Genomic DNA, 909,044 nt, shown 5'->3' on the forward strand with positions numbered 1-909,044 from the left:
ACCGTGCACCGCACCCGCGGTGTCGCGCGGTCGGTGATCGGGCCGATCCTGCGGGCCGCGTCGTTCGGCGACGAGAAGGTCAGCCCGAGTGTGGTGGAGTTCTCCGAACGGATGATGCACGGCACTCCGATCGCCACCCTCGTCGAGTTCCTGCACGCGCTGGAGGTGCACGACGAAACCGCGGGCCTGAAGGTGCTGGCGAAAGTGCCGACATTCATCGCCTGCGGTGACCGGGATCTGCTCACGCCAATGGAATACTCGGAGGCCATGGCAGAGCAGCTACCCAAGTCGGAGTTGGTGGTCGTCGGGGGAGCCGGCCATCTGGTCCAGCTCGAGGAGCCCGAGGTGATCGACGATGGCTTGGTCCGTCTCGTGCAGCGGGCCACCCCGTCCAAACTTGTCACGCTGACGCGGCGGGTGCGGGATCGGGTGCGGCCCAATGGCTGAGGGATCGGGCGGTACCGCCGAACTGCCGGCCGCCGAGGACACCATGGCGCTGGGCGCCAGCCTGGGCGCGGAGTTGAATGCCGGCGACGTGGTGGTGTTGTCCGGTCCGCTGGGCGCCGGAAAGACAGTGCTGGCCAAGGGAATCGCGCAGGCCATGGATGTGGAAGGCCCGGTGGTGTCGCCGACGTTCGTGCTGGCGCGCCTGCACCGGGCCCGCCAGGCCGGCCGGCCCGCCATGGTGCACGTGGACATGTACCGACTGCTCGACCACCCCGGTGCGGACCTGCTCGGCGAACTCGACGCACTCGACCTGGACACCGACCTCGATGATGCCGTCGTGGTCGTCGAATGGGGAGAAGGGCTGGCCGAACGACTCTCCGACCATCACCTGGACATCCGCATCGAACGGGATTCCGCCACCGACGTGCGCACCGCGATCTGGCAGTGGAGCCAGCCGTGACAAGCCTGATCCTCACGATCGACACGGCGACACCCGCGGTCAGCGCCGGTGTGGTCCGTCGTGCCGAGGACGGCGCGGTCACCACGGTGGCCGAGCGGGTGACCGTCGACGCTCGCGCCCACGCCGAGCAGCTCACCCCCAACGTGCTGGGTGCGCTGTCGGATGCCGGCATCACCGTCGACGATCTCGATGCGATCGTCGTCGGGTGCGGGCCCGGGCCGTTCACCGGATTACGGGTGGGTATGGCCACTGCGGCCGCATTCGGTCACGCACTGGGCATCCCGGTCCACGGGGTGTGCAGCCTCGACGCCATCGGATGTCATACGACCGGGGACGCGCTGGTGGTCACCGACGCGCGCCGCCGAGAGGTGTACTGGGCGCGCTACCGCGACGGCGCGCGTGTCGCCGGCCCAGCCGTGAACGCGCCCACCGATGTTCGGGCTGATGTCGACGCGGTGGCCGGATCACCAGAACACGCGGCCATGTTCGACCTGCCCCGGCTCGAGCCGGTGTACCCGACGCCGAGCGGCCTGGTTGCCGTGGTCGCGGACTGGGGAGCGCCGGCGCCACTGGTGCCGCTGTATCTGCGGCGTCCCGACGCCAAACCGCCTGCGGCGGTGCGGAAATGACGGTCGTGTACGACGCACTGACCCGCACCGACGCGGCGCGCTGCGCGGAGTTGGAGACCCAGCTGTTCGCCGGCGACGATCCGTGGCCGGCGCGGGCGTTTCTCGGTGAGCTCGCCGCCAACCACACCCGCTACATCGCCGCCCGCAGCGACGGCAAACTGGTCGGCTACGCCGGGATCGCCCGGCTGGGCCGCGTCCGGCCCTTCGAATACGAGATCCACACCATCGGCGTCGACCCCGACTACCAGGGACGGGGCATCGGCCGTCAACTGCTCAACGACATGCTCGAGTTCGCCTCGGGCGGAATGGTTTTCCTGGAAGTGCGAACTGACAACGAGCCGGCGATCAAACTGTACGAGAGCGCCGGATTCGTCAATGTCGGTCTGCGTAAGCGGTATTACCGGGCCAGCGGAGCCGACGCCTACACCATGCAACTCCAGCCCCAGGAGCAGCCGACGTGATCATCCTGGCCATCGAAAGCTCGTGTGACGAAACCGGGGTCGGCATTGCCGATCTCGCCGACGATGGGACGGTCACGCTGCTGGCCGACGAGGTGGCGTCCAGCGTCGATGAACACGCCAGGTTCGGGGGCGTCGTGCCGGAGATCGCCTCGCGCGCGCATCTGGAGGCGCTGGGGCCCACGATGCGCCGGGCCCTGGATGCCGCGGGGATTGCCAAGCCTGACATCGTCGCCGCCACCATCGGACCCGGGCTGGCCGGAGCGCTGCTGGTCGGGGTAGCCGCGGCCAAAGCGTACGCGGCGGGCTGGAATGTGCCCTTCTACGCGGTCAACCACCTGGGTGGGCACCTGGCCGCCGACGTGTACGACCACGGCCCGCTGCCGGAAAGCGTGGGACTGCTGGTTTCGGGCGGACACACCCACTTGTTGCACGTCCGGTCGCTGGGCGAGCCGATCGTCGAGTTGGGCAGCACCGTCGACGACGCCGCGGGGGAGGCCTACGACAAGGTGGCCCGGCTACTCGGGCTCGGCTATCCGGGGGGCAAGGTGCTCGACGACCTGGCCCGGACCGGCGATCGCGACGCGATTGTGTTTCCGCGCGGGATGACCGGCCCGCGCGATGACCCGTATGCGTTCAGCTTCTCGGGCCTCAAGACCGCTGTCGCGCGGTACGTCGAGGCCCACCCCGAAGCGTCTCAGGCCGACGTCGCGGCCGGATTCCAGGAGGCGGTAGCGGATGTGCTCACGGCCAAAGCGGTCCGGGCCGCCACCGATCTCGGCGTCTCCACCCTGCTGATCGCGGGCGGGGTGGCGGCCAACTCCCGCCTGCGCGAACTCGCCGAACAGCGGTGCAATGCAGCAGGTTTGACGCTGCGGGTCCCGAGGCCCAGATTGTGTACCGACAACGGTGCGATGATCGCGTCGTTCGCGGCACACCTGATCGCCGCCGGGGCACAACCGTCGCCGCTGGATGTGGCCAGCGACCCGGGACTGCCGGTGGTCAGGGGCCAGGTGGCATAGCGCAGGGCCCACCCTTGAGTGCTAGCACTCGCATGTATAGAGTGCTAGGTGGCACGCGGCCAACCCCCAGCGCCGGCACCCGCGACGACGGAGCGAGGGCACGGGCGCATGCCGAACACCTGGTAACCGGAATTCGGGGACTTCCCCGGATCCACACCCTAACTAAGTGGAGGGCTCCATCGTGGCGAGCGTGAACATCAAGCCACTCGAGGACAAGATCCTCGTACAGGCCAATGAGGCCGAGACCACGACCGCATCCGGTCTGGTCATTCCCGACACCGCCAAGGAGAAGCCGCAGGAAGGCACCGTCGTCGCAGTTGGCCCCGGCCGCTGGGATGAGGATGGCGAGAAGCGGATCCCCCTGGACGTTGCCGAGGGCGACACCGTCATCTACAGCAAGTACGGCGGCACCGAGATCAAGTACAACGGCGAGGAGTACCTGATCCTGTCAGCCCGCGACGTGCTGGCTGTCGTCTCAAAGTAGTTCCGTAAGGACCTCGTGTAGCCGCCCCGGAGATCCCCGTGTCCGCACGGGTGATATCCGGGGCGGCATGCATTGATGCCTTGACAGGTAGTCAGAAAGAGACTTATGAGCAAACAGATTGAGTTCAACGAAACCGCCCGCCGGGCTATGGAGGCCGGTGTCGACAAGCTCGCCGACGCGGTCAAGGTAACCCTCGGTCCGCGCGGCCGGCACGTCGTGCTGGCAAAGGCGTTCGGCGGCCCGCAGGTGACCAACGACGGCGTCACCGTCGCCCGCGAGATCGACCTGGAAGACCCGTTCGAGAACCTGGGCGCACAGCTGGTGAAGTCGGTCGCCACCAAGACCAACGACGTCGCAGGCGACGGCACCACCACCGCAACCGTGCTGGCCCAGGCCATCGTGAAGGCCGGCCTGCGGCAGGTTGCCGCCGGCGCGAATCCGATCGCGCTTGGTTTCGGGATCAGCAGGGCCGCCGACGCGGTGTCCGAAGCGCTGCTGGCCGCGGCCACCCCGGTCAGTGACAAGACCGGCATCGCGCAGGTCGCGACGGTTTCCTCGCGTGACGAGGAGATCGGTGAGCTGGTCGGCGAGGCCATGACCAAGGTGGGCCACGACGGTGTGGTGACGGTCGAGGAGTCCTCGACCCTCAACACGGAACTGGAGATCACCGAGGGCGTCGGCTTCGACAAGGGCTTCATCTCGGCCTACTTCGTCACCGACTTCGACCTGCAGGAAGCGGTGCTCGAAGACGCGCTGGTGCTGCTGCACCGCGACAAGGTCAGCTCGCTGCCGGATGTGCTGCCACTGCTGGAGAAGGTGGCCGAGTCAGGTAAGCCCCTGCTGATCATCGCCGAGGACGTCGAGGGCGAGGCACTGTCGACGCTCGTCGTCAACGCCATCCGCAAGACGCTCAAGGCCGTCGCGGTCAAGGCGCCGTTCTTCGGTGACCGCCGCAAGGCGTTCCTCGAGGATCTCGCCGTGGTGACCGGCGGCCAGGTGGTCAACCCCGACGTCGGCCTGATGCTGCGTGAGGCCGGCCTGGACGTGCTGGGCTCGGCCCGTCGGGTGACGGTGTCCAAGGACAGCACGGTCATCGTCGACGGTGGCGGTAGCTCCGACGCCGTCGCCGACCGCGTCAAGCAGCTGCGCTCGGAGATCGAGACCACCGATTCCGACTGGGACCGGGAGAAGCTCGAAGAGCGGCTGGCCAAGCTGGCCGGCGGCGTTGCGGTGATCAAGGTCGGCGCGGCTACCGAGACCGACCTGAAGAAGCGCAAGGAAGCGGTCGAGGATGCGGTCGCGGCGGCGAAGGCTGCCGTCGAGGAGGGCATCGTCACCGGCGGCGGCGCCGCACTGGTGCAGGCCCGCGCGGCACTGGATACGCTGCGCGGCGAGGTCAGCGGCGACGAGCTTGTCGGCGTCGAGGTGTTCTCCTCGTCGCTGTCGGCTCCGCTGTACTGGATCGCCTCCAACGCCGGGCTGGACGGCTCGGTCGTCGTGAACAAGGTGAGCGAGCTGCCCAACGGGCACGGCTTCAACGCAGCCACGCTTGCCTACGGCGACCTGGTCGCCGACGGCATCGTCGACCCGGCCAAGGTGACCCGCTCCGCGGTGCTCAACGCCGCGTCGGTGGCTCGGATGATTCTCACCACCGAGACGGCGATCGTGGAAAAGCCGGCTGAAGAAGAGGATCACGGGCACGGTCATCACGGCCACGCTCACTAGATCCTGCCGAACAGACGCAAAACTGCCCCATCTCTTCGGATTTGGGGCAGTTTTGTGTCTGCTCGCGGAGCACGCCCGATCACGACTGCAACGGCACGCGTTCGATCAGCTCGTCGAGTACGACGAAGTCGAGATACGCGACGACGCGAATGACCCGCTGATTCTCCATCGCCATGACCCAGTTGTATTCGTTGACGTAGGGCCGGCCGTCGAGCGCGGTCGCGGTGCCCCGCCACCGCGCCACGACGCGGTCCCTGTCGGTAACCAATTCGTGGACCACGGGTTGGATGGATCCGGTCAGTCGATCCACGATGGGTTTGGCGCCGTGGTCGAGAAACTGCTGCCGGCTGGTGTACGTCGTCGGCTCCGGCGCCCGCGCCACCGTCCATTGCACATCATCGGCGAGGATCGCGTAGAAGGTGTCGGCCTCACCGACCCCGCGTTCGAACGCTCCGCGCACGATGTCGGCGTTGCGTTGCTCGTCAGGAATCGGTGGAGCGGCGTCACTGGTGGTGGCCGCACATCCCGCCAAGATGGCGGCTGTGCCTAACAGCGTGGCAGAGATTCTGGTGGTCCAACGTTTGGAGGGCATGCCCGAAATGTATTGATGTCCAGGGCGGTCTGACAGGGTGCAGTGCTCCCGGGGTCGGTGCACCCATGGCTACGTCCGTTCGGGCATCGCCAAGGGCGCCGCGGGGCGTAGCCGGGCGATGATGCCGTCGAGGTCGAGAATGAACATGTCGGGCCGGAGGACGTGACCGCCGGGCCGCTCGTGCGCTTCGTGCGGGATGCCTGCCGCGCTGAGGCGTCCGCGGAACTCCCGCTGGCCCGCAAGCACCTGGGTCTCGTTGACGCTGTCGAACCAGTTGAGCGGGTCGGGACTGGTCCCGGCGACCAGGAATATCCGCTTGTTCTGGTAGCTGGGGATGCGCTCTACCGGGTTGTCGGCGCTGACCCTGGCCTGGTCCCAGAACGGCGCGCCGTAGACCGTGCCGCCGGCCAGATCCAGCACTGACGACGTGATGTTCGCCCAGTGCACGACGAGGCCGAAGTCGCGCCGCAGGCTTGCCGGGCCGGAATGGCTACTCACCGAAGCGAAGTGGCCGAAGTACTTGGCCGCGTATTTCAGTGCGCCGAAGCCACCCATCGAGAAACCGGACACCGCACGCCCGTCGTACTCGGCGAACGTACGGAAGTTCGCGTCGATCCAGGGAATCAGCTGGGCGATGTGGAACGTCTCCCAGTTCCGCGGACCGACGAACGAGGTGACCGGGTTGGAGTACCAGCCGGCGTGCCCGCCGTCGGGCATCACGACGATGATCGGCTTGCCGGCGGTCCAGTTACGAATACCCAGAAAATCGAATGTGCGGAAGTCTGCATCGGGACCACCACCGTGGAACAGGTACAGCACGGGATACCTACGCCCGCTCGTGCTGTAATCGTCGGGTAGCAGCACATTGACGCCGGGGTTCCAGCCGACCGCCGGCGTCTGGAACCGGTAGTACTTCAACCGAGGGTCATTCTCGTTGCGGTCGACGATTCTCAGCCCGAATCCGTCGCTGCGTCCGACGAAGATGATCAGTGCCTGCCCGACGTCCATGGTGGCGGGATCGGCGATGCCGTTGATGCCGGCGATCAGCGGAGAGAACGAGACGTCCCCGTAGAAGCGGGTAGCCAGCTCCGGCAGCGTCTCCCCGGCGACGACCGTGTGCCTGCTGATATCGGGGATGATCAGCCGTTGCCCCGTATTGATGGCGTTGGGATCGGCGATCCTGTTGGCCCTGGCGATCAACCAATCTAGTGCTGCGTCACCATAAAAGCGCGACGCCAACGCCGAGAGCGTGTCCCCGGCGACAACTGTGTATCTCGTGAAGTCGGGCATTATCAGGCGTTGTCCCACGCCGATGACGTTGGGATCGGTGATCCCGCTGGCGGTGGCGATCAGCGGATAGAGTTCTGCTTCTCCGTAGAATCGCAACGCCAACGCCGACAGCGTTTCTCCCGGTACGACCACATGCGTTCTGACCATTCGGCTCACCCCTCCAGATGCAACTGGCTCTAGTTCGATTTTGCGCGCAATTGCCGTGGGCCGTAGTGGGTTCGCGCTGACCAGCCTTGGTTGAGCACCTCATCGGTAGGTACGGAGATTTGAGCACTGAACGCCCTACGGTGGGACAACTTGCACCGCTTGACATTTCGGTGATCGGTGTCAAATACCTAGCGCCGACCATCGTGTCGAATAGGCTGAGAAGCGTACGAGACCGGTTCATCGCCAATGCGACTACGAAAGGTTCACGTCATGGCAGACAAGCCAAACATCCTTATCATCTGGGGTGACGACATCGGCCAGAGCAACCTCAGCTGCTACAGCGATGGGGTGATGGGATATCAGACCCCGAATATCGACCGCATTGCCGCCGAGGGTGTGCGCTTCACCGACTACTACGGCGAGCAGAGTTGCACCGCGGGACGCGCGGCGTTCATCACCGGCCAGAATCCGTACCGGACCGGCCTGACGAAAGTCGGTATGCCCGGCGCCGAACTCGGCATGCCTGCGGAGGATCCGACCATCGCCACCGCGCTGAAGGCGCAGGGCTACGCCACCGGCCAGTTCGGTAAGAACCACCTCGGCGACCGTGACGAGCACCTGCCCACCGCTCACGGTTTCGACGAGTTCTTCGGCAACCTGTACCACCTCAACGCCGAAGAGGAGCCCGAACAACCGGACTATCCGAAGGATCCGGAGTTCAAGAAGAAATTCGGGCCCCGGGGCGTCATGCACAGCTGGGCCAATGCCGACGGCACCCAGCGCATTGAGGATACCGGCCCGCTGACCAAGAAACGGATGGAGACCTGCGACGACGAGTTCCGCGACGCCGCAATCGATTTCATCAAGCGGCAGCATGAATCGGACACGCCGTTCTTTGTGTGGTTCAACACCACACACATGCACTTCCGTACCCATACCAAGCCGGAAAGCCTTGGTCGATCAGGACGGTGGCAGTCTCCGTACCACGACACGATGATGGACCACGACGACACTGTCGGCAACATGCTGGACCTGCTCGACGAGCTCGGCATCGCCGAAAACACGATCGTCGTGTACTCCACCGACAACGGACCGCACATGAATTCGTGGCCCGACGCCGGCATGACGCCATTCCGTTGTGAGAAGAACTCGAACTGGGAGGGCGCGTATCGCGTCCCGGCGATGGTTCGCTGGCCCGCGCGCATCCCCGCCGGAAAGGTTCTGACCGGGATCGTCAGCCACAACGACTGGTTCGTCACGTTGCTGTCGGCGGCCGGCGTGCCCGACATCGCGGACCAGCTCCGCAAGGGCGCAAAGCTGGGCGACACCGAGTACAAGGTCCACCTCGACGGGTACGACCAGTTGCCCTACCTCACCGGCGAAGCCGAGGAGAGTGCGCGCAACCACTTCTTCTACGTCAATGACGACGGCGATCTCACCGCGCTGCGGTACGACAACTGGAAGATCGTCTTCCTGGAGCAACGAGTTGAAGGCACGCTACAGATCTGGGCCGAGCCCTTCGTCGAGCTCCGGGTGCCGAAGTTGTTCAACCTGCGGACCGATCCGTACGAGCGAGCCGACAAGACGTCGAACACCTACTACGACTGGCTGCTCGATCGGGTGTACCTGTTTGTCCCCGCGCAGACCTATGTGGCACAGGCGCTCCAGTCGCTCGTGGAGTTCCCGCAGCGGCAGGAGTCGGCCAGCTTCAATCTCGAACGCGTGATGGAGAAGTTGAAGGAGACCGCGACGGCCAGCAGCTGACGTCGCAGCAGAAGGACCCCCATCCTGGTCGGGATGGGGGTCCTTCTGAGTTTGCTGGTGGATTCAGGCGGTGCGGCGGATCCCGCGTTTGAGCAGTAGCTCGCGCTCAGCCTCGCTGAGCCCGCCCCAGATTCCGTAGGGCTCTCCGACGGCCAGTGCGTGGGAACGGCACTGAGTGATCACCGGACAGCTGCGGCACATCTCTTTGGCTCGCATCTCACGCTGCGCGCGGGCCCGTCCACGCTCACCGTCGGGGTGGAAAAACATCGACGAGTCGACGCCACGGCAAAGTCCCTCCATCTGCCAGTCCCAGATATCCGCGTTGGGACCGGGTAGCTGCTGCGGCTGCGGCATTAAGAAAACCCCTCTCTGCGCGCCCATTTCGTGATAACGGGCAAGCGTGAGTTGGTGGAATCGAACTGAGCACAAGTCGCCGATGACCTCTCGTGCACACAAACTAGGGGTGCTCAATAATTCCCGTCAATAGCTTGAACGTGTGCTCAATGACATAACCGCAGGTCGAGAATTTACATCACGTTCATCGTGTGGATGCGCCGGTTGTGGCATGCGTGTTAGGGGCTGATCGGACGCTATCTTGTTTTCGCTGTTGGCGCAGGTCGGCGCGGCGCGGCGATTGTTTGACGGGTGCTCGTCAGTTGATGTCGCATTAACGCGCTGTCCATCAATTGTTAACTAATACCGATAATGCATTGTTTTATACCCGTGCCTCGCGGTACCCGGTTCCCGCGGACCCACCGGCGCCCGTATTGATAGCGTCGCCAACCGATGACCGCAACCGACGATGCAGCCGTGGTGCTGGCCGGCGCCGCGTTTGGCGACGAGCCGGGCCGCTGGCCGTTGCCCACCGCGACGACAGCCGAGCAGCAGTGGCTGCGAGCGGTGGCTGCCGGGGGGCAAGGCCGGTACGCCTGCGCACTGGCCGAACTCGCCGAGATCAGTAGGGCCCAGGCCGGACCGTTGTCGTCGTTGGCGCACAGCACCCGCGCCTCGTTCCTTCGCCAGCTGGGCTGGCACATCCGGGCCCGTGGCGCAGACGGCATGGCCTGGGCGCACCGAGGTGATGATTCCGCGGCCACTGCAGACGCGCTCGTCGGCCTTGCGGCCGATGCCCTCGGTGTCGGCCGGTTCGGCGTGTCCGCCCGCTTACTCGACCGCGCACGCGCCGTCGAACCCGGTGCCGGCCCGCGAGCGGCCGTGCGGCTGTGCTGGGTCAGTGCCGAACTGGCGATGGCCCGCGGTGACGGCGCCGCCGCCGTCGGCCACGCCGAGCGAGGTGTCGCGGAGGCAGCCGGATACGGCTCGACGCGCCATGCGGTGAAATCAGATGTCGTGCTCGCCGCCGCCCTGTGCAGCGCCGGTCGGCTCGATGCCGCTCGGCAGACTGCCGACGCCGCCCTGCAGGCCACCGAGAAGTTCGGGCTGATCCCGCTGCGCTGGGCGTTGGCGTGTCTGCTCGCCGGCATCGGCAGTACCGCACACACCGCGGCGGAGGTGTCCGGAATTCGCGACGCCAGCGCCGATACAGTGCGGCGCAGGGGTGGCGTCTGGTCTGGTCTTTGATCCAGCACCAGCCGGGCCATACCTGCCTGATCGCTATTGTTTAGCTGAACCAACCGCCGAGTGTGTCGGTGCAACGTAACGCTGGAGATATCGCCCACGATGACAAGTTCGGGAGACCGTCTCGACGCTGTCGTTGCTGAGGCAGTGGCCGGCGATCGGAACGCGCTCCAGGAAGTGCTGAAGATCATTCGGCCGATCATCGTGCGGTATTGCCGCGCGCGGGTCGGTGCAACAGAGCGAAGTGGTCTCTCAGCGGATGACGTTGCGCAGGAGGTTTGCTTGGCCGCCATAACGGCGCTGCCGCGCTACAAGGATCAGGGACGCCCGTTCCTGGCCTTTGTGTATGGCATCGCTGCGCACAAGGTTGCTGACGCGCACCGCGCGGCAGCCAGGAATCGCGCTGAGCCCACCGAAGTGGTCCCGGAGCGCTTCTCCCTTGACGTCGGTCCCGAGCAGTCCGCTCTTGACTCCGAATCCTCTGCGCGCATGGCCAAATTGCTCTCGGTGTTGCCCGACAAGCAGCGCGAAATTCTGATCCTGCGGGTCGTGGTGGGCATGAGCGCCGAGGAGACTGCCGAAGCTGTCGGCAGCACCGCCGGCGCGGTGCGGGTCGCTCAGCATCGGGCGCTGGCCCGGCTCAAGTCGGAAATCCTGGCGACGGGACGTGACCATGCCTGACTTCGGCCGCTGGACCGCCAATGGCGGAGACCCGTCGCTCAACGAGATCAACCGCACCGACCGGTTCATCGAGGCACTCTCGCTGGAGCGCCCGGTGTATTCGACCGACCCCGAAGAGGCCGAACTGGCCTACCTGCTGGCCGGCTGGCGCGACGATGCGCGCCAGGCGCCGATGTCGGGGATCCTCACGCCGCACGAAGCGGTCGCAGCTCTCGATCGCGCGACGCCGCGCAACCGCACCCACTTTCCGATGGCTGTGGTGGGTTCGGTGGCCGCGGCGATGCTGTGCCTCGGCGGCTTCGGTGCGGCGGTCTACGGCGCCGGCCCCGGTGATGCGCTCTACGGCGTGCGCAGTGTGCTGTTCGGCGACCAGATCAAGCGCGATGTCCAGGTGGAACTCGCCTCCAACGAGCTCCAGCAGGTGCAGCAGCTGATCGATCAAGGCCAGTGGCAGGAGGCGCAGGAGAAGCTGCAGACCCTCACCACCACGGTGGCAACCGTCGACGACACCGCGCAGAAGCAGGAACTCGTCGACCAGTGGCAGCAGCTGTCGGTGAAGGTGGAAAACCGCGACGCGAATGCGACGGTGCCGCCGGACGCGCCGCCCGTGGTGCTGCCCGAGGTGACCGTGACGACCAGCCCGGCGACGGAGACGACGGCCCCGCCCACATCCGACTCGGCCACGCCGCCGTCGGAAACGACGCCGACCACTGTGCCCTCGGAGACGCCGACATCGTCGCCGAGCGCCACACCGCCGACCACACCGGCGACCACACCACCCTCGGAGACCACCGCACCGGCGACCACCGCACCGGCGACCACTGTGCCGGCCACCACGTCGCCGGCACCTACGTCGTCCAATCCGGCGGTGGAACTACCGCCGCCCGCAGAGGTGCCGACCGAGACGCCTACAACACCGGCTCCGGTCGTCACGAGTGAGCCCGTGACCGAAACTACGGTCGCGCCGCCGGCAGACACCACGACCACCGTGTTGCCAGATGTCACGATCCCGACGGAGGCGGAAACCGAACCGGAAGAGGGCGGCCGGGGCGGCGGCGGTCAGGGCGGCGGCGGTCAGCAGAAGGAACCGGAGTTGCCGGTCATCGAACTGCCCCTGTTACCGGGGCTGGGCGGCGGCGGTCAGCGGTAGCCGTCGGATTCCGACGTGGCCTCGTTGAGTGAGGCGTCGGCGTAGCCGCGGCAGTAGTCCCACGTCACGTATGCATCGGGTTCCGGGTCGTAGGCAGGCTCGTGCGGGCGCACGGTGCCGTCGACCAGGAGCTGTAGCAGGTTGGCCCGCAGCATGTCCCAATCGTGGTAGTGGTCCTGCTGGCATTCGTCGCAGCACACCACCAGGCCGCGGATGCCCTTGTGTGCCAGCAACGCCTCGTACACCGCAAGGTCGGCAAGGTCAGCCTCGACCGCCGTTCGCTCCTGGGGATCCAGTGGCTGACCTGGCTCGATCGCGTCGAGGGCAGCCGAAGGGTCACACGGATCGTCGGCAAAGGGATCGGGCGGCAAACCAGGTGGGAGGTGGTCACGCACGGCTCCACACTACGCAGCCGCACAGGTATCGCGCCAGCCGTCCAATACGCAACGAAGCGGCAACGTCGCGGCCGCTGGGCGAGCCGATAAGATTGCTTCACAAGCTCTGCCTGCGCCCGTCTCTGGAGGCCCCGCACATGTCGATCGCTGAAAGCAGCGTTCCCATCGCCGTACCGGTGCCGACCGGTGGCGACGATCCCACCAAGATCGCCATGCTCGGCCTCACATTCGATGACGTGCTGCTGTTGCCTGCGGCATCGGATGTGGTGCCCGCCACAGCCGACACCTCCAGCCAGTTGACGAAGAAGATCAGGCTGCGGGTGCCGCTGGTCAGTTCGGCGATGGACACCGTCACCGAGTCGCGGATGGCGATCGCGATGGCGCGGGCCGGCGGTATGGGTGTGCTGCATCGCAATCTGCCGGTCGCCGAGCAGGCCGGGCAGGTGGAAACGGTCAAGCGGTCCGAGGCCGGCATGGTCACCGACCCGGTCACCTGCTCGCCGGACAACACCCTGGCCGAAGTCGACGCGATGTGCGCGCGGTTCCGCATCTCGGGGCTTCCCGTGGTCGACGACACCGGCGAGCTGGTCGGCATCATCACCAACCGCGACATGCGCTTCGAGGTCGATCTGAACAAGCCGGTGTCCGAGGTGATGACCAAGGTGCCGTTGATCACCGCGCAGGAGGGTGTCTCGGCCGAGGCCGCGCTCGGGCTGTTGCGCAGGCACAAGATCGAGAAACTTCCCATCGTGGACGGGCACGGCAAGCTGACCGGGCTGATCACCGTCAAGGACTTCGTCAAGACCGAGCAGTTTCCGTTGTCCACCAAGGACAGTGACGGCCGGCTGCTGGTCGGTGCCGCCGTCGGCGTCGGCGACGACGCCTGGACGCGGTCGATGACGTTGGTCGACGCCGGGGTCGACGTGCTGATCGTCGACACCGCCCACGCGCACAACCGTGGCGTGCTCGACATGGTGCACCGGCTCAAAACCGTTGTGGGGGACCGCGTCGAGGTGGTCGGCGGCAACGTCGCAACCCGTGCCGCCGCCGCGGCGTTGGTCCAGGCCGGCGCCGACGCGGTGAAGGTGGGTGTCGGGCCGGGCTCGATCTGCACCACCCGCGTTGTCGCCGGTGTCGGTGCCCCGCAGATCACCGCGATCCTGGAAGCGGTCGCGGCGTGCAGGCCCTACGGCGTGCCGGTGATCGCCGACGGCGGTCTGCAGTACTCCGGCGACATCGCCAAGGCGCTGGCCGCCGGCGCGTCGACCGCGATGCTGGGTTCGCTGCTGGCCGGCACCGCAGAATCGCCCGGCGAGCTGATCTTCGTCAACGGCAAACAGTTCAAGAGCTACCGCGGCATGGGTTCCCTGGGTGCCATGCAGGGCCGCGGGAGTGGCAAGTCCTACTCCAAAGACCGCTACTTCCAGGACGACGTGCTCTCCGAGGACAAGCTGGTGCCCGAGGGGATCGAGGGCCGGGTGCCGTTCCGCGGGCCGTTGTCGACGGTGATCCATCAGCTCACCGGCGGATTGCGGGCGGCCATGGGCTACACCGGGTCCGCCACGATCGAACACTTGCAGCAGGCGCAGTTCGTGCAGATCACCGCGGCCGGGTTGAAGGAAAGCCACCCGCACGACATCGCGATGACGGTCGAAGCGCCCAACTACTACGCCCGCTAGGGGAGCTCATGCGTGACATGGTTGAAATCGGCATGGGCCGAACCGCCCGCCGCACATATGAGCTCGACGACATCACGATCGTGCCGTCGCGCCGCACCCGGTCGTCGAAGGACGTGTCGACGACCTGGCAGCTCGACGCCTACCGGTTCGATATCCCGGTCCTCGCGCATCCGACCGATGCGTTGGTGTCGGTGGAGTTCGCGATCGAGATGGGCCGGCTCGGCGGGCTCGGTGTGCTCAACGGCGAGGGTTTGATCGGCAGGCACGCCGACGTCGAGGAAAAGATCGCCCAGGTGCTCGAGGCTGCCGCCAAGGAGCCGGAACCCTCCGCCGCGATCCGGCTGCTTCAGCAGTTGCACGCTGCACCACTGGATCCGGAGTTGTTGGGCGCGGCCGTATCCCGCATCCGTGAGGCGGGGGTGACGACGGCGGTTCGGGTCAGCCCGCAGAACGCACAGGCGTTGACGCCGACGCTGGTGGCCGCGGGCATCGACCTGCTGGTGATCCAGGGCACGATCATTTCTGCCGAACGGGTTGCGTCCGATGGCGAGCCGCTGAACCTGAAGACCTTCATCTCCGAACTCGACGTACCGGTGGTGGCAGGCGGCGTGCTGGATCACCGGACGGCGTTGCACCTGATGCGCACCGGCGCGGCCGGCGTCATCGTCGGCTACGGCTCTACGTCGGGCGTGACCACCAGCGACGAAGTGCTGGGCATCAGCGTGCCGATGGCCACCGCGATCGCCGATGCTGCCGCGGCGCGCCGCGAGTACCTCGACGAGACAGGCGGCCGCTACGTGCACGTGCTCGCCGACGGCGACATCCACAGCTCCGGCGACCTGGCCAAGGCCGTCGCCTGTGGTGCTGACGCGGTGGTGCTGGGCACGCCGCTGGCGACCTCGGCCGAGGCGCTGGGCGGAGGCTGGTTCTGGCCCGCGGCGGCTGCTCATCCGTCGCTGCCGCGCGGCGCCCTGCTGCAGGTGGCCCTCGGGGAGCGGCCCTCGCTCGAACAGGTGCTCACCGGGCCGTCCGACGACCCGTTCGGCTCGCTGAACCTGGTCGGCGGGCTGCGCCGGTCGATGGCGAAGGCCGGCTACTGCGATCTCAAGGAGTTCCAGAAGGTCGGCTTGACGGTGGGTTCCTGACTTTCGCCGAGCAGACAGAGAATCGCATTACCGTGGCATGTTTTGTGCGAGTCTGCGTCTGCTCGGCGGCGTCAACCGGCCAGCCGCGCAGCTGAGAGGTGGTAGGCGATGCGGTCCGCCATCCGGCTGGGGTACCTCCGAACATCGTGAGCCACGATCGGAATGACGGTCCACGCCCGCTCTTGAATGCCGGCGAACCGCACCTTGTCGTCGATCATCTTGGTGGGCCCCGCGTGCCAGTCGAGGCTCTCGTATTCCGCGGCGACTCGTGCCTCGGGCCAAGCGAAATCGACTCGCCAGGTTTGCCCCTGCCGGCCGTGGATTTCATATTGGAGTTCGGGGAGCGGCAGACCGTGGTCGATCATGGCCAACCGTGCCTCGCTTTCCATCGCGGATTCGGCACGGCCGTCGGCATATTCGAGGAGCTCTCGTACGGCGACGATGCCGCGCCGCCCCCGCTGCTCGTGCACCGCCTTGGCCAAGTCGGTGGGATTGCACTGCAGAGTGTGAAGTGCCCCGTCTAGCGCAGCGAGTGCGCGGGGCCGCGACAGTTGCCGGGCGATCTCGACCGCTGTCCACGCTGGGGCGGTTGCGAGACGTCCGGAAACCCGCCGCAGGGGCGCGCCGAGCCGTTGATGAACCATTAGGCCGACGGTTGGCCGCAGGCGCCTGCCGGGGTCGAGCATGTGAATCGCCGTCGTGTTTTCGAAGTCGAAGCCGTACAGCTCGGCGGCGGTACCCATGCATACGACCGCCTCACCACCCATATACAGGTCGAGCGCAGCTAGTCGCCCCAGTAGATCCGGCTTCGCCGCGGCATATATGCCGTACCAGACGCGCACGAGTCCGCCATTGCGCACTTGGACGTCCAGCTGTTGACGTGTCATCACGGTTAGCAGCTGCTGCGTGGTGGCGAATCCGCCGAGCTCGTCCAACAGCGTCAGCGCCCTAGCCATCGCAGCTGTTGCAGTCATTTTCGAATACTGCGTCGCCGGGCACTGCTCCCGCCGCACTACTTCCGGTGCCTGTGGATGAACTTCGGCTTGTGGATAACTCCCTCTGGCCGAGCAGACAGAGAATCGCATTACCGTGGCATGTTTTGTGCGAGTCTGCGTCTGCTCGGCGAAGGAACTCGCCGCGGGCTCCTTTACAAGTTAGGGCCTCCTGTCTAGAAAGTTACCTACCGGTAGCGTCATACTGATCCAATGAAGCCTGACTACGACGTCTTGGTTATCGGTTCGGGATTTGGCGGCAGCGTCAGCGCGCTGAGGCTCACCGAGAAGGGCTACCGGGTAGGCGTGCTTGAGGCCGGACAACGGTTCGGGGATGCCGATTTCGCAAAAACCTCGTGGGACCTGCGCAAGTTCCTGTGGGCGCCACAGTTCGGCATGTACGGCATCCAGCGCATCCACCTGCTGCGCAACTGCATGATCCTGGCCGGCGCCGGCGTCGGAGGCGGATCCCTCAACTACGCGAACACGCTTTACGTGCCACCGGAGCCGTTCTTCAACGATGCGCAGTGGAAGGGCATCACCGATTGGCGTGCGGAGCTGATGCCGCACTACGACCAGGCGCAGCGGATGCTGGGCGTGGTCACCAACCCGACGTTCACCGACGCCGACCGGGTGATGAAAGAGGTCGCCGACGACATGGGCTGCGGGGACACGTTCGTACCCACACCTGTCGGGGTGTTCTTCGGTCCCGACGGGAAGAAGACGCCCGGCAAGACGGTGCCCGACCCATACTTCGGCGGTGCGGGGCCGGCCCGTACCGGCTGCCTCGAATGCGGCGAATGCATGACCGGATGCCGCCACGGAGCCAAGAACACCCTCGTCAAGAACTACCTCGGGCTGGCGGAATCTGCTGGGGCGCAGGTGCATCCGATGACGACCGTGACCAGCTTCGAGCAGCGTCCGGACGGGCTGTGGGAGGTCACCACGGTGCGGACCGGGCGCAAGCTGCGCCGCAAGCCCAAGAAGTTCACCGCGACGCATCTGATCCTGGCGGCCGGCACGTACAACACCCAGAAGCTGTTGTTCAAGATGCGCGACCGGGGCAAGCTGGCCAAGCTGTCCGCCAAACTCGGCGTGCTGACCCGCACCAACTCCGAGTCGATCGTCGGCGCCGGACGGCTTTCCGTCGCACCGGATTTGGATCTCACGCACGGGGTGGCGATCACCTCGTCGATCCATCCGACCGCCGATACCCACGTCGAACCGGTGCGCTACGGCAAGGGCTCGAATGCGATGGGCCTGTTGCAAACCCTGATGACCGACGGCGCCGGGCCGCAGGGCACCGACGTGCCGCGTTGGCGGCAGTTCTTCACTCAGGCCGGTGAGAACCCGCGTGAGCTGGTGCGGTTGCTCAACCCGAGCCGTTGGAGTGAGCGCACCGTAATCGCGTTGGTGATGCAGCATCTGGACAACTCGATCACCACGTTCACCAAGCGCGGCCCGCTGGGCGTGCGGCTGATGTCCTCGAAGCAGGGCCACGGGGAGCCGAACCCGACGTGGATCCCGGCAGGCAACGAGGTCACCCGTCGCATCGCCGAAAAGATCGACGGCGTGGCGGGCGGGACCTGGGGCGAACTGTTCAACATCCCGCTGACCGCCCACTTCCTCGGTGGCGCGGCCATCGGCGACAGCCCGGAGCGCGGCGTCATCGACCCGTACCAGCGGGTGTACAGCTACCCGACGCTCTACGTCATGGACGGCACCGCGATCTCGGCCAATCTCGGTGTGAATCCCTCACTTTCGATCACCGCGCAGGCGGAGCGGGCAGCATCCCTGTGGCCCAACAAGGGGCAGGACGATCAGCGCCCGGCGCAGGGCGAACCGTACCGACGGCTGGAGCCGATCGCCCCCGAGCATCCGGTGGTACCGGCAGAAGCCCCCGCCGGCCTGCGCCGGCTTCCCATCGAACCGGTGAGCTCGGCTGGTTAAATCGCAAGTAAGTTTGGGTATGTAACTCCCGTCCAGCCGTGACGGCCGGACAGAAGGAGCTTGTAGTGCGTACCGCCTTCCATGACGAGTTGTCATCCCTGTGCGTGCAGTTGGGCGAGATGTGCGGCCTGGCCGTGAGTGCGATGGACCGAGCGACGCGGGCCTTGCTCGACGCCGATCTGGCCTTGGCCGAACAGGTCATCGCCGATCGCGAGCACATCGCCGCCCGCAACCGGCACATCGAGGAGGCGGCGTTCAAGTTGCTTGCGCTACAGCAGCCCGTGGCAGGCGATCTGCGAACGGTCGTCGGCTCCATCCATGTCGCTGCCGACATCGACCGGATGGGCGCGCTTGCGGTGCACATCGCGAGCATCTCGCGGCTGCGCCATCCGGACTGCGCGCTGCCGGACGATGTGCGTGCGAGCTTCGCCGAGATGGGGGCCAGGTGCATTCAGATCGCCAGGACGGCACAGGACGTGCTGGTCTCGCGTGATCCCCAGATCGCCGCACGCCTGCGTGAGGAGGACGATGCCGTCGACGCCGAGCACCGTCACCTGTTCACGCTGCTGATGGACCACAACTGGCAGGACGGGGTGTGCTCCGCAGTCGATGTCGCGCTGCTCGGCCGGTATTACGAACGTTTCGCCGACCATGCGGTCGAGATCGGTAAGCGAGTGGTGTTCGAGGCCACCGGCGGCCTGCCCGTGCACAAGAAGATGGCCTGACTACGCGCCTGAAGGGACCGATTCCAGTAGCGCGGTGATCAGCCGCGCGAGCAGGTCCGCGTCGATGGTTCCGGGCCGGAGCACTTCTTCCATCGCGATTCCGGCGGTGATGGTGACGACCAGTTGGGCCAGACCGGACAACTGATCACTCGGTAGCGCGGTGCCGGACGCCTTGACGACGTCGAGTGCCTGCTCGGCGGCCGCGCGGCGCCGCTCGATCAGGCGGTCGCGCAGTTGCGGATCACGCATGGCGCGCAGCCAGTACTCCATGAGCACGATGTGGTACTCGGTCTCGTCGTGGATCGAGTCCAGCATTGACCGGCTCAACGCGTCCGCGGCCGCCGCGGTATCTCCACCACCACTGTTGAACGCGGTGACGATCAACTCGCTACGGGTCTCGAACTGCCGGTCGAGGAGGGCGAGGAACAGCTCGTCCTTGGTCCCGAAGTTGGAGTAGACCGCGCCCTTTGTGAACCCGGCGGCGTGGCCGATGGCATCGATGGTGGCCCCGGCGAATCCTTCAGCTGCGAAGACTTCCAACGCTGCGTCCAGGATTCGGTCGCGGACCTCGTCGCGGGTGGGACGGATACGTGCGGGTTTGACAGGCGACATACGTGAAAGCATACTCGCTGGTATCGATTGGATACTGATGAGTATCGAAAGGCGCGCGCAGATGGATGACGCTGCTGCAGAGCAGGAGCCCGACGACCCCGGGGAACCTCAAGACGGCGAGGAGGGCCATGCCACTGAACCGCCACCGCTGATCACCGCGACCGGACTCGGCGTGGACGGCGAGCACGGGCCGCTGTTCGAGAACGTCGACCTTGAGCTCACCCCCGGCTTCCACGCCGTCCAGATGCCCGGAGGGTGGGGGCAGACCGCACTGCTGCTGACGCTGGCGGGCCGGCTCAAGCCGAACTACGGCACGGTGACCGTGAACGGAGATACGCAGCCCCGCGAAATCCGCGGGCACTGCTCGATCGCGGCCTTCGCCGACATCGACGAGCTAGAGGAGTCGGTGACCGTGGAGACCGTGCTCGCAGAGCAGCGCCGATGGCTGGCACCGTGGTACCGGCGGGTGCCGGCCGATGCCGGCGACGCCGCGTTGAGTGATGTGTTCGGTGACATTCCGCCGCCGTCTGCGAGGACGTACATCAGTGAGCTGTCCGACCTGGAACTGTTCCTGCTGCGGGTCACGCTGGCGCTGTTCTCAAACCGTCCGATCCTGGTGGTCGGCGACCTTGAGCAGGTCCGCGACAACGCCCGGCGGGCGATCGCGGTCGAGCGGCTCGGTGCCATCGCAACACAACGCACTGTCGTTGTCGGCGTGACCAATCCGCTCGGCACCGACGCTCCCGACCATGGCCTCCATGATCACCGCATTCTGACCGGAAAGGACTGATGATGCCAGCTGGGCTTGCCTTCGGCTCGGAAATCAAACGTTTCGCCCGAAGCCGGATGACCCGGGCGGCGATCGTGGTGCTGATGCTGCTGCCGCTGGTGTACGGCGCGCTGTACCTGTGGGCGTACTGGGATCCGTTCGGTCAGGTGGACAAAATGCCGGTGGCACTTGTCAATTCCGATCGTGGCGCCGACGTCTCCGGACAACACCTGGATGCCGGTGCTGAGATCGCCAAGAGCCTCACCGATGACGGCAGCATGGACTGGCACGTCGTCGACCCCGACGAGGCGCGCACCGGAGTCGAACACGGCGAGTACTACTTCATGCTCGAATTACCCGCTGACTTCAGTGAAGCGATCGCATCGCCGCTGACCGGGGAACCGAAGCAGGCCGATCTGATCGCCGTCTACAACGACGCCAACAACTACATCTCGTCGAACATCGGCCGCACCGCCATCGACCAGGTGCTCAATGCCGTGTCGACGCGGATTTCCGGGCAGGCGGTCAATCAGGTGCTGTCCGTGGTGGTCACCTCCGGTGCCGGGATCGAGCAAGCCGCCGACGGTGCCCGGCAACTGGCCGACGGGGCAGTGCAGGTCGATGACGGTGCCGGTCAGCTGACGGCCGGACTTCATACCGCCCGCTCTGGCTCGGCGCAGCTCGCCACCGGCGCCAAGCAGCTATCCGACGGCATCACCAAGGCCACCGACCCGCTGGTCGCGGTGACCAAAGCGATGTCGCAGATCGGCGGCGACACCGAGAAACTGCAGCAGGGCGCCACCGCACTGCGGCAGGCCAACGACCAGATCGGGGGTATCGCCGCTGCACAGGACACCGCCGCCAACTCACTCTCACCGGTGATCGATCAGCTGTCGGCCAGCCGGGACCCGTTGGCCAACAATGCCGCCGGGACATTGCGGGGGATACAGGACCAGCTCCGTGCGCAGCAGTTCACCCCGCAGATCCGCCAACAACTCACCGACGCGGAGAACGCCGCGATCTCGATGACGTCGACCCTGCGTACCCCGGGCAGCCCGCTGAGCTCCGGCCTCGACCACGTCGGCGCCAAGAACCAGGAGCTCACGAACAAGCTGAACCAGCTCCGCAACGGAGCCCAGCAGCTCGCCTCGGGGAACACTGAATTAGCAAGTGGCATTGCCGAACTCGACAACGGTGCCGGGCAGCTGAAGTCGGGCACCGGGCAGTTGCGGGCCGGATCGGGTGAGCTGGCGACCAAGCTCGCCGACGGTGCCGAACAGGTTCCCGACTGGAGCAGCCAGCAGAAGGATGCGATCGCCGACACGATCGGCGGTCCGGTTCACCTGGAAACCGCGCATGAGAACGCCGCACCCAACTTCGGCACGGGCATGGCACCGTTCTTCATCACGCTGGCCCTGTTCTTCGGCGCGCTCGTGCTGTGGATGGTGTTGCGGCCGTTGCAGAACCGCCCGATCGCCGCCGAGGTGCCCGCGATCCGCGTGGTGCTCGCCAGCTACTTGCCTGCGGCGGTGATCGGGATCTTCCAGGCGATCATCTTGTACTGCGTGGTGCGATTCGCTCTTGGCATGCAGGTCACGCACCCCGTGGCGATGCTGGCGTTCATGATGCTGATCTCGTGTGCGTTCATCGCGGCCACCCAGGCCGTCAATGCACTCCTCGGTCCCGCGGTGGGGCGCGTGCTGATCATGGCGTTGCTCATGCTGCAGCTGGTCAGTGCCGGCGGGATGTACCCGGTGGAAACCACCTCGCGACCCTTCCAGACTTTGCACCACTATGACCCGATGACCTACGGAGTCAACGGATTACGCCAACTCATCCTTGGCGGCATCGACTTCCGGTTGTGGCAGGCGATCATCACGCTGCTCTGCATCTGCGCTGGTGCACTGTTGATCTCGTCACTGTCCGCCCGGCGCAACCGGCTCTGGAACCTCACCAGGCTGATGCCGGCGATCAAGATGTGATCAGCAGTGCGGCGTCGCCGAGGGGCCGGCTGCGACGCCCGTGCACGTCGACCGGGACGTCACCGGTCAGCGTGACGCGGTGCATGACGCGGTGCTGGTCGTCGTAGTCGTCGACCGCACGGTGCTGGGTGGCCTGGTTGTCCCAGATCGCCACATCGCCCGGCGCCCAGTTCCAGCGGATGGTGTTCTCCGGCATGGTGATGCGACGCTGAAGCAATTCCAGCAGGGTCGCCGACTCGTGGCTGTCCAGGCCGAGAAAGCCGCGCGCGAAATCGCCTGCCACCAGCGTGCGCTCACCTGTTTCCGGATGGACCCGCACCACCGGATGTTCGGTGCGGAAATCCGGCTTCTCGAATGCGGCCCGCATGAGCTGTTGTTCTTCGGACAGCGTGATTGTGGACGCCGCGGCGTAATCGAAGCGATTGCTGTGCAACGCCCACAGATTCTCAGTGAGGTGCTTGAGCGGTTCGGGCAGTGCGTCGTAGGCCGCGGCGGTCGAGGCCCACAGTGTCGAGCCGCCGTAGCTGGGCAAGGTGACCGCCCGCAGAATCGACGCGGCAGGGTAATTGGGCGTGAACGTGACGTCGGTGTGCCAGCGGGTCGCTTTGGCGTACTCGGAGTCGATCGGCGTGATGATCGATTCCTGCCCCATGGCCTGGCCGATCGTCGGGTGGCCGACGGGGGTGCCGAGTAGGCCGGCGAAGGCGTGGTGCTCGTCATCGGTCAGGTGCTGCTGGTTGCGGAAGAAGATCACCTTGTGGCGCAGGAGGGCGCCTCGGATCTGGCTCACCACATCAGCGCTGAGATCGCCGCACAGGCGCACGCCATCGATGCGGGCGCCGATCCGGCTTCCGAGCTTTGTCACGGTCAGAGTGGCGGTGGCGGGAGCAGTCATCGGCGATATCCTTTGCGCTGGTCAGCTCTGGTGTAGTCAAGTGACTACACCGTGATGTCGGCTAGTGTAGCCACATGACTACACCCATGCCACCGGCCAAGGCCGCGGCGAGTCCGGTGGGCCGGGAGGAAGTCGTCGCCGCAGCGTTGGCCGCTGCAGCAGACCTGTTCGCCGAGCGCGGGCCGGTGGCAACGTCCATCCGTGACATCGCCACCCGGTCCAACGTGAACCACGGGCTGATCTACCGCCACTTCGGCACCAAGGAACGACTGGTCGGTGCGGTGCTCGACCACCTCGGTGCCACGCTGACGACTCACCTCCAGGAGGGCGCCCCTCCCGACGTGGTCGAGCGGACGATGGATCAGCACATGCGGGTGATGGCCAGGGCGTTACTCGATGGCTATCCGGTCGGCCAGTTGCAGACCCAGTTTCCGGGCGTCACGATGTTGCTCGAGCGGGTGCTGCCGCGGTTTGACGACCAGCGCAGCGGTCGCCTCGCTGTTGCCAACGCCGTTGCCCTGCAATTGGGTTGGCGTCTGTTCGAACCGTTCCTGCGGTCAGCCCTTGGCATCGAGGAGATGACCGTTGACGACGTGCGCGAAGCGGTCAACGCCGAAATCGCGCGACTGCTCGAACCTTGACGGATCAGCCCGCGCGGTGACGCATCGGCTCCCGTCCCGGCGGCTGCGGCGGGGGTGGCAATAACGGTTGACGCGGTTGCACCGCAACAGTTGTCGGCGTTTGGGTGCTCAGGACGAGGTCTTTACCGGCATGCCGGATGGCCAGTGAGTGGTCAGGCCCGTCGCGCACCGTGTAGGTGACCTCGGAGTGGTCGGCTTGCACGGTCACCCGAAAATCCTTCCAGCGCAAGCGGAAACGCAGGCACGCGATGCCATCTGGCAGATGTGGGTCGATGGACAATATGCCTTCGTCGTCGCGCAGCCCACCGAATCCGGCGACCAGCGCGGTCCAGGAGCCTGCCAGCGACGCCATGTGCAGCCCGTCGCGGGTGTTGTTGTGCAGATCGCGTAGATCGATCATGGCGGCCTCGTAGGCATAGTCGTGCGCGAGCTCCAAATGACCGACATCGGCACACATCACCGCCTGCGTGCAGGCCGACAGCGACGAGTCACGCGTGGTGCGTCGCTCGTAGTAGTCGACGTTGCGGGCCTTCTGTTCTGGCGTGAAGGCGTGGCTCTGCCACTGCATCGCCAGCACCAGGTCGGCCTGCTTGAGCACCTGGGCCGGATAGAGCCGCACGTAGGGTTCGTTCATCAGCAGCGGGTAGGTCGTGTTCGCCTTGAAATCCCATTCGGCGAGCGTGGTGAAGCCCTCGCACTGCGGGTGGACGCCAAGCTCCTCGTCGTAGGGGATGTGGGCGGCATCAGCCGCGTCCCGCCAGGCCGCGGTCTCCTCGGTGGTCACCCTCATCTCATAGGACGCATCGGGGTGGCGGGTGCACGCGTCGGCAGCCACCCGCAGGTTGTGCGCCGCCATCAGATTGGTGAACACGTTGTCGCGCACCACCGCGGTGTATTCGTCGGGCCCGGTCACCCCGTCCAGATGCCATACCCCGTGGCGGTCGTGGTGGCCGAGCGACATCCACAACCGCGCGGTGTCCACGAGCACCGCAAGGCCGCATTCCTTTTCCAACGAATCATCGCCGGTGACAACGCGATACCGCTCGATGGCCATCGCGATATCGGCGTTGATATGCCAGGCCGCGGTGCCGGCCGGCCAATACGCCGAGCATTCCTCACCCCGGATGGTCCGCCACGGAAAGCTCGCGCCCTTCAGATCGAGGAGCGCTGCCCGCTCCCGGGCCAGCTCAAGTGTGGACGCCCGCCACCGCAGCGCGTCGGCGGCCGCCTGCGGTTTCGTGTAGGTCAGCACCGGCAGTACGAAACCCTCGGTGTCCCAGAAGGCGTGGCCGTCATAGCCGGTTCCGGTGAGCCCCTTTCCAGCGATGGCGCGCCGCTCGGCCCGGGCGCTGGCCTGCAGGACGTGGAACAGTCCGAAGCGCACCGCCTGTTGGCAGTCGGGGTCGCCCTCGACCTCGACGTCGGCGGAGTCCCAGAAATCGTCGAGGTAGGCACGTTGGGAGTCCAGCAGGCCCTGCCACCCGCTGTAGCGTGCGCCGGTGATGGCGCCGGCAACCTGATCGCGCAGCGCCGGACGGGACCGCAGGCTCGACCACCCGTACGCGAGATATTTGATGATGCGCAGCCTCTGACCGGGGCGCAGGCCGCAGATGACGGTGGTGTGCGCCAGATCTTCAAAGGCGTCGGTGCTGACCTCGACGCGGCCGGGCACCTCGACGTCGTGATCCATCGCGGCCGCCATCATCAGCCCACTGCCGCGGGTGCGGTGCACCAGAAGCGCGCCGTGCTGGGTGTTCTCGTGATGGACGGCCTGCAGCGGATGCTTGAGGACCGCCGAGACACGTGGATCGTCCGTCGTCTCGGGTTGGTCCTCGTTGGTGACGAGCTCGGATTGCACTGTGACACGGACGAATTCGTCGATGGCCTCGACGATGTACTCAATGGCGGCGACACCGCGGTGCGCGAGCGACACCAGCCGGGTGGAGACGATGCGTACCTGCTTGCCCGCCGGTGATCGCCAGTGGGCGTGCCGGGTCAGCGTCCCGCCCCGCAGGTCCAGCGTCCGTTCATGGCCGATCAGTTCGCCGTAGCGCACGTCGAACGGCTCGTCATCGACCAGCAGCCGCAGGATCTTGCCGTTGGTGACGTCGACGACGGTCTGGCCGCCCTCGGGATAACCGAACCCCGCTTCGGCATAGGGCAGTGGGCGCACCTCGAAGAACCCGGCGAGGTAGGTACCGGGAAGACCGTGCGGTTCGCCCTCGTCGAGGTTGCCGCGCAGCCCGATATGTCCGTTGGACAGTGCGAACAGCGATTCGGACTGCGCCAGCAGATTCAGGTCGAGCCGGGTTTCGCGCACCTGCCAGGGCTCGACCGGGTAGGCATCGTGGGTGATCATCATGTCGCTACAGCAGCTCGGCCAGATCGGTGACCACGATGTCGGCGCCGTCGCGGCGCAGCTGCTCGGCCTGCCCCACCCGGTCGACCCCGACCACGAAGCCGAACTTCCCGGCGTGCCCGGCGGCGACCCCGGACAGGGCGTCCTCGAACACCGCGGCGTGCTCCGGTGAGACGTCGAGCAGTTCGGCGGCCCGCAGAAAACTGTCGGGCGCCGGCTTGCCGGCAATGTGTTCGTCACGCATCGTCACACCATCAACCCGGTGCTCGATGAACTCGGCCAGTCCCGTGATTTCGAGCACCTCGCGGGTATTGGCGCTGGAAGACACCACGGCGCGCCGGAGCCCGGCCGCTGTCGCTGCTTCCAGATACCGCCGGGATCCGTCGAACACTTCGACACCCTCCTCACGCAGGGTCTTGTGGAACATTGCGTTCTTGCGGTTGCCCAGGCCGTGCACGGATTCGGTGTCGTCGGTGTCGTCCGGCCCGCCTTCGGGCAACTCGATGTCCCGGCTGGCCAGAAACGACCGGACCCCGTCCTCCCGGCGCTTGCCGTCGACGTACTGCAGATAGTCGGACGCGATGTCGAACGGGACGAACTGTTCCCCGGTGCGTTCGGCGCGCTTCCGAAGGTAGTCGTCGAACATGGCCTTCCAGGCCTTCTTGTGCACGCTCGCCGTGTCGGTGAGCACGCCGTCGAGATCGAACAGGCACGCCGTTATCTGCTCTGGCAGGCCCAGCACAGACAAACCCCGCTTCCGGTAGCCAACAGGACTTACTTCACCATGCCCATTTTCGGGCGCTGACATACCGGCAATGAGATTTCTGGTCGGTGCCGCTCAGGCCGCACCAGCCAAACGGACACCCGACCTGTGGCGCCGCAGACGGAATCAGCGCAGCTCTTAGACTGAACCGGTGGCAACACCAACTCCCCGCCCTGTCCTCGTCGTGGACTTCGGCGCCCAGTACGCCCAACTGATCGCGCGCCGGGTCCGTGAGGCGCGGGTGTACTCCGAGGTCGTCCCGCACACCGCCAGTGTCGAAGACATCAAGGCCAAGGACCCGCAGGCCATCGTGCTGTCGGGTGGGCCGGCCAGCGTGTACTCCGACGGAGCGCCGCAGCTCGATCCCGCTCTGTTCGACCTTGACGTGCCGGTATTCGGCATCTGCTATGGCTTTCAGGCCATGGCCCAGGCGCTCGGCGGCACCGTCGAGCACACCGGCACCAGCGAATACGGCCGGACCGAACTGAACGTGTCCGGCGGTGACCTGCACTCGGAACTGCCCGCGATCCAGCCGGTGTGGATGAGCCACGGCGACGCGGTCACCGCCGCGCCGGAGGGCTTCGACGTCGTCGCCTCAAGCGCGGGCGCCCCGGTCGCCGGGTTCGAGAACCGCGCGCGCCGCCTGGCCGGCGTGCAATATCACCCGGAGGTCTTGCATTCCCCGCATGGGCAGCAGGTGCTCAGCCGGTTTCTGCACGAGTTCGCCGGTATCGGCGCGACCTGGACGGCCGCCAACATCGCCGAGCAACTGATCGAGGAGGTGCGGGCACAGATCGGCGACGGCCGGGCCATCTGCGGGCTGTCCGGTGGCGTCGACTCCGCGGTGGCCGCCGCACTCGTGCAACGTGCCATCGGTGATCGGTTGACGTGTGTGTTCGTCGACCACGGCCTGCTGCGAGCCGGGGAGCGCGCGCAGGTCCAACGCGATTTCGTCGCCGCGACCGGCGCCAAGTTGGTCACCGTCGACGTCGCCGACCGCTTCCTGGACGCGTTGACCGGGGTGACCAACCCTGAGGGCAAACGTAAGATCATCGGCCGGGAGTTCATCCGGGCGTTCGAGGGCGCGGTGCGCGACACCCTGGGCTCCAGCGGGGGCGAGATCGATTACCTCGTCCAGGGCACGCTGTATCCCGACGTCGTCGAATCCGGCGGCGGCACCGGCACGGCCAACATCAAGAGCCACCACAACGTCGGCGGCCTGCCCGACGACCTCAAGTTCAAACTCGTCGAACCGCTGCGCCTGCTGTTCAAGGACGAGGTGCGTGCGGTCGGCCGGGAGCTCGGTCTGCCCGAGGAAATCGTTGGGCGCCAACCCTTCCCGGGCCCGGGTCTCGGTATCCGCATCGTCGGCGAGGTGACGGCACCGCGGCTGGACACGCTGCGCAGCGCCGATGCCATCGTCCGGGAAGAGCTCACCGCCGCGAGCCTGGACCATCAGATCTGGCAGTGCCCGGTGGTGCTGCTGGCCGACGTCCGTTCGGTCGGCGTGCAGGGTGACGGGCGTACCTACGGCCATCCGATCGTGCTGCGGCCGGTGTCGAGCGAGGACGCCATGACCGCGGACTGGACGCGGGTGCCCTACGAAGTGCTGGAACGGATTTCGACGCGCATCACCAACGAGGTGCCCGAGGTCAACCGGGTGGTGCTCGACATCACCAGCAAGCCGCCCGGCACCATCGAGTGGGAGTAATTCTCCCCGCGCCTTCTTCCGCGAGCAGACACGCAGGCCCCCGGGAACACGCTTTCCCGGGGGCTTTCACGTCTGCTCGCCGGGCTCGGTCGCAGCCTTCTCGAGGTATTCGGTCAACATCTGACTGACAACCGACTCGATGGTCGATTCGATGGAGGATGCGAGGGTCGCACTGACCGCGGCGACGGCCTGGGTCCGGAACCGCACCAGCATCGTGATCAGTTCGGCCACTTCGGTATCGGCGGGTAGCGACTCGCCCGGCTTGATCTTCTCGGCCACCTGGTCGACGCCCGCGCGCACCAGGATCGAGCTGATCTCATCGAGGTGGGGCACCACCTGTTCGTGAATGTCGATCAGGGTGTCGATCCCGACGCCGTACTGGCGGATCTCGTTGAACGCCTCGATCAGCTTGGGCCGCACCACGATTGCGTCGGAGTCGTCTAGCCGGATCACTCCGTTTCCGACCAGTCGATCGAAGGCGGCCCCGTCACCGATCAGGCGTCTGGCCTCGGCGAGCGGCATCCGCTGCGACTTCTCGGTCGCCCAGTTGCCCGCGATCGCATCCTCCAGGCCCAGCACATCGCCGATGTCCTTGCCTTGTTCCCACGCCGAGAGCATCTCGTGGACGTGGGCGATGTTGTAGCCCCGATCCAGCATCGACGTGATGAGGCGAAGCCGGGTCAGGTGGGTGTCGTTGAACAACGCGATGCGGCCGACTCGCAGCGGTGGATGCAGCAGGCCTCGGTCGCGGTACACCCGGATGTTGCGGGTGGTGGTGCCGGCGAGCTGTGCGAGCTCCTCGATGCGGTATTCACCGAATGCCGCCGCGCCGTGCGGCTGCACGGCCGCGTCGAACAGCTGGGATACCGCTGTTTCGACGACGTCGCGGCTGCTGCGGCGGATCTGCCTGGGCGCCCGACGCAGGCTTGTCAGGATGCTCGATATCGCGCTCGCCTGCTGACGGGGCTGCTTGGCGGGAGGCATCAGGCCGAGGAACAGATCGCGACCGACGCATCGTGCGCAGCCACGTTGTAGTCACCGAACCGGAAATCCCGCATCTGTCGAAGATACTGCGTGGCGAACCCGGGGTACATCGAGGCATTGAATCCGTCGGCGGTCAGATACCAGCTGTTGCAGCCGGTCATCCACGTGGTCTTGGTCAGCCTTTTCTGCAGCCAGGTGTTGTACCGCTGCTGCACGTCGGCACGCACATCCAGGTAGCGCAGATTGTTGCGCAGGACCGTGCTGATGCCTCTGACCGCATAGTCGATCTGGCCCTCGACGTAAACCAGCAGAGAGTTGTGGCCCGGCCCGGAGTTCGGACCGGTCATGATGAACAGATTCGGATAGCCGTGTGCGTTGATGCTCTTGTAAGCCTGTGCGCCGCTGGACCATTCGTCGGCCAGCGAGCGTCCGCCCAGGCCGGTGACCGGATACGGCGGGCCGGTCAGGTGCACGTCGAAGCCCGTGGCGAACACGACGGCGTCCAAGTGGTGTTCGATGCCGTCGCTGGTGCGGATACCTACCGGGCTCATCGTGGCGATCGGCCAGTCGATGAGCTTGCAGTTGTCCCGTTGCAGCGCGGGGTAGTAATCGCTGGAGACCAGCATGCGCTTGCAGCCCGGAGTGAAGTCCGGGGTCAGCTGCCTGCGCAGCCACGGGTCGGCGACCTGACGGCGCAGGTGCGCCTTGCCGAGGCGCGCAACCAGCCCGGTCAGCGGGGTATCCCACACCATCGCCGTTGCGCTGGCCTCATGACCCCAGAACAGTATCTGTCGGGCAAGTTGTTGGGCCGCAGGCACTTTCGCGAACAATGTCCGTGCTACCGGAGGCGTGGCGATATCCAGCCGCGGAATCACCCAGCCCGGGGTCCGCTGGAACACCTTGACGAAGCCCGCCGTCTTCACCAGTTCCGGGATGATCTGCACGGCGCTCGCGCCGGTGCCGATGACGGCGACGCGCTTGCCGGTGAAGTCGTAGTCGTGGTCCCAGCGGGCACTGTGGATCTTGTGGCCCGTGTAGGTGTCGAGGCCGCGGATGTCGGGCCATTTGTGGTCGGGCAGGGGACCGGAGGCCAGCACGACGGTGCGGGCCCGATATTGCCTACTGCCTGTGGTCTTCACGATCCAGACGCCGTCGGTCTCGTCGAACGCGAGCCCGTTGACCTCGACTCCGAACTGGATGCGGGGTCGCAGACCGAAGGTGTCGACCATGTCCTCGATGTGCTGGCGTATTTCGTCGGCCGGAGAGTATGCGCGGGACCAGTCCGGGTTCTTGACGAACGAGAACGAGTACAGCAACGACGGAATATCGCATGCCGCACCGGGATAGGTGTTGTCCCGCCACGTGCCGCCGACGCGGTCCGAGCGATCGAGGATGACGAAATCGTCGACGCCGGCCTCGATGAGCTTGACGGCCGTGCCTATCCCGGTGAATCCGGCTCCGACAATGAGCGTGTCGTAGGTGGTGCGCACACGAGGAGCATCGACTACGTGGGTAGCCACGTCAGGCCGCCGGCTCGTGGGTCAGTTCTTTGAACCAGCTCGGTACCGGTTTGAGCAGCTTCTTGGGGTAGCGGTCGGAGGCCCAGACCATGGGGTTGGCGATCCAGTGATAGGGGTTTCTGGGTTTGACCACCATGCGTGAGTGCAGCTTCAACAACTGGTAAGTCGGTACCCGCCAGGTGTATTCAGCGCGGCCCCCGAGTTCCTTGAACCGCATCATGGCCTTGTAGAGCTTGTCGGGTTGCAGGCCCATGTCGACGATGTTGTTGCGCATCCGGTTCAGCAGCGGCACGTACATCAACGTGCCGATGATCACTCCGGGTGACGCTATGTTTCCCACGAACTCGACGGCCAGTCGGCGCACGTTGGCTTGCCCGATCATGTTCAGGACCTCGAAATCGACGGCGATGTGCCGTGATTCGTCGTTGTTGATCTTCTCGAACACCTGATGGCATACGGGGTCGTGGACCTCTTCGAGCAGGAACTTCAGCAGTGCGCCGTCGAGCGCCACCTCGAGCATCGGGATGACGGTACCCAGGATGGACAGCGACATGTTGTCGGCGTAGGTGTCGAGCCACTCGATCGCCAGGCGGATGTTGACGTTGGGCTCGGGCATTTCGCCGTCATCGAGCATGCCCCAACGCTTCATCAGTGCCAGTTCGGCGTTGGCGTGGCGTTGTTCCTCGGCGTGGAAGTAACGGTAGATCTCCGCGATCGTCGGCGTCGGGGCCTTCTTGGCCAGGGCCGCAAATCCACGGGCTCCGACATTCTCGATCCAACACAGATCGGCCATGAAAGCCTTGAGCTTGGGCCGCATCTCGTCGGTGATGGTCTCTGCGCCGGGGGCGTCCCAATCGATGTCGGCCAGTGCCCACTGGCGGTCCTTGATCTTCGCCAGCATCTTGTCCATGTCCATTGCCACTGCTAACCCTCCAGGGAACCGGTGATGCGGGTGGTCAGACCGACGGCGCGGGTGTACACCGTCGGGGTGAGTCGTTTGATGCCCCAGCCGATCCGGGCATCGGGTTGCGGCATGCAGTACAGCCCGCCACGGTCGTTGGTATCCAGGCACATGCGGGCCACTCGTTGCGCGGAGAATCCAGTCCAACGCATCAGCCGGTCGGCGAACTGGCTGGATTCAGTTGAGATGCGGCTGGATTCGAGAATGTTGGTCTTGACGAACGTCGGACACAGCGCGGTGACGGTGATGCCGGTGCCCGCCAGTTCGGCGGCGAGTGTCTCGGACAGCGACAACGTTCCGGCCTTGCTGACGTTGTAGGCCGCCATCCCCGGTGCGGCACCGAATGCAGCCGCAGATGCGACGTTGATGATGCCGCGTGGTTGGTCTGTTTGCGCGTCTCGCAGGATCGGGGTGAACACGTGGCAGCCGTGAATCGGTCCCCACAGGTTGACGCCGAGCACCCAGTTCCAGTCGTCGAGGCTGACCTCTCCGACCGGCAGTCCGCCCGCGCCCACCCCTGCGTTGTTGATCACCAGCGTCGGTGGTCCGTCGAACCACGTTTCGGCGTCCTTGGCGAGCCGGGTGACGTCGTCGATTTGTGACACATCGCAACGCACTGCGGTGGCCCGGCCACCGTTGTCGGTGATCGCCTCGGCTGTGGCGCGGGCCGCGTTCTCATCGATGTCGCTGCAGACGACCTGGCTGCCGCGGGAGGCCAGTTCGGATGCGAACGCCGCGCCGATACCGCTGCCTGCGCCGGTGACGACGGCGTTGGCGCCGCGGCTGCGTTTGCGGTTGTTGCCGAAGATGTTCATCCGGCTACCTGCATGCATCCCGGCATGCCGACCTCCTCGTCGAAGTGTCCAACGAGTACACCAACAATTGGTGACATTTGTCAATGTCAGCATTCGTTGATGGCAAGCCTCTTGCGTCTCTCTCGGAAATCGACGAACGCCACCGGCGTCGAGTGTGCGGTTTAATGCGCGCGCATGGGCGAGTCGCGTATGAAACCGCACATCGACACAAGTTTCATCCACCGCCACGGGGACGTAGCCACCGATAGCTGCTCGCGTGGGAGGCTGTTACCGGTTTGGATCCCCGCGCCAACGAAAGCTGTTGACGTACTTACCCATATCGAGGGCAAGCTGCAGATTGGCGCCGGACGGCTTGCCGATTCCGGACGTCGGGCCGAACTCGTGGTAGGGCCCGACAGCCGATGCGACGAGTGCGAGGTCATTCTTCACCGCCACCATGACGATCACCCGCATCCGCATGTAGTTACTGCTGGCGCCTTGAGGCCAACAGTCGGCTACCAAGCCGAAGCCGGGCTGATAGCCGACCATCGCATTGGGGATCTCGTAGGCCGTCTTGGTGTCCGGGAAGGTCTGCTCGACAAGAGAATTCGCGATCTCCTGCGGGGTACGGCCACCGGCGGGCTCGCTGAACAACTGCATCATGCCGCCGTCACCGCCGGTGAACTCCGCGGTCACCCCGGTCGGCTCGGTGGTGACGTTGTACGCCGCACCGGCGACGGGGTAGGAGACGGAGAAGCTGCCGTCCGCTGCGGTAAACACCGGGTTGATCGCCACCGGCTCCCCGGTCGGCGGTTGTCCGCAGTCCGGGGGGCACATATACCGTGCCGGTGGCGTGCTCAACGAACCTGACACCCAGACCAGGAGGCCGGCCACCACCGCGATTCCGGTGCCCCAGATCGCCAGCAGCTTCAGCGGTGCGACCCGTCGCGTCGGCTTCGCCTCGTAGGTCCCGGCGGGCACCGCATAGCCGGGGAACAGCGTGGGTGTGCTCACGGCGTCTCCGGGCGCCGGTCACGTACCGGTCGGTGTTCGCGACGCTCTGATCGAGAAGACCGCGAGGACGCGTGGGTAGCCGCACCGCAGTGCGCGCAGAACGCCATGTCAGGAACGACGTGGCCGCACCGCGGGCAGAGGATGGGTTGATCGGAGGCGATCTCGTCGTGCGCCTCATGCAGGAGCGCCAGATGCAGGCCGACCCGCAGCACGAACAGCGCCACCAGTGCAATCGCGAGATGCACTGCAAGCTGCAGCCATTGCGGTACGCGGACAACGTCGATCAGCCCGAACCCGGCGTAGACAACCAGCACGGCCAGACCACACAAGAGCAGAACGAGCCGCACATAGCCGGGATGTTGGTGGACCTTGCTCGGGGGGCGGGTGAACCACAGTGCCGCGCCGACGAGGCCGCCGACGGCCGCGGCGGTCAACGGCATCGCCACACCGCGAATGCCGGCCTCGACCAACAGGCCCGACATCGGGCGGTTGTTGGCCACCATCCCGGTGGTGAGCTGTGGGGCCAGCCGGGTGAGCGTGGCAGCGGCGGTGAACGCGGTGGCGCCCAGGGCGCCGATCATGAACCCGTCCAACGATTCCCGGCTCGGCGGCCGCACCAGCCGAACCACCACCGCGGGCACCAGCATGAGCAGTAGACCGCCCAGCGGAACGCCCAGCCCGCTACGCAATATCTGGTAAACGGATAACCCGGAGCCCAACGGGACGCCGTAGGACCGGGCCATCATCGAGCCGGTGAGGAGCACCCAGCCGATGCCCAGCGCGATCCCCAGCACCGCCGTGATCACCAGGGTGCCGGCGGGTAGATCGCTGAACGCGTCGGACTCCTGGAGATAGATCAGGAACAGCAGCGGCAAACCCAGTGCGGCGACGGCGATCAGCGCCGCGGGTAACCGCAGCAGCGCGCAGGTCACCAGTCCCGCCAGCAGGACCAGCAGCAGCAGGCGGAACGGCATTCGGGAACGGTGCGACAGGTGCGGAAACAACGAACTGGTGATCGACGGGCGCAGCAGGTGTTCCTCGGGCGCAACGCAGGATGCACTGACGCGTAACCATTCAGGACCGTCGCCGGGCTCCTTGTTCAGGTGCACGCCGCACAGCCCGCAGTACTTGCCCGCGGGAACGTCGACCTTGCAGACCCGGCACTCGGTGGTGGGCACGGCGTCTTCGTCGGGTGTTTGTGTCATCGGTTCGCCTTCTGGAGCGCGAGAAGGTTCTTGACCAGATTCTCCACGTCAGGCGTCCCCAGCCCGGTGACCATGTCATAACCGGGCCCGGCGCTGGCCACCGCGTTGCCGCCGAGCGTGACATCACGGAACGCCGGGAATGGAGCGCCTGCCGCGATGCGGTAGAGCTGTGGGTTGAGATCACCGATCAGCCTGCCGCCGTGCTCGATCAGGTACTGGTTCATCACCGCCGCCAGACCGGCCCAGATGGGCGCCGACTGCGACGTGCCGCCGCCGACCAGGTTCTTCTGGTTGAACACGATCCGCACCCCGGTGAAGGGGTCGGCCACCGCCGCGATGTCAGGAGTCAATCGTCGCCCGGCGTCCTCGCCCGTCGCATCCGGGCTGGACACTGCGCGTTGCCATTCCGGGCGGTCGAACAATGCGGAGACCCCGCCGCCGGTGCCCAGTGAGAGTGGCACGTCGAACCAGGCCTGCTCACCCAGCCACTGGCCGTCGGCAGTGGTCGACAACGTGGTGCCGCCGACATCGGTCATCTCCGGCAGCGAGGCCACCGAGTCCAGCCCGATGTCGTCGGAGCCCGGCGGTGACGACCAGTCTTGTCCGCCTTTGCATTCCAGGCCGGCGAGGTCGCCGCTGGCGTTGAACGCGGTGGTGCCGCGCTCATGCGCGGCGGCGAGCGCCGATCGCACCGGGGCGAGGTCGGCGGCGGTGAGCAGTTTGTCGCAGCCCCAGCCGATCGAGAAGCTCCACACCGCGCCGGGAAACTGCTGATCGGCGGACTCGAGCATCTGGCCGATCTTCTCGTAGGCGCCGTCGCCTTCGACCGTCGGGCGTGCGTTGATGACCACTTTCCGCGCATCGGGCGCGATGGCGTGGGCTACTTCGAGATCCATCGTGGTCTCACCGCGCGGTTCACTCGGCTGCCCGCCGATCAGGACGGGGTTCAGCGGGGGCAGGTTCCACAGCGTCGTGAAGCTGTCGAGATCGGCCTGGTTGTACCCGTCGAAGGCGAAGATCACGATCGTGGTCCCCTTGCCGGTGTAGCCCTGGGCCGCCAACGCGTCGGCGTTGTAGGTCTGGAGCAACGCGCTCGGCGTCAAGCCCTGATCCGGAACGTCGAGTGGGAAGAACCACGGCAGTGACATCTTGTGCGGGGTGTAGCCAAGAATTCGGCCGAGTTCGAGGACCTCGCCCTGCAACGCTTCCGGCAGTGTCGGCTGGTGCGGTGAGGCGTAGAACTCCTGGCCCTGCCGGCCCCGGTAGTCGTGGACGGCCACGTCAAAGGCGTCCGCGATGCGGTCCGGTGCGCCCTCGACGATCGCCCAGGCGTTGCCCGGTCGCCAGCGCACCGACAGGCCCTGCTCGCCGGCCCACTTGATCAGGACGGCTGGCCGCGCGGAGTGCTGCAGTGTGACGGTGAGCTGTACCCGGCCTTGGTGCGCCGGGCCGAGGTCTGTTGAGGCGCCGAGCAAATGGGCATATGGCCCGTCGATCACGGCCGACGTGCCAGGTGCCGGCGAGACCCGAAGGTCAGACGCCAGCACCAGCACGCCGGCCGTGATCAGAGCCAGTAGCCAGTGGCTGGATACTGCGCGCACGTCGCGTTACCCCGCGACCGTGCGTGCTTAGTTGTCGCCGGGCGGGGCGGTGGGCGCCGGGGGAGCGATCACATTGGGCGAGAACGGGTTCGGGCCATTGGGATCGATGCGCGGAGCCTTCTCGGTGGGCTCGACCGGCGGCGGCGGGGCGACCGGAGTCGTCGTTGTGGTCGTGGTGGTGGTCGGCGTCGTGGTCTCGGGCGCCTCTTCTTCGGTACCGCACGCCGCGGTGAACGACATCATCCCGATGACCGCGGCACCGCCCGCGATGACGGTGAGCCGACGCCTCAACTGTCCTGACTTCATAATGGTCCTCACTGTCCCCCGATGTTGGTCAAGCTGGCTGTACGAATCGCGTTGCGATTTCCACTATCTGCAACGCGCCGTACGCCAGATCCCATCCCGAGGCGGGTTCTGGCGAACGAACTCTAACTTAATGCGGGGACAGGCGCAGAGGCATTCCTGCCGGCCCTGTCAATCGATGATGACCCCGCCGTTCGCGGCTTGACGCTGTCGGGGGCCAGGTGTTTACTCGAGACATCGAACATATATTCGAACGTGCTGAGTTTCGGATGGTGTAGGAGGTGTTGGTGTGACAGCTGCGACTAGCTTGGATTTGCCTCTGCGCACCCATGCTGAACAGGTAGAACACCTCCGTCGCAAGATCGCGTCGGTGTCCGGGAAGGTCGGCCAGGCGCACCGTGGGGTATCGGTGTCCGAGGACCTTCTTCCGGCCGAAGATTCTTTGCTGCAGATACCCGAGTCGCTGGCCGGAACGTTGCCTGCCCAGTTGCCGACGGCGCTGCCGCGCGGAACGGTTGCGGTGGCGATCGGCGCCCGGTCGTTGACGCTGGGCCTGGTGGCGGCAGTGACGGCGGCTGGGGGCCATGCCGTGATCGTCGGCCAGCCCGATGCCGGTCTGCTGGCGGCGGTGGAAATGGGCGCCGACCTGAGCAGGCTCGCGGTCATTCCGAATCCCGGTGCCGACCCGGTCGAGGTGGCCGCGGTGCTGATGGACGGCATGGATCTTGTGGTGCTCGGGCTGGGCGGCCGCTCGGTGCCGCCGAGCCGGGCGCGAGTGATGGTGGCGCGGGCAAGGCAGAAGGGCTGCACGCTGCTGGTGACCGACGGTGACTGGCAGGGCGCGTCGGCCCGGCTGGAGGCCAGGGTATGCGGTTACGAGGTGACCGGCGCGGGCCCGGACGTGCCCACTCCCGGGCGTGGCCGGATCGGCCGGGTCCGGCTGGCTATGCAGGGCAGGGGCCGGTCCTTCGGATCAGCATGTGCGGCAGGCGGTTAGGCCGTGCCTGCGGGATCCCGGGTGCTGGCCCTGTGGTGTATGGACTGGCCTGCGGTCGCTGCGGCCACCGCAGCGGGCATCTCGCCGACGACCCCGATTGCGGTCACGCTGGCCAATCGGGTCATCGCCTGTTCCGCGTCGGCACGTGCGGTCGGGGTGCGGCGCGGGTTGCGGCGCCGCGAGGCGCAGGCTCGGTGCCCACAACTGCATGTCGTCACCGCCGACTCGGCCAGGGATGCCCGCCATTTCGAGAATGTGACGGCCGCGGTCGATGATCTGGTGCCGCGCGCGGAGGTCCTGCGGCCCGGTCTGCTGGTGCTGTCGGTCCGTGGGGCGGCAAGGTATTTCGGATCCGAACCGGCTGCAGCCGAACGGCTTGTCGATGCGGTGGCAGCGGCGGGCGCGGAATGTCAGGTCGGTGTTGCCGATCAGCTGTCCACCGCGGTCTTCGCGGCCAGGGCGGGACGCATCGTCGAACCGGGGCAGGACGCGTCGTTCTTGTCCGAGCTGTCCATCCGGCAGCTGGCCACTGAACCGGCGCTGGCCTCACCCGGCCGCGAAGATCTGGCAGATCTGTTGTGGCGGATGGGTATTCGTACGCTTGGGAAGTTCGCGGCGTTGTCCCGCACCGATGTCGCCTCCCGGTTCGGGGCCGACGGTGTCCTCGCGCACCAGTTCGCTTGCGGTGAGCCGGCCAGGGGCCCGTCGGGACGGGATCCGGCCACCGAACTCGATGCGGTGCTGAACTGTGACCCGCCGATCGAGCGGGTGGATGCCGCTGCTTTCGCCGGTCGCTCACTGGCCAGCGCCCTGCATCGCAGTCTGGAGGCGGCGGGTGTCGGATGTACCCGGTTGGCCATCCACGCGCTCACCGCCAATGGGGAAGAGCTGGAACGGGTCTGGCGATGTGCTGAACCACTGACCGAGGATGCCACCGCCGATCGGGTGCGCTGGCAGTTGGACGGTTGGCTGAACCGTCGCACCGCGCAGCGGCCCACCGCTCCGGTCACCGTACTGCGTCTGCGTCCGGTGGAGGTGGTGTCAGCCGCGGCGCTGCAACTGCCGCTGTGGGGTGGTGTCGGTGAGGAGGACCGGTTGCGGGCCCGGCGCGCGCTGGTGCGGGTCCAGGGCCTGCTCGGGCCGGAGGCCGTGCAGGTGCCGGTTCTCAGCGGTGGGCGCGGGCCCGCCGAACGCATCACCTTCGCTCCGTTGGGGGATGAGCCGGTGCCCCGGGCCGACCCGCGCCAGCCCTGGCCCGGCCAGCTGCCCGAGCCTTCGCCGACCGTACTGCTCGACGATCCGGTGGAACTCCTTGACGTACAGGGCAATCCGGTTCGGGTCACCAGCCGGGGGATGTTCTCGGCCGACCCGGCCCAATTGGCCGGTGCAGGTAAACGCGACGGCAGGCTGGGTTGGTGGGCCGGGCCGTGGCCGGTCGACGAGCGGTGGTGGGATCCAGAGGGGCGAGCGGCGGGCCGCACCGCCCGCGCTCAGGTGTTGCTGGGGGATGGCGAGAACGATCTGGCGCTGCTGCTGTGCTACCGGCAGCGGCGATGGTACTTGGAGGGGGTCTATGAGTGATTTCAGGCGATTTCCGAGCTCGCCGCGGTTTCGGCCGTCGGTTCCGACGTGCGAGGTCGCCACAGGTAGATGCCGACGGCAAGGATCAACACGAACGGAATATCGGTCAGGAACTTGCTCCAGTACCGATCCAGATCCGTGAAAGCTTGCCCGACCATCAGGACGCCGTGCGCGAGATTCGCCCACATCGTGAAGTCCAGGAATGACGAGTATGCGCGCGGATTTCCGGCCGCACGCAACAGGAACACGCCCCACACGACGTAGATGAGCAGCAGCATCGGCGGCACATGGGCGTGGTCGCCGCCGAACCGGACATCATTCCAGATGGCCCAGTTCAGTACGCCACCTTGCTCGGCCAGCAGTGGCGTCTGCACCATGAATCCCGCGAAAAGCAGGCCGAAGATGATGAGCGTCAATATGCCGTAGACGCGAAGGAACACCCTGAGCTTGGGTGAAGAGTCGTTGGACATCAGAGTTTCTCCTTGAGATTGAGAATGAATCTAGTCGTATAGTACGACTAGAAAGTTGGAAAAAACAACTATGAGAATGAACTTTCCGACCCGCTGGTAGGCTAGGCGCACGGATGCCCGATCAGGCGGTCGAAAGGGGTTGGACCATCCATGGTTGGCAAGCGCCAGTACGGCGAGGGGTGCGCGGTCGCACATGCGCTTGATCTGATCGGTGAGCGCTGGGCACTGCTGATCGTGCGCGAATTGCTACTTGGGCCAAAGCGGTTCACCGACCTGCGTGCGGGCATGTCTGGCGCCAGCGCGGACATCCTGGCCCAGCGCCTCCGCGAGATGGTTGAGGCGGATGTCGTCCGCCGGAAGAAACTGCCGCCGCCTGCCGGCGCCGAGGTCTACGAATTGACGGAATGGGGAGCCGAACTTGAGCCGGTGGTAACCCATCTCGGCCGGTGGGGGAGCCACTCCGCCACGTTCGACCCCACTGCTGCGAGCAGCGTCGACTCACTGATCCTCTCGCTGCGCGTGCTGTTCACCCCACAGGCCGCGAAGGGATTCAACGCAACCATCGGGCTTCGCGTCAGTGGCAATGACTTCACCGTCAAGGTCATGAACGGTCGGCTTCACGTGGCCCGGGCAGAGCCGGATCGCCCTACCGCGACGCTGGATACGGACCGCCCGACGCTTGCCGCACTGCTCTACGAAGGACGCCCGCTCGACACTGCGTTGCGCGCCGGCGCGGCGACGGTGGGTGGCGAAACCGCTGTTGTTGAACGGTTTCTGAGTTTGTTCCCGCTGCCGGAGGCGGCCGACGGCTGAGGCGGTCCGCTAGGTCAGCCGCTTCGCGAACGTCCCCACCCGGTCGATGAACCGATCGAAGAACACTGCCGGGTCCACGTCGACACCGACGAGTGCGTTGGGACGGCGGCCCCAGTGGCCGCGCCAGTCGGCCACAGTCATACCGCGCGTCAGGGCGCCGGTCAGTTCGACGTCGACGGTGGTTTCCCGGCACCGCACCAGGTCGGGGTCGAGTGCCACCGCGGCTGCCAGCGGATCGTGCAGGTGTGCGAGATATCCGTCACCGGTGTCGAAGTGGAACTCGAAGTAGAACCGCATCGCATCTTCGAGCACGCGGATCAACGGGTTGTCCGCGGTGGATCGGGTGCCCCGTTCATCGAGCACACTCATCGCCGCCGATGGCGCATCGGCCGCCGCCGCGAGCCGGTTCAGCAGCGCAGGCGTCATCGCGATGTACTCGGTGAGGTTGAGGCCAAGCACGATCGGTACGTGCCCCGGGTCGTCGAGCCCCCACGCGGCATCCCAGCCGCCGAAAACCTCTGCGGCGGATTCCGGATCGACGCTGATGTTCCATTCGGAGACCGGTGTGGTGTTGCCCCGGTAGTCGAACGCGCCGCCCATGATCACCAGCCGGCGTAGCAGTTTGGGCAGGCCGGGTTCGGCGCGCATGGCCAATGCCAGGTTGGTCAGCGGTCCGGTGGCCAACCCGATCAGCTCACCGGGATACGCGCGGGCTGCCCGCACCCAGGCCTCGGCGGCATCGTGCGTGGTGAGCGGCTGGTCGCCGGCCGGCAGCCGCGCATAGCCGAGGCCTTCCGGGCCGTGGGTGTCCTCGGCGGTGCGTAGCGGGGCCTTCAAGGGTTGTGCTGCGCCCTTGGACACCGGCACGCCGGTGATCCCGCACAGGTCCAGCAGACCAAGGTTGTTACGGCAAACCTCGTCCACCCCAATGTTTCCCGCTGTCGACGCGATGCCCACAAGCTCTGCCTCGGGGCTGGCGAACAGATATGCGAGGGCCATGGCGTCGTCGACGCCGGTGTCGACGTCGGCGAATACGGGCATCACGCCGCCAACGATAGAGCCGGCGGCGTCACTGCTCAACAAAGCGCAGGCCGACAAGGCCCACCACGATCAGCGCGATGAACGTCATCCGCAGCGGCGTCAGCGCATCGTGGAACAGCACCACGCCTGCAATGGCCACCCCGACGGCTCCGATGCCGGCCCATATCGCGTACGCGGTGCCCACCGGCAGCTGTTTGACCACAAGCGCCAGCAGTACGAAGCTGGCCACCGCTGCGACTACGCACACCACGCTCGGCCACAGTCGGGTGAAGCCGTCCGATTCTTTGATCGCCAGGGCCCAGACGATCTCCAGCACGCCGGCGAAGACCAGCAGCAGCCACGACATCCGTTGTCTCCTCGGGGATCAGGCGTTGTAGCCGCCGTCGATGGTCAGGGTTGTGCCGTTCACGTACTGCGCGTCCGGCCCGGCGAGATAGGCGACGGCTGCGGCGATCTCGTCGGCGTGGGCGAAGCGGCCCAGCGGAATGTTGGGCATGTCGGCGGCGGCGTCAGCGCTGTCGGCAGGGTTCATCTCAGTGTCGGTGTTGCCCGGATGCACCACGTTCGCGGTGATACCTCGCGGTCCGAGATCGCGGGCCAATCCGCGCGCCAGCCCGGCCGTCGCTGCCTTGGTGGCCGAGTACAGCGTGATCCCGGGAAACGGCGTGTGATCGGCCAGGTTGCTGCCGATCGTGATGATCCGGCCGCCTTCACCCATCACGGCCGCGGCGGCCTGGCTGAACAGGAACGGCGCCCGGATGTGCAGATTGATGGCCTGGTCGATGTCGGCGAGGCTGACCTCTTCGAGTGGACCGTTGGGAAACACCCCGGCGTTGTTCACCAGGATGTCCAGCCGGCCGAACGCCTCGAGGACGGCGTCGACGGCCTGTCGCGCCGCGTCGGGCGCACCGCTGTCCACGTGCAGCGCAATAGCTTTCGCTCCCGTCGCGGTGATCGCGTCGACCACTGCCGCCGCCCGCTCCGGAGAGGAGTGGTAGGTGATCGCGACGTCGGCGCCCTCTGCTGCCAGACGCCGGGCGATCGCCGCGCCGATTCCGCGGCTGCCTCCGGTGATCAATGCGGATTTCGACCTCAGCGACATACCTGGCTCCAATCAATTTTGTAACGAACACTACAAATATAGACTCTTCGTATGTCTCGTCAACCCCCTGCCCGTCGCGGCCGACCACGCGCGTTCGACCGGGACACCGCGTTGCAGGCGGCGATCGACGTGTTCTGGGAACGGGGGTACGAGGGCACCCGGGTGAGCGACTTGACCACGGCCATGGGTCTCAACGCCCCGAGCCTGTACGCCACGTTCGGCTCCAAGGAAGACCTGTTCCGTGAGGCGGTCGCGTACTACAACGCCCCGGACCGCTCGCCGACGACCATGGCCATACAGCGCCCCGGCCCGGTTCGCGACGCGGTCGAGGCCATGCTGCGCGACAACGTGCGCGATTTCGGCGACCCCGCCACCCCGCCCGGCTGCATGATCGTGCTCGCCGGGATCGCTTACTCGGCCGAGACCGAGGTGATGCGCGACCTGCTCAAGAGTTGCCGCAACGAGGACCGCGCGCGGCTGCTCGGCCGGATCCGCGCGGGAATGGCCGATGGCGAACTACCGGCAGACCTGGACGCGCAGCGGCTGGCGTCGTTCATGATCACGGTGCTCTACGGGTTGTCGATCCAGGCCAGGGACGGCATTTCGCATGCCGACATGGATGCCACGGTGGATCTGGCAATGTCAGTCTGGGACAACGCTGTTGGGCAAGCTGTCGGGAATGCTGCTACCAGTGCACGCCGGGGACCAACCGCACGGCGCGCTTGACCGGACGGGCCACGGCCCGCGGCAGCCGCAGCGATTGACCGGTGCGGGCAGGCCGGTGCGGGCGGCGTGCCGGCGTGGCGTGCTCCGACGGCGTCAGCCCACGCGCGGCAGCCGAATCCGGGTAGCCCAGGTACAGCTGATGCAGGACGCGCCGCGACAGCTTGGGCGTCAGGTAGTTGCCGAAATCGGCCAACGTGCCCAGCGGGGTGTCGATGCGGACGGGCTTCTCCACCAGCCCTCGCACCACCATGGCCGCGGCGTGCTCCGCAGAAATCGGCGGCACCGGGTTGAGTTTGCGTGACGGGGCGATCATCGGTGTCTTCACCAGCGGCATATGGATGTTGGTGAATGTGATGTGATCCGAGAGGGTTTCGGTCGACACCACATCGGAGAACGCGTCCAGCGCCGCCTTGCTGGGCAGGTATGAGCTGTACTTCGGGCTGTTGGCCTGCACCCCGGCGCTGGACACATTGACCACGTGGCCGAACCGACGTTCGCGCCAATGCGGCAGCAGCGCCAGGACCATGCGCACTGCCCCGAAGTAGTTGACCGCCATCACCCGTTCGTAATCGTGCAGCCGGTCGGTCGAGTTCATCACCGACCGGCGGATCGACCGCCCTGCGTTGTTCACCAGGTAGTCGACGTGGCCGAACCGGCCGAGGATGTCCTTGACGGTGTGTTCGACCGACGCGGAATCGGTGACGTCGCAGGTGAATGCGTAGGCCTGCCCGCCGTCCGCGCGGATCTCGGTGATCAGGTCATCGAGCGCCTCGGCATTGCGGGCCAACGCGAAAACGCATCCGCCGCGTTCGGCCACGGCGATCGCCGAGGCGCGGCCGATGCCGCTGGAAGCGCCGGTGATGATGACGTGCTTGCCGACCAGTGGACCGGCCGGATCGTCGCGCCGGGCCCGGTCCGGGTCGAGGTGCTGGGCCCAGTACTGCCAGAGTTTCGGTGCGTACGAGGCGAATTCGGGCACCTCGATCCCAGTGCCGCGCAGCGCCTCGGCGGTGTTGTCCGCGGTGAACGTCGGCATCAGGTCGACGACGTCGAGAACCTCGCCGGGTATCCCCAGCTGGGTGGCCACCATGTTGCGCAGCGCCCGGACCTGTCCGCGGGCCCGTACCACCGGTGCCGCCACCGCCCCCGGCAGCGATCCCCGCAACGCCGGCAGCCCGGCCGTCTCGGCGACCCCGCGGTAGATCCCGCGCAGTCCAATGGTTTTCGGTGCGGTCAGGTGGAACGTCTGGCCGTCACGCCCGTCGGCATGCATCAGGTGGACCAACGCGTCGACGACATAGTCCACCGGGACGATGTTGGTGCGACCGGTGTCCGGCAACATCATCGGGGTGGACTTGGGAAGTCCTGCGAGCCGGGACAGAATCCCGAAGAAGTAATACGGGCCGTCGACCTTGTCCATCTCGCCGGTGCGGGAGTCGCCGACCACCACTGCGGGCCGGTACACGCGGTAGCGCAGCCCCGGTGTCGACCGCACGAGCATCTCGGCCTCGAACTTGGTCTGGTGGTACGGCGTCGGCAGGTCCTGGGCGACGTCGAAATCTTCCTCGGTGAACACGCCGCGGTAGCTACCGGCCACCGCGATCGATGACAGGTGGTGCAACGTCGCATCCAGGCGGCGGGTCAGTTCGATCACCGCACGGGTGCCCTCCACGTTGGCGGCCCGCTGCTGATCTTCGGCGACGGTTATGTCGTAGATCGCCGCGCAATGCACCACGTGGGCGACGTCTCCGAGTTGGGCGATGTCAGCGTCGGTGAGGCCGAGATCGGCTGCCGTGAGGTCGCCGACCAGCGGTTTCACTCGATCGCCCCAGTCCGGTGCCAACTGCTCGAAGCGCGTCAGCGATTGGCGACGGACCAAGATCCAGACCTCGGCACCCTCGTCTCGGGCCAGAATCCGGGACACCACACGGCGGCCAATAAACCCGGTACCGCCGGTAACGACATAGCGCATGCGACACATGTTGGCCCCATATCAGGCAAACGTCAACCGAGCGGCTAGGGTCCGACGCATGCCCATCAATCCGAACGCTGTTGGTGAGAAAACCGATCCGCTTCAGTTCGAATGGACCGACCGGGACACCCTGCTGTACGCGGTGGGGGTCGGCGCCGGTACCGACGACTTGGCGTTCACCACCGAGAACAGTCACGAAATCGAGCAGCAGGTGCTACCGACGTACGCGGTGATCGCGTGTTCCCCGTTCGCCGCGGCGCTCAAGATCGGGACGTTCAACTTCGGCATGCTGCTGCACGGCTCGCAGGAGATCCGGGTGTTCAAGCCGCTGCCGCCGGCCGGGAAGATGACGGTGGTCTCCGAGGTTGCCGACATCCAGGACAAGGGCGAAGGCAAGAACGCGGTCGTGGTGTTCAAGGGCACCGGCACCGATACGGACACCGGTGACGTCATCGCCGAAGCGCTTGCCACAGCGGTGATCCGCGGCGAGGGCGGCTTCGGGGGTCAACCCGGGCAACGACCTGCTGCGCCGGAGATTCCCGACCGGGAACCCGACGCTCGGGTGGCCCTGCCCACCCGTGAGGACCAGGCGCTGATCTACCGACTGTCCGGAGACCGCAACCCGCTACACAGCGACCCCTGGTTCGCCAAGAATCTCGCCGGGTTCCCCAAGCCGATCCTGCATGGCCTGTGCACCTACGGCGTCGCAGGGCGAGCCCTGGTCGCCGAGCTCGGCGGCGGGGACGCGACGAAGGTCCATGCGATGGCGTCGCGGTTCACCTCGCCGGTGTTCCCGGGCGAGACGCTGACAACCTCGATCTGGCGTACTGAACCAGGCCGGGCAGTGTTCCGGACCGAAGCGGCGAACCCGGACGGTTCGGGTGCCCGGCTGGTTCTTGAGGACGGCGCCGCCGAATTTCACTGAAGCGCTGCTAAGCATGGGTGCGGGTTGACAGGATCAGTTCCACTGGGTCGCACGGCTGACGTGCGAGATTGGTGGTGACAGATGAAGTTGGCCGTTGGGTACCTCGCCACCCCCGGCGGCGCTGACGCGCTGGCCCTCGCAGTCCGGTTCGCCAGGACGCTGGGGGCCGAGGTGGAGATCTGTATCGTGCTGCCACCCGACACCAGGCTGCCGGGTTTGGTTCCCAAGGGGGGATACGAGGACGTACTCGCCGAACAGGCCAAGGGTTGGCTGGACGAGGCGCTGGCCACCGTACCCGATGACGTTGTCGCGCATGGTCATCTCAGCTTCGATGAATCCTTCACCGACGGCCTGATCCGCGACGCGGTCCGGCTCGGGGCGCAGGCCATCGTGGTGGGCGGTTCCGGCGGTGGGCTCGCAGGCAGCTTTTCGCTGGGGTCAGTGGTCAACGAACTGCTGCACTCCTCGCCGCTGCCGGTGGCCGTGGCGCCGCGGGGAGCCCGGATGTCCGGCATCGAACGGGTGCGGGAGGTCACCTGCGCAATCGGTGAACGCAAGGGCTCGGAACTGTTGCTGGACACCGCAGTACGGGCTAGCAAGGCGGCAGGAACACCATTGCGGCTGGTGTCCCTTGTGGCGCTCGACCCGCTGTTCGGTTCTCTGAGATCCGACGAGGACGCGGTGCGAGAACGTGCGCTGCGCCATGCCAGGGAAACCCTGGAGTCGGCTAAAAGCGCGCTGCCGGAAGGATTCCCGGTGATCTCGACCATCGTGAACGGTTCGACCGTCGAGGCAGCGGTGAACAAGCTGGAGTGGCACGACGGTGACGTCATCATGGTCGGTTCGAGCCGGCTGAGCGCCCCGAAACGGATCTTCCTCGGGTCGACCGCAGCGAAGATGCTGCGGGTGTTGGACGTGCCGATGGTGGTGGTGCCCAGAGATGAGCCGACGGACGGCGAGGAACACCCATGACTGAATCGGGCTCTGAATCGGGCTCTGAATCGGCCGCGCATCGCAAGCTGGAGATCGTCGAGGAATCCACCGGGCTGGTCGGCAAGGGACTCGCCGCGGGCAAGGTCGGCACCTTCTCGGGTGCGATCCTGGGCATCTCATGTGTGGCCCCCGGCTACACGCTGACGGCGAGCATCGGCCTGATCGTTGCCGCGGTCGGTCTGAAGATGCCCGCGATCTTCATCGCAGGGTTCATCCCGATGTTCTTGACCGCCTATGCCTATCGGGAACTGAATTCGCGAGCCCCGGACTGCGGTGCGTCATTCACGTGGTCTACCAAGGCATTCGGGCCGTACGCCGGTTGGATGTGTGGTTGGGGCATGGTGGCAGCCTCGATCATCGTGTTGTCGAACCTGGCCGCGATCGCGGTGGAGTTCTTCTACCTGTTCATCGGCCGGATCACCAACAATCCGTCGTTCGCCGATCTCGCCGGCAACAAGGCCATCAACATCATCACCACCCTGGTGTTCCTGGCGATCGCCACGGCGATCGCCAGTCGTGGCATCACCACCAGCGAGCGGGTGCAGTACGTGCTGGTCGGTTTCCAGATGGTGGTGCTCGTCGCGTTCGCGATCATGGCCTTCGTGCGTGTCGGCCAGGGCGACGCGCCGGCCGGGTTGTCGTTCGACCTGGACTGGTTCAACCCGTTCACCGGACTGGCGGTGAGCGCGTTCGTGGTCGGGGTGACCGGTTCGATCTTCGCGTTCTGGGGCTGGGACACCTGCCTCACGCTGGGGGAGGAGTCGAAAGATCCGACCAAGGTGCCCGGCCGGGCCGGGTTGCTGTGCGTGTTGTCGATCCTCGCGACCTACCTGCTGATCGCCGTCGCGGTGATGATGTACGCCGGTGTCGGCGAGGCCGACCTCGGGCTGGGCAATCCGGACAACGCCGACAACGTGTTTGCGGCGCTGGCCGACCCGGTGCTGGGGACGTGGGCCGGGCCCCTGCTGTTCCTGGCGATCTTCGCCTCGTCGGTGGCCAGCCTGCAGACCACCTTCCTGCCTGCCGCGCGGGCGATGCTCGCGATGGGCGCCTACCGGGCCTTCCCGGCACGCTTCGCCGAAGTCAGCCCGCGCTATCTGGTGCCGAGCTTCGCGACCGTCACCGCCGGTGTGGTCACCGGCGTGTTCTACACCGTGGTCAGCCTGCTCTCGGAGAGCGCACTGCTGGATACCATTGCCGCCCTTGGCATCATGATCTGCTGGTACTACGGAATCACGGCGTTCGCGTGCGTGTGGTACTTCCGTCGGGAGTTGTTCGCCAACGCGCACAACGTGGTGTTCAAGTTCCTGTTCCCGTTGATCGGCGGCCTCATCCTGGCGGCGGTGTTCGTGATCTCGATCGGCGAGAGCATGAACCCGGAGAACGGCAGCGGTGCCTCGATCGGCGGCATCGGGCTGGTGTTCTTCATGGGCTTCGGCATTCTGCTGCTCGGGGCCGTGCTCATGCTGATCTGGCGGTCACGCAGTCCCGAGTTCTTCCGGGGCGAGACGCTGCGGCGTGACACTCCGTCGTTGGTGGAGTGAGCGCTTGGCTTTGACTAGTACGCCCAGACCGACGCAATGGCCGATCGCCTGAGGTTCAGCGACCATTGCGTCGGTCTCGGCAACGTTTAGATGCCCGACTCGCCCTTGTTGTGGGCCAGCTCGAGCGGGTCGAGAAGGTCCCACACGGTCGCGACAGCCTCGTGTTTGAGCGTGGCGGCCGGATCTTCCATATTGATCACGTCGGCGACGATGTCGTAGCCGTAGTACGCGAACGACGTGATCGGCAAGGTCTTGATCAGCTCATTGATGATGGTCTGCCGGGCATCCCTGGCTTCGGGAGTGTCCGGGATAGCCTCCGCCAGGCTCGGCAGGATCTTGCCGATCGGGATCACCGCGTTGACCCACGGCACCATCTGGCTGCCCCGGTAGATCTGCTCGGTGGCTTCGCGGACGAAGGGATCGAACTGATCAGGTGATGCGTCCATCAACGCCTGACGCAGATCCATGATCGCGTCGGGAAAGTCAGTGGGCGTCGGATCGTCCGGCCGCCAGGGATTGGGGTTCCACGCCGGTGAGTCTTCGATCGTATCCGCTTGTGTCTGAACGGCTGTCGTCACCGCCGGGGCGGGCGCCGCCTTGCTCGCAGGCTTGTCCTCCAGCGCACTGTCGTCAGGCTTGGGTGCTGCCGCCTGCTTCGGCGTGAACAGGTCCTTGAGTCGCGCGACCTGTTTGGCCTCGAACTCCTCGGCGGTGGGCTTGGCCGGCTTGACCGCCACCGGCTTCGTCTTCGGCTTGGCCAGCGAGTCGGTAATCGACTTGGACACCGTGGAAGCGGTCTTGGTGACGTGCGCGGCGACTTTCTCGCCGACTTTCTCGACGCCGTCGTTCACCTTCGACCGCGGCTTGGCCCGGTCGGGCTTGGTCTTGGTTTCGCCACGCTTCGGACCGGCATTCACCCCTGCGCCGCCTGCGCTGGTGCTGGTGGAGTCCTTTGCGGCCGAACCGCCGTCTGTCGTGTCAGCGTGCGCAGTGCCCTGGCCGGCCGCGGCGATCGCCGCTCCGACACCCACAGCCACCGCCACACCACCGACATAACCGACGTACTTCGTTGACGCCATTGCCGTCCTTTCACACCGATCCCCAGCCCAGAGGCATCGTAGGGGGTCGTCGTGGTTTCGGCAGTGTGAGAGGTCTAGTTCGGCACGCTCCAGGTGCGTAGTTGCTCGGCAATCTTGTCGAGATGGGACAGCGCGCCGGTCGCGACCCGGATGACGAACTCGAAGCGGTCGTCCTCGGGGGCACTGATCCCTTGACCGTTGATGGCAAGGAAGGTTCGACTGGCAGTCCATGCCATGCGCTTGTTCCCGTCGACCAACGCGTGGTTGCGCGCCAGGGAGTGGAACAACGCGGCGGCTTTGAGGTGTAGATCGGCGTAGGCGTCCTCGCCGAATACCGATGCGCGGGGACGCGCCAGGGCCGATTCAAGCAAGCCGTAATCGCCGACCGCGACGTCCTCACCGACAGCGGCGCGAGCCACCTCGAGCAGGTCTTCGAGATCCAGATACTCGGTCATGCGTCCTTGAGGCGTTCGAGGACGCCGGCCTCCTCGCGCACCACACGCTGCAGCGCCGCGGCAAGTTTGGCCTTGTGCGTTCGGCGTTCGATGTATTCATCAATGGCTGACAGTGCGACGGCCTGCATGGACCGTCCCTCGGCGGCGGCCTGCCGGCGCAGCGCTTCGGTCTGCTCATCACTGGTGCGCAGCGTCATTCCCATGACGGCATGATACCTGATTGATACCACCAACTCTCACATCGTATCGAACAATTGTTCGATACACTGGGGCGATGGGTTGGCACAACGGGCCGCCGAGCTGGACCGAGATGGAGCGGGTGCTCTCAGGTCGGTTGTCTCGGCCCGCCGAAGGCGGCAAGCCGCGCCGCTCCGGCCTACCGCTGGAACAGGCCGGAGACGGCGGGGACAGTCCGGCCTGGTCGCGTAAGCGTGGCGCTTACGAGCCGGTCGACGTCACCCGGCCGGCCGCGTCGGTCCGGTATGCCGAACTGCATGCACACTCGGCGTACAGCTTCCTCGACGGGGCGAGCACACCGGAGGAGCTGGTCGAGGAGGCTGCCCGGCTGGACCTGCGGGCCATCGCGCTGACTGACCATGACGGGCTCTACGGCGTGGTGCGGTTCGCCGAGGCGGCCAGGGAGCTCGATGTGGCCACGGTGTTCGGGGCTGAGCTGTCGCTGGGGAATGTCCCGCGCACCGAGGATCCTGATCCGCCCGGCCCGCATCTGCTGGTGCTGGCCCGCGGGGCGGAAGGGTACCGGCGGCTTTCCCGGGAAATCGCCAAAGCGCACCTGGCCGGGGGTGAGAAGGGCAAACCCCGCTACGACTTCGACGGTCTGACCGAGGCCGCCGGCGGGCATTGGCACATCCTCACCGGATGCCGTAAAGGCCATGTCCGCCAGGCGCTTTCCCAAGGGGGTCCGGACGCCGCCGAGAAAGCGCTCGCGGATCTGGTGGACCGGTTCGGTGCCGACCGGGTCAGCGTCGAACTCACCCACCACGGCCAACCCTGTGACGACGAACGTAACGCCGTGCTGGCCGAACTCGCCCCGAAGTTCGGCATCGGCGTCGTCGCCACCACCGGTGCACACTTCGCGGCACCCGAGCGGGGGCGGCTGGCCATGGCCATGGCCGCGATCCGGGCCAGAAACTCGATGGATGCCGCGGCGGGGTGGCTGGCCCCGCTCGGTGGGGCCCATCTGCGCTCAGGGGAGGAGATGGCGCAGCTGTTCGGCCCGGAAATCGTCGAATCCGCAGCAGATCTCGGTGAACAGTGCGCGTTCGGGCTGGCGCTCATCGCCCCGCAGCTGCCACCGTTCGACGTCCCCGCCGGGCACTCCGAGGGAAGCTGGCTGCGACACCTGGTCATGACGGGTGCTCGCGAACGCTATGGACTGGCTCAGGATGCGCCGAAGGCATACGCCCAGATCGAGCACGAGTTGAAAATCATTGAGCAGCTGAACTTCCCGGGCTACTTCCTGGTGGTGCACGACATCACCCGGTTCTGCCGGGACAACGACATCCTGTGCCAGGGTAGGGGATCGGCGGCCAACTCGGCGGTCTGCTACGCGCTGAAGGTCACCAACGTCGACCCGGTCGCCAACGAGTTGCTGTTCGAGCGGTTTCTGTCACCGGCCCGCGACGGCCCACCCGACATCGACATCGACATCGAATCGGACTTGCGCGAGAACGTCATCCAGTATGTCTACGAACGCTATGGCCGGGACTACGCGGCACAGGTCGCCAACGTCATCACCTACCGCGGCCGCAGCGCCGTGCGCGACATGGCCCGCGCCCTCGGGTTCTCGCAGGGGCAGCAGGATGCCTGGAGTAAACAGATCAGCCGGTGGAACGGCCTCGCCGACTCACCGGATGTCGAGGACATTCCGGAACCGGTGATCGACCTGGCCACCCAGATCTCAAACCTGCCCCGCCACATGGGGATCCACTCCGGCGGCATGGTCATCTGCGACCGCCCGATTGCCGACGTGTGCCCGGTGGAGTGGGCCCGCATGGCGAACCGCAGCGTGTTGCAGTGGGACAAAGATGACTGTGCGGCAATCGGTTTGGTGAAGTTCGACCTGCTCGGCCTCGGCATGCTCTCGGCGCTGCACTACGCCATCGACCTGCTGGCCGAGCACAAGGGCCTCGAGGTCGATCTGGCCAAACTGGACCTGTCCGAACCGGCGGTGTACGAGATGCTGCAGAAAGCCGATTCGGTCGGGGTGTTCCAGGTGGAGTCCCGCGCGCAGATGGCCACCCTGCCGCGGCTGAAACCCCGCGTGTTCTACGACCTGGTGGTCGAGGTGGCGCTGATCCGGCCCGGGCCGATCCAGGGTGGCTCGGTGCACCCCTACATCAAGCGCCGCAACGAATTGGAACCCGTCACCTACGAGCACCCGTCGATGGAACCGGCACTGAGAAAGACCCTCGGCGTGCCGCTCTTTCAGGAACAACTCATGCAACTCGCGGTCGACTGCGCGGGTTTCACCGCGGCCGAGGCCGACCAACTGAGGCGTGCGATGGGTTCGAAGCGCTCCACCGAGAAGATGCGACGGCTGCGCAGCCGGTTCTACGAGGGCATGGCCGAACTACACGGCATCACCGGCGAGGTGGCCGACCGGATCTACGAGAAACTGGAAGCCTTCGCGAATTTCGGTTTCCCGGAAAGTCATTCACTGAGCTTCGCATCCCTGGTGTTCTACTCGTCGTGGTTCAAGCTGCACCATCCGGCGGCGTTCTGCGCGGCACTGCTGCGAGCCCAGCCGATGGGGTTCTACTCACCGCAGTCACTGGTCGCCGACGCGCGGCGGCACGGGGTGGCGGTGCACGGCCCAGATGTCAACGCCAGCCTCTCCTACGCCACTCTCGAAAACCGGGGCATGGACGTGCGGCTGGGGTTGGGCAGTGTCCGCCATATCGGTGATGACTTGGCGCAGCGCCTGGTCGACGAACGGGATGCCAACGGACCGTTCGCAACTCTGCTCGATCTGACAGGTCGCGTGCAGTTGAGCGTGCCGCAGACCGAGGCGCTGGCCACCGCGGGCGCACTCGGCTGTTTCGGGATCAGTCGTCGCGAGGCGTTGTGGGCGGCGGGTGCGGCCGCCACTCAACGACCGGACCGACTGCCGGGAGTGGGGTCGTCCTCACACATCCCTGCGTTGCCCGGGATGAGCCCGTTGGAGCTGTCCGCCTCCGACGTCTGGGCCACCGGTATCTCGCCGGACAGCTATCCCACCCAGTATCTGCGCGCGGACCTCGACGCGTTGGGCGTCGTGCCCGCGGAGAAGCTGTTGGAGATCGTCGACGGAACCCGAATCCTGGTCGCCGGGGCGGTAACTCACCGACAGCGGCCGGCGACCGCGCAGGGCGTGACGTTCCTGAACCTGGAGGATGAAACCGGCATGGTCAACGTGTTGTGCGCACCGGGAGTGTGGGCCAGGCACCGCAAGTTGGCCCAGACGGCGCCGGCGCTGATCGTCCGGGGCATCGTGCAGAACGCCACCGGCGCCGTCACCGTCATCGCCGACCGGATGGGGCCCGTCCACCTCAAGGTCGGTTCCCGGTCCCGCGATTTCCGGTGAATCAGGGCTCGTCGGCGCGAACCTCGCTGTCGTCCAGCCCGGTCCGCAGCAAAGACCAGGCGAGCCGCCGAGCTTCGGCCGACCTCTCCTGAAGCAGGCGCTGGACCGCCGGGATCGGATTCGACTCGGGTGCGCGCCCGTCGATCACGTCGGCGTGCAGTTCCTGCGCCACCTGGATCGCCATCAGGACGGCCTCGTTGATCCGATCGAGCGCATGGTGCAGTCGATCGTCCTGGCTGAGCAGGTGGGCGTTGTCGAGCTCCACCGAAACATCGTTGACGACGTGACTGATCTGCCCGAAGATCGCGTTCATCGCCTTCTCCCGCTCGTCGCGGTCGTCGATGTGCAGGCTCCTGGCGCCCTCGCTCCACAGCGTTGCCAGCATCCGCGTGTGAGCTCCCACGCTGCGTGACACCTCGATCATCGCCTGCTTCTGCAGTTGCTCGAGAAGGTGGCCGCGTTCGATGCGGGCCAACTCTTGTTGTGCTGCCAGCTCGGCGCGGTGCAGTTTCTGTTGAGATTCCATCTGGGCCCGGTGCCACTTCTGGGTCAGGGCGAGTTCGAGTGCGGAGCGCTCGTCGGCGGCTGCGAGCTCCTTGCGCAGGCGCTCGGCCGCCTCGGCGGCGTCCTGTCTGGCTTGGCGACCGATGGTGAGGGTCTGCCACATCGTCACCATCACGACGACGAACACGACCGCGCCGAAAAACCATTCCGACTTGTTTCCGAGTTCGCCAGGGCTCAGGAAAATGAACCACGCGATGGCCATGCTGCCGACGACGCCGCAGACCAACCATCCGATTGAAGTCCTGCCCTCGACCGGACTCTGCCGACGCGAGGGTTCGCGGGCGTCAGGCGCCGTCACCGGTATCGGCTGGGTCCAATCGCTCATCTGTTCCGAAGATCCGGGGGCCCTTGTCGATTCAGTGCGCGTCGATTCAGTTAGTCCGGTCATCTGACCTCCCATCGACCAAGCCTGCCACCGTGCCGCGTTCAGATTAGGGCTACGGTGGTGTGATCGTTCCACCGGTCAGGTTCGCCGGAATCTTTCAATCGCCCCTACCGATGACGGGGCGAGCTTGACCCGCTAATGTCATCCCGTGCTCTGCGAAAGCTGAGCGCCAATGGATTTGATCGCCAGGAGAATTGAGGGCCCATGGGACAGAACGCGTCGCTGGAAGCTGATTCGTCGGTCATCGTCAGTCTGTCCGAGGCGGCGATGCACATGTACTCCGCCGCGATCGACGCGCTGCCCTTCCCTGAGGACAAGAAGTTCCACAAACGCGCCGACGTCGTTCTCTCGGGGCTGCGCAAGTTGCGCACCGCGCTGACCGAAGCTGCGAGCACCACCCGTCCTTCGCCCTCGGTGATCGTGGCGCTCAGCGGAGTTCGGCAACGCTACGACTCGCTGATGGCTCATGCCGCCACCGCGCCGGGTTCGACGCTGGGACAGCAGATCTACGTCACGCGGGTCCACGCCAAGCTGTCCGCGCAGGAAGTGGCCAACGGTGCCGGGCTTCGCAACGGTCTGCTCGACGAACTGGAGGCCGGCGCAACGCCGACCGACGCCGAGGCGGCGAAGATCAGGGATGCCATCGCGGCTCTCGGGGGGTTGCCGGGTTCTGACCATGGCCCCCACGACGTCGCAGCCCTCGTCGACTTCGGACATTCCGCTGAGTCGCACCTCAACGGCTGGGACGACGCACTGCTTGCCGAGAACGCCAGCTGACCGGCACCCCACCTTCTAGCGGTTTCGCCGCGGCGCGCCACAGCATGTAGTTTGCTGGGTTGCGCTGCGGCGCATCGTTTTTCGGGACTGCCCAGCAAATCGGATGGCAGCCGTCTGTCGGTGTTGTCGACGGTCGCGCTAGTCTCGCGACATGACAGCCGAAGCGAAGCCGAACTTGTCCGTTGACGAACTCCTGACCACCACCCGCTCGGTGCGCAAACGACTCGACTTCGAGAAGCCGGTGCCACGCGAGGTGCTGATGGAATGCCTCGACCTGGCTTTACAGGCGCCGACGGGCTCGAATGCCCAAGGCTGGCAATGGGTTTTCGTCGAAGACCCGGCAAAGAAGAAGGCGCTGGCCGACATCTACCGGACCAACGCCAACCCGTATCTGGATCTGCCGAAGCCGCAGCGCGGCGACATCCGTGACGGGCAGATGGATTCCGTCATGAGCTCTGCCAAATACCTCAACGAGAACTTCGAGAAGGCACCGGTGCTGTTGGTGCCGTGCCTGGAGGGCCGCCCGGACGGTGCGCCGGCCGGTATGAGTGCGTCCTACTGGGGGTCACTGCTGCCTGCGGTGTGGAGCCTCATGTTGGCGCTGCGGTCACGTGGCCTGGGATCGGCGTGGACGACGTTGCATCTGCTCGGTGACGGCGAGAAGCAGGCCGCCGAGGTACTCGGCATCCCGTTCGATCAGTACGCGCAGGCCGGGTTGTTCCCGATCGCCTACACGAAGGGCACCGATTTCAAGAAGGCCAAGCGGCTGCCTGCCGAGCAGTTCGCGCACTGGGACACCTGGTGAGCCGACGCGAGTGTGAGGCCACTCTGAGATTCCGCCTCAATTTTCACGCTGGCCCCACGCCGGGCCCGCACTCGCGTCGTAACTAGACGGGACTAGACGGGACTAGACGGCGCCGCTGAACCCGTGCTGGCGCCATGCCTCGTAGGCGGCGACGGCGGCCGCGTTGGACAGATTCAATGACCGCCGGCCCGCCAGCATCGGGATCCGCACCCGGGCGGTGATGTGCGGATCGGCCAGCGTCGCGTCGTCCAGCCCGGTGGGTTCCGGGCCGAACATCAACACATCGCCGGGCTGGTAGGCGACATCTGCGAACGGCGTCGACGCGTGCGCGGTGAAGGCGTACACGCGCGCCGGCATCAACGCGCGCCACGCGGCCGGCAGATCGTCGTGCACGGTCACCGAGGCCAGGTCGTGGTAATCCAGCCCCGCGCGCCGCAACTTCGGTTCGGACAGATCGAATCCCAGCGGCTGCACCAGATGCAGTTCGCAGCCGGTGGCCGCGACCATCCTGATCGCATTTCCGGTATTGGGTGCGATCCGCGGTGAGTAGAACATCAGCCGAAACATCGACGTGATCGTACGGCGGCCGGGCGGCGGTGCCCCGCGGTGAATGCCGGTACCGAATCAGCGATCAGAGCGTTGTTTGCTCGATTACCACACGACTGCGCTACGGCTCGGTCACGAACTCTGTCTGTTCAGTAAGAATTGTGGAAACGCTCGCGGCTGGCTGTCATACTCGTGCAATTGCCAGGCGTTTGACGCCCGCCCAAGCGTGGGCGGAAACAGCAGGAAGTCCTATGAATCACGCCCCAGTACTGAAATGCGGCCGCGCCGCCGATAGCACGGTTGGGCGCCGATGACTGCCTTCAGCCAGCTGAAACAGGCAGATGGCACCCTTGTCGACTTCACCCCGGCACCCTCGGCGCCGATCAAGCGCCCGCCTCGCTGGTCGCCCGCCAATTGGCCCGTTCGACAAAAAGTGTTCGCGATCGTTTTGGTGCCGCTGATTCTCGCTGCGACGTTCGGCGGATTGCGGATCTACTCCAGCTCGATCGATGCCAACAGCCTTCAGCTGGCCGCTGACCGCGCCGAATTGATCCCCGACATCAACGACTACATGGCCGCGATGGAAGGTGTGTTGATCGCGGCGACCGAGGGTGGGGACGGCCAGGCCGCGATGGCCACGTTCGGTTCGCGCAAATCCGATTTGCAGCAACGGCTCGATTCCACCGACGTCGTCGAGGATGTCAGCCATTCGGTCGGCGATCTGCTCGGCAAGGGGCAGGAACTCGTCGACGCGGTGATGTCGAACGCCCTCGATCTGCGGCAGCGCATCCTCACTTACGGACCGCTGCTGCTGACCGCCGAGGCGGCGATCGGGGGTTCGGCGCACAGCGACGAGCAGGAGGTACAGGCCCAGGTTGATGCGCTGGCCCGGGCGGTCGGCGCCCGCGGGCAGATGGCGATCCAGCAGATGATGGTCAACCGGGGCGCCGAGGAACCCGAACCGGTGCTGCGCACATCCATGATCACGATGGCCGGTACCGAGCCGTCGACGGTCGCGGCACTGACCAAACTGCTGGGCGGCGCCTCGGAGGAGGCGGCCACGCTGCGCGGCGAGATGGTCAAGCGGATGGCCATGATGTCCAATCCCGGTATTCCGCTTGTCGGCAATCCGGAACTGCTGGCATCGCTGCAGAAGACCAACACGATCGCCGAACAGATCATCGCCGACACCACCACGGCCATCCCGGCCGCGGTCGAAGCCGAAGCCGCCGACGCACGCAACGACGCCATCCGCGACGCGGTGCTCGTTGCGGCGGCGGTCATCAGCGCACTGGTGATCGTCCTGCTCGTGGCCGGCTCGCTGGTGCGCCCGTTGCGCACGCTCCGCGACGGCGCGCTCAAGGTGGCCCACGAGGACCTGGCCACCGAGATCGAACGTGTCCGCTCCGGCGGGGAGCCCGGGCCGATCACCCCGCTGCCGGTGCACACCACCGAGGAGGTCGGTCAGGTCGCGCATGCTGTCGACGAACTGCACCAGCAGGCCGTTTTCCTTGCCGGTGAGCAGGCCCAGCTGCAGCTGCAGGTGTCAGACATGTTCGAGACGCTGTCGCGGCGCAGCCGATCCCTCGTCGACCAGCAGTTGACCCTCATCGACCAGTTGGAACGCAACGAGGACGACCCGGAGCGGCTGGACAGCCTGTTCCGGCTCGACCACCTGGCCGCCCGGATGCGACGCAACGGCGCCAACCTGTTGGTGTTGTCGGGTTCCAAACTGGCGCGCGAACATGGCGAACCGGTCCCGATCGCGACGATTGTGAATGCCGCGGCGTCCGAAGTCGAGGACTACACCCGTGTGGTGTCCGCGACCATCGTGGACACCGAGATCGTCGGCTCGGTCGCCGGTGACCTCATTCACCTGCTGGCCGAACTGCTCGACAACGCGCTGCGCTACTCGCCGCCGATCTCGCAGGTACGGGTGTCGGCCGTGCACGCGGGCACCGGCGGGCTGGTCATCGAGGTCAGCGACGTCGGCCTGGGCATGACCGACTCGGATCTGCGGGTCGCCAACCTGCGCCTGCAGTCCGGCGGTGAGGTCAACCCGTACACCGCCCGGCACATGGGCCTGTTCGTCGTGGGCCGGCTGGCCACCCAGCACGGTCTGGTGGTGCGGCTTCGCAGCACCGTCCCCGACGAGCCTGGTTCGGGTACGACCGCCGGGGTCTACGTGCCGGCCGAGTTGCTCGCGACGGCGGGAGCCCCGACTGGCGATCGTCCTTACGGCACGCCCGTCGACGCCCACGCCGGGATCGCGGCTGCCCTGTCACTGGACGCCGTGCCCTCCGGCGTAGGCGCGGGCGAACCTGGGGAGTACCGCCTCAACGGCCATGCCGACCTGCCGTTCGACCTGCTGCCTCAGCGCAATCCGGGTGCCAGCGGGATTTCGGAAATGCCCGGCACACTCGCCCCGGAGTCGGAACCGCCCGTCGAGGAGCAGGCCGACGAACCCGCGGAGCCGGTGACCGAGTGGCCGCAGCAGTGGCCCGTCGAACAGGCCGCCGACGAAGGTCCCGTGCCCACCAACGGAGTGCCCACCAACGGAGCGCCCACCAACGGGGTGCCCACCAATACGGCGTCGTTCTTCGCCTCGCGCGTACAGGCCACAGGCAACGGCATACATCCGCCCGTCGAGTCAGAGCCCGCTGAGCCGGCCGAGTTCGGGCAGGAGGCCGCGGCCTCGGCAAGTGCAGGCGACGGCGACTCCATCTACCAGTCGATGCTCTCGGAGTTCGCGATCGATCCGACCACGCATGTGCGCAGCGCTGACCTCGACTGGCAGACCGTGTGGGAGAAGGGCTGGACCGTGGCGGCGGCAGCGCAGGATGCGCCCGTCGAGCAGCACACCGAGGAGGGCCTGCCGATGCGTACGCCCGGCGCCCGGTTGGTGCCGGGCGGCGTAGCGGCCGCCGCGGGCGTCGAACCCGAGGTCAACGGCCGTCACCGCAACGGCGGAGCGCACCGAAACGACAATGGCGCCGAGACGGTAGCATCGGCGGACGAACCAGACAGCGGCATGTTCGCGGCTTTCAAGCCGCGCGATCCTGAGGCCGTCCGTGCGAGCATCAGCAACCATTTCGGCGGCGTGCACGCCGGACGATCGCACGCCCGAGAGACCAGAGGAACCGATAACGAATGACCCGTCCGACGCAGCGCGATTCCCTGGACTGGCTCGTGTCCAAATTCGCCGGCGAGGTGTCCGGGGTATCCCACGCGGTGCTGGTTTCGGCCGACGGTCTGCTGATGGCCGCCAGTGAACGGATGCCGATCGAGCAGGCCGATCAACTCGCCGCGGTCGCTTCGGGGCTGGCCAGCCTCGCGACCGGGGCCGCCCAGCTGTTCGACGGCGGCCACGTGATGCAGTCCGTGGTCGAGATGGAGAACGGCTACCTGCTGTTGATGCGGGTCGGTGACGGGTCCAACCTCGCGACACTGGCCGGCCGCTCCTGCGACATCGGGCAGATCGGCTACGAGATGGCCATCCTGGTGGAACGCGTCGGCGCCGTGGTGCAGTCGTCGCGGCGTACCCCGCAGCCTTCGTGAGTAACCGATGGACGAACCGGAACCCGCCGATCGACCGAGTTTGGTGCGGCCGTACACGCTGACGGCAGGTCGCACGGACTCTCGCATCCACCTTCCGCTGGAAGCGCCGGTGGAAACGCTCGACACGCCGGGCGAACCACGCTGGCCGGGACGCGATGTGCGTGGTCAGATCGTAGAGTTATGCACCGACAGCCCGTCGGTGGCAGAGATTGCCGCACATTTGTCCTTACCGCTCGGCGTGGCGCGAGTGCTGATCGGGGACTTGGTGACGCAGGGTTACCTACGGGTGCATACCACCTTGGACGATTCGGCGACCTTCGATGAACGCCGCGAACTGATAGGAAGGACCCTGCGTGGCCTACGAGCACTCTGAAAGGAGCTCGGACCGGTCTTCGCGTAAGCGCTCAACCTCGACGAAGATCGTGATATCCGGCGGCTTCGGCGCAGGCAAGACGACGTTCGTGGGTGCGGTTTCGGAGATCATGCCGTTGCGGACGGAAGCGTTGGTTACCAACGTCTCCGAAGGCGTCGACCCGCTCGACGGGACCCCGGACAAACGCACCACCACGGTTGCGATGGACTTCGGCCGGATCACTCTGGACGAGGAGCTGGTGCTCTACCTGTTCGGCACCCCCGGGCAGCGCCGGTTCTGGTTCATGTGGGACGACCTGGTGCGTGGCGCGATCGGCGCGATCATCCTGGTCGACGTGCGACGGTTGCAGGACAGCTTCGCCGCCGTCGACTTCTTCGAGGCCCGCAAACTTCCCTTCATCGTCGCGGTCAACGAGTTCGACGGCGCCCCAAAACATCCCACTCAGGCGGTGCGTAAGGCCCTGGCCCTGCCGGAGCACATCCCGGTGGTCACCGTCGACGCCAGGGACCGCAATTCGGCGAAAGCGGCGCTGATCGCGGTCACCGAGTATTCGCTCAACACGCTGACCGCGCTTCCCGGCTGAGGCGTGGCAACTGCCGAACCGGCCTGGGCGGACCGCGAGTTCGTCGGTCACGATTTTCGTGAAGAGGATCTGAGCCGGCTGCACACCGAGCGGGTGGTCTTCACCGACTGCGATTTCAGCGGCGTGGACATGTCCGAATCCGAGCATTCCGGGTCGGCGTTCCGCAATTGCATGTTCCGCCGGGCCACGTTGTGGCACAGCACGTTCACCAATTGCAGCCTGCTCGGCTCGGTGTTCACAGAATGCCGGCTGCGGCCGATCAAGTTTGTCGAGTCCGACCTGACGCTGGCCGTGCTCGGCGGTTGCGATCTGCGTCTGGTGGACCTGTCCGACTGCCGGTTACGGGAGGCCGGCCTCGTCGGGGCGGACCTGCGCAAGGCCGTGCTGCGGCAGGCCGACCTGACCGGTGCGCGGGTTCAGGACACCAAGTTCGACGAGGCCGATCTGCGTGGCGCCCGCGTCGACCCGACGTTCTGGACGACCGCGAAGCTGCGCGGCGCGAAGGTCGACATCGCCCAGGCGCTGGCGTACACCGCCGCGCACGGTCTCGACGTGCACGGCGGCTAACTTTCTCCCGCGGCTTGCCCCTTTTGTCACGCCAGAGTGGCTGCCGGCGCCGAGCGTAACGCTAGCGTGACGAACCGAAACCCTTTGTCACGCCAGAGTGGCTGCCGGCGCCGACAGCCACGCTAGCGTGACGAACCGAAACCCTCAGGATGCCTTCAGCCGGATCCGCCAGCGCACGAACCCGGTGTAGACGATGCAGAGCAATACCAGGAGGCCGATGTTGGTCAGCCACGCCGACGAGGTGTGGTGCCAGTGCGAATCGGCGGGCAGCAGCGGTGGCGGCACCAGGCGGGTCAGGTCGACGGTCGATGCCGAGGCCGCGAAACCCCAGCGGGCCGGGGTGATCCAGGACAACTGATCCAGCACCACACGGTCGGTCACGGGGATCATGCCGCCGGAGAACACCAGCTGGCTCATCACGGTCACCACCAGCAGCGGCATGATCTGTTCGGCCGAGCGGGCCAGCGCCGACAGCGCGAGGCCGACCATCGCCGAAGCCACACACGTCATGGAGATGTCGATGAACAACTCCAGGTTGCGCCCACTGATAAAGGCGCCGCGCTCCGTCGCGCCCGGGCCCCAGCCCTTGCCCAGGACCGTGATCACCGTGACGATGGCCGACTGGATCACCGCGAAAACCGCGAAAACCGCGATCTTTGCCATCAGGTACGCCGTCGTCGACAGGCCGACGGCCTGCTCACGACGGAAGATTGCCTGCTCACCGATCAGCGCCCGGATGGTCAATGCGGTGCCCATGAAGATGGCGCCCACATTGAGCATCACCAGGATCTGGCCCGCCTCGTTGGGCGCCTCGCCGCCCTGGATGGCCGGCACCGGCAGACCGAACCCCACATCACCGGGCACCGACAGCGACAGCACACCCATGATGAACGGCAGCATCATCAGGAAGGCGGTGTAGCCGCGGTCGGACACGATCAACCGGACTTGTCGGCGCGCGATCGTGGAGAGCTGCCGGAACAGGCTGGTCTTGGCTGGCGCGCCGAGGTCCGACGGTTCCTGTTGGGGCGGCGGCGGCGGCGTCGGGCCAGTGCGTTGCCGGTAGCGCTGATGGGCGGCATCCGGATCACCGGCGACAGTGCTGAAGATGTCGGCCCAGTTGGTGGTGCCGAGTTCCGGGCCGATCTGGTCGGGCGGGCCGCTGAACGCGGTCTTGCCGCCGGGTGCCAGCAGCAGCACCTGATCGCACACATCGAGGTAGGTCAGCGAGTGGGTGACCACCAGCACCACGCGGCCGGCGTCGGCGAGTTGGCGCAGCATCGTCATGACCTGCCGGTCCAGCGCCGGGTCCAGACCCGAGGTGGGCTCGTCGAGGATCAGCAATGACGGGCCGGTCAGCAGTTCCATGGCCACTGAGGCGCGCTTGCGCTGCCCACCGGACAGCTTGTCGACGCGGGTATCGAGATGCTTGGTCATCTCGAGCTCTTCGAGCACCTGCATGACGACCTGTTCGCGGTCGTCCTTGGTGGTGTCGGGCGGCAGCCTCAGTTCGGCGGCGAACATCAGCGCCTGCCGGACGGTCAGCTGACCGTGCACGACGTCGTCCTGCGGCACCATTCCGATACGGCTTCGGAGCGAGGCGTATTCGGCGTGCACGTCGTGGCCCTCGAACGTGATGGTGCCGCTCGTCGGATGCGTGTAGCCGGCGACCTGGCGGGCGAACGTCGACTTACCTGCGCCCGACGGCCCGATCACGGCGGTCAAAGTTCCCGGCCGCGCGTCGAGCGAGATGTTGTCCAGCAGCGTCTTGTTGCCCTCGATGGTCCACGTCAGACCGCGCACCTCGAGCCCGCCGGTGCGGGTGTCGGCTTCGGTCTTGGTACCCCGGGCGAGGGTTCCGCCGGCGAACACCAGGTCCACGTTGCCGATCGTGACGACGTCGCCGTCGTGCAGAACCGCCGAATCCACCCGGGCGCCGTTGACGAAGGTGCCGTTGATGCTGCGCTCGTCGCGGATCTCGGTGCCGCCGGGTAGCGGGATCAACGTCGCGTGATGACGCGAGGCCAACACGTCGGGGATGACAATGTCGTTGTCGGTGGCGCGGCCGATCTTCACCGCTCCCGCGGGCGCCGTTGTGGTGCGACCCGGGCGCAGGATCTTGAGCATGCTGGTCGCGAGATTGCCTGCCTGCTCACCGCCCCTCGGTGCGGCGGGACCCATCGCGGTCGGCGCCTGCCCTGACGACGGAGCCCGCACCGGGCTGGGTGTCCGGACAGGCTGCGACTGATAGGACTGCGGCGCGCTCGGGTAGCTGCTCTGCGGTCCGCTCGGGTAGCCGCTCTGCGGTCCGCTCGGGTAGCGCGGCTGCGGGCCCGACTGATAGCCGGGCCGCGGCGTGCTCGGCGGCGCCGTGTAGGGCTGCTGCCAGCCACCACCGGTGGGTGCCTGGGTGGGCCAGGCGGCGCTGGGACGGCTTGCGACGGGCACGGCCGCGGTCGGTGTGCGTCCGACGGAGCCCTGGTGACGACCCACTTCGAAGGTCACCTGCGGCCCGTCCGGATTGCCGATGTTGATGACCTGGCCGTCTTGGATGTCTACCGACGGCATCCGGCGACCGTTGACGTACATGCCGTTGAGGCTGCCGTTGTCGATCGCGATCCATCGGGTGTGGTCGAAGCGCAACACCAGGTGGGCACGCGAGATCAACGGGTGCGCGATGCGGACGTCGGCGCGAAGATCGCGGCCGATGACGACATCGTTGCCGGGGGCAAAGGTACGGGTCGACCCCTCGTACCGAACGGTCAGCGCAGGTGGGGCTGGTCGGCTCATCGCGGTCAACTCTATCGGTACTTGTCACCGGGGCCGCGGTGCCGCGAAGGTGTCGCGTCGTGTGACGATGGCGCGTGTGGGTCGCGAGGAGATAGCCGAAAACGTACGTTGCGCGCTGCGTCCGGTGTCGGCGGTGCTGGCCGGGGCAGCGGTGGTGTTGCTGGCGTTGGCGGTAGCCCTGGGTTTGTGGAGCCGGTTGGGCGCCTCGCGAAGCCTCGGCGAAGACAGCTGGTACCTGAGCAACGTGCACCGGTGGGGCAACGGGTTGCCGAACGGGATCGCGATTTCGGTGTGCGGCGTCGCGATCGTGTTGTTCGCTGCGATGGCCCACAGCCGGTGGCGAGGCCGCAACGACGATGCGTATCTGCCGGGCGGGTCGGCCGCGTGCGCGGCAGTGATGGTGTTGCTGTTCTTCGCCTACTGCACGCCGGGCATCCCGGAGTTCTACCGCTTGGCGATGGTCGGTTCTCCGGTCACCACGGCGGTACCCACCGCAGTGGCGGCGTGGGGGTTGAGCATCGCAGGCACGGTCGCGACGTTGCTTGCCGCGAGCGCCTTTCCCCGGTTGGGGCGCAGCAGCACCCGGCTCGTGGCGGTCGGCGCGGCGATCGGTGTGGTGGTCGCCGCGGTGGTGACCGTGGTGGCGGTGCGCGCCGGCGACGACAGCCGCTACGTCGACGCGACGACGGCCGACGCCATGGATGTCCCCGCGGCCCCGGCGAGCTTGGGGCAGCGCGCCTTCACCGTGACGGTGCCCGACGCGTTCACCGAGGACCCACCGAGACCGCAGGCTCTCGTCGCGGCCGGCGGGCCCGGCTTCGTCGTGTACCACGATCACCGGGTGACGGCGTACGGAAACGACGGCAACGAGCGCTGGCACTACACGCGCACCGGACCGGGCGATGTCTCGGTCAACGGCATGCGGGTGTTCGACAACGGTTCCACCGTGGTGGTTTTCGTCCGCGACGCACTTGTCGGCCTCGACGCCACGACGGGTGAGCAGCTGTGGACGAGCACAGACAGTCGGATGATCTACGCCATATCGCAGGAGCCCGGCTACAACCTCGTCTCGCCGTTCGTGGTTTACCGAGGTGAGGACGCGTGGACGCGGTATGACACCCGCACCGGCAGCCCGATGTGGACGGTTCGTCCGCCCGATGTGCCGTGCGAGTTCCCGGCGCGAGCGGCTGACACACCCTCGTGGTTGGTGTCGGTGTCGCGGTGTCCAGCGGGCGACGGCGTCGACATCCGGGTGCTGGCATTGGACCCTGCTACTGGCGAAACACGTTGGGACAGCAAGGTGTTAAGCGGACAGGCCGACATGATCGCGGTCGCCAACCCGGCCAATGCGGCCGGGGTGTTCGTGCAGTTCGGCGGGGCGGGATCCCCGCGCGGGATGTCTTACGTCAACGTGGCGGACAAGACGGTGACGCCTCTGCCGGAGCGGGGCAGCGGTGAACCCTCGGTGGGTCCGGCCGACGACTTCGTGTTCTCGGGATGGGAGGACGGTCGGCAGGTCGTGCTGTTCGGGCCCGATGGCACGCAACGCTGCACGGCCGCAAGCCCTTTCAGAGGCGCCGAGACCCAGATCGTGGGCCAGGGCAATGGTCTGGCTTACGTGTCGTTCGGCGATGACTTCGTGATCGCAGACCGCGCCGGGGCCCTGCGGACCTTTGACAGCACCACATGTGCCCAGACCGCGTCCGCGCCCGCCGAAGCCGTGGCGGGTTTCGTGCCGGTTCCCGAGGCGGTACTCGCGCTTCGGCACGACGGCCGGAATCTGCTGATCGACGGGTACACCGCCGGGTAGTCAGGCGGCCAGGTTCGGCACCGCCTCTTCTGGATAGCGGTCCTCGGCCTCCCAGACATCCCAGGTCTGGACACCCCAGAACACCCCGAACAACAGAATCAGCGCGACCTCGACGATGAACACTCCGAACTCGACGTGCGTGACGAGGAAGACGACGGCCAGCACCACGGTGACGAGCATGAGTGCGGCGATGGTCGCGTAGAACCTGGCGCGGTGTTGACGCACCGCGGCCCTGGCGTAACACGCGTGATAGACCGCGACGAGCGTGATCCCGAGGAACATCGCCACTGAGGCGAAGACGTGCGCACGCTCCATGAACCAGTCCCAGAACAGCAACAGCGCCCCGGCTATCGCACACACGAACAGCCCTGCCGGAAGTAGCTTTTCGATCCTCAACAGCGCGGTGGCGATGCCCTTCCAGGGGGTGGCCGCCTCGGCGCAGGCCGGCGTCGACGCGGTGGGTGCGGGTTGCGCGGGACGCCACCGGCCCAGTGCCAGGTACAGGGCCGCACCGAGAGTCGCCGCGACTAACAGTGCCGTGACGTTGTTGGCGACGGCCCCGAACGGATCCGCCACGGTGGGCAGCCACGGCTCGCACACGTTGTCGGGACCGGTCGGAATCAACGCCACGGCGAATGCGGTGAAGCCCGAGAAATTCAGCAGTGCATCCTCGCCGATGCGACTGCCCTTGTAGGCGATCAGGCACATCCCGATCGCGCACACCGCGGCCAGGAACACCGAATGCGTACGGGTGTAGAAGAACGCGCTGATCGACCCCTGAAGGCAGCTCTCGCTCCACGTGAGGGCGAGCGAGACCAGCAGGAACACCACCAGTGCGACGAGACCCACCCGGACGTAGCGATAGGTGACCATGGTGTCGCTGGCGGCCATGGTCTTGTTATCCCACGAGCGTGTCCGGTGCTCCAGTCACCACGCAGTGGGTATGGCTGTAAATCGTCGGCATGCATCGGTTGCAGTGTGTGCACGCCGACTTCACTGAACTGTCGGCCTTGATGCGATTGATCAGATCGGGCTCGGCCAAAAGCGCCCGGCCCATCGCGACGAACTCGAAGCCCGCCGCCATCGCCTTGTCCATGGTCTCCCGGTTGGTGATGCCGCCGAGCAGGATGATCGGCATGGACAGCTCGGCGCGGAACTTCTCGGCGTCGCGCATGAGATACGCCTCGCGGTACGGGTATTCTCGGAAGAACTTGTTGCCGCTCATCCGGATGCCCCAGCTGATCGGCGGTTTGAAGTTCGCGGCGAATTCCTTGACCGGGGCTCCGCCGCGAAACAGGTACATCGGGTTCACCAGCGAGCTGCCCGCAGTGAGCTCGATGGCATCCAGCCCGCCGTCTTCCTCGAGCCACTTGGCGGTCTGCAGCGACTCGTCGATCGGGATACCGCCGCGGACGCCGTCGCTCATGTTGAGTTTGGCGATGACCGCGATGCGCCGGTCCCCGTGGTTGTCGACGGCGTCGCGCACCGCGCGCACCACCCCGCGGGCCACCTTCGCCCGGTTCTCCAACGACCCGCCGAACTCGTCGGCGCGGCGGTTGATCAGCGGAGACAGGAACGAGCTGGCCAGGTAGTTGTGGCCGAGGTGGACTTCGACCGCGTCGAATCCGGAGTCGATGGCCAGCCGCGCGGCGTTGGCGTGGGCCTCCATCACGTCGCGGATGTCGTCGATGGAGGCTTTCTTGGCGAACCGCATCGACAGCGGGTTGAAGAACCGCACCGGCGCCAGCGCTTTGGCCTTGTTGGTGCGGGAATTGGCCACCGGCCCGGCATGGCCGATCTGGGCGCTGATGGCCGCGCCCTCGGCGTGGACGGCCTCGGTGAGCCTGGTCAGTCCGGGCACAGCTTCCGGGCGCATCCAGATCTGCCAGCCGTCGGTCCGGCCGCCCGGTGCCACCGCGCAATAGGCGACCGTGGTCATCCCGACGCCGCCCGCCGCGGGCAGCCGGTGGTACTTGATCAGATCGTCGGTGACCAGCGCATCCGGCGTCGACGCTTCAAATGTGGCCGCTTTGATGATGCGGTTGCGCAGCGTCAAAGGGCCGAGCTTGGCCTCACTGAAAACATCAGTGAACACACTGGGCTGAGTGTTCATAAAAGGAGCCTGCCATGGGCCTGACACAATGGCACACGTGGGTGCGATCACGTTGGACGGTAAGGCGACGCGCGACGAGATCTTCGTCGATCTCAAGCAGCGCGTGGCGAAGTTGACCGAGGCGGGGCGCACGCCCGGGCTGGGCACCGTGCTGGTCGGTGACGATCCGGGCTCGCAGGCCTACGTGCGCGGCAAACACGCCGACTGCGCGAAGGTTGGCATCAACTCGATCCGCCGGGACCTGCCCGCTGACATCTCCCAAGCCACCCTTGAGGAGACCATCGACGAGCTCAACGCCAACCCGGACTGCACCGGTTACATCGTGCAGCTGCCGCTACCCAAGCAGCTGGACGAGAACGCCGCCCTGGAGCGCATCGACCCGGCCAAGGACGCCGACGGCCTGCACCCCACCAACCTGGGCAGGCTCGTGCTGAACGAGCCCGCGCCGTTGCCGTGCACACCGCGCGGCATCGTGCACCTGCTGCGCCGGTTCGAGGTACCGATCGCCGGGGCGCACGTGGTGGTGATCGGACGCGGGGTCACCGTGGGCCGGCCGCTGGGTCTGCTGCTGACCCGCCGGTCGGAGAACGCGACTGTGACGCTGTGCCACACCGGCACTCGCGATCTGCCCGCCCTCACCCGGCAGGCCGACATCATCATCGCCGCAGTCGGCGTGCCGCACATGGTGACTGCGGACATGGTCAAGCCGGGGGCGGCCATTGTCGATGTGGGTGTCAGCCGCGTAGAGGGCAAGCTGACCGGTGACGTCGCTCCCGACGTGTGGGAGGTGGCCGGTCACGTCTCACCCAACCCCGGTGGCGTGGGCCCGCTGACCCGGGCGTTCCTGTTGACCAACGTCGTCGAGCTCGAAGAGTCGAAACTGGCGTGACGCCAAAGGAATTCGCCCGCAAAGTGTTCGCCGGCCAGTGGCCGATCCTGACGGTCGGCCTGTTCTTCGTTGCGGCGTTCGCCTTGGTTGTGGCGGGTTACTGGCGCCGTGGCGCGCTGGTCATCGGAATCGGCGTCGGGGTGGCCGCCGCACTGCGCTTGACGCTTGCCGATGACCGGGCGGGTCTGCTTGTGGTGCGTAGCAAGGCAATCGACTTTGTCACCACGGCCAGTGTGAGCGCCATCGTGCTCTACATCGCCTGGACCATCGACCCGTTGGGCACCAGTTAAACGGCCACTGCGAACAGCGCGGCCCATTGCGCGGCGGTCAGATCCCGGGGGAGTGCCGACGGGTTTATCTCGTTGTGGCGTAACCATTGCCGCGGCACTCGTTGGCCGACGATCTGTCCCATGCCCCGTCCTCGCCCGGTGAACACCTGGTGCACCAATGATTGATAGCGCTGGCGATCAGCACTGTCGATCAGCGGCTCGGTGCGGCGCGCCATGGTCAGCAGCCCCGCGTCAACGGACGGCCGAGGCCGGAAGGAATCTGCGGAAACCTTTCGTGCCAAGCCGAACTCGAACCACGGCCACCACTGGGCGGTCATCATGGTGGCACCGCCCACCCCGGCGCGCCGGCGGGCCACTTCCCACTGGACCAGTAGCACAGCGTCGGTCCAGCCCGGACCGTGCAGCAACCGCCGCAGCATCGCCGTCGTCAGGTGGAACGGCAGATTGCCCACCACGACGTGAGGTGTGCGCGGCAATCGGTAGTGCAGAAAATCGGCCGCAATGACGTCGGCCGACGATTGCCGCGCCAGCCGGTGTGCCCGTCGACGGTCGATCTCGACGGCAGTCAGGGGCCTGTCGAGCCGTTGTAACGGCAGCGTCAGGGCACCGTTGCCTGCGCCGATCTCGACGATGGGACCCGTTGTGGACGACACGATTTCGATGATGTCGGCGACCACGCGACGATCGCACAGGAAATTCTGGCCGAGCTCATGCCGGCCTTGATATGGGGAAGACACGCAATCTCCGCAGACGCAGGGACAAGGCTGCTGCGGCGGATGTGTCTAGGAGCAGATCCGCCGCTAGGCGATGCGAATGCGGATGAAGAAGGTCGCTGCTGACATGGCATCCAGGGTAGGGAGTTGCGCCCGGTGCTTCAACTGATTTTCAGCGCGACCGCCACGATGGGCTTGGCCCACGCCGGCGTCGCGGAAAGGTTTGGCGGGCCGACGATCTCGCCCCGCATGACGTGAAGCACCAGCACCGGCAGTGGCGCCTGGTCGGCGGAGGCGGGTGCGGAGTTGTCGTACACCCGCAGTTCGGTGAGGACAGGCAGGAGTTGCACCAGGTTCTGCCTGCTGTGGCGCCAGCGACGCCGGATTGCGGCCTCCGGGATGTCGTGGCCGCCGATGCTGACGCGGTGCCGGACCCGTTCGAGGTGCAACTCGGGGGAGGCGAGTCCGACGTACCAGATCCGCACTTCGAATCCTTCGGCCGCCGCCAGTGCCAGCAATCGCGGGATCGTGCTACCTCCCAACGTGGATTCGATGGTGAAGTCGAGGTGCTCGGCGATCGCACGTTCGAGCAGACGCTTGCCCTGCTGCCAGGCCAGTCCGTTGGCCCGGGTCTGGTCCAGGTCCGGGCTGGCCGCCATCAACCTGCGCGCTGCCTCGTCGGGATTGAAGTACTCACCGCCGAACGAGCGGATGGTCGCGCCACCGATGCTGCTCTTGCCTGCACCGTTGACGCCGGCGAGCACATGTATGCAGGGCAGGTCAGCCTCGCTGTGCCGAGCGGGCGGCCGCGCCCAGCTGTTCAGGCGTGGCGTCGAACGCCGCGGCCGCCGCGGCCTTCGACTCCGGCGTCTGCATGCGTTGCAGCAGGTCGTCGAATTCGTCGGTCAGTTCGTCGAGGGCAGGGGTGTTTCCGCGGGTGAGCGCCTCGAACTCGGCGTAGGAGATCAGCACGGCCTTGGGGGCATTGTGTTTGGTGATCGCGACGGCGCCGCCGAGGGCGGCCTGCTCGACGATCGCGGCGAACTCGTTCTTGAACCGGGTGGCCGCGACGGTCGGCACGTCGACCAGCTCGCCCGCACGGTTGCGGAACGTCAAGGTAGTCATGTGGCCATTCTAGCCCTATTGGACATTTCGTCCATTATGGCCATAATTTAGGTGCCCATGAGGCAATATTGCCTACTGGGCAAAATTGAACTAGCGTGACGGACGTGAGACTCCGTGAACGCAAGAAGCTCGATACCCGAAGGGCGCTGAGCGACGCCGCGCTGACGCTCGTGTTCGACCGCGGACTCGAGAACGTCACCCGCGAGGACATCGCCAACCTGGCGGGGGTCTCGCTTCGCACGTTCAACAACTACTTCACCGGCAAGTACGAAGCGCTGGCCTACCGTCAGACCGAACGCATGCGACGCAGCATCGACCTGCTGCGGGCACGCCCGGCCGGCGAGCCGTTGTGGACGTCGCTCACCGAATCGGTGCTTGAGCCGTTGGATGCCGACTTCGACGACGTGTACGGGGCGGAGACCGCGCTGCCGACTCGTCAGCAACTCGTCGAGGTTCGAAAACTGCTGATGATCCCCGAGATCCGTGATGCGACGTTCCGCGGGATGTTCGCCGAGTGGGTCGCGGCGATCGCCGAGCGCACCGGCACCGACCCCGAGCGGGACATGTACCCGCGGTTGGTGGCCGCGGTCGTACGCGCGGTCGGAGACGTCGCGATGGATGAGTATGCGACGTCCGATCCGCCGGTGGCCTTCACGTCTTTGCTGCGACAGGGATTTGCGGCCGTCGCCGCGGGTCTGCCCGAACCCGAAAGGTTGCAATGAACACAACAGATGTGGTGATCTCTGGAGCCGGACCCAACGGCTTGCTGTTGGCAGGGGAGCTGGCACTGGCTGGGGTTCGGCCTGTGGTGCTGGAGCGCCTGCCCGGGCCCGATCCCGAGCTGAAGGCCAATGGCATTATCGGACAGGCCAATCGCGCGCTCGACCTACGCGGTCTCTACCAGAGGCTCAGTGGGTCGGAGCAACCGCCGCAGCCGCTGAACGCCTTCATCTTCGCCGGCATGCAGGTGCCGTTCGTCGATGTGACCGATAATCCCATGTACGGCATGCTGATTAAGCAACCGCGCGTGGTGCGGCAACTCGTCGACTGGGTGGCTGGGCTCGGCGTGGAGATCCGCTGGGGTCACGAGCTCACCGGCATCGCGCAGCGGCCCGACGGCGTCACGGTGTCGATCACATCGCCGCAGGGAAGCTACGGTCTGGACACCACCTACCTCGTCGGGGCCGACGGCGGACGCAGTCAGGTCAGAAAGAGTGCCGGCATCGAATTCCCCGGCCTGACCACCGATCTCGTCGCGCGCGTCGCCCACGTCAACATGTCGGACGAACTGCGGACCGGGGACGGCGCTCTCAATGTTCCAGGAATCGGCCGGGTACCCTTCGGTCACAACAGGTTTGATCGAGGTGTTCTCATCTACGCCGAGTTCGAGCCGGGCCGTCCCATGGTGGGAACCATCGAATTTGACACCATACTGCCCGAGGACGCGCCACCGCTGACGGTCGCCGAACTGCGGGAGAGTGCCAGTCGCGTACTTGGTGTCGACCTACCGATGGAACCGCCGACCGGACCCGGACCGCACGCGTTGCGACGCATCAACGGCCAGAACACCCGGCTGGCCGACCGGTACCGCGTCGGCAATGTGTTCCTGGTGGGCGATGCCGCCCATGTGCATTCCGCGATGGGCGGCCCCGGCCTGAACCTCGGCATGCAGGACGCGATGAATCTGGGCTGGAAGCTGGCCGCCGCGGTGCAGGGCTGGGCGCCGTCCGGTCTGCTCGACAGCTACCACGACGAACGTCATCCGGCAGGCCAGCGGGTGATGATGCATTCGATGGCCCAGGCCGCACTGATGGCCGAAGGTCCCGAAGTCCACGCGCTCCGAACGCTTTTCGGCGAGCTGTTGGCGACCACGGATGGTGCGTCGCACATCGCGAACCTGCTTGCCGGATCCGATGTGCGTTACGAGGTCACCGACGACCACCCGCTGTCCGGACGCCTCGTGCCGGACCTGGTGCTCGACGACGGGCGCCGGGTCGCCGAGCTTCTGCACTCGGGCCGGCCCCTGCTTCTCGACTTGTGCGGGCACTATGCCGACGCGGCGCAGGGCTGGCGGGACCGGGTCAACGTCGAGGTGGCTGCCGCAACGGATCAGCCGGCGGCGCTGTTGATTCGGCCTGACGGCTACGTCGCCTGGGCTGCAGGCAGTTCCGATGACGACGGCCTGCAGGCAGCACTGCACCGCTGGTTCGGCCCGGAAGCTTCGGGGGCCGAGGAACTCAGCGCCTGAGTGCCCGACGGATTGCCGCGGGGTGGCGGGCGATCCGCGGCCCGAGCATCAGGGCAAACACCGTGATCGCCAGCCACGGCCGCAGGTGTGGGCGTAGGCGTCGAATGCGGCTGTTGTCGTCGAGTTCGAACACCAGCGCATCGGTGATGGTGATGCCCGCGATCCGGGCCTCGCTGACCGCCACCCGCATCGGGCCATCGCCGATCGCCTCATGCCAGGTCAAGTCACGCAGGCCGCCGTATACGGCGGCCAGTAGTGGCCGCAGGTCCTGATGCCCGCGGAACACCATCCGGCCGGACAGGGGTGAGACCAGCTCAGCGTCGGGCGCCAGCGTGTCCAAGATCCGCTCGACGTCGTTGGCTCGGGTGGCTTCGCAGAACGCGACCACCGGATCAGTTCTTGTCTCCATCGCCGTGCCCCAATCGTCCCTTGTGATTTGCAACCTACCTAATCAGAGCCCATGGCGAAAAGCAATGAACTATCGTGAAGGGATGGCTAAACAGTCCTTCAGCGACATCTCGTGTTCCATCGCACGGGCCGTCGACGTGGTGGGGCAGCGGTGGACGCCGCTGATCCTGCGCGACCTGTTCGCGGGGCTGGCGCGGTTCGAGGACATCCGGCGAGACCTCGGCATCGCGTCGAACGTCCTGACGGCGCGGCTGGATGACCTTGAACGCCAGGGGGTCGTCGAACGACGGCAGTACCAGAGTGCGCCGGCGCGTTCCGAATACGTGCTCACCGAGAAGGGGCGAGATCTCTATCCGGTGATCGCGACGCTCGTGGCGTGGGGGGACAAGTGGTTGGCCGGAGCGGACGGGCCACCGGCGCTGCTTGTCCACACTGAATGTGGTTGCATCACAACGGCGAAAACCGTGTGCGCGGAGTGCGGTGGTGAACTCGACGCCGCGACGGTCACCGCCGCTCCCGGCCCCGGCGCCCGGAGCGGGCCAGGCACCGCCGTCATCGGCGAATTCATCGCTGCGCCAACACTCAGGACAGCGTCGCGCGAATGCACACCGTGACATAGGGCAGTGCCAGGCCGTTGGCGTTGGCAAGTGCCGGATGCGTCGCCAACAGCTCACGAACGCGACCGAGGGTGCGGGTGCGGACCTGCTCGGGTGAGGTGATGCAGTAGCTGCGGGAGGCCACGAGGTCGATGAGTGCCTGTGGGGTCAGGTAACTCGTCCACTCCACCTGCCGGCGTTCGGTATCGGCGAACGGCTCGGACAGCGTCACCTGATGGTTGAACGGATCGTCCTCGTGGCCGATGATGGCGCCCAGATCCTTCACCCAACCCATGCGTTCATCGCGGGTGTTCCACACCAGGCCCAGCCGACCACCCGGCCGCAGGACCCGGCTGACTTCCTTGACGGCCCGCTCCGGATCGAACCAGTGCCAGGCCTGTGCCACCAGAACGGCATCAACACTGTTGTCGGGCAGGGGAATTTCCTCCGCCGTGCCCAGTAGCGCGGGAGTGTCGGGCAGTGAGTGCGACAGCAGTTCCAGCATCTCGGCGATCGGGTCGACAGCCACCACGTCGAGCCCACGTTCAACCAGCCGGGTGGTGAGTTTGCCTGTCCCGGCGCCCAAATCGAGCACGTCGCGGGCGCCTGCCGGCAGCAGCCAGTCGATGGCCTCCGGCGGATACGACGGCCGGCCGCGTTCGTAAGCGGCGGCTTCCGAGCCGAATGACAGGGATCGCTGCTGCTTGGAACCGGTCACCTTTGTGCCAGCTCCAATGTCCGGCGGATCAGCTTGCCGACAAGCTCGGTCTCGACCAGGAAGCCGTCGTGGCCATAAGCCGAGTCGACCACATCCAGGCCGCTGCAACCGGGCAGCAGGTCGGCGAGCTCCTCCTGCAGGCGGATCGGGTACAGGCGGTCGGAGGTGATTCCGCCGACCACCACGGGCACCGGGCAGCTCTGCAGTGCAGCGCGCACGCCGCCGCGGCCGCGCCCGACATCATGGGTGGACAGTGCATCGCTGAGGACGACGTAGGTGCCCGGGTCGAATCGGGCAGCGAGCTTGCCGCCCTGGTATTCCAGGTAGCTCTGCACGCCGTAGCGGCCGCCGGTGTTCGGATCCTCGTCACCTTGGGCGTCGTTGCCGAACCTGGTGTCCAGCTCCTCCTCGCCGCGGTACGTCAGATGCGCGAACCGCCGCGCGATCTCCATTCCGGCAAGCGGCGCCCGGCCGGTGCCGTAGTAGTCGCCGCCCTGCCAGTCGGGGTCCGCCGTGATCGCGGCGACCTGGGTGCTCTGCGTGCCGATCTGATCGGCAGTGGCGCGAGCACCGACGGCCAGCACCAGAGCGGAGCGCACCTCGTCGGGATATCCCACGGCCCATTCCAGGGCGCGGGCCCCGCCCATCGAACCGCCGACCACCGCGGCGACCTCGGTGATGCCGAACGCCGCAAGGGCGGCCCGGTCGGCCGCCACCTGGTCGCGGATCGTCGTCTTGGGAAAGCGTGAGCCCCAAGGCTTTCCGTCAGGGGCGGGGGAGCCGGGGCCGGTGGAACCGCGGCAGCCGCCGAGCACATTCGTCGAGATCGCGCACCAGCGGTCGGTGTCGATCGGGGCGCCGGGCCCGGCCACCCCGTCCCACCAGCCCGGTGTCGGGTGGCCGTCACCGGCGGGGCCGGTCACATGGGAGTCTCCGGTGAGTGCGTGCAGCACCATCACCACGTTGTCGCGGTCGGGCGACAGCTCGCCCCACCGCTGCACGGCGATGGTCACGTCGGGCACGACGGTGCCGTTCTCCAAGGTGAGGGCACCGATGTTCACCACGCCGATTTCGCCTTCGGCGGGCAGTGTCCGGGTGTGCACGGCAGCTTCTTCGGTGATCGTCACGTCAAGCTCACACCGTCTGGGCCGTCTGAGCGGCGCCGCTGAACGGACGGGCAGCGGCGAATCCCAGTTCGAGATCGGCCAGGATGTCGTCGATTCCCTCGATGCCGACCGCCAGGCGCACCAGGCCGGGGGTGACACCGGTGGACAGTTGCTCCTCGGGAGACAGCTGCGCATGCGTGGTCGACGCGGGATGGATGACAAGCGAGCGCACGTCGCCGATGTTGGCGACGTGGCTGTGCAGCGTCAACGCGTTGACGAACGCCTTGCCGGCCTCGATACCGCCGGCCAGCTCGAAGGCCAGCACGGCGCCGGTTCCCTTGGGGGCCAGTTTCCGGCCCAGCTCGTACCACGGTGACGTGGGCAGGCCCGCGTAGTTCACCGACGTGACGTCGGAGTGCCCGGCCAAGTACTCGGCGACCTTCTGCGCATTGGCCACATGTCGCTCAACACGCAGCGAGAGCGTTTCTAATCCCTGCGCGATCAGGAAGGCATTAAAGGGCGCCGCTGCCGAACCGAGATCGCGCAACAGCTGCACCCGGGCCTTGAGCGCATAGGCCGGCGCGCCCAGCTCGGCGAACACCACGCCGTGGTAGCTGGGATCCGGCTCGGTGAACCCGGGGAACTTGCCGTTGGTCCAGTCGAAGGTGCCGCCGTCGACAAGGACACCGGCGATCGCCGAGCCGTGCCCACCCAGGTACTTCGTCGCCGAGTGCACGACGATGTCGGCGCCGTGAGCGATCGGCTGGATCAGGTAGGGCGTGGCGATCGTGTTGTCGACGATCAGCGGGACGTCATTGTCGTGAGCGACAGCCGCCACCGACGGAATGTCGAGCACATCAATCTGCGGGTTGGAGATCGTCTCGGCGAAGAACGCCTTGGTGTTCGGCCGCACGGCCGCGCGCCAGGAGTCCAGCTCGTCGGGGTTGTCCACAAAGCTGACCTCGATACCGAGCTTGGGCAGCGTGTAGTGGAACAGGTTGTACGTGCCGCCGTACAGCCGCGGGCTGGACACGATGTGATCGCCCGCCCCGGCGATGTTGAGGATGGCGAACGTCTCGGCGGCCTGCCCGGACGACAGGAACAGGGCGGCCACTCCGCCCTCGAGGGCGGCGATGCGTTGCTCGACGACATCGGTGGTCGGGTTCATGATGCGGGTGTAGATGTTGCCCGGCTGTTCGAGGCCGAACAGCGCCGCGGCGTGCGCGGTGTCGTTGAACGTGTAGGACGTGGTCTGGTAAATCGGCAGGGCCCGCGCGTTGGTGGCGCTGTCGGGAGTCTGGCCGGCGTGGACCTGCTTCGTCTCGAAGGACCAGTTGGCGCCGTCGTCAGGGGTAGTCATGGGTGTGTTGTCTCCTACGAAAGAGTGAGGTCGGCTACCGGGCGTCGGCCCTGTCGTCAATCACGGCAGGCGGACGCAAACAGTTCACGGACAACAGCACATGTTCGGCCTCCATCAGGTTTCCCTGTCTCCTCTGGGGGCCCGAACGTACGGACCCGCGCTTGCCTTGCAGCCGACCTGTTCAAATCACACGGCTACTCAACCTGGTCATCACCCGGGGCACCCCACCGCGGTTGGAGGGTTGCCGGCCAGCGAGCCGGGGCTTGACGCTGGCACTCATGACCGGTCCGAAGCTTATCTCACGACCTCAGGTTGAGGCCACCCAGATAGCTGCGTGTCGATTTTGCCAGAACGAAACCTACTGGTCAGTAGCCAAATGTTTCCGGACCCAGTCGCGCGCAAGGGCAGTACTCCCGCGATACTGGTAACCGTCGCTTCACCACAAGCGCTCCGGTTCTGACGAGAGCATCTGACCGAAGAATCTGACCGAAAATGACGCCGGGAGAACAACACATGACCGCCGAGCAGCCGACCATCATCTACACGCTGACCGACGAGGCCCCGCTGCTTGCGACGTATGCCTTCTTGCCGATCGTCCGCGCCTTCGCCGAACCTGCCGGCATCAACGTCCAGACCAGTGACATCTCTGTGGCAGCGCGGATCCTGGCCGAGTTCTCCGATTACCTGACCGAAGAACAGCGCGTGCCGGACAACCTGGCCGAGCTGGGCAAGCTGACGCAGGAACCGGACACCAACATCATCAAGCTGCCGAATATCAGCGCCTCGGTGCCGCAGCTGCTGGCCGCCATCAAGGAACTGAAGGCCAAGGGCTACGACCTGCCTGACTATCCCGGTGAACCCAAGACCGACGAAGAGAAGGCCATCAAGGACCGCTACGCGAAGTGCCTCGGCAGCGCGGTGAATCCGGTTCTGCGCGAGGGCAACTCGGACCGCCGCGCGCCCAAGGCCGTCAAAGAGTACGCGCGCAAGCACCCGCACAGCATGAGCGAGTGGTCGCAGGCGTCGCGCACCCACGTGGCCACCATGAAAAAGGGCGATTTCTATCACGGCGAGAAGTCGATGACGCTCGACAAGGCGCGCAACGTGCGCATGGAGCTCGTCACCAAAGGTGGCGAGACGATCGTGCTCAAGCCCGAGGTGAAGCTCGACGAGGGCGACGTCATCGACAGCATGTTCATGAGCAAGAAGGCCTTGGTCGAGTTCTACGAGGCCGAGATGGAAGACGCCTACAAGACCGGCGTGATGTTCTCGCTGCACGTCAAGGCGACCATGATGAAGGTCAGCCACCCGATCGTGTTCGGCCATGCGGTCAAGGTCTTCTACAAGGACGCGTTTGCCAAGCACCAGAAGCTGTTCGACGAACTCGGTGTGAACGTGAACAACGGCCTGTCCGATCTGTACGCCAAGATCGAGTCGCTGCCTGCCTCGCAGCACGAGGAGATCATCCGGGATCTGCACGCCTGCCACGAGCATCGGCCGGAGCTGGCCATGGTGGATTCGGCCAAGGGAATCTCGAATTTCCATTCCCCCAGCGACGTGATCGTGGACGCCTCGATGCCTGCGATGATCCGCCTCGGCGGCAAGATGTATGGCGCCGACGGACGGACCAAGGACACCAAGGCCGTCAATCCGGAGTCCACGTTCTCCCGCATCTATCAGGAGATCATCAACTTCTGTAAGACCCACGGCCAGTTCGACCCGACGACCATGGGCACCGTTCCCAACGTCGGGCTCATGGCGCAGAAGGCCGAGGAGTACGGCTCCCACGACAAGACGTTCGAGATCCCCGAGGACGGCGTCGCCAACATCGTCGACATCGAGACCGGCGAGGTGCTGCTGACCCAGAACGTCGAAGAGGGTGACATCTGGCGCATGCCGGTCGTCAAGGATGCACCGATCCAGGATTGGGTGAAGCTGGCCGTCACCCGGGCGCGGCTGTCCGGCATGCCGGTGGTGTTCTGGCTGGACACCGAGCGGCCGCACGAGGCCGAGCTGCGCAAGAAGGTCAAGACCTATCTGAAGGATCACGACACCGAGGGCCTGACCATCCAGATCATGCCGCAGGTATGGGCGATGCGGTACACGATCGAGCGCGTCATCCGCGGACAGGACACCATTGCCGCGACCGGAAACATCCTGCGCGACTACCTCACCGACCTGTTCCCGATCCTGGAGTTGGGCACGAGCGCCAAGATGCTCTCGATCGTGCCGCTGATGGCCGGCGGCGGGTTGTACGAGACCGGGGCGGGCGGCTCGGCTCCCAAGCACGTCCATCAGCTGGTGGAGGAGAACCACCTGCGCTGGGATTCGCTCGGCGAGTTCCTCGCGCTGGGCGCCAGCCTGGAGGATCTGGGTAACAAGGCCGGCAACGAGCGGGCCAAGATCCTGGCCAAGACGCTGGACGCCGCGACCGGAAAGCTGTTGGACAACAACAAGAGTCCGTCACGCAAGACCGGGGAGCTGGACAACCGCGGCAGCCAGTTCTACCTGGCCCTGTACTGGGCAACCGAACTCGCCTCGCAGAGCGACGACCAAGAGCTGGCAGACCAGTTCGCCCCGCTCGCCAAGTCGCTGGCCGAGAACGAGGACACCATCGTGGCCGAGCTCAACGAAGCTCAGGGCAACTCGGTGGACATCGGCGGCTACTACTACCCGGACCCCGAGAAGACCACGTCGGTGATGCGGCCGAGCAAGACGCTCAACGCCACGCTGGGCACTGCCGACGCCTGAGCCACACCGGCCTCGCGCGCGGTGCTAACCCGTCGCGCGGGGCTGGTCGGTATGGCGCTCGACGAAGTCGATGATCAGCTTGGTGATCCGGTCGGGCGCCTCGAACATCGGCACGTGTCCGACGCCGTCGAGTCGGGTGACCTCTGCATTGGCCGGCAGGTTCTCGGTGAAATGCCGGGTGAACCGTGGCGCCGGGAGTACGCGGTCCTTCTCGCAGATCACCAGATGAGTTGGGGTGCACGAGTTCGGCAGCTCCATCAGCCCGGCCGTGGTCAAGGCCTTGACCATCAACTTGTAGTAGGCCGGGCAATGCGCGAGGTCTTCGATCAGGTCGTGGCGGTCGCTGTCGTTGAGGACGTCCTGGGTCGCACTGACGGCCACATAGGAAATTTGGCGGGAGAACGGCAGCCGCTGCACTTTCTGGCCCAACAGCGTCGTCGCGAGCACCACGGGCAGCCCCGCCAGGAACTTGCCGATGATCTCGTACTTCGCGAGCGTGAACCGGGTCCAGCCGCCTGCGGGTGCGATGCCGGTCAGGGTGCGGGCCCGGCCACGGCGTTCCAGTTCGAACGCGACCCAGCCGCCCAGCGAGTTGCCGACGATATGCGCGGTCGTCCAGCCGAGCGCGTCCATTCGCTGCTCGACCTCGTCGGCCAGGTGCGCTACATCGAGCAGTAGCGGCGACCGGGTGCCGCCGTTGTGGCCGGCCATGGTCGGGGCGAACACCTCGTAACGGCCGGTCTGGGCCAGCTGCGGGGCGACGTACTTCCACACGCTCTGCGACAGCAGGAACGGATGCAGCAGCAGGATCGGCTCGCCGGATCCCAGATGGATGGGTGCACGTTCGGACATGCCGCCCGACCTTAAGGTGATACCGCCGGTACCGCAAGCGGCCTGTCGGCGCGGCTCGGTAGGGTCAGCGCACGTGAGTCCCCTGACCGTCAGCACCATCAACGTCAACGGCATCCGCGCAGCGGTCAAGCAGCGGTCCACCGAGAACCTCGGGCTTCTGCCGTGGTTGAAGGAAACCGAAGCCGACGTGGTGTGCCTGCAGGAAACCCGCGCCGATGACGAGCAGCTCGCCGACGCGCTGACGCCTGCACTGGCCGACGGGTGGAATCTCGCGTCCGCGGCCCCACACGTCAAGGGCCGCAACGGTGTCGCGGTGCTGTCGCGGCATCCGATCGAGGCGTCGCGTGTCCTGATCTCCGACGAATTCGAGACGCACGGTCGTTATCTCGAGGTGGACACTGCCGGTTCGACCGTCGCGAGCGTGTATTTCCCGACGGGCGAGGCCGAGACCGACCGCCAGTTGGAGAAGGAGCGGTTCATGGCGACGGTCGCGACGCGGATGGCGGAGCTGCATGCGAATGATGCTGTGGTCTGCGGAGACTGGAACATCGCCCACACCGAGAACGACATCAAGAACTGGAAGGGCAACGTCAAGAAGGCCGGGTTCCTGCCCAGCGAGCGGGCCTGGCTGACTGAGCTGTTGGCCACCGGTTGGGTGGATGTGGTGCGCGTGCTGCATCCCGACGTCGCCGGGCCCTACAGCTGGTGGTCGTGGCGCGGTAAGGCTTTCGACAACGACGCCGGCTGGCGCATCGACTATCACCTGGCCAGCCCGACACTGGCGGCTCGGGCTGCGTCGGCCCGTGTCGACCGGGCTGAGGCCTACGCGCTGCGATGGTCCGATCATTCGCCGGTGACGGTTACCTACGCCTGACGACGCGCCGGTCTTGGCCGTCGTTCGTCGGGACATGTGTTCGTCGGGCAGAATTTCCCGTGGAGGTGGCGACCGTGCACGAAGTGGTCGAGTCGAAGCGGCACGAGATCGAGCGATTGTGCCGTGAACTTTCGGTGCGGCGGCTCGATGTGTTCGGTTCGGCAGTCGGTGATTCGTTCGACTCCGAATCCAGTGACGTAGACGTTCTCGTTGAGTTCGACGTAGGCGGCAACTTCGACTACTTCGATCATTACTTCTCGCTCAAGGAGGGTCTGGAGCGAATCCTTGGGCGATCGGTCGACGTCGTGACGGTGTCGAGCATCAAGAACCCATACTTCAGGCGACATGTTATGGAAACGCGGGAAGTCGTTTATGCCGCGTGATCCGAGGAAGTGCTACGCCTGACGCCAGCCCGGCCGGCGGCCGAGATGCGCGAGGATCTTCTCGAAATCCGTTGTGGCCGGCGTATTCACGGCACGCGCGAAGGGAGCGCCGGCGTCGTCGCGGAAATCACCGTCGGGGATCGCCGTCACCAATGGCAGGGCAGCGGCAATGACGTCGTCCGGCAGTTCGTACGGCACGCCCAACGATGCCGCGACATCCCAGCCGTGCACCACGTAATCCACGAAATGGAAGCCGATCGCGAGCGCGCCGGGGAACGTCGCGCCGGGTCCGAACTCGGGTAGCGCGAACGTCGCCTCGGCAACTCCGTCGGCTGCGAACGCGTCGAGCACGTCGTGGGCGGCCGCGGCGTAGGACCCTGCGGGGTCTGGGCCGACCGGGCCGACCTGCCAGACCGCGTCGTCAGCACCATTGCCGCGCGCAGCCGCGGCGAAGCCCCGGTGTTGCACGGTCATGTGAGCCAGCAAGTCGGCGAGGGTCCAGCTCGCACACGGTGTCGGGCGGTCGAGATCCGCGGCGCCGACGGTGTTGACGACGTCGATGGAGCGCAGGACGGCGATGCGGTGAAGGGGGCGGAGGTCAGTATTGGTATGCATGAGCTTATGATAAGCATGAGCATATAATTGTGCAATGCCTACCATGATCGAGTGTCGCGACGTCCCGACCTGGCAGCCATGCTTGCCCCGCTGCTGCGCGAGTTGTTCGATGCCGAGCTGCCCGTACTGAAGAAACACGACGTGTCGATGTGGGGATACGCCGTGCTGAGCGCGCTGGACCGGTCGTCGATGCGGACCCAGGCCGCGCTGGCCGAGGCGATCGGGGCGGATAAGACCCGGATCATCCGCACCCTCGACGAGCTCCAGCAGCGGGGGCTCATCGACCGGCAGCCCGACCCGGACGACCGCCGCGTGCGGTTGCTGGCGATCACCGCTGCCGGCCGTGAGCTCAAGGACGCGGTGCAGGCGGAGATCCAGCGGGGGGAGGAGCGCTGGCTGGGCGAACTGTCGGCAGCCGATCGAAAGGTGTTCCTGCGGGTACTGCAGACCCTGACCCGCGAAGAAACCGGATGACGGCAATGGGAAAATCGAACCCATCATGAGTAGCGGAAGCCAACGCGTCGTGTTCTCCGGCGCCCAGCCCACATCCGATTCCCTGCACCTCGGCAACGCCTTGGGCGCGGTGACGCACTGGGCGCAGTTGCAGGACGATTACGACGCGTTCTTCTGCGTCGTCGACCTGCACGCCATCACTGTTCCGCAGGATCCGGAAGTCTTGCGTCGCCGCACGCTGGTGACCGCCGCGCAGTATCTGGCGCTGGGAATCGATCCGGCTCGCAGCACGGTGTTCGTGCAGAGTCACGTGCCCTCACACACGCAAATGGCGTGGGTGCTGGGGTGTTTCACCGGTTTCGGTCAGGCGTCGCGGATGACGCAGTTCAAGGACAAGTCGCAGAAGCAGGGCGCGGACGCCACCACCGTCGGGCTGTTCACCTACCCGGTGCTGATGGCCGCCGACGTCCTGCTCTACGACACCGACGTCGTTCCGGTCGGCGAGGATCAGCGCCAGCACCTCGAGCTGGCCCGGGATGTCGCGCAGCGCATCAACGCTCGGTTTCCTGGCACGTTCGTGGTGCCCGAGGCCATGATTCCCAAGGCAACCGCCAAGATCTACGACCTGCAGGACCCGATGGCGAAGATGAGCAAATCGGCTGCCACCGACGCCGGCTTGATCAGCCTGCTCGACGATCCGAAGGCGACGGCGAAGAAGATCCGCTCCGCGGTCACCGACAGCGAACGCGAGATCCGGTTTGACCCGGAGGCCAAACCGGGTATTTCGAACTTGCTGACAATCCAGTCGGCCGTCACCGGCACCGACATCGACAAGCTCGTCGATGGCTATGCCGGGCGCGGGTACGGAGATTTGAAGAAGGATACGGCTGAGGTGGTCGTGGAGTTCGTCACCCCGATCAAGACCCGGGTCGACGAACTGCTGGCCGACACGGCCGAACTGGAGGCCATCCTGGCCGCCGGGGCGGAGCGTGCCAAAGAGGTCTCGGGCAATACGGTTGCGCGGGTCTACGACAAGATAGGGTTTCTTCAGCAAACGTCGTAGGCGCCCAGAGGAGGGTGGTGCGTGGACGAGCAGGAGAAACCGGGGATTCTCGCCCGAGCGCGGGCCCGCTATCCGTGGTTCGACCATGTGATGCGGGCACAGCAGCGGTACACCGACTGCAACGGCAACTTCTACGCCGCCGGAATCACCTACTTCACGATCTTTGCGCTGTTCCCGTTGCTGATGGTCGGCTTCGCCTTCGCCGGCTTTCTGCTGTCCCGCCGCCCCGGCCTGCTCGCCGAGATCGAGGACCGTATCCGGGCCGCGGTTTCCGGGGACCTCGGCCAGCAACTTGTCACGTTGATGAACTCGGCGATCGAATCCCGGGGAACTGTCGGCGTGATCGGCCTGGCCACCGCGGCGTGGGCCGGGCTGGGTTGGATGGCGAATCTGCGCGAAGCGCTTAGCCAGATGTGGGAGCAGCATCGTCACCCGGAGGGCGGGTTCGTCGGCAACAAGGTGTCGGATCTGTTGGCGTTGGTGTCCGCCTTCCTGGCGATGGTGGTCACCATCGCGCTGACCGCGCTGGGCGATCCGACATTGATGCGCAAGGTGCTGGAATGGCTCCATATCGGTGACATCGCCGGCATCACCGGCGGTTTGCGCGTGGCGTCACTGGTGGTGTCTGTGTCGGTCTCCTGGCTGCTCTTCACCTGGATCATCGCGCGGCTGCCGCGGGAGCGGGTCAGCTTCCGCAGCTCGATTCGAGCCGGGTTGCTCGCTGCGGTGGGCTTCGAGATTTTCAAGCAGGTGGCGTCTATCTACCTGCAGTCGGTGCTCAACGGGCCCGCCGGCGCAACTTTCGGACCTGTGCTCGGGCTGATGGTATTCGCCTACGTCACTGCACGTTTGATCCTGTTCGCCACGGCATGGGCCGCGACCACGCGGGAGAGTCTCGAAGCCGCGCCGGTACTGCCGCCCAACCCTGCCCAGATCACCACGAGGGTCCAGGTCCGCGAAGGTGTGGGCTTTTCAGGGATGGTGGCCGCCGCTGTCGCGGGAGCTATTGGCGCGCTTGGTTTTTTGCGATTCAGGCGTCACTAGTGCGCTATTCCTCCGCCGATTGTCACGCCAGAGTGGCTCCGGAGTTCGGCAGCCACTCCAGCGTGACAATGGGGTCTAGTGTCCGATCACCTTCAGCCCGACGATGCAGCCGACCACGCCAAGCATGAGCAGTATTTTGATCACCGAAGCGCCTTCGTCACCCGTCAGCATGGCGTAGCTGACGGTGAGTACCGCGCCGATGCCGACCCACACCGCATAGCTGGTGCCGGTCGGCAGAGTGCGCATGGCGATCGCCAGGCCCACCATCGATGCGATCAGCGCGACGCCGAAGACCAACGACGGCACGAGCCGGGTGAAGCCTTGGGATTTGCCCAGGGCAGTTGCCCACACCGCTTCGAAGACGCCCGAGACGACGAGAATCAGCCAAGCCATGAGATACCTCCAAGGCCCGTCTTGTCGCTCGCCGGGTACGGTGCCGCCTCGTCCGGTGCCATGTGCTGGCGATACCAATTGTAACAACGACGTAACATCCCTGGCTGTGAGCTTGGCAACCACCTGGTCGACGGCCATGGGCCTCGACGTCCCGATCGTCAACGCACCGATGGGTGGGGCGGCCGGCGGCCGGCTGGCCGCTGCGGTCTCTAACGCCGGCGGCCTCGGCATGGTCGGCATGGGTAGTTCGGCCACCGCGGCGCAGCTGCGTCAGGAACTCGAGCTTCTCGGTCAGCTGGACCGGCCCTTCGGGATCGGCCTGGTGCACTGGGTGATGGTGGACCAGCCGGACCTGTTCGAGGCGGCGCTGGCCGCAAGCCCTGCGCTGCTGAGCGTCAGTTTCGGTGATGACTGGGATTGGGTGCGCCGCGCGCACGATGCCGGCTTGACGGTGACGACGCAGGTGGCGACGGCCGATGCGGCACTGCGTGCGGTCGATGCCGGGGTCGACGTTCTCGTGGCACGCGGCGCTGAGGGCGGCGGCCACGGCGAACCAGTGCTCGGAACCCTGCCACTGCTGTCCGAAGTCCTTGACCGAGTGGATGTCCCGGTGGTCGCGGCCGGCGGAATCTCCTCTGCGCGTGGTGTTGCCGCGGTGCTGGCCGCCGGCGCTTCGGCGGCGTGGCTCGGTACCGTCTTCGCTACGTGCACCGAGGCGTCAACGCCCGATGCTTCCCGTGATGCCCTGTTGGCTGGCACCGACACTGAGCTGACGCGCGAGTACGACATCGCAGCCGGATACCGTTGGCCGGCAAGCATTCCCGAGCGGGTCCTGCGCGGGTCGTCGGTCAATGCAGGGCAGGGCGTGGGGTCGGTCACCAAGGTAATGACGGCCGCCGACACAATCGATCGGCTCTGCTCGGGCGCGGAAGCCTTGCTGCGGCGGTGGAGCTAGCGGCATGCCGAACGCTGGCTCGTGTACGAGACTTCGCGGAGAATTCCCGCACAAGCCAACCCTGGACGGTGAGGGGGCTAACTATAGCAACTGATGCTATAGTTAGCTCGTGCTCAACCGAAGCGAGTTGTTGCGCGAGGTGATGGCCGAAACCGCTACCACCCAGTCTGAGCTCGCACGCCTGAGCGGCGTCCATCAGCCGAGCATCAGCCAGTTTCTGTCCGGCAAGGTCGACCTCAGCGATGAACAACTTGATCGGTTACTGAACTGCATGGGTCTCCGCCTCGAAGTTGTCCGACGCGCTGTTGCTCCCGAGCTCACTCGCGCCGAGTGGCGTTCGTGGAAGCTGCACCGCAGATTGGCTACTCATCTGACGCGATCGACCCTGCGACAGTGGGAGCCCACCATCCGCATCCGTCTCGAGCGGCTGCGCAGCGCCGTTCGCGGCCAACCACATATCCGAAATCTCGACCGATGGCACTGCTTGGTTGAGAGTGGCGACGTAGCCGGGTTGCATCGGGTCATGACGGGACTCGATCGAGACTCCGTTGAGATGCGCGAAGTAACACCCATGGGCGGCCTGCTCTCTGAGCAGGAGCGGATGACCGCGCTCCCGAACGCAAATTGATGCGACGCGACCAGTTAGAGCATGCCATCCGTACCGCCTGTCAGATCACCGGACAACTCGAGGTCATCGTTGTCGGTTCACAGGCGATCCTTGGCACCTATCCCGAGTACGAGCTTCCGTTCCTCGCAACGAGATCACTCGAGATCGATGTCCTCCCAATTGCCGACGACAACGACGAGACCATACGTCTTGCTGACCTCATCGTTGGCGTGGCCGGCGAGTTCTCTCTCTTCGAGCAACAGCATGGCTTCAGCATTGACGGCGTCGACTTGACCACATCGGCGCTACCCGACGGCTGGCGAACGCGACTGGTCAAGGTGCAAAACGAGAACACCGCTGCCCCCGCCGGACAACCGCAGTACATCGGCTGGTGTCTGGATAAAGAAGACCTGTGCGTGGCAAAGCTGTGTGCGTTTCGCGAGAAAGACCGCAACTTCGTCGACGCCCTCATCGCTGATGGCCTCGTCGACTCGGCAACGATCGCCGCGCGGTTGAGGACCGTTCCGAAGCGCTACAGCACAAGGATTGAGCGCGCGGTTGCTTGGCTTGCATTCCGGGCCAAGCCCGACGGATAACAAGCCCTCAACTGAACCCATCGACTCGCGGGCTGGAGGAACTTGTCAGGGTCTTCGCCGTCTAGGCTGCGCCCAGCTTTGGTCGGGGCCGTAGCCGCCGTTGGCTGGGCGCCGCTGGCTGCCGCCATTGTCGCTGCGGTGTACCGGTTTCCGGTTCCGTTCGGCGAGTACGCCAGCGGTCTTGGCGGAATGCCGACCGCGGCGCTGGCATCGGTGTTCTACCTCGCATTGGGTGGATTCCTCGTGCTGGGTGCGTTGGGAGCCGTGGCGGGTGCATTGTTGGCGGGAACCGCATCGGCGACGCGCTTGACCGTGGCGGCTTCTATTGTCATCGCACTCCTAGGGGCACTGACGCTGGCGCTGCTCGAATACGTCATCGGGCCCTGGTGAGGCCCCGAAGCCATTCCGGCATGTGTGTATAGTGTGTGTATGGCTCGGCTGAATGTCTATGTCCCCGATGAGTTGGCCGATCGGGCGCGCTCAGCCAACCTCAATGTGTCCGCAGTGGTGCAAGCGGCGCTCGCGGAGGAACTCGATCGTGGGGCGACGAACGCGTGGCTCGATGCACTTCCTGTGCTGCGCGGCCGTAGGTTGCACGATGCGGCCATTCAAGCGTTGGACGAAGCTCGCGATGAGTTCGGCACACCGTCGTGAGCACGGCGAGCACGGGCCAATCCACGGCCGAGCACGTCGTGGTCGACGCGTCCGTCTTTGTCGAATTGCTCGGTGACTTTACGTACGGCAACGCCGTGCAAAGGCGTTTACGTGATACGCGCATGCACGCCCCCGCCCACCTTGATGCCGAAGTCTTGTCGGCCCTTGGCCGCCTCCATCGAGCGGGCACGATCGACGCCGTCGACGTTGAGGAGGGACTCAGCCGGCTAGCCCGACTACCCGTGCAACGTCACGGTCTCGACAGTCTCGTCCTCGGGGCATGGGCGCGACGGGCCGATATACGGCTGCTCGATGCGCTCTATGTCGAGCTGGCCGGTCAGCTTGGCGTTCCACTACTCACCGTTGATCGCAAGCTCGCGCGGGTTTGTGGCATAGCCGAAGATCTGACGGCCTGAGCCGTGGCCCGCGGTAGGAGCCCGGCGCTAAATCAGCACCTGTTCGACGGCGTCGAGAACCCGCTCGGTGCCGTCCTCCACCGCCAGTTGAGCGGCCAGACGTCCCGCGCGGTCGCGGAAGACGTTGATGCTCAACGCCGCTCGGATCGATGCGCCGAGGTTCTCCGCGGTGAGCCGACGTTGCGAGATCGGTGCCGGGCTCACGCCGAGTTCGGATAGCCGACGCGCCCAGAATGGTTGGTCGCCGTAGGCGGCTGGCACAGCGACTGTGGGTACCCCGGCACGCAAGCCTGCTGCCGCGGTGCCGGCGCCGCAGTGGTGCACGACGGCGGACGCCCGGGCGAAGAGCCAGTCGTGCGGTACCTCGCCGACCGAGATCACGTCGTCCCCAGATGCGTCGAGTTCGGCCCAGCCGGCCTGGATCACCGCACGAACGCCGGCAGCTCGAACAGCCTGCAGGACAAGGGCAGACAACCGCTGAGCCTCGGCCGTGCTGTTGACCGTGCTTCCGAATCCGACGACCACGGGAGCCGGGCCAGCGTCGAGGAATGCTACGAGATCGGTGGCTGGTTGCCATCCGATGGGACGGGCGGGCCACCAGTAGCCGACGACATCGATGCCTGGCCGCCAGTCATCGGGCCGCGGCACCACGCTGGGGGAGTAGCCGTACAGGATCGGCCACCGTGATTCGGTACGCCTTCGTCGTAGTCTGCGCGCGGACGCCTTCGACAGGCCGAGGTCCGCACGAAAACTGTTGACGGTCTTACCGTATAGCCGGTCGATCACCGCCTCGCCGAACCGTGCTGCGGCCCGGTTTCCGTACCGCCCGGCGGACCAAGCACCGAGCACAGTAGGCGGATAGGCTCCGGTCGCCGAAAATGGTTGCAGGCGCAGCCCGATGCTCGGGATCCGTTTCGCCTCGGCGAGAGGATGCCCGGCGATCTCAGCGAACGGCGAGAGCAGCAGCGCATCGAGCGGCTCATCGCGCAGCGCCGCGAGCACCTGGTCGCCCAACCCACGCATGCCGTTGGGGGAGAAGAACATTGCCAGGCCCTTGGCGGCGTCACGCGCTGACACGTCGGACAGGTCGGTGGCGCCGTCGTCGAGCGGGCGGAACTCCAAGCCGCAATCTGTGATCAGATCGCCGAACGCCGCGTAGGCGACCACGATGACGCGGTGTCCGGCGTGCTGCAGTCGCACGCCCAGCCCGGTCAGTGGCGCGACGTCGCCTCGACTGCCGATGGCGACGATGCCGATGGTGGTCATTTCGCGGTGGCCTGTTCGAAGATCGCGATGAGTTGTTCGCCGTGGCCGACGACGTCGTAGTCGGGATCCCGCGCGTACTCGGCGGCGGCACTGTCCAGCGCACCGCGCAAGATGTTCTTCATGAAAAGTGGTGACAGATCCCGGAATTCGCCGTCGCGCAGGCCTGCCTCGAAAATCGTCAGCGGATCCAGGGCGGCCAGGTCTCCGGTAGGAGGGTGCTCATGCACCGCCTTCGCGGCGGCCTGGTCGAGTCGCAGGCCGTCGTCGTCGCGGAACCCGGCCATCAACTCGAGCATGGCCACGGCGATGGAGCGGTTCGAAGCGATGAACGCAATGTTCGCCCGGATGTAGGCCGAGAGCTTGGCCGTGGCGGTGGTCTCAGCGACGACGGCCGGCACGATCACTGCCGCACCGCGTTCGAAGATGTCGACGAACACCGCCTCGACCATCTCTGCCTTCGAGGTGAAGTGATACAGCACAACGCTTTTCGCCACGCCGATCTGGGCCGCGATCCGGGCCAGCGACGCCTGGGCGTACCCGGACTCCGCGATCACCTCAGTGGCGGCGTCGATGATCTGCCGGCGGCGGGCCTGCTCAGTGAACGTCTTCGTGCGTTCAGACCGCATGGTCTGAGATTAGACCGATCGGTCAGAATCTGGCAAGGGGACCGGGTCAGAACATGTCGACGACCCAGACCTCCATGTCGAATTGGGGATTGTTTGGATCTGTGGGGTCCGCGATGCGGTGCTGCTGGACGACCGTGCCGAGGCTGAGGATGTCGGCCCGCGGGGTCGCGAACGTAACCTGGGTCGACGCGTAGGTGAAGCGACATCCGCCGACCAGGGCCGACTGCGCCAGCCGGCGAATCTCGTTGAGCGTCACCGCATTGATGGGCGCACTGCGCATGCAGATGTCGCTGGCGCAGCCGTTGACCAGGGTCGACGTCATTGGCCGGCCGTCGGCATGCTGCGTTTCGGTGGCGAAGTCGGTGAAGCCGAGATAGTCGGTTTCACCTTCACCGTAGATGTTGATCCGCATGGCGTTGCCGATCGGATTGATGGGCGTGCCTTGATGCTGGGCACGGTTGTCTGCTCCAGGCGCGCTGACCCGCGGCGGGGTTGGGCACAGCGAATGATTGTGCGGGTCTCCAGCTTCGGTCGGCGAGACCAAGCCGATGCTCGGCGGAGTCAGGTTCTCGAACTCGAAAACCTCGTCGTCTAAGGTTTTGACGGTGCCCTTGCCGACGATGCGGTCGGCAGTCACCTGGCCGGGACTCAGAATGCCGCGCTTGTTCTTGTAGTCCTCGACCGCGTCGCCGGTATCGCCTCCGTAGACGCCGTCGACAGTGAGGCCGGCGTCGTCGACCTCGTTGAGCGCAATCTGGATTCGCCGCACGTGTTCGCCGACGCCGTTGATCCCCTCGCCGATATGTGCTCGATCAGACACCAGGCTGCTTTCCAGCTGCGGATCGGGGAAAGGCGAAGTGAGCAGCATGCTTCGGAGTGCCATGTTGAAGAGTGTTGGCGCGCGCTGCGGTCTGGCGCACGAGTAGTCGCCTACTCGTTTGTGCGGTCCTAGCTACTGGTCAGTGTTGACGACGCGCCGCGCTATGACGTCGGGAAGGTGGCGGGACGCGAGTTCGTAGTCGGCGGCGTCGTGGAGTACCACGAGGCCCTTGGCTGCCGCGGTCCCACAGACGAGGAGATCGACGACCGACAGGGCAGGCACTGCGCCTGCGCTCGCGAGTCGGTGCTGGGCCGATTCGATCCACCGCCACACGGATTTCGGCACTGGAACATCGGGGTAGACGTCGCGAAACGTCTGGTTCATCTGATCGAACTCGGCCGCATTGCGTGCTGATCGCCGGAACTCAGCTCGCTGCGGTTCGCACGATCCGACGGCTCCCCGGCTAAGCGAGGAGCTCCAGGCCTCGGTGAGTTCAGGTTGTCGTTGGATCCGCCAGACCGCGGACGAGTCCACGAGGAAGTAGATCAATGTCCGACAGATTTCTCGTCGGCGCGCACGGTGAGCCAGCCCTCGTAGTCCCAGGCTTTTGCCTGTTCACGGGATCGGGCGAGCGCTTCGATGCGACGGAATTGCTCGACGTAATCGCGCATCGCGAGGTTCACGGCTTCCTTTTTGGTGTGCACGCCGGCGATCCGCATAACTTCGGCCAACGCCTCGTCGTCAAGGTCGATCTGTGTCACCGACATGACAGCCTCCTATGTTGGCAACGTATGCGTCCAGGATGCATCACCAACATGTCGCTTCCCCGCCGGTTTAGGCAGCGATACGCGCTCGGAAGCCCGAACGATCTGGGTCGGGCCTGGTCAACACTTCGCCCCTACGTGACTGCCGGCGTGGCCATCGTCGGCGCCAGCGTCATAGCGGTCACACCCATAGCACCCCCCCGCTGAATTAGCGGTTCGCGCTGCGCAAATTTCATCCGCCGCAGTAGAACTCACTGCCGCAGCGGACCCCATTACGGCTTGGATCGATGTCTTCGGCGACGCATTCAACAACGCGGCGACGATCGGAGGGGTCGTCCTCGACAATCCCGCGCCGATCTTCCAGCAGGTCATCGCCAACCAGCTTGGGTATGGCCAGACAGCCCTGACGACGATCCAGACGTCCCTCAATGGTGTGACCACATTCCTCACCACCGGTCTGCCCACTGCCGTCCAAAAGATGGCTGACCAAACTCTCGGCGGGCAATATCACCGGCGCGGTCTCAACGATGAACGGAGCCCTCACCAACTCATCAGCAAAGGAATTGCATTGCAACGCAACCCTGACCAGCGATGAACGTATCTGAGAAGAATCTAAGTGTCGCCAACTATTGGCAATCATCTGCAAAACCTGTGGAAGCGCCTCGATCGCGAGCCGCACGGCTCGAGCCTTATCATTGCAGCTAAACGGCCTGATCTTGTGGTCCGTCGCCAACAAGAAACAGTGCTGACTTCCTTAAAATGGAAATCGATTCATAGTGTGAATAGAACACGTTCATGCAGCGTTGTGCGTGGGGCTGAACCGGTGCCAGCTGTCACCCCAGCGTGTTGGCCTGTCAGCGCGTTATGCGGTTGAGGACCGCTGTCCAGCCCTGGAAGATCTACCGTGGGCGCCCGTAGGCGGCGTCCGCGACGATGGTGCGAGGGTCGCCCGGGACCCAAACGCGCCCTACCCGAAACGACCCATCACGGATACCTCAGCATCTGTTCGCGGCAATGAAAGTCAGCGAATGGTGCGGCGATTCAGTTGCCGCGCGCCCAGCATGAGCATGAACACGACGATGCCGCCGACGACGCCCACGCCAACCCGGACCGGCAGCGCATCTGCGGGTGGCAGCACTGCGGCGGCCTGGGCGGTGGACGGCTCGTCGGGCTTGGGCGGCTTCAGTGACGGATCCGGGTCGACGAGCGTGCCCACCTTGGTGCCTGGAGGGGTTGCGAACCCGTAGTCGAGCAGATGTGCCGCCTGCTCCCACGGTGCGAAACGGCACTGGCCACGTTCTGTGGACCGGCGCCGATGGTTCGGTGCGTCTAGTGCATAGAGCGGTGGGCCCCTTCCGGGAGAACGGGAAGGGGCCCACCAGTCGTGGAGCGGCCGGTGGCCGCGGTGGTGTGGTTACTCGGTGTTGTTCTTGTCGGCGCGGTGCTTGCCGCCGGTGCTCGTCGAGTCTTTGGCTTCTTGGCGTGCCTGTTGGCGCTCCACCCTGGCTTCTTGGCGCTCCTGGCGTTTGGCCTCGCGGGCTTCCTTCCGCGCTTGCTTCTTGGATTCCTTGTCGGCCTTGGCGTTTGATGCGTCCGCCGACTCATCGGGGGCGTTGGCGTCCGCGGAACTTCCACCGGTGGTGGACGTCTCGGTCGCGGCAGGCTTCGGATCAACCTTCAACGTCACGGTTTTCACCGCATTGATCGCCGAGGAAGCGGCGCTCGTGAGGCTGTTGACCGTGTTGGTCACGCCACTCGTCAGCTCGTCGGCCAGTCTGGCAGGCCCGGGCGTTTGGTCAGTGGTTGCGGGCAACGCGTCGGGCGTGGCGACGCTGGCATCGACGGCCGGCGTTTCCGCCGCAGGCAGGGCATCGGCCGCCAACGTGTCGGGTGCAGATTCCACGGCTGCGGGCGCGACCAGCGAAGCCGGCGGTGTGATCGCGGCGGCGATCGTTCTGGGGAGGTCCACCACCAGCGCGGCGACGAGGCCGGCATCGAAAAAATTCTGGTACGGCTTGAGCAGGCCGGTCAGGAGGGAGTCCGACATCGCGGCGGGAATGTTCAGCATCGCGTTGACCGCTGAGAGTGGGTCACCGGCGTTCACCGCGTCGGTAATGCTTTGTAGCTGGGCCCCAAACGTGTGAAATGGATTCGTGAGCGTAGTGATGGCGCCAAAACCGATGGGCTGGATGGCAGCAGGAATCGCTTGCAGCACATTCGCGACGTTCTGCGCGATCATGCCCGGGATTTTCAGGTTGTTGATCAGCGGGGTCATCGTCATAATTGCGGCGGTTACCGGGTGGACGACACCCCAGCTGAATGCCTCACCGATCTGGCCAGCTTTGAGAAAGTCGGACGCATACTGGAAATAGAACGGCAGCGTGGAGTTCAGATAGTTCTCGAATTGGGTGCGAAAGCCTTCGAATCCGGCGCCGATCAGGTTGGCGTAGCCCACCTGGTTGGCGAGAAACTGGGTCAAGATGGGCGCGCCGTTATCGACTACTTGCCCGCCGAGCGCGCCCAGGTTCTGGGCGGCGTTGGTGAGCGTAGTGACCCACGCCGAGATGGGGTCGCCGATGGGGTCGACGGCGGCGGCGAGGTCCACCGCCGCAGAAGATGCGTGAGCTTGGACGTCGGGCAGCGACGGTGTGACTGGGCTGATCGGACTGACCGCGATGATGCTGGCGCCGGCCAGTGCTATGCCGGCGGTGGCGTACGGGCGAAGTGTGAGTTGCAACCGGATTCCTTTGCTGATGGGTCAGGCGGCCCTGACCGCCGATGAATTTAGCAGAAGGTCTCTGGTAATGGCTCACTATTGGTAGTAGTTGTAAAACGTTCGCAAAATATGTGAAAACGTTCGAAAAATATGTGCAGTCCTGAGCGTTGGGAATGCCTTCATCGTCTTATATGCGCTGGTCAACCCGATAATGTTGTAAATCTGACAAACGGACCCGGCGCTGGGTCAGCCAATCTGGCAGTTATGCGATGGGCTACTGGAACACGTTCATTCGTGGTTACCCGCTCCGTGTACTTGCGCGACTACGAGTTAGGGGCGGCACCGCGTTGCTGAAATTCAGGGCTGGCCACAAGGGTCGATTCCTGGCCGATCTCGGTCTGGATTTCAGCCCCTGACTTTCGCCGAAGGGCTTGCCGAGCTCCTCGAGCAGGCGGCCGGACAGTCTGATGTGCAGCGAGAGTGTGTGGTGGCGCTGTCATCGCCGACTGGTCGCCGATGTCGCGACGCTTCATTCGGCGTGACGGTGCACCACCTCATGCACGACGGGCGCCTGGTCGAACACATTCCGGCCGAGGGCGCCCGCTTGTGCGCTGGCGGGCAGGTGGTGGGACGGTTGAACCGTTGCGGCACAGCCGTATTGAGTTCCGTGCTGGTGATGAACCGGAACATCGATAGGCGGGCGTGTTCACGGCAGGTGGGGAGTGGCATTTCTGGCACGTCAGCCCCGCCAAAGGCGTCATGCCAGCGGCAGCAGTACCCGCCGTCGCGTTGATCTGTCGGCCGCGGTCGCCTCTGTCCATTGCCATCTGAGGTGTTGCTAAATGATCCGGGCAGGTCAGTTCCATGGGTTGACCAGTTCGATCCCCGATTCTTCGAAGTGGCGAGTGTTTCGAGTGGCCACGGTTGCATGGCGTGAGGCCGCGATACCAGCGATCTGAACATCACGAATCTCGACTACGCGTCCCGTGCGCTGACGGCTGGCTGCGATGCTGCCGGCGGCGAGTGCTGCCGTTTGGTCGAAGGACTGCACCCGACCGTTTAGGTCTTCCGCCAGTAGTTGAGAGAAGATCTCATCAAGCTGCTTCCGGCGCCGGCCACGTTCCAAAAGGTCTATGCCGGTACGTATCTCGAAGACGGTTATCGAAGTCGTCCAGATTGATTCGACTGGCTGGTTGTCGAGCCACTCCACCACGGTCATGTCGGGTGTGTCCCGCATCAATGCCGAGAGCACGTTGGTGTCCAGCAGGATCATGAATCGAATTGCGCCGGTTGGACGGATTGCCCGCGCATCTCGGCAATCTCGTCTTTGAGCCCGATCCCTTTGAAGCGCGATGCGATTCGTGAACCAAGGCGCCCGGGGGGATCGTCGACATTCCTGACGGCGTTTCGCAGGATCTCGCGCACTTCTTCCTCGGTACTGCGACCATGTTGACTAGCCAGGCGTTGAAGCTTCGCCTTGGTTTCGTCGTCGAGTTGACGGACAAGTATCTGCGCCATGAGTAGATGCTATCATGATAGCGCCGTTGAGCAGCTGTGATTCCATCATAGTAGTCAGCAGTCGCTATGCCTTGCTCACGGAACTCGCGCGGACCAGCGGCGGTGGGTTGAGGGCAACGAACGGGACCGGTGCGAGGTCGAAACGGTTCGGGCCTCATTCGAAGACGGGCGCCGATGGCTCGGTGCGGGCTAGTGCATAGAGCGGTGGGCCCCTTCGGGAGAACGCGAAGGGGCCCACCAGTCGTGGAGCGGCCGGTGGCCGCGGTGATGTGGTTACTCGGTGTTGTTCTTGTCGGCGCGGTGCTTGCCGCCGGCCTTCGTGGCGTCCTTGGCTTCTTGCTTTTCGGCTTTGGCTTCCTGACGGGCCTGTTGGCGTTCTGCCCTGGCTTCTTGGCGCTCCTGCCGTTTGGCCTCGCGGGCTTGCTTCCGCGCTTCCTTCTTGGATTCCCTGTCGGCCTTGGTATTCGACTCATCCGTTGCATCGTCGGTTGTGTCATCCGCGGAAATTTCGGTGGCCGTGGATGTCTCGGTCACCTCAGGATTCGGGTCGACCTTCAGCGTCACCGACCGTGCCGCATTGAACGCCGCCGTCGCGGCGCTGGTGATGCCGTTGACAGTGTCAGTCGCACCACTGGTGAGCTCTTTAAGGGCCGCAGTAGGGGCCGGTGCGGGGGTGCTCGGGTCTGCCTCGGCGGGTGGTAGCGCCGCGAGATCATCGGCAGCACTGGTGATTTCGGGGATAGTCGCCGTAGCTGGAACCGCTGGCGGCGTGATCGCCGCCGCGATCGCGCGCGGAATGTGGATCAACAACGCGCTGCCGAGGCTCCAGTGGGTGAAATGGACCGCAGTGTAGTTGAGTAGCCCTGGGGTTCTATGAATTGTGCCGTTGGGTCGCACGATGGCTTGCCCGTTAAGCAATGAATCGGTCAGGAATGCGGGAGCGTTGATGAATGCGCTGACTGCCGCGACGGGGTCTCCGGCCTCCGCAGCGTCGATTAGTTCCTGCCCGACTGTGGCGACCGCGTAGATCATCGTGTTTAAGACGTTGAGTACACCGTAGGCAGATTTACCTACGACGCCGGTGTTTAATCCATACGCGACCATCGTTTCCAGGGTATTCGCGAAGTTCTGCGCAATCTGGTAGGGCAGGGCGAGGAGCGGAAGCATGCCGAACAGGGCCATTCCCACGTCAGTAACGGCAAACTTCATCTCCTGCGCTGCGGCTTGCAGGTCACCTTCGGCGATGGCGGTCCTCATGTTCGCCACCACCGTCGGCAGATTCCCACCGCCTTCGACAGTCGCCCAGTCGTAGAGGCCTTGGGCGCTCGACGACAGTGCAGTGCCGATCGTGTTCGCGTACCCAGCTTGGTTGACAATGATTTGGTTTAGTACCGGAAACGGATCCTCAGACGCGACAGCCAATAGCGCTGACACATTGGTTTGCGTTGTGTCTAGTACCTCGGCCCAGTATGCGATGGGGTCGACCCATGACGACGTGTCGAGTGCGCCAGCGAGGGCTGTGAGTTCCACTGCGGCGGACGAAATTTGTGGAGAGCGAACCGCTAATTCAGCGGGGGGTGCTGCTACCGGTGTGGCCGCGATGACGCTGGCGCCGACGATGGCCACGCCGGCGGTCACGTAGGGACGAAGTGTGCGTTGCAATGCAGTTTCCTTTGCTGATGAGTTGGTGACCCTGACCAGCGATGAACGTAACTGAGAAGAATCTAAGTGTCGCCAACTATTGGCAATCATCTGCAAAAGTTGTGGAAGCGCCTCGATCGTGAGCCGCAAGGCTCGAACCGCATCATTGCAGCTAAACAGCCTGATCTGGTGGTCCGACGCCAACAAGAAACAGTGCTGACTTCCTTAAAACGGAAATCGATTCATCGTGTGAATAGAACACGTTCATCCGGTGTTGCGCGTGGTGCTGAACCGGTGCCAGCTGTCGCCCCAGCGTGTTGGCCTGTCAGCGCGTTATGCGGTTGAGGTCCGCTGTCCAGCCCTGGGAGATTTACCGCGCGCCCATGGGTGGCGTCCGCGACGATGGTGCGAGGGTCGCCCGGGACCCAAATGCGCGCTACCCGAAACGACCCATTACGGATACGTGAGCAACTGCGCGCAGCGCTGAAACTCAGCGAATGGTGCGGCGATTCAGCTGTCGCGCGCCCAGCATGAGCATGAACACGACGATGCCGCCAACGACGCCCACGCCGACCCGGACCGGCAGCGCATCTGCGGCTGGCAGTACCGCGGCGGCCTGGGCGGCTGAGGGCTCGTCGGGCTTGGGCGGTTTCAGTGACGGATCGGGGTCGACGAGCGTTCCGACCTTGGTGCCTGGAGGAGTGGCGAACCCGTAGTCGAGAAGATGTGCGGCCTGTTCCCACGGTGCGATGGGCACTCGGGTGCCTTTCAGCAGCACCGCGACCAGGCGGCGGCCGTCCCGTTCGGCGGCGCCGACGAAGGTCTGGCCGGCGTCGTCGGTGAAGCCGGTCTTGCCGCCGAGCGCGCCGGGGTAGTTGTAGAGCAGCGTGACATCGTTCTCCACCGGATATGACGGGTTGCCGTCACGGCCGGGGAAGTCGTATTGCTTGGTGGCGACGATGTCGGCGAAAGCCGGGTTCTGCCAGGCGTATCGGTAGAACAGCCCGATGTCGTAGGCCGAGGTGCTCATGCCGGGTCCGTCCAGGCCCGAGGGCGTGGCGGCCCGGGTGTCGCGGCCGCCGAGCGTGCTCGCCAGAACATTCAGCTTCCGCAGCGCCGTGTCCATCCCACCAAGCTGCATTGCCAACGCATGGGCGGCATCGTTGCCGGAGTGCATGAGTAGGCCATGCAGGAGGTCGTTGACCGTGTACTGGCCGCCGGGACCGACGCCGACGCGGGTGCCCTCGGAGTTGGCGTCGTCCTGAGTGCCCGCGACCAGCTTGTTGAGATTGAGTTCGTTGAGCGCGGCGATGGCCGTCAGCACCTTGATGATGCTGGCCGGGCGGTGACGGCCATGCGGATCCCTGGCGGCGATGACGTCACCGGTATCCAGGTCTGCGACCAGCCACGCCTCGGCGGAGACGTCGTTGGGCAGTGGCGGCGTGCCGGGTGCGGTGATCACGCCGCACCCGGAGAGTGCCTCACCGCCAATGGTTTTGTCGGGGACTGGAAGTGGGCCGGGAGTCGGATCGCCGGGTTTGGGCACCTCCGACGCGTCGACGGCAGGCGGCGTCGTCACCTTGTATGGGCATTCGACCGCCAGGGGCGGATCGGCGGTGGCCACCGGGGCCACGATCATTGCTGGAGCGAACAGCATCGCCACGGCTGCGAGCGCGGAAATGCCGCGCGCCGATATGCGTCGTGGGGTGGTGCGCCGAGTCGCCATCGTTAGCGAAGATTAGGCGAGCCGCGGCCCGATTCCACGGAGGCACGCTGTTACGAATGTGACAGAAGTTAAAATTGACAATCGCGGTTTGGTTTCGATAGCGGCGCAACCGGCGACGATAGTGGCATGGCGTTGATGTCGGTCGGGCACGGGACGCTCGACAAGACTGCGCTGACCACGCTGTTGAGCGACGCCGGGGTCGAAGCCGTGGTCGACATCCGGCGCTACCCGAACAGTCGGCACAATCCGGACGTCGAGGGCCGGGCGATGAGCCGCTGGCTATCGCAGGCGACCATCGATTATCGCGCCGATGCACGGCTGGGTGGGCGGCGTCGCCTGCCCGCCGACGCCGTACGCGAGGACACGTGGTGGCGCGTCGAGCAATTCGCCGCATATGCCGCCTACACCCGCACCGAACCCTTCGCCGAGGGCCTTGCCGAGCTCCTCGAGCAGGCGGCCGGACGGTCAACGGTGATGATGTGCAGCGAGAGCGTGTGGTGGCGGTGTCACCGCCGACTGGTCGCCGATGTCGCGGCACTGCGGTTCGGCGTGACGGTGCGCCACCTCATGCACGATGGACGTCTGGTCGAACACTCTCCGGCGCAAGGCGCCCGCTTGCGCGCGGACGGACAGGTGGTGTGGGACGGGTGATTCTGGCGTGCGTCTCAGGCCGATCAATGGGGGAGCGAGGCACACACCCGTCGCTGTGCGGCTTATGCCGAGCTGCGATTGTCGAGCAAGTGACCGAACCCCTTGCGTCGCAAGGTGAATTCCATGGCTCGACCTGGCGGATGCATCTTCAGCCAATCTTTGATGGCTGCTTCTTGACGCGGCCTTGGTGCGTCATCGAGTTGCAGATGTGCGAGCAAAGCTTGCGCGGTCGTCGGAACGTAACCTTCTCGCGCAACGAGATCGAGGTTGTCCGAAAACTTGCTCACGGTTGGCTCACCTCCACCTCGATCACCGGCGCATCTGCAACTACATTCACTGCCAGGATACGCAGCAGGCGACCTGGCCGGAACAAAGTTCGCCCTGGTAGGCCATCGCCGGCGCACCGATCGGCGGTATCCATACCGCGAACGTGCCCGCCCGGACTGTGACTTCGAGCGTCGCAGGATTCACGCTGGGTTGGGCGTCAGAAGGAGCTGATCGGGCCAGAGGACTGCCCTAGTGATGGGTGCGCGACGTGGTTGCACCTTGACGCGAGGAGGGTTCTCTACAACGGATCCTCCCCGTCGGAGTGAATCGCAAGCGCATACATCTCGGTCACCGACGCGAATGCCTGCTGCATCGTCATTCCGGACACAGGCGTCCCCGCGGCCACTGTTGTGAAATCTGATGACCAACTGGCGGGCGGCGTCTGCAGGTTGTCCGGTGGCGGCCGTGAATCGCGGCTGGCGAAAACCGTGACAAGCCGCTCTGACAGGCGTCGGTCGGGCAGCAGTCCCGCGTCGAGCATCAGAGCCAGATCGACAAGATCCTTGGCTCGCGTACTGACGCGCACGCCCGAGTAGATCTTGGTGAGCGAGTGCAACTTCTCCGCGGCATGCTGTGCAATATCGATCGACTGCACATCGGCGTCAGCAAGGCCGAGCCCATCAACCGGGGCAGCGATTGCCAAAACCTCACGGCCACCGAAGGTTTCTTCAAGTCGATCCATGACGTCGATGCGGACCCGGTCGAACGTACGGTTGTCGAGTAGCGCCTCAATACTGACCTTCCAACCGCCGCGGCCGGCAGAGTCGTCCGTCAGAGGTTTGGCGCGGCCGACACGGAATGTGAAGTAGTCACCGTCGGCATCAGAGCCGAGGGCACGCTCCAATTCGCGTGTCAGCGCTGCGGAATCGGCGGCGAGGTCGCTGACGAAATCAAGGTCCCGGGTGGCGCGAAAGCCGTGGCTCAGTCGTGTTTCCAGCAGGTAGCCACCTTTGAGGACCCAGTTCTCCGCTGATCCGATCCGCCGCAGAATGCGCTGGAAGACCAGGCGTCTGCGGAGTCGCCCCGGGTCGATCCTCAGCGCAGCCGCTGTCGCAATGAGGCGGGCGTCCAGGGATGCACGCATTGCGGTGGCGCTTGCCGGCTTCAGAGGGGCGCTTCAATCGGCGAGCCGAGGGCGCGCTCGATTCGCAGCGCCGCGAAGTTGCCGAAGTCGTCCATGCGACGCTGAAGGGCACGCCGATCAAGCATGTCGGTGTCGAATGCATCAACGACAACGGAATCCAGCTGCTCCTGAGTTACTTCCGGACTGGCCGCCAGATCGAGCAGTGTTCGGGTTGTTGTTGTGACCGCGAAGTCCTGTAACACCTCGATATCGGCCGATTCGAGGCTGGCGACGTGCACGATCACCAACGTGTTCCGGGTCGAGAATCCCGGTGGCATCGTGATGTGTACGTTAGCTGGATCGACCTCACCGAGCTGGTGCGCTTCTGCCGCCGACTGATGGGAGATCACGCCGCGACGGTCGCTCCATACAAACCATCGAACGAACGAATCCCCTTCTGCTGGTGGCCAATCCGCAAGCCGAAACACGCCGCGGTCGATTCTCGTCCAGTTCCCGCGGTCGACGTGGTACTTCTGGGCTTGGTACGTGTACCCGGTGTCTTTGGCCTGCCGTGCGTTGAAGTATCCACGCTGCCGAAACGCCACCTGGTGTAGGCGACGACGCAGGGCAATGCGGTCGGACATGGGCTCATGTTAGCACCCGCATCATCCAGAACTGTAGTTTTGCCTCAGTCCGTACGACAAAACTATAGTTTTCCCGTACGGTAGGACGCGTCACATCCTCGCGTAGGCCAGGGCAGGGAATTCGATGCTGGACATCCACAGCCGGCCGCCGGCCTCGAGGACTCCGGTGACGACGCCGAAGTCCGGATGCTTGGTCTGGATTCCGCTGACGGCCGCACCGGTGTCGGCGTCGAACGCGACAGCCCACACCTGCGATTTGATCTTCGGCTGCAATGCCTCCGGCAGCCGCCACACCAGTTGGCGCAGCACCGGCGCGCGCGGCGCGAGTCGTTCGGCGGCGGCGTTGATCGGGCTCACCAGGGCGACCCAGATGCGGCCATCAGAGCCGGTGGAAATGTTGTCGGGCATGCCGGGCAGATTCACTGCCAGCGGCGTGACCGTGCCGGCCTGCGGCCCGGTCAACCAGTACTTCGACAGCCGTCGGCCCTGCGTCTCGGCGAACACCAGCGCCGACTCGTCCGCGGTGACGGTGACACCGTTGGTGAAGTACAGACCGTCCACGAGTGTAGTCACGGTCCCATCGACGGCGAGCCGGAACAGGCTGCCGCGTCCTCGAGCCTCGAGGACCGCCGCGGCGAAATGCTCGTAGTGGAACTTGCTCGTCGACTCGGTGAAATAGATTGTGCCATCAGATGTCTCGGTGACATTCGAGCAGAACATGAGCGGCCGGCCCGCCACCGACTCCACCAGCGTCGAGAGCTCACCAGTCGACGGATCGAGCACCAGCAGCCCACGGTGGCTGTCGCAGATCAGCACCCGACCGTCGCGAGCGACATGCATTCCAAGCGGGCGTCCGCCGGTATTGGCCACGACGGTCGCGTCGCCGTCGGGGGACACTCGCACGATCCGGCCGTCGACAAGCCCGGTCCACAGGTGCCCATCCGCGTCGGCGACGACGTCCTCAGGCCCGTTCCCGGGCATCGGCACGATCGTCAGGTCCGCCGCTGGAAACTCCGGGAGCGGATCGACGGGCGGCGGCTGCCAGCGGACGGGATCGATCGACGGTTTGCGGGGCACCGCGTTGACGTTAGGGCGGAGCGCGGAGGAGCACAGGCATTCCACACCTGATTGCTACAAGAATGCTACGTTTGTAGCATGTCCGAGGTTGCGTCACGCGAACTCCGCAATGACACCGCTGGCGTGTTGCGCCGTGTGCAAGCTGGGGAGGACATCACGGTGACCGTCAGCGGGCGCCCGGTTGCGCAGCTCATCCCGGTGCTGCCGCAGCGCCGGCGCTGGCTGACCAAGGCGGAGTTCCTGGCACGGCTACCGCGCGCCCAAGCTGATCCGGGTTTGCGAGACGACCTCGACGCGCTCGCCGGCGACACCACCGATGATCTCGGGCCAGTGCAGTGAGCCGGCCAGCAGATGCGGGAGTGCTTGATACCTCGGTGTTTATCGCGAACGAGACCGGGCGCGCGATCGACGCGTCGGCCATTCCGGCCCAAGTCGCCACCACCGTCGTCACGCTTGCTGAACTCAACGCCGGAGTCCTGGCCGCGACCACCACCGACGTCCGCGCACAACGGCTGGCGACGGTCGACGCCGTCGCCGACCTCGCGATACTGCCGGTCGACGAGGACGCAGCACGAATGTGGGCGCGGCTACGGGTTTATCTCGCCGAGACCGGCAGACGGGTCCGAATCAACGACCTCTGGATCGCGGCGATCGCAGCTTCGAGGGGCCTGCCTGTCATCACGCAGGACGACGACTTCGACGCGCTCGACGGGGCGGCGGGTCTGACAGTTATTCGTGTGTAAGCCTGAACCCGGCGCTGATCCGACGGCTGTTCTTCTCGATGGTGACGACCTGCGCCCGCGATAGCGTGTCGGCCAGGTCGTCCCGCACACCGTTTTCATAGGTCACTCTCGCCTCGCGTGCGAGCCGCCGACCTTCATCGGTGATGATGGCCATCACCCCGCGCCTGTCCTCTGGACACTTCTCGCGGCGCACGAGCCCCCGTTCCTCCAAACGCCGTACCCGCTTCGTGAGATGGCCGGGCAGTGATTCAACGATGTCCGCGAGATCGCCCATGCGGATGAATCCGATTTCGGATTCGAGCAGCGCGTCGAGCACTCGGAGGTCGATCACGGCCAGTTGATGCGCGTCGGTCAGTCGACGGTTCATCGCCGCGTCCAACCGCAGTGCGGCATCGGCAAAGCTCTGCCACGACTTCTGCTCGGCGAGGTCTAGACCGGGAATGTCACTCGCGGTGCGGCGAGGAAGACGGTGCTGCATCGCGTCATGCTAAGCATCTCCGCTTGAGTCAGGGGAGATTTTGCTACGCCTGCGGGTCTGCGACGGCAATTCGCCGAACAGGGCACGGTATCGGGCTGACATACGGCCGAGTTCGCTCATGCCCCACTGGTTGGATACGTCGGCGATCGTCGCATCCTCCGGGCTGATCGCGAGGAGGCCTGACCGGATGCGATGGAGGCGCATCCGTGCGATGTAGGACCGCGGTGGCTCGCCGAGGGTTTCCTCGAACGACCTGGTGAGAGTTCGCCGGGAGACACCCACGCGGCACGCGAGGTCTTCGATGTCGAGACGTTGGTCGAGGTTTTGGTCGATGTGCGCGCGGGTGAGCTCGACGATTCTTTCGCGTTGCCGCAGCGGTCGGAGGATCGAGGCTGTTGGCCGTTGCGCGAAATGGCCGATGAAGGCGGTGACGATGTCGGCAAGCGCGGCGGAGTCGAGTCGGCCGTCGCCTTGGTGCAGGCGGGCCAGGAACGCGGAGATCGTGTCGAGGTGCGCTCGCGCCAACGGCTGTGGGTGAATGCCGGTATGCCGGAAAGCGTTGTGGGGCAGGCTGAGTCCGTGACGCCCTACCTCACTCTCCAATGTCTCCTCGCTGAGGGAAACGACGGCATAGAGCGAATTGACGTCGTGAAAAGCCTCGTGCTCATCACCGGGGCGAAACACGGTGACGATCCCCGAATCGATATCTCGCAACAACAGTCGATTCCGTGGCGGAATCCGCAGGCCGACAGCGATCGAAATGGCGTCGTCGGACAGCGCCCCACGGATTTGCACTCTGCTGTCGAAGTGGCCGGAACTCAGAGAAACCCCGTCGTGGGCAGCGTGCAACAGAGTGCCGCTGGGCGGTTCGCGCGATAGCTGGAACGCATTCAGCCCGGCGTTGTTGACCGCGTCGCCCAGATCCTCGAGCTGCTCGATCCGCGTCCGGACCAACGGTACGTCCATTGAGCAGGAGTGTAAGACGCGGACGGCCTGTCCCAATCTGCATAGACCGGATTCGTTGGCTGCGTTGTGATCTCCACAGCGGTCGATGGAGGAGAAGTAGCGACGCAATGTTGGCGGTTGAATGTGAGGAGCGAGGCCCGAATCGAGAGATCATGAATTCGGGTGACGAGGCGCTGCATAGTTGGGAGCGCTTCTCGGAAGCGGCGAGCCTGCTCTACCGGGCGATCGATACGGCCCTCACCGCCAAACACAGCCTGACGATTCCTGATCTGCAAATTCTTCACCGGCTCAACATGGATCCGCGCCAGGGTGTTCGGATGGGTGTTCTCGCAGAGATTCTGTTTCTTGCCCCCGGCCGAGTCACCTGGCAAGTGAGCCGCTTGGAGAAACGCGGTTTGGTGCGCCGGGTTCGTAGCCGCGACGACAGGCGAATGGTCGTGGTCGCGATCACCACTAAAGGGCAAGCTGCTCTGCAGCCGGCGCTGCTGACCTATTCCGCGATCGTGCGGCGGCATTACCTCGCACCGCTGACCCGCGTCCAGATGACCGCGCTGGGGGATTGCACCAGGCGCGTCAGCGATGCGTTGAAATTCCGGGACCAATTTCCGGATTCTTAGCCGCGCCCGAGTGGTACCACCGGCGGTACCGCATTTCCAGAGCACACCTCACCTGTTCCTTGGTGCTGCTGTGACGGCGGGTCGATCAGATGCACGCGACGGGATAGTCGCGCAGACGCTTGTCGGCGGAGACCAAATCCAGCTGTTCGACCATGGCCTGCGCCACGAGCATCCGGTCGAATGGGTCGCGGTGATGCCATGGCAAGTCGCGCAGAGCCTCGGCATGCGCCGCGGTAAACGGGAGCTCGCGGAATCCCGCCTCCCGCACCACCTCATCGAGTCCGGTAGGCGCTCGGAGCTTCCCCAGCGACGCCTTGATCGCGACTTCGGCGACGGTTATCGCAGAGACGAAAAGTTCGTTGTCAGGCTCCGCGATCGTCGCGCGATGCGCAGGCGAAAGGTTCTTGGCGTCGGCCAGCCACCAGAGCAGAACGTGAGTGTCGAGGAGCCCTCTCATTCCCCGTACCAGTCGCGGTCGTCCGAGGCTGAGAAGTCGTCGAAGTCGGCGCCGATGGTGACCCGGCCCTTCCAGATTCCCGGTTGGCGAACCACCCGATCCGGCTGGTAGGGCACCAAACGTGCGATGGGCCGGCCGTGTCGGCTGATCACGATCTCGTCGCCGGCCTCCACTTGGGCAAGCAGACGCGAGAAGCGCGATTTCGCGTCATAGACGTTGACCGTCTCGCTCATGACGACAGACTATCTGATCTGGCCAGGTCTGACCAGATTAGCCGCGACCGCTGGTTCGGCTCTGCAGTGAGGGCGGCAAAGTGCGAGAAGCACCCGCCCTCACCGCAGAGCCAACGCCAGACCTAGAGCAGGTTGCCCGCTTCGGAAAGCACGCCGTGCAGGATCTCGTAAATCGCGTCGAACTCGGCCTGCCCGCTGATCAGCGGCGGAGCAAGCTGCACCACTGGGTCGCCACGGTCGTCGGCGCGGCAGTACAGGCCGGCCTCCCACAGTGCCGGCGTCAGGAACCCACGCAGCAGGCGTTCGGACTCTTCGTCGTTGAACGTCTCCTTGGTGGTCTTGTCCTTGACGAGTTCGATGCCGTAGAAGAAGCCCTCGCCGCGGACGTCGCCGACGATCGGCAGGTCGTAGAGCTTCTCCAGGGTGGCCCGGAATGCCGGGGCCATCTCCTTGACGTGGTTGTTGATGCCCTCGCGCTCGAAGATGTCGAGGTTGGCCAGCGCCACGGCCGCCGAAACCGGATGTCCGCCAAAGGTATAGCCATGGCCGAACACCGTCTGGCCGTCGTTGAACGGCTCGAACAGCCGGTCGGACGCGACCATCGCGCCAAGCGGTGAGTAGCCCGACGTCAAACCCTTTGCGCTGGTGATGATGTCGGGCACATAGCCGAAGTCGTCGCAGGCGAACATCGAACCGATCCGGCCGTAGGCGCAGATCACCTCGTCGGAGACCAGCAGCACGTCGTACTCGTCGCAGATCTCGCGGACCCGCTCGAAATACCCCGGCGGCGGCGGGAAGCAGCCGCCGGCGTTCTGCACCGGCTCCAGGAAAACCGCCGCGACGGTGTCGGGACCCTCGAACTCGATGGCCTCGGCGATCCGGTCCGCGCAGTAGCGGCCCCAGGCCTTGGGATCGGTGCTGAATTGCTCGGGAGCCCGGTAGAAGTTGGTGTTGGGCACCCGGAAACCGCCAGGAGTCGGCGGATCGAACGGCGCCTTGAACGCCGGGATGCCGGTGATCGCGAGCGCTCCCTGCGGCGTGCCGTGATAGGCGATGGACCGCGATATCACCTTGTATTTGCCCGGTTTGCCGGTCAGCTTGTAGTACTGCTTGGCCAGCTTCCACGCACTCTCGACGGCCTCGCCGCCGCCGGTGGTGAAGAAGACCCGGTTCAGGTCGCCCGGCGCGAACGCGGCCACGCGCTCGGCCAGCTCGATCGCCGGCGGGGTCGCATAGGACCACAGCGGGAAGAACGACAGCGTCTCGGCCTGCTTGGCGGCGGCCTCGGCCAGTTCCTTGCGGCCGTGGCCCACCTGCACGACGAAAAGCCCTGAGAGCCCGTCGATGTAGCTCTTGCCCGCGTCGTCGAAGATCCGGACGCCCTCGCCGCGGGTGATGATCGGCGGGGTGATGCCCTCACCGTGCCGGGCGAAGTGGCCCCACAGGTGGCGGTTGGCCTTGGCGGCCAGGTCGGTTGACGTAGTCTGATCGGTTTCGGAAATGATAGTCATCGCGTTCCCCAATTATATTGCTGCTTAACAAGTTTCAAATAGACAAGGGTTTCGGTGGATATCACTCCCGGCAATGCGCGGATCTTGGTGTTGAGTAGTTCGAGCAGGCTGTCGTCGTCCTCGCAGACCACCTCGACGATGGCGTCGAAGGATCCCGCCGTCAGCACCACGTAATCCACCGACTCGATGACGGCCAGTTTCTCGGCCAGTTTGGTGGTGTCCCCGGTGCAGCGGATGCCGATCATCGCCTGGCGCGCGAAACCCAGTTGCAGCGGGTCGGTGACCGCGACGATCTGCATGACGCCGGCGTCGACCATGCGCTGCACCCGTTGGCGCACCGCGGCCTCGGACAGGCCCACCGCCTTGCCGATGCCGGCGTAGGAGCGGCGCCCGTCGGCCTGCAGCTTCTCGATGATCGCCTTCGACAATTCGTCCAACTGGAAGGCGCCCGGTCGCGAATGATTGACGCGCAACGGTACGGCGGCCAGTTCGCGACCATCAGGGTTGGTCATGCCACCGATTGTGCACGGAATCCGTCGTTTGGGGCAACCTTATCGATGTATTCGATCGTCTAAAGGTGCCTCCAACGCGGGATTGCGTAGCAGAACGGTCGGGGGATCGGTTAGCGTTGGGGCCATGAGTGTGGCGGTAAATGTGGCGAGCAGTTGGATCAACGGCGCCCCGGTGGCGACCACCGGTCCAACCCATCAGATCATCGATCCGGCGACCGGTAAAACAGTTGCCGACTATGCACTGGCATCCACCGACGACGTGGACAACGCGGTTGCCGCGGCGCGTGCCGCATTGCCTGCATGGTCCACCGCTACGCCTGCGGAGCGCTCCGCGGTGCTGGCCAAGCTGGCCAAGCTCGCCGACGAACACGCCGACGACCTGGTCGCCGAGGAGGTCAGCCAGACCGGCAAGCCGGTGCGGTTGGCCTCCGAGTTCGACGTGCCGGGCAGCATCGACAACATCGACTTCTTCGCCGGAGCGGCCCGCCACCTCGAGGGCAAGGCCACCGCGGAGTACTCGGGCGATCACACGTCGAGCATCCGGCGTGACGCCATCGGCGTCGTCGCGACCATCACCCCCTGGAACTACCCGCTGCAGATGGCGGTATGGAAGGTGATCCCGGCACTGGCGGCAGGGTGTTCAGTGGTGATCAAGCCTGCCGAGATCACTCCGCTGACCACGCTCACGCTGGCCAGGCTTGCCAGCGAGGCCGGGCTGCCCGACGGCGTCTTCAACGTCGTGACCGGCGCGGGCTCCGACGTCGGGACCGCGCTGGCCGGACACCGCGGCGTCGATCTGGTGACCTTCACCGGGTCGACGGCCGTCGGCCGCAAGGTGATGGCCGCGGCCGCGGTGCACGGTCACCGCACCCAGCTTGAGCTGGGCGGCAAGGCCCCGTTCGTGGTGTTCGACGACGCCGATCTCGACGCCGCGATCCAGGGCGCTGTGGCCGGGGCACTGATCAACACCGGTCAGGACTGCACCGCGGCCACCAGAGCCATCGTCTCGCGCGACCTGTACGACGACTTCGTCGCCGGCGTCGCCGAGTTGATGGGCAAGATCGTCGTCGGCGATCCCCAGGACCCCGACACCGACCTCGGCCCGCTGATCACCTACGCGCATCGCGACAAGGTCGCCGCGATGGTGGCGCGCGCGCCGGAGCAGGGCGGCCGCGTCGTCACCGGTGGGGTGGCTCCTGACCTGCCCGGATCGTTCTACCGGCCGACGCTGATCGCCGACGTCTCCGAAAGCTCAGAGGTGTACCGCGACGAGATCTTCGGCCCGGTGCTCACGGTGCGGGCCTTCACCGACGACGACGACGCGATTCGCCAGGCCAACGACACCGACTACGGTCTTGCCGCCTCGGCGTGGACCCGCGATGTGTACCGCGCGCAGCGGGCGTCGCGGGAGATCAACGCCGGCTGCGTGTGGATCAACGACCACATCCCGATCATCAGCGAGATGCCCCACGGTGGCGTCGGCGCGTCCGGTTTCGGCAAGGACATGAGCGACTACTCCTTCGAGGAGTACCTCACCATCAAGCACGTCATGAGCGACATCACCGGCGTCGCCGAAAAGGAATGGCACCGCACAGTATTCGCCAAGCGCTAGGGCTACCCTCGGAGGAGTGACAACTGCCGTAGACGAGTTCGAGGCGCTGCGGCCGCAACTCCTGGCGGTCGCCTACCGGTTGACGGGCACCTACGCCGATGCCGAGGACATCGTGCAGGACGCCTGGATCCGCTGGGACGCCAACCGCGGCCAGGTCAACGACCTGCGGGCCTGGCTGACCACGGTGGTGAGCCGGCTGGGCCTGGACCGGTTGCGCTCGGCTGCGCACCGGCGCGAAACCTATTTCGGGGAGTGGCTGCCCGAGCCGGTGGTGACCTTCGATGCCAATGACCCGCTGAACGCGGTCGTCGCGGGGGAGGACGCCCGGTTCGCGGCAATGGTGGTGTTGGAGCGCCTGAACCCCGACCAGCGGGTGGCGTTCGTCCTGCACGACGGCTTCGGCGTGCCGTTCACCGAGATCGCCGACGTGCTCGGCGTCAGTGCTGCTGCTGCCCGGCAACTCGCCTCCCGGGCGCGCAAGGCGGTGGCCGACGCCCCGCCCCCGGTGCCCGACGACACACACAACGAGATCGCCGGAACGCTGATGGCAGCACTGGCCGCCGGCGATATGGAAGCCGTTGTGCGCCTGCTGCATCCGGACGTCACGTTCACCGGCGACTCCAACCGGCGCGCCCCGACCGCGCCCCGCGTCATTCACGGTCCCGAGAAGGTGGCCCGCTTCCTGTTCAGCCTGGCCCGTCGCTACGGACCCAACTGGTTGGCGGGCAATCAGCTGGCACTGGTCAACGGTGAGCTGGGTGTTTACACCGTGGGCGCGCCTGCAGTCGACCGCTATCCGGAGCTCATGCCACGCATCACGGCGATGACGATCCGGGACGGAAAAGTCTGTGCCGTATGGGATATCGCCAATCCCGACAAGTTCACCGGCTCACCACTACGCGGAGGTGCTACGTGATGCCCACTGATCCCGGCAACCTGTCCCAAACATTCAGCAAGCTGATGTTCCGCGGCATGGACAAGATGCGTCACCGCGAGGCCTTCGACATCGGTGAGCCGACCGGCGTCGACTTCTCCGGCTTCGACAAGTACCGCCAGATCGTGCTTGTCACCTACAAGCGATCAGGCGAAGCCGTCCCCAGCCCCATCAACCACGGCGTCGCTGAGGGCAAGCTCTATGTCCGCACCGACGCGTCCACCGCCAAGGTCAAGCGAATCCGCAACAATCCCAACGTGATCGTGGCGCCGTGCAACCTTCGCGGCAAGCCGGCCGGCCCGGCGGTCGCCGGCGTGGCGCGCATCCTGCCTGAGGAAGAACACGCGCACGCCAACGCCGCGATCGCCGCCAATTGGAGCGCGCCCATGAAGGTTTTGGAGCGTGGCCTCGATAAGAGCAGTCAAACCTTCGGTGTGGCAATGGCTTTCATCGAGATTGTGCCTGCTGGTCAGGCTTGATGCTCCTCGCGCAAGCGCTCGTCGGCCTGATCGGCCCACGGAACCCGGCACGCATCCCCAGAGTTGAAACCCTGCTCGGTGATGCCCAGCGCCGAGTACATCCGGGCCCGCATGTTCTCCACACCGATCTGGTAGGTCAGCTCGATCACGCCGTCATCGCCGAAGCGCCTCTGCAGATCAGCCACCTGCTCGTCGGTGATGGTGTGCGGATCTTTCGTCATGGCGTCGGCGTAGGCGAGGGCCGCGCGCTCGTCGTCGGTGAACATCGGTGACGTGGCGTACTCGTCGATGGACTTCAGCCGGTCCACATCGAGGTTGTCCAGCCTCATCAGCATCGAACCGAAGTCGACACACCACGAGCAGCCGACGGTACGGGCCGTCCAGAACACCGCGAGTTCGCGGACGCTGGCCGGCAGCTTCTTCGAGCCGCTCTGCAGCAGGCCTTCATGCACGGCATTGGCCATCAGCAGCCGTGGGTGATGTGCTGCCACCGTGAACGGTTCGGGCACCTCACCGAACTTTTTCTTGGCGAACCGGTACATCATCCGCGTCATCAGGCCGGCTTGTTTGGGAGGCAGGGGTTGGATTCTTGGTGTCATATCTGTCAGACGAGGCACGCGCGCGATGTGTGACAGCCGAGCGTGAAGAAGATGGCGAGATTCCTGCGACAACTCGCCATCTTCTTCACGTTGGAGAGTGGTGGAACCGGCGAGCAGCCCATAGCGTCTTAACGGCATGCCGTTTCTGGGTTCCGAGGCGATGGCTACGGGCAAGCTCAACCGCTATCAGTTGACCACCCGCTACGAGATGTTGCATTGGGACGTCTACGCCCCGCGCGGCGCCGAGCTCACACCCGTCGACAAGGCGGTCGCGGCGTGGCTGTGGTCGGGGCGACGGGGAATCGCTGCGGGGCTGTCGGCCGCCGCGCTGCACGGATCGAAGTGGATCGAGGCCAAGCATCCCGCCGAGCTGAATCACTCCAGCCGACACAAGACCGCCGGCATCGTCCTGCATGGTGACCGCCTTGTTGACGACGAAGTCTGCGTGATCCGGAGAATCGGGGCCACGACGCCCGCCAGGACTGCGTTCGATCTCGGTCGTCGAAAGGGGTTGACCGACGCCGTCGTCAGGGTGGACGCGCTCCTGCAGGCCACGGACCTGAAGATCCCCGATGTGCGGCCGCTCCTGCAGCGTCACAAGGGGGTTCGGGGACTCCAACAATTACGGCAGGTGCTCGATCTCGCCGACGGCGGGGCCGAATCGCCGCAGGAAACCCGAACTCGCCTGCTATTGACCGAGGCCGGCATGAGACCCGAGAAGACTCAGATCGTGGTCTTCGATCACCGCCGGATTGTGGGCCGGATCGACATGGGGTGGCCGGAGTGGAAGGTCGGCGTGCAATATGACGGCATTCAGCACTGGACCGATCCGAAGCGGCGCACGATCGACATCGACCAGAACGTCGAGTACCAGGATCTCGGTTGGCGGATGGTTCACGTTGGTGCCGACCTGCTTCATCATCGCCCACGCATGATCATTGATCGCACAAAGGCGGCATTGCGCGCCGCTGGCCGCCCAATGTGAACAAGATCGCGAGATTTCCGAGAAATCTCGCGATCTTGTTCACACTCGGCGCCCCAAACGAACTCAGCGCGCAAACATCAACGCGCGCTTGACCTCCTGGATCGCCTGAGTCACCTGGATGCCACGCGGGCAGGACTCGGTGCAGTTGAACGTGGTCCGGCAGCGCCACACGCCGTCGACCTCGTTGAGGATGTCCAACCGCTCGGCAGCCGCTTCGTCGCGCGAATCGAAGATGAACCGGTGTGCGTTGACGATCGCGGCAGGCCCGAAGTACGACCCCTCGCTCCAGTAGACGGGGCACGACGTGGTGCAGCACGCGCACAGGATGCATTTGGTGGTGTCGTCGTAGCGGGCCCGGTCGGTCGGGCTCTGGATCCGCTCTTTGGTGGGGGCGTTGCCGCTGGTCACGAGGAACGGCTTCACGGCGCGATACGCGTCGAAGAACGGCTCCATGTTCACCACGAGGTCCTTCTCCACGGGCAGCCCGCGGATCGGCTCGATGGTGATGGTGAGTTGCTTCGAAGCCTTCTTCGGCAGCATGTCGCGCATCAGCACCTTGCAGGCCAGCCGGTTCACCCCGTTGATCCGCATGGCGTCGCTGCCGCACACGCCGTGTGCGCAGGACCGCCGGAACGTCAGCGTGCCGTCGAGATACCACTTCACGTAGTGCAGCAGGTTGAGCAGCCGATCTGAGGGCAGGCAGGGCACGCGGAAGCTCTGCCAGCCTGCGGCGTCGGGCTCGTCGGGGTTGAACCGGGCGATCTTGAGGGTGACCATGACCGCGCCCTCGGGCACGGGCGGCAGTTCCTGATCGCCGGCTTCGGGCTTGTCGATAACGGGTGCGCTCACTGGGCACTCTCCTCTTCGCGCAAGCGGCTCATCAGTACTTCCGCTCCATCGGCTCGTAACGCGTCTGGACCACGGGCTTGTAGTCCAACCGGATATCAGCAAGAAGGTCGGTGCCCTCTTTATAGGCCATGGTGTGACGCATGTAATTGGTGTCGTCGCGGTTCGGGTAGTCCTCGCGGGCGTGGCCGCCGCGGGATTCCTTGCGGTTCAGCGCGCCGACGACCGTGACCTCGGCCAGCTCCAGCAGGAAGCCCAGCTCGATGGCCTCCAGCAGGTCGCTGTTGTAGCGCTTGCCCTTGTCGTGCACCGTGATTCGCGAGTAGCGCTCCTTGAGTGCGTGGATGTCGGTAAGCGCCTGCTTCAACGTCTCCTCGGTGCGGAACACCGCGGCGTTGTTGTCCATCGACTGCTGCAGCGCCGTGCGAATGTCGGCGACGCGCTCGTTGCCGTGCTCGGACAGGATGTCGCCGACCCAGCCGACCACCATCTCGGCCGGGTTCTCCGGAAGGTCGACGTGGTTGTGGTTCTGCGCGTATTCGGCGGCGGCGATGCCCGCGCGGCGGCCGAACACGTTGATGTCCAGCAGCGAGTTGGTGCCGAGGCGGTTGGCGCCGTGCACCGACACACACGCGCATTCGCCCGCGGCGTACAGGCCGGGGATGACGTTGTTGTTGTCGCGCAGCACGTTGCCGTGCACGGTGGTGGGGATGCCGCCCATGACGTAGTGGCACGTGGGGTACACCGGCACCAGTTCCTTGACCGGGTCGACGCCCAGGTAGGTGCGGGCGAACTCGGTGATGTCGGGCAGCTTGGCCTCGAGCACGTCCTCACCGAGGTGGCGCACGTCGATGTAGACGTAGTCCTTGTTCGGTCCGGCGCCGCGGCCCTCCAGCACCTCCAGCACCATCGAGCGGGCGACGATGTCACGTGGCGCCAGGTCGACGATCGTCGGCGCATAGCGCTCCATGAACCGCTCGCCCTCGCCGTTGAGCAACCGGCCACCCTCACCGCGCACGGCTTCGGAGATCAGGATGCCCAGGCCGGCAAGGCCTGTCGGGTGGAACTGGTGGAACTCCATGTCCTCCAAGGGAAGTCCCTTGCGGAAGATGATGCCCAGGCCGTCACCGGTCAGGGTGTGGGCGTTGGAGGTCGTCTTGTACATGCGGCCCGACCCGCCGGTGGCGAACACGACCGCCTTGGCGTGGAACACGTGAATATCGCCCGTCGCCAACTCATAGGCGATGACGCCGGTGGCGACCGGGCCGCCGGGCGTATCGGTCAGGGAGATGTCCAACGCATAGAACTCGTTGAAGAACTGCACGTCGTGCTTGACGCAGTTTTGGTACAGCGTCTGCAGGATCATGTGGCCGGTGCGGTCAGCGGCGTAGCACGCCCGGCGCACGGGCGCCTTGCCGTGATCGCGGGTGTGCCCGCCGAACCGGCGCTGATCGATGCGGCCCTCGGGGGTGCGGTTGAACGGCATCCCCATCTTCTCCAGGTCATAGACCGCGTCGATGGCCTCGCGGCACATGATCTCGACGGCGTCCTGGTCGGCGAGGTAGTCGCCGCCCTTGACGGTGTCGAAGGTGTGCCACTCCCAGTTGTCCTCTTCGACGTTGGCCAGCGCGGCGCACATGCCGCCCTGCGCCGCGCCGGTGTGGCTGCGGGTGGGGTACAGCTTGGTCAGCACCGCGGTGCGGGCGCGGGGCCCGGCCTCCACGGCGGCCCGCATGCCTGCGCCGCCTGCGCCGACGATGACGACGTCGTAGCGATGCTCATGAATCATTTGTCTAACCTCCGATGTTCGCGTCGAAGGTGACCAGGACATACGTGCCCAACACCAACGTAAATCCGGTCGCCAGCAGCAAGAGCGAGTTCAGCCAGAACTTGGTGGTGTTCTTGCGGGCGTAGTCGCCGATGATCGTGCGCATGCCGTTGGCGCCGTGCAGGTTTGCCAGCCACAGCAGGGCCATGTCCCAGATCTGCCAGAACGGCGACGCCCAACGCGCGGCGACATAGTTGAAGTCGATGCGGTACACCCCGTCCTGCCACATCAGCATGATGAAGAGGTGGCCGAGCGCGAGAAACACCAGCGCCACACCGGAGAACCGCATGAACAGCCATGCGTACTTCTCGAAGTACGGGATGCCGCGCGGGCGCCGGGGCGCGCGCGGATGATCGAGTGCCGCAGGCCGGTCATGTTCGCGTTCCATGACGGGCGCCGGACGGCCCAGGCGGGTTTCGCCTGCCCCTGGCGCGCTCACAGGAACCGCTCCGCCATGTGCATGCCGATAACTCCCAGGGATGCGATGAGGACGACGGCGAAGATGCCGACGGCGACGGCCAGCATCTGCCGCTGATAACGCGGACCCTGCTGCCAGAAGTCGATGAGGATGACGCGGATGCCGTTGAGTGCGTGGAAGAGCACCGCGGCGACCAGGCCCACTTCCATCAGGCCGACGATCGGGGTCTTGTACGTCTCGATGACCTCGTTGTAGGCCTGCGGGCTAACCCGCACCAACGCGGTATCGAGAACATGGACGAACAGGAAAAAGAAGATCGTCGCCCCGGTAATACGGTGCAACACCCAGGACCACATTCCCGGATCACCCCGATAAAGGGTTCGCCGGCGTGCTTTCCCGGGAGCCTCCGTCTGCGTACTCATCGGTCCCTCCAACGCCATCAGTGGACGTCCGGGACCGGTCTGTCGACAAGCCCCAAACCTCGGGGCGACTCTAAACCCATTTGTAGTACCGAACGAACTACGGTGGAGCGGTTCGGGCTGATCAGCTGGAGAAAGTTAGGCTTACCTATCTTGGTGGGCGGGCCGTGAATTGGGGTTTTCGGAATGCATTCAGAACCTAAGCGGTGGTGACGGCATGGTTGCGGAAATTGACTGGAAAACCTTGCAGCACAAGGCAATTGAGGCATCTGGACGGGCTTATGCGCCATATTCCGGATATCCGGTTGGTGCCGCGGCGCTCGTCGACGATTCCCGAATCGTGACCGGTTGCAATGTGGAGAATGTCTCATATGGCCTAGGTCTCTGTGCCGAGTGTGCTGTGGTCTGCGCCCTGCATTCCGGGGGCGGCGGACGGCTCGTCGCACTGACCTGTGTGGGCCCCGACGGCGGTCTCCTGATGCCCTGCGGACGCTGTCGGCAGGTGCTGTTGGAGCACGGCGGTCCGGAGTTGCTCATCGACCATCCGAATGGTCCCCGGCCACTGCGCGAACTGCTTCCGGACGCGTTCGGCCCGGACGATCTGGCGCGACGGTAACGCCAAGCGGTTCAACGACTCCGGTTACCGGCGAGTAGGTTGGCGGCCATGGCGCATTTCGACGCACCGTCGGTCATCCGGACCAAACGCGACGGCGGGGTGCTCGCCGACGCGGCCATCGACTGGGTGATTGATTCCTACACCCGCGGGCACGTCGCCGAGGAGCAGATGTCGGCGTTGTTGATGGCGATTTTCCTGCGCGGGATGACGCCGGCCGAGACCGCCCGCTGGACGGCTGCAATGGTCGCGTCGGGGGAGCGCTTCGACTTCACCGACCTGCGTCGGGACGGCAAGCCGCTGGCCCTGGTCGACAAGCATTCCACCGGAGGCGTCGGAGACAAGATCACCATCCCGCTGCTTCCGGTCGTGATGGCGTGCGGCGGCGCCGTCCCGCAAGCCTCCGGACGCGGCCTCGGTCATACCGGCGGCACCCTGGACAAGCTGGAGTCGATTCCCGGCTTCTCGGCCGAGCTATCGAAAGATCGGATCCGACAACAACTTCAGGCGATTGGCGCCGCGATCTTCGCCGCCGGTGAGCTCGCGCCTGCCGACCGCAAGATCTATGCGCTGCGCGACATCACCTCGACGGTCGACTCGCTGCCGCTGATCGCCAGCTCGATCATGAGCAAGAAATTGGCGGAGGGTGCGCAGTCCCTGGTCTTGGATGTGAAGGTGGGCCGCGGGGCGTTCCTCAAAACCGAGCCCGAGTCGCGAGAGTTGGCCCGCACCATGGTCGAGCTCGGCAATGCGAACGGCGTGCCGACCCGCGCTCTGCTGACCGACATGAACCGTCCGCTCGGGTGTGCCGTCGGCAACGCGGTGGAGGTCGCCGAGTCGCTGGATGTGCTGGCCGGCGGCGGACCGGACGACGTCGTCGCCCTCACGCTGGCGCTGGCGGGTGAGATGCTCGACGCCGCTGGGATCGACGGCGTCGACCCCGCCGAGACTCTGCGCGATGGATCGGCGATGGACCGGTTCCGGGCATTGATCGCCGCCCAGGGCGGGGATCTGAGCCGACCGTTGCCTATCGGTTCGGCGTCAGAGACCGTGACCGCGCCGCGCGACGGGTTGATGGGCGACATCGATGCGATGGGCGTCGCGATGGCGGCGTGGCGGCTCGGCGCCGGGCGCGCCGAACCCGGCCAGCCCGTGCAATCCGGAGCCGGGGTGCGCCTGCACCGCAAGCCGGGCCATCCGGTGGCGGCCGGCGAGACACTGTTCACCCTCTACACCGACACCCCGGATCGCCTACCCGCCGCGCTCGCGGAACTGGACGGGGCCTGGACCGTCGGCGATTCCGCACCCCCGGATCTGCCGCTGCTGATCGACCGGATCGATTAGGGCGCCGCGAGTGGTGCCGGTGGCGCAACCGGCGCCACCGGTGCCGGCGGTGCAACTGGCGCAACTGGTGCCGGCGGTGCAGCTGGGGCCGGGGATGCTACGGGAGCAAGCGGTGCCGCTACCACGGGTTCACGGTCCCATTCACTCGGCGGGGCAGATGGTTGGCTTGGAGCCGGTTCGAGCGCAAGCCGGGTGGCGGCGAAATCGACACCTTGGCTGATCAGGCCGTTATAGCCGGAGGAGGTGTGGGCGGCGAAGTTCATCCCGTCCGAGCACACGAAGTCCTCGGGTGCGCACACCTTCAATGTCTTGGGCTCATACTCCGGGCCGATGACAACGGGCGGTTCACCAAGGAAGTTCATCGCCCGAATATTCGGCGTCCCGTAGAGCACGACGGCCGCGACGTTCTCGGCAACCTCCGGCTGCAACGGTTTGGGTACGGTCGCGGGATCGACCCCGTCGGGCACGGCAGCCGAGGTGACGAAGCCCATCACTGCCGCGCCTTGCGAATATCCGCCGAGCACCATCTTTGTGTCAGGGCAGTCGGCAGCCATGGTCGTGATGTGGGTACCCGCGTCACGGATGCCGTCGACGCCTGTGGTCCATTGGTCGGTGGCCGGGTAGTTGACCGGATAGACGCCGAGTGACTTGTCGCCGACGCGCTGGCGCAGGGAGTCGACGAATGCCTGTCCCGTCGGTCCGAGCCCTGGTGGCTCGCCGGTGCCGCGGGCGAATACCACCTCCACGTCAGGACATGGCTGTGCCGAAGCTATTGGGGCGCCGATGACGGCGAACACCAGCGGCATCATCGTGACTGCGGCCGCACTCAGAACATCTACGCGCACGTTCGGTATCCTTTGCTGATCGAATTGCCTTGTCCCGCACTAACACACCATGGTTTCCTGCTGATCGGGGCGTCGTTGCACCGATGCCAAAGCTGCTGTGAGCGACTCACTTATCGGCAGATCGATGAGATCGCAGCTACGCAAAAGTCGTGATATCGCAGGACCGGCGACCAGTGACCACCGCACGTTGAAGCGTGCGCATCTGGCGTTGATTGCGTGCAGGGTCTGCATGCCTGCGGGGTGCATGAATTCGACTGCGGTCAAGTCCAACACGAGCCATTCACAGCGCATTGCATGGTGCACCCGCGCGACGAGTTGGTCGGCGCCGGCAGCGTCGATTCCACCGGCGACGCTGAGCAGACTCCCCGTGCGGCCCTGGTGCATGGTGTATCGGGCGGTGTTCGCGTGGGCCGATCCGACGCCCGGTGATCCTGGCAGTTTGATCATGACATCGACAACCCCTAAAGCCGATGATTCGTTCTGCTGAGGCGACCCGAGGGAGCCACAGCATGCCCGTGGATTATCCCGGCGGGCTTTGGCTCAACCTTGGCGCATAACTTACTCCCAACCTCTCTGTGTGGGCAATGGCTATCAACGAACCAGCTGAACAGCGACCGAACGGTCCGCGATCTACGGGCCAGGACGGGCTCAGTCGCGGATGATGGGGTGATGAGCACGCCGCTGACCCTGGAGAAGATCCGTCACGCCCCCAAGGCCCTGCTGCATGACCATCTCGACGGTGGGCTTCGACCGGCCACCGTGCTCGATCTGGCTGGTCAGGTCGGCTACGACGACTTGCCGGCCACCGAGGTCGACGAGCTCGCGACGTTCTTCCGCACGGCAGCGCACAGCGGGTCGTTGGTGCGTTACCTGGAGCCGTTCGCCCACACCGTCGGCGTGATGCAGACCCCGGACGCGTTGCACCGGGTCGCCCATGAATGTGTCGAGGATCTTGCCGCCGACAATGTCGTGTACGCCGAGATCCGGTTCGCCCCCGAACTGCACATCGACGGGGGACTGTCCCTGGACGAGGTCGTCGACGCGGTGCTGGCCGGGTTCGCGGACGGCGAGAAGGCCGCTGCCGCCGAGGGCCGCACGGTCGTGGTGCGCTGCCTGGTCACCGCGATGCGGCACGCGGCCCGCTCGCGGGAGATCGCCGAGCTGGCCGTCCGATTCCGCGACAAAGGGGTGGTCGGCTTCGACATCGCCGGGGCCGAGGCCGGTTATCCGCCGTCGCGCCATCTCGACGCCTTCGAATACATGCGAAGCAACAACGCGCGCTTCACCATTCACGCGGGCGAGGCGTTCGGTCTGCCCTCCATCCACGAGGCCATCGCATTCTGCGGCGCTGACCGGTTGGGGCACGGTGTGCGCATCGTCGACGACATCACCGAGCTCGAGGACGGCTCGCAGAAATTGGGTCGGCTGGCCTCCATCCTGCGGGACAAGCGGATTCCGCTGGAGATGTGCCCGAGCAGCAATGTGCAGACCGGGGCGGCGGCCAGCATCGCCGAGCATCCGTTCGACCGGCTGGCCCGGTTGCGCTTCCGGGTGACCGTCAACACCGACAACCGGTTGATGAGCGACACCACGATGAGCCAGGAGATGCTGCGCCTGGTCGAGGTGTTCGGCTACGGCTGGAGCGATTTGGAGCGGTTCACCATCAACGCGATGAAGTCGGCATTCCTGCCGTTCGACGAACGGCTGGCCATCATCGACGAGGTGATCAAGCCGCGCTACGCCGTGCTGGTCGGCTGAACCCGGCCCAGCACCGTCCGCAGGGCATCCGCGAAAGCCCCTGGCGCACCGATGAATCCGCCGTGATCGCCGGGGAACATCACCGGTTGCATGCCCAGCAGATCCGCCAGCGCGATCGTCGTCCGATGCGTCACCAGATGACCGGACTCCTCGCCGAGCCCGAGCACCACACGCCCCGCCTTCAGCGCCGCGATGTCGGGCAGATACCGCGTCGTCGCCCGTAGCTCGTGGTCGAAGAAGTGCGTCGCATTGGCCACTTCCAACGGATCCGGGGGACCGGCCGGCATCTCAGGTGCCTCAGCAGGCAGCTCGAACCCGGCGTTGGCCATGAACTGTCCGAACGCGGCCTGATGACCGTCGCGGTGGAATGTCGCGATGATGGCCTCGGTGGCTGCCCGCTGCTCGGCGGCGTCGGGCAGCAGCTCAAGCAGCGGCGGCTCGTGGGCGACGAGGGTGCGCACCCGGTCGGGGTGCCGGGCGACCAGGGCCAGCCCGGTGACCGCGCCGCCTGACGAGCCGAACACGTCGGCTGCGTCGGCGCCCAGGTCGTCGAGGATCGCGGCGACGTCGTCGGCGCGGCGCTCGGGCGTCGAGTCCTGCGTCGGATCGTCGACGACGCTGCCCCCGATGCCGCGCGGGTCGGCGGTCACCACGGTGTGATCACCGGCCAGTGCGTGGGCGAGTGGGGTGAACTCGGCCGCCGACATCGGGGCGCCCAGGATCAGCAGCAGCGGACCGTCCCCGCGGACCTCATAGTGCAGGCGGGCGCCCGGGACGGCGACACTGGAGACAGTGGTTGAAGCGGTCATGCCGATATGACCGCTTCAACCCGGAAAACTCATCGCGGGGCTATGAGCGTGAAGAACTACCCAGCTTGAAGAACTACTCAGCCCGCAGCCGAGACTCCACGAAGCGTTCCATCGTCTCCCACTGCTCGACGGCCTCGGCGTAGGGCGCCACCGGCTTGTCGGTGCTGTCCGGGTCGACCACATAGGCGATGAAGGATCCGAGCGGCTTGTCCGTGGCCAAGGTCTCGTCGACGCTCTTGTCCTCGGAGTAGTCACTGACATCGCGGAGCAGTTCGACCGCCAATTCCAGCTGGTCACGATCGATCGCGTCGGGTCCGTCGGCGATGTCGTCGGCGAGGCCGCTGAGAACGTAGACGTTCTCGTCAGACACGTCGACACGCAGCGAACCGTCGGTGGCCGCAGTACGGATGTCGTCGTAGGTGGCCAGGTCCGACAGGTCGTGGTCGTGCTCGTCGGCCAGATAGCGCGCCAGCGCCCGCTCCGAGCTGAACACGCTGATCCGGCCGTTGCGGCCAAGGAAAACCGGCTCGTCGTCGAGGTAGCAGCGCAGCGTGTAGACGGTGCCCGCACCGGTCATGATGCGCACCGGGTCGATGCCCACCTTCAGCCAGAAGTCCTCGTCGCCGCCCAGCACCGCGTCGGGGCTGCGTCCGGTTGCTTCGGCCTCTTCCGTGTCTTCCACGGCGGCATCATCGGCCTCGTCGGTGTCGGCGACGAGATCTTCTTCGTCGTCTTCCTCGGGGGCCGGTTCGTCGAGTTCGGCCTGGGCCTTCTTGACCACGTCGGCATCAATGTCTTCGGGAACCGTGACGATCTCGTCGAGGGCATCGACGACGCCGTCCCAGCCGCGACCGATCACGGCCTCGATCTCGGCCCACCGCTTGCGGCCGCTGCGGCCGGTGAACGATTCCAGCCCGCCGCCGACTGTGCCGAGCACCGGGTTGCCGTTGAAGAACTTGCTGATGGGCGTCAGCTCACACACCGAGCCGAGGGACGCCACGATCGCCAGCGCGCGGCGCAGCGATTCGACCGATTCCTCGGTCGGCTTCTCGGCGACTGCCTCGGGCACGCCGACGATGTCGTACAGGTTGTCTTCGGCCGGGTCGAGCTTGTGCGCCGACGCGGTGGTCAACGCCTCCCACCGCGGGTGATCGGCCAGATCGTTGTCGGTGTTGGTGCGCACGAACGCCGCCAGGTCAGCGACCGATTCGAAGGCGAAGAGGTCCTCATCCTTGCCGAGGAAGGCCTCCCATTCATCGCCGGCATCCCGCCAGCGCGGAGCCCACAATGTGTAGAGGTCGCCCTTGGTCAGCCCAAGCCGGACCGGCACGATGTCAGCAGCCATGCGGCACAGCCTAAGGCGTGGCCCTCGCGTGCTGTCAGGTTGCCTCCCGTTCCTGGCCGAGCTCTGCGACCAGTCCGTCGAGAAGCTGCTGCCGACGCTGCGCTGTATCGGCGTCGTCGCGCAGTCCGGCCAGGCCGGCACCGGCCCGTTCGAGGGCCGTCAGCCGACCGCGCGCCCGGGCCATCACGTCGTCGAAGATCGGCCCGCTCATGCCGTCGGCCGCCAGAACCCCTGGAAGCCCTGGCCGGCATTCGTGGTCCGGATGGGGGAGAGCTGAACCGGATCGCCTGCCTCGATCATGGTGCCGCGGCCGACGACCATCGCGACGTGGCCGTCCCACACCGCCAGGTCGCCCGGCCGCAGCGAGTCCGCGGAGACCGCTGCGCCGATGTCCTGTTCTTGCGCGAGTCGCGGAATGTTCAGTCCCGCTTCGTGATACGCCCACTGGGTCAGCCCGCTGCAGTCCAGCCCGACGCCCGGGCTGGTGCCGCCCCAGTGATACGGCACGCCCAGCTGGGTCAGTGCGTGCCGCACTGCCCCGGCCGCGACCGCGTTGGGCGCGAGCGCGGTGCTGCCGTCGGGCAACCGGATTGCCACCCCGTCACCGAACATGCCCGGATCCCGTGACCCGACCGCGGCCTCCGGCGGTGCCGAATCCGACAATGACGCCGCGAGATCGGGCGCGCCGGAAGCCCAACTGCTGGGTTGTATGCCCGACGGCGGACCGGCCGAGCCACCGGAGAATCCGGCCGGAATCGTCGGTGTCGGCGCTGTGGGTGCCTGCGTGGCGGCGACAGCGTGGTTGTCGAGTTCGGCGCGCAGTTGGTCGACGATCGCGATGGCCTCACGCAGGGAACGTTGCGCCTCGGCCAGCAGCTCCTCGGCGACTCCCGGTTCGTTGAGGCGCGGCTCCAAGGCTGCCGCGCGGTCTTCGAAGCGGTCGACAATCGCCTGCAGCCGAGAGCCCGCGGATGCGACGGCCGCACCCGCCTGGTCGGCGCCGGCGCTCAGCGCGTCGGCGCGGTCGGCCAGGGCGGTGACGGCTGCCGCGGTGTTGGCGGCGAAGTCGGCGGCAGCGTCGGCGGCCACGCCGGACCAGCCGCCGGTCCGGTTCACCGACACCGCTGCAGCGACATCACTGAGCGCGGTCCGCACCTCTGTCAGGGCCGTCACCGCGGCGTGGACCGGCCAGCCGGGACCCACGAGGGCCCGCACCTCGTGCAGCGGCGCGGCCAAGGCGCTCACCAGCGCGCTGCTCGGCACCACTACACCCGCGGCAGCAGGTGCGCGGCGCGGTGGCCGGCAGCGTCGTAGGAGGCGGCGTTCTGGCCGGCAGTGGCGCCGGCTGTCTGCGTTTCGTCACCCAGCGCCGCGGCGGCAGCCACCTGGTCGGTGACCGCGTCGGCGAACGCGGCCAGGAAGCGGTCACCGACCGGGCCGAGTGCGGTGGCGGGCGACGGTACGGACCGCAGCGCCGCCGCGATGGCAGCGAGTTCGGCGGCGTGCGCGGTGTATGCGCCGCCGAGGGCGCGGATGAGCAGAGTGTCGGCGAGCATGACGTTATGACGCAGGGACGCCCGGTTCGGTTCCGTCGGCTCCCGCACGGTTTAAGGTCGGCGCATGGATGTGCGCGTCGTCGATCACCCGCTGGCCGCGGCGCGGCTGACCACTCTGCGTGACGAGAGCACCGACAACGCGGGGTTTCGCTCGGCGCTGCGCGATCTGACCCTGATGCTGGTGTACGAGGCCACCCGCGACGCGGCATGCGAAAAGATCCCGGTACGCACACCACTGACCGAGACCACCGGTTCCCGGCTGGCCAACCCGCCGCTGCTCGTGCCGGTACTGCGGGCCGGGTTGGGCATGGTCGATCAGGCGCATGCGCTGATCCCCGAGGCGCAAGTGGGTTTCGTCGGGGTGGCCCGGAACGAAGAGACGCATCAACCCACCCCCTACCTGGCATCGCTGCCCGACGATCTGAGTACCCGCTCGGTGCTCGTGTTGGACCCGATGCTGGCCACCGGCGGGTCGATGGCGCACACCATCGGCCTGCTGCGGGAGCGCAACGCCGTGGACATCACCGCGGTGTGCGTGGTGTGCGCACCGGAAGGTATTGCCGCGCTGGAGAAGGTCGCACCCGATATCCGGTTGATCACCGCGACGGTCGACGACGGGCTCAACGAGATCGCTTACATCGTGCCCGGTCTCGGCGATGCGGGGGATCGGCAGTTCGGCCCGCGCTAAGAGTTACCAGCGTTTCGCGGCGTCGGCGAGTTCCTCGCTGAGCATCTGCGCGCGATCCCTCGCGGCAGTGAGGTCGTCGGTCGGCGCGCACCGAACCTCGATGTAGGACTTGAGTTTCGGCTCGGTGCCCGACGGCCGGACCACCACGCGGATCGTGGTGGCGCCGTCGGTGTCGTTGTTGTCGCCGGTGAAGATCAATGCGTCGGTGCGCTGTTGGCCACGCCGGTCCAACAGGTCCTCGGTGGTGACGGCGAATCCGGCCAGTTCCGTCGGCGGGTCCGACCGCAGTCGCATCATCGCCGTCTCGGCGTCATCGACGTGGCGGGACACCGCCCGCGTGACGTGCACACCGTGGCGGCGGGCCAGGGCGTCCAGCGCGTCGAGCACGGTACGGCCCTGATCCTTGAGTGCGGCAACCAGATCGCAGGCCAGGACCGCCGCGCTGATCCCGTCCTTGTCCCGCACCGCGGCCGGATCGACGCAGTGCCCGATCGCCTCCTCGTACGCGTACACCAGCGTGGTTCCCGGCGCTCCCGCCCTCGCCAACCATTTGAATCCGGTGAGCGTTTCGACGTGGTGGGCTCCATGTGCGGCGGCGATCGCGGCGAGCATGCGCGACGACACCACCGTGCTTGCCACCGCGCTGACCTCGCTGACCGGCCCCGGCTCCAAATTGGACAGGATGTAATCACCCAACAGCCAACCGGTTTCGTCACCGGAGAGCATGCGCCAGCCGTTCGGGGTCGGTATTCCGACGGCGCACCGGTCGGCATCGGGATCCAGCGCGACAGCGACGTCGGCCGAAACGTCGGCGGCCAGGGCCAGTAGCTCGTCCACGGCGCCCGGTTCCTCCGGGTTGGGGAAGGACACCGTCGGAAAGTCCGGGTCGGGGCTGAACTGCGACTCGACCACGTGGACATCCTGGATCCCGGCCAAAGCCAATGCGTCCAGGGCGAACTCGCCGCCGACACCATGCAACGGCGTGAGCGCCACCCGCACCGAACCGGTGGCCCGGCGCACCCGCGCGACCCGCTCAAGATAGGACTTGACCTGCTCCAGGCCACCCGTTTGCACCCGGGCCCTGCGAATCTCATCGGCATGCGGTGCGCGGGCCACCGCATTTTCGATTTCGCGGTCGGTCGGCGAAATGATCTGCATGCCCCCTTCGAAGAACACCTTGTAACCGTTGTCCGACGGGGGATTGTGCGATGCGGTGATCTGGATGCCCGCGACGGCGGGCATGTGCTGCACGGTGAAGGCGACCACCGGCGTCGGGACGGCGGCCAGCATGAGCAGCACCTCGAACCCTTCGGCCGCAAGGACTTCCGCGGCGGCCAGTGCGAACTCGTCGGAGCGGTGGCGGGCATCGCGGCCCACCACCACCTGCGACCCGCCCAGGCACCGGTCCTTGAGGACCTGCGCCACCGCCCAGGTGGTACGCAGCACCACCGCCAGATTCATCCCGTCCGGGCCTGCACGCATCGGGCCGCGCAGCCCGGCGGTACCGAAAGTCAGCGGGCGGCTGAATCGTTGGTCGAGTTCATCGGGACTGCAGGCGGTCAGTTCGGCCGCGCTCTGCGGATCGGGGTCATGCGAAATCCAGTCGGCAGCCGCTGTCGCAATCGACGTCATGAGGCAAGTGTGCCCGCCCCGGGCTCAGAGTAAGCAAGCTTGCGCAGTACAGGTGCGACGAGCATCAGCAGATCGAACTCAAGATCCGTCAGGTTGTCGCGCATGGTGGCGTGTAACCAGGCGTCCCGCTCGGCGCGATCGGCCTGCAACAGCGCGGTGCCCTCGGCGGTGATGTCGATCAACTGGCGACGCCGGTCATTCTCGTCGGGACGCCGGACGATCAGGCCCCGGCTGAGCAGTTCGTTGATGCTGTCGGTGAGCGACTGCACCCGCACGTGCAGGCGCGCGCCGAGTTCGGCCGGGGTGGTGGTGCCGGTCCGGCTGACCTCGCCGAGGAGCTCCATCTGGGTGAGCGTCAGGCCGTGATCCGGGCGGTGCCGGCGCATCTGACGCGCCACCGCCATCATCGACTCCCGCAGCTCAGTGGCGGACGTTGCGATCATTACCAAGTTATACCTTGGCAACTGTCTGATGTCATGGCTATCAGACCAGCTAAATGTGTCCAGATGGCAAGCTTGTGCTTACAATATCGGAGTCTGGAGGTGGGATGCGCAGCGTGTTGCGGTGGGCTCTGCTCGTAGTGGTGACGATCGCCGTCACTGTTCCGCTCACCCTCATCGGCGTCCCGTCTGCCGCACTGTTCGCGGCGTTGGGCGTGGGAATCGCGTTGGCGCTGGCCTCGCTGGCTCCTGAGCGGGTATCTCGTCGCGGTGGCGTGGTGGCCCAGGGCGTGCTCGGCGTCTATATCGGCACGATGGTCCATCAGGACGCGGTCGACGCGCTTCATTCGGATTGGCTGATCGTGCTGGCGATCACCGTCGCCACCCTCTTGTTGAGCATTGTGGCCGGGGCACTGCTGGGTCTGCATCGCGACGTCTCGGCGCTGACCGGATCGCTCGCGTTGACCGCCGGCGGCGCGTCCGGTCTGGTGGCCATCGCCCGTGAACTCGGCGGCGACGATCGCGTCGTCTCCGTCGTGCAGTACCTGCGGGTTGCACTGGTCACCGGGACCATCCCGCTCGTGGTGACGCTGGTCTTTAAAGCCGACCGATCGCACTCGGCGGTTGCACCCGAAACCGAATCGGCACCTTGGTATCTCAGCCTGGCGATGCTGGTGGTCCTGGTTGCGGTCGGCGCGGTGGGCGGCCGGTTGATCCGGTTACCCGGGGCAGGATTGCTCGGACCGCTCGCACTGACCGTCGTGCTGCAGCTGACAGGTCTGTCCTTCGGGCTGAGTGTGCCGACGCTGCTGGTGCAGGCCGCCTACATGATGATCGGCTGGCAGGCCGGTGTGGCGTTCACCCGTGAATCACTGCGCGCCATCGGGCGCATCCTGCCGTTGGCCCTGGCGCTGATCGTGGTGCTCGGCGTGGCAACCGCGGGCCTCGGCGTGGTGTTGGCCAAGGTCACCGGCGTGACTCAGCTGGAGGGCTACCTCGCCACCAGCCCGGGCGGGGTGTACGCGGTGCTGGCCACCGCGGTGGAGACCGGGTCGAACGTCACGTTCATCATCGCCGCCCAGGTGCTGCGGGTGCTGCTGATGCTGTTCGCGGCGCCCCTGATGGCCCGAGGTATGGCTCGCCTCGCCGGGCGTCACGCTGTCGAAGAGCCCGTCGCCGCCCGGCGGTAGATGACCGGTTGGGCGGCAACGTCATTCGCCTTGAAGTTGGCCAGGACGAACGATCGGAACGTGCGGTCGAAGAGCAGGCTGGGCAGAAACTGCCTCAGCGTCGGCCAGCTGGCGTGGTTGACGATGCTGTAGTCGTCGCGTTCGCCCGGCAACGGACGCAGCAGTGTCGAGTTCGGCAGCGCGGTGTGCTGCTGGAACCACCCGGCGGTGTACTCCCACACGTCGTAGACGGTTTCGACGTCCTCGCAGAAGAAGTAGTTGAACAAGAACCAATGGTTGCTGCGGTGGTCGACGTCGGCGATGCGGGCTGCGTTGCCGGCCGCCACCCGATAACTGTGCCGCGCGCTGCGGTCGATCTCAGAAACCATGGTGCGGTAGGCGCCGTCGGTGCGGACCGCGTCGATCGCATCGAGGGTGGTGGTGCGCACGAGCACCACCACGTCGTAGCGGGCCGGCCGAACGTTTGCGCGTGCCAACAGTTCTGACCCCTCACCGGGCGGACGCAGCGTGCCGCGGAACACCACGGCCTCGGTGACGTCGTCGCGCTGGGACAGCTGCTCGGACAGCTTGGTGAGCCGGGCCAGCAGACGTCGACGCTTTTGCGACGGTACAGCGAGCGGGCCGGCCCAGCGGCCGATCTCGGCACCGAGAACCAGAAATCCGCTGCCGGTCGGTTGAGTCAGCTGGGCCGTCACGGCGAGCTGATCGTTGACGAGTTTCATTGCATTCCTTCCTGATTCAAATCGGTTTCAGCGGCGGTCGAGGCCGGACAGTCGCCAGGCGAGTGCGCGGCGTACGGCGGGGAACTTGCCTGCCAGGCGCATGACGCGGTTGCGGATCGGACGGCGGCGCGCGGAGGTGGTGGCCAGGTCGGTGAGCCGGCCGGCCATCGACACGATGCGTTCGGCGGTGCGGTGCCGGTCGGTGGCGTATTCGTCGAGCAGGCTCTCAGGTTCCCCGGCGAGCACCCGCGACAGGCGTTCCCCGAGCTCGACGGCATCCTCGATGCCGAGGTTCATGCCCTGCCCGCCGGCCGGTGAGTGCACATGTGCGGCATCGCCGGCGAGCAGGATCCGGTTGTCGCGGAACGAATCGGCGATGCGGTGATGGACGCGGAACCGGGAGCCCCACACCACGTTCTCGACGACAGCGGGGTGGGCGATGGGGCCGCGTTGGTCTAACAGGGATTGCACGAACGGGACGTCAGGATGCTGTGGCGCGTCATCCACGGTGGCGACGATGCGGTACATCCCATCGGGCAGCGGTGCGACGACGACCAGGCCGGCCGGGGAGAAGTACAGGATGACCTCGTCCGCCGGTACGCCGCCGGAAAGGTGCACGTCTGCGAGGACGAATGATTCGGCGTAGGTGTCACCGCTGAACACGATGCCGGCCTGTTCGCGGACCGTGCTGTGCATGCCGTCGGCCCCGATCAGGTAGCGGGCGCGGATCTCCTGACCATCGGCGAACGTGGCGACCGTGTGCGTGTGGTCTTGGCAGATCGCGGTCACGGTGGTGGGCCGGATGACCTTGCCGCCGAGCTCTTCGAGCCGCTTGAGCAGGAAGGCTTCGGTATCAGCCTGGGAGATCATCAGGGTGTAGGGGTAGCGGGTGGGCAGTTCGCTGAACGGCACCGCGATCAGGAGGTCGTCGCGGTCGCGGATGGCGAAGGTCGGGGTGTGCACGCCGCGTCCGACGAGATCGTCGACGACGCCGTAGGGCTCGAGCAGCTCGAGGGTGTGCGGGTGGACGACAGCGGCCCGCGACGTATTGGCTCCCTCGGCTTGGCTGTCGACGACGGTCACGTCGTGACCACGTTGGGTGAGCACGATGGCCGCGGTCAGCCCGACGGGCCCTGCTCCGACGATCAGGACGTCTGTGTTCATCTCAGCTCCTATGTCACCTGTTGGTCAACGCTTGTTGACTTCAAGGTAGGCGCGTACTGAGCTGATGTCAACACTTGTTGGCCTACACTTGGTGACATGAGACGACCGGCAGCCGAGACCAAGTCCGTCATCCTGGCTGCGGCGCGCGAGCGGTTCGCCGCCGACGGCTACGAGCGGAGCACCATCCGTGCCATCGCGGCCGACGCCGGGATCGACCCCGCGATGGTGATGCGCTACTACGGCAACAAGGAACGGTTGTTCGCCGCCGCCGCCGAATTCGACCTGGAACTGCCGGATCTGGCCGAGGTGCCGCGCGAGCAGATCGGTGCCGCGTTGGCCGCCCATTTCCTCGAACGTTGGGAGCGCGACGAGGCGCTGCTGATCCTGTTGCGGGCCGGTGTCACGAATGAGGCTGTGGCAGAACGCATGCGGACGATATTCGCCGTGCAACTCGCCCCGGTCATCGCGAAGACGACGGGCCAAGCGGCCGACACCCCGCAGCGCGCCAGCCTGGCCGCGTCGCAGGTGCTCGGCATGGCGCTGTGCCGCTACGTCCTGGCGTTCCCACCGTTGGTGGAGATGACCCGCCAGGATGTCGTCGACTGGATCGGGCCCACGCTGCAGCGCTACCTCGTGTCAGATTCGGGCAATGACTGACGCCAGCAGCGTGCCCATCCGGGTCGCGGACTGACGGCCGGCCTCCAGCACCTCGGCATGGCTCAGCGGTTGGCCCGTCATCCCCGCGGCCAGGTTCGTCACCATCGACACCCCGAACACCTCGAGACCGGCCGCGCGGGCCGCGATCGTCTCGTGCACCGTCGACATGCCGACCAGATCGGCGCCCAGGGTGCGCAGCATCCGGATCTCGGCCGGGGTTTCGTATTGCGGGCCGGGCAACCCGGCGTAGACGCCTTCGGCCAGCGCTGGATCGATCTCGCGGGCCAGCGCACGCAGTCGCGGTGAGTAGGCGTCGACCAGATCGACGAACTGTGCGCCGACCAGGGGGGACCGCGCGGTGAGGTTGAGATGGTCGCTGATCAGCACCGGTTGGCCGACCTCATATTCCTCGCGCAAGCCGCCGGCGGCATTGGTCAGCACCACCGTGCGCACACCCGTCGCCGCTGCCGTGCGCACCGGATGAACGACGTTCTGCAGGTCATGGCCCTCATAGGCGTGGATACGGCCGACCAGCACCAGGACCCGATGGGCGGCGATGCGGACCGAGAGCACCTGGCCGCCGTGCCCTGCGGCGCTCGGCGGCGTGAAACCGGGCACCTCCGCCATCGGCACCACCGCAACCGGATCACCCAGCTCAGCGACCGCGGGTGCCCAGCCGGAGCCGAGGATGACCGCGACATCGTGGTGGTCGACGCCGGTGCGCTCGGCGATCGCTTCGGATCCAGCCTGGCTGTCGGTCACGATAGGCGAGCTTAACCGTCACAAACGGCCAGTGAGATACTGCGAGAATGCCCACCGCCACCGCCTCGCTTGATGTCGAGGACGCCGTCAACCGGCGCCGTGGCGACCTCATCGAGTTGTCGCACTCCATCCACGCCGAGCCGGAGCTGGCATTCGCTGAGCACCGCAGCTGCGCCAAGACCCAGGCGCTCGTGGCCGAGTACGGGTTCGAGATGACCGCGTCGCCCGGCGGGCTCGACACCGCGTTCCGGGCCTCGTATGGCAGCGGGCCGCTGGTGGTCGGGGTGTGCGCCGAGTACGACGCGCTGCCGGAGATCGGGCACGCGTGCGGGCACAACATCATCGCTGCCTCTGCCGTCGGCACGGCACTGGCGTTGGCCGACGTGGCCGACGAACTCGGTCTGACGGTCGTGCTCGTCGGCACTCCGGCCGAGGAGTTCGGCGGCGGAAAGGTGTTGTTGCTCAACGCCGGAACCTTCGACGACATCGCCGCCACCGTGATGCTGCATCCCGGCCCGGTGGATATCGCCGCCGCCCGGTCGCTGGCGCTGTCGGAGGTCACCGTCGGCTACACGGGCCGGGAATCGCACGCTGCCGTCGCCCCGTACCTCGGGGTCAACGCCGCCGACGCGGTCACCGTCGCGCAGGTGGCGATCGGACTGTTGCGTCAGCAGCTGATGCCCGGACAGATGGTGCACGGCATCGTCACCCACGGCGGCGAGGCGACCAACGTCATTCCCGGCCGCGCCGAGATGCGCTACACGATGCGGGCCACCGACCTGGCGGCGCTGCACGAGCTGGAAGGCCGGATGGCCGGATGTTTCGCGGCCGGTGCGGTGGCGACGGGGTGCGAACATCTGGTGACCGAGTCGGCGCCGGCGTATGCCGAGCTGGTGCCCGACCCGTGGCTGTCGGAGACGATCCGCGCGGAAATGGTGAGGCTCGGTCGTGATCCGCTGCCCGAAAGTGTGGAAGCCAGTGTGCCGCTGGGCAGTACCGATATGGGCAATGTAACCAAGGTGATGCCCGGTATCCATCCGGTGATCGGAATCGACGCCGGCGGGGCGGCCATCCACCAGCCGGCGTTCACCGCGGCGGCGGCAGGGCCGAGCGCCGACAAGGCCGTCGTGGAAGGCGCAATCATGTTGGCCCGCACCGTGGTTCGATTGGCCGAGACGCCGTCCGAGCGGGATCGCGTGCTGGAAGCCCAGAGTCGGCGGGCAGCGTCATGAGTGCAGTGGATCTGGGCGCGATCACCGCCCGCTGGCTGAGTGCCCACTACGACGAGATGGTGTCGTGGCGACGGCATATCCACGCGCACCCGGAGCTGGGGCGCCAGGAGTTCGCCACCACGGAGTACGTCGCCCGCCTCCTCGCCGAGGCTGGCCTCAATCCCAAGGTCCTGCCCGGCGGAACCGGGCTGACCTGCGACTTCGGCCCCGAGGACGGTCCGCGGATCGCGCTGCGTGCCGACATGGACGCCCTGCCGATGGCCGACCGTACCGGTGCGCCGTACGCGTCGACCGTGCCCAACGTCGCACACGCCTGCGGTCACGATGCCCACACCGCGGTGCTGGTCGGCACCGCGCTGACATTGGCGTCTGCTCCGGAACTGCCGGTGGGCGTGCGGCTGATCTTCCAGGCCGCCGAGGAGCTGATGCCGGGCGGCGCGATCGATGCCATCGCCGCCGGAGTGTTGGCCGGGGTGTCCCGGATCTACGCGCTGCACTGCGACCCACGGCTGCGGGTCGGGCGGGTGGCCACCACGCCGGGCCCCATCACCTCGGCTGCCGATTCGGTCGAGATCACCCTGCACTCACCGGGCGGGCACACCTCGCGCCCACACCTGACCGGCGATCTCGTCTATGGGCTCGGCACATTGATCACCGGGTTGCCCGGGGTGTTGTCCCGTCGCATCGACCCCCGCCACGACACCGTCATGGTGTGGGGCGCGGTCAATGCCGGGGTGGCTGCCAACGCGATCCCGCAGATCGGCACCCTGGCCGGGACCATCCGGACCGCGAGCCGCGATACCTGGTTGACGCTGGAATCCATTGTGGAGGAAACGGTTACGGCGTTGCTGGCGCCGCTGAACATCGACCACAGCCTGAACTACCGGCGCGGTGTCCCACCCGTCGTCAACGAAGAGGTGTCGACGCGAATCCTCACCCACGCCATTGAGGCCATCGGCCCCGACGTGCTCGCCGACACCCACCAGTCCGGCGGTGGCGAGGACTTCTCCTGGTATCTCGAAGAAGTGCCCGGCGCGATGGCGCGGTTGGGTGTGTGGAGCGGCCAGGGTCCGCAGTTGGATCTACATCAGCCGACGTTCGACATCGACGAGCGCGCTTTAGGCGTGGGCGTGCACACCATGGTCAACATCGTCGCCGCTTCCTAGTTGTCTCGTCGCACCGCGAGCCTCACCTAGCACCGCGAGTGTGCGGGTCTGTTGCCCAACACGCCGCAAAACACCGGCAGTTCGCGAACGCACGTCGGCCGTGAGTGTGCGGCGATGAGTTTCCGAGCCACCGGCGGTCGATACGGAGATGACTGACGAAACGATGAAATCCACCTGCGTCATCGACGCGCCCGCCGAAACCGTGTTCGATGTGCTGGCTGACCCGACCACCCATCAAGCGATCGACGGCACCGGCTGGGTACGGGAGTCGCTCGACGGCAAGCGGTTGACCGAAGTCGGCCAGGTCTTCCGGATGGCGATGTACCACAGCAACTACGGGGGCATGCACTACGAGATCGCCAACCGGGTCGAGGTCTTCGAGCCGCCGCGCGCGATTGCGTGGCAGCCGGGCCAAGGCGCTGACGACGCCAATCTCGACTTGGGCGGGTGGATCTGGCGCTACGACCTCGAGCCGGTCGGCGACGACCGGACGGAGGTCACGCTGACGTATGACTGGTCGGCGGTGCCGGCGCACACTCGCGATCACATCGAGTTTCCGCCGTTCGACCGGCAGCACCTCGACAACTCCCTCAAGCACCTCGCCGGGCTGGCGCAAGCTGGGGTGTAGCTCCGCGGGCGTCCTCATCTGCACGAGCGTGCGGGTCTGTTGCCCGACACGCCGCAAAACACCGGCAGTTCGCGCACGCTCGCCGCTGGCGATTGTGCACAACCTGTCGGTTATCCACAGAACCTGAAATTCCTTCTTCCGAAGCGCCTGTGCACCATTGACGATCGTCGTCATGAACTCTCAGCTGATGCGGCTGCTCGACGGTCAGGACGGCGTGGCCACCACAGCGCAGATTCTCAACTGCGTCAACCGGCACGCCTTCGATCGAGCCGTGGATCAAGGTGTGCTGGAACGGATGTGGCAGGGCATCTATTGCCTGGGTGAGCAGACGGACGATCTGCGTCTGCGTGGCCTCGACTTGTCATGCGGCAGAAAGGTTCCGGTGTGTCTCGCCACTGCTGCTGCGATGCATGGCTTCGACACCGAGGGCGCGGCCGACCTTCACGTGCTCAATCCGCCCGGCGGCCAGCTGCGGTCGGCCGACGGGTTGAAGGTGCATCGGCGCGACGGCGCTCCGCTGACTGTCGTCGACGGCAGGTACGTCACGGCGCCGGCGTGGACGGCCGTGGAAGTGGCGCGGTCTTTGAAGCGGCCCCGTTCGTTGGCCACGCTCGACGCTGCACTGCGCAGCGAGACCTGCACGCGCGCCGATATTTGGCGCGCCGCGATCGAGCAGGCGGGGCGGCGCGGCATCGTCGCGGTCCGCAACCTGATCGCGCTGGCCGACGCGCGGGCTGAGTCGCCGATGGAGAGCGAGGCGCGCCTGGTCATGCTCGACGGCGGACTGCCCGTTCCCGAGTTGCAGTACGAGGTCATTGACGGGAACGGCAAGCTCAGGCGGCTCGACTTCGCCTGGCCGCAGCACCGGGTGGCTGTCGAATATGACGGCGTCGATTGGCACAGCGATCCCGAAGCGCTGCGCAATGACCGTAGACGCACCGCGGCGTTGATGGCCGTCGGCTGGAGCGTCATCGCGATCGTGTTCGAGGACGTGCATTACCGGCAAGGCGAGATGGTCGCGCGCATCAACGTGCAGTTGCGTGACGCTCGCGCGGCGTGAGTGTGCGTGAAATGCCGGGAAAATACGGCGTGTCGGGCAACAGACCCGCACGCTCGCCGAAACGACGTTACGGGCCGATGTTGCGGGCGGGACGGGTACGCAGGTCGTGCACGTACTCCGGCGGCGCGCCGGCGATCTCGGCGGCGTCGGCCATCACCCCGATGTAGCGGGCCGAGGGCAGGCCGCCCTCCCAGGCGTCGACGACGTACAACCACGCCAGCACCGGATCGGTGTCGGTGTCTGACGAAACCCGGTCCACCCGGCAGCGGATCTTCTTGTGGAACCCGAGTTCGGAACCTTCCCAACGGTCCAGGGACAGTTCGTCGGACGGGGTCATGTCGTAGAGCACCACGAACACCTTCGACAGCGGGTCCTCGACGACGGTGGCCAAGGCGCCTTCCCAGCCGATGTCCTCCCCACCGAAGGTCAGCCGCCAGCCGTGGAGCCACCCCGTTCCTGCCATCGGTGAATGGGGCGCCCGCTCGAGCATTTGCTCCGGATGCATGTTGGATCCATACGCGGCGTAAAGCGGCACGGTTAGACAGCTTAATGCGCAAAGTTCGTTAGGTTAGTGCCGTGGTAACCCGCATCGTGATCCTCGGCGGCGGCCCCGCCGGCTATGAGGCGGCGCTGGTCGCCGCTGCCCGCGGACCAGAGGTTGCTCAGGTCACCGTCGTCGATTGCGATGGCATCGGTGGCGCGTGCGTGCTCTGGGACTGCGTGCCCTCGAAGACGTTCATCGCGTCGACGGGTGTGCGGACCGAGCTGCGGCGAGCCCCCAACCTGGGGTATTCGCTGGATTTAGAGCAGGCCAAGATCTCCCTGCCGCAGATCAACGAGCGGGTCAAGACGCTGGCCGCCGCGCAATCCACCGACATCGCCGAGCGCATGCGCAGCGAGGGCATCGCCCTGATAAACGGCCGCGGCGAGCTGATCGACGACGTTCCCGGCATGGCGCAGCACCGCATCAAGATCACCGCATCCGACGGGCAGGTCAGCCAACTGACCGCGGATGTGGTGCTGATCGCGACCGGCGCCAGCCCCCGGGTGTTGCCCAACGCCGAACCGGACGGCGAGCGCATCCTCAACTGGCGACAGCTCTACGACCTCGACATCCTGCCCGAGCATCTCATCGTGGTGGGCTCCGGCGTCACCGGCGCCGAGTTCGTCAACGCCTACACCGAGCTCGGCGTGACGGTGACCGTCGTGGCCAGCCGTGACCAGATCCTGCCGCATGAGGACTCCGACGCCGCGGCGGTGCTGGAGCAGGTGTTCGCCGAACGCGGTGTCACGCTCATCAAGAACGCCAGGGCCGAGTCGGTGACCCGGATCGGTACTGAGGTGCGCGTGACCATGACCGACGGCCGCACCGTCGAGGGCAGCCACGCCCTGATGACGGTCGGCTCGGTGCCCAACACGAAGGGTCTCGGCCTGGACCGGGTGGGCATCGAGCTGGGGCCGGGCAACTACCTCAATGTCGACCGGGTGTCACGAACCACGGTGCCCGGGATCTACGCGGCCGGCGACTGCACCGGTCTGCTGCCGCTGGCCTCGGTGGCGGCGATGCAGGGCCGGATCGCGATGTATCACGCGTTGGGGGAGGCGGTGGCCCCGATCCGGCTGCGGACCGTCGCGGCCGCGGTGTTCACCCGGCCGGAGATCGCGGCGGTCGGCGTCCCGCAGGAAAAGATCGACGACGGGTCAGTGCCGGCCCGCACCCTGACGTTGCCGCTCAACACCAACGCCAGGGCCAAGATGTCGAGCCTCAGCCACGGTTTCGTCAAGATCTTCTGCCGCCCGGCCACCGGCGTGGTCATCGGTGGTGTGGTGGTCGCGCCGATCGCCTCCGAGTTGATCCTGCCCATCGCGCTGGCCGTGCAGAACGGCATTCCCGTCGACGACCTGGCGCAGACGTTCTCGGTCTACCCGTCACTGTCGGGTTCGATCACCGAGGCGGCGCGTCAGTTGATGAAGCATGACGACCTGGACTAGCCCGGCAGCGGGCACATGCGGGATGAGCCACGTAGCCTGAGGGACGTGACTGTCCCGATCTCAGCACCTGGCGACGGGCAAACCTTCCTCGGACCGCAGCAACGGGCGCGAGCCTGGCAACAACTGGGTGAAGAGCAGTTCGACGTCGTGGTCATCGGCGGCGGCGTGGTGGGTGCGGGCGCAGCGCTGGACGCCGCCACCCGTGGGCTCAAGGTGGCCCTGGTGGAGGCCCGCGACTTCGCGTCGGGCACGTCGAGCCGCAGCTCCAAGATGTTCCACGGCGGGCTGCGCTATCTCGAGCAGTTGGAGTTCGGCCTGGTCCGCGAGGCCCTGCACGAGCGCGAACTGTCCCTGACCACGCTGGCGCCGCATCTGGTGAAGCCGTTGCCGTTCCTGTTCCCGTTGACCAACAGATGGTGGGAGCGGCCCTATGTGGCGGCGGGGATTTTCCTCTACGACCAGCTCGGCGGCGCGAAATCCGTTCCGGCGCAAAAGCATCTGACCAAAGCCGGCGCGCTGCGGCTGGCCCCGGGTCTCAAGCGGAGCTCGCTCATCGGGGGGATCCGCTACTACGACACGGTCGTCGACGACGCCCGGCACACCATGACGGTCGCGCGCACCGCGGCGCATTACGGTGCGGTGGTACGGACTTCGACGCAAGTCGTCGCGCTGCTGCGGGAGGGCGACCGTGTCACCGGGGTTCAGGTGCGTGACTCCGAGAACGGCGCCACGACCGAAGTCCAAGGCCATGTCGTGGTCAACGCCACCGGCGTGTGGACGGACGAGATCCAGGCATTGTCCAAGGAGCGCGGGCGCTTTCGGGTCCGCGCGTCTAAGGGTGTGCACATCGTGGTGCCACGCGATCGCATCGTCAGTGAAGTGGCGATCATCCTGCGCACCGAGAAGTCCGTGCTGTTCGTGATCCCGTGGGGCACACACTGGATCATCGGCACCACCGACACGGACTGGAATCTCGACCTCGCGCATCCGGCGGCCACCAAGGCCGACATCGACTACATCCTGGGCCACGTCAACACCGTGCTGGCCACCTCGCTGACCCACGACGACATCGACGGTGTCTACGCGGGGCTGCGGCCGTTGCTGGCCGGCGAGAGCGAGGAGACGTCCAAGCTGTCGCGCGAGCACGCCGTCGCGGTCCCCGCTCCCGGATTGGTGGCGATCGCGGGCGGCAAGTACACCACCTACCGGGTCATGGCGGCCGACGCGATCGACGCCGCTGCGGAATTTGTACCGACCCGGGTGGCGACGTCGATCACCGACAAGGTCCCGCTGATGGGCGCCGACGGCTACTTCGCGCTGATCAACCAGACCGAGCATGTCGGCTCCCACTACGGTCTGCATCCCTACCGGGTACGCCACCTGCTGGACCGGTACGGCTCGTCGATCGGTGAGGTGCTCGCGATGGCGCAGGACCGGCCCGACCTGCTCGCGCCGATCTCCGAGGCGCCGGTCTACCTCAAGGTCGAGGCCTGGTATGCGGTGGCGGCCGAAGGCGCGCTGCACCTGGAGGACATCCTGGCCCGGCGGATGCGGATCTCGATCGAGTATCCGCACCGTGGCGTCGACTGTGCCCGTGAGGTCGCCGAAGTCGTTGCACCGGTTCTGGGTTGGAGTGACGAGGACATCGACCGGGAGGTGGCGACCTATATCGCCAGGGTCGACGCCGAGGTGCGCTCACAACAGCAGCCCGACGACGAATCCGCCGACGCGCTGCGGCAGGCCGCGCCGGAGGCGCGCGCCGAGATCCTCGAACCCGTACCGCTCAAGTGAGGCGGCGTGCCGCACCCTTGCCGGTTCGTGATGGGTTGGGGCCGGCGCGATTACGAGTTCACGGTCCGGCGGGCAGGAGCGCGGCGACCGGGAATGAGCTGGTGAACGTGCGTGACGAGTTCGAGCGGCGGTTCGGATCGGGCGCGAAAGTCCTTGCCGGAGAGGTTGTCTGCGCCGACGGTACGGTTGTGGACGCGACGACGACGCTACCGGCCGGCAGCTATGTCTACCTCTACCGTGAGCTGCCCGACGAGGTGGAAGTTCCGTTCGACATGCCGGTCCTGCACCGTGACGACGACATCGTCGTGGTCGACAAGCCGCATTTCCTGGCCACGATGCCGCGCGGCGGTCACGTCGCACAGACCGCCCTGGTTCGGTTGCGTCGCGCGCTGGACCTGCCGGAACTGGTCCCGGCGCACCGGTTGGACCGGCTGACGGCAGGGGTGCTGCTGTTCACCACCCACCGTGAGGTGCGCGGGGCCTATCAGACGTTGTTCGCGCGCGGCGAGGTGAGCAAGACGTACCTTGCGCACGCCGACGGCGTTCCGGCGGTCCCGCTTCCGGCGACCTTGTCCAGCCGAATCATCAAGCGCCGCGGTCATTTACAAGCCGTCGAGGAGCCCGGCGAGCCGAACGCCGAAACCTATGTGGAGGCACTCGGCGATGGCGTCTACCGGCTGACCCCGCATACCGGCCGCACCCACCAATTGCGTGTGCACATGGCGTCCATCGGGTTGCCGATCAGCGGGGATCCGTTCTACCCCACGGTGATCGACGTCGCTGCCGACGATTTCAGCGGGCCGCTGCAGCTGCTGGCGCACCGGCTGGCGTTCGAGGATCCGCTCACCGGCCGCCCCAGAGTGTTCGTCAGCAGACGCGAATTGTCGCCCGCTTAACGCGATCCCACAGCGATCACCGCGCGGTTGCGTTCGGCCACTACCGGCAGGTCCAGCTTGACGAGGCGCCGGTCATAGCTCATATACCCGTTGACTTCGTTCTCGACATCGGTGGTCTGCGTGTAGATCGCACCCGACAAGCCGCTGGTGTGCACCAGTTTCTCCACATCGTGGCTGACCTCGACATACCGCTGGGTCAGTCGGGCGCGGCTGTCGGTCATCTCGTAGGCCTCCGGTATACCCGGCCACCGGTTCTCGGCGAGCACCAGGCCGAGGCCGCCATATTCGCCCTGGACGATCACCCGGTTGTCGCGCACCTCCGGGCCGACGGGACCGACGTAGGTGTGGTCGTCATAGACGTCCCCGGCCAAGCTGTCAGGCCGCGATTTGCAGCAGTTCACCCCGCTGTTCGCGTTCACCATCCGGGTGGGGTCCTGCGCCTTCACCTTGTTCGCGATCCTGGCTGTGTCGAACTCGCCCCAGCCTTCGTTGAACGGAACCCAGCCGATGATCGAGGTGAAGCTGCGTAGCTGATCCACCATTTCCGACAGCTCCTTCTCGAAGCGCGCCTTCGCTTCGGGAACCGGGTCCGGCTCGGGGCCTGTCATCGGACCGTTGACCGATGTGCCCAGAGACGGCATGTCCTGCCAGACCATCAACCCGAGCTTGTCGGCCCAGTAATACCACCGGGCGGGTTCCACCTTGGCGTGCTTGCGGACGAAGTTCATGCCGAGCGCTTTGATCTGCTCCAGGTCGAACTTGAGCGCCGCGTCGGTGGGTGCGGTGTAGATCCCGTCCGGCCAGTACCCCTGGTCCAGTGGACCGTGCAGGAAGGTGATCTTGCCGTTCAGCGCGATTCGTGCCCGGCCCTGCGCATCCTTGACGGTGCCGATGGTGCGCAACCCGGCATAGCTGGAGACCTCGTCGGTCGCCCTTCGGGTCGGACTCACCAGCCGGACTTGCAGGTCGTAGAGGTATGGATCTTCCGGAGTCCACAGGTGCGGGTCCGGCACCGGGATACGCATCCGCTGACCCGGTTTGCCGTAGGCACGCGCCACTTCCTCGCCGCCCGGCTTCGAGACGATCACCTCGGCCCGGTGGTACGTCGTCCCGGAGACCCTTGGCGTGATGTCGAAGCCGGTCAGGTCTGCGGTGATGTCGAGCTTCTCGATGTGCGCGTCGCTCACCGGTTCCATCCACACGGTCTGCCAAATGCCCGAGGCCCCGGTGTAGGCGAGCCCGCGTGGGTCGTTGCGCTGTTTGCCCACCGGGAACGCGCCTGCCTCGTTGCGGTCTTCGACCCGCACGGTCAGCTGCTGGACGCCCGACCATCGCAGCTCATCGGTGATGTCCGCGCTGAACTCGGTGTATCCGCCTTCGTGATGAGCCACCTGCTTGTTGTTCACCCAGACGGTGGCGATCTGGTCGACCGCGCCGAAGTGCAGCAGCACGCGTTGGCCGCGCCAGGCCGCCGGTACCTTGAACAGCTTGCGATACCACATTTGATCGTCGTGGCGCTGGATGCCCGAGAGCGCCGACTCGGTGGGATACGGGACGAGGATCCGCTCGTCGTACTCGCCGGCCGACGGTGCCGGTTGCTCGGCATCCTGCATCGACCGGCCCGTGTATCCCCACCCGCCGTTGAGATTCAGCCAACGCGTACGCGCCATCTGCGGACGCGGATATTCGGGCAGGGCATTTCCCGGCTCCACCAGGTGAGTCCACGGCGTGGACAAGGGCGGCTTCTTCCGGTGCCAGATCTCGACGGCGCCCGCCGTCGTGTGCACCATCGCGAAACCGGCCACCTGTACCAGGGCCACAATCGCGAATCGTCGAAGCTGCGTGCGCGTCATTCCCAACATCCACCAGTGGCGGTCACCGTGCTGTGCTTCAGCAGTCATTCACCACCCCCAAGGTTGAAATCCGGTAAGGCCGACGTGCGGCGGGGGCCTGACCCTGCGCGTTAGCCTGCAGCAAACGTATCGGGCGAGCGGCCCGCATCGTTACGCACGGTTCCACGAGTCACGATCTCAAATGATCGCCTCGGCGTGTCAAGACACCAATTGCAATATACGGCAACGCCATACGTCTCACTAAACCGTGAGCGCAGAGGTAGCCCTGGCAAACTGGCGACGCCCGATCCGGGCTTCCAGGGATGCTTTCCGGTCGCAGTGGCAAATATGTGCAGCACGGCGGCGCATCCTGTGGTCCGATAGCAGGCTACCTGGGTTCATCGGCGGCCGCAGCGCGGCGACTTTGCGATAGTGGTGGCGGCGCAGCTCTGCAGGGCGCAGCATGAACGGGTGCGAAAACTATGGGCCTCGTGCGCGGCGGCGCTGCTGTTCACCGGGGGTCTTTCAGGTCTTTCAGGGCTTTCGTTGGTCACCGCTCCGTCCGCCGACGCCATCTGCGGTTCGATCGGCGGCCGTCACGTCGATGTCACCGGTTGCTCCGACCCGCTCTACGAACTCAACGACGCATTGGCCCCGCCACCACCGCCGCCGGGTGCACCACCACCGCCGCCGGGTGCACCACCACCGCCCCCGCCGGCCTACGTGCCGCCCTCGCCGCCGAATATCACCGTGTGTGCCAACGTCGGCCGGCGCATCAGCATCAGCGGTTGCGTGTAGGGACGGCTAATGGGGCCACTTGGTCCTGCCGTCACCGCGGTCCAGCAGCACGTGAAGTTCAGCCGACCACGCCTGCGCACGGAAGCGGTTCAACAGCCTGCGTGCCGCCGCGATGACGATTCCGCATAGAACGACGGTGCCCAGCCACACCGCCGCCGCAGTTGAAGCCCCATACGCGGTTGCGGTCGACGGGCTGATGGGCGGCGGAACGCGACGACCCTGCGCGTCGACCCAGACGTCCACCTGGTCGCCTTTGCTGACCGAGTGAGACGGCCGGATCACCCCGGTGTGCTGGGTTCCGGCGGCGGTCCACTTGATGTCGACGATCGTGCCGCCGGTTTCGTCGGCCACGGGAATCGGATCTTCGGTGACGGTCGCCTTGATCGGGACGCGGGTCTGTGCCTGGTCGGCGGCTGCCCGAAGACTGTTCCCGTACACGTCCACGCCAACGCCGATGGCGAACGGAATCACCAGAACAATGGCGGCCATGGCGACCACGACAGTCAGTGCCTCGACGCGGTCGGCGGGCCGAACCAGTGGGTTCTTTCCGAGGGCACGCAACACCCACCAGCGGCGGTGTGGGCGTGTTTCGGCCATGTTTCCATGCTGGCACTGTGGCGGCCTGAGATGCCAGCCACTTTTGGTTGCCGGAGGCCAACATCACATCTGGCTAGAACGTGTTCTACTGACCGGGTGGACCGCCAGAAGTTTGATCGCCTCTTCGATATGACCGATCGCACCGTGATCGTCACCGGTGGCACGCGTGGGATCGGGTTGGCGCTCGCCGAGGGTTTCGTGCTCGCCGGCGCACGGGTAGTGGTTGCCAGCCGCAAGGCCGACGCCTGCCAGTCGGCGGCCGCGCATCTGCGCGAGCTAGGTGGCGAGGCGATCGGCGTACCGACCCACAGCGGCAATGTCGACGACCTGGGAGCGCTGGTGGAGCGGACCGTGTCGGAGTTCGGCGGCGTCGACGTCGTGGTGAACAACGCCGCCAACGCGCTTGCTCAGCCGTTCGGCCAGATGACTCCGGAGGCCTGGGCCAAGTCCTTCGAGGTGAACCTGCGCGGACCGGTGTTCCTGGTGCAGCACGCGTTGCCGCACCTGAAAGCCAGCGCCACGCCTGCCGTGCTGAACATGGTGTCGGTCGGCGCGTTCAACTTCGCACCCGCACTGTCCATCTACGCCTCCGGCAAGGCCGCGCTGATGTCGGTCACCCGGTCCATGGCGGCCGAGTTCAGCCCGTTCGGCATCCGGGTGAACGCGATGGCGCCGGGACCGGTCGACACCGACATGATGCGGAACAACCCGCAGGAGGCGATCGACCACATGGTCGGCGGAACACTGATGAAGCGGCTGGCCACGCCGGACGAGATGGTCGGCGCGGCGTTGTTGCTGTGCTCGGATGCCGGGAGTTATGTGACCGGACAGGTGATCATCGTGGACGGTGGCGGAACGCCTCGCTGAACTCCTGCAGTCCGCCGCCGGCGGACGCGAGGATCTGGCTGCGGTTCTCCACCTGCAGCGCCGTTTCCAGGCAGCCCGCGTCGAGGTTGGCCCACAACACCTGTTTCGTGGACTCCAGGCCGAATTTGCCGTAGCCGCAAAGCGTTTCCGCCATATCCAGCGCGTCCTCGACCACATTTCCGCACACCCGGGTGACCAGGCCAAGGCGCAGGGCCTCCATTGCGTCGACGGTGCGCGCCGTCAGGATCATGTCGAATGCCGGGCCGGCACCGATGATTCGAGGAAGCGTGTAGCTGACCCCGATGTCGCAGCCGCCGATGCCCAGTTTGATGAATTGCGTGCAGAACCGGGCCGATTCGGAGGCCAACCGGATGTCGCTGGCGGCGGCGAGCGCGAACCCGCCTCCGTAGGCCGGCCCGTTGACCGCGGCGATGACCGGCTGGCGCAGCCGATGGAGTTTGACCGTCAGGTTGGCGATCCGTTCCTGCCAGCGCATCCCGGAGCGCGGAAACTCCGTGCCGCCACCGGCATCCGGCGGATTCGGGGCGCTCAAGTCCAGTCCCGAGCAGAAGCCGCGGCCCGCTCCGGTGAGCACTACGACCCGGCAGTCATTGTTGGCGGCAATGTCGTCGAGGGTCGCGTGCAGGCCCTCCACCAGTTCGTAGGAGAGCGCGTTGAGTTTGTCCGGCCGGTTGAGGGTGACGACGGCGATTTCCGGGCGCGGGTAGGTCAGCTCGAGGGGCTGTGCGGGCGGCATACGCGGACCTTAGTCTGCGCTGTGCCATCCCTGGACGCCTACGGCGATCATTCGCAATTGTTTGACGGCGGTGCGGTGGATGGCATCGATTGCCTGCTCGTCGCCCGCGTCTTCTAAGGCCTCGGTGACCGAGATCATGGCGTTGACGAACAAGCTCGCCAGGATGTTGAGATCCTCGCTGCTCCAGTCCTTGAGCCCGGGGAAGCGGGCCAGGTCGATGGCGAGCTCAGAAGTGATCAGCCGGATCTCGGTGCGAATCGCGTACCGCAACACCGAAACCCCGCTGGAGCGTTCGCGCGCGATGAATCGCCAGTGTTCGCGACGTTCGTTGAAAGTGCCGACGAGGATCTCGGCCGAGGATTCGATGATGTGATTCGGGTCGATCTTCCCGGCCCGGGCGCCGCGCAGCATGTCCCGTAATGACCGGAACGATTCGTCGATGAGCACCAGGCCGAGCGCTTCCATCGAATCGAAGTGCCGGTAGAACGCCGCGGGCACGATGCCGGCCTCGCGGGTCACCTCCCGCAGGCTCAGCCCGCTGAAACTGCGGTCCTTCAGGAGGTTGAGCGCGGCGGCGATGATTGCCCGACGCGTGGCTTCTTTGCGTTCGTCCCTGGTCAGGGCTACTCGCGAACGCGACGATTCTGCGCGTCGTGTTCGGGAAGTGGGCGTACGTGTGTTCACTGATGTGAACCGTACCACACACTGCGATTTTATCATTGACAGCGGCGGCTGTAAGCGCGCAAGGTGTACACATGTTCACTCAAACTTTGACCAAGCGTGTACTCGCCGGTCGGCGGGTGAGCGCGTTGGCGAACCTGCTCACCGGCCCGCACGGGGTGGATCGCTACACCGAACTGGTCGAGCCGACCTGGACGCGTGGCGATGCCCGCGCCAAGGTGGTGGCGGTACGGCGGCAGACGCCCCGCAGCGTCACGCTGACCCTGGGACCCAATGCGGCGTTCACCGGCTTCAAGGCGGGCCAGCACATCAATCTTTCCGTCGAGATCAACGGCAGACGCCGGACGCGGTGCTACTCACCGGCCAGCGCCGAAGGGTCTCGACACATCGAGCTGACCATCGGCCGTCATGACGGCGGTCTGGTCTCGAACTACCTGTGCGACCACGCCTACCCGGGCATGGTGCTCGGGCTCGACTCGGTGGGCGGCGACTTCGTGCTCCCCGAGCAGCGGCCTTCTCGCATCCTGTTCGTCTCCGGCGGCAGTGGCATCACCCCGGTGATGTCCATGTTGCGCACGCTGCGTGCACAGGCGTTCACCGGCGAGATCGCATTCGTGCACTATGCGCGTAGCGCCGAGGAGGCCTGCTACCGCGACGAACTGGACGCGATGCGCGGGGTGCGGGTGCTGCACGGCTATACCCGCAGCGCTGACGCCGCCGACGTGGACGGTCACTTCGGGCCGGCGCACCTGGCCGCCGCTTTCTCGGGTGAGCCGGCGGGTGAGGCCGACGCCGTGTACGCGTGCGGGCCGCCCGCGCTCGTCGACGCGGTTCGGGAGCACTGCCGCAACGTCAGGTCGGAAAGCTTCGTACCGCCCACCTTCACGGTTCCCGCCGACTCCACGGGTGGCACAGTCGCATTCGCTGCGAGTGGCATCGAGGTCGTCGATGACGGCCGGCCGCTGCTGGTGCAGGCCGAGGCCGCCGGCCTGACGCCGGAGAGCGGATGCCGGATGGGTATCTGCCACAGCTGCACGCGGTTCAAGACTCGCGGTTCGGTGCGCAACCTGATCACCGGCGCGGTGTCCAGCGCCGACTGCGAAGACATCCAGATCTGCGTTACCGCACCCGTCGGTGACGTCGCTATCGACCTCTGATCCGAAAGGACCTGTCATGTCCCAAGATCGAATCACCCTGACCCCCGCACAAGCCGACGCATTCGGCGCCGAACTCGACGCCATCCGCGAACGCGTCGTCGCCGACCTCGGCGAACGCGACGCCGACTACATCCGCAAGATCATCAAGGCTCAGCGCACGCTGGAGGTCGGCGGCCGGGCCCTGATGTGGTTTCCGCTGACCTGGGTTCCCGGAACCGCCATGCTGGCGGTTTCGAAGATCCTCGACAACATGGAGATCGGCCACAACGTCATGCACGGCCAGTACGACTGGATGGGCGATCCGGCCATCTCCAGCAAGGCATTCGAGTGGGACAACGCCTGCCCGGCTGATCAATGGCGACATTCACACAACTACATGCACCACACCTACACCAACATCGTGGACATGGATCGCGACATCGGCTACGGCATCCTCCGGATGAGCGAGGACCAGAAGTGGAGCCCGTACTACCTCGGTAATCCGGTGTATGCGTTCCTGCTGATGGTGTTGTTCCAGTACGGCGTGGCGCTGCATGAGATGGAGACCGAGCGGATCCGCGCGGGCGAGATCAGCATTGCCGACAAACGCGAAGTGCTGAAAGGCATCTGGAACAAGACCAAGAAGCAGACGCTCAAGGATTACGTCGCCTTCCCGCTGCTCGCCGGGCCGTTCGCACCCTTCGTGTTCACCGGCAACCTCACCGCCAACCTGGCCCGCAATGTGTGGTCGTACATGATCATCTTCTGCGGCCACTTTCCGGAGGGCACCCAGGAGTTCTCCATCGAGGAGACCCAGAACGAGTCCCGTGGCCAGTGGTACTTCCGGCAGCTGCTCGGATCGGCAAACCTCACCGGCGGCAAGCTGTTCCACATCTTGAGCGGCAATCTGTCCTTCCAGATTGAGCATCATCTGTTCCCCGACATCCCGGCTCATCGGCACGCCGAGATCTCCGTCGAGGTCAAGGAAATCTGCGAGCGCTACGGCCTGCCCTACAACAGCGGCCCGCTCTACAAGCAGTTCGGCACCGTGGTGCGCAAGATCGTGCGGCTGGCGTTCCCGTGGGGCGGCGGCAGCAAGGATGCCAAGCCGGAAGATCCCAAGCCTGCTGATCAGGCACCGGTTTCAGAACCGGAGCCCGCGTCGGAGCCGGAACGCGAACTGGCCCTGATCAACTGACCTCGGCGCGGTGGCTGCGGTGTGCGACACCGAGGGCCACCGCGCTGGCGCAGCACAACAGTGCAGCGGTGGCGAACACTGGCCCATAGCCGTCGAACACGGTCACCGCGACCCCGGCCAACGCGGGTCCGGCGGCGCGGGCTCCGACCACGAACGCGCCGAGCACGCCGTTGATGCTCGGATAGTTCGCGGGCCCGTAGTACGTCGCGACGAGCGTGCCGCGCAGCAGCGCCTCCAAGCCGAAGCCGAGACCGAACAACACCACGAACACCACGATGCTCACCGTCGCTGTGGCTCCGGTTCCGTTGGTGAACAACGGGATGCCGATGGCGACGCCCTGGCCGACGAAGATGGTGCCGATGGTGAGGTGTTCGGGCAGCCTGCCGCGCAGCGCCGTCACCAGCAAGCGCCCACCGACCTGGAACAGCCCCACCCCGCCGGCCGCGAGTGCAGCCGTCGACAACGGGTAGCCGCGCTCCGTCAGATAGGCGACCAGCACCACGCTCACCGCGAACTTCGCCGCCGTGCTCAGCACCAGACACAGCGTGAGCCAGCGAAACGAGGCACGGCGCAAAACGCTACGCGTGCTGGACGATTCGAGTTTCGAGGCGACGGGTGGTGCGGCCGCACCGTCGGGGTGCAGTCCCAGATCGGCCGGGTGGCGTCGCACCATAAAAGCGTGTACGGGTAACCCGACCAGCGTGGCGATCACGGCGAGGACGAGCAGGGCGTCACGCCATCCGACCCATTGCACCAAGGCGGCGGTGAGTGGCACGAACACCACGCTGGCCAGCCCGCCGAACACCGTCAGCACCAACACGGCCTGTGGTCGATACCGGTCGAACCAAGCGGCGGTCACGGCGAACACTGGCTCGTACAGCGTGGTGGCCATCGCCAGACCGCCGATGGCGAACACCGCGAAAAATGCCGGCACCGAATCAACCGCGGACCACCACAGCAGCATGATCACGGTGGCCACTGTGCCGACCGTCATCACGCCGCGGGCCCCGTGTGCCTGCAGCACTCGTCCGACGGGTATCGCCAACAAACCAGACACCACCACGCCGGTCGCATACGCGGCGTTGAGGGTGGCCATCGACCAGCCCAGCTCGTCGCGCATCGGCACCAGAATGACGCCGAAGGCGTAGATCAGCACGCCCCACGAGACCAACTCGGTGACGCCCAACCCGCTGACCATGAGCCAGCCGTAGAAGGGTCGTCGTCTGCTCATCCGTCCTGCAGGCTCCGTTGCAGCAACACTGTGTCGAGCCACCGGCCGTGCTTGAAACCGACCGATAGCAGCCGCCCGGCTTCTGTGAAACCGTGCTTGCGATGCAGCGCCAACGAGGCGTCCGCGTCCGCATCGACGATGACGGCGATGACCTCGCGGACTCCCGCCGCGGCGCAGCCTTCTAGCAGCGCCTCCAGCAGCCGCGCTCCGATGCCTCGGCCGGTTGCCTGCGGCGTCAGGTAGATGGACTCCTCGACGGTGTGGCGGTAGGCCGGCCGGGTTTTCCACGGCGCGCAGTAGGCGTAGCCGACGATGGTCCCGTCGAGTGTTGCTGTGACGAACGGCAACTCACGCTCCCGGGCCGTTGCGAGCCGCCCCTCCCACTCTGCGCGGCCGGGCGGGGTCAGCTCGAACGTGGCTACCCCGGTCTCGACGTGATGGCCGTAGATGGCGGCGATCGCGTCAAGGTCGCCCGGTGTGGTCGGGCGTACGGTGGCCGCGTTGCTCATGGATTCACCTTAGGGATCGTCGTCTTCGGGTGGGTGGAAGAGGTCTTCGGGGTGCCAGTAGTGGTTGACGCGGTCTTGGCCGGTGTCCAGGAGTGGGGGTGGGAGCCATTCGACGCGTCCGTCGTTGCGGATGCGGGTGCTCCAGCCCTTGGTGTGGACGAGGCGGTTGCTTTTGGGGCAGGCCAGGGCGAGGTCGGTGATGTCGGTGCGCCCGCCCTGGCTGAAGTCTTGGCGGGCGTGGTGGACCTGGCTGCGGTCAGTGGGGCAGGTGCAGCCCGGCCGGGTGCAACCGCGGTCGCGATTATGTAGGACCAGGCGCTGGGCGGGGGTGGCGATGCGCTTGCTGCGACCCAGGTACAGCGGCACTTGGCGATGATTCTCGTAGACCGCGAGGTAGTGGTGGGCGTGGGCGGCCATCCGGATGACATCGCCGATGGGGAGTTGGGTGCCGCTGGTCGTCAGCCCGGTGCCGGTCCTGGTTTCCAGTTCTCGCAGGGTGGTGGATACCACGATGGATACCGGTAGTCCGTTGTGCTGGCCGAGTTCCCCGGAGGCCAGCACGTTTCGGCCGATCGCGACGAGGGCGTCGTGGTTGCGTTGGGCGGGCGTGCGGGAGTCGGCTGCGATGGCGTCGGCGCTGGGCGTGCCGGTGGTGCAGGGGGTTTCGTCGGCGGGATTGCACATGCCCAGGGCGCCGTAGCGGGACAGGATCGGCTCGAGGGTGGCGCGGGCTTCGGGGGTGAGCCGGCCGTGGATTTCGCTCATGCCGTCGGCGTCTTGGGGCCCGATGGTGAACTCGCCGTGGTGTTCGCGTTGTTCGTCGTCGGGTTCGTCACCATCCTGGTTGAGTAGGAACGCGATGCGCTCGGCGCACTCTTTCAGGATTTCTGGACTGTTGCCGGCGGCGATGCGGGCCAGGTCGGCATCGATCTGGGCGTGGGTGGCGGCATCCAGGGGCACGGGTGGTTTGGCGAAAAACTTGCCGATGATCGCGACATGCTCGGTGTTGATGCAGCCTTCGGCTTGGACGGCGGCGGTGGCCGGCAACACCGGTGCCATGGACTGGCCGGTCATGGTGGTGCGTGGGCCCAGGTTGGCGGCTTCGGTGATGCGGCGTTTGGCTTCTTTGTTGCTGATCCGTAGCCGGATGGCGAGCACATCGGCCCAGCTTTTCGCGCCGATCTCGTCTGGAGTGGCCCGTGTTTGGATCTCAGCCAGCAAGCGGTGATCAACAGCCGGGGCTCGCCGGAGGAGGTGTTCGCGCCGCGACTGCAGGTCGAGCAATTCAGGCAGGCTCATCGCGCCGTAGTGCAGGGCGGCCATCTTTTCGCACACCGCGTCGTACTCGTCGTAGACGGCCAGCACCGTCTCCCGATCGGAGACGGTGTTCGAAAGCATGTTCGAATCCTACCGCTGATCGTTGGTCCGCGGACGAGTTATCCACAAGCTGGATTCCATCCACAGATATTGCTGCACAGGGTAATTCAGGCTTGACAGACCGGGCACCAGTACGTCACCCGGTCGCCGCTGTGGTCTGTCTCGATCAGCGTTCCACAGCGGCGGCATGGCTCACCCGCCCGGCCGTACACCCACAACTGGCGGCCGTGCCGGGTGTCGCCGGTGGTGGTGCGATTCCAGCGGGAGCGGTTGAGCCACAGCATGTCCCGGGCTCGTTGCACGACCCGCAGCGGGTCGCTCAGGGTGCTGACGGGGGAGGTGGGGCGGCGGCCGAAGACAAAGCACAGCTCGTTGCAGTAGACGTTGCCGACGCCGGCCATCACCCGCTGATCGAGCAGTGCCTCCGCCAATGGTCGCGACGGATCGGCAGCGAGGTTGGCCGCGGCGGTGCGTGGCTCCCAATCGGGACCCAGCAGATCGGGGCCCAGATGCGCGACGGCCTCCATATCGGTGTCGCGGTCCAGGACCTCCAGGACGCCGAGGTCGATCCCGGTGGCCCGGCTGTCGGCGGTCTCCAGCACGATCCGGATCCGGTGGGCCGCACCACCGGACCACCCGATGCGCCAGCTGCCCTCCATCTTGAGATGGGAGTGGATACTCGCAGGGCCCACTCTGATGAACAGATGCTTGCCGCGGCTGAGCACCTCGTCGACCACCTGTCCGGTCAGGTCGACGGTCGCGTAGCGGGGCACCCTGATGTCGCAGCGGGTCAACGCCTTTCCCACCAGCGCATCGCGCAGTGCCGTGGCAGTGTGAAAGACGGTGTCGCCTTCGGGCATTCCCTATTGAACCAGTTCGGGCGAATTCTCTCGCTACCGCAACCGAAGACCCCGTGGCGTGCGGGCAAACCCGGCGCCGGTCAACGCGTCCTGAACGGTCGCACGTTCGGCGTCGATGTCCGGATCGAGCACCGCGACCCCGTTCACGCGTTCGACCAACAGCGCCGGGATCCGCCCGGCGCTCACCAGGTCGGCCAGCGCGGAGGCGGCAGCCCGTTGCGCCGCGACATCACATCCGAAACTGAGCAGGGACCGGCCACCGCGCTCGAGGAACCACACCAACTGCCCGTCGACCAACGCCACCAGGGCGCCGGCTTTGCGGCCCGGCCGGTGGGTTTCGTCGCTGGTGGGCCAGGGCAGCGCGGCCCCGTACGGGTTCGCCGGGTCGGTCGCGGCCAGCACGACCGCGTGGTATTCGGGACGCTCCGGGTCGACGCCGTCGAGATAGGACCGCAAGCGGTCGACGGTCGAGGCGACGGCGAACTGGGCCCCGCCCAGCGATTCCACGAAGTAGCCGCGCTGGCACCGGCCAGCATCCTCGAATGCGCTCAAAACCTTGTACAACGTGGCGAATCCGCCGGGCACACCTTCGGCGCCGACCGCGCCCTTGGTGAGCACGCCGTGGCGACCCAACAGCACCTCGGCCTGGAAATGGGCACGCACGGTCGAATCAGGTTCCGCTGCAGGCAGTGCGGACCACCGGCCCGACACCGAAGGATCGGCTGCGCGGGCCTGTGGGTGCGCGACGCTGTAGCGGCTCAACCGCGGCGGCCGCTGCCGCTGGCGGTGCGCGGGCGTCCCGGAGCGTCGGGGCCCTGACACCACGGCACGCACCGGTGCGAACGTGTCACCGGTGACCCAGCCCGCCCAGATAAGTTCCCACAGCGCCCGTTTCAGTTCATCGCCGGCCGCACCATCGGTGAGCTGACGGAAGAAATAGGCTCCGCCATGTCCGAGGGTTTCCATGATGGCGCGGTGGGTGTCGGTGAACTCGATCTCGGTGGGTGCTGCCAAGGTCAAAGGTGCGGAGTCGGCGAGGTGGAAGGCGATCCAGCCGTCGGATCCTGTTGGGCCGGCTCCGATCTGCCCGGCACCCGACCAGGTGACCTCACCGGAGGCGAGGAGTTCGTCGAGCATGGCCGGCTGGTAGTCGCCGACCCGTTGCGGAAACACCAGTGACTCGACGGCTGAGGCAGGTATCGGTACCCCGGCCAGCTGTTCGATCACCGCCGCGAGCCCATCGATTCCAGTGTTGTGTCGGGATCCGATGTGCTGCCACGCCGGCAGGAAGCGGCCGTAGGCAGCGGTGCTGACAGGTTCGACCTGTGCACGCAGCGCGGCCAGCGACCGGCGCCGCAGGATCCTGAGCACCTCGGAGTCACACCACTCTTCGCAGGCCGCCCGACCCAATGTCGCCGCCGGGGCGGCTCCGGTGAACTCGCCGCGCACCAGCCGCCCGTCGATCGCCATGCGGCCAAGGAGGTCCGAGGTCACCCGCAGCCCGAGGCCGAACCGGGCGGCGGCCTCCTCGGTGCTGAACGGCCCGCGGGTACGGGCGTAGCGGCCGAGGAGATCGCCGAGCGGATCGGCGGTGGATTCGGTGAACGCGGCCGGAACCCCCATCGGAACCGGCGCTCCGACCCCATCGCGCAGCAGGCCGATGTCTTCGACCGCCGCCCACCAGGTCTGCCCGCCGAACGTGACCGGCAGAGTCCGTTTGGCGGCGTGCAGTCCGTCGAGCCAGCCGCCCACGTTGTCGGCGGTGGATCGCTGCGCGATCTCGGCTTCGGTGAGCGGGCCGAGCATCCGCAACAGGTCGGCCACCCCTTCGGCATCCCGGGCGGCGCGTTCGGGGGTGAGGTGCTGCAGCTGCGCCGCGGTCGACGCCACGACGGCCGGGTCGAGCAGTTCGCGCAGCTCGATGCGGCCCAGCAGTTCGGACAGTAGGACCGTGTCGAGGGCCAGCGCCGCGGCACGCCGCTCGGCAAGCGGGCTGTCGCCCTCGTACATGAACGCGCCGACGTATCCGAAGAGCAGCGAGGCCGCGAACGGTGACGGCGTCGCGGTCTCCACCTCCACCAAGCGCAGCCGGCGCTGTGCGACTTTGCGCATCAGCTCGGTGAGGGCCGGCACGTCATAGACGTCCTGCAGGCATTCGCGCACCGCCTCCAGCACGATCGGGAAGTCCGGGTACTTGCGGGCGATGTCGAGCAACTGGGCGGCTCGCTGCCGTTGGTGCCACAGCGGGGATCGTTTACCGGGTTGCCGACGCGGCAACAGCAGAGCCCGGGCGGCGCACTCGCGGAACCGGGAAGCGAACAACGCCGACCCACCCACCTCGGCGGTCACCACAGGTTCGATCTCGTCGGCGTCGAACACGAACAGGTCTGCGCCTGGCGGATTCTCACCGGTGTCGGGTAGGCGCACGATGATGCCGTCGTCGGAGGCGGTGGGTTTCTCGTCGATGCCGTAGCGTTCCCGCAGCCGCCGCCCGACGGCAAGTGCCAACGGCCCGTGCACCCGAAGTCCGTACGGTGAATGCAGGATCACCCGCCAATCGCCCAGCTCGTCGCGGAACCGTTCGACCACGAAGGTGGTGTCGCTGGGGACCACGCCGGTGGCCTCCCGCTGCTCGCGCAACAGCTGGTGCAGGTTGTCGGTCGCATAACCGGCGAAACCCATTGCCTCACAGCGTTCATCGAACACCGCGCGGTCCAGGCCGGCGAGCTCGCCGGTGAATGCGCCGACCGCTGCGCCCAATTCGGCCGGACGGCCCACACTGTCGCCACGCCAGAACGGCAGCCGGGCTGGTTGCCCCGGGGCCGGCACCACCAGCACCCTGTCATGGGTGATCTCGGTGATACGCCAACTGGTCGCGCCCAGTGAGATCACATCGCCGGGCCGGGATTCGTAGACCATCTCCTCATCGAGCTCGCCCACCCGCGAGGGCTTTTCGGAATCTGTCGCGAGGTAAACGGTGAACAGCCCGCGGTCGGGAATCGCACCGCCTGAGGTGACTGCCAGGCGCTGAGCGCCCGGGCGGGCGGTGAGCGTGCCGGTGTCGCGGTCGTACACCAGCCGGGGCCGCAGCTCGGCGAACTCGGTGGACGGGTATTTCCCGGACAGCAGGTCCAGCGTCGCCTCGAACGCACTGCGGGGCAGGGTCGCGAATGGGGCACTGCGCCGGACCGCCTCGAACCAGCCGTCGGCGTTGACCGGCTCCAGCGCGGCCGCCGCCACTGTGTGCTGGGCGAGCACGTCGAGCGGGTTTGCCGGCACCCGCATGGTCTCGATATCGCCGGAGCGCATGCGTTGCACCGTCACCGCACAGCTGATCAGGTCCGTGCGGTGTTTCGGGAACAACACCCCCTGGGAGATCTCGCCGACCTGATGTCCGGCCCGGCCGATGCGCTGCAGACCGCTGGCCACCGACGGCGGCGCCTCGACCTGAATCACCAGGTCGACTGCGCCCATGTCGATACCGAGTTCCAGGCTTGAGGTGGCGACAACGGCGCGCAGGCGACCGCTCTTGAGGTCGTCCTCGACCTGTGCGCGCTGTTCTTTGCTGACCGACCCGTGATGCGCGCGGGCCAACAGCGGCAAAGCTCCGTTGGCCTGCCCGCTGCCCATGATGTGGGCCGGGGCGCCACCGCTGACCTGGGGATTACGGGTGGACGGCAGTTCGACACCGGCGCGTTCCGCGTGAATCTCGTTGAGCCGGGAGGTCAATCGCTCGGCAAGGCGGCGCGAGTTGGTGAAGACGATCGAGGACTGGTGCGCCTCGACAAGGTCGACGATGCGTTCCTCGACGTCGGGCCAGATGGTGTTGCTGTCGAGATTGGCCATGTCCGGTACCGGGACCTGCACCGACAGGTCGAAGGTCTTGGTGGCCGCCGGGGCGACGATCGTCGTCGGGGCCAGCCCGGACAGGAACCGTGCCACCTCCTCCGGCGGCCGGACGGTGGCCGACAGGCCGATCCGCTGTGCCGGCTTGTCGAGCAGCTGATCCAGGCGCTCCAACGAAAGTGCCAGGTGCGCACCACGTTTGGTGGCAGCCACGGCATGTACCTCGTCGACGATCACCGTCTGCACCGACGTCAGCGTTTCGCGGGCCGCCGACGTCAACATCAAGAACAGCGACTCCGGAGTGGTGATCAGAATGTCCGGCGGCTTGGAGATCATGGCGCGGCGCTGGTTGGGCGGAGTGTCGCCGGAGCGCACGCCGACGCTGATCGACGGTGCGGGCAGCCCATGGCGCTCGGCGACCCGGGTGATCCCCGTCAATGGCGTGCGCAGGTTGCGTTCGACGTCGACGGCCAGGGCCTTGAGCGGGGACACGTAGAGCACCCGCGTGCCCGATCGCGGTTCTGCGGGTAGCCGAGCCAGCTCATCAATGGCCCACAGGAACGCCGCCAGCGTCTTGCCCGAGCCGGTGGGCGCGATGACCAGGGTGTTGTCCCGCTCGGCGATGGCCGTCCAGGCCTGCGCCTGCGCGGCCGTCGGCGCCGGGAACGCAGCAGTGAACCACTCGCGGGTCAGCGAGCTGAACCGGGCCAGCGGATCGGGTGGAGCCATCCACCCATAGTGCCGCGAGCCACCGACAAGTCAGGTGAATTAGCTGGTCAGCGGCATTCGGCGGAGGCCGCGCAGAGCAGTTCGGGCGGCAGGCCCGGCACCCGGCCGACGGCGTCGAGCAGCGCGTGTGCGCAGGTGTCGGCGACGAAGCCGGCGTCGATCGACGGGTCCATCACGCGCTGGCGGCACAATTCGAACGTCAACGCCAGCCAACCGTAGATGGTGGCCCGCAGGTCGCGTTCCAGCTTGGGATCCAGCGGCTCGGCCGCCGCGTCGGCGATCCGGCTCATGATCCGGTTGGCCTGCCGGTCGTTGTCGACGTCATCGATGCCGCGCAACACCGGGTCGGCGCGGCCCATCCCCATGTACGCCGCCCAGGCGCCGTGCGGGTGTTCCTCGTCGTACCGCAGGTAGGCGAGCACCCCGGCGCGCAGTTGGTCGAACAGGCTTTGCCCGGGCTCGGACGGGGGGTTGGTGGCGTCGAACAGCCGCTCACCCTCTGCGCGCACCACGGCGGCGAAGAAGGCGCGCTTGTCCGGGAAGTAGTGGTACATGAGGGCTCGGGACACCCCGGCGCGCTCGGCGATCTCGTCGATGCGGACCTCGTCGTAAGGCCGTTGGCCGAACACCTCGGCCCCCAACGCCAACAGCTCGTTACGTCTGTCGGCGGGGGAGAGTCGTCGTCTCGACTCGGCGCCCACGGCGTCAGCTTAACCCGGGGCCTTACTTGACACATGTGTAATAACGATGGAGTCTGGGAACATGACCGTCCTGGACCAACGGCATCCCTATCCGAAGCTGCCCCATCCACCGCGGCGAATCCCGTTCCTGGGCGACCTGTTCGGCTTCGACGCCGATTCGCCTACCCAGTCCGCCGTGGACCTCGCCCGACTCGGGCCGGTCTTCGAATTCCGGTTCCTCGGCGCGCGATACGTCGTCGCGGCCGGCGCAGACGCCGTCGTCGACCTCAACGACGAGACGCGGTTCTGCAAGCACGTCGGCCCCGACATCGAGGCGTTGCGGATCATCGGCGGCGACGGCCTGTTCACCGCCTACAACGACGAACCGAACTGGCTCAAGGCACACCGGCTGCTGATGCCGGCGTTCAGCCAGACCGCCATGCGTCGTTACCACGCGGTGATGTTCGACGTCGCAGCCGAGCTGACCGACCGCTGGGACACCAGAAGCGCGGTCGACGTATCGGCGGACACCACCCGGGTGACCCTGGAGACCATCGGGCGCTGCGCGGCCGGATACTCGTTCGGCTGCTTCGAGACTGACGCGACGCATCCCTTCGTCGAACACATGGTGTCCGCGCTGAAAGGCGCCGACCGGGTCGGGGTGTTGCGCGAAACCTTCCTGCCTGCATTCGTCGCCCGGCGCTACGAGCGTCGGGTTCGCCGCGACGCCGCGTACCTGCATCAGCTCGCCGACGACATCGTCGCGAGGCGCCGAGCCGAACGCCCGGGCGAGCGCGACGACCTGCTGGAGATCATGCTGGCGTCGGGACTCGATGCCGCCAACATTCGTTACCAGCTGATCAACTTCCTGGTCGCCGGGCACGAAACCACCTCGGGTGCACTGTCGTTCGCGTTGTACTACCTGTCGCGCCAGCCGGATGTGCTCGCCCGCGCCCGCGCAGAGGTGGAGCAGGTCTGGGGGGACGACGAACGGCCGGGATTCGAGAAGATCGCCAAACTGCGTTATGTGCGGCGGGTTCTCGACGAGTCGCTGCGACTGCAGCCGACGGTACCGGGGTACTACCGCGCCGCCCGCGAAGACACCGTGCTCGCCGGAGTCCATCCAATGCGCAAGGGGGACTGGGCGCTGGCGCTGACAGCGACGCTGCACCGCGATCCACGCTGGGGCCCCGATCCTGAGCGATTCGACCCGGACCGCTTCGCGCCCGAGCAAGTCAAGGCTCGCCCCGGCGGCCTGTACAAACCCTTCGGCACCGGTGAAAGATCATGTATCGGAAGGCAGTTCGCATTGCACGAGGCGGTGCTGCTGCTCGCAGTATTGATCCGCCGCTACGATCTGATCGCCGACCCGGATTATGAACTGCAGATCCAAGAGCGGCTGACGATGATGCCGTTCGGTTTCCGGCTCGGCATTCGACGGCGCTAGGTGTCCTCGTCCTCGCTGCGGGCCTCGGCACCGGTTTCACCGGCGTCGATTGCGTCGTCTGAGGTGGTGCGCCCGACATAGCGCCCGCCGGCCCGGGACGCAGCCACGTGCTCGTCGTCCTCGACGTCGGATTCGGACTTGTCGTCACTGCGATCTTCCCCGGGCCCAGACATGGTGCGGGCGTACCCCGGCAGGTTTGGAATGAAACATCGAGATCACGGGTACCTTCAGATCGTTAGACCGGTGTTAGACGAGGTCCGCACATGGAGTGGTTCACGGCACCCGAATACTGGTTGGCCAGGCAGGTGTTGCAGCGGGGGACCGCGGCGATCTACCTGATCGCGTTCGTCGCCGCCGCCCGCCAGTTTCGCGCGCTCCTGGGCGAGCGCGGGTTGCTGCCGATACCCCGATTCCTGGCGCGCAACTCGTTCCGAAGCGCGCCCAGCATCTTCCACTTCCACTACTCGGACCGCTTCTTCGCCGCCGTCTGCTGGCTCGGCATCGCGGTCTCGGCCGCACTGGTTGCCGGGGTCGGGGATCTGGTGCCGTTGTGGACGGCGATGCTGGCATGGCTGCTGATCTGGGTGCTGTACCTGTCCATCGTCAACGTGGGTCAGGCGTGGTACTCGTTCGGGTGGGAGTCGCTGCTGCTGGAGGCAGGGTTTCTGGCCATCTTTCTCGGTAACGATCGAGTCGCCCCACCGGTTCTGGTGTTGTGGCTCGCGCGCTGGCTGCTGTTCCGGGTCGAGTTCGGAGCCGGGATGATCAAGCTGCGGGGCGACCGCTGCTGGCGTGATCTGACGTGCCTGTATTACCACCACGAGACGCAGCCGATGCCTGGTCCGCTGAGCTGGTTCTTCCACCACCTGCCCAAGCCGCTGCATCGAGTTGAGGTGGCCGGCAACCACTTTGCGCAGCTGATCGTTCCGTTCGCACTCTTCGCGCCACAGCCGGTGGCGAGTATCGCCGGCGGGATCGTGATCGTGACGCAGCTGTGGCTGGTCGCGTCCGGCAACTTCGCCTGGCTGAACTGGATCACGATCATCGTGGCGTTCAGCGCGATCTCGGATTCCGCACTGGCCACGATCCTGCCGGTCCCGGCCGCGCCCGCCTTCTCCGAACCACCGTTGTGGTTCCTGGCCGCGGTCATCGCGTTCACCGCGATGGTGGTGTGCATGAGCTTCTGGCCACTGCGCAACCTGGTGTCGAAGCGGCAGCGAATGAACATGTCGTACAACAGTTATCACCTGGTCGGCTCGTACGGCGCGTTCGGCTCGGTCGGGCGCACCCGCGACGAGGTGGTGATCGAGGGCACCAGCGATGACGAGTTGACCGATCACACAGAGTGGAAAGAGTACGAGTTCAAAGGTAAACCGGGCGACGTCCGCCGCCGGCCACGCCAGTTCGCCCCATACCATCTGCGCCTGGACTGGCTGATGTGGTTCGCCGCGATCTCACCGGCTTACGCGCAGCAGTGGTTGCGCACCTTCGTCGAGCGGCTCTTGGACGGGGACAGGACCACACTCAAGTTGTTGCGCCACAATCCATTCCCGGATGATCCGCCGCGCTATCTGCGGGCACGCCTGTACCGCTACCGATTCAGCACCTGGCAGGAACTCCGCCGTGAACACGTGTGGTGGAAACGGACCCTGCTGGGCGACTATCTGCCCCCGATGGCCCTGCGTGGCGTCACGTCCAGATCAGAAGATCCTCAACACCGTTGCTGAATACGACGCTGTCGGGCGCCGGTCCGACGACATCGAAGTACACGCCGCCGGTGGTCGCGTTGCCCTGGGTCAACGGCGTGGGATTCACCCCTTGAGTAGTCGGCACGGTGAAAAGCGCACGGTAATTCTGTCCGCTCTCAGCACGGGCATTGAAGTCCGTGATCACCGGAGTCACAGTGCCCTGGACGGCCGTGGCCGTCGTCGTCGCCTCCCAGAGTTGTCCGGCGACGGGATGCGGAATCTGGTCATCACTCGGCCGCAGATCGCTCACCGTCCAACCCGTCACGGACATACCGGTGGCGTCCGGAAGATCCTGCTGCATGCCGAAGCTGCGGACAGTCGTATACGCCGAAGCGGGTGATGCGGTCAACAACGCTGCTGCTGAAGTCGCCAGCACTGCAGAGGTCATCGCCGCCGTCTTGGTCGTCTTCATAGGAATCTCCTATTCGGTCGGCGGCAGCCGCCCTGCACGGGCGGTCACCTTCGGTTTGTCGCCCCTCTTGGTGCCCTACCCGTAATCCCGGAAGAACTAACCTTCCCGCAGCGACCGCTGGTAGCGGCGCATGCCGGCGATCCAGCGGTCGTAATCGGCTCCCTTGTGCCGGTACATGTCGAGCACCTGCGGGTGTGGCAGCACCAGAAATCTTTCCGCGCGAACCGCTTCCACCGTGGCCTCAGCGACCTCGTCTGCACCGATGACAGTGCCGGACCGCACAATCGATTCGGCGCCGATCTGTGCATCGAGTTCGTCGGCGCCGCGAATCGCCTGGAGCATCGGGGTGTCCACGCCCAGCGGGCATACGCAGCTCACGCCGATGCCCTCGTCGCCATAGGTGATCGCCAGCCACTCGGCGAATCCGACCGCAGCATGTTTGGTGACGGCGTAACCGGCCGCACCGATCTGTGACAGCAGGCCCGCCGCCGAAGCCACCGAGACGAAATACCCGCTTCCACGTGAACGCCACTGGGGCACAAGCACTTCTGCTGCACGGATATGGGCGCGCAAGTTCACGTCGAGGATGCGGTCCCAGTCTTCTTCCGTGCCGAGCCCACTCGTTCCGATGATCCCGGCGTTGGCGACGTAGATGTCTACAGGTCCCAGTTCGGTTCGGGTAAGCGCCGCAATGTCAGTGGGGTCGGTCGCGTCGGCCCGCACCGCCAGTGCGGTACCGCCGGCCGAGGAGATCTGCGCGGCGGTGTCGGCGGCAGCTGCCTCGTTCACGTCGCCGACGACCACCCGGGCGCCGGCTGCGGCGAACGCCTCGGCCAGCGCACGACCGATTCCCGAACCGCCACCCGTGATCACGGCGGCTTTGCCGTTGATGTCCATGCCTCTTGCTTACCGTCCTTGTCCACCGAGATCCCAGCTGGGGTGGTGAGGGACTTGTTACTTGCCCGTGTCCGGGGTTCATCAGGCGGAAACAAACCGTCTCTAGCTTATGGATCCAAGCTTGGATCCAGAACGCGATGGCTTCCGATCAGAGGAGAACACATGATCCCCCCGACGGCACCTGGAATTCACATAGGTGGGTTGACCAAGCGGTTCAAGGTGGGCCGGTCGGAAGTCACCGCCCTCGATGGCGTCGACATCCAGTCTGAACAGGGGGAGTTCGTAACGCTTCTGGGACCGTCCGGATGCGGCAAGAGCACAGTCCTGCGGATCCTGGCCGGGCTGGAAGTTCAGAACGCGGGTACCGCGCTGGTCCACGGCGAAACTCCGCACGACATGCGCAGGCATCATCATCTCGGCATCGCATTTCAGGACTCGGCGCTGTTGCCGTGGCGATCCGTTCGGTCGAACATCCGACTGCCGCTCGAGGTGTCGAAACAGAAAGTTTCCGACGAGTTCGTTCAGGAACTCATCGACCTTGTCGGCCTGACCGGGTTCGAGGCGGCACGCCCCGCCCAACTATCCGGCGGCATGCGCCAACGGGTGTCCATCGCCCGTGCTCTGGTGGTGAAGCCTCGGGTCCTGCTTCTCGACGAGCCGTTCGGCGCCCTGGACGACATGACCCGCCAGGCGCTGAACATCGAACTGCTCCGGATCTGGACCGAGCGGCCCGCGACGACCCTCATGGTGACGCACGGCATCGCTGAGGCGGTGTTCCTGTCGGACACCGTCGTGGTCATGAGCCCCCGGCCCGGCCGGGTGGTGAAGTCGGTACAGATAGACCTGCCCAGGCCGCGATTGCCGGAGATGATGCGCACCAGCGAGTTTCACGAGTACGTCGATCTGCTGTCGTCCATTCTGTTCGGCATCGACGAGGCCGAGGTGCGGGTGCCCGTGGACAGCGGGCGGCGATGACATACAACCGATTCAGTGGCCTCGCCGGTTCCCTGCTCGTGCTTGTCGTATGGCAGGTCATCGGCATGACCGGGATCCTCGGGCCCGGCATTGCGGCACCAACGGAGATCTTGGCGGGCGTGGTGTCGGACGGCCCGGATTTCTACGGAATCCACATACCGGTCACCTTGGCGTCGGCGTCGATTGGCTATTTCTGGGGCAATCTCGCTGCCATCGCCTGCGCTGCCCTTGTCACCACCGTGCCCGCACTGGAGAAGCTGGTGCTGCAGGCCGGGATCGCCTCGGCGTGCATCCCGTTGATCGCGATCGCGCCCATCCTGGCGGCCTGTTTCGACGGCATGGTGACCTCGGCGATCATGGCGGCCGTCTCGGTCTTCTTCACCACGCTGGTGGGCACGATCAACGGTCTGCGCCATGCGGATTCACTCAGTAAGGATCTGGTGCGCGCCTATGGCGGTGGCCAGTACCTGGTGCTACGCAAGGTCGAACTGCTATCGGCGCTCCCCAACGTCCTGACGGCACTGAAAGTCGCTGTGCCCGGGGCGATTCTGGGTGCGATCATCGGTGAGTTCATGGGCCAGGAGCGTGGCCTGGGTGCGGCGCTGGTGGTCGCGCAGTCCTCCAGTGATGTCGTCCGGACGTGGGGCATCACCCTGGTGTCGAGTCTGATCGCGGGCCTCGCCTTCGTGGTGGTCAACGCGATCGAGAAGATCGCCACGCCGTGGGCGGCCGGAGTAGCCGGAGGCAAAGCATGACAACGATTTTCCAAGCACCCGCCCCGGCGGCCCGCAGCGCGGTACGCACCCTGCTGACCTCCCTCGGAGCGGTGCTGGCCATTCTCGTGGTGTGGACGCTGTTCATCGGCCTGGTCGATGTCAGCTCATATGTCGCGAAATCGCCGGTTGACGTGTGGAACTACCTCTTCGCGGACGCGGATGCCGCGGCCCACCGGGCGGGTATCGCGTCTAATCTGGCCCGCACCCTCCTCGACGCTTCGTATGGATTCGTCGCCGGACTGGCCGTGGCGGCCGGCGTTTCACTGCTGTTCTATTTCTCCAGCACGGTGGAGAAGATGTTTCTGCCGTCCGTCACCGCACTGCATGCGATCCCCATGGTCACCATCGCGCCGATTCTCGTACTGATCTTCGACCGCGGAGTGGTCGGCACGGCTGTCATCGGAGCCGCGATCGTCGTGGTGCCCGCGCTGCTCACCATGCTGCACGGGATTCGCAGCACGCCACGAACCGATGTCGAGATGATTGTGGCGTATGGCGGGTCGACGCTGTCAGCCTTCTGGAAGGTTGCGCTACCGCATGCCATTCCGACCTGGTTCGCGGCGGCCCGCGTGGCGGTGACGACCTCGGTGGTCGGCGCACTGCTCGCCGAGTGGCTGGCTACCGGCCACGGGCTGGGCGGTCAGATGCTCAGGGACGCCAACGAATTCGAGTTCGCGCGGTTGTGGTCCTCGGTCGTGGTGCTGACCGTCACCTGCATTGTCGTCTACCAGATTGTCAGCGTCATCGAAGCCGCTGTCGCCGCCCGTATGAGTGCTCCACGCTGAGCACGCCACCTATCACCCGAACGGACATATCTGATGAGCAAACATCTCGACCGTCGACAGTTCCTCACCCGGGGGCTTGCAGTCGGAGGCCTCGCGCTTGCCGGGCCCGCCGTCCTGTCTGCCTGTGTCTCAGGTGAATCCAGCGGAGCCGCCAACGGCTTCGGCGTGGCCTCCCAACGGCTCGCGTGGATCAAGAACACCCAGTTCGCCGGCAGCTACATCGCGGACAAGAAGGGCTACTACATCGACGCCGGGTTCAGCGGCGCCGATCTGGTCTCCGGTGGACCGACGGCTCCACCGATCGAATCCGATGTGTTGTCCCGCACCTTCGCCGGGGTAAGTCAGGTGCCGATCACCGGTTCCGCCGTGGCGAAGGGAGCGCCGCTCAAAATCGTCGGCGCGGTCTACAGCCGTTACGCCGGTTGCATCATGACGATGGCGGACAAGCCCGTCAACACCCCGGAGGACCTGTACGGCAAGACGATCGGATGTGCGTCGTCGAGTGAGCCCGTCTGGCGGAACTTTCTCGCCGCGCTGAAACTCGATGAGTCCCGGATCAATACGGTCCCGGTTCAGGGTGATCCCATCGGCATGACGGTCGGTGAGATCGACGGTTACCTCGGATTCATCAACAGCCAGGTCGTCGACCTCCGGCACCGGGGCTTCGACATCAACACGATGCTGCTGGCAGATGTCGGCTTCCCACTCGTCGGGCAGACCTACATCACCACACAAGAGAACATCGACAAGAACCGCGACAAGCTCAAAGCTTTCCTGCACGCGGAGATCCGCGGCTGGCGGGAGGTCCTCGACAACCCGCAGATGGCAACCGATCTCACAGTCAACGAGTACGGCAAGGACCTGCATCTGGACCCGAAGGCGACATACGACTGCTGCCTCGCCGGTAACGAGCTGATCCGTAATGGCCAAGCCGCACAACAATTGGTGGCGATCTCCGACGAGACCGCGGCCGCCAACATCGAAGCCATCGCCGCTGGTGGGCTGAACCTGTCCGTCGAGGATCTGTTCGAGCCCGGACCGATTCGCGAGGTCTACGAAGAGAACCCGGATCTGGCGCTTGCTTAGCAGCACCCACTGACTTTCCCCACCAACAGAAAGGTCGAGATATGACCGCTCCGATCACGCCGGACCTCATCGTGACCGGCGGAATCGTGGTGTCTCACGATGGTCGCCGCCGCCAGGACGTCGCCGTCGCCGAAGGCCGTGTTCTCGCGGTCGGTGACAACCTCGCGGTAGGCGGGGTCCCGACTGTCGATGCATCTGGGCTGCTGGTGCTCCCGGGTTTGGTGGACGTCCACGTACACCTTCGCGAACCGGGAATGACTGAGAAGGAGGACTTCGCGAGTGGCACGTCGGCCGCAGCAGCGGGCGGGGTGACGACGGTCGTCGACATGCCCAACACGAAGCCGCCCGTGGCAACTGCGGAGCGCTACCGGCAGAAGCTGGACTTGGTGAAGAGCAAGGCGTACGTCGACTTCGGCCTCTACGGCATGCTCGATCACGACAACGCGCGCGAGATCGCCGGCATGGCCGAGTTGGGCGCGATGGGCTTCAAACTCTTCATGGGGCAGACGACGGGTGACAACCGCTGCCCCAACGACGCCGCGATCTTCCGTGGCCTGGAAGCAGCTGCCGACGTGGATCTCGTGGTCGGCGTCCACGCCGAGAATGACCACTTGCTGCGCATGTTCGGCGACCGTCTCCAGGCACAGGGGAGGCGCGATCCCCGGGCTCACCTGGAAGGCAGGCCGGCGTTCGTCGAGGTGGAGGCGATCACCCGGATCATCACCATGGCCACCGAGGCCAACACCAAGTTGCATATCCATCACCTCTCCACGGCCGCCGGGCTGCAGCGAGTGATGGATCTGCGGGCACAGGGCCACAAGGTCAGCATCGAAACCCTCGTGTCGCATCTCTTCCTCGACGACAACGCCTATGACACCTACGGAAATCTGATCAAGCTCAATCCGCCGATCCGCCCGGCCACCGACGTCGCCGCGCTGTGGGCGGGCATCGATCGCGGTGATGTCGACGTGGTGGCAACCGATCACGCCCCGCACACCGTTGCCGAACAGGCGGAGACCGACGTGTGGAAGGCCTACGGCGGATTCATCGGTGTCGAGACGATGCTTCCGTTGATGCTGACGGCCGCCGCGCAGGGCAGGCTGACCATCGAAGACATCGTGCGACTGTGTTCCTACACTCCGGCACGTCTGTGGTCGATGGCCGACAAAGGCCAGATCGCACCGGGTTTCGATGCCGACTTCGTACTCGTCGACCCCGGCGCCGAGGTGGTGCTCGATCAGACCGCACTCCATTCCAAACACAACGTCACGCCGTACAACGGGTGGGAGTTGACCGGCAATGTGGTGGCCACCTATCTCCGCGGCGGGCTGGTCTACGAGAAGGGCGAGGTGGTCGGCGAGCCCGCCGGTCGCCAGGTGAAGCCCGCAAGGAGCACCAAATGACCCCGTTGACTCTGTTGGGCGACGACGGCGCGACGACCATGCGCGCGGCCGTCGCACAGTGTGTCGACGAGGTCGGCAGTGTGTCCGTCGGATCGGCGGAACCCGGCCCGGCGGTGATCGCGGGCATCGGTACCACCGCTGCCCACGCGTTGAACGGCAGGCTTCTGCACGACGCCCTGCGCGCCCGGGGTGTCGACCTGGCCGGCACCCGATTCTTCGAGAATCCCGGTGAACTGCTGAAGGATTCGAATTGGACGCTGGCGCTGGTACTGAGCCCGTGGAAGCAGGCGGTAACCCCGCAGGTGCCCACTTTGACCCCGTCGGCCACGCAGACCGGGGTCGTTGACACCATCGTCCGTGAACCCGTGGGGACGATCGGTGTCAACACCAACAGCTGGGCGGCCCAGGCGGCCATGGAGACGCTGATGGGTGGCAGAGTCCCGGAATCGATTCTGGTGCTGGGTTCGGGTGGTTCGTCGAACTCGGTGGCGTTGGCCTGCCGTCGCGCCTGGCCTGCCGCCCGGCTGATCGGTTCGGCACGCAACGCCGAGGCACTCTCGGTGTGGGCGCAGCGATTCGGGGCCGAGTATGCAAGCCCCGCTGGGCTCGCCGACTTGCTCGGATCCGAGTCGCCTTCGCTGCTCGTCAACACCACGACATGGGGTGAGACCGATGCTTCTGAAGAATTGCCGTTCGTATTCGAATTCAGCCGGCTGTCCTCGCCCGGCAACCAGTTCTTCGACCTGAACAACCGGGTGAGCGCCTTGCAGACATCGGCGCTGCAAGCGGGTATGAACGTGATGTCAGGCACCTTCATGCAGCGCGCGACCAACGCCTGCCGGGCCGCATTGTCGAAAGCGAGCATGTGATGAGCCTGTTGGACAGTGTCATCACCACGCAGACCGGGGAGCCCGTGAGCGTGCGCGAGCGCGTGTACCGCTATCTTCGCCAGCAGATCACCACGGGTGAATACGGTGGCGGTATCCGGCTCACGGAGGAGGAGATCGCCGAGGACCTCGGGGTGAGCCGGACACCGATACGAGAAGCGTTGCAGCGGTTGACCAGTGAAGGTCTCGTCGAGCGGGTCCGGCGCGGGCAGCTCGTCGTGGTGGAGGTCGACGCCGCGGCGCGCGCCGAGCTGCACGAACTTCGCGTTGCGTTCGACCAGGTTGCTGCCAAGCTGATCACCTCCAAAACCACTGAGGTGGAGTGGGATTCGCTGTATGACATGCTGACCCCTCTGGGGGCCGCATTGCGCGAACACGGGGTCGGCAGCCCGCAGTACGCGATGGCGCATCTGGAGTTCCACATGGCCATCAACCGCGCCGCGTTCTGCCCGGTCACCTCGTCATTCCTGGAGCGGCAGGCGTTCCTGTATCCAACCGACGATTACGTGCAGCAGCCCGGACATGAACCAATTTCCCAGCACCGCACCCTGCTTGACGATCTCGCCAGCGGTGACCTCGAGCGCGCTGCCACCGCAATGCGTGTGCACGCACTGCGGGGTCATGGCAACACGACGCTGAGCTGACCTACCTTCAGATGGAGCTGTAATGTCACACGACACTGTCCTGATGTTCGTCAACGGCCAGGCGATGAGCGGCGGCCCGCTCAACGACGCCCTGGCCTCTGCCCGGTTCGTCGGACAGGTACGAACCGCCCCCACCTATCGCTTCTTCTCCTTCGACGACGTGTTTCCCGGGCTTGCGCGGGTGCCGGCCGGCGGCTGGTCGGTACCCGGTGAGGTCTACGAAGTCACATACGCCGAACTGCGCGAGAAGCTGCTACCGCGCGAACCGGCCGAACTGGAGCTGTCGGTGATCGAACTCGAAGACGGCCGTGGGGCGCTGAGCATGGTGTGCCGATCGTTGCCGAGCAACGAATCCCAAGCCCGCGAGATCACCGTTCCCGGCGGCTGGCGCCAACATCTCGGCGTGCCCGCCCGCTGATGGGAATTCTCCACGCCGGGATCGACCCAGGAACTGCGGACCACTATCTGTGGTGCACCCCCGAAACCATCAGTTGGGGAACGCTTCCCACACCCGAGACGGCACCGGTGCTCACCGTGGACAGCGGCCGGACGATCACGTTCGACACGGTCTCGCAGGAAGGGCTGATGGAGGATCAGGGCCGCGACCCCGTGGCCTACTTCGGCAGGCACGGCGTCGAGCGCGCTGATGTGCTGACCGATGCCATCGATCTCGCGGCATCCGACCTGCGTAAGCCGGTACCGCCGAAGGCGCCACACGTGGTGCTCGGACCCGTCGGAGTCCGCGGGGCGCAACCGGGTGACTGGCTTCGCGTCGAATTCCTCGATCTGCGACCGCGCGTCCCGTACGGAGTCGTCTCAAGTCGGCATCAGCGCGGTGCGTTGCCCGACCGGCTGCCACGGGAAGCAGATGGCAGCATCCCCGCCGTGTTCAGCAAGTTCTGCCGGCTCGACGGCACCGGGGCCCGTGCGGTGTTCGAATTCGGCGGCGGCAGAGCGACGATCGGCATCCGGCCGTTCATGGGGTTGTGCGGTGTCACTCCCGCCGGTGCGGAACCACTGAGCACAATCCCGCCGGGCCCGTTCGGGGGCAACATGGATGTGCGCGACATCGTCGTCGGCACCTCTCTTTACTTGCCGGTGCAGGTGCCCGGTGCCGGGTTCTTTCTCGGAGACCCACACTTCGCGCAGGGCAACGGTGAGATCGCGCTGACCGCACTGGAAGGATCGCTACGGGTCACCGCGCGCCTGACCGTGGTGAACACCCTGACCCCGGCTCGTGCGCCGATGCCGTTCGTAGATACCGACGATCACTGGATCATCCTCGGCATGAACGAGAGCCTTGATGAGGCGATGCGGCAGTGCGCCCAGTTGTCGGTCGATTTCCTGGCTGCGCACACCGGTATGACGCCCAGCGAGGCCTACCTGTACCTCAGTGCCGCAGGGGACTTTTCGGTCACCCAGGTGGTCGACATCGTCAAGGGCGTGCACTGCTCAATCCGCAAAAGCGACTTCTGCCAGGAGGGCCATGTCTGAGTCACCGAACGCGCACGGACGAGCCGTTCCGGCGTTGTACAACGCGACGTTGCCGGACGGGCGGGTGGTCGACGTGCACCTCGTCGACGGACGGGTGCACGATGTCGTTCCCGCGGCGGGACGGTTGCCGGTCGGCGACGAGCTCGATCTCAGCGGGCATCTGCTGCTCACTGCGCCGGCAGAGCCGCACGCACACCTCGACAAGGCGCTTTCCTTTGATGAGATCCGCCCTCCCATGGGTGATCTCGGCGCAGCGATCGCCGCTTGGGAGAATCACACCCCGACCTTGACGGTCGAGGGCATCGCCGAGCGTGCCCGCCGGGCGGCACTGCTGATGCTCGATAACGGGACCACCTCAGTTCGTACCCACGTCAACCTGCTGCGGGGCGATGATCCGCTGCGTGGAATCCGCGCGCTGGTGGCGGTGCGCGATGAACTCGCCGAGGTCATGGACATCCAGATCGTCGCCATGGCACCGTATTTCGCCGGCGACGACGCTGTGCACGCCGCGCTGGACCTGGGCGCGGAGTTCGTCGGCGGACATCCGCATCAGACGCCTGATCCAAGCGGAAACCTGCAGCGGCTGTTGGCGATTGCGCGAGCCCGCAACGTCGGGGTGGATCTGCACACCGACGAACAGCTCAATCCCACGGTGCTGACACTGGAAGAACTCGCGCATTCGGTGCGGGACTGGCCCAAGTCGATGCCGGTGACGGCGGGGCACTGCGTCAGCCTGGGCCTGGTACAGCCCGACATACTCGACCGCGTGATCCGTGCGGTGAAAGCCAGCGATATCGGGATCGTGAGTCTGCCGATCACCAACCTCTACCTGCAAGGCTGGGCTGATCCCGTCGCCACACCGCGCGGCCTGACTGCTGTCCGGGCGCTTCTGGATGCTGGTGTACGGGTCGCCGGTGGCGCGGACAATGTCCGGGACCCGTACAACCCGCTCGGCCGCAGTGACGCGCTGGAAACCGCGATGCTGCTGGTGACCGCGGGCCATCTGTCGGTCGGCGAGGCATACCGCGCAGTCAGTGATGGTGCGCGAAACATCATGGGCCTGCCTGCTGCCGGGGTGTGTGCCGGGCTGTCCGCCGATCTCCTGGCCATCCGGTCATCGAGCCTGGAGGAGGCGGTGGCCAGCGCCCCACACGACCGGACCGTGCTGCGCCGCGGAAGGCTGGTGTCCATCAGCCGTACCAGTCGGTCCTGCGCGGTTACCCGAAGTGCACGCCCTGGGCCAGTGGCAGTTCCGACGAGTAGTTGACGGTGTTGGTGGCGCGACGCATGTAGGCCTTCCACGCGTCCGAGCCTGATTCGCGGCCACCCCCGGTGTGCTTCTCACCGCCGAACGCCCCGCCGATCTCGGCGCCGGAGGTGCCGATGTTGACGTTGGCGATGCCGCAGTCGGAGCCGTCGGCCGCCATGAACCGCTCGGCCTCCCGCACGTCGGTGGTGAAGATTGCCGAGGAAAGGCCCTGCGGCACTGCATTGTTCAGCGCGACGGCCTCATCGAGATCGTCGTAGGTGAGGACATAGAGGATCGGCGCGAAAGTCTCGGTGTGCACCACCGCCGTCTGGGCGGGCATCACGACGACGGCGGGGGCGACGTAAAACGAGGTATCACCGGCCTCGCCGTCGAACATCCGGCGTTCACCGCCGAACACCTTCCCGCCATCAGCGCGCGCCTGATCGAGCGCACCGACCATGTCGCGATAGGCGCGTTCGTGGATGAGTGGCCCGACGAGCGTGCCCGCATCGCCCGGATCACCAATGGGCAGGCTCTGGTACGCCGACACGATCCGCTGGACCAACTCGTCGGCCACCGAGGAGTGGGCGATCAACCTGCGCAGGGTGGTGCAGCGCTGACCCGCGGTTCCCGCGGCCGAAAAGACGATGGCGCGCACTGCCAGATCGAGATCGGCCGACGGGGTGACGATGGCTGCGTTGTTGCCGCCCAGCTCGAGCAGTGCTTTGCCGAAACGGGCCGCCACCCGCGGGCCCACCTGCTGACCCATCCGAACCGATCCGGTGGCGCTGAGCAGCGCTACTCGCGGGTCGTCGACCAGGCGTTCGCCGAGCTCGCGGCCGCCCTTTAGGAGCCGGGCCACCGCCCGGGGTGCTCCGACGTCGGCCGCCGCCCGTTCGATCAACGCCTGGCAGGCGATCGCCGTCAGCGGCGTCAACTCTGAGGGCTTCCACACCACCGTGTCGCCGCACACCAGCGCGACCGCGGTGTTCCACGACCACACGGCGACCGGGAAGTTGAATGCGGTGATGACGCCGACGACGCCCAACGGGTGCCAGGTCTCCATCAGGCGGTGACCCGGCCGCTCGGAGGCGATGGTGCGGCCGTACAACTGCCGGGACAGGCCGACGGCGAACTGGCAGATGTCGATCATCTCCTGCACCTCGCCGAGCGCCTCGGAGGTGATCTTGCCGGCTTCGACCGTGACGAGGGTCGCCAGATCGGCTTTGTGCTCGACGAGCAGCTCACCCAGGCGAGCGACCAACGCGCCCCGAACGGGCGCGGGGGTGGTACGCCAGACAGAGAACGCCTGTGCGGCTTCACTTATCGCGGCGTCGGCCTGCTCAGGGGTGTCCTCGGCAAGGGTGAACAGCACGTCGCCGGTGATCGGGGTGCTGGCGTGCATGCGGCCGCTGGATATCGCCGCCGGGGCGGCTCCGTGTTGGGCAGGTGGGCCGAGGGTGACGTTCGCGCCGATCGCGTCGAAAGCTTGCCGCACCTTCGCGCGCAGATCGTCGACGGTAGGTAGCTGGGTCTGTTCGGTTGTGGTCATCTCGCGTCCTTCTGCTGGGCTACATCGGGATGTGAAAGAGCTACAGTGCGGGCCATGGGCGAACCGGACGAGCAGCCGCTGGATGGGGTCGACCGGATCCTGGTCCGGGAACTTGTGGCCGACGGACGCGCGACGCTGGCGCATCTGGCGTCGGCCGCCGGGCTGTCGGTGTCGGCTGTGCAAGCTCGGGTGCGCCGGCTGGAGTCACGCGGCGTGGTGACCGGGTATGCGGCTCGCCTCAATCCGGAAGCGCTGGGCAGCATGCTGTCGGCGTTCGTGGCCATCACTCCTCTCGATCCGTCTCAACCCGATGATGCGCCTGCGCGGCTGGAGCACATCCCCGAAATCGAATCGTGCCACTCGGTGGCCGGGGAGGAGAGCTACATCCTGCAGGTGCGCGTGGCCTCGGCGCGTGCGCTGGAGGACCTGCTGCAACGGATCCGGACGGCGGCGAATGTCCGCACCCGAAGCACCGTCATCCTGCAGTCATTTTACACCGGCAGAGACTACATTCCGTAATCGTTACGGTTAGCAAGCGCAGACACCGTAAATAATACGATAACGTTGTGGCATGACCGCACTGCTGACACAGTCACAATCCGTCACGCCCGACCGGGTGCGCGAGGTGCTGGCCCGCAGCATTCTGGCCGACGGTTTCGATTTCGTCCTCGACCTGGACCGCTCCGCGGGCTCGCATCTGGTGGATGCCCGTACCGGTGAGCGATACCTGGACATGTTCACGTTCTTCGCCTCGTCGGCGTTGGGCATGAACCACCCGGCACTGGCCCACGACGCGGAGTTCCGCGCCGAACTGGCGCAAGCCGCGGTGAACAAGCCGAGCAACTCCGACATCTACAGCGTTCCGATGGCGCGCTTCGTCGACGCCTTCCGCCGGGTGTTGGGGGATCCGGCGCTGCCGCACCTCTTCTTCGTCGACGGCGGTGCCCTTGCGGTGGAGAACGCACTCAAGGTGGCGTTCGACTGGAAGAGCCGGCACAACGAGGCGCAGGGGAGGGATCCGGCCCTGGGTACCAAGGTGTTACACCTGCGCGGCGCGTTCCACGGTCGCAGCGGCTATACCCTGTCGCTGACCAACACCGATCCGGTGAAGGTGGCCCGGTTCCCGAAGTTCGACTGGCCCCGCATCGACGCGCCGTACCTTCGGCCGGGGGCCGACATCGCCCGGTTGGAAGCGGAATCGCTGCGTCAGGCCCGGGCGGCGTTCGAAGCCAACCCGCATGACATCGCCTGCTTCATCGCCGAACCGATCCAGGGTGAAGGTGGGGACCGGCATATCCGGGGCGAGTTCTTCGCCGCGATGCGTGACCTGTGCGACGAGTTCGACGCGTTGTTGATCTTCGACGAGGTCCAGACGGGCTGCGGGATCACCGGAACCGCTTGGGCGTACCAGCAATTGGGCGTGACGCCCGATGTGGTGGCGTTCGGCAAGAAGACGCAGGTGTGTGGAATCATGGCAGGAACCCGCGTTGATCAGGTGCCCGACAACGTGTTCGCCGTCAGTTCCCGGATCAACTCGACGTGGGGCGGCAACCTGGTCGACATGGTGCGTTCGCGGCGCATCCTCGAGGTGATCGAGACCGACTCCCTGCTGCAGAATGCCGCCGAAGCGGGCAGTTACCTGCTCGACGAGTTACGGCTGCTGGCAACGGAATTCCCGCAGACTGTGCTCGACCCACGCGGTCGTGGTCTGATGTGCGCCTTCAGCATGCCGTCGACCGCCATGCGCGACGCGCTGATCGGCCGGTTGTGGGATCGGCACGTGATCATGTTGCCGAGCGGGACCCATTCGGTGCGGTTCCGGCCGGCGCTCACGGTGACCCGCGTCGAGATCGACGCCTGCCTGGCGGCTGTGCGCGCTGCGCTGCGTTAAGTGAGATCCGGTGAAGCCTCGGAGATCACCCGGCGGATGATCGATCTCAGCCGAGGCAGCTCGGCCCCGCTCACCAGCTCGCAACCGTGCAACTCGGCGAGTTTGTGTGCGGCCGGGGTGAAACCGTTGTTGGTCACCACCATGGTCTTGGCGCAGTCCTGCATGGGCGCCCCCGCAACGACTTCTTGGACGGCGCCGGCACCGACTGGCCGGGACTGCCTCTTGCATTGAATGGCCACCCGATTGGGCCGTCGGCCGACGATGAGATCGACTCCCCAGTCACCGGTGACCGGGGTCATGATGACCGGCAGCCCACAGGACCGGACGATGCGTGCCACGTGGTCCTCGAACTGCTCACCCGACATCTCCGCGGCCGGGTCCTCCCGTGGAGCAGGGGTGGCGGCGCCGTTGAGCGCACCCAGCAGAAAACGCGGCGCAACGGCAAGGGCCATTGGCACCGCGACGCCGATGGCCAGACTCCACGCCGTCTCGACCCCGGCGAGGTGGCTCGCGGCCGCCGACGATGCGCCTGCCACCAGGTACAGCTTCGTCCGGAGCGAGATCACGGGCCGAATGCTAATTGTCAGCGCTGACAGAAATCTCCGGTTGAGCACGCTGCTCACCGCACGCCAGCGGGTCGATCCCGAGGTTTAGGCACCCGGACTCCCGGGAAAACTTTCGTGGCTAGACCACAGCGGACCGGGAGATAGAGCAATGGCGATTTGCGCCACGTGTGGAAATGACTATGACAAGGCGTTCACGGTGAGCTGGGGCGGCAACACCGAGACGTTCGACAGCGTGGAGTGTGCGGCCGTCCGGATCGCACCTGAGTGCGCGCACTGCGGATGCCGGATTCTCGGCCATGGCGTGGAGGCCGGCGAAACGATGTACTGCTGCGCGCACTGCGCGCGCGAGTCCGGACATTCCGCGCTGGTCGACCGCCAGGCGGGCTAGCAGGTGACCAACTCGTCAAATCTCTGCGCGTTGGCACTGATATGCAGCCTCAAACGCAGCCCGGCAGAGTCGAGCAGTGAGCTGATCGCCCGGCAGGTTTGCGACAATCTCGCCGCGCTCGGTGTCAGCACCGAGTGCCTGCGATGTGCCGATTTCAAGATCGAGCCCGGCGTTGAGCCAGATATGGGTGGCGGTGACGAATGGCCCGGCATCCGGCAGAAAGTTCTGGACGCCGACATACTGCTGATGTCGACGCCTGTCTGGCTCGGCCACCCGTCGAGCATCGCGCAGCGGGTACTCGAGCGCCTCGACGCCGAGCTGTCCAACACAGATAAGGCGGGCCGGCCGGTGCTCGCAGGCAAGGTCGCGGTGGTGTCGGTCGTCGGCAACGAGGACGGCGCCCACAAGACCGTCGCTGATCTTTTCCAAGCGCTCAACGACGTCGGGTACACCATTCCCGCCCAGGGATGCACGTACTGGAACGGCGAGGCCATGCAGGGCCGGGACTTCAAGGACCTGAACGAAGTCCCTGATCCTGTCGCCAGTGCCACCGCGGCATCGGCGCGCAATGCGGCACACCTGGCCGGCCTTCTCAAGGGCGGGGAGTATCCGCGTTACGGCTGACTTGATTGGCCGACAACGAATTCCGCCGAAACCCGATCGAGAGGAAGCAGTGATGAAAGGTCCAGACGATCCCGTCGACCACGCCCGAACCACGAGACCGCATGCCGGCGAGACGATGAAGGACAACCGAAACATGCCGGCCCTCGCCATGATCGGCATTGGACTGGTGTTGTTCGTGAGCTGCCTGGCCGCCTTCGCGACCGGACATCCCGACGTCGGGCTGATTCTGGCCATCTTGGCGGCGGTGGGCATCCTCGGCGGCGGGCTGTGGCTCGCCATCGCGCACCAGCGGGTGCGGCGTATCGAGCAACGTTGGTACGCAGACCATCCCGACGTGTCACGGCAAGAACCCAGCAGTTAGCGAGAACCTGATTACGAGAGATGGCCCAACCGATACCCGGCTGGGCCATCTCCATTCAATGCCTTACGGCCGCTGGTGGGCCTGTTCGCGCTCTTCAGCAGCCTTGGCTCCGGCGCGGGCCGAATCGGCCTCCGCTTCCTTCTTGGCGGCATCCTGCTGGGCATCGGCCTTGTCCTGCTGGGCCTTGCCTTCGCGGACGAGGTCGTCCCGGCCGGTCACCGTGCCGACGGCTTCCTTCGCCTTACCCTTGGCGTCCTCGACGACGCCCTTGATTCCTTCTTGAGGTCCTGAGTTCTTCTCGGTCATGGCTACCTTTCCGCTACGTGGAGTGGATTGGTCATCCACACGCGTTTCCCGCGCATCCGGTGGATTCCCGGTACCCGCGAGGCCAAAACGTGACCTGCTGAACAGGATGGCGACAACCAGGACGTTTTTGCCGGGCGCAGGGTGGGTACTGGAAGGTATCCAGTCTTCGCGAAAGGATGCAGATGACCGCTGTCGCCGCCGCGGGTGTTTATCGACCGCAGGAAGATTCGCAACTGTTGATCGAGGCACTCGAGCGCAGCGATCTGGTGCAGGACCGAAGGGCCGTGGACCTGTGTACCGGCAGCGGTGTGGTGGCGATCGCCGCAGCGCGGTTGGGGGCGCACACCGTGACCGCGCTCGACATCTGTCCGACCGCGGTGCGATGTGCCTCCGTCAACGCGTTGGCGGCCGGCGTCGAGATCGGGGTGAAGCTCGGCTCGTGGAATGAAGCACTGGAGTACGAGCCGTTCGATCTCGTCGTGTGCAATCCGCCGTACGTTCCCACCAGACCGGACATCGATCCGACGACGATCGCGCCATGGACGGGCCCGGCCACCTCGTGGAACGGCGGGGAGGACGGGCGCATGGTCCTGGATCCGTTGTGCGATTCGGCCTCGGGCATGCTGGCGCGCGGCGGTGCGATGTTTCTCGTCCAGTCGGAGTACGCGGGTGTCGACGAGTCGCTGGCGCGGTTACGCTGCAATGGCTTGAACGCCGAAGTCTGTGCTGCCCAAACGATTCCATGGGGGCCGGTGGTGTCCGCGCAGGCCGGTTGGTTGAAAGAAACTGGGAGACTGCACCATGACCGGTGTGACGAGGAGCTGGTCGTGATCCGGGCGGACAAGCCATGAGCGATAGACCGAGCGAGACCCGGTTGGTGCGGCTGACCGACCGCGGGCCGATGTTGGTCGAAGGGCCGGTTCGCATCGAGTTGCCAGATGGCTCCACCGTGGAATCCGACCGATTCATGGTGGCGATCTGCACCTGCCGGCGATCGAAGACGTATCCGCTGTGCGACACCAGCCACCGCAAGATCAGGAGATCAACCAAGCGGTCGGCATAGCGAACTACGTTCGTCCGTCCAGCTTTTCATCAAATGATCTGCGAGCCGGCCTTCCATCGCGTCGAATGCCCGGATGCCGAACACCACGTCGGCGTCGAGGTCGGGTTCGCGGGCCACCAGGTCTCCGATCACGTCGAGGCGCACCACCTGCTCGTGCACCGCGTCGGCCTCGACGTGTTCGCGGTAGAACCGAACGCACGCCTCCGGAGCGGCAAGCCGTTCCAATGCCGCAACCAATCGCTGGGATCCTGGCGGCGAGGTGATCTCGGTAGCGGCGAAATGGCCTGCGGCCGCTCCCCGCAATCGGCGGTGCAACCCGAACAGTGACATCAGGTTCACCACCGCAAGCGACTCTGCCGGTACGGCATTCAGATAGCCCAAGTAGCTGCAGTCCAAATCGGCGGCTGCCAACAGGTCGGCGAACAGTTGTTGGTGAACCTGACTGCCGCGGCCGCCTCCGTATTCGTCGAACTCGACGGCCACGAAAGAGGCTTTGGCCTGACCGGCCAGCCGGGGGATCAGCCACGCGTGGGGGTCACCCTCTTTGAGATGGTAGAGGGAGCGGTGGACGAAATACTCCTGCATCTGCTCCCATGTGCCGCGATCCCGTAGGTGATAGGACGGGCCCGTACCGTCCGCCGGTTCGACCGAGAGCCGGTCCATTTCATCGGTCGCTGTCACATCCGGAGGAATCACACCCACCTCGGCGCGTATAGCGGCCAGGAACAGGCGTTCAAGCTGCGAACGCAGATGGAGTAGCCCAGCGGTCCACTCCCAGGCGGAGTCGACGCCGGCGAACCCCCGGTAGTGCAGCTCGTAGCAGACGTAAAGCGCCAACTGGACATCGATCCCGAGCGGATCGGAGTCCCGCAACGGCACCCATACCGGCTCGAGATGATTGTGGGGCGCGCGACCTCTCAGTTGCTCGATGACGGTCGCGGAGACGGGGCCGTGTGCATCAGGTAAGCGGGGCTGCACCGGGGCGGGGAAAGTCGTCATGTTGCGCGCTGAATTCCCTCTTTCAGGCATGTTGTAAACATTGTCGTTGCTGTGCGTCGGCATGGCAAAAGATTCGATGCCAAGGCCGTCGTCGTGGGTTCTCCAACGCGTCGCAGCGCGTACCGTCTTAGGTGACTGAACAGTGGGGCAAAGGCAACAAGGGGACAGGTGGGTGACTCGCCGCACGGTGCATCGGACTCCTCGGACCGTGATTCGGGAGAGTCCGGTCACCGGCGTGCCGGCGGAGCGGGGTTGTTCGTCGGCATGGGTGCGATCTGCGATACCCCAGCGCGGTTGACCGGTGCTGACGGCGCGGCCGTCGCCGCCCCACATCGACTTGAGGGACGTCGATGACTGACGCGGACCGTACCGTGAGTGTCCGGTCGGCGATGGCTGACCTTGCCGCAAACTTCATCAGCGGCACCGACATTGACGCCATCCTGGAAACGGTCACCACCCGCGCGGTGGAATTGATCAGCGACGTCGACTTCGCCGGCGTTCTCCTGATCGACGCACATCGATACCGGTCGATCGCACCCACCGCGGCGATCGCCACCCACCTCGACAACATTCAGATCGAGCTGCAAGAAGGCCCCTGTCTTGAGGCTGCCACCGACAATCCGGCAATCCTGTGCCCGGATCTGGCATCAGAGACGCGGTGGCCGGACTTCGCCGCCGCCGCCGTCGCTGCGGGTGTCGGCGCCATGATGTCGTTTCAGCTGTACTCCTACACCAAATTGATGAACGCTGACCGAGGTCGAGGTGCACTCAACCTCTTCAGCCAAAGCAGATGCGACTTCAGCGTCGAAGATCAAGCGGTCGGCGCGATGCTGGCCACCCACGCCGCGACTGCACTGATCGCAGCAGACCGACAAACCCAATTCGAGTCCGCCTTGGCTAGCCGTGACATCCTCGGCCAAGCCAAAGGCATTCTGATGGAACGCTTCAAGGTCGACGCCGTCCATGCATTCGACCTGCTGGTCAGACTCTCCCAGGACAGCAACACTCCTGTCCGCGTCGTCGCCCAGCGCATCGTCGACAGCACCTGACGTCCGCCGGGATGAAACTCAACGGGAGCCGACGTCTGGGTCGTCGTCGGCCGGCGGTTCGGGGTCGCGCCACTCCTCGACCCGGCTCGACCGGTTGCCCTGGAGAGTGCCGCTCAGCTCCTTTTTGAGTTGATCATCTTCGCGTGGGCTGTGCTTCGAGCTCTCGCGTTCCATCATCACTCCTTCAGTCGATTATTCGATCGTGCCTGGCGCACCGGTGCCCCTGCCGCTGACAGACCGAGCCGTCAGGTCACGGCCAAGTGCCACACCGAGCAAGATCATGACAACGGCGAGACCGAAGTGCAGCCAGTTGTCGGCGGTGTTGACCGGGATGAAATTGGCCGCGCTGTCGCGGTCGATCACCATCCCGTAGAGCCAGAGGACGGCGTAGATGATGCCGCCACCGATGAGGTATGTCCGGGCAAGCTTGGCCGTGCGGCCCATCAGCAGGCCGGCGGCTCCGAATGCCAGATGAACGACGTTGTGCAGGATCGATACGTTGAACACACCCAGCAACTGCGCATCGGAGTGGTGACCTGCAAACTGCAAATCGCCGTAGTCGGTGGTGATGCCGGGAATGAAGCCGAGCACGCCGACGAGCAGGAACGTGGCTCCCACCACGATCGCGGCGGCCTGCAGCGGTGTCCACCGGGAGACGGCGCCGGTGGGATGACTCCGGGGATCAGGTGTTGCCATGATGCACCCTTTCTCTCAGCGCCCGGATGTGCGCATCGCATGATTACCCCTGCCTGACAGGGCCCAATCGCCGCAGGCTCCGAGACGTTTAGGGGCGGTGGTTCCCGGGGCGGCCGGTTGTCGCTTCGGACATCTTGCTTGGTATCCGTCGCGATCGGACCGGTCCGTGATGTCGTGAGCCGGCCCTGTGTCGAGTGTGTCGCTTCCTGCGGTTTTTCTCTTCGATCCCGTCGATAACCTGCACGCTCGGCACAGCGCCCACAACCGACATTGTCCAGGACGCGCCCCACGCAGCTGGTGCCCTTCTCGGCCGGCCCCGCACAGTGTCCGGGACGGAACCTGGTGTTGTTCGCGACCAGCGCGCTCGCTGCTAATCTGTTGAGCCGGTTGCGTTTTGAGCTACGTCAACCCGCGGCCAGCGCCGACGAGCCGCTGCCGATGACGCTCAACCAGAGTTTGGCGGGCGGGTCTGCGAACTCACGGTGATGCCCGCTTGGGGACCGGGATCCGGGCCAGGTCGGCAGCGACGACGACGTCGCCGTCGAACCACTCGGCCGCTTCTTGAAGGTATCGGCCCGCATCGGAGTACCGCTGGGAGAAGTGCGTGAGCACCAGCCGGCGTACGTTGCATTCTGCGGCCACCTGCGCCGCCTCACGTGCGGTCAAGTGGCCGTAGCGGCTCGCAAGTTCGGCATCTTCATCGAGAAACGTCGCCTCGATCACCAACATGTCGACGCCGTCGGCGAGTGAGTACACGGCGTCGCACAGTCGGGTGTCCATGATGAAGGCGAACCGTTGCCCGGGCCGCGGCTCGCTGACGTCCGACAACTGCACGAGGTCGCCGCCCGCGCGGATCGACCCGGCCCGCTGAAGTTCCGCGATCGCGGGCCCCGCGACGCCGTAGCGCGCCAAGAGCTCGGGCACGATGCGCCGGCCGTCCGGCTCGACCAGCCGGTAGCCGATCGAGTCGACCGAGTGGTCGAGTCTTTGGGTGGCAAGGACGCCGAACGGTCCGTTGGCGACCGCCCCGTCCGCCGCAACCGGGTGCTCGTGAACATCGACGACGTCGTGGAAGATGCTGGCGTTGCGCAGCCGGGTGAAATAGTCCTGTCCGGACGCCGGAAAGTACGCCTGCAGCGGATGGTGCGCCCGGTCCAACGACATCCGCTGCAGAATGCCAGGCACGCCGAGGCAGTGATCACCGTGGAAATGAGTGAGGCACAGTCGGGTGATACTGCTCGCCGATACACCCGCCAGGAGTAGTTGCCGCTGGGTGCCCTCGCCGGGATCGAACAGCAGGCCCTCGCCATCCCAGCGCAGCAGATAACCGTTGTGGTTGCGATGGCGGGTGGGCACCTGACTCGACGTACCGAGCACGATCAGCTCGCGAATTGACACACCGCTGACACTACGAGTCAGCTGTCGGCCGGCGTCAAGGCCGCGGCACGTGCGTGTCGTTCCTGTTCGCGTTTTCCATATGTGGCGTTTCTGACCGCGTAGTCACTTTCGAAGCTGGACCCCAGCGCACCGGCGAAGGTTCCCAGCGAACTGGCCAACCAGGCCAATTCCGCGTAGTCCCGCCAGGACGCGGGATGCTCCAGCGTCGATGCGAGGTAGTCGGGAGGAATGATGATCAGCGCACCGAGCATGACCACCGTGAACAACACCAGGTACATGGATGCCACACCGGCGGCCAGCGTCAGCACGGTCGCGCTGTTGTACAGTGCTGCGTTCTTGCGTTGATCGAGATCCCTTGGCCTTTCCCAGAGTCCGTTATAGAGCGTCAACCACAGCATCATGGCGACGACCGCGACGACGCCGACGGCCGCCAGCCGGGCGGGACTCATCGCGTCGGCCATGTTCCAGATACTGGAGTAGAAGATGCCGAAGGCTGCGGCGGCGATTCCCGCCGCGATCGCACTGGACAGGCTCAGCAGCAGTCGCCACGGTCGATTCACCCGCACCATTCCGAGCAGGAGCCGCAGCCTGCCGCGCACGCGGGTCAACTCGACAGCGGCGTTCGTCGCGCCGGCGCCGTGAATCTCTTCAGCTGCCAGTGTGTCGATCACGTGCACTAGGGCCCGCGCGACGTGGTGGCGCAGTCGGATCGGACCGAGCGCCGGCAGCGAGATCAGCGCAGTGCCCTCGGCAGCGTTCGCCTCGGAGATCACCAGTGTCTTTCCCGAGCGTCTCGTCAACTCCGTCAGACAGACGACGACATCCCATCCGTAGCGCGATTTCAGCGTGCCGCTGTGCCGCGACACCTCGATGTTGCCTTCGTCATTCAGTGGCAGGGCGTGGCTGCAGACCTCCACCTCCCAGTGCACTTTGTCGCTTATCTCGGTGGTGAAGGCACCAGGCAAGTCGGCGGCAAGTGGCTCGACCACCTTTGTGGACAACCCGGGGTCTGCGACCAGGCCGACGGTCAGCGACTTCATTGCAGGGCCGCCGCACCACGGCGATAACGCGGCCGCAGGGTGATCCGATCGGTGCTGACACGCGCCACGTCCTCCCAGGCCGCGACAAACGTGCCGCGATGTCGCCACGCCGAGATGCGGGCGATCAGCGCCGGCGCATTGGCACCGGTGCGCTCGTAACCGAGATACGACGATTGGGTATGGGGGCTGATCACCAAACCGGTCACCCGTGGGGTGGGCGGATGGTCCGCCCGGTCACCGGCGATACCGAGCCGGACGTCCACCACGGTGCCGACCGGGTGGTGACCGGCGTCGACCACCCGGACTCCCAATAGTCTACTCAGCTGCATGTCGGCCTCCAGGGATGCGAGCGACGATGTGGTCGCGTAACCACTCTTCGACCCACTGCACGTCGACTGCCACCTCGGTGGGATCCAACTGCACTGTTACGCCTATGCAGGACACCAGATTCCACGGAATCTCCTGTAGTCGTGATCGCGGTGGCGAGCCGCCGAAGATGCGAGTCGCCAGAACCTGGCCTGACAGCAGAGACGTGACCTCCGGTGGCGGCGTTCCCGGCGCGATGTCCGCGTCGACCTCGACGCCATCGATTTCGAGGTCGTCCACGATGCCGACGGGATCACCGTCGGCGTCGACCAATTGGCGGTCCAGCAGGTGCAACCGGGCGTCGAGTGTCGTCATTGTCCTGCGCCTGTCACGATCATGAGTGGGATGGCTGCCAGTGAGGCGGCCAGGATGATCACCAGATACACCGAGCCGAACATGTTCGTGATCCTTCCGTTCGTCTTGTCACCCATGTATTCGGAATCGTTGGCCACGATGAGGATTGGCAGATACGTCAGGGGCAGCGCGATGGCCGAGAACACCACCGAGTACTCGGTGACCAATATCGGGTCGACCCCGGTGAACAGCACTGCTGCGCCGATCACGATGCTCACGAACATCACCACGTGGAACCGGGCCGCCTCGGCGGGCCGACGGAACTTGCCCCATGGCCAGCCGAGGAACTGGGCGAGGATGTAGCCGCCGGACAACGTGGTCTCCAGGGCTGCCCCGAAGGTTGCGGCGACGATGCCGATGATCGCGAAGGCCAGCGCAAGCTTTCCGCCCGCGACCACCGCCGGCATGACCACCTGAGACAAGGACGTCACTTCGATCTGATTGGGCAGCAGCACGATCGTCGCACACGCTGCGATCGCGACGGACAGTATGCCGCCCAACGGGAAGCCCACCATCACGTTGAGCCGTGACACCCCAAGATCCTTTTTCTTCCAATGCTCCTCGACGGCGCCGGAGGAGAAGAAGAACACTTCATAAGGCGTCATCGCCGCGCCGAAAAGGGCGATCGCGTAGTACCAATAGGTGGCCGAGGATTCCGATTCCGGAATCGCCGGCTGAACGGCCTGGTGGGCGAGGTCACCCCAATTAGGCTGTAACGCAAACACACTGACCGCGAAGATGATCAGGCACAGTCCCAGCAGACCGGTGACGTTCTCCATCACGCTGAACTTCACCCGCCAGATGACCACCCACACAGCGAAGGCGGCCACCGGAATCCACATCATCGTTCCCACATCGGTGGCCAGTTGAAGAGCCAGTGCCACACCGCCGATCTCGGCGGTCAGCGTCATCAGGTTGATGAAGAACGAGGCGGTGAGATTGGCGGCCGCGGTGCGCGGCCCCAACCGTTCCCGGATGATTTCGAAGGTGGCGCGCCCGCTCACCGCTGCGACCCGCCCGGCCATCTGCGCGAACAGACAGATCCCGATCACGCCGACCACCACCACCCAGACCAGGGCCAGCCCGAACCGGGAGCCGACGACGGCGTTGGTCACGAGATCGCCGATGTCGAGGAAACCGCCTATGGCAGTGAGGATGCCGAGTGCTACCGCGAAGAATTTCTTCATCAGCGGTACCTGGTCTCCAGTGTGTCCGCTGACGCAAGCAGGTCGGAGCGCAGTAGGTCGAGTGGCGGCTCACCGGTGATTTCACGGATTCGCGATGAGGCGGTATTCAGCTGGCCGATGATCGTCGTCATCGATTCGGTCAGTAACTTCTGCCTCTCGACGTCCACGGGGTCTTCGGCCCGCAGCTCGGCAATTCCCTTGTAGGCGTTGACCACTTCGTCGCGGGCGTCCGAGAGCTGCACACTGGCCAACTGCGGGGTGGATCGATCCTGCAGCCGAAGGTCCAGCGCCAGCGCACCGCTGCGGGCGGCTGCCACTGTTTCCTCCATGGCTTGGGCCAGCTGACCCGGCATACCGTCCCGATTGGCTGGGCAGCGGGTCAGCAGCAGACCGAGGGCAGCGATACACAGGGCGGCCAGCAGGGCCGCCCGAAGTTGCCGCCGTCTCTCACCGTCGTGCGCCACGGCGTACCCCGGACAACCGTCCTAGCCTTCGCGGTCGTACTCGTCGCTGGCGCGGTCGTACTCGTCGGGTTCCGGCGAATCGACAACCTCCCGTTGCTCCTGCCAATCCGGATCGGCGGCTTCCAACGGCGGATTGTCATCCGATGACGCGGCGGCCTCCTCGTCCAGAGCCGGCACTGTCGGGTCCTGTCGTTGCTCGACGGCGTCCGGCACCGGAACCTCGTCTGGCACGTCGTGACGTTCCATGCTGCACGGGATACCCGAGAAGTACTCGATCAAACTCTTCGCGCGTTTAAGAGTGGGTTGCCCGGGTACTTCGGGGCCATGACCGTAGACCACACGCGATCGATCCTCGCGTGGCACGTGCACGGCTCCTGGATGGAGTCGTTCGTCGCGGGTCGGCATCGCTACCTGATCCCTGTCAACGCAGCCAAGGACGCCGATGGTCGCGGTCTGGCCGGACGCAATTGGCCACGGGCGCAGGAGATTTCGATTGAGGATCTCCGCGGCCAGGACATCGACATGGTGGTCCTGCAGCGGCCCGAAGAGATCGATCTCACCACCGAGTTGCTGGGACGTAGGCCGGGCGTCGACATTCCCGCCGTCTACGTCGAGCACAACACCCCCCGCCCGTATGCGGTCGACAGCACCCATCCGGTCGCCGACCGCCGCGACATCACGCTGGTGCATGTCACCGACTTCAACCGACTCATGTGGGACAACGGGGTGGCGCCCACCGCCATGATCACCCATGGCGTCGATGACCCCGGTCATCTGTTCACCGGTGAGGTAACGGCAGCCGGGACGATGATCAACGAGCCGATGCGCCGCTGGCGGACCGTGGGCGCCGATTTGCTCTCCGAGCTGAGCAGCCACGTACCGATCGACGTCTGGGGCATCGATTCCCTCGAACTGAACCCGTCGAGCGGGTGCGGTGCCGTGCGTGGGAAGGGCGATGTGCCGCACACCCGGTTGATGCACCAGATCGCCAGACGCCGTGTCTATGTGCACACGGCCCGATGGACTTCGCTGGGGCTGTCGCTGGTCGAGGCGATGTACCTCGGTATGCCGGTGGTGGCTGTCGCATCGACCATGGCACCGCTGGTCGTGCCTGCCGAAGCCGGCGTCGTCAGTGCGGACGTCAAGACACTGGCATACGCGCTGCAGGGGTTTGTGACCGACCTACCTGCGGCGACGGTCGCGGGAAAAGCAGCTCGCGAATTCGCCATGGCGCATTTTGCGCTTGACCGGTTCCTGGGCGAGTGGGATCTCGTCATCGATGACTGTTGCCGATGAATCTGAAGGAGGCGTAGATGAAGATCGCAATGGTTTCCGAGCATGCCAGCCCGTTGGCCGCGCTCGGGGGCGTCGACGCCGGTGGCCAGAACGTACACGTGGCGGCGTTGTCCGCTGCGTTGGCCCGTCGCGGGCACCGCGTTGCGGTCTACACGCGCCGAGACGATCCCGGCCTGCCGGAGCGGATCGAAACACCAGACGGTTACACCGTCGTCCACGTGCCCGCCGGCCCGCCCGAGAAGATTCCCAAAGACGACCTGTTGCAGTACATGGGGCAGTTCGCCCAGTTCCTCGACAGCGAGTGGGCGGCGGATCGCCCCGATGTCGTACACGCGCACTTCTGGATGTCCGGTGTCGCCACTCAGCTGGCCGCGCGACACCTCAATCTGCCTGCGGTGCAAACCTTCCATGCCCTGGGTGTGGTCAAGCGTCGCCACCAGGGGGCGCAGGACACCAGCCCGGCCGCACGCCTGAAACTCGAAGCCACGGTAGCGCGCAGCGCCACCTGGGTCGCGGCCACCTGCACGGACGAGGTGTTCGAGCTGATGCGGCTGGGCCGGTCGCGGTCGCGCACGTCGGTGGTGCCGTGCGGGGTCGATCTGAAACTGTTCACCCCGGAGGGCAGGAAATCGCCTCGTAGCGCCCGCCACCGCATTGTGAGCGTGGGAAGGTTTGTGCCACGCAAGGGTTTTGATCTTGTTATCCGGGCGCTGCCGAGTCTTCCCGACAGCGAGTTAGTGATCGTCGGTGGCCCGGCCAGGGCCGGCCTCGCACGCGATCCGGAGGCGTGCCGGCTCCGTCAGTTGGCCGCCGAACTCGGCGTCGCCGACCGGGTGCGGCTGTGCGGTTCGGTAGCTCGCGACAAGATGCCGGAGGTGCTGCGGTCCGCGGATGTGGTGGCCTGCACCCCGTGGTACGAACCGTTCGGGATCGTGCCACTTGAAGCCATGGCCTGCGGCGTACCTGTGGTGGCCACCGCGGTCGGCGGGATGCTCGACACCGTGGTCGACGAGGTGACCGGTCGCCTGGTGCGGCCCAAGCGCCCCGATCTGCTCGCCGATGTCCTCAGCGGACTACTGCGTGACGACTTCCTGCGCCAGAGCCTCGGAGCCGCAGGTCGTGACAGGGCGCGGTCACGCTATTCCTGGGATCGCATCGCCGCGGACACCCTCCGCGTGTACGACCGGCTGGGTCCGACGGGTTATCAACGACCGGTGACCTCAACTGCGTCGTCAACTGCGTCGTCCGGATGACGGGCTCACTGATGATCACCTCGCTCAAGAAGGGCGAGCGCGTCCTCGACGTCGGCGGGCAGTTGCCTGCGGTGTGCCACCACCGCAGGCAGGCGGACGATCGCCTCGGCGGCGGCCCGGGCATGCTCGCTGTCCCGCGGGGCGGCGCGCAACAGCGATCCCGCCGCGCCGAGGCAGTGCCGCACCGGCCGGCGCAGCCAGGTGGTGAGTACCGCGTTGCGCAGGCTGCGGGCGTCCTGGGCGGCGGTGGTCGGACGATGTGCCGAGGGCTGGTGGATCGCCGTCAACTCGGGGCAGTAGCACAGCGCCCAACCGCGCGCGGCCAGGTCCAGCGCGAGCAGCTGCTCCTCGCCGCGGAAGTGCAGGATGCCGCTGAACCCCCCGGCGGCCTCGAAGGCCGATTTGCGCACCATCGCCGAGCACGCCAGGAATCCGAGGATGGACGGGCCGGGCAGGTCCGCACGGTGGCCCAGCGCGCTGTTCGCCAGCTGCGCGACCATGGGGTCCTCGCGGCGCTGCGGCCAGACCTCGGTGCGCGCCGCGAGCACTGCGGCGCGCGGGTACTCATCGAAGATCGCCGCGCCCCGTGCGGGTGCGTCGGGCTCCCACCACGAGTCGTCGTCGCAGAACGCGATGTAGGGCGTGCGGCAGGCCGACACTCCGATATTGCGGGCGACGGCGCCGAGGTTGGAACTCAGACCGATCACCACCACACGATCAGCCGAACGCGCCGCGACGCGCCGCACGGCCTCGACCGAATCGTCGTCGGAACCGTTGTCCACCACGGTGATGGGGCACGCGGTGGTGTCCAGCAGGCGGGTCACCACCGAGGTGAGCTCGGCGGATCGATTACGGCTGGCGATGACGAACGAAACCGGGTCCTCCATAACCGGGCGAACTACCCACGACGGCGATCGGCAAACCCCCATGCATGAACTGAAGCGTGTTCTGGTGACCGGGGGCGGCGGCTTCCTCGGCGGCCATCTCTGCGAGCGCATGCTCGAGACGGGCCTCGAGGTCATCTGTGTCGACAACCTGTCCACCAGCGCGCCCACCGCCGAGAATCTCCTGCGTGACCACGACGGGTATCAATTCCTTCGTCACGACATCAACGAGCCACTGACGGACGTACCCGCCGTGGACACGGTGTTCCATCTGGCTTCTCCGGCCTCACCGGTGGACTACCAGCGGATGCCGGTGCAGACCCTGCGGACGGGCGCGTTGGGCACGGCCAACGCGCTGGATTTCGCCGAGCGGTGCGATGCCCGGCTGGTGCTGACCTCGACCAGCGAGGTGTACGGCGATCCACTTGAACATCCGCAGCGCGAAAGTTATTGGGGCAATGTCAATCCCGTCGGTCCGCGCAGCATGTACGACGAATCCAAGCGGTTCGCCGAGGCACTCGCGTTCGCCTATTCGCGGGCGCGGTCAGCCGATGTCGGGGTGGCGCGGCTGTTCAACACCTATGGGCCGCGGATGCGCGGAGATGACGGCCGGATCGTCCCCACCTTCTGCCGACAGGCCCTGGCTGGGGAGCCGATCACGGTGCACGGCACAGGTCGGCAGACCCGGTCACTGTGCTACGTCGACGACACCGTCGATGCGATGCTGGCCCTGGCCCAATCCGACTGTGCAGGACCGATCAACATCGGAAATCCCCATGAACTGACGGTCCTGGAGATCGCGGAGGTGATCCGCGGGCTGGCGGCGAGCCAGTCGCCCATCGAGTTCGTGGCGCGGGGCGACGACGACCCGGAGCGGCGGTGCCCCGATATCACCGCCGCGCGCCGAGAGCTCGGCTGGCAGCCGCGGGTGGATTACCGAACAGGTCTGACCAGAACACTCGAATGGTTTGCCCGACAAGGATTTTAGGAGGATACGTGCGCGTACTCGGAATCAACGCAGTGTTCCACGACCCGGCCGCCGCGCTCGTGGTCGACGGGCAGATCGTCGCAGCCGCCGAGGAGGAGCGGTTCAGCCGTCGCAAGCACGGGAAAGCGGCCGTCGCGTTCTCCACGTGGGAACTTCCGGTCTCCGCGGCTCGCTGGTGTCTGGAGCAGGCCGGCTTGAAACCGTCGGACCTCGACGCGGTCGGCTACTCGTACGATCCCCGGCTGATGCAGGGCAGCACTGATCTCGACGGGCTCGACCGGGACTGGGAGTACCTGCGCACCCTCTATGCCGAGCGAGCGCCGAAGTTTCTCCAATCCGCCTTGCCGGGGCTGGATCCGGCGACCGTTCAGCACGTCCGGCATCACGTGGCCCACGCCGCGTCGAGCGCGTTGGCGTCCCCGCATCCGGATTGTGCGGTGCTCGTTGTCGACGGCCGCGGTGAACGCACCTCGATGCTCGCAGGCAGCTACACCGACAACAAGCTCGACGTGCTGGCCACCCAGCAGTTGCCGCATTCGCTGGGCCTGCTGTACGAGGAGCTCACCGAACATCTCGGCTTCAAGCGGTCCAGCGACGAGTACAAGGTCATGGCCATGGCGTCATACGGGACACCACGTTTCGCCGAGCAGTTCCGCGACCTGGTGTACACCACGGGGGATGGCGGCTTCCGCACCGAGCCGGTGGACTGGCAGGCGTTCGGCACCGGCTGGGACGACCGCGTCGACCTGGCCTGCAGTGTGCAGCAGGTCCTCGAAGAGGTCCTGCTCGACCTCGTCGGCTGGGTGCGCGCCCGCACCGACCACGAGAACCTCTGTCTCGCCGGGGGAGTGGCGCTCAACTGTGTGGCCAATTCGAAGATCCACAACAGGGGCGGCTTCGCAGGCGTGTGGGTGCAGCCGGCCGCGGGCGATTCGGGCACCGCGCTCGGGGCTGCGCTGGCACTGGCCGCCGAAGCCGGCGAGCCGATCTCGCCGATGCCGACGGCCGCGCTGGGCCGCGGCTGGTCCGACGACGAGATCGGTGCCGCCCTCACCGAAGCCGCCGTCCCGCATGGCCGGCCCGACGATCTCGCCGCCACCGTCGCCGACGCATTGGCCGACGATCAGATAATCGGGTGGTTTCAGGGCAGGTCGGAGTTCGGACCGCGGGCACTGGGCCGGCGGTCGCTCCTGGCCGATCCGAGGCGCAAGGAGAACCTGGACAGGCTCAACGCCGTCAAAGGACGCGAACAGTTCCGTCCGGTCGCACCCATGGTGCTCGCCGAACGGGCCGCCGAGATCTTTTCCGGCGGACCGATTCCCAGTCCCTACATGCTTTTCGTGCACGACGTCGCGCAGGCGTGGCAATCCCGGATCCCGGCGGTAACGCACGTCGACGGCACGGCCCGGATCCAGACCGTCGACGACACCGATGCCCTTATGCACGCCACGATCAGCAGATTCGCCGAGCGCACCGGCGTCCCGGTCGTCGTCAACACCAGCTTCAACACCGCGGGCCGGCCGATGGTCGACAGCCCGCGGGATGCCTTGGAGTGCTTCGGCAGTGCACCGATCGACATGCTCGCGATCGGCCCGTTCGTCGTGCGGAGGCGGCGGTGAGCTTCGCGATCGTGGTGCCCACCATCGGCCGCAAGACGTTGCAGCGGCTGCTGGCCGCGCTCGAGTCCTCAGAGGGCCCGGCGCCGGAGGCGGTGGTGATCGTCGATGATCGCCCAGATCCCGACCAGCCCCTACTGATTGCGGCGCACCTCCCGGTGACGGTGCTGCGCAGTGGCGGCCGCGGTCCGGCGGCCGCCCGCAACGTCGGCTGGCGCAGCTGCACGGCGCGCTGGATCTGCTTTCTCGACGACGATGTGCGGCCGGATCCCGGCTGGCTCACCGCGCTCGATCAGGACCTGTCGGCCGCCGAAGCCGCCGGTGCCGTCGGTTCGCAGGCGATCATCGACGTTCCGGTGCGTCCCGGGCGGCGCAGCACCGATGACGAGCGCCGCACGCAACGACTGGCCGACGCCCAATGGATCACCGCGGACATGGCCTACCGGCGTTCGGCGCTGGTGCAGGTCGGCGGTTTCGACGAGCGCTTTCCGCGGGCCTATCGCGAGGACTCCGATCTGGGACTGCGAATCACCATGGCCGGAAACACGATCATCGGAGGATCGAGACGATCGCGGCATCCGGTCGCGTCGGCGACGTGGAGCAGCAGCGTACGGGCGCAGATCGGCAATCGCGACGATGCGCTGATGCGCCGCAAGTTCGGCCGCGGCTGGCGGCAGGCGGTCGGAGAGGGCCGCGGACGCCTGCCCGCCCATGCGGCGACCACCGCGGCGGCGCTCATGGCGATCCTGGCCCCAATGCGGCTAGCGCGGTGGGCACGCCTCGGATGGTGCGCGCTCACCGCCGAATTCGCGATACGCCGATTCCTGGCGGGGCGCCGGACCGTCACCGAAGCGATCCGGATGCTCGTCACCAGTGTGCTCATTCCACCGGCGGCGGTCGCACACCGGCTGCGCGGCGAATGGGAATTCCGTGCTGCACACCGTGACCCGCCGCTGGCGGTGCTGCTCGACCGTGACGACACGATCATCGAGGACGGCCCCTACCTCAACGATCCCGCCGGGGTTCGCCCGCTGGTGGGGGCGGTGGACGCCCTGAATCGGTTGCGCGAGCGCGGGTTACTGCTCGCCGTGGTGTCCAACCAATCTGGTGTTGCCAAGGGCCTGATCAGTGACGGCGAGCTGGCCGATGTCAACGCCCGGGTGGACGCGCTGCTGGGGCCGTTCGATTCCTGGCAGATCTGCGTGCATGACGCCGACGACGCCTGTGTGTGCCGTAAGCCTGCACCGGGGATGGTGTATGCGGCGGCCGAGGCGCTGGGTGTCGAACCCACCCGGTGTGTGCTCATCGGTGACACCGGTGGGGACGTGCGCGCGGCGCTGTCCGCTGATGCCGATGCGGTGCTCGTGCCGACGAAAAGGACGCTGCCACAGGAGGTTGTCGACGCCCGCGCACAGGCCAGGGTAGCCCCGACGCTGGAGGATGCGGTGTCCCTTGTACTCCGGGACGCGCGATGAGTCGTGCGGTCGTGGCGAGGCTGGACAGCGCCGGTGACGTTCTCATCACCGGGCCGGCCGTGCGCGCTGTCGCGGCCGCCCACACTTCGGTGACCTTCCTGGCCGGGCCGCGCGGTCGCGCTGCCGCCGAGTTGCTGCCCGGGGTCGACGACATCATCGAATGGCAGGCGCCCTGGGTCGATTTCGACTCACCTGAACTGACTGCCGATCACGTCGCAGCGTTGGTCAAGGAACTCCGCGACGTCGACGCCGACCGGGTGTTCATCTTCACCTCGTTTCACCAGTCGCCGCTGCCGCTGGCGTTGATCTGCCGGATGGCTGGGGTGCGGTGGGTCGGGGCGATCAGTGAGGACTACCCGGGCACCCTGCTGAACCTTCGCCATCGGGTCGAGGCGGGGATACCCGAGCCGGAGCGCGCGCTGTCATTGGTCCGTGCGGCAGGCCTCGATCTGCGGGCCCGCGATGACGGCTCGCTGCGCGTACGGACGCCGCCGTCGGTGCCCCATGATTTGGCCGAAAAGCTCGGCCCAGCACCGTTTGTGGTGTTCCATCCGGGCGCGGCGGTGCCTGCACGCCGGCCGACCGCCGCCCGTTGCGCGGATATGGTGCGGGCGCTGGCTGCCGCAGGCTATCGCGTCGTTGTCACCGGGGACGCCCACGAGCGGGACCTGACTGCGCAGGTGGCGGGTAGTTGCGCGGTCGACCTCGGCGGGGCCACCACGCTGGCCACCTTGGCGGGCGTCTTCGCGCATGCCGAGGTGGTGGTCGTGCCGAACACCGGTCCGGCGCATCTGGCCGCGGCCGTCGGCGTCGGCGTGGTGTCCTTGTTCGCGCCGGTGGTGCCCGCATCGCAGTGGAGTCCCTACGCCAACAACGTGGTTCGGCTCGGCGATCAGCAAGCGCCATGCCGTCAAACCCGCGCCCGCACGTGCCCGGTGCCAGGCCATCCGTGTCTGGACGGCATCACCGACACCGAACTGCTGGCCGCCGTCGATCGACTGGGAGGTAGGAAATCGTGATTACCACGCATATGTCAGCGTTGGCTGAGGCAGCGCACCGCATTGATCGTGAGGCGCCGCGGCTGGCCCGGTGGGGTCGTCATCTGGCCGACCTACTCACGTCCGATGGCCGCCTGTTGGCCTGCGGCAACGGAGGCAGTGCCGCCGAGGCCCAGCACCTGACGGCCGAACTGGTCGGCAGGTTCCGCGACGAGCGGATTCCCCTGTCGGCCATCGCTTTACACGCCGACACCTCGGCGTTGACCGCCATCTGCAACGACTACGGCGCGGACGAGATATTCGCGCGCGGTGTGCGCGCCCATGGTAGGCCTGGCGATGTGCTGGTAGCGCTGTCAACCAGCGGCACCAGCCCGAACGTGCTCGCAGCAGTCAAGGCCGCCCACGAACTGGGATTGACGACCTGGGCGTTGACCGGGCCCGCCCCCAACCCGCTGGCGGCGATGTCCGACGACGCGATCTGTGTCGAGGCCCCCAGCACCGCGACCGTACAGGAGATCCACTTGCTCCTGGTCCACTCGCTGTGCATCGCACTGGACGATTCGTTGCCGGACAACGGCGGCGTGTTGGGCGGCCACCGTGGTTAGCCCGCTTGTGATCGTCGGGGACTGCATGCTCGACGTCGATATCGAAGGCAGTGCCACCCGGCTCAGCCCGGAGGCGCCGGTTCCGGTGGTCGATGCCGAGCGGATCTGGCAGCGGCCCGGCGGCGCCGGTCTCGCGGCGGTGCTCGCCGCGCGCGTCGAAGCGGACGTGGTTCTGGTGACCGCGATCGCCGACGACGCGGATGGCCGCAGGCTCATCGAGCTGCTGGGTTCGGCCGGCGTGACGGTACTGCCGCTGCCGATGTCGGGGACCACGGTGTGCAAGACCAGGATTCGTGCTGTCGGACAGTCGATGCTGCGGCTCGACTACGGCGACGGCATCGCATGCGGCGACGACGTGCCCGCACCGGTTGCCGCGGTACTCGAGCACGCCCGTGCGGTGTGTGTGGCCGATTACGGCCGCGGCGTGAGCGCACATCCCGGCGTGCGCCGGCTCTTGAGCCGAGTCGGCGATCGTGTTCCGTTGGTGTGGGATCCGCATCCCCGTGGCGCCCAGCCGGTTCCGGGGTGCTGGTTGGTGACGCCGAACCAGGCCGAAGCTGGGCAGCAGTCCGCAGATGCGCTGCGCCGGCAATGGCAGGCCCGCGCGGTGAGCGTGACCCTCGGCGCCAAGGGCGCGGTGTTGGCGACCGAAACCGCACCGTCGACGCAGATTTCGATTCCCGGTTCAGCATTCGCGGGGGCGGGACGGTCCGATACCTGCGGTGCGGGGGACCGGTTCGCGGTCGCCGCGACGCTTGCGCTGGCCGATGGCGAGGATGTCGGCCCGGTGGTGGCCGGTGCGGTGGATGCGGCGAGCCGGTTCGTTGCCACGGGCGGCGCGGTCGGAGTGTCCAGTCCGGCGACCTTCGGTGCTCAGGGCGGCGCAGGCACCGAGACCGCGCCCGTCGTGGCCGACGTTGCCGAGGTGCGGGACCGACTGCGCTACCGGTCGCGCAGGTTGGTCGCGACCGGGGGATGTTTTGATCTGCTGCATACCGGGCATGTTCGGCTTCTCCATCAGGCCCGCCAACTCGGTGATGCGCTGGTGGTGCTGCTCAATTCCGATGCGTCGGTGCGGTCGTTGAAGGGCCCGAGCAGGCCGGTGATGGCCGAGGCGGACCGGGCGCGAGTGCTTTCGGCGCTGGCATGCGTGGATGCCGTCGTCATCTTCGATGAATCCTCACCCGAGCGGCAGCTGGAGCGGTTGCGCCCAGATGTGTGGGTGAAGGGCGGCGACTACACGGAAGCCGACCTCCCCGAAGCGCCGGTGGTGCGCAGGCACGGCGGTGAAGTGGTTTTACTGCCGACCGTAGCCGGTTACTCATCTTCCAAGCTGATCGCCGCGATGCGGTCGTGATCGAGAGGGGCAGAACGTGACTCTGGGGAACATCATCATCACCGGCGGTGCATCGGGACTTGGCGCGGCAACCGTGGAAGCCGTTGCACGCCAAGGTGGTACACCGTTGGTCATCGACCGCAAGACACCTACGTCAGACGTTGCGTTCCAATCAGCGGACCTTGCCGACACCGAGGCGGTCGACGCGGCGGTCAGCGCCTTGGCCGAGCAGGCCGGCGGAGTGGTCAACGGCGTCTTCACGGCGGCAGGCATCGACTCGTGCGGCAAGCTCGCCGATGTGAGCGTCAAGGATTGGGAGCAGGTGATCCACGTCAACCTGCTGGGCACGGTGGCGGTGATCCGCTCGGCGCTGCCGTTCCTCAAGGCCAGTGGCGGACGGATCGTGACATGCGCGTCGACCCTCGGCATCAAAGCCGTGAGCGATGCCACCGCATACTGTGCGTCGAAATTCGGTGTCGTCGGCTTCAGCAGGGCGCTTTCAGCTGAACTCGCCGGCGAGGTCGGGGTCACCACGCTGATCCCCGGCGGCATGCACACCCCGTTCTTCGACGGCCGCGACGAGCAGTACAAGCCGCCGCCGGGTACCAAGCTCAACGAGCCCGGAAACGTCGCCGAGACCGTGGTTTTCGCGTTGTCCCAGCCCGCCGGCTGCGAGGTGCGGGAGTTGGTGGTGTGCGCCTCGACGGAGTCGTCGTGGCCGTGAGGCCGGGCGGGCCCCCGGCGTCGGCCGAGGTCGACCACATCCTGGTGCTTCGCGCGCTGGGGCTGGGCGATCTGCTTACCGCGTTCCCGGCTCTGCGTGGACTGCGGCGGGCCTATCCGTCCGCACGCGTCGTACTGGCCGTCCCCGATCGGTTCCGCGAACTGGCCATGTTGTCCGGTGCGATCACCGATGTCGAGCCCACCCCGGGACTCGGCTGCTTACCTCGCCGGCAGCCCCCGCCCGACATCGCGGTGAACCTGCACGGCAGCGGTCCGGAGAGTATCGCCGATCTGCTTGCGCTGCAGCCGAAAACGATAATGAGCCACCGGCACAGCAGCTACCCCGACTTGCCAGGCGCGCCGTGGCGCACCGACCTGCACGAGGTAGACCGTTGGTGTCACATGCTGGCGTGGCACGGTATCCCTTGTGACCCGACCGATCTGGGCGTCGAGCGGCCGTCGGACTATCCGGCCCGGGCCGGGGTCGTGGTGGTCCACCCGGGTGCCGCCTTCCCGGCGCGCCGTTGGCCGGCCGAGCGCTACGCCGCGGTCGCGGCGGCACTGAGCGACGGTGGCCACGAGGTGGTGGTGACGGGTGGCGCCCACGAGATCGAGCTTGCGCGGACGGTCGTCGACCTCGCCGGACTACCCGAATCCGCGTTGCTGGCAGGGACTCTCGATCTGCTCGGCATGGTCGCGCTGATCAGCGACTGCCGATTGCTGGTCTGTGGCGACACCGGAGTAGGGCATATCGCCACCGCAGCGGGCACGCCGTCGGTGCTGCTGTTCGGGCCGACCCCACCGAGCCGTTGGGGGCCACGCGGCGATGGTCCGCACGTTGCGTTGTGGGCCGGTGACAGGGGCGACCCGCACGGCGATGAGCCCCACAGCGGCCTGCTGCTGATCACGGTGGCCCGGGTGCTCGACGCCGTGACGGGCGTGCTGGGGGTGCCGGCATGAGAGTCGGAGTCATGGGTGCCGGGTACGTCGGCCTCACCACTGCCGTGTGTCTGGCCGAACGCGATCACGACACGGTGTGCGTCGATGTCGACACCGACCGGGTGCGGCGGTTGAGGTCCGGCATTGCGTCGCTCGACGAGCCCGGTCTGCCGGAACTGCTGGACTCCGGCCTGCGAGCCGGAAACCTGCGGTTCAGTGACGATCACACCGTGATGGCCGATCGCGATGTGGTGTTCGTCTGTGTCCCCACGCCCAGTGGCCCGGATGGTTCCGCCGACCTCAGTGCCGTCGATGCCGTCGTCGACGAGTTGGCTTCCGTCCTGGATTGCGGCTCGGTCCTGGCGATGAAGTCGACGGTTCCGGTCGGAACGACCCGTCGGGTCGCCGGCCGCCTGCGCAGTCGAGACGTACGGACCGTGTCCAACCCCGAATTCCTTCGGGAAAGCCATGCCATCTACGACTTCCGGCATCCGGACCGCGTCCTGATCGGCGCCGACGACGACACCGCAGCCGACACCATCGAGAAGGTTTACGGTGCCAACGTAGAGGCCCTGCGGATGAGCCCCGAAAGCGCCGAACTCGCCAAATACGCCAGCAACGCGTTTCTGGCGCTGAAGATTTCGTATGCGAACTCGTTGGCGGAACTGTGTGCGCGGGCGGGCGCCGACATCGGTGACGTCACCCGCTGCATGGGAGCCGATGTGCGCATCGGGCCGCATTTCCTTGCGCCGGGCCCCGGTTGGGGCGGTTCGTGCCTGCCGAAGGACACCTCGGCACTGCTGGACACAGGCCGCCACTACGGCGTCCAACTTCCCGAGGTGGCCTCGGCGTGCGCGACCAACGCCGCCCAGACCGGCCGGATCGTCGCCGCGCTGACCCGCACCATGCCCGTTCGGCTGGGAGCGGCGCGCGTGGCCGCGCTCGGGCTGACGTTCAAGGCAGGCACCTGTGATGTGCGCGATTCGCCCGCTCTTGCGGTCAGCGGTGAGCTGGCCCGGCTGGGGGCGCAGGTCACCGGATACGATCCCCGGCTGGCGATGATCGACCAGCAGGCGTTGCGGCGGGCGGCCGTGTCGGCGGTCGACAATCCTTACCTGGCCGCCAAGGACGCCGACGCCATTGTGGTGTTCACCGAGTGGCCGGAGTTCCGTGACCTGAACTGGCGGCAGATCGCCGAGCAGGCGCCGGGTGCAGTGGTGGTGGACACCCGCAATCTGCTCGATCCTGCTCTGGTCGCCGAAAGTGGTCTGATGTATCTCGGCAACGGAAAGCCGTTGGGGTTCTGAGTTTGAGCCATCCCGGTACGGGTAACCAGCAGGGGCACACGTGGTGCGCAAGGAGTGGGCACATGCGGCTGGGAGTATTGGACGTCGGCTCGAACGCCGCACAGCTACAGGTGGTGGACGCCTTTGCCGGTGCGCCCCCGCTGCCCATTCGCGCGGTGAAGATACCGACGCGATTGGGGGAGGAGGCCAGCATCGAGGGCGCGATCGGGCAGAGCGGAATGGATCGGATCGTCGCCGCGGTCCGCCACGCGATCGACTCGGCTCACGCGCTGAACGTGGATCAGCTGTACCCCTTCGTCACCGCAGCCATCCGGGACTGCGCCAATCGGGACGAGGTGTTGGAACTGGTCGCCTCCGAAACCGGGACCCGCCTTCGTTTCCTCACCGGTGAGCAGGAGGCCCGGCTGACCTATTTCGCGGTGCGCAGCTGGTACGGGTGGCAGGCCGGGCGTCTGCTGAACATCGATATCGGCGGCGGCTCAATGGAACTCGCGTTCGGGCGCGATGCGGCGCCGGAACTCGCGGTGTCGCTTCCGCTGGGCGCCGGTCGTGTCAGCACCGCATTCCTGCGGCCCGACCCGCCGTCGAAAGCCCAGGTGAAGGACCTTCGCAGGCATGTGCGGCAGCAGGTACGCGAGGTGGCCAACCGGGTGCAGTGGGAAGGAACTCCCCGTCGGGTGGTGGCCACCTCGAAAACATTCAAGCAACTGGCCAGGTTCGGCGGCGCGGCCTGTGGGCGCAAGGGCCCCTTCGTTCGTCGCGTCGTATCCAGATCTCAGGTGGGTGCGCTCATTCGGGAACTGATGGCCGTCAGCGCACAGGAGCGCGCCCAGTTCCGCGGGGTCAAGCCGGCGCGGGCCTGGCAGGTGCTCGGCGGTGCGGTCGTGGCGTTCGAGACCATGCGTTGCCTCGGCATCGATCAGGCAGAAGTGAGCCCCTGGGCGTTACGCGAAGGCATCATGCTCGAGTACCTGACCTCGCTGCGAATACCCGACGGTGAGCTGACCCTGCAGCCGTTGACCTTCGACGAGTCCGCCCAGGCGGCCACCGTCACCACGATGTTGCGAAAGAGCTAGCTGGAGGACACCTTTCGGATCATCCGGGCGGTGCTGCGTTCCAAGATCTCCTGACGCTTGTCCGCATTCCGGACGCGCGCCGCCCGTCGGACGCCTGCGGCGATCGTCAGTCCGGCCCGGTATCCCTCCACGACGCGCGGGTCGACATAGGCGCTGCGGGCCACAGCTGCGGTGTTGCCCAACGATTCTGCGACTTCTCGCATCACCGCCGATTCGACCCGCTTGATCACCTTCTCGTCGACCGGGGGGTCGGCCTCGACGAAGGCTTCGGCGGCCAGCACCGTGCCATGCCAGGTGCGAAGATCCTTCACGGTGTAGTCGTCGCCGACCAGCTGTTTGAACCGTGCGTTGAGGTCTTCGGCATGAATCTCGGTCCAGTCATCGGAATTTCGGTAGGCCAACAACCGGTCACCGGGCTGCCGCCCGCGTTGCAGTGTGCGCACGGCACGGATCACGTCGGGATCCTGGACCACCAGCGTGCGGCGCACCGCACTCTTGGCCGGATAGTCGAATTCGACCGCGTCGGCATGCAGCGTTATGTGCTCGCGCAGCAGCGTCGCGATTCCGAACGAATTGTTCTCCTCGGCGTACTGGTCTCCGCCGGCCCGGAAATAGCCGAGATCCAGCAGTCGCAGACCGAGAGCAAGGACACGTTCGCACGGCAGTCCGCGGCTGGTGAGATCAGCGGTGATCCGCCGCCGCCAATCCGGCAGTGCAGCAGACATTTCGAGCACGCGGTCGAACTTCTCCTCACCGCGTTCCTCCTGCCACTGCGGGTGGTACAGGTACTGTCGCCGGCCGGCGACGTCGGTACCCACCGCCTGGATATGCCCGTTCGGATATGGGCAGATCCACACCTTCTTCCAGGCCGGCGGAATGACGAGTTCATCGATGCGCCGCAGGGTCGCCGGATCGGTGACCGGTTCCCCACTGTCATCGCGGTAACTGAATACGCGACCCCGCCGCACCCGGTGCAGGCCGGGCCCGCGCACTACGCTTCGACGCAGTCGCATGTCGGCCTGCCCAGTTTTATCTGCGGTTCAGCGTGGGTATCCGGCAAACATGTCATCGTCAGGCCGTCACGTTCGCGGGAATGGCCGGCAGTCCCAATACACCGCGCCAGTGACTCGTCTTCACCGCGAGCGATTACCCCGCCCGCAGCGTCCCCACACCTACCGGTACCGGTCGGTGGAGGTTCGGGTCAAGGCCCGGCCGGAGCGATTGTCCATGCTGCGCACCGTGTTGGCCGCCTTGGCCGCATTCGAGGATCTGGACCTCGATACGGTCGCGGATCTGCAACTCGCCGTCGACGAGGCGTGTGCTGTGCTGATCAACTCGGCCGCGGCGGACTCGATCTTGCTGGTCGCGGTCCAGCCGCGGGCCGACGCGCTTGTCGTCCGCGCGTCGACCACGTGCGCCAGCCCCGGCGACGTCGGCCTCGGCAGCTTCAGTCGTCGGGTGCTGGCGGCGTTGACCGACGAGGTCAGCACCTTCTCCGAGGGGCCGGAGCCCGACGGAAGACAGGTATTCGGAATTGCGCTGACCACGCGGCGAAGATGGGCCTCGGCAAACTGCTAAAGCGTGTCGGCGACCAACTGCAACTGTCGTGGCTCGGTCTGCAGCGTTGACAACGCCCCGGCGAGCGTCGCGGAGGTGGGCAGGGCGGAATCCGGGTCGCAGATCCGCAACACCCGCAGAACGGCCTTACTGGGCACCAGTACCCAGTCGATGTGCTCGCCGGCGCACCGGATGTTCAATGTGTGAAGGGTGGCAAAGCAGGCCGCCCCGAAGAAGGCGACCGTGCTGAGATCCAGCACGAGTTTGCCGCTCGGTTTCGCATGTTCGAGCGTGTAATCGGTGAACTCGGGCGCATTCGACGCGTCCAGTTCGCCGTGCACGCTGACAATGGCCGTCGTCGGCGCCAACCGGCGGGCGGCAAACTGTGCGCGATTCGTGGAGTCGCCAGGGAGCGGTATAGCTCGTTTGGCGACGCTGATTGTAGGCATTGGGTGACTCCATCAGTAGAAACTAACGATTCGTACTGTGGTCACGTCAGGTTCAGGCTCTGCTCGCTCAAAGCCGCGACTGCAGGCGTTCACACTGCCCTGCATGTCGATGACGATTCCAGCTGGCTGTGAACTCAACCTGATTCGGACTCTACGCCAGACCGCTACTTCGAACAATCGATGTAAGACGGTTCTCATCAACCACCACCGCCGATATCGTCAAAGTCGTTGCAGGAGAAATCAGTTTGCTGCAGCGCTGCGTACTGTGCTCAGTGGTGCCCATGACTGCAAATCAGACAGTTCGGCCTGGGTGAAACGGGCGAGAAGCGGTTTGCCAGATGTTTGGCCTACGAAGTAGCCGGGTATCCGCGCCGCATGAGATTACTCGGACTGCTCGTGTTGATTTGGCTCGTGATCGGCGTGGTCGCGGCATGGCAGCGTGACTATTTCAAGGGTGGAGAAACCAGTTGTGCGGCCGCCGGCGATATCGCCCTCACGGTGCTGGCAGGCCCACTCAACTACGCCGGCGTCAACCCGAAAGTTGGCGAATGCCGTTTGCCGGAACCCAGCGCGATGAATCCCATCGCCATCTGAGAAGTGAGGTCATCATGATTGTGCTCGGAGCGATTCTGCTCATCCTCGGATTGGTGCTGAACGTCTACTGGCTGTGGGTCGTTGGGATAATCCTGCTGGTGGTCGGAGCGGTGTTCTGGCTCCTGGGCTCGATGGGGCGCCCGGTCGGAGGCCGCCGCAGTTGGTACTGACCCGGCCGGCGATGTTCGTTTGTCCACCTGCGGGTTCGGATCGTTCTACCGTGGAGGCAGCCCACGATTGCCAGGGCAGTGATATGGCGGGAAGGAGCAGCCATGAAAGGCCCGAAAGATCCGGTTGACCATGCGAGGACGACCCGGCCGCACGCCGGGGAATCGATGAAGGACAACGTCATCATGCCCGCGCTGATTCTCATCGGAGTTGCGCTGGTGATGTTCGTCGGCTCGTTGGCCGCGTTCGCCACCGGCCATCCCGATGTCGGTCTGACCATCGGCAGTCTGTCGGCGGCCGGATTCCTCGTCGGATCGGTGTGGCTGGCGCTCGAACACATGAGGGTCAGGCGTATCGAGGAGCGTTGGTACGCAGAGCATCCCGGAGTGATGAAGCAGCGGCCGAGTAGCTGAGCGCCGCGCATACCGACCCGGCCGTCGCCGGCCGGGCGGGTGTCTGCGCTGCTTCGATCAGAACGTGAGCGCCAAGACGGCAAAATCGATGGCCAACAGCACCAGTCCTGCGAGCGGTACCAGGATGCCCCATCGCAGCCGGGCGGTGAACAGCGTCACCGCGATGGTGACTATCGGTATCACCGGTGCGCCGTAAAACAGTATTCCGAACCAGAATTCGCCTGGTCCGGCGTCCGCACAGGTATCGCCGGGGCAGCCGGCAATGCTCATCACCGCACCCATTCCGTACAGGAACACCGCAATTGCCGCGGGAATCGTCAATAGGGCAAGTAACCAGGTCGTCGACAGCCTGAATCGTCGCTGTGTCCGGTCCTGCTGCATCTCGGTATGTGCTTGGGTCATGGCGTTCGGGTACCCAGTTTCGCGGGCTTGCCCACGGGTATCCGTTCTCCCATGACCAGATTCGGATACACCTTGATGACCGAACAGAGCGGACCAAAAGATCTTGTCCGCTACGCAGTTTCGGCGGAGCAGGTCGGATTCGACTTCGAGGTGTGCAGTGACCACTACTCGCCGTGGCTGGCCACCCAGGGCCACGCTCCCAATGCGTGGCCCGTGTTGGGTGCGGTCGCCCACGCGACCGAGTCGGTGCAGCTGTACTCCTACGTGACCTGTCCGACGATACGCTACCACCCCGCGGTGGTCGCTCAACAGGGCGCCACGTTGCAGATCCTGGCCGACGGCCGGTTCACCCTCGGCCTGGGCAGCGGCGAGAACCTCAACGAGCATGTGGTGGGGCGTGGATGGCCCACCGTCGAGCGCCGTCTCGACATGCTCGCCGAGGCCATCAAGATCATCCGGGAACTGCTCACCGGCGAGCTCGTCGACTACCGGGGAGAATTTTTCGAGGTCGACTCCGCCCGCATCTGGGATGTGCCTGACGTGCCGCTGACGATCGGCGTTTCGATGACCGGCGAGAAAGCTGTCGAAAAGCTCGCCGTCGCGGCAGATCACCTGATCAACGTCGCGCCGGACCGGGCAATCGTCGACGGTTGGAATGCCCGGCGCCAGGTGACCGGTGTGCTGCCGGAAGGCCGGGTGATCGGGCAGATCCCGGTGTGTTGGGATCCGGACCGCGACGCCGCCATCAGCAGAGCCCATGAGCAGTTCCGGTGGTTCGCCGGCGGTTGGGCGGTGAATGCGGACCTGCCGACGCCTGCGGGTTTCGCCGGCGCCACCCAGTTCGTCAGGCCCGAAGACGTCGCCTCCGCCATCCCGTGCGGGCCGGATCTGGATGCCATCGTCGCGGCGGTGGATGAGTACCGCGAGGCCGGGTTCACCGACATCGCGCTGATCCAGATCGGTGGCGAGAGCCAGGATCAGTTCCTCGATGAGGCTGCCAAACCGCTACTCGCCGCGCTCCGAGCCGACGTGGGATGACCTTTCGGCCGTCATCGGGTCACCGGATCGCATGGCCAGCGGCAGTACAAGCCAAAAACCCACGAACGTCACCAGCGTGATCAGCCCGGCGATCACCCCGGCACCGCGTCCGCCCACCGTGTCGAAAATCAGCATGGTCACCCCTGCCATCGTGACGGCGAGGAACAACAGCCCGGCGTAGGCACATCGATGGGCGGCGGACACCAACAGGTTGAGCCTGCGCCGGCGAAACAGCATGCGGTGCATGCCAACTGGTGCGATGAGAAGTGCGGTGGCCATCACCGAGCAGGCCACCGTGACGAGGTAGACCATCCGCATGGTGTGGTCGACCTCCTCGAATCCGTCGTGAAACGGGAGCGTCAGCAGCAGGCCGGTGAGCAGCTGCACCCCGGTCTGCACCACGCGCAGCTCCTGCAGCAGGCTCGCCCAGTTCCGATCGAGCCGTTCGGCTTCCGTCTCATGGCGGGCGGCTTCGTCCCAACGTTGGTGCTCGTCGGAACTGTCCGCGCCCATGCCGTCGATGATCGCATTGCTCGACTGGTGGCGACGCGTTTCCACCGGCGGGCGGCAGGTGCGTGTGACTGTGCGTTTCTGGGTATCCCGGTGTTATGGAAGGAACGTCCCCGCGCACGCTCAAGCGCATCTTGATAGCGGCCTGCGTGGCGCTTGTCGCGCTGATCTTGATAATCGCCGGGGTGTATGCGATCGCCTTCATCATCCTGGCGCCGATGATGACCTGATGTCGGGTCGGGTTCGGGGTTTCCAGGCGACACCGCCCGGGCATCCCGTGATCACGATCCATGACGGCACCCATCGAGAGGAGTGTGTTGACTCGTGCCGAAGACCACCAAGCGGGGCAAGGCCAAGGAAAGTGAGCTGCCCAGCACCCTGCAGAAGTCAGAGGCAAAGGCGCAACGGACCTTCGCCAAAGCACACGACTCGGCTGCCGAGTCCTACGGGGAGGGTGAGCGCGCACACCGCGTCGCGTACTCGGCGCTCAAGCACAGCTATGAGAAGGTCGGCGATCACTGGGAAGCCAAGGAACATCAAGGACCGTCCGACGACCGGGCCCGCAGCGGTGGTCCCAATGCCTCAGGTGAGTCTTCGGAAGGCGTTGACGCACACGCGAGCAAGAAGCACCTGATGGACGTCGCCGGGCGCCTCGACATCCGGGGCCGCACAAACATGACCAAGGACGATCTGGTCGACGCGATCCAGAAAGTCAACCGCCGCGAGACCCGGTCCGGGCGTTGAGCGGGCACTGGCGACCGCGCGGCGACCCGGGTGCGCTGCGGTGAGCTGGAGAAAACGCCTGAGGTACTGTCTGTCAGAAATGCCGGGAGATCAGATGGCCGAAGCAACAGGCCAAGAAAAGCTGGCCGCCAGCAGTGAGCGGGCGGTAGAACTACGCGTTGCCGCCAGGCTGGAGAATCTGGCCGTGGTGCGGACCATGGTCGCAGCCGTCGCCACCTTCGAAGACCTCGATTTCGACGTGGTGGCCGATCTACGGCTTGCGGTCGACGAGGCCTGCACCACGCTGATCCGGTCAGCCGTGCCCGACTCGACGCTGGTTCTGCTGATCGATCCCCGTCAGGACGACGTGGTGATCTCGGCATCCACCAACTGCCGGGGTGACCACATCGTCGAGCCGGGCAGTTTCAGCTGGCACGTATTGAGTTCGCTGACCGATGAGGTGCACACCTTCACCAACGGCGAGAGCTCCGACCACGACCAGGTGTTCGGCATCTCGCTGATCACGAGGCGAGCGAGCCTGCTCAGGTGACATCGGAATACGCGGATGTTCTCGACATGTTCCGCGAGCTCCGTGAAGTCCCCGTGGACTCGTCGGAGTACGACCGGCAGCGGGAGCGGATCGTCCAGCGGTGCCTGCCCTTGGCCGACCACATCGCCCGCCGGTTCGACGGCCGCGGTGAGCCCCGCGAAGACCTGGTTCAGGTGGCGCGGGTGGGCCTGGTCAACGCGGTGAACCGATTCGATGTGGACACCGGCGCGGACTTCGTGTCCTTCGCGGTGCCGACCATCATGGGCGAAGTTCGTCGGCATTTCCGCGACAACAGTTGGTCGGTGAAGGTGCCGCGGCGCCTCAAAGAGCTGCATCTGCGTCTCGGGGCCGCCACAGCAGAACTGTCGCAACGGCTGGGGCGTGCGCCCACGGCCACCGAACTTGCCGCGGAACTCGACATGGACCGTGACGAGGTGCTTGAGGGCCTCATCGCCGGCAGTTCGTACAACACCCTGTCCATCGACAGCGGCGGCGGTGGCGACGAGGATGCACCGGCGATCGTCGACACCCTTGGCGATGTCGACATGGGCCTGGATCAGATCGAGAACCGGGAATCGCTGCGGCCGTTGCTCGCTGCACTACCCGAACGGGAACGCACGGTGCTGCTGCTTCGGTTTTTCGAGTCCATGACGCAGACGCAGATCGCCGAGCGGGTCGGTATTTCGCAGATGCACGTGTCGCGGCTGCTGGCGAAATCGCTAGCCCGGCTTCGTGACCAACTGCAGTAGCGGAGATTTCCCCCGCAGCGTAGACAGCGCGGCGGCGACAGTCGGGCAGCTGCGCGGCGTGGACTCCGGGTCGCAGATGCGCAGCAGCCGCGACACCGCCTTGCTGGGAACCAGGACACAGTCGACATCACCGACCGAACAGCGGACCCCGATCGCCTTCAACGTGGAAAGCCCGACGGCACCGAAGAAGTCGACTCCGGTGAGGTCCAGGACGAATCGGTCCGCGTGGGCGGTGTGGCGCAGCGCGTACTCGGTGAAATCGCGCGCGTTGGCCGCGTCGATCTCCCCGCAGGCACTGATGACCGCCATCGAGGGCGTCAGCCAGCGGGTGGCGAAGGTTGCGGCGGGACCGTGGGCTCGATCGATCAGTGCCTTCGACGAAGGGACAGACATGGCGACTCCATCAGACGGAATACGTGTATTCGTGCTGTGGCGACGTCTTTCACCGGGGGCGGGAGCCCCCCGCCCGCGATGTCGATGACGCTCGCAGCGGCTGTGAACTCAACCTGTTTCGAACATTACGCCGATCAAGGTCACTCGACAATCCGCTTAATCGGATTTTCATAGTGCCAGCTCAGCGGGCCGATCTTATCGGGGGGTGTCAACGTCCGGATGCTTAACAGGAGTCAAACTGTTTGGATGTCGAACACCAGCACTGTTGCCGGCGTGGTGCTCGCCGGCGGCGCCGGCAGCAGGTTCGGAATGCCGAAAGTGCTTGCCGAACAGGGCGAGTGGTTGAGGGCCGCAGTGCGTGCGCTGGCTGACGCCGGTTGTGACGACGTGGTGGTGGTGCTCGGCGCCGCAGTGGTCGACGTGCCCGCACCGGCCCGCGCGGTCATCGCCACCGACTGGGCCGACGGGCTCTCGGCTTCGCTGCGCGCCGGAATCTCGGCCGTCGGCGCGGCCGACCTGGCGGTGCTGCACCTTGTCGACACGCCCGACGTGGGCGCCGACGTGGTGCGCCGGGTCCTGGCCGCCGCGCCGGATTCCGGCCTGGCGCGGGCCGTGTACGCCGGCCGGCCGGGGCATCCCGTGGCCGTCGCGCGCAGGCACTGGCCCGCACTGCTGGCGTCTCTGCACGGTGACGAAGGGGCCCGGCCGTTCCTGCGGGGGCGCACCGACGTCGTCGCGGTGGACTGCAGCGACCTGGCCACCGGAGCCGATATCGACGTCAGTCCGTGACGGGTTTCTCACCGTCGGCCGTGACGGTGAGCCCCAGCATCGCCCCTGCGAAGCGACGCACCGATATCTGGGCGATCGTGGCGGCGTCGGTGTGCCCCGGTCGGGCCCTGGTGTGCATGGTTGCGGCGACCGGATCCAGCGTGATCTCTGCGAGCAGTTCACCGGTTGTGGGTTCGCACACCGCCCAGGAGTAGTAGGTGTCGGACGCCCACTGAGCTTCCCGCCGCAGCACGTAGTCCGGATCGGTCTCGCCGAGGTCGGCCAGCGCGGGCCGGTCATCGATCAGGTCATCGTCGCGTAAGGCGCGCAAATACCATGAGCCGGCATTGATTTCGACGGGTTCCATGTTCTTACAGCAGGCCCAATCGCGCGACCGCCGCGCGTTCGTCGAGCAGCTCGGCCACCGACGCGTCGATACGCTCCCGGGAGAATCCGTTGATGTCGAGCCCCTCGACGATCTGCCACGCCCCATTGACCGCACGCACCGGAAGCGAGGCCACCGCCCCCTCGGGAATGCCGTAGATGCCGGGGGACGGCAAGGCCACCGACGTCCAGTCGTCGGGGTCGGTGCCGTCGACCCAGTCCCGGACGTGGTCGATCGCGGCGTTGGCCGCCGACGCCGCCGACGACGTGCCGCGCGCCTCGATGATCGCGGTGCCCCGTTTGGCCACCGTCGGAATGAAATCCGTTGCCAGCCAATCGGTATCCGCGGCGTAGTCGGCGCCGGGGCGGCCGTCGACGACCGCGTGGAAGATGTCGGGATACATGGTCGGGGAGTGGTTACCCCACACGGTCACGCGGGACACGTCGGTGACGTGGACGCCGGCATGAGCGGCCAGGGCCGCGACGGCCCGGTTGTGGTCCAGCCGGGTCAGGGCGGTGAACCGTTCTGCCGGAATGTCGGGTGCGTGCGCCGATGCCACCAGGGCATTGGTGTTGGCGGGGTTACCCACCACCACGATGCGAACGTCGTTGCCCGCGCCGGCGTTCAGCGCCTTGCCGGCCTCGGCGAAGATCGCGGCGTTGGCGGCCAGCAGGTCCGCCCGCTCCATGCCTTTGGAGCGTGGCTTCGCGCCGACCAGAAGCGCGACGTCGACGCCGTCGAAGGCGCGCACCGGGTCGTCGTGGATCTCGACATCGGTCAGCAGATCGAACGCGCTGTCGACGAGTTCCATCACCACGCCCTCGGCAGCTCTGACGGCCGAAGGCAGTTCCAAAAGCCGCAGCGTCACCGGCACATCGCGGCCGAGCAGCGCGCCCGCGCCGATCCGGAATAGCGCGGCGTAACCGATCTGTCCGGCAGCGCCCGTCACGGTGACGACTTTGGGAGTGGTCATCTGGCTCCTCTGGCCCTTGAGAATGCACTCAGGGCTGTGATCCGTTCGGGATCACAGCCCTGTGTGCAATGTCGGCGCTTAGTCTTTGATCTCGGCGATCACGGTGCCCTGGGTGATGGCGGACCCGGCCTCGACTGCGAGACCCGTGATGGTGCCTGCCTTGTGGGCGGTCACCGGGTTCTCCATCTTCATGGCCTCCAGCACCACCACCAGGTCGCCGGCGGCCACTTCCTGACCCTCTTCGACGGCGACCTTGACCACGGTGCCCTGCATCGGTGCGGTGACTGAGTCACCGGATGCCGCTGCACCGCCGCCGCCGCCGCGCTTGCGGGGCTTGGGCTTCTTGCGGATCACACCGGCAGCCGCGCCACCGCCGCCGCCGAGCGCCAGATCGCCGGGCAGTGACACCTCGAGGCGGCGTCCGCCGACCTCGACGACCACGGTCTGCCGCGGGACGGTGTCTTCTTCCTCGATCGGGTCGCCACCGGTGAACGGCTCGACGGTGTTGTCCCACTCGGTCTCGATCCAGCGGGTGTGCACGGTGAAGCCGTCCTCATCGCCGATGAAGGCGGGATCGGAGACCACGGCGCGGTGGAACGGGATGACGGTGGCCAGGCCCTCGACGTTGAACTCCGCCAGCGCACGGCGGGAGCGGTCCAGTGCCTCGGCGCGGGTGGCGCCGGTGACGATCAACTTGGCCAGCATCGAATCGAACTGGCCGCCGATGACCGAGCCGGTCTCCACACCGGAGTCCAGGCGCACGCCGGGACCGGTCGGCGGCTCGAACTTGCTGACCGGGCCGGGGGCGGGCAGGAAGCCGCGGCCGGCGTCCTCGCCGTTGATGCGGAACTCGATGGAGTGGCCACGCGGGGTGGGGTCCTCGGTGATGTCGAGGGCCTCGCCGTTGGCGATACGGAACTGCTGACGCACCAGGTCGATGCCCGAGGTCTCCTCGGTGACCGGATGCTCCACCTGCAGGCGGGTGTTGACCTCGAGGAACGAGATCAGGCCGTCCTGGCCGACCAGGTACTCGACCGTGCCGGCGCCGTAGTAGTGGGCTTCCTTGCAGATCCGCTTGGCGGACTCGTGGATCTCCTTGCGCTGCGCGTCGGTCAGGAACGGGGCCGGGGCCTCCTCGACGAGCTTCTGGAAGCGGCGCTGCAGCGAGCAGTCGCGGGTGCCTGCGACGACGACGTTGCCGTGCTGGTCGGCGATGACCTGGGCCTCGACGTGGCGCGGCTTGTCCAGGTAGCGCTCGACGAAGCACTCCCCACGGCCGAACGCGGCGACGGCCTCACGCGTGGCCGAGTCGAACAGCTCGGGGATCTCCTCGATGGTGCGCGCGACCTTCATTCCGCGACCGCCGCCACCGAAAGCGGCCTTGATCGCGACGGGCACGCCGTACTCCTTGGCGAACGCGACGACCTCGTCGGCATCCTTCACCGGATCTGAGGTGCCCGGCACCAGCGGCGCCTTGGCTCGGGCGGCGATGTGACGGGCGGTGACCTTGTCGCCGAGGTCGCGGATGGACTGCGGGCTGGGCCCGATCCAGATCAGCCCCGCGTCGAGCACGGCCTGGGCGAAGTCGGCGTTCTCCGAAAGGAAGCCGTAGCCGGGGTGGATGGCGTTGGCTCCGGACTTCGCCGCGGCGTCCAGGATCTTCTCGAACACCAGGTAAGACTCGGCGGAGGTCTGGCCGCCCAGTGCGAACGCCTCATCGGCGAGCCGCACGTGCGGTGCGTCAGCGTCGGGCTCGGCGTACACGGCCACGCTGGCCAGTCCCGCATCCTTGGCGGCACGGATCACCCGTACCGCGATCTCCCCGCGATTGGCGACCAGCACCTTGGAGATCTTTGAGCTGGCGTGGTTGGCCACGGTGCCTCCTCGGCAGTTCTCTAAGAAACGTCTTTAAGAATCTATCGCGGGCAGTTTATGCGCCGCACCTTGAGGCTCGCCCCACCGGTGTCGGTTACCGGCCGGTAAGTTTCACGGGTCGGCATCGGTCGGTGACGGAAGTCGCGCGTCGACGACCCACTTGGCAGGCAATATTGCCGCATCTCGACAGGGCCTGAGTGACTTACGGTTGACCGCGTGGGTGCGGGGATTCTCATCATCGTTGTCGGTGTGTTGCTCGGCGGGGTTATGGCGGCCGCCCCGCGTGGAATCTGGTGGGCTACCCAGTCCTGGAAGTTTCGGAATCCGGAAGCCAACGAACCCAGTGAGCTGTCTTACGTGATGACTCGGGCCGGCGGTGTGCTGCTGGTCGTCTTCGCACTCGGGTTCGGTGGCGTGCTCATCGCCGACGATCGCAACAAGGCTGCCGCGGCAGCGGAGGCGGCAGAGCGCAAGCGCGCCGCTGAAGAGGCCGAGGCGGCCTTCGAGCGGCCGCCCGCTGAGATCCGTGGGTTGCTGCCGGTGATCGGTTACGTCGTCAGGCACGCGCCCAAGGGCGTCTCTGTCGACTTGTATTACACGGCTCCGTCCCGGTCGGTGCCTTAACTATGTCCGGCGGTTGGCCGAACGGTTCACTTATCCCTGTGCGTCGGTGCCGACGGAAACACCCGGTGATGACGGGCGCCTCGACGTCACGGTCGAGCTGTCCTGGGCACCGACGCGCCTAGGCGACATGGATCAGAATGATGGCTGCCGGGTTGACCGTGGACACAAGATGGAACGGGAATCTCTGGGCCCGTTCCTGGCAGCCCCGGTGATCACCACGAACGGGCCGATTCTTACCGAAGACGGCACTGAGGTGGCTGCGGCCGTCGGCAACATAGTTCCTGAGCTTGCCGAAGTGCCCAACGCCGACGGCTCCGTTCCGGCCGTGTCAGACCGTGGTGTGCTGCCGATCGTGGGCTACGCGATCGACACCGTCGATGACCGCGGGCAATACCTGGAGGTTTCCTATCTCGTCCCGAACGGCGTCCGCGTCGACGATGGGGGTTCTTCTTCGAGCCGTCCGTCTGGCGGCTGTCAGGTGGCACCTGCGGTGTCCGGCTTGGGCACCGACACCGTGACCGTCAACGTGGGGCTGCGTTGGTCCGACGCCGGCGGGCCACACGATGACGAAGACGATGCGCACTGCCGGGCCGGTGGCTCGGGGATGCGGGTGATGACCAGCCGATGGGGTGAAATCACCGACAGCACAACGATTCTCACCGATGGTCCGATTGCGGACGAGGCAGGTGCCGGGATTGCCGGTGCCGCGCCGGGCAATCGGGTGCCGCGGCGCTGATCAGGCCGCGCGCACGCGCCGCTTGATCCGGGTCAACATGGCCGACATCCCGCGCAGTCGCAGCGGGCTGATCAACGCGGCCAGGCCCAGATCGGTGTAGAAATCGTCGGGCACCGCCAAGATGTCGTCGGCGGGCTGCCCGTCGAGCCCGGCGGCCAGGATCGCGGCGAAACCTCGCGTCGTCGGCGCTTCCGGCGGCGCGCTGAAGTACAGCCGCACCTTGTCGCGATTGGATGCGTCGACGTCGAGGAACAACGGCGACTGGCATTCCGGAACAGGCTCCATCGCCGCCTCTTCGAGGTGAGAAGGCAACGGCGGCAAGTCGTTTGCGAACTCCAACAACAGCTGCAGCTTGTCCTGACCGGCCACCTCACCGAAGTCCGAGATCACCTCCGCCAGAGCGGCCGGCATGGTCACGGCGCCGCACCCGGATCGGGACCGACCGCGACGGGCACGCGCACGGCATTGCCCCACTCGGTCCAGGAACCGTCGTAATTGCGCACACCGGGCAGACCCAGCAGATGGGTGAGCACGAACCAGGTGTGGCTGGAGCGCTCGCCGATGCGGCAGTAGACAACCGTCTTGTCATCGGGACCGAGGAATCCGTACAACTCCTCAAGCTCGGCGCGGCTGCGGAATTGGCCACTGTCTTTGGCGGCCTTGGCCCACGGGATCGACCGGGCGGTGGGGATGTGGCCGCCGCGCAGCGCGCCCTCCTCCGGGTAGTCCGGCATATGGGTGCGTTCGCCGGTGTACTCCTGCGGGGACCGCACATCGATCAACGGCTGACCGCCGAGGATGCCAAGCACGTCTTCCTTGAAGGCGCGGATCGGCGCATCGTGCCGCTCGACCACCGGGTAGCCGCTGGTGCGCTTGTTGGGCACGTCCAGGGTGGTGTCACGGCCGTTGGAGACCCACAGGTCGCGGCCGCCGTCGAGCAGCCGGACGTCGGGGTGGCCGAAGAGGGTGAACACCCACAGCGCGTAGGCGGCCCACCAGTTGCTCTTGTCTCCGTAGATGACCACGGTGTCGTCGCGGCCGATGCCCTTGCGGTCCATCAACTCGGCGAACTGCTCACCATTGATGTAGTCGCGGACATGCGGATCGTTGAGGTCGGTGTGCCAGTCGATCTTCACCGCGCCGGGGATGTGGCCGGTGTCGTAGAGCAGGACGTCTTCATCGGACTCGACGATGGCGAGCCCGGGGCGACCCAGGTTGCTGGCCAGCCAGTCGGCGGTGACCAAGCGTTCCGGGTGGGCGTAGTCGGTGAGAGTGGGGCTGGGGTCTGCAGGCAGCGGCACAACATTGAGCCTACCGCCGGAGGTGAAACTGCAGGTTGGCAGTGCGCTGAGTTAAGCGGTGAAAGCTACCTCGTAGGCCACTGCGTAACGGCGCGGGCCGGATTTGGTGCGGAACAGGGAACCGCCGTCCTGACACCACGTCACAACCCGCAGCAGGTGCTTCCCCGGTGCCAGTCGCTTGGCGATGATCTCGGCGAATGCGGCGCGCAGCCGCTCCAGGTCATAGGTTTCGATGTCGCGTGCCACACGCACATCCCACATGGTTTCTTCGATTGGCATCGGCCCAGTGTCGACCTGTGATCACACGACTTGGGTGTTTGCCGACGGCGCGCCGTCGCCTAAATTGGTTGCAATTTGGTCACTGCGCCCGGCCGTCACGCCGGCGATCCAGTCCCGTGTACCGCCACACTGTGGTCCTTTTCGGGACCACGGCCGACGTGGGCTTCGGTGCGCATCCGCTCGACCATGTGCGGGTAGTGCAGCTCGAACGCCGGGCGCTCGGACCGGATGCGCGGGAGTTCGGTGAAGTTGTGCCGCGGCGGCGGGCAACTGGTGGCCCACTCCAGCGAATTGCCGTAACCCCACGGATCGTCGACGGTCACCGGCTCGCCGTAGCGCCAGCTCTTGAACACATTCCAGGCGAACGGCAGCACCGACAGACCGAGGATGAAGGCGCCGATCGTCGAGACGATATTCAAGATGGTGAATCCATCGGTGGACAGGTAGTCGGCGTAACGACGTGGCATGCCCTCGTTGCCCAACCAGTGCTGCACCAGGAACGTGGTGTGGAAGCCGATGAACGTCAACCAGAAATTGAGCTTGCCGAGCCGCTCGTCCAACAACCGCCCGGTCATCTTCGGGAACCAGAAGTAGATGCCCGCGTAGGTGGCGAACACGATCGTGCCGAACAGCACGTAATGGAAGTGTGCGACGACGAAATAGCTGTCGGTGACGTGGAAGTCCAACGGCGGGCTGGCCAGCATCACACCGGTGAGGCCGCCCAACAGGAACGTGACCAGAAAGCCGACCGAGAACAACATGGGTGTCTCGAATGTCAACTGGCCCTTCCACATCGTGCCGATCCAGTTGAAGAACTTGATGCCCGTCGGCACCGCGATCAAGTAGGTGGTGAAGGCGAAGAACGGCAACAGCACGGCCCCGGTCGCGAACATGTGGTGCGCCCAAACCACCACGGACAGCGCGCCGATGGTGATGGTCGCATAGACCAGCAGCGTGTAGCCGAAGATCGGTTTGCGGCTGAACACCGGGATCACTTCGGTGATGATGCCGAAGAATGGCAGCGCCACGATGTAGACCTCGGGATGGCCGAAGAACCAGAACAGGTGCTGCCACAGGATCGTCCCGCCGGTGGCCGGGTCGTAGATATGCGCGCCGAGGTGACGGTCGGCTGCCAAGGCGAACAGCGCGGCCGTGAGGATCGGAAACGCCATCAGCACCAGGATCGAGGTCACCAGGACGTTCCAGGTGAAGATCGGCATCCGGAACATCGTCATCCCCGGAGCGCGCATGCACACCACCGTGGTGATCATGTTGACGCCGCCCAGGATGGTGCCCAGACCACCGACGGCCAGGCCAAGGATCCAAAGGTCACCGCCCGCGCCGGGGGAGTGGATCGCGTCAGTCAAGGGCGAGTACGCCGTCCAGCCGAAGTCGGCCGCCCCGCCCGGGGTGATAAACCCGGCAAGCGCGATCAGCGCACCGAACAGGAACAGCCAGAACGACAGTGCGTTGAGGCGCGGGAACGCCACGTCAGGCGCCCCGATCTGCAGCGGCAGCACGAGGTTGGCGAATCCGAACACGATCGGCGTGGCGTAGAACAGCAGCATCACCGTGCCGTGCATGGTGAACAGCTGGTTGTACTGCTCATTGGACAGGAACTGAAGGCCGGGTGTGGTGAGTTCGGTGCGCATGAGCAGTGCCATGAGCCCGCCGATGAAGAAGAACGCGAAGCAGGCGACGACGTACATGATGCCGATCAGCTTGTGATCGGTGGTGGTGATCAGCTTGTAGACCAGATTGCCCGTCGGGCCCATCCGGGGCGGGAATGGACGACCAACGCGTAGTCCGGTGAGAGGCGGTGCTTCGGCAGCCATGGGATCTCCAGGTGTCCACGACAAATGTGCTTAAGCGCTTGCCCGCAAATCGAACAATTCAAACCGCGACATTGATTGATGGCCGGGTACCGGACCCGCATAGAGAGGTTTGCATTCCGGGACTGGGGTTATTCCGGGGATATCCGAGTCGACTGTGAGGACCCCTGATGAGCTTTCCCGAACAACAGCAGACCCCGCCCGGAATTCAGGCCGACATGGAGCCGGTGCCCGACTGCGGCGAAACCAGTTACCAGGGTTCAGGCCGGCTGACCGGCAAGAAGGCGGTCATCACCGGCGGTGACAGTGGCATCGGACGCGCGGTTGCGATTGCGTTCGCGCGCGAAGGCGCCGACGTTCTGATCGCATACCTCAACGAAGACGGCGACGCGCAGGACGTCAAAAAATATGTGGAGGAGGCGGGCCGGAAATGTGTGCTGGTCCCGGGTGACCTGTCCGAACCCACACACTGCCGGGAAGTCATCGACCGAGCGGTGGCCGAGCTCGGCGGCATCGACGTGCTCGTCAGCAACGCAGCCTTCCAGATGACGCACCAAAGCATTGACGAGGTCAGCGACGAGGAGTGGGACTACACCTTCAAACTCAACGTCGGGGCCTACTTTCATCTCGTCAAGGCGGCGTTGCCGCACTTGGGGTCCGGGTCGGCGATCATCGGCAGCTCGTCGGTCAATTCGGACATGCCCAACCCCACCCTCGCGCCATACGCGGCGACGAAGGCGGCGATCGCCAACTTCTCGGCCAGCCTCGCCGAGATGCTGGGCGAGAAGGGGATTCGGGTCAACAGCGTTGCGCCCGGCCCGATCTGGACACCGCTCATCCCGTCAACCATGCCCGCGGAGAAGGTGAAGTCGTTCGGTGACGATACCCCGTTGGGCCGTGCGGGCCAGCCCGTGGAGTTGGCGCCGGTCTACGTGATGCTGGCGTCCGACGAGGGCAGCTATGTGACGGGAGCGCGGGTGGCCGTCACCGGAGGGCGGCCGATTCTTTGAGATCGGCCTCCGACCCTGCCGCGATGGCGCCGGCCACGTTAGCGGCCGACGCTGGTCAGTGGCCGGGTGACGAATACCAGTCTGAACTTGCCGAGTTGCAGCTCGTCGCCGTTGAGCAGTGTGGTCGAAGCCACGCGCTCCCGGTTGACGTATACGCCGTTGAGGCTGCCGAGGTCCACAACACGGACTTCGTCGTTCTCCCAACGGAATTCGGCATGCTTGCGGCTCACCGTGATCTCGTCGAGGAAAATATCGCTGTCAGGATGGCGGCCTGCGGATGCGACCGGTTTGTCCAGGCGGAACTGGCACCCGGCATTGGGGCCGCGTTTCACCACCAGCAATGCCGAACCCGGCGACAGATTTTCCAGCGTGGAGGCATCGGGCGGAGAAGCCGCGTCGGGCTCGTTGAGGAGCTGGGCGCGGGTCAGCATCGATGTGTTGTCCGCATTGGCTTCGCCAGATGCGTGCTGGTTGTCCATGTCGGTCATCGCTGCTCCTCCCGGCTGGCTGGGCGCAACCCTCTAGCTGGTACACCGATTATCCCGAGTCGGCATGCCGCAAACCTGATTGGTCCGTCAGGACTGTGCGCTGGAGCTCCAAAGCGTGGCGATGTCGATCCCGACCGATGCCAGCATCCGCCGTAGCAGCGGCAGGCTCAGCCCGATGACATTTGACGGGTCACCTTCAATGCGGTCGACGAACCAGCCGCCGAGACCGTCGAGAGTGAATCCGCCTGCCACCCAGAGCGGTTCGCCGGAGCCCACGTAGGCGGCCAGGTCGGCGGTGGTGGGCGTACCGAAATAAACTGTGGTGCTTGCTGATTCGGCGGCCCGGCCGATGGGTTCACCGTCCCGTAGGCGGATCACGCAATGCCCGGTGTGCAGCTCGCCGGAGCGGCCTGCCATCGACTGCCATTGGCGCTGCGCGGCTTCGGCGGAGCCCGGCTTGCCGCACAGCCGTCTGTCCAACAACAGCATCGAGTCACAGCCAATGACCACGGCGTCCGCGGCGACCGGATCCGGTAACCGCGTCACCACCTCGTCGGCTTTGGCCGAGGCCAGCACCGTGACGACATCAGCAGGCGACGCGTCGGGGTGTGCCGCGATGATCGCGTCTTCATCGACGTGCGAGACGACCACGAGTGGGTCGATGCCGGCCTGGCGCAACACGCCCAGCCGGCCCGACGATGCCGAACCCAGGACAACCCGGGTCATCCGGCTAGCGCCGCATGTGCGTGCGCTCCAACAGCGTGACACGCTGCCAGCTGGAATACGCGTAGCGGAGCTTGTCCACCGGGTGGCCCCACGGATTGCGTTCCCGTACCGCGGGCTCGACCGCGCCGCCGCCCGCTGTGCCCAGGATGGCCATCAGCGCGGCCATCTCCGCGTCGCTCGGGTTACCGCGCAGCACCTTGATGTGGGCATCGTGGTCTTGCTTGGCCACGTCCACCTCGTTCGCCCCGCTCACAGTGGAATGTTCCCGTGCTTCTTCGGCGGCGTCTGCACGATCTTGCGCTCCAGCAGCCGCAGGGCGGTCGCCACGTAGCCGCGGGTGTGCGACGGCGGGATGACCGCGTCGACGTAACCCCGCTCGGCCGCGATGTACGGGTTGACCAGGGTGTCCTCGTAGGTCTGCTGCAGCTCCAGGCGCAGCGCGTCGACGTCCTCGCCCTCCGCCGCGGCCTTCTTGAGCTCGGAGCGGTAGACGAAGCCGACCGCGCCCGAGGCGCCCATCACCGCGATCTGCGCCGTCGGCCATGCCACGTTGACGTCGCAGCCCATGTCCTTGGACCCCATCACGCAGTACGCGCCGCCGTAGGCCTTGCGGGTGATGACGGTGATCTTGGCGACGGTGGCCTCGCCGTAGGCGTAGAGCAGCTTGGCGCCGCGGCGGATGATGCCGTTGTACTCCTGGTCGGTGCCAGGCAGGAAGCCCGGGACGTCGACGAGCATGACGATCGGGATGTTGAAGCAGTCGCAGGTCCGCACGAACCGGGCGGCCTTCTCCGAGGCGTTGATGTCCAGGCAGCCGGCGAACTGGGTGGGCTGGTTGGCCACGATGCCCACCGGGCGGCCGTCGACGCGGCCGAAGCCGATGACGATGTTCTGCGCGTAGCCGGCCTGCACCTCGAGGAACTCGTCGTCGTCGAGGATGCGGGTGATCACCTCGTGCATGTCATACGGCTGGTTCGGCGAATCCGGGATCAGCGTGTCGAGCTCGAGGTCCTCCTCGGTGAGATTGTCCTCGATCGCGCCCTGGTCCGGGTTGGCCGGGTACTGCGGCGGGTCGGCGTAGTTGTTGGGAGGCAGGTAGCTCAGCAGGTCGCGCACGTAGTCGAAGGCGTCCTGCTCGCCGGAAGCCACGTAGTGCGCGGTGCCCGACTTGGCCATGTGGGTGTGGGCGCCGCCCAACTCCTCCATGGTCACGTCCTCGCCGGTGACGGTCTTGATGACGTCGGGGCCGGTGATGAACATCTGGCTGGTCTCGTCGACCATGATGACGAAGTCGGTGAGCGCGGGGGAGTAGACGTGCCCGCCGGCCGCGGCGCCCATGATCAGCGAGATCTGTGGGATCACGCCCGAGGCCAGGATGTTGTTGCGGAAGATCTTGCTGTACAGCCCCAGCGAGACCACACCCTCCTGGATGCGGGCACCGGCGCCGTCGTTGATACCGATCAGCGGGCGGCCGGTCTTGACGGCCAGCTCCTGCACCTTGACGATCTTCTCGCCGTACACCTCGCCGAGGCTGCCGCCGAACACAGAGGCGTCCTGGCTGAAGATGCACACGTCGCGGCCGTCGATGGTGCCGTAACCGGTCACCACGCCGTCGCCCAGCGGGCGGTTGGCCTCCAGCCCGAAGTTGGTGCTGCGGTGGCGGGCGAGCGCGTCGAGTTCGACGAACGAACCCTCGTCGAGCAGCGCGTAGATGCGCTCACGGGCCGTCAGCTTGCCCTTGGCGTGCACCTTCTCCACAGCGGCTTCGCCGACGGGATGGAGCGTCTCCTCGGCCCGCCTCTTGAGATCGGCCAGCTTGCCTGCAGTGGTGTGGATGTCCACCTGGTGCTCGGCGGACGGCTCGGTAACGCTCGTCATGGGTCACGATGCTATCGGTAACCCTAAGACTGGTCTAAGAGAGGTGGGCGTGGCGCGCGTCACGGTTCCTGCCTCCCCGGTCGTGTGGGGTGCCAGGCGCTGTGTCGAATGTGTACGTTCCCGTCGCAGTTTCGCGGATCTACCGCGAAAGCCTGCACAGTCGTCACAGGGCAGTGGACCACCACCGGCCCAGGGCAACTCAACAAGCTCGTTCGCGCCGCTGTGCGGCCTTCAACTTCTCCCACACCCGCGTCACGATGGTCGTGTGACTGGACAGCATCGCCTCGGTAACCCACACAACGGCCCAGCCGTGCGATTCCAGTTCCGCCGTATGCGAGTGCACCCATGTTCGAGACCCCGGAGAATCCTGCTCCTCGTCGCACTCGACCGCCACCTTCCAGCGACGCCAGCCCATGGCCACTCGCGTCCAGGCCAAGCCCCACTGGTCGTACAACGGGATCTGGGTTTCGAGTCCCGGTGTGCCCGTCCAGGACAGCAGGAGTCGAACTTGCGTCTCGAGCGGCGATTCGGCACCTGCGTCGGCCTCTGCCAGGGATGTCCGCAGGCGGTCGATACCTCGAATCCCTGGATTTGCCTCGACCAGTACCCACACCTCCTCCGGATCAAGTGCGGTCGTGTTCATCAACGCATCCAGGATCGGCACTGCTTCGGTGAACGGCAATAACCGGCCGAGATCAAACGCTGTCCGGGCGACGGTGGTGACCCGCATCCCGCGGTACTCGCGAACATCTTCTGGTGCAAGGGCATACGAGTGCACTCGGAGCCCGTCCGGTGCGTGACGATTGGTGCGTACGACCTCGGCCGGCGCATTGAAGTCCAGCCACTTGGTGCCATACATTGCCGCAGCCGATATACCGCTCAGAACTGCGTCGGGACCGGCGAACAGCGATGCTGCCCTCGCCCGCAATGCCGGGGTCAGTGCGACCTCATTGGCCAGATAGACATTGCGGAACACTGCCCGATATTCCGTACGCAGTTCGTGGGCGGTGAGCAGCCCGGTCTGTATCGCGTCGCTACCGAGGAAGGGCTGTTTGTTCACGGGGCCAGCATCGGCAGGTCTGCCGACAATTCGCCTCTCTCAGACGGTGGTTATCCACAGGCGCAAGCACAGTAGGTCCGGTCGGGGACGCTGTGTCGAATGTGCAGGTTCCTGTTCCAGCTTCGTCGATCTGCCGCAAAAGGCTGCACGCTCGTCACAGCAACTCATAATCGGTACGGCCGAGTCCTCCGGCGTCGCCTCATCGGCCAAGATTGCGGTGCACCTCGAACAGCCCACCGACAAGGAGGCCATCCGTGGCCGTCATCGACCCCACTCGCCTGATGGCCGAATCCATCGCGGCCATGCTGCTCGACCGGCTGGGCGACCAGCGGCTCGGACTGCGCACCCGCGAGCGGGACTGGACATGGGACGAGGTGGTCCACGAGTCCGCCGCCCGCGGCTCAATAGCTCAGTCCCTGCGCCGCGACGGGCCGTTTCATATCGGCGTGCTGCTGGAGAACGTGCCGGATTTCGTGTTTTGGCTCGGCGGTGCCGCCTTGGCCGGGGCGACGATCGTGGGCATCAACCCAACCCGGGGCGCTGCCGAGCTGACGGCCGAAATCCGCCATGCCGACTGCCAATTGATCGTCACCGACACGGCAGGCGCCGATCGGCTGCGTGGTCTGGACCTCGGGCTCGAACCGGATCGGTTCCTGGTGGTGGACAGCGCCGGCTACGCCCAGCTGGTGGCTGCGCACCGCAGCAAACCGGCCGTCGCGCCAGGCGTGGGGGAGGACTCGCTGTTCCTGCTGCTGTTCACCTCGGGGACGACGGGCGCGTCCAAGGCCGTCAAATGCAGTCAGGGCCGCCTGGCCCGCATCGCCCACGCCGCCGCCGAGAAGTACGGCCACGTCCGGGCGGACGTCGAATACTGTTGTATGCCACTGTTTCACGGCAACGCCATCATGGCGCTGTGGGCACCGGCGTTATCCGTCGGCGCGACAGTCTGCCTGACTCCGTCGTTTTCGGCGTCGGGGTTTCTGGGCGATGTGCGCTATTTCGGTGCGACGTTCTTCACCTACGTCGGCAAGGCACTCGGCTATCTGATGGCCACCCCGCAGCGTCCCGACGATGCCGACAATCCGTTGGTCCGCGGTTTCGGCACCGAGGCCTCACCCGACGATCAGGCCGAATTCCGTCGTCGTTTCGGCGCTGAACTCTTCGAGGGGTACGGGTCCAGTGAGGGTGGCGGCGCGGTCGCCCTTGCTCCTGACGCACCGCCCGGTGCGCTGGGACGCCCTGCGCATGACGGCGTGGCGATCGTTGATCCGCAGACGCTGAAAGACTGTGCGCCAGCGCTTTTCGACGAGCATGGCCGCGTGCTCAATCCCGACGAAGCAGTCGGTGAAATCATCGACAAGTTCGGCACCCGCACCTTCGAGGGCTACTACCGCAACGACGAGGCCAACGCCGAACGTATCCGCAACGGCTGGTACTGGACGGGTGATCTCGGCTATCTCGACGAACACGGTTTCATCTACTTCGCCGGCCGACGCGGCGACTGGATCCGGGTGGACGGGGAGAACACCTCGGCACTGACGATCGAGCATGTGCTGCGCCGCCACCCACAGGTGATCGCCGCCGGGGTGTATGCCGTACCGGATCCGCGGTCGGGTGATCAGGTGATGGCCGCACTCGAGGTCGCCGACCCGGACGGTTTCGACACCGTGGCGTTCGCCGCCTATCTGGCCGAACAGGTCGATCTCCCTGCCAAAGGGCTGCCACGGTTTTTGCGGGTGTCGCCGAACCTCCCGGTCACCGGCTCCAACAAGGTGCTCAAACGTGAACTGCAAAAACAGCGGTGGCACACCGACGAGCTCGTGTATCGGTGGGTGGGACGGGGCACACCCGACTACCGCGCCATGGGCGACGATGACAAGCGGTCGCTGGACGCCGAGTTCGCACAGTATGGAAGGCAGCGTTACGCGTGAAATGGGATGAAGAGTGTGACGTGCTGATCGCCGGATCGGGCGGCGGCGGTGTCACCGGGGCCTACACCGCGGCCCGCGAGGGGCTCGACGTCCTCCTGGTCGAGGCCACCGACAAATTCGGCGGCACCACAGCGTATTCCGGTGGCGGCGGCGTGTGGTTTCCGTGCAACCCGGTCCTGCTGCGAGCCGGCACCGACGACACCATCGAGGACGCACTGGAGTACTACCACGCCGTCGTCGGCGACCGCACGCCGCGGGAACTGCAGGACACCTATGTCCGGGGCGGCGCCGCCCTCATCGAATACCTCGAAGAGGATGACAACCTGAAGTTCGCGCCAATGCCGTGGCCGGACTATTTCGGCACGGCGCCCAAGGCCCGGGCCGACGGGCAACGCCACATCGCGGCGCGACCGCTCAAGGTAGCCAAGGCGCCGCACCTGAAGGAACTGGTACGTGGCCCGCTGGACGCCGACCGGCTCGGCGCCGAACAACCCGACGACTACTTCATCGGTGGGCGAGCGTTGATCGCCCGGTTCCTCAAAGCCATTGAGCAGTACCCGAATGCGTCGCTGCGCCTCGACACCGCCGTCGTGGAACTGGTGCGGGACGGCAACCGCGTGGTCGGTGCCGTCATCGAAAATGCGGGGCAGCGCAAGGCCGTTCGCGCGCGTCGCGGCGTGCTGCTGGCCGCCGGCGGATTCGAGGGCAGCGACGAGCTGCGCAAGCGATACGGCGTGCCCGGCGAGGTACGGGACACCATGGGGCCGTGGGGAAATCTCGGCCGCGCGCACGAGGCGGGCATCGCCGTCGGCGCCGACGTCGACCTCATGGACCAGGCCTGGTGGTCACCCGGACTGACCCACCCGGACGGGCGTTCGGCGTTCGCGTTGTGGTTCACCGGCGGCATTTTCGTCGACCAGAACGGGCAGCGGTTCGTCAACGAATCGGCGGCCTATGACCGGATCGGCCGGGCCATCCTGGCGCGGCTGGCCGACGGTTCCATGACCCTGCCGTACTGGATGATCTACGACGACCGCGAGGGTCTGGTGCCACCAGTCAAGGCGACCAACGTGTCGATGGTCGAGCCGGACCGCTATATCGACGCCGGACTGTGGCACACCGCCGACACCCTCGACGAGCTGGCCGCCAAGATCGGGGTGCCGCCGGCCGATCTGCTGGCAACGGTGGCGAGGTTCAACGAGTTCGTCGCCACCGGCGTCGACGAGGACTTCGGGCGCGGCGACGAGGCCTACGACCGTGCGTTCTCCGGTGGCGCGTCGCCGCTCGTCGCCATCGACAAAGGGCCGTTCCACGCCGCCGCGTTCGGGATCTCCGACCTGGGCACCAAGGGCGGATTGCGCACCGACACCGCGGCCCGGGTGCTCGACACCTCGGGTGCGGTGATCGACGGCCTGTATGCCGCGGGCAACACGATGGCCGCGCCGAGCGGCACCGCCTACCCAGGTGGCGGAAATCCGATCGGCACCAGCATGCTGTTCAGCCACCTCGCGATCGAAGACATGCTAGGCAGGACCTTGTGAGCGAAATTCGGGAGATCGACGCGGGCTCGGCGATGACGCGGTTCGCCCGCGGTTGGCATTGTCTGGGGCTGGCAGAGGATTTCCGCGACGGGCAACCGCACGGCATCGAGGCGTTCGGCACCAAGCTGGTGGTGTACGGCGACTCCGACGGCGCGCTGCACGTCCTCGACAGTTACTGCAGGCACATGGGCGGTGACCTGTCGCGCGGCACGATCAAGGACGACAACCTCGCCTGCCCGTTCCACGACTGGCGCTGGGGCAGTGACGGGAAATGCAAACTCGTGCCGTACGCCAAGCGCACGCCGCGGATGGCCCGAACCCGCAAATGGCCCACGCACGAGGTCAACGGCCAGCTGCTGGTGTGGCACGACCCGGAGGGTTCGGTTCCACCACCGGAACTGGCACCCCCGACGATTGAGGGCTACGCCGACGGCATCTGGTCACCGTGGCAATGGAATTCGATTCTCATCGAGGGATCGCACTGCCGCGAGATCGTCGACAACAACGTCGACATGGCGCACTTCTTCTACATCCACCACGCCTACCCGACGTACTTCAAGAACGTCATCGAGGGTCACACGGCCAGCCAGTTCATGGAGTCCAAACCGCGGCCCGATTACACTCCCAATCCCGAAAAGCTCTGGGACGGCACATATCTGCGTTCAGAAGCGACGTACTTCGGCCCCGCGTACATGATCAACTGGTTGCACAACGAGCTCGGGCCCGGTTTCACCGTCGAGGTCGCGCTGATCAACTGCCACTACCCGGTGACGCACAACTCGTTCGTGTTGCAGTGGGGTGTGGCTGTGCAGCAGATGCCGGGCCTGCCCGCCGAGAAAGCCGCCAAGCTCGCCGGCGCGATGGGCCGCTCGTTCGGCGAAGGGTTCCTCGAAGACGTCGAGATCTGGAAGCACAAAACCCGCATCGACAACCCGTTGCTCACCGAAGAGGACGGCGCGGTGTATCAGCACCGCCGATGGTACGAGCAGTTCTATGTCGACCTCGCCGACGTCACGCCGGAGATGACCAACCGGTTCGAGTTGGAGGTCGACACCACCCATGCGAACGAACTGTGGCAGCAGGAAGTGGCCGAGAACATGAGCTCAGCCTCCAGGTAGCGCCGACGACGGGGCACCGTGTCGGCCGGGGATATCGAGCACCTGGGTCGGTTTGAATCGTAGAGTTCTGCCGTGGGTTACCCGGAGAACGTCCTGGCCAACGACGAGCAGGTGGTGCTGCATCGGCATCCGCACTGGAAACGCCTGATCGGGGCGGTGCTGGTGCTCATTCTCGCCAGCGCGGCCGCGGCATTCGTCGCCGCCGTGGTGAACACCATGGAATGGCAGACCACAGCCAAGAACGTGCTGTTCATCGTGATCGGGGTGATCTGGCTGATCGTGGTCGGCTGGTTGACCGTCTGGCCGTTCCTGAATTGGTGGACAACACACTTCGTCATCACCGACCGGCGGGTGATGTTCCGGCACGGGCTGCTGACCCGCTCCGGTATCGACATCCCGTTGGCGCGCATCAACAGTGTGGAGTTCTCGCACGGACTGAGCGACCGGCTGCTGCGCACCGGAACGCTGATCATCGAATCGGCGTCGCAGGATCCCCTGGAATTCCACGACATTCCGCGCGTGGAACGGGTGCACTCACTGCTGTATCACGAAGTCTTCGACACCCTGGGTTCCGAAGAGTCCCCCAGCTGACGTGCCCGTCCGCGGCGGCCCCTGCGCAGGACCCCATCTGCTCCTCGCGTGCGTAACGGTGTCACTGTCGCGGCCTCGCGCTGATGCTCGGCGTGATCCTCGAACGCCTCGGCGATCCCACCACCGGTCAGCGTCGACTCGAGCACCAGGTCGGGATCGCGGCCCAACTCGTCGGGGAAGACCCACCGGCGGAAGGCCCAGAACCGGAACGCCATCTGCAACAGGTTGCCCAGGATGTACGCGGAGACGAAGTCGGCGATGTTCTCGACGGTGAGCGACACCTCGGGCACCCGCAACCCGAGGACATAACTGGAGAAGGCCAGCGGGGCCATGGATATGAGCACGCCAAGGCCGCTGAATCCGAAGAACAACAGCGCCTCGTGGTGGCGTTCGCGGCCGCCGCGGTCCCGGAAGCTCCATTCCCGGTTGAGGATGTAGGAGGCGATCACCGCGACAATGCCCGCAATGATCTTCGCCGTGACGGGTTTGGGCTCAAGGATCGTGAGCTTGAGGGTGTAGAAGATCACCGAGTCGATGACAAACGTCGTCGCGCCGACGATCGCGAACTTGATCAGCTCGTGATGCTGCTCGGCGTAAGGACGGATGGATCGCGGCAGTCGCGCGATCGTCGCATCGGCAAAGGACACGATTAGCCAGTGTACGGAAACGCCCGGCTCCGTGCCGCATCGCTGAAAAGCCCCGCCTTAACCGCAGGTCAATGCACCGGCCATGGCAGGCACGGGAACGGCGCATGAAACGATGGCACCGTGCCGACTACTCCCAACAAAAGTCCTGTAGTGGCGATGATCGGCGGCGGTCAGCTCGCCAGGATGACCCACCAGGCCGCGATTGCGCTGGGCCAGACCCTGCGGGTGCTCGCCACCGGGCCCGACGAGCCCGCTGCGCAGGTCACCCCGGATGTGGTCATCGGGCAGCACACCGATCTCGATGCGCTGCGCCGGGTGGCCGCCGGCGCCTCGGCGCTGACCTTCGACCACGAGCACGTGCCCACCGAGCACCTGGAGAAGTTGGTCGCCGAAGGCGTCACCGTCGCACCGCCACCGCAGGCGCTTGTGCACGCACAGGACAAGCTGCTGATGCGGCGCAGGCTGCATGCGCTGGGCGCACCGGTGCCGCGCTTCGAAGAGATCCGGTCGGTCGAGGACATCGAGGCGTTCGTGCGGCAGATCGACGGCCCGGTAGTGATCAAGACGGTGCGCGGCGGCTACGACGGCAAGGGCGTGATGATGGCCGACGACGTCGCACAGGCCCGCGAGATCGTCGACCGGTACCTGGCCGAGGGGGTGGCGCTGCTCGCCGAGGAGCGCGTCACGATGCGCCGGGAACTCGCCGCGCTGGTGGCGCGCTCGCCGTTCGGGCAGGGTGCGGCATGGCCGGTGGTCGAAACCGTGCAGCGCGACGGCATCTGCGTCGAGGTCTTCGCGCCGGCACCCGGTCTGTCCGAGGAATTAGGCTCCGCCGCAACCGAACTGGGGCTGCACCTGGCGGCCGAACTCGGGGTGGTCGGGGTGCTGGCGGTCGAGTTGTTCGAGACGACCGATGGGCGGTTACTCGTCAACGAGTTGGCGATGCGGCCGCACAACTCCGGGCACTGGACCATGGATGGTTCGGTGACCAGCCAGTTCGAGCAACATCTGCGCGCGGTGCTGGACTATCCGCTGGGCGATACGGCAGCGATCGCTCCCGCCGCCGTGATGGCCAACGTGCTGGGTGCACCGGAGACACCGGCGATGTCTATGGACGAGCGCCTGCACCACTTGTTTGCGCGGATGCCCGAGGCCAAGGTCCACTTGTACGGCAAGGGCGAGCGGCCCGGTCGCAAGATCGGGCACGTCAACATGATTGGCTCGGATATGGCCGATCTGCGGGAGCGGGCGGTGCGTGCGGCGCACTGGCTCTCGCACGCGGTGTGGACCGACGGATGGGATGAACATGCCGGGTAAACCAAGGGTCGGGCTCATCATGGGCAGCGACAGCGACTGGTCGGTGATGTCGGATGCGGCCGACGCGCTCGCCGAATTCGAGGTGCCGTTCGAGGTCGGCGTGGTCTCGGCGCATCGCACTCCGGCCCGGATGCTCGAATACGCGCAGACCGCGGCCGATCGGGGCATCGAAGTGATCATCGCCGGTGCGGGTGGCGCGGCCCACCTGCCGGGCATGGTGGCCTCGGCGACCCCGCTGCCGGTGATCGGGGTGCCGGTGCCGTTGGCCCGGCTCGACGGCCTGGACTCGTTGCTGTCGATCGTGCAGATGCCCGCCGGGGTTCCGGTGGCAACCGTCTCGATCGGGGGAGCGCGCAACGCCGGCCTGCTGGCGGTGCGGATCCTGGGTTCGGCGGACACCACGCTGCGGGCCCGGATGTCGGCGTTCCAGGCTGACCTGGAAGCCATGGTGCTCGCGAAGGACGCCGCCTTGCGGGATCGCCTGTTGGGTGAGGCTTAACGACACGAAGGCCGAGTCAATCGCCGATCAGCTCGCGAATGCGGGGTGTCAGGGACTCGATCGGTTCATCGGTCGACATCACCACAAGTGCGGTGTAGCCGCCACCGCCCCGGTAGATCGGCCATGTCGCGGCCAGCGCCTCGGCCAGGTCCGACCGCGCGTTGGTCACGTCGCCGCGCAGCCATCGGCGCAGAACGTGGTTGTGCGCAGCGACCACGGCGTTGGCGAATAGTTCGGCGCGCAGGTCCGCTGTCCAATCCTCGGTCTGCGCGGTCCGCAGGTATTTGGTGAACAGCCGGACATAACGCGACACCACGGCCGTTTCGAAGTCGCGCAGGGCAGGTACCGAGCGGGCGAGCCGGTAGCGCGTCCGGGCACGCTCGCCCTCGGCGAGATAGTGCTCGAATACCGAGGTCGCCACGGCGATGACTTCGCCGGGGAGCGCTTCGGTAGGCACCGTCGACAGCCGCTCGTCGGCGCGCCGCAGCAACGCCTCGTGATCGGGAAAGATCATCGCCTCTTTGGAACCGAACTGGCGAAACGCGGTGGTGCGTCCCACCCGCGCCCGGGCCGCGATGTCGTCGACGCTTGCGGCCTCATACCCACGTTCTTCGAACAGGTCGAATGCCGCGCTCACCAGACGATCCCGAGTGCTTGGCAGGCCGGGCATGGGCGCACCTCCAGGGTACTGAGTGCCGATGTTATGGTACTGAGTGCCAAAAGTAGCAGGGCGATGTACTCGATGTGCAGTCCGGGCAACGATGAGTCAAGAGAGCCAAGAGCTGAAAGCTAAGGAGAAGACCATGGCTGGTTGGGGCGGCAACCCATCTTTTGATCTGTTTCAGCTTCCCGAGGAGCACCAGGAGCTCCGGGCGGCGATTCGCGCGCTCGCCGAGAAGGAGATCGCGCCGTATGCGGCTGACGTGGACGAGAACGCCCGCTTTCCGCAGGAGGCCCTCGACGCGCTGAACGCCTCGGGCTTCAACGCGGTACATGTGCCCGAGGAGTACGGCGGACAAGGTGCCGACTCGGTGGCCGCGTGCATCGTCATCGAAGAGGTGGCCCGCGTCGATTGTTCGGCCTCGCTGATCCCGGCCGTCAACAAGCTCGGCACCATGGGCCTGATTCTGCGCGGTTCCGACGAGTTGAAGCAGAAGGTGCTGCCGTCGATCGCCTCCGGTGAGGCGATGGCCTCCTATGCGCTTTCCGAGCGCGAAGCCGGCAGCGACGCGGCGGCCATGCGCACGCGGGCCAAGGCCGACGGCGACGACTGGATCCTCAACGGCACCAAGTGCTGGATCACCAACGGCGGCAAGTCGAGCTGGTACACCGTCATGGCCGTGACCGACCCCGACAAGGGAGCCAACGGCATCTCGGCGTTCATGGTCCACAAGGACGACGAGGGATTCACCGTCGGCCCCAAGGAAAAGAAGCTGGGCATCAAGGGGTCACCGACCACCGAGCTGTATTTCGAGAACTGCCGCATCCCCGGTGACCGGATCATCGGCGACCCGGGCACCGGGTTCAAGACCGCGTTGGCCACGCTCGATCACACCCGCCCGACCATCGGTGCGCAGGCCGTCGGCGTCGCCCAGGGTGCTCTCGATGCCGCGATCGAATACACCAAGGATCGCAAGCAGTTCGGCACTGCGATCAGCGATTTCCAGGCCGTGCAGTTCATGCTCGCCGATATGGCGATGAAGGTCGAGGCCGCGCGGTTGATGGTCTACCACGCTGCCGCCCGCGCCGAACGTGGCGAAGGCCACCTGGGATTCATCTCTGCGGCGTCGAAATGCCTTGCCTCCGATGTGGCGATGGAGGTCACAACCGACGCCGTGCAGTTGTTCGGCGGCGCGGGTTACACCACGGACTTCCCCGTCGAGCGGATGATGCGCGACGCCAAGATCACCCAGATCTACGAGGGCACCAACCAGATTCAGCGCGTGGTGATGAGCCGCGCACTGCTCAAGTAACTGCCGTCAATCGCGATCAGGGTTCCGGGCGCAGGTGGGTGATGTCGCCCGCCGCGATGGTCGTCGGCTCGCCGCCGTCCTCGATGACCAGTCGTCCGAATGCGTCGATGTCGCGTGCGGTACCGACAATGTTGCGATCCCCGGGCAGTGCCGCACGGACGCGGGCACCGAGCGTGACGCTGAGCCGGCGGTAGTCGTCGACCAGGGTTTCATCGGCGCCTCCGGCCGACCGCCAGTGCTCGACGCGCTTGGCGAGTTCACGAAGGATCGTGGCGGCCAACGCATTTCGATCAACGTCGGGCTTACCCAGCATGGTCAGTGAGGTCGCCGCCTCGGTGGGTGCTTCCGTCGTGGTCAAGGACACGTTCAGTCCGAGGCCGACGACGATCACGGTGTTGGGCGCGGCGACCTCGGCCAGGATGCCGGCCAGCTTGCCCTGCTCGACGAGTACGTCATTGGGCCACTTCAACCCGGCACGCAATCCACATACCTGCTCGACCGCGTCGACCACCGCCACCCCGGTCAGCAGGGGCAGCCAACCCCAGGTGTCGGGCACCGTGCCGGATACGTCGATGCCGACGGACATCGCCACCTGCGACCGCGGCGGGGTGACCCAGGTGCGCCCATGGCGTCCGCGTCCGGAACTCTGATGCTCGGCCAACAGCGCACAGCCGCCGATGTTCTCCCCGGCGGCGGCGCGGGCCAGCAGATCGGCATTGGTTGATCCGGTCTCGTCGACGATGTCGATGCGACGCCAGTGCTCACCGGCCAGCGTGCGGAGCTTGGCCAAATCCAGGGCAGGTCGCCCGTCAGCGGAGGTCATACGCGGAAGCCTAGTTAGTGCGCCGTATCCCACCGCCAGCAGACGCAGACTCGCACGGAATCCCGTCGGGTAATGCGATTCTCTGTCTGCTCGCGGAGAAACGGGTTAGCCGCGGGTGACCTTCTCCGTGGTGCGGCGCCGGTCCATCACCGCGGGATCGGGGTTGGCCACCTGCACCAGCGATGCGCCGACGGCGAAGATCGCGAGCATGTTGTCCACGATCTCGTCTGCGCTGTCCCACGTCGCCGTCGAGAGCACCCGGTCGGTACCCGCAATCCCTTGTGCGGCCGCTGAATTGCGCGCGCTGTCCAAGACATCGGCGACCGACCGGCCATCCAGGGCGACGTCGGGGTGCCGCTCGGGGACGATCTGATCGCCATGCACTCGCACCGAGGTCGCATAATCCGTGACGCCGACGGGCAGGTCGGCGGCCGGCTTGCCGAACGGGTCCAGCGACAGCACCGCGACCTCACCGCCGCCGGCCGCGTCGTCGGCCTCGTCGAGACGATCCCGCGTACACAACCCAATATCGGCAGCACCGCTCAGAACTACTTCCGCACCGATCCACCAGATACCGAACAGCACCGCCGCCGTCTGCCAGTGTGCAGGCAGCAGCACGGCAACCCGGGTGCCCGGTCCGGCACCCATCTCGTCGCGCAACAGGTTGGCGGTCTTGGCCGCCCAGTTGGCCAGCGTCACCGCCGACAGTTCGATGCGTTCGCCGGTGGCGTCGTCGTAATAGGTGATCCGCGGGCCCGCCGGGTCTGACGCCAGCAGCGGATCCAACACAGAGGCGCTGAGGGTGCTCAGTTCACACACTCCGGATCATCGGAACCCGCGGTGAGGACCGGTGGCTGCTGTGACGGGGTCAGACCCGTTTCCGTCGCCCCGCCGGTGTCGGCGACAGCGGGATCGACGGTCTCCAGCGTGGGGTCGCTGCCGTCGAGCCCGGAGCCCGGACCGGTGTAGTCGTTGCCCAGGACCACCCGTACCGAACCTGACGGAACAGACTCGTCCTCGGTGACCTGCAACCCGCCCAGGTCTTTTGAAACCGCCTGGGCGCCAAGGTCGTCGGCTTTGGCTGCCAGCACCTGGCTGCCGGCCTGCGGGCCTCCTTCATGATTGCCCGTGCTGCCGGGAGTGAAGCCCTTGTTGGACAGCACATGCGATACCGCGGCGGCCAATCCGTTGATGTCGGTGGCGTTGACCACCTCGACCGTGGTGTCGCCCGGCGAGTAGGCCCGCTCTTCGGTCTTGCCTTCGTCCTGGTCCTGCAACAGACCGGACACCCAGTCGCGGACCTCGGCGGGATCCACCCGGACGACGCTCTGCATCCCGTCGTCGCTCCAGCCGTCCTCGCGCAGGATCGGGATGGTGGAGAACGCCACGTTGCCCGCGGCGAGCTTCTGCAGCTGATCGGCGAAATCCATGATGTCCCAGCCATCGGAGATGACCACCGACCGCTGCACCGCCGACTGCAACCGGCCCAGCGTGGCCGGGCTCGACAGGGTCTTGCTGGAGATCACATCGTGGGCCAGCGAGGCCATCACGGCCTGTTGGCGGGTGACACGGTCGAGGTCTCCGCGCGGCAGGTTGTGGCGTTGCCGCACGAAGCTCAGCGCCTGCGCGCCGTCCAGCTTCTGCCAGCCTGCGGGGAAGTCGGCACCTGAAAGTGGTTCGTACACCGCGTCTTTGAGGCACACGTTGACCCCGCCCAGCGCATCGGTGATCAGGGCGAAGCCCAGCAGCCCGATCTCGGCGTAGTGGTCGACGGTGACGCCGGTGAGGAGGGCGACGGTCTGGATGAGCTCTTCGCGGCCGGCCTCGGTGGCCTGAGGCTCCGCGACGGCGGGATCCTCACCCTCGACCTCAACGAGCTGCTTCATCCGGTCGAGCTTCACATCGCCGAACACGCCGTTGATCTTCATCTTGCCCCAGTTCGGGGCCTCGACGTAGGAGTCGCGGGGGATCGAGATGGCGGTCGCGGACTGCCCGTTGTTCGGGATCCGCACCAGGATGATCGTGTCGGTGTTGGTGGACACGTCGTCGCCGGCGCGCAGCGTGGCCAGTTCCTCGGCGGTCAGCGGATTGCCGTGCGCGTCGGTGCGGCTGTCATTACCGACCAGGAGGATGTCGATGGCACCATCCTCGCCACCCTCGCCGAGCGCGGGCGAGCTGATGTGATTGATGCCCGATTCGAATGAGCGAATCTGGGTCCAGGCCACCCCCGTGCCGAGCACCACGGCCGACGCTGCCGTCACAGCAATGGTGCGTAGTAGGTGGATGGGCACCTGCCCAGGCTACTTGCGGTGACGACGTGAGCCGGGTAACGCAGACCGGCGTGCCAGACTCGATCCATGCTGCAGCGGATTGTCATCACCGGGGCCGGTGGCCTGGTCGGGCGAGTATTAGCTGATCACGCCCGTCGCCAGGGCCGCGAGGTGGTGGCCCTGACGTCGGCACAATGTGACATCACCGACGCCGGCGCACCCGAGCGTTTCGTCGCCCAGGGCGACGTGGTCGTCAACTGTGCGGCCTTCACGAAGGTCGACGCCGCCGAGTCCGAACCGGACCGCGCCCATGCCGTCAACGCGACCGGTGCGGAGAACGTCGCGCACGCCTGCGCCCGGGCGGGGGCCGAGCTGATCCACATCTCCACCGACTATGTGTTCGGCGGCGACCGCCGCACGCCCTACGACGTCGGCGACGACACGGGCCCGGTCAGCGTGTACGGCCGCACCAAGCTGGCCGGGGAACTGGCGGTGCTCGCAGCGAAGCCCGACGCCCACGTCGTCCGCACGGCGTGGATCTACCAGGGCCACCCCGAAGGCACCGACTTCGTCTCGGTGATGCGCAGGCTCGCCGCAGGCGACGGAACGGTCGACGTGGTGGCCGATCAGATCGGATCGCCGACGTATGTGGCCGATCTCGTCGGCGCCTTGCTCGAAATCGCCGACGGCACGATCCGGGAACCGGTGCTGCACGCCGCCAATGCGGGGGAGGCCAGCCGATTCGAGCAGGCGCAGGCGGTGTTCGAGATCCTGGGCGCCGATCCGAACCGCGTGCGGCCAGTGGGCACCGACAAACATCCGCGGCCCGCCCCCCGCCCGGCGTACTCGGCGCTGTCCGCTGAACTGTCGGCCGACGCGGGACTCACCCCGCTGCGTCCCTGGCGCGAGGCGCTGTCCGCAGCACTCGCCGACGGACCGCTACCCTCTACGCCGTGACTGAGGATGCGGCCCGCCCGCTCGCGGTGGTGACGGTGACGTATTCCCCGGGGCTGCACCTGGACCGGTTCTTGGCCTCACTGTCGTTGGCGACGGAGCGGCCGGTGACGGTCATCATGGCGGACAACGGATCCACCGACGGCGCACCCGAAGAGGCCGAGCAGCGGTACCCGAACGTGCGTCTGCTGCGCACCGGCGCAAATCTCGGGTACGGCAGCGCGGTGAACCGCGCTGCCGCTGAGGTTGCGCGGGACGCGGAGTTTTTCGTGGTGGCCAACCCCGACGTGCAGTGGGGACCGCGCTCCATCGATCTGCTGCTCGAGGCCGCAGGCCGCTGGCCGCAGGCCGGGGCGTTGGGGCCGCTGATCCGCGATCCCGACGGTTCGGTGTATCCGTCGGCACGCCATCAGCCCAGCCTGATCCGTGGCGGCATGCACGCCGTGGTCGGCCCGTTCTGGAAATCCAATCCGTGGACGGCGGCCTATCGTCAGGATCGCCAGGAGCCCTGTGAACGCCCGGTCGGGTGGCTGTCGGGTTCCTGCCTGCTGCTGCGCCGGGCGGCCTTCGACGCGATAAACGGTTTCGACGAGCGCTACTTCATGTATATGGAAGATGTGGACCTCGGGGACCGGCTCGGCCGGGCGGGCTGGCAGAACATCTACGTGCCGGCCGCGGAGGTTCTCCATTACAAGGGCCATTCCACGGGCCGGGACCCGGCCAGCAACTTGGCCGCCCACCACCGCAGCACCTACACTTTCCTCGCCGATCGGTACCCCGCAGGCTGGCAGGCGCCTCTGCGGTGGACGATCCGAGGCGCGTTGGCCGTACGTGCGGGCCTGGTGGTCGGTAGTTCTCGGCGTAAACGGGCGAAAGGGCAGCGTTGAGATGACCAATCCCGCAGAAGTCGATGCCGTCGTATTGGTCGGAGGTCGGGGCACCCGGCTGCGGCCACTGACGATCTCGGCACCGAAGCCGATGTTGCCGACGGCCGGCCTGCCGTTTCTCACCCACTTGTTGTCGCGGATCGCGAAGGCCGGTCTGCAGCACGTGGTGCTGGGCACGTCGTACAAGGCCGAGGTGTTCGAGGCGGCATTCGGCGACGGATCCGCGCTCGGGTTGGAGATCGAGTACGTCACCGAGACCGAGGCACTGGGCACCGGCGGCGCCATCGCCAACGTGGCCGACAGCCTGCGCTACGACACCGCGATGGTGTTCAACGGTGACGTGCTGTCCGCGGCCGACCTGGGTGCGCTGCTGGAATCGCACGACACCCACTCCGCCGATGTCACGCTGCACCTGGTGCGAGTCGGAGATCCGCGGGCCTTCGGCTGTGTGCCGACCGACGCCAACGGCTTGGTCACCGCCTTCCTGGAGAAGACCCAGGATCCGCCGACCGATCAGATCAACGCCGGCTGCTACGTGTTCAACCGCGATGTGATCGACCAGATTCCGCGCGGCCGGGCACTGTCGGTGGAACGCGAGATCTTCCCCGAGGTGCTCTCCCGTGGGTTGCGCATGTGCGGGTACGTGGATGCGTCGTACTGGCGGGACATGGGCACGCCGGAGGATTTCGTGCGCGGGTCGGCCGATCTGGTGCGCGGTATCGCCCCGTCGCCTGCGCTCAACGGCCAGCGCGGCGAGTCGTTGGTGCACGACGGTGCCGGCGTCGCCCCCGGGGCGCTGCTGATCGGTGGCACCGTGGTGGGCCGCGGCGCCGAGATCGGTGCGGGTGCGCGACTGGACGGTGCGGTGATCTTCGACGGCGTGCGTGTCGAGGCGGGCGCGGTGATCGAGCGCTCGATCGTCGGCTTCGGTGCCCGCATCGGGCCCCGTGCCCTGATTCGCGACGGCGTGATCGGCGACGGCGCCGACATCGGTGCCCGCTGCGAGCTGTTGCGTGGCGCCCGGGTGTGGCCCGGTGTGGTGCTTCCCGATGGTGGCTTGCGGTTCTCGACCGACGTCTGAGCGTTCACCGCCAAAGTGAAGTCCGGGTCGTAAAAGCGCGCGTTTAACCGCCGGGAATGCTGTTCCGCGCAGTCGCGGCGCGGGCGAGCTGGGCCAGACCGAAGTCGGTGTCGTCGGGAAGCGCGTCCAGCGGCCACCACTTCAGGTCCAAAGACTCGTCGCTGCGGACGATCTCGGCGCCGTCGGGGGCCCGCACCAGGAACTGCATGTCGAGATGACGGGTCGGCACACCCAGCGAGCACGTCACCGGATGCACATGCAGCGCAGCCAGATCCGCGTCGATCGTCAGCCCGGTGATCCCGGACTCCTCGCTTGCCTCGCGTAGCGCCGCGGCATGAATGTCGGTGTCGGTGTGCTCACAGTGCCCACCGAGTTGCAGCCAGCGGCCGAACCGCGGATGCAGCGTGAGCAGGGTCCGGGTTCCGGTGTGGTCGAGGACGAGTGCCGATGCGGTGATGTGGCCGGGTACGCACTCGCGTTGACACGCATCGGGTCTGGCGGCCAGAAACGACAGCACCGCGTGGCGCAGCGTGTCCTGACCCGGGTCGGGGGCTTGCCAGCGGGTGAGTACGTCGGTGGCCGATTCGTGGAGCGTCAGCTGAGGTTGATTGCTCTTCGCGCAAGCGCTCATCGGACGATCAGCAGACCGTCGGTGGAGACCGGCTCGCGCGGCGGCTGAGACTCTTCGGGGTAACCGATCGCGATGGCACCCAATGGTTCCCAATCGTCGGGAAGTCCGAGCTCGTCCCGGACCAGATCGCCGGCGAAGATGGTCGAGCCGATCCAGCAACTACCCACCTCCCGCACGGCGAGCGCCACCAGCAGCGCCTGCACCGCGGCACCGACGGCGACGGTGAACATGGTGTGCTCGGCGGCGGTGCGCGTACTGTCGGGGTAGCTGTGCGCGCCGTCTGGCACCAGAAAGGGGATCACCAGTTCGGGTGCATCGTAAAGGATTTGGCCGCGATTGACGCGACGCTCGACGGCGTCGGGAGCGTGGGCGTCCGCTGTCAGGTCGGCCCGCCACCGGTCCTTCATCCGGTCCAGTAGTCGTGTGCGAGCGGCAGTGTCCTGCACCCACACGAATCGGACCGGGCGGGTGTGATGCGGTGCAGGCGCAGTGAGCGCCTCGCCGACAGCCGCTTCGATGAGCTCGTGCGGCACCGGCTCGGCACCGAACCTGCGGACTGACCGGCGCAGCAGCTGAGCTTGGCTGCGCCCCAATTGGATTGCCTCGGCAGTGCCCAGCCAGAACAGGTCATCCTCACCGGGGCGGAGCAGGGTGCGCGCCGTCGATCCGTCGTCGCGCAGAGCCAATCCTCGCACCACCGCGACCGGTATCGCGGTCAGCTTGCCTTTCACCAGATCGGCGGCGGCGGCGATCTCGTCGGCCACGGCAACCTCGGTGACCACCAGTTCATTGCCGTGCCGGTCACGGGCCCCGGCGTAGCCGTGCAGCACTGTCAAACCCGATGCGCCGATGGCGAAGTCGGTCTGCCCGTTGCGCCAGGCCCGGCCCATGGTGTCGGTGATCACGACACCGACCGTCACCCCGAGTCGCTCGGCCAGTCCGTCGCGCAATGCCGCGGCGCTGCCGTCCGGGTCGACGGGCAGCAGTGCCAGTTCGGCGGACCCGACGTTGGATCCGTCGACACCGGCCGCGGCCTGAATCAGTCCGATGGCGTTCTCGGTGATCAGCGTACGCCCCTTGCGGGCCAGCACGCGCACCGCCTCGCCGTCGATCAGCTTGCGTCGCAGCGCATCCCGTTCATCAGGATCGTCGGGTGCGGCGACGATACGGCCCTCACATTTGGACACCACCTTGCTGGTGACCACGAGCACATCGCCGTCGGCCAGCCAGGGTGCCGCCGCGGCGAGGGTGCCCGCAAGGTCGTCGCCGGGGCGGAATTCCGGCAGGCCGGGCACCGGGAGGATCTCCACCCGGCCGGCAGATCCGTGCTCGGCACTCGCCGCGGCCGAGTCGCGAATGTTCACAGCGCCACTCCGGCAACGTCGAGGCCGGCCCGCACCATCTCCGCTGTGGTCGGCGGATCGGTCATCAGCAGGGGAATCGCCCGTACGTTCACGCCGTCGATCTCGGCACGGTCGCCCTCGTGTACCAGCCAGCCGTCCAACAGGCCGGTGCCTGAGCGGGCGCCGAAATACTGTCCGACACCTGCCGAGGTGGACTCCACCCCGATGATCGACAGACACTCATCGGCCATGCCGCGCAACGGTTTTCCGGCAATGATCGGTGAGTAGCCGATCACCGGGGCAGCGGTGGAGCGCAGTGCGCCGCGGATGCCGGGGATCTGCAGGATCGGGCCGATGCTGACCACCGGGTTCGACGGGGCCAGCAACACCACGTCGGCCTCGGCGATGGCCTCGGCGACCCCCGGGCCCGCAGTTGCCTGCTCGGCGCCGACGAACGCGAAACTGTGTGACGGCACCTTGGCGCGGTACCGCACCCACCATTCCTGGAAGTGGATGGCGCGCCGTTCGCCGTCGGCTGGGTCGGTGATCACTACATGCGTCTCGCTGCGATCGTCGCTGGCCGGCAGTAGCCGGGCACCGGGTGACCACCGTTTGCACAGCGCCTCTGTCACCGCCGACAGCGGGTAGCCGGCCCGCAGCATCTGGCTGCGCACCAGGTGGGTGGCCAGATCGCGGTCGCCGAGGCCGAACCAGTCGGGTTGGACGCCGTAGGCGGCCAGTTCCTCTTTTGCGTGCCACGTTTCGTTGCGGTGGCCCCAGCCGCGCTCGGGATCGATGCCGCCGCCGAGGGTGTACATGCAGGTGTCGAGATCCGGACAGATGCGCACGCCGTGCATCCAGGCGTCGTCGCCGACGTTCACGATCGCGGTGAGTTCATGCTTGCTGTCGCCGGCAGATGAGCCGGAGTCGAAGCTTCCGAGCCCTAGCAGATTCTGTACGCCCAGCAAAAATCGCGCGCCGCCGACGCCGCCGACCAGAACGGTGACCTTCACAACGACCGACATTAGGCGTTCGGGCGGCGTGCACGGAAACGACGTAGTCACGACCGAGACACGCCGAGGTCTCGGCGCGCCGATTTGACATCACGGGATGGTATGAATTCCTGTTCTAGCGCTTGACCCCAGCAGCTAACACGTGTGTAATCACATCAGTGTCATTTTTTGGTCGGCGACCGATTCCGGTGTCGCGGACTGGGATTCGATCATCTGTTCGAATGAAATGGCCGCACATCACAATAGTGAGCTCCACTGAGGGATCTACGAGACCGAGTGAGGAGGCGGGGGATATGTCTTATGAGAGCGGCGATTTGGATCGTGTGGTCCGGTTTGACAGCCGGCTACTCGGCTCGGTAGACAACGCACCGCACATCAACACCGGACCGACACCGATGGGGGCTACCGGACGTCCTCAACTGAGTTTGGTACCCGATGAATTTGATGTTGCTCCGGCAACTGACGAAGAAGACCAATGGCAGGAACGCGCACTGTGTGCGCAAACTGACCCGGAGGCATTCTTCCCGGAAAAGGGCGGGTCTACCCGTGAGGCCAAGCGCATCTGCCAGGGTTGCGAAGTAAAGAACGCCTGCCTGGACTACGCGCTTGCCCACGACGAGCGTTTCGGAATTTGGGGAGGTTTGTCAGAGCGGGAACGCCGGCGCCTCAAACGCGGAATTATTTGAGCCGCAGCGTCATTCGTCGTCGATCGTCGGGTCGATGACCGACGGCTCGACGCCGAGATAGGTGGCCACCTGGGCCACCAGAATTTCATGCAATAGATCGGCCAGCTCATCGGATCCTTTGACCCGGCGCTCGATGGGCTTGCGGAACAAGAGAATTCGCGCCCGGGTCGTATTTCCCCTGACATCCACCCCGGCCGGTATCAGCCGGGCCAGAGCGATCGGACCATCTGCGACCACCTCTGGTGGCCACTGCACACTGTCCGGGTCTTTCGGGGACATCCGCGGAATCTCGTCCACGGCGACGTCGAGCGCATCGAGTCGCGCGGCCCAGCGGCGCTCGATCGGTTCGTAGGCTTCCAACACCGCCATATCGAACCGTTCGGCGCGGCTGCGCCAGCCCGGAACCGTCCGGGGGAGCAGCGGCCCGCGGATATCGCGGCCGCGGCGCGATCGCCAATGGTTCCGCTGCGCCACGCCCACGATCGTAACGGTTCGGGATCGGGCTCCCCGGCTGCGCGTGTCCGGCGGCATGCAGCGATGGTCCGAGATAACCTCTGGTGCGTGAATGTTCCCCGTCGCTGCTGCCGGCCCGGGTGCCCGCACTACGCCGTGGCGACGCTGACGTTCGTCTACTCGGACTCGACAGCCGTCGTCGGTCCGCTGGCCACGGTCTCCGAACCGCACTCCTGGGATCTCTGCGTGGGGCACGCCAGTCGGATCACGGCGCCGCGCGGCTGGGAGTTGGTGCGCCATGCCGGGCCACTGCCGACCCACCCCGATGAGGACGATCTGGTGGCGCTCGCCGATGCCGTGCGAGAGGGCCACGCTGGCACCGGCTCGCGCGGCGGTGTGGTGGCCGGATTTTCCGACCCCGGCACGGGTGTCAGCGGCGGCGCGGTGATGGCGCCGGTGGCTCATCAGCCCGAAACGAACGGGCGTCGACGCGGTCACTTGCGTGTGCTGCCCGACCCCAGCGATTAGATGGCAATCGAGCCAAGAGTAGTGAGCATGTTGTTGCCCCGCGACGGTTAGGCTGGCGCCAACGATCCCGTTTCGCAAGGAGTTCTATGTCTCGGCCAGCAGCGGCTGTTCACGGTGTCATCAAGGCGTATGACGTCCGCGGCTTGGTCGGTACGGAACTCGACGACAGCTTCGTCGCCGATGTGGGCGGCGCGTTTGCCAGGTTGGTCCGCACCGAGGGTGCCGAACAGGTCGTGATCGGGTACGACATGCGGTCCAGTTCGCCATCGCTGGCCGCGGCGTTCGCCGAGGGGGTCAGGGCCCAGGGGCTCGACGTGGTTCGGATCGGGCTGGCGTCCACCGATCAGCTGTACTTCGCCTCGGGCAGCCTGAACTGCCCGGGTGCGATGTTCACCGCGAGCCACAATCCCGCTGCCTACAACGGCATAAAGCTGTGCCGCGCCGGCGCCAAACCGGTGGGCAAGGACACCGGCCTGTCCGACATCTCCGACGAGGTGATCGCCGGGGTGCCGCCCTACGACGGCCCGGCGGGCACCATCACCGATCGCGACGTGCTGGCCGATTACGGTGCATTCCTGCGCTCACTGGTTGACCTGAGTGCGATGCGGCCGGTGCGGATCGCCGTCGACGCCGGTAACGGAATGGCCGGCCACACGACGCCGGCGGTGCTGGGGCCGATCCAGGGCGCCACCATCCTGCCGCTGTTCTTCGAACTGGACGGCACGTTCCCCAACCATGAGGCCAATCCGCTGAACCCGGCCAACCTGGTCGATCTGCAGGCTTATGTACTCGAGACGGGTGCCGACATCGGGCTGGCTTTCGACGGCGACGCCGACCGTTGTTTCGTCGTCGACGAACTCGGCCGCCCGGTGTCGCCATCGGCGGTCACCGCCCTGGTGGCCGCCCGTGAGCTGAACCGCGAGATCGGCGCCACGGTCATCCACAACCTGATCACCTCGCGGGCGGTGCCCGAACTGGTCGTCGAGCGGGGCGGCACCCCGGTCCGGTCGCGGGTGGGCCACTCCTACATCAAGGGGTTGATGGCCGAAACCGGTGCGATCTTCGGCGGGGAGCATTCGGCGCACTACTACTTCCGTGACTTCTGGGGCGCGGATTCGGGCATGCTCGCCGCCCTGCACGTGCTGGCCGCGCTCGGCGAACAGCACCGGCCGCTGTCCGACATGATGGCCGACTACCAACGTTACGAAGCCTCCGGCGAGATCAATTTCACCGTCACCGATGCGCCGGCGTGTGTGGACGCCGTCCTCAAATCCTTCGGTTCGGGGATCCAATCCATCGACCATCTCGACGGGGTCACCGTCGATCTGGGCGGCGGCAGCTGGTTCAACCTCCGTACGTCCAACACAGAACCGCTGCTGCGGCTCAACGTGGAGGCGCGCACCACCGAAGACGTCGACGCGATCGTCGACAAGGTCGGCGCGCAGATCCGGGCGAGCAGCGAGGCAGTGCCGTGAACGCGGTGGACGCCACGGTCGACCTCGACGACGGGGAGGGACTTCTCGGCGCCGACCGCGGCGGCCTGCTGCGGGCCGCCGCGATGGCCGGCGCACAGGTGCGGGCCACGGCCGCGGCGCTGGCGGAGGGCGTGCTCGATCAGCTGCGGTCGGATCATCCACCGCGCACGGTGATCTGGGTGGCCGGCCGCGGGGTGGCCGAGAGCGCGGGCGCCATGCTGGCCGCGGTGCTGGGCGGGTCGCTGGCGGCCCCCCTTGTCGTTACGGCCGAGGCCCCGCCATGGATCGGCGCGCTGGACGTGTTGATCGTGGCGGGTGACGATCCTGGGGATCCGGTACTGGTGAACGCTGCGGCCACCGGCGTGCGGCGTGGCGCGCGGGTCCTTGTGGTGGCTCCGAATGAGGGGCCGCTGCGCGATGTGGCGGCCGGCCGTGCCGTGGTACTGCCGCCGCGACTGTGGGTCCCCGACGATTTCGGGTTCACCCGCTATCTGGCGGCAGGTCTTGCCGCCCTGCACGTGGTGGATCCGGGTGTGCCGGTCGAACTGGCGCCGCTGGCCGACGAGTTGGATGCCGAGGCGCTGCGCGACAGCGCGGGCCGCGAACTGCTCACCAACCCGGCTAAAACATTGGCCGACCGGATGTCCCAAAGCGATGTGGTGCTCTCCGGTGACACCGCGGCAACGCTGATGCTGGCCCGCCACGGAGCGGCATCGATGCTGCGGCTGGCCGGGAAAGTGGTGGCTGCGGGCGCACTTGCCGACGTGCTGGCAGCCGTGGGCAGTGGCGCCACCGATTCGGGTGGCGAGCGGTCACTGTTCCATGACGAGGAGATCGACGGCCCGCTGCCGCGCCGGATGCGGACTTTCGTGTTGACCACCGATGTCGAACGGCCGATGGTGACCGCCCGGGTCGGCGGTTTCGAGGACATCTCGGTGGTGGGTGCCGATGACGTGCCGGAATTGGCCGGAACGGCACTGCCCGTCGGACGTCCGGAACAACAACTGGCAGTACTTGCCGTACGACTGGAGATGACGGCCGTCTATCTGAAACTGGTTCGAGGTTAAACGAGTGCATCTGCTACGGGGAGCGGTGCGGACCTATGCCTGGGGTTCGCGGACCGCCATTGCCGAATTCACTGGCAGGCCAAGCCCCACAATGCATCCGGAGGCTGAGCTGTGGTTCGGTGCACACCCGGGGGATCCGGCGTGGCTGCAGACCGAGCACGGCGAACAGTCTCTGCTGGAGGCGGTCTCAGACGATCCCGAGGGGCAGCTGGGTAACACGGCGGTCAGCCGGTTCGGCGATGCACTGCCGTTCTTGGTCAAGGTGCTCGCGGCCGACGAACCGTTGTCCCTACAGGCGCATCCGAGTGTGCAACAGGCGCAGGAGGGGTTCGACCGCGAGGATCGGCTCGAGATACCGATCTCCGCTCCGATCCGCAATTATCGCGACCGCAGCCACAAGCCCGAATTGCTGGTTGCGCTAGGGCAATTCGATGCACTGGCGGGTTTCCGTCCGGTCGAGCGCACGGTGGAATTGATGCGCGCGCTGGCCGTTTCGGACCTGGACCCGTTCATCAACCTGCTCTCCGATCAGTCGGACGCCGACGGTCTGCGGGCGTTGTTCACGACCTGGATCACTGCGCCACAGCCTGACCTCGACGTGCTGGTCCCCGCGGTGCTCGACGGTGCGATCCACTACATCCGTTCGGGGAAAAAGAGATTCGCCGCCGAGGCCAAGACTGTGCTCGAGCTCGGTGAGCGCTACCCCGGTGATGCCGGTGTGCTGGCAGCGTTGCTGCTCAACCGCATCAGCCTGCAGCCGGGGGAGGGGATCTACCTGCCCGCCGGAAATCTGCACGCCTATCTGCACGGCATCGGGGTCGAGGTGATGGCCAACTCCGACAACGTGTTGCGCGGAGGGCTGACGCCCAAACACGTGGACGTGCCCGAACTGTTGCGGGTGCTGGATTTCACGCCCACTCCCGAAAAACAGCTGCGCCCTGAAATCGTCAGGGAGGAAACCGAACTCACCTACCGGACGCCGGCACAGGAGTTCGCGGTGTCGGTGCTGTGTGTGGACGGCGATCACCTGGGCCACGAGATCGACGCACCGTCGCGTCACGACGGGCCTCAGTTGCTGCTGTGCACGGAAGGTTCCGCGGTGGTGCACGCCAAGAGTGGCCGGCTGACACTGGACCGCGGCGCGGCGGCCTGGGTGACCGCCGACGATGGCCCGATCCGGCTGACCGCGGCTCAGCCCACCAAGTTGTTCCGGGTGACCGTCGGCATTTAGCGGCCGCGTCGCGCTCGGTCAGGCGTTCGCGATCTGATCCTGCGCGCGACTGTCGCCACTGTCGCCACTGTTGCCGTTGCGGCGCTCGGCCAGCCACTGCCGCATGTTGTGCCGGACGGCCCGTCCGATCAGGCGGGGCGGCGGTACGAAATAGAGGCTGTCGAGCAGGCTGGTTCGCCGCAGAAACCATTCGGCCAGAACAGGATCCGTTTCTGCAGCACCGATGAACTGGTCGATCAGGTCGAACACCGGCTGGTACCACCATGGTCGGGCGCCCTGGGCCCTGTGCACCGCGTGGTCGGCGACGGCGTTCGTCGTCCACACCGGCCAGGTGGTCTTCGCGGTCGCGCGCGCGAGCCGGCCGGCGAAATCGCTGTCGCCCGGGTTGGCTCCACCGTCGAGCACGCCGCGCAAGTTGCCGGCCTGGATGGCCGACATCGTCACGCCCTGTCCGAACGTCGGATTGAGGCTCACCACGGCGTCGCCGAACGGGATGATCCCGGCGGGAAACGCTTTGAGTTTGTCGTAGCGGCGCCACTTGCTGGTCGGATAGCGGTGCACCTTCAGCTCGCCGACCGGTTCACCGGCTCGCAACGCTGAACCGATGTGCGGGGGAACGATCTTGTCGGCCAGGTCGCAGATGCCGGCGAAGTCCTGCGGTGGTTCGGTCTTGGCGACCCCGAATGTCGTCACCGTCCAGATGCCGTCCTCGTGGAACAGCATTCCCATTCCCAGGCCCAGGTCGCGGTCGGCATCGACCAGAACCATCTTCTCCGGCATCAAGCCCTCGGGAATTCTCACCCGATGCGATCTGTACGTGACGCCGACCTGCACGGAATCTTCCCTGGGCGGTTCAAATCCCCACTCTTGCAGCCAGACCGGCAGACGACTTCCACGGCCGGAAGCGTCGACCACAAGATCGGCGGGCACCACGTCGCCGCCGTCCAGCACCAGCCCGGTCACCCGGCCGGCCACCGGATCGAATTGCGCGTGCACTATGCCGTGCTTGACGATGTCGACGGTGGGCATCTCATGCACGCGCTTGCGGATCTGCCATTCGAGGTGAGCGCGGCTGGGCACGTAGGCGCTGTAGGTGTCGTTGAGTGTCTGTCCGGTGCCGAGCACATGGCCACCGGCAGTGAAGTGAATCGATTCGGGCTGGTTCTTCAACACCGGGACACCGGCCGCGACCATGTCGTCCAACAAGCCGGGGAAGTGCTGTTCGAGCTCCTGGGCTCCCCGGGCCATCAGCAGATGCACGTGCTGTCCCTGGGGTATGGCACTGCGGTTGACCGGCTGATCCGGCAGATCATCTCGCTCGTAGAGCGTCACGCGGTCGAAGTGGTTCGACAACACCCGTGCCGCGCACAGCCCGGCGATGCTGCCTCCGATCACTACCGCGTGGTTGGTGGCGAGTTCGCGAGTCCTACTCATCGGAAGCCACCGTAATGGGAATATTGCGTGGATCAGAGCCAAACGAGAGGCGACCTGGAAGATGGCTGGTAGCTGGCGTACTAAGTCTGTCGAACAATCGATCGCCGACACCGACGAACCGTCGACCCGACTCCGCAAGGACCTCAACTGGTGGGACCTGACGGTGTTCGGCGTATCCGTGGTAATCGGCGCTGGCATCTTCACGATTACCGCTTCCACTGCGGGAAACCTCACCGGACCTGCGATTTCGATCTCATTTGTCATCGCCGCGATCGCCTGCGGACTGGCCGCGCTGTGCTATGCCGAGTTCGCGTCGACCGTGCCGGTCGCCGGCAGCGCGTACACCTTTTCCTATGCAACTTTCGGCGAGTTCATCGCCTGGATCATCGGGTGGGATCTGATCCTGGAGTTTGCCGTCGCCGCTGCGGTGGTGGCCAAAGGCTGGTCGAGCTATCTGGGCACGGTGTTCGGATTCGGCGGTGGTATCGCGGACCTGGGTGGGGTGTCGGTGGACTGGGGCGCCCTGGTGATCATCGCCTTCGTGACGCTCATATTGGCCCGAGGCACCAAACTGTCCGCCGAGGTCAGCCTCGTGATCACCGTCATCAAAGTGGCAGTGGTACTGCTGGTCGTCATCGTCGGCGCCTTCTACATCAAGGCGGCCAACTACTCGCCGTTCATTCCGCCCGCTGAGGCGGCCGAGGGCGGCACCGGCACGGAACAGTCCCTGTTCTCTCTGTTGACCGGGGCCGAGGGCAGTCACTACGGCTGGTACGGCCTGCTCGCCGGTGCATCGATCGTGTTCTTCGCGTTCATCGGCTTCGACATCGTCGCCACGACCGCCGAGGAAACCAAGAACCCGCAGCGCGATGTGCCCCGCGGCATCCTCGGCTCGCTGGCGATTGTCACGGTGCTCTACGTCGCGGTGTCCGTGGTGCTGTCGGGCATGGTGCCCTACACCGTGCTGAGGGAGGCCGGCAACGATGCCAATCTCGCGACGGCCTTCAGCGCGAACAACGTCGACTGGGCAGCGACGGTGATCTCGATCGGTGCCCTGGCCGGCTTAACCACCGTGGTGATCGTGCTGATGCTCGGCCAGACCCGGGTGCTGTTCGCCATGTCGCGCGACGGGCTGATGCCGCGCCGGTTGGCCAAGACCGGCTCGCACGGCACACCGGTGCGCATCACCTTGATCGTCGGCGTGCTCGTGGCCATCGCGGCGTCGGTGTTCCCGATGGACAAACTCGGCGAGATGGTGAACATCGGCACGCTGTTCGCGTTCGTGCTGGTTTCGGCCGGGGTGCTGGCGCTCCGCCGCAGTCGCCCGGACCTGCCCCGCGGCTTCCGGGTGCCGTGGGTGCCGCTGTTGCCGATCGCCGCAATCTTGGCCTGCATATGGCTGATGCTCAATCTCACCGGCCTGACCTGGATCCGGTTCCTCATCTGGATGGCCATCGGCGTGGTCGTGTACATGCTGTACGGCCGTCGGCATTCACTCCTGGCCAATCGGGACCTCACGACCACCGTCTAGTTCCACGGTCCAGACATCGAGATTGCCCACAGGGACAAATCTCGGCCTGGTTCTGTCCCTGGGTGCAATCTCGGTAGCTTGCGCGTCCCATCGTGGTTTACAAAACATGCCTCAATGTCTAGACACAGGACATAAGCCGTCTTATAGTCAAGTCATTGCAGTGATCGCACTCACAAGGAGGCACAAGTGGTGGCGGAGATATCCGGCGGACCGTCCGTCTCGGACGTTTCAGAATGGCGGGACAGGAAGCGGCATCTGTGGCTCATGGGGCTGATCGCCCCGACGGCGATATTCGTGATGCTTCCGCTGGTGTGGGCATTCAACCAGTTCGGGTGGCATGAGGCGGCGCAGGTGCCGTTGTGGATCGGCCCGATCCTGCTCTATGTCCTGCTGCCGCTGCTTGATCTGCGGTTCGGGCCGGACGGCCAGAACCCGCCCGACGAGGCGATGGAGCAGTTGGAGAACGACAAGTACTACCGGTACTGCACCTACGTCTACATTCCGTTCCAGTACGCCAGCGTCATCCTGGGCGCCTACCTGTTCACCGCATCGGATCTGAGTTGGCTGGGTTTTGAGGGCGGGCTCGGTTGGCCGGCCAAGATCGGGATCGCGTTGTCGGTGGGCGTGCTCGGAGGGGTCGGCATCAACACCGCCCACGAGATGGGGCACAAGCGGGACTCGCTGGAACGCTGGCTGTCCAAGATCACGCTGGCGCAGACCTGGTACGGCCACTTCTACATCGAGCACAACCGGGGGCACCACGTCCGGGTGGCCACTCCGGAGGATCCGGCGTCGGCCCGGTTCGGCGAGACGTTCTGGGAGTTCTTGCCGCGCAGCGTCTTCGGGAGCCTGCGCTCGTCATGGGAGCTGGAGGCGCAGCGCCTGCGCCGGCAGGACAAGTCGCCGTGGCATCCGTCGAACGACGTGCTCAATGCGTGGGCAATGTCGGTGGCGTTCTGGGCCGTGCTGATCGCGATCTTCGGCGTCGGGGTGATCCCGTTCATGGTGATCCAGGCGATCTACGGCTTCAGCCTGCTGGAATCGGTGAACTACCTGGAGCACTACGGCCTGCTCCGGCAGAAGACCTCCAGTGGCCGCTACGAGCGGTGCGCGCCGGCACACAGTTGGAACTCCGACCACATCGTGACCAACCTGTTCCTGTACCACCTGCAGCGACACAGCGATCACCACGCCAACCCGACGCGTCGTTACCAGACCCTGCGCAGCATCGACGGCTCGCCGAACCTGCCCAGTGGTTATGCGTCGCTGATCGGACTCACGTATCTACCGCCGCTGTGGCGCAAGCTGATGGATCACCGAGTGCTCGAGCACTACGACGGCGACATCACCCGGGTGAACATCCAGCCGCGGCTGCGCGAGAAGGTCCTGGCTCGCTACGGGGCTGCCGGGGAGGCGACAGTATGAGCGCATTTGGTTGCCCCGGCTGTGGCTACGTGTACGACGAGGCGAAAGGCGCACCGCGCGAAGGATTTCCGGCCGGAACGCCCTTCAGTGAAGTGCCCGACGACTGGTGCTGCCCGGACTGTGCGGTGCGGGAGAAGATCGATTTCGAACCGACGGGAGTGAGCCAATGAGTGACTACAAGTTGTTCGTCTGCGTGCAGTGCGGATTCGAGTACGACGAGGAGAAGGGCTGGCCCGAGGACGGCATCGCCCCGAGAACCCGCTGGGACGACATCCCCGAGGACTGGAGCTGCCCGGACTGCGGCGCGGCCAAGTCCGATTTCGAAATGGTGGAGGTTGCTCGGCCGTGACAGCGGCCTGTTCTGCGGCCGGAAGAGATGAAGGGGCGAGCGAAGCGACGGGAAGAGATATTGTCGCGCGTGTGAGTCGGCCGCGGGACAAGCGCATGCCCTACGCAGAGGCGTCCAGGGTGCTCCTGCGCGATTCGATTCTGGACGGCATGCGCGACCTGCTGCTGACGCGGGACTGGTCGGCCATCACGCTGTCGCACGTGGCCCAGGCCGCAGGCATCAGCCGGCAGACGATCTACAACGAATTCGGATCGCGTCAGGGCCTTGCCGAGGGGTACGCGATGCGGCTGGCCGACCGCCTGGTCGACGCGGTCGACGACGCCATCAATCACAACGTCGGTGATGTCCACGCAGCGTTCCTGGAGGGGTTCCGGGCGTTCTTCCTCGAATCGGCCGCCGACCCGCTGGTGATCTCACTGTTGACCGGCGATTCGAAGCCGGACCTGCTGCAGATCATCACCACCGGCAGCGGGCCCATCATCAGCCGGTGTTCGCAGCGGCTCACCGGAACGTTCCAGAACAGCTGGATGAAGGCCAGCGACGAGGATGCCGGAGTGCTTGCCCGGGCCATCGTGCGGCTGGCCATGAGTTACGTCTCGATGCCGCCGGAGGCCGATCATGATGTGGCCGGTGACCTGGCCCAACTGATGACGCCGTTCGCCGAGCGCTACGGTGTGATCGAGCAGAACTGAGGCTCCGACACCGCCGAAGCTAATGTGTAACTTGGCTAAGTAATTGCGACGCGCGCACAGATTGAGGAAAAGATGACGACGACTCCAACAGTTTCGGGCGACCAGCTCACCGCCGATGTACGCAACGGCATCGACTACAAGGTGGCCGACCTTTCGCTGGCCGAGTTCGGCCGCAAGGAGATCCGCCTCGCCGAACACGAGATGCCCGGCCTGATGGCACTGCGTCGTGAGTACGCCGATGTGGCGCCGCTCAAGGGCGCCCGCATTTCCGGATCGCTGCACATGACCGTCCAGACCGCGGTGCTGATCGAGACACTCGTCGCTCTCGGTGCAGAGGTCCGTTGGGCGTCGTGCAACATCTTCTCGACCCAGGACCACGCAGCCGCGGCTATCGTCGTCGGCCCGCACGGAACCGCCGAGGAGCCCAAGGGCATCCCGGTGTTCGCCTGGAAGGGCGAGACGCTGGAGGAGTACTGGTGGGCCGCCGAGCAGATGCTCACCTGGGCGGGCGAGCCGGCGAACATGATCCTCGATGACGGTGGCGACGCCACCATGCTGGTGTTGCGCGGTGCGCAGTACGAGAAGGCCGGCGTGGTTCCGCCCGCCGAGGACGACGACCCCGCCGAGTGGAAAGTCTTCCTGGCGCTGGTGCGGAATCGCTTCGAGACCGAGAAGGACAAGTGGACCAAGATCGCCGAGTCGGTCCAGGGCGTCACCGAGGAGACCACCACCGGCGTGCTGCGGCTGTACCAGTTCGAGGCGGCCGGTGAGCTGCCGTTCCCGGCCATCAACGTCAACGACTCGGTGACCAAGAGCAAGTTCGACAACAAGTACGGCACCCGGCACTCGCTGATCGACGGCATCAACCGCGGCACCGATGTGCTGATCGGCGGCAAGAAGGTGCTGATCTGCGGCTACGGCGATGTCGGCAAGGGCTGCGCGGAATCGCTCGCCGGCCAGGGCGCGCGGGTTTCGGTCACCGAGATCGATCCGATCAACGCGTTGCAGGCGCTGATGGACGGCTACGACGTCCGGACCGTCGAGGATGCGATCGGCGATGCCGACATCGTCATCACCGCGACCGGCAACAAGGACATCATCACGCTGGCGCACATGCGGGCGATGAAGGACCACGCCATTCTGGGCAACATCGGCCACTTCGACGACGAGATCCAGATCGCGGCACTCGAGCGTTCAGGCGCCAAGCGGATCAACATCAAGCCACAGGTGGATCAGTGGGTCTTCGATGACGGCAAGTCCATCATCGTGCTGAGCGAGGGCCGGCTGCTGAACCTGGGCAACGCGACGGGGCACCCGTCCTTCGTGATGAGCAACAGCTTCTCCAACCAGGTGATCGCGCAGATCGAGCTGTGGACCAAGAACGACGAGTACGACAACGCGGTGTACCGGCTGGCCAAGCATCTCGACGAGAAGGTGGCCCGCATCCACGTCGAGGCACTTGGTGGCCAGCTGACCAAGCTCACCAAGGAGCAGGCCGAGTACATCAACGTCGACGTCGAAGGCCCCTACAAGCCCGAGCACTACCGCTACTGAGTTAGTGACTCAGCGCTCCTGGCGCGAGTAGACGCGAAAGCCCCCATTTCCCTATGGATTTGGGGGCTTTCGCGTCTGCCCGCGCTATTGGGTGTGAGCGTGGTGGTGTCGAACCCATGATGATCACGCTCTGTTGGCCCTCCGTACCGGCGGCCATTGTGGAGACATGAAGTTCGGTGTCAGCACTTTCATTACAGATTCGGGATTGTCGGTCACGGCGTTGGCGCGGGCTCTCGAGGAGCGTGGGTTCGATTCACTGTTCGTTGCCGAGCACAGCCACATTCCGGTCAACGGGCCCACCCCGCCCGACGGCGACCTACCGCCGCGCGACTACTACCGGTCGCTCGATCCCTTTGTGGCGCTGGCTGCAGCGGCAGCAGTCACCGATCGACTGATATTGGGTACCGGGATTGCGCTTGTGGTCCAGCGTGATCCGATCACGTTGGCCAAGGAGGCGGTCAGCCTGGATCACTTGTCCCGTGGTCGTTTTCAGCTCGGTGTTGGTGCCGGCTGGCTTCGCGAGGAGATGCGCAACCACGGCACCGAACCGAAGACCCGCCTGGCCTTGATGCGCGAGCGAGTGCTTGCGATGAAGGAGATCTGGACTGCTGAGCAAGCCGAGTTCCACGGCCAGTTCGTGGATTTCGATCCGGTCTATTCCTGGCCCAAGCCCATGCGTGTCCCGGTACTGGTCGGTGGCAACGGACCCACGGTGTTGGACCGGGTGCTCGAATACGGCGACGGATGGGCACCCAACCTGGTCGGCACACCCGACGAATTGGTGACCCGGGTCAAGGAATTGAGACGCCGGGCAGCCGAGCGTGGCCGCGACCGGATTCCGGTGACCCTGATCGGTGCCGACCAGCGCGGGTACCTGGGGCCCGACCGGCAGCGCACCATCACACCATTGGACGAGCGTGAGTTGGGCCTTCTCGCCGACAGCGGCGTCGACCACATCGTGTTCTTTCGGGACGGCGCAGCCGCGCCGGCCGACGCGTTGCGCTACCTCGACGAACTTGCCGAGCTGACAACGAAGTTCCGCGACTGAGGATGTACTACCTGGTCGAGGCGGTCCTCGGTTCCCGTCCCAGGACGAGGGTTGTACAAAACCAGGTGCCACCCCGGATGGTCGGTGACGGCCAGGGTCGTCTTGTCGAATACGAGCTCGCCCGCTGCGGGATGGCGCACCGCTTTGATCGCCTGCAGATGTGGCCCGACGTCGTGTCGTTCCCAGAGCTCGACGAACTCCGGGCTGACGGCGCCGAGGTCCTCGACGATCCGGCCGAACATTGCGTCGTCCGGGTACAGCGCTGCGTCGGCCCGGAACGCGGCGACGACACCCGGCGCGGCGGCTGACCAGTGGACGTACATGTCCCGGTAGCGGCTGTTGGTGAAGAACGTCACCAGGCAGTTGCGGTCGGTGTCGCGGTAACCGAACACCTCGCGCGTCGCGTCGTTGACCCCGAGCAGATTCCAGTACCGGTCTTGCAGCATCGCCGGCCGCGGCGACCACGCGTCGAGCAGATGCAGTAGTTCGGGGGTGACCTCGGTCGAGTGCTGACCTGCCGGCCGCGGCGGGTTGGTCCCGGCGAGTGAGTACAGATGCGCCCGTTCGGCTTCCGTGAGCCGCAGTGCCGAACTGATCGCGTCCAGGACACTCGGCGAGGCGGTGATATCGCGACCTTGCTCGAGCCACGTGTACCAGGACGTCCCGACGCCGGCCAACAGGGCGACTTCTTCTCGTCGCAGGCCGGGCGTGCGGCGCCGGCCACCGTCCACCATGCCGACGTCGGCGGGCTTGAGCCGGGCCCGGCGGGTGCGCAGGAAGTCGCTGAGCTGCTCACGCTTCATATGGCGATAGTAGGAGTGATCGAACACCGAGGCCGAACGTGAAGGAGATCGCGAGCTTTCGCGAATATCTCGCGATCTTCTTCACATCGGGCAATCAAGTACGCTCGCCGCGTGCTCATCGTGATCGAGGGTGTCGACGGCGCAGGCAAACGCACGCTGACCACCGGGCTGCGTGCCGCCTTCGAGGCCGCACACAAGTCGGTCGGCAGCCTGGCGTTCCCGCGTTATCATCACTCGGTGCCGGCCGATCTGGCCGCCGAGGCGTTGCACGGCGAGCACGGTGACCTCGCCGACTCGGTCTATGCGATGGCCACCCTGTTCGCTCTCGACCGGGCCGGCGCGCGGGAGGAGATCGAGCACCTGCAGGCCGCCTATGACGTCGTCATCCTGGATCGCTATGTGGCGTCCAACGCCGCCTACAGTGCCGCCCGGTTGCACCAACAAGCCGACGGCAGCGTCGTCCAGTGGGTCCGTGAGCTCGAATTCGGCCGGCTCAAATTGCCGAAACCGGACTGGCAAGTGCTGCTCGACGTACCGACCGAACTGGCCGCCCGACGTGCCGAGCACCGCGCCAACACCGAGGCTGACCGGGCCAAGGACGCCTACGAACGCGACGGCGGTCTGCAGCAGCGCACGGGGGAGGTCTATGCCGCACTGGCGGCCGCGGACTGGTGTGGACGGTGGGCCGTCGCGGGTCCCGATGTGGACGCGGCTGCGCTGGCGGGCGGGCTGCGTTAGCGCCTCGAGACCTACGCTGCGGTGGTTCGAGTCGACTTGTTTTGCACCAAAACGTCCGTTTCGGGGTGTTTGGAGGTGTCAGGACCGCGCCGAAGCCGAGACACCCGCGTGTGGTAGCCGAGTTTTATCCCGATCGGGTGACACCATGGACACCATGAGGCAAAGGATTCTTGTCGTTGACGACGACCCATCGCTGGCCGAGATGCTCACCATCGTGCTCCGCGGTGAGGGTTTCGACACCGCGGTCATCGGCGACGGCAGCCAAGCGCTCACCGCCGTTCGGGAGTTGCGGCCCGATCTGGTGTTGCTGGACCTGATGCTGCCGGGCATGAACGGCATCGACGTGTGCCGGGTGCTGCGCGCTGACTCCGGGGTGCCGATCGTCATGCTGACGGCCAAGACCGACACCGTCGACGTGGTGCTCGGCCTGGAATCCGGGGCCGACGACTATGTGATGAAGCCGTTCAAGCCGAAGGAACTGGTCGCGCGGGTGCGTGCGCGGCTGCGCCGCAACGAGGACGAGCCCGCGGAGTTGCTGTCGATCAACGATGTCGAGATCGACGTGCCTGCCCACAAGGTGACCCGCCAGGGGGAGCAGATTTCGCTGACACCGCTGGAGTTCGACCTGTTGGTGGCGCTGGCACGCAAACCTCGGCAGGTGTTTACTCGTGATGTGCTGCTCGAACAGGTGTGGGGATACCGCCACCCCGCTGATACCCGTTTGGTGAACGTGCATGTCCAGCGGTTGCGGGCCAAGGTTGAGAAAGACCCGGAGAACCCGCAGGTGGTGTTGACCGTTCGAGGAGTGGGATACAAGGCCGGACCTCCGTGATTTCACCGCCCGCGGTGGCCGCGGAATTCACCGCTTGGCGGTGGTCGTGATATTCGGTCCCCGACGGCGCCGCTGGGGGGGTTCCGGCCCACTACTACGCGGATTGGGGTCACTGGGGAGAGCCCTGAGTCTGGTGTGGCGACGCTCGCTGCAAGTGCGCGTGGTGACACTGACGCTGGGGCTTTCGCTTGCCGTCATCCTGGTCCTCGGCTTTGTGCTGACCAGTCAGATCACCGACCGGATCCTCGAAGTCAAGGTCAGGGCCGCCACCGAAGAGGTGGAACGGGCCCGCAACACCGTCAGCGGCATTGTCGGTGGCGAGGAGACGCGGTCGCTGGACAGCAGCTTGCAGCTGGCCCGCAACACGCTGATCGACCGTAAGGCCGACGTGCAGGCGGATCTGGCCGGGGCGTTCGACGCGGTTCTGGTGGTCCCGGGCGACGGACCGCGGGCGGCAACGGCCGCCGGACCCATCGCGCAGGTACCCGAGGCGCTGCGCGATTTCGTCAAGGCCGGACAGGTCAGTTACCAGTACGCCACCGTGCGTACCGACGGGTTTTCCGGCCCGGCCCTGATCGTCGGCAGCCCGACGTCCTCGTCGGTTCCCAATCTTGAGCTGTACCTGATCTTCCCGCTGAACAACGAGGCAAGCACGATCTCGCTGGTGCGCGGCACCATCCTGACCGGAGGTGTGGTGCTTCTCGGCCTGCTCGCCGCCATCGCGCTCGTGGTGGCGCGGCAGATCGTGCAGCCGGTGCGGTCGGCGTCGCGCATCGCCGAACGGTTCGCCGAGGGCCACCTCACCGAACGCATGCCGGTACGCGGCGAGGACGACATGGCACGCCTGGCGGTGTCGTTCAACGATATGGCCGAAAGCCTGTCACGCCAGATCCAACAGCTCGAGGAGTTCGGTAATCTGCAGCGCCGCTTCACCTCTGACGTCAGCCACGAACTGCGGACACCACTGACCACGGTGCGGATGGCCGCCGACCTGATCCACGACCACATCCACGACTCCGGGGAGGACCTCGACCCTGCGCTGCGCCGCTCGACCGAGCTGATGGTCAACGAGCTGGACCGCTTCGAGACGCTGCTGGCCGACCTCCTCGAAATCTCAAGGCACGACGCGGGCGTGGCCGAGCTGTCGGTGGAGTCGGTGGATCTGCGCTCGACGGTGCAGAGCGCGCTGGACAACGTCGGCCACCTGGCCGCCGATGCCGAGGTCGAACTCGACCTCAACATGCCCGGCGACGAGGTGATCGCGGAGGTGGATCCCCGCCGCGTGGAACGGATTCTGCGCAATCTCATCGCCAACGCCATCGACCATGCCGAACGCAAACCGGTGCGCATCCGGATGGCCGCCGACGAAGACACCGTCGCGGTCACGGTCCGCGACTTCGGTGTCGGGCTGCGTCCCGGCGAGGAGAAACTGGTGTTCAGCCGGTTCTGGCGCTCCGATCCGTCGCGGGTGCGGCGCTCCGGCGGCACGGGTCTCGGGCTGGCCATCAGCATCGAGGATGCCCGCCTGCACCAGGGCCGGCTGGAGGCCTGGGGTGAGCCGGGCAAAGGTGCCTGCTTCAGGCTCACCCTGCCGTTGGTCCGCGGTCACAAGGTGACTGCGAGCCCGTTGCCGCTCAAGCCGACTTCGCCGCAGCGTGCTGCGCGGCGTCGGTCCGCCAAAGACCGTGAGCCGGCGGAGGAGACGGTGTGAAGCGCTTGCTGACGGTGTTGCTCGTCGGCCTGGTGGTACTGGCGTCCGGTTGCGCCGGGATTCCCAGCTCGTCATCCCCGCAGGCAATCGGCACGGTCGACCGGCCCGCGCCGCCGAGCCTGCCCAAGCCGACCCCGGGGATGGACCCCGACGTGCTGCTGCGCGAATTCCTCAAAGCCACAGCCGATCCCGCAAACCGGCACCTTGCTGCGCGGCAGTTCCTCACAGAGTCGGCGTCGAGCGCTTGGGACGACGCAGGCAGCGCGCTGCTGATCGACCGGGTGGTGTTCGTGGAAACCCGTAGCGCAGACCGGGTTTCGGTGAGCATGCGTGCCGACATCCTGGGGTCGCTCTCGGACATGGGGGTGTTCGAGACGGGGGATGGGGCGCTGCCGGACCCGGGCCCGATCGAACTTGTCAAGACCTCCGAAGGTTGGCGTATCGACCGGCTACCCAACGGGGTTTTTCTTGACTGGCAACAGTTTCAGGCCACCTATAAGCGAAACACCCTCTACTTCGTCGACCCGACCGGCACCACCGTCGTGCCAGATCCGCGTTACGTGGCGGTGTCCGACACGGATCAGCTGGCCACCGAGCTGATCTCCAAACTGATCGCCGGACCGCGACCGGAAATGGCGAAGTCGGTGCGCAACCTGCTCGACGCGCCGCTGAAGCTGCGCGGCCCCGTCGTCCGCGCGGATGGCGGCAAGACCGGTGTCGGCCGCGGCTACGGCGGGGCCCGCATCGACCTGGAGAACGTCTCGAGTGCCGACCCGCACAGCAGGCAACTGCTTGCCGCGCAGATCATCTGGACCATGTCGAGGGCAGGGATCGCCGGGCCCTATGTGATCAACGCGGACGGCGCCCCACTCGACGACAGATTCGCCGACGGCTGGGAAACCTCCGATGTCGCCGCCACCGATCCGGGCGCGGCTCCGGGCGCCGCGGCCGGGCTGCACGCGCTCGTGAATGGATCCCTGGTGTCGCTGGACGGGCAACGGGCGCCGCGGGTTCGCGGCTCGTTCGGGCAAGCGCCCCACCAGGTTTCAGCAGCGGTGTCGCGCAACGGCCAGGATGCGGCCTCGGTGGTGGTGTTGCCGCCAGGCGCGCCCGACGCCACCGCAACACTGTGGATCGGACCGCTGGGCGGCAGCGCGAACCAGGCGATGGAGGGCCGAACCCTGTCGCGGCCCAGCTGGTCCCTCGACCAAGCGGTATGGGTCGTCGTCGACGGCATCAACGTGGTGCGCGCCATCCAGGACGCCTCCGGTGTCCCCGCCCGTATCCCGGTCGATTCGACGGCAGTGTCGACCCGCTACCCGGGTCCCATCACCGAACTGCAGTTGTCGCGGGACGGCACCCGAGCCGCGATGGTGATCGGTGGACAGGTGATCCTCGCCGGCGTCGAACAGGCCCAGGACGGGCGGTTCCTGCTGACCTATCCGCGCCGCCTCGGCTTCGGCCTCGGCAACACCGTGGTGTCCCTGTCGTGGCGCACGGGCGACGACATCGTGGTCAGTCGCACCGATCCGCAACACCCGGTGTCCTACGTCAACCTCGACGGCGTCAATTCCGACGGGCCGAGCCGCAATCTGCTCATGCCGGTGACCACGGTGGCCGCCAACCCGTCGACCGTTTACGTGGCCGACCAACGGGGCGTGTTGCAGTTGTCGGCCTCGGCCGCCGAGGACAACCCCGGCTGGGTGGAGGTGCGCCCGCTGATGGTGGGCGGCGCGCTCCCGGTGCTGCCGGGCTGACGGCCCGACGCCCGCACTTGTCACCCCTGCCGACCAGACTGCCGGCATGCTCGACCTCATCCTGCCGCTGGAGTGCGGCGGCTGCGGAGCGCCGTCGACGCGATGGTGTCCGACCTGCGCCAGGGAACTGACGGTCCGTGCCGACCAGCCACACCTGATCACCCCGCGCACCGATCCCGGGGTCGCCGTGTTCGTGTTGGGCCGCCATGCCGGTGCCCGTCGCCGCGCGATCGTCGCGGCCAAAGAAAAGGGGCGCACGGACCTCGTGGCGCCGCTGGGCGGCGCCCTGCACACCGGCCTGGACCGGTTGCTGACCTGGGGCATCATCGGCACCCCGCTGACCGTCGTCCCGGCGCCCACCCGCCGCGCCGCCGCGCGCCGCCGTGGTGGCGACCCGGTCACGAGGATTGCGGCACAGGCCTGCACGGGACTGCCGGGCTCTCGCGTGGTGCAGGCGTTGCGGTTGCGGCCGTGGGTGCGTGACTCCGTCGGGCTCTCGGGCGCAGACCGCCAGCGCAATGTCGCCGGCCGCATCCGGCTCGTCAGAAACGTCACGGGGGAGGTGGTGCTCGTCGACGACATCGTCACGACCGGAGCTACCGCGGCCGAATCGGTGCGGGTGTTGAGAGCCGCCGGGGTGTATGTGTCCGCGGTGCTGGCGATCGCCCATGCCTGACGCGCCCGCCCGTTACCCAAGATCAAACGAAGATGAAGAACTGAAAACAGGTCCGCCAAATTGGTGGCACGATCCGGTGAACACGGACTACCGTCGGCAACAACCACCCGTGAACACTCACGGCGGCGCTGGAAAACACGGCGCACTTCACCGCACCCGGTAGGAGGTGAGTACTCGACACCTTGCGCCGATGGGCGGAGCGAATTCACGGCCCATCGCCGCATTTCTTCAAAGCCCGGCACGCGCAGCGTGCGACGAGTGAGAGAAGCGAGTTGCCAAGTATGTCAACCCATTCGCTGGATTCAAGCCGCACCATGGTTGTAGAGGACGACACCGAGAGCGCAGGCGTCACCGCAACCCCCGAGCCCAATGCAGAGGTCGTGGTAAAAGGACGAAACGTCGAGGTTCCCGACCACTTCCGCGTCTACGTCGCAGAGAAGTTGTCGCGCCTCGAGCGATTCGACCGCACCATTTACCTCTTCGATGTCGAACTTGACCACGAACGCAACCGCCGGCAACGGAAGAACTGTCAGCACGTAGAGATCACCGCCCGCGGCCGTGGCCCGGTCGTACGAGGTGAGGCCTGCGCGGACAGCTTCTACGCTGCGCTCGAATCGGCGGCAGGCAAACTTGAGAGCAGGCTGCGTCGCAGCAAAGACCGCCGCAAGATCCACTACGGCGACAAAACCCCGGTTTCACTGGCCGAAGCCACCGCCCACGAGCCGCTGCCCGGCATGCCGAAGCCGACTCACGACGACGTACCGGCCGACGGCCTCGACAACCACGAACCGGGCCGGATCGTGCGGACGAAGGAACACCCGGCCAAACCGATGACCGTCGACGACGCGCTCTACGAGATGGAGCTCGTCGGACACGACTTCTTCCTGTTCCACGACAAGGAGAGCGACAAGCCGTCGGTGGTGTACCGCCGCCACGCCTACGACTACGGGTTGATACGGCTGGCTTAACGGCCAGAAGTCACAAAATCGCACTCCGGAGCTTTCCGGGGTGCGATTTTGTGTCTGTTGGTCGGTACAAGGTCGGTAGAAGCAGGCACTTCGCCCGGTCACCTAGGATGGAGCTCGACTAATAGCCATTAGATCCATCGATACCCACAGGGGAAATAGCGTGCTGTCGAAGTTGCTCCGTCTCGGTGAAGGCCGCATGGTCAAGCGCCTCAAGAAGGTGGCTGAGTATGTCAACACCTTGTCCGACGACGTGGAGAAGCTCTCTGACGCGGAGCTGCGAGCCAAGACCGACGAGTTCCGCAAGCGGGTCGCAGATGGCGAGGACCTCGACGATCTGCTGCCAGAGGCGTTCGCCGTCGCCAGGGAGGCCGCCTGGCGCGTGCTGGCCCAGCGGCACTTCGACGTCCAGGTGATGGGTGGGGCAGCCCTGCACTTCGGCAACGTCGCCGAGATGAAGACCGGTGAGGGCAAGACCCTGACCGCTGTGCTGCCGGCCTACCTCAACGCCTTGTCGGGCGAAGGCGTCCACGTCGTCACCGTCAACGACTACCTGGCCAAACGCGACAGCGAGTGGATGGGTCGCGTGCACCGGTTCCTCGGCCTGGACGTCGGTGTGATCCTGTCCGGGCTGACGCCCGACGAGCGCAGGGCCGCCTACGGCGCCGACATCACCTACGGCACCAACAACGAGTTCGGCTTCGACTACCTACGCGACAACATGGCCCACTCCGTCGAGGACATGGTGCAGCGCGGCCACAACTTCGCCATCGTCGACGAGGTCGACTCGATCCTCATCGACGAGGCCCGCACCCCGCTGATCATCTCCGGGCCCGCCGACAGCGCCTCGAACTGGTACCCCGAGTTCGCCCGGCTCGCTCCGCTGATGGAGAAGGACGTCCACTACGAGGTCGACCTGCGCAAGCGCACCGTCGGCGTGCATGAGCTGGGCGTGGAGTTCGTCGAAGACCAGCTCGGCATCGACAACCTCTACGAGGCCGCCAACTCGCCCCTGGTCAGCTATCTGAACAACGCGCTGAAAGCCAAGGAGTTGTTCCAGCGCGACAAGGACTACATCGTCCGCAACGGTGAAGTGCTCATCGTCGACGAGTTCACCGGCCGTGTCCTGCTCGGACGCCGCTACAACGAGGGCATGCACCAGGCGATCGAGGCCAAGGAGCATGTCGAGATCAAGGCCGAGAACCAGACGCTGGCCACGATCACGCTGCAGAACTACTTCCGGCTCTACAACAAGCTCTCCGGTATGACCGGTACGGCCGAGACCGAGGCCGCCGAGCTCCACGAGATCTACAAGCTCGGTGTGGTGCCGATCCCGACGAACAAGCCGATGGTCCGCGCGGATCAGTCCGACCTGATCTACAAGACCGAGGAAGCCAAGTACATCGCGGTCGTCGACGATGTCTCGGAGCGGTACGAGAAGGGTCAGCCGGTGCTGATCGGCACCACGAGCGTGGAGCGCTCGGAGTACCTGTCGCGGCAGTTCACCAAGCGCAAGATCCCGCACAACGTGCTCAACGCCAAATACCACGAGCAAGAGGCCAACATCATCGCCGAGGCCGGCCGGCTGAGCGCGATCACGGTCGCCACCAATATGGCCGGCCGCGGTACCGACATCGTGCTCGGCGGCAACGTCGACTTCCTGGCGGACAAGCGGCTGCGCGACCAGGGCCTTGACCCGGTCGAAACTCCCGATGAGTACGAAGCCGCCTGGGAGGACACCGTCAAGGCCATCAAGGACGAGGCCAGCGAGGAAGCCGAGAAGGTCGTCGAGGCCGGCGGGCTGTACGTGCTGGGCACCGAGCGGCACGAGTCCCGTCGTATCGACAACCAGTTGCGCGGTCGTTCCGGACGCCAGGGCGATCCGGGCGAGTCGCGGTTCTACCTGTCGCTCGGCGACGAATTGATGCGGCGGTTCAACGGCGAGACGCTGGAATCGCTGCTCAACCGCCTGAACCTGCCCGACGACGTGCCGATCGAGGCGAAGATGGTCAGCCGCGCCATCAAGAGCGCGCAGACCCAGGTGGAGCAGCAGAACTTCGAGGTCCGCAAGAACGTCCTCAAGTACGACGAGGTGATGAACCAGCAGCGCAAGGTCATCTACAAGGAGCGCAGGCTCATCCTCGAAGGGGAGAACCTGGCCGAGCAGGCCCACAAGATGCTGGTCGATGTCATCACGGCCTATGTGAACGGCGCCACCGCAGAGGGTTACGCCGAGGACTGGGATCTGGAAACCCTGTGGACCGCGCTCAAGACCCTCTACCCGGTCGGTGTCGACCACAACGACCTGGTTGATTCCAATGCCGTCGGTGAGGCAGGCGAGCTCACCCGCGAGGAGCTGCTCGAGACCCTGATCAAGGACGCCGAGCGGGCATACGCCGAGCGCGAGAAGCAACTCGAGGAGATCGCCGGCGAGGGTGCGATGCGCCAGCTGGAACGCAACGTGCTGCTCAACGTGATCGACCGCAAGTGGCGCGAACACCTCTACGAGATGGATTACCTCAAGGAGGGCATCGGGCTGCGGGCGATGGCCCAGCGTGACCCGCTGGTCGAGTACCAGCGCGAGGGTTACGACATGTTCGTCGGCATGCTCGACGCGCTGAAGGAGGAGTCGGTCGGCTTCCTGTTCAACGTCGCGGTCGAAGCAGCACCGGCCGCGCCCAGCGCTCGAGTGGCACCGGTGGCCACCCCGACCGGCCTGGCCGAGTTCGCCGCCGCCGCGGCGGCAAAGGCGTCGGACGCCGCAGAACCGCAGGATTCGGTGCCGGGCGCGGTGGCCACAAAGGAACGCTCGAAAGCTGGAGTGCCGGCTCAGCCGGCGCCGGCACTGCGCGCCAAGGGAATCGAAACCGACGCCCCGCAGCTGACCTACACCGGACCGTCGGAGGACGGCTCGGCGGAGGTCCAGCGGACCGGCAACGGCGGCAGGCACGCGGCACCGTCCGGCGGCGGCACGCGGCGCGAACGGCGCGAGGCCGCCCGCCGGCAGGCCAAGACCGACCGGCCGGCGAAGTCGCACCGCAAGGGCTAACCGACCTGCAGGGCCGTGAGTTGCCAACGGCCCCGGTGGAATTCGATTCGTCCGGCGATCGCGCGCACCCGCGGTCCGCGGGTGTAGGTGGCGAACACCTCGGCGGCCCGCGGATCGCTCACCGCGCGCAGGCGCACCCGTCGCAGGGTTGCCGTCGCGCCGGGGCGTGACCGGGCCAGCGCGACGACGACGTCGAGCAGCAACGGGCTCATCGACGATCGCAGTTGGGCCGGCGGCCTGCGCCGGTCGATGACCTCCAGCACGCGGCGCAACGTCAGTTCGGCGAACTGCATTGCCCCGCTGTGCGGCTCATACTCGGCCGCCGGTTCGACCAGCCGCAACCGGCGCGCGCTGTGCCGGTGCAGCGTGGTGGGCGCCGGACACACCGGCGCCGGTGGATGGGGCGCGCCCATCGGCTGTGCCGGCGGCTCGTAGTCGATCACCGGTGAGGTCAAACAAGCGCCGGGCGGCAACTCGGGAGTGGACTCGGGTTTGGGCTGTGACGAACTCACGGCATCTCCAGCGGTCGGCAGGACAGGGCGACATCTGCTGGAGAGGCGCAGATCTGTCCATGATCCCATGTGCGGAGCCGCCTCGAAGCACCCGTGATGCGCGATCGCAGAATCGCCGGTTACCGTGACGGAGTTCGACGCGACGTTCATCGCGATTGTTAGGGGAGGTTGGCGCCGCATGGTGACGAGGCTGTCGGCGTCCGACGCAACGTTCTTCCACCTGGAGAACACCGCGACGCCGATGTACGTCGGCTCGCTGTCGATCCTGCGCAAGCCCCGCGCGGGGCTCAGCTACGAGACGCTGTTGGCAACCGTAGAGCAGCGGCTACCGCAGATTCCGCGGTACCGGCAGAAGGTTCGTGAGGTGACGCTCGGACTGGCCCGGCCGGTGTGGGTCGACGACCCTGACTTCGACATCACCTACCACATCCGCCGCTCGGCGCTGCCGTCGCCGGGCAGCGACGCCCAATTGCACGACCTGGTCGCCCGGCTCGGCTCACGGCCCTTGGACAAGACCCGCCCGCTGTGGGAGATGTACCTCGTCGAGGGGCTGACCAAGAACCGCATCGCCATCTACACCAAAACCCACCAGGCGCTCGTGAACGGGATGACGGCGCTCGAGATCGGGCACGTGATCGCCGACCGGACTCAGAAGGCGCCGGAGTTCGGCGAGGACATCTGGATTCCGGCCCGGGAACCCAGCGATCGGCAGCTGATGTTGGGGGCGATCGGGGAGTGGATCACCCGGCCCACCAGCCAGCTGGCTTCCGTGCGCGATGCGGTCACCGACGTTGCCACCAACGCGGGCGAACTGGCCGCGGTGGGCCGACGCGTCGCCGAGGTGGCCCGCACGGTCGCCCGTGGGACGGCGCCCAGCAGCCCGCTGAACGCCAGGGTGTCGCGCAACCGCAGATTCACCGTGGCCGACCATCGGCTGGAGGACTACCGGCTGGTGCGTGCCCGCTACGACTGCGATATCAACGACGTCGTGCTTGCCGTGGTGGCCGGCGCGCTGCGCAACTGGCTGCTGTCCCGCGGCGAGCCGGTCAATCCCAGTACCACCGTGCGGGCCATGGCGCCGATGTCGGTCTACCCCGACGCCGAACTGGACGCGTCGGGCCCCGGCCAGGCGATCAGCGAGGTGTCCCCGTTCCTGGTCGACCTGCCCGTCGGCGAGGGCAACGCCGTCGTCCGGTTGTCGCAGATCGCCCATGCCACCGAATCGCACCCGACCGCCGCCAGCCTGGTGGACGCCCGCACCATCGTCACGTTGTCCGGATTCGCCCCACCGACCTTGCACGCCATGGGGATCCGAGTTGCGACCGGCTTCTCGGCGCGCTTGTTCAACCTGTTGATCACCAACGTGCCCGGCGCGCAGAAGCAGATGTACGTGGCGGGCACCAAGCTGCTGGAGACCTATGCCGTGCCCCCGTTGCTACACAACCAGGTGCTCGCGATCGGGGTGACGTCGTACAACGGCATGCTGTACTTCGGGATCAACGCCGACCGGGATGCGATGAGCGATGTCGACGTGGTTCCCGGCTTGCTGCGGGAATCCCTGGAGGAACTGCTGGACGCGGCCAAGTAATCGTCGGATGTATTTGACCTCAGGGCGCTATCGGGGTCTGATGAATTCACCATGGCCACTGAGATGCGAAAAAGTAAGTCAGACGCGCACGAAGCCAAGAAAACAGAAAAAGCTCTGAAGTCGCCTACCGGTGAGGTGGTACCCCACCCTGTCCTGGATGTAGCCGTCGAGCACAAGGCCTACGCGCGTAGCACGGGAGTCGACTGGGTGGTCTTCGGCGTCACCGCCCTGGTTGCGGTGGCGTTCCTGGTTTGGGGCTTTCTCAGTACCGAATCGCTGTCCAACGCTTCCACCGCTGCCCTGAACTGGGTGATGAACACGACGGGCTGGTTGTTCGTCCTGACTGCCTCCGGGTTCGTGGTGTTCGTGGTGTGGCTGGCCCTGAGCCGCTACGGCAACATCCCGTTGGGCCGCGACGACGAGGAGCCCGAGTTCCGCACGGTGTCCTGGGTCGCGATGATGTTCTCCGCCGGGATGGGCATCGGCCTGATGTTCTTCGGCGTGTCAGAACCGTTGTCGCACTTCGTGACACCGCCACCGGGCACCGGACCCGAAGGCAACCCCGAGGCCGTGCAGACCGCGATGGCCACCACGTTGTTCCACTGGACGCTGCATCCGTGGGCGATCTACGCCCTCGTCGGACTGGCCATCAGCTACGGCGTGTACCGCAAAGGCCGGCTGCAGTTGATCAGCGCAGCCTTCGAACCGCTGCTGGGCCAACGCGCCAACGGGCCGTTGGGCAAGGTGATCGACATGCTGGCGATCTTCGCCACGCTCTTCGGCTCCGCAGCGTCACTGGGCCTGGGCGCCCTGCAGATCCGCAGCGGCCTGGAGATCGTCGGCGGCATCGGCAGAACCGGCAATGCAATCCTCATCGGGATCATCGCGATCCTCACCGTCGCGTTCGTGTTGTCTGCGGTGTCGGGCGTCGCCAAGGGCATTCAGTGGCTGTCCAACATCAACATGGTGCTGGCCGTCACGCTGGCGTTGTTCCTGTTCGTCGTCGGGCCGACGGTGTTCATGCTCAACTTGATTCCCACTTCGGTCGGCAGCTATATCCAGGATCTTGCGATGATGTCGGCCCGCACCGGCGCCGAGGGTACCGAGGTACGAACCTGGCTGCAGGGTTGGACCGTCTTCTACTGGGCGTGGTGGATCTCGTGGACCCCGTTCGTCGGGATGTTCATCGCGCGGATCTCCCGGGGCCGCACCATCCGGCAGTTCGTGGCGGGCGTGCTGCTCGTGCCCAGCGTGGTGTCGTTGGTGTGGTTCTGCGTGTTCGGCGGCGCGGCGATCCGGGCGCAGCAGGAAGGCGCGGAGCTTGTCGGCGACGACATCGGCATCGAGGAGCAGCTCTTCGGCGTGCTTGAGCAGTATCCGATTGCGACTGCGGCGAGCATCGTGGTGATGATCCTGGTCGCGATCTTCTTCGTGTCCGGAGCCGATGCCGCCTCGATCGTGATGGGCTCGCTGTCCCAACGCGGCACGATCAAGCCCACCCGGCCGACGGTCATCTTCTGGGGCGTGGCCACCGGTGCGGTGGCCGCGGTGATGCTGTTGGTCGGCGGTGAGGACGCGCTGAACGGCCTGCAGAAGATCACGATCATCGCGGCATTGCCGTTCGTGGTGGTGATGGTGGGCCTGGCTGTTGCGCTGGTCCGCGATCTGCGTACCGACCCGATGGTGGTGCGTCGCCAGTACGCGGTGGAGGCGGTGAACGACGCGGTCGTAGCGGGCGTCACCCAACACGGAGACGACTTCGTCATCGCAGTGGAGAAGGATCCCTCGGCTGACAAGTCAGGGGACGGCTAACCTCCTGGTGTGCGCGTATATATCCCGACGACCCTGGCTGCTCTGCAGCAGCTCGTCGCCGACCGGTCGTTGCGCGTCGTGAACGGGACGGCCTTCGCGGTCACCCCGACTCTGCGCGAGGCCTACGCCGAGGGCGACGACGACGAGCTGTCCGAGGTGGCGTTGCGTGATGCCGCGTTGGCGTCGTTGCGGTTGCTGGCGTCCGGTGCGGAGTCGGAGCTACCGCCCCGCCGGGCGGTGGTGGTCGCCGAAGTCGACGAGGTGACCGCCCGGCCCGATCTCGACGACGCGGTGGTGCGGCTCTCCGGGCCGGTGGATCTCGATGCGGTGATCGCCGCGTACGTCGACAACGCCGACGCCGAAACGGCCGTTGTCGCCGCGATGGAGGTGGTAGACGAGGCCGATCTGGGTGACGAGGATGCCGAATTCACCGTCGGAGATGCCCAAGATCACGACCTGGCCTGGTACGCGCCCCAGGAACTGCCGTTTCTGCTCGAATTGCTCTGAACGCCAAGATAACTGAATAGGAGTGTGTTGATGAGACGCCTGCCGCTGTTTGCCGCGCTCGCATTGATTCTGGCCACCTTCGGATGTTCTGCCGACGACGCCGACAGCCCGCCGGCCGGCGCACCACAGCCGGACGCCTCACCCGCCGCTCCGACGCCGGCACCCGATGAGCGACCTGGTGCGCAGGTGACCGATTTTCGCGATGTGCGGATCTTCGACGGCCACAGCGACCGGTTGTCGGCGCCGTCGAACGTGCGGGTGAAGGGCAACCGCATCGAGCGGATCTCCACCGATCCGCTGCCTGCAGACCCGGGCGCCACCGTCATCGACGGCGGCGGGCGCACCCTGATGCCGGGGCTGATCGACAACCACTGGCACACGATGTTCGTGCGACCCTCGCCGGCGCAGATGATGTCCTCGGACCCCGGCTACATCCACCTGGTGGCCGGGGCTGAGGCCCGCGACACTTTGATGCGGGGTTTCACCACCGTGCGAGACCTCGGCGGTCCCGCCTTCGGTCTCAAACGGGCCATCGACGAGGGCGTGGTCGATGGTCCACGGATCTTCCCTTCGGGCGCCATGATCACGGTGACCAGCGGCCACGGCGACTTCCGCACCACGCACGATCTCCCGCGCAGCCCCGGCGGGGCGCCGTCCCAGCAGGAAGCGTTGGGCGCGAGCGTGGTCGCCGACAGCCCGGATGAGGTACGGATGCGCACCCGCGAACAGCTGTTCCAGGGGGCTTCGCAGATCAAGCTGACCGCGGGCGGCGGGGTGTCCTCGCCGCACAGCCCGCTTGACGTGGTCGCGTTCACCGAGCCGGAGTTGCGTGCCGCGACCGAGGCGGCCGGCAACTGGGGCACCTACGTCACGGTGCACGCCTACACTCCGGCCACCGTCACGCTGGCGATCCGCGCGGGCGTGCGGGTCATCGAGCACGCTCACCTGATGGACGACGCCACGGCGAAAGAGATCGCCGACAAGGACATCTGGTTGAGCACCCAGCCGATCCCGGCCGAGATGATCGGCGCGTTCCCGCCCGGCTCCGACGAAGCCGCCAAGGCCAAGGAGATCGTCGACGGCGTCAAGAATGTCTATCAGCTGGCCCGCAAGTACAACATCAAGACGGCGTTCGGCACCGACATCCTGTTCTCACCGCAGTTGGCGCCCAGGCAAGGGGCGTTGCTGGCGGGGCTGGGTGAGTGGTTCACGCCGGCGGAGACGTTGGAGATGGCCACCGGAACCAACGCTGAGCTGCTCGCTCTGTCCGGTAAACGCAGTCCGTATTCGGGCAAGCTGGGTGTGGTGGAGCAGGGTGCGCTGGCCGATCTGCTGCTCGTCGACGGCGATCCGCTGGCGAATCTGAACCTGGTCGCCGACCCTGCGCGCAATTTCAAGATCATCATGAAGGACGGGAAGGTCTACAAGAACACGCTGGGCTGACAGGCCCGTCAAATCTGACCGTAGGGCTGGCTACGACACCGTAAGTTACGGTACCGTAGGTTGCATGGCCAAGAACACCATCAAGATCTCGGCCAATGTCGCCGATACGGTGCGCCCCGCCCTCGCGGGTAAGAAGAATCCGGCTTGGACTGCGTTGCGCAGCATCGCCAGTCGGGTCACCACGCCGCTCCTCCCTGACGATTATCTGAAGCTGGCCAACCCGTTGTGGTCGGCCCGGGAGCTGCGTGGCCGGGTACTGGAAGTGCGGCGTGAAACCGTCGACTCCGCGACATTGGTCATCAAGCCCGGCTGGGGCTTCTCATTCGATTACGAGCCGGGTCAGTACGTCGGCATCGGGGTCCTGATCGACGGACGGTGGCGCTGGCGGTCGTATTCGCTGACGTCGAGCCCCGTCCAGACCACGCGGACAATCACCATCACGGTCAAGGCGATGCCCGAGGGGTTCCTGTCGACCCACCTGGTCGGAGGGCTGGCACCCGGGACCGTGGTGCGGTTGGCTGCCCCGCAGGGCAATTTCGTCATGCCCGATCCGGCTCCGGCTTCCGTGCTGTTCCTTACTGCCGGCTCCGGCATCACTCCGGTGATGTCGATGCTGCGTACGCTCGTGCGGCGCGACCAGGTCACCGACGTCGTCCATTTGCATTCGGCGCCAACGGAATCCGATGTGATGTTTGGCGGCGAGCTGGCCGCTTTACAGGACGCCCATGCCGGTTACCGGCTCAAGCTGCGCAGCACGCGCACCGAAGGCAGGCTGGATCTGGCCCGGCTTGCCGACGTGGTTCCCGATTGGCGCGAACGCCAGGTTTGGGCCTGTGGGCCCGAGGGCATGCTCAATGATGCCGAGAAAGTCTGGGCCGGGGCGGGGTTGGCCGACAACCTGCATCTGGAGCGGTTCGCGGTTTCCCGTGCTGCCCCACACGGCGCCGGAGGCACGGTTACCTTCGAGCGCAGCGGCAAGACCGTCGAGGCCGATGGTGCGACGCCGCTGATGGATGCCGGCGAACAGGTCGGGATCCGGATGCCGTTCGGATGCCGGATGGGCATCTGTCAATCGTGCGTGGTCGGCCTGGTGGAGGGCCATGTCCGCGATCTGCGCACGGGTGTCGAGCATGAGCCGGGTACCCGGATCCAGACCTGCGTTTCAGCAGCGTCCGGCGACTGTGTGCTCGATGTTTAGGATTTACTCACTGGTAACCTACGCTTTCGTAGGTTACGGTAGCGTAGGTAAGTGAGAGGAGGCTGACGATGGCTATCACAGACGTTCCGGCGTTCGCGCATCTGACCGACGCCGACATTGAAAACCTGGGCATCGAACTCGATGCAATCCGGCAGGACATCGAAGACTCCCGCGGTGAGCGCGATTCGCGCTACATCCGCCGCGCCATCGCGGCACAGCGCGCCCTCGAGGTAGCCGGCCGCGTGATGCTGGCGGCCAGTTCGCGCCGCTCGGCATGGTGGGCGGGCACTGCGACCCTGGGCGTGGCCAAGATCATCGAGAACATGGAGATCGGCCACAACGTCATGCACGGCCAGTGGGACTGGATGAACGATCCCGAGATTCACTCCTCGACGTGGGAGTGGGACATGAGCGGGGCATCCAAGCACTGGCGGTTCACCCACAACTTCATGCACCACAAGTACACCAACATCCTGGGCATGGACGACGATGTGGGCTACGGCGTCATCCGCGTCACCCGCGATGCGAAGTGGAAGCCGTTCAATCTCTACGGCAACCTGCTCTTCAACACGTTGCTCGCCATCGGGTTCGAGTGGGGCGTGGGACTGCAGCACTTGGAGCTCGGCAAGATCTCCAAGGGTCGCGACGACCGCAGGGCCACGATGGTCCGGGTCAAGGAGTTCGGGGTCAAGGCCGGCGCTCAGCTGTTCAAGGACTACGTCGCGTGGCCCGCGGTGACGTCGTTGTCGCCCGGGGCGACCTACAAGTCGACCCTCACAGCCAACGCGGTGGCCAACGTCATCCGCAATGTGTGGGCCAACGCGGTGATCTTCTGCGGTCATTTCCCTGATGGCGCAGAGAAATTCACCAAGACCGATATGGTCGGCGAGAGCAAGGGGCAGTGGTACCTGCGCCAGATGCTGGGCAGTGCCAACTTCGAGAACGGCCCGGTGCTGCGGTTCATGAGCGGCAATCTGTGCCATCAGATCGAGCATCACCTGTATCCGGATCTGCCGAGCAACCGGCTCTACGAGATTTCGATCAAGGTCAGGGCGCTGTGCGAGAAGTACGACCTGCCCTACACCACGGGCTCGTTCCTGGTTCAGTACGGCAAGACCTGGCGCACGATCGCCAAGCTGTCGCTGCCGGACCGGTTCCTGCGGGACACCGCTGACAATGCGCCCGAGACGCGCAGCGAGCGGATGTTCACCGAGCTCGACGGGTTCGGGGTCACCGATCCCGGCACCGGACGTCGCCGCGGCCTGAAGACCGCGATCGAGACGGTGCGGGGCTGGCGGCGGGCCAAGATCGCCGCATAGTTCCCCGCGATCAGACGTAAAACTGCCCCTTTTCCAGCGGAAAAGGGGCAGTTTTGCGTCTTCTCGGCGTCAGTTACTGCTTGACCGCGGTGCTGTAGTAGTTGTCGCTCATCGTGTGCCTGCCGTCGATTCGCGGCGGCGCCTGCAGCCCGGTGTCGGCCAGCAGTGCGGTGAGTTGGGTGCGGGCGCTGCTCCAGCCGCGTGCGCCCAGGTATTCGTCGACGTCGTTGCGCGGACCCGGGTAGCCCAGGTCGCCGAATTCGACGTCGAATCCCTGCTCCTGCCAACGGGCGGTGATCGGGTTGAAGTCCTGCGCACTCTCGCCGTCGACGTCGCTGCCGATGAGCGACACCTCGCAGGCCAGCCTGCTTCCCGGCGCGCTGAGTGCGGTGATGTTGTCGAGCAGGCGGTCCTGGGCGTCCGACGGCAAGAAGGGCAGTAGCCCCTCGGCGCTCCATGCCGACGGCAGGGTGGGATCAAACCCAGCCGCGCGCAAGGCGGTTGGCCAATCGTCGCGCAGGTCGATCGGCACCTCGCGGATATCGGCTGTCGGCGCCGCCTGCAGGCCGGCCAAAGTCCGGGCTTTGAAGGTCAGGACGTCGGGAACGTCGATCTCGAAAACCGCCGTGCCGGCGGGCCACGCGAGTCGGTAGCCGCGTGCGTCCAGTCCCGACGCCAGGATCACCACCTGGCGGATCCCGGCCGCTGTGGCGTCGGTGAAGAACGTGTCGAAGTAGCGGGTGCGGGCCGTGAGCAGATCGGTCATCGGCTGCATGCCCCATGGCGCGCCGGGGATGTCGACCGTCGCGGCGTCCAGTTCGCCGGTGGCCCATCTGGTGAAGAAGTCGATGCCGACCGCACGCACCAACGGTTCGGCGAAGGGGTCATCGATGAGGGCGGCGTTGCTGGCGCGGGCTCGTCCGGCCGCGACCATCGTCGCGGTGGCTCCGACGCTGGTGGCCAGATCCCAAGTGTCGTTATCGGTGCGTTCCATGCCCCCGATTTAACGCTTAGTTATGCTAACCAGCAAGGACGTCGAGCCCGTCAGGTTTCCTTCAGAACCGCCAACAGCCCTCGCGCAGCGGCCACCCGGCCGGCGGCCGGGCCGGACAGCGTGTCGAGCCCACATTCCGGATCGGCGGGCGGGCCCATGTGCCCGCACCCGCGTGGACAATCGGTGATGGTCTCGGCCAGATCGGAGAAGGCCAGGAGCACATCGTCGGGTTCGATATGGGCCAACCCGAAGGACCTGATGCCCGGTGTGTCGACCACCCACCCCTCGCCGTCCAGCGGCAGCGCCACCGACTGCGTCGAGGTGTGCTTGCCCTTGCCGACACCGGACACTTCGCCGATCGCCCGATCCGCTTCGGGGACAAGGCGGTTCACCAGGGTGGATTTCCCTACCCCGGAATGCCCCAGGAACACGGTGATCTTGTCGGTCAGCAGCGGCGCCACCGCTTCCAGCGGATCGTCACGCCCGGCGTTGACGATCCTCAGGTCCAATTCGGCGAACTGAGCGGCGAACGGTTCCGGCGGCGCCAGATCCGATTTCGTCAGGCACAGAATAGGTTTCAGGCCGCCGGCGTACGCGGCGATCAGCGCCCGTTCGACGAATCCGGTGCGCGGCGGTGGGTCGGCCAACGCCACCATGATGAGCAGCTGATCGGCGTTGGCGACCACTACGCGTTCGGTCGGATCGGTGTCATCGGCGGTGCGTCGCAACACCGTTCGCCGCGGACCGCGCCGCACGATGCGGGCCAGGGTATCGGGGCGCCCGGACAGATCCCCGACCACGTCGACGTCGTCACCCACCACGATCGGGGTGCGGCCGAGCTCCCGTGCGCGCATCGCGGTCACCACGTTGCCCGGGTCGCGCGCAAGCGCGCACCCCCAGCGGCCGCGGTCCACCGTCACCACCATCGCCGAGCGGGCATCGGCATGGTCGGGCCTGGTCTTGGTGCGCGGGCGGGTGCCCCGACCCGGCCTGATGCGGACGTCGGTCTCGTCGTACTCCCGCGGGCTCAAGTGCTCTATTCCCTCGGTCCGCCGGCCAGCATGTCGAGCCACATCAGCGGAAAGTCCGGCAGCGTCTTGGCCGTCGTCTCGATGTCTTCCACCTCGACGCCGGGCACCCGAAGTCCGATGATGGCGCCGGCGGTGGCCATCCGATGGTCGGCGTATGACCGCCATGTTCCGCCGTGCAACCGACGAGCGGTGATGAGCAGGCCGTCGTCGGTCTCGGCGCAGTCGCCGCCGAGGCCGTTGATCTCCGCGGTGAGCGCTGCCAGTCGGTCTGTCTCGTGGCCGCGCAGATGAGCGATCCCGCGCAACCGCGAGGTCGATCCTTCGTGGGCCAGCGCGGCCAGCGCCGCCACCGTGGGTGCCAGTTCACCGACATCGTGCAGGTCGGCCTCAAAGCCGCCGTAGGTATCGGCGCCACTGACTTCGAGATGCGAATCAGTCTGTTGGACAGTCGCATTCACCTTGGCCAGCAGGGCAAGGATGGTGTCTGCCGGTTGAATGCTGACCGTAGGCCAGCCCGCGATCCGCACGGTGCCGCCGGTAACCAGGGCCGCCGCCAGGAACGGCGTGGCGTTGGACAGATCCGGCTCGATGCTCCACACGCGCGCGGCCACTGGCCCTGGGTGTACCTGCCAACGGTTGGCCACGCTGTCGTCGACCTGCACGCCGGCGTTGCGCAGCATCGTTACCGTCATCGCCACGTGCGGGGCCGAGGGCACCGAGACGCCGGTGTGCACGATCGTCAGCCCATCGGTGAAGGCCGCGCCTGACAGCAGCAGCCCTGACACGAACTGCGAGGAACCCGACGCGTCGATTTCCACCGTGCCGCCGGGGACCGCGCCGCGACCGCGCACTGCGAACGGCAGTCCGTCGCCGTCGATCTCGACGCCCAGTCCGCGCAGGCCGGCCAGCAGCGGTGCGATCGGCCGCGCGCGGGCCTGTTCGTCGCCGTCGAAGGTGACAGACACTGTGCTCAGCGCGGCGACGGGCGGCACGAACCGCAGCACGGTGCCGGCCAGGCCACAGTCGACGCGCGCATCCGGGGCCGGCGCGATATGCCCGCTCACGGTGAGCTCCGTCGTGTCGTCGGCGCCGTCGTCTACGGTGACGCCCAATGTCCGGATCGCCTCGATCATCAGATCGGTGTCGCGGCTGCGCAACGCACCACTGACGGTCGACGGACCGTGAGGGGTGGCCAGCGCCGCCAGGACCAGCGCCCGGTTGGTCAGCGACTTCGAGCCGGGCACTGTCACCGTCGCGTCGACCGGGACAGTTGTCGACGGGGCAGGCCAGTGCCTTTTGCGCTCCTCACGTCCGCGTTCGATCACGCCTATATCCTGCCTTGTCTGTCGACTCTGGAACCATGGACCTCATGTGTGGACGTTTCGCGGTCACCACCGATCCGGCGCTGCTGGCGCAGAAGATCCAGGCCATCGATGAGAGCACGGCAAGTGCGGCCGGCCAGGCGAGCACAGCCAACTACAACGTGGCCCCGACCACGACCATCAGCAGCGTGGTCAAACGGCACAGTGAACCCGACGACGAATCGACGCGGCGGGTGCGGTCGATGCGATGGGGGCTGATCCCGCCGTGGGTGAAGACGGCCGAGGACGGCAGTCCCGACAACAAGGGCCCACTGCTGATCAATGCCCGTGCCGACAAGGTGACCAGCTCACCGGCGTTCCGTAATTCCGCGAAGAACAAGCGTTGCCTGGTGCCGATGGACGGTTGGTACGAGTGGAAGGGCCAGAAAGGCAAGAAGACGCCCTTCTACATGTACGGCGCCGACGGCGAGCCGCTGTTCATGGCGGGACTGTGGACGACATGGCGGCCTGCGGGAGCACCGAAGGACACGCCTCCGCTGCTGAGCTGCACCATCATCACCACCGATGCCGCCGGGCCGCTCGCCGACATTCACGACCGGATGCCGTTGATGATCAGTGCAGGTGACTGGGACCGCTGGCTCGATCCCGATGCGCCCATCGACGAGGGGCTGCTGCGCGGCCACGGCGACCTGGACCGCGTCGAGATCCGGGAGGTGTCGCGGTTGGTCAACAGCGTGCGCAACAACGGCCCCGAGTTGATCGAGCCGGCCGAACCCGAATCGGCGTTGTTTTGAGCGGGCTTGATGACGGTGTCATCGACTCCGGCCTTCTCGAGAATATCGGCGCCGACCTGCGCTCGGCCGGATACACCACCGACGGCGTGGCCGACCTGTTGGGGGCCGACGCGAATGCGGCACTCGGCAGGGGCGTGTGGTGGCCGGCGCTGCGTGCCACGCATGCAGCACCACCTGCGAGGCAACGGCTGGCCGTGCTCGTGCGCCTTTTTCTGCTCGGCGTCGACGCAGCCCGCTCACAGGTCGAGGCGGCGTTTCCGTCGACCCCGCTCGAGGCGCTGGCCGCCAACGGGGTGCTCGAACTGACGGCCGGTGCCGCCCGCGCGGCACTTGATATTCGCCCGCACAGCGATGGCACGCGGGATCTGTATGTGGTGTCGGATCAGGACGCCGCGATGCGCAGCGGGCCCGTGCAGCATGACCATGTCCTCGGGATCGGCGGTGCGTCGGTGTCGTTGGCGCGCGCGGTGATTCGCGAACCGGTGGGCCGCGCGCTGGACCTGGGCACCGGCTGCGGCATCCAGGCGCTGCACCTTGACGGGCATTGCGCCGAGATCGTCGCGACGGACACCAATGCGAGGGCGTTGATGCTCGCGGCGGCCACCGCGCGCCTCAACGGCATGTCATGGGATCTGCGGCGCGGCAGCCTGTTCGAGCCCGTGGCGGGGGAGCGGTTCGACCTGATCGTCTCCAACCCGCCGTTCGTGGTGGGTGCCGGTGCCCGTGACTACATCTACCGTGATTCGGGAATCGCCGGAGATGCGTTGTGCCAGAACCTCATCGAGCAGGTCGGCGACCATCTGGTACCCGGTGGCAGCGCGCACATCATGGCCAACTGGATCGTGCGACCGGATGCCGATTGGCGGGACCGGGTACGCGGCTGGCTTGCCGGCACCGGCCTGCACGCCTGGGTGGTGCAGCGCGAGCTCGCCGACCCGGTCAGCTACGTCTCGCTGTGGCTGGCCGATGCCGGTGAGACGCCGGAGCAGACCGCGCACCGCGGCGGCGAATGGCTGGACTGGTTCGCCGAGCAGAACATCGCCGGTGTCGGCATGGGGCTCATTTCCTTGCGGGCCCCGCTCCCCGGTGAACTTCCGGAACAGATTCTCGAAGAGATCACCGGCGCCGACGAGCTGATCACCGGGCCGGAGGTGGCGGCGTTCTTCGCGCGGCGCGCCTATCTTCGCGACGTCTCCGACGATCAGCTGCTGGCGGCCCGGCTCTCGACGGCGCCGGTGTTTCTGGAGGAACAGTCGCTTCCCGGGCCAGACGGCTGGCAACAGGTCGGGGCGGCGGTGCGCCGCCCGGGCGGGCCGGCTGCGGTCATCGGCGTCGACGAAGTGCTCCGGGCACTGCTGGCCGGCTGCCGCGGCGAAGTCCCACTCGGCACCTTGATCGAACTGCTCGCCACGCACCACGGCGTCGACGCCGCCGCGCTGGCCCAAGCCGCGCTCCCGGAGGTTCGACAGGCGATCGGACGCGGAATCCTGTATCAGGCTCAGTGACGCCCGAGCGCCGTGGCCACCAGATACGGGCTTGTGAACGACACCTGGCCGGTGCTGGCGACGCACTCGGCGAGGGCGGTTTCGAACGCCGTGAGAAGTTCTGCGCGCTGCTCGGATTCGAGGCGGCCCAGCAGATCGACATGCATCGGTGACTCGTGCTCGATGAAGGCAACGGCAGCCGGCAGCGAGTCGAATTGCCAAGTGTGCGTGCCGGTCTGGATGTCGACGTCGTCGAAGCCGGCCGCCAGCCGCGAGTGGACGATGTCGGCGTCGCCCCATTGGTCGGGGGAGTAGTCCGACGCGGGCGGTTGCCCGAGCGTGGCGACAATCGGCGTGAAGAACGGACTGCCCGCATCGTCGTGGATCCATGACGAAAACCCGAAGATGCCGCCCGGCTTGAGCAAGCGGCTCACCTCGGAAACCAGACTCTGCGGCTCGACGAAGATGATGCCCATGTTCGACACCGCGGCATCGAAGGTGCCGCTGGGCAGACCGGTGTGCGCGGCATCTGCGGCCGCCCAACTCACCGCCTCGCCGCCCGGACGCGATGCCGCGATCTCGAGCAGTTCGGGCGTGACGTCGACCCCGGTGACGCGGGCTCCGGCATTTGCGGCCGCCAGCGCTGCGCTTCCGGTGCCACAGGCGAGGTCGACCACCGCGGTATCGCGGATCTCTCGACGGCGGTCGACCGCGGCCACCACCTCGCCTGCGATGACTGCGATGCGTTCGGCGACGGCGTCATAGCGGCCGGCGGCCCAGTTGGTGGGTTTGGGTTCAGGCACAGATCGACTGTAGTCCGTCGAGCGGCCACTTATGGCATGCTGCAGGCGATTTGACGTGCCATAACTGGCCACTCGGCAGGCTTTTAGGGGGCATATCCCGGCGGGTTGGGGGTGTCCACCCACAGGTCGACGCCGAGATCGGAGCCGGGCACACAGTCGTACACCGACAGGTCGGTGACACCGGACTCCAGCAGCACGTCCTCACACAACAGACTCTGGCCGGTGTATTCGCGGGCAGGCTTGGTGAAGATCGCGTATGCAGCGTCGGCGTACACCGCGGGCTTGCGGGCCCGACCCATCGCCTCGTCGCCGCCGAGCAGGTTCTGCACCGCCGCGGTGGCGACCAGGGTGCGTGGCCACAGCGTGTTGGAGGCGATCCCGGCTTCCCGCATCTCTTCGGCAATGCCCAACGCGCACAACGTCATCCCGAACTTCGCCATCATGTACGCCGTCGGCTTGAGCCATTCGGATTCCAGCCGGATCGGCGGCGAGAGCGTCAGGATATGGGGATTCTCCCGACCCTTCATGTGCGGGATACAGGCCTGTGAGACGGCGTAGGTGCCGCGGATCTGGATGCCGTTCATCAGGTCGAAGCGCTTGAGCGGCACCTCTTCGATGGAGCCGAGATTGATCGCCGAGGCGTTGTTGACGCAGATGTCGATGCCGCCGAACTGGTCCACCGCAGCAGCCACCGCCGCCGCAACCGAGTCGCCGTCGCGCACATCGCCGACGATCGGCAGCGCCTGCCCGCCGGCTTCCTCGATCTCCTTGGCGGCGGTGTAGACGGTGCCTTCGAGTTTGGGATGCGGTTCGGCGGTCTTGGCGACCAGCGCGATGTTGGCGCCGTCGGCCGCGGCCTTCTTGGCGATCGCCAGGCCGATACCGCGGCTGGCGCCGGAGATGAACATGGTCTTCCCGGACAGTGTCATGCGGCCAACCCTATTCCGCGGCCATTCGCGGCACTCTGACTTGGTGCCCGTCACCGAATGGTCAGCCGGCTGCGTCGGGTAGCAGCGGCGGACAGTTGCCGAGGGGATCGGCGACCAGCTCGAAATGCCACAGTTCGTTCGCATAGACCTGGCACAGGCCGAATCGCGATCCGTTGGCGATGAGCCAGTGGTCGGCTTCCACGCCGCCGATGTCGACCGCCTCGCCGGTGACATGCCGGGATGCCGCCGGAGTCTGTACGTACCGGCGCGCGGCCGCCACACTGCCGTAGGTCCGCACCGCGTCGTCGAGCAGGCTCTGCTGGAACTCCGGTGTCCGCCAGCCCGAGGTGACGGTCATCGTGATGCCCTGGGCAGCGGCTGCATTGGCGGCGTTCTGCAGGGCCGTCAAAAGCCGCGGGTCGAGCCGGTAGATCGCCGGATTCTGTACGTCGAACGGGGTCAGGGTCTGACCGGTGGCCAGCGATCCGTCGCCCTGCTCCATGGCGGTGGTGTCGTCGACCAACTGGATCTGTGGCTGCGGCGCAGTCATGGCGAATGCGGCGGCGACCGCCACCACACCGAGCGCCATCCGTATCACCGTGACCACCTTACTCAAGCGACAGCGCTGATTTCGGCTGTCACGGCGCCGGTCGCCCGGATCAGGTCGGCCGGTGCGAGCGCCACATCCCAGCCGCGCTTGCCCGCGCTGCACAGCACCTTGGAGAACCGCAATGCTGACACGTCGACGACCGTGGGCAGCGGTTTACGTTGCCCCAAGGGCGAAATACCGCCGACGACGTATCCGGTGGACCGCTGGGCGGCGGCCGGATCGGCCATCTCGGCCTTGGGCACGCCCAGCGCGGCGGCAGCGGCCTTCAATGACAACTTGGTCGGCACCGGCAGCACCGCCACGGCCAACCCCTTCGGCAGTGCGATCACCAGGGTCTTGAACACCTGTTCCGCGGCGATTCCGGCGGCGGCCAGCTCGGCCACCGCCTCCGCGCCGAACGATTCGTTGCGTGGATCGTGGTGGTAGGCCACCACCTCGTGATCGATGCCCGCGGCCACGAGGGCCGCGATGGCTGGAGTTGCTGCGCGTGCCACGCGCACAGCGTAACCGGGAACAGTTGTGCCCTCCCGTGCTGTTATTGCTGTCAGCATCGGCGCCTGACCGGCGCTGCGCGCTACATGTCGGTAGCACGCTCTAGGATCGGAGGAGGGATTTTGGTGCCAACCGTGTGCCTGGAACGTCCCGTGGATGCCGGGTGGTATCCCGGCTCGTTAGGTGGCGCCGCAACTGAAGGGAAGGTGTTTCCCACGATGTCTGACGTCGACCGGGCAGAGCCCGAGACGCCGCAGGTGCCGCACGAGACCGATGCCGAGCTGACCGCACGCTTTGAACGGGATGCCATCCCATTGCTGGATCAGCTCTACGGCGGCGCGCTGCGCATGACGCGCAACCCGGCCGATGCCGAGGATCTGCTGCAGGAAACCATGGTCAAGGCCTATGCCGGTTTCCGGTCATTCCGCGAGGGCACCAACCTGAAGGCGTGGCTGTACCGGATCCTGACCAACACCTACATCAACAGTTACCGCAAGAAGCAGCGGCAGCCCTCGGAGTATCCGACCGAGGAGATCACCGACTGGCAGCTGGCGGCGAATGCCGAGCATTCGTCGACCGGTCTGCGCTCGGCGGAGGTGGAGGCGCTGGAGGCACTGCCGGACACCGAGATCAAGGCAGCTCTGCAGGCTCTGCCCGAAGAATTCCGGATGGCGGTGTACTACGCCGACGTCGAAGGGTTCCCCTACAAGGAGATCGCCGAGATCATGGATACGCCCATCGGGACGGTGATGTCCCGACTGCACCGCGGCCGCAAGCAGCTGCGTGAGCTGCTGGCCGACGTGGCCAGGGATCGCGGATTTCTCCGGGGCCGGCAACTTGGCGAGCGGGAGGAGGTCATCTCATGACTGACAGCCGTGAGTCGTTCGACGAAAGCGAGCGTTGGACCCCGCCGGTCGGGCCGGTTGACCCCGAGCATCCCGACTGCGCGGCGGTGATCGCCGAGGTATGGACCCTGCTGGACGGCGAATGCACGCCGGAAAGCCGCGACAAGCTCAAGCATCACCTCGAAGAGTGCCCGGCCTGCCTGCGGCATTACGGGGTCGAGGAACGGGTGAAGCGGCTCATCGCGGCCAAGTGCAGTGGTGAAAAGGCCCCGGACAGCTTGCGTGAGCGGCTGCGCATCGAAATCAGTCGCACCACGATCTACCGGAGCTGACAGAGCACAGGACCAACAGAACCGCCCGGCCTCCCAAGGGAGCCGGGCGGTGATGGTTCGCCGAAGCGGCTAGCGCACTGCCTTCGAACCGGCGTTGGGGCGCTTGCCGTGGTTCGCCTTCGAGTGCTTACGGTCACGCTTCTTGCGGCCACGCTTGGCCATGATGTTCCTCCAGACGGTTAGAGCTTGCCCCCTAGTGTCTCATGGCCCGGCGACACCGCTGTCCACCCCGGCTTGTGGTTCGATGTACACCGGTAGGCAGAGGCAGTCGGCGATACGCAGCCGGAGTGAAGTGGGGTGAAGATGGCCGAGGACGTTCGCGCAGAAATCGTGGCCAGTGTGCTCGAGGTCGTGGTTCACGAGGGCGATCAGATCGGCGAGGGGGACACCCTGGTGCTGCTCGAGTCGATGAAGATGGAAATTCCGGTCCTCGCCGAGGTGGCCGGCACGGTCACCAAGGTCAACGTCGCCGAGGGCGACGTGATCCAGGCGGGCGACCTCATCGCGGTCATCGACTAATCCTGGGCGCCATGTGCTCCTCACGTGCGTGGTAGCTGATGTCCACCCTCGGTGATCTGCTCGCCGAGCACACCATCCTGCCCGGCAGTGCCGTCGATCATCTGCACGCAGTGGTCGGGGAATGGCAGCTGTTGGCGGACCTGTCGTTTGCGGACTACCTGATGTGGGTGCGCCGCGACGACGACGTGCTGGTGTGCGTCGCTCAGGTGCGGCCCAATACCGCCCCGACGGTTTTGCTCGCCGATTCAGTGGGCTCGCTTGCCGCCGCCGAGGATCTCCCGGTGGTCACCACCGCCTTCAAATCCGGCGCCATCGGCAGGGGAAGCGATGCGGCGCAACAACATTCGCACAATGCGCCGGGCTTGAAGGTAGAAGCAGTCCCGGTGCGGCACCGCGGCGACGTGGTCGCGGTGCTGACCCACCAGACCGCGTTGGCGGCACGGCGCCTGGCCAGCCCGCTGGAGGGCGCATATCTGGACTGCGCGAGCGACCTGCTGCACATGTTGTCCGAGGGCACGTTTCCCAACGTCGGCGATCTGGCCATGTCGCGCTCCAGTCCCCGGGTGGGCGACGGGTTCATCCGGCTCGACGAGGTCGGTGACGTGGTGTTCGCGAGCCCCAACGCCATTTCGGCCTACCACCGCATGGGGCTTGCGTCCGAGCTTGACGGGCACAACCTGGTCACGGTGACCCGCCCGTTGATCTCCGACCCGTTTGAGGCCCAAGAACTGGCCAACCACGTGCGGGACTCGCTGGCCGGTGGGTCCAGCATGCGGATGGAGGTCGACGCGGGTGGTGCCGCGGTGCTGTTGCGCACGCTGCCGTTGGTCGTGCACGGCGAGGCTGTGGGCGCCGCGGTGCTGATCCGCGATGTCACCGAGGTCAAACGCCGCGACCGGGCGCTCCTGAGCAAGGACGCCACCATCCGGGAGATCCACCACCGGGTGAAGAACAATCTGCAGACCGTCGCGGCGCTACTGCGTCTGCAAGCCCGGCGCACCAACAACGTCGAGGCTCGAGAGGCGTTGATCGAATCGGTGCGCCGGGTGTCGTCCATCGCGCTGGTGCACGATGCGCTGTCGATGTCGGTCGACGAAGAGGTGAACCTGGATCAGGTGGTGGACCGGATCCTGCCGATCATGAACGACGTCGCGTCGGTGGACACCCCCATCCGGATCAACCGGGTGGGGGATCTGGGCGTGCTCGACGCGGATCGCGCCACTGCGCTGATCATGGTGATCACCGAGCTGGTGCAGAACGCCATCGAGCACGCATTCGACGCCGACCGGCTCCAGGGCTGCGTGACGATCAGGGCCGAACGGTCGGCGCGCTGGCTCGACGTCGTGGTGCACGACGACGGCCGTGGCATGCCGGACGGGTTCAGCCTGGAGAAATCCGACCGGTTGGGTTTGCAGATCGTCCGGACGCTCGTATCGGCCGAGCTCGACGGCTCCCTTGGTATGCACGATGTGCCCACCGGCGGCACCGACGTGGTGCTGCGGGTGCCGATCGGCAGGCGCAGCCGAGGTGTCCAGTGAGACTGCGGTTATGAAATAGGTGGTTCCGGCAAAGCAATGTGATGCCGATTACGCAATTTGCTGCTGAATTCGTCGAGAAAGAGATACGGCCCCGACTATTTCGTCGGGGCCGTAGTGCTTCTCTTCAGAGCTGGGCGTTGGCTCAGACTACGGTGCGTGCCTTGGTACGGGCGTTGCGACGCTTGAGCGCGCGACGCTCGTCCTCGCTCATCCCGCCCCACACGCCTGCGTCCTGGCCGGAGTCCAAGGCCCAGGTGAGGCACTCGGTGGTCACCGGGCACCGGTTGCATACGAGCTTCGCGTCAGCAATCTGGGCGAGCGCCGGCCCACTGTTTCCCACCGGGAAGAACAGTTCCGGATCCTCGTCGCGACAGACCGCCTTGTGGCGCCAATCCATTGATCTAACTCCTCACTAAGTGCGCAGCAAGACGCACGAGCTTTTTTCTTCGGCTGTTAACGCGTGCACATGAAATGTTTCTGCACTGTTGCATCGATGCTTTCACAGGCTGAACAGATGTCAATAGCAGCGAGTTAACACGTGGGCAATGTCACTGCCCAGGCCTGTTACCAGAACCCTCACTCGGTTGTACTACACTGAACCCACTTACGCCCTAATTTGATCCACTTCGGGCCATCATTGCAGCTCAGCGGGTTTTCGCTGGCGGTGCCACCACGCTCAAAGCCTCCGGCACCGCGGTGAACGTCATACTTTCGCGCAATCCGGCGTAATCGCCGTCGATCTGGCACGCAACGGGCGTGTCACTCGTCACGGTGACCGTCGGGAGGTCGTCGTTACGGATCAGATGCTTGCCGGTGATGCGCGGATTGGTCGAAACCATCTGGCGCACGAGGCGCAGGTTCGCCCAGATGTTCATGCTGGTCGTCGCGAACACCCCGAGCCCGGTCTCGAAGGTGGTGTCCGGGTTGGTCCACACCGGTCGGGTGTTCGCATACGTCCAAGGGCTGGAGTTGGACACGAACGCGAAGTGCACGCCGCTGATCGGCTCGGTGCCCGGCAGGTGCAGCGTCAGCGACGGCTCCTTGCGCACGCTGGCCAGCATCTCCCGCACCGCCACCCGGATGTACCGGCCCGCGGTGACCTTGCGCCCCTTGGCCCGCTGAGCCTCCACGGCAGCCACCACGTCACCGTCGACGCCCATCCCGGCGGTGAACACGCCCCAACGTTCGCCGCAGTCCATCAGGGCGATCCGCCGCCAATCGCGACCCATCCGGTACCCGCTGAGCAGGTCGACGAGCTGGTTGGTGGCTTCGATGGGGTCGGGACTGATCCCGAGGGCGCGGGCGAACACGTTCGCCGAGCCGCCCGGCACCACCGCGATCGCGGGCGCGGTGCCCGCTTCGGGGCGGGTGCCGCAGCCCGGGAGAACTCCGTTGACCACCTCGTTCACCGTGCCGTCGCCGCCGTGGACGATCAGCACGTCCACCCCCTCGCGGGCGGCCTCCCTGGCGATCTCGATGGCGTGACCTCGATGGTCGGTGTGAGCCACGGTCAGCGTCACCCGGCTTTCCAGCGCGTGGGCGAGCAGGTCACGCCCTGCCGGGGTGGTCGAGGTCGCGTTCGGGTTGACGATCAGCACGGCACGCACAGGGCACCAGCCTAACCGCGGCAGATGTATGGGCTCAGTCGTGGAGGTCGCCGTCGACGTACCGCCAGTGGCCCGCCACCCGGGCGAACCGGCTGCGCTCGTGCAGGATGTGGCGCTTGCCGTTGTCGGCCGCATACTGGGCCCGGAATTCGACGACGCCGTCGGTGTCGTCGCGGCCACCGGCGTCGGTGTCGACGATCTGCAACCGGCGCCAGGTGACGCCGTCGTCGAGCGTCAGGCTCGCCGGACGGGTGCGGGGATGCCAGGTGGCCAGAAGATAATCGGCGTCACCGACGGCGAACGCACTGAAGCGCGAGCGCATCAGCGCGACAGCGGTGGCGGCCACCCGCTCGCCGCGATGCAGCGGCCCGCAGCAGTCGGCGTACTCGTCACCCGATCCGCAGGGGCAGCGCTGCTCGCTCGGCACGCGGCAAGTGTCTCAGCTCACCGGGTTCATCCATCGGTCGGCGGTTATGACGGCAGCCGCACCGATAACACGCCGATACGCCTTGCCGCCCAGCGGGTCGGCGTCGGTACCGTACGGAGGTGACCGATCGCCTGCTCCTCGTTAACGGCCCGAACCTGAACCTGCTCGGCACCCGGCAGCCCGAGATCTACGGATCCACCACGCTGGCCGACATCGAGCAGTCGGTCACCGCGCTGGCCGCCGAACTCGGGTTCGAGGTGCGAGCCGTGCAGAGCAATCACGAGGGTGTCTTGATCGACGCCATCCACGCCGCCCGCACCGACTGTGCAGGCATCATCATCAACCCCGGCGCCTACAGCCACACGTCGGTCGCGATTCCCGACGCATTGACCGCGGTGGAGCTTCCGGTCGTCGAAGTGCACCTGAGCAACATTCACCGCCGGGAAGCGTTCCGTCATCACTCGTATGTGTCGGCCGTGGCCGACGTCGTGATCGCCGGCGCCGGGCCTGCCGGCTACGAGTACGCGGTGCGCCACTTCGCGGGGCGGGTGTCGTGATCCAACCGCCGTCGGTGCGGTACGCGGGATTTCTGACCGCGGCCGAGGGAGTGGCGGCGTTTGTGATGGCCGTCGTCCTGCTGGTGCGCGCGGTGGGCGGAGCCGATCAGAGCGTTGTCAGCGGGTACGGCACCGCGATCTGGTTCGTCCTCATCGGCGCCGGCGTGCTGGCCGGTGGTTGGGCGCTGATGACCGGGCGGCGGTGGGGGCGCGGCATCGCGGTGCTGACCAACCTGCTGCTACTGCCGGTGGCGTGGTACGTCGTCACGTCACATCACGTCGTCTACGGCGTCCTGGTCGCCCTGCTGGCACTGCTGACGTTGGGAATTCTGTTCAGTCCGTCTGCGGTGCAATGGGTTACGAGCCGGGATTGACAGCTCAGCCGGCCGCCAGCGTGGTGAGTTCCGGCCCGGACACCCGGTAGGTGGTCCACTCGGTCTGCGGCTTGCCGCCCACTGCGTCGTAGAGCGCGATGGCGTTGACGTTCCAATTGAGCACCGCCCAACTCAGCCGCGAGTAGCCGCTGTCGACGCATTCCTGGGCCAATACGGACAACAACTTCCGGGCCAGGCCACGCCGCCGGAATGCCGGCCGCACATAGAGATCCTCCAGGTAGATGCCGGCCACGCCGTCCCAGGTGGAGAAGTTGAGGAACCACACCGCGGTGGCGGCCACCTGCCCATCGATCTCGACCATGTGCGCGTAGGCAATCGGCTTGTTGCCGAAAAGCACTGTATGCATTTGCTTTTCGGTAACCGTGCATTCGTCGGCGGCCTGTTCGAATTCGGCCAGTTCGCGGATCATTGCGGTGATCTCGACCTCGTCGCCGGGCTGTGCCCGGCGGATCAGCTCGCTCATGCGACGGCCTCGCAAGCTCCGCCGCCGCATGGCTGGTCGATGATTCGCTCGCAAGCGTCGCTCATGCTGCCCCCAGTCCCTTCAGGATCGTCCGGAATTTTGTTGTGGTCTCGTCGACTTCGTCATCCGGGTCAGATTCGGCGACGATCCCGCCGCCGGCGTAGGCCAGCGCAGTGCGGCGATCGGCTGACAATACTGCGCATCGGATCGACACGACCCAGCGGCCGTCGCCGTTCTTGTCGCACCAGCCGACCGCGCCCGCGTAGAAGCCCCGATCGCCCTCGAGCTCGCCGATCAGCGCTGCCGCGCGGTCGGTGGGCACCCCGCCGACCGCCGGGGTCGGGTGTAGGGCGACGGCGAGATCAATTGCGGTGGTGCGCTTTTCCCGCAGGCGCCCCCGGATGGGGGTGCTCAGGTGCCACAGCGCGTCGGTACCGTGCAGTTCCGGTTCGGCGGCGATCTGCAGGTCCACGCACAACGGGTCCAGCGCCTTGCGCATGACGTCGACGACGAGCCGGTGCTCGTGACGGTTCTTGCCGGAAGTGGCGAGGGCTGCGGCGTTTGCCCGGTCGGTTTCCGGATCGGCCGATCGTGGTGCCGAGCCGGCGAACGGCTGGCAGATCACCATTTCGCCGTCGCGTGCGACCAGCAACTCCGGGCTGGCGCCCACCAGTGCGGTGCCGGTGTGCCGCCCGCCGGCCGGCGACAGGTCCGCCAGATACACCGTGGCGACCGGATCGGCGTTCGCCAGTCGGCGCAACACCGCGCGGGAATCCCATGCGGATTCGGCGGTCAGCCGCAGGGCACGCGCCAGCACCACCTTTTCCAGGGCGGTCTCCGCGGCCCGCAGCCGGCGCACCGCTTCGGCCACGCGCTCGCGATGCACTGCACTGGACGGCAGGGTCTCGCGGTCGCGCAGTGTCGGCGCCGGACCCGTCGCCCATTCGGGCAGTGCGTCACTGAACCGGACGGTGTCGGGCTCATATAGAGCGGCCGGCGCGTTCAGGTCAAAGGGCAATGCGCCCAACACGATTGACGCGGACCCCGAGCGCAACGCGGCACCCGCATCGGTGATGTCGGTGAAGCCGGTCCGGACGCCCTCGGCGATCACTGCACCCGTCGGCCCGGCCAGGACGAACGAGGGCGTCATCGGGGCAGGCACGGGTTGACGTGGCCGGTGAGGCCAAGAGCCGAGATCTGACGGATGCCGTGCTCGAAACCGCACACGGCGATCGAGGCAGCCACCATCGAGATCCGAATCCCTTCGGATACCGGAAGTTCCACCCAACGGCTCAGCATCGCGCGGGAGAAATGGCCATGTCCGACGAACACCACGTCCCGCGCCTCCAGGTGTCCCAACGCGAGTGTCACGGCGCGGTCAGCGCGCGCGGCGACCTCTGCGATGCTCTCGCCGCCGGGGCAGCCATGCGTCCACACCCGCCAATCCGGCACGGTCTCGCGGATCTGCGGGGTGGTCAGCCCTTCATAGGAGCCGTAGTCCCATTCGGTGAGGAGCGGATCGATCTCGGCGACTGCCAGCCCCGCCAGCTCGGCGGTGACCACTGCGCGGCGCCGGGGGCTGCTGATCACCAGGGGGTTGTCCAGCTGCAGGTCGGCCAGCGCCTCCGCGGCCAGCTTGGCCTGCTCGCGCCCGGTATCGGTGAGATCGAGGTCGGTTCGGCTGGTGTGTCTGCCTGACTTCGACCACTCGGTCTCACCATGGCGAAGCAGGATAAGGCGGTGCTGCTGGACCGTCACACCGGCGATTCTGCCGCACGCCGAGCCGTTGTCGCCGCGAGCGTGCCAGGATGAACACGTGACGCGAGTATTAGCGGTCGCCAATCAAAAGGGTGGGGTAGCCAAGACGACGACGGTGGCGTCGCTGGGCGCGGCAATGACGGAGAAGGGCCGACGGGTGTTGCTCGTCGATCTGGATCCGCAGGGCTGTCTGACTTTCTCGTTGGGGCAGGATCCCGACAAGCTGCCGGTGTCGGTGCACGAGGTGCTGCTCGGGGAAGTCGAACCGAATGCTGCGCTGGTGCAGACCGACGAGGGGATGACCCTGCTGCCGGCCAACATCGACCTGGCCGGCGCCGAGGCCATGCTGTTGATGCGAGCGGGGCGGGAATACGCCCTCAAGCGGGCCCTATCCAAGCTTGGCGACGACTTCGACGTGGTGATCATCGACTGTCCGCCGTCGCTGGGTGTGCTCACCCTCAACGGTCTTACGGCCGCGACCGAGGTGATCGTGCCGCTGCAGTGCGAGACCCTCGCACATCGGGGTGTCGGCCAGTTCCTGCGCACCATCTCCGACGTCCAGCAGATCACCAATGCCGACCTGAAGCTGCTCGGCGCGCTGCCGACACTCTACGATTCGCGCACCACGCACAGCCGGGACGTGCTGCTCGATGTAGCCGACCGGTACGAGATGCCGGTGTTGGCGCCGCCGATTCCCCGCACCGTCCGGTTCGCCGAGGCGAGCGCGTCAGGGTCGTCGGTACTGGCAGGCCGTAAGACCAAAGGCGCGCTGGCCTACCGCGAGTTCGCCGAGGCGTTGCTCAAGCATTGGAAGTCCGGCAAGAAGCTGCCGACCTTCACGCCGGCGGTGGGGTAGTCGTCTCATGGTGTTGACCGCAGCCACGGCCTCTGACCAGGGGCCGGTCCGGGAGAGCAACCAGGATGCCGTGCTGGCTGACGGCATTCTGTACGCCGTCGCCGACGGTTTCGGGGTGCTCGGTGAGCACGCCAGCCGGATCGCGCTCGAAGCGCTGGCCGCCGGTTTCGCCGAAGCACCGGACCGCGACGGCCTGATCGCCGCCGTGCAGCGGGCCAATCAGCAGGTGTGGGAGTTCGTCACCGGGGACGGCGCGGTCTCGGGCGCGACGCTGACCGTCGTCGCGGTTTTCGAACCCGAACAGGGCGGGCCACTGGTGGTGAACATCGGTGACTCGCCGCTGCACCGGATTCGGGACGGCCGGATGGTTCAGCTCACCGACGATCACAGTGTGGCGGGTGAGCTGGTGAAAGCCGGTGAGATCACCCGGGATCAGGCCAGATTTCACCCGCAGCGGCATCTGCTGACCCGGGCCCTCGGCATCGGCCCGCAGATTCACCCCGATCTTCTCGACATCGAATGCCGTCCCGGCGACCGATTGCTCATCAGCTCCGACGGGCTGTTCGCGGCTGCCGGTGAATCGGCGATCGTCGAGGCCGCCAACACGGCCGAACCCGAGATGGCGGCGCGGCGGCTCGTCGAGGTGGCCAACAACGCCGGCGGCAGCGACAACACCAGCGTCGTCATCATCGACATCGGCTGATCCGGGCCGACCGGCACGCGGATCCCTATCCGGCGCCCAGCGCCACCAATTCGGTGCCCCGTTGCTCGAGCAGGGCAGTACCGGCCACCGCAGGCACCACCGGTGACACGCTGGGTTTGCGGGCCAGCGTGATGTGCCGTTCACCCGCGCCGGTCCCCGGATCGAACACGTCGTAGCCGTCGTCGACCGGCACCAGCAGGCGCCCGGCCATCACGGTGGCCGGTCCGACCGGCACGTGGGGCCCTGACGGGGTGACGGTGTACTTGTAGCGCAAACCGGAAGCACTGAACACCAGCACCGAGTCACCCGTCCACCAGGTGATGAGGTTGCCGGCTCGCGTCGTGGTGGCCTGCGGCACGGCCGGCTCGGCCAGCAGCGTGCTGGCGACCGTTGCGCCGGTCTCGTCGATGATGTTCACGGTCGGCTTCGGCGTCGGCACGTACACCGCGGTGGTGGTCTCCGAGACCGCGATCACCTGCGCGCCCGACTCGTCGGTGATCCCCGGCAGCTCGACGTAACGCACCTCGGGGGTGTCTTCCTCGTCGGCGGGCCGCAGCAACGTCAACCGCAGGTCCTTCTTCTTCGGGCACGATTCCAGCACCGACACGGCCGAGGAACTCGCGGCCGCCGACAGCTTCCGGCACACCGGGGTGGCCGGAACGTCCGGTTTGATCCGGGCATCCAGCGCTCCGTAGCTGATCATCCGGACCATGTCCGAACGCCACAGCTCCAGGCGGCTGTCCCCGGCGGACAGCACCGTGACGCCGTCCGATGACAACCGGACGTCGGGGTCGGCGTAGCCGGTGCGGGCCGGCCCGCGGCGACCGGTCTCGCCGTCGATCGTGCTGACCTGACCGCAGCCGCGGACATCCGGATAGACCGCGACCGCGTACTGATAGACCGAGGTGACGCCGCACAGTTCGACGTCGCGGGCGTAACTCCACAGCTCCGCACCGCTGACCGGATCACGGCCGGTGACCGTCCGGCCGTCCGCGGTCACCACCGAGCCGGCGGCGATGACCGGGGCGGTGGTCTTCGGGCTCGAGGTTGCCCACAGCTGGCGCAGGCCGGCCGGAACGGCGGAGGCCGGGGTCAGGGCGGGCACCGGCGAAGCGGCGGGCCTGTTGATCGTCGCCCGAGCATCACTGGTCCACCAGATCAGCCCGGCCGCGACGGCGATGACCGCGACGATGGCAGCGGCCGCGACCATATCGCCGCGGGTGCGGCGTTCAGGTTTGACCATCGGGTCGTGAGTGGTTAGCCGGCGGTTGCGGCTTCGGACTTACGGGGACGGCGACGGCGGCGGCGCCGCCCGGCGTGCGATGCCTCGGTGTCCGCAGATTCGGTCACCGGTGCGCCGTCGGACTCTCCGGACGTCGAGGCGCCTTCGGGATGGCCGCTGACGGCCTCGCCCGCGCGGGTGCGCCGACGGGTGCGCGTCCTGGTCCTGGCCGGACGGTCTCCCGAATCAGCCGATTCCGTCGAGGAGGAACGCTTCTCCGTGGTGTCTGCAGACCTGCCGCTGCGCTTGGCGGTAGACCGCCGCGGTGTTCCGACCGTGCCGGTGGCATCGGTGGGAATTCCCAGCTCTTCGTACAGGTGCGGCGAGCTCGAGTAGGTTTCGGCGGGGTCGGGGCAGCCGAGGCCCAGCGTCTTGTCGATCATTTCCCAACGTGCCAGTTCGTCCCAGTCGACGAGCGTGATCGCGATGCCGGTCTTGCCCGCGCGGCCGGTGCGGCCGATGCGGTGCACGTAGGCCTGTTCGTCCTCGGGGATCTGGTAGTTGATGACGTGGGTGATGTCGTCGATGTCGATGCCGCGGGCAGCGACATCGGTGGCCACCAGGACGTCGATTTCGCTCGTGCGGAACGATTTCAGCGCCTTCTCCCGGGCGGCCTGTCCGAGATCGCCGTGCACGGCGCCGACCTTGAAACCGCGTTCGGCGAGTTCGTCGGACACCTTCTGGGCGGTGCGCTTGGTGCGGGTGAAGATCATCGTCGCGCCGCGGCCCTCGGCCTGCAGGATTCGGGTGACCGTCTCGACCTTGTCCAGCGCGTGCGCCCGGTAGGCGAACTGCTCGGTGGTGTCATGGGTCTGCGATGACTGCGGGGACTCCGCGCGGATGTGCGTCGGCTGGTTCATGAACGTGCGGGCCAGCGTGATGATCGGGTCGGGCATGGTGGCCGAGAACAGCATCGCCTGCCGATCGTCGGGGGTCAGCCGCAGGATGCGCTCGATATCGGGCAGGAAGCCCAGGTCGAGCATCTCGTCAGCCTCGTCGAGCACGAGCACGGACAGCCCGCCGAGCTGGAGGTGGCCCTGCTGGGCCAGGTCGAGCAGGCGGCCCGGGGTTCCGACGACCACCTCGACGCCCTTGCGCAGGGCCTCGATCTGGGGCTCGTAGGGCCGGCCGCCGTAGATCGATGTCACGACGAATTTGCGGTCGGGTCCCTCGAGGTACTTGGCGGCGGTGGCGAGGTCGTTGTAAACCTGCAGACACAGCTCGCGCGTGGGCACCACGATCAGGGCGCGGGGCGTTCCGGTCAGGGGGCGGCTCTCGTCGGTGGAGATCCGGTGCAGCAGCGGCACGCCGAAGGCGTAGGTCTTGCCCATACCGGTACGGGCCTGGCCGATCAGATCGTCGCCTGCCAACGCCAGCGGGAGGGTCAATTCTTGAATGGCAAAGGGGTGTTCGATGCCTTCTTCGGCCAGTGCGCGGACTATTTCGTCGCGAACGCCAAGATTGGCAAACGATGGATTGAGTTGCGTCATATGCGGTGGAGGTAACCTTTCACTGTCAAACCTCATGGGCATTCACGCGCGCACGAGTTCGACAATGAAACGGCCGGGTTCGCCCGTAAGTCGCGGCGCTGCCGATCCGCTGGGCCCAGCTCTGCTGGCGGGCCAACTGCGTGCACGCACATTTCCTGGTAGCGGTTCAGGCGGTTGAGAATCGGCTCGAAGCCGTTACCACATCCCATTGTAGCTGGTCGGGGTCCTCAGACCGATTTGCCGGCCGGTAGGCACCTCGCGCGACGTCTAAAGTTGGGCCCATGAACGTGCCTCAGCCTGCCGCAGAACAGATCGTCGAACCGGTGGCCTCGGGCGTGACGGCGGACCATCCCGGCGTCAACGAGCTCTTCGCGGTGCTGGCCTACGGGGAGGTCGCGGCGTTCTACCGGCTCACCGAGGAGGCGCGCATGGCGCCCAACCTGCGCGGCCGGATCAACATGGCGAGCATGGCCGCCGCCGAGATGGGCCACTATGAATTGTTGCGGGATGCGTTGGAGCGCAGGGGAGTTGACGTCGTCCCGGCGATGACGCGCTACGCCTCCGCGCTGGAGAACTATCACCGCATGACCACGCCCAGCACCTGGCTGGAGGCGTTGGTGAAGACCTACATCGGCGACGCGCTCGCCGCGGACTTCTATCTGGAGATCGCCGACTCGCTGCCCGACGAGATCGCTTCGGTGGTGCGTGCGGTGCTTGCCGAGACGGGTCACTCACAATTCGTCGTCGCCGAGGTTCAGGCCGCGGTGACCGCCAGCGAGCGCCAGCGGCACCGGCTGGCCCTATGGGCGCGTCGGCTGCTCGGCGAGGCGGTCACCCAGGCCCAGTACGTGCTCGCCGATCACGACGAGCTTGTCGACCTCGTGATGTCCAGCGGTGAAGGGCTCACACAGCTTGCCGAGTTCTTCGGCCGGCTGCAGAACACCCACCACAACCGCATGCAGGAACTCGGCCTCGCTTGAGCGCACTGCCTACTGCGTGCAGGTGGTGATCATGCTGTTGGTGGCCTGCTGGACGACGACGGCGCCCGACGCGTCGGTGATCGCGCAGTTCAGCTGACCTGCGACGCTGGTCGCGGTCACCGATTTGAGTTCGACACCCGGATTGAGCACCACGGTCTTGCTCCAGGGCAGCGCGACATTGATGTCGGTCTGCAGAGCGCCCTGCGCGTCGGTGTAGACGATCGTCACCAGGTCGATGAGCTGGCGGTTGCCGGTCACCTGGTAGGTGATGGCACGCGGGTTCGGCGGCGGCGGGGCGGCCTCGGCCGGTGGTGCGGCCGGGATGGGTGCGGCGGTTGCGCTGGGTGCGGTCGGCGCCGGGGTCACCGTGGTCACCGTCTCCGGCGACAGTGAAGGGTTTGCCGGACCTGTCGGTCTGACCGGCTTCGAGGTCGCGTCCTGCGGCACCGTGGTCGACGGCTGGCTGGTCTGCGGCGGGGAGGCGACAGTGGCCGATACCGAACCGCTGTCGCCACCGCCGAGGATGACGACGGTGCAGATCACCGCGACCAGCAGGATCGCTCCGGCGACCCCGGCGACCCAGATCCAGCGCCGGTCGATCGGTTCCTCATAGAACTCGATGCCGTCGTCTTCGACGAAATCGTCGTAGTTCTCGTAATCAGCGGCGTATGCGTCATGCTCGCTGCCGGGCAGCGAGGGGTAGCTTCCCGGCCCGTGCGCGCGGTCGCTGAAGCGTTCGGTCTGCGTGGTGTCATATGGTGAATAAGGCCTGGTCATGCGGCTATCCCAGTCGTCTCGTCCGATATCGGCTCTGATGCTATCGAGGCAAAAGTGACAGCTGAGGTTTGCCGGGCGGGCGTGTCGGTCACGGTCAGGCCTCGGTTCGGTCGCGCAACATCTCGGGCTTCGCTCACCGCGAACTCGATGTGTCGGCAGGCTGGGGGCACTTGGCCCCGTCCGTCCACTAGCCTGCTGTGGACACGAAGTCCATGTAGAGAAGAGAAGGGAACCAGCGTGGAGGTCAAGATCGGTGTCACGGACAGCCCGCGTGAGCTGACCTTCAACAGCGCGCAGACGCCTACCGAGGTGGAGCAGCAGGTCACCGACGCAATGGCCGCGGGGTCAGGTGTGCTCGCGCTGACCGATGAGAAGGGCCGTCGGTTCTTGGTGCAGACCACCAGAATCGCCTATGTCGAGATCGGCGCCGCCGATGTCCGCCGAGTCGGATTCGGGGTTGGTGCGGAATCCGCCTCAGCGGTTTAGGAGCGCGTGAGTGGCACGTGTGACAGTCCGCCCCAGGCGAACTGCACCGTGCCCTCAACGGCCGCATCCTTGTCGATCGGCCGCTCGTTGTTCAGCCAATACCGCGCCGAGTCGACGCTGACGGCCACCAGGCCGACCGCGATCATCCGGGCGCGATGCGCTTCCAGTCCGGAATCCCGACTGATCAGATCGAACACCGCATCGGTGCACGACTCGGTGGCCACCTTCACCTGGGCAGCGACCTGGGGTTCGGTCACGTAGTCGTTCTCGAAGATCAGCCGGTAACCCTGGCTGTCGTGTTCGATGAAATCGAAGAACGCCTCCACCGCCGCGCGCAGCCGTTGCCGGTTGTCGGTGGTGGTGCGCAAGGCTTGGCGTACCCCGGACACCAGATTGTCGACATGGCGCTGCAGCACTGCGAGGTACAACTCGAGCTTCGACGAAAAGTGTTGGTACAGAACGGGTTTGCTGACGCCTGCGCGTTCGGCGATCTCGTCCATGCCGGCTGCGTGGTAGCCGCGGTCCACGAAAACCTCGCTCGCGGCCACCAGAAGCTGCCCACGTCGCTCGTCGCGAGGCAGCCTGTTTCCGCGTCGTCCACCGCCGGTCGGGGGCTTTGCACCTCTCCTCTCGGCGGTGTTGGCGAGATCGCTCATCAAGTCCTCAATCTGTATTGCTCTGGCGCACTTGAACATGTTCGTCCAAGCCGCCCATCGCAACGACATTACTACCGTTGCACCGCGGGTTGCGAAATGGCACCGGCGCGGTCACGGACCAGGCGCACAGGCGACCGATGCACGCGTGGCTGTGCCATCCTGGATCGGTGACCTACGACCCGGGACGTAGCGGGGGTGGCCGTGTCCCGGCAGTGCGCAACGAATGGCGGGAGCCGCTGCGCGCGCAACGGGATCCGCTCGCGGTGGATTCCGGCCGCGCCCGGTCCAATCGGGATGACCGGCAGCGGTGGCGCAAGCAGACCTGGATCGGACGTTTCGTCTCCACCTACGGCTGGCGGGCCTACGCCCTTCCGGTCCTCATCGTGTTGACCGTCGTCGTCGTGTACCAGACCATCACCGGCACCAGCACCCCGCAGACCACTCAGGAGGCCGAAGGCCCCGTGCAGGGCCCGCCGACCATCGACGCCGCCAGTACCGCGATCATCGGCGCACCGCCCAAAGGGCTGACGCAATTCGACGCCAACCTGCCCACCGGGATATTGCCCGCAGGCGGTCCGTTCACCCAGGCCGGTGCCCGGACCTGGCACATCGTTCCCGGTACCACGCCCACCGTGGGCGAGGGCACCACCAAGTCGTTCACCTACACCGTCGAGGTGGAGGACGGTGTGGACACGACGTCGTTCGGCGGTGACGAGGGCTTCGCCAGCATGGTCAGCGAAACCCTGGCCAACCCCAAGAGCTGGACGCACAACGGCCTGTTCGCATTCACCCGGGTCGACGCGAGCAGCGGGATCGAGCCCGACTTCCGGGTGTCGCTCACCTCACCGTTGACGGTGCGCGAGGGCTGCGGCTACGACATCCAACTGGAAGCGTCCTGCTACAACCCGTCCTTCGACGGCAATCAGCCCCGGGTGTTCATCAACGAGGCCCGCTGGGTCCGCGGGGCGGTGCCCTTCCAAGGCGATATCGGCTCCTACCGGCAGTACCTCATCAACCACGAGGTCGGCCACGCCATCGGTTACCAGCGGCACGAGGCGTGCGCCCGCAATGGCGAGTTGGCGCCGATCATGATGCAGCAGACGTTCTCCACGGCCAACGACGATGCTGCCAAGTTCGACCCGGAGACGGTCACAGCGGACGGCTTGACCTGTCGGTTCAATCCCTGGCCTTATCCCATCGCCTAGCCGGTACGCGAAGATCGACTGCCGGGGCACGGGAAGCATCCCGGCCGGTTTACCGTTGTGGATACGAGCAACCGGGACCATGAACTGGCCATAAAACTGAGGAGACATGCGGTGTCCGCGAATTTGGATGTGTCGTTACCGCCGCTGGTGGAGCCGGCCGCCGAGCTCACCCGTGAAGAGGTGGAACGCTACAGCCGGCACCTGATCATTCCCGACGTCGGCGTGATCGGGCAGAAACGGCTCAAGAACGCCAAGGTGCTGGTGATCGGCGCGGGCGGGCTCGGCTCACCGACGCTGTTGTACCTGGCCGCGGCCGGGGTGGGCACCATCGGCATCGTCGAGTTCGACGTCGTCGACCAGTCCAACCTGCAGCGTCAGATCATTCACGGCCAGTCCGACATCGGGAAGTCCAAGGCGCTCAGCGCCAAGGAGTCGATCGCCGAGATCAACCCGCTGGTGCAGGTCAACCTGCACGAGTTCCGGCTCGAACCCGACAACGCCGTCGAACTGTTCAGCCAGTACGACCTGATCCTCGACGGCACCGACAACTTCGCGACTCGCTACCTGGTCAACGACGCCGCGGTATTGGCGCACAAGCCGTACGTGTGGGGGTCGATCTACCGGTTCGAGGGCCAGGTCTCGGTGTTCTGGGAGGACGCGCCCGACGGGCTGGGCTTGAACTATCGCGACCTCTATCCCGAGCCGCCGCCACCGGGGATGGTGCCGTCGTGCGCCGAGGGTGGCGTGCTGGGAATCCTGTGCGCGTCGATCGCGTCGGTCATGGGTACCGAGGCGATCAAGCTCATCACCGGCATCGGCGAGCCGCTCCTGGGCCGGCTGATGGTGTACGACGCGCTGGACATGACCTATCGCACCATCCGGATCCGCAAGGATCCGGCGACCCCCAAGATCACCGAGCTGATCGACTACGACGCCTTCTGCGGTGTCATTTCAGACGCAGCTACCGAGGCCGCCCAAGACTCCACCATCACGCCGCGCGAGCTGCAGGACCTGCTGGACTCCGGGAAGCCGTTGGCCTTGATCGACGTCCGGGAGCCGGTCGAGTGGGATATCAATCACATCACCGGCGCCGAGCTCATCCCGAAACCGTCGTTCGAATCGGGCGATGCGTTGGCCAAGCTCGCGGTGGATCGCACGCCGGTGCTGTACTGCAAGACCGGGGTGCGGTCAGCCGAGGTGCTCGCGATCGTCAAGAAGGCCGGATTCTCCGACGCGGTGCATCTGCAGGGCGGCATTGTGGCGTGGGCTCGCCAGCTCGAGCCCGACATGGTCATGTACTGACGGCCCGTTTGCGGGCGCACACCTTAGGCTGAGCTTGTGAGTGTGGAACGCCCGCCGGAACATGTGCTGGCGGCGTTCGGCCTGGCCGGGGTGCGCCCGGTACCGCTCGGCTCGAGCTGGGAGGGTGGCTGGCGCTGCGGGGAAGTCGTGCTGTCGATGGTCGCCGACCACGCCCGCGCGGCGTGGTCGGCCAAGGTTCGCGAGACGTTGTTCGTCGACGGGGTGCGACTGGCCCGGCCGGTACGTTCGACCGACGGACGCTACGTGGTCGCCGGCTGGCGGGCCGACACGTACGTCGCCGGAACACCGGAACCTCGCCACGACGAGGTGGTATCGGCCGCAGTTCGGTTGCACGAGGCCACGGCCAAACTGGAGCGGCCGCGGTTTCTGACTCAGCCTCCGGTCGCCCCGTGGGCCGATGTCGACGTGTTCATCGCCGCCGACCGCGCCGCGTGGGAGGAACGGCCACTGCATTCCCTGCCACCCGGGGCCAGGGTGTCGCCGGGTTCGACCGACACCCAGCGCTCGGTCGAGCTGATCAAGCAGCTGGCCGGACTGCGCCGGCCTACCAAGAGCGCCAGCCAGCTGGTGCACGGCGACCTGTACGGCACAGTGCTTTTCGCCGGTGCCGCGGCTCCGGGCATCACCGACATCACCCCGTACTGGCGTCCGGCGCCGTGGGCCGCCGGGGTCGTGGTGATCGACGCACTGTCCTGGGGCGACGCTGACGACGGGCTCGTCGAACGTTGGGAAGCATTGCCGGAGTGGCCACAGATGTTGTTGCGCGCGTTGATGTTCCGGCTCGCCGTCCATGCCCTGCACCCGCGGTCCACCGCCGCGGCCTTCCCCGGTCTGGCGCGCACCGCCTCGCTGGTGCGCTTGGTGCTCTGATTCGCCGAGCAGCGATCGGGAGGGCTGCGCCATGTGGAGGATGAAAATTGTGCCGAGCGTGCGGGTTTATACGCGACTCGCCGATGCGCCCGGATGAATCCGCACACTCGCGGGTGAGAGACGCGGAGGTCCCCGGGAACGCGCGTTCGCCCCGAACAGGCGCTGCCGGACAAGCCGGACCAGCCGTGGCCACCGATTACCACGGCGGTTGGGTACCGAGCCGCTAAGTGTGCACCTGCTTTTTGCGAGCGTCATCAATTATGGACGGCGATGCCGTAGCACAGTGCCGAGCCGAGAGCGAGCAGCGCCGCCACCGTCTCAGCGCTGCCCGGATCGGCCGTGGGCGAACTCATGGCGGTACTCAGAAAGCCGCACCCTACCGTCGACGGCGAGAACCCCTTCGGCACGCAACCGTTCCAGTTGGCGCGTTGCCAGATGGGCCGCGGGTCGACCCGACGCGGTGATCACTCGATGCCACGGCAGATCGGAGGAGTCGGTCCGCATGATCCAGCCGACGATGCGCGGGCTGGAAAGTGCTGCGGCGTCGGCAATGTCACCATACGTCGCCACCTTTCCGGCAGGGATCGCAGCAACCAGTTCCCGCACCATCTCCACCTGTTCCTCGGTCACCGCCGGCATGGCTACCCCAGCCGTTCCCGAATCAGCGCGGCCGTGTCGGCGGGCTTTGCCCCTGGCACCATGTGGTCGCAATCCCAGTCCAGCAGCGTGAAATCCGGACCAAGGTGCTCGGCGAGCCCCTCGATCAACGTGTCGTGCGCATACGGTGGGCTGGTCCGGGTCGCACGCACCAGCGTGGTCGGGGTTCCCATGCGCGGCAAGGTAACCGGCCTGGTGAGCTCACTCCAGTACGACATCATCGCCGGAATGCTGATGCGCCATCCGCAGCGACCGCCGGGCAGCTGGACCAGATGTTCGTCGAGTTCGCGGTCCAGCTCGGCAGGCTCCACCTCGCCCCACGAGCCGTTGACCTTCTCCAAGCGTGCCTCGTCGCGGTCGGGGTAGTCAGGGTCGGCCAGCATGTCGTCGGCAATATCCCGCATCCAGCCGCCGTCGAGTGCCACCGCCGGATCCAGCAGGACCAGCCCGGCCACCAGATCCGGATGCGCGGCAGCCAGATTCAGTGCGACCGCGCCGCCGAACGAATGGCCGACCACGAGCGTAGGGCCGTCGAGCAGCGCGGCCAGCGCCGCCACATTGGCATCCAGCGTCCACGGCGCCGCCCACGGCGAGCGGCCGTGCCCGATGAGATCCGGCGCCGCGATCGAGAACTCGGGCAGGTGCCGGTTGGCCAGCGTCTGCCAGCGCTGACCGTGACCGGTGAGCCCGTGGATCAGTAGCAGCTGAGCCGGTCCATCCGGGCCGTAGCGGTGCACATGCAAGTCCGTCACGAGTCGATCGTAAGGGCGGCCGGATGACGGTGACGCAGCCCCGTCGCTCCGCTACTTGTCGGGCCCTCGCTCCAATCCGCTCCGCTACTTGTCGGGCCACTCGCTCCAATCCGCTCCGCTACTTGTCGGACCCCTCTGGTGTCATGCATGTCATGTCCGCACCGCACACGACAGCATCACCGACCGTGCCGATCCCGTCCGACGCGCGCGGGATCATGCGCGTGCTGGGCGGCCCGGGCACGGGTAAGAGCTCCCTGCTGGTGAACACTGCCGTCGAGCACATCGTCGCGGGCACCGACCCGGAGTCGGTTCTGCTGTTGACCGGTTCGGCCCGGCTGCGGGCAGCCGCCAGGGCCGCGGTCACGGCACGGCTGTTGAGTGCCGGGGACCAAGGTGTCGTGCGGGAGCCGCTGGTGCGCACCGTGCACTCGTACGCGTTCGCGGTACTGCGGCTGGCCGCCCAGCGCAACGGGGATCCGCCGCCGCGACTGATCACCAGTGCCGAGCAGGACGGCATCATCCGCGAGCTGCTGGCCGGTGATCTTCAGGACGGTCCGGATTCGCCGGTGGGCTGGCCGGAGCAGCTGTGGCCTGCGCTGAGCACCGCGGGGTTCGCCACCGAGCTGCGCGACCTGATGGCGCGCTGCACCGAGCGCGGGGTGGATCCGCTTGCGCTGCAACGGCTGGGCCGTTCCTCGGGGCGTCCGGAGTGGCTGGCCGCCGGGCGGTTCGCGCAGACCTACGAGCAGATCATGTTGCTGCGGTCGGCGGTCGGGATGGCCGCCCCGCAGGCGACCGTCCCCGCGCTGGGCGCCGCCGAGTTGGTCGGTGCGGCTCTGGAGGCATTCGGCACCGACGCCGACTTGCTGGCCTCCGAACGCGCGCGGATCAAGTTGCTGTTGGTCGACGACGCGCAGCACCTCGACCCGCAGGCCGCCCTGCTGGTGCGGGTGCTGGCCGCCGGCGCCGGGCTCACCGTCATCGCGGGGGATCCCGACCAGTCCGTATTCGGCTACCGCGGTGCCGATCCCGCGCTGTTGCGCGGCTGGGGCAATTCTGGCACCCCTCCCGCCATCACCCTCACCGAATCGCACCGTTGCGCACCGGCTGTGGCATCGGCCATCTCGGGGGTTGCGCAACGCCTGCCGGGGGTCAGCGCCACTCGGCAGCTGGCTGGCAAGCCGGAGACCGACGGCAAGGTTATGGTGCAGCTGGCGGCGTCGCCGCACGCCGAGGGTGCGTTGATCGCCGATGCGTTGCGCCGCGCACATCTGATGGACGGACTGCCATGGTCGCAGATGGCCGTCATCGTGCGGTCGGTGCCGCGCGCAGGCGCGGCACTGGCCCGGGCCCTGACCGCGGCGGGAGTTCCTGTGCGGGAGCGGGGAACCGGAACCCCGGCGGCGCAGCAGCCCGCGGTTGACGCGCTACTGACGGTGCTGACGGCGACTGCCGCCGGCGGCTTGGACGCCGACAGTGCGTTGCGGTTGCTCACCGGGCCCATGGGCCGGGTCGACCCGGTGACGCTGCGTCAGCTGCGGCGGGCGCTGCGGCGCGCAGACGGCTCCCAGCCACCGCGCGATTTCGGGGATCTGCTGACCGCCGCGATCCACGCCGACCCGAAGGGCTTGTCCGCCGAGCAGTTACGGCCGTTGCGGCGGCTGCGGGCGGTGCTGGCTGCGGCGGCCCGCAGTCAGGCCGAAGGGGCCGATCCGCGCTACACGCTCTGGCAGGCCTGGCACGCCAGTGGGCTGCAGCGCCGATGGCTGGCGGCAAGCGAGCGCGGGGGGAGTGCCGGCGCGCAGGCAGAGCGCGACCTGGATGCGGTGACCGCGCTGTTCGATATCGCCGACCAGTACGTGAACCGCACGGCGGGTGCCTCGTTGCGCGGACTCGTCGACCATGTGACGCGGCTGGGCGCACCGGCGTCGCAGACCGACGAGAAGTCGCAGGACGCAGTCGCGGTGCTCAGCGCACATGCCGCGCTCGGCGGCGAATGGGACTTCGTGGTGATCGCCGGCATGCAGGAAGGATTGTGGCCCAACGTGATTCCACGCGGCGGCGTGCTGGACACCCAACACCTGGTGGACGTGCTCGACGGTGTTGCGGCCGTAGCCGACCGGTCCGTGTCGACGAGAGCGCCGTTGCTCGCCGAGGAGCGGCGGCTGTTGATGGCCGCGATGGGCCGGGCCAGGACCCGGCTGCTGGTCACCGCGGTTGACAGCGAAGCAGGTGACGAGTCGCTGCTGCCCTCGCCGTTCTTCGCCGAGTTGGCGTCGCTGGCCACCGAACCGGTCGTGCAGCCGCCGCTGATCGCGCCGCGGGTCTTGGCGCCGTCAGCTATGGTCGGCAGGTTGCGGGCAGTGGTGTGCGCACCCGAAGGTGCGGTCGACGAGGAGTCTCGTGCCTGTGCCGCAACACAACTGGCCCGGCTGGCGGAGGCCGGGATACCCGGTGCGGATCCGACGCACTGGCACGCCATGACGCCGTTGTCCACCGACGAGCCGCTGTGGTCGGATGCCGATCAGACCGTGACGTTGTCGCCGTCGACGGTGCAGATGCTCACCGACTGCCCGCTGCGCTGGCTGCTGGAACGCCACGGCGGCAGCGACGGGCGTGACGTGCGGTCCACAGTGGGGTCGCTGCTGCATGCGCTGGTGGCCGATGCAGGCAAGACCGAGAGCCAGCTGCTCAACGACCTGGAAAAGGTATGGGAGCAGCTGCCTTTCAACGCACAGTGGTATTCGGACAACGAGCTGGTGCGTCACCGCGCCATGCTTGAGACGTTCAGCCGATGGCGTGCGGACACCCGGCACGAGCTCACCGAGGTCGGCACCGAGGTCGACGTCGAGGGTGTTGTCGTGGAGCCGGCAGAGGGCACGCCGGGGGTGCGGGTGCGGGGCCGGCTGGACCGGTTGGAACGCGATCAGGCCGGGCGGCTGGTGGTGGTCGACCTCAAGACTGGCAAGAGCCCGGTGACCAAGGACGATGCGCAGAACCATGCGCAGCTGGCCATGTACCAGCTCGCCGTCGCCGCCGGCCTGATACCGGACGGGGACGAGCCGGGCGGCGGACGCTTGGTGTACCTGGGCAAAGCGGGCGCAGGTGGCGCGACCGAACGTGAGCAGGACCCGCTCACCCCCGCGGCCGGCGCCGACTGGCGTGACACGGTCGGTCGCGCGGCGGCAGCCACCGCTGGTCCGCAGTTCCTCGCCCGGGTGAACGACAACTGCTCGAACTGCCCGGTGCGGTCCAGCTGCCCGGCCCAGTCCGGTGGGGATCGATCATGACGATGGTTGCCTCCGCAACGGCGAAGTACAGCCCGGCCGAATTGTCCGCGGCGCTGGGCCTGTTCCCGCCCACCGACGAGCAGGCGGCGGTGATCGCGGCACCGCCCGGACCGCTGGTGGTGATCGCCGGCGCCGGTGCGGGCAAAACCGAGACGATGGCCGCCCGGGTGGTCTGGTTGGTGGCCAACGGTTATGCCACACCGTCGCAGGTGCTCGGTCTGACATTCACCCGTAAAGCGGCCGGGCAACTGCTGCGCCGGGTTCGCACCAGGCTGGCCAGGCTGGCCGGTGCGGGCCTGGAGCCGTCATCCGGCGGCGCCGACGATGTGGCTGAGTCGGCAACAGTGAGTACCTATCATGCCTTCGCCGGCACCCTGCTGCGTGAGTACGGACTGCTGCTGCCGGTCGAGCCGGACACCCGTCTGCTCAGCGAAACCGAACTGTGGCAGTTGGCATTCGACGTGGTGTGTGCGCATCCGGGCCAACTCGACACCGACAAGACACCGGCAGCCGTCACCGCCATGGTGCTGCGGCTGTCCGGCGCGCTGGCGGAGCATCTGGTCGACACCGATCAGCTCCGTGACACCCACGTCGAACTGGAACGGCTTGTGCACACCCTGCCCGCCGGGCCGTACCAACGCGACCGCGGGCCCAGCCAGTGGCTGCTACGGATGCTGGCTACGCAGACCGAACGCACCGAACTGGTCCCGCTGATCGATGCACTGCATCAGCGCATGCGCACCGACAAGGTGATGGACTTCGGGATGCAGATGGCGGCCGCGGCCCAGCTGGCATCGCGCTTCCCCCAGGTCGGTGAGCAGCTGCGGCAGCGGTACCGGGTGGTGTTGCTCGACGAGTACCAGGACACCGGCCATGCCCAACGAGTGGCGCTGTCCGCCTTGTTCGGTGGTGGCGCGGATGACGGTTTGGCGCTGACCGCGGTGGGCGATCCGATTCAATCGATCTACGGCTGGCGCGGTGCGTCGGCGACCAACCTGCCGCGGTTCACCACCGATTTCCCGTACTCCGACGGCACCGCAGCGCCGTCGCTGGAGTTGCGGACGAGTTGGCGAAATCCGCCGAGCACCCTGCATGTCGCCAACGCCGTGTCGGCCGAGGCGCGCCGACGCTCGGTGGCGGTGCGGGCCCTTCGCCCCCGGCCCGATGCCGATCCGGGCACCATCCGGTGCGCACTGCTGTCCGACGTGGCCGCCGAACGGGATTGGGTGGCAGATCATTTGGCGCAGAGATACCACGCTGCGATCGAGGGTGGCATCGCCGTCCCCACCGCGGCCGTGCTGGTGCGCCGCAACGCCGACGCCGGGCCGATAGCCGATGCCCTCACTGCCCGGGGGGTGCCGGTCGAGGTGGTCGGCGTGGCCGGGCTGTTGGCGGTGACCGAGGTGGCCGACCTGGTCGCGATGCTGCGGCTCGTGGCAGATCCCACCGCTGGGTCGGCAGTCATGCGCATTCTCACCGGGCCGCGCTGGCGGTTCGGCGCCCGAGACATCGCAGCCTTGTGGCGTCGCGCGGTGGAACTCGACGATCGGCCTGCGGGCGAATTGAGCACCGCCGACATCGTCGCGCAGGCAGCGCCGGATGCAGATTCCGCGTGCCTGGCCGACGCCATCTGCGATCCTGGTGCGGCCGAACGGTATTCGCCTATCGGGCATCAGCGGATCGTGGCGCTGAGCCGCGAGCTGACCATGTTGCGCGCGCACCTGAGCCATCCGCTGCCCGAGTTGGTCGCCGAAGTCCGGCGGGTACTCGGGCTGGATGCCGAGGCGCGGGCAGCACGACCGGTGGCGGCGGGCTGGGCCGGCACTGAGCATCTGGACCGGTTCTGCGATCTGGTGGCCGATTTCTCGAACCGACCGGGGGCAACGGTTCCGGCGCTGCTGGCCTACCTCGATGCCGCGATGGAGGTCGAGAATGGGCTGGCACCTGCCGAATTGACGGTTTCCCCGGGCCGGGTGCAGATCCTGACCGTGCACGCCGCCAAGGGGCTGGAGTGGCAAGTGGTGGCGGTGCCGCACCTGAGCGCACGGGTGTTCCCCTCGACGGCGTCCGCCCGGACGTGGCTCACCGATGCCGGCGATCTGCCACCGCTGCTGCGCGGAGACCGCGCCACCGTCTCCGAAATCGGCGTTCCGGTGCTCGACACGTCGGATGTCAACGATCGGAAGATCTTGTCGGACAAGATTTCCGACCATAAGCGCAGCCTCGACCAGCGTCGGGTCGACGAGGAGCGCCGGCTGCTGTACGTGGCGATCACGCGGGCCGAGGACACCCTGCTGCTGTCCGGTCACCATTGGGGTGCCACCGGGAGCAAACCGCGGGGACCGTCGGAGTTTCTGTGCGAGCTCAAGGCCATCATCAAGGAGGCGGCGGCCGACGGCATACCCTGCGGCGAGATCGAGCAGTGGGCGCCAGACCCTGCGCCGGGCGAGGTTAACCCGTTGCGGGACAACGCCGTAGAAGCACAGTGGCCGGCGGTGACCGCGAGCGGCAGCGATGTTCACCGCGGTGCGGATCTGGTGACGCGGGCGATCTCCGGTGAGCTCCCCGCGGCAGCCGACCGGGAAGGCTGGTCCGACGACGTCGACGCGCTGTTGGCCGAACGTGACCGCCCTTCGCAGCCGGTTGCGGTTGAACTGCCGGGACAACTGTCAGTCAGCACTCTGGTGGAGCTGAGCCGTGACCCGCAGGCCGCGTATGACCGCATGCGCCTGCGGGTGCCGCAACGTCCCGACCCGCACGCCCTGCTGGGCACCGCATTCCACGAGTGGGTTCAGCGGTTCTTCCACGCCGAGCGGTTGTTCGATCTCGACGACCTACCGGGCGCGGTGGACAGTGACAGTGGTCGGGCAAGTGCGGAAGACCTGACCGAACTTCAGGATGCGTTCGTCAGGTCGACGTGGGCGGCGCGCACGCCGATCGAGGTGGAGGTGCCGTTCGACATGGTCATCGGGCAAACCGTGGTGCGCGGCCGCATCGATGCAGTCTTCGCCGGCACGGACGGCACCACCACCGTGGTCGACTGGAAGACCGGCGAACCCCCGGCGACCCCGGAGGCCAAGGAGCAGGCCGCAATTCAGCTCGCGGTGTACCGGCTGGCCTGGGCGGCACTGCGGGGTTGCCCACCGGAATCGGTGCGGGCCGCATTCCACTATGTGCGCTCGGGCCAAACCGTCAGTCCGGAAACCCTTCCCGGCGCTGACGAGCTGGCAGCGCTGCTCGTCACGCCGGCTCAGGAGTTGCGGTAGACCCTCAGCGCGGTGGTGATCATCGGGATCTGCAGGGGTAGCCGGGCGATCGCACCGATGCGCATCGGCCACGGCTTGTCCCACCACAGCCGCACCATGTTGACGTTGCCCGGGAACACTGCGATGAACAGCGCCACCGCGGCGAGCGCACCGGCGCGGCGGGTGCGCGGGGCGGCGAGCAGCGCACCGGTGGCGAGCTCGCCGACACCCGAGGCATACGTGTAGAACCGCGGGCTGCCCGGCAGTTCGGCCGGAATGATCGAGTCGAACGGCTTCGGCGCAACGAAGTGCAACACCCCCATGCCCAGGAGCAGGGCCGCGAGGCGCTGGGCGGTGGGTGCAGCGGAGATCCGCTGAGACGAGGATGCGGTCATGGTTACATTGTGGCGTGCGTCTGCTCGGATCGGTCCCGGCGCCACCCGGGTCCTGGGTGAATAGTTCACGTGGCTAAAGGCAGGCTGCGGCGCCGACTCGCCGCGATTGACCCGAATCTGACCTCTCGGCCGGACGCTGCGCTTGTCGACGTGCTGCGCATTCCGGAGCCGTTCGTCAGCCCGGGGCAACGCATCTTCCGGCGTGTCATCTATGCGCTGACGGCGCTGTTCGCGGCCGTCTTCATCGTGTACTTCGACCGTGACGGCTACCGGGACGCGCAGGACAACCCGTTGTCGTTCCTCGACTGCCTGTACTACGCGACGGTGTCCCTGTCGACGACCGGCTACGGCGATATCACCCCATTCACCCCGGGTGCGCGGCTCGTCAATGTCCTGGTGATCACGCCGTTGCGGGTGGCTTTCCTGATCGTCCTCATCGGTACCACGGTGGAAACACTGACCACTCAGTCGCGGCAGGCGCTGAAGATCCAGCGATGGAGGAGCAGAGTGCGTAACCACACCGTCGTCATCGGATACGGCACCAAGGGCCGCACCGCGGTCGCGGCCATGGTCGGTGACGAGGTCGCCCCGGCCGACATCGTCGTCGTCGACGAGAACGCGACCGCGCTGGAACGTGCCAAGGGTGCCGGGTTGGTCACCGTGCATGGTGACGCCACCAAATCCGACATTCTGCGCCTGGCCAGCGCCCAGCATGCGAAGGCGATCATCGTCGCGACCGATGACGACGCCAGCGCGGTCCTGGTTACCTTGACCGCGCGGGAGTTGGCGCCCAAGGCCAAGATCATCGCCGCCGCGCGGGAAGCCGAGAACCAGCACTTGCTGAGGCAATCAGGGGCGGATTCGACTGTGGTGTCGTCGGAGACCGCGGGTCGGCTGCTCGGCATCGCCACCCAGACGCCCAGTGTGGTGGAGATGATGGAAGACCTGCTGACGCCCGACGCTGGGTTCGCCATCGCCGAGCGCGAGGTAACCCCGAAGGAGGAGGGGGGCTCGCCGCGGCACCTGCACGACATCGTGCTGGGCGTGGTGCGCAGCGGCAGGCTGTGCAGGGTGGATGCACCGGAGGTCGATGCCCTGGAGTCCGGTGACCGGCTGCTGTACATCCGCAGCGCGGATGCCGAGCGATGACCGGCTTCCGGTTACGCAACGTCCCGCTGCTGTCCCGGATCGGCGCTGACCGCGCCGATAACCTGCGCACCGACGTCGACGCCGCATTGGCCGGCTGGCCGGATGCCCTGCTCCTGCGGATGGACCAGCGCAACCAGGTGCTGATCTCCGGGGGCCGGGTGGTGCTCGGGAAGGCCGCAAGCCTGGGCGACAAGCCGCCGGAGCACGCCGTGTTCTTGGGGAGGCTGCAGGACGGCACGCATGTCTGGGGCGTTCGCGCCGCGCTGGAAGGTCCCGAGGATCCCCGTACCGAAATCGAGGTGCTGGATCTGCGCCGGGCCGGCCAGGTTCTCGACGACACGAGTGCTCAACTGGTGGCCACGGCCACCGCGCTGCTGAATTGGCACGACAACGCCCGGTTCAGCGCGGTCGACGGGGCGGCGACGAAGCCGATCAGGGGTGGCTGGTCGCGGGTCAACGCCGCCAACGGTCATGAGGAGTTTCCCCGCATCGACCCCGCAGTGATCTGCCTGGTGCACGACGGACACGACCGTGCCGTGCTGGCCCGCCAGACGGTATGGCCCGAGCGGTTGTTCTCGATCCTGGCCGGGTTCGTCGAAGCCGGCGAGTCCTTCGAATCCTGTGTTGTGCGCGAGATCGCCGAGGAGATCGGCCTGACCGTCAGCGACGTGCAGTACCTGGGCAGTCAGCCCTGGCCTTTCCCGCGGTCGCTCATGGTCGGTTTCCACGCCATCGCGGACCCGGAGCAGCCGTTCTCGTTCAACGACGGTGAGATCGCCGAGGCGGAATGGTTCACCCGGGCCGAGATCCGCGAAGCACTCCGGCATGGCGATTGGAGTAGCGAGTCGCCCTCGCGGTTATTACTGCCGGGGTCGATCTCCATTGCCCGCGAGATCATCGAATCCTGGGTCGCGCTCGACTGATTTGTCTGCTCGCCGGGAGAACTAGGCCAGTTTCGCCTTGACCTGCTTGATGCTCGGGTTGGTCAGCGTCGACCCGTCGGCGAACTTGACCGTCGGCACGACGTGGTTGCCACCGTTCACCGAACCGACGAACTCGGCGGCTGCCGGATCGGCCTCGATGTCGACCTCGGTCCACGCGATGCCTTCGGCCTTCAGCGCGGTCTTGAGCCGGGCACAGTAGCCGCACCATGTCGTGGTGTACATGGTCAGCGCGGTCGATGTAGCACTCATAGTCTCCACAACGTAGCTCAGCGTTCGGATATGCCGGTACCGCGGTCAACCCGTCTCGCGTGCCGACCAAAGGCGTTCGCCGTCCTGCAGGATCGCGGCCAGTTCGTCGCGACGTGCGGAAATCTCCTCGTGCGTGGAGATGATGCCGACGGCGGCCACCGTCTTGTCCTTTTCGCGCACGGCGATGGAAATGCCGTCCCCGCGTTCGGAGGCGTTGGGGGCGGCGCAGATTCCGCTCTGTTGGATGTGGGGCAGGTCGGCGAAGAATCGGTCGATCAACGGGCGTTCGTCGTCCTCGACACCGCGCAGGTAGGCCCACTGGTCGCGTTGGTCCATGCCGGCCAACAGCACCCAGCCTGCCGAGGTGCGGATCAGTGAGCGCTGCACGTAGTTCTCTGCCAGGTATGCGAACCGGGGATCCGCCGAGCAGTAGTCCACGTAGAAGATGTTGGGCCCCACGGCAATCGACAGAACGGTCGTCAGCCCCGACTGTTCGTGGATGGCCTGGAGATCAGCATGGGTGACGGTGGAGGCCGGCTGACGGCCCGCCAGGCGGTTGAGCAGGTACGGCGCGCTACCCAGCACGTAGCGGCGGTTGTGCTCATCGAGATAACCCGTGGCGACCAGGCCGTTCACCAGGCCCTGTACCGAACTGACCGGCGCATCAAGCTCTTTGGCGATCTCGCTGAGGGTTGTGCCGTCATGCGAGCGGGCGATGAACTCCAGGATCTGCGCGATGCGGTCGACGGTGCGGTGCCGGGCGCGCGGTTTGGCGTTTGACGGCGGTGTCACGGCGGACCTCTCGCAGCTCGGTCGTATACAGATATACGTAAAACTATCCGTTATTGCGTAAACTGGCAACAGCTGCCATAGTCGATCCGCTGCCCGCGCGACACATTCAGAGGAGGCGTCGATGCACATCACACCGGGTGCTCTTGCCGGTCTGGGTGTGATCGATCTGGCGACGGTGATCATGGGTCCCTTCGCGACCGCGACGCTGGCCGACGGCTGGATCTGCATCATGCCGTACTCCGCGCAGAACTGGCGGGACTTCTTCGCGGCGGCCGGCCGCCCCGAACTGGTCGACAATCCGCGCTACGCCACCGTCGACTACCGGCATCGGCACATGGGCGAGCTTCTGACAGCGGTTCGCGAGGCGCCGCCGCAGCGCACCACCGCGGAATGGCTGAAACTATGTGAGTCGCACAGTATTCCGGCATCCGACCTGCTGGATCTCGCCGACGGGCTCAACAACGACTACGTGGCAGGCCAGGAACTGCTAGCCAAGCGGACCCACCCCACTGAGGGGGAGTATTACGCCACCCGGACGCCGTTCACGATGTCGCGCCCCCCGGTGTCCCTGCATCGTCATGCCCCGCTGTTGGGGCAGGACACCGCTGAAGTGCTTGCCGGCCTGGGTTATCCGGACGACGACATCGCCGTGTTGGCTGAATCCGGTGTCACGAGAGCTACGTCGATGGCGACTCGGTGAACGGAGTGGATATGACGAGGCTGGTGCCGGCGGTAGCCGGAGATCCGCATGATATGGACGCATTACGTTTGGAAGTACGGCAATTCGTTGCCGAACAGCAACAGGCGGGCAGGATCGGGCGTTCCGCCGACAGCTGGCTGACCGGCTGGGACGAGGATTTCAGTCGCGCCCTTGCCGCCCGCGGCTGGCTGGGCATGACCGTGCCGGTGGAGTACGGGGGACACGGCCGCAGCCATCAGGAACGCTTCGTGGTCACCGAAGAACTGCTCGCAGCAGGCGCACCTGTGGGGGCGCACTGGATCGCCGATCGGCAGATCGTGCCGTCGCTGCTGAAGTACGGCACCGAGGTGCAGAAGCGAAAGTTCCTGCCCGCCATCGCCAACGGCGAGTGTTACTTCGGAATCGGAATGAGTGAGCCGGACTCCGGCTCGGACCTGGCCAGCGTGCGTACTCGAGCGGAACGGGTCGACGGCGGCTGGAAGGTGACCGGCACCAAGGTATGGACCTCGGGTGCCCACCTTGCGCACGCCTTCATCTGTCTGGCCCGCACTGCGCCTGTCGATCCGGCCCATCGGCACGAGGGGTTGAGCCAGTTCATCGTGGACCTGCGCGCCGAGGGCGTCGACATCAGGCCCATCATCTCGATGAACGGCAAACATCACTTCAACGAGGTCATCCTCGACGAGGTGATGGTGCCCGACGACATGGTGTTCGGCACCATCGGCGGTGGCTGGCAGCAGGTGACCTCGGAGCTGAGCTTCGAACGCAGTGGCCCCGAACGCTTTTTGTCCACCTTCCCGCTATTGGCCGACGTCGCCGAACACATGCGGGCCTGCGCGCTGCCGCGACACACCGACCTCGGCCGCTATGTCGCCCGCATCACCGGCCTGCACCTCATGTCGGCCGCGGTCGCCGGTGCACTTCAGCGGCACGAACCAGCCGACACCGCGGCCGCTGTCGTCAAAGTGCTCGGTACCTCCACCGAGGGCGACATCGCTGATTTCGCTGACCTTCTCGGCGAGGTGGACGACGACGAGGAGTACAGGGCGATGCTCGCCGATGCCGTCGTGCAACGCCCCGGGTTCACGCTGCGCGGCGGCACCAACGAGGTTCTGCGTGGTGTGGTTGCGCGGGGATTGGGGTTGCGCTGATGGCTATTCGGACCGTCGACGCTGAACTGGCCAACATGATGTCTGCGGTGTTCGCCGCGCACCGCGAACACCACGAGCCGGGTGAAGGACTGGACGAATTATGGTCCCAGCTGGGCGAACTCGGCCTGGTGCGACTCACCGGATCCGAGGAGTCCGGCGGCAGCGGCGCGGGTTGGGCCGAGGCCGCTGAACTGATTCGAGCGGCGGCCTGGCACGGTGTGAGCGTGCCGCTGGCCGAACACGATCTGTTGGCCTGCTGGCTGCTGGAGGTCGCCGGTCTGCCCGTGGACGAGGCACGGCGGACCGCCTGCCTGATCGGCAGCGACGGGGTGGCCCGCGGAGTGCCTTGGGCGACAACATCGCAACGTGTCGTGGTCATCTGGCGCGACGACACCACCTACCGGGTAGCTGATGTCGAGACCGCGACGCTGTCGGTCACCGCGGGCAGCAATGGTGCGGGCGAACCTCGCAGCAGGGTTTCTGTCGATGTCTCCATGCTGGACGGATCCCCGGTGCCCGACGCGGTGATCGGGCAGTGGCAATTGCGTGCGGCACTGGTGCGGGCAATCCAGGTGTGCGCCGTGCTCGACCGGATACTCGCCATGTCGGTGGCGCACACGACCGAGCGCACCCAGTTCGGCAGGCCGTTGGGCAAGTTCCAGGCCGTGCAGAACCTGGTCGCCGACATTGCCGCCGAGTCGGCGCTGGCGCGTGCCGCCACCGACGGCGCATTGGCCGAGGCGCTGCGCAGCGACTGGGCTTCGGAACCAGTGGATTTCCTTGTGGCCGCGGCCCGGTCGTGCGTAGGGCATGCTGCGTCGGTCGTGGTGCGTAACGCCCACCAGGTGCACGGTGCCATCGGCACCACCCGCGAACACCGCCTGCACGAGTACACCAAGCCGGCACTGTCCTGGCGTTCGGAGTACGGATCGGTCCAGCACTGGGACGACAAGCTCACCGGGTACGCCACCGCTGCGGGTGCCGACGGGTTGTGGTCCTTGGTCACCGCGACCACCGACTAGTTTCGAGGGTGACAGCGAGGAGGACGCCATGAAGTTGACGGCCGAAGAAGAGACCATCGTCCAAACCGTCCGCGACTTCGTGGATAAGCAGGTCAAGCCGGTCGTTCGGGACCTCGAGCACGCCAACACCTATCCCGAAGAGCTGATCGACACCATGAAGGAGATCGGTATCTTCGGGCTGGCCATCCCCGAGCCCTATGGGTTCGGGGCCGTGTCGATGCCGTGCTATGTGCAGGTCGCCGAGGAACTGGCCCGCGGCTGGATGAGCCTGGCCGGCGCAATGGGCGGGCACACCGTGGTGTCCAAGCTGCTCCTTCTGTTCGGGACCGACGAGCAGAAGCAGAAGTACCTGCCGCGCATGGCTACCGGTGAATTGCGGGCGACGATGGCCCTCACCGAACCCGGCGGTGGATCGGATCTGCAGGCCATGCGCACGGTCGCCCACAATGCCGGTGATGAGTACGTGATCAACGGCAGCAAGACGTGGATCTCCAATGCCCGGCGCTCGGATGTCGTTGCGCTGCTGTGCAAGACGGATGCAGCCGCCGAGCCTCCATACAAGGGGGTGTCGATCCTGCTGGTCGAGAAGGTGCCAGGTTTCGAGGTCTCCAAGGATCTGCCCAAGCTGGGCTACAAGGGTGTGGAGAGCTGCGAGCTCAATTTCGTCGACTGCCGTGTGCCCTCGGATGCGTTGTTGGGCACAGAGGAGGGTCGCGGCTTCGCGCAGATGATGAAAGGCCTTGAGGTGGGCCGGTTGCAGGTGGCCGCCCGGGCTACCGGGGTGGCACGCGCGGCGTTCGAGGACGCCCTGCGGTATGCGCAGGACCGAGAGAGCTTCGGCAAGCCCATCTGGCAGCACCAGTCGGTGGGAAACATGTTGGCGGACATGGGAACCAAGTTGTATGCGGCTCGCTCACTGCTGCTCAGCGCGGCCGAGAAGTTCGACGCGGGGGAGCGCTGCGACATGGAGGCCGGCATGGCCAAGCTGTTCGCCTCCGAGACCGCGATGCAGATCGCCCTGGACGCGGTGCGGGTGCACGGGGGCTATGGCTACTCCACCGAGTACGACGTCGAGCGCTATTTCCGTGACGCCCCGCTGATGATCGTGGGGGAGGGCACCAACGAGATCCAGCGCAACGTCATCGCCAAACAACTCGTGGCGCGCGGCGGGCTGGACATCTGACCTAACGCCTGCCCAGTAGTGACTGAGTGCGCGCCGGAGCCTTGGCGGGCAGATCAGCGAGGATGTCGGCGAGGGTGACGCTCTCCAGGCTGGCCCGCCACGCCTCGTGGGCGTCGGCCATCTTCACCGCGAGGATGCACTCGTGTCTGCACCAGCTCGCCGGTAGCGCGCCACGGCCCTGCTGCCGGATCTCGCGGCATTCGTACGGCGGGGAAGCTCCGTCGACGGCTTCGACGATCTGCAACAGCGTGATCTCGGCGGGTGCCCGGCCGAGCCGGAAACCGCCACGCGGGCCGGTAGTCGCGGCCAGCACCCCCGCCCGGGTCAGCGCCTGCAACTGCTTGGCGAGATAGGCCGCCGGAAGGTCGAAGTACTCGGCGAGATCTGCCGCCGACGCCGTGGCACCGGGTTCCAGTTGGGCCAGCGACGTCGCGCAGTGCAGCGCCCATTCGGTGGCAACGGGAAGTTTCACAGCCTCGATTGTATTACAGATATTACGGACCTATATAGTCCGAGATACACAGACAACGGAACGGAGACATCATGCGAATCGCAGTTGCGGGCGCCACCGGGAATATCGGGGCGCGGCAGGTGGCCGCTTTGGAGCAGTCCGGACACGAGGTCGTGCCCATCAGCCGCTCACGCGGCGTGAACCTGGCCACCGGGGAAGGGCTCGATGCTGCGCTGGCCGAGGTGCAGGCGGTCGTCGACGTGACCAGCGCCCCACCCGCCGACCGGAACGCGACGGTGGATTACCTCGGCACGGGCACCCGTAACCTGCTCGCCGCCGAGCAGCGCGCCGGCGTCGGCCACCACGTACTGCTCTCGATCGTCGGAATCCACGGCGTCGAGGGCAACCCGCACTACGCCGGAAAGCGCGAGCAGGAGCGCCTGATCGAGGCAGGAGGCGTGCCGTGGACGATCGTGCCCGCCACGCAGTTCCACGATTTCGCGGAGATGGTGGTCGGCTGGACAGAACAGGACGGCCCTGCAGGTCTGACTGCGCCCGTCGCCCCACTTCTCGTCCAGCCGATCGATCCCGACGACGTCGCCGGCATTCTCGCCGAGGTCGCCGTCGGTGCGCCGCAGGGCCGGTACGCCGATGTCGCGGGTCCGCAGACCCAGGACCTGGTGGACATGGCGCGCCGGACGCTTGCAGTGCGCGGACGTGACGTGACATTGGTGCCGACATGGTCGGCGGTGTTCGGCGTGGAGATGGCCGGCAATGCACTGTTGCCCGGAGACGGCGCACGCATCGCGCCGACGACGTTCGAGGAGTGGCTCGACCGACAGCGGTAGGTCGGCATGTCGGCTGCCCCTGCCATGATGGACGCCATGCCGCTAGAGGCTCCCACCCCAACCATGGGCGATCTGGACGACGAGCAGCGCGAAGCGGTGCTCGCCGCCCGCGGCCCGGTGTGCGTGCTGGCCGGCGCAGGCACCGGCAAGACCCGCACCATCACGCGCCGGATCGCGCACCTGGTGGCGGCCGGGCATGTCGCGGCCAGCCAGGTGCTGGCGGTGACGTTCACCGCGCGGGCGGCCGGCGAGATGCGGGGCCGGCTTCGGACGCTCGGCCACGAGTCGGGGGTGGGCACCGGGTCGGTGCAGGCGGTGACGTTTCACGCCGCCGCCCGTCGGCAGCTGCAGTACTTCTGGCCGCGGCTGGTCGGTGACACCGGGTGGGAATTGTTGGACAGCAAGTTCTCCGTGGTGGCCCAGGCCGCGAGCCGGTCCGGCATGCAGACGAGCACCGACGACGTGCGCGACCTCGCTGGTGAAATCGAATGGGCCAAGGCATCTTTGATCACCCCGGAGGCGTACGGCGCAGCGGTCGCGAAGGTCGGCCGCGATATTCCGTTCGACGCGGAGAAGGTGGCCGCCGTCTACGCCGGATACGAGGCGGTCAAGGCCCGCCGGGACGGTTCGGCCCTGCTGGACTTCGACGATCTGCTGCTGCACACCGCAGCCGCGATCGAGAACGATGCCGCGGTGGCCCAGGAATTCCGGGACCGCTACCGCTGTTTCGTGGTCGACGAGTACCAGGACGTCACACCGTTGCAGCAGCGGGTGCTCGATGCCTGGCTTGGCGATCGGGATGATCTGACCGTGGTCGGTGACGCCAACCAGACCATCTACTCCTTCACCGGCGCCACCCCGCGGTACCTGCTGGATTTCTCCCGGCGGTTCCCCGACGCCGCGGTGGTGCGCCTGGAACGTGACTACCGGTCCACGCCGCAAGTGGTGTCACTGGCCAACCGGGTCATCGCCGCCGCGCGCGGCCGGATGGCGGGCAGCAAGCTACACCTGGTGGGCCAGCGCGACCCGGGCCCGGTGCCGACGTTCTCCGAGTATTCCGACGAGGTCGCCGAGGCCAATGCGGTCGCCAAGTCGATCAAGAAGCTGATCGAATCGGGAACGGCCCCAGCCGAAATCGCGGTGCTGTACCGGATCAACGCCCAGTCGGAGGTCTACGAGGAGGCGCTCACCGAGGCGGGTGTCGCGTTCCAGGTGCGCGGCGGGGAGGGGTTCTTCAGTCGCCAGGAGATCCGCCAGGCCTTGGTGGCCTTGCAGCGCAGCGCCCAGCGGGAGGTCACGCAGGACGATCTGCCTGCGCTCGTGCGCGAATTGCTCGAGCCGCTGGGGTTGACGGCCCAACCTCCGACGGGCACCCGGGCGCGGGAGCGTTGGGAGGCGCTGAACGCGCTCGCCGAACTGGTCGACGAAGAGGTCGCGCTGCGGCCCGAGCTCGACCTGCGAGCGCTGGTCACCGAACTGCGCCAGCGCGCCGACGCGCGCCACCCACCGGTGGTGCAGGGCGTGACTCTGGCCTCGCTACACGCGGCCAAGGGCTTGGAGTGGGACGCGGTGTTCCTGGTCGGCCTGGCCGACGGCACCCTCCCGATCTCCCATGCGCTCGCTCATGGCCCGGACAGTGAGCCGGTGGAGGAGGAACGCAGGCTGCTCTATGTCGGGGTCACCCGCGCAAGGGTGCACCTCGCGCTGAGCTGGGCCCTGGCGCGCACCCCAGGCGGACGGCAGGGGCGCCGGCCGTCGCGATTCCTCAATGGCATTGCGCCGCAGACTCAGGGCAGCAAGTCCACCGGGCCCGACCGGCCCCGACGCCAGCGTGGCCCCGCGCCGCGCTGTCGGGTGTGCAACGCCGCCCTCACCACGCCCTCGGCGATCATGTTGCGGCGCTGTGAAACCTGCCCTGCCAACCTTGACGAGGAGTTGCTCGCCGAGCTCAAGGAGTGGCGGCTGCGCGTCTCCAAGGAGATGAAGGTGCCTGCGTACGTGGTGTTCACCGACAACACCCTGATCGCCATAGCCGAGGCGCTGCCGGCCGACGAGGCTGCACTGGTGGCGATCCCCGGCATCGGTGCCCGCAAGCTCGAGCAGTACGGGCCGGACGTCCTCGAGCTGGTGAAGGACCGTCAAGGTTCGTAAAAATCATGCCAAAACCGCAGGTAGAAAATAGGTTGTGCGATCCGGCTGTTAGGCTTTAGCCTCAAGATCACAACTCGTGCGGCGAGACGGAAGGAGGGTGCCCGCAATGGATAGCAACACAATGTTCAGTGGTGTAGCGGTTGCAGGCACGCCGAGGTCCTTCCATGCTGTCGAAGCCGTTGCGAAAGCGGCATACCTCGTGCCGCAAGAGCCTGCCGCACATCACGCCGGCGCCGGATGGCCGGCCGCCGCTGCCATTGCACCGCAGCGCAAGCGCCCCATCGCCGCCGCGAACTGCGTGTCCGTGGATCGGAGTCCTTTCTAGGTAGCTCCATCACAAGCCGAATGGCCACGGACCCGCACTCAACCGGATCCGTGGCCAATTTTTTCGGAGTTGTTCTCCACACCCCCGAAACCTGGTCGCAGATCCCGCAGACAGATCGCCGACAAACAACGACCAGGAAGCAGGGGGACAAGCACATGTCCATTGCGATGAGCGCTCCAGGAATGAGCGTCGCGCCGGTGACATGCGAACAGCGGCTGCCGGCGGTGCCGTGCCACATCGGTGATCCCGATCTGTGGTTCGCCGAAAGCCCCGTCGAGCTCGAGCGGGCGAAGGCGCTGTGCACGGATTGCCCGATCCGTCGCGAATGCCTTTCTGCCGCGCTGGAACGGCAAGAGCCGTGGGGTGTTTGGGGCGGTGAGATCATCGACCGCGGAACCATCGTGGCACGCAAGCGGCCGCGTGGGCGTCCGCGCAAGGCCGCCTGAAACGATTTGTCACGCTGGAGTGACGCCCGAGACTGAGCGCCACTCCAGCGTGACAACGACCAGCGGGTCTGAGGTCGCGCCCTACGCGGCCTTTTCGGCGAATCCTGGAACCAGTTCGGTGGCAATCGATTTGACGGGCACATGCGCGTCGAGCTGGCTGCAGATGGCGGTGGTCGACGCGATCACCCGCAACGGGATCGCCAGTTTCGCCGGCAGGTCGAGTTGGCGTGCCATCTTGATCAGGGCCACTGAATTGTCCAACTGGCCCGCCGCCATCCGCTGGATCCACCGCCGGGTGTAGTGGAAGACCTCGACCTCGACCGGTTCGACGTACTGGCGCAACATGTCGTCGACTTCTTGGATTGAAACCTGTTGGCCCTGCTGGATGAAGCCGGCACTCTCCATCGCGGGCAGCAGGTCTTCGTAGTTCTTGTCCCGGGCGAGTCGGATCGTTTCGCCGAGGGAGACCGGGAAACCGCCCGGCATCGGTGCCACCGCGCCGAAGTCGATGACGCCCATCCGGCCGTCGGGCAGCAGCATGAAGTTCCCGGGATGGGCGTCGCCGTGCATCATTTCCAGCCGCCCGGGGGCGCCGAACGTCAGCTCCGTGAGCCGGGTGCCCATCAAGTCGCGTTGCTCGGGCGTGCCGTCGCGAATGATCACCGACATCGGGATGCCGTCCATCCATTCGGAGATCACGACCTTCGGCGCGCTGGCGATCACGGCCGGCACGGCGAAATGCGGATCATCGCGGTAAGCCTTGGCGAACGCACGCTGATTGTCGGCCTCCAGCCGATAATCGAGTTCCATGTCGGTGCGTTCGATCAGTTCGTCGACGATGCCCTGGATATCGGCACCGGGAGCCAGCTGCTTGAAGACGCCCACGAGCCGCTGGATGGACTTCAGGTCCGCCCGCAGCGCCTCGTCCGCACCCGGGTATTGGATCTTGACCGCGACCTCGCGGCCGTCGGACCAGACACCCTTGTGCACCTGGCCGATGCTGGCCGAGGCGACCGGGGTGTCGTCGAAGGAGGTGAACCGATCGCGCCACTTGGTGCCGAGCTGCGCGTCGAGTACGCGGTGCACCTTGGCTACCGGCAGCGGCGGGGCATCCTTCTGCAGCTTGGTCAACGCCTCGCGATACGGTTTGCCGTACTGCTCGGGGATCGCGGCTTCCATCACCGACAGCGCTTGGCCCACCTTCATCGCGCCGCCCTTGAGCTCGCCCAGCACGGTGAACAATTGCTGCGCGGCCTTGTCCATCAACTCGGCAGTGACCTCATCCTTGGACCTGCCGGTCAGCCGTTTGCCCAAGCCCAGCGCGGCCCGTCCGGCGATGCCCACAGGCAGGCTTGCCAGTTTCGCATTCCGGGCGACGCTTCCGCGTTTCATGTCAGACACCAGACCATCATCCATGACTCTGCTGAACGTGCCTCAACCAACTGGCAACAATCGTTTTCAACACGGACAGTCGGGGTGCCGTGACCAGCGGCGCGTCACGATCGAATACCCGTCGGCGTCGAGCTCGAGGGTGGTGTCAAGCGTCGGCGGCGGTTCTGGCACCCGATCGCCGGCCTCGCTGATCGCCCGGATCACCAGGTCGACCTGACGTAGTGCCACCGCCGCGGTGGCCAGAATGGTGGCCCGGCCGGCCGTGCCGACAGCGCCGCGCAACTGGGCGGCCACCGCGGGCCAGGCCGCGTCTCTCTCGCTGCGGTGCAAGTCCGCGCACTGCAGGCAGCTGGTCACCCCGGGGATGACGAGCGGGCCCACCAGCCCGGCGCCGTCGCGAACCCGCACCGGTAGGTGCGCAACACCGGACCGATGCAGTTCGCGCAGCACGCGGGGTTCGGCCACCAGGTAGTCGGCGAGCACCACGAGGTCGGTCGGGCCGGGCAGCGCCGAGGCGTGGGGTTTGGCGCTGCGTGTGACGCGGGCGCCCGAGCAGCGCAGGGCGCCGGCCAGCAGCTCCGACAGTGGGCCGCGGCCGTGGATGCGGATAGCCGCCGTCCGTGCGGGCCGTTGTGGGACGGTCAGCACGCCGGCTTCGGTGAGTGCGGCGAGCACCTCGTCGACGGCCGCGTTGTCGAATTGGGTTGCCTCAGCGAGCAACTCATCGTGCGTGACGCCGCCCTGCAGGGTGCGCAGGAGTGCGCTCAGCTGGATCTGGGTCATTCCGGCGGGGGGACGCACCAGCACGGCGCGCCGCGGATCCCATCCCACCTGTACTGCGCCGTCGGGCCGGAGCAACACCGGTTTGCCTGCCGCGAGGACATACCGCGCCGTCATGCGACGACTCTGCCATGCGGCGCGCCTGCGGCGAATCAGTTATCCACAGGGCTCAGGAGTCGCGACGTCCTTCGGGCTCGTCGCCCTGGTCGTCCTGCCCCTTCTCGAGATCGCGCGCCTGGTCGAGAGCTTGTTCGATAGCGCTGTCGATGCCGCTGGTGTCCCCGCCGACCATCCGGTCGATGAACCCGGCCGGTTCGTCAAGATCGGTCGAGTTCGGCAACAGGTCCGGGTGCTGCCACACGCCGTCGCGGGCATCTGCGCCGACCGCCTCGGTCAGCCGCTCCCACAGCGCCGCCGCTTCCCGCATCTTGCGGGGACGCAGTTCCAGGCCGACGAGGGTGGCGAAGGTCTGTTCGGCCGGGCCACCGGTCGCCCGGCGTCGACGCAGGGTTTCGGACAGTGCCGAGGTGCCGGGGATGCGATCGCCCAACGCGGCGGTGACGACGGTCTGTACCCAGCCCTCGATCAGGGCGAGCAGAGTCTCCAGCCGCTCCAGCGCAGCCTCCTGCTCGGGTGTGGCCTTCGGCTCGAAAATGCCTTGATTGAGCAGTCGTTCCATCTCCGACGGATCGCTCAGCGACGCCGGGTTGAAGCCTTGGGCGAAGTCCTCGATGCCGGACATGTCGACTTTCATGCCTTTCGCGAATGCCTCGACCGCGCCCATCAGCTGGCTCGTCAGCCACGGCACGTGGCTGAACAGCCGGTGATGTGCGGCTTCGCGGGCCGCCAGGAAGGTCAGGATCTCACTGCGCGGGCGTTCCAGTCCCTCGGCCAGCGATTCGATCGCCTCGGGCATCAGCGCGGCCACGCCTTTGGGCCCCAGCGGCAGCCCGGTGTCGGTGGAGGTCAGCACTTCTCGGGACAGCTTGCCAAGCGCCTGGCCCAGCTGCGATCCGAAGGCCATGCCGCCCATCTGCGACATCATCGCCAGTAGTGGTCCGGCCATGCTCTTGGCCTCTTCCGGCAGCGCCGAGGCCCACACCGTGGAGATCTGCTCGGCCACCGGATCACACAACCGCTTCCAGGCCGCCAGGGTGTGGTCGAGCCAGTCGCTGGGAGTCCATGCCACAGCTCTGGTGGTTCCGGCGGGCAGCGGCGTCACGCCGTCGAGCCAGGTGTCGGCCAGATGCACCGCGTCGGCGACCGCGGCGCTGGTCTTCTCCGGAACCGGGGCCACGAATCCGATCGAGCTGTTGGCCAATTGGCGGGCCAGGTCGTAGTTGACCGGCCCGGACTGGGCGCCGCCGGCCATCGCACCGCCGGCACCGCTGAACATCTCGCCCAGTTTGGTGAAGATCTGCCCGAGATCGCCCATGTCGAAGTTGGATCCGCCCATGCCCAATCCGAACGGATCCGACCCCGGACCAGGTCCGGAGCCGCCGGAACCGGACCCCGGGTTTGGGTCTTTTCTGGGCTTGTCTCGGTCGGGGTCGTCCCCGGCGGAGAAGCCGAAGGGCAGGTCAGCCATAGCCTCAACGGTACTCATGACGGGGTATCTGCGTATCCGTGCGGGTCACGCTGTGAGTGAACTCGACACCGCAGGCTTTACTGTGGGCGGCGTGAACAGGCGGATTTTGACGCTGCTGGTTGCGCTGGTGCCTATCGTGGCGTTCGGCGTGCTGCTCTCGGTGGTGAAGGTGCCCTTCGTGTCTCTGGGGCCCGGTCCGACGTTCGACACCCTCGGCGAGGTGGAGGGCAAGCAGGTCGTGGACATAAAGAGCACCGAGGGTGCAGACGTCACGCTGCATCCCACCTCCGGACACCTGAACATGACCACGGTGTCCCAGCGTGACGGCCTGACGCTGGGCCAGGCGCTCACGCTGTGGATGTCGGGCCGCGAGCAGCTGGTTCCGCGCGACCTGGTGTACCCGCCGGACAAGTCCAAGGACGAGATCGACGAGGCGAACAGCGCCGACTTCAAGAACTCCGAGGACAGCGCCGAGTACGCCGCATTGTCCTTTCTGAAGTTCCCGAAGTCCGTGACGGTGCAGGGCGTGACCGATCCCGGTCCGTCGGTGGGGAAGCTGCAGGATGGCGACGCCATCGACGGGGTCAACGGCAAGCCGGTCGCCAACCTCGACGAGTTCCAGGCACTCCTGAAGACGACCAAGCCGGGCGACTCGCTCGTCATCGACTACCGCCGCAAGAATGCCCCGGCCGGGACCGCGACGGTCACCCTCGGGGACAACCCCGACCGGGATTACGGCTACCTGGGCATCGGTGTGCTCGACGCGCCGTGGGCGCCGTTCGACATCGACTTCAACCTCGCCAACATCGGCGGTCCGTCGGCCGGTCTGATGTTCAGCCTGGCCGTCGTCGACAAGCTGACCACCGGTGACCTCAACGACGGCAAGTTCATCGCCGGCACCGGGACCATCACCGGCGAGGGCGAGGTCGGCTCCATCGGCGGGATAACTCACAAGATGCTCGCGGCAAGGGAAGCCGGCGCCTCGGTGTTCCTGGTGCCTGCCGACAACTGCATCGAGGCCCGCTCCGCACCGCAGGACGGCCTCGAGTTGGTGAAGGTGGAAACGCTCACCCAGGCCGTCGATGCACTGCACGCACTTTCCGCTGGTGGCGAACCTCCGCGCTGCTGACCCGCCCAGTGGCGGCAGGTGACTAGAGTGGCAAGAAATCGGTCGGGCCGCATCAGGGCTCGTCGCGTTCTTTCGGAACCTGAGACTGGAGTTGACGAGTGGGTATGCGGCCCGCGGCGAGGATGCCGAAGCTGACACGACGTAACCGGGGTCTGATCGGACTGGCACTGGTCGCGGTGCTCCTGTTGTTGATCGGCCCTAGGTTCATCGACACCTACGTCGATTGGCTGTGGTTCGGCGAGCTGGGTTACCGCTCGGTGTTCACCACCGTTTTGGCCACCCGGATCATCGTGTTCCTCGTGGTGGCGCTGTTGATCGGGACCATCGTGTTCGCCGGGCTGGCGCTGGCTTACCGGACCCGTCCGGTGTTCGTGCCGACCGTCGGTCCCAACGATCCGGTGGCCAAGTACCGCACCACGGTGATGTCGCGGCTGCGGTTGTTCGGCATCGGCATTCCGCTCGCCATCGGGCTGCTCGCCGGGCTCATCGCGCAGAGCTACTGGGTGCGGGTGCAGCTGTTCCTGCACGGCGGCGACTTCGGCACCACCGATCCGCAGTTCGGCCTCGATCTCGGGTTCTATGCCTTCGATCTGCCGTTCTACCGACTGGTTCTGACCTATCTGTTCGTCGCGACGTTCCTGGCTCTGGTGGCGAATCTGCTCGGCCACTACCTGTTCGGTGGCATCCGTCTGTCGGGCCGTACCGGAGCGGTGAGCCGCGCCGCCCGCATTCAACTGATCAGTCTGGTCGGTGCCCTCATCCTGCTCAAGGCGTTCGCCTACTGGCTGGACCGGTACGAGCTGCTGAGCAACACCCGGGCCGCCAAACCGTTCACCGGTGCCGGCTACACCGACATCAACGCGGTTTTGCCGGCCAAACTGATCCTGCTGGCCATCGCGGTCATCTGTGCGGTCGCGGTGTTCTCCGCGATCGTGCTGCGGGATTTGCGGATTCCGGCCATCGGTGTGGCGCTGCTGCTGCTGAGCTCGGTGGTGGTCGGTGCGGGCTGGCCGCTGATCGTCGAGCAGTTCAGCGTCAAACCCAATGCGGCGCAGAAGGAAAGCGAATACATCAGTCGCAGCATCGCCGCGACCAGGCAGGCTTACGGGCTGACCAATGAAACGGTGACCTACCGCAACTACGAGGCCAACACCCAGACGACGGCGGCGCAGGTCGCCGCCGACCGGGCGACCACGTCGAACATCCGGTTGCTCGACCCGGCGATCGTCAGCCCGGCATTCACGCAGTTCCAGCAGGGCAAGAACTTCTTCTACTTCCCGGATCACCTGGCCATCGACCGCTACGTCGGCCCCGACGGCAATCTGCGTGACTACGTGGTGGCGGCCCGCGAGCTCAACCCGGACCGGTTGATCGACAACCAGCGCGACTGGATCAACCGGCACACCGTGTACACCCACGGCAACGGATTCATCGCCTCCCCGGCCAACACGGTGCGCGGTATCGCCAACGATCCCAACCAGAACGGCGGCTATCCGGAGTTCCTCACCAGCGTTGTCGGGGCCAACGGCAGCGTGGTCTCACCCGGCCCCGCTCCGCTGGACCAGCCCCGCATCTACTTCGGCCCGGTGATCGCCAACACCGCCGCCGACTACGCGATCGTGGGTAAGAACGGCGACGCCGACCGCGAGTACGACTACGAGACCAACACCGAAACCAAGAACTACACCTACTCCGGCAGCGGTGGCGTTCCCGTCGGCAACTGGATGGCGCGGGCCGTGTTCGCGGCGAAGTTCGCCGAACGGAACTTCCTGCTTTCCAATGTGATCGGCGAGAACAGCAAGATCCTGTTCAACCGTGATCCGGCCGAGCGGGTGGAGGCGGTTGCCCCGTGGCTGACCACCGACACCAGCGTGTACCCCGCGATCGTCAACAAGCGGATGGTCTGGATCGTCGACGGCTACACCACGCTGGACCACTACCCGTATTCGGAGTTGACGACGCTGTCGAGTGCGACCGCCGATTCCAACGAGGTGGCGGTCAACCGGTTGGCGCCGGACAAGCAGGTGTCCTACATCCGTAACTCGGTGAAGGCCACCGTCGACGCCTATGACGGCAAAGTCACGCTGTATGCACAGGACGAGCAGGACCCGGTGCTGCAGGCCTGGATGAAGGTTTTCCCCGACACCATCAAGCCCAAGAGCGACATCACTCCCGAACTGCAGGAGCACCTGCGGTACCCGGAGGATCTGTTCAAGGTGCAGCGGGCCCTGCTGGCCAAGTACCACGTCGACGACCCGGTGAAATTCTTCACCAACGCCGACTTCTGGGATGTCCCGCTGGATCCGAACCCGACTGCCAGCAGCTTCCAGCCGCCGTATTACATTGTCGCCAAAGACATTGCCAACAACGACAATTCGGCGTCGTTCCAGCTGACCAGTGCGATGAACTGGATCCGGCGCGACTTCCTGGCCGCCTACATCAGCGCCAGCTCCGACCCGTCGAACTACGGCAAGCTCACGGTGCTGACCATTCCGGGTCAGGTCAACGGTCCCAAGCTGGCCTTCAACGCCATCAGTACCGACACCGCGGTGAGCCAGGACCTCGGCGTCATCGGCCGCGACAACACGAACCGGATCCGGTGGGGCAACCTCCTGACCCTTCCGGTGGCTGACGGTGGCCTGCTCTACGTGGCACCCGTGTATGCCTCGCCAGGGGCCAGCGATGCGGCGTCGTCGTATCCGCGCCTCATCCGCGTGGCGATGATGTACAACGACCGCGTCGGCTACGGCCCGACGGTCAGCGATGCACTCACCGAGTTGTTCGGTCCGGGTGCCGGTGCCACGGCGACCAACGTCGCGCCTACTGACGGTCGGCCACAAGCCGCGCCTGCACCCATCGGCGAGCAGCCGTCCGCCGCTGCACCGCCCGTCAACCAGGCTGACGGTGCGCCGCAAGCGCCCGCCCCCGCGGCAGCAATTCCACCGGGTGGGCCGGTGCAGCTCTCGGGAGCCAAAGCGGCGGCGCTGCAGGATATTCAGACGGCCATGACGGGACTGCGTGATGCGCAGCGCAGCGGTGACTTCGCGAAGTACGGCGAGGCGTTGCAGCGCCTCAACGACGCGATGGCGAAGTACGACAGCGCCAGGTAAGACAGCGCCAAGTAGCTAGCCCCTAGCCTTGCCCCGCGAGCGTGCGGGTCTGCTGGTCGACACGCCGCTCGCGGGCAGCATTTTGAGCACGCTCGCCGCTGGTCGGTGCGACGTTTAAGATGCCCCGGTGCGCTATCGCTTGCTGGGGCCGTTGCAGGTGGTGCGCGCCGGTCATGGGGCTAGCGAAGCGACGGGGCAGGGTATGCCGGTCGACATCGGCGCACCCAAACAGCGGACGGTCCTGGCGATGCTGCTGCTTGCGCAGGGCCGCGTCGTCTCGGTCGATCGCCTGATCGATGCGGTCTGGGGCGACGATCCGCCGGCCAGTGCCACAGCCAGTCTGCAGGCCTACATATCGAACCTGCGCCGTGTGTTGCGGGACGGTTCGGCCGCATCGCCGATCGTGCGTCAGCCGCCCGGGTACTACCTCGACGTGCCCGCCGATGCGGTCGATCTGAAGGTCTTCGAGGCAGCGTGTGTTCATGCCGCCACAGCAGTGGAACAGGCCCGCTGGGCTGACGCGCTGACCGCCGCCGACGCGGCACTGGAATTGTGGCGCGGTCCGTTTCTCGATGACCTGCGCGACCAGGACTGGGCCACGCCGGACGCCGCCCGCGCCGGGGAACTGCAATCGGAATGCGTCGATCACCGAATCACGGCGCTGCTGGCGCTGGGACGGATGTCCGCAGCCCTGGCCGGGGTGTCGCAACTACGTTCTGCCGAGCCACTTTCCGACCGCGGCTGCTGGTTGCACATGCTGACGCTGTACCGGGTGGGGCGTGCCTCGGAAGCGCTGGAAACCTACGTCCGGCATGCCCGGTTGCTCGACGACGAGCTGGGGTTGGTGCCCGGCACCGAGCTGCGCGAGTTGCAGACCGCGATCCTGCGCCAAGCCCCCGAACTGGCGGCTTGGCCCAGGCCCCCGGAGTGGACGGGGGCGGGGGAGGTGCCCGCCCCGGCGGCGCCGACGGCCCCGGCCACGGCACCAAAGTCGGGGCGTCCGGAACTGATCGGGCGTGATCGTGAATTGATTGTTGCCGCAGATCTTCTCGCCGCGGTAAGGGCAGGGGAGGCGCGGTGGCTGGTGCTGTCCGGTCCGCCCGGTATCGGCAAGACCCGTCTGGCCGAGGAGGTTGACGACCGGTTCGATGCCGAGGCTGTCTGGGTGACCTGCCCGGACGAACCCAACACGCCGCCGTGGTGGCCGATGCGACAGCTGGTGCGAGCGTTGGGCGGCGATGCCGATGAAGTCCTGGAGGTGCCGGCGCACGCAGACCCCGATACTGCACGCTTCCGCGTGTACGAGCGGGTGCAGACGCTGTTGGAGTCGGCGCGACGGCCGCTCGTGGTCGTGATCGACGATGTGCAGTGGGCGGATTCGACCTCGGCGAGCTGCCTGGCCTACATCGCCGGTGCGCTGTGGGGCCATCCCGTCGCGGTGCTGCTCACTGTCCGCGACGGCGAGCACTCCGCCGAGGTTTCGCGCCTGTTGGAGACGGTGGCCCGCGGAGAGGGAAACAGGCACCTCGCGCTCAGCGCGTTGTCGTCGAAAGATGTTGCAGTACTTGCCAACCAGGTATCCGAGGATGTCGTCGACGACGACGAGGCCGTTGTTCTCGCCGAGCGGACCGGCGGCAATCCCTTCTTCGTCTCCGAATACGCGCGGTTGCCGCCGGGCGAGCGCGGCCAGATTCCGGTAGCGGTCAAGTCGGTGCTGGAGCGACGACTCGCTGGGCTGGCTCCCGACGTGCTGGGTGTGTTGCGTGTGGCGGCCGTCATCGGTGACGCGATCGATGCCGACGCTGTATCGGTGCTCGGAAACGTTGCAGGACTCGACTTCGACGGGCTGGCCGATCACCTCGATGCCGCCGCCGACGAGCGCATCGTGGTCACTGCGCACTCTGGCGACGGCTATGCGTTCGCCCACGGCCTGTTACGTGAACACCTCGTCGCCGGGCTGCCGGCGTTGCGCCGCCAACGACTGCACGCACAGATCGCAAAGGCGCTGGCGGACAGCACATCCGAAGATGCGGTAACGCGCCGGGCCCAGCACCTTGTGGCCGCGCAACCGCTGGCCGATCCGCAGGAGGTGGTCTCGGCCTGCCGGCTGGCCGCTGAACAGGCCACGCAGCGGTGGAGCTCGGACATCGCGGCCCGTTGGTGGCAGGAGGCACTGGACGCCTACGACAGCTTGCCGGCGGCCGCGCGCAGCAACGCCGAGCGCGACGCGCTGACAGTGTCGATGTTGGAAGCACATTCGCGAGCCGGCCGCGGCCGGTTGGTACTCGATACCGTCGAGCGGTACCTCGCCGACGCATTGCGTAGCGAACGTGCTGATACGGCGGGCCGGGTCGCCAGTGCGCTGCTGCGGGCAAGCGGGGGATGGCCATGGCTCGGGCCCGGCGACGATCCCGGTGCGCTGCTTGCGCTGTTGGGGCGGGCGGCTGCCATGGCTAACGCGTCCCCAGCCGCCGGCGCGCGGGTACTGGCGGCGCTGGCCGTCGGACACTGTTACCACCTGGACCCCACACTGGCTGCCGGCTACCTCGACCATGCCGAGGAACTGGCCGACAGTACAGGTGATTCCGACGTCATCGCCGATGTGCTGATGGGCCGACTCATCACCTACTCCGGTGTGGCGTCGTTCAGCCGGCGGACGTTCGACTGGATTACCCGGTTGAACTCGCTGGGGCACAGCAGGTCCCGTGAAGATTCGGTGATCGCCCATTCGGTTGCCACCATGGCTGCGATGACACTGGCCGACGTCTCGCTGGCCGAACACCACCTACGGGCAGGTATCGAGGGCAGTGAAGAACTCCGGCTTCCGGTGCTACGTGCCCAATTGCGTTGGATGGAAGCGGTGTTGGCGATGTGGCGTGGCGACTTCGCCGAGGCACAACGGCATCACTCGATCGCGGCGCACGTGCACGAGCAGACTGAACTCTATGTCGCGGGCAGCGGTCTGGTGGCCGCGGTGACGTTGTTGCGTGAACGGGGTGGACCGATCGGGCCCGGCTGGTCCGGCCTGCAGGGCGGCGACGAGACCGGCGGACAGGGCATGGAAGCCCTGGTGCACACCGCGCTGTTGACGATCGACACGGGCACCCGGGCCGAGGCCGCTGAGCGACTGAACGAGTGGACGGCAGATGAAGGCCGCGGCGAGGTGTGGACAACGCTGGGCCACCTCACCTGGCTGGCCCATCTGGCGGCCGACCAGGAAATGGTCGAGTATGCGAGGCCACTCTTGGCAGCGCTGCAACCATTCGTCGACTACATCGCGGTGATCGGCCAGGTCGGGCTGGCCGGACCGGTGGCGCTGGCGACGGCCCGGTTGCATGCGGTGCGCGGCGACCGGCTGCGGGCACTGCAAGATCTGGGCCGTGCCGCGGACATCGGACACCGCCTCGGTGGTAGGCCGACGCTGCTGCGGTGTGCGCTGCTGGCCTGTCAGCTCGACGACGACGGACCGGCGCGGCGTGCGACGGCGCGAGCCCTGGCCGCCGAAGCGGAGGCGCTGGGGATGCGCGGCATCGCGGCGCGCGCGTCCCTCCTGGCTTGACTTGCCAGTTTCTTGAGCTGGTCACCAAGGGAACGCCAAGCGGGTCGGGTGATGCTCGACGCGCTTCGCCTGGACATCCTTGGAGGACACCCCATGACCCTGACCGACCTTCCGCATGACGGACTTTCCGACGCGCTCGACGGACTACGCGCCCATGTTGTGGCCCCCGTCGCGTTGCCCGGTGAAGCCGGCTACGAGCGAGCCTCCCCCTGGAATTTGGCTGCTGCCGTCGAGCCGGCCGCGGTTGTCCTGGCGACCTCGGCCTACGACATCGCCAACACCGTGCGCTTCGCCGCCGCCCGCGGCCTGCGGGTGGCTGTGCAGGCAACCGGCCACGGCGCCCTGGCTGTCACCCGCGACACCATCCTTGTCGTTACATCCGGAATGATCAGCTGCACAGTCGATCCGCCTACCCGCACCGCGCGAGTGGCGGCCGGCGCCAAGTGGCAGCACGTGCTCGACGCTGCCGCGCCGCACGGTCTGGCCGCGCTGTGCGGGTCGTCGCCCAACGTCGGGGTGGTCGGATTTCTCACGGGATGCGGGATCGGGCCTCTGGTTCGTACGGTGGGGTTGTCGTCGGACTACGTGCGGTCGTTCGAGTTGGTCACCGGGGCAGGGGAATTGCTACGCGCGACGCCCGAGGAGAACGCGGAGTTGTACTGGGGTCTGCGGGGCGGTAAGTCGACGCTCGGCATTGTGACTGCCGTCGAGATCGATCTGTTGCCGATTCCGGAATTCTTTGGCGGAGCAGTGTATTTCGACGGCGCCGAGGCCGAGGCGGTGCTCAGCGTGTGGAGTCAGTGGTCGGCCGGTCTGCCGGACTCGGTCAACACGTCGATCGCCCTGCAGCAGTTGCCGCCGTTGCCGGGCGTGCCCAAGCCGCTGGCCGGGCGGTTGACGGTCGCGGTGCGTTACACCGCCACTGGTGATTTCGCGCGAGCCACGCGGCTCCTGGAGCCCATGCGCGCGGCAGCAGCGCCGATCCTGGACACCGTTGCCGTGCAGCCCTATGCCGCCATCGGTTCAGTGCACGCCGACCCAGTGGAACCCATGCCGATCCACGAACACCAGACTCTGCTGCGCGAGTTTCCACCCGGCGCCGTAGAGGCCCTCCTCGACGTGGCAGGGCCGGATTCGGGATCAGTGCAGACCATCGTGGAAGTGAGAATGCTCGGTGGCGCCCTTACACGTGAGCCACGTCACCGCAGTGCTTTCTGCCACCGCGAGGCCGCCTATGCGGTCACCATCCTCGGGGTCCCCGCGCCACCCGTGGCCGACGCGGTTCGCGGCCAGGCCGCGGCGCTCATCGACGCCCTGGCGCCCTGGTCCACCGGCGGGCAGCTGCCCAACTTCGCGCCGTCGGATGACGCGGGCCGCGCCGCGCGCCTCTACGACGAGGACACCCGCCACTGGCTGGCCGCGCTCGCCGACCGCTACGACCCGGCCGGGGTGTTCCGGTGCGGCCAGGTGGTGCGGTTTATGGGGTGATTTCTGGGTAAAAACCAGCTCTGAGCACCCGATTTGGAGCAGTACACCCGCCCCGGTAACCTTGTATTTACCAACGCGGGGTGGAGCAGCTCGGTAGCTCGCTGGGCTCATAACCCAGAGGTCGCAGGTTCGAATCCTGTCCCCGCTACTAACGAAAATGGCTCTCGGAGATTCTCTCCGGGGGCCATTTTCTATGGCGCAGTGAACAGGGTCGGGGAACGTCGGGCCCGGAGAAATTGATTTTCTGCCCTAAGGTTTCACACCTACCCTGGAGGGCTGCACGAACGACGTCGGGGGAGACATAGGAGAGGCAATGACCACGGGCCCGACCACGGGGGAGACCGCGACGCTTCAGCGTCCCCAGGCCAGCGCCAATGTGATCATCGCGCTGTTGGTCGGCTCGGCGTTCGTGATGATCCTCAACGAGACGATCATGAGCGTCGCGCTGCCTGCTCTGATCGTCGACCTCGACATCGCCGCGAGTACGGCGCAATGGCTCACCAGTGGCTTCCTGCTGACGATGGCCGTGGTGATCCCGATGTCCGGCTCTCTGTTGCAGCGCTTTCCGGTGCGCAGCATCTACCTGGCGTCGATGGGATTCTTCTGCGTGGGCACGCTGGTGGCCGCACTGGCGCCGGGCTTCGCTGTCCTGCTGGCCGGCCGGATCGTGCAGGCGTGCGGTACCGCCGTCATGGTGCCGTTGCTGATGACGACGGTGATGAGGTTGGTCCCGGCCGAGCGGCGCGGGCAGATGATGGGCACCATTTCGATCGTCATCGCCGTCGCCCCGGCGATCGGGCCGACGCTGTCGGGTTTCATCCTGGGCTCGCTCAATTGGCGGTGGATGTTCTGGATCGTGCTGCCCATTGCGCTCGTTGCGCTGGCGGCCGGCCTCCGGTGGCTGCACGTCGATGACGAACGGCAGGAGCCGACGCCGATCGATTCCGTCTCGGTGCCGCTGTCGGCGATCGCGTTCGCGGGCTTGGTGTTCGGGCTCACACGGCTGGGTGAGTCAAGTCACGGCGGACAGGGCGTACCCGCATGGGTGCCGATGATTGTCGGCGCGGTGGCGATGGTTCTGTTCGGTGCGCGGCAGGTGCAGTTGCAGCGACGCGACCGCGCGTTCCTGGACCTGCGGCCGTTCGCCTATCGACGGTTCTCGGTGTCGCTGACCCTCGTGGTGGTCGGCTTCATGGGACTGTTCGGCGCGATCATCATGGTGCCGCTGTATGTCCAGGACGTGCTGGGGCAGAGCGCGTTGGCCGCCGGATTGACAAGCTTGCCAGGCGGTGTACTGATGGGGCTGGCCGGCCCGATCGTCGGGCGCGCCTATGACCGACACGGTGCCCGGCGGCTCGTTGTGCCGGGATCGGTGATGCTCTGCGCGTCGCTGTGGGGCTTCACGCTGCTGTCGGCGGCGTCCCCCATCTGGGAACTTGTTGTCCTGCAGACGATTATGATGGTGGGGCTGTCAATGATGTTCACGCCGTTGATGACCGACGCGCTCGCCGTCCTGCCTGACCGGCTCTACTCGCATGGCAGCGCCATCATGACGACGCTGCAACAGGTCGCGGGAGCGGCGGGTACCGCGTTGTTCGTGATGGTCATGACCAAGGCGTCCCAGTCGGGCGGGGCCCCGGATCTGCCCGGCGTGCATGCCGCCTTCATGGTCGCGGCGGTGATCGGCGTGGCCGCCGTCGTCGTGTCGTTCTTCACCGCGCCCCGGCCGTGCCCCGCGGGTGGTACGCCGACGCACTGAGGGTCTCCAAGCCGGGCAGCAAAAGTACTTGACCTCATGCCTGTCGCAGTGCGAGTCTGGTCGACTTGCCTCGCCCACGAACAAACCACGAACTGATGACTCTCACCGACACCGACATGACCGCGACGACCGCCGGACGCACCGGCGGCGTTGACGCACACCGGAACCCGATCACGGACCTGACCGGATGGCTGGATGGCCTGGACGGTGGCGTCCGGCCGGCGCTGCGTGCCCTCGGCGAACTGCTGGTCGGTGTCGCCGAGAGCGAAAGCGGTGAAACCGCAGAGCGATTCACTGCCCGGTGCCTGGGTGTTGCAGACTGCGGGCACCTGCTCGACGAGGAACGCCCGCTGAACCCGGTGTCACGCTTGACCATTGCGGTCGCGTTGGCGCAGTGGATCGACGAGTACGCAGATGACTGCGAGATCGGTCCGGGTGAGTACACCAACCCGCCGAAGTGGACCCAGACCGATATCGGCGGTCAACGCTTCCGTCATCCGATGTGCCTGCGTGTGTACTTCCCTACCGGGACTCTGCTCGACGACGCTGGATGTGTCATCTACATCGAGGCCCGCGAGAGCGTCATGCAATACGCCGAGGTGAGCGCCTACGTAACACCGGACCATCAAGGACATGCCCGCACCGTGCTGGATCGGCTGGCCGAGCGGGCCAACACGCTCAACCCGTACCGGGGCCGGGCGGTGCGCGCCACCTACAACCAGGGATTGAGCCTTTCCGTCATCGATCTGCCGTCCACGGCGACCCGTGAGAATGTCATCGTGTCCGACGACGTGTGGAACGAGGTGGATCTCGGGATCACTGCGGTGCGCGACCGTTACGACATGCTCAACGCACACGGCCTCGGCGCGAGGCGCGGTGTGCTGCTGTGCGGTCCGCCCGGCACGGGCAAGTCGGCAGTGAGCGCGGTGGTGGCCCGGGCCGTCGTCGGTGAATTCACCGTGATCTACGTCGAAGCCAAGGCCGGGGCGGCCCTGCTCACCGCCGTCGTCGAAGAGGCCCAGCGACTGGGCGGTCCGGTGTTACTCGTGTTGGAGGACGTCGACCTGTGGTGCCAGGACCGCGCCACCGGAGATTCGGGTCTGTCGGAACTGTTGCAGGCCATGGATATCCAGCCGGAAGCCCGCATCCTCACGCTCGCCTCCACCAATGATGCCGCGACTTTGGACAAGGCAGCGATCCGCACCGGGCGCTTTGATTCCATCGTCGAAGTCGGTTACCCGAACCACGTCTCGGCGGTCCGCATCTTGGCCGCACTCATCGCAGGCCTGCCCGGTGGGGAGAATGTCGACGCGGCCGCGGTGGTTGCCGCGCTGCCGGAGAACACCAGCGGCAGTGACATTCGCGAAGTTGTGCGCCGGGCCGTCCTCGCCGGCGACGACGGAAACATCAGCACTGCGACCCTGCTGGCCGAGGTGGGCAGCGGGCGCTACCGGGCCACGGTTCCGGCAGGGATGTATCTGTAGTCCAGGTTCAGGCGTCGAACGTGAACTTGATGGCTACATGAGGCAGGAATCTCGCCAAAATGTTCACTCTCGGCGTGGAACTGCATGAGCTGCCACCTGTTCCAACAACACTCGTTTCTCCGGGCAGTAGTAGTTGATCGCCGCGCCCAGGAACTGCCAGTCCTGCGCGGTGCTGTTGTCCCGGTCCAGCTGATCGGACACGAACTTCGCCGACTCCTGCGCGCTGGTGTCCACACCCTGATACATCCGCTTGCACGCCAGCTTGCCGATCCAGGCGTTGTAATCCTTCGGGCCGTAGATCCCGTAGGTGTGTAGCTCCCTGACGAAGTCGGTGTCCGGATCGGCGTATGCCGGCGCCGCGACGGCCAGACTGCTTGCCGTGCAGAACATCAGAGCGATCAGTGCACGCTTCATCAGACCAGCGCCTCCTGGGGGTCCCGCTGGATCGGCTTCGGCCAGGGTTGGGGGACCGGTCGTGGACGCACGCGCTGTGGCCACCAGAACCAGCGTCCGAGCAACGCGGCCAACGACGGTGTCATGAGCGACCGCACCACCAGGGTGTCGAACAACAACCCGAGGCCGATCGTGGTGCCGACCTGGCCGATGACGATCAGGTCGCTGACCGACATGGCGATCATCGTGAACGCGAAAACCAGTCCGGCGGCGGTGACGACGGATCCCGTACCGGCCATCGACCGGATGATCCCGGTATTGAGCCCGGCGTGGATCTCCTCCTTCATCCGGGAAACCAGGAGCAGGTTGTAGTCGGCGCCCACGGCGAGCAACACGATGACCGACATCGGCAACACCATCCAGTGCAGCGGAATCCCGATGAGGTGCTGCCACAGCAGGACCGAAAGGCCGAAGGACGCACCGAGACTCAGCACCACGGTCCCGACGATGACTGCCGCGGCCGCGATGGCGCGGGTGAGCACCACCATGATCAGGAAGATCAGGATCAGCGCGGCGACCGCGGCGATCAGAAGGTCGTAATCCGCGCCCTGCTGCATGTCCTTGTACATCGCGGCACTGCCACCGATGTAGACCGTCGAGCCCTCCAGCGGCGTGCCTTTGATCGCGTCGACCGCCGCGATACGAAGCGGGTCGATGTGTGCGGTGCCTTGCTCACTCAGGGGATCGCCCTGATGAAACACGGTGAACCGGACGGCACGACCGTCAGGCGACATGAACAGTTTCAGGCCTCGCTGGAAGTCGGCGGTCCCGAACGCCTCGGGCGGCAGATAGAACAACTCGTCGTTGCGGGCCGCATCGAACGCCTGCCCCATCGCCATGGAGTTCTCCTGCAGCGCCATGTTCTGGTCCTGCTGGGCCTTCTGCGCCTGATACTGGTTGAGCAGCATCTGTTTCTGGTTCTTCATCGTCTGGATCTGTGCCGGCAACACGGCCGCCATCTGGGGCGTCAGCTCTGCCATGCGATGCAGATCCGGGACGATCTCCGCGAAATCGTCGGACATCGTGCCGATGCCGTCCAGCGCGTCGAAGATCGACCGCAGCGAATGGCACATCGGGATGTCGAAGCAGTGCGGTTCCCAATAGAAGTAATTGCGCAGCGGGCGGAACTGATCGTCGAAATCGGCGAGATGATCACGTACCTCGTCGAGATTCTGTGACGTCGAATCCATCTTGTCGGCCATCCGTCTCGTGACGTCGGCCAGTTCCAGCGTGATGCTGTGCATCTTCTCCATCGAGTCGATGCTGATCTGTATGTCGTCGGCCTGCTTGAGTGTGTTCTCCAGGACGGTCTGCTGGTAATCGTTGTTCATGAGTTGGCCTGCGCCGCTTTGACTGAGCGTGTAGGCCAGGGACGCGTGCTCGATGGGCTTGCCGTCGGGTCGCGTGATCGTGTTCACCGACGCGATGCCGTGCACGCGGGCCATCGCCTTGGCGATCTTGTCGATCACCAGGAAGTCGGCCGAGTTGCGCAGGTCGTGATCCGACTCCACCATCACCAGTTCGGGATTCATCTTGGCGTCGGAGAAGTGCCGGTCGGCGGCCGCGTAGCCGACATTGGCCGCCACGTCATCCGGCAGATAGATGCGGTCGTTGTAGGTCGTGTGGTAACCGGGCAGGGTCAACAGGCCGACCAGCGCCGCCACGATGGCCCCGATCAGCACCGCACCTGGCCAGCGCACGGTTGCCGCACCGACACGGCGCCAGCCGCGTGAGCGGTCCATGCGCTTGGGCTCCAGCACCCGGCCGAAGCGGGTGACCAGTGAGATGACCGCGGGCCCGAGGGTGAGGGCTGCGGCGACGACGATCGTCATCCCCACGGCCAGCGGGATTCCCATGGTCTGGAAGTACGGGAGGCGCGTGAAGTGCAGGCAGAGTGTCGCGCCGGCAATGGTGAGGCCCGAGGCCAGCACGACATGTGCCGTGCCGTGGAACATGGTGTAGTAAGCGGACTCTCGGTCTTCGCCGGAACGTCGTGCTTCCTGGTAGCGGCCTATCAGGAAGATCGCGTAGTCCGTGGCGGCAGCGATCGCCAGCGTCACCACCATGTTGGTCGAGAACGTCGTGAGCCCGAATACGTTGTTGTAGCCGAGGAATGCGACGATGCCGCGGGCCGAGAGCAGGCCGATCACCACCATGCCGAGCGTGATCAGCACTGTGACGACAGATCGGTAGACCACGAGCAGCATCACGGTGATGACCGCGAACGTGAGCCCCTCGATCAACTTCATGCTGGCGTCGCCGACCTCGTTCTGGTCCGTCGTCGTCGCGGCGGGCCCCGTCACGTACGCCTTGACGCCGGCCGGTGCCGGGGTTCCGCCCGCGATCTCGCGCACCGCCTCGACCGATTCGTTGGCCAGCGTCTCACCCTGGTCGCCGGCGATGTACACCTGCACGTAAGAGGCTTTGCCGTCGGCACTTTGGGCGCCCGCCGCGGTCAAGGTGTCGCCCCAGAAGTCCTGGACGTGCTGCACGTGTGTGGTGTCGGCGCGCAGCTTTCGGACGATCTCGTCATAGAACGCGTGGGCTTCGGCGCCCAACGGATTGTCGCCCTCAAGCACGATCATCACCGAGCTGCTGGTGTCGTACTCACCGAACACCTTGCCGACGTGCTTCGTTGCGATCAATGACGGCGCATCGTTCGGACTCATCGACACCGCGCGCATCTTGCCCACGTCTTCGAGCTGCGGCACGGTCGTGTTGAGGATTGCGACGATGGCTATCCACGCCAGCACGATCGGTATGGCGAAGGCCCGGATAAATCGTGGCAGGCGAGCACGTTTGATGTGTCGGGCCGGCGGGATGGCGTCGGTCGGAGCGTCGTCAACGATTGTCATGCGGCCTTCACCAAGCAATACGTCGCGGGATTCACGCCCTCGGCCGTCCTTTCGTCCTTCACCTCGTCATCGACGGTGACTCGGCAGCTGATGGATTGGCCGTCGCCCTGTGCGAGGAGGTTCGGCATGACGGACGGGATCGTCGTCTCCAGCCGCAGCGACCACGGCAGGCTGACCTCGCCCGTCCGCTGCGGCAGGCCGTCGAGATCGGTGTAGTTGATGACCGCGGTGGACCCTGTTCCGAAGACCTCGTAGACCACGACCTTGGGATTGAACTTCTCTGCAGTGTCGGAGTCCACGGATGTCACCACTGCCCCTTGGGAGCCGAACACCGAGCGCAGGTGGGCCACGCTGAGCACACCGACCGCTACCGCGACGACCATCAGGACGGGCAACCAGACGCGTTTGAGCATCGAGATCACGGCTGTCAAGCCTTTCCATATGAGTCCGCGGCCGGCCGGAACGGGACGTGTTAGCTAGGCAACCTAAACGGAATAAGTGGATGAAGTCAATCCACTTATGACGCTCATCACCTAAACTGGCAGTCATGACCGCCGACGAACCCCGCCGCGGATTGCGCAAGGACGCAGAGCGGAACCGGCAGCGCGTGCTCGACGCCGCGCGGGAACTGTTCGCCGAGAAAGGGCTCGAGGCGACGCTCAATGATGTGGCGCATCACGCCAACGTCGGTGTGGGCACGGTGTACCGGCGATTCGCCACGAAGGAGGAGCTGCTCGACGCGATCTTCGAAGACGGCATCGATCAGGTCGTCGCGCTCGCGGAATCCGCGCTGCAGAACGAGGATTCGTGGAATGGGTTCGTGTGGTTCGTCGAGCAGCTCTGCGAACTGACCGCGACCGACCGGGGTCTGCGGGAGATGGTCTACAGCAAGGCCTATGGCGGATGCGGGGTCGAGTCTTCGCGGTTGCGTCTCGTTCCGTCGATCTCGAAACTTGTTGAGCGGGCGCGCGATGACGGGTACCTGAGGCCTGACGTTGAACACACGGACATGCCGATCTTGGGTCTGTTGGCAGGCACCGTCAGCGAATGGGCCGGACATGTCAAGCCTGAACTGTGGCGCCGCTACGTCGCACTTCTGCTGGAAGGCATGCGTCATCACGAGGGGCAGGAGCGCCTGCAGGTCGACGCACTCGAAGAAGGACAAATGGACGCGGCGATGCATGGGTGGCACCCCGCAGGTTGTCCCACCACGTAACGGGAGGGCGTCCGCCCTCGAACAAGCGAAATCAGCCCCAGGAGAACCTCTCCTGGGGCTGATTTCTACGCGTCGTGGCTAGAACCAGACTTTTCGACCGCCGACGGGGCGGCCGACTGCGCCAAGCACCCACAGCACAATGCCGATCACCACGAGGATTCCGCCGATGGTGTAGAGGATCGACATACCGGTGAAGTAGCCGATCAACAGGAGGATGATGCCGAGCACGATCATGGTCTATCCGATCCGTAGGTTGGACTTACAGAACTGGCGCCAGGAAGAATTCCCACATCCGTAAATTCCAAACGCGCTGCCACGCTCGCAGTCCGGGTAGGACAATCGGTTCGTGCAAAAAGTCGTGGTCATCACCGGAGCCGGTAGTGGCATAGGCCGTGCGACGGCGCGAGTTCTGTTGGAGGCCGGCCACCACGTGGTGATGGCCGGACGCAGGTCTGAACCTCTGGCTGAGACGGCGGACAACCGACCGAATGCCCGCGTCGTGGCGACCGACGTCACTGATGTCGACTCGGTGCGCGCTCTGTTCACCGACGCAGTATCGACGTTCGGCCGCGTCGACGTACTTTTCAACAACGCAGGCGTGTTCGGGCCGTCTGCGTCGGTCGCCGAGATCGATGACGAGCAGTGGCACAACACCTGGCGTACGAATGTCGACGGAGCAGTGTTCTGTGCCCGTGAGGCCACCCGAATCATGGCCTCCCAGGTGCCGAGGGGCGGTCGGATCATCAACAACGGTTCGCTGTCGGCGCACCGTCCCCGTCCCAACAGCCTGGCCTACACCGTCACAAAGCATGCGATCAGCGGATTGACTGCGTCAATGTTGTTGGATCTGCGCGACATTGACATCTGCGTGACGCAGATCGACATCGGCAACGCCGCCACCAGTATGACGGCGGGCTTCAGTCATCAGACGCTGCAAGCTGACGGAAGTCTCGCCGCTGAGCCGACTTTCGACGTCGGGCATGTCGCGCGGGCCGTGGCGCATCTGGTCGATCTGCCGCTCGACGTGTCGGTCCCGTCGCTGACCGTGATGGCCCGGGAAATGCCGTACTTCGGTCGCGGCTGACGCGGAGGGCAACATGACTGAGCGCTACGTCGTCAACTGCTCGATGTTGTTCACCGAACTGCCGGTGTTGCAGCGTCCTCAAGCAGCGCGTGACGCCGGCTTCGAAGCGATCGAGTTCTGGAGACATGGCCGCAGGTGAGCGAGGGCTGCTATCGGATCCGACCCGGCGCCAAATGTTCTGCGAGAACGTCGATGTCGCGGTCGCGATCGCAGAGCGGTTGGGCACCAAGGCATTCAACGCGCTGTACGGCAACCGTCCCGAAGGTCTCGACCCACACCGCCAAGACGACGTCGCAGTCGAGAACCTCGCGCACGCCGGCCGCTCGGCCGACCACCTCGGCGCGACGATCCTCATCGAACCGCTCAGTGGCATCGCCGCTCACCCGTTGAAACGGCTGCTGATGCAATCGCGGTGATCGATCGCGTGCAAGACGAGACGGGTGTGGCCTGCCTACGGCTGCTCGCCGACCTCCACCACCTTTACGTCAACGGCGAGGACCTCGCTGCGATGATCGACCGCATTGACCAGATCGGGCATGTTCAGAATGCAGATGCTGCGGGCCGCGGCGAACCTGGCACAGGCAGTATTGATTTCGCTGGACATCTCGGACTTTTGAAAAGCCGTGGCTATCGCGGTCATGTCGGCCTGGAGTACTTTGCCGGCAGCTCAGATCCGTTCAGCTGGTTGCCGCAGTCGCGGCGCGGCGATAGTCCCTGGAGCTGAAACAGCCTCTTGAATGCATATGTGCATTCCGTACGGTCGGACACATGGATGTCTACGCATTGGCTTTCGAATGGACCGATACCAACCGGCACTGGCTCGTCGAGGTACCTGTGCGGATCGCCGCGTACATCGTGGTCGCCCTGGTGGCGCGGTACGTGCTGCACCGGATGATCGACCGGGCCACCACTGGTCGACCTCGCAAGGTGCCCAAGGACAACGACCAGAAGACGCAGGCGAAGTCCAAGCCGCCGTTGTTGCGCCACCTTCGGGACCGGGTGCCGACCGCAGCAAGCAGTCAGCAGATCGCGGTACGACGCCAGCAGCGGGCCCAGACCATCGGATCGGTCCTCAAGTCGACGGTGTCGATCGTCCTGCTGGTGTGGGTCGTCTTGACCGTCCTCAGTGTGCTGGGAGTCAACATTGCGCCGTTCATCGCCTCTGCGGGGGTGGTCGGGCTCGCCATCGGCTTCGGCGCGCAGAACTTGGTGCGTGATTTCGTCACCGGAGTGTTCATGCTGCTGGAGGACCAATACGGGGTGGGAGACAACGTCGACCTCGGTGACGCGGTCGGTGAGGTGCAGAGCGTGGGCTTGCGGATCACGACGGTCCGGGATATCGACGGCACACTCTGGTACGTCCGCAACGGCGAGATCGCCCGTGTCGGCAACATGAGTCAGGAATACGCCGTCGCGCGGATCGAGGTGCCTGTCGCGTTGACCGCTGACATCGATCGTGCCGAGGAGGTCGCGCTCGAGGCAGCTGAAGCCGCCATCGCCGAACCGCCGTTGGCGGACAAGGTGCTGGGTGAACCCGAGATGCTCGGCGTTCAGGAGTTGTCGCCGGACCTTCTCAAGTTGCGGATGACTTTGAAGACGAAGCCCAATGCGCAATGGGCGGTGCAGCGCAAGCTCCGGCGCGAGGTTCTGCGTGCCTATGACGAGCACGGCATCGACCTGCCGTACCCCAACGGACGCATCCACGCCGTCGTCGGTAGCTGACCCACAGCGCATCTCGAGAAATGGCCCCGGAGCGCACTCCGGGGCCATTCTCATTCGCGGACGTGATGCGGCCTAGCCCGTCGGCACCTTCTTCGCCTCCGCCTGCTGCGGAACCGCGTCGCTGTAGGGGGCGGTGCTGCGGTCGTGCAGGGGGTGAATCGCCATGTATACCAATCCGATTCCCACGACGACGGCGGCCGACAATGCGACGATCCAGTTGTCGAACCACGCGGCATCAGGGGTGCGTGGCCAGGCCATGTTGATCATCGCGATGACGCCGTAGACCAGCGCCGCGATGTTCACGCCCATGCCCCACTTGCCAAGGGAGTACTTGCCGCTGGGCACCCAGCCCTTGAGTCGTGCCCGCAGTGCCGCGAGGACGACCATCTGGAATCCGAGGTAGATGCCGAAGGAAGCGAAGCTGATGATCTTGGTGATGGCGTCGGTGGACACCTTGGATCCGATGACGATCACAGCTGGCACCAGTGCCGCCAGCAGCAGCGCATACGGCGGGACGTGGCGGGTGGGCGAGAACTTCTTGAGCAGCGAGCTGCCCATGATCATCCCGTCGCGGCCGTAGGAGTAGGCCAGCCGGCTCGCCGCAGCCTGCAGGCTCATGGCACAGGACAGGAACGAGATCAGGACGATGACCAGGATGACCTTGGATCCAACCGGACCGAAGGCCTCGTTGAGGACGGTGCTCACCGGATCGGTGTCCTCGCCGGCGATGACGGCGGGGATGTCGGCCACCGCAAGCACGAGGGCCAGGCACACGAAGGTCGCCGCGGCGCCGCCGATGTAGATCGTGCGGCGCATGGCCTTGGGGATGAGGCGGCCCGGATCGCGAACCTCCTCGGCAACGTCGCCGCATGCCTCGAAGCCGTAGTACTGAAAGACACCGATCAGTGCGGCGGCGGCGAAGGCCCACATGTAGGTACCGTCGCCGCCCGCGCCGAAGCTGTCGAACAACACCCCGAGGTTGTGGTGGCGGTGTGCGACCAGCAGCCAGATCCCGACCACGAGTGCGCCGATGATCTCGGCGGTGAAGCCGATAATGGCAGCCTTGGCAAGGACTTTCGTGCCCATGAAGTTGATGGCAGTGGCGAGCGCGAGCAGTGCGAGGGCGAAGGCGATCGTGTTGTTCACCGTCGCGTCGAATCCGAATGTCGCCGCGATGAACGGGCCGGCGCCGTAGACCACGGAGGCGATGGTGACCAGCAATGCGACCAGATACACCCAGCCGGTCATCCAGGCGTATCGACGACCCCAGAGTCGCCGCGCCCACGGATACACACCGCCGGCGACTGGGAACTGCGCCACGACCTCACTGAAGACCAGTGCGACGAGCAACTGCCCCACGCCGACGATGAGGAAGCTCCAGATCATCGGTGGGCCGCCCGTGGCCAGCGCGAACGCAAACAGTGTGTAGACGCCGACGACCGGCGACAGATAGGTGAAGCCGAGCGAGAAGTTCGCCCACGGGCTCATGTCGCGCTTGAACTCCGACTTGTAGCCGAGTGCGTGCAGATGCGCGTCGTCTGATTGGTCAGAGAGGTCATGACGCGCCGAATCGGGGCGTTCTGGGCTGGAGGTTGTCATCGCCCTGCTTTCCTGGGTGATCAAGGTCACTGATAGTGAAGTAGTGCGAAAAACTACAGTCCTATTGTTTAACCGGCAACCGGAACGGCAGAATTCGTTCGGATTGGGGTAGATTGCCGACGAGGAAACCATCCCACGGGCAAAGGAGGCGCGGGTGTCGCTGTCGCCTCTTGTCGCACCGGAAGGCCCGATGGGCCGTGCCGACGAGATTGTGCAGCGAATCACAGAGGCGATCCACCTGGGATTGCTCGAGGACAACGAGCGCTTGCCGGTCGAGGTCGACCTCGCAGCGCAGTTCGGTGTGGCGCCGATGACGGTGCGGGAGGCGCTGGCCACCCTGCGCGAACAAGAGTTGGTCGAGACTCGCCGGGGGCGCAGCGGCGGTTCGTTCGTCCGACGGCCCGCAGGTCCGCCCGTCGACCAGCTGGCCGCGCGGCTGTCCGCGATGAGCGCTTCTGACCTGCGCGATCTGTTCGACGAACACACCGCGATTGCCGGCCAGGCGGCGCGACTGGCCGCCGAGCGGGCCGCGCCCTACGTAGTGCGGCGGTTGTTCGCCCTGACCGATCAACTCGACTCGGCGCCGACCTTGGGTGACCGGATCCGCGCGGACAGCCGGTTCCACATCGAAGTCGCCGTCGCGTCTCAATCAGCGCGGTTGGCCCGTCGCGAGGCCAATCTGCAAGCCGAGGTCGCCGGTCTCATCTGGCTGCCCATCGGCCCGCCGGTGGAGGTCGCGGCCTACGTCGAACAGTTGCACGCCATCGCTGCGGCGGTGGCTGCCGAGAATCCGCAGGAAGCTCGTCGGCTCGCCGAAGATCATGTGATGGGCCAACTTCCGCGCCTGACCCAGGTTCACCTGGACCTTTCAACTCAGGAATCCGACGCATGACCGATGACACGCTGGCACACCGCCTCGCCGAGCAGGCCTCGCAGCCCTTGGAGCCGATCTATGAGCTCCTCGGCCGCATTGCCGAAGTGGTGCTTCGCAGCAGGCCGCCCCGCGCCGCACTCACCGAGGCCCACTTCAGTGGACTCCAGCGCATGCTCGCCGAACTGCTCCAACTCGAGCGCGGCGTGTGGGGGATGGGTTTCATCGCGGCTCCGTTCGTCGTCGAAGGCAGGGAACGCTATCTGGCCTGGTGGCAGCGTCGCGACGATCGAGTGGCCCGCCTACGCCTGAACTTCGACCCGACAAGCGTCGACGTCTACGACTACCTCCAGATGGACTGGTATCAGCTGGCGCTGCGCGGTCAGGCTCGGGTGGCCTACGGCCCCTACGTGGACTACAGCGGGTCGGACATGTACACGATCACCGCCACGATCCCGATCGTTTCCGATGACGGAACCTTCCTCGGCGTGGCGGGTGCCGATCTGGTGGTCGGCGACGTCGAACGCAAGCTGCTCGAAGTGCTGCGCCAGACCGGCGAGGACGCCGTCGTCGTCAGCACCGAGCGCAGGGTCATCGCCGCGAACACGCCGCGATGGATTGTGGGCTCGCGGCTTCCCGCCATGCCCGCCCCCGGCCCGGCCACCGATCCCGCGGTATTCCGCGAGGTCGCCGAGATGCCGCTGGGTATCGGCTGGGTGCTGGCGATCGCCTGGCCGGATCGCGCCTGAAACCGACGGTGAACTCTTCGTAACGGGCAATTAACAGCCAACTCGCGATCACCTATTGACATTAAGAATCTACTTCTAGAGTATTTAGTGACCATTCGGTCCCGAGATCTCGGAGGTTGTCACCGATGTCGTCCACCACCCTCGGCCCGGTCCCCGTGTTCGACGTCGCCGACCCGGCGTTCTCGATCACCTCCGCCGAGGTACACGAGGCCCGCGAGCGCAACTGGTACGCCACCACCCCGTATGGCATCGCCGTGCTGCGCTACGAGCAGGTCAGCCGGCTGCTCAAGCACCCGAAGCTGAGGCAGGGCAGCGTCGCCTGGCCGGCCCACAACGGTGTGACCGAGGGGCCGTTCGCCGACTGGTTCGCGAGCTGGATCCTCAACAAAGAGGGTGAACAGCACCACCGGCTGCGCCGGCTCATGAACCCCGCCTTTTCACCCAAGCTCATCGGCGGACTGGTGCCGCGGTTTCAGGCCCTGGCCAACGAGCTCATCGACAACTTCGCCGAGCGGGACCGCTGCGAATTCGTCGGCGAGTTCGCCGAACCGTATGCCGCGCGGGTCATCGCCATCATGCTCGGCATCCCCGAAGACGAGTGGCGGATCATCGCAGGCGAATCGGTGACGATCGGGCTGGCCCTCGGCGTGACGCTGCGCGAGGATCTGCCCAAGATCGAGGCCGCGCTGCAGCGGCTCTACACCTACTGCGACGACCTCATCGCCGATCGCCAGAAGAACCCGCGCGACGACTTCGTCACCGCATTGGTCAACGCCTCGCGTCCCGAAGACGGCAGGCTGAGTGATACCGAGCTGCGAGATGCGATGGTGCTGTTGATCTTCGGCGGATTCGACACCACCCGCAACCAGCTCGGCCTGGCGATGCAGACCTTCATGGCCAACCTCGACCAATGGCGGCTGCTGGCGCAGCGACCCGACCTCGGCGGCAAGGCCGTCGAGGAGGTCATGCGGGTCAACCCGACCGTGCGGTGGGTGACCCGCGAAGTGCTGGAGGACTTCGAGTACGAAGGCGTCATGCTCACGGCCGGCACCACGGTCCACCTCTACAGCGAGTCGGCAGGCACGGATCCGCGGGTGTTCGAGCCGGGATTCGACATCACCGCTGAGCGCAAGCCGCACTTCGGTTTCGGCGGCGGCGCGCACCACTGCCTCGGTCACTTCGTGGCCCGCTCGGACATGAGTGAGGCCCTGCCCCTGCTGGCCCGCCGGTTGCGCGAGCCTTACGAACTGCCTGGTTCGACATGGCTGCCCGACTCGGGCAACACCGGCCCGATCCGCCTTCCCATCGGCTTCACGCCGGCCCCCTGACCGAACTGCATGAAAGGACTTCCCATGCGTGTCACCGTCGATCTCTCGCTCTGCCAGGACCATGGTCAGTGCGCCATCGCCGCCCCCGCCGTTTTCACCATGAACGACGACGGAAAGCTCGAATTCAACGGCAGTCCTGATGAATCGGAGCGAGACTACGTCGAAGAAGCCGCGGATGTCTGCCCGGCCCAGGCCATCCTCATCGAGGACTGATGTCCACCCCGCGGCACGTCGCCGTCGTAGGCGGCTCGCTGGCGGGCCTGCGGTCGGCCGAGCAACTGCGCGCACAAGGCCACACCGGGGCGATCACGGTGTTCTCCGCCGAACGGCACTTCCCGTACAACCGCCCGCCGCTCTCGAAAGAGGCGCTCTCCAATCCTGATTCGGCCGGGCCGGCGAATCTGGCCGGACGGCTTGCCTTCCGGCGCCGGGCGAGCGTGGCCGACGTCGACTTCCGCTTCGGCACGTATGTCCGGGCCGTCGATCTCGACGCCCACACTGTCACCGTTGATTCCGGTGCGACGGTGTCCTACGACGGGCTCGTCGTCGCCACCGGTCTGCGGCCGCGCCGTCTCACGGTGTCCGGCCCTGAGCGGGGCCGCCACGTGCTGCGCACCGTCGAAGACTGCCTCGGGCTGCGCAACGCGCTGCAGCCCCACAGCTGCGTGGTCGTGGTCGGCGGCGGCTTCATCGGCTGTGAGGTGGCCGGGACGTTGAGGGCACTGGGACACCACGTCACTGTCGTCGAACCGGCCGGTCCGCCGATGCAGCGCGTTCTCGGCACCGACCTGGCCACCGCGATCCAGCGCCACCACACCGCCAAGGGCATCGACTTCGTCATCGGCACCGGGGTCGCCGCGTTCACCGGGGACGACGCCGTCACCGGCGTGGTGCTCGGCACGGGGAACGATCTGGCTGCCGATGTAGTGGTCGAAGCCGTCGGATCCGTGTGCAACGTCGAATGGCTTGACGGCCAGGGGCTCGACCTGTCCGACGGGGTACTGACCGACAATGACCTGACCGTCGTCGGCGCGCTCGATGCCGTCGCGGTCGGCGACCTCGCGCGCTTTCCCAATCCACTTTTCGACGACGTTGCGCGCCGTGTCGAACACTGGTCGATACCGAGCGACACCGCGAAACGGGCCGCGGCAACACTGTCGCGACGGCTTGCCGGCGAGCCCGGCGGCACCACGCCCTTCGCGCCGGTTCCGGCGTTCTGGAGCGACCAGCTCGACCTGCGTCTGCAGAGTTACGGCTCACCCGGCCTCGCCGACGAAATCCGGTTCGCAGAAGGCACTCTCGACCACCTGACTGACGGCGTCCTCGCGACGTACCACCGTGACGATCGGCACGTCGGGACGGTCGCCGTCAACCTCAGCCCCGCACGGTGCCGCGTGCTCCGTGAAGCTTTCACCGCCGTCGACGTGACGGCATAACACTCCAACAAAGAGGTGACCTGATGACTACGACACCACTGGACTCGCATCGTCAAGCGAACTCCACCAGTCCTGACCTCGCCACGGCCTTGGAGACAATCGCCGACCGCGGTGTGGAATTCGTGTATTTCCAAGCGATCACCATCACCGGCCGCGTCGTCGGCAAGGTGGCACCGGCCCGGCACTTCGAACGCCTGGCCGTCAAAGGGGTGCAACAGCACCAGACCGCCGTCGCCAATCTGCAGGGCACTCGCGAGGGTGTGCTGCTGGCCGGCGGGGTGAATGCCCCCGAGTACACCGCCGTCCCGGATCTGGAGACCTTCGCGGTTCTCCCGTGGGACACCAGCTTCGCCCGGGTGTTCTGCCGGCTCTACGAACCGGACCACCTCACCGAGGGTGCCGGTGCGGAATTCGCTTGCGACACCCGAGGGTTGTTGCGGCGCATGCACACCGCGTTCATCGACCGGACCGGCCTGGAATTGCGCACCGGCTGTGAGCCGGAAATGACCTGGCAGGGTGAGGGTCTGGAAGCAAGCTTCCGGCCCGGATCGAGCCCGGCCTACCACATCGAGCACCTCGAACGGAACCGGCCGATCGTCAAGAAGGTGATCGAGTACGCGCAGGCGCTCGGGCTGGACATGATCGAAGGCGACTACGAGGACGAGTTCCAGGTCGAGCTCAACTTCATGTACGACCGCGCCGATCTCACCGCCGACCGGCTCACCACCTACCGCCAGATCTGCAAGCAGGTGGCGCGCGAACTCGGCATCCACGCGAGCTTCATGCCCAAACCGGCCACCGGGATGATGGGCAACGGCTGCCACCACAACCTCAGCTTGTGGCGCGACGACGACGTGAACGTCCTCGTCGACCCGGGAATCACCGAACTGCACCTGTCCGAGGTCGGGCAGCACGCACTCGGTGGGCTGCTGGCACATACGGCCGGGGCCATGCTCGTCAATGGCTCTACCGTCAACTCCTACAAGCGGTATTGGGACGCAGGACAATTCGCGCCGTCGCGGATCAACTGGGGTTTGGACAACAAGACCTGCACGGTCCGGCTGTCGGCCAACGGGCGCCTCGAGTACAAGCTGCCCGACGCGAGCGTGAACCCCTACTTGTCGCACGCGGTGATCCTCGCGGCGTGCGAGGACGGCATGAAGAACGCGATCGACCCGGGGCAGCCGACACAGGGCTCGTCCTACGACACCCCGCAGGACACGCGATTCCCGGCATTGCCGTTGACGCTGGGCGAGGCGATTGACGCGTTCCGTGCGGACGAGGTGCTGACGCAAGCGTTCGGACCGAAGTTGTCGGAACTGCTCATCGACTTCCATGCCGATGAGTGGGCTCGATTCTGTGGATACGTCACTGATTGGGAGCGCGATATGTACTGGGATGACACGCCGTGAGGGCCACACTGAGGCTCGCCTGCCTCGACGCCGAAGCGCCGCCGCTGTTTTCGCTGTGGACACCTGAGGAAGGCCGCAAGGGCTACGAACCCGGCGTGGCCGAGGCTCTGGGTGCCGAACTCGGCCGACCGGTCGAGTGGGTCCGAGTGCCGTGGGTCGACATGATCCCCGCAGTGCAGCGCGGCGATGCCGACGCGGTGCTGTGCGGACAGGGCATCACCGCCGACCGGTTGGCCCAGGTCGACTTCACCCGGCCCTACGCCATCTTCCACGAGGGTGTGCTCGTTCGGCGCGGCGCCGGCATCCATGGCCCCGATGACCTGGTGGGCCGTAAGGTTGCCGCGATCGAGAACAGCACGAACATGGCGCTCGTCGAAACCTTCAGCGGCGCAGTGCCGGTGGCTTTCGGACCGGGTTCCGACGACGTGTATGCCGACATGCTGGCCGCGTTGCTCGCCAAAGACGTCGACGCCGTTGTCGATGATGACGTCGTATTCGTCCCGCTCGGCGCCACGCACCCCGACTACGAACTCGCCTTCACCGTGCAGACCGCCAACAAGTGGGGGATCGCGGTGGCCAAGGACCGGCCCGACACGCTGTCCGAGCTCGATGCCGCGCTCCTCCGCCTCATCGAGTCGGGCCGTCTGCGCGATGTGTGGAAGGAATGGCTGCCGACGCTCGACTACCCGTTCGGGGATTGAGGTGAGCAGACCGCTCGTGGCCGTGGTCGGCCGCCGGGCCGCTCAAGTGCCGATCCTGCGCTTCTCGGCAACCCTGGCCGCCGAAGCCATCTGCGAAGCTGTGTGGTCGGCAGGCGGCGAGCCGGTCGTCCTGCACGGCCCCGCTGCCGATCCGGTGGCCGAATTGCCGGACCGCTTGGTGGGTTTCGACGGCGTGCTACTTCCGGGCGGTGCTGACATCGAACCCTGCCGCTACGGACAGGCATCCGCACCGCAGACGCGCGACACGGTGGCGTTTCAAGACGAATTCGACCTCGGCGTCACCCGAGCGGTCATCGAACTCGACATGCCGACCCTCGCGATCTGCCGGGGTATGCAGGTGCTCAACGTCGCGCTCGGCGGCACCCTCACTCAACATGTGTACGAGACGAACATCCCGCACCACAACGCGATTCACGATGTCACGGTGGTGAGCGGCTCGCGGCTGCACGCCATTGTGGGCCGCGAGAGCATCGCGGTGTCGTCCTATCATCATCAAGCTCTCGACCGGCTCGCCGCCGGCTTGACGGTCACCGCCGTCGCCACCGACGGCATCATCGAGGCCGCCGAGCATCGGCGCTCCGACATCGTCGCCGTCCAGTGGCACCCGGAGGACCGGCACGCCACATCGGACACCGACGCCGCACTGTTCGCCGATCTGGTGGATCGAGCCCGTAAACGAAAGGAATCTCAGTGACGATCGTCGAGCCCGCCGAAGACCGGGTGCGCCGCGAGGACGTGATCCCGGATCTGTCGATGCCGGAAACGCCCCGGGCGCATGTCTGTGTCCTGGCCTCGCTCAACTTTCCGGACATCAGTGCTGCGGACGTCGCACTGATCAGGCGGTTCACCCGGGTCGCGTTGACCACGTTGAATGGACTCGGTGCATCGTACGAACTGTGGGATACCACAGATGCACTCGATAAGCCCTCTGCCGCAGGCGAGTTCGACGGGTTGCTGTTGCTCGGGGGTGGTGACATCGACGGCTCCTGCTACGGCGTGAGCACGCCCAACCCGAAGGCCTACGGTGTCGACGCGCGCGCCGACCGCGACGCGTTCATCGCCATCGCCGCCGCCGAAGCCGCCGATCGGCCGGTCTTCGGCATCTGCCGGGGCTCGCAGCTTCTCAACGTGGCCCGAGGCGGCAGCATCATTCCCGACATCGTCGACTACAAGCTGCACCACGGCGCGCCTGGGGAACCGGAGTTCGTCGACGAACCGATCGACATCATGCCGGGCACCCGGCTCGCGTCGATTCTGGACACCGAGCGGGTCGTCGGCCGATCCGGCCATCACCAGGCGGTCGACCGCGTCGGTGACGGGCTTGTGGTCGCTGCCCGGGCGTTGGATGGCATCGTCGAAGGCATCGAGGACCCGGAGCGCTTCTACCTCGGCGTGCAATGGCACCCCGAGGACGAATACGGGCCGGAGGCTGACCGAATGCGATTGTTCGGTGCGTTTGTCGCGGCCGCGGAGCAGGCCCGCCGGCAGAATGTGGCCACGGCGGCACTGCGCGAGTAAGACTGCTCCTGTGGCGATCACTGCGCGGGGCTTGGCTCAGGTGGAGAGTTTGGGCCTGTCGTTGGTGGCTGGAGTGCAGGCCGCCGACCGCGAAATCGCCTGGGCGCACGCCATCGAGCTCGCCGACCCCACCCCGTATCTGGCCGGGGGCGAGCTCGTGATGACGACAGGCATCAACATCGGTGCCGACGCCGCGGCGCAATCCACGTACATCGGCCGGCTGGCGGTGGCGGGTACGGCTGCACTGGCCGTCGACACCGGCACCACATTCGCCGACGTGCCAGCCGGCGTCCGTGCCGCCGGCGATGAAACCGGGATGCCGGTGCTGAAGGTGCCTGCCTCGACGCCGTTCATCGCGATTGCACGGGTGGTGGTCGATGCCCTCAAGGCCGACGAACTCCGATCGGTGCAGCGCGTGGTCGATCAACAGGAGGTCCTGGCCAGGGCGACGCTGCGGGGCGGTATCCCTGGTGTCGTGAGTGCACTCGCCGACTGCTTGTCGGCGTCCGTCGTCGTTGTCGATACCGACAACACCGTGTTGGCGACGGGTGGCCCCGAACGGGACCGGCTGATCGGGGTGTTGTCGGACTCGGTTGCACCAGGCCGTCGGCACGGCGGTTACGTGACCGCCGACGGCGACGCCTTTGTGACGATCCAGAACCTGCGGGCCGCCCAGCCGGTCCGTGGCCGGCTTGTGGTGCGGACGGTTGGGCCGATGTCCAACTCGGACCGCCTGCTCGTCGCGCATGCGGTGTCCCTGATCTCGATCGCCATCGAGAAGCCGGAGCGGGTCAGCGACGCCGAGCAGTTGTTGCGCACCGCGGTGACACGTGAAATATTGTGCGGCTCCGGCACAGTGGACAGCGCGGTGTTGCGCTACTTCGGCTTTGAACCCGAGAGCGAAGTCGTCGTGGTGGTGTTCAACAACGTGGGCCCGGTATTGGCGGCTGAACAAGCCATCGGTCGTCTGCTGAGCACCTTCCTGATGGCGCCGATCGGCGACGAACTCGTGATCGTCCTGCCGGAGGCTGGAAGCCGGAGTCGACTTCTCGCCGTGATCTCTGAGTACGAGCTCAAGCCGGGCGGCGGAGCCAGCCTCCCCATCCGGATCGGAGATATCGCGGTGGGCCTGGAACAGGCCCGTCTCGCGGCACGGTCCAGTGGGGGATTCACCGAGTTCAGCGAATTAGGCGCCTACGGAGTACTTCTCGGCGGCCGAAGTAGCGCCGAACTCAGGGTCCTCGCCGACCCGGTCGATCCCTTGGTGGACGACGAATCGGTCGACACTCTCGAGGCATTTCTGCGGCGCAATGGTCAGGTCGAAGCCGCTGCAGCTGATCTGGGGGTTCACCGCCACACGATGCGCAACCGCTTGCGTCGTATCAGCGAGGTGTTGGGCGACGACCTGCAGTCAGCAGACAGCCGGACGCAACTGTGGCTGGCACTCAAAGCCCGAAGACTACTGTCGGGCCGACGACCTGGATAGGGCTACCCGAGCTGAGGCGGCCCACTTCGATAGGTGACCGGGGTTGCCGACATTGTCACCGGATTCGCCACTTGCGGGGTGGGCGACCCGGGCACTGACACCTCCGCCTCGATCCCGAGCCGGCGCGCGAATGCGAATGCCTCGGCCAGATCGTTGATCGGGCCGGCAGGCACACCGACCGCCGTGAGTGCGGTGTACCAGTGGTCGGCACCGTCGGTCTTCAGCTCGGTTTCGAGCACAGCGCACAGTGCATCCCGGTTGGCCACCCGCTGTGGATTCGATGCGAACCGTGGATCGTCGGCTAGCTCCGGCTTGCCCAGAGCGTTGACGAAAGCGCGGAACTGCTTGTCGTTTCCGACCGCGATCGCGATGGGACGGTCGGCGGTGTCGAAGGTCTGGTAGGGCGCGATGCTGGGGTGACGGTTGCCCATGATCTGCGGCACCGCGCCGGCTCCCAGGTAGCCCGATGCCTGATTCACCATGGACGACAACAGGACCGACAGGAGGTTGGTATCGACGCGTTGTCCCTCGCCGGTACGGGTTCGGTGGTTCAGTGCGGCGAGGATTCCGCTCGATGCATGAAGACCGGCCAGCACATCGACCAGTGCCACACCGGCTTTGGTGGGATCGCCCGGTTCGGTGCCGGTCACGCTCATCAAGCCACCGACGGCCTGCACCAGCAGATCATATCCGGGCAGGTCAGCGCCGCCGTCGCGGCCGAAGCCGGTGATCGAGCAATAGATGATGTCGGGACGGATCGCGCGCAGGTCGTCGTACCCGAGCCCGAGCTTCTCCATGGTGCCCGGCCGGAAGTTCTCCACCACGATGTCGGCCCCGCGGACCAGCTCGCGGGCGCGCTGCGTGTCGGTGGGATCGGTCAGATCCAGCACGACGGAGCGCTTGTTGCGGTTGACCGCGTTGAAATATGTTGCCACGCCGGCGGAATCGTAGGGCGGTCCCCACTGCCGGGTGTCATCGCCAGTGCCGGGGCGCTCGACTTTGATGACCTCGGCGCCGAAGTCGCCGAGCATCATGGTCGCGTACGGCCCGGCGAGCACCCGGCTGAAATCCACCACGACGATGCCGTCCAGTGCGGCCCCGTTCATGCGCGATCCCGCTTCGTTCGGATCTGTGCGCTCATCAGTGCGCTCTCTTCTTCGCGCAAGCGCTCATCAGTGCGTTCTGTTCTTCGCGCAAGCGCTCATCAGTGCGTTCTGTTCTTCGCGCAAGCGCTCATCAGCGGAACGCGGCCTGACCGGTCAGCGCCTTGCCGATGGACAGCAGATGCATCTCGGACGTGCCCTCATAGGTCAGCACGGATTCCAGGTTGTTGGCGTGGCGCAGGGGCGAGTACTCCAACGTGATTCCACTGCCACCCAACATGGTTCTGCATTCGCGGGCGATCGCGATGGCCTCGCGGACATTGTTGAGTTTGCCCAACGAAACCTGCTCGGGGCGCACACCCTCGGCGTCCTTGATGCGGCCCAGGTGGATCGCCAGCAGCATGCCCTTGCCTAGCTCGACGGTCATGTTGGCCAGCTTCTCCTGGGAGAGCTGGAAACTCGACAGAGGCCGGTCGAACACCTCGCGCGACTGCGCGTACGCGATCGTCGTCTCCAGGCTGTCGCGAGCAGCGCCGAGCGAACCGAACACGATGCCGAACCGAGCCTCGTTGAGGCAGGACAGCGGTGCGCCCAGGCCCTCAGCCAGTGGCAACTGCGCCGAGGCGGGCAGCCGGACATTGTCGAGCACCAGTTCGGAGGTCACCGAAGCCCGCAGCGAGAGCTTGCGGTGAATCTCGTTGGCGGTGAAGCCCGGTGTGTCGGTCGGCACCAGGAAGCCGCGGATGCCGTCGTCGGTCTGCGCCCAGACGGTCGCCACGTCGGCGAAGTTGCCGTTGGTGATCCACATCTTGGTGCCGTTGAGCACCCAGTCTGCGTTTTCTCCGGCGCCGGAGCGCTTTGCGCGGGTGCGCATGCCGGCGGGGTTGGAGCCGAAGTCGGGTTCGGTCAGGCCGAAGCAGCCGATCGCGTCGCCGGTCGCCAGTCGCGGCAGCCATTCGTTCTTCTGCTCCTCGGATCCGTAGCGGTGGATCGAGAACATCGACAGCGAGCCCTGCACCGACACGAAACTGCGGAACCCGCTGTCACCGGCTTCGAGTTCCATACAGGCCAGGCCGTAGCTGACGGCGTTGGTGCCCGCGCAGCCGTAGCCGTCCAGATGCATGCCGAGGACGCCGAGCTTGCCGAACTCCCTGCCGAGTTCTTTTGGCAGCGTCGCTGATTCGAACCACTGCTCGACGTTCGGCTTGAGTTGGGTGTCGACGAATTTGCGTACTGTGGCGGCAATGTCGCGTTCGTCGTCGTCGAGCAGCCGGTCGGTGTCGAACAACTCCAGCGGCGCGTAGGTGTCCTTCTTGGCCGGTGTGGTCGGTGCTGTTGTTGCGGTCATGGTCAACTCCTTGTCAGAGATTCGCAAAGCCGCCGCGTACGACCTCGAAGGCCTCGGCGAGCAGGTCGTCGGAGATGGTCAGCGGCGGCAGGAAGCGTAGGACATTGCCGAAAGTTCCTGCCGTCAAGGTCAATACGCCGTTGTTCTGGCAGTGGCGCGTGAGTGCTGCGACGGCGTCGCGGTTGGGTTCGCGGGTGCCGGGTGCCACCAGCTCGGCGGCAATCATGGCGCCTCGGCCCCGGATTTCGCCGATGACGTCGGTGGTCGTGGCGATGTCGCGCAGCTGTTCCACCATCAGGTCACCGATCGCGCGGGCGCGCGCGATCAGCCCGCCGGTCTCGATCTCCTCGAACACTCCGAGGGCGGCGGCGCACGCCACCGGGTTACCGCTGTAGGTGCCGCCGATGCCGCCTGAGTGCGCGGCGTCCATGACGTCGGCGCGGCCGGTGACGGCGGCCAGCGGCATGCCGCCGGCCAAACCCTTTGCGGTGGTGATTAGGTCGGGCACCAGGCCTTCGTGCTCGCAGGCGAACCAGGCGCCGGTGCGCGCAATGCCGGTCTGTACCTCATCGGCGACGAGCAGGATGCCGCGGTCGCGGCAGAACTCGGCCACCTTGGCGAGGAAGCCTGGGGCGGGCTCGATGAATCCACCCTCACCCTGGATGGGTTCGACCACGACGCACGCCACGGCGTCGGCGCCGAGCTGGGCGTCGATCAATTGCGCGAACTGGCTGAACGCTTCGTCGGCGCAGTTCTCGGGACCAGACGGCCACCGGTAGGGATAGGCCATCGGTGCCCGGTACACCTCCGGCGCGAACGGGCCGAAGCCGTGCTTGTACGGCTGGTTCTTGGCCGTCATGGTCATGGTGAGCAGTGAGCGGCCGTGGAACGCATGGTCGAACACGACGACCGCGGAGCGTCCGGTGGCGGCGCGCGCGTATTTGACGGCGTTCTCGACGGCCTCGCTGCCGGTGTTGAACAGCGCGGTCCGCTTGTCGTGATCGCCGGGCGTGAGCCGGTTCAACGCCTCGGCGACCTCGATGTACGGCTCGTACGGGGTGGCCAGGAAACACGTGTGGATGTAGCGCTCGAGCTGGGCGGCCGCTTTGGAGACGACGGCGGGCGCCGCGTTGCCGACGGTGGTGACTGCGATTCCGCTGCCGAGGTCGATGAACGAGTTGTCGTCCACGTCCACCACGACACCACCGCCGGCCGCGGCCACGTACACGCCGGCCGCGCTTGCCAGCCCGGCCGGTAGAGCCGCGGCCCGGCGCGCGGCCAGCTCGAGCGAGCGGGGGCCGGGAATGTCGGTGCGGACACGGCGCACTTGCTGCAGTGCAGGCCCGCCCACCAGAGAGGCAGTCATAGGTCCAGGCTAGGCCTGCCGTCCCGATCGACCGATGGCCGATCTGTACAAGCGAACGTCGAACAATGTCCGATTCGGTGGTTACCGGGCAGCCGGTCGGCGGCACGCGTCTACCGGGAAACTTCGAACGCTCAGTGACCGCAAGCCTGCGGGCTTGTTTATATTGTGGGCCTGTGCTCATAATGTGAGTGAGCCGTAGATCACACAGGGTGTCGTCTGTGATGTAACCCCGCGGCTGACAAGAGCCGTTCGAGGAGTTTGCGCATGTCAGACACTGCAGTGCTGATCAATACCGCGGTAGCGATCCTCGCCGTCGTGGTGATGATTGTGAGGTTCAAGTTCAACCCCGTCGTATCCCTGGTGATCGGCTCCGCCTACCTCGGGTTGGTGGTCGGCCTGGGGGTTGAGAAGACCATCGAAGCCATCACCGGCGGCTTCGGAGAGATCATGGCCGAGGTGGGCCTGCTGATCGCCTTCGGTGTGCTGATGGGCGCAATCCTGCAGCAGACCGGCGCGATACAGCGACTGGTCGAATTATTGCTTCGGGTGTTCGGGCCGAAGCGGATGCCGTATGCGATGTCGCTGACGATCGCTACGGCGCTGCAGTCCATCTTCCTCGACGTGCTGCTGGTCATTTCCGCACCACTGGCCCGCGATCTCGCCAAGCGGATCGGCAAGAACGGCACCGCTCGGATGGCGGTGGCGATGGCTATCGGTCTGGAATGCGGAATCGTGCTGACGGTCCCGGGTGTCGGCGCACTGGCCCTCGCCGGACTGCTTGAAGTGCCGCTGGGCAAGATGCTGCTCTTCGGTGTGTGCCTCGTGATCCCGACCGTGGCGATCTCGGTGGCCATCATGTCCTTCCTGTTCAACCACGGCTGGTGGGACGCCGACCGCGACGAACAGCCCTTCCTCGGCGAAGAACCCGAAAACTTCGGGCCGACCGACCACGACTCCGACGGCGCCGGCGGCATCGCTCTGAAGACCGCGACCCAGTCGCGTACCCAGACACCTCTGCTCGTGCTGTTCGCCCCGATGTTGACCGCTCTGGTTCTCATCGCTACCGGCGCCATCCTCGACGCGGTCGACATCCACAATCCCATCGTGGCATTCGTGTCCTCACCGGTGATCGCGTTGCTGATCGGCCTCGTCGGCACCAGCTTCGTCGGCCGTTACGCGTTGGGCGCCGAGGCGATTCAGAAAGCGATCGCGACGGGCTTCAAGGAGAGCGGCCAGATCCTGATCCTCACCGGCGTGGGCGGATCGCTCGCCGCCACGATCAAGGCCGCCGGCCTCGGGGACATCCTCGGTGACTACTTCACCGCCAGCACTGCGGCACCGCTGTTGGTGGTGTGGGCCATTGCCGCCGTCCTGCACGTCGCGGTCGGCTCGGTGACGATCTCCGCGATCACCTCGGCGGGCATCCTGGCCCCGGTCGCCCCGATCATCGGCTTGGATCCGGTGCTCATCGCCCTCGCGGCTGGTGCGGGATCGCTGTTCGCAGTGCACGTCACGAGCAACACCTTCTGGTTGTTGCAGTCCCTGCTGGGCCAGTCCACGCGGGGCGCCCTGAAGACGGTGACGGTCGGTGTGTCTGTGGCCTCTGTCGTCGCGATCTTGCTCATCATGCCCGCCAGCCTGCTGTTCTAACCCAACGATCACGGAAATGCCATGACTGACAATGATATTCGCCCGCTGGCCGGCGTGCGTGTGCTCGAACTCGGCAACTACATCGCCGCGCCCACCGCCGGCCGCATGCTTGCCGATTTCGGTGCCGAGGTGATCAAGGTCGAGCGGCCGGTCACCGGCGACGAACTGCGCAACTGGCGGCTGTACTCGGGTACCACCTCCATGCTGTACCGGACCATCAACCGGAACAAGAAGTCCATCGTGCTCGACCTGAAAACCGAGCAGGGCCGGACCATTGTGCTGGACCTGCTCCGGCATTGCGACGTTCTGCTGGAGAACTTCCGGCCCGGAACACTCGAGAAATGGGGCCTGGGACCGGAACGACTCAACGAGGCCAATCCCAACCTCGTCATCACCCGCATCTCGGCGTTCGGGCAGACCGGCCCGCTGGCGGAGCGCCCCGGTTTCGCCGCCGTAGCCGAGGCATACGGCGGGCTACGCGAACTGGTCGGTGATCCCGACCGCCCGCCGGTGCGCACCGGGGTGTCGATCGGTGACTCAATTGCCGGCATCTACGCCGCGTTCGGCACCGTGATGGCGCTGTTCCAGCGGGAGCGGACGAATGTGCCTCTGGAGCAACGGATCATCGACGTCGCGCTCAACGAGTCCATCCTGTCGGTGATGGAGTCTCTGGTTCCCGACTACCTCGCCTACGGCGTCAAGCGCGAACGGGTAGGTGGCCGGATGGAAGGCATCGCGCCCAGTAACGCCTACCCGTGCGCGGACGGGAACAGCATCATCATTGCCGGCAACGGCGACGCCATCTACCAGCGATACATGACCACCATCGGGCGACCCGATCTCGCGGAAGACCCGGAGCTGCAGACCAATGCGGGACGCTGGCAGCGCCGCGACGAACTCGACGCTGCGATCGCGCAGTGGTCGAGCCGCCTGGACCGCGACGAAGCGCTCAAGCTGCTCGATGAGGCCGGTGTGCCCTCTGGGCCGATCTACACCGCCGTCGACATCTGTGGCGATGAACAGTACGAGGCACGAAACATGATCCAGCACTTCGACGTCGACACCGGTGATGCCCAACCGCAGTCGGTCGGCTTCCCCGGCATCGTGCCCGTCATCGGGGGAGCGTCGCTGCCCATTCGCAACGTCGGGCCGGACCTCGGCGAGCACACCGATGAGGTGCTGTCGAGCCTGCTGGGCCTCAGCGATCAGGAAATCGGAGCTCTCGCATGACCGTTCCACAACCGCGTCCGTACACCCCCCGCGCTGAGCTGCGCGACGTCACGCTGCGTGACGGCCTGCAACTCACGGCCAAGATGCTGCCCACCGAGACCAAAGTCGAGCTCATCCGGGAACTGCTGGCGCTCGGTGTACCGGCACTTGAGATCGGGTCGATGGCGCGGCCGGACCTGGTCCCGCCGCTGGCCGACACCCTCGACGTCGTCGCCGCACTGACTCCCGAGGAGCTGGAGAAGTGCTGGATCTGGGTGGCCACCCCGCGGCACATGGAAAAGGCGGCGGCGGCCGGAGCGCGCCACTTCCAATACTGCTTGTCTGCTTCGGATTCCCACAACAAGGCCAACATCGGCCGGGACACCGAAACCAGTGTGGCCGCGATGCCCGACGCGATCCGCATCGCCCACGAGGCCGGCGGGTCGATCCAACTGTGTATCGCCACCGCGTTCACCTGCCCCTTCGAAGGACTCATCGACCCGCGACGGGTGTGGGGCATCGCGGCGGACGAACGAACCCTCGGCGCCGTGGACGTCGTGGTGTGCGACACCATCGGGCAGGCCATTCCCACCCAGGTCCACGACCTGGTCGAAGGCCTCCGGACCTCAACGCCCCAGCGCCGCATCGTATTTCACGGCCACGACACCTGGGGCCTGGGTGTGGCCAACAGCCTCGCGGCGATCGATGCCGGGGCGACCATGGTCGACGGATCACTCGGCGGCTTGGGCGGCTGCCCGTTCGCTCCCGGCGCCAGCGGCAACACATCCACCGAGGACCTGCTGTTCGCGCTGCGCCCGGACTGGCTCACTCCCACCGAATTGTCCGCGGTAGTGGCGCTTTCGGAGAAGACACTCGCTGGAATCGGTGAGCCGAACCGATCGAAGGCGGCTCAGGGTGCGCGCTCGAGCGCGACCGCATTCCCGTGGGTGATCGGGCACTGAACGCAGGGTAGGTTCGCGACATGGCAACGGGAGACGTGGATTCGTCGGCAAAACAGCAAACCCTGCTGGTGCTGACGAAGATCACCGAGATCCTCAACGCGTTCACCTTGGCCCGTCCGGCGATGACGCTCGGCGAGATCCAGCAAGCCACCGGGCTCCCGACCTCGACCGTGCAACGGCTCGTCAGCAACATGGTCGCCCAAGGCATGTTGGACCGCGTCGGCGATCAGATCCGCATCGGCATTCGGATGTCGTACTGGGCGGCCACGGCGCGCAAGGACGTCGACGTCCTGGCGGTGGTCAACCCGGTGCTCAAGGAAGTCCGCGACAAGACCGGCGAGACCGCGTGCTTCTTCACCGTGGAACAGAACTTCCGCGTCTGTGTCGCCGTCGCGGAAACCCACCATGCATTGCGCCGGGACATGTACGTCGGCAAGGTGATTCCGCTGCACGTCGGTTCGGCGTCACGGGTACTGCTGGCTTGGCATCCCGATCTGGCGGAGAAAATTCTCAGTGCACCGCTGGAGCAGATGGCCGAAGGCACGGTCACCAGCGCCGAGGAACTTGCCGGTCTCATCTCGCGCGCCCGCTCCGACGGTTATGCCATCACCACGGGCGAGCGCGAAGACTCCGCCTCCGGGTTGTCCGCACCCGTATTCGACTCGGCCGGCGACATTCTCGGCGCGCTCACAATCAGCGGACCCACGGTCCGCATGCCGCGCAAGCAATGCGAAGAATGGGTCGACCTCGCCGTCGGCTACGCCGAACAGATCACCCGAACCCTGGGTGGGCGGCCGCCGCAGTAGCTACTCGACCACGAACACCGGGATCAACCGGTCGGTCTTGGTCTGGTATTCGGCGTAGGGCGGGTAGGCCTCGACGGCCAGCTTCCACCAGTGTTCGCGCTCCTCGCCTTCGAGTTCCCGCGCGGTCAGGTCCTTGGCGACCTTGTCGCCGTCCTGCACGGTCACGGCCGGGTTGGCCTTGACGTTGAAGTACCACGACGGGTGCTGAGGGTCGCCACCCTTCGACGCGACCATGGCGTAGCGTCCGTTTTCTTCCACCCGCATGAGTGGGACGTAGCGCTTCTTGCCGGACTTCGCGCCCGTGGTGGTGAACAGGACGATGGGTCGGTCCAGGACCTCGACTCCGTCGGTGGTGCCCTGCTCCAAAATGCGTTCGGTCTGTTCGCGAACCCAATCGGTGGGGCTCAACTCGGCTTGTTCAGTCACGTCGGCCCCAACACCGTGGGATCGGTGAATATTCCCTCGCCTGGCGAGCGTGCGTGTCTGTTGGTCGACATGCCGTGTGGGAGCGGCATTTTGCGCACGCTCGCGAGGTCCCGCGCATTCTGTCGGGGGTTCGAACTAGTGTTCGATGCATGGATTCCACGGTGGTCTCCGACCGGCTGGCCGCGTTGAGCGCGGCGGTCGAGGGCGTGCGTGGCGTGTCGTGGGGGTCGTTGTCGGCGGCCGATCTGCTCGACGTGTGTGCCGGGGTTCAGGATGTGCGCAATGTGGTGCCGGTGGTCGAGCATGCGGCGATCGCGGCGTTGGCCGAGCAGACCACCCCGGCGGTGATCGGGGCGAAGTCCTGGCCGGAGGTGATGCGGATCCGGTTGCGGATTTCCGGGGATGAGGCGCGGCGGCGGTGTCGTGATGCGATCAACCTGGGCCCTCGGACGTCGGTGACTGGTGAGGTGTTGGCGCCGCGGCGTGCGGCGACTGCGGCGGCGCAGGCGGGGGGTTGGGTGACCCCCGATCATGTGGAGGAGTTGGAGAAGTTTTTCACCAAATGCCCGGACTGGGTCGACCAGCAACGCCGGGAGCGGTTTGAGGAGAAGTTGGTGGCGGTCGCCGCCCGGGAGACCCCGGAGACGCTGGGTCAGACGGTCAATGAGGCGTTGTATTTGTTGGATCAGGATGGCGACAAGCCTGTTGATGTTCCGGTTGAGCGTAAGCGGGGCTTGACGTTTCATCCGCAGCAGGCCGATGGGTTGTCGAAGGTGTCGGGGTGGGTGACCCCGGAGTTTCGTGCGACGTGGGAACCGGCCCGCGCCAAGTACGCCGCGCCGGGGATGTGCAACCCTGACGATGAAACCCCCTGCATCAGTGGGGTGCCGTCCGAGGAGGCCATCCAGGCCGATACCCGCAGCATCGCGCAACGCACTCATGATGCGTTTCTGGCGGTGGGGCGTCATGCGTTGATGTCGGGGGAGTTGGGTCAGCACAACGGGTTGCCGGTGTCGATCATCGTCACCACCACCCTGCAGGAACTGGAAGCGGGGGCGGGGATCGCGGTGACCGCCGGCGGATCGAAACTGCCGATCCCCGATGTCATCAAGCTGGCCGCCCACGCCTGGCATTATCTGGCGGTGTTCGATGCGGCGTCGAATGTGCCGTTGTATTTCGGTCGGACCAAACGCATCGCCACCCCTGGGCAGCGGTTGTTGTTGTTCGCGCGGGATCGGGGGTGTACGCGGCCGGGGTGTACTGCGGGTGGTTATCAGTGCCAAGCCCATCATGCCGATACCGACTTCGCCAAGGGTGGGCTGACCGATATCACTGAACTTGCCCTGGGGTGTGGGCCGGATCAGCGTCTGGTCGGGCCCGGCAAGTGGACCACCCGCATCACCCACAACGGGCGCTGTGAATGGATCCCGCCGCCCCTGCTGGACATCGGCCAATCCCGCATCAACAACTACCACCACCCCCAGACCTACCTCACCGAACCCAACGAGAACCAGGACGACGGCGAAACAGACTGTCAACCAACCTGATACGACGCTCTCAGCTGCGGTTGTACGTGCCGAGTGCAATCGTCAGTGCCGCATGGCCGCACTTCTGGTCCGTCAACGGCAGATCGCCGCATCGCGGGCTGAGCTAATAATAGTTACCGGCCGACAAGTAATGACTCGCAACTGGGAGGCAAGCGGATGAGCGCGGCACCACTACCTGAAGCCCTGGCCGGTGCGCCGCTGACCGCTGTCGGCGTCGCCGTGATCCGGGCAAGAGAAACCGACCGCGATGACCGGTTGTACGACGATCCGTATGCGCGCTTGTTTGTCGAGGCGGCCGAGCGTGCCTATCTGAGTCCGACGGCACCTGCCGGCGCGGCCGAGACGTGGGAGTCGGTACTGCGACTGGCCGACGTCATGTATGAGACCCGCACGCTGGGGGTGCGCATGGCCGACGATGATCTCGTTCGGGCGGCGGCCGAAGGTCGCACGCAGATCGTGCTGCTCGGCGCCGGATTGGACACGCACGCATTTCGCTTGGACTGGCCGCAACCGGTTCAACTCTTTGAAATCGATTTTCCGCCACTGTTCGAATTCAAGGAGCGGGTACTCGCGGACGCGGCCGCACAGCCGGTGTGCGGCCGCCACGTCATACCCATAGATCTGGCCGGCTCCGATTGGCCGAATGCACTTCGTGACAGTGGATTTGAACCCGACGTTCCCACCCACTGGGTGGACCACGCGCTCATGACCCTGCCCATCGAGGTGGCCCGCGCGGGTGTGCGCTGTCTGACCGACCTTTCGGCGCCCGGCAGCCAGTACGGATTCCCGGTCATCGCCAGTGATGCCTTCCGAAGCACTTTGCGGGCGGCCGAAGCCGAGGGCCTCTATCGGAACATGCCGAACACCGAGCGAGGGCTGGGGGAGGACAGCCGCGAGTGGCTTGAAAGTATCGGCTGGACAACGTCCTTCCGACCCATGGCCGAGCTCATCGCCGGCTATCCACGCCAACTGGCGACAGAGCCCACCGGAGGCACCGTGATCGCCACCCGGCGTGCCTAACAGGTCGGGCTTCGCCGCGAATCGGAGGAGAATCGTCGTCATGACCGGTAGCGACACGACCGCATATCCGGCGGCACGCACCGTCGCCGACTTCACCCGCAACCTCCGCGACGTCGGCACGCGGATCGACGCGGCCCTGCAGCGGGCCGGACGTGCGCCCGGGGAAGTGCGGTTGTTGCCCGTGAGCAAGACGGTCGACGAGGATCGGCTGCGGCTCGCGGCGGCCGCGGGCTGCACGATGTTCGGCGAGAACAAGGTTCAGGAAGCGAAACGCAAGTGGCGCAATCTATCCGACCTTGACGTGAAATGGTCGGTGATCGGTCATCTCCAGACCAACAAGGCCAAGGATGTCGCCGAGTTCGCGGCGGAGTTCCAGGCGCTCGACAATGCGCGAACAGCAGAGGCGCTTGACAGGCGGCTGCAATCTCTGGGCCGCCACCTCGACGTCTATGTCCAGGTCAATACGTCGGGCGAGGATTCGAAGTACGGCTTGGCGCCCGAAGAGGTGATCGCGTTCCTGAGGACCCTGCCGCAGTACAGCGCACTACGACTCCGTGGGCTCATGACCATCGCCGTCTTGAGTTCCGACGTCGAACGCGTGCGGCCCTGCTTCACACTCCTGCGCAATGTGCGCAACCAGGCACGTGACCTCGACCTCGTCGGCCCGGGCGAACTGTCAATGGGCATGTCCGGCGACTACGAGGTTGCGATCGAGGAAGGCGCCACGTGCGTGCGGGTGGGGCAGGCGATCTTCGGTGCCAGGGCGACGCCGGACAGCCACTACTGGCCCGCAGGCCAGTAACAGTCACCGCAGCCGTAGCACAACCTTGCCCTTGGCGGTCCGATTCTCCAGTGACGCAATGGCTTCGGCGGCTTGCTCCAAGGGATAAACCTCGGGCTTGGGCGCGGGAACCGCGCCGGATGCCAGCAGGGGCGACAGTTCCGCCCATTGCTCGGCCAGATAGCCCGGGTGAGAGAATGTCCACGCGCCCCATCCGGCGCCGATCACGTCGACATTGTTGAGCAGCAGTCGGTTCACCTTCACCGTGGGGATCTCGCCGCCGGTGAACCCGACCACCAGCACGCGCCCACCGACGGCCAGCGAGCGCAGTGAGTCGGTGAACCGGTCGCCACCGACGGGGTCGACAACGATATCGACCCCGCGGCCGCCGGTGAGTTCTTTGACCGCGTCGCGGAACCCGTCGGCCAGTACAACCTCGGATGCACCTGCCGCCCTGGCGATTTCGGCCTTTTCATCGGTGGACACCACGGCGATCGTGCGCGACGCGCCCAGCGCCGGCGCCAGACGCAGCGCCGAGGTGCCGATGCCGCCCGCCGCGCCGTGCACCAACACTGTCTCGCCCTGGGCCAACCTGCCGCGGGTGCGCAGCGTGAAATGCACGGTCATGTCGTTGAACAGGATGCCCGCGCCGGCTTCGAACGACACCGCGTCGGGCAGCTTGAACACCCGATCGGCCGGCAGCGCGACGACTTCGGCCATCCCACCGGACAGCATCGTCAACCCCAACACCCTGTCGCCGGCAGAAACATGGGCGCCAGAAGGTGCGCTGCGCACCACGCCGGCGACCTCGGCACCCGGGGTGAACGGCAGGTCGGGCTTGTACTGGTAGAGGCCGCGGGTGAGTAGCGCATCAGGAAACGCCACACCGGCGGCATGGACGTCGATCACCACCGCGTCATCGCTGGACGGCTCGTCGACCTCGGCCACCCGAACCGATGAAGGACCGTCGAGTTGGGCAATCTGTGCTGCACGCATGGTGGCCTTTCCGTTGTTGTCGTGCCACATTCTGCCCGGAGCGGTTGTGACAGGTGTCAAGTTTTTCGCTTACGATCGCCGGATGCTCAACGCCCGCGCCGCGGTACTTCTCGAAGCCGGTGCCGATCCGCAACTGACCGACGTGCAGGTTCGGCGACCCGTCGGTGACGAAGTACTGGTCAGGATCGACGCCGTTGGCATCTGCCACACCGATGTGAGCATTGCCTCGTGGTTCCGCAAACTGCCGATGGTGTTCGGACACGAGGGCGCCGGGACCATTGTCGAGGCCGGTCCCGACAGTGAGCGTCGCGTGGGTGAGCAAGTCGTTCTCACGTTCGCCAGCTGCGGCAGGTGCGCGAACTGCGCCGGCGATCATCCGGCCTACTGCGACCATGCAACCGACCTCAACATGCGGGGCAGCCGCCGTGACGAAACCAGCGCATATCGCCTGAACGGCGAACCGATCACCGGCGGCTTCTTCGGCCAGTCCAGCTTCGCCACCCACGCCATCGCCACGACCCGTAACGCTGTCGTCCTACCCGGCAACATCGATCCCGCACTGGCCGCCCCGCTGGGCTGCAGCGTGCAGACCGGCGTCGGTGCGATGCTCAATGTGCTCGACCCGCAGCCGCAGGACGCAGTCGTCGTCTTCGGTGCCGGCGCGGTGGGGTTGTCGGCGGTCATGGGTGCCCGCATCGCTGGTTGCCGCATCATCGTCGCGGTCGATCCCATCGAGCAACGCCGCACGCTGGCAACGGAATTGGGTGCCACCACCACCGTGGACCCAGCCGATGCCGATACCTCCGCACACATTCTGGAGCTGACCGGGGGAGCGTCGGCCGCCATCGACACCACCGCACGGCCCGACGTCATCGCGTCGGCGGTCGGTGTGCTCAAGACCCGAGGCACACTGGCGCTCCTGGGCCTCGGTGCGATGACGGCCGACTTGCCGGTCGCGGTCATCATGGCCAAGGGTCTGACGGTGCGCGGCGTCGTGGAGGGGGACAGCGAGCCGCACACGTTCATCCCGCGGTTGGTCGAGTTGTACAAAGCCGGCGATCTGCCGCTCGACAAGTTGGTCACGACGTATCCGTTCGACGACTTCGGCCGGGTCTGGTCGGCAGCAAAGTCAGCCGAGGTGGTCAAACCCGTCCTGGTTACCGCGCGGTAAGATGCCGTCAACAGCACAATCTCAGGCGACGACGCCGACGATCGGAGTACCCATGGCCCTTCCACCGCTACCACCGGGACGCCCGGTCGAGGTCCGCGCCGTCGACGGGACGAGGCTGCATGCCGAGGAGTTCGGACCTGCGGACGGCTACCCGATCGTGCTGGCACACGGCATCACCTGCGCCATCGAGGTGTGGGCACACCAGATCGCCGACCTCGCCGCCGACTACCGCGTCATCGCCTACGACCATCGCGGCCACGGCCGCAGCGAAGCCCCGCGGCATCGCCGCGGCTACAGCCTCAATCACCTGGCCGCGGACCTGGACGCGGTGCTGGACGCCACGCTCAAACCCGGCGAGCGTGCCGTCATCGCCGGGCACTCGATGGGCGGCATAGCGATCACCTCGTGGTCGCAGCGCTACCCCAACCGGGTGCGGGCGTGCGCGGATGCGGTGGCGCTGATCAACACGAGCACCGGTGACCTGCTGCGCGACGTGCAGTTGGCCCGGGTGCCTGCACGCCTGTCGGCGACCCGGATCCGGGCTGCGGGGACAGTGCTCAAGACCTTCGGTGCCACGCCGGTGCCTCGGCTCGCCGATCGATCCAACAAGCGTTTCGTCGCGCATCTGGCGGTGGGCCGTGACGCCGATCCGTGGGTCGCGGAGTTCGTCCACCAACTGTTCGCGTCGACACCACCGGCCGGTCGCGGCGGCTGGGCGCGTGCGCTGGTCGACAACTTGGGGCCCACGCATATCTCGGTGCGAAACCTTGTGGTTCCGACGCTCGTGATCGGCAGCGAGAAGGACCGTCTGTTGCCGATCAACGCGTCCCGGCGCATCGCGGCCGACGTGCCCAACCTCACGGCGCTCGTCGAGCTGCCGGGCGGGCACTGCGCAATCTTGGAGCGCCCGGCCGAGGTCAACGCCCAGTTGCGGGCGCTCGCCCAGTCCACGGTGCGTGAGCGCCAGATCAGCTAGGGTGCCGCAGAGCCAGATCAGCTGAGCAGGCCGGCCACCTCAGCGGCCGCCCGCTGCCCGGAACGCACTGCGCCGTCAAGGAATCCGGTCCAGTCATCGGCGGTTTCGGTACCCGCCCAGTGAATGCCGTCGACCGGCGCGCGTAAGCAGGATCCGTACGTCGTCCACGCCAACGGCGGCACTGCCGCCGTGGGCCCACCTGGTGCGAATTCGTCTGTGCCCCAACAATGGTCGACATAGTCGATCGGATGCAGCGCGGCGTCGCCGAACAATTTGGCGAAGCCGGCCAGTGCCTGGTTGCGGCGCTGCTCGGGCGGCAGCGAATCGAACTCGCGGGCATCGGTGAACCCGAGAAGGATCCCGGGGCCGTCGTCGCTCGGGCTGACGTCGAAGGTGACGAACACCGGGCCTTCGTCGGACAACGCCTCGCCCGAGCAGCCGCCCGCCCGCCAGAACGGGCGGTCGTACGCGGCATAGGCCTTGCTCAGGCTGCCGAGCGGCCAGTGCTCGGCCAGCTCCTGGTACTCCTTGGGTAGCGGCGGGTCGAACTCGATGTCGGCCCGGTGCTGAGGTGCGATCGCCACAATGACCACGCGGGCGCTGACGTGGCCCTCAGGGCAGCTGATCGCGACGGTCCCGTCGGCGAGTCGTTCGATCCGCTCCACCGGGGCCCCCAGCACCACCCGGCTTCCCAGTTCGTCGGCGATCCGGACGGCGATCTGCTGGGTGCCGCCTGCGAATCGGTCCTGCTGGGCACCGCCTTTGACGTCGAGCATGCGGCCCAGACCACCGGCGGCTTTCACGTAGCGCACGGCATGCAGCATCGACACCGAATCCGGTTCGGCACCCCAGGTGACCCTGGACATGATCGCCATGAGGTTGCGCGTCGACGCGCTCGCGTGCACCGAGCGCAGCCAGCTTTCGAGGCTCCGCTGGTCGAGGCGGGGTGCAGCCGGTGCCGCCCATGGATCCGACACCGGAATCAGCCGGCTGAGCCGTTCGAAACGCCACTGGATGCGAGACACGTCGACCAGCTCGATGACTGACAATTTCGGGATTGTGCTGCGGTAGGAGCGCACCTTCCCGTGCCACCGGATCAGGTTCTTTCCGCGGCTGTACGTCGGGACGGTTTCGCAGCCGAGCTCAGCGGCCAGCTTCAGGACCGCGTCCTGGGTGGGTCCGACGAAGGTGCCGCCGAGGTCAACCGGTATGCCGGCGAGTGTCGTGGTCGACGAACGCCCGCCGACGCGGTCGCGCCCTTCGAGCACCACCACGTCGTGCCCGAGCCGGACTAGTTCGCGGGCGGCGGTGAGTCCGGCGAAACCGGCTCCCACTACGACGACGTCGGCGCTCGCTGGGATGCTCACCTGACTAGGCTCTCACGTCGTGAAGGTCATGACAGCGTTGTTCGGTCCGACAGATGCGATCGAGCGGGCGCGGGCGTTGCGGGAAGCCGGGGCGACCGGCGTGTTCACGTTCGAGGGGCCGCACGACGTTTTCGCACCGTTGACCCTGGCATCGACGGTCGGTGGCCTCGACTTGATGACGAACGTGGCAATCGCATTTCCGCGCAATCCGATTCACCTGGCACACCAGGCGATCGACCATCAGCTGCTCTCCGGTGGCCGGTTCACCCTGGGGCTCGGCACGCAGATCCGTACCCAGATCGAAAAGCGGTTCGGTGCGGACTTCGACCGGCCGGTGGCCAGGATGAGCGAGCTCATCGGGGCACTGCGGGCCATCTTCGAGGCCTGGCAGACCGGTGAGCGGCTGAACTTTAGAGGCGAGTTCTACCGGCACACGCTGATGACACCCACGTTCAGTCCGGGCGCCAACCCGTTCGGCCCGCCGCCGATCTATGTCGGTGCACTGGGGCCGAGGCTGACCCGCGCCACCGCGGAGCTGGCCGACGGTCTGCTGGTGATGCCGTTCGGGTCGAAGCGGTTTCTGCATGAGGTGACGATGCCTGCGGTGCGTGACGGCCTCGCGACGGCCGGGCGCGAGGCGAGCGAATTCGCCATCGTCCCCGAGGTGATCGTGTCCGCCGGAGACAATCACGACGCCGCGCGACGACTGTTGGCCTTCTACGGCTCCACTCCGGCATACCGGCCCGTGCTCGAGGTGCACGGCTGGGGCGAGTTGCAGCCCGAACTGAACGCGCTGTCCAAGCAGGGGCGTTGGCAGGAAATGGGTTCGCTGATCGACGACGACGTGCTGCACACCATCGCGGCCTGCGGTAGTCCGGCCGAGATCGCCGCGCACATCAAAGACCGCGTCGACGGGGTGTCCGACCGGATCTGCCTGTATCAGCCTGGTCCGATCCCGGTGGAATCGCTGGCTCAGATCGTTGACGCACTACACACCTGAGCACCTACTGTGGTGGTACGCAGCGGGACCAAGGGAGGTTCGCACATGGGTGCCACGGAGCCGGAGTTTTCGGACGTCCTGATCATCGGAGCCGGTATTTCCGGAATCGGTGCGGCCTACCGCATTCACGAGAAGAACCCGGGGCTGACCTACACCATCCTGGAGCGCCGTGAGCGGATCGGCGGAACGTGGGACCTGTTCCGCTATCCCGGTATCCGGTCCGACAGCGACATCTTCACGCTGAGCTTCCCGTACGAGCCGTGGACCCGGCCGGAGAACGTGGCCGACGGCGAGGACATCCGGGAATACCTCACCCACACGGCCCGCAAGTACGGCATCGACCGCCATATCCGGTTCAACACTCGGGTGCTGTCGGCGGATTGGGATTCGGCCACCGACACGTGGACGGTGCAGGCCGAGCAGGACTGTCAGGTCAAGGCATATCGGGCCCGGTTCGTGTTCTTCGGCACCGGCTACTACAACTACGACGCGCCCTATGCCCCGGAGTTTCCCGGCGTCGAGAACTTCCGCGGCGACGTGGTGCACCCGCAGTTCTGGCCCGAATCACTGGACTACGCCGGCAAACGCATCGTCGTGATCGGCAGCGGCGCCACCGCGATCAGTCTCATCCCGGCGTTGGCCCGGCAGGCCGGGCACGTGACGATGCTGCAGCGTTCGCCGACGTACATGATGTCGATGGCCCGGATCGACCGCATGGTGCAGGCAATTCGAAAGGTACTGCCGCGCAGGATTGCTCACCAGGTTGTGCGATTCCGCAACGCCATGATCCATGTGTCCATGTACTTCTTCTTCCGCAAGGCGCCCAAGGCCGGGCGGTGGCTGATCCGCAACCGCACGATGGCCGCGCTGCCCGACGGCTATCCCGTCGACGTGCATTTCAAGCCGCGGTACAACCCGTGGGACCAGCGCATGTGCCTGGTCCTGGATCGTGACCTGTTCGAGCACATCAGTGAGGGCCGCGTCGAGGTGGTCACCGATCACCTCGACCACGTCGACGCCGACGGGATCGTGCTGAAATCCGGGGACCGGATCGATGCCGACGTCATCGTCTCCGCCACGGGTCTGCAGTTGCAGGCATTGGGCGGCATCGCACTGAGCATCGACGGCGCCGAGGTCAAGCCGACCGAGCGGTTCGTCTACAAGGAGTTCCTGCTCGAGGACGTCCCGAACATGGCCTGGTGCATCGGCTACACCAACGCATCGTGGACATTGCGTGCCGATATGACCGCCCGCGCGGTGGCGAAACTATTGGCGTACATGGAGTCCCGCGGCTATACACACGCCTACCCGCATAAGGGGCCCGCTCCCATGCGGGAGAAGCCGGCCTTCGATCTTGAGGCAGGCTACATCCAACGCGCCCCGCACGCGTTGCCGCGCTCCGGTACGAAACGGCCGTGGCATGTCCGGCACAACTACGTGCTGGACGCCATCGACCACCGATTCGACCGGATCGAGGAGTCGATGGTGTTCGGCCGCGCACCCGCCGCCGCAGAAGAAGACGTCGTCGCCTAGTTTTGGCGAGCGTGCGGGTCTGTTGGTCGACACGCCGTAATTCGCCGACATTTTGCGCACCCTCGCGGACATCACGGAATGCGGACGGTCACGCCCGTCGCGAGGAGTTGCGTCGCAGAAAGCCCGAACGTGGACTTGAACCGGTCGGCCAGGTGTGACGGGCTGGTGAAGCCGGCTTCAGCGGCGGCGGTGGTGAGGTTCTGCCCGGCGGCGATCTCGGCGCCGGCCCGCAGTAGCCGACTCCACAGCCGGTAGCGACGCAGGCTCGAACCGATCTCCTGCCGGAACAGATGCAAGAACCGCGATTCGGACAGGCCGATCGAGGCCGCCAACTCGCTCGCAGACACCGTAGCGGCAGGGTCGTCCCGAATCTGCTTGGCCGCCAACTCGATCCGAGGATCGATAACCTGCACGGCCGACGGCGCAGCGGTGTCCAGCCAGCGCAGGGCCGCGATGTCGTCGTCCGGCGCGATCAGCAGCAGGTCTTCGGCATCGTGGCCCACGCCGATACCGTGGCGAAACTCGGCGAATTGCCCGCGGCACGAGGCGGTCCGATGCGACGCCGGATCCAGGTAGCACGACACCAACGGTCCTGTCATGGACAGATGATGGGTCAGCCGCGGCGGAATCAGCACCGTGCGGGCAACGATGCGGTGCCCGTCGACGTCCACGGTCAATGAGCCGTCAATTCCCACAGCCAGACACCACACCGAACCGGAGTGCGGTTGCAGGCCAAGGCTCGGACCGGAGTAGAGCACCTGTCCCGGCCACAGCCACACCGCCGGATAGCAGGTTTGTGGAAGCGGTGCGCGGTTCCGGGACGGCATGCTGGTCTCCTCGTCAAACGTGATCAGGAGGCTACCGTGGTCGTTGCAGTGATCGCCGTCGTTGGGGTGTTCTTTCTCGGCATGGGCGTTTATGCATTGGCAGCACCGCAGGCGATCCTGCGTCCGTTCGACTACACCCTCCGATCGGCCGCGGCACGCGCGGAAGTGCGTGGGGTGTACGGCGGTTTCGGGTTGGCCATCGCTGGGGTACTGGCCTATGCGGCCATCACTCCGGGAGAGATCCGCACAGGTGTGCTGATCACGGTCGGTGCCGCGCTCGCCGGTATGGCGGTCGGCCGCGCCGCCTCAGCACTGTTCGACGCCCCAACGGGGTTCTACCCCAACTGGTTTTACTTCCTAGTCGAGGTTGCGGGTGCGGCCGCGCTGTTCTGGGCCGCTTAGTTTGTCGCGCAGGGAAATTACGGCGCGACGGTCAACCAGTCGGCGAAGCCCGACGGATCGTGACGGCCCAGCGCGCCATGCTCGAACAGGCCCCAGCCCTCGGCAGGTGCCGCGTCGCCTTCGGTGCACACCGCTCGGCCCACATGGTCGATGACGCCGAACCCGGCTCGGCCCACGATCGCCGGATCATTCATGTCGTACGTGAGCCGTTCAGTGAACTTCTCGCCCTTCCAGACGCCGTGAATCCAGTCCGAATCGCCGCCGTAGCCGCCGCCGACGTGAATCGGCACGGGCAGTTTGGATTCCACGTCGAACCGCAGATCGGAGCCAGTGGCTGTGCTGGCCAAGATGGTGGCGCCGGTCGGGATGCGGGTGCCTGAGCGGTAGTGGATCTTGACGCGCGGCCAACCCAATTGCTCGATGCGGCCGTCCTTCCAGATTCGAGTGCAGTCGTTGAGCGAGCGGAAACCGTCCGGTTCTTCCTGGATGATGATGACGATCGAGAACTCGTCGAACGCCATCGGCACGTAGAGCCACCACATACCTTCGAACGGCGGATCGGCCGGCCGGCCCGCAGGTTCGGCTTCACCGATCGGGCGGATACCCCAGGACCGGTCCCGTGACCCGATCCAGGTGGCCGGGTCGACAGCGATCTGCTCCCCGTCGATCGTGAGATGCCCACTCCACGAACCTAATTGGGCGAAGCGCTGGGCATTCAAGGTTACCCGGTTGCCCGCGCGCAAGATGTGCGGCTGTTCCTGTACAACGTCGAACAAGCCGTTCCAGGTCAGGTCCGCGGCGATGCCGTCCGTTTCGTCGAGCGTGATCCGCAGCTTGTGCAGCGGATCCTCGACATCGACGCGATAGCCCATGACATGCTGGTTCAACCGGTCCTGGTCGATGGCATCGGACAGATGCACCGCGGTCTGGATATCGCCACGCCTCACCAGCATGAAGGCATCCTTCACCCCGAGGTTGGGGTAATAGCCGATCCCGGTGACGACCATGATGTCGCCGCTGCGGTCGTGGGCGTTGAAATACGAACGGTCGTAAAAGTTTCGGTCCGACGAACCCGGCCACGCGATGGGCTGTGGAATCTGGTGTACCGGAAACTCATCCATCGGTCCGAGCATTTAAGACTCCTCCTTGTTTTCCCCAGTCGCTTCGCTCATACCCTCCGGAGCGATCAGTCGGCGCAACAACGACGCATGGTAGAACAGCGATTCCACGTCATCGGGCTGATCCATCTCGCCGAATCGCACCCGGCGGGCACCTGTACGCATGAACACGCAACACCAGATCACCCCGGAGTAGATGTAGAACCACCGCAGGTCGCCCAGCTGCGTGCCGGTCAGGTTCTGGTAGGTGGCTCGCACGTCCTCCTCGCGCATCACGTCGGGCAGTCCGGGTAAACCGGCCAGGCCGGATAGCTCCTGGAACACCATGTGCGCGAAGATGATCCACGACACGTCGAGTTCGCGTGGGCCGACAGTGGCCATCTCCCAGTCGAGCACTGCGACGGGCTGGAAGTCCTCGTACAGCACGTTGCCGATCCGCGAATCACCCCACGCCAACACCGTTTCGGAGGCAGCCACATCCTTCGGGAAGTGGTCTTCGAGCCAGGCGAGCGCCTGCTCGACCAGCGGTGAACGTCCGATGTCGGGTACTGAGAATTCGTACCAGTCCTTGAGCCAACCGAAGTGTCTGCGCAGCGGGGTGTCACCGGGCGGGTCGATCTCGGTGAGGAACCCGAACCGGTTCTCGGCGTCGGGAATTGAGTGCAGCTTGGCCAGCACCGCGACCGTGCTGTCCTGCAGTGCCCGACGCTTTTCGCCGGGGGCGTCGAAGAACCAGTTGTCGCCGAACGTGTAGGGCATCACGTCGGGCGGAACAACGCCGTCAACGCGGTCCATGAGGAAGAACGGCGTGCCGAGCACCGAGCCCGTGGGCTCGAGCCAGCGCACCCGGGGGACTGGTACATCGGTGAGTTCGCCGACCTGCCGCATCAGTTCGAACTGGTGATCCAGCCGGTACGACGAGAACACCGGAACATCTTCTTCGGTGGGTGCGACGCGGGCGACGAGATGCTGCTCGACGCGCGTTCCGTCCTCATCCCAGGCGGCTGTCAGCAGGATGGTCTCCGAGGACATGCCGTTGGAATCCACCCCGCTTTCCACGGTGACCTGTGGATTGGCTCCGGGCGGTAGGACCGTCGACAGCCACTCCGAGAGGGCGACAGGCAGGGTGCTGACGTCGCGACTCGAATGCTGTAGGCGGCTGACATCTTCGACAGCCGGTTCATGTGCCATGCGAACTCTTCCTAACGACAGTAATTACGATACTGTTAGTAGCGATATGAAAGCAGAGCCATCATCAGTTGGCAAGACCGCCGGCGCAGGACGTCCACGCGATCCGCGTATCGACGCTGCCATATTGCGCGCCACGGCGGATCTGCTTGTGGAAATCGGGTATTCGAACGTCACCATGGCCGCGGTAGCCGACCGGGCCCAGACCACGAAGACCGCGCTGTACCGCCGTTGGTCCAGCAAGGCCGAGCTGGTGCATGAAGCTGTCTTCCCTGCCGCCCCGAGCGCCCTTGCCAGCCCCGCGGGCGATATCGCCGCGGACGTGCGGGCGATGATCGGCGCTGCCCGCGACGTGTTCACCAGCCCCGTCGTACGGGCAGCGCTGCCGGGCTTGGTGGCCGACGTGGCCGCAGACGCGGAACTCAATGAGCGGGTGATGGGCCGGTTCACCGGGATGTTCGCCGCGGTGCGTGCGCGGATCGTCGACGGGGTCGCCCGCGGCGAGGTGCACGCCGATGTGGATCCGGACCGACTGGTCGAGATCATCGGCGGGGCGACCATGCTGCGGATGCTGCTGTGGCCCGACCGCGAGCTCGATGACGACTGGGTGGCCCAGACCGCCGCGATCGTCGTGCATGGCGTGAAGGGTTGACCTCAACCACAGTTTCGGTTCGACACTGATGTCGTGGATGCGAACGACGAACGAGACATCAAGGCCGTCATGGCGACAACCACCGATTTGTGGATCGCCCACGATATGGACGGTTGGGGTCAAAACTTCACCGAGGACGCCGACTTCGTGACGCATACCGGGCTGTGGTGGACCTCGCGGCTCGACAACGTGGAGGGGCATAAGGATGTACCGGAAACCGTTGTCGGGCAGAAACACAACTACAACCAGCAGGTGAAGTCCATTGCCGAGATCGCGCCGGGAGTGGCCCTGGTGCACACTCACTGGGGTTGGCCCGATCACATTCAGCCCGGTGCGCAGGCTCAGGACCGGGCTGGCATCATCACTTATGTGATGGTCAAGCGAAATGGTCGTTGGCTGATCCGCGCCGCTCACAACACCCGGGTGAACTGATCATGGAGATTCAACCGTTTCCCACCGACTGGCGCACCGCGCTGGTCCTGGTGCCACACCCGGATGATCCTGAATACGGCATCGGTGCGGCAGTCGCGAAGTGGACGGCCGAGGGCAAAACCGTGCACTACGCGCTCGCGTCCCGTGGCGAAGCGGGCATTGCCGGGATGGCGCCCGAGCAGGCCGGTCCGCTGCGCGAGGGTGAACAACGGCGCTCAGCGGCGATCGTCGGCGTGAACGACGTCCAGTTCTGGGACTTTCCGGACAGCAACATCCGTGATACCACCGAACTGCGCGCCAAGATCGTCGAAACCATCACGGCATTGGCGCCCGATGTCGTCGTCACCATCTACAGCGGTCCGAGTTGGGCGCCCGACGCACCGAATCAGAGCGACCACATCGAGTTCGCGCACGCCGTCGCGGCGGCCTTCGATAGTTTGGCCGACCCGCCAAAATGGCTGTTCGAAAACGGGCCCGAACCCACCCACGGCGAGGTCATCGACGGCTACGTCGACATCGCGATGGATTCGCTTGCCGCTCATAAGGTTTACCTCGAAGTGCTCGACCCGGACACACCCGTCGTCGAACAAGCCCGCCAGCAGGTCGAGATGGCGACGCCGGTCCGGCCCGAACTGGGCGGGCGGATAGCGGAATTCATCCTGAAGCGGCGCCGCTGAATACACTCAACCTGTGCGCGCTGTCGTCTATCCCGAGGTCGGCGTACTGCCGACGGTTGTCGATGTGCCAGAACCCGAGTGCCCCGCCGACGGGGTGACCGTGGAGGTGGCGGCCACCGGGGTGTGCCGGTCGGACTGGCACGCCTGGCGCGGTCATGATCCCGTTGCGCTGCCTAACATTCCCGGGCACGAATTCGCCGGTGTGATCACGACGGTCGGCGCCGGCGTGTCCGGGTGGCAGGTGGGGGACCGGGTGACGGCACCGTTCGCGCTCGGTTGCGGTCAGTGCGAGTTCTGCCTTGCCGGTGATGCGCAGGTGTGCCCGAACCAGCTGCAACCTGGATTCACCCTTTTGGGCAGCTTCGCCGAGCGGGTGGCGGTACCGCGGGCACAGTTCAACCTGGTCCGGTTGCCCGATGCGGCCTCGTTCGTCGCCGCAGCGTCGCTCGGATGCCGGTTCGCCACCTCGTTCCGGGCTGTGGTCACTCATGGCGGGGTGCAGCCCGGGCAGTGGGTGGCGGTCCACGGCTGCGGCGGAGTGGGGTTATCTGCGGTGATGATTGCAAAAGCATTCGGCGCCAAGGTCATCGCCGTGGATGTCAGCTCCGATGCGCTGGCGACGGCGGGCCGCCTCGGTGCCGACGAGCTGGTCAACGGTAGCGAAACATCCGACGTCGCAACCGAAGTCGTCGCGCACACCCGTGGTGGCGCGCACATCAGTGTCGACGCGGTCGGCCATCCCGCGATCGCGGTCGCCTCGGTCTCATCGCTGCGCCGCCGCGGCCGCCATGTTCAGGTCGGCCTCCTACTCGGCGACGCGGCGCAGACCGCATTCCCGATGGATCGGGTGGTCGCCGAGGAGCTCGCGATACTCGGATCGCATGGAATGCCTGCCGTGGACTATCCCGCGTTGCTCAACCTCGTCGCAAGCGGGACACTGGAGCCCGAGCGGTTGGTGACCCGTCGGGTAGCGCTCGACGACGCAGGTGCCGCGCTGGCGGCTATGGATGAGCCCACCGGCCCGGGGATGACGGTCATCGAGCCGGGAACTTAGCGCTCGAGTTGGTTCTTGTTTCGCTCTGCGACGGCGCGGTATTGGTCACCGAGCGTCTCGAAGTCGCGCGTCTGTGCTCCGGCGATGTCCTGTTCGGCGGCCAGTGCGGGGCCGATGACGGGATCGTTGCCGCGGATGTAGATCTCCTTGAGCCCGGCCATGATCGGGCCGGGCACCTCGGCGATTTGTCCGGCCAACTCCAGAGCCCGTTCCAGTAGACGTTCGTGGGCCACCACCTCGGTCACCAAGCCGAGGCGTTCGGCGCGCTGCGCGTCGAACACCTCGCCCGTCATCGACAACCGGCGGGCCATCGCCGCGCCGACGACGTGGGGCAGCCGTGCTGTCATCCCGCCGCCCGGCAGTATCCCGACACGCGCGTGGGTGTCGGCGAATACCGCCCGCTCCGAGGCGATCAAGAAGTCACAACCCAGAGCCATCTCAAGGCCGCCGGTGAACGTTGCGCCATTGATCGCCCCGATGATCGGGGTCCTCATCTGCCCGGTCTTGGTGATGCAGTTGTGCGTCTGGAACCGCTCGAAGTACTCCATGCCGAGCGCTTGCGCCTGCTTGAGGTCGACGCCCGCACAGAACGCGGGGTCGGTGCCCGTCAACACCACCGCCCGAACCGACTCGTCGTCGTCAGCATCGTCCAGTGCGAAGTACAGGGCCTCGATGAGCTCGCGGCCCAAGGCATTACGTGCCTCTGGCCGGTTGAGGGTCAGCACGCGGACGGGGCCGTGGTCGGTGGTGAGCAGGATGGCCATGGGATCAATCTAGCCTGCACGAGCAGACGCGGAATCGCATGAAACCGCACCCGGTAATGCGATTCTCTGTCTGCTCGCGCAAGGAAAAGTCAGCGCAAGAACGTGTCGGCATTGTTGGCCAGATCCAGTAGGGGCTGCGGTAGGGCGCCGAGGGCGAAGGTGACTGCCGCGGTGATGGTGACGACGGCGGTGGTCAGCCCGCTGGGCACCACCACCTCAGGTGCATCTTCGGGTGGCTCGGTGAAGAACATCAACACGATCACCCGCACGTAGAAGTAGGCTGCGACGGCACTGGCGATCACGCCGACGATCACCAGCGGGATCGCCCCGCCTTCACCGGCGGCCTTGAACACCGCGAACTTGCCGACGAATCCACTGGTCAACGGGATGCCGGCGAACGCAAGCAGGAACAGGGAAAACACCACGCCGACAATCGGATAGCGCCGTCCCAGCCCGGCCCACTGAGCCATGGCCGTCTCCTCGTCGCCGGCCGCATTGCGGACCAGTCCGACGACCGCGAACGCGCCAAGGGTGCTGAACCCGTACGCGAACAGGTAGAACAGGGTCGAGGAGACACCGGCCGGGTTCGCGGCGATCACACCGGTGAGGATGAACCCCGTATGTGCCACCGCCGAATAGGCCAGCATCCGCTTGACGTCGCTCTGGGTGACCGCGGTGACGGTGCCGACCACCATCGTCAGGATCGCGATCGCCCACAGCACCGGTCGCCAGTCGTCCCGCAACTGCGGCAGCGCGACGTAGAAGATGCGCAACATGGCGCCGAACGCGGCGATCTTGGTGGCCGCGGCCATGAACGCGGTGATCGCGGTGGGTGCACCCTGATAGACGTCGGGAATCCATGAATGGAACGGCACCGCACCGACTTTGAACAGCACCCCGACCAGCAGTAGGCCAACACCGATCAACGCCAGCGGGGTGTTTCCCGCGCTGGATGCGACCGCGTCGGCGATGCCGGCGAGGCCCAACGTGCCCGAGTAGCCGTACAGGAGCGCGGCGCCGTAAAGGAAGAATGCCGACGAGAATGCGCCCAGCAGGAAGTATTTCAGCGCCGCTTCCTGCGAAAGCATCCGCCGCCGACGGGCGAGCCCGCACAACAGGTACAGCGGAAGTGACAGCACTTCCAAGGCGATGAACATGGTCAGCAGGTCGTCGGCCGCGCCGAACAGCAGCATCCCGCCGATCGCGAACATGGTCAGCGGGAAGACCTCGGTCTGCATCACGCCGGTCTTCGTCGCCAACTGCTCGGTGACGCTTCCGGCCACGGCGGAGGCTTGCGGCGTGAAACCGTCCAAACCGCGTGCACCGTCGACCGGTTCGTCAACCTTCTGCCGTTCGGCGATCAGCATGATGCCCAGAATCCCGATCAGCGCGATGGTGCCTTGCAGAAACAGCGCAGGCGCGTCGAGCACGACCGCGCCAAGCACCGCGGTCCGGCCGGGCGTGCCGTGCAGGTCGCGGGCGAGCAGAACGACGGCCACCACGGCGGCGATCAGACCACCGAGCGCGATGGTCACCTGGGCGGCGTAGCGGCTCTTCCGTGGCGCGAACGCCTCGATCAGCACGCCGAGGACCGCCACCCCGAACACGATCAGCATGGGGGAGAGCAGGCCGTATTCGATGCTGGGTGTGACCATCAGCGGGCCCCCTCTGCGATGGTCGGCGGCACACTGGGCTCCGGATCGGTCTGGCCGATGGTGGTAAGGGTGTGCTCGACGGCGGGATTGATCACGTCGAGCGCAGGTTTGGGATAGATGCCCAACACCAGCAGCAGCGCGATCAACGGGGCCACCACCGCGAGTTCACGAGGCCGCAGATCACGCAGGGGGCCCACACCGTCGGGGTCTTCGCGCGCCGGGCCGGTCATCATGCGCTGGTAGGTCCACAGGATGTAGACCGCCGAGAGCACCAAAGCCGTTGCGGCGAACACCGCCAGCACCGGATAGCGGGTGAATGTGCCGATGAGGACCAGGAATTCGCTGATGAACGGTGCCAGACCCGGTAGCGACAAGGTGGCCAGGCCGGCGACCAGGAAGGTGCCGGCCAGTACCGGGGCGACCTTCTGTACGCCGCCATAGGCATCGATCAGCCTGGTGCCGCGCTGCGACACCAGGAATCCGGCGATGAGGAACAGCGCCGCCGTGGAGATTCCGTGGTTGATCATGTACAGCGTCGACCCCGACTGCCCCTGGCTGGTCATCACGAAGATGCCCAGGATGATGAACCCGAAGTGCGATATCGAGGTGTAGGCGATCAGCCGCATCACATCGGTCTGCCCGATCGCCAGGACGGCGCCGTACACGATGCCGATGACGGCCAGCGTGACGATCACCGGCCGGAAATACGTTGACGCGTCAGGGAACAGCTGCAGGCAGTAACGCAGCATGCCGAAGGTGCCGACCTTGTCCATGATTGCCATCATCAGCACCGCGCTGGCCGGGGTGGCCTCCACGGCGGCGCCGGGCAACCAGCTGTGAAACGGCCACAGAGGTGCCTTGACGGCAAACGCGAACATGAAGCCGAGGAACAGGAAGTTCACCACCGCGGGGTTGATCACCAGTTCGCCCGACGACACCGCGGCGACAATCGCGCGGAAATCGAACGTGCCACCGTCGAATGCGTCGCTGCTTGCGGTCACCACGTAGAGCCCGATCACCGCGGCCAGCATGACCAGCCCGCCGAACAGGTTGTACAGCAGGAACTTCACGGCCGCTCTAGACCGATTCGCACCGCCGAATCCGCCGATGAGGAAGTACATCGGGATGAGCATCGCCTCGAAGAACACGTAGAACAGCAACACGTCCAGTGCCACGAGCGACATGAACACCATGCCCTCGACGGCCAGCGTGAGGGCCAGATACGCCTGCACCGACCGGCCGGCCAACCCGGACTGGCGGGCCGCGTCGTTCCAGCCGGCGACGATCAGCAGCGGTACGAGAACCGCGGTGAGCGCGATCAGAGCCAGGGCGATGCCGTCGACCCCGAGGATGTACCCGGTGCCGAAAGACGGGATCCAGCGGTGGGATTCGACGAACTGGTACGGCTCGCCGGCCGGGTCGAACGCGACGATGATCACCGCCGTCAGCCCCAACGCGGCCACCGACACGGCGAGCGCCAGCCATTTCGCCAGCACGCGTTGTGCGGCGGGCAGCAGCATCACCACGACGGCGCCCAAGGTCGGTGTCGCCCACAGTGCCGTCAACCACGGGAACGAACTCACCACAGTCGCACCGCCAGGATTGCCGCGACCACCAGCGCCGTCCCGGCGAGCATGGACAGCGCATACGACCGGGCGAAGCCGGTCTGCAACTGCCGCAATCCGTCTGACGTTCGGCTCACCAGCGCGGCCAGCCCGCTGGCGGTACCGTCCACGCCCTTGTCGTCGACCGTCACCAACGCCGCGGTCAAAGTCTGGCCACCCCGCATGAACACCGCCTCGTTGAACGCGTCACCGTAGAGATCCCTCCGCGCCGCATCCGTCAATGCCGACCCGTCCGGAACGTCGACCGGTACGGCCCGCTGCGCATACATCCGGTAGGCCAACGCGATGCCGACTGCGACCACCGAGAGCACCACGATGGTGACCACCCAGACCGGCACCGCATGATGCGCCTCGTGGGTGCCGACGACCGGTTCGAGCCAGTGCGACAGCGTGCCGCCGATCGCCAGCGCACCGCCCGACACCACCGAGCCGATGGCCAGCAGTATCATCGGCCAGGTCATCACGGCCGGTGCCTCGTGGGGGTGAGAGTCTGGGTCCCAGCGTTTTTCGCCGAAGAACGTCATCAACATCACCCGCGTCATATAGAACGCGGTGATTCCGGCCCCCAGAATCGCTGCGCCACCGAGGATCACGCCGCGCACCCCACCTGCGCCCAACGCCGCCTCGATGATGCCGTCCTTGGAGAAGAACCCGGCCAGTGGCGGCACGCCGATGATCGCGAGATAGCCCAGGCCGAAGGTGGCGAAGGTGATCGGCAGCGCCTTGCGCAGACCGCCGTAGCGGCGCATGTTGACCTCGTCGTCCATGGCATGCATGACCGACCCGGCGCCTAGGAACAGGCCCGCCTTGAAGAAGCCGTGGGTCAGCAGGTGCATGATCGCGAAGGCGTACCCGGCCGGCCCCAGCCCGGCGGCCAACACCATGTACCCGATCTGGCTCATGGTCGACGCGGCGAGGGCCTTCTTGATGTCGTCCTTGGCGCAACCGATGATCGCGCCGAACAGCAGCGTCACCGCCCCGACGATCACCACACCGGTCTGAGCGGTAGGGGCCAGATCGAAGATCGGTCCCGACCGCACGATGAGGTAGACGCCTGCGGTCACCATGGTGGCGGCGTGGATGAGTGCCGACACCGGTGTCGGACCCTCCATGGCGTCGCCCAGCCAGGATTGCAGCGGCACCTGAGCTGACTTGCCGCACGCCCCGAGCAGCAGGAGCAGGCCGATGGCGGTCAGCGTGCCTTCGCTGAGCCCGGGGGCGGCGGAGAAGACGCCCGCGAACGAGATCGAACCGATGGTGGCGAACATGATCATCAGCGCGATGGCCAAACCCATATCACCGACGCGGTTGACGATGAACGCCTTTTTGGCTGCGGTGGCCGCCGAGGGTTTGTGCGACCAGAAGCCAATGAGCAGATACGACGCCAGGCCGACGCCCTCCCACCCTGCGTACAGGCCGAGGTAGTTGTCGGCGAGCACCAGCAGCAGCATCGCTGCCAGAAACAAATTGAGGTACGCGAAGAACTTTCGTCGTTCCGGGTCTTCGGCCATGTACCCGACCGAGTAGATGTGGATCAGCGAGCCGACCCCGGTGATCAACAGGACGAAGCACATCGACAGTTGGTCGAGTTGCAGACCGAAGTCGACCTGCAGTCCACCCACCGGCACCCAGGAGAACAAGTTCTCGTGGATCGCCCGGTCCTCGCCGGGGCGGCCCAGCATGTCGACGAACAACAACGCGCCGACGACGAACGACGCGAGCGACGCCGCGCAGCCCAGCAGGTGCCCCCACCGGTCGGCCCGTCGCCCGGCCAGCAGCAGTATCGCCGCACCCGTGACCGGCAGGTCGATCAGCAACCATATTGGAAGTGACATGGCGCCCTTAATGTTTCAGCAGGCTGGCGTCGTCGACCGAGGCCGAACGGCGGGTGCGGAAGATGGTCATGATGATGGCCAGGCCGACAACCACCTCGCAAGCAGCCACCACCATGGTGAAGAAGGCCACCACCTGACCGTCGAGATGGCCGTGCATGCGGGAGAACGTGACAAAGGCGAGGTTGCAGGCGTTGAGCATCAACTCGACGCACATGAACATGACGATGGCGTTGCGCCGCAACAACACTCCAGCCGCACCGATGGTGAACAGCAGTGCCGAAAGGTAGAGGTAATTGTCGGGGTTCACTCCTCGTCTCCCTCCGTCCTCCCGTTGGCCCCGACCGTGCGCTGCGGCAGGATTGCGCTCACCGACAGTACGGAGTCCGAACCGTCGGGCAGCCGGGCCGGGATGTCGACGGCGTTATGTCGGGCATACACACCGGGGCTGGGCAGCGGTGTCGGATGGCCGCCCTGCTGGAACCGTTCGACCGCCAGCTCGCGTTGGGTTTTGCGGCGCTCGAATCGTTCCCGGTGTGCCAGAACCATCGCCCCGAGCGCGGCCGTGATCAGCAGCGTGCTGGTCAACTCGAACGCCCACAGGTAGCGCGTGAAGATCAGCGCCGCCAAACCTTCCACGTTGCCCCCGCTGTTGGCTTCGGCCAGCCCGGTGAATCCGGCGACCGAGACATTGCCGATTCCGGCGATCAGCAACACTCCGAAGCCGACACCGGCGGCCAGCGTGGCGATGCGTTGCCCCCGAATCGTTTCCACCAACGACTCGGACAGGTCGACACCGATGAGCATCAACACGAAGAGGAACAACATCATCACCGCACCGGTGTAGACCACCACCTGCACCACTCCCAGGAACACCGCGTCCTGGGCGATGTAGAGCACCGCGAGTGCGATCATCGTATTGGCCAGAAACACCGCCGAGTAGACGGCTTTCTGTGCGGCCACCACGCCGATGGCGCCGACCACCGCGACCGTCCCGAGAATCCAGAACAACACCGCTTCGGATGTCGACGTGCGGGCCAGACCTTCAGCGGCCAGCAGTACCGGTTCCGAAGTCACGGGACATCCTCGGTGATCGGGGAAATTTTGCCCAGGTAGTAATCATCGTCAGTGCTGCCCGGTGCCATCTCGTGCGGCGGCGCCTGCATGCCCGGTTGCATTGGGGCCAACAGTTTGTCCTTGCCCCAGATCAGATCGGCACGGTTGTCGTCGGCCATCTCGTAGTCGTTTGTCATCGTGAGCGCGCGGGTCGGGCAGGCCTCGATGCACAAGCCGCAGCCGATGCAGCGTAGGTAGTTGATCTGGTACACCCGGCCGTACCGTTCCCCGGGCGAAAAGCGTTCTCCAGGACGGTTGTCATCGCCCTCGACGTAGATCGCGTCGGCGGGGCAGGCCCAGGCGCACAGCTCACAGCCGATGCATTTCTCCAGCCCGTCGGGATAGCGGTTGAGTTGGTGTCGGCCGTGGTAGCGCGGCGCGACCGGTCCCGGCTTTTCTGGATACCCTTCGGTGATCGGCTTTTTGAACATCGAGCCCAAGGTGACGGTGAATCCGGCCAGCGCCTCGAGGAACTTAGGCATCTTAGACATCGATAGTCTCCTTTCCCGCATTCGGCAGCGGCGGTATCGGATACGCTCCGGTACTCTGCTCCGGCGCCGGTTGAACGGTTCTGCCTTTGAAGGCTTTCCACAATGCCCAGGCGAGCACGAAGACCACGATGGCGGCCGTCGTCACCAGGGCGGTCGCCCAGTGGTGGAAGCCGTGCTCGCGCAGGCTGTGTGTGGTGGCGACGACCATGATCCAGGCCAGCGACACCGGGATGAGGACCTTCCATCCCAGCGCCATGAACTGGTCGTAACGCAGCCGTGGCAGTGTCGCGCGCAGCCAGATGTAGAGGAACATGAATCCCCACACCTTGGCGGTGAACCACAACAGCGGCCACCATCCGCTGTTGGCGCCCTCGATCAGGTTGAACGGGAACGGTGCATGCCATCCGCCGAGGAACATCGTGGTGGCCAGCGCCGAGACCGTGGTCATGTTGACGTATTCGGCGAGCATGAACATCGCGAACTTCAGTGACGAGTACTCGGTGTGGAAGCCGCCGACGAGCTCACCTTCGGCCTCGGGCAGATCGAAAGGCGCACGGTTGGTTTCACCCACCATCGAGATCACGTACACCACAAATGACGGCAGCAGCAGAAAGATGAACCATGTGCTGTCCTGGGCCGCGACGATGCCCGAGGTGGACATGGTGCCCGCGTACAGGAATACCGCGGCGAACGACAACGCCATCGCGACCTCGTAGGAGATCACCTGTGCGCTGGACCGCAGCCCGCCGAGCAGGGGATAGGTGGACCCCGACGCCCAGCCGGCAAGCACGATGCCGTACACGCCGATCGAGGTGACCGCCAGGATGTACAGCACGGCCACGGAGAGATCCGTCAACTGCAGCGGGGTGCGATGTCCGAACACCGACACCGCGCCGCCCATCGGGATCACCGCGAACGCCATGAACGCCGGGATCACTGCGATGATCGGGGCCAGCAGGTAAATGGGCTTGTCCACCCCGACGGGGGTGAGGCCTTCTTTGAGAGCCAGTTTGACGCCGTCGGCCAGCGACTGCAGCAGGCCCCAGGGGCCGACGCGGTTGGGGCCGGGCCGCATCTGCATGCGTCCCAACACCTTACGTTCGATCAGGATCGCCGCCAGCACGGTCAACAGCAGGAACACGAAGATCGCGAGCGCCTTGGCCAGGATCAGCCACCACGGGTCGTGGCCGAACAGCGTCGGGTCGGGGTGCGTCACGAGGACACCCCGATCGACACCAGCGCGCCGGCGGTCACACCGAGTTGGCGATGCACCGCCGAGCCGGGAGAGTTCATCGGCAGCCACACCAGCCGGTCGGCCATGTCGGTGACGGCCAGCGGCAGGGTGATCGCCCCGCGCTCCGTGCGGACCGTCACCGGATCACCGGCGGCCGCACCGATTTCGGCGGCGGTGCCGGCCGACAGTCGCGCCACCGGTGACTGGGCGGTGCCCGCCAGATATGGTTCACCGTCCTGAAGCCGACCGGCGTCGAGAAGCATGCGCCAGCTGGCGAGCACAGCTTGACCGGGGCCGGGGTCTGCCTGCGGGGCTGGGCCCACCGCCGGTTCGGGGGCACGCGTCCCGGTCCACGTACCGAGCCGCGCGAGCTCGGCGTCGGCGGCTTCGGCGGTCGGCAGGCCGAGATCGATGCCGATCTCATCGGCCAGATAGTGCAGGACCCGCAGGTCCGGTATGGCGTTGGTCTGCAGTGCGGCCTTGAATGGCCGGAACCTGCTCTCCCAGTTGAGGAATGCGCCGGACTTCTCCACGACCGGCGCGACCGGGAAGACCACGTCGGCCAGTTCGGTGACCGCGCTCTCGCGCAACTCCAAGCTGACCACGAACGGTGCCGTGCGTAGTGCAGCCACGGCGAGATCCGGGTCGGGCAGGTCGGCGACATCGACCCCGCCGACGAGCAGCGCGGCCAGCGCACCGTCGGCGGCCGCGCCCAGGATTGCGGCGGTGCCGCGGCCGGGTGACTCGGGTAGTTCGCCGACGTTCCACAGCTGGGCGATCTGCGCGCGGGCCGCCGCGTCGCCGGCCGGCCGGCCACCGGGCAGCAGATTCGGCAGGGTGCCGGCCTCCAGAGCTCCGCGCTCGCCGGCTCGACGCGGAATCCACGACAACCGGGCGCCGGTCGCGGCGGCCAGCCGGATGGCCGCTGAGAGCCCACCGACAGACGTGGCCAGCCGTTCACCGACGAGGATCACAGCGCCGGGTCGGCGCAGCCGTTCATCGTCGCCCAACCCGTCGAGCACGGCGGCTTCCGAACCGGGGGCCGCAGGGATCAGGGTTCCGGCCATCTTCGTCAGACCGCGACTGGCGAACGGTGCCACCGAAAGAACCTGCACGCCGTTCTTGCGGGCGCTCTTGCGCAATCGCAGGAACACGATCGGGGATTCCTCTTCGGGTTCGAACCCGACCAGCAGCACAGTCGGCGCGTGTTCGAGCTCGGCGTAGCGCAGCGTCATCGATTGTCCGGCGATATGAGCGGCGAGGAAGTCCGCTTCCTCCGCCGAGTGCGGGCGGGCGCGGAAGTCGATGTCGTTGGTGTTCAGCACCATTCGGGAGAACTTCGAGTACGCGTAGGCGTCCTGCACGGTGCACCGGCCGCCGACCAACACCCCGGTGTTGCCGGCTGCGGCCAGCAGACCGGCGCCGGCCATGCCCAGTGCCTCGGACCACGAGGCCGGGCGCAGCGAGCCGTCGTCGTCGTCGCGCAGCAGCGGGGTGGTGATCCGGTCGCCGACGGTCGCGTAGGTGAAGGCCCAGCGGCCCTTGTCGCAGTTCCACTCCTCGTTGACCTCGGGGTCGTCACCGGCCAACCGTCGCATGACTTTTCCGCGACGGTGGTCGGTGCGCTGTGCGCATCCGGACGCGCAGTGCTCGCAGACGCTGGGGCTGGACACCAGGTCGAACGGGCGGGCCCGGAACCGGTAGGCCGTACCGGTCAGTGCCCCGACGGGACAGATCTGAACGGTGTTGCCGGAAAAGTAGGACTGGAACGGCTCGCCCGGCGCGATGCCGACCTGTTGCAGCGCACCGCGTTCCAGCAGCTCGATGAACGGGTCGCCGGCGATCTGCGCGGAGAACCGGGTGCATCGCGCGCACAGCACACAGCGTTCGCGATCCAGAAGCACCTGGGTGGAGATGTTGATCGGTTTGGGAAACGTCCGTTTGACGTCCTCGAACCGAGTTTCCGGGCGCCCGTTGGACATTGCCTGATTCTGCAGTGGGCATTCGCCGCCCTTGTCGCAGACCGGGCAGTCCAGTGGATGATTGATCAGCAGCAGCTCCATCACACCGCGCTGCGCCTTGTCGGCGGCTTCGGAGCTGAACTGCGTGCGCACCACCATGTCCGGCGTGACCGTGGTGGTACACGAGGCCATCGGCTTGCGCTGACCCTCGACCTCGACCAGGCACTGCCGGCACGCGCCGACCGGGTCCAGCAGCGGATGGTCGCAGAACCGGGGAATCTGAACGCCCATCAGTTCAGCGGCGCGGATCACCAATGTGCCTTTGGGCACGGCGATCTGGTCGCCGTCGATGGTGAGCGACACCATCTCCACCGGCGGGGTGTCCTTGGTCGGTTCGGCCAGCGTCATCGACGTGCCCCCTTTCCCGCAATGAACATCTACACACCAGCCCCTTCGGCTGCCATCAGCGTCGAAGCGTGCGGGTCGAATGGACACCCGCCCTCCAGGTGCGCCACGTACTCGTCGCGGAAGTACTTGATGGAAGATATGATCGGGCTGGCGGCGCCGTCGCCCAACGCGCAGAACGACTTACCGAAGATGGTGTCGGAGATATCAAGCAGCTTGTCGATGTCCGCCTCACTGGCTCCACCGATTCCCCGGTCGCTGCGCTCCTGCCCGCCGTAGCCCGTTTCCAGGCGGGCGTAGATCTGGGCCAGCCAGTACGTGCCCTCCCGGCACGGTGTGCACTTGCCGCAGGACTCGTGCGCGTAGAACTGCGTCCAGCGCCGCACCGCCCGCACCACACAGGTGGTTTCGTCGAAGATCTGCAGCGCCTTGGTTCCCAGCATGGAGCCGACCGAGGCCATGCCCTCGTAATCCAGTGGCACATCGAGGTGTTCGCCGGTCAGCAGCGGGGTCGACGACCCGCCTGGTGTCCAGAACTTCAGCGTGTGGCCGGTGCGTACCCCGCCTGCGTAGCCGAGGAGTTCGCGCAGCGTGATGCCGAGCGGCGCCTCGTACTGGCCAGGCCGGTTGACATGCCCGGACAACGAATACAACGTGAAACCAGGGGATTTCTCCGACCCCATCGACCGGAACCAGTCGACCCCGTTGAGCAGGATCGGCGGGACGCTGGCGATCGATTCGACGTTGTTGACCACGGTCGGGCACGCATACAGGCCTGCGACGGCCGGAAACGGCGGGCGCAGCCGAGGCTGACCGCGCCTGCCTTCGAGCGAATCCAGCAGCGCGGTCTCCTCGCCGCAGATGTAGGCGCCCGCACCCGCATGCACGGTCAACTCCAAATCCAGTCCCGAGTTCATGATGTTCGAACCCAGATACCCGGCCTGGTAGGCCTCGGCGACCGCGGCTTGCAGCCGCCGCAGCACCGGTACCACCTCGCCACGGACATAGATGAACGCGTGCTTGGCGCGAATTGCGTAGGCGGCGATGATCACCCCCTCGATGAGGAAGTGCGGTGTGGTCAACATCAGCGGAATGTCTTTGCAGGTACCCGGTTCGGACTCATCGGCGTTAACCACCAGATAATGCGGCTTGGCGCCGGCACCCTCGTCACCCTGCGGGATGAACGACCACTTGGTGCCCGTGGGGAAGCCTGCGCCACCACGACCCCGCAGGCCCGAATCCTTCACCAGCGCAATCACGTCGTCCGGGGGCATCGTCAGCGCCCGCTGCAGGGCCCGATATCCGTCGTGGCGGCGGTAGGTGTCCAGCGACCACGGTTCCGGTTCGTCCCAGAACCGGCTCAGTACCGGTGTCAGTGGCGTCATGAGCGCGAATCCGTTGCATCCGGGTCGGTTTCGACGGTGTTCGGTTTCGGTGGCACCGTCGCCGAAGGCCCGGGAGCCGGGGCGTTCTGCGTCGACTCCGCCGCGGCCTGTGTGTCCGTGAGCGCTTCCCCGGAAGGGTGCTCGCGTCCGCGGTCGGGACCTCCCATGCCCCGCTCGCGCGCCACCCGCAGTCCCGCGAGCGTGGCGTCGCCGGGAACGCCGCCCGGCGCGCGCGGATCACCCAACCCTGCCAGGGTGCGCGCGGTCTCCCGGAAGGTGCACAACGGCGCCCCGCGGGTGGGCGCCGGGAGATCGCCCGTGCGCAGGCCATCGACCAGATCCCGTGCCGACGACGGCGTTTGGTTGTCGTAGAACTCCCAGTTGACCATCACCACCGGGGCGTAGTCACATGCCGCGTTGCACTCGATGTGTTCGAGCGTGACGCGCGCCTCCCCATGGTCGGAGTCGGTGGTCTGGCCCGCACGAATACCCAGATGATCCTGCAATCCCTCCAGAATCGCGTCGCCACCCATCACCGCGCACAGCGTATTGGTGCACACCCCGACGAGATAATCCCCCGTCGGGGTACGCCGGTACATCGAATAGAAGGTGGCCACCGCAGTCACCTCAGCCTCGGCCAAATCCAGTTGTGTTGCACAGAAGCTGATTCCAGCTGGAGTCAGACACCCGCTCTCGGACTGCACCAGGTGCAGCAACGACAGCAGCGCCGAGCGGGCGTCCGGGTAGCGCGCGATGATCTGCGCGGCATCCGCACGCAGACGGGCCGTCACCTCCGCGGGATATGCCGCGGGCCCGTTGATCGGCGGGCCCGCTTCGTCGGGGCGTTGCCCCAGTTCCAGGAAAACTTCCGTCACCGTGGCTGTCTCCTCTTCGCGCGAGCGCTCATCAGCCGTCTCTTCTTCGCGCGAGCGCTCATCAGCGATCAACACCGCCCATGACCGGGTCAATCGACGCCACCGCCGCAATCGCGTCGGCAACCATGCCGCCTTCGCACATCGCCGCCACCGCTTGCAGATTGGTGAACGACGGATCCCGGTAGTGCACCCGGTAGGGCCGGGTGCCGCCGTCGGACACCATGTGTACCCCGAGTTCGCCGCGCGGTGATTCCACCGCCACGTACACCTGCCCGGCTGGCACCCGGATGCCCTCGGTGACGAGTTTGAAGTGGTGGATCAACCCCTCCATCGAGCGGCCCATGATCTTGGCGATGTGCTCGGGCGAGTTGCCCAGACCGTCCGGACCCAGCTTGAGGTCGGCCGGCCAGGCAAGTTTCTTGTCGCTGATCATCACCGGGCCCGGCTCGAGCCTGTCGACGCACTGTTCGACGATCTTCAGTGACTCCCGCATCTCTTTGACCCGGATCAGGTACCGGCCGTAAGAGTCGCAGCGGTCATCGGTGATCACGTCGAATTCGTAGTTCTCATAACCACAGTAGGGCTCGGACTTGCGCAGATCGTGGGGGAGGCCGGTGGATCGCAGTATTGGTCCCGTGAGACCCAGCGCGATGCAGCCGGTGAGATCCAGGTAGCCGACGCCGACCGTGCGGGCCTTCCAGATGTAGTTCTCGTTGAGCAGATTCTCCAAGTCGCGCAACCGTTTCGGAAGCAGCTCGAGCAGGGCGCGGAGTTGCGGGACCGCATCGTCGGGCAGATCGGCGGCCAACCCACCCGGGCGGATGTAGGCGTGGTTCATCCGCAGCCCGGTGATCGACTCGAAAACCCGCAGGATTTCCTCGCGTTCGCGGAACCCATAGAACATGGCCGACATCGCACCCAGTTCCATCCCACCGGTGGCCAGGGCCACCAGATGCGATGAGATCCGGTTGAGCTCCATCAGCATCACCCGGATGACGCTGGCGCGCTCAGGGATGTCGTCGGTGATCCCGAGCAGCTTCTCCACCCCGAGGCAGTACGCGGTCTCGTTGAAAAACGGTGACAGATAATCCATTCGGGTGACGAACGTGACACCCTGGGTCCAGTTGCGGTATTCCAGGTTCTTCTCGATGCCGGTGTGCAGATAGCCGATGCCACAACGAGCTTCGGTGATGATCTCGCCTTCGATCTCCAGGATCAGCCGCAGCACGCCGTGGGTCGACGGGTGTTGCGGGCCCATGTTGACCACGATTCGTTCGCCGGCCTGGGCGGCGGCAGTGGACCGCGCCGCCGCCACCACCTCGTCCCAGTCCGCACCGCCGACGACGACGACGCGTTCACCGCCGTCGGGCGGGATGGTCGATGCGCTCATCAGTTGTAGGACCTCCGCTGATCGGGCGGTGGGATCTGGGCGCCGTGGTACTCCACCGGAATACCGCCCAGCGGATAGTCTTTGCGCTGCGGATGGCCCACCCAGTCGTCGGGCATCTCGATGCGGGTCAACGCGGGGTGCCCGTCGAACACGATGCCGAAGAAGTCGTAGGTCTCCCGTTCGTGCCAGTCGGTGGTCGGATAGATCGCATACAGCGAGGGGATGTGTGGATCAGCGTCGGATGCGGCGACCTCCAGCTGGATCCGACGATTGTGGGTGATCGACATCAGCGGGTACACCGCGTGCAGTTCACGGTCGGTGTCGTCGGGGTAGTGCACGCCGCTCACCCCGAGACACAGCTCGAAACGCAGCTCGGGATCGTCGCGCAGCACGCTGGCCACCGCGGGCAGTTGTACGCGGCTCACCTCCAGGGTGAGCTGGTCGCGGTAGACGATCACGCGCTCGATGGAAACGGCGTAGCGTTCCTCGCCCAGGACCTCGGCGAGCCGGTCGACCACCTCGTCGAAATACTTGCCATAGGGGCGAGGTGAGCTGCCCGGCAATGCCACCGGGTGCACCAGGCGGCCATAGCCGGAGGTGTCGCCGGTACCTGCCGCGCCGAACATGCCGCGGCGCACCCCGATCACCTCGGGCGTCTCCCCGATGCCGTTCGCGGTCCCGTTGGATTCGCTCACCGCAGCAGCCCCTTGAGCTCGATGGTCGGGGTGACGGACAGTGCGGCTTGTTCGGCTTCGCGGACGGCCTCCTCGCGGTTCACCCCGAGCGGCATCTGCTGAATCTTGTCGTGCAGCTTGAGGATTGCGTGCAACAGCATCTCCGGGCGGGGCGGGCATCCCGGCAGGTAGATGTCAACAGGGACGACATGGTCGACCCCCTGGACCACCGCATAGTTGTTGAACATGCCGCCCGAGGATGCACAGACACCCATCGCCAGCACCCACTTCGGTTCGGCCATCTGGTCGTAGATCTGTCGCAGCACCGGCGCCATCTTCTGGCTGACCCGGCCGGCGACGATCATCAGATCGGCCTGCCGCGGAGTGGCCGAGAACCGCTCCATGCCGAATCGGGCGATGTCGAAGCGTGGGCCGGCCGTCGACATCATCTCGATTGCGCAGCAGGCCAGGCCGAACGTTGCGGGCCACAAAGAGCCCTTACGCACGTATCCGGCGACCGTCTCCACCGTCGACAGCAGGATCCCGCCCGGCAGACGTTCCTCTAGTCCCAATTCAAGCCCCCTCGCCGCCAGACATACGCGTACGCCACGAACACCGCGAGCATGAACAGCAGCATCTCCACCAGTGCGAACAAGCCCAGGCTGTCGAATGCCACCGCCCACGGGTAAAGGAAGACGATCTCGATGTCGAAGACGATGAACAACATCGCCGTCAGGTAGTACCGCATCGGCATGCGCTGGCCGGTGGCGCCGGCGGCCGATGGCGGCATGGGTTCGATACCGCATTCGTACGCTTCGAGTTTGGCGCGGTTGTAGCGCCTCGGGCCGATGACGAGGGCGATCCCCACCGATACCACGGCGAAGGCGGCCGCGATCGCCCCGAGAACAAGAATGGGCGTGTACAAATCCATACCGCGCGGCGCTCCCTCGCTGGGCTGTCGATGTGAGCTAACCCACAGCCTAGCGAGCTTTGCGGTCTGCGCCACTCGTTTTGGTTAGTATCGTTTCGTAACGGGGCAGCGCGCGGCTGCGGCTACAGCCGTGCCAGAACGATCAACGGCTGCAGGACAATTCGCGGCAGGCTACCGGACCGGCGTGCGCAGCAGCGACACCACGGCGTCGCCCAGCCGGATCGGATCGATCGGGTGCGGAACGGCGGCCTCGGCACGCGACCACTTGGCCAGCCAGGCATCGTCTGGGCGCCCGGTGAGGACCAGGATCGGCGGGCAATCGTCGATCTCGTCCTTGAGTTGCTTGGCGATACCCATGCCGCCGGCCGGCGCGGCCTCGCCGTCGAGGATCGCCAGGTCGAATCCACCGGCGTCCATCAGGGAAATGACCATCGGCGCGGTGGCCACCTCGACGTAGGTGAGGTCCGGCAAATCGGGGTGGATACGTTTGCCCAGCGCGAATCGCACCTGCTCGCGGGTGCGCGGATTGTCGCTGTACACCAGGATGCGCAACGGCGCGGGGCCGGCCATGCCGCCGATGCTACTGCGTGAACCCTGAGCGCTCGGTTAACTCGCCGAATTCTGTTGCGCGTCAGGCGCGGACGAATACCAGATCGGCCGACAGGGCAGCCGAAGGCCCCACCATGCCGAGCATGTTGCCCGATACGCCGAATTCGCCCCGGTCGACGGTGCACCGGCCGGACACCTGCAGGGCCCCGTCGTCGAGAACTTGCACGCTGACCGGCAATTCGACGGGCCGGGTGACGCCGCGGACGGTCACAGTGGTCCGCAATCGAGCCTCGGGGTCTCCGGCGGGCTCAGCGCCATTGACGTCCACGACGATTTCGGGGTGATTGTCGATGTCGAAGAAGTCCGCGGATCGCAGGTGTTCGTCGCGCTTGCGGATCCCGGTCTGCAGCGACGCCGCACGGATGACCAGCCGACCCGTCACCCCGCCGTCCACCGTGCCTTGACCGCCGAACTCGGTGAACCGGCCGGTCACCGTCGCCAACCCCCACATCGTCTTGTTCCGGAAGGTCACCGAGGACCGGTCGGGGGCCAGGGTCCAGTTGCCTGCGCTTGCGCTCAGGACGTCCTGCAGCGTCGTCATGTTGCCTCCGTATTCATCTCAGCTGAGCAGCGGTGCGATGTCCTTCGGGTCGAAGTACTCGTCGATACGGGTGATCAGGCCGTCGGCGCCCACCTTGATGACGATGCATACCCGCAGTGCGATCGATGCTCCGTCGCTGCCGGTCGCGTGCACGACATGCTGCTGCACGAAACCGCCGTCGAACACCTGTCGGTCCAGCACCTGGTAGCGGCGCTCGGTGGTGGCGCTGATGAACCAGTCGATGACCCGCAGCGCGCGGGCCCGTTCGTTGTCCTTGGGGTCCCCGGAATGCCAGACCGTGACGTCGTCGGCCCACAGCGCAGCCACCGTCGCGCCGTCGCTGCGCTCGATCGCGTCGAACAATCGGTCGGCCAGCGTGTCGATGACTTCAGCGTCGGCAACGGGCATCGGTTCGCCTTCCTCGGGTTGACCTCAAGTGTGCTTGAGGATGAAGGCTGGGTGCATGGACACCACACCAGCTCTCTCCCTGTTCGATGAAGCCTACGAGTCCCGCACCGCGCCGTGGGTGATCGGCGAGCCTCAACCGGCGATCGTCGACCTGGAACGCGGCGGTTCGATCCACGGCAAGGTGCTCGACGTCGGCTGCGGCACCGGAGAACACACCATGCTGTTGACCCGGCTCGGCTATGACGTGCTCGGCATCGATTTCTCGCCGCATGCCATCGCCCAGGCCCGCGAGAACGCAGCTCAGCGCGGGATCGACGCTCGATTCGCCGTCGCGGACGCGATGGCACTCGGCGCGGGCGCGCGCTACGACGCCATCGTCGACAGTGCGCTGTTCCACATCTTCGACGATGCCGACCGGGGCAGGTATGTCGCAAGCCTGCACGCCGCGTGTGCACCCGGCGGGATCGTGCACGTGCTGGCCCTCTCGGACGCCGGGCGCGGGTTCGGACCGGAGGTCAGCGAGGACGACATACGGCAGGCCTTCGCCGACGGCTGGGTGCTGGAGGCGCTGGACACCACCACCTACCGCGGTGTGGTCGGGCCGGCGCAGGCCGAGGCGGTCGGCTTGCCGGTCGGTTCCCGCGTCGACGAGCCGGCCTGGCTGGCGCGCGCCCGCCGGCGTTGACCTACGGCTGGTCATAGCCGGGATGGGCGGCCGCCAAGCGCCGACGTACCAGCGCCCGCAGACACGCCGTCACGGCGTCGGGGCGGTCGTCGAGCTCGCCGGCGCGGATGGCCTGCGCAAGCGCGGCTTCGTCGTCGTAGCCGAGGTCAGCCAAGGCGGCGGTGGCTGTGGCCGGGGAGTCGGCCGTCAGCTCCCGCTCGACCATGCGCAGCGCGTTGGCCGCCACCCGGGCATGGAAGTTGACGGCCCCGCCGGTGTTGTCGCGGACTTCGGTGTCGAGGAACTCGGCGACTGCCGCGACCAGCTCCGCCGCCGTCGGCCGACCGTAGAGACTGTTCACGACGGGCTCCCCTCCAGCAGGTCGAGCAGATCCCACTCCGTTTCGCAGACCCGTCGTCCGATCGTCGCCAATTCCACCGACCTGGTCTGCCCGCTCAGGTGACGCTGTGCCTGGTAACGGCAGATGACGCCCCAGCGCAGCGTCGCGAGCGCCAGCCACCAGCGGATCGCGGCGCGGTCGAGCCTCATCCCACCGGCGTCTTCATAGGCGGTCAGGAAGGTCTCGATACTGCCCAGCCCGCCCGCGCCCAGGTTCTGCGGTGCGCCGAACCGCCACGCGCGGATGCAGAACCACGCCAGGTCCTCGTACACCTCGCCGATGTGCACCAGTTCCCAGTCCAGCACCGCGGCCAGCTCGGAGCCGTCGACGATGAGGTTGCCCATCCGGAAGTCGCCGTGTACCAACCGATGCGGGGAAGGGGGTGGGCGGTTCGCGGCCAGCCACCGAAATGTCCACTCGAAAGTTGCTGTGGTGTCGCCCATCTCATCGAGCTGGCTGCGCCACTGGCTCAGCTGGTCCTGCTCACCCAGGTCAGGGTGATCGGGCGGGTCCGCGCGGTGGATGGCGGCCAGAGCCTGTGCGCATTGGGTGAGCAGGTTCGCCCGGCCGGCGTCGTCGAGTTGGCGCTGGATGCGCCGCACGATGGTCTCGCCGCTGATGAAGTCGCACACCAAGAACGGATTGCCCAGTGCGGCGGGCGAATTGTCGGCGACGAGGACGTGGGGGACAGGCGCACCGGCGGCGGCGGCGGCACGCTGCGCGCCGGCCTCCAACTCCATCCCCGCATGCACCTCGTCGGGCGGCCCGGTGCGCAGGATCAGCTTGCGCGTGCGCGAGTCCGTGTGTGCATCGAACGACCACGTCGTGCGGCTGGCGCCGCCGGTCAGTTCCCGCAGGTTCTCGACGACCACATCGGCGCCCAGGACCGGAGCCAGCACATTCGCCAACGCCGCGGCGTCGGTCACTTCGTGGCCTTGCCGAAACCGAACAGCCGCTGTGCAACCCGGCGCATCTGGATCTCTTCGGCACCTTCGGTGATGCGGTAGCGGCGATGGTGGCGGTAGATGTGTTCGAACGGCTCATGCCGGCTGTAGCCGATGCCGCCGTGCACCTGCATCGCGCGGTCGGCGGCCTCGCACACCAGACGGTTGGCGCGGTAGTTGGCCATCGATACCTTGTCGGACACCTCCATGTGGTGGTTGCGGTCGAGTTCGGAGGCGGCGAAACGCACCAGCAGCCGGACCATCTGAGCCTCGGTCTGTAGCTCCACCAGCGGCCACTGGACGGCCTGGTTGACCGCCAACGGCTTGCCGAACACCACACGCTCTCGGGCGTAGTCAACGGCGCGGTCGATACAGTACTGCGCAGCGCCCAGACTGCTGGCGGCCTGCCGAATCCGGTTCTCGTGCAGGAAGGTTTGACCCACCTCCAGCCCCCGGTCCACCTCACCGAGCACCGCGTCGGTGGGCACCCGGACATCCGTGAGCTCGACCTCGCCGTGGTCGGTGGGCATGTTGAAGGTCCACCAGTAGAACGGGACATTGAAGCCGGGGGCGTCGGTGGGCACCAGGAACGCGGTGATTCCGCGGGCCTGACCGGGCTCGCCGGACGTGCGGGCGAAGATCAGATCGTGGGTGGCGCGGTGCACCCCGGTGTTCCATCGCTTGGTGCCGTTGATGATCCAGCCATCACCGTCGGCGACGGCCGTGGTTTCCAGCCAGGTGGCGTCCGATCCGTGCCCGGGCTCGGTGAGCCCGAATGCCATCGAGCGCTCACCGGTGAGCATCGCCTCGACCCAGTCCTTCTTCTGGGCCTCGGTGCCGAACCGGTCCATCATGATGACCTGAGGGAAATTTCCGACGATCGACGACTCGTCCTGCAGATCGTTGTGCAGGCCAAGGCCCCTGTGCGCCAAGTGTTCGCGGATGACCGCCATATCCAGGTTGCTGCCGTCGCGGCCGCCGAACCGGGCGGGCAGCCCGTACCGCAGCCAACCTGCTGCGTCGGCGCGTCGGCGCATCTCGTCGAGCAGATCCTCCCACGCCCGGGCCGGGATGCCGTCGTTCTCCCAGTCGGTGCGGGCATACTCGCGGCGCTGGTCGAAATACTGCATGTGTTCGCGTTCCAGCGGCTTGATCTCGGCTTCGATGAACGCGTCCATCTCGGCCAGCAATCCTGGGAGGTGTTCTGGCAAAGCGAAATCCACGATGATCTCTCTTTCTGCGGCTAGAAGCCGTACAGGGTTTTCTTCCAGATTGTCGACAGTGTGGTGATGGCGTCGCGGTCGCTGAGCTCAATACCGAGGCCGGAGTTACCCACGAACACCGTGGTGAAGTTCTCGAACAGCAACGCAATGGCCGCCGCTACGGGCTGCGGGTCCAAGTCCTGGGCATGGCCCTGCTCCTGTGCGCGGTGCACCGAGGCGGTGACGATATCCATGCCGAACCGGCGAAATTGGTTCTGCACGTCGGCGAACCGCTGCTGGGTGGCCGCCAGTTGCGCGACCGCGATCATGATGCCGATGTTCTGCTTGAAGATGTTCCAATAGCCCGTGACCACGGAGGTGAAGAACTCGGTGTCCGCCGGCGATTCGGGCAGGTGCAGATTCAGCCCCGACGGCGCGACGACATCGTGGAGGAACGATTCGGCCAGCGCCGCGAGCAGATCCTCTTTGTCGTCGAAATAGCGGTAGAACACCGCCGGGCTCTTACCCGCTGCCGAGGTGATGTCTGCGAGCGTGGTCCCGTGAAAGCCGCGTTCGGCGAACAGCTTTCGCGCGGCGAGCTCGATGGCCGACCGGGTCTGCCGGCCTTTCGAGCTCAGTTCAGCCATCGTCGACTCAGCTCAGGATCCGGTCGCCGGCCCGCAACAACGCGCTGGGCAGGTCATGGCCGACTGCCTGTCGCGCAACCTGGGCGGCGGCGATCGCCGCGGTAAGGTCGACATCGATGTGGATATCGCTGTCGCGCAGCAGATAAACAAGATCTTCGGTGGCGATGTTGCCGCTGGCGCCGGGTGCGAACGGGCAACCGCCCAGGCCGCCGATCGAGGCGTCGAGCCGGGTGATCCCGGCCTGTACCGCGGCGTACGCACTGGCCAAACCGGCGCCGCGGGTGTTGTGGAAGTGCGCGCCCAGCGGCAGGTCACCGATCAGTGGGCGTACCTGCTCGATCAGCGCCGTCACCCGGCGCGGTGTGGTGGTGCCGATCGTGTCGGCGATGGCCAGCCGATCGACACCGGATCGTACTGCGGCCGAGACGATGTCGAGAACCCGCTGTGGGTTCGTGGGTCCGTCGAACGGGCAGTCCCAGGCGGTGGCGATGATGACTTCGACGGAGGTGTTGCTGTCATGGGCGATGGCCACGATCTCGGAGATCTGCGCGGTGGCTTCGGCGCTGGAACGCCCCACGTTGGCACGGCTGTGGCGCTCCGATGCCGAGACCACGTACTCGATGGATCCCAACCCCGCTGCGATGGCTCGTTTGGCGCCGTTCGGGCTGGCCACCAGAGCGGAGAACTCCACGTCGGGAAACGAGGCCAAGGCTGCCGCAAGTTCGGGCGCGTCGGCGAGCGCCGGAACCTTCGACGGCGACACGAACGCCGTAGCCTCCACCTCCCGCACTCCGGTGGCGACGATGGCCGCAAGGATTTCGAGCTTGGCAGACAACGGGATCGGGTCCTCGATCTGCAGTCCGTCGCGCAGGCAAACCTCGCGGATGTCGACGTGGGCAGGCAGGTTCATCTCACACCACTCCCTCGGCGCGCAGCGTCTCGAGCTCCTCGGCGGTGCGGCCGAGAAGCCCGACGTACACCTCGCCATTGTGCTGGCCCGGCCGGGCCGACCCGGCGCTGCGGATAGTGCCGGGGGATTCGGAGAGGACGGGAACGATGCCCGGACCCTTGACGTTTCGCTCGATCCGCTCGTCCCAGTGATCGGCGATCATGCCGCGGGCCTGCAACTGTGGGTCGTTGACCACCTCTGCCACGGTGTTGATCGGCCCGCTGATCACCCCGGCCCGCGACAGCGTCGCCACGATCTCGGCGGGCTGACGTTCAGCGGCCCAGTCGCCGATGATCTTGTCCAGCTCATCCTGATTGCGGCCCCTGGCAACGTGGTTGACGAATCGCTCGTCGGTGGCGAGCTCAGGGCGACCCATTGCTTCGCACAGCCGGCGGAACACGGTGTCCTGGTTGGCGGCGATCACGACCCAGCTGCCGTCGGCGCTCTGGTAGATGTTCGACGGCGCGATACCCTCCAGCCGGGTTCCCGACGGGCCTCGCACCACACCGCCGACGTCGTAATCCGGAATGGTGGATTCCTGGATGGCCAAACATGATTCGGTGAGCGCGGTGTCGACGATCTGGCCCTCGCCGGTGACGCTGCGACGGTACAACGCGGCCAGCGCGCCCTGCGCGGCGAACATCCCGGCAAGGCTGTCACCCAGGGACAGCGCCAGCCGCGGCGGCGGGCCGCCCGGGAACCCGTTCATGTGGCGCAGCCCGCTGGCGGCCTCGGCCACCGAGGCATAGCCGGCCTTGCCGGCGTCTGGGCCGGTCTGCCCGTATCCGGACACCCGCACCAGGATGATGCCCTTATTGCGTGCGCGCAGAACGTCGTAGCCCAGATTCCACTTCTCCAGCGTGCCTGGCCGGAAGTTCTCCACGATCACGTCGGAGTGATCGACCAATTCCAGGAAGAGTTCCCGGCCTTCCGGCTTGCGCAGGTCCAGCGTGACGGCCTTCTTGTTGCGGGCGTGCACGGTCCAGAAGAAGTGGTGCCCGTCGCGTTCGGCCTGCCCCCAGGTGCGCAGCGGGTCCGGGCTGCTCGGTAGCTCGATCTTGATGACCTCGGCGCCCATGTCGCCGAGCAACCGCCCGGCGAACGGGCCCGAGATCAGGGTGCCGAGCTCGAGAACCCGGACGCCGTCCAGCGCACCGGTCATGAGGGATCCAGCGAAAACCCGTGGCGGTGCAGCCAATCCGTGCAGACCCCGACGGCTTGACGCAGTTTGTCCCGTTGATCCGGGCCGGAGTAGTAGTGGTTGGCCCCGGGGATCTCGTGCATCTCCTTGTCGGGATGCCCGATCGCCTCGTACAGCCTGCGGGTGTGACTCGGCGTGCAAGCGTCGTCGGCGAGGTTGCCGATGACCAGCGCCGGCACCGCGATGTCCGGTCCGGCCTTGACCGCGTCACCGTTGGCGTCGTCGTAGCTCCACTGCGACAGCCAACTGCGCAAGGTGCAGAACCGGGCCAGGCCGACGGGGCTCATGTTCACCACCTGAGGATCGCCCAGATAACAGGTGCCGGGGGTGCGTTCGTTCGGATCGACGGTGGGATCGAGCCACCGCGGGTCGGCCATGGTGCCGTGTACGACGAAGGCGAACTCGTCTTCGGGCCGCCCGGTCGCCTTGAGCTCTGCCAGTTTCTCTTTGACCCACTTGGTGATTCGCCGGTTGCGGGCGATCTGAGCCTGGTGATAGCGCTCCAGGAACTCCGGGGTGTACGGCGGCTGGTTGGGGTTGTCGGGGTTGTAGAGATCCAGCTCGGGGTCACGCTTGGTGGGGTCGTTCTCGTCGAGGATCGACGCGTCCATCCACTCGGTCATGGTGCCGTGGCGGCTGATGTGGGCGGCCAGCAGCATGATGCCGTCAGCCGGGATCAGCCCGAGCTTGGTCAGGTCCGGCCCGTCGCCGGACGGGCTCGCCGTCACCGTCGGGTGTTGCGCCTGCTGCTGGTAGAACACCGACAGCGAACCGCCGCCGCTCCAGCCGGCCAGCACGACCTTCTCGTAGCCCAGCCGGTTTTTGGCATCCTTGATGCACTCCCCGAGATCCTCGACCACCTTCTCCATCAAAAGTGCGGAGTCGGTACCGCGGAACCGGCTGTTGCAGTAGATGACGTGATGCCCGGCGCGGGCCAGCGCGTTGATCATCGGCAGATACGCACCGCCGCCGATCGGGTGCATGAACACCAGGACGGTATCGCTCGGCTTCTCTTTCGGCTTGAGCAGATAACTCTCCAGCACCACGAGCTCGGCGACACCGCCGTAGACATCGCGGACGCTCGAGGTGTTCTGGTAAGCAACGAGATACGGGATACGGTCGTAGGCGTACTTCACAGGGACGTCAGTGGTGGTCATGCTGAAGCTCTCTCTTCTTCGCGCAAGCGCTCATCAGTGCTGCCCCAAGTCATTGGCCAGAATCTCAGCGGACGGGACGAGTCGACGCCTGGTGTCGATGGCGATCACCGACCAGTCGACCCGGTCATAGTCGTCGAACTTGCGGCGGGCCCGTTCCCGCGCCTTCTCGGGTGCGCCATGGTGAACCCCTTGTGGCGCATGGGAAACCAGCCCGGGAGGCATCGGGATGCCATAGAGCGAGCCGGCGTGGAAGAACGCGATCTCGTCGTAGTCGACATTGCGGTGATACCACGGGGTGCGTTCGGTACCCGGCACGCTCTCGGCGGGCTTGGGCAGAAAGTTCATCACGTACACGCCCGTCGCCTGCATGAACAGGTGCACCGTCGGCGGTAGGTGCACGCTTTCGGAGGTGATGACGGTGTAGTCCTCGATATTGAACGTGAACGGGAAGTTGTCCCCGCGCCAGCCTTCCACATCGAGTGGATGATGTTGGTAGAACAGCGATGTCGGGCCGCCTTCATGGATCAGGCGAACCTCGTAAGCTCCGTCTTTTTGCGGTCCGTCGCCGGTTTCGATCGGTGCCGGCTCGGGGATGGTGGTCTGGGCCGGGTCGAAGGGGAAGTGCCGCCCGAGGGTTCCGGCCGGGGGGACGCGGAAGTCGTCGGTCGCCTGGATCATGAGCCACGTCGACTGGTCATCGGGGACCTGTCGCCACGTGCACGCCTTCGGGATGTACACCCAGTCGCCCTCGCGGTAACGCAGTGGCCCGAACTCGGTCTCCAACAGCCCGGAGCCCTTGTGGACGAACGTCAGTAGATCCCCGTCCACGTACCGGACGAAGAACGGCATCTCCTCGGTGCGTCGGCTCAGCAGCACCTGGCAGTCGGCGTTGGAGAACATCAGCAGCGGACCGCCCTGCGCGTCGGTACTGTCGCTGGGCTTCAGCTCGCTGGACAGGACGTCGGTGGGCCGCAGGGGCCCGACGGTGCGGTAGGCGGTCGGATCGTTGCGGCGGTACATGTTCGCGGTGCGGCCGACGAAGCCGCCGCGGCCGAGTTCGTCGTCCTTCAGACCGTCGAGATCGGCGTGTATCCGTTTCGGGGTCTTGCCTTTACGCAGGTGGACGAAGGATTCCATGGATGCGGCTCCGATCGGCGTCACGGGGGGATCAGGCTCAAAACTGAAACTGACGTTACTTTCATTTCAATGCGCCCGCAAGGTTTGGCCCTACGAGCTTGCCGAATCCGCTGGTGACTACAGCATTCCCGCGGCGCGGAACATCCGGTCGTAGATATCCCGGATCACGGGTTGCTTGCGGGCGTTGTAGTCCATCACGTGCCCACCGCCGGGGACCGCGGACCGTTTGGCCGCCTCGTAGCGGGCCACGTCCTCGGGGTGGATGCGCAGCCAATCGCGAAACATCCGGTGCCGTATGGTTTCTGGGCAATCAGGGCCGAACACGTGCAGGTTGACCCGCGGATCGTCGTGGCGCAGGCAGCGGTGCTGGTGCCAGTTCGGTTCGCGGATGGTCAGCCGATAGCCGATGCCCTGTAAGAGGGGAACGTATGCCTGTTCATCACGAGGGTCGGCAACGGTGAGGTCGATGTCGATCACGTCCTTGGCGGCGAGGCCCGGCACCGCCGTCGACCCCACGTGGTCAAGGCCCAAGACGACCGAGCCCAGTGCTGCGCGGATATCGGCCGCCAGGGTGCGGTAGCGCGCCGGCCACTGCGGGTTGTAGGGCACGAGTTCGACGACTTCGGGCGGGGGAGGTCCGTCGACCCACGGGGTCACGTCGGGATCGGGGGCATGGTGCCGGGTGATCTCGTGCGGGCTCGGCATTCCACCCAGGTTAGAAGTCAGACCATGGCAATGGGAGAGATCTTCATCCCGATCGAGAGCGCTCCGGCGAGTTCGCGGCTGGTGTCGTAGTCGAAGATCACGTGTCCGGAGAGCACACCGACATCGCGGCTGATGCGCTGCAGCGGATTGTCCAGGAAGTGGGCGCTGGCCCCCGAGGAGCCCAGTAGCAGCGCGATCACGGCCTGCGATTCGTGGACGATGTGAGCGGCGGCGAGCCGGGCCTGGCCGCGGACGTCGCGGGACACCGGGTCACCGACTGCCAGCATGTCCTCGATCTGCCCGACGGTGTCGGCCAACAACCCGCGCAGGGCACGCAGCCGGACGCGAGCCTCACCGAGATGGGCTTGGGCGGCCGGCTTGTCCTTCTGTTTGACGCCCTCATAGGCGATCACCCGCTCAGAGAGTCGCGCGGCATAGATGTCGGCGGCGCGTTCGGCGCTGCCCAACGCCGGCATCGCCGCCAACAGCGCCAATGCCGGCACCATCGGCCACCGGTAGGTGGCCGCCGAGTGAACCTTCGCGCCGGGTGCGGTACCGGAGTAGATGTCGAGGACGCGCACGAGTCGATGCTGCGGCACGAAGGCGTCGGTGATGACGACGTCGTTGGAGCCGGTCGCCCGCATGCCGTCGGTGTGCCAGACGTCCTCGACGTGGATCTCGGACGCGGGCAGCAGGGCCAAGGCGGGGTAGATCGCGTCGTCCGGACCGCACAGCGCGCCGACCATGATCCAGTTCGCGTCCATCACGCCGGTCGCCCACGACCACCGGCCGCTCAACCGCACCCCGCCGTCTGCGGGGACCCCACGGCCGGTCGGAGCCAGCGGCGCGGGCGCCAGAAACGGCCGGGTCGCATACGCCTCGGCCTGGGCCTGCTCGTCGAACAGCGCCAGCATCCAGTTGTGCAACGTATAGAAGCCGATCGTCCACGCGCTGGATGCGCAGCCGTGGGCCATCCGGCGCACCGGATCCAGGATCGCCGGAAAATCGGCCTGCTGGCCGCCGTATCGCGCAGGCACCAACAGGTCGGTGAACCCAGACGCGGTGAGCTCGGCGATCGTCGCGTCGGGCAGTCGGCGCAGTTCTTCGGCTTCACGAGCGCGTTCGGCGAGTCGAGTGACGAAGTCGGCGGTGATCGCCGACTCCACGGTGGTGGAGGACATGGCCGGAAGTTACCATACTTTTTTGTATGGACGCATTGCGTGTGTTTCCGCGGCGGCGGGTAAAGCGTGTTTGGCGACCGGTTGGCGACGATCGGATAACCCTCTGGACACCGGTTGCGTACGGATCAGCGCCGGCCATCGGTGACCGGCACCGGCGTGAACGGCGGATTCCCGGTATTTCCCCAGGTAACGGGCCTGGAATGGGGTTTCTGATAAAGGCGAATTCACCTTTTGTTTGACACAGATGCGCAGCTCGCCGACGCGCCGCGGGTTTTCGCTTAAAGCGGCCCCATGATTTACTCATGGCGCAACAACTGAATTCTCTCGGTCCGCTCTTCGGGACATCAGCTCAGTCGAGCGGGCGCGACAACGCAGCGAAACTCTCGCTGTGGTGCCGCTGGGTGATCTCTGGATCGCGCAGTACTGGGCGTAATTGACCGAAAGACGGATGGATTCGCAGTATGACCTTCATTGACAAGATTCGTGGCCATTGGGCCCGCCGGGTAGCGGTGGCTGCCATGGCAGCGCTGCTGCTGCCTGGCTTGATCGGCGTTGTCGGCGGATCGGCGACCGCGGGAGCGTTCTCCCGACCCGGTCTGCCGGTTGAGTACCTGATGGTCCCGTCGCCGTCGATGGGCCGCGACATCAAGATTCAGTTCCAGAGCGGTGGTCCGGGTTCGCACGCGGTGTACCTGCTTGACGGCCTGCGCGCCCAGGAAGACTTCAACGGCTGGGACATCAACACCAACGCGTTCGAGATGTTCCTCGACTCCGGCCTGTCGGTGGTCATGCCCGTCGGCGGCCAGTCGAGCTTCTACGCCGACTGGTACAACCAGGCCTGCGGTAAGGCCGGTTGCGTCACCTACAAGTGGGAGACGTTCCTGACCAACGAGCTGCCGCAGTGGCTGGCGGCCAACCGCGACGTCTCACCGACCGGCAACGCCGCCATCGGCTTGTCGATGGCCGGATCCGCCTCGATGATCCTGGCGGCCTACCACCCTGACCGCTTCATCTACGCCGGCTCGATGTCGGGCTTCCTGAACCCGTCCGAGGGCTGGTGGCCGTTCCTGATCAACATCTCGATGGGCGACGCCGGTGGCTTCAAGGCGAACGACATGTGGGGCAGGACGGAAGACCCGAACAGCGCCTGGAAGCGGAACGACCCGATGCTGCAGATCCCAACGCTGGTGGCCAACAACACCCGCCTGTGGGTCTACTGCGGTAACGGCCAGCCCAACGAGCTCGGCGGCGGCGACCTGCCCGCTACCTTCCTGGAGGGCCTGACCATCCGTACCAACCGCACGTTCCAGGACAACTACCTGGCTGCGGGCGGAACGAACGGTGTGTTCAACTTCCCGGACAACGGCACGCACAACTGGGCCTACTGGGCCCGGGAACTGCAGGCCATGGTTCCGGACCTGCAGCGCGTGCTGGGCTAAGCCCTCCCGCGAACAGACGCAAACTGCCCCAAATCCACGGATTTGGGGCAGTTTGCGTTTGCCGGCCCGGGTTGGTTCTAGAAGCCGCCGGCCACCTTCACCACAGCTCGCCCGGCGTACCGGCCGGCGCGGACCTCGTCGAGCACGCTGACCACGTCCTTGACGTCCACCTCGTGGGTGATGTCGCCCAGGTGACGGGGTTTGAGCGGGCCGGCAAGCTGTTCCCACAGAGCACGGCGCGCCTCGATCGGCATCATGACTGAGTCGATGCCCAACAGAGCCACTCCACGCAGGATGAACGGCATCACCGTGGTGTTCAGTGCCACGCCACCGGTGAGCCCGCTGGCAGCCACCGCACCGCCGTATCGCACGGTGCTGAGCAGGTCGGCCAGCGTCGCGCCTCCCACACAGTCCACGGCGCCGGCCCACACGGCCTTGCCCAGTGGCCGGGGCTTCGCGTCGGGATCGGCAGGAAGGCGTCCGATCACGTCGGCCGCGCCCAGCGCGCGCAACTCGTCGGCGCGATCGGACTTGCCCGTCGAGGCGACCACCTGATAACCCGCGGCGGCCAGCAGGTCGACGCTCACCGATCCGACCCCGCCCGTCGCGCCGGTCACCACGATCGGACCGTCATCCGGTGCGACGCCGCGATCCCGCAGTGCCTGCACACTCATCGCCGCGGTGAACCCCGCGGTGCCGATCGCCGCGCCCTCGCGCGGTGTCAGAGCACCCAGCGCAACCACCTGATCGGCGGGCAGACGGGCGTACTCGGCATACCCGCCGTGGTGACCGGTGCCGATTTGATAGCCGTGCCCCAACACGAGGTCACCGGCGGCGAAGTCGGGTGACTGCGAGCTGACCACCTCGCCGGTGAGGTCGATGCCGGGCACGATCGGATAGTCCCGCACCACACCACCTTTGGGTGTGAGCGCGAGGGCGTCCTTGAAGTTGACGCTGGAGAACAGCACGCGGATGGTGACCTCGCCAGGAGGCAGGTCGGCCGCGCTGACGGTCTCGACAGCCGCTGCGATGCGGTCATCGTGTTGCCGCGCGATGAGCGCCTGAAATGTGTCCATGGCGTCACCCTATTGGCCGAGCAGACGCAGAATCGCACGAATCCCCGCCGCGGAGTGCGATTCTGTGTCTGCTCGCGAGGTTACTTCAGTTCGGCCGACGACAGCCCGAGCAACCGGCGGGCCACCACCAGTTGCTGGATCTGCTGCGTGCCCTCGAAGATGTCGAGGATCTTGGAATCGCGGGCCCACTTCTCCAGCAGAGTCTGCTCGGAATAGCCGGTCGTACCGGCCATTTCGACAGCCTTGAGGGTGATGTCGCTGGCCACCCTGGCTGCCTTGGCCTTGCCCATCGAGGCTTCCTTGGAGTTGGGGATGCTGTTGTCGGCCTGCCACGCCGAGCGCACCGTCAACAGGTAGCCGGCCTCCCAGTCGGCCTCCATCCGCAGGAACTCCGCGGCTGCGGCGCTCTGCGCGTGTGCGGGCTTGTCGTACGAGATCTCCACACCGGCATCGGTGAGGATGGCCCGCAGATCCTCCAGCGCGGCGCGGGCGATGCCGACGGCCATCGCGGCCACGATCGGCCTGGTGTTGTCGAAGGTCTCCATGACCCCGGCAAAACCCTTGTCCACGTGGACCTCTGGATCTCCCAGCAGGTTTTTCTTGGGGATGCGGACGTTGTCGAAGCGGATCACCGCGGTGTCGGAGGCCTTGATGCCGAGCTTGTGCTCGAGACGCTCGACGGTGACGCCGGGGTGTTCGCGCGGCACGATGAACGACTTGATCGCCGCGCGTCCCAAGGACTTGTCCAGGGTCGCCCACACCACGATGTGGGTGGCCCGCGAGCCGGCGGTGACGAAGATCTTCTCGCCGTTGATCACGTACTCGTCCCCGTCGAGCACCGCCGTGGTGGACACGGCCGCCGAGTCGCTCCCGAAGCCGGGCTCGGTGATCGCCATCGCGGCCCATACGTCCTTGCCGAGACTTTCCAGCTGCTCGGGAGTGGCCACCGAGGAGATGGCGGCGTTGCCCAGACCCTGGCGCGGCACCGAGAGCAGCAGGGCGACGTCACCCCAGCTGATCTCCACCGCGTTGACCAGGGCGGACATGTTGGCGCCGTTGACGGTGGTCTTGTTGCCGTCGCCGTTCGCGTCGTCGCGGAACGCCTCGGCACCTGCGAACGAGATGGTCTTGGCGCTCGAGATTCCCTCGAAGAGGGTTGCCAGCGTGTCGAGTTCGACGGGGTAGGCGTGCTCGGCGAGGTCGTACTTGCGCGATATCGGGCGAAGCATCTCGGCGGCGCCCTGATGGCCCTTCTCGATGACGGCCTGCAGCTTGCGGGGCATTTCCAGATTGATTGCCATGATTCGTCTTTCGCTTAGAGGACGATGCAGTTAAAGAACGACGACACCTTCGGCGACACCGATGGCCCGCAGATCGCGGTACCAACGTTCGACCGGGTGTTCCTTGGTGTAGCCGTGACCGCCCAGCAGCTGAACGCCGTCCAGGCCGATCTGCATGCCCTTGTCGGTGCCGAGCTTGCGCGCCAGGGCGGCCTCGCGGGCGAACGGCAGGCCCTGTTCGGCGCGCGCGGCGCCGCGCCAGGTGATCAGTCGCAGGCCGTCGAGCTCGATCGCGATGTTGGCCGTCATGAACGCCACCGACTGGCGGTGCGCGATCGGCTCCCCGAAGGCCTGGCGTTCCTTGATGTAGGGGATCACGTAGTCCAGCACGGCATGTGAGGTGCCGACGGCCAGCGCGGCCCAGCCGAGCCGGGACAGGGCGATCGCCTCGGAGTAATCCTGATCCGTTGCGCCGTCCTCACCGAGCCGCGCGTGCAGCGGCACGGCCACATTGTCGAGTTCGACGCGGCCCAACGCGGCGGCACGGATACCCATGCTCGGATCGGGCGTGACGGTCAGCCCTGCCGACGAAGCTTCGACGATGAACAGTGCCGGCTTGCCGTTGAATTGCGCGGCGACGATGAACAACTCGGCGTCCGCGGCGGCCGGCACCAGCGACTTGACCCCGGACAACCGGTATCCGCTCGGGGTGCGTACCGCGGTGGTCTTCAGCGCGGTGGGGTCGAACAGGGCGTGCGGCTCGGCGATCGCCACACACGCCTGCGGAACGTTCTCGCCGGCGAATTCCTTGAGGTAGGTCGCCTGTTGGTCCGCACTGCCCCAGTGGGTGAGTGCCGACGCGACGCCGCCCGGGGACAGGATCGGCAGCGCCAGACCCATGTCGCCGTACGCCAGCGCCTCGGCGACCAGTGCGTTGGTGACGGTGCTGCGATGCTCGGCGATGCCGTCGAAGTCCTCGGGAACATTGACCGCGGTGATGCCCAGCTCGGCGGCTTTGGCGATGAGATCGGCCGGGTAGGCCGCGGCCGCGTCGGCGTCATAGGCGGCCGGCCGCAGAATCTCCTCGGCGAACTCGTTGACCGTCTCGACGATCATCTTCTGATCGTCGTTGGGCGTCAGATCGAAGTAATCCGATCCCTTTTCGGACCGATGGCCCGCGAGCCGGGTGGGCTCCTTGCCGATGCCCTGGATCCGCTTGAACTGCCGGGTCGATGCGCCTGCGACCGAAAATACGTGCTTCACACCGTATTTCAGTCCGCGATTGAGCGGGTCACGCAGGCCGTAGCGATCCAGGAACTCCTGGCCGACGATGGGAGTGATCAGCGCCAACCCGATGTCGGTCGCTGTCCGCTTGTGCTTTTGCAAGCCCACGGCACTTTGCCGGCCGGAGCGTGCGGGACGGATTGCAGAGCCGTTCTTGGACGGCAAGGTGTTGGTCATGTCAGCTGCCTCTGGTGGTAGTGGCGACGCTCTGACCGTATCTTACTCTGGAGTAAGGTACGCCGGGGCTGTTACCAACGTCACAGCACCGGCGGAAGAGTTCAGCGGGCCGACAGCCTGCTCAGCACCGCTTCGTGAAGCAGTCCATTGGTCGCCAGCGCACTGCCGCCATGTGGCCCATCGGCACCGTCGATGCTGGTGAACGCCCCACCCGCCTCGCGGATCAGAATGTCGAGCGGCGCGATGTCCCACAGCTTCACCTCGGGCTCGCAGGCGATGTCGACTGCGCCCTCGGCGACCATGCAGTAGGACCAGAAATCCCCGTAGGCCCGGACGCGCCACACCGCATCGGTCAGCTCGACAAAGCGCTCCCGACGGTCGTCCCAACCGGTCGTCAGGTCCGAGTACGACAGGCTTGCTGACGCCAGGTCCTTGACTCCGGACACGGCCAGCGTGCGCGTCACCCCGCCGAACGAGCCGAAGGCACCCTGGCCCTGGGCAGCCCACCAGCGGCGAGCCAGCGCCGGCGCGCTCACCACGCCGACGACGGGCACTCCGTCGGTCAGCAACGCGATCAGCGTGCACCACACCGGCACCCCGCGAACGAAGTTCTTGGTACCGTCGATCGGGTCGATGACCCACTGCCTGCCGGTCAAAGTGGTTGTGCCACCGAATTCTTCGCCGAACACGGTGTCGCCGGGGCGGGCATCGGCCAACGAGGCGCGCAACGCTTCCTCGGCGCCGCGGTCGGCATCGGTGACCGGGGTCAGGTCGGGTTTCGTCTCGACGCGCAGATCCATTGCGCCGAACCGATCCATGGTCAGCTTGTCCGCCTGATCGGCCAGTGCCAGTGCCAGTGTCATGTCATCCGCGACGGTGCTCATGCCTGGGCTCCTACTCGCTCCGGTCCTCGCTCGTGCCTCGCTGCGATCCTCACTCGTTCTCGCCTTCGGGTGCTCATGCCAGCAGTCCTACCATGACGGGATGTGGGAATTCGGCATCCTCTTGTTGCTCATCGGTGCGCTGGTCTTGCTGCTGGCACCGCGGATCATGCGGCGCCGCGGCATCGGGGGTGAACTGGCGCAGGGCACACTGCTGGTCACAGGGGTGAGCCCACGGCCGGATGGCCCAGATATCACGGGGCAGCAGTTCGTCACCATCACCGGCGTCATCAACGGGCCGACGGTCAACGAACACGTGGTGTATCAGCGGATGGCTGTCGACGTGAACGAGTGGCCCACCATGGGTGCGTTGTTCCCGGTGGTCTACTCGCCGAAAAACCCCGACAAATGGGCGTTCGCCCCTGCAGAGCCGCCGGCGCCGCAAGAGCCGCCGTTCGCCTAGCGCATCGTCAGGCGTGCCCGATCCGCAACAACTCAGCCACACTCGCCAGCTTGACCCGCGGCCTGCCCGACGGTTCCCCGGCAGCGCGCTCGTGAGAGTCGATCAGCTTCCAGTGGTCGCCGGTCACCAGTTTCGGTTGGCGGTCCAATAGCCAGGCGGCCAGCTGCTCGCTGTGATCGGGCGCGAAGTCGTGAAGTTCGCCGGAGTGCAGGTCTTCCAGCATCGTGTTGACGGTGTCCTGCGAGTCCTTCTTGTTGCTGCCGATCACGCCGGATGGCCCACGCTTGATCCAGCCCACCACATATTCGTTGCGGCTGCCGTCGACGCGCCCGTCGGTGTGCGGGATCGTGCCGGAGCGTTCTTCGAACGGCAGCCCTGGTGTCGGCACGCCGCGGTATCCGACCGCGCGGACCACGAGCTGTGCGGGCAACTCTTCGCGGTCCCCGGTGTCCTTGGCGACCACCCGTCCGTCGGCGCCTCGGACAAGCTCGTTGCGGCCCAACACGATCGACGAGACCCGGTCGTCGCCCCGCAGCTCGATCGGCGAAGTGCAGAACCGGAACACGATGCGCCGCTTGGCTCCTCGCGGTTCCTGTTCGGCGTACCCGCGCAGCACCTTGATGTTCTGCTTGACCGTTTTGCCGGCCGCCTCGAGATCCTCGTCGGTGATATCGGCGAAGTCGGCCGGATCGAGGATGATGTCGACGTCGCCGAGCGCTTCCAGATCGTGCAGTTCGCGTAGCTCCAGCGTCGTGAATGTCGCCTGCAACGGTCCGCGCCGGCCGATGATGAGCACCTCCTCCACCCCGCGGTTGCCCAGCGAGGCCAGCGCGTGATCGGCGATATCGGTGTTGGCCAGCGCCTGCGGATCGCTGACCAGGATGCGCGCCACGTCCAGCGCCACATTGCCGTTGCCGACCACCACCGCCCGGCTGCCGGACAGGTTCGGTGCGATCTCGCCGAAATGCGGGTGCGCGTTGTACCAGCCGACGAAGTCAACGGCCGCCACACTGCCGGCCAACTCCTCGCCGGGGATGTTCAGTGACCGGTCGGACTGCGCTCCGACGGCGTAGACCACCGCGTCGTACTGCTCGGCCAGCTCCGCCGGCTGCACATGGTCGCCCACGGCGATGTTGCCGAAGAACCGGAACCGGGGGTCGGCCGAGACCTTCTCGAACTGGGCGCTGATCGACTTGATCTTGGGATGGTCGGGTGCCACCCCGGACCGCACCAGCCCCCACGGGGTGGGCAGCATTTCCAGCATGTCGACGCGCACATCGCGGTCGGTATCGGCGGAATCGGCAAACTTCAGCAGTGATGCGGCGGCAAAGAAACCCGAGGGTCCTGAGCCGACGATCGCCACGTGATATGGACGCATTTTGGGCATTCAGTGCCTTACTCATCGACGTTTGTCACTCGCTCCACCGTGCGCAAGGGGCTGTCGCGATGCAGTAGAGCCGGGTACCACCCGATGCTAAACGCGGATGTCCCGCGCTGCCGCCGGTCGGGAAGAATGCCATTGCGATCCCGGCAGGTACCCTGAACTTTCGTGGATCCAGACCGTCAAGCCGATATCGCCGCACTCGACACCACTCTGACAACAGTGGAGCGAGTGCTCGACGTGGACGGTCTGCGCGACCGGATCAACAAGCTCGAGGCCGAAGCGTCCGATCCGAACCTGTGGGACGACCAGACGCGGGCCCAGAAAGTCACCAGCGAGCTGTCTCACGCCCAGGGCGAGTTGCGCCGGGTCGAGGAACTCCGTCAGCGCGTCGACGACTTGCCGGTGCTGTACGAACTCGCCACCGAAGAAGGTGGTCCGGACGAGATCGCCGAGGCCGACGCCGAGCGCAAGAAGCTGCGCGAGGACATCGAGGCGATGGAAGTCCGCACCCTGCTGTCGGGGGAGTACGACGAACGCGAGGCCGTTGTCACCATCCGCTCCGGTGCGGGCGGTGTCGACGCTGCGGATTGGGCCGAGATGCTGATGCGGATGTATGTCCGCTGGGCCGAACAGCACAACTACGGGGTCGAGGTCTTCGACACGTCCTACGCCGAAGAAGCGGGCATCAAGAGCGCGACGTTCGCCGTGCACGCGCCCTATGCGTACGGCACGCTGTCGGTCGAGCAGGGCACCCACCGGCTGGTGCGGATCAGCCCGTTCGACAACCAGAGCCGGCGTCAGACCTCGTTCGCGGACGTCGAGGTGCTGCCGGTGGTGGAGACCACCGACCACATCGACATTCCTGAAAGCGATTTGCGGGTCGACGTGTACCGGTCGTCAGGTCCGGGCGGGCAGTCGGTCAACACCACCGATTCCGCGGTTCGACTCACCCACGTCCCGACCGGTATCGTTGTGACCTGCCAGAACGAGAAGTCGCAGCTGCAGAACAAGGTCTCCGCGATGCGCGTTCTCCAGGCAAAGTTGTTGGAACGCAAGCGGTTAGAAGAACGTGCAGAGCTCGACGCACTGAAGGGCGACGGCGGCAGTTCATGGGGCAACCAGATGCGCTCCTATGTGTTGCACCCCTACCAGATGGTGAAGGACTTGCGCACCGAGTTCGAGGTCGGCAACCCGGCATCGGTACTCGACGGAGACATCGACGGGTTCCTGGAGGCGGGAATCAGATGGCGCAACAGAAAAGATGACGATTAATACTCTGGCCTCCGAGGTGGCCACCACAGTGCTCGCCTTTCCGATGGCCGAACGCTGGCACGACTTCTGGCACGGTGAAATCGGCGTTTGGATCCTGACCAAGGGCTTGCGGATCGCGCTGTTGCTGATCGGCGCCCTGCTCGCCGCGCGCTTCATCAACTGGGCGGCCCAGCGTGTCGTGCGGCGGATCGACGCCGAATACCAGGAAAGCGATCAACTGGTGCGCTCCGAGAGCGCCAAACACCGGCAGGCCGTCGCGTCGGTGATCTCCTGGGTGTCGGTGGCGCTGTTGTTTGTCATCGTGCTCGTCGAAGTCACAGATGTCCTGGCCATCCCGATCGCCTCACTGGTCGCGCCCGCCGCCGTGCTCGGTGCCGCGCTGGGTTTCGGTGCGCAGCGCATCGTCCAGGATCTCCTCGCCGGCTTCTTCATCATCACCGAGAAGCAGTACGGCTTCGGTGACCTGGTCCGGCTGACGATGGGCGCGAGCAATGACGCGGAGGGCACGGTCGAGGATGTGACGCTGCGGGTGACCAAGCTGCGTTCCGCCGAGGGCGAGATGTACACCGTCCCCAACGGCCAGATCGTCAAATCACTCAACCTCTCCAAAGACTGGGCACGCTCGGTCGTCGACATCCCGGTGCCGGCGAGTGCCGATCTCAACCTGGTCAACGACGTCCTGAACGAGGTGGCCGAGAAGGCTGCCGAGGACAGTGACCTGTCCAAGCTGATGCTCGACAAACCGCAGCTCATGGGCGTCGAGAGCATTGGGGTCGACACCATGAACCTGCAAATGGTCGCGCGCACGCTGCCCGGCAAGCAGTTCGAGGTGGGCCGCCGCCTGCGCGTGCGGGTCGTGCGTGCGCTGCGCCGTGCCGGCGTCGCGACGTCGTCGGACGGTTCTGTCGCCGCCGCAGGCGACATCGTGCACCCGGTCACCCTCCCTGAGGTCACACATTCTGCTCCGCAGGGCTCGCCCGAGGAGCAGAAGAAGTGAAACTCGACTTCACGGCCGTGAAGGACGCCGCTGTGCGCCTGTGGCCGAAACGTCTCGGCCGACTTCGGACGTCCACAGTCGTGCTCATCGGGGTGTTCATCGCGCTGTCCTGGGTGCACCAGGCCTATGCGCCGGAGCCGGCCCGCACCCAGACGCCAGGGCAGCAGGTGGTGCCGCCAGGGTTCGTGCCCGACCCGGACTACACATGGGTGCCGCGCACCAACGTGCAGACGCCGCGAACCACCACACCCACCACCACGCCACCGACGACGACGGTGCCCACCACCACCAGTCCGACGGAGACGACCGCGCCCACCAGTCCCGAGGAGTCGACGAGCCCGACCGGTCCGACGACTCCGAGCCCGCCTGCGCCGCGAACCACCGTCATCGATCCGGACGGGCCCGGTCTGCTGCCGCCGATCACCCTGCCGGTGCTGCCCGGCGCTGCCCCGGAACCACCGGCCGACCAGTCGCAACCCGTCCCGGAGCCGGTGGCTCCGGCGGCGGCGCGATAGCTGGACCCGGCGTATGTGTCCGCACCGCTACACTGGCGTGCCGTGATGATCACCCTCGACCACGTGACGAAGCACTACAAGTCTTCGGCGCGCCCCGCACTCGACGACATCTCGTTGAACATCGACAAGGGTGAGTTCGTCTTCCTCATCGGTCCGTCGGGGTCGGGCAAGTCCACCTTCATGCGGCTGCTGCTGGCCGCCGAGCATCCCACCACGGGCGACATCCGGGTCTCCAAGTTCCATGTGAACAAGCTGCGCGACCGTCACATCCCGAGCCTGCGGCAGGTCATCGGCTGCGTGTTCCAGGATTTCCGGCTGTTGCAGCAGAAGACCGTCTTCGAGAACGTGGCCTTCGCGCTGGAGGTGATCGGCAAGCGGGCTGACGTGATCAACCGGGTCGTGCCCGACGTGCTGGAGATGGTCGGGCTGTCGGGGAAGGCCAACCGGTTGCCGAGCGAACTCTCCGGTGGAGAGCAGCAGCGGGTAGCGATCGCCCGCGCGTTCGTCAACCGTCCGTTGGTGCTGATCGCCGACGAACCCACCGGCAACCTGGATCCGGAGACCAGCAAGGACATCATGGATCTGCTCGAGCGGATCAACCGCACCGGGACCACGGTGCTGATGGCCACCCACGACCATCACATCGTCGACTCCATGCGGCAGCGGGTCGTCGAACTCGAACTCGGCCGGCTGATTCGTGATGAACAGCGCGGCGTCTACGGAATGGATCGCTAAGTGCGCTTCGGCTTTCTTATCAATGAAGTTCTGACCGGGCTTCGTCGCAACGTCACCATGACTGTTGCGATGATCCTGACCACCGCTATCTCCATCGGCCTGTTCGGTGGCGGTCTGCTGGTGGTGCGGCTGGCCGACCAGTCGCGGGACATCTACCTCGACCGGGTGGAAAGCCAGGTGTTCCTGACCGACGATGTGTCGGCGAACGATCCCACCTGCGATTCGGACCCGTGCAAGGCGCTGTACCGGCAGATCGACGATCGTGACGACGTCCGGTCACTGCGGTTCCTCAACCGGGACCAGGCCTACGACGATGCGATCAGGAAGTTTCCGCAGTACAAGGACGTCGCGGGCAAGGAGGCATTCCCGGCTTCGTTCGTCGTCAAGCTCGTCGACCCCGAGCAGCACGAGGAATTCGACAAAGCCCTGGCAGGTCAGCCGGGTGTGCTCAACGTGCTCAACCAGAAGGATCTGATCGACCGGCTGTTCGCGGTGCTCGACGGACTCAGCAACGCGGCGTTCGCCGTCGCCCTGGTGCAGGCGATCGGCGCGGTCCTGTTGATAGCCAACATGGTCCAAGTCGCGGCGTACACGCGGCGAACCGAGATCGGCATCATGCGACTGGTCGGCGCGACCCGGTGGTACACGCAGTTGCCATTCCTGGTCGAAGCGATGCTGGCGGCCCTGCTAGGTGTGATCATCTCGATCATCGGACTGATCGTGGTGCGGGCAGTGTTCTTGGAGAAGGCGCTCGACCAGTTCTATCAAGCCAACCTGATCGCCAGGATCGACTACGCCGACATCCTCTACATCTCGCCCATCCTGTTGTTCGTGGGTGTGGCGATGGCCGGTGTCACTGCGTACGTCACCCTGCGGCTCTACGTACGAAGGTAGTTGTGAGGCAGCCGTGACCAAGAAGTCCAGTCCCGCCGGCAACAAGCAGATTGTGGCGAGCAATCGGAAGGCGCGGCACAACTACGCGATCCTCGACACCTACGAGGCCGGGATCGCCTTGATGGGCACGGAGGTCAAAAGCCTGCGTGAGGGCCAGGCATCGCTGGCCGATGCGTTCGCCACCGTCGACGACGGGGAGATCTGGCTGCGCAACGTGCACATCGCCGAGTACCACCACGGCACCTGGACCAACCACGCGCCGCGGCGCAACCGGAAACTGCTGCTGCATCGCAGCCAGATCGACAACCTGATCGGCAAGATCCGGGACGGCAATCTGACTCTGGTGCCGCTGTCGATGTACTTCTCCGAGGGCAAGGTCAAGGTCGAGCTGGCGTTGGCCCGCGGTAAACAGGCCCACGACAAGCGTCAGGACCTCGCCAAACGCGACGCCGACCGCGAGATCACCCGCGAGCTGGGCCGCCGCGCCAAGGGGATGTAGCGCCGCACCCCTTGCACCGCGAGCGTGCATGTCTGCTGGCCGACACGCGGTAATTCGTCAGCATTTCGCGCACCCTCGCGGTCTGCGAGCGCTACGGTCTGCCGGTGAGCAGCCCCTCGCGTCCGGTCACTCGGCTGGACAAATCCGACGTCCTCGATGGCCTCTTCGGTGAATGGGATGAGCTTGCCACTCTCGTCGACGGATTGACCGACGAGCAGTGGCTGGCGCAGACCTCGCTGCCGGGATGGACTGTCCGCGACGTTCTCGCGCACATCGTCGGCACCGAATCGATGCTGCAGGGCGTCGCCAGCCCGGATGCCGACATCGACGTGTCGACGCTCAAGCACGTCCGCAACGACATCGGCGTCATGAACGAACTGTGGGTGCGAGGGCTGAGCGCACTCGCTCCGGACGAGCTGGTGCACAAGTACCGCGAGGTCACGGCCGCGCGCCGGGACCAGCTGGACGCGATAGGAGCCGCCGACTGGAACGCCATCACCGCTACACCTGCCGGCCCCGACACCTACGGGCGGTTCATGCGCGTGCGGACCTTCGACTGCTGGATGCATGAACACGACATCCGCGACGCGCTGGACCTGCCGGCGGTTGAGCCGACTGGGCCGCCCGCACGGTTGGCCCTCGACGAGCTCACGTCGAGCATGGGGTTCGTCGTCGGCAAGCTGGGTGGCGCACCCGACGGATCCCGGGTGCGCCTGGAACTGACCGGGCCGCTGCGGCGCACGATCAATATCGCCGTCGAGGGCAAGGGTCGGGTGGTCGACGAATTCGATGCGGAGCCGACGGTGACGATCACTCTGGACGGTCTGCTGTTCACCCGGCTCGCGGGCGGGCGCACCCGGCACGCCGGCGCGGTGAAATACCGTGGTGACGAGGCCGTCGGCGAGCGGATCGTCGAAAATCTCAACTTTGTGATCTGAGCGGCGCACCCGGGGCATAAACACTTGGCGTTCGGTGTTAAAACTGACGTAGTATGGAATGTCCTGCCGAAAGTCGGCAGGGGTGCGAGGGGCTGATCGGTTTCGACTTCGCGCATCGAATCAAGGGAAGCGTGCCGGTGCAGGCAAGAGACCACCGTAAGCGTCGTTGCAACCAATTAAGCGCCGATTCCAATCAGCGCGACTACGCACTCGCTGCCTAAGCGACTGCGTGTCTGTCAGACCGGGAGCGCCCTCGGCCCGGACCCTGGCATCAGCTAGAGGGACCCACCTTCAGGTCCGGTCGCGGGACCTGAAGGGACATCAAACAGCGACTGGGATCGTCATCTCGGCTTGTTCGCGTGACCGGGAGATCCGAGTAGAGGCATAGCGAACTGCGCACGGAGAAGCCTCGAGGACATGCCGTAGGACCCGGGTTCAATTCCCGGCAGCTCCACCACAGAAGGCCCAGGTCAGGATGAAAATCCGGACCTGGGCCTTTTTCGCGTCAGCGTCCCCGTCACAGCAGAGCGCCTGAGATGGAGCAACACTTCCCGGTTACGGGTTAGGTTTAGGAATGTTTTCTCGCCGCACACGTACCCCTCGGACGGGCAGCGCGCGGTCAAGTGGTCGCTGGGTCGGGCTTGGCGCTACTGCACTCTTCGCCGCGGGCGTCCTGCTCGCCGCCCCAAGCGCGCCGCCGGTGGCGTCAGCCGCCGACTGCCCGGACGCCGAAGTCGTCTTCGCGCGCGGCACCGATGAGCCACCCGGCCTTGGCCGCGTCGGTGATGCCTTCGTCGCTTCGCTCCGCAAGCAGGCCGGCGGCATGGACATCGACACCTACGCCGTGGACTACAAGGCCGGCAAGCTGCAGCTGAAGGGTGGCGACGGCGCCAAAGACGCGATTTCCCACATCAAATCCACGTTGTCGTCGTGCCCCACCACGAAGATCGTTTTGGGCGGCTACTCGCAAGGTGCGAGCGTGATCAACATCGTGGCCGGCAATCCTCTCGGCGGCATCATGTGGGGCGATTCGCTACCGCCTGAGTATGCGGACAACGTCGCGGCAATCACCACCTTCGGCGACGTGGGCACCCGCACCAAGCAATCGATATCAATCCAGAGCGCACTGTTCGGTTCCAAGGCGATTGACCTGTGTAACCCCAATGACCCGATCTGTCACGAGGGTCAGGGCAACGATTGGAGTGGGCACACCGACGGCTATGTCCCCGTGTACACCACCCAGGCAGCGGCTTTCGCTGCATCGAAGCTGCTGGCCGGGACGGGTCAGACGGTGCCTGGGTATGGGCCGGCGACGCCGGATTACAGCCCGCTGTCGCCGGGGTATGGGCAGGTACCCGGGTACGGGCCGCCGGACTATTACGGACCGGGGACGCCCGGTTACGACCCGGAGACGTCGGTGCACGGTCCGCCACCGGGGTACGGCTCGGGGACGCCAGATTATGGTCTGCAGCCACCTGGGTCTGTCCCGTCGACATCGGCGCCTGCCTCGCCGTCCCCTGAAGTCGGGTTGATTTCGGCGGTCCGCTGACGGCGGCGACCTATGCTGATGCCCTGAGGCAGCGCTGAACGCGACACTGTCGCATGCTCTTTCGACGCACGAGGTGACCCATGCCAGCATCAACGCGCACGGTCGTTGCTGTTGGAACCGTCGTGCTCACCCTCGCGGTGAGCGCGTGTGGCCCTGCCGCGCATCCCGAAGTACGCCAAAGCGTGCAGGCGCCGCCGACGCCGGTTGCGGTTCCCAGCCCGGCACGGGTTCCGACCCCGATTGCGGCTCCGACACCTGATATTCCGACCGTCTCCAAACTGATGAACGACGCGATTGCGGCCAATCGTCTGCCGGGCGGTGTGGTGGTGATCGGGCACGGCGGCAAGGTCGTCTTTCACCAGGCTTATGGCTCGCGCAAGCATCCCGGCGAAGTGGGGTTGGACGGATCGCCTACCCCGGCCGAGCCGATGACCGAAGACACCATCTTCGACATGGCGTCCCTGACGAAGCCCCTTGCCACGGCGACAGCCGTCATGCAGCTGTACGAACAGGGCGAGATCGAGTTCGACGATCCAGTGCAGAAGTATTTGCCGGACTTCAACCCGGCGAACGATCCGCAGCGCGCCAAGGTGACGGTCCGAATGTTGCTCACCCACACGTCCGGAGAAGTGGGGGAGGTCGACCTGCGAGATCCGTGGGGTCTCGACGGAGGCGATCATGCCGACGGCCTTCGCCGTGCGCTGACCGCACCGCTGCAGTCGCGTCCCGGTGAAGTGTTCCGCTACTCCGACATCAACTTCATTCTGGTCGGCGCATTGATCGAGAAAGTCACAGGCGAAGCAGAAGACGTCTACGTTCAGCGCACCGTGTTTGCACCGCTCGGCATGGACGACACCCGCTGGCTTCCACCAGCCAAAGCATGTGGCCCCCACAAGGTCCGAGGATCTGCGATCGTGTGGGCACCAGAAGCACGCGAGCGGGCCCCTTGCCCGGCGGGCACCTGGAGCACCAATCTGCTCGAGCGCGTCGCACCAACAGCACTCGACGACGAGGGCAGGGCCGAGCCGAGCACGAACCCCAACTTTCGTCACTTGCTTCGAGGCACCGTGCATGACCCGGCGACCCGGCGCATGGGTGGAGTGGCCGGGCATGCCGGTCTGTTCTCGACGGCGCGCGATGTGAGCATCTATGCGCAGTCCCTGCTCGATCGAATTGCCGGTCGCCCGAGCAAGTTTCCGGTGACGCAAGCGACTCTCGAGTTGATGACGACGCCGCAGCAGCCCGGGCGTGCCGCTCAACAAATCGATGCAGCCAACGACGCCACACGAAAAGCCGTTGCAGAGACACCCAATACGAGAGATCCGCTGCTTGCTCCGCACTATCCGGCGATCAGGGGACAGAACCTGCGCGGCTTTGGCTGGGATATCGATACGGCCTTTTCTCAAGCACGGGGCATGGTCTTTCCCATCGGCGGCATCGGCCACACCGGCTTCACCGGAACATCGCTTTGGATCGACCCAGCCTCGGATACCTACGTCATACTGCTCACGAATTGCATTCACACACGAGGCAGTACGCCGATCTCGGATGTGCGCGGCGAAATAGCTACGGCCGCAGCCCAAGCCCTGCATCTCTACAACAGTTAGCCATCAGCGGTCGAGGTCCCACTGCCCGAAATCGGCTGCGAGGACATCGTTCACATCCACGTGTGTACCGCCGAGGGCCACACCTGGGCTCGCTGCGGTATGAACCACCCGCTGGTAGAGCACGGCCCTGGGTTCGCGCTCACCACCCGACCATGCCCTGGTCTGCCACGCCCACCAATGCCCGTCCGTGGTCGAGCGTCCGATCACACCGTCTGAGATCCCCCACGCACACGTTCGCGAATGCCCATACGCGCCGGTGCGATCCGCGCCCAGTACCGAGTTGATCCCTCGAAACCATTCGACCGCAACGCTGTTCCAGGTGTCGAGATCGATATCCTCGTCAACACTGAAGAAGATCGGCGCCGCGTCCGGACCGCCGGCCGCGGCGTGCAGCCGCAGAGCTGTCTGAGCGTCGGCCACGCCGCCGTCGTACCCGCGGGTGTAGTCCGACGGGGTGGGCCAACCGGGTTTGCCGTACTGATAGCAGCTGACGACATGAAGCCCGGTCGCGCGCAGCCCGTCCGCGTACTCGCGCGTGACGGGCTTGAAGTCGAAGGTTGCGCCCGGCCGTAACTCGGACACGTAGACGAGCGCGCCGTCATAGCCCGCCGATTTGATCTGATCCGGCGCGACCTGTCGCTCCGCAAAATCGAGCAGCCTCAGGTTGGCGGCTGATGCGTGTGGCGCGGCGATTGTCGCAGCCACCGCCGGAACGCTCACTAGAACCGGTGCGGCAACCGCATATTTGAGTACTTCGCGTCGTGAAACGGTTCGCGGAACGTCCACGGCGCCATGGTAACCACATCGAAGCAACATCCTGCCGAAAGTCGGCCAACAGACGCCCCGGCATGGAACCATCGCGAAGGTGACAGTGGTTCTCGCAATACGCTGCGCCGACGGGTTGGTCATGGGATCCGATTCGCAGATCACCGACCCGGGCCGGGGCCTGAGCTATCCCGCGCAGAAGCTACACCCGTTGGGTACGCGAGCAGCATGGGGCGGCAGCGGGTCGCGGGCGGTCCTCTACGACCTGGAGCAGATTTTCAGCGCCGAACCCGAGGCCATTTTGGACGTCGACGACGTCGGCCGCGCCTTACAGCAGCGCACCGTTCCGGTGCTCAAGCACCACTATGAGAACTTCATCGAGGACGTTCCTGCCGCGAAGTCCGGTGGCGCGACCCCGGCCACCTATGTGCTGGCGGCGGGTTTCGCGGGGGTCCGGCCGTTCATCGTCGACATCGACCCGCACGGATTGATCGGGCATCACGAGGAGATCGGCTTTCAAGCTGTCGGCAGCGGTGCGCCGATGGCGCAGCAGGCGTATGCACTGCTCGCGAACTTCCGGATGACTGAACGTGGCGTCGACTACGGGCTGGTCGCCGCCCTGCGGGTGCTCGACGCGCTGGATGCGTCGTCGCCCAGTGTCGGTGGTCCGATGGACCTTTGCCGGATCACCGCAGACGGGGCCGATCATCTCGACGCGGAAGCAGTTGACGGGATCCGGGAGCAGGTTGGCCGCTGGCTCAAGCTTGAGGACCGCGCACTCGACGAGCTGCTCGGCGGATAGTCGATTTGCGCCTGCGCGGCGTGGGTATGACTGCAGCGTGCGGGCCTCGCCGCACTCTGCGGTGGAGTTCATCATGGTGGGTTGGCTCGATCGGCTACAGCGACGAAGCCGCGTCGCCGGCTTCCTCATTGCCGTCGTCTACAAGTATGTGGATGACCAGGGCAGCTTTCTCGCGGCGCACATCACCTATTACGCATTCGTGTCCTTGTTTCCCGCCTTGCTGCTGCTGACAACCGTATTGGGAGTGGTTCTGGCGGGCCGCCCGGATCTGCAGGAGCAAATCCTGCAGTCGGCCGTCGCGCAATTTCCCGTCATAGGAGCGCAACTCGGACAACCCGAAAGTCTCAGCGGTGGCACGGTCGGAGTAGTCGTGGGTATCGCCGGTGCGCTGTATGGAGGTCTCGGCGTTGGCCAGGCGGTGCAGAACGCCATGGATACTCTCTGGGCGGTGCCGCGCAACGACAGACGCGATCCCATCCGGACGCGTTTTCGCAGTTTCCTGTTGCTGCTGGTCCTCGGCACAGCGTTGATGGCGACAACCATCCTGGCGGCTGTGGGGCGTGCGTCGGAATCGTTCGGCATCGTCGGGTACGGGGCGATAGTGGTGGCGTCGGTGCTGACGAATGCGGGCGTGTGCCTGATTGTTTTCCGTTTCGCCACGGCGAGGGCCGTGAGCTGGCGTCAGGCTGCGCCCGGTGCGCTCGCGGCGGCGCTCATCTGGCAACTCATTCAGTGGTTCGGCGCGATCTTCGTAACGCAGGTGATCAAAACTTCGAGCGCCACGAACAGCGTATTCGCCCTTGTGATCGGGTTATTGGCATTCCTGTACTTGATCGCCACGACGTTACTTCTGTGTGCTGAAGCCAACGTGGTGGCTGCTGATCGTCTGTTCCCGCGCGCCCTACTGACTCCCTTCACCGACAACGTGAGACTCACGCGCGGCGACCGCCGAACCTATGCCGGGCAGGCGAAAGCGCAACGCGCCAAAGGTTTTCAGCGTATCGACGTCAGCTTCGATGATGGTCGTAAAGACCACTGAGCCTAGTTCTGCGGACGGCGAGCGCGGGCACGACGTTTGCCTTCGTGCATGGCAGCCACCCGAGCCACGGGGATGGTGTGTCCTTGGTCGACAAGATCGCTTGGCAGGCGTTGCGGGGCGGGCATCGAGTCGCTCCAGGAGCGCCGACCGGCTAATGCGTCGATGGCCGTGTGCAGCGTGAAATCAGCTGGTACCACTTGATCTATCTCGGACCACATCAACGGGAATGACACCGGCACTCCGGGGCGCAGGCGCGGACTGTAGGCGGCGGCGACAGTCGCGCCGCCCGACCGGGTCGAGTCCACGAACACTTTTCCATGGCGGTCCTCGACGATGAACGCGGTGGTCGCGATGGACGGATCGAGTGCCTCAGCCCGGGCAGCCAGCGCGCGGGTAGCTGCCGCAACGTCTTCGACCGGAGCACTGTCATCGATGGGCACGAACACGTGCAGACCGCGTGCACCAACTGGTCTTGACTGCGCCGGCCAGACCAGAGTCCGTGAGGGCTCTGTGCACCAGGTGAGCGACTGCCACCACCGCGGCAAAGTCGCTGTCGTTGGGCGGATCAAGATCGAGCACGAGATGCGTCGGTCGGTAAATGTTGTCAGCGAGCCCGAGCGCTGGGTGATATTCGACGGCACGCTGATTGGCCAGCCACAGCAATGTGCGTCGATCGTCGCAGATGACGTAGTGGATTTCGCGCTTCGATGCCTCCGCCCAAATGGGTACCGTGTGAACCCAGTCGGGGGTGTACTTGGGAATGTTCTTCTGTATGAAGGGTTTACGCCCGCGTAGTGTCCTCAGCACGGTGAGCGGGCGGCCGGCGACAGCGGGTAGTAGGTGGTCCGCGACGGCGTCGAGGTAGTCCACGAGATCACGTTTGGTGGCGCCGGTATCGGGACCCAACGGTTGGTCGAGATTGGTCAGATCGACCCCGGCTCGCTGCTCTCCGGCGCTCATTCAGCCACCCTACGGTGAACGCCGGACAGTCTCATGCGCGCAATCGAACCCGCAACCTGGTCGGCGTCAGGAATGCCAGGCCAGGATGCGCAAAGCGTCCCGCGCCGGCCTACTTGTCTTTGCGACCAGGCCGCGGGGGTGGTGGCGGCTGGGCCTTGGTGGTCGGGGCGAACTTGCCGCCCTTCTTGGGATCGTATGTGCCCTTCTGAGCCATGGTGATACCTCTCACTTGTCCCTGACACCCACGGTAACGGGAAACGGCCGACCAGGTGCAGCAACTAGATGAACGGTTGGTTAGTCCGCAGACATACCCGATTGCGACACGGTCACGGATGCATATCTATCAATGCATCACTGGACACAACAGTCACACCGATCACTATCGTCACATCTGCAAACTGTTGACGTCGGTGCGACGTCCCCTTTGGGAAGGTGTGACATGTCGCGACGTCCTCGAATCACCTCGATTTCGGTGGCGTCGGCGGCCGCAGTCATCGGCCTTACCGCGGCAATCGGTATTCCGATCGGTACTGCGCCACCGGCCGCTGCCGAGCCGTGCACAGGAGCCGCTGCGGCGATTCAACCTCCTGCATCTCCGAACACCGGAGCAACTCCAGCGCTGCCCGGCGGCCCTCCGCGGGGCCACCGGCCTGCGGGTGCGAATGAGAATGCGCCGTTACCGAGGTTGGGACAGTTGTCGAGGGCCCTCATCAACGCATTCAATCCACGCTCTGCGACCGTTCGGGAGCAAGCTCGGGTGGTGCCTCAGCCGAATCCCCAACCGCAGCAACCCGTGCCCGCAAACCAACCGGCTCCGGCTGCCGCACAGCCGGCTCCAGCCCCGGCCCCGCCGACGCCGCCGGGAACGACGTTGGTCGGATGGGTGACCGGTCCGGACAGCCCCAATGACACGGCCAAACGTTTCGCGATCACCGGCACCGATCTCGGAATCATGTGGGACAACGGCGATCCGGCCGCGCGTCAGGTGTTGATGGCGTTCGGCGACACGTATGGCTACTGCAGTGTCCGCGGCCAGCAGTGGCGCTACAACACCTTGTTCCGCACCCAGGACGGTGCGCTGTCAAAGACCATCAGCGTGCCCAACGGCGTTGTCGCCAACCGGTATTCCGGGTCGCCGTTGTGGGCCCCGGGTCTTTCCAAGCAGATCGTGAACAGCATCAAGCGAGCGCCGACGGAGAAGGGCATCATTCCGACCGCAGGTATCGCCGTCGGGAAAACGCAATACCTCAATTTCATGTCGATCAGAAACTGGGACAGCGACGGTCGATGGTCGACCAACTTCTCGGCGATCGCCATGTCTCCCGACAACGGTGAGAACTGGGGGGTCTACCCAGGGACCATCCGCCCGCCCCAGGCGGGCCACGAGAACTTCCAACAGGGCGCGTTCCTGCGGCCGGGGCCCGGCGACCCGTACCTGTACTCGTTCGGAACTCCTTCCGGGCGTGGCGGTTCGGCGTTCATCGCGCGCGTTCCGCAGGCGTTCGTGCCGGACCTGAACAGGTACGAATACTGGAATGCCGCCTCGAACACCTGGGTCCCCCGAAATCCGGCAGCGGCGACACCGGTGATCCCGGGCCCGGTGAGCGAGATGTCCGCGCAGTACAACACGTACCTGAAGCAATACGTCGTGCTCTACGGCAACGGTGCCAACGACGTCGTGATGAGGACTGCCCCCGCCCCGCAAGGCCCCTGGAGCCCTGAGCAACTGCTCGTTCCGTCGTCGCAGTATCCGGGCGGCATCTATGCGCCGTTCCTGCATCCCTGGTCGACGGGTAAGGAGCTGTACTACAACCTGTCCCTGTGGTCGGCGTACAACGTCATGTTGATGAAGACCGTGCTGCCATAGCCAGCCGCAGTGGTGCCAGTAACGCGTCGAGTGCGTACTCGAACACCGCGTCGTAATCGGTGGGGGACTGAAGCGCTTCGACGAGCGCCTGGTCGGGCCAGTCGGTCGTCCACAGCGATGGGTCCTCCTCCTGGTGTTCAGGACCACGGACCGCGGAAAACTGCATCACCGCAGAGGAAATGACGTGAACCTGCACCGCGCGCAGTGCCAGCGCCGCATCGGTTCCCGTCACTCCCAGTTCGGCCAACTGCGCCGCCAAGCGCTGTTGGATCGGCAGGAACAAGGTCGGCGTACTGTCGCGCTCGTGTGCGATCGCCAGAAGGTGCTGTCGTTCGATCAGTAGCGTGCGCTGGTTGCGGGCCAGGGATGCGATCCGGTCGACGGGGCTGCCGCCGGCCATGGGCAGATTCGCCATCTCCCCGAGCAGTCGGTCGACCAGGCTGTCGAAGAGCTTGTCGCGTCCACCGATATGCCAGTAGATCGAGGTGACTGCCACCCCGACCCGCTCGGCGAGTGCGCGCATCGAAAAAGCTGCCACCCCATCATGTTCGATGAGATAGGCCGCGGTATCGAGAATGAGCTCGGCGTCAACGGCTCCGGGCCCGGCCTTCGGCTTCGCGCTCATGGCCTCACTCTGCCATCTGGGGCATGGCGGCCATGCGCTCGCTCTCGGGGAGTCCGAGGTAGCGCTCCAGGTTGCGATGCATGTTGATGATTCTGCGCTCTTCGCTGGACAGCACCAGGTGAGTCACGCCAGGCTGGTGGACACCCCGCTGGAGTCCAGCCAGCACTGTGATGTCCTGGGTCATGACGAGGCCGGGGTGCGCCTCCTCGGCAGTCATCCGCACGTCGGCGGGTCGAGTGCGCGGTGTGCCCGCGGGCATGCGCGTCATCAGCGTCATCACCAGAAGGCCGTGATCGGGATCGGACCCCGGAAGTGCGGTCATCACGGTGAGATGGTCGGCGCTGGCCAGCAACGTCATGTTCGGGAAGACGTTGTACTGGTGCAGGCGCATCATCTGATCGGTGTCAGCCCAATTCAGGTCGACGCCTCGGCCTGCGGCGAATTCTCGTATCCGGTCGGCGATCACGTCGGCGACCGATTGGCCGGGCTGCCTCTCGCCGTGCGGAAACGGTGCACTTTCCGCGAGGCCCATCAACGGGCCTTGCGTGCTTACGTACGCGGACCACACCTCCTCGTCGCTCAGTGCGCCCTTGAGCTGCGGGCTCGGCACCCCATACATGGATTCGGATTTGCCTGTGTGTCCCCAGACCGTTTGTGGGGCAAAGACATCGTCCATGCACCGATGTAGTTCGGGATGCAGGGTCTGGACGTGATAAGTCTCGCTGTACCCGTCGGCAATCGTCTTCCAGTTGGCGTCGACTTCGATGGTCATCGTTGCGTAACACCGGAAATCGCCGAGCCCGCACCATGCGATGTCCTGCGGTACCGCTTCGAGGTAGTCGGCGAGCGGGATCGCGTCAACGTCGAGGTTGACGAACACCAACCGTTCCCACGCCTCAACTTTCACTGGCAGGAGTGGAAACTCGGACATGTGGACTGCTCCGAATCCTTTGCGGTTCGGAATCCTCTTGAGCATCCCCGCCAGGTCCCAGGTCCACCCGTGGTAGCCACATTTCACCTCACGGAGCTCCGAACCGGAGCCGGTGCACAGTGCATTGCCCCGGTGGCGGCACGCGTTCTGAAAGGCGCGCAGGATTTCGTCTTCACCGCGGATGATCAGTACAGAGTATGGGCCGCAGCGATATTCGAAGTAGTCGCCGGGCTCGGCGACGTGGTCGACCGTGCATGCGACCTGCCATACTCTCGGCCACATCCGCTCGACCTCGAGCTGCGCGAACGCGGGGGAGTAGTACCGGTCAGCCGACACCAGCGTGGGCCGTTGCGGCGGGGCACCGATCGCGTCCTGCGGCCGGACGCCTGCCTGACCATCGACGGTGCTGTTGGTGTTCGCTGCGCTGCTGGCCATTGAATGCGCCTCCTCGAAAAGGGTCGAAACTCCGCATGGCCGTTCTGTAACGGTGTTACATTGCCACCGTAGCGGCAGGCAGGCGTCAAAGGGAGTGAAACGTGTTCGATCTGAAGATCACGGGCGGCACCGTCATCGACGGGACGGGGGCGGACAGATTCACCGCCGATGTGGCGATCAAAGACGGGAAGATCGTCGAGGTGCGCCGCCGCAGTCCGGGTGACCCGACCCTGCAAGGTGATGCCGCCGAGACGATCGATGCGACCGGCAAGATCGTCGCGCCCGGCTTCGTCGACATCCACACCCACTACGACGGCCAGGTCAGTTGGGATGATCTGCTCGAACCGTCCAGCAATCATGGCGTGACCACCGTCGTCACCGGCAACTGCGGGGTGGGATTCGCACCCGTGCGGCCGGGCCAGGAGCAATGGCTCATCGAACTGATGGAAGGCGTCGAGGACATCCCCGGCACCGCGCTGACCGAGGGCATCACCTGGGGTTGGGAGAGCTACGCCGAGTACCTCGACGTGATCGGCAAGCGGGAGCTCGCCGTCGATGTCGGCAGTCAGATCGCGCACGGAACCGTACGCGCCTACGCGATGGGACAACGCGGCGCCCGCAACGAGCCGGCGACGCCGGAGGACATCGCGGCGATGAGCCGACTGGTCCGGGAGGCGGCGGAGGTTGGTGCACTGGGGTTCTCGTCGTCGCGAACCCTGGCCCATCGCGCGATGGACGGCGAGCCGGTGCCGGGAACATTCGCGGCCGAAGACGAACTCTTCGCCCTCGGGCGGGCTATGGCTGCGGGCGGCGGGGCGGTTTTCGAGCTGGCTCCGCAGGGTGCCGCGGGTGAGGACATCGTGGCGCCGAAGAAAGAACTGGAGTGGATGCGGCGTCTCGGCGGCGAGATCGACGGTGCGTTGAGTTTCGCGCTGATCCAGGTCGACGCGGACCCAAATCTGTGGCGCGAACAACTGGACATGTCGGCGGCGGCCCACGAAGCGGGTAGTCGCCTGCACCCGCAGGTCGCGGCGCGCCCGTTCGGGATGTTGCTCGGTTTCCCCGGCCATCACGCCTTCACCCACCGGCCCACCTACCGCAGGCTCAAGGCGGAGTGCAGCCGGGAGGAACTTGCCGCCCGGCTCACGGAACCCGCTGTGCGCGCGGCGATTCTGTCCGAGGACGACCTGCCTCTCGATCCGAACGTGTTGTTCGACGGGATGTTCGCCCTGGCGCAGTACTCGGCGGACCGGCTCTATGCCCTGGGCGAGCCGCCCGACTACGAGCCGACCCCCGATCGCACCGTCGCGTCGATCGCCCGCGAGCGCGGTGAAGATGTCTTGACGACGATGTACGACCTGATGCTGGAAGCCGATGCCGGTTCGATGTTGATGCTGCCGATGTTCAACTACGCAGACGGCAACCATGACGCGATCCGCGAGATGATGACCCACCCGGCCGCGGTACTCGGACTGTCTGACGGCGGCGCGCATTGCAGCATGATCTGTGACGCCTCGTATCCCACGTTCCTGCTTACGCATTGGGCACGGGACCGGCATCGGGGCGCCGGTCTTCCGCTGGAGTACGTGATCCGCAAACAGTCGTACGACACCGCACAGCTGTTCGGGCTGACCGACCGCGGTGTGATTGCGGTCGGGAAAAAAGCGGACGTCAATGTGATCGATATGGACGCACTGACGTTGCATGCCCCGCGGATGGCCTACGACCTGCCCGCGGGCGGGCACCGCCTCGTCCAGGGGGCATCCGGCTACACCGCCACGATCGTCAACGGAGTCGCCACCCGCCATAACGGTGTCGACACCGGCGCGCGTCCAGGGCGGTTGGTGCGCGGGGCTCGCTGACTCCGCAGCCCTCAGCTCGGGCGGCCGCGGGGCTGGGCCAGGATCGCACCGCCGAGCCAGCGTCTGATGAAGCGCCGCAACTCATCTCGGCTTCTGGTCGGTTCGTTGGGGGCGACGAAGAACGACAACATCGTCCGCAGGGTGAACTCGACCAGTTCACGCTGTGCCGGCTCGTCGTAACCGTACTTGTCCCAGTCGACGTCGAACCGTTTGAGCATGCGCCTTCCGAAGGCTTGCGCCTCATCGGATGCCAGGGTTCCGGAGTGGGCGTGCAGATATGGCTCGGAGAGCATGATGCCGAGGTGGGGTGTGCGCACGATTTCCTCCAGCGTGAACAGCACGCCCTCGGTCATCGCTTCGGCAGGATCGGTGATTCCCTGTACCGTCTCGGCGAGCCGGTCGAGGAACCCGTCGACTGAGGCGAGTGCGGCCGCGCGCATCAGTGCCTCCGCGGTCGGGAAGTACCGGTAAACCGTCTGTCGGATCACACCGAGTTCGGCCGCGACCTCGGCGATGCTGACGTCGGTTCCCGACTGGGCGATCAGGTTGACCGCGGTGGCGACGATCCGGCGCGCGGCTTCCTCGTCATTGCTGGGTGGGTCGCCGTCCCACCCGCGTCTACGCGCCACCGGTGAACTCTTTGGCCGACGACATTGCTGCAGGATATCGCCGCGCGCTGGACCGGCGTGGGCCGACGTCCGAGTCGTTGACCTTTCACAGCGGTTGCTGTAATCATACAGACACACAGTGTGATGTCTTATCGTATGTTTAAAGGCGGCCGGGATGCGGATTGCCGCCCGAGTAGCGAGGTGTCCTCATGACGGACCTGATAGTGCGCAAGATGCGGTTCGCGTTCGCGGATCATCACGTTCCCTTCCTGTGGAACGAGACCAATCCCGCATTCTCGAGCATGGCCAACGCAGTTTCGTTCCTGGCGATCGCGTTCGAGAAGATGATCGGCCAGATGATCCCCGAGGCCATGCCATTGATCACCGATCCCGAGATCGCCGAGGAGGCACAGGCGTTCGTGCGGCAGGAGGGCCAGCACTCCATGGCTCACCGCCAGCACGCGAAGGGCCTGATCAAGAGCTACCCGGCTCTCAAGGAGACCCTCGACGAGGTGATGGCCGCGTTCGACGAGCTGACAGCCAGCACTCCGTTGAAGTACCGATTGGCCTACACCGCCGATCTGGAGGCGACGTTCACTCCGGTGTTCAAGCTGATGCTCGACCATGACGACACGTTGTTCGCGCCGGGCGACGATAGGGTGGCCTCGCTGTTCCTGTGGCATTTCGTCGAGGAGGTCGAGCACCGCAGCTCGGCATTGATCATCTACGACGCGGTGGTCGACGACCCCTGGTACCGCATGCGCGTGGCGCCGTCGATCTTCAAGCACGTCTGGGGTGTGCTGCGAATTGCCTGCGAGGGTTTCAACAAGCACGTGCCGCTGGCCGAGCGCCAGATCGACGCCTTGTCGATGTTCGGCATGCAGGCGAAGAAAAAGGCGCTGATGCAACGCCTTCCGTTCTTTCACGTGCGCGACGACGGACCGTTTGCGAACGCGTTCAGCCATCTTCCCGTTCGAGAGCAGATCACCGCGCTGACCGGCGTTGTGCGCAGCCAGATTCCGGGCCATAATCCCGAGCACGAGAAGCTGCCGGCGCTGGCCGACGAGTGGTTCGCCCGCTATGAGGCCGGCTACGACGTCACCCAGTGGTACACAGCCGATACCTTGGTGAGAGGGGCCGCAGATGTCTGATCTGTGTACGCCGACGTTCGCGGATCTTGCGGCACGGTTGGGCTTTTCGTGCGAGACCGCTGGTGGCCTCATCGAGTTCCGTAATCCGTTCGGCCTGGAGAACTGGACGTTGCCGGTCCTGGAGATCACGGTGATCGTCGGCGCGGTGCTGGCACTGGTGTACGCGATTGTGCGCCTGCGTCGCCACAACGATCCGACCAACCTCGTGCTGTGGTTCGGCGCCATCGCCTATCTGCTGATCATCGAGCCGCCGCTGTACTTCCCGGGGCCGTTCGGGATCAGTGAGCACGTCGACACGATGTTCGCTCACAACGTGTTCACCGTGGACTTCCTGTGGGGCCGGTTGCCGCTCTACATCGTCGCGATCTATCCGATGATGGCGACGGTGGCGTTCGAAATCGTCCGCAGGCTCGGCGTTTTCCGCCGATATGGTGTCCTGGTCGGGGCGATCTGCGTCGGATTCGTCCATCATGCGTTCTATGAGATCTTCGACCATCTCGGCCCGCAGTTGCGTTGGTGGGAATGGACTTTGGACCATCCGATGAATCAGCCCTTCTTCGACTCGGTGCCACTCCCCAGTGTCGTGGTGTTCGCTGCGCTGTGGCCGATGTCGCTGGCGTTCTGCGTGCAACTGTTCGTCGGCAGGCACGTCGACGAGGGTCGGGACTTCTCCGGGGTCGAGCTTGTGTGGCGCACGATCGTGGTCGGAGTGCTGGCCTCGATCGGCACGGCGGTGCTTCCCCTGCCCGCCACTGTCGGAGGCATGATCTCCGGTAGCACCGCGGTCGCGGGTCTCATCTACGCCGCCGAACTCGTCATCCTCTGCATCGTCGCGATTCCGGTGCTTATCCGGCAATGGGTGAGCGTTCGTCGTAGCGAACCGAGCGCCGTCGGAAACCACACCAATACCGTCATCCTTGGCTATGCCGCGGTGTACCTGGCCGTCATGACAGTGCTGTGGGTGACCGCCTTGCCGGCCTACTTCGGCGCGGCCGACGGCGTCACCGCCAACGGTGACCCGATCGGCAGCCTCTGGTACACCGTGGTCTGCCTGGTGATCGCAGCGTTGTCCATCGCCGCGGCCGCAACGGTCAGGCCCGTCGCGCCGCGACAGTCCGACGTGCTCGCACCCAGCGGGGCTGAACCGCAGGGGTAGGCAGACCGCGCTTTCCCGCCTCGCGGCTCTGACCAGCTCCGCGCTGCTCGCAAGGGAAATTGACGTTTGTGCAGGCAGCCCACGGGTACTCCTCCCTGCGAGGAGGTTGGGAAATGCCTACATGGAGTTGGATCGTCATTGCAGTAGTCGCTGTGTTCATCGTGCTGGCGGTGGTTGTGGTCGCATCGATGATGCGTCACAAGCGCAGCGAACGGCTGAAGAGCCAGTTCGGACCGGAGTACGAGCGGGCCGTTGACACAGCCGGTGGTCAGCGTGCTGCGGAGAAGGAACTGATTGGGCGCGAACGGAAGCGGCACAAGCTCGACATCAGTGAGTTGACACCGGAATCGCGGGCGCAATACACCAAGGCGTGGAGCGCCACCCAGGCCGGGTTCGTCGACAATCCGACCAGGGCGGTCAGCGAGGCCGATCGACTGGTCACCGAGGTAATGCGTGAACGCGGTTATCCGGTAGATGATTTCGAGCAGCGTGCGGCAGACATCTCGGTAGATCACCCCAAGGTGGTCGAGCACTACCGGGCCGCGCACATCCTTCATCTCGCGCAAGAGCAGGGTGACATCGGCACCGAAGCGCAACGTGAGGCGTTCGTGCACTACCGCGCGCTGTTCGAGCAATTGCTCGGGACCGGTCAGACCGATCATGAGGCCGGCAAGCATTCACCACAGCAGACCGGCAAGCATTCGCCGAAGGAGGCGCCGGCGTGACCAGCACGGCAGCCACCCGCCCGCCTCAGATGTCGACTACAAGCTGTCGATGATCGCGTTCTTGATCGCCTCGGAATTCGTCCCGAAGATGGCTTGCACGCTGTTGCCGACCTCGATGACGCCCGCGGCGCCGAGGGCCTTGAGCCGGTCCTGATCGACCTTGTCCTTGTCGGCGACCTCCATGCGCAGGCGGGTGATGCAAGCGTCGACATTCACCAGGTTCTCCCGGCCGCCGAATGCGGCGATGATGTGTTCGGCTTGCGTGTCCGCGCGGGCGGGGGCAGCCAGCGTGGCGGTGCCGCCGGTAGCGACGGCCGTGGCTGAATCGCCGCCTTCGCCGAGGTTCGCGGCTTCGTCGGCCTCGAACTCGGATTCGGGTTCCCGGCCGGGTGTGCGCATGTTCCACCTCGTGATCGCAAACCGGAACAGCACGTAGTAGACGACGGAAAACGCCACACCCATGGCGATGAGCAGCGGAATGTTCTTCGCGGCGGGTGCGGTGCCGTAGAGCAGCAGGTCGATGAGCCCCGCGGAGAATGAGAAGCCGAGGTGGATGTCGAGCAGGTAGGCGATCGCCAGAGACAACCCGGTCAGGACCGCGTGAATCACGTAGAGCGGGAACGCGACGAACATGAACGCGAACTCCAGCGGCTCGGTCACGCCGGTGAGGAACGCGGTTAGCGCCGCCGCCGACAGGATGCCGACCGCGAGCTTGCGCTGCTTTTTGTTGGCGACGTGGATCATGGCCAGCGCCGCGGCGGGCAACCCGAACATCAGGATCGGGTAGAAGCCCGAGGTGAGGATGCCCGCGGTCGGATCGCCGGCAGCGAACCGGGTGAGCTCACCGGTGGCTACCGTCCCGTCGGGGGTCTGGTAGTCGCCGTAGAGGAACCACACATATGAGTTCGGGATGTGGTGCAGACCGAACGGGATGAGCATGCGGTTGGCGAACCCGTACACGAAGGCGCCGAATGCACCTGCCCCGCCGATGAACTGGCCCAGACTGGTCAGCCCGGCATCGAAGATCGGATAGAAGTAGCTCATCGCGAACGCGAGGAACAGCGACGCCAGCGACACCACGATCGGCACGAACCGGCGGCCTCCGAAGAAGCCGAGATAGGACGGCAATTGGATCGTGTGATAGCGGTCGAACAACCAAGCCGTGAGCAGGCCGACCACGATGCCGGCGAACACGCTGTAGTTGATCAGAGCCTGATCGCCGTTCTTGTCCACCTCCCCGGCGAGCACGATCGGCGACATCGTCTTGAACACCGCCTCGACCACCAGATAGCCGACCACCGCGGCCAGTGCGGTGGAACCGTCGGCTTTACGCGCGAACCCGATCGCCACACCAACCGCGAACAGCAGCGGAAGGTTGGCGAAAACCGCGTCGCCCGCCGCGCTCATCGCTTTGAAGAACGCCCCGATGACCGGGGCGTCGATCCGGCCCAGCAGGTCTGGCTGGCCCAACCGCAGCAGGATGCCCGCCGCGGGCAGCACCGCGATCGGCAGCATGAGGCTCTTGCCGAGCCGCTGCAACTGGGCGAACCCGGGAATGTTCAGCCTCGACTTAGGCTGTGCACCTTCGGGTTTCGTCTTACCGCTCATTGCCTCATCGCCCTTCTGGCCGCGCGACGCGACCCACCGCCGGAGCTGTGCGGAAGCTTAGACGAGAATCTGGCAGTAGAGGCGAACTCGAGTCCATCGGTCAACCACGCTCGTATTGTTGGTGCACGAGCAAAGGAGTCACGACAGTGAGCAAGACTCGAGTACTCGCCCCGGTCAGCGGCCGGGCCGTTGCGCTCCAGGATGTTCCGGACCCGGTCTTCTCGGCGGGCATGGTGGGTTATGGAGCTGCCGTGGACCCGCCGCGCGGGGTGATCGACGCCGTCGCCCCGGTCAGCGGCAAGATCCTGAAACTGATGCCGCACGCCTATGTGGTGATGACTCCGGACAATGTCGGGGTGCTCGTCCACCTCGGACTGGACACCGTCCAGCTGAACGGCGCGGGCTTCACCACGCATGTCAGCCAGGGTGACGAGGTCACCGCCGGTCAGGTCGTCATCACCTATGACGTTCCCGCGATCGAGGCGAAGGGCCTCAACCCCGTTGTTCCCGTGGTGGTGATGGACGAGCGGGAATCCGCCAACGTGATTGCGTCCGAGGCCGTGACGGCAGGTGCGGATATCGACTCGGGCGCCGACCTTTTCATCGTGAACAAGTAGATGGAAGTTGTCATCCTGGCCGACGCCAAGCAGATCGGTGCCCTCGCCGCCGACGCGATCGGCGCGCTGCTGCGCCACAAACCGGGCGCGGTCCTTGGCCTGGCCACCGGATCCTCGCCGGTGGTGATCTACGACGAGCTCGCCTCGCGCTGCGACGCCGGGCGGATCTCATTCCGGCAGGCCCGCGGGTTCACGCTCGACGAGTATGTCGGTCTGCCTGCCGACCATCCCGAGCGGTACCGCAACGTCATCGACGCCGTGTTCGTCTCGCGCGTCGACTTCGCCCCCGGCGCGGTCCAGGGCCCCGACGGCCTGGCCGAAGACATTCCGGCCGCCTGCGCGGCCTATGAGAACGCCATTCGCGAGGCGGGTGGTGTCGATCTGCAGATTCTCGGGATCGGCACCGACGGCCACATCGCATTCAATGAGCCCGGGTCCTCGCTGGCATCGCGTACCCGCATCAAGACGCTGACCAGGCAAACCCGGATCGACAACGCCCGATTCTTCGACGGCGATCTCGACGCGGTGCCGACCCATTGCCTGACTCAGGGCTTGGCGACCATCATGGCGGCCCGACATCTGGTCCTGGTGGCGACCGGCCGCAGCAAGGCCGAAGCCGTGCACCACCTGGTCGAGGGCGCGGTGAGCGCCATGTGGCCGGCGACCGTCCTGCAGCATCACCCCCATGTGACGGTGCTGCTCGACGACGCTGCGGCGCAACGTCTGCAGCTCGTCGACTACTACCGCGAGACCTACCGCTCCAAACCGGAATGGCAGGGCATCTGAGTGCTGCTGACGGCCGACACCGTGCTGACGGGCGCAGAACTGTTGCGGCCCGGGTGGATCGACGTCTCGTCAGGGACGGTGGCCGGAATCGGTGCGGGGCCACCGCCCCGGACCGCTGATCACGACCTCGGCGCGGTGACGGTGGTGCCGGGCTTCGTCGACACCCACACGCACGGCGGCGGAGGGGCCAACTTCTCGACCGCATCGACCGCCGACACCTCGATCGCGGCGGCGCTGCACCGTGGTCGCGGCACGACCACACTGATCGCCTCGCTGGTGACAGCCGGGCCGGCCGAGTTGCTGCGTCAGGTCACCGGTTTGGCCGACGACGTCGGTGCCGGACTGATCGACGGAATCCACCTGGAAGGTCCGTGGCTGTCCACCAAACGCTGCGGAGCGCACCAACCCTCGCTCATGCGCGACCCGGACCCGGACGAGGTCGAGCGCGTGCTCGACGCGGGTGCCGGGACCATCCGCATGGTCACCATCGCGCCTGAACGCGAAGGCGCTTTGGCTGCGATCGGACAGATTGCCGCCGCCGGTGTGGTGGCAGCCGTCGGCCACACCGAGGCGACCTACGAACAGACACTGCGAGCGATCGCGGCAGGCGCAACGGTCGGCACCCACCTGTTCAACGCGATGCGTCCGATCGACCGCCGTGAGCCCGGGCCGGTCATCGCACTCATGGAGGATCGGCGGGTGACTGTCGAACTCATCGCCGACGGCGTGCACGTCGACCCGGCGATCTACCGGCATGTCACGCAAAGCGTTGGAGCACAACGGGTGTCGCTGATCACCGACGCCATGGCCGCCACGGGCATGTCCGACGGGTCGTATCACCTGGGCCCACTGGCGGTGGACGTCGTGGCCGGTGTCGCACGAGTCGCCGGCACGGACACCATCGCAGGCGGCACCGCGACGATGGACCGAGTGTTCAGATTCGCCGTATCCCACTGCGGTCTCCCGCGAGATGAGGCGCTGATGCTGGCGGTGCGCCAGGCCTCGATCAACCCCGCGCGGGCGTTGGGGTTGCCCGGTGGAGAGCTCATGCCCGGGGCGGCGGCCGACCTGGTGGTGCTCGACGCCGATCTCGCCGTGGCGGGGGTGTTGCGGCGTGGAGATTGGATCGTGCGCCCGGCGACCTGATCATCCGAGCTGTTCGCGCACCTCCGCGGCACCGTCTGCGGACAGCGCGACCTCGGCCACCTGCGCGGCCCGCCGCCGGTCGACGGCCCGCACGGCCTCCTTGGTCGCGGGAATCGCTGGGGGAGTGACACTCAACGCGTTGACCCCCAACCCGATGAGGAGCGCGGCGGCACGCTCGTCGGCGGCGAACTCCCCGCACACCGAGACCGAGGCCTGCCCGGCCGCACCGCGGCAGGTGGCCGCGATCAGGTGCAGCAGACCGGGATCGAAGGTGTCACCGATGGTGGCTACGGCTTCGTTGTTGCGGTCGGCGGCCAGTGCGTACTGGGTCAGGTCGTTGGTGCCGATGGACAGGAAGTCGACATGACGGGCGAAGGCCGCTGACTTCAATGCCGCGGCAGGCACTTCGACCATCATGCCCACCTGCAGCCCGGTCGGCGGCCGGGGCCCGGCACGTCCGATCGCCTCATCGAGCAGTCGGCGTGCGGCGAACAACTCGTCGAGCGTGCTGATCATCGGGAACATCACGCTCACTGGCGTATGGTGTGCGAGCCGGGCCACCGCGAGCAGTTGGTCTCTCAACAGCTCGGGGTGTGCCAACGACAACCGGATGCCGCGCACCCCCAGGTAGGGGTTCAGTTCGGCCGGGGTGGGCAGGAACTCCAACGGCTTGTCGCCGCCCACATCGAGAGTTCGCACTGTGATGCGCTTTCCGTCAAGTGATTCAGCGATCTTGCGGTAAACGGCGAGCTGCTCGTCGACGTCGGGCGCCTGCAGACGGCCCATGAACAGAAACTCGGTCCGGATCAAGCCGGCGAAGTCAGCACCCTGTGATGCGGCGGTCCGCGCGTCGTCGACGGAGGCGATGTTGGCGCCGACGCCGATGGTGACGCCGTCGCGAGTGACGGCCGGTTCGGTTGCCCGCTTGCGAGCTTCGCGCCGGCGCTGCGCTGACACCGCGATCCTGGTTTCGAAATCCGTTCGGACGTCGGCGGATGGGTCGACGATGAATACGCCCCGGTTTCCGTCGACGGCGACGGTCGTGCCGTCCGGGATTGCCAGCACGGCCGGGCCGGCGCCGACAACCACGGGAATACCCTTGGCGCGCAGCAGGATCACATTGTGGGCGTGCGGGCTTCCGAAGGCCAGCAGTACCGCGGCCACCCGCTGCGGGTCGAGTTCAGCGGCCTCGGCGGGGGTGAGGTCGGCCGCCACGAGCACGCCGCTGGCGGCCTCCGAGCCGCCGGTGCTGCCCAGCATGGCGCGCAGCACCTGATCGCCGACCGCCCTGACATCCTCGGCCCTGGCCTGCAGATACGGGTCCGGCAGCGCCTCGAACTCCGCGGTCAGACCGGACACCGCAGCCGCCCACGCCGCTGCCGCGTTGGCGCCCTGGTCAATTCGTGCTTTCGCGGCGCCGAGCAGTGCATCGTCGTCGAGCAGTAGCTGGTGTGCGTCGAAGATCGACGCCTCGGTTTCGCCGACGTCGCGGGCGGTCCTGGCCCGCAGCGCGGTGATGGCACGCCGCACCTCGGCGATTGCCGTGCCGAGTTTGCGCCATTCGGCGACCGCATCTTCGGCCGGGGTGTCCGGTATCGCAATGGTGCCATGGCTTGCCGAATGTGCCGGTCCCATACCGAGACCGGGTCCGGCACCGATCGGTGCGTGCGATGTGACGGGCACCGGATCGGGCGGTACCTCGGTCATGGACTCGTCGAAGTTGCGGGCAGCCAGGGCGACGATGTGCTCGAGGGCTTCGGCCGCCTGACTGCCCGATACCCGTACCTCGACCTCGTCGCCGCAGCGCACGCCGAGGGTGGCGATCTTGGACAGGCTGGCGGCGTCGGTCCACGGTGAATCGGTGCGGCGGTTGCGGATCCGGACGCGAGCATCCCGGCGTCGGACCTCGCCCACCAGTCGTGCGGCGGGCCGGGCGTGCAGCCCGTGCGGATTGGCGACGACGAAGCTGCCCGCGAGTTCGTCGGAACCCGGCTCCATTTCGGATGCCGGAGCCTGTTCCGTCGAACCGAGATGGGCGACCTTGCCGGCAAGGGCACCGGATGCCTCGGCGGCGACCTCGTCGGTCGGCGCTCCACCTGCCGCCGCCACCGCGGCCACCACCAGGCCCTCCACCAGCGGAGCGGGACACAGCACGGTACGCGTGCGGGTTTCGTCGTCGAGCAGTTCCAGTGCGAGCTCGGCCGAGAGCACCGCGCTGCCCAGGTCCATCAACACCACCACGCCGTCACCCGAATCGGCGGCGGTGACGGCGTCGAGGATTTCTGCGGCGTCGGTGCCGAACGTGGCCTCGTCCAGCCCAGCTGCGATACCGATACGAATCTGTTTGCCGTGCAACATCTCCTGGGCGAGCGCCACCGCGGCTCGGGCCAGCGGACGGCTGTGGGAAACGACGACAAGGCCGACGGTCACGTGCGCACCACCGTTGCCGCTGCGGCAATCAAGAGTGCCGCTGACGTCGCACCCGGATCGATGTGCCCGACGCTGCGCTGCCCCAGATAACTGGCGCGTCCTTTGCGGGCGAGCATCGATTCGGTGGCATCCCTGCCTTTTTCGGCGGCAGTCGTGGCTGCGGCCAGACCGGCCGCCAGGTCCGCGTCGGAGGACAGCGCGGTGTCCAGCGCGTCGAGGGCCGGCGCCAATGCGTCGAACATGGTCTTGTCTCCGGCCTCGGCGCGGCCGCGTTGCACCACGCCGTCCACCCCGGCACGTAACGCCTTGGCGAAGTCGGTTGCGCTCGCGGCGTCACCGGATCCCAGCGCGGGCGCCATTCGCAGGAAGAACGTGCCGTACAGCGGACCGCTGGCGCCGCCGACCGACTTCACCAGCGTCATACCCACCTGCTTACACAGGCCGGCCATGTCACCAGGGGTGGACTCGTCGAGCGCCGCGACGACCGCGCTCATGCCGCGGTCCATGTTGATGCCGTGGTCGGCATCACCGATCGCGGCATCCAGATCACTGAGATGCTGGGCGTTTTCGCCGATCACCCGGGCGTACTCGCGAATCCAGGCGGTGAGTTGTGTCAGGTCCATAATTCAGCATCCCCTCCGCAGCGCGGGCGTATTGACCGGGTGGTCCCACAACCGGATCACGTCGTCGTCGGCGCGCAGCAGGGTCACCGAGCAGCCCGCCATGTCCAAGCTCGTGATGTAGGGACCCACCAGGGAGCGGGCGATCCGCACCCCGGCCTTGTCCAGAATCGCCGCGAATTCCGAGTACATGACGTACAACTCGATCAGTGGCGTGGCGCCCATGCTGTTGACGAACAGGATCACCCCGTCATCGCCGGTGAAGTCGAGGTCGGCCAGGATCGGCTCGGCGAGGAGTTCGGCCACTGCGCGGGCCGGCTGCATCGGAACCCGCTGGCGGCCGGGCTCGCCGTGAATGCCGATACCGACTTCGATCTCGGTGTCGGGGAGGTCGAAGGTGGGATGACCGACGGCGGGCACTGTGCACGACGTCAGGGCGACCCCCATGCTGCGGGCGGCGGCGTTGACGCGTCGTGCCACGTCGGCGACCTCGGTCAGTGACCGGCCCTGGTCGGCCGCCGCACCGGCGATCTTCTCGACCAGGACGGTGGCGCCCACGCCGCGCCGCCCGGCCGTGAACGTGCTGTCCTGGACCGCGACGTCGTCGTCGACAATCACCGACTCAACGGTGACGCCCTCAGCCGCAGCAAGTTCCGCGGCCATCTCGAAGTTCATCACGTCGCCGGTGTAGTTCTTCACGATGTGCAGCACCCCGGCTCCGCTGTCGACATTCTTGGTGGCCTCCAGCATCTGGTCGGGCACCGGCGAGGTGAAAACCTCACCGGCGCATGCGGCGTCGAGCATGCCGGCGCCGACGAATCCGCCGTGTAAGGGTTCGTGCCCCGATCCGCCGCCGGAGATCAGGCCGACCTTGCCGGCCACCGGCGCGTCCGCGCGGTAGATGATGCGGTTGGTCTGGTCGACACGCAGTTCCGGGTGCGCAACGGCCATGCCGCGCAACGCTTCACTGATCACATCGGCGGGGTCGTTGATGAGCTTCTTCATGTGGGGCTTCCTCAGGCTGCGGTGGTGGTCTGGGCGGGTACGGCGGTACGGGCCGGCGGGGTGTCGGCGCGAGTACGGGAGATGGCGACGTAGGCGAGCGCGGCCAGCACGCCGGCCAGCAGTTCGGCGCTCAGGTACACCGGGAGCTGACTCCAGGACACCGAGCCGCCGGCGATCTGCTGTACGAGCATGGGGCCGAAGGTGCGCGCCGGATTGATGGAGGCGCCGGTGGTGGGTGCCACCGGGATGATCGCCGCGAAGACCACGAGGCCGATCGCGACACCGGCGAATCCCACGGTGGCCTTGCGGTGTATCACGCCGAAAACGGTGAACACGAGAATGAACGTACCCACGAACTCGGCGAAAAACGCCTGTACCGCACTGACATCAGCGGTATAGGTGGCGATGCCGAGCCCGGCGTCACGGGCCGCGGTGCCCAGTACGCCGAGGATGGCGGCGGCTCCGACCACCGCCCCCAGGACCTGGGCGCCGATGTAGGCGGGCACGCGCGACCACGGGAACTGGCCGGTGACGGCGAGGCCGAGGGTGACGGCGGGGTTGATGTGATTGCCCGAGATGTGTCCGAGCGCGTAAATGGTCGCGACCACCACCGTGGCGAAGGCGAACGAAATCATGCCCAGGTCTGCCATCGTGAAGGGCGCGTCCCCGTTGACGATGATCGTCGCGGGTACCGAACCCACGCCGACGAAGACCAGAAAGGCGGTTCCGAACGCCTCCGCGGCCAACTTCTGAATAATCGACGGCTCGTCCATTGACACTCTCCTCGGAGTGGTAATCGGCTATATCGGATAGCATTCGACAATGTCGAATGTGATCTGGACCATACGCTTATGCTTCGGACACCACAAGAGGCGAATAGGTAGAAGGAGGCCGCGATGATCCAGGCCGTGGATCGTGCCCTCCGCATCCTCACCGTGCTGCAGGGCGGGCGCCGGATGAGCCTGGGAGAGATCGCGTCGGCGATCGAACTCGCGCCTTCGACGGTGCACGGACTGGTGCGCACGCTGCTTGCCCACGGCATGGTGCAGCAGGAGCTGGACTCCGGCCGCTACCGGCTCGGCCCGGCAACGCTGAGGCTCGGCAACGTCTACCTCGACACTCTCGAGCTGCGCTCCCGCGTCACGATCTGGGCCGAGAGCCTGGCCCGGCGGACCGGCTGCGCGGTGCGCACCGGGGTGCTGCTGTTCGACGAAGTCGTCGTCGTCGCCCATGAACCCCGGCCGGACGGCACCCGGCAGATGCCCGAAGTCGGAATCGTCATACCGGCTCACGCAAGTGCGCTCGGCAAGGCGCTGCTGGCGTTCGTGTCGGACTATCGGCCTGCGGTATTGCGCAGCATGACCGGTGAGACGGTCACCGATGCGGCGGCATTGGCCGATGAGCTTACGCAGGTGCGCGCGACGGGTATCGCGTCCGAGGCCGAGGAAGCTGTCTTGGGCGAATGCTCCGCCGCCGCAGCGGTTTTCGACACCACTGCGGAGGCGGTCGGGGCGATCAGCCTGGTCGTTCCGGCGGCCAGGTGGCCGTTGGAGTCAGACGCGATCGACGCGTTGCGCGATACTGCCCGCGCCATCTCGCGTGAACTCGGCGCGCCGGCGTGGCCGCCGCGGGCGAACCCGGCCTGACGTCTTCCACCCAGATCGACGCAATGGTCGTTTCGCCCCGCTGGCAGCCGCCATTGCGTCAGTCTGGGGAATCTTCGCTGCTGGAGCGGGCGCCGACGAAGTCGAGCAGCCGCGGATCGACGGAAGTGAACCGGTCGACCTCCTCGCCGCCGTCGCAGCGCAGCAGCGCGATGGTGAGGCCATCCCGGGTCCGCGCGATGACCTGCCAGTGGCCACCGGAGTCCTGCCAGCGCTGCAGATCTGCGACGCGATCTTCCGCCATGCTCATAGGATTGCACGCGATGGCCGTCTCCAAACCGCGGGTGCAGTTGGCCCGGGTCTACGACCAGCCCGAATCCGACGAAGGCAATCGCGTGCTGGTCGACCGGTTGTGGCCGCGAGGCCTTCGCAAAACTGATCCGCGGGTCGGCCGCTGGATGCCCGACGTCGCCCCGTCCACCGAGCTGCGCCGCTGGTACGGCCACAAGCCTGAGCGGTTCGACGAATTCGCCGACCGCTACACGGCCGAACTGGAGACACCGGCGGGCGTGGCTGCTCTCAAGGAGTTGCGGGCGGTGCAACGTGACGGCCCGATCACCTTGGTGACGGCGACCCGGGAGATCGAACTGAGCCACCTGACGGTGTTGGCCAAGCTGCTCACCTGAGCCCATCGGTCATCCGGAGGAAGGTAAACCTACCCTTCTCTGGCTACGGTAGGCTCGGCGGTCAAATGACCGAGATCGATGAGGCGCTCGAGCCTGTTCTCAAGCGCGAGCTGACGGAGACAACCGATGCGGTGCGTGCTGTCGCGGCACCGCCCACCCCGGTTCTGGCGGAACCGTATGACATCCGACTGGTCGACGCGGACGCCGACGCAGAGCTGGTGTCGGAGTGGATGAACCGGCCGCACCTGGTCGAAGCGTGGGAATACGACTGGCCGCCGGAACGCTGGCGGCGCTACCTGCAGGCCCAGCTGGACGGTGAATATTCCCGGCCGTTCATCATGAGTTTCCGCGGCAAACCTGCGGGCTACGTGGAGTTGTACCGGGCGGCAAAGGATTCGATCGCACCGACCTATGCCGCAGACCCGCACGACGTCGGCATGCACGCGGCGATCGCCGACCTGAGATTCGTCAACCGCGGCATCGCACCGATCCTGTTGCCGCGCATCGTGGCAAGCGTGTTCGAACTCGAACCCGACTGCCGTCGCATCATGTTCGACCCCGATCACCGCAACACCGGTGCGCGCCGGTTGTGCGAATGGGCCGGATGCACGTTCTTGGGCGAGCACGACATGTCCAATCGGCGCATGGCCCTGTACGAGCTGTCACGCACGCCGGGTTAGTTCCTCGGCCAGCAGACGCGGAGGTATCCGCGTCGGCTGCTCGCGGTGAGGAGAGTTAGTCCTGGCCGAACTCGGCGTAGCCGTCGTAGTCGGGTTTCATGGCCGCAGCCACCAGTTCCCAGAGCACCTCATCGGTGCCGCCGCCCACGCGGGCCAGTTTCATGTCCCGCCACCACTTGCCCAGCGGTGTCTCGTCGACGAGATAGCCGGAGCCACCGAAGATGTGCATGCACTCCGAGAGCACCTCTTCGCCCAGCCGCGCCGCCGTCACCTTGATCGCGGCGGCGGCGCGCAGGTCGAGCTTGCCGCCGGCGGCAATCCCGGCAAGCCCGTAGCGCAGTAGGTCCACCCGGGCCTGCAGATCGGCAATCCGCATCCGCAGCGCCTGATGTTCGTAGAGGGTGTGGCCGAACTGGCGGCGCTTCATCATGCGGGCCAAGGTGATTCCGAGGACGCGCTGGGATCCGGCGGCAACCTGACCGGCGATCGACATCCGCTCGTGGGCGAGCCCCCACGAGATCGCGGCCAACCCGGTGCCGGCCCGCGCGACCAATGCGTCGGCGGGCACCCAGGTGTCGATGTGCACCGCGGCGGTGTCCAGTGGTCCGGCGCCGACCTTGCGGTAGGGCGTCTGCACCTCGACCTGCGCGGTGGGAACAGCGATGACAACAACATTGCCGTGCCTGCTGGTCGGGTCATGGTCGACGTTGCGCGCCACCACCATGATGTGGTCGGCGATCGGCGACAGGGACACGAACTTCTTGATGCCCTTGATCGCGAAACCGTCGCGGGCCGTACGTACTTCGGTCTCCACGATCTGCAGATCGGATCCGCCAGACTCCTCGGAGGCGCCGATGCACAGCACTGCCTCCCCGCGGATGGCCTGCTCGCAGATGGTGCGCAGGTAGTCGTTCTTGCCGAAGCGGCGCAGGATGGAGATCGCCGAATCATGCAGGCTGACACCGACGCCGATGCCGGCGGAACCGGTCCGGCCCAGGGAGAACGCCAATTCGATCAGCTTGGCGACGTCGGGCTGCTGACCGTCGCCCCATTTCTCGGTGAACACGCCATTGCGCCCGAGGTGCTCGATGAGCTGGCGCGGAAACCGTTCCGTCTCTTCGGCTTCGGCTGTCCACGTCTTGACCTGATCATCGAACACCCGCTCGAGCAGGTCACGGTACTCGTCGATGGTGGTACTGGCCGGCGTCATCGCCGGTGTTGTCGTGGTCATGCCTTGACGCCCTCCAGATGTTGCTTGACCTCCAGTCGCCGGAGCTTGCCCGAGGAGGTGCGTGGTAGGGAACCAGGTGCCAGGAACACCACATCCGACGGCACCACACCGCATTCGGACGCGACTCTTTGCACCACTTCACTGCGAGCCCCGGACTCGTCGGCGCCGCGGAACTCTGCCGCGATCACCAGTCCGGGCCGCACGGCCCCCTCATTGGTGCCGACGGCCACGACCGCACCTTCGCGGACGCCCTTGACCTGGGCGGCGATTCGTTCGATCTCGGTGGGGAAGATGTTCCGACCCGCCACCGTGATGAGCTCCTTGGCCCGGCCGCAAATCACCAGTCCGCCATCGACGAAATAGCCGAGGTCGCCGGTCGGGAACCAGTCGCCGCTCTTGTGTGGAGCTTCGCCGCGATATCCCGACATCATCGAAGTTCCGTGGATCTCGATCTCGCCCACCTCGCGGTCGGAGATCCCGGCGTTGTCCTCGCTGGGGCGCAGCCGCATCTCCATCCCCGGGATGGCTTCACCAAGGACGGCGAACTGCTGAACGTTGGCGCCGGAGGAGGTCTCGACCTTGATCTCGTCGATCTGCAGACCGACACCGGGAACTGGAATGGTTACCGCGCAGGATGATTCGGCAAGCCCGTACGACGGGCACAGCGCGCCGGGATCGAAGCCGAAGCGGGTCAGCTCGGTGCCGAACCGGGCAGTGGCCTCACAGTCGACCGGTTCGCCGCCATTGAGCGCGAACCGCAGCGTCGAGAGATCGACGTCGGCGAGCCGTCGCGTGTACTTGCCGATGAGGCCGTAGGCCATGTTCGGTGCGGCGGTCAGGGTCGCCTTGCTCTGGGTCAGCCAGTGCACCCAACTGAACGGTGAAGACGCGAACGCAGTGGTCGGCGCCTGCCACACCTCGGTACCGCCGATCGCGCCGGTGAGGAGGAAGGTCAGGCCCATGTCGTGGTAGAGCGGCAGCCACGAGCATCCGACATCGTTGCGGGACAAGCTGATTCGCTCTCCGACCCCGCGGAGGTTAGCGAGCACGGCGGCCGGCCCGAGCTGTGCGGTGCGCGGGGTGCCGGTGGATCCCGCGGTGCCCTGCAGGACCGCGAATTCGCCGCCGGCGCCGAGGCGCAGTGTGGACGAGCGCTTGTCGTGCGCCACCTCGGTGTCATCGTGGATCACCAGTGGAGTGTCGGCGCCGCGCAACTGTTCGAGGTAGCTGCCGTGGCTGAACACGGTCCCGACTCCGATGCCGGCTAAGCGGTTCAGCGTCGACTGCGCCCACTGGGCGGGGTCGGAGCCGCGCACCGGTCCAGGAAGAATCGAGAGGGCCGAACCGGACACCAACGTGCCGATGATGGCCGCGATGGCTTCCACGGTCGGTTCAGCGACCACGCCTACAGCCGAGGAGCCGTCCTGTCCGATCCGCTCGGCGACATTCTCGGCGCGCGCGTACACCTGTCCCCATGGATGACGGTTCCAGGTGCGGGTTTCGGTGTCGAACACCACGAGGTCGGCGCTGGTGGTTGTCAGGGACTTCGTCAGCGCTGTCGCCAGCGGGTTCACTTTGCGCTCTGCGCCGCGGGAATCTTCGCCAGGATCGCGGCCTCCAGGTCGCCCACGGTGTCGCAGCTCAGCAGGTCTTCCTCGGTGAGCGCGACGTCGAGCTTGTCCTCGATCGCCACCATGCCGACGGCGAAAGCCACCGAGTCGAGGCCGACGTCGTCAACGAGCCGGGAGTCCCGGGTCACCCTGCGGATATCGACGTTCATGTCGTCGCGCAAGATCTCGGTGAGGGCGGCGCTGACCGCTTCAGGGGAAGTTGACTGCATGGGCTGGGACGCTACCACCGGCAAGTTAAGGTAGGCTAGGCTTACCAGCCTGGCTGTGAGTTCAGTAACTGTGCCGGGCGAGATTAGTACTGCCGTATCGGTAACCGCCGTCAACGATGGTCGCTGACGGGACCATCTCCGCGGTGACCAGACCGTGGTCGTTGGTGAGCTCGTTCACGATATCGAAAGCGGCGGCGATCCGGTCCGGGGCGTCCACCACGATGGTCGTCACCGGCACCTGCCGTCCCAGCTGAATCAGCTTGTCGCCGTGCGGTTCTCCAGCGCCGATGAATCCCCAGACGCCGCGGAGCACAGTCGCGCCGCCGACCACGCCGGTTTGCAGCAGCCGTCGCACGACGGCCCGGTGAACGGGCGCGCCGTCGTGCAAGGCCGTCTCGGAGGTGTGGATCATCAGCTTCTGCCACAGTGCGCGGCCTTGGTCATCGGTTTGCGGGAGCGCAGACGGGCGGGTCAGCAACTCGCCGCCCCGCTTGCACAGCTGTGCACGTTCTACGGTCACCAGGGGGCGGTCCAGCAGCGCGTCCAGCTCACGCCGGACGGAGTTGACCTGATCACCGGTGCCCACGGCGACGATCATGACCGGAACGTCGGCATTGCGGCTGAAGAACCGGGCACGACGCCGCCGGCCGTGGACAGTGCCGTCGACGCCGAGGAACACCGTGGCCCCGGCGAAGCCATGGCGGTGCAGCGCGGCACAGACCGCGCGGTACGCCGGGGTGCCGGCAACGCGGCTATGGCGGCCCACGTAGACGGTCAGCTTGGTGGTCTCGTGGACCGTAGGCGGGAGATAGTCCGGGCCGACCAGCTGTGCGCGTTCGAGGGTGATCAACCCACGCGGGATCATCGGGACTGCTTGTTCGGCCAGCGTCGAGATCTTGTCGGCCGCATCCACCGCCGCGATCGTCACGGGCGGGTCCTCGGACATGCTCAGTGTCTCGTCGCTGCGCATCTGACGCCGGGGGCCGAAGCTCGCGATGCCCCGCAGCATCACGCTGGTGGCAATGTCGTTGGTGCCGTACAGCTCGAGCAGCGCGTCGGCGGCGAACCGGCGCTCATGCCGCTGGCGCTCGCCGAAATAGGCGGTGAGCTTCAGGTAGTCGGTGCTCATACCCGGCCTCCCAGCCACACGCCCAGCCACGCCGCCACTAGTCCGAGTACGACGCTGACGACGATATTGGCCACCCCCGGCCAGAGCTGACGTTCCTCGCCCAGTCGCTGGGTTTCCAGCATCCACGTGGAGAACGTGGTGTACGACCCGACGAAGCCGGTGCCGACTATCAGCGCGGTGTGCGGGCTCAGCGCCAGGCCCCCGAGGAAACCCAACAGCAGCGCGCCAGTGAGGTTTACCGCCAACGTGCCGAACGGGAACCCGCGCTTGACCCGAGCCGATACAGCTCGGTCGAGCAGGAACCGGCACACCGCTCCGGCTCCGCCCAATACGGCCACGCCCGTCCACACCAAGGCCGTCACGTCAACACCCGCACCCGGCGTACCAGCGCGGTCGCCGCCGCGGCTGCAGCGAGCCCGCCGCCGATGCTGGCCGCGGTGTAACCCGCGGCCAGCCCCCAGTGCCCGTGGTCGAGCATGGTGATCGTTTCGACCTGCATGGTCGAGAACGTCGTCAGCCCGCCGCAGAAGCCGGTGCCCAGGAGCGGTCGGCGGTAACTGGACACCGGCAGTCGTTCCAGCAGCCGCGTGGTGAAGTAACCCAACAGGAACGCGCCGACGATGTTGACCGCAAAGGTCGGCCACGGCCACCGGCCGGGATCGGGGGCCACGAGCGTTTCCAGGCCGGCCCGCGCCAAGGTGCCGAGCGCTCCGCCGACGAAGACTGCGGCCAACTCTCGGAAGTCGTGGCCGCGCATGTCGAACATGAAGTAAAAGTATGGCGGCAACTCGGCAGACCGCAGGCATCGACATTCGTCGGGGAGCAGAATCGGGACCATGGCTGCCAACCCGCGTGCCGGACAACCGGCGCAACCCGAGGATCTCATCGACGTCGCACAGGTGGTGACCGCGTACTACACCCAGCGACCCGACCCCGACGACGTGGCGCAGCAGGTGGTGTTCGGTACCTCCGGGCACCGCGGTTCGAGCCTGGACGCGGCGTTCAACGAGGCTCATATCCTGGCGACGACGCAGGCGATCGTCGAGTACCGCGCGGCGCAGGGCACCACCGGTCCGCTGTTCATCGGGCGCGACACGCACGCATTGTCGGAGCCGGCGTGGGCCTCGGCGCTGGAGGTGTTGGCTGCCAATGACGTTGTGGCGATGATTGATTCGGCTGATCGTTACACGCCGACGCCTGCGGTCAGCCACGCCATCCTGACGTTCAACCGGGGCCGGGAGGGTGACCTGGCCGATGGCATCGTCGTCACGCCGTCCCACAACCCGCCGCGGGACGGCGGGTTCAAGTACAACCCGCCCAACGGCGGTCCGGCCGATACCGATGCCACCGGCGCAATCGCCAAGCGCGCCAACGAAATTCTGCGCGACGGGTTGAAAGCGGTGAAGCGCATTCCGTTGGCCCGCGCCGTGCAGACCGCGCAACGCCACGACTATCTCGACGCCTATGTATCGGATCTGCCGAATGTCGTGGACGTGCACGCGATCCGTGCGGAGGGCATCCGGATCGGAGCCGACCCGCTGGGCGGGGCGAGTGTCGACTACTGGGGTGCGATCGCCGAACGGCACAACCTCGACCTGACCGTGGTGAACCCGCTTGTCGATGCGACCTGGCGGTTCATGACCCTCGACACCGACGGCAAGATACGGATGGACTGCAGCTCGCCGAACGCGATGGCGTCCCTGATCGCCAACCGCGAGAAATACCAGATCGCCACGGGCAATGACGCCGACTCCGACCGGCACGGCATCGTCACCCCCGATGGCGGGCTGCTCAACCCGAACCACTACCTCGCGGTCGCCATCGACTATCTCTACACGCACCGGCCGAACTGGCCGGGCAGTACCGCGGTGGGCAAGACGGCGGTCAGCAGCTCGATCATCGACCGGGTGGTCGGCGGGCTGGAACGCAAGCTGGTGGAGGTGCCGGTCGGGTTCAAATGGTTCGTGGACGGGCTGATCGGCGGCAGCATCGGCTTCGGCGGCGAGGAGAGCGCCGGGGCGTCGTTCCTGCGCACCGACGGCTCAACCTGGACCACCGACAAGGACGGCATCATCCTGGCGTTGCTGGCCTCGGAGATCCTCGCGGTGACCGGGTCGACGCCGTCGCAGCGTTATGCCGAGCTCGCCGAGCGCTACGGCGCGCCCACCTACGCGCGTATCGATGCGCCTGCCGATCGGGAGCAGAAGGCGCGTCTGGCGAAGCTGTCGCCCGAGCAGGTCACCGCGACCGAGCTGGCCGGTGAGCCGATCACCGCGAAGCTGACCGCCGCACCCGGCAACGGCGCCGCGCTGGGTGGGCTGAAGGTGACGACGGAGAACGCGTGGTTCGCCGCACGGCCGTCGGGAACTGAGGATGTCTACAAGATCTACGCCGAGTCGTTCCTCGGTGCCGAGCATCTCGCGGAGGTGCAGCAGGCCGCCAAAGACTTGGTGAATACAGTCATTGGGTGAGCTCTACTGCGGAGGGTGACTGTTCGGGCTCGGAGGGCAGGAGCGAAGCGACCCGGGAATCGGCCCAGACGAAGCCGAAGTTGCCCGGTGAAGTCTGGGTCCTGATCGTCGCCAATGCGGTCATCGCGCTCGGCTATGGCGTGGTGGCGCCGGTTCTGCCGGCCTACGCCCGTCACTTCGGGGTCAGCATCAGTGCCGCGACCTTCGTCATCACTGCGTTCGCGCTGATGAGGCTGTGTTTCGCACCGGCAACCGGTGCGCTGATCCAGCGGCTGGGGGAGCGGCGGATCTACGTCAACGGCCTGGTCATCGTGGCGTTGTCCACTGGGGCGTGCGCCTTCGCGCAGACATATTGGCAGCTGCTGCTGTTCCGATCGCTGGGCGGGATCGGCTCAACCATGTTCTTCGTGTCGGCACTCGGGCTGATGATCCGGATCAGCCCGGAGGGCGCCCGTGGCCGCGTGGCGGGAATGTTCTCCTCGGCGTTTCTGGTCGGCTCGGTCGGCGGGCCCGTGCTCGGCAGTCTCACCGCGGGCCTGGGCCTCAGCGCGCCGTTCCTCATTTACGGCGCTGCTCTGCTGGTCGCGGCTGCCGTCGTGTTCATCAGCCTGCGCCACTCGTCGCTCGCCGCGCCGGCGCCGGAAGACGGAGGCAAGGTGACCGTGCGTACGGCGCTGCGCAACCGTGCCTACCGTGCGGCGCTGCTGTCGAACTTCGCGACCGGGTGGTCGGCCTTCGGTCTGCGGATTGCGCTGGTGCCGTTGTTCATCACCGAGGTGTTCCATCGTGGGGCCGGTACCGCCGGCCTGGCGTTGGCGACGTTCGCGATCGGCAACGTCTCAGCGGTGATCCCGAGTGGTTACCTGTCAGACCGCGTCGGCCGGCGCCTGCTGTTGATCTTCGGCCTCGCTGCCGCGGGCATCTCGACGGCGCTGGTGGGTTTCACCGACGGGCTGACGCTGTTTCTGGTGAGCGCCTACGTCGCGGGGTTCGCGACCGGGATCTTCACCGCACCCCAGCAGGCCGCGGTGGCCGACATCATCGGCAACAAGGCCCGCGGCGGCACCGCGGTCGCGACGTTCCAGATGATGGCCGACCTCGGGTCGATCGGGGGCTCGCTTCTGGTGGGTTTGATCGCCCAGTACTTCTCGTTCTCCTGGGCGTTCGTGGTCAGCGGCGCGATTCTGCTGCTAGCGGCGTTGGGCTGGACATTTGCGCACGAGACTCGCGGCCGCCCGCCTGCCGAGCACACCCCGGCTCGCGCACTCGGCCCAGAGGCCGGCGGCGAAGTGCCCTGACCTGCGATTTTGAAGGACGGGTAGCCGTGGTGTAACTTCGATGAGCACGACATCAGGGGCTATGGCGCAGTTGGTAGCGCACCACACTGGCAGTGTGGGGGTCAGGGGTTCGAATCCCCTTAGCTCCACTTTTGAAAGCCCGCCTTGAGCGGGCTTTCTTTTGTTGGTCGGTCTGGATCTTTGCGCCGCTCCGTCAAACCACATGCGTCACAGTGGTGTCGGGAAGGCAACCGTGAGTGCCTTCAGAAATGCGGTACCACGGGCGGTACCACTGTTGGACGGGTCAGATGTCGCCGAAAGCTGCGGCGTAGCGGATGATGCCCGCGGGGATATCGGACCCGTTGAGGGCGAGCACCATGAGCGCATCGTCGGGCACCTCGGTTTTCATTGTGACCCCGTGCGCGGAGGCCGAGCTGAATCCGAATCGCGGGTAGTAGCTCGGGTGCCCGAGCACGGTGACGAAACGCTCGCCCTGACCTCGCGCAGCGCCGAAAGCCGCCCGGATCGCTGCCGATCCCGCGCCGGTTCGCTGATACTCGGGCAGCACCGCGCACGGACCCAGGCACAGCGCCGGCGTGTCATCGATGTGGCAGCGGGTCAGTAGCGCATAAGCCACTGGCTCGCCGGTCTCGGTGACAGCCAGCGTCGCCAGCCCGTCGATCCATGAGGGGTCAGTGCGGAGAGCCTCGACGAGACCGGCTTCCTCGGCAGTGTCGAAGGCAGCCAGATTGATTTGGCGGACGGCGGCGACGTCGGCTTCGGTTTCCGTCCGCGTATGCCAGTGCGGGTGAGTAGCCATGGCGCCTTCTGATCTCCAATCCGACCTGTATCAGAACGGGTTTCGTCATTACATTCTGTCTATCCAGAGATGCATCATATGGCCAGCGAAACCTGTTGTGACCCAGCTGCAGTCGGGGTCGAGAGCTAGCGCAGGGCGCCACCGTCCACTATCCGGTCAGCCACCTGCAGACCACCGGGTTTTGATTACAAGCGGCGTTGATATCGGCCAGGGAACCCGAGCACGGCATGCCGTTTTCGTGGACGCAGCCCGGTGGCATAGCTGGACAGGGCGACCCGTCGGGCCTCACACACGCCTGGTCTCCTGGATTGGCGTACGCAGGTGTCGCGAAGGTAAACGCCATTCCCACGGCAATAATGGCCGCGCTGCGCAGTAGTCGGCTGCACCTCATCGGTAGTGCCTTTCTCGGCGAAACTGGTCATCGCTATGACTAGCCGGGAGCCGCTGACGTCACGGTCGCGCTGAGATTATCTTGCGATAACGCCGGTTCGAGCCAGTTCGCCAAACTCGACCAGAGGTCCAAGCCGATTGGGCTTCCAGGATCTCAGTCCAAGTCGGCGAGGGCCCTTCGGGCGGCTTCCAATTCGGCTTCAAGGGCGGCGACCCTGGCGGCCTGCTGGGACCGCGCCTCTTCGATCACCTCGTCGATCGGACCGGAGAGGTCCTCATGCAATTCCTTGGCCGCGCGGGAGACAGCGGCCGCCGCGACCGCGAGGTTGCGGGCCAGGTAGGCGGTGCCCTGCTTGAGCTCGGCGCGCCATTCGCCGTCGGCGGTTCCGGTGACTGTGAGGGTCAGCTCGAGTGTCTTGGTCTTCTTACCGGCTGCCTTCTTGGCCGGTGCCTTCTTGGGCTTTTCTTCGACAGAAGCAGCAGCGTCGGGCACCGGCAGCCTTTCAGACGAGGTGCTCTCGACCGGAGAAATCAACACATCGGGAGTGTCGGAGTCGGTGGACGGCGCTTGCGCTGCCAGAGTGTCTACAGTCATCGTTGCGGCGAACTCCTTCTGAACGTGGCTCGCAGTGAGCGGGCTGACTATCACATTTATTAGAACACACGTTCGACATTCGCGGTCAACTTGCCGCCATGCACTCCTACGAACTTTCAGTGCTTGGCCATGGCGCAGTAGCAAATGGTCCGCGAGCTCCTGGCAAAGTCTTGGCGTGCGCAGAACATCTTCTCAGCACACCCTCAGTCGGTAAAGGCACAGTAGGGGCAACCGCGGCTCCGCCGTGCAATCTTTGTTGATTCCAGAGGAAGAAGAACGTACGTCATGACGCATCGACCAGAGTACCCGCCATCTCCCGACAGCAATGCGCCGATACCGGGACAGCCTGTGGGCCAGCGGTATCCGAACCCGTGGTCCCGTGAGGGCTACCAGCACGATGGCAGTGCGAGTGCCTACTCGCATCAGCCGTACCCCACGGCTTCTCCGGATGGGAATGAGAATCAACGGTTTCAGCCGTCGCCGATGCAGAATCAGCAGCCGCAGAAGCGGTCCCGCGGGCGGGCAGGTGTCCTCGTGGCCGGCATGGCCGCTGTTGCGGTGACGTCCGGCGCGGTGGCAGGCGTCGCGGTGGTTAACCATGTCGATCGATCCACGGCAAATGCTCAGGCGACGGTTGCGGAGGCGCAGAATCCTGCACCGGCCCGGGGTCCCAATCTTCCCGCGGCGGCAGCGCCTGCAGGTTCGGTCGAGCAGGTATCGGCCAAGGTGCTGCCCAGTGTGGTGAAGTTGCAGGTCGATACGGGGCAGGGAAGTGCCGAGGGGTCGGGGATCGTCATCAGCCCGGACGGAATGATCCTGACGAATAATCACGTCGTCGAGGCAGCCAAAGAGGTTGCCGCTGGACAAGACTCGCTCCCGAGCTTGGGCGGGCCGATGAGCCCGCAGGATCCGTTCGGCGGCCTGTTCGGTCCCGGATCGGACACTCCGGCGGCTCGCTCGGGCTCGGACATGAAAGCCACGGTGACTTTCTCCGACGGCCGCACTGCGCCGTTCACCGTGGTCGGCACCGACCCGGCCGATGACCTCGCGGTGGTTCGCGCCGAAGGTGTTTCGGGGCTCACCCCGATCGCGATGGGGTCGTCGAAGGACGTGAAGGTGGGTCAGAACGTCGTGGCGATCGGATCTCCGCTCGGACTCCAGGGCACCGTGACGACGGGCATCGTCAGCGCCCTGGATCGTCCGGTCGCCACCGGGGATGAGACGACCGGCCAGGCGTCGGTGATGAGTGCGATCCAGACCGATGCCGCGATCAACCCGGGCAACTCCGGCGGTGCGCTGGTCAACATGAACGGTGAGCTGATCGGGGTGAACTCTGCGATCGCCTCTCTCGGCGGGCAGGGTTCCGGCGGGGCGCAAAGCGGTTCGATCGGGTTGGGATTCGCGATCCCCGTCGACCAGGCCAAGCGCATCGCCGACGAGTTGATCTCGACGGGCACGGTCCAACACGCCTCGTTGGGAGTGCAGCTCGGCACTGACGCGCGTGCGAACGGTGCCGCGATCGCCGGCGTCGCCAATGGGGGCCCGGCCGCCGACGCAGGATTGCGCAGCGGGATGGTCATCACCAAGGTCGACGACCGCGTGATCGACGGGCCAGAAGCTCTGATTGCGACCGTCCGGTCGAAGGCCCCGGGCGATCAGGTGACAGTGACGTACCAGGACCCCTCGGGCGACTCGCAGACCGCCGAGGTCACACTCGGCACAATGCAGGCCTGATCGTCCTCACCCCATCTCCTCTTTGTCACGGTCGGAACAACAGCCACCGGGCTTTCGTTGACTAACGGTCGCAGCCACCCGGGCCCGGGGGCACGGCAAGGCCGGCGGGGAGCGACGGGATAGCGAGGGCACGTGTCAGGTCGAGAGTATGCAGACGAATTGGAAGCCGAGCGGGGCTATGTAGCCGGGCTCTACAAGCGGGTCGATGCGGACCGCGTTCGAGCGAAGCGCCGGTACCGGGACGCTCTGCGGGGTGACGTCGACGCGCAGAACGGCGGGACACTCGTCGAACGTGACGCCGAGGTCCGTGCGCTTGCCAAAGAGATACAGCGGCTGGATATCGCGGACAACGGACTCTGCTTCGGCCGGCTGGAGTCCGTCGACGACGAGCATCTGTATATCGGCCGGATGGGGATATTCGATCGGGACGACGACTTCGAACCGTTGTTGCTCGATTGGCGTGCACCGATGGCCCGCCCGTTCTACACCGCGACTGCCGCCAATCCCGAGAACATGCGACGGCGCCGCCAGTTTCACACGCTGGGGCGCAAAGTGGTCGATTTCACCGACGAGGTGTTGGGCCGGCCCACCGGCGCCGAGTTGGGTGAGGACCGCGACGGCGCTGGGGACGCCGCCCTGCTCGCGGCGGTGAACGCCCCGCGCGGCGACGGTATGCGCGACATCGTCGCGACGATCCAGGCCGAACAGGACGAGATCATCCGGCATCCGCATTCCGGGGTGTTGGTGATCGAGGGCGGCCCCGGCACCGGCAAGACGGTCGTGGCCTTGCACCGCGTCGCCTATCTCCTCTACACCCAACGCCAGCAGCTGCAAAGTCACGGAGCGCTCGTCGTCGGGCCCAGCCCGTCGTTCCTCAATCACATCGGCCGGGTGTTGCCGTCGCTGGGCGAGACGGATGTGGTGTTCATGACCCCCGGCGACCTCGTGCCGGGGTTGCACGTCACTGCCGAGGACGCCCCGGAGGCGGCACGACTCAAGGGTTCGCTGAAGATTTTGGACGTCCTCGCCGCGGCGGTCGCCGATCGGCAGGAGCTGCCGCAGGATCCGATTCCGATCACGCTGTCGGACGTCACGGTACGCATCGATGCCGAGACGGCGGCGTGGGCGAGGGACGAGGCGCGCAAAACCGGCCTGCCGCACAACGAAGCGCGCGCCGAGTTCGTCGACGTCGTCACGTACGTGGTGATCGAACGGGCAGTCGCCCGCATCGGCCGGGGCTGGCTGACCCGCGAGGACAAGCACGCCTGGGAGCAGATGCGTGCCGACGTGCTCAACGAGCTTGAGGACCACGAGCAGTTCGCCGCTGCACTCGATGAACTGTGGCCGACACTGACGCCGGAAAACGTCCTGGCACAGCTGTATACGTCGCATGATCGGCTGCGTGCCGCGGGCGCGGACGAGGCGCTGTACCGTGCCGACGGCGAGGCCTGGACGGTGTCGGATGTGCCGCTGCTCGACGAACTGGTCGACCTGCTCGGCGGCATCAAACCCGATCTCGCCGCCGAACGGGAACGGCGGGAGGAGGCCGCCTACGCGGCCGGGGTGCTGGATCTCATGGTCGACCGTGAGGATCTCATGGACGACGAAGATCGTCTGCTCGCCCAGGACCTTCTCGACGCCGAGGATCTGGCGGAACGTTTCACGGAACGCGACAACCGGGAACTCGTGGAACGCGCCGCCGCGGACCGGGATTGGACCTATGGGCATGTGGTGGTCGATGAGGCTCAGGAACTCTCTGAGATGGACTGGCGGGTCCTCATGCGGCGCTGTCCGCGCCGATCCTTCACGGTGGTGGGCGATCTCGCGCAGCGCCGGTCCGCCGCCGGGGCCAGGACGTGGGACACGATGCTGGCGCCGTACACCGCCGCGAGGACCAAGGACGGCCCAGCGCGCTGGGTCTACAAGACACTGTCGGTGAATTACCGCACGCCGTCTGAGATCATGACTGTTGCCGCCGCGCTTCTCGCGGAGTTCGCGCCCGGGGTGCAGCCGCCGGAGTCGGTCCGCGCCTGTGGTGTGGCGCCATGGTCCAAGCAGGTTACCGAGGACCAATTGCCCGCTGCCATTGACGAATTCGTCCGGGACGAAGCCGGCCGCGAAGGCACCAGCGTGGTGATCGGGCCACCGGGGACACCGGGCACGGTGCCGGCGTCGGAGACCAAGGGCCTGGAGTTCGACGCGGTCCTGGTGGTGGAGCCGGAACGGATCCTCGCCGACGGGCCACGTGGCGCGGCCGAACTTTACGTCGCTCTCACCCGCGCCACCCAACGCCTCGGCGTGCTGCACCTGGGCCCTTTGCCGCAGGCCCTGGCCGGACTGGTTGATGTGGGCACCCCCGCACTGGCCTGAGCCACCTGCGGGCGGCTCTACCCTCGTCGTATGGATGGTTCGGAGAAGCGGTTGGTCATCAGGGTCAACTCGAATGCGAAGATGTCGCGGGGAAAGACCGCGGCACACGCGGTCCACGCTGCGCTCAAGCTCTACGGCATCGACTACGACCACCCCGTTATCGTCATCGGCGGCAAGCCCGACGAGATCCTGGCGCAGGCGGTGCACATCCGCGATGCCGGCCGGACCGAACTCGAACCCGGAACCCTCACCGCGGGCGCGAGTTGGGAGTGGAAGGATCCGGACCCGTCGGAACCGCAGACATAGGGCTTCCGAGGGTTGCTTCGAAATAGTCGCGGAGCCCGTGGATGTCACTGCCGAGCAGCGCAATGTAGCCATCGGGGCGGACGAGCACCAGCCCACCGCCGGAGATCTGCGTGTGTTCAGGCACGTCGATCAGGTCCGCATATTCGTTGACGACGGCACGCAGTCCCGTCGGCTCAAGACTGGGCGACAGCAGCGTGTACTTCGACGGGTGGAGCACATCGGTGGTCGGAAAGCGGTCACCGACCGCGAGCCTGGTGTCGTTGGTCCCGCCGGCGCCGTCGCGGTAGGACACGTCGAGCTGGGTCAGGGCTCTCGTCAGGATGCGCTGGACGCCTGCCCGCGCGGTGATGTGCGGCGCCAGGTGACGGCGGGCGGCCGCGGCAACAGGACTGCGCAGCAACGTCATTCGGGTGGCACGGCGGGTTCCCTTGACCAGTCGCTGTGCCACCGGGGATCGTTCGGCCGCATAACTGTCGAGTAGATCCGGCCGCGCTTGACCGTGTACGACAGCTGCGAGTTTCCAACCGAGGTTGAACGCATCCTGAATACCGGTGTTCATGCCCTGCCCGCCGACCACGGAGTGGACGTGCGCGGCGTCGCCGGCGAGGAACACCCGACCGACGGAATGCCGTGCGACCTTGCGTTGGTTGATGCGGAACCTCCCGGCATAGGTGATCTCTGAGACGCGGGAACCAGCTGGTGCACAACGGGTTACGGCGGCTTGCAGTTCATCGAATGTCACCTCGCCGGCGGGGGCCTGGCCGGGCCGGTAGGCGATGGTGAGGCGATGCAGGCCGCCGGGCATCGGGAAGTACGCGACGAAGCGTCCCCGGTGGAGGAACGAGTAGAAGACGTCGTGCGGCAACGGCCAGTCCATCCGGACGTCCGCGACGGCGAAGTTCTCCTCGAAGGCGGCGCCGACGAACGGCACGTCGAGCTGATGACGCACGGTGCTGTGCGCGCCGTCGCACCCGATCACCCACGGCAGCCGGGCCTGTTCCAGCCGCCCGTCGCCGTGCCGAAGCCCGACCTGGACCTCGCCAGGTGACTGGTCCAGTGTGGACAGCTCGACGCCGCGTTCCACCTCGACACCGAGGTCGTTGAGACGGGTCGCGAGCAGCGCTTCCACCTGCGGTTGGGGCAGCATCAGCAGATAGGGGTGCGGTGTGTTCAGTGCGTGAATGTCAAGGTGCAGGAACCGCTTTCCCTCACTGAAGACATTGAACTCCGTCACTGGCACACCGCCGGCAACGGTTGCATCGGCAAGGTCCAACCGGTCGAACAGCTCGAGCGTTCTCGGCTGGACACCGAGCGCCCTGGTCTCGGTCGTCGGTGCCGCGGCGGTGTCGATGACGCGGACGGCGACTCCGCGTCGGGCCAGTTCGATACCCATGGTGAGACCCGTCGGACCTGCGCCGACGACGAGCACCTCTGTGGTCATTGCGCTTCCACCCTGTGGCTAGGAGTTCGCGCCCGCGCGATCGGGCACCCACGGTGTCATGCGGGGAATCCATCGCGGCACGTGGCGGCGGAACGCGTCGTACTCGGTGCCGAACCGTTTGCGGAGATGCGGTTCCTCGAAGACCGGGATCGCGATCGCGACGACGGTGCAGAACAGTGCGAACCAGCCGTACAGCCAGGGCGACGTCGTCGCGACAGCTGTGCCGAGTTGGATGCTGAACACCGCGGTCATCATCGGGTTGCGGACGTGGCGGTACGGACCCTCCACCACAAGGTTGACCGGTGAGCCGATCGCCAGGGCGCCCTTGCCGATGCGGTCGAACAGGATCATCGTCCACACCAGATACCACAGTCCGAACGCGACCAGCGCGCCGCCGGTGATGGCGAGTAGGACGCCCGAGACGGTACTGAGGTCGGGGGCGTTGACGCCGGTCACCGCGATGATCACGGCCGGTATGAACACCGTCATCGTTGCCGGGGCGATCAGCACCGAGATCGTGTGCCGCCACCAGAGCCGTCGTTGTGCCATGTCGATTCCTCCTTCTTCAACGGTTGTTGAACTTTGACGGTACGCCGCGGCGCAGCCATTGGTCAACGCTTGTTGAAGTAAACTTTTGTACATGTCGGAGACGCGGCGAAGCGGCCGCTGGCGAACGGGCCAGGAGAGCAAGCAGCGCATCGTGGAGGCGGCACGCGAGCATTTCACGCGCGACGGCTACGAGCGGGCCACGGTGCGCCGGATCGCCGCCGACGCCGGCGTGGACGTGGCGATGGTCTACTACTTCTTCGGCAACAAGGAAGGGCTGTTCAACGCTGCGGTGATCGATGTCCCGGAGCACCCGTTGCACCAACTGGCCATCCTGCTCGACGAGGGGAGTGACCAGATCGGCCCGCGCCTGGTTCGGGACTTCATCCAACGCTGGGACGAGGGTGCCACCTTCGATCCGCTTTTGACGATATTCCGGTCAGCGGCGATTCAGCCGTTGGCGCGCAAGCTATTACATGATTCTTTGGCCGGCCCGGTGGCCGAGCGGGTCGAGGCTCAATTCGGAGTGACCAATGCTGTGCTGCGCGTCGAGTTGGTGACGACCCATCTCGTGGGCCTGGCCTTCGCGCGCTACCAGCTCAAGATCGAACCCATGGCCTCGGCCGGTGTCGATGAGCTGGTCGACTGGGTTGGCCCGACCGTGCAGCGCTACCTGACCGATCCGAATCCGTAGCGTCGGCTCAGTCGTGTCGCAGACAATGTCGCAGCACTGCCAGGAAGGGTCGCGGATCGGCCAGGCCATCACGCCGGAACGGCATGGAATCCCGTGAGGCGGTGATCCAGTCCTCGCGGGTGAAGCGGTCCAAACACAGCCGCTGACCCGCGCGGGCAGCCAACACATGCAGCAATAACGTGCCGGTACGCCCGTTGCCTTCACGAAAAGGGTGAATCTGGTTGTAGTCGGCATAAATTCGGGCCAGTCGGTAGGCGAGCTCACCGCCGTCCAAGGAAGCGCCCCCGACGGCCACCGAGGTTATCTCGACTCCCAGCGTCTCCAATGCGCCGGGGATCCGCTCGCAGGAGCCGAATGCGGCCTCACCGCGCCGCAGTTCGACGATGCGCGGTTCACCGGCCCACGCGTACACGTCACCGAATACATGTTGATGCAACCGACGGACGTCGAGGCCGTAGCTTTCCGGGTCCATATGCACCTGCAGGATCCGGCCTGCCGTCGCCACGAACTCCAGCCGCGTCAGCGTCGCCACATCGTGCACACCGAAGTTGTTGCGCAGCACCGTCGTCCCCGGGATCAGATACGGTTTGCGCCGTGCCAGAACCGGACGCCGAAGGCGTCGGCGGTCCGTCGGCAGATGCCGCCCCAGATACTCCCCGAATGTCACTGCGCCGGTGAGTAGCTCGGTCAAACCGGCGACCTGCTCGGTGCTGGGGCGCCATCCTTCGAGGCGCTCGGCGGCGATGGTCTGTGCGAGCGCGTGACGCTCGTCTTCGCGGAGCCCGGCTACCACACCGAGAAACTCGACGTCGAGGCCAGGTAGTCCAGTTTGCGTCGCAGGCCGGTGAGTTCGCGGCCGATGCTGCGCAGTGCGGTGCGGTCCTGGGGTGACAGCGCCGACAGTTCCACGCGTTCGTCGACCTGCTCTCCGGCGTTCCACCGCGCCGTGCGCACTCGCCAACGGATGCTCGATCCGATGGTGTGGCATTTCGCGAGTACTCGCGCATCTTCGCTGTCGAGGTAACGGGTGCCCGCGGCGTCACTGATCCGGTCACGCGTGGGCAGTGCATCGGATCCGCAACTGAGTGCCGCCCACCGCGCGATCCGCACGACAGGATCGACGGCGGCGTGTTTGATGTCGACGCCACCGTCGCCGGAGGTCAGCGCGCGCAGCCGGGACGGAACGTAGGCGCGGATGTAGGTGGCATCCTGCAGCATGGCGGCCAGCGAAGCCGGGTGGGCGCGTGCCGCAATACCGGCCTCTTCACGCAGGTCGACGCCCTTGGCGACCGGCACGGCGTCGGCCAGTAGGCCGATCATCACGACCCCGCGGTCGGCCGCCGGGTCGCGGGCCCACCGGCCGATACCGTCGGCCCATTCCCGAGCCGAACGGTTGAACCTTGCCCTCGCGGCGATCGCGCCGTTGTCATCGCCTCGGAGGCCGCACTGCGCGAGCACATCGTGCACGTCGGCGGCATGGGCCAGCGCGGCCTCAGGCTCGGCGTTCGGACGCCGCACGAACAATGTCTCGAGGTCAGATCCGGGCAGCGCATCGCCGCGGCCGACGCTGCCGGAGGCATACCAGAATCCGATGTCGGTGGACACCAGTCGTGCGGCGCTCGCGAGAGCCGCCCGGACAAGAGCCGACCAGGCGTGTGCGACTGTCGCCGCGCCTGCGCGGGTGTCGATCAGCTCCTGGACCGCAGCATGCGCCTGCCGGGCGGCGGCTACCAGGGCCGTCTCGCTGTCTGCTGATTCCACGCGAAGGTGTGCGCGTTCCAGCGGACTGTCGGGCATACCGGCGATTCTGGCAGGTGCAGGGGCTGTGAGCATTCGGCAACCAAACCCTTACCGACGGCTACATGACCGAAACATTCGGGTGACACCCGGGACACGCGAAGGCAGTTATCTGTCACTCGACAGTTATAGAGCTGGCCCCACCGCCCCGAGCCCGAGAGAAACGCCTATGACCAGCAGCGCGACCGCGCCAGGCAGAGATGCGTCAAACGACCATAGCGACCTGGCCGAGTTTGGTTATGACCAGCAGTTGCATCGCCGGCTCGGCCGGTTTGAATCCTTCGCCGCCGGCTTCTCGTTCGTGTCGATCCTGACGACCATCTTCCAGCTGTTCGGCCTCGGGTTCGGCTTCGGCGGGCCGGCCTTCTTCTGGACGTGGCCCGCGGTCTTCCTTGGCCAGTTCCTGGTAGCGCTCTGCTTCGCCGAACTGGCGGCGCATTACCCGATCTCGGGCGCCATCTATCAGTGGTCTCGGCGAATGGGTGGTGAGGTGATCGGCTGGTTCGGCGGTTGGTTCATGATCCTGGCCCAGATCGTCACCGCAGCGGCCGCCGCAATCGCGCTACAGGTGGTGCTGCCGGCGATCTGGTCCGGGTTCCAGATCATCGGGGACGATCCGGCGCTCACTTCACCGAGCGGGGCAACCAACGCGGTGCTGCTCGGCACCGTGCTGCTGGTGGTGACGACGACCATCAATTGTCTTGGCGTCAAACTGATGTCGCGGGTGAACAGCGCAGGGGTGATCTGCGAGATCGTCGGCGTCGTCGCCGTCATCGGGGTCTTCTTCACCCACGCGCAGCGCGGTCCCCAGGTGGTGTTCGACACCGGCCACGCGGGCGGACAGCCCGGCTACATCTGGGCGTGGATCATGTCGGGGTTGATGGCCGCCTACGTCATGGTGGGCTTCGGCTCGGCCGGTGAGCTCGCCGAAGAGACCCGCAACCCGCGCCGGGTCGCGCCCCGCACCATTCGGTTGGCCCTTTCTGTCTCCGCACTGGGCGGTGGCCTGATGATTCTCGGCGCGCTGATGGCCGCACCGAGCCTCACCGACGGCCGGTTGGCCACCGAGGGCCTGCCGTACGTGCTCGACACCGTGCTGTCCTCACCGTGGGGCACGGTGCTGCTGATCGACGTGTGTATCGCAATCACCATCTGCACCTTGGCGATTCAGACCGCGGCCTCCAGGCTGATGTTCTCGATGGCTCGCGACAACCGGTTGCCGGCGTCGACGATCCTGGCCCGGGTTAACGGCCGCACGGGTACTCCGATCTGGCCGTCGGTACTGATCGGCGTGCTGTGCATCGCGGTCCTGGTGGTCAACGTCGGCAACTCGGCGATCTTCGCGACGCTGGCAAGCGTCTGCATCATCCTGATCTACCTGGCGTACCTGATGGTCACCGCGCCGCTGCTGTACCGCAGGCTCAAAGGTTGGCCCACCGGACGCAATCAGGTTGACGCCGAAGGGCTACCGCTGTTCTCGCTGGGCCGGTTCGGCGTCGTCATCAACGTGCTCGCCGTGGTCTACGGGGCGGTGATGATCGTCAACCTGGGCTGGCCGCGAGCCGAAATCTTCAACCCCACCGGGGAACTGCCGATCCTGCAGTGGGCCGGCCCGCTCAGCATCGCCGTCGCAGTCCTGCTCGGTGCGGTGTGTTTCCCGCGCGGCAAGACCCATCCGAAACCAGTCACGATTGGAGCCTGAGAATGTCGACCGCCACAGATCCATCAACGACGACCGCCACAACCGCAGGCGCACGCCAACATGCGCGCGCCCAGGCGGGAACCATCACCGACTCGATGCCGGTCATCCCCGCGTCGCGGTGGCCGGCGCCGCCCGACGGTGTGGCGGCGGACAAGCTGACCTGGGCCGAAACGGTTCCGGGCGGCCGCTACACCAGCAAGGTGCTGGCCCGCGGCACTCGGCTGCGGTTGCGCGACGTCGCCGGCAGCGCGTGTGCACACCTGCTGCTGTGGCGCGCCGACGCCCCGTGGGAGCGGCTCAACGTCGCCGACACCGTGAAAGTACCGTGGCAGGCCTACCTTTCGAGTGGACATCCACTGCTCAGTGATCAAGGTCGGGTGCTCGCGACCATCGTGTCCGACACCTCGAGCCACCACGATGCGCTGTGCGGCACCACCACACTGTCCGGCAATACCGCGAAATATGGTGCGGGAAGCCCCGAATCGGCCAGCCCGGCCGGGCGTGAACTGCTCGCGCTGGCCGCGCTGAAGAACGGCTTGACCCGACGTGACGTAGCGCCGAGTGTGTCGTTCTTCCATGGGGTGCGGGTGGACGCCGATGGCGCGTTGTTGTCAACCGGGTCGGCCGGTGCCGACAAGGTGGTCGAACTCATCGTGCACCTGCCGCTCATCGTCGCCATCGCCAACACCGCTCACCCGCTCGATCCGGCCCCGGTGTTCGACGTCGGATCGCTGGAGGTACTGGCCTGGTCGGCACCGGAAGACCTCGCCGAGATCAGTGCACAGATCGATGCGCGCGATCCCGAATACCAACGCGCCTACCTGAATTCCGAAGACGTCTGGAGTGCCCGATGACCGAGACCCTCGTCGATGAGACAGTGGCCCCGCGGGGTCCCTGGTCGAAGATCGTGCGGGCGGGAGACGTCCTCACCATCATCGACCTGCACGGGAACCAGGCCGTCGACACCCTGTTCTACGGAGCCGACGACCACAGCGTGCGCTACAGTGCGCCGGCCACGATTGCTGCGCAGGGCAATATCTTCCTGACCACCGGATCGGTGCTGCGGGACAGTGACGGCGAACCGATGCTGACGATCGTCGAGGACGAGGTCGGCAATCATGACACCCTCGGCGGCGCCTGCTCGCAGGAATCGAACATGTTGCGCTACGGACATCACACGAAACATCAACACGCATGCGTGGAGAACTTCATCGGGGAGGGTGCACGGTGGGGCCTGACCAAGGCCGACATCGTGAGCAACATCAACTTCTTCATGAACGTGCCCGTGGACCCCGACGGCGCGCTCGGCATCGTGGACGGTCTGTCAGCACCGGGCAAGAAGCTGTCACTGCGGGCTGAAATCGACACCTTGGTGCTGGTGTCGAACTGCCCGCAGATCAACAACCCCTGCAACGGTTTCGACCCGACCGCTGTGCGGATGGTTGTGACGCGCTCATGACGGCACTGGAAATCCTCCGGCCCGGCATGGCCACCACCGTCCAGGACTGGCCGGGTCGCATCGGGTACTGGCAGATCGGGGTTCCACCGTCCGGCCCGATGGACGACGTGTCGTTCCGGCTCGCCAACATCGCGGTCGGCAACCCGGAGGGCGCGGCCGGACTGGAAGCGACCATGGGTGGGCCGGCCCTGCGTCTCGACACCGACACCTGGGTCTGCGTGACGGGTGCGCCCGTGCCGGTGACGGTCGACGGCGTGCGGGTTCCGCAGTGGGAACCGGTGCTCGTCGAAGCTGGACAGGTGCTCGACGTCGGCATGGTCGACGGTCCGGGCCTGCGGATGTACATCGCGGTCGCGGGCGGGCTCAGCGCTGACGAATACCTCGGCAGCGCATCGACATTCACCCTGGGTCGGTTCGGCGGACACGAGGGGCGAGTACTGAGTGCCGGCGACAAGCTGGAAACCGCCGACGCCGCAACAGGTCGGCGCAGGCGCATCCTGTTCGACGAGCAGCCCGCCATCGGCAAGCAATGGCACATCGCGGTGACGGTCGGACCGCATTCGGCACCGGAGTTCTTCACCCGCAATGACATCGACACCCTGCTCCACCACGACTACGAGGTCCACTTCAACTCCGACCGCACCGGTGTGCGATTGATCGGCCCGCAGCCGGAGTGGGCGCGGCCCGATGGTGGCGAGGCCGGATTGCACCCGTCGAACATCCATGACAACGCCTACTCCGTGGGTTCGCTCGACTTCACCGGTGACACCCCGATCTTGCTCGGCCCCGACGGCCCCAGCCTGGGCGGCTTCGTCTGCCCGGTCACCGTTACCTCCGCCGACCGCTGGAAGCTGGGCCAACTCGCTCCAGGTGCCACCGTGCGGTTCATTCCCGTCAAGGCCGACGCGGCGCCGCCGGCGGCGACGGTGGGCCGGGCTCGACGCGCATTCCTGCCGGCTGTGTTCTCGACAGGCGGCGACGAGGACGACGGAATCATCGCGCGGACAACATCATCGGACGGCACCACCGGCGTCACCTATCGACGCATCGGCGACGACAACGTCCTCGTCGAGTACGGGGAGATGCGGTTGGACCTCGCGTTGCGGGCCCGCGTGCACGCGTTGCACCATGCGCTGGAACAGGATCGACCCGCAGGTTTGATCGACCTCACCCCCGGGGTGCGGTCGCTACAGGTGAAGGTGGATTCTGCTCGTCTGCCGTTGTCGGTGCTAGTGCCGCTGCTGACTGAGCTCGAGGCCGCGCTGCCGGCCGCCCAGGAGCTGGTCGTGCCGAGTCGCACTGTGCGGCTGCCGTTGAGTTGGGACGATCCGGCGACCCGCGAGGCGATCGAACGCTATATGCACGGGGTGCGTTCCGACGCGCCATGGTGCCCGTGGAACATCGAGTTCATCCGACGGATGAACGGCCTCGGCTCCACGGACGACGTGCACCGAATCGTTTACGACGCCGAGTATCTGGTTCTCGGCCTCGGTGACGTGTACCTCGGCGCACCCGTGGCGACGCCACTGGATCCCCGGCACCGGTTGGTCACCACCAAGTACAACCCGGCCCGCACCTGGACCCCGGAGAACGCGGTCGGCATCGGCGGGGCGTACCTGTGTGTCTATGGCATGGAAGGCCCGGGCGGTTACCAGTTCGTCGGGCGCACAACGCAGATCTGGAACCACCGCCATCCACTCACCGCTCAGGGGTTCGACCCGCAGCATCCGTGGCTGCTGCGGTTCTTCGACCGGATTCAGTGGTATCCGGTCTCAGCCGACGAACTGTTGGACCTGCGCGCTGATATGGCCGCCGGTCGGGGTCGCGTCGAGATCGCCGACGGCACGTTTTCCCTTGCCGAGCACGAGGCCTTCCTGGCCGCCAATGCCGACGACATCGCCGCCACCCGCGCGACGATGGAGGCCGCGCGTGCTGAGGAACGTCAACGTTGGGCCGCTGCAGGAGAATTTGCGAAGAAGGAGTCGGCATGAGTGAGCTTGCAAGCGAATCATCAACCATGAGTCGGATGGCCGAGATCTACCGCAAGATCGAGCAGAGCGGGCGCACCGAGGTGTTCATCCACCTGCGCCCGCAGGCCGAGGTCGAGTCCGAGCACCGTGCAGCGTTGGCCGCGGAACGCCCGCTGGCCGGCCTTGTCCTGGCGGTCAAGGACAACACCGACGTCGCAGGTCTTCCCACGACCGCGGCGTGCCCGAGCTTCAGTTACCTTCCCGATGCCGACGCACCGGCGGTCGCCGCTCTCAAGGCCGCCGGTGCCGTCGTCATCGGGAAGACCAACCTCGACCAGTTCGCCACCGGTCTGGTCGGCACCCGTAGTCCCTATGGCGCGGTGCGGGATTCGCGCCGACCCGAATACATCTCCGGCGGATCCAGCTCGGGATCTGCGGTCGCGGTGGCGTTGGGCTTCGCCGATATCGCGATCGGCACCGACACCGCGGGATCGGGCCGCGTGCCGGCCGGTTTGCAGGGCATCGTCGGCATCAAACCCACGATCGGTGTGGTGTCCGCCGACGGTGTCGTCCCAGCCTGCGCGAGTTATGACTGCGTGACGATCTTCGCGGATGACCTGCCCACTGCTCAGGCCGCCATGGCGGTTATGAGTGCCGGTGCACCACAACGACAATGGCCGACGGACATCCCGCTCGCGGCATCGGCGGCCCCCCGTGTCGCGGTGCCCGACCAGCTGCCTGACCTCGCCCCCGACTGGCGGACGGCGTTCGCGGTGGCGATACGGCGGGCCAATGCGGCCGGAATCGAGACCGTGCCGATTGCGATGGACGCGTTCTTCGCCGCGGCGGACCTGCTGTACAACGGCGCGCTGGTCGCCGAAAGATGGGATGCGGTGGGCGAGTTCGTGATCAATGCCCGCGCGGACGCTGGATTGGACCCGACGGTGGCCGCAATCATCACCGCCGGCGCTGCCCACTCGGCGGCGGACTTGTTGCGCGATCGGCGGCGGGTCGCTGAACTGCGGCTCGAGGCATTCGAGCTACTGGCCGGGTGCGATGCACTTTTGGTGCCGACAGCTCCTGCGCACCCGAAGATCTCCGAGGTCGTGGCCGACCCGGTCTTGGTGAACACCCGGATGGGTCGGTATACCAACTTCTGCAACCTTTTCGACATGTGCGCCATCGCGATTCCGGCGGGAACGGTGGCCGATGGCGCACAGTTCGGCGTCACCTTCGTCGCGCCCGCTTTCCACGACGGTGTCATCGCCGAACTTTCAGCACGCTTCCTCGCGGAACCGGCGGGCGCTTCGTGGCCGGAAAATGCGGGAGCACCGGTGACCGAACTCGCGGTGTTCGGAGCACACCTGCGCGGCCAGCCGCTGGAGCATCAACTCACCGAACGGGGTGCGCGCTGGGCCGGGCCGATCGCCACCGCGCCGCAATACCGGTTGTTCGCACTCGACACGGTTCCGCCCAAGCCGGGATTGGTACGCGCCGAAGATGGTGCAGCGATCGTGGGGGAGCGGTGGGTGTTGTCCCTGGCAGCGCTCGGCGCGTTCCTTGCTGAACTGCCCGCGCCGATGCAGTTGGGTCAGGTGGAACTCGACGACGGCAGCTGGATCACCGGGTTCGGTTGCGACCACGCCGCTCCCGCGCAGGGGCGTGACATCACCGAGTACGGCGGTTGGTTGGCGGCACAGTCGATGGTGTGACGCTCGCGCGAGGTAGGGAGTACGCCCTTGGAACGCCGAGACTGCGCCCAGGGACAGAATCGGCACCGATTCTGTCCCTGGCTTCAATCTCGGTGTGGCCGGCGAGATTCAGGGTCGGGTCAGCTCCGCGTAGCGGGTGATGTGGTAATCGGTCGACCCGAATTCGTACTGCATCGCGGTGAGCCGCTTGAAATAGTGTCCGATCGCCAGTTCCTCGGTCATGCCCATGCCGCCGTGCAGCTGCACGGCGTTCTGGCCGACGAATCGGGCGGCCCGGCCCACTGTCGCCTTGGCTGCCGAGACGGCCTTGGCCCGCGCGGTCGGTTCCGAATCCAGGTTCAGCACCGCCAAATAGACTGCTGCGGCCGCCTGTTCGACCTCCATGTGCATGTCGACCATCCGGTGCTGCAGCGCCTGGAAGCTGCCGATCGGCTGACCGAACTGCTGGCGCTGCTTGCAGTACTCGACCGTATCGGCAAGGACTTTCCGCATACCGCCGACGGCCTCGGCGCACACCGCGGCAGCACCCTCGTCGCGGGCCAGGTCCAGCGACGGCCAAGCCTGCCCCTCTTCACCGAGCAACACCGCACCCCGCAGGCCGTCGAACGTCAGATCCGAAGCCTGACGGTCGTCGACCGTGCGGTAGTGGTGGGTCGTGAAACCTGTTGTCGCCGCAACCACCTCGACCAGAAACAGCGAGATCCCGTCGGCGTCGGCGCGTTCCCCCGCGGTGCGGGCCGTGACCAGCAGGTGCGTCGCCAGCGGCGCACTCACCGCCATGATCTTCGAACCATGCAAAACCCATTCGTCGCCGTCGCCGTCGCGCTTCGCGGTCGTGTCGACGTGGCGCCAGTTGTCCCCGGACGACGGTTCGGTGGCCGCCACCACGACGACGGCCGCGCCGGCGACGACATCTTCCAGTAGAGCCTCGGCGACCTCGCCGCCCGCACGCTCCAGCAGGCCGCCGGCAACCACGACGGTGTCCACGAAGGGTTCGACCACCAAGGCGTGGCCCAACGCTTCGGCGATCACCATCGTCTCGACCGGTCCGCCGCCGATACCGCCGGCTTCCTCGGGCAGGGTGGCGCCGAGAATGCCGAGTTCTTCGGCGAACCCGCGCCAGATCTCGGGCTGCCAGCCTTCACCCAGTTTGGCAGCGGTCCGGCTCGACTGCAGGTCATAGCGGCTCGACAGGAACTTGGTCAGCCCGTCGCGCAGCAGTTCCTGTTCCTTGGTCAGGTTGAAGTCCATCGATGGTTCCTTCTCAGAGTCCCAGGGCTGCTTTGGCGAGGATGTTTCGCTGAATCTCATTGCTGCCGGCGTAAATCGAGCCGGCTCGATCGTTGAAGTAGCGCAGGGACGCCACGGCCTGCCACGGCTCGCCGCTGACGTAACCGTCGGCCGGTGGCTCGTATTCGGCGACCGGACCGCCAGGGCAGGTCGCGTGCGGTTGATAGGCGCGGCCGCGGGGCCCGGCGGCCTCCATCGACAGCTCGGTCAGCGTCTGGCTCAACTCGGTGGCCAAGACCTTCAGCATGGACGAAGCCGTGCCGGGGTTACGTCCCTCGGCCACCGCCGCAAGCACCTGGTACTCCAGGATCTCCAACACGTCGGTGCGGATCCGCGCGTCGGCGAGCTTGCGGCTGAACGCCGGATCGTCGATCAACCGGCCGCCGCCGGGGCCCGGTTCATTGGACGCAACCGCAGCAATGTCCTGGGCGAGCACCTGCAGGGCCGGGGCGGACGCGCCGCCGCCACGCTCGAACTCCAGGAGGTACTTGGCAACGGTCCAGCCGTCGTCGATCGTGCCGATCACGTTGGACGTGGGCACTCGCACCTCGTCGAAGAAGACCTGGTTCTGCACCTCCTCGCCGGACGTCATCACCAGCGGTCTGATCTCGATTCCGGGCGAGGACATGTCGATCAAGACGAACGTGATGCCCTGTTGCTTCTTGCCCGTGCGGGAGGTCCGCACCAGGGCGAACATCCAGTTCGCTTCGCGCGCATGGGTAGTCCAGATCTTGCTGCCAGTACACACCAGATCGTCGCCGTCCTGCACGGCTGCCATGGACAGCGCGGCAAGGTCCGATCCGGCCTCGGGTTCGGAGTAACCCTGGCAGAAGAACACCTCGCCGGTCAGGATGCGGGGCAGGAAGAACTCCTTCTGAGCATCCGTCCCGAACGCGATGATCGCGTGCGCGACCATCCGAATGCCCATGGGGGACAGCGACGGGGCGCCGGCGAGGGTGGATTCCCGGCTGAAGATGTAGTGCTGGGTCAGGCTCCAATCGCAGCCGCCGTAGGAGACCGGCCAGGCCGGTGCCGCCCAGCCACGCTCATGCAGGGTCTTCTGCCAGGCCAGGCTGGCGTCGTGGTCGGCGTAGACGCTTGTCATCAGCCGCCCGGCCCGTCGTAGTTCGGGCGTCAGCTTCTGCGCGAGAAAGTCGCGTACCTCATCGCGGAACTCCTGGTCGGTTTTCGACCACTTCAGGTCCATGGCTGCCCCTGTCTGCCGGTATCGCCATCACAGAGTAAACCTAGTTAGTCAAGTGGCGTACGCCACCCCGGGCAAGTCCACTCCGCGATGTTGCTCGCCAGTGGTGCGAGGCAGGGCGATAATCGAACGCGTGGAGCGGCGACATGACAACAAGGCGGCGCAATCTCCGATGACGCTGTTGGAGCAGTTGCCTGCCCTAGTGGTGTTGGAGCGGTTTCCGGTTCCGGTGCTGGCGATCGCCGAAGATGGGCAAATCCTCTTCGCCAACACTGCATTCGCCGAGATGGTCGGCCACGACACCGAGACGGTGAAGGCGTTGAAATTTGCTGACATCTTCTATTCGGTACCCGCCGACGAGTCCGCGGTATCGGTGGTGCGGGCGCATGCCGACCTCGTCGTCGGCCTCGCGCATCGGGACGGCTCGACCGTCCGGGCCAGGATGAGCAAGTCGGCGCTGCTGCGGGGCGACGATCCGGTGGCGCTTGCGACGTTCCAGGACCTCACCGAACGGTTGTGGGCGGAAGAACTGTAGGCAGTATCTGCTAGTCGGCTGCGGGGGATCGGCGCAACGATTCCCGTGCCAGGAACTCGCGGAAGTAATCCAATGACTCGCCGTTGACAACGGCGGGCAGCAGCAGCTCCCACATCCTCGCCAGCAATTGACGCAGATCGGTGCCACCGGCGCGCGACAGCGCTTCGGCGCCGAGCATGGACCCGAGGATCACCTCTGCGGCTGACTTGACATCCACGTCTTCACGGAGGTCGCCCTCGGCGGCGGCCTGGCCAACCTGTTCGGTGAGTTCGTCCTGCCAGCTCCGATAGACGTTTCCAGCGACATCGTTGATCCCGGTGAATGTCCGAAGCAGCTGCATTCCAATTTCGGCGACTTTGTCGGCGTGCGTGAAATCGGACACCACGAACAGTCCGTGAATGAGGTTCTCCAGAGCGGGCGACGCCGACTCGGTGATCGTGCGGAAGGTGGCCAGCAGGCTGGCACCTGTCTCGTCGATGATCGCCTCGGCGATCGACTGCTTGGAGTCGAAGTGGTAGTAAAGCGCGCCTTTCGTCATCTCGGCACGGTCGATGATGTCGCCCAACCCGGTCGCCGGATAGCCGACCTCACTGAACAGGTCGACGGCGGCCGTGATGATCTTTCGTCTGGTGACCGCGGAGCGGGCTTGGCGTGGCATAGCGGGCGTGGGCTCGTCAGGCTGACCCGGTGCGCGGGCTCGCGTCTAACGCGGACTCGGCGGGGCGCAGCGGGGTGGCCTTCTTGATCGCCAACGCCGTGCGGCGGCGGATGAACTGGGTGAGATAGCCGAGCCGGTCGGGGTTGGCGAATCCCGGCAGTACGATTTTCCAGCTGCGTTCCAGGTCGGTGAGTAAACGCTGGGGGTCATCGAGGTCGCTGGTCTGGCGAATGCCCAGGTACATCGACACCAGCAGTCTGGCAACCGGCTCCGGGTCGCAGTCGCCGGCGAAGTCGCCCTCGGCCAGCGCGCGCCCGCCGATGTCGGCATAGCCGAGTACCCATTCATCCAGCATGCGCTGTCCCAGGCCGTCGGTCCGGCCGATGGATTCGATGAGGTTGAGGCCTGCGCGGGCCATGGTCTCGCCGATGTCTTCAGCAGCCACCAGGTATGAGATGTCGATCAGTGTCTCCAGGCCGCAAAGATTGCGGGCCAGGACTTCCTTGAGAGTGATGCGGGCCTGTTGGGCACGGTGGTCGACGATCGAGGACGCCAGCGCGTGCTTGGACCGGAAGTGGAAGTACAGCGCACCCTTGGTGACCGCTGCGTCGGCCAGGATGTCGTCGAGGCTTACCAGGCTGTACGGCTTGTGGGCGAACTGCAGCGATGCGGCTCGGAGGATCTGCAGCCGGGTGAGATCTGCGCGCCGGTCGAGTTGCTCAGGCACCACGGAACCTCGGCATCTTCTGGCTGTGTCGCCGGACGGAAACGGGTTCGAGTTTTTCACGGGCACGGCAATTCTCACATCCGGGTCTTTCTGACACAGGTTCGCCACTGTCGCTCTGGGATACTCGAAGTCTTCACTGTACGTGCAGAACATTCTAAAGGTATGTATGGTGCGTAACGTGATAACTCTCGGTTCGTTGCGCTCCGGCCGTGCAGCATTTGCGCACGTCGCCGCCGCAAGCGCAGCGACCGACCGCGCGCCATCGCCTTCCGCGGTCCCGCAGAGCTATCCTGGAAGCGTTGCCATGGCCTGCACCGGCAATCCCCCTCGAATCCCGGTGCGGGCTGTGGCAACTTCAAGTGCGCGATATTGGAGCACGTCACAGCAGACAGACAGTGCACGGCTGGCCATACCAACCCTGAGGTACCGCTAGATGATGTGGGACGACGAAGTCGACGTCATTTGCTGTGGAGCCGGCTTCGGTGCGTTGGCCGGTGCCATCGCCGCCGATGACGCTGGGCTTGACGTTTTCGTTGCTCGGGACAGCGGCCCTGCGCCAGCCGGCCCTGCCGCGGCGCGGATGGGTCCCGGTATCGAGGATCTCCAGACCCGCGACTATTTCGACGCGCTGTCGGCCGACCTGGGACCGCTGAGCCCCGACACGCATGACGCGGGCATGCCGATACGCGTGTTGGGCGAATCCACCCCGGCCAAGCGTGGCGTTCCCATCGAGACCTTCTACGGAGCCCGGCTCCGGGACTGGACGGCGGGGTGCCTCGCATCGCCCTACGGCATGCTCTACACCCGGCTGGCGGATCGCGGAGCCACCCCGATGAAGACCTGCAGTGGGGAAGAGATCGAGGTCAACGTCCTCGGTGAGTTGGAGCCCGAGAACGGGGTCAGCGCCGCCTCGGCGGTCAACGAGTGGCTGGCGGCCCAGATCCGGGAACGCGACATTCACATCTCGGCCGGCAGCACGTTGGAGCGCATCGTTTTCGAGGAGGGGCAGGTCGTCGGTGCGGTGATCACCACTGCCGAAGGTCCATTCGCGTTGCGGGCCCGCCATGGTGTGGCCGTGTCCACCGGCAACCAGGATGCCGTTCCGGACGCGGCGGGTCATCGGTTCGCGGAGCAGGGACAGCCGCTGCAGGTATGCCTCGTCGGACACAGTGCGAGCAGGTTCGTCCGGGTCGAGTTGGTGGCGATCGAAGGCAAACCAGAATCTCGATCGCAGTACTGCCAGTCCAACCGCGTGCGCGAGGGGCTGCGCGAGTCGAGCCGCTCACATTCGCGGCGCAGCTGAGAAGTGCACCGGCACCCGCCCCTTGGCCAGTAGCGTCTGCATCTCGCTGCCCAGGATGGGCTTGGACAGCAGGAAGCCCTGCGCGCGATAACACCCATGCCGCAACAGGGTGAGCGCGGCGCGTTCGGTCTCCACTCCTTCGGCCACCAGCTGTAGACCGAACGCCCCCGCCAGGGCTATCACTGCCCGCACGATCGGTAGGTCGCCGGGATCCGAGCCGAGTTCGGCGACAAAGCTCCGGTCGATCTTGAGGGTGTCGACCGGCAGTGACTTCAGCAACGACAGCGCGCTGTAGCCGGTGCCGAAATCATCGATGGCGACTTGCACGCCGACGTTGTGCAGACCGGTGAGGGTTATGCGGGTGGTCTCGATGTCTTGCACGACAACGCTTTCGGTGATCTCCAGACAGACCGACCCGCGGGGCAGTCCGAACTCGGCCATGATGCCGGCCACCGACTCGACGAACCCATCGGTCACCAGCTGGACCGGAGAGACGTTGATCCGCAGCACGATGTTGCGCCCGACGCCGTTGGATCGCCACCGGGAGAACTCGGCACACGCGGTCCGCAGCACCCAGCGCCCCAATTCGCCGGCCAGGTTGATGGACTCGGCCACCCCGATGAACGAATCGGGCGCCAGTAGACCGCGAGTCGGATGCTGCCAGCGGACCAGGGCCTCGGCGGCGAGGACCTCGCCGGTGCGCATGTCGATCTCGGGTAGATAATGCAGGACGAGCGCGCCACTCTCGATCACACTCTGCAGGTGGAGTTCGATGTCGTTGCGGAAATCGATGTCCATCGCCATCGTGTCGGAGAACACCGCGACCTTGTTGCCGCCGGAGCTCTTGGCGGTCAGGACCGCGTGGTCGGCGCGGTTGAGCAGATCCGAGGTGGAGTCTTTACCCGGAATCCCTTCCGCCAGGCCGATACTGACCGTGCGGGTGAGCATCTCGCCATCGACGGTGACCCGTTCGCGCAGCACCGACTGCAACCGGTAGGCCAGTGCGGTGGCCGCCTCGGTGGACATCGGTGACGCGGGGACGACGACGAACTCGTCACCGCCCAGTCGGGCGATCAGCTTTGGTGCCGCGTCGCCGCGCTGTAGCCGCTGTGCCAGGATGCTGATGAAGGCGTCTCCCGCGGTATGGCCCAGGTAGTCGTTGATCGCCTTCAACCGGTCAAGGTCGAAGAACAACACCGACACCGGACCCGGCTGTCCGGGAGCCAGCCGCGACTCCAGGTGGGCCATCAACGCCCGGCGGTTGTGCAGCCCGGTGAGATGGTCGTGGTCCGCCAGGTAACGGAGCTGCTCCTCGGCTTCGATGCGGGCCTGCACTTGGGCGAACAGCGAGGCAATTGCCTTGAGCGCGTTGAGTTCCGCGGGAAGCCATTCGCGGTCGCCGAACTTGACGAAGCCGAGCACGCCGGTGGTGACGTCGCCCGACAGTAACGGGACACACGCCATCGACGTGCTGGGGATGTGCCGCCCGGCCTCGATGGTGCGTTGGTAGTCGTCGGTGGCCGGTTCGGGCCGGAACACCGCAGGTTCCTTGAGATGTTCGGCCATCGCGAAAACCGGGTCGGCGTCGGCGAAGTGGACGACGGCGATCGGATCGGTCGGGGAGTCCAGCGGTCGAGGCGGCCACTCGGCGACCAGCCTCGTGGCGTGGGCACGGTGGTCGTTGTGCCGCAGAAAGCTCACGTCGACGTCGAAGAAGGAAACCAGGTCGGCCAGGACCCGCTGACTGACGGTCACCGACGTCGCGGCGTCGACGGCCATGAGTTGCGTGGCGACGGACGTTACGAGCAGTTCGAGGCTGCCTGGCACCACACGCCTCCCGTCTATTCTCACCCGTACTGCGACGCCTGGCCCGGCAGGTGGGCCCTGCGCCGACTACGTTCGGATGGACGCGGTGCGAAGGACAACCTGAGCACCAACGCCTGTGACTCATCACGCTCGGTCGCGGTCAACCTGCGGAAAGAATACTGCAGGTCGGAAAGCGCGTCGGCATGCCCGAAGGAGAGTTCTGCGCGGTCCGAGTCGTCATGCGCGTAGAGGAACACCGGCGACACAGGTTGAACGGCGAGGCCGTGCTGCTGCGCGGCCACCCAAACCGCCTCGGTCGCGGACCCTCCCTGCGCGTAGTCGGTCAGCCTTCGGCCACGCACCGAAATGACCGCGAGCGCCGAACTCGACGTCACCCGCTCGTAGGTGTCGTCGCCGAGCGCTGCCCCGGCATTCCAGTCCGATAGCTTGGCCATCACATCAGGACGGCGCAGGATGTCCAGCAGCACCAGGTCGGCCGGATCCAGGCCGAGTGTCGTCACGTCGATACCGGAGTCCTGATCCGGATCACCGGGCCAGCGGAGTTCGGAAATCATCTCCCGGTGCAGGATCGGCGTGAGATAGCGGAGGCGGTCGGTCTTGGCGAGAATCTGTGCCGCGGTTTCGATCTCCGCGTCGGTGTCGAGGATCGCCAGCCGGGCGCCCTCCCGAAGCGCCGCGGCCCGCAGCGTCTCCAGCACCTCTGCCTCTATCGGAGCCGAGGTTCCGCGGAGTCGATTGGTCTCGCGTTGCAGCATCGGCTCATACAGCGTCGCCAATTCGGGTGCCGCGCCGGGGGACAACTGCATCGTCCCGTACAGGGGTGTCCCTTCATCGCCGCGCGACCACTGGATCTGCCCGGTCAGCCCGTGCGCGGCCGCGGCGACCCGGGCGTTGAACGCCGCCGCACCCAACGCCACCGCGCTGCCGCGGTAACCCACGTCCATGGTGGTGGAGTACTTCGTTGCCAGGCGCAGGTTCACCCGGTTGTCGGTCGACTCGATGTGCCACGGTTGGACGTTGCCTCCGGACGGCGCGCGTGCGGCGGCCATCGCGATGATCTCCGCCACGCCCGTCGGCTCGGGCAACTGCGGCTCGTCGCCGGACCGGGCCGGCTCTTTGGGCGCGCTGAGCGGGTCGCCGATACGGTCGAGCGAGTCGGCGATGTCAACGCGTACCCGGCCGGACCGCATGGGCTCACCCAGCCCGATGCGCCGGACGGCGTCCGCGACGACGGTGGCACCGAGCACGACTTCCGCCGCCAGCTGTGGCCAGGTGGTCAGCGTCCTACCGACCTCTACCAATGATGCGGCCATCCTCGCGGACAACTGCGGTGCGTCGAGTAACCGAAGCACGTGCGGCACCTTGTCCTTACTGGTCAGTCCGGCCAGCTGGGCGGTCTCGATATCGCCCAGCAGCCCGTGCAATATCGGGCGCGCGGGTTCCAGGTCGAAGCGCTCCACGTCGAGCAGTCCGCGGTCGGCGGTGGCCATCAGTACCGGCAGGCGCCGAGCCCGTGCTGACTCGCGGACAAGGACTTTCGCATCCAGGGAGTCGCATTCCTCGACCACGATGTCCAGATTGCGGAGGAACTCGTCGATCGAGTCCGGCTGCGCGCCGCCGAGGTCGACCCGGACCGGAAGATAGGGGTCGATCTCGGCGATTCGGCGGGCGGTCACCACGGCCTTGTTGACGCCGAGATCGAACACCGTGCCAGGCACCCTGTTCAGGTTGGGCAACTCCAGCTCATCGAAGTCGGTGAGTCGCAACTCGCCGCAAAGGCCTTCTGCGGCAAGGTTGTATGCGATGGCGTGGCCCACGCTCAACCCGATGACCCCGACCCGCACCTTCGATAAGCGCCGCTGTTCCTCAGCGCTGATGAGGTTGCGGTTGCGGTCCAGGCGCAGCCGGTGAAACGCCCGGGGGCCGACGATGTGCACAACGCAGCGGCGCCACGGGTAGTACACCCACCGGGTCGGCTCATCGAGGATGTCGGCTTCCGCCGCAGGCACGAGGTCGGCCAACGCGTCCTGTTGCTTATGGCAGTCGTCGATCACGCTGACTCGCGGATCCGCACGCAGCTTCTCCAGAGTGCCGCGCCCCGTTGCGCTGGTGGCGTCGATGACGACGGCATTGCACTGCGCTGTGCCATCGATGTCGTTGAAGTCGTCGATCATTGCCCCGCCGCGGTAGAGGTGTCGTCGTCGTGGCCGTCGGCTGCCGCCAATTGCGGAGCGATTCGCGACGCTTCGGCAAAGTACCTTGAAAGTTGTCTCGGATCAGCGTGTGTGGCGAAGGTCCGACGGTCCCACCACATCATCTTGGTCTGGTACCTCTGGTCGGGATACGGGGTCGCCGGGATTTTGGCGGCCAGCACGCCGCCCGACGACAGCCACCGTTTGAGCACATAAGCTGCCGCGGTCGCCACTGCGAACTGAATGTTGAGCAGCGTCATGGAATGCAGCGGCATACGGGCCAGTGTGTCGGTGAGGGCTCGGCTCTGGTCCGGGTCGTCGCACACCCACGCGGTCTTCATCTCGACGACTCCGAACGGCAGGCGGTCGGCGACCATTTTGCGCACCGCGTCCAACCCCGGCTGTCCACTCCATTCGACGACGGCATGGCAATCGTCGCTGCGCCGGTAGGGTCCCTTGGCCCGTAGACCGCCGACGACGCGTCCGGCATCGTTGACTCCCACGCAGAACAATGCGGTATCGGTACCTGGGTACAGCGACTCCATGTCGAGGGCGCGCTCAACCCCGTGCTTGCGGTAATTGAGTTCCGCGCCGCGAACGTACTCATCCCATAGTTCGTGTTCGGCGGCCGGCTCCGCCACCACGATTGTGCATTCGCTTCCCGGATCCAACCAGCTGTGGCTTTTCGTCAGGGTGATGGGGGAGAGGCCTGCGACATCGTGTTGAGCAGCGGTCATGTGGGGTTCCATTTCGTCAGTCAGCCGCATTCCCGACCCGATGCGGATGATTTTCGGTACGTAGCACGGTTGCGCCAATACGCGAATCTGAGTATCTCGCCGCACTGCGCGGTAATTCCAGCGAGCAGACAAATCTTGTCCGGCGGCGTGTTGAATGGCGTCGCGCCGGAAGGAAAATCCGCACCGGGGTCTGCAAATATGGCAAATTAGCGCGCCTGAATAAAGGGTGCATAACCTCCTAATGGGTGAGTATGGCAAATATTTCAACTTTCACACCGGTTGGCCTATCGTCTTCAACGTCAATTTTGGTCGGCTTTGCTGTCCGGTCACCAGCCAGCTCTGTCGGCGTCTGAACGAACAATGAACGCGCAGGTTTCCGCTGCCTGACCAGTCGCCGGGTGAGAATCTGATGGTGATGACGCAGGAGTACCCGAAAGCAAACGCCCTACCGCTGCGCGACGTGGGTCGGTTACTGCTGCGCTGCGCGGACCGCCCGGGACTGGTGGCGGCTATCAGCAGTTTCCTCACCGGGGCCGGCGCGAACATCGTGTCGCTCGACCAGCATTCCACCGAGCAGTCCGGCGGCACATTCATTCAACGCACGATCTTCCATCTGCCCGGACTCACTGCGGTGCGCGACAACCTGGAGCGCGACTTTTCCGAACAGGTGGCGGGGCCGTTCGAGATGGATTTCCGGTTGACCGAGGCCTCCAAACCCAAACGTGTCGCGCTGATGGCATCGCTCGAGGATCACTGTCTGCTGGATCTGCTGTGGCGTAACAGGCGCGGAGAGCTGGACATGTCGGTGGTAATGGTGATTTCGAATCATCCCGACCTCGCCGATCGGGTGCGGGCATTCGGCGTCCCGTTCTTGTACGTTCCGGCTGCCAAAGAGAACCGCGCTGAGGCCGAGCAACGACTGCTCGAGCTGTTGCGCGGCAACGTCGACCTCGTGGTGCTGGCCCGTTACATGCAGATCCTCACCCCGGAGTTTCTCGACGCTGTGGGATGCCCGTTGATCAACATCCATCATTCGTTCCTGCCGGCGTTCATCGGGGCGGCACCGTATCGCAGGGCGAAGGAGCGTGGCGTCAAACTCGTCGGCGCGACAGCACATTACGTAACCGGCGAACTCGACGAGGGGCCGATCATCGAGCAGGACGTGGTCCGGGTGGACCACCGGCACACCATCGATGATCTGAGGCGCCTCGGTGCCGATGTGGAACGGCTGGTGTTGTCGCGTGCGGTGCTGTGGCACTGTGAGGACCGCGTAATCCGGTTCGGGAACCAGACCGTGGTCTTCTGACCACGGTTCGAGAGGAGTGACGGTGAAAGTCTTCAATGGTCTGGACGAGTTGGCCGCTGCGACAGGCAGCGAGCTGGGGCCGACCGACTGGATGGAGATCTCCCAGGAGCGGGTGAACCTGTTCGCCGATGCCACCGACGACCATCAGTGGATTCACGTCGACCCCGACAAGGCGGCCGGCGGACCGTTCGGCGGGACCATCGCACACGGACTGCTCACCTTGTCGCTGTTGCCGCATTTCACCCATCAGCTGTATCGCGTCGACAACATCACGATGGCGATCAACTACGGATACAACAAGGTTCGGTTCATCACGCCGGTGCGGGTGGGCGCGAAGGTGCGGGCCCGTGCGCAGATCGCCGACGTCGCCAAGCTCGACGGCGCGGTGCAGGCGACGATGACGGTGACGGTCGAGATCGACGGATCCGACAAGCCTGCCGCCGTCGCCGAGTCGATCATTCGTTTCATCGGCTGACCTTTCTCCCGCGATCAGACACAGAATCGCACTAGGACCCATGTTTTGGTGCGATTCTGCGTCTGCTCGCGGAGTTACTGACAGTTGTCAGAAATCATTGACCTTCGTCAAACCGCGCTGCTAGTGTGCTGCATCACAACGTGAGGAGCTCGGGTTGCCGCATTCACCGCCGCGTACCGCGATCATCGGGGCAGGCATCAGCGGGCTGACTGCCGGCAAGATGCTCAAGGACTACCGGGTGCCCTACACCACGTTCGAGATGTCGGACCGGATCGGCGGTAACTGGGCCTTCGGAAACCCAAACGGGCACAGCAGCGCGTACCGGTCACTACATATCGACACGAGCAAGCATCGGTTGTCGTTCAAGGACTTTCCGATGCCGCAGCACTTCCCGTCGTTCCCGCATCATTCCGATATCAAGGCTTATCTGGACGCCTACGCGGACACGTTCGGGCTACTCGACGGCATCGAGTTCAACAACGGGGTGGTGCGCGCGTCCCGTACCGACGACGGCGGCTGGGAGATCGAGGACCAGGCCGGTGCCCGACGCGAGTTCGACCTACTCGTCGTCGCCAACGGGCACCACTGGGATCCGCGGCTACCAGATTTCCCCGGCGCCTTCACCGGCCAGGAGATCCACTCGCACCACTACATCGACCCGAACACTCCGCTGGACCTGACCGGCAAGCGGATCCTCGTGGTGGGCATCGGCAACAGCGCGGCCGACATCACCGTGGAGCTGTCATCCAAGTCGCTGCAGAATCAGGTCACCCTGTCGACCCGGTCGAGCGCCTGGATCGTCCCGAAATTCATTGCCGGACAACCGGGTGACAAGTTCTTCCGCACAAGCCCCTACCTGCCGCTGTCATGGCAGCGCAAGGCGGCGCAACTACTCGCACCGATGCTGGGCACCGATCCGACGGCCTACGGCCTGCCCGCGCCGAATCACAAGCTGTTCGAGGCCCACCCGACGCAATCGGTGGAATTGCCGCTGCGGCTGGGATCCGGTGATGTTGTTCCCAAGCCGAACGTGACCCGACTTGACGGCGACACCGTGCACTTCGAGGACGGCACCAGTGACGTCTTCGACGCCATCGTCTATGCGACGGGCTACAACATCACCTTCCCGTTCTTCGACCGCGAGTTCATCAGTGCCCCCGACAATCACATCCGGTTGTACAAGCGGATGTTCAAGCCGGGCTTCGATGATCTGGTGTTCATCGGTTTCGCACAGGCGATTCCGACGCTGTTCCCGTTCGTGGAATGTCAGGCCCGGCTGCTCGCCGCCTACGCGGTGGGCCGGTACGCGCTGCCATCGGTTCAGGAGATGGAGCGGGTGATCGACGCGGACCAGCAGCTGCACGCAGGCCATTGCACCGACCGGCCGCGACACACCCAACAGGTGGATTACTTCTACTACGAGCATGACATTCGCGCCCGTGAGTTGCCTGCCGGTGCGAAACGGGCCAAGGTCGCATGACTCCCGACGATGTCGGCTTCTACGCCGACGGCGAACAGTGCAGTGCGTGGCACTTCCCCGCGGTAGGAGACGGTTTCGCGGGCCCGGCGGGCCGTCCGGTGGTGGTGATGGCGCACGGTTTCGGTGGCACAAAGGACTCCGGGTTGCAGCCGTTCGCGGAGCGCTTCAGTGCAGCCGGCTTGGATGTGCTCGCTTTCGACTACCGCGGTTTCGGCGCGTCTGAAGGTCAACCGCGGCAGAGCGTTTCGGTGGACCGCCAGCTCGCCGACTACGCCGCGGCGGTCGGTGCGGCCCAGCGCTTGCCGGGCGTTGATGCCGGCCGGGTGGCGCTGTGGGGTTCCTCGTTCTCGGGTAGTCATGTGTTGCGGACGGCCGCGCGCTTCCCAGATGTGGCAGCCGTTATCGCGATGACCCCGTTGACCAGTGGGCTGGCCGCCAGCCGCGCTGCGGTGGCGCACCGTGACGTCGCGTCGGCGTTGCACTGGACGCTGGTGGGGCTCAAGAGTCGGTTGGCCGTTGCCGCCGGTGGAGCGCCGACGTTGATGCCGTTGGCTGCGCGCCCGGGCGAGGCGGGTGCGCTGGCGCTCGACGGGGCATACGACAGCTACGTGTCCATCGCGGGCCCCACCTGGCGCAACGAGGTCGACGCCGGCATCGGCATGGAATTGGTGCGCATCCGCACCGCTGCGGCAGCGAAGACCCTGAAATGCCCTGTGCTGGTTCAGATCGCCGATTTCGACCGGTTCGTCCCGGCGAACTCGGTGGTCAAGACCGCCGTGCAGGCCAGGGCCCAGGTACACCACTATCCGTGTGACCACTTCGACGTCTGGCCCGGACACGACTGGTTCGAGACCGCCGTCGAGCATCAGTTGGCGTTCCTGTCCCGGACGTTCCGCCCCGCCTGACCTCTGCTCGCGGGAGATAAGTTACGCGCGGTACAGCGCGGCAACGTCACCCGGCCGCACCTTCATCGCGGCATTGCGGGGGAGGACGTCGACGATCGCCACGGCGACGGGCACATGGTGACTCGGCAGCGCTTGGCGGACCAGACCTTTCAGATCGTGCTCAGCTGGGGTCGGCGCACCGCGTCGGAGTTCGACCGCTGCGAAAGGCACCTCACCGAGCCGGCGATCGGGCACCGCAACCACACAGGCGTCGAGCACCGAGGGATGTGAGAGCAGCACCCGGCGAACGGTTTCCGGCAGGATCTTGAACCCGCCCCGGTTGATGGCACCGTCACCGCGGCCATGCAGAGTGAGGAAGCCGTCCTCATCGATCGACGCCATATCGGTGGTGCGCACCCAGTCCGGACCGATGACTTCCACCCTGGCCTCCAGTAGCCCGACCACACCAGTGGGTACTTCGGTGCCGGTATCGGGATCCACGATGCGAACCCGGACGCCGGGCAATGGCCTGCCGACTGTGCCGGGCTTGTCCGCGCCATAGCGGCGATGCAGATCCGGCGTCCAGGCGCTCACCGACCCGGCGAACTCCGTTGCCCCATATGCCCATAACAGCGGTATGCCGTACCGCTTTTCGAACTCCGCGCGCAACTCGGGCTCCAGCGGGCCGGATCCGCCCGGCAGATACTCCAGGGACGCCAGATCTTCTCGAGGTACGCCAGCCTCCAACAGCATCCGGATGATGGCGGGCTGAACGCCGGTCCGTTTGATCCGAAAGGTTTTGACCGCCCGCACCCACTCGTCGACGGTGAACTTCTCCAACAGCACCATGCGTTTCCCGCTGTACGGAGCCGCCAGCAGCTGGCACACCCCGATGCTGCCGAACGGCCAGTACACCAGTTCGGGGGGATCGCTCGGATCGTTCGTCCCGCCGATCGTCATGCTGAGAACAGTGTGCGCCAGCACATGTGTGGCGACCGCGATGCGCTTCGGCGGCCCGGTGGTGCCGCTGGTCAGAATGTGCAGTCCTGCGTCGGCGATCACCGGATCGGTACGGGCGCCCCCGCGGGCCGCGGCCACGGTGACGTCGAGCGGATCGCCCGACAGGGCAAGGCCGGCCGATCCCGTTCGCTGGACCGCCGCCCGCAGTTCGGTTGTCCAGTCCTGGGGGTCGGCGAGAACCGCTGGTAATCGGAGATTCTCGACGTCGTGGGCGATCGCTGCCGTCGACTGGTACGAGTAGATCATCACCACTGGACGCCGTGCGGCGACGAAGCCAAGGATCGCCGCGGCGTGTGGCACGCGGTTGCGCACCACGATGCCGACCGGCTCGTCATCGGCGACGCCGGCGTCGCGCAGGGCGGCCGTTATCCGGGCGATGCAGCCCGTTATCTCGTTGCCGGAGAACCACTTCCGTTCGAACTCCAGGAACGGCCGGTCACCGTATCCGGCGAGTCCCGCCGCGAGGGTCTCGGCGAAGTCGGCCATGCTGCGCTAGAACTGCGTCGCGCCCAGGTCGACGGCGACCCGGCTGGCGGTGACGAACCGCGACTCGTCGCTGGCCAGCCAAACCGCCGCGTCGGCGATGTCCTCGGGTTCGGCGATGAAGTCGGGCAGGAACGGCGTGACCATGTTCATCAGCCCGGGATTGGTTTCATTGGCCCGGTTCAGTGCGGCCATCATGTCGCCGGTGCCCATCGGGGTGTTCACCGCGCCCGGGTGGAGGCTGTTCACCCGAATCTTGTGCTTTCCCAGCTCGGCGGCGAAGGCCCGGGCCATCCCGGTGACCCCGTGCTTGCTTGCGGTGTAGTGCACCATGAACGGCTGCATCTTGATGCCGGCGGCGGAGCTGATCAGGATGATCGACCCGCCACGGCCGCCGTCGATGATGTGCTGGGCGCCCGCCATCACGGTGTTCCAGGTGCCGGTGAGGTTGATGTCGATGACATCGCGGAACGACTCCGGGGTGGTTTCGTTCCACGCCTCGGGCACGGTGATGCCCGCGTTGGCGATGATGATATCGAGCCGGCCGAACTCGGCCACGCCCTTGTCGACCATGGTCCGCAGCGAGTCGAGGTCGCGGGTGTCGGCGGTCGAAGCGAGGATTCGCCCGCCGGTGGCCTCGACCAGGCGGACCGTTTCAGCCAGGTCTTCCTGCGTCGCAGAGTCGTACGGCACGCTCGGCGGCAGCGGTCCGGCCAGATCGATCGCGATGACGTCAGCGCCTTCTTTGGCCATCCGGACCGCATGCGCGCGGCCTTGGCCGCGAGCCGCCCCGGTGATGAAGGCGACTTTTCCAGTGAGCCGGTCGCTCATCGATTCTCCTTGATGTTGGTGTTTCGCTGGGCAGCCTTGACCAAACCGCCGCCGATGATGAGGCGCTGAATCTCGCTGGTGCCCTCGTAGAGGCGCAGCAGCCGGACTTCCCGGTAGATCCGCTCGACCGGAACCTCGCGCATGTACCCGGTGCCGCCGTGGATCTGGACCGCGAGATCGGCGACGTTGCCTGCCATTTCGGTGCAGAACAGCTTCGCCGCCGACGGGGCGATACGTCGGTCTTCGCCGGACACCCACTTCTGTGCGGCGTCGCGGACCAACGCCCGCCCGGCCAGGACCCCGGTCTGCTGGTCGGCGATCATCGCCTGCACCAGTTGGAAACTGCCGATCGGTTGACCGCCCTGAGTCGCGGCGGCGGCGTATGCCACCGATTCGTCTAGCGCCCGCTGCGCAGATCCGACGGCGAGCGCGGCGATGTGAACGCGGCCGCGAGCCAGCGATGTCATCGCTGCCCGATACCCCACGTCCTCGTTGCCACCCACCAGTGCGCCGTCCGGAACGCGGACGTCGGTGAAGCTGACGTCGGCGGTCCAAGCGCCCTCCTGGCCCATCTTGGCATCCTTGGTCCCGACCTCGACGCCGGCGGCGTCCGCCGGTACGAGAAACACCGCGATGCCCGGGCCGGCATCGTCGGCCGGGCGGGTCCGGGCGAAGACGACGAACAGATCCGCAGTGGGTGCGTTGGTGATGAAGCGCTTCTGCCCGGTGATGACCCAGCTGTCACCGGTGTTGATTCCCTGGTCGCTGCGCTCCTGCCCGCCGGTGTTGATTCCCCGGTCGCTGCGCTCCTGCCCGCCGATGCGAACGGCCTTGGTGCGCAGTCCTGCCGGGTTGGAACCGGCGCCAGGCTCGGTGAGTGCGAACGATGCGACGACGTCGCCGGACGCGATCCCCTCCAGCCACTGGGTCTTCTGCTCGTCGGTGCCGAAGCCGACCAGCACCTGGCCGGCAATGCCGTTGTTGGTACCGAACATCGAGCGCAGCGCCAGTGACGTGTAGCCGAATTCCATTGCCAGTTCGACATCTTGAGCAAGGTTGAGCCCAAGGCCGCCCCACTGCGCAGGGATGGCGTAGCCGAACAGGCCCATGTTCTTGGCGTGCTCCCGCAGGTCGTCGGGCACCGTGTCGGTCGCGAGGATCTCGTTCTCGCGAGGCACCACAGCAGTGCGGATGAAGCTGCGGGTCTGCGCCAAGATTTCCTGGAAATCGTCGTCGCCGACTTCGGCAGTTGCCACAGACAGAACTCCTTCGCCTCACTTGGCCCGCGGATCGCCAATATCGTATATGAAATATGATGACGGCTTAACGTGCCCCCGACGATCGAAGGACAGGTGATCAGGTGTCGTTGCTGACCGGTCAAACCGCGGTGGTGACAGGCGGTGCCCAGGGTCTGGGCCTTGCCATCGCGCAGCGCTTCATCGCCGAGGGGGCCAGGGTGGTGCTCGGCGACCTCAACCTCGAAGCCACCGAGGCCGCGGCCGGGCAACTGGGTGGCGCGGATGTCGCGGCGGCAGTGCGCTGTGACGTCACATCGGCCGCCGACGTCGAGGGTCTGGTCTCCGCGGCCGTGGAGCGCTTCGGCGGGCTTGACATCATGGTGAACAACGCAGGCATCACGCGCGACGCGACCATTCGCAAGATGACCGAAGAGCAGTTCGACCAGGTGATCGCGGTACATATGAAGGGCACCTGGAACGGCATCAAATCCGCCGCGGCCGTCATGCGGGAAAACAAGCGCGGCGCGATCGTGAACATGTCGTCGATCTCCGGCAAGGTCGGCCTGATCGGCCAGACGAACTACTCGGCCGCCAAGGCCGGCATCGTCGGGATGACCAAGGCCGCTGCCAAGGAACTCGCGCACCTCGGGGTGCGCGTCAATGCGATCCAGCCGGGTCTGATTCGCTCGGCCATGACCGAGGCTATGCCGCAACACATTTGGGATCAGAAGTTGGCCGAGGTGCCGATGGGCCGGGCCGGTGAGCCCGACGAGGTGGCCAAGGTCGCCCTGTTCCTCGCAAGCGATCTCTCGTCGTACATGACCGGCACCGTTCTCGAGGTCACCGGCGGTCGGCACGTATGAGCATCCGCGAAGCAGTCATCTGCGAACCGGTCCGAACCCCGATCGGTCGCTACGGCGGGATGTTCCAGTCGTTGACCGCCGTCGATCTCGGTGTCGCGGCGCTCAAAGGCCTGCTGGAGCGCACGGGTGTCTCGCCCGACCAGGTGCAGGATGTCATTCTCGGGCACTGCTATCCCAACAGCGAGGCCCCCGCGATCGGCCGGGTGGTCGCACTTGACGCCGGCCTGCCGGTGACGGTCCCCGGCATGCAGGTGGACCGCCGCTGCGGCTCCGGACTGCAGGCGGTGATCCAGGCCTGCCTGCAGGTGCGCAGCGGCGACAACGATCTCGTCGTCGCCGGCGGTACGGAGAGCATGAGCAACGTCGCCTTCTACTCCACCGACATGCGCTGGGGCGCAGCACGACACGGCGTGCGCATGCACGACGGGCTCGCACGGGGCCGAACCACCGCGGGCGGGCGGGATTACCCGGTGCCGGGCGGGATGCTGGAGACCGCCGAGAATCTTCGCCGCCAGTACGGCATTTCGCGCCGCGAGCAGGACGAGCTCGCAGTGCGTTCACATCAAAGCGCCGTGGCCGCCCAACAGTCAGGGGTATTGGCCGAGGAGATCATTCCGGTGACCGTGCCCACCCGCAAGGGCGACCAGACGTTCAACACCGACGAGCACCCACGCGCCGACACCACTGTCGAATCGCTGGCCAAGCTCAAACCCGTCCTGCTGAAACAGGATCCGGACGCCACCGTGACGGCGGGCAATTCGAGCGGCCAGAACGATGCCGCGTCGATGTGCATCGTGGCCACCGCGGAGAAGGCTGCGGAGCTTGGTCTGACCCCACTGGTGCGCCTGGTGTCATGGGGCTCGGCCGGCGTCGCGCCCAACATCATGGGCATCGGCCCGGTACCTGCCACGGAGGTGGCGTTGGCCAAAGCCGGCCTGCAGTTCACCGATATCGACCTGATCGAACTCAACGAGGCGTTCGCGGCTCAGGCGCTCGCGGTGACTAAGGAATGGAAGTTCGGGGCGGCTGATTTCAAACGCACGAATGTCCGTGGCTCCGGAATCTCGTTGGGCCATCCGGTAGGCGCCACCGGCGGGCGCATGCTCGCGACGCTCGCGCGGGAACTGCAACAGCGCGAGGCCCGGTACGGGCTGGAGACCATGTGCATCGGCGGTGGCCAGGGGCTGGCCGCGGTGTTCGAACGGTGTTCAGAAAGGGGTACAGCATCGTGACCAGACTCGCGCAGACGCTGGGGCTCACCGAGTTCCAGACCGAGATTGTCTCAACGGTAAGGCAATTCGTCGACAAGGAGATCATCCCGGCAGCCCAGGGGCTGGAGCACTCCGACACCTACCCACAGGCCATCGTCGACCAGATGAAAGAGATGGGCCTGTTCGGGTTGATGATTCCCGAGGAGTACGGCGGCCTGGGTGAATCGTTGCTCACCTACGCGCTGTGCGTCGAGGAACTGGCCCGCGGCTGGATGAGCGTCTCCGGTGTGATCAACACGCATTTCATCGTGGCCTACATGATTCGCCAGCACGGTACCGACGCTCAGAAGCAGAAGTTCCTGCCGCGCATGGCCACCGGTGAGACGCGCGGTGCGTTCTCGATGTCGGAGCCCGAGCTCGGATCCGATGTCGCGGCGATCCGCACGCGTGCCACCAAGCAACCCGACGGCGGGTACGTCATTGACGGCCAGAAGATGTGGCTCACCAACGGCGGCAGCTCCACATTGGTGGCCGCGCTGGTGCGCACCGACGAAGGTGCCGACAAGCCGCACCGCAACCTGACTGCGTTCCTTGTGGAAAAGCCCACGGGGTTCGGCGAAGTGCTTCCCGGGCTGGTGATTCCGGGCAAGCTCGACAAGCTCGGTTACAAGGGCATCGACACCACCGAACTGATCTTCGACGGCTACCGCGCCGGTGCTGACGACGTTCTGGGCGGGGTCACCGGGCAGGGCTTCTTCCAGATGATGGACGGCGTCGAGGTCGGCCGGGTGAATGTGTCTGCGCGCGCCTGCGGAGTGGGCATCCGCGCCTTCGAACTCGCGGTGCGCTATGCGCAGCAGCGCCAGACCTTCGGCAAGCCGATCGCCGAACACCAGGCCGTGGCATTCCAATTGGCCGAGATGGCAACCAAAGTCGAAGCGGCTCATCTCATGATGGTCAACGCCGCTCGGCTGAAGGATTCCGGTGAACGCAACGACGTCGCGGCGGGGATGGCCAAGTACCTGGCCAGTGAATTCTGCTCCGAGGTCACCCAGCAGAGCTTCCGGATCCACGGCGGTTACGGATACTCCAAGGAGTATGAGATCGAGCGGTTGATGCGCGATGCCCCATTCCTGCTCATCGGCGAGGGCACCAGCGAGATTCAGAAGAACATCATCAGCAAGCGGCTGCTGGCCGACTATCGGATCTGACCAGTGACCGTCCCGGATTTCACCGCGCGCCCACAGCTCGCCGAAGATGTGGCGCGGCTGATCAGGCGGCGGATCTTCGACGGTACTTACCCCGCCGGCAATTACATTCGGCTCGAACAGCTCGCGGCCGAGTTGGGTATCAGCGTGACGCCGGTGCGGGAAGCGCTGTTCGGGCTGCGGGCCGAGGGTCTGCTGACCCAGCAACCCAGGCGGGGCTTCGTGGTTCTGCCGGTCACCCGGCGTGACATCGACGATGTGGCAGGCGTGCAGGCGCACATCGGCGGCGAACTGGCGTCCCGCGCTGCCGGGCACATCACCGACACTCAGGTGATCGAGCTGGAACGTATCCAGCGCCAGCTCGAGGAGGCCTACGCGCAGGACGATCACGAGCGCGCCGTCAGGCTCAACCACGAGTTCCACCGCGGGGTGAACATCGCGGCGCAGTCCCCGAAGTTGGCGCAGGTGATGTCTCAAATCACCCGGTACGCATTGGAATCGGTGTTCCCGACGGTCGAGGGTTGGCCGGAGCAATCCACCCACGACCACCGTCGCGTGCTGGCCGCGCTCAAGGTGCGCGACGGGGAGAGGGCCCGCGCCGCCATGGCCGAACATCTGTGCGCCGCGTCGAAACCGTTGGTCGAGCACCTGGCCAAGCTGGGCGTGCTCGAGTAGGGGTGAGTAAGACCCGCGAGCAGACGCAGACTCGCACATTTCGGCACGAAAATGTGCGAGTCTGCGTCTGCTCGCCGAGAGAAAAGGGTGGGCAATGCCAGGAGTTCTCGACGGCATCCGGGTGCTCGACTACGGCCGGTTCATCGCCGCGCCGTGGTGCAGCGCGATCCTGGCGGATATGGGTGCCGACGTGTTGCGGGTCGAGAAACGCGAAGGCGGCGAGGACCGCTGGGTGCAGGCCGTCACCGAAGGCGGGGAAGGCGGCACCTTCCTGCAGTGCAATCGCAACAAGCGGTCGCTGACCCTGGATTCCACCACGCCGGAGGGCGCCGAGATCACCCGGCGCTTGGTGGCCCGCTCCGACATCGTCGTCGCCAATATGCCGGCCGCGGGAATGCGGGCCAGCGGGCTGGACTACGCAACGCTGAAAGCGGTTAAGCCCGACATCATCCTGGCCAGCGCCACGGCATACGGCGAAGGCGGCCCGTACAGCGATCGGATCGGCTTCGACGGGGCGGGTCAGGTGATGTCGGGTGCGGTGTACCGGCAGGGATTGCCCGAGCAGCCGATCCGAACGGTGGTGCCCTACGCGGATTTCGGTACCGCGCTGACGCTGACGATCGGCGTGATGATGGCGCTCTACCACCGGGACCGGACCGGGCAGGGCCAACATGTCGAGGGCGCGCTGCTGCCCACCGCGCTGATGTTGTCGAACGCGTTTTTGATCGAACGCGAGCTGTTGCAGGTCGACAAACCCAGGATGGGCAACCAGGGTGCCTCGGTGGCGCCATGCGATCTGTACCGCACGTCCGACGACGAGTGGGTGTTGCTGCAGGTGGCCGGGCAGCCGATGTTCAAGCGTTGGTGCCGCCTGGTCGGTCGGGAAGAACTTTTCGACGATCCGCGGTTCGCGGACGACGATCTGCGTTGGCAGCACGGCGACTTCCTCAACGACATCATGGGCACGTGGTGTGCGGACAAGACCAAGGCCGAGGTGCTTGAGCTGCTGGAGAAGGCGAGAATGCCTGCTGCTCCTCTACATTCGCCCCAAGATGTGCTTGACGACCCGCATGTGCAGGCGATGGGTTACCTCCAGCCGGTGGCGTTCCCCGGGGCATCGCGGGACGTGCCGATCATCGAAACACCCTTCCGGATGTCGGCGACGCCGGGCAGCATCCGGCGGCGGCCACCGCTACTGGGCGAGCACACCGATGAGGTGCTGGCCGAGGTCGGCTATAGCTCAGGTGAGATCGCGGGCCTACGGGACAGCAAGATCGTCTAGCACCGGGTTGAGATTGCACACAGGGTCGTCAAGTTCGTGAAACCACAGCCCTGAGCGCAATCTCAACGAGTCATCAGGATGGTGCGGAGCGCACGGACGTCGACCTTGCCGGTCGGCCCACGCGGGACGGCGTCCTCATTGTCGAGGAGCACCCACACCGTGGGCACTTTGAAGGAACTGATCGCGTCGCGAGCCGCGGCGCGCAGTACCTCGACCGAGGCCCCGTCACACACCACCGCCGCACCGACTCGATTGCCCTGGCTGTCGGGGACATTGGTGACGAATGCCGCGCGCACCCCGTCGATTCCGCGCAGCGCTCGCTGCACCTCGCTGGGATACACAGTGGCGCCGCGCACCTTGAACATGTCGTCGGACCTGCCGTGGTAGAACAGGAACCCGTCCGCGTCGAGACGGCCGAGGTCGCCCGTGGGGTAATACCCGTCGGCGGTGAAAACTTCCTCGCGGCTGCGCCGGCAGATCCCGCGCATGACATGTGGGCCCCGGATCTGGATCTCGCCGACCGAGCCGTCACCTACGATCCGCACCTCCATGCCAGGGAACGGCTTACCGCAACTGCCCCAGGCCGATCGGGGCATATCGGTATCGGCCCGATATCCGCAGTACGGTCCGAACGATTCGGTCATCCCGAAAAGCGAAGCCCGCGCACCGGGCCCCGACCGCAGGTGCGGTGGTAGCAGGGCCTCGAGGCTGCCCGGCTGCAGCGCTGAAAGGTCGGCGCCGCCAGCGTGGCGGGCCAACGCCTCGGCTTGGTCTGGCCAGCCTCGAAACAGTGTGACGCGTTCACGTTCCACCAATTTCAGGGTGGACTCCGGTGTAGGAATGGGCTCGGTCACCAACGTGGCACCGGCCAGCAGCGCCGACAGGATGCCTGCGCCGAATCCGCCCACCCAGAAGAACGGCATCGGTAGGTAAAGCCGGGTGTCGGCGGTGATACACCGCGCGTCCAGTCCGGATCGCACTGCGCCCAACGCATTTCCGTGGGAATGCACGACGGCCTTGGGCCGTCCGCTGCTTCCTGACGTGAAGATGATGACCAGCGGATCACTCGGCCGCACCCGGTCCGCGAGTGCGTCGATCGGATGCGATCCGCGCAGTGCCAATGCCTGCTCGGTGGTCCAGACCTGACGCAGCGCAGGTATGCCGGCCGGCGCGGGGTAGCGCCGCCCGCGGAACTCCTGGACTGAGATCAACACCTGCACCGAAGCGGTGTGAAGCTGCGAGGCCAACTCGTCGGGGGACAGCAGGGTGCTAAGCGGCACCAGGACGGCGCCGATCCGCGTGAGCGCGACGGCGATCCTGACCCAGTCGGCACAGTTCGGCATGATGAGACCGACCCGCGTGCCCTTGTTGACACCGGCTTCGACAAATCCTGCCGCGAGATCGCGGGTGCTGGAATCGAGTTCGGCGTAGGTGACCCGGTGATCGGGGTCGATCACCATAGGTTTCGGAGACGACGCATGCGCCCGGACCAGCGCATCGATGGTGTCAGGCACTGAACAGTCCGCGTAAGGCCGGCATGTCGATCTTGCCGCTCGACATCATCGGCAACTCGCCCGGACCAATCACCGCGAACCGTCTGGGTACCTTGTATGACGACAGTCGTTCCCGTAGCGCACGACGTACCGCGTCCTCGTCGAACGTGCCTGGATCGTCCGACACGATCACAGCAGCGACCACCTGTCCTCGGTCTTCATCGGGAAGACCAAGGACATGTGCGACAAGTCCCACTGCAGCCAGAGCCTTCTCAACCTCGCCGGGTGTGACGTTGGCGCCCGAGGTCTTGATCATGGCCCCGGCGCGGCCCAGAAAGTAGTAGAAGCCGTCGTCGTCGACGCGCACCAGATCGCCGGTGTGGAACCAGCCGTCGGCGTCGAAGCACTCCTCGCGGCTACGCCCGTAGTAGCCCTGCATGAGATACGGACCCCGGATACACAGTTCACCTGAGTCCAGAATTCTCGTCTCGAAGCCGGGGGCGGGCCTGCCGTACGACCCTCGCCGATGTTCCGGCTGATCGCCGTCGTCGCCGTCGATCAGCACGACACTGCCCGCTTCGGTCATGCCCAGCATGTTGTGCCGAAGTTCGGGGTCGGCGGGCCGGGTATCGGCGGCCATGATCGGGTACAGGTTGCCGCGGCGGGCCGAGAACTCCCGGCTGCGGTAGCTGGGATGACGGGACAGATGGGCGACGCCTGCCGCGAAACCATTGGTCACTGTGGGCTTCTCGGCATCCAGTAGGTCGAGAACGGCTCCGGCGTCGGTGGCGTTCGAGCAGATCAGGGTGGCGCCGGCGGTGAGCGTGGCCAGCAGCCCGAAGGCGAACCCACCGACCCAGAAGAACGGCGAGTTGCAGAACAATCTGTCAGCTGCGGTCAGCCCGCGGATCCTGTTGAGGTTGCACTGATGGGCCAGCAACGCGGCATGGGTGTGCACCACGCCTTTCGGTGCCCCGGTGGATCCCGAGGTGTAGATGATCGCCAACACGTCGCAGCCGTCGACATCGGCTTCGAGCCCCGACACGTTCGGCTCGTCGGCGCCGGGCAGGTCGAACAGCACGTGGCGCAAGCACGGAGCGTCGCCGACATCCGCTAGCCGGTTCATGTAGTCGTGGTTGCGAAAGTGCCGTGCCGACAACATGATCCCGACATCACCGGCGAGCAGCTGAGTCCGCATCTCGGAAGCGGTGAGGAACGTCGAGAACGGCACCACCACGGCGCCGATCCGGGCGGCCGCCAGCATGGCCACGACGAAGTCCACCCCATTGGGATAGAGCAGGCCGACGTGCGTACCTTTGCCCGCGCCGAGGGCAACCAGCGCGCGGGCTACCCTGGCCGAGCGCGCCTCGGCATCGGCGTAGCTGATCCGCTGGTCGTCACAGATCAGCAGTGGGTGATCTCCTCGGCTGCGGAGATCATCGAGCAATCCGGCCAGCGACTCAGCCACCAGTTGCGAAGTGCTCTCGGACGGCGCCGAGATCCGCCTTGCCCGAAGGGGTTCGGGGGATTGTCTCGACAATGGCGATCTGGGTGGGGATTTCGTAGCGGGCCAATCGCCCCCGCAGGTATTCGGTCAGGTCGCCCGGGGAGGTCTGCGTTCGTAACTCGACCATGGCCACAGGCGTCTCGCCCAGACGCTCGTCGGGCATTCCGACCACGGCCGCACCGCCTACCGCGGGATGGCTCTCGAGCGCAGTGCGGACATCGTCGGGCATCACCTTGAACCCGCCGCGGATGATCGCCTGGTCGGCGCGCCCGAGAATCCACACGAACCCGTCGGCGTCGATGCGGGCAAGGTCGGTGGTGCGTACCCAATCTGCGTCGGCATCGAATTGCGCAGGCTTCACCTGCAACAACCCTTGCTCGTCAGGGCCGAGCGGGTTGCCGCCGTCGTCGACCACCCGCAGTTGCGCGCCGGGATTGGCCCGGCCCACGCTGCCGCGCTTGTCTTTCCAGTACTCCTTGTGATCGGCCAATGTCCAACCGGCCACGCCGCCGCCGAATTCCGTCGCGGCATAAGAGGTCAGCACCGGAATGCCGAACTTCTCGGTGAACGCGTCAGCGTCGTCGGCCGAAAGCGGCGCGGTGCCGGAGGTGACCGCGCGGACACTGGCCAGATCCGCCCGGGTGAGGTCGGAATGAAGCACCATCCGCAACGCGGCCGGCACCAACGACACCGCGCGCGGTTGGTGTTCGCGCACCGCATCGGCCCAGCGGCGCAGGTCGAATTTCGGCAGCAGCACGAACGGCCGCGCCTCGGCGATGCACAACAGCACCCGGAACACCCCGCCGACGTGCACCAGCGGCGAGTTGACGATCGCAACTCCGCGGCGCAGTTCGGTAGGGGCAGGGGACTTCTCGGGATCACGGCCGATGACGCTGCGCGCCAGCATGTCGTAGGTGAGGTCGACCCGTTTCGGCGGGCCGGTGGTGCCGCTGGTCAGCATCCACACCGCGACCCCCGGCCGGCCTGCGTCGGGCACGGGCGCTTCGGCGGCGTCGACCACCGGTGCTGTGTCGAGATCGCCGATGGTGACGGTTGTGGTCGAATCCGATGGCGTGGCCAGAGTGGCGATATCCTCGGCGAGGCCGATGATGATGGGCAAGGCCAGCGCCTCGATATCGGCCCGGGTGCGGTCGTCCCCGCGGGACGGGTTGATGACGACGACGGTGCCGCCGGCCTCCAGCACACCCAGTAGCGCGGCAACGTGCGCCGGCTGGTTCCGCAGCATGATCCCGACGCGCGCGGTGCCGGCCACTTTGCCGACCTGGCGGGCCAGCCCGGCGAGCTGCCCCCAGGTGGACCACTGGCCGTCGTACTGGATTGCCCGCGCGGCGGCGTCGAGAGCCAGCACGTCACCGATGCGCTGTGAAAGGGGGTGGAGCATCAGCGGATCCGTGGTGGGTTCTTGCGAATGTCCAGCGTGGCGAGTTCGGCCTTGGCGATCGGATTGCCCAGCCGGGTGTAGATCAGCCCCTGATCCATCGCGGCCCGGTAGGGCTTGTCGAGGGATTCCCAGATCGCCTTGACAGTGCCCTGGGTGGCGGTCGGCGGCTTGGCGGCGATGATCGCCGCGATCTCCTGCGCGCGGGCCCACAACTCGTCACGGGCCACCACTTCGGTAACCAGGCCGATCCGGAGGGCGGTGTGTGCGCCGACCCGTTCGTCATTGCCCATCAACGCCATTCGCAGCGTGTCGCCGAGACCGACCCGGCGCATCAAACCGATCGGCTCCAGCGCGGACACCAGTCCGGCACTGACGTGCGAGTCGAAGAACGTCGCCTCCTGTGAGCAGATCACCACGTCGGCCTCGTTGACGAAGTACAGCGCACCCGCAGTGCACATGCCCTGCACGGCGCAGACCACCGGCTTCCACATCTTCTGCCACTTCGGGCTGAGCAGCTCACCCGGATCCTCGTGATTCCAAACGATATTGGGCTGCCCGTAGCGGGACTTGACGTCGAGCCCCGCGCTGAATGCCCGGTCACCCGCTGCGCGCAGCACCACGGCATTGATGCCCTCGTCGGCCTTGATGGCGTGCCAGACGTCGCGCATCTCCTCGCACATCGTGCGGTTGAACGAGTTGAGCGCCTCGGGCCGGTTCAGCGTGACCGTGGCGACGTGGATGTCGTGGTCGAGGTCGAGCAGGACCGTTTCGAAAGTCATTTGCATTTCCAATCGGGTGCCCGCTTCTCCACAAACGCCAGCGGACCTTCCTGGGCGTCCTCGGTGCGGACCACCCGCTCGCGGAACGTCTCGGCCAGGATCTCACCCTCCAGCAGCGGCAGGTCGAGGGTCTTGTGAATCGCCAACCGTGTTCCCCGAACTGCCAGGGGCGCATTGGAATTGACGATGTCGGCGATCTCGTGGGCCCGTTGAAGAAGGTTGTCGTGTTCGATGACCTCGGTGATCATGCCCAGTTCGTAGGCCCGCTCCGCGCTCATCCGTTCGTGTTTACCCATCAACGCCATGCGCAGCGCGACCGAACGCGGCAGCGCGCGAGCCAGACGCACCATCTCGCGCGCCGCGACCAGGCCGATGCTGACGTGCGGGTCGAAGAACGTCGCCTTGTCGGAGGCGATCACGATGTCGCCGGTGGTCACCCAGTCCAGTCCCGCGCCGCAGCAGATGCCGTTGATGGCCGCCAATACAGGTTTGGCCATCCGGCGAAATGGCGGAGTGCCCTCCTGCGGCGCCTCCCACTGGTCGTAGGTGGACAGGTAGGGCCGTTCGTAGATGACCCGGCCGTCCTCAGGGATCTCCTTGACATCGGCGCCCGTACAGAACGCGCGGCCGGTGCCGGTGACGATCATCAACCAGATGTTGTCGTCGTTCTCTGCTTCGTCGTAGGCGGTCCGCAGTTCGTTGACCATGTGCGGGGACAGCGCATTGAGCGCCTCAGGGCGGTTCAGCGTGATGGTCGCCTTGTGCCCGTCCACCTCGTATTTGATGGTGTCGTACCTGGATGTTCCGGCAGGAGCAGTCATGTTTTCCTTTGCTTATCGGCCTTGGAAGTCCGGATCGCGGCGTTCTCGGAATGCCGCCAGGCCCTCTTTGAAATCACCGGTACGGCAGGAGAGTTCGAGGTTCGACAGTTCTTGGTTCATCGACTGGGGCAGGGTGGCGTGCTGGCCGTAGGCGATGGCCTGTTTGGCCAAGCCGATCGCGACGGTGGGTCCATGGGCGAGGCGGGCCAACACGTCCGCTGAGGCGGCGTCGACTTCGTCGGCCGGCACCGCACTGTGGATCAGCCCCCAGTCGGCGGCCTGTTCTCCGGTGACCTTTTCGCCGAGCAGCAGCATGCGTTTGGCCCTCGCGATCCCGGCCAGCCGGGGCAGCAGCCACGTGGCGCCCGAGTCCGGGCTGAAGCCACGGGATATGAACGGCTCCCAGAATGTCGCGCCGTCCTCGGCGATGGTGAAGTCGGCGGCCAGCGCGATATTGCAGCCCAGGCCCACGGCCCAGCCCCGAACCGAGCACACCACCGGCAGCTGGATCGAAGCGATCAGTTCGATCACCCGGTGTGCGGTGTGCGGTATGCGCCGCAGCAGATCACCGGTACGGGGCCGCTGTCCGGTGCTGTTGGTGGCCACCCAGTCTGCCCCGGTGCAGAAATCCGCGCCCGCTCCCGCGATCGCGATCGCGCGCAGTGAGTCGTCGGTGGCGGCGGCCGTGAGAATCTCGACAAAGCTGTCGATCATGTTGTGACTCAGTGAATTCCGTCGACCAGGACGGTCCAGGACAACACGCAGAATCGCACCGTCGCGGGTCGCGGATACCGCCTCTTCGCTCTCCATCAACCCGCCTCCAGATCCATACAGTTGCCCATACAGTAGACGATGCGATTACTATCCTGTACAAGTTAGCAAGGAAAGGCCGTCGACGGAACAGGGGAGGCCAGGTGCCGGCACAACGGATACGGCAACCTCGGGTCGCCGACATCGTCGCGTCGAAGCTGCGTGACGACATCCTTTCCGGTCGGCTGCGCGAAGGTGACATCCTGCCCACGCAGGAAAGCCTGTTCCAGGAGTTCGGCGTCAGCCCACCGGCGTTGCGCGAAGCCATCCATCTGCTAGAGAGCGACGGGTTGATCTCGGTACGCCGCGGCAACATGGGCGGGGCGGTGGTGCGGCAACCGTCGGCGGAACGTACCGCTCACATGATCAGCATGGTGCTGCAGGCCCGCGCGGCCACCCCGGCTGATGTCAGCGAGGCGCTGCTGCACCTCGAGCCGATCTGCGCGGGGATGTGTGCGGCCCGAGCCGACCGCGTCACCGAGGTGATGCCGTACCTGCAGGCCGAAATCGAGATCCAGACAGCGCAGTTCGACGACACATCGCAGTACGTGCCGAATGCGCGCAGGTTTCACGAGGCGCTGGTGTCCCGGTGCGGCAATGAACCGATGATTCTGTTGATCGGCTCGCTGGAGTTGATCTGGTCGACGCACGAGTCCTCGGTGTGGACCGGAGAGGACGGCGCCGGGATGACCGCCAAGACGATGCGCGCAGCGTTGGCCGACCACCAGCGGCTGCTCGACGCGATCACCGCGGGCGATTCGGCCCGGGCGGTCAAGCTGGCCGCCGACCATCTCACCGCGGCACGACGCTCCACACTGGCCGCCGGATCCGACAAAACCATTGAAGCGAGGCTGATTTCGAATGACCGATGACCGAGTGCTATTTCAGGTTGACCAAGACAACCGCATAGCCACCATCACGCTCAACAACCCGAAACAGCGCAACTCGTACGACGCCGCGATGCGTGACGAGATCGCCCGGTACCTGGACATCGTCGCCGACGACGACGATCTGACCGTGGTGCTACTGCGCGGTGCCGAGGGGGTGTTCAGCACCGGGGCTGACATGAACAATGCCTACGGCTGGTACGGCGATGAGCGCTTGCGCGAAGAGCAGAGGGCTGGAGGAGAGAAGGAAGCCGCGCAACAGAAATCCCGCCCCAGCCAGCGGCGTCGGCTCACGGTGGATCGTAAATCGTTCAGCTTCTACCACAACTTCATGGGTTTTCCGAAGGTCACCGTCGGTGAGATCAGCGGGTACGCGCTCGGCGGCGGATTCGAAATGGCTTTGATGACAGACATTTCCGTGATCGCGCGGGATGCCAAGATCGGGATGCCCGCGACCCGGTTCCTCGGGCCGGCGCTCGGCAGCCTGCACATGTTCTTCCACCGGTTGGGGCCGGTCCTGGCCCGGCGGATGCTGCTGACCGGTGACATCATCGAGGCCGGTTCGATCGAGCACCTCGGGATCTTCACCGACACCTGCGACGCCGCACAGGTGCAGGCCCGCGCGCAGTACTGGGCGCAGAAGGCCGCGAAGATGCCCGCCGACGGAGTGGTCATCGCCAAGGAGGCCTTCCGGCTCGTCGAGCAGAGCCAGGCCTATCAGGGCGAAGAGGTGGCGAGCTACATCTTCCATGCCTACGGCACGAACCTGCAGTTCTCGCCCGGGGAGTTCAACTTCGTCAAGACCCGTGCCCAGCACGGGACAAAGGAGGCGTTCCGGCTGCGTGACGAGCACTTCCACGTACCGGAGCCGCAGTAGCGGGCCCGCTACCGGCAGGCATACAGTAGCTGGTAGCGTTTACACAAACCACGAATAACGTAAAGGTGGAGACATGCCAACACCAGTCATCGTCGGTGCCGTCAGGACGGCGATCGGTCGTTCCTTCAAGGGGACGCTGGTCAACACGCCACCGGAGACGCTGATCACCGCGGTGCTGCCGGAGGTGGTGCGCCGCTCAGGCATCGACCCCGCGGTCATCGACGACATCATCTTCGCCGAATCACATTACGGTGGCGGCGATCTCGCGCGCTACGCGGCAACCGCGACAGGCCTCGAGCACGTGCCCGGTCAGTCGGTCAACCGGCACTGCGCGGGCAGCCTCACCGCGATCGGCAACGCGTCGGCACAGATCGGCTCCGGTATGGAGCGCGCCCTGATCGCCGGCGGCGTGCAATCGCTGTCGATGACGCCGCTGACCAACTGGCGCATCCCGGGTCCCGAGCTGAAGTTCGAGGAGCGCTGGATGCCGCCTACGCACGTCGAGACGCCGGACGCGCCGGCCAAGGACATGTCGATCACAGTCGGCTGGAACACCGCCCAGGCCGCGGGCATCAGCCGCGAGGAGATGGACGCCTGGGCCGCTCGGAGCCATCACCGGGCCGTCGCGGCCCAGGATGCGGGCAAGTTCCTCGATGAGATCCTCCCGCTGAAGATCACCCAGTTCGACGGGACGGTCACCGAGTTCGCCGTCGACGAGCACCCGCGCCGCGACACCACCGTCGAGAAGCTGGCCGGGCTCAAGGTCCTGCACCCGGAGATCGAAGGATTCTCCATCACCGCGGGCAACAGCAGTGGTACCAACGACGCTGCCGCTGCTGTCGCGCTCGTCGAGGCTGATTACGCGGCTGCGGAGAACCTCGACGTGCTGGCCAAGGTGAAGGCCTGGGCCGCGGTCGGCGTGGCTCCGCGCGACACCGGACTGGGTGGCGTCAAGGTGATCGGCAAAGTACTGGACCGGGCCGGTCTCAAGCCGTCCGATGTGGCGCTGTGGGAGGTCAACGAGGCGTTCGCTTCGGTGCCGATTGCGGCCTGCAAGGAGTACGGCCTTGACGAGGAACTGGTGAACTTCTCCGGAAGCGGGTGCAGCCTCGGCCATCCCATCGCGGCTTCGGGGGCCCGCATGGTCACCACGCTCGTCTACGAGCTGCGTCGTCGGGGCGGTGGCATCGGTGTGGCCGCGATGTGTGCCGGCGGCGGCCAGGGCGGCGCGGTCGTCATCGAGGTTTAGACCTCAGGTGCCGAACGTTGGCTTGTGTTCGAAAGTTCAGCGATTTCTCGAACACAAACCGACGTTCGGCGCTGGAGTCAGCTGACGGAGGCCTTGCGGCGGGCGGGTGCCTTCTTGGCCGACTTGCCGCCGGTCGCATCGATGAGGCGCTCGGCGTGGTCGAGGATGCACTCCAGGCCGTATTCGAAGTTCTTCTCGTCGGCGGCGCCGATGCGATGGCCCTCGTTGGTCACCTGCGCCAGAAGTGGCGTGACCTCCGGATCGATCACCAGAGTTTCTTCGAAATCACCCGGCGCATTGTCGTTCGCGCGGTTTTTCTCATAGAGGCGGTGCAGGACCACCGATCCGCGAACGTGCACCGACACCGCGGAATAGGTGTCGAACGCGTCCTCCACCGAGAGTCCCGCCTCGACCAGGCCGGCGATCGCGGTCTCCATTTCCTGCACACCGAGGCGGGCGGCCCGCGGGCTCAGCGCCGACCGGATCAGGATGAGGTCGCACAAAATAGGGTTGCCCATGAAGGCTTTTCGCATGGTCCTGGCGTGGTTGGCCAGCGACTCGCGCCAATCCTTGGCCTCTACGTACGGGGTGGCGACGACGAACTCGCGCAGCGCACGGTCGGTCATCGAGTTGAGCAGATCGTCCTTCTTGCGGAAGTACCAGTAGATGCTGGTGACGCCAACGCCGAGATGCTTACCTAGCAACGGCATGCTCAGGTTGTCGATCGACACCTGCTCGGCCAGTTCGAATGCCCCCTTGATGATGTCGTCGGGGTTGATGGAACCGCGTTCGCGCCGTTGGCGTTTCTCAGCGGTCGGTTGCTTTGCCACTGCGGGCACCTCCATCGAAGTCGATCTGCACAAGCAGTCCCCGCCCCGCGGGCCGAACTGAGGCGAATTTACCGCCGGCTGCCGCCTGAACTGCGCCTACACACGCGTGTCGCTGGGTGTTGTCACCGTCAACCTTACCGGTAGCCATCCCGTCGCTCCGCCCTATCGTCGTTCGCGACCCGTCGCTAGGCTCCTGAGGACGGGGTTCAGCCGTTCTACTGTAATACCTATAGTAGGCTTTTCCGGGTTGTCGGATGCGAGCGAAGGGCGCGAATAGTGTCGGATGTTGTTCTGCTGGAGCGTCGAGGTCGGACGCTCGTTATCACGATGAATCGGCCGGAAGCGCGCAATGCGTTCAACCTGGCGGTGGCCCAGGGTCTTGCCGACGCGATGGACGAACTCGATGCCACCCCTGAGCTTTCCGTGGCGATCATCACAGGCGCCGGCGGCAACTTCTGCGCGGGCATGGACCTCAAGGCGTTCGCCAAGGGCGAGGTGCCGCATGTGCCCGGACGCGGGATCGGGTTCACCGAACAGCCGCCGCGCAAACCGGTCATCGCGGCTGTCGAAGGCTATGCGCTGGCCGGCGGAACCGAGATCGTGCTCGCGACCGATCTGGTGGTGGCCGCCAAGGGCGCCAAGTTCGGCATCCCCGAAGTGAAGCGCGGTCTGGTCGCCGCGGGTGGCGGCCTGCTGCGGTTGCCGCACCGCATCCCATACCAGAAGGCACTCGAGCTGGCCCTCACCGGTGAGAACTTCACCGCGGAGCAGGCCGCCGAATGGGGCTTCGTCAACAAGCTGACCGAACCGGGCCAGGCCCTCGACGGCGCGCTCGAACTGGCCGACCGCATCACCGCCAACGGCCCGTTGGCGGTGGCGGTGACCAAAGAGATCATCGTCAAGTCGGCTGAGTGGACCGAAGCCGAGATGTGGAAGAAGCAGAGCGAACTGATCATGCCGGTCTTCTCGTCCAAGGATGCGATCGAGGGCGCGACGGCGTTCGCCGAGAAGCGCGCCCCCAACTGGACCGGTTCCTGACCGCGCCACGATGGATCTCGGATTCCAGGACGCGGCCACCGTCGTCGTCGGTGGTGGCCGCGGGATGGGCTTCGCGACGGCGCAATGTCTGGCCGACGACGGCGCGAAGGTGGCGGTCGTCGGGCGGTCCAAGGATGTACTCGACGCTGCTGCAGCGGATCTGACCCGCAGAGGCAGCCCGGATGCGGTGGCGATCGTGGCCGACGCCGGCGACGCCGCTCAAGTCGAGCGGGCGTTCGCCGAGATCGGTGAGCGGTGGGGAGGCGAGCTCAACGCCCTCATCAACACCATTGGGCCCAGCGCCGCAGGCAATTTCGAACAACTGACCGACGAGCAGTGGCACGAGACGTTCGACGCCGGGCTGATGGGCATGGTGCGTTGTGTACGAGCCGCACTACCGTTGCTGCGCAACGCGCAATGGGCACGGATCGTCAACTTCTCGGCGCATTCCACCCAACGACAGAGCACCCGCCTGCCGGCCTACACCGCAGCCAAAGCGGCGGTGAACAGCGTGTCGAAGAACCTCTCGCTGCTGCTGGCGCCCGACGAGATCATGGTCAACGTGGTCTCGCCGGGCAGCATCTCGTCGGAAGCACTGTTGGCGTGGGCTGATTCAGTCGGCGTGGACGGCGGCGATCCCTACAAACTGATGGCCGCGATCGACGAGCACTTCGGACATCCGGCGCATCTGCCCCGTGCCGGACTGCCCACCGAGATCGGGCCCGTGGCGGCTTTTCTGGCCTCCAAACGCAACTCGTACATGACGGGCGCGAACGTCAACGTAGACGGCGGTTCCGACTACATCTAAAGGGGTGCGCGATGGCGACAGCCGATGAAGCACGGGATTGGGCGCGCGACGCCCTGCGCGGCATCGGGGACTCGCTCTACACCCCGTTCCGCGGGACCGACGGCGATGACATCGACTGGGACGCCTACCGCGCGCTGGTGCGCTACTGCGTTGCCGACCTTGGCCATCCGCTGTTGTGGTGTACCAGCGGTCTGGCAGAGTTCTGGGCTCTGACCATCGATGAACGCAAACGGTTGCTCGAAGTGGCGATCGAAGAGGGGCGCAAGGCGAACCCCCACGTCGTGATACAGGCATGTACGGCGGCGACGTCGGCCAAGGATTGTCTGGAATTGACCCAGCACGCCCAGGAGGCCGGCGCCGACATCGTCTACATCCAGACCCCGATGATGGAGACCCACGGCGGCGAAGGGGTGCTGCGGTTCTTTTCCTACATCGCCCGACGCACGAATATTGCGCTGGGCATGTTCAATTCGCCGTCATCGGGGTACGTGCTGACGCCGGCCGAGGGGGGCGTGCATCTACGCCGAGATTCCCGCCGTGTGTGCCACCAAGGAGGGTGCGTTCCGGCCCACCGCCAGCCGGATGCTGCATGAACTGGCGCCGGAACTGGTTGTCTGGGAATGCGACAAGACTGTGTACCGGGCGGGCTGGCTGCGCGACGGGATCGTCTGCCCGGCGCAATTGGGCACAGCCGGCTATCTCTATGAGACGCCCGCGCGACCGATCTTCACCCAGTACTGGGATCTGGTGTACGCCGACAAGTTGATCGAGGCCATGGACTTCGCGCGTGACTCGGGCCTGGACCGGTTCGACCTCGACATGGGTTCGGTGTTCACCAGTTATCCGGGTCGCCCCGACTACTTCACGCATTGGGCCGGGGCCTTCAAGTACGCCGCATCGGTGCTGGGTCTTCCCGTCGGTGATTATCCGCATTCGCGCCCGCCGCAGGCGATGCTGTCCGAGGCCGCGAAGGCCCAGATAACCGCCGCCTACGACACGCTCGGGCTGATCCCGTAATAACGCTGCTTTGCCCAGGTCGCGGGCCCGTTGAAGGATCGCGTCGAGGCTTGCGGAATGCTCTACCGATAGGTATACAGTATGTGTGCCTGAACGAGAGGTGGCCCGGGTATGACGCTCGCCGATGACAGTGTTGCCACCGAGCCGGTGCTTTACGACGTCAACGACGTCGGCGTCGCGATCATCACGCTCAACCGGCCGGACCGGCTGAACTCCTGGGGCGCGGACATCTCCGCCGGCGTTTATGCGAGCTTCGATCGCGCGGAGGCGGATCCGGCGGTACGGGTGATCGTTCTGACCGGTTCCGGGCGAGGCTTCTGCGCCGGCGCTTATATGGGTGATATGGCGTCGCTCGGCGGATCGATCAGCCCAGACACCGATGTCAGCAAGCTCGTCGGCGAACGCCACCCGCACTTCCTCACCACGCTGAGCAAGCCCGTCATCGCAGCCATCAACGGGGCTTGCGTCGGTATCGGGCTCACGCATGCGTTGATGTGCGATGTCCGGTTCGCCGCGGCCGGCGCGAAGTTCGCCACGGCTTTTCCGCGCCGAGGCCTGATCGCCGAGTACGGCATCTCCTGGATCCTGCCGCGGCTGGCCGGTTGGGGTGCCTCGGCCGATCTGCTGTTGAGTGGCCGGACATTCTTGGCGGAGGAAGCGGCACAGCTCGGGCTGGTGAAAGAGGTTGTGGCGCCAGAGGATCTGCTGGCACGGGCACTGGAGTACGCCGTGGATCTGGCCCGCAACTGCTCACCCGCTTCGATGGCGGTGATCAAGCGTCAACTGTATGGCGACGCCCACGACGATGTGCGCGACGTCAGTGCCCGCGCCGAGGCCCTGATGCACGAATCCATGGTGCGGCCCGACCTCATCGAGGGCATCACCGCATTCTTCGAGAAGCGGTCCCCGAACTTCCCGCCTCTGGAAAGCGCGCAACATCTTGGAAAGGTACAGAAATGACCGACACACCAGTGCGTCTGCCCTACCTGGCCGTCGATGTCGACAACCACTACTACGAGCCGGTGGACGCCTTCACCCGGCACCTACCGAAAGAATTCAAGCGCCGCGGCGTCCAGATGGTCGCCGATGGCAAGCGCACGCTTGCGATGATGGGGGAGAAGGTCAATCACTTCATCCCGAACCCCACCTTCGACCCGATTATCGAACCCGGTTGTCTGGACCTGTTGTTCCGCGGCGAGATCCCGGAAGGCGTAGATCCCGCGTCGCTTATGAAGGTCGACCGGCTGGCCGATCACCCGGAGTACCAGAACCGTGACGCCCGGGTGAAGGTCCTCGACCGACAGCGCTTGGAAACGGTGTTCATGCTGCCGACGTTCGCCTGCGGGGTTGAGGAGGGGCTGAAACACGATATCGACGCCACCATGGCCTCGGTGCACGCGTTCAATCTGTGGCTCGACGAGGACTGGGGCTTCGATCGGCCCGACGGCCGGATCGTGTCAGCTCCGATCATCTCCCTGGCTGATCCCGAAAAGGCTGTCGAGGAAGTGGAATTCGTGCTCGACAGGGGAGCCAAGTTGGTGTTGGTGCGGCCCGCGCCGGTTCCCGGTGTGGTCAAGCCGCGCTCGCTGGGCGACCCGTCGCACGACCCGGTGTGGGCCCGGCTGGCCGAGGCCGGCGTCCCGGTGGGCTTTCATCTGTCCGACAGCGGCTACCTGGCGATTGCGGCGCAATGGGGTGGCAAGGCCACCTTCGAGGGCTTCGGTAAGAAGGATCCGCTCGATCAGGTGTTGCTCGACGATCGGGCCATCCACGACACCATGGCCTCGATGATCGTCCACCAGGTGTTCACCCGGCATCCCAAGCTCAAGGTTGTCAGCATCGAGAACGGCGCCTACTTCGTCTACCGTCTGATCAAACGCTTGAAGAAGTCCGCCAACAATGCGCCCTACCACTACAAAGAGGATCCGGTGGAGCAGTTGCGCAACAACGTCTGGATCGCACCGTACTACGAGGACGACGTGAAGTTGCTCGCCGACGCCATCGGCGTCGACAAGATCCTGTTCGGGTCGGACTGGCCGCACGGCGAGGGCCTCGCGGACCCGACGACATTCACCGCCGACATCCCGCAGTTCCCCGAGTTCAGTGCCGAGGACACCCGAAAGGTGATGCGCGACAACGCACTTACGCTGCTCGGTGACCCGGAGCGGACCGCCCCGGGCGCGGCGCATCTGACGGCTTCGGTCTAGTCGCCGATATGGCCGAATGGACCATCGGTGCCGTCGTTGATGCCATCGCCGACACCGTTCCCGACCGCGAGATGACGGTATGCGGCACCCGCCGTACGACATTCGCCCAGGGGGCCGAGAAGGCACGGCGGCTGGCCACCTTCCTGGCCGGCCATGGCTTGGGTGCGCACCGCGAGCGCAGCGACCTGAATCGCTGGGAATGCGGGCAGGACCGGGTCGCGCTCATCATGCACAACGATCAGTACCCCGACATGGTCATCGGGTGCCTGAAAGCGCGCACAGTGCCGGTGAATGTCAACTACTACTACTCGCCCCGTGAGGTCGCCGAACTGCTCGCCTATCTGCGGCCACGCGCGGTGATCTATCACCGGTCGCTGGGAGCGAAGTTCGCCGATGTGTTGGATGCCGAACTGCTGATATCGGTCGACGACGGTGCGGGTCCCGACCTGCCCGGCGCGGTCGCTCTGGACGATGCACTGGCGCAAGGTGATTCGGACTGCGTGATACCGGCCGCTTCGCCGGATGACCTGTTGATGATCTGTACCGGGGGCACCACCGGACGGCCCAAGGGTGTGATGTGGCGCCAGGGCGACATCTACGTGTCGTCGATGAACGGGGCTGACCACATCGAGGTGTCCGAGATTCACGACAAGGTCGCCAACGCCGGTCCGCCGTGGTTCGCGGTGTCGCCGCTGATGCATGCCGCCGGAATGTGGACTGCGTTCTCGGGGTTGCTGTCCGGGCAGACGATCGTGCTGCACGACACCAAACCGAAGTTTGACCCGCGCGCGGTGCTGGAAACCGCCGAGCGCGAGAAGGTCGGGCTGATGACCATGGTCGGCGACGCGTACGCGGCGCCGATCGTCGAGGAGCTCGGCCGCCGGAATTACGACCTGTCATCGATGTTCGCCATCGGTACCGGAGGTGCGGCGACCAATCCGAAACACCAACGCGCACTGCTGGAATACATTCCACAGATCACGCTCATCAACGGGTTCGGATCCTCCGAGACCGGAAACATGGGCTTCGGGCACACCCAGCGCGGCGGTGCCCAGGCCGAGACATTCCAGCTGCGGGCAGGCGGTCTGGTGCTCGCAGAGGACTACTCGCGCTTCCTCGAACCGGGCGACCCCGAGGTGGGCTGGGCGGCGCGCAACGGCCGCATCCCGCTCGGCTACTTCAACGACGCCGAGGCCACCGCCAAGACCTTCCCCGAAGTAGCCGGACAGCGGGTGGTCATCTCCGGTGACCGGGCGGCGTTGGAGGCCGACGGCTCCCTGCGGTTGTACGGCCGCGACTCGCTCGTGGTGAACACCGGCGGCGAAAAGGTTTTCGTCGAGGAGGTCGAAGAAGTCCTACGGGCGCATTCCCAGGTTGTGGATGCGCTCGTGGTCGGCCGGCCCAGCGCGCGGTGGGGCCAGGAACTTGTCGCGATCGTCGCGGTCCGTGCCGAGGTTGGCGCCGATGCGTTGCGCGAACACTGTTCCGCATATTTGGCGCGGTTCAAGACGCCCAAGGACGTGCTGTTCGTCGACCAGGTTCGCCGGCTGGGCAACGGAAAGGCCGACTACCGATGGGCACAGGCCCAGGCGACCGTAAGAGTGGAGATGTCTTGACGCACAAGGTTATCGACTGTCTGGCCAACGTGCATTTCGGCGAGACCGAGAATCAGCCGACCTTCATGAAGAAGGTACGCGACGATTACTTCAAGGGTCCCAAGACACTCTACGACCCGATCGACCTTTCGGAACTGCTCGGCGAGATGGACACCCACGGGGTGCAGAAGGCCATCCTGATGGACTCGCTGGTCAAACCGTCGGTGACGGCCCGCAAGTTCGTCGAGGCGCACCCGGATCGCTTCGCGCTGGCGATGGGCGGCGTGAATCTGCTGCGCCCGATCCCGGCGTTGCGCGAACTCGCCGCCGTCGCCAAGGATCTGCCGGTGGCGTATGCCGTTGTCGGACCCAGCTTCTGGGGTGACGGACAATACCCACCGAGCGACGCGGTGTACTACCCGCTCTACACCAAATGCGCGGAACTCGAGCTGCCGTTGTGCGTCAACACCGGACTGCCGGGCCCACCTATTCCCGGTGAGGTGCAGAACCCGATCCACTTGGACCGGGTCTGTGTGCGATTCCCCGAACTGAAACTGTGCATGATTCACGGTGCGGATCCGTGGTGGGACATTGCCATTCGGATGTTGCTCAAATACCAGAACCTACGGCTGATGACGTCGGCGTGGTCACCGAAGCGGTTGCCGGACAGCCTGCTCCATTACATGCGGACCCGCGGTCCGAACAAGATCATCTTCGCCTCGGATTTCCCGGTGCTGCGGATGCAGCGGGTGGTGCCGGAGGCTCTCGCGCTGGATCTGCCGCCTGACGTGCTGGACAACTATCTGTACAACAACGCCGCCGAATTCTTCTTCGGCGAACCCAAGGAGAGCTGACGCATGGATCGCTTTGAACTGCGCAGGCTGGACTACAGCCTGACCGAGGACCACGTCGATCTGCAGACCGCGTACAAGCAGTTCTTCAAGTCGCACTGCTCGATCGAGGTGGTCCGGGCCGCCGAGCCCACCGGATTCGACAAGAGCCTCTGGGAACGGTTGTGCGCCATGGGCGCCACCACGATGGCCCTGCCGGAATCCGTTGGCGGGGACGGGGCGACACTGGTCGATCTGACCTTGGTGGCCGAGGAGATCGGGCGGTCGCTCGCCCCGGTTCCGTGGATCGACCACGTGGTCGCGGCGCGGCTGCTGGCAACGCTGGGAACGCTCGATTCCGAAGACGTCCTCAACGGAACCCAACTCTTGGCCATCGATCCCCAACAGGTCGCGTCCACCGGCACCCGCCTGATCCCGGCCGCGTCTATCGCCGACCACATCATCGTCCGCGACGGTGCCGACGTCGTGAAGCTCAGCTTCTCCACCCGCCCGGCCAAGGTGGACAACATCGGCAAGCTGCCGATGGCCTGGGTGGATCCGGCGACAGCCGACAGTCGCGTGGTCCTCGGCAGCGGTCCCGACGCGCTGGCGGCCTACCAGCGGGCACTCGACGAATGGCGCCTGCTCACCGCGTCGGCCCTGGTCGGTCTGGTCGAGGAGACCATGATGATCGCCGCCGAGTTTGCGAAATCCCGTTATACGCTTGGGGTTCCGATCTCGACGTTGCAAGCGATCTCGCATCCGCTGGCGAACATGGCGATCACCGTCCAGGGCGGGCGTGGATTGAGCCGTCGCGCCGCGTGGTTCCTCGACAACGAACCCGACGCGCGTCCCGAACTTGCCCCCTCGGCATTCGTGTTCATGGCCGATGAGGCCGCCAAAACCGCCACCATGGCAGTGCACATTCAGGGCGGGCTCGGCGTATCGGCGGAAGCCGCCGCGACTGCGTACCTTGTGCGGGCTCGTGGGTGGCCGTTGGCCGGCGGGGATCCCGGTGCCACCGCCATCCACATCGCCGAGATCGTCGCCGCGCGGGAAAGCAAGGTTTAGACATGGATTTCTCACGGGTTGAACTGGGCGACGACGACGCGGCCTTCCAGCAGGAAGTGCGCGCCTTCCTGGCCTCCCACGTCACCGAGGACGTCATCCGGCGCGACCGCGAAACTGGCGACAACTTCGATGAAGGCGTGCACCTCGCCCTCGGTGCGGCCGGTTATCTGGAGAAGGAATGGAAGGCTGAGGCCGACGGCGGATTCAGCCGGGTGCGCCGCCGGATCTGGGAGCTCGAGAAGCGTCGGGCCGAAGTTCCTTGGGTGACTTGGGGAACCACTTCGATGGTGGCCCGGTCGGTGGCGAAGTTCGGGTCACCGGAGCTGCAGGACGAGGTTATGCCCCGGGTATTCGACGGCAGGGCCCGGCTGTGCCTGGGCTACACCGAACCCGAGGGCGGGTCCGACGTCGCCACCTGCAAGACCCGCGCGGTCCGCGACGGCGATCAGTGGGTAGTAAACGGTTCCAAGATGTTCACCACCGGCGCACACAACTGCCAATACGTCTTCCTGATCACCAACACCGATCCGGACGCGCCGAAACACAAGAGCCTCACCATGTTTCTGGTTCCGCTGGATTCACCCGGCATCGAGATCCAGGGCATCCGGACCGTCGACGGGGACCGCACCAACATCGTCTACTACAGCGATGTTCGGGTTGACGACAAGTACCGCCTGGGGGATGTCAACGGTGGCTGGGCCGTTGTGCGCGAGCCCCTGGACGCGGAGCACGGCGCGGTTGCCGCTGCGGACGACGGCCTGGCCGACGTGTCGATCATGATGCACCAGGCCATGTTCATGGCCGAGGCGGCTGACAACGTCGCCGCACTCGTGGCACAGCCGGACCCGAGCGGCCGTCGCGGAATCGACGACGCGTCGGTGGCATACCGGTTGGGCCGCAGCCACGCCCGCATGGAAGTCGCGCTGTCCAGCCCGAGCATCTTCGGTCGCGTCGCCATCGCACAGACCATGCGTGACATCGCCCCGGACCTGATGGACATCGCGGGATCGGTGGCGGCACTGCCGATCGGGGCCGAAGGGGGAGCCGATGACCGCAGCGAATACGTATATCGCTTTGCGCCGCTGGTCGGTATCTACGGCGGCACCCTCGAAGTGTTCCGGAACATGATCGGGCAGTATGCGCTCGGCCTCGGAAAGCCGAACTATTCGCCACCGAAGTCGTAGCCGGGGGTCAGGAGTACGGCTGGTTGTTCACCGCACCCCGATCGGTTCGCGGTCTGCAGCCGCCAGTCGACGGTTGAGTTGGTCGCCTTCGATGTCGAGGTTGGGCAGAACGCGCTCCAGGCGCTTGGGCAGCCACCAGGCTCGGTCGCCGAGCATCGACATCACGGCGGGCACCACGGTCATCCGTACCACGAAGGCGTCGATCAGCACACCGAACGCGAGCGCGAAGCCGATCTGCTTGATCATCGGGTCGGCGTTGAACACGAACCCGGCGAACACCGACATCATGATGACAGCTGCGGCGACGACGACACGGCTGGCCTGGGCGAAGCCGTGGGTCACTGCGTCGTCGCCGCGGTGCCCGTGCACGTGCGCTTCCTTCATCGACGAGACCAGGAACACCTCGTAATCCATTGCCAGGCCGTACAGGACACCGACCACCATGATCGGCAACATACTCAGGATCGGCCCCGTCGCGCTCATTCCGAACAACTGCTGGAACCAGCCCCACTGGAACAGCGCCGTGGTGGCACCGAACGTGGCCAGCACACTCAGCAGGAACCCGAGGGTTGCCTTCACCGGCACGGCGATCGACCGGAACACGACCAACAGGACGAGTAACGAGAGTCCAACCACGACACCGATGTAGAGCGGCACTGCCTCGGCGAGCCGGTCGGTGGTGTCGACGCCCATCGCGGTGATGCCGGTGACGCCGAGGTCGACATTGTGCAACTCGGCCAGCGGACCGGCGTGTGCCCGGATGTCTCGAACCAGTTGTGCGGTCGCATCGTCGGTCGGACCGTCGGCCGGCACAACCGAGAACATCGCGAATTCCTCGTTGTCGCTGACCTTTTGCAGGCTCACCGATTCGACGCCCGGCAGGCGTTGCAGATCGTTGTTGGTGCTGACGAGGTCGGCGGTGGACAGTTTCGTGTTGCCCGCTGTCGGCTCGGCAACGACGACCAGCGGGCCGTTGTAGCCGTCGCCGTAGTGCGTGGCGACCAGGTCGTAGCTTTCGCGCTGCGGGGTGCCCTCGTTGTAGCTGGCGCCCGCGGGCAGTCCGAGCGACATGTTCATGGCCGGCAACGCAAGCAGCGCGGCGATCACCACACCGCCGATGGCGACGGGCACACGGTGACGCAACACCGCGCCGACCCATGCAGTTGCGAAGCGGTGGTTCGAATTGCCTTCTGCGGACTGGGCGTTTCGGGCCTTCTCCGAACAGATCCGCTCACCGACGAGTCCGAGGAGCGCGGGTAGCAGGGTGAGTGACGCGATGACCGCTATGACGACCGTGCCTGCGGCAGCGAGAGCCATGGGGGTCAAAAGCGAGATCCCCACCACGGTCAGCGCGACAAGCGCGATCACGACGGTCGTCCCCGCGAAAACCACTGCGCTGCCGGCGGTTCCCAGCGCGCGACCGGCGGCTTCGCCGGCGCTGAGTCCCTGGTCGAGGATCAGGCGACGTTGGCGGTTCACGATGAACATCGCGTAGTCGATGCCGACCGCAAGGCCCAGCATCAACGCCAGGACCGCTGTCATCGACTGCATGTTGACCAGTTGCGAGAACAGGAAGGTCCCGCCCACACCGACCGCGACCGAACTCAGCGCGGTTGCCAGTGGCAGCCCTGCGGCGACGAGTGAACCGAGCGTCACGATCAGAACGAGCGCGGCAATCGCCAGGCCGATGACCTCGCCGGCTCCGACGATCTCAGGCATCTCGACCATGCTTGCCGAGGGCAGCACGTCGATGTCGGTTTGAGAAACCGCGTTCCGTGCGGCGTCGACCGTGTTCTCAATGGTGCCTGCGGGCAGTTCAGCAGTCTGCTTGTCGAACTGGAACTGATACAGCGCGGCCGCGCCGTCCGCGGAGACCAGGACGCCGGGCACCGGTTGGCCATCCATCGTCAGCGGTTGGGGTCCCTCGGCGGCGGGCGTTGGCACCTGGGCTTTGGCGATGGCAGCCGAGGCTGCCAGGGTCGGACTTGCCGGGCCCTTCGCCATCTCGGCCTGCGCCAGCGCGCGGGGATCCAGGACATGGTCGGTCTGCGAGACCGCCTCGACTCCGCGCAGCAGTGCGTTCCGGTTGTCGCCCTGGTCCATGCGCTGACCGTCCGGGGCGGCGAACGCGATCAAGCCCTGGCCGCCGGACGATTCGGGCATGCGCTGTGCCAGGTCGTCGATCACCTGTTGAGCGGGTGTGCCGTTGATACGCATCTCATTCGAGATCTTCGGCGGGTTCACCGCGAGCATCCCCGCCACGACGGCGATCAGCGCAAGCCAGCTGCCGATGACAAGCCAGGGGCGGCCGAACGCCAGGCGGCCCAGCCGGTACAGGAAAGTCGACATATAAATGAGAGTAGGCTCCCAATATGGGAGTAAGCTATCGTTTGTTGCGAACCCCACCCCCGGCGTACGGGCATGACCTGCGCCACGTGTCCCCGGATTGGATATGCCTGCACCCACTGATCGGCGCCGTTCCGACGCCTATGCCAACGAGAGCCGAATCATCGCTGCGGCCCGCGAGATCTTCGCCACCGAAGGTGCCGCGGCGACGCTTACGCAGGTGGCCAAGCGCGCGGGCGTGGGCAATGCGACGCTGTACCGTCATTTCCCCAATCGGCAAGCGCTGGCGGCCGCGGTGTACGAGGACGTCTTCGCCACCGACATCGAGCCGGTGATCCTGGCTCTCGTCGACAGCGATGCGCCCCGCGAGGCGTTCATCGACGTCATCGAACGGATGGCCGAACTCATGTACGCGCAGCGGCCGCTGCTGCCGTCACTGGATCACCTCACCGCACTGACCTCCCGGCTGTTCGGCCGCAAGCGTGAGTTGCTGGATGCGCTGGTCACCCATGGCCAGGCCGCCGGCGACTTGCGCGCCGACCTGACCGTCGACGACGTGCCCACCTTCGTCGCGATGGTGACGGCTGCGTCGGTGGCGCTCGAACAGCCGCCCGAACTGCGGCGACGCTATCTGAGCCTCATGCTCGACGCGCTCAACCCCGCCGACGCGCAGCCGCTTCCGCCGCTGGCAGCCGAACAGACTCGGCGTTAGAAAGTTGCCAGTGCCGGCGGTTTGACGGCTTCCGGATCCGGGTTGGCGAGCGGCAGGCCCATGAAGCGTCGTGCGTTGTCGCCCATGAAGTCGTAGGTGCGCCGCACATCCATGCCTTCGGCGTATTTCCAGAACCCCTTCGGCTCGGCCAGACCCTCCGGGTGCGGATAGTCCGAACCGAACAGCACCTTGTCCCAGCCGACGGTATCGACGACATCCGAGACGCAGCCCTCCCAGAACGGACTGACCCAGATGTTGCGCCGGAACACGTCGTGCGGGTGCTCCGGGAAGTTCTGCGGCATTTTCTTGTACAGGTCGGCGAAATCGTGGAACAGCGGGAAGATCCAGCTGCTGCCGTTCTCGACGCTGGCGATTCGTAGCTTGGGGAACCGGGTCAGGGTGCCGTGGCAGATCAGGGCGGTGAGCATGTCGGCGATTTCTCGATGCCCGAGCACCATCCAGCGGAAAGCGCTCTGCGCCATGAAGTTCTGGGTGTACGGCGGCTCCCACTTGTTGACGTAATCATCGAGCGGCGGGTAGCTGGCGTGCAACACGATCGGCAGGCCGGCGGCCTCGACGTCGCGCCAGAACGGGTCGAACTCCGGCAGTGCGGGGGAGCGCCAACCGTGCAGGCCGTTGACCGGTCCGGGCTTGATGAGCGCGGCCTTGGCGCCGTGGGCCAGGAGGTACTCCAGTTCGCGCTGCGCGGCATCGACTTCGGAGAGGTTGATGATCGGCGTGGAGAACACCCGGTTGTCGTAGTTGTAGGTCCAGTGTTCGAGGATCCACTCATTGAGGGCGTGGATGATCGCCAGGGTCAGCTGTGGGTCGTCGGCGCTGGAATGTTCGACCAGGCTGCCCAGGGTCGGATAGTTCAGTGCCTCGTGAACTCCTTGGCGGTCAAGCTCTTTGACGCGGTCGTCGGGGTTGCGGGTGGCTGCGGGCGCCGCGATGGCCTTACCCTGCATCTCGCGAAGCGTGAGACCTTCCGTGTTCTCGCCGGCGAAGAACTTCTCGTGCGCGCCGGGGGCGGCGACCCGCTCGAACGTCGGGTTCGGGATGAAGTCGGTGACGCGGTTGTTGATCACGATCCGGGTCTGCTTGCCGAACTGCGCGTACTGCACGGCGCGCTTGTACTGCTCGGGAAGGAACTTCGTCAACGCATCGCCGGTCTCGTACATGTGTTGGTCGGCATCGAAAATCGGTGCGTCCCGGAACTGTTCAGTCATGTTGGTGCGTTCCCTTTCTCCCGCGCGCCATGGAGATCAGCGCGTCAGGACGGTGGCGCCCGCGGTTCCCGGTGCACCGTAGAGCTGAGCGAAGCCGACCTTGGGCTCACCTGGCACCTGCCGGTCGCCGGCTTCGCCACGCAGTTGGCGGACCAGTTCGTGGATCTGCCGCAACCCGGATGCGCCGATCGGTTCGCCGTTGGCGATCAGGCCGCCGTCGGTGTTGACCGGCAGGGATCCGCCGATCTCGGTGGCGCCGTCGGCCAGCAGCTTCTCCTGGTCGCCGTCCGCGCAGAACCCGCACTCGGCCATGTGGATGATCTCCGCACCCGCGTCGGTGTCCTGTAGCTGTACGACGTCGACGTCTTCAGGTGCCACACCGGCCTTCTCGAACGCCGCACGCGCGGCGTACACGGTTGGCGCCACATCCTCTTCGACCGGTGCGCAGGTCGTGTTGACCTCGTAGGCGCCGTACCGCCTGGTCCGCACCTCTACCGCCTTCAGGTACACCGGCTTGTCGGTGTAGCGGTGCGCGATGTCGGCGCGGCACATCACCACCGCGGCCGCGCCTTCGTCCGGTGCACAGAACATGTACTGGGTGAGCGGGTAATTGAGCATCGTGGAGTTGAGGATGTCATCCTCACCGATCGGCTTGCGCCGGAAGGCATTCGGGTTCAGCGCACCGTTGCGGAAGTTCTTGGCGGCCACCTTGGCCAGCGTGCGCTGGGAGATGTTGTGGTCGTGCAGGTAGCGGTTGGCCTTCATGCCGAAGAACTGCGTGGTCAGGTACTGGCCATTCTCGGCGTACCACGCAGGCATTCCGACCAGAGCGGGATCTTCGGTGAATGCACCCCGCGGATGCTTGTCGAGCCCGACGGCGATGCCGATGTCGTAGTCGCCGAGACGGATACCGTCCGCACACACTTTGGTCGCGCTCGCCGCGGTGGCGCAGGCATTGAACACGTTGGTGAACGGGATGCCTGACAATCCGACCATGCCGACGATGGCGTCCGGATTGGCCACCGTCCAGCTGCCGCCGGTCGCGGCGCCGATGTCCTTCCACTCCACACCGGCGTCGGCGACAGCGGCGAAGATCGCGTCGACACCCATCTGCATCGCGGACTTGCCTTCGAATCGGCCGAACGGATGCAGGCCGACGCCGATGATCGCAACCTCGTTGGTCATTTGTCAGAACCTTTCGGCGCGAAGGCGAACGTGACAATTTCGTCGCCGTCGGAATCGGTGGTGAACGGGATCATGGTGAGTTCGAGGTTCATGCCGAATTGCAGTTTGGCCGGGTCGTTCTCGGTGAGCCGGCCTTCCACCCGGATCGCCGGGCCATCTTCGTCGCAAGCTGTACCAGCCCGACGCCGAACGGCACGAAGTCTGTCCCGTGGGGGCCTCTGTAGGGGGCGCCGGGTGGGAAGCCCTGGGTGGTCCAGGCGACGAGGGTGCCGCGGCGGGGGAGTAGAACCTCGGACGTGCTGGCACTACTGCACCGGGGGCATCGGGCCTGCGCGGGGAAGGTGGTGGCCGAGCAGTCGGCACAACGGCTGCCGATCAGCTGCGGATCAGCGTCGGGCCAGGTGGAGATCTCCGGCGCCAGAGCCTTCTGCATACGTTCGAACCTCCGTGTTCAGACCAAAAGGGCATAGCAACTGTAACTCTTACAGTAACCTAGCCCCGGTGATCGAGTACAAGCCGACGTTCTGCCGTATCTGCGAACCGTTGTGCGGCATGATCGCCACGGTCGAGGACGGTCGGCTGACCGCGTTGCGCCCGGACAAGGACCATCCGCTGTCGGCGGGTTTCGCGTGCCAGAAGGGCATTGCTTTTGCCGAGGTGGTCAACGACCCGGACCGCGTCACCACCCCGCTGAAACGCACCCCGGGAACGGATTCTCTTCGCGCAAGCGGCTCATCGCCAGGCTTCGAACCGGTCAGCTGGGACGAAGCGCTCGACGACATCGCCGCCCGGCTCAGCGAGATTCACCGCAGGCACGGATCCGGCGCCGTCGCCTGGTACATGGGCAATCCGGCTGCCTTCAGCTACTCGCACCTGTTCGCGGCGATGGCGTTCACCAAGGGCATCGGGCGCCACAGTCATTTCTTCAGTTCCTCGACCCAGGACACCAGTAGCAGGCTGCTCGCCAACCAGTTCCTCTACGGGGCGCCGTTCCCGGTGCCGATACCCGACTTGCTGCGTACCGACCTGCTGGTCATGCTCGGCGCGAATCCGGTGGTCTCCCACGGCAGCTTCCTGACCGCGCCACGCATCAAGGAGCGGATGCACGACATCGTCAAGCGGGGAGGGCGGGTTGTCGTGGTCGATCCGCGCCGCAGCGAGACGGCCGCGCAGTTCGAATGGCTCGGCATCACCCCTGACACCGACGCGTACCTGCTGATGTCCTTGCTGCAAGTGCTCTTTGATGAGGGGCTCGTTGCCGCGCAGGCCAGATCCCAGGCCGACGGTCTGGACTGGTTGCGGCAACAGTGCGCACCGTTCACCCCCGAAATCACCGAGCAGCACACCGGGATTGCCCCGGATGCGGTTCGCGCGCTCGCCCACGAGCTCGCAGCGACCCCACGCGCGGCCGTCTACGGCCGGCTCGGCACGTGCGTCGGCCGCAACGGCACGTTGACGACGTACCTGATCGACGCGGTCAACCTTGTCGCGGGAAATCTCGACGTTCCTGGCGGCAGTGTGTTCAGCACACTCGGGATCCCCGGCCAGAAGTGGGGGTCGATGGCCATGGGCGCTTCGTTGCGCCGTAGCTACCGCACCAAGCGGACGCGGATCGGCGGGTTCCGGTCGGTGATCGGTGCCGAGCCTGCGGCGTTTATGGCCAAGGAGATCACGACGCACGGGCAGCGCCAGGTCAGAGCGATGTTCATCGGCGCGGGTAATCCGGTGTTGTCGGTTCCGAACGGCAATGAGCTTGCGGAGGCGCTCGACGGAGCCGACCTGTCTGTCGGGCTGGACCTCTACGTCAACGAGACCACCGCCCATTGCGATTACGTGCTGCCCGTCACCACGATGTACGAGCGCGACGATTTCGCGGTCACCTTCCAGATGTTTCAGGCCACTCCGTTCCGGCAGGCCACCGACGCTGTTGTCCCGCCGGTCGGTCAGGTGCGCACCGAGTGGGACATCATGACCGATCTGATCAGCAGGATGTCTGTGCGCACACCGGTTTTCGCCGCACTGCGCCTCGCCAAGAAAGTGGCGGGCCAGAGGGGGCGCGGGTTCAGCCCGCGACCGATCATCGACATGATGATCCGGATGGCCGACGGTGGAGACAGGTTCGGCCTGCGGCGCGGCGGGCTGAACTTCCGCCGACTGGCCGAAGATCATCCGCACGGCGTGGTGGTGGCGCCCGATATCCGTACCGGGGTGCTCCCGGAGGTGGTGGTGTACCCGAAAGGCCGGGTTCGGTTGACGCACGCGGATATCGCCGCTGAGATCACCGCGCTGGCGCAGCGCACCCAGCCCGCCGGTTACCCGCTGCGGATGATCGGCATGCGGGAGCCGCGCTCGGAGAACTCCTGGATGCACAACTCGCCGCTGCTGATGCGAGGCAACCGAATTCACCGCGCGGTCATGCACATCGACGATGCGGCGGCTCGTCGATTGTCTGACGGCGACGCGGTGCGGGTGCGATCGCCGTACGGTCAGATCAACCTCGCGGTCGCGCTGACCGCCGACATCGTGCCGGGTACCGTCGCCATCCCGCACGGCTGGGGTCACAACGGTAGCGGCGGCTGGCGGATCGCCAACCGGGCGGGCGGGGCCAACGTCAACCAACTGATGTCCAGTGACCCCGCTGATATCGAGGCCTTGGCCGGGATGTCTTGGCTGACGGGGGTGCCCGTTCAGGTCGAACGCGCCGGTCTCTAATACTGTAAGTGTTACAGTTGCAGCCGTGAGTGAAGTCGTGGACGTGGCCACCAGTGTGGAAATCGGTGTTCGCGCGGGTTCGCGCGCCGAGAGCAGGATGCTTGTCGACGGCGAACTGATCGCCGCTGCGTCCGGCGCGGAGTTTGAGAATGTCAGTCCCGCAACCGGTCTGGTGCTCGGTACCACAGCGGCTGCCGGCGCTGAGGAGATGGACGCCGCGATCGGCGCAGCCCGCCGGGCGTTCGACGAATCCGACTGGTCCACCAATCACGGGCTGCGACAGCGTTCGTTGCTTGCGCTGCAGGCCGCTTTGGAAGCTGAAAAAGAAGATCTGCGTGAGGAATTGATCGCCGAGGTGGGTTGCCCGGTGATGACGACGCAGAACGCCCAACTGGACTGGCCGCTGGTCGACGCGCTGCGCTACCCGGCCCTGCTCATCGACGAGTTCGAGTGGGAACGCCGCCTCGATGGCGGCGGCTTGTTCGGTGAGCGCAACGCCCGCACGGTCGTCAAGGAACCCGTCGGCGTGGTCGCAGCGATCACACCGTCCAACTTCCCGATCGAGGTCATCCTCAACAAGCTCGGACCCGCACTGGCGGCCGGCAATACCGTCGTCCTCAAGCCGGACCCGAACACGCCGTGGAATGCCACCCGGATCGGCAGGCTGATCGCCGAGCACACCGACATCCCGCCAGGCGTGGTGAACGTGGTGCCGACACCGTCCAACGAGGTGGCCGGTCAACTCGGCACCGATCCGCGCGTGGACATGGTGTCGTTCACCGGTTCGACGTCGGTGGGCAAGCATCTGATGCGGGTGGGTGCGGACACCATGAAGCGCATGTTCCTCGAACTCGGCGGCAAGTCGGCGATGATCGTGCTCGATGACGCCAAACCGGCACACATCATTCCCAGCGCGATCGGGGCGTGCGTGCACGCCGGGCAGGCCTGCGCGGCCAACACCCGGATGCTCGTGCACCGTTCGCTCTTCGACGAGGCTGTCGCCAATGTGACGATGGCGTTCGGCGGGGTGCCGGTCGGCGATCCGGCGCTGCCGACAACCCTCGTCGGCCCCGTGATCAGTGCGGCGCAGAAGCAGCGTGTGCTCGGCGCCATTGACCGTGCCCGTAGCGACGGTGCCGAAATCGTCGTGGGCGGTGAGGCTTCCGCGAAGCTGCCAGCGCACTTGGCGCAGGGCCATTTCGTGGCGCCCACGGTGATCGTGGGTGCGGATCCGCGCTCGGCCATCGCGCAGGACGAGGTGTTCGGCCCGGTGCTGGTGATGATTCCGTTCGACGACGACGACGAGGCAGTGCGGCTGGCCAACGACAGCGCCTTCGGTCTGGCTGGTGCGGTGCTCTCGGCGTCATCGGAGCGGGCGATGGGCATCGCCCGTCGTATCCGCACCGGCGCCATCGGCGTCAACGGCGGTATGTACTACGGAGCCGACGCACCGTTCGGCGGGTACAAGAACAGCGGTGTCGGCCGGCAATGCGGCATCGAAGGTTTTGCGCAGTACACCGAAACCAAGACAATCGGCTGGCGACTGCCCCGGCAGTAGCGCGAGAGGTAACTTTTCAGCAGAGGGTCTCAGCCCGGTCAAGGATGCTGTTGAGGATGTGGTCGAAGTTGCTGTCGTCGGGCATCCCGATCCGGTAACCGTGCCCGGAGATCGAGGCGATCATGGGCATGGACTCGGGGTCGATGACTTGCTCCCAGTATTCCCGCGGCAGTTCGATTTTCGTCGTCCTGGTCGCCAGCCGATGTAGCACCGCCGAACTCCGCACCAGGACGGATATGGCCGTATAGGTCTCGAATGCCTGCTGCGGGCTCAGGCCGGCCTGCACCAGTGCAGCGACGGGTTGTTCGATCTTCTCCAGGGCGTGGCGCGCCGCGGGCGTGCTGCCGCTGCCGCGGATGAGGATCAGATCGCACAGAATGGGATTGTGCTGGAACGTTTCCCGCATCCGATGGGCATGCGCATGCAGCGATTGGCGCCACGAATCGGCATCGATGGACAGGACGCTGAAGTCATACTCGCGCAGGGCCCGTTCGGTCATGGCGTCGAGCAGGTCGTCCTTGCGGCGGAAGTACCAGTAGATGCTGGTGACTCCGACGTCGAGATGCTTGGCGAGCTGCGGCATGCTCAGATTGTCGACCGATACCTCGCGGGCGAGTTCGAAAGCACCGCCGAGGATTTCGTCGACGCTGATCGACCCGCGTTCGCGGCGCGGACGTCCGCCGTTGCTCGCGGGTCTGACCATGGGAACGCCTCTCAGATGATCGGGTCGAACGTGACCGGTATCGCGGTCGGCGACCGGAACGGCTGGCCGAAGATGTGTGGATCTCCGTCGGTGACCAGTCGGAGATCGGTGACCCTGTTGAGCAGGCATTCCATCGCCACCCGGGTCTCCATCCTGGCCAGATGCAGGCCCATACAGGTGTGCTCGCCGGCGGCAAAGGTGATGTGCGGCAGCCGCTTGCGGAAGATGTCGAACTCCTCGGGCCGATCCCAGCGCTTCTCGTCGCGGTTGGCCGATCCGATGCAGACGTCGACGACGGCACCCTCGGGAAGCTGCACCCCCTCGAGTTCGGTGTCCTGGCTCGCCGAGCGCTGCACCGTTGTCAGTGGGGTTTCGTAGCGCAGACCCTCCTCGATCGCCTGGCCGATGAGCTCGTAATCGCTTTGCACCGCGGCGAACTGGTCGGGATGGGTCAGCAACAGGTAGAGCAGGTTGCCCGACGATCGGTAGGTGGTCTCCAGCCCGGCGGGCAGCAACAGCCGCAGGAACGAATAGATGGCCTCGTCGGTGAGTTTCTCGCCGTCGATCTCGGCGGTGACCAAGTCGCCGATGATGTCATCAGTGGGCTTGGACCGGCGCTGTTCGATCTGGGCCAGGAAGTAGTCCTTCAACGCCGCAGACGCCTCGAATGCGCGCTTGAATTTGACGGTGTAACTGATCAGTTCGACCGCACGCTGGCGGAACCAGGGCAAGTCCTCCTCCGGCAGGCCGAGCAGCTTGGAGATCACCCGGGTGGGGAACTCGAAGGTGTAATCACGGACCAGGTCGGCGCTTCCGGCCTCGATGAACTCGTCGACGAGGGCCTCGCAGATCGGCCGGACGATCTCGGGTTCCCAGCGTTGCAGCGACCGCGACTTGAATGCCGCCGACACCAGATTGCGGTGCTCGCGATGGGTCTTGCCTTCCATGGCCAGGATGGTGGGGCCGATGAACAATCCGATGGTGCTGTCGTAGATCTTGGAGTTGAACGCCTTGCTGTCGCGGAACACCGTGTTGACGGCGTCGAACGACACCGCTGCGAACTGATGCTCGGGGAGCATTGACGCGGGCGTCTTCGACCAATCCATCACCGAGCCGCGAAACACCCCTGCCTGTGCACGGTGTCGCGCGAAGATCGGGTACGGGTCGCGCAGCAGGCCGGCCGTGTCATCGGCAGATTCGCCTGCTGCGAAGGCCTGCACCTTGCTCTCCACAATTCACCCCTCGGAACGGACCAACCTCGCTGAGGCATATTACTGTAAATATTACAGTAACGGTAATAGCCGCGTGATGGGATCAGAGTGCGATCGGGGCGCCGCTGGTCATCGCCGAGATGAAACCGGCGTCCACCTGAATGTCCTGGCCGTTGATCCACCGCGACTCCGGCGAGGCCAGGAACGAGATCAACGGCACCACGTCGTCGACGGTGGCGTGCCTGCCCACCGTCGAACGGACCATGTCGAGAACGTCTTTGCCCATGGTCTGTTCGAAGTCGGCCAGGATAGGGGTTTCGACCGGGCCGGGGCTCACCGTGTTGACACGCACGCCGTACTTGCTCCATGCCGGGCCGGCGACTCGCTTGGCGAACAGGATCGCCGCCTGCTTGGACGTCGTGTACACCGGGAAGTCCGGATCCTGGCCGGCCTGCCAGCGTTCCACCGCGTCGCCGTCGGTGAGCTCGAGCAGTCCACTCAGAACCTCCACCCGCTGCTCCCAGCCGAGCGCAGCCGTCGATGCCACCGCGACCACCGACCCACCCCGGCGCAGCAGTGGCAGCACGCCCTCGGTCATGAGCCGCACGCCGAGGTAGTTGACCCGCAACACGTCGCCCGCCGGCGCGGTGCCGGGAACACCCGCCACATGGGCCAGCATGTCCCAGCCGTCGCCGATCTCACCCAGCACGGCGCTGATCGAAGCTGCATCGCGCAGGTCGCAGGTGAGGTGTTGAGAGGCCGGAGTGTCGCCTGCCCGCAGGTCGACTGCCAGCACATGGTCGCCCCGGTCGTGGAAGTGCGCCGCGGTTGCCGCGCCGATTCCGGAGCCGGCTCCGACGACGACGATCCTGCGTGCGTTTTCCGGCATCTGGAGCCTCCCACTGAAGTGACGACAGTAAGCATGACTGTAAACAATTCCGGTGCTGCGGACAATCGGCTTCGCGCCGCGGGGGAGTGCTACCGTGAGCCTTACCGGACGGCTCTACAGAAGACGGTATCCATGAGCGCAGTTGACGAACGTGCGGTGGCGCACCCGCAGCAGGGTCGATCTGCTGCTGTTCTGACGGTCCAGCGCGAAGCATTCATCGCGGACGGGCCGCCTGATATCGCACTGCGGCGCAATCGGATTGACCGATTGCTGGCCATGGTCCTCGACAATGCCGAGGACTTCGTCACCGCCACCGCGTCCGACTACGGTTCGAGGTCGCGGTCGGCGGCATTCTTCGCCGAGATCCTGGGCATGATCTCGGTGATCGAGCACACGAGATCGAATCTCCCGCGCTGGATGCGCGCCACCAAGCTGATGCGCGCAGCCCGGATAGCCGGTTTGCGCGCCGAGGTGGTGCCCTCCCCGCTCGGCGTGGTCGGGATCATCGGGCCGTGGAACTTCCCGATCCAGCTCACCGTGCTGCCCGCTGCCGCGGCCTTCGCCGCAGGCAACCGCGTGATGATCAAGATGTCGGAGGTCACTCCGCGAACGGCCGAACTGATGGCGAGCACCGCGCCGCGCTACTTCGATCCGGCTGAACTGCACGTCGTCACCGGCGGGGCGGACGTGGCAGCCGAGTTCGCCGGGCTGCCATTCGACCATCTGTTCTTCACCGGCTCACCGGCGGTTGGTGCGCTGGTGGCGCGGGCGGCGTCCCACAACCTGGTCCCGGTGACGCTGGAACTCGGTGGCAAGAATCCGGTCGTCGTGGCCCCCGGCGCCGACATCACGCGCGCCGCAAACCGAATTGCGCAGGGCCGCATGGTCAACGGGGGTCAGGTGTGCGTCTGTCCCGACTATGTCTTCGTCCCCGACGCCCAGGTGGACCGATTTGTCGAGGTGGTGCGCCAGACGCTGACGACCATGTTCCCGACCATCGTCGAGAACCCCGACTACTGCTCGTCGGTCAACGAGGCCAATTTCGACCGAGTGGTCGGGCTGATCGCCGATGCTCGCGCGCACGGCGCCCGCGTCGACTGCGTCGTGCCCGATGGGGAGGTGCTCCCCGATCCTGCGTCTCGCAAGGTTGCCCCGACGATCATCCGCGATGTCGATGACCGCATGCGCATCGCCAAGGAGGAGGTGTTCGGACCCGTACTGGCGGTGCGCGGGTACTCCGCACTCGCCGACGCCATCGACTACATCAACGTGAACCCGTCGCCGTTGGTGGCGTACTGGTTCGGCCCGGACGACGACGCCTTCCGCTACTTCGTCGATAACACCCGCAGTGGCGGCGTAGCCCGCAATGACTTTGCCGCACACATGATTCCGTCGTCGGCACCATTCGGGGGAGTGGGACGCAGCGGAATGGGTGCCTATCACGGCAAGGCCGGGTTCGACGCCTTCAGTCATCACCGCACCGTGGTGGGCAGCGACTTGCCGTTCAGCATCACCGGACGGGCCGCGCAGCCGTTCACCGGTTCGATGCGGGTCAGCGCGGACCTCGCGCTGCGGCGGGCCCGCAGCCGAACCAGCGGACGGCTCAAGAGGTTTCGCTGACCGCCTGCTCACGGGCCCACCGGTAGTCGGCCTTGCCGGCCGGGCTGCGCTCGATCACCGGACGGAACACCACCGCCTTGGGCAACTTGTAGCGGGCGATCGAGGTCTCGGCGTGCCGGATGAGGTCGGCGGCGTCGACCGTGCCGCCGGTCAATGCGTCCTCGCTCAATGCGACAATGGCGACCACCTCCTGTCCCCACCGCTCACTCGGCCGACCGGCCACCACCACGTCGCGCACCGCAGGGTGTGAGGCGATGGCCGCTTCGACCTCTTCGGCGAAGATCTTCTCCCCACCCGAGTTGATGGTGACCGAATCCCGACCCAGCAGTTCGATGACGCCGCCGTCGAGATGGCGCGCCCGGTCACCGGGCACCGCGTAGCGCACCCCGTCGATGACCGGGAATGTCGCCGTGGTTTTGGCGGCGTCCCCCTTGTAGCCCAGCGGCACGAATCCGCGCTGCGCCAACCAGCCCAGCCCGTCGTGGGCGGGGGCCAGCACAGCGGTGAAATCCTCGGCGACGACACAGGTGTCGGGGCCGGCGTTGAACGTGCCGGTCGAGACGGCGCCGGGAGCTGACATATGGCTCATCTGGGCACCGGTTTCCGACGAGCCGACACCGTCCACGACGATCAGGTTGGGCTTGGAATCGATCAGTTGCTGCTTGACGTAGGGGGTCAACTGCGCGCCGCCGTTGGCGACGACGGAAAGAGATGACACGTCGGCGATACCACTTTGGATGGCTTCCACAAGCGGACGAGCCATGGCGTCGCCCACCACCGTCGCCACCAGGACCTGCTCGCGCTCGATGGTGCGCACGATGTCTTCGGCGTCGAAATGGTCGACCACGCTGGGGAATACGAGTGACTGCCCGGTAGCCACCGCGGTCATCGCTGCCCACTGCGCGGCGCCGTGGATCAGCGGGGGCAGGATCATCAGCTTGGTGCCCGGATTCTCGGTGGCTCTTCCGACGATCTCCTCGACAGAGGCGGCCTTCTCGCCGGTCATCATGTTGCGTCCGCCGAATGCTGTCATGAAGATGTCGTGCTGGCGCCACAGCACACCCTTGGGCATCCCGGTGGTGCCGCCGGTATAGAGCACATAGAGATCGTCGGGGGACGGTTCGACGGGAGGAGTCGGGCGGTCTTTTCCGACGATGGTCTCGTAGTCGACGGCCCCGTAGAGCAGTTCGTTGCCGGAGTCGTCTGCGATCTGGATCAGCACACGAAGCGCCGGCAACTCCGGGAGGATCTCGGCGACCCGGGGTGCGAACACCGCGTGGTAGACCAGCGCCGTCGCCCCGGAATCGGCGAGGAGATACTGCAATTCGTTCTTGACGTAGCGGTAGTTGACATTGAACGGCGCCACCCGGGCCCGGAACGAGCCGAGCATGGATTCGACGTATTCGGGTCCGTTGCAGGCGTAGATGCCGAGCAGGTCCTGGCCGACTTCGTGCCCGGCCAGCGCGTCACGCTCCGTGTGGGCACCGAGCCCGCGGGAATGCAGGTAGGCGGCCAGCCGGTTCGACCGGTCGACGATCTGGCGGTACGTGAGGCGACGGTCGCCCTGGGTGACCAACGGGCGATCGGGCAACGCGGCCGCGACGGCCTCGGCTACGGCGGGGACAGTGAACAGCACGTGGTCTCCTTACAGTCGGTCAATGCTGCCAAGCCCGCAGCAGATCGTCGGTCGTGGTGACGGTGGCCAGTAGCGACAAAGTGTTGTCGATGACCGCATCGGCGTATGCGGTTGGGATACCGGCGACCGCATCGCGCGGCAGCACCACACGGTAACCGGCGTTGACCGCGTCCATCACCAAATTGATGATCGCGACGTTCACCGAAACGCCCACCGCGACGATCGTCGTCACGCCGAGGTTGCGGAGAATGGGGTCCAGGTCGGTGCCGCCCATCGGACCCAGCCCGTGCCACCGGGAGAGTACGAGATCGGTTGGCTCGGGTCCTAATTCGGGAAGCAGAGAGGCGCCGGGACTCCCGGGGGCGATGCCGACCTCACTGCGCCCGATCGCGAAGATCTTGGCATTGTGATTGGAACCCAGCCCGTCTGCGCGTCGCTGGACCAGGCAGTGCACGACGTGAGCGCCGGCGGCCCGGGCAGCGGGCAGTAGCCGTTTGATGTTGGGCAACGCCACCCGCTGCGCTTCATCGGCGAGTGCAGCCAAACCTGCGTCGGGACCCACCACCGCGCCTTGACATTCCTGAGTGACGATCGCCGTATGCCCGGGGGCTGTCAGCTGAAGCAGGTTGGGCTTCACGCGGGCACTTCGTAAAACTGAGTAGCCCACTTGCGCATGGCCATATACGGTTTGGCATCGATCTTGGCCAGCGGCGGATGCTCGACGTACTTCTGATACCGCCAGATGTCGCAGTCCTCCCACACCGTCTTGAGGAACTGCTTCTCGACCTGGTTGCGCACCTGTTCGGGCGGGATGTCGGAGGTTTCGCCGGCAATCTTCGGCCACCAGATCGAATAGAACATGTCGGAGACTTCGTCGTCGACGGGCGTACACGCGAAGATCAGGCGGTGGTTCGACGAGCCCTCGAATGCGCTCATCGCAAATCCGAGGCCGGAGAAATGGCTGTGGATGCGCAGCGCCATCTTGTTCGGGTCGTCGCTGCGAGCGTCGGGCCAGCCGGTCAGGAACCGCCACTCCTCGTCGACATGCTCCCAGTGCAGGCACACCGGAGTTACCGTGGCGCCGTGCACGTAACGGAAATGTGAACTGTCAGGGCCGTTCTCAGCCACGATCTGCGGATGTACCGGGATGGCATCGGCGCGGCTGGAGAACTCGGGGTAGGGCCGGTAGTAGGCATCCGGGTCGGTCTCGAACTGGGGAAACTTCAGGAAGATGTCGGGCAGTTCCCACTGCGGTTCCTTGCCCTCGGGCTGGTACCACATGAAGATGCAGCCGTACTGCTCCTTGACGGGGTAGGACCGCAGCCGCAGACCGCGGTTCGGCCTGTCGGGCTGATAGGGGATGTAGCGGTTGCTGCCGTCGGGGGCCCAGCGCCAACCGTGGAACGGGCACTCGACGCAATCGCCGACGACCTTGCCGCCGTGACCGATGTGGGCGCCCAGATGCTTGCAATGGGCCTCCAGGACGTGCAGGTCACCGGACTCGTCCCGATACGCCGCGAGATCCTCACCAAAGTACTTGAGCGCTTTGACATCGCCGATCTGGTACTCGGCGGACCAGCCGATCATGAACCAGCCGGTGACCTTCCAGGTGAACGGCACTTTCATGCCAGCTTCCCTCCTGCTTTGAGCGCATTCCGATCAATACGGAAGACATTACAGTATAGGTTTCTAGAGAGGGAAGAAGGCGGTTTCACATGTGATGGGATGTGGACGCCGCGAGGCTGCCCAGTAGCGAGAGCCGATCAGCGTCGGCGGTGCCGGGCGCGGCGGTGTAGACGAGTAAGAGCTGATCGGGTTGGCCGGCAACGGTCAGTGTCTGATGGCGCAGTGTGAGTTCTCCGACGAGCGGGTGGCGAAAACGCCTCGTTCCACTGTGTTTTGCGTACACGTGGTGTTCGGACCACCATGCGCGAAAGGCGGTGCTGCGGCGCGACAAGTCGTCGACCAGCGTGGCCAGATCTGTGTCGTCCGGACGCCTGCCCGCTTCGCAACGCAACGTACCCACGGTGTCGCGAGCGACGTCTTCCCAATCGGGGAACAGGGCACGGGTGGCGTCGTTGCTGAAGAGCAGGTGAGCCATGCTGCGCTGCTCGGCGGCAAGATCGATCAACTCGGGGTGTAGCGCGACCCCGAGGGTGTTCCAGGCCAGCACTTCGGTGCAGCGTCCCAGCAGTAACGCCGGCGCCTGGTGCAGTGCATCGAGGACCGCGCGAGTGGCAGGCTCGATCTCTTGTCGGCGCGGCGGCGCTGTGTTGCGTCGCGGGGTCGTCGAGCCTGGTGCGGCGAGTCGGTGCAGATGCGCCCGGTGTGTGGGGTCGAGGCGCAGCGCACGGGCCAATGCGTCGAGGACCTGCGCGGACGGCTGGCCTGCACGGTTCTGCTCGAGCCGGGCCAGGTACGGCAGGCTGATCCCGGCCAGCGCGGCCAACTCTTCACGCCGCAGCCCTGGCGTGCGTCGGCGTGTCCCGCCGGTGAATCCGAGCCCGACGTCAGTGGGCTGCACATGTTCGCGGCGGGCCCGCACGAACTCCCCGAGCGTGATGTAGAGGCCAGGAGAAGTCATCGCTTCATTGTGCCTTTTCCCTCGGCGGTGAGGGTGACCCTGCGCGGGTGACTCTAACCGCTGCGTGCCGCGGCATAGTCGAAGTAACCGACTCGGCCCCTCCCGGCTGGCACTAATCACCAAGGAGTGCAGTGCAATACAACGATGTGAACCCTGCTCCCGCATTCGCCCCGGTCGTTCTGGTTACCGGCGCCAGCAGCGGTATCGGCCGGGCGACTGCCGAAGGCTTCGCCCGCACGGGCGCCACAGTGGTGGTCACCGCACGCCGTGAGGCTCAACTCCTCGAGACCGTCAGTGCCGTCGACCACCTCGGCGGCAGCGGTGCGGCAGTGGTCGCTGACCTCACCCGTCCGGGTGCCGTCGACCACCTCATCGATGAGGTCATCGGGCGCTACGGCCGCCTCGACGTGGCGGTCAACAACGCCGGCACACTGGGAAGCTTTGCGGCACTGCTCGACCAGACCGAAGAAGATTTCGACCAGACTGTCGCGTTGAACCTCAAGGCGGTGTGGCTGCTCGTCCGCAGGCAAGCCCGACACATGGTCAGCCAGGGCGGCGGATCCATCGTCAACGTGTCATCGTGGCTGGCGACTGGGGCACTGCCCGGGTCGGCGACCTACTCTGCCACCAAAGCTGCGCTCGACGGGTTCACGCGGGCCTGCGCCGTCGAGTTCGCTCCGCAGGGCGTGCGCATCAATAACGTCAACCCCGGCGGTATCGACACCGAGATGACACGCACCGCCTTCGACCACGACGCCGGCGTGCTGGAACGGTTCGGGCAGGCGCACCCTGCGGGCCGGCTCGGCACCCCCGCCGAGGTCGCAGACCTCATCGTGTATCTGGCGTCGACGTCGGCTTCGTTCATCCACGGCCAGGCCATTCACGTCGACGCGGGCTACACGATCGGCGGACAACGATGAGCGGTTCGCCGTCTGTTGCCGGATGGCGACCGACTGCCCACCACCACCACCAACAACAGGAGCCCACACCATGATTCGCCCACTGCTGACACTTCTGGTGACCATCATCGCGCTGGCGGCGTCGTCCTGCGCGGCACCGGCACGTGCCACCGACCGTGAGAGACCGTCCGTCGTGCTGCCCGCCGAAATGGCTTATCCGAACGGGGTGGCCGTCGCCTCGGACGGCACGCTCTATGTTGGGCAGATCACGGCGGGCAGCATCCATCGACGCTCACCAGGCGGCGACTGGTCCACCGTCCATCCCGGCTCGCCGGGCGTCTTCGCCGCGACGACGCTGCGCCTCGACGAGCCACGCGCACTGCTGTGGGGTGCCTCGCCCGACTTCCTGCCTCAGGGTGAGCCTCGCACGCCCAACATCTTCGCGATCGACACCACGTCGAACCGCGTGGTGCATACCGTCCCGCTGGCGTCAGGGTTCCCCAATGACATCGCGGTGGAGCCGCAGGGCAGTGTCCTGATCACCGACAGCACGAACGGCCGGGTCCTGCGCTATCGGCCCGACAACGGGACTTTCGCGACCGTCGTGCAGGACCCGAGGCTGACCCACGACAGCGGTATCGGCGTGGGGGGCATCGCCCGCTCGTCGGGCGGCGACATCGTCGTCGGCAACTACTCGTCAGGGCTCCTGTACGTGCTGTCCCCCACAGGACTTCGCAAAATCGCATTGCCCCGGCCCTTGGAGAACCCCGACGGGATCGCGTTCACCGCTGACGGCTCCTTGATCGCCCTGGAGGGCGCCGTACACAGTGGTGCTGGCACCGTGCTGCAGATTCGCGAACCCCTGCAGCTGGGACCGCGCGAAATCACCACTCTTGCTGAAGGTTTGGAGAGTCCGGTCAACCTGTCCATTGCCGTCGACGGCAACGCATACGTCAGCGAGTCACGCATCAGACATCGGCTCGTCGATGACCTTGCCAGTCAACCTGCTCCGGACGACTTCCGGCTGATGGTCATCAAAACGAACTGATGCGCTGCGCGGTGGGATCGGTGATGAGTGGCTCAGCGACCGCGCGCCAGGCTGAACTGCGCCATCATCACGTCGAGCACCTCAGGGGTCATCATGGCGCCCGCGTATTCCACCCAGCACCAGCTGCGAGCCGGGAGGTCGCCCGACGAAGTGCCTGTCACCCGGCCGAAGAAATGGATGTAGCTGCCCGCTGTGTCGAAGGTGAATTCGTACGAGTCCGACCCGATCGTGGTGTGCAGGGCAGTCAGTTGGCCTGCGTCGTTGAAGGTCGGCTTGGCGATGACGTCGTCGTGGGCCGTGGTGATGCCGTCCTTCACCCGATATCCGGGCCCGAACTCCAATCCGTTGCGGCCTTGCCAGAAGCAGCCTCCGCCCCAGTGTCCGTCGTCGTCCTGGTGCAGCCACGACACCCACATCCCTTGGAGCTGACGAATGATCGGCAGCTCCGCGTACACCATTCCCGGTGGGCCGTAGGCATAATCCTGGTGCAGGTAACCCGACACCGGGACACCTTCGATCGTTCCGCTCGCTGCCATGAGTTCGTGCCGGTAGTACGCCTGCTGCTCGATCTCGCCTTGGGCGGGAACATACACGGTGAAAACGTCGGTGACGTTGCGGCCGTGCATCTCCCAGCGCCCACTGGCGTCGTGCCAATGGAATCCGTCGGCATCGCGCTCGATCCGTCCACTGCCGTAGCTCATCTGCACTTTGTCGCCGCTGTCGGCATACTGCATCGGTTCGAACCAGTCGATGGTCGAGTACTCGGCGAACAGGTGTGGCGGCTCGGGATTCATGGACCGGGGAAGTTTCTTGAAACCGGTGATCGGTGACACCACGTGTGTCATTCCGGTCAGGAAGTCGTCGGCTCCGCGCAAGCCCCAGAACGTTTCTCCCGAGGCGTCGCTGACGATGGCGCCGATCCACATCCCGGCAGGCGCGACGTCGGGTGCCGGGGTCCAGTCACGGCGGTAGTGATCCAGCGTGGGAGGCTGAGTTGCCACGTGGAAACTGGTCTGGTTCGACATGACGATCTCCTTAACCTACGGGTCCGTTGGGGAATTTCAGCAGCGCGCCGGCATCGACGCGGATCTGCTGACCGGTGATGTAGCGGGATTCGTCGCTGGCCAAGAACACCGCCAGGTTGGCGATGTCCTCGGGCTCGACATAGGGGATGGGCATCGCCTGGAAGTAACTGAACGCCGGTTCGGCATCTTCGCGGGTCGGCTTCTGCTTCTTCATGTCCGGCCGGAAAACGCCGTACATGCCGTCGTTGTGCAGCAGGTGGGTGTTGCAATTGGTGGGGTGCATGGCGTTGACCCGAATCATTTGAGGAGCCAGGACCATCGCCATCTGTTCGACGTAGCCGATCAGAGTGCTCTTGGCCCAGGCGTATCCGGATCCACCGGGGCCCATGAACGAGTTCGACGTGGTGTTGGGCATCATGCCCGCGGTGGAGCCGGTGACGATGATCGATCCGCCGTCGGGAATGTGTGGGAGCGCAACGGCGACGGCGTTCATCACGCCAAGCAGGTCGACGTCGGTGGCGTCGACGAAATCTGACGGTTTGGGATCGCCCATCGCCATGGGGAGGATGCCGGCGTTGGCGACGACGATGTCGAGGTGGCCGAAGGCTGCGAGACCGGCTGTGATCGCCGACCGTAGTTGATCACGTTCGCGCACATCGGCTTTGGCAATGACACACCGCTGCCCTGTCTTCTCGACCAGGCGCGCGGTCTCTTCGAGGTCCTCGATAGTCGACAACGGGTACTTGTTCGATTCGATCTGCGCGCAGATGTCGATGCCGATGATGTCGGCGCCTTGCTCGGCCATCAAGACTGCATGCGCACGGCCCTGACCGCGCGCGGCGCCGGTGATGAAGGCGACCTTGCCGCTCAGTCGTGTGCTCATTGGACTCCGATCATGTTGGGGGACAGGTCGATGACGCCGCGGATATTGCTGCCCTCGCGCAGGTGCTTCATGGCGTCGTTGATCTCGTCGAGGCGGTAGCGGCGGGTGATGAGTTCGTCGAGTTTGAGGTTTCCCTCCGTGTACATCGACAGGAGCATCGGCATGCTCGCCCGGGCGTTCATCTCCCCGTAGAGGGATCCTTTGAGCGACTTGCACGAGTTGACGAGGTCGGACAGGACCAGCGGCACAGACATTTCAGCCAACGGCGTCATGGCTGTGACCACACAGGTGCCGCCCTTGCGAGTCATCATGAGAGCCAGCGGGATCAGATCGGTGTGCAGCACGCCGACGGTCAGGATGACAGCGTCGGCCATCACACCCCAGGTGAGTTCTTTGACCAACTTGAGTGCCGCGCCGGGGTCCGCCACCGTGTGGGTGGCGCCGAACGACGGAGCGATGTCCCGTTTGAAGGCGACGGGATCGACGGCGATCACGTGCGTTGCACCGGCCGCTTTGGCGCCCTGCACGGCGTTCATGCCGACGCCGCCGGTGCCGATGACCACCACGGTGTCTCCTGGCTTGGTGTTCGCGGAGACACTGCCGGATCCGAAACCCGTTGTCACGCCGCATGAGACGAGGGCTGCCGCATCCAGGGGGATCCAATCGTGGATCTTGATGAAGGACTTCTCGGATGCGACGACGTACTCGGAGAATGTGCCGACCTGCATGAGTGCCGTGAGGTGCTGGTCGCCTAGGTGGCGTCGGGCAGTCCCATCGGTGACCATCTTGGTGCTGAAAAGGTCGGCGCCGACGTCGCACAGGTAGGTGGCGCCGGTGGCGCACCAGCGGCAGGTGCCGCAGCTCGGGATGAAGGAGACCGCCACGTGATCGCCCGGCTGAAGCGAGGTCACGCCGGGTCCGACCTGCTCGACGATGCCCGCGCCTTCGTGGCCGCCGAGCAGCGGGAACCATTTGGGCATGGGCATGCCCGCTGCTTCGATGACGGCACGGAGGTCGTCGTCGGGGACGCTGTCTCCGGTGGCGAAGTGGTCGTCGGAATGGCAGACGCCGGCGACGACCATCTTCACCAACACTTCACCGGCGCGCGGCGGATCCAGATCGATGGTTTCGATCTGCCAGTCCTGGCCGACGCCGTGCAGCACTGCGGCTTGGCATTTCATGGTTGTTCTCCCGATGCTCAGACGGTGACGGGCAGTTTGGCCCAGCCGCGCACGCTGGTGGTGTGGGCGCGCTTGGCGCCGGCGTAGTCGACCTGCCAATCCGGCCAGCGTTTGAGCACTTCTTCGAGTGCGACGCGGCCCTCCATACGTGCCAGCGCGGCGCCCAGACAGAAGTGCAGGCCGTGACCGAAGCCGAGGTGGCCGGCGCCGCGGTGGATATCGAAGCGGTCGGGGTCGTGGTAGCGGCGTTCGTCGCGATTGGCCGCACCGTTGACGAGCAGCATGATCGCTCCCTCGTTCACCGTGTGTCCGTAGTGCACGGTGTCGGCGGCGACGTAGCGCGCCTGCACGGGCGAAGGCGCTTCATAGCGCAGCACTTCCTCGATCGCTCCGGGGATCAATGAGGGGTCTGCAGCCAGTTCGCGGCGTTGATCAGGGTGCTCGGCGAGCAACTGACCGGCGAATCCGATGAGCCGCGTGGTGGTTTCGCTCCCTGCGCCCATGATGGTGCTGATGTAGGTGAGGATCTCGCCGCGTTCGAGGGGCCGGGTACTGCCATCCGGTTCTTCGACCTCTGCGTGGATGAGATCGGTCATCAGGTCTTCGGCGGGATTCTTCGCGCGCCAGTCGACGTACTCGGCGATCAGGTCGACATTGGGCGCCCGGTATGTGCGTTTGTGGCGGGAGTCTTTGGTGCTCAACGCTCTTTGTGGAGGCTCACCGTCTTCGAGCGCGATGACCTTGTCGGTGTTGTCGCGCAGCGTCGACTGGTCCTCTTCGGGGATGCCCAGAAGTGCACCGATGGTGCGCATCGGCATCCATGCGCCGAGGTCGTCGATGAGGTCGAAGCGTTCGGTGCCGATCAGCGGGTCCAGCGCCTCGGTGGTGAATCGACGTGCGATGGGTTCGACCGCGGCCATCCGGCGTGGGGTGAACACCCGAGACAGCAGTTTGCGATGCAGGTCGTGGATCGGGGGATCCTCCCAGAGCACCAGGCCGGAGGGAATTTCCATGCCGCTGGAGATGATTTCGAGGATCGTGCCCCTACCTGAACGGAAGGTGTCCCAATCGTAGAGGCCGGCAGCAACGTCGTCGTAGCGGCTCAGTGCATAGAAGCCGTGTTTGTCGTTGTAGTACAGCGGCTTTTCGTCGCGCATCCGTTTCCAGATCGGATAGGGGTCGTCGTCGATGACGAAGTCGAAGGGGTCGTAGTACACCTCATCGAGCCCGGTGGTCTCACTCATCCGATCGATCTAAACCTCTAGAGGTATCTTTTGTAAAGTGCGGATGCCCGCTCGTCTGACGATCCCTGGCGACCATCGCCGTTGGCGCCGACCGGTGCGAATGTCAGATACTTTTGGTAGATGCGTTGCCCGTCCGGTCGGGCGGTTGGGAGAGAGAAGTGGTCAAGAGTACTGCGGCGAACGCCGACGCGACCCCCGGAACTGGCGCAGGCAAGCCGAAGCAGATTGCCGACGAACTGCGCGGATTGATCATCGCCGGCGATCTCGACGAGGGCGATCTGTTGGGTACCGAAGCAGAACTGCTCGACCGGTTTGGGGTGTCGCGGCCGTCGTTGCGGGAGTCGCTGCGCATCCTGGAGGCCGAAGGCCTGATCTCGGTGGTGCGTGGCGCGCTCGGCGGCGTCGTCGTGCACCGGCCCGATCAGCGCAACACGGCACGGGCTGCGGCATTGGTACTGCAGTCCCGCAGTGTGTCATTGGCAGATGTTTTCGATGCCAGTGCGGTGATCGAACCCGCTGCAGTGCGGATGGTGGCTTCGTCGCGCGGCCATGAACGCGCCGCCGAGCACTTGCGCGAGATCGTCATCGACATGAAGCGCACAATGCAAGACCCGGTTGCCTGCAGCACCGCCATGGTCCGGTTCCACAGCGACATCGTTCAGTTGGCCGGCAATCAGACGCTCATCCTCATCTGCGAAATGATCAACGAGGTCATCGCCCGTGCGGTCGCCGATGTGCTGACCAGAAGTCAGCGCGAGCCGGTTGCGTCGCGGCGCCGGTCAATTCGCTCGTTCGAGCAGCTTGTCGACTTGATCGCCGCCGGTGACGGAGACGGTGCGCAGGCACACTGTGCCGCTCACATGGCGCGGCTGCGCCGATCGCTGCTGGGCGAGCGGGCCAGCTCGTTGATCGACTTGAACCACCACCGCTGACGTTGTGGGTGTTTCGCACCCAAGCTGATACATCTACAGGTATCTCTGGACGAGTCTCATCTCGTGCGGTAGCTTCTGCTCATCTGAATTGTCAGATGTTTCGTGCGAAGTTGCCGTTCTGGCACCTGAGTTCTGTGGAGGTCCGGTGAAGGCCGAGGAAATGATCCTGGTGAGTGTGGATGACCACTTGGTCGAACCACCGCATCTGTTCCAGGGCCTACTGCCCGCCAAGTTCGTCGATCAGGCTCCGAAGGTGATCACCACCGACGAGGGAGCAGATGTCTGGACTTTCAACGGAACCGTCATTCCCAACATCGGTCTCAACGCCGTAGCCGGCCGGCCCCGCGACGAGTACGGCGCTGAACCGACGAGCTTCGAGGAGATGCGGCCCGGCTGTTTCGACATCGACGAGCGCGTCAAGGACATGAGCGCCGGCGGGATGCTTGCCTCGATGTGCTTTCCGTCGTTCCCCGGTTTTGCCGGGAGGCTGTTCGCCGCGGCCGACGACAAGGAACTCGCGTTGGCTGTCACACGCGCCTACAACGACTGGCACATCGACGAATGGTGCGGTAGCTACCCGGGTCGGTTCATTCCGATGGCCCTACCGATCATCTGGGACGCCGAGCTGTGTGCCGCGGAGATCCGGCGGGTGGCCGCAAAAGGATGCCACTCACTGACTTTCACCGAGAATCCTGCGACCTTGGGATGCCCCAGCTTTCACGACGAGTTCTGGGATCCGGTCTGGCGGGCCTTGTCTGACACCGGAACGGTCATGTCGGTCCATTTGGGGTCCTCAGGGCGGTTGTCGGTGACCGCGGCCGACGCCCCGGTCGATGTGATGATCACGCTGCAGCCGATGAACATCTGTCAAGCGGCCGCCGATCTCCTGTGGTCGCGCGTGATCAAGCAGTTCCCCGACGTGCGGTTCGCGCTGTCGGAAGGCGGCACGGGCTGGATCCCATACTTCCTGGACCGCATCGACCGCACCTATGAGATGCATCGACTGTGGACCGGACAGGACTTCGGCGGCAAGCAGCCCAGCGAGGTGTTTCGCGAGCGGTTCCTCACCTGCTTCATCGCAGACCCGATCGGCATGAAACTGCGTCACGACATCGGCATCGACAACATCGCGTGGGAGTGCGACTACCCCCACAGTGATTCATCGTGGCCGAATGCGGCAGAGGAACTCCAAGCGGTCACTGCCGGCGTCCCCGACGACGAGGTCAACAAGATCACTTATGAAAATGCCTGCCGCTGGTACTCGTTCGACCCGTTCAAGCACAGGCCGGAGCAACTATGCACCGTCGGCGCCCTGCGGGATGAGGTGGCCGGCCATGACGTGTCCGTCAGGAGTTTCGATCAGGGGCGGTTCGACAAGAAGCTCGGATTGAACATGGGAGAGCTCACCAGCACGGTCAAGGCATGACGACATCCCCCACATTCAAAGGAGAAAAGGCATGGGCGCAGAAATAGCGCCGGCACGTATCGGCGTCCTCATCGACTACCTCGACGAGAACGACAGCTACGACCAGAACGTCCTGCCGACACTGCAACTCGTCGCCGACGATTACGTGCAGCGCGGAATCCTGGAGCGTCCTGTCGAGTTCATCGTCCGCGCCGTGCAGGGATTGCCAAACGGGTCGTTCCGCCGGGTGCGCGATGCGTTCCATGAACTGGTCGACGAAGACGTCCTGGTGATCTTCGGGCCGTGGGTCTCGGAGAACGGCGTGGCGCTGCGCCCCTACGTCGAGAAGCTCGCGCAGGTACCGATCATCACCATGGGTGCTTCGGAAAGCATGTTGGGGGAGTGGGTGTTCGGGTTGCCTGCCGGGTCGATGGAGGAAGAGCCCATCATCATGGCCACCGTCGCGGCGCTCGACGGGTGTCGCAGCGTGGGGCTGGCTTTCGAAGACAGCCTGATCGGGCGGGAGTATCTGCGCACCACCAGGGAGGCGTGCCGTGACGCTGGGCTGACCATCACCGCCGAAGTGCCGATCCCGCAGGTTGCGTCCGACAAGCTGCAGGCGATGTCCGCATTGGCCGCAGACAAGCCCGATGCACTCATGCATGTCGGTTTCGGGTTGGGTCTCATCGGTATGAACGAGGCGTTGCAAGCCATCGGCTGGATGCCTCCCCGGTACACGACGACGGCGTTCGAGTTTGCGGCCACCCGTCCGTGGTGGCGCCAGCAGCTCGCCGGCTGGATCGGATTGGACCAGTACGACGAACGCAATCGAACCGCACACCACTTTCTTGACCAGTTCGAGCAGACCTATGGGCACCGCCCCGAGTACTTCTTCCCTCTCTACGCCTACGACGTCGGGCGGCTGATGATGTCAGCGTTGGCCACCGCGCGGCCTCTCACCGGTCCGGCCGTCAAAGATGCCTTGGAGCGGATCAAGATGATGCCCGCGGCAACCGGCGCTCCGGGCACCCGGCTGAGGTTCGGCAAATACATCCGGCATGGCTGGATGGGAAGCGAGTTCCTCGTCGCGCGCAAAGTACTTCCCGATGCGAGCAGGTCGGTCCTGTACGCCACCATCGAGGGCCATGTTCAGCCGTGAGAAGGGAGTGATTGTGCAGAGCCGCAATCTCTTCGACCTGACCGGACGAGTTGCCGTCGTCACGGGATCGACCCGCGGTATCGGGCGCGCCATCCTGGAGGGCTACTGCCAAGCGGGCGCATCGGTGGTGGTGTCCAGTCGCAAACAGGACCGGTGCGACGAGGTGGCCGCGCAGGTGCGCGCCGGTGGCGGAAAAGCGGTCGGCATCGCCTGCCATGTCGGAGACTGGGACGCCATACCCGAATTCGTCGACGCGGTTGTGGGCGAGTTCGGGCGTATCGACGTGCTGGTCAACAACGCCGGCATCAACCCGGCCGTCACCGACCTCAATGAGGTGTCACTTGAGCTGTGGCGCAAGGTGTTCAACGTCAACCTCGAAGGCGCCTTACGTATGAGCCAATGCGTGGCGCCGGTGATGCGCGACAACGGAGGCGGAAGCGTCATCAACATCGGATCCATGGAGTCCTACTATCCGTCGAGTCCGTTGTCCGTCGTCTACAGCGCATCGAAAGCCGCGCTGCGCAACCTGACCGTTTCGATGGCCAACCTCTGGGCGCCGTGGGCGGTGCGGGTCAACATTCTCTGCCCCGGACCGTTCGGCACCGAGTTGCTCACCCAGGCCGAACGAGTCGCACCGGGTGCGCTGGCGATGCTGGCTGAGATGAACCCGCAGAAACGCATCGCCGACCTGTCCGAGATCGTCGGGCCTGCAGTCTATCTGGCCAGCGACGCATCATCGTTCGTCACCGGCGACGACATCGCCGTGTGTGGCGGCATGCGCAAGTAGCCAGGACAATACGGGGAGGGGCTGTGGAGCACACCATCCTGCGGCCGATCATGGGGATGATCACCGTGACGGCGATCGGTGTCGTCATCGCGTTGGTAGCAGTCTTATTCCGCGGCGGCCTGACCCCGACGGCCTCGGTGACCGTACTGTCGCCACGCGCCGGGCTGGTCATGGATCCCGACGCCAAGGTGAAACTGCGCGGTGTTCAAGTCGGCAAGGTCAAATCGCTGGCCGCGCTGCCGGACGGCCGGGCGGCGCTATACCTTGCGATGGATCCGGCCCAGTTGCAGAACATTCCGGCGAACGTAAGCGTCAACATCGCCTCCACAACGGTGTTCGGCGCCAAGTTCGTTCAGCTTGTCGACCCTGCCGAGCCGTCACCGCAACCACTGCGCCCCGGCCAAGTGCTGGACGCAAGCCGGGTAACGGTCGAGATCAACACCGTGTTCGAACAGCTTAATTCCATACTGGCGCAGATCGATCCGGTCAAACTCAACCAGACCCTGGGCGCGATCGCTGCCGCCTTCAACGGCCGCGGCCAGGAGATCGGCCAGATGCTGGTGGACCTGGACTCTTACCTGGCGGCGCTGGAGCCCGGCCTACCCGCGCTGAGTCACGTCTTGGCCACCGCACCGACGGTATTGAACGCCTACGCCGACGCGGCCCCCGACCTCATCAGCACTGCGGGCAACGCCGGCCGCATCAGCGGCACCATCGTCGAGGAGCAACACAACCTCGACGCCCTGCTGCTCAGCACGATTGGGCTGGCGGACGTCGGAAACGACGTACTATCCACCAACCGGGTGGCCTTGTCCGATGTCACGCACCTGTTGGCGCCGACCACCGACCTCACCAACCAGTATCACCCGGCTTTGTTCTGTTTGATGGGCGGGCTGATACAAGGTGCTTACGTCAAACAACCGCAGGTTCCCGGAGCAATGGTCAATGCCGGCCTCGTGCTCGGCAAGGAACGATTCCGCTATCCGGGCGATCTGCCGAAAGTGGCCGCGACCGGGGGCCCGCAGTGTGTGGCGGGCCTGCCGAACGTGCCGTACCAAGCCCGTCCGCCCTATGTCATCGCAGACGTCGGTTGGAATCCTGCGAAGTACGGCAACCAGGGCATCCTGCTCAACTCCGACGGTCTCAAGCAGTGGTTGTTCGGACCTCTCGACGGGCCACCGCGCAACACCGCCCAGATCGGCCAGCCCGGATGAGGGGCTCAATAGTGGGGCCGCTGGTCAAGTTCGGCGTATTCGCTGTGGTGATGGCGGTGCTGACGGCCTTTCTCTTCCTCATCTTCGGCCAGTACCGCGCGGGTTCGACCGATGAATATTCCGCGATCTTCAATGACGCATCACGGTTGAAAGCCGGCGATTCGGTGCGAGTGGCCGGCATCCGCGTGGGCACTGTCAACAGCGTGAGGCTGCGCCCAGACAAAACCGTTCTCGTCGCATTCGAAGCCGACCGCACCGCGGTGTTCACCACCGGAACCAAGGCGATGGTGCGCTACCTCAATCTTGTCGGAGATCGCTATCTTGAGCTTGCCGACGCTCCAGGGCCGACCACGATCCTGCCGGGAGGCTCCCAGATCCCCATCGAACGCACGGCGCCGGCGCTCGATCTCGACCTGCTGCTTGGTGGGCTTCGCCCGGTGACACATGGATTGAATCCCGACGACATCAACGCGCTCACCCAATCGCTGCTTCAGGTGCTCCAAGGACAGGGTGGGGCCCTGAGATCACTGCTGTCCCAAACCTCGTCGTTCACCACCGAGCTGGCCAACAACGGCCAACTCGTGCAACAACTCATCGACAACCTCAACACAGCCGTAGATACGCTCGCCAGGAACGGGGGTGCCTTCTCCGACACGGTGGATCGCCTGCAGCAGTTCGTCAGTCAAGTCGCGGCGGACCGGGACACCGTCGGCGAGGCGATCGCCGCCCTCGACAGCGGGACAGCGTCGCTGGCCGACCTTCTCACACAGGCACGCCCGCCGTTGACCGGCACGATAAACGAGCTGAACCGGTTGGCGCCCAACCTTGCCGAGAGCAAAGACCACCTCGACGTCGGGCTCCAGAAGGCGCCGCAGAATTACCGCAAGCTCGCGCGACTGGGCGCCTACGGCAGCTTCTTCAACTACTACCTCTGCGGTGTTGCCCTTCGGGTCAGTGATTTGCAAGGCCGCACCGCCGTCTTCCCCTGGATCAAGCAGGAAACGGGGAGGTGCTCGGACAACTGATGCTGAAATACCGTGGGACCAAGCTCATCCGGTGGGGCTTTCTCGGAGTCGTGGTCATCATTCTCGTCATCGCCGTCGGATTGCGCCCTCAACAGCTGGCCTCCTGGGCCACCGAGACGAAATATCAGGCCCTGTTTTCCCAAGCCGGCGGCCTGGCGCCCGGAAACGAAGTGACGATGTCGGGCATCAAGGTCGGAACAGTGTCGGCAGTGACCCTGCACGACGGACAAGCATTGGTCGGCTTCTCGCTGGACAGCACCATCGCGCTGGGATCCGACACGACTGCTCACATCCGTACCGGCTCACTGCTGGGACAGCGTGTCATGACTGTGGACGCGGCCGGCCCCGACCGGCTGCCTCCCGGCGCAGTCATCCCGGCGGCGAGGACATCGTCGCCATACTCGTTGACAGAAGCCGTCGGCGACCTCACCACCAACATTGCCGGCACCGATACTGATTCGCTCAACCAATCCCTGGATGCACTGTCGACGACTATCGACGCCGTCGCCCCGGAACTGGGATCCACCTTCGACGGACTGACCCGACTGTCGCAGGCGCTCAACGCCCGCAACCAAACACTCGGTGAGCTGTTCACCAATGTCCGTGACGTCAGCTCGATCCTGTCGGCGCGCAGCCAACAGGTCAACATGCTGATCCTCAACGCCAACGATCTACTCGATGTCCTGGTGCAGCAACGCCAGGCGATCGTCGAGCTGCTCGGTAACACCTCGGCCGTGGCCAATCAGCTTTCGCGACTGGTCCACGAAAACAAGGCTCAACTCGCTCCCACCCTGGACAAGCTCAACGCGGTGACCGAGGTACTTCAGAAGAACCGCGACAACATCGCCAAGGCGCTACCCGGGCTGGCCGAATACGAACTCATCAGCGGTGAACTCGTCGCGAGCGGACCCTACTACCAAGCGATGATCGCCAACCTGGCTCCAGCCCAGATCCTGCAGCCCTTCCTGGACTACGCGTTCGGGTTCCGCCGAGGCGCCGATGGCGGACAACCTCCCGACGGCATGGGGCCGAGAGCCGAGATCCCGCTGCCGCGCAACGGTATTCCGCAATCTCAAGAGCAGGGGGGACCACCATGAGCCGACCCCGACTCGTCACCGCCTTGGCCACCGCATTGGCCGCCCTCATCGTCGCAGGTAGCGCAGTACTGGTACACGACGCCTACTTCAGCCCGCAAACGTTCACCGCCTACTTCACCTCCGCGACAGCGATCTACCCGGGTGACGAGGTGCGTGTCGCCGGAGTCAAAGTGGGCACCATCGCCGCCGTCGATCCCGACGGCGTCCATGTGAAGATGACGCTGAACGTCGACCGCGCCGTGCCCGTCCCTGCGAACGCCAAGGCAGTCATCGTCGCGGCCAACCTACTAGCTGCCCGCTACGTCGAACTCACTCCCGCCTATCGGTCCAGTGACCCAAACAGCAACGGGCCCAAGATGGCTGACGGGGCAACCATCCCCATCGACCGCACCGCAGTACCCGTCGAGTGGGACGAAGTCAAAGACCAGCTGATGCGGCTGGCCACCGAACTGGGGCCCAACAGCCACGTCTCCACTCCGGCGATCGCCCGGTTCATCGACAGTACCGCCAACGCGCTCAACGGCAATGGGGACAAACTCCGCCAGACCCTGACGCAGCTGTCGGGCGTCGGCCGAATCTTGGCCGATGGCAGCGGCAATATCGCCGAAACCATCAAGAATCTGCAGACCTTGGTCACCGCGCTTCGTGACAGCAGTCCCCAGATCGTGGAATTCCAAGGCCGATTCGCAACGCTGACCAGCGTGCTCGACGACAATCGGACCGACCTCGACGCGGCGCTGAAAAACCTGTCCTCAGCTATCGGCGACGTCCGTGGATTCATCGCCGACACCCGCGACAAGACCAGCGAGCAGGTTCAGCGATTGGCCGACGTCACCTCCAACCTCGTCGAACATCGAAACGACCTCGAACAACTGCTGCACGTGACACCGAACGCCATCGCCAACGGTTACGCCGACTACAACCCCGACACCGGCACGATCCTGGGCTCGGTCTCGTTCAACAACTTCTCCAATCCCTTGCAGTTCTTCTGCGCCTCGATCGGTGCGGTGAAGAACGCCACTTCGGCCGAAACCGCGAAGATCTGCGCCGAATACCTCGGCCCGGCAATGAAACTGCTGAACTTCAACAACCTTCCGTTCCCGCTCAACCCCGTGCTGGGTCCGGCACCCAAAAACGTCATCTACACCGACCCGGCGCTTGCACCAGGTGGCGCGGGACCCACGTCCGGTCCGCCCGAACAGCCACCGGCCGTCTCGGCGTTCACCGGTGCCAACGGCGACGTACCGCCGCCGCCCGGCTGGAATCAACCTGCACCGCCGCCGGCGCCGAGCGTGGAGAACCTGTTGCTGCCCGCCCCAGCAGCACCACCCCCACCACCGGAGGCGACACCAACCCCATGACCGGAAATCGTCCACTTCGCACATGCCTTGCGGTCTGCACCGTCACCTTCACTCTGTCGGGATGTGCATTCGGCGGCGTCAACTCGCTTGCGCTACCCGGTACCGTGGGGCACGGACCCGGCTCGACTTCTTACGTCGTCGAGATCGCCAATGTAGGTACGCTGGAATCCAATTCGCCGGTCATGATCAACGATGTCGTGGTCGGCAGCGTCGGCGAAATGACATTGCACGGCCAACACGCCGACGTCGAAGTCAGCGTTCAGGCCGGCACCGTGGTGCCCACCAATGTCGTGGCCACCGTCGGGCAGACCAGCCTTCTCGGATCGATGCACCTGGCACTCGACCCACCGCCCGGGCAAGCCCCGATGGGGCGCGTCGCACCAGGCACCACCGTATCGCTCAACCAATCCTCAACCTACCCGTCGACCGAACAGACCCTGTCGTCATTGTCAGCAGTGGTCAATGCCGGCGGATTGGGCCAAATCGGCGACATCATCCACAACTTCAACACTGCACTGTCGGGCCGACAGGACTCAGTGCGCAATCTCATCTCGCGCCTGGACAGTTTTGTCGGTGTCCTCGATCGCCAGCGCACCGATGTCCTCGCCTCAATCGACGCACTCAACCGCCTCGCAGGCACCCTGGCCGGCGGGGATCACGTCATCGAAGAGACGCTGCGCCGCCTTCCGGCCGCGCTCGACGTGCTGATTGCGCAGACGCCACGCATCATCACCGCACTCGACAAACTTCGCGTCTTCAGCGACACCGCCACCGCAGTCGTCAACGACACCCAGGCCGATCTGGTGAGAAATCTGCAGAACCTGCAGCCGACTATCCGCGCGCTCGCTGATGCCGGGCCGGGCATTATCGACGGCCTCATCTACGCAACGGTGTTTCCCTACGGCCAGAACGTCATCGACCGCGGCCTCAAAGGCGACTATATGAATCTGTTTGCCGTCGCTGATATCACAGTCCCTCGCCTCAAACGGGGTGCATTGCTGGGTACCCGCTGGGGTGTAGATGGCGCCGAACTCGTACCGGCGCCCGGCGATCCGGGTTACGACTGGTATTACACCAAGAATCCGCTCGGTGTCCTCACCTCGGTACCGCCGGAAGGCAGCCAGGTACCGCCGCCGCCGCCACCGGCGGGGCCTCCGGTGATTCTGCCTGGCGTGGGAGGGTGACGAATGCTGACGCGGTTTGTCCGGATTCAGCTGGCGATCTTCGCGATCGCCTCCATCATCGGCCTTGTGGTCATGGCCGTCGTCTACTTGCAAGCACCAACCCTGCTCGGGGTCGGCCGCCTCACCGTCACCGTGGAACTGCCCGCCACCGGCGGCCTGTACAGATTCTCCAATGTCACCTACCGCGGAGTGCAGGTCGGCAAGGTCACCGAGATCACCTTGATGCCTCAGCGCGGCGCGAAAGCGACACTCTCCCTGAGCGACTCACCGAAGATACCGGCAGCCCTCAACGCTGAGGTGCGCAGCATCTCGGCGGTCGGCGAGCAATACTTGGACCTACAGCCAGACTCGGATGCCCCGCCCTATCTGCACGACGGCTCGGTTATCAGCTCAGCCGACGTCACCGTCCCGCAGGAAGTTGGGCCGGTGCTCGACCAGACCAGCGCACTGATCAACAGTATTCCCAAGGACAAGCTGGGTCTGCTGCTCGACGAGTCCTTTCAGGCGTTCAATGGTGCCGGCCATGACCTCGGGTCGCTCATCGATTCCACGAGCAAAGTGACCGGCGATCTCCATGCTGTGCGGGAGCAGTCGCGGTCTCTGGTCGTCGACAGCGCCCCGCTGCTCGATGCGCAAGCCGGGACAGCCGATGATCTCCGCACGTGGGCACGTAGCTTGGCCGGCATCACCGACCAGCTCGTCGACGACGACCCGCAATTGCGCACGATCTTGAAGGACGGGCCAGGCGCGGCAGACGAGGCGTCACGTCTGCTCACGCAACTCAAGCCCACACTGCCGGTGTTGCTGGCCAACATGACATCGGTGGGCCAACTCCTGGTCACCTACCGGCCCGGCCTCGAACAGATCTTGGTGCTGTTCCCGCCCTTCGTCGCGAACATCTTGTCGGCGGCTCCCGACCACAACCCAACGGGGTTGGGGCAAGGCGATTTCGCGCTCACGGAGGGCGATCCGCCTTCGTGCACCGTCGGTTTCCTTCCCCCGAACCAATGGCGGTCGCCGGAGGACACCAGCGAAGTCGACACACCCGAAGGTCTCTACTGCAAACTGCCCCATGATTCACCGCTCGCGGTACGGGGCGCACGAAATTACCCCTGCATGGGCAAGCCAGGCAAGCGGGCGCCAACAGTTGAGATCTGTAACAGTGACCGGTCGTACCAACCGCTGGCGATGCGCGAGCATATGACCGGTCCGTACCCCCTGGATCCGAATCTCATCGCCCAGGGCGTCCCTCCCGATGATCGGGTGAACGCTGATGAGAACCTTTACGGTCCAACAGAACCGGTGCCGGCGCCGGTGCCGCCCGTCCCCGAGAATCCGGGACAAGCCACGCCGAGCGCATTCACCACCAACAACGCCCGGCATGGTCCCACGCTGGCGTTCGCACAATACGACCCCAATTCGGGACGTTATGTCGGATCCGACGGTCAGACCTACCAACAGGCCGACCTCGTGCCATCCGCAAGCCCGACAACCTGGAAGGACCTTATCTTGGCGGAGCACACATGATGGAGCGATGGACATGACGCGCGGGCCGGCGGCGCGGACACTCTCAGCGGTCATACTCGCGTCTGTAGGCATCGCCGCCACCTTCTGCGCGGCTCCGAAGGCCGGGGCGGCCTATTGCGATCCGCTCCTCAACGGCACCTTCGCGGCAGTCTCTGATGGGGCCTTGGCCAAGACCAACGAGGTCAACGACGACCAGGCGACGGTCACGAGCGAATGGACGATCGCCACATCATGTTCAGCACAATCGGATTGCGCAGGTCACGTCCTCAGCAGCCAGGGGTGGAACGCTCCCATCAACTGTGAATCTGCCGGACTTTGGCACGTGCGCCGACACCTCGACAGCTGGGTGCCGTGCGCCGACGGAACGGCCGCGCCCGCCGTGCAACTGCTCTACTTCTCGCCAGACCTTTCCGGGTCACCGAGCTTCGAGGCAGTGAGGACGTTCTCCGGCTGGGACCGCACCGTCGGTGTCAGCGGTGGATGCGGCGTCAACCGCCCCCTCGTCATCGAGATGCCCTTCCGGCTAACGCGATTGCCATGATAGCCCGACGTGCCTGCCCGGCCGAGATCGTTACTGTATATATTTCGGTGACGACTGAGGAGGTGTCGGCATGGCCGACGACATCGAGGCAATACGACAGCTGAAGGCCCGCTACTGCCGGTTCCTGGACACCAAGGACATCGACGCGTGGCGGGCGCTCTTCGCCGAGGATGTTGTCGTCACCCTGGACATGGCGGTGTCGACCGGCGGCGCGGACCCGCAGACCGCACCACCCCTGAACGGCTTCGACGAGTTTTTCCCCGTGGTGTGGGGCGGGGTCGAGCATGCGGCGACCGTGCACCACTGTCACACGCCCGAGATCGAGCTGACATCCGACACCACGGCGACGGGCATCTGGGCCATGGAGGACATGCTGTTCTTTGGCGACGGCAACGAGCTGCATGGCGCCGGGCACTACCACGAGACCTACGAAAAGCGCGATGGCACCTGGAAGATCACCAGCCTGCACCTGACGCGGACGCTGTTGAAATTCACAACCGCTTAACCGATCATGATCTCGCCGAATGCCTTGACATAGTCGAGTGCGGCCTGCGGGCTGGTGCCGTCCACATGCACGACGGCCCAGGTGGCGCCGAGGCCTGCCAGTTCCGCCAGCACGTCGCGAGCATGGTGTAGCGATGCATCGTCATCAAGGTCGACGTGCGGGCACACCACCTGGATGTCGACCGTGGACGGGTCGCGCCCGGCGTCGGTAAGGCGGCTGCGTAGCCGCTGCACAGCCCTACCGAACTGCTCGGCGTTCTCGATGGCCGCGGTGCGGATCACCGACGCCATTGCGGCGGGCGCGACGATGGGCATCCACCCTTGGCCGTAGTCGACGACACGCCGCATCGCGGCTGGACCATTGCCGCCGATCCAGAGAGGCGGGTGTGGCTGTTGTGCCGGCCGTTGCAGCCAGACCGGGCTTACCGCTGCGAAGTCGCTTCCGGCAAATGGTGTTTCAGGGTCTGCCCAGATCGTGTGCAGGGCCAGTAGCGCCTGGTCCAGGAGTTCGGCGCGGCGATCGATGTCGACGCCCACTGCGGCGAACTCGGACTTCAGGTAACCGGCGCCGACCCCGGCGATGAGCCGCCCACCGGAAATCAGGTCAAGACTGCCCAGCGCCTTGGCTGACAGGTACGGGTTCCGAAAGGGCAGCACGTACAGGTTGGTCATCAGCCGGATCTGCGACGTGGCTGCCGCCATGAAGCTCAGCGCGGCGATCGGGTCGAGGGTGTTGTGTCCGCCGTTGTTCCGCCACTTGACCGAGGGGGCCGGGTGTTCGCTGAGCGCCACCGCGGCGAAGCCCACAGCCTCGGCCTCGGTGGCGACCGCGCGGATCACCTCAGGTTGCAGGAAATCATCGGGCGCCGTGGGGAGTTCGCTGGGATACTCCAGGGTGTACTTCAATCGGTTTCCCCGATTCTTGTGGTGCTACTGTAATCATTACCGTAACATCGATCGCTGACCACTCAACAGATGGAGCAGCGATGGCACGCAAGGTCCTCGTCATGGGCGCGAGCGGCAACGTGGGTGCATGCGTCACCCGCCAGCTCGTCGAACGCGGGGACGACGTGCGCGTCCTGCTGCGCCGGAGCAGTTCGACCAAGGGCATCGACGGTGTCGAGGTCGAGCGGTGCTACGGCGACATCTTCGACACCGAGGCGGTAGCGACAGCGATGTCCGATCGCGATGTGGTGTTCTACTGTGTCGTCGACACCCGGGCGCACCTGGCCGATCCCGCGCCGCTGTTCGCGACCAATGTCGAGGGCCTGCGGAATGTGCTCGATGTCGCGTTGAAGGCCGATCTCCAGCGCTTCGTGTTCCTCAGCACCATCGGCACGATCGCCGTCGGGCGCAACGGGACCATGGTCGATGAAGACACTCCGTTCAACTGGGTTGGCAAAGGCGGGCCGTACATCGAATCCCGCCGCCAGGCCGAGGATCTCGTATTGTCCTACGCGTCGGAGCGCGGGCTGCCCGCCGTGGCGATGTGCGTGTCGAATCCGTACGGGCCGCCGGACTGGGAGCCCAAGCAGGGCGCCCTGATCGCGCTGGCGGCGTTCGGCAAGACACCGGTCTATATCCGGGGTGTCGGCGCCGAAGTGGTGGGTATCGACGACGCCGCAGAAGCACTGGTGCTCGCCGCCGAGCACGGCCGCGTCGGCGAGCGCTACATCGTCTCGGAAAGCTATCTGACCCAGCGGGAGATGTTCACCGCGGCGGCCGAGGCGGTGGGGGCCCGACCACCCCGGTTCGGGGTGCCGATGGCAGTGGTATACGCGTTCGGTTGGCTGGCCGGCATGTCAAATCGCCTCTTCCGCACGGAAATCCCGATGACCCTCACCACGGCGCGGCTGCTGTGGATGACCTCGCCCGCCGACCACAGCAAGGCGACGCGGGACCTGGGCTGGAAACCCGCACCGACCGCCGAGTCGATCGGCCGGGCCGCACAGTTCTACGTCGACCGCAGAAATCGCCAAGAGAAGGTCATCAACCTGTGACCGGAAGTCCTGACTACGACGTCGTCGTCATCGGCGCCGGATTCTCCGGTCTCTATGCGTTGCACCGGCTCAGGGGGCTCGGCCTACGTGTATGCGTGCTCGAGAAGGCCGAGAGCGTCGGCGGAACATGGCTGTTCAACCGGTATCCTGGCGCCCGGTGCGACATCGAGAGCATCGAGTACTCCTACAGCTTCTCCGACGAGATCCAACAGGAGTGGGTGTGGACGGAGACTATGCCGGCCCAGCCCGAGATCGAGGCGTACCTGAACTTCGTCGCCGACCGGCTCGGACTGCGGCGCGATATCGCGTTCGGCACCGAGGTCGTCGCGATGACTTTCGACGAGGCCGATGCGCAATGGGAGCTGAAAACCACTGCGGGGCAATCGCTGACCACTGCGTTCGTGGTAGCTGCAACCGGCATCCTGTCGGTGCCGTTGGAACCGGACATCCCCGGGATGGCTGACTTCACCGGAACGTCTCTGTTCACGAGCCGGTGGCCGCGCGAGGGTTTCGATTTGAGCGGAAAGCGCGTCGGCGTCATCGGTACCGGATCCACCGGTGTGCAGCTCATCCCCGTGGTGGCCGAGCAGGCCGCGCAGCTGACGGTGTTCCAGCGCTCCCCGGCATTCACCCTGCCGTGGAAGGTGCGCCCGTTCGAGCCCGGTGAACTCGACGAACTCAAGGCGAACTACGACCAGATCCGCGCTGCACAGCTGGAGCATCCGGTAGGGGCGGCGCGGCTGAGCGCCTTCTCGGTGCTGCTCGACATGCTCGGTCGGCCGCCGGTGAAATCCGCTACACGCGAAGAGCAATCGCGTGCCGTCGACGACCATGGCGTGATGGGCGCACTGAATTGGGGCGACGTCTTCTTCGACATCGAGGCCAACCGCATGGCCACCCGATTGTACGGGGAGGCGGTGGCCCGGATCGTCAAAGATCCCGAGGTCGCGATCTCGCTGACGCCGAGCCATCCGTTCGCCTGTAAGCGACCGATCATCGATCACGGGTACTACGAGACCTTCAACCGGGACAACGTCAGGTTGGTCGATCTGCGCAAGGGGCCGATCCGTGCGGTGACGGCCGACGGCATCGCCACCGAGCAGGGCGACTTCGACCTTGACGTGATCGTCTACGCGACCGGGTTCGACGCCATGACCGGCGCACTGAGCCGTATCGACGTGCGCGGCCGGGACGGCGTGCTGCTGGGAGACTTCTGGGCGAACGAAGGACCGCTGTCGTATCTGGGATTGGCCGTGGCGGGTTTCCCCAACCTGTTCACCGTGCAAGGTCCGGGAAGCCCGTCGGCGGCAAGCAATTTCGTCACGGCGTTAGAGCAGCACGTGGAGTGGATCGCCGACTGCATCAGTTACCTGCGCGACGGTGGCTACCGCACGATCGATGCGACGGCCGAGGCGCAGAACGAGTGGATCGAGCACACGACGGCCCTGGTGGCGCCCACCGTCCTGGTACATCCGAGTTGCAACTCGTGGTACAACGGCGGCAACGTGCCCGGGAAGAAACGGATGTACATGGGTTATACCGCAGGCATTCCTGAGTACCGTCGCCGCTGCGACGAGATCGCGGCGGCGGGATACACAGGCTTCAAACTTGCGTAGGGTTGCCCAGATCGCCTGGGAGCTCGGCGGAGTGCTGCCACGTTCGGTGGGTGCGTTGCTCCGTTCGGGCGATTGGAACGCACTGTCGGTCTGCGGGCTGCGCCAACTCGGAGAGGTCGCACTCGACGAGTTGGTGGTCACCGGGATGACGCTGACCGGCCCACCGCCGCAGTTGCCGCGACCGTTGGCCGCCTACGAAGCCGCGGCCGGCGAGCTCGGTGCGCTAGGTATCGCCGGGGCGCATCGATGCCCGGAATCATTGCAGATCAGAGAGATTCAGCGCCATAAGTTCGGGTCGTTGAAATTCGAGGAGCTGTCCTTCGAGCATGAACCGGAACTGCCGGAGTCGGTGCTTGCAGACGGGCATGGCGGACCGGCTACCGCCAATGTTCGGATCTACCGCTCCGGAGACAACGCGCGGCCCTGGCTGATCTGGATACATGGTGCCGGGCAGGGCGACCCGATGGATCTGATGGTGGCGCGGGCGCGACGATTGCACGAACTCGGTTTCAATGTCGCTCTGCCTGTGCAACCGGGTCATGGAACTCGCCGCCGCGCCTGGCCGGAATATCCCGCGCGCGACCCGCTGGCCAACGTCGCAGGCATGATTCGCGCGGTGTCGGAGGTGCGTGCTCTGATCGGCTGGCTCACACCGCAATCGACGACGATCGCGGTGGGCGGACTGTCATTGGGCAGCGCGGTCGCCGCGCTGGTTTCCCATCTTGACGACCGGGTCGGTGCGGTGGCGGTGTACACACCGATCCTGGGGCTGAACACCATGATCGGTATGCATCTGGGTCGGTGGGGGAGTGCGGGCCGGGAGGCCGGATCGCTGTTGCGGTCGGACACGGTGACGGCATTGACGTCGGTGGTCGATCCCCTCGGCACAGTGCCACGGGCCGAGCGCCGGCTCATCGTCGGAGCCTGGCATGACCGCATGGCGATGCGTGAGTCCGCGCTGGCATTGCACGAGCGGTGGGGTGGCGAATTGCATTGGCACGACGGCAGTCACGTCGGGCATCTATTCTCCGGCGGAGTGCACAAGGCTACGGTGCGGTTCCTCGGCGGACTATCGGCCGTAGGTTGACATGATCCGCCCCCGAACACGGTTGAGTTCACTATCGAGATCGTGCTCTTCGGGTAGGACCACCCACTGGAACGCGATGCCGAACACTGCAGCGGTGATGTCCTGCAGTGCCGACGCGACGTCGATATCGGGCCGGATCGATCCATCCTCGATTCCAGCGCGCAAACCCGCATCGATCTTGACGGCAGCGCCACTCAGCTGGGTCCGGACCGCGTCGCGCAGTGGCGACGTTGTCTTGACCGCTTCGAATGCCGAGACGAACATGGCACGCATCAGGGCCGCGTCCTCGGCGTGAATCTCCTGAATGCGGTCGAAGTGCGCGAGCACCTGCTGCAGTCCGGTGGCGCCCGGTTCGGCATCGGGGTTCAGTCGCGTGACGTAGGTCTGTTGGAAGGCTGCCAGGATTGCGTCCTTGCTGCCGTAACGGGCGTGGACCATGGCCCGGCTGTACCCGGCGCGGCGGCCGATCTCGGCGGCTGTGGTTGCCTCCCAGCCCTTTTCAACGATCAACTCCGCCGCGGCTTGCAGCAGGCGGCGCGATGAAAGCTCGACACGTTCCGGTTGCGTCATGCGGGCAGGCACCCTTGCATATTAGACGCTCGACAACTAACTTAGTTGTTCAGCGTCAAATTTCTGTTCCGGAGGTCGAGGATGATTTCAGCTACGGTGCCAGTCCCGGGGATGATCCCGTCCGGCATCGACGAGGTCACGCCGGCGTGGCTGACAGACGCACTTCCCGGACCGGTGACTGTGACGGCGGTGCACGCCGAGCGGATCGCCGAGGACAGTGGATTCTCCTCGTTGCTCTACCGGATACATCTCACCGGAAGTGCCGGCGTTCCTTCGAGTTTGATCGTCAAACTGCCTGCCGAATCCGAGGCCCGCGGCGCGATGGAACTGCTGGGTGGCTACCGCAGGGAACTGGAGTTCTATCGGCACATCGCCCCGGTCGCCCCTATCTCCACCGCGCGTTGTTACGTCGCGCGGATCGCTGACGGCTCAGCTGATTTCGTGCTGGTGCTCGAAGACCTGCGGGACTGGGACAACGCCGATCATCTCGCCGGGTTGTCCGTAGACCGGGCCAGGCTGTGTATCGACCAATTGGCAGCGCTGCACGCCTGGTCGGTGCGCAGCGCGGACGATGCGGTCCTGCAGGCGTATCCGGTTCTTGACAACCCCATCGCCCGAGAGCTGTTCCTACCGGTATTTGCGCAGGCGTGGCAGGTTTACCTCGACCACACCACGCAGCCGGTGCCACCCGCGGTGGCGCGCTTCTCCGGTCGTTTCGCCGAACTGGCGCCACAGGCGTTGGAGGCGCTGTCGGAGCGCAAGATGTTGCTGCACGGTGATATCCGTGCCGACAACATGTTCTTCAGCGGAACCGAGCTCAAGATTGTCGATTTCCAGATGGCTGTCATAGGCTCCGGCGTCTCCGACATCGCGTATCTGCTGAGCCAGGGGCTGCCCACCGAGGCGCGGCGGGGCAAAGACGAGGCATTGGTGCAGGAGTACCTTGCGCGCCTCTCAGAACGCGGAGTGGCGGATTACTCGTTCGACGAGGCGTGGCGCCACTATCGGTTCGGGGTGGCGTATCAGATGATCCTGCCGGTCATCACGCTGATCGGCTGGGACGGGTTGCCCGAACGATCCCGGCAACTGTGCCTCACGCTGGTGGACCGTGCAGTGGCGACCATCGACGACATCAATGCGATAGAGGTGTTTGCGTGACCCGTACAGCCCGCGAAGTCGTCGAGCTCTACAACCTGGTGGTCTGGAACAAGCGGGACTTTGGGCTGGCAGAAGAACTCATGGGTGACACCGTCATCCGCCACGACGTCGGCGAGGCACAGACCCTGACCCATGACCAGGCCGTGCAGCGCATCGTCGACAACTGGGCGATGTTCGAATCGATCCGGTTCGACCTCAACCTGGTGGTCGCCGGCGACGACGGCGAGCACGTCGTCATCGTGTATGAATCACCGATGACCATGAAGGACGGCACCGAACTCACCATCAGCAGCATGGAGATCTTTCGGGTGGTCGACGGCCGGATCACCGAAGTGTGGAACTGTGGCTATAAGCAAGGAGTTTGGGCATGAGCAACCACGTACTCGATGAACTGGGCTACTACCTGTTGGCCGGAGCCGGTGGCGAAGGCCCGGCCACCCTGATGGACGAGGCCCGCCGCGGTGAGGAGTTGGGATTCGGCACCGCATTCATCTCCGAGCGGTGGAACGTCAAAGAGGCCTCATCGCTCGTCGGCGCGGCATGTGCGGTGACCAACCGGATGCAGATCGCCACCGCCGCAACCAATCACAACACCCGTCATCCGCTGATCACGGGGTCGTGGGCGACCACGATGCACCGGCTGTCGCGCGGTCGGTTCACACTCGGTATCGGCCGGGGCATCGCCGCGATGTACAACGCATTCGGCGTGCCCCCCGTAACCACGGCTCAGATGGAGGATTTCGCGCAGGTGATGCGAAAACTCTGGCACGGCGAGGTGATCTTCAACCACGACGGGCCGCTCGGCAAATACCAGGTGCTGTTCCTCGACCCGGATTTCAACGAGGACATCCGCTTGGCGATCGTGGCTTTCGGCCCGCAGACTCTCGCACTGGGCGGGCGCGAATTCGACGACGTCATCCTGCACACCTACTTCACGCCGGAGACCCTGCAGCGGGCGGTCAAGACGGTCAAGGACGCCGCGGAGAAGGCTGGTCGTGATCCCGCCAGTGTGCGGGTGTGGTCCTGTTTTGCGACGGTCGGTGACCACCTGCCGGAAGAGTTGCGCCTGAAGAAGACCGTGGCCCGCCTTGCGACATATCTGCAGGGGTACGGAGACCTCTTGGTGAGCACCAACAACTGGGATCCGACTGTGCTGCAACGCTTCCGGGAGGACAAGGTGGTGACGTCGATCCTCGGGGGCATCGACCACAAGGCCACGGCCGAGCAGATCGAGCACATCGCGACGCTGATTCCCGACGAATGGCTGGAACCGTCGGCAACAGGGTCGGCGCAGCAGTGCGTCGATCGCATCCGTAAGGAGTTCGATTACGGCGCCGACGCGGTGATCATGCACGGGGCGACGCCGGACGAGCTTGAGCCGATCGTGCGGGAGTACCGGGCTACTCAGGGGTGAACCGCGGCGAGCGTCTTCTATAACACCGAGATTCACGCCAGGGACAAGAACTCACCGAGATTTGTCCCTGGTGTGAATCTCGATGTGGCGCCTAGCGTTATGCGACGCGAGCGTGCGCAAAATGCCGGCATTTGACGGCGTGTCGGCCAGCAGACCCGCACGCTCGCGGTGCTGGGTTACGGCATGATCAGGGTGCGGGACACCGGCTCGGCGACCGCCTGGCGACTGAAGATGCCGTGCTGCAGGGTCACCAGAAGCGCGTTGCGGGTTTCCTCCGGCGAGATGAGCTCGTCGAAGCCGAGGTGACCTGCCGACCGGTAGGACGCCTCGAGTTCCATCCGCTTGAGCACCTCGGTGTAATCCTCGCCGGCGTGGGTGGCGGCGCTCAGCGCGGCAGCCCCCATGGCGCCCATGGTGGCACCCGGATAGGCGAAAGTGGCCACCTGGTCGTCAAATCCCAGCAATGACATGACCATTGAGCCGAATCCGAAGGCCTTGCGCAAAGTCACGTGCAGCTTGAGTGTCGTGGCGCCCGTCTGCGCCGCGAACATCCGCGCCCCACTGCGCAGTACACCGCTGCGCTCGGACCGGCTGCCCGGCAGCATTCCGGGATTGTCGGCGAGGAAGATGATCGGAAGGTGGAACGAGTCGGCGACAGTGATGAAATGGGCGGCCTTGTCGGCGGCATCGGCATCGATCGAACCTGCCAGCATCTGCGGTTGATTGGCCACCACCGCCACCGGATAGCCGCCGAGATGGGCCAGCGCACAGATGACGGCCCGACCGAATTTGGGTTGCACCTCGAACCAGTCCGGCCGGTCGAAGATTTCGTCGAGCACCGTGCGCATGTCGTAGATCTGCCTGTTGTCGCGCGACACGATGTCGAGAATCTCGGGGGTCGGGCGCGGTTCGGCAGTGTCATCGGCAAGCCGGGTCGGCGGATACGACCATGCGCTGGAGGGGAAGTAGGACAGATAGCGACGGATGTCGTCGATCACCGTCTCGTCGTCCTCGGCGTAGTTGTGGATCACCCCGCTGGCGAGCGCGACGTCCGGCCCGCCGAGGTCCTCTTTTGAGATGTCTTCTCCGGTCGACTCTTTCACCACCGGGGGTCCGGCAGTGAAGATCGCACCGTGACGGCTCATGATGGTGAAGTCGCACACCGGGGCCACCAGGGCACCGTGGCCGGCTGACGGCCCGAGCACAGCTGAAACGGTCGGGACCTTTCCCGAGCACTTCGCCTGCGCGATGAGATCAGTGGGTGTGCGTCCGTAGTGCTCGCCGCTGGGCCGAAAACCCGCGCCCTCCAACAGCATCACCAATGGAATCTTGTTGCGTAACGCCAACTCGGCGAGTCGGTACCGTTTGGCATTGCCTCCGGGGCCGATGCTGCCTGCCAACGTGGTGAAATCCTCGGCGCCCACCATCACCGGTGTGCCGTCGATGCGGCCCGAACCGGCGATGAGGCCGTCTGCGGCGATGTCCCCGCCAACCAGAGTGCCGAACTCCTGGAACGTATCCGCGTCGAGCAGCCGCGCAATCCGCGCCCTGGCATCCAGCTTGCCCTTCGCGTGGTGCTTGGCGAGCCGTTCCGGGCCGCCCATGCCGTAGGAGTTCTGTCGGCGGCGATCGAGGTCTTCCAACGACTCCTTCCACTCGTGGGCGTGTGTCATCGTGTCTCCACTTCTCGTGCCGGCATTGCCTTGTAGCCTATCCTCGTTGACCATACTGAATTGCTTACTGTAGCGTCGAACAGGTGGGTGTCTTGGGCATGACCGGACGTGTTGGCAAAGGCTTACGCCGGGGATGACGGGCGCCGAAATCCGCGCTGTCAAGGTTGACCGCGGCATATCCAGTCAACTCGCCGGCGTTCCCGAAACCGCGCGTGAGCTGGAACTGGCGGGTTACGACGGGTGTTGGACCGGCGAGATCAACCACGATCCGTTCCTGCCGCTTGTGCTGGCGGCCGAGCACACCAGCCGAATCGAGGTCGGCACCAGCATCGCCGTCGCCTTCGCGCGTAATCCGATGAGCGTCGCGCACCTCGGGTGGGACCTGCAGGCGTACTCGGGGGGCCGGTTCATCCTCGGGCTCGGCACCCAGATCCAGCCGCACATCGAGAAGCGATTCAGCATGCCGTGGAGCCATCCCGCCCGGCGGATGCGGGAATACATTCAGGCGCTGCAATCGATCTGGTCGTGCTGGCGCGACGGCACGAAACTGCGCTTCGAGGGTGAGTTCTACACGCACAAGATCATGACGCCGATGTTCACCCCGGAACCCTCGGCAGTGCCGTTCCCGAAGGTGTTCGTTGCCGCTGTCGGCGAATTGATGACCGAGATGTGCGGTGAGGTCGCCGACGGCCTGCTGGCCCACGCGTTCACCACCCGGCGCTACCTCGACGAGGTCACGTTGCCCGCCCTGCAGCGGGGGATGGCCCGTTCGGGGCGTAGCCGCAACGACTTCCAGTTGTCGTGCCCGGTGTTTCTGGTGACCGGCGCCGACGAGCGGGAGATGGCCGCGGCGTCGGTCGCGACCCGCAAACAACTCGCCTTCTACGGCTCGACCCCGGCCTACCGCAAAGTGCTCGAGCTGCACGGCTGGGGCGATCTGCAGACCGAGCTGCATCGATTGTCGCTGGCGGGGGAGTGGGACGCGATGGGCGCACTGATCGACGACGAGGTGCTCGACGCCTTCGCCGTCGTCGCGCCGATCCCCGAGCTGGCCGGCGCGCTGCGACGCCGCTGCGACGGAGCGATCGACCGCGTGCTGCCGGGCTTTCCCGCCGTCGTATCGCCAGCCACCGTGAACGCCGTTCTGCAGGAATTTCGTGAATGCCCGCCCGTGAGGAGCAGCCCGTGAGTATCAGGACCATCGACGACGTCGCGAAGGTGTTCGCCACCGCTTCGGCCTATGCCGACGAGACGAATTTCCATGCGGCGCTGACGCATCTGCGGGCCAATGCGCCGGTGTCATGGGTGGAGGTGCCGTCGTACAAGCCGTTCTGGGCGATCACCAAACACTCCGACGTCATGGCCATCGAACGGGCCAACGACGTGTTCACCAACTCGCCGCGCCCGGTCCTGTTGACCACGGAGAACGACGACAACCAGGCCGCGGTCGGAGTGCGGACCCTGATCCACATGGATGATCCGGAACACCGCGTCATGCGTGCGGTCGGGGCGGACTGGTTTCGCCCGAAAGCCATGCGCGCGTTGAAAGTACGTACCGATGAGCTGGCCAGGATCCACGTCGACAAGATGGTCGAAGCGGGAGGGGAGTGCGACTTCGTCCAAGAGGTCGCCGTCAACTACCCGCTGTACGTGATCATGTCGCTGCTCGGCGTGCCCGAGGCCGACTTCCCGTTGATGCTGCGCCTCACCCAGGAACTGTTCGGCAACGAGGACGACGAGTACAAGCGCGACACCGACGACGCCGACACCATGACCGCGCTACTGGAGATGTTCCAGTACTTCAGCGAATTGACCGCCGCGCGGCGGGAGAACCCCACCGATGACCTCGCGTCGGCGATCGCGAATGCCCGCGTCAACGGTGAACCGCTCAACGACATCGAGACGGTGTCCTATTACGCGATCGTCGCGGCAGCCGGACACGACACCACGAGCGCCACCATCTCGGGCGGCATGCTCGCGCTGCTCGAAAACCTCTCGCAGCTGGAGAGATTACGCGCTGACCCGTCGCTGATGGGCACCGCGACCGAGGAGATGATCCGGTGGGTGACCCCGGTGAAGGCGTTCATGCGGACCGCCGCGGTAGATACCGTAGTGCGCGACATGCCCATCGCCGCAGGAGAATCGGTGCTGCTGTCCTACCCGTCGGCCAATCGCGACGAGGAGATCTTCACCGACCCATTCCGATTCGACGTCGGCCGGGACCCCAACAAACACGTGGCATTCGGGTACGGCGTGCACTTCTGTCTGGGCGCGGCGTTGGCGCGCATGGAGATCAACAGCTTCTTCAGCGAATTGATCCCGCGGCTGGATTCGATCGAATTGACCGGGGCACCCGCACATACCGCCACGACGTTCGTCGGCGGGCTCAAGCACCTGCCGGTGCGGTACTCGCTGCGCTAGGAGTTCGCCGAGCAGACGCAGAATCGCCTAAAACAGAGGTGATTTGGGCGAGTCTGCGTCTGCTCGCGGTGGAAAAGGGGCTTATTCGCCCGAGTTGCCTCGCGCCGCTGCATGCAGCGCGTCCCCGCGGCTGCCCTGCTCGTGATGGCTCAGCGCGCGGATCGCAACATCGTGACCCTCGGCTGCCTTACGCAACGCGCCAACGGTCGCCTGGTCACGGGCGATATGAGTGAACGGGTCGAACGAGTACCACCGCATGGCGTTCTCGTGCGTCATCTTGTTGATGTCATCGTCGGGAACATTGTTCTCCATCAACACTTCCCACAGCTCCTCGGGCGCGCCTGGCCACATCGAGTCGCTGTGCGGATAGTCGGCTTCCCAGCAGATGTTGTCGATACCGATCTTGTTGCGCAGCGTCACGCCGACCGGATCGGAGATGAAGCAGGTCAGGAAGTGCTCGCGGAACACCTCGCTGGGGACCTTGCCGCCGAAGTTCTGCTTCGTCCAGGTGGAGTGCATTTCGAAAGTGCGGTCGACCCGCTCGAGGAAGTACGGAATCCACCCGGTGCCGCCCTCACTCAAGCCGATCTTCAGATCCGGATAGTCCTTGATGGGTTTGGACCACAACAGATCTGCGGCGGCCTGCACGATGTTCATGGGCTGCAATGTGATCATCACGTCCAGCGGGGCATCCGGGGCGGTGATCGCGAGCTTGCCAGACGATCCGATATGTACGTTGAGCACGGTGTTGGTGTCGCACAACGCCTTCCACAGCGGTGTCCAATAATCGTCGTGGAAACTGGGATAGCCCATAGCAGCGGGGTTCTCGCTGAAGGTCAGCGCGTGCACGCCCTTCTTGGACACCCGCCGAACCTCGTCGGCGCACGCCTCGGCGTCCCAGATCACCGGCAGTGCCATCGGGATGAACCGGGCGGGGTAGGCCCCGCACCACTCATCGATGTGCCAGTCGTTGTAGGCCTGCACCAGCGCCAGGGAGAACTCCGGATCCTCGGTGGCGAACAGTCGTCCGGCGAAACCGGGGAAGGACGGGAAGCAGATCGAGCCGAGGATGCCGCCCGCGTTCATGTCTTTGACCCGCTCGTCGACGTTGTAGCAGCCCTTGCGGATCTCGTCGAGACCCTGCGGTTCCAGGCCGTACTCCTCCTTCGGGCGGCCGGCCACGGCGTTGAGCGCCACGTTGGGGATCACGATGTCGCGGAACTGCCAGGTGTCCGAACCGTCGGCGTTGTGCACCAGGCGCGGTGCCTCGTCGATGTATTTCTTCGGCAGGTGGTTCTTGAACATGTCAGGCGGCTCGACGATGTGATCGTCAACGCTGATCAGGATCATGTCGTCTTTGTTCACGAGCGCGCTCCATTCACGACTGCCTTACTGTATGACCGACAGTTTAGCCGGACGTGCACCGTCAGGGCCAGGCGATCGGGAGATTCTTCGTCAGCAGCAGCGCGCGCCAGGATTCGCCTCGGTGTGGCGATGGCGCATCTTCCAGTAGTCGCGCTCGGAGAGCACCGCCTCGCCCGGATGGTTACGGGCGCGATGCTCGACGTAGCGGCGGTAGTGGTTATCGCCCATCAATGTCCCGCAGTACCAGCTGATTTGGCGTGCGGCCGTTCGTGCGCGCCAGGCAAAGCCTCCCATTGTTTCTGCACCTCCTTTTCGGCGGATGTGGGGATCAGACCCGACGGTGCGAATATGCGTGAGGGCACCGGCTCGTCCTCGGTCAACGGTTTACCCGTGCCCCGGATCGACCTCATCGCCACGATGACACCGGCCACGAACACGATGACCACCAACAACGCGAACACGATCGACAGCGTGCCCTGGATGAATGTGTTGCGGACGACGTCGGCGATCTCATCGGGGGTCTTGGCCGCGCCGAACGTCGTCGCACCCGCGTCCTGTGCCTCCCGATACCGGAAGTGCTGCGTCCAGTAGCCGACGCGCGGATCGCCGGAGAAGATCTTCTGCCAGGACGCGGTGAGCGTGACGATCAGATCCCATATCAACGGAATCGCCGGTATCCAGGCCCATTTCAGTAGGCCCTTCTTGATCACCACTACCGTGACCACGGTCAGCGCGATTGCGGCCAGCAGCTGGTTGGCGATGCCGAACAAGGGGAACAGCGTGTTGATGCCGCCGAGGGGGTCCGTGACACCCATCAGCAGGATGCTGCCCCAGCCGGCGACCACCAGCAGGCTGCAGACCCACGCCCCGACCCGCCAGCTCGGGTCCTTCAGCTTGCGCAGCGGCCCACCGAGGTTGCTCAGACCGTCGGACAGCATGAACCGGGCCACCCGGGTGCCTGCGTCCACCGTGGTGAGGATGAACAGGGCCTCGAACATGATCGCGAAGTGATACCAGAATGCCTTGAGGCCTTCACCCCCGAAGACCTGGTGCAGCACCTCGGATATGCCGATCGCCAGAGTGGGAGCGCCGCCGGTGCGGGAGACGATCGACTCCTCGCCGACATCTTCGGCGGCCTGCGTTATCTGCTCAGGAGTGATGTCCGGTCCGGACAACCCAAGACTGTTGGCATACGCGGCCGCGGTTTCCGCGGTTCCGCCGGTCTGTGCGGTGGGTGCGTTGAGGGTGAAGTACAGGTGCTGATTGAGGATGGCCGCGGTGATCAGCGCCATGATCGCGACGAACGACTCGGTGAGCATGCCGCCGTAGCCGATCAGCCGCATCTGGCTTTCCTTCTCGACCAGCTTCGGCGTGGTCCCCGACGAGATCAGCGCATGGAATCCCGACAGGGCGCCGCAGGCAATGGTGATGAACAGGAACGGGAACAGTGAACCCGCGAACACCGGACCGTCGCCCCGGGTGGCGAAGTCCGAAATCGCGGGGGCCTGCATCACGGGTTGGGCGATGAGGATGCCGATCGCCAGCAGCGCGATGGTGCCCACCTTCATGAACGTGGACAGGTAGTCGCGGGGAGCGAGCAGGAGCCAGACTGGCAGCACCGAGGCGGCGAAGCCGTAGATGATCAGGCACCAGGACAACGCCACCTTCGACAGCGTGAACCAGTCTGCACCCCACGAGGTTTCGGCTACCCAGCCGCCGGAGACGACCGCGAGCAGCAGTAGTGCGACACCGATCAGCGACACCTCCGATACCCGGCCCGGACGCAGGAAGCGCAGATAGACGCCCATGAACAGGGCGATGGGGATGGTCATGGCAATGGAGAACACACCCCAGGGGCTTTCGGCGAGGGCGCCGACGACCACGAGCGCCAACACCGCCAGCAGAATCACCATGATGGCCAGCACGCCGACGATCGCGGCCACCCCGCCGATCGTGCCCAACTCGTCGCGCGCCATCTGTCCAAGGGACCGCCCGCGGCGCCGGGTGGAGATCGCCAGCACCAGGTAGTCCTGCACGCAGCCGGCGACCACCGCGCCGATGATGATCCAGATCGTGCCCGGCAGAAAGCCCATCTGCATGGCCAGCACCGGCCCGACGAGCGGGCCTGCGCCTGCGATCGCGGCGAAGTGATGGCCGAACAGCACCCGACGGTCGGTCGGCATGTAGTCGGTTGCGTTCTCGAAAAGCTCTGCCGGCGTGGCATTGTCGTCGCGGGGTTTGACGATCTTCATCTCGATCAGCCGGGCATAGAACCGGAAGCCGATTACGTAGGTGCAGATCGCTGCGACGACGAACCACACCGAATTCACCGTCTCACCACGGAAGAACGCGATGATGGCCCACGCGATCGCGCCCAGCAGCGCAATGATCGCGAAGACGATCCTGTGCTTGGTGGTGATCGGTGACCGGTCGATGATCGCCACCGGCGGGAGATCTTTGTCGGTGCGGATATAGGTGATATCGCCGTCGTGTTCTTCGATGCGTTCGGCGGCGGTGGGTGAAGCCACGGTTTCTCCCTCGCTTACGCGACAGTGTCGGTGTACTCCCGCTGATCCTTCCATCCGCTCGATCGAACGTGACGGGGATTCCCGGATTCCCGGTTTCGGTGTCAACCGCCGCGTTCGTAGATGGCGCGGACGGCGTCAACCGTGTCGGCCTCGGCGGGCGACTTGTCGTCGCGGTAGCGCAAGACCCTGGCGAAACGTAGTGCCATTCCGCCGGGGTAGCGCGTGGAGGTTTGCACTCCGTCGAAGGCGATCTCGACGACCTGCTCGGGCCGCAGGGTGACTACGTAACTGTCGGTCGGACCATTGGCGAGCTCGGTGAATCTCTGCGTCTGCCAATCCAGCATGGCGTCGGTCATGCCTTTGAACGTCTTGCCCAGCATCACGAACCCGCCGGTGGCCGGATCGCGCGCGCCCAGATGGATATTGGACAGTTTGCCGGTGCGCCGGCCGGAGCCCCACTCGACGGCGAGCACCACCAGGTCAAGGGTGTGCACCGGCTTGACCTTGAGCCAGCCGGCCCCGCGGCGGCCGGCCTCGTACGGTGCCGTCGGCGACTTCGCCATCACACCCTCGTGTCCGGCGGCCAGGGTGCGGTCCAGGAATCGTTGCGCTGCGTCGGCGTCGGCGGTAGTCAGCCGGTCGACCCGCTGGTCGGCCGGGACGATCACATCGAGGGCGGCGAGTCGCTCCTCGGTGGGCAGATCGAGCAGGTCCCGGCCGTCGACGTGCAGCAGGTCGAAGAAGCGCACCGACAACGGTTCGAGATCACCCGGCTTTTTCCGGACGAACCGGGCCGCGGTCACCTGGAAGCGGTGCGGACGCCCGTCGGGCCGCAGGGCGATGGCCTCGGCGTCGGCGATCAGCTCAGTCGCAGGCAGTGCCAGGGTGGCCTCGACCACCTCGGGCAGCCGGGAAGTGACGTCGTCGAGGCTGCGGGTGTAGACGGAGACGTCGTTGCCGGCACGGTGGATCTGAACCCGGGCGCCGTCGAGTTTGGCCTCGAAAATCGCTGTGCCACCGAGACGCTCGAGTGCCTCGGCGATGCCTGTCGCGGTTTGCGCCAGCATCGGCCCGACCGGCCGTCCCACCCGCAACCGGAATTCGTCCAGTGCCGGCCGTCCACCGGTGAGTGCCGCCGCCGCGACGGCTGGCAGATCTCCGGCGAGCATCGCTGCGCGCCGCACTTCCTTGTTGGGGATTTCGGCGGCCTTGGCCACGGCGTCGGCCATCACCCCTGCCAGGGCGCCCTGGCGCAACTCGCCGCTGAGCAACCGGCGCAGGAACGTCTGCTCGGTTTCGGTTGCTGTGCTGAACAGATCCCGCACCAATTCGGCGCGACGGGCCTGCGATCCTTTGCCCGACACCGATCCGATCTGCGTGAACCGCGTGTCGACCTCGGCGACGGTCAGTGTGGGGGTGGCCGCCGGTGCGGGGAGCGAACGCAAAGCCGCCCAGCCCACACCGATCTGGCGTTGCGGCAGCTCACCGGACAGCCAGGACACCGTGACCGCGACCGGTCGCGCATCGCTGTCGGCAGCGACCCGGGTGAGCAGGGTCGCGATGCGGTCGATCTTCGCCAGCCGCGCCGATGCCGCCGCGACGTCAGCGGACGCGGCAGCGACTTCGGCGAGCAACATCACCTCAGGGTGCCACGGTGCTCAGACATCCCGAAGGGTATGAGCGAGCGCATCAGCTTGCGCTCGCAGATCCGCTGCCCGCGCGTGATGCCCGCCTGCGACGTATTCTGTTGCCGCAGCGATGCTTTCGGCGATCTCAGCCTGGATCAGGTTGCGTATCTCCGCCTCGGAGAGCACCCGGCGGGCCGTCTCGGTCGAACCCACACCGGACCCCGCACCCGCGATCGGGCCGCCTGCGTGGGTGTCGGATTCGACGGCGTCCGGTGTCTCGGCATTGTCGATGGCGCTCAACGCTGAGCGCAGCGCCGCGACGCGCGCGGTGTCGCGGGCTTTGCGCGCCGAGAGCAACTCCTGGCGGAGCTTGTCACGCCACTGATGTGCCGGTGTCATGGCACGCCAACCTATTTGCGCAGTGGCGCGCTGTCGAACGAATTCCGCACACTCGGCGGCGGCGAGGGTGCGCGAAGTGCTGGAAATTTGCGGCGTGTCGGGGGACAGACCCGCACGCTCGCGGTGCTAGGTGACCTCGAAGGACACGGTGTGCCAGCCGGTTGCGCCGTCGGGCACGGGATCGGCCAGGTCCGAGGTCTGCACCGCTCCGGTGTTGTCGGTGGCGCGCACCGTGATCGTGTGCTCGCCTGCGTCTGCGGCCGTCCAGTCGAAGCTCCACAATCGCCAGGTCTCACCTGAGTAGGCGGCGCCCAACTGGGCCGTTTCCCACTCTCCGTCGTCGATGCGCACCTCGACACTGCGCACCCCACGGTTCTGCGCCCATGCGACACCGCCGAACCGGACGGGGCCGGGGCCGACCCCCTGGCCGTCGCGGGGGACATCGATCCGTGAGTGGGTCTTGATCGGGCCATGCGCCGACCAACCGAGCTTGGTCCAGTACGCCTGGGCCCGGTCGAACCGCGTCAGCTCCAGATCCACCACCCATTTGGTGGCCGACACGTAGCCGTACAGCCCGGGCACCACCAGGCGCGCCGGATATCCGTGATCCGGCGGCAGCGGTTCGCCGTTCATGCCGATCGCCAGTAGTGCGTCGCGGCCGTCGGTGAGCGCCTGCACCGGTGTGCCCGCGGTGAAGCCGTCGATCGACGTCGACAACACCATGTCGGCGTCGGGCGCCACGCCGGCCTCGGCAAGCAGGTCGCGGACGCGGTACCCGGTCCAGGTGGCATTGGAAATCAGGTCGCCGCCCACCGGGTTGGACACACACGTCAAGGTGACGACTTTCTCCACCACCTCGAAGCGCTCCAGGTCATCGAAGCCGTACGTGATTTCACGGTCGGTCATCCCGTGGATGCGCAGCTTCCAATCCGCGCGGCTGAGCTGCGGCACGGTCAATGCGGTGTCGATCCGGTAGAACTGCGGGTTGGGCGTGATGAACGACGGCAGCGCCACATTCGCCGGCTGCACGGCAGCTGGAACCGGCGGCGCGTCAACCGCGGGGCGCGGCAGTGCGAACGCGTTGCGGTCCTCGGCGACGGACGAGGCCAACCGGGACAACACCGCGCCGGCGACGCCGGTGGCCGCCCCCGCAGCCAACAAGCCGAGAGTGATCAGCGAGAGCCGGCGGCCCGGATCGACGCCGTCGTCGGCATCGGACGGCGCGTCATTGATGCGGCCCGAGGTGAGCAGGCGCATGACCGCGATTCCGCACAGGGTTCCGGCCACGGTCGGCAGGATTGCCCACCAGGTGGCGCCGGCGCGCGAGAGCACCGCCGCGCAGCCGAGCAAGCCGCCCAACGCGATCGCGATGCTGCCGACCGGAAGCCTGCGCCTCTCCCAGGAGGCTGCCACGGTGGCGATCACCGCGATGACGGCGATCACCAGGACTGTCAGCACGAGTTTGTCGGCGGTGCCGAACATCGTGATGGCCCATTCCTTCACCGGGCCGGGCGTCAGGTCGATGACCGCGGACCCCACGGCGGTGCGCGCGTCAGCCGCAGGCCCGAACGGGACTGCAAGTAGCTCGGTGACTCCGAGTGCGACGGCTGCCGCCGCGACACCGGCCAGCGCCGGTATGCGACGGACGCGATCCGACATGTGTCAAAGCTACCTGCGAAGCGAACCCGAAAGGCTTACCGGAAGGCTTCATGGGTTAGGTTACTTTACGATTTCGGTCACTTTTGGAAAGGAACCTAGATGGAGATCGAAGGCAAGAAGGCGATCGTTGTCGGCGGCGCGTCGGGCTTTGGCCGGGCGACCGCCGAGGCGCTGGCCAAGCGCGGAGCCAGCGTCGCGGTACTGGACCGGCCGCAATCGAAGGGCCAAGAGGTGGCCGACCAGATCGGCGGCTCGTTCTTCGAGGTCGACGTCACCGACTTCGACGGCACCGAGGAAGTGTTGCAGCGCGCCGTGGAGAGTTTGGGTGCGCTTCATATCGCGGTGACCACCGCGGGCGGCGGTATCGGCGAACGCACCATCAAGAAAGACGGCCCGCACAGCCTGGACTCCTTCCGGGCCAGCATTGACCTCAACCTCATCGGCACGTTCAACATCAGCCGGTTGTCGGCCTGGCACATGAGCAAGAACGAACCCGTCGACGCCGAGGCCGAGGAACGCGGCGTCATCATCAACACCGCCTCGATCGCCGCGTTCGAGGGCCAGATCGGCCAGATCGCCTACACCGCATCGAAGGCCGCGATCGCCGGCATGTGCCTGACCATGGCGCGCGATCTGGGCAGCCTGGGAATCCGGGCATTGGCCATCGCGCCGAGTCTGTTCGCCACCGGGCTCACCGAAGGCATTCCCGACGAGTTCGCGGCAGTGCTGACCAAGGACGCGGCCTTCCCGAAGCGGCTGGGCCGCCCGGAGGAGTACGCCAAGCTCGCCGTCGCGATCGTGGAGAACGCGATGCTCAACGGCCAGTGCATCCGCTTGGACGCCGGGCAGCGGTTCGCCCCCAAGTAGGAGCGGCAGCGCTACGCTTCGGCCATGGCGACCGTCGCTGATCATGTCATTTCCGCACTGGGGGTCAGCGGCGTTCGCCGGGTCTACGGCCTGCCCGGCGACAGCCTCAACGGTTTCACCGACGCCATCCGGCGCAGCGGCGACATCACTTGGGAGCACGTGCGCCACGAGGAGACCGCGGCGTTCGCGGCCACCGCCGATGCCGCGCTGACCGGTCAGCTCGCAGTGTGCGCGGGCAGCTGCGGTCCCGGCAATCTGCACCTGATCAACGGCTTGTTCGACGCGAACCGCAGTCGCGTGCCGGTGCTGGCGATCGCTGCACACATCCCCCGTACCGAGATCGGTTCGGAATACTTCCAGGAGACCCACCCACAGGACCTGTTCCGGGAATGCAGTGTCTACTGCGAACTGATCAGCACTGCCGAGATGGCGCCGCGCATCCTCGAGATGGCCATGCGCGCCGCGATCGAGGAGAACGGCGTGGCCGTCGTCGTCATCCCCGGTGAGATCTTCCTGCAATCCACGCCGGATGCTGGCTGGACGGCACGGCCGGTACATCCGACCCGTTCGATCCTGCGGCCCGACGACGAATCGGTGCGCCGGGCCGCCGATCTCCTCAACGCCGCCGAACGCGTCACCATCCTCGGCGGCGCGGGCGTCGCCGGATCGCACGACGCACTGATCGAACTCGCGACGACGCTGCAGTCGCCGATCGTGCATGCGTTGCGCGGCAAGGAATTCGTCGAATACGACAATCCGTTCGACGTCGGGATGACCGGGTTGCTCGGGTTCGCCTCCGGCTACAAGGCCATCAAGGAGGCCGACACCCTGTTGATGCTGGGCACCGACTTCCCGTATCAGCAGTTCTATCCCGAAGGGGCCGCGGTCATTCAGGTCGATATCCGCGGCCGCAACCTCGGCAGGCGCACCTCGATCGATCTGGGCCTGCGCGGCACCGTCAAAGACACCCTGGCCGCGCTGCAACCGCTGCTGCGGCCCAAGCAGGACCGCGACCATCTCGACCGGTCGCTACGGCACTACCGCAAGACCCGCGCTTCCATGGACGCGCTCGCCGTCAATGACCGCGACCGCACCCCGATCCGGCCGGAATACGTTGCGGGACTAGCCAACCGGTTGGCGTCTGACGACGCCGTGTTCACCTGCGATGTCGGATCACCGGTGGTGTGGGCGGCGCGGTACGTGACCATGAACGGCAGGCGCCGGCTGATCGGCTCGTTCAACCACGGCACGATGGCCTGCGCACTGCCGCACGCGATCGGTGCCCAGACCGCATTCCCCGGCCGGCAGGTGGTTGCCCTGGCCGGAGACGGCGGCCTGACGATGTTGTTCGGTGAACTGGTCACGCTGATCCAGAACCGGTTGCCGGTCAAGGTGATCGTGTTCAACAACTCGTCGCTCAACTTCGTGGAACTGGAGATGAAGGCCGCGGGCATCGTGACGTTCGGGACCGATTTGGTCAACCCGGACTTCGCCGCGGTCGCCCAGTCGATGGGAGTGTTCGGCAGACGGGTCACCGAGCCGGGGGAGTTGGAATCTGCGCTGACCGACGCCTTCGCCCATGACGGCCCGGCCGTCGTCGACGTCGTCACCGCGCGCCAGGAGCTGTCGATACCACCGGCGATCACCGTTGAACAGGCAAAAGGCTTCTCGCTCTACGCAATTCGGACGATTCTGGCCGGCCGCGCCGACGAACTTCTCGACCTCGTCAGCACCAACGTCGCGCGCCGTCTCCTGGATTGAGCGCTTCGGCCCGGACCCACCGGGGAAACGCTGTGCACCAGCCACCGGTGCATATGTGTGAACTGGATGTATTTGGTGGCCGGCGTGACGATAATCCCTCTGAGAGGAGGCATCCATGAACGCCGTCAACACCGAACTTGCGGCCAAACACCGCGCCATGTGGGCGTCCGGCGACTACGCGAGACTCGCCGCCGAACTGGTATCACCACTTGGCCCGGTGCTCGTGGAAGCCTGTGGCATAGGCCCCGGCGACCGAGTGCTCGACGTGGCCGCAGGAACCGGGAACGCGGCGCTCCCCGCCGCGCAGACCGGCGCCGACGTCATCGCCAGTGACCTGTGCCCGGAGCTACTCGAACAGGGCCGCGCGCTGGCCGCCGAGCGCGGCGTCGACCTCGAATGGCAAGAAGCCAACGCCCACCAATTGCCGTTCGGCGACAATGAATTCGACGTTGTCATGTCATGCATCGGCGTGATGTTCGCGCCGTTCCATCAGCAGGCCGCCGATGAGTTGGTCCGCGTCTGCAAATCTGGTGGCCGGATCGGTCTGCTCAGCTGGACACCCGAGGGCCACATCGGGCGGCTGTTCGCGACGATGAAGCCGTACGTTGCCCCGCCACCGCCCGGGGCGCAGCCGCCGCCACTGTGGGGTCGAGAGGAACACGTCCGCGCGCTGCTCGGTGACCGGGTCGGCGACGTCGTCACCGAGTCCCGCACGCTGACCGTGGACCATTTCCCCGACGGCGCCGCCTTCCGCGACTATTTCAAAACCGTCTACGGACCGACGATCGCGGCGTACCGCAACATCGAGGGTGATCCGGAGCGTGTCGCGGCGCTGGATGCCGACATCGCGCGGATCGGCGACGAGTTCCTGCGGGGCGGCTCAACCATGGAATGGGAGTACTTGCTCCTGACTGCCCGCAAGTCCTGACAGCATGTCTGCATGCCTGGTGATGTGCAGCAGCTGCCGACGTTGAGTGAGCCCGATCAAGCCGCGTTGCAGCGGTGGGTGCGGGCGCAGGGGCTCGGTTCGACCGTGACCGACATTGCTCCGCTGACCGGCGGCACCCAGAACATCGTGGTGCGCCTGCTCGTCGACGGACGCCCGATGGTGCTGCGGCGTCCGCCCGTGCATCCGCGACCCACGAGCGACATGACGATGATGCGCGAGATCGCGGTATTGCGAACGTTGGCGGGGTCGGGTGTCCCGCATCCCGGCTTCATCGCCGGGTGCACCGACCTCGACGTGCTCGGGGTGGTCTTCTACCTGATGGAAGAGGTTGACGGGTTCAATCCGGGCACCGAGGTCGCGCCGGCCTACCAGGACGCCGACATGCGGCACCGGGTAGGCCTGTCATATGCGGGCAGCCTGGCCCGGCTCGGCAACGCGCCGTGGGAGAACAGTGAACTGGCCGCCATCCGGCCGCCGGGATCCTTTCTGGCGCGCCAGGTTCCGCAGTTTCTGAAGTTGTTGGAGAGCTACCGGCATGAGAGGTACGCACCCGAGTCGCTGGCTGTCGGCGGCCTGGCCGGGTGGCTGGAAACCAACCGCCCGCCCGACGCCGAGCCCGGCATCATGCACGGCGACGCGCACCTCAACAATGTGATGCTGCGCCGCGAGGTGCCCGAGTTGGCCGCGTTCATCGACTGGGAGATGTGCACGATCGGCGATCCGTTGCTCGATCTGGGATGGATGTTGGTGTGCTGGCCCGACGATCCGAACCCGATCAACGCGGGTTCGGCTTTGGCCGCGCTGGGCGGGCTGGCCAGTCGCGGCGAGCTGCTCGACGTGTACCGGGCCGCCGGGGGCCGCGAAACTTCAAGGCTGGACTGGTATGTGGCGCTGGCCTGTTTCAAGCTCGGCATCGTCATCGAGGGGACGTGGTCGCGATACCTGGCCGGGCAAGCCAGTCGGGAAGCGGGCGAACAGCTGCACTCCTCGGCCGAGAATCTCATCACCCTGGGCACTCGGGTCGCCAAGGGCGACAGCCCTTTCGACTGACGGGCGGAACTCAGTAGGCGTCGAGGGCGAGCTTGACCGCGAGCGCCACGCCGACTGCGCCGATCAGCACGCGCAGCGGGGTGGCCGGCGCGCGCCGCACCACGATCGGCCCGAGCCGGGACCCGATCAGACAGCCGATGCCGAGCGGAACGACGGCGGGCCAGTACACCGGTGCGAAGACCACGAACACCGCCGCTGCCACGGAGTTCGCGACGCCCAGGATGACGTTCTTTCCCGCGTTGGCGTGGGCGAGCGTCGCGCCGCCGGCGCGCAGCAACAACGCCAACAGCAGCACCCCCGCGGCGGCGCCGAAGTACCCGCCGTAGATGGTGATCAGAAAGATCGCGCCGGCCTCGACCATGACCTTGATCATGTGGTCGCGGTGGTTGGCGACCCTGGCCTCGCGGTGTTCCTTGCGGGGCAGCAGGATCGCGACCGACGCGAACGCGAGCAGGAACGGAACCACCTTTTCGAAGCCCTCGGCCGGGGTGCACAGCAGCAGCGCCGCGCCGGCCGCGCCACCCAGGGCGGCCATCGGAATGATGCGTTTGATCCACTCGCCCTGCCCGGCCAGTTCAGGTCGCGATCCCCACACCGATCCGACGCCGTTGAACACGACGGCCACGGTGTTGGTCACGTTGGCCGTAACCGGCGGCAGCCCGATCAGCAGCAGCGCGGGATAGGTGGCCACCGACGCCAGCCCGGCGATGCTGCCGGTGAGGCCGCCGGCGATCCCGGCGACGAATAGGAGCGCGATGTCCCAGAAGGTCATGCGGCGCCCACTGCGCAGAGGTTACTGAGAGAAAGTGTTTGCGTGGTCGCCGGGGGAACGTCTAGCATCGCCAACGTGCCGAGGCGACTCGTAGTAGCAACCCGCAGCGGGGTCTGATCTGGACCGACCCCTCGCTGTGGGTCGTCGCTACTCGTCGGTCAATTCCTCTGAGCAAGAGAAGACCGGCACATGTATCCCTCTCCAGCAGCTCAAGCCGCACCGTCGTCGTTCGCGGCGAACTTCACCGCCCCGTTGCCGCGCGGTCTGCGCGACGCGGGTGCCACGGAGTCCTGGGACTCGTTCCTTGCCGAATTCGCGGCGAGCGCCGGGCCGTTGCGGCTGGGGCACTGGGCCTGCACCGACCCCAAACGGACGGCAGGGCCGCAGGCGCGCCACTATCAGGCCACGCTCGCCATCGGCGACGCCATCAGCACGTCCACGGCGGCAGCCAGCGGGCCGGTGGCGGCGTTGACCGAGATGCTCTACGAGCGGGGCATCACCGTCGAGACCACGTCATTTCACCAACTGCCGACCGGCGGGCAGACGGCCACGTTCATCAAGGGCTGCGACGGGGTGCGCAGCCAGTGGGCGATGGGGCTCGCCGACGATCCGGTGCAGTCGGCGCTGCGTGCGGTCATCGCGTGTGCCAACCGGCTGATTGCCGCGGCCTGACTTCCGCGGAAAACGTCAGCGACAGAGCGTCAGCGCAGCGGGCGCAGGACGATCGGCATACCGTCGATCGGGATGGGCATGCCGCCGTAGTCCCAGTGCGCCTTGTAGCCGGGGCCGGCCAACTCGAGGCGGTACTTGCGCAGCAGTCGGTGCATCACCGTCTTGATCTCGAGCTGGCCGAACACCATGCCGATGCACTTGTGCGCACCGCCGCCGAACGGCGCGAACGCGTACCGATGCTGCTTGTGCTCATTGCGGGGCTCGGCGAACCGGGCCGGGTCGAACTTCTCGGGGTCGGTCCACAACTCCGGAAGGTGATGGTTCATCGACGGCCACGTCACGACCGTGGTGTTCGCGGGCACGTGGTACCCGCACAGGTCGGTGTCGCGCACCGTGGAGCGCACGTTGAAGGGCAGCGGCGTGACGAGGCGCAGCGCCTCATTGATCACGAGGTCCAGTGTCTCGAGCTTGTCGAGGGCCCCGATGTCGAGCGGTGCGTCGCCGAGGCGATCGGACTCGTCGCGGACCCGGTCCTGCCACTCCGGGTTGGCGGCCAGGTGGTAGGCCATCGTCGTCAGCGTCGACGTCGACGTGTCGTGCGCGGCCATCATCAGGAAGATCATGTGGTTGACGATGTCCTGATCGGAGAAGCTGTTGCCCTCCTCGTCCTCGGTCTGACAGAGCACCGTCAGCATGTCGGTGCCCGCCGAGCCACGCTTCTCCTTGACGCGGGCGGTGAAGTACTCATCCAGCACCTTGCGGGCCTGCAGCCCCCGCCACCACTTGAACGGCGGCACCGCCGTGCGGATGATCGCCCCGCCGGCCCGAGTGGTCATGGTGAATGCGTCGTTGACCTTGGTCACCAGTTCCTTGTCGCCGCCGTGCTCGTGGCCCATGAACACCACCGAGGCGATGTCGAGGGTGAGTTCCTTGACCGCCGGATAGAACAGGAAGCGGGCGTCGTTGGCGACCCAGTCTTTGGCGATGACGTCGGAGGCCACCCGGTCGATGTGCTCGACGTAGCCGGTCAGGCGGGTCCGGGTGAACGCCTCCTGCATGATCCGTCGGTGGTACATGTGCTCGTCGAAGTCCAGGAGCATCAGGCCGCGGTTGAAGAACGGGCCGATGACCGGCTGCCAGCCGCCCTGGCTGTAGTCCTTGTTGCGGTTGGAGAACACCGTCTGGGTGGCGTCCGGACCCAGTGCCAGCACCGACGGAAGGGCTGGGGAGTGGGCGTAGTGCACCGGGCCGTGCTTGCGGTAGACCTCGAGCACGTACTCGGGGCCACCGCGGAACGTCTCGATCATGTGCCCGAGCACCGGCAGGCCTGCGTCGCCCATCACGGGCTTGAGGCCGCTGCCCGCGGGCGGCTTGGAGAGCTCGAACTGCTGCCACTCACGCCGGCGGAGGCGCTTCTCGACGGCACCCATCCCAGGGAAGTTGTTGATCGACGGCGTGAGGCGTCGCTTCGCCTCGCCGAGGAGATACTCCGGGGTGCTGATCGTGGCCATATGCCGCTCCTGACGCTGCTGAGGCTGCAAAGCTGTGGTGGACGTCACCTGTTAACCCCATCCTGAATGGGAGACTTGACGCATGTCAAGTTTTGATCTGGAGTGCCGCGGTGCAAAGGTCTAATGGCATGACCGCCGAATCGATACCGGAGGGCAGCAACGGCTCCACCAGCGCAGGTTCCGCTGCGCCGGTCCGTCGCAGCCGGGGCGACCGGCAGCGCGACGCCATCGTGAAGGCCGTGCGGGAACTGGTGGAGGAAGAGTCGTTCGCCGACTTGTCGGTCAGCACGATCAGTGAACGCGCCGGGGTGGCCCGATCGGGCTTCTACTTCTACTTCGATTCGAAGTACGCGGTGCTGGCGGTGATCCTCGCCGACGCGATGGAGGAACTCGCCGCTCTCACGCACGACTACGCGCCCCGCGAGGCCGGCGAGACGCCTGCCGCATTCGCCAAGCGGATGGTCGGCAGTGCGGCAACCGTGTTCGCCACCAACGATCCGATCATGTCGGCCTGTACGGTCGCGCAGAACACCGACGCCCAGATCCGCGAACTCATGAACGACTTCGAGGACGCTGTCATCGGCAAGATCGTCGGCCTGGTCGAACAGGACGAGGGCGCGCGCCCGATCTCCGAGGACATTCCCGCACTGGTACGCACCCTGACCGCCACCACGGCGATGACGTTGTCGCACGACTCGGGCTTCGTCGGTCGCGATACCGACCCGGCCCGTGCGCTCGACATCGTGGAGCGGCTGTGGCTCAACGCGCTGTGGGGCGGGCTCCCGGAATAGCGCCGCGGGTAAGGTCACCGCTATGGCGCAGGGGAGCGACGATTTTCGGGGAAAACGCTGTTTCATCACCGGCGCGGCCAGTGGTATCGGACGCGCCACTACGCTTGCGCTGGCGGCTCAGGGTGCCGTGCTGTACCTGACCGACCGCGACGAGGCCGGCCTGGTGCAAACCGTCGCCGACGCGCGTGCGTTGGGGGCCGAGGTGCACGAGCATCGGGCTTTCGATATCTCCGACTACGACCAGGTGGCGGCGTTCGCCAAGGACATCCACGCCGCGCACGCCCCGATGGACCTGGTGATGAACATCGCCGGGGTGTCGGCATGGGGGACGGTTGACCAGCTCACCCACGAGCAGTGGCGCTCGATGATCGACATCAACCTGATGGGCCCGATCCACGTGATCGAGACGTTCTTGCCTGCGATGGTCGAGGCGCGCCGGGGCGGTCACCTGGTCAACGTGTCCTCGGCGGCCGGGCTGGTGGCGCTGCCGTGGCACAGCGCTTACAGCGCCAGCAAGTACGGGCTGCGCGGGTTGAGCGAAGTGCTGCGCTTCGATCTGGCCCGCCATCGCATAGGGGTGTCGGTGGTGGTACCCGGCGCGGTGAAAACCGGTCTGGTGCAATCGGTTCAGATCGCCGGCGTGGACCGGGAAGATCCGAACGTGCAGAAGTGGGTGGACCGGTTCGCCGGCCACGCCATCTCCCCCGAGAAAGCGGCCGACAAGATTCTCGCGGGTGTGCGCCGCAACCGTTTCCTGATCTACACCTCGGCCGACATCCGCGCGCTGTACACGTTCAAGCGGGTCGCGTGGTGGCCCTACAGCGTCGCGATGCGTCAGGTCAACGTGCTGTTCAGCCGGGCGCTGCGGCCAAAGGCCGTGCAGCGCTAGCGTTTTCCCCAATGCCAGGCGGGCGTTGTGAGCATGCCGAGTCCGGTCACGTTCGTCGCGCCCCACTGTTTGTAGAGTTCGATCTCCACCGCCGTGCCGTGGTCCTCGTCGGAAACCGGTGTGGTGTCCAGGAACTCCAGCAGGGCACGCGAATGCGTGACCACCACGACCTGGGTCTGGGTTGCGGCGGTGGCGATCAGGGCCGCCAGCGGCCGGACGAGGTCGGGGTGAAGTGACGTCTCAGGTTCGTTCAGGACCATCAACGACGGCGGTCGCGGGCTGAGCAGCGCGGCGGCCCACAGTAGGAAACGCAATGTACCGTCGGACAATTCAGCGGCCCGCAACGGCCGTAACATGCCGCGCTGACGCAGCTGCAGATCGAACAGCCCGTCATTGACCGTGACCGAGACGCTGGCGCCGTCGAAGGCGTCGGCCACCGCCCGCTCCAGATCGTCGAGCCCCGCCTCGATGATGGTCTGCACGGCCGCGGCCAGATCGGAGCCGTCGTCGGCGAGCACCGGGGTGCGGGTGCCGACGTGAGGTGCTCGGGCGGGGGCGGCCGCGTCGACGCGGAATCCGTCGTAGAACCGCCAGTCCCGTAACCGGTCGGAGACCGCCGACAGCTCCGGAAGCGCCTGCGGGTGCGCGTACTCGGCGAGCACACTGCGGTACGACGGCAGCGATCGGCTCAACTCGTCGAACCCGCGTCCGGACTGCGCGGCGGCCTCGGCGAACTCTCTGGTCCGGCGTACCAGCGTCGAGCTGGGCCGCAGCACCGGACCGGCGAACACCACTTCCCGCTTGATCTCCGGATCCTGGGCGAATGCCGTTGGCCCGGTGCCCGCCATCTGGGGTAGTCCGAGGTCGACGAGGTAGCCGAAATCGTCGGCGGCGAAACCGAGTTCGAGGGATACCGGACGCATCCGGGTAGTGCCCTGAGCCTCGTCGGCGGGTTGTTCGGGCCCCGCCCACAGCACCGACTGCAGCCCGCCCTCGCGCGCGAGAGATCCGATGACCTGTCCACGCCCGCAGTCGGCCAACAGTCGCAGCGCCCGGTAGATCGAGGACTTCCCGGTGCCGTTGGCGCCCGTGATGACCGTGAGGTCGGTCAGCGGCAGGATCACCTCGCGCAGTGAGCGGTACCCGCGAATGGCGACGGTCTGCAGCATGGGTCGAGGTTATTGCCCGGCGGTGACAAGCGGGGCAGCTGGATCCATCGCCAGCTCCAGTCGCACGCCCAACAGGCGGATCGGCCGGTCGAGTTCGAACTGATGCAGCACGGCAAGCGCGGTGTCGGTGATCAGGCCCGCGTCGGTGCTCGGTGCCGGCAGCTTGCGGATCTTGGTGCGGGTGTAGAACGTGTTCGTCCGGACCGTGACCGCCACTCGGGTCACGATGCGGTCCTGCTCGAGGACCTCGGTCAGCGTCCGTTGAGCCAGTTCGCGTACCGCCGCGTCGATCTCGTCACGACGGGTCAGGTCCTCGGCGAACGTGATGACGTGACTGCGGGAGCGCGGCACCCAGGGCTCTGAACTGACCTCGGTATCGCCACCGCCTTTGGCCAGCAACAGGATCCACAGACCGGTGCTCGGGCCGAACGTGGCGGTCAGCAGGGTGGCGTCGGTTGCGGCGAGGTCGGCCACCGTGGTGATCCCCAGCGTGGCAAGCTTTTTGGTGGTCTTTGGACCCACACCCCAGAGCGCATCGGGCGGTCGGTCACCCATCACCGCCATCCAGTTGGCTTCGGTGAGGACGTAGATACCCGGCGCTTCGTCTGCTCCTCGCGTGCGCGTCGGCTTGGCCAGGCCGGTGGCCACTTTGGCGCGTTGTTTGTTGTCGCTGATGCCGACCGAGCAGGACAACCCCGTCTCTGCGGCCACCACGGTGCGGATGCGCTCTGCCAACTCGACCGGATCGACGTCGGCCCCGGCGCCGAGATACGCCTCGTCCCAGCCCCACACCTCCAGCGGGTACCCGAGGTCGCGCAGCAGACCCATCACCTGTTCGGACGCTTCGTCGTAAGCGGCCGGGTCCGACGGCAGGAAGGTGGCGTCGGGGCAGCGGCGCGCCGCGGTGCGCAGCGGCATGCCGGCATGCACACCGAACTCCCGGGCCTGATAGGACGCGCAGGTGACGACCTTGCGCGGTTCGGTGGGGTCGCCGCTGCCACCGACGATGACCGGCAGGCCGTCGAGTTCGGGGTGACGCCGCAGTTCCACCGAAGCCAGGAACTGGTCCAGGTCGACATGCAGCACCCAGCCGGTCATCGGACTACTGGCCGCTCAGCTTGCGGGCCACGCTTGCCCAGGCGTCGTCGAGCGACTCGAGGGTGCGACCCCGTTCGGTGAGTTGATGCTCGATGTAGTCGGCGTCCAGCAGTGACAGCAGGGCGTCGGCCTGCGCGTCGAGATCGCCTGTGCTGCCTGCGCTCTCCAGGAGCATTCGCAGATGGGACTGGTGCAGGGTGAACGGCGCACCGAACCGGGTCTGCGGATCGAGCGCCGCGTCCGACATCAGGGCATGGTGGACACGGACGAACCGCAGTCGGTGGCGGCCGTAGGCCAACAGTCGTTCCAGAGGCGGGGCGCCGGGGCCCAGTGGCGGTGGCCCGAACATGAACGCTTCCTGCGAAGCCCGCTCGTCTTCGTCCAACAGCACCATCATCAGACCCGCGCGGCTGCCGAACCGGCGGAACAATGTGCCCTTCCCGACGCCGGCCGCTGTCGCGATATCGTCGGTGCTGACCGCGTCGGGTCCACGCTCGGCGATCAACCGGCGCGCGGCATCCATGAGCAGGGCGCGATTACGGGCGGCATCACCACGTTCTTGTGGCACCGCGTCGGTGACCGCGAGCCGGGTCGGGCGGTCGGAGGCAACCACCCCTGTACTTTAACTCAGCTGGAATCAATCGGACCGTGGTCCGGTTGATCTCTGTGACGATCAGGTTTGACGAAGGGACTGGGAAATATGGCTGACATCAAGGTGCTGGTGCTCGTAGGTAGCTTGCGCGCGGCGTCGATCAACCGACAGCTCGCCGAGCTCGCGGTGGAATCGGCGCCCGGCGGCGTGGAGCTGCAGGTCTTTGACCGGCTGGGTGAACTGCCGTTCTACAACGAAGACTTCGACACCGCGGATGTGGCTGAACCGGTGGTCGCCCTGCGGGAGACCGCGGCCGGAGCCGACGCGGCGCTCGTCGTCACGCCTGAATACAACGGCTCGATTCCGGCCGTGCTGAAGAACGCCATCGACTGGCTGTCGCGGCCGTTCGGCAACAGCGCTCTCAAAGACAAGCCGGTTGCGGTGATCGGCGCCGCGCTGGGGCAGTACGGCGGCGTCTGGGCGCACGACGAGACCCGCAAGTCGTTCGGCATCGCCGGGCCGCGGGTGGTCGAGGACCTCAAGCTCTCGATCCCGGCCAAGGCGCTGGACGGCAAGCATCCGCGGGAGAACGCCGAGGTGGTGACCAACCTGCGCGACATCGTCGGCAAGCTGGCCGCTGAGGTTGGCTGAACAACGCATCACGGCTGCCGGCCAGGGTCCCAACCGACCCGGCCGGCGGCTTTGCTGTTCAGGGAATGTGATCTTCGCCGCCGGCGGACTTGTCGGTGGTTGCTGGTAGACCTAGGGGTGGAGTGTGACAAGTGCCGTTGTGTGACGCACGACACGCCGGGCGCGGGGCGTTCGGCAAGCTTACGACCTGGGAATTTCAGAAATGTTATTCAGAACATCTTGTATGGCTTCAACTGCCGGGACACTAGGTGTAGTGTCTTGGAGACCGACAGGCCACCACGGTTCGGGAGCCCGCCGGAGCGCAGCGAATCCGGCGGAGTCGGTTTCAGGGCCGGCCGGAGAGTGGCCTCGGGGGTCAGGAATTTTGGCGGTCCGAGGGTCGCTGATGTATAGCGAGATGCAGTACACGATCAGTTGCCAGTCACTGTCTAGATTTCTTCACTTACCGCAAGAGGAGCCGTACCGAAGATGACCGTCACCGTGTACACCAAGCCCGCGTGCGTGCAGTGCAATGCCACCTACAAGGCACTGGACAAGCAGGGCATCGCCTACGAGAAGGTCGACATCAGCTTGGACAGCGAAGCCCGCGACTACGTCATGGCGCTGGGCTACCTGCAGGCGCCGGTCGTCGTGGCCGGCAACGACCACTGGTCGGGTTTCCGTCCCGACCGGATCAAGGCGCTCAGCGAGGTCTCGGTCAGCGCGTAACGGAGGCAGTCAAGCCGGATTGGGGGCCAGGGATGGGCAATCTCGTCTACTTCTCCAGTGTCTCGGAGAACACCCACCGCTTCGTCGAGAAATTGAAGTGGCCCGCTAGCCGTGTCATACGCATCCCGCTGCACGGCCGTATCGAGGTCGACGAGCCTTACGTGCTGGTCCTGCCCACCTACGGCGGCGGCCGTGCCACCCCGGACATCAATGACGGCGGGTATGTCCCCAAGCAGGTCATCGCGTTCCTCAACAATGAACACAATCGGTCGTTGATCCGCGGCGTCATCGCCGCGGGCAACAACAACTTCGGTGCGGAGTTCGCCTACGCGGGCGATGTGGTCTCGCGCAAGTGCGGCGTGCCGTATCTGTATCGCTTCGAACTCATGGGAACCCCCGACGACGTTGAAGCCGTCCGCGCGGGCCTGGAAGACTTTTGGAAGGACAAGACGTGCCACCAACCGTCACAGCTGCAGAGCCTGTAACCACCGGCGCGCACCCGCAGTCTGGGGGCGACACGGAACTGGATTACCACGCGCTCAACGCGATGCTGAATCTGTATGACGCCGACGGCAAGATTCAGTTCGACAAGGATGTACTGGCTGCGCGCGAGTACTTCCTGCAGCACGTCAACCAGAACACGGTCTTCTTCCACAGCCAGGACGAGAAGCTCGACTACCTGATCGAGAAGAACTACTACGAGCGCGAGGTGCTCGACCAGTACTCGCGTAACTTCGTCAAGTCGCTGCTGGATCGCGCATATGCCAAGAAGTTCCGGTTCCCGACGTTCCTCGGCGCGTTCAAGTACTACACCTCGTACACACTCAAGACCTTCGACGGCAAGCGCTACCTGGAGCGGTTCGAGGACCGCGTCGTCATGGTGGCCCTGACGCTGGCTTCCGGTGACACCGTACTGGCGGAGAAGCTGGTCGACGAGATCATCGACGGCCGGTTCCAGCCGGCCACGCCGACGTTCCTCAATTCAGGGAAAAAGCAACGGGGAGAGCCGGTTTCGTGCTTCCTCCTTCGCATCGAAGACAACATGGAGTCCATCGGGCGCTCCATCAACTCGGCGTTGCAGCTGTCCAAGCGTGGCGGCGGTGTTGCGTTGTTGCTGAGCAACATTCGTGAGCACGGCGCGCCCATCAAGAACATCGAGAACCAGAGCTCGGGTGTCATCCCGATCATGAAGCTGCTGGAGGATTCGTTCTCCTACGCCAACCAGCTCGGCGCGCGGCAGGGTGCCGGTGCGGTGTACCTGCACGCGCATCACCCCGACATCTACCGGTTCCTGGACACCAAGCGCGAGAACGCCGACGAGAAGATCCGGATCAAGACGCTCTCGCTGGGCGTGGTGATCCCGGACATCACCTTCGAGCTGGCGAAGAAGAACGAGGACATGTACCTGTTCTCGCCGTACGACGTCGAGCGCGTCTACGGGGTTCCGTTCGCCGACATCTCGGTGACCGAGAAGTACCACGAGATGGTCAACGACGGACGGATCCGCAAGACCAAGATCAAGGCGCGCGAGTTCTTCCAGACGTTGGCCGAGCTGCAGTTCGAGTCGGGATACCCGTACATCATGTACGAGGACACGGTGAACCGGGCCAACCCGATCGCCGGCAAGATCACCCACTCCAACCTGTGCTCGGAGATCCTGCAGGTCTCGACGCCGTCGGTGTTCAACGAGGATCTGTCGTATGCCCAAGTGGGCAAGGACATCTCATGCAACCTCGGGTCGCTGAACATCGCCAAGGCCATGGACTCGCCGGACTTCGCGCAGACCATCGAGGTGTCGATTCGCGCGCTGACCGCAGTGAGCGATCAGACCCACATCTGGTCGGTCCCGTCGATCGAGCAGGGCAACAACAGCTCGCATGCGATCGGGCTGGGGCAGATGAACCTGCACGGTTACCTGGCCCGCGAGCGGATCCACTACGGCTCCGAAGAGGGCATCGACTTCACCAACATCTACTTCTACACCGTGCTGTTTCACGCCCTGCGCGCGTCGAATCTGCTTGCCATCGAACGTGATACCAGCTTCGGCGGGTTCGAGAAGTCGAAGTACGCCTCGGGCGAGTTCTTCGACAAGTACACCGACGAGGTCTGGGAACCCAAGACCGACAAGGTGCGGCAGATCTTCGCCGATGCCGGCATTCACATTCCGACGCAGGACGATTGGAAGCAGTTGAAGGAGTCGGTGCAGACGCACGGCATCTACAACCAGAACCTGCAGGCGGTGCCGCCGACCGGATCGATCTCCTACATCAACCACTCGACGTCGTCGATCCACCCGGTCGCCAGCAAGATCGAGATCCGCAAAGAAGGCAAGATCGGGCGCGTCTATTACCCGGCGCCGTATCTGACGAACGACAACCTGGAGTACTACCAGGACGCGTACGAGATCGGCTACGAGAAGATCATCGACACCTACGCCGCGGCCACCCAGCACGTGGATCAGGGGTTGAGCCTGACGCTGTTCTTCAAGGACACCGCCACGACTCGGGACGTCAACAAGGCCCAGATCTACGCCTGGCGCAAGGGAATCAAGACGCTGTACTACATCCGGCTACGCCAAATGGCTTTGGAGGGCACGGAAGTAGAAAATTGCGTCAGCTGCATGTTGTAGGGCATTGACGTTTGATGATGCGGTTTCATCCGTGGCGCGTGACGCGCGGCGGATGGGACCGCACTTTCAGTTTCATCGGACGCCGGCGTGACTGAGGATGGGGGAGAACTACTCTCCGACAACGCGATCGACGAACGCTGGCACGCATGGACTCCGACAGAAGTAGCCCAGCGGCTCGCGGCCGTTCGCGCGCCGTGGTGCGTGGCCGCTGGGTGGGCGTTGGATCTCTTCGTCGGCGAGATCACCCGCGAACATGGCGACATCGAAATCGCTGTGCCGGCAGTGTGTTTCGACGACGACGTCGTGGCGGCGCTGCCGGACCATGAGTGGGATGTCGTGGGGGATGGCCGGGTGTGGCCGTACCCCGAGCAGCTGGCGAAGCATTTTCAAACCTGGCTGCGGGAACCCGCAACTGGAATCTACCGTCTGGACGCTTTTCGCGAATCGCATGTCAATGACCGCTGGGTGTGCCGGCGGGACCGTTCGATAACCCTGCCTTATGGCGAGCTGATCCGGCGCAACGGTGACGGCATCCCGTACGTCATCCCCGAGGTGGCACTGCTGTTCAAGGCCAAACACTTGCGTGCCAAGGACGAGGCCGACTTCACGCGAGTGCTGCCGGAACTGGACTCTGCGCGCCGATCGCGATTGCGCGCATGGCTGTCGCGCGTGCACCCCGGGCATCGCTGGGTCGCCGCGCTCTGACGCTTCGAGTGCGCCGTCTCATACGGCAGGCACGGCGAGTTGCGTACGAAACCGCACGGTCGGGCAGTTCGGCGTCAGCTCTCGCGAGCCTGCTCCGCACGCAGCGCCTTGAGGCGTCGCTCCTCGCGCAGCACATTCTGGTAGCTCTCGCGTTCCGCAACCAGCCACTCAGGCTTCTCCTCGAGCAGCTGCTCGATCTCCTCGGTGGTGAGCGCATCGCCCGCGCCGCCACGCGCGAGACCGGCGATCGAGATACCCAGCTTGGCCGCCACGAGGTTCTTCGGGTGCGGCCCGTTCTTGCGGAGATCCTTGAGCCACTGCGGCGGATCCGCCTGCAGCGCGGCAAGCTCGTCGCGGGTGATCGGGTTTTCCTGGAACTCCGCAGGCGTCGCGGGCAAATACACGTCCAGCTTCTTCGCCGCCGTGGCGGGTTTCATGGACTGCGCGTTCGGCCTGCTCATGGGACAAGCGTATCGGTAACCTGAGGCGGTGACCCTGACACTCGGGTTCGTCCCCGGCGGGACGCCCGCGAAGTGGGCTCGGACCTGGTCGGAACGCCACCCCGAGGTGCCGCTGCAGTTGTGCACCGTCGCCGCGGCAGACGCGGCCGCCGCAGTGCGGGCCGGCACCGTCGACGTGGCGTTGTTGCGGCTGCCCGCCGACACGTCTGGGCTGGCCGTCATCCCCCTCTACGAGGAGACAACGGTGGTCGTGGTGCCGACCGATCATCTTCTCACTGCCGTGGACACGATCACGGCCGCAGACCTCGACGGTGTGCCGATCCTGATCCCACTCGACAACGTCCTGCCGTGGGCGGCCGATGCCGGCACCGCGGTCGATCACCGGCCCGAGACCACCAAGGACGCAATAGAACTCGTCGCCGCAGGAACAGGCGCGCTCATCGTTCCACAGTCGCTGGCGCGGCTGTATCACCGCAAGGACCTCACGTACCGCCCGATCACCGACGCGCCCACCTGCCCCGTGGCGCTCGGGTTGCCGGAAGGGCCGCAGCAGGCACTGGTCGAGGAGTTCATCGGGATTGTGCGCGGCCGCAAACCCGGTTCGGCGCGGGGGCAGGCCGAGCCCGCCCCGAAGCGCACCGCACGGGAGAAGACTCTCGCAAAGCAGGCCGCCCGTGCCGCCGCGGGCAAGGTCGCCCGCAAGCCTGGCCCGGCCAAGCGTGGTCGACGCTGATCCGTCGGACGGTTTCGGGAATCGCGGGCCGGTGCGCAGGGTTCGTGCACATATGACAACTAACGGTGATCTTGCGTCGTTCGGCCCCAACGCGCCTGGATACGTATGGAAGTCGGCTGCAGACGTCGCACCGATCGAAGTCTTTCCCGGAATCACGGTCCAACCGCTTTGGCAGGGTGCCAACGGCGCCAAAGCTGCTGTCACAACCATCGCGCCGGGCGCGACCTGGGTCGGTGAAGACCTTCACGACCCGGGCCCCGAAGAGGTCTTTGTCGTCTCCGGTGTCCTCAACGACGGCGTCAACGACTACGTCGCAGGCACATTCCTGCACGCCCCGGCCGGGTCGTGGCACGTACCACAATCCGCGGAGGGCTGTGTGCTGTTCCTTTTCTATCCAGAAGGCTAGAGATTGTCGCGCGCACGTTTTCGAAACCGCTTGCTTTGTCAATTTCCGTGAAACGTTTCAAATCGCTATCCATTTCGCCTAGGGTCCAGCGAGGAATCGCTTCACGTGTCCCGACCACCGCTCGGGAGTGACGCTCGCGGTGGCAGCACGAGCGTCGTCAGGCAACGAAAGGCCAAGGATGACACCACGGTCCACCGCTTTGACCGCCGCGCCCTTCTTCAGTCGCGAACGCATCATCGCGCCACCTGGCTGGAGCCGATGGCTGGTACCGCCGGCAGCGCTGTCGATCCATCTCTCCGTCGGCGCGGCTTATTCGTGGAGCGTGTTCAAGAAGCCTCTCGAGGGCGCTCTCGACATCTCTGGCACGCTCAGCGCCCTGCCGTTCACCATCGGCATCGTCGTGCTCGGCCTGTCGGCGGCGATCTTCGGCACCTGGGTGGACCGCAACGGGCCCCGGATGGCGATGTTCGCGGCGATGTGCTGTTTCTGCGGCGGATGGCTGGTGGGTGCGGCCGGGTTGGCCACAGGCCAGTACTGGCTGGTGCTCTTGGGCTACGGGGTCCTGGGTGGGATCGGCTGGGGGATCGGCTACATATCCCCGGTGTCCACGCTGATCAAGTGGTTCCCCGACAAGCCCGGAATGGCAACCGGATTGGCGATCATGGGCTTCGGCGGCGGCGCGTTGATCGCATCACCGTGGTCGACAGCGATGCTCAACGCCTTCGGCACCGACAACACCGGCATCGCGAAGACCTTCCTCGTGCACGGGCTGGTGTACGCGGTGTTCATGTCGTTGGGCTGGTTACTCGTGCGGGTGCCCCGGCCCGACTGGAAGCCGCATGGCTGGACGCCGGCTCCGGTGCAGGAAGGTTCGATCATCACCGGCGGGCAGGTGTCGGCCGGGAATGCGATCAAGACCCCGCAGTTCTGGCTGTTGTGGGTGGTCTTGTGCTTCAACGTGACTGCCGGCATCGGCATCCTGGAGAAGGCTTCGCCCATCTACCAGGACTATTTCCCGACGGCGGGAGTGGCGGCAGGCGCATTGGCCGCTGCGGCGGCCGGATACGTGGCGATGCTGTCGTTGGCCAATATGCTCGGCCGGATCGGGTGGTCCAGCCTGTCCGACGTGATCGGACGCAAGAACGCCTACCGGCTCTACCTCGGCGTCGGCGCACTGCTCTATCTGACGATCACCTTGATGGAGAACTCCAACAAGGTGGTGTTCTTGATCGCGACGCTCGTGATCCTGTCGTTCTACGGAGCCGGGTTCGCCACCGTGCCTGCCTATCTGCGTGATCTGTTCGGCACCTTCCAGGTGGGTGCCATCCACGGGCGGCTGCTCACCGCGTGGTCGGCTGCTGGAATCCTCGGACCGATCATCGTCAACTCGATCGCCGACAGCCAGGCCGCGGCGGGTAAGGACGGCCCGGCGCTTTACACGCTGTCGTTCTCGATCATGATCGTCCTGTTGGTGATCGCGCTGGTGTGCAACGAGCTGATCCGGCCGGTGTCGTCGAAATGGCATGAGCCCGAGTTCATTCCAGCCAAGCCCGTCGTAGAGGAGGCCAACCGATGACCGAGCCGGCTGTCGACTACCACGAGTACGCGCCGACTGTCCCGAAGGTCTACATCGCGCTCGCGTGGTTGTGGGTCGTCGCGCCGTTCGCGTACGGCTTCTATCAGCTGCTACTCAAGGTCGGCCAGCTGTTCGGCTAGCGGCCGGTACGCTGCGTGCAATGGCAACTGTTGCGATTCTGCGCATCTCGCGGCTGCGAGCCCTGATAGATCACCCGCGTACCGGTGACGCTGAGCGTGCGGCGGCACAACGAATGCTCAGCCGAATTCTGCGCAACTCCGTCCGCGACGTGTCCGGCGAGCGGGACTACGGCGCCCGTTATGGCCGAGGCGGTCGCCACGCGAGCCTGTCACGTATTGCCGAGATGGTCCGTGACGATATAGCGCTGGCTAGGTCTGCCTTCGCCGCGCCCGGCCTGCGGGGCGATGTCGCGGAGTGCGATCCCATCGCTGATGCTCCCGCTGAAATCATCTATTCAGTCGCCACGCCGCACGACTGCAGCATCGTCATATCGATCGACAACATCCCTCGGAGCTGGGGATGGGTGAGCGGCGACGGCGTCGAGACGATCAGCCCGGCCTTGCGGGCGCTCGGCGACGCACTGGCCGACATCCTGGACAGTTACAACCACGACGGCCCGGACATCGGCAAGCGGTTCTTCGGACAGGTTCGCGCGCAAGGCGAAACGCTGCGGTGGTAGCCGAGACACAACGGCCCGAAATCGAGGGCTTCACGGCGCCGGGATCGGATATGTGATGAACCACATCACTGCAGACGCCGCGTCCGATCAACGAGCGCGACGGCTCATCGAAGCGTCCCGTAGGTGTGTTGACCAGGTGATCTGAGCCCGACGATGCGCCGAGTGGCCAGTTATGACACGCGAAAGGCGAAAAGGCTTGTCATAACTGGCCACTCGGCGATAAACCTACTTGGTGATGTGCTGCGGGCCCTGGGCCTTCTTGTACAGCGCCTTGAGCATGCGGTCACGGAATGCGGCGTTGTCGAGCAGCTTGATGCCCGCGTCCGCCACCTTCGGGTAGCCGATCAACTTGTGCATGTAGCGGCCGCGCCGGTACTCCCGGCCCCACGCCGCTTCCATGCGCTGCGCGTAGTTGGTGAAGTCGTCGGGTCCGCCGTTCTGCAGGGCCGCGATTGCGCACTCGCCCGCAGTCAGCCCGGACTCCAGCGCCTTGGAAATGCCTGCGCCGGAGGCAGGCTTGCCCGCGCCCAGCGAGTCGCCGGCGAACAGCACGCCGGGCCGCCACGGCGGCCAGGCCGTGAAGCCCATCGGCAATCGCCAGGCTCGCACGCTCTTGTTCTTCTTGAGTTCCTCGATCGGTGGCAGCTCCCAGTCGGCGGGCAGGGTCCGCAGGAAATCGCCGAGGAACTGGGTGGCGTTGATGGACTGCCAATTCTTGTAGCTGTTGACGTAGCCCAGGCCGATGTTGAAGACCCCGTTGCCCATCGGGAACACCCAGCCGTAGCCGGGCAGTTGGTCGCCCTGGAACACCAGTTTGAGATAGATGTCCAACGAGTCGGAGTCGGGCCGGTTGGCGTGCATCTCGGACCGGATGGCGATCGCAGAGTAGCCGTTGTACTGGGAGTCGATTTTCAGCGCGCGTTTGATGGGGGAGTATGCGCCGTCGGCGGCGATGACGGCGTCGCCGTAGACCTTCTCGCCGCTCTTGAGCACCACTCCGACCACGCGGCCGTTGGCGTCGAACTCGGGTCCGGCCACTTCGGCGCCCTGCCGGACTTCGGCGCCTGCCGATTCAGCGTGCTTGAGCAACACCGTGTCGAGATGGGTTCTGCTGACGGTATGGCCGTGATCGGGCATACCCGGGCGCCGTGGGAACGACAACTCCCACTGGCTGGGGCTGAACACCGTCACGCGGTTGACCCGGTGATAGGTGGCGACCTCCTCGGCCAGCCCCATCTTCTGCAGATAACTCACCGCACGTGCGGTGAGTCCATCGCCGCACGGTTTGTCGCGGGGAAAGTCTGCTTTGTCCAGGACCAGCACCTTGGCGCCGGTCTGAGCGGCCTGCCACGCGGCGGCCGACCCCGATGGGCCGCCACCGGCAATGACCAGGTCGTATCGCTGCGTCATGAGCCTCGTCTCGTCGGTTGGCTATCGCCGAAATAATACCGAAGTCGGATGCAGCCGGCCGGTCGTGGGAATCCGCCGGCAATCGGCCCGATCGCGTGTTGGGGCGCGGTCTGGGCAGGTCAGCGCCACCAGTGCGGGTACAGTGATCGCGTGCGGCGAGGGTCGAGATCACACTCCAGCGGTGAGCCGGGCGTCAAGGTTGACGCCCGCAGCGAGCGCTGGCGTGAGCACCGCAAGAAGGTGCGGTCGGAAATCGTCGACGCCGCCTTCCGTGCCATCGACCGGCTGGGGCCCGAGCTGAGTCTGCGGGAAATCGCCGAAGAAGCAGGCACCGCCAAACCCAAGATCTACCGTCATTTCGCCGACAAGTCGGACCTGTTCCAGGCGATCGGGGAGCGCCTGCGCGACATGCTGTGGACGGCGATCTTCCCGTCGATCAACCTCGCCGCCGACCCGGCCCGCGAAGTCATTCGCCGCAGCGTGCAGCAGTATGTCCAGCTGGTCGACGAGCACCCCAACGTGCTTCGGTTCCTGATCCAGGGCCGGTTCGCCGAGCAGAGCGAGTCGACCATGCGGGCGCTCAACGAGGGCCGTGGGATCACGCTCGCGATGGCCGACATGTTCTCCAACGAGCTGCGCGAAATGGAACTCGACGGCGCCGCGATCGAACTGGCCGCGTTCGTCACGTTCGGGGCGGCGGCCTCGGCCACCGACTGGTGGCTGGGCGCCAAGGAGGACAGCCCGCGACGGATGCCGATCGACGAGTTCGTCGCGCACCTGACCACCATCATGCTCGGGTCCATCGACGGCACCTGTGAGCTGCTCGGTATCCGGATAGACCCGGATCTTCCGCTGCACGAGGGTGTGCAGCGCCGCGAACACGTGGGCTGAGTCGGCTGGCTCACCGCTCGTTGACAGCCGCAACCCGGGTCCGGAGACTGGAAGTTATCCGGTACCGGCGTTCCCAGAAAAGGACCTGACACCATGACGGCTGCCCAACAGCCCGCTGCCAGCCAGCAACCCATCCAGACCCGTGCGCTCATCATCGGCACCGGGTTCTCCGGCCTGGGGATGGCCATCGAGCTGCAACAGCGCGGAGTCGACTTCCTGATCCTGGAGAAAGCCGACGAGATCGGCGGCACCTGGCGCGACAACACCTACCCCGGTTGCGCCTGCGACATCCCGTCGCACATGTACTCGTTCTCGTTCGAGCCGAAGGCCGACTGGCGGCACATGTGGTCGTTCCAGCCCGAGATCCAGGGTTATCTGCTGGGGGTGACGCAGAAGTACGGGTTGCGTCGCTACATCACTTTCGGTGTCCACGTCGACCGCGCGCACTGGGACGACGACGAACTGCGTTGGCACGTCTTCACCGACACCGGCCAGGAGTACGTTGCCCAGTTCCTGGTCTCCGGCGCCGGCGGCCTGCACATCCCTCTCATCCCGGATATCGAGGGGCGCGACGAATTCACCGGGGCCGCATTCCATTCCGCCGAGTGGGACCACAGCGTCGACATCACCGGCAAGCGGGTCGCAGTCATCGGCACCGGCGCCAGCGCGATCCAGATCGTGCCGGAGATCGCCAAGGACGTCGCGGAGCTGCACCTCTATCAGCGCACTCCGGCCTGGGTGATGCCGAGGCCGAACAACGCATTCCCGCAGTGGATGCGGCGGGTGTTCAGCTATGTGCCTGGCACCCGGGCGCTGATGCGCGCCGGCATCTACTGGATCCACGAAGCCGTCGGCTTCGCCATGACCCAGCAGCCGCGCCTGCTCAAGATCGGCGAGCTGATGGGCAAGTGGAACATCAACCGCAGCATCAAAGATCCCGAACTGCGGCGCAAACTCACGCCGAACTACCGCGCCGGGTGTAAACGAATCCTCAACTCCGACACCTACTATCGCGGCATCGCCAACCCCAAGACGCAGGTGATCACCGACCCGATCGCCCGCATGACGGCCGAGGGCATCGTCACCGCCGACGGCGTCGAGCATCCGGTCGACGTGGTGGTGTTCGCGACCGGCTTCCACGTCACCGACTCCTACACCTACGTCGACATCAAGGGCGCCGGCGGCGAGGACCTGGTGGACCGCTGGAACCGGGAGGGCATCCAGGCGCACCGCGGCATCGCCGTCGCGGGCATGCCCAATCTGTTCTTCCTGCTCGGGCCGAACACCGCGCTCGGGCACAACTCGGTGGTGTTCATGATCGAACAGCAGATCCGGTATGTGGGCCAGGCGATCGCCGCGGTCGACAAGGCCGGCGCCGCCGCGCTGGCGCCCAGCCGCCGCGCGCAGGACGAGTTCAACGCCGAACTGCAAGACGATCTGGCCGGCACGGTGTGGAACACCGGAGGTTGCCGGAGTTGGTACATGGATACCCACGGCGTCAACCGCACGTTGTGGAGCGGGATGACCTGGCAGTACTGGTTGGCGACCCGCAATCTGGACCCCGCGGAGTTCGATTTCTGGGGCACGCAACGCGACACGAAAACACAAGGTGTTGCGGTCACCGTGGGTGGTTAACCCCAGGGGTAGTGTCGGATACGAAGTCCGGCAAACACGACGACCTGGTGAAGTGGGGTTCTGGTGAGCGAAGGTATGAAGTTGATCGATCGCGTCTCGGCGATCAACTGGAACCGGCTTCAAGATGAGAAGGACGCCGAGGTCTGGGACCGGTTGACCGGCAACTTCTGGTTGCCGGAGAAGGTACCGGTGTCCAACGACATCCCGTCGTGGGGAACGCTGACCGCGCACGAGAAGCAGCTCACCATGCGGGTCTTCACGGGTCTGACCCTGCTGGACACCATCCAGGGAACCGTCGGCGCGGTGAGCCTGATCCCCGACGCGCTCACCCCGCACGAGGAAGCCGTCTACACCAACATCGCGTTCATGGAGTCGGTGCACGCGCGCAGCTACAGCAACATCTTCTCCACGTTGTGCTCGACCGCGGAGATCGACGACGCGTTCCGCTGGTCGGAGGAGAATCCGAACCTACAGCGCAAGGCCGAGATCGTCATGCAGTACTACAAGGGCGACGAGCCGCTCAAGCGCAAGGTGGCCTCGACGCTGCTGGAGAGCTTCCTGTTCTACTCGGGCTTTTACCTGCCGATGTACTGGAGCAGCCGGGCCAAGCTGACCAACACCGCGGACATGATCCGGCTGATCATCCGTGACGAAGCCGTGCACGGGTACTACATCGGCTACAAGTATCAGCGCGGTCTGGCGTTGCAAGACGAGGCGACCAAGCAGACGCTCAAGGACTACACCTACGAATTGCTCTTCGAGCTCTACGACAACGAGGTGGAATACACCCAGGACCTCTACGACGAGGTCGGGCTCACCGAGGACGTCAAGAAGTTCCTGCGCTACAACGCCAACAAGGCGCTGATGAACCTCGGCTACGAGGCGCTGTTCCCGCGCGACGAGACCGACGTGAACCCGGCGATCATGTCGGCGCTGAGCCCGAACGCCGACGAGAACCACGACTTCTTCTCCGGGTCAGGTAGCTCCTACGTGATCGGCAAGGCCGTCAACACCACCGACGAGGACTGGGACTTCTAAGTTTCAGCGCGAGCAGACGCAAAAGTCCCCGAAATCCCTTGATTCCGGGTACTTTTGCGTCTGCTCGCCGAACTAGGTGCGCTCGTGGGCGTCCTCCATCACGGTGCGCCCGATCTCCGCGTACACCGCAGGCCGCGAGTAGCGCAGCCACACCGCGTAGGCCAAGCCGATAAGGAACACCGCGAGGATCAGGTACGGCCCGGTCTTGAACACCAGCGAGTTGGATGCGTAACCGGCGGCGAACGCCCGGTTGTCCCACAACAGCCACACCACATACAGCATCGCGATGCCGCCGATGAGCGGGCAGATCAGCGTGGTGATCACATTGCCGCGGTGAGTCTTTCGCACCCAGAAGTACCAGATCACCGCCGCCGAGCAGATGGCCTGCACCAAAAGGATTGCCGCCGTGCCGATCAGGGCAAGCAGCCCGTAGATATTGGTGTAGGGCACCAGCGCTGGGGTGTCGACCGGGTTGCCACCGGCGTCAGGCACCTGGACCGCGGTGAAGACGGCGAACAGCACGACGGTCACCAGGGTGATGGTGCTCTGCACCGCCGACGCGATGAAGGGCGATCCGTGCTTGGCATGTGCGGCGCCGATGGTCTTCTGTACTGCGGGAGAAGGGATTTCGCGACCGAGAGCGAACAAGTAGCGCGAGGCGGCATTGTGGAACGCCAGCGCGCACGCGAAGGAGCCGATCACCAGCAGGATCTTGTAGATGTCGAGCAGGAAGCCGCCGAGGTTGGCCTGCACCAGGCCGAAGAAGAGGTCGAGCGGCGATGCGCTGATCGACGCCTCGACCGAGGCCCTGGCGCCATTGCCGGCCAGCACCATCGCCGAGATGAACGTGTAGAACAGGCCGAGTCCGATGACCGCGATGAGCGTGGCCCGCGGGATGATCTTCTTCGGGTTGCGGGATTCCTCGCCGTAGACCGCGGTGGTTTCAAATCCGACCCAGGACCAGAAGGCGAAGAACAGGCCGATGGCCATCGAACCCGTGACCGCGGCGGTGCCGAAGGCGCCTGCAGGCAGGCTTTCGAAGGCGTTGTTCAACAGGACGGTTTGGTTGAGCATGAAGCCGTCGGGACCGCCGCCGGAGAAGATCACCGAGAACGCGAGAGCGAGCAGGATCACCACCTCAGCCACCAGCGTGACGCCGAGGATCGCGGCGGCCAGGCTGATGTGGAAGTGGGAGAGCAACGCAATGACGACGATCGCGCCGATCCCGAATGCCAGCCACGGGATGTTCACGTCGAGGATCGTGTTGACGGCGTCATTGGCGAAGTACGCGAAGGCACCGATCAACGAACCCTCGAACACCACGTAGGCGAACGTCGCGAGCAGACCGCTGGCCATACCCCAAACCTGGCCGAGGCCATGGGAGATGAAACCGTAGAACGCACCTGTGGTGGTGATGTGCTTGGCCATCGCCACATACCCCAACGCGAACAGCGTCAGGATGATGGTGGCGAACAAGAAGCCTGCCGGGGCGCCGAGCCCATTGCCGAAGCCCACTGCGATCGGGGTGTTTCCGGTCATCGCCGTGATCGGCGCGGCGTTGGCGACGGCCATGAAGATGACGGCGACCATCCCGATCGCGCCCTTCTTCAGCCCAGCGGGGGCCGGCGGCGCCCCCGCGTTGTCGATGGCTGCGGAATCAGTGGTCACCGCGGGCCTCCTGGTTCGGAATCATGTGCTGGGACGGTCTGCAGCTGTGCAGTCCGCACAAGAGCGTCGCACCTGGGTGTCATTCCGACAACCGATGAAACAGGGTTGTAACACGAGGATTCAGGAGGGGGCCCAGTGTTGTTCGTTGGCGTCGCGCCGCTGCTTTTCCTCATCGCGCTCGGCGGCCCAGAACTCCTCGAATCGCTCACCGGGGTGCACGTTGGGCACGCGGTTCATGATGCCGCTCAGCCACTTCGGCGGCTGGGACGGCGTCCACTGGGGTAGTGCGAAACTCAACGACGACAGGGTTTTGAGGACGACGAAAACTCCGAAGAAGGTATCGGGCGCACCGGTGACCGCGATCCCGACGAAACCGATGAGGAGCGTGAGATGGATGACCATGACGCGGCCGATCGCGTGATTGGTTGTCTGCTCGAGTTGCCAGAACGGCCAGCGGCCCAAGCTGATGAGGTCCACGAGGAAGTCGATGGCCAGAAACAGCAGCACGTAAAGGCAGCCGAAACCGGCACTGCGCCAATCTATTTCGGCTAGATGGCCAACGCCGTTATGGTTGAGCAGCATCAGGATGACCCCGAGGAACACGCCGTGTGCGGCGCAGAAACTCAGGCTGACGACGGCAAAAGATGCCATGAACGAGGACTGCTGCGCCCCTCGGCGGCGGACCCCTTTGACCGTGGACATGAGCTGCGTTCCGCCGTCGGGACCCGGTGCGTTGTACCGGAAATGTCCGCGGCGTGGAGACCGCCGCTGATGAATGGCGATGCGCGCCAGGATGAACAGACACGCAGCGGCGGTCTCGAACCAGTAGACCGCAAGCGTGGTGCCTCCAGACCAGTCCTGGGCGAACCATCCGAAAACCGGCACCGTGATGACCGCCAGCGTGGTCAGTGCATGAACAATTCGCGTCGCGGTAACCGGACCGGGCGGGCGCACCGCATGATCGTCGCACCTCGGAACGCCGATTATTCGCCCTCAGCGGTACATGGACGACATCGGGCGGCCGCTTGATCGCGGCCGCCCGATGTTGCGTATGTGGTTGTGTGGTTAGGCCCGCAGGGAGGCGGTGTCGATCACGAACCGGTACCGCACGTCGCTGGCAAGCACGCGCTCGTACGCCTCGTTGATGTAATCGGGCTGGATGACCTCGATCTCAGGGGTCACGTTGTGCTCGGCGCAGAAGTCGAGCATCTCCTGAGTCTCGGGGATGCCACCGATCATCGATCCGGACAGGCTGCGTCGATAGGCGCCCAGCGGGAAGAACGGCACTACCAGCGGCTTCTCTGGCGCACCCAGTTCGACGAGCGTCCCGTCGGTGGCGAGCAGACCCAGGTAGGCGCCCATATCGAGGTTCGCCGAAACGGTGTTGAGGATCAGATCGAACGATCCGGCCAGCTGACGGAAGGTGTCGGGGTCGGAGGTCGCGTAGTAGTGGCTGGCACCCAGGCGCAGCCCGTCTTCCATCTTCTTCAGCGACTGGCTCAACACGGTCACCTCGGCGCCCATCGCCTTGGCGAGCTTGACCGCCACGTGGCCGAGGCCGCCGAGACCGATCACGGCGACCTTCTTGCCGGGCCCGGCATTCCAGTGCCGCAGCGGGGAGTAGGTGGTGATGCCGGCGCACAGCAGGGGAGCGGCGGCGTCGAGCGGAATGCTGTCGGGGATGCGCAGCACGTAGTTCTCGTCGACGACGATGGCGCCGCTGTAACCACCTTGCGAGGCGGTGCCGTCCCGTTCGGTCGAGTTGTAGGTGGCGATCATGCCGCCGCCGGTGCAGTACTGCTGCAGGCCGGCCTTGCAGTTGTCGCATTCGCGGCAGGAGTCGACGAAACAGCCGACGCCCACGTGGTCGCCGACCTTGTACTTGGTGACATCCGAGCCCACCTCGGTCACCACGCCGGCGATCTCATGGCCGGGGACAACCGGGTAATTGGGGCGGCCCCACTCACCCTTGACGGTGTGGATGTCCGAGTGGCAGATCCCGGCGAAATGGATGTCGAAGGCTACGTCGTGCGGCCCGACCTCGCGGCGGGTGATGGTGGTCTTGGTCAGCGGCTCGGTTGCCGAGGTCGCGGCATATGCGGAAACAGTGCTCATTACAGCCTCTTTTATCGTCGTCAGTACATGCTTCTGGGGAGATTAGCCCAGGTAATCGGGGTATGCCGCGCAGAGCGGCCCGAGAAGTGCAACCGGCTTTCCCCGGGCGGTAATCCCGATATCTACTGTGACGCTGATCCCTGGGAAGTCCCTGGGGGTCACAACCCGGGTGCGCGGATGGACCCGTTGAAGGACACTCGCTCGACGCTGACCAGACCGGCCAGGGTGTAAGGGTCGCGTTCGATGATGTCCTGGACGTCCTCGATGCTGATGTCGCCGGTGATCAGAACGGCGCCGGTCGGCGATTCCTGGCGGCCGGCCAACAGGATGCGACCGGCGGCCACCTCCTCGTTGAGCCACGCGATATGCGCGGGGCGCGTCTGATCGACGACCTCGAGGGGCTGGGTGTAGGTGGTGGTGAGTACGTGGAACACCCGGTGAGATTAGTTGATCGGGGCGTTGACCCACCGCAGGTCGTCCAGGATGCCGCGGGCGGCCACGATGTTCTGGCCGGTCTGCCACACCTCGTTGTTGACCACGAACACCCGGTCGTCTCTGGCGGCTGACAGCGCCCGCCACGCGCCGCTGTCGAGGATCGTCGTGGCCTTGTCCCTGGCGGCGGCCGACGCGAAGGAGACATAGACGATGTCTGCGTCGGCGATTGAGAAGTCGGCGCTCCCGGCCGCGATCTCCTCGTATGGCTTGTCGGAAAACCGTTGTGCCGCAGGGCGGTCCAGCCCGACGGTGGCCAGCACGCTTGCCGGGAAGTTGTCGGTGCCATAGACCCGCACGGTGTTCTCGGTCAGCTGCACCACCGATGCCTGGAAGTGCGCGGCGTCGTTCTCGGCGCCGGTCTTGCGGGCGTCGTCGTCGAATCGCGCGATCAGATCTGCCGCCGCATCGTCCCGTCCGGTCGCCGCGCCAACCGTGCGCAGCGTGTCCCGCCAGGCGGCGCCAGGCGCCGCGGTGAACACCGTCGGAGCGATTCCCGACAAGTCCCCGAAAGACGCCGGCGTCAGGGCCTGCGATCCCAGGATCAGATCCGGTTTCGCGGTCTCGATCGCGGTCACGTCCGGTGCGCCCCGGGTGCCGGCCGGCGCCACCTCGTGCACGACCGTGCCCAAGTAGGACGGCTGCTGATCCGACCCGTCCGGCAGGGCAGCGGCGACGATTCTCGTTTGCAGGCCCAGCGCACACAATGCGTCGAGTTGATCGCCGGAGAGCACCACGATCCGTTGCGGGTCGCCGCGCACCTCGGTGGTTTCGGCGATGTCATCCCCACCGGTGCCGCCCCGGGCGTTGCGGACCTCCCGCGGCGCAGGGTCGGCCCGCGCAGGCTCCGGCGCACATGATTCGTCGGGTCTGCGCTGATTGCCGAGCACGCCCGCGTCGGCGATCCTGGTGACACTGGTGGTCATCGACGGCTGCGCTTGCGGACTGCTATCCGAGGATCCGCAACCACTGACCAGTGTCGCGGCAGCGGTGATGAGCACGGCCGCGGCCAGCGGACGGTTGGTCAGCACCGGGCGACCGTAACATTCAGCGGGTAGCGGCTGGTCAGGGCACCGCTCGTCCAAGCCCCCGGCTCAATACGACAGTTTGTAGGACCCAGGGGCGCGTAGGCCCCCGGGGGCGATAGGATTCACTCGATAAGCGGGATTTCCCGACGAATTCTTGGAGGACCTCTTGGTAGCCGAAGCGCCCCCAATCGGAGAACTCGAGGCACGTCGTCCGTTTCCGGAACGCATGGGCCCCAAGGGGAACCTTGTCTACAACCTGATCACCACCACCGATCACAAGCTGATCGGCATCATGTACTGCGTCGCCTGCTTCGCGTTCTTCGCGATCGGCGGGCTGATGGCGCTGTTCATGCGTACCGAGCTGGCGATGCCGGGCCTGCAGTTCCTGAGCAACGAGCAGTTCAATCAGCTGTTCACCATGCACGGCACGGTGATGCTGCTTTTCTACGCGACGCCGATCGTGTTCGGGTTCGCCAACCTGGTGCTGCCGTTGCAGATCGGGGCGCCTGACGTGGCGTTCCCGCGGCTCAACGCCTTCTCGTTCTGGCTGTTCCTGTTCGGTGCGCTGATCGCGCTTGCCGGCTTCATCACCCCCGGTGGTGCGGCCGACTTCGGCTGGACGGCGTACTCGCCGCTGACCGACGCGATCCACTCGCCCGGCGCGGGCGGTGACCTGTGGATCATGGGCCTGGCCGTCGGTGGTCTTGGCACCATCCTCGGTGGCGTCAACATGGTCACCACCGTGGTGTGCATGCGTGCACCGGGCATGACGATGTTCCGGATGCCGGTGTTCACCTGGAACATCCTGGTGACCTCGATCCTGGTGCTGCTGGCGTTCCCGCTGCTGACCGCCGCGCTGTTCGGGCTGGCCGCCGACCGTCACCTGGGCGCGCACATCTATGACCCCGCCAACGGCGGTGTGTTGTTGTGGCAGCACCTGTTCTGGTTCTTCGGCCACCCCGAGGTGTACATCATCGCTCTGCCGTTCTTCGGCATCGTCAGTGAGATTTTCCCGGTGTTCAGCCGTAAGCCGATCTTCGGTTACACCACGCTGATCTACGCCACGATCAGCATCGCGGCGCTCTCGGTCGCCGTGTGGGCGCACCACATGTACGCCACCGGTGCCGTGCTGCTGCCGTTCTTCTCCTTCATGACGTTCCTGATCGCGGTGCCGACGGGTATCAAGTTCTTCAACTGGATCGGCACGATGTGGAAGGGCCAGTTGACGTTCGAGACACCCATGTTGTTCTCGGTCGGCTTCCTGATCACCTTCCTGCTCGGTGGCCTGTCCGGCGTGCTGCTGGCCAGCCCGCCGCTGGACTTCCACGTCACCGACAGCTACTTCGTCATCGCGCACTTCCACTACGTGCTCTTCGGCACCATCGTGTTCGCCACCTACGCGGGCATCTACTTCTGGTTCCCGAAGATGACCGGCCGGCTGCTCGACGAGCGACTCGGAAAGCTCCACTTCTGGCTGACGTTCATCGGCTTCCACACCACGTTCCTGGTGCAGCACTGGGTCGGTGACGAGGGCATGCCGCGCCGCTACGCCGACTACCTGCCCAGCGACGGATTCACCACGCTGAACGTGATCTCCACCATCGGCGCGTTCATCCTGGGCATCTCGACGCTGCCGTTCGTGTGGAACATCTTCAAGAGCTGGCGCTACGGCGAGCCGGTGACGGTCGACGATCCGTGGGGCTATGGCAACTCGCTGGAGTGGGCGACCAGTTGCCCGCCGCCGCGGCACAACTTCACCGAGCTGCCGCGGATCCGGTCCGAGCGCCCGGCGTTCGAGCTGCACTACCCGCACATGGTCGAGCGGATGCGCGCAGAAGCCCATGTGGGCCGCGATCATCACAAAGAGCTCGAACCCGTCGATCAGTCCAGTTGACGGTAGGCGGCATCCAGGGGACATGAGTCGAAAGGTGACATCTCCTATCGGCTCTTCGCGCGAGCGCTCATCGGTGCTGATCACCGTCACCGGAGTAGATCAGCCGGGCGTCACCTCGGCGCTGTTCGAGGTGTTGTCCCGCCACAAGGTGGAACTGCGCAACGTCGAGCAGGTCGTCATCCGTGGCCGGCTCACGCTCGGTGTGCTGGTGGCGGCGCCGGCCGAGGTCGCCGACGCTGACGGGTTGCGCAGTGACGTCGAGGCCGCGATTCACCGGGTCGGTCTCGACGTGACGATCGAGCGCAGCGACGACCTTCCGGTGATGCGGGAGCCCTCGACGCACACGATCGTGGTGCTGGGCCGCCCGATCACTGCCGAGTCGTTCGGTGTGGTGGCCCGGGCAGTGGCGGCTCTCGGCGTCAACATCGACACCATCCGCGGGGTCTCCGACTATCCGGTGACCGGCCTGGAGCTTCGGGTCTCGGTCCCGTCGGGGGCCGCCTACGGCCAACTGCAGGCCGCACTGGCGCAGGTGGCGGTCGACGAGGCCGTGGATATCGCGCTGGAGGATTACAGCCTGTCGCGGCGGGCCAAGCGGCTCATCGTCTTCGACGTCGATTCGACGCTGATCCAGGGCGAGGTGATCGAGATGCTGGCCGCACGGGTTGGTGCCGAAGCGGCGGTCGCCGAGGTCACCGAGGCCGCGATGCGGGGCGAGCTTGATTTCGCCGAGTCGCTGCACCGGCGCGTCGCGACCCTCGCGGGGTTGCCGGCCGAAGTGCTCGACGAAGTCGCCGATCAGCTGGAGTTGACGCCCGGTGCCCGCACCACGATTCGGACCCTGCGCCGCCTCGGCTACCACTGCGGCGTGGTGTCCGGCGGATTCCGCCAAGTCATTCAGCCGCTGGCCGAGGAACTCATGCTCGACTTCGTGGCGGCCAATCATCTTGAGGTTGTCGACGGCAAGCTCACCGGCCGGGTGATCGGCCCCGTCATCGACCGGCCCGGAAAAGCCAAGGCGCTGCGCGATTTCGCCAGCCAGGCAGGCGTACCGATGGAACAGACCGTGGCCGTCGGCGACGGCGCGAACGACATCGACATGCTCGCCGCCGCCGGTCTGGGCGTGGCGTTCAACGCCAAACCGGCGCTGCGTGAGGTGGCCGACGCCTCGCTGAGCCACCCGTACCTGGACACCGTGCTGTTCATCCTCGGCATCACTCGCGGCGAGATCGAGGCCGCCGACGCCGTGGACGGCATGGTGCGACGCGTCGACATTCCCGACGACTGACGGGGATTCTGCTTTCGTGGCGGTGCCGTAGGCTGAGGTCGTGATGACGGTCAAGCACGCGGTAGTCGTCGGCGCCTTTGCAGCCGCAGCGGTCTTCGGTCTTTCGGCCGGCCAATTGGCGGTCGCGGCACCGGCCGATGCCAAGCGATGCCCGTCGGGCACCGTCCAGTCGAAGTTCGAAGGCGTGTGCGTCAAAGGTTCGTCGGGCGGCGCGCTTGTTCCGGTGCTGCCGCCGAGCGGCGGGGGCCCGGTGATCGGAGGACAGCCCGGTGGGCTGACGACGGTGAACGGCATCCCGTGCACCAGGGAGCATTACGGCACCTGCCTGGCGATGACCCAACAGCCGTAGCGGTTGCCCCGGAACTTTTTAGACCACCAACGTCTGACGCTGTGGTTCGACCGTGCCGGTGACGCTGTGCCACGCTCGCACCAGCAGTTCGACGGCCTCCTCAAGCCGGGGTTCGGGCAGCGAGTAGGGCAGTCGCACGAACCGCTCCAGCGTGCCGTCCACGCCGAACCTGGGGCCGGCGGGTAGATCCACACCCAGCCGCGACGCCGCGGCCGCCAACGCCGTGCTCATCGGCGCGGGCAGTTTGATCCACAGCGACATCCCGCCGCGGCCCGGACCCGGTTGCCAGTCCGGCAGTTCGCGTTCCAGCAGCGATACCAGGTACGCCCGGCGGGTGCGGAGCAGCTCTCGGCGTTCGGGCAGAATGTCGTCGCGCATCGCGAGAAGCCTTGCTGCAGCGAGCTGTTCGAGGATCGGCGTGCCCAGATCCACCGAAGGGCGAATGGCGGCGATGGTGGCCAGCGTGCTGCGCTCGGCGCGTATCCAGCCCACCCGAAGACCGCCCCAGAACGATTTCGACATCGACCCGATGGTGAGTACCAGGTCGTGCCGTCCCACCGACCCGGCCAGTGGCTCCGGCGGCGCCTGATCCATCCACATGTCGCTGATCGACTCGTCGACGATGGTGCGGGTCCGGGTCTCGGAGATGATCTTCCCCAACTGCTTTCGCTCGGCAGCAGGCATGGTGAACCCGGTCGGGTTGTGATTGTCGGGGATCAGGTAGGCCAAGCTCGGTGCCAGTTGGCGTAGCGCCGCGTGCACTGCACCCAGCTCCCAGCCGTCGTCGGTGAGCGCAACCGGAACCGCGCGGGCGCCGGCGGTCGAGATCGCCGACAACGCACCGTGATACGTGGGTTGTTCGACCAGTACCCGATCGCCGGGCTGAGTGTGTGACGTCAGGATCAGGCCAATCGCGTGCTGGGCGCCGCTGGTCACCATGATCTGGCTGGGATCAGTGGGAAGGCCCCGCGCACAGTATCTTTCGGCGATGACCTCGCGAAGCGAGCTGACGCCCATCAACTCGTGACCTGGTGCGCGCAGATACGGCGTGAGGTCCTTGGCCGCCTCGCCGAACGCCTCGATGACGGCCGCGCTGGGGGCGGACAGGGCAGCCGCGGCGAGATTGATCGTCGGTGTGCCTGCCTCGACTGTGGCCGCGGGGCGCGCGGGCAGGGCGGCGGTGCTACGGGCCCCGCGACGGGCGTTGAGGTAGCCGTCGTCGCGCAGTTGTGTGAACGCCGCGGTGACAGTGGTGCGGGACACCCGCAGCGCGTCGGCCAGGGCACGCTCGCTCGGTAGCCGCGATCCGACTGGAACCCGCCCGTCCACGATGAGCAGCCGGATCGCGTCAGCAAGGCCAAGGTAGGCGGGCCCGCTCAGACTGGATGTACGCCAGTTGCCTAACTCGCGTGCCAAAAGGTCCACATCGAGCGCTCGTGCCGCCATTTCAGTGCTCATATTGATGCCAGTGTCCTCTAACTGGCTATTGAATGGCAAGCCAGATCGCCGGGATTATCGGCTCATGCACATAAATTGGCTATCACGACTCGCTGATTCACTGACCCGGGTGTTCAACTGGCCTTCGCCCGATCCACTGGATCGCGACGAGGAACGGATTCGGCATGACCTGGAGATGATCCGGCTGCGCTTCCAGCACCATTCATGAGAGCCGCGTTCTCTCGCGGAGCGCTGCTGGTCGTCGGTCTGGTCGGCTATGGCTTCTCGATGGGAATGATGGTGCGCGCCGGCCTCGGGCTGGACCCCTGGGACGTGTTCCATCAGGGCCTGACCCGGCACACCCCGATGACCATCGGCATGGCTACGGCGGTGGTCGGCGTGGTTGTGCTGCTGGCGTGGATCCCGCTGCGAAACCGGCCCGGCATCGGCACGGTCGCCAACGTCATCGTCATCGCCGTCACCGTGGACGCCACCCTGGCGGTGCTGCCCGCGCCGTCGGCGATGCCGGTACGCATCGCGATGATGGTGGGCGCAGTGATCCTCAACGCCATCAGCACGGTCCTCTATATCGGCGCCGGTCTCGGGCCGGGTCCGCGCGACGGTCTGATGACCGGTCTGGTCGCCCGCACCGGTTTGTCGGTCCGACTGGTACGCACCGGCATCGAGGCGACCGTGTTGGTCATCGGCTGGCTGCTCGGTGGCAGCGTCGGCGTCGGCACCGTCCTCTATGCCTTCGGAATCGGGCCGCTCGTGCAGCTGTTCCTGCGACTTACCCCACGTCGCATGCTTTTCCACGATTTCGGCGGTGGCAGCCGGGCACGCCGGGAACGCGACACTACGATGAGCGAGTGCCCGCAACCGGAGAAGACGGAGAAGACGGCGCCGGCGGTACAGCCGACGGTGCCGACCGGGACGACCTGCTGATCGACTTCGCCAGGGTCACCCTGCGCCGGGGCGGGAGCACTCTCGTCGGGCCCATCACCTGGGCCGTCGAACTCGACGAGCGCTGGGTGATCATCGGACCGAACGGCGCGGGCAAGACCTCGCTGCTGCGGATCGCCGCGGCGAACGAGCATCCGTCGTCGGGAACCGCTTACGTGCTGGGTGAACGGCTCGGCCGCACCGACATGTCCGAACTGCGATCCCGGGTCGGGCTGAGCAGCTCGGCACTGTCTGAGCGGATCCCCGACGACGAAGTGGTACGCGATCTCGTGGTATCGGCCGGGTACGCCGTGCTGGGGCGGTGGCGCGAGAGTTACGAGGACGTCGACTACGTGCAGGCAGTGGACATGCTCGAAAGTGTCGGCGCCGAACATCTCGCTGAACGCACCTACGGCACGTTGTCCGAAGGTGAACGCAAGCGGGTGCTGATCGCCCGCTCGTTGATGACCGACCCGGAACTGTTGCTGCTCGACGAACCCGCTGCCGGACTGGATCTGGGTGGCCGCGAGGATCTCGTGGCGCGCCTGACCGACCTGGCGGCCGACCCGGATTCACCGGCGATGGTGCTGGTCACCCATCACGTTGAGGAGATTCCACTGGGTTTCAGCCACGGCATGATCCTGTCCGAGGGCAAGGTGGTTGCTTCGGGGCTACTGACCGACGTGTTGACTGCAGAGAACCTGTCCAAGGCGTTCGGCCAGTCCATAGCCCTGGATGTGATGGACGGGCGGTACTTCGCCCGTCGGGTCAGAAGCCGGGCAGCGCACAGGAGGCGAGATTGAGTAGCTTGCGCGAGGAGCCGACCGAAAAAGACCCACTGGTGCCGCGGCCTGCCGCGACGGTGATGTTGGTCCGCGACACACGCCGAGGGACTTCGCCGGAAATCGAGGTGTTCCTGATGCGTCGGCATGCGGCGATGGAGTTCGTCGCCGGTGTCATGGTGTTCCCGGGCGGCGGTGTCGACGACCGCGACCGCAACGCCGATATCGCGTGGTTCGGGCCTGAGCCTTCGTGGTGGGCGCAACGGCTTGGCGTGGACACCGGTCTGGCCGAGGCGCTCGTCTGCGCCGCGGCACGGGAGACTTTCGAGGAGTCCGGAGTGCTTTTCGCCGGCCCCCAGAATGGCTCAGGCGACCCGGGCATCATCTCCGACGCGTCGGTGTACGGCGACGCCCGTGCTGCGCTGGCCAACAACTCGCTCTCGTTCGCGGACTTCCTGCGCGACGAGAAACTGGTGCTCCGCGCTGATCTCCTACGGCCGTGGGCCAACTGGGTGACCCCCAAGGAGGAACGCACCCGCCGCTACGACACCTACTTCTTCGTTGGGGCATTGCCGGAAGGGCAGCGGGCCGACGGCGAGAACACCGAGAGCGACCGGGCGTTCTGGGCCACCCCCCAGGCCGGGCTCGACGATTTCGCCGAGGGCCGGACATTCCTGCTGCCGCCTACCTGGACCCAGTTGGACTCGCTCAACGGCCGCACCGTGGCCGAGGTGCTGGCGGTGGAGCGCAAGATCGTCGCGGTCGAACCGAGCCTGGCTGTCGGAGGCGGCAATTGGGAGATCGAGTTCTTCGACGGCGACCGTTATAACGCGGCGCGGAATCACCGGTCACCGGTGGGCAGGAGCGGAGCGACCGGGGAATCGGCTCAGTGAACGAATTCGTCAGCGTCGTCATCGGGGCCGCACCCGAGCAGGAGGGCGTCGCGACCCTATTGCTGTCGCGACCCCCGACCAATGCCCTGACTCGGCAGATGTACCGGGAGATCTCCACGGCCGCCGCCGACCTTGCCGAGCGCACCGAGGTGGCTGCGGTGATCCTTTTCGGCGGGCACGAGAGCTTCTGTGCGGGCGACGACGTCCCCGAGCTGCGCACGCTGAACAGCGAGGAAGCCGCCGCGGCCGACAAAGCGCTGCGACGCTGCATGGAGGCCGTGGCCGCCATCCCCAAACCGACGGTCGCGGCGATCACCGGTTACGCGTTGGGCAGCGGGTTGAGCCTGGCGCTGGCCGCGGACTGGCGGGTCAGCGGGGACAACGTCAAGCTCGGGTCGACTGAGATCTTGGGCGGCCTGGCACCCCGCGGTGGCGGGGGCGCGCGCCTCGCTGCGGCAATCGGGGCCAGCAAGGCCAAGGAGCTGGTGTTCAGCGGACGGTTCGTGGGCGCCCAGGAAGCTGTCGAGTTGGGTCTGATCGACGAGATGGTGGCCCCCGACCACGTCTACGACGCCGCACTGGCCTGGGCGCGGCGCTTGGTCGAGCATCCGGTGGAAGTTCTGGCGGCCGCCAAGGCTTCCGTCGACGGGCCGGTCGATCGGGTGGCCGACCGGCCCTGACGATGGCCTGACGGCGGCCGTTAGGCTGCCCTGCATGACGGAAACCAAGGATGCCACCGAACCGGCTCCCAACCCGCACGCCACGGCCGAACAGGTCGAGGCCGCCAGGCATGACACCAAGCTGGCCCAGGTCCTCTACCACGACTGGGAAGCCGAGTCTTACGACGACAAGTGGTCGATCTCCTACGACCAGCGCTGCATCGACTACGCTCGCGGCCGCTTCGACGCCATCGTCCCCGAATCCGAGCAGCGTGAGCTGCCCTACGACCGGGCTCTGGAGTTGGGCTGTGGCACGGGGTTCTTCCTTCTCAACCTGGTGCAGTCCGGGGTGGCGCGGCGCGGTTCGGTTACCGATCTGTCGCCGGGCATGGTGAAGGTGGCCACTCGTAACGGGCAGTCGCTCGGCCTGGACATCGATGGCCGGGTCGCCGATGCCGAGGGCATCCCGTACGACGACAACACCTTCGACCTGGTTGTCGGGCATGCCGTGCTGCACCACATCCCGGACGTCGAGCTGTCCTTGCGTGAGGTGGTCCGGGTGCTCAAGCCGGGCGGCCGGTTCGTGTTCGCCGGTGAGCCCACCAAGGTGGGTAACACCTATGCCCGCGCACTGGCCGACCTGACGTGGAAGACAACCGTTCAGGCGATGAAGCTTCCCGGCCTGAGCAGCTGGCGCCGGCCCCAGGAGGAGCTGGACGAGAATTCGCGGGCCGCTGCGCTGGAGTGGATCGTCGACCTGCACACCTTCGACCCAGCCGACCTGGAGAAGATGGCGTCGAACGCAGGTGCTGTCGACGTACGCACCGCGAGCGAGGAGTTCACTGCCGCGATGCTGGGCTGGCCGGTGCGCACGTTCGAGTCGACTGTGCCCCCCGGCAAGCTCGGCTGGGGCTGGGCAAAGTTCGCGTTCGGCAGCTGGACCACACTGAGCTGGGTGGACGCCAATGTGTGGCGCCGGGTGGTGCCCAAGGGCTGGTTCTACAACGTGATGGTGACCGGAGTCAAGCCCTGAGAGGTGGGGTGGTTTTCGACCTCTCCCACGTCGCGTACCTGCGATCGGAAGCAGGTCGGCAGGCGCTTCGTGAGGCTGCGGGGTTTGCGCTGTCGGGCAGCACGCTCGTCAACGACATCGGCGCTCTGCGAAAGCAATTCGGTGACCGCGCGGCTGTGCTGATCGAGACCGTACAGCTGCGCCGGCGGGCAGCCGCCAAATTCGGCGACCCGTCGCGCTGGCTGTTCACCGACGAGGCGCTGCAGCAGGCCACGGCTGCCCCGGTCGCCGCGCACCGGGCAGCACGCCTGGCCGGCGCGCGGGTGCACGACGCCACCTGCTCCATCGGCAGTGAGCTTGCCGCACTGCGTGATTCGGCTGCCCAACTGGTGGGCAGCGACCTGGACCCGGTGCGGTTGGCGATGGCCGCCAACAATCTTGACGACGGCGGGCCCGCCGTCCCGCTGTGCCGCGCCGACGCGTTGCGCCCCATCACCACCGACACGGTGGTGATCGTGGACCCCGCGCGGCGGCAGGGGGGTCGGCGCAGATTCGATCCGCGCGCCTACACCCCGGCGCTCGATGCCGTGCTGGACGCCTACCGTGACCGAGACCTCGTCGTAAAGTGTGCTCCGGGAATCGATTTCGATGCACTCGAGCGGATGGGGTTCGTTGGTGAGATCGAGGTGACCTCCGTTTCCGGTGGTGTCCGAGAGGCGTGTCTCTGGTCGCCCGGTCTGGCCGGTGCCGGGGTGCGCAGACGGGCCACCGTGCTGGACCGTGACGAGCAGATCACCGACGCCGACCCCGATGACTGCCCGGTGGCACCGGCCGGTCGATGGATCGTCGACCCTGACGGCGCCATCGTGCGGGCCGGACTGGTCCGCCACTACGCGGCGCGGCACGGACTGTGGCAGCTGGACCCCGATATCGCCTACCTGTCCGGTGATCACCTGCCGGAAGGCGTGCGCGGGTTCGAGGTGCTCGAAGTACTCGGCTACCACGAGCGGCGGTTACGGGCTGCGCTGGCCGCGCGCTCGGTGGGGGCGGTCGAGATTCTCGTTCGCGGCGTCGACGTGGACCCCGATGTCCTGCGGGCGCGGTTGCGGCTGCGCGGGACGGAGCATCTGGCGGTGGTGATCGCCCGGTTGGGATCCGGGGCGGCCAGTCGAGCATCGGCATTCATTTGTCGGCCGTCGCGGTGAGCCGCCAGTACGCTTGGCCGCAAGCGCCGGAATCTCCCCGGCGCCGTTGATCGCCGCCGACAAGGACGACTGACGATGCGAATTCCCACGATGGCGGCGCTGCTGACGGCCGGTGTGCTTGTCGGCTGCGCAGGCGTGCCGGTGGCCACTGCGCAGACGGTGTGCGCCCAACTCGGCGGCACCGTCGACCGCGACCAGGTGTGCCAGGTGCACACCGCCAACGCCGCCTACACCCTGGACTACACGTTCCCGGTGGGGTACCCCGACCAACTGGCGCTGGGGGGTTATCTGACCCAGACCCGGGACGGCTTCATCAATGTCTCGGATATGCCGGGGTCACGAGATCAGCCGTATGTGTTGGACGCCAAGGGGACTGCCTACACCTCAGGCATACCGCCACGCACCCGGAGCATGGTGTTCGAGGTCTACCAGAACGTCGGCGGTGCTTATCCGCAGACTTGGTACAAGTCGTTCAATTACGACGAGGCCACCCGGCAGCCCATCACGTTCGACACGTTGTTCAAACCGGGAACCAAGCCGCTCGAAGTGATCTTCCCGATCGTGCAGCGCGAACTGCAGAAGCAGTCGGGTGTCGAGCAGGCGATACCGCCGGGTGTCGGACAAGACCCCGCGCACTACCAGAACTTCGCGATCACCGACGAATCGGTGATTTTCTTCTTCGGCCAGGGCGAACTATTGGCCGAGACTGCCGGTGCAACCCAGGCCGCCGTGCCGCGGGCTGCTGTGGCGCCGATGCTGGCCTGAGGAGCCTGAGTACGCCGCAGGCGGCTGTCATATCACCGTCGACGCACGGTGTTTCTCGCCGGTGGGGTCGTAGGATTCCCAGAACTTCGCGCCGGCGATTCCCAGAGTGAGCGGATCGAAAACGGGGTCCAGTCCGGCCTTCTGCTGCTTCTCGTAATCCCACAGCGCAGCGAGTGCCGGTCGCTGCAAGATGATGATGCCGATGATGTTCAGCCAGGCCATCAAGCCGACTCCGATGTCGCCGAGCGTCCAGGCCTCCGTGGCCGTCGAGGTTGCGCCGATCATCACCGACACCAGAATCAAGGCCTGTAGCAGCATCGTGGCGTTCGACCCCACGCTGCCGCGGATCAGTGGAACTTGGATCGATGCCGCCTTGCCGAGGATGAACCGAAGGTTCGTCTCGGCCATGTAGTAGTAGGCGACCATCGTGGTGAAGCAGAAGAACGCCAACGAGACTGCGATGAACGAAGCTCCGGCCCCATTCCACAGCGAGTCGAAGCCGACCTGTGCGAAGGCCGGTCCCACCGCGGCGTCCGACGGCAGCAGGCCGCCGTCGGCGAGCACCGCGCCTGTCTCGCTCTCTCCTTCGAAGACGCGATAGGCGCCCGTCGACAGGATGAGGAAGCCGGTAGCCGAACAGATGAACAGCGTGTCGACGTACACCGCGAACGCCTGAACCAGACCCTGCTTGGCCGGGTGGGAGACCTCGGCCGCCGCGGCGGCGTGCGGGCCGGTGCCCTGGCCCGCCTCGTTGGAGTAGATGCCGCGCTTGACCCCCCACATCACGGCAGATCCGATGATCGCGCCGAACGCGGAGTCCAGTCCGAACGCGCTGGCGAAGATCATCCGCAGAATCTCAGGCACCTCGGCGGCATTCACCGCGACGATCACCAGAGCAAGCACGATGTAGACGACCGCCATGAACGGCACCACGATCGACGCGAAGGCCGCGATGCGCTTGACGCCGCCGATGATGACGAAGGCAAGCACGATCACCGTACCGACCCCCACCCACCAGGTGGAGAAACCCCAGGCCGAACTCATCGCGGCGGCCATCGAATTGGACTGCACGCTGGGCAGGAGCAGACCGCAGGCCAGAATCGTGACGGCCGCGAAGACGAACCCGTACACCTTGAAGAATCCGGCGCCACGCGTATGCGCAAGCGCCCGGCTGAGGTAGTAGGCCGGCCCGCCCCGGTACTCGCCGGTCAGCTGGTCGCGGGTCTTGTAGATCTGGCCAAGCGTGCATTCGACGAACGATGTCGACGCGCCGAGGAAGGCGACTGCCCACATCCAGAACAGCGCGCCGGGGCCGCCGAACGCGATCGCGGTCGCCACGCCTGCGATGTTGCCGGTGCCGACCCGCCCCGCGAGCGACATGGTCAGCGCCTGGAATGACGACACCCCCGACGGCGACTTCTCGCCTTTGAGCATCAGCCGGATCATCTCCGGCACCTGGCGTACCTGGACGAGTCGCGTGCGGATCGAGAAGTACACGCCGGCAGCCAGGCACAGATACACCAGTGCGCTGCTCCAGACGTAGCCATTTACGTAGTCAAGGAAATCCGACACGTTCGGATCCTGGCACGTCGTTGACTTGTTTCCGTTAAGAATCTGTCAATTCGCGGTTAGCTCTCAGCATCCTCAGGCGGGCGCGAAGCCGTACACCTGTCCGTCGCTGGTTGCGGTGACGACGCGGCCGTCGTGGCCGATGGAGACTCCGACGGGCCAGCCGGTCGCCTCGGGCAGGGGATAGGTGTTGAGGGTGTGCCCGTCGCCGCTGTCGAATACCAGCAGCGCCTGACCATGCCCGCCCTGGCGGGCCACGGTGTATCCCGTCGAGCCGGACCGGCTGGTGGCGGACAGCGGTGCGACGTCGTCGCGGGTCCAGGCCACCTCGCCGCGGTCTCCGGCGTCACGTACCGCGACCAGCTTGGCCTCGGGGCCACCACCGGTCACGATCAGGCCGTCCGGGGACACCGACGGCGGAGTTTGGGCCAGATAGTCCAGTGGCACCGACCATTTCGCTGAGCCGTCGGCGGTGTTGATCGCCCACAGCCGTTCATCGCGGCCGTTGACGTAGGCCGTTGCGCCGTCCGCCGACAGCACCGGGCTGGCCAGTGGTCCGCGGCCTGCCGCGTCGCTGGTCCACTCCCGCGTCAGCAGCGGCTGCTGGCCGGGTCGGTACCGCAGGCCGACCAGAACAGGCGCCTCTGTCCCGGGCTCCCACAAGCTGAGCACCACGATGTTGGTGGCAGCGGAGAACGCGGGCGCGGCCGCCACGGGGCACCGCGACCGGGCCAACGGGCAGTCGGGAAGGCCGCGCTGCGAGTCGGTCGGGTCGACGCCCGAGATGAGGTCCAGCGGTGTCCCCTCGACCGTGCCGCGGTGGGCGTCGAACAGCAGCACCTGACCCAAGTGGGTGATCACGAGCAGCTGGCCGTCGGCGAGGATCCGCGGGGTGGTCGGCATCCCGATCACCGGCTGGCGCCACCGGATCCACTGAGTCGACGGGAAGGACATCATGGTGCCGGGCTGGCCCACGTACACGTTGTCGAACCCGTCGAAAAGCGGGCCCGACCAGCCACCGCCCTGCACGAGCCGGGTGCACCAGCGTTGGCGCGCGTTGTTGTCCGCCTCCCAGACCATCAGCGAGCAGCCGCCCGCTGTCTGGGCATTGACCGCGAGATAGCTGCCTGAGGCGAGGGCGACCTGGGCGCCCACGTCGCCCTTGACGGACCGGCTCCACTCCAGCCGCAGGGCCTCGGCCCCGGAAGAGTCCTGATAACTGCTGTTGGCAGCGTCGCCGTATTGGGCGGGCCAGCCCGACGCCGGATGCGCCTCTACCCAGGAATCAGTGTTCTGACAACCGGCGAGAAGGCCCGTGAGCAGCGCAGTTACCGCCAGCGCGAGGTATCGCCGGAACACGGTGTCCTTTCGTCGGAAAGCGGGGCTGGTCCGTATGGATGGACCAGGTGAGGGTAACCCGGCGCCCCCCACGCGCTCGCGTAGGCTTTCCGGCCATGACGACGATGTGGGGCGCGCCGATTCACAAGCGGTGGCGGGGGTCCCGATTGCGCGATCCGCGCCAGGCCGACTTTCTCACGATGGCATCGCTGAAGTGGGTCATCGCCAACCGCGCGTTCGGCCCGTGGTACCTGGTGCGGTACTGGCGGCTGCTGAAGTTCAAGTTGGCCAACCCGCACATCATCACCCGGGGGATGGTGTTCCTGGGTAAGGGCGTGGAGATCCAGTGCACCCCCGAACTCGCTCAGATGGAGATCGGCCGCTGGGTGCACATCGGTGACAAGAACACCATTCGCTGCCATGAGGGCTCGTTGCGCATCGGCGACAAGGTGGTGCTCGGGCGTGACAACGTCATCAACACCTACCTCGACATCGAACTCGGTGACTCCGCGCTGATGGCCGACTGGTGCTATGTGTGCGACTTCGACCACAAGATGGACAACATCGACGTCCCGATCAAGGATCAAGGCATCGTCAAGAGCCCGGTGCGGATCGGGCCCGACACCTGGATCGCCGCCAAGGTGACCATTCTGCGCGGCACCACGATCGGCCGCGGCTGTGTGCTGGGCGCCCACGCCGTGGTCAAAGGCGACGTCCCCGACTTCTCGATCGCTGTAGGTTCGCCCGCCAAAGTGGTGAAGAACCGAAAGCTGGCGTGGGAGACTTCGGCTGCTCAAAGGGCCGAAATGGCTGCGGCGCTAGCCGATATCGAACGCAAGAAGGCCGCGAGCAACTAAGCTCACAGCGGTGCAGCAGTCCGGCCAGACCCCGCAGCCCGACGAGGAGCCGGACTACCGATTCACGCTCGCCAACGAGCGGACATTTCTTGCGTGGCAGCGGACCTCCCTGGGGCTGTTGGCCGCCGCGGTCGCGGTCATCCAATTCGTTCCAGAACTGGGCCTGCCCGGCGCCCGCCACGTCCTGGGGGTGGTGCTGACGTTGTTGGCGACGGCGACCGCCGGTGTGGGGCTGTGGCGCTGGCGCCAAGTCGACCGCGCCATGCGGGCCGGCACGGCGCTGCCACGCCATCCCACCCCGGGCTATCTCGCGGTCGGACTGTGTGTGATCGGCCTGCTGGTCTTGGCCGGCGCCGTGGTGAAGCTGGTCACCGGTTGAGAACTTTCGAACAGACCCTGCCCGCGCAGCGAACGGCACTGTCCTGGACACGGACCTCGTTCGCGGTGCTGGGCACCGGGGCGCTGCACATGCTGCACGACCTGCAGGACCATCGGGCCGGGTTCGGGTTGGTGGCGGCGGGCGTCGCGGTGGTGATCTCGCTGCTCACCTACCTGGTCGGGGTGCGTCGACAGCGCCAGCTTGCCCGTGAGCCGCTGCCGACGCGACTGGCACCCACCGTCGAAGTCCATGTGGTGACGGTGGGCGTGCTCATTCTCATTGCCGTGTCGGTACTTTCGCTACCGTTCTAGGAGTCTGATCGTTCGGGCAGTGGCCGTTCCACAATCGTGCGACGGGCGTGCGGTTCGCGTTCGGCGCGTTTGGCTGCCAGGTACACCTGCGATGTCTCGGCGGCAACGGTGTGCCAGTCGAAGTCCGAGGTGAGCCGGTCCCGGGCGGCGATCGCGCGACGTTGCGCGGCGTCGGGCTCGTCGAGCACGGCGCGCACCGCGGCGGCCAGGCCGGCGACATCGCGTGGTGCGAAAGACATCCCGGTCTGACCGTCGATCACGGCCTCGCCGAGTCCGCCGACATTGGAGGTCACCAGCGGCGTGCCGGTCGCCGCGGCTTCCAACGCCACGATTCCGAACGGCTCGTAGTGGCTGGGCAGCACGGCGGCGTCGGCGGCCTGTAGTGCGCGCACCAAATCCTCGTGACCGAGCCGTCCGACGAACCGGGTGGCCTTGAGCACCTTGTGCTTTCGGGCTTGCTCGATGAGCCACTGCTGCTGTGTGCCGTCGCCGGCGATGATCAGTGTGGTGCCGGGATGCGCGCGCCGGATGCGGGGCAGGGCCGCGATCGCGTCGTGGATGCCCTTTTCGTATTCGAGGCGCCCGACATAGAGCAACTGCGCGGGGCCCTGCCGCGGCCGCCGCCGGGCGAACGGCCACAGCGCTGCGTCGATGCCGTTGCGGATCACGCGGATTTCGGACAACTCCGGCCCGAACAGTTCGGTGATCTCGTCGCTCATCGACGCCGAACAGGTTATGAGCGAATCGGACTCGCGTACCAGCCATGATTCGACGGCATGCACCTGTCGGCTGATCGGACCCGACACCCAGCCGGAGTGCCTGCCGGCCTCGGTGGCATGGATGGTGGAAACCAGTGGTACATCGAAGAATTCGGCCAGTGCGATAGCGGGGTGGGCCACCAGCCAGTCGTGCGCATGCACCACATCGGGTATCCACGGGCCGCCCGTGCTGTCCTTCACCGCCAGCCCAGTGCGGACCATGGCGTGGCCCATTGCCAGCGTCCAGGCCATCATGTCGGTGCCGAAGTCGAATTCGTGCGGGTCCTGGGCGGCGGCGACGACGCGGACCCCCTCGCTGACCTCGTCGGTGGAGGGGTGGGTGCTCGGATCGGTGCCTGACGGCCGACGGCTGAGCACCACGACCTCGTGACCGGCGTCGGCCAGTGCGGTGGCCAGGTGATGCACGTGCCGGCCCAGGCCGCCGACGACCACCGGCGGATACTCCCACGACACCATCAGGATCTTCACTGTTTTATGCCTTCTGGTTTCGGCGAGCGTGCGCAAAATGCTGTTGTTTTGCGGCGTGTCGGGCAACAGACCCGCACGCTCGTCGGGTGGGGGGTGGGAGAGGATCCCGGGTGGGGGGTGGGAGAGGATCCCGGGTGGGGGAGGTCATCTCGGGAGCCGCCGGGCGTCGAGGGCGCCGAACAGGCCGTCGGCCTTGTTCCAGCCGTCGGCGAGTCGCTCGGCCTGCTCGCGACGGCCCGCCGCCAGTGCATCGGATATCTCGCGGGTGGCGTGCGCGTGCAGGTGCGCGCGGTAGCGCGCGTATTCGGCGGCCGAATCCTTGCTGACCATGAACGGCCAGTCGCTGGACACCGTCAGCAGTGTTTCGCGCAGAATCTGATCGGCCACCCGGTCGCGCGGTGTGGGGGAGCCGATTGCCGCGTGCTGGGTCAGAGCCTTGTCCACGGTGCTCAGCGCGTTGTCGACGACCTCGTTGTTGAGCTGCACCAGATCGCTCACCACCGCGCCATTCCATACCTGCCAGTCCTTGCCCGAACCCCACGAGCTTGGCGGCAATTCAACTGGGGCGCCGACAAATCCGTCAGACCTGGCGTCGGCCAGCGTGCCGACCCGCACCCCGGCCTCCGGCAGCGCCCGCAGCACGCGCTCCAGCCAGACGGGTCCCTCGTACCACCAGTGGCCGAACAGTTCGGTGTCGAAGGCGGCCACCACGTGGGCCGGCCTGCCGATCCGTTCGCTCTCGCCGATGAGCCGTTGCCGGACCACCTCGACAAAGTCGGCGACGTGATCGTCGACGGCGCGGTCGGCGCGTTGCGCGTCGTACGGCGCCTTCTCGTCGGACGGGACGTTGCGCCCGGTGACGCGTGCCGGTTTCAGGCCGGTGGTGTGGTCGTAGGTGTGGAAGTCGCGGTAGGCGGCGTGGCCCGGGTAGCCGGACTTGGGCGACCACACCCGGTAGCTGACCTGCAGGTCGCGGCCGAACGCGACGACGTCGGAATCACCGACAGGTCGGCCCAACGCGGTGTCGCCGTGCAGAGACGGTCCGTCGACCATGAAGTGGCTGACACCTGCTGCGGCGTAACCGGTTTCCATGCCGGGCGCGTAGGCGCACTCCGGCGCCCAGATGCCTGCCGGGGTGTGGGCGAAGCGCGCCTGGGCGTCGGCCAGACCCTCGCGCAGCGCGAACTCGCGAAGCCGCGGATTCAGCAGCGGCTGGAACGGATGCGACAGCGGCCCGCCGAGCAACTCGATGGTTTCGGCGTCGATCAGCTCGCGCAGCAGCGGGCTCGCACCGTGGCGCCAGTGGGCGGTGAAATCCTCGATCGCCGAGCCGGCCTCGGCGTATTCGCGAGACCCGAACTCCCGCAAGGTTTCCGGATCACGCAATGTGGTGGCTTCCAACGCCCGCAGGTGCCAGTTGGCCAGCCAGTGGTGCATGCCCGTCAAGCAGTACGGATCGTCGAGTTGCGCGGTCACCACCGGGGTCATCCCCAGCGTGATCAGGTGCCGGCGATCCTCGGCGGCCAGCGTGCGCAGAACTCGCAGCAGCGGCAGATAGGCCGCCGCCCACGACTGATAGAGCCACTCCTCGCCCACCGGCCAGCGACCATGGTGCGCAAGCCAGGGCAGATGCGTGTGCAGTACGAGGGTGAAAAGCCCCGGTACGTCGCCGTCGGATTGGACAGTCACGGCCGTACCGCGATCGCTACCAGATCGAGGCTGTCATCGATGTCGCGGTCGCCGGCTGCGGTGAGGTCGAAGTCGTCGGTGGTCACCGCGGCGACGTCGGCGAGAAGGTGCTCGGGCCATGGTGCGTCGGCAACCGCACGCTGTACCTGGGCCTCGATGATCGATCCGCCGTGCCGGGCATCCAGTTCGGCCAGCCCGGCGCCGTGAAAGACCCCGTACACGCCTTCGACATCGAAGCCGGCCGTTTCCAGCAGTTCGGTCAGCTCGGCGGCGTTGAGTTCCCGGGTGTGGAACGGGTTGAGCGGGGTGTCGCGGCCCGGGGAGAAGGTGATGCGGTTGGGGGTCGAGATGAGGATCCGGCCACCAGGTCTCAATACCCGGAAACACTCGCCAACGAATTGTGCCTGGTCCCACAGGTGTTCGATGACCTGGAAATTCACGACGACGTCCACGGAGCCGTCGGGTAGGGGCAGCTCGGCGAGGTTGCCGTGGCGGATGTCCACCCGCGGATACCGGGCCCGGACATGGGCGACGGTGGCCTCGTCGTAATCCAGTCCGATGACCTGACGTGCCACGTCGGCGATCAGGTCGGCGCCATATCCCTCACCGCAGCCGGCCTCCAGGACGTCGCGCCCCGCGCAGCGATCGGCCAGTCGTTGGTAGACCACCTCGTGGCGGCGGAACCAGTAGTTTTCCTCAGCCAGGCCGGGGATCGTCCGCTCGCCGGTCAGGGGTAGGGCCTGGGGCCCGGCACTGTCCGGGCCGCCCACGATTGCGCTCATTGGAAGGCAGGCTAACCCAGGCTTACCCAGGGTGAAGGTGTTGGTAGCGGATCAACCAACACTTGCCGATGTCTCGGGTGTGATAGGGGAGGCCGGAATGCGAACTTCGACCAGCTATGGTGTTCGTGCGAACCACCGCAAGTTACCGACGGGTAACATGGTGCTAGTGGCTTAGAACGTGATATGGCAGGCCGACCACCGGCCCCATCGAGGAGGACGAACCAGAGTCATGACGAACATCGTGGTCCTGATCAAACAGGTCCCAGACACTTGGTCGGAGCGGAAGCTGTCCGACGGCGATTTCACCCTCGACCGTGAGGCCGCCGATGCCGTGCTCGACGAGATCAACGAGCGTGCTGTCGAAGAGGCACTGTTGATCAAGGAGCGGGAGGGTGGAGACAGCACTGTCACCCTGCTGACCGCCGGTCCGGAGCGCGCTACCGAGGCGATCCGCAAGGCCCTGTCCATGGGCGCCGACAAGGCCGTGCACCTCAAGGACGACGGGCTGCACGGTTCCGACGTCATCCAGACCGCGTGGGCGCTGGCCCGCGCACTGGGCACCATCGAGGGCACCGAGCTGGTCATCGCAGGCAACGAGGCCACCGACGGTGTCGGCGGCGCGGTCCCGGCGGTCATCGCCGAGTACCTGGGCCTGCCCCAGCTCACCCACGTGCGCAAGCTGACTGTCGAGGGCGGAAAGGTCACCGCCGAGCGCGAGACCGACGACGGTGTGTTCACCCTCGAGGCCTCGTTGCCGGCCGTGGTCAGCGTCAACGAGAAGATCAACGAGCCGCGCTTCCCGTCCTTCAAGGGCATCATGGCCGCGAAGAAGAAGGAAGTCACCGTGCTCACCCTGGCCGAGATCGGGGTGGAGGCCGACGAGGTCGGCGTGGCCAATGCCGGATCCAAGGTGCTGTCCTCGACCCCGAAGCCGCCCAAGACGGCCGGCGAGAAGGTCACCGACGAAGGCGACGGCGGAACCAAGGTCGCCGAGTACCTCGTGGCCCAAAAGCTTATCTAGCCCATCCACCAGACGCGAAAGACATAACGAGATCCCATGGCTGAAGTACTTGTGCTCGTTGAGCACGCCGATGGCGCGCTGAAAAAGGTTAGCGCCGAATTGATTACCGCCGCCCGGGTGCTGGGTGAGCCTGCCGCTGTTGTGGTGGGCAAGCCGGGCTCCGCGGCACCGCTGGTCGACGGATTGAAGGCCGCCGGTGCGGCCAAGATTTACGTCGCCGAGTCCGATGACGTCGAGAACTATCTGATCACCCCCGTGGTCGACGTGCTGGCCGGGCTCGCCGAGTCGGCTGCGCCGGCCGGCGTGCTGGTTGCCGCCAGCGCCGACGGCAAGGAGATCGCCGGCCGGTTGGCGGCCCGCATCGGGTCGGGCCTGCTGGTCGATGTCGTCGACGTCAAGGAGGGTGCGGTGGGCGTCCACAGCATCTTCGGTGGCGCGTTCACCGTCGAGGCCCAGGTCACCAGCGAGACCCCGGTGATCACTGTGCGTCCGGGTTCGATCGAGGCCACCCCGGCCGACGGTGCCGGCGAGGTCGTCAACGTCGAGGTGCCGGCTCAGGCCGAGACTGCGACCAAGATCACCAAGCGTGAGCCCGCAGTGGCCGGCGACCGTCCCGAGCTCGCCGAGGCCAGCGTTGTGGTCGCCGGTGGCCGCGGTGTCGGCAGCGCGGACAACTTCTCCATTGTCGAGGCGCTGGCAGACTCGCTCGGTGCTGCCGTCGGCGCCTCGCGTGCCGCGGTCGACTCCGGCTACTACCCGGGCCAGTTCCAGGTGGGTCAGACCGGCAAGACCGTGTCGCCGCAGCTGTACATCGCGCTGGGCATCTCCGGCGCGATCCAGCACCGCGCCGGCATGCAGACGTCGAAGACGATCATCGCGGTCAACAAGGACGAAGAGGCGCCGATCTTCGAGATCGCCGACCTCGGCATCGTTGGCGACCTGTTCAAGGTCAGCCCGCAGCTGACCGAGGCCGTCAACGCTCGCAAGGGCTAGTCCCGCCGAACAGGCGCAAAGGCACCCCAAGACTGAAGTCTTGGGGTGCCTTTCTGTCTGCTTGCGGTGCGCAAGACTACGGACTTTCAGGGGTTCGCCGCGGGCCTCTCGAGTGCCAGGGTGATCACAGGTCACCGACACACGAGAAGGGTATTCGCACCATGAAGATCACAGTTTTCGGCGCCACCGGTCAGATCGGCTCCAAGGTGGTGGAACTGCTCACCGAAGCCGGCCACGGCGTCGTCGCCGCATCGCGGGCCTCCGGTGCCGACGTGCTGACGGGGGCTGGGCTGGAGGAGGCGCTCAACGGCGCCGACGTGCTTGTCGATGTGGTCAATTCGCCGTCATTCGCCGATGACGCGGTCTTGGAGTTCTTCACCACGTCGACCCGGAATCTCGTGGACGCCGCCAAGTCCAGCGGGGTGCAGCATTACGTCGCACTGTCCATCGTGGGCGCGGACGGCCTGCCGGAAAGCGGATACATGCGCGCCAAGGTCGCCCAGGAAAAGGTGATCGTCTCCGCAGGCCTGCCGTACACGATCGTGCGCGCCACGCAGTTCCACGAGTTCGCCGAAGCGATCACGGGAACGCTGGTGGTCGGAGATGAAGTGCGCGTCCCCGACGGGCGAATCCAGCTGATCGCCGCTGACGAGGTGGCCGCGGAGGTGGCGCGGGCCGCGCGGTCGGCGCCCGCCGACGGAGTTGTCAACATCGGTGGGCCGGAAAAGCTTTCGTTCGCCGAGATGGCGCAGGCGGTCCTGGCAAAACAAGGCGATGACAAGCCTGTGGTGGTCGACCCGGAGGCCACGTACTTCGGCACACCGGTCGACGACGACAACCTGGTCACCGGCGACGACGGCAAGCTCGCCGAAATCCGCTTCACCGACTGGATCGCGGGTCGCTGACGGATTCACCGGCGAGCAGACACAGAGTCGCACCGAAACGCGGGTTTTGGGACGACTCTGCGTCTGCTCGTGCTGTTCACTGAGCGCTCACAGACATGTCACGCGGGCGATGCCATCCGGAGACCCGGAGGGGCGACCGTGCTGGCTATGAGGACTGCATCTGTACTCATCGCCGCTGATCACACTGAGGGCGCCGCGCCCGACGCGCCGCGCTACACCCTCCTCCTCTCCACCGACCCGGACCTGATCGAGACAGCTCAGCGCCTGCGCTATGACGTCTTCACGTCCGAACCCGGGTTCGCGCTGACCGGGCCCGGCCCGGAATTCGCAGCCGGGCGGGACGCCGACCGGTTCGACGAGCATTGCGACCACCTGCTGGTGCGTGAGGACGGATCCGGCGAGCTGGTGGGCTGTTACCGGATGCTGCCGCCGCCGGGTGCCATCGCCGCAGGTGGTCTGTACACCGCCACCGAGTTCGACGTCCGAGGGCTCGACTCGCTGCGGCCCTCGTTGGTCGAGATGGGTCGGGCGGTGGTGCGGGCCGATCACCGCAACGGCGGCGTGGTGCTGTTGATGTGGGCCGGGATCCTGGCCTACCTGGACCGCTGCGGGTACGACTACGTGACGGGCTGCGTGTCGGTACCGGTTGCCGGCAACGCCGACGGGCCGCCGGGCACCCAGATCCGCGGGGTTCGGGACTTCGTCCGGCGCCGGCACTCCGCACCCGCGGAGTACATGGTTTTCCCGTACCGGCCGGTGGTGCTGGACGGCAAGGGGCTCGACGACATCGACCCGCCATCGCGGACCACAGTGCCTCCGCTGATGCGCGGCTACCTGCGGCTCGGAGCCAAGGTGTGCGGTGAACCCGCCCACGATCCCGACTTCGGCGTCGGCGACTTCCCGGCTCTGCTGGACAAGCGCCAGGCCGACGTCCGCTACCTCAAACGCCTGCGCTCGGTCTCGGCGGCAGCCGACATGGCCGACGGGATGAGCGGAGGAATGCAGTGACCACCTGCCGGAACGACCACTCCTGGCTGCCAAGGGCGTCATGTGACACCAGCTGCATACACGCCGGCCTCGCGGAGGCCGGGCGGCGGCCGGTGGTCTGGATCCGCACCACGGTTCGGGTAGTCATGGCGATCCTGCTGGCCCCCGGGGTGCCGCTGCTGGCGGTGCCGCTGCCGGGCCGATCGCACATCCAACGGTTCTACTGCCGGCTGATGCTGCGGTGTTTCGGTGTGCGGATCAAGCTGTCCGGCGGGCCGATTCGCAACCTGCAGGGCGTGCTGGTGGTCAGCGGGCACGTATCTTGGCTGGACATTTTCACCATCGGGGCGGTGCTGCCCGGCTCGTTCGTGGCCCGCGCCGATCTGGTGGAATGGCCGGCCGTGGGCCGGTTGGCCCGGATCATGAAGGTCATCCCGATCGACCGGGGCAGCCTGCGTCGCCTCCCCGCGGTCGTGCACATGGTCGCCGAACGCCTGCGCGCCGGCCACACCGTGGTGGCCTTCCCGGAGGGCACCACATGGTGCGGGCTGGCGTACGGGCCGTTCCGGCCGGCGATGTTCCAGGCGGCGATCGACGCGGCCAGGCCGGTGCAGCCGTTGCGGCTGACCTACCGCCACCGCGACGGCAGGCCGTCGACCACGCCGGCGTTCGTGGGGGACGACACCCTGTTGCACTCGATCAAGCGCGTCATCACCGCACGTCGCACCGTGTGCCACGTGCACGTGGGATCGCTACAGCTGCCAGGCGAGGACCGCCGCGCGCTCGCAGCACGCTGCGAGGCGGCGGTGCGCAGCGAGCAATTGCTGCCCAGTGCGCCCGCACATGCCCTGGTGGCCTGAGCGGGCCGTCAGGCCAGTCGCCGAACGGCGGTTATCCTGGAGAGGTTATGACCTCTACCTCGACCGCGTCCTCCGGCCGGCAGGTCTACCTTGATCACGCCGCGACGACGCCGATGCATCCCGCTGCCATCGAGGCGATGACGGCTGTCCTGGCGAGCGTGGGCAACGCCTCCTCGCTGCACGGCTCGGGCCGGCTGGCCCGGCGCAGCATGGAAGAGGCGCGCGAGACGCTGGCTCAGTTGCTGGGTGCGCGACCGTCCGAGGTCGTGTTCACCGCGGGCGGCACCGAGAGCGACAATCTCGCCGTCAAGGGGATCTTCTGGGCACGCCGCGACGCCGAACCGCAGCGCCGGCGGATCATCACCACCGCCGTCGAGCACCACGCTGTGCTCGACGCAGTGCAGTGGCTCGCCGAGCACGAAGACGCCGAGGTGACCTGGCTACCGGTCGATGCCGACGGCGCGGTCGCGCCGGCCGCATTGCGTGAGGCGCTGCAGGACGGCGCCGGACCTGACGATGTCGCACTCGTCTCGGTCATGTGGGCCAACAACGAGGTCGGCACCATTATGCCGATCGCCGAACTCGCGGCCGTCGCCGCCGAGTTCGATATTCCGATGCACAGTGACGCCATCCAGGCGATCGGACAGATCCCGGTTGACTGCGCCGCGAGTGGACTCTCGGCGATGAGCATTGCCGCCCATAAGTTCGGCGGGCCGACGGGTGCCGGTGCGCTGCTCTTGCGTCGGAACACCGCATGCGTGCCGTTGCTCCACGGTGGCGGACAGGAACGCGACGTGCGTTCGGGCACACCGGATGTGGCCGGCGCGGTAGCGATGGCGACGGCGGCCAAGGTTGCCATCGACGGCTTGGCGGAAAACAGTGCCCGGGTACAGGCGTTGCGAGACCGCTTGATCGACGGTGTGCTTGCGACGGTTGACGACGCCTACCTCAACGGTGCCCGTGGCAGCGCCAGGCTTCCCGGCAACACCCACTTCACTTTCCGTGGCTGCGAGGGTGACTCGCTGCTGATGCTCCTCGACGCCAGGGGCGTGGAGTGCTCGACCGGGTCGGCCTGCACCGCCGGGGTGGCGCAGCCGTCGCACGTCCTGATCGCCATGGGCGCCGACGCCGCCAACGCTCGCGGATCGCTGCGACTTTCATTGGGGCACACCAGCACCGAGGCCGACGTCGATGCCGCGCTTGAGGTGCTGCCCGCAGCCGTCGAGCGGGCCCGGCAGGCGGCCCTGGCCAGCGCTGGGACGGTGCAGTCATGAGGGTGCTGGTCGCGATGAGCGGTGGGGTGGATTCCTCGGTGGCCGCCGCGCGGATGGTGGACGCCGGCTATGACGTGGTCGGTGTGCATCTGGCGCTGTCGTCGGCACCGGGAACGTTGCGCACCGGATCCCGCGGTTGCTGCTCCAAGGAGGACGCGGGGGACGCCCGCCGCGTCGCCGATATACTCGAAATACCGTTCTACGTATGGGATTTCGCCGACCGCTTCAAGGACGACGTGATCGACGACTTCGTCGAGTCCTACGCCCGCGGCGAGACCCCGAACCCATGCGTGCGGTGCAACGAGCGGATCAAGTTCTCCGCACTGGCCGCCAGAGCGCTTGCGCTGGGCTTCGACGCCGTGGCCACCGGCCACTACGCGCGGCTCTCGGATGGCCGCCTGCGTCGCGCGGTAGACGCCGACAAGGACCAGTCCTACGTGCTGGCAGTGTTGACAGCCGAGCAGTTGCGGCACGCGATCTTCCCGATCGGAGACACGCCCAAGCCGCAGATCCGGGCCGAAGCTGCCCAGCGCGGATTGGCGGTCGCGCAGAAGCCCGACAGTCACGACATCTGCTTCATTCCGTCCGGGGATACCCAGGCCTTCCTCGGTGCCCGCATCGGGGTGCGCCGCGGTGCGGTCGTGGACAGCGGCGGGACGGTGCTCGCCGAGCATGACGGGGTCCATGGTTTCACGATCGGACAGCGCAAGGGCCTCGGTATCGCCGGGCCGGGCGCCGACGGCCGACCGCGTTACGTCACGGGCATCGACGCCGAGACCGGCACGGTCCGGGTGGGATCCGCGGAGGATCTCGAGGTGTGGGAGTTGGTCGGCGAGAAGCCGATCTTCACCAGCGGTTCGGCGCCGAGCGGCCCGATGGAATGCCAGGTCCAGGTCCGCGCGCACGGCGGTATCACCGATGCCGTCGCCGGCCTGCGCGACGGCCGGTTGGCCGTGAGCCTGCGAGCGCCGCTACGCGGGGTGGCCCCGGGCCAGACTCTGGTGCTCTACCGAACCGACCCCGCCGGTGACGAGGTCATCGCCAGCGCGACCATCGCCCGCACGTGAGTGTTTTCGCCGGTGCCACCGGCGTTGGATCCTGGCCGGGTACTGCGGCGAGGCAGGCTGCCGATGTGGTGGTCGGTGAGCTGCACACGCTGTCGCACCTCGTGGAGTTGCCGGCCCGAGGCGTCGGTGCCGACATGATCGGCCGTGCCGGTGCCTTGCTGGTCGACATCGGCATCGACACGGTGCCGCGCGGGTACCGCATCGCATCGGGTCGCCATGCCGCACAGCGGCGCGCGGTCAGCCTGCTCGGAGAGGACATCGACGCCCTGGAGGAAGCCTGGGAGCGGGCGGGGCTGCGCGGCAGCGGGCGCGCGGTCAAGGTGCAGGCGCCCGGCCCGATCACGCTGGCCGCGCAGCTGGAGCTGCCCGGTGGCCATCGGGCCATCACCGACCGCGGTGCCGTGCGGGATCTGGCGGCCTCACTGGCGGAGGGCCTGGCGGTGCACCGCGCCGAGCTGGGCCGCAGGCTGGACACCCCGGTGGTGGTCCAGCTCGACGAACCGTCCCTGCCGGCGGCGTTGCAGGGCCGGCTGACCGGCGTGACGGCCCTGACGCCGGTGCATCCGGTCGACGAGCCGTTTGGCATGAGCCTGCTCGACGGGTGTGCCGCTCAAGCCGGCGCCGAAGTCGCGGTGCACAGCTGTGCGGCAGGGCTGCCGTGGAAAGCGCTGTTGCGCAGCGATATTCATGCTGTTTCCGTCGATGTGTCGACGCTGGGCCCAGAGGATCTGGACGGGATCGGCGAGTTCGTCGACTCCGGCCGTACGGTGCTGCTCGGAGTGGTGCCGACCACCGCACCAGAACGCCCGCCATCGGTCAAGGAGATCGCCGAGGCCGTGGTGGCGTTGACCGACCGGCTGGGATTCGCCCGCGCCGTGCTGCGTGACCGGATCGGGATCACTCCGGTGTGTGGGCTGGCCGGCGCCACACCGGAATGGGCGCGCACGGCGATCGAACTGGCGCAGAAGGCCGCCGACGCCTTCTCCGACGACCCCGACGCAATCTGACAAAAAAGCAACCAAAAGGTTGCGCATAACGCGATACGGTCATATCCTGAGAAGCAACTGAAAGGTTGCATATGATGTCTGATCGCATTGAGAAAGAAGTTCTGCTGCGAGCTCCGCTGGATCGGGTGTGGCGGGCCATCAGTGACGCGGACGAGTTCGGCCGATGGTTTGGAATCCGGTTCGACGGCCCGTTTGTGGCGGGAACGTCAGTCAGCGGGGTGATCACCCCGACCGAGGTCGACGCGGCCGTCGCCGCAATGCAGGAGCCGTACAGCGGCCAGCCCGACACGTGGCAGATCGTGGCTGTCGAGGCACCGCATCGGCTGGCGTTCCGCTGGCATCCGTATGCCGTCGAACCGGATGCCGACTACTCGGCCGAACCCACCACGCTGGTGGAGTTCACGCTGACCGAGAACGCCGACGGGGTGCTGCTGCGCATCGTCGAATCGGGATTCGATGCCATCCCTGCCGCACGGCGGATCTCGGCGTTCGAGGCGAACAGCGAGGGTTGGGCACACCAGGCCGAGCTGGTGCGCAAGTACCTCGCGCTGCATGAGTCGGTGTGAAGGCTCCAGTCGACGAGCGCGCACCGCTGTTCGACGCACTGGGTGACCCGAACCGGCTACGGATCGTCACCCGGCTGTGCGACGACGGGCCATGCTCGACAGTGCAACTGACACAGGCGATTTCGGTATCCCGCCAGGCGGCGACCAAGCATCTGCTGTTGATGGAGGAGGTGGGTCTGGTGAGTAGTCAGCGGCACGGCCGGGAACGAATCTGGCGGATCGAGCCGGAACCGCTGGCCGAAGCCAGTGACTACCTGAGTGCACTGTCGCGTCGCTGGGACCGCGCCATCGACCGGTTGCGCACCTACGTCGAGCGCACGTGAGGAGCAAACAAGGTCGAGGACTAATGGCCCTTGGCGCTGGCATTGTCACGCCAGAGTGGCGCTCGGCTTCTTGTGCCACTCTGGCGTGACAAACTGACTAGGTGTCGCGCAACTCCCGGCGCAGGATCTTGCCCGCCGCGGATTTCGGCACGGCGTCGATGAACGCGACCTGACGCACCTTCTTGTAGGGCGCCACCTGGCCGGCGACGAACGTCATCACCTCGTCGGCACTGAGATCCGCCGAGGGCTGTTGCATCACGAACGCCTTGGGCACTTCCTCGCCGGATTCGCTGTCGTGCACACCGATCACGGCCGCGTCGGCGATACCCGGATGGGTCAGCAGGACCGCCTCCAATTCGGCGGGCGGCACCTGATAGCCCTTGTACTTGATCAGCTCCTTGAGCCGGTCGACGATGTACACGCAGCCGGTCGCGTCCACCTTGGCCAGGTCGCCGGTGTGCAGGAAACCGTCGGCGTCGATGGTCTCGCGGGTGGCCTTGTCATTGCCGAGATAGCCGGCCATCACGTTGGGACCCTTGAACCACAGCTCGCCGGTCTCACTCAAACCCTCTGCAGGAACATCGATTTCGACACGCGTCTCGGGATCCACCAGCTTGCTGACGGCATTGGGTACCGTCCAGCCGCACGAGTCGAGCGGTGCCACGGCCCCGAGCGAGGCGAGGCCGCCGTCATGCGGTGTGATGTGGCTGACCGGGCTCAGCTCGCTCATGCCGTATCCCTGTACGACGCTGCACCCCAACCGGTTGGCGACGGCATGCCCGAGTTCGGCGTCCAGCGAAGCCGCACCGGACATGATGCCCCGCAGCGAGGACAGGTCGAAGGAATCGATCAGTGGATGTTTGGCCAGTGCGACGGCGACCGGCGGAGCGATGTAGGCGTAGGTGCACCGGTAGTTGGCGATATTGCCGAGGAACTCACCGAGATCGAAGGCGCTCATGATGATCAGCCGGGCGCGCGCATGCAGTGCGGCGTTGAGCAACACCGTCATCCCGTAGATGTGAAAGAACGGGAGCACAGCCAACAATCGGTCGTCGGCAGTCATGCCCTGTAGCGGCCGGATCTGCGCGACGTTCGCAGTCAGGTTCCCATGAGTGAGCATGACGCCCTTGGGATTTGCCGTCGTGCCCGAGCTGTAGGGCAGCACGGCCAGATGGGTCGTCGGGTCGAAACTCACTTCGGGGGCAGGCCCGTCGGGTAGTCCGGCACCATCGAGCACCACTACGTGATCGTCGGGCAAGCCGACCGCCGCTGCTCCTTCGCGGGCTTGCGGCAGGAGCGCCTTCACCGTGACCAAAAGCTGGGCCTTCGAGTCGGTCAGCTGTTTGGCGATGTCTTTGGCGGTGAACAGTGCGTTCACCGTGGTCGCCGTGGCACCGGAGCGCAGGATGCCGTGGAACGCAATCGCGAAGGCCGTACTGTTCGGGGACAGCAGGGCCACCACATCGCCGGTGCCGATCCCGCGCGCAGCCAGGCCGCCGGCGAACGCGTCGATACGGTTCACCAGCTCGCCGTAGGTGGTCTCGGCGCCGCTCTTGGCGTCAACGAGGGCCACCCGCCCGACGTCGGTGTCGGAGAGATCGGCGAACAGATAGTCGTAGACGCTGACCGTCGGAATCTCCACGTCGGGAAAAGGGCTCGCGAAACTCATGTTGCCTCCGTCAGTCTTCGTCGAGTTGTCTGATGAGCTTTTTGGGCGCGACCAGTCGGAACGATGCGTCGACAAGCTCGCGCACCTCGTCCCAATCCACCTTGGCTGCAGTGAAATCCAGCCCCAGCCAGCCGAACGGCCCCATATAGGCAGGGAAGAAGAAGCGGCTGTCTTGTTCCAGTGCCTTGCGGTCACTGTCGTCGACCTTGATCAGCAGGGCGTGTGGGAAGGGAAGCATCTCGCCGCGGGTCTCGGTCTTCGCGTTGCCGCCGTACATGGCGAACATCTTCGGCGCGCAGAACACCGGCCGGCCCCACGACACCTTCTCGAACGCGGCCGGGAAGCCCAGCGCGATCGCGCGTAGTTCGGCCAGGCCCGGGTCGTCGTCTCCGAACATGATCGGGTGCGGCATGTGGTCAGGGTAGCGACAACGTGGGGTTGCGTCGTCAGCCGCTACCGGGAGCTGTCGGCCGGCTCCGCTAGCCTGCCAGAGTGAGCGCCAAGTCAGCCGGAGATCCCGAAGCGGTGCTGCCTGAGCAGCCCGATGCCGACGAGCGTCGACGTTGGCAGCAACTCGCCGACGAGGTGCGTGAACATCAGTTCCGGTACTACGTCCGGGACGCGCCGATCGTCTCCGACGCAGAGTTCGACAAGCTCCTGCGGGAATTGCAGGCGCTGGAGGAAGCCCATCCCGAGCTGCGCACTCCTGACTCGCCGACCCAGCTGGTCGGCGGTGCCGGCTTCGCCACCGACTTCGCCGCGGCCGAACATCTCGAGCGGATGTTGTCGCTGGACAACGTGTTCGACTCCGATGAGCTGACCGCCTGGGCGGCGCGCATCAAGGGCGAAACCGGCGACACCGCGCACTATCTCTGCGAGCTCAAGATCGACGGGGTCGCGCTGGCCCTCGTCTACCGGCAGGGCCGCCTGGTGCGCGCGGCCACCCGCGGCGACGGCCGTATCGGCGAGGACGTCACCCTCAACGCCCGCACCATCGACGACATCCCCGGGCAACTCACCGCGTCCGAGGAGTTTCCGCTTCCCGAGGTGCTCGAGGTGCGCGGCGAAGTCTTCTTCCGGGTGGCCGATTTCGAGGACCTCAACGCCGGCCTGGTCGCCGAGGGCAAGCCGCCGTTCGCCAACCCACGCAACAGCGCGGCCGGCTCACTGCGGCAGAAGAACCCGGCGGTCACCGCGCGGCGCAAACTCCGGATGATCTGTCACGGGCTCGGCCGGATAGAAGGTTGCACGTTCGCATCGCTGCATGACGCGTACCGGGCACTGGGGGCGTGGGGGCTGCCGGTGTCCGAGCACACCGTCAAGGTGTCCGGAGTCAGCGACGTCGCCGAGCAGATCGCCTACTGGGGTGAACACCGCCACGACGTCGAGCATGAAATCGACGGCCTGGTGGTCAAAGTCGACGAGGTCGCGCTGCAGCGCCGGCTGGGGTCGACATCTCGGGCGCCGCGGTGGGCGGTGGCATACAAGTACCCACCCGAAGAGGCCACCACCAAGCTGCTCGATATCCGGGTCAGTGTGGGGCGTACCGGCCGGGTCACCCCATTCGCCTATATGGAGCCGGTCAAGGTCGCCGGTTCCACCGTCGGGTTGGCCACCCTGCACAACGCCACCGAGGTCAAGCGCAAGGGCGTGTTCATCGGCGACACCGTGGTGATCCGCAAGGCCGGCGACGTCATCCCGGAGGTGCTGGGTCCGGTGGTCGACCTGCGCGACGGATCCGAACGCGAATTCGTCATGCCCACAGCATGTCCCGAATGCGGCACGGTGCTGGCTCCGGCTAAGGAAGGCGATGCCGACATCCGCTGCCCGAACACCCGCAGCTGTCCGGCGCAGTTGCGTGAGCGGGTATTCCACGTCGCCGGGCGCGGTGCGTTCGACATCGAGGGCTTGGGCTACGAGGCCGGGATCGCGCTGTTGCAGGCCGGGGTGATCGCCGACGAGGGCGACCTTTTCACTCTTACGGCCGATGACCTGCTGCGGACCGAGCTGTTCACCACCAAGGCCGGCGAGCTCTCCGCCAACGGCAAGCGGCTGCTTGCCAATCTCGACAAGGCCAAGGCGCAACCGCTGTGGCGGGTACTCGTGGCGTTGTCCATCCGCCATGTCGGGCCGACCGCCGCGCGGGCGCTGGCCACCGAGTTCGCCAGCCTCGACGCGATCGTCGAGGCTTCCGAAGAACAGCTCGCGGCGGTCGAGGGGGTGGGCCCGACCATTGCCGCGGCGGTCGTCGACTGGTTCGGCGTCGACTGGCACCGGGCGATCGTCGACAAGTGGCGTGAGGCCGGGGTCCGGATGGCCGACGAGCGCGATGCCAGCGTCGCGCGCACGCTCGAAGGGCTCTCCATCGTGGTCACCGGGTCGCTGCCGGGGTACTCCCGGGACGAGGCCAAAGAGGCGATCATCAGTCGCGGCGGCAAGGCGGCCAGTTCGGTGTCGAAGAAGACGGCATATGTGGTGGCCGGGGATGCCCCCGGATCGAAGTACGACAAAGCCGTTGAACTCGGGGTGCCGATTCTCGACGAGGACGGGTTCCGGCAACTGCTGGCCGAAGGGCCACCGGCCGAGCCGGCTTAGCGATAACCGCGCCGCATGTCCGCGACGATGCGCGGATGCTCCAGTGTCGAGGGCTCCAAGGGTCGGCGCGCGATGTCGGCGGAGAACACCGTGGCAGCGTCGAGCACCGGCTGACTGAGGAACCGCAGCGGGGGAGCGTCAGCGGGGACGGTGGGGGTCGGCGGTGTGTCCCCGGGACGGGCAAGCACAAAGCCCCAGTCGCCGAACGTCGGCACGTGCACGTGGTAGGGCGTCGTCGCGAACCCGGCCGATTCGATCGTGGAAACGGTGCGCCAGAACGCAATTGGTGTCGAAAACGGGCTGCTCGCCTGCACTGCCATCAGCCCGTCGGGTGCGAGCGCACGGTTCACCAATGCGTAGAACTCGGTGGAATACAGTCGGCCGAGGGCCGGTGTGTCAGGGTCGGGCAGGTCGACGATCACGGCATCGAACGGCGCATGGCCCGACGACCGCAACCATTTCATGGCGTCGTCGATCACGACGTCGACACGTGGGTCGAAGAGCGCGTCATCGTTGGCGTCGCGAAGCGTCGTGCGGCCAAGCTCGGTTACCGCTGGGTCGAGTTCCACCTGGACGATTTTCTCGACGCCGGGCCGGCGCAGCAGTTCGCGGGCAGCCATCCCGTCGCCGCCGCCCAAAACGAGTACCGACCGCGCGCCTCCGCCAAGGGCCGGGTAGACGAGGCTTTCGGTGTAGCGGTATTCGTCGCGCGTGGAGAACTGCAACCCGCCGTCGAGGTACAGGCGCATATCGTCGCCGCGGCGGGTCACCACGATCTCCTGATACGCCGAGCGCTCGAACGTCACGATCGGATCGGCGTAGAGCCGTTGGCGGGTCGTCGTCTCGATGTCCTGAGCTCGGACCAGCAGTGTCACAAGTAGTCCGAGCGCTGCGAGCAGAACGCACAGCGCGGCCACCAACTGTTGACGGCTGACGATATGGCGCAACAGAAACAGCGCCACGACAGCGGCCGCCGCCAGGTTGACGACCCCGGTTGCCGCGGCGCCGCGGATCATGCCGAGCTGAGGCAGGAGCAGGAACGGCCACACCAGCCCGCCGATGAGTGCGCCGAGGTAGTCGGCCGCATTGAGGTTGGCCAGCACCCGTCCGGCGTCGGTCGCGCCGGTCATCCGGCCCCGCTGCAGCAATGTCATCAGCAGCGGCACCTCGGCGCCGACCAGGCAGCCGATCAGCGCGGTGCCCACCATCAGCAGCCACAACGAACTGCCGAAGAACGCGAAGCTCACGTACAGCGCGGCCGCCGACAGGCCGCCGACGACGCCCAACAGTGTCTCCACCGCGATGAAGGCGATGGCCGCGTGCCCCAGCAACGGCTTGACCAGCAGCGCACCGGCACCCAATGCCGCGACGAAACCGGCGACGATCAGCGACGTTGCGACGATGCCGCCGCCGTGCACGCTGACCGCGAGGGTGAGCAACGCGAGTTCGTAGATGAGGCCGCACGCCGCGCATGCCGCGACGGCGGCCAACAGCAGCGCCCGCCAGCGTGCCGGGGACCGGACCGCGTCGGCGGACACCCTGGTGGTCATGACAACGCGGCGGCGTTGACCCCTCCCACGGCCACCAGGATCACTGCTGTGGCGACCGACGCGGGGTGCAGGCGCTCAGCGGTGATCAGGTCCCGGAACCGCCCCGGCACCACAAACTCCAACACGATCAGTGCGATGCCCTGCAGGGCGACGCCGACGATGCCGTAGACCGCGGCGTCGACCAGCCCCTGACCGAGCTCGTTCGAGCTGGCGATGATCGCGGTACTCACCACGAGCGCCAGCGCCGCGTACATCCCCGACGCGACGGCGACCGCATTTGGTCTGTGCTCGACGAAAACCAGGTGACGAAGATTGCCGGGCGTCAGCAGGTCCACCATTCCGAAGCCCGCCACGAGGACGACGACGCCGACCACGAAATAAAGGATCGCCGCGACCACGTTCTGGGCCAGGCTTTCACCACTGATGGTGCCGAACTCGACAGCGGCCAGGAACATCGGTTTCTCCCTTGGTGTGTACTCCGGTTTACGTCATTTCGTGCCGCCGGGGCCGCCGGAGCTACCCCCGGCGCCGCCCGCAGGCGATCCCGGGTAGAAGCCCGGCCCCAGAAAGATGAATCCACCGTGGCTGTAGCGGGCGTCGACGTCCTCGACCCGGATGCTGCACGGATGGCCGTCCTCGGGGCCGACGGCGACGATGTCGTCGTCGTAGCGCAGGTAGGTGGTGGGCCCATCGGTGGCCCGCGCCTCGGGTGATTGATACTCGGCGAGTTGGTCGGCCACCGCCGCGGGCGATCCCTGGCAGTCGTAGTTCGTGCCGTTGGCATCGGTGCGGTAGATCGGATACTGCTCGGCCACGTGGGTACGGATGTTCGGCAGCATCGATATGCCCAGGATCAGGCAGAAGATGCCGGCGGCGAGCAGGGCGCCGGCCGTCACGAAAAGGCCGGTGCGGCTCACGGGTGCCACCGGCTCGTGGTGTAGACCACCGTGCCGCCGGAGCGGTTCGGGTACAGATGCCAGGTCCGCCACCGCCAGCCGGCGCCGTCGGGCTCGGCTGCCAGCGCCGTCAGCGCCGCGTCGTCGCCGGGAAAGCTGCCGCCCAACCACCCGGCGTCACGGGCGCAACTGCCGCGCAACTGCCGCGCAACGGCACGAAACGTCGCGTCGTCGTGTTCGGCACTTTCGGAATCCAGACGGTAACCCGGCGCATCGGCGCGACCGGGAAGGTCACCACCGTGGATATGTGCGGTACACGAAACCTGCTCGGAGAACTGGTGTTTCGGATGTTCTACGGTGATCACGTGCGAGGCGCCGAGCACACCGAGCAGCAGCGTCCCGCCGTCCGGGTGGGCGAGCCGACAACTGGCCAGCGGTTGCGGCGCGGGCGCATTGAGAGCAAGACCCAGGTCGGTACCGGTGACGTCCGCCGGTGCGACGGTGAGTTGGTGCAGTGGCACGACTGTCCTACGTGGTGGGGGGCGGGGCGGGGTAGACCTTCAGTTCGCCCGGCCTAACTGGTTTCCCATGGGAAACCTCCCACGGCATATCCGGCGCCCACCGCTCGAAGCCGAGGAATTCGCTTGCGTCGGCGTTGGCGTAGTCCACGAAGTCCATCTCACCGCCTGCAGGCAGACCCGTCGCTCCCTCTGTGGTGTAGGAGGCATGGCCGCGCTCGGTTTCGTGGAACGTCACGCCATCCACGACGGCGTCACCGTCGGGTTGTAGTTGTAAGTCTTTGCGGCGCAACCACATCACCAACTCGAGGCGACCCTCGTCTTCTTCGACGCTGAACCAGATGGGTTCGCCTGCCCCGCCCTCTAACAAGTGCTCCCACCACACGAACGGCCCCTGACGTAGCGTCACTGACCCTCGCACGATGTGGTCGACACCGCCGTGGCCGACGATCGCGCCAGGCCCGAGCTGCCGGGGGCCGAAGGTGTGCGCGTTGGCGAACTTGAGTGGGTCCTCGCGGGCGGAGGGCTGTTTTGGTTTCTTGGCGCGCCTCAACGCCATGACGAATACGACGATTGCCGCGATGAGCAGCAAGATCGCGAGCACAATCAGAAAGGTGTCCACCCAATCCCTTTCGTGGGGCGTGTGCGGTCGATGATTCAACCGTAACAGTCGAGCGCGCCCCGACTCCGCGCCGAAAGCCAGAGGTCAAAAACCCGGCGCGCCCTCAGCGCAGGATGGTCGCCACGATGCCGGCCAGATAACCCAGCCGGGCAACCTCGGACGGCCGGAACCCCGGACCACCCGGCCGGCCCAGCACCACCGCGGTGTCGTGACCGCCCAGCGGCGCTGCAGCCAGCGTCGTGTCCATATCCCGCCACACCTGCGGCACCCACGCGGCGGCGCCGTCCAACGCCGTCGCGGCCTCCAGCGGCAGCCACGGCGCCGTTTCCGCCTTGGTTTCAGGTGCGCCATGACTGCCGGCCAGCCGCTCAACCCCGTTTCCGGTCGATCGGACCACCGTGCACCAGCCGACCCGGAGCACCCGCGGCGCTTCCTCCGCGAGCACCTGCAGCCGGACGGCTCTGGTACCCGCGGCTGCGATGTGGTCGATCAGCTCGAGTTCACGGTGCGCCTCGAGCAGCCCGATATGCGGACGGATGCTGTCGACGTAGACACCGGACAGGTTCTCGGCCGCCGTGATCAAGGTGTCGGGCATGGATCCGGCCGGCAGTTCGACGACAAGATCGTCGATCGCGTAACCCACGCCGCGCTCGACGACATCGAGCGACAGGATGTCGGCCCCCACCGAGCCGAGCGCCACCGCCAGAGAGCCGAGGCTGCCCGGCCGATCCTCCAGCTGGACCCGCAGCAGATACGAAGGCACGCGCAACACTGTTGCACAGGGTGCGGCCGCGGGCATTCCGGGAGTACCGCCGGCTGGATCGATTCCCCGGTCGCTTCGCTCCTGCCCGCCGACACGATTCCCCGGTCGCTTCGCTCCTGCCCGCCGACACGATTCCCCGGTCGCTTCGCTCCTGCCCGCCGGAACCCACCCACACGGCTTGACTAGGCTGCTTTGTCGTGTCGCAGATCTCCCGAGACGAGGTCGCCCACCTGGCGCGTCTAGCCAGGTTGGCGTTGACCGATAACGAGCTGGACGGTTTCGTCGGCCAGCTGGATGCCATCCTGGGCCACGTCGGCCAGATCCAGTCCGTCGACGTCACCGGCGTCGAACCGACGGACAACCCATTGAAGGACGTCAATGTGAGCCGGCCCGACGCCGTTGAGCCGTGCTTGACCCAGGACGAAGCGCTGGCCGCCGCGCCCAACGCGGTGGATGGCCGGTTCGCCGTGCCGCGGATTCTGGGGGAGCCGGAATGAACCAGCGAGTAGCGAAGGCGGATCGCGCATGAGTACCGAGCTGATCCGTCGGGACGCGGCCACGCTGGGCGCGCAGATCGCGGCCAAGGAAGTGTCGTCGACCGAGGTCACCCAGGCCCACCTGGACCAGATCGCGGCGACCGACGACCGGTTCAACGCATTCCTGCACGTTGCTGCCGACTCTGCGCTGGCCGAGGCGGCCCGCATCGACGCTGCCGTCGCCGCCGGGGAGCAGCTGCCGTCGCCGCTGGCGGGGGTGCCGCTGGCGCTCAAGGACGTTTTCACCACCACGGAAATGCCGACCACCTGCGGGTCGAAGATCCTGGAGGGCTGGCGCTCGCCGTACGACTCGACCGTCACCGTTCGACTCCGCGCGGCCGGCATCCCGATCCTCGGCAAGACCAACATGGACGAGTTCGCCATGGGGTCCTCGACGGAGAACTCCGCCTACGGCCCGACGCGCAACCCGTGGAACACCGAGCGCGTGCCGGGCGGGTCCGGCGGCGGCAGTGCCGCGGCGCTCGCCGCGTACCAGGCGCCCCTGGCGATGGGTTCGGACACCGGTGGATCGATCCGTCAGCCAGCCGCGCTCACTGCGACGGTCGGGGTCAAACCGACCTACGGCACGGTGTCGCGCTATGGCCTGATCGCCTGCGCGTCGTCGCTGGATCAGGGCGGGCCGTGTGCCCGTACGGTGCTTGACACGGCGCTGCTGCACCAGGTGATCGCGGGGCATGACCCGCGCGACTCCACCTCGGTACAGGCCGCGGTGCCCGACGTGATCGCGGCGGCCCGCGCCGGCGCCAACGGCGACCTCAAGGGCGTGCGGGTCGGTGTGGTCAAGCAGCTGCGCGGCGAGGGTTACCAACGCGGTGTACTGGAATCGTTCAATGCCGCCGTCGACCAGCTCACTGCGCTCGGTGCCGACGTCACCGAGGTTGATTGCCCGAACTTCGACCATGCGATGGCTGCCTACTACCTGATCCTGCCTTCGGAGGTGTCGAGCAACCTGGCCCGGTTCGATGCGATGCGGTTCGGGCTCCGCGTCGGCGACGACGGCACGCACAGCGCCGAAGAAGTGATGGCGCTGACGCGGGCGGCCGGTTTCGGCCCAGAAGTCAAGCGCCGCATCATGATCGGCACGTACGCGTTGTCCGCCGGCTACTACGACGCCTACTACAACCAGGCACAAAAGGTGCGTACGCTGATCGCGCGCGATCTCGACCGCGCCTACGAGAACGTCGACGTGCTGGTGTCGCCCGCGACGCCGACCACCGCATTCAGGTTGGGCGAGAAGGTCGACGACCCGCTGGCCATGTACCTGTTCGACCTGTGCACGCTGCCGCTGAACCTGGCCGGGCACTGTGGCATGTCGGTTCCGTCGGGCCTGTCACCCGATGACGGCCTGCCGGTCGGACTACAGATCATGGCGCCGGCACTGGCTGACGATCGGCTCTACCGCGTGGGCGCTGCCTACGAAGCGGCCCGTGGCCCGCTGCCCAGCGCGTTGTGAGGTTGCGTATAGCTCTGTCGAGCTAGACGACAAATGGCCCCGTGGGGGGAGTGCTGCGCGACTGATCCGCCCTAGCATTTGATCCGTGGACAAACCCGGTGGATTCAAGAGTTGGTTGCGCAGTGACCGCAGGAAGACCGAGGTGCTTGTCCTCGTCACCGGGGTCATGTACGCGGTGGCCTGGCCGACGCTGTTCCTGACGCACCAGGTGCCGGCCGAGCTGGCCCCTATCGTCGCGGCGTTCGCCGCCTGGCCGCTGTTGCTGTTGCTGTTCAATCCCGTTCTGGGATGGTCGATCTCAGCGGGCGCGGCGGTGGCGATTCCACTGTTCTTCGATCGGCTGCCGACGTGGAACTACCCGTGGCAGGTCGTGCATCTCATCGAGCTGCTGGTGCTGACCGTCGCGGTCGCCTGGACCCGTCCGCTGCCCACGGTGCTCAAGGTGTGGCTGGCGTCGACGGTGTTGTTCCTCATCGCGATGCCGGCTCACGCCGACGCCGGCTGGGCCTTCGGTATCACCGCCATCGTGTTCGCCGTACTGCTGGTGCGCTGGTTGGTGCTGTCACGACGTCAGGTCGCCGAACTCGAGGAGGTCAGCGAACTGGAGCGGGCCCGGCGCACAGTGCTGCAGGAACGCACCAGGATTGCGCGCGATCTGCACGACGTCGTCGCCCATCACATGTCGATGGTGGTGGTGTCGGCGCAGACCGCGCCGTACCGCCACGCCGATGTGCCGTCGAGCCTGCAGGCCGAGTTCGAGACGATCGCCGCCACCGGTCGTCAGGCGCTCAATGAGATCCGTGGTCTGCTCGGGGTGCTGCGCAGCGACGCCGAGTTGGCCTCGCTTGCACCCGCGCCGACGATCGCCGACCTTCCCGAGCTGTTCGCCTCGACGCAGCGGGCGGGTGTTCCGCTGACCTGGCAGATGGACGGTTCGCCGGCGCTGGTGGGGGAGTTGGTCGGGGCGGCGGCATACCGGATCGTGCAAGAGTGCCTGGCGAATGCCTCGCGGCACGCGCCGGGATCGCCGGTGGCCGCCGATGTGAGCATCACCGTCGACGGCGTGGGTATCGAGATCCGTAACAGGCGCCTGCCCGAGTCCTCGGAGCCGGTCGTGCCCGGTCTCGGTATTGCCGGCATGCGGGAACGGGCGACGGCGGTCGGCGGCATGGTCGCCGTCCACGACGACTATGACGATGGCGAGTTCGTGGTCTGGTCGTATCTGCCGTCCGTCCCGGCTAGCGTGACTGGGTGCCCGGCCTGATCGACTTCATTCGACCGGCGCGCTGATGATCACCACCTTTATCGCCGACGACCAGGCGATGGTTCGTCAGGGGTTCGGTGCACTGCTGAGCGCGCAACCCGATATCCGGGTGCTCGGTGACGCGGCGAACGGCCGCGATGCGGTGACCGGTGTGCGCGCACTGACGCCCGACGTGGTCTTGATGGACGTGCGGATGCCCGAAATGAACGGGTTGGATGCCGCACGCGAGATCCTGGCGGCGACCTCCTCGAAGGTGCTCATGCTGACGACTTTCGACATCGACGACTACGTGTACGCGGCATTGCGCGCGGGCGCCAGCGGCTTCCTGCTCAAGGACGCGCCTGCGGATGAACTGATCCGCGCCGTGCGTGTCATTCACGCGGGGGATGCGCTGCTGGCCCCTTCGGTCACCCGGCGGGTGATCGCCAACCTCGTGAGTCGCAATGCCGTGCCGCGCCGCTCGGCCGACGAGCTTGCGCGGCTGACGCCACGGGAGACCGAGGTTCTTCGACTACTGGCTCGCGGACTGTCCAACGCAGAGATCGCGGCCGAGTTGTCCGTATCCGAGGAAACCGTGAAAACCCATGTCGGCAAGGTGTTTTCGAAGCTCGGCCTGCGGGACCGGGCGCAGGCGGTGGTGATCGCGTACGAATCCGGCCTGGTGTCCCCGTTTGCCCGTTGAGCGGGTGGCGCGCCGCGAGCGGGCGATACTGGCAAGATTGGGAGGTGACGCGCACGCGAGGAGCGATATAGATCATGAGGATCGGAGTTCTCACCGGCGGTGGTGACTGTCCTGGGCTGAACGCGGTGATCCGGGCGGTGGTGCGCACCTGCGACCAGCGGTACGGATCGTCGGTGGTCGGATTCCTCGACGGCTGGCGCGGGCTGTTGGAGGACCGCCGGATCCAACTGGCCAACGACGACCGCAACGACCGCCTGCTCGCCAAGGGCGGCACGGTGTTGGGCACCGCGCGGGTCAATCCGGACAAGCTGCGCGCCGGGCTGGATCAGATCAAGCAGACGCTCGAGGACAACGGCATCGACGTGCTCATCCCGATCGGTGGCGAGGGCACGCTGACCGCGGCGCATTGGCTCTCGGAAGAGAACGTCCCGGTGGTCGGGGTGCCCAAGACAATTGACAACGACATCGATTGCACCGACGTCACATTCGGCCATGACACTGCATTGCAGATTGCGACGGAGGCCATCGACCGGCTGCACAGCACCGCCGAGTCGCATCAGCGCGTCATGCTCGTCGAGGTGATGGGCCGGCACGCCGGATGGATCGCGCTGAATGCCGGGTTGGCCTCGGGCGCGCACATGACGTTGATCCCTGAGCAGCCGTTCGACGTCGAGGAAGTGTGCCGGCTGGTCAAGAAGCGCTTCCAGCACGGCTCGTCGCATTTCATCTGCGTGGTCGCCGAGGGCGCCAAGCCGGCTGAGGGCACCATGCAACTGCGGCAGGGTGGCATGGACGAATTCGGCCATGAGAGGTTCACCGGCGTCGCCCAGCAGTTGGCCTTCGAAGTGGAGAAGCGGATCAAGAAGGACGTTCGGGTCACCGTGCTCGGCCATGTGCAGCGTGGCGGTACGCCGACGGCCTATGACCGGGTGCTGGCCACTCGTTTCGGGGTGAACGCCGCCGATGCCGCCCATGCCGGCGAATTCGGGATGATGGTCTCGCTGCGGGGGCAGGATGTCGGGCGGGTGTCACTCGCGGATGCGACCCGTCAGCTCAAGCTGGTGCCGCAGAGCCGCTACGACGACGCCATGGAATTCTTCGGCTGAGCCCCTAGGCGAGCAGCCGCGAAGTTACCCGCATTCAAGGGTTTTCGGGTACCTTCGCGTCTGCTCGCGCATTGGACTTACGCGCTCTTGAAGGCCTCACGGCGAATCATCTGCCATATCGTCGGGGTGTCGGAAACCGTTGAGATGGTCACGGTGTCGCGCCGGCCGGGGCGAGCCGCCAATGCCAGCAGATAATGCGCCAGATCGGTGCGGGAAGTGAACGCGCCGACCGGATCAACCGCTCCGGCAACATAATCGGTGACATGAGGCAGGTCGAACAACCCGGATGGTCGCACGATGGTCCAGTCGAGATCGCTGCCTCGCACGATCTCCTCCATCCGGCGTTGATCGTCGTAGGTGGTCTTGCCGAGGGTGTTCTTGATCACCGGTTCGAAGAGCCGCAACGCGAACGATGCGCCTGTGCGGCCCGGGTAGTGGTCGACTGCGGTGGAGCTGACCACTGCCAGGCGTCGCACTCCCGCCTGTTTCATCGCCCCGACGATGTTCGCCACACCCGTCGAATACGTGTCGATCGGCTGTCTGCTGAACGGCACGCCCAGCGTGGAGAGCACCGCGTCCGCTCCATCGATCACCGGCCGCACCGACGCCGCATCAAGGACGTCGGCGCCGGCGACCGTGAGTTGTGGATGCGACAGCGGAAATTCCTGAGGTTTCCGGGTGACCGCCACAACGGAGTGGCCAGCTTCGACCGCTTGATGGGTCAGCAACCGCCCGGTCTGTCCGTTGGCGCCGAAGATGACGATGTTCATGGACACTCCTCAATAGTCACGTTTGATGATTATCACGCTACGTGACTATCATGGGTGAGGCTAGGGTCTAGCCATGGCCGCCGAGACCGCCGGAATTGCCGAACTGCATCAGCGCATCCCGTTTCTGTTGTCCCAGCTGGGCGTTTACCTCGCCGAGGATTTCGTCGCCAGGTTGCGCCCGCACGGCGTCGGACCGCGCACGTACGCCGTGTTGATGGCCCTGCATGCCCAGGACGGGCAATCTCAGCGGCAGCTCTCGGACCGATTGGGCATCCATCGCAACGCGATGGTCACCGTGGTGGACAAGCTGGAGCACCAGGGATTGGTGGTGCGCAGGGCGCATCCTGACGATCGGCGCGCGTTCGCGGTGACCCTGACCGACAAGGCGCGCGAGCTTCTGCCCGCAGTCGACCTGCACGGCCGGGCCCAGGAAGCGCAGATCACCGCGGTGCTGACGGAGCAGGAGCGGGCCTGTCTCCTGGATCTATTGCAACGGGTCTCGACGGGGCTGGGGTTGAGCCCGGGTGTGCATCCGAAGCTGGCCGAGGGCTGAGACTAAAATCGCGGCGTGACTGTTGCCTCCGCTGCTGACCTCGTTGACTACGACGATGTGATTGCGCGCTATGAACCCGTAATGGGCATGGAGGTGCACGTCGAGCTCTCGACAGCCACCAAGATGTTCTGTGGCTGCGCCAACCGGTTCGGAGCCGAGCCCAACACCTTGGTGTGCCCGGTCTGTCTTGGACTACCCGGAGCTCTGCCGGTGCTCAACCAGGCGGCGGTGGAGTCGGCGATTCGCATCGGCCTGGCGCTGCACTGCCAGATCGCGCCGTGGGGCCGGTTCGCCCGCAAGAACTATTTCTACCCTGACCAGCCGAAGAACTATCAGATCTCCCAGTACGACGAACCGATCGCGGTCAACGGCTACCTCGACGTCCCACTCGATGACGGCACCACCTTCAGGGTGGAGATCGAGCGTGCCCATATGGAGGAGGACACCGGCAAACTGACCCACCTGGGCAGCGACACCGGCCGCATCGCCGGAGCCACGACCTCACTGGCCGACTACAACCGCGCCGGAGTGCCGCTGATCGAGATCGTTACCAAACCGATCGAGGGAACCGGCGAGCGCGCCCCAGAGATCGCCCGTGCGTACGTCACCGCGCTGCGAGACCTGTTGCGGGCGTTGGGGGTATCCGATGTGCGGATGGACCAGGGATCGATGCGCTGCGACTCCAACCTGTCGCTGAAGGCCGCCGGTGCCACCGAATTCGGCACCCGCACCGAGACCAAGAACGTGAACTCCCTCAAAAGCGTCGAGGTGGCGGTGCGCTACGAGATGCGCCGTCAGGCAGCGATTCTCGACGCCGGCGGCACGGTCACGCAGGAGACCCGGCACTTTCACGAGGACGGTTACACCTCGCCGGGCCGCAGCAAGGAGACCGCGCAGGACTACCGCTATTTTCCCGAGCCGGATCTGGAGCCCGTCGCGCCCAGCGCCGAGCTCGTCGAGAAGCTGCGCGAGACGATCCCCGAGCTGCCGTGGTTGTCGCGCAAGAGGATTCAGGACGATTGGGGTATCTCCGACGAGGTGATGCGCGATCTGGTCAACAACGGCGCCATCGATCTCGTCGCGGCCACGGTCTCTCATGGCGCGTCCAGTGAGTCGGCCCGCGCGTGGTGGGGCAACTTCCTGGTGCAGAAGGCCAACGAATCCGGGGTGGAGCTCGATGCGCTGGCTATCACCCCGGCGCAGGTTGCGACCGTGGTCAAGCTCGTCGACGAAGGCAAGCTGTCCAACAAGCTGGCCCGCCAGGTCGTCGAAGGCGTGCTGGCCGGTGAGGGCGAACCTGAACGGGTGATGGCCGACCGCGGGCTGGCACTGGTCCGCGACGACTCGGTGATCCAGGCCGCCGTCGATGAGGCGCTGGCCGCCAATCCCGATGTGGCAGAGAAGATCCGCGGTGGCAAGGTGGCTGCGGCAGGCGCGATCGTCGGTGCGGTCATGAAGGCCACCAAGGGGTCGGCTGACGCGGCCCGGGTCCGGGAGTTGGTGCTGGCCGCTTGCGGCCAGGGCGGTTAGGACGGTAGGCGGGATCGGCCGGCGAACATCGCCATGGTGACGGTGGCGTACTCCTCGAGCCGGTCGCGCGGATAGCGTTCCGGATCGTTGACGGCGAGCCTGCCCAGCATCTCGGCGAAAGACAGCACGGTGTGGCCGAGCAGTACGGGATCGAGCTCGGCGAGGTTGGGATCCAGCGCTGTACCGACTTTCGCGATTTCCTCGGCCTGGCTGATGATTCTGGAGCGGGCTTTACGCACCGCGGCACGATAGTCGCGCGGTGCGCTGTCGGGCATCGTCAGGATGAGCCGCCAGCGCGTCGGGTTCTCCAGAACCGCTCGCAGGAATGCCGACACGGCGGCGGTGTACGCGCCGGTGGGCCCGAGGACGCCCAGATCCTCGGGCATGGCGCCGCGCACCTGCTCCAGACCCTCCTGGTGCTCGCGAGTGAGTAGTGCGGTGACGAGTTCCGCCCTGGTCCGAAACGCGGTGTAGAGAACCGGCTTGCCGACACCGCCCGCCTCGGCGACTGCTTCCATGCTCAATTCCTGCAAGGGGCAATCGGCCAGCACGGTCAATGCTGCGTCGAGCAGTTGCTGGCGCCGTTGTTCACGCGGTAGCCGCGGCGCATATCTGCGACGTTGGCGGTCAGGCACCCGGGTAATGGTACGTCATGACCATTTTTCCGACTGTGTAGTACCGAAATGTGTTGTGCGTCAGGTCTTGTCGGCGTCGCCACGCGGGAAGCCGCCGCCCTGCGGGAAGAGCGGGAAGACGACATCGTCAAGCTTCTCGGCATCCCCGGCAGTTCTGTTCACCGTCGCACCCCACACGTTTCCGTCGGGGGAGAGCTGCAGCGCCCAGGCGTGGCCACGGACGTTCTCGCGGATCACCTCTGGGTCACCGGTGACCGCGCCGGTGTCCGGCGCCAGCCGCACCGCGACCGTCTTCTTGGCGTCGACGAGATTGACCAGCACGGTGCCGTCGAGCGCGGCGCAGCCGGCCACGCCAGGACGGTCCGGCCACGTCCACACGGTCGACACCTTCGAATCCTTGGTCATCCGTTGCAGGCGATCGGCGGTCGGTGTGCGATCGGTGACGTACAGCGAGCCGTCGGACGGATCGACGCACATGCCGCCCCCGGCGCCCATGCCGCTCAGGGCAGTGGTGATCGGGGCCTGATTGACCGTGGTGGGCTGCTCGATGCGCAGCACCTTGCCCGCCATCGAGGCGGGATCGCCGGACTGGGCCGGATTGCCGGCATCACCGGTCTGCACCAGAAGCGTTGTCGGGCTGGTGAAGATCAGTGAACCGGTGTTGCCGGTCGCACCCTTCGGGATGCCGGTCAGGATCGGCTTGGGCACATCGCCGTCGGCGATCCGGACCACCCGGTTGTCGGTCGGCGTGCTGATGTAGGCGTACATCAGCCGGTCCTGCGAATAGGTCGGCGACCGCACGATGTCCATCAGCCCGCCGTCACCGGACGGATCAACCGGGATCACCATCTTGACTTTAGGTTCGGCGCGTACCGACACCTCTTTGACCGCGCCCGTCAATCGTTCGGCGACCAGCGCGGACTGGCTGTCGGGACCCATGATCAATCCGCTGGTGCTGTCCAGGCAGCCCTGCATCACCCCGGGTGCCGGGCATTCCTTGGGAAAGGGTTTGGCCGGCAGTGGCGGCGGGGGCGGCGGCGTCGACGTCGGCCCCGGTTGCATCTCGGGTTCGGTGGTGAACGGCTCGGACTGGGCAGCATCGAACCGGGCGCAGCCCGAACCCACCAGCATCGCGGCGCACAGTACGGCGGCCACCCTCGTTATCCGCCGACGCGATTTCATGTTCGCCAGATTACGGATTGTCCCGGAGTGCGCGCCACGCCGGGATCCGACGGGGCGCCGGTGGCGGTCCAATACCAGGCAGAAGCGCCGTCGTAAATACCCGGATCACGACGAACTAGCACTTACCCTGGCAAGCGTGACCAGTCACTCGCAGGATCCGCTCGCTTGGCAGAGACCCGGTTATTCGGGGCCCAACGATTCGGCCAGGCCTGCTGCGGCAAGCCTGGTCGATCCCGAAGACGATCTGCCGTCGTCCTCGTACGGCGGCGACTTCGAAACCACCGCCATCCCCCGCTACGACTCCGGCAAGACCGCTGACCAGTCCGCATTCAGCATGGCCGGGGACCCCGAGCCGCTGCCGTATGTACAGCCCGGAGTGCACCAGCCCCTCGGCCCGTATCCGGCCGAACCGGCCGAGATCGAACGAGACGAGATCGTCGACGACCGCGTCCGGGCGGCAGGCAGGAGGGGCACGCAGGATCTGGGTCTGCTCATCCTCCGTCTGGCGGTCGGCGGGTTGCTCATCATCCACGGTCTGCAGAAGGCGTTCGGATGGTGGGGCGGCCCCGGACTCGACGGGTTCAACACCGCACTGGGTGAAATGGGCTTCAAGTACGCCGACATCCTGACCTACGTGGCCACCGGCGGGCAGATCGCGGCCGGGGTGCTGCTCGTGCTGGGTCTTTTCACGCCGATCGCCGCGGCCGGGGCGCTGGCCTATCTGATCAACGGGGTGTTGGCGGAGGCGATGGCCGCGCACCAGGAAGCCCGACTGTCGGAGTTCTTCACCGATGGCCACGAATACCGCCTCATCGTGGTGGTCGCCACGGCGGCGATCATCCTGACCGGTCCAGGTCGCTACGGGTTCGATGCCGGACGCGGATGGGCCCGGCGGCCGTTCGTCGGCTCGTTCGTGGCTCTGCTGCTCGGAGTCGGGGCCGGCATCGGGATCTGGGTGCTGCTCAACGGCGGCAACCCGTTGGGCTGAACGGTCACGCGTAGGGGTTCGGCACCCGCCCGCCGCTGACCTCGGACAGCAGCGGCAGGGTGGAGAAGGTCACAGCGGGCAGCCGCAGGTCAGAACCGTCGGTGCGATGAGCCAGGGCCCACGAGGCCCGGTCGAAACGCAGCCCTTCGATCTCATTCCACGGCACCGTTTCGCTGCCCAGCAGCGAGCGCGCGGTCACGGTGTCCTGATCGGCGACCGTCCGGTAGCGGACGATCGCCAGGGCCAGCACGATCGGGATGACCAGCAACGGGGCGAGCCACGCCGGGTTGGTGAACACGACCGTCAACAGGCCGAATGCGAAGAATCCGACCGCGAGGTGCGCCATGGGGGATATCCGGATGACAACAGGTCCGGTAGCGGATCGTGCACTCACGTGTTCCATCGTTGCACCGGCCGGAATTTGACCAGCGGGGCGGTGCCCCGAATTTGACCGATGACCAGTACGGCAGCTACCGTCAACGATCATGCAGACCCGGGGATTGCTCGTAGTAATTGGTTGGCGCGTTGATGCCGCGCTGGCCCTTTGCCGGGCATAGCCAACAGCATCAACGCGCCACCCTCGTACAGCAGCCTGCTGACGGGGGTTTTTTGTTGCCCCAAGCACGCCAGCCATCATCGATAACCGAGTTCCGCGAAGAGGAAACGTAGAGGGACGGGAAGAGAACACCGTGAGCGCACCGACAACGCGACCGCCGGAACGGCCGGCCACTGTGCCGGCCGGCGGCGCAGCCGCAGGCAAGTCCGCATCGAATTCAGATCAGCCCGGGCGGGTTGCACCGCACCAGCTCACCGGGGCGCAAGCGGTAATCCGGTCGCTGGAGGAGCTCGGCGTCGACGTCATCTTCGGTATCCCGGGCGGAGCCGTGCTCCCCGTCTACGACCCGCTGTTCGACTCGCAGAAGCTGCGTCACGTGCTGGTCCGCCACGAGCAGGGTGCCGGTCACGCGGCCAGCGGTTACGCGCACGCCACCGGCAAGGTCGGGGTGTGCATGGCCACGTCCGGGCCCGGCGCCACCAACCTGGTGACTCCGCTCGCCGATGCCCACATGGATTCGATCCCGATGGTCGCGATCACCGGACAGGTGGGCCGGGGCCTGATCGGCACGGACGCCTTCCAGGAAGCCGACATCACCGGCATGACGATGCCCATCACCAAGCACAACTTCCTGGTGCGCAACGGCGATGACATCCCACAGGCGCTGGCCGAGGCGTTCTACATCGCCTCGTCCGGCCGGCCGGGTCCGGTGCTCGTCGACATCCCGAAGGACATCCTGCAGGGCCAGTGCATGTTCAGCTGGCCGCCGCGGATCGACCTGCCCGGCTACAAGCCGAACACCAAGCCGCACAACCGGCAGATCCGTGAGGCCGCCAAGCTCATCGCCGAGGCCCGCAAGCCGGTGCTCTACGTCGGCGGCGGCGTGATCCGCGGCGATGCCAGCGCAGAACTGCTGGATCTGGCAGAGCTGACCGGCATCCCGGTGGTGACCACGCTGATGGCGCGCGGCGCCTTCCCGGATAGCCACCAGCAGAACCTGGGCATGCCGGGCATGCACGGCACGGTGGCGGCGGTGGCCGCGCTGCAGCGCAGCGACCTGCTGGTCGCGCTGGGCACCCGATTCGACGACCGCGTCACCGGCAAGCTCGATTCGTTCGCGCCCGACGCCAAGGTGATCCACGCCGACATCGACCCCGCCGAGATCGGCAAGAACCGGCATGCCGACGTGCCGATCGTCGGCGACGTGAAGGCCGTGATCACCGAGCTGGCCGAATCGCTGCGCAAGACCGGAACCAATGCGGGCACGCTCAAGCTGGACAGCTGGTGGGCGTATTTGTCCAACATCAAGACGACCTACCCGCTGAGTTACGGGCCGCAGAGCGACGGCAGCCTGTCCCCGGAGTTCGTCATCGAGAAGCTCGGGCAGATCGCCGGGCCGGAGGCGATCTACGTCGCGGGTGTGGGCCAGCATCAGATGTGGGCCGCGCAGTTCGTCAAGTACGAGAACCCGCGCACCTGGCTGAACTCGGGTGGTCTCGGCACGATGGGCTTCGCCGTGCCTGCGGCCATGGGAGCCAAGTTCGCCCGGCCCGAGGCCGAGGTGTGGGCCATCGACGGTGACGGCTGCTTCCAGATGACCAATCAGGAGCTCGCCACCTGTGCCGTCGAGGGTGCACCGATCAAGGTGGCGCTCATCAACAACGGCAACCTGGGCATGGTTCGGCAGTGGCAGACGCTGTTCTATGACCAGCGCTACAGCCAGACCGACCTGGCCACGCACTCACGGCGGATCCCGGACTTCGTCAAGCTGGCCGAGGCGCTGGGCTGTGTCGGATTGCGTTGTGAGAGAGCTGAAGACGTCGAGGACGTGATCAATCAGGCCCGCGCCATCAACGACCGCCCGGTGGTGATCGACTTCACCGTCGGGGCCGATGCCCAGGTGTGGCCGATGGTCGCCGCGGGCACCAGCAACGACGAGATCATGGCCGCCCGCGACATCCGACCGCTGTTCGACGACGAGTCCGAGGGGCATGCCTGATGAGTAACGGAACCCCCACACACACGTTGTCGGTTCTCGTCGAAGACAAACCGGGCGTCCTCGCCCGGGTGGCGTCCCTGTTCTCCCGCCGTGGCTTCAACATCCAGTCACTGGCGGTCGGCGCGACCGAACAGAAAGACATGTCGCGGATGACGATCGTGGTCAGCGTCGAGGACTCGCCGCTGGAGCAGATCACCAAGCAGCTCAACAAGCTGATCAACGTGATCAAGATCGTCGAGCAGGAAGAGGACAACGCGGTCGCCCGGGAACTCGCGCTGATCAAGGTGCGAGCCGATGCGAACACCCGAAGCCAGGTCATCGAAGCGGTGAACCTGTTCCGCGCCAAAGTCGTTGATGTCTCGACGGAGTCGTTGACGGTCGAGGCCACCGGAACGCCGGAGAAGTTGGAGGCCCTGCTGCGGGTCCTGGAGCCGTACGGTATTCGGGAACTTGCGCAGTCCGGTGTTGTGTCGGTGTCCCGCGGTCCGCGCGGCATCGGCACCGTCAAGTAGCGTCAAACGGCTGTAAAAGCTAGAAAGAGAAGGAAATTCACGTGGCAGTTGAGATGTTTTACGACGACGACGCAGATCTGTCGATCATCCAGGGTCGCAAAGTCGCGGTCATCGGCTATGGCAGCCAGGGGCACGCGCATTCACTTTCGCTGCGCGACTCCGGCGTGCAGGTGAAGGTCGGCCTCAAGGAGGGCTCGAAGTCCCGCGAGAAGGTCACCGAGCAGGGCCTGGAGGTCGGTACGCCGGCCGAGGTCGCCAAGTGGGCCGATGTGATCATGGTGCTCGCGCCGGACACCGCTCAGGCCGAGATCTTCGCAGGCGACATCGAGCCGAATCTGGAGGACGGCAACGCGTTGTTCTTCGGGCACGGCCTGAACATCCACTTCGGTCTGATCAAGCCGCCGGCCAACGTCACCGTCGGCATGGTCGCGCCGAAGGGCCCCGGCCACCTGGTGCGTCGTCAGTTCGTCGACGGCAAGGGTGTGCCGTGCCTGATCGCCATCGATCAGGACCCCAAGGGCGAGGGCCAGGCCCTGGCGCTGTCCTACGCCGCCGCGATCGGTGGTGCCCGTGCCGGCGTCATCAAGACCACCTTCAAGGAAGAGACCGAGACTGACCTGTTCGGTGAGCAGGCCGTGTTGTGCGGTGGCACCGAGGAACTGGTCAAGACCGGTTTCGAGGTCATGGTCGAGGCGGGCTACGCCCCAGAGATGGCCTACTTCGAGGTGCTGCACGAGCTCAAGCTCATCGTCGACCTGATGTACGAGGGTGGCATCGCCCGGATGAACTACTCGGTGTCCGACACCGCGGAGTTCGGTGGCTACCTGTCCGGCCCGCGTGTCATCGATGCCGGCACCAAAGAGCGCATGAAGGACATCCTCAAGGACATCCAGGACGGCACGTTCGTCAAGCGCCTGGTCGCCAACGTCGAGGGCGGCAACAAGGAGCTCGAGGGTCTGCGCAAGGAGAACGCCGAGCATCCGATCGAGGTCACCGGCAAGAAGCTGCGCGACCTGATGAGCTGGGTCGACCGGCCGATCACCGAAACGGCTTGATTTCTTTGTGATTTGTGGAGTTTCAGCCGTTTCCGTTGCGGCTGAAACTCCACAAATCGCTACGTGGTGAGCCGATCCGCCACGCTCACGACCCGCCGGGCCAGGTGGTCGAGTGCCGCGGTGGTCGTATCGTCGATTTTGCTGACGTTCTCGCGGTTGGCGGTCAACCCGACGCCGTAGGGATTGCCGTCGTTGAACTTCACCTCGTCGGTGTAGCCGGGTGGCACGATGATGCCGCCGAAATGCATCAACGACACGTACAGGTTGAGCAGGGTGGTTTCCTGGCCACCGTGGGCGGTTTGGGCCGACGTGAACGCGGCGTACACCTTGTCGGCCAGCTTGCCCTGCGACCACAACCCGCCCAGCGAGTCGATGAAAGCGCGGAATTGCGCTGTCGGGGAACCGAATCTGGTGGGTGAGCCGAAGATCACCGCGTCCGCCCACACGATGTCCTCGCCGGTGGCTGCCGGAAGGCCCTTGGTCGCATCGTAATTGGCAGTCCAGGCCGGATTGTGGGCGAACGTCTCCGGATCCTGGGTTTCGGCGATGTGGCGCAACCGCACTTCGGCGCCTGCCGACTCCGCTGTGGCGGCCACCCGCTGCGCCATGGTGGTGCCGTGCCCAGTTGCCGAGTAGTAGATGACTGAGAGTTTGGTCACGGCTTCAGTTTAGGGAGATCCTTGATGCCGAACTCGCGTTTGAGAACCGTGCGGGCGGCGTAGAAGCCGGCCATGCCGTGGACGCCACCACCGGGCGGAGCGGCCGACGAGCACAGGTACGCCTTCGGTATCGGCGTGGACCATGGATTGAACCGCGGTGTCGGCCCGGCAATCGCGCTGACCATGTTGTTGCCGCCGACCCCGATGTCTCCGCCGACCAGGTTGGCGTTGTGTTCGGTCATCCGGGATGCCGGCACGCTCCGCACGCCGACCACGACATCCCGGAATCCGGGCGCGAAGCGTTCGAAGATCGTGGTCACGGTCTCGGCCATGTCCACGGTCGAGCCGGCGGGCACATGGGCGTACGCCCAAAGCGGTCGCCGGCCCTGCGCGTCGATACGTGCGGGGTCGGCGATGTGGGGGAGTGCGGCAAGGACCATCGGCCATGCGGCGTGGCGACCCGCGGCTATCTCCGATTCGGCCAACACCATCTGGGCCCGGCTGCCACCGAGGTGCAGCGTCGGCGCCTCAGCCAACCGTGGGTCACGCCAGGGGATTTCGTCGGATAGTACGAAGTCCACCTTGGCCACCCCCGGGCCATAGGTGTAGCGCTGCAACGCTTTCGCATAGCGAGCCGGCATCGCATCGCCGTAGATCGACAGCAGCGCGGTAGGGGCGGTGTCGTAGAGCACCACGCCGGACGGCGGTTCGGTGACCTCCTCGCCGGTCACCAGCTGGCCGCCGTGTGCGCTCAGATCGGCGATCAGGGCATCGGGAATTGCTTGCGATCCGCCCACTGGGATCGGCCAGCCCACCGCATGTCCGAGGGTGGCGAGCATCAGGCCGGCTCCTGAGGACACCAGGGAGGGCATCGTCGAAATCGTGTGGGCGGCAACGCCGCTGAACAATGCGCGGGCGTCCTCGCCCTTCAGCGACCGCCACAGGCCGGTGCCTTGGGCGAGTAAGCGGGGCGCCACCTTCAGCGCCGCTGGAAGCGACGGCGGGATGGAACGCTTGTCGCCCAACAGTAGGCCGACAACGCCGTCGCAATCCTCGACCAGCGGGCCGAGCAGCCGCCGCCACGAATCGCCGGACTCCAACTCGGCGCACGTGCGGTCGATGTCGCGGTAGCCGATGGCCGCCGGGCGTCCGGGCAGTGGGCTGGCGTACGAGATATCAGGGACGGCCAGTTTCACGCCGCGGGCCGGCAAGTCGTAGGCGGCGAAGAACGGCGACGCCAGGGCGAGTGGGTGCACCGCCGAACAGATGTCATGGCTGACTCCCGAGAACTCCGGATCGACGAGCGTGCGGGCACCGCCACCGGGGGTGGGCTGGGCTTCGATGACGCGTACTGACAATCCGGCCCGCGCGCAGATGACCGCGGCCGTCAGACCGTTGGGGCCGCTGCCGACAATCGTGACGTCCACCCGTCCAGTAGACCGCATGCCTGGACGCCCGTGGTAGTGGCCGTCCAGCGGCGCATAGCCACACATTAGGCTGTCCGGGTGAGTCTTCCCGTTGTACTGATTGCCGACAAGCTCGCGGAATCGACCGTTGCCGCCCTCGGTGACCAGGTAGAGGTCAGGTGGGTCGACGGTCCGGACCGCGAGAAGCTTCTCGCCGCCGTGCCCGACGCCGACGCGCTGCTGGTGCGTTCGGCAACCACCGTCGACGCCGAGGTCATCGCCGCCGCACCCAAGCTCAAGATCGTCGCCCGCGCCGGCGTCGGCCTGGACAACGTCGACGTCGACGCTGCCACCGCCCGCGGCGTATTGGTGGTCAACGCGCCGACGTCGAACATCCACAGTGCCGCCGAACACGCGCTGGCGTTGCTGCTGTCCGCCGCCCGGCAGATCCCGGCAGCTGACGCGACGTTGCGGGACCGCACCTGGAAGCGCTCGTCGTTCTCCGGCACCGAAATCTTCGGCAAGACCGTCGGCGTGGTCGGCCTCGGCCGCATCGGGCAGCTGGTCGCGGCGCGGCTGGCCGCCTTCGGAGCGCACATCGTGGCCTACGACCCCTACGTGTCCCAGGCCCGCGCCGCCCAACTGGGCATCGAACTGCTGAGCCTCGACGAACTGCTCGGCCGCGCCGACTTCATCTCGGTGCACCTGCCCAAGACCAAAGAGACCGCGGGTCTGATCGGCAAGGAAGCGCTGGCCAAGACCAAGCCGGGTGTGATCATCGTCAACGCCGCGCGCGGTGGCCTGATCGACGAGCAGGCGCTGGCCGACGCCATCAACAGTGGGCATGTGCGGGGCGCCGGGCTCGATGTGTTCGCCACCGAGCCGTGCACCGACAGCCCGCTGTTCGCGCTGCCTCAGGTCGTCGTCACCCCGCACCTGGGTGCCTCGACCGCCGAGGCGCAGGACCGGGCCGGCACCGATGTGGCTGCCAGCGTGAAACTGGCGCTGGCCGGCGAGTTCGTGCCCGACGCGGTCAACGTCGGTGGTGGCGTGGTCGGTGAAGAGGTGGCGCCGTGGCTGGATCTTGTGCGCAAGCTCGGCGTGCTGGTGGGTGCGCTTTCCGACGCACCGCCGGTGTCGCTGTCCGTGCAGGTACGCGGCGAGCTTGCCAGCGGCGGTCCAGGAGACGTTGACATACTGAAACTTTCGGCGCTTCGCGGGTTGTTCTCCGCTGTCGTCGACGAGCAGGTGACGTTCGTCAATGCGCCTGCGCTGGCCGCCGACCGCGGCGTGGCCGCCGAGATCAGCACCGCCACCGAGAGCCCGAACCACCGCAGCGTCGTCGACGTCCGTGCGGTGCATGCCGACGGCTCGGCGCTCAATGTGGCGGGCACCCTGTCCGGCCCGCAGCTGGTGGAGAAGATCGTCCAGATCAACGGCCGCAACTTCGATCTGCGCGCTGAGGGCTTCAACCTGATCGTCAACTACAGCGATCAGCCGGGCGCGCTCGGCAAGATCGGCACCCTGCTCGGCGGCGCGAACGTGAACATTCTGGCCGCACAGATGAGCCAGGACGCCAGCGGTGACAGCGCCACCGTGATGCTGCGCCTGGATACCGATGTCCCCGACGATGTGCGTGCCGCGATCGCCTCCGCGGTCGGCGCCAGCACGCTGGAAGTGGTCGACCTGTCATGAGACTCGCTGTAATCGCCGGTGACGGCATCGGCCCCGAGGTCATCGCCGAGGCCCTCAAAGTGCTCGACGCCGTACTGCCCGGGATCGAGAAAACCGAATACGACCTCGGTGCGCGGCGTTACCACGCGACCGGGGAACTGCTGACCGAAGCCACCATCGAGGAGCTGCGCGGCTTCGACGCGATCCTGCTCGGCGCGATCGGCGACCCATCCGTGCCCAGCGGCGTGCTGGAACGCGGCCTGCTGCTCAAACTGAGGTTCGCCCTGGACCATCACGTGAACCTGCGGCCGGGCCGGCTGTATCCCGGTGTGAGCAGCCCGCTCTCGGATGTCTCGGCCATCGATTTCGTCGTGGTGCGTGAGGGCACCGAGGGGCCCTACACCGGCAACGGGGGTGCGCTGCGGGTCGGCACCCCGCAGGAGGTGGCCACCGAGGTCAGCGTGAACACCGCATTCGGTGTCGAGCGGGTGGTGCGTGACGCGTTCACCCGTGCGCAGGGCCGGCGTAGGCATCTGACTCTGGTGCACAAGACGAATGTGCTGGCTTTCGCCGGCGGCCTGTGGTCGCGGGTGGTGTCCGAGGTCGGGGCCGAATTCCCCGATGTCGAGGTCGCCTACCAGCACATCGACGCCGCGACCATCCACATGGTCACCGACCCCGGCCGCTTCGACGTGATCGTCACCGACAACCTGTTCGGCGACATCATCACCGATCTGGCGGCTGCGGTGTGCGGCGGAATCGGCCTGGCCGCCAGCGGGAATATCGATGCCACGCGGACCAATCCGTCGATGTTCGAGCCGGTACACGGCAGCGCTCCCGACATCGCGGGGCAGGGGATCGCCGATCCGACCGCCGCGGTGATGAGTGTCGCGCTGCTGCTCGCCCATGTCGGTGAAACCGACGCGGCGGGCAGGGTCGACAAGGCGGTGTCGGAACATCTGGCCACCCGCGGCGACGCCAAGCTGTCCACCAGCGAGGTCGGCGAGCGGATCCTGTCGCTGCTCTGAACGTCGAGTGTGCGGCCAGAGCGTGGTTTCTCGGGATTCGACGCTCTGACTGCACGGTCGACGACGGCTAGGCGGATATGCGCTCATCGGGCGGCACGAGCGGTACCGCCAACAACGGCAGCAACGCGCACGCCGCGAACGCGAGCGGGTATCCGGCGGCGCCGATCAGTGCACCGAACAGCGGCGCCGAAGTCGCTGTCGCCAGGTGTTGGGCGGTGTTCTGAGTGCCCAGGGCGCGACCACTCCAGAACGGTCCGGAGATCTCGGCAATGGCCGTGAACGCCAAACCGTTGTCCGACACCGTGATCACCGACGCGATCACGATCAACGCGACGCTGATCGGTGAATCCAGCCAGTCGGTGAACGCCAACAGTGCCATCGTCGCCGCCGCCGCCAGGGCGATCGTGCGGATGGGGCGCAATCGTTGGCCGATCACATCCGACCACCGGCCCGCGGCGATTCGCCCAGCGGCGCCCAGGAGTTGAGACACGGTGACCAGCGCGCCCGCCGACGCCGCTGACCAGCCGCGGTCGCTCATGAGCCACACCAGCGTGAATGTCCACACCATGCCTTGGGGCACCACCAACAACACCGATACGGCGTGGATGCGCCACAGCACCGACGAGCCGCGGTACGGGTTGGCCAGGTGCTCGGCGGGTGCCTCGTGGCGCGGCGGCCTCGGCGGGTCGAGCACGCCGACCGCGCAGATGAGCGCGGCGATGACGCACACCACGGCCGGAAACAGCAGCGCCGTCGACACGCCGTGACTCTCGGCGACTCGCGGGATCACCAAGGCGCCCAAGCCAACTCCCAGCGGAGTCGCCGTTTGCCGGATGCCCATCGCGAGCCCGCGCTGTTCGGCAGGGAACCAGCCGACCACCACCCGACCGCTGGCCGCATTGCTGCTCGCCGCTGCCATGCCGCCCAGCAACAGGAAAGCACCGACGAGCACCAGAGAGTCGGCGGAGGCCGCCGCGAACGCCGCAGCGGCGGTCAGTGCCGAGCCGACGGTCAGCACGATCCGTTCGCCGACCCGGTCGACCAGATACCCCCAGGCGATCAGGGTGACAACCAGGCCGAAGCTCGGCATCGAGGACAGCAGACCGGCTGTGGCCAGATCCAGGCCCCGCTCGCTGTGCAGGGTGGGGATGAGGAACGCGGCGCCGTTGATGAACACGTTGGCGCAGGTGGTCGCGGTCAGGGCGATGCCGAGCATCGACCAGCGGCGAAATGTGCTGATCGACGAAACAGACATGACCGCATCGTTTCACACCTATCTCAGCATCCCGAATTTACTTCTCACTATTTGAGACAGCGGCGGAAGGGCAAGGTGTTCCCTCCGAACACCTTCCGCGGCGTACCAATACCCTGGAGCCGTGAAATGGTTGGCGGCTGTGGCGTTGCTCGTGGTTGGAATCTTTGGACCGGCCCCGGTGGCGACCGCGGCGGCGCCGAATTGGTCCGGCCTCGATGCTCGGTACTTCGACGGTCCGATTCCACCGGCAGGCACACTCATCGAGTCGGTGCCACTGAATGCAGCCCTGTCCGTGCCAGGCGCGGGGCGGGCCTATCGGATCCTGTATTCGACTACCGATCAACATGATTCACCGGCCGTCAGCACGGCAGCGGTGTTCATTCCGCATGGCGATACGCCTGACGGCGGCTGGCCGACGATCGCATGGGCACACGGCACCGTCGGTCTCGGTGACGATTGCGCGCCCTCGGCCCAGCCGCGCAGTCAACGGGACAACGAGTATCTGACGCATTGGCTCGACCAGGGCTACGCGGTGGTCGGCTCGGACTACGCGGGTCTGGGTACGCCGGGCTTGATGAGCTATCTGAACACCATCGCCACCGCGCACAGCGTCGTCGACTCGGTGATCGCCATGCACCAGATGGACCTGCCGTTGTCGCCCAAATGGGCTCTCGTCGGCCAGTCCCAGGGTGGCGGGGCCGCGGTCAACAGTGCGCGCTGGGCCACCGAATTCAGCCGCGGGAGCGGGCTGGACTACCGCGGTGTGGTGGCGACCGGAACTCCCTTCAACGTCGAGAGCATCGTCAAGCAGGCCGGCCCGGATATGGCACTGCCGCCGAACCTGGGGCCTGCCGCCAACAGCTACACCGGCTACATCCTGGCCGGGTTCCGTGAGGCCCGGCCTGACATCGACGTCAACAGCGTGCTCACGACCGCCGGGGTTGACGCGGTCGACAAAGCCGAGACGTTCTGCAAGCCGCAACTCGATGAGGCGCTTACCGGCATGACGCCGACCGGGTTCTTCCGTGCCCCGCTGGCCACCCTGCCCGGTGTTTCTGAAGCTCTCGACGCCTACCTGGGCACGCCGACCAGTGGCTACGACCGGCCGATCTTCCTGGGGGTCGGCTTGCTCGATCAGGATGTCCCGCCGACCATGTCGATGCGTCTCAACGAGCAGCTGTTGGCCAACGGGCAGAACGTCACACTCAAGATCTACCCCGACGAAGATCACTCCGGCACGGTGCTGGCCTCCCTGCCGGACTCCACACCATTTCTTCGCGCGGCGTTCGACCGACGCTGAGCGACCCGTCCCTGGCCGACCGCAACGCCCCGCGCACTACGCTGGCAAAAATGCGCTTAGGTCGAATCGCCAGTCCAGACGGGGTCGCTTTTGTGAGCATCGAGGGCGACGGGTCAGATGCCGTCTGCAAAGAGATTGCCGAGCATCCGTTCGGGAACCCCACCTTCACGGGACGAACCTGGCCGCTGGCCGACGTGCGCCTACTCGCACCGATCCTGGCCAGCAAGGTGATCTGCATGGGCAAGAACTACGCCGCGCACGCCGAGGAGATGGGTGCTGTCGCACCCGAAGATCCGGTGATCTTCCTCAAACCCAACACCGCGATCGTCGGGCCGGGCGTGCCCATCCAACTGCCCGCCGATGCCGATCCCGTCCACCACGAGGGCGAGCTGGCCGTCGTCATCGGCCGGCCGTGCAAGGACGTGCCCGCGTCGCGTGCCGCGGAGAACATCCTGGGCTACACGATCGCCAACGACGTCTCCGCGCGCGACCAGCAGAAGAAGGATGGGCAGTGGATGCGGGCGAAAGGCCATGACACCTTCTGCCCGGTCGGCCCGTGGATCGTCACCGATCTGGACCCTTCGGACTTGGAACTGCGCACCGAGGTGATCCGTGGGATTGCCGGCGGAAGAGAACTGCGTCAGCGCAGCCGAACCTCGTTGATGATTCACGACATCGGCGCGATCGTGGAATGGGCCTCTGCGGTGATGACATTGCTACCGGGGGACCTCATCCTGACCGGAACCCCCGAAGGCGTCGGGCCCATCGAACACGGCGACACCGTGAGCATCACCGTCGAAGGTATCGGCACTCTCACCAATCCTGTTGTGCGCAAAGGAAAGTCATGACGACTAGAGTTCGGTTCTGTCCGTCCCCAACCGGTACTCCGCACGTCGGGCTGGTTCGTACCGCGCTGTTCAATTGGGCGTATGCCCGGCACACCGGCGGGACGTTCGTCTTCCGCATCGAGGACACAGACGCCGCGCGCGACAGCGACGAAAGCTACGCCGCCCTCCTCGACGCGCTGCGCTGGCTCGGGCTGGACTGGGACGAGGGGCCCGAGGTCGGCGGTCCGTACGCGCCGTACCGGCAGTCTCAGCGCAGTGACATCTATCGCGACGTCATCGCACGGCTGCTCGAAGCCGGCGAGGTTTACGAGGCGTACTCGACGCCTGAAGAAGTGGAGGCCCGGCATCACGCGGCGGGACGTAATCCCAAGCTGGGCTACGACAATTTCGATCGAACCCTCACCGATGAGCAGCGGGCGCGATTCGCAGCCGAGGGACGTCAGCCGGTGCTGCGGCTGCGGATGCCCGACGAGGACCTGTCGTGGAACGATCTGGTGCGCGGACCGACGACTTTCGCGGCGGGCGTGGTACCCGATTTCGCGATCACCCGCGCCAGTGGGGATCCGTTGTACACCTTGGTCAATCCCGTAGACGACGCGCTGATGAAGGTCACCCATGTGCTGCGCGGCGAGGACCTGTTGCCGTCCACGCCACGTCAGTTGGCCCTGTACCAGGCGCTCATCCGGATCGGGGTTGCCGATGCGATCCCCGAATTCGCCCATCTGCCAAGCGTTCTCGGTGACGGCAACAAGAAGTTGTCCAAGCGCGACCCGCAGTCGAACCTGTTCCTGCACCGCGACCGGGGGTTCATCCCGGAGGGGCTGCTGAACTATCTGGCACTGCTGGGCTGGGGAATCGCCGACGACCATGACGTGTTCAGCCTCGACGAGATGGTGGCCGCGTTCGACGTGGTGAACGTCAACTCGAACCCGGCTCGCTTCGACCAGAAGAAGGCCGACGCGATCAATGCCGAGCACATCCGGCTGCTGACCCCTGAGGATTTCACCACCCGGCTGCGGGACTATTTCGTCACACATGGGTACGACACCGGGCTGGATGACGCAGGATTCGCCGAAGCCGCCGCGCTGGTGCAGACCAGGATCGTGGTGCTCGGTGACGCGTGGGGCCTGCTGAAGTTCTTCAACGACGCCGCCTATGAGATCGACGAGAAGTCCGCGGCGAAGGAGCTCAAGCCCGAGGCCACACCGGTTCTCGACGCCGCGCTGAGCGCACTGGAGCCGGTCGCGCAGTGGTCCACCGCCAACATCGAGGCTGCGCTCAAGGCGGCGCTGCTTGACGGGTTGGAGCTCAAGCCGCGTAAGGCGTTCGGCCCGATCCGGGTCGCGGTCACCGGAGCATCGGTCAGCCCGCCACTGTTCGAGTCGATGGAACTGCTCGGCCGTGAGCGAAGTCTGGCGCGGCTGCGGGCCGCGAAGGACCGTGTGTAAAAGTGGGCGCGAATCTTTGGTAGTCTGCTCGTCGGCCCGGAAAGCGCAAGCGGGGACGCCCCCGCCAGGCGATTCGGCCCGAAAATGGCCATGACCAGCGGTGATGGCCATTAAATGGGGTATGGTGTAATTGGCAACACAGCGGTTTCTGGTACCGCCATTCTAGGTTCGAGTCCTGGTACCCCAGCCATCAAGTCTTGCGCGAGGCGCCACGTGGCGCCGTTTCAATCTCCGATCAGAGCCTCGACCCCCGTGTCGGCACCGCGCCGGAATTCCGCATCGAATGTCGCGTCACCCATGGTCGCTCGCAGCGTGCCTGCGATTCGGTCGACGTCGTCGCGCTGACCGTGCGGCAGCGGGCGGCCGACGGACTCACGCAACCGGGAGGCCGCCCCGAGCAGGCGCGCCGCGGCATCAGGCGACCCGTCCAGGCGATGTGCGCCGGCCAGCCCCTCCAGCGCGAGTGCGACCGCACGCGGATCGCCGCTGACACGGGCGATGTCGTAGCCCTCCTCGTGCAGCCGTAACGCGGTTGCGCCGTCACCGCGCGCTTCTGCGATGAAGCCCAGTTCGGCCAGCGCGAACGCGGTGCCGGCCTGGAATCGCTGCGCGCGATGCCAGTCCAACACGTCACGCATGTGCTTCTCTGCGACATCGAATTGCCCCGTCCGGCGGGCCCCGAGGCCAAGGCCCGTTTCGGCGTACATCTCGGCAGCCTTGAACCCCTGCTCGGCGCCGAGCCGTCTGGCCTTCTCGTGCAGGTCCCACGCCCGCTGATGGTCGCCTCGCAACATCGCGATCCGGCCCAGCCACGACAGCTGGAACGATATCTCCGGGGCCAGTCCGAGTTCCTCGGCCATGGTCAGGCCGTTTCGGTGCATCCGTTCGGCCCGGTCGTAGTCGCCGGCGATCTCGGCAAGACTGCCGGTGATGTAGCTGGCCTGCAACTGGCCCCAGCGCTCGCCCAATCCTTCGAGCATCGCGGTGCCGCGGGCGGCATCCCGCTCGGCGGCGACGAAGTCAGCGGCCGACAGGTGGTGGGTCACGAGGTCGATCAGCGCGACCGCGACGCCCCACGTGTCGCCTAGCTGCTCGAACTCGCGCAACGCCCGCGTGGTGAGCCGGCGGGACTGCGGCATGCCTGCCGAGGTGGTGACGTAGCCGAGGAACCAGAACGCCGTCGCACGGTCGGCGGGGTCGATGATCCGCTGGGCGATGTCGAACTCTTCTTCGTCGACCGCCTCGCCTGCCGCAATGGCCAGACCCGTGCCCCAGCACCGGGCGACGTGTCGCAGCGGCTCCGCGTCGCCGGGCAGCGCAAGAGCCTGACGGATCGACCGGCGGGCCTCACCGATTCGGCCGCGCAGGAACCAGGACCACGCCATCGCATTGACGAAGCGCAGCGCCAACTCGGTATCGCCGGCGTCGACGGCGGTTTCCATGGCGCGTCGCAGGTTCGGCGTCTCCAGCCGGCTCCATTCCAACCACGCGCACTGTTCGCTGGTGCGCAAGCCAACGGCCGCTCGTTCAGCCAGCTGCACGTAGTACTCGGCATGTTTGCGACGCATGGCGTCCAGTTCGTCGTTCTCCCGCAGCCGCTCCAGGCCATATGCCACCACGGTTTCCAGTAGGCGATAGCGCGGGCCGGCGGCGCTGACCACCAACGACCGGTCCACCAGGTCGGTCAGCAGACCGACGACATCATGGCAGGGCACGCCGTCGCCTCCGCACAACGCCTCAACCGCAGCAAGATCCGAACCCTCGGCGAACACCGCCATGCGCCGAAGCACGGCCTGGGTGGGCCGGTTCAGCAATTGCCAGCTCCAATCCAGCACCGCACGCAGTGTGCGGTGTCGCTGTGGCGCCCCGCGATTGGCGTTGCCGAGCAGCCGGAATCGATCGTCAAGGCGCTCGAGCAGCTCGTCCGGTCCCAGCGCACGGATGCGGGTGGCTGCCAGCTCCAATGCCAGCGGCACGCCGTCCAGCCGACGGCAGATCGCGGCCACCGCGGCGGCGTTGTCCTCGTCGAGCGAAAAGCCCGGAGCGGTGGCCGCGGCACGGGCCACGAACAGCTGAACCGCACTGAACGCTCGAACGTCCTTGGCGGCAACCGATCCTGGGCCGGGGACCGTCAAGGGTGGGACGTTCCACACCAATTCGCCCGCCACGCCGAGCGCCTGCTGGCTGGTGGCCAGGATCCGCAGATCCGGCACCGATTCCAGCAACGCGGTGGCCAGCGCCGCGGCCGGTTCGATCACCCCTTCGCAGTTGTCGAGCACCAGCACCATGTCCCTGCCCCGCAGGTACTGCGCCAATCGTCTGACGTCGCAGCCGTGCTCGTCGCGGATGTTCAGTGTGCTCGCCATCACGTCGACCACCAGTTCGTCCGGCGGGCGGTGTGCTGCGTCGTCGTGGCGGTCAAGGCCGCTGAGTTCCACCAGCCACGCATTCGGCAGATTTCGCGCCGTCTGCAGTGCCAGCCGGGTCTTGCCGACACCACCTGGTCCGGTCAGCGTGACCAGTCGCGTGGCGCTCAACAGTGACGCCACGGATTGCACCGCCTCGTCCCGGCCGATCAGCTCGGTCAACGGCGCGGGCAGGTTGGTCCGGGGCGGCGACGGTATCGCCAGCGCTGGATCCTGTTCCAGGATGGCCTGATGCAGGGCGACGATGTCGGGTCCGGGTGCCAGCCCCAAGTCGTCGGCCAGCAGCCTGCGCAGCTGCCGATAGCTCTCCAGGGCCTCGCTCTGCCTGCCCGCGCGGTACAACGCGAGCATGTGTAGCTCGCGTATCCGTTCGCGCAGTGGATGCGCGGCGGTCAGCTCGCCGAGCTCGTCGGTCAATCCGTCCTGGTCGCCGACTTCCAGCCGAGCCGCCGCCCAATCTTCCTGTGCGGCCACCCGTTCTCCGTCCAGCCGCGCGATCATGGGGGCGGCGAACGGCTCGTCGGCGAACTCGGCCAGCACCGGACCACGCCACAGCGCGAGCGCGTCGGCCATCAATTCAGCCCGGAGGCGGGCATCGTCGGTGGCGCGCGCACGCTCCGTCAGCTTCCGGAACTGCGTGGTGTCCACATCGACCGGCATGAGGTAACCGCTGGATTGGTGGGCCACCAGCCCGCCAGTTCCCGCCTCGGCCCGCTCCAGCGTTCTGCGCAGCTGGGAAACCTTGGTCTGCAGGGTGTTGCGGGGGTCTCCCGGCGGCCGATCGCCCCACAGATGATCTACGAGTCGATCCACGGACACCGGGCGGCCCTCGTGTAGCAGCAAATCGGCGAGCAGCAGCCGGACCTTGGCCTCGGGCACCCGGACCTCCCGGCCGTCATCGGTCCACACCATCAGCGGGCCCAGCACCCCGAATCGCACGATATCGACGGTATCCGGTTGGGGTGACAACGTCGTGCGCCGGCCGTGCGTGAACCGTGCGCGGCCGGTTGCACAGTGGCGGCATGACAGATTTCAGCAAGCCATCAGTCACCGTGATCGGGCTCGGAGCAATGGGATCGGCGCTGGCGGCGGCCGTCGTCGGCGCCGGTTACCCGACCACGGTGTGGAACCGCACGCCGGCGCGGACCGAGCCGCTGGTTGCCAGTGGGGCGGTCGCGGCAACCAGCGTGGTCGAGGCGATCGAGGCCAGCCGGCTGGTGATCGTCTGCCTGATGGACGCCGCGTCGGTGACCGACGTCCTCGACCCCGCCAAGGACGTGCTGGCCGGCCGCGTCCTGGTGAACCTCACCAACGGCACCCCGGCACAGGCGCGCGACCTGGCCGGCCGCTACGACGCCGACTATCTCGACGGCGGCATCATGGCGGTACCGCCGATGATCGGCGGCCCGGGCGCATTCGTCTTCTACAGCGGATCGCGCAGCGCGTTCGACACCAATCGCGCCGTGCTGGACCTGTTCGGGGAGAGCCGCTACGTCGGTGACGACGCCGGCATGGCGGCGCTGCAGGACATCGCGCTGCTGTCCGGCATGTACGGGATGTTCATCGGCAGCATGCATGCGCTCGCGCTCGTCAGATCCGCGGGCATCCCCGCCACGACGTTCGCGCCGCTGGTCAAGCGGTACATCGAAGCCATGCTCGGCTTCGTCGACGGTGCTGCCGAGCAGATCGACAAACAGGACTACACGATCGGCGTGGTCTCCAACATCGGGATGCAGTCGGCCGCTTACGTCAATCTGCTTGAAACCGCCCGCGATCAGGGCATCAGTCCAGAACTCATCGCGCCATTGGGGCCACTGATGGCGCGTCGTGTTGCAGCAGGCCACGGTCACGAAGACCTGGCCGGTGTCATCGAATTACTCAAGGAGGTCAAGTGATTACGTTCATTGGTTTGGGTCCGATGGGTCAATCGATGGTGCGTGCGTTGGTGAAGGCCGGGCACGACGTGACGGTGTGGAACAGGACGCCGTCGAGAGCCGAGGGGCTGGGTGCGACGGTTGCGCCGACGGTCGCCGACGCGCTCACGGCCGGCGACGTCGTTTTCCTGAGCCTGACCGACTACCAAGTGATGTTCGATCTACTCGACGGGCAGAGCATCGACGGCAAGACGATCATCAACCTCAGCTCGGACACTCCGGTGACCACGCGGCGGGCTGCGGAGTGGGCGGCGCAGCGCGGCGCGACCCTGATCGCCGGGGGAGTGATGGTGCCCGAGGAGCTGATCGCGACCGACGCCTCTTATGTCTTCTATAGTGGTCCGGAATCCGTTGTACGGCAACATGAATCATTGTTCGCCGCGATCGGCCGCGTCGACTATGTCGGCGAAGACCCGGCATTGGCGCAGCTGTTCTATCAAGCGCAGCTGACCATATTCCTGACGTCGTTGTCCGCGTATCTGCACGCCACCGCACTGGTCGGCTCGGCGGGAATCGCGCCCGAGAAGTACGTCCCATGGGCCGCCGAAGTCTTCGACAACCTGTCCTACTACCTGCCGGATGCCGCCAAGAACATCGCCGGTCGCGAACATCCGGGCGAGGGCGCCAACATCGTCATGATGGGCGCGACGGCCGACCACATCGTCGGCGCGAGCACTGAAGCCAAGCTGGATCTGGCGGTGCCGCAGGCGGTCAAGTCGCTCTACGACCGCGCAATCGCTGCGGGGCACGGCGGGGACACCTGGACCAGCCTTTACGAAGTGATCGCGCCCTGAAGGTGGCGGGGCCGGGCCTAGGCCCGATGGGCGCAGCCACCGTCACCGGGCCGGCCCGGCCACCGCGGCCGGCTCGGTGACGCCCTCGGGTGGCGCTGCCGATTTGTAGTACGCCTACGGCGGTGGGCTATGCTGTTACACCGGCGCGCCGATGCGTGCCACAGGAAGTTCTAGCCCCCGTCGTCTAGCGGCCTAGGACGCCGCCCTCTCACGGCGGTAGCGTGGGTTCGAATCCCATCGGGGGTACATCGCAAGGCACTCAGTCCACCAGGACTGGGTGCCTTTGCTTTTGTGCCGCCTCGCTCGCGGCGATTGAGATAGGCGTCACAGTCGGCGGGCCAAGGCGTCCGCGGCTGCGAGCAGGTCGGCCGCCCAGCGCGCTCCTGGGCGGCGCCCCATCCGGTCGATAGGCCCAGACACCGATACCGCGGCGATGACCGCTCCGCGGCCGTCGCGGACGGGAGCCGAGACACTGGCAACCCCAGGCTCGCGCTCGGCGGCGCTTTGTGCCCACCCTCGTTTGCGTACTTCGGCGAGCGTGCGATCGGTGAACTTGGCGCCGGGCAGAACCGCCTGCTGGGTGGCCGCGTCCGCGTAGGCCAGCAGCACCTTGGCGCCCGAGCCCGCCGTCATGGGCAGCTGAGTCCCGACGGGCACGGTGTCGCGTAGCCCGGCTGGGGGTTCCAGCGCGACCACACAAACCCGGAACAGCCCCTCGCGGCGGTACAACTGCACGCTCTCGCCGGTGATCTCACGCAGCCGCGGAAGCACGGCGGCGCCGGCTGCCAGGAGCGGATCGTTGACGTGGGCGGCCAATTCGGTCAGTGCGGGGCCCAGTCGCCAGCGGCCGTCGCCATCGCGGGCGAGCAGCCGGTGTGTTTCCAGGCCGGCGGCCAGCCGGTGCGCCGTCGCCCGTGGGAGTCCGGTCCGTTCGCAGAGTTCGGCCAGCCCGCAGGGTGACTCGGCCACCGTGTGCAGCACCCCCACCGCTTTGTCGAGCACGCCGATGCCGCTATCATTTCTCACAGAGAGATACTAGCGTCTCGCATAGTGAGATTGCACGGTAGCTCCCAGCCCTTTAACGCAAGCCCGCAGTGCCCTGAATCGAAATGAGTAGTAGCGATGGACCAATCGACACCGACACCCGCGAAGCCGCGCACCCTGGCCGAAAAGGTCTGGGACGACCACGTCGTGGCGCTCGGCGACGGTGAGGGCGCGTCCAAAGAGCCCGATCTGATCTACATCGACCTGCACCTCCTGCACGAGGTCACCAGCCCCCAGGCGTTCGACGGGCTGCGGTTGGCCGGGCGGCCGTTTCGGCGGCCCGACCTGACGATCGCCACCGAGGACCACAACGTGCCCACCATCGACATCGACAAGCCGATCGCTGATCCGGTCTCGCGCACGCAGGTTGAGACACTGCGGCGCAACTGCGAGGAATTCGGCATCCGGCTGCACCCTATGGGCGATGTCGAGCAGGGCATCGTGCACATCATCGGGCCGCAACTCGGCCTCACCCAGCCCGGTATGACGGTGGTGTGTGGAGACAGTCACACCTCCACCCACGGCGCCTTCGGCGCCATTGCCATGGGCATCGGCACTTCTGAGGTCGAGCATGTGATGGCGACGCAGACGCTGCCGCTCAAGCCCTTCAAGACCATGGCGGTCAACGTCGACGGCGTGCTGCCGCCCGGGGTCAGCGCCAAGGACATCATCCTGGCCGTCATCGCGAAGATCGGCACGGGCGGCGGGCAGGGCCACGTCATCGAATATCGCGGCAGTGCCATCGAGGCGTTGTCGATGGAAGGCCGGATGACGATCTGCAACATGAGCATCGAGGCGGGGGCGCGCGCCGGCATGGTCGCCCCCGACGAGACCACATTTGAATTCCTCAAGGGTCGTCCGCACGCCCCGAAGGGAGCCGATTGGGATGCGGCGGTGGCGGCATGGAGCCAGTTGCGTACTGATGACGGCGCGGAATTCGACACCGAGATCTACCTGGATGCCGCGACACTGAGTCCGTTTGTGACATGGGGTACCAACCCGGGCCAGGGCGTTCCGCTGTCGGCCTCGGTGCCGGACCCGGAGTTGATCGGGGACGACGGCGAGCGGCAGTCCGCCGAAAAGGCGTTGACCTATATGGATCTTCGCCCCGGCACGGCGATGCGGGACATCGCCGTGGACACCGTGTTCGTCGGGTCCTGCACCAACGGCCGCATCGAGGATCTGCGCGTGGTGGCCGACGTGCTGCGTGACCGAAAGGTCGCCGACGGGGTGCGCATGCTGGTCGTGCCGGGCTCGATGCGGGTCCGTGCGCAGGCCGAATCGGAAGGCCTCGACCGGATATTCATCGACGCGGGGGCCCAGTGGCGCCAGGCCGGCTGCTCGATGTGCCTGGGGATGAACCCCGATCAGCTTTCGCCGGGGCAGCGCTGCGCCTCGACGTCCAACAGGAATTTCGAGGGCCGCCAGGGCAAGGGCGGCCGCACCCACCTGGTGTCGCCTGCGGTCGCGGCGGCCACCGCCGTCCGCGGAACATTGGCGTCCCCTGCCGATCTGCCCGCCGCGACCCGCTAGAGGAGACCAAAAATGGATGCGTTCAATACACACACCGGAATCGGCGTACCGCTGCGGCGGTCCAACGTCGACACCGACCAGATCATCCCCGCCGTCTATCTGAAGCGCGTAACCCGAACGGGTTTCGAGGACGGACTATTCGCCGCATGGCGCAATGATCCGTCTTTCGTGCTGAATCTCCCGCCATTCGACAAAGGCTCGGTGCTTGTCGCCGGCCCCGATTTCGGGACGGGATCCTCTCGCGAACATGCCGTCTGGGCGCTGATGGACTACGGCTTCCGGGTGGTTATCTCCTCTCGCTTCGCCGACATTTTCCGCGGCAATGCGGGCAAGGCAGGGCTATTGGCGGCCGAAGTCGCTCAGGACGATGTCGAGCTGCTTTGGAAGCTCATCGAGCAGAATCCCGGCCTGGAAATCACTGTGAATCTTCAAGATCGAAATGTCACCGCGGGAACGGTTGTGGTGCCGTTCAGGATTGACGATTACACCGCCTGGCGACTGCTCTCCGGACTCGACGATATAGGCCTTACGCTGCGCAAACTCGATAAAATCGAGGCTTATGAGCAGCGCAGGGCGCAGTGGAAGCCGCGCACCCTGCCGGCCTGATTCGCCGGTCTCGGCGGCCTGAATTCGCCGCCTTCCAAACCGGTTCTGAACCCCCCGGACAGGAGTCCAAGTGGGGCAAGCGGATTGCCGGAATGTTCGCCAGCTACGCCTGAAATTGCGCGTGGCTCTTGGAAATCAGTGGTCAAAGGGTTTACCGTGTCCACTAGTCGGTCCAAGGAGGACCACTGGTTTCGGAGGTTTTGGATGAACAAAGCGGAGCTCATCGACGTACTCACAACCAAACTGGGCACCGATCGTCGGCAGGCTACCGCCGCGGTGGAGAACGTTGTCGACACCATCGTGCGTGCGGTGCATAAGGGCGACAGCGTCACGATTACCGGTTTCGGTGTTTTCGAGCAGCGCCGTCGCGCTGCCCGAGTGGCGCGCAACCCACGCACCGGCGAAACGGTAAAGGTCAAGCCCACCTCGGTGCCGGCGTTCCGACCCGGCGCGCAGTTCAAGGCGGTTGTCTCTGGGGCGCAGCGTCTCCCGTCAGACGGACCTGCGGTCAAGCGTGGCGTTACCGCGGGCCCGGCGAAGCGGACCGCCGCCAAGAAGACGGCTTCGAAGGCTACGGCCAGAAAGGCTGCCACGAAGGCTCCGGCCAAGAAGGCTGCCACGAAGGCTCCGGCCAAGAAGGCTGCGACCAAGGCTCCGGCCAAGAAGGCTGCGACCAAGGCTCCGGCCAAGAAGGCTGCGACCAAGGCTCCGGCCAAGAAGGCTGCCGTCAAGAAGGCCCCGGCCAAGAAGGCTGCCACGAAGGCTCCGGCCAAGAAGGCTGCGACCAAGGCTCCGGCCAAGAAGGCTGCCGCCAAGAAGGCCCCGGCCAAGAAGGGCCGCAAGTAGATTCCCGTAAGGCACGCCGTGGGCCGAATCAGCTCACGGCGTGCCTTTCTGCATGGAAGCTATTTCTTTTTGGGCAGCGGACTGCACATGTGATCGGCGGCCACGAGTTCGCCGTCGGACAATGACAGCACCCAGGTACTGCCCTTCCGGTTTCCGGTCGTCTCCGGTTGGACGTTCGCACGCTGGCACCACCACGCGATGAGGTCGGGAATCACCTTGCCCTGCGTGCAGATCACCGGTGTGCCCGCGCGCCCGGCGATATCGAGCACCCGGCTGCGTGCCCCCTTGTGATCGGCGGAATAGGCTTCCTCGGTCAACATCGGCTCGTTGTGCACGTCGACGCCCAGCTCCTCGGCCAAGGGCTCCAGCGTCTGGTGGCAGCGCAGCCGGTCGGCGGCGTACAGCGTTGTGGCACCGAATGCCAGTAGTTGTTCGACCAATGATTCGGCCTGCGCCCGGCCGTGCTTGTCCAACGGGCGCTTGCGATCCTCGCCCTTGAACCGCGACCTGCTGCCTGCAGTTGCGTGCCGGACGATCAGGACGGACTTCGTGTCAGGCGGGTGTTTCGCAAAGCGGCACAAGACTTTTCGGTCGTGCGGATAGCCGAGCTGATCCATCGCCGCGTCGACCGGCAACCAGATCAGCTTGTCGACTTCCTCATTGGGAGCGAAGTCGCCGCCGGTCGCCCTGGCGGCCCAGTACCAAACCCGCTTGGTGCCCTGTGGGATCGGATAGGTGACGGCGCCCAGTCGGCGGCCCAGTTGCGCCGCGTAGCCGGTCTCCTCATGGATTTCCCGCACCGCGGTGACCGGTTCGGTCTCACCGTGGTCGAGTTTGCCCTTCGGCAGTGACCAGTCGTCATAGCGTGGGCGGTGAATGACTGCCACCTCGGTCGCCGCCGGCTGGTCCGCGGCGGGATCGCCGACACTGCGCCACAGCACCGCACCCGCGGCGGGCACGATCCCGTCGGCCGACTTCGCGGCTGTCGTGCTGTCTTTTGACACCTCTACTCCTGCAGGTCATTCGCCGACGTCGGCCACCGGCCGCTATCCGACCCGGTTCAGGGATGCCGGTGACGCTCCATCAGCGACACCTGGTGGTCTCGGACCGTTTGGCCTTCTTGCGGCAGGGCTGTCCAGTGACTGTCGTGCCGCAGTTCCCAGCACCGGGTCGCCGGATCCATGGCGGAATCGAATACATCGTTGAGTTGTGCGGCCAGCCTCGGATCCTTGACTTGAGCCATGACCTCGACGCGACGGTCGAGATTACGATGCATCATGTCGGCGCTGCCGATCCAGAACTCGTCGATGGCGCGGAAGTGAATAATCCGCGAGTGTTCCAGGAACCGGCCGAGGATCGAGCGGACGGTGATGTTGTCGGAATAGCCCGGCACACCAGGACGCAACGCGCAGATGCCCCGAACGACGACCTCGACGGGAACCCCGGCTTGCGAGGCCCGGTACAGCGCGTCGATCACCTGCTCGTCAACCAGCGCGTTGGCTTTCACCCGGATCCCCGTCCGGGCACCCTCCCGTTGAGCCGCGATCTCGCGGTCGATCCGCTCGATGATGCCCTTGCGCACTCCGCGAGGCGCCACCAGCAGATTGCGGTAGGAGTCTTTGCGGGAGTAGCCGGTCAGCGAGTTGAACAGATCGGTGAGATCGGCACCGAGATCCGGATCCGCGGTGAGCAGCCCCACATCTTCGTAGAGCCGCGCGGTTTTCGGGTTGTAGTTGCCTGTTCCGATATGGCAGTAGCGCCGGATGGTCGAGCCCTCGCGCCGGACCACCAGACACGTCTTGCAGTGCGTCTTGAGTCCGATCAAGCCGTACACCACGTGCACGCCCGCCTGCTCCAGCTTGCGCGCCCACTTGATGTTCGCCTGTTCGTCGAAGCGCGCCTTGATCTCAACCAGTGCGACAACCTGCTTGCCGGCCTCGGCGGCGTCGATCAGGGCGTTGACGATCGGCGAGTCACCGGAGGTGCGGTAGAGGGTCTGCTTGATCGCCAGCACGTTGGGATCCGCGGCAGCCTGCTCGATGAACCGCTGCACCGTCGTGGAGAACGAGTCGTACGGGTGATGGACCAGCACGTCGCCGTCGCGCAGGGTGGAGAAGATGCTCTTGGGCGTCTCGCGTTCGCCGAATGCCGGTGGGGTTGCGGGGACGAACGGCGGATCCTTGAGATCGGGCCGATCGACGCTGTAGACCTGCCAGAGCGCGGACAGGTCGAGTAGCCCGGGTACCTCGATGACATCGCCGGGAGCCACGTCGAGCTCACGCAGCAAAAGCTCCAGCATGCTCTCGGTCATGTCGTCGGACACTTCGAGCCGGACCGGGGAACCGAACCGCCGACGCGCCAATTCCCGTTCCAGTGCCTGCAACAGGTCTTCGTCGCGGTCCTCTTCGACCTCGAAGTCGGCGTTGCGGGTGATCCGGAACGCGTGGTGCTCCACCACTTCCAGCCCCGGGAACAGCACCGGCAGGAAAGCCGCGATCAGTTCCTCCATAGGCAGGAATCGCACAAGCCGAGATCCGTCGGCCGGCCGGTCGAGTTGGACGAACCGGTCGACGTTGTCAGGCACCTTGATTCGGGCGAAATGCTGGCCGCCGTCGTCGGGATGCTTGACCGTGATCGCGAGGTTGAGGCTCAGCCCGCTCACGAAGGGGAACGGGTGGGCCGGGTCCACCGCGAGTGGGGTCAGGACCGGGAACACCTGTTCGTGGAAGTAACTCGAGAGCTTCCCGCGTTCGAAATCATCGAGTTCGGCCCAGTTGACGATGAGGATGCCCTCGTCGGCCAGCGACGGGCGCACCGCATCCAGGAACACCCCGGCATGACGATTGGCTATCTGCTGGGTGCGTTCGCTGATCCGGCGTAGCTGTTCGCGCGGTGACAATCCATCGGCGGACCGCACCGACAGGCCCATTTCGTCGCGCCGTTTGAGGCCGGCCACGCGCACCATGTAGAACTCGTCGAGGTTGGAGGAGAAGATCGCCAGGAACTTGGCACGTTCGAGCAGCGGCAGGGACTGGTCAGCGGCCAGCGCCAGAACCCGTGCGTTGAAGTCCAGCCAGCTCAGCTCACGGTTGAGATAACGATCTTCCGGCAGCGCGTTGTCTACCGCCGGGGATGTCGCCGCGGGCGGTGCCTCTGGTGTTGCGACAGCCTGCGCTGCAAACCCCGATCGTGCTGAACCGTCGTCCAGCTGGGTATCGTCGGCCCGGGTCGCGGGCTCCGCTTCGGTGGCTTCGCTCACGTGTCCGATCATTCCCTATGGAGAAGCGTTCCTGCTACCTGCCCGCTATCTGTGCTGGGCGAACGCCCGCGAGGTGGCCACCCCCACACCCAGCCGCCGCGCCGCCAGGAGATCGTCGGGTGTGTCGATATCGCAGCGCAGGCCCGGCCACGCTCCGGTCAGCTCGATCGCACCGGAGTTTCGGTGGTGCGCAGCCGAATCGGCGCCGAACCGGGGTTCGAGCGGGACTCCGAACGCAAACAACGCCGAGGTGCCGGTGCCGTGCCGGTCGCCGACGAAACTGCGCCGGTGACTACGGGCCCACGCGAGTGCCTCCGACAGCTCCTGCGACTGCAGCGCCGGAAGATCACCTTGCAGGACAACGATATTCGGCGTGGCGGCCCGCAGCTCGGTTTCAGCCGCGGTGATCGCGTTGTTCAGCGGGTTGTGGTGGCCGGCCGGAGTGGGATCCGCAAGTACACCGGCGCCGAGCTGTCGTGCGGCGTCGGCAGCGACCTCGTCTGGGGTCACCACGGTGACCGGGGCGATCGCAGATGCCGCGGTGATGGTGTCGACCAGCATGGCCAGCACGACAGCCTCGCGGGTCGGTGCCGAAAAGATGGGCGCCAGCCGGGTCTTGGCGGCGGTGAGGCGTTTGACCGCAATGATCAACGCAACGTCAGCGCCGGACTGTGCCGCCGTTGCGGCGCCGGCTGTTCTCGTGCCGCTCATATGGCCATCCTGCCAGCCGGTGTCGTGGGGCCGCGCGGTGCGGGAGATAGGGTGAAGCAGTGGTGGAGGCTGCAGTCATGGGTGCCGGTGCGTGGGGAACGGCGCTGGCCAAGGTCCTGGCGGACGCGGGCAATCCGGTCACGATTTGGGCCCGCAGGCCCGAGGTGGCCGACGAGATCAACAGTGAACGCCGCAACAGCGAGTACCTCGGCGAGGTCAAGTTGCCCCCGGCAATCCGCGCCACCAGCGATCCGGCAGAGGCCCTGGGGAGTGCATGCACGGTGCTGCTCGCCGTCCCGGCGCAACAGCTGCGGGCCAACCTCGAAGGGTGGAAGCACCTCATCGCCGAGGATGCCACGCTGGTGAGTCTGGCCAAGGGGATCGAGCTCGGCTCGCTCATGCGCATGAGCCAGGTCATCGTGCAGGTCACCGGAGCCGATCCAGCGCGGGTCGGCGTGGTGACCGGTCCGAATCTGGCCAGCGAGATCGCCGACGAGCAACCGGCGGCAACGGTCGTGGCCTGCAGCGATTCCGGGCGTGCCGTGACTCTGCAGCGCGCCATGGCCACCGGCTACTTCCGGCCCTATACGAACGCCGACGTGGTGGGCGCGGAGGTCGGCGGCGCCTGTAAGAACGTCATCGCACTGGCGTGCGGGATGGCCGTCGGCGTCGGGTTGGGGGAGAACACGGTTGCGGCGATCATCACGCGCGGCCTGGCGGAGATCATGCGGCTGGGCATCGCATTGGGCGCCACGCCCGCCACGCTGGCCGGGCTGGCAGGCGTCGGCGATCTCGTTGCCACCTGCACCTCACCGCACTCACGTAACCGAACGTTCGGTCAGCGGCTGGGCAAGGGCGGCACGATGGAAACCGCGCTGGCCGCTGCCGGCGGACACGTGGCCGAAGGGGTGGCGTCGTGTGAATCGGTGTTGGCGCTGGCGTCCAGCTACGGAGTCGAGATGCCTCTGACCGATGCCGTTCACCGGGTGTGTCACAAAGGATTGTCGGTTCATGAGGCGGTCGCGCTGCTGCTGGGCCGCAGCACCAAACCGGAGTAGGGGTTCACCGGACGCGAGGAGGAGAAAGCGGTATGGACGGCACCTACGGCGATTCCACCCGCAGCCTCAAAGCCGTTGGTTTGGAATCGATTCCGGGTAACCCAGTCGCGCCGATGCCGGTGCCCGCGTCGACGTTCCACCTTTCGCCCGACGAGACCGAACAGTTGGACAGCTACGGGCGCAGCTCCAATCCCTCGTGGCGGCAGCTCGAAGCGGCGCTGGCCGAGCTGGAGGGCGCTGCCACGGCGCTCACCTTCGGATCGGGAATGGCGGCCATCACCTCGGTGCTGCGAGTGTTGACCAAACCGGGTTCGACGCTTGTCGTCCCGGCCGACGGCTACTATCAGGTCCGCCGTTATGCCGCAGAATACCTTGCGCTACAAGGAATCACAGTCGTCGAAGCGGATGTCAGTCAAATGTGCGATGCCGCTTCGGTCGCCGACGTGGTGCTGGCCGAGACGCCGGCCAACCCGGGGCTCGATGTCGTCGACCTGCATCGGCTGGCGATGACCTGTCGAGGCAGAGCCGCCACGCTCGTGGTCGACAACACCACCGCCACTCCGCTGGGTCAGCAGCCGCTCTCGTTGGGGGCCGACCTGGTGGTGGCCAGCGCCACCAAATCGCTGTCCGGGCACAGTGATCTGGTCGCCGGGTATGTGGCGGGCAGTCAACCAGAGCTGATGGCCGCGGTGGAGCGCGAGCGGCTGCTGGCCGGGCCGATCCTGGGAGCGTTCGAGGCCTGGCTGGTGCTGCGCAGCGTCGGCAGTGCCGGATTGCGATTCGAACGGCAGTGTCAGAACGCGGGGGCGCTGGCGGTGATGTTGCGCAGCCATCCGGCAGTGGTCTCGGTGCGCTATCCCGGGTTGCCGGAGGATCCGGCCCACGAGGTGGCCTCGGCTCAGATGAAGCGGTTCGGCGGGCTGGTGGCCGTGGAGCTGGCCGATGCCGCCGCGGTACACGCCCTCGTCGAACACAGCGCCCTGCTGATCGCGTCGACGAGCTTCGGCGGCATCCACACCTCGGTCGACCGCCGGGCCCGCTGGGGCGACCCGGTGCCCGCCGGATTCGCCCGGATCTCCGCAGGCATCGAGGACACTGACGACCTGCTCGCCGACGTGGAACAGGCGTTGCGGTAAAACCACAGGTCAGCATGCGCCGAAGCGCACCGTCGGCCCGGGGCGGTAGCCTCTCTAGGTTGTGACTGTCCGCAATCAGCCCGGATCCCGTACCCGCGTTGCCGTCGTGTACGGCGGGCGCAGCTCCGAGCACGCGATCTCCTGTGTGTCGGCCGGCAGCATCCTGCGCAACCTCGATCCCGAACGTTTCGAGGTGGTGGCGGTCGGCATCACGCCCGACGGATCCTGGATGCTCACCGACGGTAGCCCCGAGACGCTGGCGATCACCGACGGTCAACTACCGGAGGTCACCGAGGCTTCGGGCACGGAACTGGCATTACCCGCCGCCCCCAGCCGCAGCGGCCAGCTGCTGTCACTGGGCAGCGGGCCCGGGGAGATCCTGACCGCCGTCGATGTGGTGTTCCCGGTGCTGCACGGCCCCTACGGCGAGGACGGCACCATTCAGGGGCTGCTCGAGCTGGCCGGTATTCCCTACGTCGGCTCCGGTGTGCTGTCCAGCGCTGCCGGTATGGACAAGGAATTCACCAAGAAGCTGCTGGCCGCCGAAGGACTGCCGATCGGCGATCACGAGGTCCTGCGCCCGAAGGACGCCGCGCTTGATTTCGAGCACCGTGAGCGGCTCGGCCTGCCGGTGTTCGTCAAACCCGCGCGGGGCGGGTCGTCCATCGGCGTCAGCCGGGTGACTGCCTGGGATGAGCTGCCCGCGGCTATCGAACTGGCCCGCAGGCACGACCCGAAGGTCATCGTCGAGGCCGCCGTGCCGGGCCGGGAACTCGAATGCGGTGTGCTCGAATTGCCCGACGGCAGAATCGAAGCCAGCACGGTAGGGGAGATCCGGGTGGCCGGCGTGCGGGGCCGCGAGGACGGCTTCTACGACTTCGCCACCAAGTACCTCGTCGACGCCGCTGAACTGGACGTGCCCGCCAAGATCGACGACGACGTCGCCGAGGAGGTCCGCCGCCTGGCGGTGCGCGCTTTCACCGCGATCGATTGTCAGGGCCTGGCCCGGGTCGACTTCTTCCTCACCGACGACGGACCGGTGATCAACGAGATCAACACCATGCCCGGGTTCACCACGATCTCGATGTTCCCGCGGATGTGGGCGGCGAGCGGCGTGGACTATCCGACACTGCTGGCCGCCATGGTCGATACGGCGCTGGCTCGGGGGACGGGCCTGCGCTGAGTTTTCAACGTGCGGGGGCCGGATCGATCGGCTGGGCCGCCATGGTGCGGGCGATCTGGCCGGAAATCTGCTGAATCGGCGTCGGCCCCGATCCGCTGGGCAGGGTGAGGGCGACATAGACCGGACGGTCCACCGCATACCACGTACTGCGCGTGTCGTCGGTGGCCTTGCCGACGGTGCCAGGATCGGTGATGCGGAACCACTGCACCGCGTCCACCACCTGCAGCGGTACGCCCACCACAAAGTCACCCGGTCGGTCCAGACCACACCGCAGAATGACCGGCTCGGTGTCGGATCCCGCCCGCCACGCCGCGGTGCCCGCCGGGGTCGGCTCGACCGTGGGGGCTCGGCGGTAATCGCCGAGTTGCTCGGGCAGCGCGCCCAGCAGGGCATGGCATTCGGCGCTGTCGGCTTGCGGGGCGGGAATCGAGGAGATCGCCACCGGTTGTTGCTCGGTTGACCGCTGGTGCGACGCCGCGATTCCCAGAACGGTGATCAACGCCGACACCGCCACCACGACCGCGGCGATCAGGAGAGCGCGCGGTGGTCCGTCGGTGGACTGCGGATCGGTCACACCAACAACCCTATGGCTGTGCTCCGTTGGCGATCGGACAGGTCAGGGTCCGCGTGATGCCGGTGACTTGCTGGACGGTCGGCACCACGTCGGATTGCAGGGCGGCCAGCGTGTCGGCACCGATGCGCACCACGACGTCGTAGGGACCGGTCACATACTCGGCCGACAACACTCCTGGCAAAGCGGCGAGCTGTTTGGCGACGACTTCGGCGCGACCGACCTCGGTCTGGATCAGCACGTAAGCCTCCACCACCCGCTGTCTCCTCTGCCTCGCTGCATAGACTCCTCGCCGCAGGGACCAAACGTACCGCAGGTCTGGCCAGTGTTCATGGCACCGCGGCAACCGGCAGGAGGGGTAATGGCCGGCAGGGAAAGCTCCGACAACTCCGCAAGCGGCGCCGGCTTCACTCAAGACACTCTCGCCTCGGTTGGCGAGTTCGCGGTCATCGACCGGTTGCTTGCCGGTCGCGAGCAGCCCGCAGCGGTCACACTGGGGCCCGGCGACGACGCCGCAGTGGTCGCTGCCGGCGACGGCCGGACCGCGGTGTCCACCGACATGCTGGTGCAGGGGCGCCATTTCCGGCTGGACTGGTCAACCCCACACGATGTCGGGCGCAAGGCGATCGCGCAGAACGCCGCCGACATCGAAGCGATGGGCGGTCGGGCCGCGGCGTTCGTGGTGTCCTTCGGCGCGCCCGCGGAGACCTCCACGGCCGCCGCGGTCGACCTGGCCGACGGAATGTGGCACGAGGCGCGACGGCTCGGAGCCGGCATCGCGGGCGGTGATCTGGTGCGCGCACCGCTGTGGGTGATCTCGGTGACGGTACTGGGTGATCTCGGTGGCCGCGCGCCGGTGCGGCGAAGTGGGGCACAGGCTGGTGACACCCTTGCGGTGGCTGGCGAGCTGGGCTGGTCTGCTGCTGGATATGCGTTGTGGGACAAAGGTATTGATGCACATCCCGAGCTGCGGCAGCGACACCTGACGCCGGAACCACCATATGGTCAGGGCGCGGCGGCAGCCGAGGGAGGCGCGACCGCGATGACCGATGTCTCCGATGGACTGCTCGCCGATCTCGGCCATCTCGCTGCCGCCTCCGAAGTCGGTATCGATGTGTCCACCGAAGGTCTGGCCCACGATCACTCGGCGGTCACCGCGGCGGCCGCAGCGGTGGGCGTCGATCCGTGGCAGTGGGTACTCGGCGGCGGCGAGGATCACGCCCTCGTCGCGACGTTCTCCGGGGTGCCACCCGATGGTTGGCGGGTGATCGGCCGGGTCGTCGATGGTCCGGCGCAGGTGCTGGTCGACGGCTCGAAGTGGAGCGGAAGCACGGGATGGCAGTCGTTCGACTAGCCGCGCACGCTAAGTTGGCTTTTCGTGAGCAATTCAACAGGGGTGGACGCGAGGAGCAATTCAACAGGTGCACTACCCCTGAGTGAACTCGTCGAGGACGGCTGGGCCCGAGCTCTGGAGCCCGTCGCCGGCCAAGTGGCGCGGATGGGGGAGTTTCTGCGCGAGGAACTGTCATCCGGGCATCGTTATCTGCCTGCCGGACAGAACGTTCTGCGTGCCTTCACCTTTCCGTTCGATCAGGTGCGGGTGCTGATCGTCGGGCAGGATCCCTATCCGACACCGGGCCATGCGGTCGGGTTGAGCTTCTCGGTCGCTGCCGATGTGCGCCCGCTGCCCCGGAGCCTGTCCAACATCTTCACCGAATACGCCGAGGACCTGGGCTATCCACAGCCCAGCAGCGGTGACTTGACGCCGTGGGCGCAGCGCGGAGTGTTGCTGCTCAACAGGGTCCTCACCGTTCGGCCGGGAACCCCGGCCTCGCACCGCGGCAAGGGTTGGGAAGCGGTGACGGAGTGCGCGATCCGGGCGTTGGTGGCCCGCAGGCAGCCGTTGGTGGCAGTGCTGTGGGGACGCGACGCGTGCACGCTCAAACCGATGCTGGCCGAGGGTGACTGCGCGACCATCGAATCCGCGCACCCCTCGCCCCTTTCGGCGTCGCGCGGATTCTTCGGGTCACGGCCATTCAGCCGCGCCAACGAGCTTCTACAGCAGCGGGGTGCAAGCCCGATCGACTGGCGCCTGCCGTGAGGTCACGGCACGGGGATCGCTGGGATCGGCGGCGGCGACGGGATGGCAGGCGGCGAAGGAATCGCCGGCGGTGACGGGATCGCCGGAGGTGACGGAATCTCGACGGTCGCGTCACCACCGTCATCGGGGGTCACCGTCGGCCCTCCGGCTGGAGGCGACGTGGCTGGTGGAGCCTCCGTGGTCTCGACCGTCGTCTCCACGGTCGTCTCAACGACCGAGGTTTCGGTGGTTGTGGTGTCCGAGTCATCGCCGGCCTCGTCGCCCGCGCACGCAGTCAGCAGTGAGCCGACTGCGATTGCCGAGGCAAAGGCGTACAGCGGTGAGTGTGATGTGCGACGAGTGGTCATGACCGCAGGACGTACCCCGCCGACCTCTCGGTCAAACAACAGCGAAGCGCTCAGCCGTGCTGGTCTTCGTCTTCGCGCAAGCGCTCAGCCCTGCTGGTCTTCGTCTTCGCGCAAGCGCTCAGCCGCGCGAAACCTTGCCCGCCTTGATGCACGACGTGCACGCGTTCACGCGCTGCTTGTTGCCACCCGGACGCGACACGGTGCGTACGGACTGGATGTTCGGATCCCAGCGCCGGCTGGTCCGCCGATGCGAATGGGACACCGACTTGCCGAAGCCGGGCGCCTTCCCGCAGATATCGCACACGGCAGCCATATCAACAACTCCTCGAAATCAGTACTTGGGGTCTGGGGCCTGTCCGCCGCAGACCGGCGCGGCTCAACCCGACAACCTGAACAGAATACCGGCCGGGCAGGTTATCGCCAAAACCGCCCCTGAACTCCACATCAGGTTGTGCACAGGCGGCCGTGGTCTGATCGGGTTTGTCGCCGTGACTGGTTAGGCTGGCGCCCACATCGCGCTATGGGGATTCGGGTGAAATTTGGAGGTCCGATGCTTGCTCGGCGGCTCGACGCCTCCGCCTTGCGGGATTGGGCCCACGCCGCTGTCGACGATCTGATCACCCACACCGACGAGATCAATCGGCTCAACGTGTTCCCGGTCGCCGATGCCGATACCGGCACAAACATGCTGTTCACCATGCGTTCGGCATGGGCTCAGGTCGACTCCGAGCGGGACGCCGACGTCGCTCAGGTGGCGAGCGCGCTGGCCGCCGGTGCGCTGCAGGGGGCGCGGGGTAACTCCGGGGTGATCTTGTCGCAGATCCTGCTGGGTCTCGCGGAGGTTGTCACGTCGGCCGCGGCGCAGCGTGACGGCGATCTGGCCGAGGTGACCGGAACCTTGTACGCAGCGGCGCTGCGGCATGCCGTCGCGTTGGTCGCCACATCGATGGGCGAGCCGGTGTCCGGAACCATCGTGTCGGTGCTGCAGGCCGCGGCCGTCGCCGCCGAGAACTGCGCGTCCGGTGGGGCCGATCTCGCCGAGGTCGCCGCACGCGCCGCCGATGCCGCAGCCGAAGCCCTAGATGAGACGCCGCACCAGCTCGAGGTCCTGGCCGAGCACGGGGTGGTCGATTCCGGTGGTCGCGGACTCCTTGTCCTTCTCGACGCGATGACCGCCACGATTGTCGGTGACGCCCCACGCCGGCCGGCCTACACACCGTCACCGCCGCAGGCGTCATCGACGGCAACCCGGCACACGACCCGGCCGGTGCCCCCGCAGTTCGAGGTCATGTATCTGCTGAGCGGGTGTGGGGCCGACGCCGTGGAGCAGCTGCGGGCCGGTCTTGAGCAGTTGGGTGAGTCGGTCGCGATCGCCGCGTCGGGCAGTGACCAGTACTCCGTGCACGTGCACGTCGACGATGCCGGCGCAGCGGTCGAGGCGGGCCTGGCGACCGGCACGCTGCGGCGTATTCAGATCACTGCGCTGATCGGTGCGCCCGGCGCACGACCGGTCGGCGGATGGGCGCGGGAGCGGGCGGTGCTGGCAGTCGTGGACGGCGACGGCGGCGCCGAGTTGTTCGCCGGCGAGGGTGCGCATGTGCTGCGTCCCGAGGATGGCGAGCCGGTCAGTGCAAAGCACCTGCTGCGTGCCCTGGTGGACGTCGGCGCCGCGCAAGTCATGGTGTTGCCCAATGGATACGTGGCAGCCGAGGAACTCGTGGCCGGATGCACGGCGGCGATCGGCTGGGGCATCGACGTGGTGCCGGTTCCTGCCGGGTCGATGGTGCAGGGCTTGGCGGCGTTGGCCGTGCACGACGAAGGCCGTCAGGCGGTCGATGACGGATACACGATGGCGCGCGCTGCAGCCGGGGCACGGCACGGTTCGGTGCGGCTGGCCACCGAGGAGGCACTGACGTGGGCCGGCACCTGCAAACCCGGTGACGGCCTGGGCATCGCCGGAGACGAGGTCCTCATCGTCGGGTCCGATATCACCGCCGCTGCCGCTGGGCTCATCGATCTGCTGCTGGTGGCCGGCGGCGAGCTGATCACGGTGTTGACCGGAGACGGCGTCGACCCGAAGGTGGGGGAGGCGCTGCGGGACCACGTACACCGGGAACACCTGGGCGCGGAACTGGTGACGTATCACACCGGCCACCGTGGCGACGCACTGCTGATCGGGGTGGAGTAGTGGTCGGTCTTTCCGAGCGGCTCGACATGGTGATCGGGGCCAAGGCGGCCCGTCCGCTCGATGAGCACTTCGGCATCCGCACCGTCAACGATCTGCTGCGGCACTACCCCCGCAAATACAGCGACGGAATGACGGTGCGCGGCGAGGGCGAGACGCTCGATCTCGAAGAGGGTGAACACGTCACGTTCATCGACGTGATCACCGACGCCGAAGCCAAGCCCATGCGCAGCCAGCCCGGCAAGCGCCAACGCAAGTACTTGCGGGTGACGCTCGGCGACCGCCGGCCCGAGGTGACGGCGACCTTCTTCAACGCCGACTACCTGATCGGCAAGTTGGTCAAGGACACCCGGTTGATGATCTCCGGCGAAGTCAAGTACTTCCGCAACACGCTACAGCTGAACCATCCGGCATTCCTGGTGCTCAATGCACCCGCCGGAAAGCAGATCGGCACCAAGTCGCTGACGAGCATCGCGACGGCGTCCGGTGCCACCGGCGAGGACATGTTGGCCGAATTCGAGAAGGAGTTCTTCCCGATCTATCCGGCCTCGGCGAAGGTGCAGAGTTGGGACATCTACACGTGCGTGCGGCAGGTGCTCGACGTCCTCGACCCAGTAGCTGATCCGCTACCGGAAGCCTTTGTCCGCCAACATAATCTGATGTCGGAAGACGAGGCGTTGCGGGCGATCCATCTGGCCGAGAACTCGGTGCAGCGCGACCGGGCCGCCGAACGCCTCACCTACGACGAGGCTATGGGCCTCCAGTGGGGGCTGGTCGCCCGCCGGTACGGCGAGCTCAGCGAGTCGGGCCCGTCGGCACCGCGCACCGATGACGGCCTGGCCGCCGCGATGGAGCACCGGTTACCGTTCGAGCTGACCGCGGGTCAGCGCGAGGTGCTCGACGTGATCTCCACCGAACTCGCCTCGACGCGGCCGATGAACCGGATGCTGCAGGGTGAGGTCGGTTCCGGTAAGACCATCGTCTCGGTGCTGGCCATGTTGCAGATGGTTGACGCCGGTTACCAGTGCGCGCTGTTGGCGCCCACGGAAGTGCTTGCTGCCCAACATGCCCGATCGGTGCGCGACGTCCTTGGTCCGCTGGCCATGGCCGGGCAACTCGGCGGAGCCGAGCATGGCACACGGATCGCACTGCTGACCGGTTCCATGACACCGCAGCAGAAGCGGCAGGTGCGTGACGAGGTGGCCTCCGGTGAGGCGGGCATCGTGATCGGCACCCACGCGCTGCTGCAGGAAGCCGTGGAGTTTCACAACCTGGGCATGGTGGTGGTCGACGAGCAGCACCGATTCGGTGTCGAGCAGCGAGATACGCTGCGCGCCAAGGCCCGCGGCGGGTTGACGCCACATCTGCTGGTGATGACGGCCACGCCGATTCCGCGCACCGTCGCGCTCACGGTCTTCGGCGATCTGGAGACCTCGACGCTGCGTGAGCTGCCCCGCGGCCGTCAACCCATCACCACGAACACCATTTTCGTGACGCAGAAACCCGCCTGGCTGGACCGAGCCTGGACCCGCGTGCGTGAGGAGGTCGCAGCAGGCCGGCAGGCTTACGTCGTGGCGTCGCGGATCGACGAAGACGACAAGAAAGACAGCAACGGCAAGCAGCAGGGTGGTCCGCCGCCCGTCACGGTTCTCGAACTGTTCGACCGGTTGAATGGCGGCCCGTTGTCGGGGCTGCGGCTCGGCCTCATGCACGGCCGGTTGTCCGGGGACGAGAAGGACACGGTGATGACCGCGTTTCGGGCCGGCGAGATCGATGTCCTGGTGTGCACCACGGTGATCGAGGTCGGTGTGGACGTGCCCAACGCGACCGTGATGGTGGTGATGGACGCCGACCGGTTCGGCATCAGCCAGTTGCATCAGCTCCGTGGCCGGATCGGCCGCGGCCAGCATCCCAGCCTGTGCCTGCTGGCCACCCGGCTGCCCGAGACCTCCAAGGCGGGGGAGCGCATCAAGGCCGTCGCTGCCACGCTGGACGGCTTCGCCCTCGCCGACCTCGACCTCCAGGAACGGCGTGAGGGGGATGTGTTGGGCCTCAACCAATCCGGCCGCACCATCAATCTGCGCTTCCTTTCGCTGGCCGAGCATCTGGACGTGATCACCGAGGCGCGCGCGTACTGTGAGTCGATGTACGAGCAGAACCAGCACCATCCCGGGATGGCCCTGCTGGCAGCGCAATTCGTCGAAACCGATCGCGTCGAGTACCTGGACAAGGCATGACCCGCCGTACGGTGTGGTGGATGGCTGTCGTCGTCGTCCTGGCCGTTGTGGTGGCCGTCCAGGTGACGATGTCCAGTCAGCGCACCGCGCGGTTCGCCGCTCAAGCCCAAACTCCCACGGTGGCACCGGGTATCGATCCGCTGGCCGGGCTGGCCGAGATTCCGGTCCGGTTGCGTGGCGGTGATTATCGCCGCGCGGCGTTCGGCGACTCCTGGGATGACGACAATGGCGCACCCGGCGGCCACAACGGTTGCGACACCCGCAACGACATCCTCAACCGGGACCTTGTCGACAAGACCATCGTGGCGATCAAGCGTTGCCCCAACGCCGTTGCCACCGGCAAGCTGCACGACCCGTACACGAACGCCGTCGTTGCGTTCGTGCGTGGCAATCAGACCGGCGCGGCAGTCCAGATCGACCACATCGTGCCGCTGGCGCTCGCCTGGGATCTGGGCGCGCGCAGCTGGCCCGACGATCTGCGGTTGCGGTTCGCCAACGATCCCGCCAATCTGCTCGCGGTTCAGGGTAAAGCCAACCAGGACAAGGGCGATCAAGAGCCCGCCCACTGGATGCCGCCCAACCGGGCGTTCTGGTGTCAGTACGCGGTGCAGTTCGTCGAGGTGCTGCGGGGCTACGCGCTCCCGGTCGACGCGCCGTCCGCAGCGGTGCTGCGTGAAGCCACCGGGACGTGCCCGACGGGTTGAGTCCCTCGAAAATAGACCGAATGCCCTGGACACACGCTGATGCGCGAGGCGGTCACCGCGAGTGTGCGGTTTCATACGCGCGCATCGGCGAGTCACGTATGAAACCGCACACTCGACACGATTTTCATTCCCCACCACGGGGCGCAGCCCCCGGATAGCTGGTTGCGGGGCGTAGGCCAGGCGTCAGCTGAAGACGAGATCCAGTTCGGCGAGCAGATCGGGGTCGGCGAGTAAATCGATCGCTGCAACGACTCCATCGCGGACTGTGAAATCGAATGCCACACGTACTTGCCCGCCGACCGACCATGCCAAGCCCGGCAGGCCGTCGATTGTGGCCAGCCGCGCGCCCTGTGCCCGCCCGGTGAAGGTTTCGGCGACAGCCGCGGGGCCGTGAGCAACGACGGTGGCGCCCATCCGCACTGCGGCAGCGTCCGCGCGCAGCACCACGTCCGGGTCCAATAGCGCCAACAGTGCGGCGAAGTCGCCGGTCCGCGACGCGGCGAGAAATGCCTCGACGATCTCGTGCTGACGTTCGGCGGGTCCCGCGGGCGCCGAAACACCCTGGACGCGGCGCCGGGCCCGGCTGGCCAATTGACGGGCCGCCGCGGGTGAACGCCCGACGACAGTCGCGATGTCGTCGAACGGCACCGCGAACATGTCGTGGAGTACAAATGCCAGTCGCTCCGCTGGATCGAGGGTGTCGAGCACCACGAGCAGCGCCGGCCCGATCGCATCAGCCACAAGCGCTTCATGTTCGGGGTCGCCGCCGCCTTCGACGGGCGCCGGATGGTCGAGGCCGGCATCGTCGTAGGACAGTTCGGGACGAGATCGGCGGGACTGCAAGATATTCAGGCACAGCCGTGCGACTACCGTCGTTAGCCATCCACCGAGGTTCTCGACCGCGCCGGAGTCGGTACGGGACAGCCGAAACCACGCCTCCTGCACGGCGTCCTCGGCCTCCTCTGCAGAGCCGAGCATCCGATACGCCAAAGAGCGCAGGTGTGGGCGGTTGTCTTCGAACCGCGCCGCCAGCCAGTCGTGATCGTCCATTGGTCACATTCTCTCGTCGGTCTCTGTCATATCAATGACCGATAGATTCCGGTTGGTGTGTCCGCCCTATCGGCGCAAGGGGTCTGAGTGCGCGGTCATGGGGGCGCATGGCCCAGGACGCGATCGTGCAGGCGGCGAAGATTCCTGGTACTACGGCGTGGTTGACGGGCGAGCCTGATATCAGGTGGGAGGTGCACGCGCCGGCGAAGTCGTAGAACGCCCCAGCGTAGGCCCACTCTTTCAGGCGTGGAAACCGTGGCGCCAGGATTGCTATGGCGCCCAACAGTTTCCAAGTGCCCAGGAGGGACACGAAGTACAACGGGTATCCGAGCTGCTGCATACCATCGGCCGTTTCTGGCCGTCGTAGTACGTCGGCGAGGCCTCCGGCCAACAGCACGACCGCGATGACCCCCGTCGTCGCCCAGTACCCGACGACAACGGCCTTGCTTCTCGTGGTGCCAATGATCCAGCTGGAGATGGTCGAGAGGCTCGCCGTGACCTCCCGGCGCGCGTCTGGCCGCAGGGCCCAAGACGTCATGGTGATGACGGTGAGTCCGCCCGGCCCGATGGCGCCCTCCACGTCGCCAACCGCGAGGTGGGAGATGATCGCGCCGCTATAGATGAAGAACACTCCGGCGTAGGCCCACTCCTTGAGCCGTGGAACTTTCGGTATCAGCAGGATGATCGCGCCAGCAATCTTGCATACGCCGATGATCATCAACAGATGGCCCGGGTATCCAAGCTGCTGTTCCACGACATCGCGGACGTAATCGATCCGCACGATGTCCCACACCCCGCCCACTGCGGATTCCGTGACGATGATCAACGTCGTCAACGAGTAGATGGTCGATCTCAACCGGAGGTTGCCGGCGGAACGCAGAAGTAGTGGCATGGTTGTCCGTCCCAGTCACATGAGTGCGGTTGATATGTCACGGATATGACCGAACCCGACAGCGGAATGTGACCGGCGGTCACATTTTCACGTCGCGATCAGTCATAGGTATGCACCCGACTCAGGAGGACAGCGGCATGAGTAAGAAAACGATGTTGGTCAGACAGTCCGGAAGAGGGGTGGATACGACCGGCAGGCTCGCGCACCGTTGGCAACGTCGGCTGCTCACCAGCCTGTGCTGGCTGCTGGCCGTAGCGTTCGTGTTTGGCGCCGTCACCAAATTTCTGCCGGGCGAAACATTCTTCGGCCCACCACATTCAGAGAAATTTGTGGACTGGGGCTATCCGGCCTGGTTCCGTTTTCTTGTTGGGAGCGGTGAGTTGGTGGGCGCCGCTCTGCTGCTCACCCCGCATCGGCGGTTCCTCGGCGCCACACTGCTGGCAACCATCCTGATCGGAGCGGTCGCGACGCATCTGATCAATCAGGATCCGTTCCGCGAGAGCGTGATGGCTCCCGTCAACCTCGCGTTGATCATGGCCATCGCCTGGTTCTCGCGGCCTGCGACCCGGAACGAACTGCGGCTGCGGCGGCAGCATGACGCTTGAGAAGCCGTTCGTCGATACGCGGCGACTATGGCCTGTGGCAACGGTTTTCGCCAGAGTGGCGCTGGCTACGGGCTTCTTGTCCGCCGTGGCCGATCGTTTTGGCTTCTGGGGCGCCGCCGGTACCGGCAATGTGTCCTGGGGTGGTTTCGACGCCTTTCTGGAGTACCTGAACGACCTCGCCCCCTATCTGTCGGGCAGTCTCGTCGATGTCGCGGGCTGGGCTGCCACAGCGGTCGAACTGATACTGGGCCTTACACTGCTGCTTGGAGTCGCCCTGCGATGGTCGGCCGTGGCGAGCGCCGTACTGCTCACGATCTTCGGAGTGTCGATGTTCGTCTTCTCCGGTTTCGAGGCACCGTTGAGCGCGTCCGTGTTCAGTGCCGCCGCCGCAGCGTTGCTGCTGTCGCAGTCTCCGGAGCGCGGATATGTCCTGAGCCTGGACCGGCTGTGCGCCCGCGGAGGCCCCAAGGTGTCAGCCCGTGAACCCTGACGCCCCGGGCCGCAGGATTGACCTCCGCGTGTCCAAGAGCGCACGGTGGTAGACGCGGGTCGCGATTGCCGCGCCGAAACGTGATTCGCGGAGGTGCTCACTGTGTCCCATCACTTCGACACACCGACGGCGCGCGAAGATCCCCGGCTGAACCTGTGCGATTTCTATCTGTTCGCCGGCACACCCGACACAACGGTGATGGCGATGACTGTCAATCCGACAGCCACAAGCGACACCGCCGCGCCGTTCCGCGATGAAGCCTTGTCCGCGTTCCGCTTCGACACCGACGGGGACAACCGAGAGGACGTGTGCCTCAAAGTTCGATTCGGTGAGCTGGTCCACGTTCCGAGTGGCAATGGGCATGCGCAGCGCTTCGATGTTCGGCATGCCACCGGCGACGACACTGTCACCGGCGCGTCCGGGCACGTGATCGCGCAATGAACGACGGACGCGGCGGTGTTGGGACCGTCACCGCCGTGAGTTCCCTCGGCGAGCAGACGCTAAAGCCCCCGAAAACCGTTGATTTCGGGGGCTTTGGCGTCTGCTCGCGGGTCTAGGTGCCCGTGTAGGTGGCGGGGTCCGGCCGGAACCGGGTGCCCTCGTCGAGGCTGTTGAGGGTGGCCATCTCGTCGTCGGTGAGCTCGAAGCCGAATACGTCGAGGTTCGAGGCGATCCGCTCCGGGTTGGCCGACCGTGAGATCACGATGTTGCCCAGTTGGATGCTCCACCGGATCAGCACCTGCGCCGGGGTCCTGTCGTGCGCAGCGGCAATGCCGGTGATGGCCGCGTTTTCCAGCAGGCGGCCGACGCCCAGCGGGCTGTAGGCCTCGGTGGCGACGTTGTGTTCGGCGTTGGCGGCGCGCAGTTCGGCTTGATTGAGCAGTGGGTGCAGTTCGATCTGATTGATCGCGGGGGTGAAGAAGGTGAGGTGGACGATGGTCGACAGGTCGTCGGGACTGAAGTTGGAGACGCCGATCGAGCGTGCGACGCCGTCCTCCTTGACCTTCATCAGACCGCCCCAGCTGTCGACGTATTTGCTGGAGTCGCCACCGGGCCAGTGAATGAGGTACAGGTCGACGTAATCGAGACCGAGGCGTTCCACGCTGGCCCGTGCTGCGTCTTGCGAGGCCTGGAATCCCTGGTTGCTGGTGGCCAGCTTGGTGGTGACGAAAATCTCGTCGCGCGGGATGCCGGAGGCGGCGATCGCGCGCCCGACCCCGGCCTCGTTGCCGTAGGTGGCGGCAGTGTCGATCAACCGGTAGCCGGCCTCCAACGCCGCCGAAACCGCCCGCTCGGCCTCGTTGTCGGAGAGTTCTCCGACGCCGAGACCGACGACCGGAATCGCATGGTCGTCGTTGAGCGTGACGGTCGGAACCGCCGCCCCGTGCGATGGGGTCATGTCACCTACCCTGTGAAATTGAAGGTTCGAGGATCGGGACCCAATCGTGTTCCCGACTCCAGCGATGCGATGGACGCCATGTCCTGCTCGCTGAGATCGAAATCGAACACGTCGAAATTGCTCACAATCCGCTCAGGGTTCACCGACTTGGGGATGACGATATTACCCAGGTGTATATGCCACCTAATCAGTACCTGGGCGGGGGTTTTTCCATGTTGGTCGGCGATGCCGGTGACAATTGGATCCGATAGCAGCGAGCCCTGCCCCAACGGGCTCCACGCTTCGGTGGCGATACCCAATTTGGCGTGCACCTCTCGCAGTTCCCGCTGGGGCAGCAGCGGATGCAGTTCGATCTGGTTGACGGCCGGGACGATGCCCGTCGCGTCGATCAACATTTTCAGGTGCTCGGGTTCGAAATTGCTGACGCCGATGGACCGGATGCGTTGCTGATCGTGCAAGTGCGCGAATGCCTTGAAGGTGTCGATGAAGGTGTTGTTCGCCGGCATCGGCCAGTGGATGAGGTAGAGGTCCAGGTAGTCGACCCCGAGCCGGTCGAGGCTGGCGTCGAATGCGGCCAGGGTGGAGTCGTACCCCTGATCGCTGTTCCACAGCTTGGTCACGAGGAAGACGTCTTCACGCGGCACACCAGAGTTTGTCAGGGCCCGGCCCGTCTCGACTTCGTTGCGGTACGCGGCGGCGGTGTCGATGTGCCGATAGCCTGCCTGCAGTGCGGCAGTGACGGCCCGTTCGGTGTCTTCGGCAGGCGTCTGCCAAACACCCAACCCGACTTGCGGTACCGAATTACCGTCGTTCAGCGTGACGCGAGGATTCACTGAGGGAGCTGCCATGACCGAAAGTCTGCCAGGCTTGCCAGCCACCGGCGGCCCACCCGGTATCAGCCAGGCGACTTTCCGGGACGCGTTACTCATTCGCGCGACGAAGTTCACCCTGGGCGCCATTCCCCGAATTCCTGACAGCCGCAAACGCGTCCTGCTGGGCGGGCGATCGGTGACCGTCGACGGCAACACCCTGGACACCACGCTGCAGTTCATGCTGGCTGCCCAACGCGCCGCAGGCATGCCCGGTCTGGTCGCCGACTTCAGCCCGGTTTCGGGTGTGGCGGCGTCGCGGGCGCGCTTGCGCGAAACCGCGGCGATGATTCCGGGCCGTATCCACGTGGACGTGAGCGAGATCTCGATTCCCGGGCCGGCCGGGCCCATGGCCGCGCGGCGGTATGTGCCGGTCGAGACGGGTGCGGTGAGCACCCTGCTGCTGTATTTCCACGGCGGCGGCTTCGTGATCGGCGACCTCGACACCCACGACAAGCTGTGTCGGCTGATCTGCCGCGACGCCGAGGTCCAGGTGGTGTCGGTCGATTACCGGTTGGCTCCCGAGCACAAGGCGCCGGCAGCGGCCGAAGACGCCTACGCCGCCTACCAGTGGGCGCTCGACCACGCGTCAGGGTTGGGCGCGACCCGGATCGTGGTCGGCGGCGACAGCGCGGGCGGCAATATGGCCGCGGTGGTGTCGCAGTGGGCGCGTGACGACGAACTGCCGTTGCCCGCACTGCAGTTGCTGCTCTACCCGGTCACCGACTGGTCCAGCGACACGCGATCGCGGACGTTGTTCTCCGACGGCTACTTCCTGACCAAACGCGATATGGACTGGTTCGCCGGGCACTACCTCGACGGTGCGGATGTCACCGCAGCGGATCCGACGGTGTCACCCATGCTGGCCGAAGACCTGTCCGGGTTGCCACCGGCTCTTGTGGTCACCGCCGGATTCGATCCGCTGCGCGACGAGGGCAACCGCTACGCACGCGCCATGCAGGACGCCGGTGTCCTTGTCGATCTGCGCGAGGAGCGGTCGATGATCCATGCGTTCGCCAATTTCTTCGGACTCGGCGGTGGCAGCGCGACAGCCACCACGGCGATGATCTCCGCGCTGCGGGCACATCTGCGCCACAGCTGAGGTGGCCCGGATCGTCGCCGGTACGCTGGATCCGTGGCCAAACCGAAGAAGACCGCCAAGTACGACCTGAAGGCAGCCGATCGTCGACGCAACCTGATGATCCAGATCGGCCTGACCTCCGTGGTGGTGGTGTTCGCCGTCGCGCTGGTGGCGTACATCGTCATGAACGGCAGCAGTAAACCCGGCAGTGGTGAAGGCAAGGCGGTCCGGGTGGCCTCGAGCGAGGTCATCACCAACGAAGGCACATCGGATCCCAAGGCGGTGCTCGCACTGCACGAGGACTTCCTGTGCCCGGCCTGCGGGGACTTCGAACGCAACTACGGCCCCACCATCCGCAAGCTGATCGACACCGGCGCGGTGGCCGCCGACTACTACATGGTTTCCATCCTCGACAGGGTCGGCAACGGCTACTCGTCGCGCGCCGGTGCAGCGGCGTACTGCGTGGCCGACGAGTCCAACGACGCCTTCCGCCGCTTCCACGAGGCGCTGTTCTCCAAGGAGTTGCAGCCTGCGGAAGGCAGCGGGATCTACCCCGACAACGCCCGGTTGATCGAGCTCGCCCGGCAGGCGGGCGCCGCCGGTGGGGTGCCGGAGTGCATCAACAGTGACCGCTACGTCGAAATGGTGCAGGGCATGGCCGAAGCGACGAACATCAACTCCACGCCCACGGTCCGGATCAACGGTGAGGATTACGAGGCGACCACGCCGCAGGCGCTGGTCGACAAGATCAAGGAGATCGTCGGCGATGTGCCCGGTCTCGAAGCCGTGGCCCCCGGCGCACCCGCAACCGGGCCCGCGCCCGGCGCACCTGCCCCCGCACCGGCTGCACCCGCTCCCGCTCCCGCACCTGCGCCATGACCGTCACCACACCGGCTGAGGCCACTGAACCGGCGACCGAACAGTCAGCCGGCCCAGCGGTGGGCAGGCCGAGCGCGGTGTGGGTGCTGATCGCCGGGATCGTGGGCCTTGCGGCGTCCTTGACGCTGACCTACGAGAAGATCGAAATCCTGATCAACCCGGATTACGTGCCGTCCTGCAGTCTCAATCCGGTGTTGTCGTGCGGTTCAGTGATGGTCACCCCGCAGGCTTCGGCGTTCGGATTCCCGAACCCGATGATCGGCATCGTCGCGTTCACGCTCGTCGTCGTCACCGGTGTACTCGCGGTCGCCGATGTCCGCCTGCCCAGGTGGTACTGGTCGGGGCTCGCAGTCGGCAGCCTGCTGGGTGCTGCATTCGTGCACTGGCTGATCTTCCAGAGCCTGTACCGCATCGGCGCGCTCTGCCCGTACTGCATGGGCGTCTGGGCCGTCATCATCCCGCTGCTGGTGGTGGTGAGTTCGATCGCGCTGCGCCCGCTGGGGGCCAACCCGGTCGCGCGAGTCATCTATCAATGGCGGTGGTCGCTGGTGACGCTGTGGTTTACCGCGCTGGTCCTGCTGATCCTGGTCCGCTTCTGGGACTACTGGTCAACACTGTTGTAACACTCAGGAAACAAGCTGGCGGTTAGGGTTACGCGTGATCTCGAAGGTGCTTGTAGCCAATCGTGGCGAAATTGCGATCCGTGCGTTTCGTGCTGCATACGAGATGGGCATCGCGACGGTGGCGGTGTATCCGTATGAGGATCGGAATTCGCTGCATCGTCTGAAGGCTGATGAGTCGTATCAGATCGGCGAGGTCGGTCATCCGGTGCGGGCGTATTTGTCTGTGGACGAGATCATCCGGGTGGCTGCGCACGCCGGGGCGGATGCGGTGTATCCGGGCTATGGATTTCTCTCGGAGAATCCGGAGTTGGCTGCTGCGTGTGCGGCCGCGGGTATCACGTTCGTGGGGCCGTCGGCGCAGGTGTTGGAGCTGACCGGCAACAAGTCGCGGGCGATCGCGGCGGCCCGTGGTGCGGGTCTGCCGGTGTTGGCGTCGTCTGAGCCGTCGTCCTCGGTTGAGGAGTTGATTGCGGCGGCGGCCGACATGGAGTTCCCGTTGTTCGTCAAGGCGGTGTCGGGTGGCGGGGGTCGCGGGATGCGCCGCGTCACCGATCGGGACGGGTTGCCTGAGGCGGTCGAGGCGGCTTCGCGCGAGGCGGAGTCGGCGTTCGGTGATGCGTCGGTGTATCTGGAGCAGGCGGTGCTCAACCCGCGCCATATCGAGGTGCAGATCCTGGCTGACGGTGCGGGCAACGTGATGCACCTGTTTGAGCGGGATTGCAGTGTGCAGCGGCGTCATCAGAAGGTCATCGAGCTTGCGCCGGCCCCGAATTTGCCTGAGGAGTTGCGCGAGAAGATCTGCGCGGATGCGGTGGCGTTCGCCCGCCAGATCGGTTATTCGTGTGCCGGCACGGTGGAGTTCCTGCTCGACGAGCGTGGTCACCATGTGTTCATCGAGTGCAATCCGCGCATCCAGGTCGAGCACACGGTGACCGAGGAGATCACCGATGTGGATCTGGTGTCGAGCCAGTTGCGGATCGCTGCGGGGGAGACGCTGGCCGATCTGGGGCTCAGCCAGGACACGCTGGTGTTGCGGGGCGCGGCGATGCAGTGCCGGATCACCACGGAGGATCCGGCCAACGGGTTCCGGCCCGACACCGGCCGGATCACGGTTTACCGGTCACCGGGTGGGGCGGGTATCCGGCTGGACGGTGGTACGAATCTGGGCGCGGAGATTTCCGCGCATTTCGATTCGATGTTGGTGAAGCTGACCTGTCGGGGGCGCGACTTTTCGGCGGCGGCTTCGCGGGCGCGTCGGGCGTTGGCGGAGTTCCGCATTCGCGGGGTGTCGACGAACATTCCGTTCCTGCAGGCGGTGATCGACGATCCGGATTTCCGGGCCGGTCGGGTGACGACGTCGTTCATCGATGACCGGCCGCAGTTGCTGACCTCGCGGTCGCCGGCGGATCGGGGAACCAAGATCCTCAACTACCTGGCCGATGTCACGGTGAACAAGCCGAACGGGGAGCGGCCGTCGACGGTTTATCCGCAGGACAAGCTGCCTGCGCTGGATTTGGCGGCGCCGCCGCCGGCGGGGTCCAAGCAGCGTCTGGTGGAGCTGGGTCCGGAGGGCTTTGCGCGGTGGTTGCGTGACAGTCCGGCGGTCGGGGTCACCGATACGACGTTCCGCGATGCGCACCAGTCGTTGTTGGCGACGAGGTTGCGCACGACGGGTCTGCTCAAGGTGGCGCCGTATGTGGCGCGGATGATGCCGCAGTTGCTGTCGATCGAGTGTTGGGGCGGGGCCACTTACGATGTGGCGCTGCGGTTTTTGAAGGAGGATCCGTGGGAGCGGCTGGCCGCGCTGCGTGAGGCGATGCCCAACATCTGCCTGCAGATGTTGTTGCGGGGCCGCAACACGGTGGGGTACACGCCGTATCCGCAGATCGTGACGTCGGCGTTCGTGGAGGAGGCGGCGGCCACGGGCATCGACATCTTCCGGATTTTCGACGCGCTCAACAATGTGGAGTCGATGCGCCCGGCGATCGACGCGGTGCGTGAAACCGGTTCGGCGGTGGCCGAAGTCGCGATGTCCTACACCGGCGACGTGAGTGATCCGGCCGAGAATCTTTACACGCTGGACTATTACCTGAAGTTGGCCGACCAGATCGTCGAGGCGGGCGCGCATGTGCTCGCGATCAAGGACATGGCCGGGTTGCTGCGTCCGCACGCTGCTCATCTGTTGGTGAGCGCGTTGCGCAGCCGGTTCGATCTGCCGGTGCATGTCCACACCCATGACACCCCGGGTGGACAGTTGGCGACGTATCTGGCGGCGTGGCAGGCCGGTGCGTCGGCGGTCGATGGTGCGGCCGCCCCGCTGGCGGGGACCACCAGTCAGCCCGCGCTGTCCTCGATCGTGGCCGCGGCCGCACACACCGAGCGTGATACCGGGTTGTCGCTGGCTGTGGTATGTGACCTGGAGCCCTATTGGGAGGCGTTGCGAAAGGTGTACGCGCCGTTCGAATCTGGGTTGCCGGCACCGACGGGGCGGGTGTACTCCCACGAGATTCCCGGCGGGCAGCTCTCGAACCTGCGCCAGCAGGCGATCGCGCTGGGACTGGGGGACCAGTTCGAGGAGATCGAGGCCAATTACGCAGCGGCCGACCGCGTGCTGGGGCGTCTGGTGAAGGTGACCCCGTCGAGCAAGGTGGTGGGGGATCTCGCGCTGGCCCTGGTCGGTGCGGGGATCACCGCTGACGAGTTCGCCGCTGACCCGGCCCGGTTCGACATCCCCGACAGTGTCATCGGCTTCCTGCGCGGCGAGCTGGGAGATCCGCCGGGCGGCTGGCCTGAACCGTTGCGCACCAAGGCTCTTGAGGGTCGCGGTCCGGCCAAGCCGACCCAAGACCTCTCGGCCGAAGACGAGGCGTTGCTGGCCGCACCTGGTGTCAAGCGCCAAGCTGCGCTCAACCGGTTGCTGTTCCCCGGCCCGACCGCGGAGTTCGACGCCCACCGTGAAACCTACGGCGACACTTCGTCTTTGAGCGCCAACCAGTTCTTCTATGGACTGCGGCACGGCGACGAACACCGGGTGGCGCTGGAACGCGGGGTGGAGTTGCTGATCGGGCTGGAAGCGATCTCGGATGCCGACGAGCGGGGCATGCGTACGGTGATGTGCATCCTCAACGGGCAGTTGCGCCCAGTGCTGGTGCGTGACCGCAGCATCGCCAGTGAGGTCCCGGCCGCCGAGAAGGCCGACCGCACCAATCCCGATCACGTCGCCGCACCATTCGCCGGGGTGGTCACCGTAAGCGTCAGCGCCGGCGACGCTGTGGAAGCGGGTGCGACCATCGCCACGATCGAGGCGATGAAGATGGAGGCCGCCATCACCGCGCCCAAGGCCGGGACCGTCGACCGAGTCGCGGTCGCCGCCACCGCCCAGGTCGAGGGCGGAGACCTCCTGGTGGTGGTCGGTTCGGCGGGTAGGAGCGCAGCGACCGGGGGATCAATCTGACCCGGATCATCGCCGGGACGCTTGGTGGCCGCAGGATCTCGGTTCCCCGCACCGGAACTCGGCCGACGTCGGATCGAGTGCGTGAGGCCGTGTTCAACGCGCTGGCGTCGCGACTGGAGTTCAGCGGGTTGGCCGTGCTGGATCTCTATGCCGGATCGGGAGCCCTTGGCCTGGAAGCACTTTCCCGCGGCGCGGCGTCGGCACTCTTTGTCGAGGCCGATCAGCGGGCGGCGGCCGTCGTCACCAAGAACATCGCGGCGCTCGGTGTCGCAGGCGCCACGGTGCGGCGGGGCAGCGTCGCATCGGTGCTGGCCGCCGGCGCCGGTCGCGCGGTGGATCTGGTGTTGGCGGATCCGCCGTACGACCTCGACGCCGCCGCGGTCGACGCGATGCTGACCGCGCTGGCCGACGGTGGTTGGGTGCGCGCCGGTGCGGTGATCATGGTGGAGCGGCGCGCGACGAGTGAGCCGGTGACCTGGCCTGCGGGCTGGGCCGCGCTGAGCGCACGCCGCTATGGCGACACCCGGGTCGAACTCGCCGAGGTTGGGTAGCCGCGTCGACTGCACGCCCCTGTACCGTCGTCACCCATGAGTGGCGCGGTATGCCCCGGTTCCTTCGACCCGGTCACCCTCGGTCATGTCGACGTTTTCGAGCGCGCGGCCGCGCAGTTCGACGAAGTCGTCGTGGCAGTTCTGGTGAATCCCAACAAGAAGGGCATGTTCGACCTCGACGAGCGGATCTCGATGATCGTCGAATCGACCACGCACCTGCCGAACCTGCGGGTGGAATCAGGTCAGGGCCTGGTGGTCGATTTCGTCAAGTCCCGTGGGCTGACCGCGATCGTCAAAGGTCTCCGCACCGGCACCGACTTCGAATACGAACTGCAGATGGCGCAGATGAACAAGCATGTGGCTGGTGTGGACACGTTCTTCGTGGCCACCAGGCCGCAGTATTCGTTCGTGTCGTCGTCGCTGGCAAAAGAAGTCGCCACCCTCGGCGGGGACGTCTCGGCTCTGCTGCCCGAGGCGGTCAACATGCGGCTGCAGGCCAAGCTCAACGATTAGCTGGGGCCGCCGACGGGTAGTCAGCGGATGGCGCACAGCCCATAGCGCTCATTCGTAGAACCCGGATTCAATCGGAGGTTTCTCATGCCGAGCACATTCGTCCAGTCCACCGACGACGTGGTCAAGTTCCTAAGGGACCAGCACAATCTCATCAAGGACCTGTTCGAGGAGGTGTTCTCCGCGTCCAGCACCGAGGCCCGCGAGAAGGCTTTCGTCGAACTGCGTCAGCTCCTGGCGGTACACGAGACCGCCGAGGAAATGGTGGTGCACCCGCGGGCCCGCCGCGACGTGTCCGACGGTGACGAAATCGTCGAAGCCCGGTTGCACGAGGAGCACGCGGCCAAGGAACAGCTGTCCCAGCTGGAGAACATGGACATCGACTCCAAGGAGTTCATCACCGAGCTCACGAAGTTCCGCGAGGCCATCATCGACCACGCCGAGCACGAGGAGCACGAGGAGTTCAACAAGCTGCAACGCAAGCTCGACGCCGGCGACCTGGAGCGGATGGCCAAGGCTGTGCAGGCGGCAGAGGCCATCGCACCCACCCGCCCGCACGCGGGAGTGGAGTCCGCGAAGATGAACTTCGCGGTCGGGCCATTCGCCTCGATGCTGGACCGCGCCCGCGACATGATCGGTGCAGCCGTCAAGTAGCAGCGTCGAACGTTGGCTTGTGTGCGGGTTTTCGCCGGGATCTCGCACACAAGCCAACGCTGGGCGGCTGACATAATGGCGGCGAGGCGAATGTGCTGGATGTGGCCCTGCAGCGACACACCGATCGTGCTCCGCAGTCACAGGCGTAACACCAGGCACACTAGTCACTAACAACGACGCCTGGAGGGTATTGCCGTGTACCGAGTTTTTGAAGCGCTCGACGAGCTCGGCGCGATCGTCGAAGAAGCGCGCGGCGTGCCGATGACCGCTGGGTGTGTGGTACCCCGCGGTGACGTGCTCGAACTGATCGACGACATCAAGGACGCCATCCCCGGCGAACTCGACGACGCTCAGGACGTGCTGGACGCTCGCGATTCGCTACTGCGTGATGCAAAAGAGCACTCCGAGTCGGTGATGTCGAAGGTCAACGCCGACGCCGACGGCATGCTCAACCACGCCAGGGGCGAGGCGGACCGGCTGCTGGCCGATGCCAAGGCGCAGGCCGACCGCATGGTGGCCGAGGCCCGTCAGCACACCGAGCGCATGGTGGGCGAGGCGCGGGAAGAAGCTGCGCGGGTGGCGGCCGCAGCAAAGCGCGAGTACGAGGCGGCCACGGGCAGGGCCAAGGCCGAAGCGGATCGGCTCATCGAGAACGGCAACATCTCCTACGAGAAGGCGATCCAGGAAGGCATCAAGGAACAGCAACGACTGGTATCGCAGACCGAGATCGTCGCCACGGCCAACGCCGAGGCCACCCGTCTCGTCGATGCGGCCCATGCCGAGGCCGATCGGTTGCGCGGGGAATGCGACATCTACGTCGACAGCAAACTCTCTGAATTCGAGGACCTCCTGAACGGAACGCTGCGGTCGGTCGGACGAGGACGGCATCAGCTACGCACTACCGCGGGCACGCACGACTACGCCACGCGCTGACATCGGCGCCGCACCGCCGCCGTAGGATTGCTGCATGGCGACGCATGCGAGCGGGAGAAGACACCGCGAGTCACGATCGCCGCTGGTGATCGATGTCTCCCGACTTGGCCGGCGGCCGGGTTCGATGTTGACCCACCGCGAGACGGTGCCCAGCCCCACGCGAATCGGGCTGGAACTCGTCGCAATCGAGGCGGGTGCCCCGCTCGACCTCGACCTGCGTCTGGAATCGGTGTCCGAAGGGGTCCTGGTCACCGGGACGATGTCGGCGCCGACGGCGGGTGAATGCGCGCGGTGTCTGACCCCGATCACCGGCGAAGTCGAGATCGACCTGACCGAACTGTTCGCCTATCCGGATAGTGCGACCGACGAGACCAGCGAGTCCGACGAAATCGCACGCGTCGGCATCGGCCGTCGTGCCGACACCGTCGACCTTGAGCAACCCATCGTCGACGCCGTCGTGCTTGCGCTGCCGTTTTCCCCGCTGTGCCGGCCGGACTGCGCCGGGCTGTGTCCGGATTGCGGCATCCCACTGGCCACCGCGGAACCCGGGCATCACCACGACAAGATCGATCCGCGCTGGGCGAAGCTGACTGCCATGCTGCCGACCGATGAAGATCGGACCGGGGGCGACGAGTGACGGATTCGCATGCAGCGCTGTTGGCTGCGCTGGGAATCACGTTGTCCGACGAGTTGCTGACCATGGCGTTGACCCACCGTAGCTATTCCTATGAGAACGGCGGTCTGCCCACCAACGAGCGCCTGGAGTTCCTGGGCGACGCAGTCCTGGGGTTGACCATCACCGAGGAGCTGTACCACCGTCACCCGGACCGCTCCGAAGGCGATCTGGCGAAACTGCGGGCGAGCATCGTCAATACCCAGGCGCTGGCCGATGTCGGTCGCGGACTCAGTGATGGCGGGCTCGGCGCGCACCTTTTCCTCGGTAAGGGCGAGGAGACTTCGGGCGGCGCCGACAAGTCGAGCATCCTCGCCGACGGTGTCGAATCTTTGCTCGGAGCCATCTATGTGGAGCACGGGCTCAGTGTCGCCCGCGAGGTGATCCTGCGGCTGTTCGGTGAGCTGCTGGACACCGCGCCGACGCTCGGGGCGGGGCTGGACTGGAAGAGCAGCCTGCAGGAGCTGACCGCGGCACGTGGCCTGGGCGCGCCCTCGTATGTGGTGACGTCGACCGGTCCCGACCACGACAAGGAGTTCTCGGCCGCGGTGGTGGTCGGCGATGTCGAATACGGTCGCGGCGTCGGCCGGACGAAGAAAGAGGCCGAGCTCAAAGCGGCGGCCAGCGCCTGGACCTCGCTCGACAATGCTTGATCGGGCTGCGTGACCGGTTATGCCTGAGCTACCCGAGGTAGAGGTCGTCCGCCGAGGGCTGCAGGAGCATGTCGCGGGCAGGTCTATCACCGCCGTGCGCGTGCACCACCCGCGGGCGGTACGCAGGCACGAGGCCGGCCCGGCAGATCTGACCGCCCGGTTGTTGGACGCGCACATCACCGGAACCGGCCGCCGGGGCAAGTACCTGTGGTTGACGATCGACGAAACCGACGCTCTCGTGGTGCATCTGGGGATGAGTGGCCAGATGCTGTTGGGACCGATTCGCGATGACCGGCATCTGCGGATCGCCGCGGTGCTCGACGACGGCACCGCGATGAGTTTCGTCGACCAGCGCACTTTCGGCGGGTGGCAGTTGGCGGAGATGGTCACCGTGGACGGCACCGATGTTCCGCAGCCGGTGGCGCACCTGGCGCGGGATCCGCTCGACCCCCGCTTCGACCTGGACAGCGTCGTGACGGTCTTGCGGCACAAGCAATCTGAGATCAAGCGTCAACTGCTTGATCAGACCGTGGTCTCGGGCATCGGCAACATCTACGCCGACGAGGCGCTGTGGCGGGCGCAGGTCAACGGGGCCCGGATTGCCGCAGCACTGCCGCGCCGGCGGCTGGGGGAGGTGCTCGACGCGGCCGCCGAGGTGATGGCCGAAGCGCTGGACCAGGGTGGCACCTCGTTCGATTCGCTCTACGTCAACGTCAACGGCGAATCCGGTTACTTCGAACGGTCATTGGATGCCTACGGGCGCGACGGCGAACCGTGCCGGCGGTGCGGCGCGGTGATGCGCCGCGAGAAGTTCATGAACCGATCGTCGTTCTATTGTCCGAGGTGCCAACCCCGTCCGCGGTTGCGCGGTTAGTCAGGGCAGCCCGGGCAGATTGGGCGAGTCGGACATGCAGATCTTCCAGTCGCCGCTTTCCTTACGGAAATGCATTGTGCCGGTTCCTGTTTCGCTTTCGATGCGGGCGGTGGCGGTGTCACCGTCGACTTCGATGTCACTGATGGTCGCCGAGGTGTCCGGCTTGTCCATCGCCAGGTCGTCGAGGTTCGACGGGTCGATCCCGAGCTCTTCGAGAGCCGAGAGGTCGAACAACTTCTGGTCGCCCGCACAGAAATACTGATCCAACGCCTCGGAGAAGTCAGTGGTGGAGTTGGCGTCCTTCAACAACTGACCGATTGCCCGTTCGTCGCTCGACGGCATCATGACGACGAATACGATGCCGACGATCACCATCAGCGCCAACACGGCCGCCACCACGCCGCCGATGATGAGGCCCTTGTGATTCCCGCCGCCCGGGGGCTGCGGTGGCGGGTATCCATAGCCCTGCTGCGGGGCGCCATAACCGTAAGGCTGTTGCGGCATCCCGTATGGCTGCTGGGGTGCGCCGTATTGCTGTCCGTACGGCTGCTGCGGCGCGCCGTATTGCTGTCCGTAAGGCTGTTCCGGTGCGCCATATGGCGGCTGTTGCGGGTTCGGGTACTGCTGCGGGGCGCCGTGCTGCTGCGGGTATGGCTGCTGCCACGGCCCGTTGGGACCCGTCGGTGGGATCGGGGGATAGGTCACGGTGCTCCTCAAACGACGTCAGATGGCGCCGAGTCTATCCCCAGCACCCCCGAAGAACCGGTCCAGCGGCGCTGGCCTGCTGTTTCAGGTAACTGGAGTGGTCAGCGTCCGGGCCCGTCGGACGTGCACATCTTCCACGCGCCGTCCTCCTTGCGGAAGTGCAACTCGATGAGCTTGTCGCGTTCACGGCCGCGCACAACAGCGGCGTTGCCGGTGACCGCGACATCGATGATGTCGAGGGGATCCTCCTCCGCGGCCCGACCGGGTAGAGGCAGATCGTCGTCGTACGCGGGCAGGGATTTGACGCGCTCTTCGTCCGCGCGGCAGACGAGCCCAGCCATGTCTCGGAAGGTTTCCGGGGGATTCGCTTCGAAGTCCTCGATGTACTGCCGAATCTCACTTTCGGCGTCGTCCGCCGTGTCCCCGGTCGACGACGCCGACGAATCTGAGGCGTTCGATGTGTCGCTCGAGGATTCCGAGTCGCGGGTGAAGGCGAATATGGCAATGCCGGCGACCAGAACCACGGCCAGGATCGCGCCGCCGACTGCCAGCCATTTGCCGTTCCCGCCGCCCGGTTGTGGCTGCTGGTACGGCGGGGGTGCGCCGTAACTGTAAGGCTGCTGGGGTGCACCGTATGGCGGCTGTGGAGGCGGCCCGTATTGCGGTGGCCCGTACGGCTGGTGATATTGCTGCGGAGCGCCGTGCTGTTGCGGGTATGGCTGCTGCCAAGGGCCGTTGGGTCCCGTCGGCGGGCTGGGCGGGTAGGTCACGGAGCTCCTCGAAGTCGGCTTCGCCGAGTCTATCGTCGGGCCAACGGGATCCGGTGCGGCAAATCCGTGCACCACCACGGCTCAAGGGGCTGTCAGGATCCGCATGAACGGCTCTGGTGCAGGAATATCGGTCCGCTGGGGCGTGTAGAAATAGCCCATGACCGAACTTTGGGTTGAGCGCACCGGTGTGCGCCGCTACACCGGACGCAGTGCCCGGGGGGCCGAGGTGCTCGTCGGCAGTGAGGACGTCGAGGGCGTGTTCACCCCGGGTGAGCTCATGAAGATCGCGTTGGCGGCGTGCAGCGGGATGTCCAGCGATCAGCCGCTGCGTCGGCGGCTCGGCGACGACTATTCGGCGACGATCCGGGTCTCCGGTCTGGCCGACCGCGACCAGGAGCGGTACCCGCTGCTGGAGGAAAAGCTCGAGGTCGATCTGTCCGGGCTTTCCGAAGCCGAGGTGGCAAGGCTGCTGACCGTCGTCGAACGCGCCATCGACCAGGTGTGCACGGTGGGGCGCACGCTCAAGTCGGGCACGGAGGTGAAGTTCGAGGTCACGCCCAAATGACCGGGCCGGAACCCCCGAACGACCAGGTGCGCCTCAGTGCCTGGGTGCACGGACACGTCCAAGGCGTGGGGTTCCGGTGGTGGACCAGGTCGCGTGCCCTCGAGCTGGGCCTGGCCGGGTTTGCTTCGAACCGGCCCGACGGCCGCGTGCACGTCGTGGCCCAGGGCTCCCGCGAGAACTGTCAGCGATTGCTTGACCTGCTACAGAGCGGTAAAACCCCAGGTTCGGTGGACAACGTCGTCGCCGATTGGTCAGAACCCGACGCCCCGATGGCGGGGTTTAGCGAAAGGTAGCCGACTCGGCGGTAGGGTTTGACGTCGTGCACCTCAAGAGTCTGACGCTGAAGGGCTTCAAGTCCTTCGCTGCGCCGACGACTCTGCGGTTCGAGCCGGGCATCACCTGCGTCGTCGGGCCGAACGGGTCCGGCAAATCCAATGTGGTCGACGCGCTGACCTGGGTGATGGGCGAGCACAGCGCCAAGTCACTGCGCGGCGGCAAGATGGAAGACGTCATCTTCGCCGGCACATCGTCGCGGGCGCCGTTGGGCCGCGCCGAGGTCACGGTGACCATCGACAATTCCGACAACGCGCTCCCGATCGAGTACTCCGAGGTGTCGATCACCCGGCGGATGTTCCGCGACGGCGGCAGCGAGTACGAGATCAATGGCAGCAGTTGCCGGTTGATGGACGTGCAGGAGTTGCTCTCCGATTCGGGCATCGGCCGGGAAATGCACGTGATCGTCGGGCAGGGCAAGCTCTCGGAGATCCTGGAATCGCGACCGGAGGACCGCCGCGCCTTCATCGAGGAAGCGGCCGGGGTGCTCAAACACCGCAAGCGCAAGGAAAAGGCGGTCCGCAAGCTCGACTCGATGGCGGCCAACCTGGCCCGGCTCAACGATCTGACCACCGAACTGCGCCGCCAGCTCAAGCCGCTGGGCCGGCAGGCGGAGATGGCCCGGCGAGCCCAGACCATCCAGGCAGACCTGCGCGACGCGCGGCTGCGCCTGGCCGCCGACGATCTGGTGACCCGGCAGGCCGAGTTCGAGAACACCAACCACGCCGAAACCACGCTCCGTCGCGAGCATGACGAGGTGACCACCAGGCTGGAGACCGCGACGCTCGAACTGGGCGCGCACGAGGCCGCAGTCGCGGAGTTGTCCGAACGCGCCGAGGCCGCACAGCAGACCTGGTTCCGGGCCTCGGCGCTGGCCGAGCGGGTCAGCGCGACCGTCCGCATCGCCACCGACCGGGCCCAGATGCTCGACTCCGAGCCGGAGGTTTCCAGCGGGCGCGACCCCGAGGCCCTGGAGGCCGAAGCCGAGGAAGTCGCCGAGCTCGAAATGGAGCTACTCGGCGAACTGGAAGAGTCGCGCATCGCTCTGGAGACCGCCCGCGCCGAGCTTGCCGAGCGGGAACGGGTGGCAGCCGAGGCCGAGCGGGCACACACGGCAGCGGCCCGCGCCGAGGCAGACCGGCGGGAAGGGCTGGCCCGGCTGGCCGGTCAGGTCGACACCATGCGCACCCGCGTCGAGTCGATCGACGAAGGAGTGCTGCGGCTGTCGGTCGGCATCGAGGAAGCTGCCACCAAAGCCGAACGGGCGCAAGCAGAATTCGAAACCGTGGAGGGCCAGGTCGGCGAGCTCGACGCCGGCGAAGTGGGGCTTGACGACCACCATGACCGTACGGTGGCCGCATTGCGGCTCGCCGACGAACGTGTCGCCGAACTGCAGGCGGCGGAACGTGCCGCCGAACGCCAGGTTGCTTCGCTGCTCGCGCGCATCGAAGCGCTGTCGGTCGGCCTGGACCGCCGCGACGGTGCTTCCTGGCTGCAGAAGAACCACAGTGGCGGCGGGCTTTTCGGGACGATCGGCGAATTCCTCAAGGTGCGCCCCGGGCACGAGGTCGCGGTGGCCGCGGTGCTCGGCGCGGCCGCCGACGCCTTGGCTGCCGAGAACTTCGGTGCCGCCGCCTCGGCTGTTGCCGCCCTGAAGGAATCCGATGGTGGCCGGGCGGCCATCGTGCTGGGCGACTGGCGCACGAACGGATCGTCGCCTGCCGTCACACTTCCGGACGGCGCGACGTGGGCGACCGAACTGGTCTCGGTTCCCGACCGGCTGCGCGGTGCGATCACCGCGATGCTGTCCGGTGTCGCGGTGGTGCCCGATATGTCCGCGGGATTGCGGCTGGTGTCGGCGCGGCCCGAGCTGCGTGCCGTCACCGCCGAAGGCGACCTGGTCGGTCCCGGCTGGGTCAGCGGCGGCTCCGACCGCAAGCCCAGCACCCTGGAAATCTCCTCCGAGATCGACAAGGCCCGCACGGAATTGCAGGCCACCGAGAAACAGGCCGGTGAACTCGGCGCGGCGCTCTCGGGTGCGCTGGCCGAACAGTCCGCTCGTCAGGACGCGGCCGAACAAGCCCTGGCCGCACTCAACGAGTCCGACGCGGCGATCTCGGCGATCTACGAACAGCTGGGCCGGCTCGGCCTTGCCGCGCGCGGCGCCAAGGACGAGTGGCAGCGCCTGATCAAGCAGCGTGCTGAGCTGGAAACCGGCCGCACCAAGACCGTCGAGGAGCTCGTCGAACTCGAGAACCGCTTGCGCAACGCCGAGCAGGCCCCACTGTTCGAAACCGATCCGGTCGACCGGCAGGCGTCGGTGTCGGCCGCTGAAGCGGCCCGCTCCGTCGAGGTGGAGGCGCGGCTGACCGTGCGCACCGCCGAAGAACGGGCGAATGCCGTTCGTGGACGGGCGGATTCACTCCGCCGAGCGGCCGCGGCCGAGCGGGAGGCCCGGGTTCGCGCCCAGCGGGCCAAACAGGCCCGCGAGCATGCCGCGAAAGTCGCCGCCGCCGTTGTCGAGTCGGGACGCCTTGTCGCCCAACGCTTGAGCGCCGTCGTAGCGGTGGCAGGACGGACCCGCGACGAGCTGGCCACCGAACGTCAGATGCGGGTCGCCGCTCTGGCGAAGGCGCGCGAGGAGGTCAACGAACTCGGTGCGCGGATCAATGCACTGACCGATGCGCTGCATCGCGACGAGATGGCCAAAGCGCAAGCGTCACTGCGGATCGAGCAGCTCGAAGCCCAGGTGCTCGAGCAGTTCGGGATGCCTGCTGCCGACCTGATCGCCGAGTACGGGCCGCAGGTCTCGCTGCCGCCCACCGAACTGGAGATGGCCGAGTACGAGCAGGCCCGCGATCGCGGCGAGCAGGTCACCGCGCCGGCCCCGATGCCATTCGACCGGCCCACCCAGGAGCGCCGTGCCAAGAAGGCCGAGCGAGAGCTGGCCGAGTTGGGCCGGGTGAATCCGTTGGCGCTGGAGGAGTTCGCGGCGCTGGAGGAGCGGTACAACTTCCTGTCCACTCAACTCGAGGACGTGAAGGCTGCCCGCAACGATCTGCTCGACGTCATCGCCGACGTCGACGCCCGCATCCTGCAGGTCTTCGCCGAGGCGTATGTGGATGTGGAGCGCGAGTTCGAGCAGGTGTTCGCCACGCTGTTCCCGGGCGGCGAGGGTCGACTGCTGCTGACCAACCCCGATGACATGCTGACCACCGGCATCGAGGTCGAGGCGCGCCCGCCGGGCAAGAAGATCAAGCGGCTCTCGCTGTTGTCCGGCGGCGAGAAGTCGTTGACCGCGGTGGCGATGCTGGTGGCCATTTTCCGTGCCCGCCCGTCGCCGTTCTACGTCATGGACGAAGTCGAAGCAGCACTCGACGACGTCAACCTGCGCAGGCTCATCAGCCTCTTCGAGCAGCTGCGGGAACGGTCACAGCTGATCGTCATCACCCACCAGAAGGCAACCATGGAGGTCGCCGACGCGCTCTACGGCGTCACCATGCGCGGCGACGGCATCACCACGGTGATCTCGCAGCGGATGCGCGGTCAGGAACTCGTGTCGTAGGGGCAGCGGCCTACGATTCCGACCGGTAGATCGACGGCGCTCCCCAGCCGGGGCCGGTGAAGCAGTTCTCGATGGATTGCGTACTGCAGCCATCTTGCGGCCCGGGCGGCGGTGGCGCTGGTGACGGCGGTGGGACCAGCCGGAACGTGAGGCCGGACGCCTTCGTAATACCGCTGGCGGTGGCAGTCCGCTCCTTGTACGCCGCCATGATGCCGAATGGCTCCGGGATCTGAAGGTCGCTGATGGCGACCAAGCTCCATTTGCCATCGGAGACATCCGTGATCTCCGTAGAGATCGGTTTCTTTGTCGTCGGTTCGAAGATGACCACCCCCACGGCGTCGACGAAGGGGTTCGCCGAGCCCGAGAGAGCGACTGCGGTGCGGGAATCACTGAGTGTCACGTTGTCTACGGAACCGAGGTCAGAGCTCTGAACCAAGCTGAAAGGTACGGTCTCCGCGTCATCGCTGTCTTGATTCACCGCGATGAGGGTGGCGGGAACAGCCGCGATGATCGCTGCCGCGATGGTGCCGAACATGGTCATTTTGGCCACCGACATCGTGTCATGCGCTGTGGGTTTCTCGATCGCGACATCGGTATTACGGCGCCACGTGCGGTATCTACGCGGTGTCGTGCTGACGGGTTGTGATTGCGTGGTCATGGCTCTGCCCCGTGCCTGGTGTTCGTTCTGTTGAGAGTTGCCTGCCGGCGGATTGTCGGCCCCGGTAGAGAAATGATCACGCCGGGACCGCGGGGTGCGCATGCGTAGTGGACTACTCGAATATCGTGCCGTGTCCTAGTCTTCCCGGGCCCGCCCGTCGCCGTCGCTGTCAGCGGGTTCGGGCGAGGGTTGGGATTCCCGGGCGACGCCGGGACGGTCCGGGCGGTGCCTATGGCGCGGTTGAGGTTGGACGCCTGCGGATTTCGTGCGATCGGGAGCCTGCGACGCAGGCGTGCTTGCGTCATCGGGCTCGTCGGGCTCGGGGCTCGTGACGGCCGGTGGTTTCGTGGCAGAGGCTTCTGTATCGGTGTCGCGGGTATCGATGGACGGCGCCGGCCGCGCCGTGTCGGGATCCGCCTCCGCTGAAGGGGTTTTGGCGGTGATGTGCCTGTTCGATGTGCCGGCAGCCGTCTCCACCTGCCGCGACGGCCGGGTTGTATCGATGCCGAGGCCGTCGAGTGTGTCGTGCACGCCCTGGCGCAGCGCGGCCGTCAAATCCGACGCGAGCTTGTCGGCGTCGATGTCGGGCAGGAGGCCTGCGCGCGTCGGAACGCCCATGTTCTCGGGGGTGCGGTCATACGCGAGTTCGATCATCACCCGCAGCGCGGGTTCGACGAGATCCAGCGCAGGTTCGGGAAACCCGATGTCGCGCAACGGTTGCAGCAGTGGCAGGTTTTCGGTGTGTACCAGGTAATACGTGGTATTGCCTGCGGTGTGGGACTGGTAGGTGGATGGATCGGTGAGGTCGACGACCGCTGATCCGTAGTTCGGATGCAGGTAGAAGTAGCCCATCAGGGCGTTGAGATCGGCCAGCAGATTGAGTGGGTACTTCGGGAAGTCGGCGACCAGATCGTATTGGCGGGCCACGTCGATCGCCGGATAGCCGTCGTCGGGTGTCGCCCCGTCGAAGCTCACACCCAGGATCGGGATGTACAGTCCCTCGAACCTGGCCAGGATCCCGCCGTTCGGACGGTTGGGATTGGCAATGAACACGAAGGACAGTTCGTCTGGAAGCGGCACGCCCACAGTGCCGTTCGCCCGCAGCTCTTCGAGATGACGTTTCTCTCTGGTCGCGATGTTCGCGCTCTGTGAGTATCCGACGACGATTTTGGACCCCGGCGTTGCCCTGATCGCCCCGTCCAGAGCCAGCACACCCCGCATCACCGAGGTGTCGAAGCTGACATCGGTGAGCCCCGTGGCCGGCCAGAAGTGCTCGGGCGTCGCCACCCACTGCAGAGCTGCCGGATCCAGGTCCAGGTAGGTGTCGTTCACCTGGTCCAGGTAGGTCCCCGAACCCCATTGGTGCGGGCCGCCCACCACTTTCATACCGGTGCCGCCCATGATGAGCGCCGTCGTCGCCAGTGTGACGAGCGTCGTCATCGTCGACGCCACCGCCACCACGACCGTGCCGGCCAAGGCCGCCAGGGCAACCCCAAAACTCCGAAGCGCGTGCATGTGCAGGCGAATCCTTCCTTCGCAAATTTCCAGAGGAAGGTCCCGCACCCCGACTGCGGCCCAGGCCATCCCCGACCTTTTTGGATCGTTGACCAAAGAAGCCAGCAATGTGAGCGATTTCACAATTTTGATCAGAAAATCGCTAAACGCCTAGTTGGAGAGTTGAAGAAATGTGGTCGGTGGCGACGCCAGCAACGCCGTGAACGATTGTCCACGGCTACCTGTCGCGTGGGGCGCGGAAGTGTGCTACTCGGCAAAATACCTGCCGGTACATCTCTGTACCGGAGTTTCGGGCAAATTGCCGAAGGTGCGCCGGCTGCGGGGCCGGTCGGCGGCGGGCGTTACCCCTGAGACAATGGCGTCGTGTCTGAAGGTGCCCTGATAGGTCTATGGATCGCGATAGCGGTCGTCGCAGTTCTGCTCATCGTCGCGCTGGTCCTCGGGCTGATGCGCTACCGCCGTCGGCGGATCAGCCTGTCCCAATCCGACAAGCCTGCTTCGATCGACCGTTCCGGCGGGTATACGGCGTCATCGGGGATCACGTTCAGCCAGTCGTCGACGCCGACCATCGAGCGCATCGACACCAGCGGCCTGCCTACTGTCGGTGACGACGCCACCATCCCGCGTGATGCACCCAAACGGCCCATCGCGGATGTGCAGTTGCCCGAACCCACTGTCGAGCCCGTCGCGCCGGACGTGCCGGCGGCTCCGGCCCCACCCGAGGCGCCTGCCGAACCGGAGGCCCCCGCCGAACCCGAACCACCGGCGGCCCCCGGTATCGAGGAGATCGCACCCGCGGAGGGTCGGCTGGATCGGCTGCGCGGCCGGCTCTCCAAGTCCCAGAACGCCCTTGGCCGTAGCATGCTGGGCCTACTCGGCGGTGGCGATCTCGACGAGGACTCCTGGGAGGCCGTCGAGGACACGCTGCTGATCGCCGACCTCGGACCGGTGGTCACCGAGTCCGTCGTCGCCGCGCTGCGCGAGAAGATGGCCACTAAAGGCGTGCGCTCCGAGGCCGACGCCCGCGCGGTGTTGCGGGAAGTGCTGATGTCGGAATTGCGGCCGGACCTGGACCGCTCGATCAAGGCGCTACCGCATGCCGACAAGCCGTCGGTGCTGCTCGTGGTCGGTGTGAACGGCACGGGTAAGACCACCACCGTCGGAAAACTGGCGCGGGTTCTCGTCGCCGATGGCCGTCGTGTGGTGCTGGGTGCCGCCGACACGTTCCGCGCCGCGGCCGCTGACCAGCTCCAGACGTGGGCGGCCCGCGTCGGTGCCGACGTGGTGCGCGGAGCCGAGGGCGCCGATCCGGCGTCGGTGGCGTTCGACGCCGTGGACGAAGGCATCAGCGTCGGCGCTGACGTCGTCGTCATCGACACCGCCGGCCGCCTGCACACCAAGACCGGGCTGATGGACGAACTCGGCAAGGTCAAGCGGGTGGTGGAGAAACGTGCCACGGTCGACGAGGTGCTGCTGGTGCTCGATGCGACCATCGGCCAGAACAGCTTGCCGCAGGCCAAGGTGTTCGCTGAAGTCGTCGACATCACCGGTGTGGTGCTGACCAAGCTCGACGGCACCGCCAAAGGCGGCATCGTGTTCCGCGTCCAGCAGGAACTCGGCGTCCCGGTCAAGCTCGTCGGACTCGGCGAGGGCCCCGACGATCTCGCGCCCTTCGAGCCAGGAGCTTTCGTCGACGCACTGCTCGGCTGACCCGAGCGCGCCAAAAACGCGCGGTGTAACACCGGCGAAACGCAGCCCGGCTATCCGTTCACACGAGCGAAACGCATTGGCGTCTTAGCCGAAACATCCACTCAGCATTGTCATGAACCAGGTCAACGGTCGTAAAACCTTGCGGCGGTGGCGTGGTGAAGGAGGAAACTGCGAGTGGACCAATTCCCGACGATGGGTATCCCGGACACCGGTGATACGGCGTGGATGCTCATCAGCGCCGCCCTGGTGCTCTTGATGACACCCGGCCTGGCGTTCTTCTACGGCGGCATGGTTCGAGCCAAGAGCGTGCTCAACATGATCATGATGAGCATCAGCGCCATGGGCGTCGTGACAGTGCTGTGGGTGCTGTACGGCTACTCGATGGCGTTCGGCAACGATGTGGGGAACCTGTTCGGTGATCCGACGCAGTTCTTCGGCCTCAAGGGGCTCATCGGCGGCAATGCCGCGGCCGAGGTGATCGCCGATCCGGCCACCGGTGTGGAGGCGGCCGAAGCAGTCAACATCCCGCTCGTCTTCACCTTCCCGGCGACGGTCTTCGTCGCGTTCCAGTTGATGTTCGCGATCATCACCGTGGCGCTGATCTCGGGTGCCGTCGCCGATCGCATCAAGTTCGGCGGCTGGCTGCTGTTCGTGGCGCTGTGGGTCACCGTCGTCTACTTCCCGGTGGCGCACTGGGTGTTCTCGTTCGACGGCGGTACCGCCGAGACGGGTGGCTGGATCGCCAACAAGCTGGCAGCCATCGACTTCGCCGGTGGCACCGCGGTGCACATCAACGCCGGTATCGCCGGTCTCGTGCTCGCCGTCATCTTGGGTAAGCGTCGCGGCTGGCCGGGATCGCCGATGCGGCCGCACAATCTGCCGTTCGTGATGCTGGGCGCAGGCCTCCTCTGGTTCGGCTGGTACGGGTTCAACGCCGGTTCGGCGACCGCATCGGGCGGCCTGGCCGGATCGACATTCGTGACCACCACGATCGCCACCGCAGCGGCAATGCTGGCGTGGCTGCTCACCGAGCGCATCCGGGACGGCAAGGCCACCTCGCTGGGCGCGGCGTCGGGCATCGTGGCCGGCCTGGTGGCCATCACGCCGTCGTGCTCCTCGGTCAATGTGCTCGGCGCGCTGGTGATCGGTATCTGTGCCGGTGTGTTGTGTGCGCTCGCGGTCGGGCTGAAATACAAACTGGGATACGATGACTCGCTCGACGTGGTGGGTGTCCACCTGGTCGGCGGTTTGGTCGGAACCCTGCTGATCGGTCTCGTGGCCGCACCCGAGACCGGTGCCGGCGTCGCCGGCCTGTTCTACGGCGGCGGAGTCGACCAACTGTGGCGACAGGCCGTCGGGGCCGGCGCGGTTCTGCTCTACAGCGCCATCGGTACCGCTATCTTGGCTCTGATCGTGAAATACACGGTTGGCCTGCGGCTTAGCGACGAAGATGAGGCCAGGGGTGCTGATGAAGCCGAACATGCGGAGAGCGGTTACGACTTCGCGGCAGTCGGCAGCAGCTCGGTACTCGGTCGTCACGGCGGGGAGGAATAAAGGAATATGAAGCTCATAACTGCGATCGTCAAGCCGTTCACGTTGGAAGACGTCAAGACCGGTCTGGAGCAGACGGGCATTCTCGGGATGACCGTCAGCGAGGTGCAAGGTTACGGTCGCCAGAAGGGCCACACCGAGGTGTACCGCGGCGCTGAGTACTCGGTCGACTTCGTGCCCAAGGTTCGGGTTGAGGTCGTCGTCGACGACTCCGCGGTGGACAAGGTCGTCGATGTCATCGTGCAGGCCGCACGCACCGGCAAGATCGGCGACGGCAAGGTGTGGGTGAGCCCCGTCGACACCGTCGTCCGCGTTCGCACGGGGGAGCGGGGCGCCGACGCCCTGTAGTCGAAGTCAGTCAGTCGAGACGTCGTCTCCCGGCCGAACACCGTGTGAGCGTTTGTAGGTAATTGGCCGGGGGAGGAGTCGAAATGACAGAGCAGAACCCACCGAGCACCGGAGCCTCCCGTCGGGAGGCTCCGGTGAGCTCGTCGCGGCCCGCGACCGATCTGACGGCGGCGACCCGACAGTTACTTTCCGGCGGTTCTCGTCAACTGGATTCCGCAGCGCTGCGCGACGCTCTGCTCGATCTGCACGAATTCTGGCTCACCACAAAGGCGACCGAGATCGGCGTGACGGCCACCAGCGGTTTCGCCATCGTCGCCACCGGGGGGCTGGGGCGCGGCGAGATGCTGCCGTACTCCGACCTGGATCTGATGCTGTTGCACGACAACATGCCTGCCGATGTGGTCAGCGAGGTTGCGGAGAAGCTGTGGTACCCGTTGTGGGACGCCAACATCCGCATCGACCACAGCGTGCGAACCGTGCCCGAGGCACTTCAGGTGGCCGGCGACGACGTCGCGGTGGGTCTGGCGATGCTCGAGGTGCGGCATATCGCCGGGGATGCCGATCTGTCGGCGCTTCTGGTCGGTGGTGCGCGCCGGCAGTGGCGCATCGGGATCGCTTCTCGGTTCGACGAACTCGTCGAACATGCACAGGCACGCTGGCAGCGCAGCGGTCAGATCGCGCATCGGGCGGAGCCTGACCTGAAATCCGGCCGCGGTGGCCTGCGCGATGTTCAACTTCTCAACGCACTGGCGATCGCCCAACTCGCCGACGTCTATCCGAGCCGGGCGCTGGCGTCGCCCACCGGCACGCTGGGGGGCGCACACCTCGCGCTGCTCGACGTGCGCACCGAATTGCACCGCGCTTCCGGCCGCGGCCGCGATCTGCTGCTGGCCCAGCATGCCGACGAGATCGGTGCGGCGCTGCGCATCGGAGACCGGTTCGACCTGGCCCGCATGCTGTCCGACGCGGCCCGCACGGTGAGTTACTACGTCGACTCGGGCATCCGTACTGCGGCGAATGCCTTGCCGCGCCGCGGGTTTGCGGCACTACGTCGCCCCGTGCGCCGGCCACTGGATGAGGGTGTCATCGAATTCGCCGGTGAGGTGATCCTGGCCAGAGACGCCCGCCCAGAACGCGACCCCGGGCTGATCCTGCGGGTTGCGGCGGCCTCGGCGAGCACCGGGTTGCCGATGGCCGTGTCGACGTTGAGCCGCCTGGCCGAGAACGCGCCGGAACTGCGGACCCCGTGGCCCCGCCAGGCGCTCAAGGACCTGCTGGTGCTGTTGGCGGCCGGCCCGGCCGCGGTCGCCACCATCGAGGCGCTCGACCGTACCGGTCTGTGGGGCCGGCTCTTTCCCGAATGGGGTGCGGTGCGCGACCTGCCGCCCCGCGACGTCGTCCATATCTGGACAGTCGATCGGCACCTCGTCGAAACAGTTTCGCGGGCAAGCGCTTTCACCACCAAAGTGTCGCGGCCCGACCTGCTTCTGCTGGGGTCACTGTGCCATGACATCGGCAAGGGCCGCGGTGGCGATCACAGCGTCATCGGGGCGGAGCTGGCCAACCAGATCGGCACCCGGCTCGGCCTGTGGCCGTCGGACATCGACACGCTGTCCAAGATGGTGCGCTACCACCTGTTGTTGCCCGAGACGGCGACCCGGCGAGATCTGCAGGACCCCAAGACCATTGACGCGGTAGCCGATGCGCTCGGTGGAGACATGGTGCTGCTGGAGCTGCTCGACGTACTCGCCGAAGCCGACTCGCTGGCCACCGGTCCCGGGGTATGGGGTGACTGGAAGGCCTCCCTGATCGGCGACCTGGTGCGCCGCTGCCGACTCGTCATGGCAGGGGAGCCGCTGCCCCAGCCCGATCCGATCGAACCGCGGTTCCTCGCGCTGGCCGCCGAGGTCGGAGTCCACGTCGAGCTGACCCAGGGCGACGGCCCGCATATTTACAACGTCACGATGATCGCCGAGGACCGGCGCGGCCTGCTGTCCAAAGCCGCCGGTGTGCTGGCGCTGAACTCACTGCGCGTGCATTCGGCATCGGTGAACAGCCACCAGGGGTCGGCGATCAACACGTTCGTGGTGTCCCCCCATTTCGGTACGCCACCGGCCGCCGAACTGCTGCGCCAGCAGTTCATCCTTGCGCTGGACGGCGAGCTCGATGTGATCAGCACGCTGGAGCGACGCGAGGATGAGGCCGCGAAGTACCCGACCGCCCGAGCCGGGGAGATTCTCGCGGCGGTACCGGTCAACCACGTCCCGGCGCCACCGCGCATCCTGTGGTCCGACGGCAGTGCGCCGGGAGAGATGATCGTGCAGATCCGCACCATCGACCGGGCTGGACTACTGGCCCGGTTGACCGCGGTGTTCGAACGCGACGGCGTGGACGTCGCTTGGGCCAAGGTCACCACGCTCGGGTCATCGGTGGTGGACGTGTTCTGTATCACGACCTCCGGTGATGCGCGCCAGAGCGACGTGCGTGACGAGTTGCGGCGCGATCTGTACGCCGTGCTGCCCACGCCGCCGCCCGTCAAACCCGCGGAGCAGGCCAGCTGATGGCCGGACAATTCCCGGCAGGAGGCGGGCTGACCACCGCACCATCAGCGGACCGTTAGGCTTACGTCGTGTTTGAAAGCCTGTCTGACCGGTTGACCGGTGCCCTGCAGGGCCTGCGTGGCAAGGGTCGGTTGACCGATGCCGATATCGACGCCACGACGCGTGAGATCCGGTTGGCGCTGCTTGAGGCGGACGTCTCGCTGCCGGTGGTGCGTGCCTTCGTGGCCCGCATCAAGGATCGGGCCAAGGGCGCTGAGGTGTCCGCGGCCCTGAACCCGGCTCAGCAGGTGGTCAAGATCGTCAACGACGAGCTGATCGGCATCCTCGGCGGTGAGACCCGCAATCTCGCGTACGCCAAGACCCCGCCCACCGTGATCATGCTGGCCGGCCTGCAAGGTGCCGGTAAGACCACGCTGGCCGGCAAGTTGGCGAAATGGCTTAAGGGACAAGGGCACACCCCTCTCCTCGTGGCGTGCGACCTGCAGCGGCCCGGCGCAGTCAGTCAGCTGCAGATCGTCGGTGAGCGTGCCGGGGTCGCGGTCTTCGCCCCGCACCCGGGCACTGCGCCCGGATCCGCCGAGACCGAGGGTTCCGGTCCGGGCGACCCCGTCGCGGTCGCCGCCGCCGGTCTGGCAGAAGCCAAGGCCAAGCACTACGACGTCGTGGTGGTCGACACCGCGGGCCGGCTCGGCATCGACGATGTACTGATGGCGCAGGCCGCGGGGATCCGCGACGCCGTGCAGCCCGACGAAACCCTGTTCGTATTGGACGCGATGATCGGCCAGGACGCGGTCGCCACCGCCGAGGCGTTCCGTGAGGGGGTCGGATTCACCGGCGTCGTGCTCACCAAGCTTGACGGTGACGCCCGCGGCGGTGCGGCCCTGTCGGTCCGCGAGGTCACCGGCGTGCCGATCCTGTTCGCGTCGGCCGGCGAGAAGCTCGAAGACTTCGACGTCTTCCATCCCGACCGGATGGCCAGCCGAATCCTGGGCATGGGCGATGTGCTCACCCTGATCGAGCAGGCCGAGCAGGTTTTCGATCAGCAGAAGGCCGAGGAGGCCGCGGCCAAGATCGGCTCCGGCGAGCTGACCCTGGAGGACTTCCTCGAGCAGATGCTGGCGATCCGCAAGATGGGCCCGATCGGCAACCTGCTGGGCATGCTGCCAGGCGCCGGCCAGATGAAGGACGCGCTGGCCGCGGTCGACGACAAGCAATTGGACCGCGTGCAGGCGATCATCCGCGGTATGACGCCTGCTGAGCGGTCCGACCCGAAGATGATCAACGCCTCGCGCCGGTTGCGGATCGCCAACGGTTCCGGGGTCACCGTGTCGGAGGTCAATCAGCTGGTCGACCGGTTCTTCGAGGCTCGCAAGATGATGTCGTCGATGGCCGGGCAGATGGGCATGGGACTCGGGCGCAAGAGCGCGACCCGCAAGGCCGCCAAGGGCAAGAACAAGCAGAAGGGCAAGAAAGGCCGGGGCCCCACGCCGCCGAAGGCGCGCAACCCGTTGGCTGCGCCCGGCATGCCTGCCGGTTTCCCGGACCTGTCCAACATGCCGAAGGGGCTCGACGAATTGCCGCCCGGCCTGGCCGATTTCGACCTGTCGAAGCTGAAGTTCCCGGGTCAGAACTAGAGCAGATGGCGGCGATGAGCGCTCGCGCGAAGAGCAGATGACACTGCACGTTCGTGGCCGGGGGTTGCCGGACGGCGAGCCGGTGCAGTGGTGGATTGTCAATGACAGCCTGTCGGCCGAGCCGGCCGGCGATGCGCAGACGATATTCGACGGGGGCTGGATCATCCCGGGCCTGGTCGACGCGCACTGTCACGTCGGGCTGGGTCCCGGTGGGGCCGTCACCCTGGATGAGGCCGTCGGACAGGCCGAGACCGAACGTGACGCCGGTGCGCTGCTGTTGCGCGACGCGGGCTCGCCGGTGGACACCCGCAGTTTCGACGCCCGTGAGGACCTGCCACGGATCATCCGTGCGGGCCGGCATCTGGCCCGGCCAAAGCGCTACACACCTGGCCTGCCGATCGACATCGAGGACGAGTCGCAACTGCCCGACGCCGTCGCCGAACAGGCCCGCTTCGGTGACGGCTGGGTCAAGCTCGTCGGCGACTGGATCGACCGCAGTATCGGGGATCTCGCACCGTTGTGGTCCGACGACATCCTGAAGGCCGCCATCGACGCCGCACACGCCAACGGCGCCCGCGTGACTGCGCACGTCTTCGGCGAAGACGCCTTGCCGGGCCTGATCAATGCCGGCATCGACTGCATCGAGCACGGCACCGGGCTCACCGACGACACCATCGAGCTGATGGTCGAACACGGCACCGCGCTGGTGCCGACGCTGATCAACATCGAGAACTTCCCGGGCATCGCCGCGGCGGCCACCAAATACCCGACGTACGCCGCCCACATGCGGGACCTCTATGCGTCTTGCCACCGCCGGGTCGGAGCCGCATATGAGGCCGGGGTGCCGATTTTCGCCGGCACCGACGCGGGCGGGATGGTCGCCCACGGCCGGATCGGCGACGAGATCGACGCCCTCAAGCGGGTGGGCCTGAGCCCGACGGCTGCGTTGGGCGCGGCGAGTTGGGATGCCCGCAGCTGGCTGGGGCGGCCCGCGCTGGAACACGGAGCGCCGGCCGATCTGTTGTGCTTCGCCGATGACCCACGCGAGGTCGGCGTGAACCACCCGGACCTGGTGATTCTGCGCGGCCGCGTGTTCTGAATCATCGGCGAGCAGACACAAACTCGCACATTTCAGGCCCGAAATGTGCGAGTTTGCGTCTGCTCGCGCAACCTCTAGTACACGTCGCGGACGTAGCGGTGATTCTTGATGAGGTCGTTGACGTAGGCATGCGCGGCGTCGGCGTCCATCCCGCCGCAGCGGGCGACGATGTCGTGCAACGTCGCATCGACATCTTTGGCCATCCGGTCGGCGTCACCGCACACGTACACGTGCGCGCCGTCCTGCAGCCAGCCGAAGAACTCGTCCGCGTTCTCCAACATCCGCTGCTGCACATACACTTTCGCGTCTTGGTCACGCGAGAAGGCCAGGTCCAGGCGTGTCAGCGTGCCGGATTCGGCGAACCCCTCGAGCTCGTCGCCGTAGAGGAAGTCGGTGGTCCGACGGCGGTCCCCGAAGAACAGCCAAGACCGTCCCGGTGCCCCTCCGGCCTGCCGCTCCTGCAGGAACGCGCGGAACGGCGCGATGCCGGTGCCCGGGCCGATCATGATGATCGGAACGTCGGCGGCAGGCAGCCGGAAGTGCTGGTTCGGGCGAAGGTGCACCATCACCGTCTCGCAACGGTCCGCCAGGAACGTCGAGGCCACGCCACCGTGACGGCGCTCGCCATGGGCGTAGCGCACGCTCGCGACCGTGAGGTGGACGTGGTCGGGATGCACTGCCGGGCTTGACGCGATCGAGTAATCGCGGAACTGCAACGGACGCAACGTGTCGACGACCTCGTCGATAGTGAGCTCCGCCAGCCTGACCAGGTCGAGCACGTCCTTGCCGTACGCCCACGAGCCAGCTGCCGCACCGCCCTGGGTAGCGCCTTCGGTGAGCGCGGCGGCGGCCCGCTCATCGCGGGTGCGGTCGGCCACCAGTGTCTGGAGCGCCCGGGAGGGTGTGCGGATCTCGAGGTGTTCGGCCAGCAGCACGCCGAGTGGTGCGTCGTGATCGGCCACCACGTGGTCCGGCCCCACCCCGAAATGGGCGAGGATCGCGTGGACGAGCGCGGGGTCGTTGGTTGCGTGCACCGCGATGGAATCGCCTGCGTGATAGGCGATTCCGCAACCGGTGAGGTCCACCTCGTAGTGGCGCACCTCCTTGTCGGATTCGGGTGCGTTGAGCAGTCGGTTGACGGCCAGTCGGGCCTCGACGGGGTGATGGCGCTCTCGGGTTGGTTGCTCACTGCGTTCGGAGGCGACGGGTACAACCGCAGCCGCAGCCGTCGCCGGGCCGGCATGCTCGGCCGCCAAAACCTTGACCAGGTCGGTGGTCCACGCCTTGGCGGGTTGTTCATAGAAGCCGTCGACGTCGACACGCTCCAGCAACCGGATGGCGCCCAACTCCTCGAGCCGCTCGTCGAGGAGTTTGCCTGCGTGGCAGAACAATTCGTAGGAGCTGTCGCCGAGCGCGAGCACCGCGAAGCTCATGTGATCGAGCCGGTCGGTATCGGCGCTGATCGCCTCCCAGAACAACGCGGCGTTGTCGGGGAACTCACCCTCGCCGAATGTCGACGTGATCACGATGAAGTGTGTCGTCTGCTGCAGCTCCACCACTTCGATCTGATTGAGTTCGCGCGCTTCGGCGTCGATACCGAGCGCTTCGGAGGCTGCCTCGGCGAACGTCATGGCGGCGTCTTCGGCGTTGCCCATATCGGTGCCGAAGGCGACGATCAGCGAGAACTCGCGTTGGTCGGTCACATGGCTCCCCTCAAATCGCGCGCACGACCGGCGCTGAATTAGGGTGACCTTACTTTGGAGTGACCGGTTGCGGGGCCCTCCCTTTGGGCCCCGGTGTCACTGACCGAAGCCGAAGTCGAACAATCTCATCGCCTGACCGTAAAGGTCGCCGTCTCCGTACATCTGGACGACGACCAACCGACGGTTACCGCGCTGGGCGGCAGCGACGTAGGTATTCCGGGCGAGGTTCGTGTACCCGGTCTTGCCGGCGATGGTGCCGGGATACCGGGTGAGAAGCTCGTTCTGGTTGGTGATGGTCTTGCCGGGAAACTGCGCCGAGGGCTGTCGCATGATGTGCGCGATCAGCGGATACTTCAACGCCGCCCGGTAGATGACGGCCAGGTCGTGCGGTGTGGTGACCGACTCCCACCCCGGCCCGTCGAGACCCGAGGGGGAGGAAGCGCGCGTGTTCCGGGCGCCGACACCTGCGGCCTTGCGATTCATCGCCGCGACCGTGGCGCGCTGCCCACCCAGCATGTCGGCCAGCATGTTCGCGGCGTCGTTGCCAGACACCATGAGCAGCGCCTCGAGCAGTTGGCGAGTCGTGTAGGGCCGGCCTTGGGCGAGGCCGACGCACGAGCACTCGACCTTGGTGTGGGACTGGTTGGCTCGCGCGAAGTTGTCGGGCCTGAGGTTGTCGAGCACGACCATGGCGAGCAGTGGCTTGATCGTGCTCGCGGGGGCATAAGCGCCGGTGGGGTCCTTGGCGGCCAGCACTCGGCCGCTGTCCAGATCGGCGACCAACCACGCCTTCGCAGGACCGTCGGCGATCGCCTGCGCGCCAGCCGGTTCCACATTGGGCTGTGCGCTCACAGCGGGCGCCGGCACCATCGTGCCGAGGGCGAGCACGGCCGCCGCGAACAGTCTTCGCACGAGCGCCGAGGCTACGGAGCTCAGGACTCTTTCAGCGCGCGATCAGGTGTCTGTACGGTTTCGACGCGTCAGAGTGCCCCGATGCTGGCCGAACGCTCCTGGGCGAAGCCCCAGTCCAGCAGGGTGGCGGCCTGGTCCCAGTACGTCGGCCCGCCTTCTTTGACCAGCCCGTACATCATCGCGATCACCAACCGGCGGCCGTCACGCTGCGCGGCGCCGACGAAGGTCTTGCGGGCGATGTCGGTGAAGCCCGTCTTTCCGCCGATGGCGCCCGGATAGCGGTGCAGCAGCTCATCCTGGTTGACCAGCACGCGGTCGCCGGTCTTGGACGGGAACACCGTCGAAGGCATGCTCGTGATCTGGGCGAAGACCGGATTGGCCATCGCGGCACGGAAAATCACCGCCAGGTCATGCGGAGTGGACCAGAACGGCATTCCCGGAGCGTCCAGTCCGGACGGCGTCACGACGTTGGTGCCCAAGGCGCCCAGCGATGCGGCCTTGGCGTTCATCTTGGCCACCGCTGTCTCGGTGCCACCGAGCATCCGCGCCAACGTGTTGGCGGCGTCGTTGCCGGAGGCCAGCAGTGCGGCCTCAAGAAGCTGACGCGCGGTATAGGTCTGGCCGGGTGCGACACCGGCGCAGTTGCATTCGACTCGGGTATCGGCCTCGTCGGCGACGATCGTGGCATCCAGCGGTATCTCGTCGAGCACCACGTGGGCCAGCAGCGCCTTGATCGTGCTCGCGGGTGCATAGCGGGTGTTCTCGTTGCGGGCCGCCAGCACTTGCCCGGTGTCCATGTCGGCCACAACCCACCCCTGAGCGGGACCGTCCGGGATGGGTGCAGAGCCGATCTGCTGCACTTCTATGTCGGCTCTGGCGATGGGAACCGAGACAGTGGTCAAGGCGGCGAACACGACTACCAGCGCACAGACGAACCTCCCCATGGCGGGCCAGCCTAATCGTGTTGAATCGAGACATGTTGAGCCTGGCTGAGATTTCGGACCGACTGGAGATTCAGCAACTCCTCGTCGACTACTCCACGGCAATCGATCGGCGGCAGTTCGACGACCTCGACGCGGTCTTCACCGGCGACGCCTACATCGACTACCGGGCGATGGGTGGCATCGACGGCCGTTACCCGGAGGTCAAGGCGTGGCTTTCGGAGGTGCTGCCGAATTTCCCGGCCTACGCCCACATGCTCGGAAATTTCGACGTGCGGATCACCGGCGACACCGCCTCGTCGCGCACGATCTGTTTCAACCCGATGGTGCTCGGCGGCGACGCGGAGCAGGTGTTGTTCTGCGGACTCTGGTACGAGGACGAGTTCGTGCGTACGGCCGACGGCTGGCGTATGACCCGGCGCGTCGAGACGAAATGCTTCGACCGGGTGATCTGAGAACCCGCAATTTTGGGGTGCACCACCTGCTCTGGCACAATGAACGGCTGTCCGCCGCGCGACTCGTTCGATGCGCTGCGCGTCGGTCATACACGCGAGGCAAAACCGGATCGGGCAAGTCCGCCCGCATCGCTGAATTGCAGCGTGACATCACAGGAGAAGTTGCTTAACCATGGCTGTCAAAATCAAGCTCACCCGGCTTGGCAAGATCCGCAATCCCCAGTACCGCATCGCTGTCGCCGACTCGCGCACCCGCCGCGACGGCCGCTCCATCGAGGTCATCGGCCGCTACCACCCCAAGGAAGAGCCGAGCCTGATCCAGATCGATTCGGAGCGCGCCCAGTACTGGCTCGGCGTCGGCGCCCAGCCCACCGAACCGGTGCTGGCTCTGCTGAAGATCACCGGTGACTGGCAGAAGTTCAAGGGTCTGCCGGGCGCCGAGGGCACGCTGAAGGTCAAGGAGCCCAAGCCGTCCAAGCTGGACCTGTTCAACGCCGCGCTCGCCGAGGCTGAGAGCGGCGCGACCGCCGAGGCCACCACGCCCAAGAAGAAGAAGGCGCCGGCCAAGAAAGATGCGGCCAAGGACGAGGCCGCTGCTGAGGCTCCTGCCGAGACCCCGGCCAGCGGCGAGACCGCAGCCGACGCGGCAAGCGAGAGCTGAGCACCGCAGTGAGTTCTGTCGTGGTCGACGCCGTCGAGCACCTGGTCCGCGGCATCGTGGACAACCCTGACGACGTGCGCGTCGACTTGGTCACCAACCGCCGGGGACGGACCGTCGAGGTGCATGTGCACCCCGACGACCTCGGTAAGGTCATCGGCCGCGGTGGCCGCACCGCCACCGCGCTGCGCACCCTGGTCGCGGGCATCGGTGGGCGCGGCATCCGCGTCGACGTGGTGGACACCGACCAATAGCGACCATGGACCTGGTAGTCGGGCGGGTCGTCAAAGCTCACGGGGTCACCGGTGAGATCGCCGTCGACGTCCGCACTGACGATCCGGACGCCCGGTTCGCGGCGGGTAGCACGCTGCGCGGCCGCTCCAAGGGCGGCGGCGAGCGGTCGTTCACCGTCGAATCCGTCCGTGAACACAGCGGTCGGCTGCTGATCCGGCTGGCCGGTGTCGCCGACCGCAACGCCGCCGACGAGCTGCGCGGCACGCTGTTCCTGGTGGATACCGCAGAGCTTCCCGCGATCGAAGATCCCGACGAGTTCTACGACCATGAGCTCGAAGGCCTGCGCGTGGCGACCGTCGATGGCACGCCCGTCGGCGCGGTCACCGAGGTGCTTCACACCCCGGCCGGTGAACTGCTTGCGGTGAAGGCCGACGATGACGGTCGTGAGGTACTGGTGCCGTTCGTCAGCGCGATCGTCACATCGGTGTCCCGGGACACCGGGATCGTCATCGATCCACCCGACGGTCTGCTGGACCTGAGCTGAGGGCGCGACACCGTGCGCATTGACGTCGTCACGATCTTCCCCGCCTATCTGGATCCCATTCGGCAGTCGTTGCCCGGCAAGGCCATTGACGCCGGAATCGTCGCGCTGGAGGTGCACGACCTGCGTTCGTGGACCCACGATGTGCACCGCTCTGTCGACGATTCCCCCTACGGGGGCGGCCCCGGCATGGTGATGAAGGCACCGGTGTGGGGCGCGGCACTTGACGAACTATGTTCCGACGAAACACTTCTGGTAGTTCCCACGCCCGCCGGCCGGCCGTTCACCCAGGCCGTTGCCCAACGCTGGAGCACTGAGCGGCACCTGGTGTTCGCGTGCGGGCGTTACGAAGGCATCGACCAGCGGGTCGTCGACGATGCGGCGCGGCGGATGCGGGTGGAAGAAGTGTCGATCGGCGACTACGTGCTCACCGGAGGTGAGTCGGCGGCACTGGTGATGATCGAGGCCGTGGTCCGGCTGATGCCTGAAGTGCTCGGCAATCCCGAGTCGCATCAACAGGATTCACATTCCGACGGCCTGCTGGAAGGGCCGAGTTACACGCGTCCGCCGAGTTGGCGCGGGCTCGATGTGCCCGAGGTGCTGTTGTCGGGCAACCACGCGAAGGTCCAGGCGTGGCGTCACGAGCAGTCCCTGCAGCGCACCCGGGAACGTCGCCCCGATCTGCTGGACTGACTCCGCCGAGCAGACGCAGAGTCGCACAAATGGGCGCCGGGTAACGCGATTCTCTGTCTGCTCGCGGAAGGGAAGTGAGTTAGATCCGGCCGCCGGGGAACATCGTTTTGACGGCCTCGGTGATGGTTGTGCGTGCCGTGTCGGAATTGGTGGGCTGAAGCGAACCGATCACCATGACGAAGCGACGATCGGGGCCGATCACCCCAGTCGACAGGTGCATCCAGTCCGAGCCGATGCAGCACATCCAGCCCTGCTTGACCGCGACGGGTTCGGCGTACAAACCGTCGGGGATGCCGAACCGTTGCGGGTAAATGCCACCCGGCTGGGTTCCGTCGATCGCTACCGGGGTGGATTGCGAGAGGTTGGACAAGATGACGTTGGCCTGTTCTGGCGGAAGCCCACCGCTGCCGTTCATCAGCATGTCGTAGTAGCGCACGAGATCGGCCGCCGTGCTGATGGTGTTCCACCACCTGCCGTTGTTCGGCGGCCGCGTCGAGCCCAGGCCGTAGCGTGCTGCCACGCGAGTGACGATGGAGGTACCGCCGCTGCGGTTCCAGAAAACTTCGGCCGCGCTGTCGTCGGAGGACCGCAGCATCACGTCGAGCGACTTGCGGTCATCGGGGCTGAGGACGGTCTCGCCCTTGGCCTCCTGCAGTAGCAGGTCGTCGGCGATGAACAACTTCACCACCGAGGCGATCGCGATGGTTGTCCCGTTGCCGTTGGAGACCTGTTGGCCGGTGTTGCGGTCGAGCACAAGCACGGTGATGTCGGCTCCGGCGTCGGCGGCGGTCGCGGTGGCCTGCGTGGCCCGCTCCTGCAGTCCGTCGAAGGTCGCGGCCGGCTCGTCGGGTGCGGCCTCGGGCAATGGGGCCATGCTGCCCTGCGGCGCGACCACGGTGAGCTGCGGGGCGTCGGGCGCAGCGGGGGATGTGCCGTACACGGGGGCCTCGCAGCCGGTCGCGACCAACATTGCGATCACACTGGCTGCGGTCGCCGACATAAACTTCGACGGCCGCCGTTGCATTGCCCTCCTCGAACCGTCACGAAATCCCGATGTGCACATGAGCGCCCATCCGGTAGGTGCAGCCTAACTGTTACCGGTCCGGTCGGCACCGCTAGCCGCGCGCTGCAATTCGGGTGATCGGAGGCGCCGCTCTCGTCGCGAATGTCGCCGGATTTCACTGGATGGGGGCCCGTCTGGCACAATTGAGCAGTTGTCTGTTGCAGGACCGGGCCGGGTAACTCCCGCCCGCTGCGAGATGCACCCGATACACCCGAAAAGATTGCTCCGGCTGCGCACCTGTGTGCAACCCGTTCGGAGCCGCGAACAACAAGGAAGTGTCACCGATGAACACGCTGGACTTCGTCGATCAGACGTCGCTGCGCGACGACATCCCGACCTTCAGCCCCGGCGACACCGTCAACGTGCACGTGAAGGTGATCGAGGGCTCCAAGGAGCGCATCCAGGTCTTCAAGGGCGTCGTGATCCGTCGCCAGGGTGGCGGCATCCGGGAGACCTTCACGGTCCGTAAGGAGAGCTACGGCGTGGGCGTCGAGCGAACCTTCCCGGTGCACTCGCCCAACATCGATCACCTCGACGTCGTCACCCGTGGTGACGTGCGTCGCGCCAAGCTCTACTACCTGCGCGAACTGCGTGGCAAGAAGGCGAAGATCAAGGAAAAGCGCTGAGCGCTTCGCCGCGCATGGTGCAGCCGTCGTCCCAAGTCTGTTCGCGACGCTCGCTACTGTGGATCCCGTGACCGGATCCGCCGACTCTGCCGACGCGTCGTCGGAGGACACACTCAACACCGAGCCGCCGTCGCAGGCGGACAACGAACAAGACGAGCCCCCGAAGCGTAAGCACTCCGCACTGCGCGAGGGCGTAATCCTGGTGACCATTGCGGTCGTCCTGTATTACGTGATGTTGACGTTCGTCGCGCGGCCCTACCTGATTCCGTCGGAATCCATGGAGCCGACGCTGCACGGCTGCAACGGCTGTGTGGGCGATCGCATCATGGTCGACAAGCTCACCTACCGGTTTTCCGAACCGGAGCCCGGCGATGTGGTGGTGTTCAAGGGCCCGCCGTCGTGGAACATCGGGTATGAGTCCATTCGCTCGGACAACACCGCGATCCGGTGGGTGCAGAATGCGCTGTCATTCGTGGGCTTCGTCCCGCCCGACGAGAATGACCTCGTCAAACGCATCATCGCGGTAGGCGGACAAACTGTTGAGTGCCGCGCCGCCACCGGTCTCACGGTCAACGGTAAGCCCCTCAACGAGCCATATCTGGATCCGACCACGATGATGGCCGATCCGGCGATCTACCCGTGCCTGGGCAATGAGTTCGGTCCAGTCACCGTGCCGCCTGACCGGGTGTGGGTGATGGGGGACAACCGGACCCACTCGGCCGATTCCCGGGTGCACTGCAGCAATCTGCCCGCCGATGCACAAAAGGGTCTGTTGTGCACGGGGGACCCGACGGCCGGCACGGTTCCGGTGGAGAATGTGATCGGTAAGGCACGATTCATCGCATGGCCACCATCCCGATGGGGTGGTATCAGCAGCGTGAATCCGCAGACCAACTCCTAGGAGTAGCCCCCGTGCCCTCCGAGCTGAGGATGTCGTGGCCGCCTCGAACGGTGATCCGGAAGTCGTCCGGTCTGCGAACCCTGGAGTCTGCGCTCTATCGCAACGGTCTCGGACCGGTGGCGGGTGTCGACGAGGTTGGCCGGGGTGCGTGCGCCGGGCCGCTGGTGGTCGCAGCCTGCGTGCTGGGTCCGAATCGATTGGAGAGCCTGGCGGCGCTCGACGATTCCAAGAAGCTGGGCGAGAAGGAGCGGGAACGCCTGTTCCCGCTGATCCGTCGCTACGCGGTCGCCTATCACGTGGTGTTCATCCCGTCGACTGAGGTAGACCGCCGCGGTGTGCACGTCGCCAATATCGAGGGGATGCGCCGCGCGGTGGCGGGGTTGTCGGTGCGGCCCGGCTATGTCCTGTGCGACGGATTCCGGGTCCCGGGACTGGCCGCACCGTCATTGCCGGTGATCGGGGGCGATGCGGCCGCGGCGTGCATCGCTGCGGCGAGCGTGTTGGCGAAGGTCAGTCGGGACCGGCTGATGGTCAAGATGGAGAAGGAGCATCCCGGCTATGGGTTCGCCGAGCACAAGGGCTACAGCACGCCGGGGCATACCGCCGCGTTGGCGGAGTTGGGTCCGTGTGCGCAGCATCGCTACTCGTATGTGAACGTGCGGCGAGCCGCAGAGACGGGTGATGTGCGGCGAGCCGCAGAGACGGATGATGTGCGGTCGGTTACGGCACTCCTACGGCATCGCGATGGGCCGTACGCAAAGATGGAGACTGACTGGTTGTGCGAAGAGCAGACAATGTGATGAGGAAGCAGAGCAGATGAGCGCCGAGGATCTCGAGAAGTATGAAACCGAGATGGAGCTCTCGCTGTACCGCGAATACAAGGACATCGTCGGTCAGTTCAGCTACGTCGTGGAGACCGAGCGCCGGTTTTACCTCGCGAACAGTGTGGAACTCATTCCGCGCAACTCCGAGGGTGAGGTGTATTTCGAGCTGCGGTTGGCCGACGCCTGGGTGTGGGACATGTATCGGCCGGCCCGCTTCGTCAAGCAGGTGCGTGTCATCACGTTCAAGGACGTGAACATCGAAGAGGTCGAGAAGCCCGAGTTGCGGCTGCCGGAGTAGGCGGCCGACATGAGCGACCGGGTCGACGCGGTGTTGGCGGGCTTGCCCGAGGTGCGCGCCTGGCAGGAACCGCTCTACCGGGATCTGCACGAGCATCCGGAGCTTTCGCATCAGGAGCATCGCACCGCGGGCCTGATCGCGTCTCGGCTGACCGAGGCCGGCCTGGAAGTACACGACGGAATCGGCGGCACCGGTGTAGTCGGCATCCTGCGCAACGGTGACGGGCCGACCGTGTTGTTGCGTGCCGATATGGACGCATTGCCGGTAAGTGAGACGACGGGCCTGCCCTACGCAAGCACCCAAACCGGGGTGATGCACGCGTGCGGCCATGACGTACATGTGACGTGTCTGTTGGGGGCGGCCGAATTGCTCGCCCGCGCAACGCAACACTGGCGCGGGACTGTGATCGCTCTGTTCCAGCCGGCCGAGGAAGTGGGCGACGGCGCCCGCGGGATGGTCGAGGACGGGCTCACCGACCTGATCGGTCCGATCGACGTCGCGCTTGCCCAGCATGTGATGCCGACACCCGCCGGAACCGTCGGTGTCCAGAGCGGACCGTGCCTCTCGGCGGCCGACAGCATGCGCATCACCGTGTACGGCCGCGGCGGTCACGGTTCGATGCCGCAGGCCACCGTCGATCCCGTGGTGCTCGCAGCCATGATCGTCATCCGGTTGCAGACGATCGTGTCACGCGAGGTCAGCCCGACGGACACCGTGGTGTTGACGGTCGGGAGTATCCACTCCGGCACGAAAAGCAACGTCATCGGTGATCACGCGGTTCTCGAACTCAATCTGCGCACGTTCGACACGTCGGTGCGGGCCGCCGTGCTCGACGCGATCCGGCGCGTCGTGGTTGCCGAATGCCAGGCCTCGGACTCGCCGAAGGAGCCCGAATTCGCGTTGTACGATAGCTTTCCGTTGACGGTCAACGATCAAGAGGTGACCGAGCGGGTGCAGTCGGCATTCGTCGAGTTCTTCGGTCCGCGGGTGTCGACGATGGGGCGGGGAGCTGCCAGTGAGGATTTCAGCGACATTCCGGCGGCATTCGGTGTGCCGTATACGTACTGGGGATTCGGTGGGATCGATGAACAGGTTTACCGGGCGGCGGCCGACGCGGGTCGCGTGGCCGCCGATATCCCGGTGAATCACTCGCCGGGATTCTCGCCGGTGATTCAGCCGACGCTGGACACCGGCACGCAGGCACTTGTGGTGGCGGCGCTCAGTTGGCTTTAGCGTGCAGATGTTCGCCGAAGAATGCGAATACCCGCGACCAGGCGTCGGTGGTGGCGGCCTCGTTGTAGCCGAAACCGGTGGCTCTCAGCAGCGGCTGGCCGGGTAGTTGATTGGCGAAGCTGTGTCCGGCGTCGGGATAGACCTTCATGTCGGCCGGAATGCTCTTGGCCTGGACGATTTTGCGCAACTTGGCGGGTGCGCCGATGCCCATGGGGTCGCGGCGGCCGAAGCTCGCGACGATTGGGCAGGACGTATCAAGCGTCTCGTCGAGATGACGGGGGAGTGGCGTCCCGTAGAACGGCGCCGACGCCGCGAAACCCTTGGGCCCCAAGATGAGTGCGAACTGCCCGCCCATGCAGAAGCCGACGACGCCGACCCTTCCGGTGCATTGCGGCAGAGACTGCAGGTGTTCGCGCGCGGCCAGGATGTCGTCGAGCGCCCGGCCACGCTGGGTCAGTAGTTCGCGGAACACCCTGGTGATGCACCGGGCCCGGCCGCCGCGTGCATACAGGTCCGGGGTGATCGCCAGATAGCCGGCGGCAGCGATCCGCTCGGAGATCGCCTCGTTGTCGGGGCCGTACCCGATCGCGTCGTGGATGACCACGACACCGGGCCATGGTCCAGCGCCGTCAGGAGTACCGAGTAGCGCATCGATCGGACCGGCCGGAGTCGCGAGGGAGATCGTCGTCACCTCATCGAATGTAGCGGCTCAGGTCCCGCAGAAGGTGCGGTAGGCGCCGAACTCCGCCGGTGCGGGGGCGGCATATCGGTCCAGGCCAGGACGTTCGTCGTAGGGTGCGGCGAGGGCTTCCATGAGTCGGTTGAACGGTTCGAGATCGCCCGCTGTCGCCGCGCTCAGCGCTTCCTCCACCAGGTGATTGCGCGGGATGTACACCGGGTTGACGCGGACCATCGTCTCCGCGTCGGGACCAAGTGCGCTCCACCGCGCCAGCCATTCGTCGAATGCCGCGGGTTGCCGAGCCTGGTCGGTCTCGCCACCCGCGGCAGTGCCGAGCGCACGGAAGAACGACGTGTAATCGATTCCGTTCTGCTGCAGCAACACAAGCATGTCATCGGTCAAGGCCCGGGCCACCTCGTCATCAACGGTTCCGGGCAGCCCCAGCTTGGACCGCATCCCGGTCGACCACGCGGCGTCGAACTGCGTACGGAATCCAGTGAGCGACTCGGTCGCCAGCGCCACCGCTTCTTCGGTGTCCTCGGCGATCAGGGGCAGGAGCGTCTCGGCGAATCGGGCGAGATTCCATTCGGCCACCGCGGGTTGGTTGCCGTAGGCGTAGCGCCCGCCGGTGTCGATCGAGCTGAAAACCGTTGCCGGGTCGAATGCCTCCATGAATGCGCATGGTCCGTAGTCGATCGTCTCGCCGGAGATCGTCATGTTGTCGGTGTTCATCACGCCGTGCACGAACCCGACGAGCAGCCACCGGGCCAGCAGCGACGCCTGGGCGGAGAGCACCGCGTCGAACAACGCGAGGTAACGATTCGCGGCATCCGCGGCGCCGGGGTGGTGGCGGGCGATCGCATGGTCGGCAAGCCTGCGTAGCAAGTCGAGATCGCCTGCCGCCCTGCAGTATTGGATTGCATACTGGAAACTGCCCACCCGCAGGTGGCTGCTCGCGATCCGGGCCAGCACCGCTCCGGGTAACCGAGTCTCGCGCCAGACGTCGCGTCCGGTCGCCGTGACCGCCAGAGAACGAGTCGTCGGGATGCCCATCGCGTGCATCGCCTCGCTGACGATGTACTCGCGCAGCATCGGGCCGACGACGGCCAACCCGTCGCCCCCGCGTGCGAACGGTGTGGCTCCCGATCCTTTGAGATGCAGATCGCGAACGCGGCCGTCGGCGTCGGTCAATTCACCCAGCAAGAGCGCCCGACCATCACCGAGGCGCGGGACGAACCCGCCGAACTGATCTCCCGAGTAGGCCTGCGCGACAGGGGCGGCACCGCTGGGAACGACGGTACCGAGCAGCAGGCCGAGTCCTTCGGGCCCGCGCAGCCGCGCCGGGTCGAGTCCCAGTTCGGTGGCCAGCGGTTCGTTGAGCACGAGTATGCGCGGATCCGGAGCAGCCTCAGCCCGCCATGGGATCGCCATTTCCGGCAGTTCGCGGGCAAAGCGGTTGTCCAGGACGACGGTGGTATCCGGTGTCACACTCACTCTCCCGAGCCTACGGAGAATCCGGACCGACTCACACCGATGAGTTTGTGGAGCGTGCGGTGTCTGCATACCGAGAAGAGCAGAACGGAAAGGGTGGGACGGCTATGAAAACCCCTCCGATCGTGTCCCACGCGGAGTGGGAGAAGGCGCATCAGGAGCTGTTGGTCAAGGAGAAGCAGTTGACCCGGGCGCGCGACGAGTTGGTCGCGGCGCGCCGACGCATGCCGTGGCTGGAGATCGAGACGGCCTACGAGTTCGACGGACCCGATGGGCGGGCGAGCTTGCCGGACCTGTTCCACGGCCGCCGGCAGCTGATCGTCTACCGGGCGTTCTTCGAGCCCGGTGTGCACGGCTGGCCCGACCATGCCTGCCCGGGGTGCTCGATGCTGGCCGATCAGGTCGCTCACCTGGCGCATCTCAATGCTCGCGATACCACCTTGGTATTCGCTTCCCGCGCACCGCAATCAGCGATCGAGCGGCTGAAGGAGCGGATGGGCTGGGCGATGCCGTGGTACACGATCACCGACAGTTTCGACGCCGATTTCGATGTCGACGAATGGCACGGCACGAACGCGTTCATCCGGGAAGGTGACCGGATTTTCCGCACCTACTTCGTCAACAACCGCGGCGACGAGGCGATGGGCAGCACGTGGAGCTACCTCGACATCACGGCCCTCGGACGTCAGGAGAATTGGGAGGATTCGCCGCCGGGCTATCCGCAGACCGCGCCGTACGAGTGGTGGAACTGGCATGACGCATACCCGCGGTGACCGCGCTCAGATGTCGGTCAGGTCGTCGGGAACGTCGACGGCGTACCTCTGAAGCACGTCGAGCGGCACCGTATCCAGCGTTCGCTCGTGGGTGGCGGCCAGCACTACCGGGGCGGCGTACCCGTCCTGGTGGGCCCGCAGCCAGTTCGCCGCGGTGACGCACCAGCGGTCGCCGGCGACCAGGCCGGGGAATCGGAACTGGGGTGCCGGTGTGGACAGGTCGTTGCCGATCGATCGTTGGTGCGCGAGGAATTCGCTGGTCACGACGGCACAGATGGTGTGCCGGCCCAGATCCGCATCTCCCGTCGAGCAGCAGCCGTCGCGGTAGAAGCCGGTGAGCGGGTCGGTGCCGCACTCCTCGAGCGGCCCGCCCAGGACGTTGCGATCTGCCATCGCATCAGTATTGCCCGGTGTCAGCCCAGCGGGGAACACGTCGGCGTGGATGCCGACGTCAGCCCGCGGCGCTCCACGACACGGTGAGCTCGTCACGCTCGCCGAACCGCACCAGGTGGCTGCCCACGACGTCCTGCAGCCGTGGCAGTTCGTCGGCTGGTCCGGACACGACCAGATCGAGTTCACCGTCGCCCGCAGTCACCGTCGCGCGGCCGCTGCCCAGGTCGATCCAGCCGGCGCGCTCCTCGGGCGACCATTCACCGCCGTTGCGCCGGCCGAGGTGCGATACGAGTTGTTTGCCGTAGCGGTCAGGCCGGTCGGTGTGCACAGTTGCCCGCGCGAAGGCGGAATCGTCTGTCATATCGGTCCTTCCGGTCGGCATAACCGCTCGGCCGACCCTAACCCGCCGCGGTGTGCCGGGCGTCGAGGATGAGCAACGCAACATGTAGCGACGTCATCGATTCGCCGTCGTCGAGGTCGACCCCGAGTCGCCGCTGGATCGAGGCCAACCTGCTGTAGAGCGCGGGTCTGCTCAGGTGCAACCTTTTGGCCACTGCCGACTTGTTGCCTGCGAGCTCCAGGTATCCGCGCAGCACGGCCATGTCGTTCTCGCCGTGATCGGCGTCGTGAATGAGCAGTGCCCGCAGTTCGGTCTCGGCGAACTTCTGTACCCGCGGGTCGTCCTGCAGGAGGGTGATCAACCCTCGCAGCCGCACGTCGGAGGCGCGCACGAACGGGCGCGCGTCGCCCGACATCGACAACGCCACCTCCGCGACATGGGAGGCCTCCCGCAGGCCGTGCACGGCGTCGGCGAATCCGCCGGTGCTGCTGCCGATGGCGACGACGGTCTTGGCGGTCACCCGGTCGCCTTCACCCCCGCGACCGATCGTCTCGCGTAGGCCCTCGGCGAGGCGGGTGAGTGCGGCGTCGTCGGTCATTCCCCGTCGGGCGGTGAGGGCGAGGACCAGGCCCACCTCCCCGTCACGGCGCGTCGAGCATATTGCGCTGTGGCCCTGTGATTTAACGCTGTGGGTGACCGCGTCGAGAATGCGAATGTTGCGGCGCTGCACGGCCACCGGGTCGAGCCGGTCGGCCGGTGCGCTCACCCGCACCGTGACCGGCAGGTAGGGCCCGCCGGAGCGCAGCCCGAGCGCGACGGCGCGCGCGTCGGCCTCCTGGTCGTCGCCGATACGGCCGCTCAGCACGTCGTCGATCAACCCGCTTTGGGCTTGGTGCTCCAGGCCGGAACGGCCCCGCTCGGCCATCCGGTGCAGCGCCAACGCTTGGGCCGCTCGCTCCAGCACCATCTTCGCTCTGGCGGGTGCGGTCGGGGCGTGCGGAATGATGAGCCGTCCCCACTCTTCGGCACGCGGGCCGACGGCCGTGGTGGCCCATGGTTCGGCCATGGCCCGAGACCGTCGCTGCCAGTCGGTGAGTACCGCCGTGGCTGGTTCGCGGCGCGGCGAGATGGCCAAAACCTGGTGGGACAGGTCTTCCAACACGACCGACTCGTTGGTCATATCGGCCGCGGCGCGGACGATATCGGCGAGCGATGCGCGTTTCATGCTCAATTCGGTGAATGTCTGGTGGGTGCGGTGGGCGAACGCCAGTTCCTCGTACTGGTCGGCGACGATCAGCCGGTGCACCGCCTCGGTGACCTCGACGAATTTGATCTGGCGGTGCAGCAGCACCAGGGACAGGCCAAGGGCCGCGGCGATGCGGCCGACGGTGTCCGAGAGGGATTCGATGCGGGTGCCCAGTTCCACTACGACGCCCACGGCTCCGGCACGACGCATCCGCTCCAGGTAGTCCTGCGGCGCGTCGCGCAGTGCGGCGCCGGTGGTGAGCACGAGTTCGCCACCCTGCAGCAGGCCGGAGAGGTCGGGCATATCGCTGACGTGCACCCAGCGCACCGGACGGTCCAGGTGTTCGGCGCTGACGACTTCGGGGCCGCCCGCCTGCACGACCGGCAGGGCGATCACATCGCGGACGGTCGGGATCATTTACAGAGTGTAATAAACGTGGTGTCACCCATTACAAGATGACGGCCAATGCCGGGCCGGTTGTGGCCCAAGGTTGTAGCCATCAGTCATCCAGCACACGGAGGTCCCCGCACATGAGCAACGTCATCCAGCACTGGCGCGACGGCAAGTCGTTTGCCGGCACCTCGACCGAAACGGCCCAGGTGACCAACCCGGCGACGGGCGCGGTGACCGGTGAGCTGCGGCTGGCCAGTGTCTCCGACGCCCAAGCGGTGATCGATGCCGCGGTGGCGGCGTTCCCGGCGTGGCGGGATACCTCGTTGGCCAAGCGCGCCCAGGTGCTGTTCGCGTTTCGTGAGTTGCTCAACAATCGGAAGGGCGAACTCGCCGAGATTATTACCTCCGAGCACGGCAAGGTGCTCTCCGATGCCCTCGGTGAGGTGTCGCGCGGGCTCGAGGTTGTCGAATTCGCTTGTGGTATACCGCATCTGCTCAAGGGCGGCTACACCGAGAACGCCTCGACCAAGGTCGACGTGTACTCGATCCGGCAGCCGCTGGGCCCGGTCGCCGTGATCTCGCCGTTCAACTTCCCGGCCATGGTGCCGATGTGGTTCTTCCCGATCGCCATCGCCGCGGGCAACACGGTGGTCCTCAAGCCGTCGGAGAAGGATCCGTCCGCGGCGATCTGGATGGCCGAACTGTGGGCCGAGGCCGGCCTGCCTGCCGGCGTGTTCAACGTCCTGCAGGGCGATAAGACGGCCGTGGACGAGCTGCTGACCAACCCGAAGATCAAGGGCGTCTCCTTCGTCGGCTCAACCCCGATCGCGCAGTACGTATATGCCACCGGTACCGCCGCAGGCAAGCGCGTGCAGGCACTGGGCGGGGCCAAGAACCACGCGGTGATCCTGCCCGACGCCGATCTCGATCTGGCCGCCGATGCGATGGTCAATGCGGGCTTCGGTTCGGCAGGCGAGCGCTGCATGGCCATCTCGGCTGCTGTCGCGGTGGGTCCCATCGCCGACGACCTCGTCGCCAAGATCGCCGAGCGGACCGCCACACTCAAGACCGGTGACGGCACCAAGGATTCCGACATGGGCCCGTTGGTCACCAAGGCGCACCGCGACAAGGTGGCCTCCTACATCGACGCCGGCGAGGCCGACGGCGCAAAGGTTGTGGTGGATGGCCGGACCGTCCTGGACGGGGCGGGCCAACGCGATTCGGGTGGATTCTGGCTCGGCCCGACCCTGCTGGACAACGTCACTCCCGAGATGAGCGTCTACACCGACGAGATCTTCGGCCCGGTGCTCTCCGTGATCCGTGTCGAAACCTACGACGAGGCACTGGAACTCATCAACAACAACCCGTACGGCAACGGCACCGCGATCTTCACCAACGACGGTGGTGCGGCGCGTCGGTTCCAGAACGAGGTCGAGGTCGGCATGGTCGGCATCAACGTGCCGATCCCGGTTCCCATGGCCTACTACAGCTTTGGCGGCTGGAAAGCCTCGCTGTTCGGCGACAGCCACGCCCACGGCACCGAGGGAGTCAACTTCTTCACCCGCGCCAAGGCCATCACGAGCCGCTGGCTGGATCCGAGCCACGGCGGCATCAACCTCGGCTTCCCCGAGAACAAGTGAGAGACTGCGACCATGACTGTGATTGAAGAGTCGAGCGTGCTACCCAACGGATTGACCGTCGACGCCGCCCGCGCTGAGGCCGCCCGCGCTTACGAATTGGACCGCGCCCATGTGTTCCATTCGTGGTCGGCGCAGGACGAGATTTCCCCGATGACCATCACCGCGGCAGAGGGCTCGTATGTGTGGGACGGTGACGGCAACCGGCTGCTGGATTTCTCCTGTCAGCTGGTCAACACCAACATCGGGCATCAGCACCCGAAAGTTGTTGCGGCCATAGCCGAACAGGCGGCCAAGCTGTGCACGGTCGCTCCGCAGTATGCCAATGCGGCGCGCTCGGAGGCCGCCCGCCTCATCGCCGAGCGCACCCCCGGTGACTTGAACAAGATCTTCTTCACCAACGGCGGCGCCGACGCGGTCGAGCATGCGGTGCGGATGGCTCGCCTGCACACCGGCCGCTACAAGGTGCTCTCGCGGTACCGCGCCTATCACGGCGGCACCGAGACCGCGATCAACCTGACCGGTGATCCGCGCCGCTGGCCCAATGATCACGGCAACGCCGGGGTGGTCCACTTCTTCGGACCGTTCCTGTACCGCTCCCAGTTCCACGCCACCACCGAGGCCGAGGAGACCGAGCGGGCGCTGGCCTACCTCGACCAGCTGATTCAGCTGGAGGGCCCGTCGACCATCGCGGCGATCATCCTGGAGTCCATCCCCGGCACCGCCGGCATCATGGTTCCGCCGCCGGGATACATCGCCGGGGTGCGTGAGATCTGTGACCGCTACGGCATCATGTTCATCGCCGACGAGGTGATGGCGGGCTTCGGCCGCAGCGGAAAGTGGTTCTCGATCAACCACTTCGACGTCGTGCCGGACCTCCTGACGTTCGCCAAGGGCGTGAACTCCGGTTACGTTCCGCTCGGCGGTGTGGCCATCAGCCCGGCCATCTACGAGACCTTCGCGCATCGCGCCTATCCCGGCGGGCTGACCTACTCAGGTCATCCGCTGGCGACCGCTGCCGCCGTGGCCACCATCAACGCGATGGAGGACGAAGGCATGGTCGAGAACGCCGCGCGGATCGGTGCAGAGGTCATCGGCCCCGGCCTGGCGGAGTTGGCCGCCAAACACCGCAGCGTCGGTGAGGTGCGAGGCGCCGGCGTCTTCTGGGCCGTGGAGCTGGTCGCCGATCAGCAGACCCGGGAACCGTTGGCGCCCTACGGTGGCTCCAGCCCGGCGATGAACGCGGTGGTCGGTGCCTGCAAGGCCGCCGGCATGCTGCCATTCGCCAACTTCAACCGGATCCACGTCGTGCCGCCGTGCAACGTATCGGCCGACGAGGTGCGCGAGGGTCTGGCGATCCTGGACTCCGCGCTCGACGTCGCCGATCAGCACGCGCGCTGAGGTTCAGCGGCTGACTCACCGAGACTGCACTCAGGGACAAAAATCGCGAAAAATCTGTCCCTGAGTTCAGTTTCGGTGAAGGCCTCAGCGTCCGTTGTTCCGGTCGATGATGAGGTCTTTGATTTCGGAGAGGTGTTCGTCGATCGAGCTGAAGCGAGCGCGCGTCTCCTGACGGAAGTCGGCCAACTCGGTTTCCACTGAGCTGAGCCGGCCCTCGACCGAGGTGAGGCGTCCATCCACGCCGCCAAGGCGAAGCGCATGCTCGCGCTGGTTAGCGCCCAACGCGTTGACCGCCGCAAGCACCGCGCCGTAGTCGGCCTGGGAGGCCTCCAGGGCGGCCACCCGTGCTTCGAGGTCCTCCAGCATCGCCATCGCCCCATCGTAAGGATGGATGGGGCGATGGCGACAGCTGTGATCGCGACACCTGTGGATAACCCCTGAACTCGCGCCCGGCTTGAGACACTGAACCGGTGCGTTCACATGCCCAGTGCTGGCTTACCGACATGGACGGCGTCCTGGTGCGCGAGGAACACGCGCTGCCTGGTGCCGGCGAATTCCTGCAGACGCTGGCCGACAAGGAACGGCCCTTCCTGGTTCTCACCAACAACTCGATCTTCACACCGCGTGATCTGGCCGCCCGGCTGACACGTTCCGGGCTGACCGTGCCCGAAGCGTCGATCTGGACTTCCGCGCTCGCGACGGCAGCGTTCCTGGATGGTCAGCTGCCCCGCGGCTCGGCATATGTGATCGGTGAGGCCGGGCTGACCACCGCGCTGCATGAAGTCGGCTACACCCTGACCGACATCGAGCCTGATTTCGTCGTCCTCGGTGAAACCCGTACGTATTCGTTCGAGGCGATCACCAAGGCAGTCCGGCTGATCCTCGGGGGAGCCCGGTTCATCGCCACCAACCCCGACGTCACGGGCCCGTCGGCCGAGGGACCCTTGCCCGCGACCGGGTCGGTGGCCGCGATGATCACCAGGGCGACCGGTCGGGACCCCTACTTCGTGGGCAAGCCCAACCCGATGATGTTCCGCAGCGCGCTCAACCGCATCGAGGCCCATTCGGAGAACACCGTCATGGTGGGGGATCGAATGGACACCGATGTGGTGGCCGGGATCGAGGCGGGCCTCGACACCATCCTGGTACTCACCGGGTCCACGTCCGTCGAGGACATCGAGCGTTACCCGTTCCGGCCCAGCCGGGTGCTGCCGTCAATCGCCGAAGCGATCGAATTGATCTGAGGTACCCGATGAATCCGATCGAGCTCATGGGGGTGCCGTTCGACGGGCGGTCGTCGGGCCATGCAGAACCTCACGCGTCGGGCGCGCGGTTGGTGGCTGCACATCGACCTCGACGTGTTGGACCCGGTGGAGTTCGCCGCGCAGGGATTGCCCGACGTGCCCGACGAACCGGGCGGCCTCACCTGGAATCAACTCACCGACCTGGTGCTGAGCATGCGCGACGCCGCCGCGCGATGCGTCGGTTGCAGCATCGCGATCTACGATCCCGAGCAGGATCCGTCCCTGGCCGACGCCGGGCGGGTCGTCGAGTACGCCGGGACGGTGTTGGGTCCGTAGATGAATGACTCCACGCTGCAGGCCTGGCAGTCGGCCCAAAACGCGCGCCAGGAGATGGCGCAGCGACCAGGTGATCGCATAGAGTATCCAATATCAGCGAAAGCGAGATCCGATGCCACCGCGAACAGCCACCCGACGCACAGCGTCTGAACCAGCCTCCGGAAACGGCAAGGGGCCGCAGTCAGACTTCGTCAGGCCCAAAACCGCGCAGCAGGCGGTAGCCGAGGCGCTGCGCCGTGACATCACCAGCGGCAAGCTCGCGCCGGGCAGCTGGATCGTGCAGGAGACTCTGGCCGAACACTTCGGCATGTCGCGTATCCCGGTCCGCGAGGCGCTGAAAACGCTTGAGGCCGAGGAGTACATCACCTACGTACCGCACAGCGGATACCGGGTGGCCAAGCTCGGGCTCGACGAGCTGCTAGAGGTGTTCCGGTTGCGCGACATACTGGAAGCCGAGCTCATTCGTGACGCCATGCCTGCCGTCACCGACCAGATCGTTGACCGTATGCGCGAACAGATGGCGGAAATGGACCGTGCCGCCGCAGAGGGCGATCTGATCGCGGTCGGTCTGGCCAACCGTGAGTTCCACTTCCTGTCGTTCGAGGCGAGCCGGATGGCGCGCACCAAGCGAATTGTCAACCAGCTATGGAACACCGCCGACGCGTACCGTCCGCTCTACGCCCATTTGATGGATCTCCAGAAGGTCAACGGCGAGCACGTTCTGCTGGTCGACGCGATGGCGGCGCGCGACGTCGATCGGGTGTTGGCGCTCAACCACGAACACCGTATGCATGCGATCGATCATCTGCACATCGTCTTCGGTCGCGAGGAATCTGAAGCGGACTCGTGACACCACGGGATCGTTTGGCGGCCTTAGGGTTTGAGGTCCCCGCTCCGGCGGCACCCAAAGGCGCCTATTTCCCGAGCCGGCGGTCCGGGGACCAGCTCTGGATATCCGGGACAACCGCACGCCGCCCGGAGGATCCGGGTGCGGTGGGTGTTGTGGGTGACGACGTGACCGTCGACCAGGCGCAGACCCAGGCTCGGTTTGCGGCGCTCAATCTGGTGGCCGCCCTCGACGCCGCCGTCGGCCTGGAGGCCGTCACTGCACTGTTGCATGTGCGCGGATATGTACGGGCGGTGCCGGATTTTGATGCGCACCCCGCCGTGATCGACGGTGCCTCGAAGCTCCTCATTGAGGTGTTCGGCGAGGCGATCGGGGCGCACGCCCGCACCGCCATCGGGGTCGCGTCGCTGCCCGGTGGTGCGTGCGTGGAGCTCGAACTCGTCGCGACAGTCGGCTGAATCAGGCCAGGCGCTGGGCCGTGCGCCCGATGGCAAGGCCGAGTGCCACGCCTGCCAGTGCGGTCAATGCAATGGTGAGCCAATCGTTTTCGTCAACCTGGCGCGGTTCCGCCGTCGCCACCGGTTGGGCTGTGGCAGGCGCTGCAGCGCCGGGAGAAGTGATCAGTGCGTTGAGCCTACGGACGAATTGGCCGAGGATGCGGTTGCTCACCTGCGAGATGACGCCACTGCCGAATTGGGCGATGCGGCCGCCGAGTTCGAGATCCGTCCGTACCGTCACCTCGGCGCGGCCGGCGTGCTCGCGTGCGGACATCGTGACGGTAGCCTCCGCCGAGCCGTTGCCCTTCCGATCACGCGCTTGGCCGCGCACCACCATTTCGTGTGCGGTGTCGTCACGGCTGACAACGGTCGCTGTGCCGGAGAGGGTGAGGCCCACGGGCCCGACCTTCACGGCAACCTTCGCACGGTAGTCGTCACCGTCGTGCCCTTCGAGCTCCGCACCGGGAATGCACTCAACTACTCGTGGGATATCGGTCAGGGTCGACCAGGCGATGTCGAGCGGAGCGTCGACGGAGAACTCATTGACCAGTTGCATGACGCTGCATTCCTCTACTCGGCCGACTCGATGGCCGCTACCGGTTGTGTGACCGGGGCCATCCCCTTACGATTGGATACGATATCCAACGTCGCCCAGGAGGTCGATAGTGCTGAGTAAAGGTGTCGGTCTTTTCCCGACTGAACCGGTGGGCGCCATGTGCGAATACGTCCGGCTGAGTGAGTCGCTCGGGTACGACAATGTGTGGTTCGGGGACTCGCAGAACATTTGGCGTGAGTCGTCGACCGTCATGGGCGCAGCGGCCGTCGGGACCGAGCGCATCGTTTTCGGCACCGGGGTCACCAATTCGGTGACACGGCATCCGTCGCTGCTCGCCTCGACCTGGGCGACGCTGTCGGAGTTCACCGGCGGACGGGTGGCCCTGGGTATCGGAACCGGCGATTCCTCGTTGCGCACCATGGGCCTCAAGCCGCTCAAGCTCGCGGAACTGGAAGCATCGATCCGCGACCTCCGGGAGCTGTTCAAAGGCGAGAAGGTGTTGGAGCCGACCAGCGGCGCCGAGTATCACCTCAATTACCTGACTGAACCGCTGAACATTCCGATCTACATCGCCGCCTCTGCCCCGAAGATCCTGCGGATGTCCGGGCGTATCGCCGATGGCGTGATCGTTCTCGTCGGTACCGCGCCACACTTCATCGAGGCGGCGTTGAAAACGATTGAGGCCGGTGCCGCCGAGAGCGGGCGGACCCTCGACGATCTTCACATCGTGCTGTGGACGCCGACCGCGATCGATGAGGATCGCACCCACGCCCGAGATCTGGTGCGCGCGCACGTGTCCCGGGTGGCGATCCGCCCGCTTCCGGCCAAGGTGGATCCGGCGCTCGAGAAGGCGATCGATCGCATTCGGGAGTCGTACAACTACTACGAGCACATGAACACCGAGGCCTCGCACGCAGATCTGGTGCCCGACGAGCTCGTGGATCTGTTCGCGCTCGCCGGAACGCCCGCCGAATGCACACAGCGGCTCAAAGAGATCGAGTCGCTGGGTGTTGACCAGGTGTCGATCATTCCCTTTGTCCGGCCCGGTGAGAGCCGTGCGCCGACTATCCGCACATTCGCAGAGATCGTCAGCAGTCTTGGCTGAGCCGTCGACGACGCCTTCCTTTCCCGCTCCCGGAAGTGCGGTCCCGGGCGCTCCGCCACCGCTCAAGCGCCGGCTCACCGTCGCCGACGGAGTGGCCGGGCCGATGGCGGAACCAACCGGAGCCAACGCAGCGGATGCGCCGGGAGCGGGTAGCGCGACGATGGGCAGGCCCCCCGTGCGGGACAGGTCGCGGTTTACCGCCGCGGCGGCGATGATCGGTGTTGCTGTCGGGCTCGAACTGGCCGGCCTGTTGTCCAGGAGATTGGCCACATCACAGCGGCCGAGAACGTTGACCTAGATCACAGTCATTCGTATAGTGTATCCAATATTCACTACCCGGAGGTTGCACCGCATGTCCTGGTTTCCCAAAGTTCTGGTCGCGGCGGGTGCCGCCGTTGCCCTTCTCGCCGGATCCACGGCATGCGCCGACGAATCTGCCGGTCCCGACGGCGGCGGAACGGATGCGCTGAGCATCTCTGCGACCGGCGTCGACAGCCTGCCGTTCATGGCGATCCTGCAGGTGGGCATCGACAAGGGTTGGTTCAAGGAACAGGGGCTCAACGTCGATCTGTATTCCGGCGGTGGCGGTGGCAATACGCTGCGAGTCGTCACCAGCGGTGACGCCGACATGGCGATTGCAGGCAACAGTTCGGTGATCTTGGCTGCGCAGCAGCAGAATTCGAATCTCAAAGTGGTGGCGCCGTGGTTCCAGATCAACGACTTCTCGTGGATCTCACCGCCGGGGCGCAGCGTGGAGAACGCCACGCTGGGGTTCAGCTCCGCGGGTTCGTCCACGGAACTGATCGTCAAGGGGTTGGAGCGCAAACTCGGGGTCAAGTCCCAGGCTGTCGGTCCGATGGGCGACAACTGGACCGCGGCGAAGGCCGGGCAGATCACCGCCGGCTGGGCGATGCAGCCGTTTATCGCTGACAAGCAGGCGTCGGATCAAGCCGAGGTGCTGGTCGATTCGCGCGATGTGGTCGGCGACCTGCCCGCTGACTTGGTCGCCGTCAACGCAGACTATGCCGATCAGAACCCGGACAACGTGCGGGCCTTCTTCACGGTGGCGGACCGGCTCAACGAGTGGCTGGTGGCCAATCCCGACGAGGCGGCAACCGAGATCGCTCCGCTCGTCGGCGTGACACCCGAGGTGATGAAGTCCGCTTTCGCGGCCAACCCCGACCTCGCCAAGGGGTACTCGCTGAAGGTCGATGCGGACGGTCTCAAGAACCTCTCGGAACTGATGGTCGCCGCCGGGCAGCTCTCCGAGCCCATCGACTGGTCCACCGTGCTCGACCAGCAGTACCTGCCCGAGGACGACCGGACAGACTTCTGAGCCAGCGCATCAATCTCTGAGAGGCATACCCATGGATCGAGATGGCATTCAGATCGAGGACGTATCGGTGGTCTTTGATGCACCGGCGGCCAAGGTGACCGCGGTAACCGGCATCTCTCAGCACGTGCCCCATTCCAGCTTTGTGTCCATCGTCGGCCCCAGTGGATGTGGCAAGTCAACGCTACTGGCAGTGATCGCCGGTCTGCAGAAGGCGACGACCGGCCAGGTGCGGGTCGCCGGGAAAATCGTGTCCGGTCCGGACCCCTCGATCGGCGTGGTTTTTCAGGAGGATTCGACCCTTCCGTGGCGCACGGTCGAGGAGAACGTCGCGTTCGCGATGGAGATGATCGGCACCGCCAAGGATGTCCGACGCCAGCGGGCCAAAGAAACGATCGAACTCGTCGGCCTCGGTGGATTCGAAAAGTCCTACCCCTCCATGCTTTCCGGCGGTATGCGGCAGCGCGTCGCGTTGGCCCGCACACTGGCCGTGCAGCCCGAGGTGGTGCTGATGGACGAGCCGTTCGCCGCGCTGGACCAACAGACTCGCCTGTTCCTCGGCGCGGAGGTGCGACAGATCTGGGCCAGCACCCAACAGACCATCGTGTTCGTCACCCACGACATCTCCGAGGCCATCCTGCTGTCCCAGCAGGTGTGGGTGATGTCCTACCGCCCCGGCTCGATCATCGACGTCGTCGACATCGACCTGCCCGACGAACGCGACGCGAGCATGGTGTCCACACCGCGGTTCAACGAGTTGCAGAACCGCATCTGGACGTCGCTGCAGGCTGAATCCATGCGCGGATTCAAACAGCAGGAAGCTGCCGCCACGTGACGACCTCCTATGTAGCAGAGGACGACCTGCCCACCGAGACGATGCCGCCAACAGCTGGTCAACCCGAAACCGCCCGTCGGAAAAGGGGATTGAGTAACTTCGCCCTGAGTGGTCTGTCGACCATCGGGCTGATCCTCGGCTTCCTGGTGTTCGCCGAGATCGGCGCGCGGACGGGCCTGTGGAGCGACCGGGTTCTGCCGGCACCGTCGGTGATCCTCGCTGAACTCGGCCGCCTGCTGGGGGAGCCGCAGTTCTGGGACGACGCCGCACGCACCGGCGTCGAGGTGGCATTCTCGATCGTCTTCGGCGCGCTGCTGGGATTCGCCGCCGGATTGACCTTCTGGAAATTGCCCGCGGTGGGGCGGATCTTCGAGCCGTATCTGGTCTCGTTCTATGCCGTGCCGCTGGTGTTGTTCTATCCGGTGATGATCGTGCTGGTCGGCATCAACGCCACGTCGGTGATCATCCTGGCGACCATCATGGCGGCGATCCCCATGGCACTCAACACCGCAGTCGGACTCAACTCGATGCCGCCGGTGTACATGAAACTGGCTCGCTCGCTGAAAGCCTCACCGCGTCAGACCCTGTTCGCCATCGCGATTCCGGCAGCAGGACCGTTCATCGTGGCAGGCCTGCGGCTGGCCGTGGTGTACGCGCTGATCGGCACGATCGCCATGGAGTTCACCACCGCGCAGGCCGGGCTCGGATACCGCATCCGCTATCTCTACGAGATCTTCAACAACAACGAGATGTTCGCCTACATCGCTGTGGTGCTGGTGCTGTCATGCATTCTCACGATGCTGCTCGCGGTCGTCGAACGCATCCTGCTGCGGGGGAGGAACCGATGACCTCGACTGTGGAGCGCACTGCGTCACCCGTGGGCGTACCGCTGGCCCAGCGGATTCGTTCGATCCTGGGCAATCAGGCTGTCGGCGCGACGCTGCTTGCGTTGGTGGTGGTCCTGGTCTGGGAGATCTTCTCCGACCTGACCTTCGTGATCCCCTCGCCCGTGGAGACCCTGGGCGTCCTGATCCAGAACCTCGGTGACCCGGCGTACCTGTTCGATCTACGCGTGACTGCTCAAGCGGTGTTCCTCGCCTTCGTCATCGGTACCGCGATCGGCGGAGGTCTGGGGCTGGTGCTGGGCTTGTCCGAGCGGTTGCGACTGATATTTGAGCCAATGCTCATCGTGCTCAACGGGATTCCGAAGATCGTGCTCTATCCCGTGCTCCTGCCGATCTTCACCCTGTCCGGCTCGAAGATCGTCATGGGCGTGTTGTTCGCGCTGTTCCCGGTGCTGATCAACGTGTCCACCGGTGTGCAGGAGATCCCGCGCGTCTACTGGAAGCTGGCGCGCTCGGTACGTGCCAATTCGTGGCAGATGCTGATCCACATCATCATTCCGGCGATTCGCAGACCGCTGCTGACCGGGATCCGGCTTGCAGTCAGCCTTGCGGTGGTAGGCGTGGTGCTCTCGGAGTTCTTCGCCACCAGGCGGGGTCTGGGGCGGGTGGTGCTGCAGGCCTACAGCCATGGCGACTACCCGTCAATGGTCGCCACGATCATGCTGCTCATCACAATCTCCTTCGCGATATCGATCGCGTTGTGGCAGTGGGAGAAACGACTCCATTGATTTCGAACGCACCTACGCTGGGCCACATCGGCAGCTCGGTGCGGCGCCGCGAGGACGAGCGCATGCTCGCCGGCCGTGGGCAGTTCGTGGCGGACCAGGCCGCCGGAGCGCACCACGTGGTGTTCCTGCGGTCGGCCGAACCGCACGCCACGATCACCCGGATCGATACCTCGGCCGCCGCGCAGATGCCGGGTGTGATCGGCGTGTTCACGGCCGAGGACCTGGGCCTGACGGGGGTGCCGATCCCCACCCTCACCACTCCGGATCCGGAGTTCACCGCGGCGACGTCGTGTGTCCTGGCCGAGCAGCGGTTGCCGATCCTGGCCGGCGACCGCGTGCATTACGCGGGTCAGCCGATCGCGATCGTCATTGCCGAGGACCGCTATCGCGCCGAAGATGCGGCCGAAGCCATCGAGGTCGACTACCAGAGCCTGCCGGCGCTGACCGACCCGGCCGCGGCGCTCGATGACGCCGCTCCGGTGCTGTTCGATCATCTGAACAGTAATGAGGCTGCGCGCCTGGACTATTCGTTCGGCGATCCAGACGAGGCGTTCGACGCGGCGGCCACCGTCGTCACTGGGACCTACCGGATGAACCGGCACGGCGCGGTGCCGCTGGAATGCCGTGGCGTGCTTGCCCAGTACGACGCGCGTCGACGACGAGTCGAGGTGACCACCTCCACTCAGGTGCCGCATATGGTCCGCAATACCATCTGCGCGGTGACCGGTTGGTCCCACCAGGAGATCACGGTCGCGGTGCCCGACGTCGGCGGCGGCTTCGGCACGAAAGCCAACGTCTACGGCGAGGAGATCCTGCTCGCGATGCTCGCCCGCCACACCGGACGGCGACTGATCTGGGTGGAGGACCGGCAGGAACATCTCGTGGCCAGCGCCCAGGGGCGCGATCAGGTGCACCGCACCCGGCTGGCGGTCGACGACGAAGGCTACATCCTGGCCTGGGCCGACGATTTCATCGTCGACATCGGTGCCGGAAGTCTGTGGGTGGCGGGCATCATCGCCAATACCGCGATTCATCTGCTCGGCCCGTACCGGATCCCTGCAGCACAGATCGCCGGTCGCGCAGCGCTGACCAACAAGACGCTGGTGGCGCAGTACCGCGGTGCGGGCCGGCCCGAGGCGACATTCGCGCTGGAGCGCAGTCTCGACGCGGCAGCCCGCGAACTCGGCATGAGCACCGACGAGATCCGCAGGCGCAACCTGCTCACCGACGCCGACATGCCGTATCCGCGGCCCATCCCATATCGCGACGGCGTGCCGATCCGCTACGACGGCCGCGACTACCGGGCATGTCTGGAATCGGTACTACGAGCGTTGCCGCGTGAAGAAGTGATCCGTTGCGCAGCAAGCCACCCGCAGTACCGAATCGGCTACGGTCTGTCGTCGTACCTGGAGGCCACCGGACGTGGTCCGCACGAGACGGCCCGGATCCGACTGCTCGGTGACGGACGTTTCGAGGTGACGGCCGGGGCGGCATCGGCCGGCCAAGGACACGAAACGGTGTTCGCCCAAGTGGCCGCCGAGGCGCTGGCGATCGGGCTGGACCAGGTTTCCTACGTGCCCGGTGACACCGAGCGGCTGCCTGACGGGGTCGGCACGTTCGCCAGCCGGTCGGCCATTCTCGCGGGCTCCGCAGTGCACGAGGCTGCGCACGATCTCATCGACCTGGCCCGCGATCGGGCCGCGGCACTGTCGGGCGCGGACCGTGCGGACGTGCAATACGCCGACGGCCGTTTTCACATCTCCGCAGACCATTCCGTCGGTTGGGCCGACCTGGCCGCCGCCTCGGCCGTCGGTGGCGACCAGGAGGGCGGCGGTGCGCTCGATGTGACCGCGGTGTACCGCGTGCAGACGGTGACGTGGACGATGGGCGTGCATGCGGCGATCGTGGGTGTGCATCGGCGGACCGGCATCGTGAAGGTGTTGCGCTACGCGGTTTCCCACGAAGGCGGCCGCGAGATCAACCCGAAAATCGTTGAAGGACAGATCATCGGCGGGGTGGCCCAGGGCGTCGGCGGGGCCCTGTTCGAGCAATGGCGGTACTCCGACACCGGGCAACCGCAGTCCACCACATTCGCCGCCTACCACCTGCCGCTGTCGACCGATATGCCGCGGGTGACAGTGAACCACCTCCATGTCGATACCCCGGCCAACCCGATCGGTGTCCGCGGTGCGGGGGAGAGCGGCACAATCGCCGTCTATTCGGCGCTCGCCGGTGCTGTCGACGACGCCTTCGACGGCCGGTTCCATGTCGACAGCACGCCGATTTCCACGGGTGACCTCTGCCGGGCCTTGGCCGGCGTCGCGGCTGAGGTGGCATCGTGAAACCTGCGCCGTTCCAGTACTTCCGTCCCGACTCGGTCGTCGAGACCCTGGAGATCCTGGCAGCACATCCGGAAGCCAAGCTCATGGCGGGTGGGCAATCCCTGATGGCCCTGATGAACCTCCGGCTGGCCCGACCGACAATCATCATCGACATCGGCAGGCTCGACGAACTCAGGCGCATCTTCGACGACACCGACGACCTCGTCATCGGCGCGCTGGTTACCCATCGGACGGTCGAGGTCGATCCGTTGATTGCCGCTCGGGCCCCGCTGCTTGCCGACGCTGCGCGCTACATCGGTCATATCGGCATCCGTAATCGCGGAACCATCGGGGGATCGGTTGCCCACGCGGATCCGGCGGCCGAGATGCCGCTGGCCACACTGGTGCTCGGGGCGACGTTCCACGTGGAGTCGGCATCGGGCGGGCGTAGGCAGGTCGGCGCCGAGGACATGTTCGTGTCGTTCTACACCAGTGCCCTGGAGTCAGACGAGATCATCACCTGGGTCTCGGTACCTGCGATCCGGCACGGGCAGGGCTGGGGTTTCGTCGAATACGCCCACCAACACGGGGATTACGGGCTCGCCGGCGCAGGGTGTCTACTCACGCTCGGTACCGACGGCCGGATCGAATCGGTGCGCGCCGCGGTGCTCAGTGCGGCCGATCGCCCGCTGCTGTTCGTCGGTGCCGAGGCGGTCGGCGATCGCCCGTCGGCGCGGCTGTGGGAGGAGCTGGCCGCCGGTTGGTCCGACGCCACCCAGCCCGCCTCCGATGACCCCGACTACTCGCGGCGGCTGTGCCGGGCTGCGTTGGTTCAGGCGCTCACCGAGGCCCAGTCGCGAGTCGCAGAACGACAGGAGAGCGTCGATGCACGCAGCTGAAGTATCCGATTCTGCTGTAGGAGTGCAGGTATCGGCCACCATAAACGGCAGGCAGGTGCAGCGCACGGTGCCGCCGCGACTGACCCTGGCGGACTTCCTTCGGGACGAACTGGGGCTGACCGGCACCCACCTGGGTTGTGAGCACGGCGTGTGCGGGGCGTGTTCAGTGTTCGTCGACGGCCGAAGTGTGCGGGCCTGTCTGATGTTCGCCGTCCAGGTCGACGGCATGCGGGTCACCACGGTGGAGGGTCTCGACGAGTTCGAGGAAACCAAGCGGCTGCGCGAGGCGTTCTCTGAGCGTGGCGGCCTGCAATGCGGATTCTGCACACCGGGATTCCTAGTCACGGCCGTCGAGTTACTCCGCGATCCCAACACCGAAAAGCCGTTGACCGAGGATTCGGTGCGCGAGGCGCTGTCCGGAAACATGTGCCGCTGCACCGGATATCAGGGCATTGTGGCCGCGGTGTTGGACGCGTCCGACCCGGCCGGCTGATGCCGGCTCGGCCGGGGGCGCCGAGCGACACCAGACCCAGCAGTGCCGCGCGGATCCGCACACCCGAATTGTTGCGGCCGGTCGGTCGCAGCCGCTGGGGTATGGCTGCGGCACTGGCGATTGCGCTTGGCACCATCCTGCTGGCCGCAGCGCTCGCCGGCCGGGCAGAACTCGGCTCGGCGATCGGACTCGGTTTTGTTCTGACCGCGGTGCCCGAGCTCCCCGGCACACTGCGGGGTGCGATGGTGACAATCTGCGTGCGCGCGCTGACCGTGGTCTGCTGCGGTGCGGTTGTCCTGCTGAGCGCGCATCATGCGGCGGTACTGGCCGTTGTCACGGTCGCGGCAGCCATCTTCGGCGCGCTGGTCAGCAGGGTCGGCGCCACCGCAGGCCTGGCAGTGGTGCTGATGTCCACCGATGTAGAAGACGTCGACACGGGTGCCGCCGGCGTTGCCGTGTTGTGGCCGTACGCGACCGGCGCGGCGGTCGTGATGCTGGTATGGCTGGCGTGGTGCGGCGTCAGGCGTCTGGCATGTGGCTCGCCGAACGAGGACTCCGACCCGCGCCACAGCCCCGCGGACCGGTCACATGCGCTGCGCGTCGGTGTCGCGGTTGGCCTGGCGGTGTCAGCGGCAGCACTGCTGCCCGCGGACATGGTCGGCGGTCACTGGCTGGTCACCAGCGTGCTGCTGACCATTCAGCCGAGCCAGGCGCAAACGGGAATGCGTATGGCTCAACGGCTTTCGGGAAATACCGTCGGCGCCGTGATAGCCGCAGCGCTGCTGGGTGCGCAACCTCCGGCGCCGGTGATGATCGGTATGACGGTCGTGCTGTTTGTGCTCGCGATCGCCCTGCGGCCGGTCAACTACACGTGGTGGGCCATCACCGGACCGCCGGTGCTGCTGGTGATCAGCGAGTACCCGGACCTGTTTCCCTGGTACGAGGGTGGGGTGCGGCTGGCAATGAACTTCGCCGGGGCGGCGATTGTGGTGCTGATCGTTTTCGTCATGCCGATGCTGGGCAGGCTGGCCCGATCTCGATGACCCCGATTTCGGCCGCGACGCGGCACGGGTGGCTCTATACCGCGCCGCGATTATCGGATAGTGTATACAAAATCCAACGGCTTCAGGGGGATATGTGACCACACTGCTCGTGGAGGACATCGGTCTCCTGCTGCAGGGCGATGCCGCGGTGGCGCCGCTGCGAGATACCACGTTGCTGATCGAAGATGGGCAGATCGCCGGCATCGGCGTCGACTGCCCGCACCCCGACCGCGTGCTCTCGGCGGGCGGGCTGACCGTGATGCCAGGCCTGGTCGACGGTCACGTCCACCCGACTTTCGGGGAATGGACGCCCGCGCAGAACTCGATCGGGTGGATCGGGAATTATCTGCACGGCGGCACCACGTCGATGGTGTCGGCGGGCGAACTGCACATTCCCGGCCTGGATTTCACCGCGCTGACCCCCGAACTCGTGCTGAGCATCGCGATCACGTCCAAGCACACCACCGGCCGGTCCCGGCCGTCCGGCGTGAAATTGAACGCAGGCACCGTACTGCTCGTTCCGGGGATGACCGAGGAACACTTCGACCGCGCGCAACGCGAAGGCATCGAGCACCTCAAGTTCATCTTCTACGACTGGAACCTGTTGGGCGACGGCGAGGCTCAGCGTTACGTCAGGTGGGCCCACGAACGTGGCATGACCGTCAAGATGCATTCGGGCGGGGTGTCGCGCTCCGGATCCAGCCGCGTCGCCGGCAGCGACGTCGTCGCCGCCGTGAAACCTGACATCGTCGGCCACATCTCCGGTGGTCCGATACCGCCGCCCGACGAGGACATCATCGCGATCATCGCCGATCTGCCTGCCGCCAGTGTTGAGGTGTGCAGCTCGATGAACTACCGGGCGACAAAGCTGGTCGTCGATCAGCTGACCGCACGCGGCGAGCTGGGGCGGCTCACCCTCGGCACCGACACCCCCGGCGGCACCGGTGTCATTCCGCGGGGGATGCTGCGCAACATCTGCTTCCTGGCGTCGATCTGCGGTGTCGACCCCCTGGTTGCCGTCGCCGCTGCGACCGGGCAGACCGCCACCGCGCACGGGCTCGACACCGGCATCCTGGCCGAGGGGAGACCGGCCGATCTGCTGGTGCTGGGACCGATAACCGGTTCGACGGCCGGTGACGCGCTGGAGTGCTTCGCGCTCGGGGATCTGCCCGGGATCGCGGCGGTCCTGGTCGACGGTGTACCGCTGGTCAAGACCCGAAGTGAACAGACCCCGCCCCCGAGCCGCGCAGTGACCTGGCGCGGCGAGGCGGTGCCATCGGTGTCGGCGGGTGCGCGCGGCACTGGATGCTGCTGAACCGAAACCCTTCTTCAATGGCAGGAGATACTGTGCCCCAACGAGTTTCCGAATCCGTCAGCGCTGACGAACTGGTTGGCGTCGACGCATTACTGAGCGTCGAGGAGCGGGAGATTCGCGATGCTGTGCGGTCCGTCGTGCAGCGCAGGATCAGCCCGCACATCGCCGACTGGTACGAGAACGGCGAACTGCCGGCGCGCGAGCTGGCCGTCGAGTTGGGCGAACTCGGTCTGCTCGGTATGCATCTGCACGGCTACGGCTGCGCGGGCACCTCGGCAGTCGCCTACGGCCTGGCCTGTCTGGAGCTGGAGGCCGGCGACTCGGGTATCCGGTCGTTGGTGAGCGTGCAGGGGTCCTTGGCGATGTTCGCGATCCACGCGTTCGGCAGCGAAGAGCAGAAGAATCGGTGGCTGCCGGAGATGGCAGGCGGCCGAGCCATCGGCTGCTTCGGGCTCACGGAACCAGACCACGGCTCCGACCCCGCCGGGATGCGCACCCGGGCGACACGCGCGGGTGGCGATTGGGTGCTCGCGGGCACCAAGATGTGGATCACCAATGGTTCGGTCGCTGATGTCGCGGTCGTCTGGGCGCGTACAGACGACGGTATCCGCGGTTTCGTGGTCCCCACCGACACACCGGGTTTCACCACTCACACCATCAAGTCGAAGATGTCGCTGCGTGCCTCGGTGACCAGCGAACTGGTGCTGGACAACGTCCGCCTTCCCGACAGTGCACGTCTGCCGGGGGCGACAAGCTTGGGGGCACCGCTGCGCTGCCTGAACGAGGCTCGGTTCGGCATCGTGTTCGGCGCTCTCGGGGCGGCCAGGGACTGCCTGGAAACGGCACTGGACTACGCCCGGTCGCGGGAACAGTTCGGCCGTCCCATCGGCGGATTCCAGCTCACTCAGCAGAAGCTCGCGGACATGACCCTGGAGTACGGCAAGGGGTACCTGCTTGCCATGCATTTGGGCCGCCGCAAGGACGCCGGTGAGCTGGCCCCTGACCAAGTCAGCCTCGGCAAGCTCAACAATGTCCGCGAAGCCCTGGAGATTGCACGAACATCGCGCACCATTTTGGGCGCGAGCGGGATCACCGCCGAGTATCCGGTCATGAGGCATGCCAACAATCTCGAATCGGTATTGACCTACGAGGGCACCAGCGAAATGCATAGTCTGGTTGTGGGGCAGGCACTCACCGGAATCGGCGCGTTCCGCTGACGGCATAGGCATCACATCGTCAACCAGCCGCGAACTCAGGAGGCCACGTGGCCGAATCGATCGACGAATACTTCACCACGACCGTCTCGGCATTGGCCGGGCCAGGCACCGAGCCCTGGCCGGCCGAATCGTCGCCGACAGTCCGGAATGCGTTGGCGCTCTTCGACGCCCAGTTGGCCAGCCGTCATCTCGACCTGGCCGCGCGCTGGCTGCGCTCGCAGGGCAAGGGTTTCTACACGATCGGCTCATCCGGGCACGAGGGCAACGCCGCGGTCGCCGGGGCCCTGCGGCCCACCGATCCCGCCTTGCTGCATTACCGTTCGGGCGGCTTCTATCTGGCCCGCGCGGCTCAAGTCGACGGGTCCGATCCGGTGCGCGATGTGCTGCTCGGTCTCGTCGCCGCCACCACAGAACCGATTTCGGGTGGGCGGCACAAGGTATTCGGCCGCCACGACCTCAACATCATTCCGCAGACCTCCACCATCGCGTCGCACCTGCCGCGGGCCCTCGGCGTGGCCTTCTCGATCGCCCGCGCACGCAAGCTCGATGTGGAATGCCCGTGGCCGGACGACGCGGTGACGGTGTGCAGCTTCGGCGATGCCTCGGCCAACCACTCGACAGCCGTCGGCGCGATCAACGCGGCATTGCACGCGGCCTACCAAGGCCTGCCCATGCCGCTTCTGTTCGTGTGCGAGGACAACGGCATCGGCATCAGCACCAAGACCCCGCGCGGATGGGTGGCCCGCACCTACGCGCGCCGTGAAGGGCTCGAGTACTTCGCCGCCGACGGCTGCGACCTGACCGATGCCTTCGACACCGCGCTGGCGGCCGCAAACTGGGTGCGCAGTCATCGCAAGCCCGCGTTCCTGCATCTGAGCACGGTCCGGCTGATGGGGCACGCCGGATCCGACTATGAGCCCGGCTATCGCAAACCCGGCGAGATTCTCGCCGACTTCGACCGGGACCCGGTGTTGAACACCGCGAGAATGCTTGTGGCGCACGGTGTCCTGACTCCGGATCAGGCGGTCGAATGCTATGAGGCCAAACGGGCCGAGGTGATCGACCTGGCGCGTGAGGTGAGTGCTGCGCCGCAGCTCGAGAGCGGGGCGGCCGTGACCAAACCGCTGCGCGACACGCTGGACGACGTCAAGGCCGTCTCGGTCACCGCCGGCGGTCCGACCGGCGACGCACTGACCCTCGCCCTCGCCATCAACCGGGCGCTCAAGGACATCCTTGCCCGGTACCCGGAGGTGCTCGTCTTCGGCGAGGACATCGCCCGCAAGGGTGGCGTGTACGGGGTGACCCGCGGGCTGCAGAGCACCGCCGGTCCGGCGCGGGTATTCGACACGCTCCTCGACGAACAGACGATCCTCGGCCTGGCGTTGGGCGCAGGCATCTCGGGACTGCTGCCGATTCCCGAGATCCAGTACCTGGCCTACCTGCACAACGCCGCCGATCAGATTCGCGGAGAAGGCGCAACCCTGCAGTTTTTCTCCAACCGCCAGTACCGCAACCCGATGGTGGTACGCATTGCCGGGTACGGCTATCAGAAGGGTTTCGGCGGGCACTTCCACAACGACAATTCGATTGCCGCCATCCGGGATATCCCCGGGGTGGTGATCGCCTCCCCGGCCCGGCCCGACGATGCGGCGGCGATGCTGCAGACCTGCGTTGCTGCGGCGAAAACCACTGGCGCGGTGTGCATTTACCTCGAACCCATCGCGCTTTACCACACCAAGGACCTCTACGAAGACGGTGATCAGGAGTGGCTGGCGACGTATCCGGCCCAGCCTGTTCAGGTCGGCCGTGCCCGCACGTACGGCGACGGCGTCGACCTGACGATCCTGACCTTCGGAAACGGCCTGTGGATGAGCCTGCGGGTGGCGCGTCGCCTCGAACAGATGGAGATCAGGGCGCGGGTGGTCGATCTGCGCTGGCTGGCTCCGCTGCCGGTCGACGACATGGTGCGCGAGGCCGCTGCCACCGGGCGGGTTCTGATCGTCGACGAGACCCGCGAGACCGGCGGTGTCGGCGAGGGCATCCTGGCCGAGTTGTTGTCACACGGGTACGGCGGCCGGGTGGAGCGGGTGGCCGGCAGCGACAGTTTCATCCCGCTCGGCGATGCCGCACTGCACGTGCTGCTCTCCGAGGACACCATCGAGGCCGCCGCGGTGAAGCTCGTCGGACAGCGGCCTTGATAGCTTGACCGGATGGCGGAACCTGCATCTTCGACCCGGCCGCTGGCCGGAGTGCGGATCATCGAGATCTCCAGCTTCGTCGCGGTGCCGCTTGCCGGCATGACGCTGGCCCAACTGGGCGCCGAGGTGATCCGGGTCGATCCCATCGGCGGGGCCGCCGACTATCGACGCTGGCCGCTCACCGACAACGGCGAGAGCATCTACTGGGCCGGGCTGAACAAGGGCAAACGGTCGGTGGCCGCCGACCTGCGATCGCCTGCAGGGCAGCAGTTGGTGCAGCGGCTGATCGCCGAGGCGGGGGTGCTGATCACCAATGTTGCCGGGCGACAATGGCATTCGTACGACACGTTGGCGGAGTTGCGGCCCGATCTCATTCATGTCGAGGTGGCCGGGCGAGCAGACGGCGGCACCGGGGTCGACTACACCGTCAACGCGGGGCTGGGTTTCCCGCTCGTCACCGGGCCCGCCCAATTGTCTACGCCGGTCAACCACGTGCTGCCGGCCTGGGACGTGAGCTGCGGGCTGTATGTCGCGCTGGCGGTGAGCGCCGCGCTGCGGCACCGCGACTCGATTGGGGAGGGCGCCCGCATCGGCATCCCGCTGGAGAACGTTGCGCTGGCCACGGCGGGCAATCTCGGGTTCCTCACCGAGGTGATGATCAACGGGACGACACGCGAGCGGCTGGGCAACACGCTGTACGGCACCTACGGACAGAACTTCACCAGCAGTGACGGCGTCGGGTTCATGCTCGTCGCACTGACCGGCAGGCATTTCCGGGATCTCACCGAGGTCACCGGGACCACCAAAGCCGTTGCCGCCCTAGCCGAGGCGCTCGCCGCGGACTTCGGCGACGAGGGCCAGCGGTTCATCCACCGCGACGCGCTGACCGGCCTGTTCACGCTGTGGTTCAGTGAGCACACGGCTGAGGAGATCACCACCGCCCTGTCGGAGACCTCGGTGCTGTGGGAGCGATACCGCACCTTCGGCGAGGTTGCCGTCGACGACCGTGTCACCGCCAACCCACTGTTCACCCGGCTGGACCAGCCGCGTATCGGGCAGTACCTGGCGCCCGGTCTGCCGGTGTCCATCGGCGGTGTGTACCCACCAGCAGCGGCGGCACCCGCGCTGGGCGACGACACCGCAGCGGTGCTCGCCGAACGCCTCGGGCTGGACGCCGACGAGATCGCGAGCCTGACCGAATCAGGCACTGTGGCAATGGGTTCCACCGACCAGTGAGCACATTGCAGCGGCTGCTGGACGTGCAGGCCGAGGGGGACGGGTGGACGGGTCAGGCCAGCGGACCCGCGGGCAAGCGGGCCTACGGTGGGCTGCTGGCGGCGCAGAGCCTGGCAGCGGCGTGCCGCACCATCACCGAAGACCGGACGCCGACCAACATTCACCTGCAGTTCCTGCGCGGTGCGGAGGCAGGCGATCCCGTGGACTACCGGGTGAACCGGGTCTATGACGGCCGGACCGCGGCTGCCCGTCGGGTCGATTCCCATCAGAACGGCCGGCTCCTGACGACGGCAACGGTCTCCTTCGCGACGGCGCTCGCCGGGCCCGAACACGGCCAGATCGCCGTCCCACACGACCCCGAGATGCTGCCGCGCACCGGGCCACCCGGCCCCGCACCGTCCCTGCCGCTGGACGAACTCGACATCCGAATCGCCGATGACACGTCGACGGGCGAGTTCGTGCGGCGGTTCTGGTGGCGGGCGACAGTCGCGCTGCCCGATGATCCATTGCTGCACACACTGATTGCGGTATATGTCACTGATCTGTACGGGATCGATCCCGCCCTGGCCGTACATGGCTATTCCATGCGGTCCCGCAGCCACCGCAGCGGCACGACGGATTCGTCGATCTGGTTTCACCGCCCACTGCGCGCCGACGAGTGGAATCTGTTGGAGTCGTCCTCACCGGCCGCGGCGCGTGGTCGCGGGGTCATCACCTCGAGCCTCATCCGCGCCGACGGCGCCATCGCCGCGACCCTGGTGCAGGAAGGGCTGATGGCCGACCGCACGCCGCAGTGACAGCCACTTCCGTGCCCTCGTCACCAGGTATGTGAATGCCACGCCGACGAGTAGTGACGCCGGCACGCCGATGGCCGGATGGCCCTCGAACAGCGGGTACACCTGATAGTGCGTGAGATAGATGTAGAGCGACGCTTCGGCGAGCACACCGCAACCGATCGCCACGACTGCCGGGCACCGCAGCGACGGCAGCCAGATCAGCAGTGCAAAGCCTGCCAGCACCAACGCTTCCCGGTGACTGTTGCCGAAGTAGCCGTGCAGCCCGACAGCGAGTGCCGCCGTGACGAGAACGCGCTGCCACGCGTGAGTTGCCTTGGCCGCCGCCCAACCTGCCGCGAAGAACCAGAACGCCAGCACCGTGAACCAGGCCTCACGGCCCAGCTCGAACCCGGCGAGGTCATACCGCAAGGTCAGTCCGAGAGCCAGGAACGCCATAGCGAAGCCGAACGGACGTGTCCGTTCGGCGCGGTCGGCGGCAGGCAGCCAGCACACCACCGCCAGGCCCAGCAGAATCCAGACCAGTACCTCGATGAACCACAACCGGCCGGCGGTCATGCTGTCCGGCGGACCGAGGATCTTATTGGCCAGCAACAGGTTCGACGGGTGGTAGTCGTCGGTCAGCACCAAGGCGATCGCGATCCACGCGATCGAGGGCACCGCGATCCACGCAATCGCGGTGCGCAGATGTCGCAACCGCTGCCTCCTCGGCGCCGGTGTCAGACAGAACCGGGCGAAGTTGTATCCGGCGACCCCGAGCAACAGGTGAGCCCCGCCCCACAGCGTGAAAAGACCGGCGTGGGAGCCGACGATCATGATGATCGCCGCGGCTCGCAGCGCCACGCTCGTCTCGACGGTCGCGCCCCAGCGTCGCTTTGGGACCCGCAGCTGTTCCAGCTGGGACAGTGTCATGCGGTGCCAGTCGGTCGGGAGTCGGCCCAGCGCGCGTTCGAGCCGCACCGACGTCGCCACATAGGTCATCGAATTGCCGCCGAGGTCGACGAAGCTGGCGTCGGCATCGATGCCGGTGGAGTCGATCTTCAACGCATCGGCGAACAGTTCGCGCAGATCCGAGCAGTCGGGACCGGCGGGGTCAGGACGGGCCAGTGTGCGTACGGCCTGATAGTCCGGCTTACCGGACGTGAGCATCGGCAGTTCGTCGACGACAGCGCCGCGTACCGCCGAGACCGGGATGCCTGCCACGCGAGCCGTGAGCTGCCGGACCTGATGTATGTGGTGGGGCCGGGTTGCGGCGACGGCGATCGCGTCGTCATCATCGGTGCACAGAGCCGTCATCCCATGATCGGCGATGGCAGATTCGACACGCTGCAGGTCGATCCGCAATCCGTACAGTTTCACGAAACGACTGCTCCGCCCGACGATCTCGTAGAGTCCGTCGGGCCCGCGGCGCCCGATATCGCCTGTGCGTAGTTCCGACACGGTGGCACCGAGGGCGAGGTCTTCGGGGCCCCGGGCGTAGCCGAGCATCACGTTCGGGCCGCGGTAAACCAGTTCGCCGGTACCGTCGGGCCAGTCGTCGCGCGATTCGATCGAGAACTCGCCGCCCGGTATCGCCCGGCCGATGGCTCCCGGCCGCGACAGGGCCAATTCCGGTGGTAGATAAGCCATCCGGGCGGTGGCTTCGGTTGCCCCGTACATCACGAAAAGCTGCCAGCCCCGGCGCTGCCCGAGGGTTGCCAGGTGATGGACCCGTTCGGGGACCATGCGTCCACCGGCCTGCGTGATGTACCGCAGGTGGGGGAGCGGCATCGCGTCGAACCCGATGTGGTCGAGCAACTCGAAGGTATGCGGCACGCCGGCGAAGCTGGTGGCCCGGTGTTCGGTGAACAGCTGCCAGAACTCGTCGTCGACGACGGAGTGGCCGGTGAGGATCAGGCCCGCGCCGCTCAGCAGGTGGCTGTTGATGACCGATAGTCCGTAACAGTAGGACATCGGCAACGTCGTTGCGGCCCGGTCTGTTTCGCGGATGTCCAGGTACTCGGCGATGGCACAGGCATTGCTGAGCAGGTTCGTGCGCGACAACCGCACCAGCTTCGGCGAGCCGGTGCTGCCCGACGTGGACATCAGCAGCGCGAGATCGTCGTGTAGCAGATGGGCACTGTCGCGTCGGCGGTGCTGGATCCCGGCTGCATCGATGACGGTGTCCGGGGAGTAGGTACGCATGATTGCCGAGTGGTCGGCGCCGGCGGGCACCGGCAATGCCACGTGGCCGCCGGCCACCGCGCCGAGGTAATGAACCAGGGTGGCGAGATCGTTGTGTGTTTCGAGCAGTACCAGCCGTCGCCCGGCACCGATGGCAGCCGCGGCCGCGGACACCCGGTAGGCCAGCTGACGGTAGGTCACTTGTTGGGTTGCGGTGATCACCGCGATGCGGTCACCGTGGGCACGTAGCGCGTCGGGAAGGGAGTTCGAGGCCGCGTCCATCACATCGGGCAAACCCTTCCGTGCCAGTTGTGGGTACCGACGATAGCGGGCGGGCACGCCCGGTGAGGAGTGTTCCCCCGTGCTGGAAGTCCGTACGGTAGTAAGCACTGCTAGGCACCCAGACACCACGGCCATCCAGCACAGGAGAAACACATGGTGGAATTCCGCGGCACGGCTGCAGAGGACATCCGGGAGTCGGTACCCGACTGGGCGCCGTATCGGGGCGCCACTGCGCCCGACGGCGCGCCCAACGTGCTGTACCTGCTGTGGGACGACGTCGGCTTCGCCACGTGGGATTGCTACGGCGGCTTGGTGGAGATGCCCAACATCAACCGCATCGCCGACCGCGGGATGCGGTTGACACAGTTCCACACCACGGCACTGTGTTCGCCGACCCGAGCAGCCCTGCTCACTGGCCGAAACCCGACCTCCGTCGGCATGGCGTCGGTGGTGAATCTCGCGAACGGCTTCCCGGGGCACCACGGTCGGATACCTGCAGAAACCGCGCTGATGTCGGAGGTACTGGCCGAACGGGGATGGTCGACATATGCCGTCGGCAAATGGCACCTGGCTCCTATGGAGGACTGCCACGCCGCAGGGTCACGCCGGTACTGGCCGCTGAGCCGAGGATTCGACCGCTTCTACGGATTCCTCGACGGGATGACCGATCAGTGGTATCCGAGCCTGGTCCGCGACAATCAGCCGATCGACCCGCCTGCGACCCCCGAGCAGGGGTATCACCTGTCGAAAGACCTCGCCGACAACGCAATCGGCTTCCTGCGTGATCATCGCGCGGCAGCACCCGACAAGCCGTGGTTCATGTACCTGTGTCCAGGAGCCGGACATTCACCGCATCAGGTCGCCGCTGAATGGGCCGACCGGTACCGCGGCCGCTTCGACATGGGTTACGAGCGCTACCGCGACATCGTCCTGGCCAACCAGAAAGCACTGGGCGTGCTGCCCGCCGACACCGAACTTTCCGATATGAATCCGTACGCGGATTGCACGAGTCCGGACGGTGTTGGATGGCCCGAGAAAGACAACGTCCTGCCGTGGGATTCGCTCTCCGACGACGACAAGCGGGTGTCGTGCCGGATGGCCGAGGTGTTCGCCGGATTCTGCAGTTACACCGACGCTCAGATCGGCCGGATCCTTGACCACCTCGAGGAAACCGGGCAGCTGGACAACACGATCGTCGTCATCATGTCCGACAACGGGGCAAGTGGTGAGGGTGGCCCGACGGGTGCGCTCGATGAATCGGTGCCGATGTTCGGCAGCGCCGACACCACCGCGGCCGCGCTGCGATGCTTCGACGAGCTCGGCGGGCCCGCCACGCAGATGAACTACTCGACCGGTTGGGCGATGGCATTCAATACTCCCTACAAGCTGTTCAAGCGCTATGCGTCGCACGAAGGCGGCATCGCCGACCCCTGTGTGATCTCCTGGCCGGCGGGACTCTCGTCGTCGCACGGTGCGGTGCGTGACCACTATGTGCACGTCAGCGATGTCACCCCGACGGTGTACGACTTGCTGGGGATCGCCGACATCGACGTCGTCAAAGGCGTCGCTCAGCGGCCGATGGAGGGTGTGAGTTTCGCTGCGGCGCTGCAGGATCCAGGGACCGCGACCGGCAAGGGCACCCAGTTCTATTCGATGATGGGAACCCGGGGAATCTGGCACGACGGCTGGTTCGCCGGCACCGTGCACGCCGCGACGGCGTCAGGACCGCGGGGATGGTCGCAGTTCGGTCAGGATCGCTGGGAGCTGTACCACATCGACACCGACCGCAGTCAGCTCCGCGATCTCGCCGCCGAACATCCCGACAAGCTCGACGAACTCAAAGCGCTATGGCACGCCAAGGCAATGGAATACCGGGCCTATCCGCTCGACGATCGGAGTATGGCCGAGCTGATGGCCCGTAGCGCCGGACAAGCCGCCGCACCGCCGCAGCGAGCGGTGTACTACCCGAACGCCCCTGCCGGCCACACGTCGCTGCGTGGGCTGACCCGCGGCCGTTCGTTCACATTGCATGTTGGAGTTTCGGTTGAGCGTCCCGACGCCGAAGGCGTGGTCTTTTCGCAAGGGAATCGGTGCGGCGGCCAGGTGCTGTTCCTGCAGGACGGCCGGCTGCGGTATGTGTGCAATTACGGTGGGAACGAGCAGGTTGTGGTGGCTGATGAGCCGATTACGGTGGGGCAGCACGCTTTCCGTGTGACGTTCACTCGGACGGGGGCGATCGAGGGCACGTTCGACGCGCTGGGTGAGATGGAACTGCTCGTCGATGACGCTGTGGTGGGCAGGCTGGCCGACGTCCGGATGAACGGCCTGGACATCATGCAAACCGTGTCGGTCGGCAGAAGTGTCGTCTACTCGGTGTCCTCTTCGTTCGCTTCGCCATACGCCTTTTCCGGTGGCGGGCTCGGGGAGGTCATCCTCGACTTCGCCGGTGACGGTCGCGATGAGCGTGCCGCCGGTGCGGTGCTTGACGCGGCCTTTGCGCGCGATTGAGGCGTACGCCGTACGAGCGTGTCACTAAGTCACAGTCGGCGGCTACGGTTGAGTTTGAAGGCCCATCAGGTCGGCCAGGCCTGCGGCGTAGGCCGCGGGGGTGAGGTCTTCGAAGACCAGTCGCTGCACCATGAAGCCCGGGATCAGTCCGATCAACGTGTGAGCGGTCCGCACCGGGTCGGCGTCGCGCGGCAGGTGTCCAGCGGCGATCGCGCGCTCGACATAGGTGGCCCACGCCGCACGGCCGAGGCTGCCCTGGCGCCGGTAGATTGCCATGATCTCGGGGGCCCGAGCGGCCTCGGCCCACGCCTGGAGTGCCACGCGATGTAGTTCGACCCCGCGCTCCTCGCCTAATGCGAGGACCCGCTCCAGCACAGCCGCTAGCACCTGATGTGGCGGCGGGACCTCGTCGGCCGCGCCGTCCAGTACGACAGATAGTCCCTCGCCGGCGACGAGCTCCGCAATCGCCCGGATCAGGTCGTCTTTGCTCTTGAAATAGAGGTACACCGCGCCCGCTGACAGGCCGGACTCGGCGACCACGGTCGCCATGGTCGTCTTGTGAAAGCCCTCTCGAGCGACACATCGCAACATCGCGTCGATGATCTGCTCCCGGCGTGCTGTCCGATGCTCCTGGCTGACCTTCGGCATGCCTGCAGCATGCCACAAAATGAACGTCCGTTCTTGACATGCCCGTTTCGACAACGGAGTATGGCCATACTGAATGATTATTCGTTTTAGGAGATTCCAATGCCCGCATACGTTGACCGGCTCTGGCATTACCCCGTCAAGTCGATGGCGGGCGAGGAAGTTGGGGAAGTGCGGATCGGCCCGGGCGGGGTGGTGGGCGACCGTGCGTATGGGTTCCTGGACGTCGAGACGGGCAAAGTGGTGAGTGCCAAGCGTCCCAAGCGCTTCGGCGCGCTGATGGAGTGCCGTGCGCGATTCCTGTCGCCGCCGCGGCCGGACACGCCGTCCCCGTCGATAGAGGTCACTTTTCCCGACGGCGCGGTGGTGCGGGATGACCCCTCCGAGCTCGCGCGCCGCGTGTCGGAACTGGTGGGTCGCGACGTGCGCATGCTCAACAGCGCGCCGAACGGCGCCTCAGCGGAGTTGGCCTCGCAGGGCATCGAGGATGTCGGGGCAGCAGATGCGGTCATGGCCCAGTTCCGCGATGAAGAAGGCGAGCGGGTTAAGGACTTCATCGTCGGAATGGCAGCACCCGGCACCCTGCTCGACATCGGCGCGCTACATGTCTTGGCCGCGAGCACGTTACGTGGGTTTGCGGCCGAATACCCGGCCGGCGACTGGGATCCGCGGCGGTTGCGACCGAACATCCTCATCGATGACGGAGGCGAACTGGGTGAGGAAGACGATTGGGTGGGCTGTCACCTACACATCGGCACTGAGGTGATAGTCCACGTCGTCCTGCCCGTGCCGCGTTGCGTGATGACGACGCTCGCGCAACCTGGTTTGCCGAGGGACCTGGGTGTGCTGAAGACGATCGCTCGAGTCGGTCGTAAGCAAGTGTTTTCGTTGGGCCAAGCCGTCTGTGCCGGAAGTTATGCAGAGGTCGTCAGGGCCGGAGTGGTGCGCACCGGCGATCCGGTTGGCCTCCAACGCGTGGAGCCTCGAGAGGACGCGCTGGCGGCGATGATCAAGAAGATGTCTGCGGGAAGAGCGGAATGACGTTGAGATGCCGACAATCGATGTCAACGCGACCACGCTCTACTACGAGATCAGGGGAGCTGGACCACCCATCTTGTTGATCATGGGCGCGACCGGAGACGGCGGCCATTTCGACGCACTCGCTGACCGGTTGGCCGATGAGTTCATGGTCGTCAGCTATGACCGGCGCGGCAACGGGCGTAGTCCTGTGCCCGACAATTGGCAGACGACATCGCCGGAGGAGCAGGCCGACGACGCGGCGGCCCTGTTGAACGCACTCGGGACCGGTCCTGCGGCGATCTTCGGTACAAGCGGCGGCGGGACTTTCGCGCTCTGCCTGATGATCCGTCATCCCGGCTCGGTGCGCGGCGCAATCCTCCACGAGCCGATGTTGTACGCCTTGGTCGACAATGTCGACGCCGTTCCAGCCCCTGTGCGGGCGTCGATCCAGAAGGCGATGGAAATCGGTGGGCCGCGGAGTGCGGTGGAGCGGTTCTGGTGTTACGTGGCCGGGGACGACGGCTGGACCCGGCTCGCACCTTCGCTTCGTAAGCGTCTGCGCGACTCCGCCAGTACATTGTTCGGGGTCGAGCTTGGTACCTACGACCTGTACATGCCCGACGATGAGACGTTGGCCGCCATCACCGTCCCGGTCCGCTTGCTCGTGAGCGAGGACAGCCTTCCCGTCTTCGCGCAAATGGCCAGGCGTTTCGGCAAGCGTCTTGGCGTGGATGTGGCCACCGTCCCGGGCACGCACGCGACCTATCACGAGCACCCTCAGGAACTCGCGGAGGCCGTACGCCGATTTTTTCGTGGGGTCAGTGGGCTGAGCCATGAGTCTTAGAGCCGTCAGCATTGTTGACGCCCAGACTGTGGTTTGGGAGTGACCGCCTGTGGATGAAGTCAGGGTTGGGGATAACCCCGTGAACTGAGCGGGTTCTGTCGGTCCGTGGTTGCACGGTGTGGTCATGACTTCAATGACACGGGCCGAGATCGGGGCGCTCGGCGAACAGTTGGCCGTCGAGTATCTGACGGCGCACGGATTGCAGACGCTGATGCGCAACTGGCGGTGCCGGTACGGCGAACTCGACGTGATCGCCGTGGACGCGGATTCTCGCACCGTGGTGTTCGTCGAGGTGAAAACCCGCACCGGGGACGGCTTCGGTGGGCTTGCCGAGGCCGTGACGCCGGTGAAGGTGCGACGGCTCCGCCGGTTGGCCGCGCTGTGGTTGGCCCAGCAGGACACGCGGTGGGCTGGGGTGCGTATCGACGTGATCGGCGTGCGGATCGGGCGTCGCCGAGAACCATCGGACGGGCCGGGGTGGGAGATGTTGAAGCTCACTCATCTGAAGGGGGTGGGTTGAGATGGGTTTGGGGAGGGCATATTCGGTCGCGGTCCGTGGGCTCGACGGGGTGATCGTGGAGATCGAGGCCGACATCACCTCGGGCCTGCCCAGCGTGAACCTCGTGGGATTGCCCGACGCTGCGCTGCAGGAGTCGCGCGACCGGGTCCGCGCGGCGATCACGAATTGTGGGAACGATTGGCCGATGTCGCGCCTGACGCTCGCCCTGTCGCCGGCGACGTTGCGCAAGGTCGGGTCCGCATACGATCTCGCGCTCGCCTCGGCGGTGCTGTCGGCGCACACCAAGACCGCCTGGGCCCGCCTGGAGAAGACCGTTCTTCTCGGTGAGCTGGCACTCGACGGACGGGTGCGCGCTATCCACGGTGTCCTGCCCGCGGTGCTGGCCGCCAAGAACGAGGGGCGGCCGGCGGTTGTCGTGCCCGTCGACAACCTGGCGGAGGCAAGTCTCGTCGAGGGCATCGAGGTATGGGGGGTACGAACATTCGCTCAGTTGCAGGCCTGGTTCGAGGGTAAAGCCGAACTGCAAGGCCGGATCGCCGCGCCGTCGCGTACTCCCGAGGCGACGGCTGACCTCGCCGATGTCGTTGGTCAAACCCATGCCCGCTACGCCGTCGAAGTCGCCGCCGCGGGGGCGCACCATCTGATGCTCACGGGTCCGCCCGGCATCGGGAAAACCATGCTGGCTCAACGCCTTCCCGGTCTTCTGCCGCCACTGTCGCACAGTGAGTCGCTTGAGGTGACGGCGATCCATTCGGTCGCAGGACTGCTGGCGGGCGACACCCCGCTGATCACCCGGCCGACTTTCGTCGCGCCCCATCACACCTCGAGTGTGGCGGCGCTGGTCGGGGGAGGAAGCGGGTGGGCCAGACCTGGCGCAGTCAGCCGGGCCCATCGGGGTGTGCTCTTCCTGGACGAATTCGCGGAGATGGGGGCCAGCGCACTCGAGGCGCTGCGAACGCCTTTGGAGGATGGGGAGATCCGGCTGGCCCGCCGGGACGGGGTGGCCTGCTATCCGGCCCGGTTCCAACTGGTCCTTGCCGCCAACCCGTGCCCGTGCGCGCCACCCAATTCGGCCGATTGCGTCTGTTCGGCCCAGGCGAGGCTGCGCTATCGGGGCAAGTTGTCCGGGCCGCTGGTGGACCGAGTGGACCTGCGCGTCGAGTTGCATCCGGTCACGGCCGGCGCGTTCACGCTGCAAGCCGGGGAATCCACCGCGACGGTGCGGGGTCGGGTCGCGGCCGCCCGCCTCGCCGCCGAGGAGCGCTGGAGACCGTACGGTATCCGCACCAACGCCGAGGTCAGCGGGTCGCTGCTGCGGCGCAAGTTCAGGCTGCCCAACACGGCGATGGAGCCGTTGCGGACGGCGCTGGACCGCGGCAGCGTGAGCATGCGGGGTTCGGATCGGTGCTTGCGGGTCGCGTGGACCTTGGCTGATCTCGCGGGCCGCACCACGCCCACGCTGGCCGATGTGACCGCCGCGTTGAGCTTCCGTCAGGCCGGAGGTGTGTCGTGACTGACGAGGTACGGCTGGCATGGGCTTATCTGTCGAGGGTGGCCGAACAGCCATGCCAAGAGCTGAGCTTGCTGGTGGAGCGGGTCGGTCCGGTCGAGGCCGCCGCGAAGGTCAAGGCCGGTCACATCGCATCGGACCTGATGCGTTGGGTCGAGGCGCGGCGGGAGTTTGATTGTGCTGCTAAGGATCTCGATACGCTGGATCGGCTGGGCGGGAGGTTGATCACCCCGGCCGATGACGAATGGCCGCTACTGGCTTTCAGGGCGTTCGGGGCGTTGAGCAAGACACCCAATCGACCGAACGGTCATGCGCCGCTGGCGTTGTGGGCGATCGGTCCGGCCCGTCTCGACGAGGTCGCCTATCGCGCCGCCGCCATCGTCGGTACTCGCGCGGCGACCGCCTACGGTGAGCACGTCGCCGCCGAACTGGCCGCAGGACTGGCGGAGCGGGATGTGACCGTGATTTCCGGCGGGGCCTACGGAATTGACGGCGCAGCCCATCGCGCCGCGCTGGCATGCGAGGGCATCACCGTGGCTGTGGTGGCCGGCGGCATCGACAATCCGTACCCGGCCGGCCACAGCGCACTGTTCCGCCGCATCCGCGAGGAGTGTCTACTGATCAGCGAGTATCCGCCTGGAACCGCGCCCGGGCGCTTGCGGTTTCTCACCCGCAACCGCCTCGTGGCGGCGCTGTCGGGAGCCACCGTGGTGGTCGAGGCCGGCCTGCGCAGTGGTGCGGCCAACACCGCGGCATGGGCCAAGGCACTCGGCAAGCAGGTGTGTGCCGTGCCCGGACCGGTGACCTCGGCCGCATCCGCGGGCTGCCACGTACTGCTGCGCGACGGCGGTGCCGCTCTGGTCGGCCGGGCGGCTGAGGTGGTCGAACGGGTGGGCCGGATCGGGGAACTGGCATCGGAACAGCCTCACCCGTCGACGCCGCTGGATCAGCTCACCCCGACCGAGAAACGGGTCTATGACGCCTTGCCGGCCCGTGGTGCGCAGACCGTGGACGAGGTCGCATTCGCGGCAGGTGTTCCACCTCACGAGGTACTCGGTCCGCTGACGATGCTCGAGATCGCCGGGCTTGTGGTTGCCGAGGCCGGCTGCTGGCGGCGGGTGAGCAGGCGCCGGTAGACCTCGTGCGGGACGGCCGTCTCCGTATAGTCGGTGAGGTCGGCCAACGAGCGGTCGGTGGAGGAGTTTTGGAGGCGGTATGGCAGGACGGCCCGTGCATACGTTTCAGGTTCTGCGAAGCGAGCAGTTGACCCCGCACATGGTGCGGGTGGTCCTTGGTGGAAACGGCCAGAACGGCGCCGGCTTCGGCACGTTCAAGCCCGGGGAGTTCACGGACTCCTACGTCAAGCTCGTCATCGTTCCCGACGGAGTCGACGTCGCGGCGCTGCCACAACCGCTGACCATGGACAGCTTCAACGAACTTGCGGCCGAACAACGGCCGACAGTGCGGACCTACACCGTCCGGGATGTCGATGAGGAACGCGGGGAAATCGCCATCGACTTCGTCGTACACGGTGACCACGGTGTCGCGGCGCCGTGGGCGGCCGCGGCCGCACCGGGACAGCCCGCGTACCTGATGGGGCCCAGCGGTGCGTACTCGCCGGACCCGGCAGCGGACTGGCACCTGTTGGCCGGTGACGAAGCCGCACTTCCGGCGATCAGCGTGGCGTTGGAAGCGTTGCCGGACGACGCTGTCGGCAGGGTCTTCATCGAGGTGGCCGGCCCTGACGACGAGGTCGCGCTCAAAGCACCCTCCGGTGTCCAGGTGAATTGGATTTACCGCGGCGGTCGAGCTGATCTGGTGGGTGACGACAGGGCGGGCGACAATGCGCCGCTGATTGCCGCGGTCAAGGAAGCGCAGTGGCTGCCCGGCCAGGTGCAGGTGTTCATCCATGGTGAGGCCCAGGCCGTCATGCACAACCTGCGGCCCTACATCCGCAAGGAACGCGGTGTGGACAAGAAATGGGCGTCGTCGATCTCGGGTTACTGGCGCCGGGGGCGCACCGAGGAGACGTTCCGGCAGTGGAAGGCCGAACTGGCCAAAGCCGAGGCCGACACCGTCGGCTAAAGGCAGCTGGCGCGCCGGCATGGAAAGGTAGCCGCTATGGCATACGGCGACTACCAGCTCGAGATCTACCTTCAGGGCCTGTCCGGCGTGCTGCCGACCATGCCGATGGATTACGCGGCACTGGAGGCCAAAGCGCAGGCCGCGATGCCGCCGTCCATCTGGTCCTACGTCGCAGGCGGGGCGGGTGACGAACGCACCCAGCGGGTCAACCGCACCGCATTCGACCGGTGGGGCCTGATGCCACGCATGCTCAATGCTCAACGGGAACGCGACCTTTCAGTCGATCTGTTCGGGCTGAACCTGCCCTCGCCGTTGTTCATGGCGCCGATTGGTGTCCTCGGCATCTGCGGCCAGGACGGCCACGGTGACTTGGCCGGGGCCCGGGCGGCCGCGCGAACTGGTGTCCCCATGGTGGTCTCGACCTTGACCGAGGATCCATTGGAGGACGTCGCCGCTGAATTCGGTGACACCCCAGGCTTTTTCCAGCTGTACACGCCGACCGACCGGGAGCTGGCCGCCAGTCTCGTCCAGCGCGCCGAAGCCGCCGGGTTCAAGGGCATCATCGTCACGCTGGATACCTGGGTGCCGGGCTGGCGACCGCGCGACCTGGCCACCTCGAACTTTCCGCAGCTGCGCGGCAAGTGTCTGGCCAACTACACGAGCGACCCGGTGTTCTGCGCCGGGCTGCAGCAGCCGCCGCACGAGAACCCACAAGCCACTGTGCTGCGTTGGGTGAGCCTGTTCGGCAACCCGCTGACGTGGGACGACCTGCCCTGGCTGCGGTCGCTGACCACGTTGCCGCTCATCGTCAAGGGCATCTGCCATCCCGACGATGCCCGCCGCGCAAAAGACGGCGGCGTCGACGGCATCTACTGCTCGAATCACGGTGGGCGGCAGGCCAACGGGGGTCTGCCCGCGATCGACTGCCTACCGGGTGTGGTCGAGGCCGCCGACGGGCTGCCGGTGCTGTTCGACTCGGGCATCCGCAGTGGCGCCGACATCGTCAAAGCGCTCGCGCTGGGGGCCACCGCGGTCGGGGTCGGCCGACCATACGCATTCGGCCTGGCTTTGGGCGGCACCGACGGCATCGTGCACGTGCTGCGCGCGCTGCTGGCCGAAGCGGACCTGATCATGGCCGTCGACGGCTATCCCACGCTGGCCGACCTGACCCCCGACACGTTGCGCCGGGTGGACTGAACCGATCACTCCGGGAATCTGTCCCGGATGGCGTCGACAAGGCTCTTCACATTGTCGTAAGTCGCAGTCCCACAGACCTTGACATCGACGACCACGTTGGATTTCGCGCCGACCCCATGCAGGCACTTGTCGGGCGAGGTGATCTCGGTGACGACGAGGCCGGTCTCATCGGTGACCTTCCCGATCCTGTACTGCTCGTCGTTTCCATTGCGGTTGATCGGCACGTCCGAATCGCCGCAACCGAGCCACGCCGACTTCGTACTCTCCGCGAATTCGCCTGCGCGGCGCGGGGTGTCGAACTCGATGACGCTCTCCTGCACCCACAGCGGTGACTCCCGGCCTCGCCCGGACAGTTCGCGCCCGTATCGCTTCTTGTAGCCCGTCTCGCTGGACACCGCCTGCAACGTGGAATCCACTGCGTCAACGCAGTTCTGGGTGGTTATCCCGTCGGCGGAGGGATCCTTGTAGAACTCGTTCGACACGGAGAGATCGGCGGCCCCGAGTATCCGGCTGACCTCGGCAGCAGGAAGAAGGTGCGTCTGCACCTCGGGTCCGTTGACGGTGCGTACGAGTTCCGGGCACGGCCAGTATTCGCGGACGTTGGCTTCCCCACCCATTCGGTCAGGTGCGCCTTTGATGGTGCGCAGCGTGATCCGGTGCACCGGGTCCGTTCTCACGAGCACCGCATACCCGAACTCCGGACGCCAGTTGGCGGGCAGCAGGACCCACAGATCACCACGGACGGCGTATCCGCGGAAGCACTCGTAGCGGAACGTTTCGCCCTGTGGTGACGCGGCGTCGGTCAGCTGACTGGTCTTTATCAGCTCTTCGGGGAGGAACAGTCGGTCGCTGGTGTCGAGGATGACCGTGGTTTCGTTCGACCACAGGCTTCCGGCGGCATTGTTGCCGTCGACTTCGCCGGCCTTGGTGGCGAAGATGTTGGTGGTCCAGAACGCCGCCAGAACCACGACGGCGACAGCCACCGCGAACAATGCCCGTTCGACAGCGGTAGGCGGTGGTCGGCCGGCTTCCGGTCTGACGATGCGAAATATCCAGGCGCCCAAGAGCAGCAGGCCTGCGCCGACACCCAGTGCCACAGGTGTCAGCCACAGTTGGCGGTCACGAGCCTGCGATGTCCACATGACCCCGACGACGCCACGGACCATGGCCACCACCCCGAGCACTACGAGCGACCACGCGAAAATACGCAGCATCCGGATACGTTGCCCGGAGTCAGCCACCCGCCGCAGATACGCACACAATCCCAGCAGGGCCGTGCACACCAGCAACGAGGCCAAGGCTGTCACGAAAAGTACGCCGGTACTCTTCGTCACGTAGTCGTTGGTGGTGAATCCGACCGCATCGGAGTCAATGCCGAGGTATGCCAAGGTTTTTCGGGTCGCGGTGTACCCGAAGTAATAGCACAGGCCCGTCACCAGGGTGGTCGGCGCGACGACCAACCCGATGACACCGATCCACTTGTGTACCGACGGCGGGATCGGACCCTCCTCCTCGCTCATTCCCGTCAGCCCTCCGGGGGAGTGGGACCCGGGCCCGTTGCCGGGGGCTCGGTCATCGGGGTCGTCGGCGTTGTGGTTGCCGGGGGTGTGGTGGTCGGTGTGCCGATGAACGTGGTGGTCGTCGGGGTCGGTCCAGACGTAGTCGGTGGTGGGGTGTAGGTCGCCACACCTGTCGTTCGCGACGACGTGGTCTCCGTCTGCAGCGTCGTCGTTTCGGTTCGGTCCGTCACCGTGATCGTTCTGGTGGTCTCGGGTTCCGGCTCACTTCCACAGGCCGTCAGCGTCGACGAGGCAAGCACGAGCCCAACCGCTGTCGCAGCGAGACTCACCGGTAGCACCCGCATCGCCAACTCCCGTCGTCGGCCACTCCCGACTCAGTGTGATCCCGGCGATATCGGTCGGCACGAGTATTGCGATACCTCATTTTCGCGGCGCGTCGGATGGACAGTGGCGAGCCATCTGACACGGTGGGGGAATGGAGTCCCTGCTCGACGAGTTCGACGAGTATCTCGGGCTGGAGCGTGGCTACTCGGCGCACACCCGGCGGGCCTATCGCGGTGACCTGACGGCGCTGTTCGATTTCGTCGCGCAGCGCACCGGCGCCGCCACTCAGTCGGACCTCACCCTGCCTCTGCTGCGGGCCTGGTTGGCGGACCAGGCCGCCGCGGGTGCGGCCCGCACCACGCTGGCCCGCCGCACGTCTTCGGTGAAGACCTTCACCGCATGGGCGGTGCGGCGGGGTCAGATGTCCACCGACCCGGCCAGCAGGCTGCAGGTCCCCAAGGCGCGGCGGACGCTGCCCGCTGTGCTGCGGCAAGACCAGGCCTTGGACGCCATGGCCGCGCTGAATTCAGGTGCACAGCAAGGAGATCCGCTGGCTGTGCGGGACAGGCTGATCGTTGAGATGCTCTACGCCACCGGCATCCGGGTGAGCGAGCTGTGCGGGCTGGACATCGACGACGTCGACACCGCGCGTCGCGTGCTGCGAGTGCTGGGCAAGGGCAACAAACAGCGCACCGTCCCGTTCGGGGAACCGGCGCAGGTGGCGCTGAATTCCTGGTTGTCCGAAGGCCGGCCGACGCTGGCTACGTCCGAATCCGGGCCAGCGCTGCTGCTCGGTGCGCGCGGCCGCCGCCTCGACCAGCGGCAGGCCCGCACCGTCGTGCACCAGACGATGTCCGCGGTGGACGGTGCGCCTGACATCGGCCCGCACGGGCTGCGCCACAGTGCGGCAACTCACCTGCTGGAGGGCGGCGCCGATCTGCGGATCGTGCAGGAACTCCTCGGCCATACCACGCTGGCCACCACCCAGCTGTACACGCATGTCACCGTGGCGCGGCTACGTGCCGTGCACGATCAGGCCCACCCGCGGGCCTGACGAGGACGAGTCGTTCGTTTAACGAGAAGGGCGCCGTGACCCGATCAACCATCGATTTGCCGTCGGGAGCAGTCTCATACCTCACCTGGGAGGCAGAGAATCCGACCCGGACAGTCCTGTTATTGCACGGCGGTGGCGTGGACAGTGCGTCCTTGTCGTGGGGTGGGATCGGGCCGCGGCTTGCGCCGGCCGGTTATCGCGTGATCGCCCCGGACCACCCCGGCTACGGTCACAGCCCGCCCGCACAGCTGCCGATGACCCAGGAACGCCTGGTCGCCTACGTGGCGGAGTTGGCCGACGCGCTCGACCTCGACGGCTATGCGATCGGCGGGTTGTCGCTCGGCGGGGCATTGACCATCGGCCACGTACTGGATCGTCCAGACCGTGTTGTCGGCGCGATGCTGCTGGGTAGCTACGGCATCATGCCCCGGCTCTCGGACGGTCCGATGTCGGCTGTCCGACAACTGCTCACCTGGGCCAGTGTTCGAACCGGCCTGCTGGGTGCGGTCACACAATGGGTCGGCACCAACAGGGCGGCGATGGCGAAAAGCATGCAAGCCCTCATCAGAGATCCGGCACAACTGACCGACGAGTTGATGGACGAGATCATGGCGGCAGCAGGCCGGCCGAGCGGGTTCAAGGCGTTCGAGCAATGGCAGCGTGACCAGGTTTTGTGGAACAAGCTGCGCACTGACTACAGCCCGCGGCTGACGTCGTTTCCGCGGCCCGCGCTGATCGTGCACGGTGACAGGGACAGCGGCGTCCCGGTCGCACACGCGCGTACCGCGGCCCGGTTGATCCCGACGGCCAGCCTGGAAATCGTTGTGGGCGCAGGGCATTGGGTGCAGCGCGATGCGCCCGAAGCCGTCGTCCGTGCGACGGCCGATTTTCTCGACAGTCTCTAACGCAACAGTTTGATCACCTCGGCGAGGTGCGGCATCGCCGATTCGCGCCCCGGCCATTCGTCGAACACCGTCCAGTAGCTCACGCCGAACCGGCGTTGCCGTTCGGACAACGCCTCGGCCATCTGCTCATACGTGCCCAGAAGCACGAACGGGGATTGCAGGAGCAGTTCTGGGTCGGCACCGAAGGGTGCGGCCAGCTCGGCCGCAGCCGCGGCCCGGTCATCGGTGCGCACCACGAACTGGATGAGCGCATTGAGCTCGATCGCGTCGAAGCGGTCACCGGCGGCCTCCCGCACCACGGCAATCCGGTCCTGCAGACCTGCGGGGTCGAAGTGGGTGAATCGAACCTCGGTCGCATCGTGGTTGTGGCTGAAACCCGCCAGCCCAGCGATATCGGCGAGCCGGCCCGCCAACTGCAGAACTCGCGTGCCGTTGCCACCGATGAGCAGCGGCACCGCGACGCCCGGCGCAGCGACGAGCACGCCGGCGTCGGCGCGCACACAGTAGTGCGCGCCGTCGACATCGACGGGCTCACCGGCCAGCAGCGGCGCGATCACCTCGACGGATTCGATCAGCCGGTCCACTCGGATAGCCCCTGGATCGAACTTGAGCCCCGCGGCGTCGTACTCGGATTTCATGTGGCCGGCGCCGAGACCCAACTCGAACCGGCCACCGGACAGGGCCGCCAAGCTGACAGCCTCGCGCGCAGTGTCGACCGGGTGGCGCAGGTCGTTGTTGAGCACCAGGGAGCCGGTGTGCATGCCGGACGTCGCCGCGCATGCGGTGGCGGCGCCGGCGAACGGGGACAGCGACGCCATCAGATGGTCGGGGATGGTCAGCACGTCGAAGCCCGCCTTCTCGACGGAAACCGCGAAGTCGGCGAAGTCGACGCCCCTGGGCAGCGCGGTGTGCAGGCCGAAGCGCGTGGGCCGATCGCGATGAGCCGCAGTGGTCATAACTCGAGGGTAGGGCGATCAGCGGCCTTCGACGTCGTGCAACGGCTTGAGCCGGAGCGGCGTTTCGGCCAGCAGTCCGAGCGGGTCGACGTAGTCGGCCCGTGCCGCGGGGCCCCACATCGCACCCCAATGCAGGCATGCCGCCACCGGGCAGCCGGGATGGCCGGCCACGAGTTCGCCGATCGCCGTTCCGGCCGCCACGAGTTGCCCTGCCCGCACCGAGGCGCGCACGGGTTCGTAGCTCGTGCGCAGTCCGCCGGGGTGAGCGAGGGAGACCACCGGGCGGCCGGCCAGCACACCCGCGAACACCACAGTTGCCGGGCCTGCGGCGTAGACGGCCTGTGCGGGCGCGGCGGCCAGGTCGACGCCGCGATGGCCGCGGTTCCAGTTGGGGAAGGGTGCATCGAATGCCCGCGTCACCGCGGGCCGGGGCGTGATGGGCCACTGCAGCCGTCCGTTGTCGGCCTCGGCCGGGGCCGCCGAGATCAGAGCTAGCACCAGCGCGGCCGCGAGGAATCTCACCGGTCCAGTTCACCGCGGCCAAGTGCGGCGCCGGTAGTCCCAATCGGGCCGGCTGTGGATGATGTCAGCGCCATCTGCCGCGTGGCAAAAGCACCCCTGTCCAGCGTGTAAACTTCTATCCGCAGCTCGCCGAGCGGGCTGACTTCGCGTGTCTGCGCCACGACCGCCCAATTGGGGTCGTACTCGGATGCCGGCGGTCCTGACCTGGAAGTTCCCGGGCGGGTCCGGCAACCAGCGGGCACCAGGGCTTGGCATCACCCGACGCCGGGCGACAACCGACACAAAAGGAACCATGCACTCATGGCTGTAGTAACCATGAAACAGCTGCTGGACAGCGGCACCCACTTCGGGCACCAGACCCGTCGCTGGAATCCCAAGATGAAGCGGTTCATCTTCACCGACCGCAACGGCATCTACATCATCGACCTGCAGCAGACGCTGACCTACATCGACAAGGCGTACGAGTTCGTCAAGGAAACCGTCGCCCACGGTGGCAGCGTCATGTTCGTCGGCACCAAGAAGCAGGCGCAGGAGTCGATCGCTGACGAGGCGACCCGCGTCGGCATGCCGTACGTGAACCAGCGCTGGCTCGGTGGCATGCTCACCAACTTCTCCACCGTGCACAAGCGGCTGCAGCGCCTCAAGGAGCTGGAAGCCATGGAGCAGACCGGTGGGTTCGAAGGTCGCACCAAGAAGGAAATCCTCATGCTCACGCGTGAGAAGAACAAGCTGGAGCGGTCCCTGGGTGGAATTAGGGACATGCAGAAGGTGCCTTCGGCGATCTGGGTCGTCGACACCAACAAGGAACACCTCGCGGTCGCGGAAGCGCGCAAGTTGAACATCCCGGTGATCGCCATCCTGGACACCAACTGCGATCCCGATGTGGTCGACTACCCGATCCCGGGTAACGACGACGCGATCCGCTCCGCCGCACTGCTCACCAAGGTTGTCGCCTCCGCGGTGGCCGAGGGTCTGCAGGCTCGGGCCGGTCAGGGTGGCGGCGAGAAGTCGGCCGCCGAGGCCGCTGAGCCGCTGGCCGAGTGGGAGCAGGAGCTGCTGGCCGGTGCGACCGCCGGTCCTGCCGCCGGTGCTGCCGACGGCGAGACCACCACCGAATCATCCACTGACGCTTCGTAATTATTCAGGGGAAGGCTTACATGGCTAACTACACCGCTGCCGACGTCAAGCGGCTTCGGGAGCTGACCGGGGCCGGCATGATGGCCTCGAAAAACGCGCTCGTCGAGTCCGACGGCGACTTCGACAAAGCTGTCGAGTTGCTGCGGATCAAGGGCGCCAAGGACGTCGGCAAGCGCGCTGAGCGTGCGACCGCCGAGGGTCTTGTCGCGGCCAAGGACGGCGCGCTGATCGAGCTCAACTCCGAGACCGACTTCGTCGCCAAGAACGCCGAGTTCCAGGCACTGGCCGAGCAGGTGGTGGCCGCGGCCGCCGCCTCCAAGGCCGCCGATGTCGAGGCGCTCAAAGCCGCGAAGACCGGGGACTCCACCGTCGAGCAGGCGATCGCAGATCTGTCCGCCAAGATCGGCGAGAAGCTCGAGCTGCGTCGCGTCGCCTACTTCGACGGCAAGGTCGAGACTTACCTGCACAAGCGCGCCGCGGATCTGCCGCCGGCCGTGGGTGTGCTGGTCGAGTACACCGGTGGCGACGAAAGTGCTGCGCATGCCGTCGCACTGCAAATCGCTGCGCTCAAGGCGAAGTACCTCACCCGTGAGGACGTGCCCGAGGACATCGTCGCCAACGAGCGGCGTATCGCCGAAGAGACTGCGCGCAACGAGGGCAAGCCCGAGCAGGCGCTGTCGAAGATCGTCGAGGGCCGCGTGACGGGCTACTACAAGGACGTCGTGCTGCTGGACCAGCCGTCGGTGTCCGACAACAAGAAGACCGTCAAGGCCCTGCTGGACGAGGCAGGCGTGACCGTCACCCGGTTCGTCCGCTTCGAGGTCGGACAGGCCTGAGACGATGCGGGCCCCCAGGGCCCGAGGAGGAACAGGCCAGTCGGGCCCAGGCCTAGGCACAAGCCTGAGCGGCGCACCAGCCGCTCACACGTAAAACCCCGCGTCAGATCCGGCGATCCCGGAGACGCGGGGTTTTGCTTGTGCGGGACGGGAAGCCGTCGCTGCGGCAATTGGTACCGTCGGCGCATGAGTCCCGATGAGCGCCCCGCGCGAAGAGCCGACAACAGATGCTCCGCCTTCAGCGACGACGCGCTGGGCGAGCATGATGCCGTCGGGCTGGTCGAGGAACTCCGGGCCGGCAGCGTATCGGCGGCAGACCTCATCGAGGCGGCCGTGGCCCGCGCCGAGGCCGTCAATCCCACGTTGAACGGTCTGGCGTTCGAGGCATTCGACCAGGCCCACGCCCGGGGGGCCGCGCCGAGCCCGTACGGCGGGTTCTTCGACGGGGTGCCGACCTTCGTCAAAGACAACGTGGCCGTGGCGGGGATGCCGACCATGCGGGGCACCGACGCATGGGATCCCACGCCCGACGAGGCAGACGGCGATTTCGCCCGCGCCTACCGTGCCACCGGTCTGGTGCCGCTCGGCAAAACCCGGCTCTCCGAGTTCGGCTTCAGCGCCTCTTGCGAACACCCCCGGCTGGGGCCGGTGCGAAATCCATGGAACCCCGAATACACCGCGGGCGCATCGTCGTCGGGCTCCGGCGCCTTCGTGGCCGCCGGCGTTGTTCCCATCGCGCACGCCAACGACGGCGGCGGGTCGATCCGGATTCCGGCCTCCTGCAACGGGCTGGTGGGGCTGAAGCCGTCGCGCGGCCGGCTGCCGCAGGATCTGCACCTGCGCATGATGCCCCTGCGTATCGTCGCCGACGGAGTGCTCACCCGGTCGGTACGCGACACCGCGGCCTTCTACCGGGAGATGGAGCGGGTCTACCGCAATCCCAAGTTGCCGCCGATCGGCGATGTCACCCGTCCCGGCAAGCAGCGACTCCGCATCGCCGTGTGCACCCAGTCCATCACGCGCGACGCGAGCCCGGAGATGCGTGAACTGACCCTCAAGACGGCGGCATTGCTCGAGGAGCTGGGGCATCGAGTCACCCCGATCGGCAACCCCGTGCCTGCCCGGTTCAAGGACGACTTCCTGGTCTACTGGGCGTTTCTGGCGTATGCGACGGTGCGCGGCGGGACCCGGTCCTTCGGCCCGAGTTTCGACCGAACCCGGCTCGACAACCTGACGCTGGGGCTTGACCGCATGGCCAGCCGCAACCTGCACCGGCTCCCACTGGCCATCACGCGGCTCGCCCGGTCGCGCCGTGTCACCGAGCGGCTGTCGAACAGTTATGACGTGGTTCTCATGCCCACCTTGGCCGAGCCCACGCTGCGTATCGGCGAACTCGATCCCTCCGCCGATTATGATCACATCATCGACCGCCTGATCGACTGGGTGGCGTTCACGCCACTGCAGAACGCCACCGGTGATCCGGCCATCTCGCTGCCGCTGGCAGAGACGGAGGCCGGATTGCCGGTCGGCATGATGTTGTCCGCGACGGTGGGCCGCGAGGCTCGACTGCTGGAGTTGGCCTATGAGCTCGAAGAGGCACGGCCGTGGCGCCGCATTCAAGATCCGGTTCCGCCGAGCAGACGCAAAGGTGCCCGAAAAGCCGTGAAATAGGGGACTTCGGCGTATGTTCGCGGGTGGGGACATCGCGTCGTAACGCCGACTCGGCTCTGTTAACCCGCGGGACACCGAGAACTGCTGTGGGTGAAACAAGCGGCTCGCAACATCGCTCCTTGTGCAATCCGCTACTTCGGCATCGACGCCTCACGCGTCCACAGCCCGCCGATCGCCGCCGATCGCCACAACGACCGGGAACACCTTCGGCTGTCTGATCCGGTTCGCACTGGCGAACATTCGCCGAAGGCCGGAACGGTTTGTGCTGTCGGTGCTCGGCATCGCCCTGGCGATCGCGTGCGTGACGATCGTGCGCACGATCGCGTCGAGCTTCGCCATCACCGGCGCCGATTCGGTCACCGACGTCCTCGCTGGAGCGCAGTTGTGGGCGGTACCCGCGGCCGGCGTGCACTACGACAACGACGTGCAAGCTCTGGTGGCCGACGGCCCGGCGCCTGTGATCACCGTTCCTGACGGTTGGCGCGCAGTACAGACCCTGTCCGGTGTGACGACGATCGGCGATACCAGCGTCTCTCTGCGGGGCAATGACGAAACACCTTCGGGCCAAGCAGTTTTGGGTGCCGCACTGGCTGATCGATTAGGTGCCGCGCCTGGGGGCACGATCGACGTCGGCGCTACGCCTCTGACTGTTGCCGTGTCGGGGGACGGCGAGTCGATGACGGTGTCTGCGGAACTGGCCCGGTCGTTGATCGGCGACCACGGCTGGTGGACGATCCATGCGCCGTCCGGCGAGGAGAGGAGCCGCGACCTTGCCCAGACGTTCGGCGCCGCAGTCGGTCTGCCGTCGACCCCTGATCCGTCGGTGCCGCCCGATCCCGGTGGCTCCGGCCTGATCTACGACACGGTCGGTGGTTCCGGTCCGCTGACCTTCGAGCAGAAGTTCTCGGCGTTGTTCTCCGGGAAGGTGACAAGTTCCACCCTCGGTCTGATCTCGACCATCGGGCTCGTTCTGGGATTCGTCATCGCGGTGTCGTCGTTCCTGGCGGCGGTGGCCGAACGCAAACGTGAATTCGGCATCATGAGCAGCATCGGTCTGGCCGACGAGGTGTTGTACTTCTTCCTGGTCGAGTCGGCGATCGTCTTCGTCGTCGCCTACGTGGTCGGCATCGTCGGTGCGGGTGCTGCTGTGGCCCTCGTCATTCCGGGGATTGCGACGCCGACGGCATGGGCTCAGGCCGCAAGCATGGTCGCCGCATTCCTGCCTGCGATGGCCATCGTCGGCGCACTGGTGCCCGTGCACCGGTTGCTGCAACAGCGTCCAGTCGACCTCCTGGGGGCCAGGTGATGATCGCCAAAGGTCTTGCCTACGGTTGTTTGTCCGCCCGCCGGCGGATCCGGGAGATGGTGCTGCCGGTGGTCACCACCGCCACCGGGGCGTTCCTGGTGGTGTTGGTTTTCGGGATGTCCTCGGGAATCCGATTACAGTCCGCGTCGCTGGGGCACGCCGACGAAATCAACCGCGCGGTGGTCCTCATCGCCGTCACCGTCCTACTGGTCGGCGTGGTCGAGGTGGCCGTGGCGACCACCCGCACCGTGGCGCAGCGCACCCGAGAACTCGGCGTACTCGGCGCCAACGGTATTCCCCGCGGTCCCGTGGTGGCCGCGCTGCTCGTCGAACCGGTCGTCGCAGCAGTGTTGGGAGCCTTGCTTGGCGCCGTTCTCGCTGCTGTCACTGCAACCGGGGTGGTAGCAGCAGGTTTTGCGCCCACGGGTGTGTCGTTCGGCGGGCTCGCGGTGGGTGCTCTGATCGCCCTCGGAGTCAGCATCGTCGCCGCCGTCGCCACCAGCATCGTGCCCACGTGGGCTGCCGCGTCACGTCCGCCCATCCGATCCCTGACCGCGGGAGGTTAACCGCAATGACTGCACTCGACGACACCGCAACGGTCACACCCGACATCGAGGTGGCCCAGAAGCCCGTCATCGAGATCAGCGATGTCTGGAAACTGCACAAGCTCGGCGATGAGGTGGTCAAGGCGCTCGTCGCCGCCGAACTCCAGGTCATGTCAGGCGAATTCGTCTGCCTGATGGGGCCGAGTGGAAGCGGCAAGTCCACCCTGCTCAACATCATCGGCGGGCTGGACCGCCCTACGAAGGGCGTGGTGAAGATCAGCGGCCGCGATACCGCGCAACTGACCGAGAGTCAGTTCGCCGCGTTGCGGCACGACACCATCGGATTCATCTTCCAGAGCTACAACCTGATTCCGTTCCTGTCGGCCGTCGAGAACGTCGAGCTGCCGCTGATGTTCGAGCCGTATGACCGAAAGGCGCTGCGCCAGCGTGCAACTGAACTGCTGGAAATGGTCGGCCTGAGTCACCGGGTGCATCATCAGCCCACCAAGATGTCGGGTGGAGAACAACAGCGCACCGCGATCGCCCGGTCGCTGATCAGCAATCCGGCCCTCGTCCTCGCCGACGAGCCGACGGCCAACCTCGACCACCGCACGGGGGAGACGGTGGTGCGCATGCTGCGCGACCTGTGCTCGACGCTGGGCGTCACGGTCGTCGCCAGCACCCACGACCCCACGGTGGCCGACGAAGCGAGCCGTGTCGTCCGGATGCGAGACGGACAGATCATCCACTGAACCAACGGTATTGGGAGACTGAATGACCCAAGAATTAGAGGCCGCACAGCCATCCGAGCGGGACAAACTCATGACGACGGAGCTTGTCCCGGAACAAATTCTGCCGAAGGTGATGAGCACGTTCGGCCTGACCGCGGCCTATGTGTTCATCATCTGCTGGGTCACCGGATCGTCGGTGATGGCAGGCGGTGGCTGGACCGCTATTCCGATGTGGGTGCTCGGCATCCTCACCTTCCTTGTCCCGGCCGGCATGGCCGTGGTGGAACTCGGAAATCTCTGGCCGGGGCAGGGTGGGGTCTACATCTGGGCCACTCGCACGATGGGTGAAACCTGGGGCTTCATCGGCGGTTACCTGTCCTGGGTGCCGGTGATCCTCAACGCCGCATCCTCACCCGCGGTGGTGCTGCAATTCCTGCTGCTGGCGTTCCACGCCGAACTCGGCTTGACGACGAGCATCATCCTGCAGTTGGTGATTCTGTGGACGGTGATCGGGTTGGCGCTGGCGAAACTTGCTGCCAACCAGAAGATCATGAACGTCGTCTTCGTCGTCTACGGCGTCCTGACGCTGACGATTTTCATCTGCGGCCTGCTCTTCGCCGTCGAGAACGGCTCGGCCACTCCGTTCAGTTGGGCAGAGGCGACGATGCCCAACTTCGCCGCTGCGGGTTTCCTGTACGGCACCGTGCTGCTGTATCTGCTCGGCGTCGAGACCCCGTACAACATGGGTGCGGAGTTCCTGTCGGTGCGTAAGAGCGGGCCGAGGATGATCCTGTGGGGTTCAACGGCGCTCGTCGCCATCTACCTGCTCAGCACTCTGGGCACCATGATGGCGCTTCCCGGCGACGAGATCGACCCGGTGACCGGCATCATCGGCATGCTGGATGTGGCGGGCTTCCCGGGTCTGATGGAGGTCTGCGCGGTCGTGTTGGCCGGCATCATCATCGTGGCGCTGATGACCTATCAGGTGGCGTACTCGCGGTTGATCTTCGTGTCCGGTTTGGAACGGCACCTTCCGCGGATCTTCACCCACCTCAACCCGCGGACCCGCAATCCGGTGACGGCGATCCTGATCCAGGGCGTCATCAGCTCGCTGATCCTGGTGGGGCTGTACTCGCAGAGCAGTATGGCCAATGTCACGATCTATCTGCAGGGCGGGCTCTCGACAGTCTGGCTGCTGTCCGGGTTCTTCTTCCTGATCCCGGTGATCGTCGCCCGCAAGAAGTACGCGGATCGCTATGCCAGCGAGGAGTTCTGGCGTATCCCGGGCGGCATGGTGGGGGTGTGGATCACCGTCGTCGTGGGCACGTTGGGCACCATCGGCGGCATCTACTACTCGTTCGTGACGCCGTGGCTCGACGTGCCCTCCGCCACCTGGATGACGTGGGTCGGCGGCATCAGCCTCGGGATGTTCGCGCTCGGCCTGGTGGTGTACGTCTTCGGCCGGCGCTCGGCACGCAAGGTGTCGCAAGAGGATTCGCTCGCCCATCTCGCAGTGTTCGACCTCGACAAGTCTGAAACCAAGGAGGTTTAGCTCGATGACCATGGACAGCACAGTGCTGCGCGGCGAGTCCACCGCGGATGCCACCCGGTATCCGCTCGATCCCCTGACCGGTGCAGAGATTGAGGCGGCAGCGGCTGTCATCACCGGATCTGACTACGCCACACCAACGTTGAAGTTCGTGATGATTCAGCTGGCCGAGCCCGCCAAGACGGCCCAGCTGACGTTCGACGGCGTGGAGGACATTCCGCGCCAGGCGCTCGTGACGATGTACGACGGCGCCGCCAAGCTGATCTACGAGGCGATCGTCGATCTCGATGCCAGGGTGATCGACTCCTGGACTCCGATTCCCGGTCGCTTCCCGTCCTATCTCGTCGAGCACATGACCGGGGTGGAGGAGAAGGTCCTGGAGGACCCCCGGTGGCAGGAGGCCATGCGCAAGCGTGGCGTGACGGATTTCGGCCTCGCGATGATCGATCCTTGGCCGGCAGGCTATTTCGGTCCACAGGATCATTACGCCAACTCACCGCTGATCTGTCGCCCGCTGACGTTCATGCGGGCCGCACCATCGGAGAACGGCTACGCGCGTCCGGTCGAGGGGCTGATCGTCACATTCGACCTGGACGAGATGGTGGTCGTCGACGTCGAAGACCACGGCGTGGTGGAGTTGCCGTCGAAGGGTGGTAACTACGCCGAGAAGTTCATGTTCGACCCGGAGAACCGGCCCGCGTTCACCGAATTCCGTGACGACGTCAAGACCATCGAGATCACCCAGCCCGACGGGCCCAGCTTCACCGTCGACGGGTGGAACGTCACATGGCAGAAGTGGTCGCTGCGCGTTGGGTTCAACCCCCGTGAGGGCCTGGTCCTGCACGAGGTCACCTACACCGACCGCGGCACCGTGCGTCCCATCATGTACCGGGCCGCACTGTCGGAAATGGTGGTGCCCTACGGTGATTCGTCGCCGACGCACTGGAACAAGAACGTTTTCGACATGGGCGAGGTGGGCATGGGTTTCTCGGCCAACCCGCTGACCCTTGGCTGTGACTGTCTGGGCGAGATCTTCTACTTCGACGGGACGGTGAACGACTCCGACGGCAATGCCGTCACCATCCCGAACGCCATCTGCATGCACGAGGAGGACTTCGGGATCTCCTGGAAGCACACGGATTTCCGCACCGGCGAAGTCGAGGTCAGGCGATCGCGGCGACTGGTCATCTCGATGATCTGCACCGTCGGGAACTATGAGTACGGCTTCTTCTGGTACCTCTACAACGATGCGTCCATCGAAATGGAGGTCAAACTCACTGGTGTGCTGACCACCGGCGCGATCGCCGAGGGTGAGACTCCACGGTGGGGCAAGATGGTGGCCCCTGGCATGTACGGCCCAAACCACCAGCACTTCTTCAACTTCCGGATGGACATGAGCATCGACGGACCGGGTAACACTGTGTACGAGGTGGATTCGATCCCGGAGCCCGATCCGGCGCTCAACCCGCACCACAACGCCTGGATAACGCAGGACACCGTGGTGGCCTCGGAGGCCGAGGGGGCGCGGGACTGGGAGCACGCGACGGGTCGGTACTGGAAAGTGGTAAACCCCTCCAAGCTCAACGAGTTCGGCGCTCCGGTCGCCTACAAACTGATGCCGAAGGACATCGTGCCGGTGATGGTGCAGGAGGGATCGGTGATCTACGATCGAGCCAGGTTTGTCCAGCACAACCTGTGGGTCACCCGGTACGACCCGAAGGAGCTGTACGCCGCGGGCGATTACATGTACCAGTGCGCCGAGGCGCAAGGACTGCCGCAGTATGTGGCCGACGACGCTCCGCTGGAGAACACCGACCTCGTGCTCTGGTACACCGTGGGCGCCCACCACGTCGTGTGCCCGGAGGACTGGCCGGTGATGCCCTGCCACTACACCGGTTTCAAACTCAAGCCGGTCGGCTTCTTCGACGGCAACCCGGCGCTGGACCTGCCTCCGTCACCGCCGGCGGCCTGCCACCATCACTGACGCGCGAGCAGTCGCGTCGGTACGCAAAGCCGGCACAGCCGGGTACCGACGCGTCTGCCTGGCCAGGAACCACCCTATGATGAGGCGCGAGGTGGCCGAGCGATTTGCCGCCCTCCAAGAGCAGAAGGCTGAACAGCGGGCCGCGACCGGTGAGCAGACGCGTTGGGAAACTAGACCGCGATGGTGCGGCACACGTCGGCGGCGGCCCGGGCCAACGACGCCGGCCCTTCGCGCAGCGCCTGCTCGATGGGCGTTCCCGGCACGGTGATCGCGACCAACCGGTCCACGCCGTTGTCCAGCAGCACGTCGGCATCGGGCGCAACCCGGCCGGCGAAGATCACCACACGGCTGCCCGTCCGCCCGGCCACCTGAGCCACCCCGAACGGCGTCTTGCCCAGCATGGTCTGGGCGTCGACGCTGCCCTCGCCGGTGAACACCCAGTCCGCACCTGCCAGCGACTGTTCGAGCCCCACGGTCTCGGCGATCACCTCGACGCCGGGCTTGCATTCGGCCCCAAGGAATTCCAGTAGCGCAAAGCCGAGGCCGCCCGCGGCGCCGGCGCCGGGGAGCTCAGGCCTGGCCCGGCCCAGCGTGGACTCGGTCACCGCGACGAACCGGGTCAGCGCGGCTTCCAATGCCTCGACGTCAGCCGGGGTTGCACCCTTCTGCGGGCCGAAAACCGCGCTGGCGCCGCCGGTTCCGAGCAGCGGTGCCGTCACGTCCGAGGCGATCCTGACCCGGACATCAGCCAGGCGGGAGTCCAGCCCGGACAGGTCGATGAGCTCCAACCGGGCCAGCGCCGCGCCGCCGGGGGGCAGAGGCGTGCCGTCCGCGTCGGCGAGGGTGGCGCCGAGTGCGGCGAGCATGCCGGCGCCGCCGTCGTTGGTGGCCGAGCCGCCCAGCCCGATCAGCAGTTCCGTCGCACCGTGATCAAGTGCGTTCGCAATGAGCTGGCCGACACCGAAGGTGCTGGCGCGCAGCACGTCCCGATCTGCAGGCGCCACCATTTCCAGGCCGGAAGCGGTCGCCATCTCGACGACTGCGAGCTTGCGGTCCGCGATGTAACCGTATTTCGCGGCCACCGGCCGGCCCAGTGGATCGGCCACCTCGACCGTGATGCGTTCGCCGTCGAGCGCGTCGACGACAGCGTCGACCGCGCCTTCGCCACCGTCGGCCATCGGCACGCCGACGCACTCGGCGTCGGGGAGCACGGAGCGCACGCCGTCGCGCATCGCTGCCACCGCCTGCGACGCGGTCATCGACTCCTTGAAGGAGTCGGGGGCGAGAACAATTTTCATCCGGTGCTATCGAACAGGGGTCAGCGCCGGTTTCCCGGCGAGAACCGCGGCGGCATTGTCGATTGCGAGGATACCCATTGCGTCGCGGGTGGCCTCGCCTGCACTGGCGATGTGCGGGGTGAGCACAAGATTCGGGGTGTCCAGCAGCTCCGGATTGACGTCGGGCTCGTTCTCGAAAACGTCGAGTGCAGCGCCGCGCAGCCGCCCGGCATGCAGGGCGGCCATCAGCGCAGCCTCGTCGACGACCCCGCCGCGCGCGGTGTTGACCAGGTATGCGGTCGATTTCATCTTCGCAAGGGCCGAGGCGTCGATCAGATGGTGAGTCTGCGGGGTGAGCGGGGTGAGGACACTGAGCACGTCGCTTTCGGCGAGAAGCGCGTCGTGGTCGACGAACCGCACCCCGTCCTCCTCGGTGCCGGGCTTGCGGCTGCGCGCGTTGGCCAGCACCGTCATATCGAAGGCCTGGGCCCGGCGGGCGACGGCCTTGCCGATCCGGCCGTAACCCAGGATGCCCAGGGTCGCGCCGGCACTGACATCGAGTCCGACGAGCATCCGCGGACCCCACTGCCACTGCTGGCGCGACCGCAGGAACCGGTCGCCGTCGAGCACCCGGCGCGTCGCGGCCAGAATGAGGGCGAAGGTGTGGTCGGCGGTGGCCCGGTCGAGCACCCCGGGGGTGTTGGTGACGGTGACGCCGGCCGCGGTCGCGGCGGGTACGTCGATGTTGTCGTACCCGACAGCGACGTTGGCGACGACTTTGAGCTGATCGCCCGCTGCGGCAAGCAATGGGGCGTCGACACGTTCGGTCAGCGTGACGACGGCGGCGGTGGCACCCGCGATGCCGGCTTCCAGATCCGCTCTGGTCGGGGGACCTTCGTCACCGACTCGCACCGGGAGCCCCAGCGATTCCAGATGGGCCATTGCGTGGTCGGTCAGCAGTCTGGACACGTAGATCGTCAACAGAGGTTCCTTCTCATGGCTTCGTCGAGGGTTCCGAGCGGTGCGACGTCCGTGACTTCGGACCATACGGTTCGGTACCGGTCCCAGCGCCCGGCCACGGCCTCGCGCCATTCGCGGCGGGGTGAGACCCGGCGCGCCTCGGGTGGCGCAATCACCTGGCCGGCAAGCACTTCGCTGCACATGGCGGCGGCTCCGAGCGCCGGAAGGTGACTTTCGTCGACCACCAGAATGACGCGGTCCAGCACGTCGGCCAGCAACTGCGGCAGCGCGGGCTCGTCACCGAACGCGCCGCTGACGTACAGGGTGCGCTGGTCGGCGCCGACGCAGGATTCGATGATCATCCGATCGGCGAACAACACCCCTTCGACGACACCGCGGGCTGCGACCGGCGTCGGGGTGCCGGCGTCGATACCGAGCAGTGCGGTGCGCGGACCGTCGAACCACAGCGGCCCGCGCTCCGGGCGGGTGTGCGGGATGAACACCGGGGGACTGGCATCGGTGGGGCCGGCGGCGAACGCGGCGGCGACCAGATCGGCGACCGCGGCATCACCGTCGCCGAGGCCGAGCCGAGCCGCCCCGTGCGCGAGTGCGTCACCGCCGTTGATGACTCCGTTGATCAGCCATTGTCCGGCGCGGACGTCGGACCGCTGCAAGGCCAGTGCTCTCGGGTCGGGCTCGGCCAGCGCGTTGGATACCACATGCGTGGTGCCCATGATGAACAGCGGCCGGCCGCCCGGCGTCGACCCAAGCGCATAGGACGCGGCGGGAGTGTCGCCCGAGCCCACGAGCACGGGGATGCCTTCGGGCAGGCCGAGAATACCGGCGGTGCCCGGGTCCAGCGGGCCCAGCACACTGAGCGACGGCGCCACCGGCGGCAGCTTGTCGGCCGGTATGCCGAACCGGGTCAGGACCTCGGTCAGCCACTGGCAGCTGCCGTCGGTGCTGGCCATCAGTGCGGTGTAGGACGCCTGCGTCGGGTCGATGGCGCGGCGGCCGGTCAGCCATTGCCCCAGCCATGTCCCGGCGAGGCCGAAAGTGGTTGCAGCGCTCAGTGCTTCGGGCTCGATGTCCTGCAACAGCCGATACGCTGCGCCCATCGCGGTGGCCGGCATCAGATGGTTGCCCACCAGCGCGATCTCCTCGACGCTGAGCATGTTGATCAGCTCGTCGGTGGGTCCTGCCAGTCCGGGATGGTCCCAGGTGATCCCGGCGGTCAAGGGCGCTCCGGTCGCATCGAGCAGTAATGCGGTGGGGCAGTGGGTATCCAGACCTACGCCGGTCACGGCGGCGGTGTGCGGCCCCAGCGCGCTGACCGCCGCGGTGACACTGCTGCGCCACGCCGCGGGGTCAGCCCGGCCCGGGCCGCACCCACGCGCTGAAGGGTGAGGAACCCGGGACCGGGCGAGAACCGTTCCATCCGAGTCGATTACCACGGCCTTGGTGGCCGAGGTACCGACATCGATTCCGAGGTAGGTCACGGTCTGGTCAGTCCAGCAGCTTGGCCGCGACCTCGGGGGTGTCCCCACCGTGGATGACGGCCTTGAGCGCGTTGACCATCTTGGCCGGATCGGGTGCCTGCCAGATGTTGCGGCCCGCGGTCATGCCGTGGGCACCTGCCTCGACGACCGACGCGGCCTGCTTGAGCACGTCCAGCGGGCTGGGTGCCGGTGCGCCGCCCGCGGCGACGACGATGGCCGGCGTTCCCTCCACGACCTTGGCGAACTCGGCGGTCGAGCCGGTGTACCAGGTCTTGACGATGTCGGTACCCAGCTCCGCGGCGGCCCGGGAGGCATACAGCACCGATTCGGTGGAACCCTTACGGTCACCCCACATCTCACCGGACGGGTAGGCGTGGCACACCACCGGCAGGCCCCAGCTGTGGGCTTCCTCGACGACCTTGGTGAGCATTTCGAACATCGCCACCTGATTGGACGATCCGGCCGAGATCCCGACGGCTACGGCGTCGGCGCCCAAGCGGATCGCGTCGTGGACGGTTCCGATGGTGGCGTCATAGGTGGGGTGGAATTCAACGGAGAACATCGAGGCCTTCAGGATCCACGGCAGCGGGGTCTCGCGGCCGCCGAACAGCGGGCCTGCGAGTCCCTTGGTGATGGTGACGGCGTCGGGCTCACCGGAGGCGATGCTGTCGAAGGTCGATCCGATGGTGGCCAGGCGCGGGGCGACGCCGCGCGGTACCGCCTGGTCGAGCGCGACCGTCACGGTCCGGCCGTCGGCTGCGAACAGCCGGCGGAGCCGCAGCTCGCGGCCCAGCGCAGGGGTGGTCCCCGAGCGGTTGATATCGAATGCGGGGACGAATGTGGTTGTCATTGCGGGGTTCTCCTTGTGTGGGGGTCTTGGGGCGGGTCGTTCAGGCCCAGGGGTCGACGCCGACCCGCATGTCGGCGCCCGAACCGGCGAGCTGGATCGCCTCGGCCGCCCGGTCCAGCGGAAGCTGGGTGCCGATCAGTTCGGCAACCGGGAGTTGGCCGGAGGCGACCATCGGTGCGACGGCGTGGAAGCCGTCCAGCCGGCACGACGAGGCGCCGACGATGGTCCATTCGTTGTAGTGCACATCGTTGGCCGAGACCGCGAGGTCGGCGTCGGCCCCGAAGCCGGCGAACACCGACACCCGGGCGCCGGGTGCGAGGCTCCCCAAATACGGTGTGAGGGCATCGATCCGGCCGATGGCCATGACCAGCACATCGATGCCGCCGTCGGTGAAATCATCCAGTGCGGCCGCGGTGTCCGGACCAGGTTCGAGTACCAGGTCAGCGCCGAACCTGGTGGCCATCTCGCGGCGCCCGGCGATCGGATCGACCGCGGCGACCTTCTCCACGCCGAGACTCTTCGCCAGGCCGGCGTGGATCAGTCCGAGTGGCCCACATCCGACGATCAGCGCGGTTTGGGCCCTGGACATCCCGGCGAGCTTCTGGCCGTTGTATGCACACGCGACGGGTTCGATGATGGCCGCCTGCGTCGCCGCCACCCCGGGCACCGGCACCAGGTTCTGCCGCGCCACCGCGGGCACGTGAACGTACTGGGACAGACCGCCCGTCAACTGATAGCCGAATGCCCTGCGGTTCTTGCATATGTTTTCGTGCCCGCGGCGGCAGGCCGTGCATGCACCGCAGGTGACCAACGGATAGACGGCGACCTGGTCACCCATCTGCACGCCCTCGGGGAGCGGCCCGTTGGCGTCGACGACGGTGCCGGCGAACTCATGCCCGAGCACGGTGGGGAAGGTGACGTTCTTCTGCTTACGGCCCTCGTAGATGCGAACGTCGGTGCCGCACAACAGCGCTGCATCGACTCGCAGCAGCACATCGCCGGGCTGAAGCACCGGCATCGCGGAGGTTTCGATGCGCAGGTCGTTGGGCTGGTACAGCACCGCCTGCTGGAAGCTTTGGGCATCGGATCCGGTTGCGGTGTCACGTGATTGCGACATGGTGGTCGTCACGACTGGGTGCCTCTCTGTTCTGCGGTGTCGGTCAGCGCGCGCAAGGGCTGCGCAAGGTCGATCTGTGCGCCGATCTGGCGCAGTTCGTCGAGGGCGGTCGGGGGGGCTTCAGATTCGGCTCTGTCGTCGGTGACGAACCGCCACTGCGCCGGGAGCGGGGACCAGTAACTGAACTGGTCGGTGTCGAGCTTGCGGTGGTCGGCCACCACGATCGTCTGCCTGGCGCGCTGCATCATCAGCGTCTTGAGCCGGCTCTGTTCGAGCGTGCGGGACGCGACGCCGTAGTGCGGGTGGACCGCGTCGGCGCCGATGAACGCGAAGTCGGCGACCACGGAGCGCAACATGTTCTCGGCCTCGGCTCCGCTGATCGTTTCGTTGACCCGGCGCAGCCGGCCGCCCAGTACGACCAGCGACACGTCTTCTTTGCGCATCAGGATGTTGATCGCGCCGATGCCGTTGGTGAACACGGTGATGTCCTCGGCATCGAGGTACCGCGCGACGAACTCGGTGGTGGTGCCGGCGTCGACGATCACCACCGCGCCATCGGTGACGGCTTCGGCGGCGGCGCGGCCGATCGCGTCTTTCTCGCGGGTGAACTCCAGATGGCGCTGGTGGATGGACAGTTCGGTGGGAACCGTCAACGCCACGCCGCCGTACGTGCGGGTGATGTGGCGATCCTGGTGCAACCGGCTCAGATCCCGGCGGACGGTCGCGAAAGAGATATCGAACCGTTGGGCGATCTCTTCGACGCTCAGCGATCCGGATTCGACGGTCTGCAGCAGGTTCAGGATCTGCTCACGGCGCCGTGCGCCACGGACATCACGGCGACGGACGACGGTGTCGTCGTCATGGTCGGTGTCGTCTGTGGGCTTGGTCACGGGCTAGACGCTACATGCGCGATGTGCGCAAGTCAACGTTAGATGATCGATTCGCGCATACAAGTTCAACTCGACAACGTTGTGTGCGTGTAACACGCGCGAACTGCGATAGCGCATCGGCTATTGACAATTCGAATGATTGGTTCGATCATATTGAACTTGTGAACTGATTGTGTCGCGCAACACAGTGAAGCGTTCTGTGACTTCCTCTCACTTGCAATGCGCGAAACGATCACCAAGGTCTGATCCTGGAGGCTCGACAATGACCAGCACACCGGCAATGACGCACGGGGCACCCCACGGAGAGCCCAGCCCTGATCCGGCACCGCCCGGCGGTAGCCGAGCGTCCCGTATCCGGTGGGCCGTCGCGGTGTTCTGTGCGGTCGGTCTGGCCATCAACTACATCGACCGCTCCGCGGTGTCGGTGAGCCTGCCGTTCATGACCGAGGACTTCCACCTCACTCCGACCGAGAAGGGCCTCATTCTGAGTGCTTTCTCGTGGAGTTATGCCCTCATGCAGATCCCCGCGGGCCGGCTCATCGACCGGTTCGGCGAACGGGTGATGTTCGGTGCTTCGGTGCTCGTGTGGTCGCTGTTCACCGCGGGAACCGGTGCGGTGAACAGCTTCGGTGCGCTCCTGGGACTGCGGCTTGGCCTCGGCGTCGGTGAGGCCGGTGCCTACCCGGCCGCCGCGAAGACCGTCTCGCACTGGTTCCCGCTGCGTCTGCGCAGCCGTGCCACTTCGGTTTACGACAGCGGCGCCCGCATCGGCAGCGCCGCCGCGACACCGATCATCGCGCTGGTGATCGGATTGTGGGGCTGGCGTGCGGCATTCCTGTTCGCCGGTGCGCTCGGTGTGCTGTGGGCGATCGGCTGGTGGGCCTGGTACCGCCGCCCCGAGGTGATGTCTGCGGTCAACGAGGCCGAGCTGGCCATCATCCGCGAAACTCACAAGGAGCAGCAGGCCCGCAATGTAGATCCGGACGCCAAGCCCATGCGGCTCGCTGAACTGTTCGCGCGCCGCACCGTCTGGGGCATGATGCTCGGGTTCTTCTGCCTGAACTTCATGATCACGTTCTTCCTCACCTGGTTCCCTTCGTACCTGGTGGAGGAGCGCGGCTTCAACCTGCTCAAGCTGGGCGTCTTCGGGATGATCCCGCCGCTGGCGGCAATCCTGGGCAGCTGGGCCGGTGGCCTGGTGGGTGACTACCTGCTGGCGCGCGGTTGGTCGCTGAACCGCGTTCGCAAGACCTGCCTGGTGGGCGGCATGCTGGTGTGCTCGGTGATCGCGTTGGCGGCCGTGGCGCCGGAGGCGTGGCAGGCCCTGACCCTGATGTCGATCTCATACGCGGCCTCGGCGTTCACCATCGTCACCATCTGGTGCCTGCCCGCCGATGTCGTCGACTCCAGCACGGTCGGCAGCCTGGGTGCCACCCAGAACTTCTTCTCCAACATCGGCAGTGCGCTGAGCCCGATCGTGATCGGCGCGCTGTACGGCGCGACCGGTTCGTTCGAGGTTCCGCTGGTGCTGACCGGTGTGGTCGTGGTGGCCGGTGCGTTGTGCTTCGGGCTGCTCATCAAGCGGGTGGAGCCCATCCGCTAACTGCCGAGCAGACACAGAATCGCCCTTTTCCCAACGGAATTGGGCGATTCTGTGTCTGTTCGCGCGGCTTAGTCCACCGCATGCGCCAGCAAGCGTTTGAGTTCGTGTCGCTGGGCAGCGGTGAGCCGTGCCAGTGCCTGTTCGTCGGCGGTGTGCACAGCGGCTTCCGCGCGTTTCAGCAACTCCGCGCCGTCCGCGCTTAGTTGAGCCGGGAGAGCGCGACCGGAGCTGACCGTGTCCGGCCGATGCACGACCCCCCTGTCCTGCAGTCCGCGCAGCACATTGTTCATCGCCTGTGGCGAAACGTTGACGTGGCGGGCGAGTTCCGCGTTGGACTGCCCAGGTGCCATCGAGAGGATGCGCAGGCAGACGAACTCGGGGAGCGTCAGGCCCAGCGGCTGCAACTGTGCAGCGACCTTGGGCTGCAGCACCGCCACGACGCGGTACATCAGGAAACCCAGCGGCTGGTCCTCGAGAATGTCGCTCATATCAAGCATATTGACACATATCAACCAGGTTGATATACCGAGAACATGACCACACCACAGGATATTTTCGAATCGGCGTACCGCGGCGAGGCTCCCGAGTTCGCGGGCGTCCGTCCACCTTGGAGCATCGGCGAGCCGCAGCCAGAGATCGCGAAACTGATCGAAGCGGGGAAGTTCCACGGCGAGGTGCTCGACGCCGGCTGCGGCGAAGCCGCCACAGCGCTCTATCTGGCCGAGAAGGGCTTCGCCACCGTGGGCCTGGACCAGTCGCCGACCGCCATCGAGCTGGCCCGTGCCGAGGCCGCCAAGCGCGGTTTGGCGAACGCCAGTTTCGACGTCGCCGACATCAGCGCCTTTAGCGGCTACGACGGCCGGTTCGGCACCATCGTCGACTCGACGTTGTTTCACTCGATGCCGGTGGAACTCCGCGAGGGTTATCAGCAGTCGATAGTGCGGTCCGCCGCCCCGGGCGCTTCGTACTTCGTGCTGGTCTTCGACAAGGCGACCATGGGTGACCTCGGGCCGGCCAATCCGGTGAGTGACGACGAACTGCGTGAAATCGTCGGCAAATACTGGGTGATCGACGACATCAGCCCGGCCCGCATCCACGCAAACGTGCCCGCCGAGTTCGAGAATTTCGCCGATTTCGCCGGCCGTGACATCCGCGACGAAGGCAATGGCCGCAAGTCGGTCGCTGCCTGGTTGCTGCAGGCACACCTGGGCTGAACAGGCAGGCCGGCGACACTCGCCACCCCGTGCATCCATCCTGCCTGCAATAGGGCAGGATGGAATGGCCGTCTTGGGCGATCGCCGGGATGGCTCTCTAATGCGAGGAGTGCCGAGGAGAGCGATGGCGGATCCGAGTATCGCCGGCCAGGCCGCAGCCCCTATTCGTCCCCTCTATTCGCGAGTGCTGCTGAAGCTCGGTGGTGAGATGTTCGGCGGCGGCCAAGTCGGCCTCGACCCCGATGTCGTACACCAGGTCGCACGGCAGATCGCCGAGGTGGTCCGTAGCGGAGCTCAGGTAGCCGTGGTCATCGGCGGCGGCAATTTCTTCCGCGGGGCCCAGCTGCAACAGCGCGGTATGGAGCGCACGCGTTCGGACTACATGGGCATGCTCGGCACCGTGATGAACAGCCTTGCGCTGCAAGACTTCCTGGAGAAGGAAGGCATCGACACGCGCGTCCAGACAGCGATCACCATGGGTCAGGTCGCCGAGCCCTACATTCCGTTGCGGGCCGTGCGTCACCTGGAGAAGGGCCGCGTGGTGATCTTCGGGGCAGGCATGGGGCTGCCGTACTTCTCCACCGACACCACCGCGGCGCAGCGCGCCCTGGAGATCGGTGCCGAGGTGGTGCTGATGGCCAAGGCCGTCGAAGGCGTCTACACCGCCGATCCCAGGACGCACCCCGACGCCGAACTGCTCACGGCGATCACCCACCGCGAGGTCATCGACCGCGGCCTGCAGGTGGCCGACGCGACCGCGTTCAGCCTGTGCATGGACAATCGGATGCCGATTCTTGTGTTCAACCTCCTGACCGACGGCAATATCGCTCGCGCGGTGGCAGGTGAGAAGATCGGAACACTGGTCACCACCTGACGGGACAACGTCAGGTGCGAGCGTTAGCGACGGGAGAAACGGAAGTGATCGACGAGACTCTCTTCGACGCCGAAGAGAAGATGGAAAAGGCCGTGACTGTGGCCCGCGACGATCTGGCGTCGATCCGTACCGGTCGCGCGAATCCGGGCATGTTCTCCCGCATCAACATCGACTACTACGGCTCGATGACGCCGATCACCCAGCTGTCGAGCATCAACGTGCCCGAGGCGCGGATGGTGGTCATCAAGCCGTATGAGGCGTCCCAGCTCAGGGCGATCGAGGACGCGATCCGTAACTCCGACCTCGGCGTCAACCCGAGCAACGACGGCAGCATCATCCGGGTGGCGATCCCGCAGCTGACCGAGGAGCGCCGTCGCGATCTGGTCAAGCAGGCCAAGTCCAAGGGCGAGGATGCCAAGGTGTCGGTGCGCAACATCCGCCGCAAGGCGATGGAAGAGCTGGGCCGCATCAAGAAGGACGGCGAAGCCGGCGAGGACGAAGTGAGCCGCGCCGAGAAGGATCTCGACAAGTCGACCCACACCTACACCACGCAGATCGACGAACTGGTCAAACACAAAGAAGGCGAGCTGCTGGAGGTCTAGTGACCGATCAGCAAGCAAGTTCCGTGGCAAACACACCGGTCGGAGAACCGCCCAAGAAGCAGTCCCGCGCCGGTCGAAACCTGCCTGCGGCCATCGCCGTCGGCGCGGGTCTCGGCGGATCGGTCATCGCCATTCTGCTGTTCGCGCCGCGTTGGTGGCTGCTTGTGCTGGCCGTGGCCGTACCGATCGCCACCCATGAGGTGACACGGCGGCTCCGTGAGGCCGGCTACGCGATCCCGATCATCCCGCTGCTCATCGGTGGCCAGGCGATGCTGTGGCTCACCTGGCCTTTCGGTGCCGCGGGTGCGATCGGTGGATACGCGGGCACCGTCGTCGTCTGCATGATCTGGCGACTGGTCGGCCAGGGGTTGCATAACGCTCCGCAGAACTATCTGCGGGATATCTCCGCGACGGTGTTCCTGGCCACCTGGGTACCGCTGTTCATGAGCTTCGCGGCGCTGCTGGTCTATCCGGACGACGGCGGCGCGCGGGTGCTCTGCTTCATGCTCGGCGTGGCGTTCTCCGACATCGGCGGCTATGTGGCGGGCGTGTTGTTCGGCAAACACCCGATGGTGCCTGCCATCAGCCCCAAGAAGTCGTGGGAGGGTCTCGGCGGGTCGCTGGTATTCGGCATGACCGCGTCGATACTCGCGGTGGTGTTCCTGCTGGACAAGCCGTGGTGGGCCGGTGCGGCTCTGGGTCTGATGCTCGTCATCACCGGCACGCTGGGCGATCTGGTCGAGTCCCAGTTCAAACGCGACCTCGGCATCAAGGACATGGGCACGCTGCTCCCCGGCCACGGCGGGTTGATGGACCGCATCGACGCCATGCTGCCCTCGGCCGTGGCCACCTGGATCGTGCTGTCGCTGCTCGCGTGAGTGGGGTTCGCCGCAACAGGTGAGATACTGGGGTCTCACCATGGCCGTTTCCCTACCTCTGGTTTTCGACGCGCCGCGACGGGCCCTGCCGCCGCGGCATCTCGCGGACCTCGATGAAGCCGGCCGCGTTTCCGCGGTCGCCGAATTGGGGCTGCCCAAGTTCCGGGCCAAACAGCTGGCCAACCAGTACTACGGCAGGCTCATCGCCGACCCGCAACAGATGACCGACCTGCCTGCCGCCGTTCGTGATCAGGTGGCCGAAGCGTTGTTCCCGAACCTGATCGAACCGACGCGCGAGATTCAATGCGACGCGGGGGAGACCCGAAAGACGTTGTGGCGTGCGGTTGACGGGACGACGTTCGAGTCAGTGCTGATGCGTTACCCGCAGCGCAACACCGTGTGCATCTCATCACAGGCCGGCTGTGGCATGGCCTGCCCGTTCTGCGCGACGGGCCAGGGCGGGCTCAAGCGCAACCTGTCCACCGCCGAGATTCTGGAACAAGTCCGTGCCGCGTCGTCGGTCATGCGCTCTGAACATGACGGCCGGCTCTCCAACATCGTGTTCATGGGCATGGGCGAGCCGCTGGCCAACTACAACCGGGTGCTGTCCGCCGTCAAGCGCATCATCGCGCCGCCTCCCGAAGGTTTCGGGATCAGCGCGCGCTCGGTGACCGTGTCCACGGTCGGGCTTGCACCGGCCATCCGCAAACTCGCTGACGAACGTCTCGGTGTCACCCTCGCGGTATCCCTGCACACTCCCGACGACGAATTGCGCGACACCCTGGTCCCCGTGAACAACCGGTGGAAGGTTGACGAGGTCCTTGACGCCGCGCGCTACTACGCCGATGTGACGGGCCGGCGGGTTTCGATCGAGTACGCATTGATTCGCGACGTCAACGATCAGCCCTGGCGGGCCGACCTGCTCGGCAAGAAGCTGCGCAGCGCGCTGGGGCCGCTGGTGCACGTCAATCTCATCCCGCTCAACCCCACACCGGGCAGCGAATGGGACGCCAGTCCCAAACCGGTCGAGCGGGAGTTCGTTCGCCGGGTGCGCGAGAAGGGCGTCTCCTGCACGGTGCGTGACACCCGTGGGCGCGAGATCGCCGCCGCCTGTGGACAATTGGCCGCCGAGGGCTGAGCCTTCCGCGCCGACGGTGCACACAGATCGCCGGTTCGCCAGGAATTGCGATCTGTGTGCACGCTCGATGAGTTAGGCCCGTGCCGGCGCGTTGGTGAACCAGATGTTCTCTTCCCGCAGGCTGCGGCTGCGCCAGCCGTCGCCCGTTCGCACCAGCTCGTGGTGGTAGTAGCCGCCGCACGCGCTCATCTCCGGCATCTCCGGCAACTGCATCGGGTTGTAGAACATCGCCCGCACCGTGGCGGTATCCCCGTCGATCTGCGTGTCGATGTTGGTGATGTAGTGCATCGTCCACGGAATCGCGGAGAAACCTGAGGCCAGCCAGTCGGTGACCTCGTCGCGGCTGCCCGCGATGGCGCCCGCCGACGAGTAGTCGATCACCGCGTCCTCGGTGAACACCGACCGGTAGAGATCCCAGTCCTTGCCGTCGACGCCACGCGCGTAGCGGGTGAGCAGGGCCGAGATCTCCAGCTCGTCGGCGATGCGCTGGGCGTCCACTAGTCGGGCATCCCGATGGTCTTGGACTCGAAGTACTCCTTGAAGCCTTCCTCGCCGTTACGCCGGCCCAGTCCGCTCTGCTTGGTCCCACCGAACGGGCTGTTGATGCCGAAATGCGAGCGCGCGTTGATGGTGACATTGCCGGTACGCATACGGCGGGCGACCGCGAACGCCCGGTCGGTATCGGTGGACGACACTTCGCCGGACAGGCCGTAAATGGAGTTGTTGGCGATCGCGACGGCGTCGTCGTCGGTGTCATACGGGGTCACCGTGAGGACCGGGCCGAAGATCTCCTCCTGGGCGACCCGGGCGTCGGGGTCCACATCCGCGAGCAACGTGGGGGCGACGTAGTAGCCGGTGGGCAGGTTCTCCGGCACCCCGCCGCCGGTGACCAACCGCGCCCCGGAATCGATGCCGGAGGCGATGAGCCCGAGCACCTTCTCCCGCTGCGTGGCACTGATCTGCGGGCCCTGCATGATGCCCGGTGTCCACGGGTCGCCGACCGGGAAGTTCTCCATCGCGCCCTTGAGCATCTCGAGACCCTCCTCGTAGCGGCTGCGGGGGAGCAGAATGCGGCTGGGCAGGATGCAGGATTGCCCGCTCATCACGCAGGCCATCATCGCCGCGATCGGTAGCGCGGAGTTGAAGTCCGCATCGTCGAGCACGATGTGGGCGGACTTGCCGCCGAGCTCCAGCAGGGTCTTCTTGACCGTGGCGGCCCCGGCGGCGAGAATCGCGCGCCCGGTCGCGGTCGACCCGGTGAAGGTGATCATGTCGACCCGCGGATCCGCCGACAGTGCGGCGCCCACTTCGTTGGCATTGGAGACGACGACGTTGAACACCCCGGGCGGGATGTCCGTGTGCTCGGCGACGATACGGCCCAACTCGGTGCCCGACCACGGGGTGAGCTGGGCGGGCTTGAGCACCACGGTGTTGCCGGCCATCAACGCCGGGACGGTCTCGGCGATGTTGAGGTAGAACGGAACATTCCACGGGGTGATCGCACCGACCACACCGACCGGCTCATAGGCGATCTTGCGCCGCGCCGGGCCCAGCTGGGTCTCGTGCACCCCGGTGTCGACGATGTAGTCGAAGTTCTTGCCGTGCTCGGCCCAGTGCTTGACCTCGCCGATCGGATCCTCGATCTGCGAGCCGGTCACGGTGACCGGACAGCCCACCTCGGTCACCAACACGCGGCGCAGCCGCTCCTTCTCGGCATCCAGCGCGTTGTGCAGCTGCATCAGGCAGTGGTAGCGGAACTCCACGTCCCGGCTCCAGTCGCTTTCGTCGAAGGCGCGTCGCGCGGCGCCGACAGCTCGCTCGACGTCGGCCACCGTCCCATCGGTGGCCTGCCCGGCAACCTCTTCGGTGGCCGGATGGATCACGTCGAATTTCGCACCGCTGCCGCTGTATTGGAGTTCGCCGTCGATGAGCATCCGCTCATCACCGGCGAGCACGCCGCTGTCACTCTGCACCTGGGTCATGCCGACTAGCTTTACAAAAATTGCTTGCCGTGTCACCCCTTTGGCGGAAGTGTTGATCGATCGATCAACCGCGAGACTCCGCCTCACCGGGGCTGCGGCCGGTTCAGTCCGGCTGTCTGATACCCACGGCATGCCGCAGTTGCGCCAGGAATTGGTCGGCGTCGTCGCTGCGCACGATGTAGTGCGATACCGCGACCCGGATCGCGGTGGCTGCCTTGACCGGCGCATTGGAGCCGGACAGCAACTTCAGCAGACGGGCCCGCATGAGCGGGATGACGTGGGCCAACTGGGCGATCACCACTTCGGGCTCGATATCGACCAGGCGCACGCCCGAATACGACTGCTGGTATTCGACGATGAACCGCAAAGCGGCGTCGAGCTTTTCCGTCCCGCGCAGACCCTGCGTGGCACGGCCGATGCCGCTGTCGAACATCTCGCGTTCGTGGAGCCCGAAGGCGTCCAGCAATTCCTGCTTGTCGGCGAACCAGCGGTACAACGTCGGGCGCGAGACGCCCGCCTGCAGCGCGACCTCCGACAGGCTCAGCTTGGTCTGTCCGCTGCGGGCCAGCACCTCGGCCGTCGCCACCAGAATCCGATGACGGGTCGAGGTGTCTTCGACCGGCGCGTCCCGCTGGGCGGGCAGGGGTTCATTCATTCCAAGCCTCAATGATCGGGGGTTCCCCAAATGGTAGGGCCATCACAGCGACTTCTTCAGTAATGCCACAGTCTCGAGGTCGTCGAGCGCCGCTACTCCGCGCCGGGCGCCCTCCAGGGCGATGCCCTCGGTCTGCATACCGCCCATCCCCGCGGTGATCACCGGCGCGGCGTAGGCGTACAGCGCGCCCATCCGGTAGCGGTCCCATAGCTCGTCGCGGTCCAGCTCGGGGCCGCCGGCCGCCGCGAGGGCTCCTCGATACTCGTCGAGTAGGTCGCGCTCGGCGGCCTGCCGATCTGTCGTGGTCATGCTGGTGATGAGGGTGTACGCGAGCTCACGGCCCGGATGGCCGCGCCGCACCGCCTGCCAGTCCAGCAGGCCGGCCTGGTCGCCCCGGAAGTACAGATTCCCGGGGTGGGCGTCGCCGTGCATCACGGTGTGCGGCGGCTGATCGAGCAGCTGGGCGGCGGCGCGGTAGTTCTCGTCGATGAACCGCCCGTTGCCCACCGGGATGTCGGTGTTCTCGGCCAGCCGCCGGGTCGACAACTTGAGCAGCGATCCGGTCAGCATCGAGGTGTGGTCGCCGGACGCCGAGTACAGCCAGCCCAACGGGCCGGTTCCACTGCGTTGCGGCAGCCGGCCCCAGAAAGCGGCGTGCACGCGTGCCAGAAGTTCCACGGTGAGGCCCGCGCGATCCTTGTCCAATGGGTGCAGGGTGTCGGGAAACTCGCAGGACTGCACGGCCAGATCCTCCAGCACGAGCACGAACCGGCCGGTGAGCGGATCGAACGCCGAGCCGTAGGGCCGCGGCACCCCGGGCAGGCCGGCCGCGAGCTGCTCGTAGAACCGCACCTCGGTGTGTGCGAGCCGGCCGAGTTCGCCCATCAGGCGCGTCGCGGCGGTCTCGGCGGGCATCTTGACGAAGACCGATTCAGGGACGTCGTCGCCGGTGAGCGCCAACCTGGCCCGCGATGAGGTACCGGCGTCGCCGTCGATGACCGCGACTGCGCGCACCCGGCGTCCCATGAGCTGCGACAGGTATCCGGCGTCGAGGTCGGCGATTCGGCGGGGCATCGCGCGCATGCGCCCGACGGCTGCGTCGGTTGCGATACGTTGCACGCCATGGCCGAGATGCGCAGCCAAGCCGAGGGCGGGTGTGACGTGCGCTGTAAGCATCCGCCAAGTTTACAAATTTAGAGCGAATTGTAAATGTGTATCGGAAAGGGCGTCGATGGCAGGTCCGATGGAGGGGTTCAGGGTCGTCGAGTTGGGCGTCTGGGTAGCCGCCCCGGCGGCCGGGGGAATCCTCGCCGACTGGGGCGCCGACGTCATCAAGATCGAACCGCCCGCGGGCGATCCGGCGCGCACGTTCGGTCGGATGCTCGGCCTGGACACCGATGTCAATCCGCCCTTTGAGATGGACAACCGCTCCAAGCGCAGCATCGTCGTCGATCTGGCCACCGACGCGGGCCGCAATACCGCACTCGAATTGCTCCGCACCGCAGATGTTTTCGTGACAAACGTGCGGCCTGCCGCGTTGCACCGGTTGGGCCTGGACTTCCAGACCGTGGCCGAGCACAACCCAAAGCTGGTGTACGGACTGATCACCGGTTACGGCTTGGATGGCCCCGACGCCGACCGCGCGGCCTACGACGTGGCCGCGTTCTGGGCGCGCGCCGGACTGGCCGACCTGCTGACCCGGCCGGGAGAGACGCCGCCGTTTCAGCGCGGCGGCATGGGCGACCACTCCGCGGGAATGACGCTTGCCGCCGCGGTCTGCGCTGCGCTGCTGGCCCGAAATCGCACGGGCACGGGGCAATTGGTGAGCACCTCGCTCTACCGCCAGGGTGCCTACACCGTGAGCTTCGACCTCAACACGCTGCTGATGACGGGGCAGCAGGTGGCGATCGGTCAGCGCGAGACGATGGCCAACCCGTGCATGAACAACTACTCGGCCGGCGACGGCAAGCGCTTCTGGATCGTCGGGCTGCAGGGCGACCGGCATTGGCCCGCGCTGTGCCGGGTGGTAGAACGCACCGACTGGCTCGCCGATGACCGATTCGCCACGGCGCGTGACCGTTTCGGCAACGCCCGGGAGCTGATCGCCGAACTGGACGCGATCTTCGCCACCCGTCCACTGGCGCAATGGGCCGAGGTGTTCGCCGCGGAGCCCGACTTCTTCTGGTCGCCGATCAACACCCTGGACGACGTGGTGGCCGACGAGCAGTTTCACGCCGCCGGGGGCATCGTGTATGTGCCGGACGAGGATTCGAGCATGCCGATGGTCGCCAGCCCGGCCGACTTCTCGGCGACGCCTGCCACGCCACGCCGGGTGGCGCCGGCGCTCGGCGAACATACCGAGGAGATCCTCGACGAGCTGCGCGGCGTCAGGACCGCCGAGAATTGATCGTGGCCAGCAGGTCATCGAGTTGTTCGCGGGTGACCTGGCCACCTGAGAACCCGACCATCCGCTCGATCGGAATCGACTCGAGCATCCGCAACAAATCGGTGCCCAGCGCAGCATCACCCATGTCTGATGGGACGGCTTTGCCCAATGCCTCCATGGCCACCGGCGCCGCAACCGGGTCGGCCAGGATCTCGCCGAGCGTGGATTCGCCGGTGAACGGCGAGCTGGTCTCGTCGCCGGTCAGGGTAACGGTCGTGTGCAGGCGCAGATCCCGGCTCGAGGCGCCCACCGACACGGTGTAGTCACCGCCTTCCAATGCCCAGCGCCCGGCGCGGGTGTCCCAGTAGGCGAGATCGGTTCGGCTGACCGGGATTTCAATCGTGCGACGCTCCCCGGACTGTAGCGTCACGCCGGTGAATCCGACCAGCCACCGGGGTGGTCTGCTCAGCCGCGACCCGGGCAGCCCGGCATAGACCTGCACCACCTCCCGGCCGGCGCGCGGTCCCGCGTTGGTCACCACGAGGCGAACGGTCAGCCCGTCCGACCGATCGGCGAGCCCGAGCTCGGAGTAGTCGAATCGGGTGTAGGACAGGCCGTGGCCGAATGGGAAGGTCACCTCCAGGTCGCGGGCGTCAAACCCCCGGTAGCCGACGAAAATCCGCTCGCCGTAGATGCTGTGACCGTTCTCGGAGGGAAAGTTCAGATAGGCGGGGCTGTCCTCCAGGCGCACCGGCACGGTTTCGGCCAGCCGCCCCGACGGGTTGACCACGCCGAACAGCACGTCGGCGATGGCACCTCCACCGGCCTGCCCCAGCAGGGCGCCGTCGAGGATCGCCGGTGCCACATCCGCGACGGGTCCCAGCCGCACCACGCCACCGTGCGACAGGACGACGACGGTGCGTGGCTGGACCTCGACGACGGCGCGCAGCAGTTGCACCTGGTCAGCAGGCAACTCGATGTGCTCGCGGTCGTACCCCTCGGACTCCTCGCCTGCGGTCAGCCCGAGAAACACGACGGCCGTGTCGGCCACGGCCGCAGCAGCGACGGCGCTGGACGCATCGGGCGAATAGGTAACCTCGTAATCACCTGCGAGCGCACGGATCTCGTCGAGAGGGATGTCCACCTTGGTCGGGTTCACGTGCGAGCTACCGCCACCCTGATAGCGCGGTGTCTGTGCGAACGGCCCGATCACCGCCAGTCGTGACGGGCTCAACGGCAGCAGATCGCCTTCGTTTTTGAGCAGCACGATTGCGCATCCGGCTGCCTCGCGGGCCAACAGATGATGCGCATCGCCATCGAACGAACCAGCGCCGACGGCGTTTTCGCTGGCGCGGTCCGCCAGGCGGGCCACCCGTTCGGCTGCCCGCGTCACGGCCGCCTCGTCGAGCGTCCCGTCGGCCACCGCGGCCACCACCTCGGCGTCGGTCACGCCCCCGGTGGACGGCATCTCCAGATCCAGCCCCGCTGCCACTGCCGCGACCCGGTCGCGCACCGCGCCCCAGTCGCTGACCACCACACCGTCGAAGCCCCACTCGTCGCGCAGCACGGTGGTGAGCAGCCAGGCGTTCTCAGCGGCGTGGACGCCGTTGATGCGGTTGTACGAGCACATCACCGTCCACGGCGCTGCCTCGCGGACCACCCGTTCGAAAGCCCGCAGATAGATCTCGCGCATTGTCCGGGCATCGACATCGGCGCTTGCCCGCATGCGGTCGTGCTCAAAGTTGTTGACCGCGAAATGCTTCACCGAGGCGCCTACCCCGCGGCTCTGCAAACCGCGCACCCAGGCCGCACCGAGTACGCCGGAGAGCAACGGGTCCTCCGAGTAGTACTCGAAGTTTCGCCCGCACCGCGGATCGCGTTTGATGTTGATCCCCGGGCCGAGCAGCACGTGCACGTCCATTGACCGGCACTCGTCGCCCAGCGCCGCGCCGATCCGTTCCACCAGGTCCGGGTCCCAGGCCTGGCTGAGCCCGGCCGCTGGCGGAAAGCAGGTGGCAGGTTTGCTGTCGCCTATACCCAAATGGTCTGTGGCCGTGCCGGATTGCCGTCGGACGCCGTGCGGTCCGTCGGTGAGCACGAGCGCGGGCACCGCACCGACCGCCTTGGTGGTCCAGAAGCTGGCGCCGCTGCCCAGCGCTGCTCGTTCGGCCAGGTTGAGCGCGGCGATGTCGGTCGGTGAGTCGGTCACCCTTCCCGAGGGTAGCCGCGCGGGTCAGTCGCTGGCTTTGACCCGCGCCGCGTGGCGTAGTTGGGCCAGGAAGTCGTCCGCGTCGTCGCCACGCACCAGGTAGTGCGAGATTGCGACCCGCACCGCCGTCGCCGCCGCCAGAGAGGCATCCGGCCCCGAGGACAGCCGCTCCAACCGATCCCGCATGAGCGGGATGATCTGCGCCAATCGCTTGATCACATGCTCGGGCTCGATGTCGACCATGCGCAGCCCCGGATAGGACTGCTGATACGCGGCGATGATGCGCAGTGTCGCGTCAAGTCGTTGGGCGCCGGGCAGGCCGACGGAAGCCTCGGCAACCGCATGCTCGTAACACGAGCGTTCCCACACCACGAACGCGTCGAGCAGATCCTGCTTGGAGGCGAACCAGCGGTACAGCGTCGGGCGGGACACCCCGGCGTGCACCGCCACCTCGGACAGGCTGAGCTTCGTCATCCCATTGCTGCCGAGCACTTCGGCGGTTGCGGCCAGAATCCGCTCGCGCGTAGTGCTCTCGTCAGCGGTGGACGACACGTCAGGCATACCCACAGCTTTACAAACTATTGCCGAACTGTCACGCTAAAACCTGGCGCGTCAACGTCGCGCGCCCTGCAGGAGGGAACTACACGTGACAGTTGCCAGCTCACCGCAGGCACGCGAATACAGCCCGTTCGACATCACGTCGCACGACTTCTGGAGCCGGCCGTTCGCCGAACGTGACGAGACATTCGCACAATTGCGCGCCGCTGACGGCCTGAGCTGGCATCAGCCGCTGTCGACCATGTTCGACGTCGAAGAGCCCGGCTTCTGGGCGCTGACCCGCCGCGCGGACATCCAGTTCGTCAGCCAGCACCCTGAGTTGTTCACCTCGACCCAGGGCGTTGCGTTGGATCCGATGCCGGCCGACGTACAGAAGTTCGCGACGTTCTTCCTGATGATGGATCCGCCCGAGCACACCACCTACCGACGCTTGATCAGTTCGGCATTCACTCCGCGCAATGTGCGCCGGATCGAGGAACAGATCCACGCCAACGCGGTCGCCGTCGTTGACGACCTCATCGGTGCCGGGGACGTCGACTTCGTCGCGGCTTGCTCGGCGCAGCTACCGATGATGACAATCTCAGACATGCTGGGCGTGCCCAAAGCCGATCAGCCCGCCCTGGCCAAGGCCGCCGAAAAGTTGTTTTCCATGAGCGACGACGAGTACTCGAACCTCGAAGAACGCGCCATGGCCACCATCAACGAGATCATGCTGATCTCCAGCACCGGTGTGGAGTTGGCGAAGTTCCGGCGCGCCAATCCTGGTGACGACCTGATGACCAGCATCGTCAACGCCGAGGTCGACGGGCAGAAGCTGACCGACGAGGAGATCGGGGCGTTCCTGATCCTGCTCGCCTCGGCCGGTAACGACACCACCAAACAGACCACTACCCACGCGATGATGGCGTTGGTGGCCAACCCGGACCAAAGGGATTGGCTGCTGGAGGACTTCGACAACCGGATCGGTCTGGCCACCGAGGAATTCGTGCGCTGGGCCACCCCGGTGATCCAGTTCGCGCGGCACGCCACCCAGGATGTCGAGGTCGGCGGTCAGCTGATCAGCGCGGGCGACAAGGTGGGCCTGTTCTACTGTTCGGCCAACCGGGACGAGTCTGTGTTCACCGACCCGCAGCGGTTCGACCTGAGCCGTTCGCCCAACCCGCAGGTCGGGTTCGGCGGTGGTGGTCCGCACTTCTGCCTGGGCAGCCAGTTGGCCAAGACCGAGTTGCGACACTTGTTCCGGGAGTTGCTGACTCGACTGAAGACCATCGAGTTCGGTGATCCGGAGCTGCTGTACAGCAGCTTTGTGCACGGCATCAAGCGCGTTCCGGCGCATATCCGGTAGCGCCTCACCCTTTCACCGCGGAACAGCATTCCCGGTCGCTAAAGCCGCGTGGTAGCGACCGGGAATGCTGTTCCGCTGGGTTCAACGGGGCGGGCGCGGGCGCACCAGCACCGACTGCTGGATGGCGCCCACCGCACCGGACTGGTCGAACAGCGTTCCCACCGTGGTGCCGATACCGTCCGGACCGTAATTGGTGTCGGCCCGGATGCCGATCCACTCGCCGTCGGGCAGGCGGTGGATGTGCACGACCAGATCGGTGTTGAGAAACGTCCACTTGCGGATGTCGATCTTCGAGCCGATGCCGTTCGCGTCGTCGGCGACGGCGAACAACCGCTGCAAGGGCGTCATCGCCTCACCTTTGACCAGATCGACGGTCGGCTTGAGCCACGACTCACCCGGCCCGGGCGCCTGTGGCACGGTCAGCCACCGCCAATCCAGGCTGTGCACGTAGTTGGGTTCCCAATCCTTGGCCATATCGCGGCTGCGGGCCTGTTCCAGGGGCGGTAACGGCGCGGCCGCGGCATGTTGGAGCTGCGTGGTGTCCAGAGTCAACATGCGCCAGCCACTCGCGCGGGCGACGGTGCGCGGCGAGCCGTCCGGTCCGGTCGCCAACATCTCGGCGCTGAGCAACTCGATCTGCTTGCCGGGCCGATCCAGCTTGGTGCGCACCCACAGGTCACCTTCGGACGGCACTCCGCCCATCAGGTCGATCGCGACGCGGGCCAGCCGGGTGTCGGCGCGGTGCTCGCAGCGTTCCAGGGCGCGCACCAGCAGCGACGAGACGGGAGCCGCGTGCTGGATGGCGGCCGACCAGGTGCCGCGCACCATGTCGGTGGCCGCAAATTTTTCGCCGAGTGGATCGGCTTCGTCGGTCAGCTCGTAATAGGAATCGGACATGTCAGTGGAGATGTTCGTGTTCGCCCGGCGCGGGTACGTCGACCAGCACGGCCTCGACCCGGGACAACTTGGTGCCGACCAGGCGTTCCGGATAGGCATCGGTGGTGGTGACCAGAAACAAGGTGCGGCCTTCGGGCCCGCCCAGTGCGCAGGCGATTGCGGTGCGCCCCCCGGTGTCGATGCGAGCGGTCACGGCCCCACCCTGGACGATCCGCTCGAATTCATGAGCCAGTGTCATGGCCGCCCAGACACCGCCCTCGGCGTCGATCGCGATGCCGTCGGGTGGGCCGTCGAGACCCTCGGCGAATGTCCGGCGGTCGGTCAGCCCACCCTCGCCGTCGATGGTGAACGCGGTCAACCGCCGTCCGGTCGATTCCGCGACGATCAGCGTGGCGCCGTCGGGGCTGATCGCCATACCGTTGGGGAAGTCGAGGCCCTCGGCCACGACACGCGCCGTGTCGTCCGGGTCGACGCGCACGATCACGCCGCTTGTCCGGGCCTGAGATCCGACGTAGGCCCGGCCCTGCCCGTCGATCACCATGTCGCCAAGCGCGGCCGGGACCAGTCCGCTCAGGTCGGCCAGCAGCTCGACCGTGTCACCGTCGTATCGCAGCACCTGGCGACGCTCGGTGGACACGATCAGCAGGCTGCCGTCGGGCCGAAAACCCAAGCCGGACGGGGCATGTCCGGGTAGCGGCAAAGTTGTCATGGCACCGGCAAGGTTGACCGTGTGCACGGCCTCGCCCAGCATGTCGGAGAACCACAGCAGCCCCTCGAACCAGCGCGGGCCCTCCCCGAAACAGAATCCGTTGGCCAGTTCGATTGTTCGCACCAGTTCGGCTCCGACCGTCACGAGAACACACCTTTACAAAACACGCCTCAAGTGTCACGCTCGCAGGGTGCCACTGTCAACCACCGGAGCGTTGTGATGAAGAAGTTCTACGGCCACACGCTGCTGTATCTACACGAGACGATCGACCTCGGGTCGGGCCGGACCGACCAATTCACCACCGTGTTCAACGACGTCTACCAGCCGATGATGACCGACCTCGGTGCCCGGTTGTTCGCGATCTGGGAGACCACGCCCTACAACGGCCACTGGCCGCAGGTGACGATCGTGTGGGAGATCGACGCTTTCGCAGACTATGCGCGCATCGGTAAGGCGCAGGCCGCCGGCGGCAGCCACGAGAAGCCCGCGCTGCAGTGGGCGACGTACCTGTCGGAGATCGGCGCCCGTGGCGAGGGTCGGATCATGTACGCAGGCAAGTACAACAAGACCCTGGCGCAGCTCAAAGAGGCCAACTTCGGCGCAGGTCTGGTCATCCAGGAAATCATGCAAACCAAACCCGGCCGTCAGGACGATTACATCCGGGAACTCGAACGGCTGTACGTGCCGTGGTCGGAGCGCACCGGCAAACGCTGGCTGGGATCGTTCATCACCACGTTCCGGTTCAACGAGGTGATCCACTACTGGGCACTCGACGATGACTGGGATGTCTTCGAAAACCACTATCCATCCTGGAAGGACAGCCCGCCGGCCGAGATCGTCACCTGGATGAGCGTGGCTCCCGCACTGCGCGACGGCTGGGAGGATTCCATCCTGGCCGCCCTGCCCCCGTCACCACTACGGTGACCGAGTCGACGAAAAGCTCTGTGATGGACGACTTTTCATACGACCCGTTCGATCCGGACGTGATGGCCAACCCGCTGCCGTACTACCGGACCCTGCGCGACGAGTATCCGGTGTATTACATCGACAAGTGGGACACCTACGCGCTGTCCCGATTCGACGACATCTGGGACGTGCTCGGCAGTACCGACGGCACCTTCGTCGCATCCGAGGGAACGCTGCCCGCCGCGAACGTGCTGGCTGAGCACAACGACGGCCCGGTGCCCGATCCGCCACTGCATCCCATGCCTTTTCACGCCAACTTCGATTCGCCGATCTACGAGAACGTCCGCCGGCGTACCTCCGCGCAGTTCCGGCCGCGCTCGGCGGCCAAGCTGGCGGACCGGATCCGCACCCTGGCCAACGAGCGACTCGACGAGCTGCTGCCGCGTGGCCGGTTCGACCTGACGCAGGATTATGGTGGCATCGTCGCAGCGGCGATGGTCTGCGAATTCGTTGGGTTGCCAGTCGATCTCGCGCCTGACGTGCTGGCCACCGTGAACGCCGGCAGCCTCGCCCAACCGGGCGAGGGCGTCGAGGTCGGCAACGCCCGCCCCGGCTATCTGACCTATCTCACTCCGATCATCGAGCGTCGGCGCGCCGAAGGGCCCGACGGTAGCGTGCCGATCGCCGACAGCCTGATCGATTTCCGGCTGCCCGACGGTTCGGCGCTCAGCGATATGGAGGCCGCCGTTCAGATGCTCGGTGTATTCATCGGTGGAACCGAGACGGTGCCGAAAATCACCGCGACCGGCCTGTGGCAGCTGCTCCGGCATCCCGACCAGTTGGCAGCGGTACGTTCCGATGTCGACGTGAACGTGCCCGTCGCCCGCGAGGAGATCATCCGGCACAGCGCACCCGCGCAGTGGTTCGCCCGAACGGTGCGGCGGCCCTTCACCATTCACGGCACCACCATCGAACCCGGCCAACGCATCATCACGCTGCTGGCTTCCGCCGCCCGGGACGAGCGGGAGTACGACAACCCCGACATGTTCATCTGGAACCGGCGGATCGAACGCCTGTTGTCGTTCGGCCGCGGGCAACACTTCTGCCTCGGTGTGCACGTGGCCCGCCTGGAGATCACGATCATGATCCAGGAATGGCTCAAACGGGTGCCGCACTATCACATCGACGACGCCGCCGCCTCGCGACCGCCGTCCAGCTTCCAGTGGGGCTGGAACAACATCCCCGTGGAGGTGTGAGGTGTGGTCGTATCGACTTGTTGCGCCGTACACGTTCGAACGCAACGACTTACCGGAACCCTCACCCGAGTCCCTGACCGACGGGCAGGTGCTGCTGAGCTTCCTGGCGGCCGGGGTATGCGGTAGCGACCTGCCCGGATTCCGCGGGACCCAAGGGAAGTTGCCCGGCGACACCGGACATTGCGCGGCAGAGATGCACGGGTTCCCGATCCACGAGATCGCCGGCGAGGTGCTTGCCAGCCGTCACCCCGACCACCAGCCGGGTGACCGGGTGGTGGGCTGGGCCTCGGGATTCGACGGTTTGATGGAACAGGTCGTTGCCGACGGCAACGGGCTGGTTCCCTACGATCCGGCACTGGCGCCGGAGTTGGCTGTGGGGCTCCAACCGCTGGCCTGTGTGCTCTACGCGATGGAACAATTGCCAGACCTGTCCGGCGCTCACGTCGCAGTGCTCGGCCAGGGCTCGATCGGACTCCTGTTCTCCTATGCCGCAAAGGCATTGGGCGCATCCCGCGTCACCGGAGTAGATCCGGTGGACCGGTCGCAGATCGCAGCAAGGTTTGGTGTCGACATCGCGGTCCGGGCGACGAGCGATCGTTGGGTAACCCACCTGGGGGAGACCGACCGACCGAACGTGGTGATCGAGGCGATCGGCCATCAGGTCGCCACGCTCAACCACGCCCTGGCGGCGGCGGCGTTCGGCGGCACCGTCTTCTACTTCGGTGTCCCCGACGACGACAGCTACCCGATCAGCATGCGCACCATGCTGCGCAACAACCTGACCCTGAAATCCGGTGTGACGCTGGACCGTCGGCGCGTGCTGGGGCGTGCCGACGACTTCGCGCGCGAGCATCCCGATCTGTTGGGAAACTACGTCACGCACACCTTCGGCACCGGTGAGGTGCAGGCGGCGTTCGAGTTGGCCTGCCGGCCCGTGCCGGACCGGGTCAAGATCGCGATCGCCGGATGAGCACCAGCAGACTGCAGGAGGCGCTCGCAGCCAACGAGAAGATCTGGGGCGGTTGGGTGGTCGGCCCCACGATCATCGGGCCAGAAGAGTTCGCCCAGGCCGGGTACCACTATGTCGGATTCGACGTCCAGCACGGGTTTCTCGACGACGCCGACGTCGCATTGCTGTTGCGCCGCCTGGAACACGTACCGATCGCCACCGCGGTTCGCCTGCCCACAGCCGATCCCGCGCCGATCGGCCGGGTGCTCGACGCCGGTGCCGACGCGGTCATCATCGCCATGGTGGAAACCTCCGAGCAGGCGGCCGCGGCAGTGGCCGCCACTCGGTACGCCCCGGCCGGCGTCCGCAGCTTCGGGCCACTGCGGGGCAGCCTGGGCCACGACACCGCCGCGCTCGAAGACCGGGCCAGCGTGTTCGCGATGATCGAGACGGCACAGGGTCTTTCGGTAGTCGACGAGATCTGCGCGGTACCCGGCCTGACCGGGGTATACGTCGGACCGGCCGACCTGTCCATCTCGATGGGCTACCAACCCGGTGAGGCCTGCACGCATCCCGATGTCCTCGCCGCCATGACCACCATCCAGGCGGCCGCCGCCTCGGTCGGGCTGGTCAGCGGCATTCACGCCGGTGCGGGAAAGCTCGGAAAAGTATTGGCCGGGTTGGGGTTCCGGATGATCACCCTGGCTTCGGAATCCCAGGCGCTGCGCCGGGGCGCGGCCGAACATCTCACCGAGGCTGCCGGCCATACCCATGACGAATCACAAGGGGGATATCAGTGACCGTAACCGACCGCGTGGCGCTTGTGACCGGCGCGGCGCGCGGACAGGGCGCGGCGATCGTCAAGAAGTTGGTCACCGATGGATTCCGGGTTGCCGCCGCCGATCTGCTCGCCGACGAATTGCATTCCAGCACTGCGCAGCTGGGTGAGCGCGTGCTCCCGGTTTGCCTCGACGTCACCTCGGCCGAGCAGTGGCAGGTCGCCGTCGACACGACGGTGCAGCGGTTCGGATCGCTGTCCACCCTGGTCAACAACGCCGGTGTGCTGCACCGGGCGCCGCTGGCCGACGAGACACCTGACGGATTCGAAGGCAGTTGGCGGGTCAACTGTCTGGGCCCCTTCCTGGGAATCCGCGCCGCACTGGAGCACCTGCGCCGAGCAGAGGGCGCCGCCGTCGTCAACACCTGCAGCACCGGCGCGATCCGGCCGTTTCCCAACCACGCGGCGTACAGCTCGTCGAAATGGGCGCTGCGCGGGCTCACCCAGGTCGCCGCTGCCGAACTCGGCCCGGCGGGGATTCGGGTCAACGCGGTGTTTCCCGGCCCCGTCGAGACACCGATGCTCGACGAGACCACGCAGAGCCGGCTGGCAGCCAGAGCGGTGGCCGGCCGGTTGGGAAAGCCGGCCGAGATCGCCGACGCCGTCGCGTTTCTGGTGTCCGACCACGCATCGTTCATCACCGGCTCCGAGCTCCTCGTCGACGGTGGGCAATGTCTGCAGATCGGTTGAGCATGCCCAAGTCGCTCTCGGTTGGCATCATCGGGGCCGGTCCCGGCGGTCTGGCACTGGGAATCTTCCTGAAGAAGGCCGGCTTTCGAGATTTCACCATCTTCGATCGGGAGGACGGGGTGGGCGGCACGTGGCGGATCAACACCTATCCGGGGTTGGCCTGCGATGTGAAGTCACACCTGTACTCGTACTCGTTCGATCTCAACGCCGACTGGTCGCGGCTGTGGTCCGGGCAGCCGGAAATCCTGGCGTATTTCGAACGCTGCGCGCAGCGGCACCAGCTGGCACCGCATCTGAGGCTGCACACCGAGATCACCGCGGCGCGCTGGGAGCCCGACTCCGAGCACTGGCTGCTGACCACCGGAGCCGGTGACGAGCACCGGTTCGACATCGTGGTGTCAGCGGTGGGATTGTTCACGCAACCGGTGCAGCCCGATCTTGTTGAGGAGGAACCGTTCTCCGGGACGGTGATGCACTCGGCACGCTGGGACCACTCAGTGGCACTCGAAGGCCGTCGGGTCGCGGTGCTCGGAACGGGTTCGACCGCTTCGCAGGTGGTGCCCGAGTTGGCGAAGGTCGCCGACAAGGTGTATTCGGTGCAGCGGTCGCCGACGTGGATCCTGCCGAAGCCGGACCGGCCGTACACCGAACGGGAACGTTGGCTGTTCGCGCATGTCCCGCTGGCCAAGAAGATCTACCGGACGCGGCTGTGGTTACGCAGCGAATCGAACATCTCCGTCATCGAGAACGGCAGCGACAAGACCCAGGAATTCAAGGGCATCGCGCTCAAGATGCTGGAATCGGCCGTCGCCGACGATGCGTTACGGACGACGCTCACCCCGGACCATCCGCTTGGCTGCAAGCGCCTGGTGTTCTCCTCGGATTTCATCCCGACCCTGACGCGACCCAACGTTGAAGTGGTCTCCAGCCCCGCCCGGGTTTTGCGGGCCCGCTCATTGGTCACCGAAGACGGTCGGGAACTCGACGTGGACGTCGTGGTCTGCGCGACCGGGTATGCCGCTGCCGATTATCTGGGCCAGATCGATGTGGTCGGTGAGGGCGGGACGACGTTGCACGACACCTGGCGCGACGGCGCCTACGCCTATCTCGGGATGGCGGTGCCGGGCTTCCCGAATTTCTTCATGTTGTACGGGCCGAACACCAACGTCGGCTCCAACAGCGTCATCTTCATTCTGGAGGCCCAGGCCCGGTATGTGGTGCGGGCGCTGAAGTATCTGCGGCGCAGGCGAAGAACGTATGTGGCAGTGCGGCCGGATGCGATGGCGCGGTTCATCGCCGACATCGACAAATGGATGCAGGGCACGGTGTGGTTGACCCGGTGCAGCAGCTACTTCCGGTCGCCGAGCGGTCGAGTGGTCACCCAGTGGCCGCGTAGTGCCCGGGCATTCTGGTCGATGACGCGCCGTTTCCGCGCCGCGGACTACACGTTCGAACCGCCGACAGAACGGCTGGTGCCTGCCGCGCACACAAGGGCGGCCGATGACGGCTAGCCGCGGGCACTGGCGGGACCGGCTGGACCCCGCGCTGCGGCCGTTCGCCGAGGCTCGTACCGATCTGTCGGTCGAGGTCCTCGGCGTGGTGCGCACGTCGATTGATCAGCGGCGCCGGGAGAGAGCTCAGATGCTGGACACCCCCGGCGTCGAGGTGGCGGGTGCCCGCGTGACGCTCGGGCGGCGGACCATTCCGGTGCGCATCTACCGCGGCGGCCCTTCGCCGGCACCGGCCGTCGTCTACTGCCACTCCGGTGCCTTCGTGCTGGGCAATCTCGACATCGACCAGATCCAGTGTGTGGAGCTGGCCAGGCGTGCCCGGTGCACGGTGATCTCGGTGGACTACCGGTTGGCCCCGGAATACCCGTACCCGGCCGGGCTCGATGATGCGATGACGGTGCTCAACTGGGTGGCCGCGGCCGCCGGCGAACTCGACGTCGACGCCGCCCGGGTCGCGGTCGCGGGCAGCAGCGCCGGTGGCGCGCTGGCCGCCTTGCTGGCCCAGCGGGCGGCCGCCGGTTCCGCGCCGCCGATCGTGTTTCAGCTGCTGCACCAACCGGTGCTCGACGACCGGCCGACCGGTTCGAAGGCCGAGTTCACCGATACGCCCGGATTTGACGGGCCGGCGACCGTGGCGATGTGGCGGCACTATGTGCAGGCCCGCGACGTCCCCGCGCGTGCAGGGGGAGTCGGTCCCGTGCCGGCCCTGGTCTCGGAAATGGTCGGGCTCGCACCGGCTTTCATCACCTGCTCCGAGTTGGATCCGCTGCGCGACGAAGCGCTTGAATACGCGCGTCGGTTGATGGCGGCCGGTGTCGCCACCGAGCTGCACGTCTTTCCCGGCACCTGTCACGGGTTCGATTCGCTGCTTCCCGAGTGGGAGATCAGCCAACAGTTGTTCGCCCTGCAAGGCTCGGCGCTTCGACGTGCGTTGCACTGAGGAGGCCGTAGCTGGCACCCTCGGCGGAGCACAGGTTCACCGATATAGGCGATAATGCTTGTCCACCTCACAAAATCTCGCGCGGACAATCGGTAAGACCGGTGCGACGATGACTGAGAGGTCCAGGTGTGACGGGGACATCTGAGGGACGTCTGTACGGGTCCGTCAGATGCAGGTCAGCGATTGAGAGGTAGCTATGTCGGCCGACAACGACCGGCTCACGTACTCCAGGGACCCCAAGCACGCGAAGGACCGGCTTGAGTACGGCGAGCACGACCTCCTGCTGGGCGGACCCATCGCCGCCCTACCTGCCGGCAGGTCGCGACACAGTGACGACCGGCAGCTTCCACCGGCAGTCCTGACATCCAATTTCGGCTCGCCGCGTCGACCCAGCGAGGCCGAGACCACCGTCAAGCTTCCCCCGGTCACCCGGACCAACTGGGAGCCATCGAACGGGTCGTCGGTGGCAGGCGAGAATTGGATACTCCAGACGCCGGTGACCACCGGCGCGGTCGGCGAGCACCGCGCGATCGACAACCTCGCCCATGTCGGAGTGAAGTCCGCGGTAAAGATGCACTCGCGTCGCGGCTGGCGGCGCGTGCTCTATCGCGCCACTCGCATCAACCTGGGTCTCTCACCGGACGAGCTCTACGAATTGGAGCTCTATGCGCGGGTTCGTCGCAATGCGCGCGAGTCGTATCAGATCGGCGTTTTCGGCCTGAAAGGCGGCGTCGGGAAAACGGCCGTGACGGTGGCACTCGGATCGACGTTGAGCAAGGTGCGCGGTGACCGGATCTTGGCGATCGACGCCGATCCGGCCAGCGGTAACCTGGCCGACCGCGTCGGCCGCAAATCGCCGGCGACCGTGGCCGATCTGCTCGCCGCCAAAGACCTCTCGCGCTACAACGATGTGCGTGCCTTCACCAGCATGAACGAGTCGAAGCTCGAAGTGCTGTCCAGCGCGGAGTACAGCGGCGCGACCCGCTCCTTCGACGACGCCGACTGGATCGCATCGACCGGGGTGGTCTCGCGGCACTACAACCTGGTGCTGGCCGATTGCGCCGCGGACATGTTTCAGCCGGCGGCGCGCGGTGTGCTGGAGACCGTCTGCGGTGGCGTGATCGTGGCCAGCGCCTCGATCGACGGGGCCCGTCAGGCCGCGGTGACCATGGACTGGATGCGCCAGAACGGCCACCAGGACCTGTTGAACCGATCGTGCGTGGTGGTCAACCACGTCGGCCCAGGCAAGACCAACGTCGACATCGGTGACCTTGTGCATCAGTTCCAGAAGCACGTGCCGCCCGGGCGCGTGTTCGTGCTGCCCTGGGACAAGCACATCGCCGCAGGCACCGACATTCACCTCGACCTGCTTCGGCCCAAGTTCCAACGGCGGATCCTCGAACTCGCCGCCGCGCTGTCCGAAGACTTCGAGAACCCGCTGATCAGCTGATCGCGGCGAGCTCCCGCGCCACAGCGGCGTGGTACTTGTCGATGTTGGCAGGATTCACCACGCGGAAAAGCGCATCCGGTAGGGGAGCGTCCTTGTACGCCTCGATGGTCATCGTGCGGCTGAACAACGTGATGTCGGCGCCCGGCCGGGTGAACTGGTACTGCACGGTGATCCTGCCCTCCATGCCGCCGGTGCCGTCGCGGTCGTGGCCAAGCCGGCCCACCGAGTTGAACACCCACATCCGGGGACGCATGGCGATCGCCAGGTGCCAGGTGTAGATCTGGGCGCCGTCCGGTCCGGCCTCTGCCCAGGTGTCGCCGACCTGCAGCGGTAGCCGCTCCGGTAGACCCTCGATGTGGGCACTGCCCGGATAGGTCTTCGTCCAGTTCACCGGATTGGTGACGAAATCATAGACAGTCTCGGCGGATTGGGTGAAAGCCGTCTCCGAGCTCGTGGTCACGATGCCCAATTGGGTTTGCCCTTCTAGTCACACGTCGCAGCCGCATGCCGGGGCGGTCCCGGACACGGGTAGTTCGGCGAGCACGTCCACGCGTGCCGCGTCGAAGCTCAAGTACCCCCTGATGGGTAGCGCCTCCGGTGGGGGATCCGGATAACTCCATGCCACGTCGCTGATCACAGTGTCACCGACGACCGCCGACCAGTACGTCGCGGTGCCCTTGTAGTTGCAGTAGGTGGTGGTGTCGGTGCGGTGCAGCAGGTCGGTACGGATCAGGGCGGGGTTGACGTAGAGCCGGGGTTCCAGCGAGGTCTCGAACACGATCACCGTCTCGTCGGTGTCCACGATCACGGTGTCGGCCGCCGTGACCCGCAGCGAGCGCTGAGTCGGTCTGCAGTCGATGCGGTGATACGGGTTCGGCGGGTAGTGCACGAGGCGCCGGCCCTCCTCCAGCCAGACATCGACGGCATCCCACGGCACCGAGACGTAGCCGGGAGCCTCGACCACCGGCCGGCTGGGCAACTCACCAACTTCGTCATCGGGAAACGCATAGCTCAGCGGGTGACCCGCACGGTGCACCATCAGCGCGCGCTCGGTATCCAGTTTGGTGGCCTCGCCGACAAAAGCCTGGATGCGCCGGGGGTGCGGCTCGATGTAGACCACCGGACCAGCGATTGGGGGCGTGAACCAACCGGCCGGTTGTGTACTGAACGGTCCACGTCCTGCGACGAGACTCATTGCGACACCTCCTCTTTCATCGCACCGGTCTGGCGCTCATGCCCGGCCGGCATCACCGCGCCCGCAACCAGGACGGCGAGGCGCGCAATCGCCACGTCAAGATAGGAGCTTTACAGATTCTTCGAGAAATGTCACGCTGTTCGGTAAGCGGGCCCATGCCGAGTAGACAGCCCACTGAACCGGATTGGATCCATATGTCGCCACAGACCTCCATCTCCGCAACCAGCACGGTTCCCTTCGCCCGGTCCCGCCCACGCAGCAACCAGGTGCTGCAGTACGAATTGAACGTCGTCGCATCCAGCGCCGCCGACGTGGTGCGCGAGATCGGTGGATGGTTGTTCGACCGGCGGATGGCCGGCTGGCATGTCAGCGTCGCACTCACCGATCCGGCCGACGAGCGCGCGCTGCGCATCCTCGGTTTGAAAGCCGTTGAATTGACCGGACTTTGGCAGTCGGCGGGTGATCCTGAGTACGTGGCGATGACGGCGATCGCGACTGATCGATTCGATTCCGACAACGATGTGCGGTTGCGCGGGCTCAGCGAACTACGCGACGGGCCTGGCGGGCTCGCGTTCTGGGGCGCGGACTGTCCCGAACAACTCGGCGGCCAGGTGCACCGTGCGCGGTATCGGTTGAGCGCAGCCGCTCGCGCATTCAAGGCGCAGGCCCTCGTCGCGTCGGGGGAGACCCCGGCGCGGGTCGGCGCGGTCGAGACCATGTTCCGCTGCGGTCACGGTGTGCTGGACGCCGAACTGGCTCCGTACTGATGTCTGCGGTGGCCTCGGTCGCCGGGCTGCTCGAGGTGCTCGACGTCACCCCTGACGGGCCGGACCGCTATATCGGTACGACCGGCCCGACGGGCGCTGACGGCCGCCAGGTGGCCAAAGGAGCGCAGGCGCTTGGACAGGCGATCGTCGCGACTGCTAAACAGTTCCCGGACAAGGTAATTCGGTCAGCGCACGCGGTGTTCGCCCGGCCCATCAGTGTCGGCTCCACCGTGGAACTGGTGGTGGATGTGGTGCACAACGGACGGTCGACCGCGACCGCCGTCGTCAACGTCAATCATGACTCACGACGCTGTGCCACCGTGACGGTGCTGGCCGACGTGCCTACCGAGGACGTGATTGCCCATCAAGCCCTGCTGCCCGACGTCGCCACCCCTGACGACGCCCACCCCGCCGAGCGGGCCATGGCGGGTCACGAGCTGCGGTTGGTCGACATAGTCGACGTCAACAGCCCGGATGAAATCGGACCGCCGGAGCTGTACGCGTGGTTGCACTGCGACCCGATACCGGACCGCGACGACCTGGCCAAAGCGCTGCTCGCCTACTTCACCGGAGGACTCGGAATCTCCACCTCGATGCGCGCGCACCGCGGCATCGGTACCGCCCAGGCCCACACGACGGTGTCGACAGCGTTGATATCGACATTCATCAGTTTTCACGAGAGCGTGCAGTGGGACGGCTGGCTGCTGTACAGCCATGAAAGCACCCAGGCCGGTGCCGGGATGTCCTACGTGCGCGGGCAGGTCCACACCGATGACGGTGACCTGCTGGCCTCATTCGCGCAGGACGGGCTGATCCGCCCGCTGCGCTCCACGGACTCGGCCATCGACCAGCCGGCCCGGTTGTAGGCCGCGGGTGTATTGCTACCTGATCCAGCCGCGGCGGCGCAGCCACCAGTCGCGCACCACAGCGATGACGATGGTCACGGCGAAGCCGATGAGGAACCAGTCCTCGACATGGCCGACGTGGTTGCCGTGCATCATCACCAGCAGAAAAGCCGCCGACAGCAGGCCGCCGACGTGGATGAGCGTCATGTTCTGCTTGGACCAGCCCCATTCCGCGGACGGCACGTCCTCGACGTCGACGCCGGTGTGTCGTTCCACCTCGGTGTTGGCCACGGGTTGCTCCTCGAGATCGGGCTGGCTTCGGGCTGGCACTGCCCACATTCTGACATACGACGCTGCGTCGTATGCCGGCTGCTTGACCGGCGGAGCGTCGGGGTCGGGCAGCACGGTGCCCAACGTGAAGGAGATCGCGAGATTTCCAAGACGTGTCGCGATTTTCTTCACACTCGACGCAAAGCGTGGGCATGTCGCCCAGGCTGCCCCAAACGGACAATTCGCCTGTTCAGGAAGGTTCACCGATGCAGTTCTGGAGCGGTACCGCGTTCATGGAGACCAGCGACGCCCTGGTGGTGGCGCCGTTACTCGACGAAGCCGGTTTCGACGGAATCGTGTGCTCCGATCACATGATCTATCCGCGCGAGCTGTCCTCGCCTTATCCGGATTCGTCGACCGGTAAGCCCGGCTGGGCACCGGAGACCGCCTGGCCGGACTCCTGGGTGCTGATCGGCGCGATGGCGGCGCTGACCCGGCGGCTGCGGTTCTCCAACGCCGTGTACGTCGCTCCGGCCCGCCCGTTGCTGGAGGTCGTGAAGCAGGTGGCGACCGCGTCGGTGGTGTCGAACGGGCGCGTCGCGCTCGGCGTCGGCGTCGGCTGGATGCGGGAGGAGTTCGAGCTGATGGGCCAGGATTTCGACACCCGTGGCAAGCGTCTCAACGAGATGATCCCGGCGCTGCGCGAGCTGTGGCGCGGCGGGTGGGTGTCGTTCGACGGGCAGTACTACCAGGTGCCCGAGATGATGATCGAACCCCATCCGGTGGCTCCGGTGCCCATTCTGTGCGGCGGTGAATCGGAAGCTGCGCTGCGCCGGGCCGCCCGCTTGTGCGACGGCTGGATCGGCTACGCCTACACCCTCGACCAGGCGGCCCGCTACACCGAGCGCCTTGATGTGCTGCGCCGCGAGAACGGGCGCGACCGGGAGCCTTTCGAGATCCTGCTGGCGCTGCTCGACCCGCCGTCGCCGGATCTCTACAAGCGAGCCGAGGACCTCGGCATCACCGCGGTGATGTGCGCGCCCTGGATGGGTCAGCCCAACGGTTCGGGCGCCAACCGGTTCCGTGAACCGATCGAGCGGTTCGCCGAGACGATCATTGAAAAGGTGAAATAGCCCGACGTGGCTGAATTAACGTGAACGGGTGGGACGTTCGCTTGAGATAGCAATGGCGCAGTACGCGCCCATCACCGGGCCCGATCCCGTCGGGCAGTTGCGCAGCCAGTCGAAGTCGATCCGCGAGGGTACGCCGAGGCCGGACATGATCGTGTTCCCCGAGATTCATCTGTGCGGCGACGCCGACACCGCCGGCGACAGCAACGCCTGGCTGCAGGCCGCTGCGGAGCCGCTCGACGGGCCGCGCCTGGCGGAGCTGGCGCGCATCGCGGCTGACCTCGCAGTTTGGCTGATCCCGGGCTCGGTGCCCGAACTCGGCGACGGCAAGGTGTACAACACCGCGGTGGTGTTCAACCCGGCTGGTGAGTTGGTGGCCGGCTATCGCAAGGTCTTTCCGTGGCGGCCCTACGAAACATGGTCGTGTGGAAGCGAATTCGTGGTGTTCGAGGTCCCCGGAATCGGCCGGGGCGGATTGTCGATCTGCTATGACGCATGGTTTCCCGAGTCGACCCGCAGCCTGGCGTGGATGGGCGCGGAGTTCGTCGTCAACGTCGTGAAGACCATCGGATCGGACCGCAAACAGGAGCGAGTGTTGGCACGTGCCAACGCAATCGTGAACCAGGTGTTCATGCTCAGCGTGAATGCGGCCGGCCCTGTCGGAGCCGGCGGATCGATCGTCAGCGATCCCGAGGGCGAAGTGGTCACCGACCTTCCTGGGACCGAGCCCGGCTTGCTGACCATGCGTATCGATCTCGACGAGGTAACCCGGGTTCGGCAGGTCGGCACCGAGGGCTTCAATCGCATGTGGTCGCAGATGGCACCCGACGACCCACTCATCGACCTGCCGATCTATGGCGGGCGGATCGACCCCGCCCGTTGGACGCCGGACACCAGGGGAGGTACTTGATGGCAACCGAACATCACGCGACGCTCGAGAAGACCATCGGCCTGCGATCAGTCGTGTTGTTCGGCCTGGCCTACATGACGCCGATCATCGTGCTCGGCATTTTCGGGGTGATCGCCGAGACCTCCGGCGGCGGCAGCGCCGGGTCGTATCTCGTTGCCACCGTGGCGATGTTGTTCACCGCGCTCAGCTACGGGGTGATGGCGCGGCACTATCCGGTCGCGGGCTCCGCCTACACCTACGTCCGCAAGGCGCTGGACTCCCGGCTCGGATTTCTGGTCGGCTGGGCGATTCTCCTCGACTATCTGTTCCTTCCGTTGGTCATCTGGCTGATCGGCGGTGCGTACCTGAACGGGCAGTTTCCCGGTGTGCCGTTCTGGGTTTGGATCGTCGGGTTCATTCTCATCACGTCTGCGCTCAACGTCATCGGACTCAAGGTGGCTGACCGGACGAACTTCGTCCTCATGTCGTTTCAGCTGCTGATCCTGGCGCTGTTCGTGGTGCTGACGATCACCCATCTGGTCGGTGACTCGCAATCGCTGGTGTCGGCCACGCCCTTCACCGGTGAGATCGGCTTTTCCGCGATCGCGGCCGGAGCGGCGATCGCGGCGTATTCCTTCCTGGGCTTCGACGCGGTCAGCACGCTTACCGAGGAAACCCGCGACGCTCAACGCACCATCCCGCGGGCGATCGTCCTGGTGGCGCTGATCGGTGGCGGCATCTACGTGCTGGTGGCCTACGTCGTCACGCTGGTGTCACCCGGCGGATCGTTCGAGAACGCCGACTCACTGGCCGCCGACATCGCAAAGACCATCGGCGGCAGTGTGTTCGGCGCAGTCTTCCTCGCCGCGCTGATCATCGGCCAGTTCACCTCAGGGCTGGCCGCCCAGGCCGCAGTCTCCCGGCTCCTTTACGCCATGGGCCGTGACGGCGTGTTGCCGAAACGGGTGTTCGGCTGGGTCTCCGAGCGGTTCCACACCCCGGTGTTCAACATCGCCCTGGCGGGCGTGATCGGGTTGGCTGCGATCTTCCTTGACATCTCGACGTCGACATCGTTCATCAACTTCGGCGCCTTCACCGCCTTCACCCTGGTGAACCTGGCCGTCATCGGATACTTCCTGCGGCATCGCGGCGAGCGGCTCAGCCCGTGGCGTTACATCCTGCTGCCGGTCATCGGTGCGGTCGTCGACATCTACCTGCTGACCAAACTGGACCCGCACGCCCTGATCCTCGGGCTGTCCTGGCTGGGCATCGGCGTGGTTTACCTGTTGGTGCTGACCCGCGGGCTCACCCGGGAGCCGCCGGAGATGTCCGGCCTCACCGAGGAGTCGTCCGCATCGACCAGTTGACCCGCGCACCAGGCTGACCTTGTGCTGACGTCATAATGGTGTCACTATGACGTCATGGACTTGCAGCCGTACGTTGACGCCGTTCGCCATGAGCTCGGGGTGGCGGCCGCTGCCGGCGGCCCGGACGCCGAGGCACTCGCGGAGCGCCTGACCGCCCCGTTGGAATCGGCGTTGCGGCTCACGCTGCTGGAAGCGCTGAGCGAGAGCGCCGAACTCATCACCAGCGAGCTCGCCCCGGCATCCGTGGACGTCCGGTTACGCGGCCGCGACCCCGAGTTCCTCGTCACGCGGGCACCGGCGCCTGAGGCACCGGTGCGCTCTGCCGGCGAGGTGGCCGACGACGGCGGCGGCACCTGGCGCGTGACGCTGCGCCTGCCGGACAGCCTGCGCGGCAGTGTCGACGCGGCCGCCCGCCGCGATGGTCTCTCGGTCAACGCGTGGCTGGTGCGGGCGGTAAGCGCGGCCCTGGGCGGCTCGGCCCAGCATTCCTTTGCAACCGACAAGACGTTCAGCGGTTGGGTCCGCTGAACCCACCCATAGGAGAGATCGATGACGACATTTCAGACACCAGAACCGATCACCGCTGTCGTGGAGGTGGTCGCCGGCGCAGTGCGCCTGGTTGCCTCCGACCGTGACGACACGATCGTCGAGGTCCGGCCAAGAGATCCCAACCGCGCCTCGGATGTGCGGGTGGCCGAACAGGCCCGCGTCGAGTGCCATAACGGCACGCTGAAGGTGACGGCCGGTCGCAAAGTGCTGTCGCTCGGGCGTGGCGGTGCCGTCCACATCGACATCGAGCTGCCCGCGAAATCCCGGCTGAAGGCATCCTCGGCATCGGCAGACGTCGAGGCCGACGGCGCCTACTCCGAGTGCCGGTTCGCGTCGGCCAGCGGAAACGTGCGGATCGGCACCGTGATCGGAAACATCAAGGCGGACACTGCTTCCGGTGACGTGACGGTAGACGACGTCACGGGCAATGCCTCGATATCGACGGCTTCGGGTGCGGCGGCCATCGGTCGGCTCGATGGTGACGTGAAATTCCAGGCTGCCAGTGGCGGCATCACCGTCGGGGTGTTGCGCGGGAATGTCAACGTCCAGACGGCGTCCGGCTCGGTAGCTGTCGCCACCGCCGTCACCGGCGGGCTCAGCGCACAGACCGCCAGCGGCGAGGTCGAGGTCGGCATCCCCGAGGGCACAGCCGCACGCCTTGAACTGGCATCCAAGTCCGGATCGGTCAGCAACGGGCTGCAGACCACAGACGGTCCGGCCGAGGGTGACGACACCGTGACGGTGCGGGCGCGCACCGGTTCCGGCGACATCACGGTGCGCCGCGCCGCCGGACCGGCCGCTGCCTAGATCTCGCAGCCGTCATTAAGATCACGCAGAACCGGCCAACCACGTGCCCGCCTGCCGCGAGCACCCGGCGGAACAGGGGGGCGCTCGATGAAACGGACGGCGCTGCGTGTCGGCCAGGCCGGCGTGGCCGGTGTTCTCGTCGCCGTCGGCATCGGCCTCGGCGCCTACAACGCCTGGTGGGTTGCGCTGCTCGGGATTCCGCTAATCCTCGTGGGACTTTCGATGGTGCCCCGGCCTACCCGTACTTCAGAACTGGCGCTGTTCGAGCACGCGACGGGCGGACAGCAGGTGCCGGTCCGTGTCGACGCACTCACCCGCAGCAGCCAGACCAACGACGACCTGCAGCCGACGTTGGTGACCGCGACGATCAGCCCGCCGCACGACACCGAATATCAGGCACGGTGGATCGCGTCGATGTCACACACCGATTTCGAGTCGCTCACCGACAATCCGGACACCCTGCTCGCGCCAGATCGGTTGCCGCCACGCGAGGCGGCCCGCACACCCGAATTCGGCGATCACCCCGGCAAGCGGGTGGTGATCTATCCAGTGGTCACCATCCTGGTGACGCTGATGGTGCTCGTCGGCGTCGGCGACGCCTGGCGCATCTCCTTCGATCGGCCCGCACCGGCGCACGCGCCACGCGCTGACTCTGGCCCAAGGTCGAAGAACTTGAACCTCAACGCGCGCCGGGACGGCATGATCCAGGCGATCACCGAGCAGTTCGGGCCCGCCGCGGCCAACAATCTCCTCGAACTCCGTTTCACCGGCAGCGGCTCCGACTACGGCACGGTTCTGAACCCGACCAACGGCGACACCACTATCGTCTACGTCAACAACGGTGGAGACGCATTCACCACACCCTCGGCGCAGGTCCTGCGCAAGGACAGCACATTCCTCGCCGGCGATATCGCAGGCACCGATCTGACCGCGGTCACCGACAAGATGGCACAGCAGCTCGATGCCGCGGGCAGACTGAGTGACCTTGAGACCCTGGAAATCGAACGCTCGGGCCCCGGGGCTCCGCTGATCCTGAGCGGCAGATTCGGAAGCAAGACCGTCAACGCTCTCCCGGACGGCACGGTGGGCGAGATCTTCGATCCGGCCGATTTCGCGGTGTCGTTCCAGCGGGCACGAGATGCGCTGGCGCTGGCGGGAATCGCTCCATCGGACCCGGTGCTGACCAACTTCGAGATCCGGGGCACGCATCGGGCCACGCCGACTGCGCACGCGAGTGAACTCCAGAGCAGCGGTGGTGTGCTGCTCGAGTTCCAGACCGGTGATCGGTCCGGCCAGATCATCGTCGTACCGGGGGAGCTGCCTGAGGTGACCGACCGGGCCTACCACTCGAACTCGCAGGCTTTCGCCTTCGACGACATTTCCTTGGAAGCTTTCGAATCCGTTCGCGCACAGGCGATGCAACGGGGAGCCCTGGAACCCTATGAACGTGAAGCCGTTCAAGTCTGGATGACGGACCGGGAGATCGATCAGTACCGGTTGGCGATCCGGATCACACTCGCGGGGGTGGAGGCGGCGACGGGGACGTATTCGGTCACTGGCGAGTTCCTCGCCGCGGGCGCTACCTGACGCCTCAGTTCGACTTGGCCGCCTCGATGGCTCGGCGGGTGACGCCTTCCAGTTGTGCGAGTTGAACTTTGGGGGGATGCAGGATGCCTCGATCGGTGAGTCGGGTGACGATCTCGCGGACCCGTCCGTAGTAGGTCGCCTGCTCGGCCGGGGTGGTGCTCGATGCGGCGTGGTTGTAGAGCTTGAGTGCGGTGTCCAGTTCGGTCCGGTCCGCCGGTTCGAGGTAACCGGTGCCCATTTTCTTCCCGTGCGATTCACACGCGATCCAGGCCCGGCGCAGCGTCACCACCGATTGTTGGTAGGCGTCGGCCAAGCCCCGGTTGCCCGGATAGGCTTCGGTGCGCAATGCGGACGCTTCGTCGAGCGCGAGGTGGAACGTCTGCGTCTGTTCGACGGTCACATCGGTGATGGCGGGGTAGCGCAACAACATTGCCGGGTCGAGTTCGTAGGCGCCGTACGCGCCGAGGACGTCGTCGTGGCGCCGGGTGGCCTCCTCCCACAGCCGTTTCGCCGCCTCGTCGGTACCGGCGTCGGCGATGCGCGCGCCTGACACGGGTGCGCCGAGCTCAGGTTCGGCGTCGGGCAGCGCCGCCTCGAGGCGGCGCAGTATCTCTGCTGCAGCGGGATCCGATTCCACGACGGCCACCCGCCACTCGTCGCTGCCGGTGTCCGTGGAGAAGATCATTGTCAGGTACTTCTGGCCACGGACTGTCGGGCAACGCTCCTCCGGTCTTGTTTCAGCGGCCGGACCGGCCTTTTGCACGGCGATCAGCGAGGACAGCGGGTAGCTGACGATGTCACGATGTTCGTCGCCCAGGTGGACGGTGTCGCCGTCGACCGTGATCAGTACCGCGCCGGGCCTCCCCAGCCGTCCGTAGGCCGCGACTCCTACCGCGGCGGTGACGAGCGCTGCCGCGACGACCGCGGTGACCAATCCGGACGCCCCGGCGTAGTTGAGTCCCACGAGCGCGAGCATGGCCGCCGCCAGGACCGTGACCGATGCGACGGCAGACATGCGATGACGGCTGGTCAGATACTCGGTCCGAGCGGTCACCGGGACCACCGGGGCGTGCTCGGCTGAGGTCATCGAGCTCAGCATACGGGCAGCTCGGAGCGGATGTTCAGCTCCTGGCGGGAGCGCGAGTTGTTGCAGAGTTTCGCAATCTTGTTCAACGTTGCTGGGCGGGAAGCGCCATTTTTTGTCGGTGGTCGAATGTATGTTCGAAACATGCAGGCGGGTGCGGGTGAGGCGGTGGCGGGGTTGCGGGCCGCCTTCGACGCGTTCGCCTCCTGCGATTTCGCGTCGTTGTCCCGGGACGAGTTGCTCGCGGTGCTCGATGAGTACGAGACGCTGACCTGTCAGATGCCGGCGGTGTGGCATCGGCTGCTGGCCCAGTTGCAGGCTGGCGCCACGGCCAAGGAGCTGGGCGCCAAGTCGTGGAACGAGGTGCTACGGATTCGGTGGCGGCTGTCCACCGCCGAGGCCGGTCGGCGCTTGGCTGAGGCTGGCGAGCTGGGGCCGCGCCGAGCCCTCACCGGTGAGGTGCTGCCGGCGGTGCTGCCGGCGGTGGCCGCCGCCCAACGCGCCGCCGGGCTGATCAACACCGATCACGTCAAGGTCCTGCGCGACGCAGTCCATCACCTACCGGAGTGGGTGGACACCACGACGCGTGAACAGTTCGAACTCGACCTGGTCCGGGTCGCCGTCGGGGTGGGCCCCAAGGAACTCAAGGAAACCGCTGAGCTGCGGTTGTTCCTGCTCGATCAGGACGGACCCGAACCCGACGACACCGAACGCGCCCGCAAACGCGGCGTCAACATGGCCAAACAGGGCCGCGACGCGATGACCGGTCTGACCGCCGACCTGACCCCCGAAGCCGCCGCCGTCTGGGAGGTACTGCTCGCCAAATTCGCCGCGCCCGGCATGTGCAACCCCGACGACGACGAACCCTGCACCACCGGCACCCCCACCCAGGCCCAGATCGACAACGATCACCGCACCCTGGCCCAACGCCAACACGACGCCCTGCTGGTCATCGGACGCATCGCGTTGATGAGCGGGGACCTCGGGCAACTCAACGGCCTACCGGTGTCGGTGATCATCCGCACCACGCTGCAAGATTTGGAATCGCGCGCCGGGATCGGGGTCACCGGCGGCGGAAGGAAGCTTCCCATCACAGATGTCATCCGGATGGGCGGGCACGCCAACCACCACCTGGCGATCTTCGACCATGCCACCGGAGCGGCCCTGGACTACTACCGGGCCCGGCGCACCGCCAGCGCGGCCCAGCGGATCATGCTCATCGCCCGCGACGGCGGCTGCACCAAACCGGGCTGCACCGTCGGCGCCTACGGCTGCCAGGTGCATCACGCCGCCGCCGATTGGTCCGACGGCGGCAACACCAACGTCGACGAGATGACCCTGGCCTGCGGCCCCGACAACCGCCTCGTCAACAGCGATAACGGCTACACCACCACCATCAACGAACGCGGCGACGTCGAATGGCACCCACCACCCGACTTGGACCACAGCCAACAGCGCATCAACTACCACCACCGCCCCGAACTGCTCCTCACCCCACCCGACGAGGAACCCGAACCCGACCACACGCCCGACCCTGAACCGGAATGGGTCGTCACGCCGGAACCGGGGTGCGAATTGGCGCCCGACGCCGAGCAGGCACCGCAGCCCGCGCGGGTTCCAGAGCTGATCCCCGAGCCGGAGCCTGACGTCAAGCAGCACCCGGAATGGGTCGTCACGCCGGAACCGGGGTGCGAGTTGGCGCCCGACGCCGAGCACGACTCGCAATGGCACCCGGAGCCAGACCCGCAGTGGGATCTGGACTGGGACACCGATTTCGACCCACCCGCACCCACCCCACCCAACGTCGAACACCTCTGGGACGCCGAGCTATTCGCCCCAGAACCGTCCGCCCCGCAACCCGTCGACCCCGGACTCCCAACCGGCTGGACACTGCTCGACCCCAGCCCACGGCTGTCCATCAACGACCACGCCCTCAGCGGCAAAGCAGCACGCGGTCCGTGACGAGCTAGGCAAGCACGGCGCTTGCCCGACCCGTCGCTTCCCACCAGCCGTCGATGCGGCTGCCGAGGTCAAGATCGGCAGCCACTTCGATGAGTCCGGCGGCCACGACGACGCGGGCGCACAGTCGAGCGCTACCAGTCCGATCGCCGGCAGCGATGGTCGCGCGAACGGCTTCGTCATCGAGATAGGCCAACCCGGCGTCGAGATCGAAATCGCCTAACCGGTATCGAGCCGGAACACCGTCAATAGCCCTGCGAGAGCTTCGAATTCATCGGGTGTGCCATCGATCACCATGCCGGAGCGCTTGGCAAAGCCGACACCGACAGGCACCTTCACCGCGAAGCTGCGCAGCACCGGGCGGGCCTCGTCGGGCGCGAGCTCGACGATCGTGACGGGACGCGACCTGCGGCCCTGCGACAACGTGCCGGCCCCGGCGGCACGGGCGTTGGCCGCCCAGTCGGCGCGCGGATAGCCCGCGACCGTGTACAGGTCGCCGTCGTGGACGAACGGTGTCATGGGAGTGCTGCGCGGCAGCCCGGTCTTACGGCCCGGCACGGTCAGCACCATCGCCGGCCCGGTGGGGATGCCGAGCCGCTGGACCGCCATCATCACCTTGTTGATGGGTCTGAGCCAGCGCGGCGGGCTCGGTTCCAGTCTGGATGTGGACATGCGACTCTCCTAGTCGGTGAAGCGGTCACGGTGGGTGGCAACCCATTCGGCGAACGTCGTGGCCGGGCGGCCGAGAATTTTCTGCACCTCGTGGGTCACCAGCGCGGGCGTTCCGACGGCGTCGGATAGTAGCGCCAGATATCCGTCGGCGAACTCGGCGGGGAAGCCCATGGCGACAAAGTGTTCGCGCACGGCATCGGCCGGCACCTCCTGGTACCGCAGTGGTCGGCCCAGTGTCTGGCCGATGGTCTGCACCAGTTGGGAATTCGTGAGTGCCTCTGGTCCGGTGAGCGGAATCCGCTGTCCCACAAGGTCATCGGTGAGTAGTGCGGCCGCGGCCACCGCGGAGATGTCGGCGTCGGCGATGGGCGCGAGTGATGCGTCGGCGTAGGGGCAGTTCACGACGTCGCCGACGAGGACCTGCGCCGACCACATCCCGGCGAAGTTGGAGGCGAAGTACGTCGGCCGCAAACTGACCCATTCCAGGCCCGATGCGATGGCCAGTTGCTCGACCTCGCGGTTGCGGTCGCCCCGCGCACGTGAGGGTTGGAGCGAATCGTCCTCGTCGGCGTTGATCGCCGAGAGTGCCACCAGCCGCTGCACGCCCGAGGCGCGGGCGAGGTCCACTGTCGCTTCCAGTTCGGAACCCAGCGCGCGCGAATTGAGGAAAACCGCTGACGCGCCGCGGATTCCCGCGCCGGCGGTCGGCACTACTTCGACGCCGGGCGGCAGGCCCGCGGTATCCGGGTGGCGGGTGACGGCGCGGACTCGCGCGCCGGCGTTGACGAGTTCGGTGACCAGTGGGCGTCCGACGTTTCCGGTCGCGCCCGTGATGAGGATTGTGTTCATGCATTCAAGGACGGCCGGCCGCCGGCAATAGTTACAAGCGTGCGGCGGTAACTTTCTGCCTCGCTGATTCGTCCTTATTGCATGAGCGATTCCGCGTTGGTCGAGCAGGCGTGGCGCGACCACCGCCCGTACCTGGTCAACCTCGCCTACCAGATGCTCGGTGATATCGGGGAAGCCGAAGATGCCGCGCAGGAGACCTTTCTACGGCTGTCCAAGGCCGAGGCGCAGCACATCGACGACGTGCGGGCCTGGTTGACGGTGGTCACCGGGAGGTTGTGCCTAGATCAGGTCCGGTCGGCCCGTGCCCGGCTGGAGCAGCCGGATGCCGACGCCGCAGTCCAGACGACGCCGGCCCACGATGCCGACCCGGCCGATCGGATCACCCTCGACGATCAGGTCCGCGCCGCGCTGCTGACGGTGCTGAATCGGCTCAGCCCCGCCGAGCGGGTGGCATTCGTCCTGCACGACGTGTTCGCGGTGCCGTTCGACGAGATCGCCGAGACGGTGGGCAGGCCGGTCGGCACCTGCCGCCAGTTGGCGCGCCGCGCCCGTACGAAGTTCGCCGAGACCGCACCCCGGTCGGCCCAGGCCGAAACGACCCAGCATCAACTTGTCGTCGAGAAGTTCATCACCGCGTGTACAAATGGCGACCTTCAGGCGTTGACCGAGGCGCTCGATCCGACCGTGTGGGGTGTCGCCACCTTCCTCGGTGATCCGGCCCCTCCGCCCCAGATCAATCACGGACGCGAACTAGTGGCGGCCAATCTGCTGCGCTTCCTCGGGGGCGGCACATTGGTCGGGGGATCGGTCGGCGAACCGGGAGTGCTTGCGTTTACACACCGACGGCTGGTGGCCGTCCTGGTTTTCACGGTGCGCGACGGGCTGATTGTGAAGATCGAGGCGACCGTCGACCCCTCGGCCCGGACGCGTTAATTGGGTCGAGGACCGCCGGCGCGGCACAATGGATCAGTGAGTGGAACCGGTGGGCAGGAGCGTAGCGACTCGGGTATTGAGCACCGTCAGCGCGTGCTGGTCCTCGGCAGTACCGGTTCGATCGGCACGCAGGCGCTCGAGGTCATCGCCGCCAACCCCGATCGCTTCGAAGTGGTCGGACTGGCTGCCGGTGGCGGCAATCCGGAGCTGCTGGCTGCTCAGCGCGCCCAGACCGGCGTGGGCAACATCGCCGTCGCCGATCCCGCTGCCGCCGCCAAGGTCGGTGACGTCACCTACGCCGGCGAAGACGCAGTCACCCGCCTGGTCGAGGACACCGAAGCCGATGTGGTGCTCAACGCGCTCGTCGGCGCACTCGGGCTCAAGCCGACGCTGGCCGCGCTGGCCACCGGCGCACGCCTGGCCCTTGCCAACAAGGAATCCCTGGTGGCAGGCGGGCCACTGGTGCTCAAGGCCGCGGCTCCCGGACAGATCGTCCCCGTGGACTCCGAACATTCGGCCATGGCGCAATGCCTGCGCGGCGGCACCGCCGAGGAGGTCGCCAAGATTGTGCTCACCGCCTCGGGCGGGCCGTTCTTGGGCTGGTCGGCCGCTGACCTCGGGTCGGTCACCCCGGAACAGGCCGGTAAGCATCCGACCTGGTCGATGGGGCCGATGAACACGCTCAACTCGGCGACCTTGGTGAACAAAGGCCTGGAGCTGATCGAAACCCACCTGTTGTTCGGCATCGATTACGACCGCATCGAGGTGGTGGTGCACCCGCAGTCGATCGTGCACTCGATGGCCACCTTCACCGACGGATCGACACTGGCCCAGGCCAGCCCGCCGGATATGAAACTGCCCATCGCGTTGGCGCTCGGCTGGCCGGCTCGCGTGCCCGGTGCGGCGCTGGCCTGCGATTTCACCCAGGCGGCCACCTGGGAATTTCTTCCGCTGGACAACGAGGTCTTTCCCGCAGTGGACCTGGCGCGGTCCGCAGGCAAGCGCGGCGGCTGCCTGACCGCGGTGTACAACGCGGCTAATGAGGAAGCCGCCGAGGCTTTCTTGACGGGCCGGATCGGATTTCCTGCGATTGTGGAAACCGTCGGTGACGTGTTGCACGCTGCCGACCAGTGGGCCGCTGAACCAGCTACCGTGGATGACGTACTCGACGCGCAGCGCTGGGCCAGGGAACAGGCCAAGCGGGCCGTCGAAAAGAATGCTTTGCAGAAAACCACTAAAAAAGGGCTCGTCACCAAATGATGTTCGTAACCGGCATCGTGCTGTTCGCACTGGCCATCCTGGTTTCCGTGGCCCTGCACGAATGTGGGCACATGTGGGTGGCGCGGGCCACCGGCATGAAGGTCCGCCGCTACTTCGTCGGGTTCGGCCCGACGCTGTGGTCGACGCGCCGCCCCAACCGCCTGGGGGAGACCGAGTACGGCATCAAGGCCGTCCCGCTGGGCGGGTTCTGCGATATCGCAGGCATGACGTCGGTAGAAGAGCTCAAGCCAGAAGATCGGCCATACGCGATGTATCGGCAGAAGGTCTGGAAGCGGGTTGCGGTGCTGTTCGCCGGGCCCGCGATGAACTTCATCATCGGCCTCGTGCTCGTCTACGGCATCGCGATCGTCTGGGGCCTACCCAATCTCAACCAGCCGACGACCGCCATCGTCGGTGAGACCGGTTGCGTCGCATCACAACTGACCATCGACGAGATGGCCGAATGCAACGGCCCGGGACCCGCGGCGCTCGCGGGCATCCAGGCCGGCGACGAGATCGTGAAGGTCGGCGATACCGAGGTCTCCGACTTTCCCTCGATGGCCGCCGCGGTCCGCAAACTCAACGGTCCGGTTCCGATCGAGCTCAAGCGCGACGGCCAGACCATCACGACCGTCGTCGACGTGACCCAGACGCAGCGGTTCACCAGTGCCGACGCGAAGGAACCGACCACGGTGGGCGCGATCGGCGTGGCCGCGCCCGATGCGCAGCCGCCGACGCCGTACAACCCGGTCACGGCAGTGCCCGCGACGTTCACCTTCACCGGCGACCTGGCGGTCGAACTGGGCAAGGCCCTGGCCAAGATTCCCACCAAGATCGGCGCCCTCGTGGAAGCGATCGGTGGTGGAGAGCGCGACAAGGAAACCCCCATCAGCGTCGTGGGCGCCAGCATCATCGGCGGCGAGACTGTCGACGCCGGACTGTGGGTGATGTTCTGGTTCTTCCTGGCCCAGCTGAACTTCGTGCTCGGCGCGGTGAACCTGGTACCACTGCTGCCGTTCGACGGCGGGCATATCGCGGTCGCCACCTACGAGAAAATCCGCAACATGATTCGAGCGGCGCGCGGCAAAGTGGCTGCCGGGCCGGTCGACTACCTCAAACTCATGCCAGCCACGTACGTGGTGTTGGTGGTCGTGGTCGGTTACATGCTGCTGACCGTGACCGCAGACCTGGTCAACCCGCTCAGCATCTTCCAATAGGAGACCCCTATGACCACGTCCATCGGTCTGGGAATGCCGGCCCCGCCGGCGCCCACGCTGGCCCCCCGGCGTAAGACCCGACAGCTCATGGTGGGCGACGTCGGCATCGGCAGTGACCATCCGATCGCTGTGCAGTCGATGTGCACCACCAAGACCCACGATGTGAACTCGACCCTGCAGCAGATCGCCGAGCTGACCGCCTCGGGATGCGACATCGTCCGAGTGGCCTGCCCCCGGCAGGAGGACGCCGACGCACTGGCCGAGATCGCCCGGCACAGCCAGATCCCGGTGATCGCCGACATCCATTTCCAACCCAAGTACATTTTCGCCGCCATCGACGCCGGCTGTGCTGCCGTGCGCGTGAATCCCGGCAACATCAAGGAATTCGACGGGCGGGTCAAGGAGGTGGCCAAGGCTGCCGGTGCGGCCGGCATCCCGATCCGCATCGGCGTCAACGCCGGCTCCCTCGACAAGCGGTTCATGGACAAGTACGGCAAGGCAACCCCCGAGGCCCTGGTCGAGTCGGCGCTGTGGGAAGCCTCGCTGTTCGAAGATCACGGCTTCGGCGACATCAAGATCAGCGTCAAGCACAACGATCCGGTGATCATGGTGGCCGCGTACGAGTTGCTGGCGTCGAAATGCGACTACCCGCTACACCTCGGCGTCACCGAGGCCGGCCCGGCGTTCCAGGGGACGATCAAGTCGGCCGTCGCGTTCGGTGCGCTGCTGTCCAAGGGCATCGGCGACACCATCCGCGTGTCCTTGTCGGCCCCGCCGGTCGAGGAGATCAAGGTCGGCAACCAGATCCTGGAGTCACTCAACCTGCGGCCGCGCGGACTGGAGATCGTGTCCTGCCCGTCGTGCGGGCGCGCTCAGGTGGATGTCTACACGCTGGCCAACGCGGTCAGTGCCGGTCTGGACGGGCTCGACGTGCCGCTGCGGGTTGCGGTCATGGGATGTGTGGTCAACGGACCGGGCGAGGCGCGCGAAGCCGATCTCGGGGTGGCCTCCGGTAACGGCAAGGGGCAGATCTTCGTCAAGGGCGAGGTGATCAAGACCGTCCCCGAGTCGCAGATCGTCGAGACATTGATCGAAGAGGCGATGAGGCTCGCCGAACAGCATGGTTCAGCTGATGCAAGCGGTACGCCCGTCGTCACCGTAAGCTGAACACGGCCCTGTGAGCGGGGTCACCACCGCCTCGGGTTGAGCAGAGGGAATCTGGATGTCGGCTCCGCCACTTTTCCGCCTAGTCGATGAGCGACGGGTATCTGTGGCGCGCGACGCCGCGGCCGTTCAACGAGTTCTCGACGAGGATCCCGTCGGCTCCTGCATGGTGGCGTCCCGGGTCGCCGAGTACGGGTTGGAGCCCGGCGCGATCGGCGGGGAACTGTGGACACGCCGCCGAGCCGACGAATCGTTGTGTTACGCCGGGCCGAACCTGATTCCGTTGCGCGGCGAAGGTGACGACCTGAAGGCGTTCGCCGACAAGGCGATGAGCACTGCGCGACGGTGCTCCTCCCTGGTGGGCCACGCCGAACTGGTCTTGCCGATGTGGCAGCGCCTGGAGACGGTGTGGGGAACGGCCCGCGACGTTCGTGAGCAACAGCCGTTGATGGCCCTGAACTCCATGCCGCAATGTTCGATCGACGCGGCCGTCAGACCCGTCCGCATCGATGAGCTCGACGCCTACCTGGTGGCGGCGGTCGACATGTTCATCGGCGAGGTCGGCGTCGATCCGCGACTCGGCGACGGCGGACGTGGATACCGTCGGCGGATTGCAGGACTCATCGCTGCGGGACGGGCATGGGCCCGGTTCGAGCGCGGCGAGGTGGTGTTCAAAGCCGAGGTCGGGTCGCAGTCACCGGCTGTCGGACAGATACAGGGCGTTTGGGTACATCCCGACTGGCGCGGGCACGGCCTGGGCACGGCTGGGACGGCGGCGCTTGCGGCCGCGGTGGTCGGCATGGGCCGCACCGCAAGCCTGTACGTCAACGACTACAACACGGTGGCGCGGGCCACCTACGACCGCATCGGTTTCGAGCAGGTCGGAACCTTCGCCACCGTGCTGTTGGACTGATTACTTATTCGCCGCCTCGTATTCCGCCGCGTACTGTTCGGCGATGTCGACGATCGCCTTGCCGATCTGTTCGTACTGGGCGTCGCGAAGGTTCGCTAGTGACACTCGAATCGACCACTCCGGTCCCTCGAAACCGCCGCCGTTCAACAGCACCACACCGGTCTGCTCGGCCAGCCGGAACAGGATGTCGGTCGGCTCGTAGTTCGCTTTGACAAACTCGATGAACTCGGCGTCGTAGCGTTCGGCAGCCCACACCAGGAAGTCCAGTTCGACGTAGTACGCAACCCGATTGGGGTCCTCCTCGATGTCGATCTGCATGCCGCGCTGCAGCGACTCGAACCTGTTGGCGATCAGGGCTTGCGCCGCGTGCTTGTAGTGGTCCTGCTTGTCCAGAATGCAGTACGCGCTGAAAAGCAACATCTGGCACTGTTGCGGAAGGGACAGGCCCGCAGTGTGATTGAGCGCGACGTTGCGGCTGTCGGCGACGAGTCGGTCGATGAAACTGATGGCCCTCGGAGTCAACGTCAGCGGTGCGTAGCGCTTGTCGAGTGCCTCCTTGTCCTCTTCGGGAAGGTTCGCGATCATCTCGTCGAAGACGTTGTCCCGCGCAATGCCGATGGTGCCCAGCCGCCACCCCGTCGCACCGAAGTACTTCGAGAACGAGTACACGGTGATCGTGTTGCGCGGAGCAGCACCCATCAGCGACTGAAACCCGTCGATGAACGTGCTGTACACGTCGTCGGTGATGACGATGAGATCCTGCCGCTTGGTGTTGACGATGTCGGCGATCCGGTCCAGCGTCTCGGCCGCGATCCGAACCGACGGCGGATTCGTCGGGTTCACGCAGTACAGGATCTTGATGTCGGGGTCGAGCAACTTGTCGATCTCAGAGTCCGGGAACTGCCAGGAGTGCCTGCCGTCCGGGTAGGTTGCCGAGGCCTGGACGTATACGTGCTCGAAGTTGAACTCGTCGAGTTCGGTGATCTCCAGGTACGGGGTGAAGATCGGCGTCATCAGCGCCACCTTGTCGCCCCGGTGCACCAACCGGTTGAGCATGAGGGAGTTGAAGATGTAGCACATTGCGGCGGTGCCGCCCTCGACCGCGAACAGGTCGTACTCGCCGAGATCCTTGCCCGGCGCCAACTCCTGCATGAGATACCGCTTGGTGATCTCGTGGTTGTGCACGAGCATCCGGTCCGGTGACGGGTAATGGTCACCGATGATCGAGTCTGCGAGTTCCCAGACGAATGAGTCGGGGTTGAAGCCGCATTCGCCGACACCGTAATCGAGCACCTTGGTAAGCAATTCGACGCCGGGCTGGCCGTCATGCTTGGTCAGCCAGGCCCGGAAGCGGTCGGCGATGCCGTTCTTTTGCGGTACCCCAACGAGTTCGGGATCCCATTCGCGATCGGCACGGGATTCCTCCAGCGCGAATCCGCCCAGGGCGAAGAACGCTTCCCGGGGGGTTGGCGCGATGAAGTTGGGGTTGCCCCGGCCCGCGTTGAGCATCTGGAACGCGGTGCGTTCCTCATGCTCGCCGGCCAGTTCGATCAGCTTGGACTTGAGTTCGAACGGCGACAACTGTTGTAGTTCAACGATTTCCTCGCGCGAGATGTGCTCGACGGTCACTTCGGATCCTTTCCGATCAGTTCGGGAACGCGCTCACTCTGGTGGTGCTAGGCCATGAAGCCGACGACGATCGCTCCTCCGATGGAGAGGAAGATATTGCCGATGGCGTAGGGGACTGTGAACCCGAGCAGCGGAACGCTGGACTGGGACGCTTCACGGACCGAGCCGACTGCTGCGGTCGTCGTCTGGGCGCCCGTCAGCATCCCGAGCGTCAACACGGGGTCGAACTTGAACACGTATCTGGCCAGGAATGTCATCACGATCAGCGGAACCATCGTGACGACCACTCCGGCGACAAATAGCGACACCCCGTAGTTCTGCAGGCCTTTGATGAAGCCCGGGCCGGACGTGATTCCGACGACCGCGATGAACGCGGTGAGGCCGACGCCCTCGAAGAACCACTGGGCACCGGGAGGGATGCGGCCGAATGTGGGTGACTTGGACCGACGCCAGCCGATGAGCAGACCCATCAGCAGCGCGCCCACGCTGGTGGTCAGTTCCAACGGGACGTTGCCCAACATGATGCTCGGCAAGCCGATAAGGGCACCGATGGCAATGCCGAGACTCACCGTGACCATGTCGGTCTGGGGGGTGGACCGCTCCGGGTAGCCGATCGTGGCGACGGCCTTCTCGACAAGCGCTTGTTCGCCCACGAGTCGGACTTCGTCGCCGCGTTGCAGCGTGACCTCCGGGGCGTTCGGGATCTCTTGGCCGGCACGAAGAATGCGCTTGAGGTACACGCCGCGGAAATCCGGGTCGACGGCGGCCTCCCGCAGGGTCATGCCGCCGACGCGTTCCTTGGTGACAACGACGTCGATCTGCTCCATCGGATACGAAAGGAGCTCCCGGTCATCGGTTTCGACGCAGATGTCGGCGATCGGTCCGGCGATCACCCATTCGCGACGCCCGCTGACCGCGACGTGGTCGCCGGGGGCGATCCGCTGGTCGGGATGGGCGGGCAACATCGTTTCGCCACTTCGGATTTGGGTGATGACCACTCTGCCGCCAGTCGCTTCGGCCATCCGCTGCTCGGCCTCGGACACGGTCCAGCCTTCTGGCCTGCCGCCGGAAATCTGATACGACCGACGCACGATCTGGTCGTAGGCCGGCGTGACGTCGGCAACCTTTTCCTCAAAGCCCAACCGCCGCTCGAGATCACGTGCCGCGGCAGGCAAGTCCTTGATGCCGAGTAGGCGTGGCGCGATGTTCGCGCAGTAGATCGCCGCGCCGATGGTGCCGAAGATGTAGGTCACCGCGTAGCCGACCGACACGAGATCCTGCCACTGCTGGATTGTCTCGGCGCTTTCGCTCAGGCCCGCGATCGAGGTCTGCGCCACGCCGATGATCGCCGACTGTGTGAGCGCGCCGGCCGCCAGACCCGCTGAAAGCCCTGGGTCGTAGTCGAGCAGCTTGGCGAGGATGATCACGGCCGCCAGTCCGACGACGATGAGGACGATGGTGAATATCGCCTGCGGTAGGCCGTCGCCCTTCAACCCTGAGAAGAACTGGGGGCCAAGCTTGTAACCCAAGGCGAACAGAAACAGCAGGAAGAAGACCTGCTTGACGACGCCGTCGATCTGGATGGTCGCGTCGTCGGTCTGGAATACCGCGCCGAGGATGACGCCACAGAGCAGCGTGGCCGTGACGGCACCGAGGCCCAGGCCCTTGTACTGGAACTTTCCGAAGTAATAGCCACCGGCCAGGGCCAGGAAGATCGGAATTTCGGGATGATCGATGAAAGCTTGCGCGATGATTTGCAACGCGGCATCTCCTACTAGCTGTGGGGCTGGGGGAGCATCGTCAGGCTGATCTTGGCACAAACGGCGTCGCGATGTGGGAGCACTCGGCACTTGTCGGGCGGCAGGGCGCGCGGCAACTGTCTCAGTTTGTAAACGGTTCGGTCTCGGTGCGCCTCCGACGAAACCGAACGCAACGTTCTTACCATCAGCCTCAATGGCAACTAGAACATCATCAGTCACACGGTCGGTCGGACTTATCGCACTGGTCGCGATGCTGGGGGCCTCCGCGCTGAGCGCTTGCACGCCGCGGCCGGACGGGCCCGAGCCGGCAGCCGAGAAGTTTTTCGCGGCACTGGCCGCCGGCGACACCGCCGGTGCCGCGGAACTGTCCGACCGTCCGGCCGATGCCAAGACCGCCCTCGGGGAGGCATGGAACGGTCTGCAGGCGACCGGGCTCGACGCCCAGATACTGGGTTCGAAGTACTCCGTGGACACCGGGAGTGTCACGTACCGCTACACGTGGCACCTACCGGAGAACCGGACCTGGACCTACGACGGTCAGTTGAACATGATCCGCGACGAAGGCGGCTGGGAGGTGCGGTGGAGCGCCACCGGACTGCACCCGCGGCTGGGTGAGAACCAGACCTTTGCGCTGCGTGCTGATCCACCACCCCGCGCATCGGTGAACGAGCGCGGCGGTACCGACGTGCTGGTGCCTGGCCGGCTGTACCACTATTCCCTCGACGCCAGGACTGCCGGTTATGGGCTGATGACGACCGCACGGGTGGTGGCCGATGCCCTGCGTCCGTTTGATCCCGCGATGGACGCCCAGCGCCTGGCCGAACAGGCGAGCTCGTCAGCGCAGCCGCTGAGCCTGATCACGCTGCGGCAGTCCGACCACGACCGGGTGGCGCCCGCCATCGCCCGACTCACTGGTGTCGTCGTCACTCCGCAGGCCGAATTGTTGCCCACCGACGACACTTTCGCGCCTGCGATCATCAACGAGGTCAAAAAGTCAGTGCGCGACGAACTCGACGGCCAAGCCGGCTGGCGGGTGGTCACGGTCAACCAGAACGGCGTCGACGTCGACGTGCTCAACGAGGTCCCGGGTGAGCCCGCGCCGTCGATCACCATCAGCCTGGACCGGTCGGTGCAGACCGCCGCACAGAATGCCGTCGGCATCACCGGCAAGAAGGCAATGATCGTCGCGATCAAGCCGTCCACCGGTGAGATCCTCGCTGTCGCGCAGAACGCCGCGGCAAACGCTGACGGACCGGTCGCCACGATGGGCCTGTACCCGCCCGGGTCGACCTTCAAGATCGTCACCGCGGGTGCGGCCATCGAACGTGACATGGCCACGCCCAACACCCTGCTGGGCTGCCCCGGCACACTCGACATCGGACACCGAACCGTCCCCAACTACGGCGGATTCGACCTCGGCACCGTGCCGATGTCGCGAGCGTTCGCCAGTTCGTGCAACACCACGTTCGCCGAACTCGCCAGCCGGATGCCGCCGCGCGGCCTGACGCAGGCCGCGGCCCAGTACGGCATCGGCCCCGACTATCAAGTGGAGGGCATAACCACCGTGTCCGGTTCGGTGCCTCCGACGGTGAACCTCGCCGAGCGCACCGAAGACGGCTTCGGTCAGGGCAAGGTTCTGGTCAGCCCGTTCGGGATGGCGTTGGCTGCCGCGACGGTGGCCGCCGGCAAAACCCCTGTGCCACATCTCATCGAGGGCCATGAGACCGTCGTCGATGGGGCGGGTGCGCCGATCAGCCAGAAAATGGTGGACGGGCTGCGCCCGATGATGCAGTTGGTGGTGACCAACGGCACCGCCGACGTGCTCAAAGGGGTTGGCGATGTACGCGGGAAGACCGGCGAGGCCGAATTCGAGGGCGGGTCGCACTCGTGGTTCGCGGGCTACCGCGGCGATCTGGCATTCGCTGCGCTGATTGTCGGTGGCGGTAGTTCGGAATACGCGGTTCGGATGTGCAAGACCATGTTCGACAGCCTGCCCGCCGACTACCTCGCATAATTTCGTCTGCTAGCAGCGCCATCTGGGGGCAGCGGTAACCTGGGACTCGCCATGACGGGGACCAATGAGCAATCCGTGGAGATGCGGGTATCCGATGCCGACCGCAACGGCACACTGCGGCGGCTGCACAACGCTGTCGCGTTGGGCCTGATCGACATTGCGGAGTTCGAGGAACGCTCGGCAATGGTGTCGCAGGCCCGCCTGCATGCCGATCTCGACACGCTGGTCGGCGATCTGCCCGGGCCCGGAGCCATCGTCACCACTGCCGCCGACCGGGTCGAATTGCGCGGAGTGCTCGGCTCGCTGAAACGCCATGGCGAGTGGACTGTGCCGACCCGGCTGGCGCTGGTGCGGCGGATGGGATCGGTCGAACTGGATCTCACCCGGGCCCGCTTCGCCGGTCCGATGGTCGTCGTCGAGATCGACATGAAGTTCGGGTCCCTCGAGATGCGGTTGCCCGAGGGGGCCAGCGCCTCGATCGACGATGTGGAGGTGATCGTCGGCAGCGCCGTCGACCGCCGTCGTGACGCTCCTGCCGAAGGCACTCCGCACGTCATCCTGACCGGCCGGGTGGTGTGCGGCTCAGTCGATATCCGTGGCCCCCGCAAGGGCTGGTTCGGCCGTCCGCCCAAACCTTGAGCCGTCTAACGCGGGTCCAGGACGGCGAAGCTCAGCGTGGCGCGTGCGGCCAGTCGGTCGCGGCCGACGTCGGTGACATCGACAGATGTGACGATCAGCCGCCGGCCGGCCCGCACGATCGTGGCCACCGCCCGTGCCGGCCCCGAGATGATCGGCGCGAGGTAGTGCACGTTCATATCGGCAGTGGTCACGTCCTGCCCGGGGCCGACATTGCGGCCGGCCAGCCGGCCCGCGGCGATGTCGATCAGCGTCGCGACCAGCCCGCCCTGTAGTGCGCCGCGGATGTTGGCGAGATCCGGGCGGTTGTCCATCTCGACGATCAGCCGCTCGTCGGTTTCCTCGATATCGCGAAAGCCCATCTGATTGAGCAGATGAGCGGGCGCAGGCTCGGTGAGCATGGCGCAACGTTAGCATCATTCTCCAAAACCGAGAGTCTCGTTCTCGTCGGCTCCGTCAAGTCAGTCGGATGCCTACCGAAACGGCGGCGCTCGGTACCCTGACCGGTATGTCCGTTCGTACCGCCCTGCGCCCCGGCGTGCTCTCACCCACCCTTCCGGTGCCCAAGTCGATACCCCGCCCGGAGTATGCGTGGCAGCCGACCGTGCAGGAGGGCAGCGAACCCTGGGTACAGAACCCCGAGGTCATCGACAAGATGCGCGTGGCCGGGCGCATCGCGGCCGGGGCGCTGGCCGAAGCCGGCAAAGCCGTCGCACCGGGCGTGACCACCGACGAACTGGACCGCATCGCCCACGAGTACATGATCGACCACGGTGCGTATCCGTCGACGTTGGGCTACAAGGGTTTTCCCAAGTCCTGCTGCACATCGCTGAACGAGGTCATCTGCCACGGGATTCCGGATTCCACCGTGGTGGCGGACGGCGACATCGTCAACATCGACGTCACCGCCTATATCGACGGTGTGCATGGCGACACCAACGCCACCTTCCTGGCCGGTGACGTTTCCGAGGAGCACCGACTGCTTGTCGAACGCACCTACGAGGCGACGATGCGCGCCATCAAGGCCGTCAAACCCGGGCGGGCGCTGTCGGTGGTCGGCCGGGTGATCGAGGCCTACGCAAACCGGTTCGGCTACAACGTAGTTCGTGATTTCACCGGTCACGGAATCGGTACCACGTTCCACAACGGGCTCGTCGTGCTGCACTACGATCAACCCGCGGTCGAGACGGTGCTGGAGCCCGGCATGACCTTCACCATCGAGCCGATGATCAACCTGGGGTCACTGGACTACGAGATCTGGGACGACGACTGGACCGTCGCCACCAAGGACGGCAAGTGGACCGCGCAGTTCGAACACACCCTGGTGGTCACCGAGGACGGCGCCGACATCCTCACCCTGCCGTGACACGTCTGCTCGCGGAACAAAGGTGAGCGGCGCACTACTGGTCGCCGGCACCACCTCTGACGCGGGCAAGTCGATGGTGGTTGCGGGACTGTGCCGAATGCTGGCCCGGAAAGGGCTGTCCGTTGCGCCGTTCAAGGCGCAGAACATGTCCAACAACTCGGCGGTCACTGTCGAGGGCGGGGAGATCGGCCGCGCACAGGCGATGCAGGCCCGTGCCGCCGGGCTCGCACCCAGCGTGCGGTTCAACCCGATCCTGCTCAAGCCCGGCGGCGACCGGACCTCACAGTTGGTGATCCGGGGCCGGGTGAGCGGGTCGGTCGCGGCGGCCGATTACATCAATCACCGGGAACACCTCGCCGCGGTGGTGGCCGACGAATTGGCCGGACTGAGATCCGAATTCGACGCTGTGATCTGCGAGGGCGCAGGCTCACCCGCTGAGATCAACCTGCGCGCCACCGACCTGGCGAACATGGGGCTGGCGCGCGCGGCAGGACTTCCGGTGATCGTTGTCGGCGACATCGACCGCGGGGGACTGCTGGCGCATCTGCAGGGCACCGTGGCCGTCCTCGACCCCGCCGACCAAGCGCTGATATCCGGTTTCATCGTGAACAAGTTCCGCGGTGACCCGGCCCTGCTCGAACCCGGCCTGCGCCAGTTGCAGGCACTCACCGGGCGGCCGACTTACGGGGTGATCCCGTTCGACGACGGAATCTGGCTCGACACCGAGGATTCCCTCTCGGTGCGCGTCGGCGGTGTGGTCGGCGTACCGCAGCCGCCGCGGGGCGAGCAGTCGCTCACCGTGGCCGCCATCCGGCTCCCCCGAATCTCGAACTCGACCGATATCGAGGCACTGGCGTGCGAACCGGGTGTGGTGGTCCGCTGGATTGCCGATGCCGCCGACCTGCCCGGTGCCGACGTGATCGTGATCCCCGGCAGCAAGGCCACGGTGTCCGACCTGGCCTGGCTACGGGAACGAGGCCTGGCCGACGCCATCGCCGCCCATGCCGCGGCGGGCCGGGCCGTACTCGGGGTATGCGGCGGGTTCCAGATGCTGTGCCGCACAATCGACGATCCCGTAGAGTCCGGAGCGCCCGGGTCCGACACGGTCGACGGTCTCGGTCTCCTGGATGCCGATATCGTCTTCGCATCCCAGAAAACATTGCGGCACTGGGAAACTCCGTTGCGGGGCTACGAGATCCACCACGGTCAGGTGGTGCGATCCACCGAAGACGACTGGTTCGGAATCGGACTGCGCCGCGCGGCGGTATACGGCACGCACTGGCATGGCCTGCTCGACAACGACCAGGTGCGGCGGGCGTGGCTCAGCGAAGTTGCCGACGCGGCAGGGCGCACGGGATTCGTCGTTGCCGACGACGTCGACGTGACCGTCCGCCGGGACGCGCAATTGGACCTGATGGCCGACCTGCTCAGCGCCCACCTCGATGTGAACGCCGTGCTGGACCTGCTCGAGCACGGCCCGCCGGCCCGGCCCACGATGACGACGACGCTGCACGCGCCATGATCTTCGGCCGGGATTCTCGGTAGCCTGGGGCAATGAGGGGCCTGCGCAGGGCAAAGGTGTCCCTGGCTGCTGCGTTCACCGCGCTCGCGATCACCGGCTGCGCCACGGTTGTCGCTGGAACCCCGACCTGGCCGGGCGCCACCTTGGAGAAGGTGATGCTCACCGAGGCCGACTTTCCGCGCGGCGTGCAGTACGACCTGATCGTCGAGGATTCCGGGCCGCCCGATCCGACCGGCGGGCCGCCGGCCATGCTGTCCTCGCCGGAAGGCTGCTCCGACGGGCTCACCCGGGTGATCGCCGGCTCCGCCGAACGCGGGCCGGGTAGCGCGGGCAAGTTCGTCGCCGCGTACGACGGTGCTCGCATGGTGCTGACGGTGCTCTCCTCACCACTGCCGCTGGATCGGCTCGCCGCGACCGCCGAGCGGTGCGCACAGTTCCACACCTACTTCGATCCGTCGGACGAGGGCATCCCGATCAGCACCACGAAGCTGCCCGCGCAGAGCCCGTCGGCGTTGGTCTATCAGCAGACGATGCGGTTGAACGGGGCCGACGAAAGCGTCTACTTCGCGTTCGAGAACATCGGCTCATGGGCGGTGTTCGGCATCGCCTTTCCCACGCAGAATCCGGCCATTACCGTCAAAGGCACTTTGCCACAGACGTTTCTGGACACTTTCGGCAAACAGGTCGAACGTGTGCACGCCCGCTGACAGGGCCTTGACGTAGGCGTCGGTACCCGCCGATTCCGGCCCGCGGGTCCAACCGGGACGGTAGGTTGGCCGAATGCTCACCACCGTCGCGACGGTCGATGGCTTTTCCATTGCCGTCGACGTGGCCGGACCCGACAAGGGGTCCACAGTGGTGCTGCTCAGTGCCGGCCATCACGGTCCGGCGGCATACGAAGCGGTGTGTCAGCGCCTGCACACCGCGTCGCTACGGACCGTCGTCATCGGACCCGACCCACGCCTGACCGCCAAGTCGGTCGTCGGGATCCTCGATTCGCTCGACATCAAATGGGCGCTGCTGGTGGGTGACCGGCTCGGCGGCGAGCTGGCGTGGCAACTGGCCGCCACCCGGCTGGACAAGTTCATCGGCCTGGTGGTGGTCGACCGCGGTCATCCACGCGTCGCCGACCCGACCGGGACGATCCGTGACGAAGGCTGCCCGCCGGTGGAGATGAATACCACCGCGCTGGTCAGCAACCCGGCGGCACGGGCCGTCGCCAAGGCCAGTCAGCGGTATGTGTACGGCGACTTCCGCCTGGTCGAGATGCTGGGCCGGCGCAACGCTCAGGAATCCACCGCGCAGCTGGCCGCGGAGATCGTGCTCCGCACCAGCAATTGGTGAGCGCGCTCAGTCGGACGCTTCGGTGTTGGATACTCGCGTCCTGCCTTCGCGCAAGCGCTCAGTCGGACGCTTCGGTGTTGGATACTCGCGTCCTGCCTTCGCGCAAGCGCTCAGTCAGACGCTTCGGAAGGTGTCCAGGCTTGCGGCAAACCCGGCTGCTGGGGGAACAGGAAATCGACGAAAGCCGCTGCTGTGGGCTGTGGTTCGTGATTGGCCAGCCCGGGCCGCTCGTTGGCCTCGATGAACACGTACTCGGTTCCCTCGACTTCGGGCACCAACAGGTCGATCCCGGTTACCGGGATGCCGATCGCCTCGGCCGCGGTCACGGCCACCCGGCACAGTTCGGGATTCACGTCGGCGGTGACATCGTGAATAGTGCCGCCCTGGTGAAGATTCGCGGTGCGCCGCACCCGCAGCCGTTCTCCCTCGGGCAGGACGTCATCGAATGACCAGCCCGCCTCGGTGACGGTGGCGGCGGTGACGTCGTCCATCGGGATGTGGGATTCGCCGCCGGTCGCGGCGGCCCGTCGGCGGCTCTGCGTTTCGATCAGCTCACGCACGGTATGCGCGCCCGTTCCGATCACCTCCGCCGGCCTGCGGATCGCGGCAGCCACCACTTTGCCGTCGATCACGACGAGTCGCAGGTCGTCGCCGGTGGCGCGCTGTTCGATCAATACCTCGGGGTGCTGCTCGCGGGCACGGGTCAGCGCGGCGTCGAGTTCGTCGCGACCGTCGACCCCGACGGTGATGCCCTTGCCCTGCTCGCCGCGCGTCGGCTTCACCACGACATCGCCGACCTCGGCCAAAAATGCGTGGTCGTCGTCGTCGAAGGTGGCGAGGCGACCCTTGGGCACCGTGATGCCGGCCTCGGAGACGATGCGCCGGGTCTGGCGCTTGTCGTCGCACCGGCTCATCGCCACCGCGGAGGTGAACTCGGACAGCGACTCCCGGGTGATGACGGTGCGCCCACCGTGGGACAGCCGCATCTCGCCCGCGCCCGCATCGAGCACCTCGACCCAGATGCCGCGGCGAATGGCTTCGTCGGCGATGATCCGCGCGTACGGGTTGAGGTCATCGACGGTTTCCGGTGGATGGGTGAACAGCGGCTCGTTGATCGCGTTCTTGCGCTTGACCGCCAGCACCGGAACCCGGTGAAAGCCGAGCTTTTCGTACAGCCCGATCGCCGCGGTGTTGTCGTGGGCAACCGACAGATCGAGGTAGGCCCGGCCCCGCTTGCGGAAGATCTCGGCCAAGGTCCGGGTCAACGCGTCGCCCACGCCGGGCAGACCGGCCGCCGGGTCCACCGCGAGGCTCCACAGGCTCGAGCCGTCCTCGGGGTCGGAGAACAACAGCTTGTGGTCGACGCCGGTCACCGTCCCCATCACGGTGCCGTCGTCGTCGCGCACCGCGACCAGATAATCGACCGCCGGGGTTTGGGTGTGGTTGCGCCAGATGACGTCGACGGGCGCGGGCACCATTCCGCAGCGCACGTACACCCGGTTCATCGCGTCGGCGTCCTCGACTGTCTGCAGGCTCCGCACCGTGAAGCCGATCGGCTCGGCGGATCCCAGATCCTCGGTGAAGCGCAACCGGTAGGTGTGGCTCGGATCGATGAACAGCTCGGCGGGGGAGCGGGCGATCAGCACATGGGACTCACGGGCGTAGATGCAGATGTCCCGCCGACCCGGCCCCTCCTGCTGCAGCACCTCGGCGAGCTTCTCGGGATCGGCGAAGGTCTGACCGAAAATCAGTCGGCCCCAACCGAGCTCGAGTTCGACGTCGTCCGCCATCGCATCGACCAGATGCTGAGGCGAGGCATCGTGCAGGCTCAGGGTGATGGCTTCGGTGTGATCCTCACCCAGATCCTGCTGGGCGCCAGCGGGATCGGCGGCAGTCATGCCGCGGACCCGGTCACCCCGTGGCGCTGCAGCCACAGTTCCAGCAGAGCGATCTGCCACAGTTCGTTGCCCCGCAGCGGCGTCAGCCTGCCGTTCGGGTCGGCCAGCAGTCGGTCGACGGCTTCGGGCCGGAACAGCCCGCGCTCCTTGGCTTCCGGCGCGTACAGGGCGTCGCGGACCAACTCGAGATACGGGCCCTCGAGATGGGTCAGCGCAGGCACCGGGAAGTACCCTTTAGGCCGGTCGATAACCCCGGCCGGAATCACCCGGCGCGCAGCCTCTTTGAGCACGCCCTTACCGCCGTGCGCGGTTTTCAGGCCTGGCGGGCAGGTCGCGGCCAATTCCACGAGCTCGTGATCGAGGAATGGAACGCGGCCCTCAAGGCCCCACGCCATCGTCATGTTGTCGACACGTTTCACCGGATCGTCGACGAGCATCACCGTGGTGTCCAGGCGCAGCGCCCGGTCCACGCCCGTCTGAGCGCCCGGTGCGGCGAAGTGCTCGGTGACGAAGGCGCCGCTGGGGTCACCGTCGACGCGGTATGCGTCGCTGATGAGGCCGCCGACACCGGCGCTGTCGCGGTCGAAGAACGCGCCCCGGTAGCTGCCCACCGCACCGTCCAGCGACGACGCCGACGGGTCGGCCATCGGTGGATACCAGTGGTACCCGGCGAACACCTCGTCGGCGCCCTGCCCGGACTGCACCACCTTGACGTGTTTGGCCACTTCCTGGCTCAGGAGATAGAAAGCCACGCAGTCGTGGCTGACCATCGGTTCGCTCATCGCGGCGATGGCGCCATCCAGGGCGGGAAGCATGCGGTCGGTGCCGATGCGGATCTGGTGATGATCGGTGTCGAAGTGCTTGGCGATCAGGTCGGAGTACTTGAACTCGTCTCCGGCGACGCCACCGACGGATTCGAACCCGATCGAGAAGGTGGCCAGGCCGTGTTGGCCGGCCTCGGCGAGCAGACCCACGATCAGGCTGGAATCCACCCCGCCCGACAGCAGGCAGCCGACCGGGACATCGGCGACCAGGCGGCGTTCGACGGCGAGCCGCAGCGACTCCAGTACCGCGTCCTCCCAGTCCCGTTCGGACCAGTCGGCCCGGTCGGCGTGCCGGGTGAAATCCGGTGACCAGTAGACGGTGGTGCGCCGGGTGCCGTCGGGTTCGATCGCGACGATCGATGCGGGGGGCACCTTCTTGATGCCGCGCAGAATCGTCAGCGGGGGCGGCACCACGGAGTGGAACGTGAGGTAGTGGTGCAGGGCGACCGGATCGATGTGGGTATCGACCCCGCCACCGGCCAGCAGCGCTGGAAGCGACGAGGCGAACCGGATTCGGCTCGCGTCCTCCGTCAGGTAGAGCGGCTTGATACCCAGCCGGTCGCGGCCGAGCAGCACCCGGCCGCTGTCGCGCTCGGCGATCGCGAACGCGAACATGCCCTTGAGGTGCTCGACGAAGCGATCGCCCCAGTGGTGGTACGCCTTGAGCAGCACCTCGGTGTCACTGTGCGAGAAGAAGCGGTACCCGTGCGAGACGAGCTCGGCGCGCAGTTGCTTGTAGTTGTAGATGCAGCCGTTCCAGCAGATGGTCAGCCCGAGCTCGGAGTCGATCATCGGCTGGGCGCCGGCTTCGGTCAGGTCAATGATCTTCAGGCGTCGGTGCCCCAGGGCAACCCGACCTTGCGACCACACGCCGGCCGCATCGGGGCCCCTGGGCGCCATCGTCTCAGCCATGGCCGACACCGCGAAAACGTCAGGTGTCCGGCCATCGAGACGCACCTCTCCGGCGGCTCCACACATCAGTTCGACCCTACAAGGGTCGGGCTCCGATGTCTCATCGGTGGTCTGACCGGCCCCTCCTCATATCTTCGGATCAAACCTGAGTAATAGAGTGTTATTGGTCGGCTGTCCTACCTTTGGGCGTGACAATCATGTGTATTCGAGGGACGATCGTCGGGTCTTCGTGGATGCAGATGAACGCAATGGTCGGCTTCTCGTCATGTTGGTTGCCGACAGGAAGGTGCGCAATGAGCCCTAACCCCGGCATGCTGTCGCAGTCCGAGCTGGAGCAAATGGTGGCGGCGGGCGAGATCGACACGGTGATTGTCGCCTTCTGCGATATGCAGGGCCGGCTGACAGGCAAGCGCGTCGGTGCGCGACTGTTCGTCGAAGAGGTGGCGGCCCACGGGGCGGAGTGCTGCAACTATCTGCTCGCCGTCGACGTCGACATGAACACAGTCGACGGATACGCGATATCGAGTTGGGAGACCGGCTACGGCGACATGGTGATGACGCCGGACTTCTCGACGCTGCGGGTGTTGCCGTGGCTGCCGGGCACCGCACTGGTGATGGCCGATCTTTCTTGGACGGATGGCCGACCGGTGCGACAGGCGCCGCGCAGCATCCTCAACCGGCAGATCGACCGGCTGACAGAGCAGGGCCTGGTGCCATTCGTCGGAACCGAACTCGAGTTCATGGTCTTCGACAACACCTTCCGCGAAGCGTGGAGCGCCGGCTACCGCGAGCTGACACCGGCCACTGATTACAACGTCGACTATGCGATGCACGCCTCGACCCGCATGGAACCGCTGCTGCGCGACATCCGCCTTGGCATGGAGGGCGCAGGCATGTACTGCGAGGGCGTCAAAGGCGAGTGCAACCGCGGCCAGCAGGAGATCGCCTTCCGCTTCGATCACGCCCGCGTCACCTGCGACAACCACACGATCTACCGCAACGGCGCCAAGGAGATCGCCGACCAGCACGGCAAGAGTCTGACGTTCATGGCGAAATTCGATGAGCGCGAAGGCAACAGCTGCCACATCCACATCTCGTTGCGCGGCGACGACGGCAGCGCGGTGTTCGCTGACGAGTCCGACCCGCTCGGCATGTCACCGATGTTCCGCAGTTTCATCGCCGGTCAATTGGCCACCCTCCGTGAGCTGACCCTCTTCTATGCACCGAACATCAACTCCTACAAGAGATTTGTCGACGGAAGCTTCGCCCCGACCGCGGTGGCCTGGGGTCTGGACAACCGGACCTGCGCATTGCGGGTGGTCGGCCACGGCGACGGTATGCGGGTCGAATGCCGGGCACCCGGTGGGGATGTGAATCAGTATCTGGCCGTTGCGGCGCTGATCGCAGGCGGCCTCTACGGCATCGAGCGGGAGCTGGAGTTGCCGGAAGCGTTGCCGGGCAACGCATATACCAGCGGCGCCGAGCGGCTGCCGACGACGCTGGCGGAAGCGGCTGAGTTGTTCGGGAAGTCCGAGGTGGCACGTGCGGCGTTCGGTGACGACGTCGTCGAGCACTACCTCAACAATGCGCGGGTGGAACTGACGGCTTTCAATGCCGCAGTCACCGATTGGGAAAGGGTGCGCGGTTTTGAACGGCTCTAGTCCGAGCGCGAGCAGACACGCAGGTAACTCAAATGCCGGCGTGTCGGGTACTTTCGCGTCTGCTCGTGCAGGGAACGCACGCCCGGTTATCGGCATGACGACATATCTGCAACAGGCGCAGACCGGCGTCTGGGACGTGCGGGCCAGCTTTCTGCCTCAGATCTACTTCAACGCCGTCAACCTCGCCGGCGGCATCGCGATGTTGCTGCCGCCGCAACCGGTCGACGACGACATCGCGAATCGGGTTCTGGACCGGCTGGACGGCGTCGTGATCACCGGCGGCCCCGACGTCGACCCGGCCCGGTACGGCCAGACGCCCCATCCGAGCACCAACGAACCCGCGCGCGAACGTGACGAATGGGAGTTCGCACTCCTGTCCGGTGCACTGCGCCGGGGTATTCCGGTGCTGGGCGTGTGCCGAGGCGCTCAGGTGCTCAACACCGCGCTCGGCGGCACGCTGCACCAGCATCTGCCAGACGTCATCGGGCACACCCACCACCAGAAGGGCGACGCCGTCTTCGGAACGTCCGCGGTGCGCACCGTGCCCGGCACCCGGCTGGCGGATCTTATCGGCGAGACATCGGATGCCCAGTGCTACCACCATCAGGCCATCGACCGGCTCGGCGATGGCCTGGTGGTCAGTGCCCGTGACGCCGACGGGGTCATCGAAGCGGTGGAAGTACCGGGCGAGGGATTCGTGCTCGCGGTGCAGTGGCATCCAGAAGAACGCCTCGACGACGTCCGACTGTTCACTGCGGTGGTGGAAGCTGCCAGAAGCTATGCGACAGAGAGGGTCTCATGACAGCCAGCCAGGTGATCAACCCGGCGACCGAGCAGGTGCTGGCCAACGTCGAACTGCTCGATGAGGCAGCCGTCGACGACGCGGTGGCGCGGGCCAAGGCGGCGCAACGGCGCTGGGCCAGAATCGCTCCGGCGGAGCGGGCCGCAGCACTGCGGGCATTCGCGGCCGCCGTCGACGCGCGCGTCGACGAACTCGCCGCGCTGGAGGTGGCCAACTCGGGTCATCCGATCGGGCAGGCCGAATGGGAGGCCGGCCACGTCCGCGACGTGCTTCAGTACTACTCGGCAACCCCGGAGCGGTTGTGTGGCAAGCAGATTCCGGTGGCGGGCGGGCTCGATGTCACGTTCAACGAACCGCTCGGCGTGGTGGGTGTGATCACCCCGTGGAACTTCCCGATGACGATTGCGGCCTGGGGCTTCGCACCTGCCCTTGCCGCCGGTAACGCGGTAGTGGTCAAACCCGCCGAGTGGACGCCCCTGACGACGATCCGGCTGGCCGAAATCGCTGCCGAGTCCGGGCTTCCCGCGGACGTGTTCCAGGTATTGCCCGGGAAGGGCACGGTGGTAGGGGAGCGGTTCGTCAGCCATCCCGATATCCGCAAGGTGGTGTTCACCGGGTCCACCGAAGTGGGTAAGAAGGTGATGGCCGGGGCCGCGGCGCAGATCAAGCGGGTCACCCTGGAGTTGGGTGGTAAGAGCGCCAACATCGTGTTCGACGACTGTGACCTGGCGAAGGCCGCGGCCACCGCGCCGTACGGGGTGTTCGACAATGCCGGTCAGGATTGCTGTGCCCGCAGCCGGATCCTGGTGCAGCGCAACGTCTACGACCGCTTCATGGAGCTGCTCGAGCCGGCCGTAAAGGGCGTGGTCGTCGGAGACCCGACGGTGCGGACCACCGAGATGGGGCCACTGGTATCGCGGCCGCACTGGGATTCTGTGCGCGCCTACGTGCCCGACGATGCGCCGGTGGCGTTCCGCGGTTCGGCGCCGGACGGTCCCGGATTCTGGTTCCCGCCCACCGTGTTGACACCGCAGCGCACCGACCGCACCGTCACCGAGGAGATCTTCGGGCCGGTGGTGACGGTGCTCGCGTTCGAGGACGAGGCCGACGCCATCGCACTGGCCAACGACACCGCCTACGGGCTGTCGGGTTCGATCTGGACGGACAACACCTCACGGGCACTTCGGGTGTCGCGCGCCGTGGAAGCGGGCAATCTCAGCGTCAATTCGCATTCCTCGGTGCGTTACAACACCCCGTTCGGCGGATTCAAGCAGTCCGGCCTGGGACGCGAGTTGGGGCCCGACGCGCCATTGTCGTTCACCGAAACCAAGAATGTCTTTATCGCTGTAGAGGAGTTGTAGATGGATCTGACCCAACGTCTCGCCGGTAAGGTCGCCGTGATCACCGGCGGCGCAAGCGGTATCGGCCTGGCAACCGGCCGGCGGTTACACGCTGAAGGCGCCACGATCGTGGTCGGCGACATCGAGCCCACCACCGGCAAGGCCGCCGCCGACGAACTCGACGGGCTGTTCGTGCCGGTCGACGTATCCGATCAGGCCGCCGTCGACAACCTCTTCGACACGGCCGCAGCGACATTCGGCAGCGTCGACATCGCGTTCAACAACGCCGGGATCTCCCCGCCCGAGGACGATCTGATCGAGAACACCGAGCTGCCCGCTTGGGAGCGGGTGCAGGACATCAACCTGAAGTCGGTGTACCTGTCGTGCCGTGCGGCACTGCGGCACATGGTTCCGGCAGGCAAGGGCTCGATCATCAACACCGCGTCGTTCGTGGCGGTGATGGGCTCGGCGACCTCCCAGATCTCCTACACCGCGTCCAAGGGCGGGGTGCTGGCGATGTCGCGTGAGCTGGGCGTGCAGTATGCGCGCCAAGGCATCCGGGTCAACGCGCTGTGCCCCGGCCCGGTCAACACCCCGCTGCTGCAGGAGCTGTTCGCGAAGGACCCGGAGCGTGCCGCGCGCCGGCTCGTGCACATCCCGCTCGGCCGGTTCGCCGAACCTGAGGAACTCGCGGCCGCAGTCGCCTTCCTGGCCAGCGACGACGCGTCGTTCATCACGGGTTCGACATTCATGGTGGACGGCGGCATCAGTTCTGCCTACGTCACACCGCTTTAGGCCACGATGACCGCCGAACCCGACCCGCAGCCCGCCGCCGAGGCGGCCGATGCGCTGCTGCGTCCGGTAAGGCTGGGCAACGCGTTCGAGGACACCGTCGGCCGGCTCTTGGAGACCATCCGGCTCGGGGTGCTCGGCCCCGGTGAATCGCTGCCTCCCGAACGGGAACTGGCCGCTCGGCTCGGGGTCAGCCGGGACACCGTCCGCGAGGCGATCAAGTCGCTGTCCGACGCCGGCTACCTGGTGTCGCGGCGCGGTCGCTACGGTGGCACGTTTCTGGCCTTGGAGTTGCCTGCACTGCCTGCGACCAGTCATCGGGTGACCCGGGAGGAGATCGACGACGCGTTGCGGCTGCGGGAGATCCTCGAGGTCGGCGCGGCCCGCATGGCGGCGGGCCGCACGCTGAGTGCGGCCGAGCGCGACGGCCTGTGGTCTCGGCTGGCCGACGTACGCGACGCCGAACCCCACGACTATCGGCGGCTGGATTCCCGGTTGCACCTGGCTATCGCCGAGGCCGCTGGATCCCCGTCACTGGTGCCGCTGGTGGCCGAAAACCGGATGCGGCTCAATGCCCTGCTCGACCAGATCCCCCTGTTGGCCCGCAATATCGCGCACTCCGACGAACAACACGAGGCCATCGTCATCGCGATCCTCGCCGGCGATGCCGACGGCGCAGCGGCGGCGATGCTGGCCCACGTCGCGGGCTCGGCCGTGCTCCTGCACGGCTTTCTGGATTAGCGCGCCCCCCTTGCACCGCGAGCACCTTGCACCGCGAGCGTGCGGGTCTGTTGGTCGACACGCCGCAAAACAGCAGCACTTTGCGCACGCTCGTCGCGGCGGGCTACCCGCGGTCGGCCATCCAACTACGGTGGCGCATCGCAGATTTACGTGCCGCCTTGGCGATTTTTCGGTCCGGATGATGCCGCCCAAGCGCGTCCAGGACCGCCGCGGTGTGCGCAGCGGGATGCCGCCACATCTGCTCCAACGCCGCGTACTGGTCAGCTGCATGCGGTGCCTCGGAGAACATTTCGCACAGCTCATCAGGACGGTCGAGCGAGCCCGCCAGCACGTCGACGAACACCCCGATGTCGATGAGATCGCCGACCTCGGCCTCGTCGGCCAACCCGCGGGACATCAGATACAGCGCGGCGTGGCCGGCGGCAGGACCGTCGAGCAGTGCGCGTAGCGCCGGCCCGACGACAGCGGAGTCGAACAACTCCAGAGCCGCGAATCCCTTGAGCCGCAATGCCGGATCGTCGGCCGACCCGACAACGTCGACGATCGCCTGGACGCGCTCAGCGACGTCGGCGGTCGGCCGCCACGCGTCGACCACGGACTGCCGCTGCTCGTCGGCTACCTCGTCCAGTACATCGAGGAGGGCCTCCGCGGAAGAGTCGGCGATCTCGTCGGCACTTCGCAGAAGGTAGCCGGCCTCTTCGAGGTGGATGGGTACCATATGGCGGCCGAGCGCGGTGAGGCGGATGAGTCCGCCGGTCGGATAGGAGCGCAGGGCGCTGATTTCCTCGCGCCAGTGTGTCCATTTGACGACGCCGGCGGTCTCGAGGGTCTGAAAGATGTGGCTGACGTCGTAGCGCGCCATTGTCTCGATATTGTCCGACCACATCGGCCAGTCGGATTCGATCTCGCCGCGCAGCACCGGCCCGATCAGTTCGACCAGTTCGTCGACGTTGCCGACACCGCCGGGGTGGAGGATCCGGGCGAGCCAGTGCACCACCCAGGAGTCGAGTAGCTCAGCGACCCTGGCGAAGATTTCGTAGGCCGGATCGCGAGAGCCGAGTGGTCCGAGCCTGACGATCGCGTCGTAGACCGCCGTGGCCCGATCGGTCGCCGACTTGCGCGCCCAACTTTTCACCGGCACCAGGTGGCGTTGGTGAATGCGAACGGCGCCGGCCTTTTTCGCGATGTTGACGATCGAGCTGAGCCCGGGCAGCTCCTGCGTCGTGCTCGTCCGAAAGGTGCGGTCGCCGATCTGGGGGTCCATCTCGTCGCCGGTGTCGAGGAGCTCGACCAGCGCCTTGCCGTCGGCCCGTTTGATGTTGCCACGTTCGGTCAGCGGCTTGCCGGCCTCACCGAGGTATCCACGCAGCGCCTCGATCTTTCCCAGCAGCGGTGCGGCGGCGGCGGCAGACTCGACCTCGGCGGCCGGTGGCGGCACATACACGAACGGAAGCTCAACCGGTTCCGGTTCCTCGTCAAGGTCCCGGTCCATCGCCGCCGCGCGGTCGTCAGCGGGCAATGCCTCGTATTCGGCCATTCGGGCCAGCAGTTCCGTTTCCAGCTTGTCGTTGGGCATCTGGTCGGGTTGTGCGAGCAACTCGATGTAGCGCGGCTTGCCCGGCGGATTGAACCCCGGGTGGTACAAGGCGGATCTCGGATCAAATCCCGGATTGGTCATCATTTTGTGAAGTGGGGACGCCAGACTCACTGTCAGTTGATTCAACCCAACTCCGCGATCGTGTCCACCGTCCAACCGTCCGGCGTCGCCCAGGAACTCGAAGAACGCCCCGACCGACCGGCAGAATACTGACGACTCCTCATCCGACATCGGCTGTGCTCTGGCGGCAACCCAACCGAACAAGAACTCCACGATGTCGTCCTCGTCGACCGTGGTGACATCGCGTGCGGAATGCGTCCGGTGCCAATCAACGAAGACAGCGACGTTCGACCTGGTATCGGCGGGGTATGGGTCGCCAGCCGAGGCCATGAATGCAGCGAACTCGTCGAGCAGTCCGGTATCGGCGTTGTCGTGGTGTTCCAAGAGCTTCCTGTTCGGCGGTCGGCCTACGGTCGAGCCCTAACGTACGCCCCACCGGTTCACGCAGGTGCACTTCCCTGCTAACCGGTTCCCACCAGGTTCTGCGCCCAGCCGGCATACCCGCCGATCAGGTCGGTGGTCTGGGAATGTCCTTGGGCCCGTAGCAAGCTGGCGGCAACGCTGGACCGCCAGCCGCCGGCGCAGTGCACCACGACGGGCTTGTGCCGGTCGATCTCGGTGTGGCGGGTGAGCAGTTCGGCCAACGGGATGTGCACGGAGCCGGGGATGTGGCCGTTCTCGCGCTCGGCCGCATTGCGCACGTCGAGCACCGTCACTGTGTCATGCGCGAGCAATCCGGCCAGCTTCACCGGGTCGAGCCGGTCGATGTGCACGACGAGATCGCCGAGGGTATCCGGGAATCCGTCGTCGGTGGTGTTGAGATAGCCGACCACGTTGTCGTAACCGATGCGCGCCAGGCGCAGCGTCGCCTCGTGTTCGGCCCCGGGCGCCGTGACCACCACGATGTCGTCGTCGACGCGCGCGACCATCCCACAGGTTTCGGCGAACCGGCCGGCCAAACCCACATTGATCGTGCCCGCCAGATGCGCGGTGGCGAATTCCTCGGGGGAGCGGGTGTCGATCACCACGGTGCCCTCGGTGGCGAGGAGGCTCCGCAATTGCTCGGGTGTGAGTTCGGGCACCGAGCGTGCCTCGTCGAAGACGGCGTGGTCGCGCCGGTTCAGGTCCGCATCGGTGGAGAAGTAGCCGGGAACGGCCGGTTGTCCGGCGGTGATGAGGCGCACGAACTCGTCTTCACTCATCGGCTGAAGTGCCGGATTGGTTTGGCGCTGTTCGCCGATCGTCGACACGAGGTCGGTGGACAGGTTCTTGCCGCACGCCGATCCGGCGCCGTGCGCGGGCATGACAGCGACGCCGTCCGGCAGCTGCAGCAGAGTCTGATGAACCGTCCGGTACATCGCCCGAGCCAGGTCGGTGCTGGTGCCGCCGTCCAGGTTGGCCAGGTCCGGCCGTCCGACGTCGCCGATGAACAGCGAGTCGCCGGTCAGTACCGCCGTGGGAGATGAGTCGGCGCCGTCGCGGACCAGCAGGCTGATCGACTCCCAGGTGTGCCCGGGAGTGGACAGGATCTCGATGTCGACCCGGCCGAGCGAGATGTGTTCGCCGTGGTGCAGCCGGCGGATGGGGTAGTCGGTCTCGGCGGCCGCGCCGAACCCGATCCACGCGCCGGTGGCGTCGACCAGTTCGAGATGCCCGGAGACGAAGTCGGCATGGAAGTGTGTGTTGATCACGCCCTCGATGTGCAGGTCGTCACGCCGCGCCTGATCGAGGTATTCGGTGATGTCACGTCGCGGATCGACGATGATGGCGCGCTTCGTCGTCTCGTCGGCGATGAGATACGAGGCGTGGGACAGACAGCCGAGATAGAACTGTTTGAGGATCATTGGACGCTCCTTGTTCAGAGTTGGATGAGAGTTTTTGCGCCGACGTACCACGCCACTGCCACCAGCGCGACGGCGAACGAGCGAGTGAGTAGCCGCTCTGAAAGTCGCTGCGTCACATACTTTCCCGCGATCGCACCGAGTATCGCGGCGATCGTGACCGGCAACACCACCGACCAGTCGAGCGCAACGTGCCCGGCCCGCGCGAGCAGCGCGACCGCGGCGTTGATGGTGATCACCAGCAGCGAGGTGCCCACCGCGACCGGCATCGAGTACCCGAGGATGGCCACCAATACCGGCACGATGATGAAACCACCTCCGACGCCGAAGAATCCGGTCAGTACGCCGATCAGTACACCGGCGACCACCACTTTGACGGCGACGGCGACGAAGCTGGGATGCGTTGGCGGGGAAGCCGGTTCGGTTTCTGACGGCAGGGGCGCACCGGCGCCGACCAGTACCCGCGGGGCCGCCGGCCTCCGGTTGCGATTGCGCGACCGGTAGAACAGTGCGGCCGCGACCACGATCATCAGCCCGGCAAAAGCGGCCATGGCAACATCTGCCGGGACCAGGTGTCCGAGCGCGGTACCCGCCCAGGCGGCGACTCCGCCGACCGCGCCGAGCGCGAGCCCCGCACGCCACCGGACTTGCCCGTGCCGGGCGTGGACAACAGCCGCGGTGGCCGACGAAATGCCCACGATCACAAGACTTTGCGTGATCGCACCGGACAGCGGTTGGTGGAGCAGATAGACCAGGGCCGGGACGGTGATGATCGATCCGCCGCCACCGAGGGCGCCGAGGCACAACCCGATGCACAGACCGAGGAGCACGGCGATGGTCATCGATGCTCGCCAGCCGAGCCGGACAGACTCATGGTGTAGCCGGCCCGGGCCGAGAAGTCGGCGAGAACGCTGAACCGGTCACCGCGAATCACCGTGGTGCGCCACTCGACCGGCGTGCCGTCTGCGGTGCCGGTCCGCTCCACCCGCATGACGGCGGTCTCGGGTCCGATATCGAGCAGTCGGCGTTGCGCCGCGGTGGGGATCGCCGCCCTGATCTGTTCGTGGCCACCGGTCAGCCGTACGCCGCAACGGGTCGCGAGTTCGTCGTACAGGCCGGTATGGGTGAAATCCGCGGTCAACAACGGCGCGGCGACGGCCGCCGGCAGCCAGGCGTAATCGACGGCCAGGGGTTCGTCGTCGGCCAACCGCAGCCGTTCGAGGTACACGAGCGGTGTCGACTCCTCGAGTCCCAGGCGCACGGCGGCATACGCGTCGGCTCGGGCATCGAGCGTGCGCACCACGCTGCATTGGCGCAGATTCGCCGCCTCCACCGACTCGAACAGGCTGTACAAGGCGCCGAGGGGCTGGTTGATCTCCGACGGTCGGCCGAGCCTCGGGGGACGACCGCGTGCGGCGGTGACCAGGCCTTCTTCGCGCAGCGCTCGCAGCGCCTCGCGCACGGTATGCCGGCTGACCCCGTACTCGTGGCGAAGTTCCAGTTCCCCCGGGAACGATGTGGCGAACTCGCCGTCGCGCAACCGTCGCTGCAGGTCGGCCCGCAGCTGCTGCCACAGCGGGAGGCCTGCATCCCGGCGCAGTCGTCGTGCGGGCGCGTTGCCTTCGTCTCCGGCCGACACTGGAACCTCCTTGCTTTCGGACTCACGATCCACGATAATGTACGTACATTAAATATCGCAATGTCCGGACAATAAATTCCCGTGAAAGGCGCGCCCATGCCTCCAGGAACCACACACCACGAGATCGTGATCGTCGGCGGCGGCACGGCCGGGATCACCGTCGCATCGCGGCTACGCCGGAAGGGCAAGAACGTCTGTGTCATCGACCCCGCGGTCACGCACTACTACCAGCCGTTGTGGACGCTGGTCGGTGGTGGCCGCGCCGGCATGGCGGAAAGTGGACGCCCGGAAGCCTCGGTGATGCCGAAGAACGCCACCTGGGTGCGCCGGGCCGCGGAGTCGATCGACCCGGTTGAGAAGGTCGTCACCACCGACGACGGCTCTCTCATCGAGTACGACCGACTGGTGGTGTGTCCCGGTCTGCAGAGCGACTGGGACGCGATTCCCGGTGCGCGCGAGGCAGTGATCACGCCCCACGCATCGACCAACTACGACGCCGCGCTCGCCCCCAAGACGTGGGAACTTATTCGGAACATGCGCAAGGGGACCGCAGTTTTCACCATGCCGGTCGGGCCGATCAAATGTGGCGGCGCTCCCCAGAAGATCGCTTACCTGGCGTGCGACTACTGGCGGCAACAAGGTGTGCTCGACGACATTCGCGTGGTCCTGGTGTTGGCGACGCCCGCCATGTTCAGCGTGAAGGTGTTCTCGGATCAGCTCGAACGTGTCGCAGCCGGTTACGGCATCGAGGTACACACCAACAGTGAGCTCACCGATGTCGATCCAGACGGCCTGCAGGCCACCATCGTGCACAACGGAACGGGCGGCACCGAAACCATCGGGTACGACATGATGCATCTGGTGGTGCCGCAGTCGGCGCCGGACTGGATCAAGAAGTCGCCGATCTCGGACCCCGAGATGCCCGGAGGCTGGGTTGACGTGGATCAATTCACGCTGCAGCACAAGCGATTCGACGATGTCTTCGCGCTCGGCGACGTGGCGTCCCTGCCGACGTCCAAGACCGGTGCCGCCGTGCGCAAACAGGCTCCTGTCCTGGTCGACAACCTGCTCGCCGCCTCGGCCGGCAAGCCGCTCACGGGCAAGTACGACGGATACACCTCGTGTCCGCTGACGACCTCGCGGAACAAGATGCTGCTCGCCGAATTCGACTACGACCTGACACCCACGCCGAGTTTTCCGTTCATCGACACCACCAAACCGCGTCGCGACATGTGGTACGTGAAGCGTTACGGGTTGCCCTTCATGTACTGGAATCTGATGCTCAAGGGGATTGCCTGACCACGCGGCGCCGCCTGGATTAGATTCGGACCGTGCAGCAGCACGCGAATCAAGGCCAGGTCGCTCGCGCGTCGTCGGCGTTGGCCGACGTCGACACTCCCGGTTGGGCGCAGCGTTTCGATCTGCTCTCAGATCCGCACCGGCTGGAGATCCTGCTCGGGCTGCACCGTGCGCCGGGTATCTGCGTCAGCGATCTCGCGGCTGCCTTAGGACGTTCGGAAAACGCCGTCTCGCAGGCGCTTCGCGTGCTGCGCCGGCAAGGCTGGGTGAGCTCGACCCGCGTCGGGCGCACGGTCAACTACCGGCTCGAGGACGAGACCGTACATGACCTGCTGCACTGGATCGGGGCGCGGCACGGCTGAGACGCCTTGTCATCTGTTCAGGTAGACAGATAACGGCAGCGGTTTTACGCTCGCCCGATGACCGCCGTCGCGCCGACCGAAACGATCGCGCCAGCCCGATTCGACCGCACCGACTGGATGTCGATCGCCGTGGTCGGCGGCGTTGTGCTGCTGCTGCACGTATTCGGTTGGGGTGTACTGATGTTGGGCGTAGCGCCGCAACACATCACCCTCGGATCGGCAGGCGTGTTCGGGGTCGGCCTGGGCGTAACCGCCTACCTGCTGGGCGTGCGACACGCCTTCGACGCCGACCACATCGCCGTCATCGACAACACCACCCGCAAGCTCGTGGGCGAGGGTACCCGCTCGCTGTCAGCCGGTTTCTGGTTCTCACTCGGGCATTCCAGTGTCGTCTTCGGTCTTGCCTTCCTGCTGGCGCTCGGGGTCCGATCACTGGCTGGTCCGGTGCAGGATGAGAGCTCGCCGATGCTGCAGACGCTGGGCCTGGTCGGCTCGGTGGTGGCCGGCACGTTCCTCATCCTGATCGGTCTGACGAATCTGTTCGCCGCAGTGGGCATCGCCAAGGTTTTCCGAGCCATGCGCAGCGGCGAACTCGACGAGGCCGAGCTGGAACGCCAACTCCAACAGCGCGGTTTCCTCGCCCGGTTGCTCGGCCGGGTCATGCGACGGGTGAGCAAGCCCTGGCACCTCTACCCGGTCGGGTTCCTGATGGGGCTGGGCTTCGACACCGCCACCCAGGTGGCGCTGTTGGTCCTGGCGGCAGGCACGGCGGCATTCACCTTGCCGTGGTACGCGATGCTCGTCTTGCCGGTGCTTTTCGCGGCGGGCATGAGCCTGTTCGACAGCCTGGACGGGATTTTCATGTCCAGGGCCTACGGGTGGGCCTTCCTGAAGCCCGTCCGCAAGGTCTACTACAACCTGACCGTCACGGTGCTCTCGGTCATCGTCGCGCTGGTGATCGGGGTGATCGTCCTGACCGGACTCCTGGCCGAGCGTCTCGGTGTCACCTCCGGGCCGCTCGCGCTCATCGCTTCCGCCGACCTGGAGTTCGTCGGGTTCGCGATCGTCGGGCTGTTTGTCGTGAGCTGGATTGTCGCGCTGGGGATCTGGCGGTTCGGCCGGATCGAGGAGCGCTGGAGCGCCCAGACGTAACGGCCCGAAACCTAGTCGGTCAGTCCGAGCAACGCATTCTCGATCACCTCGGACAGCGCGGGGTGAATCCAGTATTGGCCGCGCGCAACCTCCTGGGCCGTCTGTCCCAGGCTCATGGCCTGGATCAACGGCTGGATGATCGACGACGCCTGATACCCCATGATGTGCGCGCCCAGGAGCTTGCCGGTCGCCCGGTCGCCGATCACCTTGGCAATACCCGTGGTGTCCTCCATCGCCCAGCCATACGCGGTGTCCCCGTAGTTCTGGACCTTCGTCACGACGTCATAGCCGGCCTCGCGAGCCTCCACTTCGCTGAGCCCTACCATCGCGATCTGCGGTTCGGTGAACACCGCCGAGGGGACGAATCGGTGATCGCTGCGCGCCAGCGACTCGGTGTCGTCCCAATCGCGCAACAGGTTCTCCCTGACCACCCGAGATTCGTGGTTGGCAACATGCTTGAGCTGATAGTCCGACGACACATCACCGAGCGCGAAAATTCCACGCGCAGTGGTCCGTTGGTGCTCGTCGACGATCACCCGGCCGTCCTCGTCGACCTCGACGCCGGCCAGTTCGGCGTCGAGTTGGTCACCGTTGGGTATCCGGCCGGTGGCCACCAGCAGCATGTCGGCGGGCAGCATCTTTCCGTCGTCGAGTTCCAGCACGATGCCATCGCCGTCCTGGCGTGACCCGATGACGTTCTCGTGGGTGCGCAGGTCCCACTTCTCAGCGCCCAGCGCGCTGAACCGGTGGCAGATGGTTTCATCGCAGTGCGTCAGCAGACCCGAGCCGCGCACCACGATGGTGACCCGGACCCCGAGTGCGGAAAACACGTGGGCGAACTCGGCCGCCACGAATCCGCCACCGACGATCACGAGATGCTCGGGCAACTCGGCGATCCGCATGACGTCGTCACTGGTGTAGTACTTGACGCCGCAATCCCTGATGGCCGGCGGGATGTTGACCCGCGAGCCCGCGGCGATCACCACCTGGTCGGTGCTGAACTCGTCGCCGTCCTCGGTACGCAGGGTGTAGCTGCCGTCGGGGTTGGTCGGACCGAAGCGGGTGTGGCTGGAGTACACCGTGATGTTCGGGTTGGACCGGCGGTAGTCCTCGCCGCCGGCCGCGATCGGGTCGATACGACCGAACACCCGCGACACGATGTCGGGCCAGCGCACCTTGTCGATGTGGGAGTCGATGCCGTACTTCGCGCTGTCGCGGATGCTGTGGGCGACCTCGGCGGCGTAGACGAACATCTTGGTGGGGATGCAGCCCACGTTGAGGCAGGTGCCGCCGAAGGTGCCCTGCTCGCAGATCGCCACCTTCTTGTCGGCGTAGCGGTCGTCGAGGACGCTGTTGCCCGAGCCGGTGCCGATGATCGTCAGATCGTAGTGCTCCACGCGTTGTCCCTATCCGGAATGTGTTGTGCTCGAAGATGATCGCAAACTGAGGTAATGATCCAGCCACCGGCTCAGTTCGTGGTACGCGGCCGCTCTGGGCTCGGCGAGGGACAGGAAGACGTCGTGCTTGGCGTCCACGATAGGGGTGATCGTGCTGTGGTTGCCCACGCAGCCCGCCCACCGGGCGATCAGTCTGACGTCGAGCACCGCGTCCCCGCGCTGGATCGCCGCTGGATCCGGTGATTCCGCGACACTGTGGTCGGAGCGCAAGATCAAGTTGGGCACCCCGACGTCGAGGCCGCGGTGCAGCCGGGCCTGCCCGCGTCGGATGGCGTTGATCCACCCGAACGTGACGGGGAACCCGCCCAACGGTTTCCAGTCGAGGTTGTAGTCGAACTCGCCGCCGTAGTCGCGGTGCAGACTGGTGCCGTACCCGCCTTCGGTGGGTTTGCGGACCACGTACAGCTTGCGTAGCCGGGCCAGCGCGAGCAGGGCCGCCGAGGTAGGTGCGGTGCGCAGGACCGCCGGGCCGTGCAGATCGAAGAACGGGCTGTTGAGCACCAGTCCGCCGACATTGTGGGTCGCCAAGCCGCCGCGTTGCCGTAGCCGGTCGGCAAACAGGGTGACGATCAGTCCGCCCGCCGAGTGGCCGTACAGACAGACGCGGGCACCGCCGGTGTCGGCGGCGATGACGCCCAGTGCCCGGTCCAGTTCTTTGTCGTAGCGCGCCAGGTCGGTGGTGAAGTGCGGGGTCTGGCCCTCGCGTCGAGACCGACCACATTTGTGCAGGTCGATGGCATAGAACGCGAAACCGCGATCGGCGAACCGGTCGGCGAGTTCGGTATGGAAGAAGTAGTCGGTGTAACCGTGCAGCGCCAGGACGGCATGCGCGCTCGGGCTTGCATCGCCGCGCCGCACAAGCGTCGCAGCCAACTCGCCCTCCCCGTCGGGATCCGGGCCGAGCTCGATGGTCCGCTGCCAGAAGCCAGGCAGCACATCCGGCTCCCAGGCGGGCTCCCGTGACGTCACAATCCCACCCTAGCTGCGGGTCGGGGCGAATGATCGGGGTGACGGATCGCACTGGTATGCCCGGCCGACGGCGAATCCGCGCGCGATAACCTGGGCATCAGGAACAAGCCGTCAACGTGACGGGCCGTGCGATGACGAAGGACGAGCGATCAGGGTGTCTGAGGCAAACGTAGGTACGACCGCAAAGACTGACGTCGTGCTGGTGGGTGCCGGCATCATGAGTGCCACCCTGGGCGCGCTGATCCGGCTGCTGGAGCCGACTTGGTCGATCACGCTGATCGAACGGCTCGACGGCGCCGCGGCCGAAAGCAGTGATCCGTGGAACAACGCCGGCACGGGGCACTCGGCGCTGTGCGAGCTCAACTACACCCCCGAGCGCGGTGACGGCTCCATCGACATCACCAAGGCCGTCACCGTCAATGAGCAGTTCCAGGTGTCGCGGCAATTCTGGGCCTACGCCGTGGAGAACGGCGTCCTGCCCGACGTCCGCAGCTTCCTCAACCCGATTCCGCACGTGAGTTTCGTGCACGGTGCCCACAACGTCGACTACCTCAAGCGCCGGTACGACGCCCTGGTGGGCAACCCGCTGTTCGCGTCGATGGAGTTCATCGACGACAAGGACGAATTCACCCGACGGTTGCCGCTGATGGCCGCCAAGCGGGACTTCTCCGACCCGGTGGGCCTGAACTGGGCGCAGGACGGCACCGACGTCGACTTCGGCTCGCTGTCACGTCAGCTGATCGGCTACACCGCGCAGCGCGGCATGACGACGCTGTTCGGGCACGACGTGCGCAACCTCCACAAGAACTCCGACGGCAGCTGGACGGTCAAGGTGCAGAACCGCCGGACGGGCGACAAGCGCAAGATCAATGCGAAGTTCGTGTTCGTCGGCGCAGGCGGCGGCGCCCTGCCGCTACTGCAGAAGGCCGGCATCGCCGAGGCCAAGGGATTCGGCGGTTTTCCCGTGGGCGGGCAGTTCCTGCGCACCGGCAACCGGGCGCTGACCGCAGCTCACCAGGCCAAGGTGTACGGGCTGCCGCCGCTGGGCGCCCCGCCCATGTCGGTGCCGCACCTGGACACCCGGGTGATCAACGGCAAGTCCTGGCTGTTGTTCGGGCCGTTCGCCGGCTGGACACCGAAGTTCCTGAAGCAAGGCAAGTTCACCGACCTGCCGTTGTCGGTCAAGCCCAACAATCTGGCGTCCATGCTCGGCGTCGGGCTGACCGAGGTGGGATTGGTCAAATATCTCGTCGGCCAGCTGATGCTCAGTGAGGCCGACCGCGTCGACACCTTGCGCGAATTCGCCCCCGCCGCAGTCGATTCCGACTGGGACCTGGTCATCGCCGGGCAGCGTGTCCAGGTCATTCGGCGCAAGGGTGCCGGCGGCGTGCTGGAGTTCGGTACCACAGTGCTGACGGCTGCCGACGGCAGCATGGCCGGGCTGCTCGGCGCCTCGCCGGGCGCCTCGACCGCGGTGCCGGCCATGCTCGACATCCTGGAGCGTTGCTTCTCCGACCGCTACCAGAGCTGGCGGCCCAAACTCAAGGAGATGGTGCCGTCGCTCGGCACGAAGCTCTCCGACGAGCCCGGCTTGTTCGAAGAAGTGTGGTCGTGGGGCAGCAAGGTGCTCAAACTGGACCTCAAGCCGGACACCGCCGACGCCCCCGCGACCGTGTGACGGCGTGCTCATGACGGTCGCATTGCGTCGCAGCTGGGCCAAAGATCTCGATGTGGCAACCCTTTACGAGTTGCTCAAGCTGCGCATCGAGGTGTTCGTCGTCGAACAGGCCACCCCGTATCCGGAACTGGACGGCCGTGATCTGCTCGCCGAGACGCGGCACTTCTGGCTCGAGGGGACCGATGGTGAGGTGATCTCGACGTTGCGGCTGATGGAGGAACACCCCGGTGGTGAGAAGGCGTTCCGGATCGGGCGGGTGTGCACCAAGCGTGATGCGAGGGGCAATGGACACACAGCCCGGCTGATGCAGGCCGCACTGGCCGAAGTCGGTGACTATCCGTGCCACATCAACGCCCAGACGTATCTGGTGGACATGTACGCCAACCACGGCTTCGTCCGCGACGGCGACGAGTTCCTCGATGACGGCATCCCGCATGTGCCGATGGTGCGCCCCGGCTCACGTGTGGAAGCCGAGCAATCGTGATTCATACCTACCCCTTCAGCGCACTCGTGGGGCAGGACAGGCTGCGGTTGGCGTTGGTGTTGTGCGCGGTGCGGCCCGAGATCGGCGGTGTGCTGATCCGCGGCGAGAAGGGGACTGCGAAGTCGACGGCGGTGCGTGGCCTGGCCGCGGTGCTGACCGCGGTCGACGACGACGCCAGGCTCGTCGAATTGCCTATCGGCGCAACAGAAGACCGGGTGGTCGGGTCGCTGGATCTGCAGAAGGTACTGCGCGACGGCGAGCATGCGTTCTCCCCGGGGCTGCTGGCGCGCGCCCACGGTGGCGTGCTCTATGTCGACGAGGTCAACCTGCTGCACGACCATCTGGTCGACGTGCTGCTCGACGCCGCCGCCATGGGCCGTGTGCACGTCGAGCGGGACGGCATCTCGCATTCGCACGAGGCCCGGTTCGTGCTGATCGGCACCATGAATCCCGAAGAGGGCGAACTGCGGCCGCAGCTGCTGGACCGGTTCGGGCTGACCGTCGACGTGGCGGCCTCGCGCGATGTCGACGTGCGGGTGGACGTGATCCGGGCCCGGATGGGTTTCGAAGCTGACCCCGCGGAATTCGTCCGCCGCTACGCCGACGCCGACACAGAATTGGCCCGGCGCATCGCCGCTGCGAGGGCAGCGCTGGGATCGGTGGTGTTGCCGGACAGCGAGTTGCGCCGCATCGCGGCGCTGTGTGCGGCCTTCGACGTCGACGGCATGCGCGCCGATCTGGTGGTGGCGCGTACCGCTGTCGCGCATGCAGCCTGGCGCGGCAGTGTCGTTGTCGAGGAGGAGGACATCCGGGTGGCCGCCGAACTGGCGTTGCCGCACCGCCGCCGCCGTGACCCCTTCGACGATCCGGGGTTGGATCCTGATCGCCTGGACGAGGCGATGCAGCAAGCGGGGGAGTCCGCATCCGAGTCGGAACCGGAGCTCGACCCTGACCCTGACTCTGACCCGCCGGGTGGCGGTGGCGGCTCCGATATCTCCACCGAAGGTCAACCAGCACAAGGAAATTCGAAGACCTCGTCGACCCGCCAGAGTGCACCGCCTGCGGCGGTGTTCCGGACCAAGGCGCTGGTGGTGCCCGGCGTCGGGGAGGGCGCGCCGGGGCGGCGGTCGCGGGCCCGCAACCGCACCGGCACTCCGATCGCGGCGACCGCAGAACCCGGCGCCGGGCACGGCGTACATGTCTTCGGCACGCTGCTGGCCACTGCGGGGCGCCAGCGCGAGGCCGGCAGGCCGCGACCGGTGCCCGACGACGTCCGCCGCGCGGTTCGCGAGGGCCGGGAAGGCAATCTGGTGATCTTCGTCGTGGACGCCTCGGGTTCGATGGCCGCGCGGGACCGGATGTCGGCGGTGAGCGGAGCGACGCTGTCCCTGCTACGCGATGCCTATCAGCGCCGCGACAAGGTCGCCGTCATCACCTTCCGGCAGCAGGACGCCCGGGTGATATTGCCGCCGACATCGTCGGTGCACATTGCCGGCCGTCGCCTGGAGCGCTTCGATACCGGCGGGAAAACCCCACTGGCGCAGGGCTTGCTCGCCGCGCGCGATGTGGTGGTGCGGGAGAAGGCCCGCGACCGGGCGCGGCGCAGCCTGGTGGTGCTGCTCACCGATGGCCGGGCGACCGGCGGCCCAGATCCGTTGGGGCGCACCCGCCAAGCCGCGACCCTGCTGCTCGCCGAAGGCGCTGCCGCGGTGGTCGTCGACTGTGAAACATCTTTTGTACGACTGGGTTTGGCGCAGCAGCTCGCGCAACAGCTGGGTGCTACCGCAGTGCGGCTGGAACAGTTGCACGCGGACGCACTGACCCGGCTGGTCAAGACCCAAGCCGACGCTGCCTAGAGAGGACTGCCGATGCCACAGGGACAACCGGTTGCCGTTCCCGACGACGGGCTGACCACCCGGGCCCGCCGCAACGCGCCGCTGCTGGCCGTGCACACCGGTCCGGGCAAGGGAAAGTCCACTGCCGCATTCGGTATGGCGCTGCGGGCCTGGAATCAGGGCTTCCGGATCGCCGTGTTCCAGTTCGTCAAGAGCGCAAAGTGGAAGGTCGGCGAGGAAGCGGTGTTCCACGAACTCGGCCGGCTGCACGACGAGCATGGTGCGGGCGGACCGGTCGAGTGGCACAAGATGGGCTCGGGCTGGTCGTGGACGCGTAAGCACGGCAGCGATGTCGACCACGCCGCGGCGGCCGCCGACGGCTGGGCCGAGATCACCCGCAGGCTGGCCGAGGAGCAGCACGATTTCTATGTGCTCGACGAGTTCACCTATCCACTGAAGTGGGGTTGGGTGGATGTGGCGGATGTGGTCGAGGTGCTCCGTTCGCGTCCCGGTACCCAGCACGTGGTGATCACGGGCAGGGACGCTCCGCAGGCGTTGATCGACGCTGCCGATCTGGTCACCGTGATGACCAAGGTCAAGCACCCGATGGATGCCGGCCGCAAGGGTCAGAAGGGCATCGAATGGTAGGGCGAGCATGGTGAGCGTGCGCAAAATGCTGTCGTTCCGCGGCCTGTCGGGCAACAGACGCGCACGCTTGCGGTGCTGAGGTGAGCACCACTCCGGCGGTGGTGATCGCCGCGCCGGCCTCGGGCAGCGGAAAGACCACGGTGGCAACGGGTCTGATCGGTGCGCTGCGGCGGGCCGGCCACGCCGTGGCCCCGTTCAAGGTCGGCCCGGATTTCATCGATCCCGGCTACCACGCCTTGGCCGCGGACCGCCCTGGACGCAACCTCGACCCGGTGCTGGTCGGTGATGAGCTGATCGGTCCGCTGTACCGGCATGGCAGTGCCGGCACCGACATCGCCGTCGTCGAAGGAGTCATGGGACTGTTCGACGGCCGGATCGAAGACCAGATGACCGGCACCCCACGCGGGTCGGCCGCCCACGTCGCCGGTCTGCTCGGCGCACCGGTGGTGCTGGTGGTCGACGCCCGCGGCCAGAGCCACAGCATCGCGGCACTGCTGCACGGATTCCTGACGTTCGATCCGGCGGTGCGCATCGCCGGGGTCATCCTGAACCGCGTCGGTTCGCCGCGGCACGAGACGGTGTTGCGTCAGGCCTGTGACCATGCTGGTGTCGAGGTCTTGGGGGCGATCCCGCGAGCCGACGCATTATCGGTTCCATCAAGACATCTCGGGCTCGTCACGGCCATCGAGCACGGCAGGCAGGCGCGCGCCGCGGTGGCGGCGATGACCGAACTCGTCGCCCGCCACGTCGACCTGCCGGCCGTCAAGGCCAGTGCCGACGCCCGCGTCGGTTCCCAGCCGTGGAACCCTGCTGCGGCCCAGCCGGTCACCGGCGTCACCGTTGCACTGGCGGCGGGCAAGGCGTTCAGCTTCGGCTACGTCGAACACGGGGAGCTTCTGCGCGGCACCGGGGCGCACGTCGCCGAGTTCGATCCCTTGGTCGATCCGCTGCCGCCGGGCGCCGACGCACTGGTGCTGCCGGGTGGCTTCCCCGAGCAATTCACCGCCGAACTGTCCGCCAATGCTGTTGTGCGCGAGCAGATCAGAGAATTGGCCGCCGGCGGCGCACCGGTTCATGCGGAGTGCGCCGGGCTCACCTACCTGGTCGACGACCTCGACGGATCGCCGATGTGTGGCGTGCTGGCCGGCTCCGCGCGGTTCACCGAACGTCTCACCCTCGGCTACCGCGATGCCGTCGCAGTCGTGGATTCGTCGCTGCACGCTGCAGGCGAGCGCGTCACAGGCCACGAATTCCACCGAACCGCAGTGACATTCGCCGACGAGCTTCCACCGGCCTGGGCATTCACCGATCGACGGCGTGATGGCGCGGTGCACCGCGGTGTGCATGCCGGCTACCTGCACACCCATCCTGCCGCGCACCCGCAGGCCATCACCCGGTTCGTGACGGCAGCGGCACGCACTAAGCTCGGCGCGTGACGCGCACGCGAGGAGCAATGTGAATTCAGATAATGCCTACCTCGTCGGCCTGCGCCTTTCGGGCCGGAAGGTCGTCGTCGTCGGCGGCGGAACCGTCGCGCAGCGTCGACTACCGCTGCTGATCGCCAACGGTGCCGACGTACATGTCATCGCGCGTGCCGCGAGCCCGGCCGTCGAGGCGCTGTCAAAAGACGAGCCGGGGATCAGCCTGCAACTGCGGGATTTCCGGCCCGGCGATCTCGAGGGCGCCTGGTATGTGATCGCGGCCACCGACGATTCCGACGTGAACGCCGAGATCGCCGCCGAGGCCGAGCAGCTCCGCATTTTCTGCGTGCGTGCCGACATCGCCCGCGAAGGCTCGGCGGTGACTCCGGCGACCTTCGACTACGACGGGCTGTCGGTTGGCGTGCTCGCAGGCGGCGAACACCGCCGGTCGGCAGCCATCCGGTCGGCGATCCACGAGGCGTTGCAGCAGGGTGTCATCACGGCCGAGGTTCCGGGCGAGGCGGCAGGCGGCGTGGCCCTGGTAGGTGGCGGGCCGGGGGACCCTGAGCTGATCACCGTGCGCGGGCGGCGGTTGCTGGCTCGGGCCGACGTCGTGGTCGCCGATCGGTTGGCGCCGCAGGACCTGCTTGCCGAACTCGGGCCGCACGTCGAGGTGATCGACGCCGCCAAGATCCCGTACGGCCGGGCGATGGCGCAGGATGCCATCAACCACGTGTTGGTCGACCGGGCCAGGCAAGGCAAGTTCGTGGTGCGCCTCAAAGGCGGCGACCCGTTCGTGTTCGCCCGCGGTTATGAAGAGGTGCTGGCGTGTGCCGACGCAGGGATCCCGGTGACCGTGGTTCCCGGTGTGACGAGCGCCATAGCGGTTCCGGCGTTGGCCGGGGTTCCGGTCACCCACCGGGGCATGACGCATGAGTTCGTGGTGGTCAGCGGCCATGTGGCCCCGGGACATCCGGAATCGTTAGTGAATTGGAATGCGCTGGCCGCGATGAGCGGCACCATCGTGCTGCTGATGGCCGTCGAGCGCATCGAGTTGTTCACCAAGATCCTGCTCGACGGAGGACGACCTGCGGATACGCCCGTGCTCGTGGTGCAGCATGGAACGACCATGGCGCAGCGCACGCTGCGTGCCACCCTGGGCGACGCGCCCGAAAGGATTCGCGAAGAAGGCATTCGACCTCCGGCGATCATCGTGATCGGTCCGGTGGCCGCCTTCGGCGGTTAAAGGATTCTTAAGAGTACTGTAAGGTAACCCGGTATGACGGCTCTCAATGACGCAGAGCGCGCAGCAGCTATCGAGCGTGATGGCGGGGCAGACCGGGCGCTTCCGGTTTACCTGCCCGCGGACGGCGAAAACTCCGGGCGGCGCGAGGGACTGGCCGCCAGGCTCCCGTCCTGGTTCCCGTCGTGGGCGTTCCTCTCCGCTGTCATCGCCATCGGCGGTATGCAGCTGCTCGCCACCATGGACAGCACCGTCGCGATCGTGGCACTGCCTCAGATCCAGGACGAGCTGGGCCTCTCCGACGCCGGCCGCAGCTGGGTCATCACCGCCTATGTGCTGACCTTCGGCGGGCTGATGCTGCTGGGCGGACGGCTCGGCGACACCATCGGCCGCAAGCGCACCTTCATCGTCGGTGTCTCGCTGTTCATCATCGCCTCGGTCCTGTGCGGCATCGCCTGGAACGAAACCACCCTTGTCACCGCCCGGCTGCTGCAGGGCGTGGGCGCGGCCATCGCGTCTCCGACTGGTCTGGCCCTGGTGGCCACCACCTTCTCCAAGGGGCCGGCGCGTAACGCCGCCACCGCGGTATTCGGTGCCATGACCGCCATCGGCTCGGTGATGGGCCTGGTCGTCGGCGGCGCGCTGACTGAGGTGTCCTGGCGGTGGGCCTTCCTGGTCAACGTGCCGATCGGCCTGGTGATGCTCTATCTGGCCCGCACCTCACTGACCGAAACCCACCGTGAGCGGATGAAGCTCGACGCCGCCGGGGCGGTACTGGCGACGTTGACCTGTACGGCTGCCGTCTTCGCCTTCACCCAGGGGCCCGAGGCCGGCTGGCAGTCCCCGGTCACGCTCGCCGCCGGCGCCGCCGCGGTGGTCTTCGGCATCGCGTTCCTCATCGCCGAACGCTACGCGGAGAACCCGGTGGTGCCGTTCGACCTGTTCCACGAGCGCAACCGGGTGGCCACCTTCGTGGCGATCTTCATGGCCGGCGGCGTGCTGTTCACGTTGACCGTGCTGATCGGCCTGTACGTGCAGGACATCCTGGGCTACAGCGCGCTGCGCGCCGGCATCGGCTTCATCCCGTTCGTGATCGGGATGGGGATCGGTCTCGGTGTGTCGTCACAAGTCGTGCGATTCTTCCAGCCTCGCTTGGTGGTCATTTCCGGCGGAATTCTCGTGCTGGGCTCCATGATCTACGGCTCGACCCTGCACGAGGGCATCCCGTACTTCCCGAACCTGGTGTTGCCGATCACCGTGGGCGGCATCGGCATCGGCATGATCGTGGTGCCCTTGACCCTGTCGGCTATCGCCGGCGTCGGCATGGACCGGATCGGCCCGGCCTCGGCGATCGCGCTGATGCTGCAGAACCTGGGCGGCCCACTGGTACTGGCCGTGATCCAGGCCGTCATCACCTCGCGCACGCTGTTCCTGGGCGGCACCAACGGCCCGGTCAAGGACATGAACGATGCCCAACTGGCCGCACTGGACGCCGGCTACACCTACGGTCTGCTGTGGGTGGCCGCGGTGGCGGTCCTGGTCGGTGGGGCGGCGCTGTTCATCGGATACACCTCCCAACAGGTCGCGCACGCCCAGGACGTCAAGGACGCGATCGACGCCGGAGATCTCGAAGTCGAGTGATCCCTCGGGATTAACCTGAGGCTGTGGGCCAGACCGGACTTACCCGTCAACAGATCTCCGACGCCGTCGGACCGCTGGGCTGGCGCCTGGTGCTGGGCGCCGTCTACGCCGAAGTGCTGGTGCCCTCGATCGCCGACGCTGTCACCGCCGCATCCCATGCGGTCGCCGCGGCGGGTGCGGACGCGGCCCGGCATCTGACCGTCGATATCCGCGCCGACCGGGCGGTGCTGCGGCTGAGGTCGGCGGAGGCCGGCGCGGTGACCGAGCGTGACGTGCAGTTGGCTCGCGAGGTGTCGCACACTCTGGCCGGCCGAGGTTTCGAGATGGCGGTCGGCCGCGAGGCTATCCAGGCCGTCGAGATCGCGATCGACGCGCTCGACATCGCGGCTGTGCGTCCGTTCTGGAAAGCGATCACCGGATACGAGGACGAGCAGGCGTCATCCGATCTCGACCACGGGCTCGTCGACCCGTTCGGACGCGGCCCGGCGATCTGGTTCCAGCAGATGGACACGGCACGCACACAACGCAACCGGATCCATCTCGACATCGACGTGCCGCACGACGCGGCACTCTCGCGCATCGACGCAGCGCTGGCCGCCGGCGGCACACTGCTCAGCGACCGGGCGGCGCCGGCCTTCTGGGTACTGGCCGATGCAGAGGGCAACGAGGCCTGTATCTGCACCTGGCAGGGACGGGGCTGAGGACCACGCTTTAAGGTTGTCGCCTGTGATCACCCGTATGTCCGAGCTGTTCCTGCGAACCCTGCGCGACGACCCCGCTGATGCCGAGGTGCCCAGCCACAAGCTGCTGCTCCGGGCCGGTTACGTCCGCGCGGTGGGCCCGGGCATCTACAGTTGGCTGCCGCTGGGCCTGCGGGTGCTGCGCAAGATCGAGAACATCGTCCGCAGCGAGATGAATGCGATTGGCGGCCAGGAGATTCTGCTTCCCGCCCTGCTGCCGCGCGGGCCTTACGAGACCACCAACCGCTGGACCGAGTACGGCGACACCTTGTTCCGCCTGCAGGACCGTCGCCGCAATGACTACCTGCTCGGGCCGACGCACGAGGAGATCTTCACGCTCACCGTCAAGGGCGAGTACTCGTCCTACAAGGACTTCCCGCTGCGGCTATATCAAATCCAGACCAAGTACCGCGACGAGGCGCGGCCTCGCGCGGGCATCCTGCGCGGCCGCGAGTTCGTCATGAAGGATTCCTACTCGTTCGACGTCGACGAAGACGGGCTCAAGACGGCCTATCACGCGCACCGTGAGGCATATCAACGCATCTTCGCCAGGCTGGGTCTGCGTTACGTCATCGTCTCGGCGGTGTCCGGGGCGATGGGCGGCAGCGCGTCGGAGGAGTTCCTGGCCGAAAGCGAGGTCGGTGAGGACACCTTCGTGCGCTGCCTGGAGTCGGGTTATGCAGCCAACGTCGAAGCGGTGATCACCCGGGCGCCCGAACAGCTGCCCATCGAGGGCCAGCCCGAGGCGAAGGTGTACGACACTCCTGATACCCCGACCATCGCGACGCTCGTCGGGTGGGCCAACTCGGTCGACCTGGGACGGGAGATCACCGCCGCCGACACCCTCAAGAACGTCCTGCTCAAGACCCGCCAGCCGGGCGGTGAGTGGGAGCTGCTCGGGGTGGGCGTGCCGGGGGACCGCGACGTCGACGAGAAGCGTCTCGCCGCGGCACTCGAGCCGGCTGAGTTCGCGCTGCTCGACGACGCCGATTTCGCCAAGAATCCGTTCCTGGTCAAGGGTTATGTGGGTCCGAAAGCCTTGCAGGACAATGGTGTTCGCTATCTTGTCGATCCGCGGGTGGTGTCCGGGACGTCCTGGATCACCGGTGCCGATGCGCCCAACAAGCATGTCGTCGGGCTGGTCGCCGGACGCGACTTCACTCCCGACGGCACCATCGAGGCGGCCGAGGTGCGCGACGGCGACCTCTCGCCGGACGGCGCCGGTGTGTTGACCTCGGCCCGCGGGATCGAGATCGGTCACATCTTCCAACTGGGCCGCAAGTACGCCGATGCGTTCAGCGCCGATGTGCTCGGTGAGGACGGCAAACCGGTGCGGCTGACCATGGGCTCGTACGGTGTCGGCGTGTCCCGGCTCGTCGCGGTGATCGCCGAACAGCAACATGACGAGATCGGGCTGCGGTGGCCATCGTCTGTCGCGCCCTTTGACGTGCACGTAGTCGTGGCCAACAAAGACGATGCGGCCCGCGCAGGCGCCGCCGAACTTGTCGCAGACCTGGACCGTCTCGGCCACGAGGTGCTGTTCGACGATCGCAAGGCGTCACCCGGCGTGAAGTTCAAGGACGCCGAGCTTCTCGGGATGCCGTGGATAGTGGTCGTGGGCCGTGGCTGGGCCGACGGGACCGTGGAGCTGCGCAACCGGTTCTCCGGCGAAACCCGTGAGATTGCGGTGGACGCTGCCGCCGCCGAGATCTCGGCCGCACTTTCTTAGCGCGGGTTATTCGGCGCCGCCGGGGAACGCGACGGTCACCGGCCAGACGTCGAGGGCCTGGCTCCACTTGGCTGCCGTGACCGCGGCCTGCGTCAGCGCGGTCACGGCGAAGGCGCGATCCTCGCCGGTGGTGGCCTGTTCGAGCACCGCGCGCCAGGCGACTGCGGCGTCCTGCTCCATGCGCACCGCCAGGTTGGCGGCGTCGTTCGGATTGGCCACGGTCGACGGCAATTGGTAGCCGGCGGCGGGCAGTGGCGGGGTCACCGAGCGCCCGTTGAGCATCGCGATGCCGGCCTCGCGGCGCGCTCGGTGCTCAGCCATCGCGGCAGCCACCAGGGCGTTGTCCTCGGGCGTCGCGTGTGCCGACACGAGTCCGTAGGCGTAGATGATGCCGTGCTCGGTGGCCACCGCGTCGTAGAGCGCGGCGTCGGCCGGGTTCGACGGTCGGGACGGCGACTGTTCGGGTGAGGTCATAGCGCACCTCCAAGGGCCACCGTGTAAGCGGCAGTGCAGGAAGCCGCGATGGATCCGAGCAGCCCCGCGCGGTATCCCGAGACCCGGGCGGCCAGGTCCGAGGCGTCCTGCGCGGACTGCTCCAGCGCGCTGACCACCTCGTCGACGGTGGGTGCGGTGGCCGTAGCTCCAGGGGGCGGGGTGGTAGCCGGGGCCGGGGAGGACACGGGAGTGCTTCCGGTTATCCGGGTCAGCTCCTCAGAGAGCGCCTGGGCATGCGCAGAGCGTTCGGCAGCCACCCCGGTCAGCGCCCGCGCAGCAGGCGACTGCGGCGGCCGGCCGGCGGCGGCATCGGCAGCGAGCTTGCTGTCGGCGCGCGCCCGGTCGAGTTGTGCGGTCAGGTCGGGGAGTTCAGGCGGCGGCGGCGTCGTCCCGCAGGCGGCTGCGGCGGCGCCCAGGAGGGCCAGGGCCGCGCCAGACAACAACGCGCGCCGCCGGCTGATAGTCACACACGCGCTCGGCACGTGAACATCCTGCCATTGCTTTCTGCCGGTGCCGCGCGACGCCGACCTCAGCAGCGGTCGAGCCCACAACATTTGTCCGCTCGAACTCTGATTGGCGCTTGCTACGGCGGGCCTGGCGTATCGTGGAGAGTCGATTCAACGGGTTCAGGGGGAACCACCCGCCGAATCGTGTCCGGACAACTCAAGATGAGGAGCTCGCCGTGGCACCGGATCCTAAGTTGCGGTCTGCGGGTTTACCGTCGCAGAAGCAGGTGACCGAGCTACTTGACGGTGAGTTCGCGCGCGCCGGTTACGAAGTCGACGAAGTCGTCGTCGAGGCTGCCGTCCGCCCAGCCCGGATCACCGTGGTGGCCGACGGCGACGAGGGTGTCGACCTCGACGCCATCGCGACGCTGTCGCGCACCGCGTCCGAGCTACTCGACCAGCTGGATCCGGGTAGCACGCCGTATGTTCTCGAAGTCACCTCCCGCGGGGTCGACAGGCCGCTGACCACTGAGAAGCACTTCCGGCGGGCTCGTGGCCGCAAGGCCGAGCTGACGCTGACCGACGGTTCACAGCTCACCGCCCGGATCGGCGAAACGGACGGTCAAAGCGTGCACGTGGTGGTGCCGTCGGGCCCCCGGGACTTCGCGGTTCGGGAGATCCCACTGGCTGACATCACCAAAGCTGTTGTCCAAGTGGAGTTCTCGCCTCCAAACCGACGTGAGATAGAGCTTGCTGGACACACTGACAAGGGGGCCCGGGCATGAACATCGACATGGCGGCATTGCATGCCATCGAAGCGGACAAAGGCATCACGGTCGATGTGGTCGTCGACACGATCAAATCGGCACTGCTGACGGCCTACCGCCACACCGAGGGGCACGAGCCGGACGCGCACATCGACATCGACCGGAAAACCGGCGCGGTCAAGGTGATCGCCCGCCAGACCGACGCAGACGGCAACGTCATCCACGAATGGGACGACACGCCAGAAGGTTTCGGCCGGATCGCGGCCACCACCGCGCGTCAGGTGATCCTGCAGCGGCTGCGCGATGCGGAGAACGAGAAGAATTACGGCGAGTTCTCCGCCCGCGAGGGCGACATCGTGGCCGGAGTGATCCAACGCGATGCCCGTGCCAACGCCCGCGGCCTGGTGGTGGTGCGGATGGGCAGTGAGACCAAGGGGTCCGAAGGCGTCATCCCCGCTGCCGAACAGGTGCCCGGCGAACGCTACGAACACGGCGACCGGCTGCGCTGCTACGTCGTCGGCGTGACCCGGGGCGCCCGCGAGCCGCTGATCACCCTGTCGCGCACGCATCCCAATCTCGTGCGCAAGCTGTTCTCGCTGGAGGTGCCCGAGATCGCCGACGGTTCCGTGGAGATCGTCGCCGTGGCCAGGGAAGCCGGTCACCGGTCCAAGATCGCCGTCACCTCGCGGGTGTCGGGTCTCAACGCCAAGGGCGCGTGCATCGGTCCGATGGGGCAGCGGGTGCGCAACGTGATGAGCGAGTTGTCCGGCGAGAAGATCGACATCATCGACTACGACGAGGACCCGTCTCGGTTCGTCGCCAACGCCCTGTCGCCGGCCAAGGTGGTGTCGGTTTCGGTGATCGACGAGGCCGGCCGAGCGGCCCGGGTTGTCGTGCCGGACTTCCAACTGTCGCTGGCGATCGGCAAGGAAGGGCAAAACGCCAGGTTGGCAGCCCGGTTGACCGGCTGGCGGATCGACATCCGCAGTGATGCCGCCGCTGCGCCGGACCCGGATGCCCGGCATGGGGCGGTGCGTGAGTGAGCTCAGTGACCGGCGTTTCAAACCACACAGCATGGGGCGGTAGACTCAGCCGTGATCCAGCGCGAGACTTCGGCTTCGACGCGTCGACGCAGCCCCGACAAATCTGTCGGCCCGGTGCGGACATGCGTCGGCTGCCGGAGGCGAGAGTTGGCCGCCGAATTGCTTCGTGTAGTCGCGGTGACCGACGGGAACGGCCAATGCGCCGTCACCGTTGACACAACGGCAAGCCTGCCCGGGCGAGGTGCTTGGTTGCATCCCGACCAGCAGTGCGCACAAGTGGCAGTCCGGCGGCGAGCCTTCATCCGAGCGTTGCGACTCACCGGTTCACCGGATACATCCGCGGTGGTCGAGTACGTCGAGAACTTCGAACCGCTCGACGACCACGGCAAAGAGAACAGGTAGCGAAGAACATGAGCACACCGTGAAGTCCCGATGACCATGCGTCATAGCTAAACCCGAGGCGCGGCGCCTACCACCGCTGTTGCCTCCAGATGAGGAGATGTAGTGGCAGGTAAGGCCCGTGTACACGAGTTGGCAAAGGAACTCGGTGTCACAAGCAAGGAACTCTTAGCAACGCTCAAAGAGCAGGGCGAGTTCGTCAAGTCGGCGTCCTCCACGGTGGAGGCACCGGTCGCGCGGCGGCTGCGCGAAACGGTCGGCGGCAAGAAAGCCGACGAAAAACCCCGTACCCAGCCCAGTGCCGGTAACGGTGCTGCCGCTCCGGCGGCTCCCAAGCCCGCAGGCCCCACACCGGCAACGGCCGCCAAGCCGGCCCCGGCCAAGGCTGCCCCGGCAGAGGCCGCACCCGCAGAGGCTGCGCCGGCAGAGGTCGCTCCGGCGGCATCTGCACCGGTGAAGCCATCGGCGCCGAGGCCGGCTGCCCCCCAGGCGCCCGCCCCGCCGAGCGCTCCCGCGCCCGCAGCATCAGCTCCGGCTGCGCCTGCCGCTCCTCGCCCGACTCCGGGTGCGACGCCCGGCGCAACCCCCGGCCCAAGGCCGGGCCCGGCGCCCAAGCCGGCGCCCCGCGCCCCGCGGGTCGGCAACAATCCGTTCTCCACACAGCAACCGGTGGAACGTCCCATTCCGCGGCCACAGCCGCGCCCGGGCGGCGCTGCTCCACGTCCCGGCGGCGGACCTCGTCCGTCACCCGGCAACATGCCCCCGCGTCCCGCGGGCGGTGCGCCCAGTCGTGGCGGACCCCGTCCCGGTCCGCGTCCAGGTGGCGGGCCTCGCCCCGGCGCAGGTCAGGGCGGTCGTCCCGGTGGTGGCGGCGGCGGTAACTACCGCGGCGGCGGTGCCGGCGCTGGTGCAGGTGCAGGTGCACCTGCCGCAGGTGGCGGCTTCCGTGGTCGTCCCGGCGGCGGTGGCGGCGGTGGTCGCCCCGGTCAGCGCGGTGGCGCAGCAGGTGCGTTCGGCCGTCCCGGCGGCGCGCCGCGGCGTGGCCGCAAGTCGAAGCGGGCCAAACGCGCTGAGTACGAGAACATGCAGGCGCCGGTCGTCGGTGGCGTGCGGTTGCCGCACGGCAACGGTGAGACCATCCGGCTGGCCCGCGGCGCGTCGCTGAGCGACTTCGCCGAGAAGATCGACGCCAACCCGGCCTCGCTGGTCCAGGCGCTGTTCAACCTCGGTGAAATGGTCACGGCCACCCAGTCTGTGGGTGACGAGACCCTCGAGCTGCTCGGCAGCGAGATGAACTACGTCGTGCAGGTCGTGTCCCCGGAAGACGAGGACCGCGAGCTGCTCCAGTCGTTCGACCTCACCTACGGCGAGGACGAGGGCGGCGAGGAGGACCTCGAGTCCCGTCCGCCGGTCGTCACGGTCATGGGTCACGTCGACCACGGCAAGACGCGACTGCTCGACACGATCCGCCAGGCCAACGTGCGCGAGGGCGAGGCCGGTGGCATCACCCAGCACATCGGTGCCTACCAGGTCCTCACCGAACTGGACGGCAACGAGCGTCTGGTGACCTTCATCGACACCCCCGGTCACGAGGCCTTCACCGCCATGCGTGCCCGCGGTGCGAAGGCCACCGACATCGCGATCCTGGTGGTCGCGGCCGATGACGGCGTGATGCCGCAGACGGTGGAGGCCATCAACCATGCGCAGGCGGCCGATGTGCCGATCGTGGTTGCGGTCAACAAGATCGACAAGGAAGGCGCCGACCCGGCCAAGATCCGCGGGCAGCTGACCGAGTACGGCCTGGTGGCGGAGGACTTCGGTGGTGACACCATGTTCGTCGACATCTCAGCCAAGCAGGGCACCAACATCGACCAGTTGCTCGAAGCGGTGCTCCTGACCGCCGATGCCGCGTTGGACCTGCGGGCCAACCCGGACATGGAGGCTCAGGGTGTGGCGATCGAGGCGCACCTGGACCGTGGCCGCGGCCCCGTGGCGACCGTGCTCATCCAGCGCGGCACCCTTCGGGTCGGCGACTCGATCGTGGCCGGCGACGCCTACGGACGCGTTCGCCGCATGGTCGACGAGCACGGCGAGGACGTCGAAGAGGCCCTGCCGTCGCGGCCGGTGCAGGTCATCGGCTTCACGTCGGTGCCAGGTGCCGGCGACAACCTGCTGGTTGTCGACGAGGACCGCATCGCCCGCCAGATTGCCGACCGGCGCAGCGCGCGCAAGCGCAACGCGCTCGCCGCACGCAGCCGCAAGCGGATCAGCCTGGAAGATCTGGATTCGGCGCTGAAGGAGACCAGCCAGCTGAACCTGATCCTCAAGGGCGACAACTCGGGCACCGTCGAGGCGCTCGAGGAGGCCCTGATGGGTATCCAGATCGACGACGAAGTCGAGCTCCGGGTCATCGACCGCGGCGTCGGTGGTGTCACCGAGACCAACGTCAACCTGGCGTCGGCCTCGGACGCGATCATCATCGGCTTCAACGTGCGCGCTGAAGGCAAGGCCACCGAGCTGGCCAACCGCGAGGGTGTGGAGATCCGCTACTACTCGGTGATCTACCAGGCGATCGACGAGATCGAGAGCGCGCTCAAGGGCATGCTCAAGCCGGTTTACGAGGAGAAGGAACTCGGCCGCGCCGAGATCCGGGCCATCTTCCGGTCGTCGAAGGTTGGCAACATCGCCGGCTGCCTCGTCCAGTCGGGCATCATGCGGCGCAACGCCAAGGCCCGGCTTCTCCGCGACAATGTGGTGGTCGCGCAGAACCTCACGGTGTCCTCGCTCAAGCGTGAGAAGGACGACGCCACCGAGGTGCGCGAGGGCTACGAGTGCGGTCTGACGCTGACCTACTCCGACATCAAGGAAGGCGACGTCATCGAGACGTACGAGCTCGTGGAAAAGGCTCGGACCTAAGATGGCTGATCCGGCACGCGCACGCCGGCTCGCCAAGCGGATCTCGACCATCGTGGCCTCGGCCATCGAGTACGAGATCAAGGATCCGCGCCTGGCCGGTGTCACGATCACCGACGCGAAAGTGTCGGGAGACCTGCACGACGCGACGTTGTACTACACGGTGATCGGTACGACGCTGGACGAGGATCCGGATTACGCCGGAGTGGCCGCTGCGCTGGAAAAGGCCAAGGGTGTGTTGCGCACCAAGGTGGGCGCCGGGACCGGGGTGCGATTCACCCCGACCCTGGCGTTCATCCGCGACACCGTTCCTGACGCGGCGAACCGCATGGAGGAGCTGCTGGCCGCTGCGCGGGCCGCAGATGAGGATTTGGCGAGAGTCCGGGAGGGTGCCAAGCACGCTGGCGATGCCGACCCGTACCGTGTGAGCGGGGCGGAGGACACGGACGAGCTAGCCGACGGGGCAGACACTGAGGACACCGGTGACGACAACCGATCCTAGGACCGAATGTATGGCTGACATCGCTGCTCCTGGTGTGCGCGTCGATGCGCGCCGGGCCGCCGACCTGTTGTCGGAAGCGTCGAGTGTCAGTGTGGTCTGCCATGTCTATCCCGACGCCGACACCATCGGTGCGGGGCTGGGCCTGGCCCAGGTGCTGGACTCCGCGGGCAAGCAGGTCGAGGTGGCGTTCGCGGCTCCCGCGAACCTGCCCGAATCCCTGCAGACGCTGCCTGGCGGACATCTGTTGGTGCAACCCGAGGCGATGCGCGGTGACGCGGATCTGGTTGTGACAGTGGATATTCCGAGTGTCAACCGGCTTGGCGCGCTACGTGGGCTCGCCGAGGATGGGCATGCGGTGCTCGTCATCGACCATCACGCCTCCAACGAGCTGTTCGGCACCGCCAACTATGTCGATCCATCGGCGGATTCGACCACCTTGCTGGTCGCCGAGCTGCTCGATGCGTGGGGGAAGCCCATCGACCCGCAGGTGGCCCACTGCCTGTATGCCGGGTTGACCACCGACACGGGTTCGTTCCGCTGGGCCACCGCCCGCGCTCACCGGTTGGCGGCCCGGCTGGTCGAACTCGGTGTGGACAACGCCTCGATCAGCCGGACCCTACTCGATACCCATCCGTTCGCCTGGTTGCCCATGCTGTCGCGGGTGCTGGCGTCGGCACGGCTGCTGCCGGAGGTGGCAGGGGGGCGCGGGTTTGTGTACGCCGTCGTCAGTCACTCCGAGTGGGCCGACGCCCGGCCGGAGGAAGTGGAGAGCATCGTCGACATCGTGCGGACCACCCAGCAGGCCGAGGTCGCCGCGGTGTTCAAGGAGATCGAGCCGATGCACTGGTCGGTATCCATGCGGGCCAAGTCGGTGAACCTCGCCAAGGTAGCCAGCTCCTTCGGTGGCGGCGGCCACCCGCACGCGGCCGGATACTCCGCTACCGGTTCGACCGATGATGTAGTGCGGGCACTCGCGCGAGCTCTTGGCTGAACCCGACAGCGACCAACACGTCGCTGCGGCGACGAGCCGACGCATCGCGGCATTGGCGCTGCCGGCCCTGGGAGTCCTGGCCGCTGAACCCATCTACCTGTTATTCGATATCGCCATCGTCGGCCGCTTAGGTGCAGTCAGCCTGGCCGGCCTGGCGATCGGCGGCCTGATTCTGACCGTCGTCAGCTCTCAACTGACTTTCCTGTCCTACGGCACCACGGCGCGCTCGGCCCGCATGTTCGGTGCGGGGGACCGGCCCGCAGCGGTCGGCGAAGGCGTGCAGGCCACCTGGCTCGCGCTCGGTCTCGGGGTCGCGATCGTGGCGGTGGTGCAGGCTGTCGCGGCGCCGCTGGTGTCCGCGCTGGCCGCCGGCGGGGACATCGCGGACGCGGCTTTGCCGTGGTTGCGGATCGCCATCCTGGCCGCCCCGGCCATCTTGGTGTCGCTGGCCGGCAACGGCTGGATGCGTGGCGTGCAGGACACGGTCCGCCCGCTGCGCTATGTGGTGTTCGGGTTCGCGGTTTCGGCGGTGTTGTGCCCGCTGCTGGTCTACGGCTGGGGCCTGCCGCGGATGGGCCTGTCCGGTTCTGCGGTGGCCAATGTGGTCGGGCAGTGGCTGGCTGCGGTGTTGTTCTTGTGGGCATTGCTCGCGGAGAAGGTGCCGCTGCGCATCCAACCCGCGGTGCTGCGTGCCCAACTGGTCATGGGACGTGACCTGTTGCTGCGCACCATGGCCTTTCAAGCATGCTTCGTCTCTGCGGGCGCGGTGGCGGCCCGCTTCGGCGCCGCCGCAGTGGCCGCGCACCAGGTCGTCCTGCAGTTGTGGAGTTTCCTTGCGCTGGTGCTGGATTCACTGGCGATCGCGGCACAATCGCTGGTGGGCGCGGCACTGGGAGCCGGGCAACTGGCCCACGCAAAGTCGGTGGCCTGGCGGGTCACGCTGTTCTCCACGCTGGCCGGAGTGGTGCTCGCGGTACTGTTTGCCGTCGGCTCCTCCGTGCTGCCACCGGTGTTCACCAACGACGAATCAGTGCTGGCCGCCATCGGTGTGCCGTGGTGGTTCCTGGTCGCCCAATTGCCGGTGGCCGGAATCGTTTTCGCGCTCGACGGGGTACTGCTGGGAGCCGGCGACGCGAAATTCATGCGCAACGCCACATTGGTCAGTGCGTTGGTCGGCTTCCTGCCGTTGATCTGGCTGTCGCTGATCTACGGCTGGGGCTTGGCCGGCATCTGGTCGGGGTTGAGCACATTCATGGTGCTGCGGCTGATCTTCGTCGGCTGGCGCGCGTTCTCCGGCCGCTGGCTCGTTCCGGGGTCGGCGTGAGGAATCCGGCCCTGACGAAGTCAGGCGAGTAGTCCCGCTTTGTATACTGGCCGGGCGACATAAAACCAACAGCGGGGGAACAATGCCGAAGATCGTCGACCACGAACAGCGTCGCGCCGACTTGGCAGACGCGGTGCTGCGGGTGATCGCGGCACGGGGTGATACGGCGGCGGTCACCAATAAGGACGTCGCGCAGGAGGCAGGTTGCTCGACGGGCCTGTTGGCGCACTACTTCAGCAACCAGCATGATCTATTGATCGCCGCATTGCGCAGGGCAGCTCATTTGCAGGGAAAGGTGCTCAAGCGTCTGGATTCTGAGCCGGCTGATACCGAACTGCAACGCCTGCAGCGAGTTTTGGAGAGTGTCTTACCGCTGGATGCCGAACGCTTGGCACTGAATCGCATCTTTCTCTATTTCTATGCCGAGGCGGTTGGGGATGACGCGACTCGACGCGAGGTTGCCGGTTACTTGGCCAATTGGCGCCGCACAGTTCGCGGCATGGTGGTGGCGGCGCAGACGGAGGGCTCTCTGCCGGAGATCGATCCCGATCAACTCGCTGTGAACCTGGTCGGACTCTCGGATGGCGTTGCGCTACATGCGATGCTGGATCCGCAGGTGCTGGCGCTGGTGAGCGTCGACCCCGGTCTGGTGCCCAGATGGCTTGCAGCCACCTGGCAGATGAACCGAACCGCTACGGCGTAACCGAAGCCGCCGCCGCGCCGCGGCGCTACAGTGCGTCTTCGAAAAGCAGCTTCTTTTGTACTTTGCCCATCGCATTGCGCGGCAGGGCGTCCACGACACGGATTTCACGCGGGCGCTTGTGAACGGAGAGTACCTGTGCGACATGGTCGCTGACCGCCGCGTCGGGTTTGATGTCGCCGACCAAGTAGGCGACGATACGCTGGCCGAGGTCGTCGTCGGGAACGCCCACCACCGCTGCCTCCCGGACTCCGGGGAACGACAAGAGGGCGTGCTCGACCTCGCCGGCTCCGATTCGATAGCCCCCGGACTTGATCATGTCGACGGATGCCCGACCCACGATGCGGTGGTAGCCAGCGGGATCGACGACCGCGATGTCGCCGGTGCGGAACCAGCCGTCCTCGGTCATCACTGATTCAGTCTTGAGCGGGGCGTTCAGGTACTCGTCGAAGAGGGTGGTACCCGCGATCTCCAACTCGCCCAGCGTCATACCATCCCGTGACACCAGCTCACCCGACTCGGCGCGCAGTCTTGTCTGTACGCCGGGAATGGGTTCGCCGACCCAGCCTGGCCGGCGGTCACCGTCATGGCGGGTGCTCACTGTGATGACGGTTTCCGTCATGCCATAGCGCTCGAGGGGGGCGGATCCGGTGAGCGCAGCGAGGTCGGTGAATGTCGGAACGGGCAGCGGCGCGCTACCGGACACCAGCAACCGAGCGTTACGGAGTTCGCGTGCTGCAGCCGGATCGGCGCATACGCGTGACCACACGGTCGGAACGCCGAAATACAGTGAGCCGCCCGCTGCGGCGTATGCCTGTGGTTTGGGGCGGACCGTGTGAATGAGAGGTGAACCGAACCGGAGGGCACCGATCACCCCGAGCACCAGGCCGTGCACATGAAAGAGGGGAAGGCCATGGACCAGAATGTCGTCTTCACTCCATTGCCAGGCGTCGGCCAGACCATCCAGGCTGGACGCCAGCGCCCGGCGCGAGAGCACCGCCCCTTTCGGTGCACCCGTGGTGCCGGACGTGTAGATGATCAGGGCCGGCCTGGACGGATCGGGCTCGGGATAGGTGGTCGATGAGCGCGCGCTGACATCCACCCGAATAGTCGGAAGCGTCACGGCGGGCGTGTCATCACCGACCCACAGCTGTGCCCCGGAATCGGACAAGATGTGGTCCAGTTCGTGGTGACCGGAATCTGGCGGGACCGGCACCGCCGCGACATCGGCAAGCAAACAGGCGACCACGGCAACGACGGTCGACAGGTCGGGTTTGGCGTCGATGGCCACTACACAGGCGCCCGCGATCTGGTCCGCCAGCGCCGTCGCGGCGCCCACCAGATCTTCGCGGGACAGACGAGCGCCACCCACTGTCACTGCGGGCGCCGACGAGTCGTTCGTACCGGTAAGCGAGCGCAGGAGGGGAGACATCATGTTGTGTGCTTTCTGTTGCGGCAAGCCATCTTCGGTAGGGGACACCGGCGGCTCAGAGGTATCCGGGCACGAGTAGCACCCCGCAGGTGACCAGCGGCCCGATGATGGCCATGGAGAGCCCCCACCGCAGCAGCATCTTGAACACCCGTGAGCGCTCGTCGGCTGGGCTACTCGCCACCATCACCGCGCCGGAGGTGGAGAACGGTGAGGCGTCGACGAGTGTCGCGGAGACCCCGATCGCGATGATCACTCCGGCGGCAGAGATATTGCCGGTGGCCACCATCGGGAGGGCAAGCGGAATCAGCGCAGGGAACAGAGCGGTGGTCGACGCGAACGCCGATATCACTGCGGCGATGACGCAAACGGTGAAGGCTGCTGCGAGCGCGGAGGGAATGCTGAGCGCGGCGTCCCCGAGACTGTCGACGGCACCCATCCGCTGCAAGATGCCGACATAGGTGACAACGCCTCCGACGAGCAGAATCGTGGGCCAGTCAATATCGGCGAGCGCCGGACGGGTTTCCTTGGGGAACAGCAGCGCGACGGCCACGGCCAGGGAGAGCGCGACGGCGCCGATGTTCACTTCGTGTCCGAAGAACGGTGACACGATCACCACGCCCACCAGTAGCGAGAGCGCCACCATGGTCACGCGCTGGACGGCCGTCGAACCCGACACGGGCGGAGTGGTCTTGTCCAGCTTGGTTTGGACGGCCACTGGGGCACCGCCGGATTCGCCGCTGCCATCGGTCTCGGTGTCCGTCGGTTCATCAACCGCGGCGGACGAGGGCGACAGGTTGCCGGGCTCGATCGTGCGGTGACGGCGGAACAGGAACTGGGCGCCGAGTTGGAGCGCGGCGACCACCGCCAGCACGAAGGCGAACTGCGCGAAAGGGTTGAGATCCACGCCGGCCTGCTCGCCGATGTTTACCGACAGGATGCCGTACAGGCTGGTCGGTGCGAAACACCCGGCGAGCGAGCCGTTGATCGCCCCCAGGCCCATCACCATCGGATCGCGCCCGTTCTGCTCGGCGAGCAGCATCGCTATCGGGATGACGATCATCGCCGCCAGCGGGCTGCCTAGCGCGGCGATCACCAGCGCCAGGGCGAACATCACCCAGGGCAACAACATCTTTCGGGATCCGGTTCGGCGAACGGCCCAGTCCACCATCCTGTCCAAGGTGCCGTTGACCCGGGCGATCGCGACCAGGTAGGTGATACCCAGCAGCAACAGCATGAGGTCCACCGGGAACCCGCCGAGGATCTCCTTGACCGACTCCGCGCCAAGCGTCAAACCGACGCCCAGTGCCACCGCCAACGTCAGGGCACCGATGTGTACGCCGCGGATCGTCCCGACCGCGAGCGTGAGTAGCAGTATCCCAATGGACACCAGTTGAACAGTGGTCATGCCGGGACCTCTCGGTAGCGCTGGGGATTTGGATAGTGATTTACAGTGGTCGCGGTCTCGCTATCGGCCGAGCCATCGGGCGGGCCGTTTCTCCAGGAACGCTGCCGTGGCTTCGCGGGCGTCTTGGGACAGGTAGCACTGCACCACCAAGTCGTCATTGGTGGCACCGGGCTCGCGCATCCGCGCGAAGGAGCGTTTGGTGTTAGACAGCGTCAAGGGGGCCAGACCGGCCATCTCCTGGCTGACTGTCCGGACCAGTTCGCGGAGGTCATCATGGGATTGGGCCACCGGACTGCTGAGCGCGCCGGTCTGAGCCAGCTCGGTCGAATTGAGGAGCTTGGCGCGCATCAGCATCGTCTTGGTCGCGGGAACGCCCACCAGATCGGTCATCCTCGTGAGATTCTGAATGCTGAGGCAATTTCCCACGGTTCGTGCAATGGGGAAGCCGAACCGGACATCGGGTCCAGCGAGCAAGATGTCGCAACACGAGGCGATGAGCGCGCCCTGGCCGATGACCGGACCGTCCAGTACCGCCACCGCCGGCACCCGCAGTCCCTCGACCGCAGCGAGGGTGTGTTCGGCGTGCTCTTCGAGTTCCCGGACATCCTCCGCCGCGTCGAGGGCCGAGAACGTTCCCATATCGGCGCCCGCCATGAAGGACGGCCGGGTGCCGGTGGCCCCGGAGAACGTCACGACCCGGATCGACTCGTCGGAGTTCGCCAGTTCGCACGCACGGACCATGGCCTCCTCCATCTCCGGCGTTGCGGCATTGAGCCGTTCCGGACGATTGAAGGTGACGCTGAGTACCGCGCCGTCTCGTTCGGTCAGCAGGTGCGGATGATCCGCCGGGCTGTCAGACATTTTGCGCACCAACGGCAACCGCGATGACACCGTCGGTGGTCAGTGCGGCAATGTCAGCCTCGCTGTACCCGAGTTCGTGCAGCGCCTCCGCAGTGTTCTGCCCCAGCACGGGACCGGCATTTTGGCGCACTGCTGGTGTCTTCGACAACCGCATGGGCGAACCGACCTGAAGGACCTTCTCACCGTTGGAATGTTCGGACTCCCAAAAGAAGTCGCGCGCCAGCAGGTGCTCGTCGGAGAACACCTGGCTGTAGTCGTTGATGGGGGCAGCGGGGACACCTGCCTCGTCCAGGAGCTGCAGCCAGTGAGCCCTCGTGTTGCCAAGCGTGCGGGCCTCGATCAGCTCGATCAACACCGCGCGGTTGTCCATCCGCGCGGTGTTGGTCGCGAACCGCTCATCGTCGAGCATCCATTCGAACTCGAACGCCGCGCAGAAGGCCAGCCAGGTTTTCGGGGTCGCCGCACCCAGGGTGAACCACCCGTCGGCGGCTTTGATCGCCTGGTAGGGGGCAGCGGTCTGATGGGCGGATCCGCGCCGCCCGGGGATCTCACCAGATGCGTTGTAGCGGGCGAACTCCCAGATCGCATACGACACGCCCGACTCGAACAGGGATACGTCGATGCGCTGGCCTTCGCCGGTCTGGTGTCGGTGATTCACCGCGGCGAGTATCGCGATCGCCCCGTACATTGCGCACCCGATGTCGCAGACGGGTACGCCCACCTTGACCGGGTCACCGTCGGGGGTGCCCGTGACGCTCATGAGCCCGGAGCGGGCCTGTGCCATGATGTCGAGTCCGGCATTGGCAGACAGCGGTCCGTCCTGGCCCCAGCCGGACGCGGACAGGTAGATTAGGCCGGCGTTGTTCTCCGACAGTGTCTCGTAGTCAAGGCCGAGCCGCTTCATCGCGCCGGGGCGGATGTTCTCGATGACGACGTCCGCGTGACGGGCGAGCGACAGGAATATCTCCCTTCCGCGGTCGGATTTGAGGTCCAGCGCGATCGAGCGCTTGTTGCGGTTGAGCGTGACGAAGGCCGAACTCTCGCCAACGGCTTCATTCATCGGAGCGAACCCGCGCACCACGTCTCCCTCGCGCGGGTCCTCGATCTTGGTGACGGTTGCTCCGAGGTCGGCCAACAGGGTGCCGCAGTACGGGCCGGCGATGTAGTTGCCGACCTCAAGGACCTTCAATCCCTGCAGTGCGCTTGCGTTGGGCTGCATGTTCAACTCCAGTAGTTTGTTCGTGTCGTGCTGCACCAGAACGATATTCGTTGGGCTTCGGTCAGTTGAGTCGCTCGACGATCATTGCCATTCCCTGCCCGCCGCCGACGCACATGGTCTCGACCCCGAACTGTGCATCGCGGGTTTGCAGATTGTTGATCAGGGTTGCTGTGATCCGGGCACCCGTCATACCGAACGGATGCCCGAGTGCGATAGCGCCGCCGGAGACGTTCAGCTTGTCCTCATCGATCGCCAGTTCCCGAGCGCTCGCCAGTACCTGAACGGCGAAGGCCTCGTTGATCTCGAACAAGTCCATGTCGGCCACCGTCATCCCGGCGCGCGCCAGTGCCCGCCTGGTGGATTCGATTGGACCCAGTCCCATGATCTCCGGGGACAATCCGGACACGCCGGTGGCGACGATGCGTGCCAGCGGTGTGAGGCCGAGTTCTTTGGCCTTGGTGTCGGACATCACCACTAGAGCCGCGGCGCCGTCGTTGAGCGGGCACGCATTTCCGGCGGTCACCGTGCCGTCAGGTCGGAACACCGGTTTGAGGCGGCTGACCGCCTCAAAGGTGGTGCCTGGGCGTGGGGAATCGTCAGTATGCACAACCGATCCGTCCGGTAGCGTCACCGGGCTGATCTCGCGCTCGAAGAAGCCCTGTGCCGCAGCTGATTCGGCTCGATTCTGCGAGCGAACCGCCCAATGGTCCTGGTCTTCACGGCTGATCCCGGTGATCTGGGCGACGTTCTCGGCGGTCTGCCCCATGGCGATGTAGGGGTCCGGAAGGTCGCCTGCAGCGCGGGGGTCGGTCCACTGCTCGCCACCGGCTGCGAGTCTGGCGGTTCGCTCCTGCGCGGCGTCGAACACCGGATTCTGGGTGTCTGGCAGTGAATCTGATTCGCCCTTGAAGAACCGGGACACGGTCTCGACGCCGGCGGAGATGAACACATCGCCGTCGCCGGCCGCGATGGCCTGGAACGCCATCCGCGTCGTCTGCAGCGACGACGCGCAATAGCGAGTGATCGTGGTGCCGGGCAGGTAGTCGTATCCCAGCTGAATCGCGACATTGCGACCCATGTTGAATCCTTGTTCCCCGCCCGGGTTTCCACAGCCTAGGATCAGGTCGTCGATATCGCGTGGATCGAGCGCGGGGATCCTGTCGAGCGCGGCCTTGACCATCTGCGCGGTCAGGTCGTCGGGCCGCATGTCCTTCAGGGACCCTTTCAGGGCGCGACCGATCGGCGACCGGGTAGCGGAAACAATAACGGCGTCAGGCATATTGGAATCCTCGTATCGAAAACTGATGGTCTTTCGGGCGGACGGATCAGAGGTGCTGCTCGCCGCCCGTCACGTCCAGCAGTGCGGCAGTTACGTAGGACGCCGCGTCGGACAGCAGGAACGAGATGGCAGACGCGATCTCCGAAGGTTCGCCCAGACGTCCCAACGCGATGGATTCCATCCATCGCGCTTTGACGTGGTCGGGTACGTCACCGATCATCGGGGTGTTGATCGCACCGGGTGCGACGGCGTTGCAGCGGATGCCGTACTTCGCTTGTTCGGCGGCGACCGCTTTGGTCAGCCCGACAACTCCAGCCTTGGCGGCGGAGTAGTTCGTCTGGCCGAAGGCGCCGTGCCGATTCGACGACGACAGGTTGACGATACTGCCGCCCCCGCCGGCCCGCATCGATGGAATGACGGATTTGCAGCCGAGCCATGCTCCCCTGAGATGGACATCGATCACGGCGTGGAACTGATGCTCCGTCATGGACAACATGGATTTGTCGCGCGTGATGCCCGCGTTGTTGACCAGGCCATAGATCGTCCCGAACTGCGATACCTGCGCACAGAGAGACGACCAGGAGTCGCTACTGGTCACATCGTGCTCGACGGCCAGGCTAGAGTCGGCGCGCGCACCGTTGAGGTCTGCGGCCAGCGTCTTTACGCTCACATAGTCAGTGTCGGCAAGGACGACGCGCAGACCCTCACCGTGTAACCGCGCGGCGGTGGCCTTGCCGATGCCGGACCCGGCCCCGGTCACGATGTAGACGCTGTCGTTCTTCGATGATGTAGTGGGCGATACCTCGGTGGATGTCACGCTTGCCCTCTTCCCACTAGATAGACGTCAGTGCCCTGCTGCACAGTGGTGCCGTCCTGATTGGTGACTGCGACGTCGAACGTGGCGATTCCCGACTCTGGGCGAGACGAACTCGTACGCAGGTTGGAGACAGTCTGAATGGTCTTTACGGTGTCCCCGGGATACGTCGGTGCCACCATTTTGCGCGTGGTCTCCAGATAGGCATGGATTTCTAGTTCGTCCAGCTCGGGGGTGGCCAGACCACTTGAGATCGACAGGATGAGCAGACCGTGCGCGATGCGTCCGGAGAATTCGGTGTTCTCACGGACCCACATCTCGTCGGTGTGAAGCGGGTTGAAGTCACCCGAGATACCGGCGAAGGCGACGATGTCGCTCTCCGTGATCGTTCGGCCCCGAGACACGTACTTGGTGCCGATCTCGAGATCGTCAAAGAACAGCGGCATGGATTGCTTTCTGGTCGAGACGTCTTCGAATGCCTGGATTCGTAGACGGTGAAGGTCGAGGTCGGTGAGATGTGCAGGGTCAGGCCTGCGGGCCCGCAATGCGCAGGCGCTCAGCTGATGAGAGCGGGCGCGGTGCCCGGGCAGATCTGTCCCACATGACGATCGTGGTTGTCGCTTCAGCGATGAGCGCGTCACTTGTTTGAGACTTGACCAGCTCGATGAGGGTCAGGCTCGTATTGCCGACACGATGTACGCCGAAGGTCACTGAGACTGCTTCGTCTTCTTTGCGCAGCTCAGCACGATAGTCGAGTTCAATTCGGGCGACTACGTAGGAGTCGGGCAGTTCGGACAAGAGAGTCTTGGAAATCCACTGTGTGCGTGCCTCGTCAAGCAGTGTCAACACTGTCGCGTGATACACGTGACCTTGGTGGTCAAGGTCCCTCCATCGGAGTGGGACTACGCATCCGGGCGGGGACGTCCTCTCGTCGAACGGGATGATGTCCTCCTCTCAGTATTTTGATCGGCCAATATGCAAAAACTAGCCGGAAGGGCAGAAGGTGTCAACCGTCACATTTGATTAGTCGGTCACTGCCACGCCGTGGACTTGGATCAGAACGGCCGAATAGTATTGCGGCTGTGGATGTTTCCGTTTTATGCTCTCCAAGCCGGGGACACTGAAGGGCCCGAAGGTTCACCGCCGCGTGCCGCTGACCACCCACACGGCATGCCGGCCGGTGCCCCGCTTGGCCGCGCACACGTGGTCGAACCCCGCATCGCGACACAGCGCGGCAAAGGATTCGGCCTGTTGCGCGGTCCAACCGTGGCTGGCGAGCCCGGTGGCTCCGTCCGGTGACTGACGCTCGATCGCGACCAGTCGTCCACCCGGCGCCAGAACCCGGCGCGCCTCGGCGACTCCATCGTCGACGTCCTGCCAGTGATGCACGGTGGCCAGCGCCCACACCACGGTCGCCGAACCGTCTGCTACGGGCAGACTTTCCGCGGTGCCTTGGCGCCAGGTGATGCCGCCCTTCCGGGTGACGACCCGTGCGACGCGCAGCATCGCCGAGGACGGGTCGACGCCGGTCACCCGCGCGCCGCGACGGGCGGCCACCCGTGCCGCGTTGCCCGGGCCGCAACCCACGTCGACGACGCGGTCTTCCGCCGACACCTGCGCGATATCCGCCGCCAACTTGGCCTTGGACCGCCCGACGAGAAGGAACACGAGTCCGAACAGCACGCCCGTGACGCCGGCGAAGCCGGGATGGTCGGCGTGGTGGTTGACCGCAAGTGCAGGCTGTGCCTCTTTCATACTTCAACCTTGCCGGTTCAAGCCCGGTTGAAGTCAAATGTCGGCATGGACCTGATTCCGATCGGTGAGGCGGCGGCGCGACTGCAGATGAGTCCCTCGGCGCTGCGGTACTACGACGAGCGCGGGCTCGTGTGCCCGCGGACGCGTCGCGCCGGCAAGCGAATGTATGGTCCCGAGGAGCTGCGCAGGCTGGCGTTCCTCAAGATCGTGCACCGGTTGGGCCTGCCGCTGGACACGGCGGCCGCGGTGCTCGACGCGCCGAGCGATCAGTGGCGCGACACGGTCCGCGAGCAGATCGTCGAGCTGGATCGGGTGATCGTTCAAGCGCAAGGGGCGCAACAGTTCCTGACTCACGCCCTGCACTGTCCGACCGACCACCCAGCGAAAGACTGCGCCACGATGACCGGTGCACTGGACCGGCTGGTTGACGGGATGAGTGTCGAGGAGCTCGCCGCCGAGCAGACCGGAAACCGTTTGCCTGCCGACTGAGTGCTAAGCCCCGCACGAGCGTGCGCAAACTGTTGCCCGACGACGGCGTGCCGGGCAACAGACGCGCACTCTCGCGCGGTGAGGTGAGGTGAGGTGAGGTGAGGTGAGGTGAGGTGAGGTGAGGTGAGGTGAGGAATCAGTCGGCGGCGCTGGAACTGCCCAGCAGATCCCGCACGCGATTGGCGACTCGGATGAACTCCGGGCGTTCCATCGTCTCGGCGTAGTTCCGTTCGGCGGGCAGGTCGACGTCGAGTGTCTCGACGATCCGGCCCGGCCGGGGGCTCATCACCACGACCCGGTTGGCCAGATACACCGCTTCGGCAACCGAGTGCGTCACCAGCACCACCGTGGTGCCGGTTTCCCGCCAGATGCGGTGCAGCTCGACGTTCATCTTCTCCCGGGTCAAGGCGTCCAACGCTCCGAACGGCTCGTCCATGAGCAGCACATCGGGTTGGTGCAGAAGCGCCCGGCAGAGCGAAACTCGTTGCTGCATACCGCCGGACAGTTCGTGGGGCAAGGCGTTCTCGAACCCGGTCAACCCGGTCATCTCGATCAGGTAGTCGCAGCGCCGCGCCGCGGCAGCCCGCGGCATGCCGCGCATCTCAGCCTGCAGCAGGATGTTCTTGCGCACCGAACGCCATTCCAGCAGCGCCGCGCGCTGGAAGACGTAGCCGATCTCACGCTGCGGGCCGCGTACCCGGTTGCCGCGCAGCCGCACCTCCCCGGAACTGGCGTCGGTGAGGCCCGCAACCACCTTCAACAGTGTCGACTTTCCGCAACCGGACGGGCCTGCGATGGAGACGAACTCGCCGTCGGCGACGTGCATGTCGATGTTGTCGAGTGCAGTCACGGTAGCCCGTTTGGAGCTGAAGGTGACGGTCAGATTCTCGATCGAGATCGCTTGGGAGGCTTCGCCAGTCACGGTCGCCCCCGGTTCAGTGATCGTCGCTGTGGTCATGGCTGTCGGCTCCTACTGCTCGGCCTTGGGTGTGAAAGACGAATCCCAGTATTCTGCAGGGTCTTTCGCGGTTTTCAGCAACCCTGCGTCGGTGAGGGTGCTGATGGTGGTGGTCCAGTCCTCTTTGGCGTTGGCGCCGGGCGGTTGGTTGGCCGTCGCCTGCGTGGACAGCAACGGGATGGTCTGCTGCCACTGCTGCAGCAGTACTTCGCTCGGCGGCATCTGCGGGTCCTTGCCCGCCATGGCGTCCACGGCGGCCTCGGGGTCGGCGGCTGCGGCGGTGAATGCCTCGCTGGTGGCGTCCACGAGCGACTGCACCAACTCCGGGTTGTCGGTGATGGTGGCGGTGTTGGCGATCAGGCCGTTGCTGAAGAAGTTCAGCCCGGCGTCGGAGTACTTGAGGTAGCGCACCTCACGCCC

General features: G+C 66.2%; 891 protein-coding genes, 4 tRNA genes, 1 other RNA gene, 11 pseudogenes and 2 riboswitches (2 of these 909 only partly in view). Of the genes and pseudogenes, 520 read left to right on the forward strand and 387 right to left on the reverse strand.

Annotated features, from left to right (window positions below):
- The 7 genes from ABQF30_RS03100 to groL all read left to right on the forward strand — a co-directional run.
- Positions 1-447 carry the 3' end of an alpha/beta fold hydrolase gene (locus tag ABQF30_RS03100; RefSeq protein WP_448460979.1) on the forward strand. Its footprint begins 642 nt before the window's first position, so only the last 447 of its 1,089 coding nucleotides appear in the window; its start codon lies off the left edge, out of view; the stop codon is at positions 445-447.
- Positions 440-907: a tRNA (adenosine(37)-N6)-threonylcarbamoyltransferase complex ATPase subunit type 1 TsaE gene (tsaE, locus tag ABQF30_RS03105; protein WP_448460981.1), complete on the forward strand. Its 468-nt coding sequence runs from the start codon at positions 440-442 to the stop codon at positions 905-907. Before ABQF30_RS03100 ends, tsaE begins: the two co-directional genes overlap by 8 nt.
- Entirely contained in the window at positions 904-1,536 is a 633-nt protein-coding gene (gene tsaB, locus ABQF30_RS03110) for a tRNA (adenosine(37)-N6)-threonylcarbamoyltransferase complex dimerization subunit type 1 TsaB (RefSeq protein WP_448460983.1), read from the forward strand. The genes tsaE and tsaB overlap by 4 nt, the downstream gene beginning before the upstream one ends.
- On the forward strand, positions 1,533-1,997 hold the full coding sequence (rimI, locus tag ABQF30_RS03115) for a ribosomal protein S18-alanine N-acetyltransferase (RefSeq protein WP_448460985.1): 465 nt from the start codon (positions 1,533-1,535) through the stop codon (positions 1,995-1,997). Before tsaB ends, rimI begins: the two co-directional genes overlap by 4 nt.
- Positions 1,994-3,016 carry a tRNA (adenosine(37)-N6)-threonylcarbamoyltransferase complex transferase subunit TsaD gene (tsaD, locus tag ABQF30_RS03120; protein WP_448460987.1) on the forward strand — a complete coding sequence of 341 codons (1,023 nt, stop codon included), beginning with the start codon at positions 1,994-1,996 and terminating at the stop codon, positions 3,014-3,016. Before rimI ends, tsaD begins: the two co-directional genes overlap by 4 nt.
- Positions 3,017-3,197: 181 nt before the next feature.
- The gene (groES, locus tag ABQF30_RS03125) at positions 3,198-3,500 is read left to right on the forward strand and encodes a co-chaperone GroES (RefSeq protein WP_003892970.1); all 303 of its coding nucleotides are present in this window, start codon (positions 3,198-3,200) and stop codon (positions 3,498-3,500) included.
- Positions 3,501-3,605: 105 nt separating this feature from the next.
- Positions 3,606-5,225 (forward strand): chaperonin GroEL, encoded by a 1,620-nt coding sequence (groL, locus tag ABQF30_RS03130; RefSeq protein ID WP_448460989.1) that lies wholly within the window; start codon positions 3,606-3,608, stop codon positions 5,223-5,225.
- 79 nt (positions 5,226-5,304) lie between these two features.
- Here groL and ABQF30_RS03135 read toward each other — a convergent pair whose 3' ends face one another.
- Both ABQF30_RS03135 and ABQF30_RS03140 read right to left on the reverse strand, forming a co-directional pair.
- Positions 5,305-5,817, reverse strand: coding sequence for a nuclear transport factor 2 family protein (locus ABQF30_RS03135; RefSeq protein WP_448460991.1), 513 nt, complete (start codon positions 5,815-5,817; stop codon positions 5,305-5,307).
- Positions 5,818-5,886: 69 nt separating this feature from the next.
- The gene (locus ABQF30_RS03140) at positions 5,887-7,254 is read right to left on the reverse strand and encodes an alpha/beta hydrolase-fold protein (RefSeq protein WP_448460993.1); all 1,368 of its coding nucleotides are present in this window, start codon (positions 7,252-7,254) and stop codon (positions 5,887-5,889) included.
- A 270-nt stretch (positions 7,255-7,524) separates the two neighbouring features.
- Between ABQF30_RS03140 and ABQF30_RS03145 the strand changes: the two genes are divergently transcribed.
- Positions 7,525-9,018 (forward strand): arylsulfatase, encoded by a 1,494-nt coding sequence (locus ABQF30_RS03145; RefSeq protein WP_448460995.1) that lies wholly within the window; start codon positions 7,525-7,527, stop codon positions 9,016-9,018.
- 63 nt (positions 9,019-9,081) lie between these two features.
- On the opposite strand, the gene ABQF30_RS03150 is transcribed toward ABQF30_RS03145, so the two are convergent.
- Positions 9,082-9,372, reverse strand: coding sequence for a WhiB family transcriptional regulator (locus tag ABQF30_RS03150; RefSeq protein WP_448460997.1), 291 nt, complete (start codon positions 9,370-9,372; stop codon positions 9,082-9,084).
- Between the two features lie 432 nt (positions 9,373-9,804).
- Between ABQF30_RS03150 and ABQF30_RS03155 the strand changes: the two genes are divergently transcribed.
- The 3 genes from ABQF30_RS03155 (at position 9,805) to ABQF30_RS03165 (ending at position 12,427) form a co-directional block, all read left to right on the forward strand.
- The gene (locus tag ABQF30_RS03155) at positions 9,805-10,599 is read left to right on the forward strand and encodes a tetratricopeptide repeat protein (protein WP_448460999.1); all 795 of its coding nucleotides are present in this window, start codon (positions 9,805-9,807) and stop codon (positions 10,597-10,599) included.
- 99 nt (positions 10,600-10,698) lie between these two features.
- Positions 10,699-11,277 carry a sigma-70 family RNA polymerase sigma factor gene (locus ABQF30_RS03160; protein ID WP_448461001.1) on the forward strand — a complete coding sequence of 193 codons (579 nt, stop codon included), beginning with the start codon at positions 10,699-10,701 and terminating at the stop codon, positions 11,275-11,277.
- Positions 11,270-12,427 carry an anti-sigma-D factor RsdA gene (locus ABQF30_RS03165; RefSeq protein ID WP_448461003.1) on the forward strand — a complete coding sequence of 386 codons (1,158 nt, stop codon included), beginning with the start codon at positions 11,270-11,272 and terminating at the stop codon, positions 12,425-12,427. The genes ABQF30_RS03160 and ABQF30_RS03165 overlap by 8 nt, the downstream gene beginning before the upstream one ends.
- Here ABQF30_RS03165 and ABQF30_RS03170 read toward each other — a convergent pair.
- The gene (locus ABQF30_RS03170; protein WP_071026514.1) at positions 12,418-12,822 is read right to left on the reverse strand and encodes a DUF5319 domain-containing protein; all 405 of its coding nucleotides are present in this window, start codon (positions 12,820-12,822) and stop codon (positions 12,418-12,420) included. The two genes, ABQF30_RS03165 and ABQF30_RS03170, sit on opposite strands and share 10 nt — an antisense overlap.
- Before the next feature lie 137 nt (positions 12,823-12,959).
- On the opposite strand from ABQF30_RS03170, the gene guaB reads away from it, so the two are divergent.
- The gene (gene guaB / locus ABQF30_RS03175; protein WP_448461005.1) at positions 12,960-14,501 is read left to right on the forward strand and encodes an IMP dehydrogenase; all 1,542 of its coding nucleotides are present in this window, start codon (positions 12,960-12,962) and stop codon (positions 14,499-14,501) included.
- Between the two features lie 17 nt (positions 14,502-14,518).
- Positions 14,519-15,646, forward strand: a complete 1,128-nt coding sequence (locus ABQF30_RS03180; RefSeq protein ID WP_448463399.1) for a GuaB3 family IMP dehydrogenase-related protein — start codon at positions 14,519-14,521, stop codon at positions 15,644-15,646.
- Positions 15,647-15,717: 71 nt separating this feature from the next.
- Here the strand turns inward: ABQF30_RS03180 and ABQF30_RS03185 are convergent, their stop codons facing one another.
- Positions 15,718-16,620, reverse strand: coding sequence for a type IV toxin-antitoxin system AbiEi family antitoxin (locus ABQF30_RS03185; protein ID WP_448461007.1), 903 nt, complete (start codon positions 16,618-16,620; stop codon positions 15,718-15,720).
- 231 nt (positions 16,621-16,851) lie between these two features.
- Here ABQF30_RS03185 and ABQF30_RS03190 point away from each other — a divergent pair, with 231 nt between their 5' ends.
- Both ABQF30_RS03190 and phoU read left to right on the forward strand, forming a co-directional pair.
- The gene (locus tag ABQF30_RS03190; RefSeq protein ID WP_448461008.1) at positions 16,852-18,588 is read left to right on the forward strand and encodes a GMC oxidoreductase; all 1,737 of its coding nucleotides are present in this window, start codon (positions 16,852-16,854) and stop codon (positions 18,586-18,588) included.
- Positions 18,589-18,653: 65 nt separating this feature from the next.
- A complete protein-coding gene (gene phoU, locus ABQF30_RS03195; RefSeq protein WP_448461009.1) occupies positions 18,654-19,313 on the forward strand; it encodes a phosphate signaling complex protein PhoU in 660 nt (219 codons plus the stop codon).
- Here the strand turns inward: phoU and ABQF30_RS03200 are convergent, their stop codons facing one another.
- Positions 19,314-19,937, reverse strand: a complete 624-nt coding sequence (locus tag ABQF30_RS03200; protein ID WP_448461011.1) for a TetR/AcrR family transcriptional regulator — start codon at positions 19,935-19,937, stop codon at positions 19,314-19,316.
- Positions 19,938-19,986: 49 nt separating this feature from the next.
- On the opposite strand from ABQF30_RS03200, the gene ABQF30_RS03205 reads away from it, so the two are divergent.
- The gene (locus ABQF30_RS03205; RefSeq protein ID WP_448461013.1) at positions 19,987-20,715 is read left to right on the forward strand and encodes a P-loop NTPase family protein; all 729 of its coding nucleotides are present in this window, start codon (positions 19,987-19,989) and stop codon (positions 20,713-20,715) included.
- 2 nt (positions 20,716-20,717) lie between these two features.
- Positions 20,718-22,676, forward strand: coding sequence for a YhgE/Pip family protein (locus ABQF30_RS03210; RefSeq protein WP_448461015.1), 1,959 nt, complete (start codon positions 20,718-20,720; stop codon positions 22,674-22,676).
- Here ABQF30_RS03210 and ABQF30_RS03215 read toward each other — a convergent pair.
- The gene (locus ABQF30_RS03215) at positions 22,666-23,571 is read right to left on the reverse strand and encodes a TauD/TfdA dioxygenase family protein (RefSeq protein WP_448461017.1); all 906 of its coding nucleotides are present in this window, start codon (positions 23,569-23,571) and stop codon (positions 22,666-22,668) included. The two genes, ABQF30_RS03210 and ABQF30_RS03215, sit on opposite strands and share 11 nt — an antisense overlap.
- A 74-nt stretch (positions 23,572-23,645) precedes the next feature.
- Between ABQF30_RS03215 and ABQF30_RS03220 the strand changes: the two genes are divergently transcribed.
- Positions 23,646-24,212, forward strand: a complete 567-nt coding sequence (locus ABQF30_RS03220) for a TetR/AcrR family transcriptional regulator (RefSeq protein ID WP_448461018.1) — start codon at positions 23,646-23,648, stop codon at positions 24,210-24,212.
- A gap of 4 nt (positions 24,213-24,216) precedes the next feature.
- Here the strand turns inward: ABQF30_RS03220 and ABQF30_RS03225 are convergent, their stop codons facing one another.
- Complete coding sequence (locus tag ABQF30_RS03225; RefSeq protein ID WP_448463401.1) at positions 24,217-26,571, reverse strand: glycoside hydrolase family 65 protein; 2,355 nt, start codon at positions 26,569-26,571, stop codon at positions 24,217-24,219.
- Between the two features lie 7 nt (positions 26,572-26,578).
- Positions 26,579-27,313 carry a beta-phosphoglucomutase family hydrolase gene (locus tag ABQF30_RS03230; RefSeq protein WP_448461020.1) on the reverse strand — a complete coding sequence of 245 codons (735 nt, stop codon included), beginning with the start codon at positions 27,311-27,313 and terminating at the stop codon, positions 26,579-26,581.
- Between the two features lie 172 nt (positions 27,314-27,485).
- Here ABQF30_RS03230 and guaA point away from each other — a divergent pair, with 172 nt between their 5' ends.
- Positions 27,486-29,045 (forward strand): glutamine-hydrolyzing GMP synthase, encoded by a 1,560-nt coding sequence (guaA, locus tag ABQF30_RS03235; RefSeq protein WP_448461022.1) that lies wholly within the window; start codon positions 27,486-27,488, stop codon positions 29,043-29,045.
- Between the two features lie 66 nt (positions 29,046-29,111).
- On the opposite strand, the gene ABQF30_RS03240 is transcribed toward guaA, so the two are convergent.
- The 8 genes from ABQF30_RS03240 to ABQF30_RS03275 form a co-directional block, all read right to left on the reverse strand.
- Positions 29,112-30,029 (reverse strand): MerR family transcriptional regulator, encoded by a 918-nt coding sequence (locus ABQF30_RS03240; protein WP_448461024.1) that lies wholly within the window; start codon positions 30,027-30,029, stop codon positions 29,112-29,114.
- Positions 30,029-31,519, reverse strand: coding sequence for a flavin-containing monooxygenase (locus tag ABQF30_RS03245; protein WP_448461026.1), 1,491 nt, complete (start codon positions 31,517-31,519; stop codon positions 30,029-30,031). Before ABQF30_RS03245 ends, ABQF30_RS03240 begins: the two co-directional genes overlap by 1 nt.
- Before the next feature lie 31 nt (positions 31,520-31,550).
- Positions 31,551-32,465: a ferritin-like domain-containing protein gene (locus ABQF30_RS03250; protein ID WP_448461028.1), complete on the reverse strand. Its 915-nt coding sequence runs from the start codon at positions 32,463-32,465 to the stop codon at positions 31,551-31,553.
- A gap of 8 nt (positions 32,466-32,473) precedes the next feature.
- Positions 32,474-33,325: an SDR family NAD(P)-dependent oxidoreductase gene (locus ABQF30_RS03255; RefSeq protein WP_448461030.1), complete on the reverse strand. Its 852-nt coding sequence runs from the start codon at positions 33,323-33,325 to the stop codon at positions 32,474-32,476.
- Between the two features lie 267 nt (positions 33,326-33,592).
- Complete coding sequence (locus ABQF30_RS03260; RefSeq protein WP_448461031.1) at positions 33,593-34,318, reverse strand: hypothetical protein; 726 nt, start codon at positions 34,316-34,318, stop codon at positions 33,593-33,595.
- Positions 34,315-35,523: a zinc ribbon domain-containing protein gene (locus ABQF30_RS03265; RefSeq protein ID WP_448461033.1), complete on the reverse strand. Its 1,209-nt coding sequence runs from the start codon at positions 35,521-35,523 to the stop codon at positions 34,315-34,317. The genes ABQF30_RS03260 and ABQF30_RS03265 overlap by 4 nt, the downstream gene beginning before the upstream one ends.
- A complete protein-coding gene (locus ABQF30_RS03270; protein ID WP_448461035.1) occupies positions 35,520-37,124 on the reverse strand; it encodes a S53 family peptidase in 1,605 nt (534 codons plus the stop codon). Before ABQF30_RS03270 ends, ABQF30_RS03265 begins: the two co-directional genes overlap by 4 nt.
- Before the next feature lie 27 nt (positions 37,125-37,151).
- Positions 37,152-37,430, reverse strand: a complete 279-nt coding sequence (locus tag ABQF30_RS03275; protein ID WP_448461037.1) for a hypothetical protein — start codon at positions 37,428-37,430, stop codon at positions 37,152-37,154.
- A gap of 286 nt (positions 37,431-37,716) precedes the next feature.
- On the opposite strand from ABQF30_RS03275, the gene ABQF30_RS03280 reads away from it, so the two are divergent.
- Both ABQF30_RS03280 and ABQF30_RS03285 read left to right on the forward strand, forming a co-directional pair.
- The gene (locus tag ABQF30_RS03280; protein ID WP_448461039.1) at positions 37,717-38,424 is read left to right on the forward strand and encodes a DnaE2-dependent mutagenesis accessory factor ImuA'; all 708 of its coding nucleotides are present in this window, start codon (positions 37,717-37,719) and stop codon (positions 38,422-38,424) included.
- A 39-nt stretch (positions 38,425-38,463) separates the two neighbouring features.
- The gene (locus tag ABQF30_RS03285) at positions 38,464-40,005 is read left to right on the forward strand and encodes a DNA polymerase Y family protein (RefSeq protein WP_448463403.1); all 1,542 of its coding nucleotides are present in this window, start codon (positions 38,464-38,466) and stop codon (positions 40,003-40,005) included.
- A gap of 2 nt (positions 40,006-40,007) precedes the next feature.
- Here the strand turns inward: ABQF30_RS03285 and ABQF30_RS03290 are convergent, their stop codons facing one another.
- Entirely contained in the window at positions 40,008-40,475 is a 468-nt protein-coding gene (locus ABQF30_RS03290; protein ID WP_448461041.1) for a DUF6632 domain-containing protein, read from the reverse strand.
- 150 nt (positions 40,476-40,625) lie between these two features.
- On the opposite strand from ABQF30_RS03290, the gene ABQF30_RS03295 reads away from it, so the two are divergent.
- A complete protein-coding gene (locus ABQF30_RS03295; protein ID WP_448461043.1) occupies positions 40,626-41,288 on the forward strand; it encodes a winged helix-turn-helix transcriptional regulator in 663 nt (220 codons plus the stop codon).
- A 9-nt stretch (positions 41,289-41,297) separates the two neighbouring features.
- On the opposite strand, the gene ABQF30_RS03300 is transcribed toward ABQF30_RS03295, so the two are convergent.
- The 3 genes from ABQF30_RS03300 to ABQF30_RS03310 are packed head-to-tail and all read right to left on the reverse strand — an operon-like array spanning position 41,298 to position 43,431.
- Positions 41,298-42,329: a nucleoside hydrolase gene (locus ABQF30_RS03300; protein ID WP_448463405.1), complete on the reverse strand. Its 1,032-nt coding sequence runs from the start codon at positions 42,327-42,329 to the stop codon at positions 41,298-41,300.
- A 28-nt stretch (positions 42,330-42,357) separates the two neighbouring features.
- Positions 42,358-42,675, reverse strand: coding sequence for a DMT family transporter (locus ABQF30_RS03305; RefSeq protein ID WP_448461045.1), 318 nt, complete (start codon positions 42,673-42,675; stop codon positions 42,358-42,360).
- A gap of 18 nt (positions 42,676-42,693) precedes the next feature.
- Entirely contained in the window at positions 42,694-43,431 is a 738-nt protein-coding gene (locus tag ABQF30_RS03310; protein WP_448461047.1) for an SDR family NAD(P)-dependent oxidoreductase, read from the reverse strand.
- A 51-nt stretch (positions 43,432-43,482) separates the two neighbouring features.
- On the opposite strand from ABQF30_RS03310, the gene ABQF30_RS03315 reads away from it, so the two are divergent.
- Positions 43,483-44,157, forward strand: a complete 675-nt coding sequence (locus ABQF30_RS03315) for a TetR/AcrR family transcriptional regulator (RefSeq protein ID WP_448461049.1) — start codon at positions 43,483-43,485, stop codon at positions 44,155-44,157.
- Here the strand turns inward: ABQF30_RS03315 and ABQF30_RS03320 are convergent.
- Positions 44,117-46,129 (reverse strand): SDR family oxidoreductase, encoded by a 2,013-nt coding sequence (locus ABQF30_RS03320; RefSeq protein WP_448461051.1) that lies wholly within the window; start codon positions 46,127-46,129, stop codon positions 44,117-44,119. The two genes, ABQF30_RS03315 and ABQF30_RS03320, sit on opposite strands and share 41 nt — an antisense overlap.
- Positions 46,130-46,187: 58 nt before the next feature.
- Here ABQF30_RS03320 and ABQF30_RS03325 point away from each other — a divergent pair, with 58 nt between their 5' ends.
- The 3 genes from ABQF30_RS03325 to ABQF30_RS03335 all read left to right on the forward strand — a co-directional run bounded on the left by ABQF30_RS03325 (position 46,188) and on the right by ABQF30_RS03335 (position 49,591).
- The gene (locus ABQF30_RS03325; RefSeq protein ID WP_448461053.1) at positions 46,188-47,054 is read left to right on the forward strand and encodes a MaoC family dehydratase; all 867 of its coding nucleotides are present in this window, start codon (positions 46,188-46,190) and stop codon (positions 47,052-47,054) included.
- An 81-nt stretch (positions 47,055-47,135) separates the two neighbouring features.
- Positions 47,136-48,026, forward strand: a complete 891-nt coding sequence (locus ABQF30_RS03330; RefSeq protein ID WP_448461055.1) for a universal stress protein — start codon at positions 47,136-47,138, stop codon at positions 48,024-48,026.
- Positions 48,023-49,591 (forward strand): APC family permease, encoded by a 1,569-nt coding sequence (locus tag ABQF30_RS03335; protein ID WP_448461057.1) that lies wholly within the window; start codon positions 48,023-48,025, stop codon positions 49,589-49,591. The genes ABQF30_RS03330 and ABQF30_RS03335 overlap by 4 nt, the downstream gene beginning before the upstream one ends.
- A gap of 86 nt (positions 49,592-49,677) precedes the next feature.
- Here ABQF30_RS03335 and ABQF30_RS03340 read toward each other — a convergent pair whose 3' ends face one another.
- From ABQF30_RS03340 to ABQF30_RS03350, 3 genes are all read right to left on the reverse strand, one after another.
- Positions 49,678-50,670, reverse strand: coding sequence for a hypothetical protein (locus ABQF30_RS03340; RefSeq protein ID WP_448461059.1), 993 nt, complete (start codon positions 50,668-50,670; stop codon positions 49,678-49,680).
- A gap of 74 nt (positions 50,671-50,744) precedes the next feature.
- Positions 50,745-51,125 (reverse strand): type II toxin-antitoxin system death-on-curing family toxin, encoded by a 381-nt coding sequence (locus tag ABQF30_RS03345; RefSeq protein WP_448461061.1) that lies wholly within the window; start codon positions 51,123-51,125, stop codon positions 50,745-50,747.
- The gene (locus ABQF30_RS03350) at positions 51,122-51,328 is read right to left on the reverse strand and encodes a CopG family transcriptional regulator (protein WP_448461063.1); all 207 of its coding nucleotides are present in this window, start codon (positions 51,326-51,328) and stop codon (positions 51,122-51,124) included. Before ABQF30_RS03350 ends, ABQF30_RS03345 begins: the two co-directional genes overlap by 4 nt.
- A gap of 71 nt (positions 51,329-51,399) precedes the next feature.
- Here ABQF30_RS03350 and ABQF30_RS03355 point away from each other — a divergent pair, with 71 nt between their 5' ends.
- Positions 51,400-54,711: an error-prone DNA polymerase gene (locus ABQF30_RS03355; RefSeq protein WP_448461065.1), complete on the forward strand. Its 3,312-nt coding sequence runs from the start codon at positions 51,400-51,402 to the stop codon at positions 54,709-54,711.
- A gap of 1 nt (position 54,712) precedes the next feature.
- Here the strand turns inward: ABQF30_RS03355 and ABQF30_RS03360 are convergent, their stop codons facing one another.
- Positions 54,713-55,600, reverse strand: coding sequence for a hypothetical protein (locus ABQF30_RS03360; protein WP_448461067.1), 888 nt, complete (start codon positions 55,598-55,600; stop codon positions 54,713-54,715).
- Positions 55,601-55,864: 264 nt separating this feature from the next.
- Between ABQF30_RS03360 and ABQF30_RS03365 the strand changes: the two genes are divergently transcribed.
- Both ABQF30_RS03365 and ABQF30_RS03370 read left to right on the forward strand, forming a co-directional pair.
- Complete coding sequence (locus ABQF30_RS03365; RefSeq protein ID WP_448461068.1) at positions 55,865-56,437, forward strand: XRE family transcriptional regulator; 573 nt, start codon at positions 55,865-55,867, stop codon at positions 56,435-56,437.
- A gap of 151 nt (positions 56,438-56,588) precedes the next feature.
- The gene (locus tag ABQF30_RS03370) at positions 56,589-57,242 is read left to right on the forward strand and encodes a nitroreductase family protein (RefSeq protein WP_448461070.1); all 654 of its coding nucleotides are present in this window, start codon (positions 56,589-56,591) and stop codon (positions 57,240-57,242) included.
- Between the two features lie 102 nt (positions 57,243-57,344).
- Here ABQF30_RS03370 and ABQF30_RS03375 read toward each other — a convergent pair whose 3' ends face one another.
- Positions 57,345-57,809 carry a tRNA (cytidine(34)-2'-O)-methyltransferase gene (locus ABQF30_RS03375; RefSeq protein ID WP_448461072.1) on the reverse strand — a complete coding sequence of 155 codons (465 nt, stop codon included), beginning with the start codon at positions 57,807-57,809 and terminating at the stop codon, positions 57,345-57,347.
- Positions 57,810-58,098: 289 nt separating this feature from the next.
- Here ABQF30_RS03375 and ABQF30_RS03380 point away from each other — a divergent pair, with 289 nt between their 5' ends.
- Genes ABQF30_RS03380 through ABQF30_RS03400 form a run of 5 tightly spaced genes read left to right on the forward strand, consistent with a single transcriptional unit; the run spans position 58,099 to position 62,869 of the window.
- Positions 58,099-60,942: a HAMP domain-containing sensor histidine kinase gene (locus ABQF30_RS03380; protein ID WP_448461074.1), complete on the forward strand. Its 2,844-nt coding sequence runs from the start codon at positions 58,099-58,101 to the stop codon at positions 60,940-60,942.
- Positions 60,939-61,346 carry a roadblock/LC7 domain-containing protein gene (locus tag ABQF30_RS03385; RefSeq protein ID WP_448461076.1) on the forward strand — a complete coding sequence of 136 codons (408 nt, stop codon included), beginning with the start codon at positions 60,939-60,941 and terminating at the stop codon, positions 61,344-61,346. The genes ABQF30_RS03380 and ABQF30_RS03385 overlap by 4 nt, the downstream gene beginning before the upstream one ends.
- Positions 61,347-61,353: 7 nt before the next feature.
- Entirely contained in the window at positions 61,354-61,719 is a 366-nt protein-coding gene (locus tag ABQF30_RS03390) for a DUF742 domain-containing protein (protein WP_448461078.1), read from the forward strand.
- Complete coding sequence (locus ABQF30_RS03395; RefSeq protein ID WP_448461080.1) at positions 61,700-62,302, forward strand: GTP-binding protein; 603 nt, start codon at positions 61,700-61,702, stop codon at positions 62,300-62,302. Before ABQF30_RS03390 ends, ABQF30_RS03395 begins: the two co-directional genes overlap by 20 nt.
- 3 nt (positions 62,303-62,305) lie before the next feature.
- Positions 62,306-62,869, forward strand: coding sequence for a pentapeptide repeat-containing protein (locus tag ABQF30_RS03400; protein ID WP_448461081.1), 564 nt, complete (start codon positions 62,306-62,308; stop codon positions 62,867-62,869).
- 144 nt (positions 62,870-63,013) lie between these two features.
- Here ABQF30_RS03400 and ABQF30_RS03405 read toward each other — a convergent pair whose 3' ends face one another.
- Positions 63,014-65,656: an FHA domain-containing protein gene (locus ABQF30_RS03405; protein WP_448461083.1), complete on the reverse strand. Its 2,643-nt coding sequence runs from the start codon at positions 65,654-65,656 to the stop codon at positions 63,014-63,016.
- 67 nt (positions 65,657-65,723) lie between these two features.
- On the opposite strand from ABQF30_RS03405, the gene ABQF30_RS03410 reads away from it, so the two are divergent.
- Positions 65,724-67,466 (forward strand): BamB-related PQQ repeat family beta-propellar protein, encoded by a 1,743-nt coding sequence (locus tag ABQF30_RS03410; RefSeq protein WP_448463407.1) that lies wholly within the window; start codon positions 65,724-65,726, stop codon positions 67,464-67,466.
- On the opposite strand, the gene ABQF30_RS03415 is transcribed toward ABQF30_RS03410, so the two are convergent.
- Positions 67,467-68,357, reverse strand: a complete 891-nt coding sequence (locus tag ABQF30_RS03415) for a diphosphate--fructose-6-phosphate 1-phosphotransferase (RefSeq protein WP_448461085.1) — start codon at positions 68,355-68,357, stop codon at positions 67,467-67,469.
- Between the two features lie 7 nt (positions 68,358-68,364).
- Positions 68,365-69,579, reverse strand: a complete 1,215-nt coding sequence (locus ABQF30_RS03420; protein WP_448461086.1) for an NADH:flavin oxidoreductase — start codon at positions 69,577-69,579, stop codon at positions 68,365-68,367.
- A 37-nt stretch (positions 69,580-69,616) separates the two neighbouring features.
- Between ABQF30_RS03420 and ABQF30_RS03425 the strand changes: the two genes are divergently transcribed.
- Together ABQF30_RS03425 and ABQF30_RS03430 are read left to right on the forward strand one after the other, a co-directional pair.
- On the forward strand, positions 69,617-70,468 hold the full coding sequence (locus ABQF30_RS03425) for a bifunctional methylenetetrahydrofolate dehydrogenase/methenyltetrahydrofolate cyclohydrolase (RefSeq protein ID WP_448461088.1): 852 nt from the start codon (positions 69,617-69,619) through the stop codon (positions 70,466-70,468).
- Positions 70,465-70,758, forward strand: a complete 294-nt coding sequence (locus ABQF30_RS03430) for a DUF3017 domain-containing protein (protein ID WP_448461089.1) — start codon at positions 70,465-70,467, stop codon at positions 70,756-70,758. Before ABQF30_RS03425 ends, ABQF30_RS03430 begins: the two co-directional genes overlap by 4 nt.
- Here the strand turns inward: ABQF30_RS03430 and erm are convergent.
- The 3 genes from erm to ABQF30_RS03445 form a co-directional block, all read right to left on the reverse strand.
- Positions 70,755-71,495, reverse strand: a complete 741-nt coding sequence (gene erm, locus ABQF30_RS03435; protein ID WP_448461091.1) for a 23S ribosomal RNA methyltransferase Erm — start codon at positions 71,493-71,495, stop codon at positions 70,755-70,757. The two genes, ABQF30_RS03430 and erm, sit on opposite strands and share 4 nt — an antisense overlap.
- 137 nt (positions 71,496-71,632) lie before the next feature.
- Positions 71,633-72,295 (reverse strand): ATPase, encoded by a 663-nt coding sequence (locus ABQF30_RS03440; RefSeq protein ID WP_448463409.1) that lies wholly within the window; start codon positions 72,293-72,295, stop codon positions 71,633-71,635.
- Positions 72,252-72,596 carry a type II toxin-antitoxin system prevent-host-death family antitoxin gene (locus tag ABQF30_RS03445; RefSeq protein WP_448461093.1) on the reverse strand — a complete coding sequence of 115 codons (345 nt, stop codon included), beginning with the start codon at positions 72,594-72,596 and terminating at the stop codon, positions 72,252-72,254. The genes ABQF30_RS03440 and ABQF30_RS03445 overlap by 44 nt, the downstream gene beginning before the upstream one ends.
- A gap of 104 nt (positions 72,597-72,700) precedes the next feature.
- Here ABQF30_RS03445 and ABQF30_RS03450 point away from each other — a divergent pair, with 104 nt between their 5' ends.
- A complete protein-coding gene (locus ABQF30_RS03450; protein WP_448461094.1) occupies positions 72,701-73,318 on the forward strand; it encodes a TetR/AcrR family transcriptional regulator in 618 nt (205 codons plus the stop codon).
- Positions 73,315-74,844 carry an FAD-dependent monooxygenase gene (locus ABQF30_RS03455; protein WP_448461096.1) on the forward strand — a complete coding sequence of 510 codons (1,530 nt, stop codon included), beginning with the start codon at positions 73,315-73,317 and terminating at the stop codon, positions 74,842-74,844. Before ABQF30_RS03450 ends, ABQF30_RS03455 begins: the two co-directional genes overlap by 4 nt.
- On the opposite strand, the gene ABQF30_RS03460 is transcribed toward ABQF30_RS03455, so the two are convergent.
- Positions 74,834-75,253 (reverse strand): nuclear transport factor 2 family protein, encoded by a 420-nt coding sequence (locus tag ABQF30_RS03460; RefSeq protein WP_448461098.1) that lies wholly within the window; start codon positions 75,251-75,253, stop codon positions 74,834-74,836. The genes ABQF30_RS03455 and ABQF30_RS03460 overlap by 11 nt on opposite strands.
- Positions 75,254-75,335: 82 nt before the next feature.
- Between ABQF30_RS03460 and ABQF30_RS03465 the strand changes: the two genes are divergently transcribed.
- Positions 75,336-75,866: a winged helix-turn-helix transcriptional regulator gene (locus ABQF30_RS03465; protein ID WP_448461100.1), complete on the forward strand. Its 531-nt coding sequence runs from the start codon at positions 75,336-75,338 to the stop codon at positions 75,864-75,866.
- On the opposite strand, the gene ABQF30_RS03470 is transcribed toward ABQF30_RS03465, so the two are convergent.
- From ABQF30_RS03470 to ABQF30_RS03480, 3 genes are read right to left on the reverse strand one after another with little or no spacing between them, the layout of a single operon-like run.
- Complete coding sequence (locus ABQF30_RS03470) at positions 75,835-76,566, reverse strand: class I SAM-dependent methyltransferase (protein WP_448461102.1); 732 nt, start codon at positions 76,564-76,566, stop codon at positions 75,835-75,837. The genes ABQF30_RS03465 and ABQF30_RS03470 overlap by 32 nt on opposite strands.
- On the reverse strand, positions 76,563-77,693 hold the full coding sequence (metX, locus tag ABQF30_RS03475; RefSeq protein WP_448461104.1) for a homoserine O-acetyltransferase MetX: 1,131 nt from the start codon (positions 77,691-77,693) through the stop codon (positions 76,563-76,565). The genes ABQF30_RS03470 and metX overlap by 4 nt, the downstream gene beginning before the upstream one ends.
- 7 nt (positions 77,694-77,700) lie before the next feature.
- Positions 77,701-79,032 (reverse strand): bifunctional o-acetylhomoserine/o-acetylserine sulfhydrylase, encoded by a 1,332-nt coding sequence (locus ABQF30_RS03480; protein ID WP_448461106.1) that lies wholly within the window; start codon positions 79,030-79,032, stop codon positions 77,701-77,703.
- Between the two features lie 152 nt (positions 79,033-79,184).
- A riboswitch (SAM riboswitch) is annotated at positions 79,185-79,316 on the reverse strand.
- Between the two features lie 229 nt (positions 79,317-79,545).
- Between ABQF30_RS03480 and ABQF30_RS03485 the strand changes: the two genes are divergently transcribed.
- Entirely contained in the window at positions 79,546-81,783 is a 2,238-nt protein-coding gene (locus ABQF30_RS03485) for an NADP-dependent isocitrate dehydrogenase (protein ID WP_448461108.1), read from the forward strand.
- A 24-nt stretch (positions 81,784-81,807) separates the two neighbouring features.
- On the opposite strand, the gene ABQF30_RS03490 is transcribed toward ABQF30_RS03485, so the two are convergent.
- Positions 81,808-82,635 carry an epoxide hydrolase EphH gene (locus ABQF30_RS03490; RefSeq protein ID WP_448461109.1) on the reverse strand — a complete coding sequence of 276 codons (828 nt, stop codon included), beginning with the start codon at positions 82,633-82,635 and terminating at the stop codon, positions 81,808-81,810.
- Between the two features lie 82 nt (positions 82,636-82,717).
- On the opposite strand from ABQF30_RS03490, the gene ABQF30_RS03495 reads away from it, so the two are divergent.
- Complete coding sequence (locus tag ABQF30_RS03495) at positions 82,718-83,509, forward strand: exodeoxyribonuclease III (protein WP_448463411.1); 792 nt, start codon at positions 82,718-82,720, stop codon at positions 83,507-83,509.
- Between the two features lie 74 nt (positions 83,510-83,583).
- Positions 83,584-83,892, forward strand: coding sequence for a nucleotidyltransferase family protein (locus tag ABQF30_RS03500; protein WP_448461110.1), 309 nt, complete (start codon positions 83,584-83,586; stop codon positions 83,890-83,892).
- 12 nt (positions 83,893-83,904) lie between these two features.
- Here the strand turns inward: ABQF30_RS03500 and ABQF30_RS03505 are convergent, their stop codons facing one another.
- Positions 83,905-84,507, reverse strand: a complete 603-nt coding sequence (locus ABQF30_RS03505) for a TIGR03086 family metal-binding protein (RefSeq protein ID WP_448461111.1) — start codon at positions 84,505-84,507, stop codon at positions 83,905-83,907.
- A 78-nt stretch (positions 84,508-84,585) separates the two neighbouring features.
- Here ABQF30_RS03505 and ABQF30_RS03510 point away from each other — a divergent pair, with 78 nt between their 5' ends.
- From ABQF30_RS03510 to yhjD, 3 genes are read left to right on the forward strand one after another with little or no spacing between them, the layout of a single operon-like run.
- Positions 84,586-84,981, forward strand: a complete 396-nt coding sequence (locus ABQF30_RS03510; RefSeq protein ID WP_448463413.1) for a MarR family winged helix-turn-helix transcriptional regulator — start codon at positions 84,586-84,588, stop codon at positions 84,979-84,981.
- A 25-nt stretch (positions 84,982-85,006) separates the two neighbouring features.
- Positions 85,007-86,023: a tryptophan--tRNA ligase gene (gene trpS / locus ABQF30_RS03515; protein WP_448461112.1), complete on the forward strand. Its 1,017-nt coding sequence runs from the start codon at positions 85,007-85,009 to the stop codon at positions 86,021-86,023.
- Positions 86,024-86,044: 21 nt separating this feature from the next.
- Positions 86,045-87,067, forward strand: a complete 1,023-nt coding sequence (yhjD, locus tag ABQF30_RS03520; protein WP_448461113.1) for an inner membrane protein YhjD — start codon at positions 86,045-86,047, stop codon at positions 87,065-87,067.
- A 75-nt stretch (positions 87,068-87,142) separates the two neighbouring features.
- Here the strand turns inward: yhjD and ABQF30_RS03525 are convergent, their stop codons facing one another.
- Positions 87,143-87,460, reverse strand: coding sequence for a DMT family transporter (locus ABQF30_RS03525; RefSeq protein WP_448461114.1), 318 nt, complete (start codon positions 87,458-87,460; stop codon positions 87,143-87,145).
- 11 nt (positions 87,461-87,471) lie between these two features.
- A riboswitch (guanidine-III (ykkC-III) riboswitch) is annotated at positions 87,472-87,535 on the reverse strand.
- Between the two features lie 31 nt (positions 87,536-87,566).
- Between ABQF30_RS03525 and ABQF30_RS03530 the strand changes: the two genes are divergently transcribed.
- The 6 genes from ABQF30_RS03530 to ABQF30_RS03555 all read left to right on the forward strand — a co-directional run bounded on the left by ABQF30_RS03530 (position 87,567) and on the right by ABQF30_RS03555 (position 90,688).
- Complete coding sequence (locus ABQF30_RS03530; protein WP_448461116.1) at positions 87,567-88,415, forward strand: NAD(P)H-dependent flavin oxidoreductase; 849 nt, start codon at positions 87,567-87,569, stop codon at positions 88,413-88,415.
- A gap of 142 nt (positions 88,416-88,557) precedes the next feature.
- On the forward strand, positions 88,558-89,043 hold the full coding sequence (locus ABQF30_RS03535; protein WP_448461118.1) for a helix-turn-helix domain-containing protein: 486 nt from the start codon (positions 88,558-88,560) through the stop codon (positions 89,041-89,043).
- On the forward strand, positions 89,043-89,618 hold the full coding sequence (locus tag ABQF30_RS03540; protein ID WP_448461120.1) for a DUF6036 family nucleotidyltransferase: 576 nt from the start codon (positions 89,043-89,045) through the stop codon (positions 89,616-89,618). Before ABQF30_RS03535 ends, ABQF30_RS03540 begins: the two co-directional genes overlap by 1 nt.
- A gap of 78 nt (positions 89,619-89,696) precedes the next feature.
- Positions 89,697-90,008: a hypothetical protein gene (locus tag ABQF30_RS03545; protein ID WP_448461122.1), complete on the forward strand. Its 312-nt coding sequence runs from the start codon at positions 89,697-89,699 to the stop codon at positions 90,006-90,008.
- 39 nt (positions 90,009-90,047) lie between these two features.
- Positions 90,048-90,272, forward strand: a complete 225-nt coding sequence (locus tag ABQF30_RS03550) for a type II toxin-antitoxin system CcdA family antitoxin (protein ID WP_448461124.1) — start codon at positions 90,048-90,050, stop codon at positions 90,270-90,272.
- Positions 90,269-90,688, forward strand: coding sequence for a type II toxin-antitoxin system VapC family toxin (locus ABQF30_RS03555; RefSeq protein WP_448461126.1), 420 nt, complete (start codon positions 90,269-90,271; stop codon positions 90,686-90,688). The genes ABQF30_RS03550 and ABQF30_RS03555 overlap by 4 nt, the downstream gene beginning before the upstream one ends.
- A 27-nt stretch (positions 90,689-90,715) precedes the next feature.
- Here ABQF30_RS03555 and ABQF30_RS03560 read toward each other — a convergent pair whose 3' ends face one another.
- From ABQF30_RS03560 to ABQF30_RS03595, 8 genes and pseudogenes are all read right to left on the reverse strand, one after another.
- Positions 90,716-91,954 (reverse strand): glycosyltransferase, encoded by a 1,239-nt coding sequence (locus tag ABQF30_RS03560; protein ID WP_448461128.1) that lies wholly within the window; start codon positions 91,952-91,954, stop codon positions 90,716-90,718.
- Positions 91,951-92,580, reverse strand: coding sequence for a TetR/AcrR family transcriptional regulator (locus ABQF30_RS03565; RefSeq protein ID WP_448461130.1), 630 nt, complete (start codon positions 92,578-92,580; stop codon positions 91,951-91,953). Before ABQF30_RS03565 ends, ABQF30_RS03560 begins: the two co-directional genes overlap by 4 nt.
- A gap of 46 nt (positions 92,581-92,626) precedes the next feature.
- Complete coding sequence (locus ABQF30_RS03570; RefSeq protein WP_448461131.1) at positions 92,627-93,463, reverse strand: peptidoglycan-binding domain-containing protein; 837 nt, start codon at positions 93,461-93,463, stop codon at positions 92,627-92,629.
- Positions 93,464-93,532: 69 nt separating this feature from the next.
- A pseudogene (locus ABQF30_RS03575) lies at positions 93,533-93,881 on the reverse strand (VapC toxin family PIN domain ribonuclease).
- Positions 93,882-94,014: 133 nt separating this feature from the next.
- Positions 94,015-94,167: pseudogene (locus ABQF30_RS03580) on the reverse strand (type II toxin-antitoxin system VapB family antitoxin); the annotation flags it as partial.
- Between the two features lie 229 nt (positions 94,168-94,396).
- Positions 94,397-94,843: a hypothetical protein gene (locus ABQF30_RS03585; protein WP_448461133.1), complete on the reverse strand. Its 447-nt coding sequence runs from the start codon at positions 94,841-94,843 to the stop codon at positions 94,397-94,399.
- A gap of 342 nt (positions 94,844-95,185) precedes the next feature.
- A pseudogene (locus ABQF30_RS03590) lies at positions 95,186-95,443 on the reverse strand (D-alanyl-D-alanine carboxypeptidase); the annotation flags it as partial.
- Positions 95,444-95,578: 135 nt separating this feature from the next.
- Positions 95,579-96,769 (reverse strand): hypothetical protein, encoded by a 1,191-nt coding sequence (locus ABQF30_RS03595; protein WP_448461135.1) that lies wholly within the window; start codon positions 96,767-96,769, stop codon positions 95,579-95,581.
- A gap of 529 nt (positions 96,770-97,298) precedes the next feature.
- Here ABQF30_RS03595 and ABQF30_RS03600 point away from each other — a divergent pair.
- Positions 97,299-97,523: pseudogene (locus ABQF30_RS03600) on the forward strand (DUF488 family protein); the annotation flags it as partial.
- Positions 97,524-97,736: 213 nt separating this feature from the next.
- On the opposite strand, the gene ABQF30_RS03605 reads toward ABQF30_RS03600, so the two are convergent.
- From ABQF30_RS03605 to ABQF30_RS03620, 4 genes are all read right to left on the reverse strand, one after another.
- Positions 97,737-98,153 carry a type II toxin-antitoxin system VapC family toxin gene (locus ABQF30_RS03605; protein ID WP_448461137.1) on the reverse strand — a complete coding sequence of 139 codons (417 nt, stop codon included), beginning with the start codon at positions 98,151-98,153 and terminating at the stop codon, positions 97,737-97,739.
- Positions 98,150-98,398 (reverse strand): FitA-like ribbon-helix-helix domain-containing protein, encoded by a 249-nt coding sequence (locus tag ABQF30_RS03610; RefSeq protein WP_448461139.1) that lies wholly within the window; start codon positions 98,396-98,398, stop codon positions 98,150-98,152. Before ABQF30_RS03610 ends, ABQF30_RS03605 begins: the two co-directional genes overlap by 4 nt.
- A 273-nt stretch (positions 98,399-98,671) precedes the next feature.
- On the reverse strand, positions 98,672-100,243 hold the full coding sequence (locus tag ABQF30_RS03615; protein ID WP_448461141.1) for a hypothetical protein: 1,572 nt from the start codon (positions 100,241-100,243) through the stop codon (positions 98,672-98,674).
- Positions 100,244-100,529: 286 nt separating this feature from the next.
- Entirely contained in the window at positions 100,530-101,765 is a 1,236-nt protein-coding gene (locus ABQF30_RS03620) for a D-alanyl-D-alanine carboxypeptidase family protein (protein ID WP_448461142.1), read from the reverse strand.
- Positions 101,766-101,891: 126 nt separating this feature from the next.
- Here ABQF30_RS03620 and ABQF30_RS03625 point away from each other — a divergent pair, with 126 nt between their 5' ends.
- The gene (locus ABQF30_RS03625; RefSeq protein WP_448461143.1) at positions 101,892-102,416 is read left to right on the forward strand and encodes a DUF488 domain-containing protein; all 525 of its coding nucleotides are present in this window, start codon (positions 101,892-101,894) and stop codon (positions 102,414-102,416) included.
- Positions 102,417-102,478: 62 nt separating this feature from the next.
- Here the strand turns inward: ABQF30_RS03625 and ABQF30_RS03630 are convergent, their stop codons facing one another.
- The 4 genes from ABQF30_RS03630 to ABQF30_RS03645 form a co-directional block, all read right to left on the reverse strand.
- On the reverse strand, positions 102,479-102,703 hold the full coding sequence (locus tag ABQF30_RS03630; protein ID WP_448461145.1) for a hypothetical protein: 225 nt from the start codon (positions 102,701-102,703) through the stop codon (positions 102,479-102,481).
- A 278-nt stretch (positions 102,704-102,981) separates the two neighbouring features.
- Positions 102,982-103,827, reverse strand: a complete 846-nt coding sequence (locus ABQF30_RS03635; RefSeq protein WP_448461147.1) for a nucleotidyl transferase AbiEii/AbiGii toxin family protein — start codon at positions 103,825-103,827, stop codon at positions 102,982-102,984.
- A 20-nt stretch (positions 103,828-103,847) separates the two neighbouring features.
- Positions 103,848-104,450, reverse strand: a complete 603-nt coding sequence (locus ABQF30_RS03640; RefSeq protein WP_448461149.1) for a type IV toxin-antitoxin system AbiEi family antitoxin domain-containing protein — start codon at positions 104,448-104,450, stop codon at positions 103,848-103,850.
- Between the two features lie 90 nt (positions 104,451-104,540).
- Entirely contained in the window at positions 104,541-105,527 is a 987-nt protein-coding gene (locus ABQF30_RS03645) for an SMP-30/gluconolactonase/LRE family protein (RefSeq protein WP_448461151.1), read from the reverse strand.
- A gap of 78 nt (positions 105,528-105,605) precedes the next feature.
- Between ABQF30_RS03645 and ABQF30_RS03650 the strand changes: the two genes are divergently transcribed.
- Positions 105,606-105,866, forward strand: a complete 261-nt coding sequence (locus ABQF30_RS03650) for a type II toxin-antitoxin system Phd/YefM family antitoxin (RefSeq protein ID WP_448461153.1) — start codon at positions 105,606-105,608, stop codon at positions 105,864-105,866.
- Positions 105,863-106,270, forward strand: a complete 408-nt coding sequence (locus tag ABQF30_RS03655; RefSeq protein ID WP_448461154.1) for a type II toxin-antitoxin system VapC family toxin — start codon at positions 105,863-105,865, stop codon at positions 106,268-106,270. Before ABQF30_RS03650 ends, ABQF30_RS03655 begins: the two co-directional genes overlap by 4 nt.
- Here ABQF30_RS03655 and ABQF30_RS03660 read toward each other — a convergent pair.
- Positions 106,257-106,748: a MarR family winged helix-turn-helix transcriptional regulator gene (locus ABQF30_RS03660; protein ID WP_448461156.1), complete on the reverse strand. Its 492-nt coding sequence runs from the start codon at positions 106,746-106,748 to the stop codon at positions 106,257-106,259. The genes ABQF30_RS03655 and ABQF30_RS03660 overlap by 14 nt on opposite strands.
- 9 nt (positions 106,749-106,757) lie before the next feature.
- Entirely contained in the window at positions 106,758-107,714 is a 957-nt protein-coding gene (locus ABQF30_RS03665) for an AraC family transcriptional regulator (RefSeq protein ID WP_448461158.1), read from the reverse strand.
- Positions 107,715-107,866: 152 nt separating this feature from the next.
- On the opposite strand from ABQF30_RS03665, the gene ABQF30_RS03670 reads away from it, so the two are divergent.
- Positions 107,867-108,331 carry a MarR family winged helix-turn-helix transcriptional regulator gene (locus ABQF30_RS03670; RefSeq protein WP_448461160.1) on the forward strand — a complete coding sequence of 155 codons (465 nt, stop codon included), beginning with the start codon at positions 107,867-107,869 and terminating at the stop codon, positions 108,329-108,331.
- Between the two features lie 85 nt (positions 108,332-108,416).
- Here ABQF30_RS03670 and ABQF30_RS03675 read toward each other — a convergent pair whose 3' ends face one another.
- From ABQF30_RS03675 to ABQF30_RS03690, 4 genes are all read right to left on the reverse strand, one after another.
- Positions 108,417-108,788, reverse strand: coding sequence for a type II toxin-antitoxin system VapC family toxin (locus ABQF30_RS03675; RefSeq protein WP_448461162.1), 372 nt, complete (start codon positions 108,786-108,788; stop codon positions 108,417-108,419).
- Positions 108,785-109,021 carry a type II toxin-antitoxin system Phd/YefM family antitoxin gene (locus ABQF30_RS03680; protein ID WP_448461164.1) on the reverse strand — a complete coding sequence of 79 codons (237 nt, stop codon included), beginning with the start codon at positions 109,019-109,021 and terminating at the stop codon, positions 108,785-108,787. Before ABQF30_RS03680 ends, ABQF30_RS03675 begins: the two co-directional genes overlap by 4 nt.
- A gap of 122 nt (positions 109,022-109,143) precedes the next feature.
- On the reverse strand, positions 109,144-110,532 hold the full coding sequence (locus tag ABQF30_RS03685; protein ID WP_448461166.1) for an aspartate aminotransferase family protein: 1,389 nt from the start codon (positions 110,530-110,532) through the stop codon (positions 109,144-109,146).
- The gene (locus tag ABQF30_RS03690) at positions 110,529-111,044 is read right to left on the reverse strand and encodes an Lrp/AsnC family transcriptional regulator (protein ID WP_448461168.1); all 516 of its coding nucleotides are present in this window, start codon (positions 111,042-111,044) and stop codon (positions 110,529-110,531) included. Before ABQF30_RS03690 ends, ABQF30_RS03685 begins: the two co-directional genes overlap by 4 nt.
- Before the next feature lie 124 nt (positions 111,045-111,168).
- Here ABQF30_RS03690 and ABQF30_RS03695 point away from each other — a divergent pair, with 124 nt between their 5' ends.
- Genes ABQF30_RS03695 through ABQF30_RS03705 form a run of 3 tightly spaced genes read left to right on the forward strand, consistent with a single transcriptional unit; the run spans position 111,169 to position 114,069 of the window.
- Positions 111,169-112,656: a gamma-aminobutyraldehyde dehydrogenase gene (locus tag ABQF30_RS03695; RefSeq protein ID WP_448461169.1), complete on the forward strand. Its 1,488-nt coding sequence runs from the start codon at positions 111,169-111,171 to the stop codon at positions 112,654-112,656.
- Positions 112,657-112,672: 16 nt separating this feature from the next.
- Positions 112,673-113,572 carry a sigma-70 family RNA polymerase sigma factor gene (locus ABQF30_RS03700; protein ID WP_448461171.1) on the forward strand — a complete coding sequence of 300 codons (900 nt, stop codon included), beginning with the start codon at positions 112,673-112,675 and terminating at the stop codon, positions 113,570-113,572.
- Positions 113,572-114,069, forward strand: coding sequence for a PPOX class F420-dependent oxidoreductase (locus ABQF30_RS03705; RefSeq protein WP_448461173.1), 498 nt, complete (start codon positions 113,572-113,574; stop codon positions 114,067-114,069). The genes ABQF30_RS03700 and ABQF30_RS03705 overlap by 1 nt, the downstream gene beginning before the upstream one ends.
- On the opposite strand, the pseudogene ABQF30_RS03710 reads toward ABQF30_RS03705, so the two are convergent.
- Positions 114,060-114,701, reverse strand: a pseudogene (locus ABQF30_RS03710) (carboxymuconolactone decarboxylase family protein); the annotation flags it as partial. The gene ABQF30_RS03705 and the pseudogene ABQF30_RS03710 overlap by 10 nt on opposite strands.
- Before the next feature lie 103 nt (positions 114,702-114,804).
- On the opposite strand from ABQF30_RS03710, the gene ABQF30_RS03715 reads away from it, so the two are divergent.
- Positions 114,805-115,653 (forward strand): putative endonuclease domain-containing protein, encoded by an 849-nt coding sequence (locus ABQF30_RS03715; RefSeq protein ID WP_448461174.1) that lies wholly within the window; start codon positions 114,805-114,807, stop codon positions 115,651-115,653.
- A 63-nt stretch (positions 115,654-115,716) separates the two neighbouring features.
- Here the strand turns inward: ABQF30_RS03715 and ABQF30_RS03720 are convergent, their stop codons facing one another.
- The 4 genes from ABQF30_RS03720 to sdhC all read right to left on the reverse strand — a co-directional run bounded on the left by ABQF30_RS03720 (position 115,717) and on the right by sdhC (position 119,167).
- Complete coding sequence (locus ABQF30_RS03720; RefSeq protein WP_448463415.1) at positions 115,717-116,430, reverse strand: succinate dehydrogenase iron-sulfur subunit; 714 nt, start codon at positions 116,428-116,430, stop codon at positions 115,717-115,719.
- 103 nt (positions 116,431-116,533) lie between these two features.
- The gene (sdhA, locus tag ABQF30_RS03725; protein ID WP_448461176.1) at positions 116,534-118,288 is read right to left on the reverse strand and encodes a succinate dehydrogenase flavoprotein subunit; all 1,755 of its coding nucleotides are present in this window, start codon (positions 118,286-118,288) and stop codon (positions 116,534-116,536) included.
- A 4-nt stretch (positions 118,289-118,292) separates the two neighbouring features.
- On the reverse strand, positions 118,293-118,715 hold the full coding sequence (locus tag ABQF30_RS03730) for a succinate dehydrogenase hydrophobic membrane anchor subunit (protein ID WP_448463417.1): 423 nt from the start codon (positions 118,713-118,715) through the stop codon (positions 118,293-118,295).
- A gap of 47 nt (positions 118,716-118,762) precedes the next feature.
- Positions 118,763-119,167: a succinate dehydrogenase, cytochrome b556 subunit gene (sdhC, locus tag ABQF30_RS03735; RefSeq protein WP_448461178.1), complete on the reverse strand. Its 405-nt coding sequence runs from the start codon at positions 119,165-119,167 to the stop codon at positions 118,763-118,765.
- Between the two features lie 214 nt (positions 119,168-119,381).
- Between sdhC and ABQF30_RS03740 the strand changes: the two genes are divergently transcribed.
- Both ABQF30_RS03740 and ABQF30_RS03745 read left to right on the forward strand, forming a co-directional pair.
- The gene (locus ABQF30_RS03740; protein WP_448461179.1) at positions 119,382-119,780 is read left to right on the forward strand and encodes a cytidine deaminase; all 399 of its coding nucleotides are present in this window, start codon (positions 119,382-119,384) and stop codon (positions 119,778-119,780) included.
- Positions 119,781-119,828: 48 nt separating this feature from the next.
- Positions 119,829-121,121, forward strand: coding sequence for a thymidine phosphorylase (locus ABQF30_RS03745; RefSeq protein ID WP_448461181.1), 1,293 nt, complete (start codon positions 119,829-119,831; stop codon positions 121,119-121,121).
- Here the strand turns inward: ABQF30_RS03745 and ABQF30_RS03750 are convergent.
- Positions 121,118-121,930 (reverse strand): cutinase family protein, encoded by an 813-nt coding sequence (locus ABQF30_RS03750; RefSeq protein WP_448463419.1) that lies wholly within the window; start codon positions 121,928-121,930, stop codon positions 121,118-121,120. The genes ABQF30_RS03745 and ABQF30_RS03750 overlap by 4 nt on opposite strands.
- Positions 121,931-122,005: 75 nt before the next feature.
- A complete protein-coding gene (locus ABQF30_RS03755; protein ID WP_448461183.1) occupies positions 122,006-122,413 on the reverse strand; it encodes an STAS domain-containing protein in 408 nt (135 codons plus the stop codon).
- Positions 122,414-122,635: 222 nt separating this feature from the next.
- On the opposite strand from ABQF30_RS03755, the gene ABQF30_RS03760 reads away from it, so the two are divergent.
- A complete protein-coding gene (locus ABQF30_RS03760) occupies positions 122,636-123,724 on the forward strand; it encodes an adenosine deaminase (protein WP_448461185.1) in 1,089 nt (362 codons plus the stop codon).
- On the opposite strand, the gene ABQF30_RS03765 is transcribed toward ABQF30_RS03760, so the two are convergent.
- The 5 genes from ABQF30_RS03765 to ABQF30_RS03785 all read right to left on the reverse strand — a co-directional run bounded on the left by ABQF30_RS03765 (position 123,703) and on the right by ABQF30_RS03785 (position 127,434).
- Complete coding sequence (locus ABQF30_RS03765; protein ID WP_448461187.1) at positions 123,703-124,533, reverse strand: alpha/beta fold hydrolase; 831 nt, start codon at positions 124,531-124,533, stop codon at positions 123,703-123,705. The two genes, ABQF30_RS03760 and ABQF30_RS03765, sit on opposite strands and share 22 nt — an antisense overlap.
- 73 nt (positions 124,534-124,606) lie before the next feature.
- The gene (gene satS, locus ABQF30_RS03770; RefSeq protein ID WP_448461189.1) at positions 124,607-125,878 is read right to left on the reverse strand and encodes a protein export chaperone SatS; all 1,272 of its coding nucleotides are present in this window, start codon (positions 125,876-125,878) and stop codon (positions 124,607-124,609) included.
- Between the two features lie 34 nt (positions 125,879-125,912).
- Complete coding sequence (locus tag ABQF30_RS03775) at positions 125,913-126,089, reverse strand: hypothetical protein (RefSeq protein WP_448461191.1); 177 nt, start codon at positions 126,087-126,089, stop codon at positions 125,913-125,915.
- Positions 126,086-127,141: a C40 family peptidase gene (locus tag ABQF30_RS03780; protein WP_448461193.1), complete on the reverse strand. Its 1,056-nt coding sequence runs from the start codon at positions 127,139-127,141 to the stop codon at positions 126,086-126,088. The genes ABQF30_RS03775 and ABQF30_RS03780 overlap by 4 nt, the downstream gene beginning before the upstream one ends.
- 2 nt (positions 127,142-127,143) lie before the next feature.
- Complete coding sequence (locus tag ABQF30_RS03785) at positions 127,144-127,434, reverse strand: hypothetical protein (RefSeq protein ID WP_448461195.1); 291 nt, start codon at positions 127,432-127,434, stop codon at positions 127,144-127,146.
- Between the two features lie 64 nt (positions 127,435-127,498).
- Between ABQF30_RS03785 and upp the strand changes: the two genes are divergently transcribed.
- A complete protein-coding gene (upp, locus tag ABQF30_RS03790; RefSeq protein WP_448461196.1) occupies positions 127,499-128,122 on the forward strand; it encodes a uracil phosphoribosyltransferase in 624 nt (207 codons plus the stop codon).
- Positions 128,123-128,125: 3 nt separating this feature from the next.
- Here the strand turns inward: upp and ABQF30_RS03795 are convergent, their stop codons facing one another.
- The gene (locus ABQF30_RS03795) at positions 128,126-129,754 is read right to left on the reverse strand and encodes a phospho-sugar mutase (RefSeq protein ID WP_448461198.1); all 1,629 of its coding nucleotides are present in this window, start codon (positions 129,752-129,754) and stop codon (positions 128,126-128,128) included.
- Positions 129,751-130,197 carry a MarR family winged helix-turn-helix transcriptional regulator gene (locus ABQF30_RS03800; protein WP_448461199.1) on the reverse strand — a complete coding sequence of 149 codons (447 nt, stop codon included), beginning with the start codon at positions 130,195-130,197 and terminating at the stop codon, positions 129,751-129,753. The genes ABQF30_RS03795 and ABQF30_RS03800 overlap by 4 nt, the downstream gene beginning before the upstream one ends.
- 104 nt (positions 130,198-130,301) lie before the next feature.
- On the opposite strand from ABQF30_RS03800, the gene ABQF30_RS03805 reads away from it, so the two are divergent.
- Positions 130,302-131,384: an AbrB family protein gene (locus ABQF30_RS03805; protein ID WP_448461200.1), complete on the forward strand. Its 1,083-nt coding sequence runs from the start codon at positions 130,302-130,304 to the stop codon at positions 131,382-131,384.
- On the opposite strand, the gene ABQF30_RS03810 is transcribed toward ABQF30_RS03805, so the two are convergent.
- Positions 131,348-132,106 (reverse strand): hypothetical protein, encoded by a 759-nt coding sequence (locus ABQF30_RS03810; protein ID WP_448461202.1) that lies wholly within the window; start codon positions 132,104-132,106, stop codon positions 131,348-131,350. The genes ABQF30_RS03805 and ABQF30_RS03810 overlap by 37 nt on opposite strands.
- A 27-nt stretch (positions 132,107-132,133) precedes the next feature.
- Positions 132,134-133,270, reverse strand: a complete 1,137-nt coding sequence (locus ABQF30_RS03815) for an FAD-dependent oxidoreductase (protein WP_448461203.1) — start codon at positions 133,268-133,270, stop codon at positions 132,134-132,136.
- Positions 133,271-133,366: 96 nt separating this feature from the next.
- Between ABQF30_RS03815 and ABQF30_RS03820 the strand changes: the two genes are divergently transcribed.
- Positions 133,367-133,927: a TetR/AcrR family transcriptional regulator gene (locus tag ABQF30_RS03820; RefSeq protein ID WP_448461205.1), complete on the forward strand. Its 561-nt coding sequence runs from the start codon at positions 133,367-133,369 to the stop codon at positions 133,925-133,927.
- On the opposite strand, the gene ABQF30_RS03825 is transcribed toward ABQF30_RS03820, so the two are convergent.
- Positions 133,907-134,689, reverse strand: a complete 783-nt coding sequence (locus ABQF30_RS03825) for a purine-nucleoside phosphorylase (protein ID WP_448461207.1) — start codon at positions 134,687-134,689, stop codon at positions 133,907-133,909. The two genes, ABQF30_RS03820 and ABQF30_RS03825, sit on opposite strands and share 21 nt — an antisense overlap.
- Before the next feature lie 47 nt (positions 134,690-134,736).
- Between ABQF30_RS03825 and ABQF30_RS03830 the strand changes: the two genes are divergently transcribed.
- From ABQF30_RS03830 to ABQF30_RS03845, 4 genes are all read left to right on the forward strand, one after another.
- Positions 134,737-135,921: a M20 family metallopeptidase gene (locus ABQF30_RS03830; RefSeq protein WP_448461209.1), complete on the forward strand. Its 1,185-nt coding sequence runs from the start codon at positions 134,737-134,739 to the stop codon at positions 135,919-135,921.
- Complete coding sequence (locus ABQF30_RS03835) at positions 135,918-137,087, forward strand: amidohydrolase (RefSeq protein WP_448461210.1); 1,170 nt, start codon at positions 135,918-135,920, stop codon at positions 137,085-137,087. Before ABQF30_RS03830 ends, ABQF30_RS03835 begins: the two co-directional genes overlap by 4 nt.
- 148 nt (positions 137,088-137,235) lie before the next feature.
- Positions 137,236-137,715, forward strand: a complete 480-nt coding sequence (locus tag ABQF30_RS03840; protein WP_448461212.1) for an SRPBCC family protein — start codon at positions 137,236-137,238, stop codon at positions 137,713-137,715.
- A 172-nt stretch (positions 137,716-137,887) separates the two neighbouring features.
- Positions 137,888-138,775 carry a type IV toxin-antitoxin system AbiEi family antitoxin gene (locus tag ABQF30_RS03845; protein ID WP_448461214.1) on the forward strand — a complete coding sequence of 296 codons (888 nt, stop codon included), beginning with the start codon at positions 137,888-137,890 and terminating at the stop codon, positions 138,773-138,775.
- Between the two features lie 67 nt (positions 138,776-138,842).
- Here the strand turns inward: ABQF30_RS03845 and ABQF30_RS03850 are convergent, their stop codons facing one another.
- Entirely contained in the window at positions 138,843-139,310 is a 468-nt protein-coding gene (locus ABQF30_RS03850) for a gamma-glutamylcyclotransferase family protein (RefSeq protein ID WP_448461216.1), read from the reverse strand.
- A 41-nt stretch (positions 139,311-139,351) separates the two neighbouring features.
- On the opposite strand from ABQF30_RS03850, the gene ABQF30_RS03855 reads away from it, so the two are divergent.
- The 3 genes from ABQF30_RS03855 to ABQF30_RS03865 are packed head-to-tail and all read left to right on the forward strand — an operon-like array spanning position 139,352 to position 143,454.
- The gene (locus ABQF30_RS03855) at positions 139,352-140,767 is read left to right on the forward strand and encodes an NAD(P)H-quinone dehydrogenase (protein WP_448461218.1); all 1,416 of its coding nucleotides are present in this window, start codon (positions 139,352-139,354) and stop codon (positions 140,765-140,767) included.
- 45 nt (positions 140,768-140,812) lie between these two features.
- Positions 140,813-142,558 (forward strand): glycerol-3-phosphate dehydrogenase/oxidase, encoded by a 1,746-nt coding sequence (locus tag ABQF30_RS03860; RefSeq protein ID WP_448461220.1) that lies wholly within the window; start codon positions 140,813-140,815, stop codon positions 142,556-142,558.
- Positions 142,555-143,454 carry a pseudouridine synthase gene (locus ABQF30_RS03865; RefSeq protein WP_448461222.1) on the forward strand — a complete coding sequence of 300 codons (900 nt, stop codon included), beginning with the start codon at positions 142,555-142,557 and terminating at the stop codon, positions 143,452-143,454. The genes ABQF30_RS03860 and ABQF30_RS03865 overlap by 4 nt, the downstream gene beginning before the upstream one ends.
- On the opposite strand, the gene ABQF30_RS03870 is transcribed toward ABQF30_RS03865, so the two are convergent.
- Positions 143,451-145,244: a glycoside hydrolase family 2 protein gene (locus ABQF30_RS03870; protein WP_448463421.1), complete on the reverse strand. Its 1,794-nt coding sequence runs from the start codon at positions 145,242-145,244 to the stop codon at positions 143,451-143,453. The genes ABQF30_RS03865 and ABQF30_RS03870 overlap by 4 nt on opposite strands.
- Positions 145,245-145,757: 513 nt before the next feature.
- Between ABQF30_RS03870 and ABQF30_RS03875 the strand changes: the two genes are divergently transcribed.
- Positions 145,758-146,084 (forward strand): RNA-binding protein, encoded by a 327-nt coding sequence (locus ABQF30_RS03875; protein WP_448461224.1) that lies wholly within the window; start codon positions 145,758-145,760, stop codon positions 146,082-146,084.
- Between the two features lie 6 nt (positions 146,085-146,090).
- On the opposite strand, the gene ABQF30_RS03880 is transcribed toward ABQF30_RS03875, so the two are convergent.
- Positions 146,091-146,681, reverse strand: coding sequence for an Rv1733c family protein (locus ABQF30_RS03880; RefSeq protein ID WP_448461226.1), 591 nt, complete (start codon positions 146,679-146,681; stop codon positions 146,091-146,093).
- A 96-nt stretch (positions 146,682-146,777) separates the two neighbouring features.
- Between ABQF30_RS03880 and ABQF30_RS03885 the strand changes: the two genes are divergently transcribed.
- Positions 146,778-147,548, forward strand: a complete 771-nt coding sequence (locus ABQF30_RS03885) for an SDR family NAD(P)-dependent oxidoreductase (RefSeq protein ID WP_448461228.1) — start codon at positions 146,778-146,780, stop codon at positions 147,546-147,548.
- Here ABQF30_RS03885 and ABQF30_RS03890 read toward each other — a convergent pair.
- Both ABQF30_RS03890 and ABQF30_RS03895 read right to left on the reverse strand, forming a co-directional pair.
- Positions 147,517-148,305, reverse strand: a complete 789-nt coding sequence (locus ABQF30_RS03890) for an enoyl-CoA hydratase/isomerase family protein (RefSeq protein ID WP_448461230.1) — start codon at positions 148,303-148,305, stop codon at positions 147,517-147,519. The genes ABQF30_RS03885 and ABQF30_RS03890 overlap by 32 nt on opposite strands.
- A 9-nt stretch (positions 148,306-148,314) precedes the next feature.
- Entirely contained in the window at positions 148,315-148,989 is a 675-nt protein-coding gene (locus ABQF30_RS03895; protein ID WP_448461232.1) for a TetR family transcriptional regulator, read from the reverse strand.
- Positions 148,990-149,060: 71 nt separating this feature from the next.
- Here ABQF30_RS03895 and ABQF30_RS03900 point away from each other — a divergent pair, with 71 nt between their 5' ends.
- Both ABQF30_RS03900 and ABQF30_RS03905 read left to right on the forward strand, forming a co-directional pair.
- Entirely contained in the window at positions 149,061-150,143 is a 1,083-nt protein-coding gene (locus ABQF30_RS03900) for a ferredoxin reductase (RefSeq protein WP_448461234.1), read from the forward strand.
- 16 nt (positions 150,144-150,159) lie between these two features.
- Complete coding sequence (locus ABQF30_RS03905; RefSeq protein WP_448461236.1) at positions 150,160-151,320, forward strand: fatty acid desaturase family protein; 1,161 nt, start codon at positions 150,160-150,162, stop codon at positions 151,318-151,320.
- Here the strand turns inward: ABQF30_RS03905 and ABQF30_RS03910 are convergent.
- The 6 genes from ABQF30_RS03910 to ABQF30_RS03935 all read right to left on the reverse strand — a co-directional run bounded on the left by ABQF30_RS03910 (position 151,313) and on the right by ABQF30_RS03935 (position 160,573).
- Positions 151,313-152,551, reverse strand: a complete 1,239-nt coding sequence (locus ABQF30_RS03910; RefSeq protein ID WP_448461238.1) for an MFS transporter — start codon at positions 152,549-152,551, stop codon at positions 151,313-151,315. The two genes, ABQF30_RS03905 and ABQF30_RS03910, sit on opposite strands and share 8 nt — an antisense overlap.
- Positions 152,548-153,060: a GNAT family N-acetyltransferase gene (locus ABQF30_RS03915; RefSeq protein WP_448461240.1), complete on the reverse strand. Its 513-nt coding sequence runs from the start codon at positions 153,058-153,060 to the stop codon at positions 152,548-152,550. Before ABQF30_RS03915 ends, ABQF30_RS03910 begins: the two co-directional genes overlap by 4 nt.
- 9 nt (positions 153,061-153,069) lie before the next feature.
- Positions 153,070-154,458, reverse strand: coding sequence for an HNH endonuclease signature motif containing protein (locus ABQF30_RS03920; protein ID WP_448461242.1), 1,389 nt, complete (start codon positions 154,456-154,458; stop codon positions 153,070-153,072).
- Positions 154,459-154,544: 86 nt separating this feature from the next.
- Positions 154,545-155,297 (reverse strand): endonuclease VIII Nei2, encoded by a 753-nt coding sequence (nei2, locus tag ABQF30_RS03925; RefSeq protein ID WP_448461244.1) that lies wholly within the window; start codon positions 155,295-155,297, stop codon positions 154,545-154,547.
- Positions 155,298-155,330: 33 nt separating this feature from the next.
- Positions 155,331-159,872 carry an ATP-dependent helicase gene (locus ABQF30_RS03930; protein WP_448461246.1) on the reverse strand — a complete coding sequence of 1,514 codons (4,542 nt, stop codon included), beginning with the start codon at positions 159,870-159,872 and terminating at the stop codon, positions 155,331-155,333.
- Positions 159,873-159,919: 47 nt separating this feature from the next.
- Complete coding sequence (locus ABQF30_RS03935; protein ID WP_448461248.1) at positions 159,920-160,573, reverse strand: TetR/AcrR family transcriptional regulator; 654 nt, start codon at positions 160,571-160,573, stop codon at positions 159,920-159,922.
- A gap of 61 nt (positions 160,574-160,634) precedes the next feature.
- Here ABQF30_RS03935 and ABQF30_RS03940 point away from each other — a divergent pair, with 61 nt between their 5' ends.
- Positions 160,635-161,999 carry a cytochrome P450 gene (locus ABQF30_RS03940; protein ID WP_448461250.1) on the forward strand — a complete coding sequence of 455 codons (1,365 nt, stop codon included), beginning with the start codon at positions 160,635-160,637 and terminating at the stop codon, positions 161,997-161,999.
- On the opposite strand, the gene ABQF30_RS03945 is transcribed toward ABQF30_RS03940, so the two are convergent.
- Positions 161,996-162,172 (reverse strand): hypothetical protein, encoded by a 177-nt coding sequence (locus tag ABQF30_RS03945; protein ID WP_448461252.1) that lies wholly within the window; start codon positions 162,170-162,172, stop codon positions 161,996-161,998. The two genes, ABQF30_RS03940 and ABQF30_RS03945, sit on opposite strands and share 4 nt — an antisense overlap.
- 90 nt (positions 162,173-162,262) lie before the next feature.
- On the opposite strand from ABQF30_RS03945, the gene ABQF30_RS03950 reads away from it, so the two are divergent.
- Positions 162,263-163,726 (forward strand): lipase maturation factor family protein, encoded by a 1,464-nt coding sequence (locus ABQF30_RS03950; protein ID WP_448461254.1) that lies wholly within the window; start codon positions 162,263-162,265, stop codon positions 163,724-163,726.
- On the opposite strand, the gene ABQF30_RS03955 is transcribed toward ABQF30_RS03950, so the two are convergent.
- Both ABQF30_RS03955 and ABQF30_RS03960 read right to left on the reverse strand, forming a co-directional pair.
- Positions 163,689-164,159, reverse strand: coding sequence for an MPT63 family protein (locus ABQF30_RS03955; RefSeq protein WP_448461256.1), 471 nt, complete (start codon positions 164,157-164,159; stop codon positions 163,689-163,691). The two genes, ABQF30_RS03950 and ABQF30_RS03955, sit on opposite strands and share 38 nt — an antisense overlap.
- Positions 164,160-164,255: 96 nt before the next feature.
- Entirely contained in the window at positions 164,256-165,056 is an 801-nt protein-coding gene (locus ABQF30_RS03960; RefSeq protein ID WP_448461258.1) for an SDR family NAD(P)-dependent oxidoreductase, read from the reverse strand.
- 162 nt (positions 165,057-165,218) lie between these two features.
- Here ABQF30_RS03960 and ABQF30_RS03965 point away from each other — a divergent pair, with 162 nt between their 5' ends.
- From ABQF30_RS03965 to ABQF30_RS04010, 10 genes are read left to right on the forward strand one after another with little or no spacing between them, the layout of a single operon-like run.
- On the forward strand, positions 165,219-166,031 hold the full coding sequence (locus ABQF30_RS03965) for an ABC transporter ATP-binding protein (RefSeq protein ID WP_448461260.1): 813 nt from the start codon (positions 165,219-165,221) through the stop codon (positions 166,029-166,031).
- On the forward strand, positions 166,028-166,786 hold the full coding sequence (locus tag ABQF30_RS03970; RefSeq protein ID WP_448461262.1) for an ABC transporter permease: 759 nt from the start codon (positions 166,028-166,030) through the stop codon (positions 166,784-166,786). Before ABQF30_RS03965 ends, ABQF30_RS03970 begins: the two co-directional genes overlap by 4 nt.
- Positions 166,783-167,592 carry an ABC transporter permease gene (locus tag ABQF30_RS03975; RefSeq protein ID WP_448461263.1) on the forward strand — a complete coding sequence of 270 codons (810 nt, stop codon included), beginning with the start codon at positions 166,783-166,785 and terminating at the stop codon, positions 167,590-167,592. The genes ABQF30_RS03970 and ABQF30_RS03975 overlap by 4 nt, the downstream gene beginning before the upstream one ends.
- 33 nt (positions 167,593-167,625) lie before the next feature.
- Positions 167,626-168,678 carry an ABC transporter substrate-binding protein gene (locus ABQF30_RS03980; protein WP_448461265.1) on the forward strand — a complete coding sequence of 351 codons (1,053 nt, stop codon included), beginning with the start codon at positions 167,626-167,628 and terminating at the stop codon, positions 168,676-168,678.
- A 41-nt stretch (positions 168,679-168,719) separates the two neighbouring features.
- Complete coding sequence (allB, locus tag ABQF30_RS03985) at positions 168,720-170,081, forward strand: allantoinase AllB (protein WP_448461266.1); 1,362 nt, start codon at positions 168,720-168,722, stop codon at positions 170,079-170,081.
- Positions 170,078-170,950 carry a hypothetical protein gene (locus ABQF30_RS03990; RefSeq protein ID WP_448461268.1) on the forward strand — a complete coding sequence of 291 codons (873 nt, stop codon included), beginning with the start codon at positions 170,078-170,080 and terminating at the stop codon, positions 170,948-170,950. The genes allB and ABQF30_RS03990 overlap by 4 nt, the downstream gene beginning before the upstream one ends.
- Positions 170,950-171,612, forward strand: coding sequence for a GntR family transcriptional regulator (locus ABQF30_RS03995; protein ID WP_448461270.1), 663 nt, complete (start codon positions 170,950-170,952; stop codon positions 171,610-171,612). The genes ABQF30_RS03990 and ABQF30_RS03995 overlap by 1 nt, the downstream gene beginning before the upstream one ends.
- A gap of 22 nt (positions 171,613-171,634) precedes the next feature.
- Positions 171,635-172,030: an allophanate hydrolase-related protein gene (locus ABQF30_RS04000; RefSeq protein WP_448461272.1), complete on the forward strand. Its 396-nt coding sequence runs from the start codon at positions 171,635-171,637 to the stop codon at positions 172,028-172,030.
- On the forward strand, positions 172,030-173,106 hold the full coding sequence (locus ABQF30_RS04005; RefSeq protein WP_448461274.1) for an acetamidase/formamidase family protein: 1,077 nt from the start codon (positions 172,030-172,032) through the stop codon (positions 173,104-173,106). The genes ABQF30_RS04000 and ABQF30_RS04005 overlap by 1 nt, the downstream gene beginning before the upstream one ends.
- Positions 173,099-174,373, forward strand: a complete 1,275-nt coding sequence (locus ABQF30_RS04010) for an amidohydrolase family protein (RefSeq protein ID WP_448461275.1) — start codon at positions 173,099-173,101, stop codon at positions 174,371-174,373. The genes ABQF30_RS04005 and ABQF30_RS04010 overlap by 8 nt, the downstream gene beginning before the upstream one ends.
- On the opposite strand, the gene amaB is transcribed toward ABQF30_RS04010, so the two are convergent.
- Entirely contained in the window at positions 174,324-175,907 is a 1,584-nt protein-coding gene (amaB, locus tag ABQF30_RS04015) for an L-piperidine-6-carboxylate dehydrogenase (RefSeq protein WP_448461277.1), read from the reverse strand. The genes ABQF30_RS04010 and amaB overlap by 50 nt on opposite strands.
- Before the next feature lie 54 nt (positions 175,908-175,961).
- On the opposite strand from amaB, the gene ABQF30_RS04020 reads away from it, so the two are divergent.
- Both ABQF30_RS04020 and lat read left to right on the forward strand, forming a co-directional pair.
- Entirely contained in the window at positions 175,962-176,426 is a 465-nt protein-coding gene (locus ABQF30_RS04020) for an Lrp/AsnC family transcriptional regulator (protein WP_448461278.1), read from the forward strand.
- Between the two features lie 52 nt (positions 176,427-176,478).
- Positions 176,479-177,798 (forward strand): L-lysine 6-transaminase, encoded by a 1,320-nt coding sequence (gene lat, locus ABQF30_RS04025; RefSeq protein ID WP_448461280.1) that lies wholly within the window; start codon positions 176,479-176,481, stop codon positions 177,796-177,798.
- Here the strand turns inward: lat and ABQF30_RS04030 are convergent.
- Positions 177,795-178,364 carry a restriction endonuclease gene (locus tag ABQF30_RS04030; protein WP_448461281.1) on the reverse strand — a complete coding sequence of 190 codons (570 nt, stop codon included), beginning with the start codon at positions 178,362-178,364 and terminating at the stop codon, positions 177,795-177,797. The genes lat and ABQF30_RS04030 overlap by 4 nt on opposite strands.
- A gap of 148 nt (positions 178,365-178,512) precedes the next feature.
- Here ABQF30_RS04030 and ABQF30_RS04035 point away from each other — a divergent pair, with 148 nt between their 5' ends.
- The 3 genes from ABQF30_RS04035 to usfY (ABQF30_RS04045) are packed head-to-tail and all read left to right on the forward strand — an operon-like array spanning position 178,513 to position 179,737.
- Positions 178,513-178,752: a metallothionein gene (locus ABQF30_RS04035; protein WP_448461283.1), complete on the forward strand. Its 240-nt coding sequence runs from the start codon at positions 178,513-178,515 to the stop codon at positions 178,750-178,752.
- 3 nt (positions 178,753-178,755) lie between these two features.
- Positions 178,756-179,376, forward strand: a complete 621-nt coding sequence (locus ABQF30_RS04040; protein ID WP_448461284.1) for a flavodoxin family protein — start codon at positions 178,756-178,758, stop codon at positions 179,374-179,376.
- Positions 179,377-179,428: 52 nt separating this feature from the next.
- Positions 179,429-179,737, forward strand: coding sequence for a protein UsfY (gene usfY / locus ABQF30_RS04045; protein WP_448461286.1), 309 nt, complete (start codon positions 179,429-179,431; stop codon positions 179,735-179,737).
- 63 nt (positions 179,738-179,800) lie between these two features.
- Here the strand turns inward: usfY (ABQF30_RS04045) and mbp1 are convergent, their stop codons facing one another.
- Entirely contained in the window at positions 179,801-180,043 is a 243-nt protein-coding gene (gene mbp1, locus ABQF30_RS04050; protein ID WP_448461288.1) for a microaggregate-binding protein 1, read from the reverse strand.
- Between the two features lie 182 nt (positions 180,044-180,225).
- On the opposite strand from mbp1, the gene ABQF30_RS04055 reads away from it, so the two are divergent.
- Both ABQF30_RS04055 and ABQF30_RS04060 read left to right on the forward strand, forming a co-directional pair.
- A complete protein-coding gene (locus tag ABQF30_RS04055) occupies positions 180,226-180,894 on the forward strand; it encodes a HemK2/MTQ2 family protein methyltransferase (protein WP_448461290.1) in 669 nt (222 codons plus the stop codon).
- Entirely contained in the window at positions 180,891-181,106 is a 216-nt protein-coding gene (locus ABQF30_RS04060; protein WP_448461291.1) for a CDGSH iron-sulfur domain-containing protein, read from the forward strand. The genes ABQF30_RS04055 and ABQF30_RS04060 overlap by 4 nt, the downstream gene beginning before the upstream one ends.
- On the opposite strand, the gene ABQF30_RS04065 is transcribed toward ABQF30_RS04060, so the two are convergent.
- Positions 181,086-182,105: an iron-containing redox enzyme family protein gene (locus ABQF30_RS04065; protein ID WP_448461292.1), complete on the reverse strand. Its 1,020-nt coding sequence runs from the start codon at positions 182,103-182,105 to the stop codon at positions 181,086-181,088. The genes ABQF30_RS04060 and ABQF30_RS04065 overlap by 21 nt on opposite strands.
- Before the next feature lie 350 nt (positions 182,106-182,455).
- Here ABQF30_RS04065 and ABQF30_RS04070 point away from each other — a divergent pair, with 350 nt between their 5' ends.
- On the forward strand, positions 182,456-183,154 hold the full coding sequence (locus ABQF30_RS04070; RefSeq protein WP_448461294.1) for a GAF and ANTAR domain-containing protein: 699 nt from the start codon (positions 182,456-182,458) through the stop codon (positions 183,152-183,154).
- Positions 183,155-183,172: 18 nt separating this feature from the next.
- Here the strand turns inward: ABQF30_RS04070 and ABQF30_RS04075 are convergent, their stop codons facing one another.
- Both ABQF30_RS04075 and ABQF30_RS04080 read right to left on the reverse strand, forming a co-directional pair.
- Positions 183,173-183,328, reverse strand: coding sequence for a hypothetical protein (locus ABQF30_RS04075; protein WP_448461295.1), 156 nt, complete (start codon positions 183,326-183,328; stop codon positions 183,173-183,175).
- An 18-nt stretch (positions 183,329-183,346) separates the two neighbouring features.
- Positions 183,347-183,850: a DUF4383 domain-containing protein gene (locus ABQF30_RS04080; RefSeq protein WP_448461297.1), complete on the reverse strand. Its 504-nt coding sequence runs from the start codon at positions 183,848-183,850 to the stop codon at positions 183,347-183,349.
- 270 nt (positions 183,851-184,120) lie between these two features.
- Here ABQF30_RS04080 and ABQF30_RS04085 point away from each other — a divergent pair, with 270 nt between their 5' ends.
- Positions 184,121-184,336, forward strand: coding sequence for a hypothetical protein (locus tag ABQF30_RS04085; RefSeq protein WP_448461299.1), 216 nt, complete (start codon positions 184,121-184,123; stop codon positions 184,334-184,336).
- Here the strand turns inward: ABQF30_RS04085 and ABQF30_RS04090 are convergent.
- From ABQF30_RS04090 to ABQF30_RS04120, 7 genes are read right to left on the reverse strand one after another with little or no spacing between them, the layout of a single operon-like run.
- Positions 184,328-185,248 carry a ribonuclease Z gene (locus tag ABQF30_RS04090; protein WP_448461301.1) on the reverse strand — a complete coding sequence of 307 codons (921 nt, stop codon included), beginning with the start codon at positions 185,246-185,248 and terminating at the stop codon, positions 184,328-184,330. The two genes, ABQF30_RS04085 and ABQF30_RS04090, sit on opposite strands and share 9 nt — an antisense overlap.
- Before the next feature lie 17 nt (positions 185,249-185,265).
- Entirely contained in the window at positions 185,266-186,288 is a 1,023-nt protein-coding gene (locus ABQF30_RS04095) for a hypothetical protein (protein WP_448461303.1), read from the reverse strand.
- On the reverse strand, positions 186,285-186,617 hold the full coding sequence (locus ABQF30_RS04100) for a hypothetical protein (protein ID WP_448461304.1): 333 nt from the start codon (positions 186,615-186,617) through the stop codon (positions 186,285-186,287). The genes ABQF30_RS04095 and ABQF30_RS04100 overlap by 4 nt, the downstream gene beginning before the upstream one ends.
- Positions 186,604-186,969 carry a PRC-barrel domain-containing protein gene (locus ABQF30_RS04105; RefSeq protein WP_448461306.1) on the reverse strand — a complete coding sequence of 122 codons (366 nt, stop codon included), beginning with the start codon at positions 186,967-186,969 and terminating at the stop codon, positions 186,604-186,606. The genes ABQF30_RS04100 and ABQF30_RS04105 overlap by 14 nt, the downstream gene beginning before the upstream one ends.
- Entirely contained in the window at positions 186,966-188,195 is a 1,230-nt protein-coding gene (locus tag ABQF30_RS04110; RefSeq protein ID WP_448461308.1) for an Nramp family divalent metal transporter, read from the reverse strand. The genes ABQF30_RS04105 and ABQF30_RS04110 overlap by 4 nt, the downstream gene beginning before the upstream one ends.
- A complete protein-coding gene (locus tag ABQF30_RS04115; protein WP_448461310.1) occupies positions 188,195-188,659 on the reverse strand; it encodes a hypothetical protein in 465 nt (154 codons plus the stop codon). Before ABQF30_RS04115 ends, ABQF30_RS04110 begins: the two co-directional genes overlap by 1 nt.
- A 21-nt stretch (positions 188,660-188,680) precedes the next feature.
- Positions 188,681-188,905: a hypothetical protein gene (locus tag ABQF30_RS04120; RefSeq protein WP_448461312.1), complete on the reverse strand. Its 225-nt coding sequence runs from the start codon at positions 188,903-188,905 to the stop codon at positions 188,681-188,683.
- 78 nt (positions 188,906-188,983) lie between these two features.
- On the opposite strand from ABQF30_RS04120, the gene ABQF30_RS04125 reads away from it, so the two are divergent.
- Together ABQF30_RS04125 and ABQF30_RS04130 are read left to right on the forward strand one after the other, a co-directional pair.
- The gene (locus tag ABQF30_RS04125; RefSeq protein ID WP_448461314.1) at positions 188,984-189,955 is read left to right on the forward strand and encodes a glycosyltransferase; all 972 of its coding nucleotides are present in this window, start codon (positions 188,984-188,986) and stop codon (positions 189,953-189,955) included.
- A 17-nt stretch (positions 189,956-189,972) separates the two neighbouring features.
- Complete coding sequence (locus ABQF30_RS04130) at positions 189,973-191,208, forward strand: glycosyltransferase (RefSeq protein ID WP_448461315.1); 1,236 nt, start codon at positions 189,973-189,975, stop codon at positions 191,206-191,208.
- A 5-nt stretch (positions 191,209-191,213) separates the two neighbouring features.
- Here ABQF30_RS04130 and ABQF30_RS04135 read toward each other — a convergent pair whose 3' ends face one another.
- Positions 191,214-192,095 carry a glycosyltransferase family 2 protein gene (locus tag ABQF30_RS04135; RefSeq protein WP_448461317.1) on the reverse strand — a complete coding sequence of 294 codons (882 nt, stop codon included), beginning with the start codon at positions 192,093-192,095 and terminating at the stop codon, positions 191,214-191,216.
- A gap of 40 nt (positions 192,096-192,135) precedes the next feature.
- On the opposite strand from ABQF30_RS04135, the gene ABQF30_RS04140 reads away from it, so the two are divergent.
- From ABQF30_RS04140 to ABQF30_RS04185, 10 genes are all read left to right on the forward strand, one after another.
- Positions 192,136-193,080: an NAD-dependent epimerase/dehydratase family protein gene (locus ABQF30_RS04140; protein WP_448461318.1), complete on the forward strand. Its 945-nt coding sequence runs from the start codon at positions 192,136-192,138 to the stop codon at positions 193,078-193,080.
- A gap of 8 nt (positions 193,081-193,088) precedes the next feature.
- Positions 193,089-194,699, forward strand: coding sequence for a carbamoyltransferase family protein (locus ABQF30_RS04145; protein ID WP_448461320.1), 1,611 nt, complete (start codon positions 193,089-193,091; stop codon positions 194,697-194,699).
- Complete coding sequence (locus ABQF30_RS04150; RefSeq protein ID WP_448461321.1) at positions 194,696-196,171, forward strand: HAD-IIIA family hydrolase; 1,476 nt, start codon at positions 194,696-194,698, stop codon at positions 196,169-196,171. Before ABQF30_RS04145 ends, ABQF30_RS04150 begins: the two co-directional genes overlap by 4 nt.
- Entirely contained in the window at positions 196,168-197,190 is a 1,023-nt protein-coding gene (locus tag ABQF30_RS04155) for a glycosyltransferase family 9 protein (protein ID WP_448461323.1), read from the forward strand. Before ABQF30_RS04150 ends, ABQF30_RS04155 begins: the two co-directional genes overlap by 4 nt.
- Before the next feature lie 11 nt (positions 197,191-197,201).
- A complete protein-coding gene (locus ABQF30_RS04160; protein WP_448463423.1) occupies positions 197,202-197,774 on the forward strand; it encodes a D-sedoheptulose-7-phosphate isomerase in 573 nt (190 codons plus the stop codon).
- Positions 197,767-199,131 (forward strand): D-glycero-beta-D-manno-heptose 1-phosphate adenylyltransferase, encoded by a 1,365-nt coding sequence (rfaE2, locus tag ABQF30_RS04165; protein ID WP_448461325.1) that lies wholly within the window; start codon positions 197,767-197,769, stop codon positions 199,129-199,131. Before ABQF30_RS04160 ends, rfaE2 begins: the two co-directional genes overlap by 8 nt.
- A 16-nt stretch (positions 199,132-199,147) precedes the next feature.
- A complete protein-coding gene (locus ABQF30_RS04170; RefSeq protein WP_448461327.1) occupies positions 199,148-199,834 on the forward strand; it encodes an SDR family oxidoreductase in 687 nt (228 codons plus the stop codon).
- Positions 199,825-200,793 (forward strand): glycosyltransferase family 9 protein, encoded by a 969-nt coding sequence (locus ABQF30_RS04175; RefSeq protein WP_448461329.1) that lies wholly within the window; start codon positions 199,825-199,827, stop codon positions 200,791-200,793. Before ABQF30_RS04170 ends, ABQF30_RS04175 begins: the two co-directional genes overlap by 10 nt.
- Positions 200,790-202,079, forward strand: a complete 1,290-nt coding sequence (locus ABQF30_RS04180; RefSeq protein WP_448461331.1) for a UDP-glucose dehydrogenase family protein — start codon at positions 200,790-200,792, stop codon at positions 202,077-202,079. Before ABQF30_RS04175 ends, ABQF30_RS04180 begins: the two co-directional genes overlap by 4 nt.
- Positions 202,080-202,141: 62 nt before the next feature.
- Positions 202,142-203,155, forward strand: coding sequence for a Ppx/GppA family phosphatase (locus tag ABQF30_RS04185; protein WP_448461332.1), 1,014 nt, complete (start codon positions 202,142-202,144; stop codon positions 203,153-203,155).
- On the opposite strand, the gene ABQF30_RS04190 is transcribed toward ABQF30_RS04185, so the two are convergent.
- Entirely contained in the window at positions 203,152-204,168 is a 1,017-nt protein-coding gene (locus ABQF30_RS04190) for a DNA topoisomerase IB (protein WP_448461334.1), read from the reverse strand. The two genes, ABQF30_RS04185 and ABQF30_RS04190, sit on opposite strands and share 4 nt — an antisense overlap.
- 109 nt (positions 204,169-204,277) lie before the next feature.
- Here ABQF30_RS04190 and ABQF30_RS04195 point away from each other — a divergent pair, with 109 nt between their 5' ends.
- Positions 204,278-204,733 (forward strand): anti-sigma factor, encoded by a 456-nt coding sequence (locus tag ABQF30_RS04195; protein WP_448461336.1) that lies wholly within the window; start codon positions 204,278-204,280, stop codon positions 204,731-204,733.
- Here the strand turns inward: ABQF30_RS04195 and ABQF30_RS04200 are convergent.
- Positions 204,730-205,161, reverse strand: a complete 432-nt coding sequence (locus ABQF30_RS04200; protein ID WP_448461338.1) for an STAS domain-containing protein — start codon at positions 205,159-205,161, stop codon at positions 204,730-204,732. The two genes, ABQF30_RS04195 and ABQF30_RS04200, sit on opposite strands and share 4 nt — an antisense overlap.
- A 375-nt stretch (positions 205,162-205,536) precedes the next feature.
- On the opposite strand from ABQF30_RS04200, the gene ABQF30_RS04205 reads away from it, so the two are divergent.
- From ABQF30_RS04205 to usfY (ABQF30_RS04215), 3 genes are all read left to right on the forward strand, one after another.
- Positions 205,537-205,755, forward strand: coding sequence for a hypothetical protein (locus tag ABQF30_RS04205; protein WP_448461340.1), 219 nt, complete (start codon positions 205,537-205,539; stop codon positions 205,753-205,755).
- Between the two features lie 14 nt (positions 205,756-205,769).
- Positions 205,770-205,925: a DUF6131 family protein gene (locus tag ABQF30_RS04210; protein ID WP_448461341.1), complete on the forward strand. Its 156-nt coding sequence runs from the start codon at positions 205,770-205,772 to the stop codon at positions 205,923-205,925.
- 102 nt (positions 205,926-206,027) lie between these two features.
- Entirely contained in the window at positions 206,028-206,336 is a 309-nt protein-coding gene (gene usfY, locus ABQF30_RS04215; protein ID WP_448461343.1) for a protein UsfY, read from the forward strand.
- 57 nt (positions 206,337-206,393) lie between these two features.
- On the opposite strand, the gene ABQF30_RS04220 is transcribed toward usfY (ABQF30_RS04215), so the two are convergent.
- Positions 206,394-206,738: a hypothetical protein gene (locus tag ABQF30_RS04220; protein ID WP_448461345.1), complete on the reverse strand. Its 345-nt coding sequence runs from the start codon at positions 206,736-206,738 to the stop codon at positions 206,394-206,396.
- 51 nt (positions 206,739-206,789) lie between these two features.
- Here ABQF30_RS04220 and ABQF30_RS04225 point away from each other — a divergent pair, with 51 nt between their 5' ends.
- Complete coding sequence (locus ABQF30_RS04225; protein ID WP_448461347.1) at positions 206,790-207,776, forward strand: LLM class F420-dependent oxidoreductase; 987 nt, start codon at positions 206,790-206,792, stop codon at positions 207,774-207,776.
- Here ABQF30_RS04225 and ABQF30_RS04230 read toward each other — a convergent pair.
- The gene (locus ABQF30_RS04230) at positions 207,744-208,289 is read right to left on the reverse strand and encodes a DUF6328 family protein (protein WP_448463425.1); all 546 of its coding nucleotides are present in this window, start codon (positions 208,287-208,289) and stop codon (positions 207,744-207,746) included. The genes ABQF30_RS04225 and ABQF30_RS04230 overlap by 33 nt on opposite strands.
- Before the next feature lie 95 nt (positions 208,290-208,384).
- Here ABQF30_RS04230 and ABQF30_RS04235 point away from each other — a divergent pair, with 95 nt between their 5' ends.
- The 4 genes from ABQF30_RS04235 to ABQF30_RS04250 all read left to right on the forward strand — a co-directional run bounded on the left by ABQF30_RS04235 (position 208,385) and on the right by ABQF30_RS04250 (position 210,308).
- Positions 208,385-208,516: a hypothetical protein gene (locus ABQF30_RS04235; protein ID WP_448461349.1), complete on the forward strand. Its 132-nt coding sequence runs from the start codon at positions 208,385-208,387 to the stop codon at positions 208,514-208,516.
- Positions 208,517-208,610: 94 nt separating this feature from the next.
- The gene (locus ABQF30_RS04240) at positions 208,611-209,030 is read left to right on the forward strand and encodes a ChaB family protein (RefSeq protein ID WP_448461351.1); all 420 of its coding nucleotides are present in this window, start codon (positions 208,611-208,613) and stop codon (positions 209,028-209,030) included.
- Positions 209,031-209,124: 94 nt separating this feature from the next.
- Positions 209,125-209,559, forward strand: a complete 435-nt coding sequence (locus tag ABQF30_RS04245; RefSeq protein ID WP_448461352.1) for an ATP-binding protein — start codon at positions 209,125-209,127, stop codon at positions 209,557-209,559.
- 26 nt (positions 209,560-209,585) lie between these two features.
- Positions 209,586-210,308 carry an RNA polymerase sigma factor SigF gene (locus tag ABQF30_RS04250; RefSeq protein ID WP_448463427.1) on the forward strand — a complete coding sequence of 241 codons (723 nt, stop codon included), beginning with the start codon at positions 209,586-209,588 and terminating at the stop codon, positions 210,306-210,308.
- On the opposite strand, the gene ABQF30_RS04255 is transcribed toward ABQF30_RS04250, so the two are convergent.
- Positions 210,279-210,701, reverse strand: coding sequence for an STAS domain-containing protein (locus ABQF30_RS04255; RefSeq protein ID WP_448461354.1), 423 nt, complete (start codon positions 210,699-210,701; stop codon positions 210,279-210,281). The genes ABQF30_RS04250 and ABQF30_RS04255 overlap by 30 nt on opposite strands.
- Before the next feature lie 246 nt (positions 210,702-210,947).
- Between ABQF30_RS04255 and ABQF30_RS04260 the strand changes: the two genes are divergently transcribed.
- Positions 210,948-211,490: a nucleotidyltransferase family protein gene (locus tag ABQF30_RS04260; RefSeq protein WP_448461356.1), complete on the forward strand. Its 543-nt coding sequence runs from the start codon at positions 210,948-210,950 to the stop codon at positions 211,488-211,490.
- On the opposite strand, the gene ABQF30_RS04265 is transcribed toward ABQF30_RS04260, so the two are convergent.
- The 3 genes from ABQF30_RS04265 to ABQF30_RS04275 form a co-directional block, all read right to left on the reverse strand.
- Positions 211,480-211,836: a hypothetical protein gene (locus tag ABQF30_RS04265; protein ID WP_448461358.1), complete on the reverse strand. Its 357-nt coding sequence runs from the start codon at positions 211,834-211,836 to the stop codon at positions 211,480-211,482. The genes ABQF30_RS04260 and ABQF30_RS04265 overlap by 11 nt on opposite strands.
- Positions 211,837-211,840: 4 nt before the next feature.
- Positions 211,841-212,827 carry a malate dehydrogenase gene (locus ABQF30_RS04270; protein WP_448461359.1) on the reverse strand — a complete coding sequence of 329 codons (987 nt, stop codon included), beginning with the start codon at positions 212,825-212,827 and terminating at the stop codon, positions 211,841-211,843.
- A 78-nt stretch (positions 212,828-212,905) separates the two neighbouring features.
- Positions 212,906-214,702 (reverse strand): acetyl/propionyl/methylcrotonyl-CoA carboxylase subunit alpha, encoded by a 1,797-nt coding sequence (locus tag ABQF30_RS04275; RefSeq protein WP_448461361.1) that lies wholly within the window; start codon positions 214,700-214,702, stop codon positions 212,906-212,908.
- Positions 214,703-214,918: 216 nt separating this feature from the next.
- Between ABQF30_RS04275 and ABQF30_RS04280 the strand changes: the two genes are divergently transcribed.
- Together ABQF30_RS04280 and ABQF30_RS04285 are read left to right on the forward strand one after the other, a co-directional pair.
- Entirely contained in the window at positions 214,919-215,326 is a 408-nt protein-coding gene (locus ABQF30_RS04280; protein WP_448461363.1) for a DUF6199 family natural product biosynthesis protein, read from the forward strand.
- Between the two features lie 46 nt (positions 215,327-215,372).
- Complete coding sequence (locus ABQF30_RS04285) at positions 215,373-216,062, forward strand: hypothetical protein (protein ID WP_448461365.1); 690 nt, start codon at positions 215,373-215,375, stop codon at positions 216,060-216,062.
- Here ABQF30_RS04285 and ABQF30_RS04290 read toward each other — a convergent pair whose 3' ends face one another.
- The 4 genes from ABQF30_RS04290 to ctaD (ABQF30_RS04305) form a co-directional block, all read right to left on the reverse strand.
- The gene (locus ABQF30_RS04290; RefSeq protein ID WP_448463429.1) at positions 216,063-216,473 is read right to left on the reverse strand and encodes a SufE family protein; all 411 of its coding nucleotides are present in this window, start codon (positions 216,471-216,473) and stop codon (positions 216,063-216,065) included. It lies immediately after the preceding gene.
- Between the two features lie 2 nt (positions 216,474-216,475).
- Positions 216,476-217,363, reverse strand: coding sequence for a sulfurtransferase (locus ABQF30_RS04295; protein WP_448461367.1), 888 nt, complete (start codon positions 217,361-217,363; stop codon positions 216,476-216,478).
- A 51-nt stretch (positions 217,364-217,414) separates the two neighbouring features.
- Positions 217,415-217,642 (reverse strand): hypothetical protein, encoded by a 228-nt coding sequence (locus tag ABQF30_RS04300; protein ID WP_448461368.1) that lies wholly within the window; start codon positions 217,640-217,642, stop codon positions 217,415-217,417.
- Positions 217,643-217,737: 95 nt separating this feature from the next.
- Positions 217,738-219,477: an aa3-type cytochrome oxidase subunit I gene (gene ctaD / locus ABQF30_RS04305; protein WP_448461369.1), complete on the reverse strand. Its 1,740-nt coding sequence runs from the start codon at positions 219,475-219,477 to the stop codon at positions 217,738-217,740.
- A gap of 167 nt (positions 219,478-219,644) precedes the next feature.
- Here ctaD (ABQF30_RS04305) and ABQF30_RS04310 point away from each other — a divergent pair, with 167 nt between their 5' ends.
- Positions 219,645-220,484: an SDR family oxidoreductase gene (locus tag ABQF30_RS04310; protein WP_448461371.1), complete on the forward strand. Its 840-nt coding sequence runs from the start codon at positions 219,645-219,647 to the stop codon at positions 220,482-220,484.
- A 38-nt stretch (positions 220,485-220,522) separates the two neighbouring features.
- Here ABQF30_RS04310 and ABQF30_RS04315 read toward each other — a convergent pair whose 3' ends face one another.
- The 5 genes from ABQF30_RS04315 to ABQF30_RS04335 all read right to left on the reverse strand — a co-directional run bounded on the left by ABQF30_RS04315 (position 220,523) and on the right by ABQF30_RS04335 (position 224,636).
- Entirely contained in the window at positions 220,523-220,972 is a 450-nt protein-coding gene (locus ABQF30_RS04315; protein ID WP_448461373.1) for an FHA domain-containing protein, read from the reverse strand.
- 87 nt (positions 220,973-221,059) lie between these two features.
- Entirely contained in the window at positions 221,060-221,698 is a 639-nt protein-coding gene (locus ABQF30_RS04320; protein ID WP_448461375.1) for a Maf family protein, read from the reverse strand.
- 4 nt (positions 221,699-221,702) lie between these two features.
- Complete coding sequence (locus tag ABQF30_RS04325) at positions 221,703-221,951, reverse strand: acyl-CoA carboxylase subunit epsilon (protein WP_448461377.1); 249 nt, start codon at positions 221,949-221,951, stop codon at positions 221,703-221,705.
- Positions 221,948-223,576: an acyl-CoA carboxylase subunit beta gene (locus tag ABQF30_RS04330; RefSeq protein WP_448461379.1), complete on the reverse strand. Its 1,629-nt coding sequence runs from the start codon at positions 223,574-223,576 to the stop codon at positions 221,948-221,950. The genes ABQF30_RS04325 and ABQF30_RS04330 overlap by 4 nt, the downstream gene beginning before the upstream one ends.
- A 199-nt stretch (positions 223,577-223,775) precedes the next feature.
- Positions 223,776-224,636: a hypothetical protein gene (locus ABQF30_RS04335; protein WP_448461380.1), complete on the reverse strand. Its 861-nt coding sequence runs from the start codon at positions 224,634-224,636 to the stop codon at positions 223,776-223,778.
- A 281-nt stretch (positions 224,637-224,917) separates the two neighbouring features.
- Here ABQF30_RS04335 and ABQF30_RS04340 point away from each other — a divergent pair, with 281 nt between their 5' ends.
- From ABQF30_RS04340 to ABQF30_RS04355, 4 genes are all read left to right on the forward strand, one after another.
- Positions 224,918-226,567 carry a steroid-22-oyl-CoA synthetase gene (locus ABQF30_RS04340; RefSeq protein ID WP_448463431.1) on the forward strand — a complete coding sequence of 550 codons (1,650 nt, stop codon included), beginning with the start codon at positions 224,918-224,920 and terminating at the stop codon, positions 226,565-226,567.
- Positions 226,564-228,108 carry an FAD-binding protein gene (locus ABQF30_RS04345; RefSeq protein ID WP_448461382.1) on the forward strand — a complete coding sequence of 515 codons (1,545 nt, stop codon included), beginning with the start codon at positions 226,564-226,566 and terminating at the stop codon, positions 228,106-228,108. The genes ABQF30_RS04340 and ABQF30_RS04345 overlap by 4 nt, the downstream gene beginning before the upstream one ends.
- 32 nt (positions 228,109-228,140) lie before the next feature.
- Positions 228,141-229,226, forward strand: a complete 1,086-nt coding sequence (locus ABQF30_RS04350; RefSeq protein ID WP_448463433.1) for a 3-ketosteroid-9-alpha-monooxygenase, oxygenase component — start codon at positions 228,141-228,143, stop codon at positions 229,224-229,226.
- A gap of 72 nt (positions 229,227-229,298) precedes the next feature.
- Positions 229,299-229,817: a PH domain-containing protein gene (locus ABQF30_RS04355; protein ID WP_448461383.1), complete on the forward strand. Its 519-nt coding sequence runs from the start codon at positions 229,299-229,301 to the stop codon at positions 229,815-229,817.
- Here ABQF30_RS04355 and ABQF30_RS04360 read toward each other — a convergent pair.
- The gene (locus tag ABQF30_RS04360) at positions 229,772-230,464 is read right to left on the reverse strand and encodes a GtrA family protein (RefSeq protein ID WP_448461385.1); all 693 of its coding nucleotides are present in this window, start codon (positions 230,462-230,464) and stop codon (positions 229,772-229,774) included. The genes ABQF30_RS04355 and ABQF30_RS04360 overlap by 46 nt on opposite strands.
- A 156-nt stretch (positions 230,465-230,620) precedes the next feature.
- On the opposite strand from ABQF30_RS04360, the gene ABQF30_RS04365 reads away from it, so the two are divergent.
- Positions 230,621-231,781, forward strand: coding sequence for a 5-(carboxyamino)imidazole ribonucleotide synthase (locus tag ABQF30_RS04365; protein WP_448463435.1), 1,161 nt, complete (start codon positions 230,621-230,623; stop codon positions 231,779-231,781).
- Positions 231,771-232,280, forward strand: coding sequence for a 5-(carboxyamino)imidazole ribonucleotide mutase (gene purE / locus ABQF30_RS04370; RefSeq protein WP_448461387.1), 510 nt, complete (start codon positions 231,771-231,773; stop codon positions 232,278-232,280). The genes ABQF30_RS04365 and purE overlap by 11 nt, the downstream gene beginning before the upstream one ends.
- Positions 232,281-232,296: 16 nt before the next feature.
- Here purE and ABQF30_RS04375 read toward each other — a convergent pair whose 3' ends face one another.
- The gene (locus tag ABQF30_RS04375; protein ID WP_448461389.1) at positions 232,297-232,950 is read right to left on the reverse strand and encodes a TetR/AcrR family transcriptional regulator; all 654 of its coding nucleotides are present in this window, start codon (positions 232,948-232,950) and stop codon (positions 232,297-232,299) included.
- Positions 232,951-233,083: 133 nt separating this feature from the next.
- Between ABQF30_RS04375 and ABQF30_RS04380 the strand changes: the two genes are divergently transcribed.
- Positions 233,084-234,253: an acyl-CoA dehydrogenase gene (locus ABQF30_RS04380; RefSeq protein ID WP_448461391.1), complete on the forward strand. Its 1,170-nt coding sequence runs from the start codon at positions 233,084-233,086 to the stop codon at positions 234,251-234,253.
- Positions 234,254-234,269: 16 nt separating this feature from the next.
- On the opposite strand, the gene ABQF30_RS04385 is transcribed toward ABQF30_RS04380, so the two are convergent.
- The 3 genes from ABQF30_RS04385 to ABQF30_RS04395 form a co-directional block, all read right to left on the reverse strand.
- A complete protein-coding gene (locus ABQF30_RS04385) occupies positions 234,270-235,076 on the reverse strand; it encodes a biotin--[acetyl-CoA-carboxylase] ligase (RefSeq protein ID WP_448461392.1) in 807 nt (268 codons plus the stop codon).
- Between the two features lie 105 nt (positions 235,077-235,181).
- A complete protein-coding gene (locus ABQF30_RS04390; protein WP_448463437.1) occupies positions 235,182-235,886 on the reverse strand; it encodes a TIGR03089 family protein in 705 nt (234 codons plus the stop codon).
- Positions 235,883-237,367: an LCP family protein gene (locus ABQF30_RS04395; RefSeq protein ID WP_448461394.1), complete on the reverse strand. Its 1,485-nt coding sequence runs from the start codon at positions 237,365-237,367 to the stop codon at positions 235,883-235,885. Before ABQF30_RS04395 ends, ABQF30_RS04390 begins: the two co-directional genes overlap by 4 nt.
- 66 nt (positions 237,368-237,433) lie before the next feature.
- On the opposite strand from ABQF30_RS04395, the gene rfbD reads away from it, so the two are divergent.
- The 3 genes from rfbD to ABQF30_RS04410 are packed head-to-tail and all read left to right on the forward strand — an operon-like array spanning position 237,434 to position 240,268.
- The gene (rfbD, locus tag ABQF30_RS04400) at positions 237,434-238,303 is read left to right on the forward strand and encodes a dTDP-4-dehydrorhamnose reductase (RefSeq protein WP_448461396.1); all 870 of its coding nucleotides are present in this window, start codon (positions 237,434-237,436) and stop codon (positions 238,301-238,303) included.
- Positions 238,300-239,187, forward strand: coding sequence for a glycosyltransferase family 2 protein (locus ABQF30_RS04405; protein WP_448461398.1), 888 nt, complete (start codon positions 238,300-238,302; stop codon positions 239,185-239,187). The genes rfbD and ABQF30_RS04405 overlap by 4 nt, the downstream gene beginning before the upstream one ends.
- A gap of 1 nt (position 239,188) precedes the next feature.
- Positions 239,189-240,268: a mannose-1-phosphate guanylyltransferase ManB gene (locus ABQF30_RS04410; protein ID WP_448461400.1), complete on the forward strand. Its 1,080-nt coding sequence runs from the start codon at positions 239,189-239,191 to the stop codon at positions 240,266-240,268.
- Positions 240,269-240,311: 43 nt separating this feature from the next.
- Here the strand turns inward: ABQF30_RS04410 and ABQF30_RS04415 are convergent, their stop codons facing one another.
- Genes ABQF30_RS04415 through cofD form a run of 3 tightly spaced genes read right to left on the reverse strand, consistent with a single transcriptional unit; the run spans position 240,312 to position 243,255 of the window.
- Entirely contained in the window at positions 240,312-240,866 is a 555-nt protein-coding gene (locus ABQF30_RS04415; RefSeq protein WP_448463439.1) for an NUDIX hydrolase, read from the reverse strand.
- 29 nt (positions 240,867-240,895) lie between these two features.
- Positions 240,896-242,263, reverse strand: coding sequence for a coenzyme F420-0:L-glutamate ligase (locus ABQF30_RS04420; protein ID WP_448461401.1), 1,368 nt, complete (start codon positions 242,261-242,263; stop codon positions 240,896-240,898).
- On the reverse strand, positions 242,260-243,255 hold the full coding sequence (cofD, locus tag ABQF30_RS04425) for a 2-phospho-L-lactate transferase (protein ID WP_448461403.1): 996 nt from the start codon (positions 243,253-243,255) through the stop codon (positions 242,260-242,262). Before cofD ends, ABQF30_RS04420 begins: the two co-directional genes overlap by 4 nt.
- 293 nt (positions 243,256-243,548) lie before the next feature.
- Between cofD and ABQF30_RS04430 the strand changes: the two genes are divergently transcribed.
- On the forward strand, positions 243,549-243,941 hold the full coding sequence (locus tag ABQF30_RS04430; protein WP_448461405.1) for a WhiB family transcriptional regulator: 393 nt from the start codon (positions 243,549-243,551) through the stop codon (positions 243,939-243,941).
- Positions 243,942-243,950: 9 nt separating this feature from the next.
- On the opposite strand, the gene ABQF30_RS04435 is transcribed toward ABQF30_RS04430, so the two are convergent.
- Positions 243,951-244,373, reverse strand: a complete 423-nt coding sequence (locus tag ABQF30_RS04435) for a metallopeptidase family protein (protein ID WP_448463441.1) — start codon at positions 244,371-244,373, stop codon at positions 243,951-243,953.
- Positions 244,374-244,502: 129 nt separating this feature from the next.
- On the opposite strand from ABQF30_RS04435, the gene ABQF30_RS04440 reads away from it, so the two are divergent.
- The 4 genes from ABQF30_RS04440 to manA all read left to right on the forward strand — a co-directional run bounded on the left by ABQF30_RS04440 (position 244,503) and on the right by manA (position 248,695).
- Positions 244,503-244,922 carry a DUF3499 domain-containing protein gene (locus ABQF30_RS04440; RefSeq protein WP_448461407.1) on the forward strand — a complete coding sequence of 140 codons (420 nt, stop codon included), beginning with the start codon at positions 244,503-244,505 and terminating at the stop codon, positions 244,920-244,922.
- An 86-nt stretch (positions 244,923-245,008) separates the two neighbouring features.
- Positions 245,009-246,397 (forward strand): phosphomannomutase/phosphoglucomutase, encoded by a 1,389-nt coding sequence (locus tag ABQF30_RS04445; protein WP_448461409.1) that lies wholly within the window; start codon positions 245,009-245,011, stop codon positions 246,395-246,397.
- Positions 246,394-247,464 carry a TobH protein gene (locus ABQF30_RS04450; RefSeq protein ID WP_448461410.1) on the forward strand — a complete coding sequence of 357 codons (1,071 nt, stop codon included), beginning with the start codon at positions 246,394-246,396 and terminating at the stop codon, positions 247,462-247,464. Before ABQF30_RS04445 ends, ABQF30_RS04450 begins: the two co-directional genes overlap by 4 nt.
- Before the next feature lie 4 nt (positions 247,465-247,468).
- Positions 247,469-248,695: a mannose-6-phosphate isomerase, class I gene (gene manA / locus ABQF30_RS04455; protein ID WP_448461412.1), complete on the forward strand. Its 1,227-nt coding sequence runs from the start codon at positions 247,469-247,471 to the stop codon at positions 248,693-248,695.
- An 18-nt stretch (positions 248,696-248,713) separates the two neighbouring features.
- On the opposite strand, the gene ABQF30_RS04460 is transcribed toward manA, so the two are convergent.
- The gene (locus tag ABQF30_RS04460; RefSeq protein WP_448461414.1) at positions 248,714-250,129 is read right to left on the reverse strand and encodes an NAD(P)/FAD-dependent oxidoreductase; all 1,416 of its coding nucleotides are present in this window, start codon (positions 250,127-250,129) and stop codon (positions 248,714-248,716) included.
- Between the two features lie 61 nt (positions 250,130-250,190).
- Here ABQF30_RS04460 and ABQF30_RS04465 point away from each other — a divergent pair, with 61 nt between their 5' ends.
- The 7 genes from ABQF30_RS04465 to ABQF30_RS04495 all read left to right on the forward strand — a co-directional run bounded on the left by ABQF30_RS04465 (position 250,191) and on the right by ABQF30_RS04495 (position 256,728).
- On the forward strand, positions 250,191-251,660 hold the full coding sequence (locus ABQF30_RS04465; RefSeq protein ID WP_448461415.1) for an amino acid permease: 1,470 nt from the start codon (positions 250,191-250,193) through the stop codon (positions 251,658-251,660).
- 264 nt (positions 251,661-251,924) lie between these two features.
- Positions 251,925-253,085 (forward strand): alkane 1-monooxygenase, encoded by a 1,161-nt coding sequence (locus ABQF30_RS04470; RefSeq protein ID WP_448463443.1) that lies wholly within the window; start codon positions 251,925-251,927, stop codon positions 253,083-253,085.
- Positions 253,082-253,255 (forward strand): rubredoxin, encoded by a 174-nt coding sequence (locus ABQF30_RS04475; protein ID WP_448461417.1) that lies wholly within the window; start codon positions 253,082-253,084, stop codon positions 253,253-253,255. Before ABQF30_RS04470 ends, ABQF30_RS04475 begins: the two co-directional genes overlap by 4 nt.
- Entirely contained in the window at positions 253,252-253,434 is a 183-nt protein-coding gene (locus tag ABQF30_RS04480) for a rubredoxin (protein ID WP_448461418.1), read from the forward strand. The genes ABQF30_RS04475 and ABQF30_RS04480 overlap by 4 nt, the downstream gene beginning before the upstream one ends.
- 71 nt (positions 253,435-253,505) lie before the next feature.
- Positions 253,506-254,126, forward strand: a complete 621-nt coding sequence (gene alkX, locus ABQF30_RS04485) for a TetR family transcriptional regulator AlkX (protein WP_448461420.1) — start codon at positions 253,506-253,508, stop codon at positions 254,124-254,126.
- 72 nt (positions 254,127-254,198) lie between these two features.
- Positions 254,199-255,680 (forward strand): adenosylhomocysteinase, encoded by a 1,482-nt coding sequence (gene ahcY / locus ABQF30_RS04490; protein WP_448461422.1) that lies wholly within the window; start codon positions 254,199-254,201, stop codon positions 255,678-255,680.
- A 166-nt stretch (positions 255,681-255,846) separates the two neighbouring features.
- Complete coding sequence (locus tag ABQF30_RS04495) at positions 255,847-256,728, forward strand: LLM class F420-dependent oxidoreductase (RefSeq protein ID WP_448461423.1); 882 nt, start codon at positions 255,847-255,849, stop codon at positions 256,726-256,728.
- On the opposite strand, the gene ABQF30_RS04500 is transcribed toward ABQF30_RS04495, so the two are convergent.
- Complete coding sequence (locus tag ABQF30_RS04500; RefSeq protein WP_448461425.1) at positions 256,683-257,531, reverse strand: helix-turn-helix transcriptional regulator; 849 nt, start codon at positions 257,529-257,531, stop codon at positions 256,683-256,685. The two genes, ABQF30_RS04495 and ABQF30_RS04500, sit on opposite strands and share 46 nt — an antisense overlap.
- Before the next feature lie 111 nt (positions 257,532-257,642).
- Between ABQF30_RS04500 and ABQF30_RS04505 the strand changes: the two genes are divergently transcribed.
- The 7 genes from ABQF30_RS04505 to secA all read left to right on the forward strand — a co-directional run bounded on the left by ABQF30_RS04505 (position 257,643) and on the right by secA (position 267,259).
- Positions 257,643-258,269, forward strand: coding sequence for a dTMP kinase (locus ABQF30_RS04505; RefSeq protein WP_448461427.1), 627 nt, complete (start codon positions 257,643-257,645; stop codon positions 258,267-258,269).
- Positions 258,270-258,414: 145 nt separating this feature from the next.
- Complete coding sequence (gene mtrA, locus ABQF30_RS04510) at positions 258,415-259,101, forward strand: two-component system response regulator MtrA (protein ID WP_019343547.1); 687 nt, start codon at positions 258,415-258,417, stop codon at positions 259,099-259,101.
- Between the two features lie 46 nt (positions 259,102-259,147).
- On the forward strand, positions 259,148-260,812 hold the full coding sequence (gene mtrB / locus ABQF30_RS04515) for an MtrAB system histidine kinase MtrB (RefSeq protein ID WP_448463445.1): 1,665 nt from the start codon (positions 259,148-259,150) through the stop codon (positions 260,810-260,812).
- Complete coding sequence (gene lpqB / locus ABQF30_RS04520) at positions 260,809-262,569, forward strand: MtrAB system accessory lipoprotein LpqB (RefSeq protein ID WP_448461429.1); 1,761 nt, start codon at positions 260,809-260,811, stop codon at positions 262,567-262,569. Before mtrB ends, lpqB begins: the two co-directional genes overlap by 4 nt.
- A 46-nt stretch (positions 262,570-262,615) precedes the next feature.
- Positions 262,616-263,245, forward strand: coding sequence for a ComF family protein (locus tag ABQF30_RS04525; protein ID WP_448461431.1), 630 nt, complete (start codon positions 262,616-262,618; stop codon positions 263,243-263,245).
- Between the two features lie 281 nt (positions 263,246-263,526).
- A complete protein-coding gene (gene hpf / locus ABQF30_RS04530) occupies positions 263,527-264,213 on the forward strand; it encodes a ribosome hibernation-promoting factor, HPF/YfiA family (RefSeq protein WP_448461433.1) in 687 nt (228 codons plus the stop codon).
- 160 nt (positions 264,214-264,373) lie between these two features.
- Positions 264,374-267,259: a preprotein translocase subunit SecA gene (gene secA / locus ABQF30_RS04535; protein ID WP_448461435.1), complete on the forward strand. Its 2,886-nt coding sequence runs from the start codon at positions 264,374-264,376 to the stop codon at positions 267,257-267,259.
- Here the strand turns inward: secA and ABQF30_RS04540 are convergent.
- Entirely contained in the window at positions 267,256-267,771 is a 516-nt protein-coding gene (locus ABQF30_RS04540) for an Rv3235 family protein (protein ID WP_448461437.1), read from the reverse strand. The genes secA and ABQF30_RS04540 overlap by 4 nt on opposite strands.
- A 178-nt stretch (positions 267,772-267,949) precedes the next feature.
- Between ABQF30_RS04540 and ABQF30_RS04545 the strand changes: the two genes are divergently transcribed.
- The 6 genes from ABQF30_RS04545 to ABQF30_RS04570 all read left to right on the forward strand — a co-directional run bounded on the left by ABQF30_RS04545 (position 267,950) and on the right by ABQF30_RS04570 (position 275,638).
- A complete protein-coding gene (locus ABQF30_RS04545; RefSeq protein WP_448463448.1) occupies positions 267,950-269,359 on the forward strand; it encodes a WS/DGAT/MGAT family O-acyltransferase in 1,410 nt (469 codons plus the stop codon).
- Positions 269,360-269,410: 51 nt separating this feature from the next.
- Complete coding sequence (locus ABQF30_RS04550) at positions 269,411-271,171, forward strand: BCCT family transporter (RefSeq protein ID WP_448461439.1); 1,761 nt, start codon at positions 269,411-269,413, stop codon at positions 271,169-271,171.
- Between the two features lie 9 nt (positions 271,172-271,180).
- Positions 271,181-271,678: a DUF6912 family protein gene (locus tag ABQF30_RS04555; RefSeq protein WP_448461441.1), complete on the forward strand. Its 498-nt coding sequence runs from the start codon at positions 271,181-271,183 to the stop codon at positions 271,676-271,678.
- A gap of 30 nt (positions 271,679-271,708) precedes the next feature.
- Positions 271,709-273,121, forward strand: a complete 1,413-nt coding sequence (locus tag ABQF30_RS04560; protein WP_448461443.1) for a metal-dependent hydrolase family protein — start codon at positions 271,709-271,711, stop codon at positions 273,119-273,121.
- Between the two features lie 64 nt (positions 273,122-273,185).
- Positions 273,186-274,319, forward strand: coding sequence for a ferredoxin reductase (locus ABQF30_RS04565; protein ID WP_448461445.1), 1,134 nt, complete (start codon positions 273,186-273,188; stop codon positions 274,317-274,319).
- A 68-nt stretch (positions 274,320-274,387) separates the two neighbouring features.
- Positions 274,388-275,638, forward strand: a complete 1,251-nt coding sequence (locus tag ABQF30_RS04570) for a fatty acid desaturase family protein (RefSeq protein ID WP_448461447.1) — start codon at positions 274,388-274,390, stop codon at positions 275,636-275,638.
- 73 nt (positions 275,639-275,711) lie between these two features.
- On the opposite strand, the gene ABQF30_RS04575 is transcribed toward ABQF30_RS04570, so the two are convergent.
- Genes ABQF30_RS04575 through aroA form a run of 3 tightly spaced genes read right to left on the reverse strand, consistent with a single transcriptional unit; the run spans position 275,712 to position 278,985 of the window.
- Entirely contained in the window at positions 275,712-276,632 is a 921-nt protein-coding gene (locus ABQF30_RS04575; protein ID WP_448461449.1) for a class I SAM-dependent methyltransferase, read from the reverse strand.
- Positions 276,633-276,682: 50 nt separating this feature from the next.
- Complete coding sequence (gene rsgA, locus ABQF30_RS04580; protein WP_448461451.1) at positions 276,683-277,663, reverse strand: ribosome small subunit-dependent GTPase A; 981 nt, start codon at positions 277,661-277,663, stop codon at positions 276,683-276,685.
- A gap of 5 nt (positions 277,664-277,668) precedes the next feature.
- On the reverse strand, positions 277,669-278,985 hold the full coding sequence (aroA, locus tag ABQF30_RS04585; protein ID WP_448463450.1) for a 3-phosphoshikimate 1-carboxyvinyltransferase: 1,317 nt from the start codon (positions 278,983-278,985) through the stop codon (positions 277,669-277,671).
- 47 nt (positions 278,986-279,032) lie between these two features.
- On the opposite strand from aroA, the gene ABQF30_RS04590 reads away from it, so the two are divergent.
- Together ABQF30_RS04590 and ABQF30_RS04595 are read left to right on the forward strand one after the other, a co-directional pair.
- Entirely contained in the window at positions 279,033-279,779 is a 747-nt protein-coding gene (locus ABQF30_RS04590; RefSeq protein WP_448463452.1) for an SOS response-associated peptidase, read from the forward strand.
- Complete coding sequence (locus tag ABQF30_RS04595; protein ID WP_448461453.1) at positions 279,776-281,284, forward strand: DUF7782 domain-containing protein; 1,509 nt, start codon at positions 279,776-279,778, stop codon at positions 281,282-281,284. The genes ABQF30_RS04590 and ABQF30_RS04595 overlap by 4 nt, the downstream gene beginning before the upstream one ends.
- Here the strand turns inward: ABQF30_RS04595 and ABQF30_RS04600 are convergent.
- The 4 genes from ABQF30_RS04600 to ybaK form a co-directional block, all read right to left on the reverse strand.
- The gene (locus tag ABQF30_RS04600; RefSeq protein WP_448461455.1) at positions 281,278-282,066 is read right to left on the reverse strand and encodes a class I SAM-dependent methyltransferase; all 789 of its coding nucleotides are present in this window, start codon (positions 282,064-282,066) and stop codon (positions 281,278-281,280) included. The genes ABQF30_RS04595 and ABQF30_RS04600 overlap by 7 nt on opposite strands.
- Before the next feature lie 83 nt (positions 282,067-282,149).
- Positions 282,150-282,995, reverse strand: coding sequence for an SDR family oxidoreductase (locus ABQF30_RS04605; protein ID WP_448461457.1), 846 nt, complete (start codon positions 282,993-282,995; stop codon positions 282,150-282,152).
- 61 nt (positions 282,996-283,056) lie between these two features.
- Positions 283,057-283,584: a M15 family metallopeptidase gene (locus ABQF30_RS04610; RefSeq protein WP_448463454.1), complete on the reverse strand. Its 528-nt coding sequence runs from the start codon at positions 283,582-283,584 to the stop codon at positions 283,057-283,059.
- 23 nt (positions 283,585-283,607) lie between these two features.
- Entirely contained in the window at positions 283,608-284,099 is a 492-nt protein-coding gene (ybaK, locus tag ABQF30_RS04615; RefSeq protein WP_448461459.1) for a Cys-tRNA(Pro) deacylase, read from the reverse strand.
- 216 nt (positions 284,100-284,315) lie between these two features.
- Between ybaK and ABQF30_RS04620 the strand changes: the two genes are divergently transcribed.
- Together ABQF30_RS04620 and rsrA are read left to right on the forward strand one after the other, a co-directional pair.
- A complete protein-coding gene (locus ABQF30_RS04620) occupies positions 284,316-284,963 on the forward strand; it encodes a sigma-70 family RNA polymerase sigma factor (protein WP_448461461.1) in 648 nt (215 codons plus the stop codon).
- Positions 284,960-285,274, forward strand: a complete 315-nt coding sequence (gene rsrA, locus ABQF30_RS04625) for a mycothiol system anti-sigma-R factor (protein ID WP_448461463.1) — start codon at positions 284,960-284,962, stop codon at positions 285,272-285,274. The genes ABQF30_RS04620 and rsrA overlap by 4 nt, the downstream gene beginning before the upstream one ends.
- Positions 285,275-285,343: 69 nt before the next feature.
- Here rsrA and ABQF30_RS04630 read toward each other — a convergent pair whose 3' ends face one another.
- Positions 285,344-285,436: a 50S ribosomal protein bL37 gene (locus tag ABQF30_RS04630; RefSeq protein WP_109749001.1), complete on the reverse strand. Its 93-nt coding sequence runs from the start codon at positions 285,434-285,436 to the stop codon at positions 285,344-285,346.
- Between the two features lie 141 nt (positions 285,437-285,577).
- Here ABQF30_RS04630 and ABQF30_RS04635 point away from each other — a divergent pair, with 141 nt between their 5' ends.
- Positions 285,578-285,793, forward strand: coding sequence for a biotin/lipoyl-binding carrier protein (locus ABQF30_RS04635; RefSeq protein WP_029373615.1), 216 nt, complete (start codon positions 285,578-285,580; stop codon positions 285,791-285,793).
- Between the two features lie 38 nt (positions 285,794-285,831).
- On the forward strand, positions 285,832-287,331 hold the full coding sequence (locus tag ABQF30_RS04640) for a two-component system sensor histidine kinase PdtaS (RefSeq protein ID WP_448461466.1): 1,500 nt from the start codon (positions 285,832-285,834) through the stop codon (positions 287,329-287,331).
- 142 nt (positions 287,332-287,473) lie between these two features.
- On the opposite strand, the gene whiB1 is transcribed toward ABQF30_RS04640, so the two are convergent.
- From whiB1 to ABQF30_RS04655, 3 genes are all read right to left on the reverse strand, one after another.
- Positions 287,474-287,728, reverse strand: a complete 255-nt coding sequence (gene whiB1, locus ABQF30_RS04645; protein ID WP_036440068.1) for a transcriptional regulator WhiB1 — start codon at positions 287,726-287,728, stop codon at positions 287,474-287,476.
- Between the two features lie 247 nt (positions 287,729-287,975).
- Positions 287,976-288,938 (reverse strand): diacylglycerol/lipid kinase family protein, encoded by a 963-nt coding sequence (locus tag ABQF30_RS04650; protein WP_448461467.1) that lies wholly within the window; start codon positions 288,936-288,938, stop codon positions 287,976-287,978.
- A gap of 34 nt (positions 288,939-288,972) precedes the next feature.
- Positions 288,973-289,365 (reverse strand): YchJ family protein, encoded by a 393-nt coding sequence (locus ABQF30_RS04655; protein WP_448461469.1) that lies wholly within the window; start codon positions 289,363-289,365, stop codon positions 288,973-288,975.
- A gap of 119 nt (positions 289,366-289,484) precedes the next feature.
- On the opposite strand from ABQF30_RS04655, the gene aroQ reads away from it, so the two are divergent.
- Positions 289,485-289,922: a type II 3-dehydroquinate dehydratase gene (gene aroQ / locus ABQF30_RS04660; protein ID WP_448461471.1), complete on the forward strand. Its 438-nt coding sequence runs from the start codon at positions 289,485-289,487 to the stop codon at positions 289,920-289,922.
- Entirely contained in the window at positions 289,919-290,296 is a 378-nt protein-coding gene (locus ABQF30_RS04665; protein ID WP_448461473.1) for a hypothetical protein, read from the forward strand. Before aroQ ends, ABQF30_RS04665 begins: the two co-directional genes overlap by 4 nt.
- A 4-nt stretch (positions 290,297-290,300) precedes the next feature.
- Here the strand turns inward: ABQF30_RS04665 and ABQF30_RS04670 are convergent, their stop codons facing one another.
- From ABQF30_RS04670 to ABQF30_RS04680, 3 genes are all read right to left on the reverse strand, one after another.
- Complete coding sequence (locus ABQF30_RS04670; RefSeq protein ID WP_448461474.1) at positions 290,301-290,780, reverse strand: GNAT family N-acetyltransferase; 480 nt, start codon at positions 290,778-290,780, stop codon at positions 290,301-290,303.
- 61 nt (positions 290,781-290,841) lie between these two features.
- Positions 290,842-291,930, reverse strand: coding sequence for an isochorismate synthase (locus ABQF30_RS04675; RefSeq protein WP_448461476.1), 1,089 nt, complete (start codon positions 291,928-291,930; stop codon positions 290,842-290,844).
- The gene (locus ABQF30_RS04680) at positions 291,927-292,538 is read right to left on the reverse strand and encodes an acid phosphatase (RefSeq protein WP_448461478.1); all 612 of its coding nucleotides are present in this window, start codon (positions 292,536-292,538) and stop codon (positions 291,927-291,929) included. The genes ABQF30_RS04675 and ABQF30_RS04680 overlap by 4 nt, the downstream gene beginning before the upstream one ends.
- 58 nt (positions 292,539-292,596) lie before the next feature.
- Between ABQF30_RS04680 and ABQF30_RS04685 the strand changes: the two genes are divergently transcribed.
- Positions 292,597-293,394, forward strand: a complete 798-nt coding sequence (locus ABQF30_RS04685; protein WP_448461480.1) for a ParA family protein — start codon at positions 292,597-292,599, stop codon at positions 293,392-293,394.
- Positions 293,395-293,401: 7 nt separating this feature from the next.
- The gene (locus ABQF30_RS04690) at positions 293,402-294,097 is read left to right on the forward strand and encodes a PP2C family protein-serine/threonine phosphatase (RefSeq protein WP_448461481.1); all 696 of its coding nucleotides are present in this window, start codon (positions 293,402-293,404) and stop codon (positions 294,095-294,097) included.
- A gap of 25 nt (positions 294,098-294,122) precedes the next feature.
- Here the strand turns inward: ABQF30_RS04690 and ABQF30_RS04695 are convergent, their stop codons facing one another.
- Both ABQF30_RS04695 and ABQF30_RS04700 read right to left on the reverse strand, forming a co-directional pair.
- Positions 294,123-295,340: an Rv3212 family protein gene (locus ABQF30_RS04695; RefSeq protein ID WP_448461483.1), complete on the reverse strand. Its 1,218-nt coding sequence runs from the start codon at positions 295,338-295,340 to the stop codon at positions 294,123-294,125.
- Positions 295,341-295,354: 14 nt separating this feature from the next.
- A complete protein-coding gene (locus tag ABQF30_RS04700; protein WP_448461484.1) occupies positions 295,355-296,869 on the reverse strand; it encodes a DEAD/DEAH box helicase in 1,515 nt (504 codons plus the stop codon).
- Positions 296,870-297,150: 281 nt separating this feature from the next.
- Between ABQF30_RS04700 and ABQF30_RS04705 the strand changes: the two genes are divergently transcribed.
- Positions 297,151-297,849: a ferritin-like fold-containing protein gene (locus tag ABQF30_RS04705; protein ID WP_448461486.1), complete on the forward strand. Its 699-nt coding sequence runs from the start codon at positions 297,151-297,153 to the stop codon at positions 297,847-297,849.
- Positions 297,850-297,858: 9 nt separating this feature from the next.
- Here the strand turns inward: ABQF30_RS04705 and ABQF30_RS04710 are convergent, their stop codons facing one another.
- A complete protein-coding gene (locus tag ABQF30_RS04710; protein WP_448461488.1) occupies positions 297,859-298,626 on the reverse strand; it encodes an MmpS family transport accessory protein in 768 nt (255 codons plus the stop codon).
- 237 nt (positions 298,627-298,863) lie between these two features.
- On the opposite strand from ABQF30_RS04710, the gene ABQF30_RS04715 reads away from it, so the two are divergent.
- Positions 298,864-299,112, forward strand: a complete 249-nt coding sequence (locus tag ABQF30_RS04715; RefSeq protein WP_448461490.1) for a DUF3107 domain-containing protein — start codon at positions 298,864-298,866, stop codon at positions 299,110-299,112.
- Here the strand turns inward: ABQF30_RS04715 and ABQF30_RS04720 are convergent.
- The gene (locus tag ABQF30_RS04720) at positions 299,109-299,768 is read right to left on the reverse strand and encodes an HTH-type transcriptional activator FasR (RefSeq protein ID WP_448461492.1); all 660 of its coding nucleotides are present in this window, start codon (positions 299,766-299,768) and stop codon (positions 299,109-299,111) included. The two genes, ABQF30_RS04715 and ABQF30_RS04720, sit on opposite strands and share 4 nt — an antisense overlap.
- Before the next feature lie 167 nt (positions 299,769-299,935).
- Between ABQF30_RS04720 and ABQF30_RS04725 the strand changes: the two genes are divergently transcribed.
- From ABQF30_RS04725 to ABQF30_RS04735, 3 genes are all read left to right on the forward strand, one after another.
- A complete protein-coding gene (locus tag ABQF30_RS04725; RefSeq protein WP_448461494.1) occupies positions 299,936-300,973 on the forward strand; it encodes a DUF3152 domain-containing protein in 1,038 nt (345 codons plus the stop codon).
- Between the two features lie 123 nt (positions 300,974-301,096).
- Entirely contained in the window at positions 301,097-302,275 is a 1,179-nt protein-coding gene (moeZ, locus tag ABQF30_RS04730; RefSeq protein WP_448463456.1) for an adenylyltransferase/sulfurtransferase MoeZ, read from the forward strand.
- A gap of 36 nt (positions 302,276-302,311) precedes the next feature.
- A complete protein-coding gene (locus tag ABQF30_RS04735; RefSeq protein WP_448461496.1) occupies positions 302,312-303,166 on the forward strand; it encodes a TIGR02569 family protein in 855 nt (284 codons plus the stop codon).
- A 318-nt stretch (positions 303,167-303,484) separates the two neighbouring features.
- Here ABQF30_RS04735 and ABQF30_RS04740 read toward each other — a convergent pair whose 3' ends face one another.
- A complete protein-coding gene (locus tag ABQF30_RS04740; protein WP_448461498.1) occupies positions 303,485-303,805 on the reverse strand; it encodes an MGMT family protein in 321 nt (106 codons plus the stop codon).
- Positions 303,806-303,807: 2 nt separating this feature from the next.
- Positions 303,808-304,575 (reverse strand): alpha/beta hydrolase, encoded by a 768-nt coding sequence (locus tag ABQF30_RS04745; RefSeq protein ID WP_448461500.1) that lies wholly within the window; start codon positions 304,573-304,575, stop codon positions 303,808-303,810.
- A gap of 152 nt (positions 304,576-304,727) precedes the next feature.
- Between ABQF30_RS04745 and ABQF30_RS04750 the strand changes: the two genes are divergently transcribed.
- Positions 304,728-307,865, forward strand: coding sequence for an ATP-dependent helicase (locus ABQF30_RS04750; RefSeq protein ID WP_448461502.1), 3,138 nt, complete (start codon positions 304,728-304,730; stop codon positions 307,863-307,865).
- Positions 307,862-311,131, forward strand: a complete 3,270-nt coding sequence (locus ABQF30_RS04755; RefSeq protein WP_448461504.1) for an ATP-dependent helicase — start codon at positions 307,862-307,864, stop codon at positions 311,129-311,131. The genes ABQF30_RS04750 and ABQF30_RS04755 overlap by 4 nt, the downstream gene beginning before the upstream one ends.
- On the opposite strand, the gene ABQF30_RS04760 is transcribed toward ABQF30_RS04755, so the two are convergent.
- Positions 311,116-311,505: a DoxX family protein gene (locus ABQF30_RS04760; protein ID WP_448461506.1), complete on the reverse strand. Its 390-nt coding sequence runs from the start codon at positions 311,503-311,505 to the stop codon at positions 311,116-311,118. The two genes, ABQF30_RS04755 and ABQF30_RS04760, sit on opposite strands and share 16 nt — an antisense overlap.
- 69 nt (positions 311,506-311,574) lie before the next feature.
- Here ABQF30_RS04760 and ABQF30_RS04765 point away from each other — a divergent pair, with 69 nt between their 5' ends.
- Both ABQF30_RS04765 and nudC read left to right on the forward strand, forming a co-directional pair.
- The gene (locus ABQF30_RS04765; RefSeq protein ID WP_448461508.1) at positions 311,575-312,654 is read left to right on the forward strand and encodes a potassium channel family protein; all 1,080 of its coding nucleotides are present in this window, start codon (positions 311,575-311,577) and stop codon (positions 312,652-312,654) included.
- Entirely contained in the window at positions 312,651-313,577 is a 927-nt protein-coding gene (gene nudC, locus ABQF30_RS04770; protein ID WP_448461510.1) for an NAD(+) diphosphatase, read from the forward strand. The genes ABQF30_RS04765 and nudC overlap by 4 nt, the downstream gene beginning before the upstream one ends.
- A gap of 21 nt (positions 313,578-313,598) precedes the next feature.
- Here the strand turns inward: nudC and mrx1 are convergent, their stop codons facing one another.
- Both mrx1 and ABQF30_RS04780 read right to left on the reverse strand, forming a co-directional pair.
- Complete coding sequence (gene mrx1 / locus ABQF30_RS04775) at positions 313,599-313,847, reverse strand: mycoredoxin Mrx1 (RefSeq protein WP_448461512.1); 249 nt, start codon at positions 313,845-313,847, stop codon at positions 313,599-313,601.
- Between the two features lie 45 nt (positions 313,848-313,892).
- Positions 313,893-314,639: an IclR family transcriptional regulator gene (locus ABQF30_RS04780; protein ID WP_448461513.1), complete on the reverse strand. Its 747-nt coding sequence runs from the start codon at positions 314,637-314,639 to the stop codon at positions 313,893-313,895.
- Positions 314,640-314,760: 121 nt separating this feature from the next.
- On the opposite strand from ABQF30_RS04780, the gene ABQF30_RS04785 reads away from it, so the two are divergent.
- Genes ABQF30_RS04785 through ABQF30_RS04800 form a run of 4 tightly spaced genes read left to right on the forward strand, consistent with a single transcriptional unit; the run spans position 314,761 to position 318,695 of the window.
- Complete coding sequence (locus tag ABQF30_RS04785) at positions 314,761-315,339, forward strand: CoA transferase (protein WP_448461514.1); 579 nt, start codon at positions 314,761-314,763, stop codon at positions 315,337-315,339.
- A gap of 11 nt (positions 315,340-315,350) precedes the next feature.
- A complete protein-coding gene (locus ABQF30_RS04790; RefSeq protein ID WP_448461516.1) occupies positions 315,351-316,490 on the forward strand; it encodes an acyl-CoA dehydrogenase family protein in 1,140 nt (379 codons plus the stop codon).
- Positions 316,487-317,512 carry an acyl-CoA dehydrogenase family protein gene (locus ABQF30_RS04795; protein ID WP_448463458.1) on the forward strand — a complete coding sequence of 342 codons (1,026 nt, stop codon included), beginning with the start codon at positions 316,487-316,489 and terminating at the stop codon, positions 317,510-317,512. Before ABQF30_RS04790 ends, ABQF30_RS04795 begins: the two co-directional genes overlap by 4 nt.
- Before the next feature lie 28 nt (positions 317,513-317,540).
- Entirely contained in the window at positions 317,541-318,695 is a 1,155-nt protein-coding gene (locus tag ABQF30_RS04800; RefSeq protein WP_448461518.1) for an acyl-CoA dehydrogenase family protein, read from the forward strand.
- A 1-nt stretch (position 318,696) separates the two neighbouring features.
- Here the strand turns inward: ABQF30_RS04800 and ABQF30_RS04805 are convergent, their stop codons facing one another.
- Positions 318,697-319,167 (reverse strand): RrF2 family transcriptional regulator, encoded by a 471-nt coding sequence (locus ABQF30_RS04805; RefSeq protein WP_448461520.1) that lies wholly within the window; start codon positions 319,165-319,167, stop codon positions 318,697-318,699.
- A gap of 71 nt (positions 319,168-319,238) precedes the next feature.
- On the opposite strand from ABQF30_RS04805, the gene ABQF30_RS04810 reads away from it, so the two are divergent.
- The 3 genes from ABQF30_RS04810 (at position 319,239) to ABQF30_RS04820 (ending at position 322,916) form a co-directional block, all read left to right on the forward strand.
- Entirely contained in the window at positions 319,239-319,994 is a 756-nt protein-coding gene (locus ABQF30_RS04810; protein WP_448461522.1) for an SDR family oxidoreductase, read from the forward strand.
- Positions 319,995-320,000: 6 nt separating this feature from the next.
- A complete protein-coding gene (locus ABQF30_RS04815) occupies positions 320,001-322,145 on the forward strand; it encodes an ATP-dependent DNA helicase UvrD2 (RefSeq protein ID WP_448461524.1) in 2,145 nt (714 codons plus the stop codon).
- Positions 322,146-322,625: 480 nt separating this feature from the next.
- Positions 322,626-322,916: a WhiB family transcriptional regulator gene (locus tag ABQF30_RS04820; RefSeq protein WP_448461526.1), complete on the forward strand. Its 291-nt coding sequence runs from the start codon at positions 322,626-322,628 to the stop codon at positions 322,914-322,916.
- Between the two features lie 81 nt (positions 322,917-322,997).
- Here the strand turns inward: ABQF30_RS04820 and ABQF30_RS04825 are convergent, their stop codons facing one another.
- From ABQF30_RS04825 to ABQF30_RS04835, 3 genes are read right to left on the reverse strand one after another with little or no spacing between them, the layout of a single operon-like run.
- Positions 322,998-324,332 (reverse strand): macrolide-binding ATPase MABP-1, encoded by a 1,335-nt coding sequence (locus ABQF30_RS04825; protein ID WP_448461528.1) that lies wholly within the window; start codon positions 324,330-324,332, stop codon positions 322,998-323,000.
- Between the two features lie 42 nt (positions 324,333-324,374).
- On the reverse strand, positions 324,375-325,205 hold the full coding sequence (locus ABQF30_RS04830; RefSeq protein ID WP_448461530.1) for a bacteriocin biosynthesis cyclodehydratase domain-containing protein: 831 nt from the start codon (positions 325,203-325,205) through the stop codon (positions 324,375-324,377).
- 52 nt (positions 325,206-325,257) lie between these two features.
- On the reverse strand, positions 325,258-326,676 hold the full coding sequence (locus tag ABQF30_RS04835) for a zinc-dependent metalloprotease (protein WP_448461532.1): 1,419 nt from the start codon (positions 326,674-326,676) through the stop codon (positions 325,258-325,260).
- Between the two features lie 91 nt (positions 326,677-326,767).
- Between ABQF30_RS04835 and ABQF30_RS04840 the strand changes: the two genes are divergently transcribed.
- The 8 genes and pseudogenes from ABQF30_RS04840 (at position 326,768) to ABQF30_RS04875 (ending at position 339,205) form a co-directional block, all read left to right on the forward strand.
- On the forward strand, positions 326,768-327,805 hold the full coding sequence (locus ABQF30_RS04840) for a YlbL family protein (protein ID WP_448461534.1): 1,038 nt from the start codon (positions 326,768-326,770) through the stop codon (positions 327,803-327,805).
- Between the two features lie 98 nt (positions 327,806-327,903).
- Complete coding sequence (locus ABQF30_RS04845; RefSeq protein ID WP_448461535.1) at positions 327,904-330,915, forward strand: UPF0182 family protein; 3,012 nt, start codon at positions 327,904-327,906, stop codon at positions 330,913-330,915.
- Positions 330,916-331,117: 202 nt separating this feature from the next.
- A pseudogene (locus tag ABQF30_RS04850) lies at positions 331,118-331,741 on the forward strand (AfsR/SARP family transcriptional regulator); the annotation flags it as partial.
- Positions 331,742-331,930: 189 nt separating this feature from the next.
- Positions 331,931-334,474: pseudogene (locus tag ABQF30_RS04855) on the forward strand (ATP-binding protein); the annotation flags it as partial.
- Between the two features lie 93 nt (positions 334,475-334,567).
- Positions 334,568-335,962: an FAD-binding oxidoreductase gene (locus ABQF30_RS04860; RefSeq protein ID WP_448461537.1), complete on the forward strand. Its 1,395-nt coding sequence runs from the start codon at positions 334,568-334,570 to the stop codon at positions 335,960-335,962.
- Positions 335,963-336,036: 74 nt separating this feature from the next.
- Positions 336,037-336,110: transfer RNA gene (locus tag ABQF30_RS04865), tRNA-Met, on the forward strand.
- 165 nt (positions 336,111-336,275) lie between these two features.
- Positions 336,276-337,721 (forward strand): DHA2 family efflux MFS transporter permease subunit, encoded by a 1,446-nt coding sequence (locus tag ABQF30_RS04870; protein ID WP_448461539.1) that lies wholly within the window; start codon positions 336,276-336,278, stop codon positions 337,719-337,721.
- Positions 337,722-337,816: 95 nt separating this feature from the next.
- On the forward strand, positions 337,817-339,205 hold the full coding sequence (locus ABQF30_RS04875) for an AAA family ATPase (protein WP_448461541.1): 1,389 nt from the start codon (positions 337,817-337,819) through the stop codon (positions 339,203-339,205).
- A 63-nt stretch (positions 339,206-339,268) separates the two neighbouring features.
- On the opposite strand, the gene ABQF30_RS04880 is transcribed toward ABQF30_RS04875, so the two are convergent.
- From ABQF30_RS04880 to ABQF30_RS04890, 3 genes are read right to left on the reverse strand one after another with little or no spacing between them, the layout of a single operon-like run.
- Positions 339,269-339,619, reverse strand: a complete 351-nt coding sequence (locus tag ABQF30_RS04880) for a DUF732 domain-containing protein (RefSeq protein ID WP_448461543.1) — start codon at positions 339,617-339,619, stop codon at positions 339,269-339,271.
- Positions 339,619-342,513 (reverse strand): MMPL/RND family transporter, encoded by a 2,895-nt coding sequence (locus tag ABQF30_RS04885; protein ID WP_448461545.1) that lies wholly within the window; start codon positions 342,511-342,513, stop codon positions 339,619-339,621. The genes ABQF30_RS04880 and ABQF30_RS04885 overlap by 1 nt, the downstream gene beginning before the upstream one ends.
- Positions 342,510-342,935 carry an MmpS family transport accessory protein gene (locus ABQF30_RS04890; protein WP_448463460.1) on the reverse strand — a complete coding sequence of 142 codons (426 nt, stop codon included), beginning with the start codon at positions 342,933-342,935 and terminating at the stop codon, positions 342,510-342,512. The genes ABQF30_RS04885 and ABQF30_RS04890 overlap by 4 nt, the downstream gene beginning before the upstream one ends.
- A gap of 125 nt (positions 342,936-343,060) precedes the next feature.
- On the opposite strand from ABQF30_RS04890, the gene ABQF30_RS04895 reads away from it, so the two are divergent.
- Positions 343,061-343,729 (forward strand): TetR/AcrR family transcriptional regulator, encoded by a 669-nt coding sequence (locus ABQF30_RS04895; RefSeq protein WP_448461547.1) that lies wholly within the window; start codon positions 343,061-343,063, stop codon positions 343,727-343,729.
- A gap of 78 nt (positions 343,730-343,807) precedes the next feature.
- On the opposite strand, the gene ABQF30_RS04900 is transcribed toward ABQF30_RS04895, so the two are convergent.
- Positions 343,808-343,963 carry a hypothetical protein gene (locus tag ABQF30_RS04900; RefSeq protein WP_448461548.1) on the reverse strand — a complete coding sequence of 52 codons (156 nt, stop codon included), beginning with the start codon at positions 343,961-343,963 and terminating at the stop codon, positions 343,808-343,810.
- Between the two features lie 112 nt (positions 343,964-344,075).
- Between ABQF30_RS04900 and ABQF30_RS04905 the strand changes: the two genes are divergently transcribed.
- From ABQF30_RS04905 to ABQF30_RS04915, 3 genes and pseudogenes are all read left to right on the forward strand, one after another.
- On the forward strand, positions 344,076-344,813 hold the full coding sequence (locus ABQF30_RS04905; RefSeq protein ID WP_448461550.1) for an SDR family oxidoreductase: 738 nt from the start codon (positions 344,076-344,078) through the stop codon (positions 344,811-344,813).
- 13 nt (positions 344,814-344,826) lie between these two features.
- Positions 344,827-345,537, forward strand: a pseudogene (locus ABQF30_RS04910) (hydroxypyruvate isomerase family protein).
- A 44-nt stretch (positions 345,538-345,581) separates the two neighbouring features.
- Positions 345,582-346,535 carry a mechanosensitive ion channel family protein gene (locus ABQF30_RS04915; protein ID WP_448461552.1) on the forward strand — a complete coding sequence of 318 codons (954 nt, stop codon included), beginning with the start codon at positions 345,582-345,584 and terminating at the stop codon, positions 346,533-346,535.
- Positions 346,536-346,607: 72 nt separating this feature from the next.
- Here the strand turns inward: ABQF30_RS04915 and ABQF30_RS04920 are convergent, their stop codons facing one another.
- A complete protein-coding gene (locus ABQF30_RS04920; protein WP_448461554.1) occupies positions 346,608-348,134 on the reverse strand; it encodes an APC family permease in 1,527 nt (508 codons plus the stop codon).
- A gap of 154 nt (positions 348,135-348,288) precedes the next feature.
- Here ABQF30_RS04920 and ABQF30_RS04925 point away from each other — a divergent pair, with 154 nt between their 5' ends.
- From ABQF30_RS04925 to ABQF30_RS04970, 10 genes are all read left to right on the forward strand, one after another.
- Positions 348,289-349,026 (forward strand): FadR/GntR family transcriptional regulator, encoded by a 738-nt coding sequence (locus ABQF30_RS04925; RefSeq protein ID WP_448461556.1) that lies wholly within the window; start codon positions 348,289-348,291, stop codon positions 349,024-349,026.
- The gene (locus ABQF30_RS04930; protein ID WP_448461558.1) at positions 349,023-349,754 is read left to right on the forward strand and encodes a PDC sensor domain-containing protein; all 732 of its coding nucleotides are present in this window, start codon (positions 349,023-349,025) and stop codon (positions 349,752-349,754) included. Before ABQF30_RS04925 ends, ABQF30_RS04930 begins: the two co-directional genes overlap by 4 nt.
- A gap of 125 nt (positions 349,755-349,879) precedes the next feature.
- Positions 349,880-351,082 carry a cytochrome P450 gene (locus ABQF30_RS04935; protein WP_448461560.1) on the forward strand — a complete coding sequence of 401 codons (1,203 nt, stop codon included), beginning with the start codon at positions 349,880-349,882 and terminating at the stop codon, positions 351,080-351,082.
- 9 nt (positions 351,083-351,091) lie between these two features.
- Positions 351,092-351,295 (forward strand): ferredoxin, encoded by a 204-nt coding sequence (locus ABQF30_RS04940; RefSeq protein ID WP_448461562.1) that lies wholly within the window; start codon positions 351,092-351,094, stop codon positions 351,293-351,295.
- Entirely contained in the window at positions 351,295-352,518 is a 1,224-nt protein-coding gene (locus tag ABQF30_RS04945) for an NAD(P)/FAD-dependent oxidoreductase (RefSeq protein WP_448461564.1), read from the forward strand. The genes ABQF30_RS04940 and ABQF30_RS04945 overlap by 1 nt, the downstream gene beginning before the upstream one ends.
- A 23-nt stretch (positions 352,519-352,541) precedes the next feature.
- Positions 352,542-353,930: a glutamine synthetase family protein gene (locus ABQF30_RS04950; RefSeq protein ID WP_448461566.1), complete on the forward strand. Its 1,389-nt coding sequence runs from the start codon at positions 352,542-352,544 to the stop codon at positions 353,928-353,930.
- Positions 353,927-354,631 (forward strand): ABC transporter substrate-binding protein, encoded by a 705-nt coding sequence (locus ABQF30_RS04955; RefSeq protein ID WP_448461568.1) that lies wholly within the window; start codon positions 353,927-353,929, stop codon positions 354,629-354,631. Before ABQF30_RS04950 ends, ABQF30_RS04955 begins: the two co-directional genes overlap by 4 nt.
- Position 354,632: 1 nt before the next feature.
- The gene (locus ABQF30_RS04960) at positions 354,633-355,346 is read left to right on the forward strand and encodes a gamma-glutamyl-gamma-aminobutyrate hydrolase family protein (RefSeq protein WP_448461570.1); all 714 of its coding nucleotides are present in this window, start codon (positions 354,633-354,635) and stop codon (positions 355,344-355,346) included.
- On the forward strand, positions 355,343-356,170 hold the full coding sequence (locus ABQF30_RS04965) for a gamma-glutamyl-gamma-aminobutyrate hydrolase family protein (protein WP_448461572.1): 828 nt from the start codon (positions 355,343-355,345) through the stop codon (positions 356,168-356,170). The genes ABQF30_RS04960 and ABQF30_RS04965 overlap by 4 nt, the downstream gene beginning before the upstream one ends.
- Positions 356,142-357,656 (forward strand): PucR family transcriptional regulator, encoded by a 1,515-nt coding sequence (locus ABQF30_RS04970; protein WP_448461574.1) that lies wholly within the window; start codon positions 356,142-356,144, stop codon positions 357,654-357,656. Before ABQF30_RS04965 ends, ABQF30_RS04970 begins: the two co-directional genes overlap by 29 nt.
- A gap of 2 nt (positions 357,657-357,658) precedes the next feature.
- On the opposite strand, the gene ABQF30_RS04975 is transcribed toward ABQF30_RS04970, so the two are convergent.
- The 3 genes from ABQF30_RS04975 to gabT form a co-directional block, all read right to left on the reverse strand.
- Complete coding sequence (locus ABQF30_RS04975; RefSeq protein ID WP_448461576.1) at positions 357,659-358,762, reverse strand: CaiB/BaiF CoA transferase family protein; 1,104 nt, start codon at positions 358,760-358,762, stop codon at positions 357,659-357,661.
- A gap of 130 nt (positions 358,763-358,892) precedes the next feature.
- A complete protein-coding gene (locus ABQF30_RS04980) occupies positions 358,893-360,107 on the reverse strand; it encodes an acyl-CoA dehydrogenase family protein (RefSeq protein WP_448461578.1) in 1,215 nt (404 codons plus the stop codon).
- A gap of 13 nt (positions 360,108-360,120) precedes the next feature.
- Complete coding sequence (gene gabT / locus ABQF30_RS04985; RefSeq protein WP_448461579.1) at positions 360,121-361,473, reverse strand: 4-aminobutyrate--2-oxoglutarate transaminase; 1,353 nt, start codon at positions 361,471-361,473, stop codon at positions 360,121-360,123.
- A gap of 264 nt (positions 361,474-361,737) precedes the next feature.
- Here gabT and ABQF30_RS04990 point away from each other — a divergent pair, with 264 nt between their 5' ends.
- From ABQF30_RS04990 to ABQF30_RS05005, 4 genes are read left to right on the forward strand one after another with little or no spacing between them, the layout of a single operon-like run.
- Positions 361,738-363,123, forward strand: coding sequence for a GntP family permease (locus tag ABQF30_RS04990; protein WP_448461581.1), 1,386 nt, complete (start codon positions 361,738-361,740; stop codon positions 363,121-363,123).
- A gap of 21 nt (positions 363,124-363,144) precedes the next feature.
- A complete protein-coding gene (locus ABQF30_RS04995; protein ID WP_448461583.1) occupies positions 363,145-364,353 on the forward strand; it encodes a CaiB/BaiF CoA transferase family protein in 1,209 nt (402 codons plus the stop codon).
- Entirely contained in the window at positions 364,350-365,294 is a 945-nt protein-coding gene (locus ABQF30_RS05000) for a hydroxymethylglutaryl-CoA lyase (RefSeq protein ID WP_448461584.1), read from the forward strand. The genes ABQF30_RS04995 and ABQF30_RS05000 overlap by 4 nt, the downstream gene beginning before the upstream one ends.
- Positions 365,295-365,314: 20 nt before the next feature.
- On the forward strand, positions 365,315-366,100 hold the full coding sequence (locus tag ABQF30_RS05005) for an IclR family transcriptional regulator (RefSeq protein WP_448461586.1): 786 nt from the start codon (positions 365,315-365,317) through the stop codon (positions 366,098-366,100).
- Here the strand turns inward: ABQF30_RS05005 and ABQF30_RS05010 are convergent, their stop codons facing one another.
- On the reverse strand, positions 366,101-366,526 hold the full coding sequence (locus ABQF30_RS05010) for a nitroreductase family deazaflavin-dependent oxidoreductase (RefSeq protein WP_448461588.1): 426 nt from the start codon (positions 366,524-366,526) through the stop codon (positions 366,101-366,103).
- A gap of 149 nt (positions 366,527-366,675) precedes the next feature.
- Here ABQF30_RS05010 and ABQF30_RS05015 point away from each other — a divergent pair, with 149 nt between their 5' ends.
- The 3 genes from ABQF30_RS05015 to ABQF30_RS05025 all read left to right on the forward strand — a co-directional run bounded on the left by ABQF30_RS05015 (position 366,676) and on the right by ABQF30_RS05025 (position 369,895).
- Positions 366,676-368,073 (forward strand): HNH endonuclease signature motif containing protein, encoded by a 1,398-nt coding sequence (locus tag ABQF30_RS05015; protein ID WP_448461590.1) that lies wholly within the window; start codon positions 366,676-366,678, stop codon positions 368,071-368,073.
- A 156-nt stretch (positions 368,074-368,229) separates the two neighbouring features.
- Complete coding sequence (locus ABQF30_RS05020; RefSeq protein ID WP_448461592.1) at positions 368,230-369,093, forward strand: SAM-dependent methyltransferase; 864 nt, start codon at positions 368,230-368,232, stop codon at positions 369,091-369,093.
- Positions 369,094-369,133: 40 nt separating this feature from the next.
- On the forward strand, positions 369,134-369,895 hold the full coding sequence (locus ABQF30_RS05025; RefSeq protein WP_448461593.1) for a YggS family pyridoxal phosphate-dependent enzyme: 762 nt from the start codon (positions 369,134-369,136) through the stop codon (positions 369,893-369,895).
- A 3-nt stretch (positions 369,896-369,898) separates the two neighbouring features.
- Here ABQF30_RS05025 and ABQF30_RS05030 read toward each other — a convergent pair whose 3' ends face one another.
- Positions 369,899-370,870: an NADPH:quinone oxidoreductase family protein gene (locus ABQF30_RS05030; protein ID WP_448461595.1), complete on the reverse strand. Its 972-nt coding sequence runs from the start codon at positions 370,868-370,870 to the stop codon at positions 369,899-369,901.
- A gap of 82 nt (positions 370,871-370,952) precedes the next feature.
- Here ABQF30_RS05030 and ABQF30_RS05035 point away from each other — a divergent pair, with 82 nt between their 5' ends.
- Both ABQF30_RS05035 and ABQF30_RS05040 read left to right on the forward strand, forming a co-directional pair.
- Entirely contained in the window at positions 370,953-372,041 is a 1,089-nt protein-coding gene (locus ABQF30_RS05035; protein ID WP_448461597.1) for an NAD(P)-dependent alcohol dehydrogenase, read from the forward strand.
- A 52-nt stretch (positions 372,042-372,093) separates the two neighbouring features.
- A complete protein-coding gene (locus tag ABQF30_RS05040; protein WP_448461599.1) occupies positions 372,094-373,017 on the forward strand; it encodes an alpha/beta fold hydrolase in 924 nt (307 codons plus the stop codon).
- A 17-nt stretch (positions 373,018-373,034) separates the two neighbouring features.
- Here ABQF30_RS05040 and ABQF30_RS05045 read toward each other — a convergent pair whose 3' ends face one another.
- Entirely contained in the window at positions 373,035-374,384 is a 1,350-nt protein-coding gene (locus tag ABQF30_RS05045) for a flavin monoamine oxidase family protein (protein ID WP_448461601.1), read from the reverse strand.
- 28 nt (positions 374,385-374,412) lie between these two features.
- Here ABQF30_RS05045 and ABQF30_RS05050 point away from each other — a divergent pair, with 28 nt between their 5' ends.
- Together ABQF30_RS05050 and ABQF30_RS05055 are read left to right on the forward strand one after the other, a co-directional pair.
- Positions 374,413-375,384, forward strand: coding sequence for an LLM class F420-dependent oxidoreductase (locus ABQF30_RS05050; RefSeq protein WP_448463462.1), 972 nt, complete (start codon positions 374,413-374,415; stop codon positions 375,382-375,384).
- A 45-nt stretch (positions 375,385-375,429) separates the two neighbouring features.
- On the forward strand, positions 375,430-376,917 hold the full coding sequence (locus tag ABQF30_RS05055) for a flavin-containing monooxygenase (protein ID WP_448461603.1): 1,488 nt from the start codon (positions 375,430-375,432) through the stop codon (positions 376,915-376,917).
- Between the two features lie 71 nt (positions 376,918-376,988).
- Here the strand turns inward: ABQF30_RS05055 and ABQF30_RS05060 are convergent, their stop codons facing one another.
- Complete coding sequence (locus ABQF30_RS05060) at positions 376,989-377,744, reverse strand: helix-turn-helix domain-containing protein (protein WP_448461605.1); 756 nt, start codon at positions 377,742-377,744, stop codon at positions 376,989-376,991.
- Positions 377,745-377,825: 81 nt separating this feature from the next.
- Between ABQF30_RS05060 and ABQF30_RS05065 the strand changes: the two genes are divergently transcribed.
- Positions 377,826-378,146, forward strand: a complete 321-nt coding sequence (locus tag ABQF30_RS05065) for a DUF4345 domain-containing protein (RefSeq protein WP_448463464.1) — start codon at positions 377,826-377,828, stop codon at positions 378,144-378,146.
- Positions 378,147-378,163: 17 nt separating this feature from the next.
- On the opposite strand, the gene ABQF30_RS05070 is transcribed toward ABQF30_RS05065, so the two are convergent.
- Both ABQF30_RS05070 and ABQF30_RS05075 read right to left on the reverse strand, forming a co-directional pair.
- On the reverse strand, positions 378,164-379,279 hold the full coding sequence (locus tag ABQF30_RS05070) for an Rv3169 family protein (RefSeq protein WP_448461607.1): 1,116 nt from the start codon (positions 379,277-379,279) through the stop codon (positions 378,164-378,166).
- Positions 379,280-380,455: a phosphotransferase family protein gene (locus tag ABQF30_RS05075; protein WP_448461609.1), complete on the reverse strand. Its 1,176-nt coding sequence runs from the start codon at positions 380,453-380,455 to the stop codon at positions 379,280-379,282. It abuts the gene before it with no gap.
- A gap of 46 nt (positions 380,456-380,501) precedes the next feature.
- Between ABQF30_RS05075 and ABQF30_RS05080 the strand changes: the two genes are divergently transcribed.
- Genes ABQF30_RS05080 through ABQF30_RS05095 form a run of 4 tightly spaced genes read left to right on the forward strand, consistent with a single transcriptional unit; the run spans position 380,502 to position 383,267 of the window.
- The gene (locus ABQF30_RS05080; protein WP_448461611.1) at positions 380,502-381,104 is read left to right on the forward strand and encodes a TetR/AcrR family transcriptional regulator; all 603 of its coding nucleotides are present in this window, start codon (positions 380,502-380,504) and stop codon (positions 381,102-381,104) included.
- Positions 381,105-381,137: 33 nt separating this feature from the next.
- Positions 381,138-381,536, forward strand: coding sequence for an SgcJ/EcaC family oxidoreductase (locus ABQF30_RS05085; RefSeq protein ID WP_448461613.1), 399 nt, complete (start codon positions 381,138-381,140; stop codon positions 381,534-381,536).
- Between the two features lie 2 nt (positions 381,537-381,538).
- Positions 381,539-382,213 carry a PIG-L deacetylase family protein gene (locus tag ABQF30_RS05090; RefSeq protein ID WP_448461615.1) on the forward strand — a complete coding sequence of 225 codons (675 nt, stop codon included), beginning with the start codon at positions 381,539-381,541 and terminating at the stop codon, positions 382,211-382,213.
- A 13-nt stretch (positions 382,214-382,226) separates the two neighbouring features.
- The gene (locus ABQF30_RS05095; protein ID WP_448461617.1) at positions 382,227-383,267 is read left to right on the forward strand and encodes a zinc-dependent alcohol dehydrogenase family protein; all 1,041 of its coding nucleotides are present in this window, start codon (positions 382,227-382,229) and stop codon (positions 383,265-383,267) included.
- Here the strand turns inward: ABQF30_RS05095 and ABQF30_RS05100 are convergent.
- From ABQF30_RS05100 to ABQF30_RS05185, 18 genes are all read right to left on the reverse strand, one after another.
- Positions 383,264-384,031, reverse strand: coding sequence for an enoyl-CoA hydratase (locus tag ABQF30_RS05100; protein ID WP_448461619.1), 768 nt, complete (start codon positions 384,029-384,031; stop codon positions 383,264-383,266). The genes ABQF30_RS05095 and ABQF30_RS05100 overlap by 4 nt on opposite strands.
- Positions 384,032-384,120: 89 nt before the next feature.
- Entirely contained in the window at positions 384,121-385,686 is a 1,566-nt protein-coding gene (nuoN, locus tag ABQF30_RS05105) for an NADH-quinone oxidoreductase subunit NuoN (RefSeq protein WP_448461621.1), read from the reverse strand.
- Positions 385,686-387,272 (reverse strand): NADH-quinone oxidoreductase subunit M, encoded by a 1,587-nt coding sequence (locus tag ABQF30_RS05110; RefSeq protein WP_448461623.1) that lies wholly within the window; start codon positions 387,270-387,272, stop codon positions 385,686-385,688. The genes nuoN and ABQF30_RS05110 overlap by 1 nt, the downstream gene beginning before the upstream one ends.
- Complete coding sequence (gene nuoL, locus ABQF30_RS05115; RefSeq protein WP_448461625.1) at positions 387,266-389,146, reverse strand: NADH-quinone oxidoreductase subunit L; 1,881 nt, start codon at positions 389,144-389,146, stop codon at positions 387,266-387,268. Before nuoL ends, ABQF30_RS05110 begins: the two co-directional genes overlap by 7 nt.
- A 7-nt stretch (positions 389,147-389,153) precedes the next feature.
- Positions 389,154-389,453 carry an NADH-quinone oxidoreductase subunit NuoK gene (nuoK, locus tag ABQF30_RS05120; RefSeq protein ID WP_448461627.1) on the reverse strand — a complete coding sequence of 100 codons (300 nt, stop codon included), beginning with the start codon at positions 389,451-389,453 and terminating at the stop codon, positions 389,154-389,156.
- Positions 389,450-390,220, reverse strand: a complete 771-nt coding sequence (locus ABQF30_RS05125; RefSeq protein WP_448461629.1) for an NADH-quinone oxidoreductase subunit J — start codon at positions 390,218-390,220, stop codon at positions 389,450-389,452. The genes nuoK and ABQF30_RS05125 overlap by 4 nt, the downstream gene beginning before the upstream one ends.
- On the reverse strand, positions 390,217-390,741 hold the full coding sequence (nuoI, locus tag ABQF30_RS05130; protein ID WP_448463466.1) for an NADH-quinone oxidoreductase subunit NuoI: 525 nt from the start codon (positions 390,739-390,741) through the stop codon (positions 390,217-390,219). The genes ABQF30_RS05125 and nuoI overlap by 4 nt, the downstream gene beginning before the upstream one ends.
- 1 nt (position 390,742) lies before the next feature.
- Positions 390,743-391,966, reverse strand: a complete 1,224-nt coding sequence (gene nuoH, locus ABQF30_RS05135; protein ID WP_448461631.1) for an NADH-quinone oxidoreductase subunit NuoH — start codon at positions 391,964-391,966, stop codon at positions 390,743-390,745.
- Positions 391,963-394,353 carry an NADH-quinone oxidoreductase subunit G gene (locus tag ABQF30_RS05140; protein WP_448461633.1) on the reverse strand — a complete coding sequence of 797 codons (2,391 nt, stop codon included), beginning with the start codon at positions 394,351-394,353 and terminating at the stop codon, positions 391,963-391,965. Before ABQF30_RS05140 ends, nuoH begins: the two co-directional genes overlap by 4 nt.
- A 29-nt stretch (positions 394,354-394,382) precedes the next feature.
- Positions 394,383-395,735: an NADH-quinone oxidoreductase subunit NuoF gene (gene nuoF, locus ABQF30_RS05145; RefSeq protein ID WP_448461635.1), complete on the reverse strand. Its 1,353-nt coding sequence runs from the start codon at positions 395,733-395,735 to the stop codon at positions 394,383-394,385.
- On the reverse strand, positions 395,732-396,610 hold the full coding sequence (nuoE, locus tag ABQF30_RS05150) for an NADH-quinone oxidoreductase subunit NuoE (protein ID WP_448463468.1): 879 nt from the start codon (positions 396,608-396,610) through the stop codon (positions 395,732-395,734). The genes nuoF and nuoE overlap by 4 nt, the downstream gene beginning before the upstream one ends.
- A gap of 61 nt (positions 396,611-396,671) precedes the next feature.
- Positions 396,672-398,000 carry an NADH dehydrogenase (quinone) subunit D gene (nuoD, locus tag ABQF30_RS05155; RefSeq protein ID WP_448461637.1) on the reverse strand — a complete coding sequence of 443 codons (1,329 nt, stop codon included), beginning with the start codon at positions 397,998-398,000 and terminating at the stop codon, positions 396,672-396,674.
- On the reverse strand, positions 398,000-398,695 hold the full coding sequence (locus ABQF30_RS05160) for an NADH-quinone oxidoreductase subunit C (RefSeq protein ID WP_448461639.1): 696 nt from the start codon (positions 398,693-398,695) through the stop codon (positions 398,000-398,002). The genes nuoD and ABQF30_RS05160 overlap by 1 nt, the downstream gene beginning before the upstream one ends.
- Positions 398,692-399,246 (reverse strand): NuoB/complex I 20 kDa subunit family protein, encoded by a 555-nt coding sequence (locus tag ABQF30_RS05165; RefSeq protein WP_317157610.1) that lies wholly within the window; start codon positions 399,244-399,246, stop codon positions 398,692-398,694. The genes ABQF30_RS05160 and ABQF30_RS05165 overlap by 4 nt, the downstream gene beginning before the upstream one ends.
- Positions 399,237-399,605 carry an NADH-quinone oxidoreductase subunit A gene (locus ABQF30_RS05170; protein WP_448461641.1) on the reverse strand — a complete coding sequence of 123 codons (369 nt, stop codon included), beginning with the start codon at positions 399,603-399,605 and terminating at the stop codon, positions 399,237-399,239. Before ABQF30_RS05170 ends, ABQF30_RS05165 begins: the two co-directional genes overlap by 10 nt.
- A 171-nt stretch (positions 399,606-399,776) precedes the next feature.
- On the reverse strand, positions 399,777-400,175 hold the full coding sequence (locus tag ABQF30_RS05175) for an Rv3143 family two-component system response regulator (protein ID WP_448461643.1): 399 nt from the start codon (positions 400,173-400,175) through the stop codon (positions 399,777-399,779).
- Positions 400,176-400,236: 61 nt separating this feature from the next.
- Positions 400,237-400,755 carry a YceI family protein gene (locus ABQF30_RS05180; protein WP_448461645.1) on the reverse strand — a complete coding sequence of 173 codons (519 nt, stop codon included), beginning with the start codon at positions 400,753-400,755 and terminating at the stop codon, positions 400,237-400,239.
- Between the two features lie 18 nt (positions 400,756-400,773).
- Complete coding sequence (locus tag ABQF30_RS05185) at positions 400,774-401,163, reverse strand: nuclear transport factor 2 family protein (RefSeq protein WP_448461646.1); 390 nt, start codon at positions 401,161-401,163, stop codon at positions 400,774-400,776.
- Positions 401,164-401,218: 55 nt separating this feature from the next.
- On the opposite strand from ABQF30_RS05185, the gene ABQF30_RS05190 reads away from it, so the two are divergent.
- Positions 401,219-401,848 carry a class I SAM-dependent methyltransferase gene (locus ABQF30_RS05190; RefSeq protein WP_448461648.1) on the forward strand — a complete coding sequence of 210 codons (630 nt, stop codon included), beginning with the start codon at positions 401,219-401,221 and terminating at the stop codon, positions 401,846-401,848.
- Position 401,849: 1 nt separating this feature from the next.
- Here ABQF30_RS05190 and ABQF30_RS05195 read toward each other — a convergent pair whose 3' ends face one another.
- From ABQF30_RS05195 to ABQF30_RS05240, 10 genes are all read right to left on the reverse strand, one after another.
- Entirely contained in the window at positions 401,850-402,188 is a 339-nt protein-coding gene (locus ABQF30_RS05195) for a DUF6285 domain-containing protein (RefSeq protein WP_448461649.1), read from the reverse strand.
- A complete protein-coding gene (locus tag ABQF30_RS05200) occupies positions 402,185-403,153 on the reverse strand; it encodes a phosphotransferase family protein (RefSeq protein ID WP_448461651.1) in 969 nt (322 codons plus the stop codon). The genes ABQF30_RS05195 and ABQF30_RS05200 overlap by 4 nt, the downstream gene beginning before the upstream one ends.
- Complete coding sequence (locus tag ABQF30_RS05205) at positions 403,150-404,394, reverse strand: acyl-CoA dehydrogenase family protein (RefSeq protein WP_448461654.1); 1,245 nt, start codon at positions 404,392-404,394, stop codon at positions 403,150-403,152. The genes ABQF30_RS05200 and ABQF30_RS05205 overlap by 4 nt, the downstream gene beginning before the upstream one ends.
- Before the next feature lie 20 nt (positions 404,395-404,414).
- Positions 404,415-405,020 carry a TetR/AcrR family transcriptional regulator gene (locus ABQF30_RS05210; RefSeq protein ID WP_448461656.1) on the reverse strand — a complete coding sequence of 202 codons (606 nt, stop codon included), beginning with the start codon at positions 405,018-405,020 and terminating at the stop codon, positions 404,415-404,417.
- 7 nt (positions 405,021-405,027) lie between these two features.
- Complete coding sequence (locus ABQF30_RS05215; RefSeq protein WP_448461657.1) at positions 405,028-405,930, reverse strand: hydroxymethylglutaryl-CoA lyase; 903 nt, start codon at positions 405,928-405,930, stop codon at positions 405,028-405,030.
- A gap of 1 nt (position 405,931) precedes the next feature.
- Positions 405,932-407,131, reverse strand: coding sequence for a CaiB/BaiF CoA transferase family protein (locus tag ABQF30_RS05220; RefSeq protein WP_448461659.1), 1,200 nt, complete (start codon positions 407,129-407,131; stop codon positions 405,932-405,934).
- Positions 407,128-408,327, reverse strand: coding sequence for an alpha/beta hydrolase family protein (locus ABQF30_RS05225; protein ID WP_448461661.1), 1,200 nt, complete (start codon positions 408,325-408,327; stop codon positions 407,128-407,130). Before ABQF30_RS05225 ends, ABQF30_RS05220 begins: the two co-directional genes overlap by 4 nt.
- A 33-nt stretch (positions 408,328-408,360) precedes the next feature.
- Positions 408,361-409,464, reverse strand: a complete 1,104-nt coding sequence (locus ABQF30_RS05230) for a homogentisate 1,2-dioxygenase (RefSeq protein ID WP_448461663.1) — start codon at positions 409,462-409,464, stop codon at positions 408,361-408,363.
- Between the two features lie 117 nt (positions 409,465-409,581).
- Positions 409,582-410,169: a GrpB family protein gene (locus ABQF30_RS05235; RefSeq protein ID WP_448461664.1), complete on the reverse strand. Its 588-nt coding sequence runs from the start codon at positions 410,167-410,169 to the stop codon at positions 409,582-409,584.
- Positions 410,170-410,186: 17 nt separating this feature from the next.
- Positions 410,187-411,350: an acyl-CoA dehydrogenase family protein gene (locus tag ABQF30_RS05240; protein WP_448461666.1), complete on the reverse strand. Its 1,164-nt coding sequence runs from the start codon at positions 411,348-411,350 to the stop codon at positions 410,187-410,189.
- A 461-nt stretch (positions 411,351-411,811) separates the two neighbouring features.
- On the opposite strand from ABQF30_RS05240, the gene ABQF30_RS05245 reads away from it, so the two are divergent.
- Positions 411,812-412,789 carry an esterase family protein gene (locus tag ABQF30_RS05245; protein ID WP_448461668.1) on the forward strand — a complete coding sequence of 326 codons (978 nt, stop codon included), beginning with the start codon at positions 411,812-411,814 and terminating at the stop codon, positions 412,787-412,789.
- A 77-nt stretch (positions 412,790-412,866) separates the two neighbouring features.
- Here ABQF30_RS05245 and ABQF30_RS05250 read toward each other — a convergent pair whose 3' ends face one another.
- The 4 genes from ABQF30_RS05250 to hisN all read right to left on the reverse strand — a co-directional run bounded on the left by ABQF30_RS05250 (position 412,867) and on the right by hisN (position 417,490).
- Positions 412,867-413,865 (reverse strand): oxidoreductase, encoded by a 999-nt coding sequence (locus ABQF30_RS05250; protein WP_448461670.1) that lies wholly within the window; start codon positions 413,863-413,865, stop codon positions 412,867-412,869.
- Between the two features lie 80 nt (positions 413,866-413,945).
- Positions 413,946-415,166 carry an acyl-CoA dehydrogenase family protein gene (locus ABQF30_RS05255; RefSeq protein ID WP_448461672.1) on the reverse strand — a complete coding sequence of 407 codons (1,221 nt, stop codon included), beginning with the start codon at positions 415,164-415,166 and terminating at the stop codon, positions 413,946-413,948.
- A gap of 30 nt (positions 415,167-415,196) precedes the next feature.
- The gene (locus ABQF30_RS05260; protein ID WP_448461674.1) at positions 415,197-416,606 is read right to left on the reverse strand and encodes an acyl-CoA dehydrogenase family protein; all 1,410 of its coding nucleotides are present in this window, start codon (positions 416,604-416,606) and stop codon (positions 415,197-415,199) included.
- A gap of 101 nt (positions 416,607-416,707) precedes the next feature.
- Entirely contained in the window at positions 416,708-417,490 is a 783-nt protein-coding gene (gene hisN / locus ABQF30_RS05265; RefSeq protein WP_448461676.1) for a histidinol-phosphatase, read from the reverse strand.
- A 100-nt stretch (positions 417,491-417,590) separates the two neighbouring features.
- Between hisN and ABQF30_RS05270 the strand changes: the two genes are divergently transcribed.
- Positions 417,591-417,950, forward strand: a complete 360-nt coding sequence (locus ABQF30_RS05270; protein ID WP_448461677.1) for a hypothetical protein — start codon at positions 417,591-417,593, stop codon at positions 417,948-417,950.
- Positions 417,951-417,957: 7 nt separating this feature from the next.
- On the opposite strand, the gene ABQF30_RS05275 is transcribed toward ABQF30_RS05270, so the two are convergent.
- Positions 417,958-419,337 carry an FAD-dependent oxidoreductase gene (locus ABQF30_RS05275; RefSeq protein WP_448461679.1) on the reverse strand — a complete coding sequence of 460 codons (1,380 nt, stop codon included), beginning with the start codon at positions 419,335-419,337 and terminating at the stop codon, positions 417,958-417,960.
- A gap of 162 nt (positions 419,338-419,499) precedes the next feature.
- Between ABQF30_RS05275 and prfB the strand changes: the two genes are divergently transcribed.
- The 10 genes from prfB to ABQF30_RS05325 all read left to right on the forward strand — a co-directional run bounded on the left by prfB (position 419,500) and on the right by ABQF30_RS05325 (position 428,340).
- A complete protein-coding gene (gene prfB, locus ABQF30_RS05280) occupies positions 419,500-420,606 on the forward strand; it encodes a peptide chain release factor 2 (protein WP_448461681.1) in 1,107 nt (368 codons plus the stop codon).
- Positions 420,596-421,603, forward strand: coding sequence for a mechanosensitive ion channel family protein (locus tag ABQF30_RS05285; protein ID WP_448461683.1), 1,008 nt, complete (start codon positions 420,596-420,598; stop codon positions 421,601-421,603). The genes prfB and ABQF30_RS05285 overlap by 11 nt, the downstream gene beginning before the upstream one ends.
- The gene (locus ABQF30_RS05290; protein WP_448461685.1) at positions 421,600-422,118 is read left to right on the forward strand and encodes an Rv3103c family proline-rich protein; all 519 of its coding nucleotides are present in this window, start codon (positions 421,600-421,602) and stop codon (positions 422,116-422,118) included. The genes ABQF30_RS05285 and ABQF30_RS05290 overlap by 4 nt, the downstream gene beginning before the upstream one ends.
- A 45-nt stretch (positions 422,119-422,163) precedes the next feature.
- The gene (gene ftsE / locus ABQF30_RS05295; protein WP_448463470.1) at positions 422,164-422,853 is read left to right on the forward strand and encodes a cell division ATP-binding protein FtsE; all 690 of its coding nucleotides are present in this window, start codon (positions 422,164-422,166) and stop codon (positions 422,851-422,853) included.
- Positions 422,854-423,747, forward strand: coding sequence for a permease-like cell division protein FtsX (ftsX, locus tag ABQF30_RS05300; RefSeq protein ID WP_448461687.1), 894 nt, complete (start codon positions 422,854-422,856; stop codon positions 423,745-423,747).
- Between the two features lie 13 nt (positions 423,748-423,760).
- On the forward strand, positions 423,761-424,246 hold the full coding sequence (gene smpB / locus ABQF30_RS05305; protein WP_448461689.1) for an SsrA-binding protein SmpB: 486 nt from the start codon (positions 423,761-423,763) through the stop codon (positions 424,244-424,246).
- A gap of 104 nt (positions 424,247-424,350) precedes the next feature.
- Positions 424,351-425,184: a maleylpyruvate isomerase family mycothiol-dependent enzyme gene (locus ABQF30_RS05310; RefSeq protein ID WP_448461691.1), complete on the forward strand. Its 834-nt coding sequence runs from the start codon at positions 424,351-424,353 to the stop codon at positions 425,182-425,184.
- Positions 425,185-425,272: 88 nt separating this feature from the next.
- Positions 425,273-425,641: a transfer-messenger RNA gene (gene ssrA, locus ABQF30_RS05315) on the forward strand.
- Positions 425,642-425,758: 117 nt separating this feature from the next.
- Complete coding sequence (locus ABQF30_RS05320; RefSeq protein WP_448461693.1) at positions 425,759-426,733, forward strand: cutinase family protein; 975 nt, start codon at positions 425,759-425,761, stop codon at positions 426,731-426,733.
- 80 nt (positions 426,734-426,813) lie between these two features.
- On the forward strand, positions 426,814-428,340 hold the full coding sequence (locus tag ABQF30_RS05325; RefSeq protein WP_448461695.1) for a serine hydrolase domain-containing protein: 1,527 nt from the start codon (positions 426,814-426,816) through the stop codon (positions 428,338-428,340).
- A gap of 3 nt (positions 428,341-428,343) precedes the next feature.
- Here ABQF30_RS05325 and ABQF30_RS05330 read toward each other — a convergent pair whose 3' ends face one another.
- Complete coding sequence (locus ABQF30_RS05330; RefSeq protein WP_448461697.1) at positions 428,344-429,156, reverse strand: DUF1906 domain-containing protein; 813 nt, start codon at positions 429,154-429,156, stop codon at positions 428,344-428,346.
- A 49-nt stretch (positions 429,157-429,205) separates the two neighbouring features.
- Between ABQF30_RS05330 and ABQF30_RS05335 the strand changes: the two genes are divergently transcribed.
- Both ABQF30_RS05335 and ABQF30_RS05340 read left to right on the forward strand, forming a co-directional pair.
- A complete protein-coding gene (locus tag ABQF30_RS05335) occupies positions 429,206-429,907 on the forward strand; it encodes an Ntn hydrolase family protein (protein ID WP_448461699.1) in 702 nt (233 codons plus the stop codon).
- Between the two features lie 73 nt (positions 429,908-429,980).
- On the forward strand, positions 429,981-430,946 hold the full coding sequence (locus ABQF30_RS05340) for a YihY/virulence factor BrkB family protein (protein ID WP_448463472.1): 966 nt from the start codon (positions 429,981-429,983) through the stop codon (positions 430,944-430,946).
- 2 nt (positions 430,947-430,948) lie between these two features.
- Here ABQF30_RS05340 and ABQF30_RS05345 read toward each other — a convergent pair.
- Positions 430,949-431,906: pseudogene (locus ABQF30_RS05345) on the reverse strand (DNA polymerase domain-containing protein).
- A 439-nt stretch (positions 431,907-432,345) separates the two neighbouring features.
- Here ABQF30_RS05345 and ABQF30_RS05350 point away from each other — a divergent pair.
- Entirely contained in the window at positions 432,346-433,773 is a 1,428-nt protein-coding gene (locus ABQF30_RS05350; RefSeq protein ID WP_448461700.1) for a glycoside hydrolase family 183 protein, read from the forward strand.
- Here ABQF30_RS05350 and ABQF30_RS05355 read toward each other — a convergent pair.
- Both ABQF30_RS05355 and ABQF30_RS05360 read right to left on the reverse strand, forming a co-directional pair.
- Complete coding sequence (locus tag ABQF30_RS05355; RefSeq protein WP_448461702.1) at positions 433,745-434,398, reverse strand: TetR/AcrR family transcriptional regulator; 654 nt, start codon at positions 434,396-434,398, stop codon at positions 433,745-433,747. The two genes, ABQF30_RS05350 and ABQF30_RS05355, sit on opposite strands and share 29 nt — an antisense overlap.
- A gap of 4 nt (positions 434,399-434,402) precedes the next feature.
- Entirely contained in the window at positions 434,403-435,764 is a 1,362-nt protein-coding gene (locus ABQF30_RS05360; protein ID WP_448461704.1) for an aromatic ring-hydroxylating oxygenase subunit alpha, read from the reverse strand.
- A 101-nt stretch (positions 435,765-435,865) separates the two neighbouring features.
- Between ABQF30_RS05360 and ABQF30_RS05365 the strand changes: the two genes are divergently transcribed.
- A complete protein-coding gene (locus ABQF30_RS05365; RefSeq protein WP_448461706.1) occupies positions 435,866-437,626 on the forward strand; it encodes an N-acyl-D-amino-acid deacylase family protein in 1,761 nt (586 codons plus the stop codon).
- An 11-nt stretch (positions 437,627-437,637) separates the two neighbouring features.
- Here the strand turns inward: ABQF30_RS05365 and ABQF30_RS05370 are convergent, their stop codons facing one another.
- Entirely contained in the window at positions 437,638-438,255 is a 618-nt protein-coding gene (locus ABQF30_RS05370) for a TetR/AcrR family transcriptional regulator (RefSeq protein ID WP_448461708.1), read from the reverse strand.
- 188 nt (positions 438,256-438,443) lie between these two features.
- Here ABQF30_RS05370 and ABQF30_RS05375 point away from each other — a divergent pair, with 188 nt between their 5' ends.
- From ABQF30_RS05375 to ABQF30_RS05385, 3 genes are all read left to right on the forward strand, one after another.
- Entirely contained in the window at positions 438,444-439,385 is a 942-nt protein-coding gene (locus tag ABQF30_RS05375; protein ID WP_448461709.1) for a metal-dependent hydrolase, read from the forward strand.
- Positions 439,378-440,541, forward strand: a complete 1,164-nt coding sequence (locus ABQF30_RS05380; protein WP_448461711.1) for a DUF7802 domain-containing protein — start codon at positions 439,378-439,380, stop codon at positions 440,539-440,541. Before ABQF30_RS05375 ends, ABQF30_RS05380 begins: the two co-directional genes overlap by 8 nt.
- 113 nt (positions 440,542-440,654) lie before the next feature.
- Entirely contained in the window at positions 440,655-441,266 is a 612-nt protein-coding gene (locus ABQF30_RS05385) for a hypothetical protein (protein WP_448461712.1), read from the forward strand.
- Between the two features lie 36 nt (positions 441,267-441,302).
- Here ABQF30_RS05385 and ABQF30_RS05390 read toward each other — a convergent pair whose 3' ends face one another.
- The gene (locus ABQF30_RS05390) at positions 441,303-442,874 is read right to left on the reverse strand and encodes a PTS transporter subunit EIIC (RefSeq protein ID WP_448461714.1); all 1,572 of its coding nucleotides are present in this window, start codon (positions 442,872-442,874) and stop codon (positions 441,303-441,305) included.
- 146 nt (positions 442,875-443,020) lie between these two features.
- Between ABQF30_RS05390 and ABQF30_RS05395 the strand changes: the two genes are divergently transcribed.
- Genes ABQF30_RS05395 through nagA form a run of 3 tightly spaced genes read left to right on the forward strand, consistent with a single transcriptional unit; the run spans position 443,021 to position 445,423 of the window.
- Positions 443,021-443,491: a PTS sugar transporter subunit IIA gene (locus ABQF30_RS05395; protein WP_448461716.1), complete on the forward strand. Its 471-nt coding sequence runs from the start codon at positions 443,021-443,023 to the stop codon at positions 443,489-443,491.
- Positions 443,492-444,277, forward strand: coding sequence for a glucosamine-6-phosphate deaminase (gene nagB, locus ABQF30_RS05400; protein WP_448461717.1), 786 nt, complete (start codon positions 443,492-443,494; stop codon positions 444,275-444,277).
- Entirely contained in the window at positions 444,278-445,423 is a 1,146-nt protein-coding gene (gene nagA, locus ABQF30_RS05405; RefSeq protein ID WP_448461719.1) for an N-acetylglucosamine-6-phosphate deacetylase, read from the forward strand.
- Here the strand turns inward: nagA and ptsP are convergent, their stop codons facing one another.
- The 4 genes from ptsP to ABQF30_RS05425 are packed head-to-tail and all read right to left on the reverse strand — an operon-like array spanning position 445,424 to position 450,251.
- Complete coding sequence (gene ptsP / locus ABQF30_RS05410; protein WP_448461721.1) at positions 445,424-447,853, reverse strand: phosphoenolpyruvate--protein phosphotransferase; 2,430 nt, start codon at positions 447,851-447,853, stop codon at positions 445,424-445,426. It lies immediately after the preceding gene.
- Positions 447,850-448,476, reverse strand: a complete 627-nt coding sequence (dhaL, locus tag ABQF30_RS05415) for a dihydroxyacetone kinase subunit DhaL (protein ID WP_448461723.1) — start codon at positions 448,474-448,476, stop codon at positions 447,850-447,852. The genes ptsP and dhaL overlap by 4 nt, the downstream gene beginning before the upstream one ends.
- A 3-nt stretch (positions 448,477-448,479) precedes the next feature.
- Positions 448,480-449,478: a dihydroxyacetone kinase subunit DhaK gene (gene dhaK / locus ABQF30_RS05420; RefSeq protein WP_448461725.1), complete on the reverse strand. Its 999-nt coding sequence runs from the start codon at positions 449,476-449,478 to the stop codon at positions 448,480-448,482.
- An 11-nt stretch (positions 449,479-449,489) separates the two neighbouring features.
- Positions 449,490-450,251: an MIP/aquaporin family protein gene (locus ABQF30_RS05425; protein ID WP_448461727.1), complete on the reverse strand. Its 762-nt coding sequence runs from the start codon at positions 450,249-450,251 to the stop codon at positions 449,490-449,492.
- Between the two features lie 123 nt (positions 450,252-450,374).
- Between ABQF30_RS05425 and ABQF30_RS05430 the strand changes: the two genes are divergently transcribed.
- Positions 450,375-451,124, forward strand: a complete 750-nt coding sequence (locus ABQF30_RS05430; RefSeq protein WP_448461729.1) for an IclR family transcriptional regulator — start codon at positions 450,375-450,377, stop codon at positions 451,122-451,124.
- Positions 451,125-451,182: 58 nt separating this feature from the next.
- Here the strand turns inward: ABQF30_RS05430 and ABQF30_RS05435 are convergent, their stop codons facing one another.
- Complete coding sequence (locus ABQF30_RS05435; RefSeq protein WP_448461731.1) at positions 451,183-451,386, reverse strand: hypothetical protein; 204 nt, start codon at positions 451,384-451,386, stop codon at positions 451,183-451,185.
- 19 nt (positions 451,387-451,405) lie between these two features.
- Here ABQF30_RS05435 and ABQF30_RS05440 point away from each other — a divergent pair, with 19 nt between their 5' ends.
- Together ABQF30_RS05440 and ABQF30_RS05445 are read left to right on the forward strand one after the other, a co-directional pair.
- Positions 451,406-451,768 carry a DUF488 domain-containing protein gene (locus ABQF30_RS05440; RefSeq protein WP_448461733.1) on the forward strand — a complete coding sequence of 121 codons (363 nt, stop codon included), beginning with the start codon at positions 451,406-451,408 and terminating at the stop codon, positions 451,766-451,768.
- Between the two features lie 65 nt (positions 451,769-451,833).
- Positions 451,834-452,448, forward strand: a complete 615-nt coding sequence (locus ABQF30_RS05445; protein ID WP_448461735.1) for a GNAT family N-acetyltransferase — start codon at positions 451,834-451,836, stop codon at positions 452,446-452,448.
- Between the two features lie 55 nt (positions 452,449-452,503).
- Here ABQF30_RS05445 and mbtN read toward each other — a convergent pair whose 3' ends face one another.
- The 6 genes from mbtN to crcB (ABQF30_RS05475) are packed head-to-tail and all read right to left on the reverse strand — an operon-like array spanning position 452,504 to position 457,405.
- The gene (mbtN, locus tag ABQF30_RS05450; RefSeq protein WP_448463474.1) at positions 452,504-453,658 is read right to left on the reverse strand and encodes a mycobactin biosynthesis acyl-ACP dehydrogenase MbtN; all 1,155 of its coding nucleotides are present in this window, start codon (positions 453,656-453,658) and stop codon (positions 452,504-452,506) included.
- A gap of 17 nt (positions 453,659-453,675) precedes the next feature.
- Entirely contained in the window at positions 453,676-455,244 is a 1,569-nt protein-coding gene (gene mbtM / locus ABQF30_RS05455; protein WP_448463476.1) for a long-chain-fatty acid--ACP ligase MbtM, read from the reverse strand.
- Between the two features lie 5 nt (positions 455,245-455,249).
- Entirely contained in the window at positions 455,250-455,567 is a 318-nt protein-coding gene (locus tag ABQF30_RS05460) for a mycobactin biosynthesis acyl carrier protein MbtL (RefSeq protein WP_448463478.1), read from the reverse strand.
- Between the two features lie 13 nt (positions 455,568-455,580).
- A complete protein-coding gene (locus ABQF30_RS05465) occupies positions 455,581-456,648 on the reverse strand; it encodes a putative PII-like signaling protein (RefSeq protein WP_448461737.1) in 1,068 nt (355 codons plus the stop codon).
- On the reverse strand, positions 456,645-457,010 hold the full coding sequence (crcB, locus tag ABQF30_RS05470) for a fluoride efflux transporter CrcB (protein WP_448461739.1): 366 nt from the start codon (positions 457,008-457,010) through the stop codon (positions 456,645-456,647). Before crcB (ABQF30_RS05470) ends, ABQF30_RS05465 begins: the two co-directional genes overlap by 4 nt.
- Positions 457,007-457,405, reverse strand: coding sequence for a fluoride efflux transporter CrcB (gene crcB, locus ABQF30_RS05475; protein WP_448463480.1), 399 nt, complete (start codon positions 457,403-457,405; stop codon positions 457,007-457,009). Before crcB (ABQF30_RS05475) ends, crcB (ABQF30_RS05470) begins: the two co-directional genes overlap by 4 nt.
- Before the next feature lie 79 nt (positions 457,406-457,484).
- Here crcB (ABQF30_RS05475) and pgm point away from each other — a divergent pair, with 79 nt between their 5' ends.
- The 3 genes from pgm (at position 457,485) to ABQF30_RS05490 (ending at position 460,545) form a co-directional block, all read left to right on the forward strand.
- Positions 457,485-459,119, forward strand: a complete 1,635-nt coding sequence (gene pgm / locus ABQF30_RS05480) for a phosphoglucomutase (alpha-D-glucose-1,6-bisphosphate-dependent) (RefSeq protein ID WP_448461740.1) — start codon at positions 457,485-457,487, stop codon at positions 459,117-459,119.
- Positions 459,116-460,417: an MFS transporter gene (locus tag ABQF30_RS05485; protein WP_448461742.1), complete on the forward strand. Its 1,302-nt coding sequence runs from the start codon at positions 459,116-459,118 to the stop codon at positions 460,415-460,417. Before pgm ends, ABQF30_RS05485 begins: the two co-directional genes overlap by 4 nt.
- Positions 460,418-460,472: 55 nt before the next feature.
- Positions 460,473-460,545: transfer RNA gene (locus tag ABQF30_RS05490), tRNA-Ala, on the forward strand.
- A gap of 155 nt (positions 460,546-460,700) precedes the next feature.
- On the opposite strand, the gene ABQF30_RS05495 is transcribed toward ABQF30_RS05490, so the two are convergent.
- Both ABQF30_RS05495 and ABQF30_RS05500 read right to left on the reverse strand, forming a co-directional pair.
- Positions 460,701-461,216 (reverse strand): GNAT family N-acetyltransferase, encoded by a 516-nt coding sequence (locus tag ABQF30_RS05495; protein ID WP_448461743.1) that lies wholly within the window; start codon positions 461,214-461,216, stop codon positions 460,701-460,703.
- A 544-nt stretch (positions 461,217-461,760) separates the two neighbouring features.
- Positions 461,761-462,201, reverse strand: a complete 441-nt coding sequence (locus ABQF30_RS05500) for a DUF6319 family protein (RefSeq protein WP_448461745.1) — start codon at positions 462,199-462,201, stop codon at positions 461,761-461,763.
- Between the two features lie 285 nt (positions 462,202-462,486).
- Between ABQF30_RS05500 and ABQF30_RS05505 the strand changes: the two genes are divergently transcribed.
- The 3 genes from ABQF30_RS05505 to ABQF30_RS05515 all read left to right on the forward strand — a co-directional run bounded on the left by ABQF30_RS05505 (position 462,487) and on the right by ABQF30_RS05515 (position 466,611).
- The gene (locus tag ABQF30_RS05505) at positions 462,487-463,935 is read left to right on the forward strand and encodes a S1C family serine protease (protein WP_448461747.1); all 1,449 of its coding nucleotides are present in this window, start codon (positions 462,487-462,489) and stop codon (positions 463,933-463,935) included.
- Positions 463,936-464,067: 132 nt separating this feature from the next.
- On the forward strand, positions 464,068-466,305 hold the full coding sequence (helR, locus tag ABQF30_RS05510; protein WP_448461749.1) for an RNA polymerase recycling motor ATPase HelR: 2,238 nt from the start codon (positions 464,068-464,070) through the stop codon (positions 466,303-466,305).
- A 30-nt stretch (positions 466,306-466,335) separates the two neighbouring features.
- A complete protein-coding gene (locus tag ABQF30_RS05515; protein ID WP_448461751.1) occupies positions 466,336-466,611 on the forward strand; it encodes an aminoacyl-tRNA hydrolase in 276 nt (91 codons plus the stop codon).
- Here the strand turns inward: ABQF30_RS05515 and ABQF30_RS05520 are convergent.
- Positions 466,553-468,052 carry an FAD-dependent monooxygenase gene (locus ABQF30_RS05520; RefSeq protein WP_448461753.1) on the reverse strand — a complete coding sequence of 500 codons (1,500 nt, stop codon included), beginning with the start codon at positions 468,050-468,052 and terminating at the stop codon, positions 466,553-466,555. The two genes, ABQF30_RS05515 and ABQF30_RS05520, sit on opposite strands and share 59 nt — an antisense overlap.
- Before the next feature lie 18 nt (positions 468,053-468,070).
- On the reverse strand, positions 468,071-468,601 hold the full coding sequence (locus tag ABQF30_RS05525) for a methyltransferase family protein (protein ID WP_448461755.1): 531 nt from the start codon (positions 468,599-468,601) through the stop codon (positions 468,071-468,073).
- A gap of 91 nt (positions 468,602-468,692) precedes the next feature.
- Here ABQF30_RS05525 and ABQF30_RS05530 point away from each other — a divergent pair, with 91 nt between their 5' ends.
- Positions 468,693-469,292 (forward strand): TetR/AcrR family transcriptional regulator, encoded by a 600-nt coding sequence (locus tag ABQF30_RS05530; protein ID WP_448461757.1) that lies wholly within the window; start codon positions 468,693-468,695, stop codon positions 469,290-469,292.
- Between the two features lie 7 nt (positions 469,293-469,299).
- Here ABQF30_RS05530 and ABQF30_RS05535 read toward each other — a convergent pair whose 3' ends face one another.
- Together ABQF30_RS05535 and ABQF30_RS05540 are read right to left on the reverse strand one after the other, a co-directional pair.
- On the reverse strand, positions 469,300-470,085 hold the full coding sequence (locus tag ABQF30_RS05535) for a Fic/DOC family protein (protein ID WP_448461759.1): 786 nt from the start codon (positions 470,083-470,085) through the stop codon (positions 469,300-469,302).
- Entirely contained in the window at positions 470,079-471,089 is a 1,011-nt protein-coding gene (locus ABQF30_RS05540) for a putative nucleotidyltransferase substrate binding domain-containing protein (RefSeq protein WP_448461761.1), read from the reverse strand. Before ABQF30_RS05540 ends, ABQF30_RS05535 begins: the two co-directional genes overlap by 7 nt.
- Positions 471,090-471,258: 169 nt before the next feature.
- Between ABQF30_RS05540 and ABQF30_RS05545 the strand changes: the two genes are divergently transcribed.
- From ABQF30_RS05545 to atzF, 5 genes are read left to right on the forward strand one after another with little or no spacing between them, the layout of a single operon-like run.
- Positions 471,259-472,791, forward strand: coding sequence for an amino acid permease (locus tag ABQF30_RS05545; protein WP_448461763.1), 1,533 nt, complete (start codon positions 471,259-471,261; stop codon positions 472,789-472,791).
- 2 nt (positions 472,792-472,793) lie between these two features.
- On the forward strand, positions 472,794-473,645 hold the full coding sequence (locus ABQF30_RS05550; protein ID WP_448461765.1) for an urea amidolyase associated protein UAAP1: 852 nt from the start codon (positions 472,794-472,796) through the stop codon (positions 473,643-473,645).
- Entirely contained in the window at positions 473,642-474,250 is a 609-nt protein-coding gene (locus ABQF30_RS05555; protein ID WP_448461767.1) for an urea amidolyase associated protein UAAP2, read from the forward strand. The genes ABQF30_RS05550 and ABQF30_RS05555 overlap by 4 nt, the downstream gene beginning before the upstream one ends.
- A complete protein-coding gene (locus ABQF30_RS05560) occupies positions 474,247-476,241 on the forward strand; it encodes a 5-oxoprolinase/urea amidolyase family protein (RefSeq protein ID WP_448461769.1) in 1,995 nt (664 codons plus the stop codon). Before ABQF30_RS05555 ends, ABQF30_RS05560 begins: the two co-directional genes overlap by 4 nt.
- The gene (gene atzF, locus ABQF30_RS05565; protein WP_448461771.1) at positions 476,238-477,932 is read left to right on the forward strand and encodes an allophanate hydrolase; all 1,695 of its coding nucleotides are present in this window, start codon (positions 476,238-476,240) and stop codon (positions 477,930-477,932) included. The genes ABQF30_RS05560 and atzF overlap by 4 nt, the downstream gene beginning before the upstream one ends.
- A gap of 108 nt (positions 477,933-478,040) precedes the next feature.
- On the opposite strand, the gene ABQF30_RS05570 is transcribed toward atzF, so the two are convergent.
- Complete coding sequence (locus ABQF30_RS05570) at positions 478,041-479,183, reverse strand: acyl-CoA dehydrogenase family protein (protein ID WP_448461773.1); 1,143 nt, start codon at positions 479,181-479,183, stop codon at positions 478,041-478,043.
- 13 nt (positions 479,184-479,196) lie between these two features.
- Positions 479,197-480,429: an acyl-CoA dehydrogenase family protein gene (locus tag ABQF30_RS05575; RefSeq protein ID WP_448461775.1), complete on the reverse strand. Its 1,233-nt coding sequence runs from the start codon at positions 480,427-480,429 to the stop codon at positions 479,197-479,199.
- A 169-nt stretch (positions 480,430-480,598) separates the two neighbouring features.
- Between ABQF30_RS05575 and ABQF30_RS05580 the strand changes: the two genes are divergently transcribed.
- On the forward strand, positions 480,599-480,961 hold the full coding sequence (locus tag ABQF30_RS05580; RefSeq protein ID WP_448463482.1) for a PAS domain S-box protein: 363 nt from the start codon (positions 480,599-480,601) through the stop codon (positions 480,959-480,961).
- Positions 480,962-480,971: 10 nt separating this feature from the next.
- Here the strand turns inward: ABQF30_RS05580 and ABQF30_RS05585 are convergent, their stop codons facing one another.
- Positions 480,972-481,619: a TetR family transcriptional regulator gene (locus tag ABQF30_RS05585; protein WP_448461777.1), complete on the reverse strand. Its 648-nt coding sequence runs from the start codon at positions 481,617-481,619 to the stop codon at positions 480,972-480,974.
- A gap of 16 nt (positions 481,620-481,635) precedes the next feature.
- Complete coding sequence (locus ABQF30_RS05590; protein WP_448461779.1) at positions 481,636-482,346, reverse strand: TetR family transcriptional regulator; 711 nt, start codon at positions 482,344-482,346, stop codon at positions 481,636-481,638.
- A gap of 433 nt (positions 482,347-482,779) precedes the next feature.
- Between ABQF30_RS05590 and ABQF30_RS05595 the strand changes: the two genes are divergently transcribed.
- Complete coding sequence (locus ABQF30_RS05595) at positions 482,780-483,649, forward strand: FAD-binding protein (RefSeq protein WP_448461781.1); 870 nt, start codon at positions 482,780-482,782, stop codon at positions 483,647-483,649.
- Here the strand turns inward: ABQF30_RS05595 and ABQF30_RS05600 are convergent.
- From ABQF30_RS05600 to ABQF30_RS05610, 3 genes are all read right to left on the reverse strand, one after another.
- Complete coding sequence (locus ABQF30_RS05600; RefSeq protein WP_448463484.1) at positions 483,629-485,428, reverse strand: putative bifunctional diguanylate cyclase/phosphodiesterase; 1,800 nt, start codon at positions 485,426-485,428, stop codon at positions 483,629-483,631. The genes ABQF30_RS05595 and ABQF30_RS05600 overlap by 21 nt on opposite strands.
- Positions 485,429-485,496: 68 nt before the next feature.
- A complete protein-coding gene (locus tag ABQF30_RS05605; protein ID WP_448461783.1) occupies positions 485,497-487,650 on the reverse strand; it encodes an Rv1355c family protein in 2,154 nt (717 codons plus the stop codon).
- The gene (locus tag ABQF30_RS05610; RefSeq protein ID WP_448461784.1) at positions 487,647-488,405 is read right to left on the reverse strand and encodes a hypothetical protein; all 759 of its coding nucleotides are present in this window, start codon (positions 488,403-488,405) and stop codon (positions 487,647-487,649) included. Before ABQF30_RS05610 ends, ABQF30_RS05605 begins: the two co-directional genes overlap by 4 nt.
- A gap of 415 nt (positions 488,406-488,820) precedes the next feature.
- On the opposite strand from ABQF30_RS05610, the gene purU reads away from it, so the two are divergent.
- From purU to ABQF30_RS05630, 4 genes are all read left to right on the forward strand, one after another.
- On the forward strand, positions 488,821-489,711 hold the full coding sequence (purU, locus tag ABQF30_RS05615) for a formyltetrahydrofolate deformylase (RefSeq protein WP_448463486.1): 891 nt from the start codon (positions 488,821-488,823) through the stop codon (positions 489,709-489,711).
- A 22-nt stretch (positions 489,712-489,733) separates the two neighbouring features.
- Positions 489,734-490,186 carry a MaoC family dehydratase gene (locus ABQF30_RS05620; RefSeq protein WP_448461786.1) on the forward strand — a complete coding sequence of 151 codons (453 nt, stop codon included), beginning with the start codon at positions 489,734-489,736 and terminating at the stop codon, positions 490,184-490,186.
- Positions 490,187-490,340: 154 nt separating this feature from the next.
- A complete protein-coding gene (locus tag ABQF30_RS05625; protein ID WP_448461788.1) occupies positions 490,341-491,666 on the forward strand; it encodes a flavin-containing monooxygenase in 1,326 nt (441 codons plus the stop codon).
- Entirely contained in the window at positions 491,663-492,571 is a 909-nt protein-coding gene (locus ABQF30_RS05630; protein WP_448461790.1) for an alpha/beta hydrolase, read from the forward strand. Before ABQF30_RS05625 ends, ABQF30_RS05630 begins: the two co-directional genes overlap by 4 nt.
- A 21-nt stretch (positions 492,572-492,592) precedes the next feature.
- Here ABQF30_RS05630 and ABQF30_RS05635 read toward each other — a convergent pair whose 3' ends face one another.
- Genes ABQF30_RS05635 through ABQF30_RS05645 form a run of 3 tightly spaced genes read right to left on the reverse strand, consistent with a single transcriptional unit; the run spans position 492,593 to position 496,140 of the window.
- Positions 492,593-494,056 (reverse strand): class I adenylate-forming enzyme family protein, encoded by a 1,464-nt coding sequence (locus tag ABQF30_RS05635; protein ID WP_448461792.1) that lies wholly within the window; start codon positions 494,054-494,056, stop codon positions 492,593-492,595.
- Between the two features lie 6 nt (positions 494,057-494,062).
- Entirely contained in the window at positions 494,063-494,884 is an 822-nt protein-coding gene (locus ABQF30_RS05640; RefSeq protein WP_448461794.1) for a mycofactocin-coupled SDR family oxidoreductase, read from the reverse strand.
- Positions 494,881-496,140: an acyl-CoA dehydrogenase family protein gene (locus ABQF30_RS05645; RefSeq protein ID WP_448461796.1), complete on the reverse strand. Its 1,260-nt coding sequence runs from the start codon at positions 496,138-496,140 to the stop codon at positions 494,881-494,883. The genes ABQF30_RS05640 and ABQF30_RS05645 overlap by 4 nt, the downstream gene beginning before the upstream one ends.
- A 104-nt stretch (positions 496,141-496,244) precedes the next feature.
- On the opposite strand from ABQF30_RS05645, the gene fabG reads away from it, so the two are divergent.
- The 5 genes from fabG to ABQF30_RS05670 all read left to right on the forward strand — a co-directional run bounded on the left by fabG (position 496,245) and on the right by ABQF30_RS05670 (position 501,361).
- A complete protein-coding gene (fabG, locus tag ABQF30_RS05650) occupies positions 496,245-496,985 on the forward strand; it encodes a 3-oxoacyl-ACP reductase FabG (protein ID WP_448461798.1) in 741 nt (246 codons plus the stop codon).
- Entirely contained in the window at positions 496,982-498,217 is a 1,236-nt protein-coding gene (locus tag ABQF30_RS05655; RefSeq protein ID WP_448461800.1) for an acetyl-CoA C-acetyltransferase, read from the forward strand. Before fabG ends, ABQF30_RS05655 begins: the two co-directional genes overlap by 4 nt.
- The gene (locus ABQF30_RS05660; protein ID WP_448461802.1) at positions 498,214-499,407 is read left to right on the forward strand and encodes an acyl-CoA dehydrogenase family protein; all 1,194 of its coding nucleotides are present in this window, start codon (positions 498,214-498,216) and stop codon (positions 499,405-499,407) included. Before ABQF30_RS05655 ends, ABQF30_RS05660 begins: the two co-directional genes overlap by 4 nt.
- Positions 499,408-499,410: 3 nt before the next feature.
- A complete protein-coding gene (locus tag ABQF30_RS05665) occupies positions 499,411-500,079 on the forward strand; it encodes a GntR family transcriptional regulator (protein ID WP_448461804.1) in 669 nt (222 codons plus the stop codon).
- 94 nt (positions 500,080-500,173) lie between these two features.
- Complete coding sequence (locus ABQF30_RS05670) at positions 500,174-501,361, forward strand: CaiB/BaiF CoA transferase family protein (protein ID WP_448461806.1); 1,188 nt, start codon at positions 500,174-500,176, stop codon at positions 501,359-501,361.
- A 62-nt stretch (positions 501,362-501,423) separates the two neighbouring features.
- Here ABQF30_RS05670 and ABQF30_RS05675 read toward each other — a convergent pair whose 3' ends face one another.
- Genes ABQF30_RS05675 through ABQF30_RS05700 form a run of 6 tightly spaced genes read right to left on the reverse strand, consistent with a single transcriptional unit; the run spans position 501,424 to position 508,173 of the window.
- A complete protein-coding gene (locus tag ABQF30_RS05675; RefSeq protein ID WP_448461808.1) occupies positions 501,424-502,875 on the reverse strand; it encodes a class I adenylate-forming enzyme family protein in 1,452 nt (483 codons plus the stop codon).
- Entirely contained in the window at positions 502,868-504,322 is a 1,455-nt protein-coding gene (locus ABQF30_RS05680; protein ID WP_448461810.1) for a class I adenylate-forming enzyme family protein, read from the reverse strand. The genes ABQF30_RS05675 and ABQF30_RS05680 overlap by 8 nt, the downstream gene beginning before the upstream one ends.
- Positions 504,315-505,763: a class I adenylate-forming enzyme family protein gene (locus tag ABQF30_RS05685; protein WP_448461811.1), complete on the reverse strand. Its 1,449-nt coding sequence runs from the start codon at positions 505,761-505,763 to the stop codon at positions 504,315-504,317. Before ABQF30_RS05685 ends, ABQF30_RS05680 begins: the two co-directional genes overlap by 8 nt.
- A complete protein-coding gene (locus ABQF30_RS05690; RefSeq protein ID WP_448461813.1) occupies positions 505,763-506,542 on the reverse strand; it encodes an enoyl-CoA hydratase/isomerase family protein in 780 nt (259 codons plus the stop codon). Before ABQF30_RS05690 ends, ABQF30_RS05685 begins: the two co-directional genes overlap by 1 nt.
- The gene (locus ABQF30_RS05695; RefSeq protein ID WP_448461815.1) at positions 506,539-507,363 is read right to left on the reverse strand and encodes an enoyl-CoA hydratase/isomerase family protein; all 825 of its coding nucleotides are present in this window, start codon (positions 507,361-507,363) and stop codon (positions 506,539-506,541) included. Before ABQF30_RS05695 ends, ABQF30_RS05690 begins: the two co-directional genes overlap by 4 nt.
- Before the next feature lie 12 nt (positions 507,364-507,375).
- On the reverse strand, positions 507,376-508,173 hold the full coding sequence (locus tag ABQF30_RS05700; protein WP_448461817.1) for an enoyl-CoA hydratase-related protein: 798 nt from the start codon (positions 508,171-508,173) through the stop codon (positions 507,376-507,378).
- A gap of 104 nt (positions 508,174-508,277) precedes the next feature.
- On the opposite strand from ABQF30_RS05700, the gene ABQF30_RS05705 reads away from it, so the two are divergent.
- The 3 genes from ABQF30_RS05705 (at position 508,278) to ABQF30_RS05715 (ending at position 511,186) form a co-directional block, all read left to right on the forward strand.
- Positions 508,278-509,045 (forward strand): FadR/GntR family transcriptional regulator, encoded by a 768-nt coding sequence (locus ABQF30_RS05705; protein WP_448461818.1) that lies wholly within the window; start codon positions 508,278-508,280, stop codon positions 509,043-509,045.
- Positions 509,035-509,937 (forward strand): enoyl-CoA hydratase/isomerase family protein, encoded by a 903-nt coding sequence (locus tag ABQF30_RS05710; RefSeq protein ID WP_448461819.1) that lies wholly within the window; start codon positions 509,035-509,037, stop codon positions 509,935-509,937. Before ABQF30_RS05705 ends, ABQF30_RS05710 begins: the two co-directional genes overlap by 11 nt.
- A 73-nt stretch (positions 509,938-510,010) precedes the next feature.
- Positions 510,011-511,186, forward strand: a complete 1,176-nt coding sequence (locus ABQF30_RS05715; protein WP_448461820.1) for a thiolase family protein — start codon at positions 510,011-510,013, stop codon at positions 511,184-511,186.
- Positions 511,187-511,263: 77 nt separating this feature from the next.
- Here ABQF30_RS05715 and ABQF30_RS05720 read toward each other — a convergent pair whose 3' ends face one another.
- Positions 511,264-512,031 carry a TetR/AcrR family transcriptional regulator gene (locus ABQF30_RS05720; RefSeq protein ID WP_448461821.1) on the reverse strand — a complete coding sequence of 256 codons (768 nt, stop codon included), beginning with the start codon at positions 512,029-512,031 and terminating at the stop codon, positions 511,264-511,266.
- Positions 512,032-512,292: 261 nt separating this feature from the next.
- Here ABQF30_RS05720 and ABQF30_RS05725 point away from each other — a divergent pair, with 261 nt between their 5' ends.
- The 9 genes and pseudogenes from ABQF30_RS05725 (at position 512,293) to ABQF30_RS05765 (ending at position 521,766) form a co-directional block, all read left to right on the forward strand.
- On the forward strand, positions 512,293-513,054 hold the full coding sequence (locus ABQF30_RS05725) for a crotonase/enoyl-CoA hydratase family protein (RefSeq protein ID WP_448461822.1): 762 nt from the start codon (positions 512,293-512,295) through the stop codon (positions 513,052-513,054).
- A 10-nt stretch (positions 513,055-513,064) separates the two neighbouring features.
- Positions 513,065-513,862 carry an SDR family NAD(P)-dependent oxidoreductase gene (locus tag ABQF30_RS05730; RefSeq protein ID WP_448461823.1) on the forward strand — a complete coding sequence of 266 codons (798 nt, stop codon included), beginning with the start codon at positions 513,065-513,067 and terminating at the stop codon, positions 513,860-513,862.
- Positions 513,863-513,873: 11 nt separating this feature from the next.
- Positions 513,874-514,879, forward strand: a pseudogene (locus tag ABQF30_RS05735) (dihydrodipicolinate synthase family protein).
- 111 nt (positions 514,880-514,990) lie between these two features.
- Positions 514,991-515,839 (forward strand): enoyl-CoA hydratase, encoded by an 849-nt coding sequence (locus ABQF30_RS05740; protein WP_448461824.1) that lies wholly within the window; start codon positions 514,991-514,993, stop codon positions 515,837-515,839.
- Complete coding sequence (locus ABQF30_RS05745) at positions 515,836-517,086, forward strand: amidohydrolase family protein (protein ID WP_448461825.1); 1,251 nt, start codon at positions 515,836-515,838, stop codon at positions 517,084-517,086. Before ABQF30_RS05740 ends, ABQF30_RS05745 begins: the two co-directional genes overlap by 4 nt.
- Positions 517,087-517,094: 8 nt before the next feature.
- A complete protein-coding gene (locus ABQF30_RS05750) occupies positions 517,095-518,702 on the forward strand; it encodes an acyl-CoA synthetase (protein ID WP_448461826.1) in 1,608 nt (535 codons plus the stop codon).
- Entirely contained in the window at positions 518,699-519,535 is an 837-nt protein-coding gene (locus tag ABQF30_RS05755; protein WP_448461827.1) for an amidohydrolase family protein, read from the forward strand. Before ABQF30_RS05750 ends, ABQF30_RS05755 begins: the two co-directional genes overlap by 4 nt.
- Positions 519,536-519,538: 3 nt before the next feature.
- Entirely contained in the window at positions 519,539-520,582 is a 1,044-nt protein-coding gene (locus ABQF30_RS05760; RefSeq protein WP_448461828.1) for an acyl-CoA dehydrogenase family protein, read from the forward strand.
- A gap of 2 nt (positions 520,583-520,584) precedes the next feature.
- The gene (locus tag ABQF30_RS05765) at positions 520,585-521,766 is read left to right on the forward strand and encodes an acyl-CoA dehydrogenase family protein (RefSeq protein ID WP_448461829.1); all 1,182 of its coding nucleotides are present in this window, start codon (positions 520,585-520,587) and stop codon (positions 521,764-521,766) included.
- A gap of 27 nt (positions 521,767-521,793) precedes the next feature.
- On the opposite strand, the gene ABQF30_RS05770 is transcribed toward ABQF30_RS05765, so the two are convergent.
- Entirely contained in the window at positions 521,794-524,115 is a 2,322-nt protein-coding gene (locus tag ABQF30_RS05770; RefSeq protein ID WP_448461830.1) for an MMPL family transporter, read from the reverse strand.
- Between the two features lie 103 nt (positions 524,116-524,218).
- On the opposite strand from ABQF30_RS05770, the gene ABQF30_RS05775 reads away from it, so the two are divergent.
- The gene (locus tag ABQF30_RS05775) at positions 524,219-524,824 is read left to right on the forward strand and encodes a TetR/AcrR family transcriptional regulator (RefSeq protein ID WP_448461831.1); all 606 of its coding nucleotides are present in this window, start codon (positions 524,219-524,221) and stop codon (positions 524,822-524,824) included.
- On the opposite strand, the gene ABQF30_RS05780 is transcribed toward ABQF30_RS05775, so the two are convergent.
- The 3 genes and pseudogenes from ABQF30_RS05780 to ABQF30_RS05790 all read right to left on the reverse strand — a co-directional run bounded on the left by ABQF30_RS05780 (position 524,821) and on the right by ABQF30_RS05790 (position 527,671).
- Positions 524,821-526,053 carry an amidohydrolase family protein gene (locus tag ABQF30_RS05780; RefSeq protein ID WP_448461832.1) on the reverse strand — a complete coding sequence of 411 codons (1,233 nt, stop codon included), beginning with the start codon at positions 526,051-526,053 and terminating at the stop codon, positions 524,821-524,823. The genes ABQF30_RS05775 and ABQF30_RS05780 overlap by 4 nt on opposite strands.
- A gap of 36 nt (positions 526,054-526,089) precedes the next feature.
- The gene (locus tag ABQF30_RS05785) at positions 526,090-527,238 is read right to left on the reverse strand and encodes a thiolase family protein (protein ID WP_448461833.1); all 1,149 of its coding nucleotides are present in this window, start codon (positions 527,236-527,238) and stop codon (positions 526,090-526,092) included.
- Positions 527,235-527,671 (reverse strand): annotated as a pseudogene (locus ABQF30_RS05790) (Zn-ribbon domain-containing OB-fold protein). Before ABQF30_RS05790 ends, ABQF30_RS05785 begins: the two are co-directional and overlap by 4 nt.
- 68 nt (positions 527,672-527,739) lie before the next feature.
- Here ABQF30_RS05790 and ABQF30_RS05795 point away from each other — a divergent pair.
- Both ABQF30_RS05795 and ABQF30_RS05800 read left to right on the forward strand, forming a co-directional pair.
- Positions 527,740-529,950 carry a molybdopterin-containing oxidoreductase family protein gene (locus ABQF30_RS05795; protein ID WP_448461834.1) on the forward strand — a complete coding sequence of 737 codons (2,211 nt, stop codon included), beginning with the start codon at positions 527,740-527,742 and terminating at the stop codon, positions 529,948-529,950.
- 25 nt (positions 529,951-529,975) lie between these two features.
- Positions 529,976-531,508: an aldehyde dehydrogenase family protein gene (locus ABQF30_RS05800; protein ID WP_448461835.1), complete on the forward strand. Its 1,533-nt coding sequence runs from the start codon at positions 529,976-529,978 to the stop codon at positions 531,506-531,508.
- 16 nt (positions 531,509-531,524) lie between these two features.
- Here ABQF30_RS05800 and ABQF30_RS05805 read toward each other — a convergent pair whose 3' ends face one another.
- The 3 genes from ABQF30_RS05805 to ABQF30_RS05815 form a co-directional block, all read right to left on the reverse strand.
- Positions 531,525-532,211, reverse strand: a complete 687-nt coding sequence (locus tag ABQF30_RS05805; RefSeq protein WP_448461836.1) for a TetR/AcrR family transcriptional regulator — start codon at positions 532,209-532,211, stop codon at positions 531,525-531,527.
- An 11-nt stretch (positions 532,212-532,222) separates the two neighbouring features.
- Positions 532,223-533,443 carry a cytochrome P450 gene (locus ABQF30_RS05810; protein WP_448461837.1) on the reverse strand — a complete coding sequence of 407 codons (1,221 nt, stop codon included), beginning with the start codon at positions 533,441-533,443 and terminating at the stop codon, positions 532,223-532,225.
- An 82-nt stretch (positions 533,444-533,525) separates the two neighbouring features.
- The gene (locus ABQF30_RS05815) at positions 533,526-534,311 is read right to left on the reverse strand and encodes an SDR family oxidoreductase (RefSeq protein WP_448461838.1); all 786 of its coding nucleotides are present in this window, start codon (positions 534,309-534,311) and stop codon (positions 533,526-533,528) included.
- A gap of 132 nt (positions 534,312-534,443) precedes the next feature.
- Between ABQF30_RS05815 and ABQF30_RS05820 the strand changes: the two genes are divergently transcribed.
- Positions 534,444-535,931 (forward strand): aldehyde dehydrogenase family protein, encoded by a 1,488-nt coding sequence (locus ABQF30_RS05820; RefSeq protein ID WP_448461839.1) that lies wholly within the window; start codon positions 534,444-534,446, stop codon positions 535,929-535,931.
- Here ABQF30_RS05820 and ABQF30_RS05825 read toward each other — a convergent pair.
- The 4 genes from ABQF30_RS05825 to ABQF30_RS05840 all read right to left on the reverse strand — a co-directional run bounded on the left by ABQF30_RS05825 (position 535,915) and on the right by ABQF30_RS05840 (position 540,151).
- The gene (locus ABQF30_RS05825; protein ID WP_448461840.1) at positions 535,915-537,567 is read right to left on the reverse strand and encodes a medium-chain acyl-CoA ligase Mig; all 1,653 of its coding nucleotides are present in this window, start codon (positions 537,565-537,567) and stop codon (positions 535,915-535,917) included. The genes ABQF30_RS05820 and ABQF30_RS05825 overlap by 17 nt on opposite strands.
- A 19-nt stretch (positions 537,568-537,586) precedes the next feature.
- Positions 537,587-538,204, reverse strand: coding sequence for a cysteine hydrolase family protein (locus tag ABQF30_RS05830; protein WP_448461841.1), 618 nt, complete (start codon positions 538,202-538,204; stop codon positions 537,587-537,589).
- Positions 538,201-539,193, reverse strand: a complete 993-nt coding sequence (locus ABQF30_RS05835; RefSeq protein ID WP_448461842.1) for a Rieske 2Fe-2S domain-containing protein — start codon at positions 539,191-539,193, stop codon at positions 538,201-538,203. The genes ABQF30_RS05830 and ABQF30_RS05835 overlap by 4 nt, the downstream gene beginning before the upstream one ends.
- Before the next feature lie 85 nt (positions 539,194-539,278).
- A complete protein-coding gene (locus ABQF30_RS05840; protein WP_448461843.1) occupies positions 539,279-540,151 on the reverse strand; it encodes a helix-turn-helix domain-containing protein in 873 nt (290 codons plus the stop codon).
- Positions 540,152-540,282: 131 nt separating this feature from the next.
- Here ABQF30_RS05840 and ABQF30_RS05845 point away from each other — a divergent pair, with 131 nt between their 5' ends.
- Together ABQF30_RS05845 and ABQF30_RS05850 are read left to right on the forward strand one after the other, a co-directional pair.
- Entirely contained in the window at positions 540,283-541,071 is a 789-nt protein-coding gene (locus ABQF30_RS05845; protein ID WP_448461844.1) for an SDR family NAD(P)-dependent oxidoreductase, read from the forward strand.
- A 70-nt stretch (positions 541,072-541,141) separates the two neighbouring features.
- Entirely contained in the window at positions 541,142-542,098 is a 957-nt protein-coding gene (locus tag ABQF30_RS05850; RefSeq protein WP_448461845.1) for a Vgb family protein, read from the forward strand.
- Positions 542,099-542,130: 32 nt separating this feature from the next.
- Here ABQF30_RS05850 and ABQF30_RS05855 read toward each other — a convergent pair whose 3' ends face one another.
- The 4 genes from ABQF30_RS05855 to ABQF30_RS05870 are packed head-to-tail and all read right to left on the reverse strand — an operon-like array spanning position 542,131 to position 546,431.
- Positions 542,131-543,123 (reverse strand): hypothetical protein, encoded by a 993-nt coding sequence (locus ABQF30_RS05855; RefSeq protein WP_448461846.1) that lies wholly within the window; start codon positions 543,121-543,123, stop codon positions 542,131-542,133.
- A 10-nt stretch (positions 543,124-543,133) separates the two neighbouring features.
- Positions 543,134-544,006: a mycofactocin-coupled SDR family oxidoreductase gene (locus tag ABQF30_RS05860; protein ID WP_448461847.1), complete on the reverse strand. Its 873-nt coding sequence runs from the start codon at positions 544,004-544,006 to the stop codon at positions 543,134-543,136.
- A complete protein-coding gene (locus tag ABQF30_RS05865; protein WP_448461848.1) occupies positions 544,003-545,187 on the reverse strand; it encodes an NDMA-dependent alcohol dehydrogenase in 1,185 nt (394 codons plus the stop codon). Before ABQF30_RS05865 ends, ABQF30_RS05860 begins: the two co-directional genes overlap by 4 nt.
- A 17-nt stretch (positions 545,188-545,204) precedes the next feature.
- Positions 545,205-546,431 (reverse strand): cytochrome P450, encoded by a 1,227-nt coding sequence (locus ABQF30_RS05870; RefSeq protein ID WP_448461849.1) that lies wholly within the window; start codon positions 546,429-546,431, stop codon positions 545,205-545,207.
- A gap of 158 nt (positions 546,432-546,589) precedes the next feature.
- On the opposite strand from ABQF30_RS05870, the gene ABQF30_RS05875 reads away from it, so the two are divergent.
- The 12 genes from ABQF30_RS05875 to ABQF30_RS05930 all read left to right on the forward strand — a co-directional run bounded on the left by ABQF30_RS05875 (position 546,590) and on the right by ABQF30_RS05930 (position 559,168).
- Complete coding sequence (locus ABQF30_RS05875; RefSeq protein WP_448461850.1) at positions 546,590-547,363, forward strand: FadR/GntR family transcriptional regulator; 774 nt, start codon at positions 546,590-546,592, stop codon at positions 547,361-547,363.
- A gap of 145 nt (positions 547,364-547,508) precedes the next feature.
- Positions 547,509-548,789 carry an amidohydrolase family protein gene (locus tag ABQF30_RS05880; protein ID WP_448461851.1) on the forward strand — a complete coding sequence of 427 codons (1,281 nt, stop codon included), beginning with the start codon at positions 547,509-547,511 and terminating at the stop codon, positions 548,787-548,789.
- A gap of 31 nt (positions 548,790-548,820) precedes the next feature.
- The gene (locus ABQF30_RS05885; protein WP_448461852.1) at positions 548,821-549,927 is read left to right on the forward strand and encodes an ABC transporter substrate-binding protein; all 1,107 of its coding nucleotides are present in this window, start codon (positions 548,821-548,823) and stop codon (positions 549,925-549,927) included.
- Entirely contained in the window at positions 549,914-550,714 is an 801-nt protein-coding gene (locus ABQF30_RS05890; RefSeq protein WP_448461853.1) for an SDR family NAD(P)-dependent oxidoreductase, read from the forward strand. Before ABQF30_RS05885 ends, ABQF30_RS05890 begins: the two co-directional genes overlap by 14 nt.
- Positions 550,715-550,764: 50 nt before the next feature.
- On the forward strand, positions 550,765-551,928 hold the full coding sequence (locus ABQF30_RS05895; RefSeq protein ID WP_448463488.1) for an MCE family protein: 1,164 nt from the start codon (positions 550,765-550,767) through the stop codon (positions 551,926-551,928).
- Positions 551,925-552,953 carry an MCE family protein gene (locus ABQF30_RS05900; protein ID WP_448461854.1) on the forward strand — a complete coding sequence of 343 codons (1,029 nt, stop codon included), beginning with the start codon at positions 551,925-551,927 and terminating at the stop codon, positions 552,951-552,953. The genes ABQF30_RS05895 and ABQF30_RS05900 overlap by 4 nt, the downstream gene beginning before the upstream one ends.
- On the forward strand, positions 552,953-554,050 hold the full coding sequence (locus ABQF30_RS05905) for an MCE family protein (RefSeq protein WP_448461855.1): 1,098 nt from the start codon (positions 552,953-552,955) through the stop codon (positions 554,048-554,050). The genes ABQF30_RS05900 and ABQF30_RS05905 overlap by 1 nt, the downstream gene beginning before the upstream one ends.
- A complete protein-coding gene (locus tag ABQF30_RS05910) occupies positions 554,047-555,411 on the forward strand; it encodes an MCE family protein (RefSeq protein ID WP_448461856.1) in 1,365 nt (454 codons plus the stop codon). Before ABQF30_RS05905 ends, ABQF30_RS05910 begins: the two co-directional genes overlap by 4 nt.
- Positions 555,408-556,595 (forward strand): MCE family protein, encoded by a 1,188-nt coding sequence (locus ABQF30_RS05915; RefSeq protein WP_448461857.1) that lies wholly within the window; start codon positions 555,408-555,410, stop codon positions 556,593-556,595. Before ABQF30_RS05910 ends, ABQF30_RS05915 begins: the two co-directional genes overlap by 4 nt.
- A 3-nt stretch (positions 556,596-556,598) precedes the next feature.
- Complete coding sequence (locus tag ABQF30_RS05920) at positions 556,599-558,122, forward strand: MCE family protein (protein ID WP_448461858.1); 1,524 nt, start codon at positions 556,599-556,601, stop codon at positions 558,120-558,122.
- 7 nt (positions 558,123-558,129) lie between these two features.
- On the forward strand, positions 558,130-558,663 hold the full coding sequence (locus tag ABQF30_RS05925) for an Rv2253/PknI dimerization domain-containing protein (protein ID WP_448461859.1): 534 nt from the start codon (positions 558,130-558,132) through the stop codon (positions 558,661-558,663).
- Positions 558,664-558,733: 70 nt separating this feature from the next.
- A complete protein-coding gene (locus ABQF30_RS05930; protein WP_448461860.1) occupies positions 558,734-559,168 on the forward strand; it encodes a nuclear transport factor 2 family protein in 435 nt (144 codons plus the stop codon).
- On the opposite strand, the gene ABQF30_RS05935 is transcribed toward ABQF30_RS05930, so the two are convergent.
- Positions 559,165-560,073, reverse strand: coding sequence for an LLM class F420-dependent oxidoreductase (locus tag ABQF30_RS05935; protein ID WP_448461861.1), 909 nt, complete (start codon positions 560,071-560,073; stop codon positions 559,165-559,167). The genes ABQF30_RS05930 and ABQF30_RS05935 overlap by 4 nt on opposite strands.
- Before the next feature lie 80 nt (positions 560,074-560,153).
- Between ABQF30_RS05935 and ABQF30_RS05940 the strand changes: the two genes are divergently transcribed.
- From ABQF30_RS05940 to ABQF30_RS05950, 3 genes are read left to right on the forward strand one after another with little or no spacing between them, the layout of a single operon-like run.
- Positions 560,154-561,167 carry an NAD-dependent epimerase/dehydratase family protein gene (locus ABQF30_RS05940; protein WP_448461862.1) on the forward strand — a complete coding sequence of 338 codons (1,014 nt, stop codon included), beginning with the start codon at positions 560,154-560,156 and terminating at the stop codon, positions 561,165-561,167.
- Positions 561,164-562,783: a flavin-containing monooxygenase gene (locus ABQF30_RS05945; RefSeq protein ID WP_448461863.1), complete on the forward strand. Its 1,620-nt coding sequence runs from the start codon at positions 561,164-561,166 to the stop codon at positions 562,781-562,783. The genes ABQF30_RS05940 and ABQF30_RS05945 overlap by 4 nt, the downstream gene beginning before the upstream one ends.
- Positions 562,776-563,870, forward strand: coding sequence for an alpha/beta hydrolase (locus tag ABQF30_RS05950; protein ID WP_448461864.1), 1,095 nt, complete (start codon positions 562,776-562,778; stop codon positions 563,868-563,870). Before ABQF30_RS05945 ends, ABQF30_RS05950 begins: the two co-directional genes overlap by 8 nt.
- Here ABQF30_RS05950 and ABQF30_RS05955 read toward each other — a convergent pair.
- A complete protein-coding gene (locus tag ABQF30_RS05955; RefSeq protein ID WP_448461865.1) occupies positions 563,853-564,440 on the reverse strand; it encodes a TetR/AcrR family transcriptional regulator in 588 nt (195 codons plus the stop codon). The genes ABQF30_RS05950 and ABQF30_RS05955 overlap by 18 nt on opposite strands.
- 81 nt (positions 564,441-564,521) lie before the next feature.
- Here ABQF30_RS05955 and ABQF30_RS05960 point away from each other — a divergent pair, with 81 nt between their 5' ends.
- From ABQF30_RS05960 to ABQF30_RS05970, 3 genes are read left to right on the forward strand one after another with little or no spacing between them, the layout of a single operon-like run.
- A complete protein-coding gene (locus ABQF30_RS05960; protein ID WP_448461866.1) occupies positions 564,522-565,598 on the forward strand; it encodes a phosphotransferase in 1,077 nt (358 codons plus the stop codon).
- Positions 565,595-565,969, forward strand: a complete 375-nt coding sequence (locus ABQF30_RS05965) for a nuclear transport factor 2 family protein (RefSeq protein WP_448461867.1) — start codon at positions 565,595-565,597, stop codon at positions 565,967-565,969. The genes ABQF30_RS05960 and ABQF30_RS05965 overlap by 4 nt, the downstream gene beginning before the upstream one ends.
- Positions 565,966-567,012: a TIGR03857 family LLM class F420-dependent oxidoreductase gene (locus tag ABQF30_RS05970; protein ID WP_448461868.1), complete on the forward strand. Its 1,047-nt coding sequence runs from the start codon at positions 565,966-565,968 to the stop codon at positions 567,010-567,012. Before ABQF30_RS05965 ends, ABQF30_RS05970 begins: the two co-directional genes overlap by 4 nt.
- Positions 567,013-567,188: 176 nt before the next feature.
- On the opposite strand, the gene ABQF30_RS05975 is transcribed toward ABQF30_RS05970, so the two are convergent.
- Positions 567,189-568,685: an acyl-CoA carboxylase subunit beta gene (locus tag ABQF30_RS05975; protein ID WP_448461869.1), complete on the reverse strand. Its 1,497-nt coding sequence runs from the start codon at positions 568,683-568,685 to the stop codon at positions 567,189-567,191.
- Between the two features lie 133 nt (positions 568,686-568,818).
- On the opposite strand from ABQF30_RS05975, the gene ABQF30_RS05980 reads away from it, so the two are divergent.
- Positions 568,819-569,874 (forward strand): LLM class F420-dependent oxidoreductase, encoded by a 1,056-nt coding sequence (locus tag ABQF30_RS05980; RefSeq protein WP_448461870.1) that lies wholly within the window; start codon positions 568,819-568,821, stop codon positions 569,872-569,874.
- Positions 569,875-569,885: 11 nt separating this feature from the next.
- Positions 569,886-571,106 (forward strand): cytochrome P450, encoded by a 1,221-nt coding sequence (locus ABQF30_RS05985; protein WP_448463490.1) that lies wholly within the window; start codon positions 569,886-569,888, stop codon positions 571,104-571,106.
- Between the two features lie 81 nt (positions 571,107-571,187).
- Here the strand turns inward: ABQF30_RS05985 and ABQF30_RS05990 are convergent, their stop codons facing one another.
- The 6 genes from ABQF30_RS05990 to ABQF30_RS06015 all read right to left on the reverse strand — a co-directional run bounded on the left by ABQF30_RS05990 (position 571,188) and on the right by ABQF30_RS06015 (position 578,685).
- Positions 571,188-572,471 (reverse strand): amidohydrolase family protein, encoded by a 1,284-nt coding sequence (locus ABQF30_RS05990; RefSeq protein ID WP_448461871.1) that lies wholly within the window; start codon positions 572,469-572,471, stop codon positions 571,188-571,190.
- A 90-nt stretch (positions 572,472-572,561) separates the two neighbouring features.
- Positions 572,562-572,699 carry a YbdD/YjiX family protein gene (locus ABQF30_RS05995; RefSeq protein ID WP_448461872.1) on the reverse strand — a complete coding sequence of 46 codons (138 nt, stop codon included), beginning with the start codon at positions 572,697-572,699 and terminating at the stop codon, positions 572,562-572,564.
- Positions 572,699-574,999: a carbon starvation CstA family protein gene (locus ABQF30_RS06000; protein ID WP_448461873.1), complete on the reverse strand. Its 2,301-nt coding sequence runs from the start codon at positions 574,997-574,999 to the stop codon at positions 572,699-572,701. The genes ABQF30_RS05995 and ABQF30_RS06000 overlap by 1 nt, the downstream gene beginning before the upstream one ends.
- A gap of 101 nt (positions 575,000-575,100) precedes the next feature.
- Entirely contained in the window at positions 575,101-576,636 is a 1,536-nt protein-coding gene (locus ABQF30_RS06005) for an ATP-dependent DNA ligase (protein WP_448461874.1), read from the reverse strand.
- A gap of 21 nt (positions 576,637-576,657) precedes the next feature.
- Positions 576,658-577,026, reverse strand: a complete 369-nt coding sequence (locus ABQF30_RS06010) for a GatB/YqeY domain-containing protein (RefSeq protein WP_448461875.1) — start codon at positions 577,024-577,026, stop codon at positions 576,658-576,660.
- A 126-nt stretch (positions 577,027-577,152) separates the two neighbouring features.
- Entirely contained in the window at positions 577,153-578,685 is a 1,533-nt protein-coding gene (locus tag ABQF30_RS06015; protein ID WP_448461876.1) for a molybdopterin-dependent oxidoreductase, read from the reverse strand.
- Positions 578,686-578,784: 99 nt separating this feature from the next.
- Here ABQF30_RS06015 and ABQF30_RS06020 point away from each other — a divergent pair, with 99 nt between their 5' ends.
- The 4 genes from ABQF30_RS06020 (at position 578,785) to ABQF30_RS06035 (ending at position 583,312) form a co-directional block, all read left to right on the forward strand.
- Positions 578,785-579,552, forward strand: a complete 768-nt coding sequence (locus ABQF30_RS06020) for an SDR family NAD(P)-dependent oxidoreductase (protein WP_448461877.1) — start codon at positions 578,785-578,787, stop codon at positions 579,550-579,552.
- A gap of 24 nt (positions 579,553-579,576) precedes the next feature.
- Positions 579,577-581,313, forward strand: a complete 1,737-nt coding sequence (gene poxB / locus ABQF30_RS06025) for a ubiquinone-dependent pyruvate dehydrogenase (protein ID WP_448461878.1) — start codon at positions 579,577-579,579, stop codon at positions 581,311-581,313.
- Between the two features lie 115 nt (positions 581,314-581,428).
- Complete coding sequence (locus tag ABQF30_RS06030) at positions 581,429-582,241, forward strand: class I SAM-dependent methyltransferase (RefSeq protein WP_448461879.1); 813 nt, start codon at positions 581,429-581,431, stop codon at positions 582,239-582,241.
- A 12-nt stretch (positions 582,242-582,253) separates the two neighbouring features.
- A complete protein-coding gene (locus tag ABQF30_RS06035; RefSeq protein ID WP_448461880.1) occupies positions 582,254-583,312 on the forward strand; it encodes a phosphotransferase family protein in 1,059 nt (352 codons plus the stop codon).
- A gap of 10 nt (positions 583,313-583,322) precedes the next feature.
- Here the strand turns inward: ABQF30_RS06035 and ABQF30_RS06040 are convergent, their stop codons facing one another.
- Complete coding sequence (locus ABQF30_RS06040; RefSeq protein ID WP_448461881.1) at positions 583,323-584,084, reverse strand: sulfite exporter TauE/SafE family protein; 762 nt, start codon at positions 584,082-584,084, stop codon at positions 583,323-583,325.
- Positions 584,085-584,273: 189 nt separating this feature from the next.
- Between ABQF30_RS06040 and ABQF30_RS06045 the strand changes: the two genes are divergently transcribed.
- Complete coding sequence (locus tag ABQF30_RS06045; protein WP_448461882.1) at positions 584,274-584,756, forward strand: 2-isopropylmalate synthase; 483 nt, start codon at positions 584,274-584,276, stop codon at positions 584,754-584,756.
- 29 nt (positions 584,757-584,785) lie between these two features.
- Here the strand turns inward: ABQF30_RS06045 and ABQF30_RS06050 are convergent, their stop codons facing one another.
- A complete protein-coding gene (locus tag ABQF30_RS06050) occupies positions 584,786-586,267 on the reverse strand; it encodes a cytochrome P450 (protein ID WP_448461883.1) in 1,482 nt (493 codons plus the stop codon).
- 128 nt (positions 586,268-586,395) lie between these two features.
- Between ABQF30_RS06050 and ABQF30_RS06055 the strand changes: the two genes are divergently transcribed.
- Together ABQF30_RS06055 and ABQF30_RS06060 are read left to right on the forward strand one after the other, a co-directional pair.
- A complete protein-coding gene (locus ABQF30_RS06055; RefSeq protein ID WP_448461884.1) occupies positions 586,396-587,058 on the forward strand; it encodes a TetR/AcrR family transcriptional regulator in 663 nt (220 codons plus the stop codon).
- A 22-nt stretch (positions 587,059-587,080) separates the two neighbouring features.
- The gene (locus ABQF30_RS06060) at positions 587,081-587,947 is read left to right on the forward strand and encodes an SDR family oxidoreductase (protein ID WP_448461885.1); all 867 of its coding nucleotides are present in this window, start codon (positions 587,081-587,083) and stop codon (positions 587,945-587,947) included.
- Here the strand turns inward: ABQF30_RS06060 and ABQF30_RS06065 are convergent.
- From ABQF30_RS06065 to ABQF30_RS06075, 3 genes are read right to left on the reverse strand one after another with little or no spacing between them, the layout of a single operon-like run.
- On the reverse strand, positions 587,944-589,116 hold the full coding sequence (locus tag ABQF30_RS06065) for an AAA family ATPase (protein WP_448461886.1): 1,173 nt from the start codon (positions 589,114-589,116) through the stop codon (positions 587,944-587,946). The genes ABQF30_RS06060 and ABQF30_RS06065 overlap by 4 nt on opposite strands.
- A gap of 9 nt (positions 589,117-589,125) precedes the next feature.
- Complete coding sequence (locus ABQF30_RS06070) at positions 589,126-590,214, reverse strand: DNA polymerase IV (RefSeq protein WP_448461887.1); 1,089 nt, start codon at positions 590,212-590,214, stop codon at positions 589,126-589,128.
- Between the two features lie 4 nt (positions 590,215-590,218).
- On the reverse strand, positions 590,219-590,827 hold the full coding sequence (locus ABQF30_RS06075; protein WP_448461888.1) for a TetR/AcrR family transcriptional regulator: 609 nt from the start codon (positions 590,825-590,827) through the stop codon (positions 590,219-590,221).
- A gap of 87 nt (positions 590,828-590,914) precedes the next feature.
- On the opposite strand from ABQF30_RS06075, the gene ABQF30_RS06080 reads away from it, so the two are divergent.
- From ABQF30_RS06080 to ABQF30_RS06100, 5 genes are all read left to right on the forward strand, one after another.
- Positions 590,915-591,457 (forward strand): NADPH-dependent FMN reductase, encoded by a 543-nt coding sequence (locus tag ABQF30_RS06080; RefSeq protein ID WP_448461889.1) that lies wholly within the window; start codon positions 590,915-590,917, stop codon positions 591,455-591,457.
- A 468-nt stretch (positions 591,458-591,925) separates the two neighbouring features.
- Positions 591,926-592,165, forward strand: coding sequence for a redoxin NrdH (locus ABQF30_RS06085; protein WP_448461890.1), 240 nt, complete (start codon positions 591,926-591,928; stop codon positions 592,163-592,165).
- A 32-nt stretch (positions 592,166-592,197) separates the two neighbouring features.
- On the forward strand, positions 592,198-592,650 hold the full coding sequence (gene nrdI / locus ABQF30_RS06090) for a class Ib ribonucleoside-diphosphate reductase assembly flavoprotein NrdI (RefSeq protein WP_448461891.1): 453 nt from the start codon (positions 592,198-592,200) through the stop codon (positions 592,648-592,650).
- Positions 592,617-594,794, forward strand: coding sequence for a class 1b ribonucleoside-diphosphate reductase subunit alpha (gene nrdE, locus ABQF30_RS06095; RefSeq protein ID WP_448461892.1), 2,178 nt, complete (start codon positions 592,617-592,619; stop codon positions 594,792-594,794). Before nrdI ends, nrdE begins: the two co-directional genes overlap by 34 nt.
- Before the next feature lie 87 nt (positions 594,795-594,881).
- A complete protein-coding gene (locus tag ABQF30_RS06100) occupies positions 594,882-595,499 on the forward strand; it encodes a nucleotidyltransferase domain-containing protein (RefSeq protein ID WP_448461893.1) in 618 nt (205 codons plus the stop codon).
- Between the two features lie 74 nt (positions 595,500-595,573).
- Here ABQF30_RS06100 and ABQF30_RS06105 read toward each other — a convergent pair whose 3' ends face one another.
- A complete protein-coding gene (locus ABQF30_RS06105) occupies positions 595,574-595,960 on the reverse strand; it encodes a DUF5997 family protein (protein ID WP_448461894.1) in 387 nt (128 codons plus the stop codon).
- A 28-nt stretch (positions 595,961-595,988) separates the two neighbouring features.
- On the opposite strand from ABQF30_RS06105, the gene ABQF30_RS06110 reads away from it, so the two are divergent.
- The 5 genes from ABQF30_RS06110 (at position 595,989) to ABQF30_RS06130 (ending at position 599,375) form a co-directional block, all read left to right on the forward strand.
- Positions 595,989-596,693 carry a LysR family substrate-binding domain-containing protein gene (locus ABQF30_RS06110; protein WP_448461895.1) on the forward strand — a complete coding sequence of 235 codons (705 nt, stop codon included), beginning with the start codon at positions 595,989-595,991 and terminating at the stop codon, positions 596,691-596,693.
- 52 nt (positions 596,694-596,745) lie between these two features.
- A complete protein-coding gene (locus ABQF30_RS06115; RefSeq protein WP_448461896.1) occupies positions 596,746-597,099 on the forward strand; it encodes a cupin domain-containing protein in 354 nt (117 codons plus the stop codon).
- A gap of 178 nt (positions 597,100-597,277) precedes the next feature.
- Positions 597,278-598,675, forward strand: a complete 1,398-nt coding sequence (locus ABQF30_RS06120) for an L-lactate MFS transporter (RefSeq protein WP_448461897.1) — start codon at positions 597,278-597,280, stop codon at positions 598,673-598,675.
- A complete protein-coding gene (locus ABQF30_RS06125; RefSeq protein ID WP_448461898.1) occupies positions 598,672-598,815 on the forward strand; it encodes an MFS transporter small subunit in 144 nt (47 codons plus the stop codon). Before ABQF30_RS06120 ends, ABQF30_RS06125 begins: the two co-directional genes overlap by 4 nt.
- Positions 598,816-598,835: 20 nt before the next feature.
- Positions 598,836-599,375: a hypothetical protein gene (locus ABQF30_RS06130; RefSeq protein WP_448461899.1), complete on the forward strand. Its 540-nt coding sequence runs from the start codon at positions 598,836-598,838 to the stop codon at positions 599,373-599,375.
- A gap of 225 nt (positions 599,376-599,600) precedes the next feature.
- On the opposite strand, the gene ABQF30_RS06135 is transcribed toward ABQF30_RS06130, so the two are convergent.
- Positions 599,601-600,785: a geranylgeranyl reductase family protein gene (locus ABQF30_RS06135; RefSeq protein WP_448461900.1), complete on the reverse strand. Its 1,185-nt coding sequence runs from the start codon at positions 600,783-600,785 to the stop codon at positions 599,601-599,603.
- 150 nt (positions 600,786-600,935) lie between these two features.
- On the opposite strand from ABQF30_RS06135, the gene ABQF30_RS06140 reads away from it, so the two are divergent.
- The 3 genes from ABQF30_RS06140 (at position 600,936) to nrdF (ending at position 604,349) form a co-directional block, all read left to right on the forward strand.
- Positions 600,936-601,676, forward strand: a complete 741-nt coding sequence (locus ABQF30_RS06140; protein ID WP_448461901.1) for a TetR/AcrR family transcriptional regulator — start codon at positions 600,936-600,938, stop codon at positions 601,674-601,676.
- Between the two features lie 93 nt (positions 601,677-601,769).
- Entirely contained in the window at positions 601,770-603,311 is a 1,542-nt protein-coding gene (locus ABQF30_RS06145; RefSeq protein ID WP_448461902.1) for a flavin-containing monooxygenase, read from the forward strand.
- 75 nt (positions 603,312-603,386) lie between these two features.
- A complete protein-coding gene (gene nrdF, locus ABQF30_RS06150; RefSeq protein WP_448461903.1) occupies positions 603,387-604,349 on the forward strand; it encodes a class 1b ribonucleoside-diphosphate reductase subunit beta in 963 nt (320 codons plus the stop codon).
- A 72-nt stretch (positions 604,350-604,421) separates the two neighbouring features.
- Here the strand turns inward: nrdF and ABQF30_RS06155 are convergent, their stop codons facing one another.
- From ABQF30_RS06155 to ABQF30_RS06175, 5 genes are all read right to left on the reverse strand, one after another.
- Positions 604,422-605,939 carry an APC family permease gene (locus ABQF30_RS06155; protein ID WP_448463492.1) on the reverse strand — a complete coding sequence of 506 codons (1,518 nt, stop codon included), beginning with the start codon at positions 605,937-605,939 and terminating at the stop codon, positions 604,422-604,424.
- 198 nt (positions 605,940-606,137) lie between these two features.
- Positions 606,138-606,971, reverse strand: a complete 834-nt coding sequence (locus tag ABQF30_RS06160; RefSeq protein WP_448461904.1) for a DUF6498-containing protein — start codon at positions 606,969-606,971, stop codon at positions 606,138-606,140.
- Positions 606,972-607,082: 111 nt separating this feature from the next.
- Entirely contained in the window at positions 607,083-608,132 is a 1,050-nt protein-coding gene (locus ABQF30_RS06165) for an NAD(P)-dependent alcohol dehydrogenase (RefSeq protein ID WP_448461905.1), read from the reverse strand.
- 158 nt (positions 608,133-608,290) lie between these two features.
- Positions 608,291-608,566, reverse strand: coding sequence for a YciI family protein (locus tag ABQF30_RS06170; protein WP_448461906.1), 276 nt, complete (start codon positions 608,564-608,566; stop codon positions 608,291-608,293).
- Between the two features lie 9 nt (positions 608,567-608,575).
- On the reverse strand, positions 608,576-609,655 hold the full coding sequence (locus ABQF30_RS06175; RefSeq protein WP_448461907.1) for an iron-siderophore ABC transporter substrate-binding protein: 1,080 nt from the start codon (positions 609,653-609,655) through the stop codon (positions 608,576-608,578).
- Between the two features lie 163 nt (positions 609,656-609,818).
- Here ABQF30_RS06175 and ctaD (ABQF30_RS06180) point away from each other — a divergent pair, with 163 nt between their 5' ends.
- From ctaD (ABQF30_RS06180) to ABQF30_RS06190, 3 genes are read left to right on the forward strand one after another with little or no spacing between them, the layout of a single operon-like run.
- Positions 609,819-611,546, forward strand: a complete 1,728-nt coding sequence (gene ctaD, locus ABQF30_RS06180) for an aa3-type cytochrome oxidase subunit I (RefSeq protein WP_448461908.1) — start codon at positions 609,819-609,821, stop codon at positions 611,544-611,546.
- Between the two features lie 22 nt (positions 611,547-611,568).
- On the forward strand, positions 611,569-612,834 hold the full coding sequence (gene serB, locus ABQF30_RS06185) for a phosphoserine phosphatase SerB (RefSeq protein WP_448461909.1): 1,266 nt from the start codon (positions 611,569-611,571) through the stop codon (positions 612,832-612,834).
- A 43-nt stretch (positions 612,835-612,877) separates the two neighbouring features.
- Positions 612,878-613,183, forward strand: a complete 306-nt coding sequence (locus ABQF30_RS06190) for a hypothetical protein (protein ID WP_448463494.1) — start codon at positions 612,878-612,880, stop codon at positions 613,181-613,183.
- 18 nt (positions 613,184-613,201) lie between these two features.
- Here the strand turns inward: ABQF30_RS06190 and yczR are convergent, their stop codons facing one another.
- Complete coding sequence (gene yczR, locus ABQF30_RS06195) at positions 613,202-614,641, reverse strand: MocR-like transcription factor YczR (RefSeq protein ID WP_448461910.1); 1,440 nt, start codon at positions 614,639-614,641, stop codon at positions 613,202-613,204.
- Positions 614,642-614,845: 204 nt separating this feature from the next.
- On the opposite strand from yczR, the gene yczE reads away from it, so the two are divergent.
- The 7 genes from yczE to ABQF30_RS06230 all read left to right on the forward strand — a co-directional run bounded on the left by yczE (position 614,846) and on the right by ABQF30_RS06230 (position 620,878).
- Positions 614,846-615,565: a membrane protein YczE gene (gene yczE, locus ABQF30_RS06200; RefSeq protein WP_448461911.1), complete on the forward strand. Its 720-nt coding sequence runs from the start codon at positions 614,846-614,848 to the stop codon at positions 615,563-615,565.
- A complete protein-coding gene (locus ABQF30_RS06205) occupies positions 615,490-616,365 on the forward strand; it encodes an ABC transporter ATP-binding protein (protein ID WP_448461912.1) in 876 nt (291 codons plus the stop codon). The genes yczE and ABQF30_RS06205 overlap by 76 nt, the downstream gene beginning before the upstream one ends.
- 62 nt (positions 616,366-616,427) lie before the next feature.
- On the forward strand, positions 616,428-617,237 hold the full coding sequence (locus ABQF30_RS06210; protein ID WP_448463496.1) for an NUDIX hydrolase: 810 nt from the start codon (positions 616,428-616,430) through the stop codon (positions 617,235-617,237).
- The gene (locus tag ABQF30_RS06215) at positions 617,234-617,917 is read left to right on the forward strand and encodes an enoyl-CoA hydratase (RefSeq protein WP_448461913.1); all 684 of its coding nucleotides are present in this window, start codon (positions 617,234-617,236) and stop codon (positions 617,915-617,917) included. The genes ABQF30_RS06210 and ABQF30_RS06215 overlap by 4 nt, the downstream gene beginning before the upstream one ends.
- 34 nt (positions 617,918-617,951) lie before the next feature.
- Positions 617,952-618,929, forward strand: coding sequence for a class I SAM-dependent methyltransferase (locus ABQF30_RS06220; protein ID WP_448461914.1), 978 nt, complete (start codon positions 617,952-617,954; stop codon positions 618,927-618,929).
- 8 nt (positions 618,930-618,937) lie between these two features.
- The gene (locus ABQF30_RS06225) at positions 618,938-620,113 is read left to right on the forward strand and encodes a THUMP-like domain-containing protein (RefSeq protein ID WP_448461915.1); all 1,176 of its coding nucleotides are present in this window, start codon (positions 618,938-618,940) and stop codon (positions 620,111-620,113) included.
- Positions 620,114-620,188: 75 nt separating this feature from the next.
- Positions 620,189-620,878: an esterase gene (locus ABQF30_RS06230; protein ID WP_448461916.1), complete on the forward strand. Its 690-nt coding sequence runs from the start codon at positions 620,189-620,191 to the stop codon at positions 620,876-620,878.
- Between the two features lie 27 nt (positions 620,879-620,905).
- Here the strand turns inward: ABQF30_RS06230 and ABQF30_RS06235 are convergent, their stop codons facing one another.
- Both ABQF30_RS06235 and ABQF30_RS06240 read right to left on the reverse strand, forming a co-directional pair.
- Complete coding sequence (locus ABQF30_RS06235; RefSeq protein ID WP_448461917.1) at positions 620,906-622,450, reverse strand: alanine/glycine:cation symporter family protein; 1,545 nt, start codon at positions 622,448-622,450, stop codon at positions 620,906-620,908.
- Between the two features lie 72 nt (positions 622,451-622,522).
- Positions 622,523-623,806: a BamB-related PQQ repeat family beta-propellar protein gene (locus ABQF30_RS06240; protein WP_448461918.1), complete on the reverse strand. Its 1,284-nt coding sequence runs from the start codon at positions 623,804-623,806 to the stop codon at positions 622,523-622,525.
- 95 nt (positions 623,807-623,901) lie between these two features.
- On the opposite strand from ABQF30_RS06240, the gene ABQF30_RS06245 reads away from it, so the two are divergent.
- From ABQF30_RS06245 to ABQF30_RS06255, 3 genes are read left to right on the forward strand one after another with little or no spacing between them, the layout of a single operon-like run.
- On the forward strand, positions 623,902-624,642 hold the full coding sequence (locus ABQF30_RS06245; protein ID WP_448461919.1) for an acyltransferase: 741 nt from the start codon (positions 623,902-623,904) through the stop codon (positions 624,640-624,642).
- Positions 624,643-624,652: 10 nt separating this feature from the next.
- The gene (locus ABQF30_RS06250; RefSeq protein WP_448461920.1) at positions 624,653-625,021 is read left to right on the forward strand and encodes a YidH family protein; all 369 of its coding nucleotides are present in this window, start codon (positions 624,653-624,655) and stop codon (positions 625,019-625,021) included.
- On the forward strand, positions 625,018-625,332 hold the full coding sequence (locus ABQF30_RS06255) for a DUF202 domain-containing protein (protein WP_448461921.1): 315 nt from the start codon (positions 625,018-625,020) through the stop codon (positions 625,330-625,332). Before ABQF30_RS06250 ends, ABQF30_RS06255 begins: the two co-directional genes overlap by 4 nt.
- Here the strand turns inward: ABQF30_RS06255 and ABQF30_RS06260 are convergent.
- From ABQF30_RS06260 to ABQF30_RS06270, 3 genes are all read right to left on the reverse strand, one after another.
- Positions 625,329-626,579, reverse strand: coding sequence for a glycosyltransferase family 4 protein (locus tag ABQF30_RS06260; protein WP_448461922.1), 1,251 nt, complete (start codon positions 626,577-626,579; stop codon positions 625,329-625,331). The genes ABQF30_RS06255 and ABQF30_RS06260 overlap by 4 nt on opposite strands.
- A 144-nt stretch (positions 626,580-626,723) precedes the next feature.
- Positions 626,724-628,268: a 1,4-alpha-glucan branching protein domain-containing protein gene (locus ABQF30_RS06265; protein WP_448461923.1), complete on the reverse strand. Its 1,545-nt coding sequence runs from the start codon at positions 628,266-628,268 to the stop codon at positions 626,724-626,726.
- Positions 628,265-629,050: a class I SAM-dependent methyltransferase gene (locus ABQF30_RS06270; protein WP_448461924.1), complete on the reverse strand. Its 786-nt coding sequence runs from the start codon at positions 629,048-629,050 to the stop codon at positions 628,265-628,267. The genes ABQF30_RS06265 and ABQF30_RS06270 overlap by 4 nt, the downstream gene beginning before the upstream one ends.
- A 229-nt stretch (positions 629,051-629,279) precedes the next feature.
- On the opposite strand from ABQF30_RS06270, the gene ABQF30_RS06275 reads away from it, so the two are divergent.
- The 10 genes from ABQF30_RS06275 (at position 629,280) to ABQF30_RS06320 (ending at position 638,053) form a co-directional block, all read left to right on the forward strand.
- Complete coding sequence (locus tag ABQF30_RS06275; RefSeq protein ID WP_448461925.1) at positions 629,280-630,071, forward strand: electron transfer flavoprotein subunit beta/FixA family protein; 792 nt, start codon at positions 629,280-629,282, stop codon at positions 630,069-630,071.
- Positions 630,072-630,107: 36 nt separating this feature from the next.
- Positions 630,108-631,064 carry an electron transfer flavoprotein subunit alpha/FixB family protein gene (locus ABQF30_RS06280; RefSeq protein WP_448461926.1) on the forward strand — a complete coding sequence of 319 codons (957 nt, stop codon included), beginning with the start codon at positions 630,108-630,110 and terminating at the stop codon, positions 631,062-631,064.
- A gap of 161 nt (positions 631,065-631,225) precedes the next feature.
- The gene (locus tag ABQF30_RS06285) at positions 631,226-631,969 is read left to right on the forward strand and encodes an SDR family oxidoreductase (RefSeq protein WP_448461927.1); all 744 of its coding nucleotides are present in this window, start codon (positions 631,226-631,228) and stop codon (positions 631,967-631,969) included.
- 147 nt (positions 631,970-632,116) lie between these two features.
- Positions 632,117-632,977 (forward strand): GNAT family N-acetyltransferase, encoded by an 861-nt coding sequence (locus ABQF30_RS06290; RefSeq protein WP_448461928.1) that lies wholly within the window; start codon positions 632,117-632,119, stop codon positions 632,975-632,977.
- Positions 632,974-633,816 (forward strand): lysophospholipid acyltransferase family protein, encoded by an 843-nt coding sequence (locus tag ABQF30_RS06295; RefSeq protein WP_448461929.1) that lies wholly within the window; start codon positions 632,974-632,976, stop codon positions 633,814-633,816. Before ABQF30_RS06290 ends, ABQF30_RS06295 begins: the two co-directional genes overlap by 4 nt.
- Before the next feature lie 47 nt (positions 633,817-633,863).
- Positions 633,864-635,090, forward strand: a complete 1,227-nt coding sequence (locus ABQF30_RS06300; protein WP_448461930.1) for a cysteine desulfurase family protein — start codon at positions 633,864-633,866, stop codon at positions 635,088-635,090.
- On the forward strand, positions 635,087-636,157 hold the full coding sequence (gene mnmA / locus ABQF30_RS06305) for a tRNA 2-thiouridine(34) synthase MnmA (RefSeq protein ID WP_448461931.1): 1,071 nt from the start codon (positions 635,087-635,089) through the stop codon (positions 636,155-636,157). Before ABQF30_RS06300 ends, mnmA begins: the two co-directional genes overlap by 4 nt.
- Positions 636,154-637,164: a uroporphyrinogen decarboxylase/cobalamine-independent methonine synthase family protein gene (locus ABQF30_RS06310; protein ID WP_448461932.1), complete on the forward strand. Its 1,011-nt coding sequence runs from the start codon at positions 636,154-636,156 to the stop codon at positions 637,162-637,164. The genes mnmA and ABQF30_RS06310 overlap by 4 nt, the downstream gene beginning before the upstream one ends.
- Positions 637,165-637,235: 71 nt before the next feature.
- A complete protein-coding gene (locus tag ABQF30_RS06315) occupies positions 637,236-637,730 on the forward strand; it encodes an SRPBCC family protein (RefSeq protein ID WP_448461933.1) in 495 nt (164 codons plus the stop codon).
- Positions 637,727-638,053, forward strand: a complete 327-nt coding sequence (locus ABQF30_RS06320) for an ArsR/SmtB family transcription factor (RefSeq protein ID WP_448461934.1) — start codon at positions 637,727-637,729, stop codon at positions 638,051-638,053. The genes ABQF30_RS06315 and ABQF30_RS06320 overlap by 4 nt, the downstream gene beginning before the upstream one ends.
- A gap of 97 nt (positions 638,054-638,150) precedes the next feature.
- On the opposite strand, the gene ABQF30_RS06325 is transcribed toward ABQF30_RS06320, so the two are convergent.
- Positions 638,151-639,722 (reverse strand): 4-coumarate--CoA ligase family protein, encoded by a 1,572-nt coding sequence (locus ABQF30_RS06325; protein ID WP_448461935.1) that lies wholly within the window; start codon positions 639,720-639,722, stop codon positions 638,151-638,153.
- Positions 639,723-639,732: 10 nt separating this feature from the next.
- On the reverse strand, positions 639,733-640,134 hold the full coding sequence (locus ABQF30_RS06330; protein WP_448461936.1) for an MmcQ/YjbR family DNA-binding protein: 402 nt from the start codon (positions 640,132-640,134) through the stop codon (positions 639,733-639,735).
- Between the two features lie 80 nt (positions 640,135-640,214).
- Here ABQF30_RS06330 and ligA point away from each other — a divergent pair, with 80 nt between their 5' ends.
- On the forward strand, positions 640,215-642,317 hold the full coding sequence (ligA, locus tag ABQF30_RS06335) for an NAD-dependent DNA ligase LigA (RefSeq protein ID WP_448461937.1): 2,103 nt from the start codon (positions 640,215-640,217) through the stop codon (positions 642,315-642,317).
- On the opposite strand, the gene ABQF30_RS06340 is transcribed toward ligA, so the two are convergent.
- The 6 genes from ABQF30_RS06340 to ABQF30_RS06365 all read right to left on the reverse strand — a co-directional run bounded on the left by ABQF30_RS06340 (position 642,314) and on the right by ABQF30_RS06365 (position 646,675).
- A complete protein-coding gene (locus ABQF30_RS06340) occupies positions 642,314-643,867 on the reverse strand; it encodes a polyamine aminopropyltransferase (RefSeq protein WP_448461938.1) in 1,554 nt (517 codons plus the stop codon). The two genes, ligA and ABQF30_RS06340, sit on opposite strands and share 4 nt — an antisense overlap.
- A complete protein-coding gene (locus ABQF30_RS06345) occupies positions 643,864-644,322 on the reverse strand; it encodes a DUF350 domain-containing protein (RefSeq protein WP_448461939.1) in 459 nt (152 codons plus the stop codon). Before ABQF30_RS06345 ends, ABQF30_RS06340 begins: the two co-directional genes overlap by 4 nt.
- 33 nt (positions 644,323-644,355) lie before the next feature.
- Positions 644,356-644,784 carry a DUF4247 domain-containing protein gene (locus ABQF30_RS06350; RefSeq protein WP_448461940.1) on the reverse strand — a complete coding sequence of 143 codons (429 nt, stop codon included), beginning with the start codon at positions 644,782-644,784 and terminating at the stop codon, positions 644,356-644,358.
- A complete protein-coding gene (locus tag ABQF30_RS06355) occupies positions 644,781-645,284 on the reverse strand; it encodes a DUF2617 family protein (RefSeq protein ID WP_448461941.1) in 504 nt (167 codons plus the stop codon). The genes ABQF30_RS06350 and ABQF30_RS06355 overlap by 4 nt, the downstream gene beginning before the upstream one ends.
- A gap of 7 nt (positions 645,285-645,291) precedes the next feature.
- A complete protein-coding gene (locus ABQF30_RS06360) occupies positions 645,292-645,903 on the reverse strand; it encodes a DUF4178 domain-containing protein (protein ID WP_448461942.1) in 612 nt (203 codons plus the stop codon).
- Between the two features lie 103 nt (positions 645,904-646,006).
- A complete protein-coding gene (locus ABQF30_RS06365) occupies positions 646,007-646,675 on the reverse strand; it encodes an ACT domain-containing protein (RefSeq protein ID WP_448461943.1) in 669 nt (222 codons plus the stop codon).
- A gap of 188 nt (positions 646,676-646,863) precedes the next feature.
- Here ABQF30_RS06365 and gatC point away from each other — a divergent pair, with 188 nt between their 5' ends.
- The 5 genes from gatC to ABQF30_RS06390 all read left to right on the forward strand — a co-directional run bounded on the left by gatC (position 646,864) and on the right by ABQF30_RS06390 (position 651,728).
- Positions 646,864-647,163 carry an Asp-tRNA(Asn)/Glu-tRNA(Gln) amidotransferase subunit GatC gene (gene gatC, locus ABQF30_RS06370; RefSeq protein ID WP_448461944.1) on the forward strand — a complete coding sequence of 100 codons (300 nt, stop codon included), beginning with the start codon at positions 646,864-646,866 and terminating at the stop codon, positions 647,161-647,163.
- 28 nt (positions 647,164-647,191) lie between these two features.
- Positions 647,192-648,676: an Asp-tRNA(Asn)/Glu-tRNA(Gln) amidotransferase subunit GatA gene (gene gatA / locus ABQF30_RS06375; RefSeq protein ID WP_448461945.1), complete on the forward strand. Its 1,485-nt coding sequence runs from the start codon at positions 647,192-647,194 to the stop codon at positions 648,674-648,676.
- Positions 648,677-648,761: 85 nt separating this feature from the next.
- A complete protein-coding gene (locus ABQF30_RS06380; RefSeq protein ID WP_448461946.1) occupies positions 648,762-649,940 on the forward strand; it encodes a sensor histidine kinase in 1,179 nt (392 codons plus the stop codon).
- A 22-nt stretch (positions 649,941-649,962) separates the two neighbouring features.
- Positions 649,963-650,622 carry a response regulator gene (locus ABQF30_RS06385; protein ID WP_448463498.1) on the forward strand — a complete coding sequence of 220 codons (660 nt, stop codon included), beginning with the start codon at positions 649,963-649,965 and terminating at the stop codon, positions 650,620-650,622.
- Between the two features lie 74 nt (positions 650,623-650,696).
- Complete coding sequence (locus tag ABQF30_RS06390; RefSeq protein WP_448461947.1) at positions 650,697-651,728, forward strand: ATP-dependent 6-phosphofructokinase; 1,032 nt, start codon at positions 650,697-650,699, stop codon at positions 651,726-651,728.
- 77 nt (positions 651,729-651,805) lie between these two features.
- Here the strand turns inward: ABQF30_RS06390 and ABQF30_RS06395 are convergent, their stop codons facing one another.
- Positions 651,806-652,498, reverse strand: a complete 693-nt coding sequence (locus tag ABQF30_RS06395) for an NAD(P)-dependent oxidoreductase (protein WP_448461948.1) — start codon at positions 652,496-652,498, stop codon at positions 651,806-651,808.
- A 73-nt stretch (positions 652,499-652,571) separates the two neighbouring features.
- On the opposite strand from ABQF30_RS06395, the gene ABQF30_RS06400 reads away from it, so the two are divergent.
- Both ABQF30_RS06400 and gatB read left to right on the forward strand, forming a co-directional pair.
- On the forward strand, positions 652,572-653,051 hold the full coding sequence (locus tag ABQF30_RS06400) for a MarR family winged helix-turn-helix transcriptional regulator (RefSeq protein WP_448461949.1): 480 nt from the start codon (positions 652,572-652,574) through the stop codon (positions 653,049-653,051).
- A gap of 15 nt (positions 653,052-653,066) precedes the next feature.
- The gene (gene gatB, locus ABQF30_RS06405) at positions 653,067-654,581 is read left to right on the forward strand and encodes an Asp-tRNA(Asn)/Glu-tRNA(Gln) amidotransferase subunit GatB (RefSeq protein WP_448461950.1); all 1,515 of its coding nucleotides are present in this window, start codon (positions 653,067-653,069) and stop codon (positions 654,579-654,581) included.
- On the opposite strand, the gene ABQF30_RS06410 is transcribed toward gatB, so the two are convergent.
- Together ABQF30_RS06410 and ABQF30_RS06415 are read right to left on the reverse strand one after the other, a co-directional pair.
- Entirely contained in the window at positions 654,578-655,216 is a 639-nt protein-coding gene (locus tag ABQF30_RS06410; RefSeq protein WP_448461951.1) for a TetR/AcrR family transcriptional regulator, read from the reverse strand. The genes gatB and ABQF30_RS06410 overlap by 4 nt on opposite strands.
- A 60-nt stretch (positions 655,217-655,276) precedes the next feature.
- A complete protein-coding gene (locus ABQF30_RS06415; protein WP_448461952.1) occupies positions 655,277-656,398 on the reverse strand; it encodes a PQQ-dependent sugar dehydrogenase in 1,122 nt (373 codons plus the stop codon).
- A gap of 136 nt (positions 656,399-656,534) precedes the next feature.
- Here ABQF30_RS06415 and ABQF30_RS06420 point away from each other — a divergent pair, with 136 nt between their 5' ends.
- Positions 656,535-657,386, forward strand: coding sequence for a DoxX family protein (locus tag ABQF30_RS06420; RefSeq protein ID WP_448461953.1), 852 nt, complete (start codon positions 656,535-656,537; stop codon positions 657,384-657,386).
- Positions 657,387-657,390: 4 nt separating this feature from the next.
- On the opposite strand, the gene ABQF30_RS06425 is transcribed toward ABQF30_RS06420, so the two are convergent.
- Positions 657,391-657,789: a PH domain-containing protein gene (locus ABQF30_RS06425; protein WP_448461954.1), complete on the reverse strand. Its 399-nt coding sequence runs from the start codon at positions 657,787-657,789 to the stop codon at positions 657,391-657,393.
- A gap of 286 nt (positions 657,790-658,075) precedes the next feature.
- On the opposite strand from ABQF30_RS06425, the gene ABQF30_RS06430 reads away from it, so the two are divergent.
- From ABQF30_RS06430 to ilvC, 3 genes are read left to right on the forward strand one after another with little or no spacing between them, the layout of a single operon-like run.
- On the forward strand, positions 658,076-659,941 hold the full coding sequence (locus ABQF30_RS06430; RefSeq protein WP_448461955.1) for an acetolactate synthase large subunit: 1,866 nt from the start codon (positions 658,076-658,078) through the stop codon (positions 659,939-659,941).
- Positions 659,941-660,453, forward strand: coding sequence for an acetolactate synthase small subunit (gene ilvN, locus ABQF30_RS06435; protein WP_448461956.1), 513 nt, complete (start codon positions 659,941-659,943; stop codon positions 660,451-660,453). Before ABQF30_RS06430 ends, ilvN begins: the two co-directional genes overlap by 1 nt.
- A gap of 53 nt (positions 660,454-660,506) precedes the next feature.
- Positions 660,507-661,508, forward strand: a complete 1,002-nt coding sequence (gene ilvC / locus ABQF30_RS06440) for a ketol-acid reductoisomerase (protein WP_448463500.1) — start codon at positions 660,507-660,509, stop codon at positions 661,506-661,508.
- Between the two features lie 59 nt (positions 661,509-661,567).
- Here ilvC and wrbA read toward each other — a convergent pair whose 3' ends face one another.
- Positions 661,568-662,167: an NAD(P)H:quinone oxidoreductase gene (gene wrbA, locus ABQF30_RS06445; RefSeq protein WP_448461957.1), complete on the reverse strand. Its 600-nt coding sequence runs from the start codon at positions 662,165-662,167 to the stop codon at positions 661,568-661,570.
- Positions 662,164-663,594 (reverse strand): phytoene desaturase family protein, encoded by a 1,431-nt coding sequence (locus tag ABQF30_RS06450; protein WP_448461958.1) that lies wholly within the window; start codon positions 663,592-663,594, stop codon positions 662,164-662,166. Before ABQF30_RS06450 ends, wrbA begins: the two co-directional genes overlap by 4 nt.
- A 78-nt stretch (positions 663,595-663,672) precedes the next feature.
- On the opposite strand from ABQF30_RS06450, the gene serA reads away from it, so the two are divergent.
- A complete protein-coding gene (gene serA / locus ABQF30_RS06455) occupies positions 663,673-665,268 on the forward strand; it encodes a phosphoglycerate dehydrogenase (protein ID WP_448461959.1) in 1,596 nt (531 codons plus the stop codon).
- The gene (locus tag ABQF30_RS06460) at positions 665,265-666,275 is read left to right on the forward strand and encodes a 3-isopropylmalate dehydrogenase (RefSeq protein WP_448461960.1); all 1,011 of its coding nucleotides are present in this window, start codon (positions 665,265-665,267) and stop codon (positions 666,273-666,275) included. Before serA ends, ABQF30_RS06460 begins: the two co-directional genes overlap by 4 nt.
- A gap of 67 nt (positions 666,276-666,342) precedes the next feature.
- On the opposite strand, the gene ABQF30_RS06465 is transcribed toward ABQF30_RS06460, so the two are convergent.
- Entirely contained in the window at positions 666,343-667,530 is a 1,188-nt protein-coding gene (locus ABQF30_RS06465; protein WP_448461961.1) for an MFS transporter, read from the reverse strand.
- 130 nt (positions 667,531-667,660) lie between these two features.
- Here ABQF30_RS06465 and ABQF30_RS06470 point away from each other — a divergent pair, with 130 nt between their 5' ends.
- From ABQF30_RS06470 to ABQF30_RS06485, 4 genes are all read left to right on the forward strand, one after another.
- Entirely contained in the window at positions 667,661-668,830 is a 1,170-nt protein-coding gene (locus ABQF30_RS06470) for an alpha/beta hydrolase family protein (RefSeq protein ID WP_448463502.1), read from the forward strand.
- 50 nt (positions 668,831-668,880) lie between these two features.
- On the forward strand, positions 668,881-669,678 hold the full coding sequence (locus ABQF30_RS06475) for a fumarylacetoacetate hydrolase family protein (protein WP_448461962.1): 798 nt from the start codon (positions 668,881-668,883) through the stop codon (positions 669,676-669,678).
- Positions 669,675-671,126 carry a glutamate--tRNA ligase gene (gene gltX / locus ABQF30_RS06480; RefSeq protein ID WP_448461963.1) on the forward strand — a complete coding sequence of 484 codons (1,452 nt, stop codon included), beginning with the start codon at positions 669,675-669,677 and terminating at the stop codon, positions 671,124-671,126. Before ABQF30_RS06475 ends, gltX begins: the two co-directional genes overlap by 4 nt.
- Before the next feature lie 115 nt (positions 671,127-671,241).
- Positions 671,242-671,316, forward strand: a tRNA-Gln gene (locus ABQF30_RS06485).
- Positions 671,317-671,350: 34 nt separating this feature from the next.
- Here ABQF30_RS06485 and ABQF30_RS06490 read toward each other — a convergent pair.
- Positions 671,351-674,491, reverse strand: coding sequence for an AfsR/SARP family transcriptional regulator (locus tag ABQF30_RS06490; RefSeq protein ID WP_448461964.1), 3,141 nt, complete (start codon positions 674,489-674,491; stop codon positions 671,351-671,353).
- An 83-nt stretch (positions 674,492-674,574) separates the two neighbouring features.
- On the opposite strand from ABQF30_RS06490, the gene ABQF30_RS06495 reads away from it, so the two are divergent.
- The 3 genes from ABQF30_RS06495 (at position 674,575) to ABQF30_RS06505 (ending at position 676,526) form a co-directional block, all read left to right on the forward strand.
- Entirely contained in the window at positions 674,575-675,447 is an 873-nt protein-coding gene (locus ABQF30_RS06495) for an NAD(P)-dependent oxidoreductase (protein WP_448461965.1), read from the forward strand.
- The gene (locus ABQF30_RS06500) at positions 675,444-676,280 is read left to right on the forward strand and encodes an NAD(P)-dependent oxidoreductase (RefSeq protein WP_448461966.1); all 837 of its coding nucleotides are present in this window, start codon (positions 675,444-675,446) and stop codon (positions 676,278-676,280) included. Before ABQF30_RS06495 ends, ABQF30_RS06500 begins: the two co-directional genes overlap by 4 nt.
- Positions 676,281-676,453: 173 nt before the next feature.
- Positions 676,454-676,526: transfer RNA gene (locus tag ABQF30_RS06505), tRNA-Glu, on the forward strand.
- A 78-nt stretch (positions 676,527-676,604) separates the two neighbouring features.
- On the opposite strand, the gene ABQF30_RS06510 is transcribed toward ABQF30_RS06505, so the two are convergent.
- On the reverse strand, positions 676,605-677,306 hold the full coding sequence (locus ABQF30_RS06510) for an IclR family transcriptional regulator (RefSeq protein ID WP_448461967.1): 702 nt from the start codon (positions 677,304-677,306) through the stop codon (positions 676,605-676,607).
- 96 nt (positions 677,307-677,402) lie between these two features.
- Between ABQF30_RS06510 and leuC the strand changes: the two genes are divergently transcribed.
- From leuC to ABQF30_RS06525, 3 genes are all read left to right on the forward strand, one after another.
- A complete protein-coding gene (leuC, locus tag ABQF30_RS06515; protein WP_448461968.1) occupies positions 677,403-678,857 on the forward strand; it encodes a 3-isopropylmalate dehydratase large subunit in 1,455 nt (484 codons plus the stop codon).
- 12 nt (positions 678,858-678,869) lie between these two features.
- Positions 678,870-679,463, forward strand: a complete 594-nt coding sequence (leuD, locus tag ABQF30_RS06520; protein WP_448461969.1) for a 3-isopropylmalate dehydratase small subunit — start codon at positions 678,870-678,872, stop codon at positions 679,461-679,463.
- A gap of 204 nt (positions 679,464-679,667) precedes the next feature.
- On the forward strand, positions 679,668-680,309 hold the full coding sequence (locus ABQF30_RS06525) for an HU family DNA-binding protein (protein ID WP_448461970.1): 642 nt from the start codon (positions 679,668-679,670) through the stop codon (positions 680,307-680,309).
- 59 nt (positions 680,310-680,368) lie between these two features.
- On the opposite strand, the gene mutT1 is transcribed toward ABQF30_RS06525, so the two are convergent.
- The 3 genes from mutT1 to cofC are packed head-to-tail and all read right to left on the reverse strand — an operon-like array spanning position 680,369 to position 684,279.
- Positions 680,369-681,313: an 8-oxo-(d)GTP phosphatase MutT1 gene (gene mutT1 / locus ABQF30_RS06530; RefSeq protein WP_448461971.1), complete on the reverse strand. Its 945-nt coding sequence runs from the start codon at positions 681,311-681,313 to the stop codon at positions 680,369-680,371.
- 56 nt (positions 681,314-681,369) lie between these two features.
- Positions 681,370-683,580 carry an RNA degradosome polyphosphate kinase gene (locus ABQF30_RS06535; RefSeq protein WP_448461972.1) on the reverse strand — a complete coding sequence of 737 codons (2,211 nt, stop codon included), beginning with the start codon at positions 683,578-683,580 and terminating at the stop codon, positions 681,370-681,372.
- 33 nt (positions 683,581-683,613) lie between these two features.
- Positions 683,614-684,279, reverse strand: a complete 666-nt coding sequence (gene cofC, locus ABQF30_RS06540) for a 2-phospho-L-lactate guanylyltransferase (protein WP_448461973.1) — start codon at positions 684,277-684,279, stop codon at positions 683,614-683,616.
- 59 nt (positions 684,280-684,338) lie between these two features.
- Here cofC and ABQF30_RS06545 point away from each other — a divergent pair, with 59 nt between their 5' ends.
- From ABQF30_RS06545 to ABQF30_RS06555, 3 genes are all read left to right on the forward strand, one after another.
- Positions 684,339-685,337, forward strand: a complete 999-nt coding sequence (locus ABQF30_RS06545) for an NAD(P)H-dependent glycerol-3-phosphate dehydrogenase (protein WP_448461974.1) — start codon at positions 684,339-684,341, stop codon at positions 685,335-685,337.
- Positions 685,338-685,369: 32 nt separating this feature from the next.
- Positions 685,370-686,473 (forward strand): cystathionine gamma-lyase, encoded by a 1,104-nt coding sequence (locus tag ABQF30_RS06550; RefSeq protein ID WP_448461975.1) that lies wholly within the window; start codon positions 685,370-685,372, stop codon positions 686,471-686,473.
- 61 nt (positions 686,474-686,534) lie between these two features.
- Positions 686,535-687,656, forward strand: coding sequence for a D-alanine--D-alanine ligase family protein (locus ABQF30_RS06555; protein ID WP_448461976.1), 1,122 nt, complete (start codon positions 686,535-686,537; stop codon positions 687,654-687,656).
- Positions 687,657-687,660: 4 nt separating this feature from the next.
- Here the strand turns inward: ABQF30_RS06555 and ABQF30_RS06560 are convergent, their stop codons facing one another.
- The gene (locus tag ABQF30_RS06560; protein WP_448461977.1) at positions 687,661-688,230 is read right to left on the reverse strand and encodes a DUF3515 domain-containing protein; all 570 of its coding nucleotides are present in this window, start codon (positions 688,228-688,230) and stop codon (positions 687,661-687,663) included.
- Between the two features lie 10 nt (positions 688,231-688,240).
- Positions 688,241-688,483, reverse strand: coding sequence for an Lrp/AsnC ligand binding domain-containing protein (locus ABQF30_RS06565; RefSeq protein WP_448461978.1), 243 nt, complete (start codon positions 688,481-688,483; stop codon positions 688,241-688,243).
- A gap of 105 nt (positions 688,484-688,588) precedes the next feature.
- On the opposite strand from ABQF30_RS06565, the gene ABQF30_RS06570 reads away from it, so the two are divergent.
- Both ABQF30_RS06570 and ABQF30_RS06575 read left to right on the forward strand, forming a co-directional pair.
- A complete protein-coding gene (locus ABQF30_RS06570; protein ID WP_448461979.1) occupies positions 688,589-689,581 on the forward strand; it encodes a thiamine-phosphate kinase in 993 nt (330 codons plus the stop codon).
- Between the two features lie 42 nt (positions 689,582-689,623).
- On the forward strand, positions 689,624-690,328 hold the full coding sequence (locus ABQF30_RS06575; protein WP_448463504.1) for a uracil-DNA glycosylase: 705 nt from the start codon (positions 689,624-689,626) through the stop codon (positions 690,326-690,328).
- A 2-nt stretch (positions 690,329-690,330) separates the two neighbouring features.
- Here ABQF30_RS06575 and ABQF30_RS06580 read toward each other — a convergent pair whose 3' ends face one another.
- Positions 690,331-690,675 carry a hypothetical protein gene (locus tag ABQF30_RS06580; protein WP_448461980.1) on the reverse strand — a complete coding sequence of 115 codons (345 nt, stop codon included), beginning with the start codon at positions 690,673-690,675 and terminating at the stop codon, positions 690,331-690,333.
- Positions 690,676-690,793: 118 nt separating this feature from the next.
- The gene (rpmB, locus tag ABQF30_RS06585; protein ID WP_029111371.1) at positions 690,794-690,988 is read right to left on the reverse strand and encodes a 50S ribosomal protein L28; all 195 of its coding nucleotides are present in this window, start codon (positions 690,986-690,988) and stop codon (positions 690,794-690,796) included.
- A gap of 237 nt (positions 690,989-691,225) precedes the next feature.
- Between rpmB and ABQF30_RS06590 the strand changes: the two genes are divergently transcribed.
- From ABQF30_RS06590 to ABQF30_RS06600, 3 genes are read left to right on the forward strand one after another with little or no spacing between them, the layout of a single operon-like run.
- On the forward strand, positions 691,226-692,863 hold the full coding sequence (locus ABQF30_RS06590; protein ID WP_448461981.1) for a fatty acid kinase ATP-binding subunit FakA: 1,638 nt from the start codon (positions 691,226-691,228) through the stop codon (positions 692,861-692,863).
- Positions 692,863-695,097, forward strand: coding sequence for an ATP-dependent DNA helicase RecG (recG, locus tag ABQF30_RS06595; protein ID WP_448461982.1), 2,235 nt, complete (start codon positions 692,863-692,865; stop codon positions 695,095-695,097). Before ABQF30_RS06590 ends, recG begins: the two co-directional genes overlap by 1 nt.
- Positions 695,094-695,801 carry an HNH endonuclease family protein gene (locus ABQF30_RS06600; RefSeq protein WP_448461983.1) on the forward strand — a complete coding sequence of 236 codons (708 nt, stop codon included), beginning with the start codon at positions 695,094-695,096 and terminating at the stop codon, positions 695,799-695,801. The genes recG and ABQF30_RS06600 overlap by 4 nt, the downstream gene beginning before the upstream one ends.
- Before the next feature lie 183 nt (positions 695,802-695,984).
- Here ABQF30_RS06600 and ABQF30_RS06605 read toward each other — a convergent pair whose 3' ends face one another.
- Positions 695,985-696,851: a sigma-70 family RNA polymerase sigma factor gene (locus ABQF30_RS06605; RefSeq protein ID WP_448461984.1), complete on the reverse strand. Its 867-nt coding sequence runs from the start codon at positions 696,849-696,851 to the stop codon at positions 695,985-695,987.
- Positions 696,852-696,882: 31 nt separating this feature from the next.
- Entirely contained in the window at positions 696,883-697,743 is an 861-nt protein-coding gene (locus ABQF30_RS06610; RefSeq protein ID WP_448461985.1) for a DoxX family protein, read from the reverse strand.
- Between the two features lie 179 nt (positions 697,744-697,922).
- Between ABQF30_RS06610 and ABQF30_RS06615 the strand changes: the two genes are divergently transcribed.
- The 3 genes from ABQF30_RS06615 (at position 697,923) to ABQF30_RS06625 (ending at position 699,279) form a co-directional block, all read left to right on the forward strand.
- Positions 697,923-698,348, forward strand: coding sequence for a DoxX family protein (locus ABQF30_RS06615; RefSeq protein WP_448461986.1), 426 nt, complete (start codon positions 697,923-697,925; stop codon positions 698,346-698,348).
- A complete protein-coding gene (locus ABQF30_RS06620) occupies positions 698,338-698,838 on the forward strand; it encodes a hypothetical protein (RefSeq protein WP_448461987.1) in 501 nt (166 codons plus the stop codon). The genes ABQF30_RS06615 and ABQF30_RS06620 overlap by 11 nt, the downstream gene beginning before the upstream one ends.
- Before the next feature lie 102 nt (positions 698,839-698,940).
- Positions 698,941-699,279: a DUF4331 family protein gene (locus tag ABQF30_RS06625; protein WP_448461988.1), complete on the forward strand. Its 339-nt coding sequence runs from the start codon at positions 698,941-698,943 to the stop codon at positions 699,277-699,279.
- Positions 699,280-699,391: 112 nt separating this feature from the next.
- On the opposite strand, the gene ABQF30_RS06630 is transcribed toward ABQF30_RS06625, so the two are convergent.
- A complete protein-coding gene (locus ABQF30_RS06630) occupies positions 699,392-700,237 on the reverse strand; it encodes an aldo/keto reductase (RefSeq protein WP_448461989.1) in 846 nt (281 codons plus the stop codon).
- A gap of 5 nt (positions 700,238-700,242) precedes the next feature.
- Entirely contained in the window at positions 700,243-701,070 is an 828-nt protein-coding gene (locus ABQF30_RS06635) for an aldo/keto reductase (protein ID WP_448463506.1), read from the reverse strand.
- A gap of 13 nt (positions 701,071-701,083) precedes the next feature.
- Here ABQF30_RS06635 and ABQF30_RS06640 point away from each other — a divergent pair, with 13 nt between their 5' ends.
- The 11 genes from ABQF30_RS06640 (at position 701,084) to mutM (ending at position 711,991) form a co-directional block, all read left to right on the forward strand.
- Positions 701,084-702,208: an alpha/beta hydrolase gene (locus tag ABQF30_RS06640; protein WP_448461990.1), complete on the forward strand. Its 1,125-nt coding sequence runs from the start codon at positions 701,084-701,086 to the stop codon at positions 702,206-702,208.
- Positions 702,209-702,241: 33 nt separating this feature from the next.
- Positions 702,242-703,066 (forward strand): DsbA family protein, encoded by an 825-nt coding sequence (locus ABQF30_RS06645; RefSeq protein WP_448461991.1) that lies wholly within the window; start codon positions 702,242-702,244, stop codon positions 703,064-703,066.
- Positions 703,063-703,689 (forward strand): vitamin K epoxide reductase family protein, encoded by a 627-nt coding sequence (locus tag ABQF30_RS06650; protein WP_448461992.1) that lies wholly within the window; start codon positions 703,063-703,065, stop codon positions 703,687-703,689. Before ABQF30_RS06645 ends, ABQF30_RS06650 begins: the two co-directional genes overlap by 4 nt.
- A gap of 34 nt (positions 703,690-703,723) precedes the next feature.
- Complete coding sequence (locus ABQF30_RS06655) at positions 703,724-707,143, forward strand: pyruvate carboxylase (protein WP_448461993.1); 3,420 nt, start codon at positions 703,724-703,726, stop codon at positions 707,141-707,143.
- On the forward strand, positions 707,140-707,694 hold the full coding sequence (rsmD, locus tag ABQF30_RS06660) for a 16S rRNA (guanine(966)-N(2))-methyltransferase RsmD (RefSeq protein WP_448463508.1): 555 nt from the start codon (positions 707,140-707,142) through the stop codon (positions 707,692-707,694). The genes ABQF30_RS06655 and rsmD overlap by 4 nt, the downstream gene beginning before the upstream one ends.
- Before the next feature lie 36 nt (positions 707,695-707,730).
- On the forward strand, positions 707,731-708,207 hold the full coding sequence (coaD, locus tag ABQF30_RS06665; protein ID WP_448461994.1) for a pantetheine-phosphate adenylyltransferase: 477 nt from the start codon (positions 707,731-707,733) through the stop codon (positions 708,205-708,207).
- A gap of 84 nt (positions 708,208-708,291) precedes the next feature.
- The gene (locus ABQF30_RS06670; RefSeq protein WP_448461995.1) at positions 708,292-708,858 is read left to right on the forward strand and encodes a hemerythrin domain-containing protein; all 567 of its coding nucleotides are present in this window, start codon (positions 708,292-708,294) and stop codon (positions 708,856-708,858) included.
- 195 nt (positions 708,859-709,053) lie between these two features.
- Positions 709,054-709,791: a cell division protein SepIVA gene (gene sepIVA, locus ABQF30_RS06675; RefSeq protein WP_448461996.1), complete on the forward strand. Its 738-nt coding sequence runs from the start codon at positions 709,054-709,056 to the stop codon at positions 709,789-709,791.
- 34 nt (positions 709,792-709,825) lie between these two features.
- Positions 709,826-710,428, forward strand: a complete 603-nt coding sequence (locus ABQF30_RS06680) for a YceD family protein (RefSeq protein ID WP_448461997.1) — start codon at positions 709,826-709,828, stop codon at positions 710,426-710,428.
- Positions 710,425-711,117: a ribonuclease III gene (gene rnc / locus ABQF30_RS06685; protein WP_448461998.1), complete on the forward strand. Its 693-nt coding sequence runs from the start codon at positions 710,425-710,427 to the stop codon at positions 711,115-711,117. The genes ABQF30_RS06680 and rnc overlap by 4 nt, the downstream gene beginning before the upstream one ends.
- A 19-nt stretch (positions 711,118-711,136) precedes the next feature.
- The gene (gene mutM / locus ABQF30_RS06690; protein WP_448461999.1) at positions 711,137-711,991 is read left to right on the forward strand and encodes a bifunctional DNA-formamidopyrimidine glycosylase/DNA-(apurinic or apyrimidinic site) lyase; all 855 of its coding nucleotides are present in this window, start codon (positions 711,137-711,139) and stop codon (positions 711,989-711,991) included.
- Here mutM and ABQF30_RS06695 read toward each other — a convergent pair whose 3' ends face one another.
- Positions 711,992-712,696 (reverse strand): Rv0361 family membrane protein, encoded by a 705-nt coding sequence (locus ABQF30_RS06695; protein WP_448462000.1) that lies wholly within the window; start codon positions 712,694-712,696, stop codon positions 711,992-711,994. It abuts the gene before it with no gap.
- A gap of 101 nt (positions 712,697-712,797) precedes the next feature.
- Positions 712,798-713,466 (reverse strand): hypothetical protein, encoded by a 669-nt coding sequence (locus tag ABQF30_RS06700; RefSeq protein WP_448462001.1) that lies wholly within the window; start codon positions 713,464-713,466, stop codon positions 712,798-712,800.
- Positions 713,467-713,623: 157 nt separating this feature from the next.
- On the opposite strand from ABQF30_RS06700, the gene ABQF30_RS06705 reads away from it, so the two are divergent.
- The 3 genes from ABQF30_RS06705 to smc are packed head-to-tail and all read left to right on the forward strand — an operon-like array spanning position 713,624 to position 717,929.
- Positions 713,624-714,031 carry an OsmC family protein gene (locus ABQF30_RS06705; RefSeq protein WP_448462002.1) on the forward strand — a complete coding sequence of 136 codons (408 nt, stop codon included), beginning with the start codon at positions 713,624-713,626 and terminating at the stop codon, positions 714,029-714,031.
- Positions 714,028-714,324 (forward strand): acylphosphatase, encoded by a 297-nt coding sequence (locus tag ABQF30_RS06710; protein ID WP_448462003.1) that lies wholly within the window; start codon positions 714,028-714,030, stop codon positions 714,322-714,324. The genes ABQF30_RS06705 and ABQF30_RS06710 overlap by 4 nt, the downstream gene beginning before the upstream one ends.
- Before the next feature lie 26 nt (positions 714,325-714,350).
- On the forward strand, positions 714,351-717,929 hold the full coding sequence (gene smc, locus ABQF30_RS06715; RefSeq protein WP_448462004.1) for a chromosome segregation protein SMC: 3,579 nt from the start codon (positions 714,351-714,353) through the stop codon (positions 717,927-717,929).
- Between the two features lie 10 nt (positions 717,930-717,939).
- Here smc and ABQF30_RS06720 read toward each other — a convergent pair whose 3' ends face one another.
- Positions 717,940-718,470: a hypothetical protein gene (locus tag ABQF30_RS06720; RefSeq protein ID WP_448462005.1), complete on the reverse strand. Its 531-nt coding sequence runs from the start codon at positions 718,468-718,470 to the stop codon at positions 717,940-717,942.
- 252 nt (positions 718,471-718,722) lie between these two features.
- Positions 718,723-720,102, reverse strand: a complete 1,380-nt coding sequence (locus tag ABQF30_RS06725; protein WP_448462006.1) for a PE-PPE domain-containing protein — start codon at positions 720,100-720,102, stop codon at positions 718,723-718,725.
- A gap of 363 nt (positions 720,103-720,465) precedes the next feature.
- Here ABQF30_RS06725 and ftsY point away from each other — a divergent pair, with 363 nt between their 5' ends.
- From ftsY to ABQF30_RS06755, 6 genes are all read left to right on the forward strand, one after another.
- Positions 720,466-721,812 carry a signal recognition particle-docking protein FtsY gene (gene ftsY, locus ABQF30_RS06730; protein ID WP_448462007.1) on the forward strand — a complete coding sequence of 449 codons (1,347 nt, stop codon included), beginning with the start codon at positions 720,466-720,468 and terminating at the stop codon, positions 721,810-721,812.
- Between the two features lie 192 nt (positions 721,813-722,004).
- Positions 722,005-723,366: an ammonium transporter gene (locus ABQF30_RS06735; protein WP_448463510.1), complete on the forward strand. Its 1,362-nt coding sequence runs from the start codon at positions 722,005-722,007 to the stop codon at positions 723,364-723,366.
- Positions 723,367-723,372: 6 nt separating this feature from the next.
- Positions 723,373-723,711 carry a P-II family nitrogen regulator gene (locus tag ABQF30_RS06740; RefSeq protein WP_003881099.1) on the forward strand — a complete coding sequence of 113 codons (339 nt, stop codon included), beginning with the start codon at positions 723,373-723,375 and terminating at the stop codon, positions 723,709-723,711.
- Between the two features lie 83 nt (positions 723,712-723,794).
- On the forward strand, positions 723,795-726,272 hold the full coding sequence (locus tag ABQF30_RS06745) for a [protein-PII] uridylyltransferase (protein WP_448462008.1): 2,478 nt from the start codon (positions 723,795-723,797) through the stop codon (positions 726,270-726,272).
- 68 nt (positions 726,273-726,340) lie between these two features.
- A complete protein-coding gene (gene ffh / locus ABQF30_RS06750; RefSeq protein ID WP_448462009.1) occupies positions 726,341-727,906 on the forward strand; it encodes a signal recognition particle protein in 1,566 nt (521 codons plus the stop codon).
- 37 nt (positions 727,907-727,943) lie between these two features.
- On the forward strand, positions 727,944-729,005 hold the full coding sequence (locus tag ABQF30_RS06755; RefSeq protein ID WP_448462010.1) for a metal-dependent hydrolase family protein: 1,062 nt from the start codon (positions 727,944-727,946) through the stop codon (positions 729,003-729,005).
- Between the two features lie 74 nt (positions 729,006-729,079).
- Here the strand turns inward: ABQF30_RS06755 and ABQF30_RS06760 are convergent, their stop codons facing one another.
- The 3 genes from ABQF30_RS06760 to ABQF30_RS06770 all read right to left on the reverse strand — a co-directional run bounded on the left by ABQF30_RS06760 (position 729,080) and on the right by ABQF30_RS06770 (position 732,564).
- Complete coding sequence (locus ABQF30_RS06760) at positions 729,080-730,708, reverse strand: diflavin oxidoreductase (protein ID WP_448462011.1); 1,629 nt, start codon at positions 730,706-730,708, stop codon at positions 729,080-729,082.
- Positions 730,709-730,804: 96 nt separating this feature from the next.
- Positions 730,805-731,620: a D-alanyl-D-alanine carboxypeptidase gene (locus ABQF30_RS06765; protein WP_448462012.1), complete on the reverse strand. Its 816-nt coding sequence runs from the start codon at positions 731,618-731,620 to the stop codon at positions 730,805-730,807.
- 68 nt (positions 731,621-731,688) lie between these two features.
- A complete protein-coding gene (locus ABQF30_RS06770; RefSeq protein ID WP_448462013.1) occupies positions 731,689-732,564 on the reverse strand; it encodes a D-alanyl-D-alanine carboxypeptidase family protein in 876 nt (291 codons plus the stop codon).
- A 32-nt stretch (positions 732,565-732,596) separates the two neighbouring features.
- Between ABQF30_RS06770 and ABQF30_RS06775 the strand changes: the two genes are divergently transcribed.
- The 5 genes from ABQF30_RS06775 (at position 732,597) to trmD (ending at position 735,142) form a co-directional block, all read left to right on the forward strand.
- Positions 732,597-733,016, forward strand: coding sequence for a nuclear transport factor 2 family protein (locus tag ABQF30_RS06775; protein ID WP_448462014.1), 420 nt, complete (start codon positions 732,597-732,599; stop codon positions 733,014-733,016).
- A 172-nt stretch (positions 733,017-733,188) separates the two neighbouring features.
- Positions 733,189-733,677, forward strand: coding sequence for a 30S ribosomal protein S16 (gene rpsP, locus ABQF30_RS06780; RefSeq protein ID WP_448462015.1), 489 nt, complete (start codon positions 733,189-733,191; stop codon positions 733,675-733,677).
- 8 nt (positions 733,678-733,685) lie between these two features.
- Positions 733,686-733,928 (forward strand): RNA-binding protein, encoded by a 243-nt coding sequence (locus ABQF30_RS06785; RefSeq protein WP_024450383.1) that lies wholly within the window; start codon positions 733,686-733,688, stop codon positions 733,926-733,928.
- A gap of 5 nt (positions 733,929-733,933) precedes the next feature.
- A complete protein-coding gene (gene rimM, locus ABQF30_RS06790; RefSeq protein ID WP_448462016.1) occupies positions 733,934-734,452 on the forward strand; it encodes a ribosome maturation factor RimM in 519 nt (172 codons plus the stop codon).
- Between the two features lie 12 nt (positions 734,453-734,464).
- On the forward strand, positions 734,465-735,142 hold the full coding sequence (gene trmD, locus ABQF30_RS06795; protein ID WP_448462017.1) for a tRNA (guanosine(37)-N1)-methyltransferase TrmD: 678 nt from the start codon (positions 734,465-734,467) through the stop codon (positions 735,140-735,142).
- Between the two features lie 79 nt (positions 735,143-735,221).
- Here the strand turns inward: trmD and ABQF30_RS06800 are convergent, their stop codons facing one another.
- Positions 735,222-736,166, reverse strand: coding sequence for a serine hydrolase (locus tag ABQF30_RS06800; RefSeq protein WP_448462018.1), 945 nt, complete (start codon positions 736,164-736,166; stop codon positions 735,222-735,224).
- Between the two features lie 323 nt (positions 736,167-736,489).
- On the opposite strand from ABQF30_RS06800, the gene rplS reads away from it, so the two are divergent.
- From rplS to ABQF30_RS06825, 5 genes are all read left to right on the forward strand, one after another.
- Positions 736,490-736,831 (forward strand): 50S ribosomal protein L19, encoded by a 342-nt coding sequence (rplS, locus tag ABQF30_RS06805; protein ID WP_448462019.1) that lies wholly within the window; start codon positions 736,490-736,492, stop codon positions 736,829-736,831.
- A 67-nt stretch (positions 736,832-736,898) separates the two neighbouring features.
- Positions 736,899-737,732 (forward strand): signal peptidase I, encoded by an 834-nt coding sequence (gene lepB / locus ABQF30_RS06810; protein WP_448462020.1) that lies wholly within the window; start codon positions 736,899-736,901, stop codon positions 737,730-737,732.
- Between the two features lie 23 nt (positions 737,733-737,755).
- Positions 737,756-738,532 (forward strand): ribonuclease HII, encoded by a 777-nt coding sequence (locus tag ABQF30_RS06815; RefSeq protein ID WP_448463512.1) that lies wholly within the window; start codon positions 737,756-737,758, stop codon positions 738,530-738,532.
- Between the two features lie 16 nt (positions 738,533-738,548).
- Complete coding sequence (locus ABQF30_RS06820; RefSeq protein ID WP_003881082.1) at positions 738,549-738,854, forward strand: DUF2469 domain-containing protein; 306 nt, start codon at positions 738,549-738,551, stop codon at positions 738,852-738,854.
- A 9-nt stretch (positions 738,855-738,863) separates the two neighbouring features.
- Complete coding sequence (locus tag ABQF30_RS06825) at positions 738,864-740,087, forward strand: amidohydrolase (protein WP_448462021.1); 1,224 nt, start codon at positions 738,864-738,866, stop codon at positions 740,085-740,087.
- Here the strand turns inward: ABQF30_RS06825 and ABQF30_RS06830 are convergent.
- Together ABQF30_RS06830 and ABQF30_RS06835 are read right to left on the reverse strand one after the other, a co-directional pair.
- Positions 740,074-740,778 carry a dienelactone hydrolase family protein gene (locus ABQF30_RS06830; protein WP_448462022.1) on the reverse strand — a complete coding sequence of 235 codons (705 nt, stop codon included), beginning with the start codon at positions 740,776-740,778 and terminating at the stop codon, positions 740,074-740,076. The genes ABQF30_RS06825 and ABQF30_RS06830 overlap by 14 nt on opposite strands.
- An 18-nt stretch (positions 740,779-740,796) precedes the next feature.
- The gene (locus ABQF30_RS06835) at positions 740,797-742,260 is read right to left on the reverse strand and encodes a protein adenylyltransferase SelO (RefSeq protein ID WP_448462023.1); all 1,464 of its coding nucleotides are present in this window, start codon (positions 742,258-742,260) and stop codon (positions 740,797-740,799) included.
- A 104-nt stretch (positions 742,261-742,364) separates the two neighbouring features.
- Between ABQF30_RS06835 and ABQF30_RS06840 the strand changes: the two genes are divergently transcribed.
- On the forward strand, positions 742,365-743,030 hold the full coding sequence (locus ABQF30_RS06840; RefSeq protein WP_448462024.1) for a DUF899 domain-containing protein: 666 nt from the start codon (positions 742,365-742,367) through the stop codon (positions 743,028-743,030).
- 6 nt (positions 743,031-743,036) lie between these two features.
- On the opposite strand, the gene ABQF30_RS06845 is transcribed toward ABQF30_RS06840, so the two are convergent.
- Genes ABQF30_RS06845 through ABQF30_RS06855 form a run of 3 tightly spaced genes read right to left on the reverse strand, consistent with a single transcriptional unit; the run spans position 743,037 to position 745,426 of the window.
- Positions 743,037-743,423 (reverse strand): DUF2237 family protein, encoded by a 387-nt coding sequence (locus ABQF30_RS06845; protein ID WP_448462025.1) that lies wholly within the window; start codon positions 743,421-743,423, stop codon positions 743,037-743,039.
- Between the two features lie 58 nt (positions 743,424-743,481).
- Complete coding sequence (locus ABQF30_RS06850) at positions 743,482-743,784, reverse strand: DUF2218 domain-containing protein (RefSeq protein WP_448462026.1); 303 nt, start codon at positions 743,782-743,784, stop codon at positions 743,482-743,484.
- Between the two features lie 37 nt (positions 743,785-743,821).
- Positions 743,822-745,426: a PucR family transcriptional regulator gene (locus ABQF30_RS06855; protein WP_448462027.1), complete on the reverse strand. Its 1,605-nt coding sequence runs from the start codon at positions 745,424-745,426 to the stop codon at positions 743,822-743,824.
- A 113-nt stretch (positions 745,427-745,539) separates the two neighbouring features.
- Here ABQF30_RS06855 and ABQF30_RS06860 point away from each other — a divergent pair, with 113 nt between their 5' ends.
- A complete protein-coding gene (locus tag ABQF30_RS06860; RefSeq protein WP_448462028.1) occupies positions 745,540-747,042 on the forward strand; it encodes a CoA-acylating methylmalonate-semialdehyde dehydrogenase in 1,503 nt (500 codons plus the stop codon).
- 12 nt (positions 747,043-747,054) lie between these two features.
- Positions 747,055-748,440, forward strand: a complete 1,386-nt coding sequence (locus ABQF30_RS06865; protein WP_448462029.1) for an aspartate aminotransferase family protein — start codon at positions 747,055-747,057, stop codon at positions 748,438-748,440.
- 84 nt (positions 748,441-748,524) lie between these two features.
- Here the strand turns inward: ABQF30_RS06865 and ABQF30_RS06870 are convergent, their stop codons facing one another.
- Positions 748,525-748,812, reverse strand: coding sequence for a hypothetical protein (locus tag ABQF30_RS06870; protein ID WP_448462030.1), 288 nt, complete (start codon positions 748,810-748,812; stop codon positions 748,525-748,527).
- 98 nt (positions 748,813-748,910) lie between these two features.
- On the opposite strand from ABQF30_RS06870, the gene ABQF30_RS06875 reads away from it, so the two are divergent.
- From ABQF30_RS06875 to ABQF30_RS06890, 4 genes are all read left to right on the forward strand, one after another.
- Positions 748,911-749,684, forward strand: coding sequence for an HAD-IIA family hydrolase (locus tag ABQF30_RS06875; protein WP_448462031.1), 774 nt, complete (start codon positions 748,911-748,913; stop codon positions 749,682-749,684).
- 60 nt (positions 749,685-749,744) lie between these two features.
- Positions 749,745-750,020 (forward strand): arginase family protein, encoded by a 276-nt coding sequence (locus tag ABQF30_RS06880; RefSeq protein ID WP_448462032.1) that lies wholly within the window; start codon positions 749,745-749,747, stop codon positions 750,018-750,020.
- A 112-nt stretch (positions 750,021-750,132) separates the two neighbouring features.
- Positions 750,133-750,870 (forward strand): GntR family transcriptional regulator, encoded by a 738-nt coding sequence (locus ABQF30_RS06885; protein ID WP_448462033.1) that lies wholly within the window; start codon positions 750,133-750,135, stop codon positions 750,868-750,870.
- Positions 750,867-751,325: a RidA family protein gene (locus tag ABQF30_RS06890; RefSeq protein ID WP_448462034.1), complete on the forward strand. Its 459-nt coding sequence runs from the start codon at positions 750,867-750,869 to the stop codon at positions 751,323-751,325. Before ABQF30_RS06885 ends, ABQF30_RS06890 begins: the two co-directional genes overlap by 4 nt.
- A gap of 1 nt (position 751,326) precedes the next feature.
- Here the strand turns inward: ABQF30_RS06890 and ABQF30_RS06895 are convergent, their stop codons facing one another.
- Complete coding sequence (locus ABQF30_RS06895; RefSeq protein ID WP_448462035.1) at positions 751,327-751,920, reverse strand: SRPBCC family protein; 594 nt, start codon at positions 751,918-751,920, stop codon at positions 751,327-751,329.
- 157 nt (positions 751,921-752,077) lie between these two features.
- On the opposite strand from ABQF30_RS06895, the gene ABQF30_RS06900 reads away from it, so the two are divergent.
- The 15 genes from ABQF30_RS06900 to ABQF30_RS06970 all read left to right on the forward strand — a co-directional run bounded on the left by ABQF30_RS06900 (position 752,078) and on the right by ABQF30_RS06970 (position 768,345).
- Positions 752,078-753,025: an LLM class flavin-dependent oxidoreductase gene (locus ABQF30_RS06900; protein WP_448462036.1), complete on the forward strand. Its 948-nt coding sequence runs from the start codon at positions 752,078-752,080 to the stop codon at positions 753,023-753,025.
- Complete coding sequence (locus tag ABQF30_RS06905; protein WP_448462037.1) at positions 753,018-753,323, forward strand: hypothetical protein; 306 nt, start codon at positions 753,018-753,020, stop codon at positions 753,321-753,323. Before ABQF30_RS06900 ends, ABQF30_RS06905 begins: the two co-directional genes overlap by 8 nt.
- Before the next feature lie 54 nt (positions 753,324-753,377).
- Positions 753,378-754,361 carry an ABC transporter substrate-binding protein gene (locus ABQF30_RS06910; RefSeq protein ID WP_448462038.1) on the forward strand — a complete coding sequence of 328 codons (984 nt, stop codon included), beginning with the start codon at positions 753,378-753,380 and terminating at the stop codon, positions 754,359-754,361.
- Between the two features lie 31 nt (positions 754,362-754,392).
- Positions 754,393-755,193 carry an ABC transporter ATP-binding protein gene (locus ABQF30_RS06915; protein WP_448462039.1) on the forward strand — a complete coding sequence of 267 codons (801 nt, stop codon included), beginning with the start codon at positions 754,393-754,395 and terminating at the stop codon, positions 755,191-755,193.
- Entirely contained in the window at positions 755,190-756,041 is an 852-nt protein-coding gene (locus ABQF30_RS06920) for an ABC transporter permease (protein WP_448462040.1), read from the forward strand. The genes ABQF30_RS06915 and ABQF30_RS06920 overlap by 4 nt, the downstream gene beginning before the upstream one ends.
- A complete protein-coding gene (locus ABQF30_RS06925) occupies positions 756,038-756,826 on the forward strand; it encodes an ABC transporter permease (protein WP_448462041.1) in 789 nt (262 codons plus the stop codon). Before ABQF30_RS06920 ends, ABQF30_RS06925 begins: the two co-directional genes overlap by 4 nt.
- Positions 756,799-759,168, forward strand: coding sequence for a xanthine dehydrogenase family protein molybdopterin-binding subunit (locus tag ABQF30_RS06930; protein ID WP_448462042.1), 2,370 nt, complete (start codon positions 756,799-756,801; stop codon positions 759,166-759,168). The genes ABQF30_RS06925 and ABQF30_RS06930 overlap by 28 nt, the downstream gene beginning before the upstream one ends.
- A complete protein-coding gene (locus ABQF30_RS06935) occupies positions 759,165-760,046 on the forward strand; it encodes an FAD binding domain-containing protein (protein ID WP_448462043.1) in 882 nt (293 codons plus the stop codon). The genes ABQF30_RS06930 and ABQF30_RS06935 overlap by 4 nt, the downstream gene beginning before the upstream one ends.
- A complete protein-coding gene (locus ABQF30_RS06940; protein WP_448462044.1) occupies positions 760,033-760,539 on the forward strand; it encodes a (2Fe-2S)-binding protein in 507 nt (168 codons plus the stop codon). The genes ABQF30_RS06935 and ABQF30_RS06940 overlap by 14 nt, the downstream gene beginning before the upstream one ends.
- A gap of 101 nt (positions 760,540-760,640) precedes the next feature.
- Positions 760,641-761,582 carry an FUSC family protein gene (locus tag ABQF30_RS06945; protein ID WP_448462045.1) on the forward strand — a complete coding sequence of 314 codons (942 nt, stop codon included), beginning with the start codon at positions 760,641-760,643 and terminating at the stop codon, positions 761,580-761,582.
- Positions 761,583-761,676: 94 nt separating this feature from the next.
- The gene (locus ABQF30_RS06950; protein WP_448462046.1) at positions 761,677-762,897 is read left to right on the forward strand and encodes an amidohydrolase family protein; all 1,221 of its coding nucleotides are present in this window, start codon (positions 761,677-761,679) and stop codon (positions 762,895-762,897) included.
- Positions 762,898-762,914: 17 nt separating this feature from the next.
- On the forward strand, positions 762,915-764,114 hold the full coding sequence (locus ABQF30_RS06955) for an acyl-CoA dehydrogenase family protein (protein ID WP_448462047.1): 1,200 nt from the start codon (positions 762,915-762,917) through the stop codon (positions 764,112-764,114).
- Between the two features lie 47 nt (positions 764,115-764,161).
- A complete protein-coding gene (locus ABQF30_RS06960) occupies positions 764,162-766,312 on the forward strand; it encodes a thiamine pyrophosphate-dependent enzyme (protein ID WP_448462048.1) in 2,151 nt (716 codons plus the stop codon).
- 12 nt (positions 766,313-766,324) lie between these two features.
- A complete protein-coding gene (locus tag ABQF30_RS06965; RefSeq protein ID WP_448462049.1) occupies positions 766,325-767,548 on the forward strand; it encodes a CoA transferase in 1,224 nt (407 codons plus the stop codon).
- On the forward strand, positions 767,545-768,345 hold the full coding sequence (locus ABQF30_RS06970) for an acyl-CoA thioesterase (RefSeq protein ID WP_448462050.1): 801 nt from the start codon (positions 767,545-767,547) through the stop codon (positions 768,343-768,345). The genes ABQF30_RS06965 and ABQF30_RS06970 overlap by 4 nt, the downstream gene beginning before the upstream one ends.
- On the opposite strand, the gene ABQF30_RS06975 is transcribed toward ABQF30_RS06970, so the two are convergent.
- Positions 768,229-770,787 carry an AMP-binding protein gene (locus tag ABQF30_RS06975; RefSeq protein ID WP_448462051.1) on the reverse strand — a complete coding sequence of 853 codons (2,559 nt, stop codon included), beginning with the start codon at positions 770,785-770,787 and terminating at the stop codon, positions 768,229-768,231. The two genes, ABQF30_RS06970 and ABQF30_RS06975, sit on opposite strands and share 117 nt — an antisense overlap.
- A 153-nt stretch (positions 770,788-770,940) precedes the next feature.
- Between ABQF30_RS06975 and ABQF30_RS06980 the strand changes: the two genes are divergently transcribed.
- Positions 770,941-773,295, forward strand: coding sequence for an arylsulfatase (locus ABQF30_RS06980; RefSeq protein ID WP_448462052.1), 2,355 nt, complete (start codon positions 770,941-770,943; stop codon positions 773,293-773,295).
- A gap of 42 nt (positions 773,296-773,337) precedes the next feature.
- Here the strand turns inward: ABQF30_RS06980 and ABQF30_RS06985 are convergent, their stop codons facing one another.
- Positions 773,338-773,943, reverse strand: a complete 606-nt coding sequence (locus ABQF30_RS06985; RefSeq protein WP_448462053.1) for a TetR/AcrR family transcriptional regulator — start codon at positions 773,941-773,943, stop codon at positions 773,338-773,340.
- Between the two features lie 99 nt (positions 773,944-774,042).
- On the opposite strand from ABQF30_RS06985, the gene ABQF30_RS06990 reads away from it, so the two are divergent.
- From ABQF30_RS06990 to ABQF30_RS07020, 7 genes are all read left to right on the forward strand, one after another.
- Positions 774,043-774,981: an MOSC domain-containing protein gene (locus ABQF30_RS06990; RefSeq protein ID WP_448462054.1), complete on the forward strand. Its 939-nt coding sequence runs from the start codon at positions 774,043-774,045 to the stop codon at positions 774,979-774,981.
- A 7-nt stretch (positions 774,982-774,988) separates the two neighbouring features.
- Positions 774,989-775,804: an alpha/beta fold hydrolase gene (locus ABQF30_RS06995; protein ID WP_448462055.1), complete on the forward strand. Its 816-nt coding sequence runs from the start codon at positions 774,989-774,991 to the stop codon at positions 775,802-775,804.
- A gap of 124 nt (positions 775,805-775,928) precedes the next feature.
- Positions 775,929-776,324 carry a YraN family protein gene (locus tag ABQF30_RS07000; RefSeq protein WP_448462056.1) on the forward strand — a complete coding sequence of 132 codons (396 nt, stop codon included), beginning with the start codon at positions 775,929-775,931 and terminating at the stop codon, positions 776,322-776,324.
- A gap of 1 nt (position 776,325) precedes the next feature.
- Positions 776,326-777,837, forward strand: coding sequence for a YifB family Mg chelatase-like AAA ATPase (locus ABQF30_RS07005; protein ID WP_448462057.1), 1,512 nt, complete (start codon positions 776,326-776,328; stop codon positions 777,835-777,837).
- The gene (gene dprA / locus ABQF30_RS07010; RefSeq protein WP_448462058.1) at positions 777,834-778,970 is read left to right on the forward strand and encodes a DNA-processing protein DprA; all 1,137 of its coding nucleotides are present in this window, start codon (positions 777,834-777,836) and stop codon (positions 778,968-778,970) included. Before ABQF30_RS07005 ends, dprA begins: the two co-directional genes overlap by 4 nt.
- Positions 778,971-779,049: 79 nt before the next feature.
- The gene (locus ABQF30_RS07015) at positions 779,050-779,919 is read left to right on the forward strand and encodes a siderophore-interacting protein (protein WP_448462059.1); all 870 of its coding nucleotides are present in this window, start codon (positions 779,050-779,052) and stop codon (positions 779,917-779,919) included.
- A gap of 36 nt (positions 779,920-779,955) precedes the next feature.
- Entirely contained in the window at positions 779,956-781,116 is a 1,161-nt protein-coding gene (locus ABQF30_RS07020; RefSeq protein WP_448462060.1) for an alpha-hydroxy-acid oxidizing protein, read from the forward strand.
- 5 nt (positions 781,117-781,121) lie between these two features.
- Here the strand turns inward: ABQF30_RS07020 and ABQF30_RS07025 are convergent, their stop codons facing one another.
- Together ABQF30_RS07025 and ABQF30_RS07030 are read right to left on the reverse strand one after the other, a co-directional pair.
- Positions 781,122-782,636, reverse strand: coding sequence for a sensor domain-containing protein (locus ABQF30_RS07025; RefSeq protein ID WP_448462061.1), 1,515 nt, complete (start codon positions 782,634-782,636; stop codon positions 781,122-781,124).
- A gap of 5 nt (positions 782,637-782,641) precedes the next feature.
- Positions 782,642-782,965 (reverse strand): hypothetical protein, encoded by a 324-nt coding sequence (locus tag ABQF30_RS07030; RefSeq protein WP_448462062.1) that lies wholly within the window; start codon positions 782,963-782,965, stop codon positions 782,642-782,644.
- A gap of 146 nt (positions 782,966-783,111) precedes the next feature.
- Here ABQF30_RS07030 and ABQF30_RS07035 point away from each other — a divergent pair, with 146 nt between their 5' ends.
- Positions 783,112-784,014, forward strand: coding sequence for a tyrosine recombinase XerC (locus tag ABQF30_RS07035; protein WP_448462063.1), 903 nt, complete (start codon positions 783,112-783,114; stop codon positions 784,012-784,014).
- Between the two features lie 35 nt (positions 784,015-784,049).
- On the forward strand, positions 784,050-784,919 hold the full coding sequence (locus ABQF30_RS07040; protein WP_448462064.1) for an alpha/beta fold hydrolase: 870 nt from the start codon (positions 784,050-784,052) through the stop codon (positions 784,917-784,919).
- On the opposite strand, the gene ABQF30_RS07045 is transcribed toward ABQF30_RS07040, so the two are convergent.
- Both ABQF30_RS07045 and ABQF30_RS07050 read right to left on the reverse strand, forming a co-directional pair.
- Complete coding sequence (locus ABQF30_RS07045) at positions 784,916-785,875, reverse strand: TIGR03621 family F420-dependent LLM class oxidoreductase (RefSeq protein ID WP_448462065.1); 960 nt, start codon at positions 785,873-785,875, stop codon at positions 784,916-784,918. The two genes, ABQF30_RS07040 and ABQF30_RS07045, sit on opposite strands and share 4 nt — an antisense overlap.
- 18 nt (positions 785,876-785,893) lie before the next feature.
- A complete protein-coding gene (locus ABQF30_RS07050; protein ID WP_448462066.1) occupies positions 785,894-786,397 on the reverse strand; it encodes a M23 family metallopeptidase in 504 nt (167 codons plus the stop codon).
- A 300-nt stretch (positions 786,398-786,697) separates the two neighbouring features.
- On the opposite strand from ABQF30_RS07050, the gene rpsB reads away from it, so the two are divergent.
- The 8 genes from rpsB to ABQF30_RS07090 all read left to right on the forward strand — a co-directional run bounded on the left by rpsB (position 786,698) and on the right by ABQF30_RS07090 (position 796,156).
- Positions 786,698-787,534 carry a 30S ribosomal protein S2 gene (gene rpsB, locus ABQF30_RS07055; RefSeq protein WP_448462067.1) on the forward strand — a complete coding sequence of 279 codons (837 nt, stop codon included), beginning with the start codon at positions 786,698-786,700 and terminating at the stop codon, positions 787,532-787,534.
- A gap of 20 nt (positions 787,535-787,554) precedes the next feature.
- Positions 787,555-788,370: a translation elongation factor Ts gene (tsf, locus tag ABQF30_RS07060; protein ID WP_448462068.1), complete on the forward strand. Its 816-nt coding sequence runs from the start codon at positions 787,555-787,557 to the stop codon at positions 788,368-788,370.
- 186 nt (positions 788,371-788,556) lie between these two features.
- A complete protein-coding gene (locus ABQF30_RS07065; protein ID WP_448462069.1) occupies positions 788,557-790,041 on the forward strand; it encodes an amidase in 1,485 nt (494 codons plus the stop codon).
- 121 nt (positions 790,042-790,162) lie between these two features.
- Positions 790,163-791,347: an ABC transporter permease gene (locus tag ABQF30_RS07070; RefSeq protein ID WP_448462070.1), complete on the forward strand. Its 1,185-nt coding sequence runs from the start codon at positions 790,163-790,165 to the stop codon at positions 791,345-791,347.
- Positions 791,347-791,913, forward strand: coding sequence for an ABC transporter permease (locus ABQF30_RS07075; RefSeq protein WP_448462071.1), 567 nt, complete (start codon positions 791,347-791,349; stop codon positions 791,911-791,913). Before ABQF30_RS07070 ends, ABQF30_RS07075 begins: the two co-directional genes overlap by 1 nt.
- A gap of 5 nt (positions 791,914-791,918) precedes the next feature.
- Positions 791,919-792,644, forward strand: a complete 726-nt coding sequence (locus ABQF30_RS07080) for an ABC transporter ATP-binding protein (protein WP_448462072.1) — start codon at positions 791,919-791,921, stop codon at positions 792,642-792,644.
- A gap of 22 nt (positions 792,645-792,666) precedes the next feature.
- Positions 792,667-794,175, forward strand: a complete 1,509-nt coding sequence (locus tag ABQF30_RS07085; RefSeq protein WP_448462073.1) for an APC family permease — start codon at positions 792,667-792,669, stop codon at positions 794,173-794,175.
- A gap of 4 nt (positions 794,176-794,179) precedes the next feature.
- Entirely contained in the window at positions 794,180-796,156 is a 1,977-nt protein-coding gene (locus ABQF30_RS07090; protein ID WP_448462074.1) for a primary-amine oxidase, read from the forward strand.
- Positions 796,157-796,326: 170 nt separating this feature from the next.
- On the opposite strand, the gene ABQF30_RS07095 is transcribed toward ABQF30_RS07090, so the two are convergent.
- The 6 genes from ABQF30_RS07095 to ABQF30_RS07120 are packed head-to-tail and all read right to left on the reverse strand — an operon-like array spanning position 796,327 to position 802,749.
- On the reverse strand, positions 796,327-797,454 hold the full coding sequence (locus ABQF30_RS07095) for a glycerate kinase (protein WP_448462075.1): 1,128 nt from the start codon (positions 797,452-797,454) through the stop codon (positions 796,327-796,329).
- Positions 797,455-797,460: 6 nt separating this feature from the next.
- A complete protein-coding gene (locus ABQF30_RS07100) occupies positions 797,461-798,414 on the reverse strand; it encodes a 2-hydroxyacid dehydrogenase (protein WP_448462076.1) in 954 nt (317 codons plus the stop codon).
- Positions 798,411-799,892, reverse strand: a complete 1,482-nt coding sequence (locus ABQF30_RS07105; RefSeq protein WP_448462077.1) for a xylulokinase — start codon at positions 799,890-799,892, stop codon at positions 798,411-798,413. Before ABQF30_RS07105 ends, ABQF30_RS07100 begins: the two co-directional genes overlap by 4 nt.
- Positions 799,893-799,899: 7 nt before the next feature.
- Complete coding sequence (locus ABQF30_RS07110; protein WP_448462078.1) at positions 799,900-800,742, reverse strand: class I fructose-bisphosphate aldolase; 843 nt, start codon at positions 800,740-800,742, stop codon at positions 799,900-799,902.
- Positions 800,743-800,782: 40 nt separating this feature from the next.
- Entirely contained in the window at positions 800,783-801,871 is a 1,089-nt protein-coding gene (locus ABQF30_RS07115) for an alcohol dehydrogenase catalytic domain-containing protein (protein ID WP_448462079.1), read from the reverse strand.
- Positions 801,868-802,749 carry a DeoR/GlpR family DNA-binding transcription regulator gene (locus ABQF30_RS07120; RefSeq protein WP_448462080.1) on the reverse strand — a complete coding sequence of 294 codons (882 nt, stop codon included), beginning with the start codon at positions 802,747-802,749 and terminating at the stop codon, positions 801,868-801,870. Before ABQF30_RS07120 ends, ABQF30_RS07115 begins: the two co-directional genes overlap by 4 nt.
- Before the next feature lie 262 nt (positions 802,750-803,011).
- On the opposite strand from ABQF30_RS07120, the gene ABQF30_RS07125 reads away from it, so the two are divergent.
- The gene (locus ABQF30_RS07125) at positions 803,012-804,352 is read left to right on the forward strand and encodes an MFS transporter (protein ID WP_448462081.1); all 1,341 of its coding nucleotides are present in this window, start codon (positions 803,012-803,014) and stop codon (positions 804,350-804,352) included.
- Between the two features lie 68 nt (positions 804,353-804,420).
- On the opposite strand, the gene ABQF30_RS07130 is transcribed toward ABQF30_RS07125, so the two are convergent.
- Entirely contained in the window at positions 804,421-804,849 is a 429-nt protein-coding gene (locus tag ABQF30_RS07130; RefSeq protein WP_448462082.1) for a MarR family winged helix-turn-helix transcriptional regulator, read from the reverse strand.
- Positions 804,850-804,885: 36 nt separating this feature from the next.
- Here ABQF30_RS07130 and ABQF30_RS07135 point away from each other — a divergent pair, with 36 nt between their 5' ends.
- The 5 genes from ABQF30_RS07135 to rlmN all read left to right on the forward strand — a co-directional run bounded on the left by ABQF30_RS07135 (position 804,886) and on the right by rlmN (position 809,058).
- On the forward strand, positions 804,886-805,566 hold the full coding sequence (locus tag ABQF30_RS07135) for a class I SAM-dependent methyltransferase (protein ID WP_448462083.1): 681 nt from the start codon (positions 804,886-804,888) through the stop codon (positions 805,564-805,566).
- Positions 805,567-805,690: 124 nt separating this feature from the next.
- Positions 805,691-806,440 carry a UMP kinase gene (gene pyrH, locus ABQF30_RS07140; protein ID WP_448462084.1) on the forward strand — a complete coding sequence of 250 codons (750 nt, stop codon included), beginning with the start codon at positions 805,691-805,693 and terminating at the stop codon, positions 806,438-806,440.
- Between the two features lie 44 nt (positions 806,441-806,484).
- A complete protein-coding gene (frr, locus tag ABQF30_RS07145) occupies positions 806,485-807,042 on the forward strand; it encodes a ribosome recycling factor (protein WP_448462085.1) in 558 nt (185 codons plus the stop codon).
- Positions 807,042-807,920 (forward strand): phosphatidate cytidylyltransferase, encoded by an 879-nt coding sequence (locus ABQF30_RS07150; RefSeq protein ID WP_448462086.1) that lies wholly within the window; start codon positions 807,042-807,044, stop codon positions 807,918-807,920. Before frr ends, ABQF30_RS07150 begins: the two co-directional genes overlap by 1 nt.
- A gap of 40 nt (positions 807,921-807,960) precedes the next feature.
- Positions 807,961-809,058, forward strand: coding sequence for a dual-specificity RNA methyltransferase RlmN (gene rlmN, locus ABQF30_RS07155; protein WP_448462087.1), 1,098 nt, complete (start codon positions 807,961-807,963; stop codon positions 809,056-809,058).
- 72 nt (positions 809,059-809,130) lie between these two features.
- Here rlmN and ABQF30_RS07160 read toward each other — a convergent pair whose 3' ends face one another.
- The 4 genes from ABQF30_RS07160 to ABQF30_RS07175 all read right to left on the reverse strand — a co-directional run bounded on the left by ABQF30_RS07160 (position 809,131) and on the right by ABQF30_RS07175 (position 812,871).
- Positions 809,131-809,556 carry a nuclear transport factor 2 family protein gene (locus tag ABQF30_RS07160; RefSeq protein WP_448462088.1) on the reverse strand — a complete coding sequence of 142 codons (426 nt, stop codon included), beginning with the start codon at positions 809,554-809,556 and terminating at the stop codon, positions 809,131-809,133.
- Positions 809,556-811,040: an aldehyde dehydrogenase family protein gene (locus tag ABQF30_RS07165; RefSeq protein WP_448462089.1), complete on the reverse strand. Its 1,485-nt coding sequence runs from the start codon at positions 811,038-811,040 to the stop codon at positions 809,556-809,558. Before ABQF30_RS07165 ends, ABQF30_RS07160 begins: the two co-directional genes overlap by 1 nt.
- 103 nt (positions 811,041-811,143) lie before the next feature.
- A complete protein-coding gene (locus ABQF30_RS07170; RefSeq protein WP_448462090.1) occupies positions 811,144-811,695 on the reverse strand; it encodes a TetR/AcrR family transcriptional regulator in 552 nt (183 codons plus the stop codon).
- A 42-nt stretch (positions 811,696-811,737) separates the two neighbouring features.
- Positions 811,738-812,871, reverse strand: a complete 1,134-nt coding sequence (locus tag ABQF30_RS07175) for a phosphotransferase (protein WP_448462091.1) — start codon at positions 812,869-812,871, stop codon at positions 811,738-811,740.
- Positions 812,872-812,926: 55 nt separating this feature from the next.
- On the opposite strand from ABQF30_RS07175, the gene ABQF30_RS07180 reads away from it, so the two are divergent.
- Positions 812,927-814,102, forward strand: a complete 1,176-nt coding sequence (locus ABQF30_RS07180) for a CaiB/BaiF CoA transferase family protein (RefSeq protein WP_448462092.1) — start codon at positions 812,927-812,929, stop codon at positions 814,100-814,102.
- Here ABQF30_RS07180 and ABQF30_RS07185 read toward each other — a convergent pair.
- Entirely contained in the window at positions 814,083-816,290 is a 2,208-nt protein-coding gene (locus ABQF30_RS07185; protein WP_448462093.1) for a glycoside hydrolase family 3 C-terminal domain-containing protein, read from the reverse strand. The two genes, ABQF30_RS07180 and ABQF30_RS07185, sit on opposite strands and share 20 nt — an antisense overlap.
- 24 nt (positions 816,291-816,314) lie before the next feature.
- Positions 816,315-816,851, reverse strand: coding sequence for a TetR/AcrR family transcriptional regulator (locus ABQF30_RS07190; RefSeq protein ID WP_448462094.1), 537 nt, complete (start codon positions 816,849-816,851; stop codon positions 816,315-816,317).
- Between the two features lie 85 nt (positions 816,852-816,936).
- Here ABQF30_RS07190 and ABQF30_RS07195 point away from each other — a divergent pair, with 85 nt between their 5' ends.
- The gene (locus ABQF30_RS07195) at positions 816,937-818,193 is read left to right on the forward strand and encodes a cytochrome P450 (protein ID WP_448462095.1); all 1,257 of its coding nucleotides are present in this window, start codon (positions 816,937-816,939) and stop codon (positions 818,191-818,193) included.
- 81 nt (positions 818,194-818,274) lie between these two features.
- Here the strand turns inward: ABQF30_RS07195 and ABQF30_RS07200 are convergent, their stop codons facing one another.
- Positions 818,275-819,090 (reverse strand): thioesterase family protein, encoded by an 816-nt coding sequence (locus ABQF30_RS07200; RefSeq protein ID WP_448462096.1) that lies wholly within the window; start codon positions 819,088-819,090, stop codon positions 818,275-818,277.
- Position 819,091: 1 nt separating this feature from the next.
- A complete protein-coding gene (locus tag ABQF30_RS07205) occupies positions 819,092-819,943 on the reverse strand; it encodes an SMP-30/gluconolactonase/LRE family protein (RefSeq protein ID WP_448462097.1) in 852 nt (283 codons plus the stop codon).
- A 75-nt stretch (positions 819,944-820,018) separates the two neighbouring features.
- On the opposite strand from ABQF30_RS07205, the gene ABQF30_RS07210 reads away from it, so the two are divergent.
- The 8 genes from ABQF30_RS07210 to ABQF30_RS07245 all read left to right on the forward strand — a co-directional run bounded on the left by ABQF30_RS07210 (position 820,019) and on the right by ABQF30_RS07245 (position 828,339).
- Complete coding sequence (locus tag ABQF30_RS07210) at positions 820,019-820,723, forward strand: NIPSNAP family protein (RefSeq protein ID WP_448462098.1); 705 nt, start codon at positions 820,019-820,021, stop codon at positions 820,721-820,723.
- A 23-nt stretch (positions 820,724-820,746) separates the two neighbouring features.
- Positions 820,747-821,961 (forward strand): cytochrome P450, encoded by a 1,215-nt coding sequence (locus ABQF30_RS07215; RefSeq protein WP_448462099.1) that lies wholly within the window; start codon positions 820,747-820,749, stop codon positions 821,959-821,961.
- A gap of 1 nt (position 821,962) precedes the next feature.
- Positions 821,963-822,931 carry a zinc-binding dehydrogenase gene (locus ABQF30_RS07220; RefSeq protein WP_448462100.1) on the forward strand — a complete coding sequence of 323 codons (969 nt, stop codon included), beginning with the start codon at positions 821,963-821,965 and terminating at the stop codon, positions 822,929-822,931.
- The gene (locus tag ABQF30_RS07225) at positions 822,928-823,710 is read left to right on the forward strand and encodes an HpcH/HpaI aldolase family protein (protein WP_448462101.1); all 783 of its coding nucleotides are present in this window, start codon (positions 822,928-822,930) and stop codon (positions 823,708-823,710) included. Before ABQF30_RS07220 ends, ABQF30_RS07225 begins: the two co-directional genes overlap by 4 nt.
- On the forward strand, positions 823,707-824,438 hold the full coding sequence (locus ABQF30_RS07230) for an SDR family NAD(P)-dependent oxidoreductase (protein WP_448462102.1): 732 nt from the start codon (positions 823,707-823,709) through the stop codon (positions 824,436-824,438). The genes ABQF30_RS07225 and ABQF30_RS07230 overlap by 4 nt, the downstream gene beginning before the upstream one ends.
- On the forward strand, positions 824,420-825,949 hold the full coding sequence (locus ABQF30_RS07235) for a flavin-containing monooxygenase (protein WP_448462103.1): 1,530 nt from the start codon (positions 824,420-824,422) through the stop codon (positions 825,947-825,949). Before ABQF30_RS07230 ends, ABQF30_RS07235 begins: the two co-directional genes overlap by 19 nt.
- Complete coding sequence (locus ABQF30_RS07240) at positions 825,939-826,889, forward strand: alpha/beta hydrolase (RefSeq protein ID WP_448462104.1); 951 nt, start codon at positions 825,939-825,941, stop codon at positions 826,887-826,889. The genes ABQF30_RS07235 and ABQF30_RS07240 overlap by 11 nt, the downstream gene beginning before the upstream one ends.
- A 196-nt stretch (positions 826,890-827,085) precedes the next feature.
- Positions 827,086-828,339 (forward strand): MinD/ParA family ATP-binding protein, encoded by a 1,254-nt coding sequence (locus ABQF30_RS07245; RefSeq protein WP_448462105.1) that lies wholly within the window; start codon positions 827,086-827,088, stop codon positions 828,337-828,339.
- Here the strand turns inward: ABQF30_RS07245 and ABQF30_RS07250 are convergent.
- Together ABQF30_RS07250 and ABQF30_RS07255 are read right to left on the reverse strand one after the other, a co-directional pair.
- Entirely contained in the window at positions 828,332-828,808 is a 477-nt protein-coding gene (locus ABQF30_RS07250; protein WP_448462106.1) for an SRPBCC family protein, read from the reverse strand. The genes ABQF30_RS07245 and ABQF30_RS07250 overlap by 8 nt on opposite strands.
- 18 nt (positions 828,809-828,826) lie before the next feature.
- A complete protein-coding gene (locus tag ABQF30_RS07255) occupies positions 828,827-829,534 on the reverse strand; it encodes a DUF427 domain-containing protein (protein ID WP_448462107.1) in 708 nt (235 codons plus the stop codon).
- A 194-nt stretch (positions 829,535-829,728) separates the two neighbouring features.
- Between ABQF30_RS07255 and ABQF30_RS07260 the strand changes: the two genes are divergently transcribed.
- Both ABQF30_RS07260 and ABQF30_RS07265 read left to right on the forward strand, forming a co-directional pair.
- Positions 829,729-830,301, forward strand: a complete 573-nt coding sequence (locus ABQF30_RS07260) for a hypothetical protein (protein WP_448462108.1) — start codon at positions 829,729-829,731, stop codon at positions 830,299-830,301.
- A complete protein-coding gene (locus tag ABQF30_RS07265) occupies positions 830,301-831,167 on the forward strand; it encodes an acyl-CoA thioesterase (protein WP_448462109.1) in 867 nt (288 codons plus the stop codon). Before ABQF30_RS07260 ends, ABQF30_RS07265 begins: the two co-directional genes overlap by 1 nt.
- A 15-nt stretch (positions 831,168-831,182) precedes the next feature.
- On the opposite strand, the gene ABQF30_RS07270 is transcribed toward ABQF30_RS07265, so the two are convergent.
- Positions 831,183-831,437, reverse strand: coding sequence for a DUF2631 domain-containing protein (locus tag ABQF30_RS07270; protein ID WP_448463514.1), 255 nt, complete (start codon positions 831,435-831,437; stop codon positions 831,183-831,185).
- A 245-nt stretch (positions 831,438-831,682) separates the two neighbouring features.
- Here ABQF30_RS07270 and ABQF30_RS07275 point away from each other — a divergent pair, with 245 nt between their 5' ends.
- The 6 genes from ABQF30_RS07275 to ABQF30_RS07300 all read left to right on the forward strand — a co-directional run bounded on the left by ABQF30_RS07275 (position 831,683) and on the right by ABQF30_RS07300 (position 837,745).
- Complete coding sequence (locus ABQF30_RS07275) at positions 831,683-832,549, forward strand: TIGR03619 family F420-dependent LLM class oxidoreductase (protein WP_448462110.1); 867 nt, start codon at positions 831,683-831,685, stop codon at positions 832,547-832,549.
- 28 nt (positions 832,550-832,577) lie between these two features.
- On the forward strand, positions 832,578-833,456 hold the full coding sequence (locus ABQF30_RS07280; RefSeq protein ID WP_448462111.1) for a carbon-nitrogen hydrolase family protein: 879 nt from the start codon (positions 832,578-832,580) through the stop codon (positions 833,454-833,456).
- Positions 833,456-834,802: an APC family permease gene (locus ABQF30_RS07285; protein WP_448462112.1), complete on the forward strand. Its 1,347-nt coding sequence runs from the start codon at positions 833,456-833,458 to the stop codon at positions 834,800-834,802. The genes ABQF30_RS07280 and ABQF30_RS07285 overlap by 1 nt, the downstream gene beginning before the upstream one ends.
- A 54-nt stretch (positions 834,803-834,856) precedes the next feature.
- The gene (locus ABQF30_RS07290; protein WP_448462113.1) at positions 834,857-835,330 is read left to right on the forward strand and encodes a histidine kinase; all 474 of its coding nucleotides are present in this window, start codon (positions 834,857-834,859) and stop codon (positions 835,328-835,330) included.
- Positions 835,331-835,351: 21 nt separating this feature from the next.
- Positions 835,352-836,158 carry a DUF4097 family beta strand repeat-containing protein gene (locus ABQF30_RS07295; protein WP_448462114.1) on the forward strand — a complete coding sequence of 269 codons (807 nt, stop codon included), beginning with the start codon at positions 835,352-835,354 and terminating at the stop codon, positions 836,156-836,158.
- 87 nt (positions 836,159-836,245) lie between these two features.
- Positions 836,246-837,745, forward strand: coding sequence for a hypothetical protein (locus tag ABQF30_RS07300; RefSeq protein WP_448462115.1), 1,500 nt, complete (start codon positions 836,246-836,248; stop codon positions 837,743-837,745).
- Between the two features lie 4 nt (positions 837,746-837,749).
- Here ABQF30_RS07300 and ABQF30_RS07305 read toward each other — a convergent pair whose 3' ends face one another.
- Complete coding sequence (locus tag ABQF30_RS07305) at positions 837,750-838,832, reverse strand: hypothetical protein (RefSeq protein ID WP_448462116.1); 1,083 nt, start codon at positions 838,830-838,832, stop codon at positions 837,750-837,752.
- 126 nt (positions 838,833-838,958) lie between these two features.
- Here ABQF30_RS07305 and ABQF30_RS07310 point away from each other — a divergent pair, with 126 nt between their 5' ends.
- Entirely contained in the window at positions 838,959-840,791 is a 1,833-nt protein-coding gene (locus ABQF30_RS07310; RefSeq protein WP_448462117.1) for a DUF222 domain-containing protein, read from the forward strand.
- A gap of 4 nt (positions 840,792-840,795) precedes the next feature.
- Here ABQF30_RS07310 and ABQF30_RS07315 read toward each other — a convergent pair whose 3' ends face one another.
- Genes ABQF30_RS07315 through ABQF30_RS07325 form a run of 3 tightly spaced genes read right to left on the reverse strand, consistent with a single transcriptional unit; the run spans position 840,796 to position 842,309 of the window.
- Entirely contained in the window at positions 840,796-840,984 is a 189-nt protein-coding gene (locus ABQF30_RS07315; protein ID WP_448462118.1) for a hypothetical protein, read from the reverse strand.
- A gap of 23 nt (positions 840,985-841,007) precedes the next feature.
- Positions 841,008-841,460: a nitroreductase family deazaflavin-dependent oxidoreductase gene (locus ABQF30_RS07320; protein WP_448462119.1), complete on the reverse strand. Its 453-nt coding sequence runs from the start codon at positions 841,458-841,460 to the stop codon at positions 841,008-841,010.
- 9 nt (positions 841,461-841,469) lie between these two features.
- Entirely contained in the window at positions 841,470-842,309 is an 840-nt protein-coding gene (locus tag ABQF30_RS07325; protein WP_448462120.1) for an NmrA family NAD(P)-binding protein, read from the reverse strand.
- An 81-nt stretch (positions 842,310-842,390) separates the two neighbouring features.
- Here ABQF30_RS07325 and sigI point away from each other — a divergent pair, with 81 nt between their 5' ends.
- The 5 genes from sigI to ABQF30_RS07350 are packed head-to-tail and all read left to right on the forward strand — an operon-like array spanning position 842,391 to position 847,796.
- Positions 842,391-843,242, forward strand: coding sequence for an RNA polymerase sigma factor SigI (gene sigI / locus ABQF30_RS07330; protein ID WP_448462121.1), 852 nt, complete (start codon positions 842,391-842,393; stop codon positions 843,240-843,242).
- Positions 843,243-843,278: 36 nt separating this feature from the next.
- Complete coding sequence (dxr, locus tag ABQF30_RS07335) at positions 843,279-844,502, forward strand: 1-deoxy-D-xylulose-5-phosphate reductoisomerase (protein WP_448462122.1); 1,224 nt, start codon at positions 843,279-843,281, stop codon at positions 844,500-844,502.
- Positions 844,499-845,719: a M50 family metallopeptidase gene (locus ABQF30_RS07340; protein ID WP_448462123.1), complete on the forward strand. Its 1,221-nt coding sequence runs from the start codon at positions 844,499-844,501 to the stop codon at positions 845,717-845,719. The genes dxr and ABQF30_RS07340 overlap by 4 nt, the downstream gene beginning before the upstream one ends.
- A gap of 9 nt (positions 845,720-845,728) precedes the next feature.
- A complete protein-coding gene (gene ispG, locus ABQF30_RS07345; RefSeq protein ID WP_448462124.1) occupies positions 845,729-846,886 on the forward strand; it encodes a flavodoxin-dependent (E)-4-hydroxy-3-methylbut-2-enyl-diphosphate synthase in 1,158 nt (385 codons plus the stop codon).
- Positions 846,887-846,941: 55 nt separating this feature from the next.
- Entirely contained in the window at positions 846,942-847,796 is an 855-nt protein-coding gene (locus tag ABQF30_RS07350; RefSeq protein ID WP_448462125.1) for a GNAT family N-acetyltransferase, read from the forward strand.
- Here the strand turns inward: ABQF30_RS07350 and aspD are convergent, their stop codons facing one another.
- Positions 847,797-849,425: an aspartate 4-decarboxylase gene (gene aspD / locus ABQF30_RS07355; protein ID WP_448462126.1), complete on the reverse strand. Its 1,629-nt coding sequence runs from the start codon at positions 849,423-849,425 to the stop codon at positions 847,797-847,799.
- Positions 849,426-849,472: 47 nt separating this feature from the next.
- Positions 849,473-851,185 (reverse strand): aspartate-alanine antiporter, encoded by a 1,713-nt coding sequence (gene aspT, locus ABQF30_RS07360; protein WP_448462127.1) that lies wholly within the window; start codon positions 851,183-851,185, stop codon positions 849,473-849,475.
- 193 nt (positions 851,186-851,378) lie between these two features.
- On the opposite strand from aspT, the gene ABQF30_RS07365 reads away from it, so the two are divergent.
- Positions 851,379-853,199, forward strand: coding sequence for a penicillin-binding transpeptidase domain-containing protein (locus tag ABQF30_RS07365; RefSeq protein WP_448462128.1), 1,821 nt, complete (start codon positions 851,379-851,381; stop codon positions 853,197-853,199).
- Positions 853,200-853,250: 51 nt separating this feature from the next.
- Positions 853,251-853,838, forward strand: a complete 588-nt coding sequence (locus ABQF30_RS07370; RefSeq protein WP_448462129.1) for a DUF1707 SHOCT-like domain-containing protein — start codon at positions 853,251-853,253, stop codon at positions 853,836-853,838.
- Positions 853,839-853,843: 5 nt separating this feature from the next.
- Here ABQF30_RS07370 and ABQF30_RS07375 read toward each other — a convergent pair whose 3' ends face one another.
- Positions 853,844-854,236 (reverse strand): PaaI family thioesterase, encoded by a 393-nt coding sequence (locus ABQF30_RS07375; protein WP_448462130.1) that lies wholly within the window; start codon positions 854,234-854,236, stop codon positions 853,844-853,846.
- Positions 854,237-854,343: 107 nt separating this feature from the next.
- Between ABQF30_RS07375 and map the strand changes: the two genes are divergently transcribed.
- The 4 genes from map (at position 854,344) to ABQF30_RS07395 (ending at position 858,067) form a co-directional block, all read left to right on the forward strand.
- A complete protein-coding gene (map, locus tag ABQF30_RS07380) occupies positions 854,344-855,201 on the forward strand; it encodes a type I methionyl aminopeptidase (protein ID WP_448462131.1) in 858 nt (285 codons plus the stop codon).
- Positions 855,202-855,223: 22 nt separating this feature from the next.
- Entirely contained in the window at positions 855,224-856,723 is a 1,500-nt protein-coding gene (locus ABQF30_RS07385; RefSeq protein ID WP_448462132.1) for a cobyric acid synthase, read from the forward strand.
- A 32-nt stretch (positions 856,724-856,755) separates the two neighbouring features.
- The gene (locus ABQF30_RS07390) at positions 856,756-857,430 is read left to right on the forward strand and encodes a hypothetical protein (RefSeq protein ID WP_448462133.1); all 675 of its coding nucleotides are present in this window, start codon (positions 856,756-856,758) and stop codon (positions 857,428-857,430) included.
- Between the two features lie 73 nt (positions 857,431-857,503).
- Positions 857,504-858,067: an alpha/beta fold hydrolase gene (locus ABQF30_RS07395; RefSeq protein WP_448462134.1), complete on the forward strand. Its 564-nt coding sequence runs from the start codon at positions 857,504-857,506 to the stop codon at positions 858,065-858,067.
- A 110-nt stretch (positions 858,068-858,177) separates the two neighbouring features.
- Here the strand turns inward: ABQF30_RS07395 and ngg are convergent, their stop codons facing one another.
- Complete coding sequence (ngg, locus tag ABQF30_RS07400) at positions 858,178-859,965, reverse strand: N-acetylglutaminylglutamine synthetase (protein ID WP_448463516.1); 1,788 nt, start codon at positions 859,963-859,965, stop codon at positions 858,178-858,180.
- The gene (locus ABQF30_RS07405; protein ID WP_448462135.1) at positions 859,962-861,767 is read right to left on the reverse strand and encodes an N-acetylglutaminylglutamine amidotransferase; all 1,806 of its coding nucleotides are present in this window, start codon (positions 861,765-861,767) and stop codon (positions 859,962-859,964) included. Before ABQF30_RS07405 ends, ngg begins: the two co-directional genes overlap by 4 nt.
- A gap of 227 nt (positions 861,768-861,994) precedes the next feature.
- Between ABQF30_RS07405 and ABQF30_RS07410 the strand changes: the two genes are divergently transcribed.
- The 5 genes from ABQF30_RS07410 to ABQF30_RS07430 all read left to right on the forward strand — a co-directional run bounded on the left by ABQF30_RS07410 (position 861,995) and on the right by ABQF30_RS07430 (position 867,037).
- On the forward strand, positions 861,995-863,362 hold the full coding sequence (locus ABQF30_RS07410) for a glutamine synthetase family protein (protein WP_448462136.1): 1,368 nt from the start codon (positions 861,995-861,997) through the stop codon (positions 863,360-863,362).
- Between the two features lie 94 nt (positions 863,363-863,456).
- Positions 863,457-864,164 (forward strand): gamma-glutamyl-gamma-aminobutyrate hydrolase family protein, encoded by a 708-nt coding sequence (locus ABQF30_RS07415; RefSeq protein ID WP_448462137.1) that lies wholly within the window; start codon positions 863,457-863,459, stop codon positions 864,162-864,164.
- The gene (locus tag ABQF30_RS07420; RefSeq protein ID WP_448462138.1) at positions 864,161-865,525 is read left to right on the forward strand and encodes an aldehyde dehydrogenase family protein; all 1,365 of its coding nucleotides are present in this window, start codon (positions 864,161-864,163) and stop codon (positions 865,523-865,525) included. Before ABQF30_RS07415 ends, ABQF30_RS07420 begins: the two co-directional genes overlap by 4 nt.
- Positions 865,526-866,299 (forward strand): 3-oxoacyl-ACP reductase, encoded by a 774-nt coding sequence (locus ABQF30_RS07425; RefSeq protein ID WP_448462139.1) that lies wholly within the window; start codon positions 865,526-865,528, stop codon positions 866,297-866,299.
- A gap of 6 nt (positions 866,300-866,305) precedes the next feature.
- Positions 866,306-867,037, forward strand: coding sequence for a FadR/GntR family transcriptional regulator (locus ABQF30_RS07430; RefSeq protein WP_448462140.1), 732 nt, complete (start codon positions 866,306-866,308; stop codon positions 867,035-867,037).
- Positions 867,038-867,140: 103 nt separating this feature from the next.
- Here ABQF30_RS07430 and ABQF30_RS07435 read toward each other — a convergent pair whose 3' ends face one another.
- The 4 genes from ABQF30_RS07435 to ABQF30_RS07450 form a co-directional block, all read right to left on the reverse strand.
- On the reverse strand, positions 867,141-869,078 hold the full coding sequence (locus ABQF30_RS07435; RefSeq protein ID WP_448462141.1) for a hypothetical protein: 1,938 nt from the start codon (positions 869,076-869,078) through the stop codon (positions 867,141-867,143).
- 77 nt (positions 869,079-869,155) lie between these two features.
- Positions 869,156-870,538, reverse strand: coding sequence for a rhodanese-like domain-containing protein (locus ABQF30_RS07440; protein ID WP_448462142.1), 1,383 nt, complete (start codon positions 870,536-870,538; stop codon positions 869,156-869,158).
- A gap of 14 nt (positions 870,539-870,552) precedes the next feature.
- Positions 870,553-871,377, reverse strand: a complete 825-nt coding sequence (locus ABQF30_RS07445) for a sulfite exporter TauE/SafE family protein (protein WP_448462143.1) — start codon at positions 871,375-871,377, stop codon at positions 870,553-870,555.
- Positions 871,374-872,174, reverse strand: a complete 801-nt coding sequence (locus ABQF30_RS07450; protein ID WP_448462144.1) for a GntR family transcriptional regulator — start codon at positions 872,172-872,174, stop codon at positions 871,374-871,376. The genes ABQF30_RS07445 and ABQF30_RS07450 overlap by 4 nt, the downstream gene beginning before the upstream one ends.
- Positions 872,175-872,270: 96 nt before the next feature.
- Between ABQF30_RS07450 and ABQF30_RS07455 the strand changes: the two genes are divergently transcribed.
- Genes ABQF30_RS07455 through ABQF30_RS07465 form a run of 3 tightly spaced genes read left to right on the forward strand, consistent with a single transcriptional unit; the run spans position 872,271 to position 874,987 of the window.
- Entirely contained in the window at positions 872,271-873,473 is a 1,203-nt protein-coding gene (locus ABQF30_RS07455) for an NAD(P)/FAD-dependent oxidoreductase (protein ID WP_448462145.1), read from the forward strand.
- Positions 873,474-873,505: 32 nt separating this feature from the next.
- A complete protein-coding gene (locus ABQF30_RS07460; RefSeq protein WP_448462146.1) occupies positions 873,506-873,835 on the forward strand; it encodes an ArsR/SmtB family transcription factor in 330 nt (109 codons plus the stop codon).
- A gap of 57 nt (positions 873,836-873,892) precedes the next feature.
- Positions 873,893-874,987 carry a Nickel transporter NicT gene (locus ABQF30_RS07465; protein WP_448462147.1) on the forward strand — a complete coding sequence of 365 codons (1,095 nt, stop codon included), beginning with the start codon at positions 873,893-873,895 and terminating at the stop codon, positions 874,985-874,987.
- A gap of 11 nt (positions 874,988-874,998) precedes the next feature.
- On the opposite strand, the gene mtr is transcribed toward ABQF30_RS07465, so the two are convergent.
- Together mtr and ABQF30_RS07475 are read right to left on the reverse strand one after the other, a co-directional pair.
- A complete protein-coding gene (gene mtr / locus ABQF30_RS07470) occupies positions 874,999-876,384 on the reverse strand; it encodes a mycothione reductase (protein WP_448462148.1) in 1,386 nt (461 codons plus the stop codon).
- Between the two features lie 9 nt (positions 876,385-876,393).
- Positions 876,394-877,413: an alpha/beta hydrolase gene (locus ABQF30_RS07475; protein WP_448462149.1), complete on the reverse strand. Its 1,020-nt coding sequence runs from the start codon at positions 877,411-877,413 to the stop codon at positions 876,394-876,396.
- A 217-nt stretch (positions 877,414-877,630) separates the two neighbouring features.
- Here ABQF30_RS07475 and mqo point away from each other — a divergent pair, with 217 nt between their 5' ends.
- The 9 genes from mqo to ABQF30_RS07520 all read left to right on the forward strand — a co-directional run bounded on the left by mqo (position 877,631) and on the right by ABQF30_RS07520 (position 888,832).
- Positions 877,631-879,091, forward strand: coding sequence for a malate dehydrogenase (quinone) (gene mqo, locus ABQF30_RS07480; RefSeq protein WP_448462150.1), 1,461 nt, complete (start codon positions 877,631-877,633; stop codon positions 879,089-879,091).
- Between the two features lie 10 nt (positions 879,092-879,101).
- A complete protein-coding gene (locus tag ABQF30_RS07485; protein ID WP_448462151.1) occupies positions 879,102-879,575 on the forward strand; it encodes a GNAT family N-acetyltransferase in 474 nt (157 codons plus the stop codon).
- On the forward strand, positions 879,569-881,431 hold the full coding sequence (locus tag ABQF30_RS07490; RefSeq protein WP_448463518.1) for a magnesium chelatase subunit D family protein: 1,863 nt from the start codon (positions 879,569-879,571) through the stop codon (positions 881,429-881,431). Before ABQF30_RS07485 ends, ABQF30_RS07490 begins: the two co-directional genes overlap by 7 nt.
- Positions 881,432-881,443: 12 nt before the next feature.
- The gene (gene cobO, locus ABQF30_RS07495) at positions 881,444-882,058 is read left to right on the forward strand and encodes a cob(I)yrinic acid a,c-diamide adenosyltransferase (protein WP_448462152.1); all 615 of its coding nucleotides are present in this window, start codon (positions 881,444-881,446) and stop codon (positions 882,056-882,058) included.
- A gap of 80 nt (positions 882,059-882,138) precedes the next feature.
- A complete protein-coding gene (locus ABQF30_RS07500; protein WP_448462153.1) occupies positions 882,139-883,494 on the forward strand; it encodes a cobyrinic acid a,c-diamide synthase CobB in 1,356 nt (451 codons plus the stop codon).
- 19 nt (positions 883,495-883,513) lie between these two features.
- Complete coding sequence (gene cobA, locus ABQF30_RS07505; RefSeq protein WP_448462154.1) at positions 883,514-884,725, forward strand: uroporphyrinogen-III C-methyltransferase; 1,212 nt, start codon at positions 883,514-883,516, stop codon at positions 884,723-884,725.
- Between the two features lie 33 nt (positions 884,726-884,758).
- Positions 884,759-886,363, forward strand: a complete 1,605-nt coding sequence (locus ABQF30_RS07510) for an MFS transporter (RefSeq protein WP_448462155.1) — start codon at positions 884,759-884,761, stop codon at positions 886,361-886,363.
- A gap of 23 nt (positions 886,364-886,386) precedes the next feature.
- Positions 886,387-887,064, forward strand: a complete 678-nt coding sequence (locus tag ABQF30_RS07515; RefSeq protein ID WP_448462156.1) for a 4a-hydroxytetrahydrobiopterin dehydratase family protein — start codon at positions 886,387-886,389, stop codon at positions 887,062-887,064.
- 25 nt (positions 887,065-887,089) lie between these two features.
- The gene (locus ABQF30_RS07520; protein WP_448462157.1) at positions 887,090-888,832 is read left to right on the forward strand and encodes a proline--tRNA ligase; all 1,743 of its coding nucleotides are present in this window, start codon (positions 887,090-887,092) and stop codon (positions 888,830-888,832) included.
- Positions 888,833-888,838: 6 nt separating this feature from the next.
- Here ABQF30_RS07520 and ABQF30_RS07525 read toward each other — a convergent pair whose 3' ends face one another.
- Both ABQF30_RS07525 and ABQF30_RS07530 read right to left on the reverse strand, forming a co-directional pair.
- A complete protein-coding gene (locus ABQF30_RS07525; protein WP_448462158.1) occupies positions 888,839-889,306 on the reverse strand; it encodes a ferritin-like domain-containing protein in 468 nt (155 codons plus the stop codon).
- Positions 889,303-889,809 carry a hypothetical protein gene (locus ABQF30_RS07530; protein WP_448462159.1) on the reverse strand — a complete coding sequence of 169 codons (507 nt, stop codon included), beginning with the start codon at positions 889,807-889,809 and terminating at the stop codon, positions 889,303-889,305. Before ABQF30_RS07530 ends, ABQF30_RS07525 begins: the two co-directional genes overlap by 4 nt.
- Positions 889,810-890,009: 200 nt before the next feature.
- On the opposite strand from ABQF30_RS07530, the gene rimP reads away from it, so the two are divergent.
- The 8 genes from rimP to ABQF30_RS07570 all read left to right on the forward strand — a co-directional run bounded on the left by rimP (position 890,010) and on the right by ABQF30_RS07570 (position 898,415).
- Positions 890,010-890,558 carry a ribosome maturation factor RimP gene (gene rimP, locus ABQF30_RS07535; protein WP_448462160.1) on the forward strand — a complete coding sequence of 183 codons (549 nt, stop codon included), beginning with the start codon at positions 890,010-890,012 and terminating at the stop codon, positions 890,556-890,558.
- On the forward strand, positions 890,555-891,583 hold the full coding sequence (gene nusA, locus ABQF30_RS07540; protein WP_448462161.1) for a transcription termination factor NusA: 1,029 nt from the start codon (positions 890,555-890,557) through the stop codon (positions 891,581-891,583). The genes rimP and nusA overlap by 4 nt, the downstream gene beginning before the upstream one ends.
- Positions 891,584-891,760: 177 nt before the next feature.
- The gene (locus ABQF30_RS07545; protein ID WP_448462162.1) at positions 891,761-891,985 is read left to right on the forward strand and encodes a YlxR family protein; all 225 of its coding nucleotides are present in this window, start codon (positions 891,761-891,763) and stop codon (positions 891,983-891,985) included.
- A gap of 102 nt (positions 891,986-892,087) precedes the next feature.
- The gene (gene infB, locus ABQF30_RS07550) at positions 892,088-894,898 is read left to right on the forward strand and encodes a translation initiation factor IF-2 (RefSeq protein ID WP_448462163.1); all 2,811 of its coding nucleotides are present in this window, start codon (positions 892,088-892,090) and stop codon (positions 894,896-894,898) included.
- 1 nt (position 894,899) lies between these two features.
- The gene (rbfA, locus tag ABQF30_RS07555; RefSeq protein WP_448462164.1) at positions 894,900-895,397 is read left to right on the forward strand and encodes a 30S ribosome-binding factor RbfA; all 498 of its coding nucleotides are present in this window, start codon (positions 894,900-894,902) and stop codon (positions 895,395-895,397) included.
- A 10-nt stretch (positions 895,398-895,407) separates the two neighbouring features.
- Positions 895,408-896,388 carry a DHH family phosphoesterase gene (locus ABQF30_RS07560; RefSeq protein WP_448462165.1) on the forward strand — a complete coding sequence of 327 codons (981 nt, stop codon included), beginning with the start codon at positions 895,408-895,410 and terminating at the stop codon, positions 896,386-896,388.
- A complete protein-coding gene (locus tag ABQF30_RS07565) occupies positions 896,381-897,712 on the forward strand; it encodes an MATE family efflux transporter (RefSeq protein ID WP_448462166.1) in 1,332 nt (443 codons plus the stop codon). Before ABQF30_RS07560 ends, ABQF30_RS07565 begins: the two co-directional genes overlap by 8 nt.
- Before the next feature lie 82 nt (positions 897,713-897,794).
- Positions 897,795-898,415, forward strand: coding sequence for a TetR/AcrR family transcriptional regulator (locus tag ABQF30_RS07570; protein ID WP_448462167.1), 621 nt, complete (start codon positions 897,795-897,797; stop codon positions 898,413-898,415).
- Positions 898,416-898,440: 25 nt separating this feature from the next.
- On the opposite strand, the gene ABQF30_RS07575 is transcribed toward ABQF30_RS07570, so the two are convergent.
- From ABQF30_RS07575 to ABQF30_RS07615, 9 genes are all read right to left on the reverse strand, one after another.
- Complete coding sequence (locus ABQF30_RS07575; RefSeq protein WP_448462168.1) at positions 898,441-899,847, reverse strand: acyl-CoA synthetase; 1,407 nt, start codon at positions 899,845-899,847, stop codon at positions 898,441-898,443.
- A gap of 52 nt (positions 899,848-899,899) precedes the next feature.
- Positions 899,900-901,249, reverse strand: a complete 1,350-nt coding sequence (locus ABQF30_RS07580; protein ID WP_448462169.1) for an SLC13 family permease — start codon at positions 901,247-901,249, stop codon at positions 899,900-899,902.
- Positions 901,250-901,309: 60 nt separating this feature from the next.
- The gene (locus tag ABQF30_RS07585) at positions 901,310-902,110 is read right to left on the reverse strand and encodes an enoyl-CoA hydratase-related protein (protein WP_448462170.1); all 801 of its coding nucleotides are present in this window, start codon (positions 902,108-902,110) and stop codon (positions 901,310-901,312) included.
- On the reverse strand, positions 902,103-903,329 hold the full coding sequence (locus ABQF30_RS07590; RefSeq protein ID WP_448462171.1) for a CaiB/BaiF CoA transferase family protein: 1,227 nt from the start codon (positions 903,327-903,329) through the stop codon (positions 902,103-902,105). Before ABQF30_RS07590 ends, ABQF30_RS07585 begins: the two co-directional genes overlap by 8 nt.
- 61 nt (positions 903,330-903,390) lie before the next feature.
- Positions 903,391-904,608, reverse strand: a complete 1,218-nt coding sequence (locus ABQF30_RS07595; RefSeq protein WP_448462172.1) for an acetyl-CoA C-acetyltransferase — start codon at positions 904,606-904,608, stop codon at positions 903,391-903,393.
- A 46-nt stretch (positions 904,609-904,654) separates the two neighbouring features.
- Positions 904,655-905,425, reverse strand: a complete 771-nt coding sequence (locus ABQF30_RS07600) for an SDR family oxidoreductase (RefSeq protein ID WP_448462173.1) — start codon at positions 905,423-905,425, stop codon at positions 904,655-904,657.
- The gene (locus tag ABQF30_RS07605; RefSeq protein WP_448462174.1) at positions 905,422-905,868 is read right to left on the reverse strand and encodes a MaoC family dehydratase; all 447 of its coding nucleotides are present in this window, start codon (positions 905,866-905,868) and stop codon (positions 905,422-905,424) included. Before ABQF30_RS07605 ends, ABQF30_RS07600 begins: the two co-directional genes overlap by 4 nt.
- Positions 905,869-905,947: 79 nt before the next feature.
- Complete coding sequence (locus ABQF30_RS07610; RefSeq protein ID WP_448463520.1) at positions 905,948-906,367, reverse strand: acyl-CoA thioesterase; 420 nt, start codon at positions 906,365-906,367, stop codon at positions 905,948-905,950.
- 192 nt (positions 906,368-906,559) lie between these two features.
- Entirely contained in the window at positions 906,560-907,177 is a 618-nt protein-coding gene (locus ABQF30_RS07615) for a class I SAM-dependent methyltransferase (protein WP_448462175.1), read from the reverse strand.
- A gap of 45 nt (positions 907,178-907,222) precedes the next feature.
- Here ABQF30_RS07615 and ABQF30_RS07620 point away from each other — a divergent pair, with 45 nt between their 5' ends.
- Positions 907,223-907,666, forward strand: a complete 444-nt coding sequence (locus ABQF30_RS07620; protein WP_448462176.1) for a MerR family transcriptional regulator — start codon at positions 907,223-907,225, stop codon at positions 907,664-907,666.
- A 136-nt stretch (positions 907,667-907,802) separates the two neighbouring features.
- Here the strand turns inward: ABQF30_RS07620 and ABQF30_RS07625 are convergent, their stop codons facing one another.
- Entirely contained in the window at positions 907,803-908,624 is an 822-nt protein-coding gene (locus ABQF30_RS07625; protein WP_448462177.1) for an ABC transporter ATP-binding protein, read from the reverse strand.
- Positions 908,625-908,636: 12 nt separating this feature from the next.
- On the reverse strand, positions 908,637-909,044 hold the 3' end of the coding sequence (locus ABQF30_RS07630; RefSeq protein ID WP_448462178.1) for an ABC transporter substrate-binding protein. Its footprint extends 624 nt past the window's final position; only the last 408 of its 1,032 coding nucleotides appear in the window; its start codon lies beyond the right edge, outside the window; the stop codon is at positions 908,637-908,639.

Source organism: Mycolicibacterium sp. XJ870 (assembly GCF_053483975.1).

Excerpts from the sequence above, each read along its gene's own strand:
- tsaE (WP_448460981.1), top strand. The coding sequence starts at position 440 with ATGGCTGAGGGATCGGGCGGTACCGCCGAACTGCCGGCCGCCGAGGAC.
- rimI (WP_448460985.1), top strand. The coding sequence starts at position 1,533 with ATGACGGTCGTGTACGACGCACTGACCCGCACCGACGCGGCGCGCTGC.
- groL (WP_448460989.1), top strand. The coding sequence starts at position 3,606 with ATGAGCAAACAGATTGAGTTCAACGAAACCGCCCGCCGGGCTATGGAG.
- ABQF30_RS03135 (WP_448460991.1), bottom strand. The coding sequence starts at position 5,817 with ATGCCCTCCAAACGTTGGACCACCAGAATCTCTGCCACGCTGTTAGGC.
- ABQF30_RS03140 (WP_448460993.1), bottom strand. The coding sequence starts at position 7,254 with ATGGTCAGAACGCATGTGGTCGTACCGGGAGAAACGCTGTCGGCGTTG.
- ABQF30_RS03145 (WP_448460995.1), top strand. The coding sequence starts at position 7,525 with ATGGCAGACAAGCCAAACATCCTTATCATCTGGGGTGACGACATCGGC.
- ABQF30_RS03150 (WP_448460997.1), bottom strand. The coding sequence starts at position 9,372 with ATGCCGCAGCCGCAGCAGCTACCCGGTCCCAACGCGGATATCTGGGAC.
- ABQF30_RS03155 (WP_448460999.1), top strand. The coding sequence starts at position 9,805 with ATGACCGCAACCGACGATGCAGCCGTGGTGCTGGCCGGCGCCGCGTTT.
- ABQF30_RS03160 (WP_448461001.1), top strand. The coding sequence starts at position 10,699 with ATGACAAGTTCGGGAGACCGTCTCGACGCTGTCGTTGCTGAGGCAGTG.
- ABQF30_RS03165 (WP_448461003.1), top strand. The coding sequence starts at position 11,270 with ATGCCTGACTTCGGCCGCTGGACCGCCAATGGCGGAGACCCGTCGCTC.
- guaB (WP_448461005.1), top strand. The coding sequence starts at position 12,960 with ATGTCGATCGCTGAAAGCAGCGTTCCCATCGCCGTACCGGTGCCGACC.
- ABQF30_RS03180 (WP_448463399.1), top strand. The coding sequence starts at position 14,519 with ATGGTTGAAATCGGCATGGGCCGAACCGCCCGCCGCACATATGAGCTC.
- ABQF30_RS03185 (WP_448461007.1), bottom strand. The coding sequence starts at position 16,620 with ATGACTGCAACAGCTGCGATGGCTAGGGCGCTGACGCTGTTGGACGAG.
- ABQF30_RS03190 (WP_448461008.1), top strand. The coding sequence starts at position 16,852 with ATGAAGCCTGACTACGACGTCTTGGTTATCGGTTCGGGATTTGGCGGC.
- ABQF30_RS03200 (WP_448461011.1), bottom strand. The coding sequence starts at position 19,937 with ATGCTTTCACGTATGTCGCCTGTCAAACCCGCACGTATCCGTCCCACC.
- ABQF30_RS03205 (WP_448461013.1), top strand. The coding sequence starts at position 19,987 with ATGGATGACGCTGCTGCAGAGCAGGAGCCCGACGACCCCGGGGAACCT.
- ABQF30_RS03210 (WP_448461015.1), top strand. The coding sequence starts at position 20,718 with ATGCCAGCTGGGCTTGCCTTCGGCTCGGAAATCAAACGTTTCGCCCGA.
- ABQF30_RS03215 (WP_448461017.1), bottom strand. The coding sequence starts at position 23,571 with ATGACTGCTCCCGCCACCGCCACTCTGACCGTGACAAAGCTCGGAAGC.
- ABQF30_RS03220 (WP_448461018.1), top strand. The coding sequence starts at position 23,646 with ATGACTACACCCATGCCACCGGCCAAGGCCGCGGCGAGTCCGGTGGGC.
- ABQF30_RS03225 (WP_448463401.1), bottom strand. The coding sequence starts at position 26,571 with ATGATCACCCACGATGCCTACCCGGTCGAGCCCTGGCAGGTGCGCGAA.
- ABQF30_RS03240 (WP_448461024.1), bottom strand. The coding sequence starts at position 30,029 with ATGCCTCCCGCCAAGCAGCCCCGTCAGCAGGCGAGCGCGATATCGAGC.
- ABQF30_RS03250 (WP_448461028.1), bottom strand. The coding sequence starts at position 32,465 with ATGGACATGGACAAGATGCTGGCGAAGATCAAGGACCGCCAGTGGGCA.
- ABQF30_RS03255 (WP_448461030.1), bottom strand. The coding sequence starts at position 33,325 with ATGAACATCTTCGGCAACAACCGCAAACGCAGCCGCGGCGCCAACGCC.
- ABQF30_RS03265 (WP_448461033.1), bottom strand. The coding sequence starts at position 35,523 with ATGACACAAACACCCGACGAAGACGCCGTGCCCACCACCGAGTGCCGG.
- ABQF30_RS03275 (WP_448461037.1), bottom strand. The coding sequence starts at position 37,430 with ATGAAGTCAGGACAGTTGAGGCGTCGGCTCACCGTCATCGCGGGCGGT.
- ABQF30_RS03285 (WP_448463403.1), top strand. The coding sequence starts at position 38,464 with ATGGACTGGCCTGCGGTCGCTGCGGCCACCGCAGCGGGCATCTCGCCG.
- ABQF30_RS03290 (WP_448461041.1), bottom strand. The coding sequence starts at position 40,475 with ATGTCCAACGACTCTTCACCCAAGCTCAGGGTGTTCCTTCGCGTCTAC.
- ABQF30_RS03295 (WP_448461043.1), top strand. The coding sequence starts at position 40,626 with ATGGTTGGCAAGCGCCAGTACGGCGAGGGGTGCGCGGTCGCACATGCG.
- ABQF30_RS03300 (WP_448463405.1), bottom strand. The coding sequence starts at position 42,329 with ATGCCCGTATTCGCCGACGTCGACACCGGCGTCGACGACGCCATGGCC.
- ABQF30_RS03305 (WP_448461045.1), bottom strand. The coding sequence starts at position 42,675 with ATGTCGTGGCTGCTGCTGGTCTTCGCCGGCGTGCTGGAGATCGTCTGG.
- ABQF30_RS03310 (WP_448461047.1), bottom strand. The coding sequence starts at position 43,431 with ATGTCGCTGAGGTCGAAATCCGCATTGATCACCGGAGGCAGCCGCGGA.
- ABQF30_RS03315 (WP_448461049.1), top strand. The coding sequence starts at position 43,483 with ATGTCTCGTCAACCCCCTGCCCGTCGCGGCCGACCACGCGCGTTCGAC.
- ABQF30_RS03320 (WP_448461051.1), bottom strand. The coding sequence starts at position 46,129 with ATGCGCTATGTCGTTACCGGCGGTACCGGGTTTATTGGCCGCCGTGTG.
- ABQF30_RS03325 (WP_448461053.1), top strand. The coding sequence starts at position 46,188 with ATGCCCATCAATCCGAACGCTGTTGGTGAGAAAACCGATCCGCTTCAG.
- ABQF30_RS03330 (WP_448461055.1), top strand. The coding sequence starts at position 47,136 with ATGAAGTTGGCCGTTGGGTACCTCGCCACCCCCGGCGGCGCTGACGCG.
- ABQF30_RS03335 (WP_448461057.1), top strand. The coding sequence starts at position 48,023 with ATGACTGAATCGGGCTCTGAATCGGGCTCTGAATCGGCCGCGCATCGC.
- ABQF30_RS03340 (WP_448461059.1), bottom strand. The coding sequence starts at position 50,670 with ATGGCGTCAACGAAGTACGTCGGTTATGTCGGTGGTGTGGCGGTGGCT.
- ABQF30_RS03345 (WP_448461061.1), bottom strand. The coding sequence starts at position 51,125 with ATGACCGAGTATCTGGATCTCGAAGACCTGCTCGAGGTGGCTCGCGCC.
- ABQF30_RS03350 (WP_448461063.1), bottom strand. The coding sequence starts at position 51,328 with ATGGGAATGACGCTGCGCACCAGTGATGAGCAGACCGAAGCGCTGCGC.
- ABQF30_RS03355 (WP_448461065.1), top strand. The coding sequence starts at position 51,400 with ATGGGTTGGCACAACGGGCCGCCGAGCTGGACCGAGATGGAGCGGGTG.
- ABQF30_RS03360 (WP_448461067.1), bottom strand. The coding sequence starts at position 55,600 with ATGAGCGATTGGACCCAGCCGATACCGGTGACGGCGCCTGACGCCCGC.
- ABQF30_RS03365 (WP_448461068.1), top strand. The coding sequence starts at position 55,865 with ATGGGACAGAACGCGTCGCTGGAAGCTGATTCGTCGGTCATCGTCAGT.
- ABQF30_RS03370 (WP_448461070.1), top strand. The coding sequence starts at position 56,589 with ATGACAGCCGAAGCGAAGCCGAACTTGTCCGTTGACGAACTCCTGACC.
- ABQF30_RS03375 (WP_448461072.1), bottom strand. The coding sequence starts at position 57,809 with ATGTTTCGGCTGATGTTCTACTCACCGCGGATCGCACCCAATACCGGA.
- ABQF30_RS03380 (WP_448461074.1), top strand. The coding sequence starts at position 58,099 with ATGACTGCCTTCAGCCAGCTGAAACAGGCAGATGGCACCCTTGTCGAC.
- ABQF30_RS03385 (WP_448461076.1), top strand. The coding sequence starts at position 60,939 with ATGACCCGTCCGACGCAGCGCGATTCCCTGGACTGGCTCGTGTCCAAA.
- ABQF30_RS03390 (WP_448461078.1), top strand. The coding sequence starts at position 61,354 with ATGGACGAACCGGAACCCGCCGATCGACCGAGTTTGGTGCGGCCGTAC.
- ABQF30_RS03405 (WP_448461083.1), bottom strand. The coding sequence starts at position 65,656 with ATGAGCCGACCAGCCCCACCTGCGCTGACCGTTCGGTACGAGGGGTCG.
- ABQF30_RS03410 (WP_448463407.1), top strand. The coding sequence starts at position 65,724 with ATGGCGCGTGTGGGTCGCGAGGAGATAGCCGAAAACGTACGTTGCGCG.
- ABQF30_RS03415 (WP_448461085.1), bottom strand. The coding sequence starts at position 68,357 with ATGGCCGCCAGCGACACCATGGTCACCTATCGCTACGTCCGGGTGGGT.
- ABQF30_RS03420 (WP_448461086.1), bottom strand. The coding sequence starts at position 69,579 with ATGAACACTCAGCCCAGTGTGTTCACTGATGTTTTCAGTGAGGCCAAG.
- ABQF30_RS03445 (WP_448461093.1), bottom strand. The coding sequence starts at position 72,596 with ATGACTACCTTGACGTTCCGCAACCGTGCGGGCGAGCTGGTCGACGTG.
- ABQF30_RS03455 (WP_448461096.1), top strand. The coding sequence starts at position 73,315 with ATGAACACAACAGATGTGGTGATCTCTGGAGCCGGACCCAACGGCTTG.
- ABQF30_RS03460 (WP_448461098.1), bottom strand. The coding sequence starts at position 75,253 with ATGGAGACAAGAACTGATCCGGTGGTCGCGTTCTGCGAAGCCACCCGA.
- ABQF30_RS03465 (WP_448461100.1), top strand. The coding sequence starts at position 75,336 with ATGGCTAAACAGTCCTTCAGCGACATCTCGTGTTCCATCGCACGGGCC.
- ABQF30_RS03480 (WP_448461106.1), bottom strand. The coding sequence starts at position 79,032 with ATGACTACCCCTGACGACGGCGCCAACTGGTCCTTCGAGACGAAGCAG.
- ABQF30_RS03485 (WP_448461108.1), top strand. The coding sequence starts at position 79,546 with ATGACCGCCGAGCAGCCGACCATCATCTACACGCTGACCGACGAGGCC.
- ABQF30_RS03490 (WP_448461109.1), bottom strand. The coding sequence starts at position 82,635 with ATGTCCGAACGTGCACCCATCCATCTGGGATCCGGCGAGCCGATCCTG.
- ABQF30_RS03505 (WP_448461111.1), bottom strand. The coding sequence starts at position 84,507 with ATGCATACCAATACTGACCTCCGCCCCCTTCACCGCATCGCCGTCCTG.
- ABQF30_RS03510 (WP_448463413.1), top strand. The coding sequence starts at position 84,586 with ATGCTTGCCCCGCTGCTGCGCGAGTTGTTCGATGCCGAGCTGCCCGTA.
- trpS (WP_448461112.1), top strand. The coding sequence starts at position 85,007 with ATGAGTAGCGGAAGCCAACGCGTCGTGTTCTCCGGCGCCCAGCCCACA.
- ABQF30_RS03525 (WP_448461114.1), bottom strand. The coding sequence starts at position 87,460 with ATGGCTTGGCTGATTCTCGTCGTCTCGGGCGTCTTCGAAGCGGTGTGG.
- ABQF30_RS03535 (WP_448461118.1), top strand. The coding sequence starts at position 88,558 with ATGGCCGAAACCGCTACCACCCAGTCTGAGCTCGCACGCCTGAGCGGC.
- ABQF30_RS03540 (WP_448461120.1), top strand. The coding sequence starts at position 89,043 with ATGCGACGCGACCAGTTAGAGCATGCCATCCGTACCGCCTGTCAGATC.
- ABQF30_RS03550 (WP_448461124.1), top strand. The coding sequence starts at position 90,048 with ATGGCTCGGCTGAATGTCTATGTCCCCGATGAGTTGGCCGATCGGGCG.
- ABQF30_RS03560 (WP_448461128.1), bottom strand. The coding sequence starts at position 91,954 with ATGACCACCATCGGCATCGTCGCCATCGGCAGTCGAGGCGACGTCGCG.
- ABQF30_RS03565 (WP_448461130.1), bottom strand. The coding sequence starts at position 92,580 with ATGCGGTCTGAACGCACGAAGACGTTCACTGAGCAGGCCCGCCGCCGG.
- ABQF30_RS03570 (WP_448461131.1), bottom strand. The coding sequence starts at position 93,463 with ATGGCACTCCGAAGCATGCTGCTCACTTCGCCTTTCCCCGATCCGCAG.
- ABQF30_RS03605 (WP_448461137.1), bottom strand. The coding sequence starts at position 98,153 with ATGATCCTGCTGGACACCAACGTGCTCTCGGCATTGATGCGGGACACA.
- ABQF30_RS03610 (WP_448461139.1), bottom strand. The coding sequence starts at position 98,398 with ATGGCGCAGATACTTGTCCGTCAACTCGACGACGAAACCAAGGCGAAG.
- ABQF30_RS03620 (WP_448461142.1), bottom strand. The coding sequence starts at position 101,765 with ATGGCGACTCGGCGCACCACCCCACGACGCATATCGGCGCGCGGCATT.
- ABQF30_RS03625 (WP_448461143.1), top strand. The coding sequence starts at position 101,892 with ATGGCGTTGATGTCGGTCGGGCACGGGACGCTCGACAAGACTGCGCTG.
- ABQF30_RS03635 (WP_448461147.1), bottom strand. The coding sequence starts at position 103,827 with ATGCGTGCATCCCTGGACGCCCGCCTCATTGCGACAGCGGCTGCGCTG.
- ABQF30_RS03640 (WP_448461149.1), bottom strand. The coding sequence starts at position 104,450 with ATGTCCGACCGCATTGCCCTGCGTCGTCGCCTACACCAGGTGGCGTTT.
- ABQF30_RS03650 (WP_448461153.1), top strand. The coding sequence starts at position 105,606 with ATGTCCGAGGTTGCGTCACGCGAACTCCGCAATGACACCGCTGGCGTG.
- ABQF30_RS03660 (WP_448461156.1), bottom strand. The coding sequence starts at position 106,748 with ATGCAGCACCGTCTTCCTCGCCGCACCGCGAGTGACATTCCCGGTCTA.
- ABQF30_RS03665 (WP_448461158.1), bottom strand. The coding sequence starts at position 107,714 with ATGGACGTACCGTTGGTCCGGACGCGGATCGAGCAGCTCGAGGATCTG.
- ABQF30_RS03670 (WP_448461160.1), top strand. The coding sequence starts at position 107,867 with ATGAATTCGGGTGACGAGGCGCTGCATAGTTGGGAGCGCTTCTCGGAA.
- ABQF30_RS03675 (WP_448461162.1), bottom strand. The coding sequence starts at position 108,788 with ATGAGAGGGCTCCTCGACACTCACGTTCTGCTCTGGTGGCTGGCCGAC.
- ABQF30_RS03680 (WP_448461164.1), bottom strand. The coding sequence starts at position 109,021 with ATGAGCGAGACGGTCAACGTCTATGACGCGAAATCGCGCTTCTCGCGT.
- ABQF30_RS03685 (WP_448461166.1), bottom strand. The coding sequence starts at position 110,532 with ATGACTATCATTTCCGAAACCGATCAGACTACGTCAACCGACCTGGCC.
- ABQF30_RS03690 (WP_448461168.1), bottom strand. The coding sequence starts at position 111,044 with ATGACCAACCCTGATGGTCGCGAACTGGCCGCCGTACCGTTGCGCGTC.
- ABQF30_RS03695 (WP_448461169.1), top strand. The coding sequence starts at position 111,169 with ATGAGTGTGGCGGTAAATGTGGCGAGCAGTTGGATCAACGGCGCCCCG.
- ABQF30_RS03705 (WP_448461173.1), top strand. The coding sequence starts at position 113,572 with ATGCCCACTGATCCCGGCAACCTGTCCCAAACATTCAGCAAGCTGATG.
- ABQF30_RS03715 (WP_448461174.1), top strand. The coding sequence starts at position 114,805 with ATGCCGTTTCTGGGTTCCGAGGCGATGGCTACGGGCAAGCTCAACCGC.
- ABQF30_RS03720 (WP_448463415.1), bottom strand. The coding sequence starts at position 116,430 with ATGGTCACCCTCAAGATCGCCCGGTTCAACCCCGACGAGCCCGACGCC.
- sdhA (WP_448461176.1), bottom strand. The coding sequence starts at position 118,288 with ATGATTCATGAGCATCGCTACGACGTCGTCATCGTCGGCGCAGGCGGC.
- ABQF30_RS03730 (WP_448463417.1), bottom strand. The coding sequence starts at position 118,715 with ATGGAACGCGAACATGACCGGCCTGCGGCACTCGATCATCCGCGCGCG.
- sdhC (WP_448461178.1), bottom strand. The coding sequence starts at position 119,167 with ATGAGTACGCAGACGGAGGCTCCCGGGAAAGCACGCCGGCGAACCCTT.
- ABQF30_RS03740 (WP_448461179.1), top strand. The coding sequence starts at position 119,382 with ATGGTTGCGGAAATTGACTGGAAAACCTTGCAGCACAAGGCAATTGAG.
- ABQF30_RS03745 (WP_448461181.1), top strand. The coding sequence starts at position 119,829 with ATGGCGCATTTCGACGCACCGTCGGTCATCCGGACCAAACGCGACGGC.
- ABQF30_RS03750 (WP_448463419.1), bottom strand. The coding sequence starts at position 121,930 with ATGATGCCGCTGGTGTTCGCCGTCATCGGCGCCCCAATAGCTTCGGCA.
- ABQF30_RS03755 (WP_448461183.1), bottom strand. The coding sequence starts at position 122,413 with ATGATCAAACTGCCAGGATCACCGGGCGTCGGATCGGCCCACGCGAAC.
- ABQF30_RS03760 (WP_448461185.1), top strand. The coding sequence starts at position 122,636 with ATGAGCACGCCGCTGACCCTGGAGAAGATCCGTCACGCCCCCAAGGCC.
- ABQF30_RS03765 (WP_448461187.1), bottom strand. The coding sequence starts at position 124,533 with ATGACCGCTTCAACCACTGTCTCCAGTGTCGCCGTCCCGGGCGCCCGC.
- satS (WP_448461189.1), bottom strand. The coding sequence starts at position 125,878 with ATGGCTGCTGACATCGTGCCGGTCCGGCTTGGGCTGACCAAGGGCGAC.
- ABQF30_RS03775 (WP_448461191.1), bottom strand. The coding sequence starts at position 126,089 with ATGAGCGGGCCGATCTTCGACGACGTGATGGCCCGGGCGCGCGGTCGG.
- ABQF30_RS03785 (WP_448461195.1), bottom strand. The coding sequence starts at position 127,434 with ATGCTCGCCGACACTCTGCTCATCCGCGCCCTCGGCGGCGCATACACC.
- upp (WP_448461196.1), top strand. The coding sequence starts at position 127,499 with ATGGATGTGCGCGTCGTCGATCACCCGCTGGCCGCGGCGCGGCTGACC.
- ABQF30_RS03795 (WP_448461198.1), bottom strand. The coding sequence starts at position 129,754 with ATGACGTCGATTGCGACAGCGGCTGCCGACTGGATTTCGCATGACCCC.
- ABQF30_RS03800 (WP_448461199.1), bottom strand. The coding sequence starts at position 130,197 with ATGATCGCAACGTCCGCCACTGAGCTGCGGGAGTCGATGATGGCGGTG.
- ABQF30_RS03805 (WP_448461200.1), top strand. The coding sequence starts at position 130,302 with ATGCGCAGCGTGTTGCGGTGGGCTCTGCTCGTAGTGGTGACGATCGCC.
- ABQF30_RS03810 (WP_448461202.1), bottom strand. The coding sequence starts at position 132,106 with ATGAAACTCGTCAACGATCAGCTCGCCGTGACGGCCCAGCTGACTCAA.
- ABQF30_RS03815 (WP_448461203.1), bottom strand. The coding sequence starts at position 133,270 with ATGAACACAGACGTCCTGATCGTCGGAGCAGGGCCCGTCGGGCTGACC.
- ABQF30_RS03820 (WP_448461205.1), top strand. The coding sequence starts at position 133,367 with ATGAGACGACCGGCAGCCGAGACCAAGTCCGTCATCCTGGCTGCGGCG.
- ABQF30_RS03830 (WP_448461209.1), top strand. The coding sequence starts at position 134,737 with ATGCCCACCGCCACCGCCTCGCTTGATGTCGAGGACGCCGTCAACCGG.
- ABQF30_RS03835 (WP_448461210.1), top strand. The coding sequence starts at position 135,918 with ATGAGTGCAGTGGATCTGGGCGCGATCACCGCCCGCTGGCTGAGTGCC.
- ABQF30_RS03840 (WP_448461212.1), top strand. The coding sequence starts at position 137,236 with ATGACTGACGAAACGATGAAATCCACCTGCGTCATCGACGCGCCCGCC.
- ABQF30_RS03845 (WP_448461214.1), top strand. The coding sequence starts at position 137,888 with ATGAACTCTCAGCTGATGCGGCTGCTCGACGGTCAGGACGGCGTGGCC.
- ABQF30_RS03870 (WP_448463421.1), bottom strand. The coding sequence starts at position 145,244 with ATGGTGCACACGACGGCGGGCGCCGTCGAGATCTGGCACCGGAAGAAG.
- ABQF30_RS03880 (WP_448461226.1), bottom strand. The coding sequence starts at position 146,681 with ATGGCCGAAACACGCCCACACCGCCGCTGGTGGGTGTTGCGTGCCCTC.
- ABQF30_RS03890 (WP_448461230.1), bottom strand. The coding sequence starts at position 148,305 with ATGCCGCCCGCACAGCCCCTCGAGCTGACCTACCCGCGCCCGGAAATC.
- ABQF30_RS03900 (WP_448461234.1), top strand. The coding sequence starts at position 149,061 with ATGTTCACTCAAACTTTGACCAAGCGTGTACTCGCCGGTCGGCGGGTG.
- ABQF30_RS03905 (WP_448461236.1), top strand. The coding sequence starts at position 150,160 with ATGTCCCAAGATCGAATCACCCTGACCCCCGCACAAGCCGACGCATTC.
- ABQF30_RS03910 (WP_448461238.1), bottom strand. The coding sequence starts at position 152,551 with ATGAGCAGACGACGACCCTTCTACGGCTGGCTCATGGTCAGCGGGTTG.
- ABQF30_RS03915 (WP_448461240.1), bottom strand. The coding sequence starts at position 153,060 with ATGAGCAACGCGGCCACCGTACGCCCGACCACACCGGGCGACCTTGAC.
- ABQF30_RS03920 (WP_448461242.1), bottom strand. The coding sequence starts at position 154,458 with ATGCTTTCGAACACCGTCTCCGATCGGGAGACGGTGCTGGCCGTCTAC.
- nei2 (WP_448461244.1), bottom strand. The coding sequence starts at position 155,297 with ATGCCCGAAGGCGACACCGTCTTTCACACTGCCACGGCACTGCGCGAT.
- ABQF30_RS03930 (WP_448461246.1), bottom strand. The coding sequence starts at position 159,872 with ATGGCTCCACCCGATCCGCTGGCCCGGTTCAGCTCGCTGACCCGCGAG.
- ABQF30_RS03940 (WP_448461250.1), top strand. The coding sequence starts at position 160,635 with ATGACCGTCCTGGACCAACGGCATCCCTATCCGAAGCTGCCCCATCCA.
- ABQF30_RS03945 (WP_448461252.1), bottom strand. The coding sequence starts at position 162,172 with ATGTCTGGGCCCGGGGAAGATCGCAGTGACGACAAGTCCGAATCCGAC.
- ABQF30_RS03950 (WP_448461254.1), top strand. The coding sequence starts at position 162,263 with ATGGAGTGGTTCACGGCACCCGAATACTGGTTGGCCAGGCAGGTGTTG.
- ABQF30_RS03955 (WP_448461256.1), bottom strand. The coding sequence starts at position 164,159 with ATGAAGACGACCAAGACGGCGGCGATGACCTCTGCAGTGCTGGCGACT.
- ABQF30_RS03960 (WP_448461258.1), bottom strand. The coding sequence starts at position 165,056 with ATGGACATCAACGGCAAAGCCGCCGTGATCACGGGTGGCGGTTCGGGA.
- ABQF30_RS03965 (WP_448461260.1), top strand. The coding sequence starts at position 165,219 with ATGATCCCCCCGACGGCACCTGGAATTCACATAGGTGGGTTGACCAAG.
- ABQF30_RS03970 (WP_448461262.1), top strand. The coding sequence starts at position 166,028 with ATGACATACAACCGATTCAGTGGCCTCGCCGGTTCCCTGCTCGTGCTT.
- ABQF30_RS03975 (WP_448461263.1), top strand. The coding sequence starts at position 166,783 with ATGACAACGATTTTCCAAGCACCCGCCCCGGCGGCCCGCAGCGCGGTA.
- ABQF30_RS03980 (WP_448461265.1), top strand. The coding sequence starts at position 167,626 with ATGAGCAAACATCTCGACCGTCGACAGTTCCTCACCCGGGGGCTTGCA.
- allB (WP_448461266.1), top strand. The coding sequence starts at position 168,720 with ATGACCGCTCCGATCACGCCGGACCTCATCGTGACCGGCGGAATCGTG.
- ABQF30_RS03990 (WP_448461268.1), top strand. The coding sequence starts at position 170,078 with ATGACCCCGTTGACTCTGTTGGGCGACGACGGCGCGACGACCATGCGC.
- ABQF30_RS03995 (WP_448461270.1), top strand. The coding sequence starts at position 170,950 with ATGAGCCTGTTGGACAGTGTCATCACCACGCAGACCGGGGAGCCCGTG.
- ABQF30_RS04000 (WP_448461272.1), top strand. The coding sequence starts at position 171,635 with ATGTCACACGACACTGTCCTGATGTTCGTCAACGGCCAGGCGATGAGC.
- ABQF30_RS04005 (WP_448461274.1), top strand. The coding sequence starts at position 172,030 with ATGGGAATTCTCCACGCCGGGATCGACCCAGGAACTGCGGACCACTAT.
- ABQF30_RS04010 (WP_448461275.1), top strand. The coding sequence starts at position 173,099 with ATGTCTGAGTCACCGAACGCGCACGGACGAGCCGTTCCGGCGTTGTAC.
- amaB (WP_448461277.1), bottom strand. The coding sequence starts at position 175,907 with ATGACCACAACCGAACAGACCCAGCTACCTACCGTCGACGATCTGCGC.
- ABQF30_RS04020 (WP_448461278.1), top strand. The coding sequence starts at position 175,962 with ATGGGCGAACCGGACGAGCAGCCGCTGGATGGGGTCGACCGGATCCTG.
- lat (WP_448461280.1), top strand. The coding sequence starts at position 176,479 with ATGACCGCACTGCTGACACAGTCACAATCCGTCACGCCCGACCGGGTG.
- ABQF30_RS04035 (WP_448461283.1), top strand. The coding sequence starts at position 178,513 with ATGGCGATTTGCGCCACGTGTGGAAATGACTATGACAAGGCGTTCACG.
- usfY (WP_448461286.1), top strand. The coding sequence starts at position 179,429 with ATGAAAGGTCCAGACGATCCCGTCGACCACGCCCGAACCACGAGACCG.
- mbp1 (WP_448461288.1), bottom strand. The coding sequence starts at position 180,043 with ATGACCGAGAAGAACTCAGGACCTCAAGAAGGAATCAAGGGCGTCGTC.
- ABQF30_RS04055 (WP_448461290.1), top strand. The coding sequence starts at position 180,226 with ATGACCGCTGTCGCCGCCGCGGGTGTTTATCGACCGCAGGAAGATTCG.
- ABQF30_RS04060 (WP_448461291.1), top strand. The coding sequence starts at position 180,891 with ATGAGCGATAGACCGAGCGAGACCCGGTTGGTGCGGCTGACCGACCGC.
- ABQF30_RS04065 (WP_448461292.1), bottom strand. The coding sequence starts at position 182,105 with ATGACGACTTTCCCCGCCCCGGTGCAGCCCCGCTTACCTGATGCACAC.
- ABQF30_RS04070 (WP_448461294.1), top strand. The coding sequence starts at position 182,456 with ATGACTGACGCGGACCGTACCGTGAGTGTCCGGTCGGCGATGGCTGAC.
- ABQF30_RS04075 (WP_448461295.1), bottom strand. The coding sequence starts at position 183,328 with ATGGAACGCGAGAGCTCGAAGCACAGCCCACGCGAAGATGATCAACTC.
- ABQF30_RS04080 (WP_448461297.1), bottom strand. The coding sequence starts at position 183,850 with ATGGCAACACCTGATCCCCGGAGTCATCCCACCGGCGCCGTCTCCCGG.
- ABQF30_RS04095 (WP_448461303.1), bottom strand. The coding sequence starts at position 186,288 with ATGAAGTCGCTGACCGTCGGCCTGGTCGCAGACCCCGGGTTGTCCACA.
- ABQF30_RS04100 (WP_448461304.1), bottom strand. The coding sequence starts at position 186,617 with ATGCAGCTGAGTAGACTATTGGGAGTCCGGGTGGTCGACGCCGGTCAC.
- ABQF30_RS04105 (WP_448461306.1), bottom strand. The coding sequence starts at position 186,969 with ATGACGACACTCGACGCCCGGTTGCACCTGCTGGACCGCCAATTGGTC.
- ABQF30_RS04110 (WP_448461308.1), bottom strand. The coding sequence starts at position 188,195 with ATGAAGAAATTCTTCGCGGTAGCACTCGGCATCCTCACTGCCATAGGC.
- ABQF30_RS04120 (WP_448461312.1), bottom strand. The coding sequence starts at position 188,905 with ATGGAACGTCACGACGTGCCAGACGAGGTTCCGGTGCCGGACGCCGTC.
- ABQF30_RS04125 (WP_448461314.1), top strand. The coding sequence starts at position 188,984 with ATGACCGTAGACCACACGCGATCGATCCTCGCGTGGCACGTGCACGGC.
- ABQF30_RS04130 (WP_448461315.1), top strand. The coding sequence starts at position 189,973 with ATGAAGATCGCAATGGTTTCCGAGCATGCCAGCCCGTTGGCCGCGCTC.
- ABQF30_RS04135 (WP_448461317.1), bottom strand. The coding sequence starts at position 192,095 with ATGGAGGACCCGGTTTCGTTCGTCATCGCCAGCCGTAATCGATCCGCC.
- ABQF30_RS04140 (WP_448461318.1), top strand. The coding sequence starts at position 192,136 with ATGCATGAACTGAAGCGTGTTCTGGTGACCGGGGGCGGCGGCTTCCTC.
- ABQF30_RS04155 (WP_448461323.1), top strand. The coding sequence starts at position 196,168 with ATGAGTCGTGCGGTCGTGGCGAGGCTGGACAGCGCCGGTGACGTTCTC.
- ABQF30_RS04160 (WP_448463423.1), top strand. The coding sequence starts at position 197,202 with ATGTCAGCGTTGGCTGAGGCAGCGCACCGCATTGATCGTGAGGCGCCG.
- ABQF30_RS04180 (WP_448461331.1), top strand. The coding sequence starts at position 200,790 with ATGAGAGTCGGAGTCATGGGTGCCGGGTACGTCGGCCTCACCACTGCC.
- ABQF30_RS04185 (WP_448461332.1), top strand. The coding sequence starts at position 202,142 with ATGCGGCTGGGAGTATTGGACGTCGGCTCGAACGCCGCACAGCTACAG.
- ABQF30_RS04190 (WP_448461334.1), bottom strand. The coding sequence starts at position 204,168 with ATGCGACTGCGTCGAAGCGTAGTGCGCGGGCCCGGCCTGCACCGGGTG.
- ABQF30_RS04200 (WP_448461338.1), bottom strand. The coding sequence starts at position 205,161 with ATGCCTACAATCAGCGTCGCCAAACGAGCTATACCGCTCCCTGGCGAC.
- ABQF30_RS04205 (WP_448461340.1), top strand. The coding sequence starts at position 205,537 with ATGAGATTACTCGGACTGCTCGTGTTGATTTGGCTCGTGATCGGCGTG.
- ABQF30_RS04210 (WP_448461341.1), top strand. The coding sequence starts at position 205,770 with ATGATTGTGCTCGGAGCGATTCTGCTCATCCTCGGATTGGTGCTGAAC.
- usfY (WP_448461343.1), top strand. The coding sequence starts at position 206,028 with ATGAAAGGCCCGAAAGATCCGGTTGACCATGCGAGGACGACCCGGCCG.
- ABQF30_RS04220 (WP_448461345.1), bottom strand. The coding sequence starts at position 206,738 with ATGACCCAAGCACATACCGAGATGCAGCAGGACCGGACACAGCGACGA.
- ABQF30_RS04225 (WP_448461347.1), top strand. The coding sequence starts at position 206,790 with ATGACCAGATTCGGATACACCTTGATGACCGAACAGAGCGGACCAAAA.
- ABQF30_RS04230 (WP_448463425.1), bottom strand. The coding sequence starts at position 208,289 with ATGGGCGCGGACAGTTCCGACGAGCACCAACGTTGGGACGAAGCCGCC.
- ABQF30_RS04235 (WP_448461349.1), top strand. The coding sequence starts at position 208,385 with ATGGAAGGAACGTCCCCGCGCACGCTCAAGCGCATCTTGATAGCGGCC.
- ABQF30_RS04245 (WP_448461352.1), top strand. The coding sequence starts at position 209,125 with ATGGCCGAAGCAACAGGCCAAGAAAAGCTGGCCGCCAGCAGTGAGCGG.
- ABQF30_RS04250 (WP_448463427.1), top strand. The coding sequence starts at position 209,586 with ATGTTCCGCGAGCTCCGTGAAGTCCCCGTGGACTCGTCGGAGTACGAC.
- ABQF30_RS04255 (WP_448461354.1), bottom strand. The coding sequence starts at position 210,701 with ATGTCTGTCCCTTCGTCGAAGGCACTGATCGATCGAGCCCACGGTCCC.
- ABQF30_RS04260 (WP_448461356.1), top strand. The coding sequence starts at position 210,948 with ATGTCGAACACCAGCACTGTTGCCGGCGTGGTGCTCGCCGGCGGCGCC.
- ABQF30_RS04265 (WP_448461358.1), bottom strand. The coding sequence starts at position 211,836 with ATGGAACCCGTCGAAATCAATGCCGGCTCATGGTATTTGCGCGCCTTA.
- ABQF30_RS04270 (WP_448461359.1), bottom strand. The coding sequence starts at position 212,827 with ATGACCACTCCCAAAGTCGTCACCGTGACGGGCGCTGCCGGACAGATC.
- ABQF30_RS04290 (WP_448463429.1), bottom strand. The coding sequence starts at position 216,473 with ATGCCGGCCGCTCTGGCGGAGGTGATCTCGGACTTCGGTGAGGTGGCC.
- ABQF30_RS04300 (WP_448461368.1), bottom strand. The coding sequence starts at position 217,642 with ATGCCAATCGAAGAAACCATGTGGGATGTGCGTGTGGCACGCGACATC.
- ctaD (WP_448461369.1), bottom strand. The coding sequence starts at position 219,477 with ATGGCTGCCGAAGCACCGCCTCTCACCGGACTACGCGTTGGTCGTCCA.
- ABQF30_RS04310 (WP_448461371.1), top strand. The coding sequence starts at position 219,645 with ATGAGCTTTCCCGAACAACAGCAGACCCCGCCCGGAATTCAGGCCGAC.
- ABQF30_RS04315 (WP_448461373.1), bottom strand. The coding sequence starts at position 220,972 with ATGACCGACATGGACAACCAGCACGCATCTGGCGAAGCCAATGCGGAC.
- ABQF30_RS04320 (WP_448461375.1), bottom strand. The coding sequence starts at position 221,698 with ATGACCCGGGTTGTCCTGGGTTCGGCATCGTCGGGCCGGCTGGGCGTG.
- ABQF30_RS04330 (WP_448461379.1), bottom strand. The coding sequence starts at position 223,576 with ATGACGAGCGTTACCGAGCCGTCCGCCGAGCACCAGGTGGACATCCAC.
- ABQF30_RS04340 (WP_448463431.1), top strand. The coding sequence starts at position 224,918 with ATGGCCGAATCCATCGCGGCCATGCTGCTCGACCGGCTGGGCGACCAG.
- ABQF30_RS04350 (WP_448463433.1), top strand. The coding sequence starts at position 228,141 with ATGACGCGGTTCGCCCGCGGTTGGCATTGTCTGGGGCTGGCAGAGGAT.
- ABQF30_RS04365 (WP_448463435.1), top strand. The coding sequence starts at position 230,621 with ATGATCGGCGGCGGTCAGCTCGCCAGGATGACCCACCAGGCCGCGATT.
- purE (WP_448461387.1), top strand. The coding sequence starts at position 231,771 with ATGCCGGGTAAACCAAGGGTCGGGCTCATCATGGGCAGCGACAGCGAC.
- ABQF30_RS04375 (WP_448461389.1), bottom strand. The coding sequence starts at position 232,950 with ATGCCCGGCCTGCCAAGCACTCGGGATCGTCTGGTGAGCGCGGCATTC.
- ABQF30_RS04380 (WP_448461391.1), top strand. The coding sequence starts at position 233,084 with ATGGCTGGTTGGGGCGGCAACCCATCTTTTGATCTGTTTCAGCTTCCC.
- ABQF30_RS04385 (WP_448461392.1), bottom strand. The coding sequence starts at position 235,076 with ATGACCTCCGCTGACGGGCGACCTGCCCTGGATTTGGCCAAGCTCCGC.
- rfbD (WP_448461396.1), top strand. The coding sequence starts at position 237,434 with ATGCTGCAGCGGATTGTCATCACCGGGGCCGGTGGCCTGGTCGGGCGA.
- ABQF30_RS04410 (WP_448461400.1), top strand. The coding sequence starts at position 239,189 with ATGACCAATCCCGCAGAAGTCGATGCCGTCGTATTGGTCGGAGGTCGG.
- ABQF30_RS04430 (WP_448461405.1), top strand. The coding sequence starts at position 243,549 with ATGTCTTATGAGAGCGGCGATTTGGATCGTGTGGTCCGGTTTGACAGC.
- ABQF30_RS04445 (WP_448461409.1), top strand. The coding sequence starts at position 245,009 with ATGTCTCGGCCAGCAGCGGCTGTTCACGGTGTCATCAAGGCGTATGAC.
- ABQF30_RS04460 (WP_448461414.1), bottom strand. The coding sequence starts at position 250,129 with ATGAGTAGGACTCGCGAACTCGCCACCAACCACGCGGTAGTGATCGGA.
- ABQF30_RS04465 (WP_448461415.1), top strand. The coding sequence starts at position 250,191 with ATGGCTGGTAGCTGGCGTACTAAGTCTGTCGAACAATCGATCGCCGAC.
- ABQF30_RS04470 (WP_448463443.1), top strand. The coding sequence starts at position 251,925 with ATGGGGCTGATCGCCCCGACGGCGATATTCGTGATGCTTCCGCTGGTG.
- ABQF30_RS04475 (WP_448461417.1), top strand. The coding sequence starts at position 253,082 with ATGAGCGCATTTGGTTGCCCCGGCTGTGGCTACGTGTACGACGAGGCG.
- ABQF30_RS04480 (WP_448461418.1), top strand. The coding sequence starts at position 253,252 with ATGAGTGACTACAAGTTGTTCGTCTGCGTGCAGTGCGGATTCGAGTAC.
- ahcY (WP_448461422.1), top strand. The coding sequence starts at position 254,199 with ATGACGACGACTCCAACAGTTTCGGGCGACCAGCTCACCGCCGATGTA.
- ABQF30_RS04495 (WP_448461423.1), top strand. The coding sequence starts at position 255,847 with ATGAAGTTCGGTGTCAGCACTTTCATTACAGATTCGGGATTGTCGGTC.
- ABQF30_RS04500 (WP_448461425.1), bottom strand. The coding sequence starts at position 257,531 with ATGAAGCGTGAGCAGCTCAGCGACTTCCTGCGCACCCGCCGGGCCCGG.
- mtrA (WP_019343547.1), top strand. The coding sequence starts at position 258,415 with ATGGACACCATGAGGCAAAGGATTCTTGTCGTTGACGACGACCCATCG.
- ABQF30_RS04525 (WP_448461431.1), top strand. The coding sequence starts at position 262,616 with ATGCTCGACCTCATCCTGCCGCTGGAGTGCGGCGGCTGCGGAGCGCCG.
- hpf (WP_448461433.1), top strand. The coding sequence starts at position 263,527 with ATGTCAACCCATTCGCTGGATTCAAGCCGCACCATGGTTGTAGAGGAC.
- ABQF30_RS04545 (WP_448463448.1), top strand. The coding sequence starts at position 267,950 with ATGGTGACGAGGCTGTCGGCGTCCGACGCAACGTTCTTCCACCTGGAG.
- ABQF30_RS04550 (WP_448461439.1), top strand. The coding sequence starts at position 269,411 with ATGGCCACTGAGATGCGAAAAAGTAAGTCAGACGCGCACGAAGCCAAG.
- ABQF30_RS04560 (WP_448461443.1), top strand. The coding sequence starts at position 271,709 with ATGAGACGCCTGCCGCTGTTTGCCGCGCTCGCATTGATTCTGGCCACC.
- ABQF30_RS04565 (WP_448461445.1), top strand. The coding sequence starts at position 273,186 with ATGGCCAAGAACACCATCAAGATCTCGGCCAATGTCGCCGATACGGTG.
- ABQF30_RS04570 (WP_448461447.1), top strand. The coding sequence starts at position 274,388 with ATGGCTATCACAGACGTTCCGGCGTTCGCGCATCTGACCGACGCCGAC.
- ABQF30_RS04575 (WP_448461449.1), bottom strand. The coding sequence starts at position 276,632 with ATGGAACGCACCGATAACGACACTTGGGATCTGGCCACCAGCGTCGGA.
- ABQF30_RS04590 (WP_448463452.1), top strand. The coding sequence starts at position 279,033 with ATGTGTGGACGTTTCGCGGTCACCACCGATCCGGCGCTGCTGGCGCAG.
- ABQF30_RS04605 (WP_448461457.1), bottom strand. The coding sequence starts at position 282,995 with ATGACACTGTCCGGGAAGACCATGTTCATCTCCGGCGCCAGCCGCGGT.
- ABQF30_RS04610 (WP_448463454.1), bottom strand. The coding sequence starts at position 283,584 with ATGGCGCTCGGTGTGGTGGCGGTCGCCGCCGCATTCGCCATGACTGCG.
- ABQF30_RS04620 (WP_448461461.1), top strand. The coding sequence starts at position 284,316 with ATGTCTGACGTCGACCGGGCAGAGCCCGAGACGCCGCAGGTGCCGCAC.
- rsrA (WP_448461463.1), top strand. The coding sequence starts at position 284,960 with ATGACTGACAGCCGTGAGTCGTTCGACGAAAGCGAGCGTTGGACCCCG.
- ABQF30_RS04630 (WP_109749001.1), bottom strand. The coding sequence starts at position 285,436 with ATGGCCAAGCGTGGCCGCAAGAAGCGTGACCGTAAGCACTCGAAGGCG.
- ABQF30_RS04635 (WP_029373615.1), top strand. The coding sequence starts at position 285,578 with ATGGCCGAGGACGTTCGCGCAGAAATCGTGGCCAGTGTGCTCGAGGTC.
- ABQF30_RS04640 (WP_448461466.1), top strand. The coding sequence starts at position 285,832 with ATGTCCACCCTCGGTGATCTGCTCGCCGAGCACACCATCCTGCCCGGC.
- whiB1 (WP_036440068.1), bottom strand. The coding sequence starts at position 287,728 with ATGGATTGGCGCCACAAGGCGGTCTGTCGCGACGAGGATCCGGAACTG.
- ABQF30_RS04670 (WP_448461474.1), bottom strand. The coding sequence starts at position 290,780 with ATGAGCGAGCTGATCCGCCGGGCACAGCCCGGCGACGAGGTCGAGATC.
- ABQF30_RS04675 (WP_448461476.1), bottom strand. The coding sequence starts at position 291,930 with ATGACGCCCTCGTTCGTCCTGGCCGGGCCGACGGGTGCAGTGATCGCC.
- ABQF30_RS04690 (WP_448461481.1), top strand. The coding sequence starts at position 293,402 with ATGGTGTTGACCGCAGCCACGGCCTCTGACCAGGGGCCGGTCCGGGAG.
- ABQF30_RS04695 (WP_448461483.1), bottom strand. The coding sequence starts at position 295,340 with ATGGTCAAACCTGAACGCCGCACCCGCGGCGATATGGTCGCGGCCGCT.
- ABQF30_RS04700 (WP_448461484.1), bottom strand. The coding sequence starts at position 296,869 with ATGACGCAACTCAATCCATCGTTTGCCAATCTTGGCGTTCGCGACGAA.
- ABQF30_RS04705 (WP_448461486.1), top strand. The coding sequence starts at position 297,151 with ATGAACGTGCCTCAGCCTGCCGCAGAACAGATCGTCGAACCGGTGGCC.
- ABQF30_RS04710 (WP_448461488.1), bottom strand. The coding sequence starts at position 298,626 with ATGACCAGGCCTTATTCACCATATGACACCACGCAGACCGAACGCTTC.
- ABQF30_RS04720 (WP_448461492.1), bottom strand. The coding sequence starts at position 299,768 with ATGAGCGATCTCGCCAACACCGCCGAGAGGAGAGGTGCAAAGCCCCCG.
- ABQF30_RS04740 (WP_448461498.1), bottom strand. The coding sequence starts at position 303,805 with ATGCCGGCGGTGACCGAGGAACAGGTGGAGATGGTGCGGGAACTGGTT.
- ABQF30_RS04750 (WP_448461502.1), top strand. The coding sequence starts at position 304,728 with ATGTCCGCACCGCACACGACAGCATCACCGACCGTGCCGATCCCGTCC.
- ABQF30_RS04755 (WP_448461504.1), top strand. The coding sequence starts at position 307,862 with ATGACGATGGTTGCCTCCGCAACGGCGAAGTACAGCCCGGCCGAATTG.
- ABQF30_RS04760 (WP_448461506.1), bottom strand. The coding sequence starts at position 311,505 with ATGACCGCATCCTCGTCTCAGCGGATCTCCGCTGCACCCACCGCCCAG.
- nudC (WP_448461510.1), top strand. The coding sequence starts at position 312,651 with ATGACCGGCTTCCGGTTACGCAACGTCCCGCTGCTGTCCCGGATCGGC.
- mrx1 (WP_448461512.1), bottom strand. The coding sequence starts at position 313,847 with ATGAGTGCTACATCGACCGCGCTGACCATGTACACCACGACATGGTGC.
- ABQF30_RS04785 (WP_448461514.1), top strand. The coding sequence starts at position 314,761 with ATGCACATCACACCGGGTGCTCTTGCCGGTCTGGGTGTGATCGATCTG.
- ABQF30_RS04790 (WP_448461516.1), top strand. The coding sequence starts at position 315,351 with ATGACGAGGCTGGTGCCGGCGGTAGCCGGAGATCCGCATGATATGGAC.
- ABQF30_RS04800 (WP_448461518.1), top strand. The coding sequence starts at position 317,541 with ATGAAGTTGACGGCCGAAGAAGAGACCATCGTCCAAACCGTCCGCGAC.
- ABQF30_RS04810 (WP_448461522.1), top strand. The coding sequence starts at position 319,239 with ATGCGAATCGCAGTTGCGGGCGCCACCGGGAATATCGGGGCGCGGCAG.
- ABQF30_RS04815 (WP_448461524.1), top strand. The coding sequence starts at position 320,001 with ATGTCGGCTGCCCCTGCCATGATGGACGCCATGCCGCTAGAGGCTCCC.
- ABQF30_RS04820 (WP_448461526.1), top strand. The coding sequence starts at position 322,626 with ATGTCCATTGCGATGAGCGCTCCAGGAATGAGCGTCGCGCCGGTGACA.
- ABQF30_RS04825 (WP_448461528.1), bottom strand. The coding sequence starts at position 324,332 with ATGGATGATGGTCTGGTGTCTGACATGAAACGCGGAAGCGTCGCCCGG.
- ABQF30_RS04830 (WP_448461530.1), bottom strand. The coding sequence starts at position 325,205 with ATGACGGCGCGGTATGTCCTCGCGGCAGGCAAACCGGTGTTGCTCCGG.
- ABQF30_RS04835 (WP_448461532.1), bottom strand. The coding sequence starts at position 326,676 with ATGGCTGACCTGCCCTTCGGCTTCTCCGCCGGGGACGACCCCGACCGA.
- ABQF30_RS04860 (WP_448461537.1), top strand. The coding sequence starts at position 334,568 with ATGACCCTGACCGACCTTCCGCATGACGGACTTTCCGACGCGCTCGAC.
- ABQF30_RS04870 (WP_448461539.1), top strand. The coding sequence starts at position 336,276 with ATGACCACGGGCCCGACCACGGGGGAGACCGCGACGCTTCAGCGTCCC.
- ABQF30_RS04875 (WP_448461541.1), top strand. The coding sequence starts at position 337,817 with ATGACTCTCACCGACACCGACATGACCGCGACGACCGCCGGACGCACC.
- ABQF30_RS04880 (WP_448461543.1), bottom strand. The coding sequence starts at position 339,619 with ATGAAGCGTGCACTGATCGCTCTGATGTTCTGCACGGCAAGCAGTCTG.
- ABQF30_RS04885 (WP_448461545.1), bottom strand. The coding sequence starts at position 342,513 with ATGACAATCGTTGACGACGCTCCGACCGACGCCATCCCGCCGGCCCGA.
- ABQF30_RS04895 (WP_448461547.1), top strand. The coding sequence starts at position 343,061 with ATGACCGCCGACGAACCCCGCCGCGGATTGCGCAAGGACGCAGAGCGG.
- ABQF30_RS04900 (WP_448461548.1), bottom strand. The coding sequence starts at position 343,963 with ATGATCGTGCTCGGCATCATCCTCCTGTTGATCGGCTACTTCACCGGT.
- ABQF30_RS04915 (WP_448461552.1), top strand. The coding sequence starts at position 345,582 with ATGGATGTCTACGCATTGGCTTTCGAATGGACCGATACCAACCGGCAC.
- ABQF30_RS04920 (WP_448461554.1), bottom strand. The coding sequence starts at position 348,134 with ATGACAACCTCCAGCCCAGAACGCCCCGATTCGGCGCGTCATGACCTC.
- ABQF30_RS04930 (WP_448461558.1), top strand. The coding sequence starts at position 349,023 with ATGACCGATGACACGCTGGCACACCGCCTCGCCGAGCAGGCCTCGCAG.
- ABQF30_RS04935 (WP_448461560.1), top strand. The coding sequence starts at position 349,880 with ATGTCGTCCACCACCCTCGGCCCGGTCCCCGTGTTCGACGTCGCCGAC.
- ABQF30_RS04940 (WP_448461562.1), top strand. The coding sequence starts at position 351,092 with ATGAAAGGACTTCCCATGCGTGTCACCGTCGATCTCTCGCTCTGCCAG.
- ABQF30_RS04945 (WP_448461564.1), top strand. The coding sequence starts at position 351,295 with ATGTCCACCCCGCGGCACGTCGCCGTCGTAGGCGGCTCGCTGGCGGGC.
- ABQF30_RS04950 (WP_448461566.1), top strand. The coding sequence starts at position 352,542 with ATGACTACGACACCACTGGACTCGCATCGTCAAGCGAACTCCACCAGT.
- ABQF30_RS04970 (WP_448461574.1), top strand. The coding sequence starts at position 356,142 with ATGTGGCCACGGCGGCACTGCGCGAGTAAGACTGCTCCTGTGGCGATC.
- ABQF30_RS04975 (WP_448461576.1), bottom strand. The coding sequence starts at position 358,762 with ATGAACGGGGCCGCACTGGACGGCATCGTCGTGGTGGATTTCAGCCGG.
- ABQF30_RS04980 (WP_448461578.1), bottom strand. The coding sequence starts at position 360,107 with ATGACCGCAACAACAGCACCGACCACACCGGCCAAGAAGGACACCTAC.
- gabT (WP_448461579.1), bottom strand. The coding sequence starts at position 361,473 with ATGACTGCCTCTCTGGTGGGCGGGCCTGCACTGCAGCAAGTGCGCCGT.
- ABQF30_RS04990 (WP_448461581.1), top strand. The coding sequence starts at position 361,738 with ATGTCAGACACTGCAGTGCTGATCAATACCGCGGTAGCGATCCTCGCC.
- ABQF30_RS04995 (WP_448461583.1), top strand. The coding sequence starts at position 363,145 with ATGACTGACAATGATATTCGCCCGCTGGCCGGCGTGCGTGTGCTCGAA.
- ABQF30_RS05000 (WP_448461584.1), top strand. The coding sequence starts at position 364,350 with ATGACCGTTCCACAACCGCGTCCGTACACCCCCCGCGCTGAGCTGCGC.
- ABQF30_RS05005 (WP_448461586.1), top strand. The coding sequence starts at position 365,315 with ATGGCAACGGGAGACGTGGATTCGTCGGCAAAACAGCAAACCCTGCTG.
- ABQF30_RS05015 (WP_448461590.1), top strand. The coding sequence starts at position 366,676 with ATGGATTCCACGGTGGTCTCCGACCGGCTGGCCGCGTTGAGCGCGGCG.
- ABQF30_RS05020 (WP_448461592.1), top strand. The coding sequence starts at position 368,230 with ATGAGCGCGGCACCACTACCTGAAGCCCTGGCCGGTGCGCCGCTGACC.
- ABQF30_RS05025 (WP_448461593.1), top strand. The coding sequence starts at position 369,134 with ATGACCGGTAGCGACACGACCGCATATCCGGCGGCACGCACCGTCGCC.
- ABQF30_RS05030 (WP_448461595.1), bottom strand. The coding sequence starts at position 370,870 with ATGCGTGCAGCACAGATTGCCCAACTCGACGGTCCTTCATCGGTTCGG.
- ABQF30_RS05035 (WP_448461597.1), top strand. The coding sequence starts at position 370,953 with ATGCTCAACGCCCGCGCCGCGGTACTTCTCGAAGCCGGTGCCGATCCG.
- ABQF30_RS05040 (WP_448461599.1), top strand. The coding sequence starts at position 372,094 with ATGGCCCTTCCACCGCTACCACCGGGACGCCCGGTCGAGGTCCGCGCC.
- ABQF30_RS05050 (WP_448463462.1), top strand. The coding sequence starts at position 374,413 with ATGACAGCGTTGTTCGGTCCGACAGATGCGATCGAGCGGGCGCGGGCG.
- ABQF30_RS05055 (WP_448461603.1), top strand. The coding sequence starts at position 375,430 with ATGGGTGCCACGGAGCCGGAGTTTTCGGACGTCCTGATCATCGGAGCC.
- ABQF30_RS05060 (WP_448461605.1), bottom strand. The coding sequence starts at position 377,744 with ATGCCGTCCCGGAACCGCGCACCGCTTCCACAAACCTGCTATCCGGCG.
- ABQF30_RS05065 (WP_448463464.1), top strand. The coding sequence starts at position 377,826 with ATGGGCGTTTATGCATTGGCAGCACCGCAGGCGATCCTGCGTCCGTTC.
- ABQF30_RS05070 (WP_448461607.1), bottom strand. The coding sequence starts at position 379,279 with ATGCTCGGACCGATGGATGAGTTTCCGGTACACCAGATTCCACAGCCC.
- ABQF30_RS05075 (WP_448461609.1), bottom strand. The coding sequence starts at position 380,455 with ATGGCACATGAACCGGCTGTCGAAGATGTCAGCCGCCTACAGCATTCG.
- ABQF30_RS05080 (WP_448461611.1), top strand. The coding sequence starts at position 380,502 with ATGAAAGCAGAGCCATCATCAGTTGGCAAGACCGCCGGCGCAGGACGT.
- ABQF30_RS05090 (WP_448461615.1), top strand. The coding sequence starts at position 381,539 with ATGGAGATTCAACCGTTTCCCACCGACTGGCGCACCGCGCTGGTCCTG.
- ABQF30_RS05100 (WP_448461619.1), bottom strand. The coding sequence starts at position 384,031 with ATGGCCATCCTGCTCACCACCGACCACGGCCCCGTCCGCGTGCTGACC.
- nuoN (WP_448461621.1), bottom strand. The coding sequence starts at position 385,686 with ATGGTCACACCCAGCATCGAATACGGCCTGCTCTCCCCCATGCTGATC.
- nuoL (WP_448461625.1), bottom strand. The coding sequence starts at position 389,146 with ATGTCACTTCCAATATGGTTGCTGATCGACCTGCCGGTCACGGGTGCG.
- nuoI (WP_448463466.1), bottom strand. The coding sequence starts at position 390,741 with ATGCCTAAGTTCCTCGAGGCGCTGGCCGGATTCACCGTCACCTTGGGC.
- ABQF30_RS05140 (WP_448461633.1), bottom strand. The coding sequence starts at position 394,353 with ATGACGCTGGCCGAACCGACCAAGGACACCCCGCCGGTGGAGATGGTG.
- nuoF (WP_448461635.1), bottom strand. The coding sequence starts at position 395,735 with ATGACGCCACTGACACCGGTACTGAGCCGGTTCTGGGACGAACCGGAA.
- nuoD (WP_448461637.1), bottom strand. The coding sequence starts at position 398,000 with ATGAGCGCATCGACCATCCCGCCCGACGGCGGTGAACGCGTCGTCGTC.
- ABQF30_RS05170 (WP_448461641.1), bottom strand. The coding sequence starts at position 399,605 with ATGGATTTGTACACGCCCATTCTTGTTCTCGGGGCGATCGCGGCCGCC.
- ABQF30_RS05175 (WP_448461643.1), bottom strand. The coding sequence starts at position 400,175 with ATGGCCGGCCCCGCGCCGTTGCGCATCCTGGTGTACAGCGACAATCCG.
- ABQF30_RS05180 (WP_448461645.1), bottom strand. The coding sequence starts at position 400,755 with ATGACGACGCTGCAGGACGTCCTGAGCGCAAGCGCAGGCAACTGGACC.
- ABQF30_RS05185 (WP_448461646.1), bottom strand. The coding sequence starts at position 401,163 with ATGCCCGTTGCCGACGCTGAAGTCATCGACACGCTGGCCGACCGATTG.
- ABQF30_RS05190 (WP_448461648.1), top strand. The coding sequence starts at position 401,219 with ATGGACACCACACCAGCTCTCTCCCTGTTCGATGAAGCCTACGAGTCC.
- ABQF30_RS05210 (WP_448461656.1), bottom strand. The coding sequence starts at position 405,020 with ATGGCTGAACTGAGCTCGAAAGGCCGGCAGACCCGGTCGGCCATCGAG.
- ABQF30_RS05215 (WP_448461657.1), bottom strand. The coding sequence starts at position 405,930 with ATGAACCTGCCTGCCCACGTCGACATCCGCGAGGTTTGCCTGCGCGAC.
- ABQF30_RS05220 (WP_448461659.1), bottom strand. The coding sequence starts at position 407,131 with ATGACCGGTGCGCTGGACGGCGTCCGGGTTCTCGAGCTCGGCACCCTG.
- ABQF30_RS05225 (WP_448461661.1), bottom strand. The coding sequence starts at position 408,327 with ATGACCACCACTGACGTCCCTGTGAAGTACGCCTACGACCGTATCCCG.
- ABQF30_RS05230 (WP_448461663.1), bottom strand. The coding sequence starts at position 409,464 with ATGGAATCCTTCGTCCACCTGCGTAAAGGCAAGACCCCGAAACGGATA.
- ABQF30_RS05235 (WP_448461664.1), bottom strand. The coding sequence starts at position 410,169 with ATGCCGAGCCCGCACGAGATCACCCGGCACCATGCCCCCGATCCCGAC.
- ABQF30_RS05240 (WP_448461666.1), bottom strand. The coding sequence starts at position 411,350 with ATGTCCTCCACCACCGTGGAGTCGGCGATCACCGCCGACTTCGTCACT.
- ABQF30_RS05245 (WP_448461668.1), top strand. The coding sequence starts at position 411,812 with ATGACCTTCATTGACAAGATTCGTGGCCATTGGGCCCGCCGGGTAGCG.
- ABQF30_RS05250 (WP_448461670.1), bottom strand. The coding sequence starts at position 413,865 with ATGGACACATTTCAGGCGCTCATCGCGCGGCAACACGATGACCGCATC.
- ABQF30_RS05255 (WP_448461672.1), bottom strand. The coding sequence starts at position 415,166 with ATGGCAATCAATCTGGAAATGCCCCGCAAGCTGCAGGCCGTCATCGAG.
- ABQF30_RS05260 (WP_448461674.1), bottom strand. The coding sequence starts at position 416,606 with ATGACCAACACCTTGCCGTCCAAGAACGGCTCTGCAATCCGTCCCGCA.
- hisN (WP_448461676.1), bottom strand. The coding sequence starts at position 417,490 with ATGAGCACCGTCGCGGATGACATGACACTGGCACTGGCACTGGCCGAT.
- ABQF30_RS05270 (WP_448461677.1), top strand. The coding sequence starts at position 417,591 with ATGTGGGAATTCGGCATCCTCTTGTTGCTCATCGGTGCGCTGGTCTTG.
- ABQF30_RS05275 (WP_448461679.1), bottom strand. The coding sequence starts at position 419,337 with ATGCCCAAAATGCGTCCATATCACGTGGCGATCGTCGGCTCAGGACCC.
- ABQF30_RS05285 (WP_448461683.1), top strand. The coding sequence starts at position 420,596 with ATGACGATTAATACTCTGGCCTCCGAGGTGGCCACCACAGTGCTCGCC.
- ftsE (WP_448463470.1), top strand. The coding sequence starts at position 422,164 with ATGATCACCCTCGACCACGTGACGAAGCACTACAAGTCTTCGGCGCGC.
- ABQF30_RS05320 (WP_448461693.1), top strand. The coding sequence starts at position 425,759 with ATGTTTTCTCGCCGCACACGTACCCCTCGGACGGGCAGCGCGCGGTCA.
- ABQF30_RS05325 (WP_448461695.1), top strand. The coding sequence starts at position 426,814 with ATGCCAGCATCAACGCGCACGGTCGTTGCTGTTGGAACCGTCGTGCTC.
- ABQF30_RS05330 (WP_448461697.1), bottom strand. The coding sequence starts at position 429,156 with ATGTTGCTTCGATGTGGTTACCATGGCGCCGTGGACGTTCCGCGAACC.
- ABQF30_RS05340 (WP_448463472.1), top strand. The coding sequence starts at position 429,981 with ATGGTGGGTTGGCTCGATCGGCTACAGCGACGAAGCCGCGTCGCCGGC.
- ABQF30_RS05350 (WP_448461700.1), top strand. The coding sequence starts at position 432,346 with ATGTCGCGACGTCCTCGAATCACCTCGATTTCGGTGGCGTCGGCGGCC.
- ABQF30_RS05355 (WP_448461702.1), bottom strand. The coding sequence starts at position 434,398 with ATGAGCGCGAAGCCGAAGGCCGGGCCCGGAGCCGTTGACGCCGAGCTC.
- ABQF30_RS05360 (WP_448461704.1), bottom strand. The coding sequence starts at position 435,764 with ATGGCCAGCAGCGCAGCGAACACCAACAGCACCGTCGATGGTCAGGCA.
- ABQF30_RS05375 (WP_448461709.1), top strand. The coding sequence starts at position 438,444 with ATGACGGACCTGATAGTGCGCAAGATGCGGTTCGCGTTCGCGGATCAT.
- ABQF30_RS05380 (WP_448461711.1), top strand. The coding sequence starts at position 439,378 with ATGTCTGATCTGTGTACGCCGACGTTCGCGGATCTTGCGGCACGGTTG.
- ABQF30_RS05385 (WP_448461712.1), top strand. The coding sequence starts at position 440,655 with ATGCCTACATGGAGTTGGATCGTCATTGCAGTAGTCGCTGTGTTCATC.
- ABQF30_RS05390 (WP_448461714.1), bottom strand. The coding sequence starts at position 442,874 with ATGAGCGGTAAGACGAAACCCGAAGGTGCACAGCCTAAGTCGAGGCTG.
- nagB (WP_448461717.1), top strand. The coding sequence starts at position 443,492 with ATGGAAGTTGTCATCCTGGCCGACGCCAAGCAGATCGGTGCCCTCGCC.
- dhaL (WP_448461723.1), bottom strand. The coding sequence starts at position 448,476 with ATGGACCTGACACAACTCACCGCCTGGATTCGCGAGTACGCCCGGGTG.
- dhaK (WP_448461725.1), bottom strand. The coding sequence starts at position 449,478 with ATGAAGAAGCTCATCAACGACCCCGCCGATGTGATCAGTGAAGCGTTG.
- ABQF30_RS05425 (WP_448461727.1), bottom strand. The coding sequence starts at position 450,251 with ATGGACGAGCCGTCGATTATTCAGAAGTTGGCCGCGGAGGCGTTCGGA.
- ABQF30_RS05430 (WP_448461729.1), top strand. The coding sequence starts at position 450,375 with ATGATCCAGGCCGTGGATCGTGCCCTCCGCATCCTCACCGTGCTGCAG.
- ABQF30_RS05435 (WP_448461731.1), bottom strand. The coding sequence starts at position 451,386 with ATGGCGGAAGATCGCGTCGCAGATCTGCAGCGCTGGCAGGACTCCGGT.
- ABQF30_RS05440 (WP_448461733.1), top strand. The coding sequence starts at position 451,406 with ATGGCCGTCTCCAAACCGCGGGTGCAGTTGGCCCGGGTCTACGACCAG.
- ABQF30_RS05445 (WP_448461735.1), top strand. The coding sequence starts at position 451,834 with ATGACCGAGATCGATGAGGCGCTCGAGCCTGTTCTCAAGCGCGAGCTG.
- mbtN (WP_448463474.1), bottom strand. The coding sequence starts at position 453,658 with ATGACGCCGGCCAGTACCACCATCGACGAGTACCGTGACCTGCTCGAG.
- ABQF30_RS05465 (WP_448461737.1), bottom strand. The coding sequence starts at position 456,648 with ATGAGCACCGACTACCTGAAGCTCACCGCCTATTTCGGCGAGCGCCAG.
- crcB (WP_448463480.1), bottom strand. The coding sequence starts at position 457,405 with ATGCGCGGCCACGACTTCCGAGAGTTGGCCGCAGTCTTCGTCGGCGGA.
- pgm (WP_448461740.1), top strand. The coding sequence starts at position 457,485 with ATGGCTGCCAACCCGCGTGCCGGACAACCGGCGCAACCCGAGGATCTC.
- ABQF30_RS05495 (WP_448461743.1), bottom strand. The coding sequence starts at position 461,216 with ATGGCTACTCACCCGCACTGGCATACGCGGACGGAAACCGAAGCCGAC.
- ABQF30_RS05500 (WP_448461745.1), bottom strand. The coding sequence starts at position 462,201 with ATGACTGTAGACACTCTGGCAGCGCAAGCGCCGTCCACCGACTCCGAC.
- ABQF30_RS05505 (WP_448461747.1), top strand. The coding sequence starts at position 462,487 with ATGACGCATCGACCAGAGTACCCGCCATCTCCCGACAGCAATGCGCCG.
- ABQF30_RS05515 (WP_448461751.1), top strand. The coding sequence starts at position 466,336 with ATGGATGGTTCGGAGAAGCGGTTGGTCATCAGGGTCAACTCGAATGCG.
- ABQF30_RS05520 (WP_448461753.1), bottom strand. The coding sequence starts at position 468,052 with ATGACCACAGAGGTGCTCGTCGTCGGCGCAGGTCCGACGGGTCTCACC.
- ABQF30_RS05525 (WP_448461755.1), bottom strand. The coding sequence starts at position 468,601 with ATGGCACAACGACGGCTCTGGTGGCGGCACACGATCTCGGTGCTGATC.
- ABQF30_RS05530 (WP_448461757.1), top strand. The coding sequence starts at position 468,693 with ATGTCGGAGACGCGGCGAAGCGGCCGCTGGCGAACGGGCCAGGAGAGC.
- ABQF30_RS05540 (WP_448461761.1), bottom strand. The coding sequence starts at position 471,089 with ATGCCCGACAGTCCGCTGGAACGCGCACACCTTCGCGTGGAATCAGCA.
- ABQF30_RS05545 (WP_448461763.1), top strand. The coding sequence starts at position 471,259 with ATGACCAGCAGCGCGACCGCGCCAGGCAGAGATGCGTCAAACGACCAT.
- ABQF30_RS05550 (WP_448461765.1), top strand. The coding sequence starts at position 472,794 with ATGTCGACCGCCACAGATCCATCAACGACGACCGCCACAACCGCAGGC.
- ABQF30_RS05555 (WP_448461767.1), top strand. The coding sequence starts at position 473,642 with ATGACCGAGACCCTCGTCGATGAGACAGTGGCCCCGCGGGGTCCCTGG.
- ABQF30_RS05560 (WP_448461769.1), top strand. The coding sequence starts at position 474,247 with ATGACGGCACTGGAAATCCTCCGGCCCGGCATGGCCACCACCGTCCAG.
- atzF (WP_448461771.1), top strand. The coding sequence starts at position 476,238 with ATGAGTGAGCTTGCAAGCGAATCATCAACCATGAGTCGGATGGCCGAG.
- ABQF30_RS05570 (WP_448461773.1), bottom strand. The coding sequence starts at position 479,183 with ATGGACTTCAACCTGACCAAGGAACAGGAACTGCTGCGCGACGGGCTG.
- ABQF30_RS05575 (WP_448461775.1), bottom strand. The coding sequence starts at position 480,429 with ATGGACCTGAAGTGGTCGAAAACCGACCAGGAGTTCCGCGATGAGGTA.
- ABQF30_RS05580 (WP_448463482.1), top strand. The coding sequence starts at position 480,599 with ATGACGCTGTTGGAGCAGTTGCCTGCCCTAGTGGTGTTGGAGCGGTTT.
- ABQF30_RS05585 (WP_448461777.1), bottom strand. The coding sequence starts at position 481,619 with ATGCCACGCCAAGCCCGCTCCGCGGTCACCAGACGAAAGATCATCACG.
- ABQF30_RS05595 (WP_448461781.1), top strand. The coding sequence starts at position 482,780 with ATGATGTGGGACGACGAAGTCGACGTCATTTGCTGTGGAGCCGGCTTC.
- ABQF30_RS05600 (WP_448463484.1), bottom strand. The coding sequence starts at position 485,428 with ATGGCCGTCGACGCCGCGACGTCGGTGACCGTCAGTCAGCGGGTCCTG.
- ABQF30_RS05605 (WP_448461783.1), bottom strand. The coding sequence starts at position 487,650 with ATGATCGACGACTTCAACGACATCGATGGCACAGCGCAGTGCAATGCC.
- ABQF30_RS05610 (WP_448461784.1), bottom strand. The coding sequence starts at position 488,405 with ATGACCGCTGCTCAACACGATGTCGCAGGCCTCTCCCCCATCACCCTG.
- purU (WP_448463486.1), top strand. The coding sequence starts at position 488,821 with ATGACGCAGGAGTACCCGAAAGCAAACGCCCTACCGCTGCGCGACGTG.
- ABQF30_RS05630 (WP_448461790.1), top strand. The coding sequence starts at position 491,663 with ATGACTCCCGACGATGTCGGCTTCTACGCCGACGGCGAACAGTGCAGT.
- ABQF30_RS05635 (WP_448461792.1), bottom strand. The coding sequence starts at position 494,056 with ATGGCCGACTTCGCCGAGACCCTCGCGGCGGGACTCGCCGGATACGGT.
- ABQF30_RS05640 (WP_448461794.1), bottom strand. The coding sequence starts at position 494,884 with ATGAGCGACCGGCTCACTGGAAAAGTCGCCTTCATCACCGGGGCGGCT.
- ABQF30_RS05655 (WP_448461800.1), top strand. The coding sequence starts at position 496,982 with ATGAGCATCCGCGAAGCAGTCATCTGCGAACCGGTCCGAACCCCGATC.
- ABQF30_RS05670 (WP_448461806.1), top strand. The coding sequence starts at position 500,174 with ATGCCAGGAGTTCTCGACGGCATCCGGGTGCTCGACTACGGCCGGTTC.
- ABQF30_RS05685 (WP_448461811.1), bottom strand. The coding sequence starts at position 505,763 with ATGCTCCACCCCCTTTCACAGCGCATCGGTGACGTGCTGGCTCTCGAC.
- ABQF30_RS05690 (WP_448461813.1), bottom strand. The coding sequence starts at position 506,542 with ATGACTTTCGAAACGGTCCTGCTCGACCTCGACCACGACATCCACGTC.
- ABQF30_RS05695 (WP_448461815.1), bottom strand. The coding sequence starts at position 507,363 with ATGACTGCTCCTGCCGGAACATCCAGGTACGACACCATCAAATACGAG.
- ABQF30_RS05700 (WP_448461817.1), bottom strand. The coding sequence starts at position 508,173 with ATGGAGAGCGAAGAGGCGGTATCCGCGACCCGCGACGGTGCGATTCTG.
- ABQF30_RS05710 (WP_448461819.1), top strand. The coding sequence starts at position 509,035 with ATGACCGATGACCGAGTGCTATTTCAGGTTGACCAAGACAACCGCATA.
- ABQF30_RS05715 (WP_448461820.1), top strand. The coding sequence starts at position 510,011 with ATGCCAACACCAGTCATCGTCGGTGCCGTCAGGACGGCGATCGGTCGT.
- ABQF30_RS05720 (WP_448461821.1), bottom strand. The coding sequence starts at position 512,031 with ATGGAGGTGCCCGCAGTGGCAAAGCAACCGACCGCTGAGAAACGCCAA.
- ABQF30_RS05730 (WP_448461823.1), top strand. The coding sequence starts at position 513,065 with ATGGATCTCGGATTCCAGGACGCGGCCACCGTCGTCGTCGGTGGTGGC.
- ABQF30_RS05740 (WP_448461824.1), top strand. The coding sequence starts at position 514,991 with ATGACGCTCGCCGATGACAGTGTTGCCACCGAGCCGGTGCTTTACGAC.
- ABQF30_RS05745 (WP_448461825.1), top strand. The coding sequence starts at position 515,836 with ATGACCGACACACCAGTGCGTCTGCCCTACCTGGCCGTCGATGTCGAC.
- ABQF30_RS05750 (WP_448461826.1), top strand. The coding sequence starts at position 517,095 with ATGGCCGAATGGACCATCGGTGCCGTCGTTGATGCCATCGCCGACACC.
- ABQF30_RS05760 (WP_448461828.1), top strand. The coding sequence starts at position 519,539 with ATGGATCGCTTTGAACTGCGCAGGCTGGACTACAGCCTGACCGAGGAC.
- ABQF30_RS05765 (WP_448461829.1), top strand. The coding sequence starts at position 520,585 with ATGGATTTCTCACGGGTTGAACTGGGCGACGACGACGCGGCCTTCCAG.
- ABQF30_RS05770 (WP_448461830.1), bottom strand. The coding sequence starts at position 524,115 with ATGTCGACTTTCCTGTACCGGCTGGGCCGCCTGGCGTTCGGCCGCCCC.
- ABQF30_RS05775 (WP_448461831.1), top strand. The coding sequence starts at position 524,219 with ATGCCTGCACCCACTGATCGGCGCCGTTCCGACGCCTATGCCAACGAG.
- ABQF30_RS05780 (WP_448461832.1), bottom strand. The coding sequence starts at position 526,053 with ATGACTGAACAGTTCCGGGACGCACCGATTTTCGATGCCGACCAACAC.
- ABQF30_RS05785 (WP_448461833.1), bottom strand. The coding sequence starts at position 527,238 with ATGACCAACGAGGTTGCGATCATCGGCGTCGGCCTGCATCCGTTCGGC.
- ABQF30_RS05805 (WP_448461836.1), bottom strand. The coding sequence starts at position 532,211 with ATGGTCAGACCCGCGAGCAACGGCGGACGTCCGCGCCGCGAACGCGGG.
- ABQF30_RS05815 (WP_448461838.1), bottom strand. The coding sequence starts at position 534,311 with ATGCCGGAAAACGCACGCAGGATCGTCGTCGTCGGAGCCGGCTCCGGA.
- ABQF30_RS05820 (WP_448461839.1), top strand. The coding sequence starts at position 534,444 with ATGAGCGCAGTTGACGAACGTGCGGTGGCGCACCCGCAGCAGGGTCGA.
- ABQF30_RS05835 (WP_448461842.1), bottom strand. The coding sequence starts at position 539,193 with ATGAAAGTGCCGTTCACCTGGAAGGTCACCGGCTGGTTCATGATCGGC.
- ABQF30_RS05840 (WP_448461843.1), bottom strand. The coding sequence starts at position 540,151 with ATGACTTCTCCTGGCCTCTACATCACGCTCGGGGAGTTCGTGCGGGCC.
- ABQF30_RS05850 (WP_448461845.1), top strand. The coding sequence starts at position 541,142 with ATGATTCGCCCACTGCTGACACTTCTGGTGACCATCATCGCGCTGGCG.
- ABQF30_RS05855 (WP_448461846.1), bottom strand. The coding sequence starts at position 543,123 with ATGTCGAACCAGACCAGTTTCCACGTGGCAACTCAGCCTCCCACGCTG.
- ABQF30_RS05860 (WP_448461847.1), bottom strand. The coding sequence starts at position 544,006 with ATGAGCACACGACTGAGCGGCAAGGTCGCCTTCATCACCGGCGCCGCG.
- ABQF30_RS05865 (WP_448461848.1), bottom strand. The coding sequence starts at position 545,187 with ATGAAATGCCAAGCCGCAGTGCTGCACGGCGTCGGCCAGGACTGGCAG.
- ABQF30_RS05870 (WP_448461849.1), bottom strand. The coding sequence starts at position 546,431 with ATGAGTGAGACCACCGGGCTCGATGAGGTGTACTACGACCCCTTCGAC.
- ABQF30_RS05885 (WP_448461852.1), top strand. The coding sequence starts at position 548,821 with ATGGGCGCAGAAATAGCGCCGGCACGTATCGGCGTCCTCATCGACTAC.
- ABQF30_RS05890 (WP_448461853.1), top strand. The coding sequence starts at position 549,914 with ATGTTCAGCCGTGAGAAGGGAGTGATTGTGCAGAGCCGCAATCTCTTC.
- ABQF30_RS05895 (WP_448463488.1), top strand. The coding sequence starts at position 550,765 with ATGGGGATGATCACCGTGACGGCGATCGGTGTCGTCATCGCGTTGGTA.
- ABQF30_RS05900 (WP_448461854.1), top strand. The coding sequence starts at position 551,925 with ATGAGGGGCTCAATAGTGGGGCCGCTGGTCAAGTTCGGCGTATTCGCT.
- ABQF30_RS05905 (WP_448461855.1), top strand. The coding sequence starts at position 552,953 with ATGCTGAAATACCGTGGGACCAAGCTCATCCGGTGGGGCTTTCTCGGA.
- ABQF30_RS05910 (WP_448461856.1), top strand. The coding sequence starts at position 554,047 with ATGAGCCGACCCCGACTCGTCACCGCCTTGGCCACCGCATTGGCCGCC.
- ABQF30_RS05915 (WP_448461857.1), top strand. The coding sequence starts at position 555,408 with ATGACCGGAAATCGTCCACTTCGCACATGCCTTGCGGTCTGCACCGTC.
- ABQF30_RS05920 (WP_448461858.1), top strand. The coding sequence starts at position 556,599 with ATGCTGACGCGGTTTGTCCGGATTCAGCTGGCGATCTTCGCGATCGCC.
- ABQF30_RS05925 (WP_448461859.1), top strand. The coding sequence starts at position 558,130 with ATGGACATGACGCGCGGGCCGGCGGCGCGGACACTCTCAGCGGTCATA.
- ABQF30_RS05930 (WP_448461860.1), top strand. The coding sequence starts at position 558,734 with ATGGCCGACGACATCGAGGCAATACGACAGCTGAAGGCCCGCTACTGC.
- ABQF30_RS05940 (WP_448461862.1), top strand. The coding sequence starts at position 560,154 with ATGGCACGCAAGGTCCTCGTCATGGGCGCGAGCGGCAACGTGGGTGCA.
- ABQF30_RS05955 (WP_448461865.1), bottom strand. The coding sequence starts at position 564,440 with ATGACGCAACCGGAACGTGTCGAGCTTTCATCGCGCCGCCTGCTGCAA.
- ABQF30_RS05960 (WP_448461866.1), top strand. The coding sequence starts at position 564,522 with ATGATTTCAGCTACGGTGCCAGTCCCGGGGATGATCCCGTCCGGCATC.
- ABQF30_RS05970 (WP_448461868.1), top strand. The coding sequence starts at position 565,966 with ATGAGCAACCACGTACTCGATGAACTGGGCTACTACCTGTTGGCCGGA.
- ABQF30_RS05975 (WP_448461869.1), bottom strand. The coding sequence starts at position 568,685 with ATGACACACGCCCACGAGTGGAAGGAGTCGTTGGAAGACCTCGATCGC.
- ABQF30_RS05980 (WP_448461870.1), top strand. The coding sequence starts at position 568,819 with ATGACGGGCGCCGAAATCCGCGCTGTCAAGGTTGACCGCGGCATATCC.
- ABQF30_RS05995 (WP_448461872.1), bottom strand. The coding sequence starts at position 572,699 with ATGGGCGATAACCACTACCGCCGCTACGTCGAGCATCGCGCCCGTAAC.
- ABQF30_RS06005 (WP_448461874.1), bottom strand. The coding sequence starts at position 576,636 with ATGTTGCTCGCCGAAGTCGCTGCCGCGTCCGCTGACGTCGCGGCGGCA.
- ABQF30_RS06010 (WP_448461875.1), bottom strand. The coding sequence starts at position 577,026 with ATGACACCGGCACATCAGTGGCGTGACAAGCTCCGCCAGGAGTTGCTC.
- ABQF30_RS06015 (WP_448461876.1), bottom strand. The coding sequence starts at position 578,685 with ATGTCGGATCGCGTCCGTCGCATACCGGCGCTGGCCGGTGTCGCGGCG.
- ABQF30_RS06020 (WP_448461877.1), top strand. The coding sequence starts at position 578,785 with ATGGAGATCGAAGGCAAGAAGGCGATCGTTGTCGGCGGCGCGTCGGGC.
- poxB (WP_448461878.1), top strand. The coding sequence starts at position 579,577 with ATGGCGACCGTCGCTGATCATGTCATTTCCGCACTGGGGGTCAGCGGC.
- ABQF30_RS06030 (WP_448461879.1), top strand. The coding sequence starts at position 581,429 with ATGAACGCCGTCAACACCGAACTTGCGGCCAAACACCGCGCCATGTGG.
- ABQF30_RS06035 (WP_448461880.1), top strand. The coding sequence starts at position 582,254 with ATGCCTGGTGATGTGCAGCAGCTGCCGACGTTGAGTGAGCCCGATCAA.
- ABQF30_RS06040 (WP_448461881.1), bottom strand. The coding sequence starts at position 584,084 with ATGACCTTCTGGGACATCGCGCTCCTATTCGTCGCCGGGATCGCCGGC.
- ABQF30_RS06045 (WP_448461882.1), top strand. The coding sequence starts at position 584,274 with ATGTATCCCTCTCCAGCAGCTCAAGCCGCACCGTCGTCGTTCGCGGCG.
- ABQF30_RS06050 (WP_448461883.1), bottom strand. The coding sequence starts at position 586,267 with ATGGCCACGATCAGCACCCCGGAGTATCTCCTCGGCGAGGCGAAGCGA.
- ABQF30_RS06055 (WP_448461884.1), top strand. The coding sequence starts at position 586,396 with ATGACCGCCGAATCGATACCGGAGGGCAGCAACGGCTCCACCAGCGCA.
- ABQF30_RS06060 (WP_448461885.1), top strand. The coding sequence starts at position 587,081 with ATGGCGCAGGGGAGCGACGATTTTCGGGGAAAACGCTGTTTCATCACC.
- ABQF30_RS06065 (WP_448461886.1), bottom strand. The coding sequence starts at position 589,116 with ATGCTGCAGACCGTCGCCATTCGCGGGTACCGCTCACTGCGCGAGGTG.
- ABQF30_RS06070 (WP_448461887.1), bottom strand. The coding sequence starts at position 590,214 with ATGACCGGCTGGGTGCTGCATGTCGACCTGGACCAGTTCCTGGCTTCG.
- ABQF30_RS06080 (WP_448461889.1), top strand. The coding sequence starts at position 590,915 with ATGGCTGACATCAAGGTGCTGGTGCTCGTAGGTAGCTTGCGCGCGGCG.
- ABQF30_RS06085 (WP_448461890.1), top strand. The coding sequence starts at position 591,926 with ATGACCGTCACCGTGTACACCAAGCCCGCGTGCGTGCAGTGCAATGCC.
- nrdI (WP_448461891.1), top strand. The coding sequence starts at position 592,198 with ATGGGCAATCTCGTCTACTTCTCCAGTGTCTCGGAGAACACCCACCGC.
- ABQF30_RS06105 (WP_448461894.1), bottom strand. The coding sequence starts at position 595,960 with ATGAGCAGGCCGAACGCGCAGTCCATGAAACCCGCCACGGCGGCGAAG.
- ABQF30_RS06115 (WP_448461896.1), top strand. The coding sequence starts at position 596,746 with ATGACAACTAACGGTGATCTTGCGTCGTTCGGCCCCAACGCGCCTGGA.
- ABQF30_RS06120 (WP_448461897.1), top strand. The coding sequence starts at position 597,278 with ATGACACCACGGTCCACCGCTTTGACCGCCGCGCCCTTCTTCAGTCGC.
- ABQF30_RS06125 (WP_448461898.1), top strand. The coding sequence starts at position 598,672 with ATGACCGAGCCGGCTGTCGACTACCACGAGTACGCGCCGACTGTCCCG.
- ABQF30_RS06130 (WP_448461899.1), top strand. The coding sequence starts at position 598,836 with ATGGCAACTGTTGCGATTCTGCGCATCTCGCGGCTGCGAGCCCTGATA.
- ABQF30_RS06135 (WP_448461900.1), bottom strand. The coding sequence starts at position 600,785 with ATGACGCAGCGATACGACCTGGTCATTGCCGGTGGCGGCCCATCGGGG.
- ABQF30_RS06145 (WP_448461902.1), top strand. The coding sequence starts at position 601,770 with ATGACGGCTGCCCAACAGCCCGCTGCCAGCCAGCAACCCATCCAGACC.
- nrdF (WP_448461903.1), top strand. The coding sequence starts at position 603,387 with ATGAAGTTGATCGATCGCGTCTCGGCGATCAACTGGAACCGGCTTCAA.
- ABQF30_RS06155 (WP_448463492.1), bottom strand. The coding sequence starts at position 605,939 with ATGGTCGCCGTCATCTTCATGGCCGTCGCCAACGCCGCGCCGATCACG.
- ABQF30_RS06165 (WP_448461905.1), bottom strand. The coding sequence starts at position 608,132 with ATGAGCACTGTTTCCGCATATGCCGCGACCTCGGCAACCGAGCCGCTG.
- serB (WP_448461909.1), top strand. The coding sequence starts at position 611,569 with ATGAGTCGAAAGGTGACATCTCCTATCGGCTCTTCGCGCGAGCGCTCA.
- ABQF30_RS06190 (WP_448463494.1), top strand. The coding sequence starts at position 612,878 with ATGACGGTCAAGCACGCGGTAGTCGTCGGCGCCTTTGCAGCCGCAGCG.
- yczR (WP_448461910.1), bottom strand. The coding sequence starts at position 614,641 with ATGAGCACTGAAATGGCGGCACGAGCGCTCGATGTGGACCTTTTGGCA.
- yczE (WP_448461911.1), top strand. The coding sequence starts at position 614,846 with ATGAGAGCCGCGTTCTCTCGCGGAGCGCTGCTGGTCGTCGGTCTGGTC.
- ABQF30_RS06210 (WP_448463496.1), top strand. The coding sequence starts at position 616,428 with ATGTTGGTCCGCGACACACGCCGAGGGACTTCGCCGGAAATCGAGGTG.
- ABQF30_RS06220 (WP_448461914.1), top strand. The coding sequence starts at position 617,952 with ATGACGGAAACCAAGGATGCCACCGAACCGGCTCCCAACCCGCACGCC.
- ABQF30_RS06230 (WP_448461916.1), top strand. The coding sequence starts at position 620,189 with ATGCGAATTCCCACGATGGCGGCGCTGCTGACGGCCGGTGTGCTTGTC.
- ABQF30_RS06245 (WP_448461919.1), top strand. The coding sequence starts at position 623,902 with ATGACGACGATGTGGGGCGCGCCGATTCACAAGCGGTGGCGGGGGTCC.
- ABQF30_RS06270 (WP_448461924.1), bottom strand. The coding sequence starts at position 629,050 with ATGAGCGCAATCGTGGGCGGCCCGGACAGTGCCGGGCCCCAGGCCCTA.
- ABQF30_RS06275 (WP_448461925.1), top strand. The coding sequence starts at position 629,280 with ATGACGAACATCGTGGTCCTGATCAAACAGGTCCCAGACACTTGGTCG.
- ABQF30_RS06280 (WP_448461926.1), top strand. The coding sequence starts at position 630,108 with ATGGCTGAAGTACTTGTGCTCGTTGAGCACGCCGATGGCGCGCTGAAA.
- ABQF30_RS06285 (WP_448461927.1), top strand. The coding sequence starts at position 631,226 with ATGAAGATCACAGTTTTCGGCGCCACCGGTCAGATCGGCTCCAAGGTG.
- ABQF30_RS06290 (WP_448461928.1), top strand. The coding sequence starts at position 632,117 with ATGAGGACTGCATCTGTACTCATCGCCGCTGATCACACTGAGGGCGCC.
- ABQF30_RS06300 (WP_448461930.1), top strand. The coding sequence starts at position 633,864 with ATGACCTCTACCTCGACCGCGTCCTCCGGCCGGCAGGTCTACCTTGAT.
- mnmA (WP_448461931.1), top strand. The coding sequence starts at position 635,087 with ATGAGGGTGCTGGTCGCGATGAGCGGTGGGGTGGATTCCTCGGTGGCC.
- ABQF30_RS06315 (WP_448461933.1), top strand. The coding sequence starts at position 637,236 with ATGATGTCTGATCGCATTGAGAAAGAAGTTCTGCTGCGAGCTCCGCTG.
- ABQF30_RS06325 (WP_448461935.1), bottom strand. The coding sequence starts at position 639,722 with ATGAGTTTCGCGAGCCCTTTTCCCGACGTGGAGATTCCGACGGTCAGC.
- ABQF30_RS06330 (WP_448461936.1), bottom strand. The coding sequence starts at position 640,134 with ATGCCGCACCCGATCATGTTCGGAGACGACGACCCGGGCCTGGCCGAA.
- ABQF30_RS06340 (WP_448461938.1), bottom strand. The coding sequence starts at position 643,867 with ATGACCACCAGGGTGTCCGCCGACGCGGTCCGGTCCCCGGCACGCTGG.
- ABQF30_RS06345 (WP_448461939.1), bottom strand. The coding sequence starts at position 644,322 with ATGTTCCTGGCCGCTGTCGAGTTCGGCACCATCAGTGGTGAAAGCCTG.
- gatA (WP_448461945.1), top strand. The coding sequence starts at position 647,192 with ATGAGTACCGAGCTGATCCGTCGGGACGCGGCCACGCTGGGCGCGCAG.
- ABQF30_RS06390 (WP_448461947.1), top strand. The coding sequence starts at position 650,697 with ATGAGGATCGGAGTTCTCACCGGCGGTGGTGACTGTCCTGGGCTGAAC.
- ABQF30_RS06395 (WP_448461948.1), bottom strand. The coding sequence starts at position 652,498 with ATGAACATCGTCATCTTCGGCGCCAACGGACAGACCGGGCGGTTGCTG.
- ABQF30_RS06400 (WP_448461949.1), top strand. The coding sequence starts at position 652,572 with ATGGCCGCCGAGACCGCCGGAATTGCCGAACTGCATCAGCGCATCCCG.
- ABQF30_RS06415 (WP_448461952.1), bottom strand. The coding sequence starts at position 656,398 with ATGAAATCGCGTCGGCGGATAACGAGGGTGGCCGCCGTACTGTGCGCC.
- ABQF30_RS06425 (WP_448461954.1), bottom strand. The coding sequence starts at position 657,789 with ATGGAACACGTGAGTGCACGATCCGCTACCGGACCTGTTGTCATCCGG.
- ilvN (WP_448461956.1), top strand. The coding sequence starts at position 659,941 with ATGAGTAACGGAACCCCCACACACACGTTGTCGGTTCTCGTCGAAGAC.
- ilvC (WP_448463500.1), top strand. The coding sequence starts at position 660,507 with ATGTTTTACGACGACGACGCAGATCTGTCGATCATCCAGGGTCGCAAA.
- ABQF30_RS06460 (WP_448461960.1), top strand. The coding sequence starts at position 665,265 with ATGAGACTCGCTGTAATCGCCGGTGACGGCATCGGCCCCGAGGTCATC.
- ABQF30_RS06465 (WP_448461961.1), bottom strand. The coding sequence starts at position 667,530 with ATGTCTGTTTCGTCGATCAGCACATTTCGCCGCTGGTCGATGCTCGGC.
- ABQF30_RS06475 (WP_448461962.1), top strand. The coding sequence starts at position 668,881 with ATGCGCTTAGGTCGAATCGCCAGTCCAGACGGGGTCGCTTTTGTGAGC.
- gltX (WP_448461963.1), top strand. The coding sequence starts at position 669,675 with ATGACGACTAGAGTTCGGTTCTGTCCGTCCCCAACCGGTACTCCGCAC.
- ABQF30_RS06495 (WP_448461965.1), top strand. The coding sequence starts at position 674,575 with ATGACAGATTTCAGCAAGCCATCAGTCACCGTGATCGGGCTCGGAGCA.
- leuC (WP_448461968.1), top strand. The coding sequence starts at position 677,403 with ATGGACCAATCGACACCGACACCCGCGAAGCCGCGCACCCTGGCCGAA.
- leuD (WP_448461969.1), top strand. The coding sequence starts at position 678,870 with ATGGATGCGTTCAATACACACACCGGAATCGGCGTACCGCTGCGGCGG.
- ABQF30_RS06525 (WP_448461970.1), top strand. The coding sequence starts at position 679,668 with ATGAACAAAGCGGAGCTCATCGACGTACTCACAACCAAACTGGGCACC.
- ABQF30_RS06535 (WP_448461972.1), bottom strand. The coding sequence starts at position 683,580 with ATGATCGGACACGTGAGCGAAGCCACCGAAGCGGAGCCCGCGACCCGG.
- cofC (WP_448461973.1), bottom strand. The coding sequence starts at position 684,279 with ATGAGCGGCACGAGAACAGCCGGCGCCGCAACGGCGGCACAGTCCGGC.
- ABQF30_RS06550 (WP_448461975.1), top strand. The coding sequence starts at position 685,370 with ATGGACGGCACCTACGGCGATTCCACCCGCAGCCTCAAAGCCGTTGGT.
- ABQF30_RS06570 (WP_448461979.1), top strand. The coding sequence starts at position 688,589 with ATGGCCGGCAGGGAAAGCTCCGACAACTCCGCAAGCGGCGCCGGCTTC.
- ABQF30_RS06580 (WP_448461980.1), bottom strand. The coding sequence starts at position 690,675 with ATGACCACTCGTCGCACATCACACTCACCGCTGTACGCCTTTGCCTCG.
- rpmB (WP_029111371.1), bottom strand. The coding sequence starts at position 690,988 with ATGGCTGCCGTGTGCGATATCTGCGGGAAGGCGCCCGGCTTCGGCAAG.
- ABQF30_RS06590 (WP_448461981.1), top strand. The coding sequence starts at position 691,226 with ATGCTTGCTCGGCGGCTCGACGCCTCCGCCTTGCGGGATTGGGCCCAC.
- ABQF30_RS06600 (WP_448461983.1), top strand. The coding sequence starts at position 695,094 with ATGACCCGCCGTACGGTGTGGTGGATGGCTGTCGTCGTCGTCCTGGCC.
- ABQF30_RS06605 (WP_448461984.1), bottom strand. The coding sequence starts at position 696,851 with ATGGACGATCACGACTGGCTGGCGGCGCGGTTCGAAGACAACCGCCCA.
- ABQF30_RS06610 (WP_448461985.1), bottom strand. The coding sequence starts at position 697,743 with ATGCCACTACTTCTGCGTTCCGCCGGCAACCTCCGGTTGAGATCGACC.
- ABQF30_RS06620 (WP_448461987.1), top strand. The coding sequence starts at position 698,338 with ATGACGCTTGAGAAGCCGTTCGTCGATACGCGGCGACTATGGCCTGTG.
- ABQF30_RS06630 (WP_448461989.1), bottom strand. The coding sequence starts at position 700,237 with ATGACCCCATCGCACGGGGCGGCGGTTCCGACCGTCACGCTCAACGAC.
- ABQF30_RS06640 (WP_448461990.1), top strand. The coding sequence starts at position 701,084 with ATGACCGAAAGTCTGCCAGGCTTGCCAGCCACCGGCGGCCCACCCGGT.
- ABQF30_RS06650 (WP_448461992.1), top strand. The coding sequence starts at position 703,063 with ATGACCGTCACCACACCGGCTGAGGCCACTGAACCGGCGACCGAACAG.
- coaD (WP_448461994.1), top strand. The coding sequence starts at position 707,731 with ATGAGTGGCGCGGTATGCCCCGGTTCCTTCGACCCGGTCACCCTCGGT.
- ABQF30_RS06670 (WP_448461995.1), top strand. The coding sequence starts at position 708,292 with ATGCCGAGCACATTCGTCCAGTCCACCGACGACGTGGTCAAGTTCCTA.
- ABQF30_RS06680 (WP_448461997.1), top strand. The coding sequence starts at position 709,826 with ATGGCGACGCATGCGAGCGGGAGAAGACACCGCGAGTCACGATCGCCG.
- mutM (WP_448461999.1), top strand. The coding sequence starts at position 711,137 with ATGCCTGAGCTACCCGAGGTAGAGGTCGTCCGCCGAGGGCTGCAGGAG.
- ABQF30_RS06705 (WP_448462002.1), top strand. The coding sequence starts at position 713,624 with ATGACCGAACTTTGGGTTGAGCGCACCGGTGTGCGCCGCTACACCGGA.
- ABQF30_RS06710 (WP_448462003.1), top strand. The coding sequence starts at position 714,028 with ATGACCGGGCCGGAACCCCCGAACGACCAGGTGCGCCTCAGTGCCTGG.
- ABQF30_RS06720 (WP_448462005.1), bottom strand. The coding sequence starts at position 718,470 with ATGACCATGTTCGGCACCATCGCGGCAGCGATCATCGCGGCTGTTCCC.
- ABQF30_RS06725 (WP_448462006.1), bottom strand. The coding sequence starts at position 720,102 with ATGCACGCGCTTCGGAGTTTTGGGGTTGCCCTGGCGGCCTTGGCCGGC.
- ABQF30_RS06735 (WP_448463510.1), top strand. The coding sequence starts at position 722,005 with ATGGGTATCCCGGACACCGGTGATACGGCGTGGATGCTCATCAGCGCC.
- ABQF30_RS06740 (WP_003881099.1), top strand. The coding sequence starts at position 723,373 with ATGAAGCTCATAACTGCGATCGTCAAGCCGTTCACGTTGGAAGACGTC.
- ABQF30_RS06745 (WP_448462008.1), top strand. The coding sequence starts at position 723,795 with ATGACAGAGCAGAACCCACCGAGCACCGGAGCCTCCCGTCGGGAGGCT.
- ABQF30_RS06755 (WP_448462010.1), top strand. The coding sequence starts at position 727,944 with ATGACACTGCACGTTCGTGGCCGGGGGTTGCCGGACGGCGAGCCGGTG.
- ABQF30_RS06770 (WP_448462013.1), bottom strand. The coding sequence starts at position 732,564 with ATGGGGAGGTTCGTCTGTGCGCTGGTAGTCGTGTTCGCCGCCTTGACC.
- ABQF30_RS06775 (WP_448462014.1), top strand. The coding sequence starts at position 732,597 with ATGTTGAGCCTGGCTGAGATTTCGGACCGACTGGAGATTCAGCAACTC.
- rpsP (WP_448462015.1), top strand. The coding sequence starts at position 733,189 with ATGGCTGTCAAAATCAAGCTCACCCGGCTTGGCAAGATCCGCAATCCC.
- rimM (WP_448462016.1), top strand. The coding sequence starts at position 733,934 with ATGGACCTGGTAGTCGGGCGGGTCGTCAAAGCTCACGGGGTCACCGGT.
- ABQF30_RS06800 (WP_448462018.1), bottom strand. The coding sequence starts at position 736,166 with ATGCAACGGCGGCCGTCGAAGTTTATGTCGGCGACCGCAGCCAGTGTG.
- rplS (WP_448462019.1), top strand. The coding sequence starts at position 736,490 with ATGAACACGCTGGACTTCGTCGATCAGACGTCGCTGCGCGACGACATC.
- ABQF30_RS06820 (WP_003881082.1), top strand. The coding sequence starts at position 738,549 with ATGAGCGCCGAGGATCTCGAGAAGTATGAAACCGAGATGGAGCTCTCG.
- ABQF30_RS06825 (WP_448462021.1), top strand. The coding sequence starts at position 738,864 with ATGAGCGACCGGGTCGACGCGGTGTTGGCGGGCTTGCCCGAGGTGCGC.
- ABQF30_RS06840 (WP_448462024.1), top strand. The coding sequence starts at position 742,365 with ATGAAAACCCCTCCGATCGTGTCCCACGCGGAGTGGGAGAAGGCGCAT.
- ABQF30_RS06845 (WP_448462025.1), bottom strand. The coding sequence starts at position 743,423 with ATGGCAGATCGCAACGTCCTGGGCGGGCCGCTCGAGGAGTGCGGCACC.
- ABQF30_RS06850 (WP_448462026.1), bottom strand. The coding sequence starts at position 743,784 with ATGACAGACGATTCCGCCTTCGCGCGGGCAACTGTGCACACCGACCGG.
- ABQF30_RS06855 (WP_448462027.1), bottom strand. The coding sequence starts at position 745,426 with ATGATCCCGACCGTCCGCGATGTGATCGCCCTGCCGGTCGTGCAGGCG.
- ABQF30_RS06860 (WP_448462028.1), top strand. The coding sequence starts at position 745,540 with ATGAGCAACGTCATCCAGCACTGGCGCGACGGCAAGTCGTTTGCCGGC.
- ABQF30_RS06865 (WP_448462029.1), top strand. The coding sequence starts at position 747,055 with ATGACTGTGATTGAAGAGTCGAGCGTGCTACCCAACGGATTGACCGTC.
- ABQF30_RS06870 (WP_448462030.1), bottom strand. The coding sequence starts at position 748,812 with ATGGCGATGCTGGAGGACCTCGAAGCACGGGTGGCCGCCCTGGAGGCC.
- ABQF30_RS06880 (WP_448462032.1), top strand. The coding sequence starts at position 749,745 with ATGCAGAACCTCACGCGTCGGGCGCGCGGTTGGTGGCTGCACATCGAC.
- ABQF30_RS06885 (WP_448462033.1), top strand. The coding sequence starts at position 750,133 with ATGCCACCGCGAACAGCCACCCGACGCACAGCGTCTGAACCAGCCTCC.
- ABQF30_RS06895 (WP_448462035.1), bottom strand. The coding sequence starts at position 751,920 with ATGCAACTGGTCAATGAGTTCTCCGTCGACGCTCCGCTCGACATCGCC.
- ABQF30_RS06900 (WP_448462036.1), top strand. The coding sequence starts at position 752,078 with ATGTGCGAATACGTCCGGCTGAGTGAGTCGCTCGGGTACGACAATGTG.
- ABQF30_RS06910 (WP_448462038.1), top strand. The coding sequence starts at position 753,378 with ATGTCCTGGTTTCCCAAAGTTCTGGTCGCGGCGGGTGCCGCCGTTGCC.
- ABQF30_RS06915 (WP_448462039.1), top strand. The coding sequence starts at position 754,393 with ATGGATCGAGATGGCATTCAGATCGAGGACGTATCGGTGGTCTTTGAT.
- ABQF30_RS06925 (WP_448462041.1), top strand. The coding sequence starts at position 756,038 with ATGACCTCGACTGTGGAGCGCACTGCGTCACCCGTGGGCGTACCGCTG.
- ABQF30_RS06940 (WP_448462044.1), top strand. The coding sequence starts at position 760,033 with ATGCACGCAGCTGAAGTATCCGATTCTGCTGTAGGAGTGCAGGTATCG.
- ABQF30_RS06945 (WP_448462045.1), top strand. The coding sequence starts at position 760,641 with ATGGCTGCGGCACTGGCGATTGCGCTTGGCACCATCCTGCTGGCCGCA.
- ABQF30_RS06955 (WP_448462047.1), top strand. The coding sequence starts at position 762,915 with ATGGCAGGAGATACTGTGCCCCAACGAGTTTCCGAATCCGTCAGCGCT.
- ABQF30_RS06965 (WP_448462049.1), top strand. The coding sequence starts at position 766,325 with ATGGCGGAACCTGCATCTTCGACCCGGCCGCTGGCCGGAGTGCGGATC.
- ABQF30_RS06975 (WP_448462051.1), bottom strand. The coding sequence starts at position 770,787 with ATGGACGCGGCCTCGAACTCCCTTCCCGACGCGCTACGTGCCCACGGT.
- ABQF30_RS06980 (WP_448462052.1), top strand. The coding sequence starts at position 770,941 with ATGGTGGAATTCCGCGGCACGGCTGCAGAGGACATCCGGGAGTCGGTA.
- ABQF30_RS06985 (WP_448462053.1), bottom strand. The coding sequence starts at position 773,943 with ATGCCGAAGGTCAGCCAGGAGCATCGGACAGCACGCCGGGAGCAGATC.
- ABQF30_RS06990 (WP_448462054.1), top strand. The coding sequence starts at position 774,043 with ATGCCCGCATACGTTGACCGGCTCTGGCATTACCCCGTCAAGTCGATG.
- ABQF30_RS06995 (WP_448462055.1), top strand. The coding sequence starts at position 774,989 with ATGCCGACAATCGATGTCAACGCGACCACGCTCTACTACGAGATCAGG.
- ABQF30_RS07000 (WP_448462056.1), top strand. The coding sequence starts at position 775,929 with ATGACTTCAATGACACGGGCCGAGATCGGGGCGCTCGGCGAACAGTTG.
- ABQF30_RS07005 (WP_448462057.1), top strand. The coding sequence starts at position 776,326 with ATGGGTTTGGGGAGGGCATATTCGGTCGCGGTCCGTGGGCTCGACGGG.
- ABQF30_RS07015 (WP_448462059.1), top strand. The coding sequence starts at position 779,050 with ATGGCAGGACGGCCCGTGCATACGTTTCAGGTTCTGCGAAGCGAGCAG.
- ABQF30_RS07020 (WP_448462060.1), top strand. The coding sequence starts at position 779,956 with ATGGCATACGGCGACTACCAGCTCGAGATCTACCTTCAGGGCCTGTCC.
- ABQF30_RS07025 (WP_448462061.1), bottom strand. The coding sequence starts at position 782,636 with ATGAGCGAGGAGGAGGGTCCGATCCCGCCGTCGGTACACAAGTGGATC.
- ABQF30_RS07035 (WP_448462063.1), top strand. The coding sequence starts at position 783,112 with ATGGAGTCCCTGCTCGACGAGTTCGACGAGTATCTCGGGCTGGAGCGT.
- ABQF30_RS07045 (WP_448462065.1), bottom strand. The coding sequence starts at position 785,875 with ATGACCACTGCGGCTCATCGCGATCGGCCCACGCGCTTCGGCCTGCAC.
- rpsB (WP_448462067.1), top strand. The coding sequence starts at position 786,698 with ATGGCTGTAGTAACCATGAAACAGCTGCTGGACAGCGGCACCCACTTC.
- tsf (WP_448462068.1), top strand. The coding sequence starts at position 787,555 with ATGGCTAACTACACCGCTGCCGACGTCAAGCGGCTTCGGGAGCTGACC.
- ABQF30_RS07065 (WP_448462069.1), top strand. The coding sequence starts at position 788,557 with ATGAGTCCCGATGAGCGCCCCGCGCGAAGAGCCGACAACAGATGCTCC.
- ABQF30_RS07075 (WP_448462071.1), top strand. The coding sequence starts at position 791,347 with ATGATCGCCAAAGGTCTTGCCTACGGTTGTTTGTCCGCCCGCCGGCGG.
- ABQF30_RS07080 (WP_448462072.1), top strand. The coding sequence starts at position 791,919 with ATGACTGCACTCGACGACACCGCAACGGTCACACCCGACATCGAGGTG.
- ABQF30_RS07085 (WP_448462073.1), top strand. The coding sequence starts at position 792,667 with ATGACCCAAGAATTAGAGGCCGCACAGCCATCCGAGCGGGACAAACTC.
- ABQF30_RS07090 (WP_448462074.1), top strand. The coding sequence starts at position 794,180 with ATGACCATGGACAGCACAGTGCTGCGCGGCGAGTCCACCGCGGATGCC.
- ABQF30_RS07095 (WP_448462075.1), bottom strand. The coding sequence starts at position 797,454 with ATGAAAATTGTTCTCGCCCCCGACTCCTTCAAGGAGTCGATGACCGCG.
- ABQF30_RS07110 (WP_448462078.1), bottom strand. The coding sequence starts at position 800,742 with ATGACAACCACATTCGTCCCCGCATTCGATATCAACCGCTCGGGGACC.
- ABQF30_RS07125 (WP_448462081.1), top strand. The coding sequence starts at position 803,012 with ATGACCAGCACACCGGCAATGACGCACGGGGCACCCCACGGAGAGCCC.
- ABQF30_RS07130 (WP_448462082.1), bottom strand. The coding sequence starts at position 804,849 with ATGCTTGATATGAGCGACATTCTCGAGGACCAGCCGCTGGGTTTCCTG.
- ABQF30_RS07135 (WP_448462083.1), top strand. The coding sequence starts at position 804,886 with ATGACCACACCACAGGATATTTTCGAATCGGCGTACCGCGGCGAGGCT.
- pyrH (WP_448462084.1), top strand. The coding sequence starts at position 805,691 with ATGGCGGATCCGAGTATCGCCGGCCAGGCCGCAGCCCCTATTCGTCCC.
- rlmN (WP_448462087.1), top strand. The coding sequence starts at position 807,961 with ATGGCCGTTTCCCTACCTCTGGTTTTCGACGCGCCGCGACGGGCCCTG.
- ABQF30_RS07165 (WP_448462089.1), bottom strand. The coding sequence starts at position 811,040 with ATGACCCAGGTGCAGAGTGACAGCGGCGTGCTCGCCGGTGATGAGCGG.
- ABQF30_RS07170 (WP_448462090.1), bottom strand. The coding sequence starts at position 811,695 with ATGAATGAACCCCTGCCCGCCCAGCGGGACGCGCCGGTCGAAGACACC.
- ABQF30_RS07175 (WP_448462091.1), bottom strand. The coding sequence starts at position 812,871 with ATGCTTACAGCGCACGTCACACCCGCCCTCGGCTTGGCTGCGCATCTC.
- ABQF30_RS07180 (WP_448462092.1), top strand. The coding sequence starts at position 812,927 with ATGGCAGGTCCGATGGAGGGGTTCAGGGTCGTCGAGTTGGGCGTCTGG.
- ABQF30_RS07190 (WP_448462094.1), bottom strand. The coding sequence starts at position 816,851 with ATGCCTGACGTGTCGTCCACCGCTGACGAGAGCACTACGCGCGAGCGG.
- ABQF30_RS07200 (WP_448462096.1), bottom strand. The coding sequence starts at position 819,090 with ATGTCCGATTCCTATTACGAGCTGACCGACGAAGCCGATCCACTCGGC.
- ABQF30_RS07210 (WP_448462098.1), top strand. The coding sequence starts at position 820,019 with ATGAAGAAGTTCTACGGCCACACGCTGCTGTATCTACACGAGACGATC.
- ABQF30_RS07215 (WP_448462099.1), top strand. The coding sequence starts at position 820,747 with ATGGACGACTTTTCATACGACCCGTTCGATCCGGACGTGATGGCCAAC.
- ABQF30_RS07225 (WP_448462101.1), top strand. The coding sequence starts at position 822,928 with ATGAGCACCAGCAGACTGCAGGAGGCGCTCGCAGCCAACGAGAAGATC.
- ABQF30_RS07235 (WP_448462103.1), top strand. The coding sequence starts at position 824,420 with ATGTCTGCAGATCGGTTGAGCATGCCCAAGTCGCTCTCGGTTGGCATC.
- ABQF30_RS07240 (WP_448462104.1), top strand. The coding sequence starts at position 825,939 with ATGACGGCTAGCCGCGGGCACTGGCGGGACCGGCTGGACCCCGCGCTG.
- ABQF30_RS07245 (WP_448462105.1), top strand. The coding sequence starts at position 827,086 with ATGTCGGCCGACAACGACCGGCTCACGTACTCCAGGGACCCCAAGCAC.
- ABQF30_RS07255 (WP_448462107.1), bottom strand. The coding sequence starts at position 829,534 with ATGAGTCTCGTCGCAGGACGTGGACCGTTCAGTACACAACCGGCCGGT.
- ABQF30_RS07260 (WP_448462108.1), top strand. The coding sequence starts at position 829,729 with ATGTCGCCACAGACCTCCATCTCCGCAACCAGCACGGTTCCCTTCGCC.
- ABQF30_RS07265 (WP_448462109.1), top strand. The coding sequence starts at position 830,301 with ATGTCTGCGGTGGCCTCGGTCGCCGGGCTGCTCGAGGTGCTCGACGTC.
- ABQF30_RS07275 (WP_448462110.1), top strand. The coding sequence starts at position 831,683 with ATGCAGTTCTGGAGCGGTACCGCGTTCATGGAGACCAGCGACGCCCTG.
- ABQF30_RS07285 (WP_448462112.1), top strand. The coding sequence starts at position 833,456 with ATGGCAACCGAACATCACGCGACGCTCGAGAAGACCATCGGCCTGCGA.
- ABQF30_RS07290 (WP_448462113.1), top strand. The coding sequence starts at position 834,857 with ATGGACTTGCAGCCGTACGTTGACGCCGTTCGCCATGAGCTCGGGGTG.
- ABQF30_RS07295 (WP_448462114.1), top strand. The coding sequence starts at position 835,352 with ATGACGACATTTCAGACACCAGAACCGATCACCGCTGTCGTGGAGGTG.
- ABQF30_RS07300 (WP_448462115.1), top strand. The coding sequence starts at position 836,246 with ATGAAACGGACGGCGCTGCGTGTCGGCCAGGCCGGCGTGGCCGGTGTT.
- ABQF30_RS07305 (WP_448462116.1), bottom strand. The coding sequence starts at position 838,832 with ATGACCTCAGCCGAGCACGCCCCGGTGGTCCCGGTGACCGCTCGGACC.
- ABQF30_RS07310 (WP_448462117.1), top strand. The coding sequence starts at position 838,959 with ATGTATGTTCGAAACATGCAGGCGGGTGCGGGTGAGGCGGTGGCGGGG.
- ABQF30_RS07320 (WP_448462119.1), bottom strand. The coding sequence starts at position 841,460 with ATGTCCACATCCAGACTGGAACCGAGCCCGCCGCGCTGGCTCAGACCC.
- ABQF30_RS07325 (WP_448462120.1), bottom strand. The coding sequence starts at position 842,309 with ATGAACACAATCCTCATCACGGGCGCGACCGGAAACGTCGGACGCCCA.
- sigI (WP_448462121.1), top strand. The coding sequence starts at position 842,391 with ATGAGCGATTCCGCGTTGGTCGAGCAGGCGTGGCGCGACCACCGCCCG.
- ABQF30_RS07340 (WP_448462123.1), top strand. The coding sequence starts at position 844,499 with ATGATGTTCGTAACCGGCATCGTGCTGTTCGCACTGGCCATCCTGGTT.
- ispG (WP_448462124.1), top strand. The coding sequence starts at position 845,729 with ATGACCACGTCCATCGGTCTGGGAATGCCGGCCCCGCCGGCGCCCACG.
- ABQF30_RS07350 (WP_448462125.1), top strand. The coding sequence starts at position 846,942 with ATGTCGGCTCCGCCACTTTTCCGCCTAGTCGATGAGCGACGGGTATCT.
- ABQF30_RS07365 (WP_448462128.1), top strand. The coding sequence starts at position 851,379 with ATGGCAACTAGAACATCATCAGTCACACGGTCGGTCGGACTTATCGCA.
- ABQF30_RS07370 (WP_448462129.1), top strand. The coding sequence starts at position 853,251 with ATGACGGGGACCAATGAGCAATCCGTGGAGATGCGGGTATCCGATGCC.
- ABQF30_RS07375 (WP_448462130.1), bottom strand. The coding sequence starts at position 854,236 with ATGCTCACCGAGCCTGCGCCCGCTCATCTGCTCAATCAGATGGGCTTT.
- map (WP_448462131.1), top strand. The coding sequence starts at position 854,344 with ATGTCCGTTCGTACCGCCCTGCGCCCCGGCGTGCTCTCACCCACCCTT.
- ABQF30_RS07390 (WP_448462133.1), top strand. The coding sequence starts at position 856,756 with ATGAGGGGCCTGCGCAGGGCAAAGGTGTCCCTGGCTGCTGCGTTCACC.
- ABQF30_RS07395 (WP_448462134.1), top strand. The coding sequence starts at position 857,504 with ATGCTCACCACCGTCGCGACGGTCGATGGCTTTTCCATTGCCGTCGAC.
- ngg (WP_448463516.1), bottom strand. The coding sequence starts at position 859,965 with ATGACTGCCGCCGATCCCGCTGGCGCCCAGCAGGATCTGGGTGAGGAT.
- ABQF30_RS07405 (WP_448462135.1), bottom strand. The coding sequence starts at position 861,767 with ATGTGTGGAGCCGCCGGAGAGGTGCGTCTCGATGGCCGGACACCTGAC.
- ABQF30_RS07410 (WP_448462136.1), top strand. The coding sequence starts at position 861,995 with ATGAGCCCTAACCCCGGCATGCTGTCGCAGTCCGAGCTGGAGCAAATG.
- ABQF30_RS07415 (WP_448462137.1), top strand. The coding sequence starts at position 863,457 with ATGACGACATATCTGCAACAGGCGCAGACCGGCGTCTGGGACGTGCGG.
- ABQF30_RS07420 (WP_448462138.1), top strand. The coding sequence starts at position 864,161 with ATGACAGCCAGCCAGGTGATCAACCCGGCGACCGAGCAGGTGCTGGCC.
- ABQF30_RS07425 (WP_448462139.1), top strand. The coding sequence starts at position 865,526 with ATGGATCTGACCCAACGTCTCGCCGGTAAGGTCGCCGTGATCACCGGC.
- ABQF30_RS07430 (WP_448462140.1), top strand. The coding sequence starts at position 866,306 with ATGACCGCCGAACCCGACCCGCAGCCCGCCGCCGAGGCGGCCGATGCG.
- ABQF30_RS07440 (WP_448462142.1), bottom strand. The coding sequence starts at position 870,538 with ATGATCCTCAAACAGTTCTATCTCGGCTGTCTGTCCCACGCCTCGTAT.
- ABQF30_RS07445 (WP_448462143.1), bottom strand. The coding sequence starts at position 871,377 with ATGACCATCGCCGTGCTCCTCGGTCTGTGCATCGGGTTGTGCCTCGGC.
- ABQF30_RS07455 (WP_448462145.1), top strand. The coding sequence starts at position 872,271 with ATGCCTCCAGGAACCACACACCACGAGATCGTGATCGTCGGCGGCGGC.
- ABQF30_RS07465 (WP_448462147.1), top strand. The coding sequence starts at position 873,893 with ATGACCGCCGTCGCGCCGACCGAAACGATCGCGCCAGCCCGATTCGAC.
- mqo (WP_448462150.1), top strand. The coding sequence starts at position 877,631 with ATGAGTGCCACCCTGGGCGCGCTGATCCGGCTGCTGGAGCCGACTTGG.
- ABQF30_RS07485 (WP_448462151.1), top strand. The coding sequence starts at position 879,102 with ATGACGGTCGCATTGCGTCGCAGCTGGGCCAAAGATCTCGATGTGGCA.
- cobO (WP_448462152.1), top strand. The coding sequence starts at position 881,444 with ATGCCACAGGGACAACCGGTTGCCGTTCCCGACGACGGGCTGACCACC.
- ABQF30_RS07510 (WP_448462155.1), top strand. The coding sequence starts at position 884,759 with ATGACGGCTCTCAATGACGCAGAGCGCGCAGCAGCTATCGAGCGTGAT.
- ABQF30_RS07525 (WP_448462158.1), bottom strand. The coding sequence starts at position 889,306 with ATGACCTCACCCGAACAGTCGCCGTCCCGACCGTCGAACCCGGCCGAC.
- nusA (WP_448462161.1), top strand. The coding sequence starts at position 890,555 with ATGAACATCGACATGGCGGCATTGCATGCCATCGAAGCGGACAAAGGC.
- rbfA (WP_448462164.1), top strand. The coding sequence starts at position 894,900 with ATGGCTGATCCGGCACGCGCACGCCGGCTCGCCAAGCGGATCTCGACC.
- ABQF30_RS07560 (WP_448462165.1), top strand. The coding sequence starts at position 895,408 with ATGGCTGACATCGCTGCTCCTGGTGTGCGCGTCGATGCGCGCCGGGCC.
- ABQF30_RS07570 (WP_448462167.1), top strand. The coding sequence starts at position 897,795 with ATGCCGAAGATCGTCGACCACGAACAGCGTCGCGCCGACTTGGCAGAC.
- ABQF30_RS07575 (WP_448462168.1), bottom strand. The coding sequence starts at position 899,847 with ATGATGTCTCCCCTCCTGCGCTCGCTTACCGGTACGAACGACTCGTCG.
- ABQF30_RS07580 (WP_448462169.1), bottom strand. The coding sequence starts at position 901,249 with ATGACCACTGTTCAACTGGTGTCCATTGGGATACTGCTACTCACGCTC.
- ABQF30_RS07585 (WP_448462170.1), bottom strand. The coding sequence starts at position 902,110 with ATGTCTGACAGCCCGGCGGATCATCCGCACCTGCTGACCGAACGAGAC.
- ABQF30_RS07590 (WP_448462171.1), bottom strand. The coding sequence starts at position 903,329 with ATGCAGCCCAACGCAAGCGCACTGCAGGGATTGAAGGTCCTTGAGGTC.
- ABQF30_RS07595 (WP_448462172.1), bottom strand. The coding sequence starts at position 904,608 with ATGCCTGACGCCGTTATTGTTTCCGCTACCCGGTCGCCGATCGGTCGC.
- ABQF30_RS07605 (WP_448462174.1), bottom strand. The coding sequence starts at position 905,868 with ATGCCGCTGTTCTTTGACGATCTCGAGATCGGCACCAAGTACGTGTCT.
- ABQF30_RS07615 (WP_448462175.1), bottom strand. The coding sequence starts at position 907,177 with ATGAAAGAGGCACAGCCTGCACTTGCGGTCAACCACCACGCCGACCAT.
- ABQF30_RS07620 (WP_448462176.1), top strand. The coding sequence starts at position 907,223 with ATGGACCTGATTCCGATCGGTGAGGCGGCGGCGCGACTGCAGATGAGT.
- ABQF30_RS07625 (WP_448462177.1), bottom strand. The coding sequence starts at position 908,624 with ATGACCACAGCGACGATCACTGAACCGGGGGCGACCGTGACTGGCGAA.